742 protein-coding genes, 5 tRNA genes, 23 pseudogenes and 2 riboswitches (1 of these 772 running past the window's edge) are annotated in these 922,746 nt (G+C 58.7%); of the genes and pseudogenes, 368 read left to right on the forward strand and 402 right to left on the reverse strand.

The window, feature by feature from the left end; genetic code table 11:
- The first annotated feature begins 214 nt into the window (after positions 1-214).
- Entirely contained in the window at positions 215-799 is a 585-nt protein-coding gene (nfuA, locus tag J3D54_RS20835; protein ID WP_007946504.1) for a Fe-S biogenesis protein NfuA, read from the forward strand.
- A 217-nt stretch (positions 800-1,016) separates the two neighbouring features.
- On the opposite strand, the gene cobM is transcribed toward nfuA, so the two are convergent.
- From cobM to J3D54_RS20855, 4 genes are all read right to left on the reverse strand, one after another.
- Positions 1,017-1,763, reverse strand: coding sequence for a precorrin-4 C(11)-methyltransferase (cobM, locus tag J3D54_RS20840; protein WP_253422266.1), 747 nt, complete (start codon positions 1,761-1,763; stop codon positions 1,017-1,019).
- Between the two features lie 82 nt (positions 1,764-1,845).
- Positions 1,846-2,259, reverse strand: a complete 414-nt coding sequence (locus J3D54_RS20845; RefSeq protein WP_253422267.1) for a cobalamin biosynthesis protein — start codon at positions 2,257-2,259, stop codon at positions 1,846-1,848.
- On the reverse strand, positions 2,256-2,960 hold the full coding sequence (locus J3D54_RS20850; RefSeq protein WP_253422268.1) for a CbtA family protein: 705 nt from the start codon (positions 2,958-2,960) through the stop codon (positions 2,256-2,258). Before J3D54_RS20850 ends, J3D54_RS20845 begins: the two co-directional genes overlap by 4 nt.
- Positions 2,961-2,971: 11 nt before the next feature.
- Entirely contained in the window at positions 2,972-3,163 is a 192-nt protein-coding gene (locus J3D54_RS20855; RefSeq protein WP_019649183.1) for a CbtB-domain containing protein, read from the reverse strand.
- 121 nt (positions 3,164-3,284) lie between these two features.
- Positions 3,285-3,513, reverse strand: a riboswitch (cobalamin riboswitch).
- A 216-nt stretch (positions 3,514-3,729) separates the two neighbouring features.
- A riboswitch (cobalamin riboswitch) is annotated at positions 3,730-3,944 on the forward strand.
- 101 nt (positions 3,945-4,045) lie between these two features.
- Between J3D54_RS20855 and cobW the strand changes: the two genes are divergently transcribed.
- The 5 genes from cobW to J3D54_RS20880 all read left to right on the forward strand — a co-directional run bounded on the left by cobW (position 4,046) and on the right by J3D54_RS20880 (position 12,657).
- Positions 4,046-5,113 (forward strand): cobalamin biosynthesis protein CobW, encoded by a 1,068-nt coding sequence (gene cobW, locus J3D54_RS20860; protein ID WP_301293474.1) that lies wholly within the window; start codon positions 4,046-4,048, stop codon positions 5,111-5,113.
- A 3-nt stretch (positions 5,114-5,116) separates the two neighbouring features.
- Entirely contained in the window at positions 5,117-9,040 is a 3,924-nt protein-coding gene (cobN, locus tag J3D54_RS20865; protein WP_253422271.1) for a cobaltochelatase subunit CobN, read from the forward strand.
- Positions 9,041-9,226: 186 nt separating this feature from the next.
- Positions 9,227-10,234: an ATP-binding protein gene (locus J3D54_RS20870; RefSeq protein WP_253422273.1), complete on the forward strand. Its 1,008-nt coding sequence runs from the start codon at positions 9,227-9,229 to the stop codon at positions 10,232-10,234.
- Between the two features lie 119 nt (positions 10,235-10,353).
- Positions 10,354-10,899: a VWA domain-containing protein gene (locus J3D54_RS20875; RefSeq protein ID WP_253422275.1), complete on the forward strand. Its 546-nt coding sequence runs from the start codon at positions 10,354-10,356 to the stop codon at positions 10,897-10,899.
- A gap of 111 nt (positions 10,900-11,010) precedes the next feature.
- Positions 11,011-12,657 (forward strand): phospholipase D-like domain-containing protein, encoded by a 1,647-nt coding sequence (locus tag J3D54_RS20880; RefSeq protein WP_253422277.1) that lies wholly within the window; start codon positions 11,011-11,013, stop codon positions 12,655-12,657.
- A 103-nt stretch (positions 12,658-12,760) separates the two neighbouring features.
- Here the strand turns inward: J3D54_RS20880 and J3D54_RS20885 are convergent, their stop codons facing one another.
- Positions 12,761-13,207 (reverse strand): thioredoxin family protein, encoded by a 447-nt coding sequence (locus J3D54_RS20885; RefSeq protein WP_253422278.1) that lies wholly within the window; start codon positions 13,205-13,207, stop codon positions 12,761-12,763.
- A 341-nt stretch (positions 13,208-13,548) separates the two neighbouring features.
- Here J3D54_RS20885 and J3D54_RS20890 point away from each other — a divergent pair, with 341 nt between their 5' ends.
- The 8 genes from J3D54_RS20890 (at position 13,549) to J3D54_RS20925 (ending at position 20,129) form a co-directional block, all read left to right on the forward strand.
- Positions 13,549-14,397 (forward strand): transporter substrate-binding domain-containing protein, encoded by an 849-nt coding sequence (locus tag J3D54_RS20890; RefSeq protein ID WP_253422280.1) that lies wholly within the window; start codon positions 13,549-13,551, stop codon positions 14,395-14,397.
- Between the two features lie 52 nt (positions 14,398-14,449).
- Positions 14,450-15,112, forward strand: a complete 663-nt coding sequence (locus tag J3D54_RS20895) for an amino acid ABC transporter permease (protein ID WP_018927655.1) — start codon at positions 14,450-14,452, stop codon at positions 15,110-15,112.
- Positions 15,113-15,120: 8 nt separating this feature from the next.
- The gene (locus J3D54_RS20900; protein WP_018927656.1) at positions 15,121-15,783 is read left to right on the forward strand and encodes an amino acid ABC transporter permease; all 663 of its coding nucleotides are present in this window, start codon (positions 15,121-15,123) and stop codon (positions 15,781-15,783) included.
- Entirely contained in the window at positions 15,780-16,571 is a 792-nt protein-coding gene (locus tag J3D54_RS20905) for an amino acid ABC transporter ATP-binding protein (protein WP_019578494.1), read from the forward strand. Before J3D54_RS20900 ends, J3D54_RS20905 begins: the two co-directional genes overlap by 4 nt.
- 30 nt (positions 16,572-16,601) lie before the next feature.
- Positions 16,602-16,991 (forward strand): RidA family protein, encoded by a 390-nt coding sequence (locus J3D54_RS20910; protein ID WP_018927658.1) that lies wholly within the window; start codon positions 16,602-16,604, stop codon positions 16,989-16,991.
- Between the two features lie 170 nt (positions 16,992-17,161).
- Entirely contained in the window at positions 17,162-17,926 is a 765-nt protein-coding gene (locus J3D54_RS20915) for an IclR family transcriptional regulator (RefSeq protein WP_253422282.1), read from the forward strand.
- Positions 17,927-17,965: 39 nt separating this feature from the next.
- Entirely contained in the window at positions 17,966-19,183 is a 1,218-nt protein-coding gene (locus tag J3D54_RS20920) for an amino acid deaminase (RefSeq protein ID WP_253422284.1), read from the forward strand.
- Between the two features lie 13 nt (positions 19,184-19,196).
- On the forward strand, positions 19,197-20,129 hold the full coding sequence (locus J3D54_RS20925) for a sugar kinase (RefSeq protein WP_253422286.1): 933 nt from the start codon (positions 19,197-19,199) through the stop codon (positions 20,127-20,129).
- 142 nt (positions 20,130-20,271) lie between these two features.
- Here J3D54_RS20925 and J3D54_RS20930 read toward each other — a convergent pair whose 3' ends face one another.
- Together J3D54_RS20930 and J3D54_RS20935 are read right to left on the reverse strand one after the other, a co-directional pair.
- Positions 20,272-20,547 (reverse strand): peptidylprolyl isomerase, encoded by a 276-nt coding sequence (locus J3D54_RS20930; RefSeq protein ID WP_007933743.1) that lies wholly within the window; start codon positions 20,545-20,547, stop codon positions 20,272-20,274.
- 65 nt (positions 20,548-20,612) lie between these two features.
- Positions 20,613-23,150: a PAS domain-containing protein gene (locus J3D54_RS20935; protein WP_253422293.1), complete on the reverse strand. Its 2,538-nt coding sequence runs from the start codon at positions 23,148-23,150 to the stop codon at positions 20,613-20,615.
- A gap of 120 nt (positions 23,151-23,270) precedes the next feature.
- On the opposite strand from J3D54_RS20935, the gene J3D54_RS20940 reads away from it, so the two are divergent.
- The gene (locus J3D54_RS20940) at positions 23,271-24,380 is read left to right on the forward strand and encodes a PilT/PilU family type 4a pilus ATPase (RefSeq protein WP_253422296.1); all 1,110 of its coding nucleotides are present in this window, start codon (positions 23,271-23,273) and stop codon (positions 24,378-24,380) included.
- Positions 24,381-24,506: 126 nt separating this feature from the next.
- Here J3D54_RS20940 and J3D54_RS20945 read toward each other — a convergent pair whose 3' ends face one another.
- From J3D54_RS20945 to J3D54_RS20995, 11 genes are all read right to left on the reverse strand, one after another.
- Complete coding sequence (locus J3D54_RS20945) at positions 24,507-26,462, reverse strand: acetoacetate--CoA ligase (RefSeq protein WP_253422298.1); 1,956 nt, start codon at positions 26,460-26,462, stop codon at positions 24,507-24,509.
- A 222-nt stretch (positions 26,463-26,684) separates the two neighbouring features.
- Entirely contained in the window at positions 26,685-27,458 is a 774-nt protein-coding gene (gene hbdH / locus J3D54_RS20950) for a 3-hydroxybutyrate dehydrogenase (RefSeq protein WP_253422300.1), read from the reverse strand.
- Between the two features lie 7 nt (positions 27,459-27,465).
- Positions 27,466-28,857, reverse strand: coding sequence for a GntP family permease (locus tag J3D54_RS20955; protein ID WP_253422301.1), 1,392 nt, complete (start codon positions 28,855-28,857; stop codon positions 27,466-27,468).
- Between the two features lie 287 nt (positions 28,858-29,144).
- A complete protein-coding gene (locus tag J3D54_RS20960; protein ID WP_253422302.1) occupies positions 29,145-30,560 on the reverse strand; it encodes a sigma-54-dependent Fis family transcriptional regulator in 1,416 nt (471 codons plus the stop codon).
- Between the two features lie 161 nt (positions 30,561-30,721).
- Positions 30,722-32,302: an ABC transporter ATP-binding protein gene (locus J3D54_RS20965; protein ID WP_253422303.1), complete on the reverse strand. Its 1,581-nt coding sequence runs from the start codon at positions 32,300-32,302 to the stop codon at positions 30,722-30,724.
- A 14-nt stretch (positions 32,303-32,316) separates the two neighbouring features.
- The gene (locus tag J3D54_RS20970) at positions 32,317-33,339 is read right to left on the reverse strand and encodes an ABC transporter permease (protein ID WP_253422304.1); all 1,023 of its coding nucleotides are present in this window, start codon (positions 33,337-33,339) and stop codon (positions 32,317-32,319) included.
- Positions 33,339-34,400, reverse strand: a complete 1,062-nt coding sequence (locus J3D54_RS20975; RefSeq protein ID WP_253422305.1) for a microcin C ABC transporter permease YejB — start codon at positions 34,398-34,400, stop codon at positions 33,339-33,341. The genes J3D54_RS20970 and J3D54_RS20975 overlap by 1 nt, the downstream gene beginning before the upstream one ends.
- The gene (locus tag J3D54_RS20980) at positions 34,400-36,268 is read right to left on the reverse strand and encodes an extracellular solute-binding protein (RefSeq protein ID WP_253422306.1); all 1,869 of its coding nucleotides are present in this window, start codon (positions 36,266-36,268) and stop codon (positions 34,400-34,402) included. The genes J3D54_RS20975 and J3D54_RS20980 overlap by 1 nt, the downstream gene beginning before the upstream one ends.
- Positions 36,269-36,402: 134 nt before the next feature.
- Positions 36,403-36,684 (reverse strand): peptidylprolyl isomerase, encoded by a 282-nt coding sequence (locus J3D54_RS20985; protein ID WP_007933754.1) that lies wholly within the window; start codon positions 36,682-36,684, stop codon positions 36,403-36,405.
- 95 nt (positions 36,685-36,779) lie between these two features.
- Entirely contained in the window at positions 36,780-37,661 is an 882-nt protein-coding gene (locus J3D54_RS20990) for a triacylglycerol lipase (RefSeq protein ID WP_253422308.1), read from the reverse strand.
- Between the two features lie 262 nt (positions 37,662-37,923).
- Complete coding sequence (locus J3D54_RS20995; RefSeq protein ID WP_253422310.1) at positions 37,924-39,012, reverse strand: 3-deoxy-7-phosphoheptulonate synthase; 1,089 nt, start codon at positions 39,010-39,012, stop codon at positions 37,924-37,926.
- A gap of 643 nt (positions 39,013-39,655) precedes the next feature.
- Between J3D54_RS20995 and J3D54_RS21000 the strand changes: the two genes are divergently transcribed.
- The 9 genes and pseudogenes from J3D54_RS21000 (at position 39,656) to J3D54_RS21040 (ending at position 46,911) form a co-directional block, all read left to right on the forward strand.
- Positions 39,656-40,414 carry a carbon-nitrogen hydrolase family protein gene (locus J3D54_RS21000; RefSeq protein ID WP_253422311.1) on the forward strand — a complete coding sequence of 253 codons (759 nt, stop codon included), beginning with the start codon at positions 39,656-39,658 and terminating at the stop codon, positions 40,412-40,414.
- Complete coding sequence (locus J3D54_RS21005) at positions 40,415-40,858, forward strand: N-acetyltransferase (protein WP_253422312.1); 444 nt, start codon at positions 40,415-40,417, stop codon at positions 40,856-40,858.
- 127 nt (positions 40,859-40,985) lie between these two features.
- Entirely contained in the window at positions 40,986-41,627 is a 642-nt protein-coding gene (gene uvrY, locus J3D54_RS21010) for a UvrY/SirA/GacA family response regulator transcription factor (protein ID WP_008015884.1), read from the forward strand.
- Positions 41,628-41,629: 2 nt separating this feature from the next.
- Complete coding sequence (uvrC, locus tag J3D54_RS21015; RefSeq protein WP_253422313.1) at positions 41,630-43,453, forward strand: excinuclease ABC subunit UvrC; 1,824 nt, start codon at positions 41,630-41,632, stop codon at positions 43,451-43,453.
- A gap of 33 nt (positions 43,454-43,486) precedes the next feature.
- Positions 43,487-44,047, forward strand: coding sequence for a CDP-diacylglycerol--glycerol-3-phosphate 3-phosphatidyltransferase (pgsA, locus tag J3D54_RS21020; protein ID WP_253422314.1), 561 nt, complete (start codon positions 43,487-43,489; stop codon positions 44,045-44,047).
- A 63-nt stretch (positions 44,048-44,110) separates the two neighbouring features.
- A tRNA-Gly gene (locus J3D54_RS21025) sits at positions 44,111-44,186 on the forward strand.
- A 315-nt stretch (positions 44,187-44,501) separates the two neighbouring features.
- Positions 44,502-45,371, forward strand: a pseudogene (locus J3D54_RS21030) (tyrosine-type recombinase/integrase); the annotation flags it as partial.
- 308 nt (positions 45,372-45,679) lie between these two features.
- Positions 45,680-45,874 carry a hypothetical protein gene (locus J3D54_RS21035; RefSeq protein ID WP_253422315.1) on the forward strand — a complete coding sequence of 65 codons (195 nt, stop codon included), beginning with the start codon at positions 45,680-45,682 and terminating at the stop codon, positions 45,872-45,874.
- 293 nt (positions 45,875-46,167) lie between these two features.
- Positions 46,168-46,911 (forward strand): hypothetical protein, encoded by a 744-nt coding sequence (locus J3D54_RS21040; RefSeq protein WP_253422316.1) that lies wholly within the window; start codon positions 46,168-46,170, stop codon positions 46,909-46,911.
- Positions 46,912-47,186: 275 nt separating this feature from the next.
- Here the strand turns inward: J3D54_RS21040 and J3D54_RS21045 are convergent, their stop codons facing one another.
- Complete coding sequence (locus J3D54_RS21045; protein WP_367399624.1) at positions 47,187-48,704, reverse strand: RHS repeat-associated core domain-containing protein; 1,518 nt, start codon at positions 48,702-48,704, stop codon at positions 47,187-47,189.
- Between the two features lie 53 nt (positions 48,705-48,757).
- On the opposite strand from J3D54_RS21045, the pseudogene J3D54_RS21050 reads away from it, so the two are divergent.
- The 4 genes and pseudogenes from J3D54_RS21050 to J3D54_RS21065 form a co-directional block, all read left to right on the forward strand.
- Positions 48,758-48,943 (forward strand): annotated as a pseudogene (locus J3D54_RS21050) (LysE family translocator); the annotation flags it as partial.
- 499 nt (positions 48,944-49,442) lie between these two features.
- The gene (locus J3D54_RS21055) at positions 49,443-50,081 is read left to right on the forward strand and encodes a UvrD-helicase domain-containing protein (protein WP_253422319.1); all 639 of its coding nucleotides are present in this window, start codon (positions 49,443-49,445) and stop codon (positions 50,079-50,081) included.
- The gene (locus tag J3D54_RS21060; protein ID WP_253422321.1) at positions 50,053-50,784 is read left to right on the forward strand and encodes a 3'-5' exonuclease; all 732 of its coding nucleotides are present in this window, start codon (positions 50,053-50,055) and stop codon (positions 50,782-50,784) included. The genes J3D54_RS21055 and J3D54_RS21060 overlap by 29 nt, the downstream gene beginning before the upstream one ends.
- A gap of 701 nt (positions 50,785-51,485) precedes the next feature.
- Positions 51,486-53,432, forward strand: a complete 1,947-nt coding sequence (locus J3D54_RS21065) for an alkaline phosphatase family protein (protein WP_253422323.1) — start codon at positions 51,486-51,488, stop codon at positions 53,430-53,432.
- 334 nt (positions 53,433-53,766) lie between these two features.
- Here J3D54_RS21065 and J3D54_RS21070 read toward each other — a convergent pair whose 3' ends face one another.
- The gene (locus J3D54_RS21070) at positions 53,767-54,744 is read right to left on the reverse strand and encodes a hypothetical protein (RefSeq protein ID WP_253422325.1); all 978 of its coding nucleotides are present in this window, start codon (positions 54,742-54,744) and stop codon (positions 53,767-53,769) included.
- A gap of 404 nt (positions 54,745-55,148) precedes the next feature.
- Positions 55,149-55,337 (reverse strand): annotated as a pseudogene (locus tag J3D54_RS21075) (chitin deacetylase); the annotation flags it as partial.
- On the opposite strand from J3D54_RS21075, the gene J3D54_RS21080 reads away from it, so the two are divergent.
- The 6 genes from J3D54_RS21080 to J3D54_RS21105 all read left to right on the forward strand — a co-directional run bounded on the left by J3D54_RS21080 (position 55,284) and on the right by J3D54_RS21105 (position 71,379).
- A complete protein-coding gene (locus tag J3D54_RS21080) occupies positions 55,284-55,439 on the forward strand; it encodes a hypothetical protein (RefSeq protein WP_253422327.1) in 156 nt (51 codons plus the stop codon). The pseudogene J3D54_RS21075 and the gene J3D54_RS21080 sit on opposite strands and share 54 nt — an antisense overlap.
- Before the next feature lie 97 nt (positions 55,440-55,536).
- On the forward strand, positions 55,537-56,931 hold the full coding sequence (locus J3D54_RS21085; RefSeq protein ID WP_253422329.1) for a TolC family outer membrane protein: 1,395 nt from the start codon (positions 55,537-55,539) through the stop codon (positions 56,929-56,931).
- A gap of 172 nt (positions 56,932-57,103) precedes the next feature.
- Complete coding sequence (locus tag J3D54_RS21090; RefSeq protein ID WP_253422330.1) at positions 57,104-59,245, forward strand: type I secretion system permease/ATPase; 2,142 nt, start codon at positions 57,104-57,106, stop codon at positions 59,243-59,245.
- Between the two features lie 5 nt (positions 59,246-59,250).
- On the forward strand, positions 59,251-60,675 hold the full coding sequence (locus J3D54_RS21095; RefSeq protein WP_253422332.1) for an HlyD family type I secretion periplasmic adaptor subunit: 1,425 nt from the start codon (positions 59,251-59,253) through the stop codon (positions 60,673-60,675).
- Positions 60,676-60,868: 193 nt separating this feature from the next.
- Complete coding sequence (locus J3D54_RS21100) at positions 60,869-61,252, forward strand: hypothetical protein (RefSeq protein ID WP_253422334.1); 384 nt, start codon at positions 60,869-60,871, stop codon at positions 61,250-61,252.
- 866 nt (positions 61,253-62,118) lie between these two features.
- Positions 62,119-71,379: a calcium-binding protein gene (locus tag J3D54_RS21105; protein ID WP_253422336.1), complete on the forward strand. Its 9,261-nt coding sequence runs from the start codon at positions 62,119-62,121 to the stop codon at positions 71,377-71,379.
- 201 nt (positions 71,380-71,580) lie between these two features.
- Here J3D54_RS21105 and J3D54_RS21110 read toward each other — a convergent pair.
- From J3D54_RS21110 to J3D54_RS21135, 6 genes and pseudogenes are all read right to left on the reverse strand, one after another.
- Positions 71,581-71,858: pseudogene (locus tag J3D54_RS21110) on the reverse strand (tyrosine-type recombinase/integrase); the annotation flags it as partial.
- Between the two features lie 8 nt (positions 71,859-71,866).
- Positions 71,867-73,029 (reverse strand): annotated as a pseudogene (locus tag J3D54_RS21115) (IS3 family transposase).
- A 330-nt stretch (positions 73,030-73,359) separates the two neighbouring features.
- A complete protein-coding gene (locus J3D54_RS21120) occupies positions 73,360-73,677 on the reverse strand; it encodes a hypothetical protein (protein ID WP_253422337.1) in 318 nt (105 codons plus the stop codon).
- 168 nt (positions 73,678-73,845) lie between these two features.
- Positions 73,846-74,370 carry a hypothetical protein gene (locus J3D54_RS21125; protein ID WP_253422338.1) on the reverse strand — a complete coding sequence of 175 codons (525 nt, stop codon included), beginning with the start codon at positions 74,368-74,370 and terminating at the stop codon, positions 73,846-73,848.
- A 184-nt stretch (positions 74,371-74,554) separates the two neighbouring features.
- Complete coding sequence (locus J3D54_RS21130) at positions 74,555-75,607, reverse strand: alpha/beta fold hydrolase (protein WP_253422339.1); 1,053 nt, start codon at positions 75,605-75,607, stop codon at positions 74,555-74,557.
- Between the two features lie 250 nt (positions 75,608-75,857).
- Complete coding sequence (locus tag J3D54_RS21135; protein ID WP_253422340.1) at positions 75,858-76,589, reverse strand: polyphenol oxidase family protein; 732 nt, start codon at positions 76,587-76,589, stop codon at positions 75,858-75,860.
- Positions 76,590-77,178: 589 nt separating this feature from the next.
- Between J3D54_RS21135 and J3D54_RS21140 the strand changes: the two genes are divergently transcribed.
- The 11 genes and pseudogenes from J3D54_RS21140 (at position 77,179) to J3D54_RS21190 (ending at position 86,715) form a co-directional block, all read left to right on the forward strand.
- On the forward strand, positions 77,179-77,493 hold the full coding sequence (locus tag J3D54_RS21140) for a calcium-binding protein (RefSeq protein WP_253422341.1): 315 nt from the start codon (positions 77,179-77,181) through the stop codon (positions 77,491-77,493).
- Positions 77,494-77,953: 460 nt separating this feature from the next.
- Positions 77,954-78,313 carry an Arm DNA-binding domain-containing protein gene (locus J3D54_RS21145; RefSeq protein ID WP_253422342.1) on the forward strand — a complete coding sequence of 120 codons (360 nt, stop codon included), beginning with the start codon at positions 77,954-77,956 and terminating at the stop codon, positions 78,311-78,313.
- A pseudogene (locus J3D54_RS21150) lies at positions 78,271-79,094 on the forward strand (IS3 family transposase); the annotation flags it as partial. The gene J3D54_RS21145 and the pseudogene J3D54_RS21150, both read left to right, overlap by 43 nt.
- Positions 79,095-80,067: 973 nt before the next feature.
- A complete protein-coding gene (locus J3D54_RS21155) occupies positions 80,068-80,412 on the forward strand; it encodes an iron-containing redox enzyme family protein (protein ID WP_253422344.1) in 345 nt (114 codons plus the stop codon).
- A gap of 66 nt (positions 80,413-80,478) precedes the next feature.
- Positions 80,479-81,342, forward strand: coding sequence for a thymidylate synthase (locus J3D54_RS21160; protein WP_253422346.1), 864 nt, complete (start codon positions 80,479-80,481; stop codon positions 81,340-81,342).
- Positions 81,326-81,889 carry an inosine/xanthosine triphosphatase gene (locus J3D54_RS21165; RefSeq protein ID WP_253422348.1) on the forward strand — a complete coding sequence of 188 codons (564 nt, stop codon included), beginning with the start codon at positions 81,326-81,328 and terminating at the stop codon, positions 81,887-81,889. The genes J3D54_RS21160 and J3D54_RS21165 overlap by 17 nt, the downstream gene beginning before the upstream one ends.
- Positions 81,886-82,566 carry an HAD family hydrolase gene (locus tag J3D54_RS21170; protein WP_253422350.1) on the forward strand — a complete coding sequence of 227 codons (681 nt, stop codon included), beginning with the start codon at positions 81,886-81,888 and terminating at the stop codon, positions 82,564-82,566. Before J3D54_RS21165 ends, J3D54_RS21170 begins: the two co-directional genes overlap by 4 nt.
- On the forward strand, positions 82,556-83,848 hold the full coding sequence (locus J3D54_RS21175) for an amidohydrolase family protein (RefSeq protein WP_253422352.1): 1,293 nt from the start codon (positions 82,556-82,558) through the stop codon (positions 83,846-83,848). The genes J3D54_RS21170 and J3D54_RS21175 overlap by 11 nt, the downstream gene beginning before the upstream one ends.
- Complete coding sequence (gene purN, locus J3D54_RS21180; protein WP_253422354.1) at positions 83,845-84,474, forward strand: phosphoribosylglycinamide formyltransferase; 630 nt, start codon at positions 83,845-83,847, stop codon at positions 84,472-84,474. Before J3D54_RS21175 ends, purN begins: the two co-directional genes overlap by 4 nt.
- Positions 84,455-85,663, forward strand: coding sequence for an MFS transporter (locus J3D54_RS21185; RefSeq protein WP_253422356.1), 1,209 nt, complete (start codon positions 84,455-84,457; stop codon positions 85,661-85,663). Before purN ends, J3D54_RS21185 begins: the two co-directional genes overlap by 20 nt.
- Positions 85,664-85,740: 77 nt before the next feature.
- The gene (locus J3D54_RS21190; protein ID WP_253426688.1) at positions 85,741-86,715 is read left to right on the forward strand and encodes a nucleoside hydrolase; all 975 of its coding nucleotides are present in this window, start codon (positions 85,741-85,743) and stop codon (positions 86,713-86,715) included.
- 165 nt (positions 86,716-86,880) lie between these two features.
- On the opposite strand, the gene J3D54_RS21195 is transcribed toward J3D54_RS21190, so the two are convergent.
- On the reverse strand, positions 86,881-87,033 hold the full coding sequence (locus J3D54_RS21195; RefSeq protein ID WP_253422358.1) for a hypothetical protein: 153 nt from the start codon (positions 87,031-87,033) through the stop codon (positions 86,881-86,883).
- A gap of 1,099 nt (positions 87,034-88,132) precedes the next feature.
- Between J3D54_RS21195 and J3D54_RS21200 the strand changes: the two genes are divergently transcribed.
- The 10 genes and pseudogenes from J3D54_RS21200 to J3D54_RS21245 all read left to right on the forward strand — a co-directional run.
- Positions 88,133-88,477 carry an RHS domain-containing protein gene (locus tag J3D54_RS21200; protein WP_367399625.1) on the forward strand — a complete coding sequence of 115 codons (345 nt, stop codon included), beginning with the start codon at positions 88,133-88,135 and terminating at the stop codon, positions 88,475-88,477.
- Positions 88,478-88,836: 359 nt separating this feature from the next.
- A complete protein-coding gene (locus J3D54_RS21205; protein WP_253426690.1) occupies positions 88,837-89,856 on the forward strand; it encodes a substrate-binding domain-containing protein in 1,020 nt (339 codons plus the stop codon).
- Positions 89,844-92,864 (forward strand): EAL domain-containing protein, encoded by a 3,021-nt coding sequence (locus tag J3D54_RS21210; protein ID WP_253422361.1) that lies wholly within the window; start codon positions 89,844-89,846, stop codon positions 92,862-92,864. Before J3D54_RS21205 ends, J3D54_RS21210 begins: the two co-directional genes overlap by 13 nt.
- Positions 92,865-93,137: 273 nt before the next feature.
- Positions 93,138-93,611 (forward strand): cyclic pyranopterin monophosphate synthase MoaC, encoded by a 474-nt coding sequence (gene moaC / locus J3D54_RS21215; protein ID WP_253426692.1) that lies wholly within the window; start codon positions 93,138-93,140, stop codon positions 93,609-93,611.
- Entirely contained in the window at positions 93,608-93,853 is a 246-nt protein-coding gene (locus tag J3D54_RS21220) for a MoaD/ThiS family protein (RefSeq protein WP_253422363.1), read from the forward strand. Before moaC ends, J3D54_RS21220 begins: the two co-directional genes overlap by 4 nt.
- Positions 93,854-93,857: 4 nt before the next feature.
- Positions 93,858-94,304: a molybdopterin synthase catalytic subunit MoaE gene (gene moaE / locus J3D54_RS21225; RefSeq protein WP_253422365.1), complete on the forward strand. Its 447-nt coding sequence runs from the start codon at positions 93,858-93,860 to the stop codon at positions 94,302-94,304.
- A 54-nt stretch (positions 94,305-94,358) separates the two neighbouring features.
- Complete coding sequence (locus J3D54_RS21230; protein WP_253426694.1) at positions 94,359-94,802, forward strand: CopD family copper resistance protein; 444 nt, start codon at positions 94,359-94,361, stop codon at positions 94,800-94,802.
- Positions 94,803-94,920: 118 nt separating this feature from the next.
- Complete coding sequence (locus J3D54_RS21235; protein ID WP_253422367.1) at positions 94,921-96,306, forward strand: coproporphyrinogen III oxidase; 1,386 nt, start codon at positions 94,921-94,923, stop codon at positions 96,304-96,306.
- Positions 96,290-97,678, forward strand: coding sequence for an oxygen-independent coproporphyrinogen III oxidase (hemN, locus tag J3D54_RS21240; RefSeq protein ID WP_253422369.1), 1,389 nt, complete (start codon positions 96,290-96,292; stop codon positions 97,676-97,678). Before J3D54_RS21235 ends, hemN begins: the two co-directional genes overlap by 17 nt.
- Positions 97,679-97,694: 16 nt before the next feature.
- Positions 97,695-97,795: pseudogene (locus tag J3D54_RS21245) on the forward strand (short-chain dehydrogenase); the annotation flags it as partial.
- Positions 97,796-97,904: 109 nt separating this feature from the next.
- Here the strand turns inward: J3D54_RS21245 and J3D54_RS21250 are convergent.
- The 11 genes from J3D54_RS21250 to nirS all read right to left on the reverse strand — a co-directional run bounded on the left by J3D54_RS21250 (position 97,905) and on the right by nirS (position 106,820).
- Positions 97,905-99,398 (reverse strand): nitrite reductase, encoded by a 1,494-nt coding sequence (locus tag J3D54_RS21250; RefSeq protein WP_253422371.1) that lies wholly within the window; start codon positions 99,396-99,398, stop codon positions 97,905-97,907.
- Complete coding sequence (gene cobA / locus J3D54_RS21255) at positions 99,395-100,234, reverse strand: uroporphyrinogen-III C-methyltransferase (protein ID WP_253422373.1); 840 nt, start codon at positions 100,232-100,234, stop codon at positions 99,395-99,397. Before cobA ends, J3D54_RS21250 begins: the two co-directional genes overlap by 4 nt.
- 70 nt (positions 100,235-100,304) lie before the next feature.
- Positions 100,305-101,483, reverse strand: a complete 1,179-nt coding sequence (nirJ, locus tag J3D54_RS21260) for a heme d1 biosynthesis radical SAM protein NirJ (RefSeq protein ID WP_253422375.1) — start codon at positions 101,481-101,483, stop codon at positions 100,305-100,307.
- Positions 101,484-101,509: 26 nt separating this feature from the next.
- Positions 101,510-102,013: a nitrite reductase gene (locus J3D54_RS21265; protein ID WP_253422376.1), complete on the reverse strand. Its 504-nt coding sequence runs from the start codon at positions 102,011-102,013 to the stop codon at positions 101,510-101,512.
- Positions 101,988-102,431 (reverse strand): Lrp/AsnC family transcriptional regulator, encoded by a 444-nt coding sequence (locus tag J3D54_RS21270; RefSeq protein WP_253422378.1) that lies wholly within the window; start codon positions 102,429-102,431, stop codon positions 101,988-101,990. The genes J3D54_RS21265 and J3D54_RS21270 overlap by 26 nt, the downstream gene beginning before the upstream one ends.
- On the reverse strand, positions 102,424-102,939 hold the full coding sequence (locus tag J3D54_RS21275; protein ID WP_253422380.1) for an AsnC family protein: 516 nt from the start codon (positions 102,937-102,939) through the stop codon (positions 102,424-102,426). The genes J3D54_RS21270 and J3D54_RS21275 overlap by 8 nt, the downstream gene beginning before the upstream one ends.
- Positions 102,936-103,394: an Lrp/AsnC family transcriptional regulator gene (locus J3D54_RS21280; RefSeq protein ID WP_253422382.1), complete on the reverse strand. Its 459-nt coding sequence runs from the start codon at positions 103,392-103,394 to the stop codon at positions 102,936-102,938. Before J3D54_RS21280 ends, J3D54_RS21275 begins: the two co-directional genes overlap by 4 nt.
- Position 103,395: 1 nt before the next feature.
- Positions 103,396-104,574: a cytochrome D1 domain-containing protein gene (locus J3D54_RS21285; RefSeq protein ID WP_253422383.1), complete on the reverse strand. Its 1,179-nt coding sequence runs from the start codon at positions 104,572-104,574 to the stop codon at positions 103,396-103,398.
- On the reverse strand, positions 104,571-104,897 hold the full coding sequence (locus J3D54_RS21290; protein WP_253422384.1) for a cytochrome c: 327 nt from the start codon (positions 104,895-104,897) through the stop codon (positions 104,571-104,573). The genes J3D54_RS21285 and J3D54_RS21290 overlap by 4 nt, the downstream gene beginning before the upstream one ends.
- Before the next feature lie 15 nt (positions 104,898-104,912).
- On the reverse strand, positions 104,913-105,227 hold the full coding sequence (locus J3D54_RS21295) for a c-type cytochrome (protein ID WP_019649087.1): 315 nt from the start codon (positions 105,225-105,227) through the stop codon (positions 104,913-104,915).
- 24 nt (positions 105,228-105,251) lie between these two features.
- Complete coding sequence (gene nirS / locus J3D54_RS21300) at positions 105,252-106,820, reverse strand: nitrite reductase (RefSeq protein WP_253426696.1); 1,569 nt, start codon at positions 106,818-106,820, stop codon at positions 105,252-105,254.
- Between the two features lie 322 nt (positions 106,821-107,142).
- Between nirS and J3D54_RS21305 the strand changes: the two genes are divergently transcribed.
- From J3D54_RS21305 to J3D54_RS21330, 6 genes are all read left to right on the forward strand, one after another.
- Positions 107,143-107,934 carry a CbbQ/NirQ/NorQ/GpvN family protein gene (locus tag J3D54_RS21305; RefSeq protein ID WP_064617210.1) on the forward strand — a complete coding sequence of 264 codons (792 nt, stop codon included), beginning with the start codon at positions 107,143-107,145 and terminating at the stop codon, positions 107,932-107,934.
- Positions 107,918-108,505, forward strand: a complete 588-nt coding sequence (locus J3D54_RS21310) for a cytochrome c oxidase subunit 3 (protein ID WP_253422385.1) — start codon at positions 107,918-107,920, stop codon at positions 108,503-108,505. The genes J3D54_RS21305 and J3D54_RS21310 overlap by 17 nt, the downstream gene beginning before the upstream one ends.
- 11 nt (positions 108,506-108,516) lie before the next feature.
- The gene (locus tag J3D54_RS21315; protein WP_253422386.1) at positions 108,517-108,774 is read left to right on the forward strand and encodes a cytochrome C oxidase subunit IV family protein; all 258 of its coding nucleotides are present in this window, start codon (positions 108,517-108,519) and stop codon (positions 108,772-108,774) included.
- A 277-nt stretch (positions 108,775-109,051) separates the two neighbouring features.
- Positions 109,052-109,492: a cytochrome c gene (locus J3D54_RS21320; protein WP_018927787.1), complete on the forward strand. Its 441-nt coding sequence runs from the start codon at positions 109,052-109,054 to the stop codon at positions 109,490-109,492.
- A 3-nt stretch (positions 109,493-109,495) separates the two neighbouring features.
- Positions 109,496-110,923: a cbb3-type cytochrome c oxidase subunit I gene (locus J3D54_RS21325; protein ID WP_253422387.1), complete on the forward strand. Its 1,428-nt coding sequence runs from the start codon at positions 109,496-109,498 to the stop codon at positions 110,921-110,923.
- Between the two features lie 78 nt (positions 110,924-111,001).
- A complete protein-coding gene (locus J3D54_RS21330) occupies positions 111,002-112,843 on the forward strand; it encodes a nitric oxide reductase activation protein NorD (protein WP_253422388.1) in 1,842 nt (613 codons plus the stop codon).
- 22 nt (positions 112,844-112,865) lie between these two features.
- On the opposite strand, the gene J3D54_RS21335 is transcribed toward J3D54_RS21330, so the two are convergent.
- Entirely contained in the window at positions 112,866-113,066 is a 201-nt protein-coding gene (locus J3D54_RS21335) for a protein DnrP (RefSeq protein WP_253422389.1), read from the reverse strand.
- Positions 113,063-113,746: a Crp/Fnr family transcriptional regulator gene (locus J3D54_RS21340; RefSeq protein ID WP_253422391.1), complete on the reverse strand. Its 684-nt coding sequence runs from the start codon at positions 113,744-113,746 to the stop codon at positions 113,063-113,065. The genes J3D54_RS21335 and J3D54_RS21340 overlap by 4 nt, the downstream gene beginning before the upstream one ends.
- A gap of 604 nt (positions 113,747-114,350) precedes the next feature.
- Here J3D54_RS21340 and J3D54_RS21345 point away from each other — a divergent pair.
- Both J3D54_RS21345 and J3D54_RS21350 read left to right on the forward strand, forming a co-directional pair.
- On the forward strand, positions 114,351-115,541 hold the full coding sequence (locus J3D54_RS21345) for an NnrS family protein (RefSeq protein ID WP_253422393.1): 1,191 nt from the start codon (positions 114,351-114,353) through the stop codon (positions 115,539-115,541).
- Positions 115,542-115,569: 28 nt separating this feature from the next.
- On the forward strand, positions 115,570-116,007 hold the full coding sequence (locus tag J3D54_RS21350; protein ID WP_253422395.1) for a hypothetical protein: 438 nt from the start codon (positions 115,570-115,572) through the stop codon (positions 116,005-116,007).
- Between the two features lie 119 nt (positions 116,008-116,126).
- On the opposite strand, the gene ytfE is transcribed toward J3D54_RS21350, so the two are convergent.
- Entirely contained in the window at positions 116,127-116,801 is a 675-nt protein-coding gene (gene ytfE, locus J3D54_RS21355) for an iron-sulfur cluster repair protein YtfE (protein ID WP_253422397.1), read from the reverse strand.
- A 155-nt stretch (positions 116,802-116,956) separates the two neighbouring features.
- Between ytfE and norR the strand changes: the two genes are divergently transcribed.
- The 7 genes from norR (at position 116,957) to J3D54_RS21390 (ending at position 123,823) form a co-directional block, all read left to right on the forward strand.
- A complete protein-coding gene (gene norR, locus J3D54_RS21360) occupies positions 116,957-118,486 on the forward strand; it encodes a nitric oxide reductase transcriptional regulator NorR (RefSeq protein WP_253422399.1) in 1,530 nt (509 codons plus the stop codon).
- Between the two features lie 99 nt (positions 118,487-118,585).
- Positions 118,586-119,233 carry a pyridoxamine 5'-phosphate oxidase gene (pdxH, locus tag J3D54_RS21365; RefSeq protein ID WP_253422401.1) on the forward strand — a complete coding sequence of 216 codons (648 nt, stop codon included), beginning with the start codon at positions 118,586-118,588 and terminating at the stop codon, positions 119,231-119,233.
- A 228-nt stretch (positions 119,234-119,461) separates the two neighbouring features.
- A complete protein-coding gene (moaB, locus tag J3D54_RS21370; protein WP_253422403.1) occupies positions 119,462-120,016 on the forward strand; it encodes a molybdenum cofactor biosynthesis protein B in 555 nt (184 codons plus the stop codon).
- A complete protein-coding gene (glp, locus tag J3D54_RS21375) occupies positions 120,013-121,248 on the forward strand; it encodes a gephyrin-like molybdotransferase Glp (RefSeq protein WP_253422404.1) in 1,236 nt (411 codons plus the stop codon). The genes moaB and glp overlap by 4 nt, the downstream gene beginning before the upstream one ends.
- A 214-nt stretch (positions 121,249-121,462) precedes the next feature.
- Positions 121,463-122,458, forward strand: a complete 996-nt coding sequence (locus J3D54_RS21380) for a peptidase U32 family protein (protein ID WP_064617223.1) — start codon at positions 121,463-121,465, stop codon at positions 122,456-122,458.
- Between the two features lie 10 nt (positions 122,459-122,468).
- Entirely contained in the window at positions 122,469-123,359 is an 891-nt protein-coding gene (locus J3D54_RS21385; RefSeq protein WP_253422405.1) for a U32 family peptidase, read from the forward strand.
- Positions 123,353-123,823: an SCP2 domain-containing protein gene (locus tag J3D54_RS21390; RefSeq protein WP_253422406.1), complete on the forward strand. Its 471-nt coding sequence runs from the start codon at positions 123,353-123,355 to the stop codon at positions 123,821-123,823. Before J3D54_RS21385 ends, J3D54_RS21390 begins: the two co-directional genes overlap by 7 nt.
- A 124-nt stretch (positions 123,824-123,947) precedes the next feature.
- Here the strand turns inward: J3D54_RS21390 and J3D54_RS21395 are convergent, their stop codons facing one another.
- From J3D54_RS21395 to J3D54_RS21410, 4 genes are all read right to left on the reverse strand, one after another.
- Entirely contained in the window at positions 123,948-124,346 is a 399-nt protein-coding gene (locus J3D54_RS21395; protein ID WP_253422407.1) for a putative zinc-binding protein, read from the reverse strand.
- A gap of 74 nt (positions 124,347-124,420) precedes the next feature.
- The gene (locus J3D54_RS21400; RefSeq protein ID WP_253422408.1) at positions 124,421-125,095 is read right to left on the reverse strand and encodes a Crp/Fnr family transcriptional regulator; all 675 of its coding nucleotides are present in this window, start codon (positions 125,093-125,095) and stop codon (positions 124,421-124,423) included.
- Positions 125,096-125,181: 86 nt separating this feature from the next.
- Positions 125,182-125,829: a two-component system response regulator NarL gene (gene narL / locus J3D54_RS21405; RefSeq protein ID WP_253422409.1), complete on the reverse strand. Its 648-nt coding sequence runs from the start codon at positions 125,827-125,829 to the stop codon at positions 125,182-125,184.
- Positions 125,826-127,628, reverse strand: a complete 1,803-nt coding sequence (locus tag J3D54_RS21410) for a HAMP domain-containing protein (RefSeq protein ID WP_253422410.1) — start codon at positions 127,626-127,628, stop codon at positions 125,826-125,828. Before J3D54_RS21410 ends, narL begins: the two co-directional genes overlap by 4 nt.
- A 302-nt stretch (positions 127,629-127,930) precedes the next feature.
- Between J3D54_RS21410 and J3D54_RS21415 the strand changes: the two genes are divergently transcribed.
- The 11 genes from J3D54_RS21415 to J3D54_RS21465 all read left to right on the forward strand — a co-directional run bounded on the left by J3D54_RS21415 (position 127,931) and on the right by J3D54_RS21465 (position 142,569).
- Positions 127,931-129,238: a nitrate/nitrite transporter gene (locus J3D54_RS21415; RefSeq protein WP_253422412.1), complete on the forward strand. Its 1,308-nt coding sequence runs from the start codon at positions 127,931-127,933 to the stop codon at positions 129,236-129,238.
- Entirely contained in the window at positions 129,216-130,613 is a 1,398-nt protein-coding gene (locus J3D54_RS21420; protein WP_253422414.1) for a NarK family nitrate/nitrite MFS transporter, read from the forward strand. Before J3D54_RS21415 ends, J3D54_RS21420 begins: the two co-directional genes overlap by 23 nt.
- A gap of 68 nt (positions 130,614-130,681) precedes the next feature.
- Positions 130,682-134,455, forward strand: a complete 3,774-nt coding sequence (locus J3D54_RS21425; protein WP_253422416.1) for a nitrate reductase subunit alpha — start codon at positions 130,682-130,684, stop codon at positions 134,453-134,455.
- Position 134,456: 1 nt separating this feature from the next.
- Positions 134,457-135,995 (forward strand): nitrate reductase subunit beta, encoded by a 1,539-nt coding sequence (gene narH / locus J3D54_RS21430; RefSeq protein WP_038982852.1) that lies wholly within the window; start codon positions 134,457-134,459, stop codon positions 135,993-135,995.
- 2 nt (positions 135,996-135,997) lie between these two features.
- Positions 135,998-136,753, forward strand: a complete 756-nt coding sequence (narJ, locus tag J3D54_RS21435; protein WP_253422418.1) for a nitrate reductase molybdenum cofactor assembly chaperone — start codon at positions 135,998-136,000, stop codon at positions 136,751-136,753.
- On the forward strand, positions 136,746-137,426 hold the full coding sequence (gene narI / locus J3D54_RS21440) for a respiratory nitrate reductase subunit gamma (RefSeq protein WP_253422420.1): 681 nt from the start codon (positions 136,746-136,748) through the stop codon (positions 137,424-137,426). Before narJ ends, narI begins: the two co-directional genes overlap by 8 nt.
- 10 nt (positions 137,427-137,436) lie before the next feature.
- On the forward strand, positions 137,437-138,393 hold the full coding sequence (locus J3D54_RS21445; protein ID WP_253422421.1) for a peptidylprolyl isomerase: 957 nt from the start codon (positions 137,437-137,439) through the stop codon (positions 138,391-138,393).
- A gap of 25 nt (positions 138,394-138,418) precedes the next feature.
- Positions 138,419-139,411 (forward strand): GTP 3',8-cyclase MoaA, encoded by a 993-nt coding sequence (moaA, locus tag J3D54_RS21450; RefSeq protein WP_253422423.1) that lies wholly within the window; start codon positions 138,419-138,421, stop codon positions 139,409-139,411.
- Between the two features lie 250 nt (positions 139,412-139,661).
- Positions 139,662-141,677 (forward strand): ribonucleoside triphosphate reductase, encoded by a 2,016-nt coding sequence (locus J3D54_RS21455; RefSeq protein ID WP_253422425.1) that lies wholly within the window; start codon positions 139,662-139,664, stop codon positions 141,675-141,677.
- A 32-nt stretch (positions 141,678-141,709) separates the two neighbouring features.
- A complete protein-coding gene (gene nrdD, locus J3D54_RS21460) occupies positions 141,710-141,877 on the forward strand; it encodes an anaerobic ribonucleoside-triphosphate reductase (protein WP_017338867.1) in 168 nt (55 codons plus the stop codon).
- Entirely contained in the window at positions 141,874-142,569 is a 696-nt protein-coding gene (locus tag J3D54_RS21465) for an anaerobic ribonucleoside-triphosphate reductase activating protein (protein ID WP_253422426.1), read from the forward strand. The genes nrdD and J3D54_RS21465 overlap by 4 nt, the downstream gene beginning before the upstream one ends.
- 15 nt (positions 142,570-142,584) lie before the next feature.
- Here J3D54_RS21465 and J3D54_RS21470 read toward each other — a convergent pair whose 3' ends face one another.
- The 4 genes from J3D54_RS21470 to J3D54_RS21485 are packed head-to-tail and all read right to left on the reverse strand — an operon-like array spanning position 142,585 to position 145,681.
- Positions 142,585-143,964: a 4Fe-4S binding protein gene (locus J3D54_RS21470; RefSeq protein ID WP_253422427.1), complete on the reverse strand. Its 1,380-nt coding sequence runs from the start codon at positions 143,962-143,964 to the stop codon at positions 142,585-142,587.
- A complete protein-coding gene (locus tag J3D54_RS21475; RefSeq protein WP_253422429.1) occupies positions 143,952-144,806 on the reverse strand; it encodes an FTR1 family protein in 855 nt (284 codons plus the stop codon). The genes J3D54_RS21470 and J3D54_RS21475 overlap by 13 nt, the downstream gene beginning before the upstream one ends.
- Before the next feature lie 17 nt (positions 144,807-144,823).
- On the reverse strand, positions 144,824-145,156 hold the full coding sequence (locus J3D54_RS21480) for a cupredoxin domain-containing protein (protein ID WP_253422431.1): 333 nt from the start codon (positions 145,154-145,156) through the stop codon (positions 144,824-144,826).
- On the reverse strand, positions 145,157-145,681 hold the full coding sequence (locus J3D54_RS21485; RefSeq protein WP_253422434.1) for an iron transporter: 525 nt from the start codon (positions 145,679-145,681) through the stop codon (positions 145,157-145,159).
- A 210-nt stretch (positions 145,682-145,891) separates the two neighbouring features.
- On the opposite strand from J3D54_RS21485, the gene J3D54_RS21490 reads away from it, so the two are divergent.
- Positions 145,892-146,104 carry a DUF3079 domain-containing protein gene (locus tag J3D54_RS21490; protein WP_253422436.1) on the forward strand — a complete coding sequence of 71 codons (213 nt, stop codon included), beginning with the start codon at positions 145,892-145,894 and terminating at the stop codon, positions 146,102-146,104.
- Between the two features lie 51 nt (positions 146,105-146,155).
- Here the strand turns inward: J3D54_RS21490 and J3D54_RS21495 are convergent, their stop codons facing one another.
- Positions 146,156-146,488, reverse strand: coding sequence for a helix-turn-helix domain-containing protein (locus tag J3D54_RS21495; RefSeq protein ID WP_301293662.1), 333 nt, complete (start codon positions 146,486-146,488; stop codon positions 146,156-146,158).
- Positions 146,489-146,763: 275 nt separating this feature from the next.
- Between J3D54_RS21495 and J3D54_RS21500 the strand changes: the two genes are divergently transcribed.
- On the forward strand, positions 146,764-147,507 hold the full coding sequence (locus tag J3D54_RS21500) for an SDR family NAD(P)-dependent oxidoreductase (RefSeq protein ID WP_253422438.1): 744 nt from the start codon (positions 146,764-146,766) through the stop codon (positions 147,505-147,507).
- Between the two features lie 72 nt (positions 147,508-147,579).
- Here J3D54_RS21500 and J3D54_RS21505 read toward each other — a convergent pair whose 3' ends face one another.
- The 3 genes from J3D54_RS21505 to J3D54_RS21515 all read right to left on the reverse strand — a co-directional run bounded on the left by J3D54_RS21505 (position 147,580) and on the right by J3D54_RS21515 (position 150,983).
- On the reverse strand, positions 147,580-148,779 hold the full coding sequence (locus J3D54_RS21505) for an MFS transporter (protein WP_253422440.1): 1,200 nt from the start codon (positions 148,777-148,779) through the stop codon (positions 147,580-147,582).
- Between the two features lie 86 nt (positions 148,780-148,865).
- The gene (locus tag J3D54_RS21510; protein ID WP_253422442.1) at positions 148,866-149,888 is read right to left on the reverse strand and encodes an alpha/beta hydrolase; all 1,023 of its coding nucleotides are present in this window, start codon (positions 149,886-149,888) and stop codon (positions 148,866-148,868) included.
- Between the two features lie 24 nt (positions 149,889-149,912).
- Complete coding sequence (locus J3D54_RS21515; RefSeq protein ID WP_253422444.1) at positions 149,913-150,983, reverse strand: NAD(P)-dependent alcohol dehydrogenase; 1,071 nt, start codon at positions 150,981-150,983, stop codon at positions 149,913-149,915.
- A 165-nt stretch (positions 150,984-151,148) separates the two neighbouring features.
- On the opposite strand from J3D54_RS21515, the gene J3D54_RS21520 reads away from it, so the two are divergent.
- Positions 151,149-152,075 (forward strand): AraC family transcriptional regulator, encoded by a 927-nt coding sequence (locus J3D54_RS21520; RefSeq protein ID WP_253422446.1) that lies wholly within the window; start codon positions 151,149-151,151, stop codon positions 152,073-152,075.
- Between the two features lie 442 nt (positions 152,076-152,517).
- Here the strand turns inward: J3D54_RS21520 and J3D54_RS21525 are convergent, their stop codons facing one another.
- The 15 genes from J3D54_RS21525 to J3D54_RS21595 form a co-directional block, all read right to left on the reverse strand.
- Positions 152,518-154,038, reverse strand: a complete 1,521-nt coding sequence (locus tag J3D54_RS21525; protein WP_253422448.1) for a family 16 glycosylhydrolase — start codon at positions 154,036-154,038, stop codon at positions 152,518-152,520.
- Positions 154,035-155,099: a UDP-glucose 4-epimerase GalE gene (gene galE, locus J3D54_RS21530; RefSeq protein ID WP_253422450.1), complete on the reverse strand. Its 1,065-nt coding sequence runs from the start codon at positions 155,097-155,099 to the stop codon at positions 154,035-154,037. The genes J3D54_RS21525 and galE overlap by 4 nt, the downstream gene beginning before the upstream one ends.
- Before the next feature lie 83 nt (positions 155,100-155,182).
- Positions 155,183-156,601 (reverse strand): oligosaccharide flippase family protein, encoded by a 1,419-nt coding sequence (locus tag J3D54_RS21535; protein ID WP_253422451.1) that lies wholly within the window; start codon positions 156,599-156,601, stop codon positions 155,183-155,185.
- A gap of 13 nt (positions 156,602-156,614) precedes the next feature.
- Complete coding sequence (locus tag J3D54_RS21540) at positions 156,615-157,568, reverse strand: glycosyltransferase family 2 protein (RefSeq protein ID WP_253422452.1); 954 nt, start codon at positions 157,566-157,568, stop codon at positions 156,615-156,617.
- Between the two features lie 17 nt (positions 157,569-157,585).
- Entirely contained in the window at positions 157,586-158,899 is a 1,314-nt protein-coding gene (locus J3D54_RS21545; RefSeq protein WP_253422454.1) for an O-antigen ligase, read from the reverse strand.
- Positions 158,896-160,008 (reverse strand): glycosyltransferase, encoded by a 1,113-nt coding sequence (locus tag J3D54_RS21550; protein WP_253422456.1) that lies wholly within the window; start codon positions 160,006-160,008, stop codon positions 158,896-158,898. Before J3D54_RS21550 ends, J3D54_RS21545 begins: the two co-directional genes overlap by 4 nt.
- Positions 160,005-161,084, reverse strand: coding sequence for a glycosyltransferase (locus J3D54_RS21555; protein WP_253422458.1), 1,080 nt, complete (start codon positions 161,082-161,084; stop codon positions 160,005-160,007). Before J3D54_RS21555 ends, J3D54_RS21550 begins: the two co-directional genes overlap by 4 nt.
- A gap of 9 nt (positions 161,085-161,093) precedes the next feature.
- On the reverse strand, positions 161,094-161,801 hold the full coding sequence (locus J3D54_RS21560) for a WecB/TagA/CpsF family glycosyltransferase (protein WP_253422459.1): 708 nt from the start codon (positions 161,799-161,801) through the stop codon (positions 161,094-161,096).
- Between the two features lie 9 nt (positions 161,802-161,810).
- Positions 161,811-163,202: an undecaprenyl-phosphate glucose phosphotransferase gene (locus J3D54_RS21565; RefSeq protein ID WP_253422460.1), complete on the reverse strand. Its 1,392-nt coding sequence runs from the start codon at positions 163,200-163,202 to the stop codon at positions 161,811-161,813.
- A 140-nt stretch (positions 163,203-163,342) separates the two neighbouring features.
- A complete protein-coding gene (locus J3D54_RS21570) occupies positions 163,343-165,589 on the reverse strand; it encodes a polysaccharide biosynthesis tyrosine autokinase (RefSeq protein ID WP_253422461.1) in 2,247 nt (748 codons plus the stop codon).
- A 2-nt stretch (positions 165,590-165,591) separates the two neighbouring features.
- Positions 165,592-166,125 carry a polysaccharide biosynthesis/export family protein gene (locus J3D54_RS21575; RefSeq protein WP_253422462.1) on the reverse strand — a complete coding sequence of 178 codons (534 nt, stop codon included), beginning with the start codon at positions 166,123-166,125 and terminating at the stop codon, positions 165,592-165,594.
- Between the two features lie 12 nt (positions 166,126-166,137).
- On the reverse strand, positions 166,138-167,298 hold the full coding sequence (locus J3D54_RS21580) for an outer membrane beta-barrel protein (RefSeq protein WP_253422463.1): 1,161 nt from the start codon (positions 167,296-167,298) through the stop codon (positions 166,138-166,140).
- 183 nt (positions 167,299-167,481) lie between these two features.
- Positions 167,482-168,003 (reverse strand): transcription/translation regulatory transformer protein RfaH, encoded by a 522-nt coding sequence (rfaH, locus tag J3D54_RS21585; RefSeq protein WP_253426701.1) that lies wholly within the window; start codon positions 168,001-168,003, stop codon positions 167,482-167,484.
- 659 nt (positions 168,004-168,662) lie between these two features.
- A complete protein-coding gene (locus tag J3D54_RS21590) occupies positions 168,663-169,358 on the reverse strand; it encodes an SOS response-associated peptidase family protein (RefSeq protein ID WP_253422464.1) in 696 nt (231 codons plus the stop codon).
- A gap of 29 nt (positions 169,359-169,387) precedes the next feature.
- Positions 169,388-170,344, reverse strand: coding sequence for a LysR family transcriptional regulator (locus J3D54_RS21595; RefSeq protein ID WP_253422465.1), 957 nt, complete (start codon positions 170,342-170,344; stop codon positions 169,388-169,390).
- A gap of 147 nt (positions 170,345-170,491) precedes the next feature.
- Here J3D54_RS21595 and J3D54_RS21600 point away from each other — a divergent pair, with 147 nt between their 5' ends.
- From J3D54_RS21600 to J3D54_RS21610, 3 genes and pseudogenes are all read left to right on the forward strand, one after another.
- Positions 170,492-171,265, forward strand: coding sequence for an SDR family NAD(P)-dependent oxidoreductase (locus J3D54_RS21600; protein WP_253422467.1), 774 nt, complete (start codon positions 170,492-170,494; stop codon positions 171,263-171,265).
- A gap of 41 nt (positions 171,266-171,306) precedes the next feature.
- Positions 171,307-172,626 (forward strand): annotated as a pseudogene (locus J3D54_RS21605) (MFS transporter).
- The gene (locus J3D54_RS21610) at positions 172,623-173,174 is read left to right on the forward strand and encodes a gluconokinase (protein ID WP_253422468.1); all 552 of its coding nucleotides are present in this window, start codon (positions 172,623-172,625) and stop codon (positions 173,172-173,174) included. Before J3D54_RS21605 ends, J3D54_RS21610 begins: the two are co-directional and overlap by 4 nt.
- A 190-nt stretch (positions 173,175-173,364) precedes the next feature.
- On the opposite strand, the gene J3D54_RS21615 is transcribed toward J3D54_RS21610, so the two are convergent.
- From J3D54_RS21615 to J3D54_RS21665, 11 genes are all read right to left on the reverse strand, one after another.
- Positions 173,365-175,788 (reverse strand): glucose/quinate/shikimate family membrane-bound PQQ-dependent dehydrogenase, encoded by a 2,424-nt coding sequence (locus J3D54_RS21615; RefSeq protein WP_253422470.1) that lies wholly within the window; start codon positions 175,786-175,788, stop codon positions 173,365-173,367.
- 245 nt (positions 175,789-176,033) lie between these two features.
- Positions 176,034-177,188 (reverse strand): cell division protein FtsQ, encoded by a 1,155-nt coding sequence (locus tag J3D54_RS21620; protein WP_253422472.1) that lies wholly within the window; start codon positions 177,186-177,188, stop codon positions 176,034-176,036.
- Positions 177,188-178,597: an MBOAT family protein gene (locus J3D54_RS21625; RefSeq protein ID WP_253422474.1), complete on the reverse strand. Its 1,410-nt coding sequence runs from the start codon at positions 178,595-178,597 to the stop codon at positions 177,188-177,190. Before J3D54_RS21625 ends, J3D54_RS21620 begins: the two co-directional genes overlap by 1 nt.
- A 15-nt stretch (positions 178,598-178,612) precedes the next feature.
- The gene (locus J3D54_RS21630) at positions 178,613-179,287 is read right to left on the reverse strand and encodes an alginate O-acetyltransferase AlgF (RefSeq protein ID WP_253422476.1); all 675 of its coding nucleotides are present in this window, start codon (positions 179,285-179,287) and stop codon (positions 178,613-178,615) included.
- The gene (locus tag J3D54_RS21635) at positions 179,284-179,952 is read right to left on the reverse strand and encodes an SGNH/GDSL hydrolase family protein (protein ID WP_253422477.1); all 669 of its coding nucleotides are present in this window, start codon (positions 179,950-179,952) and stop codon (positions 179,284-179,286) included. Before J3D54_RS21635 ends, J3D54_RS21630 begins: the two co-directional genes overlap by 4 nt.
- 17 nt (positions 179,953-179,969) lie before the next feature.
- Positions 179,970-183,830, reverse strand: coding sequence for a cellulose biosynthesis protein BcsC (locus J3D54_RS21640; protein ID WP_253422478.1), 3,861 nt, complete (start codon positions 183,828-183,830; stop codon positions 179,970-179,972).
- On the reverse strand, positions 183,806-185,047 hold the full coding sequence (gene bcsZ, locus J3D54_RS21645) for a cellulose synthase complex periplasmic endoglucanase BcsZ (protein ID WP_253422479.1): 1,242 nt from the start codon (positions 185,045-185,047) through the stop codon (positions 183,806-183,808). Before bcsZ ends, J3D54_RS21640 begins: the two co-directional genes overlap by 25 nt.
- A 7-nt stretch (positions 185,048-185,054) precedes the next feature.
- Positions 185,055-187,358, reverse strand: coding sequence for a cellulose biosynthesis cyclic di-GMP-binding regulatory protein BcsB (gene bcsB, locus J3D54_RS21650; RefSeq protein ID WP_301293477.1), 2,304 nt, complete (start codon positions 187,356-187,358; stop codon positions 185,055-185,057).
- Entirely contained in the window at positions 187,355-189,586 is a 2,232-nt protein-coding gene (bcsA, locus tag J3D54_RS21655) for a UDP-forming cellulose synthase catalytic subunit (protein ID WP_253422480.1), read from the reverse strand. Before bcsA ends, bcsB begins: the two co-directional genes overlap by 4 nt.
- On the reverse strand, positions 189,583-190,749 hold the full coding sequence (gene bcsQ, locus J3D54_RS21660) for a cellulose biosynthesis protein BcsQ (RefSeq protein ID WP_253422481.1): 1,167 nt from the start codon (positions 190,747-190,749) through the stop codon (positions 189,583-189,585). Before bcsQ ends, bcsA begins: the two co-directional genes overlap by 4 nt.
- A 387-nt stretch (positions 190,750-191,136) precedes the next feature.
- Positions 191,137-191,850 (reverse strand): autoinducer binding domain-containing protein, encoded by a 714-nt coding sequence (locus J3D54_RS21665; protein WP_253422482.1) that lies wholly within the window; start codon positions 191,848-191,850, stop codon positions 191,137-191,139.
- A 198-nt stretch (positions 191,851-192,048) separates the two neighbouring features.
- Between J3D54_RS21665 and J3D54_RS21670 the strand changes: the two genes are divergently transcribed.
- Together J3D54_RS21670 and J3D54_RS21675 are read left to right on the forward strand one after the other, a co-directional pair.
- Complete coding sequence (locus tag J3D54_RS21670; RefSeq protein WP_253422484.1) at positions 192,049-192,849, forward strand: acyl-homoserine-lactone synthase; 801 nt, start codon at positions 192,049-192,051, stop codon at positions 192,847-192,849.
- A 245-nt stretch (positions 192,850-193,094) separates the two neighbouring features.
- Positions 193,095-193,793: a 1-acyl-sn-glycerol-3-phosphate acyltransferase gene (locus J3D54_RS21675; RefSeq protein ID WP_253422486.1), complete on the forward strand. Its 699-nt coding sequence runs from the start codon at positions 193,095-193,097 to the stop codon at positions 193,791-193,793.
- Positions 193,794-193,877: 84 nt separating this feature from the next.
- Here the strand turns inward: J3D54_RS21675 and J3D54_RS21680 are convergent, their stop codons facing one another.
- The 8 genes from J3D54_RS21680 to J3D54_RS21715 form a co-directional block, all read right to left on the reverse strand.
- The gene (locus tag J3D54_RS21680; protein WP_253422487.1) at positions 193,878-194,576 is read right to left on the reverse strand and encodes an outer membrane protein; all 699 of its coding nucleotides are present in this window, start codon (positions 194,574-194,576) and stop codon (positions 193,878-193,880) included.
- 83 nt (positions 194,577-194,659) lie between these two features.
- On the reverse strand, positions 194,660-195,136 hold the full coding sequence (locus J3D54_RS21685; protein ID WP_253422489.1) for a polyketide cyclase: 477 nt from the start codon (positions 195,134-195,136) through the stop codon (positions 194,660-194,662).
- 59 nt (positions 195,137-195,195) lie between these two features.
- Positions 195,196-198,636, reverse strand: a complete 3,441-nt coding sequence (locus J3D54_RS21690; RefSeq protein ID WP_253422491.1) for a beta-ketoacyl synthase N-terminal-like domain-containing protein — start codon at positions 198,634-198,636, stop codon at positions 195,196-195,198.
- An 83-nt stretch (positions 198,637-198,719) separates the two neighbouring features.
- Positions 198,720-199,805: an acyl carrier protein gene (locus J3D54_RS21695; protein ID WP_253422493.1), complete on the reverse strand. Its 1,086-nt coding sequence runs from the start codon at positions 199,803-199,805 to the stop codon at positions 198,720-198,722.
- Between the two features lie 118 nt (positions 199,806-199,923).
- Positions 199,924-201,687: an FAD-dependent monooxygenase gene (locus J3D54_RS21700; RefSeq protein ID WP_253422495.1), complete on the reverse strand. Its 1,764-nt coding sequence runs from the start codon at positions 201,685-201,687 to the stop codon at positions 199,924-199,926.
- Between the two features lie 3 nt (positions 201,688-201,690).
- Positions 201,691-202,302 carry an HAD-IB family hydrolase gene (locus J3D54_RS21705; RefSeq protein ID WP_253422497.1) on the reverse strand — a complete coding sequence of 204 codons (612 nt, stop codon included), beginning with the start codon at positions 202,300-202,302 and terminating at the stop codon, positions 201,691-201,693.
- Entirely contained in the window at positions 202,292-203,812 is a 1,521-nt protein-coding gene (locus J3D54_RS21710) for a class I adenylate-forming enzyme family protein (RefSeq protein ID WP_253422499.1), read from the reverse strand. Before J3D54_RS21710 ends, J3D54_RS21705 begins: the two co-directional genes overlap by 11 nt.
- An 80-nt stretch (positions 203,813-203,892) precedes the next feature.
- Positions 203,893-204,906: an SDR family oxidoreductase gene (locus J3D54_RS21715; RefSeq protein ID WP_253422501.1), complete on the reverse strand. Its 1,014-nt coding sequence runs from the start codon at positions 204,904-204,906 to the stop codon at positions 203,893-203,895.
- A gap of 554 nt (positions 204,907-205,460) precedes the next feature.
- Between J3D54_RS21715 and J3D54_RS21720 the strand changes: the two genes are divergently transcribed.
- The gene (locus tag J3D54_RS21720) at positions 205,461-206,057 is read left to right on the forward strand and encodes a TetR/AcrR family transcriptional regulator (RefSeq protein WP_253422503.1); all 597 of its coding nucleotides are present in this window, start codon (positions 205,461-205,463) and stop codon (positions 206,055-206,057) included.
- Between the two features lie 117 nt (positions 206,058-206,174).
- Here the strand turns inward: J3D54_RS21720 and J3D54_RS21725 are convergent.
- Positions 206,175-206,330: pseudogene (locus J3D54_RS21725) on the reverse strand (glutathione S-transferase family protein); the annotation flags it as partial.
- A gap of 238 nt (positions 206,331-206,568) precedes the next feature.
- On the opposite strand from J3D54_RS21725, the gene J3D54_RS21730 reads away from it, so the two are divergent.
- Entirely contained in the window at positions 206,569-207,441 is an 873-nt protein-coding gene (locus J3D54_RS21730; protein WP_253422504.1) for a DNA/RNA non-specific endonuclease, read from the forward strand.
- A 139-nt stretch (positions 207,442-207,580) separates the two neighbouring features.
- On the opposite strand, the gene J3D54_RS21735 is transcribed toward J3D54_RS21730, so the two are convergent.
- The 4 genes from J3D54_RS21735 to J3D54_RS21750 form a co-directional block, all read right to left on the reverse strand.
- Entirely contained in the window at positions 207,581-208,621 is a 1,041-nt protein-coding gene (locus J3D54_RS21735; RefSeq protein ID WP_253422506.1) for an ABC transporter substrate-binding protein, read from the reverse strand.
- 388 nt (positions 208,622-209,009) lie between these two features.
- Complete coding sequence (locus J3D54_RS21740) at positions 209,010-209,972, reverse strand: FAD:protein FMN transferase (protein ID WP_253426705.1); 963 nt, start codon at positions 209,970-209,972, stop codon at positions 209,010-209,012.
- On the reverse strand, positions 209,962-212,142 hold the full coding sequence (locus tag J3D54_RS21745) for a PepSY domain-containing protein (RefSeq protein ID WP_253422508.1): 2,181 nt from the start codon (positions 212,140-212,142) through the stop codon (positions 209,962-209,964). Before J3D54_RS21745 ends, J3D54_RS21740 begins: the two co-directional genes overlap by 11 nt.
- Positions 212,143-212,167: 25 nt before the next feature.
- Positions 212,168-212,638, reverse strand: a complete 471-nt coding sequence (locus J3D54_RS21750) for a DUF2271 domain-containing protein (RefSeq protein WP_253422510.1) — start codon at positions 212,636-212,638, stop codon at positions 212,168-212,170.
- A gap of 162 nt (positions 212,639-212,800) precedes the next feature.
- On the opposite strand from J3D54_RS21750, the gene J3D54_RS21755 reads away from it, so the two are divergent.
- Positions 212,801-213,460 carry a response regulator transcription factor gene (locus tag J3D54_RS21755; RefSeq protein ID WP_253422512.1) on the forward strand — a complete coding sequence of 220 codons (660 nt, stop codon included), beginning with the start codon at positions 212,801-212,803 and terminating at the stop codon, positions 213,458-213,460.
- Positions 213,457-214,797, forward strand: coding sequence for a HAMP domain-containing sensor histidine kinase (locus J3D54_RS21760; protein WP_253422514.1), 1,341 nt, complete (start codon positions 213,457-213,459; stop codon positions 214,795-214,797). Before J3D54_RS21755 ends, J3D54_RS21760 begins: the two co-directional genes overlap by 4 nt.
- Before the next feature lie 118 nt (positions 214,798-214,915).
- Here J3D54_RS21760 and J3D54_RS21765 read toward each other — a convergent pair whose 3' ends face one another.
- Entirely contained in the window at positions 214,916-215,581 is a 666-nt protein-coding gene (locus J3D54_RS21765; RefSeq protein ID WP_253426706.1) for a trans-aconitate 2-methyltransferase, read from the reverse strand.
- Between the two features lie 188 nt (positions 215,582-215,769).
- Here J3D54_RS21765 and J3D54_RS21770 point away from each other — a divergent pair, with 188 nt between their 5' ends.
- The 4 genes from J3D54_RS21770 (at position 215,770) to J3D54_RS21785 (ending at position 221,565) form a co-directional block, all read left to right on the forward strand.
- Entirely contained in the window at positions 215,770-217,548 is a 1,779-nt protein-coding gene (locus J3D54_RS21770) for a type I secretion system permease/ATPase (RefSeq protein WP_253422516.1), read from the forward strand.
- Entirely contained in the window at positions 217,526-218,839 is a 1,314-nt protein-coding gene (locus J3D54_RS21775) for an HlyD family type I secretion periplasmic adaptor subunit (RefSeq protein ID WP_253422518.1), read from the forward strand. Before J3D54_RS21770 ends, J3D54_RS21775 begins: the two co-directional genes overlap by 23 nt.
- Before the next feature lie 2 nt (positions 218,840-218,841).
- Positions 218,842-220,221, forward strand: coding sequence for a TolC family outer membrane protein (locus J3D54_RS21780; RefSeq protein ID WP_253422520.1), 1,380 nt, complete (start codon positions 218,842-218,844; stop codon positions 220,219-220,221).
- 627 nt (positions 220,222-220,848) lie between these two features.
- Positions 220,849-221,565 (forward strand): LuxR C-terminal-related transcriptional regulator, encoded by a 717-nt coding sequence (locus J3D54_RS21785; RefSeq protein ID WP_253422522.1) that lies wholly within the window; start codon positions 220,849-220,851, stop codon positions 221,563-221,565.
- A 119-nt stretch (positions 221,566-221,684) separates the two neighbouring features.
- Here J3D54_RS21785 and J3D54_RS21790 read toward each other — a convergent pair whose 3' ends face one another.
- The 7 genes from J3D54_RS21790 to J3D54_RS21820 all read right to left on the reverse strand — a co-directional run bounded on the left by J3D54_RS21790 (position 221,685) and on the right by J3D54_RS21820 (position 246,586).
- Entirely contained in the window at positions 221,685-227,285 is a 5,601-nt protein-coding gene (locus J3D54_RS21790) for a DUF5801 repeats-in-toxin domain-containing protein (protein WP_253426708.1), read from the reverse strand.
- A gap of 283 nt (positions 227,286-227,568) precedes the next feature.
- Positions 227,569-233,598 carry a DUF5801 repeats-in-toxin domain-containing protein gene (locus J3D54_RS21795; RefSeq protein WP_253422524.1) on the reverse strand — a complete coding sequence of 2,010 codons (6,030 nt, stop codon included), beginning with the start codon at positions 233,596-233,598 and terminating at the stop codon, positions 227,569-227,571.
- A 327-nt stretch (positions 233,599-233,925) separates the two neighbouring features.
- A complete protein-coding gene (locus J3D54_RS21800) occupies positions 233,926-236,652 on the reverse strand; it encodes a hypothetical protein (RefSeq protein WP_253422526.1) in 2,727 nt (908 codons plus the stop codon).
- Between the two features lie 251 nt (positions 236,653-236,903).
- Positions 236,904-241,106 carry a DUF5801 repeats-in-toxin domain-containing protein gene (locus J3D54_RS21805; RefSeq protein ID WP_253426710.1) on the reverse strand — a complete coding sequence of 1,401 codons (4,203 nt, stop codon included), beginning with the start codon at positions 241,104-241,106 and terminating at the stop codon, positions 236,904-236,906.
- 340 nt (positions 241,107-241,446) lie between these two features.
- Positions 241,447-243,423, reverse strand: a complete 1,977-nt coding sequence (locus J3D54_RS21810; RefSeq protein ID WP_253422528.1) for a metallophosphoesterase — start codon at positions 243,421-243,423, stop codon at positions 241,447-241,449.
- A gap of 156 nt (positions 243,424-243,579) precedes the next feature.
- Positions 243,580-245,319: a dipeptidase gene (locus tag J3D54_RS21815; protein ID WP_253422529.1), complete on the reverse strand. Its 1,740-nt coding sequence runs from the start codon at positions 245,317-245,319 to the stop codon at positions 243,580-243,582.
- Positions 245,320-245,473: 154 nt separating this feature from the next.
- Positions 245,474-246,586: a CapA family protein gene (locus J3D54_RS21820; protein WP_253422531.1), complete on the reverse strand. Its 1,113-nt coding sequence runs from the start codon at positions 246,584-246,586 to the stop codon at positions 245,474-245,476.
- A 41-nt stretch (positions 246,587-246,627) separates the two neighbouring features.
- Between J3D54_RS21820 and J3D54_RS21825 the strand changes: the two genes are divergently transcribed.
- The gene (locus tag J3D54_RS21825) at positions 246,628-246,771 is read left to right on the forward strand and encodes a hypothetical protein (protein ID WP_253422533.1); all 144 of its coding nucleotides are present in this window, start codon (positions 246,628-246,630) and stop codon (positions 246,769-246,771) included.
- Positions 246,751-246,825 (forward strand) — tRNA-Gln (locus J3D54_RS21830). The genes J3D54_RS21825 and J3D54_RS21830 overlap by 21 nt, the downstream gene beginning before the upstream one ends.
- 174 nt (positions 246,826-246,999) lie before the next feature.
- Here J3D54_RS21830 and J3D54_RS21835 read toward each other — a convergent pair.
- On the reverse strand, positions 247,000-249,000 hold the full coding sequence (locus J3D54_RS21835) for a U32 family peptidase (protein ID WP_253422535.1): 2,001 nt from the start codon (positions 248,998-249,000) through the stop codon (positions 247,000-247,002).
- An 83-nt stretch (positions 249,001-249,083) separates the two neighbouring features.
- The gene (locus tag J3D54_RS21840; RefSeq protein ID WP_253422537.1) at positions 249,084-250,607 is read right to left on the reverse strand and encodes a PLP-dependent aminotransferase family protein; all 1,524 of its coding nucleotides are present in this window, start codon (positions 250,605-250,607) and stop codon (positions 249,084-249,086) included.
- A 129-nt stretch (positions 250,608-250,736) separates the two neighbouring features.
- Between J3D54_RS21840 and J3D54_RS21845 the strand changes: the two genes are divergently transcribed.
- Positions 250,737-251,372: an FMN-binding negative transcriptional regulator gene (locus J3D54_RS21845; RefSeq protein ID WP_253422539.1), complete on the forward strand. Its 636-nt coding sequence runs from the start codon at positions 250,737-250,739 to the stop codon at positions 251,370-251,372.
- A 37-nt stretch (positions 251,373-251,409) separates the two neighbouring features.
- On the opposite strand, the gene J3D54_RS21850 is transcribed toward J3D54_RS21845, so the two are convergent.
- The 6 genes from J3D54_RS21850 to J3D54_RS21875 all read right to left on the reverse strand — a co-directional run bounded on the left by J3D54_RS21850 (position 251,410) and on the right by J3D54_RS21875 (position 258,235).
- Entirely contained in the window at positions 251,410-252,402 is a 993-nt protein-coding gene (locus J3D54_RS21850; protein ID WP_253422541.1) for a LacI family DNA-binding transcriptional regulator, read from the reverse strand.
- 75 nt (positions 252,403-252,477) lie between these two features.
- Complete coding sequence (locus tag J3D54_RS21855) at positions 252,478-253,980, reverse strand: glycoside hydrolase family 32 protein (protein ID WP_253422543.1); 1,503 nt, start codon at positions 253,978-253,980, stop codon at positions 252,478-252,480.
- Positions 253,977-255,110: a sn-glycerol-3-phosphate ABC transporter ATP-binding protein UgpC gene (locus J3D54_RS21860; RefSeq protein ID WP_253422545.1), complete on the reverse strand. Its 1,134-nt coding sequence runs from the start codon at positions 255,108-255,110 to the stop codon at positions 253,977-253,979. Before J3D54_RS21860 ends, J3D54_RS21855 begins: the two co-directional genes overlap by 4 nt.
- A gap of 27 nt (positions 255,111-255,137) precedes the next feature.
- Positions 255,138-255,980 (reverse strand): carbohydrate ABC transporter permease, encoded by an 843-nt coding sequence (locus J3D54_RS21865; RefSeq protein WP_253422547.1) that lies wholly within the window; start codon positions 255,978-255,980, stop codon positions 255,138-255,140.
- Positions 255,977-256,939, reverse strand: a complete 963-nt coding sequence (locus tag J3D54_RS21870; RefSeq protein ID WP_253422550.1) for a carbohydrate ABC transporter permease — start codon at positions 256,937-256,939, stop codon at positions 255,977-255,979. Before J3D54_RS21870 ends, J3D54_RS21865 begins: the two co-directional genes overlap by 4 nt.
- A gap of 21 nt (positions 256,940-256,960) precedes the next feature.
- Positions 256,961-258,235 carry an ABC transporter substrate-binding protein gene (locus J3D54_RS21875; protein WP_253422552.1) on the reverse strand — a complete coding sequence of 425 codons (1,275 nt, stop codon included), beginning with the start codon at positions 258,233-258,235 and terminating at the stop codon, positions 256,961-256,963.
- A gap of 167 nt (positions 258,236-258,402) precedes the next feature.
- On the opposite strand from J3D54_RS21875, the gene J3D54_RS21880 reads away from it, so the two are divergent.
- On the forward strand, positions 258,403-259,968 hold the full coding sequence (locus J3D54_RS21880; RefSeq protein WP_253422554.1) for a carbohydrate porin: 1,566 nt from the start codon (positions 258,403-258,405) through the stop codon (positions 259,966-259,968).
- Between the two features lie 565 nt (positions 259,969-260,533).
- The gene (locus J3D54_RS21885) at positions 260,534-260,857 is read left to right on the forward strand and encodes a hypothetical protein (protein ID WP_253422556.1); all 324 of its coding nucleotides are present in this window, start codon (positions 260,534-260,536) and stop codon (positions 260,855-260,857) included.
- Between the two features lie 11 nt (positions 260,858-260,868).
- Here J3D54_RS21885 and J3D54_RS21890 read toward each other — a convergent pair whose 3' ends face one another.
- Entirely contained in the window at positions 260,869-262,755 is a 1,887-nt protein-coding gene (locus J3D54_RS21890; RefSeq protein ID WP_253422558.1) for a sigma-54-dependent Fis family transcriptional regulator, read from the reverse strand.
- Positions 262,756-263,101: 346 nt separating this feature from the next.
- Here J3D54_RS21890 and J3D54_RS21895 point away from each other — a divergent pair, with 346 nt between their 5' ends.
- The 5 genes from J3D54_RS21895 (at position 263,102) to J3D54_RS21915 (ending at position 268,512) form a co-directional block, all read left to right on the forward strand.
- Positions 263,102-264,160, forward strand: a complete 1,059-nt coding sequence (locus J3D54_RS21895; protein WP_253422559.1) for an ATP-NAD kinase family protein — start codon at positions 263,102-263,104, stop codon at positions 264,158-264,160.
- Positions 264,161-264,193: 33 nt separating this feature from the next.
- The gene (locus tag J3D54_RS21900; RefSeq protein WP_253422562.1) at positions 264,194-265,171 is read left to right on the forward strand and encodes a thiamine pyrophosphate-dependent dehydrogenase E1 component subunit alpha; all 978 of its coding nucleotides are present in this window, start codon (positions 264,194-264,196) and stop codon (positions 265,169-265,171) included.
- A gap of 33 nt (positions 265,172-265,204) precedes the next feature.
- A complete protein-coding gene (locus tag J3D54_RS21905) occupies positions 265,205-266,224 on the forward strand; it encodes an alpha-ketoacid dehydrogenase subunit beta (RefSeq protein ID WP_253422563.1) in 1,020 nt (339 codons plus the stop codon).
- A complete protein-coding gene (locus tag J3D54_RS21910) occupies positions 266,221-267,333 on the forward strand; it encodes an acetoin dehydrogenase dihydrolipoyllysine-residue acetyltransferase subunit (protein ID WP_253422565.1) in 1,113 nt (370 codons plus the stop codon). Before J3D54_RS21905 ends, J3D54_RS21910 begins: the two co-directional genes overlap by 4 nt.
- A gap of 93 nt (positions 267,334-267,426) precedes the next feature.
- Positions 267,427-268,512: a 2,3-butanediol dehydrogenase gene (locus tag J3D54_RS21915; protein ID WP_253426712.1), complete on the forward strand. Its 1,086-nt coding sequence runs from the start codon at positions 267,427-267,429 to the stop codon at positions 268,510-268,512.
- A gap of 69 nt (positions 268,513-268,581) precedes the next feature.
- On the opposite strand, the gene J3D54_RS21920 is transcribed toward J3D54_RS21915, so the two are convergent.
- The 12 genes from J3D54_RS21920 to J3D54_RS21975 form a co-directional block, all read right to left on the reverse strand.
- A complete protein-coding gene (locus J3D54_RS21920; protein WP_253422567.1) occupies positions 268,582-269,637 on the reverse strand; it encodes a hypothetical protein in 1,056 nt (351 codons plus the stop codon).
- 34 nt (positions 269,638-269,671) lie between these two features.
- Positions 269,672-271,480 (reverse strand): hypothetical protein, encoded by a 1,809-nt coding sequence (locus tag J3D54_RS21925; protein ID WP_253422570.1) that lies wholly within the window; start codon positions 271,478-271,480, stop codon positions 269,672-269,674.
- A gap of 3 nt (positions 271,481-271,483) precedes the next feature.
- On the reverse strand, positions 271,484-272,794 hold the full coding sequence (locus tag J3D54_RS21930) for a hypothetical protein (protein WP_253422572.1): 1,311 nt from the start codon (positions 272,792-272,794) through the stop codon (positions 271,484-271,486).
- A gap of 19 nt (positions 272,795-272,813) precedes the next feature.
- The gene (locus tag J3D54_RS21935; RefSeq protein WP_253422574.1) at positions 272,814-273,737 is read right to left on the reverse strand and encodes a hypothetical protein; all 924 of its coding nucleotides are present in this window, start codon (positions 273,735-273,737) and stop codon (positions 272,814-272,816) included.
- Between the two features lie 73 nt (positions 273,738-273,810).
- Positions 273,811-276,183, reverse strand: a complete 2,373-nt coding sequence (locus J3D54_RS21940; protein WP_253422576.1) for a hypothetical protein — start codon at positions 276,181-276,183, stop codon at positions 273,811-273,813.
- A 10-nt stretch (positions 276,184-276,193) separates the two neighbouring features.
- Entirely contained in the window at positions 276,194-277,333 is a 1,140-nt protein-coding gene (locus J3D54_RS21945; RefSeq protein ID WP_253422578.1) for a hypothetical protein, read from the reverse strand.
- Positions 277,312-278,757, reverse strand: coding sequence for an alkaline phosphatase family protein (locus tag J3D54_RS21950; RefSeq protein WP_253422580.1), 1,446 nt, complete (start codon positions 278,755-278,757; stop codon positions 277,312-277,314). Before J3D54_RS21950 ends, J3D54_RS21945 begins: the two co-directional genes overlap by 22 nt.
- Entirely contained in the window at positions 278,747-279,979 is a 1,233-nt protein-coding gene (gene eboE, locus J3D54_RS21955) for a metabolite traffic protein EboE (protein ID WP_253422582.1), read from the reverse strand. Before eboE ends, J3D54_RS21950 begins: the two co-directional genes overlap by 11 nt.
- Positions 279,976-280,860 carry a TatD family hydrolase gene (locus J3D54_RS21960; RefSeq protein WP_253422584.1) on the reverse strand — a complete coding sequence of 295 codons (885 nt, stop codon included), beginning with the start codon at positions 280,858-280,860 and terminating at the stop codon, positions 279,976-279,978. The genes eboE and J3D54_RS21960 overlap by 4 nt, the downstream gene beginning before the upstream one ends.
- Before the next feature lie 36 nt (positions 280,861-280,896).
- Positions 280,897-281,670, reverse strand: a complete 774-nt coding sequence (locus J3D54_RS21965) for an EboA domain-containing protein (RefSeq protein WP_253422586.1) — start codon at positions 281,668-281,670, stop codon at positions 280,897-280,899.
- Positions 281,667-282,557: a UbiA family prenyltransferase gene (locus J3D54_RS21970; RefSeq protein WP_253422588.1), complete on the reverse strand. Its 891-nt coding sequence runs from the start codon at positions 282,555-282,557 to the stop codon at positions 281,667-281,669. The genes J3D54_RS21965 and J3D54_RS21970 overlap by 4 nt, the downstream gene beginning before the upstream one ends.
- Positions 282,554-284,428, reverse strand: a complete 1,875-nt coding sequence (locus tag J3D54_RS21975) for a 3-dehydroquinate synthase (protein ID WP_253422590.1) — start codon at positions 284,426-284,428, stop codon at positions 282,554-282,556. Before J3D54_RS21975 ends, J3D54_RS21970 begins: the two co-directional genes overlap by 4 nt.
- Positions 284,429-284,881: 453 nt before the next feature.
- Between J3D54_RS21975 and ltnD the strand changes: the two genes are divergently transcribed.
- The 5 genes from ltnD (at position 284,882) to otnI (ending at position 290,194) form a co-directional block, all read left to right on the forward strand.
- Positions 284,882-285,787 carry an L-threonate dehydrogenase gene (gene ltnD / locus J3D54_RS21980; protein ID WP_018928932.1) on the forward strand — a complete coding sequence of 302 codons (906 nt, stop codon included), beginning with the start codon at positions 284,882-284,884 and terminating at the stop codon, positions 285,785-285,787.
- 10 nt (positions 285,788-285,797) lie between these two features.
- Complete coding sequence (gene otnK / locus J3D54_RS21985) at positions 285,798-287,090, forward strand: 3-oxo-tetronate kinase (RefSeq protein WP_253422592.1); 1,293 nt, start codon at positions 285,798-285,800, stop codon at positions 287,088-287,090.
- Positions 287,087-287,725 carry an aldolase gene (locus J3D54_RS21990; protein WP_253422594.1) on the forward strand — a complete coding sequence of 213 codons (639 nt, stop codon included), beginning with the start codon at positions 287,087-287,089 and terminating at the stop codon, positions 287,723-287,725. The genes otnK and J3D54_RS21990 overlap by 4 nt, the downstream gene beginning before the upstream one ends.
- Before the next feature lie 204 nt (positions 287,726-287,929).
- The gene (locus J3D54_RS21995) at positions 287,930-289,390 is read left to right on the forward strand and encodes an SLC13 family permease (protein ID WP_253422596.1); all 1,461 of its coding nucleotides are present in this window, start codon (positions 287,930-287,932) and stop codon (positions 289,388-289,390) included.
- 21 nt (positions 289,391-289,411) lie between these two features.
- Entirely contained in the window at positions 289,412-290,194 is a 783-nt protein-coding gene (otnI, locus tag J3D54_RS22000; protein WP_253422598.1) for a 2-oxo-tetronate isomerase, read from the forward strand.
- A gap of 4 nt (positions 290,195-290,198) precedes the next feature.
- Here the strand turns inward: otnI and J3D54_RS22005 are convergent, their stop codons facing one another.
- Positions 290,199-291,017 (reverse strand): DeoR/GlpR family DNA-binding transcription regulator, encoded by an 819-nt coding sequence (locus tag J3D54_RS22005; protein ID WP_253422600.1) that lies wholly within the window; start codon positions 291,015-291,017, stop codon positions 290,199-290,201.
- Between the two features lie 301 nt (positions 291,018-291,318).
- Here J3D54_RS22005 and J3D54_RS22010 point away from each other — a divergent pair, with 301 nt between their 5' ends.
- The 4 genes from J3D54_RS22010 to J3D54_RS22025 are packed head-to-tail and all read left to right on the forward strand — an operon-like array spanning position 291,319 to position 295,627.
- Positions 291,319-292,176 carry a sugar phosphate isomerase/epimerase gene (locus J3D54_RS22010; RefSeq protein WP_253422602.1) on the forward strand — a complete coding sequence of 286 codons (858 nt, stop codon included), beginning with the start codon at positions 291,319-291,321 and terminating at the stop codon, positions 292,174-292,176.
- Positions 292,169-293,218 (forward strand): isopenicillin N synthase family oxygenase, encoded by a 1,050-nt coding sequence (locus J3D54_RS22015; RefSeq protein WP_253422604.1) that lies wholly within the window; start codon positions 292,169-292,171, stop codon positions 293,216-293,218. Before J3D54_RS22010 ends, J3D54_RS22015 begins: the two co-directional genes overlap by 8 nt.
- Before the next feature lie 26 nt (positions 293,219-293,244).
- Entirely contained in the window at positions 293,245-294,042 is a 798-nt protein-coding gene (locus tag J3D54_RS22020; protein WP_253422606.1) for a transporter substrate-binding domain-containing protein, read from the forward strand.
- Between the two features lie 49 nt (positions 294,043-294,091).
- Positions 294,092-295,627 carry an amino acid ABC transporter permease/ATP-binding protein gene (locus tag J3D54_RS22025; RefSeq protein ID WP_253422607.1) on the forward strand — a complete coding sequence of 512 codons (1,536 nt, stop codon included), beginning with the start codon at positions 294,092-294,094 and terminating at the stop codon, positions 295,625-295,627.
- A 70-nt stretch (positions 295,628-295,697) separates the two neighbouring features.
- Here the strand turns inward: J3D54_RS22025 and J3D54_RS22030 are convergent, their stop codons facing one another.
- The 11 genes from J3D54_RS22030 to bamA form a co-directional block, all read right to left on the reverse strand.
- Complete coding sequence (locus J3D54_RS22030; RefSeq protein WP_253422608.1) at positions 295,698-296,462, reverse strand: ABC transporter substrate-binding protein; 765 nt, start codon at positions 296,460-296,462, stop codon at positions 295,698-295,700.
- A gap of 249 nt (positions 296,463-296,711) precedes the next feature.
- The gene (locus tag J3D54_RS22035; protein WP_253422609.1) at positions 296,712-297,704 is read right to left on the reverse strand and encodes a helix-turn-helix domain-containing protein; all 993 of its coding nucleotides are present in this window, start codon (positions 297,702-297,704) and stop codon (positions 296,712-296,714) included.
- A gap of 87 nt (positions 297,705-297,791) precedes the next feature.
- Positions 297,792-299,270 (reverse strand): aldehyde dehydrogenase family protein, encoded by a 1,479-nt coding sequence (locus J3D54_RS22040; protein WP_253422610.1) that lies wholly within the window; start codon positions 299,268-299,270, stop codon positions 297,792-297,794.
- A gap of 76 nt (positions 299,271-299,346) precedes the next feature.
- A complete protein-coding gene (locus tag J3D54_RS22045) occupies positions 299,347-300,195 on the reverse strand; it encodes a VOC family protein (RefSeq protein WP_253422611.1) in 849 nt (282 codons plus the stop codon).
- Positions 300,196-300,219: 24 nt separating this feature from the next.
- On the reverse strand, positions 300,220-301,866 hold the full coding sequence (locus tag J3D54_RS22050; RefSeq protein ID WP_253422612.1) for a bifunctional 3-(3-hydroxy-phenyl)propionate/3-hydroxycinnamic acid hydroxylase: 1,647 nt from the start codon (positions 301,864-301,866) through the stop codon (positions 300,220-300,222).
- A 24-nt stretch (positions 301,867-301,890) separates the two neighbouring features.
- Positions 301,891-302,712 (reverse strand): IclR family transcriptional regulator, encoded by an 822-nt coding sequence (locus J3D54_RS22055; protein ID WP_253422614.1) that lies wholly within the window; start codon positions 302,710-302,712, stop codon positions 301,891-301,893.
- 3 nt (positions 302,713-302,715) lie between these two features.
- Positions 302,716-303,567, reverse strand: a complete 852-nt coding sequence (locus J3D54_RS22060; RefSeq protein ID WP_253422615.1) for a fumarylacetoacetate hydrolase family protein — start codon at positions 303,565-303,567, stop codon at positions 302,716-302,718.
- Between the two features lie 316 nt (positions 303,568-303,883).
- A complete protein-coding gene (locus J3D54_RS22065; protein ID WP_253422616.1) occupies positions 303,884-305,335 on the reverse strand; it encodes a carotenoid oxygenase family protein in 1,452 nt (483 codons plus the stop codon).
- Positions 305,336-305,382: 47 nt separating this feature from the next.
- The gene (locus J3D54_RS22070; protein WP_253422617.1) at positions 305,383-306,564 is read right to left on the reverse strand and encodes an MFS transporter; all 1,182 of its coding nucleotides are present in this window, start codon (positions 306,562-306,564) and stop codon (positions 305,383-305,385) included.
- A gap of 54 nt (positions 306,565-306,618) precedes the next feature.
- Entirely contained in the window at positions 306,619-307,611 is a 993-nt protein-coding gene (locus J3D54_RS22075) for a transporter (RefSeq protein ID WP_253422618.1), read from the reverse strand.
- A 234-nt stretch (positions 307,612-307,845) separates the two neighbouring features.
- On the reverse strand, positions 307,846-310,212 hold the full coding sequence (gene bamA / locus J3D54_RS22080) for an outer membrane protein assembly factor BamA (protein WP_253422619.1): 2,367 nt from the start codon (positions 310,210-310,212) through the stop codon (positions 307,846-307,848).
- Positions 310,213-310,436: 224 nt separating this feature from the next.
- On the opposite strand from bamA, the gene J3D54_RS22085 reads away from it, so the two are divergent.
- From J3D54_RS22085 to J3D54_RS22100, 4 genes are all read left to right on the forward strand, one after another.
- Complete coding sequence (locus J3D54_RS22085) at positions 310,437-311,120, forward strand: response regulator transcription factor (RefSeq protein ID WP_253422620.1); 684 nt, start codon at positions 310,437-310,439, stop codon at positions 311,118-311,120.
- The gene (locus J3D54_RS22090) at positions 311,117-312,379 is read left to right on the forward strand and encodes an ATP-binding protein (protein WP_253422621.1); all 1,263 of its coding nucleotides are present in this window, start codon (positions 311,117-311,119) and stop codon (positions 312,377-312,379) included. Before J3D54_RS22085 ends, J3D54_RS22090 begins: the two co-directional genes overlap by 4 nt.
- 107 nt (positions 312,380-312,486) lie before the next feature.
- Positions 312,487-312,936 (forward strand): hypothetical protein, encoded by a 450-nt coding sequence (locus J3D54_RS22095; RefSeq protein ID WP_253426714.1) that lies wholly within the window; start codon positions 312,487-312,489, stop codon positions 312,934-312,936.
- A 91-nt stretch (positions 312,937-313,027) separates the two neighbouring features.
- The gene (locus J3D54_RS22100) at positions 313,028-315,154 is read left to right on the forward strand and encodes a TonB-dependent siderophore receptor (RefSeq protein WP_253422623.1); all 2,127 of its coding nucleotides are present in this window, start codon (positions 313,028-313,030) and stop codon (positions 315,152-315,154) included.
- 74 nt (positions 315,155-315,228) lie between these two features.
- On the opposite strand, the gene J3D54_RS22105 is transcribed toward J3D54_RS22100, so the two are convergent.
- Together J3D54_RS22105 and baeS are read right to left on the reverse strand one after the other, a co-directional pair.
- The gene (locus J3D54_RS22105; protein WP_253422625.1) at positions 315,229-315,912 is read right to left on the reverse strand and encodes a response regulator; all 684 of its coding nucleotides are present in this window, start codon (positions 315,910-315,912) and stop codon (positions 315,229-315,231) included.
- Positions 315,913-315,915: 3 nt separating this feature from the next.
- Complete coding sequence (baeS, locus tag J3D54_RS22110; RefSeq protein ID WP_253422627.1) at positions 315,916-317,334, reverse strand: sensor histidine kinase efflux regulator BaeS; 1,419 nt, start codon at positions 317,332-317,334, stop codon at positions 315,916-315,918.
- Positions 317,335-317,447: 113 nt separating this feature from the next.
- On the opposite strand from baeS, the gene J3D54_RS22115 reads away from it, so the two are divergent.
- Genes J3D54_RS22115 through J3D54_RS22125 form a run of 3 tightly spaced genes read left to right on the forward strand, consistent with a single transcriptional unit; the run spans position 317,448 to position 323,175 of the window.
- Entirely contained in the window at positions 317,448-318,644 is a 1,197-nt protein-coding gene (locus J3D54_RS22115; protein WP_253422629.1) for an efflux RND transporter periplasmic adaptor subunit, read from the forward strand.
- Between the two features lie 2 nt (positions 318,645-318,646).
- A complete protein-coding gene (locus J3D54_RS22120; protein WP_253422631.1) occupies positions 318,647-321,793 on the forward strand; it encodes an efflux RND transporter permease subunit in 3,147 nt (1,048 codons plus the stop codon).
- Positions 321,790-323,175 carry an efflux transporter outer membrane subunit gene (locus tag J3D54_RS22125; protein WP_253422632.1) on the forward strand — a complete coding sequence of 462 codons (1,386 nt, stop codon included), beginning with the start codon at positions 321,790-321,792 and terminating at the stop codon, positions 323,173-323,175. The genes J3D54_RS22120 and J3D54_RS22125 overlap by 4 nt, the downstream gene beginning before the upstream one ends.
- A 166-nt stretch (positions 323,176-323,341) precedes the next feature.
- On the opposite strand, the gene J3D54_RS22130 is transcribed toward J3D54_RS22125, so the two are convergent.
- Together J3D54_RS22130 and J3D54_RS22135 are read right to left on the reverse strand one after the other, a co-directional pair.
- On the reverse strand, positions 323,342-325,105 hold the full coding sequence (locus J3D54_RS22130; protein ID WP_253422634.1) for an L-lactate permease: 1,764 nt from the start codon (positions 325,103-325,105) through the stop codon (positions 323,342-323,344).
- A 125-nt stretch (positions 325,106-325,230) separates the two neighbouring features.
- Positions 325,231-325,863, reverse strand: a complete 633-nt coding sequence (locus J3D54_RS22135; RefSeq protein ID WP_253422636.1) for a TetR/AcrR family transcriptional regulator — start codon at positions 325,861-325,863, stop codon at positions 325,231-325,233.
- 100 nt (positions 325,864-325,963) lie between these two features.
- Between J3D54_RS22135 and J3D54_RS22140 the strand changes: the two genes are divergently transcribed.
- Positions 325,964-326,617, forward strand: coding sequence for an NAD(P)H-dependent oxidoreductase (locus J3D54_RS22140; RefSeq protein WP_253422637.1), 654 nt, complete (start codon positions 325,964-325,966; stop codon positions 326,615-326,617).
- A gap of 243 nt (positions 326,618-326,860) precedes the next feature.
- Here J3D54_RS22140 and J3D54_RS22145 read toward each other — a convergent pair whose 3' ends face one another.
- Positions 326,861-327,799 (reverse strand): class I SAM-dependent methyltransferase, encoded by a 939-nt coding sequence (locus J3D54_RS22145; RefSeq protein ID WP_253422638.1) that lies wholly within the window; start codon positions 327,797-327,799, stop codon positions 326,861-326,863.
- A gap of 201 nt (positions 327,800-328,000) precedes the next feature.
- On the opposite strand from J3D54_RS22145, the gene J3D54_RS22150 reads away from it, so the two are divergent.
- Entirely contained in the window at positions 328,001-328,408 is a 408-nt protein-coding gene (locus J3D54_RS22150; protein WP_253422639.1) for a response regulator, read from the forward strand.
- Positions 328,409-328,466: 58 nt separating this feature from the next.
- Positions 328,467-329,135 (forward strand): HAD-IA family hydrolase, encoded by a 669-nt coding sequence (locus J3D54_RS22155; RefSeq protein WP_253422640.1) that lies wholly within the window; start codon positions 328,467-328,469, stop codon positions 329,133-329,135.
- 35 nt (positions 329,136-329,170) lie between these two features.
- Here J3D54_RS22155 and J3D54_RS22160 read toward each other — a convergent pair whose 3' ends face one another.
- A complete protein-coding gene (locus J3D54_RS22160) occupies positions 329,171-329,830 on the reverse strand; it encodes an isoprenylcysteine carboxylmethyltransferase family protein (RefSeq protein WP_253422641.1) in 660 nt (219 codons plus the stop codon).
- Between the two features lie 167 nt (positions 329,831-329,997).
- Here J3D54_RS22160 and J3D54_RS22165 point away from each other — a divergent pair, with 167 nt between their 5' ends.
- Positions 329,998-330,945 (forward strand): pyridoxal-phosphate dependent enzyme, encoded by a 948-nt coding sequence (locus J3D54_RS22165; protein WP_253422642.1) that lies wholly within the window; start codon positions 329,998-330,000, stop codon positions 330,943-330,945.
- Positions 330,946-330,978: 33 nt separating this feature from the next.
- On the opposite strand, the gene J3D54_RS22170 is transcribed toward J3D54_RS22165, so the two are convergent.
- On the reverse strand, positions 330,979-331,296 hold the full coding sequence (locus J3D54_RS22170; protein ID WP_253422644.1) for a DUF2388 domain-containing protein: 318 nt from the start codon (positions 331,294-331,296) through the stop codon (positions 330,979-330,981).
- A gap of 234 nt (positions 331,297-331,530) precedes the next feature.
- Between J3D54_RS22170 and J3D54_RS22175 the strand changes: the two genes are divergently transcribed.
- Together J3D54_RS22175 and J3D54_RS22180 are read left to right on the forward strand one after the other, a co-directional pair.
- Positions 331,531-332,637, forward strand: coding sequence for an NAD(P)/FAD-dependent oxidoreductase (locus J3D54_RS22175; RefSeq protein WP_253422646.1), 1,107 nt, complete (start codon positions 331,531-331,533; stop codon positions 332,635-332,637).
- An 85-nt stretch (positions 332,638-332,722) separates the two neighbouring features.
- The gene (locus J3D54_RS22180; RefSeq protein ID WP_253422647.1) at positions 332,723-333,229 is read left to right on the forward strand and encodes a DinB family protein; all 507 of its coding nucleotides are present in this window, start codon (positions 332,723-332,725) and stop codon (positions 333,227-333,229) included.
- A gap of 141 nt (positions 333,230-333,370) precedes the next feature.
- On the opposite strand, the gene J3D54_RS22185 is transcribed toward J3D54_RS22180, so the two are convergent.
- Both J3D54_RS22185 and J3D54_RS22190 read right to left on the reverse strand, forming a co-directional pair.
- On the reverse strand, positions 333,371-334,765 hold the full coding sequence (locus J3D54_RS22185; RefSeq protein WP_253422648.1) for a HAMP domain-containing sensor histidine kinase: 1,395 nt from the start codon (positions 334,763-334,765) through the stop codon (positions 333,371-333,373).
- The gene (locus tag J3D54_RS22190) at positions 334,743-335,426 is read right to left on the reverse strand and encodes a response regulator transcription factor (protein WP_253422649.1); all 684 of its coding nucleotides are present in this window, start codon (positions 335,424-335,426) and stop codon (positions 334,743-334,745) included. Before J3D54_RS22190 ends, J3D54_RS22185 begins: the two co-directional genes overlap by 23 nt.
- Before the next feature lie 159 nt (positions 335,427-335,585).
- On the opposite strand from J3D54_RS22190, the gene J3D54_RS22195 reads away from it, so the two are divergent.
- The 5 genes from J3D54_RS22195 (at position 335,586) to hcnC (ending at position 340,426) form a co-directional block, all read left to right on the forward strand.
- A complete protein-coding gene (locus tag J3D54_RS22195; RefSeq protein ID WP_253426716.1) occupies positions 335,586-335,909 on the forward strand; it encodes a hypothetical protein in 324 nt (107 codons plus the stop codon).
- Between the two features lie 196 nt (positions 335,910-336,105).
- Positions 336,106-337,056, forward strand: a complete 951-nt coding sequence (locus tag J3D54_RS22200; protein ID WP_253422650.1) for a hypothetical protein — start codon at positions 336,106-336,108, stop codon at positions 337,054-337,056.
- A gap of 397 nt (positions 337,057-337,453) precedes the next feature.
- Entirely contained in the window at positions 337,454-337,768 is a 315-nt protein-coding gene (locus tag J3D54_RS22205) for a (2Fe-2S)-binding protein (RefSeq protein WP_007934992.1), read from the forward strand.
- Positions 337,765-339,174, forward strand: coding sequence for a cyanide-forming glycine dehydrogenase subunit HcnB (hcnB, locus tag J3D54_RS22210; protein ID WP_253422653.1), 1,410 nt, complete (start codon positions 337,765-337,767; stop codon positions 339,172-339,174). The genes J3D54_RS22205 and hcnB overlap by 4 nt, the downstream gene beginning before the upstream one ends.
- Positions 339,167-340,426, forward strand: a complete 1,260-nt coding sequence (gene hcnC / locus J3D54_RS22215; protein WP_253422656.1) for a cyanide-forming glycine dehydrogenase subunit HcnC — start codon at positions 339,167-339,169, stop codon at positions 340,424-340,426. Before hcnB ends, hcnC begins: the two co-directional genes overlap by 8 nt.
- A gap of 51 nt (positions 340,427-340,477) precedes the next feature.
- On the opposite strand, the gene J3D54_RS22220 is transcribed toward hcnC, so the two are convergent.
- From J3D54_RS22220 to J3D54_RS22255, 8 genes are all read right to left on the reverse strand, one after another.
- Complete coding sequence (locus tag J3D54_RS22220) at positions 340,478-341,347, reverse strand: oxaloacetate decarboxylase (protein ID WP_253422660.1); 870 nt, start codon at positions 341,345-341,347, stop codon at positions 340,478-340,480.
- 324 nt (positions 341,348-341,671) lie between these two features.
- Complete coding sequence (astA, locus tag J3D54_RS22225; protein ID WP_253422663.1) at positions 341,672-342,706, reverse strand: arginine N-succinyltransferase; 1,035 nt, start codon at positions 342,704-342,706, stop codon at positions 341,672-341,674.
- A gap of 61 nt (positions 342,707-342,767) precedes the next feature.
- Positions 342,768-343,784 carry an arginine N-succinyltransferase gene (locus J3D54_RS22230; protein ID WP_253422666.1) on the reverse strand — a complete coding sequence of 339 codons (1,017 nt, stop codon included), beginning with the start codon at positions 343,782-343,784 and terminating at the stop codon, positions 342,768-342,770.
- A gap of 119 nt (positions 343,785-343,903) precedes the next feature.
- Positions 343,904-345,253 carry an APC family permease gene (locus tag J3D54_RS22235; protein ID WP_253422669.1) on the reverse strand — a complete coding sequence of 450 codons (1,350 nt, stop codon included), beginning with the start codon at positions 345,251-345,253 and terminating at the stop codon, positions 343,904-343,906.
- A gap of 55 nt (positions 345,254-345,308) precedes the next feature.
- Positions 345,309-346,061, reverse strand: coding sequence for an N-formylglutamate amidohydrolase (locus J3D54_RS22240; protein WP_253422672.1), 753 nt, complete (start codon positions 346,059-346,061; stop codon positions 345,309-345,311).
- Positions 346,045-347,376, reverse strand: coding sequence for a glutamine synthetase family protein (locus tag J3D54_RS22245; protein ID WP_253422675.1), 1,332 nt, complete (start codon positions 347,374-347,376; stop codon positions 346,045-346,047). The genes J3D54_RS22240 and J3D54_RS22245 overlap by 17 nt, the downstream gene beginning before the upstream one ends.
- Complete coding sequence (locus J3D54_RS22250) at positions 347,373-348,017, reverse strand: isochorismatase family cysteine hydrolase (RefSeq protein ID WP_253422678.1); 645 nt, start codon at positions 348,015-348,017, stop codon at positions 347,373-347,375. The genes J3D54_RS22245 and J3D54_RS22250 overlap by 4 nt, the downstream gene beginning before the upstream one ends.
- A gap of 2 nt (positions 348,018-348,019) precedes the next feature.
- Positions 348,020-348,874 carry a MurR/RpiR family transcriptional regulator gene (locus J3D54_RS22255; RefSeq protein ID WP_253422681.1) on the reverse strand — a complete coding sequence of 285 codons (855 nt, stop codon included), beginning with the start codon at positions 348,872-348,874 and terminating at the stop codon, positions 348,020-348,022.
- A gap of 368 nt (positions 348,875-349,242) precedes the next feature.
- Between J3D54_RS22255 and J3D54_RS22260 the strand changes: the two genes are divergently transcribed.
- Both J3D54_RS22260 and cobF read left to right on the forward strand, forming a co-directional pair.
- Positions 349,243-349,815 (forward strand): histidine phosphatase family protein, encoded by a 573-nt coding sequence (locus J3D54_RS22260; RefSeq protein ID WP_253426719.1) that lies wholly within the window; start codon positions 349,243-349,245, stop codon positions 349,813-349,815.
- The gene (cobF, locus tag J3D54_RS22265; RefSeq protein ID WP_253422684.1) at positions 349,815-350,570 is read left to right on the forward strand and encodes a precorrin-6A synthase (deacetylating); all 756 of its coding nucleotides are present in this window, start codon (positions 349,815-349,817) and stop codon (positions 350,568-350,570) included. Before J3D54_RS22260 ends, cobF begins: the two co-directional genes overlap by 1 nt.
- Positions 350,571-350,588: 18 nt before the next feature.
- Here the strand turns inward: cobF and J3D54_RS22270 are convergent, their stop codons facing one another.
- Positions 350,589-351,812 (reverse strand): DUF3422 domain-containing protein, encoded by a 1,224-nt coding sequence (locus tag J3D54_RS22270; protein WP_253422687.1) that lies wholly within the window; start codon positions 351,810-351,812, stop codon positions 350,589-350,591.
- 256 nt (positions 351,813-352,068) lie between these two features.
- Here J3D54_RS22270 and J3D54_RS22275 point away from each other — a divergent pair, with 256 nt between their 5' ends.
- The 4 genes from J3D54_RS22275 to J3D54_RS22290 all read left to right on the forward strand — a co-directional run bounded on the left by J3D54_RS22275 (position 352,069) and on the right by J3D54_RS22290 (position 355,020).
- Positions 352,069-352,956, forward strand: coding sequence for a universal stress protein (locus J3D54_RS22275; protein ID WP_253422690.1), 888 nt, complete (start codon positions 352,069-352,071; stop codon positions 352,954-352,956).
- Positions 352,957-353,020: 64 nt separating this feature from the next.
- Positions 353,021-353,701, forward strand: a complete 681-nt coding sequence (locus J3D54_RS22280) for a phosphoribosyltransferase (protein ID WP_253422694.1) — start codon at positions 353,021-353,023, stop codon at positions 353,699-353,701.
- A 75-nt stretch (positions 353,702-353,776) separates the two neighbouring features.
- Positions 353,777-354,106, forward strand: coding sequence for a hypothetical protein (locus tag J3D54_RS22285; protein ID WP_253422696.1), 330 nt, complete (start codon positions 353,777-353,779; stop codon positions 354,104-354,106).
- A gap of 188 nt (positions 354,107-354,294) precedes the next feature.
- Complete coding sequence (locus tag J3D54_RS22290) at positions 354,295-355,020, forward strand: transporter substrate-binding domain-containing protein (RefSeq protein WP_253422698.1); 726 nt, start codon at positions 354,295-354,297, stop codon at positions 355,018-355,020.
- A gap of 66 nt (positions 355,021-355,086) precedes the next feature.
- Here the strand turns inward: J3D54_RS22290 and J3D54_RS22295 are convergent, their stop codons facing one another.
- Positions 355,087-355,761: a glutathione S-transferase family protein gene (locus tag J3D54_RS22295; RefSeq protein ID WP_253422700.1), complete on the reverse strand. Its 675-nt coding sequence runs from the start codon at positions 355,759-355,761 to the stop codon at positions 355,087-355,089.
- Positions 355,762-356,046: 285 nt separating this feature from the next.
- Between J3D54_RS22295 and J3D54_RS22300 the strand changes: the two genes are divergently transcribed.
- Entirely contained in the window at positions 356,047-356,967 is a 921-nt protein-coding gene (locus J3D54_RS22300; protein WP_253422702.1) for an alpha/beta fold hydrolase, read from the forward strand.
- Here J3D54_RS22300 and J3D54_RS22305 read toward each other — a convergent pair.
- Genes J3D54_RS22305 through J3D54_RS22320 form a run of 4 tightly spaced genes read right to left on the reverse strand, consistent with a single transcriptional unit; the run spans position 356,944 to position 361,557 of the window.
- Entirely contained in the window at positions 356,944-357,408 is a 465-nt protein-coding gene (locus J3D54_RS22305) for a response regulator (RefSeq protein WP_253422704.1), read from the reverse strand. The two genes, J3D54_RS22300 and J3D54_RS22305, sit on opposite strands and share 24 nt — an antisense overlap.
- Positions 357,405-359,729, reverse strand: a complete 2,325-nt coding sequence (locus tag J3D54_RS22310; RefSeq protein WP_253422706.1) for an ATP-binding protein — start codon at positions 359,727-359,729, stop codon at positions 357,405-357,407. The genes J3D54_RS22305 and J3D54_RS22310 overlap by 4 nt, the downstream gene beginning before the upstream one ends.
- Positions 359,726-360,376 (reverse strand): response regulator transcription factor, encoded by a 651-nt coding sequence (locus J3D54_RS22315; RefSeq protein ID WP_253422708.1) that lies wholly within the window; start codon positions 360,374-360,376, stop codon positions 359,726-359,728. Before J3D54_RS22315 ends, J3D54_RS22310 begins: the two co-directional genes overlap by 4 nt.
- Complete coding sequence (locus J3D54_RS22320) at positions 360,373-361,557, reverse strand: sensor histidine kinase (RefSeq protein WP_253422711.1); 1,185 nt, start codon at positions 361,555-361,557, stop codon at positions 360,373-360,375. The genes J3D54_RS22315 and J3D54_RS22320 overlap by 4 nt, the downstream gene beginning before the upstream one ends.
- Positions 361,558-361,727: 170 nt before the next feature.
- Between J3D54_RS22320 and J3D54_RS22325 the strand changes: the two genes are divergently transcribed.
- On the forward strand, positions 361,728-362,246 hold the full coding sequence (locus J3D54_RS22325; RefSeq protein WP_253422714.1) for an SgcJ/EcaC family oxidoreductase: 519 nt from the start codon (positions 361,728-361,730) through the stop codon (positions 362,244-362,246).
- Positions 362,247-362,462: 216 nt separating this feature from the next.
- Here the strand turns inward: J3D54_RS22325 and J3D54_RS22330 are convergent, their stop codons facing one another.
- On the reverse strand, positions 362,463-363,389 hold the full coding sequence (locus tag J3D54_RS22330) for a bifunctional 5,10-methylenetetrahydrofolate dehydrogenase/5,10-methenyltetrahydrofolate cyclohydrolase (protein WP_253422717.1): 927 nt from the start codon (positions 363,387-363,389) through the stop codon (positions 362,463-362,465).
- 527 nt (positions 363,390-363,916) lie between these two features.
- Between J3D54_RS22330 and nirB the strand changes: the two genes are divergently transcribed.
- The 4 genes from nirB (at position 363,917) to J3D54_RS22350 (ending at position 369,080) form a co-directional block, all read left to right on the forward strand.
- Positions 363,917-366,478 (forward strand): nitrite reductase large subunit NirB, encoded by a 2,562-nt coding sequence (gene nirB / locus J3D54_RS22335; RefSeq protein WP_253422720.1) that lies wholly within the window; start codon positions 363,917-363,919, stop codon positions 366,476-366,478.
- A complete protein-coding gene (gene nirD, locus J3D54_RS22340; RefSeq protein WP_253422722.1) occupies positions 366,478-366,864 on the forward strand; it encodes a nitrite reductase small subunit NirD in 387 nt (128 codons plus the stop codon). The genes nirB and nirD overlap by 1 nt, the downstream gene beginning before the upstream one ends.
- 31 nt (positions 366,865-366,895) lie before the next feature.
- A complete protein-coding gene (locus J3D54_RS22345; protein ID WP_253422724.1) occupies positions 366,896-367,336 on the forward strand; it encodes a CBS domain-containing protein in 441 nt (146 codons plus the stop codon).
- Between the two features lie 130 nt (positions 367,337-367,466).
- The gene (locus tag J3D54_RS22350) at positions 367,467-369,080 is read left to right on the forward strand and encodes a methyl-accepting chemotaxis protein (protein WP_253422726.1); all 1,614 of its coding nucleotides are present in this window, start codon (positions 367,467-367,469) and stop codon (positions 369,078-369,080) included.
- 30 nt (positions 369,081-369,110) lie between these two features.
- Here J3D54_RS22350 and J3D54_RS22355 read toward each other — a convergent pair whose 3' ends face one another.
- Both J3D54_RS22355 and J3D54_RS22360 read right to left on the reverse strand, forming a co-directional pair.
- Positions 369,111-369,884, reverse strand: coding sequence for an L-iditol 2-dehydrogenase (locus tag J3D54_RS22355; RefSeq protein WP_253422728.1), 774 nt, complete (start codon positions 369,882-369,884; stop codon positions 369,111-369,113).
- 278 nt (positions 369,885-370,162) lie between these two features.
- The gene (locus J3D54_RS22360; protein WP_253422730.1) at positions 370,163-371,473 is read right to left on the reverse strand and encodes a sugar ABC transporter substrate-binding protein; all 1,311 of its coding nucleotides are present in this window, start codon (positions 371,471-371,473) and stop codon (positions 370,163-370,165) included.
- Positions 371,474-371,774: 301 nt separating this feature from the next.
- Here J3D54_RS22360 and J3D54_RS22365 point away from each other — a divergent pair, with 301 nt between their 5' ends.
- From J3D54_RS22365 to J3D54_RS22380, 4 genes are all read left to right on the forward strand, one after another.
- Positions 371,775-372,680: an AraC family transcriptional regulator gene (locus J3D54_RS22365; protein ID WP_253422733.1), complete on the forward strand. Its 906-nt coding sequence runs from the start codon at positions 371,775-371,777 to the stop codon at positions 372,678-372,680.
- 309 nt (positions 372,681-372,989) lie between these two features.
- A tRNA-Cys gene (locus J3D54_RS22370) sits at positions 372,990-373,063 on the forward strand.
- 195 nt (positions 373,064-373,258) lie between these two features.
- Positions 373,259-373,345: transfer RNA gene (locus J3D54_RS22375), tRNA-Leu, on the forward strand.
- A gap of 571 nt (positions 373,346-373,916) precedes the next feature.
- Entirely contained in the window at positions 373,917-374,219 is a 303-nt protein-coding gene (locus J3D54_RS22380) for a hypothetical protein (protein WP_253422736.1), read from the forward strand.
- A 162-nt stretch (positions 374,220-374,381) separates the two neighbouring features.
- On the opposite strand, the gene J3D54_RS22385 is transcribed toward J3D54_RS22380, so the two are convergent.
- Together J3D54_RS22385 and J3D54_RS22390 are read right to left on the reverse strand one after the other, a co-directional pair.
- On the reverse strand, positions 374,382-375,068 hold the full coding sequence (locus tag J3D54_RS22385; RefSeq protein WP_253422738.1) for a phytanoyl-CoA dioxygenase family protein: 687 nt from the start codon (positions 375,066-375,068) through the stop codon (positions 374,382-374,384).
- Between the two features lie 149 nt (positions 375,069-375,217).
- The gene (locus J3D54_RS22390) at positions 375,218-375,934 is read right to left on the reverse strand and encodes a class I SAM-dependent methyltransferase (RefSeq protein WP_253426722.1); all 717 of its coding nucleotides are present in this window, start codon (positions 375,932-375,934) and stop codon (positions 375,218-375,220) included.
- 404 nt (positions 375,935-376,338) lie between these two features.
- On the opposite strand from J3D54_RS22390, the gene J3D54_RS22400 reads away from it, so the two are divergent.
- Complete coding sequence (locus J3D54_RS22400; protein ID WP_253422740.1) at positions 376,339-377,040, forward strand: VIT family protein; 702 nt, start codon at positions 376,339-376,341, stop codon at positions 377,038-377,040.
- A 34-nt stretch (positions 377,041-377,074) separates the two neighbouring features.
- Here J3D54_RS22400 and J3D54_RS22405 read toward each other — a convergent pair whose 3' ends face one another.
- The gene (locus J3D54_RS22405) at positions 377,075-377,950 is read right to left on the reverse strand and encodes a LysR family transcriptional regulator (RefSeq protein ID WP_253422742.1); all 876 of its coding nucleotides are present in this window, start codon (positions 377,948-377,950) and stop codon (positions 377,075-377,077) included.
- A gap of 102 nt (positions 377,951-378,052) precedes the next feature.
- On the opposite strand from J3D54_RS22405, the gene J3D54_RS22410 reads away from it, so the two are divergent.
- The 3 genes from J3D54_RS22410 to J3D54_RS22420 all read left to right on the forward strand — a co-directional run bounded on the left by J3D54_RS22410 (position 378,053) and on the right by J3D54_RS22420 (position 380,195).
- Positions 378,053-378,988 (forward strand): NADP-dependent oxidoreductase, encoded by a 936-nt coding sequence (locus J3D54_RS22410; protein ID WP_253422744.1) that lies wholly within the window; start codon positions 378,053-378,055, stop codon positions 378,986-378,988.
- A 32-nt stretch (positions 378,989-379,020) separates the two neighbouring features.
- On the forward strand, positions 379,021-379,890 hold the full coding sequence (locus J3D54_RS22415) for an NmrA/HSCARG family protein (protein ID WP_253422746.1): 870 nt from the start codon (positions 379,021-379,023) through the stop codon (positions 379,888-379,890).
- A 92-nt stretch (positions 379,891-379,982) separates the two neighbouring features.
- Positions 379,983-380,195, forward strand: a complete 213-nt coding sequence (locus tag J3D54_RS22420) for a hypothetical protein (RefSeq protein ID WP_253422748.1) — start codon at positions 379,983-379,985, stop codon at positions 380,193-380,195.
- 217 nt (positions 380,196-380,412) lie between these two features.
- Here J3D54_RS22420 and J3D54_RS22425 read toward each other — a convergent pair whose 3' ends face one another.
- From J3D54_RS22425 to J3D54_RS22440, 3 genes are all read right to left on the reverse strand, one after another.
- Positions 380,413-381,099, reverse strand: a complete 687-nt coding sequence (locus J3D54_RS22425) for a tetratricopeptide repeat protein (protein WP_253422751.1) — start codon at positions 381,097-381,099, stop codon at positions 380,413-380,415.
- A 14-nt stretch (positions 381,100-381,113) separates the two neighbouring features.
- Entirely contained in the window at positions 381,114-381,785 is a 672-nt protein-coding gene (locus J3D54_RS22430; protein WP_253422754.1) for a hypothetical protein, read from the reverse strand.
- A 789-nt stretch (positions 381,786-382,574) separates the two neighbouring features.
- A complete protein-coding gene (locus J3D54_RS22440) occupies positions 382,575-383,516 on the reverse strand; it encodes a LysR family transcriptional regulator (protein WP_253426724.1) in 942 nt (313 codons plus the stop codon).
- Between the two features lie 131 nt (positions 383,517-383,647).
- Here J3D54_RS22440 and J3D54_RS22445 point away from each other — a divergent pair, with 131 nt between their 5' ends.
- Positions 383,648-383,920 (forward strand): DUF2798 domain-containing protein, encoded by a 273-nt coding sequence (locus tag J3D54_RS22445; protein ID WP_253422757.1) that lies wholly within the window; start codon positions 383,648-383,650, stop codon positions 383,918-383,920.
- A 151-nt stretch (positions 383,921-384,071) separates the two neighbouring features.
- Here the strand turns inward: J3D54_RS22445 and J3D54_RS22450 are convergent, their stop codons facing one another.
- Entirely contained in the window at positions 384,072-384,734 is a 663-nt protein-coding gene (locus tag J3D54_RS22450) for an NADPH-dependent F420 reductase (protein ID WP_253422760.1), read from the reverse strand.
- Positions 384,735-384,834: 100 nt separating this feature from the next.
- On the opposite strand from J3D54_RS22450, the gene J3D54_RS22455 reads away from it, so the two are divergent.
- Positions 384,835-385,731: a LysR family transcriptional regulator gene (locus J3D54_RS22455; protein WP_253422763.1), complete on the forward strand. Its 897-nt coding sequence runs from the start codon at positions 384,835-384,837 to the stop codon at positions 385,729-385,731.
- A 200-nt stretch (positions 385,732-385,931) separates the two neighbouring features.
- Here the strand turns inward: J3D54_RS22455 and J3D54_RS22460 are convergent, their stop codons facing one another.
- Positions 385,932-387,485, reverse strand: a complete 1,554-nt coding sequence (locus J3D54_RS22460; RefSeq protein WP_253422766.1) for an MFS transporter — start codon at positions 387,483-387,485, stop codon at positions 385,932-385,934.
- A 143-nt stretch (positions 387,486-387,628) separates the two neighbouring features.
- Here J3D54_RS22460 and J3D54_RS22465 point away from each other — a divergent pair, with 143 nt between their 5' ends.
- The 5 genes and pseudogenes from J3D54_RS22465 to J3D54_RS22485 all read left to right on the forward strand — a co-directional run bounded on the left by J3D54_RS22465 (position 387,629) and on the right by J3D54_RS22485 (position 390,871).
- Positions 387,629-388,552 (forward strand): LysR family transcriptional regulator, encoded by a 924-nt coding sequence (locus tag J3D54_RS22465; protein ID WP_253422769.1) that lies wholly within the window; start codon positions 387,629-387,631, stop codon positions 388,550-388,552.
- A gap of 369 nt (positions 388,553-388,921) precedes the next feature.
- Positions 388,922-389,239 (forward strand): annotated as a pseudogene (locus tag J3D54_RS22470) (SDR family oxidoreductase); the annotation flags it as partial.
- A 15-nt stretch (positions 389,240-389,254) separates the two neighbouring features.
- The gene (locus J3D54_RS22475) at positions 389,255-389,488 is read left to right on the forward strand and encodes an NAD(P)-binding domain-containing protein (RefSeq protein WP_253422772.1); all 234 of its coding nucleotides are present in this window, start codon (positions 389,255-389,257) and stop codon (positions 389,486-389,488) included.
- 490 nt (positions 389,489-389,978) lie between these two features.
- The gene (locus J3D54_RS22480; RefSeq protein WP_253422775.1) at positions 389,979-390,407 is read left to right on the forward strand and encodes a nuclear transport factor 2 family protein; all 429 of its coding nucleotides are present in this window, start codon (positions 389,979-389,981) and stop codon (positions 390,405-390,407) included.
- Positions 390,408-390,454: 47 nt separating this feature from the next.
- Positions 390,455-390,871 carry a nuclear transport factor 2 family protein gene (locus J3D54_RS22485; protein ID WP_253422778.1) on the forward strand — a complete coding sequence of 139 codons (417 nt, stop codon included), beginning with the start codon at positions 390,455-390,457 and terminating at the stop codon, positions 390,869-390,871.
- Positions 390,872-391,038: 167 nt separating this feature from the next.
- Here J3D54_RS22485 and J3D54_RS22490 read toward each other — a convergent pair whose 3' ends face one another.
- Entirely contained in the window at positions 391,039-391,491 is a 453-nt protein-coding gene (locus tag J3D54_RS22490) for a helix-turn-helix domain-containing protein (protein ID WP_018930255.1), read from the reverse strand.
- A 159-nt stretch (positions 391,492-391,650) separates the two neighbouring features.
- On the opposite strand from J3D54_RS22490, the gene J3D54_RS22495 reads away from it, so the two are divergent.
- From J3D54_RS22495 to J3D54_RS22510, 4 genes are all read left to right on the forward strand, one after another.
- Positions 391,651-392,286, forward strand: coding sequence for an NADPH-dependent F420 reductase (locus J3D54_RS22495; protein ID WP_253422781.1), 636 nt, complete (start codon positions 391,651-391,653; stop codon positions 392,284-392,286).
- Between the two features lie 48 nt (positions 392,287-392,334).
- The gene (locus J3D54_RS22500; RefSeq protein ID WP_253422784.1) at positions 392,335-393,300 is read left to right on the forward strand and encodes an SDR family oxidoreductase; all 966 of its coding nucleotides are present in this window, start codon (positions 392,335-392,337) and stop codon (positions 393,298-393,300) included.
- 114 nt (positions 393,301-393,414) lie between these two features.
- Complete coding sequence (locus tag J3D54_RS22505) at positions 393,415-394,035, forward strand: NADPH-dependent F420 reductase (RefSeq protein WP_253422787.1); 621 nt, start codon at positions 393,415-393,417, stop codon at positions 394,033-394,035.
- A gap of 88 nt (positions 394,036-394,123) precedes the next feature.
- On the forward strand, positions 394,124-394,540 hold the full coding sequence (locus J3D54_RS22510; protein ID WP_253422790.1) for a nuclear transport factor 2 family protein: 417 nt from the start codon (positions 394,124-394,126) through the stop codon (positions 394,538-394,540).
- 187 nt (positions 394,541-394,727) lie between these two features.
- Here the strand turns inward: J3D54_RS22510 and J3D54_RS22515 are convergent, their stop codons facing one another.
- Positions 394,728-397,208: a hypothetical protein gene (locus J3D54_RS22515; protein ID WP_253422793.1), complete on the reverse strand. Its 2,481-nt coding sequence runs from the start codon at positions 397,206-397,208 to the stop codon at positions 394,728-394,730.
- A gap of 131 nt (positions 397,209-397,339) precedes the next feature.
- A complete protein-coding gene (locus tag J3D54_RS22520; protein WP_253422796.1) occupies positions 397,340-397,954 on the reverse strand; it encodes an FMN-dependent NADH-azoreductase in 615 nt (204 codons plus the stop codon).
- 139 nt (positions 397,955-398,093) lie between these two features.
- On the opposite strand from J3D54_RS22520, the gene J3D54_RS22525 reads away from it, so the two are divergent.
- On the forward strand, positions 398,094-398,993 hold the full coding sequence (locus tag J3D54_RS22525; RefSeq protein ID WP_253422799.1) for a LysR family transcriptional regulator: 900 nt from the start codon (positions 398,094-398,096) through the stop codon (positions 398,991-398,993).
- A gap of 32 nt (positions 398,994-399,025) precedes the next feature.
- Here the strand turns inward: J3D54_RS22525 and J3D54_RS22530 are convergent, their stop codons facing one another.
- The 4 genes from J3D54_RS22530 to J3D54_RS22545 all read right to left on the reverse strand — a co-directional run bounded on the left by J3D54_RS22530 (position 399,026) and on the right by J3D54_RS22545 (position 404,288).
- Positions 399,026-400,138, reverse strand: coding sequence for an alkene reductase (locus J3D54_RS22530; protein WP_253422802.1), 1,113 nt, complete (start codon positions 400,136-400,138; stop codon positions 399,026-399,028).
- 150 nt (positions 400,139-400,288) lie between these two features.
- On the reverse strand, positions 400,289-402,526 hold the full coding sequence (locus J3D54_RS22535) for a molybdopterin cofactor-binding domain-containing protein (RefSeq protein WP_253422804.1): 2,238 nt from the start codon (positions 402,524-402,526) through the stop codon (positions 400,289-400,291).
- Positions 402,523-402,996, reverse strand: coding sequence for a (2Fe-2S)-binding protein (locus tag J3D54_RS22540; RefSeq protein ID WP_253422806.1), 474 nt, complete (start codon positions 402,994-402,996; stop codon positions 402,523-402,525). Before J3D54_RS22540 ends, J3D54_RS22535 begins: the two co-directional genes overlap by 4 nt.
- The gene (locus tag J3D54_RS22545) at positions 402,993-404,288 is read right to left on the reverse strand and encodes a cytochrome c (RefSeq protein WP_367399626.1); all 1,296 of its coding nucleotides are present in this window, start codon (positions 404,286-404,288) and stop codon (positions 402,993-402,995) included. The genes J3D54_RS22540 and J3D54_RS22545 overlap by 4 nt, the downstream gene beginning before the upstream one ends.
- Before the next feature lie 282 nt (positions 404,289-404,570).
- Here J3D54_RS22545 and J3D54_RS22550 point away from each other — a divergent pair, with 282 nt between their 5' ends.
- Entirely contained in the window at positions 404,571-405,770 is a 1,200-nt protein-coding gene (locus J3D54_RS22550) for an MFS transporter (protein ID WP_253422808.1), read from the forward strand.
- Positions 405,771-405,870: 100 nt separating this feature from the next.
- The gene (locus J3D54_RS22555; RefSeq protein WP_253422811.1) at positions 405,871-406,788 is read left to right on the forward strand and encodes a LysR family transcriptional regulator; all 918 of its coding nucleotides are present in this window, start codon (positions 405,871-405,873) and stop codon (positions 406,786-406,788) included.
- Between the two features lie 60 nt (positions 406,789-406,848).
- Here the strand turns inward: J3D54_RS22555 and J3D54_RS22560 are convergent, their stop codons facing one another.
- From J3D54_RS22560 to J3D54_RS22595, 8 genes are all read right to left on the reverse strand, one after another.
- Positions 406,849-407,133 (reverse strand): hypothetical protein, encoded by a 285-nt coding sequence (locus J3D54_RS22560; RefSeq protein ID WP_253422814.1) that lies wholly within the window; start codon positions 407,131-407,133, stop codon positions 406,849-406,851.
- A gap of 298 nt (positions 407,134-407,431) precedes the next feature.
- Complete coding sequence (locus J3D54_RS22565) at positions 407,432-407,680, reverse strand: hypothetical protein (protein ID WP_253422817.1); 249 nt, start codon at positions 407,678-407,680, stop codon at positions 407,432-407,434.
- 132 nt (positions 407,681-407,812) lie between these two features.
- Positions 407,813-408,037, reverse strand: coding sequence for a hypothetical protein (locus J3D54_RS22570; protein WP_253422820.1), 225 nt, complete (start codon positions 408,035-408,037; stop codon positions 407,813-407,815).
- Positions 408,038-408,147: 110 nt separating this feature from the next.
- On the reverse strand, positions 408,148-409,182 hold the full coding sequence (locus tag J3D54_RS22575) for a DNA topoisomerase IB (RefSeq protein WP_253422823.1): 1,035 nt from the start codon (positions 409,180-409,182) through the stop codon (positions 408,148-408,150).
- 96 nt (positions 409,183-409,278) lie between these two features.
- Complete coding sequence (gene modC / locus J3D54_RS22580; protein WP_253422827.1) at positions 409,279-410,358, reverse strand: molybdenum ABC transporter ATP-binding protein; 1,080 nt, start codon at positions 410,356-410,358, stop codon at positions 409,279-409,281.
- A 3-nt stretch (positions 410,359-410,361) separates the two neighbouring features.
- Positions 410,362-411,042 (reverse strand): molybdate ABC transporter permease subunit, encoded by a 681-nt coding sequence (gene modB, locus J3D54_RS22585; protein ID WP_253422830.1) that lies wholly within the window; start codon positions 411,040-411,042, stop codon positions 410,362-410,364.
- The gene (gene modA, locus J3D54_RS22590; RefSeq protein WP_253422833.1) at positions 411,043-411,801 is read right to left on the reverse strand and encodes a molybdate ABC transporter substrate-binding protein; all 759 of its coding nucleotides are present in this window, start codon (positions 411,799-411,801) and stop codon (positions 411,043-411,045) included.
- Between the two features lie 237 nt (positions 411,802-412,038).
- On the reverse strand, positions 412,039-413,103 hold the full coding sequence (locus tag J3D54_RS22595; RefSeq protein WP_253422836.1) for a nitronate monooxygenase family protein: 1,065 nt from the start codon (positions 413,101-413,103) through the stop codon (positions 412,039-412,041).
- A gap of 214 nt (positions 413,104-413,317) precedes the next feature.
- Here J3D54_RS22595 and J3D54_RS22600 point away from each other — a divergent pair, with 214 nt between their 5' ends.
- Both J3D54_RS22600 and J3D54_RS22605 read left to right on the forward strand, forming a co-directional pair.
- Positions 413,318-414,301 (forward strand): MDR family oxidoreductase, encoded by a 984-nt coding sequence (locus J3D54_RS22600; RefSeq protein ID WP_253422839.1) that lies wholly within the window; start codon positions 413,318-413,320, stop codon positions 414,299-414,301.
- A gap of 54 nt (positions 414,302-414,355) precedes the next feature.
- Positions 414,356-414,844 carry a GyrI-like domain-containing protein gene (locus J3D54_RS22605; protein ID WP_253422841.1) on the forward strand — a complete coding sequence of 163 codons (489 nt, stop codon included), beginning with the start codon at positions 414,356-414,358 and terminating at the stop codon, positions 414,842-414,844.
- Here the strand turns inward: J3D54_RS22605 and ada are convergent.
- The 5 genes from ada to J3D54_RS22630 all read right to left on the reverse strand — a co-directional run bounded on the left by ada (position 414,808) and on the right by J3D54_RS22630 (position 417,978).
- On the reverse strand, positions 414,808-415,881 hold the full coding sequence (gene ada / locus J3D54_RS22610; protein ID WP_253422843.1) for a bifunctional DNA-binding transcriptional regulator/O6-methylguanine-DNA methyltransferase Ada: 1,074 nt from the start codon (positions 415,879-415,881) through the stop codon (positions 414,808-414,810). The genes J3D54_RS22605 and ada overlap by 37 nt on opposite strands.
- Before the next feature lie 87 nt (positions 415,882-415,968).
- On the reverse strand, positions 415,969-416,649 hold the full coding sequence (alkB, locus tag J3D54_RS22615) for a DNA oxidative demethylase AlkB (RefSeq protein ID WP_253422845.1): 681 nt from the start codon (positions 416,647-416,649) through the stop codon (positions 415,969-415,971).
- Complete coding sequence (locus J3D54_RS22620) at positions 416,639-417,349, reverse strand: 2OG-Fe(II) oxygenase (protein ID WP_253422847.1); 711 nt, start codon at positions 417,347-417,349, stop codon at positions 416,639-416,641. Before J3D54_RS22620 ends, alkB begins: the two co-directional genes overlap by 11 nt.
- A 127-nt stretch (positions 417,350-417,476) precedes the next feature.
- Complete coding sequence (locus J3D54_RS22625) at positions 417,477-417,647, reverse strand: hypothetical protein (RefSeq protein WP_253426855.1); 171 nt, start codon at positions 417,645-417,647, stop codon at positions 417,477-417,479.
- A 28-nt stretch (positions 417,648-417,675) separates the two neighbouring features.
- Entirely contained in the window at positions 417,676-417,978 is a 303-nt protein-coding gene (locus J3D54_RS22630) for a DUF1883 domain-containing protein (RefSeq protein WP_007900033.1), read from the reverse strand.
- 212 nt (positions 417,979-418,190) lie between these two features.
- Here J3D54_RS22630 and J3D54_RS22635 point away from each other — a divergent pair, with 212 nt between their 5' ends.
- Positions 418,191-418,547: a hypothetical protein gene (locus J3D54_RS22635; RefSeq protein WP_253422850.1), complete on the forward strand. Its 357-nt coding sequence runs from the start codon at positions 418,191-418,193 to the stop codon at positions 418,545-418,547.
- A 72-nt stretch (positions 418,548-418,619) separates the two neighbouring features.
- Entirely contained in the window at positions 418,620-418,850 is a 231-nt protein-coding gene (locus J3D54_RS22640) for a hypothetical protein (protein WP_253422853.1), read from the forward strand.
- A gap of 13 nt (positions 418,851-418,863) precedes the next feature.
- Here J3D54_RS22640 and J3D54_RS22645 read toward each other — a convergent pair whose 3' ends face one another.
- Both J3D54_RS22645 and J3D54_RS22650 read right to left on the reverse strand, forming a co-directional pair.
- Positions 418,864-419,145 (reverse strand): hypothetical protein, encoded by a 282-nt coding sequence (locus J3D54_RS22645; protein WP_253422856.1) that lies wholly within the window; start codon positions 419,143-419,145, stop codon positions 418,864-418,866.
- Positions 419,146-419,284: 139 nt separating this feature from the next.
- Positions 419,285-419,473, reverse strand: coding sequence for a hypothetical protein (locus tag J3D54_RS22650; protein ID WP_007935646.1), 189 nt, complete (start codon positions 419,471-419,473; stop codon positions 419,285-419,287).
- A 280-nt stretch (positions 419,474-419,753) separates the two neighbouring features.
- Between J3D54_RS22650 and galU the strand changes: the two genes are divergently transcribed.
- Complete coding sequence (galU, locus tag J3D54_RS22655; protein ID WP_003182953.1) at positions 419,754-420,593, forward strand: UTP--glucose-1-phosphate uridylyltransferase GalU; 840 nt, start codon at positions 419,754-419,756, stop codon at positions 420,591-420,593.
- A 129-nt stretch (positions 420,594-420,722) separates the two neighbouring features.
- Positions 420,723-422,081, forward strand: coding sequence for a glutathione-disulfide reductase (gene gorA, locus J3D54_RS22660; RefSeq protein WP_253422859.1), 1,359 nt, complete (start codon positions 420,723-420,725; stop codon positions 422,079-422,081).
- Here the strand turns inward: gorA and J3D54_RS22665 are convergent.
- Positions 422,078-423,097 (reverse strand): DNA-binding protein, encoded by a 1,020-nt coding sequence (locus J3D54_RS22665; protein WP_253422862.1) that lies wholly within the window; start codon positions 423,095-423,097, stop codon positions 422,078-422,080. The genes gorA and J3D54_RS22665 overlap by 4 nt on opposite strands.
- Before the next feature lie 178 nt (positions 423,098-423,275).
- Between J3D54_RS22665 and J3D54_RS22670 the strand changes: the two genes are divergently transcribed.
- From J3D54_RS22670 to ahpF, 3 genes are all read left to right on the forward strand, one after another.
- Positions 423,276-424,214 carry a site-specific integrase gene (locus tag J3D54_RS22670; RefSeq protein ID WP_253422865.1) on the forward strand — a complete coding sequence of 313 codons (939 nt, stop codon included), beginning with the start codon at positions 423,276-423,278 and terminating at the stop codon, positions 424,212-424,214.
- A 137-nt stretch (positions 424,215-424,351) separates the two neighbouring features.
- Entirely contained in the window at positions 424,352-424,915 is a 564-nt protein-coding gene (gene ahpC / locus J3D54_RS22675) for an alkyl hydroperoxide reductase subunit C (RefSeq protein WP_105345993.1), read from the forward strand.
- A gap of 136 nt (positions 424,916-425,051) precedes the next feature.
- Complete coding sequence (ahpF, locus tag J3D54_RS22680) at positions 425,052-426,614, forward strand: alkyl hydroperoxide reductase subunit F (protein WP_253422869.1); 1,563 nt, start codon at positions 425,052-425,054, stop codon at positions 426,612-426,614.
- Positions 426,615-426,720: 106 nt separating this feature from the next.
- Here ahpF and gloA read toward each other — a convergent pair whose 3' ends face one another.
- On the reverse strand, positions 426,721-427,242 hold the full coding sequence (gene gloA / locus J3D54_RS22685) for a lactoylglutathione lyase (RefSeq protein ID WP_253422873.1): 522 nt from the start codon (positions 427,240-427,242) through the stop codon (positions 426,721-426,723).
- Between the two features lie 134 nt (positions 427,243-427,376).
- On the opposite strand from gloA, the gene J3D54_RS22690 reads away from it, so the two are divergent.
- Entirely contained in the window at positions 427,377-427,901 is a 525-nt protein-coding gene (locus J3D54_RS22690; protein ID WP_253422876.1) for a DUF4946 domain-containing protein, read from the forward strand.
- Between the two features lie 174 nt (positions 427,902-428,075).
- Here the strand turns inward: J3D54_RS22690 and J3D54_RS22695 are convergent, their stop codons facing one another.
- The 3 genes from J3D54_RS22695 to J3D54_RS22705 all read right to left on the reverse strand — a co-directional run bounded on the left by J3D54_RS22695 (position 428,076) and on the right by J3D54_RS22705 (position 431,192).
- On the reverse strand, positions 428,076-428,441 hold the full coding sequence (locus tag J3D54_RS22695) for a histone-like nucleoid-structuring protein, MvaT/MvaU family (protein WP_253422880.1): 366 nt from the start codon (positions 428,439-428,441) through the stop codon (positions 428,076-428,078).
- Between the two features lie 233 nt (positions 428,442-428,674).
- Positions 428,675-430,213 (reverse strand): cyclic diguanylate phosphodiesterase, encoded by a 1,539-nt coding sequence (locus J3D54_RS22700; protein WP_253422883.1) that lies wholly within the window; start codon positions 430,211-430,213, stop codon positions 428,675-428,677.
- 106 nt (positions 430,214-430,319) lie between these two features.
- Positions 430,320-431,192 carry a LysR family transcriptional regulator gene (locus J3D54_RS22705; RefSeq protein ID WP_253422885.1) on the reverse strand — a complete coding sequence of 291 codons (873 nt, stop codon included), beginning with the start codon at positions 431,190-431,192 and terminating at the stop codon, positions 430,320-430,322.
- A gap of 78 nt (positions 431,193-431,270) precedes the next feature.
- On the opposite strand from J3D54_RS22705, the gene J3D54_RS22710 reads away from it, so the two are divergent.
- On the forward strand, positions 431,271-432,218 hold the full coding sequence (locus tag J3D54_RS22710; RefSeq protein WP_253422888.1) for a DMT family transporter: 948 nt from the start codon (positions 431,271-431,273) through the stop codon (positions 432,216-432,218).
- A 259-nt stretch (positions 432,219-432,477) separates the two neighbouring features.
- Positions 432,478-433,554, forward strand: a complete 1,077-nt coding sequence (gene hppD, locus J3D54_RS22715) for a 4-hydroxyphenylpyruvate dioxygenase (RefSeq protein ID WP_253422890.1) — start codon at positions 432,478-432,480, stop codon at positions 433,552-433,554.
- Positions 433,555-433,620: 66 nt separating this feature from the next.
- Here hppD and rarD read toward each other — a convergent pair whose 3' ends face one another.
- The 3 genes from rarD to J3D54_RS22730 all read right to left on the reverse strand — a co-directional run bounded on the left by rarD (position 433,621) and on the right by J3D54_RS22730 (position 436,696).
- Positions 433,621-434,508, reverse strand: coding sequence for an EamA family transporter RarD (rarD, locus tag J3D54_RS22720; RefSeq protein ID WP_253422893.1), 888 nt, complete (start codon positions 434,506-434,508; stop codon positions 433,621-433,623).
- Positions 434,509-434,714: 206 nt separating this feature from the next.
- The gene (locus J3D54_RS22725; protein ID WP_253422896.1) at positions 434,715-435,728 is read right to left on the reverse strand and encodes an aldo/keto reductase; all 1,014 of its coding nucleotides are present in this window, start codon (positions 435,726-435,728) and stop codon (positions 434,715-434,717) included.
- Between the two features lie 68 nt (positions 435,729-435,796).
- Complete coding sequence (locus J3D54_RS22730; RefSeq protein WP_253422898.1) at positions 435,797-436,696, reverse strand: LysR family transcriptional regulator; 900 nt, start codon at positions 436,694-436,696, stop codon at positions 435,797-435,799.
- Positions 436,697-436,809: 113 nt separating this feature from the next.
- Between J3D54_RS22730 and J3D54_RS22735 the strand changes: the two genes are divergently transcribed.
- Positions 436,810-437,184: a hypothetical protein gene (locus J3D54_RS22735; protein WP_253422901.1), complete on the forward strand. Its 375-nt coding sequence runs from the start codon at positions 436,810-436,812 to the stop codon at positions 437,182-437,184.
- Between the two features lie 347 nt (positions 437,185-437,531).
- Positions 437,532-437,891, forward strand: coding sequence for a DUF6124 family protein (locus tag J3D54_RS22740; protein WP_253422905.1), 360 nt, complete (start codon positions 437,532-437,534; stop codon positions 437,889-437,891).
- A 236-nt stretch (positions 437,892-438,127) separates the two neighbouring features.
- Here the strand turns inward: J3D54_RS22740 and J3D54_RS22745 are convergent, their stop codons facing one another.
- A complete protein-coding gene (locus J3D54_RS22745; RefSeq protein WP_253422908.1) occupies positions 438,128-439,438 on the reverse strand; it encodes an MFS transporter in 1,311 nt (436 codons plus the stop codon).
- 169 nt (positions 439,439-439,607) lie between these two features.
- Here J3D54_RS22745 and J3D54_RS22750 point away from each other — a divergent pair, with 169 nt between their 5' ends.
- The 4 genes from J3D54_RS22750 (at position 439,608) to J3D54_RS22765 (ending at position 445,238) form a co-directional block, all read left to right on the forward strand.
- Positions 439,608-440,720 (forward strand): sugar diacid recognition domain-containing protein, encoded by a 1,113-nt coding sequence (locus J3D54_RS22750; protein WP_253422910.1) that lies wholly within the window; start codon positions 439,608-439,610, stop codon positions 440,718-440,720.
- A 162-nt stretch (positions 440,721-440,882) separates the two neighbouring features.
- Positions 440,883-442,025 carry a glycerate kinase gene (locus J3D54_RS22755; RefSeq protein ID WP_253422912.1) on the forward strand — a complete coding sequence of 381 codons (1,143 nt, stop codon included), beginning with the start codon at positions 440,883-440,885 and terminating at the stop codon, positions 442,023-442,025.
- A gap of 359 nt (positions 442,026-442,384) precedes the next feature.
- Complete coding sequence (locus tag J3D54_RS22760) at positions 442,385-444,010, forward strand: methyl-accepting chemotaxis protein (RefSeq protein ID WP_253422914.1); 1,626 nt, start codon at positions 442,385-442,387, stop codon at positions 444,008-444,010.
- Positions 444,011-444,050: 40 nt separating this feature from the next.
- On the forward strand, positions 444,051-445,238 hold the full coding sequence (locus J3D54_RS22765) for a pyridoxal phosphate-dependent aminotransferase (protein WP_253422917.1): 1,188 nt from the start codon (positions 444,051-444,053) through the stop codon (positions 445,236-445,238).
- Positions 445,239-445,378: 140 nt separating this feature from the next.
- On the opposite strand, the gene J3D54_RS22770 is transcribed toward J3D54_RS22765, so the two are convergent.
- The 5 genes from J3D54_RS22770 to J3D54_RS22790 all read right to left on the reverse strand — a co-directional run bounded on the left by J3D54_RS22770 (position 445,379) and on the right by J3D54_RS22790 (position 450,690).
- A complete protein-coding gene (locus tag J3D54_RS22770) occupies positions 445,379-446,356 on the reverse strand; it encodes a D-glycerate dehydrogenase (RefSeq protein WP_253422920.1) in 978 nt (325 codons plus the stop codon).
- Between the two features lie 12 nt (positions 446,357-446,368).
- Entirely contained in the window at positions 446,369-447,667 is a 1,299-nt protein-coding gene (locus tag J3D54_RS22775; protein WP_253422923.1) for an MFS transporter, read from the reverse strand.
- A 61-nt stretch (positions 447,668-447,728) separates the two neighbouring features.
- The gene (locus J3D54_RS22780) at positions 447,729-448,772 is read right to left on the reverse strand and encodes a sugar kinase (protein WP_253422925.1); all 1,044 of its coding nucleotides are present in this window, start codon (positions 448,770-448,772) and stop codon (positions 447,729-447,731) included.
- A complete protein-coding gene (locus J3D54_RS22785; RefSeq protein WP_253422927.1) occupies positions 448,765-449,547 on the reverse strand; it encodes a sugar phosphate isomerase/epimerase in 783 nt (260 codons plus the stop codon). The genes J3D54_RS22780 and J3D54_RS22785 overlap by 8 nt, the downstream gene beginning before the upstream one ends.
- Before the next feature lie 117 nt (positions 449,548-449,664).
- Positions 449,665-450,690 carry a LacI family DNA-binding transcriptional regulator gene (locus tag J3D54_RS22790; RefSeq protein ID WP_367399627.1) on the reverse strand — a complete coding sequence of 342 codons (1,026 nt, stop codon included), beginning with the start codon at positions 450,688-450,690 and terminating at the stop codon, positions 449,665-449,667.
- A 242-nt stretch (positions 450,691-450,932) separates the two neighbouring features.
- Here J3D54_RS22790 and J3D54_RS22795 point away from each other — a divergent pair, with 242 nt between their 5' ends.
- The 3 genes from J3D54_RS22795 to J3D54_RS22805 all read left to right on the forward strand — a co-directional run bounded on the left by J3D54_RS22795 (position 450,933) and on the right by J3D54_RS22805 (position 456,654).
- On the forward strand, positions 450,933-451,778 hold the full coding sequence (locus J3D54_RS22795) for a hypothetical protein (protein WP_253422928.1): 846 nt from the start codon (positions 450,933-450,935) through the stop codon (positions 451,776-451,778).
- Positions 451,779-451,880: 102 nt separating this feature from the next.
- A complete protein-coding gene (locus tag J3D54_RS22800; RefSeq protein ID WP_253422930.1) occupies positions 451,881-453,959 on the forward strand; it encodes a hypothetical protein in 2,079 nt (692 codons plus the stop codon).
- Positions 453,960-454,212: 253 nt separating this feature from the next.
- Complete coding sequence (locus J3D54_RS22805; RefSeq protein WP_253422933.1) at positions 454,213-456,654, forward strand: autotransporter outer membrane beta-barrel domain-containing protein; 2,442 nt, start codon at positions 454,213-454,215, stop codon at positions 456,652-456,654.
- A 64-nt stretch (positions 456,655-456,718) separates the two neighbouring features.
- Here the strand turns inward: J3D54_RS22805 and J3D54_RS22810 are convergent, their stop codons facing one another.
- From J3D54_RS22810 to J3D54_RS22830, 5 genes and pseudogenes are all read right to left on the reverse strand, one after another.
- Complete coding sequence (locus tag J3D54_RS22810) at positions 456,719-457,216, reverse strand: hypothetical protein (protein ID WP_253422935.1); 498 nt, start codon at positions 457,214-457,216, stop codon at positions 456,719-456,721.
- Positions 457,217-457,500: 284 nt separating this feature from the next.
- Positions 457,501-457,678 (reverse strand): annotated as a pseudogene (locus J3D54_RS22815) (AraC family ligand binding domain-containing protein); the annotation flags it as partial.
- A 76-nt stretch (positions 457,679-457,754) separates the two neighbouring features.
- Positions 457,755-458,396 (reverse strand): DUF1345 domain-containing protein, encoded by a 642-nt coding sequence (locus J3D54_RS22820; protein ID WP_253422938.1) that lies wholly within the window; start codon positions 458,394-458,396, stop codon positions 457,755-457,757.
- Between the two features lie 183 nt (positions 458,397-458,579).
- A complete protein-coding gene (locus J3D54_RS22825) occupies positions 458,580-461,678 on the reverse strand; it encodes an efflux RND transporter permease subunit (RefSeq protein WP_253422941.1) in 3,099 nt (1,032 codons plus the stop codon).
- A 14-nt stretch (positions 461,679-461,692) separates the two neighbouring features.
- Entirely contained in the window at positions 461,693-462,850 is a 1,158-nt protein-coding gene (locus J3D54_RS22830) for an efflux RND transporter periplasmic adaptor subunit (protein WP_253422944.1), read from the reverse strand.
- Positions 462,851-463,158: 308 nt separating this feature from the next.
- Here J3D54_RS22830 and J3D54_RS22835 point away from each other — a divergent pair, with 308 nt between their 5' ends.
- On the forward strand, positions 463,159-463,860 hold the full coding sequence (locus J3D54_RS22835; RefSeq protein WP_253422947.1) for a response regulator transcription factor: 702 nt from the start codon (positions 463,159-463,161) through the stop codon (positions 463,858-463,860).
- Between the two features lie 3 nt (positions 463,861-463,863).
- Positions 463,864-465,165 (forward strand): ATP-binding protein, encoded by a 1,302-nt coding sequence (locus J3D54_RS22840; RefSeq protein WP_253422950.1) that lies wholly within the window; start codon positions 463,864-463,866, stop codon positions 465,163-465,165.
- A gap of 54 nt (positions 465,166-465,219) precedes the next feature.
- Here the strand turns inward: J3D54_RS22840 and pncA are convergent, their stop codons facing one another.
- Positions 465,220-465,849, reverse strand: a complete 630-nt coding sequence (pncA, locus tag J3D54_RS22845; RefSeq protein WP_253422953.1) for a bifunctional nicotinamidase/pyrazinamidase — start codon at positions 465,847-465,849, stop codon at positions 465,220-465,222.
- A 298-nt stretch (positions 465,850-466,147) separates the two neighbouring features.
- Between pncA and J3D54_RS22850 the strand changes: the two genes are divergently transcribed.
- The 3 genes from J3D54_RS22850 (at position 466,148) to nudC (ending at position 468,787) form a co-directional block, all read left to right on the forward strand.
- A complete protein-coding gene (locus J3D54_RS22850; RefSeq protein WP_253422956.1) occupies positions 466,148-466,921 on the forward strand; it encodes a class I SAM-dependent methyltransferase in 774 nt (257 codons plus the stop codon).
- A 216-nt stretch (positions 466,922-467,137) separates the two neighbouring features.
- Positions 467,138-467,950, forward strand: a complete 813-nt coding sequence (locus tag J3D54_RS22855; RefSeq protein WP_253422960.1) for a crotonase/enoyl-CoA hydratase family protein — start codon at positions 467,138-467,140, stop codon at positions 467,948-467,950.
- Positions 467,951-467,956: 6 nt separating this feature from the next.
- Positions 467,957-468,787 (forward strand): NAD(+) diphosphatase, encoded by an 831-nt coding sequence (nudC, locus tag J3D54_RS22860; protein WP_253422962.1) that lies wholly within the window; start codon positions 467,957-467,959, stop codon positions 468,785-468,787.
- Here nudC and J3D54_RS22865 read toward each other — a convergent pair.
- A complete protein-coding gene (locus tag J3D54_RS22865) occupies positions 468,755-469,534 on the reverse strand; it encodes a TSUP family transporter (RefSeq protein WP_253422965.1) in 780 nt (259 codons plus the stop codon). The genes nudC and J3D54_RS22865 overlap by 33 nt on opposite strands.
- Before the next feature lie 192 nt (positions 469,535-469,726).
- Positions 469,727-470,965, reverse strand: a complete 1,239-nt coding sequence (locus tag J3D54_RS22870) for an acyl-CoA dehydrogenase family protein (RefSeq protein ID WP_253422968.1) — start codon at positions 470,963-470,965, stop codon at positions 469,727-469,729.
- 371 nt (positions 470,966-471,336) lie between these two features.
- On the opposite strand from J3D54_RS22870, the gene sfnG reads away from it, so the two are divergent.
- Positions 471,337-472,431 carry a dimethylsulfone monooxygenase SfnG gene (sfnG, locus tag J3D54_RS22875; RefSeq protein WP_253422970.1) on the forward strand — a complete coding sequence of 365 codons (1,095 nt, stop codon included), beginning with the start codon at positions 471,337-471,339 and terminating at the stop codon, positions 472,429-472,431.
- A gap of 122 nt (positions 472,432-472,553) precedes the next feature.
- On the opposite strand, the gene J3D54_RS22880 is transcribed toward sfnG, so the two are convergent.
- Together J3D54_RS22880 and J3D54_RS22885 are read right to left on the reverse strand one after the other, a co-directional pair.
- Complete coding sequence (locus tag J3D54_RS22880; protein ID WP_018929120.1) at positions 472,554-473,030, reverse strand: nuclear transport factor 2 family protein; 477 nt, start codon at positions 473,028-473,030, stop codon at positions 472,554-472,556.
- A 56-nt stretch (positions 473,031-473,086) separates the two neighbouring features.
- Positions 473,087-473,650 carry a TetR/AcrR family transcriptional regulator gene (locus J3D54_RS22885; RefSeq protein WP_253422972.1) on the reverse strand — a complete coding sequence of 188 codons (564 nt, stop codon included), beginning with the start codon at positions 473,648-473,650 and terminating at the stop codon, positions 473,087-473,089.
- Between the two features lie 248 nt (positions 473,651-473,898).
- Here J3D54_RS22885 and pssA point away from each other — a divergent pair, with 248 nt between their 5' ends.
- Entirely contained in the window at positions 473,899-475,242 is a 1,344-nt protein-coding gene (gene pssA, locus J3D54_RS22890) for a CDP-diacylglycerol--serine O-phosphatidyltransferase (protein WP_253422975.1), read from the forward strand.
- A 158-nt stretch (positions 475,243-475,400) separates the two neighbouring features.
- Here the strand turns inward: pssA and efeO (J3D54_RS22895) are convergent, their stop codons facing one another.
- The 7 genes from efeO (J3D54_RS22895) to J3D54_RS22925 form a co-directional block, all read right to left on the reverse strand.
- The gene (efeO, locus tag J3D54_RS22895; protein ID WP_253422978.1) at positions 475,401-476,225 is read right to left on the reverse strand and encodes an iron uptake system protein EfeO; all 825 of its coding nucleotides are present in this window, start codon (positions 476,223-476,225) and stop codon (positions 475,401-475,403) included.
- Between the two features lie 19 nt (positions 476,226-476,244).
- The gene (gene efeB / locus J3D54_RS22900) at positions 476,245-477,543 is read right to left on the reverse strand and encodes an iron uptake transporter deferrochelatase/peroxidase subunit (protein ID WP_253422981.1); all 1,299 of its coding nucleotides are present in this window, start codon (positions 477,541-477,543) and stop codon (positions 476,245-476,247) included.
- 18 nt (positions 477,544-477,561) lie between these two features.
- Positions 477,562-478,761, reverse strand: a complete 1,200-nt coding sequence (efeO, locus tag J3D54_RS22905; protein ID WP_253422984.1) for an iron uptake system protein EfeO — start codon at positions 478,759-478,761, stop codon at positions 477,562-477,564.
- Between the two features lie 8 nt (positions 478,762-478,769).
- A complete protein-coding gene (gene efeU / locus J3D54_RS22910; protein WP_253422987.1) occupies positions 478,770-479,609 on the reverse strand; it encodes an iron uptake transporter permease EfeU in 840 nt (279 codons plus the stop codon).
- Positions 479,610-479,724: 115 nt separating this feature from the next.
- Positions 479,725-480,732: a DUF3829 domain-containing protein gene (locus J3D54_RS22915; protein ID WP_253422990.1), complete on the reverse strand. Its 1,008-nt coding sequence runs from the start codon at positions 480,730-480,732 to the stop codon at positions 479,725-479,727.
- On the reverse strand, positions 480,729-482,438 hold the full coding sequence (locus J3D54_RS22920) for a J domain-containing protein (protein WP_253422993.1): 1,710 nt from the start codon (positions 482,436-482,438) through the stop codon (positions 480,729-480,731). The genes J3D54_RS22915 and J3D54_RS22920 overlap by 4 nt, the downstream gene beginning before the upstream one ends.
- Entirely contained in the window at positions 482,435-484,138 is a 1,704-nt protein-coding gene (locus J3D54_RS22925) for a molecular chaperone HscC (protein WP_253422996.1), read from the reverse strand. The genes J3D54_RS22920 and J3D54_RS22925 overlap by 4 nt, the downstream gene beginning before the upstream one ends.
- A gap of 155 nt (positions 484,139-484,293) precedes the next feature.
- On the opposite strand from J3D54_RS22925, the gene J3D54_RS22930 reads away from it, so the two are divergent.
- From J3D54_RS22930 to J3D54_RS22955, 6 genes are all read left to right on the forward strand, one after another.
- Positions 484,294-485,310: an AraC family transcriptional regulator gene (locus tag J3D54_RS22930; RefSeq protein ID WP_253422999.1), complete on the forward strand. Its 1,017-nt coding sequence runs from the start codon at positions 484,294-484,296 to the stop codon at positions 485,308-485,310.
- 179 nt (positions 485,311-485,489) lie between these two features.
- Entirely contained in the window at positions 485,490-487,154 is a 1,665-nt protein-coding gene (locus tag J3D54_RS22935) for an AMP-binding protein (protein WP_253423002.1), read from the forward strand.
- Positions 487,155-487,170: 16 nt separating this feature from the next.
- Entirely contained in the window at positions 487,171-487,932 is a 762-nt protein-coding gene (locus J3D54_RS22940; protein WP_253423006.1) for an SDR family NAD(P)-dependent oxidoreductase, read from the forward strand.
- 12 nt (positions 487,933-487,944) lie between these two features.
- Complete coding sequence (locus J3D54_RS22945; RefSeq protein WP_253423009.1) at positions 487,945-489,138, forward strand: acetyl-CoA C-acyltransferase; 1,194 nt, start codon at positions 487,945-487,947, stop codon at positions 489,136-489,138.
- Positions 489,139-489,325: 187 nt separating this feature from the next.
- A complete protein-coding gene (locus J3D54_RS22950; protein ID WP_253423012.1) occupies positions 489,326-490,453 on the forward strand; it encodes an acyl-CoA dehydrogenase in 1,128 nt (375 codons plus the stop codon).
- Positions 490,454-490,467: 14 nt separating this feature from the next.
- Positions 490,468-491,241 carry an enoyl-CoA hydratase gene (locus J3D54_RS22955; RefSeq protein WP_253423015.1) on the forward strand — a complete coding sequence of 258 codons (774 nt, stop codon included), beginning with the start codon at positions 490,468-490,470 and terminating at the stop codon, positions 491,239-491,241.
- 123 nt (positions 491,242-491,364) lie between these two features.
- On the opposite strand, the gene J3D54_RS22960 is transcribed toward J3D54_RS22955, so the two are convergent.
- Both J3D54_RS22960 and J3D54_RS22965 read right to left on the reverse strand, forming a co-directional pair.
- Complete coding sequence (locus tag J3D54_RS22960) at positions 491,365-492,516, reverse strand: acyl-CoA dehydrogenase family protein (RefSeq protein ID WP_253423018.1); 1,152 nt, start codon at positions 492,514-492,516, stop codon at positions 491,365-491,367.
- A gap of 3 nt (positions 492,517-492,519) precedes the next feature.
- On the reverse strand, positions 492,520-493,626 hold the full coding sequence (locus J3D54_RS22965; protein ID WP_253423021.1) for an enoyl-CoA hydratase/isomerase family protein: 1,107 nt from the start codon (positions 493,624-493,626) through the stop codon (positions 492,520-492,522).
- Positions 493,627-494,180: 554 nt separating this feature from the next.
- Between J3D54_RS22965 and J3D54_RS22970 the strand changes: the two genes are divergently transcribed.
- The 7 genes from J3D54_RS22970 to astA (J3D54_RS23000) all read left to right on the forward strand — a co-directional run bounded on the left by J3D54_RS22970 (position 494,181) and on the right by astA (J3D54_RS23000) (position 500,021).
- Positions 494,181-494,960 (forward strand): transporter substrate-binding domain-containing protein, encoded by a 780-nt coding sequence (locus J3D54_RS22970; protein WP_253423024.1) that lies wholly within the window; start codon positions 494,181-494,183, stop codon positions 494,958-494,960.
- Between the two features lie 76 nt (positions 494,961-495,036).
- Positions 495,037-495,762, forward strand: coding sequence for an ABC transporter permease (locus tag J3D54_RS22975; RefSeq protein WP_253423026.1), 726 nt, complete (start codon positions 495,037-495,039; stop codon positions 495,760-495,762).
- The gene (locus J3D54_RS22980) at positions 495,759-496,469 is read left to right on the forward strand and encodes an ABC transporter permease (protein ID WP_019649666.1); all 711 of its coding nucleotides are present in this window, start codon (positions 495,759-495,761) and stop codon (positions 496,467-496,469) included. Before J3D54_RS22975 ends, J3D54_RS22980 begins: the two co-directional genes overlap by 4 nt.
- A gap of 56 nt (positions 496,470-496,525) precedes the next feature.
- Positions 496,526-497,287, forward strand: a complete 762-nt coding sequence (locus J3D54_RS22985) for an ABC transporter ATP-binding protein (RefSeq protein ID WP_253423029.1) — start codon at positions 496,526-496,528, stop codon at positions 497,285-497,287.
- A gap of 12 nt (positions 497,288-497,299) precedes the next feature.
- On the forward strand, positions 497,300-497,779 hold the full coding sequence (locus J3D54_RS22990) for an Lrp/AsnC family transcriptional regulator (protein ID WP_007939680.1): 480 nt from the start codon (positions 497,300-497,302) through the stop codon (positions 497,777-497,779).
- Positions 497,780-498,033: 254 nt separating this feature from the next.
- Positions 498,034-498,990: a citrulline utilization hydrolase CtlX gene (ctlX, locus tag J3D54_RS22995; protein WP_253423032.1), complete on the forward strand. Its 957-nt coding sequence runs from the start codon at positions 498,034-498,036 to the stop codon at positions 498,988-498,990.
- Positions 498,987-500,021, forward strand: coding sequence for an arginine N-succinyltransferase (gene astA, locus J3D54_RS23000; RefSeq protein WP_253423035.1), 1,035 nt, complete (start codon positions 498,987-498,989; stop codon positions 500,019-500,021). The genes ctlX and astA (J3D54_RS23000) overlap by 4 nt, the downstream gene beginning before the upstream one ends.
- A 29-nt stretch (positions 500,022-500,050) precedes the next feature.
- Here astA (J3D54_RS23000) and J3D54_RS23005 read toward each other — a convergent pair whose 3' ends face one another.
- The 9 genes from J3D54_RS23005 to argH form a co-directional block, all read right to left on the reverse strand.
- A complete protein-coding gene (locus tag J3D54_RS23005; protein WP_253423037.1) occupies positions 500,051-500,746 on the reverse strand; it encodes an HPP family protein in 696 nt (231 codons plus the stop codon).
- A 160-nt stretch (positions 500,747-500,906) separates the two neighbouring features.
- Positions 500,907-502,085, reverse strand: a complete 1,179-nt coding sequence (locus J3D54_RS23010) for an MFS transporter (RefSeq protein WP_253423040.1) — start codon at positions 502,083-502,085, stop codon at positions 500,907-500,909.
- Between the two features lie 175 nt (positions 502,086-502,260).
- Entirely contained in the window at positions 502,261-503,604 is a 1,344-nt protein-coding gene (locus tag J3D54_RS23015) for an MmgE/PrpD family protein (protein ID WP_253426730.1), read from the reverse strand.
- Positions 503,605-503,618: 14 nt separating this feature from the next.
- Positions 503,619-504,506, reverse strand: a complete 888-nt coding sequence (locus J3D54_RS23020; protein ID WP_253423042.1) for a polysaccharide deacetylase — start codon at positions 504,504-504,506, stop codon at positions 503,619-503,621.
- Positions 504,499-505,347 (reverse strand): polysaccharide deacetylase, encoded by an 849-nt coding sequence (locus tag J3D54_RS23025; RefSeq protein ID WP_253423045.1) that lies wholly within the window; start codon positions 505,345-505,347, stop codon positions 504,499-504,501. Before J3D54_RS23025 ends, J3D54_RS23020 begins: the two co-directional genes overlap by 8 nt.
- Positions 505,348-505,484: 137 nt before the next feature.
- On the reverse strand, positions 505,485-506,309 hold the full coding sequence (locus J3D54_RS23030) for an ABC transporter substrate-binding protein (protein WP_253423047.1): 825 nt from the start codon (positions 506,307-506,309) through the stop codon (positions 505,485-505,487).
- A 39-nt stretch (positions 506,310-506,348) separates the two neighbouring features.
- The gene (locus J3D54_RS23035; RefSeq protein WP_127647236.1) at positions 506,349-507,113 is read right to left on the reverse strand and encodes an amino acid ABC transporter ATP-binding protein; all 765 of its coding nucleotides are present in this window, start codon (positions 507,111-507,113) and stop codon (positions 506,349-506,351) included.
- 11 nt (positions 507,114-507,124) lie between these two features.
- A complete protein-coding gene (locus J3D54_RS23040; RefSeq protein ID WP_253423049.1) occupies positions 507,125-508,003 on the reverse strand; it encodes an amino acid ABC transporter permease in 879 nt (292 codons plus the stop codon).
- Between the two features lie 205 nt (positions 508,004-508,208).
- On the reverse strand, positions 508,209-509,636 hold the full coding sequence (argH, locus tag J3D54_RS23045) for an argininosuccinate lyase (RefSeq protein ID WP_253423051.1): 1,428 nt from the start codon (positions 509,634-509,636) through the stop codon (positions 508,209-508,211).
- A gap of 296 nt (positions 509,637-509,932) precedes the next feature.
- Here argH and J3D54_RS23050 point away from each other — a divergent pair, with 296 nt between their 5' ends.
- Positions 509,933-510,898 carry a LysR family transcriptional regulator gene (locus J3D54_RS23050; RefSeq protein WP_253423053.1) on the forward strand — a complete coding sequence of 322 codons (966 nt, stop codon included), beginning with the start codon at positions 509,933-509,935 and terminating at the stop codon, positions 510,896-510,898.
- Between the two features lie 6 nt (positions 510,899-510,904).
- Here J3D54_RS23050 and J3D54_RS23055 read toward each other — a convergent pair whose 3' ends face one another.
- From J3D54_RS23055 to J3D54_RS23125, 16 genes are all read right to left on the reverse strand, one after another.
- On the reverse strand, positions 510,905-511,252 hold the full coding sequence (locus tag J3D54_RS23055) for a GNAT family N-acetyltransferase (protein ID WP_367399628.1): 348 nt from the start codon (positions 511,250-511,252) through the stop codon (positions 510,905-510,907).
- On the reverse strand, positions 511,253-511,423 hold the full coding sequence (locus tag J3D54_RS30420; RefSeq protein WP_367399629.1) for a hypothetical protein: 171 nt from the start codon (positions 511,421-511,423) through the stop codon (positions 511,253-511,255).
- 73 nt (positions 511,424-511,496) lie between these two features.
- A complete protein-coding gene (locus tag J3D54_RS23060; protein WP_253423054.1) occupies positions 511,497-513,119 on the reverse strand; it encodes a glycosyltransferase family 39 protein in 1,623 nt (540 codons plus the stop codon).
- Positions 513,092-514,471 (reverse strand): UDP-glucose/GDP-mannose dehydrogenase family protein, encoded by a 1,380-nt coding sequence (locus tag J3D54_RS23065; protein ID WP_253423056.1) that lies wholly within the window; start codon positions 514,469-514,471, stop codon positions 513,092-513,094. Before J3D54_RS23065 ends, J3D54_RS23060 begins: the two co-directional genes overlap by 28 nt.
- On the reverse strand, positions 514,468-514,881 hold the full coding sequence (gene arnF / locus J3D54_RS23070) for a 4-amino-4-deoxy-L-arabinose-phosphoundecaprenol flippase subunit ArnF (RefSeq protein ID WP_253423058.1): 414 nt from the start codon (positions 514,879-514,881) through the stop codon (positions 514,468-514,470). Before arnF ends, J3D54_RS23065 begins: the two co-directional genes overlap by 4 nt.
- Entirely contained in the window at positions 514,878-515,222 is a 345-nt protein-coding gene (gene arnE, locus J3D54_RS23075) for a 4-amino-4-deoxy-L-arabinose-phosphoundecaprenol flippase subunit ArnE (RefSeq protein ID WP_253423060.1), read from the reverse strand. Before arnE ends, arnF begins: the two co-directional genes overlap by 4 nt.
- Positions 515,219-516,874 (reverse strand): lipid IV(A) 4-amino-4-deoxy-L-arabinosyltransferase, encoded by a 1,656-nt coding sequence (arnT, locus tag J3D54_RS23080; protein ID WP_253423063.1) that lies wholly within the window; start codon positions 516,872-516,874, stop codon positions 515,219-515,221. The genes arnE and arnT (J3D54_RS23080) overlap by 4 nt, the downstream gene beginning before the upstream one ends.
- On the reverse strand, positions 516,871-517,755 hold the full coding sequence (arnD, locus tag J3D54_RS23085) for a 4-deoxy-4-formamido-L-arabinose-phosphoundecaprenol deformylase (RefSeq protein WP_253423066.1): 885 nt from the start codon (positions 517,753-517,755) through the stop codon (positions 516,871-516,873). Before arnD ends, arnT (J3D54_RS23080) begins: the two co-directional genes overlap by 4 nt.
- Positions 517,755-519,749 carry a bifunctional UDP-4-amino-4-deoxy-L-arabinose formyltransferase/UDP-glucuronic acid oxidase ArnA gene (gene arnA, locus J3D54_RS23090; protein ID WP_253423069.1) on the reverse strand — a complete coding sequence of 665 codons (1,995 nt, stop codon included), beginning with the start codon at positions 519,747-519,749 and terminating at the stop codon, positions 517,755-517,757. The genes arnD and arnA overlap by 1 nt, the downstream gene beginning before the upstream one ends.
- Positions 519,746-520,765 carry an undecaprenyl-phosphate 4-deoxy-4-formamido-L-arabinose transferase gene (arnC, locus tag J3D54_RS23095; protein ID WP_253423071.1) on the reverse strand — a complete coding sequence of 340 codons (1,020 nt, stop codon included), beginning with the start codon at positions 520,763-520,765 and terminating at the stop codon, positions 519,746-519,748. Before arnC ends, arnA begins: the two co-directional genes overlap by 4 nt.
- Complete coding sequence (gene arnB, locus J3D54_RS23100; RefSeq protein ID WP_253423073.1) at positions 520,762-521,910, reverse strand: UDP-4-amino-4-deoxy-L-arabinose aminotransferase; 1,149 nt, start codon at positions 521,908-521,910, stop codon at positions 520,762-520,764. The genes arnC and arnB overlap by 4 nt, the downstream gene beginning before the upstream one ends.
- 419 nt (positions 521,911-522,329) lie before the next feature.
- The gene (locus J3D54_RS23105) at positions 522,330-523,400 is read right to left on the reverse strand and encodes an ABC transporter ATP-binding protein (RefSeq protein ID WP_253423075.1); all 1,071 of its coding nucleotides are present in this window, start codon (positions 523,398-523,400) and stop codon (positions 522,330-522,332) included.
- Complete coding sequence (locus tag J3D54_RS23110) at positions 523,397-524,947, reverse strand: iron ABC transporter permease (RefSeq protein ID WP_253423078.1); 1,551 nt, start codon at positions 524,945-524,947, stop codon at positions 523,397-523,399. Before J3D54_RS23110 ends, J3D54_RS23105 begins: the two co-directional genes overlap by 4 nt.
- Before the next feature lie 51 nt (positions 524,948-524,998).
- Positions 524,999-526,015 carry an iron ABC transporter substrate-binding protein gene (locus J3D54_RS23115; protein ID WP_253423080.1) on the reverse strand — a complete coding sequence of 339 codons (1,017 nt, stop codon included), beginning with the start codon at positions 526,013-526,015 and terminating at the stop codon, positions 524,999-525,001.
- Between the two features lie 262 nt (positions 526,016-526,277).
- Positions 526,278-527,693 (reverse strand): HAMP domain-containing sensor histidine kinase, encoded by a 1,416-nt coding sequence (locus tag J3D54_RS30425; RefSeq protein ID WP_253423083.1) that lies wholly within the window; start codon positions 527,691-527,693, stop codon positions 526,278-526,280.
- Positions 527,683-528,348 (reverse strand): response regulator transcription factor, encoded by a 666-nt coding sequence (locus tag J3D54_RS23125; protein ID WP_253423086.1) that lies wholly within the window; start codon positions 528,346-528,348, stop codon positions 527,683-527,685. The genes J3D54_RS30425 and J3D54_RS23125 overlap by 11 nt, the downstream gene beginning before the upstream one ends.
- Positions 528,349-528,535: 187 nt before the next feature.
- Between J3D54_RS23125 and secF the strand changes: the two genes are divergently transcribed.
- Positions 528,536-531,100 (forward strand): protein translocase subunit SecF, encoded by a 2,565-nt coding sequence (gene secF, locus J3D54_RS23130; RefSeq protein WP_253423087.1) that lies wholly within the window; start codon positions 528,536-528,538, stop codon positions 531,098-531,100.
- 3 nt (positions 531,101-531,103) lie between these two features.
- Here secF and J3D54_RS23135 read toward each other — a convergent pair whose 3' ends face one another.
- From J3D54_RS23135 to J3D54_RS23145, 3 genes are all read right to left on the reverse strand, one after another.
- The gene (locus J3D54_RS23135; protein WP_253423089.1) at positions 531,104-532,633 is read right to left on the reverse strand and encodes a glycosyltransferase family 39 protein; all 1,530 of its coding nucleotides are present in this window, start codon (positions 532,631-532,633) and stop codon (positions 531,104-531,106) included.
- Positions 532,634-532,660: 27 nt separating this feature from the next.
- The gene (gene arnT / locus J3D54_RS23140) at positions 532,661-534,382 is read right to left on the reverse strand and encodes a lipid IV(A) 4-amino-4-deoxy-L-arabinosyltransferase (protein WP_253423091.1); all 1,722 of its coding nucleotides are present in this window, start codon (positions 534,380-534,382) and stop codon (positions 532,661-532,663) included.
- Between the two features lie 195 nt (positions 534,383-534,577).
- On the reverse strand, positions 534,578-535,249 hold the full coding sequence (locus J3D54_RS23145; RefSeq protein WP_253423093.1) for a histidine phosphatase family protein: 672 nt from the start codon (positions 535,247-535,249) through the stop codon (positions 534,578-534,580).
- Positions 535,250-535,548: 299 nt separating this feature from the next.
- Here J3D54_RS23145 and J3D54_RS23150 point away from each other — a divergent pair.
- Positions 535,549-536,819, forward strand: a pseudogene (locus J3D54_RS23150) (sensor histidine kinase).
- 9 nt (positions 536,820-536,828) lie between these two features.
- On the opposite strand, the gene J3D54_RS23155 reads toward J3D54_RS23150, so the two are convergent.
- The 3 genes from J3D54_RS23155 to J3D54_RS23165 all read right to left on the reverse strand — a co-directional run bounded on the left by J3D54_RS23155 (position 536,829) and on the right by J3D54_RS23165 (position 540,655).
- Positions 536,829-538,130 carry an FAD-binding oxidoreductase gene (locus tag J3D54_RS23155; RefSeq protein WP_253423095.1) on the reverse strand — a complete coding sequence of 434 codons (1,302 nt, stop codon included), beginning with the start codon at positions 538,128-538,130 and terminating at the stop codon, positions 536,829-536,831.
- A complete protein-coding gene (locus J3D54_RS23160) occupies positions 538,127-539,221 on the reverse strand; it encodes a polyamine ABC transporter substrate-binding protein (RefSeq protein ID WP_253423098.1) in 1,095 nt (364 codons plus the stop codon). The genes J3D54_RS23155 and J3D54_RS23160 overlap by 4 nt, the downstream gene beginning before the upstream one ends.
- A 75-nt stretch (positions 539,222-539,296) precedes the next feature.
- A complete protein-coding gene (locus J3D54_RS23165; protein WP_253423101.1) occupies positions 539,297-540,655 on the reverse strand; it encodes a glutamine synthetase family protein in 1,359 nt (452 codons plus the stop codon).
- 162 nt (positions 540,656-540,817) lie between these two features.
- On the opposite strand from J3D54_RS23165, the gene J3D54_RS23170 reads away from it, so the two are divergent.
- From J3D54_RS23170 to J3D54_RS23180, 3 genes and pseudogenes are all read left to right on the forward strand, one after another.
- Positions 540,818-541,744 carry a helix-turn-helix domain-containing protein gene (locus tag J3D54_RS23170; RefSeq protein ID WP_253423105.1) on the forward strand — a complete coding sequence of 309 codons (927 nt, stop codon included), beginning with the start codon at positions 540,818-540,820 and terminating at the stop codon, positions 541,742-541,744.
- A 32-nt stretch (positions 541,745-541,776) separates the two neighbouring features.
- Positions 541,777-542,007 (forward strand): annotated as a pseudogene (locus J3D54_RS23175) (hypothetical protein); the annotation flags it as partial.
- A gap of 241 nt (positions 542,008-542,248) precedes the next feature.
- Entirely contained in the window at positions 542,249-542,800 is a 552-nt protein-coding gene (locus J3D54_RS23180; RefSeq protein WP_253423110.1) for a cupin domain-containing protein, read from the forward strand.
- On the opposite strand, the gene J3D54_RS23185 is transcribed toward J3D54_RS23180, so the two are convergent.
- On the reverse strand, positions 542,770-543,411 hold the full coding sequence (locus J3D54_RS23185) for a response regulator transcription factor (RefSeq protein WP_253423112.1): 642 nt from the start codon (positions 543,409-543,411) through the stop codon (positions 542,770-542,772). The genes J3D54_RS23180 and J3D54_RS23185 overlap by 31 nt on opposite strands.
- Positions 543,412-543,444: 33 nt before the next feature.
- A complete protein-coding gene (locus tag J3D54_RS23190; protein WP_253423114.1) occupies positions 543,445-544,806 on the reverse strand; it encodes a cache domain-containing protein in 1,362 nt (453 codons plus the stop codon).
- A gap of 411 nt (positions 544,807-545,217) precedes the next feature.
- Between J3D54_RS23190 and J3D54_RS23195 the strand changes: the two genes are divergently transcribed.
- Positions 545,218-547,275: a carbon starvation CstA family protein gene (locus J3D54_RS23195; protein WP_253423116.1), complete on the forward strand. Its 2,058-nt coding sequence runs from the start codon at positions 545,218-545,220 to the stop codon at positions 547,273-547,275.
- A gap of 14 nt (positions 547,276-547,289) precedes the next feature.
- Positions 547,290-547,487, forward strand: a complete 198-nt coding sequence (locus J3D54_RS23200) for a YbdD/YjiX family protein (protein WP_048378262.1) — start codon at positions 547,290-547,292, stop codon at positions 547,485-547,487.
- Between the two features lie 129 nt (positions 547,488-547,616).
- Here J3D54_RS23200 and J3D54_RS23205 read toward each other — a convergent pair whose 3' ends face one another.
- Positions 547,617-548,516: a LysR family transcriptional regulator gene (locus J3D54_RS23205; protein WP_253423118.1), complete on the reverse strand. Its 900-nt coding sequence runs from the start codon at positions 548,514-548,516 to the stop codon at positions 547,617-547,619.
- A 302-nt stretch (positions 548,517-548,818) separates the two neighbouring features.
- Here J3D54_RS23205 and J3D54_RS23210 point away from each other — a divergent pair, with 302 nt between their 5' ends.
- From J3D54_RS23210 to J3D54_RS23240, 7 genes are all read left to right on the forward strand, one after another.
- Positions 548,819-550,066: an MFS transporter gene (locus tag J3D54_RS23210; protein WP_253423120.1), complete on the forward strand. Its 1,248-nt coding sequence runs from the start codon at positions 548,819-548,821 to the stop codon at positions 550,064-550,066.
- Positions 550,067-550,254: 188 nt separating this feature from the next.
- On the forward strand, positions 550,255-551,559 hold the full coding sequence (locus J3D54_RS23215; protein ID WP_253423123.1) for an MFS transporter: 1,305 nt from the start codon (positions 550,255-550,257) through the stop codon (positions 551,557-551,559).
- An 822-nt stretch (positions 551,560-552,381) separates the two neighbouring features.
- Entirely contained in the window at positions 552,382-553,791 is a 1,410-nt protein-coding gene (locus tag J3D54_RS23220) for a circularly permuted type 2 ATP-grasp protein (protein ID WP_253423126.1), read from the forward strand.
- 3 nt (positions 553,792-553,794) lie between these two features.
- On the forward strand, positions 553,795-554,745 hold the full coding sequence (locus J3D54_RS23225; RefSeq protein ID WP_253423129.1) for an alpha-E domain-containing protein: 951 nt from the start codon (positions 553,795-553,797) through the stop codon (positions 554,743-554,745).
- Positions 554,742-555,539, forward strand: a complete 798-nt coding sequence (locus J3D54_RS23230) for a transglutaminase family protein (protein ID WP_253423132.1) — start codon at positions 554,742-554,744, stop codon at positions 555,537-555,539. The genes J3D54_RS23225 and J3D54_RS23230 overlap by 4 nt, the downstream gene beginning before the upstream one ends.
- Before the next feature lie 80 nt (positions 555,540-555,619).
- Entirely contained in the window at positions 555,620-556,369 is a 750-nt protein-coding gene (locus J3D54_RS23235; RefSeq protein ID WP_253423135.1) for a proteasome-type protease, read from the forward strand.
- A gap of 305 nt (positions 556,370-556,674) precedes the next feature.
- Positions 556,675-557,106, forward strand: a complete 432-nt coding sequence (locus J3D54_RS23240) for a hypothetical protein (protein WP_253423138.1) — start codon at positions 556,675-556,677, stop codon at positions 557,104-557,106.
- Between the two features lie 410 nt (positions 557,107-557,516).
- Here J3D54_RS23240 and J3D54_RS23245 read toward each other — a convergent pair whose 3' ends face one another.
- Positions 557,517-557,732 (reverse strand): hypothetical protein, encoded by a 216-nt coding sequence (locus tag J3D54_RS23245; RefSeq protein WP_253423141.1) that lies wholly within the window; start codon positions 557,730-557,732, stop codon positions 557,517-557,519.
- A 90-nt stretch (positions 557,733-557,822) separates the two neighbouring features.
- Complete coding sequence (locus tag J3D54_RS23250; protein WP_253423145.1) at positions 557,823-558,002, reverse strand: hypothetical protein; 180 nt, start codon at positions 558,000-558,002, stop codon at positions 557,823-557,825.
- 117 nt (positions 558,003-558,119) lie between these two features.
- Here J3D54_RS23250 and J3D54_RS23255 point away from each other — a divergent pair, with 117 nt between their 5' ends.
- Positions 558,120-558,704: a phage/plasmid replication protein gene (locus J3D54_RS23255; protein ID WP_253423148.1), complete on the forward strand. Its 585-nt coding sequence runs from the start codon at positions 558,120-558,122 to the stop codon at positions 558,702-558,704.
- A gap of 2 nt (positions 558,705-558,706) precedes the next feature.
- Here the strand turns inward: J3D54_RS23255 and J3D54_RS23260 are convergent, their stop codons facing one another.
- Positions 558,707-558,886 carry a hypothetical protein gene (locus J3D54_RS23260; protein WP_253423145.1) on the reverse strand — a complete coding sequence of 60 codons (180 nt, stop codon included), beginning with the start codon at positions 558,884-558,886 and terminating at the stop codon, positions 558,707-558,709.
- A 117-nt stretch (positions 558,887-559,003) separates the two neighbouring features.
- Here J3D54_RS23260 and J3D54_RS23265 point away from each other — a divergent pair, with 117 nt between their 5' ends.
- Positions 559,004-559,588, forward strand: coding sequence for a phage/plasmid replication protein (locus tag J3D54_RS23265; RefSeq protein ID WP_253423148.1), 585 nt, complete (start codon positions 559,004-559,006; stop codon positions 559,586-559,588).
- A 2-nt stretch (positions 559,589-559,590) separates the two neighbouring features.
- Here J3D54_RS23265 and J3D54_RS23270 read toward each other — a convergent pair whose 3' ends face one another.
- Positions 559,591-559,770 carry a hypothetical protein gene (locus J3D54_RS23270; RefSeq protein ID WP_253423145.1) on the reverse strand — a complete coding sequence of 60 codons (180 nt, stop codon included), beginning with the start codon at positions 559,768-559,770 and terminating at the stop codon, positions 559,591-559,593.
- A gap of 117 nt (positions 559,771-559,887) precedes the next feature.
- Here J3D54_RS23270 and J3D54_RS23275 point away from each other — a divergent pair, with 117 nt between their 5' ends.
- The 12 genes from J3D54_RS23275 to J3D54_RS23330 all read left to right on the forward strand — a co-directional run bounded on the left by J3D54_RS23275 (position 559,888) and on the right by J3D54_RS23330 (position 570,917).
- Entirely contained in the window at positions 559,888-561,021 is a 1,134-nt protein-coding gene (locus J3D54_RS23275; protein ID WP_253423151.1) for a phage/plasmid replication protein, read from the forward strand.
- The gene (locus tag J3D54_RS23280; protein WP_253423154.1) at positions 561,018-561,248 is read left to right on the forward strand and encodes a hypothetical protein; all 231 of its coding nucleotides are present in this window, start codon (positions 561,018-561,020) and stop codon (positions 561,246-561,248) included. The genes J3D54_RS23275 and J3D54_RS23280 overlap by 4 nt, the downstream gene beginning before the upstream one ends.
- On the forward strand, positions 561,248-561,505 hold the full coding sequence (locus J3D54_RS23285) for a hypothetical protein (protein ID WP_253423157.1): 258 nt from the start codon (positions 561,248-561,250) through the stop codon (positions 561,503-561,505). Before J3D54_RS23280 ends, J3D54_RS23285 begins: the two co-directional genes overlap by 1 nt.
- Positions 561,505-561,804, forward strand: a complete 300-nt coding sequence (locus J3D54_RS23290; protein ID WP_253423159.1) for a propanediol utilization protein — start codon at positions 561,505-561,507, stop codon at positions 561,802-561,804. The genes J3D54_RS23285 and J3D54_RS23290 overlap by 1 nt, the downstream gene beginning before the upstream one ends.
- Positions 561,805-562,080: 276 nt before the next feature.
- A complete protein-coding gene (locus tag J3D54_RS23295) occupies positions 562,081-562,311 on the forward strand; it encodes a major capsid protein (protein ID WP_253423162.1) in 231 nt (76 codons plus the stop codon).
- A gap of 137 nt (positions 562,312-562,448) precedes the next feature.
- A complete protein-coding gene (locus J3D54_RS23300; RefSeq protein WP_253423166.1) occupies positions 562,449-564,077 on the forward strand; it encodes a virulence factor TspB C-terminal domain-related protein in 1,629 nt (542 codons plus the stop codon).
- A 2-nt stretch (positions 564,078-564,079) separates the two neighbouring features.
- A complete protein-coding gene (locus J3D54_RS23305; protein WP_253423169.1) occupies positions 564,080-564,376 on the forward strand; it encodes a DUF2523 family protein in 297 nt (98 codons plus the stop codon).
- Positions 564,369-565,454, forward strand: a complete 1,086-nt coding sequence (locus J3D54_RS23310) for a zonular occludens toxin domain-containing protein (protein WP_253423171.1) — start codon at positions 564,369-564,371, stop codon at positions 565,452-565,454. Before J3D54_RS23305 ends, J3D54_RS23310 begins: the two co-directional genes overlap by 8 nt.
- Positions 565,455-565,648: 194 nt before the next feature.
- A complete protein-coding gene (locus tag J3D54_RS23315; RefSeq protein WP_253423173.1) occupies positions 565,649-567,016 on the forward strand; it encodes a site-specific integrase in 1,368 nt (455 codons plus the stop codon).
- Positions 566,913-568,433 carry a site-specific recombinase gene (locus tag J3D54_RS23320; protein WP_253423175.1) on the forward strand — a complete coding sequence of 507 codons (1,521 nt, stop codon included), beginning with the start codon at positions 566,913-566,915 and terminating at the stop codon, positions 568,431-568,433. The genes J3D54_RS23315 and J3D54_RS23320 overlap by 104 nt, the downstream gene beginning before the upstream one ends.
- Complete coding sequence (locus tag J3D54_RS23325; protein ID WP_253423177.1) at positions 568,411-570,513, forward strand: hypothetical protein; 2,103 nt, start codon at positions 568,411-568,413, stop codon at positions 570,511-570,513. The genes J3D54_RS23320 and J3D54_RS23325 overlap by 23 nt, the downstream gene beginning before the upstream one ends.
- 8 nt (positions 570,514-570,521) lie before the next feature.
- Positions 570,522-570,917 (forward strand): hypothetical protein, encoded by a 396-nt coding sequence (locus J3D54_RS23330; RefSeq protein WP_253423179.1) that lies wholly within the window; start codon positions 570,522-570,524, stop codon positions 570,915-570,917.
- 110 nt (positions 570,918-571,027) lie between these two features.
- On the opposite strand, the gene J3D54_RS23335 is transcribed toward J3D54_RS23330, so the two are convergent.
- On the reverse strand, positions 571,028-571,471 hold the full coding sequence (locus J3D54_RS23335) for a hypothetical protein (RefSeq protein ID WP_253423181.1): 444 nt from the start codon (positions 571,469-571,471) through the stop codon (positions 571,028-571,030).
- 85 nt (positions 571,472-571,556) lie between these two features.
- Between J3D54_RS23335 and J3D54_RS23340 the strand changes: the two genes are divergently transcribed.
- Complete coding sequence (locus tag J3D54_RS23340; RefSeq protein ID WP_102619900.1) at positions 571,557-571,838, forward strand: helix-turn-helix domain-containing protein; 282 nt, start codon at positions 571,557-571,559, stop codon at positions 571,836-571,838.
- 105 nt (positions 571,839-571,943) lie between these two features.
- A complete protein-coding gene (locus tag J3D54_RS23345) occupies positions 571,944-572,144 on the forward strand; it encodes a hypothetical protein (protein WP_253423183.1) in 201 nt (66 codons plus the stop codon).
- A 38-nt stretch (positions 572,145-572,182) separates the two neighbouring features.
- On the opposite strand, the gene J3D54_RS23350 is transcribed toward J3D54_RS23345, so the two are convergent.
- Positions 572,183-575,245, reverse strand: coding sequence for a toll/interleukin-1 receptor domain-containing protein (locus tag J3D54_RS23350; protein ID WP_253423186.1), 3,063 nt, complete (start codon positions 575,243-575,245; stop codon positions 572,183-572,185).
- A 574-nt stretch (positions 575,246-575,819) separates the two neighbouring features.
- Here J3D54_RS23350 and J3D54_RS23355 point away from each other — a divergent pair.
- From J3D54_RS23355 to J3D54_RS23375, 5 genes are read left to right on the forward strand one after another with little or no spacing between them, the layout of a single operon-like run.
- On the forward strand, positions 575,820-576,989 hold the full coding sequence (locus tag J3D54_RS23355) for a carbohydrate kinase family protein (RefSeq protein WP_253423189.1): 1,170 nt from the start codon (positions 575,820-575,822) through the stop codon (positions 576,987-576,989).
- 57 nt (positions 576,990-577,046) lie between these two features.
- Entirely contained in the window at positions 577,047-578,429 is a 1,383-nt protein-coding gene (locus J3D54_RS23360) for a toll/interleukin-1 receptor domain-containing protein (protein WP_253423191.1), read from the forward strand.
- Complete coding sequence (locus J3D54_RS23365) at positions 578,426-579,127, forward strand: DNA lyase (RefSeq protein ID WP_253423193.1); 702 nt, start codon at positions 578,426-578,428, stop codon at positions 579,125-579,127. Before J3D54_RS23360 ends, J3D54_RS23365 begins: the two co-directional genes overlap by 4 nt.
- Complete coding sequence (locus J3D54_RS23370; protein ID WP_253423195.1) at positions 579,124-579,726, forward strand: 7-cyano-7-deazaguanine synthase; 603 nt, start codon at positions 579,124-579,126, stop codon at positions 579,724-579,726. Before J3D54_RS23365 ends, J3D54_RS23370 begins: the two co-directional genes overlap by 4 nt.
- Entirely contained in the window at positions 579,716-580,183 is a 468-nt protein-coding gene (locus J3D54_RS23375; RefSeq protein ID WP_253423197.1) for a TIR domain-containing protein, read from the forward strand. The genes J3D54_RS23370 and J3D54_RS23375 overlap by 11 nt, the downstream gene beginning before the upstream one ends.
- A 107-nt stretch (positions 580,184-580,290) precedes the next feature.
- Here J3D54_RS23375 and J3D54_RS23380 read toward each other — a convergent pair whose 3' ends face one another.
- From J3D54_RS23380 to J3D54_RS23400, 5 genes are all read right to left on the reverse strand, one after another.
- Complete coding sequence (locus tag J3D54_RS23380) at positions 580,291-581,154, reverse strand: DUF4231 domain-containing protein (RefSeq protein WP_253423199.1); 864 nt, start codon at positions 581,152-581,154, stop codon at positions 580,291-580,293.
- A 65-nt stretch (positions 581,155-581,219) separates the two neighbouring features.
- Positions 581,220-582,473, reverse strand: coding sequence for a DUF4071 domain-containing protein (locus tag J3D54_RS23385; protein WP_253423201.1), 1,254 nt, complete (start codon positions 582,471-582,473; stop codon positions 581,220-581,222).
- A 115-nt stretch (positions 582,474-582,588) separates the two neighbouring features.
- On the reverse strand, positions 582,589-584,547 hold the full coding sequence (locus J3D54_RS23390; RefSeq protein ID WP_253423204.1) for a hypothetical protein: 1,959 nt from the start codon (positions 584,545-584,547) through the stop codon (positions 582,589-582,591).
- A gap of 2 nt (positions 584,548-584,549) precedes the next feature.
- Positions 584,550-585,176 (reverse strand): hypothetical protein, encoded by a 627-nt coding sequence (locus tag J3D54_RS23395; RefSeq protein WP_253423207.1) that lies wholly within the window; start codon positions 585,174-585,176, stop codon positions 584,550-584,552.
- A complete protein-coding gene (locus J3D54_RS23400; RefSeq protein WP_367399630.1) occupies positions 585,173-586,771 on the reverse strand; it encodes a VPA1262 family N-terminal domain-containing protein in 1,599 nt (532 codons plus the stop codon). The genes J3D54_RS23395 and J3D54_RS23400 overlap by 4 nt, the downstream gene beginning before the upstream one ends.
- A 373-nt stretch (positions 586,772-587,144) precedes the next feature.
- Here J3D54_RS23400 and J3D54_RS23405 point away from each other — a divergent pair, with 373 nt between their 5' ends.
- The 3 genes from J3D54_RS23405 to J3D54_RS23415 all read left to right on the forward strand — a co-directional run bounded on the left by J3D54_RS23405 (position 587,145) and on the right by J3D54_RS23415 (position 592,102).
- The gene (locus J3D54_RS23405) at positions 587,145-590,159 is read left to right on the forward strand and encodes a DEAD/DEAH box helicase (protein ID WP_253423210.1); all 3,015 of its coding nucleotides are present in this window, start codon (positions 587,145-587,147) and stop codon (positions 590,157-590,159) included.
- Positions 590,160-590,534: 375 nt separating this feature from the next.
- Positions 590,535-591,164: a hypothetical protein gene (locus J3D54_RS23410; protein ID WP_253423214.1), complete on the forward strand. Its 630-nt coding sequence runs from the start codon at positions 590,535-590,537 to the stop codon at positions 591,162-591,164.
- Positions 591,161-592,102, forward strand: a complete 942-nt coding sequence (locus J3D54_RS23415) for an ImmA/IrrE family metallo-endopeptidase (RefSeq protein WP_253423217.1) — start codon at positions 591,161-591,163, stop codon at positions 592,100-592,102. Before J3D54_RS23410 ends, J3D54_RS23415 begins: the two co-directional genes overlap by 4 nt.
- 614 nt (positions 592,103-592,716) lie before the next feature.
- Here the strand turns inward: J3D54_RS23415 and J3D54_RS23420 are convergent.
- The 3 genes from J3D54_RS23420 to J3D54_RS23430 form a co-directional block, all read right to left on the reverse strand.
- Positions 592,717-596,430, reverse strand: a complete 3,714-nt coding sequence (locus tag J3D54_RS23420; protein ID WP_253423221.1) for a hypothetical protein — start codon at positions 596,428-596,430, stop codon at positions 592,717-592,719.
- A 442-nt stretch (positions 596,431-596,872) separates the two neighbouring features.
- The gene (locus J3D54_RS23425) at positions 596,873-597,262 is read right to left on the reverse strand and encodes a hypothetical protein (RefSeq protein ID WP_253423224.1); all 390 of its coding nucleotides are present in this window, start codon (positions 597,260-597,262) and stop codon (positions 596,873-596,875) included.
- A 193-nt stretch (positions 597,263-597,455) separates the two neighbouring features.
- Positions 597,456-597,722: a hypothetical protein gene (locus J3D54_RS23430; protein WP_253423226.1), complete on the reverse strand. Its 267-nt coding sequence runs from the start codon at positions 597,720-597,722 to the stop codon at positions 597,456-597,458.
- 454 nt (positions 597,723-598,176) lie between these two features.
- Between J3D54_RS23430 and J3D54_RS23435 the strand changes: the two genes are divergently transcribed.
- Entirely contained in the window at positions 598,177-600,501 is a 2,325-nt protein-coding gene (locus J3D54_RS23435) for an AAA family ATPase (protein WP_253423229.1), read from the forward strand.
- Positions 600,494-601,297, forward strand: a complete 804-nt coding sequence (locus J3D54_RS23440) for an HNH endonuclease (RefSeq protein ID WP_253423232.1) — start codon at positions 600,494-600,496, stop codon at positions 601,295-601,297. Before J3D54_RS23435 ends, J3D54_RS23440 begins: the two co-directional genes overlap by 8 nt.
- Before the next feature lie 18 nt (positions 601,298-601,315).
- On the opposite strand, the pseudogene J3D54_RS23445 reads toward J3D54_RS23440, so the two are convergent.
- Positions 601,316-601,837: pseudogene (locus J3D54_RS23445) on the reverse strand (flavin oxidoreductase); the annotation flags it as partial.
- On the opposite strand from J3D54_RS23445, the pseudogene J3D54_RS23450 reads away from it, so the two are divergent.
- Together J3D54_RS23450 and J3D54_RS23455 are read left to right on the forward strand one after the other, a co-directional pair.
- Positions 601,825-602,589 (forward strand): annotated as a pseudogene (locus J3D54_RS23450) (IS30 family transposase); the annotation flags it as partial. The pseudogenes J3D54_RS23445 and J3D54_RS23450 sit on opposite strands and share 13 nt — an antisense overlap.
- A 1,564-nt stretch (positions 602,590-604,153) precedes the next feature.
- Positions 604,154-605,452, forward strand: coding sequence for a site-specific integrase (locus tag J3D54_RS23455; RefSeq protein WP_253423235.1), 1,299 nt, complete (start codon positions 604,154-604,156; stop codon positions 605,450-605,452).
- 137 nt (positions 605,453-605,589) lie between these two features.
- Here the strand turns inward: J3D54_RS23455 and J3D54_RS23460 are convergent, their stop codons facing one another.
- From J3D54_RS23460 to J3D54_RS23470, 3 genes are all read right to left on the reverse strand, one after another.
- Positions 605,590-606,657, reverse strand: a complete 1,068-nt coding sequence (locus tag J3D54_RS23460) for a UvrD-helicase domain-containing protein (protein ID WP_253423238.1) — start codon at positions 606,655-606,657, stop codon at positions 605,590-605,592.
- The gene (locus tag J3D54_RS23465) at positions 606,650-608,254 is read right to left on the reverse strand and encodes an ATP-dependent endonuclease (RefSeq protein WP_253423241.1); all 1,605 of its coding nucleotides are present in this window, start codon (positions 608,252-608,254) and stop codon (positions 606,650-606,652) included. Before J3D54_RS23465 ends, J3D54_RS23460 begins: the two co-directional genes overlap by 8 nt.
- Positions 608,255-608,501: 247 nt before the next feature.
- Positions 608,502-611,036, reverse strand: a complete 2,535-nt coding sequence (locus J3D54_RS23470) for a UvrD-helicase domain-containing protein (protein WP_253423243.1) — start codon at positions 611,034-611,036, stop codon at positions 608,502-608,504.
- A gap of 327 nt (positions 611,037-611,363) precedes the next feature.
- Here J3D54_RS23470 and J3D54_RS23475 point away from each other — a divergent pair, with 327 nt between their 5' ends.
- Positions 611,364-612,413 carry a hypothetical protein gene (locus tag J3D54_RS23475; RefSeq protein WP_253423246.1) on the forward strand — a complete coding sequence of 350 codons (1,050 nt, stop codon included), beginning with the start codon at positions 611,364-611,366 and terminating at the stop codon, positions 612,411-612,413.
- Positions 612,414-612,643: 230 nt separating this feature from the next.
- The gene (locus J3D54_RS23480; protein ID WP_253423248.1) at positions 612,644-616,936 is read left to right on the forward strand and encodes a hypothetical protein; all 4,293 of its coding nucleotides are present in this window, start codon (positions 612,644-612,646) and stop codon (positions 616,934-616,936) included.
- Between the two features lie 161 nt (positions 616,937-617,097).
- Here J3D54_RS23480 and J3D54_RS23485 read toward each other — a convergent pair whose 3' ends face one another.
- From J3D54_RS23485 to J3D54_RS23495, 3 genes are all read right to left on the reverse strand, one after another.
- Positions 617,098-618,240 (reverse strand): hypothetical protein, encoded by a 1,143-nt coding sequence (locus J3D54_RS23485; RefSeq protein ID WP_253423251.1) that lies wholly within the window; start codon positions 618,238-618,240, stop codon positions 617,098-617,100.
- A gap of 223 nt (positions 618,241-618,463) precedes the next feature.
- Complete coding sequence (locus tag J3D54_RS23490; protein WP_253423253.1) at positions 618,464-620,542, reverse strand: hypothetical protein; 2,079 nt, start codon at positions 620,540-620,542, stop codon at positions 618,464-618,466.
- Positions 620,539-623,622 carry a hypothetical protein gene (locus J3D54_RS23495; protein ID WP_253423256.1) on the reverse strand — a complete coding sequence of 1,028 codons (3,084 nt, stop codon included), beginning with the start codon at positions 623,620-623,622 and terminating at the stop codon, positions 620,539-620,541. The genes J3D54_RS23490 and J3D54_RS23495 overlap by 4 nt, the downstream gene beginning before the upstream one ends.
- A gap of 258 nt (positions 623,623-623,880) precedes the next feature.
- Here J3D54_RS23495 and J3D54_RS23500 point away from each other — a divergent pair, with 258 nt between their 5' ends.
- Complete coding sequence (locus J3D54_RS23500; protein ID WP_253423259.1) at positions 623,881-625,095, forward strand: sugar MFS transporter; 1,215 nt, start codon at positions 623,881-623,883, stop codon at positions 625,093-625,095.
- 147 nt (positions 625,096-625,242) lie between these two features.
- On the opposite strand, the gene J3D54_RS23505 is transcribed toward J3D54_RS23500, so the two are convergent.
- The 3 genes and pseudogenes from J3D54_RS23505 to J3D54_RS23515 all read right to left on the reverse strand — a co-directional run bounded on the left by J3D54_RS23505 (position 625,243) and on the right by J3D54_RS23515 (position 628,178).
- Complete coding sequence (locus J3D54_RS23505; RefSeq protein ID WP_253423262.1) at positions 625,243-626,778, reverse strand: diguanylate cyclase; 1,536 nt, start codon at positions 626,776-626,778, stop codon at positions 625,243-625,245.
- Between the two features lie 339 nt (positions 626,779-627,117).
- A pseudogene (locus tag J3D54_RS23510) lies at positions 627,118-627,451 on the reverse strand (DDE-type integrase/transposase/recombinase); the annotation flags it as partial.
- Positions 627,452-627,464: 13 nt separating this feature from the next.
- A complete protein-coding gene (locus J3D54_RS23515) occupies positions 627,465-628,178 on the reverse strand; it encodes a YafY family protein (protein ID WP_253423265.1) in 714 nt (237 codons plus the stop codon).
- 121 nt (positions 628,179-628,299) lie between these two features.
- Here J3D54_RS23515 and J3D54_RS23520 point away from each other — a divergent pair, with 121 nt between their 5' ends.
- Positions 628,300-628,923, forward strand: a complete 624-nt coding sequence (locus tag J3D54_RS23520; protein WP_253423268.1) for a glutathione S-transferase family protein — start codon at positions 628,300-628,302, stop codon at positions 628,921-628,923.
- Positions 628,924-629,135: 212 nt separating this feature from the next.
- Here J3D54_RS23520 and J3D54_RS23525 read toward each other — a convergent pair whose 3' ends face one another.
- The 8 genes from J3D54_RS23525 to J3D54_RS23560 all read right to left on the reverse strand — a co-directional run bounded on the left by J3D54_RS23525 (position 629,136) and on the right by J3D54_RS23560 (position 638,215).
- A complete protein-coding gene (locus J3D54_RS23525; protein ID WP_253423271.1) occupies positions 629,136-630,554 on the reverse strand; it encodes an aldehyde dehydrogenase family protein in 1,419 nt (472 codons plus the stop codon).
- A 12-nt stretch (positions 630,555-630,566) separates the two neighbouring features.
- Positions 630,567-631,607, reverse strand: a complete 1,041-nt coding sequence (locus tag J3D54_RS23530; protein WP_253423273.1) for a homoserine dehydrogenase — start codon at positions 631,605-631,607, stop codon at positions 630,567-630,569.
- Positions 631,608-631,722: 115 nt separating this feature from the next.
- Positions 631,723-632,160, reverse strand: coding sequence for an Lrp/AsnC family transcriptional regulator (locus tag J3D54_RS23535; protein WP_018925939.1), 438 nt, complete (start codon positions 632,158-632,160; stop codon positions 631,723-631,725).
- Positions 632,157-633,545: a threonine synthase gene (gene thrC / locus J3D54_RS23540; RefSeq protein ID WP_253423277.1), complete on the reverse strand. Its 1,389-nt coding sequence runs from the start codon at positions 633,543-633,545 to the stop codon at positions 632,157-632,159. The genes J3D54_RS23535 and thrC overlap by 4 nt, the downstream gene beginning before the upstream one ends.
- 18 nt (positions 633,546-633,563) lie before the next feature.
- Positions 633,564-634,454, reverse strand: a complete 891-nt coding sequence (locus J3D54_RS23545; protein WP_253423281.1) for a LysR substrate-binding domain-containing protein — start codon at positions 634,452-634,454, stop codon at positions 633,564-633,566.
- A gap of 51 nt (positions 634,455-634,505) precedes the next feature.
- Positions 634,506-635,942, reverse strand: a complete 1,437-nt coding sequence (locus J3D54_RS23550) for an amino acid permease (RefSeq protein WP_253423284.1) — start codon at positions 635,940-635,942, stop codon at positions 634,506-634,508.
- A 136-nt stretch (positions 635,943-636,078) separates the two neighbouring features.
- Positions 636,079-637,347 (reverse strand): cystathionine gamma-synthase family protein, encoded by a 1,269-nt coding sequence (locus tag J3D54_RS23555; RefSeq protein WP_253423287.1) that lies wholly within the window; start codon positions 637,345-637,347, stop codon positions 636,079-636,081.
- Positions 637,348-637,558: 211 nt separating this feature from the next.
- Complete coding sequence (locus J3D54_RS23560; protein ID WP_253423290.1) at positions 637,559-638,215, reverse strand: O-methyltransferase; 657 nt, start codon at positions 638,213-638,215, stop codon at positions 637,559-637,561.
- A gap of 112 nt (positions 638,216-638,327) precedes the next feature.
- Here J3D54_RS23560 and J3D54_RS23565 point away from each other — a divergent pair, with 112 nt between their 5' ends.
- Positions 638,328-639,035, forward strand: coding sequence for a TetR family transcriptional regulator (locus J3D54_RS23565; RefSeq protein ID WP_253423293.1), 708 nt, complete (start codon positions 638,328-638,330; stop codon positions 639,033-639,035).
- A gap of 183 nt (positions 639,036-639,218) precedes the next feature.
- A complete protein-coding gene (locus J3D54_RS23570) occupies positions 639,219-644,033 on the forward strand; it encodes a glycosyl hydrolase family 28-related protein (protein WP_253423296.1) in 4,815 nt (1,604 codons plus the stop codon).
- Between the two features lie 108 nt (positions 644,034-644,141).
- Here J3D54_RS23570 and J3D54_RS23575 read toward each other — a convergent pair whose 3' ends face one another.
- Entirely contained in the window at positions 644,142-644,642 is a 501-nt protein-coding gene (locus J3D54_RS23575) for an Lrp/AsnC family transcriptional regulator (protein ID WP_018925946.1), read from the reverse strand.
- Between the two features lie 119 nt (positions 644,643-644,761).
- On the opposite strand from J3D54_RS23575, the gene J3D54_RS23580 reads away from it, so the two are divergent.
- The 4 genes from J3D54_RS23580 to J3D54_RS23595 all read left to right on the forward strand — a co-directional run bounded on the left by J3D54_RS23580 (position 644,762) and on the right by J3D54_RS23595 (position 649,404).
- Complete coding sequence (locus J3D54_RS23580; protein WP_253423299.1) at positions 644,762-645,796, forward strand: histone deacetylase family protein; 1,035 nt, start codon at positions 644,762-644,764, stop codon at positions 645,794-645,796.
- A 51-nt stretch (positions 645,797-645,847) separates the two neighbouring features.
- A complete protein-coding gene (locus tag J3D54_RS23585; RefSeq protein WP_253423302.1) occupies positions 645,848-646,900 on the forward strand; it encodes an ornithine cyclodeaminase in 1,053 nt (350 codons plus the stop codon).
- A gap of 175 nt (positions 646,901-647,075) precedes the next feature.
- On the forward strand, positions 647,076-648,491 hold the full coding sequence (locus J3D54_RS23590) for an amino acid permease (RefSeq protein ID WP_253423306.1): 1,416 nt from the start codon (positions 647,076-647,078) through the stop codon (positions 648,489-648,491).
- Positions 648,492-648,753: 262 nt separating this feature from the next.
- Positions 648,754-649,404: an MliC family protein gene (locus tag J3D54_RS23595; protein WP_253423309.1), complete on the forward strand. Its 651-nt coding sequence runs from the start codon at positions 648,754-648,756 to the stop codon at positions 649,402-649,404.
- Positions 649,405-649,554: 150 nt separating this feature from the next.
- Here J3D54_RS23595 and J3D54_RS23600 read toward each other — a convergent pair whose 3' ends face one another.
- The 4 genes from J3D54_RS23600 to J3D54_RS23615 all read right to left on the reverse strand — a co-directional run bounded on the left by J3D54_RS23600 (position 649,555) and on the right by J3D54_RS23615 (position 653,254).
- Positions 649,555-649,896 carry a hypothetical protein gene (locus J3D54_RS23600; protein ID WP_253423312.1) on the reverse strand — a complete coding sequence of 114 codons (342 nt, stop codon included), beginning with the start codon at positions 649,894-649,896 and terminating at the stop codon, positions 649,555-649,557.
- A gap of 80 nt (positions 649,897-649,976) precedes the next feature.
- Positions 649,977-650,621, reverse strand: coding sequence for an ATPase (locus J3D54_RS23605; RefSeq protein ID WP_253423315.1), 645 nt, complete (start codon positions 650,619-650,621; stop codon positions 649,977-649,979).
- Positions 650,622-650,752: 131 nt separating this feature from the next.
- Positions 650,753-652,255, reverse strand: a complete 1,503-nt coding sequence (locus tag J3D54_RS23610; protein ID WP_253423318.1) for a sensor domain-containing diguanylate cyclase — start codon at positions 652,253-652,255, stop codon at positions 650,753-650,755.
- Positions 652,256-652,342: 87 nt separating this feature from the next.
- On the reverse strand, positions 652,343-653,254 hold the full coding sequence (locus J3D54_RS23615) for a LysR family transcriptional regulator (protein WP_253423321.1): 912 nt from the start codon (positions 653,252-653,254) through the stop codon (positions 652,343-652,345).
- Positions 653,255-653,395: 141 nt separating this feature from the next.
- Between J3D54_RS23615 and J3D54_RS23620 the strand changes: the two genes are divergently transcribed.
- The 3 genes from J3D54_RS23620 (at position 653,396) to J3D54_RS23630 (ending at position 655,208) form a co-directional block, all read left to right on the forward strand.
- Positions 653,396-653,779 carry a DoxX family protein gene (locus tag J3D54_RS23620; RefSeq protein WP_253423324.1) on the forward strand — a complete coding sequence of 128 codons (384 nt, stop codon included), beginning with the start codon at positions 653,396-653,398 and terminating at the stop codon, positions 653,777-653,779.
- A 41-nt stretch (positions 653,780-653,820) separates the two neighbouring features.
- Positions 653,821-654,660, forward strand: coding sequence for a pirin family protein (locus J3D54_RS23625; protein WP_253423327.1), 840 nt, complete (start codon positions 653,821-653,823; stop codon positions 654,658-654,660).
- 116 nt (positions 654,661-654,776) lie between these two features.
- Entirely contained in the window at positions 654,777-655,208 is a 432-nt protein-coding gene (locus J3D54_RS23630; protein WP_253423330.1) for a nuclear transport factor 2 family protein, read from the forward strand.
- A 218-nt stretch (positions 655,209-655,426) separates the two neighbouring features.
- Here J3D54_RS23630 and J3D54_RS23635 read toward each other — a convergent pair whose 3' ends face one another.
- The 6 genes from J3D54_RS23635 to J3D54_RS23660 form a co-directional block, all read right to left on the reverse strand.
- The gene (locus tag J3D54_RS23635) at positions 655,427-655,729 is read right to left on the reverse strand and encodes a hypothetical protein (protein ID WP_253423332.1); all 303 of its coding nucleotides are present in this window, start codon (positions 655,727-655,729) and stop codon (positions 655,427-655,429) included.
- Between the two features lie 357 nt (positions 655,730-656,086).
- Positions 656,087-656,362, reverse strand: a complete 276-nt coding sequence (locus J3D54_RS23640) for a type II toxin-antitoxin system RelE/ParE family toxin (protein ID WP_253423335.1) — start codon at positions 656,360-656,362, stop codon at positions 656,087-656,089.
- Positions 656,362-656,634 carry a CopG family ribbon-helix-helix protein gene (locus tag J3D54_RS23645; protein WP_015060662.1) on the reverse strand — a complete coding sequence of 91 codons (273 nt, stop codon included), beginning with the start codon at positions 656,632-656,634 and terminating at the stop codon, positions 656,362-656,364. The genes J3D54_RS23640 and J3D54_RS23645 overlap by 1 nt, the downstream gene beginning before the upstream one ends.
- A 237-nt stretch (positions 656,635-656,871) precedes the next feature.
- The gene (locus tag J3D54_RS23650; protein ID WP_253423338.1) at positions 656,872-658,380 is read right to left on the reverse strand and encodes a tripartite tricarboxylate transporter permease; all 1,509 of its coding nucleotides are present in this window, start codon (positions 658,378-658,380) and stop codon (positions 656,872-656,874) included.
- Between the two features lie 24 nt (positions 658,381-658,404).
- A complete protein-coding gene (locus J3D54_RS23655; RefSeq protein ID WP_253423341.1) occupies positions 658,405-658,896 on the reverse strand; it encodes a tripartite tricarboxylate transporter TctB family protein in 492 nt (163 codons plus the stop codon).
- Between the two features lies 1 nt (position 658,897).
- On the reverse strand, positions 658,898-659,863 hold the full coding sequence (locus J3D54_RS23660) for a tripartite tricarboxylate transporter substrate binding protein (RefSeq protein ID WP_007938333.1): 966 nt from the start codon (positions 659,861-659,863) through the stop codon (positions 658,898-658,900).
- A gap of 245 nt (positions 659,864-660,108) precedes the next feature.
- Here J3D54_RS23660 and J3D54_RS23665 point away from each other — a divergent pair, with 245 nt between their 5' ends.
- Positions 660,109-660,762 (forward strand): hydrolase, encoded by a 654-nt coding sequence (locus J3D54_RS23665; protein ID WP_253423344.1) that lies wholly within the window; start codon positions 660,109-660,111, stop codon positions 660,760-660,762.
- 49 nt (positions 660,763-660,811) lie between these two features.
- A complete protein-coding gene (locus J3D54_RS23670; protein WP_253423346.1) occupies positions 660,812-662,164 on the forward strand; it encodes an OprD family porin in 1,353 nt (450 codons plus the stop codon).
- 18 nt (positions 662,165-662,182) lie between these two features.
- Here the strand turns inward: J3D54_RS23670 and J3D54_RS23675 are convergent.
- The 7 genes from J3D54_RS23675 to fdnG all read right to left on the reverse strand — a co-directional run bounded on the left by J3D54_RS23675 (position 662,183) and on the right by fdnG (position 671,300).
- A tRNA-Sec gene (locus J3D54_RS23675) sits at positions 662,183-662,278 on the reverse strand.
- A gap of 6 nt (positions 662,279-662,284) precedes the next feature.
- Positions 662,285-664,204: a selenocysteine-specific translation elongation factor gene (gene selB, locus J3D54_RS23680; RefSeq protein WP_253423350.1), complete on the reverse strand. Its 1,920-nt coding sequence runs from the start codon at positions 664,202-664,204 to the stop codon at positions 662,285-662,287.
- Positions 664,201-665,631, reverse strand: coding sequence for an L-seryl-tRNA(Sec) selenium transferase (gene selA / locus J3D54_RS23685; protein ID WP_253423353.1), 1,431 nt, complete (start codon positions 665,629-665,631; stop codon positions 664,201-664,203). Before selA ends, selB begins: the two co-directional genes overlap by 4 nt.
- Positions 665,632-665,696: 65 nt before the next feature.
- Positions 665,697-666,635: a formate dehydrogenase accessory protein FdhE gene (fdhE, locus tag J3D54_RS23690; protein ID WP_253423356.1), complete on the reverse strand. Its 939-nt coding sequence runs from the start codon at positions 666,633-666,635 to the stop codon at positions 665,697-665,699.
- Between the two features lie 4 nt (positions 666,636-666,639).
- Entirely contained in the window at positions 666,640-667,293 is a 654-nt protein-coding gene (locus J3D54_RS23695; RefSeq protein ID WP_253423359.1) for a formate dehydrogenase subunit gamma, read from the reverse strand.
- Positions 667,290-668,234, reverse strand: coding sequence for a formate dehydrogenase subunit beta (gene fdxH / locus J3D54_RS23700; protein WP_253423362.1), 945 nt, complete (start codon positions 668,232-668,234; stop codon positions 667,290-667,292). The genes J3D54_RS23695 and fdxH overlap by 4 nt, the downstream gene beginning before the upstream one ends.
- Positions 668,235-671,300 (reverse strand): formate dehydrogenase-N subunit alpha, encoded by a 3,066-nt coding sequence (gene fdnG, locus J3D54_RS23705; RefSeq protein ID WP_253423365.1) that lies wholly within the window; start codon positions 671,298-671,300, stop codon positions 668,235-668,237.
- A 235-nt stretch (positions 671,301-671,535) separates the two neighbouring features.
- Here fdnG and J3D54_RS23710 point away from each other — a divergent pair, with 235 nt between their 5' ends.
- Together J3D54_RS23710 and J3D54_RS23715 are read left to right on the forward strand one after the other, a co-directional pair.
- Entirely contained in the window at positions 671,536-672,690 is a 1,155-nt protein-coding gene (locus tag J3D54_RS23710) for a MalY/PatB family protein (RefSeq protein WP_253423368.1), read from the forward strand.
- Positions 672,691-672,945: 255 nt separating this feature from the next.
- On the forward strand, positions 672,946-674,292 hold the full coding sequence (locus J3D54_RS23715; RefSeq protein ID WP_253423371.1) for a sodium:proton antiporter: 1,347 nt from the start codon (positions 672,946-672,948) through the stop codon (positions 674,290-674,292).
- A 126-nt stretch (positions 674,293-674,418) separates the two neighbouring features.
- Here J3D54_RS23715 and J3D54_RS23720 read toward each other — a convergent pair whose 3' ends face one another.
- The 4 genes from J3D54_RS23720 to J3D54_RS23735 form a co-directional block, all read right to left on the reverse strand.
- Entirely contained in the window at positions 674,419-676,338 is a 1,920-nt protein-coding gene (locus J3D54_RS23720; RefSeq protein ID WP_253423374.1) for a PAS domain-containing sensor histidine kinase, read from the reverse strand.
- 134 nt (positions 676,339-676,472) lie between these two features.
- Complete coding sequence (locus tag J3D54_RS23725) at positions 676,473-677,375, reverse strand: zeta toxin family protein (protein ID WP_253423378.1); 903 nt, start codon at positions 677,373-677,375, stop codon at positions 676,473-676,475.
- A gap of 128 nt (positions 677,376-677,503) precedes the next feature.
- A complete protein-coding gene (locus J3D54_RS23730) occupies positions 677,504-679,783 on the reverse strand; it encodes an ATP-dependent DNA helicase (RefSeq protein ID WP_253423381.1) in 2,280 nt (759 codons plus the stop codon).
- Positions 679,780-681,447 carry a VRR-NUC domain-containing protein gene (locus J3D54_RS23735; protein ID WP_253423384.1) on the reverse strand — a complete coding sequence of 556 codons (1,668 nt, stop codon included), beginning with the start codon at positions 681,445-681,447 and terminating at the stop codon, positions 679,780-679,782. The genes J3D54_RS23730 and J3D54_RS23735 overlap by 4 nt, the downstream gene beginning before the upstream one ends.
- A 207-nt stretch (positions 681,448-681,654) precedes the next feature.
- Here J3D54_RS23735 and J3D54_RS23740 point away from each other — a divergent pair, with 207 nt between their 5' ends.
- The gene (locus J3D54_RS23740; RefSeq protein WP_253423387.1) at positions 681,655-681,879 is read left to right on the forward strand and encodes a YgdI/YgdR family lipoprotein; all 225 of its coding nucleotides are present in this window, start codon (positions 681,655-681,657) and stop codon (positions 681,877-681,879) included.
- A 94-nt stretch (positions 681,880-681,973) separates the two neighbouring features.
- Here the strand turns inward: J3D54_RS23740 and J3D54_RS23745 are convergent, their stop codons facing one another.
- The 13 genes from J3D54_RS23745 to J3D54_RS23805 form a co-directional block, all read right to left on the reverse strand.
- Positions 681,974-683,053 carry a tartrate dehydrogenase gene (locus J3D54_RS23745; protein ID WP_253423391.1) on the reverse strand — a complete coding sequence of 360 codons (1,080 nt, stop codon included), beginning with the start codon at positions 683,051-683,053 and terminating at the stop codon, positions 681,974-681,976.
- Between the two features lie 24 nt (positions 683,054-683,077).
- Entirely contained in the window at positions 683,078-684,535 is a 1,458-nt protein-coding gene (locus tag J3D54_RS23750; RefSeq protein ID WP_253423394.1) for an NAD-dependent succinate-semialdehyde dehydrogenase, read from the reverse strand.
- A 286-nt stretch (positions 684,536-684,821) separates the two neighbouring features.
- Positions 684,822-685,979 carry an acetylornithine deacetylase gene (argE, locus tag J3D54_RS23755; RefSeq protein ID WP_253423397.1) on the reverse strand — a complete coding sequence of 386 codons (1,158 nt, stop codon included), beginning with the start codon at positions 685,977-685,979 and terminating at the stop codon, positions 684,822-684,824.
- Entirely contained in the window at positions 685,976-687,145 is a 1,170-nt protein-coding gene (locus tag J3D54_RS23760; RefSeq protein ID WP_253423400.1) for an FAD-binding oxidoreductase, read from the reverse strand. The genes argE and J3D54_RS23760 overlap by 4 nt, the downstream gene beginning before the upstream one ends.
- Complete coding sequence (locus tag J3D54_RS23765) at positions 687,142-688,533, reverse strand: NAD(P)/FAD-dependent oxidoreductase (RefSeq protein WP_253423403.1); 1,392 nt, start codon at positions 688,531-688,533, stop codon at positions 687,142-687,144. The genes J3D54_RS23760 and J3D54_RS23765 overlap by 4 nt, the downstream gene beginning before the upstream one ends.
- On the reverse strand, positions 688,515-688,823 hold the full coding sequence (locus tag J3D54_RS23770; RefSeq protein WP_253423405.1) for a (2Fe-2S)-binding protein: 309 nt from the start codon (positions 688,821-688,823) through the stop codon (positions 688,515-688,517). The genes J3D54_RS23765 and J3D54_RS23770 overlap by 19 nt, the downstream gene beginning before the upstream one ends.
- Positions 688,820-690,661, reverse strand: coding sequence for an ABC transporter ATP-binding protein (locus J3D54_RS23775; protein WP_253423408.1), 1,842 nt, complete (start codon positions 690,659-690,661; stop codon positions 688,820-688,822). The genes J3D54_RS23770 and J3D54_RS23775 overlap by 4 nt, the downstream gene beginning before the upstream one ends.
- Before the next feature lies 1 nt (position 690,662).
- Entirely contained in the window at positions 690,663-691,538 is an 876-nt protein-coding gene (locus J3D54_RS23780) for an ABC transporter permease (RefSeq protein WP_018925983.1), read from the reverse strand.
- Positions 691,535-692,491: an ABC transporter permease gene (locus J3D54_RS23785; RefSeq protein ID WP_253423411.1), complete on the reverse strand. Its 957-nt coding sequence runs from the start codon at positions 692,489-692,491 to the stop codon at positions 691,535-691,537. The genes J3D54_RS23780 and J3D54_RS23785 overlap by 4 nt, the downstream gene beginning before the upstream one ends.
- 47 nt (positions 692,492-692,538) lie before the next feature.
- Positions 692,539-694,176 (reverse strand): ABC transporter substrate-binding protein, encoded by a 1,638-nt coding sequence (locus J3D54_RS23790; protein WP_253423414.1) that lies wholly within the window; start codon positions 694,174-694,176, stop codon positions 692,539-692,541.
- Between the two features lie 94 nt (positions 694,177-694,270).
- The gene (locus tag J3D54_RS23795; protein WP_253423419.1) at positions 694,271-695,545 is read right to left on the reverse strand and encodes an FAD-binding oxidoreductase; all 1,275 of its coding nucleotides are present in this window, start codon (positions 695,543-695,545) and stop codon (positions 694,271-694,273) included.
- 42 nt (positions 695,546-695,587) lie between these two features.
- On the reverse strand, positions 695,588-696,256 hold the full coding sequence (locus tag J3D54_RS23800) for a haloacid dehalogenase type II (RefSeq protein ID WP_253423422.1): 669 nt from the start codon (positions 696,254-696,256) through the stop codon (positions 695,588-695,590).
- A 553-nt stretch (positions 696,257-696,809) separates the two neighbouring features.
- On the reverse strand, positions 696,810-698,282 hold the full coding sequence (locus J3D54_RS23805; protein ID WP_253423425.1) for an aldehyde dehydrogenase: 1,473 nt from the start codon (positions 698,280-698,282) through the stop codon (positions 696,810-696,812).
- Between the two features lie 241 nt (positions 698,283-698,523).
- Between J3D54_RS23805 and J3D54_RS23810 the strand changes: the two genes are divergently transcribed.
- Together J3D54_RS23810 and J3D54_RS23815 are read left to right on the forward strand one after the other, a co-directional pair.
- Positions 698,524-699,381 carry a GNAT family N-acetyltransferase gene (locus J3D54_RS23810; protein ID WP_253423428.1) on the forward strand — a complete coding sequence of 286 codons (858 nt, stop codon included), beginning with the start codon at positions 698,524-698,526 and terminating at the stop codon, positions 699,379-699,381.
- A gap of 69 nt (positions 699,382-699,450) precedes the next feature.
- Entirely contained in the window at positions 699,451-700,143 is a 693-nt protein-coding gene (locus tag J3D54_RS23815) for a cupin domain-containing protein (protein ID WP_253423431.1), read from the forward strand.
- Between the two features lie 194 nt (positions 700,144-700,337).
- Here the strand turns inward: J3D54_RS23815 and J3D54_RS23820 are convergent, their stop codons facing one another.
- From J3D54_RS23820 to gabT, 6 genes are all read right to left on the reverse strand, one after another.
- Positions 700,338-701,681, reverse strand: coding sequence for an OprD family porin (locus tag J3D54_RS23820; RefSeq protein WP_253423434.1), 1,344 nt, complete (start codon positions 701,679-701,681; stop codon positions 700,338-700,340).
- Positions 701,682-701,758: 77 nt separating this feature from the next.
- Entirely contained in the window at positions 701,759-702,964 is a 1,206-nt protein-coding gene (locus J3D54_RS23825) for a DUF1624 domain-containing protein (RefSeq protein ID WP_253423437.1), read from the reverse strand.
- Positions 702,965-703,003: 39 nt separating this feature from the next.
- Entirely contained in the window at positions 703,004-703,777 is a 774-nt protein-coding gene (locus tag J3D54_RS23830) for a DUF4198 domain-containing protein (protein ID WP_253423440.1), read from the reverse strand.
- A gap of 376 nt (positions 703,778-704,153) precedes the next feature.
- On the reverse strand, positions 704,154-704,642 hold the full coding sequence (locus J3D54_RS23835) for an Lrp/AsnC family transcriptional regulator (RefSeq protein WP_253423443.1): 489 nt from the start codon (positions 704,640-704,642) through the stop codon (positions 704,154-704,156).
- Between the two features lie 45 nt (positions 704,643-704,687).
- A complete protein-coding gene (locus J3D54_RS23840) occupies positions 704,688-705,344 on the reverse strand; it encodes a 2-haloalkanoic acid dehalogenase (protein WP_253423446.1) in 657 nt (218 codons plus the stop codon).
- A gap of 96 nt (positions 705,345-705,440) precedes the next feature.
- Entirely contained in the window at positions 705,441-706,733 is a 1,293-nt protein-coding gene (gabT, locus tag J3D54_RS23845) for a 4-aminobutyrate--2-oxoglutarate transaminase (RefSeq protein ID WP_253423449.1), read from the reverse strand.
- A 273-nt stretch (positions 706,734-707,006) separates the two neighbouring features.
- Here gabT and J3D54_RS23850 point away from each other — a divergent pair, with 273 nt between their 5' ends.
- On the forward strand, positions 707,007-707,933 hold the full coding sequence (locus J3D54_RS23850; RefSeq protein WP_253423452.1) for a glyoxylate/hydroxypyruvate reductase A: 927 nt from the start codon (positions 707,007-707,009) through the stop codon (positions 707,931-707,933).
- A 29-nt stretch (positions 707,934-707,962) separates the two neighbouring features.
- Here J3D54_RS23850 and J3D54_RS23855 read toward each other — a convergent pair.
- The 10 genes and pseudogenes from J3D54_RS23855 to J3D54_RS23900 all read right to left on the reverse strand — a co-directional run.
- A pseudogene (locus J3D54_RS23855) lies at positions 707,963-708,199 on the reverse strand (hypothetical protein); the annotation flags it as partial.
- Between the two features lie 154 nt (positions 708,200-708,353).
- Complete coding sequence (locus J3D54_RS23860) at positions 708,354-710,207, reverse strand: polyurethanase (RefSeq protein WP_253423455.1); 1,854 nt, start codon at positions 710,205-710,207, stop codon at positions 708,354-708,356.
- Between the two features lie 100 nt (positions 710,208-710,307).
- Positions 710,308-712,005, reverse strand: a complete 1,698-nt coding sequence (locus tag J3D54_RS23865) for a polyurethanase (RefSeq protein WP_253423458.1) — start codon at positions 712,003-712,005, stop codon at positions 710,308-710,310.
- Positions 712,006-712,028: 23 nt separating this feature from the next.
- Positions 712,029-715,076 carry an autotransporter serine protease gene (locus J3D54_RS23870; RefSeq protein ID WP_253423461.1) on the reverse strand — a complete coding sequence of 1,016 codons (3,048 nt, stop codon included), beginning with the start codon at positions 715,074-715,076 and terminating at the stop codon, positions 712,029-712,031.
- Positions 715,077-715,210: 134 nt separating this feature from the next.
- A complete protein-coding gene (locus J3D54_RS23875; RefSeq protein ID WP_253426858.1) occupies positions 715,211-715,378 on the reverse strand; it encodes a hypothetical protein in 168 nt (55 codons plus the stop codon).
- 66 nt (positions 715,379-715,444) lie between these two features.
- A complete protein-coding gene (locus J3D54_RS23880; protein WP_253423464.1) occupies positions 715,445-716,815 on the reverse strand; it encodes a TolC family outer membrane protein in 1,371 nt (456 codons plus the stop codon).
- A 2-nt stretch (positions 716,816-716,817) separates the two neighbouring features.
- The gene (locus tag J3D54_RS23885; RefSeq protein WP_253423467.1) at positions 716,818-718,167 is read right to left on the reverse strand and encodes an HlyD family type I secretion periplasmic adaptor subunit; all 1,350 of its coding nucleotides are present in this window, start codon (positions 718,165-718,167) and stop codon (positions 716,818-716,820) included.
- Positions 718,164-719,951, reverse strand: a complete 1,788-nt coding sequence (locus J3D54_RS23890; RefSeq protein ID WP_253423470.1) for a type I secretion system permease/ATPase — start codon at positions 719,949-719,951, stop codon at positions 718,164-718,166. The genes J3D54_RS23885 and J3D54_RS23890 overlap by 4 nt, the downstream gene beginning before the upstream one ends.
- A gap of 212 nt (positions 719,952-720,163) precedes the next feature.
- Positions 720,164-720,586: an AprI/Inh family metalloprotease inhibitor gene (locus tag J3D54_RS23895; RefSeq protein ID WP_253423473.1), complete on the reverse strand. Its 423-nt coding sequence runs from the start codon at positions 720,584-720,586 to the stop codon at positions 720,164-720,166.
- Between the two features lie 67 nt (positions 720,587-720,653).
- A complete protein-coding gene (locus J3D54_RS23900) occupies positions 720,654-722,102 on the reverse strand; it encodes a serralysin family metalloprotease (protein ID WP_253423476.1) in 1,449 nt (482 codons plus the stop codon).
- 512 nt (positions 722,103-722,614) lie between these two features.
- Here J3D54_RS23900 and J3D54_RS23905 point away from each other — a divergent pair.
- Positions 722,615-723,646 carry an NAD(P)-dependent alcohol dehydrogenase gene (locus J3D54_RS23905; RefSeq protein ID WP_253423479.1) on the forward strand — a complete coding sequence of 344 codons (1,032 nt, stop codon included), beginning with the start codon at positions 722,615-722,617 and terminating at the stop codon, positions 723,644-723,646.
- Positions 723,647-723,962: 316 nt separating this feature from the next.
- A complete protein-coding gene (locus J3D54_RS23910; RefSeq protein WP_253423482.1) occupies positions 723,963-724,238 on the forward strand; it encodes a DUF1652 domain-containing protein in 276 nt (91 codons plus the stop codon).
- Between the two features lie 61 nt (positions 724,239-724,299).
- Here J3D54_RS23910 and J3D54_RS23915 read toward each other — a convergent pair whose 3' ends face one another.
- The 3 genes from J3D54_RS23915 to J3D54_RS23925 all read right to left on the reverse strand — a co-directional run bounded on the left by J3D54_RS23915 (position 724,300) and on the right by J3D54_RS23925 (position 729,519).
- Positions 724,300-725,493, reverse strand: a complete 1,194-nt coding sequence (locus tag J3D54_RS23915) for a cystathionine gamma-synthase (RefSeq protein WP_253423485.1) — start codon at positions 725,491-725,493, stop codon at positions 724,300-724,302.
- The gene (locus tag J3D54_RS23920) at positions 725,490-726,866 is read right to left on the reverse strand and encodes a cystathionine beta-synthase (RefSeq protein WP_253423488.1); all 1,377 of its coding nucleotides are present in this window, start codon (positions 726,864-726,866) and stop codon (positions 725,490-725,492) included. The genes J3D54_RS23915 and J3D54_RS23920 overlap by 4 nt, the downstream gene beginning before the upstream one ends.
- Positions 726,867-727,044: 178 nt before the next feature.
- Entirely contained in the window at positions 727,045-729,519 is a 2,475-nt protein-coding gene (locus tag J3D54_RS23925; RefSeq protein WP_253423491.1) for a UvrD-helicase domain-containing protein, read from the reverse strand.
- A gap of 278 nt (positions 729,520-729,797) precedes the next feature.
- Here J3D54_RS23925 and J3D54_RS23930 point away from each other — a divergent pair, with 278 nt between their 5' ends.
- A complete protein-coding gene (locus J3D54_RS23930; RefSeq protein ID WP_253423494.1) occupies positions 729,798-730,493 on the forward strand; it encodes a pirin family protein in 696 nt (231 codons plus the stop codon).
- A gap of 239 nt (positions 730,494-730,732) precedes the next feature.
- Here the strand turns inward: J3D54_RS23930 and pgm are convergent, their stop codons facing one another.
- The 4 genes from pgm to J3D54_RS23950 all read right to left on the reverse strand — a co-directional run bounded on the left by pgm (position 730,733) and on the right by J3D54_RS23950 (position 737,057).
- Positions 730,733-732,379: a phosphoglucomutase (alpha-D-glucose-1,6-bisphosphate-dependent) gene (gene pgm / locus J3D54_RS23935; RefSeq protein ID WP_253423497.1), complete on the reverse strand. Its 1,647-nt coding sequence runs from the start codon at positions 732,377-732,379 to the stop codon at positions 730,733-730,735.
- A gap of 70 nt (positions 732,380-732,449) precedes the next feature.
- Entirely contained in the window at positions 732,450-733,886 is a 1,437-nt protein-coding gene (locus J3D54_RS23940) for a PLP-dependent aminotransferase family protein (RefSeq protein ID WP_253423498.1), read from the reverse strand.
- Positions 733,887-733,953: 67 nt separating this feature from the next.
- Complete coding sequence (locus J3D54_RS23945) at positions 733,954-735,444, reverse strand: hypothetical protein (RefSeq protein ID WP_253423501.1); 1,491 nt, start codon at positions 735,442-735,444, stop codon at positions 733,954-733,956.
- A 590-nt stretch (positions 735,445-736,034) separates the two neighbouring features.
- Entirely contained in the window at positions 736,035-737,057 is a 1,023-nt protein-coding gene (locus tag J3D54_RS23950) for a zinc-dependent alcohol dehydrogenase family protein (RefSeq protein ID WP_253423504.1), read from the reverse strand.
- Positions 737,058-737,325: 268 nt separating this feature from the next.
- On the opposite strand from J3D54_RS23950, the gene J3D54_RS23955 reads away from it, so the two are divergent.
- Positions 737,326-738,240 carry a LysR family transcriptional regulator gene (locus tag J3D54_RS23955; protein ID WP_253423507.1) on the forward strand — a complete coding sequence of 305 codons (915 nt, stop codon included), beginning with the start codon at positions 737,326-737,328 and terminating at the stop codon, positions 738,238-738,240.
- A 79-nt stretch (positions 738,241-738,319) separates the two neighbouring features.
- On the opposite strand, the gene J3D54_RS23960 is transcribed toward J3D54_RS23955, so the two are convergent.
- The gene (locus J3D54_RS23960) at positions 738,320-741,463 is read right to left on the reverse strand and encodes an efflux RND transporter permease subunit (protein ID WP_253423510.1); all 3,144 of its coding nucleotides are present in this window, start codon (positions 741,461-741,463) and stop codon (positions 738,320-738,322) included.
- Positions 741,460-742,569, reverse strand: a complete 1,110-nt coding sequence (locus J3D54_RS23965; protein WP_253423514.1) for an efflux RND transporter periplasmic adaptor subunit — start codon at positions 742,567-742,569, stop codon at positions 741,460-741,462. The genes J3D54_RS23960 and J3D54_RS23965 overlap by 4 nt, the downstream gene beginning before the upstream one ends.
- A 219-nt stretch (positions 742,570-742,788) precedes the next feature.
- Between J3D54_RS23965 and J3D54_RS23970 the strand changes: the two genes are divergently transcribed.
- Both J3D54_RS23970 and J3D54_RS23975 read left to right on the forward strand, forming a co-directional pair.
- Complete coding sequence (locus J3D54_RS23970) at positions 742,789-744,249, forward strand: efflux transporter outer membrane subunit (protein ID WP_253423516.1); 1,461 nt, start codon at positions 742,789-742,791, stop codon at positions 744,247-744,249.
- Positions 744,250-744,381: 132 nt separating this feature from the next.
- Positions 744,382-745,167 carry an SDR family oxidoreductase gene (locus tag J3D54_RS23975; protein ID WP_253423519.1) on the forward strand — a complete coding sequence of 262 codons (786 nt, stop codon included), beginning with the start codon at positions 744,382-744,384 and terminating at the stop codon, positions 745,165-745,167.
- 111 nt (positions 745,168-745,278) lie between these two features.
- Here J3D54_RS23975 and J3D54_RS23980 read toward each other — a convergent pair whose 3' ends face one another.
- The 3 genes from J3D54_RS23980 to J3D54_RS23990 all read right to left on the reverse strand — a co-directional run bounded on the left by J3D54_RS23980 (position 745,279) and on the right by J3D54_RS23990 (position 748,900).
- Entirely contained in the window at positions 745,279-746,538 is a 1,260-nt protein-coding gene (locus J3D54_RS23980) for an outer membrane protein transport protein (RefSeq protein ID WP_253423521.1), read from the reverse strand.
- A 209-nt stretch (positions 746,539-746,747) separates the two neighbouring features.
- Positions 746,748-747,374: a TetR/AcrR family transcriptional regulator gene (locus J3D54_RS23985; protein ID WP_253423524.1), complete on the reverse strand. Its 627-nt coding sequence runs from the start codon at positions 747,372-747,374 to the stop codon at positions 746,748-746,750.
- Positions 747,375-747,781: 407 nt separating this feature from the next.
- Positions 747,782-748,900 carry an NADH:flavin oxidoreductase gene (locus J3D54_RS23990; protein ID WP_253423527.1) on the reverse strand — a complete coding sequence of 373 codons (1,119 nt, stop codon included), beginning with the start codon at positions 748,898-748,900 and terminating at the stop codon, positions 747,782-747,784.
- Positions 748,901-749,002: 102 nt separating this feature from the next.
- On the opposite strand from J3D54_RS23990, the gene J3D54_RS23995 reads away from it, so the two are divergent.
- Positions 749,003-749,377 carry a helix-turn-helix domain-containing protein gene (locus J3D54_RS23995; protein ID WP_253423530.1) on the forward strand — a complete coding sequence of 125 codons (375 nt, stop codon included), beginning with the start codon at positions 749,003-749,005 and terminating at the stop codon, positions 749,375-749,377.
- A gap of 638 nt (positions 749,378-750,015) precedes the next feature.
- Here the strand turns inward: J3D54_RS23995 and J3D54_RS24000 are convergent.
- Positions 750,016-750,909 carry a DMT family transporter gene (locus J3D54_RS24000; protein ID WP_253426733.1) on the reverse strand — a complete coding sequence of 298 codons (894 nt, stop codon included), beginning with the start codon at positions 750,907-750,909 and terminating at the stop codon, positions 750,016-750,018.
- Positions 750,910-751,064: 155 nt separating this feature from the next.
- Here J3D54_RS24000 and J3D54_RS24005 point away from each other — a divergent pair, with 155 nt between their 5' ends.
- The 6 genes from J3D54_RS24005 to J3D54_RS24030 all read left to right on the forward strand — a co-directional run bounded on the left by J3D54_RS24005 (position 751,065) and on the right by J3D54_RS24030 (position 759,380).
- Entirely contained in the window at positions 751,065-751,646 is a 582-nt protein-coding gene (locus J3D54_RS24005) for an XRE family transcriptional regulator (RefSeq protein WP_253423533.1), read from the forward strand.
- Between the two features lie 492 nt (positions 751,647-752,138).
- Complete coding sequence (gene mexE / locus J3D54_RS24010) at positions 752,139-753,392, forward strand: multidrug efflux RND transporter periplasmic adaptor subunit MexE (protein ID WP_253423536.1); 1,254 nt, start codon at positions 752,139-752,141, stop codon at positions 753,390-753,392.
- A 15-nt stretch (positions 753,393-753,407) separates the two neighbouring features.
- On the forward strand, positions 753,408-756,587 hold the full coding sequence (locus J3D54_RS24015; RefSeq protein ID WP_253423539.1) for an efflux RND transporter permease subunit: 3,180 nt from the start codon (positions 753,408-753,410) through the stop codon (positions 756,585-756,587).
- Positions 756,584-758,005, forward strand: coding sequence for an efflux transporter outer membrane subunit (locus J3D54_RS24020; RefSeq protein ID WP_253423542.1), 1,422 nt, complete (start codon positions 756,584-756,586; stop codon positions 758,003-758,005). The genes J3D54_RS24015 and J3D54_RS24020 overlap by 4 nt, the downstream gene beginning before the upstream one ends.
- 239 nt (positions 758,006-758,244) lie before the next feature.
- Complete coding sequence (locus tag J3D54_RS24025) at positions 758,245-758,547, forward strand: IS3 family transposase (protein ID WP_047230570.1); 303 nt, start codon at positions 758,245-758,247, stop codon at positions 758,545-758,547.
- Complete coding sequence (locus J3D54_RS24030) at positions 758,544-759,380, forward strand: IS3 family transposase (RefSeq protein ID WP_253416512.1); 837 nt, start codon at positions 758,544-758,546, stop codon at positions 759,378-759,380. The genes J3D54_RS24025 and J3D54_RS24030 overlap by 4 nt, the downstream gene beginning before the upstream one ends.
- A gap of 56 nt (positions 759,381-759,436) precedes the next feature.
- On the opposite strand, the gene J3D54_RS24035 is transcribed toward J3D54_RS24030, so the two are convergent.
- Entirely contained in the window at positions 759,437-760,402 is a 966-nt protein-coding gene (locus J3D54_RS24035) for an HlyD family secretion protein (RefSeq protein WP_253426736.1), read from the reverse strand.
- A gap of 191 nt (positions 760,403-760,593) precedes the next feature.
- Between J3D54_RS24035 and J3D54_RS24040 the strand changes: the two genes are divergently transcribed.
- The 6 genes from J3D54_RS24040 (at position 760,594) to tkt (ending at position 766,933) form a co-directional block, all read left to right on the forward strand.
- Positions 760,594-761,028: a hypothetical protein gene (locus tag J3D54_RS24040; protein ID WP_253423545.1), complete on the forward strand. Its 435-nt coding sequence runs from the start codon at positions 760,594-760,596 to the stop codon at positions 761,026-761,028.
- Positions 761,025-762,500: an ATPase domain-containing protein gene (locus J3D54_RS24045; protein WP_253423548.1), complete on the forward strand. Its 1,476-nt coding sequence runs from the start codon at positions 761,025-761,027 to the stop codon at positions 762,498-762,500. Before J3D54_RS24040 ends, J3D54_RS24045 begins: the two co-directional genes overlap by 4 nt.
- Before the next feature lie 9 nt (positions 762,501-762,509).
- Complete coding sequence (locus J3D54_RS24050; protein ID WP_253423551.1) at positions 762,510-763,532, forward strand: HAMP domain-containing sensor histidine kinase; 1,023 nt, start codon at positions 762,510-762,512, stop codon at positions 763,530-763,532.
- 242 nt (positions 763,533-763,774) lie between these two features.
- On the forward strand, positions 763,775-764,503 hold the full coding sequence (locus J3D54_RS24055; protein ID WP_253423553.1) for a Crp/Fnr family transcriptional regulator: 729 nt from the start codon (positions 763,775-763,777) through the stop codon (positions 764,501-764,503).
- 114 nt (positions 764,504-764,617) lie between these two features.
- Positions 764,618-764,872: a DUF1652 domain-containing protein gene (locus J3D54_RS24060; protein WP_253423556.1), complete on the forward strand. Its 255-nt coding sequence runs from the start codon at positions 764,618-764,620 to the stop codon at positions 764,870-764,872.
- A gap of 9 nt (positions 764,873-764,881) precedes the next feature.
- Positions 764,882-766,933 carry a transketolase gene (gene tkt / locus J3D54_RS24065; protein WP_301293481.1) on the forward strand — a complete coding sequence of 684 codons (2,052 nt, stop codon included), beginning with the start codon at positions 764,882-764,884 and terminating at the stop codon, positions 766,931-766,933.
- Between the two features lie 9 nt (positions 766,934-766,942).
- Here tkt and J3D54_RS24070 read toward each other — a convergent pair whose 3' ends face one another.
- The 7 genes from J3D54_RS24070 to J3D54_RS24100 form a co-directional block, all read right to left on the reverse strand.
- Positions 766,943-768,466, reverse strand: coding sequence for a mercuric reductase (locus tag J3D54_RS24070; RefSeq protein ID WP_253423558.1), 1,524 nt, complete (start codon positions 768,464-768,466; stop codon positions 766,943-766,945).
- The gene (locus J3D54_RS24075) at positions 768,466-769,809 is read right to left on the reverse strand and encodes a glucoamylase family protein (RefSeq protein ID WP_253423561.1); all 1,344 of its coding nucleotides are present in this window, start codon (positions 769,807-769,809) and stop codon (positions 768,466-768,468) included. The genes J3D54_RS24070 and J3D54_RS24075 overlap by 1 nt, the downstream gene beginning before the upstream one ends.
- Positions 769,810-769,833: 24 nt before the next feature.
- Positions 769,834-769,980, reverse strand: a complete 147-nt coding sequence (locus J3D54_RS24080) for a lmo0937 family membrane protein (protein ID WP_105341819.1) — start codon at positions 769,978-769,980, stop codon at positions 769,834-769,836.
- An 87-nt stretch (positions 769,981-770,067) separates the two neighbouring features.
- Positions 770,068-778,572, reverse strand: coding sequence for a glucoamylase family protein (locus J3D54_RS24085; RefSeq protein ID WP_253423566.1), 8,505 nt, complete (start codon positions 778,570-778,572; stop codon positions 770,068-770,070).
- 121 nt (positions 778,573-778,693) lie between these two features.
- The gene (locus J3D54_RS24090; protein ID WP_105341824.1) at positions 778,694-778,852 is read right to left on the reverse strand and encodes a DUF3309 family protein; all 159 of its coding nucleotides are present in this window, start codon (positions 778,850-778,852) and stop codon (positions 778,694-778,696) included.
- A gap of 180 nt (positions 778,853-779,032) precedes the next feature.
- Positions 779,033-779,233, reverse strand: a complete 201-nt coding sequence (locus J3D54_RS24095) for a DUF1656 domain-containing protein (protein WP_253423569.1) — start codon at positions 779,231-779,233, stop codon at positions 779,033-779,035.
- The gene (locus J3D54_RS24100) at positions 779,223-781,370 is read right to left on the reverse strand and encodes an FUSC family protein (RefSeq protein ID WP_253423572.1); all 2,148 of its coding nucleotides are present in this window, start codon (positions 781,368-781,370) and stop codon (positions 779,223-779,225) included. The genes J3D54_RS24095 and J3D54_RS24100 overlap by 11 nt, the downstream gene beginning before the upstream one ends.
- Positions 781,371-781,475: 105 nt before the next feature.
- Between J3D54_RS24100 and J3D54_RS24105 the strand changes: the two are divergent.
- Together J3D54_RS24105 and J3D54_RS24110 are read left to right on the forward strand one after the other, a co-directional pair.
- A pseudogene (locus J3D54_RS24105) lies at positions 781,476-781,860 on the forward strand (bestrophin family ion channel); the annotation flags it as partial.
- A 76-nt stretch (positions 781,861-781,936) separates the two neighbouring features.
- The gene (locus J3D54_RS24110; RefSeq protein WP_253423575.1) at positions 781,937-782,992 is read left to right on the forward strand and encodes a lipopolysaccharide assembly protein LapB; all 1,056 of its coding nucleotides are present in this window, start codon (positions 781,937-781,939) and stop codon (positions 782,990-782,992) included.
- Positions 782,993-783,077: 85 nt separating this feature from the next.
- Here the strand turns inward: J3D54_RS24110 and J3D54_RS24115 are convergent, their stop codons facing one another.
- The 4 genes from J3D54_RS24115 to J3D54_RS24130 all read right to left on the reverse strand — a co-directional run bounded on the left by J3D54_RS24115 (position 783,078) and on the right by J3D54_RS24130 (position 789,108).
- Positions 783,078-783,455 carry a response regulator gene (locus J3D54_RS24115; protein WP_018926027.1) on the reverse strand — a complete coding sequence of 126 codons (378 nt, stop codon included), beginning with the start codon at positions 783,453-783,455 and terminating at the stop codon, positions 783,078-783,080.
- A gap of 77 nt (positions 783,456-783,532) precedes the next feature.
- Positions 783,533-784,714 carry a hybrid sensor histidine kinase/response regulator gene (locus J3D54_RS24120; RefSeq protein ID WP_253423577.1) on the reverse strand — a complete coding sequence of 394 codons (1,182 nt, stop codon included), beginning with the start codon at positions 784,712-784,714 and terminating at the stop codon, positions 783,533-783,535.
- A gap of 78 nt (positions 784,715-784,792) precedes the next feature.
- Positions 784,793-785,584 (reverse strand): protein-glutamate O-methyltransferase CheR, encoded by a 792-nt coding sequence (locus tag J3D54_RS24125; protein WP_253423580.1) that lies wholly within the window; start codon positions 785,582-785,584, stop codon positions 784,793-784,795.
- 20 nt (positions 785,585-785,604) lie between these two features.
- Positions 785,605-789,108, reverse strand: coding sequence for a response regulator (locus tag J3D54_RS24130; RefSeq protein WP_253423583.1), 3,504 nt, complete (start codon positions 789,106-789,108; stop codon positions 785,605-785,607).
- Positions 789,109-789,366: 258 nt separating this feature from the next.
- On the opposite strand from J3D54_RS24130, the gene J3D54_RS24135 reads away from it, so the two are divergent.
- The 18 genes and pseudogenes from J3D54_RS24135 to J3D54_RS24220 all read left to right on the forward strand — a co-directional run bounded on the left by J3D54_RS24135 (position 789,367) and on the right by J3D54_RS24220 (position 810,186).
- A complete protein-coding gene (locus tag J3D54_RS24135) occupies positions 789,367-789,726 on the forward strand; it encodes a response regulator (protein WP_253423586.1) in 360 nt (119 codons plus the stop codon).
- A 247-nt stretch (positions 789,727-789,973) separates the two neighbouring features.
- Positions 789,974-793,768 carry a hypothetical protein gene (locus J3D54_RS24140; protein ID WP_253423589.1) on the forward strand — a complete coding sequence of 1,265 codons (3,795 nt, stop codon included), beginning with the start codon at positions 789,974-789,976 and terminating at the stop codon, positions 793,766-793,768.
- Positions 793,769-793,901: 133 nt separating this feature from the next.
- Positions 793,902-795,197, forward strand: a complete 1,296-nt coding sequence (locus J3D54_RS24145) for a glycosyltransferase (RefSeq protein ID WP_253423592.1) — start codon at positions 793,902-793,904, stop codon at positions 795,195-795,197.
- A 143-nt stretch (positions 795,198-795,340) separates the two neighbouring features.
- Positions 795,341-796,207 carry a phosphatidylinositol-specific phospholipase C domain-containing protein gene (locus J3D54_RS24150; RefSeq protein WP_253423595.1) on the forward strand — a complete coding sequence of 289 codons (867 nt, stop codon included), beginning with the start codon at positions 795,341-795,343 and terminating at the stop codon, positions 796,205-796,207.
- 190 nt (positions 796,208-796,397) lie between these two features.
- Complete coding sequence (locus tag J3D54_RS24155) at positions 796,398-797,285, forward strand: phospholipase (protein ID WP_253423597.1); 888 nt, start codon at positions 796,398-796,400, stop codon at positions 797,283-797,285.
- An 81-nt stretch (positions 797,286-797,366) separates the two neighbouring features.
- Positions 797,367-798,272, forward strand: a complete 906-nt coding sequence (locus J3D54_RS24160) for an AraC family transcriptional regulator (RefSeq protein ID WP_253423600.1) — start codon at positions 797,367-797,369, stop codon at positions 798,270-798,272.
- 287 nt (positions 798,273-798,559) lie between these two features.
- The gene (locus J3D54_RS24165) at positions 798,560-799,870 is read left to right on the forward strand and encodes a sugar ABC transporter substrate-binding protein (RefSeq protein WP_253423603.1); all 1,311 of its coding nucleotides are present in this window, start codon (positions 798,560-798,562) and stop codon (positions 799,868-799,870) included.
- A gap of 147 nt (positions 799,871-800,017) precedes the next feature.
- Positions 800,018-800,917 carry a carbohydrate ABC transporter permease gene (locus J3D54_RS24170; RefSeq protein ID WP_253426741.1) on the forward strand — a complete coding sequence of 300 codons (900 nt, stop codon included), beginning with the start codon at positions 800,018-800,020 and terminating at the stop codon, positions 800,915-800,917.
- A 10-nt stretch (positions 800,918-800,927) separates the two neighbouring features.
- Entirely contained in the window at positions 800,928-801,758 is an 831-nt protein-coding gene (locus J3D54_RS24175) for a carbohydrate ABC transporter permease (RefSeq protein ID WP_253423606.1), read from the forward strand.
- A 32-nt stretch (positions 801,759-801,790) separates the two neighbouring features.
- Positions 801,791-802,894: an ABC transporter ATP-binding protein gene (locus tag J3D54_RS24180; RefSeq protein ID WP_253423609.1), complete on the forward strand. Its 1,104-nt coding sequence runs from the start codon at positions 801,791-801,793 to the stop codon at positions 802,892-802,894.
- A gap of 16 nt (positions 802,895-802,910) precedes the next feature.
- The gene (locus J3D54_RS24185; protein WP_253423612.1) at positions 802,911-804,383 is read left to right on the forward strand and encodes a mannitol dehydrogenase family protein; all 1,473 of its coding nucleotides are present in this window, start codon (positions 802,911-802,913) and stop codon (positions 804,381-804,383) included.
- 184 nt (positions 804,384-804,567) lie between these two features.
- A complete protein-coding gene (gene xylB / locus J3D54_RS24190) occupies positions 804,568-806,064 on the forward strand; it encodes a xylulokinase (protein ID WP_253423615.1) in 1,497 nt (498 codons plus the stop codon).
- 13 nt (positions 806,065-806,077) lie between these two features.
- Positions 806,078-807,016 (forward strand): carbohydrate kinase, encoded by a 939-nt coding sequence (locus J3D54_RS24195; RefSeq protein ID WP_253423619.1) that lies wholly within the window; start codon positions 806,078-806,080, stop codon positions 807,014-807,016.
- Positions 807,017-807,325: 309 nt separating this feature from the next.
- A pseudogene (locus tag J3D54_RS24200) lies at positions 807,326-807,676 on the forward strand (PoNe immunity protein domain-containing protein); the annotation flags it as partial.
- Between the two features lie 39 nt (positions 807,677-807,715).
- A complete protein-coding gene (locus J3D54_RS24205; protein WP_253423622.1) occupies positions 807,716-808,375 on the forward strand; it encodes a YcxB family protein in 660 nt (219 codons plus the stop codon).
- A gap of 346 nt (positions 808,376-808,721) precedes the next feature.
- Positions 808,722-809,288, forward strand: a complete 567-nt coding sequence (locus tag J3D54_RS24210; protein ID WP_253423625.1) for a hypothetical protein — start codon at positions 808,722-808,724, stop codon at positions 809,286-809,288.
- Between the two features lie 139 nt (positions 809,289-809,427).
- Positions 809,428-809,697, forward strand: coding sequence for a DUF2790 domain-containing protein (locus J3D54_RS24215; protein ID WP_253423627.1), 270 nt, complete (start codon positions 809,428-809,430; stop codon positions 809,695-809,697).
- A 90-nt stretch (positions 809,698-809,787) separates the two neighbouring features.
- Positions 809,788-810,186 carry a hypothetical protein gene (locus tag J3D54_RS24220; RefSeq protein ID WP_253423630.1) on the forward strand — a complete coding sequence of 133 codons (399 nt, stop codon included), beginning with the start codon at positions 809,788-809,790 and terminating at the stop codon, positions 810,184-810,186.
- Here the strand turns inward: J3D54_RS24220 and J3D54_RS24225 are convergent.
- Entirely contained in the window at positions 810,183-810,452 is a 270-nt protein-coding gene (locus J3D54_RS24225) for a DUF1652 domain-containing protein (RefSeq protein WP_253423633.1), read from the reverse strand. The two genes, J3D54_RS24220 and J3D54_RS24225, sit on opposite strands and share 4 nt — an antisense overlap.
- Positions 810,453-810,841: 389 nt before the next feature.
- On the opposite strand from J3D54_RS24225, the gene eco reads away from it, so the two are divergent.
- On the forward strand, positions 810,842-811,324 hold the full coding sequence (gene eco / locus J3D54_RS24230) for a serine protease inhibitor ecotin (protein ID WP_253423636.1): 483 nt from the start codon (positions 810,842-810,844) through the stop codon (positions 811,322-811,324).
- A 12-nt stretch (positions 811,325-811,336) separates the two neighbouring features.
- On the opposite strand, the gene ilvA is transcribed toward eco, so the two are convergent.
- A complete protein-coding gene (gene ilvA, locus J3D54_RS24235; protein WP_253423639.1) occupies positions 811,337-812,350 on the reverse strand; it encodes a threonine ammonia-lyase, biosynthetic in 1,014 nt (337 codons plus the stop codon).
- 248 nt (positions 812,351-812,598) lie between these two features.
- Here ilvA and J3D54_RS24240 point away from each other — a divergent pair, with 248 nt between their 5' ends.
- Positions 812,599-812,916, forward strand: a complete 318-nt coding sequence (locus tag J3D54_RS24240) for a DUF2834 domain-containing protein (protein ID WP_253423642.1) — start codon at positions 812,599-812,601, stop codon at positions 812,914-812,916.
- Here J3D54_RS24240 and J3D54_RS24245 read toward each other — a convergent pair.
- Positions 812,891-814,369 (reverse strand): RimK family protein, encoded by a 1,479-nt coding sequence (locus J3D54_RS24245; protein ID WP_253423644.1) that lies wholly within the window; start codon positions 814,367-814,369, stop codon positions 812,891-812,893. The genes J3D54_RS24240 and J3D54_RS24245 overlap by 26 nt on opposite strands.
- Before the next feature lie 200 nt (positions 814,370-814,569).
- Between J3D54_RS24245 and rimI the strand changes: the two are divergent.
- Positions 814,570-815,016: pseudogene (gene rimI / locus J3D54_RS24250) on the forward strand (ribosomal protein S18-alanine N-acetyltransferase); the annotation flags it as partial.
- 173 nt (positions 815,017-815,189) lie between these two features.
- Here rimI and J3D54_RS24255 read toward each other — a convergent pair.
- Together J3D54_RS24255 and J3D54_RS24260 are read right to left on the reverse strand one after the other, a co-directional pair.
- Complete coding sequence (locus tag J3D54_RS24255; protein ID WP_253423647.1) at positions 815,190-816,338, reverse strand: PQQ-dependent sugar dehydrogenase; 1,149 nt, start codon at positions 816,336-816,338, stop codon at positions 815,190-815,192.
- 52 nt (positions 816,339-816,390) lie between these two features.
- Positions 816,391-816,750, reverse strand: coding sequence for a hypothetical protein (locus J3D54_RS24260; RefSeq protein WP_253423650.1), 360 nt, complete (start codon positions 816,748-816,750; stop codon positions 816,391-816,393).
- Positions 816,751-816,963: 213 nt separating this feature from the next.
- Here J3D54_RS24260 and J3D54_RS24265 point away from each other — a divergent pair, with 213 nt between their 5' ends.
- Entirely contained in the window at positions 816,964-817,824 is an 861-nt protein-coding gene (locus J3D54_RS24265; RefSeq protein ID WP_253423654.1) for a Ku protein, read from the forward strand.
- 161 nt (positions 817,825-817,985) lie between these two features.
- On the opposite strand, the gene lpxO is transcribed toward J3D54_RS24265, so the two are convergent.
- Positions 817,986-818,885: a lipid A hydroxylase LpxO gene (gene lpxO, locus J3D54_RS24270; protein WP_253423657.1), complete on the reverse strand. Its 900-nt coding sequence runs from the start codon at positions 818,883-818,885 to the stop codon at positions 817,986-817,988.
- 235 nt (positions 818,886-819,120) lie between these two features.
- On the opposite strand from lpxO, the gene J3D54_RS24275 reads away from it, so the two are divergent.
- Positions 819,121-819,798, forward strand: a complete 678-nt coding sequence (locus J3D54_RS24275; protein ID WP_253423660.1) for an SOS response-associated peptidase family protein — start codon at positions 819,121-819,123, stop codon at positions 819,796-819,798.
- Between the two features lie 200 nt (positions 819,799-819,998).
- The gene (locus tag J3D54_RS30430; RefSeq protein ID WP_253423664.1) at positions 819,999-820,211 is read left to right on the forward strand and encodes a hypothetical protein; all 213 of its coding nucleotides are present in this window, start codon (positions 819,999-820,001) and stop codon (positions 820,209-820,211) included.
- On the opposite strand, the gene J3D54_RS24285 is transcribed toward J3D54_RS30430, so the two are convergent.
- Positions 820,181-820,522, reverse strand: a complete 342-nt coding sequence (locus J3D54_RS24285; protein WP_253423667.1) for a hypothetical protein — start codon at positions 820,520-820,522, stop codon at positions 820,181-820,183. The two genes, J3D54_RS30430 and J3D54_RS24285, sit on opposite strands and share 31 nt — an antisense overlap.
- Positions 820,523-820,738: 216 nt before the next feature.
- Between J3D54_RS24285 and dapF the strand changes: the two genes are divergently transcribed.
- The 4 genes and pseudogenes from dapF (at position 820,739) to J3D54_RS24305 (ending at position 825,087) form a co-directional block, all read left to right on the forward strand.
- Positions 820,739-821,575 (forward strand): diaminopimelate epimerase, encoded by an 837-nt coding sequence (dapF, locus tag J3D54_RS24290; protein ID WP_253426743.1) that lies wholly within the window; start codon positions 820,739-820,741, stop codon positions 821,573-821,575.
- Between the two features lie 214 nt (positions 821,576-821,789).
- Positions 821,790-822,061 (forward strand): annotated as a pseudogene (locus J3D54_RS24295) (hypothetical protein); the annotation flags it as partial.
- Complete coding sequence (locus tag J3D54_RS24300; protein ID WP_253423668.1) at positions 822,045-823,634, forward strand: ABC-F family ATPase; 1,590 nt, start codon at positions 822,045-822,047, stop codon at positions 823,632-823,634. The pseudogene J3D54_RS24295 and the gene J3D54_RS24300, both read left to right, overlap by 17 nt.
- Before the next feature lie 265 nt (positions 823,635-823,899).
- Complete coding sequence (locus J3D54_RS24305; RefSeq protein ID WP_253423671.1) at positions 823,900-825,087, forward strand: MFS transporter; 1,188 nt, start codon at positions 823,900-823,902, stop codon at positions 825,085-825,087.
- Between the two features lie 27 nt (positions 825,088-825,114).
- Here J3D54_RS24305 and J3D54_RS24310 read toward each other — a convergent pair whose 3' ends face one another.
- Both J3D54_RS24310 and J3D54_RS24315 read right to left on the reverse strand, forming a co-directional pair.
- Positions 825,115-826,152: a dienelactone hydrolase gene (locus J3D54_RS24310; RefSeq protein ID WP_253423674.1), complete on the reverse strand. Its 1,038-nt coding sequence runs from the start codon at positions 826,150-826,152 to the stop codon at positions 825,115-825,117.
- A gap of 170 nt (positions 826,153-826,322) precedes the next feature.
- Positions 826,323-826,934 (reverse strand): FMN-dependent NADH-azoreductase, encoded by a 612-nt coding sequence (locus tag J3D54_RS24315; protein ID WP_253423677.1) that lies wholly within the window; start codon positions 826,932-826,934, stop codon positions 826,323-826,325.
- 130 nt (positions 826,935-827,064) lie between these two features.
- Between J3D54_RS24315 and J3D54_RS24320 the strand changes: the two genes are divergently transcribed.
- Positions 827,065-827,973 (forward strand): LysR substrate-binding domain-containing protein, encoded by a 909-nt coding sequence (locus tag J3D54_RS24320; RefSeq protein WP_253423680.1) that lies wholly within the window; start codon positions 827,065-827,067, stop codon positions 827,971-827,973.
- Positions 827,970-828,329 carry an MmcQ/YjbR family DNA-binding protein gene (locus J3D54_RS24325; RefSeq protein ID WP_253423683.1) on the forward strand — a complete coding sequence of 120 codons (360 nt, stop codon included), beginning with the start codon at positions 827,970-827,972 and terminating at the stop codon, positions 828,327-828,329. Before J3D54_RS24320 ends, J3D54_RS24325 begins: the two co-directional genes overlap by 4 nt.
- 3 nt (positions 828,330-828,332) lie before the next feature.
- Here J3D54_RS24325 and J3D54_RS24330 read toward each other — a convergent pair whose 3' ends face one another.
- Entirely contained in the window at positions 828,333-828,761 is a 429-nt protein-coding gene (locus J3D54_RS24330; protein ID WP_253423686.1) for a DUF1294 domain-containing protein, read from the reverse strand.
- The gene (locus J3D54_RS24335; protein ID WP_253423689.1) at positions 828,758-829,588 is read right to left on the reverse strand and encodes an undecaprenyl-diphosphate phosphatase; all 831 of its coding nucleotides are present in this window, start codon (positions 829,586-829,588) and stop codon (positions 828,758-828,760) included. Before J3D54_RS24335 ends, J3D54_RS24330 begins: the two co-directional genes overlap by 4 nt.
- A 291-nt stretch (positions 829,589-829,879) precedes the next feature.
- Between J3D54_RS24335 and J3D54_RS24340 the strand changes: the two genes are divergently transcribed.
- From J3D54_RS24340 to J3D54_RS24380, 9 genes are all read left to right on the forward strand, one after another.
- A complete protein-coding gene (locus J3D54_RS24340; protein WP_253423692.1) occupies positions 829,880-831,514 on the forward strand; it encodes a methyl-accepting chemotaxis protein in 1,635 nt (544 codons plus the stop codon).
- Positions 831,515-831,648: 134 nt separating this feature from the next.
- Positions 831,649-832,212, forward strand: a complete 564-nt coding sequence (gene pnuC / locus J3D54_RS24345; protein WP_253423695.1) for a nicotinamide riboside transporter PnuC — start codon at positions 831,649-831,651, stop codon at positions 832,210-832,212.
- Positions 832,209-832,733, forward strand: a complete 525-nt coding sequence (locus J3D54_RS24350; RefSeq protein ID WP_253423698.1) for an AAA family ATPase — start codon at positions 832,209-832,211, stop codon at positions 832,731-832,733. Before pnuC ends, J3D54_RS24350 begins: the two co-directional genes overlap by 4 nt.
- Positions 832,734-833,221: 488 nt before the next feature.
- Complete coding sequence (locus J3D54_RS24355) at positions 833,222-833,674, forward strand: hypothetical protein (RefSeq protein ID WP_253423701.1); 453 nt, start codon at positions 833,222-833,224, stop codon at positions 833,672-833,674.
- Between the two features lies 1 nt (position 833,675).
- Positions 833,676-834,260, forward strand: a complete 585-nt coding sequence (locus tag J3D54_RS24360; RefSeq protein WP_253423704.1) for an adhesin — start codon at positions 833,676-833,678, stop codon at positions 834,258-834,260.
- A gap of 64 nt (positions 834,261-834,324) precedes the next feature.
- The gene (locus J3D54_RS24365) at positions 834,325-835,266 is read left to right on the forward strand and encodes a heme utilization protein (RefSeq protein ID WP_253423707.1); all 942 of its coding nucleotides are present in this window, start codon (positions 834,325-834,327) and stop codon (positions 835,264-835,266) included.
- Between the two features lie 67 nt (positions 835,267-835,333).
- Positions 835,334-836,014, forward strand: coding sequence for a C39 family peptidase (locus J3D54_RS24370; protein ID WP_253423710.1), 681 nt, complete (start codon positions 835,334-835,336; stop codon positions 836,012-836,014).
- 45 nt (positions 836,015-836,059) lie between these two features.
- Positions 836,060-836,806: a hypothetical protein gene (locus J3D54_RS24375; protein ID WP_253423713.1), complete on the forward strand. Its 747-nt coding sequence runs from the start codon at positions 836,060-836,062 to the stop codon at positions 836,804-836,806.
- Positions 836,807-836,852: 46 nt separating this feature from the next.
- Positions 836,853-838,157 (forward strand): hypothetical protein, encoded by a 1,305-nt coding sequence (locus J3D54_RS24380; RefSeq protein WP_253423716.1) that lies wholly within the window; start codon positions 836,853-836,855, stop codon positions 838,155-838,157.
- Positions 838,158-838,225: 68 nt separating this feature from the next.
- On the opposite strand, the gene J3D54_RS24385 is transcribed toward J3D54_RS24380, so the two are convergent.
- Positions 838,226-839,551 (reverse strand): sigma-54 dependent transcriptional regulator, encoded by a 1,326-nt coding sequence (locus tag J3D54_RS24385; RefSeq protein WP_253423720.1) that lies wholly within the window; start codon positions 839,549-839,551, stop codon positions 838,226-838,228.
- Between the two features lie 343 nt (positions 839,552-839,894).
- Here J3D54_RS24385 and J3D54_RS24390 point away from each other — a divergent pair, with 343 nt between their 5' ends.
- From J3D54_RS24390 to nhaB, 3 genes are all read left to right on the forward strand, one after another.
- Positions 839,895-840,161: a hypothetical protein gene (locus tag J3D54_RS24390; RefSeq protein WP_253423722.1), complete on the forward strand. Its 267-nt coding sequence runs from the start codon at positions 839,895-839,897 to the stop codon at positions 840,159-840,161.
- Between the two features lie 274 nt (positions 840,162-840,435).
- Positions 840,436-841,725 (forward strand): hypothetical protein, encoded by a 1,290-nt coding sequence (locus J3D54_RS24395; RefSeq protein ID WP_253423725.1) that lies wholly within the window; start codon positions 840,436-840,438, stop codon positions 841,723-841,725.
- A gap of 67 nt (positions 841,726-841,792) precedes the next feature.
- Positions 841,793-843,295 carry a sodium/proton antiporter NhaB gene (gene nhaB, locus J3D54_RS24400; protein WP_253423727.1) on the forward strand — a complete coding sequence of 501 codons (1,503 nt, stop codon included), beginning with the start codon at positions 841,793-841,795 and terminating at the stop codon, positions 843,293-843,295.
- A 53-nt stretch (positions 843,296-843,348) separates the two neighbouring features.
- Here nhaB and J3D54_RS24405 read toward each other — a convergent pair whose 3' ends face one another.
- Genes J3D54_RS24405 through gnd form a run of 3 tightly spaced genes read right to left on the reverse strand, consistent with a single transcriptional unit; the run spans position 843,349 to position 846,667 of the window.
- Positions 843,349-844,170, reverse strand: coding sequence for a Cof-type HAD-IIB family hydrolase (locus J3D54_RS24405; RefSeq protein ID WP_253423730.1), 822 nt, complete (start codon positions 844,168-844,170; stop codon positions 843,349-843,351).
- On the reverse strand, positions 844,167-845,690 hold the full coding sequence (gene zwf / locus J3D54_RS24410) for a glucose-6-phosphate dehydrogenase (RefSeq protein ID WP_253423733.1): 1,524 nt from the start codon (positions 845,688-845,690) through the stop codon (positions 844,167-844,169). Before zwf ends, J3D54_RS24405 begins: the two co-directional genes overlap by 4 nt.
- Positions 845,687-846,667, reverse strand: a complete 981-nt coding sequence (gene gnd, locus J3D54_RS24415) for a phosphogluconate dehydrogenase (NAD(+)-dependent, decarboxylating) (protein WP_253423736.1) — start codon at positions 846,665-846,667, stop codon at positions 845,687-845,689. The genes zwf and gnd overlap by 4 nt, the downstream gene beginning before the upstream one ends.
- A 272-nt stretch (positions 846,668-846,939) precedes the next feature.
- Here gnd and J3D54_RS24420 point away from each other — a divergent pair, with 272 nt between their 5' ends.
- Entirely contained in the window at positions 846,940-847,122 is a 183-nt protein-coding gene (locus tag J3D54_RS24420) for a DUF6026 family protein (protein ID WP_253423739.1), read from the forward strand.
- Between the two features lie 194 nt (positions 847,123-847,316).
- On the forward strand, positions 847,317-849,062 hold the full coding sequence (locus J3D54_RS24425; RefSeq protein WP_253423743.1) for a phosphoethanolamine transferase CptA: 1,746 nt from the start codon (positions 847,317-847,319) through the stop codon (positions 849,060-849,062).
- Between the two features lie 164 nt (positions 849,063-849,226).
- Here J3D54_RS24425 and J3D54_RS24430 read toward each other — a convergent pair whose 3' ends face one another.
- The 4 genes from J3D54_RS24430 to J3D54_RS24445 all read right to left on the reverse strand — a co-directional run bounded on the left by J3D54_RS24430 (position 849,227) and on the right by J3D54_RS24445 (position 852,338).
- Positions 849,227-849,718 (reverse strand): GNAT family N-acetyltransferase, encoded by a 492-nt coding sequence (locus J3D54_RS24430; RefSeq protein ID WP_253423747.1) that lies wholly within the window; start codon positions 849,716-849,718, stop codon positions 849,227-849,229.
- Positions 849,719-849,848: 130 nt separating this feature from the next.
- The gene (gene zapE, locus J3D54_RS24435; RefSeq protein ID WP_253423750.1) at positions 849,849-850,967 is read right to left on the reverse strand and encodes a cell division protein ZapE; all 1,119 of its coding nucleotides are present in this window, start codon (positions 850,965-850,967) and stop codon (positions 849,849-849,851) included.
- A gap of 260 nt (positions 850,968-851,227) precedes the next feature.
- Positions 851,228-851,569 carry a nuclear transport factor 2 family protein gene (locus J3D54_RS24440; protein WP_253423753.1) on the reverse strand — a complete coding sequence of 114 codons (342 nt, stop codon included), beginning with the start codon at positions 851,567-851,569 and terminating at the stop codon, positions 851,228-851,230.
- A gap of 52 nt (positions 851,570-851,621) precedes the next feature.
- Positions 851,622-852,338, reverse strand: coding sequence for a YafY family protein (locus J3D54_RS24445; RefSeq protein ID WP_253423756.1), 717 nt, complete (start codon positions 852,336-852,338; stop codon positions 851,622-851,624).
- 230 nt (positions 852,339-852,568) lie between these two features.
- On the opposite strand from J3D54_RS24445, the pseudogene J3D54_RS24450 reads away from it, so the two are divergent.
- Both J3D54_RS24450 and J3D54_RS24455 read left to right on the forward strand, forming a co-directional pair.
- Positions 852,569-852,769: pseudogene (locus J3D54_RS24450) on the forward strand (xanthine permease XanP); the annotation flags it as partial.
- Positions 852,770-852,824: 55 nt separating this feature from the next.
- Positions 852,825-853,298 (forward strand): LEA type 2 family protein, encoded by a 474-nt coding sequence (locus tag J3D54_RS24455; RefSeq protein WP_253423761.1) that lies wholly within the window; start codon positions 852,825-852,827, stop codon positions 853,296-853,298.
- A 7-nt stretch (positions 853,299-853,305) separates the two neighbouring features.
- Here J3D54_RS24455 and J3D54_RS24460 read toward each other — a convergent pair whose 3' ends face one another.
- Together J3D54_RS24460 and J3D54_RS24465 are read right to left on the reverse strand one after the other, a co-directional pair.
- Positions 853,306-854,868, reverse strand: coding sequence for an alkaline phosphatase D family protein (locus J3D54_RS24460; RefSeq protein WP_253423764.1), 1,563 nt, complete (start codon positions 854,866-854,868; stop codon positions 853,306-853,308).
- A 69-nt stretch (positions 854,869-854,937) separates the two neighbouring features.
- Positions 854,938-855,861, reverse strand: coding sequence for a carbon-nitrogen hydrolase family protein (locus J3D54_RS24465; RefSeq protein WP_253423767.1), 924 nt, complete (start codon positions 855,859-855,861; stop codon positions 854,938-854,940).
- A gap of 85 nt (positions 855,862-855,946) precedes the next feature.
- On the opposite strand from J3D54_RS24465, the gene J3D54_RS24470 reads away from it, so the two are divergent.
- The gene (locus J3D54_RS24470; protein WP_253423771.1) at positions 855,947-856,867 is read left to right on the forward strand and encodes a LysR substrate-binding domain-containing protein; all 921 of its coding nucleotides are present in this window, start codon (positions 855,947-855,949) and stop codon (positions 856,865-856,867) included.
- Here the strand turns inward: J3D54_RS24470 and J3D54_RS24475 are convergent.
- Entirely contained in the window at positions 856,860-857,111 is a 252-nt protein-coding gene (locus J3D54_RS24475; RefSeq protein WP_007983592.1) for a hypothetical protein, read from the reverse strand. The two genes, J3D54_RS24470 and J3D54_RS24475, sit on opposite strands and share 8 nt — an antisense overlap.
- 166 nt (positions 857,112-857,277) lie before the next feature.
- Between J3D54_RS24475 and J3D54_RS24480 the strand changes: the two genes are divergently transcribed.
- Entirely contained in the window at positions 857,278-857,595 is a 318-nt protein-coding gene (locus tag J3D54_RS24480; protein WP_253423774.1) for a YqjD family protein, read from the forward strand.
- Between the two features lie 114 nt (positions 857,596-857,709).
- Here J3D54_RS24480 and J3D54_RS24485 read toward each other — a convergent pair whose 3' ends face one another.
- Entirely contained in the window at positions 857,710-858,750 is a 1,041-nt protein-coding gene (locus J3D54_RS24485; RefSeq protein ID WP_253423777.1) for an Ldh family oxidoreductase, read from the reverse strand.
- Positions 858,751-858,979: 229 nt separating this feature from the next.
- Here J3D54_RS24485 and J3D54_RS24490 point away from each other — a divergent pair, with 229 nt between their 5' ends.
- Together J3D54_RS24490 and J3D54_RS24495 are read left to right on the forward strand one after the other, a co-directional pair.
- A complete protein-coding gene (locus tag J3D54_RS24490) occupies positions 858,980-863,803 on the forward strand; it encodes a M35 family metallopeptidase (protein ID WP_253423781.1) in 4,824 nt (1,607 codons plus the stop codon).
- A 98-nt stretch (positions 863,804-863,901) separates the two neighbouring features.
- Entirely contained in the window at positions 863,902-864,903 is a 1,002-nt protein-coding gene (locus J3D54_RS24495; protein ID WP_253423783.1) for a FecR family protein, read from the forward strand.
- 56 nt (positions 864,904-864,959) lie between these two features.
- Here the strand turns inward: J3D54_RS24495 and J3D54_RS24500 are convergent, their stop codons facing one another.
- On the reverse strand, positions 864,960-867,305 hold the full coding sequence (locus tag J3D54_RS24500) for an acylase (RefSeq protein ID WP_253423786.1): 2,346 nt from the start codon (positions 867,303-867,305) through the stop codon (positions 864,960-864,962).
- Between the two features lie 233 nt (positions 867,306-867,538).
- Between J3D54_RS24500 and J3D54_RS24505 the strand changes: the two genes are divergently transcribed.
- Complete coding sequence (locus J3D54_RS24505) at positions 867,539-867,940, forward strand: fe2+ zn2+ uptake regulation protein (protein WP_253423789.1); 402 nt, start codon at positions 867,539-867,541, stop codon at positions 867,938-867,940.
- On the opposite strand, the gene J3D54_RS24510 is transcribed toward J3D54_RS24505, so the two are convergent.
- Entirely contained in the window at positions 867,930-868,118 is a 189-nt protein-coding gene (locus J3D54_RS24510) for a hypothetical protein (RefSeq protein WP_018926107.1), read from the reverse strand. The genes J3D54_RS24505 and J3D54_RS24510 overlap by 11 nt on opposite strands.
- A gap of 155 nt (positions 868,119-868,273) precedes the next feature.
- Here J3D54_RS24510 and J3D54_RS24515 point away from each other — a divergent pair, with 155 nt between their 5' ends.
- From J3D54_RS24515 to J3D54_RS24540, 6 genes and pseudogenes are all read left to right on the forward strand, one after another.
- On the forward strand, positions 868,274-868,411 hold the full coding sequence (locus J3D54_RS24515; protein WP_253423792.1) for a hypothetical protein: 138 nt from the start codon (positions 868,274-868,276) through the stop codon (positions 868,409-868,411).
- A gap of 294 nt (positions 868,412-868,705) precedes the next feature.
- Entirely contained in the window at positions 868,706-869,947 is a 1,242-nt protein-coding gene (locus tag J3D54_RS24520; protein ID WP_253423795.1) for an MFS transporter, read from the forward strand.
- 21 nt (positions 869,948-869,968) lie between these two features.
- Positions 869,969-871,099, forward strand: a complete 1,131-nt coding sequence (locus J3D54_RS24525; RefSeq protein ID WP_253423798.1) for an acyl-protein synthase — start codon at positions 869,969-869,971, stop codon at positions 871,097-871,099.
- Between the two features lies 1 nt (position 871,100).
- Positions 871,101-873,503: pseudogene (locus J3D54_RS24530) on the forward strand (aldehyde dehydrogenase family protein).
- A gap of 39 nt (positions 873,504-873,542) precedes the next feature.
- Positions 873,543-874,832: an AMP-binding protein gene (locus J3D54_RS24535; RefSeq protein ID WP_253423801.1), complete on the forward strand. Its 1,290-nt coding sequence runs from the start codon at positions 873,543-873,545 to the stop codon at positions 874,830-874,832.
- Positions 874,832-875,794, forward strand: coding sequence for a GNAT family N-acetyltransferase (locus tag J3D54_RS24540; protein WP_253423803.1), 963 nt, complete (start codon positions 874,832-874,834; stop codon positions 875,792-875,794). The genes J3D54_RS24535 and J3D54_RS24540 overlap by 1 nt, the downstream gene beginning before the upstream one ends.
- Here the strand turns inward: J3D54_RS24540 and J3D54_RS24545 are convergent.
- The gene (locus J3D54_RS24545; RefSeq protein ID WP_253423806.1) at positions 875,783-876,709 is read right to left on the reverse strand and encodes a LysR family transcriptional regulator; all 927 of its coding nucleotides are present in this window, start codon (positions 876,707-876,709) and stop codon (positions 875,783-875,785) included. The two genes, J3D54_RS24540 and J3D54_RS24545, sit on opposite strands and share 12 nt — an antisense overlap.
- Positions 876,710-876,824: 115 nt before the next feature.
- Between J3D54_RS24545 and J3D54_RS24550 the strand changes: the two genes are divergently transcribed.
- Positions 876,825-877,820, forward strand: a complete 996-nt coding sequence (locus tag J3D54_RS24550; RefSeq protein WP_253423809.1) for an aldo/keto reductase — start codon at positions 876,825-876,827, stop codon at positions 877,818-877,820.
- Between the two features lie 49 nt (positions 877,821-877,869).
- Here J3D54_RS24550 and J3D54_RS24555 read toward each other — a convergent pair whose 3' ends face one another.
- Positions 877,870-878,400 (reverse strand): hypothetical protein, encoded by a 531-nt coding sequence (locus J3D54_RS24555; protein ID WP_253423812.1) that lies wholly within the window; start codon positions 878,398-878,400, stop codon positions 877,870-877,872.
- Between the two features lie 435 nt (positions 878,401-878,835).
- On the opposite strand from J3D54_RS24555, the gene J3D54_RS24560 reads away from it, so the two are divergent.
- The 13 genes from J3D54_RS24560 to J3D54_RS24620 all read left to right on the forward strand — a co-directional run bounded on the left by J3D54_RS24560 (position 878,836) and on the right by J3D54_RS24620 (position 897,977).
- Positions 878,836-880,830: a methyl-accepting chemotaxis protein gene (locus J3D54_RS24560; protein ID WP_253423815.1), complete on the forward strand. Its 1,995-nt coding sequence runs from the start codon at positions 878,836-878,838 to the stop codon at positions 880,828-880,830.
- A gap of 188 nt (positions 880,831-881,018) precedes the next feature.
- A complete protein-coding gene (locus J3D54_RS24565) occupies positions 881,019-881,465 on the forward strand; it encodes a DUF411 domain-containing protein (protein ID WP_253423821.1) in 447 nt (148 codons plus the stop codon).
- Positions 881,465-881,899, forward strand: coding sequence for a YqaA family protein (locus J3D54_RS24570; RefSeq protein WP_253423824.1), 435 nt, complete (start codon positions 881,465-881,467; stop codon positions 881,897-881,899). The genes J3D54_RS24565 and J3D54_RS24570 overlap by 1 nt, the downstream gene beginning before the upstream one ends.
- A gap of 135 nt (positions 881,900-882,034) precedes the next feature.
- On the forward strand, positions 882,035-882,988 hold the full coding sequence (locus tag J3D54_RS24575; RefSeq protein WP_253426745.1) for a D-2-hydroxyacid dehydrogenase family protein: 954 nt from the start codon (positions 882,035-882,037) through the stop codon (positions 882,986-882,988).
- A 613-nt stretch (positions 882,989-883,601) separates the two neighbouring features.
- Positions 883,602-885,188: a glycogen synthase GlgA gene (glgA, locus tag J3D54_RS24580; RefSeq protein ID WP_253423826.1), complete on the forward strand. Its 1,587-nt coding sequence runs from the start codon at positions 883,602-883,604 to the stop codon at positions 885,186-885,188.
- A gap of 13 nt (positions 885,189-885,201) precedes the next feature.
- Positions 885,202-886,998, forward strand: a complete 1,797-nt coding sequence (treZ, locus tag J3D54_RS24585; RefSeq protein ID WP_253423829.1) for a malto-oligosyltrehalose trehalohydrolase — start codon at positions 885,202-885,204, stop codon at positions 886,996-886,998.
- Positions 886,995-889,073, forward strand: a complete 2,079-nt coding sequence (malQ, locus tag J3D54_RS24590) for a 4-alpha-glucanotransferase (RefSeq protein WP_253423832.1) — start codon at positions 886,995-886,997, stop codon at positions 889,071-889,073. The genes treZ and malQ overlap by 4 nt, the downstream gene beginning before the upstream one ends.
- Positions 889,070-891,865 carry a malto-oligosyltrehalose synthase gene (locus J3D54_RS24595; protein WP_253423834.1) on the forward strand — a complete coding sequence of 932 codons (2,796 nt, stop codon included), beginning with the start codon at positions 889,070-889,072 and terminating at the stop codon, positions 891,863-891,865. The genes malQ and J3D54_RS24595 overlap by 4 nt, the downstream gene beginning before the upstream one ends.
- A gap of 21 nt (positions 891,866-891,886) precedes the next feature.
- Complete coding sequence (locus tag J3D54_RS24600; RefSeq protein WP_253423838.1) at positions 891,887-892,231, forward strand: DUF2934 domain-containing protein; 345 nt, start codon at positions 891,887-891,889, stop codon at positions 892,229-892,231.
- Between the two features lie 206 nt (positions 892,232-892,437).
- A complete protein-coding gene (glgX, locus tag J3D54_RS24605) occupies positions 892,438-894,594 on the forward strand; it encodes a glycogen debranching protein GlgX (protein WP_253423842.1) in 2,157 nt (718 codons plus the stop codon).
- Between the two features lie 274 nt (positions 894,595-894,868).
- Positions 894,869-895,627, forward strand: coding sequence for a PIG-L deacetylase family protein (locus tag J3D54_RS24610; protein WP_253423845.1), 759 nt, complete (start codon positions 894,869-894,871; stop codon positions 895,625-895,627).
- An 88-nt stretch (positions 895,628-895,715) separates the two neighbouring features.
- Complete coding sequence (locus J3D54_RS24615; RefSeq protein ID WP_253423848.1) at positions 895,716-896,516, forward strand: endonuclease/exonuclease/phosphatase family protein; 801 nt, start codon at positions 895,716-895,718, stop codon at positions 896,514-896,516.
- 426 nt (positions 896,517-896,942) lie between these two features.
- Positions 896,943-897,977: an autotransporter outer membrane beta-barrel domain-containing protein gene (locus J3D54_RS24620; RefSeq protein ID WP_253423851.1), complete on the forward strand. Its 1,035-nt coding sequence runs from the start codon at positions 896,943-896,945 to the stop codon at positions 897,975-897,977.
- A 122-nt stretch (positions 897,978-898,099) separates the two neighbouring features.
- On the opposite strand, the gene glgB is transcribed toward J3D54_RS24620, so the two are convergent.
- The 3 genes from glgB to J3D54_RS24635 all read right to left on the reverse strand — a co-directional run bounded on the left by glgB (position 898,100) and on the right by J3D54_RS24635 (position 905,866).
- Positions 898,100-900,331 carry a 1,4-alpha-glucan branching protein GlgB gene (gene glgB / locus J3D54_RS24625; protein ID WP_253423856.1) on the reverse strand — a complete coding sequence of 744 codons (2,232 nt, stop codon included), beginning with the start codon at positions 900,329-900,331 and terminating at the stop codon, positions 898,100-898,102.
- A 2-nt stretch (positions 900,332-900,333) separates the two neighbouring features.
- Positions 900,334-903,675: a maltose alpha-D-glucosyltransferase gene (treS, locus tag J3D54_RS24630; RefSeq protein ID WP_253423858.1), complete on the reverse strand. Its 3,342-nt coding sequence runs from the start codon at positions 903,673-903,675 to the stop codon at positions 900,334-900,336.
- A 193-nt stretch (positions 903,676-903,868) separates the two neighbouring features.
- Positions 903,869-905,866 (reverse strand): alpha-1,4-glucan--maltose-1-phosphate maltosyltransferase, encoded by a 1,998-nt coding sequence (locus tag J3D54_RS24635; protein WP_253423862.1) that lies wholly within the window; start codon positions 905,864-905,866, stop codon positions 903,869-903,871.
- Positions 905,867-906,146: 280 nt separating this feature from the next.
- On the opposite strand from J3D54_RS24635, the gene J3D54_RS24640 reads away from it, so the two are divergent.
- The 3 genes from J3D54_RS24640 to mapR all read left to right on the forward strand — a co-directional run bounded on the left by J3D54_RS24640 (position 906,147) and on the right by mapR (position 909,614).
- Positions 906,147-906,380: a DUF3203 family protein gene (locus tag J3D54_RS24640; protein WP_253423865.1), complete on the forward strand. Its 234-nt coding sequence runs from the start codon at positions 906,147-906,149 to the stop codon at positions 906,378-906,380.
- A gap of 196 nt (positions 906,381-906,576) precedes the next feature.
- A complete protein-coding gene (ccoG, locus tag J3D54_RS24645) occupies positions 906,577-908,007 on the forward strand; it encodes a cytochrome c oxidase accessory protein CcoG (RefSeq protein WP_253423868.1) in 1,431 nt (476 codons plus the stop codon).
- 197 nt (positions 908,008-908,204) lie between these two features.
- Positions 908,205-909,614 carry a GntR family transcriptional regulator MpaR gene (gene mapR / locus J3D54_RS24650; protein WP_253423871.1) on the forward strand — a complete coding sequence of 470 codons (1,410 nt, stop codon included), beginning with the start codon at positions 908,205-908,207 and terminating at the stop codon, positions 909,612-909,614.
- Positions 909,615-909,763: 149 nt separating this feature from the next.
- Here the strand turns inward: mapR and J3D54_RS24655 are convergent, their stop codons facing one another.
- From J3D54_RS24655 to tpx, 7 genes are all read right to left on the reverse strand, one after another.
- A complete protein-coding gene (locus tag J3D54_RS24655) occupies positions 909,764-910,510 on the reverse strand; it encodes an SDR family oxidoreductase (protein ID WP_018926135.1) in 747 nt (248 codons plus the stop codon).
- A 250-nt stretch (positions 910,511-910,760) separates the two neighbouring features.
- A complete protein-coding gene (locus tag J3D54_RS24660) occupies positions 910,761-912,842 on the reverse strand; it encodes a bifunctional diguanylate cyclase/phosphodiesterase (protein ID WP_253423875.1) in 2,082 nt (693 codons plus the stop codon).
- Positions 912,843-913,115: 273 nt separating this feature from the next.
- Positions 913,116-914,597 (reverse strand): efflux transporter outer membrane subunit, encoded by a 1,482-nt coding sequence (locus J3D54_RS24665; RefSeq protein WP_253423877.1) that lies wholly within the window; start codon positions 914,595-914,597, stop codon positions 913,116-913,118.
- Positions 914,594-917,701, reverse strand: a complete 3,108-nt coding sequence (locus tag J3D54_RS24670; RefSeq protein WP_253423880.1) for an efflux RND transporter permease subunit — start codon at positions 917,699-917,701, stop codon at positions 914,594-914,596. Before J3D54_RS24670 ends, J3D54_RS24665 begins: the two co-directional genes overlap by 4 nt.
- Positions 917,698-920,802: an MdtB/MuxB family multidrug efflux RND transporter permease subunit gene (locus tag J3D54_RS24675; RefSeq protein ID WP_253423883.1), complete on the reverse strand. Its 3,105-nt coding sequence runs from the start codon at positions 920,800-920,802 to the stop codon at positions 917,698-917,700. The genes J3D54_RS24670 and J3D54_RS24675 overlap by 4 nt, the downstream gene beginning before the upstream one ends.
- Positions 920,799-922,115 (reverse strand): MdtA/MuxA family multidrug efflux RND transporter periplasmic adaptor subunit, encoded by a 1,317-nt coding sequence (locus J3D54_RS24680; RefSeq protein ID WP_253423887.1) that lies wholly within the window; start codon positions 922,113-922,115, stop codon positions 920,799-920,801. Before J3D54_RS24680 ends, J3D54_RS24675 begins: the two co-directional genes overlap by 4 nt.
- 236 nt (positions 922,116-922,351) lie before the next feature.
- Positions 922,352-922,746 carry the 3' portion of a thiol peroxidase gene (tpx, locus tag J3D54_RS24685; RefSeq protein WP_253423890.1) on the reverse strand. Its footprint extends 118 nt past the window's final position, so 395 of the gene's 513 nt are visible here — the last part of the coding sequence; its start codon lies beyond the right edge, outside the window; the stop codon is at positions 922,352-922,354.

The raw sequence follows: 922,746 nt of genomic DNA on the forward strand, positions 1-922,746 counted from the left end.
CCTCTGTAGGAGCGACCTGTGGCGAGGGGGCTTGCCCCCGTTGGGTTGCGAAGCAGCCCTCTACATTCTTCAGATACACCGAGTTGTCTGGTTTACGACTGCTGCGCAGCCGAACGGGGGCAAGCCCCCTCGCCACAGATCCCGACAAAAATACTAGGACTTTGTGCGGCGCGTCGATTGGCGTAAACTGCGTCCAAGCCTGCGAGGAGTTTCCATGACCGCTATTACCATTACCGACGCCGCCCATGATTACCTGGCTGATCTGCTGTCCAAGCAGAACACCCCGGGTATCGGCATCCGCGTCTTCATCACCCAGCCTGGCACCCAATACGCCGAAACCTGCATTGCCTACTGCAAGCCGGGCGAAGAAAAACCTGAAGACACGGCGCTGGGGCTCAAAAGCTTCACCGCTTATATCGACTCGTTCAGTGAAGCGTTTCTGGACGATGCGGTAGTCGACTACGCCACCGACCGCATGGGCGGCCAGCTGACCATCAAGGCGCCAAACGCCAAAGTCCCGATGGTCAACGCCGACAGCCCGGTCAACGAGCGCATCAATTACTACCTGCAAACCGAAATCAACCCGGGGCTGGCCAGCCACGGCGGTCAGGTCAGCCTGATCGATGTGGTTGAAGACGGTATTGCCGTGCTGAAGTTCGGCGGCGGTTGCCAGGGCTGCGGCCAGGCAGACGTCACCCTGAAAGAAGGCATCGAACGCACCTTGCTCGAGCGCATTCCTGAACTCAAGGGTGTACGTGACGTGACCGACCACACGCAGAAAGAAAACGCCTACTACTAAGGTGTTCGCTGCAGAAGCGAAAAAACGGCACCCGTGAGTGCCGTTTTTTTATGGGTGATCGATAACCTGTGACGAGGGGGCTTGCCCCCGTTGGGTCGCGAAGCGGCCCCCTGCATTCTTTCAGACATACCCTACAAGCAGGTCTTGCGACGGCTTCGCCGCCGAACGGGGCGATGCGGCGTTCCGACAAGCCCCCTCGCCACAGTGTGTGTTTGGCTCAAGGTCTGTATAGGTGAGCATGCCCCGCCCGATACAGCGACGACTCACTGAAGTGGTCACTACCCAACACCCGGCCCACCAGAATCAGCGCCGTTCGGCGAAAGCCCTTGGCTTGAACCTTCTGTGCAATGTCTGCAAGTGTCCCCACCACCCAGTCCTGATCTGGCCAGGTTGCCCGGTGAATCACCGCGATCGGGCAATCGGCGCCGTAGTGCGGCAGCAATTCGGCAAGGATCTTCTCCAGATGATTGACCCCCAAGTGGATCGCCATGGTCGCCCCGTGTTGCGCCAGGCTGCCCAGGTCTTCGCCAGCGGGCATCGCGGTCTTGTCGGCGTAACGGGTCAGAATCACGCTCTGTGACACGTCCGGCAGGGTCAGTTCAGCACCCAACAGGGCCGCGCAGGCAGCGGTGGCGGTAACGCCGGGAACGATTTCGAATGGGATGTCGAGTTCACGCAGGTAGCGAATCTGCTCGCCAATCGCGCCATACAGGCTCGGATCACCGGAATGCACCCGAGCCACGTCCTGGCCGTTGGCGTGAGCGGTTTTGATCAGCTCGACGATCTGTTCCAGATGCAGTTCGGCGCTGTTGACCACCCGTTCGGCCCGGTGGCCTTCCAGCACGGCGGCGGGGACCAAGGAGCCGGCATAGATGATGACCGGGCAGCTACGAATCAGCCGCTGGCCTTTGACGGTGATCAGTTCCGGGTCGCCGGGGCCGGCGCCAATGAAGTAGACGGTCATCGTCGTTTCCTGTCAGAAATAGGGCTTGGGCATGCTCCAGATGAAGAATGCTCATGATCGAGGGCGGGGATTATCGGGGATTTTACGCGGCGCTGGCCAATGCCAGGGTGGCCTGGGCGTATTTTTGTCGTGGAATCAGCAACTTTGGCGGTGCCTGAGCCAATTGTTCGGCCAGGGCCAGCGCGGCACTTTCGGCCACGCCGTAGCAGCCGGTGCGTTCGAACGCGATGTCCGAGTGGTGGCTGAGTTGCGGTTCATAACCGGCCAATTGTTCGCTGCTGAAATACATCAACGGCAATGCCAGCTGTTCGGCCAGTTGAATCAGGCCAGGTTCATCGCGCTTCAGGTCGATACTGGCCAGGGCCTTGATCTCACGAAGCTCGATTTGATGGGCCTGTAACGCCTGATCGAGCAGCGCCCGCAGCGTGCTGACGGGGCAGCCGCGCTGGCAGCCCAGGCCGACCACCAGGGTCGGCGCTGCGCTGACGTCAGTCATGCGCTGTAATGGCCATCGCTTTTACGGCGGAACAACCAGGCGCTGATCAGGCCCAGGGCCAGCCAGAACGCCACGTTGGTCAGCTGCGAAGCGATTTTGAATTGCGCTTCCAGGGCTTCCGGCGCCAGCATCGAATGGACTTCCGGTTGCGGTGCGCCGATCACATGCGGCACGGCCAGGATCGCCACGCCGAGAGCTTTCATCAGCCAGTGACGGCTGAATACGATCAGCGCGATACCGACCGCTGTAGACGCGGCAGTGCCGATCCACCAGATTTGCCGTTGCGCCAGATCAGCCGCGGCAGTGCCCGGCAGCTCAGGCGGCAGGCCGAGAGTCGGTGCCAGCACGAACGTCGCATAACCGGCCAGGCCCCAGAGCAGGCCCTGAGAGGTTTTGGTCGGTGCACGCAAGGTGTAGAGACCGGCGAGCATCAAGGCGAAACCGACGGCCACCACCAGGTTACCGCCGGTAGTGGACAGCACGCGCTGCCAGCCGTCTTCCGGTTCCCAGGCTTCGGCGTCGTGGGTGTGAGCGACGGCACCGGCGGCGTGTTCGTGGACTTCAACAGCGGCCGGCTCGGATTTTTCGTAGGTTTCGGCCTGCAGAATCAGCGGGGCGACCCAGAAGCTTTGCAGCAGGGTCAATAGCAGCGCGGCCAGCAGCCCGGTGAAACCTGCGGTTTGCGCAATACGCTTGATCATGTCAGCAGGTCTCAATGGCACGGAAAGGCAGAGCTGTGACGGGTGTCGTGCGCGGCGTTGTGTACCGCTTCGATGTGCGAGAAACCGGCGAAATACACAAGGCACGCGCCAAGGATCGACGCACACACGGCGGCGGTCAGGCGTTGAGTCAGGGTTGTGGTGGTGCTGGCCGTTGCGTGGCCGGTGCTGCTGATGATCGACATGGCGCTTCCCTCTGGTCTGTCAGCGGGTGAATAGAGCGCATGAAAACCTCCGCACGCCAAGGGCTCGCAGAGATTTCGAACAGCGCCCGCCCACCGCGGGTTTGTTATTCAGTGAACGTAAAAGTCACTTTGTGTTGCGGGCCGGTCTCCGGGCTCGCGAGGGGCAGGGCTAACGCCTGAACCTGCAAGCATCACCTTCCCATGCCGTATGACCGACACAGTGGATCTGACGCTTCACTCGCTTACCGTTGCGGGGGCAGCACCGGACTGACATGGCTTTAGAGTAAAGCACATGATTCACCGGTTTCCCGTTTCACCCTGTGAAGGGCACCCGTAACAAGGCGTGTAGGAGAGCATGGGCGGGGGCGGGGAGTCAATTGGCAAGGGTTCTCAACTCTGTGGCGAGGGGGCTTGCCCGCGTTGGGCAGCGAAGCGGCCCCCTGTATTCTTTCAGGCATACCCCGCAAGCAGGTCTTGCGACGGCTTCGCCGCCGAACGGGGGCAAGCCCCCTCGCCACGGGTGATCGCATTCTCCGACAAGACATTGACCCGCCCCCACACGATGCGTAGCCTTGCGCTTTCGAGGTTCTTCGGCGTTTGCCGGAGCTAAGAAGGGAACGCGGTCGATGCCGCGGCTGCCCCCGCAACTGTGAACGGTGATGTTCGCTGCCACGCCACTGCAAGCCCGTGCAACGGGTTCGCGGGAAGGCGCAGCGAATGCCAGGCTGACCCGCCCGGCACACCGTCAGCCAGGAGACCTGCCTCGACACAGATTCTCACTTTCAACCGGGCGGGGTGATCCGGTGGCGAACTCTTCAGGCACGCGCCCCCGCGTTGCCGGTTGTCGTCCCGTATGCCCGCCACCTTGCCAAAGGGCATCCGATGAAAACACTGGCCAAACTCCCCGTCACCATCGTTACCGGCTTCCTCGGTTCGGGCAAAACCACCTTGCTGCGGCACATGCTCGACAACGCCCAGGGCCGTCGCATCGCGGTGATCGTCAACGAGTTCGGCGAGCTGGGCATCGACGGTGAGATCCTCAAGCAATGCTCCATCGGCTGCACGGAAGAAGAGGCCAGCGGTCGCGTCTACGAATTGGCCAACGGCTGCCTGTGCTGCACCGTTCAGGAAGAATTCTTCCCGGTGATGCGCGAGTTGGTTGCTCGTCGCGGCGACCTCGACCACATCCTCATCGAAACCTCGGGCCTGGCCCTGCCAAAGCCTTTGGTCCAAGCCTTCCAATGGCCGGAAATCCGTAGCGCCTGCACCGTTGACGCGGTGATCACCGTGGTCGATAGCCCGGCCGTCGCTGCCGGCACCTTCGCCGCGTTCCCGGATCAAGTGGACGCCCAGCGCAAACTCGACCCGAACCTGGACCACGAATCGCCGCTGCACGAGCTGTTCGCCGACCAACTGGCCAGCGCCGACCTGGTGATTCTCAACAAGGCTGACCTGATCAGCGCCGAAGACCTGGCCCGCGTGCGCCTGGAAGTCGCCGAAGAGCTGCCGCCGGCGGTGAAAGTCATCGAAGCCAGCAGCGGTCGCTTGCCATTGGACGTACTGATCGGCCTCGGCGCCGGTTCCGAAGAACACATCGACAGCCGCCACAGCCATCACGATCATCACCATGAAGGTGAAGACGACCACGATCACGACCATGACGCGTTCGACTCGATCTCGATCGAGCTGCCGCAAGCCGACGAAAGTCTGCTGATGGACGCGCTGACGCAACTGGTGGTCCAGCACGGCATCCTGCGGGTCAAAGGTTTTGCGGCGGTGCCAAACAAGCCGATGCGCCTGTTGATTCAGGGCGTGGGCACGCGTTTCGACAAACACTTCGACCGCCAGTGGGGCGCTGAGGAAGCGCGCAGCACCCGTCTGGTGTTGATCGGTCAGGCGTTGGACGCCGTTCAGCTCGAAGCGCAATTGCGCGCTGCGCTCAGCGTTTAACCCATGCACCTGCTCAGGACCCAGCCCGGCGGTTTCGTGTCGGATGACAACATTGCCGACCTTGGACAAACCCCCGCCGAGCTGGTGATCCTGTGCAGCGGCGATTCCAGCCTGGCGTTGCTCGCCGAGGCGGCGCAACAGCTGCCCGACGATTACCCGAGCCTGCGCCTGGCCAACCCGATGCAGGTGCAGAATCACGCCTCGGTCGATCTTTATGTCGACGAAGTGCTGCGCCACGCCAAGGTGATTCTGATCTCGCTGCACGGCGGCATCGCCTATTGGCGTTACGGCATCGAGCGTCTGGTGGAGCTGTCCCAGCGGGGCGTGCAGCTGATTCTGGTGCCGGGCGACGATCGCCCGGACCCGGAACTCAGCGACCTGAGCACGGTGATTCCCGAAGACCGCGACCGGCTCTGGCAGTTTTTGCGCCAGGGCGGCATGGCCAATGCCCTGGATTTTTTCCGCTGTCTGGCCAATCGCTGGCTGGGTCGCGATTACGCCTGGGCGGAGCCACAAACCCTGCCGCGCACCGCGATCTACCACCCGCAAAAAAGCCCCGCGCAACTGAAGGATTGGCAAGCCGATTGGCAGGTCGATCAGCCGGTGGCGGCGGTGCTGTTTTACCGCTCGCACTTGCAGGCGGCGAACACCGGTTTCATCGATATTTTCTGCCAGCGTTTGCAGGCGGCGGGGCTCAACCCATTGCCGATTGCCGTGGCCAGTCTGAAAGAACCCGGCTGCCTGATGGTGGTCGAGGATTTGCTGGATGAAGTCGAGGCGGGGGTGATTCTCAACACCACCGGTTTCGCCCAATCCAGCCCCGAAGCGCCGCACCTGCGGCCGTTTCGTCGCAACATCCCGGTGATTCAGGCGATCTGCGCCCAGGACAATGAACCGGGTTGGCTTGCCAGCGAGCAGGGCCTCGGCCCCCGGGACTTGGCGATGCACATCGCGCTGCCGGAGCTGGACGGGCGAATCATCAGCCGGCCGATCAGCTTCAAGGACCTGGCGTGGCGCAGCGAGCGCAGTCAGTCCGATGTGGTTTGCTATCGACCCCAACCGGAACGCATGGATTTTGTCGCTGAACTGGCGCGGCGCTGGATCGATCTGGCGCGAGTGCCCAACAGCGAAAAACGCATCGCTCTGATCCTCGCCAACTACCCGACCCGCGATGGGCGCATCGGCAATGGCGTCGGTCTCGACACTCCGGCCGCCGCGCTGAATATCCTCCGTGCCCTGCACGTCGAAGGTTATCCGCTACCGGCCGAGTTGCCGGACAGCGGCACCGCGCTGATCCAGCAACTGCTCGGTGGTGTCAGCAATGACCTGGACACTGTCGATCAACGACCGTGTCAGCAAAGCCTGGCACTGGACGATTATTTTCTGATGTTCAATGCACTGCCAGAAGCCAATCGCCAGGCAGTACTGGAACGTTGGGGGCCGCCGGAAAGCGATCCGATGTTCCGTGGCGGGCGAATGATGATTGCCGGCCTGCGCTTCGGCCTGACCTTCGTCGGCATTCAACCGGCGCGGGGTTATCAGGTTGACCCGAGCGCGGTCTATCACGACCCGGACCTGGTGCCGCCTCACGGGTATCTGGCGTTCTACTTCTGGTTGCGCAACACCTACGGCGCCCACGGCGTGATCCATGTCGGCAAGCACGGCAACCTCGAATGGCTGCCGGGCAAGGGTGTCGGGTTGTCGGAAAACTGCTGGCCGGACGCATTGCTCGGACCGCTGCCGAATATCTATCCGTTCATCGTCAACGACCCGGGCGAGGGCGCCCAAGCCAAGCGCCGTACGCAAGCGGTGATCATCGATCACCTGATGCCGCCGCTGACCCGCGCCGAAACCTACGGCCCGTTGCGCAACCTTGAGTTGTTGGCCGACGAATATTACGAAGCGCAATTGCTCGATCCACGCCGCGCCCGGGAACTGCAGCGCGATATCCTGCAACTGGTGCGCGACACGCACATCGATCGCGAACTGCAACTGGACGAGAAGCTCGACAGCGATGCCGACGCGGCGATCTGGTTGCCGCGTCTGGACACCTACCTGTGCGATTTGAAGGAGTCGCAGATCCGCGACGGCCTGCACGTGTTTGGCGAATCGCCGACCGGGCGGCTGCGCATCGACACTTTATTGGCTTTGTTGCGCATTCCTCGCGGCGACGGCCGTGGCGCGCAATCGAGCGTGCTGCGGGCGTTGGCCAAGGCGTTCGAGTTGGGCTTCGATCCGCTGGATTGCGTGTTGGCCGAGCCCTGGAGCGGTCCTCGGCCGGATGCCTTGCAGGCGGTCAGTGATGAGCTGTGGCGCACGGCGGGGGATACCCGTGAACGTCTGGAACTGCTCGCCGCGCAGCTGATCTCGCAGACTTTAAATGCCGAGGTCGAGCGACTGAACCCTCCTCAAGCCAAGCCCGGCCCCTGTGGGAGCGAGCTTTTGTGGCGAGGGAGCTTGCTCCCGTTGGGTCGCGAAGCGGCCCCAAAAAAGGGGACTGCTGCGCAGTCCAACGGGGGCAAGCCCCCTCGCCACAAAGACCCGCTCTCACAGGAGGCAGATTGGTCCGAAGTGAGCGCGATCATCGATAGCCTGCGCGAAGTCGTCGCGCCGCGCCTGGACGCCTGCGGCCCGGCGGAAATGCGCGGTCTGCTGGACGCTCTCAGCGGGCGATTCGTCCCGGCCGGGCCGAGCGGTGCGCCCAGTCGCGGACGGCTGGACGTGTTGCCCACCGGGCGCAATTTCTATTCGGTGGACGTGCGCAACCTGCCGACCACCACGGCGTGGCGCATCGGTTTTCAATCCGCGAACCTGATTCTTGAGCGGCACTTGCAGGATCACGGCGATCACTTGCGTCAGCTCGGTCTGTCGGTCTGGGGCACCGCGACCATGCGCACCGGCGGCGACGACATTGCCCAGGCGATGGCATTGATGGGCGTGCGGCCGGTGTGGGCGACGGGCAGTCAGCGGGTCGACGACTTCGAGATTCTGCCGTTGAGCTTGCTGGACCGGCCGCGGGTGGACGTGACCTTGCGCGTCTCCGGTTTTTTCCGCGACGCCTTCGCCAACCTGATCAGGCTGTTCGACGCCGCCGTGCAAGCGGTCGCCGCGCTGGATGAACCGGACGATCTCAACCCGTTGGCCGCCAAGGTTCGCTCCGAGCGCGAAGCGCTGCTGCAATCCGGTCTGGATGAAGAGGCGGCCAGGCGACAGGCCGGCTGGCGGATCTTCGGGGCCAAACCGGGGGCTTACGGTGCCGGTGTGCAAGGCGCCATCGACGGTCGCTTGTGGCAAACCCGCGAAGACCTGGCTGAGGTTTACCTGAACTGGGGCGGCTATGCTTACGGCGGCTCCGATGAAGGCACCGCCGCCCGCGAACAGTTCGCCCAGCGTCTGAGTCAGGTGCAGGCAGTGCTGCAAAATCAGGACAACCGCGAGCACGACTTGCTCGATTCCAACGACTATTACCAGTTCCAGGGTGGCATGCTGGCGGCCGTCGAAAGCCTCAGTGGTGCAGCCGCGGCCAGTTATCACGGCGACCACAGTCAGCCGGATTTACCGAAGATCCGCACCTTGAAGGAAGAGTTGAACCGGGTGATCCGTTCCCGGGCGGCCAATCCGAAGTGGATCGACGGGGTCAAACGTCATGGCTATAAAGGCGCGTTCGAACTGGCGGCAACGGTCGATAACCTGTTTGCATTCGACGCCACCACGCAGTTGATCGACGATCACCAGTATGCGTTGCTGGCGGATGCCTATTTGCTTGATCCGGCGACCCGGGACTTTGTCCGCGAACACAATCCCCACGCCCTGCGCGACATGACCGAACGCCTGCTCGAAGCGCAGCAACGGGGGATGTGGCAGGAACCGGGTGAGTATCGCGAGGCGCTGGAGAATTTGTTGCTCGATATAGAAGAAGACAGTTAGCCGGCGAGCAGGAGATCTATGGCGAAGGGGGCTGTGGCGAGGGGGCTTGCCCCCGTTGGGTCGCGAAGCGGCCCCCGCTTTTACCTCTGTTTACACCGAGTTGCCCGGTTTTACGACTGCTTCGCAGCCGAACGGGGGCAAGCCCCCTCGCCACAATGTAATCTCTGACCACAAGCGAGACCCGACATGACCGACACCCCCCATTTCCCGCTCTCCGCCGTGGTCGGCGCCGATGACTTGAAGCTCGCGCTGTACCTGACCGCTATCGACCCGAAAATCGGTGGCGTGCTGATCGAAGGTCCGCGCGGCATGGCCAAGTCGACCCTGGCCCGAGGTTTGGCGGACCTGCTGGCCAGCGGTCAATTCGTCACCTTGCCCTTGGGCGCCACCGAAGAACGGCTGGTCGGCACCCTCGATCTCGACGCGGCCTTGAACGAAGGTCGCGCACAGTTTTCTCCCGGTGTATTGGCCAAGGCCGACGGCGGCGTGCTCTACGTTGATGAAGTGAATTTGTTGCCCGATCACCTCGTGGACCTGCTGCTCGACGTGGCCGCCAGCGGTACCAACCTGATCGAGCGTGACGGGATTTCCCATCGGCATTCGGCGAAGTTTGTGCTGATCGGCACCATGAACCCGGAAGAGGGCGAGCTGCGCCCGCAACTGCTCGACCGCTTTGGTTTGAACGTCGCGCTCAGTGGCCATACCGCACCCGCCGAGCGCGGCCAGATCATCCGTCGTCGACTGGATTTCGACAGTGATCCACAAGGCTTCTGCGCCGAGTGGGAACGTCAGCAACAGGCACTGCGCGAGCGTTGCCAGAAGGCGCGTGCGGCCCTGGCGAGTATCCCGCTCGACGATGCCGCATTGGCGCAGATCACCGAGCGCTGCTTTGCTGCCGGCGTTGATGGCCTGCGGGCCGATCTGGTCTGGCTGCGTGCAGCTCGGGCTCATGCGGCATGGCGCGGCGCGAGCGTCATTGGCGAAGACGATATCGACGCGGTCGCCGAATTTGCCTTGCGTCATCGTCGTCGGGAGCATTCGACCTCTGCGCCGCAACAGTCCCAAGCGCCACAGCAATCCCCTGCGCAAACCCCCAATCCGAACGAAGGCCAGGGCCAGTGGGGCGAAATACCCGCCCAGGCACTGCCGGTCGGTGCTCGACGTGAAGTGCCGAGCTGGCCAAAAAAGCCCTAGGCATTCGCCCTCGATCAGACGCGGGGGCGAATGCCAGACCCCGCGCAGGACGGCTGGATCAGGGTAAACAGGGCAAGCGCCACACCGCCCGTAATGGATCGGTCAACTGGCCTGGCACTTTGCTCAATGGCCGACCGCGTCAACGCGATGACCTATTGTTCCATTTGCGTACCCGCACCCCTCATGAACTGTGGCTGGTGATCGTCGATGCCTCGGCCTCGACCCGGCGCCATCAGGCGTTGAGCGATGCCAAGGGCTTGTTGGCGCAACTGTTCGACGATGCCTATCGCCAGCGTGCGCGTCTGGCGTTGCTGACCGCCAGCGGTCATCTGCCGAAGTGGCAGGTGCAGGGGTTGAAAGCCTCTGCGGGCTTGCGCGACTGGCTCGAGGGATTGGGCGCCGGCGGCGGAACGCCAATGCTGGCGGCATTGAGTGAAGCAGGGCGTTGGCTGGCGGCACGGCAAAAGCGTTTTCCGGCGGAACAGCAGCGGCTATTGCTGGTGACGGATGGACGGCTGAAGGAGTGGTCGATGTTGCCGACGCTGGATTGCCCGGGGTTGCTGATCGACATCGAGCGCGGGCCGATTCGCCTCGGACGGGCTAAAGTGTTGGCGACTCAGCTGCAGGTTGATTATCGACATATCGATGGGCTGATTTCAGGTTGAATAGGGTGCTGACAGTGCTCGCTATGGCATCATTTGGGTATCGAAAAATCCCTGTTACCCCCCGCATCGCTGCCCTATGCTCTGTAAGCAAGCCAATCACAGGAGTGACCCATGCGCGTTCTAGCCCGCAACGATCAGGACGATTTCCGCGTCAAAGCCTACGCCGGCACCAACGGTGTGCTGCTGGCCATCGACCTGGCCGAACCCCGCCGTAAAGGCCTGCTGGGGTTTGCCATCGAAAAACAGCAAGGCGACAAACCCTGGCTGTTTCTGTTCAACAGCCTGACCTTTCCCGGCAAGGATCATACGTTCCCCCAGTTTCACGCCACCCCGAGTGATGCCGCGCCTTTGCAGAAATTTCGTTGGGCCGATTACGCGGTCAATCCGGGTGTGACGATCCATTATCGGGTTCACCTGGCTTATGGCACCGCCGATGCGCCACAACTGGGTGAATGCCTGGAAGTGACAGTCACCACGGACAATGGCCTGCCCAAGGGCCAGAACGTGATTTTCAACCGGGCGGTGGCTGCCAGCCAGGCGTTCCAGCGCAAGTTCGCCGACCTCGATGCGCTGCTCAGCGTCAACAAGACACTGCCCATCGAAGAATGGCCCGACGCGCCGCGGCAATGGCTGGAAAATGGTCTGCTCGCACGCCTGCTCGGGTTTATCGAACGTGCTGTGGATGGCCAGTGGGCGCTGGACATCGCGATCTATGAATACCAGTTGCAGGCGATCGTCGATGCGGTGAACGCCGCCTTCGAGCGCGGTGTAAAGGTTCGGGTCCTGTACCACGCCCAACCCGGCGAAGACACCACGGCGCTGAACGAAGCCAGCCTGGAAAAAATCCCGGCGGCGAACAAGCGCGGGCGAGTCACCCACAATATCTTTCACGACAAGTTCATAGTCCTGAGCCGGCTCGATGCGACGGGGCAGCATCAGCCTGAAGCGGTACTCTGCGGCAGCACCAACTTCACCGCCAACGGTGTTTACCGTCAGGCCAACGTTGTGCATGTGCTGGACGACGCCCGGATCGGCGCCAGTTACCTGCAAACCTTCGAGCAGGTCTGGGCCACACCGGCGGACGTCGGCGCTACGCGGGATTGGCTCACGGAGCACAATCCGATGCAGCCTGACCAGCCGCTGTTCGCCGGTTTTTCACCGCGCTCGGGCGAGGGCGACTTGCATGAGTTCGTCGAAATCATCAATGCCGCCAAAAAAGACCTGCTGTTTGTCACCGCATTCACCTTGCCGGACGTAATACTCAACGCGTTACTCGGCCAGCCTCACGACGACATCTTGCGTTACGGCCTGCAAAACACGGTCAGCAGCATCACCGGTTTCCACGCCGACCGCACCGCCGAATTCGCCGCCACCGCGCTGCTCAACACAGGCCTGGAGGGCTGGCTCAAGGAAAACATGAAAGGCCAGAAGGGCAACCTGCTGGTGCACACCAAAGCCATCGTCGTCGACTTCACCAGCGACTCACCGACCATCATCAGCGGCAGCCACAATCTCAGTGACGCGGCCAGCAATGGCAACGACGAGAACTACCTGATCATCCGTGGCGACACCGACCTGGCCGATCGTTACGGGCTGGAACTGCTGCGCTTTTATGAGCATTACCGGTTCCGCTACTTCGCAAAGAAACTGCAACTCAAGCAGGTCCGGCCGTTGGCGGCGGATGACAGCTGGACCGATGACTATTACCGCGAGGGCGACCTGCGGATGTTGTCGCGGCTGCGTTTTTCCGGACGATAAACACACCGACGGACTAATTCTGATCACGGAACCTGTAGGCGCGGACAAGCCTCGCGCCTACAGGGATCTGCGTCTTGCTGGTATGAGCGTTCTGTCAGACGACTCAAACATTACTCGTCAAACGCACATTCAACAGCTCCCGAGCCCGATGCACAGTGCATAAGTTGCTGAGGGTTTTTTGCAACCACGGCAAGTTGTGGTGGGGTTTGCGGGCAACCCGTTTGGGCCTGAGTTTGCCGATGTGCTGTTTGAAATGTTCTTCCAGCGTTTCCGGGGTCCCTATGCCCTTGAGCTTCGTCAGCAGTTTCCCCTTCTTGTAGAACAGCGCAGTGGGTGTGCCTTTGACTTCCGGATGCCGAGGGGATTTGCTCGTATCCAGCACATAGATGCACGCGTGATCCTTGTACTTCTCGGCAATGGCCCGGAAAACCGGCTCGGCCCATTCGCAGGCGGGACAGTGCCGGTTGCCGAAATACAGGATCACCGGGCGCCAGGTGTTGAGCGCTTTGCGGTAGGCCGGATCCAATGGCTGGGTGGACATCGAACTCATTGAAATCTCCTTTTCAAAGACTATCGAAGGCCTGTTGACGTTAAAGGAGGCGAGCGGGTGGGTCTACTGTCAGAAATTACAGGTGCGCTCTGCTTCTTTTTGACCTGCAATGCACTGCGATGTGACTCAACCACACACAGCCTGTGGCCAACGGTAGCGCTCATTCAGCTGTTCTTTTCGTAACACCTTCTTCGCGCCTGTGCGCATCCATTTGATTCAAAACACTTTTCAAATCCCCCGAGATTCCGCCCATAACCTGTGGCACACTTTCTGCTGTCTATTCCGCTGTTACATACCAAGTTCCGGTATAGCGGAATAAACATCACCCAGGAGTGCTAGCCATGCATCGCCGACCTTCCTTGTTTAAAGCGTGTTTTTTCCTGTTCGCGGCTTCGGCTGCTGTCATGGGTTTCGCCCAGGCAGCAGACAGCAAACTCGACAGTGTATTGGCCCGTGGGAAATTGATCGTGGGCACGGGCAGTACCAATGCGCCGTGGCACTTCCAGGGAGCGGACGGCAAGTTGCAGGGTTTTGATATCGATATCGCGCGGATGGTGGCCAAGGGGTTGTTCAACGACCCGAGCAAGGTCGAGTTCGTGGTGCAGTCGTCCGATGCGCGGATTCCGAATCTGCTGACCGACAAGGTCGACATGAGTTGCCAGTTCATCACCGTGACCGCCAGCCGCGCCCAACAGGTGGCGTTCACGCTGCCGTACTACCGCGAAGGTGTCGGCTTGTTGCTGCCGGCCAACAGCAAGTACAAGGAAATCGACGATCTGAAAGCCGCCGGCGACGGCGTGACCGTGGCAGTGCTGCAGAACGTGTACGCCGAAGAACTGGTGCATCAGGCGCTGCCCAAGGCCAAGGTCGATCAGTACGACAGCGTGGACTTGATGTATCAGGCGGTGAACTCCGGCCGGGCCGACGCGGCGGCCACCGATCAGTCGTCGGTGAAATACCTGATGGTGCAGAACCCTGGCCGTTATCGCAGCCCGACCTACGCCTGGAGCCCGCAGACCTACGCCTGTGCGGTCAAACGCGGCGACCAGGACTGGCTGAACTTCGTCAACACCGTGCTGCATGAAGGCATGACCGGCGTTGAATTCCCGACTTACGCAGCGTCGTTCAAGCAGTGGTTCGGTGTCGATCTGCCAACCCCCGCCATCGGTTTCCCCGTCGAATTCAAATGATCCCGTGAGAGCGGGGCGGTTATAAAGCGCCCCGCTCAAGGTACTGCTGACCATGAACTATCAGTTGAATTTTGCCGCCGTGTGGCGCGACTTCGACACCTTGCTGGCGGGGCTCGGTCTGGGCCTTGAGCTGGCACTGGTGTCGATCGCCATCGGCTGTGTGATCGGCTTGCTGATGGCGTTTGCTTTGCTGTCGAAGCACCGCGCGTTGCGGGGGCTGGCGTCGGTGTATGTGACGGTGATCCGTAATACGCCGATTCTGGTGTTGATTCTGTTGATCTACTTCGCCTTGCCGAGCCTGGGTATTCGCCTGGACAAGATCCCCTCGTTCATCATCACCCTGTCGCTGTATGCCGGGGCGTACCTGACCGAAGTGTTTCGTGGCGGGCTGTTGAGCATTCCCAAGGGCCTACGTGAAGCCGGGTTGGCGATCGGCTTGGGCGAGTGGCAGGTCAAGGCGTACATCACCGTGCCGGTGATGCTGCGCAATGTGTTGCCGGCGCTGTCGAACAACTTCATTTCGCTGTTCAAGGACACCTCGCTGGCGGCGGCGATTGCCGTGCCGGAGCTGACCTATTACGCGCGCAAGATCAATGTCGAGAGCTACCGGGTGATTGAAACCTGGCTGGTGACCACAGCGCTCTATGTTGCGGCCTGTTACCTCATTGCCATGATGCTGCGTTACCTCGAGCAGCGTCTGGCGATTCGCCGATAGGAGGCCCCATGTACGAATCCCCCAGCTGGTTGCATGAGTTATGGGTGGCCCGGGATGTCCTGTGGCAGGGCTTCCTGACCAGTGTGCAGTGCTCGGGCCTGGCGATTTTGCTGGGCACGCTGGTCGGCATCGTCGCCGGCCTGGTACTCACCTACGGCACGTTCTGGATGCGCGCGCCGTTCCGGTTCTACGTCGACATCATTCGCGGCACGCCGGTGTTTGTATTGGTACTGGCCTGCTTCTACATGGCGCCGGCCCTGGGCTGGCAGATCAGCGCCTTCGGGGCTGGCACTTTGGGCCTGACGCTGTTTTGCGGTTCCCATGTCGCCGAGATCGTGCGCGGTGCGTTGCAAGCGCTGCCCAGCGGCCAGATGGAAGCGAGCAAGGCCATCGGCCTGACGTTTTACCAGGCGCTGGGTTATGTGTTGTTGCCCCAGGCGTTGCGGCAGATCTTGCCGACCTGGGTCAACTCGTCCACCGAGATCGTCAAGGCGTCGACCTTGTTGTCGGTGATCGGCGTCGCCGAGCTGCTGCTCAGCACCCAGCAGATCATCGCCCGGACCTTCATGACCCTGGAGTTTTACCTGTTCGCCGGATTGCTGTTTTTCGTCATCAACTACGCCATCGAATTACTCGGCCGGCACATTGAAAAGCGGGTGGCCTTGCCATGACTCAAGCTCAAGTTTCGACCCAGAACCAGGCGCTGCTGGACATCCGTGGCCTGCACAAACAGTACGGCCAGCTCGAAGTGCTCAAGGGCGTCGACCTGACCATGCAGCGCGGCAATGTGGTCACGCTGATCGGCTCCAGCGGCTCGGGCAAGACCACGCTGTTGCGCTGCGTGAACATGCTCGAAGAGTTCCAGGGCGGGCAGATTCTGCTCGACGGTGAATCCATCGGCTATGACGAGGTTAACGGCAAGCGCGTACGCCACCCGGAAAAAGTCATCGCCCGCCATCGCGCCATGACCGGCATGGCCTTCCAGCAATTCAATCTGTTCCCGCATCTCACTGCATTGCAGAACGTCACCCTCGGTTTACTCAAGGTGAAAAAACTGCACAAGGATGAGGCGGTGGCGCTGGCGGAAAAATGGCTGGAGCGGGTCGGCCTGCTGGAGCGCCGCGATCATTACCCCGGTCAGTTGTCCGGTGGTCAGCAACAGCGCGTGGCGATTGCCCGGGCGATTGCGATGAACCCGAGCCTGATGCTGTTCGATGAAGTCACCTCGGCCCTCGATCCGGAACTGGTGGGCGAAGTGCTGAACGTGATCAAGGGCCTGGCCGAAGACGGCATGACCATGTTGCTGGTGACCCACGAAATGCGTTTTGCCTTCGAGGTCTCGGACAAGATCGTGTTCATGAATCAGGGGCGGATCGAAGAGCAGGGGCCGCCCAAGGAACTGTTCGAGCGCCCGCAGTCGCCGCGACTGGCGGAATTTCTCAAGAGCACCCGCTTTTAAGCTTTCATTTTTTAATCAGGAGAAACACCCATGAGCATTACTCGTTACGGCACCGGCAGCACCGCCGGTGGCGGCCAGCCCCGTCCTTTCGCCCGCGCCGTCGAAGCCGATGGCTGGCTGCACGTGTCCGGGCAGGTGCCGGCGGTGGATGGTGAAATCATCGTGGGCGGGATTGTCGAGCAGACTCACCAGACCATGAAAAACCTGATCGCGATTCTGGAAGAGGCCGGTTACGGGCTCGAAGACGTGGTGCGCACGGGCGTGTGGCTGGAAGACCCGCGGGACTTCTGGAGTTTCAACAAGGTGTTCTCCGAGTACTTCAAAAGCGAACACGCCCCGGCCCGGGCCTGCGTGCAGGCGAACATGATGGTCGATTGCAAGGTCGAGATTGACTGCATTGCGTACAAGAAAAAGGCCTGAACCGCGGCGCGCCCATCGCGGGCAAGCCACGCTCCCACAGGGATTGATGATGTGCCTGCAATCTGTGGCAGCACATGGAACCCTGTGGGAGCGGTCTTGCCCGCGAAGCGGCCTAACGGTCGCCACCGCACTCTGGGTAAACTCCCGGCACTTTGAATGGGACCACTGATATGACCGAAGACACCATCAAGCGCCGGGCTCGCGGTCTGGACCGGGCGTTCGACATCCTCGATTTCCTCAAGGAAATCGGCCAGCCCTTGCGCCCGAACGAAATCGCCAGCGGCATCGGCAGCCCGAAATCCACGGTCTACGAACTGGTCGCGTCCTTGTTGGAGCGGCGCATCCTCGAGTCCGTAGGCAAGGACGGTCACGTCTACCTCGGCCGTCAACTGTACTTCCTCGGGCAGGCGCATTTGCGCCATTTCGACCTGTCTCGCGAGGCCGATCATGCCTTGCAGGAGATCGTCAGCCAGACCCGTGAAACTGCGCAGATGTGCCTGCTCAACGGTCGCAAATACACCGTGGCATTGATGAAAGAGGGTGAGCGGCATTTCCGCATTTCCTCGGACATCGGCGAAAACGCGCCGATCCCCTGGACCGCTTCCGGGCGGCTGCTGCTGGCGCACCTGAGCGATCAGCAAATCGTCGATTTGATCGACCCCGACGACTTCATCCTGCCCGACGGCGAGCGTCTGCCGCTGGAGCAGTTTCTCCAGGAGATTCGCCAGGCTGCCATCGACGGATTCTTTTCCTTCGACAGCGTCGCCGACACCTTCACCCATTGCTTCGCCGCCCCGGTCAAAGACCCGAACGGCATCGCCATCGCAACCCTGTGCATCGTCGCCCCACGGGCCGATGCGAAGAACAATTACAACGACTATCGCCGGGTACTGATCGACAGCGCCAACAGCCTCGCCCGGCGTATCAACGAATAACAGCGGCTGTCTGCGGCCGCGTGTGTGAGGAGATCGACCATGTCTACTGCCATCAATACCGCCGCCGTGGAAAAGGGCGCCGCCCAGACCGGCGCCAACCTGGTGCGTGACGTCAGCCTGCCGGCGCTGGTGCTGCACCGCGACGCGCTGGAACACAACATTCGCTGGATGCAGGACTTTGTCAGCAACAGTGGTGCGGAACTGGCGCCCCACGGCAAAACCAGCATGACCCCGGCGCTGTTTCGTCGGCAACTGGCCGCCGGTGCCTGGGGTATCACTCTTGCCAGTGCCACGCAAACCCGCGCGGCTTACGCCCATGGTGTGCGTCGGGTGCTGATGGCCAATCAACTGGTCGGCACACCGAACATGGCGCTGATCGCCGACCTGCTGGCAGATCCGACCTTTGATTTCTACTGCATGGTCGATCACCCGGATAACGTTGCCGACCTCGGCGCGTATTTCGCCTCGCGCGGCGTGCGCCTGAACGTGATGATCGAGTACGGCGTGGTCGGCGGTCGTTGCGGTTGCCGCACCGAAGCCGAAGTGCTGGCGCTGGCCAAGGCTATTGCCGCTCAACCGGCGCTGGCGCTGACCGGCATCGAGGGCTACGAAGGGGTGATTCACGGTGATCATGCGGTGAGCGGCATCCGCGAGTTCGCCGCCTCCCTGGTGCGTCTGGCCGTGCAGTTGCAGGACAGCGGCGCGTTCGCGATTGCCAAGCCGATCATCACCGCGTCGGGGTCGGCCTGGTACGACCTGATCGCCGAGTCGTTCGAAGCGCAGAATGCCGGCGCACGTTTCCTCAGCGTGCTGCGCCCCGGCAGTTACGTGGCCCATGACCATGGCATCTACAAAGAAGCGCAATGCTGCGTGCTCGACCGTCGCAGTGACCTGCACGAAGGTTTGCGCCCGGCGCTGGAAGTCTGGGCGCATGTGCAGTCGTTGCCGGAGCCGGGTTTTGCGGTGATCGCCCTGGGCAAGCGCGACGTGGCCTACGACGCCGGTTTGCCGGTGCCGTTGCTGCGTTACAAGGCCGGCGTGGTGCCGGCGACCGGTGACGATGTGAGTGCCTGCAAGGTGACGGCGGTGATGGACCAACACGCCTTCATGACAGTGGCGCCGGGGGTTGAGTTGCGGGTGGGCGATATCATTTCGTTCGGAACTTCGCACCCGTGTTTGACGTTCGATAAGTGGCGCGTCGGGTGTCTGGTGGATGAGCAACTGAATGTCATCGAAACCATGGAAACCTGTTTCTAAGAGCCCCCACAACATGAACAACATCAGCCCTCTGGGCCCCAACATCCCGCGCATCGCCCTGATCGGCGAGTGCATGATCGAACTGCAGCAGCGCGCCGACGGCTCTCTGCAACAAAGCTTCGGCGGCGATACCCTGAACACCGCGGTCTATCTGGCCCGTGAATTGGGTGATGGCGGCGCGGTGGATTACGTCACTGCCCTGGGCGATGACAGTTTCAGCGATGCGATGTGCCAGAGCTGGGCCAGCGAACACATCGGCCTGGGCATGGTCCAGCGTTTGCCCGGTCGTTTGCCCGGCCTGTATTGCATCCAGACCGATGCGGCCGGCGAGCGGCGTTTTCTCTACTGGCGCAATGAAGCGGCGGTGCGCGATTGCTTTACCACTCCGGCGGCCGCGCCGATCCTGGCGGCGCTGCCGGATTACGACGTGTTGTATTTCAGCGGCATCACCCTGGCGGTGCTCGGCGAGCAGGGCCGGGAGAAACTCCTGGACACCCTGATCGAAGCCCGACAGCGGGATGCGCGGATCGTGTTCGACAACAATTATCGACCACGCCTGTGGGCTTCGGTCGAGGACGCACGAGCGGCTTATCGCAAAGTGTTGCCCTATGTCGACCTGGCGTTGCTGACGGTTGAGGACGAGCAGGCATTGTTCCACTTTTCCGATTGCGCGGCGGTGTTTGCCGCTTACGAGCAGATGGGTACGCCCGAAGTGGTGCTCAAGCGCGGTGCCGAGGCGTGTCTGATTCGCTGTGACGGCGAGTCGTTCGAAGTGCCGGCGCAGGTGGTCGAACGGGTGGTGGACACCACAGCGGCGGGGGATTCGTTCAGTGCGGCGTATTTGGCTTGTCGGCTCAAGGGCGGTAGCCCGGTTGAGGCTGCCGAGGCGGGGCATCGGTTGGCGAGTCGGGTGATTCAAGTGCCTGGGGCACTGATCCCGAGATAAGGGGTGGATGGCCGCTTGCTGCGCCATCGGATCGCGGGCAAGCCCGCTCCCACAGGGATTTATGAGTTACCCACGATTGCAGTCATATCACCGCACTCTGTGGGAGCGGGCTTGCCCGCGATGAGGCCCTGAAGCCAACCGATCAATCCCGGTAAAACACCTGCACCAGGTGATACCCGAACTTGCTCTTGATCGGCCCATGCACCACCCGCAGTGGTTTTTTGAAGATCACCGCATCGATCGCCCCGACCATCTGCCCGGGCCGTACTTCGCCAAGATCGCCGCCGCGCTTGCCGGACGGGCACGTGGAGTATTTCTTGGCCAGCACATCGAAGGCTTCGCCCTTGGCGATGCGTTGTTTGAGCTGCTCGGCTTCTTCCGAGGTTTTCACCAATATATGGCGGGCTTGGGCTTTCATGGGCAGTACCTTGCAACGGTGGTGGCTATGTTGGTGCCAGCGGGGGCGCGCGATTATGCCTTAACTCAGCCGGCTTGGCCGATCATCGTGCGAATCTTGTTGGCCAACAGGTCCATGGAAAAGGGTTTGGCCATCATGTCCATTCCTTCCTCCAGGAAGCCCTGGCGTTCGGCGGCTTTCTCGGCATAACCGGTAATGAACAGCACTTTGAGCTCTGGGCGGTGCTGACGAGCGATTTCCGCCAGTTGCCGACCGTTCATGCCCGGCAGCCCGACATCGGTCACCAGCAGATCGACCCGCAGGTCGGACTCCAGCAAGGGCAGGGCGCTCTGCGCATCTTCGGCTTCATGGGCGTGATAACCCAACGCTTTGAGCAGGTCGAGCACCAACATGCGCACCGCCGGATCGTCCTCCACCAACACCACCGTTTCACCGGCAACCGCTGACGGTGCTTCACCGATGACCGGCAGCTGAGTGTGTTCCGGCAGGGCGACGTGCAACCGTGGCAAATACAGGCGAACGCTGGTGCCCTGGCCCGGTCGGCTGTGCAGGCTGACGTGCCCGCCCGATTGCTGGGCGAAACCATAGATCATCGATAACCCAAGGCCGGTGCCCTGGCCGATGGGTTTGGTGGTGAAGAACGGATCGAAGGCCTTGGCCAGTACCGATGGGGTCATGCCGGCGCCGTTGTCGCTGACGGCAATCATCAGGTAATCCCCGGCCCTGACCGGCTCCAGCGGGGTGACGTCGCTGCCGTCGAGGTGAACATTGGCGGTTTCGATCAACAACTCGCCGCCATCGGGCATCGCATCCCGGGCATTGATCACGAGGTTGAGCAAGGCGTTTTCCAGTTGGCTGACATCGGTACTGACCGGCCAGACCTCATCGGCCAGCTTCAGTTTGAGCTCGATGTGATCGCCCTTGGTCCGGCTGAGCAAGTCTTCCAGAGAGTGCACCAGCTGGTTGGCGTCCAGTGGCCTGCGATCCAGTGACTGACGCCGTGAGAATGCCAGCAACCGGTGGGTCAGGGCGGCGGCGCGATGGGCCGAGGACACCGCCGCTTCGGTGAAACGACCGATTTCGGCTGCGCGCCCGTCGGCGATGTAGCGTTGCATCAAATCGAGGCTGCCGATGATCCCGGTGAGCATGTTGTTGAAGTCATGGGCGATGCCGCCGGTGAGCTGGCCGACCGCCTCCATTTTCTGCGCATGACGCAAGGCGTCTTCGGCACGCTCACGCTCGAACATTTCGTTCTGCAGGCGCTGGTTGGCTTCGGCCAGTTGTTGGGTGCGGGCGCTCACGCGCTCTTCAAGGGTTTCGTTGAGGTTGCGCAGGGCCTCTTCGGTCTGTTTGCGCTCGGTCTCGTCGATCACGAAGATGTAGAAACCATTTACCGCGCCGTCCGCGCCGTGGCGTGGCAGGTAGTTCATCAGGGCCTGGCGGGTGCTGCCGTCGCGGTGGTCGGCGCTGATGCTGAAACAACAGGTCTTGCCTTTCAGCGCCTCGGCGATGTGTTCGGCGCGCAGGGCATAGGCCTCATCGCCCAGCACCTCACGAATGGTACGGCCGTAAAGTTCCTGGGGCGTCAAGCCATACCATTCCAGATAGGCGGCGTTGTTCAGGCGAAAGCGTTCTTCGCGGTCCACGTAGCCGATCAGAATCGGCATGGCGTTGATGATCAGTTGCAGCTCAGTCTGACTTTGGCGCAAGGCCTGTTCGATGTGTTTGCGTTCGGTCAGGTCCAGCGCGGCACCGAGGAAACGGATCGGCCGGCCATGGTGGTCCTTGTAGCAACGGCCCCGGGCAAACACCCAGCGCAATTGCCCGTCGGCTTGCAGCAAGCGATATTCCTCGGCGTACTCGCTGCCATGGGTGATGCAGTGCTTGATGCTGCGGGCGATCATGGCCCGGTCTTCCGGGTGCACGCCGTGGAGGTATTCGCTGATCGGCAACTGGCTGGCCATGGCCGGATCGACGCCATGCAATTGCGCGAAGTGGGCATCGGCGATGAAACGGTCTTCGGCAATGTCCCAGTCCCAGGTGCCGACGGCATCGGTGGCGGCCAGCGCCAGTTGCAGACGCTGTTCGGTTTCTTGCTGGGCCTTGAGGCTGGCGGCGGAGCGTTGTTCCAGTTCGAGGGCGATACGCCGGCGTTCGTTGGTTTCGATGGCCGTGACCAGAATCCCGGCGACTTCGGCGCTTTCGTTGCGAATGGGGCTGTAGGTCAAGTCCAGCCAGAAGTCGGAATCCTGACCGTCGCGCTGCAAGGTGAAGCGCTGCTCGCTGTAGGTCCGCACCTGTCCCTGTAGGACGGCGCTGTAAATCGGGTCGGTAAAGTCTTTGAGTTCCGGCCAGATCTGGTGCGTCGGTTGTCCGAAAGCGTGAGGGTGCTTGCTGCCGGCGAGGAAGGCGAAGCCGTCGTTGTAGATCTGCGTGAGCTGCGGGCCCCATAGCAACAACATCGGCATTGGCGAGTGGATCACAATGTCCACCGCGGTGCGCAGGCTCTGCGGCCAGTTCTCGGCGGCGCCCAGCGGGTTGTTTGTCCAGTCCAGTCGGGCGATCAAGGCCTGGGCATCGCTGGCGGTCGGTGGTGCGTTCATCTACATGTCCTGCGCGAGAGTCAGTGTGGCGGCGTCTACTATCCTTGCAAGGCGGTAGACGCTGGATGACCCGCATGGGGTCATTTTTTTTCATTGAATGCTTCGCGGGTGCTTTTTGCCATGGAAATCGATGCACTGTTGCAGATTCTGGCCAGCCGCAATGGCTCCGATCTTTACCTGTCCACGGGCGCGCCACCCAGCGCGAAATTTGACGGTGTGCTCAAAGCCCTGACCGAGCAACCGTTCAAACCGGGTGAAGTGGCGGCCATTGCCGCGTCCATCATGGACGCCGAACAGCGCCTGGAGTTCGATCGGGACCTGGAAATGAACCTCGCACTTTCTCTGGCCGGGGTGGGGCGCTTTCGACTCAATATCTTCAAGCAGCGCAATGATGTGTCGATCGTGGCGCGCAATATCAAACTCGACATTCCTCGCTTCGAGGACCTCAACTTGCCACCAGTGCTGCTCGAAACCGTGATGCTTAAACAAGGGCTGATGCTGTTCGTCGGTTCGACCGGTTCGGGCAAGTCGACCTCGCTGGCGGCGCTGATCGATTACCGCAACCGCCACAGCAGTGGCCATATCATCACCATCGAAGACCCGGTCGAGTTTATCCATCGGCACCAGCAGTCTATCGTCAATCAGCGCGAGGTCGGCGTCGATACCCGTAGTTTCCATGCTGCGCTGAAAAACACGTTGCGCCAGGCGCCGGACGTGGTGTTGATCGGCGAAATCCGCGACCGCGAGACGATGGAACACGCGCTGGCGTTTGCCGATACCGGTCATCTGGTGATTTCCACGTTGCATGCGCACAACGCCAATCAGGCGCTGGATCGGGTGATCAATTTCTTTCCCGAAGAGCGCCGGGGCCAGCTGCTCAACGACTTGGGTAACAACCTCAAGGCGTTTGTGTCCCAGCGTTTGGTGCGTACCCGCGACGGGCAGCGTCGGGCGGCGGTGGAGGTGATGCTGGGCACACCAACCATCGGCGACCTGATCCGGCGCAATGAGTTTGGCGAGCTCAAGGGGATTATGGAGAAGTCTTCAGAGGCGGGGATGCAGACGTTTGATGGGGCGCTGTTCGCGCTGTTTGCCGAGGGCGCAATCGATGAGGCAGAGGCGTTGAAACACGCCGATTCGGTGAACAATCTGCGCTTGCGCCTGAAAATGCATGCCGAGGCCACACCCGGCCCCCATACGCCGCCGGGCGAATGGGGCTTGATGGACTGAAGGGGCCGACGCTGATCAACAATGTGGGAGCGAGCCTGCTCGCGATAGCGGTGTGTCAGGCGATATCAATATTGACTGGCCCGGCGCCATCGCGAGCAGGCTCGCTCCCACAGAAGATCGACGGCGTCAGTCGTTCAGCTCGGGGCGGTTTTGAAATTGCTCCAGGGCTTCGGGGTTGGCCAGTGCATCAGTGTTCTTCACCTTTTGGCCATGCACCACGTTGCGCACCGCCAACTCGACCACCTTGCCGCTGATGGTCCTCGGAATGTCCGTCACCGCGACAATCTTCGCCGGTACATGCCGTGGCGTGGTGTTGGCGCGGATGACCTGGCGGATCTGTTGTTGCAGCGCTTCGTCCAGTTCGACGCCTTCGCGCAAGCGCACAAACAGCACCACTCGCACGTCATCCTGCCATTGCTGACCGATGGCGACGCTGTCCAGCACCTGCGGGACTTTCTCCACCTGGCGATAGATTTCCGCCGTGCCGATGCGCACGCCACCGGGGTTGAGCACCGCGTCGGAGCGGCCGTGGATCAGCATGCCGCCATGGGGCAGTTGTTCGGCGTAATCGCCCTGCGCCCAAACGCCAGGAAACAGGCTGAAATACGAGGCGCGCAGTTTTTCCTGTTGAGGGTCGTTCCACAAGCCGATGGGCATGGCCGGAAAATGCCGGGTGCACACCAGCTCGCCTTTTTCACCGATCACAGGTTGCCCGGCGTCGTTCCACACTTCGACCGCCATGCCCAGGCTCTTGCACTGCATTTCGCCACGGCGCACCGGCAGGACCGGGTTGCCAATCACAAAGCACGAAACGATATCGGTGCCGCCGGACATCGAAGACAGGCACAGCTCAGACTTGAACGCGCGGTAGACGTAATCGAAGCTTTGCGGCGACAGCGCCGAGCCGGTGGACAGGATGGTTCTCAGACTGCCGAGGTCATGACTTTCGCACGGCTTCAAGCCATTGCTTTCCAGCGCAGTGAGGAATTTCGGGCTGGTGCCGAAGACGTTGAGGCGTTCGTCGTCGATCAGGTCGATCAAGCGCTCCGGGCCTGGATGAAACGGCGAGCCGTCGTACAGCACCACCGCACTGCCGACGGCCAGCGCCGAGACCAGCCAGTTCCACATCATCCAGCCGCAGGTGGTGTAGTAGAACAAACGATCGCCAGCACCAAGGTCGGTGTGCAGGCCATGTTCCTTGACGTGTTGCAGCAGCACGCCGCCGGTGCCATGCACAATGCACTTCGGCACGCCGGTAGTGCCGCTGGAGTAGAGGATGTACAGCGGATGGGCGAAGGGCACGGGAACGAATTGCGGCTCGCCGCCCGGGTCGTAAAAATCATCCCACAGCGTCACGTTGGCCTGGCAGCGGAAATCCTCGATGTGCGCCTGAGGACGTGCATAAGGCACAACAATCAATTGCTGCAAGGACGGCAGTTGCCCGAGGATTTCATTGACCTTGGTGGTCTGGTCGATCTCTTTGCCGGCGTAGCGGTAACCGGCGCAAGTGATCAGCACTTTCGGTTCGATCTGGCCGAAGCGATCGATCACCCCGTGAGTGCCGAAATCGGGCGAAGAACAGGACCAGATTGCACCCAGGCTGGTGGCGGCAAGCATCGCTACCAGGGTTTGCCAGGTGTTCGGCATGCACGCCGCCACGCGGTCGCCGAGGCCGACACCGGCGGCTTTCAGGCTGTTTTGAAAGCCAGCGACATGGCTTGCCAGCTCGGCCCAGGTCAGTTGTTCCCGTTGACCGTTTTCGCCGATGGCCACCACCGCCACAGCATCGTCACGACGGCGCAGCAAGTGTTCGGCGAAGTTCAACGTAGCGCCGGGGAACCACTGGGCGCTGGGCATTTGTGCGCCTTCGATCAGCACCGCGTCTGGCTGATCGTGAAAACGGATGTCGAAGAAATCGACGATGGCCTGCCAGAAGGCTTCCCGCTGGTCGATGCTCCATTGGTGCAGGGCAGGGTAGTCGGCGATTTCGAGGGTATGTCGCTGATTGACGAAGCGCCGGAAGGCCTCCATGCGGGTCTTGCCGATGCGCTCGGTGCCGGGTTGCCAGAGGATGTCGGACATGGCTTGGCCTCTTCTTATTTATGCATTACACGCAGGCTTTTGTGGCGAGGGGGCTTGCCCCCGTTCGGCTGCGAGGCAGTCGCCCGCTCGACTCACTGTGCATCAGCGAGGGTGCGGCGTCTATCCGGGGGCCGCTTCGCGCCCCAACGGGGGCAAGCCCCCTCGCCACAGACTAGCCTTCCTCTCCAAAAAAGCCCTCTCTCCACAGGGTCTGGCGGCAGGCTACTGCGCCAACCACCCGCCATCAATATTCCACGCGGCGCCACGCACCTGGCTACCGGCTTCGCTGCATAAAAACAGCACCAACTCTCCCAGCTGCGGCGGTGTCACGAATTCCAGGGACGGCTGTTTCTCGGCCAGCAAGTCGTGTTGCGCCTGCTGCGGGTCGATCCCGGTCACGGCGCGATCATCAATCTGCTTCTGCACCAGCGGCGTCAGCACCCAGCCTGGGCAAATGGCGTTGCAGGTAACGTGGGTGGTGGCGGTTTCCAGGCCGACCACTTTGGTCAGGCCGATCACGCCATGCTTGGCCGCGACGTACGCCGCTTTGCCCACCGAACCGACTTGGCCGTGTACCGATGCGATGTTGATGATCCGGCCCCAGCCCTTGGTGCGCATGCCCGGCAGGCTCAACCGGGTGCTATGAAACACCGATGACAGGTTAATCGCGATGATCGAGTCCCAGCGCTCCACCGGAAAATCTTCCACCGACGCCACGTGCTGGATGCCGGCGTTGTTGACCAGGATATCCACGCCACCGAACTCACGCTCGGCGTACTCGATCATGTCGGCGATCTGTGCCGGGTCACTGACATCGGCGGGGTGATGGCCGACCTTGCCGCCGAATTGCTCGACCTCGGCAATCACCGAGGACGCATCGCCGAAACCATTGAGGATCAGGTTGGCGCCAGCCTTGGCCAGGCTCAGGGCGATCCCCAGACCGATGCCGCTGGTGGAACCGGTGACCAGTGCGGTCTTGCCCGAAAGAGTCGTCATGAATACCTCACACAATGCCAGTGGCGTAGAAAGTACCGATCACCACAAAAACAGCGAGTGTCTTGATCAGCGTAATACAGAAAATGTCTTTGTAGGCCTCGCGGTGGGTCAAACCGGTGACCGCCAGCAAGGTAATCACTGCGCCGTTGTGCGGCAGGGTGTCCATGCCGCCGCTGGCCATTGCGGCGACCCGGTGCAGCACTTCCAGCGGAATATTGGCGGCGTGGGCAGCGCTGATGAAACTCTCGGACATCGCCGCCAACGCGATGCTCATACCGCCTGACGCCGAGCCGGTGATGCCGGCCAGCAAGGTCACGGTAATCGCTTCGTTGACCAGCGGGTTGGGAATGCTCTTGAGCCAGTCGGCCAGCACCAGAAAGCCTGGCAACGAGGCGATCACCGCACCGAAACCATATTCCGACGCGGTGTTCATCGCCGCCAGCAGTGCGCCGCTGACCGCACTTTTACTGCCTTCGGCCAACCGGCCACGAATCGCCTGAAAGCCGAACACCAACACCATGACGATGCCCACCAGCAAGGCCGCCTGGACCGCCCAGATCGCCGTCAACTTAGCGATGTCGGTGGTCACGGGAGCGGCCATGCCCGGCAGCGAAAGGCTGTGGGTCTTGCCGTACCATTCTGGAATCCAGCGGGTGAACAGCAGGTTCATCAGGCCCACCATCAACAGCGGCGACAGCGCGATCCACGGGTTGGGCAGTTTGATGTCCGGTGCGGTTTCCGGCTCGTTGCGCAGTTCTGAACCGTAACCCTCACCCGAGCGCTGGGCCTTGTTGCGCTGGCGCTGTAGAAACAGCATGCCGGCGCAGAACACGAAAATCGTGCCGATCACACCCAGCCACGGCGCCGCCCAGGCGGTGGTGTTGAAGAAGGTGCTGGGGATGATGTTCTGGATTTGCGGCGTGCCGGGCAGGGCGTCCATGGTGAACGAGAATGCGCCGAGGGCAATGGTTGCGGGGATCAGGCGCTTGGGAATATTGCTCTGGCGGAACATCTCGGCGGCAAACGGGTACACCGCAAACACCACCACAAACAGCGATACGCCGCCGTAAGTGAGCAGGGCGCAGACCAGCACGATCACCAGCATCGCCTGGCGAGTGCCGAGCAGACGAATCGCCGCCGCGACGATGGAGCGGGAGAAACCCGACAACTCGATCAGCTTGCCGAACACGGCACCGAGCAGGAACACCGGGAAATACAGTTTGACGAAGCCGACCATTTTTTCCATGAACACCCCGGTGAAGACGGGGGCGACGGCGGAAGGGTCGGTGAACAGGACGGCGCCGAGGGCGGCGATCGGGGCAAAGAGGATAACGCTGTAGCCACGGTAAGCAGCCACCATCAGCAGCGCGAGGGCTGCCAAGGCAATGATCACACTCATGGTGTGTCTCTCCTGGATTGTTATTTTTGTAGGGTGAAGCTTGGTGGGAGGGGCTACTGCGGGTTTCGTGCCAGAAGATAAGTCTTTGAAATTTAAAGAAATTATTTATTGGTGAGAGGGCTGTGCGAGTTTTTGTCTCTGGATTGAGATTTTTGCTGCTGGGCTGATGCTTTCGCGGGCAAGCCTCGCTCCTGCGGGGAATGGGGTTATTGGCTTCAATGCAACACCTGTAGGAGCGAGGCTTGCCCGCGAAGAGGCCCTATCTCCCAATGGAGATCAATGTCTCTTTATTGAGACTCAGCAATCCCCAACGCCACCATCTTCTTGTACAACGTCGAGCGCCCCAGCCCCAACCGCGCCGCCGCTTCGATCACCTTCCCGCCGCATTGCGCGAGGGTAGATTCAATCAACTGCCGATCAAACCGTTCGCGAGCTTCACTGAAGGTTTCATGGGCAATCGGCTCAAGGGGCAGAGGCGCCGCACGCTCCACCGGGGTAAAACTGCCAATCGCCGCGCGGATATCCACCGCGTTCAGCATCAAATCATCACTGAGCAACGCCGCCCGTTCCAGCACGTTGCGCAGTTCACGAATGTTCCCCGGCCAGGCGTGTTGTCCCAACAAATCCAGGGCTTCGCGGTTCAGTTCATGTTGACTGCGCAGTTCCTCAAGGATCGCTTCACTGAGGGCCGGCAAGTCGTCGAGGCGATCACGCAGGGGCGGGACCTGGATCGGCAGCACATTGAGGCGGTAATACAGATCGGCGCGAAACTCGCCGCGTTTGATCGCTGCTACCAGGTCGGTGGAGGTGGCTGCGATCACGCGCACATCACTCTGAATCACTTCGTTGGAGCCCACCGGCTCGAATTCCTTTTCCTGCAGCACCCGCAGCAGTTTGCTTTGCAGCGGCAGCGGCATGTCGCCGATTTCGTCGAGAAACAGCGTGCCGCCCTGGGCGATTTGCAGCTTGCCGGCGCGGCCCTTGCGATCGGCACCGGTGAATGCGCCGGGCGCGGTGCCGAAGAACTCGGCTTCCAGCAGCGATTCGGGAATTGCCGCGCTGTTGATGCTGACGAAGGCTTTATGCGCTCGGGGCGATGCGCCGTGGATCGCCTGGGCCAGCAGCTCCTTGCCGGTGCCGGTTTCACCGAGCAACAACACCGGCGACTCTGCACTGGCGCTGCGTCGGGCGCGGCGTTTGACCTCAAGGCTGGCGGCGCTGGTGCCGATGAAATGGGCGAAGTTGTATTTGGTCTGCCGCGCCCGCAGCAGCGAGCGGGTGGACGCCAGTTCTTCCTGCATGCTCAGGTAGCGCTTGAGCATCGGCGACAAGCTGCGCAATTCGTCGAACAGGGCAAAACCGATGGCGCCGATTACCGTGCCGGCATCGTCGTGAATCGGCAGGCGCATCACCACCAGCGGTTCCTTGGGAGTGTCTTGCATGTCCAGCAGGATCGGTCGTCCGGTGCGCACCACTTCACGCAACAGGCTGCCGGGAATCACGCTTTCACAGGCCCTGCCGATGGCACCGGCAGCTGACTCCAGACCGAACCGCCGGGCATACCGTTCGTTCATCCAGACGATGTTCGCATCGCGGTCGACAATCACCGTGCCTTCGCTCGATTGCTCGATGATCTCGAACAGCGAGCGGATCGCCAGGGTGCGAACGCGCTGGTAGTCCTTGAGGCTTTCGGTGGTGTTCATGGGGGCTGATCCTGGTTAAGTATTGCCTGTGCTGGCCCAATCGCGGGCAAGCCCGCTCCCACAGGATGTGGGGTTGCCGCTGAATGTGGGCACGACATAAGACCTGTGGGAGCCGGGCTTGCCCGCGATGGCCGCGACGCGGCTCATCGGCGTACACGGAATTATGCCCACCCCGGATGCGCCGCCGCCAACAGCTCTTTGGTGTACGGGTGCTGCGGTGATTCGAACACCGTGTGGCTGGCGCCGCTTTCCACCACTTTGCCGTCCTTGATCACGATCATGTCGTGGGCCAGGGCACGCACCACCGCCAGGTCGTGGCTGATGAACAGGTAGGTCAGGCCATATTTCTCCTGAAGCTGGCGGAGCAGGGCGACCACTTGTTTTTGCACCGTGCGATCCAGCGCCGAGGTCGGTTCGTCGAGCAGGATCAACGCCGGTTTCAGCACCAGCGCGCGGGCAATGGCAATACGCTGGCGTTGCCCGCCGGAAAATTCGTGCGGGTAGCGATGACGGCTTTGCGGATCGAGGCCGACTTCTTCCAGCACCCGGATCACCTGGGCTTCGCATTGGGCAGGGGTGGACTGGCTGTGAACCTCAAGGCCTTCACTGATGATCTGCGCCACCGACATTCGTGGGCTGAGGCTGCCGAAGGGGTCCTGGAACACCACCTGCATTTTCTTGCGCCACGGTCGCAGCTGCTTTTGCGTCAGGCTATCCAGCGCCTCACCCTGAAAGCGAATGCTGCCTTCGGAATCGAGCAAGCGCAGGATCGCCTGGCCGAGGGTGGACTTGCCCGACCCGGATTCACCGACAATGCCCAGCGTCTTGCCACGCTGAACGTTCAGGCTGATGCCGTCCACCGCGCGCAGGTAAGTTTTACGTTGGAACAGGCCGCCGCCGATGGTGAACTGCACCTGCAAATTGTCCACTTCCAGCACGTTTTCACGCTCGTCCCGGGGCAGGGCTTCACCTTCCGGCTCGGCGTTCAGCAGCACGCAACTGTAGGGATGCTTCGGCTCGGTGAATAGCGTTTCGCAAGGTGCCTGCTCGACGATTTCCCCGGCGTGCATCACGCACACACGCTGGGCCATGCTGCGCACCAGATTGAGGTCGTGGCTGATCAGCAGCAGCGACATGCCAAGCTGCTGTTGCAGGGATTTGAGCAGCCGCAGGATCTTGCGCTGCACCGTCACATCCAGCGCGGTGGTCGGCTCGTCGGCGATCAGCAATTCCGGTTCGCAGGCCAGGGCCATGGCGATCATCACCCGTTGCCGCTGGCCGCCGGACAGTTGATGGGGGTAGGCCTTGAGCCGCTCTTCGGGCTTCTGGATGCCCACCAATTGCAATAGCTCAAGAATCCGCGCTTGCGCCGCCTTGCCGCCTAACCCTCTGTGCAGCAGCAGGGTTTCGCCGATCTGCTTTTCGATGCTGTGCAGCGGATTGAGGGAGGTCATCGGCTCCTGGAAGATCATCGCGATCCGGTTGCCGCGCAGTTCGCGCAAGGCCTTGGTGTCGGCACCGATCAATTCCTGGCCGCGATAGCGAATGCTGCCGGTGGTTTGCGTGCCGTTTTCGGGCAGCAGTTGCAGGATCGAGTGGGCGGTCACCGACTTGCCGGATCCGGACTCGCCGACCAGCGCCAGGCATTCGCCGGGGCGGATGTCCAGGCACAGATTGCGCACCACGGTCTGGCCACTGAAGGCCACGTTGAGGTCACGGATTTCGATCAGGTTGTCAGTCATATCACCAGTCCGCTTCAAGAACGAGGGTCAAAGGCATCACGCAACGCCTCGCCAATGAACACCAGCAAAGAAAGAATCAGCGCCAGGGTGAAAAACGCCGTCAGCCCCAGCCACGGTGCTTGCAGGTTCTGTTTGCCTTGGCCAATCAGTTCGCCCAGGGACGCACTGCCGGCCGGCATACCGAAACCGAGGAAATCCAGCGCCGTGAGGGTGGAAATCGCCCCGGTCAGGATGAACGGCAGATAACTCAGGGTCGCATTCATCGCATTGGGCAAAATGTGCCGCACGATCACCTTGCGGTCGGTCAGGCCCAGCGCACGGGCGGCCTTGACGTATTCCAGGTTACGTCCGCGCAGGAACTCGGCACGCACCACGTCCACCAGGGCCAGCCAGGAAAACAGCGCCATGATCCCCAGCAGCCACCAGAAATTAGGCTCGACGAAGCCCGACAGGATGATCAGCAGGTACAGCACCGGCAGCCCCGACCAGACTTCCTGCAGGCGCTGACCGATCAGGTCGACCCAGCCGCCGTAATAGCCTTGCAGGGCGCCGGCGGCGATGCCGATCAAGGCGCTGATGAACGTCAGCATCAGCGCAAACAGGATCGACACCCGCGCACCGAAAATCACCCGCGCCAGCACGTCCCGGGCCTGATCGTCGGTGCCCAGCCAGTTGACCTTCGACGGCGGGCTCGGTGCCGGTTGGTTGAGATCGTAATTGGGCGTGTCGTCGCTGAACGGGATCGGCGCAAACAGCATCCAGCCGTCGCCCTTGTGAATCAGCTTCTGCACGTAATCGCTGCGGAAATCGGCCTGAAATGGCAACTGGCCGCCGAACTCTTGCTCTGTGTGGCGTTTGAACGCCGGGAAGTACAGCGAGCCCTGATAACTGACTATCAGCGGTTGGTCATTGGCGATCAGTTCGCCGCCCAGGGTCAGCAGGAACAGGCCGATAAACAACCACAACGACCACCAGCCCCGGCGGTTTTTCTTGAAGCGTTCGAGGCGGCGACGGCCCAGCGGCGAAAGCTTGAACATCAGGCGTTCCTCGCGGCGAAGTCGATACGCGGGTCGACCAGGGTGTAGCAGAGGTCACCAACGATTTTTATCAGCAGGCCGAACAAGGTGAAGATAAACAGCGAACCGAATACCACGGGATAGTCCCGCGATACCGCGGCTTCGTAGCTCATGCGACCCAGGCCATCGAGAGAGAAAATCACTTCGATCAGCAGCGAACCGGCGAAGAAAACGCTGATAAAGGCCTGTGGAATTCCCGACACCACCAGCAGCATGGCGTTGCGAAACACATGCCCATAAAGCACCCGCCGTTCGCTCAAGCCCTTGGCCCGGGCGGTGACCACGTACTGGCGCGTAATTTCATTGAGGAAGGAGTTTTTGGTGAGGATGGTCAGGGTCGCAAAGCCGCCGACCACCAGCGCCGTCACCGGTAGTACCAGGTGCCAGAAGTAATCGGCGATTTTGCCCACCGTCGACAGTGAGTCGAAGTTGTCCGAGACCAGGCCGCGCACCGGAAACCAGTTCAACGAAGTGCCGCCGGCGAAGACCACGATCAGGAACATCGCGAACAGGAACGCCGGCATTGCGTAACCGATGATGATCGCGGTGCTGCTCCAGATATCGAAATGGCTGCCGTGGTGCACGGCTTTGCGGATGCCCAGAGGAATCGACACCAAATAGGTGATCAGCGTCGCCCAGAGCCCCAGGGAAATGGTCACCGGCATTTTATCCAGGATCAGGTCGGTGACGGTGGCACCGCGAAAAAAGCTCTTGCCGAAGTCGAGGTGGGCATAGCTCTTGAGCATCAGCCACAAGCGTTCCGGCGCTGGCTTGTCAAAGCCGTATTGCTTTTCGATCTCCTTGATCAGCTGCGGATCAAGCCCACGGCTGGCCCGAGAGCTCCCGTGCATGGTCTCGCTGGAACCGCCGCCGACACTCGCGCCGCCAATGCCTTGCAAGTGTGCGATGGCCTGTTCCACCGGGCCACCGGGCGCGGCCTGGACGATGGCGAAGTTGACCAGAAGAATGATCACCAACGTCGGGATGATCAGCAGCAAACGCCGCAGTACGTAAGCCCACATCAGTGCGACCCTCCGGATTTGCTGCGCTTGATGAGTTCGGCGGTCATCTGTTCGTTGGTCAGGGGTGTGGAGCTGACTTCCCACCAACTCTCGATGGCTTCGTCATTGGCCGCTTGTACAGAAGGAATGCCGAAGCGGTTCCACCACACGGTCGAACTGCCTGGCGGGTAATAGTTGGGAATCCAATAGAAGTTCCATTGCAGGACACGGTCCAGGGCATGGGCGTAGCGCAGCATGTCGGCCTGGGTGTTGGCCCGAACCAGGCCGTTGATCAACGTATCGACCGCCGGGTTCTTCAGCACCATGTAGTTGTTGGAGCCCGGATCGCTGGCCGCCGCCGAGCCAAAGTAGTTGTACAGCTCGTTACCCGGCGAGTTGGTGACCGGGTAGCCGGTGACGATCATGTCGTAGTCCCGGGACATCAGGCGGTTGACGTACTGGGAGGCGTCGATGCGGCGAATGTTCAGGTCGATACCGATTTGTTTCAGGGTGCGCTTGTAAGGCAGCAGCAATCGGTCCATGCCGTTCTGGCTGATCAGGAAGGTGAAGCTCAGCGGTTGACCATTGGCGTTGACCAGTTGATCACCATCGGGTTTCCAGCCGGCCTGTTCGAGCAGGTCCAGGGCTTGCAACTGTTTGTCGCGAATCACGCCGCTGCCATCGGTTTTCGGTGCTTCGAAGACCTGAGTGAAGACTTCGTCGGGGATCTGCCCGCGCAGCGGTTCAAGAATCGCCCGCTCACCCGCGTCGGGCAGTTGTCGGGCGGCGAGGTCGGTGTTGGAAAAGAAACTCTGCTGGCGGATGTACAGGTCGCGCATCATCTGCCGGTTGCTCCACTCGAAATCCCAGAGCATGGCCAAGGCCTGGCGCACGCGGCGGTCCTGGAACATCGGGTTTTGCAGGTTGAACACAAAGCCTTGGGACGGTTGTGGTGCCTGCGTTGCCAGGTGGGCTTTTTGCAGACGACCGTCGCTCAGGGCCGGACTGTCGTAGCCAATGGAGTAGGCGGTGGCGGAGAATTCGCGGTTGTAGTCGTAGGCGCCGCCACGCAGAACCTGACGGGCGACATCGGTGTCGCCGAAGTACTCGATGCTGAAATGATCGAAGTTGTAGAGGCCGCGGCTGACCGGTAGATCCCTGGCCCACCAGTCGGCGTTACGCTCGAAGGTGATGCTGCGCCCGGAGTCGACCTTGCTCACGCGGTACGGCCCGCTGCCCAGCGGCGGTTCGTAACCGCCACCATTGGCGAAGTCGCGAGTCTTCCACCAGTGTTCGGGAAACACCGGCAAGGTGGCAATGTCGAGGGGCAGGGTGCGATTTTCGTTGCTCTTGAAGTCGAACCGAACGGTTTGCGGCGATTCCACTTCGACGCCTTTGACGTCGGCGAATTGCGTGCGGTAGCGCAGGCTGCCTTGGGTCATCAGCAAGTCGAAGGTGTAACGCACGTCTTCGGCGGTGATCGGCTTGCCATCGGCGAAACGGGCCTGCGGGTTGAGGTAGAAACGCAGGGACAGTCCATCGTCGGAACGCTCCATCTGCTGCGCCACCAGGCCGTACACGGTGTAGGGTTCGTCCAGTGAGCGCACGGCCAGGGGCGAGTAGATCAAACCATCGACTTGTGTGACGCCAATCCCTTTGTCGATGTACGGCAGGACGTGATCGAAATGACCGATCTCCAGTGCCGAGCGGCGCATCGTGCCACCCTTCGGTGCTTGCGGGTTGGTGTAGGCGAAATGACTGAAGCCCGCGGGATATTTCGCCGGTTCACCGTATACGGTCAACGCCTGTTGCGGTGCAGCGTTCACACCGGCGGCGCCCAACAGCAGGGCCACGGCAGTGAACAGTAAAGTGGGGAAAGCCAGTCGCATTGTCAGCCTTAGAGCCGGGTGATCGATAAGCACAATTTGTACGCTAGCGGCGCGTCCCTCGCCAGCCGTATCACATAACGAAAACACAACGGCCCACCAAAGGCGGGCCGTTGTGCAGGAAACTCAAGGGTTGATCAGTCCTGACGGCTGGTCACTTCCAGCAGGTGGTAACCGAACTGGGTCTTGACCGGGCCTTGCACCACGTTGATCGGCGCGCTGAAAACCACGGTGTCGAACTCCTTGACCATCTGGCCAGGACCGAACGAACCCAGGTCACCGCCCTGACGGCTCGACGGGCAGCTGGAGTTGGCTTTGGCGACTTCGGCGAAATCGGCGCCGGCTTCGATCTGGGCCTTGAGTTCGTTGCACTTGGCTTCGCTGGAAACCAAGATGTGGCGGGCAGTGGCTTTGGCCATGGGAAAATACTCCATTCAATGTTCAGTAAAGTGCGGAGCCTACCGGATTCAGTGGGCTATTTCTTCTCAAAATGCCGTCCAGCTTAAGGCATTGCCTAAAGGCCGGCATTTCTCAAGCGTTCGGCATGCTGCACATACAGGTCAATGGGGTCGATGCCCTTGCGGACCTGACCGGTAGTCTGGCTGAGGCTGTCCAGATGATCCAGCGGATAGTCGGAGCGGATCACTTTACCCAGATGGGAGCTGAACCGGCCGACCATGCCGTCATTCTGCTCGGCTTCGGTGGTGAAGTAGTGGGAGAAGGCCCGAAGGAACCCGTGCAGCGGATTTAGCGCATAGAGCCCCTCGTCGAGGATGTTTCCCTGCAGGATGCCGCTCCAGGAATAGTAGCGCACGCCGTTCACCAGTTCGCGACCCTTGCCGCCCCAGGTTTTCGGCAGCCCTTGAGGGTACTTGTCGTTGAATGCGCCGACGCCTTCGGTGGTCAGCGCGTTGAGCGCGGCGATCGCATTCTGCGGCAGGTGCCGGTTGCCACTGAGCAACGACAGGAAGTCGGCGAACAGGGTGGCCACCGCCCCGGCGACCTGTTCCGGCAGGCGTCCGGGCGTCAGTGCCTTGCGCAGGAAATCGGCCAGTTCCGAGCCGTGATTCGGCCCGCTGACCGATGTCACCGAGGCGACCACCTCTGGCGCCAGTGCCCCCGCATATCGTGCAGCCAGTGCGCCCTGGCTGTGACCGATCAGGTTGACTTTGCTTGCGCCGGTTCCTTGCAGAACCCGGTCGATCTGCACCAGCAGCTGTTCGCCACGGGTTTCATTGCTGTGGGTAGCCGACAGGTGCGGGATGAAAACCCTTGCGCCAGCGCTTCTGAGGGCCTGTTTGACGTCATGGAACAGTTCCAGTTTGCCGATGCGATCGAAGCCGAAGAGCCCGTGGACCAGCAGGATCGGATAGTCAGTGGTTGCATTCCGTAGCATGTACATTTCCTTTTTCGCAGTAGGTCAGGTGTGTGCTCAAGGGGGCACTCTAAAGCACACCCACCGCTCGGCGATGTATGAAAAAGCCGCTGTAACCTGATGAAAACGGAATAGAAATGGTACGAAAACTCGAATGAGCGTGAGGTCTTGGTCGGAATATCCGGACATCTTTTTAACGATGGCTGAGATCTTTCTCTCAATGACCTACCTTTGGTAGGCCATTTTTCCGTGTAAACCGACCAGATCGCCCTGCATCGCGGACTTACTTTGGCTGTTGAGTGCTTCGTTGTGCACGAAGTCGCTCGGCGCCCAGCAACAACAATTGTTCCGTTCCGGCCCAGCCAAGGCAGCCGTCCGTTACCGACACCCCGTAACGCAACGACGGGCTCAACGGTTGGCAGCCCTCGAACAGATGACTCTCAATCATCATGCCGACCAGCGAGCGATCACCCTGCAGGCGTTGTTCAAGCACGTCGTTGAACACCGCGGGCTGACGCAACGGATCTTTTGCGCTATTGGCGTGGCTGCAATCGACCATGATTCGCGCCGGGATCTTGAGTCTGGTCAAGTCGCTATGCACCTTGGCGATGCTGTCGCGGTCGTAGTTCGGCCCGCGATGGCCACCACGCAATACCAGGTGAGTGTCGGGGTTGCCAGGTGTCTGGATAATCGCAGGATGGCCCTGGCTGTCGACACCGAAATGGCGATGCGGATGAGCGGCCGAGCGCATGGCGTCGCTGGCGACAGCCACACCGCCATCGGTGCCATTCTTGAACCCTACCGGCATGCTCAGGCCGCTGGCCATTTCCCGATGGATCTGCGATTCGGTGGTACGGGCGCCAATCGCGACCCAGCTCAGCAGGTCGTCGAAGTAACCGGCGGCCATCGGTTGCAGCAGCTCGGTGGCAACGGGCAGGCCCAGTTGGAGCATTTCGCGCATCAATTCGCGGGACAGGGTCAAACCGCCCGCCATGTCATCGCTGCCATCCAGATGCGGGTCGTAGGCCAGGCCTTTCCAGCCGACCGTGGTGCGGGGTTTTTCGACGTAGGCGCGCATCACCAACAGCATCTCATCGCTGACTTGCGCAGACAGACTGGCCAGGTTGGCGGCGTATTCGAGGGCTGAGCGCGGGTCGTGAATCGAGCAGGGACCGACGATCACCAGCAGACGGGAGTCTTCACCGTTGAGGATCGCGCGGACGGCCTGGCGGTGGGCGGCGACTTGTAGGGTCAGGGCGTTGCTGAGTGGCAGTTGCTGTTTGAGTTGCAATGAGCTGGGCAGACGCAAGGTCAGCGCGTCATTGGCAGGGTTCAAGGTGGACAGCGGCAGAGCAGAGACGGACGAGTTCATGTTCGGGCTTCCTGGGCTGGCGGCGGGTTCGTCCCGCGCGCTCGGCCCTACTGGGGTGTTCGACAATTGGCCGGATTGGCTACGTGTGTGTGCTTGCCACCTGTGGGTGACCGATCGGAGGCGGCAGGCTGTCCCGAGCGGAAGCTGGTAAATCGCCAGGCGGTAAAAGTGTCGTAACGGTAATAAGTGGCGTAATTCATGTCGTAAATCCTCAAGTTGTTTGGTGTGACGCTAAAGATGTTCAGGGCTGAAAAACAAAACCCCCGGTCGGGAGGCCGACCGGGGGTTGAGAATTCTCTGGCGGCGACCCGTTTAAAGTGGGCGCCGTGTGGGTATCAGGCGCGCCAGTGGCTAAACCAATACCCAAAATAAAAGCTGACCGAAGCACAAACGTCATTCACTCGGGCAGCCGCAACCGAGCGCGGGGCGCTGGCGGTAGGAAGCTGTGAGAGGGCGTTGAACATGGTCTGTCTCCGATGAGTGGCCCGAGCTTACTAGAGGCTGGTACGCGGATTCAATCAGAAAATGCTATCGAGTATCACGGGCGTTTCTATCGGTTGAGTACGTCGGGGGTTATGACACACTTTGTGCGACGGGCAGCGTGTAACCGGCGCCCAAATCATCAACATCACAAGGACGAAGCATGACGACACTGACTATCGCCGCCGCTCAATCGATCTCCGTCGCCGGTGATCTTGCCGCCAATATTGCCCGGCATCTGCGATTCATGCAGGTTGCGGCGGAGCAGGGCGTGCAATTGCTGGTGTTTCCGGAACTGTCGCTGACTGGCTACGAGCGTGGTCTGGCAGCGGAGCTGGCCATCGTGCCAGACGCCAGAGTGCTGCAACCACTGCGCGATTTCGCACGGGAGGTCGGAGTGACCAGTGTCGTCGGGATGCCGATTCGTCTGTCGGACGATTCGCCGGTGCTGATAGGAGCGTTGGTATTGGGGGCCGATGGTTCGCTCGGGATCTACAGCAAGCAGCATCTGCACCCAGGCGAGGAGGTGGCGTTCGCTCCCGGAGCGGGTGGTTCGACCTTGAAGATCGGTACCGACACCGTCGCGTTGGCGGTATGCGCCGATTTTACTCACGCCAGTCACGCAGCCGCCGCGGCACGGCAGGGCGCTGATTTTTATGCCGCGGGCGTGCTGATCACAGAAAACGGCTACGCTCCAGATACCGCACGGTTGCAAGGTTATGCCCACACCCACTCGATGGCGGTGCTGATGGCCAATCATGGTGGTGTAACGGGGGGCTGGGAGTCGGCAGGGCGCAGTGCAATCTGGGCGGCGGACGGGTCGTTGATTGCGGCGGCATCGGGTACGGGGAGCCTTATGGTGGTTGCTCGTCGCAATGCTGACGGCTGGAAAGGGCAAATCGTGGCTGTCGCGGAGGCTTGAATGGGTTTCGAACTGCGCCCGGCAACGTCTCGAGATCTGGACTTCGCTCGTGATCTGACTTGTCGAAATATGCTGCGCTACTACATTCAACATGAACTGTTGTGGCTGGACGAGGCTTTCGATGTTGCTTGGGAGGGACGCGAAAACTGGCTGATTGTGCGTGATGACACGCTGATGGGGTATGTCAGTCTGAGCCGTGACGCCAGAGCCTTGTATATCCGTGAATTGCATTTACGTGAAGCCTGCCAGGGGCAGGGCGCCGGTTCCTGGGTGATCGATCAGGTATTCGCCATGGCCTGCAAGGAACGGCGCCCGGCATTGCGTCTGACCGTTTTTGAAAATAATCCGGCAAGAATACTTTACGAGAGAAAGGGCCTGAAGGTAGTCGGTAAGGACCAGTGTTTCCTGAGAATGCAGCGTGATATCAATGGACTGCATCGCTGAAACACACTGGCGGCAAGCCTCGCCAGAAGAATTGACACTTTTTATATGCTGCTTTCCGCTAGGTCTGCCAGTCGCTTTTTGCTAAGGTGTCCGGCAACCCAATAAGACCAAATCGCGAGGTGTCTGCTTGATTAGGGTGCTAGTAGTCGATGACCATGATCTCGTTCGTACAGGCATTACACGAATGCTGGCTGACATCGATGGCCTGCAAGTAGTCGGCCAGGCCGAGTCGGGAGAGGAATCCCTGCTCAAGGCGCGTGAGTTGAAACCCGATGTGGTGCTGATGGACGTCAAGATGCCCGGGATCGGCGGTCTTGAAGCCACGCGCAAATTATTGCGCAGTCATCCCGACATCAAAGTCGTCGCGGTCACCGTATGCGAAGAAGATCCGTTTCCCACCCGCTTGTTACAGGCAGGTGCTGCGGGTTACCTGACCAAGGGCGCCGGACTGCCGGAAATGGTCCAGGCCATTCGCCTGGTGTTTGCCGGGCAACGTTACATCAGCCCGCAGATTGCCCAGCAACTGGCGATCAAGTCGTTCCAGCCAACCAACGATTCGCCTTTCGACGCCTTGTCTGAACGGGAAATCCAGATTGCGTTGATGATTGTCGGCTGTCAGAAAGTACAGATCATCTCCGACAAACTGTGCCTGTCGCCAAAAACAGTGAATACCTACCGTTACCGTATTTTCGAAAAGCTTTCGATCAGCAGTGATGTCGAGTTGACGCTGCTGGCGGTTCGTCACGGCATGGTTGATGCCAGCCTCTGAAAATGACTGAAACCTTTGATCCAAGCGCGTTTCTGTCGACGGTCAGTGGGCGGCCGGGTGTCTATCGCATGTTCGACAGCGATGCCCGTCTGCTTTATGTCGGCAAAGCCAAGAATCTCAAGAAGCGTTTGGCGAGCTACTTCCGCAAAACCGGTCTTGCCCCCAAGACCGCCGCGCTGGTAGGCCGTATCGCCCAGGTCGAAACCACCATCACGGCCAACGAAACCGAGGCCTTGCTGCTTGAGCAGACGCTGATCAAGGAATGGCGCCCGCCGTACAACATCCTGCTGCGCGACGATAAATCCTACCCTTATGTCTTTCTCTCGGATGGCCAGTTCCCGCGCTTGAGCATTCATCGCGGAGCGAAAAAAGCCAAGGGCAAATATTTCGGCCCTTACCCCAGCGCAGGTGCGATCCGTGAAAGCCTCAGCCTGCTGCAAAAGACTTTTTTTGTTCGTCAGTGTGAAGACAGCTATTACAAGAACCGCACGCGACCTTGCCTGCAATACCAGATCAAGCGCTGCAAGGCGCCGTGTGTCGGTCTGGTGGAGCCCGAAGTGTATGCCGAAGATGTTCGCCACTCGGTGATGTTTCTTGAAGGGCGCAGTAACGCGCTGGCGGACGAGTTGTCCGCGGCCATGGAAGAGGCGGCGGTCAATCTCGAGTTCGAACGTGCCGCCGAATTGCGTGACCAGATCTCATTGCTGCGTCGGGTCCAGGACCAGCAGAGCATGGAAGGCGGGACGGGCGATGTCGATGTGATCGCGGCGTTCGTCAATCCGGGTGGCGCCTGCGTGCACTTGATCAGCGTACGCGGTGGCCGGGTGTTGGGAAGCAAGAACTTCTTCCCGCAGGTGGGTATTGAAGAAGACGTTTCCGAAGTCATGGCGGCGTTTCTCGGCCAGTATTTCATCAGCAGCCCCGAACGCGACTTGCCGAGCGAGCTGATCGTCAACGTGGTTCACGAAGATTTTCCGACCCTGATCGCGGCCATCGAAGAGCTGCGCGGTCGTGAATTGACCATCAGCCATCGTGTGCGGGGTACGCGAGCGCGCTGGCAGCAATTGGCGGTCACCAATGCCGAGCAAGCGCTGGGCGCACGCCTGGCGAACCGGCAGCACGTCGCCGCACGTTTCGATGCCCTGGCCGAAGTGCTGAGCCTGGACGAGCCGCCGCAACGTCTCGAGTGCTACGACATCAGTCATTCCAGTGGTGAGGCCACCGTGGCGTCGTGCGTGGTGTTCGGCCCGGAAGGCCCGATCAAGTCCGACTACCGCCGCTACAACATCGAAGGCGTCACGCCAGGCGACGACTATGCCGCGATGCACCAGGCCCTGACCCGACGCTTCAGCAAGTTGAAGGACGGGGAGGGCAAACTGCCGGACATTCTGCTGGTCGACGGCGGTAAAGGTCAGCTGTCGATGGCCCGTGACGTGCTCAATGAGCTGGCCGTGCCCGACTTGACTCTACTGGGCGTGGCCAAGGGGGCGACGCGCAAGGCCGGTTTCGAAACCTTGTACCTCAACGACGCGGCCCATGAATTCACCTTGCGCGGTGATTCCCCCGCGCTGCATTTGATTCAGCAGATACGCGACGAAGCTCACCGTTTTGCCATCACCGGGCACCGTGCGCGGCGCGGAAAGACTCGCCGCACCTCGACGCTTGAGGGGGTTGCCGGTGTCGGACCGACACGTCGACGCGATTTGTTGAAACATTTTGGTGGATTGCAGGAGCTGTCTCGTGCCAGCATCGAAGAGATCGCCAAAGCACCCGGGATCAGTAAAAAGCTCGCAGAGTTGATTTATGCAAATCTGCACAGCGAGTAGAATGCCCAACTCACCTCGTAGCCAGTTGTGTCGATGAATATCCCTAATCTGATTACCGTTCTACGCGTCCTGCTCATCCCGATCTTCATTTTGCTGTTTTACTTGCCTTACCACTGGAGCTATCTGGCATCGGCTTCGGTCTTTGCCTTTGCCGCCGCGACCGACTGGCTGGACGGGTATCTGGCCCGGCGTCTGGAACAAAGCACACCGTTCGGGGCTTTCCTCGATCCAGTTGCAGACAAGTTGATGGTCGCCGTGGCGCTGGTGCTGCTGGTGCAAGAACACGGCAACCTGTGGCTTACGTTGCCGGCCGCCGTCATCATCGGCCGCGAAATCGTCGTCTCGGCATTGCGCGAGTGGATGGCCGAACTCGGCGCCCGTGCCCATGTGGCGGTATCGAACCTGGGCAAATGGAAAACCGCCGCGCAAATGCTGGCGCTGGTGATCCTGCTGGCCAATCCGTCGGACTTCAGCTTCTGGGTCCTGGTGGGGTATGCCTTGCTGATGGTGTCCGCTGGCCTGACCTTGTGGTCCATGGTCCAGTACTTGCGGGCCGCTTGGCCACATCTGAAGACGGATGTGGAAAAGAAATAAAACTTTTTTGAATCAAGGGGTTGACGGGGCATCTGGATTCTATAGAATGCGCCTCACCAAGACGCGGGAATAGCTCAGTTGGTAGAGCACGACCTTGCCAAGGTCGGGGTCGCGAGTTCGAGTCTCGTTTCCCGCTCCAGATGTTGATCTACAGATGTCTACTGAAGTCTGTAAGTCATTGAAAATAGAGGCTTCGGCCTCTTTTTTCGTTCCAGTGATTTCTACTGAAAACCACCCCCAGCCACGCTTTTTTTGTACATTAAAACGTACATCGAAATCCGGTCCCAGGACGTGCCAGTTTTCAGATAGATGATGCATTGCTGGAACCCGTACATCTCTCCTCAATCGATCGAGACGAGGAGATGTACATATGCCTTTGACTGATACGGCTGTTCGCCACGCAAAAAACCTCGGAAGAAATTACAGCCTCAAGGATATGGACGGCTTGCACCTATCCTCGCTTTCCCAGATTGATCGTATTTTTGCCAAAGACGTTTTGCCTTTGCTCGGGCCTCTACCTATCGCCGAGATTTCTCGTCAGCACTTGATTGAATTGCTGCGCAGAATTGAGAGTCGTCAGGCGTTCACGACCGCGGAAAAATGCCGGACCTGGTTCAACCAATTGTTCCGCTATGCCATGGTTGAAAAGGGACTGATGACCAATCCCTCAGCAGATCTCGATATTGTCGCCATTCCCAAGCCGCCAGTGACAAACAACCTCTATCTACTCATGGAAGATCTTCCTGTTTTCCTGCAAAAGTTGCGGCATTACGGTGGTAGCAAACTGACTGTTTTGGGTTTGCGCTTGCTGTTCCTAACCGGCGTGCGAACAGGCGAATTGCGATTTGCTGAGCCTGACCAATTTGACTTGGATCGGGGAATTAGGACTATACCGGCGGTGATTGTTAAGCAGTTGCAGGTGCGATTGCGCAAGGAGGGTAGCAACAAGATTCCGCCTTATGTGGTTCCGCTTTCACGTCAAGCAATCGCGATCGTCCGGGAGTTGCTCAAGCTCAGGCGTCCAGCACAGCGCGATTTACTGCCTCATCGCAGTGACCTATCAAAGCGGATCAGCGAGAACACCCTCAACGTAGCGCTCAAGCGCATGGGCTATGAAACCCAGCTGACGGGCCACGGTATTCGCGCAACGCTCTCTACCGCGCTCAACGAGCTTGGCTATGAAGAGAAATGGATCGATGCACAACTGTCCCATGCCGAACCCAACAAAGTCCGAGCCACTTACAATCATGCACTGTACGTCGAACAGCGTCAGCGAATGATGCAGGATTGGGCTGACCAGCTTGATCGCTGGGAGCGAGGTGAGAAGGGTATTGTGGCGGCGCCTGCACCGAATCTTTCAGGAGAGTTGGATATGATTGCGGAATACCTGAAGAAGCTATCTGCGGGTGGAAGCCCTCAGTTTGGCGGTGCCTTGGGGCGGGAGCGGGCGGTATTGGCACGCGGGCTTTGAATAATTTGAGCCGTCGGTAGGTGATGGCGCATCTGTTAGAGGCTTGGGTAATTGATGGCTCCGCGGTGCTGGGAGTGCTTTTGTACCAGTGCCGCGCTGCTTGTTGGTCGTACACAAAATTGAAATCGGTACACTCAGAAGCTTAACTATTGGGGCTGATTATGAACCTCTCTGATGCAACGCTGGTGCTACTGCTTGCGGCTCGAATCCATGGAACGGACGAAGCTGTCAGAGCTTCGGCCAAGAGCGTGGTGAAGAAGTTGCCGAGGAGCAAGCGCGATCTGATTTACAAGGTTATCGATTCGCGAAGTCCTCTCCATCTTGTGGGCTTTTTGGCAGAGCATCTGGATGATTGATGGCTTACCTGCGCCAGCGCGGTTTCTGTTTATCCCGTCCTAGCGGTGGCGTCCGACGCGATGTTCTGTTCGCGCGATGATTCGGAGTTTGCCCGGACCAAGACATTCCTGCTTGCCGGTTGAGGGTCGTGGCCTGTAGACCGCCCCCTCAGTTTTCGCCGCATCTTCTCCTACTTGCCGAATACTCCTACATTTTCCCTGCAGCGTATTTGTTAGCGTATTGCCTTCATTTTGACGTCCGCTCAGTGAATGCGGTACGCCGACTTTGCCAGGAAAGAAGGATTGGAAGAGTGATGGATCACTTACTCGGGTTGAAGGTTGTCGATCAGGAAAGAACAGAATCACTGCGTGAACGGATGGACGCCGCCGGGTGTGTGTTTGAGTTTGTGGTTGTGTCTCTTGGGCAGAATTCACTGATCGATGAAGCAATGCATCGACTAGCTCTGAATGCATTGTATGAACAGATCATGGCCAGCCAATTTGATTGGCATCGTAAGCTGATCCGGAAGCTCCCCTGCGCCGATTACCCCGAGCCGAGCATGACTTGGGCTTTGGATAGAGCTATCGCCACTCCATTGAGTCGAGCAGAAGTCCGTAACCTGACATTGACTGAAGATTATCAGCATGGGCCGTTGGCTCTATACAGTCATTTCCGCGAGCCTCCCTATCTCACCCAGTTTGAGGGCGGTGAGGCGGAGGCCGAGGCGCTTTTTCGCGAGTGGCTTGAACTGCTCGGAGTCGAAGATCGGGACGATGTGGTTGCTCTGAATTGGGTCAAGGGGGGCAATAGTGGGGTGCTTCGCTTCTCAGTCAATAGTGCCAACACCACAATGGCCGCTTCCAGAGCTAGCTACTTTGGAGGCTCCGCTCGAGGTTGTTCAAGATACAGCGCCCCAGCGCCACAGTGTTACTTGAGGTCTAAATCATCGATCTTCCCCCAGCATGGGAAAAGATGTTTTAGCTTTTCGATCGGACATTTGTTTACATGTCTCGATCTTTCGTCACATGCCATACAAAACATTGCGCAAGATCACTAGGAATGCCTTTGGCGTTTTCCTGAAGCCATGAACTAATAGCTTGCTCCTCATCAGACTTCGCTCCGCCACTCCATAGAGTTATAAAGTGATGGTTTGTTGGGTTGTCTGAATAAAATAAAAATGCAGGGTCACCCTCATCTGAGGCTGCATACAAAATCGTCCAGCTAAGGCTTTTAAATGATTGTAAAATCTCTACGTTGTCGACGTTTAATTGATGTCTCACCTCTATGCGTAGCTTCGGTATTTCAGATAAATTTAAACGTCGGTCAATACCATCACAGGGTGATTTGGCCCATGCAGTCAATGTCGGCAATAGGCACGAAATTGCAATTATGAAGATCTTGATGTTTGAAATGTTCATCGGTTAATTTCCTTTGTAACGATACCAAGTACGGCGCTCCGTACCAAGAGCTTTTAGCGGGGCCAAAAACTGGCCCTCCTGTGTGTGAGGCGCTCCATACATCTCTATTTGAGGCTCCAGTTTGGTCCCCCCCATAAAGAACCACATGACCTGGATAAACGCCGATATCTCCTAGCTGTAACTCATCATTGGCAGGTTCAAATAAGGAGCTACTAGAGAATTGGCCACTTGTCATTCGTCCAATATCAATATCTGCTTGTTTGTAGATCGATGAAATGGATCCTGAACAATCTGCCCCTGTCTTCGTAGCGCCGCCCCAGACATATGGGACGTTGGAGCCTGACCAGTCTTGGGCTGCTAGCTTCACAGCTGCCTGCTGCACTGGGGTAAGTTCTAATCCAAATGGATCAATGAAATTTGTCGGGTTTCCCGATACATAGACAAATGTATTTATCCCTCCCGCAAGGCTAATCGGATCTTCCGAGATAAAACGACCAAAGCCCGGAGAGTAATACCGGGCCCGATAGTAATAGAGACCCGTGCCATCATTTTCTCGACCGGTGTACTGCTGGCCGTTAGCGCTCGTGGAGCCGCTGCTGCTGGTCTGGCCATAAGGGTCATAGGTGTATTGCGTGGTGAGCGCGCCAGTGCTGTCGGTAAGTGCTTGGGTTGAACTCAGCGCATCAACCAGGTAGCTGTAGGTGCTACCACTGGCTTCGGTGCGGCTGAAGATTTCATCGACGCCGCCCGTGAGGAGATTGGCCTGTACCGTGGGGGTGACAGTACCGGTCAGCTCTTGCACCAGATTGACACCGTCGAAGACATAACCGGTGGTCTGGCCGGCAATTGTCTTCTGGCTGCGTCTGTTGGCTGCGTCATAACTGAAGCTCCCGGATACGGCGCCCGTGAGCGTGCTCAGGCGCTGGCGCGAATCCCAAGTGTAAGTGTTGCTGCCGTCGCTGGTCATATTGCCGTTGGCGTCATACAGCAAGGAGGCACCGCTCCATGCCGTCAACTGGTTAGCCGCGTTATAGCTGGTGGAGCTCGCAGCACCGGGGAGGGTGGTGCGGGCCAGGCTGCCGCCAAGCTGCACTCGCTGTCCGGCGTTGTCGTAGCCGTAGCTCAAATTACCAAGGCTGGTGCCGCCCTTGGCGTAATTGAGGTTGATCAACTGGCCGGCGTTATCGTAACCGTAACTGACGGTCACCCCGTTGGGCAGGGTCAAGGTGGCACGACGGCTGTTAGCATCATAGGTGTACGCATGCACTCCGTTCTTGGCGTCGGTGACGCTCAGGAGATTACTGTTCGTGTCGTAAGTAAAACCGGTCACGTTTCCTAGCGGGTCCGTAACCTTGGTTTTGCGATCCAGCACGTCGTACTCCATCAGGGTGCGGCGTCCCACGGTGTCAGCCATTGCCATGACACGTCCCACGTTATCGGTGAAGTAGCTGGGAATTCGTTGACCCAGCGCTAGGCGTTGGTTCTCAGTTCACGCTGCTCGGATTACTGTTCCTAGTATTGGAGTGGATTGCGATTGGAGTCTATGCACACATCGGACTGCACATGCGCCGCTGGTTTGCTCAGCCTCGTGGTAAGAAAATTTTTAATTGCTGCCGTGCCGGTTTGTTGTCCGCTGCTGCCTCGATACTATTGATGGCACGCCGCGCCTGATCTTTACCTGGCAGATGATGGCAGGGGATTCGGGTTCATTTTTGACGTTGGTAGCCAAAACTGCGGTTGCAGTTCTGAAATGACACTCTTAAACCGGATAAACCCGGATCAAGGATCGACTGCATATGCAGGATATTTCCCGCCTGAACCAAGCTATTACTCCGTCCGAATCTGAAGGTAAACCACCGAGCCATACAGCGACAGTGAGGGCGCTCTGCGCTCTGGCTGTCATGCCTTTCTTCTGGTAGCCATTGCTGGTTTCGCGGCTCGGTCAAGAACGCCATACCCAACAATATTTATCCTCGCACTCACAGTGTCGATGCTCATCAGCTTCTACATTCTGATGAGCCTAATCAAGGTCTCTACCCGCACGGCCGAACGCCGGGACTACCATCCCGATTTTTACCTGCCCGCGTTCGATCTTTACATCGAGCACTTCGGGACGGACCGTCAAGGCAATACGGCGCCTTACGTTGACCGAAAGACCTAGCACCAAGCAATGGCCTGGAAGCGTGACCTGCACAAACAGCACCAGACTCGATTGATCGAAACGTTTCACTTTGAGCAGCAGGAAGGCCAGCTACTTCCGTTGCTGGAAAAGCGCTTATTGTCAGCCGGCGTGAGCTTCAATCCGTTAACTGATGAAGCCATGCTGGAAACGCTTCGCGAGTTTGGCGTCGTCACCGAGTTTGCCGAACTGCTGGAAAAGCTGCTAACAGGTTACAAGGCTGCGGATTTGGCTAAGGTCGATCTGGAGGTTCGTATCAACGCAGCGCCGTCCCCGGATCAAATGCGGGCGGCGCTTGAGTTGTTAATGCCCATTTATAAACGTTATCAGGACGACCTGGAGGGCAAGGGGCAGATCGATTTCGATGACATGATCGTGAAGGCAGTGCGCCTGGCGGAGCAGGGGGACTTCAAGGCTCCATGGCGCTTTGTGCTGGTGGATGAGTACCAGGACATCTCCGAGCCAAGAGCTCGTTTGGTCAAAGCGCTTCGGCGGTCCCAGCCTGATGGTTCGCTGTTTTGCGTTGGGGATGATTGGCAGTCGATTTATAGATTCGCTGGCAGTGACATCCGTCTCACTTCGCAGTTTGAAGCGTTCTTCGGTGCGGACCGCCATCAGTGCGCTGGATAAGACCTTCCGTTTCAACGACAGAATCAACGCGGTCGCCAGTCGGTTCGTGATGCGCAATCCGGCGCAGCTGAAGAAGGACATTCACACTCATACGCTGGAAGATTCACCGGCGGTTTCGCTGTTCAGGACTGAGTTGGATGACGATGAGGCGCTGCCTCATGTTCTGACCAAGATTGCAGCGCGAGCCAAACCGGGGTCGGTTGTTTACATTTTGGCCCGGTTTAATTTCCTGCTTCCAGACACAGCAAAGCTCAATCAGCTCAATAACAGTTACCCGCATTTGACGATCAAGACCTACAGCATCCACACCTCCAAGGGGCAGGAGGCTGACTACATTGTGACGCTAGGCAACAAGGCGGGTAAGTTTGGAATGCCTCCCCAAAAGGCAAGCCATCCTCTGTTGGAAGCGCTATTACCGCCGCGTGAATCATTCGCACATGCCAAAGAGCGGCGCTTGTTTTATGTAGCGCTGACCAGGGCTAAGCGGCGTGTTTATCTTGTGGTGGGGAAGGGAAAGGTCTCCAGCTTCGTCAAGGAGCTGCTTGATGATCAATATGACGTGGAGGTCAATGAGTTCGGGGAGCCGGCGGCAGTGTCTGCTCGGGCCCTGGCTTGCCCTGTGTGTCAGGAGGGGGAGTTGACGTTGCGGACGAAGAAAAAAGGCCGGGAGTCATTTTTCTTCTGTTCGCTGTCCCCAGACTAGCTGCCTCGATGCCCCATGCAGAGGCAGCAGCTGCTCAAGAGGGGTTGTAACGGAAGGAAAAAGGGAAATTCAAATACTTTGGTGCTCCTGTGCCATGCTCGTTTTATCAATTAACGTTTATGCACTTAGGGAGCAATTATTATGATTTCACGGTTCATCGCTAAGTCACCGTAAAATCTGTGCAATAGCAAAATGGCATTATGCTGGTGAATGTGCTCGCTATTCTGTCTAAGTAATATTTGCGAATGCGCTTAGTCGCTGCTATCAATATTATTCAGCAACGAATTCACTATTAATTATATGCGTGCATGCCTAGCTGTGGCGAGATTAAGAATTACTCCGATTGGCTCTGTAACTAACTGAAATGGCAAGTTAAAACGGTAGTTTGTCGTGGTTTTCACAAGATTAATCTCAGGTAGCCTGCTGAAAATGTGCATGTCTCTTGCCACAACGCGATATCCGTCCGCTCAACTCAATGACGCCAGGGAGTGCATCATGAGCGAAGCTAAATGTCTGGCAGATTGGCAAGAAATAGGTTCTCTCTACCCAATAGACTCCTGTTCGCTCCATCCCATTGAATCGATGACTAATTAACCGCTATCGGCTGCCAATAAGGTTACGCCGCGTGTCAGTCATCCCTGACCAAACGATATGAAGGATCACCCGCAGCACTCATAAAGGTCACACACGGAGGTATCGACATGACAACGCAACAGTCAGCCAAAATTTTAATTACTAATGCTACGAACGGGAATGCGGACATTATCCTGTTTCACACCAATCGGAGTAATGGAAGTCAGCGTGGCGAATGGCAAGCCCAACCCGGGCAAACCGTCGGTCCGATGGTCGTCTATTTCGAGACTGGATTCGGAACAGGGGAGATTTTGGATTATTGGTCTGTACTTGTGCACGTCAAGGACGGTCCGTCAGCGGGTTTCTATATCAATTCTGGCAGTTCTGTGGAGGATTACTGGAAAGAATGCCAACTGCAACATGCCGATGCGAGCAAGACCCTCACCCTATCAGTCAGCGCCTCGACGTTTAATATCGCGTTGAAGTCTGGGGGGTGTGACAATGGAATGACCAAGTTGGCACCCTCAGCACCCCTCACTCACGTGTTCGTACTGATGCTGGAAAACCACTCATTTGACAATATTTTTGCCATGTCTGAGCTTTCCGGGGTAAAGGTCGCCACCTTGGATGATTACAATACTTACAATAATGAGAGGTACTATGTTCAAAACAGCGCCCCCTTGAGTCTGCCGACGGATCCAGGGCATGAATTTGCCGACGTTGTTCAACAGTTGACTGGCCTGACTACGTCTCTTCCATACGGTGCCTCTTACCCACCCATCAATAACTCTGGATTCGTCAGCAGTTACGCGACATCGACGTCAGAATCTCCCAATCCACCGCATCCGGACCAGGTTATTGACATCATGTCCTGTTTTGATACGCGCTACCAATTGCCAGCGATCTATAATCTAGCGGCTCAGTTCGCTATCTGCGACCACTGGTATTCTTCCATGCCAGGGCCGACGTGGCCCAACCGATTCTTCTTGCACGGTGCATCTTCTTCCGGGTTCGACGACAGTCCTACGACGGCTCAGATGGCTGGATGGGAAATCAACGGATTCAAATACCCCAATGGCTCTATTTTCCAACGATTAAAAGGGGCCAATATTCCCTACCGTATTTACCATGACGCCCAGGCCAATGGTCTTAGCCTCTATAGCGATGCTCCCAACAACGGGTCGAGACTTGGTGCAATTCCCCAAGTTTCCGCCCTCAGCGGCGTCAGCATGCTTGATGTGAACTCATTGGCATCCTTGTCCAAGGACCTGCAAGGACCATATCCCTATTGCTACACCTTTATAGAACCACACTACGGAAATTTGGCCAATGGGACCTATGCGGGCGGTTCCTCTCAACATCCGATGGATGATGTCTATGGCGGTGAGCACATGCTTAATGCCGTCTATTCGGCCATCAGAAGTTCTCCTTATTGGAACACTAGCTTATTGCTGGTCATTTATGACGAGCATGGCGGGTTCTACGATTCGGTCACACCAGGGGAAATTCCCGCCCCAGCTGATAATCCTGCGTATGGCTATAACACGCATGGCTTTAACTTCACGACAGCCGGTGTTCGAGTACCTGCCGTTATAGCATCCCCACTCATTGCGCCGGGTACCGTAGATACAACTCCATACGATCATGCGTCGGTACCTGCCTTGCTGGAAAGATTATGGGGCTTACCTCCGTTGACGCAACGCGACGCCCAAGCGAATACACCACTGCACTTGCTTTCGTTGCCAACGCCACGGGAGACGTTGACCGCGTTGCCCACCCCGTTACCTCCGTTGAAGGGAAGCAGAGCGCCACTGACTCCCACGGAGGAGGCGGCGATCTTATCGACGCCAGTTCCTGATTCGGGCAACCTCGCAGGAGCACTTGCAATCCTTCGCAAGACGGATACAGAGCTATCTGCGGCAGGTTTTCCCCCAGCACCACTGGCTGTTCCACTCAAAGCTAATGCAGCGTTGAGTCGTATTGACGCGGAGCGCTATGCCGCATCGGTTCTGGAAAGGGTCCGTTTGGCGCGAGCACAACGGCAACTTGCGAAAAATAGTGGAGGCAACCCCTAGCCATAAAAACAGGATCAGTACGTATTAACGGCTGTGTTGCACCAGCAATAAACCAGCATCTATCTCTTCCTCCTGGGATAGCGGTAGATGCTGCCTTCAAATACAACGAGGGACCGCAAAAAGGGGACTAATTTATTTCCTTAAAAATAAATCAGTCCCTAAATCAGTCCCCTTTTCCGCCGTGAGTGACTGCTTTGGCCGATTGTTGCCTGTCACGACCGACTGAAATCGACCCTCAACGGTCGTACACATTTCTCGTCAACGGCCATTCAGGCGAGCACTGGCGCCGCCGCTGCACTCGGGGCCTTACCTAGAGGCGCATAATGCATCGCCTTCATCGGCCCTTGCGCCGGAAGGAGAACACGGTACCGCTGCAGCCGTTGTCGTCCCGCAGGTAGACGTCGAAGGTCTTGCCGACGACGGCGTAGCTGACCGTCACGACGCCCACGTCGTTGGACAGATAATTGCCCGACATCGCCGGCGCGAAATCGATCGCGTCGCGGGCGAGCAGGTAGAGATGCTCGTTATAGACGGTGGTGGCGGGCGACAGCGTCTTCAGGTGATCCTCCATTACGCTGTTGAGGGGCTGGCTGATCTCGTACTCTATGCCAGCGTTGTGGGGCTGGCTGATCTCGTACTGCATGCCAGCGTCGCGGTACGGGATCGACAGCAGCACCTTGCCATCGACGCTCAGGCGCGTGGCAAGCGAGGTGTCCAACGTGACCGTCATGCTGTTGAGCCGGTGCAGGTCCCCGCGTGTCAGGCTCACGTCTGAGACCTCGCCGTGCCCATCCTCGACGACCGAGAAGTTCGATTTCCATCGGCCTTTGTCTCGCCACGACTCCCACACGCCGCTGGGGCAGCCCACGCCGCTGACGCTATCGAGCGCATAAGTGCCGATCGCCTGCGTGAGAGTCTCGCGCTTCGAGCCAATGATGATTTCCGAGGTCTGATGCGCGTCAACGGGCAAGCGCCGGTCGCCACGGGCCGATGCCCAGTTGCCGTCGAGCGTGTCGCTGGCCACCTTGCCGGTGAAGGTGCCGGTGCGTTGGCCCGCACTCCCGAGCTCGTTCATCGTAAAGGTCCCTGATGGGTCGATCTCGCCGCTCAGGTAGATATCATTGCGCTTGCCGGCATGGCGATAGCTTCCCGTCAGCCTGCCGTCGACATTCTTGAGATTCATCGTAAACGCATAGCGATCGCCGATGCGGCCCGCGAAGGTCTTGTGGAAGTACTGAGGGTTGGCCAGCGCCGTGGTGGCGGTCATCCAGGACAGAAGCACGGCGACGATCTGCAGGGCTGGACGAAACATGGAGAGCGCTCGGGATTGAAGGTGGCGCAATTGTGACACTCCGTACCGATTGGTGACACGCGACCACGCGCGGAAATCGCTTGGCTGGAAGAATTCTCAGCCTAGTGATCGTCAGCAATTTCGGACCAGGCTTCGACGGACCGCTCCTGGCCGACTGCAGCCCTTCACGACAGGCAGAAATCGGGCCGTTTTCTGCCAGTCGCCGGCGGGTTCAGATCACTACCGGCCAATCTCGAGTGGCGGAAAAGGGCCCAGAGCCAGACGTTCAGGTGTTCCTTGGCAATACAGTCTGAGCAAGTCTGGTATCGAGTGCCTGAAGGATGCCTCAGCGATATTAGAGGAGGAGCAGAACGGGTGATGTTGATACGTCAGCGTGGCTCAGGCCGTTCCGAACCACTTACCACTCAGGCTGGAAATTGGGCTATCCAGTGCCTGGCAATTTCTTCGCGCCGGCAGATCCATACCGCGTCGTGGCCTTGCACGTAATCGAGAAAGCGCGCCAGCGCCATCGCACGACCAGGATGGCCACTGATCCGCCCATGCAGACCCACGCTCATCATCTTCGGGTATTGCGCGCCCTCCTGCCACAGCAGTACTGGGACCCGAGCCGGGTCAAGCTCGACAACCTGATTTTCGCCATCAACACCGATGCCTCGGTGCGCGTGCAGAAACTCAAGGCCAACACTGGGGCTTGAGTGCTTGATCTTCGACGCGGTCTATCTTAGTTTCGACGCCCCATCGGGGCAGCTGCCGATTTTTCGCTGCTTTCGCGTCATTCAAAAGGATTTGTTCATGAGTCGCGCTCAACGCGTTCTGTTGTTCGCCTGCCTGTTCCCTTCGTTCGTTTTTTCCGCGCCGACAGCTGAGCGGGCCGAGCTGATGGCGGTCTATCGTCAGGCGGTTTCGCATAACTCTGACCTGGCGGCAGCCCGTGCCGATTACGCCGCGCAACAGGAATTGGTGCCGCAGGCACGGGCCAATCTATTACCCGTGATCAGCACGGGGGCTACGTTTGAAGCCACTCGCCTGTCGCGTGACGAGCCAGCGCTTGAACGGGTGCGCAGCGGCAATACGATCCAGGCCAACCTGAAACAACCCTTGGTCAACGCTGCATTCTGGTATGAATTCAAGGCTGCCAAGGCCAGCATTGTACAAGCGGCCCTGGAGTTGTCGGCCAAAGAGCAAGCACTCGTTCTGCAAGCGGCGGAGGCCTATTTTGAAACACTGCGTGCCACGGATGAGCTGGCAGCTTCGGAAGCTGAGGAGACTGCGCTCAAGCAACAAATGGATCAGGCGCAAGCACGTCTGAAAGGTGGACTGTCGAGCATCACGGATGTCCTGGATGCTGAGTCTGCTTTCGATAATGCCCAAGCCAATCGCCAACTGACGCAGCGCAAGGTCGAAGACGCTTTCGAGCAATTGGTGCATTTGACCAATCAGCAATACACCAGTATCGAGGGCATGCAACATCAGTTGCCGGTGCTGGCGCCGATTCCCAATGATACGAAGTCATGGGTAGAAGGCGCCGTCGAGCAGAACCTGATGCTGTTGGCGAGCAACTACGCCGTCGAGGCGGCCGAAGAGCGCTTGCGTCAGCGTCAATCCGGGCATGCGCCAACGGTTGATGCGGTGGCTTCCTATCGCAAGGGCGATAACGACAGTTTTGGCTACAGCAACCCGACTGATTTTGGTCGCGATGGTTACCGTGGAAACGTCGCTCAGAGCAGTGTCGCTGTGGAAGTGACCGTCCCGCTCTACAGCGGGGGGCGCGTCAGCTCCCAGGCGCATGAGGCTTATCAGCGGTTGACGCAAAGCGAGGAATTGAGGGAAAGCCAGCGCCGGGAAGTGGTCCTCGATACCCGTAACTATTTCCGTGCCGTCAACTCCGACATCCAGCAGATAAAAGCCCGGAGGCAGACGATCCTGTCGAGCCAGAAATCCTTGAAGGCGTCCAAGGTCGGCGCGGATGTCGGGACCCGCAACACCGTCGACGTGCTCAATGCCCAACGGCAACTCTTCAAGTCCGTGCGTGACTATAACGACGCACGTTACGACTACATTCTCAATAATCTGCGTTTGAAACAGGCCGCCGGCACGTTGAGTGCCAACGACCTGCAACAGCTTGCCGAATACCTGAAGGCAGACTACGAGCCGCAGCGTGATTTTCTTCCCCCAGAACTGATGTAAGGCTCTGGCACGGGCGTTGGAAGTCGGTCTCTGGTCGACAGAGACTGGAAAAACGAATAATGTTGTTTTGATATCGGTTCTCGACTCGGGCGCTTGGCGCCAAGCGGACCACCGAGCCCCACCCAAGGAATTCATGGGGGCTCGCTAATGAATTTTCCGCATGGATGCGTTTATGCAAGAACAAGGTACTTCTCCAGGGCCGTCGGCGGTGCTGGATACAGGGCTGGCCTGTCTGGCCATGTTGGCGCGTTTTCACAACGTTGCCGTTTCTACGGAACAGCTTACCCACGAATACGTGGCTGAAGGGCAGTTGTTCGGCAAAGCCGAAATACTGCTGGCCACGCGTCAGCTTGATCTCAAGGCCAAGGCTATCCGCACCACGTTTGAACGGCTGGGGCAAACACCTTTGCCTGCGATTGCCTGTGCCAGTGACGGCGGGTTTTTCATCATTGCCCGTATGGACCAGGAAAAAATCCTGATCCATGACCCTCGATCCCAACGCCCCGAGATGATCAGCGCCGAACAGCTTCAGGCACGCTGGGGCGGTGAGTTGATTCTCATACGGTCCCAGTCGTCGTTGGCGGGCGAGCTGTCCAAGTTCGATTTCACCTGGTTTATCCCGGCCATCGTCAAATATCGAAAGCTATTGGGTGAAGTACTGCTGGTTTCTTTCGTCCTGCAGATATTCTCGTTATTGACCCCGCTTTTCTTCCAGGTCGTCATGGACAAGGTGCTGGTGCACCACGGGCTCACCACGCTGGATGTGATCGCCATTGGGCTGCTGGGCATCATGTTGTTCGAGACAGTCTTGAGCGGGTTGCGCAGCTATGTGTTCGCGCACACCGCCAGTCGCATCGATGTTGAATTGGGCTCCAGGTTATTCCGGCACCTGGTGACGCTCCCTCTCTCGTATTTCCAGGCACGGCGGGTCGGTGACTCCGTCGCTCGGGTCCGCGAGCTTGAAAATATTCGCAGCTTTCTTACCGGCAACACCATTACGTTGGTGCTGGATGTGCTGTTTTCGGTGGTGTTCATCGCCGTGATGTTTTTCTACAGCGGCTGGTTGACGCTGGTGGTGCTGCTGTCACTGCCGTTGTACGTCGTGGTTTCCCTGTTGATTACACCGGTGCTTCGCGCCCGCTTGAACGAAAGCTTCGCCCGGGGTGCCGAGAACCAGGCCTTTCTGGTGGAGACGGTCAACGGCATCGACACGTTGAAATCCATGGCGGTCGAACCCCAGATCACCCGCAAATGGGACAACCAACTGGCGGCCTACGTCAGCGCCGGTTTCAAGACCCAGACCTTGTCGACTATCGCCAATGAAAGCGTCTCGCTGATCGGCAAACTGGTCACTGTCGCGACACTGTGGCTCGGCGCCCGGCTGGTGATTGACGGGCAACTGTCGGTGGGGCAATTGATTGCCTTCAACATGCTCGCGGGGCGGGTCGCGCAACCGATCATGCGCCTGGCTCAACTGTGGACCAATTTCCAGCAGACCGGTGTTTCGGTCCAGCGCCTGGGGGATATCCTCAATACCCGGACCGAGATGTCCCAGGCGACCCGCAGTGCATTGCCCGCATTGAAAGGGCGGATCGAATTCGACCAAGTGCATTTCCGTTATCGTCCCGACGGTTCCGAGGTGCTGCGCAGCGTTAGCCTGGAAATAGGCGCTGGAGAGGTGATCGGCATCGTCGGACGCTCCGGCTCCGGCAAAAGTACACTGACCCGCCTGCTGCAGCGTCTCTTCGTCCCGGAGCGTGGCCGCGTGCTGGTCGATGGCATGGACCTGGCGTTGGCCGATGTTTCTTCACTGCGCCGGCAAATCGGCGTGGTGTTGCAGGACAACATGCTGTTCGCCCGCAGCATCCGCGAGAACATCGCATTGACTGATCCCGGGGCGCCGCTGGAGGCGGTCATGCAGGCGGCGAAAATGGCCGGGGCCCATGACTTCATTCTTGAGTTGCCCGAGGGCTACGACACGGTGGTCGGCGAGCACGGCGCTTCGCTGTCTGGCGGGCAACGTCAGCGCGTGGCGATTGCCCGAGCCTTGATCGGCAACCCGCGAATCCTGATTTTCGATGAAGCGACCAGTGCGCTGGACTATGAGTCGGAGCGGATCATCCAGCAGAACATGCAGGTCATTTGTAAAGGGCGAACGGTGATCATCATCGCCCACCGGCTTTCGGCGGTGCGCGATGCCAACCGGATTGTCGTCATGGATCGCGGACAGATCGTCGAACAGGGCACCCATCAGGAGCTCCTGGCCCATCAAGCGGGACACTATTCTCGCTTGCACCGTTTGCAACAAGGATAGTTGGCATGAGCGAACCCTCAGCAACACGTGCGTTGTTGCGACGCTATCGGACTGCCTGGCGCCAGGCATGGCGCCACCGCAAACAGTTGGACACGCCGAATCGGCTTGCCCACGAAGTCCAGTTCCTGCCGGCCGCGCTCGCCTTGCAGGATCAACCTGCTCACCCTGCGCCACGCTACATCCAATGGACCATCATGGGCTTCGCCGCGCTGGCGCTTTTGTGGGCCTGCGTCGGTGAGATCGAAGTGGTCGCCACGGCGCGTGGCAAGGTCGTGGCAAGCGGCAAGAGCAAGACCATCCAACCGAGCGAAGTGGCGGTGGTGAAAGCCATCCGGGTCTACGATGGGCAATGGGTCAAGGCCGGAGATGTCCTGGTGGAATTGGACACCAGTGCGACCAGCGCCGACGTCAATCGCTTCAAGAGTGACTTGCTGGCGGCCGAGGTCGATAGCGCCCGGGCCACGGCGTTGCTTGAGGCGATTCAAAGTGGCAAGGAACCCGGCTCCCTTGCCACATATCTGCTTCAGGCCGATCCGCCCCAAGTGACGGCCGCACAGCGCTGGCTCCAAGGGCAATACTTGGAGCTGCGAAGCTCCCTGGACCAGGTCGACGCGGAAGTCGAGCAGCGCACGGCGGAAATCCAATCGGCCAAGGCGATGGTGGCCTCGCTGCAACAAACGCTGCCGATCACCCGCCGTTTGGCCCAAGACTATCGAGAGCTGCTCGATCAGCAATACGTGCCACGCCACGCCTACCTTGAAAAGCAACAGGCCCTGCTGGACCAGGAGCGGGACATGGCCGTGCAGCAGGCGCGAGTGATCGAACTCAATGCCAGCCGCAAGGAAGCCGAGCGTCGCCGACAAGGCATTCTTGCTCAAACCCGCCGGGAAATGCTCGATTTGCAGCAGCAATCGGAACAGAAAGCAGCGGCGCTGGCACAAGAACTCAAGAAGGCCGAACAACGCGATCACCTGATGAGCCTGACCGCGCCGGTGGATGGCACCGTACAGCAACTGGCGATTCATACCGTGGGCGGTGTGGTGACGGCGGCCCAGCCGTTGATGGTGGTTGTGCCCAATGACCAGCCGATGGAAGTCGAGGCCATGCTGGAAAACAAGGACGTCGGTTTTGTCCGTCAGGGCCAGCCTGCCACGGTGAAAGTCGAAACCTTTACCTTCACCAAATTTGGCACGGTCGAGGGTGAAATAGTCAGCGTTTCCAACGATGCGATCGAAGACGAGAAACGTGGCTTGATCTACAGCAGCCGCATTCGCTTGTTGCAGGATTCCATTCTGGTACACGGGAAAAAAGTGCCTTTGTCTCCCGGGATGTCGGTGACGGTGGAAGTGAAGACGGATCGCCGGAAGGTGATTGATTATTTCCTGAGTCCGTTGCAGCAGTATGCGGGTGAGAGTTTGCGGGAAAGATAGAATCGGTCACGCTGCATATTATAGATGAGCAATCGTAGTGTTGTTGAGCTTTCTTTAAAGGACTGGAGGATCGAGGTAAGGCTGATGGAAGTTCTAATGGATATGCTAAAGGTCATTGCTCACAGCATGAATGTCGTTTTTTTTATTGAGTTTGGTGTTGGTGTTTGGTGTTATGGCGAGGCATGAGGTTTAAATGGATAGGGTAAGAGATTTTTTTGTGGATTTTGATATTTATATTTATATCGTCTTGGTATTAGTTGGTTTTATTTTTATGAGGGTCAAGCGCAAACAGGCATCGTTCATATTCGTTTGGTTTATTAGCTTTCCGCTGACGATATATTGTTGTTTTGTTTGGGCTTATGGGCGCTGGGGGCGAGAGTGGTTGAGTCCTGAAATAGTTGTTTTTGAGCTTTTAGCTTATTCCCAGATCGGGTGGGTAGGGGGGGCGTGTACTCTGGTGGGTGGGCGTGTCAAAGCGAATGTGGTAAGAAAAATTGGATTGTGGATTTCTATCGGTTCGGTAGTTTCTCATGGCTTGTTTATAATGCTAATGCTGATTCTAGGGTCGGGTAGCTGAATATTTAATGGATGAATCAAAGGGAACGGATTATGTCTTTTAGTAAGTCAACACTTGAATACCTTCAGTCTATGGCAGACGAAGCAAACGAAATATCGAAGGCCTTGGGGGTGGACGACGTAACTGCTCAGGGCATGCTGGGAGCCATAGGAGAAGAGTATGAATCCCTAGGGTTTAAAGATGTTGTGCAGGCTATAACAGTGTCAGGCGCTAGTCATGAAGAGCTTAAGGCTAATTATGAAAGTGTCTTGGCTGATCCAGATTTGCTTAAAGAGATTGTAGGTGCAAATGATGTGCGTCAAGGAGTTATAAAATATTTTAATCCGGTTTTGAATGATGTTGGGCCCGGCAATATAAAGATACTGACCGCTATGAAATTGTTGGGGGATTATATGGAGAGTAATCCTGGTTCGGATCCGCTTGGTATAAAAAATTATGCTCAGGATTATGGGCGATTAGTTAAAGATCTTGGGGATGAGAAAAATACGCTGAGTCTAAAGTTTGCCGGCCTTATGCTGGTGGAGGCAAATGAATTTTATTCGGTTAAGGCTGCTTCCGCATGGGCTGGATACGATCAGGACACCAAAGATGCGATTTTAATTACTTATTATAATAATGGTGAAGAGTGGGCTGTCGGGAAAGCTGAACAGTTTTTTTCAGAGTTTCCGGATGCTCAATATGCTCCAAAGCCAGGCGGAGGTACCAGCGGTGGACAGGTCTATCTTGAGAACGCCGAACAAATAAAAAAATATATAGGTGCCACGCCTATACCCTCCGTCAGCGATAACTTCTTCAACCTCAATATCAATACCGCTGGTGCGGTGGTTGAGAAAGGCGCAACAGATCACGAGCAAAGTGCCGCACAAGTGGCAGATGGATTGGTCCGCAATGGTGGTGGTTGGGCAATCACCTATGATCCAAACAAACTGAACGTCAATCAGATACAGGGTAGTTGGGTCAACAACACCTTTGCTGCTGCGGCGACGCAGATTCTCGCCGATGGTTATCGGCCGGGTAACGTGAACACCGTCAAGGAAGTCTTCGATTTCAGCCTGCGCGGTGCCAGCAACGGGATTTCATTCGGCAGTAACTCAGGGCAGGCAGGCGCATGGCTCAACTCCGGTAATGCCCAGGCGCGCCTGACGCTTCCGACTGACCCGCTGGTGCTCGATCTCAATGGTGACGGCGTTCGGTTGACTGACTATCTCAGCAACCCGGTGCTCTTCGACGTCGATAATGATGGCGGCAGCCTCGAGGAAACTGGCTGGGTCAGTGCGCAGGACGGAATCGTCGTTGTCGATCGCAACAACAATGGCAAGATCGACAACATCAGCGAAACCCTTTCCGAGTACTTCGGCGGGGCAGCTGGCACCGGCGGAAACACGGGAGAAAAGCCTTTTGCCAATGGTTTTGCCGCGCTGAAAAGCCTCGACAGCAATGGCGACAACCTTTTTGATAATCGTGATGACGCTTGGTCCAGCGTGAAGGTGTGGGTCGACGCGAATCACGACGGTAAAAACTGGGTAGATAGCAACGGCAACAATGCTGTCGATGCCGGGGAGGTCAGCGAAGTTCGCACCTTGAGCGAGCTTGGCATTACCAGCATCAATCTCGCCAACACCGTGCAAAACGGCGAAGTCCGCGATGGCAACGAAGTGTTGGCCCGTGGCACGTTCGTGCAAAACGGTATCAGTAAGGAAGCGATTGCGGCCAATTTCCTGGCCAACCCCAACGGGCATACATTCAGCGCCAGTGGCAATGGCACTGTCGTTTCGACTCAGGGCGGGGGCGAGGTAGCCCCGGTCAGCGCTTATGCCTCCTCCTCTACGTCAGGGGAAACCATTGATGTCGCGCAAAAGGGCGTCAGCAATGCCAGTGGTGGTGTGGGTCGCGACGTCCTGCTTGGCGATGCCGGAAGTAACTGGTTGGCCGGCGGGCAAGGCAGTGACAGCTTCCAGGCGGGTGCCGGGGACGACGTGCTGTTGATCGATGCCGATGATCTGGCGGTCAATATCCACGGCGGTGCCGGTACCGATATTGTTCAGGTGATTGGCGACCGAGGTGTCACCCTCAATCTGACCGAAGCTGAAATCGAGATCGCGCAGGGCGGCCGGGGTAATGATGTTTTTATCGCGGGCGGACACAGCACAGTCTATATGCGCGGTGGTGACGGTGATGATGTCCTGGTGGGTGGGTCAGCCAACGATGCCTTATCCGGCGAGGATGGAGAAGACTTCATCAGCGGCGGTGCCGGTAATGATGTGCTGCGCGGTCACCGCGGGCGAGATCAGGTCCTGGGCGGGGAAGGCAACGATCTGATTGATGGCGGTCTGGATGACGATAATCTGAGTGGCGGCGCCGGCGATGATGTTCTGATCGGCGGCGAGGGTGACGATACGATCAGTGGCGGTGACGGTGTAGACGTCATCGAGTTGTCCGGCGATTTTAGCGATTACCGCATTACCCGGACCGCCGAAGGCGTCTGGATCAGCGATACCGTGGCGGGCCGCGATGGTACCGACTTCTTGCAGAACGTCGAGAAAGCCAACTTCAAGAACCTGAAGCTGGTGGAGATCCCGACCGCGACCAGCGAGGGCATGGAGAATGCGCTGCTGGTCAAGGATGTCCTGGGCAAGGACAAGAACGGTGTGGCGTTCGAGCGCACCAGCGCGCACTTGATCGGCAAGGAACAACTGCTGCAGAACGACATCGATTGGCAGCATGACGCGTTGCACATCACGGGCTTGTTCGATGTGGTGGGCGGAACGGCGGTCGTGACCCAGGCCGGTGACGTGCTGTTCACGCCGGACGCCACCTTCACCGGCATCATGGGTTTCAAGTACACCGTCGCCGATGCCAAAGGCAACGAGGCCAGTACGATCGTCAACATGGGCACCGGCGAAAGCGCGACGATGCGTGCCGCTGTCTATCTGAAGACATCGGACCTGCCCGACGATCCGCTGGTGACTGATCAGTGGTACCTGTCCCAGGCGAACATCCTGCCGGTCTGGAAAGACTACACCGGCAAAGGTGTCAGGATCGCCGAGATCGAGACCAACAGTCCGTTCGGCACCACCAAGGAGATCCTGGATTACCGGCACGCCGACCTGAAGGACAACATCGACCAGAACTGGCTGGCCAACGCCACGCCGGGGCAGATGGCGGGTGAGGGCAGCGGTGGCAAGTTCAGCGACCACGCGACCCTCGTCGCCGGGGTGATGGTCGCCGCCCGCAATGGCGAGGGCAGTGTCGGTGTCGCCTACGACGCCACGGTGGCCGGTTACTGGGTCAATAAAGACGACTTCAGCAACATGTCCCACATGTATGAATACGATGTGGTGAACCACAGCTGGGGCAGCAACTTTCACTTCGACCTGAAGTTCAGCCCCACCGAGCTGGGAACGTTGCCGACGGCCTATTACCAGGCCATCGACGAAGGACGCCACGGTTTGGGCACGGTGATTGTCACGGCGGGCGGCAACGACCGGGAGAAGGGCGGTAACACCAACTACTCGAACGTCTCCAACACCCGCAGCAGCATCGTGGTCGGCGCGATCAACGCCACCACCGACCTGGGTGCGTTGCAGCTGGGCGGCAAGCCATTTTCCAGCCCTGGCGCCAGCATCCTGGTCAGCGCACCAGGCTCGAACGTCACGTCGACCTCACGCCTGGTACAGAACGACAACGGGTCCACGTTCGGTGGCGACACCAGCGTTTCCCAAGGCACCAGCTTTGCGGCCCCCATCGTCTCCGGCATCGTGGCCTTGATGTTGGAAGCCAATCCGGAGCTGGGTTATCGCGATGTGCAGCAGATCCTGGCGATTTCGGCCCGCAAGGTGAACGACCCCACGACCTCGTGGCAGACCAACGGTAGCCAGAACTGGAACGGCGGCGGCATGCACGTCAGCCACGACTACGGTTATGGCGAAGTCGATGCCCGGGCCGCCGTGCGTTTGGCGGAAACCTGGAACATCCAGCAGACGTTGGGTAATGAGTTGCGCCTGACAAACCCGCTGGAATCCGGCGTGCTCAATCGCGCGATTACCGACGGACAGGGCGCCGGCATCAGCCATTCGCTGACGATGGGAGCGGTCGACATTTTGGCCGAGCATGTCGAGGTCAAGGTCAACCTGAGCCATGCGCGGCCAGGGGACCTGATTCTCAAGTTGATCTCGCCGTCGGGCACCGAATCCATCCTGATGAATCGTCCGGGCAAAGCCCCGGGCAGCGCGGCGACGGATCGGGGGAATGCCGATTTTGACGGTCAGAACACCTTGAACTACGTCTTTGGCACGGCTCTGCTGCGTGGCGAAGCGGTGCAAGGGAACTGGACGCTGCAAGTGATCGACAGTGTGACCGGCGATACCGGGACGCTCAATAGCTGGAGCCTGAACGTCTACGGCAAGGGCGATACGATTGACGACCAGTATGTGTACACCAACGAGTACGCCCAACTGGCCGCTTCGGGCGGGCGCAATGCGCTTAACGACACCGACGGTGGTCAGGACACGATCAACGCGGCGGCGATCTCCAGTGCCAGTGTGATCGATTTGTCTAAAGGCGAGGCCACCCTGGCCGGCGCTCGCTTGGCGATCACCAATGCCGCGCAGATCGAGCACCTGATCGGGGGTGAATTCGCCGACACGCTGATTGGTAACGCTGCGGACAACCATCTCTCCGGTGGTCGTGGTGACGATGTGTTGTCGGGTGGTGCCGGCGTCGATACGCTCATCGGCGGCAAGGGCAGCGACACCTTGACCGGCGGTGCTGACACGGATTATTTCGTGATCGACAAGGCCGCGGGCGACGTCGACACCGTCACTGATTTTGTGATCGGTACTGACCGAATCGTTCTGTCCGGCTTTGATGACGAGGTCTATACGGCGGCGACCATTACCCAACAAGGCGCCGACACTCGGTTGAGCCTGGCGGATGGGCAAGTCCTGCTACTCAAGAACGTTCAGTCCGAAGGCCTGACGCTAAAGAACTTCGTTCACATCCCGGAAGGTGTGCGCCTGAGTCGGTTGGAGCAGGCTTCTGGCTACGGTTTCGGGCTCAGCGGTGCCAATACCGAGCGCAATCTGCCGGACGTGACCGGTAGTTTCCTGTATTGGGCCCACGATGGTGGCGAGCGCGTATTTGGCGGCACCGGTGCCGATACGATCGTAGGTGGCCAGGGTGACGATGTACTGGTTGGAGAGTCTTCGACGGCCTCGACCGTGGGTGGCAATGACATTATCAGCGGAGGCGAAGGCTACGATGTCATCCGGGGTGGCGCTGGCGATGATGTATTGCGTGGCGACGTCGGGCTGGATTACCTGGGCGGTGACGCCGGCAACGATGTCCTCTACCTCGAAGGTGACCAGGCCATCGAGGACCATGCCTTCACCACCGTGCTGTCACCGAACATCAACCTGAGTGGCGCCGCGACGCACACCGGTGCCTCCGTCGCGGGCGGTGCCGGTAATGATCGTTTTGTGCTGGTCGAAGACCTTCTGGCCAGTGCCTCGCAGGGGATCATGGGCAACCTGATCGATGACTTCGAAGTCGCCAATGCCAACGAGAAGATCGATCTTTCGCAGATTCGCGCGGTACACAGTTTTGCTGACTTGAACTTCAGCAACGTGACCGTCGACGGCGAGGTCTATCTGCGGGTCTGGCTGGGCACGATGGCCAGCGGTACTCAGTACATCACGCTTAAAGGCGTGACTGCTGGTCAGCTCTCTGCGGCCAATTTCATTTTCGGCCAAGCGGTCACGCAGCCCAAGGTGCTGCTGAGCGGTACCGGCGCGAATGATCTGTTGATCGGCGATGCCGGAGGCAACACGCTCGACGGGGGTGCAGGCGCCGATGTCCTTGAAGGGCGGATGGGGGACGATACCTACATCGTCGATAACGTGGGTGATGTCATCAAGGAAGTCGTAGGCGGTGGCTATGACGTGGTCAAGTCCAGTGTCAGCCATGTCCTGGCCAGTGAGGTGGAGTCTTTGCAGTTACTGGGCAGTGCCGCCATCAATGGGACCGGTAACGAGCTCTCCAACCGTTTGGTTGGCAATAGCGCAAACAACATTCTCAATGGCGCCGGCGGCTCTGATGTGATGATCGGCGGCCTGGGCGACGATACCTATGGCGTGGATGACGGTTCCGACCGGATCGTCGAATCCGAAGGCGCGGGCACCGATACCGTCAATTCCTCGGTCTCCTTTACGCTGGCCAATCACCTGGAAAACCTGAGCCTGACCGGTAACGCGGCGATCAATGCCACGGGCAACGCGGCCAACAATGTCCTGCGTGGCAACGTTGCCGATAACCGTCTCGACGGCGCCCAAGGCGCTGACCGGATGATCGGTGGCCTGGGCAACGACACGTACTTCGTGGATAACGCCGGTGACGCCGTCGTGGAAGACCTCAACGGCGGCAATGACAAGGTGATTTCCACCCTCGACTACACCTTGGCGGCCAATGTCGAGGCATTGACCTTGTCCGGTCCGGCCTTGAATGCCAGCGGTAACGAGCTGGGGAACGAACTGATCGGCAACGAACGCAATAACCGCTTGTATGGGGCTGCGGGCGATGACTTCCTGCAAGGTGGCAGGGGCGACGATCGCTACGTATTCGGTGTCGGCCATGGCCAGGATCACATCAGTGAAGATCTGGAAGCGGCTGGCGGCATTGACACCATCGTGTTCGAAGCGGGTATCAAGGAAAGCGATGTCGCTGTCGACCATTCCGCCCAGGGCATGGTGCTGCGCCTGAATGACGGCCAGCAAATCATCTCCGGCTGGACGGCCGCTCGCGGTCATAGCGTCGAGCGTATCGAGTTCGCCAACGGGACGGTCTGGAACACCGCGACGCTGTCGACCCAGGCCAATCGGGCGCCAACCGTATCGACCGCGATTGTCGACCAGAAGGTCGCCGAGGACAGCGCTTTCGTCCTGACGCTGGCGGCCAATGCCTTTGTCGACGCGGATACGGGCGACGCTCTCCAACTGAGCGCAACCCTCGTCGACGGCAAGCCATTGCCTGCCTGGTTGAGTTTCGACGCCAAGACGCGCACGTTCAGCGGTACGCCTGGCAATGACGCTGTGGGTAATGTATCTATCCGGGTCACGGCAACCGACAAGGCGGGGTTGTCGGTCAGCGATAGCTTTGAAGTCCAAGTCAGTAATACCAACGATGCACCGGTCCTGGTCAAGGCCATTGCCGACCAATCCGTCGTCGAGGGAGCGCCTTTGACGTTCGCGCTGCCGGCAACCACGTTCACGGATATCGATGCCGGGGACCGGCTGAGCTACCAGGCGACGTTGGCCAACGGTTCGGCGCTTCCTGCGTGGCTGGTATTCGATGCGGCCACTCGCACCTTCAGCGGCACGCCCGCGCAGGCCGGAACCGTCTCGGTCAAGGTTTCAGCAGTGGACCTGTCTGCTGCCGTGGCCAGTGACGTGTTCGACATCGTGGTCAATGCCCAAGCCGTCACCAACGGCACCGCGGCTGCCGATAGCCTCAACGGCGATGCCTCGGGCAACGTCATCAACGGGCTGGGCGGTGATGACTCGATTTACGGTCGGGAAGGTAACGATGTGCTGAACGGCGGTGATGGCGCCGACTGGATCTCCGGTGGCGACGGCAACGACACCTTGGACGGTGGCGCCGGCAATGACAGCCTGCGTGGCGATTCTGGTAATGACACCTATCGATTCTACCGAGGCATGGGCCAGGACAGCGTCACCGATTTTGACTCGACGGTCGGAAACGTCGACACCATCAAGGTCGCGGCCGATATTGCTCCGGCAGATGTGATCGTCAGCCGGGACCAGACTTACCTCACGCTGGCGATCAAAGGCACGACCGATAAATTGTCGATCACCTTCTTCAGTAATTCGAATTACATCGTGGAGCGCGTCGAGTTCGCCGATGGAACAGTCTGGGGAGTTGACGCCCTCAAGCAAATGACCAAAGGCGTCGCCAGCAGCGCTGCCGATACGTTGTTTGGCGACATCGGGGCCGATGTACTCGATGGGCTTGAGGGGGATGACAAGGTCTACGGTGAGGCAGGTGACGACCGACTGGAAGGCGGCGCCGGTAACGACTCGCTGGGCGGGGGGGATGGCAATGACATCCTCAATGGTGGCGCGGGTAACGATTATCTGAGTGGCGATTACGGCAATGACCGCCTCGATGGTGGTCTCGGTAACGATCGATTGTCGGGGGGCGCAGGCAACGATACCTATATGTTTTATCGGGGTATGGGCCAGGACACTATCAGCGAGTTCGACTCGATGGCTGGAAACAGCGATACGATCAAGGTCGCCGCCGACATCAATCCCGGCGATGTCATCGTCAAGCGTGAGGGGAGCGATGTTTACCTCGCCATCAAGAACACCACTGACCGGATGACCATCTACAGCTACACCGACGCCAACTATCAGGTTGAACGCGTCGAGTTCGTAGACGGCACCGTCTGGTCCGTCAGTGATCTCAAGCGCCTGTCGGTAGAGGTCGCCACCAATGGCGCCGATACGTTGATCGGTGACGAAGCCAACGATCGGTTGGACGGGCTTGACGGTGATGACAAATTGTCTGGCCTGGCCGGCAACGATGTGCTCAACGGTGGAGCGGGTCAGGATACGCTTGACGGTGGGATGGGGCTGGATACGCTGGACGGCGGGGCGGGCAATGACTTGCTGTACGGCGGCTCCGGCAACGACACCTATCTCTTCCAGCGTGGTGGTGGCCAGGACCTGATTTCCGATCGCGACTGGACCAGGGGCAATCTTGACGTGATCAAGTTGGCCCAAGGGATCAGCCCAGGCGACATCAAGGTTGCTCGCGTGGGCTACAACCTGGAACTGACGATCCTCGGTACCACCGACAAGCTGACCGTCAACGAATGGTTCCTTTCCACGGACTCGCAGGTTGAACAGGTTCAGTTCGCCGACGGCACGCTCTGGGACGCCGCAACCCTGACGACCCTGTCCAAGGGCGTGGCGAGTGAGGGCAATGATGTCCTGCAAGGCGACGAGTCCAGCGCCGATATCCTCAATGGACTGGGTGGTGATGACTCGCTCTACGGATTGTCGGGCAATGACACACTGAACGGTGGCGCCGGCAGCGACAAGCTCTTTGGTGGCGCGGGCATGGACACGCTCGATGGTGGCGCCGGCAATGATTCCCTTTATGGGGATGCCGGCAACGATACCTACCAGTTTTACCGCGGGGTCGGGCAGGATTGGATAAGTGACTACGACTCTTCGGTGGGTAACCTGGATACGATCAAGGTAGGGGCAGGCCTCAAGCCGTCCGATATCCAACTCAGTCGTGATACCTACGACCTTTTCGTGGGCATTGCAGGAACGACCGACAAGCTGACCGCTTCCGGCTGGTTCTCGAACAGCGCGTATCGGATCGAACAGATCCAGTTCGACGACGGAACCCTCTGGAGTGCCGACACCATCAAGAGCATGACCAAGGGCACGGCAACTTCGGGTAGCGATGCACTGTTCGGCGAGGATGCGCTGGCTGACTCGTTAAGTGGCCTTGACGGCAATGACAAACTTTACGGGTTGGGCGGTAACGACACGCTGTCGGGTGGCAACGGTGCCGATGAACTGAGCGGTGGCGAAGGCTCCGACACCTTGCTGGGTGGGGCGGGTGATGACCGGTTGTCTGGTGATACAGGCTCCGACACCCTGATAGGTGGAACAGGCAACGATCAGTTGAGTGGGGATCGCGGTAATGATCTTTATCGATTCGAGCGTGGGGATGGTCAGGATGATATTGACGATTTCGACCCGGACGCCAACACCGATGTGTTGCAATTCGGTGCCGGTATTTCCGCCAATCAACTCTGGTTCAGTAAAAATGGCTGGGACCTGGAAGTGAGTGTCATTGGCACCGCCGATAAAGTGACGATCTCCAAATGGTCGTTCTGGGGGCCGGGTAGCTGGGAGAAGGCCCAGCACATCGAGCAGTTCCGCACCGCCGATGGCAAAGTCCTGTTGGAAAACCAGGTCGATCAACTGGTAGGCGCCATGGCCGCTTTCGCGCCACCGGCACCGGGTGAGACCTCATTACCACAGAACTATCAAACGTCGTTGAATGCAGTGATTGCCAGCAACTGGCAATAGCATTCCTAACTGCCGCGCCTTTAGGCGCGGCAGTTAGATTCTCAAAATAGCGCGGGTGATAGGAGGTTGGCATATTGCTTGATTCTGATAAGTCTTGAACCATATCTTCAATAGACGAAGTGACCTGCCATCAATTTTTGATCCAGGTACCCTCATTATGGAAAAAAGGCTGTTAGGCCGAAACTTGATCAGGAATTTCACCCAATCATTCATGAGTTGACGGCGCTGTCGAGATAGTCTGAGCGCGAATACGCGCCTTCGGTTTGGTCACGTTCGTCGTGTGCTAATGCCATTTCGCAAACCTCACGCGGATAGTGAGTACATTCTCCTGCCCAATCTCTGAACGAAGATCGAAAGCCGTGTCGCGTAATGTGCTTGTACCCCAAGCCATGCAGGAGCGTTCGTACTGCGTTTGCGCGCATAACTCCTGATTTGCCTTGGCCTGGAAATAGAAAGGCGCTTCCCTCATCTCGCGGAATTGTAGTGGTCAACTAATCCCGGACACGATGTTAAGTTTTTCTTCGGCCCGAGCTGGCGCCAGCCCATCGTTGAATTGATGGGGCCGAATCCAGTTGTACCGATGCATCAAGAAATGGCTGATATCGCGCTGGGCTTCTTGAGCAGTTCTGTAGCCCACGGTCGGTATCCATTCAGTTTTCAAGCTGCGGAACACCCGCTCCATCGGTGCGTTGTCCCAGCAATTTCCTCGACGACTCATGCTCTGACGCATGCGATAACGCCAGAGCCGCTGGCGAAACAGGCGGCTCGCATATTGCGACCCTTGATCCGAGTGAAACATTAGCCCTTGAGGCCTTCCACGCTGTTCGTAGGCCTTGTCCAGCGCCTTGATAACCAGATCGGCGTCCGGCTTTTCCGACAGCGCCCAGCCCACTACCCGGCGCGCGCAAAGATCCAGCACTACAGCGAGATAGTGCCATTTCCCCTGGGCCCAAATATAGGTGATGTCGCCGCACCACATCTGGTTGGGGGCCGGGACATCGAACTCCCGACTCAAGATGTTCGGGATATCCAACCGTTCGACCGTCGCTCGTTTATAGGCATGAGAACCTGGCTGTTTGCTCACGAGGTCAAGCTCACGCATCAAGCTACGCACTTTGAACCGACCGAGTTGCTCACCATCGTCACGCATCAACGAGAGAAGGCTACGGCTGCCGGCAGCACTGCGACTTTGTGAAAACAACTCGCTCACCCGGCTGCGCAACCGAAGTCGTTCGACATCAGGCGTTCGGCGTTTGAGGCGGTGGGCGTAGTAACTTGAGCGGGTGATTTCAAACACTTTGCACAGCCAATCAATCGGCTCATGGAAGCTCAGCTGATTGATCAGCGCGTACGCTCATGATCTTCCGACATCAAGAGCGCGGTAGCCTTTTTTAAGATGGATTTCTCTCGCTCAAGTCGAGCGATACGAGCTTCCAGTTCCTGAATTTTTTGCTGTTCCGGGGTCAGTGCTTTGCTTTGCGGGGTGACACCTTGACGCTCTTGCTGAACCTGCTCGACCCAGCGGCGTAGCGCAGACTCGCCGACGCCGAGTGAACGGCTGGCTTCGATGTAGCTGTAGTTTTGCTTGAGCACGAGGTCGGCAGCCTCGCGTTTGAACTCAGCAGAAAAGGAACGGCGTTGTTTGGTCATTTGACACCTCGATCTGGCGAGTATTCTCGCCTAAATGGGTGTCCGGTTTCATTAGACCACTACAGTATTTATCCCATTCATCCGTTCGCCAAAACTGACCACAATCAAGGCACTGCAATAGTTTGATCCATTGGCCTATCTCAAGGCAGCGTAAACCAGCGACAAACTCCGCATAGTTATGACCAATCTCTACGAGGTCGCCGACTGCCACAACTACATTGCATTGCTTCACTCCTAATACTGAGCTTTTCACTAGACTCGATCGTCCGTTCCTGGCCGGATTCAACCGGTCGACGAAACAGATTGGCTAAATCATTCAGCGGCGCATTTTCAAGCATTCACAATGATGCAAAAAAGCAGCTTGATATCGGTAGTCTCGTTCTGGAGTTCGTGTTCCTTTTGCGACAGGCTCACGGAGGCTTTGGCCCAGCTATACGCCTCTGATGAAGAAAGCGCTGAAGTGTCAGTGGTGCCTTGGTGCATGTCGGAATGTCCCAACCTGCCGTCTGGGTAGCGTAACCACCCCTCCCATCCCATCAGGATAGCGCCGGTTGCCTCCAGGAGTTGCAAAGCTGTAATCGCGTGGCGATAGGGAAGAACCAGTTCGCTTTGAGATACGGATAGCCGTTGCAAGTCAGCCAGTGTCATCGGGATATCCTTGTGTCATGCGTTCGGTGTTGCGTGTGGAGCCTGAGTAGTTTATGAGGAAAAGGCCTACTCGACTGAGCGCGTATACAGACTATCAATGCATCACAGTATCGTCAGCTTTTGGCCGATTTCTGCCTTCCACGACCGGCTGAAAACGACCCAAAGCTGTCATCCCAGTAAAGTCACCAAGCTGGTTTCGATACCCGCCACATACTCGGGCGCTTCGTTGATCAGCACGACTGCATTGTCACCCCGGTTCAGATAAATCAGGTAGTCGCTGGTCTCGAAGGTGATTTTGAAGGCTACTAGCCGAGCCTCCTGGTCCCGCCCTTTGTCGACGACTCCTTGAACCTCAGTGATGATCTTTCCTTCAAGAGAGAGGGCGGATAAACCGGAAAGCAGATTTTCTCTACGCCACAAACAGGCGCTAGCTGCGTCAAGCTTGAAGGGCGCGGGGAGGACTAGATCTGATAGATCAGCCCCGACACTTTCCCCATCAGTTAGCAGGTACATCGAAACGGTATGATGTTCGCCACACCGCCACATTAACGATCCTCTGTCTTCCAGACACTTCTCATCGTTGAAGTAATACTGGTCATGCAATAACACGGAAAGTCGCTGACCAATCAGCAAACGTGCATTGCCTAAGTCCTGGGTCATCCTCTCGCGGGAGGCGACATAGCGGTTAAACACTGAGCAGTACCTCTTTAGCTTGTGAGAAGAAGTCGCAGATTCTAACCGGGCTGCTCGTTGAAGGTCTGCTTTTGGCCGAGGCTGTGTAAAAACGTTTTTGATCGTAATAGGTGGCTGGATTCGACACAAAAATTGCGCTCCTACGCAAATTTCAGGTCTGCTGAGTTGCCGAGTGCCAGCAATCCTAGAGCTCCACTTTGTTGTTCGCGGACTGCGTCAAAAACTCGGTGATCAGTGACGTAACCTGCTGTTGGATTACCTCGCGCGGGCGAGCATTGTCGCCATCCCCGCAAATGATGCCATCGCCAGGAATGTCCTCTTCGAGCAATGCCACTGCACCTGGTTTGCAAATCGGCAAGAAGCTGAAATGGCTGGCGTCACTGATCTCGACATAGCGGCTGGACGCTTGGGGCAGGCGTGTGGCCAGGTTGGCGGACTCCAACTGAGCAGGCAGTTCCACCGATGGTGCGCCGGCAGCGATAACTAGCACCGGCACCGGCAGTGCCGCAAGGCTCTCATCTGTCATCCCGCGCGAGAGTCCCAGGTCCAAAGAAACCACAGCGGTGACGCGTTGATCGCGCAAATCGCCGGCCAGACCAGCCTTTAATGCCGGAGTACTCTCAGGGTTGATCTTTTGATAATTGGTGCAACTGGATAACTGCGGATGGAGTTTGCAGTCACGGGCAAACAGGGCCGGGTCGAAACGAGCGCCGGCGATCTCCATTGCAGTCCAGCCGCCGAGTGAATGGCCTACTACAGCAATTTGACGCTTTGTGACCACGCCAAATTTTTCAGGTTGAGTGGTGACCGCCTCAATGGCCCGATGCAGGTCAATGGGCCGCTGCCATAACTGCGCCGCCGCTTGCGGGCTTCGATCATGGGTCGTGGTGCCGGGGTGGTTGACCGCTGCGACAATGTAACCTTTATGGGCCAATGCACTCGCCAACCAGTTCTGATTGTTCCAATTGCCTCTGAATCCATGGGAGAGCACCACCAATGGGTGCTCGCCAGCAGAGGGGCGCGCGTTGCGAACCGCAGAAGCACCGACAAACACCACATCGTCGCCGATCAACTGTGGGGTGACGGTCGTTGTACTGGGATACCAGACGACCATCTCCAGCGGACGCTCATTGTGTGGGTCCGGCAGGGTGTAGGATTGGAAGCCGACAGAGTTGACGTCAGCGAGAGCGTTGGTCGTCAGACAGGTTAAAAGCAGGGCGCCGAGAGCTGTTTTCAATGGGTTGTCTTCCTTGATTTAGATAGGGGTTCAGAATCTGGAACCCACCGATAGCGTGCATCACATCTCGCAAATTATAGAAATCCTGCGCCGTGAGCAGGTGAATCTGCACCGACATTAAAGCCGATACTCCGATTAACATGCATAGTTTTCGTTATCTGCATTGACTGGTCAGCAGCCGGGCTTTCGGGGCAAGTCCGAAGGGCCTATTGGCCGATTTCTGCCTGTCGCGACCGGCTGAAATCACCATTCAGCAAACCGGATCCCGATAACGTCTTATCCAGGAATACTGGAAGGATTTAGGCTCGACTTGATGGCTCCGCCGCCGATAGCTGCCCAGATCAGCGCTGTGGCAATAAGTACAATGTTCAAGCACCTGAATCTGTTCAATACTCACACCACTCGCCACCAAGTGGTGCAGCGCATATTTTCGTAGATCGAACCAAGCTTCGTTATGTGTGACCTCAGGTTCGACCCAAGGCGCACTTGCGGGTGGCACTCTGTGGGGCGTCCATGGCGGAGAATCGTTTTGCCAAAGATGGCTGTCGGCATGTTCAATACCCTCGACAAACTTCCTGTTTACCTCATAACAACAGGGGCCGATGGATGGGCCTATCACTATTCGCAATCCAGCAAGAGAAGCACCTTCTTTCTCTAACCGGCCTATCGAATTACCGAGGATGCCTGCTTTCAAACCCTGCCATCCGGCATGGATTGCCGCTACAAATGGTTGATCAACCGACGCAACCAGAACCGGCAAGCAATCGGCTGTGATGACCGCTACCGCACCCCGGACTCCTCTCGAGAACAGTGCATCGGCGACAGGACGTTCATCTCGCCCTTCCACGTCAGCATCGATGATGTGCGTACCGTGAGCCTGAGCACAGTAACGTGTTCCTTCCGGCAGCGTTAAATTTCCAGAAGTCTCGAAACCATGATCCACGCCGGGGATATCGAGCAGCAACGAAGACAGGTAGGTCATAGAGCAGGTCCTATCGATGGCAATCCCGGGTACCGACATATCATCTGTAAGAGGGATGGGTCAAGCTCGCAGAGAGCCCTGCTGGACGTTTGCGCTCACAGCCTAAAGCTGTTTGATTTGACCGTCCGCTCCTGGCTGATTCTGTTGAAAAAGTCGGTTCTTCCATACGGCCCGGATACTGACCGATGAAAACACCTTTCTTGCGCGTTGCTACGCGAAATCTGAACCCGGCCCCCACTGCTCAATGTTAAGATTTCAATCTCAAACGCGTACTTTTCTACTGTGGAAACCATGGCCGACTTTTTCAACAGAATCGGCCGAAAGCTGCCGTGCGTGACTAACTCCTTTCGGCCTTATCGAGCACAGCCAAACACCCTAAACATCTGGTTGCGAGCAATTTGATTTGAGCAGAACGCGGTAGTGTCAAAAGGGTAGGGTTGCGGAAATGGCCGAAACGATCCAGAAACGCTGCGACAGAAGCTGTGTACCCCAGAAACGACAAAGCCCTGAATAATCAGGGCTTTGTCGTACATAAGATGGCGGAGGCGATGTCATTGATGATTTTGACATCGAGGTAAACACCGATGTATTGCAATTCGGCACGGGGATTTCTGCCGACCAACTATGGTTCCGCAAAAACGGCCTTGATCTAGAGGTCAGTATCATCGGCACGGCTGATAAAGTGACGATTGCCAAATGGTCGTCCGAGGGAGTGGGGAGCCTGGAAAAGGCCCCGCACATCGAGCAGTTTCGTACTGCCGATGGCAAGGTCCTCCTGGAAAATCAGATTGATCAACTGGTCGGTGCGATGGCAGCATTTGCACCGCCCGCAGCGGGTCAGCTGTCGCTGCCGCAGAACTATAAGGAGGCGTTGAGCACTGTGATTGCCAGCAACTGGCAGTAACGGCAGGTACCGCCGCACGGGGAGGTGCGGCACTTCTCTGCTAGAGAAACCGCTTGCGTTCCACTAGACAGCGACTCGCTGAAGATGCTGAAGTGATTTGTAGAAAATGATCTCTTTCTAATCTCAAATAATGTGTACATCATCCGGTACATCGAAAGTGTAGAGCTCTAAAAAATATCAATAATCTCAAGGAGAAAGAGCGCGGATTCCAGTCTCGTTTCCCGCTCCAAATATTGATCTACAGATGTCTGCTGAAATCTGTAAGTCATTGAAAATAGAGGCTTCGGCCTCTTTTTTCGTTCCAGTGATTTCTACTGAAAACCACCTCCGGCCACGCTTTTTTTGTACATTAAAACGTACATCGAAATCCGGTCCCAGGACGTACCAGTTTTCAGATAGATGATGCATTGCTGGAACCCGTACATCTCTCCTCAATCGATCGAGACGAGGAGCTGTACATGTGCCTTTGACTGATACGGCTGTTCGCCACGCAAAAAATTTCGGAAAAAATTACAGCCTCAAGGACATGGACGGCTTGCACCTATTCGTCAGTTCGACAGGTGCCAAGAGCTGGCATTTTTGTTTCACCTGGTTAGGTAAGCCGGCTCGCATCTCCTTGGGAATGTATCCGGAGCTAAGCCTTAAAGACGCTCGTTTTGCTCGTGACAATGCGCGTACCCAGGTCGCAAAGGGGATTGATCCTCGAGCCGCTCGAAGAGAGGATCGTCTCGCCGTCTTGGCTGCTGATGAGAATTCTTTTGCTGCAGTCTTTCTTGCCTGGCGAACCTTCAAGGTGGTTACATTGAGGTCAATCAAGTGACCGAAAAGAAGCTGCCCGTCGCTGATGTAGCGGCCCGTCTTGGCGTGTCGACGCATAGCCTCTATGCCTGGATAAAGCGCTACAGCAAACCTCAAGAAGAACGGCAGCAGGACGATGATCAACACGCAGAGCTGCGTCGTCTGCGAGCGGAACTCAAGCGGGTCACTGAAGAGCGAGACATCTTGAAAAAGGCCGTCGCGTACTTTGCCAAGGAGTGCGGCTGAAGTACGCCTTTATCAAGCAGCGAGCGGGAGACTATTCCATTCGACGGTTTGTCTGACGCTGAAAGTCCATCCCGGTGGTTATTACGCCTGGTTGTCTGAGCCGCAATCTGCACGCACCAAAGACGACCAGCGGCTGCTGGGTTTGATCCAGCATTCATGGCTTCACCCAATTTACTGAAGCGCCAGTTCGATGTCTTAGAGCCGAACAAAGTTTGGGTGACCGACATCGCCTACATTCGCACGTATGAAGGCTGGCTGTATTTGGCTGTGGTGCTGGATCTGTTTTCCCGTCAGGTCGTTGGCTGGTCAATGAAGTCGCAAATGACCAGTGATTTGGTCATTGATGCGCTATTGATGGCGGTTTGGAGGCGAAACCGAAACAGGAGGTGATGGTTCGCTCCGACCAAGGCGGCCAGTACAGCAGCTCCGATTGGCGCAGTTTTTTGAAAGCGAACAATTTGGTTGCCAGCATGAGTCGCCGAGGCAACTGTCATAACAATGCCGTAGCAGAGAGCTTTCTTCAGCTTCTGAAACGGGAAGGTATCAAGCGAAAAATCTCCACCACACCATTTGGTCGGCCCAAATACCGGCAACGTAACGTCATCAAGCGCACGTTCGGTTGGCTAAAAGCGCACCTCTATGTGGTGAGGGGGGGGCAAGCGGACCCTCGGCCGTTTCTTTGCTTTCCGTGCCAAGGATGCTTTTTCCTTAAAAACATTGCAAATCAACTATTTACAAAATAATCAAGAGAAAAACAATAAATATGTATTGCGAAACATGTCTGTATCGTTTATCGTTTTTTTACTTATTTTAGAAAGGATTTTAAATGAGCGCTTTTATCATGGAAGTTTCCCGCCCCTTGTCCCCGCACTGCCAAGCAAACCCCTTGATGAACAGATCATGTATCTGATTCAGATGTCTGATTTGGACGGTTTTTTTCTCGAAAAATAAGCTCGCGAAGTAACGCTGATAGAGCTTACTACACAGGCCATCGAGTTGGCATTTTCGAAAAGGATGCGAAGCAAGTAAGGCGGCGATTCACTCAATCTTGTTCGAGATGTATCGTCAGCACATCGGCCACTCCGATGTCATCAGCATCAATTAATCAATTCAACCCTACTTTGATTCGGATCAGAAGTCTCATCGAGCGTCCTGGATTGAGCAAGAAAAAAATGCAAGTAGCAAGAAATGGTATTGATTATGGGAGGGGTTTTTCCAGCTTTTCTTAAGCAGGTCTGCCCGTCTCACAAGGCGTCACGGCATGAGTTATTCGACTATCTCGCCTTGGAAGCGAATGAGCAACAGCTTTGCTACTTTTTTAAAGGCGATAGTGCTTTAAATTTGCACTTTTTGACATCTTAGCTATGGCTCTTCACGGCTCGGAGTTAAGTGCTAGAGGGGAAAACGCACGAATTTGTGGGATGAGATCGGGCATGGCAGCGATCACCTGGCACAGGTTAATTTATATAAGGATTTATTGGTGCGAAGAGGTATTCCATTACCGGAAGATCACAGTGTCACTGGTAAGACTTGGCTGGGTTTAATACTTTCATGCTGGGTGCTGTAAATCGTCAGCACTATTATAAGCTGATTGGCTTGTTGACGATGACGGAGTTGCTGGGCCCTTCTCAATATGAAAAGCTTGCTCAAGGTTGTGAGCGACTGGGGCTGCGCAAGCAGGATACTTCTTATTATCGAGAACATATTCAGATCGATGTTGTTCATGCTCGGGGGTGGCTGGACAATGTGGTGACGCCTTTGGCTACGCGCAAGGCCGAAGCCCTTGATGAAATCTATTTTGGCGCGCAGTTGAGATTGGATGCCTGTGCGGCCTATTATGATGACCTGCTGAAAGTAATAAAGTCGCTGGCTTAGACGTCAAAAAACATAAGCCAGTGTTTGCAGCTTTAGGATGTATATTTTGCCAAGGAGTATGGTGTGGTGAGTTCTTTAGATAAAACAGTTGAGTGTGTAAAAGTGTCACATGCCTTTATTGATGTCGTCGCAAATAGCGTCGATGGCTTGGTCAAGAAAGGTATTGTTAATATCCTCGAACATGGTCATGCTATTTCTTCGAGAGCGGGTGGTGCTCGTCAGGCATATGGAGTTAATTATATTCTTACAAATCCTCTTAATCGAATTCACTCGCTAAGAAAGGGCGCAAAACGCTATTTGTGTAGAGAGTTGTTAGCTTATTTTAGTGGTAGTCTAAATGCCCAAGAAGGATTGGCCAAGGCCTCAAATTTCTGGATGACATTGGTTGATGAAGAGGGCAATGTAAACTCCAATTACGGTTATTATGTTTTTCACGAGCCTGTGTTAGAGCATGAGAATCAGTACAATTGGATTATTAATATGTTAATGGCAAACCCTGATTCACGGCGCGCAATCATAAATATAAATCAAAATTACCACAAGTCGGATACTAAAGATTTCCCTTGTACGGTTGGTATGCAGTTTTTTATCAAGGACCGTACGTTGTTCTGTGAAACAATTTCCCGTAGCACCGATGTGATTACGGGATTGCCATACGATATGGGTTTTTTCTCATTTGTTCACGAGCTGGTTTTCGCCGACTTAGTCGAACGAGGCATGTCGGAATTGCGGCTTGGCTCGACCATCATGAAGACTACGTTTACACAAATTTATGATAACGCCGTCGAAAAGGCTAACGACGCAATGCTGAACGTGGGTGTGATAGAGCAGATGCCAACCATACAGTCTGCTATTACCACACTGGCTGATATTTATGGGCGCACTCAAAAAACTGAAGTTGTCCGGTGGGTTCATGAAAATGCGGAGTGAATTACCATTTTTTGTCCTGGCGACCAAAAATATCGCTAAGATCAATGCTTTGAATGATGTGTGTGGTGACTTGTTTGGATCCTTTACTTTGATACCTTTTGACGCAGACTCAGGTGTATCAGAGACCCCTACTACCGATGAGGAAGCAATTCGTGGATGCCTTGGTAGACTTGAGAGTGTGCAGAGGCATTCTAATGAGCGGGCCGACTATTATGTCGCCCTTGAAGGATTAGTTGAACACCTCTCTTTCGGCAGCTTCGTGTATGGTTGGGCCGCGGTGAAAGATCGGCACACTGGTGATGTTTTCTATGGCTGCAGTGGCAAGGTCATGCTCCCGCCTGAAGTTGTTGCCAGGATAAGGCCCGAATTGAAACTCTCTGCAATCATGCAAGAACTTTATCCCGAAACGGCTGGTGACATGGATTTGTTAGGCTGTAATGGGATAATTACGGCAGGAATGTATAGTAGGGTAGACGAATTTAAAACTGCGCTGCGATGTGCATTGGGCGCTGCTTTGGCCTCAGATGTTGGCGTGATTCGGCAATGATCCGGTGTGTTCTATTTGATATCGACGATACGCTGCTCAACCATCAGCAAGGACATCTGTACGCAATGGATTGGTTGGAGAGTTTCTTGGCCAGCCATGATTACGCTAGCGGCAACGATGAGTTCGAGCGCTTTCACCAGTTTTACAATGAGATGAACCAGAGACTATGGTCTCAATTTGAAGGTGGTGGTCTAACCGTTGAGAGCTTACTAAGCCAACGTTTTCAGCATGTGTTTGATTGGTTTGGCGTTCGCCGGACTCATCGCGATGAAATTGAATCAACGTTCATATGCAAGTACGCAGAGTCCTGTGTTCCGACCGGCCCTTGGCTGAATATTTTGAAATATTTTCGCCAGCGTGGAATTATACTTGGTGTATGCAGTAATGGCGCTGAGCGAGTCCAAAGATTGAAACTCGAGGCAAGTCGGTTAGCACCCTATTTTGATTATTTTTTCTTTGGTTTTTGCGCCCCTCAGTGCAAACCCCACGAAAGCTTTTATCAACGTGTGAAGCGTGAATTGGATGTCGCCTTTGAGGACATTGTGATGGTCGGCGATAGTCTAGAGAATGATGTCTTACCCTGCCAAAAATTGGGGATTAAAGTGCATCATTTTTCAAAGCGAGCCGACTTTAGTAAGTCAATCGCGTCGTTGATGGAGATTGTAGATGCTGGATGAAGTTATTTATAAAGGCGTGAGGTATCTGTGCCCTGATACTCATCGGTTGGCCCATGGCAGTCTTCACGTAAAAGGATCCACGATTTTCGCGATCTACTCGCCGAGCTGTCCGCTTCCGGATGGTGTGCGAATTGCTGATTGCTCAAATTTCATCTGTATGCCGGGCTTGGTTAACGCGCATTTACACCCGAGCAAAGAATTATATGGCGGGCTGATGGAGTATTCTCCCATTAGTGCCGTGCTGGATGCGGTACATAAAAACAACGAATTGGAAACTCGTGAGGTGCAGGGTGTCGCTACACTATACAGCCTGATGAAAGAGATTCGTAAAGGGGTTACTTGTGTTGGAGTGTTCACCAGTCGGCCTGAAGTCGATATTGATGCCTGCAAGAAACTCGGCGTACGGGCAGCAATCAATTATTGCCAAAGCAACCAGTGGATTGGCGCGGGGGCCCGCCCAGAATTTAAACCTATTCATAGTATTGCCGAGAATTTTGTATCGACTAAGCAACAATACCAGTCTGACACTCTAAGTGTAATACCCTCTACCGCTTCCGAACTTTCCGCCAACGAAGAGCTATTTAAATATCTTCATGCGGAAGCAAAAAAAGCTGGTTCGGTATTTTCTCTTCACCTTCATGAGGGCGCAACACAAGTTGCGCTTTTTAAGGAGGTATTCGGTATGACGGCAGTCGAGTATCTGCATGCTTTAGAGATATTGGATGAGTCTACGACGTTGATACATGCTTCTTGTGTGTCACCCGCTGACCTCGCTATCCTTCAGCAGAGTCGTTGTAATATCATTCACTGCCCCGTAAGTAATAGTTATGTCGGAGCCGGTACACTGCCTTTGGCATCACTGATGGAAGGTCGATCGGTCGGTCTCGGTACTGATGCAGCAATGGTAAATCCAATAGGCGACATTACATTTGATGCGCTATTCACTGTTTATCATCATGGCCCAGATAACCTAGATAAAAAGCCAAGCGCACGTGAAACTCTAAAAATGCTGACTTCCTCAGGAGCTCGCGCGCTTGGATTGAAGGACGTAGGTGAGTTGCGCGTAGGCTTTCTTGCCGATATTGCCTTCTACGATAGTGTCAACTTTTCTGATCATTATTTGGATAATCCAATTTCCTTTTTGAACATGATCCACAAGGAAAATCCTGTGCGGGTCATGGTTGGTGGTGCCGTAATTTTTGAGTTCGGTGAGTTTGTGTGCCACTCACTGGTGGACGTGCGATCCACTTTTTCCAAATTCAAGGAGCATGTAGTCGGATGAAAAATATAGCTTTTTTATTTTCAGGCCGTGGATCATTAATTGACGCGGTAAAAAATGGGATCGAAGAGGCAGAACACGCTGCTAGGCTTGCATTGGTCATCACCAATAACGCTAGTTTCGATGCTGGGGCCGATACCCGATTTTCCGATGTGAAGGTTAATAAAGTAATTCATTCGGATTATCCGAGCCGTGCGGAATTCGAACGGGAAATCGCAATATTGCTGGAGGGCGCACAGATCGATGTGATCGTCTTGGGAGGCTTTCGCAGGATATTTTCGTCTGAGTTTGTTAGTCGGTTTGGTAGTAGAACCATCAATACACATCCATCTATCCTGCCGGCTTTTCCGGGCGACAAGGCCCAGCGCCGGGCTCTGGAGGCAGGTGTAAAGATCACAGGGGCCACGGTACACTTTATCAATGATGAAGTGGACGCAGGACCTATTATTGATCAGGGCACAGTTAGAATCACCTCACAAATGACTGAGGCGATGCTACGCGAGGAAATCATTTGCGTAGAACAGAATATTATTTGTACAGCTGTTGCGGGCCTCATTGATGAGCAGATTTTTGTTGAGCAGGGCCGAGTCGTGAACAAAGGAGTGCGCAATGGGCTTCCAGAGTCGTAATTTCTTGCCCGCAGTGGTCGTCGCTTCAATGCTATTTGTGGCCATCACTAGCCTAGGGATATCTGTTGCTGTACTTCCACCCTATATCAACAAGGTGTTAGGGCTGCCCGGTAGCTATGTCGGTTTTATCGTGGTGATGGAATCAGTCGCGACGTTGTTATCCCGGCCGTACGCAGGCCGATTTTCTGATCGGCATGGTCCAAAGCGAGCAATGGTCACTGGTCTACTGCTCCTCTTCGCTGCCGGTACAATATGCTTCATTCTGACTGACCAGAGTGTATTGTCTGCTATGCCTGTCTTTGCCCTTGTGTGTTTTAGCCGGTTATTAATGGGCGTGGGAGAAAGCTTGGTGTTTACCAGTAGTGGAACTTGGCCAATCGGTTTGATAGGGCGTGAGCATGCTGGGAAAGTTATGTCCTGGGTCGGTATCGGTATGTTCCTCGGACTCGCGATTGGCAATTATATCGGAGCATATTTATTTCGTGAGAACTCTGTATTGCTATCAATGTTGATCATGTCATGCCTCCCGTTTTTTGGTGTCATGGTGGTGTTGTTTGTCGAAGATGCTAAGGTACCCGGCGAGCCGGTGAGTATCTCGACTTGGACGGCAATACGTGAAATATGGCGACCTGGCTCAGGTTTTGCGCTGGGTAACGTTGGTTATGCATCAATAACTTCGTTTTTGTTACTGTTTTTGATGGAGAAAGGATGGCAGACAGATGCGCCGATGATTTTGTCGTTATTTGGTGTAGGTTATGTCGTCGCGCGACTAATGCTCGGAAAAAAGGCGGATGCCTATGGATTAAAAGCTGTATGGATATCATTGATTATCGAATCACTAGGCCTTTTGCTGGTGGCCACTGCGCCCCAGGTTGATGTAGTGATGTTAGGAGCGTTTATGACTGGTCTCGGATTGTCGATGGTCTATCCGTTATTGGCATTACCGGCCATTAAGAGTTTACCGGACACTAATATCGGGCTAGCGCTTAGTACGTACGAAGCGTGTTTCGATATTGGCATTCTTCTGGCTGGCGGCGTAGGAGGGCTCTGCGTGAGTCACTTCGGATATGCATCAGTGTTTTATTTTGCGTCAGGTTGCGCTGTTGTTGCCATGTTTAGTTCTTGGCTCGCCTACCGCGAGCTGCAACGCGCGAGCGTTGACGTGAACCTGATTAAGTTACAGTCATAAGTATGTATTAGTTTTTTTTGCATAAGGAGCAGTGGGCATTGAAGGAGTATTTTGTGAGGGTATGGTTGTTTTTCGTGATGCTATGTCTGTCTTGTGGAGCATTAGCAGAATCGCGAACCAATTTAATCATCGATACTGATCCTGGTGCCGACGACATGATCGCGCTTTTGGTGGCTTTCGCGTCGCCGGACAAATTGAACTTGCTAGGTGTGACGACTGTAGCGGGGAACGTGCGGATCGATAAAACTTCACGCAACGCCCGGATTGCAAGAGAGTGGGCGTCTCGTGGAGACGTCCCCATTTACTCGGGCGCCGCACGTCCTTTGGTTCGCTCTCCGGTGTATGCGGAAAGCGTCCATGGCCCCGAGGGAATTTCCGGGGTAAAGGTGTTCGAGCCTAAACAACCCCTAGCGGGTGATGACGCTGTCTCGTTTATTATTACGACACTACGGGCGGCGCCAGCGCATTCGATTACACTAGCATTATTAGGGCCGGAAACTAATCTCGCGCTTGCTTTAAAACAAGCGCCTGATATTGTCAAAGGGATCAAGGAAGTTGTAGTAATGGGTGGAGCGCACTTTCAGGGCGGCAATGTAACACCTACTGCGGAATTCAACATGTTTGCGGATGCAGAAGCCGCGAAATATGTTCTAGATAGTGGCGTGCAAATCACTTATTTACCTATTGACGTCACTCATAAATTATTGACAAGCGAGGGACGAATCTCAGCTTTAGATCAGTTGGGTAATCAAGCGGGACACCACGTGGCCTCCATTCTTCGCGGCTACATCCAGAGCTACGTTGAGCGCTATGGTTTGTCGGGCGGGCCGGTCCACGATGCTACTGTGATTGCTTATCTGTTAAATCGTGAGCTCTTTCGTGGCCGAGAGATCTACCTTTCAATCGACACGCGAGAGGGCTTGACATATGGCCAGACGATAGCAGACTGGTATGGGACACTGAACAAAAAACCAGATGCATTTTGGGTTGAGGACGGCGATGCTGACGAGGTGTTCAAATTGATTACTTCGCGTATATCGAAGCTCAATTAAATCAGCTCAACCCAGCCAAATTTGACTCACCACACCGTGGAGCAGATGCGCAGGTGGCTAGTCCAAAGTCGCCGCCTTCTGATCGAATGATTGCCTTAGCGGCCCCTAAGGCAGCCACAGCTTTCTCATGGTAGGCAGCAAGAACCGCACCACCAATGAGCATGGTTATGATAAATGCAGTTTTTCTGCAAGCTCCGGCTTCAGCACAAGCAGAAGCACTGACCTGAGCTGTTGGGAAAGTTGCTCCTTGAATTGCTTGTTGATTTCGGCAATGCCCGGTGCGGTGTGCCCGAACTCAGCCATTGCGTTAGCAAACATGCAGCCACGAAACTCTAAGCTTGTCACCCTGTGGTCATAGTAGCTGAACAATGCATGGAGCTTGTCTGATGCCCCTCGGGCTTGATCAATGCAGTGTAGGTATTGCTGCCGTCATTGGTCATATTGCCGTTGGCGTCATACAGCAAGGATGCTGCTGACATAGGCGTAGAATCTCCAAATTTTATCGTCGCATCCGTGCGGATTCCATCAAAGCATTTGCAGCACTCTGCCGAATAATCCTGCAAAAATTTTCCACCGCTGCATTATTAATGCATTTATTGGAATTTAATATAATCCTATTCAGGTCATCATCTGAGACAGTCGCATCGATATGTCGTATCGCCCAATTTTGAAAGTCAGGGTGTGTTTTTGCAAGTGCGACAAATGTACCGAACTGATCCCATCTTTGGGCGAAGAGGTTCGCCACGGCTTCAGAGTAGCCCTCGCCAAGCTCACCATCATCACAAGAAGCGAAGGCATCTCTGATGCTTAAAAAGGGAAGACCAATCTCCGCGCGCGTCAACTAACAAAGACCCTTCTCGGCTGTTCATCTCGGGAGGGCAGTTTCCGTACGCCGAAGCCTGAGAGAATGACACACATCCCAATCCAAGTCCGAACAACAAGACCAAGAAGGTCAGGGAGCGAGCACATACAAATCTGATAAAAATCATGATGATCACCCTATCGATCACACTACTGTTGCGTACCAAACTGAGGAGCATTGACGTTATTGTTGATAACAGTCATGGATGTTACTGGGTCAGTTGTTATGAGATTACGCACGAATCCCATAGCCGCGTCTGTCGTTCGGATACCTCCCAGCGTCGGATGGTTTTGTGCGCCGCTATTCGCTCTTCCTGAATGGAGCCCCATTCCTGTTCGCCCCGGAATGTTGAAGATGATAATCCCATGTGAGCCATATAGGTCATTGGCACCACTCTCTGGATGCGGATTAGAACCGTTGTAAGGAAAAGTTCCATTTGGCCAAGGCCCGTTGCTCGTTGTCGTGGTGTTGTTATTTGCAGGGTAGGTTCCGATCGTATTGCCAGCGCTATCCCTGATGGGGATAGTGTGCGTTTGGCCGTCGTAACTAATCGATGTGCATTACATCTTCGAACCGGGCACCTTCGTCCCGGTGGCCCAGGCTCTGCGACATAAACCGATTCACCTACTGGGACAGCCTGACTACAGCGGCGACTACAGCTTCGATGACGATCCACTATGGAACCACTCACCGACCGCACAACCGTTCGACGTGCTGGCCTGGTATCAATGCGACCATCTGGGCACACCGCTAGAACTGACCGACCAGAATGGCGACATCGTATGGAGTGCGCAGTACAAGGCGTGGGGCGAAGTCCGTGAGCAACGCTCGGAATCCAATCGGATTGGCGGGTGGCATCAACCTGCATCAATATGCTCCCAACCCTATAGAGTGGGTTGATCCACTTGGCTTGGCAAAGAAGGCTCTGCCATGGGCCCTGTCCCATTTCCTGAATGATCAGGTTTAAAGTTCGCGCACTTTACCCATAAAAGACCTGATGACCGCAGAACCGACTATCCTTTCGGATATTGAACACTGCACTCTTGGCAAAAAGGGACGCCATGCCAGACTCTGATCGCGCCATCGGCTCCATACCCGGCATCACATGCGGTGATCGAACCTGTCTGATCGGGCCCTGGTTACTCAGGCCCTGGCTACTCTGGATGGCTTCAATTACGGTTTTCTGTCTTTTCACGACAACTCCCGGATACGGCCAGAACCTGCCAACCGCAGCGGGTGTCGAAAACGCCACGGTTACGGTGACTCAAGCGCAGGAAATCGTTTCCAGGGCCACCCTCGAAGCCGTTCGCTGGAGCGGCCCTGAATCCGGCCCGCAAGCCCTGCGGGGCAAGAACATCGCGCTTGTCGCGGAAGATTTGCGTAACGGAGGCATCGTCGGTGTCGCGCAGGGCGCTCGCGAGGCAGCCAAGGCGATGGGCTGGACGCTGAAGATATTCGATGGCGCTGGATCATCGGCCGGGCGTGCGAAGGCCTTTTCCGATGCCCTGGCAGCGAAACCCGACGGCCTCATTCTGTGCGGCTCCGATGCCCTTGAGAACAATGCGGCGCTGATCCTCTTCGCCAACAGGGATGTGCCGGTGGTTGGCTGGCACGCCGGGGCACGCCCCGGGCCGATCGATGGCACGCCGGTGGCCATGAACGTCACGACCGACCCGCTCGAAGTGGCTCGCCTTACGGCCATGGCGGCAGTGGCACAGTCAAACGGACACGCCGGCGTGGTCATCCTGACCGACTCCAAGTACAGCATCGCCATGGCGAAAGCCAAGGCCATGGAAAACGTCATTCGGGCCTGTCGGGAATGTACAGTGCTGGAAGTGCGCGATGTCGCGATCTCTGAAAGTGGCGAGAAGATGCCGGTGATCACCAAGGAGCTTCTTCAGCGCTATGGCAAGCGCTGGACCCACACGCTGGCCATCAACGATATCTATTTCGACTACTCGATTGCCTCATTGACCAACGCCGCAATACCCAGTGACGGCATCAGTCTGTTGTCTGCCGGTGATGGCAGCGCTTCGGCTTTCTTGCGCATACAGGCAAAAACCTACCAGACCGTTACCGTGGCCGAGCCGCTCAACCTGCATGGCTGGCAAGTGATGGATGAATTGAACCGGCTGTTTGCAGGTCAGCCGGTGAGCGGCTTCGTAGCGCCGATTCACCTGGTCAATGCCGACAATATCGCCTTCGATGGCGGGAAGAAATTCCAGTACGACCCTGACAATGGTTATCGAGACATCTATCGCCACCAATGGAATCCCTGACATTGGACGTTATTTCCCGGCTCGGACGCCGGCTATTGCCGCAGTCGTTGCGCGCACAGTTCACACTGGCGTTCCTGACGCTGGCGCTGCTGATCCTGGCGGGTGGTGCCACAGCGGTCTATGCGTTGCGCACGTCAAACAACGCCACCCGCCAGCTGACGGATGAACGACTGGTGCGCATGCAAAATGGGCAAGACATGGTGCAGCGGACCTTGCTGATCGAACACCAGACCGATCAGCTTCTGACAACCCGCTCCCCCGACACCCTGCGTTCAAGCTATGCGGCGACCGTCGAACAGCTTGAAGCCCTTGATCAACTGGTGCAGGAGCTGACTGCCGCGAACAGTGGCGAGGCGATACTCGACATGCATCAGTCGAGTCAGATGTTCCGCAATACCGCCAACATCGTTGCGCAGCTGCGAGAAAGCCTGTTGCAAACCGAGGTCACCTTCGAGCAAGCCCTGGAGGATCACGCTGCCCGGTTAACCGCGACCAAGACCCGGGCGAGCCTGGAACTGGCGGTGTTACTTTTCGATCTGCCGCAGGCTAATGACAGTGATGCCGTGCAACGGCTGCGGATCCGATATGAGCGCCTGTCACGCGCCGCAGGCAAGTTACCCGATGCTGATGTGGAAACGCCCGATCTCTTCTCCCAGCGCCTGAGACTCATCAATCAGCACAACGTCATACAGCGCTTCAATGAGGAGTTGAAGAATGAAGCGGGGGTTCTGGTCGCGGTGGCCCGTGCGCAATCCAGTGCTTACACCGAAGACTATCGCGAAGCCGTGCAACGCCTGGTCGAGGCCTCAAATCGTAGCCAGCAATGGGTGCTGATCATGTTGGGCGCCAGCCTGGTGTTCGCCTGGTTTGTGACCCGGGTCTTCATGGGCCGTCATGTGCTCGTGCGCCTGAATGAAATAAGCCGGCAATTGCGTCAGGAACGCACTGACAAAACGCATTTGATGATGGAGGAGCATGGGAAGGACGAGATCGGCAACATGGCTCGTGCGGTGAATCAATTCCTCAAGGACCGTCTTCAGCTGGAAAAAAAAACGGTCCAATTGAGTATCGCCACAGAGCGGCTCGCCCTGCAAAACAACCGATTAGAGCAAGAAGCCATCATCCGTGCCGGACAAGGTCATGTCCTGGAACTGATCGCCAGAAGCACCGAGCTTGCAGAAGTCCTCGATAGCCTAGCTCACCTGGTCGAGTCCCAACTGGAGGGGATGATGGTGTCCATCCTGGTGCTGGATGAGGATGGACAGCACCTGCTGCACGGGGCTGCCCCCAGTTTGCCGAAAGCCTATAACCAGCTCATTGACGGGATTGCGATCGGTCCGAGTGTCGGTTCATGCGGCACCGCGGTGTATCGACGAGAGCCGGTCATCGTCACGGATATCGAGCTGGATTCGCTGTGGGAGGAGTACCGATCAGCCGCTGCGCCCTATGGATTTCGCGCCTGCTGGTCGACGCCGATTCTGTCCCATGAGCGAAAGGTATTGGGGACGTTTGCCCTGTATTCCAACACCGTACGCAGCCCCAGCTCGACCGAGACACGACTGATCGACATGGCGACACCTCTTGCCGGCATTGCGATAGAACGCCAACTGACCGAAAAGCGCATTCGCTATATGGGCGACCATGACGCACTGACCGGGCTGCCGAATCGCACACTGCTCGAAGACCGTCTCAAGCAGGCAATGCTTTATGCCCAGCGCTACAGCCGGCTGGTGACGGTGGTGTTTCTCGATCTGGACAAATTCAAACTGGTGAATGACAGCCTTGGGCACAGTGCTGGAGACGAACTGCTGAAAACCGTCGCCCAGCGCATGCAGGAGTGTGTACGCCGCACCGACACCGTCGTGCGACTGGGTGGCGACGAATTTGTGATCATCCTGTTCGACCAGCCCTCAGACCTCGACGGCGTCACTCCAGCCCTGCACAAGATTCAGGAAGCCATCCTGCAACCGATTCAGCTCAGCGGACATACACTCCACGTCACCTGCAGCATGGGGGTGGCCACCTATCCAGCCGACGGCAGCGATACCGACACGTTGCTCAGCAATGCGGACGCCGCCATGTACCGGGCCAAGGAGCTGGGTCGCAACAGTTACCAGTTCTATACGAGCGAGATGAATAACAAGGTTCAGGGCAAGCTCGCCATGCAAGACGGGCTACGAAACGCACTTAACCATGACGAATTCCTGCTGCTGTACCAGCCACAGGTGGATTTGCAATCAGGGCAGATTATCGGCGTAGAGGCACTGATCCGCTGGCAGCACCCCGAGCTCGGCATGGTGTCTCCGATCAAATTCATTCCCCAGGCCGAAGAGACCGGGTTGATCGTGCCCATCGGCGACTGGGTCATTCATACTGCGTGCAGACAGAACAAAAACTGGCAGGATGCGGGCTGGCCGCCGATCACCATATCGGTGAATATTTCAGCACGCCAGTTCATCGAAAGGGACCTGGTCGACCGGGTGAGGCATGCCTTGCAAGAGACCGGACTGGACCCGATGTACCTTGAGCTGGAGCTGACCGAAAGTCTGATCATGCAAGACCTTCAGCAAGCCATCAGCAAAATGAAGGAACTGCAATCAATGGGGATCAGTCTGTCGATCGACGACTTCGGCACCGGCTACTCCAGCCTCGCGGCATTGAAAAGCTTCCCCATCGCCAGACTCAAGATCGACCAGTCTTTCGTGCACGATCTGCCCGACAACGAGAACGACAAAGCCATCGCTACCGCAGTGATTTCGTTGGGGCACCAACTGAACCTCAAGGTCATAGCCGAAGGTGTCGAAACCGAAGAGCAGCAAATCTTCCTGCGTGAGAACGGCTGCGATGAAATTCAGGGCCATTTTTTCAGCAGAGCGGTCAGCGCAGAGGAAATCAGTCTGTTACTGCGTACGCCCCCAATGCCTCAACCGAGCCGCATTACCAGCCCTGATGCGGTAAGGCGAAAACGCGATGTAAAACGTCCACGCAGTCCAATGCCCGGGCATTAATGACTTAGTGAAAACGCTGTTGTGTCAGAAGCCGATCGCCTGGGTACTTCGCAAACTGGCAGTGACGGGCGTCATTATCGGAGCTCGCCCTCCGGCACAAGTAGACGGGCTGATTGCAGCTTCGGAATTGCGCTTTCGAACCATGGAAATCGGTTGAGCAACGGCCTTGTCTGCATTACTTGATTGACGTCAACCGCCTGTGTCGGCCTGCGCTGTATTCTGCGCTGAAACCGACTGTTGGTAGCGCAAGGCTTATTGCTCATGACTGAATTGATGCTGACTCACCTCGACTCACTGGGACGCGTGCGAATGGTCGATGTTACGGATAAATGCGTGACGTCCCGAGAAGCAGTGGCTGAAGCATGGGTTCATATGCTTGCCGAGACCCGACAACTGATTGCCAGTGGTGCTCACCCTAAAGGTGATGTATTTGCGGTAGCACGGATCGCTGGCATTCAGGCGGCCAAACGCGCGAGCGAGTTGATTCCGCTCTGTCATCCGCTGCTTTTGAGCAGTGTTAACGTTGAGTTGAGTTTTGAAGGTGACCAACGCGTACGTATTGTTTCTCGGTGCAAGTTGTCCGGACAGACCGGCGTCGAGATGGAGGCACTGACCGCCGCCAGTGTGGCGGCCTTGACCCTGTATGACATGTGCAAGGCCGTGGACCGGGGCATGAGTATCGAATCGGTGCGGTTGTTGGAAAAACGGGGTGGTAAAAGCGGTTGGTATCAGGCGCAGGAACAATGAAGTTGAATGTTTTGTATTTCTCACGGTATCGCGAAACGCTGGGCCTTGACGATGAAACGATTGAAGGTGATTTCACTTCTGTCGATCAGTTGCGTCAGCACCTGATACGTCGTTCTGGCGTCTGGCAGGTGCTGGCCGAACAGAACCTCATGTGTGCCCGCAATCAGGAGATGTGCGGGCTCGATGAGCCGTTGATAGACGGTGATGAAGTGGGTTTTTTCCCCACCGTAACGGGAGGGTGATTCGATGATTCGAGTGCAGACAGAGCGCTTCGACCCCGGCACCGAAATCAATGCCCTGCAGGCTTTGAGCCTGAATGTCGGTGCCGTGGTGAGTTTTGTCGGGTATGTACGTGACACCAACGTCGGACAAGAAGTCGCCGGGATGTTTCTTGAGCATTACCCCGGTATGACCGAAAAGGTCCTGGGCAAGATCGCCGACGAAGCCCGACAGCGCTGGCCGTTGCTCGGACTGGTACTGATCCATCGAATCGGCGCGCTGCAACCGGGAGAACCCATTGTCTTTGTCGGCATCAGCAGCAGTCATCGTCAAGCGGCTTTTGATGCCTGTGCGTTTGTAATGGATTACCTGAAAACCCGCGCGCCATTCTGGAAGAAAGAACAGGTGGCCGAGAGTTCCCATTGGGTCGAGGCTCGCAACAGTGATCGCGAGGCGGCGCAACGATGGGAGTGACGTTTCCCTCGCGATGAGTGGATCGTGTTCAGCTGTATCGAGAGCGAGAATCCCATGCTCTATCCGCTGTTTCTGACGTTGCATCTGTTTTCCGCGCTGATTTTTATCGGCACGGTGTTCTTCGAAGTCCTGTTCCTTGAAAGTATCCGCAAACAGCTGCCTGCCAAGGTCATGTTGCTGGTCGAGCAGGGGATCGGTCGACGTGCCCGCACCTTGATTCCATGGGTTCTGCTGATGTTGTTCGGCGCCGGGCTGGGGATGGTCTGGCTGCGTTATTTGCCGGCCCTTGCAGCGCCGATGACCTCATCGTTTGGCACATTGCTGATGTTGAAAATCGTGGTGGCCGTCAGCGTACTGCTGCATTTCCTGGCCGCCATGTATTTGTTCAAAAGTGGCCGGATGAGTGCTCGATATCTGCATTTCATCCATGGCAGCCTGTTCTGCCACATGGTCATCATCGTACTGTTGGCCAAGTGGATGTTTTACCTGACGTGGTAACTGGGCTGCCTGGTGACGGTTGCGCGACAAGCACTTTGCTCGCGCTTGATGCAAATCAAGGAGCATGGGTCGCCAGACTCCGACACTGGCGGTCCGCAGGCAGTCTCGGAGACCCGTTATGCTCAATTTGTTTCACAGCCCCGGTGAGCTGAACGTCCGGTACGATCAAGGCGTGCTCGACCCCAACTGCCATGTCGACACTGAAAAATTTCATGGCGGCATCGGCTCTCTGGATTTGCTTCGTGCGTTGCGCGTCAGCCACCAGAGGTGCCATCCGCTATCGCTGAACGTGCAACTGCCTTCTTACCTTAAGCCGGCCTTGTGGTCCCCTCGCGAAACTTCATGCGAGCACAGTGTTGTCGAACACTATCTTCAGCGCCTGGAACATGAGATCGACCTTGTCGGTTGTCATCTGGGAGCCAGGCAGCGGGTCGAGCAGTTCCATCTTGGCGGCGGAACACCTGCCATTACCCACCTGAGACGGCTGATGAATCACCTTCGTGGCCGCTTCAACTTTCTTGGACATGAGTGCGGTGACTACAGCATAGAAGTGGACCTTCACCATACGGATTGGTCGACCATGGGCATGCTGCGTGACTTGGAGTTTACTCATGTCAGCATCGGCGTTCCGGACATCGGTGCCGACAGTGCGATGTCGGTGGCCTGCTACCAGAACCCGGCACCGATCCATTCGCTTATCGATGCCGCTCGTACCTTCGGCTATCGATCCATCAATGTCGATCTGGGTTATGGCCATACCTGGCAGACGCCAGAAAGTTTTGCACTGAAACTGGCAACCATCATCGCACTGGAGCCGGACCGGCTGCTGGTGTTTGATTATGCCCGGCCACCGCAACGCTATCGGCCAAAGGCCGCAGACAAAATCAGGGCGTTTTGCAGCGAGGAAGAAAAAGCCGACATGCGCCGGATCTGCTTCGAACAGTTGATCGGCGCTGGTTATCACTACATTGGCCTGGGTCAGTTTGTCCGGCCTGATGACGATTTGGCGATTGCTCAGGAACGCGGCCGATTGCGTCGCAATGGTGAGGGGTTTACCCGTCACGGACATTGCGACCATATCGGGTTCGGTTTGGGCGCTATCAGTCAGATCGACGGTTTGTATGCGCAAAACACCGACGAACTGGAACGGTACCAGCGGCAACTGGACATGGACCAATTGCCGACGAGTCGTGGCTGGCGCTGTGAGGCAGGGAATCAGGTCAGGCACATGGTCATGGAACGCCTGGCGTGTGATCTGGAACTGGATATTCAGGCAATCGAGACGCGTCATGGACTGATTTTTCGTCAGTACTTTTTCACCGCCTGGTCTGTGCTGGAGCAATTGAGCCGTGACGGGTTGATCGAACTGTCTGACCGTTTCATTAGTATTCTTCCGGCCGGTCGGCCGCACGTGGATGCCATCTGCAACCTGTTTGAAAAGGATTCGGGCGGTGCTGGGCATCCGTCCCATTGCGAGTGGGTTGATCATGACACGTTCATTTGATTTCAATCGCGCCCTGGTCGAAAAGTATGACCTCCCGGGGCCGCGCTATACCTCTTACCCGACCGCGCCGCAGTTTCATCAGGCGTTCGCCGTCGATGACTATCAGCGTGCGGCCTCGGACAGCAACCAGGCGATAACGCCAAAATCGCTGTCGGTGTACATCCACATCCCGTTCTGCAAGAGCCTTTGTTACTACTGCGCCTGCAACAAAATCATTACTCGGAAAGCCCACCGCGCCGTCGAGTACCTGGCGTACCTCAAGCGCGAAATCGTGATGCAAGCCGCCTTGTTCGACCGCAGCCGAAAACTCACACAATTGCATCTGGGAGGTGGCACACCGACCTATTTGACCGGCGAGCAACTGGCTGACCTTATGGACTGCCTGCGCCAGGCATTCGACATGGATGACAGCGATGACCATGAGTTTTCCATCGAGGTTGACCCGCGCACCATCAATACGCAACAGATCCAGTTGTTGCGTCAGTTGGGCTTCAATCGTTTGAGCTTTGGCGTACAGGACTTCGATCCCGACGTGCAGGCTGCGGTCAATCGGCGGCAAAGTGAAGAGCAAATCCATGCGCTGGTCGCTGCGGCACGCCAGGCGCAATTCAAATCGATCAGTGTCGATCTGATTTACGGCCTGCCATTGCAAACCGTGGAGAGTTTCGATGTCACCCTCGGCAAGATCATCGCGCTGTGTCCGGACCGGATTGCGGCCTACAGCTACGCCCATTTGCCGGAGCTGGTGCGCGCGCAACGACTGATTCGTCCGGCCGATATGCCGCCACCTGAGCGCAAGCTAGAGTTGCTTGAACTGACAATCCGCCGTCTGACCGAGGCCGGTTATGTCTATATCGGCATGGACCATTTCGCCTTGCCGGACGATGAACTGGCCTTGGCCCGGGCCAATGGCACGTTGCAGCGCAATTTCCAGGGATATTCCACCCACGCTGACTGTGATTTGATCGGTCTCGGAGTGTCTTCGATCGGCAAGGTCGGCGATAGCTACAGCCAGAGCGTCAAGGAGCTTTCGCAGTACTACGCGCGGCTGGATCAAGGCTTGTTACCGGTCCATCGAGGTTACCGCTTGAGCGCCGACGATCAGCTGCGCCGTGAGGTGATCAGCGATCTGATGTGCCACGGCCGGATCGACTTCGGCAAGTTTGAAGCGCGTCATGACATCTGCTTTACCGATTACTTTGCCGAGGCGCTGATGCAACTGGACGAGCATGTTCGCGATGGCTTGCTGCAGATTCACAAAGACGCGTTGGTGTTGTTGCCTCACGGGCATTTGATGATGCGCAGCGCGGCGATGGCGTTCGATGCTTATTTGGGTGTTGATCAAAAAGGCCGGTTTTCACGCACCGTTTGAAGTTCCCAGCTCCGGAGATGCGTCAGCGGTGGCCAACGTGACGGTTTTTCAGCTGTCCCAAGGTGCGCGCGGGGTGTTTATGGTCAGGACTGGAAGGTCGATAACGGGTACACCTTGGAGGTGATGCTGAGCGGAGGTGGGCCAGATTCCTGTGGCGAGGGGGCTTGTCGGAACGCCCCCTCGCCACAGGGTGTGCGTTTGCGCATTTTAAGCCGGGGCGCAACGTCTAGTGGGACGTGCCCTCAGCAAACTCGATCTTGTTGCCGACGTTGTACTTGCCCGAAGGCTTGTTCATCGGCAGGCGCTTGATCTCTTTGAGGGTGTTGCTGTCGTAGACAATCAGCGCACCGTCGGTGGCCCAAATACTCAAAAGCAGGTAACGGCCATCGCGAGTGAACTCAACATGAGCGGCAGTCTTGCCGGGCATCGGGCGCAGGGTGTGGGCGATTTCCAGGGTCTGTTTGTCGATCAGATGGATCGCATCGTTGTCGGGGCCGAAGAATACGTCGGTCCAGGCATACCGCGAGTTGACGTGGCTGCGCATGAAGAAACCCGGCCCCAGGGTCGGTATTTCCTTGATCAGTTTCCAGGTCTTGAAGTCGATGACCGAGATCAGGCCCTTGCTGATATTCGGCGTGGCGAACACCCACTCACCGTTACGTTTCCAGTAGGTCCCGGACCCCAGGTGCGGCATGCCCGGCAGTGGAATGTCGGTGACCACCTTGCCACTGTCGAGGTCGATCACCTGGCCGCCCTTGGCCGCGCGCGACGTGGCCAGCAGTTGCTTGTAATCCGGTGAAAAGGAAAAGTCGTCCAGCATATCTTCGGCCTGGATACGACGCGGTTCGAAGTCCGGTGTGCCAGCGCAGGGCAGCTCCCAGACTTCCTTCACATCCTTGAGCGCCACGATGAAACTGTCCCGTGGCGGCGCGGTGTAGACCGCGCTGACCCGTGACGCGGTGCCGTCCTGGCCGATGGCCGGAATGGTTTTGACCCATGACAGATCGCGGGCATCGAGCACCACCAGGTTGCCCGGCAAGTAGTTGCCCACCAGCACCCAGCGGCCATCCTTGCTCACCGCCAGGTTGCGGGTGTTGAGCCCGGCGCGGACCTCGGCGATCAGTTTCAGGTTGTGCAAGTCATACAGACTGATCCAGCCATCGCGAGAGGCCACGTAGACGAAACGTCCATCCGGCGAGAACTTCGGCCCGCCATGCACGGCAAAGTGCGAAGCAAACCGTGCCAACACTTCAAAACGGTCGCCGTCGAGGATGTTGATGTGATGATCGCCAGCTTCCACCACCACGAACAGGTTCAGTGGATCGGCGCCATGCTGAGGTGTGTCGGGCAATTTGTTGATATCGGCGAGAATGGAATGACTGCCGCGAATGTCGTCGTTACTCCAGCTGGGTGGGGTGGCGGGTGGTTGCTGAAGGTAATCCACCAGCGCGTCGATCTGCGTGGGGTTGAACACGTTGGCATACCCGGTCATCTGGCTCGCAGGGCGACCGTTCTGGATCACGCTGCGGATTTCGTCGGGTTTGATCCGGCTCAGACTCTCCGGCAGCAAGGCCGGCCCCGCACCGCCGAAACGGTTGGCGCCATGGCAGCGCTGGCAATGCTGTTGATAGAGGTTGGCGGCCGCGTCGGAGGGCGGAACCGCCGCACCGGCATGAGCCGCACCGATCCACAACAATGGGGTAAGCAGCATCCGCCTCATATCGCCACCTTGCGCTGGCGTTGCAGCGCTGGGGCGGGGTAAAAGCGCGCCGGGAATTCCTGCTGTTGGGCAGCGAACAGATCGACCACTTTGCCGATCACCGCAAGCGTCGGAATGCCAGGTGGGCATTCCCGCGCCAGGGTTGGCAATTGGTGCAGCCTGCCTCGGGCCACATGCTGGTCGGGACGCGTGCCATTGCTGATCAGCGCCGCCGGTGTCTCGGCGGGCATTCCGGCTTCGATCAAGCGCTGGGCGATCATCCCGAGATTCGATAGCCCCATGTAAAACACCAGGGTCTGGCTGCTGTCGACGAGGCTGCTCCAGGGTAATTGCAACTCTCCATCGTGTTGCAGGTGCCCAGTGATGAATCGACAAGAGTTGACCAGATCCCGATGGGTCAGCGGGATGCCGGCGTAAGCGCTACACCCGGAGGCGGCAGTAATGCCGGGGACCACCTGGCAGTCAATGTTGCGTTGCAGCAGATACTCCAACTCCTCGGCACCACGGCCGAAGATGAACGGGTCGCCACCCTTGAGCCGGACCACACGCTGGCCCAGATCGGCGAGGTCGGCGAGTAGTTCGTTGATCTGATCCTGGGGCAGGCTGTGGCAGCCGCTGGCCTTGCCGACGTAATGCCGGGCGCAGGTGAGGGGGATCAACGCCAGCAGCTCGGGGCTGATCAGGCGGTCATAAACCACGGCGTCGGCTTGCATCAACAGGCTCCAGGCGCGCAGGGTCAGCAAGCGTGGATCGCCGGGGCCGGCGCCGACCAGGGCGACTTCGCCCGGTCTGAACGGGGACTCAAGTGCAGCCGGTAAAATAATCGATGGATGCATGGGACGTCCTTGGTACTTCATCGGGTGGGCCGGCCCCATCCTTTGTCAGATGGCTCGCCAGGCGGGTGCTTCAGTGCATGACGCAAGGGATGGTCGTTAATGGCGGTATGCCGATCTCTTCATCGCTGAGGTGGCACCCGGGGTCCTGGCCCCAGAGATCACCTTCGGCCCAGGCGCGGGTGCGGGTATTGCCGTTGCAGATGCTCAGCCAGCGGCATTGGCTACAACGGCCACCGACGGCGCGCGGATGCGCGCGCAGTTGCTGCAACAAGGCGTCCGGGCGGTCCAGCCACAGCGTGCGAAACTTCGTGTGCCGGACATTGCCCACCGAGTGCTGCCACCAATAGGTGTCGGGGTGTACTTCACCGGTGTTGTCGATGTTGGCGATGCCGCTGCCCGAGGCGTTGCCACCCCAGGCGCGGAGCATGTGTTCCAGGCGCCGGTAATGCTCGGGTAGATGCAGGCCTACCCATTGCAGCAGGAGAATCGCGTCGGCGTCGTTGTTGCCGCTGACAAAATCGCTGTCGCGACCGTGCTGGATGTCTTCCCAGGCCCGTTCGAAAATCAGCGTCATCGCTTCGCGACTCATCTGCTGCCGGGCGTCGAGCTGGCGGCTGCGTTTGCCGCGACCGCTGTAGTTGAGGTGCGACAGATAAAACTTCTGCACGTCGTACTCGCGCATCAACGCCAGCAGTTGGGGCAGCTGCGCATGGTTCTCCTGGGTCAATGTGGTCCGCAGACCGACGCGAATGCCCTGTTCGCGACAGAGCCGGATCGCCCGCATGGAACTGGCGAAGCTGCCCTTGAGTTGGCGGAACGCGTCATGGGTGGCTTCCAGGCCATCGATGCTGATCCCGACATAGTCGAAATTCGCTGCGCGGATCTGCGCGATGTTCTGCTCATCGATCAATGTGCCGTTGGTGGACAACGCCACAAAGAAACCCTTTGTGCGGGCATAGGCGCTGAGCACAAACAGATCGTCACGCAGCAGGGGTTCACCGCCGGAAAGAATCAATACCTTCACGCCGGCATCGTGCAGATCGTCGATCACCGTCAGCGCGGCGGGCGTATCCAGTTCGTCGCGAAAGACGCTGTCGGCGGACGTGGCGTAGCAGTGTTTGCAGGTCAGGTTGCAGCGCCTGAGCAGGTTCCAGATCACCACCGGCGGCCGGTTGCTGCCCGGTGGGCTGGTTCTGGGGGCGGGCACCTGGCCGGTCAGGGCACGCAGGTAGTGGCTGATCCTCAACATGCAACTCTCCTTGAACCAGCGGGTGTTCAGCGTGGTACTGGCGGTAGCCGTAAACCGGTTTTCTTCAGGATGCGACTGCTCACCAGCATCTCGTCGGCGGCGCAGGCATCGCCCAGCAAGTAGCGCAGGTGTTCGCGGTAGCTGTCGATTTCCTCGCGGCTGCGACCGTGCACCATGGCGAACAGGTTGTAGCGCCACGCGGTTCGGCGCGGGCGTCGATAACAATGGCTGACAAAAGGCTGCGCACCGATCAGCGCACCGAGGCGCGGCATGTCGGTGTCGCGCACATCCCAGACCGTCATGCCGTTGTAGCGATAGCCCAAGCGATAATGGTTGGGGACGGCGGCGATGCGTCGGATCGCGCCCTCGGCCTGCAAGCGCTTGAGCAAATCCAGGGTGGATTCGATGCTCAGGTCCAGCTGTTCGGCGAGCCAGGCCCACGGGTCATCCAGCAGCGGCAGGCCGGCCTGGGTCAGTTCAATCAGTCGGTGTGCCAGGGTGTCTTCAGACCGGGAAGTACAGACCGACATGGTAAGTCTCCTCTTTGGGCACGTTGAGCAGCGGCAAACCGGTCAGGGTTTCGATGTATTGCAAGGTTTCGGTGACGCCTTGTTCGGTCGCGCAGCCGAGCACGAACCACATGTTCCAGGCGTGTTCGCGTCGATAGTTGTGCGCCACTTCAGGCAGGGCGTGCAGTTGCGCGGCGACCTCTTCGAACCGTTCTTCCGGCACTGCCAGCGCCGCGAGGGTGAAGGCGCCACCGAGGCGTTCGATGTCGAACATCGGACCGAAGCGCGTGAGTATTCCCTCACAAAGCAGTTCGTGGAGGCGGTGGAGCAATTCAGTACTGCTGCTGTCCAGTTCGCTGGCCAGCGTCTGCCAGGGGTTACGCACCAGCGGCAGGCCCAGTTGCAAGCGGTTGATCAACCGACGGTCAAGATCATCCATGGGGCTTGGTTCCCGTTGAGGAGGCGGCAAAGCGTCCGCCACATTGTTTGAAGGCTTGGGTGCTGAACAGCAGTTGATGGGGCAGGTCGCTCAGCAAGTGTTCTTCCAGCAACGCCTGGATCTGCGCCTCGACCTGCGCGCGTTGGCGCCCGTGAACCATGCAGAACAGGTTGTAGCGCCACTGCGGCAGGCGCCGTGGCCGTTGATAGCAGAGGGTGATACCGGGCGCTCGCCCCAGGCGCTGGCCGACTTCGTCGATCAGTGCGTCCGGAACATCCAGCACCAGCATGGCGTTGGCGGTAAAGCCCAGCGCGCGATGGTTGAGCACCAGACCGACCCGCCGAAACAGCCCTTGTTCGTGCCACTGATGCATTTGCGCGAGCACCTGGCTTTCATCGGCGCTTATCCGTTCCGCGAGGGCCTGATAAGGGCGTGATACCCGCGGCAATCCGCCTTCCAGATGCCGACGCAGCGCCTGTGTCTGTTCGGGGCTCAATCCCGGCTTCATGGGCCTTCTCCCAAGGCAAAACCGAGGTCGATGCGGTAAGCGGTCAACATCGGCAGATCCAGCGGAACGAGGCCGGTGTCGTTCTCAAGTTGTTCGAGAACACGTTCGATGTGGGGGCGATCAGGCCCGGTCAGCACAAACCACAGGTTGTAGAAATGCTCCCGTGCGTAGTTGTGATTGACCTCGGGATACAGGCTGACGCGCTCGGCGACCTGTTGCAGACGTTCGGCGGGCACGGCGAAGGCGGCGAGGGTGCTGGCCCCGGCGCGGCTGTGTTCGAACACCGGGCCGATGCGTGAGAGGGTGCCGGCCTGAGCCATTGCTTCCAGACAATCCATCACCTGGGCCTCGCGGCAACCGAGAATCCGCGCCATCTCCTTGTAAGGTTCTGGGCACAACGGCATGCCGTGCTGGAAGCGGTCGATCAGTTGGCGGCTGAGCAGGTCGAGGTTCATTTCAGTAGCCCATTTTCTGCGCGCGACTGCTGAAGAAGATGCCGCTCGGCGCGGTGGCGGGAAGGGTGCTCAGCTGCTTCAGGCTGTACGGATCCCAGACCTGAACCTGATCGCCATCGCGTAACGACAGCCACAACTGGTCGCCGCGCGCGGTGAATTCCATGTGCAGCACCGCCGGCCCCGGCCGTAGATCGGCGACCACGGCGTGGGTTTCGATGTCGATGACCTGGACCCGATCGTTGTCCGGGTAGGCGAAGTTCACCCAAAGCTGTCGACCGTCCGGCCGCGAGGTGACGAACACTGGCTGGCCGGCCACCGGGATGACAGCGGTCTGCTGCCATGTGCGCGAATCCATCACCAGCACCTGATGACGGCCGACGGCGGGCACGAAGGCTTGGTGATCGGCGATGGCCCAGCCCTCCAGGTGCGGCATCTTGTAGACGGGCAATTTCGCCTGGCCGCGCCCGTAATCACCGAGCACTCGCTGCACCCCGCGCTCCGGATGCCAGAGGTCGAGTTGCGCCATGCCGTCTTCGCCGAACAGCCCGGCCATGTAGTAGCGACCATCCGGGGTAATCAGCGCGTCGTAGGGTTGCTGGCCGATGTCGGTGAAACGGCTGATTTGCGGCGTGTTGCCCTGACTGAAATCGGCGGTCCAGATCTCGCCGGTATCGAACAGGCTGAACACAAAACGCTGACCGGGCGCGTCGACCAGGCCGACCACCCGTGAGCGCTTGCTGCCATCGGCCAGGGGCGTGGCCGGAATATCGGCCACCTGTTGCAGGGTTTCGGCATCGAACACCTTGACTCCGCCGGGCACGTAGTTGGACACAGCGATGAGTTTGCCGTCCTGACTGATGGCGCCGCCGATGCTGTTGCCGCCCTGTATCACCCGTTGATCGATGCGTTGGGTCAGCAGGTCGATTTTGCTCAACCCGCCGTCGCGGCCGAACAAGTAGGCATAACGCTGGTCGCGGGAAAACACTATCGAGGCATGGGACAGATCGCCGAAGCCTTCAAGTCGGGCCAGTGCCGTGCGGGTATCGCTTTCGATGATTTGCACACTGCCGGTGGTGCGCTCCACCACCACGCCGAGATCGCCGGTACCACGCAAGGGTGACTGAGCGCAGGCGGACAACAACAGCCCGGTCGCCGCTAAAAGCAGGGTTGAACGGATCATGGTGCGGGGTATCCCTGGAGAAGAAGATCGACCAGCCAACGGATGTCGTCCGGGCTGAGCAGTGGGCCCCAACCGGGCATCGCGGTGCCGGGGCGGCCTTGGGTGACGGTGGCAATCAGGCTGTCGCGGGGCTTGCCTGCCAGCGTTGCACGCGTCAGGTCGGGACCCAGCCCGCCGGTCATGTGCAGTCCATGACAGGCGCCGCAATCCTGGGCCAGCAGGTGCTCGAGTTGGGCCTGACGCTTGGCGTCCGGCGCCGCAACCGAGGTCGCGCAAAAGAGGAGGAGGGCCGCCAGAACCACTGCGTGTCGATGAACCATCATGGCGCCCTCCGTTGGCTATTTGAGACTCAGGACCCAAGTTGCGAGTGTTTTCGCTTCGTCATCCGTTACCGGGTTGGCCGGCATGGGTATCGGGCCCCAGTTGCCCTGCGTACCGTTCTTGATGTGGTTGGCCAGGGTGTCCACGGCCTCGGGCACGCCAGCGTTCTTGGCTGCGACATCCTTGAGCGCCGGGCCAACAAGCTTGGTGTCGATGGAATGGCAGGCGGCGCAGGGTTTGCTCTTGAACAGTTCCTGCGCATCTTGGGCCACAACCGGCTGCACGCTCAGCGCAGCGGTCAGGGCGAACAGTGAAAGCAGAGTATTTTTCATGGTCGTTCCTTGCATTGATGGAGCTCAATAAATGTCGTGTTGGGTGTTGTAGACATTGAATTTCCCGGTGGGGGTAATCAGTCGTTTGTCCTTGATCACCGATTTGAGCTTCAGCGTTTTGTCGTCGATCACCACCAGTGCCGACTCCTCTGATTGACCACTCCACACGGAGAACCAGACCTCATCGCCGGCCTTGTTGTATTCCGGCTGCACGACCCGCATAGCGCCTTGCTTGATACCGGCGTACTCGGCGATGGGCAGCACGGTGTAACCGGCGTCGAGTTTGTCGAGGTTGAACACCGCCACCGACTGGCTCAGCCTGGCGTCCGGGTTGAGGGTGGTGTCGACATAGAGGTGGCGCGAGTTGGGGTGGGTTTTGATGAACAACGAACCGCCGCCCTGGCCCTTGAGCGAGGCAACCTGTTTCCAGGCGTATTGCGGGTGTTTGACCGGGTCGGTACCGATCAGCGAGATACCGTCGTCTCCCAGGTGGCTGGTGGCCCAGACCGGCCCGTAGACAGGATGATCAAAGTTGGCGCCACGACCCGGGTGAGGGGTTTTGCCGACGTCCACCAGGGCGGCCAATTTGCGATCCTTGGAGTCGATCACGGCGACTTTGTTGGAGTCGTTGGCGGCAGTCATGAAGTAGCGATGGGTGCTGTCCCAACCGCCGTCATGCAGGAAGGGGGCGGCATCGATGTAGGTGATGGTGAGGTTTTTGATGTCCTGGTAATTGACCAGCATGACCTTGCCGGTTTCCTTGACGTTGACGATGAACTCCGGCCATTCATGGGAGGCAATGATCGCCGCGACCCGGGGTTCTGGGTGATATTCCTGCTTGTCGACAGTCATGCCGCGGGTCGAGACGATCTGTTTTGGTTCCAGGGTTTCGCCATCCATGATGGTGAATTGCGGTGGCCAATAGGAGCCGGCGACCGTGTATTTGTCTTCGTAGCCCTTGAACTTGGAGGTCTCCACCGAGCGCGCCTCGATGCCCACTTTGACTTCGGCGACCTTGGTCGGCTCCACCGGCCACAGGTCGATCATGTCGATCCGGGCGTCTCGACCAATCACCAGCAGGTAGCGACCGGAGGCAGAAATGCGCGAGATGTGCACCGCGTAACCGGTCTCGATCAGCTTGACGATTTTCTTGCTGTCACCGTCGATCAGGGCAATCTTGCCGTCATCGCGCAACGTCACCGAAAACAGGTTCGGCAGATTGAGTTTGCTCAGTTGCTGCTTCGGACGATCCTCGGGCTTGACCAGCACTTTCCAGGTTTTCAGCGTCTCGGCCATGCCCCATTCCGGTGGCGTGGGCGGTGTGTGCTGAATGAACTTGGCCATGGCCGTAATCTGATCCTTGGTCAGCGCATTCGATGTTCCCCAGTTCGGCATGCCCGCCGGTGAACCGTAGGTAATCAACGCCTCCAGATACGGTTGGCCGCGAGACTGGGTGATGTCCGGCGTCAGTGGTTTGCCCGTGGCGCCTTTGCGCAGTACGCCGTGGCAGCCGGCGCAGCGCTGGAAGTAGATTTCCTTGGACGCGTCGAACTCGGCCTGACTCATGTCGGGCGCTCCGGCGGTTGTGACCATCAGCGGGCTGGCCGCAGCAGCGACGGGCTCGTCGGCTCTGGCCGCATGAGTCACCGCAAGGGCCAGCGCCGACCACAATGTGGCGACAGTCAGAGCAAACGTTTTTCTATTGCTGATCAGCATTCCATTTCTCCTCAGGCAAGACCTTTGCGATGTGCTGGAACGGCAGCGCAGAACGCAGGTTCTTAGTGCCGTGCAAGGCTATGCCCGAGCAGGCCAATGCTCGCTTGACCGCGATCAAGTTTGCTGGCCATGTCACTTGCCAGGTTGTCGCAGGGGCCCGTAGCGTGTGGCTTGAATCCGCATTTGGAACAGACAGCCCATGGACCGAATCCAGTCTTGCGAACCCTTCTATCAACCGCTCAATAATGAGGAGGCGCTGTTCGAACAAGCCTGGCGACACGGCATGCCCGTGCTGATCAAAGGCCCGACGGGGTGTGGCAAGACCCGTTTTGTCCAACACATGGCCCATCGGCTGAAGCTGCCGCTGTACACCGTGGCTTGCCATGACGATCTGAGTGCCGCCGACTTGATTGGCCGTCATCTGATTGGCGCCCAAGGCACCTGGTGGCAGGACGGACCGCTGACCCGCGCGGTGCGTGAAGGCGGCATTTGTTATCTGGACGAAGTGGTCGAGGCGAGGCAAGACACAGTCGTCGTACTGCACCCACTGGCCGATGATCGTCGCGAGTTGTTCCTGGAACGCACCGGCGAAGTGCTGCAGGCGCCGTCGTCATTCATGCTGGTCGTGTCGTACAACCCCGGCTACCAGAACCTGCTCAAAGGCATGAAACCCAGCACCCGGCAACGGTTCGTGGCGATGCGTTTCGGCTATCCGCCGGTGGCCGACGAAGAGCGCATTGTCAGCCGGGAAGCGCAGGTGGACAGCGCGCTGGCGGCGCAAGTGGTCAGACTGGGGCAGGCCCTGCGAAGGCTCGATCAGCATGATCTTGAGGAAGTCGCCTCGACGCGGCTGCTGATTTTTACCGCGCGTATGATCCGCTCCGGCATGAGCCCGCGTGAAGCGTGCATGGCCTGCCTGGCCGAGCCGCTGAGCGATGATCCACTGACAGTTGCGGCGCTGATGGGCGTGGTTGATGTCCACTTCGGTTGAGTCCAGGGACGTTGCGCGTGGCCACCTGCCGGGCGATCTGGCGATGTGGTTTTTCATTTTGGCCGAGTTGTCGGTGTTCGCCATCCTGATGCTGGCGTTCGCCGTGACCCAGGCACTCAAGCCGCAGCTGTTCGGTGAAAGCCGTCAATTGCTCAACACCTCTACCGGCCTGGCAATGACCCTGAGCCTGCTCACCGCCGGGCTGTTCGCCGCGCTGGCTCAGGAGCAAGTCAGGCGCTCCCGGTCCCGCCACGGCGCCGTGCTTCTGCTGGCCGCGTTGCTTGCCGGCAGCGTCTACGTGGTGTTGAAACTTACCGAATACCAGCACTTGCTGGCCTCGGGGCTGGGCATGGAGCACAACACGTTTTTCACCCTCTACTGGATCCTCACCGGTTTTCACTTTCTCCATGTATTGCTCGGCATGGTCATTCTCGGATGGCTGGCCGAGCGCTGCCGTCGACGCCTGTACAACGCCGCTAACAGCAGCGGGTTTGAATCGGGTGTGCTGTATTGGCACATGGTCGATCTGATCTGGGTCGTGCTGTTTCCGCTGGTCTACGTGCTGAATTGACGGAGGTTCTGATGTCGGCTTCCAGGCTTTTGCTCGTCTGCTGGGCAGCGTTGGCCACATTAAGCGTGTGCACCGTTGTGTTGTCACAAGTCGGCGCGACGTGGCTGTTGTCCATTGCCATTTTGCTGGTGGCGGTTGGCAAGGCCTGGCTGATCACCGATGGCTTCATGGAGATGTGCCACGCGCCGCGATGGTGGCGGCGGTTGATGGTGAGCTGGGCGTTGGTGTTGGCGGTGGTTGTGGGGCTGACGCTGGCGTCGTTCCGCTAGCCATCTGTGGCGAGGGAGCTTGCTCCCGTTGGGGCGCGCAGCGGCCCTAAAACCAGTCACCGCGAATATTCAGATAGAAAGCAGGCACAGGTTTTACGGCTGCTTCGCAACCGAGCGGGACGGTGCGGCGATCCGACAAGCTCCCTCGCCACAGGTCAGGCGTTCGGCTTCTCGATGTAATGCCCGACCAAAACCATCTGCCTTTCTTGATCGCCATCAAGCAGGTTTTACCCCCTCGCTTTCTATCATGGGCACGCCAAGCAAAGAGGAAGCGACCATGTCAGAGACCTTCACCAAAGGCATGGCCAGGAACATCTATTTCGGGGGAAGCGTCTTTTTCTTCCTGATATTCCTGGCCTTGACCTATCACACGGAACAGACCTTTCCAGTGCGCAGCAACGAAGCGCAGTTAACCGAATCAGTGATTCGCGGCAAGACGGTCTGGGAGCAAAACAACTGCGTCGGCTGCCACACGCTGCTGGGCGAGGGCGCCTACTTTGCGCCAGAGCTGGGCAACGTATTCCAGCGGCGCGGTGGGGAGGAGGGCTTCAAACCCTTTCTGCATGCCTGGATGAAAATGCAGCCGCTGGGTGTACCGGGGCGGCGAGCAATGCCTCAGTTCAAGTTGAGCGAGCAAGAGGTGGATGACATCGCCGAGTTCCTCAAATGGAGCTCGAACATCAACACCAATGGCTGGCCGCCAAACAAGGAGGGCTAAGAGATGAGCATCGCTAATCCGCATCTGAAATTCGCCTCGCAAGCCGTGGCCAAACCGTACTTCGTGTTCGCCCTGATGCTGTTTCTCGGTCAGGTGCTGTTCGGTTTGATCATGGGTGTGCAATACGTGGTGGGGGACTTTCTGTTCCCGATCATTCCCTTCAACGTGGCGCGGATGGTGCACACCAATCTGCTGATCGTCTGGCTGCTGTTTGGCTTCATGGGCGCTGCCTATTACCTGATTCCGGAAGAGGCCGACCGCGAACTGCACAGCCCGAAGCTGGCGATCATTCTGTTCTGGGTATTCGCCGCCGCCGGTGTGCTGACGATTCTCGGCTATCTGCTGGTGCCTTATGCGGGCTTGGCCAAACTGACGCATAACGAGCTGCTGCCGACCATGGGCCGGGAGTTCCTGGAGCAGCCGACCATCACCAAGATGGGCATTGTGGTGGTATGCCTGGGCTTCCTCTACAACATCGGCATGACCCTGCTCAAAGGTCGCAAGACCACCGTCAGCATGGTGATGATGACCGGGCTGATCGGCCTTGCAGTGTTCTTCCTGTTCTCCTTCTACAACCCCGGTAACCTGGCCCGCGACAAATTCTACTGGTGGTGGGTGGTGCATCTTTGGGTGGAAGGCGTGTGGGAACTGATCATGGGGTCGATGCTCGCCTTCGTGCTGATCAAGATCACCGGCGTCGACCGGGAAGTGGTGGAGAAATGGCTCTACGTGATCATCGCCATGGCGCTGATTACCGGGATCATCGGCACCGGTCACCACTTCTTCTGGATCGGTGCGCCCGAGGTCTGGCTGTGGGTCGGCTCAATCTTCTCCGCATTCGAACCGCTGCCGTTCCTGGCCATGGTGATCTTTGCCTTTAGCATGGTGAAAAACCGTCGTCGGCAACACCCGAACCGCGCGGCCACTCTTTGGGCCAAGGGCACCACGGTCACGGCGTTCTTCGGTGCGGGTGTCTGGGGCTTTCTGCATACCCTGGCGCCGGTCAACTTCTACACCCATGGTACGCAACTGACGGCAGCGCACGGTCACCTGGCCTTCTACGGTGCTTACGCGATGATCGTGATGACCTTGATCAGCTACGCCATGCCACGACTGCGCGGGCTGGGTGAAGCGGGTGACGAGCGTTCACAGACCCTCGAAATCTGGGGCTTCTGGTTAATGACCCTGTCGATGGTGATGATCACGCTGTTCCTCACCGCGGCCGGCGTCGTCCAGGTTTACCTGCAACGCTGGCAGGCTGATGGGGTCGCGTTGCCATTCATGTCCACGGTCGAACATCTGCAGGTGCTGTTCTGGGCCCGTCTGGGCGCCGGTCTCGGCTTCTTCGCCGGGCTGCTCTGCTACCTGTTCAGCTTCAAGCAACGTGGCCGCGCAGCCTCGCGCGCCCCGGCGGCGGTTGTGCCTTCATGAACGGGTGTAATGGCTAGAAAAGGTCGGCCCGGCTGATACAGCGGGCCGTTTTTTTGGTTTCCAGCAAGGGCAAGCATCATGGCGTTTACCGTCGAACTGGAAGAGTGGGTAGGCAGTGTCTGGCATCGTTTCATCACCCGGCGCGCCAGCCCTGATTTCCCCGAAGCACGGGTTGAACTGGCCAGCCAGCAACGCCCGCTGGCGCTGTTGTTTCGCGCCATGGGCGGTGCCAATGGTGTCGGTGTGGAAGCGGCCAGCGCCCGCGATCTGCTGCTGCGCCGCAACGTGTTGCAGCAGATAGCCGGCACCTGCAAACAAGTGCCGTTGGCGTGGTGTGACGCGAGTAATTTGCGGCTGCCATCGAGCCTGGCGGTGTTTCCTGAAGTGGCACTGAATGAGGAACTCTACCGCTGGCTCGCGTTGCTGGCGGCACAGGCCGGGCCGATGCGCCACTGGGGCCGGGACAATCAACGCTGGACGCAGCAGCTGCTGCGACGCTATCCCGCGCTGCGTGTTCGTTACCAACGACTGGTCGATGCCCATCTGCAATTGCGCCCCGATCCGGCCTCGTTGAACGCCAGCGAAGCGGCGCTGGAACGGGCGTTATGCCAGGCGTTGCGCGAGCCCGGCAGTGTCGAGCATTTTCCCCGTAGCGAACGGGTCGCATGGCCGTTGCCGCTATGGTTGTACCCGCCGCAACACCTCGCCAGCCCCCAGACTGCCGATCTGGGCGATGAATCCGAAGAGTCGTTGACCACGCCGCCCGGCGAACAGAAAGGCGGGCGTAAACGCGCGACGCGGATCGACGAAAGCACCCGCGATGGCGGGCTGTTGGTGGTGCGTCTGGAGAACCTGTTCAGCTGGACCGAGCACGTGGATCTGGATCGCTGGTCGGATGACAGCGAAGACCCGGACGCCGCCCGAGTCGCCGACGACCTGGATGAATTGACCCTGTCGCGCACTCGCCTGCGCAAGGGTGGCGGCCTCAAGCTGCACCTGGATTTACCACCGGCCGATGTCGACGATATTCCCTTGGGCGAGGGCATCAAGTTGCCGGAGTGGGACTATCGCAAACAACAGATGCAGAACAGCTTCGTCAATCTGCAAATGATGGTGCCCCGTGACTGTGAAGCGCAGCCGTTGCCATCTCGACTGAAGGCCTCGGCGCAGCGCTTGCGGCGCCAGTTCGAGCATCTTCGTAATGATCGCCAGTGGTTGCGCCAGCAACCCCAGGGCTCAGAGTTGGACATGCAGGCCTGGCTGGATTTTCACGTTGAGCGTGAGCACGGCCAGTGCGCCGAACGCGGTCTGTTCATGGAGCAACGCCAGACGCGCCGCGACCTGGCGTGTCTGTTGCTGGCCGATGTGTCGATGTCCACCGACGCCCACCTGAACGATGAGCATCGTGTCATCGACGTCATCCGCGACAGTCTGCTGCTGTTCGGCGAAACCTTGTCGGTGCTGGGTGATGATTTCGCCCTGTACGGGTTTTCCTCGCTGCGCCGTCAGCAAGTGCGCATGCAGGAACTCAAGTCATTCATCCAGCGCTATGACGACAACACCCGAGGTCGCATTCAAGGGCTCAAACCGGGGTATTACACCCGCATGGGCGCCGCCATTCGCCAGGCCACACATTTGCTGGGCAACAGCAAGCGGCGTAGCAAACTGTTGCTGTTGCTCACGGATGGCAAACCCAATGATCTGGATCTGTATGAAGGGCGCTACGGTGTTGAAGACACCCGCGAGGCGGTGCTGGAGGCACGGCGTCAGGGGCTGACGCCGTTCTGTATCACGATTGATCGCGAGGCCGGGGATTACCTGCCTTACATGTTCGGCGCCAATGGCTACACCTTGATCCGCCAGCCCGAACAACTCCCCCTGCGCTTGCCGCAGTTGTACCGCCAACTGACCCAACCTTGAACCCCGGTCAATCAACGCAGCATCAGCTGATGCTGCGCGGCAGCCAGAAAAACATCACCACGCAAAAGATCGTCAGGCCAACGCAGAACCACATGAATCGGCGCTGCCGACGTTCCCCGGCGTATTCGGCCAGTGCGGGCAGGGGCATGCCGCATTGTTGGCACTCGGTTTCTTGTGAAGGGTTGGCATGTTGGCAATACAGGCAGACGGGCAGGGTACTCACTCGAACTGTTCCAGGCGCAGACGATCAAGAATGGCGATCTGACGGCCGTCCTGAGTGATGATGTTTTCATCGATCAAGCGGCGGATGATTCGCGAAAAGGTTTCTGGCTGAATCGACAGATGCCCGGCAATCAGTTGCTTGGCCATCGGCAGCTCGAAATGGCTGCTTACAGTTTGCTGGCGCACCAGTTGCGTCAGCAGGTAACGCACGACCCGGTGGGTGGCGTTTTTCAGCGACAGCGTTTCGATCTCGTTGACCCGTTGATGTAAGCGAACGCAGAGCTTGCCCAGCAGTGCAAAGGTCAGCCGACTATTGCTCTGCAGCAAGCGCATGTAGGTACTGTTGGATAAACGGTAGAGCTGGGTGGGGCAGATCGCTTCGGCCGAGGCCACATAGTTTGGAGTGTCCATCAGCGTCATCGCCTCGGCGAAGGTTTGCCTATCGCTGATGACTTCGAACACTTTCTCCTGCCCATCCGGTGTCAGTCGGTAGATCTTCACCGCGCCGGCAATGATGAAATAGAACGAATCCGCCGGCTCACCCTGATGAAACAACGGCTCGCCTTTGTCGATGTTCAGCAAGTGGCTGGTACTCATCAATTCATTCAGCTGTTCTTCATTCAGCGGCTCGAACAAGTGATGACTGCGCAGAATCTGGTGATGGACACGATGAAGCACCATAAGAATTCATCCTGAGGATTGAGAAGGGGATCAGGTCAGACGAGGCCCAGGGAAATGCCGCTGGCCAGGGCCAGGATCGACGTCAACACCACGAACCAGGCCAGTGGCTGGATGACTTTCTTCATGACGACTCCGGGTAATCGAGAGGGATCCAAGATTTCTATAGGGTTGCCCATGCAGAGCAAGACGCGGGCCAGTCCCGGAGGCCTTTGTTTAGTGGGGCTCTCAGCGATCAGGGTAGAAAATACCGTGGTCTTTAGGGTTTAAATAACCATTAAAGGGTCATTTGTACCCTGAGCTGATCACCCCGTGGCGAGGGGGCTTGTCGGAACGCCGCATCGCCCCGTTCGGCTGCGCAGCAGTCGTAAAACCGGCTGATGGGTTCTATCTGACGCGTCGCGGATGCTGGTTTCAGGAGCGCTTCGCACTCCAACGGGGGCAAGCCCCCTCGCCACCGGGGTTCGAATGAGTATCGGGGCACGTCCCTTGCACACTTGATCTGCGACAAAGGCAATGGATCGGTAATACCCGATGATGGCCCCAGGATTTACCTCGGCGCGTGCGGGTTGGCGCCAGGTCAGCAAACAGGTAGAGGAGTGGTTTTATGCAAGTGCTTGACCGCCGTAAAGCGATGGCAATCACGCCGCTGTTTCGGCTGGCCTTTCGGCCATTTTTCCTCGTCGGTTGCCTGGTGGCGGTGCTGGCCATTCCGCTCTGGCTGGCGGCGTTCAGTGGTTCGATTTCCAGCTGGCAGCCAGCGGGCGGGTGGCTGGGCTGGCATCGGCATGAATTGCTGTTCGGGTTCGGGTTGGCGATTATCGCGGGGTTTCTGTTGACGGCGGTGCGAACCTGGACCGGTCGCCCAGGCCTCAGCGGCAAACCGTTGGCCGCGCTGGCGTTGCTGTGGTTATTGGCGCGGGTGGCTTGGCTGGCCAATGTGCCGTGGCCGTTGCTTGCAGTGCTGGAGCTGGCGTTCCCGTTGGCGTTGGCGGTGCTCATGGGCTTCACCTTGTGGAAGGTGCGGCAGAAACGTAACTACCCGATTGTGGTGGTCTTGATGTTGTTGGCCTTGGCTGACGGGTTGTCTCTGTACGGTCTGGTCGAGGGGCATGAAGGCTGGCAGCGCCAAGGCGTGTTGAGCGGCCTCTGGCTGGTGGCGGCGATGATGGGGTTGATCGGCGGGCGGGTCATTCCGTTCTTCACCCAGCGCGGCCTTGGTCGGGTTGAAGGCGTTGCCGCCTGGCCCTGGCTGGATCGACTGCTGTTGGTCGGTTCGCCGCTGGTGGCGTTGTTGTATGCCGCAGGACCTGCGCTCGCCCCCAATGTCTGGGTGGGCCTGCTGTTCGCGGTGCTGGCGGCAGGGCATGTGGTGCGTCTGGTGCGCTGGCATGACCGGGCACTCTGGCGTGTGCCGTTGCTGTGGTCGTTGCATTTGGCCTATGGCTGGTTGGCGGTGGCTTGTCTCGCAATGGCGCTGTGGCATTTCGGTGTGCCGGTTAACCCGAGTCTGGCGGTGCATTGCTTGACCATAGGGGCCATGGCTGGCCTGGTGCTGGCGATGATCGCGCGGGTCAGTCTGGGCCACACCGGTCGCCCTCTGGAACCGCCCTCGGGCATGACCCTGGCGTTCATTCTGCTCAACCTGGCGTGTCTGAGCCGGGTGGTGTTGATTCTGTTCTTCCCCTTGGCCGCATTGTGGTTGGCCGGCCTGTGCTGGGCGCTGGCGTTTGCGTTGTATGCCTGGCGTTATGGGCCGATGTTGCTACGGGCCCGGGTTGACGGTCATCCGGGATGAATGCGCGAATGAATGGAGGCTGCCGCTGATGTATCCCTTTTTTCTGGTCACACACCTGCTGGCGGCAATCGCCTTCATCGGGACGCTGTTTTTCGAGGTGGTCATCTGGCATCGCGCGCGACAGCCGTTGACGGAGATTGCGCAAGTGACGGCGGATCAGGCAATTGCCCTGCGTTCGCGTAAGGTTCTGCATGGTGTGGTGTTGCTGTTGTATGGCGCCGGCATCGGTTTGGCGTGGCAATACCGGGGCGCATTGAGTCAGCCGCTGGCCAGCAGTTTTGCTACGTTGCTGAGCCTGAAAATCCTGTTGGCCTTGAGCATCGTTGGTCATTACTTGCTGCTGGCCTACTGGCTGACCCATGCACGCCTGACCGCGACCCGCGCAAGCTGGATTCGTCGCAGCATCCTCGGGCACATGGTGTTGATCGTGATCCTGGCCAAGGCCATGTTCTATTGGCAGGGCTGATCGTGCTGGAAAACCCGTAAATCCGTGGTGACGCCATTCGCGAGCAGGCTCACTCCCACATTGGAATGCCACCCTATGTGGGAGCGAGCCTGCTCGCGAAAGCGGCCTCCGAAAATCGATCAGTGACGAGGGTTCAGGGCGTTGATGAACAACACGTTGTTTTCCAGGTGGATGTGTTGCATCAAGTCGTCTTTGAATTCCAGCAGCCCACGATAGAGCGCTCGCCAGGTGTTACAGGCATCGGTGGGCGGGATGATGTGATTGGTCAGGGCGAGCATCTTCTCCAGCGCTTCGCCGTGTTGATCATGTTCGAAACGCAGCACCTGGATTGGCGGTGCTGCCTGAGGACCAACGCCTTGTTGCAGCATCGGGAAGAGCACTTGTTCTTCCTTGAGCATGTGGCCTTCGAGTTCCTGCTGCATGTCGGTCAGCAGATCGGCCAGGCCGTTGGGGCAACTGCTGCGCGCACCATGGACCTGCTCGACGCGCCGGGCCAGGCGGATCAATTCCGGCAGTTGCTCGCGGTGGCGGGCGTGGTAGCGCGTCAGCAGGTGGGCGATCAGCGTTTCCGTTGGTTCGTTGCGCCAGTCGTGTTGGGTTTCGCCGGCGTCTTGCAGAATCTGCAGGGCGTCGGCAATGAGGACCGGATCGAGGTTTTTGCCAAGGGCCGCTTCACGCAGGCTTTTATGCCCGCCGCAACAGAAGTCCAGTTTGAAGGTGTGAAAGATCCGGGTGGCACCGGGAATGTCGCAGGCCAGTTGGCCGAGGCTTTGTTCCAATAGGGGCTGGCTCATCAGGGTTCCTTGTTTAGGTTTCAACAGGTTCCCCAGGCCCATTGCATCCGGCATGCCATGTTCAACTGATTGAAAACCATGGATTAATTTTTAGCTGTGGTGATAGGCACCCTGACGCTTCAGGGTGAATCCAACCATAAAGGGTGATTACTACCATGCTGCGAGAAAGCCTGGCAGCCGACCTGATTGTCGAGTTGCCCAATGCCGTACGGTTGCAACGCCTGGTCCAGACCTTGCGCGAATACTTCAACAGTGGCGCCGTGGGGTTGCTACGTCTGGATGACGACAGCCTCAGGCCCGTTGCGACGGTGGGGCTGGTTCATGAAGCGTTGGGGCGCCGGTTCGTCATCGCCCAGCATCCTCGGCTGGCGGCAATCATGGCGTCGCGCGAGCCGACCTGGTTCGAGCCCGACAGCCGCCTGCCGGACCCCTACGACGGCTTGCTCGACAACCATGTCGGCGAGCCGCTGCCGGTGCATGACTGCATGGGCGTGAGTCTGTATGTCGAGGGGCGGATCTGGGGCGCGATCACCCTCGATGCGCTGCACGCCGGGACCTTTGACAACCGGGCGCGGGAAGAACTCAAGCGTTGCACTTTGCAGATCGAAGCCGCCGTCCGGGTCACCCGTCTGGAACAGGAAAACCGCAGCTTGCGCCTGTCCCGTAGCGATCCCCAGGACTTGCGCATGCCCGTCGGGGAGGGCGAGATCCTTGGGCAGAGTGAGGTGTTGCATCAGTTGCTCAATGAGCTGGATGTACTGGCCGATTCCGATCTGCCGGTATTGCTGCTGGGCGAGACCGGCGTCGGCAAAGAGCTGTTCGCCCGGCGCTTGCATCGTCTTTCAAGGCGCCACCACAAACCGCTGATACAGGTTAACTGCGCCGCCTTGCCGGAGTCGCTGGCGGAGAGTGAGTTGTTCGGGCATGTCAAAGGCGCCTTTTCCGGTGCCACCAGTGACCGCGCCGGACGCTTCGATGCCGCCAACGGTGGCACACTGTTTCTTGATGAAGTCGGGGAGTTGCCCTTGAGTGTGCAAGCGAAATTGCTGCGCACCCTGCAAAACGGCGAGATCCAGCGCCTGGGCGCCGACAAGCCATTGCATGTCGATGTGCGAATCATCGCCGCCACCAACCGGCACCTGCCGGACAGCATCCGCGATGGCTTGTTTCGGGCCGATCTGTATCACCGGCTCTCGGTGTACCCGGTGCCGATTCCGGCCCTGCGCGAGCGTGGTCATGATGTGTTGATGCTGGCCGGGCATTTTCTGGAGCTCAATCGGGCGCGACTCGGCCTGCGAGGTTTGCGTTTGTCGCCGGCGGCAGAGCGAGCCTTGCTGGCATATACCTGGCCGGGCAATGTGCGCGAACTCGAGCACGTCATCAGTCGGGCCGCGTTGAAGCAGCTCAGTCGCGGGACGAGTCGCACGTCGATCGTGACGCTGGAGCCAGAGGTTCTCGATCTCGACAGCCCGATGGCAGCACCGGGGGCAGAGGTCGAGCCATCCCGGACGATTACGGCTGATCTACCGTTCCAGCCCTTGGGCGAAGCCGTCGACGATTACCAGCGCAAGAAGATCCTCGAGGCCCTGAGCCTGTCGGGGGACAACTGGGCCGGTGCCGCGCGGATGCTGGAAGTTGACCCCAGCAATTTGCACAAACTGGCGCGGCGCCTGCGTCTGAAGTAGGTCAGGGCGCTGCCGCTTCGACGCTCGGTGTTGATGACGGTCAAGGTGGTATCGCGCAGTGCCTCGCACACTGCGCAAAACCTTCCGGAGATCACCGTCATGCCCCTGTCCCTGGCCCAAATGCGCCGTAACTACACCCTTAATGGCCTGCGAGATGAGGCTGCGCTGGACGATCCGCTGGCGATGTTCCGGCAATGGCTGCAACAGGCCCGCGACACCGAGTGCGCACCTGTCGAGGCCAATAGCATGGTGCTGGCGACGGTCGATGACGAAGGACGGCCGCACTGCCGGGTGCTGTTGCTCAAAGGCTTGAGCGATGAAGGGTTTACTTTTTTCGGAAATTATCAGAGCGACAAGGGGCGGCAACTGGCCGCCAACCCCTACGCCGCCATGACGTTTTTCTGGCCGGGGCTGGAGCGACAGGTGCGCATCGAAGGGCAGGTGTCCAGCCTCGACCCGCAACTCTCGGATGCGTACTTCGATTCTCGCTCGATGGCCAGTCGCCTGGGTGCCTGGGCTTCACCGCAAAGCCGTCCGTTGACCAGTCGTGCCGCGCTGGAATCGATGCTGGCGCAAACCATCAAGCGCTTCGTTGGCCAGACCGTCTCGCGTCCCGAGCATTGGGGCGGCTATTGCCTGCACCCTGAACGTCTGGAGTTCTGGCAGGGCCGTGCCGACCGTTTGCATGACCGTCTCGATTACCGGTTGCGCGATGGCCTGTGGAAACGGAGCCGGTTGGCACCTTGAAAGCGATGGGGGACCGTGTGGGAGCGGGCTTGCCCGCGAAGGCGTCATTTCAATCAATACATGTATTGAGTCGAGTATCGCCATCGCGGGCAAGCCCGCTCCCACAGGTTCTGTGTCTGGACATTCTACTTATGTCCCCCGACGAGGTACCTCCTTGGAGGAATAGGCTCGTTCGCCATTCCGGTTCAGGCTTTGGACCATACCCTTCATTTACGGGAAAGCCTGGATATGGCCCATCTGACGCAACGCACGTTTGAACCCCTGAACATCGCCGTACTGACCATCAGCGATACGCGCACCTTTGACACCGACACCTCGGGGCAGACCCTGGCGGATTTGCTGCAAACGGCCGGGCATGTGTTGATCGATCGTGGCTTGGTCAAGGACGATATTTATCAGATCCGCGCGACGGTCTCCCAATGGATCGCCGACCCTCAGGTGCAAGTCATATTGATGACTGGCGGCACCGGTTTCACCGCTCGCGACAATACACCGCAAGCGGTGCTGCCACTGCTGGACAAACATGTGGAAGGCTTCGGCGAATTGTTCCGCCAGGTGTCGCTGGAGGAGATTGGCATGTCCAGTCTGCAGTCCCGGGCACTGGCCGGGATGAGCAACGGCGTACTGGTGTGCTGCGTTCCTGGCTCGCCGGGTGCTTGCCGAACCGCCTGGAACAAAATTCTGCTTGAGCAACTGGACAGTCGCACCGGCCCGTGTAACTTCGCCCCGCATTTGAAAGCGCAGGCGCAGCGGGTCATCGACGCCTGCGAGACACGCACATGAGCGGCCGGGTGTGTGACCTCGGCCACCTGTTGCCCGTGGACGAGGCCATCAGCCGTCTGCTGGGCCAGGCACCACCGCCGCCTCCGGCGCAAATGGTTCGTCTGGATCAAGCCATGGGGCGGGTGCTGGCGGCGGACATTCATTGCCCGGTGAACCTGCCGACCTGGGACAACAGTGCCATGGACGGCTATGCCTTCAGGGCTGGTGACCTGCCAGCGGAAGGTGGCTGTTTGACGATTGGCGGGAGAATTGCGGCGGGGGACCAGGCGTGTTCGCCCTTGCTCGCGCAACAGGCGGTGCAAATTTTTACCGGTGCACCCTTGCCACCGGGTGCCGATACCGTGGTGCCGCAAGAGCGCTGCCGGGTCGAGGGCGAGCGCGTCTGGTTCCCGCCGGTATCCGTTGGCGATCACGTGCGCAAGGAGGGCGAGGAAGTTCGCCGCGGGCATCTGTTGCTCAAGGCCGGCAAACGCCTGCGCGCACAAGAACTGGGGTTGCTGGCCGGTGCCGGGATCGCGCGGGTCGAGGTCTATCGGCCGTTGCAGGTGTGCCTGCTCAGCAGCGGTAATGAACTGCGTGAACCGGGCGATCCCTTGGCGCCGGGGCAGATTTACAACAGCAACCGGTATTGCCTCGCTGCGTTGTTACGCGGCTGGGGCGTCGAGGTGCATGACTATGGCGTCATGGCCGATGAGTTGGTGACCAGCCGGCATGCCTTGAGCCTGGCGTCTTCGGAATGCGACTTGCTGTTGAGCTCCGGTGGTGTGTCGGTCGGCGAGGAAGATCACCTCAAACAGGCCATCGAGGAGCTGGGCAGCGTGGATTTCTGGCGGCTGGCCATCCAGCCGGGTAAGCCATTGGCCTATGGCGAAGTGGCCGGTAAACCGTGGATAGGTATGCCGGGAAACCCCTCAGGGGCGTTGATTACCGCGTTGGTGGTGGTGCGTCCGTTCCTGCTCAGGGCCCAGGGTGTGACTGACGTGCTGCCAGTGCCGCTGGCTGTACCCGCCGGGTTCGACTGGTTGCAGCGTAACAAGCGTCGACAATACCTGCGGGCCAGGTTGATGCCCGGCGCCGATGGCCAGTTGAGTGTGGAACTGCACCCTCAGCAAAGCTCGGCCATGTTGACCGCCGCGTGCTGGGCCGACGGACTGGCGGTGATCGAGTGTGAGCAGCAAGTGCTCAAGCACGACAACGTGATGTTCCTGTCCTTCGCCGACCTGATGCATTGATGGCAATTGATTGCAGTCAAGGCTGTGCCTGCTGGTCTCGCTAGACTGTGTGGCGAGGGAGCTTGCTCCCGCTGGGTCGCGAAGCGGCCCTGTTATTCAGGCCTGCTGAGCAGTCCAGCGTCGGAACGCCGCCCGGAGCAAGCTCGCTCGCCACAAGCGCATTCCAACCATGGCTGATTAGGCTCCGGACTGCGCTTTTTGATGAGGATTACCCATGCAACTGGTCTGCCCGGCAGGGAACCTGCCTGCGCTTAAAGCGGCGGTGCGCCAAGGCGCCGATGCCGTGTATGTCGGTTTTCGCGATGACACCAACGCCCGGCATTTCGCGGGGCTGAACATGGACGACAAACAGTTCGACGCCGCCGTCGCCCACATCCGCCAACATCAACGCAAACTCTACGTCGCGGTCAACACGTACCCACAACCCAAGGGGTGGGAGCGCTGGCAACGGGCGGTGGATCGTGCCGCCGATTTCGGCGTCGATGCACTGATCGCTGCCGACCCCGGGGTGCTCGACTATGCCAGTCAGCGTCACCCGCAATTGGCCTTGCATCTGTCGGTTCAGGGTTCGGCAACCCATGCCGCGGCGCTGGAGTTTTATGCGCAGCGCTACGGCATTCGTCGCGCGGTATTGCCACGGGTGTTGTCGTTGGCGCAGGTTCGTCAAGTCGCCGCCAGCAGCCCGGTGCCCATCGAGGTCTTTGGCTTTGGCAGTTTGTGCATCATGGCCGAAGGGCGTTGCCACCTGTCGTCCTACATCACCGGTGAGTCGCCGAACCTGTGCGGTGTCTGTTCGCCAGCCAAAGCCGTGCGTTGGAGCGAGGACGCCGAAGGCTTGAGCGCGCGCCTCAGCGAAGTGCTGATCGATCGCTACACCCCTGACGAATCGGCCGGTTACCCGACCTTGTGCAAAGGCCGTTTTCTGGTCGATGGCAAACGCTTTCATGCGCTGGAGGAGCCCACCAGCCTCGACACCCTGGATTTGCTGCCGGAATTGACGGCCATCGGCGTCGAAGCGGTGAAAATCGAGGGCCGCCAACGCAGCCCGGCGTATGTCGAACAAGTCACCCGGGTCTGGCGCGCGGCACTGGACGCCCATCGTGGCGCGCCAGGCAGCTTCCGGGTCAAGGAAGAATGGCGTCAGGTACTGGCCGGTTTGTCCGAAGGCAGCCAGACCACCCTGGGCGCTTATCATCGATCATGGCAATGAGGGACGCGACATGAAGCTCAGCCTGGGACCGGTCCTGTTTTATTGGGACAAAGAGCAACTCAGCAATTTTTACGCCGACATGTCGACCTTGCCCCTGGACGTGATTTATCTGGGGGAAACCGTGTGCTCCAAACGCCGGGCCTTTTCCCTGGATCAATGGCTGGGACTGGGGCGCGAGTTACAGGAATGCAGCCAGGCACAGTTGGTGCTTTCCAGCCTGACGCTGATCGAGGCCGCCTCCGAACTCTCCAGCCTGCGCCGGCTGTGCGACAACGGCCAATTGCTGGTGGAAGCCAACGACATGGGCGCGGTGCAATTCCTGGCCGAGCGCAAGTTGCCGTTCGTGGGCGGCCCGGCCCTCAACCTGTACAACGGCCACTCGTTGGCACAATTACTCGACAGCGGAATGACTCGCTGGGTGCCGCCGGTGGAGTGTTCGGCGGCGCTGATCAGCGACGTGATCGGGCAGGTGCGTGAATTGGGCCGTGCAGTGCCGGAAGTTGAAATCTTCGCCTATGGGCATTTGCCGTTGGCCTATTCCGCCCGCTGCTTCACTGCCCGTGCAGAAAACCGGCCCAAGGACGACTGCCGGTTTTGCTGCATCAACTACCCCGATGGCCTGGCGCTGACCAGCCAGGAAGGGCAACCACTGTTTACCCTTAACGGTATTCAAACGATGTCGGCCGAGGTGACCAATCTGCTGGCCGATTACGCCGGACTAGTGGCCTGCGGTGCCGATCTGTTGCGCTTGAGCCCCCGTGCCCAGGGCATGGCCGAGGTGATCGCCGCTTATCAACGGGTTCGACTGGGTGAGACTCCACCGTTGTTCGTCGAAGGTTGCAATGGCTATTGGCATGGCCAGGCCGGCATGTTGCGCGTCGAGGAGGTTGGCCTGTGTTGAATCGAAAGAAGTGGCTGTTGAAAGGTGCCGACCGGTTGTTGCCACTGGTGCGACGGGTGCCTTTTGCCGTTCAGCGCCTGGCGTTGCAGCAGGCGCTGAATCGCTGCCTCGCCGGGCCGTTGCGCGATGGCGAGTTTGAGGTGTTGCGCGGGCGTTGGCTGTGCTTGCGGATTCCGGACCTGGATTTGTCCTGGTACCTGACGCTCAGTCGTCAGGGCTTGCGGATTGCCGAGCGCGCCACGGCGAACGTGACCATCAGCGGTAACTGGCGCGAATTTTTACTCCTGGCCAGCCGCCAGGAAGATCCGGACACGTTGTTCTTTCGTCGGCGTCTGGTGATCGAGGGCGATACCGAACTGGGACTGGCCTTGAAGAACCTGATCGACAGCCTTGATCCTGATGTGTTGCCTGTGTGGCTGTGGCGCAATCTGGAGCGGGCAGGGAAGGGCTTGGCGGCGGGATGACCAACATAGATTAAGTGTGGGAGCGAGCCTGCTCGCGATGAGGGAGTGTCAGTCGACATCAATGTTGAATGTCGCGGCCTCATCGCGAGCAGGCTCGCTCCCACAGTTGGATTTTCGTTGGTCCTCAGACCATCGTTTCCTGGCGGTTTTCATGCTGGCGAGCATCACTGGCAATCAACTGCCTGATCCCTTCAAACAACTCATCACTCTGCGCCTGCGTGCAGTCCTCGCCATGGCGTTTGCGCAGCCCGTAGTGGCTGAGAATCAGGTGTACATCAGCATGCAGGCCATGTTGCTTGAGGCAGTTCTCTACGCATTGCAGCGGGCAGCCGTCCAGCGCGAAGATCCGGCGCCCCGAGCGCGCTTTGTTGACCAGCGCTGCCACGTGCCCGCCGACACCGGCGATGCAGGACATTTCAGCGAGACCACTGCGATCCAGGCGCACGGCCAGGGTGTTGGCCAGTTGGGCGACATTGGAGCAGCCTGAGCAGGAGTAAACCAAAGGCAGGGTTGAATGGGGCATTTGCACTCTCCGTGGATGGGCTCTGTCAGTGTGCAAGAGGCATGGCAGGACGCCTTGATGGCGGTCAATTCCGACTATTGGAAAGCGGCCAGTTCCTCTTCAGCGAGGATGCTGATGTGGCGTCGTTCCATGGCAATCAGGCCGCTTTCCACCAGGCGATGCAGTATCCGCGAAAAGGTTTCCGGCTGAATTCCCAGCTTCGACGCCACCAGGCGTTTGGACATCTGCAAGACAATCTGGCCGGTCACCGGGTGGCGTTCCTGGAACAGGAAATTGATCACCCGACGGCTCGCACTGGCCATGGTCAAGGTATCGATGTCGCGCAGACGCAGGTGCAGGTGAACGCTCATGCTCGCGAGGATGGCCAGGCAGACTTTTGGCTGGTCCTCCAGGGCATGACGATAATGGTTGCCGTCGATGCTCACCAGCACGCTGTCCTTCAGCGCGGTGGCGCTCACCGGGTAGAGCCGGGCCTGACTGAACAGCAAGGCTTCGGCAAAGGTCTGGCCGGGCTGAATGATCTCCACCAGGTTCTCCTGGCCTTCGCCGGTGAGCCGGTACAACTTGACCTGGCCGCTGACCAGCAGGAAAAAGCGCCTGGCCGGATCCCCTTGATGCATGAGTGTGCTGTGACAACTCAGGCGCTTGAGCATGGCCAGGCTGCAGACTTCCTCGAAGACTTTCTCCGGCAGTTGGCTGAACAGATGATGACGGCGCAACGTTAAAACGATGGAAGGGTGGGTCAGCATGGCGTACCTCCGCTGACCGTCATAGTAGACAGCGCGGCCCCGATGACCTATGCCTCTGCAGGCCTACCTCCAAAGAGGAATACCCGTCAGCCGGCGTTGCGCAGATGTTCCATGGCCCACACCGCCGCCTCGACTCGGGAACGCAAGCCGAGTTTGTGCAACAGATTCTTGACGTGAACCTTGACCGTGCCTTCGGTGATGCCCAGCTTGTGGCCGATGACCTTGTTGCTGAAGCCGCTGGCGATGGTTTTCAGCACCTGACGCTCACGCTCGGTCAGTTCCACCACGGCCTGACGCGCAGGAGCCCGCAGCGCTTGCGCCATGACTTGGGTCAGCCCCGGGCTGATGACCAGCGCGCCGTTCAGGGCACCGCGGATGTACTGAATCAACAGTTCAGGCTCCATGTCCTTGAGCAGATAGCCGTCGGCATCCAGGCGCAGTGCATCGCGAATATCGTCTTCGGCGTCCGATACCGTAAACAGCAGGACTTTGCCGGTGTAGTGCATGGCCCGTAGTCGGCGCAGGGTTTCGATGCCATTCATTTGCGGCATGTTGTTGTCGAGCAAAACCAGATCCGGTTGAAGCGGCTCAATGAGACTGAGTGCTTCTTCACCCTGGCTGGCTTCGCCGACGATCAGGAAATCATCTTCGAGTTCGAGCATCTGGCGAATGCCGTGACGCATCATCGGGTGATCGTCTACCAGCAGGATTTTGTGTTGTGGGGACGGGGTCATGTGGCGCTACCTTCTGTTTGCTGCCCGAGAAACTCCGGGTGGAATTCCAGTTGGACACGGGTGCCCTGGGGCTCCCTGGAAAATATCTGCAGTTGGCCGCGCAAGCTGCGAGCTCGCTCATCCATGATGTTCAGGCCGTGGTGTTCGCGTTGATCGACGTTGCCACTGAACCCACGCCCGTCGTCTTCGACCGACAACCTGACGGTCTCGCCATCCTGGCGCAGTTGCAGCCAGGCGTTTTGCGCATGGGCGTGGCGCAGGCAGTTGGAGAGCGCTTCGCGGGTGATCTGCAAAATGTGGATTTGTTCGCTGGCCGATAGCTGGAAGGCCAGCGCGTCGACGTGCAGGTGCACCTGAAATTCTCCGCGACGGGAGAACTCCTCGGCAGTGTCCTTGAGTTCCTGTACCAGCCCCGCGTCGTGAATCTGCAAGCGAAACGTGGTCAGCAACTCGCGCAACTGGCGATAGGCGTTGTTCAGCCCCTCGCGCAATTCGCCGGTGACGGTTTCCAGGGTCTGGGCCGGTTCACCGCGACGCATCAGGGTCTGCATGCGGCTGACTTGCAGCTTCATGTAGGACAGGGCCTGGGCCAGTGAATCGTGCAGCTCGCGGGCGATGATCGTGCGTTCTTCGAGCAGCAGCAGGCGATGATCCTGTTCCCGTTGACGCTTGAGCGAGAGCGAGGTGCCGATCAGGTTGGCCAGGGCCTGGATCAGTTGGGTTTCCCAGGCTTGCATGGGGTGCCCGTCGACAAAGTGTGCCTTGAGCTCACCCAGTTCACTGCCCTGGTTGCTGATGCTGAAGATTTGCGGATTGGTTTTAGGATGCCGCAGGCACGTGGCGCAGTCGCTACTGGCGCAGACTTCCCGGATGTTCGCGCCATGCAGGGCGAGCAACTGCTGGGCCGGTGCCTGCTGCTGCCCCTGCAGACACAGCGACAGGCGCAAGCCGGGCAGGCGCTGCTGGAAGCGTCGAATCAACTCATCCAGACCTTCGGCATTGGCCAGGCGTGTGGCCAGGCTTCGGCTGCTTTGATACAGAAGCTCCAGGGCGGCATTGGTTTGTTGCAGGTTCAAGGTTTTTTGCTGGACCTGACTTTCCAGGGTGCGATGCGACTCTTCGATCGTCTCGGCCATGCTGTTGAAACTCATGGCCAACTGGCCCAACTCATCCTCGGACTGATGGTTGACCCGCACCTTGAAGTCGCCGCGACGAAAGCGCTGGGTTGCATCCACCAACTCTTTCAAAGGAGTGACAACGCCGTACTGCAGTTCGTAGAGCCCGAGCAGCAGGACGATCATGGTGGTGAACAGGGCCAGGCCCTGGATCGCCTGTTGCCAGCCTTGCTTTTGTTCGCTTTGGCGCTGCAACAGATTGACGAACTGGTTCAGTTGCTCAACGAAGGACTGGGTCTGGACCTGAAAGGCCGCCGCATCGCCGCGCTCCAGTGCCGGACGCAAATCCTCATTCCAGTGTTGCTGGATTTGCCCATAGCTGAGTTGCAATGCGGTGGTCGGGCCATCTTCCAGTACCGCTTTGAGAGAGTGGCTGTCCAGGCGGTTTTGCAGGCTGTCGATGATCGCGGCGATTTCTTCGCCGGTGGCGCCGGCGGCGAGTTTCCAGCTCAGGTGATAGGTCTCCATGCGCACCGACCCTGCGGTGTTGATGGCAGCGGCATCGCCCTGGCTGAACCAGGCGATCAGCCCGGCGCTCAATGAACTGGCGAGCGCCAGCACGGCGATCAGGATCACCGCCAGTCCGGCGCGAGCGGGCAGGGAGCTGCGCAACCAGCGGATCATCGACTCAGGTCCGGGGAAGCGATAAGAAAACAGAGCATGCACGTTCCAGCGTGGGGTTTTGCCGCCGATCCTGGGCGCGCTACCTCTAAAGAGTTGCCGACAGTTCCTTGTCGGCAAAAGCGTGGGTTAAAAGCCTTAACAAGCTGATAAATAAAGGTTTTAAGGTTTTCTTGCACTACCTCCTTGGAGGTAGGCGGGCTAAGCATAGGCTTGGGCCCTCATGGGCATCGTTGACCTGGGTCAAGTTTTTGCGGGGTTTGCCTCTCTAGTCTGCCGCCATGGCTAATTGACGGGAGAGCATTGTGACCCAACCGCGTGTACGACAAGGCTTGGTGCTGGGCATGAGCACGCTGGCCTTCACTGTGTGCTTCATGGTCTGGATGATGTTTGCCGTGCTCGGGGTGCCGATCAAGGAATTGCTCCAGCTCAACGAAACCCAATTCGGCCTGCTGGCCGCGACCCCGGTGCTGACCGGTTCGCTGGTGCGTTTGCCGCTGGGGTTGCTGACCGACCGATTTGGCGGGCGCAGCGTGTTTTTCCTGCTGATGCTGACCTGCATCACGCCGCTGTACTTGATCAGTCACGCCACCGCCTACTGGCAGTTCCTGGTGCTGGGGTTGTTCGTCGGCTTGGCCGGCGGCTCGTTTTCAGTGGGGATTGCCTACGTCGCCAAATGGTTCGACAAAGAGAATCAGGGCTTCGCCATGGGCATCTTCGGTGCCGGTAACGCCGGGGCCGCGGTGACCAAATTTCTGGCTCCGGCGCTGATCGCCGCCGGCAGCTGGCAACTGGTGCCGAAAGTCTTTAGCGCGATCCTCTTTATCACCGCGCTTTCATTCTGGTTTCTCAGTGCCGAAAACAAGGACCACCGCAGTGCCACCGGCGCCAGTTTGCGCGAGCAACTGCGCTCGCTGAAAGATCCTGCGGTGTGGCGCTACTGCCAGTATTACTCGATCGTCTTCGGTGGCTACGTTGCCCTCGCACTGTGGATGACCAAGTACTACGTGCAGGAATACGGTTTCAGCTTGCAAAGCGCGGCGTTGCTGGCGGCCTGTTTCTCCCTGCCCGGCGGCGTACTGCGTGCCGTCGGCGGTTGGTTGTCGGATCGCTGGGGGGCGCAAAGCGTGACCTGGTGGGTGTTGTGGGTCAGCTGGATCTGCCTGTTCCTGCTCTCGTATCCCCAGACCCAACTGCAAGTGCAGACCATCGACGGCCCGTTGGATTTCCACATCGGCCTGAGCCCCGCGTTGTTCACCGTGCTGCTGTTCGTCATGGGCATCGCCTTCGCATTCGGCAAGGCCTCGGTTTTCAAATACATCGCCAATGACTACCCGAAAAACATGGGGGCGGTGTCCGGCATCGTCGGCCTGGCGGGTGGCCTGGGCGGTTTCGTGCTGCCGATTCTGTTCGGCGCCCTGGTGGACCTCACCGGCGTGCGCTCTTCCTGCTTCATGTTGATGTACGGCGTGGTCTGGGTCTCCCTCACCTGGATGTACTTCAGCGAAATACGCAAAAGCCCGGTGCTTGGTAAAGAGCCGCCGCTGCTGATTCCGTCCCCGATTTCCAGCATTGCCCAAGGAGAAGAACATGTCCGTTCTGCAAACGCCTGACAAAGGCCCGGTCATTCATGACTGGCGCCCCGAGGACCCCGCGTTCTGGGGAAGTAGCGGCAAACAGACCGCCACTCGCAACTTGTGGATTTCCATTCCTGCACTGTTGTTGGCCTTTGCGGTGTGGATGGTCTGGAGCACGGTGATTGTGCGTTTGAATGCCATCGGCTTCAGCTTTACCACCGACCAACTGTTCTGGCTGGCGGCGTTGCCGGGGCTGTCCGGTGCAACCCTGCGGGTTTTTTATTCCTTCATGGTGCCGATCTTCGGCGGCCGGCGCTGGACCGCCCTGAGCACCGCGTCGCTGCTGTTGCCATCGATCTGGATGGGCTTCGCCGTGCAGGACCCGAGCACCTCCTACAGCGTGTTCGTACTGATTGCCTTGCTCTGCGGTTTCGGTGGCGGCAACTTCGCCTCGAGCATGTCCAACATCAGCTTCTTCTATCCCAAGTCCCAGCAGGGCACAGCTCTGGGCCTCAACGCCGGGCTGGGCAACCTGGGCGTCTCGGTGATGCAGTTCTGTGTGCCGCTGGTGATTACCTTCGGCGTGTTCGGTTTTATGGGCGGTCAACCACAAGCCCTGCCGGACGGTGGACAGTTGTGGTTGCAGAACGCCGGGTTCATCTGGGTGCCGTTCATTGTCCTGGTGACGGTACTGGCCTGGTTCGGCATGAATGACCTGTCCAGCGCCCGGGCCTCGTTCAGCGAACAGGCGGTGATCTTCAAGCGCAAACACAACTGGCTGATGTGCTGGTTGTACCTGGCGACTTTCGGTTCGTTCATCGGTTTTTCCGCTGCTTTTCCGCTGCTGATCAAAACCTCCTTTCCGGATGTCATCGCCTTGAAATTTGCCTTTCTCGGTCCACTGGTGGGCGCTCTGGTGCGGCCGCTGGGCGGCTGGCTGGCGGACAAGCTCGGTGGGGCGAAAGTGACCCTGTGGAACTTCGTGGCGATGATCGTGATGGTCTTCGGGGTTTTGCACTTCCTTCCACAAGGCGGTTCGGCCGGCAACTTCTACGGCTTCCTCGGCCTGTTCATGCTGCTGTTCATCACCACTGGCGTGGGCAACGGCTCTACCTTCCGGATGATCCCGGTGATCTTCCGCACCCAGCATGAAAAAGCCTCGGCCGGAAAACCGCCAGCCGCGCGCGAACAAGCGCTCAAGGATGCCGGCAAAGAATCAGCCGCCGTCCTGGGCTTCAGTTCGGCCATGGGCGCCTTCGGTGCGTTCTTCATTCCCAAATCTTTCGGCACTTCGATGGCCCAGACCGGCGGCCCGGAGATGGCCTTCTACATGTTCGTCGTTTTTTACCTGAGCTGCATCGTGGTGACCTGGTGGTGGTACGCCCGCAAAGGCGCCGCGACACCCTGCTGAGACGACCTGAATCCAACCATTGCGTGGGCGGGGCACAGAACCCCGCAGCAAGCCTGAGAGGACACACCGTGAGTCATTTACTGGATCAACTGCGGTTTTTCAATCGCAAGCAAAACGAGTTTTCCGACGGTCATGGAGAGACTCGCAAAGAGTCTCGCGACTGGGAGAACGTCTACCGTTCGCGCTGGCAGTACGACAAGATCGTGCGTTCTACCCACGGGGTGAACTGCACTGGCTCGTGCTCGTGGAAAATCTACGTCAAGAACGGCCTGATCACTTGGGAAACCCAGCAGACCGACTACCCGCGTACCCGCAACGATCTGCCCAATCACGAACCGCGCGGCTGCCCGCGTGGCGCCAGTTACAGCTGGTACATCTACAGCGCCAACCGGCTCAAGTACCCGAAAATACGCAAGCCGTTGCTCAAGCTCTGGCGCGATGCGCGGCAGACCATGGCACCGGTGGAAGCCTGGGCGAGCATTGTCGAGGACAAGGTCAAGGCCGACTCCTATAAAAGCAAGCGCGGCATGGGTGGCTTCATTCGTTCCAGCTGGGAAGAAGTCAACGAGATCATTGCCGCGTCCAACGTCTACACCATCAAGCAATATGGCCCTGACCGGATCGTCGGTTTCTCGCCGATTCCGGCCATGTCGATGGTCAGCTATGCAGCCGGTTCGCGTTACCTGTCGCTGATCGGCGGCGCTTGCCTGAGCTTCTACGACTGGTACTGCGACTTGCCACCGGCCTCGCCGATGGTCTGGGGCGAGCAAACCGACGTGCCGGAATCGGCCGACTGGTACAACTCCAACTACATCATTGCCTGGGGTTCCAACGTTCCGCAGACCCGTACCCCCGATGCGCACTTTTTCACCGAAGTCCGTTACAAGGGCACCAAGACTGTTGCCATCACCCCGGACTACTCGGAAGTCGCCAAGCTAACCGACCTGTGGCTCAACCCTAAGCAGGGTACCGATGCGGCGCTGGCCCAGGCGTTCAACCATGTGATCTTCAAAGAGTTCCACCTGGACAAACCGAGCGCTTATTTCACCGACTACGCCAAGCGCTTCACCGATTTGCCGGTGCTGGTACTGCTCAAACAAATGGTCGACAAGGCTCCGGGCGCCGGTTATCAGCCGGACCGTTTCTTGCGCGCCTCGGACCTTACCGACAACCTCGGCCAGGAAAACAACCCGGAATGGAAAACCATCGCGCTGGATGCCAGCGGTGAACTGGTTTCCCCGCAAGGCTCCATCGGTTATCGCTGGGGCGAGAAGGGCAAGTGGAACATCCTGCCTCGTGAAGGTGGCGAAGGCCGTGAGATCGATCTGAAGCTGAGCCTGATCGGCGATGATGTCGCCGAAGTCGCGTTCCCGTATTTTGCCGGCGAGTCACACGAACACTTCCAGCACGTGGCTGGCGATGCCGTGCAATACCGCCGCGTGCCGGTGCACAACGTGGTACTGGCCGATGGCAGCGTGGCCAAAGTGGCCACTGTGTTCGACTTGTCGGCGGCCAACCTGGCGATTGATCGCGGCCTGGGTGGCGCTAACGTGGCCAAGGATTACGATGACGCCTCGGTGCCGGGAACCCCGGCCTGGCAGGAGAAGATCACCGGCGTCAGCCGTGAGAAAGCCATTCAGATCGCCCGCGAATTCGCCGACAACGCCGACAAGACCAAGGGTCGCTCGATGATCATCGTCGGCGCGGCGATGAACCACTGGTACCACATGGACATGAACTACCGCGGGCTGATCAACATGCTCATGCTCTGTGGGTGTGTCGGCCAGACCGGTGGCGGTTGGGCGCACTACGTTGGCCAGGAAAAACTTCGCCCGCAATGCGGCTGGCTGCCCCTGGCGTTCGGCCTGGACTGGAACCGTCCGCCACGGCAAATGAACGGCACCAGCTTCTTCTACGCCCACAGCTCGCAATGGCGCCACGAGAAGATGAGCATGCACGACGTGCTCTCGCCATTGGCCGATAAATCACAGTTTCCCGAGCATGCCCTGGACTACAACATCCGCGCCGAACGCGCCGGCTGGCTGCCCAGCGCTCCGCAACTCAACACCAACCCGCTGCACATTTGCCGCGATGCCGCCGCGGCCGGCATGGACCCGAAAGACTACGTGGTCAAGTCGCTGCAAGACGGTTCGCTGCGCTTCTCCTGCGAACAGCCGGACAGCCCGGTGAACTTCCCGCGCAACATGTTTATCTGGCGTTCCAACCTGCTGGGCTCCTCGGGCAAGGGCCACGAGTACATGCTCAAGTACTTGCTCGGCACCAAGAACGGGGTAATGAACGAAGACATCGGTCAGGTCGGCGATTGCAAACCCGAAGAAGCCGAATGGGTGGACGAGGGCGCCATCGGCAAGCTCGATCTGGTCACCACGCTGGACTTCCGCATGTCTTCGACCTGCGTCTATTCCGATATCGTTTTGCCGACCGCAACCTGGTACGAAAAAGACGACATGAACACCTCGGACATGCACCCGTTCATTCACCCGTTGTCGGCCGCCATCGACCCGGCGTGGGAATCGCGTTCCGACTGGGAAATCTACAAAGGCATCGCCAAGGCTTTTTCCAGCATGGCTGAGGGGCATCTGGGCGTTGAGAAGGATCTGGTGACCATCCCGCTGATGCACGACAGCGTCGGCGAGCTGGCGCAACCGTTTGGCGGCACCGACTGGAAAAGCGCCGGCGTGGCCCCCGAGCCGGGCAAGAACGCGCCGAACCTGCATGTGGTGGAGCGTGATTACCCGAACATTTACAAGCAGTTTTCCTCGCTGGGGCCATTGCTGGAAAAACACGGCAACGGTGGCAAGGGCATCAACTGGAACACCGACACCGAAGTGAAATTCCTCGGTGCGCTCAATCACCGCGAAGGGGCTGCCGGGATCAGCCATGGTCGGCCGAAGATCGACACGGCGATCGATGCTGCTGAAGTGATTCTGTCCCTGGCGCCGGAAACCAATGGCCATGTCGCCGTCAAGGCCTGGGCTGCGTTGTCGGAATTCACCGGCATCGACCACAGCCACTTGGCGCTGTCCAAGGCACATGAGGCGATTCGATTCCGCGACATTCAGGCGCAGCCGCGCAAGATCATTTCCAGCCCGACCTGGTCGGGTCTCGAAGACGATCACGTCAGCTACAACGCCGGCTACACCAACGTTCACGAAGCCATCCCATGGCGCACCATCACCGGTCGCCAGCAGTTCTACCAGGATCACCCGTGGATGCAGGCGTTCGGCGAGCAGCTGATGAATTATCGCCCTCCGGTCAACACCCGCACCATCGAAGGGGTGAAAGGCAAGCGCAGCAACGGCGAGACCGAAATCGTTCTGAACTGGATCACCCCGCACCAGAAATGGGGCATCCACAGCACTTACAGCGACAACCTGCTGATGCTGACCCTCAGCCGTGGCGGACCGATTGTGTGGCTCTCGGAAAACGACGCGAAACGCGCCGGCATCGAGGACAACGACTGGATCGAGTGCTTCAACGTCAACGGCGCGCTGACCGCCCGAGCGGTGGTCAGCCAGCGGGTCAAGGACGGCATGGTGATTATGTACCACGCACAGGAGCGCATCGTGAACGTGCCTGGTTCGGAAACCACCAAGACCCGTGGCGGCCACCACAACTCGGTTACCCGGGTAGTGCTCAAGCCGACCCACATGATCGGCGGCTATGCCCAGCAGGCCTACGGTTTCAACTATTACGGCACGGTCGGTTGCAACCGCGATGAGTTCGTCGTGGTGCGCAAGATGGCCAAAGTCGACTGGCTCGATGGCTCAAACGGCGATGATCTGCCGCGTCCTCTGCCGACCGATATCGAGGAGAACTGAGATGAAGATTCGCTCACAAATCGGCATGGTGCTGAACCTGGACAAATGCATTGGCTGCCACACTTGTTCGATCACCTGCAAGAACGTCTGGACCAGCCGTGAAGGCATGGAATACGCCTGGTTCAATAACGTCGAATCGAAACCCGGCATCGGTTACCCGAAAGAATGGGAAAACCAGGACAAGTGGAAGGGCGGCTGGATCCGCAATGCCAACGGCACGATTAACCCGCGCATCGGCGGTAAATTCCGGGTGTTGGCGAACATTTTTGCCAACCCCGATCTGCCAAGTCTCGACGACTACTACGAGCCATTCGACTTCGATTACCAGCACCTGCACACCGCGCCGCTGGGCGAGCATCAGCCGACCGCGCGTCCGCGTTCGCTGATCTCCGGCAAGCGCATGGAGAAAATCGAGTGGGGCCCGAACTGGGAAGAAATCCTCGGCACCGAATTCGCCAAGCGCCGCAAGGACAAGAACTTCGACAAGATCCAGGCGGACATTTACGGCGAGTACGAAAACACCTTCATGATGTATTTGCCGCGCCTGTGCGAGCACTGTCTCAACCCGACCTGCGCGGCGTCGTGCCCGAGCGGGGCGATCTACAAGCGTGAAGAAGACGGCATTGTGCTGATCGACCAGGAAAAATGCCGTGGCTGGCGGATGTGCATCAGCGGCTGCCCGTACAAGAAGATCTATTTCAACTGGAAAAGCGGCAAGTCCGAGAAGTGCATCTTCTGCTACCCGCGTATCGAAGCCGGGATGCCGACGGTCTGCGCCGAAACTTGCGTCGGGCGCATCCGCTACCTCGGTGTGCTGCTGTATGACGCCGACCGCATCAGCGAAGTGGCGAGCACTGCCAATGAGCAGGACCTGTACGAGAAGCAACTGGAGATCTTCCTCGATCCAAATGACCCGGCGGTGATTCGCCAGGCCCTGGCCGATGGCGTACCGCAGTCGGTGATTGATTCCGCCCAACGTTCACCAGTCTACAAAATGGCCGTGGACTGGAAACTCGCACTGCCGCTGCACCCGGAATACCGCACCTTGCCAATGGTCTGGTACGTGCCGCCACTGTCGCCGATCCAGAACGCCGCCACTGCCGGCACCGTGGGCATGAACGGGGTGATCCCGGACGTCGACAGCCTGCGCATTCCACTGAAGTACCTGGCGAACCTGCTGACCGCCGGCGATGAAAAACCGGTCAAGCGTGCGCTGAAACGTTTGCTGGCGATGCGCGCTTACAAACGTTCCGAGCAAGTCGATGGCGTTCAGGACCTGCAAGTATTGAAGGATGTCGGCTTGAGCGTGGCGCAGGTGGAAGAGATGTATCGCTACCTGGCGATTGCCAATTATGAAGACCGCTTTGTGGTGCCGAGCGCACACCGCGAAGACGCCATGAGCGACGCCTTTGCCGAGCGTTCCGGGTGCGGTTTCAGTTTCGGTAGCGGTTGCAGCGGCAGTTCCGACACCAACATGTTTGGTGCGAAGAAAGCCAACCGTCGCGACATCCTCAAAACCGTGCAGTTGTGGGAGGAATGAGCATGCAAATTCTCAAAGTGATTTCGCTGCTGCTCGACTATCCGACCGAGACGCTGATTGGCGGGCGCGACGAACTGGAGCAAGCGATTATCCAGTCACGGGAAATCAGCCCCAAGCAACGCGGCGCGTTGTTCGAATTGCTGGAGCTGATCTGCGCCAATGACCTGATGGATGGGCAGGAGCACTACGGTGCGCTGTTCGGTCGGGGGCGCTCGCTGTCGCTGCTGCTGTTCGAGCATGTGCATGGCGAATCCCGCGACCGTGGTCAGGCGATGGTCGACATGATGGCGCAATACGAAGCCGCCGGTTTTGCTATCGGCGTCAAGGAGCTGCCGGACTATATCCCGCTGTACCTGGAGTTTCTCTCCACCCGCGAAGACCTCGAGGCCCGCGAGGGCCTGGCGGATGTTTCGCACTTGCTGGCCTTGCTCGCGGCGCGCCTGGAAGAGCGCGAAAGCGCTTATGCCAGTTGCTTCCGGGCGCTGTTGCAAATTGCCGGGGCCGAACCGCATCAGGCGGTGGCCGATTTGCGGGCGCAGGTAGCGGCGGAACCGCGCGACGACTCCCTCGAAGCCCTCGACAAGATCTGGGAAGAGGAGGCCGTGGACTTTCTCCAGGCCGAACAGCAAGACCGTTGCAGTTCGTTGCCTAGCGCCCCGGGCAAGGCCCGGGAAGAAAGCGCGGTGCCGTTGCACTGGGTGGATTTTCAGCATGAAGGGTTGGCCACCGTGCCAGCCGAGGAGGTCGGCAATGTCTAAATGGAACCTGTTGTTGTTCGGGATCTACCCCTATGTCGCTTTGGCCATTTGCCTGATTGGCAGCTGGGCGCGCTTCGATCTGTCGCAATACACCTGGAAGGCGAGCTCCAGCCAGATGCTCAACCAGCGCGGCATGCGCATGGCGAGCAACCTCTTTCACATCGGTGTGTTGTTCATATTGGCCGGGCACTTCGTCGGCCTGCTGACGCCGGCGTCGGTTTATCACCATGTGATCAGCACTGAGAACAAGCAGTTGCTGGCCATGGTGTCCGGCGGGTTTTTCGGCCTGTTGTGCTTGATCGGCTTGCTGATGCTGGTCAATCGGCGGCTCAACGATCCACGGGTTCGCGCCGCCTCCAGCGCTTCGGACATTCTGATTCTGCTGGTGCTCTTGGCGCAGTTGCTGCTCGGTCTGCTGACGATCGTCGCGTCCACTGCACACATGGACGGCTCGGTGATGGTGATGCTCGCCGACTGGGCACAGAACACCGTGCTGTTGCGGCCGATGGAAGCGGCGGCCTCCATCGCGCCGGTCGGGCTGACCTATAAACTGCACGTGTTTCTCGGCTTGACCCTGTTCGTGTTGTTCCCTTTCACCCGTCTCGTACACATGATCAGCGCACCGATCTGGTACCTGGGGCGTCGTTATCAAATCGTTCGTCAGAAGTATTGAGGAGACAATCATGTCAGGTGGATGTGGATGTGGCGGCGGTAACGGCGGCAGCGGTGGCTGCGGTTCTTCAAAACAAGCAGAGTCTTCGGTGCCGGACGTTGTCGACATCGCGCCGTTCGAAGCACTGCCGGTTGAGCCGGCGGCTGCCGATGACGCCCCGGCGCAGTTGATCGCCAGCAGCGAACAGGAGTGGCCGATCATCAGTGTCAACGAGGTGTCGATCACGCCGCAGGCAATGGCCCAGGAGCTGCAATATCATCCGGCCGAAAGCCGTGAGGAAGCGGTGTACCTGGCCGCCAGGGCACTGGTGATCCGCGAATTGTTGCAGCAGCGCATTGCCGAACTTGGCCTGGCGCTGGAGATCGGCGCTGGTGAGAACGAAGAAGAAGCGGCTACACGCTTGTTGCTCGAACGCGAGGTGCACGTGCCGCAGTGCGACGAGGAAACCAGTCTGCGCTACTACGAAAACAATCGCGGGCGCTTTCACAGCGCGCCGTTGCTGGCGGTGCGGCACATTCTGCTCGAGTGCGCGCCGGATGATGTCGAGGCTCGCAGCCTTGCGCATGCTCAGGCCGAGATATTGCTGCAGCGTCTGGAGGATTTCCCCGGCAGTTTCGCCGAGCTGGCGGTGAAATATTCGGCCTGCCCGTCGAAGGCTCAAGGCGGTTCCCTGGGGCAGATCAGCAAGGGCCAGACCGTGCCCGAACTGGAACGTCAGCTGTTCACGCTGGCGCCGGGCCTGGCTAGCAAACCGCTGGAAAGTCGCTACGGCTGGCATGTGGTCAGTGTCGATCAGCGGATCGAAGGCATGCCGTTGCCCTATGAAGTAGTGTCGACGGCGATCCGCACGCAGTTGCAGCAAGGCGTCTGGCAAAAAGCCCTGGTGCAATACCTGCAAACCCTGATCGGTGCGGCGGATATTCGCGGTATCCACTTGCAGGGCGCCGACTCACCGCTGGTGCAGTGAGCCTTGGGGTAAACGGGGAGATGTGATGAACGCTGTCATGCAGGATGGTTTTGGGCGGCAGATCGATTATCTGCGGATGTCGGTGACGGACCGTTGTGATTTTCGCTGTGTGTATTGCATGGCGAAAAACATGACCTTCCTGCCGCGTCAGCAGGTGCTCACACTGGAAGAGTTGCAGCGCCTGGCAACGTTGTTCGTCGGGTTGGGCGTCCGCAAAATTCGTCTGACCGGCGGCGAACCGCTGATTCGTCCGGGCATTGTCGGACTGTGCCGCAACATCGCCGCGCTGCCCGGTTTGCGCGAACTGGTGATGACCAGCAACGGCTCGCAGCTGGGCCGTCTGGCCCGGCCGTTGGCGGAGGCAGGCGTCAAGCGGATGAACATCAGCCTCGATAGTCTGGACGGGCAGAAGTTTCGCGCAATCACCCGCAACGGCGATCTCGATCAGGTGCTGGGTGGCATTGAAGCGGCGCGGGACGCGGGGTTCGAGCGGATCAAACTCAACTGCGTGGTGATGAAAGGGCGCAACTTCGATGAAGTCCCGGCGCTGGTGCAATACGCCATCGATCAGCGCATCGATATCAGTTTCATCGAGGAAATGCCCTTGGGTAACGTCGGGCGTTCCCGGGGTGAATCGTTTTGTTCCAGTGACGAAGTGCGGGCGCTGATCGCCAGCCAACATCGGTTGCTCGACAGCACCGAGAACAGCGGCGGACCGGCGCGCTATGTGCGTCTGGAACGCCATCCCGATACCCGGATCGGTTTCATTTCACCCAACAGCCACAACTTCTGTGGCAGCTGCAACCGGGTGCGGATGACCGTTGAAGGGAAGCTGTTGCTGTGTCTGGGTCAGGACGATGCCCTGGATTTACGCGGATTGCTGCGACGTTATCCGCTGGATGATCAACCCGTGATCAATGCGGTCCAGAAAGCGCTGCGCGGCAAGCCGTTGCGCCATGACTTCAGCCCTGAAGGGGAGGTGCAGATTGTGCGGTTCATGAACATGAGCGGCGGTTGAGCTGATCTGCGCGGTTTGTAAGAACACAGATGATCAAATGTGGGAGCGGGCTTGCCCGCGAAGAGGCCATCACATCCAACATCAATGTTGACTGATAGACCACCATCGCGGGCAAGCCCGCTCCCACAGTCACAGATTCACCGGCAAATCTTGATATCGATCAATTGCAGAACAGCGCTTTGCCCGTAGTCTTCACTGCATGTTGTGTTTGTATGTTTAAAAAAATCTATATGTAGTATCTGGAGGCCGAATGCAGAGCACGCTGATCTCAGTAGGATGTAACCGCTTACACAAGCGCGATGGCAGTCTGGTCGCCTTCGATGCCGACAAGATTCGTCAGGCGTTGATCGCCGCCGGCAAAGCAACCGGGGAGTACACCGACGTTGAAGTCGAAGGCTTGCTCGAGGCGGTACTCGCACGGTTGGAAGGGCTGCCAAGGTTGCATGTCGAGCAGATCCAGGATCGTGTTGAACGGGTGTTGATGGACGCCGGTTTCTTCTTCGCCATGCGTGCCTACATCGTTTATCGCGAACAACACGGGCGTTTGCGCCGCGATCGCCGGACCATGGTCGAGGTGGCGACCTCGATGAACGAATACCTGGACCGTGAAGACTGGCGAGTCCAGGCCAATGCCAATCAGGGCTATTCCCTGGGCGGGCTGGTGTTGAATGTGTCGGGCAAGGTCACCGCCAACTACTGGCTGGACGAGGTGTACAGCGAGGCCATCGGCCGGGCTCACCGCGAGGCGGATTTGCATGTGCATGACCTGGACATGCTCGCCGGCTACTGCGCCGGGTGGTCGTTGCGCACCTTGTTGCACGAGGGGCTCAACGGTGTGCCGGGGCGTGTCGAAGCCGGTCCGCCGAAGCACTTGAGCAGTGCCCTGGGACAAATGGTGAATTTCCTCGGCACCCTGCAAAACGAGTGGGCCGGTGCTCAGGCATTCAGTTCATTCGACACCTACCTGGCGCCCTACGTGCGCAAGGACCAGCTGAGTTATCAGGAGGTGCGCCAGGCGATCCAGGAGTTCATCTACAACCTCAACGTGCCGTCACGCTGGGGCACCCAGACGCCGTTCACCAACCTGACCTTCGACTGGGTGTGCCCGCAGGATCTGCGTGAGCAGATACCCGTCATCGGCGGGGAGGAAATGCCGTTTGCCTATGGCGACTTACAGGTCGAAATGGACCTGCTCAATCGCGCCTACATCGAGGTGATGCAAGCCGGCGATGCGAAAGGGCGCGTGTTCACCTTTCCGATCCCGACCTACAACATCACCCATGATTTTCCGTGGGACAGTGAGAACGCCGACCGTCTGTTCGAGATGACGGCGCGGTACGGTTTGCCGTACTTCCAGAACTTCCTCAATTCGGACATGCAGCCCAATCAGGTGCGTTCGATGTGCTGCCGGTTGCAGCTGGATGTGCGCGAATTGCTCAAGCGCGGCGGCGGTTTGTTCGGCTCGGCGGAACAGACCGGGTCGCTCGGCGTGGTGACCATCAACTGTGCACGCCTGGGCTATGTGTTCAAGGGCAATACCAGTGGTTTGTTACAGCGTCTGGACGCGCTGATGGAACTGGCGATGGAGAGCCTGGAGGTCAAGCGCAAGGTCATTCAGCACCATATGGATGCCGGTTTGTACCCTTACACCAAGCGCTACCTGGGCACCTTGCGCAACCATTTCTCCACCATCGGCCTCAACGGCCTGCACGAAATGCTGCGCAATTTCACCGGCGACGAGGAGGGCATGCACACCGCACAAGGCCGCCAGTTTGCCCTGAATCTGCTGGACCATGTGCGCGCCACGTTGCTGCGTTTCCAGGAAGAAACCGGTCACCTCTACAACCTGGAAGCGACACCGGCGGAGGGCACCACCTACCGCTTCGCCAAGGAAGACCTTAAGCGTTATCCGGACATTCTCCAGGCGGGCAGTACGCAGGCGCCGTATTACACCAACTCCTCGCAACTGCCCGTGGGCTACACCGAAGACCCCTTCGAGGCCCTGGAACTTCAAGACGAACTGCAATGCAAATACACCGGCGGCACGGTCCTGCACCTGTACATGGCCGAGCGGATTTCATCGACCCAAGCCTGCAAGCAACTGGTGCGCAAAGCCCTTGGACGCTTCCGTCTGCCGTACCTGACCGTGACACCGACCTTCTCCATCTGCCCGGTGCATGGCTACCTCGATGGCGAGCATGAGTTCTGTCCCAAGTGCGATGAGGCCCTGTTGCTGCAAGAACAGAAAACCGGCGCTGTTCATTGATTTCGATCCACTCAACCGCAAGGAGCTTCACCATGACTGCATCGCAAACACTGCCCCAGGCTCAGCGTCAACGCTGCGAAGTCTGGACCCGGGTGATGGGCTATCACCGTCCTGTGTCGGCGTTCAATCCGGGTAAACAGTCGGAGCACCGCGAGCGGGTGCACTTCACTGAAAGCGCGGCACTGGCCGGGCGCCAATGAGTCGAATGCTTCGGGTCGGGGGCATGGTGCCCCTGACCACTATCGACTATCCGGGACAGCTCGCCTGCGTGCTGTTTTGCCAGGGTTGCGCCTGGCGTTGTCGTTACTGTCATAACCCGCAGCTGATTCCGCCTCGTGGCAGTGAGGAAGTGGATTGGCGGCGGGTGTTGGCGTTTCTGCAACGTCGCCAGGACCTGCTCGATGCCGTGGTGTTCAGCGGCGGTGAGCCAACCTTGCAGGACGGTTTGCTCGGGGCCATGGATGAAGTGCGGGACATGGGCTTTCGCATCGGCTTGCACAGCGCCGGCATCAAGCCCGCGGCCTTCGCCAAGGCACTGACTGGCGCGGATTGGGTCGGTTTCGACGTCAAGGCGTTGCCCGAGGATTGCCAGGCCATCACCCGGGTCGAGGGCAGTGGAACGGCCAACTGGCGCAGCCTTGAGCATCTGCTGGCCAGTGGTGTGGACTACGAATGTCGCACCACCGTGCACTGGCATCTGTTCGAGCCGGAGCGCCTTCTGATCCTGGCAAAACGCTTGAGTGCGCTGGGCGTCAAACGCTTCGCCGTGCAGCTGGTTCGCACCGAGCGGATGTTCGATCCGCTGTTGCCGAGCGTTTCGGCTCAAGCATTGCTGCCGGAGTTGTGGGACGCCCTGCGCGAGTTGTTCCCAGCCTTCGTACTACGCGGGTAACGGGGGCTGGGGAACTCAAGCCCAGCCCCAGAACTGCAACCACCAGCCAAATCCCACCATGCCTTCGGCCAGTAGCAGGCAAGCGATGGCTGACCCGCGACGCACCAGGGAAAGCCTTTCGTGGCTCAGCCGCTTGTAGCCCAGGAGCAGGCTCCAGCCCATTGCAGCCAGTAACAGACAGGCCCTGGCGGGTTGTACCCACTCCAGCAGCAGGCCTTCATAACGCAGTAATTTGACGGTGGTGGCCGACAGCCCGAGAAACAGTCCGGCACCCCCCAGTGGCGTGAGTGTCAGTGCCAGGGGCCCATACAGTGTGCGATCTCGCGCCAGCCGGGCTGTCAGGCGCAGGAGCAGCATCAACGCTGTGCCGAGCACGATCGAACTCAAACTCAAGTAAGCGACGATGCTGAAGCCGTCGAGCCAACTGAAGCTGTCGTTGAGTTGCGGGTAATGGGTGAGTAGCCACCAGGGGGCGTTGTCCTGCAAGGCCCAGAGTTGGTTGTGTTCCACCAGCCATTGGGCGAGGGATTGTTTGAGGGCGATAAACCATGGGCTGACCGTCCACTGAAACGCGCCCATGGCCAAGCCGATCACGCCGAACAGCAGCAAGCGGACATCCCAAGGGGACAGGGTCTGCGCCGTCGCGTGAAGAATCTCCTGATTGCTGGAGCGGGCGATCAGTTGAACGGCACCGCGTTGCCTGCTGCAGCGTCCGCACGCGTGGCAATCACTGGCGCCTTGCAGGCGACGGATGTCGAGCAGGGGAGCGCAATTGGGGGGCGGCAGGCGTGGTGCGGCATTCGCTATCCAGCGTTGTTCATCGACCTGAAAGTGCACAGGGGCCAGACGCGCGAGCAGGGCGAAAACGCCGCTGACCGGGCACAGATAACGGCACCAGACTCGCTTACCCCGGGCGAACAACAACCCGACGATGACCGCTGCGACGGTTGAGCCACCCAGAATCAACAGTGCGGCCTGGGCGTAGTCATAGACGCTGATCAACTGGCCGTAGAGGGTCGTCAGGCAGAACGCCAATGTGGGCCAGCCGCCCCAGCGCACCCAACGCGGCACACCCAGGCCTTTGCCATAATGGCTGGCCCACTCGCTGAGCGAACCTTCCGGGCACAGAACGCCACACCAGAGTCGGCCGAAGCACACCATCGACAGCAACACGAACGGCCACCAGATCCCCCAGAACAGAAACTGCGCGAGCAAGGTCAGGTTGTCGAATATCCGTGCCTGGCTGTCCGGCAGCGGCAGCGCTGTCGGTATTACCAGCAGCAACGCGTAGAACAGTACAACGGCCCACTGCACGACGCGAATGACCTGCGCATGGCGACGCATCCCGTCACCCAGGCGCTGGAGCCATCGATTGTGTTGGCTCAGTTCAGGCATGGGACGTTTCGCGCAGTACGTTGCCGAAACCAACCGCCGACAACCAGCCAATAGCCGACCCATACCAGCAAGGTCATACCGCTGGGCGTCGCGCGATAACCGGCAAACCCGGCCAGAAAACCACCCAATCCATGGCTGTCGTTCAGTAACGCGCTGCTGTCCCATAGCGCTTCGCCAACGATGCGGTAAACCACGTCCGGCACCTCCAGGGCGAGCAGTTGGCCGCCGATTCGCTCGGTACCGCTGACCAGCAACGCCGCGCCGAGCATGAGCAAGATGACTTCGCTGATGGCAAAGAATCGTTGCCATGAAATGAAGCGGCGACTGCTGTGCAGCAGCGTAATGGTCAGCACCGACAGCACCAGTCCCAACACGCCGCCGACGGCAAACAAGCCGAGCTGCGGACCTCGCAACCGGGCACCGGCGCCATAGAGAAACACCACTGTTTCGCTGCCTTCACGGCTGATCGCGAGCATGGCCAGCAGTAATAGACCTGCGCCTCCTTGTCGAGCCAGGTGGCTATCGGCGTGCCGTCGCAAATCGTGGTTGAGGGTGCGCCCGTGACGGTGCATCCAGCCGACCATTTGCACCATCAACAGGCTGGCAACCAGGGCGAGTGCGGCATGGAACCATTCACTGGCCGACCCGCTCATGGCCTCACCGGTAAACAGAATCAACACCGCCAGCAGGCCAGAGAGCATCAACCCCAGCAGCACACCCGCCCACAGGTATTTGAACAAGCGATGACGTTGGCCTTGCTGGCTGGCCCAGGCCTGGAGAATACCGATCACCAGCAACGCCTCGACGCTTTCGCGCCAGACGATGAACATTGATTGATTCATGGAAGCTCCGTGACAGGTTATTTCGCGAGGATGCCGCCCTCGGGCAATTGCGGATTGAACTCGTCGAAAAAGGGATAGTGGCCGGGCCTGAGCGGGTGAATGACGACGAAGGTCGTCACGCCCGGCGACAGGACTTTTTCGACCCGCAACGGCGTGCTTTCGAACTCGGCCGGCCCCTGACCGCTATTTTTCAGGACGATCTTGAAGCGCTGTCCGGCCGGAACCTCGAGCAAGGCAGGAGAGAAGTGGCCATCGCGCAGGGTCAGCTCAAAGCTCGGCAACTCGGCATGGGCCGCCAACGGCGCAACGGCTCCGGCCACCATCAGCCAGGCAAGATGCAGGCGCTTCATTCAATAGCCGCCTTTTTTACCGATGCCGGCGTAGATGAACTCGTAGTGCAGTTCGCAGCGTTCGAACCAAGGCGCTACACCGGTTTCCTTATCGGTATGACGCCCGAGGGAGCCGTGACCGGTGGGTGGCAGGACGGTGAACGTCAGCTGATATTTGCCGGGGCCAAGCAGCTTTACATTGTCGCCATAGTGCGGGCCGTCATTGGCGACCATGGCATGGAAATCGCCGTTGAGCTCTGGGTCGCTGCCCTGTTTTTTCAGGTTGAAAGAGACGTTCAGGTAGGGCACGAAACTGCCTTCCTGAAAACCCTGTCGATTGTCCGCCGTGGCCCGAATATCGGCTTCGAGGTGGATGTCGGAATCCGCGGTGGCGCGCATCATCCCGGCAGGCGCCATCTCGATCGGTTGCAGATACACCGCCCCGACTTCCAGCCCCTGACACAGCTGGGGTTCCCCGATCGGGTATTCCTTTGCATGAGCCAGCGGTACGAGCAAGAGCAGGGCGAGTGAGAGGTGGGGACGCATAATGTCTTCCTGGGGCACTGACGAGTGGGAGCCCTAGTCTAGGAAGCTTTTCTGCGAACAATAATGATTGTTATCAAGTTTTGAGCAACTAAGCCGATGGCTCGCGATAGAGGGGGCAGTCGCTCGATGTCGATTCTTGATATCGATCAAGGATGGTTTTGCACAAAGGCTGTAGGTTGAAAAGACGTCTCTCAATGATCGGAGATCGACATGGCCAAGAACTTCCCCGTCAACCCCAAGCACCCCGAGCGGATCTGTTGGGGATGCGACCGGTATTGTCCAGCCAAGTCCCTGGCGTGCGGCAATGGCTCCGACCGTACGATGCATCCGGCCGAGCTGTTCGGGGAAGATTGGCATCAGCCTGGCGACTGGGGTATCGAGTCCCTCATTATCACAGACAAGACAGAGAGTAACGGCGTCTAGTGCACGCCCCGACTGGCCGATTGCTGCCAAGGTGGCACCGTTGCCCGACGCTTAAGTGCTTTTGGGTTTACGCCCGCGCGAACTCGGCTTCACCGGTACGCTTTTCCCATACTCGCTCCACCATAACGCGAGTGCCTCCATCGTCGGCCCGAGCGCGCGGGCTTTTGCCGTCATTTCATATTCGACGCGAGGGGGCACTTGCGCGAAGACTGTTCGTGATACGAGGCCATCGTTTTCGAGCTCACGCAGTTGTGCCGTCAGCATATGCTGAGTGATGCCGCTAATCGCCTTGCGCAGTTCTCCGAAGCGATAGATCCGCTGGTTCAGCAACCACATGATTTCCAGCTTCCACTTGCCTGAGAGCAGCGCAAATGCGCGGCGCATTTCCTCGTGCATATTGACCTGATCGTCACCATTAGTCTGGTTTTCCAGACTAAACACCACTTTTTCATCCTACTTGTAGCTTTTCATATTAGGCGACATCTTTGACCTAAGCCCACATCAGTGTCCGCAAACCTCGCGGTGCGTTGCCGGCAGCTATTTGCCTGGCGTTGCTGGTCGCTTCTTTCTTCACCCAAAACACTGCCCGTGAAGTGCCGTCACCCTACGGCCAAGTAACAACGGCAAATCGAGTAACGCCTAACTGATTGGAGATCAATATGTCCCGACTCAATGGAAAAGTAGCCATCGTCACCGGAGCCGGTCGTGGCATCGGCCGCGCCACCGCCAAGCTGTTCGCGGCGCAAGGTGCGAATGTGGCGGTTCTTTCGCGCACGGCTGAAAATGTCGATCAGGTCGTCGCCGATATTCAGGCGGCGGGCGGTGTCGCGCTGGGAGCAATCTGCGATATCGCCGATCCCGATCAGATCAACGCTGCCGTAGCCAAAGTGGTGGCTGCGTATGGCCGAATCGATATCCTGGTGAACAATGCCTTCGACCCCTCGGTCGTCCTTTCATCAGTGATGGATCTGACGGCCGAGCAATTGCAACGCAATTTTGCGATGGGGCCGATTGCGTATCTGCGCACGATGCAAGCCTGTTATCCCCACCTCAAAGCCAGCGGGGAGGGCAGGGTCATCAACTTCGCCTCGCTGGCCGGGGTCATTGGCTTGCCGGGCTATGCCCCTTACAACATGGCGAAGGAGGCGGTGCGTGCCTTGACTCGCTCGGCGGCAAGGGAGTGGGGCGCTGACAAGATCACTGTAAACAATGTCATGCCGGTGGCAGACACTTGGGGTACTGCGGCGGATGTGCCTGCGCCCACTAACGTACTTGGCCGTTATGGATCGCCTGAAGAGGACATTGCGCCGGTTGTGCTATTCCTCGCCAGCAAGGATGGGCAATTTCTGACGGGATACAGCCTGACGCCGGATGGTGGCCAAATCATCGACAGCGCACGCTGATTTTACCGTCCGGCTCCGAACGTTTGCTCCACCGAAACCACAAGAAACGCCTTGGCGCGTCTTGTGGTTTTTTCAAGCGATATTCACCGATGCAACAGGCTCCCGCGAGGCTGCGCGTGCAGCCAGGAAGGCAAGAACAGCTGCCACGCCCAGCAACGCGGCACTCAACTCGAAGGTTGTTCGATAACCGCTTGAGTCAAAGACCAGCCCGCCAACGGTCGCCCCCGATGCGATGGCCAGTTGAATGATCGCCACCATTAAGCCGCCTCCCGTTTCAGCAGCCTCTGGCAATGTTCTGGCCAGCCATGTCCACCATCCCACCGGTGCAGCAGTCGCAACCAATCCCCAGAGGCCCAACAAGACAGTCGTGGTTGCGGCCGAACTGCCGAACGAAACCAGCGCCAGTGCCATCACCGCCATCAAGATCGGGATGATGATGAGGGTGCGATGCAGGCCATTTTTCAGGAATGGTTCAATCAGGAAGGTTCCCGCGAGGCCCGCCAGACCCAGGACGAGCAACATCAGCGACAACATGGAAACACTGACGTGCGTGACCGTTTCAAGGAAGGGGCGCAAATAGGTAAACAGCATGAACTGCCCCATGAAAAAGACACTGACCGCCACCATGCCTGACGCGACGGGTAGGCTCGTCATCAACCTGAAGACATTTCCAGTGCCTGAACGGCTCTGCGACTTCATCGCTGGCAGGCTGAACAGAAGCCAGACAAAGGCAACTATCGCGACCGGGATGATGCACAAGAATGCGCCGCGCCAGCCGATCAAGGCTCCGAGAAAACTGCCCAAAGGTGCCGCAATCACTGTCGCCAGAGCGTTGCCTCCGTTGACGATTGCCATCGCGCGAGTGATCTGGTCATCAGGCACCAGGCGCATGGCGGTTGCCGCCGACAGCGACCAGAAGCCGCCTATTGCCACACCGATCAATGCGCGGCCGATCATGAACACCCAGTAGTTCGGCGCGAACGCAACCACTGTTCCGGAAAGGATCATCAACAGGGTCAGTGAAAGGAGCAGCGGTTTGCGGTCGACCCGCGCAGCCACCGAGGCGATCAGAAGACTGGCAAACAGCGCAAACAACCCAGAGACAGAAATGCCCTGGCCGGCTTGCCCCTCGGTGATATGCAGATCGGCGGCAATCGGCGTCAGCAGGCTGACGGGCATGAATTCCGATGCCACCAGGACGAAGGCGGCGAGCGACATGGCGAATACGGCACCCCATGATTTGTGAGGCACTGGGTGAAGGTGATCAGTCATTGTTTGAATCCTGTATTGCGCGAAGCGTCGCAGCCCCGGGAACGAGGCTACGAGAGAACCGGTGCCCGGCCAGGGCACCGAGCGGGCTACTTCAGGTTGCTTTTGAAGAACGTGGTCAACTTGGCGAATGGAATGAGGTTGACCCGGTCGTAAAGATCCACATGCCCGGCATCTGGAATGATGAGCAGTTCTTTGGGTTCGACAGCCCGTTTGTAGGCATCCTCACTGAACTCGCGGGAATGTGCCTGGGCGCCAGCAATGAACAGCAGCGGGCGAGGAGAGATAGTCTCGATGTCGTTGAACGGATAGAAGTTCATGAACTTCACATTGCTGGTCTGCGTCGGCATGGTGGTTGTCTGCGCCGATGCGCCAGCCGGAGTGACTTCGCCTCGCGGCGTGCGATAGAAGTCGTAAAACTCGTCACCTACGGCGTTGCCGGTCAGTTTGAGCGGCGTGCCGCCGGTGTAGCGGATTTCACCGCCCTGGAATTCGGCATCGCGCTGCTCGGTCGCTTCGCGAATGATCTGCTGGCGTTGTTCTACCGTCACACCGTGCTTGAGGCCATTACGATTGGCCGCGCCCATGTCATACATGCTGACGGTGGCGATGGCCTTCATGCGCGGATCAATCTTGGCCGCACTGATGGCGAAGCTGCCACTGCCGCAGATGCCGATGACACCGATACGTTCACGGTCGACAATCGGGCGAGTGCCGAGAAAGTCCACAGCGGCACTGAAATCTTCCGCGTAGATATCTGGCGAGACGGCTTGGCGAGGCGTGCCCTCGCTTTCGCCCCAGAACGACAAGTCCAGCGATAGCGTAACAAACCCCTGCTCGGCCATTTTGGTGGCGTACAGGTTCGCACTCTGCTCCTTTACCGCGCCCATGGGGTGGCCAACGACGATGGCGGCGTTTTTCGTTTTCGGATCGAGGCCTTTCAGGGTGAACAGATTGCCCACCACCTTCATACCGTATTGATTGTTGAAGGTGACTTTTTCTACCGTGACTTTTTCGCTTTTGTAGAAGTTGTCCGCGCCGTTCGACAGAACGGCGCCCATTGAAGAAAAGGAGGTAACAAACAGCCCTAGGGCAAGCAGAATACCTTTCACTGGATAGTCCTTTCGATTGAGTGGTTATTCGCTGGCGTTTTTCGCTTGGGCAGCCAATGTGGCGTTGTCGATCACGAAGCGATACTTGACGTCGCCCTTGAGCATCCGTTCATAGGATTCGTTGATCTGATCGGCCCGAACCAACTCGATGTCGGCAACGATGCCGTGCTCGGCACAGAAATCCAGCATCTCCTGCGTCTCGGGGATACCGCCGATCATCGAGCCGGCAATCGTTCGGCGTTTCATGATCAGGTTGAACACGTTGGGTGAGGGATGCGGCGAGGCGGGCGCACCGACCAACGTCAATGCACCATCGCGCTTGAGCAATACCAGGAAAGCATCGAGATCGTGGGGGGCTGCGACGGTGTTCAGAATGAAGTCAAAGCTGCGGGCATGCGCGGCCATCTCTTCAACGTTGCGCGACACGACAACCTCATCGGCGCCCAATTGCTTCGCCGCCTCGCGTTTGGACTCGGAGGTGGTGAACGCCACGACGTGGGCACCCATCGCATGAGCCAGTTTGATGCCCATGTGGCCCAGCCCACCGATGCCGACCACGCCGATTTTCTTACCCGGCCCGGCGTTCCAGTGACGCAGTGGGGAATAGGTGGTGATGCCCGCGCACAGCAGCGGCGCGACGGCGGCCAGTTGTTCTTCGGGATGGCGGATGCGTAGAACATAACGCTCATGCACCACGATGCTTTGCGAGTAGCCGCCGAGCGTCCAGCCAGGTGCGTCCGAAGTCGGGAAGTTGTAGGTTCCGATCATGCCGTCGCAGTAGTTTTCCAGCCCCGTCTCACAGTCGTCACAGTGTTTGCAGCTGTCGACGATGCAACCGACACCGACCAGATCCCCGACTGTGAAATCCGCAACATGCGCACCTACTGCGGATACGTGGCCGACAATTTCGTGCCCTGGTACGCAGGGAAACTGTGTGCCTGCCCACTCGGCACGCACCTGATGCAGATCCGAATGGCAAATGCCGCAAAAAGCGATATCGATCTGAACGTCATGGGCGGAGGGTGTACGGCGAATGATTTGCAACGGCTCAAGGAGCTTGTCGCCCGCATGAGCACCATAGGCTTGTACAAGCATGGGAGAGTCCTCAATGGCTTTGTCGGATGAACATTCTCCGGCTCTACCCAGACTCCCTGTAGTGCATTGCGCTGGATTACTTGCCCGATTCTATGAGTCTCTGTTTTTTTGCAGGACGGTCGCGAGCGGGCGAGTTAGAGTTTAGCGACGAGGTACAAGGCGAACATGACGATCAAACACGACACCGCTGCTCAACACCTGTCGCCACAAGAAACGCTTGCGCGGATCATTGGCGAGCAGATCCCGAAACCAGGTGACTACGGAACGCCCATTGCGGGCCTCGGTTTTTTCAGGCGTGAACATCCGTCGCCGCCCGTCGTCTGCATGGTCGCGCCAAGCATCATCCTCGTCGCCCAGGGTGAGAAACAGCTGTGGGTAGGTGGCGAGGGCTACCCGTATGACACGTCGCGATTTCTGATCACCTCATTGGACTTGCCCGCCAATTCAGAGGTGCTGGCGGCAAGCCCGGAACAGCCATGCCTGGGGCTGACTTTGAAACTCGATCTGCGCATGCTGGCTGAGCTGATAGTGCAGGGTGACTTGCCGCCAACCCGTGATCGATCAGTGGTGAAAGGTGTAGGGATTGGTTCAGTAACGCCTGCCTTGCTGGCGTCGTTCGAGCGCTTGCTGGCGCTACTCGATGAACCCGAAGCCATCCCTGTGCTTGCACCCTTGATTCAGCGCGAAATTCACTATCGTCTCTTGAAGAGTGATCAGGCTGCCAGGCTGCGGCAGATTACCTCGGTCGATGGCCAGGGTTATCGCATTGCAAAAGCCATCGACTGGCTGAAGTTGAATTACGCCTCGGCGCTTCGCGTCGAAGAACTTGCGGCGCGAGTGCAGATGAGCACGCCCACCTTTCACCACCACTTCCGCCAGCTCACCGCGATGAGCCCGTTGCAGTACCAGAAGTGGTTGCGATTGAACGAGGCGAGGCGACTGATGCTCAACGAGCATCAGGAAGTATCAAGCGCGGCCTACAAAGTCGGTTATGAAAGCCCGTCGCAGTTCAGTCGCGAATACAGCCGCCTGTTTGGCGTACCTCCCAAGCGGGATATTGCGGTGTTGCGAGGGCAGGGGGTAGCAACATAAAGGTTATACAAGACCGACAAACGACAGAATAACCAGGACAATCACAACGGCCCCAACGATGTAGATAATATTGTTCATGAAAACCACCTCTCTAACCCAACAGGATTGCGACACCAGGGTGCCTAATACAAAGGACACCATCGTTCGCAGTTCCGTTCCCTGAACCCGTCTCAGAGGCAGTACTTCGCCGTAACCTCGGCTAATGTGCATGGGCTCGAGGAGCGCGCCGTGGTTGCTGGACACCCGCCCGTTCGTGCGCAAGCCTGATACTCTGCAAGCGCCAATCAGAACTCACGTAGCCGCCTGTGTCGGCCCCTCTTTCGCGATGCTGGCTGCTACTCCCAAGACGGTCACGCTCGATGTACAGATCTGGTCCTGCGTCCTCTGCCATGGCCCACCATAGGTTTGGGGCAATCCATTTAACAAGCGAATGCACATCAGGTTATCTACCGCGCCGCCATACCTTGAGGTAGTCCACGCTGAAAGTGGAGGGCAGATCGGCGTCGTCGACCACGCCGAACCAATGCCACATGGCCTCGCTGTCAAAGAGGATTTGCATCGGGTAGAACCAGTGGGTGTTTTTTGCCTCGCGCACCAGGACACCGTCTACGTACCAGCGCAAGGTGTCGGGCTGCCAGTCAAAACCGTAGACATGGAAGGTGCTGGCCAGGCGCCACGGGGCGATCCAACTGCTGCCATCGCGCAGGTGGGCGGTGCTCTGTGGCGTGGCCCAGACGTGGGCGTTCATGTTGTACAGACGGTCGAAGGTGGCGCCCTTGGTCTTGCCGCCGATTTCGAATATGTCGATTTCCGTGGCATTGTCGGCAAGCCCCGTCCACGCTAGCCAGAAGGCGCTGGAGGCCGCCGACTCCATGGGTTTGGCGCGGGCTTCGTAGTAGCCGTAAAAACTGCGCTCGATCGTGCGGACCATCGCCGAGCTATAGCCTTGGTAGCCCAGCCGAACGTACTTCTGCGGCACGTTTTCCGTGCGGAAAACGATGTTCAGATTGCCATCGCTCAGGTAGGCATTGTTCGGCGTGAACAGCGCCGGTTTACGTCCGAGCGACTCGGTGCCCGTGGCATTGTTGACGTGCCAGCGACTGGCGTTAAGGGTCGCACCGTTGAAGTCGTCGGAAAATCGTGTGTCCACAATCCATTGGCCGACATTGGCCTGATCAGACAGCGGCAGTTCGGCATTGATCCGCAGCGGTACAGTGCCCAGTGGACCGATACGGGTCCAGGAATTGGCAGCCTTGGGGAGCGCGACGGACCATTTTTGCGCCAGATACTGAAACACGCGCTGCCGTTCCTCCAGGGAGGCCAGGTGACGGTCGTACACCAACACTTCCGCGATGTCGCCACGCAAGTCTTCGGTGCTACCGACCACATTGCGCCCCACCGCAAACGGGCCTATGGGCACGTCGTTGAGTTCCAGAACGAAGAGGGCCGGGGCGTAGGCAGAGGGCTGTTGCACGCTGATCGCGAAGTTCGGTGCCACGTTGTCGTTTTCAGCGATCCGCGGGCGCGAGCTGAACAGCCGCTGCCAGGTCTCGCCGCCGCTTTGCCCGTCCAGTCTGCGTGACACGATCAATAGGGTCACGGGGCCTTTTGCGGCACGAATGGTCTTGCCAAGGAACGCCGAAACACCACTCAAGCGCACCACGGAGTGGCCATTCATGGCGTTCTCCACACGCTGCGGGAGTGCGGCGCCTGCGGCATCGTCCACGGCAACGTCATTAGACATGCCGGACTTGTCGTGCCACCGCAGGAGGTGGTTCTGGGCATCGAAGGTCATTGTCGAAGCGTCGGCAGCGTCTAGCCACAGCACCAGGCCGTTGGCCAGCGGCTGGGCAGCGGCTGGCGGCGTGTTGCAAACCACCGATGCCAGGACTGCCAACAGAATGTAGCCAAGCAGGTACTTCACCCGATGCAATGGGGCGTCTGGGCATGCGAGGTTGCTCATACCCATTGCTTTAACGCAATCGATGCCGCCAATCCGGGTTGGGAGCGGTATCCGTGCGGATTACACATTTGCCATCGCCAGGTGTCGATGATCATCTGCATCAGGTCGCGCTGTGCGTACCAGCCCAGATCACGCCCCGCCTTGGTGGGGTCGGCCCAGCATTCGGCGATATCGCCGGCGCGGCGCGGCGCGAACCGGAACGGGATGGTAATACCGGTAATGTCCTCGAAGCTGCGGATGATTTGCAGCACGCTGTGGCCAATGCCTGTTCCCAGGTTCCAGACGTGGATACCGTTTCTGTTTTGCAACGCCCGCAACGCGTTGAGATGGCCTTCGGCAAGGTCGACCACATGGACGTAATCGCGCACGCACGTTCCGTCGACGGTGGGATAGTCGCTGCCGTATACGGTGAGTTCAGGTATTTGCCTCATCGCGACTCGTGTCAGGCAAGGCAGCAGATTGTTGGGCTTGCCATTGGGGTTTTCTCCGATCAGCCCGCTATCGTGAGCACCAATCGGGTTGAAGTAGCGCAGCACCGCAATGCTCCACTGCGGATCGGACAGGCACAAGTCGGTGAGCAACTCTTCGATCAGCAGCTTGGTGCGACCATAGGGATTGATCGGTTTGCCTGGGCCCAGATCTTCAATGAGCGGTATCTGTCGGGGGATGCCATACACGGTGGCCGATGAGCTGAACACCAGTTTGAAGACCTCGAATCGGGCCATCGCATGGCAAAGATTGAGCGTACCAATGACATTGTTGGCGTAATAGTCCAGCGGCTTTCGAACGCTTTCCTCCACGGACTTGAGACCGGCAAAGTGCACCACGGCATCGATGTCGTAGCGGCTGAAAATATCATCGAGCAGGTGGTTATCGCGGATATCACCTTCAATGAAGTCAACTCGCTTGCGAGTCAGATACTCCAGGCGCGCGAGCGATTCGCGGCAGCTGTTACACAAGTTATCGAGGACCAGCACCTGTTGACCAGCGTCAATCAGGGTCAGGGTGGTATGCGAGCCGATATATCCGGCCCCGCCGGTAATCAACGTGGTTTTGTGCATGATGAGGCGTTCCTGTCACAAGGGAATTGCGCGAGTCAGGAGAATGTGGTCCGGGTAGAAGAAAGGTTGTCGGGTGCGTCCTCTCAGCGGGTGGTGAAAACCGATTTGAATTCTTGCGGCCAGCGCGGATGCATCACGCTGTACACCACGGCATAGCTCAGCGCGCCAACCACGATGCTGCAGAACAGGTGCAGGTAGCCTTGAACACTCAATCGGGAAGAAACCATCAGGACGATCGCAGCCATGACCAACGAGGCAACCACGCTGCGATAGCTGGTTTCGAAAAACAGCCGCCAGTCATAGCCGATTGCGCGGTTCAACCCGCGGATTTGCAGTGGCGTGATGATCGCCATCCGGGCTAGCAGAGCGAGGGCGGCGGCCATGCCGCCATAAAGGCTGCCGAAGCTATAGACCAGCGCCAGTGCCAGTACGGTGGTTGCCACTTCGGCCTTGATGGTCAGGTGGCTGCAATTGACCGCGACCAGTGCGGTTGTGGCGAACATGGCGGTATTGCCGATGGCTGCCGTGCACGCAAGCACTTGCAGCAGGGGAATGGCCTCGGTCCATTTGGCGCCGAAGATCAACAGGATCAGGTCATGTGCCGTGAGTGCGATGCCGATGAACAGGGGCGTCAGCAGGAAGCCGCTGACGGCGGTCGAATCGCTGATAATCGCGCGCAACCGCAATGGATCGGCGCTGCGCCGGGCAAATACCGGCAGCGCATAGCTGATCAGGCCGTGATAGATCGCCGTGCGCGGCAGATCGATGATGCGCATCGCCATGTTGAACATGCCCACCGCGTTGCTGCCGGCCGTCATGCCCAGGATGACGGTGACCCCGCGCTGCAGCGTTTGTGAACTCAGCGCGTTGACGGCAACCGGTGCGCCGGCCTTCAACAGTTCGCGCAGGAGCGGGCCGTCAATGTAAAAGGCAATGCGACGCGGGTCTGCACGCATCAATACGACAATGGACACAAACTCCATGATCAGTACCTGGGCAATGACCGCCCAGGCCCCCAACCCCCAAAGCGCGACAGCGATGCCACCCACGCCACCACACACTTTGCCCAGTAACGTGCGTGATGCCAACGCCCTGAAGTTGCCAATGCGGCGCATTTGTACCACATAGACCCGCGCCATCATGGTGAACAGGATTTTCACCGAGGCCACCGCCGTCATCCATCGCAGCACCGGGTCGGGTGTGTACAGCGTTACCGCGCCCGAGATGACGACGATGGACAGCAGGCTGACGAGTACCGACGCCCAGAAGGCTGTGGCGATGTGTTTGTCCTCCAGTCGTTCGAGTCGTACCAGCGGGTCTTCCAGAACCGAGGAATAAATCATGCCGATCAACTCGACGATGGCAATGATGACCGTGCCCACACCCAACTCTGTGGGCGACAGCAGCCTGGCATACGCGACAAAGGTAATCATCGACAGGAAAATCAGGCCGAATTTCTCCGTGAAAATCCAGATCAATTTAACCAGACGCTGATTGGCCATGGCGGATACCGCCTCAATGAGCGGTAGTGGACGCAGCTGCCTTGCGCAATGATTGGACGCATGCATAGAGGAAGCGCAATGTCGGTTTGCCGGTCCTGAAGATCAGCGTTTGCCAGGAATACTCCAGCATTCGCCGGTACACACCGATCACTTGGGCATGCTCGCCTCTGCGGGAAAACAGTTCGAGAAAGTCGGAGAGGCTGCCCAGCGCGAAATCGATCCGTTGCTGCCTGGTGAGCTGCGGGCCAAAGTGGGCGAGGTACGCTTCGATGAACTTGATCTTGTACGGGTAGTACCTTGTCGGTTGCGCGGTCATGTTGGCGCTGTTGACCATGCGCTGCAGCAGCACCTCTGGCACCGTATGGACCTCCCAGTGTTCAGCGATCCGGGTCCACATGAAGCGGTCTTCGGAGTAACGCAGGCTGGCATTGAAGCCGCCGAGTTGCATGATCACGTCGCGTCTGGCCATCGCGGAGGACACGCCATTGAGGACGTTGGCGCGGATGAAATCGTCGAAATGCCTACCGTTTTTTTGCCGGTTTTCCAGTATTCGCCTGCCGTCGCTGTAGTCGTTATGCACGTAGCAATCTACCAGCGCCACTGGCCGTCCCTGACGACCCAGTTCGTCAAACAGTGCCACTTGTTGCTCCAGCTTTCGCGGATACCATCTGTCATCGGCATCGAGAAACGCCACCAAAGTCTCTTCAGTGTGCTGCAGTCCGTGGTTGCGGGCGCTGGCCTGGCCTTCGTTGGCTTGATGCAACAGCGTCAGGCGAAACGGCGCTGCGAAGTCCCTGACGCGTTGGGGTCCATCATCGGTGGAACCATCGTCGATGACGATGACGTGATCGGGCAATCGGGTTTGCCCGGCCACGGACGCCAGTGTTTGCTCAATGCTGTCGGCGCCGTTGTACATCGGGATTATGACGCACACCGTATGGGGTGAAGGGTGGGCTTGGTCTGGCATGGTTATTTCTCCTTTCGTTACGCCTTGGCTGAGTCGCGCGGTAATGCCTCGCCGGACGGACGCTGACGCAGGGTTGCCGTTGACAACACGGGGTATTTCGCGTGGTGATGCCGAAAGGACAGGGCCAGGACGCAGAACACCAGAAACTCCGCCGAGCGGTAGTTGGGCACGACATACGCTACATAGTTGGTGAGCATGAATGATCCGATGATGACCATCGCGCTGACATGAAACCGTGCCGATTGATCCGTCATCACCGCCCGATAGTGTTTGAGCAGTGCCTCGATCAGCATGAGGGCCAGCGCGATCAACTGAACGATACCGCCGTTAAGCAAGGTTTCCATGTAGCCGTTGTGGGCATTGCCGATGTAACCCCAGCGGTTGATGAAGACCTCAGCACTGGGGCTGGACCAGAAGGCCCCGAAGCCGTAACCCTTGAGAAATTCGGCGTCGATCAGCGGTGTGAGCAGGTCCCAGATCAACGTGCGGTCGGTGAGTGATGGATCACGACCGGTCAGCTCCAGCAGCAGCGTGTAGTTGCCGTAGAGAAAGAAACAGATCAGCAAATAGACGATTGTCGTGCCGAGGAATGCCGGCACTGAGCGGTTGATGTGCAAATGGATCAGCGTGAGGAAGTACCAGTAACTCATGGTGCCGGCAATAATCAGTGCCATGGCGGTGGCGGATTGGGCCAGCGCAATCGCGATCAGCGAGAACAACGAGCAGAGGATGGCCCAGGGATTGCGCTGACGGATCATCGGTAGCAGCAGCAAAATGGCGATCGCGTTGATCCGGGCGCCGGCATTTTTATCCGGGAAAATCCCTTTGAATGCACCCTCGCGAACACCGCCGTAAATGAAGGCGACATCGGGCCTGACAAGCGCCAGTATCAAACCGAACAACGCAGCGGCGCCGATGAGACAGCCGAGCATGAAGGCGATTTTCTCGAGGCTGTAGTTGTAGGCGATGAAACCCGCAAAGAAGACCACGCTGATCAGTGCCACAAAACGTTTGAAACTTAATATCGGGTCGTAGGACCAACTGATCGATACCGCCAGGCAGAGCATGAACACCAGCAGGAAGACGTTGTTCCTGTAAAAACTTTTGCTGAGGAACACCTTGTTGCGGAGGAAGAAGAATAGCGGTACCAGTAGGGTGATCAGACCGCAAATCTGATTGACCGCGTTACCTTCGAGGTCTTTTTCGGCTACGTCCAGATTCGACGTATCCGCCAGCCCGGAAAAAAATCCGATCACCTGAATGTAGAACAGCACACCGAACAATGTGAAGGCGTTGCGCAGTGTGCTGTACCTGACTTCTAGTGTGCTCATGACGACTGGCTCCCGAGTAGCGCATCGAGATAAGTTTTCGCCGCGCAAGCGCTCATGAAGCGGGCAGCGGCATCAATGCGGGCCTGGCGATTTACATCACGCGGCAACATCAGCTGCATCGTAATGGCCTGCGCCAGCGCGTCTGGGTCGTCGACGGCCACCAGCGGAGCGATCTCGCCATTGTCGAGAATCTCTTGCGGCCCGTAGGGGCAGTGAGTCGATACCACGGGAGTGCCAGTGGCCATGGCCTCGACCAGTGCGTTGGGGCTACCCTCGAAACGCGATGACAGTACAAAACAATCGGCCGCCGCCACTTCTGCCATCGGATCACTGACATAGCCTGGCAAATCGAACCGGTCGGCCACGCCCACAGCAATCGCTTGTTCAAGCAATTGGGCCCTGAGCGCCCCTTCGCCGAAAATGATCAATCGGGCACTGTGATCGGGCAGTCGGGCGAAGGCATCGATCAATACGTCAAAGCCTTTTTGCCGCGCCAGGCGGCCCACGGCGACAATCACCGGGGTGGACTTTTCCTGCAGCCAGCGGTGGCTTGGACGCTCCGGCGTCTTGTCGCGAAAATCATTGTCGAGTACCGGGTTGTCGGCGATGGTGACATCCTGGGGGCGGGTGATGGTGGAGTCGACGAGATCCTGGGCGACGCCGCGCGAGACGCAGATCACCGGATTGGGGATCAGTCGATACAGCAATGGTGCCAACAGATACGCTGTGCGCACCGTCAGCGTGGGGTTGACATATCTGTCATGGGAAAACGCGTTGCGCTCGCTGACATGCAGGCGCGCCAGCGTACCTGACAACGCAGCAGCGGCGATGGCCACGACGTTGACATGGGTGAGGGCGGCCAGTTGCGCATCAAAGCGATTGCGGCGAAGAAAGCGTGCCAGTGCCGGAACTGCCCTGGAGCTGCGCACGCTATGCAACTCGACCTTTTTTACCCGGGGATCGAGGCGCACCGAGTTCACGCCGGCGCCGGTGAGCATCAGTAAGGTCACGTCATTGCCGGCGTCAGTCAGCGCTCCAGCGAGGCGCACCATCATTTTTTCGGCACCGCCCCCGCCCAAGTCCTGCAGGATAATCAGCAATCTTTTCATTGATTCCAAACCTGGTAATACGCCTGTGCGGCGTATTGGCTGGTGTACTGGCGGACTGCATCAGCGGCCGCTTGTGCGTTTGGCGCAGCCTGGTCTGGGGAGGCCAGACTGCGCAGCATCCCTTCGGCGAGCGCCGGCACATCATTGATCTTGACCAGATGGCCGAGACGGCCGTTATCGAGCAACTCTCTGGGCCCGGTCTCGCAGTCGCAGGCCAGCACGGGTGTACCCAGTGCCAGGGCCTCGATCAGGACAGTCGGCAAGCCTTCATGAAAGGAACTCAGGATCAACAATCGTGCATGCCTGATAAATGGATAGGGATTGCTCAGGAAACCAGTGAAATGCACACGGTCTTCAATGCCCAGGCGGCTTGCCTGTAATGTCAGAGCAGCGAGTTGCGGGCCGTTGCCGATGATCACCAGGTCCGGCAGGGCGGCCCTGCCCAAGGCCATGGCATAGGCATCGAGCAGCAAATGGAAACCCTTCGGCTCCACCAGCCGGCCTACCCCTAACCAGAACTCGGCTGGCAAGCCGCAGAGCAGGGGCGTCTGCGCGGCGCTGAGCAGTTGTTCTGTGACCACGGCATTGGGACAATAACGAATGCGCTGATGCCCCCAGGGCACCAGATCGGCGAGGGACTGGCGCAGACCTTTGGATACCGCCACGACCTGATCGTTGCCGCAGAGGTACAACGCATAGAGCAGGCGCAGGATGGTGGGGTTTATGCGCTGTTCGCTGCAGTCCAGTGCCGCATGACGGGTATAGATGACCTTGCATGGGCTCCCCAGGGTGGCAAACCAGGTGCAGAGATTGGCTTGTTCCTTGGCGGCGATCAGGTGAGTCACACCCTCACGCCGAATAATCCGGCGCAGCAATACGATGGACTTGAGCAGGCCGGTGATTCCACAGTCGCCGCCATTGAGGGTGGCCGCGCCTTCATCGTCCGCAGAGTCGCCGTTCATAACGAAATAACTGACCCGTTTGCCATCCTTGAGAAACTGCCGGGCCAGGCGTTGCTGGACACACTCGAGGCCGCCACCGGGCTTGAAGTCCTTGAGAATGAACAGGATATGCATGCTTGGCGCTCAGGGATAAGTGATATGGATCGTCACTTGGTGCCGGACGATCATCGCCAGCAGATGAACAAAATTGGTCGGGTAATCGACCAGATACCGCGTGATGGTGTGGGGTTCGCGGTACATCCGATAGAACGCGCGCAGATGCAGGCGGTTGATCAGTTCAGGGTAGTAATGATGTGTGGCCGTGGCCTCCTGGCGAATGAAACCGCCACAGGTGAACGCCACACCGTTGAAGCCGGCACGCAGGGCATCCTGTTCGAACTGCTCTTGAAGCCCTGCGCCCAGGCCGACGATCAGGATGTTGGCTTCACTGCGGCAGATGTCCGCTTGAATGCACGCAGCCTGCGGTGCATCAAAATAGCCGTTGTGACGGCCGGCGATGAGCAATGCCGGGTAGCGCCCCTTGATCTTGTCGATGAACAGATCCAGTTCCGCTTGCCTGGCACCGACAAAATAGATGCGCTTGCCTTGTTTCTCGGCGCAACTGAAGACAGTGTCGGCGATGGATGTAAAGTCGAAGCTGACCCGGCCGATCGTCCGGCCGGTGATGCGCGAGATGAAGGTAGACATCAACATTCCGTCGCAAAAATAGGCGATGGACGTCGGGTCCCGGTCGAACAGACTGCCGATGGACGCAAAATTAATGAAGGAGAATGCTTTGTTGGCGTCCAGCAGGTTCGGTGCGAAATGCCCGATTAATTCCAGATTGATCATGGCGACTCCTTAAAAAATGTCCTTTGAGAACAACGTGAAAGGGGTCTTGACGAGAATCTTGATGTCCAGCCACAGCGACCATTGGTTGATGTAGTTGAGGTCCTGGGCGACACGCTGCTGCATTTTTTCCAGCGTCTGGGTTTCACCGCGATGCCCGGTGATCTGGGCCAACCCGGTGATTCCCGGCTTGAGGCGATGACGGGCCATGTAGGCGCTTACTTTGCCGGTGTAGTAAATGTTGTGAGTGACCGCGTGCGGTCGCGGGCCGACAAGGGCCATTTCACCGAACAGCACGTTGAAAAGCTGTGGTAGCTCATCGATCGAACTACGGCGCAAAAAATGCCCGATCGGGGTGATGCGCTCATCTTCGCGAGAGGCTTGGCGCACTTCGCTGTCGTCATGCACGCGCATCGAGCGGAACTTCCAGACCTTGATCACCTCGGCGTTACAGCCGTAACGATCTTGTTTGAACAACACCGGGCCGGGCGAAGAGAGCTTGACTGCTGCCGCCACGATCAGCAGCAAGGGGCTGAGCACAATAATGGCCACGGCGGCCAGGATACGTTCGAACAGCTCTTTGCAGAGCAGGCTGCCGGGGTGCGAACTGATGAGGCTTTCGTTGAGGTAGATGGCCGGCATTCGCTCTATTTCCGAGATCGATTGATTGAGCAGCACCATGCTGCCGAAATCAGGAATCCAGACCACGTCGACATTCATGTCCAGAAGGTCGATGTACAGGGCTTCAATGATGGCTGCCTGCGCCAACGGCAGGACGATGTAGACCCGGCGTACGTGCAGGTGGGTGATGATCTCGCGAATCTCGTCGATGCGACCCAGCAGCGGCAAAATGCTCGGCGCCGGGCCGGTATGTTCGGTGGTTGCGATAAAACCCAGTACCGGTACGCGGTTCGGTCTGGACAGTTTCCTTGCAAGCCGGCAGGCGGTCGGGCAAGTACCGATGATTACCGCGCGGCGTTCGTTACACAGCCTGCGCGAGTGCAATCGAGCCAGGTAATGCAAGGGCAGGAAGCTCGCAGCCTGGATCAGGTAACCCAATACGGCCCAGACGATGATTACTTGACGCGAAAAAATCGCACTGGTCTGGGTGACGAAGGCGATGCTGATCAGAACGGCCAGCAGGATCAGCCAGGCCGCCAGCAAACGACCGAGCCCTGACAACCACTCATGACGCTTGTGGTAAACCTGCATGACGCTGTAGATCGGTACCGACCCGAGCACAGTGAGAATCATCAGAATGCGGTATTCACTGGTCAGGCTGCCGCCCCGCCAGTACACGAGCACCATCAGCAGCAGGTTGGTCAGGCTAAGTGCGCACAGCCATTGGCCCCAAAAGGTCAGACCTCGCCGATGTGTCATTTGAGTGGTGTATAGCGATGTCATCGGCTCAACCTCCAGGCATGGGTTGGACATCGGTGCCGAATACGGCACGCACTTTCCCACATGCTGGTATCGCTCGACTGGTGTGAAGCAGCTTTTGGTGGTTGTTGGAAAGAGGCTACGGCAGCGATATGCGCAAGGGTTTAACGGGACAGGTAGTCGTAGTTCTGGAACGTATCGCTATGGCTGTAGCCCTGTTTGCGCGCCTTGCGCAGGTCAACCTGGTTGAGCACCACACCGAACACAGGCGCGTGGCTCTGTTGCAGTATGGCGAGGCATTTCTGCACCTGGCTGATCGGTGTGCTTTCGGCTTTTATCACGTAGATCACCGCGTCCGAATGCTTAGCCAGCAATAGCGCGTCGCTGACCATTTGCGCAGGCGGGGAGTCGATGATGATGCGTTGGTAACGCGACTTCAGCGTTTCGAGCAGGGGCGTCAGGCACGGCGAGCTAAGCAGATCAAGCGGTGAGGGCGCAAGTTTGCCGGCCGGCAACATGTCTAAATTGCCGACAGTCCGGATACAATCTTCGAGTCGGGCAGTACCCGCCAGGACATTGGCCAGCCCCGGGCTGTCTGTCGGAAAATCGAAATTGAGCGAAAGGCTGGATCGGCGCATGTCGGCATCGATCAACAGGACCCGCTCCAGTTTTGCAAGCGAGTAAGCCAGGTTGTTGGCAATGGTGCTTTTACCTTCATCGGCCATGGTCGAGGCAACGAGTACCACCTGTGACGGATTTTCTCCGCCGTGCAACATCAGCCAGGTGCGCAAGTTGCGGATGGTCTCGCAAAAGCGCGGATTCTCGTTGTCGTCGAACAATCGCGCCAGTTGCCGGCGGCTTCTCTTCGTGACCAGCGGCACCACACTGAGCAGGGGGATGTTAAGCGTGCTTTCGACCGCTTCGTCGGTCTTGAAGGTTTTGTTCCGGGCTTCGGATATTAATGCCAACACCATGCCGATCAGCGCGGCCACGAAGGCGACAATCGCCATGATCAGTGTTTTGCGGGGTTTGCTCGGTTCCAAAGGCACAATCGCAGGGTCGACGATGCGCGCTTTGGTGGAATCCATGTCTGAGGTGGCCGCCGTTTCCTTCAAGCGAGTGATGAAGGTCTCATACAACGCGCGACTGCTGTCGACTTCTCGCTGGAACTCGCGCAGCTGGAATTCCTTGCGAGAAATCTCCTGTATCTGTGCCTTGTTGTTGTTGAATGATTTGCGAAGTGAATTTTCATTGGCCCGGGATAATTGGTATTCATGTTCAATGCCAGCCACCACCTGCTGAACCTGCAGGCGCAAGCTGTCGGTGGCCATACGCAACTCGGCGATAGCGGCGACAAGGGTTGGATGTTTCGGACCGTAGCGCCCCGACAACTCTTCAACCTTGGCTTGGGCCTTGGCCCGTTGAGCCTGGAATTTTTGCACCAAAGGGTTACTCAAGACGGCCGGCACACTGGAGAGGTTGCTCAAGTTGCCATTGCTCAGGGCCTGCACCTGGCGGTACTGGCTCTCGGCTTCCGCCAGATTACGACGGGCATCGATCATGCGATTGCCAGTCATTTCCAGTTCGTTGGCGCTGATGGTGGCGACACCGTCGACATCGACCAGGCCTTGTTCTTCCCGGTAGGCCTGAAGCTTGTCTTCGGCACTGCGCAGATTATTGCGCAACTCGATCAAGCGTGAGTTCATCCAGCTAGTGCTGTTCTGCGAGGACTTCAGGCTATTGTCGAACTGGCTATCGATGAAGCCTTGGGCAAGCGCATTGGCGGTTGCGGCCGCCAGGTCAGGGTCGGGCAGCTCTACCTCTATATTAAGCAGCTGACTCTTACCGACAAATTTCACGTCGGTGCGCTTCATGAGGTTCTGCGTGACTTCATTGAAAATGTCGGTTTCAGTGGGCACTACCTGCTGGGGTATCAAAAACTCCAGTGCCGGCAACCACTGGCCAAGATCAAGGTTTGCCAACCATTTGCGTGGCGTAAACCATGACTGCGGTTGTTGGCGGGGATCGGTCACCGGGTTAGTGGTGAGGTTGAGCTTTTTGACGGCACGTTCGGCCAAGTCCCGCGACTGCAGGAGCGCCAGTTGCGTCTGCAAGTAATCGACGGTACCGGAGCTTGAGTCCGTGATTTGCTGGAAGGTCAGCAGTGGTGGCGTTTTTTCTTTGATCAGCAGGGTGGTGCTGCCGATGTACTGCGCGGGAATGAACGACAGCGTGGCCATTGCGAGCGCACAGACAAGCAGCATCAACCATCCGATTTTCCAATGAGCACGCCAGATCACCCTCCAGTATTTGAGCAGGTCAATGGTGTCCTTCTCCTCACCATGCTGCTGATGCTGAGGCAGATGCGCCTGGAGCGGACGTTCGACGTAGATGCTTGGGCTGTTGTCCATGATTAGAAAAAGCCTTGTGCAATGGAGATGGTGTCACCGGGAGCGATGGCGGTGCTGCGCGTGACCGTATCGGTCAGTGGTGGCGAGCCATCGCCGCGCACGATGGTCACTCGCTTGATCGAGGCCCGTTCGGTCAGACCACCGCCCAGGGCAATGGCTTTCTCCAGCGTCAGCCCGGGCTCGTATGGATAGCTGCCGGGCTTTTGTACTTCGCCATTGATGTAGAACGAGCGGTAGACGATCAGGTTGAGGCTGACCTTGGGGTCGACCAGGTAACCTTGCTTGAGCCCGTCGACGATGATTTTTTCTACCTGATTGGGGGTGAGCCCCTTGGCGGCGATCTCACCCAGAAACGGATAGGAAAATGTACCGGCATCATTGAGGCGGATTTTGTCGAAGCTCAAATCCCGCTCTCCGAATACGGTGATGCGCAATACATCGCCGGCCGCCAGTTTGTACTGGGCGCCGGTGTCCGCTGCAAAAGTCACGGGCAACAGCCACGGCACGAACAACAAGGCAAGCATTCGCGAGTTCATGGGGGGAACCTCTTAGAGACTTACGTTGAAGCTGAGCAGGAAGATGTTGCGTTCAAAACTCCGATTGTCGGCATCGGAATTGTCGTTGCGGTGGCGATAGCCCAATTCGATATCCAGCCAGCGACGCATCTGGTATTCCACCGCGAAGTTGTAGTCGCGAAGGTTGTCGGTGCGGTTCTGCCCCTCGTACTCATAGCGGGCCAGCCCTGCTTCGGCCACGGTAGTGATTCGCTCGGTCCAGCCATGACGCCAGCCGAACAGGGCAGAGCTGGTCTTGACGGCGTCAGCACCGTCGTCACCCTCGGCCAGCGCCTGTCGAGCAACGAACGAAAAGGTCGAGTAGGTTCGTGGCTTCCATCGCAGGTCCACCTGCCAGGTCGGGTTATTGAGGTCTTTGACACTGCTGTCATCAAAGTTCTTGCGCTCATAACCAATACGTACTTTGCCGGTGGTACGCGCGGTGAAGTCCCATTCGGCGCCGGCCAGGATCGCATTGGCGGTGCTGTTGAGGCGGCTGTCGGTTTGCAGGTAATCAAAGACGGTATGGTCATACTCCAACAGCCCACGCGTGTTGCTGCCGATGCGGTGGTACCAGGTGGTGGTCAGGCCGGTGGTATTGCGCTCTTTGTCTTTGTTGATGCCATCGGCGTTGTCGTAACGAAGTTGAGCGTAACTGGCGCCCAGATCGATCTGATTGTCAGCGTTCCGGGCGCCAAAGGTATAAAGACCATTGACGCGGTTATTGCGAATCTTGTCGTTGATGCCATCGATGGCAGTCGAGGTCGTACGCTCATATTTATGCGACTCGGCTTCAAGTTTCAGTCGATGGCGGTCGGTGAACTCCATGATGCTGTTGAGCCGCACGCGTTGCGCCGTATTCGAGGCGCTTGGCTCGTCATGATAAATGTAGCGGGTAGGCTGCCAGATAAGTCGCGTGGCACTGTTTCGGTCTTCGGCCTTGAGTTCGAAAGAGGGCGCCACCTTGGTCACCATGGAAGACTGACGTCCCCGATCCAGTTCCCGGAAGTTGTCATCATAGCTCTCCGAAAATAACAATGTGGGGGTGAAGTCGAAGCCGTAGACGCCAATGGACTGAGGGTCGAGACTCCAGGCCGTTTCGGGACATAAAGAAATCATTATCAATGCGAAAGGGGCGTGGGTCTTAAGGGTCATAGCATTGCTCCTGGGGACGAATCCAATGACTATAGACCGGAAAAAAAGGTTGAATGTGAGTGATGTAATCACGCCAAGGAACAGTCCATGAAAAAAACGGAAAGGCATAAATTTTTGGTTTAAGTGGGTAGTGCGACAGGTCTGTTTAATTGTTTTATTGTGATAACTAAAATGGCAACTTGTTTATAGGTGAAGGTGTGTTCGCTCAAGATCATTCAATGGAATACGAACCGGCTGTTCTCTATTTAGAAAGTGAAGCAGGATCATGACTCGCTCGTCACCTAACATGGTCAGGAAAATACCTTCGAGTGTCGACAGCGGTCCTCGGGTTATTTGCAGTATTTCGCCGGGCTTGAACGGTTGGGGTACATGCACTTGGGGTGGTTTATAGCACCGGTTACGCAGATGTTCGATGATATCGTCAGGGACCATTGCCGGGCCGTGATTAAAATCGACGATTCGGCTGACGCCACGGGTAGAACGTAAAGGCGCCCATTTGTCGTCACGGCCGAGTTGAATGAAAAGATACCCAGGGAAGAGAGGCTCAAGGGATTGATGGGGTTTCCCATGAATCGAGCGCTGGCTAACGATTTGCGGGCAGAAGATGACATAGTTTTGCCGCAATAAATTGGTCTTTGCCCGTTCGTCCTGACGTGGCTTGCACTGCAAAAGATACCAGTTAGAAGCTTGGGTACTCGTCAGCATACTGGCAAGCTCCGTAGCGTTGGTTAAAGCATGCCTGTCGTGCATCAGCGATGCCATTATCCTTCCAGTAACCTCTATGGAGATCGTGGAAGTCGTTAAGGTCGTGAAAGTGTTAAGCTTTTAATACGGTGTATCAATGATGAAGCATGTAATGTAAAAGTAACAGTAAGGGTGAAGTTGAATCAATAATCCAATTTTTAAATGGAATGTGTAAGCGTCACTTAACACTGTGCATGATATCTTTTGCAATGGCCAAAGCTACCGCATGGTCCGAACCTTCGGCCCTTTAAGAATAAGTGCTTTTGATCGCGAGTCTTACTTGAATGCAGGTGGCAACGGATATCCACCCACTGCATGCTCGCCTTTATCAGGTATCGACCCTGTTAGGTATTGATCACTCAGGGCGACCTGTCAAATGTCACTAGTCAAAAATATAGCCTTCTGTCCAATAACTTAATTATGATTTCCAACTAATTGTTTTAGAAGTTATTTTTGGTAACGGCAGTGAGGCATGGTTTGATAAAAGGCGGCTACCACGTTTGTGGCTGCCATCGGCGGTGCCGGTCAATTTTCCAACGCCAACAACTGACCGCTTCCCTAGGGTTAACGCCAATGCAACACAGGTTTGCGGCGATTCTGGCGGACGCGATGATCGGACGTCAGGCATCCTCGTCGCTACCAGCGATGGGAGTTATTAGATGGGCTCCCTGATTCTGCACATTGCCCATAGGGCGGTCGATCTTGAACCACTCGAAAGCCTCGGTCGGTTCCCTCTGGAACAGCATTATTTGCTCGGCTCGCTCCTTTGGTGTAGCCGGATTCAGCCATTCCCGGGCCAGTTCGGGATTGAGCGTCACCGGCTGCCAGTCTTGAGCGTCCACCATGCCTCCCTGGCCGGCGCTGATAAACACGAAACCGTCATGCTCTTCCGGTTTATGCTCGGCGTTGGGGTACTGGCCTATCGCGGCGCAGAGGATTGGTGCGCGATCTTTCCGACGGATCAGGTAGGGCTGTTTCTTCGGTCCACCCTCGTCAACCCATTCAAACCAGTTGTCGATTGCGCTGATCGCCCGGTGCGGCCAGATCGCTCTGAAGAATAGATTGTGGGCGACTCTCTCTACCCGCGCCTTGATCGGCACGGCACAATCCGTTGCCCAGTCCGGCCGCCATCCCCAGCGCACCATGTCGGCCCGCAGAAATTGACCTTCCTGGTGAAAGAGGGCGAGTTGAGCGGACGGCGCGGCGTTATAAAGCTCGAAAGGCTGGTCGCCGGCGTAGTTGATCAAGGCGTTTGGAATGTTGAGCGCCGCGACAAAGTCATGAATGCCTCGGTACTGGGAAAGACGTCCGCACATGGTTGGACCCCTCCGGTTGTGCTTTCAGCTTAGACCAGAACCTGACGGCAGGATGACGAAGCCTTGTCCGGAGCAGGCGGGGCGCTCTTCTCTCGCTCGGCAGCAGGGGCTGCCAGCAACTCGTTCACCAGGTTGAATACGGTGTTCTTCACTGGACTGTTCAGATCAACCCAGGCAAGGCCGGTGGTTGCCCGATAATCCCCCAACTCCAGGGGTTTGGAAATCACATTGGCGGGCAGCGCACACCCGGCACGAGCGGGCAGTAACCCGACGCCGAGCCCGGCGGAAACCAGCGCGAGCATGGTGGTGAACTCGCCCAGTTCCGATGCTATTTCCAACTGCGCGCCGTGGCCGCTCACGGCTTGCATCAGGCCATCGTAAAATCCGGGTGCATAGCGTCTGCCGAGGATGAAAACGGGTACGTTTGCCAGCACTGTGGGGGGCAGCGTGTCGTACACCGCCAGAGGATGATCGCCGTGCAAGGCCACTATGAAGGTCTCCCGTAGCACTTCCAGGGTTTGAATCCCTGGGGCCATGGCCGGTAAACGCATCAAGCCGAAATCGAGCTGGCCATTTTTCAGCGCCGCGGTCTGATCCGGACCTGGCATGTCCTTGAGTTCCAATTCAATTCGCGGGAACCGCTGATGCAGCGAGCGGATCAAGGTTGGCAGCAGTTCGGGCAGTACCGAGGAGACGAAACCCAAACGCACGCGACCTATTTCGCCGCGCCCTGACGCCCTGGCCACGTCCGCCGCGTGGGCCGCTTGATGCAAGGTCGCGCGCGCCTCAGGGAGGAAAATCAGTCCCACTTCGGTCAACGCGACCGAATGCCGATTGCGCTCGAACAGGCGCACCCCCAGTTCTTCCTCAAGCAGCTTGATCTGCGTGCTCAGCGCCGGTTGAACGATCGACAGTTGCTGCGCGGCTCGACCGAAGTGAAGCTCCTGAGCCAAGGTCACAAATGATCGCAAGTGTTTGATTTCCATTTGAATACTCCGGATTTTCAGAGCCCATGCCGCGCTTATCATAAATTTTGATCACCAGATCATCAATGACGATTGGACGTGACCGCCAGGCTGCGATGAAGTGACGGCAAGGCCGAAAAAAATAAATGGCCATTTGTGGAGAACAGCATGTCATTCAATATCAGTAGCTTCCAGCTTAACGGGCGCAGAGCCCTGATCACCGGTTCGGGCAAGGGGATCGGGCTTGAGCTGGCCAGAGGGTTGGGAGCTGCCGGCGCCACCGTGGTGATCAATGATCGCAATAGTGACAAAGCGCAACCCATCGCCAGTCAATTGCGTGACGAGGGTGTAAGCGCAGAGATCGTGGTGTTCGATGTTACCGATCAGGCTCAGGTATTCGAAGTGATCAACAGCTTTGAAGCACAGACCGGAGCCATCGATATCCTGGTGAACAATGCCGGCATTCAGCGGCGTGCACCGCTGGAAGACTTTGCCGCGAACGATTGGCACGAACTGATGCGGGTCAATCTGGATGGCGTCTTCCATGTGTCCCAGGCAGTCGCCCGACACATGATTGCCCGACGTCGCGGCAAGATCATCAATATCTGCTCGGTTCAGAGCGAATTGGCCCGCCCGACGATCGCTCCCTATGCGGCGTCGAAAGGTGCCGTGAAGATGCTCACCAAGGGCATGTGCGCCGAATGGGCTTGCCACGGTATTCAGGCCAATGGGTTGGCACCTGGCTACTTCGCGACGCAGATGAACCAGGCCCTGGTGGACAATCCGGAATTTTCCCAATGGCTGTGCAAGCGCACGCCGGCAGGCCGCTGGGGGCGCGTCGAGGAGTTGTGTGGTGCCGCCGTATTTCTCGCCTCCGCTGCCTCCGACTTTATCAATGGCCAGACGATCTTCGTCGACGGAGGCCTGACAAGCGTCGTTTGAATGTCACTCCCGTCGCAAAAAAACAACAACAGGGGACACCCATGAGCAATCTCAAAGAGCAGGTAGCTCCGCTGGTCGACATTGGCGGTCAGGCTACCGACGACAATCGTCAACAGGTCGAATCCAAAAGCTTTGCACCCAAGCGTTGGCGGTATCTGATTCCGCTGATTTTCATTACCTACAGTCTTGCGTATCTGGACCGCGCCAATTATGGCTTCGCCAGTGCCGCCGGGATCGAGCAAGACCTGGGTATCACCAAAAGCATGTCCTCGTTGATCGGGGCCCTGTTTTTTCTGGGTTACTTTTTCTTTCAGGTTCCGGGCGCTATCTACGCGCAGAAATACAGTGTTCGCAAATTGGTGTTCTGGAGCCTGATCTTGTGGGGCATCTGCGCGATGGCCACGGGACTGGTGACCAATATTCCGATGTTGATGGTGATCAGGGTGTCGCTGGGCATCGTCGAGGCTGCGGTGATGCCCGCCATGCTGATCTTCATCAGTAACTGGTTCACCCGCAAGGAACGCTCGCGCGCCAATACGTTCCTGGTCCTCGGCAATCCGGTCACCGTGCTCTGGATGTCAGTGGTCTCGGGCTATTTGATTCACGCGTGGGGCTGGCGCGAGATGTTCGTGATTGAAGGCGCGCCAGCGGTATTGTGGGCGTTCGTCTGGTGGCGGCAGGCGCGGGACAAGCCCGAGCAGGTCGACTGGCTGACTCAGCAGGAAAAAAACCAGCTGGTCGCGACACTGGCGGACGAACAGAAAGGCATGAAGGTGGTTCGTAATTACCGCTAGGCGTTTACCAGCCCGGTGGTGATCCAGCTGTGTTGCGTTCATGCGCTGTGGAGCGTCGGGGTCTACGGCTTCATCATGTGGCTACCGACGATCATCAAACAGGCCGCAGCTGCTGATATTGTCACGGTCGGCTGGTTGAGCGCTGTGCCTTATGTCGCGGCTGTGGCTGCCATGCTCGTGGTGTCCTGGGGGGCAGATAAATCCCAGCAGCGTAAACATTTTGTCTGGCCGCTTCTGGCGCTGGGTGCGCTGGCATTCTTCTGTTCGTACTTGCTTGGCCCGAGCCATTTCTGGTTGTCGTTTGCTTTACTGACCATCGCTGGGGCTGCTTTGTATGCGCCTTACGGACCATTTTTTGCGCTGATCCCGGAAGTTCTGCCGTCCAATGTCTTTGGTGGTGCGATCGGCCTGATCAACGCCTGTGGGGCGTTAGGGGCCTTTGTTGGTTCGTGGATCGTTGGCTACCTGATCGGCCTCACCGGCAACCCCGGGGCGGCCTATATTTTCATGACCGTCGGTGTGCTGTCTTCGGCGTTGCTCATGGCTTGGGTGAAGGTGCGGCGATGAGCCACAAAATTGACCGCTTGGATGTCAGCGATCCCGGCAACTCGTCAGTAGCCGTTGTGGTGATGGGCGTTGCCGGATGTGGAAAGTCGAGTGTCGCCCGGGCAATCGCCGACGCCCTGGACGGCATGCTGATCGAGGGGGATGCCTTCCACCCGCAAGAAAACATTCGGAAGATGCGCCAGGGCATCTCTTTGACCGACCTTGATCGAGCTGCCTGGCTCACGTCGCTCAACCAAGCGTTGCACGGTGCGATTGCCGCGGGACGCTTGCCGATACTGGCGTGTTCGGCATTGAAGCAGTGTTATCGCGACGTCTTGGAAAACGGTATTCGCTCAGTAGCCATGGTGTTCCTGCGATTGCCTGAGTCAGTCGCCGCAGCGCGCGTGTCCTCACGCACGGATCACTACATGCCGGCAACGCTTGTGGCGAGTCAATTTACCGACCTGGAGCCTCCTCAAGCCGGGCGCAACGTTATTGATATCGATGCAACGCTGCCATTGCCCGAGGTGGTCATGCAATTTGAGTCATGGTGGCGACGACGGCAGTGACATGGCACCGGACCGGATATTGCCCGTAACAGGCCACTCGGTCGCCGGGGTGGATCCATAGTGAAACGGTGTTCTTCGATTTTTAGATCCGCTTCGCGTCGAGCCAGTGAATTCGACGGACCAAGCGCGCAAGCAACAAAAAACCGCTGCCACTCTCACAGAGCGGCAGCGGTTTTCAGGTGTTACGGGGTTACTTGCTATCAGGCAGCGCGTAAGCGATCACATAATCGCCGCGATCGGGCGACTGACGCGCACCACCCGCGGTGATGACAATGTACTGCTTGCCTGTTTTCGGCGAGACATACGTCATTGGGCCACCCTGGCTGCCCACAGGCAGTCGGGTTTTCCAGGCCTCTTTTCCGTTGGCGGAATTGAAGGCGCGCAGGTAGTAGTCCTGCGTACCGGCGATGAACACCAACCCGCCCTGGGTGGAGAGTGTACCGCCCAGCGTCGGCATGCCGATCGGCAACGGCAGATGCATCTTGATACCCAATGGGCCAGTGTCCTGGACGGTGCCAACCGGTACTTGCCACGCGATTTTCTGGGTTTTCAGGTCGATCGCGGTCAGTGTGCCAAAGGGCGGTGCCTGGCAAGGGATGCCGGCAACGGACAGGAAGCGGTTCTTGTTCACTGCATACGGGGTGCCTTTGAGCGGTACCGCGCCCATGCCGGTGTTCAGTGCTTCACCACCGGAAGAGGCCTTGGCATCTTTCTGCGCCGCAATCATCTGGATCCACAGGCCCAGCCGCATGTCGTTGACGAAGATAAAACCGTGTACCGGGTCAGTCGAGATACTGCCCCAGTTCATCCCTCCCAGCGAACCCGGGAAACTCAGCGAGACATCGGTGCCTGGTGCGGTGTACAGCCCGTCGTAACGCATTTTCTTGAACGAGATACGGCAGAGTAGTTGATCGAACGGCGTCGCCCCCCACATGTCCGACTCGGTCAGCGTCTGCGCGCCGATCTGTGGCATGCCCACCGATTTCGGCTGAGTCAGCGAGTAAGGTTCGTTCGGGATGTCCGACGTTTTGACCGGAACCTCTTCCACCTTGGTCAGCGGTTTGCCGGTGGCGCGGTCAAGCACGTAGATCTGACCGGCTTTGGTGCCGATCACGACGGCAGGCACCTTGCTGCCGTCGGCTTTGGTGAAGTCGATCAGGCTTGGCTGCATGGGCAGGTCGAAGTCCCACAGATCGTTGTGGACGGTTTGGTAGACCCACTTTTCTTCGCCGGTTGTTGCGTTAAGTGCAAGCACGGAAGCGCCGTACTTGTGGTTCAGTGCCGTACGTTCCACACCGTAGATGTCGGTGGACGAACTGCCCATCGGCAAGAACACGGTGTTCATCGCCGGGTCGTAGGACATCGGTGCCCAACTGTTGGGCGTGCTACGCACGTACGTGCTACCGGCAGCCGGAGCCTGCTTGTCTTCGGGGTTTCCCGGGTCGAATGCCCAGCGCATCTCGCCGGTGACGACGTCGAAACCACGGATCACGCCACCTGGCATGTCGGTCTGGACGTTGTCGGCGACACGGCCGCCTACGACCACGGTGGTCCCGGCCATCAGCGGTGCCGATGACAGCTGGTAATAGGAATCAGGGACATCGCCGAGACCGGCTTTCAGATCAACCTGACCATTGTGACCGAAGCCCTGGCAGAACTCCCCTGTGTCGGCGTCCACTGCGATCAGGCGCGCATCGATGGTGTTGGTCAGCAGACGACGCTGGCAGTTGGCGCCGGCCGGCACCGACACGGGCTTGACAGGTGTGCTGCCCTCAGCAGGCTGGGCGAGCGCAGTGGTAGCGTCGAAGTAGGCGACACCGCGGCAACGTTGCCAAACACGGGTCTTGGCGTTTATCTCGTTTTTCCACAGCTGTTTACCGGTGTCGGCATCCAGTGCGATGAGGTTGTTGTGCGGGGTGCAGATGAACACCTTGTCGCCAACCTGCAACGGCGTCATCTGATCTTCGGCGCCATTGCCGTCGCTGATCGCGATGTCCCCGGTATTGTAGGTCCATGCCGGTACCAGCTTCGAGACGTTGCTACGGTTGATCTGGTCCAGAGCGGCGAAGCGGCCGCCACCTTCGTCGTTACCGTAGTGTTCCCAGTTTTTCTGGGCCTTGGCAGGGTCGACCTTGGTCAGGCCTGGGCCGTCACCGGTCGGTGAAACAGGGGCGTGGGGGACGAACATACCGGCTCCACCTGCAGCCACGGCGATTGCCAGTACACCGCTCAGCGCGTAGCCACTGCGACTGCTGGCCAGGCTATTGGCTTTGCGCAAGTGGGGGTAGACCAACGCCACCAACAGGCTCAGCACGCCCAAGGCGAACAAGCGAGAGATCAGAGGCCAGAAGTTCAGTCCGACATCGGCCAGCGCCCAAATCACGGTCAGCACCATCACCGCCGCGAACAGCCAGGCAGCCTGCAGACGCTGCTTGAAGAGCAGTACGGCAGATGCGATCAAACCGCAACCGGCGAGTAGGAAGTACCAGCTGCCACCCAGCGTGGCGAGGTAGCCACCACCGATTGCGAAGAATAATCCAAATACCAGCACGCCGAAGGCGACGACCCAGATGGGCCAGCGACTGACGGATGCCGAAGGTCGAGACTTAGTCATGTTGCATGATCCTACTGACGCATGAACGTTTGTGGGGAGGGTTAAGAGTCGTGAAGGCAAGTCTGAAAATAGTTGTTAACTATTTGGTTAATTGCGCAAAGATATCAAAAAAAGCGAGCCCTGCGACAAATTGTCATTTACAGAAAAGGAGAAACACTGTTACGGCGATGGTAACAATCGAGAGGAAAGGCCCTGAACACTCAGGGCGAGCCGGCGAAGCTTGCCTTCGGCCGGAGGTGATTGGCCTATCGCAACGAGCGATAGGTAATGGGGTCGATGTAGGCCGACTGCAGGTCCCGCTCCGGGATCTCCCAGATGATTTGCTTGGGCGGCGTTTCTTTGGAAGCCGGATTGTTGAGGTAGCTGTTTGCCGCGCCGGAGAACGCTCCGCCGTCTTTGGCGAAGTTACCCACGGGTGCGCCCAGTGACTGTTGCAGAAAACCTGCGAAGTTGGAGTTGCGTGAGAATGAAGTGCCGATGAGCGCGGTGTTGGGGAGGTCGGCATCGCCAAAAAGGTCTGCCTCAATGTCAGGGTTGACGGCTGACGCAACGGGAAGTTCGTGGGTGCTGGTTTGGGCGACCATGTCGGGTGCGGGTTGCCATTTGAGCGGCAGCCAGTCGATGCCCGCCAGATGAACCAGGTCGCCAGGTCGCACCGCGAGCGGGGCATGACTTTCGTTGAACGACCTGCTTGGCATGGCGCTGATGCCCAGGGTCTTCAGGCGCTGTGTGATGGCATCGGCCGCCGCCTTCGCGCCGGATTCGCTCCAGTGCGTATCGGTGCGCAACCAGGCACTGGCCCCCAGTGGCGTCAGCGCAGCGGTGAGGTCCAGATTCGACACGCCGCCCGCATCCAGCTTCGAGGTCCAGGCCTGGATGCGTCCTTCGAGAGCGGCTGGGCGGTGCAGTGCGCAACGCTGCTCGGAAGCGATGCGGCTCTTGTCTGGAACGATGACCACCAGCAGGCTGATGCCTCGTTGGGAGAGCTGCTGCTTCAGGTCAATCACGACCTGGGCTTTGGCATCGGCATTGCGCTGCGCTTGAGGATTGACCTTGAGCTCATCGGCCAAAAACAACCAGCCAGGACAACCTGAGCGAACCCTCGGTCCGGTGTCACTGAAGAGCAACCAACTGACACCGCGCTCCAGCTCGGCGAAGGTCGTGGGAAGGTGAGCGTTTGACAGTTCCTTGGCAATCCGATGAGTGATATCACCGTCAAGAATCTGCGAGAGCTGCACTTTATCGGGTAATAGCGAGACCTGCCCTGAAACGATCAGACGGCCAGAGGACAGCAGTCCGACGAACAGGAATATCAGCAGCGCCACGCCTGCCAACCGACTGCTGCGTATCGCCAAATCATCTGGCTGAGTGGGGAGCGGGGGGAGCTTTAGGGTTGTCATCAGAATTGGAAGTACAGGAAGGGGACGGTTTCGCGACTGGCGATCAGTGCGAATGACAGCATGAAACCGGCGATGGGCCAAAGGGCGGTAGTGTGGAGCAAAAGGCCGCCCAGACGTTTCTCGCAGTAAGGGTGCAACAGCGGTGCAACGACACCGAACACACCCAGCAAACCCGCAAGGCCGTGTACCGGACGTAGGGTCGTGGACAGTTCGTCACCGAGGGCAATGCCCTGTAGCCCGAACTGTCCGGCATACAGGCTCAGCGCGCTATGAAAGTCGGGGGCGCGGAACAGTGTCCAGGCCAGGCAGACGAACAGCAGTGTCAGCCCATGGGAAAACACTGGCTGTAACGGGGGCAGGGTAGAGCTGTTCCAGACACGATTCACACATAACGCAATGCCATGGGCGCTGCCCCACAGCAGATAATTCCAGCTATCGCCACCGTGCCAGAGGCCGGCGATGGCCATGATCAGGAACAGGTTGCGATAGGTCTTCCAGGTGCCGTTGCGATTGCCACCCAGCGAAATATAAAGATAGTCACGTAACCAACTGGACAGCGACAGGTGCCAACGACGCCAGAAGTCCTGGATGCTGTTGGCCAGATACGGACGGTTGAAGTTCTCGGGAAAGTGGAAGCCCAGCATCAATCCAAGACCAATGGCCATGGCGCTGTAGCCGGCGAAGTCGAAGAACAGTTGCAAGGAATAGGCAAGGCAGCCGATCCAGGCGTCCGAGAAACTTGGGTTCTGCACATTGAACGCCACGTCGACCACCGGCGACAGGGTGTCGGCCACCAGGACCTTCATGCTCATCCCGATCATGAACCGGCGTGCGCCCAGCGAGAAATTTTGCAGGTTGAAGTAACGCTGATTCAGCTCACGTCGAACCCAGTCATAGCGAATGATGGGACCGGCGACCGAATGGCCGAACATCGAAATATAGGTGGCGTAATTAATGAAGCTGCGTTCGACCGGCACGGTGCGGCGGTGTACGTCCACCAGATAGGAAATCGCCTGCAATACGATAAACGATAGTCCGGCCGGCATGATGACCCGTTGCCAGTCCAGCGGCATGGCGCCAGACCAGGTGAGGGCATCGATCAACGTGCCTGCGACGATGTTGGCGTACTTGTACCAGCACAGCACCGCCGTGTTGAGCACGATCAGTGTCACGAGTAACCGCACGCGGCCCTTGTCTTTTTCCCGCAAGGCATCAATCAGCAAGCCTCCGGCCCACGCCGTGATCGTCAACACCACATGCACGGCCAGGAACCGAGGGCTTAACCAGCCATAGAACAGCCAGCTACCGATCAGTAGCGTGACGTTGCGCCAGGCGGCTTTGAATACTGCATAGCTGCATAAGAACAGCGGCAGGAACAACGTCAGAAACTCGAGAGAGGCAAAAACCATGGTGGTGCGATCCGATCAGTGGGCCAGGACGTCAGTCGCGCGCAACAGGTGCGGGCCATTTTCGCCAGGTAGCAGCACAACGCTGTAGCGCTCGCCGGCCTTGAGCTGGCCCAGGTCAAGTGGGGCGCCGACGTTGGTTTGGGCGCAGACCAATTGAACCGACAGGCTGACCGGGTTGATCGCTCGGCGTTGCACGCTGCCGTCGGCCACCTCCTTGAACAGATCGGCGTTTTTCCCCGCAGCACGCAAACCGGCCTGGGTGCACGCTGGATCGGCGCTGATAAACGCCAACGAAGCTCTCAGGCTATTGAAGTCGTCGGGTTGCTCTCGGATGACGACTTGGCGGATGCCTTGAACGCCGTCTGGCAAAGCGATCACACTGGCGAATTCGCCTGCTGCCACCTGGATGTCCAGTGGCTGGCTTTTGCCGTTGCGTTCCAGGGTGCCCTTGATCGGCTGGTTGGCGGGCACGGGCAGGTAGTCGGACACGGCATCCGCTCCCTCGAGTCTGAGGCTGGCCTGCGAGCCTTCGGCCAGCAGCTGCAAGGGGCGGTCGGCAGCGTTGATAAAGCGCAGGAAAGCCGAGTCCTGATCCGGGCCCGTCGGGTACAGGGCAATGTCGGCGGCCTGGGTTTGCAGGCTCAGCATCAAGGGCGCGAACAGCGCCCAGCCACATGCGGGGCGAGTCATTTGCCGGCTCCTGTGCTGCTGACGGTGTCGGCGGGCAACTTGGCCAACGCACCACCAATCGCAGTGCCCCAGGCTTGATAACCGGCGACGGTAAAGTGCTGCCCATCGGTGGTGATCCACTGCCCGGGTTTGGAGAACGTCAGCGAATCGATGTAGGTGCAAGGCGCCACGTTCGCGGCCAAAAACTGCGACATCAACTGGGTGCGGGCATCATTCTTCTGATACATACCACCGGCTTTGCCCCAGGCCGGGCCCACCCAGGCGCAACGGGTCCCGGTGGCCGCGATGGCCTTGGCCAGGCCGGTGACGCTTTGCCATGCCCAGGCCTTCGGAAACACGGGCTTGTCATAGGACGCCATGGTGTCGCCGATGACCAGTACCACCAGGTCGGGCTTGTCGGCGGCGATCAGGTCCTGGATCGGTGTCGTGGTGGCATCACGGCCCTTGATCACAATCTTTTCGTTGCCTTTGCGCTCGGCACCGCAGTCGACCTTTTTACTGATCAGCCAGTCGCCGGCACTGGCGCCACAGGCACCGATGGAGTGAACCAGAGCGCCTTGGCGAGTCAGGTTGTCGTGCAGCGGCTCCAGCAAGTGGTCCGCGAGGCTCATATGACTCTCTCCAAGAACAAGGAGAGTCAGACCGGCAAGGGCAGAAGTGGGCATCGAAAACTCCAGAATGATCAGTTGGAATAAGGCGAGGTGTATGGGCTGACCGGCAGGCTCATGGGGCCGCTGATGTCCTCGAACAGGTAACGCACAGACAGGGCACCGCTGAATTGTTGGTAGTCGTGGGCGTTGTCCAGGCCCAGATTGGCGCCCAGCAGGAAGTTCGAAGCGACCTTGTACTCAGCTGCCGCGGCGACGCTATAGCCGATCCCGGTTTTGTTTTGCGCTTCGTAGCGCAGGCCCGAGGCCGCCTGCAGGGCTTTGTCGGTGGGGAAATAGTCGGCGCTGTCCTGCTCGAAATGCTGCACCCCGACTGAGCCCTTGAGTTGATACGTCAAGCGCCCGGTGCGTTGTGCCCAGGTCACTGGCACGCCCAGGGCGAAGCACGTCTGCGGGCTGAAATAGCCGCCGTGCCCATAGGTGAAATAGTCCTGGTTATTCGCGTAGCTCATGCCGGTCATGCTCAGGCCGACGGTCAGCTTGCTGTCCGTTGCATTTTGCAGGTACCAGTAGACACCGCTGCCCAGTTCACTGCGGCTGTTGGATTCGACATGGTTGCCCAATAGCTGGTGCCAGGAGGCGTAGCCATAGGCGCCGACTTCGTTGTCGTCATAGCTCAACTGAGCACGCCCGCCGTTGGCGCTCACGCCGCCCCAGGACTGCCCGCTGCGTTTGTCCGTGGTGCCGGCAAACGAGGTGACGCTGTCAGTCACCGGACGCCGGGAAACGCTCACGCCGTAACGGACATTAGAGCTGTCGCTCACTGGGCGATCAACGCTGATGCCGCCGGTGGCGGTGGTGTATTTGAAGCCGAGCGGGGTGGTGCCGAGATCGGCCTTGAGCCCATCCGCGGGCCGTTGAATAGCGACGGAAAGACCGACACCCTCGGCTTTTTGCGAGCCGGCGCCTTCGCTCTGCGCACCGCTACCGAAGCGCTGCAGTGCCTCGCCGCTGGCACTGCCGGCGTTCAGCGAGACTGGCGTCACGCGCAGGGCGACGCGGCTTTCATCCAGCGGGATATTGATTTCCAGCGGCGTTTCAATATCGGTCAGTTTGCTCAACCCCGACTCGCTGTTGTTACTGCGAATGCTCACGCCTTGGGTGACGTAGGCACTGCGCTCCTGAAGGATTTTATTCAGCGCCAGTTGCGCGGGACTGATGTCTTCACTCACCCGTGCTGCGCGCGGCAGCTGCGACTCGAACGGATTGCTCGCCTGTTGCGGCCTTGGCAGGGCGTCGATGCCAAAAGGGGTGTCAGACCTCACGCTGCCCGGCATCTCCTGAGCCGGTGGCGGGATCGCTGCCAGCAAGGTGTCGCGACTGACCTCGCTACGTGGCCCCGACACCCCCGCAAAAGGGTTGGGTGCCACTGTTGAACCGGCCAGTTGGCCGCTCTGGCTTCTGCGTTTCTCGCTCTGTTCGATGGCCACCGCCTTGCGCAGCAGATCGGTCGCCGTGCCGGTCTTGCCCATGTTCTGGTAGAGGCGGGCGGCCTCGGTCAGCGTTTGAGGGCTACCGGATTCGGTCTTGAGCAGCTGTTGCAGCGCCTGTTCGGCAAAGGCTGTGTCATGTGCCAACACCGCCATGTCGGCGGCGCCCAACAATAGTTGCGGGTCGTTTGGCTGACGTTGTAACAGCGGTTTGTAGAGATCGAGGGCTTTTGCCGTGTCGCCGTTGGCCGAGTACATTCGCGCCAGCGCTGCGACGGCGGCGCTGTCACCAGGACGTTGCGCCAGCGCGGGCGCTAGCGTGTCATAAGCGCTGGCCAGATTGCCTCGTTCACGTAGATGGTCAGCCTGGCGGATGCGATAGAGATGGAGCAGGTCGTCGAAACGCTTGCGAGTCGGCGCGTTCAAGGGCTTGTTCTGAAGGTCGCGCAGAATCTCGTTGACCTGTGCGTCTTCTCCGGATTCAAGCAGGACCGCGGCGTATTGCAGGATGAAGTCCGACGAGGGCGCAGCGGTGTGTTGCAACTGGCCGCGCATGAGGGCCAGCGCTCGGGTCGGCTCGCCGATGTCGACATAGGCCGAGGCCAGGCTCGCTGTGCGATCTGGACTGTTGTTGGCCATCGGCTGAATACGATCGAGCAAGGTCAGGGCTTCCTGGCGCTGCCCGCGCTTGCCCAACCCGATCGCCTGGCTGAGTTGCAGGTTAAGGTTGACATCAGCGGCCAGCGCTTCCATGTCCGGGGTGCGCTGGTCGGGGCGCAAGCGTCCCAAGGTTGTCTGGGCGGCTTTCCACTCACCCATCTGGACCGACAGCAAGGCACTGACGTAAAGCGCATCGGCATTGTCGGGGTGGGCCTGGAGCATGGCGTTGATCAGGTCCCGAGCCTTTTGCGGTTCGCCCATTGCCAGGTTCAGGCGGGCCAGGGCGAAACGTGTCCAGACGTTGTCCGGTTCGTAGCGCAGCGCGTCTTGCAAGGCGTTGCGCGCAGCGGGCAGGTCATTGCGTTGTTCGGCGAGGGCGGCCAGTTGCGTCGCGCGCAAGGCTTGCAAGCGTGCGGACTGACCGATCTTTGCCTGTCCGGTGGCTGGCAGGCTGTTGATCAGTTGCAGGGCTTCATCGTTCTTGCCGCTCTTGAACAGCACGTTGACCAGCCCTTCCTGTGCTTGAGGATCGTCGCGGCGCAGATTCAAAATCTGCCGATAGTTGCGCTGAGCGTCATCGAACTGGCCCGCGCTGGCCTGGATATCCGCCAGGGCGAGGCGAGCATCCATCCCGTTTGGATTCAGCCGCAGCGCCTGGTTTACCAAGGCCTGTGCCTGGGCCGTCTGGCCTTTGGTCTGGGCGTCGCGGGCCTGCTGCAACGCAGACCAATAGCGCACTTCGTTCAGCGCCACTTGCCAGCGGCTGCCGTCGCGTTGGCGCGTGGCCTGGCCCAGGAGTTTTTCCGCTTCGGCCAGTCGGTGTTGTTGTTGACGAATAACCCCAAGGCCGCCCAGTGCGTCAGCATCATCGGGCTGGCGTTTCAAGCGTGCTTGAAACGCCTGTTCGGCGGTGGCCTGATCGCCTTCTTTGAGCGCCTTCAGGCCGCGTGCGACTTCGGCGGGCGGTTGCCATGCCTTGCTGGCCGTCGTTGCCCCCTGTTGCTTGCCCTTGTTCATCTGCGCGCGGATTTCCACGTCATCCGGATGCGTCTTGAGGTACGCCTCGAACAGCGGCACTTGTGCCGGATTGGGTGGACCGATCCAGGTCAGCGCCAGGCGCCAGCTTTCGTCGGCATCACCGGCAATGTCGCTACGCTGGGTCAGCGCGGCCAGGGCGCGAATGCCCTCGGCACGGCTGTCTTCATGACGGATCAGATGCTTGGCGTAAAACAGCGCGACGATCGAGTCATTGGGCATCTCACGTTGCAGGCGCTGAAAACCGCTGCGTGCTTGCGCCCAGTCAGCCTGATTGAAGGCAAGGTTGTTGTAATACTCGCGGCCGATCGTACCTTGCGGTGGGCGGCCATCGAACAGCGAGCGAAACACGGCGGTCGCCTTGTCACGCTCACCCGCATCGACGAGGCGCCGAGCTTCTTGCAGACGCTGCTGGTTCTGCGGTTGGGCCACGCCGATGTCCTGCGCCAGTTGCAGTGCCTGCCGAGGCGGTGGCTGGATGGCCTGCAAGCGGGCGAGGTATTGCTGCGCCTGTTGGTGTTTGCCCTGTTGCACGCTGATCAAGCCGAGGCCATACAGTGCGTCAACCTGGACCGGGTCCAGCAGCAGGACTTTCTGCCAGACTTCCGCAGCGCGCTGAGGGTTGTTGTGCGACTGCCAGTAATGCCCTTGCTCGACGAGTAATGTCTGTGGTGTCGGACTTTGGGCATGTGCAGCAGCCGTCCATGCGCTCATGGCGGCGAGGGCTAGCGTGCGGTAGTGCGGGTGCATGCGGTCTCCCAGGAGAGTTTCAGCGTTCCGTCTTCCCGGAATCGGTAATGTTTATCTGCCCAGCCGAGCGCGAACAGGCTAAGCATGAAGTTGTAGTAACGCGGCGCACCGGCATCGGCGTCAGGCCTGGCCAGCGCTTCGTGCAAGGCGAGTTCCACGCGGTGTCGTTGCTGATCGGCCAACCGGGGTTGCCCCTTGGCCTCAAGGTAGGGAATCAGTGCCGCCCAGAATCCGAACGGGCTCTGACCCTGAACACTGCCGTGGAGAGTCTGGACGGTTTCCGGGGGGGAGCCCGTCGCGACAGCGCTGCGGGCCATGCCGTCCAGCCGTTTCAGCAGGAGCGCGGCCTTCGGGTCGGAGGTGTCACTCATGCCCAGCCAGAGGTACACGCGAATGGCATCGTAGCTGCCCGTGTCGCCGTTGATCGGGTCGTTTACGAAGGTACCCGATTGCGCTGAAGTGCCTTGATAACCGACCCAGTCAGCGACGAAACCGTGGTGGCTCGATTGGGCAATCATCGTCGCGGTGTTGTTGGCAATCGCTTGCCAGGGTCCGTTGGGGGCTTCCTTGGCCAGCCGCCGTAAGAGTGGCAGTGGCAGGTAGCTGGGGTTCAGGCGCCAGAGAGCGTCCGGCTGGACGAAACCCTGTGGTCCAGGCAATACCATCGGGCCCAGCCCGGGCAACGTGACGACCAATTGCGCTTCAATTGTCGCCATCAGGTGCAGGGCATCCTGGCGATAGTCCGGCCGATGCCACAGGCGTGCGGCTTCGAGCAGGGCGTAGACGATCCATAGGTCGGCGTCGGCAGCCGAATTGGCGTCTTGCAGGCGCCACTGACCGTCCGGGCCTTGCCCCCATAACCACCCCGGCAGGCGTGTGGCGGTAGCGGAGCCTGCGAGGTTGGCTGATGTCCAGCGCCAGAGTTTGTCAAAACGTGGCTGATCGTTGCCGATCAGTGCGAAGAGCATGCCGTAGGACTGCCCTTCAGAGGTGCTGTGATCGTTCTCCAGGCTCGATTCCAAAACCCGGCCGTCGGCCTGGACGAAGCGTGTCGAATAGGTTTGCCACAGCGGCCAGGCCGGCAACTCACAGGGGGTCGCGGCCGACATCGCAGGCGCCGGCAGGGCGAGCGCAAGCACTGCGCTCAACCTGCGCGCGTTACCACACAGGCATTGGCGAAGTGAAACACCCCGGCTGCTCATGGACGACACAGGCATGTGCAGCTCATTGGCCAAGACGACGTTTAGCCCGTAAGCGCAGGGCCAGGTAAGCCATCGAAGCAAGCAGCAGGCCCCCGAGGAAAGTGAACAGCATCAGCGCCATTACGTTTTGCGAGAGGTACCACTGCAGATAGCGCAATGGGCCCAAGCTCCCGACGTAGTAATCCTGCTCGGCGACCAGCGATTTGACGTGATTGCCCTTGACCACCACCAGACTGCCTTGCAACTCGTGGGCGTTTTCTTCGTTGCTGAGCAAGGCGTTGGTCACGTCGGCCAAGCCGTTGGGCCTTGCGCTGGCGATAAACACCACACTGCGTCCACTCTTGAGCGGCGATTCGAATCCAGTCAGATAAGCACTGCCGTCGTCAGCACTGAACTTGAAGCTGCTGCGCGCTTCACGCAGATTGGTTTTCGTATCCGGGCTGATCCAGTTGCGCAGACGCAAGGGCAGGTCAGACAGTTCAAAGTACTGCGCAGCCGCTTCGTTCTTGGCCGGCAGCAGGCTTTGCCATTGCTCCAGCAGCGGCTGATTGTTGCCCGAGGCGAGCACCAGCAAGTCTCGGTCGCGTTGTTCGGCCACCTGGTCGGCGTGGACCACCTTCACGCCGGTGGCCGGATAACCGGTGGAGTCGCCGAAGCGGCCCAGCACGGTCAGATAAGCGCTCAGGTCGGCCGGGCCCGGCTCGTTGGGCAGGATCACCGATGTTTCAGAAAGGTCGGCCATGCGGGTGAACGGGAAGCCGCTGTCCTTGAACACCCCGAGGTTGGGCATGGCCATGAAATGTTCGTATTGGCTGAGGTCCAGGGTTGAATCAGGGTCGATCACACCGCGCATGTTGTCGATGATGATGTCGCGGCAGTCGCCCTGTTTGATGTAGTCATACATAAAGCGAAATTGCAGGCGTGATTGCAGCGCTACGGAATTGAGCGGCAACAGCATGCGCGATGTGCGGGCCAGGCTGTCGTCGGTTTTGAGCATCGCCAGCAGGCTGTCGCTGTTGCCGAGTTTCTCGATCGAAGGCAGATCGATCGACTTGATGAACGTATCGTTGAAATTGACCAGCAACGAGGAATTGGTGGAGACCGGTTGCGGTGTATAGCGGTACTTAAGGTCAAGTTGCGCGCCGGGCTCACGCCAGTTGAACAGGTCGGGTGGCAAGCGCAGCGCAACCGTCATTTGTCCCGGGTTGTAACCCGACACATTGAGTTCTGCGGGCTTCGCCAGTTCACCCAGGCGAACCGGGCGATCGGAAGGCAGCCAGTTAGGCGCGTCGTACGGTCGGCGTGGCTTGAGCGAGTCGATCCGGTCGATCACCACGCTCTGCCCGGAAAAGGCCGAGCCACCGAGGGCCAGCGCTGTCGCGGCGATCTTGAGATCGGCGCCATCGCGCCCGGAAACAATCAACAGTTTGCCCTGAGCATCATTCGGGTTGCTCACGAGTGTCAATGTCGGCCCCGTGGCCTCTTTGATCGGTAAGCCCCCCAAGGCCGCTGATTCGCTGCCGCTGACAAACACCACGGCGTTGCCTTTGGCCGGCAGGTTGGCGAGGCTGGCGGGGAAGGTTGCGCCGCGATAGCTGGCCAGGGCGCCAAACCAGGACGACAGGATACCGGCGGCCTCAAGCTCAGAGCCGCCCGGGCGTGCGGCGAACACGAAGGGCAGCTTCAGGGGCGAGGCGTCTCGACGATCGAACAAAGGCAGAGGCAGAGCGGACAGGTCGTTGGGTTGTTTAATCGAGGACACCTGGAGGCTCAGCTGGCTCTCATTGCCGATTCTGGCCCACAGGCTGGAGTGCAGAGGGTCTTCACATTGCATCGTGTAGTGACCGATGAACTGCAGGCTGAGCCGGTTGAATTCGGTGATGGTCTGCGGCGGAATCTGCACGGTCCGGGTCTGCAATTTACCGGCCTCTTCCTTCGGGAGGGGAAGGCTGGCGGCCACTTGATCGTTGATCAGCACGTTGATTTGCGAAAGGTCGGCCAGCAGCGCCGGTGAGTAGCTGTACTGCAGTGTGACCTGCGCAGCCGTGACGACTTCATCGGCGCGCACATCGAAATTCACACTGTCGGTAGCCTCCACGCCTTTAAGGGTCATCGAATAGCTTTTGCCCAGCTCCTTGAGGGTGCGGGTATAGCTGTTGCTCGGGGCTTCGGTCCCGGGTAACGATGCGACCGGCATCGCCGCCGGCTCGGCGTTGGCGATTTGGGCGGTAGCACTCAACGCCCAGCCGCTCCAGCTCACTAGCGAGCAGGCGAGCAGCAGGAGTGAATGACGAGGAAGAAAGGTCTGGCGAGTGGAAGGCTTCAAGATCGTTGCGTGTCCGCGGTGGAGTCGATAGGTGATGGAGCGTCCGGGCGTTTGCGCAGCAGTGCCTGGCTGTCCTTTAGGGTGGCAACGAACAAGCGCAGGATGGCGCGCAAGCCAATGCTGCTGACCTCGCGCAACGCCGACATTGGCGCGTCGAGGCGACCGTTGCCCCACGTGTTGGCCCAGGTGTCGGCCCGTGAAAAAGTCAGTCGTACCAGTTCACTTTGCTGGCGCAGGGTCAAAGCGTCGAATTTCACGCCTGCCACGTTGTCGTTGCTGAAGATCGTTGTTGCGGGAAAGAGGCTTGAGGGCGGTGTGCGCAGAATGCACAGCCGCAGCTTCTCTTTGGCGCCGAGCTGAACCTGCGGTGGCAGTGCCAGACCCACGCCGTTTTGTGAGAAATCCCGGGTTATGCAATCGAACCAGGTGCCGTCTTCGCGATAGACACGCACGGGCAGATCCGCGGGCACCCTGGGCTCGTTGCGCACCTGAGAGGACTCAGTGGCTACCGCCACGGCGGTGCTGACGATGATGATGTTGTACACGGTCCAGACCAGGTTGATCAGCAGAGTAGTGACCTCGGCCGAATCACTCCCGATCAGTTTCACCACGCCGATCGCCAGACCGATTACGTTCAAGGTCAGCAGGACGATGTAAGGCCGCGCGAGCTTCCAGTTGAAATAGTCCTTTTCGATGGTGCCGCCCTTGTCGGTTACGTTGAATTTGCCCAGTGAAGGGCTGATCAGGGCCAGCAGTACCGGTCGCATGATGTGCCAGGCCAACACCGACTCATACACTTCGTTCCAGAAGGAATGGCGGAAGCGTCCCTGGATGCTGGAGTTGGTCAGGCTGGAATGGAAAATATGCGGCAGTACATAGACCGTGACCATCAACGCCGAGGCATGGAAAATCTGCGCGTCGAAAAACAGGTAGGCCAATGGTGCGGTCAAGAACACCAGGCGGGGCAGGCTGTAGAAAAAGTGCATCATGGCGTTGAGGTAGCAGATGCGCTGCCCCAGGTTCAGTCCTTTGCCAAACAAGGGATTGTCGGTCCGAAAAATCTGCACCATGCCCCGCGCCCAGCGTACGCGCTGGCTGATATGCCGGGAAAGGCTTTCGGTGGCCAGTCCCGCCGCTTGTGGAATGGCGAGGTAAGCGGTATTGAAACCACGGCGATTGAGCTTGAGTGCCGTGTGCGCATCCTCCGTCACGGTTTCGGTGGCGATGCCGCCGACTTCCAGCAAGTGAGTCCGCCGGATGACCGCGCAAGACCCACAGAAGAATGCCGCGTTCCACAGGTCGTTGCCGTCCTGCACCAGGCCGTAGAACAGCTCACCTTCATTGGGTACCGAGCGAAAGGTATCGAGGTTTTTTTCGAACGGATCGGGTGAGTAGAAAAAGTGCGGCGTTTGCAGCAACGCCAGGTTCGGGTCCTTTAAGAACCAGCCCATGGTGATCTGCAGGAATGAGCGGGTGGGCACGTGGTCGGCGTCGAATATGGCAATGAACTCGCCATCGGTGACTTTGAGTGCCTCGTTGAGGTTGCCGGCCTTGGCATGTTGATTGTTGTCGCGGGTGATGTAGTTGACACCAATCTGCTGACAGAAAACCTTGAATTCCTCCCGGCGTCCGTCATCGAGCACGTGCACCCGCAGTTTGCCCTCGGGCCAGTCAATGGCCTGAGCCGCGAGCACCACCAGTTTGACGATGCCCAACGCTTCGTTATAGGTGGGAATGAACACATCCACCGTCGGCCATTGCGCGGGTGGCTGTTGCAGAAACTGCGGTTTACGTTGCAATGGCCAGGCGGTCTGTACATAGCCGAAGACCAGGACGAGCAAGGCATACAGTTCGGCCAGCACCAGCCCGTAGCCGAATACGGCATCCTGCCAGTTGTCGAAGTCCAGGGTGTCGGACAGACGCCAGTACATGTAACGCAACGAAGCGATCAGCGAGAGGGTGATCAGGGTCAGGATCGCCAGACGCCCGGTTTGCTTGCGGATGATCAGGCTGACGGCAAAACAGACGGAGGCAAACGCGGCCTGGGAATACAGAGTCTGCGGCGCAGTGAGGACACCCAGTACCAATAATGCAGCAATCAGGCCGCCTGAGATTTTCAGGCCTTGGCGGCAACGCAGAGGCCATCGACTCACACGATCCTGGAAACTATCCAGTAGCCTCTGCAACCACCAAGTCTTTGCAGGTAGCTGATTCAGTTGGGCGGTCATGGCGTGCCCTGCTGGCTGGAAGCGTCCGCGAAAAGCAGGGCATGGACCGCGCCTGACAGCGACACAATGTCCTGACAGCCAATGCTCTCGGGTGCGTACTGCAGCAGGTCCCGACCATAGGCCAGCGACTCGTTGAACTGGTGATCGAGGCGAATCGTCCCGATCAGGTTAGCGCCGAGCCGCCGCAGAAACAGCACGCCCATGTCCCTGCTGAACGCACGCGAGTCATCCCGTTGGTTGAGCACATACCGGTGCCGCTGCGCGCTTCGCAGGTTGGTTTCCAGCCACTGGGTCATGGTATCCAGTGCCAGGTAGGAGGCTGCGTCGGCCACTGTCATCACCAGCACCAGATCGGCGGCGTCGAGTGCCTGTTGCGAATAGACGGTCGCCCCCGAAGGCGTGTCCAGGATCACGGTATCGTTTTCGCTGAGGTTCATCGACGCAAGGTGCTGATTCAACCAGTCAGAATCTTCAAGCATCAACTGCTTGAGCAATCGGTGATCGTTCAGCTCGCCAGTGCCGAAGGGCAGGCACTCACTGTCACTAAAGCCCGGCAGGCGATGAGCGCCCCAGTCGGCATCCTGCTCTTTGAGCTGGATCAGCCCGGGAACCTGCCTGGTGATACCCAAGTGACTGGACAGCGCGTTCTGAGGGTCCAGATCAATCGCGATGGCTCGCCCGCCAGAGTGTCGAAGTGTTTTCGCGAGGCCAGCGGCGACGGTGCTTTTACCCACCCCTCCATTCGCAGAAACGATGGCAATGACCTTCGCCTTGGTCCGCTTGCGCATCGTTTCTGGCAGACCGTCTCGGCGGACCTGGTTGAGTTCACGCAACAGGTCGCTCAATCGGTGACGGTCACCGGAAGCAGAATTCGCAGGTGGCTCGGTCAGGGGAGGGGATTTGGGCAAAGGTGACGAGAGGACCACATTCTTCACAGGCTCGACCGGCGCGCCAATCAATGAAGATGGCTGTGGCTCGTCCAGTAGAAACACAGGGGATGTTGGCGTTTCGGGAGGCAATGCCACCGACGGTGCTGGCTCAGCCACAGCAGGTGTAACCGGGTCGTCCTTGAAATCTTTATAGTTCGGTTGTATTTCCTGGTAAGTCTCCGCATTGGCGCCAAAACGTGTAAAGAGTTTCGTAATATCGTCTACATATTTCATGCGTCGTACCAGGAATGAAGCAACTTAGAAACTCAGCATTCCATTAACTAACAAAGTTGATGCGTTGTCTGGTTATTGGCAGAGTGCCATTAATCTAGGGTGTCGATGTAGGTGTGTCAATGGTTGTTATAAAAAGTCAGCGAGATCTGTTGGTGTTTGGCTGAATGTTATTTAGGAATTGTGTTGTTCGTGAAGTATGAGTATTGGAAAGTGTCCAGTGATCAGTGTTAAATTGGGTGCGGTGTGGTGATAAGTCGTGAGAGTGTTTGAAGCGCGGTGTTAAAAGAAAATGCTCCGTATCGAAAGATGCGGAGCATTTTTCGTTAGCCGAACGCGGACATTGCCCCTTCGAAAATATAGGAGTCAGGGGGGCGTGGCATATTGTGCTTAGAACAACAGGCCCATCAAGGATGCTTTGACCGCTGCTTCGGCTTTGTTCGAGGCTTGAAGTTTGCGCATGGAATTGACCAAATGAAATTTTACGGTCCGTATGTCGATATTTAGAATAATGCTAATTTCGACATAGGTTTTTCCAATGGCTGTCCATTTCAAGGTTTCTTTTTCTCGAGCGGTCAGCGGCTTATACATCTCAGGTATGTTTTTTTCGGAAAAGAAACGCGTCATGGATTCATGCGCTAACTGAGTCAGCCAAATTAACTTGGTCTCTTTGCTCTCCAGTTCTGCCGATGAAATATGTTCGCTGGAGCGGGAAACAGAGAGTAAGCCGATACTGTTGAATCCGCGTTGCGATGAAAGGCACCATCCATGATTCAGGTTGTAATGCCGCGCTTCTTCCCAGAATGTCAGGCTTTGACTTTGCTGTTCTGCTGACCAGCGCATGGGAATGGACCGTGTTAACCCATGTTTGACGGTGGGGTCTTGGGAAAAATAATGTTCGGCTACATATTTTTCCTCCCAGGGGGCAGGATAGTTTGAAAGTAGAAAATATTGTGGGGGTGTTAACGATAAAGGGATTTTTAGTCCATAGGAGCAGAGCTCGAATCCCAAGTTGTAAGTTATTTTAACCAGCTCATTGAATAATTCATTTTCAGAGGTGCATCCGGAAACTAACTCAATGAAGTCTTCGCGCCATTCTTTCACCAATACTACCTTCCGTGGTCAGCGCCCCCAGTGAGAGGGGCGGGGAGAGGATTATACAGAATTGCAGCGTGCCAGGGAGATAGTTCCGGAGAGTATTGATTTTGCTGAATACAGCGGCAACACCACGTCCGATAAGGTCCGTAGCACAACTAGATCTCCCGCAAAGGCGCATTAGTTTCACCTGTTCTTAGTACGGTGGTGCTAAAAACAGCTGTTTCTAAGTGCCTGGATTTTTACCCTCGCCACAGGAAGGGTCGCAACTTTCAATTCGGTCAGATAAAAAATGTCAATTATTTAACTGTTGGTGTTGCTGACTGTGGGGTGCAGGTTTTAATTAACCTGCCCATTTGGGCAGCTACTAATACAGCTCTCGATTTGTTGTACTGGCCGGATAACATTTTCCGAGAGATTTTCATGCTAACTGTTATAACAGGGGCCGTTGATGATCTTTTACCTGGGATGGCATGTGCGCTCGCTAAATATAGGTATCAGGTATTCGTTAAAGAGTTAGGCTGGCCTCTACGTTGTGAGGAGGGGGTTGAGTTAGATGCTTTCGATCGCCCTGATACGGTATATGTTTTAGCCTGTGATAATAATCGCGAGATATTTGGTTGTGCTCGGTTAATTCCTACTAATCGACCATACCTGCTAGGGGATGTATTTCCTCACTTAATGGGGGGGAGTCCGCCGCCGTTCTCGGCAGGTATATGGGAGCTCTCCCGGTTCGCTATTAGCCACCCGAAAGGCCAAGTGTTGAGTGCTGAGCAAGCCTGGAAAAACACGGTGAAGTTGGTGACGGAAGTGATTGACGTCGCACGCTCAAAAGGTGCGTTTCGATTGATCGCGTTTAGTGCTGTAGGGAATGAGCGGTTGCTAAAACGGATGGGCGTCAATACATGCAGGATTTCGCCGCCGCGGCTAATCGATAACAAAAGTATCGTTCCCTTCTGGATCGAAATCGACGATAAAACCACTAGCGCTTTGTGCCTGGCCGCCTAAGAACTTTACAGTGAATGATAGTCGAAGAATTGCAACGCGAGGCGAGTCTGACTATATCTGCACGACGGCGCTTGAAACGTCTAACGGTGACCTTGGAACGCGGCGAATGGTGTTCCGGCCCAAAGTTTTGGGGCGATGGTGTGTGATGATGATGAAGGCTTTTATGGTGTCGCGCTGATTGAACGTATTGATGTTCGAGAGGGTTTTTTCACCAGCTCAAGTGATTCAGACAAGGCGGGTAACCTATGATTTCGTTTGTGAGATGGTTGTTGGTGGTGCTGTTCATCGTCCTGAGTTTTCCTTTTTTATGCGTATACATGTTAATCAATCCTATAAAGAACCGGAATTTGCATGTGGCCTGTCGGTCATATTCAGTGATCAATAAAATATTCTCAGTTCGTGTTGCTGTAAATGGATTCGACACTATATCCACTGTCAAGCCTTATATCTATGTAGCCAACCACCAATGTAACTATGATGTTCTGATCGTTGCTGAGGCGCTGAAACCAGGCACCGTTATTGTCGGTAAAAAATCGCTTAGATGGTTGCCTCTGGTCGGGCAACTGTATTGGCTGACGGGGAGCCTGTTCATTGACAGAAACAGCCCCCGGGCTTCTATTCAGAGCTTGCGCAAGATTTCCAAGAGCGTTGTCGCAGACAATACTTCCATCTGGATCTTTCCTGAAGGCACCCGAAACAAAGGTGGGGATATGCTGCCTTTCAAGGCGGGGGCCTTTCGGATTGCTAAGGAGATGGGAGTAGGGATCGTTCCCGTGACGATCAGTCCTACTGTTGGGGACATTGCTTACAACTCATTGCGCTCTACTGAAGTCAGTATCGTCGCCCATCAACCCATCGAGGCGGATGTGGTCGCGAGTATGAGCGCCAAAGAACTGGCAAGCTACACACGTGAGATTATCAGCAATATGATTCCGGTTATTTAGTCGATAAAAACGGAATACTGAGGGATCCCCCAGACTCCTCGATAGGTGAAATTACACCTGTCGAGGAGCTCCCTGTTTTACCGATTAGAACCAATAATGCAGGCCGAGCATTAATGACTGGGCGCTATAGTCAGTGCGCACATCGCCTTCGGGCAGGCCCTGAATGTCACCGAAGTGCGCATCGCGAGTCTTGATGTACCGATAATCCAGCGACATGGACCATTGTTCGGTGAGCTCGTAACCTACCCCGGCTCCGAGTTGATAGGCCGATACGGTGTCACGATGAGTGCCGCCGAACTGGACGCCGCCGGCTTCCAGGCCGCTGACCGACAGAGTGGTGTAGCCCAGGCCGCCGCCAATGTAGGGGGTAAACCGACTGAAGGGTGCTGGTAGGTTCAAGACGTCATACCAGAGGTTGGCCATCACGCTGGTGGCTTCCTCTTCGCCTTTGCCGTCGATGCTCCCGCCGCCTTCGTAGACCCGATTATTGAACTGGGTCAGGGTGTTTTTGCGGTAGCTGAGTTCCACTTCAGGTCTGAGCCCGATGGGGAATCGCCAGCCCAATGCCAGCCCGGTCGCGTAACCGGAGTGTAGCGGTTGATTGAACTCCATCTCGACAAAGTCGAGGTTGTTCTGGTTAAGGTCCTGCGGAGCAACCCAGTTCAGGCCGCCCATGACACTGATGTAGGGGCCGAGTGTATCGGCGGAACTGGACTCAGGGGCGATAAAGCCCATGCCAATGACGCCCATCACGAGATACAGAGGTTTTTTTAATTGGTTCATGCTCGGTCCGAAGTGTGTCGTTATCAATAAGTAAGCGAGGGGTGTTCGGGAGGGAGCGTTCAACACGCTCCCTCCCGGAGGGTTCATACACGGTGCAAATGCGTTTCAGGCTTTTCGAGCGCTGGGGTACTGATGGCATTCGCTCGTTGTTCAGCCAAGGTGCACAGGTTGCGCAGAGCTGTGGTCATTGCCGCGGTCAGCATTTTGCGTAGCAGCCCGCGGTATAAAAAACTTAAGGGGCCCGAGATCTTCGCGCTATGGATGACCTGGGTTTCATTTGGGGAAAGCCTGCGCATCTGGTGATCGAACTCAAGGTCGATCCACAGCAGTCTTGCCGTGTTCCGATAGCTTTCATGCAGCTTCACTGATTCCAGTTTCAGCGGCATGTTCAGGCCATTTTTGAGGACGCATTTGCCTCGCACTCCAGGTTGAAACGGGCCATTGAGTTCACAATGGCGGACGTCGGTATCCCATAACGGCGCTTCTGAAAAGTTGCTCCAGATCTTCCATATTTCAGCGCGCGGCGATTTGACTATGACTTGCACTTTTACATCGTTCACGGCGACACCTTGGTTGTTGGGGGCACGGTCATGCGGGAGAGTGGGATCAATTGAGTACCTCAGGCAGCGGGTGCGGATTGACTCAGCACTTGAGCTGTAATACTGGCTTGACCGATCTTTTCGCCCCGGTTGAACAGGTCGATATAAATGCGGTTGGTTTTGAACGGCTGCTGTGCGTCAAAACCGGCTTGCGGTGCCAATGACAGCGGACTGTTCCTGGGGATTGGCCGATCCAGGGTGAAACTCAACGCCAGCAGGTTCATCGGGGTGTTGAGTGGGATCCGCAGATGGCTGTGGGCAATCTGCATGTAGCACTGGCGCGCAACTTCGAGGAAATACACCATTGAATAGTGCGCGGGGTCACCTTCCTGGAAGAAGTGCTCATCCGGCAGCTTGAGTGTGTCCACGCTCAAGCCCTGAGCGAGGCTGCTCATGTCACTGACGATGACGTTTTCTTCTCTGGCCTTGTGCAGCAAGGCCTTATCGCGGCAGCGAGTGGCCGTGAATTCGCCGGCGGGCGATGTTTCGAACGCCGAGCTATAGGCCATCCCAAGGACGCAGGTGCACATCAGCTTTCCAGCTTGCATGACCTTGGCATTGAACACCTGGGAGTCTTTGTCCTGTTCCAGATGCAGATCAATCACACCCTGCTTTTGTACGTATTGCTGGAACTTGATATTCAGGGTTTTGACATACGCGACTCGCCCGCTCAGTGGCGGCATGGCGAGTTCAATCAGCTGCAACACACCCTCAAGCAATAAAATGCCAGGGATGTGATCAAGAGGGTGATCGAAGAAATAAGGGTGTGCTTCATTCACCACGAGCTGGGCGTGCAGTGACTGAGGGGCGCGCTGGACGTTGGCGATCACGATGTTTTCCGGGCAACGTTGCCAGTGCGTCGGGCGCTGCACTTCAGTGCCACGGCGCAAGGCGAAAAGGCTCTCCATGGCGCGGACTCTGACACGCAGCCCTGAGAGCAGGGTGTTGGTCAGCATGTCGCTGAGTTGCAGCACGTCTACGCCGTCCTGTTGCGGCTCGCGGACAAGGCTGACAGGGCGGGCAGGGCGGGCAGGGCGGGCAGGGCGGGCAGGCGGCGGGATGACCTGTTGTAAATCGTGAGGTGCCGAGTGAGCAAAGCGCAATGTAAAGGGATGCTTGATGGCAGGAGCGGGTTCGGCCACGGGGCTCCATTCCTGAAGCTTTTCAGTAAACAACCACATCACTGCCTTACCGGCTTCGCGAACCTCGATCACTGTGTGAGCCGATGCACTCAACATCACCGCCAACAGGGTTTCGATGCCACTGGCTTCAGCCAGGAAACCGGTAATTTCTTGCAGTGATCCGCTGGCTTGCGTCGCATCAGGTTGCAGCTCGCAGACTTCAATGTTCTGGTATTGACTCCGCTCTTTGCCCAGCAGTTGGCAAGCCTGTTCCAGCGAGTTCGCGGCATGGGCGAGGACCGCCGCGCGGATCACCAGTAAAGGTTTGTCGCTGGAGTCTGGTTGATAAGGACGCAGCGCAATCAGCCCCAGTCCTTCACCTTGCACCGTCGCTGAGTGTCGGGCGCGTTCGATCTCGATTTCACCGCTGATAAAGCGCCCTGCACCGAGCAAGAGCGTTGTTACGCCCTTCTTGAACCATTGCTGCGATGCCAGCAAGGTTTGCCAGAACAAACCAGAGGTGCCGACCAGTGTTTGATGGAAACCCTTGAAGTCAAAAATCTGCGCCGGGTAGCCGGACAACATGTTTGGCAACATGGTTGCCACGTCCGCCACCTCCACGCCTGGTGGGGTGCCTTGAGCCTGGGAGTAGAAGTTGTGAGCGCTGCTGTACGCATTGCTGAAGCGTTCCCCACCCATGTTGCAGCACATGACCATCGCAGTGCCGGTTGAACCGGCCACACCCGGCAGGCGTCGCAGTAAATGGTTGACGCGATCGGTGATCAACAGCTTGAACGGATCGACATGGGCCAGAGGTTTTGGGCCCATACCGAAACCGTCGATATCAATGACGCGATCCTGCGCCAGGAATTGGCCCAGTAACGGCTGACCTGGAGCGGGGGCGTAATCAACGAAACGCCCATAAGGAAAACTGACTGATGGCGTTGCTGGCCGATTGAGCTGTTGCTTGAATGACTGCAATGAGCTGTGACTGCCGATCGCTGCTTCAGCCTCGACAATAGCGAGGTCCAGCATCAACACACCGGGGGCGGCTAGAGGGACGGCAGGGCGGTTATCGGGAATATATTCATCCACCACCAGATGCGCATTGGCGCCGCCAAAACCAAAGCTGGAGATGCCTACCCGGATTGCCGACTGCCGGTCCGCGAGAGGCTGTAGCTGTTTTGTGGCCAGCCGCAGGCTGGTCTCGTCGACTTTTGCGCTGGGCCGGTAGTCGGGCTGAGGTGGAATCCCTTTGTGGCGCAATATCATCAGCGCCTTGGCGAGCGAAGCACCTCCAGCGGCAGCCAGTGGGTGGCCAATGACAGACTTGATCGAACCGATGGTGATTTTTTTGCCGTCTGTGCAGTGGGGCGCGAAGAAGCTGTTCAGCGAGTCCAGCTCTGTCGCATCACCCAGCGGAGTGCCGGTGCCGTGGGTTTCGATGTAGTCCACGTCGTTGGGATCAAGACCGATATAGGCTCGCTGGTAAGCCGTGTACTGGGCTTGTTTGCCAGGCGCAAACACTGAGCCTTCGGCGCCATCGGCGGACATTCCCAATGCCCGTAAAACGCCCAGGGGGCGGCGCTGCGCAATCAGGGCTTGCGATACGGGTTCGACCAGAAAGGCGACGGCACATTCGCCCGGCACAATGCCGTCAGCGTCCTGGCCGAATGCCTGCATTTGAGCCCGGGCGGAAAAGGCGGTCAACTGCGAGAAGCCCAGAAACAGCGCCGGTGGCAGCACGGTATTCAGTGCCATGACAATCGCGTTATCCGCCTGGCCGCTATTGACCAGGGCCTGAGCCATATCGATTGCATAGGGAAACGAACTACAGGCAGTGTCGACCGATAACGCCGGGCCACCGAGGGCAAAAGCCGCAGCCAGTTCAGCCACTTGTTCGCCCGGCGTGTAGCCCTGTGGTGCTTCGGTTTTTCCGGACATGCCTGTGACGAAATAACTCTCGTCACTCCAAGACGTCGCGACCACCAATGCGGTGCGTTCCTTGATCAGTGCCGAGCCTTGTCCGGCAAGCTGGTTGAGGAGTGTCTGCAGTACTTTCTTACCGATGGCGACCTGCCGTCCTTCATGCCGTGAAGGGGTTGAGGCGTCATCGGTCAGGCAAAAAGCACTGTCCAGGTAAACGCGATCCTTTTCACCTGCCTTTGCTGAATAGATTGACGCCTTATCCAGTTCCCAGCGCGTCAGCATCGAATTGATAGGCGCTATCTGTCCTTGCGAGAGCAAGTGCCAAAGCGCATCCGTTGACGGTGCCCCGGGAAACTCGCCAGCCATTGCGCTGAAGCAAAAGTCGCCCTCTGTTGTTACCGCGCCATTCATACCCTGTCTCCTGATTGCCAAAATGCTGGGTGATCTGTTCGATCACCCGGATTCCATGCCATTTTTTACAGCGGCTCAGTGCTTCAGCTCAGTCTTGCCAGAAGCGACAAGGCGTCCTGCGGCGTACGACGTGACATCAGCGCTTCACCGGCAAACTCACTGGCAGAGCACTGTTGCGCCATTGATTGGCAGAGAGCTTCTCGGGCAAAACCATTGAGCCCCAACTGTGCAAAGGGCGTCTCAATGTCGATCGACTGTGGTGCGTCGGGGAGCAGGGGGGACAGGGAGTTGAAAAGCAGGTTGCTTACCTGCCCTTGGGCGTCCGTTGTAGCAGGTGATTGCACTTCGGCAGCGGGTGTTGATGTCGACTCGGGGGCGGCCAGGGCGGCTTTAATCAGGGCGATTGTTGCCTGCGGATACTTGGCGTTGGCCAGCTCAGTGCTGTTGGCCTTGAGTTGCGGCCACAATGCGACGACCGACTCCAGGAAATCCAACTGCACGAGGGAGTCCAGGCCCAGGCTTTCATAGCTTTGTTTTTGGTCGATCTGGTCAACCGTGAAACCGGTGATATTCGCCAGTTGTTCAAGTACCCATGCTTCGATATCCACGGCAGGCGCCTGCGGATCGGCTTCAAGCCGCGCCAGCAAAGCGGTAGGCGTAGGGGCATCGAAGAGCAGCGAAGTAAGCTCTTTCTTTTCCGGGAAGTGCTGGGCCAGGGATTCGAAAATATCGACCATGCCGAGAGAGTCGATACCCAGGCTTTCGAAACTTTGATCGAAGTCGATTTGTTCCTTTTTGAATCCTGTGACCGAACTTATTTCGGCGCGCAACCATTGCCCGTAGTTGAGTGCAGGCGTTTGTTCCGCAACAGGTGTCGATTCCAGTATTACCGGGCTCGAGTGTACGGGCTCCAGCACCTGAAGGTTTTTATTGGTGGGAGCTTCAATCCCATGGGCATAAACACCCTCGAGGACTTGTTGATGAGCATTGAAGTAATGCGCAGTGACGGATTCGGCCTGCTCCAGCAAACGCATCAATATTGATTCTTTTGCGATATTGGACTCGCACAGTGAATCAATGATTTTTTCTGAAAGAGAGAAATAGCTATTGGCTATTTTTCCATTGGACACGATGAATTCCTGCACAACATCGTTGAGTTGGAAGCGCATGAGGTTCTCCTAACCAAAGTCGGTATAAGTTTTCTATAAACAAGGAATAAAAAGTCTGGGCCCAGGGGAGGGCCTTGTGTGAATCAATGAACCAAACTGGCAGTAGCCATATAGAGACTTAAAGTTGGAGTTCCACTGCGTCGATCTCGGAAGATGTTGTTTTTCTGGCTCCTTTGAGCAGCCCGGATCTTACGTTCAGATAAGTGAAGAGCGTTATTGCATCGGCCCCTTGGAAAGCGATGTAGCCGTCAGGACGAATCAGCATCAACGTGCCCTCTTTGGCATGGTAACGCTTGTGCAGCCGCCAATCGGGGTCCAGCAACGTCGAGTGCCAGGATGGCAGCTCGGCGCTGCTCAGGGCATCAATAACGCAATAAGCCTTGATGCCTGGGTAGTCCTTCTCCACCGACTCGGCCAGCGAGTAATAGCCCGGTAACAAAGGGGAAAACTGATCAGCTGCGCTAAAAATCAACAGCGTGAACGTTCCATGGAACAGATCGATCAAGCGCTTTGGCGGCATACCTTGCAGTTGCCACAACTCAACATCGGGAGCCAGTTGACCTGCGCGAGGCACCGACGTCTGGAATTCAGGTTTCTTGCCTTTTTTGTCCCAATTCATGCGCTGCTTTTTCGTCAGCGATTCCTGAATGTAATCACTCTTGCCGTAGTGGTACTGATGACCGGAAATCATCGAGGGCAGTTTGCGCTGAACTTTGCGCCTGTTGCTTATCAGTGGCAGAACATTGTCGCGCAGCCAAACGAGGGCGCGATGCTTGACGGTAATCAGTCCGGTCAGTCGGTGCGCTGTGTTCTCGACTTCCAGGGCCACCGGGTAGCGTTCTTCGTTGTAGCTCTCCAGCAACGATGGATCTGCCAGACCCTGATCGACATAGGCCATTTTCCACGCCAGGTTATAGGCCTCGGAAACCCCCAGGTTCATCCATTGGCCGCCGATCGGGCTGCCGATATGAGCCGAGTCGCCCACCAGAAACACAGAGCCTTGCTGCAGCGACTGTACGCGGCGATGTTGAAAGGAGGCGATGGTGGTCGATGAAATATTGGACAGCGTCATCTTTTGCCCGCGTCCTTCGCACAACCGCTGAAAGTTCTCCAGGCTCAAGGAAGGGCGCTCACCTTCTGGTGGCAGGTTGTAAGGCATCTCGATGAAAAGCCGATAACGGGATTGGGCGCTGATCGGCGCCACCGCCACATAACCGTCCTGTGCGCCCAGGAAGAAAGCGCCTTCGTCCTTGCTTCCAGACCACTCGATATCGGCATCGGCGAGCATGAAGAAGCGGTCGTAGGACGATCCTTCGAAGGTCATATCAAGACGTTTTCTGATGTTGCTGCGAGCACCGTCGCACGCGACCACCCAGCGACTGGAAAAGGATTCGTCACTGCCGTCCGCATGACGAAGCGTCATCTGTACTGAGCCCGGCTGGTTTTCTATATCGACCAGCTCGGTATTCCACTCAACATCTATCCCCAACGTGTTCAGTCGCTCCAGCAGAATCTTCTCCGTCTGCGGCTGTGGCAGGCTGAGGAGCAGGGGATAGGTGGCGTCCAGGTAGGAGAAGTTGTAGTTCAGCACCCGTTTGGCGTTCGACTGCACCGAAAACTGGTTGATAGTGAAGCCGTCCTGGATGGCCTGATCGGCAACTCCCAGATCTCGAAAAATTTCCAGGGTTCTGGAATGGATGGCCATCGCTTTGGTAGCGGTCGAGGGACCGGCATTCTTTTCAATAATGCGAAAAGAGACGCCCCACTTTTTCAGCATGATTGCCAGGGACAGGCCAATAGGGCCGGCGCCTACGATCATGACTGTGGGGGTATTACCGGGTTGCCTGAAGTGCTTGGGGGCCAAAGTGCTCAGAGTGTTCATCTGTTAGTACCAGTTTCTATAGAAGGGAGAGTTGGCAATGCCGAGCAGGGCATCGTCACCGGATGAGTCTCCGTAGGCATAAATGTAAAAGTCATCAAGGTTGCTCAAACAGCCTTTGAGCCGTGTGACTTTTTCTCTCTCAACACAGTTGGTACCTGATATTCCGCCGGTCAGTTTGTTCTTCGCAGTCGCCAGGCGGGTGCCGCAGACATAGTCAAAACCCGCCGCCTGGCCCCAAGGAATCAGGTAGTTTTCCGGCGAGTTGCTGACCAATGCAGTGACATGACCCATGGACTGGTGCCATTGCAGCCGGCGCAGAGCCTCGGGCCTGAGCCAGAGCGGTAGCTGCTCGCTGATGAAGTACTTGGCATGCTCGCGCTCTTGCTCAACGGACAGACCGCCCAGATAACAGGCAATGAACGCCAGTCGGGCTTGCATCAACGGCGTGATGCCAAGGATCACGCTGAGCATTTTTGGCAGCAGGGGAATGATCCTGAGCCAGAACGATTTGGTTCCCACGATAAAACGCATGTAGCGCCAGAACGTATGTCTGTCGGTCAATGTGCCGTCAAAGTCGAACACGGCCAATACCGGTTGTGTGCCATTAGCTTGCATGAATCTCTTCCTTGAGAGAGATGATCTCGATAGTTTTGGGCAACTTGAAGCCAGAGAGGTAGCGCGAGAGCAGGGTAGAGATAGCGCTCTGGGTCAGTTCGCCGCTCCCTTCAACGCACAGGTGCAGTACGTTGACTTCCTTGTTGTCCGGGACGATGTAAGCTTTCGCGCGCACCACGTCTGGATGCTTCAGGGCAATGGATTCGATTTCAGTCAGGTCGACCATTTGCGCTTTGATCTTCGAGATTCGCAGGCGCTGGCAATAGAAGAACACGTGTCCATCGTCGTCCCGCCAGACCAGATCACCCGTGTGTAGCCAACCATCACGGAAGAATCGGGCATTGGCGTCCTCTGCATCGGTATAGCCGTCAATCACCATCGAGCCGCGAATCAGCAGTTCGCCAATACGTCCAGGTGTGACATCGCGCCCTTCGGCATCCACGACCCGCAGTTCTACGCCCCTGATCGGTTGTCCCATGGCGCCGCGATGGACCTTGCCAATCGAGCTCTGGACAATCACCGGCATGCTCTCGGTCAATCCATAGCCTTGCAGCACCGGATTGCACCCCAGCAGCCTTCCCAGCTTCTCGGCTTCGTCTGCCGGTAGATGGCTGCCACCCGAATAAATCATCAGGTGAGGGTGCAACGGCAAAAGCGAGCCTTTGCGTTTGGCCAGTCGTGTATTGAAGTAGCGAATGACGTCAGGCACCAGGCAGGCAAAGGTGACCTTATGCTGGGACAAGACTTCTGCCAGATCCCTGTTGAGCAGGGTGTTAGTCATTAACAGAGTGGCGCCCACGCTCAAGGGGAAAACCATCATCACGGACAGTCCGAAGATGGCATACAGCGGCAGTGTCACCAGATGAACGGATCCGACACCTTGAAGATGAAAGTGCTCATGCAGCCCATCACTCGATTGCGTCAGATCAAGGTAACGGTGAGAAACGGCCAGCGGTTTACCGATGCCCCGATAGGTGAACTGTACCGAGACAATTGGATTGCCTTCGGGCAATAACAAGGGCTCTGTTTGTCGGGGAAGTCGAGAGCCCGCCGTTGCGTTGTCGGGCAGGGACGATGACGGCTCGCTTGCGGCGTCCAGCACCAAGGAGTGCTGAACGCCGTAGGCAGGCTGAAATGTCTCGCGATGTTGCTCGAATAGCGCTTCGGTCGTTACTACCAGCGTCGGTCTGGCGATGCTGATGACACTGTTCATTTCGAATGGCGTCAGTTTGTAGTTGAGAATGACCGGAACCGCACCGCGCCCGATGATTGCCAAATAGTAAGCGATGAACTCCACCCCATTGGGGAGAACAAGCGCTACTTTGTCACCCGGCATTACATTTAATGCTTTGAGGGCGCCATTGCACTCTTCAGCCTTTATTCGCAACCTACGGTAAGTGACGGTCTCTTCTTCCGCGTCCAGATCCCTGATAGCAATGTGCTCGGGGAAAGACTCTGAAAAACCGACGAACCGATGCAGAAAACCTTCTTTAGATGAAAGGCTTTTCATTTACCAACCTCTCTCAATCCTTGAATATATGGTCAGACAAAAAAGTACTACAGAGGCAGGCTATATATAAATTGTTTCAGTTACGCATCAATGTAGTTATTTTTCCGATACCACTCCAAGGTATCAGTCATTGTTTCGGTCACGGGGCGGAACTTGCACTCCAATTCCTTTAGGCTTTTGTTGTGGCTGAAATGGGTGCGTCCTTGTTCTTGTTCCATGAGTTTGACGGTGGAGGTACTGATGAGCACCGGCTTTTTCGTAATCCGGTAATAGCCTTCATAGATCAAGGCAATGATACGCAGCATGAGCAGAGGCACTTTGCGCTCCGGCGCTTTTACGCCGCTGACGCTGGAGAGCGCCTGGAAAATGCTTTTCATGTCCATGTGAGTGCCGGCTGCCAGGTAGCGTTCTCCGGATCTGCCGCGTGTGATTGCCGCGAGTTGATGCTCCGCCACATCCCTGGCATCGACAACGGAAAAACTTCCTGGCAGTACGCCGGGCAATTTTTTTCCGACAAAGTCGAGCAGGAACTGTCCTGATGAGGTCGGGCCGATGTCCCCAGGACCAAACATCCAACCAGGCAATACCATGGCAATGAACATGTCCGGGTGCCGCAACAGAAATTCCTGAACTTTCTGTTCAGACAATATTTTACTCAAGTAATAATCGTCAGCCTCCGATTCACTGCGAGACATCGTTTCATCGATCACTTGATCTTTGTTGCCTTTCAACACAGCAATGGATGAAGTATGGACTGCACGACGAATGCCAGCGGCATAAGCGGCCTGCAATAGGCGCTCGGTTCCGGTCACATTAGTGTCATACAGTTTCTGCCAGTGCTTTCCGCCTTTGTAACTGTCGCGGAAATAGGCGGCCGTATGAAACAAGGCATCACAGCCTTGCAGGGCGTGGCTGAAGGCGTCGACATTGAGCATGTCGCCTTCGACAAATTCGACAGGCAGATTGCCGAACTGCTTCTTGGCTTTTTCGACAGAGCGGACCAGCGCTTTTACTTTGATGTTTCGCTTTAAAAGCGCATGAACGACATTATTGCCGAGCAGGCCTGTAGCGCCTGTAACAAAGGCATATTCCATTAAAATCCAGCTCCTGTGAGGTAACCTGCCACTGCATTGAGGCCGATGAAATCGGGCTCAATGCTTTGATCAGGCGTTGGTTCATCAACGACGGCAAGTAAAAACCATTCGGTATCTGAAAATCAAGCGGTATTTGATGGCCGCCGCGAGGTCGACGCCTTTGAGTCCGACCTAAAACACGAAAATTCAGCGGTTTAAGGCGTTGTCGACAGCAGGCATTCACCTCGATCGAGCGGATCAAGGTTATCGCAAGACATTATCGCCACCCGTCGCCTGCCTTCTGAGGAGTCATAAGACGACCTCCCTGACCCGATTCAGCAGGGAGGCACGCATAAGGCTGGATACCAAGGGAAAAAAACGTCGGTGCAGCCCATCTTGAGCCCCTCAGTCGGCCCAATACATGGCATTTACATGGCACTCCTTAAAAGTTTAAATGCAAAGTGATTAAGGAGGCTTAGTATAAGATATGATAGTTGAAAGAGGTTTGCGCAGTGAGTGGCAGATCCGTTGCATCCAGTTACAAATAGATTCGTTTGGCCAAAGGAGCCGAGGGCGTGATTAAAAAGAGATTGGGTCGAGAAGAAAGTCAGCAAATAACAAGGGACAAGTTATTCGACACCGCCACTGATCTTATGGTGAGAAAAGGTTTTCACGCCACCAGTGTCAACGTTATTTCCGAGGAGGCCGGTTTTTCGAAGGGGGCCTTCTTTTCAAACTTTGCAAGTAAGTCAGACTTGCTTTTGCAGTTGACTCAGAGATTCAAGAGGGTTGAGATAGATCGATTGAGTGTAACCCTGAGTTCAGGGTATTCATCGGAAGAACTGACCCATGGATTGAATGCTTATATTGATACGCTTAAAAATAATACCCGTTGCGCGATTCTTGATGCTGAGCTGCAACTGATCGCCTTGCGCGATGAAGAGTTCTCAAGGCATTACTACGATCTGCATCAGGAAAATAATGAAGCGTTGGGCAAGTTGATTACCATCATTTTTAATCATGCAGGCAAGAAGCCTCCTTTGGCGTATGCAGCTCTTGCAAGGACCTTCACTGCTTTGTCGGAAGGATTGATACTGCAAGGACATAAAGATCCGGCTTCTGAAATAAAATTGGTGTTGAACTCGCTTATCCAGACAGCAGAGCCCTTATAGAACACGGCCATTCTTGTGATACATACGGTATTCGCATGTCCGGGGCTCAGACCTCGGGCAGGATGCGAGCGGCCATGCACATCTTTAGCGCACACAATAAGGTCTGCGCAGTAGCGCTCAGTGATTTTGAAACGCTTTCAATCCTCGCTGTACCGCGGGCCTGGCTTCGATCGCGTCGAGCCAGCGTGATAAGCGTGAAAGCACTGCCCAATCCAGCCGGTCACGAAACGATGCCGCAATGGTGAACGCAGAGATGTCCGCCATGGAGAACTGAATTCGTTGAGTAGAATGTAAACGCTGCTCAGCACTAATGTGACTTGTAATGGTCAATAAACCCCGCGCGACCTTCAGCGGTCGTACTGCTCGGAGCCGACCGGATCCGTATCGGCCATTTGATCAAGGACAGTGAAAGCATGTTCACCGCAAACTAATCAGCCACCGCCTCCAGCTGGTTCCGTGAATCGGGACTCGCCGTACGTTTACCCCTCAATCCAATTCGAAGATTTAAAGCATGCACCTACGCAAAATTGCAGTTGGGCTGTCGGCCCTTGTTTTGCTCTCGACCGGGGCACAAGCCCGCAGTCTGCTGGATTTCATCAAGCCCCCCAGCCACCATCAGGAACAAGCGTCCCACTCGGGCTCGATCAGCCAGAACGCGGCCCTGGAACTCTATTCAAACAAACAGAAACAGGCATCGTTTGACGGCTGCGCAGATCTGTTTCCGGCGTCGAAACCGATCAACATGGCCACTGTGCCTGCCACAATGAAACCCTTGGCTTTGTGTTCCGACAACTTCGCGGTGCTGTATTCGCAAACCAGCAAGACGCCGTTGGTCGTGGTCGAACGCCTTAATGCCGCCCAGTTGCAAGATGCCAAGGGTGAGGAGCGCACCAACCAGTTCTACCCGGACCCACGCATCCCCAAGAGTGGGCGGGCAGAGTTGAGCGACTACCGTAGCCAACATCCGGCCGTGGACCGTGGCCATCAATCTCCGGCAGCCGACGCACCGAACCCCAATGCAATGGCCCAATCCTTTGCGCTGTCGAACATGGTGCCGCAAGACCCAACCAACAACCGGAAGATCTGGAGTAAGGTTGAGTCCGATGTCAGAAAGTTTGCCAAACGAGCCGATGGCAATGTTTTTGTCTTCACCGGCCCGCTCTTTGACTCAGGCCACGCCACCGTCGGCGACAACAAGGTCTGGGTGCCGACCCGCCTGTTCAAACTGGTTTACGACGCATCGTCCAAGCGTGCCTGGGCTTACGTACTGCCCAACGCTGAAACCCGTATCGAGAAGCCAATGGACTATGACGCTTTCGTGAAGAGTACCGGGCTCAACTTGCTGGGGAATCTACCGGTCACAGGTTCCGTGGGGCGCTCTTGATGGCTTGATGGCTGGCACCCAAAAGGCTGGATGCAACCGATGGGATTTGTCATTTATATGTGATTGAAATAGAGACTATCGGTTAATCCGTAGCAGCTGCCCCGCAGGCTCGGCAGCTGCTACGGAGAGTGTGTCGCGGCTAGCGCGCCGCCCAGGCATTGAAGTGTTCTTCCAACTCCTCGCCATGGTCCACCCAGAACTCCGCATCCACCGACTGGGCCTTGGCCAGGTTGGCTTCAGCCGTCGGCAATTGCTGGCGCACTTGCTCCGGCAGCAGCGCCAGTGCCTGGCGGTGGACTGGACCGTAAGGGATGTTTTCCGAGAAAACCTTCTGGGCCTGCGGCTGGCTGGCAAACGCGATGAAACGCTCGGCCAGTGCCTTGTTCGGCGAACCTTTGACCACGGCCCAGTATTCCGGGTCGTACAGGCTCTGTGGCCAGACGATGCTCAGGTTCATGCCTTCTTTCTGCGCCGAGGCGATACGGCCGTTGTAGGCGGCGCTCATCACCACGTCACCGGCGATCAACCACTGCGCCGGTTGGGCTCCGGCCTCCCACCATTGGATGTTTGACTTGATTTTGTCGAGCTTGGCAAAGGCACGGTTCACGCCCTCGGGAGTGCCCAGTACTTTGTACAGCTGGTCAGGCTTGACGCCATCGGCCAGCAGAGCGATTTCCAGGGTGTACTTGGCGCCCTTGCGCAGGCCGCGCTTGCCCGGAAAGTCGGTGACGTTCCAGAAGTCCGCCCAGGAAGTCGGGGCCTTGGTCAGCTTATCCTGGTTGAAGGCCATGACCATCGACCAGACGTAGGTGGCCACACCACACTCGGTCAAGGTCCCCGGTACGAACTGGGCCTGGTCGCCAAAACTGGCCGTGTCCAGCCGCTCGAACAAGCCTGCATCACAGCCACGCAACAGTTCTGGACTCTCGACCTCGACCACGTCCCAAGTGGCATGGCCCACATCAACCATGGCTTTGATCTTCGACAGCTCGCCATTGTATTCGCCCGCCACGATGCGTCCCGCACCGCTTGCATTGAAGGGTTGAAAATAGGCCTTGTCCTGGGCCTGCTTGGTGGCGCCGCCGAACGAAATGACGGTCAGGGCCTGGGGCTCGGCGAACACGCCGGTGCACAACAGGGCCAGGGAAAAAGGAACACAGGTACGTAAGGATAAAGACATGGAACGCTCCCACAGCTGGTTTTTAGAATGGTGTAAAGCCGGGCAGTGCTGGCCAGAGGCCGATAAGGTTCCACCGTGCCGGGCTCTTGGGGCCGACATCGTTATGAAAAAAGCTTTCATCCGGGAAAGCCGGACCAGAAATGCTCAGTGCGGTTTGATAGTGCGGCATCACTCGGTAGAGGAAAATTATTAAAAATATGCTTGGGAGCTATAAAAAAGCTCTTCAGCAGTGGGCACCGCTGATCCGGGTTGTATTCAGATAAAGCGGATCAACCGGTTACAGGGTCTTCTTCCGACCTGTTACCAATGAAGGCTCGAACTGGGCGTGGCAGCCCATGGCGTCATGTTTCATCTGGCGGTTAAAATCGTACGGATTTCGAATGGTCCTTCAGCGCATTTCAATCTGCGCCTGCAACTGGCCGCCGACGATGGATATTTCTTTGAACTGTTCACCGTCGCGCAGTACGAACAACGCGTCCATCCCTCGTTCTTGTGCCAGGCGTGGGCCTTCGGTTTCGCCCAGCACCATCAGTGCCGTGGCCCAGGCGTCAGCGAGCATGCACGAGGCCGCCACCACTGTGACGGCCGCGAGCGCGTTGCACAGCGGTGCGCCGGTGGCCGGATTCATGGTGTGGGCATAAGACTGCCCCCTGACATCGACCCAGTGTCGGTAATCTCCGGACGTGGCGATGGCAGCGTCGCTGAGTTCCATCACACCCATGACTTCACGTACGCCCCGGCAGGGTTTTTCAATGGCCACGACCCAGGGTTGAGCATCAGGTTTGACGCCGCGGGCACGCATCTCGCCGTCGATGCCGACCAGGTAACGAGTGATGCCTAAACCCTCCAGGCAGCGGGCCAGCGCATCGACACCAAAACCCTTGGCGATACCGTTCAGGTCGAGGTTCAGCGGCGCTCGTTTGCGCACATGATTACGTAGCGGGTCAATGATCAGCGCTGCACTGGCGGACAGGCGAGTCTGCGGCGGCGTGTCGAACATCTGCTCCGTGACGGTCTGTTCGCCGGGTCCGAACCCCCAGGCATTCACCACATCGCCGACCGCGATGTCGAAGGCGCCGCCGGATTGCTGACTGACACGCAGCGCGGCAGACAGCACCAGGGCCAGTTCCTTAGGTACCGGCACCCACTCCTGCTCGGGGGCGGCGTTGAGGCGGTTGAGGTCGGAGCCGGGTTTCCAGGTGGACATTTGTTGGTCCACCCGGGCCACGGCGTGCGCCAGGTTGTGGCCGATGTTGTCGGTATCGATCCCGGCTTGCGCATAGAACAGGGCAGTGTAACGGGTGCCCATGGTTTCGCCATTCAGGCTGTAGCGTTGCAAGTCAGTAGACATCTTCACGGTAGCGTCCTTGTGCCTTGAGGGTCAGCACACTCAGGTTGATCGGCGCCAGCACTTCATCCAGGGCCTGCATCACGCCCTTGGCCATCTCGCGACCGCCACACACCAACACTTGAGCGCCTTTCTCAATCATCCGGCGCAAGACCAGCGCATCGCTGATCAACCGGTCTTGCACGTAACTGCCGCCCATGACCTGGGAGAAGGCGGCACGCAATGCTGTGAGGCGTTGGTCCGCCAGGTAACGTTTGAGCTCCGATTCATAGAGAAAATCCGAAGCCGGGTTACGCCCGCCCCAATACAAGTGCATGGGGTGTCGAGCCTTGTTGTTGCGGATAAAACCGGTCAAGGGACCTATACCAGTACCGGCGCCGATCAGGATCACCGGGTGCGCGCCCGACGCCGGACGAAATTGCGGGTTGGGCTGGATAAATGCTTCGATCGATGCACCGATGTCCAGGCTGTGAAGGAATTGCGAGCACACGCCGCCTTGGTGTTTGCGTACGCAGATTTCCAGCACACCGTCCTGCGAACTGCTGGCCAGCGAGTAGAACCGTGGAATTGCGCTGCCAGGGGGCAGAATCCCTGCCAGGTCACCGGCCAGAAACTCCGGCAGCTCACCGGGTGCCTTGAAGCGTAGTACGTGGGTCGGTGCATTCACCTGTTCGCCGTAGGCGATGCGTTCCATCAGCACCAGTTGATGGGTACGTGGCTGCTCCGGGGTGTGGACCAGCGTCAGGTCATGCCCCAGCACTTCGCCCAGTGCATGGCCCCAGCGAGCAAATTCCTGTGCGGATTGGCGGTTAATGGTTTCCAGCCCCAGCAACGGAGAGCCACCGGCCCGTAACATCGCGTCCTGCACCTGATGGGCATACTGACAGAACTGCGCAAACTGGCGGTCGCCCAAGCCCAGCACGGCAAACGGCAGGCCGGGTTTGAGGCCGACCCTGGTCAACCGCGCCAGGAACTGCGAAGCCGAGGCCGGGGCATCGCCGTCGCCGTGGGTTGCGGTGAGGATGAACACGCGTTGGGCGTTGCCATAGTCGTTCGAGTATTGATTCATCGCCGCGCTATGTACCCGGTGTCCAGCCTGGTGCAAGGCATCATGCAAGGTGTTGGCAAAGCCCCAGGTGCTGTTGTTTTCACTGCCGACCAGAATCACGCTGTCGGCGGATTGCGCGGCGCAATTGTCGCGGATGTTCGGAGCGGCCTTGCGGCGGCGCCACCACAGCAGGATGCCGGTCACGCTCATCAACGGCACGCAGAGGGCACAGAGCCCCAGTGGCAGACCCAGCCACCAGAGGCCTTCACCGGTGTGCAACTGATAAATCAATTCATAGAGGTTGTGCATCGAGTCGTGGGCTTGATAGGACAGCAAGGTGCCGCTGACCTGCTCCACGTAGCCGTCGCCCTGGGCCGTGCGCAGGGAAAACACGTCTTGCGGGTTGTTGGGACTTGGGTAGACCAGCTCGCGCAGGTCATTCAGGTCAGTGGCCTGCAAGGCATTCAGGTTCGCCACCGGCAAGGCCGGGCCGGCGCTGACGTGGGCGGGGAAGGTGGGCTCATTCTGACTGCCATCAGCGATAAAACCGAAAGTCGTGGCGCACAGATAGAGCCCGCTCAGCGCCGACAGCAGCAGCCCGAGCAATGCCAGACGTCCGACTTCAGCATGCCAGCGCTGGCTGAAGGAACCTCGCAATGGTCGCAACAGATTGCGCCAGCCGCCCAGCCGCCGGGCCAGCAACAGCGCACCAGACACCGACAGCATCAGCATCAACAGCGCGCCGACTCCAGACACCCCGTGGCCAGGTGTGCCAAGGAACAGCGAGCGGTGCAGGTCTTTCATCCAGCGCGAGAAGGCGGATGGCTCGTAAGGTGCGAGGCCTTGACCGGTCAGCGGGTCGACCTTTTCGGCCCCGGCCTGACCGTCCTGGTTGTAGTAGACGATGACCGTCCCGGACGCTGTGCGCTGGATCTGCTCCACGCCCTGAAAGTGGCTGGCTACGCGCCCGGCCAACTGACCGACGTTGACTTGCCCGGCAGCGATTGGCGTGTTGTGCAGGCGTTCCAGAGCCGGGTTGACAGACAGCATCGCGCCGCTGATGGCCAACAGCATGACCAACAGGGCGGCGATCAGGCCGGGCAGGGAATGGAACTGGCGAAGCATGTTAAGCCTCCGGAAATGGCGGGTGCTACAGATCGTAAGTGAAGGACTCGACGTAGGTGCTGCCGGTCGCCGGCTTGCCGGCGCCCTTGGACGTCAGGGGCACGCTGACATCGGCGCGGGCGTCGCGCTTGTCCTCGACAGCGCTGTCGATACGGATTTGATACCCGGCATCGATCAGGGTGCCCGCCAGTTCGACGCTGACTTTAAGAGTGCGCCCGCTGCCGACACTGGCGCCGCTGACTCCATCAAACTCGCTCGGGTTCATGCCGCTTCCACGGGCCCAGTCGGCCAGATGCTTGTAATACTTGGCCTTTTTGCCGGCCACCCAGAGGGTTTTCTGATATTGGCCAGTGGCGTCGGTGACGTAGATCGCCAGATACGCATCATTGCCGCTGTAGTCCTTGAGCTGAGTGGTCAAGGTCACTTCACGGGCCTGGACCAGCCCCGGCAGGGCAATGGCGCCGACGAGGCAGGATGCAGCGATACTCTTTTTCATGGGATTGTCCTTTTGATCGTTGGCTCCAGAGCCTGGACCTGCTTGCTGACAGCAACCTGAAGCGCGGGAAAAATCATCGACAGAGGAACTCACCTGAATCTTCAGATTCACGTCAGGTAAGACGATTAAGGTGCTGCACGATAATCATCAAGGAGGTGCCAGATGCGGGTTCTATTGGTCGAGGACGCACCGGGGTTGGGGGAGGCGGTGCGCGAACAGATCGCCGATGACGGCCACGCCGTCGATTGGGTGCAGCGCCTGGAGCTTGCGCGCAACAGTGTGCGCACCACCCCTTACGACCTGATCCTGCTTGACTTGATGTTGCCGGACGGTCGTGGGTTGGATTTTTTGCGTCAGCAGCGTTCCGCAGGAGATGCGACGCCAGTGATCATCCTGACCGCCCAGGATCAGATATCCGAGCGTATCGCCGGCCTCAATGCCGGGGCCGATGATTACCTGGTCAAACCGTTCGACCTGTTTGAGCTATCGGCCCGTGTGGCTGCGGTGGCCCGCCGTTACAGCGGCAACCCCAACCCGCAGATCAGACTCGGCGAACTGCAGATCGACATGAGTGCCCGTACGGTGTTACGGGCCGGCGCGACGGTGGACCTCACGGCGCGGGAATGGGCGCTGTTCGAGGCATTTATCCAGCGCCCCAGCGCGTTGCTGTCCAAGGCGCAGCTCGAAGAACGGTTGTACGCATTCGGTGCCGAAATCGAGAGCAACACAATCGAGGTTTATATCAGCCGGTTGCGTAAGAAACTCGGGCGCGACCTGATTGAAACCGTGCGCGGCATGGGTTACCGGTTGATGTCCGCATGAAATCGTCCAGCCTGCAAAGACGTCTCGGTCTGGGCTTGACCCTGGGCATGACCTTGCTTTGGCTGGGGGCGACCGTCGGCGCCTGGCTGGTGGTGCAACATGAGTTGAACGAGGCATTCGACAGCGCGCTGGAAGAGACGGCGCAACGCATCCTGCCCCTGGCCGTACTGGAAATCAGCAAACGGGAAAAGCCCGATGAGACACAACACGTGGCCCCGCTGACAACGCACAAGGAATACCTGACCTATCTGGTGCGTGATGCCAGTGGCAAGATCCAGATGCAATCCCACGACGCCAATCCGAATATCTTCAACAAACAACCGGCTGAAGGTTTCTCCACCACTGATAAATACCGTCTGTATGGCGCCAGTGCGTTGCGGGAAACACTGTTCATCGAAATCGCCGAGCCCCTTGGTCATCGCCGTGAGGCCGCGCGGGAAGCCTTGTTTGCCTTGCTGTTGCCGCTATTGGCGCTGATTCCCATCAGCCTGTTGGGCACCTGGTTATTCGTGCGCATCAGCCTGCGCAGCGTATTGGCCTATCGTCGAGCGGTGGAGGCCCGTGGGGTGGGTGATCTGTCGCCGATCAAAACGTCGCGCCTGCCGGCCGAAATCGATCCGCTGGCTGACGCGGTCAACCATCTGCTGGAGCGCTTGCGTAAGGCCCTGGAGGCCGAGCGCAGTTTTACCGCCAATAGCGCTCATGAACTGCGCACGCCACTGGCCGCGACCCTGGCGCAGGTCCAGCGGTTGCGTCACGAAGCGCCCGAGGGCCCGTTGCGAGTGCGCGCGGCAAAGATCGAAAACTCGTTGCGCGAGTTGGCGCGGCTCTCGGAAAAGCTCATGCAACTGGCCAAGGCCGAGGGCGGTGGGCTGTTGTCCGAAACGCCCCAGGATCTCGTTCCGTTGCTGGTCCATGTGGTTGATGAGTGGAACCATAGCAGCGCTCGCCACATCGAGCTGCAGTTGCCCACCCAGGCCAGTGTGTACTCGGTCATTGATCCAGACGCTTTCGGTATTCTGTTGCGCAACCTGATCGAGAATGCGCTGAAGTACGGTGCAATGGATCAACCGATCGAAGTCAGCCTCACCGACCAGGCGCTGCTGCGGGTGGTCAATGGCGGCCCGGTGGTGCCGGCACCCATGTTGCAGCACCTGACCGAGCGTTTTGTGCGCGGTCACAGTGAAGCGAGCGGGTCAGGGTTGGGGTTGGCGATTGCCAAAACCATTGTGCAGGGGGTCAATGCGCAAATGATGCTGGTGTCGCCGGCAACAGGTCGACAGGAGGGATTCGAAGTCCGCGTCTGGTTACCGCTCGTATCCACTGTCGAAGGCTGAGGGCATGCTTGGCATGTGCTCACTGTTCGCCACGATTTTCTCTGGCTGCCCCTAGGCTAAGAGGTCCGGGCAGAATTACTGCACTGATCTCAGTGCCAGGTTGACATGTGTAAAAGTATTATCGCTCAGCAACCAATAGCAACGACTGCGGCACCGGACTTTGCGGATGCTGCGGCTCCTGCAGGCTGGCCAGCCGAAAACCGGCCATGTCCAGTGCATTGAGCCAACTGGACAAGGTGCGCGAGTACCACGGCATGGGTTGCCACTGCCCCTTGAACCCGGCGAAGGTCTCTTCCCGCCAACCGTCCTGATAGTCGCCCGCCGCCGCGGTCCACGGGTGCAGCGTCTGGATTACCAGCGCGCCACCGGGGGCGAGCAGGGCGTTCATGGCGGCGAGCAGGGGGATGATGTCCTGCTGCAACAGGGCGAAGTTGGCGCAAATCAGGTTGTAGTGGCTTCCGATGTCCACTTTCGCCTCCACCAACGCTTCATAGCTCGCCAAATGCACCTGCGCAGAGCCCGCCGCCCGCGCCGCCTCGACCAGCGTCGCATCGCCATCCACTCCGACCGCCTCGATGCTCCGTTCAGCCAGCGCACGCAACAACCATCCTTCGCCGCAACCCAGGTCGAGCACACGCTCGGGCTGACGACCCAGTATCGCCAGCAGGATGGCCTGGTCGGTGACGGTGAGGCGGCTTTCGATCGCTCCAGTGCGGATAGCCTCGATCCAGGATTGGGCATTGTGGTGCCAGCTCTGGAGGAGGATGGATTCGGGGGCGGGCATTTTGATGTCCAGAGTAATGGGGTGGATGGAAGGATAGGACAAGTGCGGGGCCTTGTTGGGGAAAGAGCTGAACCGGGGCAATTGCAGGGATAAAACTCGTGTGCCTGTGACGGTCTGTCGATTGCTACACACAGTCGTTCGGCATGATCTAAGCTCCTCAAGGTATGGCTTTTCGAGCAGGGGTTTCCATGCGAAACACACCTGAAAACAGTCTGAAAATAGCGTTGAAAGCCTGTAGAGACAGCTTTGTTTCTGTTGGCTTTTTCAGCTTTTTCATCAACGCGCTGATGCTCGTTCCCACCTTCTATATGCTTCAGGTGTATGGACGAGTGGTCACCAGCGGAAGTCTGACGACCCTGGCGATGCTGACGCTAATCATGACCGGGTTGGTGGTAACACTCGGTTCCCTGGAATGGGTGCGTTCACGCATCATGGTTCGGGTCAGTACCCGGCTGGATGTGTTGCTGGGTCGCCAGGTCTATAAGGCCAGTTTCAAACGGGCGCTGGAAAGTGGCGGCATGGATGCTTCAGCCCAGTCGCTCAACGACTTGACGGGCTTGAGACAGTTTCTCTCCGGTAATGGACTATTCGCCTTTTTCGATGCGCCCTGGTTGCCTATCTATGTTGCTGTGATGTTCATGTTCCATCCCTGGTATGGCTGGGTAGCGGTGGGCAGTGCGTTGGTGTTGTTATTGCTCGCGTTTCTCAATGAGAGGTTGACGGGGCCGACACTTGCCCAGGCTAACAAGGAACATATCAGCGCGACGCTCCACACCACGAAAAATCTGCGCAACGCTGAAGTCATCGAGTCCATGGGTATGCTTGAAACCCTGATGGACCGTTGGGGGCGTCGCCAAAGACATGTCCTGATGCTGCAGTCCGGGGCGAGTGATAGAGGTGGCATCATCAGCACGCTTTCCAGGTCCTTCCGGATCCTGGTGCAATCGCTGATCCTGGGTCTGGGGGCGTACCTGACCGTGGATCACCAGGTGGGGCCAGGCATGGTGTTTGCCGGGTCCGTGTTGCTAGGGCGCGCATTGGCCCCCATCGATCTGATCATCGGCAGCTGGAAGGGCTTTATTGCAGCCCGTTCGCAGTACCGCCGCCTCAACGACATCCTCGACAAACAACAGGCTCAGCCCGAGCGTATGTCATTGCCTGCGCCTCAGGGGCATGTGCAGGTGGAGAATTTGATCGTCGCGGCACCTGGCTCGAAAACCCCGATCATCAAAAACTTAAGTTTCAGCGCACCTGCCGGCTGCATAGTCGGAATCATCGGTCCAAGTGCCGCGGGCAAGTCCACCCTGGCCAGGGCGCTGATGGGGGTATGGGGGCCGCAGCATGGGGTGGTCCGGCTCGATGGCGCGGACATCAGCGCATGGGACAAACATGAACTTGGGCCGTACATCGGTTACTTGCCCCAGGACATTGAATTATTCGAAGGCAGCGTCAGCGAGAACATTGCCCGCTTCGCCGAGGTCGATTCCGAGAAAGTCGTTCTGGCGGCCAAGTCTGCCGGCGTTCACGAAATGATTCTGCTGTTGCCCGATGGCTATGACACCGTCATTGGCAGCGATGGCGTCATGCTGTCGGGAGGGCAGCGCCAACGCATCGGCCTGGCCCGTGCCCTGTATGGCAACCCGCGGCTGATTATCCTCGACGAGCCCAATTCCAATCTCGACGAAGTCGGTGATCGCGCCCTGGCGGTGGCTATCCAGCAGCTCAAGCTGACAGGTGCAACCCTTTTTGTGATTACCCACCGAACCAACATTGTGTCCCAACTTGACCGGCTGATGGTGATGAGTGATGGCGCTATCAGTCTCTATGGACCACGCGAACAAGTGCTGGCCGAACTCGCGCAGCGGGCACAAAAGCACGCCACGCAAGCAGGCGCAAGCGTGGCTTCGGTGGCTACTCGCAAGGGTGATGCCGATGAACAGTACGATGCTCACTCGTCAAACAGATAACTTCGCCGACCTGGCGGTATCTGATCGAAAGATCCGTCGCCTGGGTTTTGGCATTTTATTGATGACCTTCGGGGTATTCGGCACTTGGGCGGCGGTCGCACCGATCGATGGCGCGGCTTACGCGCCTGGCGTGGTCACCGTGCAGGCTTATCGGAAAACGGTGCAACACCTCGAAGGTGGCATCGTCAAAGAGGTGTTGGCCCATGACGGTGACATCGTCAAACAAGATGACCCGCTGATTATTCTCGATGATGCCCAGCTGCGATCCGAATACGAGATGACCCGAAGCCAGCTCATTGCCGCCAGAGCCATGGAGGCAAGACTCAAGGCTGAGCGGGACAATCTGCCAGTAATTGGCTTTGACGTCATGAGCGATCCCGACAGCCTGCGAGGTGCCGAAGCGCGCCAGGGCGAGACCCAGGTATTCAACGCACGACGGGGGTCACGGCTGGGCCAGATATCGGTGCTGAAAGAGCGCATTGGTCAGTTGAATCAACAGATCAAGGGGCTGGAGGCGATGATCGGGGTCAAGGGCCAACTGAATAAATCCTACAGCGGTGAAATCGTTGAATTGACCGACCTGTTGTCGCAAGGATTCGTCGACAAACAACGTCTGCTGGAGCAGCAGCGCAAGCTTGAAATGGTCAAGTCCGAATTGGCCGACCATCGTTCGACCATCACCAGGACGCGCCTGCAGATCAATGAAACACAGCTGCAGATTCTACAAGTCGATAAAGACTTCAATGCCGATGTCGCCAAACAATTGGCCGATGTCCAGACCAAAATCTACGACCTGCAAGAGAAGGCTTCCGCGCTGGAGGACCGGCTCAGCCATATCATCATCCGCGCACCCGAGTCGGGCATGGTGATTGGCATGACGGTGCATACGATTGGCGGCGTCGTGCGCTCGGCGACGCCTTTGCTGGACATTGTTCCCTCGGTTTCAGCACTGGTCATAGAGGCCCAGGTGGCGCCGGTCGATATCGATCGCATCGCCATCGGCAAGCGTGCCGATATCCGTTTCGGCGCGTTCAACAGTGCGACCACGCCGGTGATCCAGGGCGAGGTCATCAGTGTTTCGGCGGACCGGCTGGTCAACGAAAAGACAGGGACTCCCTATTACCTGGCGCGGGTCCGGGTCACCGAAGCCGGCGTGCGCGCCTTGGGTGATCGCAAATTACTGCCGGGGATGCCTGCGGACGTGTTGATCATCACGGGGCAACGCACGCTGTTGCAATACCTTCTGCAGCCGGCCCGCAATGTCATCTCTCAAGCGATGATCGAGGAGTGATCATGCGAGCGTCGACAGTTCTGCTGGGCGGGGCGTTCATGTTTGCCGCGGGTGCCGTTCTGGCGCAAACCACTGAAGCAAAGCCGACCGGGGTCAATGCCTCGACGTATTCCACTGATCTCATGCAGTTGTATCGCGAGGCCCGGCTGGAAGACCCGCGAGTATTGGCCTCGTATGCGCGAGTGAAGGCGGGCGAGGAACATCAACGCGAGGCCCTGGGCTCGCTGTTACCACAGGTAGCGCTCAACGCCGGGCAGAACCGGATTCATCAGGAGAGCGACCTGGTGCAGCGCAGTTACGATAGCGAAATCTACAGCCTGTCGCTGCGTCAGTACCTCTACAACAAGGCCGCGTGGGAGAACTACCAAAGATTCAAAAGCCTGGCCAAGCAAACCGAATCAGAAGCGCAGGAGGCCCAGGCTGAGGCCACAGTGGATTTGGCCCAGCGTTACTTCGCCGCGTTGGCGGCCGAGGATGAACTGGAATTGGTAAGGGCGGAGCGTCAAACCACGCAAAAGAGTCTGGACAGAGTCAATGCGTTGTACGAAAAGCAGCTGGCGTTGATTACCGATCAGCTCGACCTCAAGGCCCGGGTCGATTTGCTGGCGGCGCAGGAACTGGATGCCCAGAACCAAGCCAGCATCACGCGCGAGGCACTGGCGGAAATCGTCGGCCGGCCGGTCAAGGAGAAGCTCAACCGGATTCGCGATGACGTGCAACTACAGGTCTCGACACAGAGTCTTGAAACGTGGGTCCGCGAGGGGGTAGCGCAAAACCCGGCGCTCAAGGCTAATGAAAGTGGTGTCGAGGCAGCAGGCGCTGCGTTGCGTGGCGGCAAGGGCGGGCACTATCCGACCGTGAGCCTTTCTCTGAGCGCGCAGCAGACCAACGAGGGCTACAACAACTCCCTGGCGCCGCGTACCGACAGTTATGTCGCCGGTATTGGCGTGCAAGTGCCGCTGTACAGCGGCGGCTCAACCTCGGCGCGGGTGCGTGGGCTCTACCAGGATCAGATCGTGGCAGAGCAGCAACTGGAAGCAGTTCAGCGCCAAGTGGTCAAGGAGATCACCACCGCTTACCTGACCGCCAACTCGAGCGCAGAAAAGATCAGTGCGAGCCGGCATGCCTTGGCCTCGGCACAACTGTCCAGAGTGGCGGCAGAGAAAGGACTCAGTTACGGAATGGTCAATGCCGTCGATGTACTGACCAGCGTACGCAACGAATTCCGGGCTCGTCGTGATCTGCTCAAGACGCAATACGACTTCGTCACCAATGTCTTCACGCTCAATCGCTGGGCGGGCAAGCCGCCTGTCGAGAGTGTCGAAAACGTCAATGCCTGGTTGAGCCCCCGCAGCTCCAGCCAAAAACTCGCATCCCCCTGATCCTGCCAGCAATACCGACGTCGTATACCTCTCTCCAGCCAGGCTGGTTTTCCAGTGCATGCCCACGGGCCTGGGGCTGGCTTGTGGGGGCTCGGTGATATAGGCCTTCGCCGATAAATTGACGACGTTTTTATTCTCATACTTTCTTTTTCGCCATTCGTCGGTTAATTGACGATTTTGGTCGAGGGTAGACCTTGGCCGCAGGTCGCCGACGGCGAGTCTAAGACCTTGATTTCCTAGGGGGAAGGCTCCTCTTGGGAGCATTGGCCGGGCTACCCGCAGGAGGCTGAGTCGACGACTGGCGGATGTCTGGGCCGGCAGCGCGCTGGGCTGGCCTAGACTCAGTTGAGCGGTTCGAGGGAGCACGTCATCAAACGCAACCTATTGATGATTATTCCTATTTCTGTTGTTTCGATGGCTTTTGCCCGGCTTCTGGGAACGTCCGCAATCCCTGCCGGTGCAACGGGTGGAAGTGTCCCTCAGGGCTAATACCGAGTGGGCACTGTCAAGGCCTGTCGGCGCTCGCATCTGTCCTTCAATGGTGGGTGGTCAGGTGAATGAGCTGCTGATCCAGGAAGGCCAACGGGTGGAGGCCATCGTGCATTTTTCAAGGGAGTCAGGACGGTAATGACGACCCAAATAAAACCAATAAGCGTGATGCTGATCGACTGTCGTCCTCTTGTGCTGATGGGCCTTCAGGACTTGATCAACGCCCGCAAGCCTCAGATGGAAGTGAGCGGGCAGGCCACTACCTATACCAAAGCGCTGGATCTTGCCGATCAGTTGCGTCCCGATGTCATTTTTTTCAGTTTCTTTCCGGATGCGCTGAACCCGTTGGCGGTTGTCGCGGGGCTCGCCCGCAGCGCCGAAATCAAAGTGCTGGTGCTCAAGAGTCTGTACGAAACCGTCCCCGTTGCCCAGGCGATAGAGGCGGGCGCACGCGGCGTCGTGCTGGCGGAAGACCCGACGGAATCGATCATCCGAGCCATCATCCAGGTCCATCATCGTGACATCGGGCTGGATAGAGCCTGGGTTGGTGGGCTTTCCGACTATGTCGCGACCGGGCATATACCCTTGAAATGCAATTCGGAGCAGGCGAAACAAGCGCGATTGACGCTGCGTGAAAGGGAACTGATTCGCGCCATCGTGGGGGATCCGTCTGCCAAATACATGTGCATCGCCGGGCGCCTGGGTATCAGTGAGCACACCGTGCACAACCACCTCAGTAACATTTATCAAAAGCTTAATCTCGTTAACCGTATCGACTTGCTGATATACGCACAGAAGCACGGGCTCACCAACAATGAAGAACCGCCCGAGTCCACTTGGGTGGAACTGCATTGAATTTCTTTGGGGCGCCCAGGCCGTCACTGTGTCGCCGTCCGTGAATCCCATATCAGACCTGTAAGGCATGCGAGGGTGGTTTCTACGCCACCCTCGCATTCTTTTACGCGCGCGCTTCCTCAGGCGCTGCCATGGACAATGTCGGTATTCAGCAGATCGACTCCGACCAAGGTGATGGTCGTGATTTGTCCGCCCGTTTCGGCAATCGTCACGATGCTGTTTGCGCCGCTGTTGTCGATCGACTGCACAACGGCGTTCTGGTCGCCGTTGAGCACCAGCGTGTCGCGCAGGCCTGCGCTCGCATCGAAGCCGGTGATCTGGTACTTGTTTTGGGTGAATGACAAATCGACGTTGAAGGCATCCCGCTGACCGGCCGTACCCGCCAGCGTGAAGTCGAAGGTGGTGCCCAAGTCGTTGGCGAACAGGTTGGCGTCAAACGTACTCGTCGCCGAGTCCCCATCCTTGTCCGTCAGCGTCGCGTTGAACGCCAGCTTGACATCGCTGGCCAGGTTCTCGGTCTGCTGAATGAACTGGATCACCGGGATCTTGACGTCGCCTCGACCCATTGTGAGCTGAACCGCGTCGATCAACTTCGTGCCCTGCTGCTGAACGAGGAAGGACACTTGTCCGCCGGCCTCCGGTGTCAGGGTGTTCACCTCGGTGAGGTTCGAGAAGGTGCCATCCTCGTAGTAGATCCGGTAGTACAGGTCCTCGGTCGCCGTGTTGTAACCCCCGACGGAGTTGTCGATGAAGACTTTCATCCCCGTCAGCAGGCTCTCCGGATTGATCACGAAACTTTCATCGGCATTGCTGATGGCCGCCAGGCTGTCTCCCTGGAGAATGTTATTGCCGACGCCGATGCCGGACGTGCTGACGTTCATGGCCGCCGAGTCGATGTACGAGGGCAGGGGGGTGGTCTGTAGCTGGGCTTCGGTAGGGTCGGGTTTACCGAGCCCGATACCGCTCAGGATGTCCGCCGTCGACGCCGTTGCCTTGGCGGAAAAGAACACAATCTCCTCGGATGGCGAAGGAATCGTCGGCGGATTCTGCGTCGGGATCAACAAGGTGCGCACTGGATCCGGGCCGCCGGCACTGAGCGAGCCGTCGGCACTGCTGAGCACGATCGTCGAACTGAAGCCTTGCACCAGGTCCAGTGTATAGCTGCCATTGGTATAGGCGGTCAGCGTGTAGTCGACGCTGGTATTCGCGGTGGAGGCGTTGTTGTCGAAATCGCCGGTCAACGTCCCTGCGAAGTGGTAGGCACCATTGGCGTCCGGTGAGGGCGACTGCTCGGTGAGCGTGCCGGTGCCGGTGGTGGTCGTGTTGTCTGGCCTGACGAGGGTGAACTGGTTATTCACCAACGAAATATCCAGCCCGGTTGCACCCAGTCCGTCGGCTCCGGTCGAATGATCCCAGTATCCTTGTTGTGGAAGGACACTACCGGTGCCGATCAGGTTGCCGAAGGCGAGTGATGGGCCGTCGTCCTTGAACACCAGGTTCTGCCCGATGTTCAGGGTCGCCTGGGCGCTGTCGCCGTCCCCATCGGTCTTGGTCGCTATCAGCGTCACCAGGTTGTCCGCCGACAGCGTCGTCGAATCATCGGGATTGCTGGCGTTGGGATGCACCACGGCGCGGAGTTGGTCGAGGGTGACGTCGCCATTGGCGGCGACACTGGCGGTGAACACCAGCAAGTTGCTGGTGGCCGTGCGGCCTTCGACCACGCCGCCGTTGAGCGACAGGTTCACCGCTTGGCCGCTGGCCGTGTCCACCAGCCCGGAGGCACCCACCACTACGCCCAGCGCATAGGTCAGGGTGCCAGCCCCATCGGCGCCAAACGCCGAGGTGAAGTTGGCCGCGAGGCTCTTGGTATCGTTGGTCGCCAGCACCGTCTCATCGACTGTCAGCGTCGGTTCCGTGCCGGTGGTGCTGATGCTGGGCCCGTCGTCCTTGAACACCAGGTTCTGGCCGATGTTGAGGCTCGTGTGGGCGCTGTCGCCGTCCTTGTCGGTGATGGTTGCCGTCAGCGTCACCAGGTTGTCCGCGGTCAGGGTCTTCGAATCATCGGGATTGGTCGTGACGGAATGCACCACGGCGCGGATCTGGTCGAGGGTGACGTCGCCATTGGCGGCCACGCTGACGGTGAACACCAGATCGTTGCTCGTCGCCGTGCGGCCTTCCACCACTGCGCCGTTAAGCGACAAATTCACCACTTGGCCGGTGGCCGTGTCCACTAGCCCGGAGGCACCCGCGACCACGCCCAGCGCATAGGTCAGTGTTCCTGCACCGTCAGCGCCATACGCCGAGCTGAAGTTGGCCGCGAAACTCTGGGTATCGTTGGTGGCCAGCACCGTTTCGTCGACCGTCAGCGTTGGCTCGGTGCCTGTGGTGCTGATGCTTGGCCCGTCGTCCTTGAACACCAGGTTCTGGCCGATGTTGAGGCTCGCTTGGGCACTGTCGCCGTCCTTGTCGGTCTTGGTTGCCGTCAGCGTTACCAGATTGTCCGCGGTCAGGGTCTTCGAATCATCCGGATTGGTGGTGTTGGGATGCACCACGGCGCGGAGTTGGTCGAGGGTGACGTCGCCATTGGTAGCGACGCTGACCGTGAACACCAGCAGGTTGGTCGTGGCCGTGTGGCCTTCGACCACGGTGCCGTTGAGCGACAGGTTGACGGCCTCGCCCGTGGCCGTGTCCACCAGCCCGGAGCCACCGGCGACCACGCCCAGCGCATAGGTCAGCGTGCCCGCGCCATCAGCGCCAAACGCCGAGCTGAAGTTGGCGGCAAAGCTCTGGGTGGCGTTGGTTGCCAGTACCGTTTCGTCCACCGTCAACGTTGGTTCCGTGCCGGTGGTGCTGATGCTCGGTCCGTCGTCCTTGAACACCAGGTTCTGGCCGATGTTGAGGCTCGTATGAGCGCTGTCGCCGTCCTTGTCGGTGATGGTTGCCGTCAGCGTCACCAGATTGTCCGCGGTCAGGGTCTTCGAATCATCCGGATTGGTGGTGTTGGGATGCACCACGGCGCGGAGTTGGTCGAGGGTGACGTCGCCATTGGTAGCGACGCTGACCGTGAACACCAGCAGGTTGGTCGTGGCCGTGTGGCCTTCGACCACGGTGCCGTTGAGCGACAGGTTGACGGCCTCGCCCGTGGCCGTGTCCACCAGCCCGGAGCCACCGGCGACCACGCCCAGCGCATAGGTCAGCGTGCCCGCGCCATCAGCGCCAAACGCCGAGCTGAAGTTGGCGGCAAAGTTCTGGGTGGCATCGGTCGTCAGCACCGTTTCGTCCACCGTCAGCGTTGGCTCGGTGCCGGTGGTACTGATGCTCGGTCCGTCGTCCTTGAACACCAGGTTCTGGCCGATGTTGAGGGTAGCCTGGGCGCTGTCACCGTCTTTGTCGGTCTTGGTCGCGGTCAGAGTCACCAGGTTGTCCGAGGTCAGGCTCTTCGAATCATCCGGATTGATTGGGTCGGAGTGCACCACGGCGCGGAGCTGATCGAGGGTGACGTCGCCATTGGCGGCCACACTGACCGTGAACACCAGCAGGTTGCTGGTGGCGGTGCGGCCTTCGACCACGGTTCCGTTGAGCGACAGGTTGACGGCCTCACCGGTGGCGGTGTCGGTCAGCCCGGAGCCGCCGGCGACCACGCCCAGCGCATAGGTCAGCGTACCCGCACCGTCAGCGCCAAACGCCGAGCTGAAGTTGGCGGCAAAGTTCTGGGTGGCGTCGGTGGCCAGCACCGTTTCGTCGATTGTCAGCGTCGGCTCCGTGCCGGTGGTGCTGATGCTCGGCCCGTCGTCCTTGAACACCAGGTTCTGCCCGATGTTGAGCGTGGCGTGGGCGCTGTCACCGTCGCCATCGGTCTTGGTTGCCGTCAACGTCACCAGGTTGTCTGCGGTCAGGGTCTTCGAATCATCCGGATTGGTCGCATCGGAATGCACCACGGCGCGGATCTGGTCGAGGGTGACGTCGCCATTGGCGGCAACGCTGACGGTGAACACCAACAGGTTGGTGGTGGCCGTGCGGCCTTCCACTACGGTGCCGTTGAGCGACAGGTTGACCGCCTCATTGGTGGCGGTGTCGGTCAGCCCGGAGGCTCCTGTGACCACGCCCAGCGCATAGGTCAGCGTGCCGGCACCGTCAGCGCCAAACGCCGACGTGAAGTTGGCGGCAAAGCTCTGGGTAGCGTTGGTCGCCAGTACCGTTTCATCGACCGTCAGGGTCGGCTCGGTGCCGGTGGTGCTGATGCTCGGCCCATCGTCTTCGAAAATCATCTTGGAGCCGATTTCGGCGGTTGACGTGCTGGACTGCAGCACCTTGAAACCGCCAATGTCGAAGTCAGCGTGCGTCTTGTCGCCGCTCTTGTCGGTCAGCAACCCGGCGTTCTCGATCATCACGCGGTTGTGGTCGGTCGCCGTGCTGTAGGTGATCTGCGAATCGGTCGGAACGCCGGTGATCAGCACCGTGCCGTCGGCGTTGTAGGTGATGACGGCGCTGCTGACGGTGGCGCCCGCGAACGTCTTCACGGTGACACTGCCGTTGATGATCGCGACCTTTTCGGTGCTGTCGTTGGCGTAGCTGTTGACGAAGTTGACGCCGCTCTGCGACCCGCTGACGTTGTCGGCGTTCTTGACAGCGGTGAGCAAGAGCTTCGCGGTTGTACCGCCCGTCTCCTGTACGACCTTGAAGGTCGCGGAGCGGGCGCCGAAGTACTGGGTGAAGTCGATGTTCGCTTCGACACCTGCTTCGCCCGGGCTCAGGTTGGGGATCGTGAAGTCCGCCTTGGCTCCGGTGACGAAGCTGAAGCGCAGGCCTTCCTGTTCGGTGATCGCCTGGTTGTTGGTGCCCAGGGTTGTGCTGCCGCCGCCCTGGCTGCTGTTGACCGTGTCGGCGCTGGTGATGGCGGCACTGCTTGCCGACTGATCCAGCGGATCCCTGCCGGTGACGACGATCGAGACACCGGGAATCCGGCCGTTCGCATCGGCCGTCGCGCCCGCGGTCGTGAACATCAGGAACAACTGCTGGCCCGACGGCGCATTGGCCAGACTGAATTCCGCATCCTGACCGGCTCCGATGAACACCTTGTTCAGCAGATTGACCGCATCGTCGGGGTTGCTGGCGTCCGGATGTTTGAGGGGTTGGTACTCCACAGTCCAGATTTTTCCGCCCGAGAGCGGCGATCCGGTTTCTTCGATATAGGCCGCGAACACGATCGCGCCGGTTGGGCCTCCGGCTCGGCCCAGAAGGATGTTGTCGTTTGTATCGGTATACAGAAGGATGCTGGTGCCATTGATAGTATCCAGTCCGCTGTCCACGCCATTGAGCGCTGCGCCTGTGCTGTCGACGAAGCTGATATTGGTAATGGTTGCTCCGGGGTCAGCGCTGACGCTGAACGCATTGCTGCCGGTATTGCCTGCGGCACCGGTGTAGCCACTCAAGGCTGCACCTGTTGCGGTACCTGCACCCAGTGCGGTCAAACGGGTAGAGAAAGTCGAGGGCAGGGAGGCCAGCAGAATGTCGTTGTCATCAGCGTCCCCCGCAGGGCTTGGCGTGGCGGTGCTGTTCTGCAATCCGGTCGTTTCGTCCAGTGTAACGTTCGCGCCGGAGGCCACAACGCTTAGAGCGTTGACGGTAACCGATGTTGTCACCACTGAGTCGAGGGTTGAAATATATAGGGGGGCAGGATCGCTCGTTAGCAATGAATTTTGCTCGCCAATAGCAGCCATGACTTTCTCCAGAGCAATTGCGGTCATCGAGGCCTGACCGTTGACCATTGGTCGCAACTATGGAGAAGCGCCGGGGATTGCACATCAGCCGAAACTCCCACGCGGGGTGGGAGTTTCAGACTAGTCGTGCTCGTCGGAGGCCTGCCGCAGGGTGCCCAGTGTTCAAGTCTTGTGGTGTTCGAGCGCTCACAGCGAATGCGATCAGTGCGGATCTGATATTGGCACTGCAAAAAAATGCGAGGGTGGTTTCCACCACCCTCGCATCCTTTACGCGTGCGCTGCCTCAGGCGCTGCCATGGACTATGTCGGTATTCAGCAGATCAACCCCGACCAAGGTGATGGTCGTGATTTGTCCGCCCGTTTCGGCAACCGTCACGATGCTGTTTGCGCCGCTGTTGTCGATCGACTGGACAACGGCGCCCTGGTCGCCGTTGAGCACCAGCGTGTCGCGCAGCCCTGCGTTCGCATCGAAGCCGGTGATCTGGTACTTGTTTTGGGTGAATGACAAATCGACGTTGAAGGCATCCCGCTCACCGCTCGTACCCACCAGGGTGAAATCGAAGGTGGTGCCCAAGTCGTTGGCGAACAGGTTGGCGTCGAACGTACTCGTCGCCGAGTCCCCATCCTTGTCCGTCAGCGTCGCGTTGAACGCCAGCTTGACATCGCTGGCCAGGCTCTCGGTCTCGTGAGTGAACTGGATCGTCGGGATCTTGATCTCGCCCCGGGCCATCGTGAGCTGAACCGCGTCGATCAGGTTCGTGCCATTGCTCTGAATGAGGAAGGACACCTGTCCACCGGCCTCCGGCGTCACGGTGTTCACCTCGATCAGGTTCGAGAACGTGCCATCCTCGTAGAAAGCCCTGTAGTACAAGTCCTCGGTCGCCGTGTTGTAACCCCCCACGGAGTTGTCGATGAAGACCTTCATGCTCGTCAGCAGGCTTTCCGGATTGATCACGAAGCTTTCATCGGCAGCACTGATGGCCGCCAGGTTGTCTCCCTGGAAGAGGTTATTGGCGACGCCGATACCGGACGTGCTGACGTTCATGGCCCTCGGGTCGATGTACGACGGCAGCGGGTTGGTTTGTAGCTGGGCTTCAGTGGGGTCGGGGGCCCCGAGCCCGATGCCGGTCAGGATGTCCGCAGTCGACGCCGTTGCTTTCGCGGAAAAGAACACAATCTCCTCAGATGGCGAAGGAATCGTCGGCGGATTCTGCGGCGGGATCAACAATGTGCGCACCGGGTCCGGGCCGCCGGCACTGAGCGAGCCGTCGGCGCTGCTGAGCACGATCTCGGAACTGAAGCCTTGCACCAGGTCCAGTGCATAGGTGCCATTGGCAAAGGCGGTCAGTGTGTAGTCGACGCTGGTATTCGCGGTGGCGGCGTTGTTGTCGAAATCACCGGTCAGAGTTCCTGCGAAGTGGAACGCGCCGTTGACGTCCGGTGAGGGCGATTGCTCGGTGAGCGTGCCGGTCCCGGTGGTGGTCGTGTTGTCTGGCCGGACGAGGGTGAATTGGTTATTCACCAACGAAATATCCAGACCGGTTGCACCCAGTCCGTCGGCTCCGGTCGAGTGATCCCAGTACCCTTGCTGTGGAAGGATGCTACCGGTGCCGATCAGGTTGCCAAAGGCGAGTGTAGGGCCGTCGTCCTGGAACACCAGGTTTTGTCCGATGTTCAGGGTGGCATGGGCACTGTCGCCGTCCTTGTCGGTGATGGTGGCGGTCAGGGTCACCAGATTGTCCGAGGTCAGACTCGTCGAATCATTCGGATTGGTTGGGTCGGGATGCACCACGGCCCGTTGCTGGTCGAGGGTGATATCGCCATTAGCCGCCACGCTGACGGTGAACACCAGCAGGTTGGTGATGGCCGTGCGGCCTTCGACCACGCCGCCGTTGAGCGACAGGTTCACCGCCTCACCGGTAGCTGTATCCGTCAGTCCGGAGCCTGCGGCCACCACGCCCAGCGCATAAGTCAGCGTACCGGCACCGTCGGCGCCAAACGCCGAAGTGAAGTTCGCCGCGAAGTTCTGGGTGGCGTCGGTCGTCATTACCGTTTCGTCAACCGTCAGGGTTGGTTCCGTGCCGGTGGTGCTGATGCTTGGCTCGTCGTCCTTGAACACCAGGTTCTGGCCGATGTTCAGTGTCGCATGGGCACTGTCGCCATCCTTGTCGGTGATGGTGGCGGTCAGGGTCACCAGATTGTCCGAGGTCAGCGTCTTCGAATCATCCGGATTGGTTGCGTCGGGATGTACCACGGCGCGGATCTGGTCAAGGGTAACGTCACCATTGGCGGCGACGCTGACGGTGAACACCAGATCGTTGCTAATCGCCGTGCGGCCTTCCACGACTGTACCGTTAAGCGACAAATTCACCGCTTGGCCGGTAGCGGTATCGGTCAGCCCGGAACCGCCCGCGACCACGCCCAACGCATAGGTCAACGTACCCGCACCGTCAGCGCCAAACGCCGAGCTGAAGTTGGCGGTAAAGCTCTGGGTGTCGTTGGTCGCCAGCACTGTTTCGTCGACCGTCAGGATTGGCTCCGTGCCAGTGGTGCTGATACTTGGCCCGTCATCCTTGAACACCAGGTTCTGGCCGATGTTCAGCGTCGCATGGGCGCTGTCGCCGTCCTTGTCGGTGATGGTGGCGGTCAGGGTCACCAGGTTGTCCGAGGTCAGGCTGGTCGAATCATCCGGATTGGTGGCATCGGGATGTACCACGGCGCGGATCTGGTCGAGGGTGACATCACCATTGGCGGCGACGTTGACGGTGAATACCAGATCGTTGCTAATCGCCGTGCGGCCTTCCACGACTGTACCGTTAAGCGTCAAATTCACCGCTTGGCCGGTAGCGGTATCGGTCAGCCCGGAACCGCCCGCGACCACGCCCAACGCATAGGTCAACGTACCCGCACCGTCAGCGCCAAACGCCGAGCTGAAGTTCGCCGTAAAGCTCTGGGTATCGTTGGTCGCCAGCACTGTTTCGTCGACGGTCAAGGTTGGCTCGGTGCCGGTGGTGCTGATGCTTGGCCCGTCGTCCTTGAACACCAGGTTCTGCCCGATGTCGAGGGTCGCATGGGCACTGTCGCCATCCTTGTCGGTGATGGTCGCCTTCAGGGTCACCAGATTGTCCGCCGACAGGCTTGTCGAATCATCCGGATTGGTTGGGTCGGGATGCACCACGGCCCGTTGCTGATCGAGAGTGACGTCACCGTTGGCGGCGACACTGACGGTGAATACCAGCAGATTGGTGGTGGCGGTGCGGCCTTCGACCACGGTGCCGTTGAGCGACAGGTTGACCGCCTCACCGGTGGCGGTGTCCGTCAGCCCGGAAGCACCCGCTACTACGCCCAGCGCATAGGTCAGGGTGCCCGCGCCATCGGCGCCAAACGCCGAGGTGAAGTTGGCGGCAAAGTTCTGGGTAGCGTCAGTCGTCAGTACCGTTTCGTCGACCGTCAGTGTTGGCTCCGTACCGGTGCTGCTGATGCTGGGGCCGTCATCCTTGAACACCAGGTTCTGGCCGATGTCCAGGGTTGCATGGGCACTGTCACCATCCTTGTCGGTGATGGTGGCGGTCAGGGTCACCAGGTTGTCCGCCGACAGGCTTGTCGAATCATCCGGATTGGTTGGGTCGGGATGCACCACGGCCCGTTGCTGATCGAGAGTGACGTCACCATTGGCGGCGACACTGACGGTGAACACCAGCAGGTTGGTGGTGGCCGTGCGGCCTTCGACCACTGCGCCGTTGAGCGACAGGTTGACGGCCTCACCGGTGGCGGTGTCGGTCAGCCCGGAGGCACCCGCCACCACGCCCAGCGCATAGGTCAATGTGCCCGCGCCATCAGCACCAAACGCCGAGGTGAAGTTGGCCGCGAAGTTCTGGGTGGCGTCAGTGGTCAGCACCGTTTCGTCCACTGTCAGCGTCGGTTCCGTGCCGGTGCTGCTGATGCTGGGGCCGTCATCCTTGAACACCAGGTTTTGCCCGATGTTGAGCGTGGCATGGCTGCTATCGCCGTCCTTGTCGGTGATAGTTGCCGTCAGCGTCACCAGGTTGTCCGAAGTCAGACTCGTCGAATCATCGGGGTTGGTGGCGTCGGGATGCACCACCGCCCGTTGCTGGTCGAGGGTGACGTCACCGTTGGCGGCCACGCTGAGCGTGAACACCAGCAGGTTGGTGGTGGCGGTGCGGCCTTCAACCACGGTGCCGTTGAGCGACAGATTGACGGCCTCACCGGTAGCCGTATCCGTCAGCCCGGAGGCACCGGCTACCACGCCCAGCGCATAGGTCAGCGTGCCCGCGCCATCAGCACCAAACGCCGAGGTGAAGTTTGCGGCGAAGTTCTGGGTGGCGTCGGTGGTCAACACCGTTTCGTCGACCGTCAGTGTTGGCTCGCTGCCGGTGGTGCTGATGCTGGGCCCATCGTCCTTGAACACCAGGTTCTGCCCGATGTTGAGGGTCGCGTGGGCACTGTCGCCGTCCTTGTCGGTGATGGTGGCCGTCAGCGTCACCAGATTGTCCGAGGTCAGGCTCGTTGAATCATCCGGATTGGTCGCATCAGGATGCACCACCGCCCGGAGTTGGTCGAGGGTGACGTCACCGTTGGCAGCGACGCTGACCGTGAACACCAGCAGGTTGGTGGTGGCTGTTCGACCTTCGACTACTGTGCCGTTGAGCGACAGGTTGACTGCCTCACCAGTGGCCGTGTCGGTCAGCCCGGAGCCACCCGCGACCACGCCCAACGCATAGGTCAGCGTACCGGCACCATCGGCGCCAAACGCCGAGCTGAAGTTGGCGGTAAAGTTCTGGGTAGCGTCGGTGGTCAGTACCGTTTCGTCCACGGTCAGCGTCGGCTCCGTGCCGGTCGCACTGACGCTCGGCCCGTCGTCTTCGAAGATCATCTTGGAGCCGATTTCGGCGGTCGAGGTGGAGGCTTGGCGCAGCGAGAAGCCGCCGATATCAAAATCGGCGTGGTTATCGCCTCTGGCGTCGAGGGCCGCGCCGTTCTCGATGAGTACGCGGTTGTGATCCGATGTCGTGGTGTATTCAATCTGGTAGCCGGCTTTAATGCCGGTGAGTGTTGCAACCCCACCCGTAAAGCTGATGGTGATGGTCGGATCATTCACCGAGCCGTCGGAATTTTCGATCACCAGCCCGGTGCTATTGTTGATGACTTGAACATTGGTGATGGCAACCGGCGTGTCATTCGCATAGCCGTTGATGAAATTCGCGCCAGGTTCAGCGGCGGTGTTGAATGCGCTGATTTTTACCACCGCACTCTTGCCGCTTTGCAACTGCACGACGTCGAAATTGGCCGATGTCGAATTGTAGACACCGGTAAAGTCGATGTTGGATTCAACATCGGCTTCGGTCTGGCTAAGGTTGGGAACGGTCACATCCTGCCTGGCACCGGTGACGAACGAAAAGCGGATGCCTTCCTGTTCCACAATCATCTGGTTATTGGTGCCGATGGTGGTCGGGCCACCGCCCTGGCTGGTATTGATCGTGTCGCCAGTGTTTATGTTGGCGCCACTCGACTGGTCTGCGGGATCCTTGCCGGTGGCGATGATGGTGGGATCGGTGATCCGTGTGACACCATTGATAACTTCAGTTGTCGGGTTCGCTTTCGTGAACATCAGGAAGAGGTTCTGACCGGAGGGCGCACCGGCCAGGCTGAATCCCAGGTCCTGACTGACTCCGACGAACACCTTATCCTGCAGATTGAGCGAATCATCGGGGTTCGTCGCATCTGGATGCTTGAGCGGTTGGTATTCCACGGTCCAGATCTTGCCGCCTGAGACCGGCGATCCGGTTTCTTCGATATAGGCAGCGAACACGATCGCGCCGCTTGCGCTTCCGGCTCGGCCCACAAGGATGTTGTTATTGTTCGTATCGGTGTAGAGAAGGATGCTGGTGCCATCGAGGGTATCCAGTCCACTGTCCACGCCGTCGAGCGGTGCGCCAGCGCTGTCGACGAATCTGATATCGGTGACGCCGGACGGGTCGGTGAGGGTGAACGCATTGCTGCCGGTGTTGCCCGCGGCACCGGTATAGCCGCTCAAGGCCGCACCCGTTGCAGTACCTGCCCCCAGTGCGGTTAAGCGGGTAGAGAAAGCCGAGGGCAGGGATGCCACCAGGATATCGTTATCGTCAGCGTCTCCCGCGGGGCTTGGTGTGGCGGTGAGGTTCTGCAACCCTGCCGTTTCGTCCAGCGTAACGTTCGCGCCGGGCGCCACGCTCAGAGCGTTGGCCGTAATCGAGGTTAAGTTGAGGGAGGTTGGATCGCCCGTTAGCGATGAGTTTTGCTCGCGAATAGTCATGACGTTCTCCTGAGCAATTACGGTCATTGAGGCCTGACCATTAACCTCTGCAACTATGACTAATCGCCGGGGATTGCACATCGGCCGAAACTCCCAAGCGGGATGGGAGTTTCGGCCTACGTGGGAGGGGGAAACGGGATGAGGACGCGAAGACGTGCTGTCGCATATTCCGTTTGTGAATGAGCACATGCTGCTGATGCTCGCCCGGACTTTAACCGGCAGCGCATCGAGCTGAGTGTGAGCCAACTCAGGTGGCTACTGGAACTGCAAAAAACAATGAGAGGGTGGTCTGCACCACCCTCGCATCCTTATCACGCGCGCGCTGCCTCAGGCGCTGCCATGGACAATGTCGGTATTCAGAACATCGGCCCCGACCAAGGTGATGGTCGTGATTTGTCCGCCCGTTTCGGCAATCGTCACGATGCTGTTTGCGCCGCTGTTGTCGATCGACTGGACAACGGCGTTCTGGTCGCCGTTGAGCACCAGCGTGTCGCGCAGGCCTGCGCTCGCATCGAAGCCGGTAACCTGGTACTTGTTCTGGGTGAATGACAAATCGACGTTGAAGGCATCCCGCTCACCGCTCGTGCCCACCAGCGTGTAGTCGAAGGTGGCGTTGCCCAAGTCGTTGGCGAACAGGTTGGCGTCGAACGTGCTCGTCGCCGCGTCCCCATCCTTGTCCGTCAGCGTCGCGTTGAACGCCAGCTTGATATCGCTGGCCAGGTTCTCGGTCTGCTGAATGAACTGGATCACCGGAATCTTGACATCGCCTCGGCCCATCGTGAGCTGAACCGCGTCGATCAGCGCCGTGCCTTGTTTCTCAACGAGGAAGGACACCTGTCCGCCGGCTTCCGGTGTCAGGGTGTTCACCTCGGTGAGGTTCGAGAACGTGCCATCCTCGTAGTAGATCCGGTAGTACAGGTCCTCGGTCGCCGTGTTGTAACCTCCCACGGAGTTGTCGATGAAGATCTTCATGGCCGACAACAGGCTCTCCGGATTGATCACGAAACTTTCATCGGTAGCGCCGATGGCCGCCAGGTTGTCTCCCTGGAGGACGTTATTGGCGACGCCGATGCCGGACGTGCTGACGTTCATGGCCCTCGGGTCGATGTACGACGGCAGGGGGTTGGTCTGTAGCTGGGCTTCGGTGGGGTCGGGTGCTCCAAGCCCGATACCGGTCAGGATGTCCGAAGTCGACGCTAGCGCCTTCGCGGAAAAGAACACAATCTCCTCGGATGCCGAAGGAATAGTTGGGTCATTCGTCTTCGGAATCAACAATGTGCGCACCGGATCCGGGCCGCCGGCACTGAGCGAGCCGTCGGCACTGCTGAGCACGACCGTCGAACTGAAGCCTTGCACCAGGTCCAGTGTATAGGTGCCATTGTTATAGGCAGTCAGCGTGTAGTCGACGGAGGTATTCGCCGTGGCGGCATTGTTGTCGAAATCGCCGGTCAACGTCCCTGCGAAATGGTAGGCGCCATTGGCGTCCGGTGAAGGCGACTGCTCGGTGAGCGTGCCGGTGCCGGTCGTGGTCGTGTTGTCTGGCCTGACGAGGGTGAATTGGTTATTCACCAACGAGATATCCAGACCGTTCGCATCCAGCCCGTCGGCTCCGGCGGAATGATCCCAGTATCCTGTTTGTGGAAGGACGCTACCGGTCCCGATCAGGTTGCCGAAGGCCAGTGTAGGGCCGTCGTCTTCGAAGATCATCTTGGAGCCGATTTCGGCGGTCGTCACAGAGGTTTGGAGCAGCGTGAAGCCACCGACATCAAAATCGGCGTGGGTATTGCCCCTGGCGTCGAGGGCTGCCCCGTTCTCGACGAGCACGCGGTTGTGATCCGAGGCTGTGGTGTATTCAATCTGGTAGCCGGCCAAAACGCCGGTGATGGTTGCAACCCCACTCGTGAAGCTGATGGTGATGGTCGGATCATTCACCGAACCGTTTGAATTTTCGAGCACCTGCCCGGTGCTGGTGTTGATGACGCGAACGTTGGTGATGGCAACCGCCGTGTCATTCCCATAGCCGTTGATGAAATTCACGCCAGGTTCAGCAGCGGTGCTGAATGCGCTGACTTTTACCACCGCACTCTTGCCGCTTTGCAACTGCACGACGTCGAAACTGGCCATCTTCGCGTTGAAGACGGCGGTAAAGTCGATATTGGCTTCAATATCGGCTTCGTTCGGATCCAGGTTGGGAACGGTCACATCCTGCCGGGCACCGGTGACGAACGAAAAGCGGATGCCTTCCTGTTCCACGATCATCTGGTTGTTGGTGCCGAAGGTGGTAGGGTTAGCCGCCTGGCTGGTAATGATGGTGTCGCCAGTGTTTATATTGGCGCCGCTTGACTGGTCTGCGGGGTCCTTGCCAGTGGCGATGATGGCGGGATCGGTGATCCGCAAGACACCCGCGTCATCGACCACGGTCGGGTTCGCCTTCGTGAACATCAGGAAGAGGTTCTGACCGGAGGGCACACCGGCCAGACTGAATTCCAGGTCCTGACTGGTTCCGACGAACACCTTATTCAGCAGATTGACCGCATCGTCGGGGTTGCTGGCGTCCGGATGCTTGAGCGGTTGGTACTCCACGGTCCAGATCTTGCCGCCCGAGGCCGGCGACCCGGTTTCTTCGATATAGGCCGCGAACACGATCGCGCCGGTTGCGCTCCCGGCCCGGCCCAGAAGGATGTTGTCGTTGGTATCGGTATAGAGAAGGATGCTGGTGCCATCGAGGGTCAACAGTCCGCTGTCCAGGCCATTGAGCGGTGCACCAGTGCTGTCGACGAAGCTGATATCGGTAATGGTTGCTCCGGGCGCGGCGCTGATGGTGAACGCATTGCTGCCCGTGTCGCCCACGGCACCGGTATAGCCACTCAAGGCTGCACCCGTTGCGGTACCTGCCCCCAGTGCGGTCAAGCGGGTAGAAAAGGTCGAGGGCAGGGACGCTACCAGAATGTCATTGCCGTCAGCGTCTCCCGCAGGGCTTGGCGTGGCGGTGGCGTTTTGCAAGCCGGCCGTTTCGTCCAGCGAAACATCCACGCCGGTGATTCCAATAGCCATGATTGTTCTCCAGAGCAATTGCGGTCATCGAGGCCTGACCGTTGACCTTGAAACGCAACTATGGAGAAGCGTCGGGGGGGGCGCATCGGCCGATACTCCCAGACGGGGTGGGAGTTTCAGACTAGTCGCCCTCGTCGGTGGCCTGCCGCGTAACGTGTATGTACCCGCCGCGTTCAAACCTTGTGGTAGAACGGCAAAAAAATGCGAGGGTGGTCTGCACCCCCCTCGCATCCTTTTACACTCGCGCCGCCTCAGGCGCTGCCATGGACAATGTCGGTATTCAGAACATCGACCCCGACCAAGGTGATGGTCGTGATTTGTCCGCCCGTTTCGGCAATCGTCACGATGCTGTTTGCGCCGCTGTTGTCGATCGACTGCACAACGGCGCCCTGGTCGCCGTTGAGCACCAGCGTGTCGCGCAGGCCTGCGCTCGCATCGAAGCCGGTGATCTGGTACTTGTTTTGGGAGAGTGACAAGTCGACGTTGAAGGCATCCCGCTCACCAGCCGTGCCCACCAGCGTGAAGTCGAAGGTGGCATTGGCCGAGTCATTGGCGAACAGGTTGGCGTCGAATGTACTCGTCGCCGGGTCCCCATCCTTGTCCGTCAGCGTTGCGTTGAACGCCAGCTTGACATCGCTGGCCAGGTTCTCGGTCTGCTGAATGAACTGGATCACCGGGATCTTGACATCGCCTCGGCCCATCGTGAGCTGAACCGCGTCGATCAACTTCGTGCCCTGCTGCTGAACGAGGAAGGACACTTGTCCGCCGGCCTCCGGCGTCACGGTGTTCACCTCGGTGAGGTTCGAGAAGGTGCCATCCTCGTAGTAGATCCGGTAGTACAGGTCCTCGGTCGCCGTGTTGTACCCCCCGACGGAGTTGTCGATGAAGATCTTCATCCCCGTCAGCAGGCTCTCCGGATTGATCACGAAACTTTCATCGGCATTGCTGATGGCCGCCAGGTTGTCTCCCTGGAGAATGTTATTGCCGACACCGATGCCGGACGTGCTGACGTTCATGGCGGCCGGGTCGATGTACGAGGGCAGGGGGGTGGTCTGTAGCTGGGCTTCGGTGGGGTCGGGTTTACCGAGCCCGATACCGCTCAGGATGTCCGCCGTCGACGCCGTTGCTTTGGCGGAAAAGAACACAATCTCCTCGGATGGCGAAGGAATCGTCGGCGGATTCTGCGCCGGGATCAACAAGGTGCGCACCGGATCCGGGCCGCCGGCACTGAGCGAACCGTCGGCACTGCTGAGCACGATCTGCGAACTGAAGCCTTGCACCAGGTCCAGTGTGTAGCTGCCATTGCTATAGGCGGTCAGCGTGTAGTCGACGCTGGTATTTGCCGTGGCGGCGTTGTTGTCGAAATCGCCGGTCAACGTCCCTGCGAAATGGTAGGCGCCATTGGCGTCCGGTGAGGGCGACTGCTCGGTGAGTGTGCCGGTGCCGGTGGTGGTCGTGTTGTCTGGCCTGACGAGGGTGAATTGGTTATTCACCAACGAAATATCCAGACCGGTTGCACCCAGTCCGTCGGCTCCGGTCGAGTGATCCCAGTACCCTGTTTGTGGAAGGATGCTACCGGTGCCGATCAGGTTGCCGAAGGCAAGTGTAGGGCCGTCGTCCTGGAACACCAGGTTCTGTCCGATGTTCAGGGTGGCATGGGCGCTGTCGCCGTCTCCATCGGTTTTGGTCGCCGTCAGGGTTACCAGATTGTCCGAGGACAGACTCGTCGAATCATTCGGATTGGTTGGATCGGGATGCACCACGGCCCGTTGCTGGTCGAGGGTGACGTCACCGTTGGTGGCCACGCTGACGGTGAACACCAGCAGGTGGGTGGTGGCTGTGCGGCCTTCGACCACGCCGCCGTTGAGCGACAGGTTCACCGCCTCACCGGTGGCGGTGTCGGTAAGCCCGGAGGCACCCGCGACCACGCCCAGCGCATAGGTCAGCGTGCCGGCGCCATCGGCGCCATACGCCGAGGTGAAGTTGGCGGCAAAGCTCTGGGTGGCGTTGGTCGCCAGTGCCGTTTCGTCGACTGTCAGGGTCGGTTCCGTGCCAGTGGTGCTGATGCTCGGTCCGTCGTCCTTGAACACCAGGTTCTGGCCGATGTTGAGGGTGGCGTGGGCACTGTCGCCGTCCTTGTCAGTGATGGTTGCCGTCAGCGTCACCAGATTGTCCGCGGTCAGGGTCTTCGAATCATCCGGATTGGTGGTATTGGGATGCACCACGGCGCGGAGCTGGTCGAGGGTGACGTCGCCATTGGCGGCCACACTGACGGTGAACACCAGTAGGTTGGTGGTGGCCGTGTGACCTTCGACCACGGTGCCGTTGAGCGACAGGTTCACCGCCTCGCCCGTAGCTGTGTCCACCAGCCCTGAGGCGCCCGCGACCACGCCCAGCGCATAGGTCAGCGTGCCGGCCCCATCAGCGCCAAACGCCGAGGTGAAGTTGGCGGCAAAGCTCTGGGTGGCGTTGGTTGCCAGTACCGTTTCGTCCACCGTCAACGTTGGTTCCGTGCCGGTGGTGCTGATGCTCGGTCCGTCGTCCTTGAACACCAGGTTCTGTCCGATGTTGAGGCTCGTATGAGCGCTGTCGCCGTCCCCATCGGTCTTGGTTGCCGTCAACGTCACCAGGTTGTCCGAGGTCAGCGTCTTCGAATCATCCGGATTGGTGGCATCGGGATGCACCACGGCGCGGATCTGGTCGAGGGTGACATCGCCATTGGCGGCGACGCTGACGGTGAACACCAGCAGGTTGCTGGTGGCGGTGCGGCCTTCGACCACGGTGCCGTTGAGCGACAGGTTGACTGCCTCACCGGTGGCCGTGTCGGTCAGCCCTGAGCCTCCCGCGACCACGCCCAGGGCATAGGTCAGCGTACCCGCGCCATCAGCGCCAAACGCCGAGGTGAAGTTGGCGGCAAAGCTCTGGGTAGCGTTGGTCGCCAGTACCGTTTCATCGACCGTCAGGGTCGGCTCGGTGCCGGTGGTGCTGATGCTCGGCCCGTCATCCTCGAAAATCATCTTGGAGCCGATTTCGGCGGTTGACGTGCTGGACTGCAGCACCTTGAAACCGCCAATGTCGAAGTCAGCGTGCGTCTTGTCGCCGCTCTTGTCGGTCAGCAACCCGGCGTTCTCGATCATCACGCGGTTGTGGTCGGTCGCCGTACTGTAGGTGATCTGCGAGTCGGTCGGAACGCCGGTGATCAGCACCGTGCCGTCGGCGTTGTAGGTGATGACGGCGCCGCTGACGGTGGCGCCCGCGAACGTCTTCACGGTGACACTGCCGTTGATGATCGCGACCTTTTCGGTGCTGTCGTTGGCGTAGCTGTTGATGAAGTTGACGCCGCTCTGCGACCCGCTGACGTTGTCGGCGTTCTTGACGGCGGTGAGCAAGAGCTTCGCGGTCGTGCCGCCCGTCTCCTGCACGATCTTGAAGGTCGCGGAGCGGGCGCCGAAGTACTGGGTGAAGTCGATGTTCGCTTCGACACCCGCTTCCCCCGGGCTCAGGTTGGGGACCGTGAAGTCCGCCTTGGCACCGGTGACGAAGCTGAAGCGCAGGCCTTCTTGTTCGGTGATCGCCTGGTTGTTGGTGCCCAGGGTTGTGCTGCCGCCGCCCTGGCTGCTGTTGACCGTATCGGCGCTGGTGATGGCAGCACTGCTTGCCGACTGATCCAGCGGATCCCTGCCGGTGACAACGATCGAGACACCGGGAATCCGGCCGTTCGCATCGGCCGTCGCGCCCGCGGTCGTGAACATCAGGAACAACTGCTGGCCCGACGGCGCATTGGCCAGACTGAATTCCGCATCCTGACCGGCTCCGATGAACACCTTGTTCAGCAGATTGACCGCATCGTCGGGGTTGCTGGCGTCCGGATGCTTGAGCGGTTGGTACTCCACGGTCCAGATTTTGCCGCCCGAGAGCGGCGACCCGGTTTCTTCGATATAGGCCGCGAACACGATCGCGCCGGTTGCACTCCCGGCTCGGCCCACAAGGATGTTGTCGTTGCTCGTATCCGTATAGAGAAGGATGCTGGTGCCATCGAGGGTGTCCAGTCCGCTGTCCACGCCATTGAGCGCTGCGCCTGTGCTGTCGACGAAGCTGATATTGGTAATGGTTGCTCCGGGGTCGGCGCTGACGCTGAACGCATTGCTGCCGGTGTTGCCCGCGGCACCGGTATAGCCACTCAAGGCCGCACCCGTTGCGGTACCTGCACCCAGTGCGGTCAAACGAGTAGAGAAAGTCGAGGGCAGGGAGGCCAGCAGAATGTCGTTGTCATCAGCGTCCCCCGCAGGGCTTGGCGTGGCGGTGCTGTTCTGCAATCCGGCCGTTTCGTCCAGCGTAACGCTCGCGCCGGAGGCCACAACGCTTAGAGCGTTGACGGTAACTGAGTCGAGGGTCGGAATGTATAGAAGCGTTGGATCGCTCGTTAGCGATGAGTTTTGCTCGCCGATAGCCATGACTTTCTCCAGAGCAATTGCGGTCATCGAGGCCTGACCGTTGACCTTTGGCCGCAACTATGGAGAAGCGCCGGGGAATGCGCATCGTCCGAAACTCCCACGCGGAGTGGGAGTTTCAGACTACTTGGGAGGGGAAAAGGGGATGAGGGCGCGAAGGAGTAGTGTCGTATATTGCGATTGTGAATGAGGGCATGACGCCGGGGTTCTAAGGCCGCCCGGGCCGTTAACCGCGAACGCCTCGAGCTGAGTTTGAGTCAGCTCGGGCGGGCGGGTTTAATTCGGGTCGTCTGGACAGCCAGCGTCATTCAAATCTAACCCTTGTTCGTTGAGGCCGGCGAGCTCATGAGGGGATTCCTCCACGCCGTATCACAATGGGCGGCTCGATCAGCCGCAGTTCGAGCTCACCCGAGGCAGGTACGAAGCGCGGGCCAGTGCTTTCAGGCGTTGCCCGTAACCTCCAGGTGCGCTGCACCTTCGCCAGTTTGGCCACTCCCGACGCCACGGACCAGCGCCGGCAGACCTTCTCCAGCTTGAGCGGGTAAAGGGTGAGTTGGTCGCCGTTGAAGTGCATGCGCAGGAAGCATTTGTGGTCGGCGATGCGTTGCGAGGAAAAAACCACTTCGCTGTGTAGCCCCCAAAAGGTATTGCCCATGACCATCCAGGCACCGAACAGCAAGCCTCCCAAACTACCGCCGAGGATCAGTGTCCCCACCAGGAACAACAAGACCTGGAGCAGGTTTTCTACCTCGAACTGCAAGTAGTGGATGTTGATACGGCCCATGAGCCACAGCAGCCCGATCGCCAGTCCCAGGTGAAGCAACCCGTGAACGGCCCCGATGCCATAGGCAAGCTTTCGGGTGCGCTTGACCCCGGCGGCTGAGAGCACTGCGCAGCCCAACACAATGGTCACGGCGAGCATCACCGATGAAGGACTGTGTGCCAGGACCAGGACCAACTGTCGCCATACCTCGCGCAGGTTGGGAATAGATACTTCGAGGCCAGACAATACCTCGACCAGGCTGCGATTATCGCGCGCCGGGTGGGGCACCTTGCTGGCGCTTTCTACCATCCAGTCGAACAGCAAGTACATGATGGCCAGCATGCCGCAGAACGAGAGGTTGTGGGTGGGCAGCCGCCATGCCCGATTACGCAGCTGTTCGGAAGTCTTTTTGTCCGGATAGGTCGCCGCCAGCTCGTAGTGCTGCGGGGTTCCACCGACGTTGATCGGCTCGGGTGGGTCTGGAAGCTGGTGAGTGCCATGCAAGAAGGCGCCGCCGCCTCCGCAGGTAATGCGTTGCGGTGCCTGGCTGCCGGCTTTTGGCTGGTAGCGCGCGTAGTGGTGCGAGTCTCCGGCCAGAACCACTGCCAAGTGCTCACCCAAGAGCTGCTCGATCTCGCGCAGGCTGCTGAAGCGCAGGGTCTGGGTCTCGATCGAGGGCAACGTCTTGCGCCCCACGCGTGCGAGTCGTTCGGCCTCATCCACCCAGCTCGGCTCGGGTGTACAGAGGATCACGCGGTCGCCTGGTTGCAGTTTGGTGTGCATCTGTTCGAAGTATTGCTTCTGCTGGCGGTCGATCATCGACTCCAATTGCAGGTCCAGACCCCAGATCCACCAGCCATTGGGCAGTTGCAGCACGTAGTAACTGGTGCGCTGGCGGGTTTCCCAGCCGCCAATGGGTTTCTGCTCGCAAAACAGTTGGGAGAAACCGCGCAGGCCGTCATACCAATCGTGGTTGCCGGGTGTCGCCACAATCCATGGTGCACCCGGTTGCGGTACGGGCTGGTCCTGCTCATTAGGGCGCACCTTGGGGACCGGCGCCGGGAAGGCGGCGCGGAAGGGGTCCAGGAAACGGGTGCGGTAACCGGATTGGGCCGGTGTGGGATAGACCTGATCGCCGCCGAGCAGCAGCACGTCGCCGCGCGGCAGCGTGAGTTCCGGCAACTTGACATCCTGGCTGACGCACAGCGCCATGGAATAGGTGGAGTCCCAGCCATCGCCGGTATCCGCCAGATAGTCGATCCACACGTCGCCGTCGGCAGCCACCTGAATGGGTGGGTTAGAGTCCCGAGGGGTGAGCATGGCCAGCACATCGCGTGGGTCCGCGAAGGCACCCATGGTGGTGGCCACGGCCGATTGCACGCCTGTGCGCATGAGCTGAAACGGGCCTAGCCAGTTGACCATCGGCTCCTGGGTGTAAAGCTCGATGCGGCTATTGGTCGTGGAAGGCTGGGTGGCGTGGGTCATGGCGAGGAGCGCAGAGTGCCCCTCTCCAAAGTCTCCATCTCCAGCGCGGAACTCAATCGATTGCTCCTTCATCGCTTAGCCTCCATTGCGGTAAGAGTCCGGTATGCCGGAAGGGTTTTACGCCTTGTCGGCTGATTCAGAATAGGCCAGTTATGCGAGAGCCGCCGGTTCATGGCAAGACGCTCAAAACGATGGACCCGCCAGAATGGTGGGTCCGAAAGGGGGAGATCAGAGTGTCGGCAACTGCCCGATGCGGCCCATCATCTCGGTCACGATCTGCAGGTCCAGCAGGAACTGGTCGACGGTCTTGAACTCGTTGTCGTTGTGCCCGGTGTACTTGAGTTCGGGCCTGGCTAAACCGAACTGCACGCCGTTGGGCAGCTCATGGACCGAGGTGGCGCCGGCAGAGGTGCCGAACTTGTGTTCCATGCCAAGGTTTTCGCTGGCCACCGCCAACAGCGCCTTGACCCATTCACCTTCGGGGTTGCGGTACATTGGCTCGGCGATCTTGTAGTCGAAGGCCACTGCAATGTGAGTCTTCTTGCTCCAGGCATCCAGCTTTTCGGCGATTTCAGCCTTGAGCGCTTCCGGGGACTTGCCCTTCGGCACGCGCAGGTTGACCGCAAGCTTGAAGGTTTTTTCATCCATCCCGACATAGGTCAGGGAGGTGGTCAGCGGCCCCATGAAGGCATCGGAAAAACCGACCCCCAACTTGCCCCCCAGGTAGTCCAGCCCCCAGTTATCGACGGCATAACGGGCGGCGTCGGTCATGTGGTTGTGCTTGAGCGCGACCTTGCCATCGAGGCTGTTGATGAAGCCCAGCATCCGTGCCACGGGGTTGATGCCTGACTCGGGTTCGGAGGAGTGGGCAGAAACGCCGGTGACCGTAAGCTTGACGTCCTTGCCGACGACGTTGGCGGTCACCTCGAAGTTGCCGCCATTGCGCTTGGCATAATCGGTGCCGGCCTTCTGCAGGCTGGCGGCCAATTCGGCGGGCTTGTCAGTCACAAGGGTGGCGACCGACGTCGACGGAATCTGGTTGGTTGCCAGGCCGCCCGTCATTGAGGTGATTTCGGCGCCCTTGCCCTGAGCGTTACGCCGGGCAAAGTTCGCCATGACGGTGCCGTAGCCTTTCTCGGCAATCACCACCGGGTAGCCGCCATCCAGCGCCAGGTTGTAGTTGGGTGTCGGGTTGTGTTCGAAGTAATAGGGGATGGCGTCGCCGGTGGTTTCCTCGGTGGTGTCTACCAGCAACTTGAAATGGCGAGCCAGCGGCAGCTTCTCTTCCTTGATGATCTTCATGGCGTAGAGCGCGACCACGATGCCGTTTTTGTCATCCTCGGTGCCTCGGCCATACATACGGTCGCCGACCAGGGTGACCTTGAACGGGTCGAGGCGGGTGCCGTCTTTCAAGACCCAGTTCTCCGGCGTCACGGGCACCACATCGGCGTGCGCGTGAATGCCCACGACTTCGTCGCCACCCCCTTCGAGGGATATTTCATAGACGCGGTTGTCGATGTTGCGAAAGTTCAGGTTGAAGGCCTGGGCCAGGCCCTTGAGCGTGTCGCCGATCTTGATGAATTCAGGGTTGTCGTGTTGGGCCACGCCGTCCACGCGGAAGGTCGGGATGGCCACCAGTTCGCGCAGCGTCTCGGTGGCAGCGTTGCCGTATTTCACCCGTGCATAGAGGCCAAGCAGGCGATGGATCTCGTTCTGCTGTTCAGCGGTAAGGGGCTTGTTGCCCTGGAAAGCACTGATCGCCGGGCCGAGGTTGCCGGTTTTGGCAAGCTCGCTCTTGGCCAGGCGCTCCAGGAATTGTCTGAAATCCGTTACTGATGCATCGCTGAAGGTTTTGAGGATGGTCGCACTCTGTTGCGGGGTGATGTTGGCGTGCGCTGACGTGGTGAACGACGAAAGGCTGGCCAGCATCAGGGTTGTCGCGGCCAGTTGCTTAAGTGAAAAGTCCATTGCTGGGGGCATTCCTTTGCAGGTGGTTGGTAGGAAATATCTGATTGATTAGTCAGAAACTTTTCCAAACTAACACCAAGAGGGAGTAGTACGGGAGTACCTGAAGTGCGATCTGTCGCACAGAAATGCAAAAGAGACGCAGAAATGAAAAAGCCTACCAACGCAACTCGATGGCATTTTGCGCGTCCGTCTGGAGGCTGCTGCCCAAGCGTTTGCACTCGCGAGAAAGGGTGTCTTGCAGCCATTGACGGTCATCCCCTTCGGCGTGACAGAGGCGAAAGCGCTGCAGGCGAGTGGGTATCAGCTCCAGCGTCTGCAGGTGCCCGTCCGGGGCCAGCGAGGCAAAGTACAAAAGCCCCAGGTCACCGCGATAATCTGCGTGGCCCTCGATGCCTTCGTAATCGTTCAGCAGATCCCCGCAGCCATAGAGAATCAGGCGTTCGCGGTACACCTCGATGCCCTTGACGTGGTGTGAGGAGTGGCCGTGCACCAAGTCAACTCCGGCTTCATCGATCAGGGCATGGGCGAACCGGACCTGCTCCTGCGGGATCTCGAACCCCCAGTTTCCGCCCCAATGAATGGAGGCCACCACCCGATCCCCAGGATTTTTGTACTTGAGAATCCGTTCGGCCGCAGGGCGCAGGCTTTGCATCGACAGATCTTCCAGCCGCGCGACGCCCGCGCGGCTATCCGTGGCGGCCCACTGCGGTGGAATGCCGCTGTCGGGTGCGCCGAGGCCAAACACCAGCAAGCGCCGCCCTCCAGGCAGCGGCAGCACGGCGGGTGCTTCGGCAGATTGCCGGTTGTGCCCGGCGCCGGCGCTGCGCATTCCGTTACTCGATAGGGTGGCCAACGTATCGGCCAGGCCAGGGGCGCCCCAGTCCAGCACATGGTTGTTGGCCAGCACGCAGCAGTCGATGCCGGCGGCGCTGATGGCCGGGAAGTTCTCCGGGCTCATGCGGTAATTGATGCCCTTTGGTTCCGGTCTTCCGCGGCGGGATACCGCTGTTTCCAGATTGATGATGCGTGCGTGTGGCTGGCGACGTTCGAACTCATCCAGCGCAACGCCCCAGATATAGGTGAAATCGACCGGGCGGGGAATCGGGCCATTGTGTCGTTCTGCCAGCCGGACATAATCACCCGCATTTTTGACGTAGTCTTCGTAAAGCTGCGTATCGCCAGGATGCGGCAGTACGAAGTCAATGCCGCGGGCGGTCATGACATCGCCGCAGAGAAACAGCTTCAGCGTATCGGTAACGGCTGCCATGGCACCCTCCGGATATCCCGAATTGCCTGGATCAACAGTAAATGTCTGTTTTAAAACAAATTAGTTTGTTTTTGGGCTTCCCAGACGCCGCGAAAGTTGATAAATTTCCGCGCGTTCTTGCAGAGGCCCTTACAGGGCTGGCAATTCAAGGACGCAGCAGCTACAGGGGCGTCGCCAAGCGGTAAGGCAGCAGGTTTTGATCCTGCCATGCGTTGGTTCGAATCCAGCCGCCCCTGCCATTTTCTTACATCCATCCCGATATGACTCAGCCTGCAGGTATTGCGTAGCTCCGGGATGGTTGTCTTTACGAGAAACGCCAACGCCGATCCGGCCTGGCGTTTTTTTGTGTCGCTCATTCAGCCGACTTGAGAGCGTAGCGAGCGCGACACCGTAGCGGCGCGCTCGCCCGTCACTCAGTGGGGCGCGCGAGGGATGGTCTTGAGCAGGTCTTCAGGGCTGATGTAGCCGACGACCGGCTGCGCCACGCTGCCCGGTTGCGGCAGGCCAAGGATGTGCCCCTTCATCTTGCCGATCACGTGCATTTCGCAGGGCTTGCAGTCGAACTTCAGCGTCAACACCTCGTCACCGTGCACCAGTTGCATCGGCGCGACCTTGGTGCGCACGCCGGTGACGCCTTTGGCCTGCTTGGGGCAGAGGTTGAAGGAGAAGCGCAGGCAGTGCTTGGTGATCATCACCGGCACCTCGCCGGTCTCCTCGTGAGCCTCATAGGCCGCGTCGATCAGCTTGACGCCGTGCCGGTGATAGAAGTCGCGGGCTTTCTGGTTGTAGACGTTGGCCAGGAACGACAGGTGCGACTCCGGGTACACCGGTGGCGGATTGGTCTCGGCTTTGCGACCACCCCGTGGGTGGGCTTCGATGCGGGCTGTGGTCAGCGCGTCGATGACTTCGCGGCGCAAGGCCTTGAGCTGCGAGTTGGGAATGAAATACGCCTGCGGTGCATCCAGCTTGATATCCGTGGCGTGGTACTGCGTGGTGCCCAATTGACCGAGCAGGTCGTGCAGTTGCTCCAGGGCCTGGTCCGGCTTGTTGGCCAGACCGAATGGACCGTCCAGGGCGACACTGGCGCTGACACCTTCCTCGCTGGTGGCGGTCAGTTCCAGGCGATCCTCACGCAGGCGAGCGACCCAGGCCAGACCCACCCGGCGCTCGGCGGAGGTCTTGAGCAGGGCTTGCTGCCAGTTGTGGTCGAGGTTGCGGCTCAGCGGGTGATTCGGCCGCAGCTGATGCAGCCCCTTCGGCATTTCGTTGGGCTCGACACGGTAGCGGTAGCGCTTTTCACCGTCTTCTTCGAACTCGCCCTTGGGCTCGGCGATGTTAGTGCGCCAGCCCACTACCTCGCGCTTGACCAGCACATTGAGGCCGTCGCCGTTGGACAGCGGTTCGTGGGTGACCACCAGCAGGTCGCGCTTGCCGACTTTCTCCACCACGCCCACCGGCAGGCCAGTGAACGTCGGTGAGTCAAAGGCGCCGATGTCGATCTTGCGCTCGCTGACGAAGTAGTCGGTGCTGCCGCGGTGGAAGGTCTTGTCCGGATCGGGCAGGAAGAAGTGTGCGGTGCGGCCGCTGGAAGCGCGAGCCAGGTCCGGGCGGTCTTCGAGGACATCGTCCAGGCGCTGGCGATAGTAGGCAGTGATGTTCTTCACATAGCCCATATCCTTGTAGCGCCCTTCGATCTTGAACGAGCGTACGCCGGCTTCCACCAGCGCGCGGATGTTGGCGCTCTGGTTGTTGTCCTTCATCGACAGCAGGTGTTTTTCGTAAGCGATCACACCGCCTTTTTCGTCCTTGAGGGTGTAGGGCAGGCGGCAAGCCTGGGAGCAGTCGCCACGGTTGGCGCTACGGCCGGTCTGCGCGTGGGAGATGTTGCACTGGCCGGAGAACGCCACGCACAGCGCGCCGTGGATGAAAAACTCGATGGCCGCGTCGGTCTCGTCGGCAATGGCGCGGATCTCCTGGAGGTTCAGCTCGCGGGCCAGTACCAGTTGCGAGAAGCCGGCCTGATCGAGGAACTTCGCCCGCGCCAGGGTGCGGATGTCGGTCTGGGTGCTGGCGTGCAGCTCGATCGGTGGAATGTCCAGCTCCATCACGCCCAGGTCCTGGACGATCAGCGCATCGACGCCGGCGTCGTACAACTGGTGGATCAGCTTGCGCGCCGGCTCCAGTTCGTTGTCGTGCAGGATTGTGTTGATGGTGGTGAACACCCGCGCGTGATAGCGACGGGCGAATTCCACCAATTGGGCGATATCGCTCACCTCGTTACAGGCGTTGTGGCGGGCGCCGAAGCTCGGGCCGCCGATGTACACCGCGTCGGCGCCATGCAGGATGGCCTCGCGGGCGATGGCCACGTCGCGGGCGGGGCTGAGCAGTTCCAGGTGATGCTTGGGTAGGGACATGTTTTTTTAGTCTGGCTTGTCACGGTCAAGGTGCGCATTGTAGCGGCGAAACGCTTGACCGGCACCCATGTGCTGCCCGGTGGCTACGTTGTGATCGGGGCTTTGGCCGCAGTTGGGTTCTGCGCCGCTATCGTGATGACCTGTGCAAGGCGTTTAGTGGCGGACTCAATGTCTTCGGCACTGAAACCACCCAGGCCCAAAATCAATCCCGAACGGCCATTGCCACCGGCATACATCGGGGATACGGCACGTACCGATACCTGAGCTTCGGACGCTTTGGTGGCGACCCACTGATCGTCGATACCCTCCGCCAGCCAAAGCACCAGATGCATGCCTTGATCGCTCGGCTCCAGCCATGCAAGTTCGCGAGGAATCAGTCTGGCAACCGCCTCGATGATCTGCCTGTGGATGTCTGCGTATACGCCGCGAATTCGCCGGATGTGCCGATCCAGATGTCCTTCTGCGATGAACGCTGCGAGCACGTGCTGATCGGCGTTGGCGGGATGCCGATCCATCAGGGCCCGCGCACCGCAAAAGGCTTGCACCAGATAAGGCGGAACGATTGCATAGCCGAGTCGTAGCGAGGGGAACAGGATTTTGCTGAACGTCCCCAGGTAGATAACCCGGTCGGGGTCCAGCCCCTGCAAGGATGGAAAAGGGTGGCCGGCGTAACGCAGTTCACTGTCGTAATCGTCCTCGACGATCCAGGCATCGGACGCCCTGGCCCATGCCAGCAAGGCATTGCGTCTGGCCATGCTCATTGGCATGCCGAGCGGGTATTGATGTGACGAGGTCACAAAGGCTGCCCGTGCCTGGGGGCATTGCGCTATGCCGTTTTCAACATTCATCCCCTCGGCATCAACCGGGACGCGGATCATTTGTTCGCTATGGCCCGCGCTTTCCAGAATCCCGGTGATACCCCGGTAGGCTGGATCCTCCACCCACGCGAAATCCCCCACATCGAGCAACACCTGACAGGCGAGGTACAGGCCTTGTTGCGTGCCGGAGGTGATGATCACCTGGCTCGCGTCACAGCGCACAGAGCGTGATTTGCGCACGTAATCCGCTACTGCTTCCCGTAATTCAAGTGCGCCTTGTGGATCACCGTATCCCGAGGGAGCGCCGGGGCCCCGCGCCCTGATGCGATTGCCGAGGCGACGCCAAATATCGTCGGGCGCCGCTTTGCCAATCGGCACCGAGACCGAGAACGGAATCTGCGCAGCTGCTCCAAATTGCCGGGCCACCTGAGCGAACCGTTCGATTTGCGCAGAGGGCGTCCACGACCTGGCTTTGGTTGGCCGACCTTGCTCCTGCGGGGTGGTCGGCGACACGTCTGCCAAAGAGCGGGCCACCCGTGTGCCTGCTCTGCCTTGGGATTCCAGGAAGCCCTCGGCGATCAACTGCTCAAAGGCTTCGATGACGGTGCCTCGGGCAATCGTCAGCGATTTGCCGAGAATGCGCGTCGATGGCAGCAGCTCACCAGGCTTGAGGTCGCCCCTGCGGATCGCGGACCGCAGCGCTTGAGCAAGCTGTCGTCCCAATTGACCCGCGGTTCGATCCAGCGCGCCCAGCGATGGAATTTCAACAACGTTGGCTTTACGTGCCATCAATTCTGGCTCAGTCATTATGTTGGATATTGGTTCTATACCATGGGCCAGTTCGTCAGCACAATTCGTGTGAAGGCCGCCTCACTACTGGCGCGATGTCCCCACCCTCGGATGATTGAAGGAGTTGATATGTACGTACCTGCCCATTTTGATGAGCCTCGCACCGAAGCCCTTCATGAACTGATCGTTCAGCACCCGCTGGGCATTCTGTTTACTAACGGTGAAAGCGGACTGGATGCCAACCACATTCCATTCGAGCTGAAGGCCTCGGAGGGGCAGTTCGGCGTTCTCCATGCGCACGTCGCGCGCGCCAATCCGGTCTGGCAAGACGTTAAAAACGGGGACGAAGTATTGGTGGTTTTTCGCGGTGCCGAGGCTTATATCTCGCCCACCTGGTATCCGAGCAAGCACGAAACCCATAAACAGGTTCCGACATGGAACTATAAGGTGGTGCACGCCCATGGGAGGATCACCCTTCACGATGATGAGCGCTACGTCCGTGGATTGGTTGCTCTCCTGACCCGAACCCACGAGTCGTCCCAGCCCGAACCGTGGAAAATGACGGACGCCCCGAAGGACTACATCGCCTCGATGCTTAAAGCGATCGTTGGAGTAGAGATCGAGATCACTCGCCTGGTCGGTAAATTCAAGTTGGGCCAGAACAAGGAAACGAGAGACATCCGCGGTGCAGGTCAGGCACTCAAGGACAGCGGGAAAATAGTGTTGGGGGAGGCAATGCTCGCGGGCGTCGATGCCAAATCCTGAAGCGTCTCGTGCGCCGGCCGGTCTGCGGCGCTCGCGCTCATAGCGACGCCCTGACCACCAATGGACAATCAACCGGCTGGGCTCCCTCTACCTCAAGGCTTTCGATCAGGTGCCGGGCAGCCTGGCGACCGATCTCGTAGTACGGCAGTTGCACCGTGGTCAGCGGCGGGATGAACAGTTCAGCGATCCCGATCATGTTGTCGTAGCCGAGCACCGCGACATCGCCGGGAATTTTCAGGCCACGGCCCAGCAACAGCTGATAGGCACAAAACGCAATGCGGTCGTTGCCACAGATCAGAATGTCGAATTGCGGACGCCCCTCAATGATGTGCCGGTCGAGGATGGCTGCGGTTTCACCGTAGGCATCATGATCGGAAAGGTTGTATTGCAGGAGTGCTTCAGGCGCCAGCCCGAATGCCTGACAGGCGCGCTGCAAGCCTTCTTGTCGCAGCCCCCAGGCCAGGCTCTGCCTGGGCAGATTGATACACAGCGGGCGCCGATAGCCTTGGCTCAACGCGTGATGCACGGCTCGATACTGCCCCGTTTCGTCGTCCGGTACATAACTGACCAGGCGACTGTCATCGGCCAGGCAATTGGCGAGTACCAGCGGTTTGCTCTTCAAACGCTCTGGGATGCTTACCTGACGAAAGCCCATCGCGCTGACGATCAACCCGTCGGGACGGTGTGACAACATCAGGTCGATGTTCTGGTCGGTGGGCGGGTTGCTCAACAGGTTAAGGATGAAGACATTCCAGCCCGCCTGCTGCGCGGTCTGTTCGATGGACAGCAGCAGCTCCACTGCGAACGGTGTGGTCGCGGTGTCCAGCGCGAACACGCCGATGGTGCGCGACTGGAGGTTGTCGCCGCGCATCTTGCGCGCCGACAGGCTCGGTACGAATTGCAGTTCATCAATGGCGCGACGCACCCGCTGAAGGGTTTCGGGGCTCAGTTTTTCCGGACTGTTGAGCGCTCGAGAAACCGTCATCAGGGACACGCCGGCCAGTTGTGCAACGTCTTTCACTGAAGTCATGCGAGGCAAGGCCGGTCAGGTTGACGCAGAATCATGACACAGGGCCCGGGTTTCTCGCGACTCGAATGACGCCGCTCACAGCCATCCCGAGGCCAGAGGCCACGCTCTTGGAATGCGCACGCGCCCGCCACCGCCGCTTGCCACAAGCTTCACCCCCAGACTGTCGGGCCGCGGATAGAGGCGGCTGCTGAGGCTGAAGCCCCCGTCTTCGTCGAACACCTCGATGGACGAGCGATCGAGGAACACACGCAGCGCCAGCCGCTCCTGTGTCGGGTCTATCGGCACACTGCGCTGACCGGTAACTTGCGCACCCGAGCGGCTGCGGTCCAGCACCAGACGCTGCAGCGCCACATCGTAGTAGAGCAAGGTTTCTTCATCATCATCGTCACTGCAGCGCAAGGCGATTCCCAAGTGCCCGTCGGTGCAACCGAGCAGATCCAGATGCACATGGATTTCGAGCCTGTCGCCATTCACTTCCGGCACCCGCCGGGCCCCCGAACCATCCCACCAGGACGTACCCGGCAATGGCGCCTGGCGCAGAGCGGTGAGCTCCCGTGCCGGATACACGCATAGGCGATCGTCATGCAGTTCAAGTTCGCGCGGTAAACCGAGCATGCCGCACCAGTGATGGGCCTGGCTCGGCATCGGGCTTTCCCACATGTCGAGCCACGCCCACACCAGGCGCCGACCATCGGCGGCCACCAGCGTTTGCGCGGCATAGAAATCGTGGCCGTTATCCAGTTCGATAAAAGGCCCGCCGGTGAAATGCCATTGGCTGTCGAGTCGGCCTACTCGATAACCGGTCTGGTACTTGTTGAGCCGCTCGTAACCCTGGGGCTGCATGCCCTGAGGGGAGTAGAGGAGCACGTCGCGCCCGTTCAGTCGGAACAGATCCGGGCACTCCCACATGTAGCCATCGCCTTCGCTGCCGCTGGCTACATAGTCGAGGAACTCCCAGCTATGCAGATCGGTGGAACGGTACAGCGGCAGCAGCGGCTGATCGCCCAGGCGTGCGCCGGCAATCAGGTACCAGTAGTCATCTTCCTGCCATACCTTGGGGTCACGAAAGTGCATGATCGTCTCTTGCGGCGCGGTCTCGATGACGGCGCCATGCTTGACGAAACGGATGCCATCGACACTGGTGGCCAGGCACTGGACTTGACGAATTGCGCTTTCGTCACCCACGCCCTTCAGCCAGGTGTGCCCGGTGTAGATCAGTGCCAGGGTATCTCCACACACCACTGCGCTACCGGAAAAACAACCGTCGCGGTCGAAGTCATCGCCGGGCGCCAGGGCAATGGGCAGATGCTGCCAATGGACCAGATCGGCACTCTTGGCATGCCCCCAATACATTGGTCCCCATTTCACGTCGAAGGGGTGGTGTTGATAGAAAACGTGATACTCGCCACGAAAGTACACCACCCCGTTAGGGTCGTTCATCCAGCCTGCCGGGGGGGCAAGGTGATAACCGGGTCGATAATCGTCGATGACGCGAGACAGGCCGTCAGTCAGCGCATGCTGCGCAAGCTCAAGGGTGCAAGACATTGGATCGCTCAGGGTATTCAAAGACAAGGTCATAGGGCGCCAGCTCGTACCGAGCGCAGAGTGACGGTTTCAATGGCGGGCGGGTGACGCCTCAAGGCCGTGCCGTCGGCGTCGAACAGGTGCAGGTTGTCGATGTCCAGCTGCAGCTCGACCCGATCGCCCACCTGCCATCCGGCGTGGACCTCACAACGACTGATCAGTGGCTCGTCCTGACCTGTTTCAAGGTGCACATAGGTTTCACTGCCCAGATACTCGACTGCGGTCACGACAATGCCGGCGGATCCTTCGGCCGCTTTGAGCGACACGTGCTCCGGACGAATCCCCAGGCTTAGCGAGGCGTCAGCCACCAGGCTTGAGCTGCTGAAGGGCAGGGGCGTCATCCCCAACACGGGGCTGTCGACCACACTGGTTTCGCCCGGCGTCTGCAAGCGCGCCGGCAGAAAGTTCATTCTGGGTGAGCCGAGAAAACCGGCGACAAAGCGACTGGCCGGGCGCTCATAGAGTTCGCGCGGTGAGCCGACCTGTTCGACGCGACCGCCATTGAGTACGACAATTTTGTCGGCCAGGGTCATCGCTTCCACCTGATCGTGGGTGACGTAGATCATGGTCGAGCCCAGCCGGGCATGCAGCCGGGCGATTTCGTTGCGCATCTGCACCCGCAAGGACGCATCCAGGTTGGAGAGCGGCTCATCGAACAACAAAATATCCGGTTCCCGCGCCATCGCTCTGCCCATGGCCACACGCTGACGCTGCCCGCCAGACAACTCCTTTGGCTTGCGTTGCAGCAGTTTGTCCAGTTGCAGGATTTGCGCGGTTTTCAGCACGCGCTCGCGCAGGCTGCTTTTTTCAGTCTTGGCCAGCTTCAGGCCAAAACTGATGTTGTCGTAGACGCTCATGTGCGGGTACAGCGCATAAGACTGAAACACCATGCCGACGCCACGCTCGCGCGGCTCCAGGTCGTTGACCCGGCGCCCGTCGATCAGCAGGTCGCCGGTGCAGATCGAATCCAGTCCGGCGATCAGGCGCAGCAGGGTCGATTTTCCGCAGCCCGAAGGGCCGACGAACACCACGAACTCACCCGCCGCGATCTCCAGGTTAACGTCGCGCAGAATCCGCGCGCCGCCCAATTGTTTGTTCACGTTATCCAGTTTCAACTTGATCACGATGCTGTTCCTTGTAGTTGTCGGGCATCAACCCTTTAACGCGCCGGTGGTGAGGCCGGAAACGATTCTGCGCTGGAAGATCAGCACCAGAATCACCAGAGGGACGGTGACCAGCACCGATGCCGCCATCAACAACCCCCAAGGCAACTCATGGGGGCTGCCGCCGGAAATCAGGGCGATGGCCACCGGCACCGTGCGTTGGGTGTCGGTGAGGGTGAAGGTCAGGGCAAACAGGAACTCGTTCCATGCCGCGATGAAAGCCAGCAGGCCAGTGGTGACCAGTGCGGGCCAGAGCAGCGGCAACAGCACTCGGGTCAGCGTGATCCAGGGCGAGGCGCCATCCATGATTGCCGCTTCTTCCAGTTCATGGGGCAGTTGGCCCATGAACGTGGTCAGCACCCAGACGGTGAAGGGCAGGGTGAAAATTGTGTAGCTGAGGATCAACGCCCAGGAAGTGTTGTACAGGCCCAAGGCACGGATCACCTCGAACAGCCCCGACAGCACCGCGACCTGGGGAAACATCGACACGCCAAGGACCATCATCAACACCGTGCCACGCCCACGGAATTTCACCCGGCCCAAGGCATAAGCGGCGGTCAGGCTGAGGAACAGCGCCAGCGTCACTACGCTAAGCGCGACCACCAGCGAATTACCGATAGCCCGCAGGAATGAGGCTTGGCTGAGCACCGCCGCGTAATTGGAGAAGTCGGGGTTTTTGATCCAGTAGCTCACCTCGAACAAGGCGCTGGACGGCTTCAGCGACGTGACGATGGCGTAGTAGAAAGGGAACACCGCATACAGCAGCAACACCCCGATCAGGCACCAGAACCCAAGGCGCAACAGTGCTTTTTTCAATAGGCGCGGGCTCATGACCGGACCTCCAGTTGACGGCGTCCGAGGTAGAGATAAAGCATGGCGATCACTGCGACGACCAGAAACAGCAGGGTCGAGGCGGCGCTGCCGTAACCGACGTCCTGGAACTCCACCAAGTGTTGGCGGGCATAGACCGACATGCTCATGGTGCTCGACGAGTTCGAGGTCAACACATAGATCACGTCGAACACCCGCAGGGAGTCGAGGATGCGGAAGATCGCCGCCACCAGCAATGCGGGCATCAGCAGTGGCAGCGTGACCCGCCAGAACACCTTCAGCGGATGAATGCCATCGACCCTCGCGGCTTCGTAGCAATCGCTCGGCAACATCTGCAAGGCCGCGAGCATCAGCAGGGTGACAAAAGGCACGGTTTTCCAGACGTCGACGAGGATCACCGCCCACATCGACAGGTCCGCATCCGCCGTCCAGGCCAGGGGTGCGTCAATGAGCCCGAGGCTGAGCATCAGGTGATTGATGATGCCGAACTGGTCGTTGAGCATCCACGACCAGATCTTCGCCGAGACAATGGTCGGAATCGCCCACGGAATCAGAATCAACGCTCGCACCAGCGAACGGCCGGTGAACTTGATGTTCAGCAGCAACGCCACCAGCAGCCCCAGCACAACTTCCAGCCCCACCGACATCGCGGTGAAATGCAAGGTGTTGCGCACCGCGTTCCACCATTGCGGATCGACCAGGATGCCCGACCAGCTGGAACCGTTGTGGAACAGATAATTGCTCAGGCCAACGAAGGTGCCGCCAGCGGTGTCCGACAGGTTGGCGTCGGTCAGGCTGAACCAGAATGTCCGCAGCAACGGCCAGGCCGCCACCAGGGCCAGACACAGCAACATCGGTGTCAGAAATAGCCAGGCCGCGCGCACTCGGCGACGCTGTACCGGCGTTTCCCTGGCGAGCAGGAGCTCGTCATAGGGAGCATGGGTAGTAGAGACAGACATGGTGATTTTCTTCCTTGTGGCTTACCAGTTCCGGTGTTTGATGCGCGTGAGTTCGCCTTCCAGTTCGGTCAGCGCCTGATCGACCGGCAACTCGCCGGCCAGCACGCCATGCACCTGATCGAAGAACGCATTGGAAACCCGTGGATAACGAGCGGCGGTGATTGAAGCGGGGCGCATGACGCCATCGTTGAGAATGCTGTGCAGCTGACTGTAATAAGGCATGGCCGCGAGTAGCTCGGGATCCTGGTAGAGCGACTCGATCACCGGGTTATAGGCGCCAATCAGCGCCCGATGTTTTTGCTGTTGGGCACTGGTCAGGTAGCTCACCAGTTCGGCGGCAAGCTTCGGATGGGCGCTGTAACGCGATACCGCCAGACCCCATCCGCCGAGAGTAGAGGCATGGGTGCCGGTGTTGCCGCCTCGGGGCAGGGGAGCGACGCCGACCTTGTCTTTCACGGCGCTGTCCTTGCTTTGTACCAAGGCCCAGACATAAGGCCAGTTACGCATGAACAGCGCATTGCCCGACTGGAATACGCCACGTCCTTCTTCCTCGGTGTAATTGAGTACGCCACGCGGGGAGATGTCGCCTACCCAGCTTTTGGCCAGGGTCAAGGCAGCTTTTGAAGCCTGGCTGTTGACCACGATGTCGCCTTGAGGATTGACCAGCCCACCGTCCGGTTGGCTGCTGATCCATTCCAGCGCATTGCACGTCAGACCTTCGTAGGCACGCCCCTGGAAGACGTACCCCCATGCATTGGCGTTCCCGGCGTTGCGTTCGGCTTGTTGAATATTCCTGGCGGTAGCGGTCATTTCCTCCCAGGTCTGGGGCACCGGCTGGTTGTACTTCTCGAGCAAGTCCTTGCGGTAATACAGCAGGCCCGAGTCGGTGAACCACGGCATCGTCACCAGCCGTCCGTTCACCGTGGCGTTGTCCACCTGTGCCTGGAAGTAGCCTTGGGTCGCGTCGGTGGGCAGCACCTCGCGCAGATCCAACAGATGTTTGGCCAGCATTCCCGGCCACACCATGTCGATTTGAATGATGTCGATGTCGCTGGACTGCGCACTGAGGATCTGTTGGTAGAACGACAACCGCTCGGTTGCCGAATTAGGCGTGGACACCACTTCGACGTGATTGCCGGTCTGTGTAGACCACGCCTCGACGGCCTCTTTGCACAGTTGTAATTCCGCGCCCACCGCACCGCAGGAGATTGTCAGATTGGCTGCGTTGGAGAGGGATGGAAGCCCGGCGCAAAGGGCAAGTAGTGCTGCTGGAAGGAGTGATTTGAGTTGTTTCATAAAGCCCTCTTTATTTTTGTTTTTAGAAAAGTTAACGTTAACATCGCCAAATGTAGCAGCGTATTTGCGATGAGGCATCCTTTTTTTCGTAGATTTTGACAATTAACAATTCACGAAAAAAAGGCCGGTCGCAGGACAAAAAATAAAAACAAAACAGGAAATCCCCTATGCAGAAAGCATCAAGCTGGCTACTCGCAGGCGTACTCGGCACCTCGGCGGCCACCGCTCAGGCCGCGACTCTGGAAGAACGCATGGCCGCGTTTGAAGCCCGTGCCAGCGCTGCGGAAAAACGTGCAGCCGCCGCCGAACAACAAACCCAGGCGCTCGCCAGGGAACTGCAGCAGCTCAAACAGTCCACTCCCGCCTTGCAGCCCGCTGCGTCCACTGCGACCGCCACTGCGGCGCCCACTTTGGATACGCGGTTGGCAAAACTCGAAGCCCGTCAGCAAAGTATGGAGAAGGAGGGCAGTACCGGGCACCTCACCGACGGGTTCAGCTTCAAGGGCTACGCCCGCTCCGGATTGCTGATCAACGATGGCCTGGGGGGCGGGCGTGGCGGTCCTTATACGACGCCTGCCGGTTCAGTCGGTGGTGCAGTCGGGCGACTGGGTAATGAAGACGATACTTACATGCGTATAGACCTGTCGAAAGAAGCCTATGCGCAGAACGGCACCCATTCCAAATTCACGGTTTCCATCGCCGATGGAGTGGAAAGCTCCAATGACTGGACGGCCGCCGAAAGTAACCTGAATGTGCGCCAGGTATTTACGGAACTCGATCATCTCGCCGCATTCAAGGGCAATTCGACGTTCGAGAACGCCACCCTGTGGGCAGGCAAGCGATTCGACAGGGACAACTTCGATATCCATTGGCTGGACTCGGACGTCGTCTTTCTGGCCGGCACCGGGGGTGGTATCTACGACGTGCAGATGAACAAGAACTGGCGCTCGAATTACTCGTTGATCGGGCGTAACTACGGGGATTTCAGTGAGGGCGGTGTCAATGCCGATGTGGAAAGCTACATCCTCACCTCCAATCAGTTCTTCGATAATGGTCAGTGGCAGTGGATGTTCAATGGTATTGGCTCAAAGAAAAACGACTTTAGCACTCGCACCAATGAAGCGGGCCTGAAGCCTGCGGACTCCGGCTTGCACAGCATGGTCGCCAATCATCAGAAAAACTTTTTCGGCAGGGAAGGCTTCTTCAAGACGGCGCTGCTCTACGGGCAAGGGCTGGGGGCCGAGGTCAAGAACATCGGCTCGGACGGCGAACTGATCGAAGACGCCCGTGCGCTGCGCCTGGCGCTGTACGGCGAGACACCGATCGCACCCCACTGGCGTATCGGCCCCAGCTTGCTGGCCGAACAAAGCAAGGATCGGTACGTCAAGGGAGACGACTACCGCTGGATGACCCTGAACATGCGGTTGGCTAATGAAATCAACAGCAATTTCGAGATGGCCTACGAAATGAGCTGGCAAACCATGAACCTCGACCCCAAGGGTTACCTGCAACGTAATGCGGTGGACGGCAACTTCTGGAAATTCACCATCGCCCCGACCTTCAAACCCGACGTTGGAGACCTGCTCACACGCCCCGAGTTGCGAGTGTTCGCCAGCTTCATGAACTGGTCTTCGGACCTGGACCGATACAGCTCCACAGACAACTTTGGCAAGACCGACTTCAACGCTGGCGGTGTGTGGCAATACGGGATACAGATGGAGACCTGGTTCTAGTATCCGGGGCTTGCTCCCACAGAATCAGATGTTCGATCCAGATTCTGAGGGCAACCTCAAATACTTGTGGGAGCGGGCTTGCCCGCGATAGCGATCCGACAGGCGACATTGATGTTGAATATGCCGACGTCATCGCGGGCAAGCCCGCTCCCACAGGTTTCTCGACTGGCCACAAAGTTGTGATTGACCCTGTTCTAAATGTGGGAGCGAGCCTGCTTGCGATAGTGGTTTGTCAGGCGACATCGATGTTGAATGTGCCGGCCGCATCGCGAGCAGGCTCGCTCCCACAGAATCAAAATGTCGACCCTGGTTCTGAGGGCAAGCTCAAATACTTGTGGGAGCGGGCTTGCCCGCGATAGCGATCCGACAGGCGACATCGATGTTGAATATGCCGACGTCATCGCGGGCAAGCCCGCTCCCACAGGTTTCTAGACTGGCCACAAAGTTGCGGTTGACCCTGTTCTAAATGTGGGAGCGAGCCTGCTCGCGATAGTGGTTTGTCAGGCGACATCGATGTTGAATGTGCCGGCCTCATCGCGAGCAGGCTCGCTCCCACAGGATCAAAATGTCGACCCTGGTTCTGAGGGCAACCTCAAATACTTGTGGGAGCGGGCTTGCCCGCGATGGCGATCCGACAGGCGACATCGATGTTGAATGTGCCAACGTCATCGCGGGCAAGCCCGCTCCCACAGGTTTCTCGACTGGCCACAAAGTTGTGATTGACGCTGTTCTAAATGTGGGAGCGAGCCTGCTCGCGATAGTGGTTTGTCAGGCGACATCGATGTTGAATGTGCCGGCCGCATCGCGAGCAGGCTCGCTCCCACAGACCTGTACTTTTCAGAGCAGCACCCGCCGCAGCCTGCCGCTCAACGGGGCGATGTCTTTTTAGTCTGGCGGTGATCAGCTCCTGCCAGGCATGTCGATATCATGTTGATGCACCCGTCGATACAGCGTTGCCCGGGAGATGCCCAACGCCTTGGCCGTGGGGGTGGGTTTCCAGCGATGACGCACGAGGGCATCGATGAGTGCCTGGCGTTCCGGACTGGCGCAGCGTTCCATGGTGTCAGCTGAAGCCGGATCGTTGAGTCGACGGCCGGGCAGATGCTCAGGCAAATCACTCAACAGAATCAAGTGGGTCTCGCACACCGCGCAGGCGTAACGCAGCACGTACCGCAGTTCGCGCACATTTCCCGGCCAGCGATAGCCGAGCAGGCATTCCAGTGCGGCGTTTCCCAGTTGCATCGATACCTCGCAGGCCGACGATTCCTCTTCGAGTATCCGGTTGATCAATGCCAGTCGATCACTGCGCTCGCGCAACGGCGGCAATTGGAATCGCGCACCACTGAGGCGGAAGTACAGGTCCTCGCGAAACTCGCCAGAGGCGACCAGGGCTTCGAGATCGCGGTGGCTGGCGCAGACGACCTGAATGTCTATCGCTTTGCTTCGTGACGCTCCCAGGGGCGCCACTTCGCCCTCGGCTAAAACCCGCAGTAGCCGGGTTTGCAGGGGCAAGGGCATATCGCCGATTTCATCGAGAAACAGGGTGCCGCCATCGGCCTGTTCCAGCAGACCTTGCATGCCTTTATTCGAAGCCCCGGTGAAGGCGCCGGCCGCATAACCAAACAGCTCGCTTTCGATCAGGTTTTCGGGAATCGCTGCGCAGTTCACCGCGATAAAAGGTCGATCACGACGCAGACTGGCCTGGTGCAGCTGGCGGGCGAAGACCTCCTTGCCGGAACCGGTTTCGCCGTGGATCAGCACCGGCAGATTACGGTCTTTGACCCGAACCGCAAGGCGCAGGCTTTCTTCCAGTCGCGGGTCGAGTTCGGCGGGTGACAGTACCCGACGTGCAGGGCTGCGTTTTACCCGCCGTGGCGCGCTGAGTCGTCCATGCAAGACGTGGCGGCCACCCTGGCAGTGAAACAGGCAGAGCGATTCGTCCCTGGCCCGATGCAATAATTGCTGATCGAACACTTGGCCGATGTGTTCCGGCAGTTGACCAACGCTTTGCCACAGCCACTGCCGCGCCGCGGGGTTCAGTGCCTGCAGTCGTCCGTCATCGTCCCAGGCAAGCAGGTAATCGGGTTGGCTGTCGACGTAGCCCGGGCTGTTGTGGGCCCGCAGCACCCAGTAACCCTGGGCACTGTTCATGAAAAACGCTTGTTCTATTTCCCGTGCGCTCTGCACCACCATCTGCCGGATCAGGTGCTGCGAACGGCGGTCGTCCGGCGAACGCACCGCAGACACATCGAGCACCCCGAGCAGTTCGCCCCGAGGGTCGAAGACTGGAGCGGCAGAGCAGGTGAGTCCGATAAAGGCCGCGCGGAAGTGATCCCGCTTGTGCACCGTGACCGGTGTTCGTGCGGTCAGCACCGCAGCCACCCCGCAGGTGCCTTCCTCGCCTTCCGACCAGCAGGTGCCCAGGTACAGACCTGCTTTGCGGCAATCATTACGGATGGAGGTTTCCACGCGATAGTCAATGGTCTGGCCCTGGGCGTCGGTGAGCAACACGCAGTAGTCGGCATCGCGCACGCGACCGTGGAGTCGGGCGACTTCTTCGCTGGCGATGCGCAGGAACAGTTCGGAGCGTTCTCGACACTCCTGCAACACGTTCTGGGAAAGGATCCGCGGCCCTTGTAATGAGCCAGGGTCCAGATGGTGTTGCTCCATGGAGCGGCGCCAGGAGTCCAGTATCAAGTCCGGCACGGGCAGTTGCGGCAGATGCGCTGCGTTCTTCAATACACGGCTGACGCAATCCACATGCGCCTTCGAGTGTGCGGAAAGCATTTAAGGCCTCCGGTTCGATCTTCTTTTCATTGTGCGGGCTATTAAGCGCCGTTCACGGACGGTCGACAAGCATCGGTTCACCCACTGCAAAGCTGAGACGCGACGTCTCAAGGTCTCACCACTCACCCGTGCAGGCTGACATGGGGCGTCTCAATCACGCGATATCCCACCCCTTGAAAACTCAACAAAGACCGCTCTGGACCGGGCTTTCTGGCGATCTTTTGCGAACCTGGCACCGGCCTTGCTCTAACCCCGTCAACCAGTACGACTGGCAACCCGATAATAACAAGAGGTGCCCTATGTCCTCCTGCCGAGGCCTTTACTCTGCTGTATCTGTGGTGGCGACATGAGTCGCTTGCCCCTGACCGTCGGCATCATTGCCAATCCGGCGTCCGGCCGGGACGTACGGCGCCTGACGGCGAATGCCGGGCTGTTTTCCAGCACCGACAAGGTCTCGGTGATCCAACGGCTGCTGGCGGCTTTTGGCGCCACCGGTGTCGAGCGCGTGCTGATGCCCACCGACATGACCGGCATCGCGGCGGCGGTGAAGAAGAACAGTCATGGCCGCCAGGCGCGTGACAGCCACTGGCCAACCCTGGAGTTCCTGGAACTGACCTTGCGCCAGAGCGTGGCGGACACTCGCCAAGCCGCGCGCTGGATGGCTGAACGCGGCGTGTCACTGATTGCCGTGCTCGGTGGTGACGGCACCCACAAAGCGGTGGCCGCCGAAGTCGGCGACATTGCGCTGCTGACCCTGTCGACGGGAACCAACAACGCCTTCCCGGAGCTGCGTGAGGCCACCAGCGCCGGGCTGGCCGGCGGGCTATTCGCCAGCGGCCGGATCCCGCCCGAAATTGCCTTGCGCCGCAATAAACGCCTGCTGGTGCGGATTCCGAGCCGCGACTTGTGCGAAGTGGCGCTGGTGGACGTGGCGGTGTCCTCGCTGCCCTTTATCGGCGCCCGTGCAATCAGCCGTGGGATCGATCTGGCGGAGGTGTTTGTCACCTTCGCCGAACCTCAGTCCATTGGCATCTCGGCCCTCTGCGGCTTGTGGTTTCCGGTATCGCGCCAAGCCCCCAACGGTGCCTGGATGCGCCTTGATCCGCAGTCGTCCGAAGCCTTGCTGGTGCCTCTGGCGCCCGGCCTGTTGCAAGGCTGCGGCGTGCTCGCGGCCGGCAGCCTTGAACCCGGTGTTGCCCATCGTCTGTGCCTGAGCAGCGGCACCCTGGCCCTGGATGGCGAACGGGAAATCGAATTCAACGCCCATGACTTACCCACTGTGACCCTCGATGCCGGCGGCCCGCTGAGCATCGATGTCAATGCGGCGCTGGCCTATGCCGCGCAAGAGCGGCTGCTGGCCATCGGTCGTGAACACCCGCAACACCCTTTGAACCTTGCACTTTGAAACTTGAGCCTCAAGACACCCTGGAGAATAAAAATGTCGACACAGCTGACCGCTGATCAATTGCTGCACGCCTATCGGGTGATGCGCACCATCCGCGTCTTTGAAGAGCGCCTGCACGTGGAGTTCGCCACCGGCGAGATTCCCGGTTTCGTCCATCTTTATGCCGGTGAAGAAGCCTCGGCCGCCGGTGTCATGGCTCACCTGAGGGATGACGACTGCATCGCCTCCAACCACCGTGGCCACGGTCATTGCATCGCCAAGGGCGTTGATGTGCACGGGATGATGGCTGAAATCTACGGTAAGAAAACCGGGGTCTGTCAGGGCAAGGGCGGCTCCATGCACATCGCCGATTTCGAGAAAGGCATGCTCGGTGCCAATGGCATCGTCGGGGCCGGTGCACCGCTGGTGGTAGGGGCGGCCCTGGCCGCCAGGCTCAAGGGAACCGACGGCGTCGCCGTGGCGTTCTTCGGCGACGGCGGTTCCAACGAAGGCGCGGTGTTCGAAGCGATGAACATGGCCTCGGTGTGGAACCTGCCGTGCCTGTTCATTGCCGAGAACAACGGTTACGCCGAGGCCACGGCGTCCAACTGGTCCGTGGCTTGTGATCATATCGCCGACCGCGCAGCCGGTTTCGGCATGCCTGGGGTCACCGTCGACGGCTTCGATTTTTTCGCTGTTCACGAAGCCGCCGGTGCCGCGGTGGCGCGCGCCCGAGCCGGTGAAGGACCGTCGTTGATCGAGGTCAAGTTGACCCGCTACTACGGTCACTTTGAAGGCGATGCCCAGACCTATCGGGCACCGGATGAGGTCAAGTATTTCCGCGAGCACAACGACTGCCTGATGCAGTTTCGCGAACGTACCACTCGGACCGGTTTGATCGATGCCAGCCAGTTGGACCAGATCGATGGTGAAGTGGACCTGCTGATCGAAAATGCCGTGCGCAAGGCCAAGTCCGACCCCAAGCCAAACGCCGCCGACTTGCTCACCGACGTCTACGTTTCCTATCCCTGAACGCCCCCTATAACAAGAATCGAGACCTTCATCATGGCGAGAAAAATCAGTTATCAGCAGGCAATCAACGAAGCCCTGGCCCAGGAAATGCGCCGCGACCCCAGCGTGTTCATCATGGGGGAAGACGTCGCCGGCGGTGCCGGTGCTCCTGGGGAAAACGACGCCTGGGGCGGGGTATTGGGCGTGACCAAGGGCCTCTACCACCAATTCCCCGGTCGCGTGCTGGACACGCCGCTGTCGGAGCTGGGTTATGTCGGTGCTGCGGTAGGCGCAGCAACCTGTGGCGTGCGCCCGGTGTGTGAATTGATGTTCGTCGACTTCGCCGGTTGTTGCCTGGACCAGATCCTCAATCAGGCAGCCAAGTTCCGCTACATGTTCGGTGGCAAGGCTTCCACCCCGTTGGTGATTCGCACCATGGTCGGCGCGGGCCTGCGGGCAGCCGCCCAACATTCGCAAATGCTCACGTCGCTGTGGACCCACATCCCCGGACTGAAAGTCGTTTGCCCGTCGTCACCTTATGACGCCAAGGGCCTGTTGATCCAGGCTATCCGCGACAACGATCCGGTGATCTTCTGCGAACACAAACTGCTTTACAGCATGCAGGGCGAGGTGCCGGAAGAGCTCTATACCATCCCGTTCGGTGAGGCCAACTTCCTGCGCGACGGCAAGGACGTGACGCTGGTCTCCTATGGGCGCACGGTCAATACGGCGATGGATGCAGCCCGCAATCTGGCAGGGCGAGGCATTGACTGCGAGGTCATCGACCTGCGCACCACCAGCCCGATGGACGAAGACAGCATTCTTGAAAGCGTGGAAAAGACCGGGCGCCTGGTGGTGATCGACGAAGCCAACCCACGCTGTTCCATGGCCACCGACATATCGGCCCTGGTGGCGCAAAAAGCGTTCGCCTCGCTCAAGGCACCCATCGAGATGGTCACCGCGCCGCACACGCCGGTGCCGTTCTCCGACGCACTGGAAGACCTCTACATCCCTGACGCGGCGAAGATCGAAAACGCCGTGCTCAAACTGATCGAGTGGAGCAAGCGTTCATGAGCCAGATCCATACCCTGACCATGCCCAAGTGGGGCTTGTCCATGACCGAAGGGCGGGTCGATGTCTGGCTCAAGGAGGAGGGCCAGGCGATTGCCAAGGGCGATGAAGTGCTCGACGTGGAAACCGACAAAATTTCCAGCAGCGTCGAAGCACCGTTTTCCGGTGTGCTGCGCCGTCAGATCGCGCGCCAGGACGAAACCCTCGCGGTCGGTGCATTGCTCGGCATTGTGGTTGACGGCGAAGCCAGCGAGGCCGAGATCGATGCGGTGATCGAGCAGTTCCAGGCCGCGTTCGTGCCGGGTGACGGTGCCGAGGAAGACAGTGGGCCGAAGCCGCAGAAGGTCGAGTTGGGCGGGCGGCTGATCCGTTACTTCGAGCGTGGCGAAGGCGGGGTGCCGTTGGTGCTGGTGCACGGGTTTGGCGGTGACCTGAACAACTGGATGTTCAATCATGAGGCATTAGCCGCCGGGCGCCGGGTGATTGCCCTGGATCTGCCGGGCCATGGCGAGTCGACCAAACAGCTGGAGCACGGCGATCTGGATGAGTTGAGCGGGGTGTTGCTGGCACTGCTCGATCATCTGGATGTTCCGGTGGCGCATCTGGTGGGGCATTCCATGGGCGGGGCGGTGTCGCTCAACACCGCGCGACTGGCTCCCCAGCGGGTGCGTTCCCTGAGCTTGATCGGCAGCGCCGGCCTGGGCGCGGAAATCAACGGCGACTACCTGCAAGGTTTTGTCGAGGCAGCCAGCCGCAATGCCCTCAAACCACAGTTGGTGCAACTGTTCTCCGACCCTGAGCTGGTTAATCGGCAGATGCTCGAAGACATGCTCAAGTACAAGCGTCTGGAAGGGGTGGATGCGGCCCTGCGCCTGCTGGTTTCGGGGTTGTTCAAAGAAGGACGGCAACAACTCGATCTGCGCGGTGTGGTGCAAGAAAACCGTCGCCCCGTGTTGCTGATCTGGGGCAGTGACGACGCGATCATTCCTGCGACCCACAGCGTTGGGCTGGACGCCCAGGTCGAAATCCTGCCGGGTCAGGCGCACATGGTGCAGATGGAAGCGGCCGAGCAGGTCAATCGGCTGATTCAGGACTTTGTCCAACAACACTGATACCCCCTTGGCGACCGGCTATTTGCCGGGCGCCAGGGCCAACGATTTCAAGGAGATTCCAACATGAGCCTTCCAATTGATCCGACCCGCAGCATGCGTGCCGCTGTCTGGCATGGTCGTCACGATGTCCGTGTCGAAGATGTGCCGTTGCCCGTCTCGCCACCGGCGGGCTGGGTGCAGATTCGCGTGCAATGGTGCGGTATCTGCGGCTCCGACTTGCATGAATACGTGGCTGGGCCAGTGTTCATTCCGGTGGATGCGCCGCACCCGCTGACCGGCATCAAGGGGCAGTGCATTCTCGGTCATGAGTTCTGTGGCGAGATCGTCGAAATCGGCGCCGGGGTCCAGGGGTTCAGTGTGGGCGAACCGGTGGCCGCCGATGCGTGTCAGCACTGTGGCACTTGTTATTACTGCACCCATGGGCTGTACAACATTTGCGAGAACCTGGCGTTCACCGGGTTGATGAACAATGGCGCGTTCGCCGAGTTGGTCAACGTGCCGGCCAACCTGCTTTACAAGTTGCCGGCCAACTTTCCCGCGCAAGCCGGGGCGCTGATCGAACCGCTGGCGGTGGGCATGCACGCGGTGAAAAAGGCCGGGAGTTTGCTGGGGAAAAATGTGGTGGTGGTTGGCGCTGGGACCATCGGCTTGTGCACCATCATGTGCGCCAAGGCGGCTGGCGCGGCCCAGGTCATTGCTCTGGAAATGTCGGGAGCGCGCAAGGCCAAGGCTCTGGAGGTGGGCGCGAGTCAAGTGCTGGACCCCAATGAGTGCGATGCTCTGGCGCAGGTGCGGCGGCTGACCGGCGGGCTGGGGGCAGATGTCAGTTTCGAATGCATCGGCAACAAACACACGGCCAAACTCGCCATCGACCTCATCCGCAAGGCCGGCACGTGTGTGCTGGTGGGTATCTTCGAGGAGCCCAGCGAGTTCAATTTCTTTGAGCTGGTCGCCACCGAAAAACAGGTGCTGGGTGCACTCGCTTATAACGGTGAGTTCGCAGATGTGATCGCCTTTATCGCCGACGGCCGGCTGGACATCACGCCGCTGATAACCGGGCGCATTCAGCTGGAACAGATCGTCGGGCAGGGCTTTGAGCAATTGGTTAACAACAAGGAGCACAACGTGAAAATCATCGTGTCACCCGCTCGAATCCGAGGCACCTCAGAGAGCGATTGACGATGGCCGGGCCTGAACATTCCTGCCGAATTCGCGGCAGGAATGTCAGGGAACGTGTAGCCCGCCTTTTCAGAGCTGCACCCGCCGCAGCCTGCCGCTCAACGGGACGACAGTGTTGTCTGGCATGGGCAGTGGCCGGCCGGTCAAGCCCATGCCTTCGCTCACCAGTACCGCATCCTCCAGCAGACACAGGTTGGAAGGGGTATCCAGGTCGCGTGCGAGCACCTCGACCTCGGCGGTTTGCAGGTTGCAGCTCAACAGTCGCCCGGTGAAACGGGTAAAGCCGCCGTGCAGCGGTTCGCCGTTCCAGTCGGGTGGCAAGGGTTGTTGCAGGCGCTCGCAGAGCTCCAGCACCAGCACATTGCCCTTCGGACACAGCGCCAGTCCGGTGGGCAGTTGCAGGTCGCGAATCAGGATCTCGATCTGCCCACTGTCAGGCCGGACCCGAATCACTTGGCCGGCCTTATCGGCAAAGTCGATGCCCTTGCGCGTCGGGTCGCCCTGCAACTCTCCGGAAAACAGACTGATCAGCACCGCGTCGGTCGCCGGTTCGTACACCAGGGTCACGGGGACGGCTTCCTGGCCTTGGTCCAGTTCGGGCAACTGGACCAGCACGCGCTCGTCGTGTTCAGCGCTGAATTCCACTAACTGATTGGTGTCGGGCTTGACCGCCAGCCAACTGCGGCGGGTCGGGTGGTAACACAGCGCATTCAGATTGCCACGGCTGTGAAATATCGGTTCGGGTGGCGTGAATTGCAGGTCCAGCAGTTTGGAACCTTCGACGTAATCGGTCTGGCTGACCAGACAGCGCCCGTCACCGCAGGCGATGTCCGACAGTCCCATGATTTCATCGCGCAGCATGCGGGCCTGCATGTTCATGGCGCGAAAACCTTGCGCGAGTATTTCGCCGGGCAGGTAGGCGCCGGGCGTGTGTGGATCCGGTCGCAATCGACTGATACGGCCGCTGAAGGGCTGGTCCGGCAGGCCGGAGCCGGCTTCGGTCAGCAGCAGGCTGCCGTCGGCCTGCACACAAACGCCCCGAGGGTTAAGCAAGCCTTCGGCGATGATCGTACTCGGGCGCAGGGTTTCGCGCGGCTGCGCAGGAATATGAAGGGGAACGGGCATAGGGCTTCTCTCCATGGACAAGGGATGGACGCGGTTACTGCGGCGGTTGCCACGGTTCACCGGTGAGATAGGCCCGGAGCAGCGCCCGCTGGCAGGGCGACATCGAGCGCACCACGGGCATGAACAGGGTGGTGCCTTTGTACGCATCCGAAGTGCGGGCGAGGATGGGGTTCTTGGCGGCCATGACCGCGTCGGGCTGATTGAGCGGGATGTAGCGCGACATGGCGGGGAAAGCCAGGTAGTGAAACCGCAGGACGTTGGGGTACATCAGCGGCCAGGTGATGGTGGTGCCCGCGGGAATGCCGAAGTCGGTCTGTGCGTATTTGCGAAAGCTGGTGAAGTAGCCACCGCTTGCCAGACCGTTGACCGTGTAAGTCAGCGCGACAAAACCCGCCTGGGCTGCCGTACCCGGCTTGAGGGTGACCGGGAAACTGACGTCGAGCTGGCCGGGGTTGATGGTCAGCGAGTCAGGAAACTCGAGGAAATTCCAGTACTTCGGATTTTTGTAGACCGCAGGGGCACCGGCCTTCAGGTCGATTTCGGTGGCACTGGTGACCGGTCCACCCAGATACCTGACTTGCAGGGTGATCGACAGGCCATTGGGGTAGTCCTCAAGATAAACGTTGCGCTGATCGGCATACACCCGATAGGTCGATTCGATTGCATGCAGCGTGGTCTCGGAGACGGTATTGGGTGCGTTGATCGCCAGCGCTGTGGTCCGCACCGCTTGCTGCTGCGTGGCACTCAAGGGCAGGTCGACGATGCCGCCATACACGTAGTAGTCAAACAACGGGCTGCTTGCCGGGTCGAGGGTGGTCAGGGTGGTGGTGCCGGCGCTGATGGTGACGGGGCCGTAATCCGCGTTGGGCCCGATGGGGCTGGTGATGTCGTCCCTGACGGCCCTGAAGGTTTGCTTCGGGATGACGTTCACCATGTCGATGCTCAAGATGCCGCTGTCGCCCAGATCGGCATAGCCCGTGCTCTTGACGCTCTGGTTGACCAGTTGCCGGCCCGGCTGGCAGTTCAGCGGCTCATCGTCGAAGGCCGGGGCCAGCGTCCCGATGACCCGGCCGATGCTCGGGTTGGGGGTGTATTTACCGGCGGCGTAATCGGCGTCCAGTTGCTCGGTGGTCATCGTGGGGCACATCTCGAACATGACGAAACGCAGGACGATGCCGGTTGCGCCCGGCGCCTGGATGATCGACCGCAGGCCGCTACTGTTCTGGTTCCAGCTGACAATACTGCTCAGGGGAAAGGTCAACTGAAATGTGCCGCTGGCATGGAAGGAGCCGGGCGCATCCATGCTCTCTGGCTCCAGCACCCGTGTTTTCACATCCAGACTGCTGCAGACCGTGTTATCTCGAATCAGTAGCTGGATGTTGCTGTTGCCGCCAATTTGCAGACCGCCGACAAATATCTGGGTGGTGGTCGAGGAGGTCGGGTCCAGGTCCACCATCATCGGGCCGGAAACGGGGCCTTGTCCGGTGACCGGGTCCACTGAGCCGAGCAGATAGACCGGCTGGCCCACCATGTCACCGGTGGTGCTGATGCTGCCCGGATTACCCTGGGAACTGATCAAGGCGTTCTGCATGTCGACGACATGTTGTCCGTAGTGATTCCAGCCACCGGCGGTGTAGTAGTCGCCGTCGGGCGCGTTGATCATGTTGTTCAACTGATCGTCGGTGTAAGACTGGGCGCCTAGTGCCAGGGTCGAGGTGGTCAGGTCGAAGAGCGGCCAATGCTCATTGCCGTCGTAAGGAATGGTGGGGGAGTTGTTCGGCAGGCTGACGTCGGTGCGGATGCCGCCCCAGAAATTCAGTCGTGGTCCATTGAGAATGCTCATGATCTATTCCTTGTCCTTGGTGGTTTTGCCGACAGGCGCATTGGCGAATTTGAACAGGTAGGAGAAATCGGACTTGTAGGGGCTCTTGACCGGCGTCGCCATGGAGTGGCAATTCATGCAGCTGCTGTTGGGCTGGATGTAGCTCTCCATGGTCACGTTGGCCGAGAGCGACGGGGTCGGCTGGCCCAGTGGGTTGCTGGGGTTATCCGGCATCAGCGGGCGCTGAGTGGTGATGAGCTGGTAGTACTTCAACACGCTTTTTTGCAGGCCCGGGTCGGTGCGATAGTTGGTGTTCACCCCGTTGGTGACCTCGGCAATCGGGGTGACCCGGTTCAGCGGGTTCGGGGTCTGGAACGTGGTGCCGGGTTTGGGCACGCAGACCAGCTGTGTACCCTGAGTCTGCCAGTCGCACGGCGACTGGTTGAGGGTGACGACGGGGGCGGCGGGGTTGAAGTAGGAGTAGGTCATGCCGGCTGTTGGCTGATCGACCCATTGGCCATGCACCAGCTCCTTGGGCGGAACGTTGTCGATCTGCTCGAAGGTCGACCAGATCCACTGCGGATAGCCGTTGACCTTGGTGATGATATGCAGGCCCACCAGGCCCAGGTAGGCCTCGGTGACACCGGTGCGCTGGCCCTGGTCATTGAACGTGGCCACGCGCGCGAGCATGGTCAGGTAGCGGCTGGCATTGTCGTTGGGGGTGAGGATGCGCCAGCTCGACTTGACCTCGATGACCCCGTTGGGGAAGTTGATGTTATTGGCTTTGGAAACGATATCGGCGTTATAGAAGCTGTTGTTGACGATGTAGTCGTAGGACGTCTCGTTGGCCGAGATGTCGTAGTAGGTCGGGTTACCCGCCTGGTCGATCAGCCAGCCGCCAACGGCCTGGTCGACGGCATTCACCTGAGTGCTGTTCTTCAGCGCGGCGATGTTGATGATGCCCAGGCTTTTGGCGGTCTGCGGGGTATTCCACGGGCCAGGATTGGCACCCCTTGGCAGAAAGATTTCCTCCACGGTCTTGTAGGTCTGCCAAACGGTGTAACCGGGATCCCCAGGCTGTTTGGCACAGTCGGGATCACCTCGCTGCCCGTTCTGTGCGGGCCAGTTCAAGGCGATGAACATCTGCCAGCTGTATTGATCGAACTGGTCCTGACTGGCGGTGGCGGTCGGCGCGGTGCTGGGGGGTTGGCAACTCAGGTTGCTGGCCTGCGTCGACGGCTTGACCTGTTCCCGGGCCAGGGCCTGCTCCAGGGCCAGGCCTGACAGACTGGCCAGGCCCACGGATATCACGCAGAGACGGAGTGTGGTTTTCATGGCGATCCTTCGTCGTTGTTCAGGGTTTGCGCTGCATCAGCTTGTTCCACTGCGCCTTTTGGCCGTTGCTCTGTGACGCCGGTGGCTCGAACAATTGGCAGGGCGGTGGATTCGACGGGCACATGGCGGCCACTTGCGCCCAGGTCTGGGCCGGGTCCGGTTTGGCGATGCGGAAGTTGGTGTAGTTCTGGCTGACGATGGGGGCATTGGCGACGCTGGTGTCACCGGAGAAAAAGAACGACTGGGGATGCCGGTAGGGCGGTTGTCCCGTTGGCTTTTTGAAAAAGGCATAGCCGAACAGGATCGGACCTTGCGGCGAATCGAGGTCCAGGGCGTAGGCCTGCACGCTGCCATTGAGGTTTTTGCTGCGCTCGGCGCTGTAGGGCAGGTGCTGGATGAAATCTTGCCGCGGCGGATGATTCATCGGTGAAAACATGCAACAGGCCGGCATGTCTTTAGGGCGGTCTTGCGGGTAAGTCAGGAAATACGCCTTGTTGCCCAGGGACACGAACGAGCAGGTGTAATTGTTGTTCTTGATCGGAAAAATTGGCAGACAGTATTTTTCGTAGTGCTCCATCATCGCGCCGAAGCCGTCGCCATCCGGCGGGATGTACGCGGTGTCGTAGTAACTGGTCCCGCGGGAAACGGTGTAGTCCGCCGGGGTCAGGGTGGTGGGTGGATTACTGTAGGGCGGCGGGCTTTTCTCGTAGTTGTGCATCACCCGGTACATGGTCCAGTCGCTGATCCAGTACGCCGGAAAAAACGGATCGGAAGGCTCGCCCGGTGCTCGTTTGGCGATGCAATTGCCGTTCTGCTCATTGCAACCCTCGGTGTTGTGCACCCCCATGGTGAAGTACACCGCGCCGCTGTCCGCCTGGGCGAATAGAGCCGGGATGAGCAGCAGGGTCAGCAGCAACAGCCGGTTCAAAATGCTGGCTTTCATATGACACTCCTGTGAAGTGCCGGGTGACAGGCTCGTCACCCGGTGGTCCTGCGTGAGCGTTGTTGTTTTAGCCTTACTCGTAATCGCTCATGCTGAGCGGGATGGGCGGGTAATTGCGTTTCACCAGGGACTGCGCCCAGAGCTCCAGTACGGCGCGTCGGCTTTGTGACATGTCGCGGGTGATGGGCATGGCGAGCGTGCTTTCCTCCTGGTACTCCTTGCTGATCAGCACAATCAGCTGGTCGACGGCGCCTTCCACTCTTGCCTGTGAGTTGAGCGGCATGAACTTGTTCATGATGGGGTACAGGTAATAGAAGGTCTGCAAGATGCGTGGGTAGATGAAGTTCTCCCACAACAGCGTCGCGGCGTTCTGACGCGTGCAGATGGAGTTCCAGTAGGTGATGAAGTCCTGTTGTAACTGCGGATCCAGTGGCAGGACGCGCATCGGGGCGAGGAAGTCTGTGTAGGCCTGGGTGTAGTTGAAGCTGAAGGGGACGGCCGGGTCGTTGTGGTCTTCCTGCACGAAGAACCGCAGGGTGGGAAAGCCCGGGGCTCGAGCATTGACGCCCAGTTGGGCAATGCCGCTGGCGTTGGTGGTGATCTTTGCAACAGAGTAATTGACGGTGCTGTTCTGAGCATCGCGCAGCGTCCCGGTTCTGGAGATGGCAGCGTCGAATGCCAGGCAAGGGCGCAAGTTGACCGCGACCGGTTTACCCAAGTCATGCAGGAACTGCTGATAATTTACCGGTATTCCCGAAGGCCCGGCATTCGACGTATCCACGGCCTGTAGGGCGGTGAGTCCACGGCCGCTCCCGGTAGCCCGGGGGCTTGATACCGCGAGCACATCGTTGAATTGCGGCAGATTGGGCTTGTTCAATGTGCGGTCTGCCGGATGGTCGTAGAACAGCGTGAAGTCGGCCGGATTGCTGAATGCCAGATAGTAGTTGCTGGTGGTCACCATGAAGGGGTTGCCATACTCCGCCACCCACAGCACGGTGTTGGCCGCTGGCTTGCCATCCTTTTGCACCATGATTTGCAGCGTCTTGTGATCACCCACGTCGATGAAACTGCCGCTTTCTATTACTTCGGCGGTCCACATCTGCTGGGTGGAGGCGATCTGGGGCGTTTGCGTGCCCTGTAGCTGCAGCTCCAGAGGGCCTGCCTGCAGAGTCGCCTTGTCTGAGTCGTTGAGCGTGAAGTCCAGCAGGCCGGAGCGTTTGTCGAAGGCTGCTTGTCGATACTGCTCGAAACCGAAGTTGATCACCGGGTTGAACTGTCCATCCTTGCGTACCCCCAGTAGATAGTTGCCGGCATGGAATTTTTCGGCCGTCGGGATCGGGGCGTTGGAGTCCACTGGATAGAACGGAAAAGTGTTGCCCAGATCCAGCGACAGGGTGTGGTCGGTAATCTGGGCCGACATCACGCCCAACGTGATGCTGGCGGCCTCGACATTCTGGTTTGTTTGATAAATCGGTACGGCGTTGGCGGGCACCAGACGCCGGCCGGCCGGAGCGGTGGGGTATTCGTCGGCGAACCAGAGGCCCAGGGTCGCTGCGGTACGGCTGTAGGCGGGGTTGAAAAAGATATCGGCGACGTTGTCCAGACCCTTCTGATACATCGCTTGCACTTTGGCCATGTCCGCGGCTGTCGTGGAGTGGGTATTGATCGGCGGGAAGTCGTTGAAAATGCCGTTCTTGTCATAGTAGGTCAGGTAGGTGGAAAACCTGAACATCAAGCCACGAGCCCCTTGTTGCCTCATCTGCTGTTGAAGCTGACTCAGCAGCGCGGAGTTGCCGATAACCCATTCCAGGTTTTCCTGGGGAAAGCAGGTCTGCCAGGTGGTGGTGACATACTTCAGACCACCGAGGGCCCCCCAATTGAAGTTCAGGAATCGGTCCAGCATCCGGTATTGCCGATTGAGGGTCAGGCCGCATTTATCATCCCCCAGCTCCAGCTTGTCGAAATACAACGCGGTGAAGGCGTTCTGCCACGGGCTGATGTCCACGAAGCGCGCGGCAGTAGGACTGGCGCTGCCAAAGGGGTTACCGAGCAATTGGTAGTTCTTGCCGACCAGCGCATCCTGGTCGATGTAATTGTTGGCCTGTAGCTCGCCGCCGATGACCACGGAGCGGATATCTTCGTAGCACACCGTGCCGCAGGCATTGTCGCCAAACAGATCCCACTCTGCGGGAATGTACGGGGTCGGGCTGCCATTGGTCGGCACCATCGGCACGTAGTCCGGGACGTTATTCACGGGACTGATGACCCAGGGCATCAGCGTGTTGGGGGCGTTCTGGCGCGTGATGTCGTAGAAGTTCACAAACGGCCAGTTAATATCCATGTTGACCGCGTCATAGAGTGGAAATACATCGTTGTTGTTGGCCGTTGGCGGGTTCCAGAACATATGGCCGTTGAGGTAGATGCGGGGGAAATTCAATACGCTCATGTCATGCTCCTTAGCGTTGCCACTGGGCGTGTTTCAACGACCAGACAAAATCCAGTTTGTTGTAACCGGCGAAGGCCGAGTTCGGCAGCGGGGTGGTGGGGTAGACAATGCCGCCCTGTTCTTTCAGGGCGAAATTGAAGTAACCCTTTTGGTTCGAGTAGGCGGCGGTGCCGTGGCAGGCTAGGCAGGACGAGGTGTTCTGGAAGGCCGATTCCAGCTGGGAGTTGGCCAGCACCTGGGTGATGGGCTGGAATTCGACCCCGATCAGTTCGTACTTCGCCAGAGCGGGATTAGCGGCCTGAAAGCTGGTATTGACCGTTTTGGCGGCTGGTGTCGGTCCTGTGGTGTTGGTTATCGGGGTGGCCGGCACGGCATTGGTCACGGTGTACTTACTGTTGTTGACGTTTTCGAAGGTGGTCCAGACCCAGTTGGCGTTCAGTTTGTTGACGACGTGCAAGCCGCTCATTGCGGCATAGCCGACCTTGTATTTACCGTCTTGCAGGTAATAGGCCTGGGCGATGTAGTAACCGTCTTTCTCCAGTTTCTGTTTGTAGGTCGCGTCGGAGCCGATCCACAGCCAGGAGGATTTCAACTCCCAGGCAATGGGCGGAAACTCCAGATTGCTGGTCAGGGCGGCCTGGCCGTTCATGTTGTAGACCTGCTTCTGCACGATGTAATCGAACGTGCCCTGGCCCATCAGCAGCTGAAAGCGTACGGGTTTGCCTTTTTCTGTCGCGGGCACCGCTCCGCCCATTTGCAGAATCAAGCCATCGACCTGTTGGGTGGCTTTGAGGTTATGGAAGGTTCGGGACAGATCCATTCCTAGTGCCTTGGCCTGTGTAACTACCGCGTTCGGGGGTGGCACGGGGGTGCCATAAGGGGCGGGTTTGGCGCCATTGGGCAGGTAGACCTGGTCGGAGGGTTTCATCGATTCCCACTCGCGGTTGGGGTTCCCCGCGGCAGCGGGCTGGTTCAAGCAGACAAACCAGTTCCAGGCCATGGTCTCGGGGCTCTGCGCAAACGCGGCCCGGGTCTTGTCGACGTCTCCTCCAAACTGCAGGAAGTTGCTGCAGTCGAAGGTGTTCGTGCTCTGAGCCTGAGCCAAACCGGCCAGGGTACTCAGAACTGTTATAGAAATGGCTCGCCGCATGGAAGCTCCTTGGCATTGGCCGGGTCGGTGTGTGGGTGCCCCAGGAAGTGTTCCAGGAGCAGTTGCTTCACTGCCGTGGCCGCAAGGCACTGCGGCAACGGCAGATCGCAATTGGTGATGAGTAGCGGGCCGGTGTTCTCGCTGTCGGGCAGGCGGCCATGGCTGCCACGGACCAGGCGGGTGTCCAGCGGAATCAGGTCCATGTAGTAGCGAAAGCCGAGTTTTTTCTGCAGCAGGCGACGCGCCACTTTCAATTTGGGGAAGCGAATGGCCGGGTCGATGAACAGCTCCAGCGGGTCGTAGCCGGGCTTGCGATGGATGTCCACGGTGCGGGCAAAGTCGGGTGCCTTGCGATCGTCGAACCAGTAGTAGTAATCGAACCAGTAACCCGGCGCGGCCACGGTCACCAGCTCGCCGCTGCGCGGATGATCCAGTTGCCAGGCCCGTTGTTCGGCTTTATCCAGCACCTGCTCGATGCCGGGCTGGTGCTGCAACAGCGCTTTGACGCGAGGGATGTCGTACGCCTGCTTCACGTAGACATGTGCGATCTGATGATCGGCCACGGCAAAGGCCGCGCTGGCGCCGGGGTCGAGCAATTCCCAGGTCAATGATTGGCGCACTTGCAACAAGCCTTCCGAGCGCAACAACCGGTTGATCGATACGGATTGCTCTACCGCTTCGATCCCATATTCGGACAACAACATCACCGCCGCGCCTTGCTCCTGGGCAAAGGTCAGCAGGCGACCCACTTCACTGTCGATGGCCCGCACTTCGTCGGCAATCGACGGATGATCGGGGCCCAGTCGCTGCAGGCAGTAGTCGAGATGCGGCAGGTAGACCAACTGCAAGTCAGGTCGATCGATCTGGAACTCGGCAATGGCGCAGTCGACGATCCAGCGACTCGACGCGATACCGGCCGCCGGGCCCCAGAAACCCGGAAACGGGAATTCGCCGATCTGCTCCTCGATACGCTCATGCAACGAGGCCGGTGACGAATACAGACCGAACATCTTGCGGCCATCGGCCGGGTAATGAGGGCGTGGGGTGATGGCGGCATCCACGTCCGCGTACATGTTGTACCACCAGAACAACTGGCTGCAGCGAAACCCGGGGAGCTCGCGCTTGAGCGCCTGCCAGACCTTTTCACCCTGGATCAGTGCGTTGGGTTGTAGCCAGAAGCGTACTTCGGCCTGGTCGCGGAAATACCAGCCATTGCCGACAATGCCGTGCTCCGACGGCGACAGACCGGTCAGGATCGACGCCTGCACCGTCGACGTGACGGCCGGAAACACTGGTTGCAGGCTGGCCATTTTTGCCGTTTTCAGCAGGGCATTGATGTGTGGCGTCGCCGGTCCCAGCAGCGCCGGGGTCAGTCCGACCACGTTGATCAGCAGCAGCGGTTGGCGCGGATTTTCAGAGGGCATCGGCGTACGCCTCCCGCACTTGGGGGTGCAGCAATTGGCGCTGGCGCAATTGGTCTTCTACCCAGTGCAGTTCCGCGGCGATTCCCTGCAGTTGGGCGTGCTCGGTGTCGGGCCGCAGTTGCGCGGGCAGGACGCCCCAGCTGTAGGTTTCCACTTCCAGCACCGGACGAAAATCCCCATGGTCTGCGAGAAAGTCGAAGGTTTGCGACAGGGCGATCTGACTGCCGCTGAGTTCGGGCAGCAGCAAGTGATCGCTAAACAGCGGAATGTGGAAATGAATCCGCAGTTCGGGATACTGCCCCAGGTTGTTGGCGCAATCGTCGAGTGCTGCGGGAAGGTCGGCCCAGCCCGATAACTGCGCCTGCGCATCGCGGGCTTTGACTTGATGCAGGTAGGTGGTTTCGGCGAAATCGCTCAAGGTCTTGAGCACGTGTTCGCGTCGCTTGGCGTCTTGAGTGGGCAGGCGACAAATCAGCGCGTTGGACAACTGAATCTTGCCGACAGGTACTCGGGCCTGGCGCAGCTTTTCCAGCGACTGATAGCAGTGTTCGAAAACCACAGCCTGATGGCAGACATCAAAACACAGCGCCAGATAGTCATGGTGCGGGTCGCTGGCTTGGTAGCGGTGGAAGAAGGCGATCGCCTGGTCAGTGTTTTCCAGCACGCAGTCCGGCTCCATCTCCAGGCAGAACACGATCTTCTTACCGGTCTCCCGATGCAGCCTGGCCAGCGAAGCCGTGAGTTGGCGCAGCAGATGTTCGGCTTGCTGTTGTAACTGCGGGCTCCAGCTGGCGGCATAGCCCAGCGGCACGGTGGAAATCACGCCCTGGCGACAGTCCGGCGGCAGGGCATCGGCGAGGATCCGCGCCAGATTCAGGCTATATGCCAGCCGTTCAGGCTCGGCCCAACTGGGCAGATAGACCTCGGCTTTCACCGCGCCCTGATGAAATTTCCCATAAGGAAAACCGTTAAGCGACGTCAGCCGTAGCCCGCTGCGTTGCAGCAGACTGAGAAAGTCCGCGCGAGCCGACGGCTGTTGCAAATCGGCCGCGGCGAGGGCGCTGATCCACAGCCCACTGTCTTGCTCGTTCAGGCCGCGCAGGGTGCGCACGCCCTGAAAATGCCGCTCGATGGATGACCGTAGCCCAGCCAGGTCACGGGTCGGGTGCACGTTGCTGCAATAACCGACCTGCGCGGCAGCCCAACCCGTGCCGGCACTCATTTGATCACCGGTTCCTGGCCACGCAGGGCAGAGTTGTCCTGCCACTGCCGACGCTGGTCGATGGGCAGCGGGGTGCTGACCAGAGCCTTGTCCAGTTGGCCGCTTTGGGCAAAAAAGTCTACGGGGTTGTGGAACAGCACCTGTTCGACCTGGGCTTCACTGAAGCCTGCAGCCAGCATCGCTTCGCCGGTTTTCGGCACCTTGAGCGGGTCGCTGATGCCCCAGTCGGCGGCGCTGTTGACCACCATTTTCTCAGTGCCGTACTCCTTCAACAGGGCGACCATGCGCTGTTCCGACATCTTGGTGTTGGGGTAGATCGAATGGCCGCGCCAGCAGTCGCTGTCCAGCACCAGCGGCAGGGTCAGTTCGTTGAGGTGGTCGATGATCACCAGGTGCTCGGCAATCCCGACTTCGCGAATCACCGCCAGGGTGCGTTTGGTGCCACCGATCTTGTCGCGGTGTGGGGTGTGCACCAGCACCGGCAAATTGAATTGTTTGGCCAGCTCCAGTTGAGCGGCGAGGAAGCGATCTTCCTCGGGGGTGATGTCGTCGTAGCCGATTTCGCCAACCGCCACGACGCCGTCTTTTACCAGGTAGCGCGGCAGAATCTCCAGCACTTCATTGGCCACCGACAGATCATTGGCTTCCTTGGGGTTGAGGCCGATGGTGCAGAAGTGATGGATGCCGAACATGCTGGCGCGAAAGCGTTCCCAGCCCAACAGAGTGTCGAAGTAGTCGATGAAACTGCCGACACTGGTCCTGGCCTGGCCCTGCCAGAAGGCCGGTTCGATTACCCCGGTGATGCCGGCGGCGGCCATGTTCTGGTAGTCATCGGTGGTACGGCTGACCATATGAATATGCGGGTCGAAGTACTTGAGCATCGTAAAACCTCGTCAAGGAAAAGCAGTCGTTGAGTGTCAGTTCAGTGAGGTGCCAGCCAGGTGCTCGTGCCACTCCGGCGGCAAGCGTTGCTGCTGATTCAGCCCGGCCAGACGCTGGTGTTGCGCCGGGCTGAGCAGATCGAAGGCGATCACTCGGGGCAGCCCGGCGGACACCGTTCGTTCGGCAGCAAGCTGTTCGTCCAGCAGGTCGAGGGCCAACTGGTTGAGGGTGACGCTGTGTCGTTGCGTCAGGCCGATCAGGCGGCGTACGTCGAGCCCCATGCCCAGCGCCTTGAGCACCAATTGATGGAAGGCCCGTTCGCTGTAATGGCGCGATGGGTAAAGGGTGTCCAGCGCGAGGGCGGCAAACACCTGGCTGTTGCTGGTACGCCCGGCCTGCAGGGCCAGCTCTACGCAGAGCCCACGGCTGTCGAGCCAGTCGAGGGCCTTCAGGGTGACGATTTTTTCTTGGTCGTCGCCCCACAGAAACAGTTGGCGCAGCAAGGGCAGTTGCCCGGCGAGGGGCTGTTGCTCCAGGACCTGAGCGAGCAACAATGCCCGCGCCAGTTGGACGTTGTTCCAGCCGGGATTAAGCGGCAGCGGCGGCTGCTTGAGGTTGCGCTTGCACTGGCTGCTCAACAGCGCCGCGGTATTGGCGTCCGGGCGTTGGGCAAGCCGCTCCTGTGCCTGGCGCCACCACTGCAGCTCGGCGTCATCGAGCTGTTGCGTGAGGGCCTGGTGTTGTTCGGCGAGGCAGTCGTGGCGCATATCGAGTGCCGTCAGTGGCGACGCAGTGACGTCCATGTTCATGTCGGTTTGATCCAGCGCTGGAAGTGTGGAAGCAGGAAAAACACCAGAATGCATAACAGGCTGCCCAGTGGCTGATTGGCCACGGCCAACACCAGGGCATCGAACAATGGCAGAGCCGCCAGGCCAGCGCCGATGAAGGCGCGGACCTGCCGTTGCTGCGGGTGGGCCAAGTGGTGCCAGTAATGCCAGCCCAGCCAGCCAAGCCAGAGCAGTAGCACCGGCCAGAACCAGGCGTTGTCGGAATAGATCGTCAGGGCCAGCGGGCTCAACATCAGCAGGAGAGGCAGGCGGCTGAGCAACTGGTTATCGTGTTCCTGACGAGCCAGGTAGGTCAGGCCGCTGATGTAGACGCCAAGCAAAATGGCGCACAGCCAGATCGGCTCCGGCGGCACCGCCAGGCTGGCCGCCGCCGTGAGGTAGAGGGCCGAGCGGCAGGCGCCCATCAACCAGACACTGTGGGCGTATTTCTTGTGCAGCAGGTTGTAGCCGAGGATGCAACCCACCAGCAGGGTGGCGCTGCCCAGCAACCAGTGCGGTTGCTCGATCAGCCGGCTCAGGCCCAGTACCGAGGCGGCGGCCAGCATCAGCAACAGCGCAGTGGCCAGCCCCACTTGTTGGCGGCTGACCAGACCCAAAGTGATGGGGCGCGGGTTGTGGTGCTGTTGGTCCCAGTCGGCGTCCAGCAGGTCATTCAATAACATACCGGCCAAATACAGCAGCGACAGCGCGGCCAGCAGCAGGATCCACACCAGCGACGACGGCGGCGCCAGGGCCCCGGCGCTGCTGGCGAGCAGGGCGGCGGCCAGGGTGTTGGTCCACACCGTGGGCAGGTTGGATACCCGGCCGAGGGTCATCCAGGTTTTCAGGTTCAGCGGTGTCTGGCTCATTGCGCGCAGCCCTCGCTGAGGGTGAGCGCGGGGTCGATGCGGGTGGACAGCCGTTGCAGCGCCTGCTCCATCCGCGCGGCATCGATTTCATGCAGGTCCACCGATTCGCCGATCCGGCTGAGCATGGGGATGGAGAGTTTCCCGCCCAGGTGCTGACGGAATTCCTCCAGCCCGAGCAGAACCAGCGAGCGTCCCCGCGCATCTTTCAAGGTCAGTTCCGGCGGGCACAGGTTGAAGCCGAGCTTGAGCAGCAGGTTCAGAACCCGTTCGGTGTCGCCATCGCTCAACAGTCCCAGGGCATTGGCATAGAGTCCATCCAGGGCGATGCCCACCGCCACGGCTTCACCATGGCGCAGTCGGTGCTGGCTGAGGTTTTCCAGTTTGTGTGCCGCCCAGTGCCCGTAATCCAGTGGCCGTCCGTTACCGCGTTCGAAGGGGTCGCCGGCGCCGGTGATGTGCGCCAGGTGCAGTTCGGCGCAGCGGCGAATAGCATATCGACTGGCCGAGTGATCGAAGTGGGCGAGGGCGTCGGCCTGTAGCTCCATCCATTGGAAGAAGGCCTGGTCCTTGATCAGCGCCACCTTGACTGCCTCGGCCAGCCCGGCGATCTGGTCGCGGCGGGTAAGGCTGGTCAGCAGCTGAAAGTCGTTAATCACCGCGGTGGCGGGGTAGAAGGCCCCCAGCAGGTTTTTCTGGCCGAAGGCATTGATGCCGTTTTTCACACCGATGCCGGCGTCGTTCTGGGCCAGCACAGTGCTCGGGATGCGGATCAGGCGAATGCCACGGTGGAAGGTGGCACAGGCGTAGCCCACCGCATCCAGCACCGCGCCGCCGCCCAAGGCCAGGACATAACAATGTCGGTCCAGCCCATGGTGCAACATGTCGCTGTAGAGCTGTTGCAACACCTGCGAGTCCTTGCTCAGTTCGCCGGCCGGCACCGCAATGGGTGCGGCCTGCAAGTGCAGGTCCGCCGCATGCGCGGCAAAGTAGGCATCGATCTGATCCAACAGGTGTGGGGCGCTTTGCAGCAGTTGTTCATCGGCGAACACCAGCACCGTCACCGGGCCGCGATGCTGGGCGGTGAGCTGACGGTGCAGACACGGATTGGACGGCTCGAACAGGTGATCGGTGAACACCACCGGGTAGTCGTAACGGACGTCGAAGCGCCCTCGCAGGGGGCCATCCGTGTCGTGTTTGCGCAAGGTCTTGAACAGGCTGTACCCGGCGATAAACAGCCCCGGCAACACCATGCTGGCGAGGAGCGTCACCAGCAGCGCATTCTGCTCGACGAGGTAGATACCGATGGCACTGTAGGCCAGTGCCAGGCCGGCATTGGCCAAGGTGGTAACCCACAAAAATGCGCGCAGCGGATAACGCTGCATCCCGGCGGCCACCACTGAAGTTTCCGCCAATACCGGCACGCCGCGCAGGCAGATCAACGACAGCGTACCCAGCTTGTATGCCAGCTGCCCCGGCTGGCGCTGATGCAGGCCCAGGCGACCGGACAGCAGACGAAAGTAACCGGCCCCCAGCGCATAACCCAGCCCAGCGCCCAGGCACAGCCCCATGAAAATCACCAGATAGCCACCAACACCGCCCAGCATGGCCACGGCCAGCAGCGCGACCATGCTCGACGGCACTGGCAGCACCACGTCCAGCGCGAGCAGGGCGATCAGCAGCAGTGCCAGGTTGAGTTTCTGGGTGGGTGTGGAGGGCTGGTACAGGTTGAGATGGGTCAGGAAGTCCTGGATCTGTTGTTCGAACAACAGAAAACTGGCGATCACCAGGCCTGAGAAGCAAAGCAGTGACAGCCAGAAATGTCCGGCCGGCCCCTTTTGCGAGAACGCACGATACCCATGGCTGCGCTTCATCAAGCATCCCTCTTTGTTGTTATGACTGATTCCGTGTCAGTAGTGATAAGCAGCGGCTGGTCGGTTTTAGATCAATAGACTCTCTCGCCTGAGGGGCTGGTTTATGTACGGTTTGGTTACGCCTGTAGAGATAGTTCTGAACTTAGACGGTCGTTGTGTTTTTGCAAGGCGACCTGATGGCAATCTGATTTTTTTACCCGCGGCAGCTGCTACGCAAGTGCATCGCGGCGACGGGTGCCACTGAGTCGATGTTAAAAAATGTTATTTTAAAAAAACACTTCACATAATCTGTTCATTGGTGGATTATCTGCTCAACCAGTGTCAAGCGATCGTAGCTGCCATGGTGTTGGGCGATCTGCTGGCCATGCCGCCGGTGCCCACCTCTACATCGCGGCCTCGTCACCTGCGCTTTGTCGGCGTGGAACAGGTCGTTGCTTCCCTCAGGAGTACCCCATGAATAACAAGAATGTCGGTGTTGTCGGTCTGGGCGCGATGGGGCTGGGCATTGCCCGCTCACTGTTGCGCAGTGGTTTCAATGTGCATGCCTGTGATGTGCGTGCGCAGGTGACTGAACAGTTTGCCGGGGAGGGCGGCGTGGCATGTTCTTCACCCGCACAGATGGCCGCGGCGTGCGACGTGATCATTACCGTGGTGGTGAACGCCGAGCAGACCGAAACCGTATTGTTTGGCGAGGGTGGCGCCGTCGCAGCGTTGCGCCCTGGCAGTTTGGTGATCGGTTGCGCCACCGTGGCCCCGACCTATGCTGTCGACTTGGGCCAGCGCCTGACCGCCCAAGGCTTGCTGTATCTGGATGCCCCGATCTCCGGTGGCGCGGCCAAGGCGGCCGCTGGTGAAATGACCATGATGACGTCCGGCCCGGCCGACGCTTACGCCAAGGCCGAAGCCGTCCTGGCAGGCATGGCCGGTAAGGTTTATCGCCTGGGCGACAGCCATGGCCTGGGTTCCAAGGTCAAGATCATCAACCAGCTGCTCGCCGGGGTGCACATCGCTGCTTCTGCCGAAGCCATGGCGTTGGGCCTGCGTGAAGGGGTCGATGCCGATGCACTTTACGAAGTGATCACCCACAGCGCCGGTAATTCCTGGATGTTCGAAAACCGCGTGCCGCACATTCTCAAGGCCGATTACACGCCGTTGTCCGCGGTGGATATTTTCGTCAAGGACCTGGGCCTGGTGCTGGATACCGCCCGGGCCAGCAAATTTCCGCTGCCGCTGTCGGCCACCGCTCACCAGATGTTCATGCAGGCTTCCAGTGCCGGCTTCGGGCGTGAGGACGACTCGGCGGTGATCAAGATTTTCCCCGGCATCGAGTTGCCGACTGCCAAGACCGAGCCGGTTTGAGGAACGCCCAATGAACACAACCCCTGCACGGCCCTTGCTGGGCTGCATCGCCGACGATTTCACCGGCGCCACGGACCTTGCCAACATGCTGGTGCGCGGCGGTATGCGCACCGTGCAAAGCATCGGCATTCCGCGCAGCGAAGTGGCGGCCGGGCTTGATGCCGATGCGATCGTCATCGCCCTGAAGTCGCGTACCCTTCCAGTCGCCGAAGCAGTCGAGCAGTCCCTCGCCGCGCTGGCCTGGCTGCGTGAGCAAGGTTGCGAACAGATTTTCTTCAAGTACTGCTCGACGTTCGATTCCACCGGCGCCGGCAATATCGGCCAGGTCAGCGAAGCACTGCTGGCGGCGCTGGGCAGCGACTTCACCCTGGCGTGCCCGGCGTTTCCGGAGAATGGCCGGACAATTTTTCGCGGCCACTTGTTCGTGCAGGATCAGCTGTTGAGCGAGTCGGGCATGCAGCATCACCCGCTGACGCCGATGACCGATGCCAACCTGGTTCGGGTGCTGCAATCGCAGACGCGTCTGAACGTTGGCCTGTTGCGTTACGACACCATCGCCCAAGGGGCCGAGCAAGTACGCGGGCGCATCGCCGAGCTGCGGGCCCAAGGTGTCGGCATGGCGATTGCCGATGCTTTGTCGGACCAGGATCTGTACACCCTCGGCACCGCCTGCGCCGACTTACCGTTGCTCACCGGTGGTTCGGGGCTGGCCCTGGGCTTGCCGGAAAACTTCCGTCGCGCCGGAAAACTGCGGGACCTCGATGCCTCGAAACTCCCGGCAGTATCGGGCGGTGAAGTGGTGTTGGCCGGCAGCGCGTCGATCGCTACCAATGGGCAAGTGGCGGCCTGGCTCGAAACCGGTCGTCCAGCGCTACGGATTGATCCGTTGGCCCTGGCGGCGGGTGAACCGGTGGTTGCCCAGGCCGTGGCGTTCGCCAAGGGCCATGAAGAAACCGTATTGATCTACGCCACCAGTTCGCCGGATGAGGTCAAGGCGGTGCAACAGCAGCTCGGTGTCGAACAGGCCGGCAGCCTGGTGGAAAACGCGTTTGGCGAAATAGCCCAAGGCTTGCGTCAAAGCGGCGTGCGGCGCTTCGTGATCGCCGGCGGTGAAACTTCGGGCGCGGTGGTTCAGGCGCTGGGTGTGCAACTGCTGCAGATCGGCGCGCAGATCGATCCGGGTGTGCCGGCGACGGTCAGCAGCACCGATGAGCCTCTGGCGCTGGCGCTCAAGTCGGGCAACTTCGGTGCTCGGGATTTCTTCAGCAAAGCCTTGAAGCAACTGGCGGAGGGTGTTTCGTGAGTAATGAAAATGCCTTGCGCGAAGAAATCTGCGACGTTGGCCGCAGCCTTTATGAGCGCGGTTACACCGTCGGCAGCGCCGGCAATATCAGCGCACGGCTGGATGACGGCTGGCTGATCACGCCGACTGACGTGTGCCTCGGTCGCCTCGATCCGGCGACCATCGCCAAGGTCAATCTGGCCGGTGAATGGGTCTCCGGTGACAAGCCGTCGAAGACATTGGCGCTGCATCGCCAGGTCTACGACCGCAACCCGAGTGTCGGTGGCGTGGTGCATACCCACTCCACTCATCTGGTGGCATTGACCCTGGCGGGTGTCTGGCAGCCGAACGACATCCTGCCGCCACTGACGCCGTATCAGGTGATGAAAGTCGGGCATATCCCGTTGATCAGCTACCAGCGTCCCGGCTCGCCAAAGGTTGCCGAACAGGTCGCACAACTGGCCAACAGCGTTCGCGGCGTGATGCTCGAACGGCTGGGGCCGGTGGTCTGGGAGAGTTCGGTGTCCAGAGCCAGCTACGCCCTGGAAGAACTCGAAGAAACCGCGCGGTTGTGGCTGATGAGCAATCCCAAGCCCGACCCGCTCGACCAGACAGCACTGGACGAGCTGCGAGCGGCCTTCGGCGCGCAGTGGTAGGGCGCTGACTTTTCTTCAAACGATAGAACACGAAAGACCGATAAAGCGGGCCCTGTTCGGGAGACGTGCAGCGACTCCCACGACCCCGGCTTGCCTGAAAAATACAATAACAAGAGGACATCCAGGCATGACTCACCTTCACTGCGGCATTTTCAGACCCGGTTGCAGCACCCTTGTGTTCAGCCGGCGCGGAGGGCTTGTGAAATGAGCCCGTTAATCTTGATGGTTACCGCGGGGCTAGGGATCGCTCTGTTGTTGTTTCTGGTGCTCAAGTACAAGTTCCAGCCGTTCGTGGCGTTGATGCTGGTGAGCATTCTGGTGGCGCTGGTGGCCGGGGTGAAGCCGGCTGATCTGGTCGCCACCATCGAAGGCGGCATGGGCAAGACCCTGGGTCATATCGCGATCATCATTGCCCTGGGCGCGATGATCGGGCGGATCATCGAACTCTCCGGCGGCGCCGAGGCGCTGGCCAAGACGCTGATCAGCCGTTTCGGCAATCGACGCACGCCGCTGGCGCTGACGATTGCCGGGTTCATGGTCGGAGTACCGGTGTTCTTCGAGGTCGGCGTGATCATCCTGATGCCGCTGGCCTATGGCGTCGCTCGCAGTGCGCGCAAGCCGCTGTTGGTGTTCGCGTTGCCGATGTGTGCGGCGTTGCTGACTGTACACGCCTTCCTGCCGCCGCATCCGGGGGCGGTGGCCGCTGCCAGCCAGTTGGGCGCCGACCTCGGTCGTGTGTTGATGTTCGGCCTGCCGTTGACCGCGTTCCTTTGCTATGTCGGCTACCGCGTGGCCGGGCGTATGACCCGTCGGGTGTACCCGATGACCGACGATATCCGCGCCGAAGTCTATGGCCCGCATGTCACCAACGAGGATCTGGCCGCCTGGGCCAATGGCAACGGCAAGAGCGCCGAACGAGCGGCCGTGGCCGCATCGCACATGGGCCTGGAAGAGGCTACCAGCAGCATTGTCTCGAAGTTGCCGCCGGCGCCAGCACCGGGATTCGGGATGATCGTCAGCCTGATCGCGTTACCGATTATTTTGATTCTGCTGGGGACACTGTCCAACTCGTTGCTGCCGGCCGACTCGGTCCTGCGCGGCATCATGACCGTACTCGGTGCGCCATTGGTGGCGTTGCTGATTGATACCTTGCTGTGTGCCTGGTTGCTGGGCTCGCGTCGGGGCTGGAGCCGTACTCAGGTGTCTGACGTGATCGGTTCGGCCTTGCCGGGTGTGGCCATGGTGATTCTGATTGCCGGCGCCGGCGGTGTGTTCGGCAAGGTGCTGGTGGACACCGGCATCGGCGCCGTCGTCTCCGATTTGCTGCGCACCACCGGTCTGCCGGTGCTCGCGCTGGGCTTTCTGCTGACCATGCTGCTGCGTGCGGTTCAGGGTTCGACCACGGTGGCGTTGGTGACCACTGCCGGCATCATCAGCCCGCTGATCGCGACCCTCAACCTCACGGCGAACCACATGGCGCTGCTGTGCCTGGCCATGGGCGGTGGCGGGTTGGCCATGTCCCACATCAATGATGCCGGTTACTGGATCTTCACCAAACTGTCCGGGCTGAACGTGGCCGACGGCCTGCGCACCTGGACCGTGCTGACCACCTTGCTCGGCACGTTGGGTTTCGGTATTACCTTGCTGATCTGGCCGTTTGTCTAACCTTCTGTCCAAGGAGCTACCATGCCTCGTTTTGCTGCCAACCTCAGCATGCTCTATCCGGAACATGAGTTTCTGGATCGCTTCGCCGCCGCGGCCGCCGATGGTTTCGAAGCGGTGGAGTACCTGTTTCCCTACGACTACAGCGCCCAGGAACTCAAACAGCGCTTGAGCGATAACGGTCTGGTGCAAGCACTGTTCAACGCACCGCCCGGCGATTGGGCGGCGGGCGAGCGGGGCACGGTGTCGTTGCCGGGCCGGGAGAGTGAGTTTCGCAGCGGTTTCGATCGCGCACTGGAATACGCCGCCGTGCTGGGCAACTCGCGCATCCATGTGATAGCCGGGTTGCTGCCGTCGGAAAGCGATCGACCACGGCATCACGGTGTGTACCTGGAGAATCTCGCATACGCCACCGCGCAGGCCGCCAAGGCTGGCATCACGGTGCTGCTGGAACCGATCAACACACGCGACATGCCGGGCTTTTTCCTCAACCGCCAGGATCAGGCCCAGGCCATCTGCAAGGAAGTGGGCGCCAGTAACCTGAAGGTTCAGTTCGACTGTTACCACTGCCAGATCGTCGAAGGTGACCTGGCCACTAAACTGCGTCGGGACTTCGCCGGCATCGGTCATATCCAGATCGCCGGCGTACCGGATCGACATGAGCCGGACCTGGGCGAAGTCAACTATCCCTACCTGTTCGAGTTGATCGACCAGTTGGGTTATGACGGCTGGGTAGGGTGCGAATACCGGCCCCGTGGCAACACGTCGGCCGGCCTGCAGTGGTTGCGTGACTGGAAGGCGCGCTAACGCCTTACAGGTTGTTGTCGGAGGGCAACAGCAGTTCGACGCCTTGCTTGCGGATGCTATCAGCCGCGGCAGGAGTCAGCGCGTCGTCGCTGAGGATGATGTCGAACTGCTCGAGCCCGGCGATCCGGTACATGCTGAATGTGCCGTACTTCGAACTGCTGGCCACCAGCACCACTTGTGAGGCCGATTGCATCGCGACTTGCTTGACCTCCACCTTCAGCGCCGAAGGCGTGGTGAGGCCGCGACGCAAATCCCAGGAGCTGGTGGAGATGAAGGCGATATCGGTGACGATCTGGCGCAAGGTGGCCACCGCCAGCCCGCCCACGCACGATTGATTCGAATGATCCAACTGCCCGCCAGTGTGAATCACCGTGACATGGGGCGCATCGATCAGCGCCTGGACAATCCCGAAGTCGTTGGTCACCACGGTCATGCCGGACAGCGCCTTGATATACGGGACGATTTCCAGGGTGCTCGTCCCTGCATCCAGATAAACCGTCATATCAGCATGCAGCAGGCGTGCGGCCAGTTTTGCCATCGCCTGCTTCTGCGGCAACTCGACCACCGCCTTGAACTGATGGCTGGGCTCGCTGTGGAGCTGGCTGGCGATTCGCACGCCGCCAGTGACCGAGTAAGCGCGGCCTTCCTGTTCGAGCAGCGCGATATCGCGGCGGATAGTCATGTGCGAACAATCGAACATTTCCATCAACTGATGAACGCTTAGCACCTGATGCTTGCGCAATTGGCGCAGCATCAATTCACGGCGCTGTTCAGGAATCATCGGTGCGCCGCTGTCGGCGGCGATGTCCTTTTGACTAGGCATTCGGGCTCCAGAGTGAAGAAATCCGCAGACAAGGAAAGCGGGACCCACATAGTAGCGAATCTACAGTAAAGGAACGAGTTGTGCGGATCACTGTTCTGGTGGCGGCAGCCTCAATTCTTAGTTCATGATTTTCTGAACTAACTATTTGCTGCAGCCTATTCAATCGCTTGTCGCCATAGCCTTAGGATTCGTCACACGGGACCGCAGCCAGCAGAGCAGCGGCCCGCAGCACCCCCTTTCGACTGCCCAGTAACGCCGTCAGCCCAAACAGCTGGAGGCCTGACGCAGCCGAGAGGAATGCATGAAGCTAGAAATTTTCCGCACGTTATGGGGCTATACCGCCAGCAAGGCACAGGCCCTGGATGAGTTGCTCGCCGCCGGCTTCGATGGCCTAGAGGCGCGCTTGCCACTGCAGGCTGATGAGCGTGGCGAGTTCGGCGCTTTCCTGCGCAGCAACCAAGTCCCCTACATCTGCACCCTGTTCAGTGCCTACGATGTATTGCCCGACCAGAACGCCACGCCCACCCAACACTTGGCCGACATTGATCGCAAACTGGGCTGGGCCTCGGAGCTGGCCCCTCGTTTCGTCAATCTGCTGGCAGGCAACGATCGCTGGCCGCAGGCATTGCAGGTCGAATTTTTCGGCCAGGCCCTGGAACTGGCCGCCAGGCACGGGGTGCTCTGCAGTTTCGAGACACATCGCGCCCGTTCCCTTTACAGCCCTTGGGTGACCCTGGAGCTGATCCGCCAACTGCCGGGCCTGCGTTTCACCAGTGACATCAGCCACTGGGTGGTGTGCTGTGAGCGACTGCTGGACGATCCGGCCGACGATCTTTCGGCCTTCGTCGAACGCGTGCATCACATTCAGGCTCGGGTCGGCTATGACCAGGGCCCGCAAGTCCCCCATCCCGCCGCCCCGGAATATGCCCGTGAATTGGCGTTTCATCAGCACCATTGGGAGGCCGTCTGGACCTCTCAGCGCGAACGGGGCTACCCGGTCAGCAGCTTGACCCCGGAGTTCGGTGCCGACGGTTATCTGCATCACTTGCCCTTCACCAACATGCCGGTGGCTGACCTCTGGACCTTGAACCAGTGGATGGCCCGGACCGAGCGCGAACACTTTGACCGTTTCACCCGTGAAGGAGCCCGCCATGCGTAATACCTCGCCAACCCTGGCCAACTTCAACAGCATTCCGGTAGTGAATATCGCCGGGCTCTTCAGCATCGAACTGGAGCACCGCTTGGTGGTGGCCGAGCAACTGGGCCGCGCCGCCAGCGATGTGGGTTTTCTGTACATCACCGGGCACGGCATCGATCCGGCGCTGATCGAGGGCCTGCACCAGGCGGCCAGGGATTATTTTGCGCAACCGCTGGAGGCCAAGATGCGCCACTACATCGGTGCCTCAGAAAGCCACAAGGGCTTCGTGCCCGAAGGTGAGGAGGTGTATTCCAAGGGCAAGCCGGATCACAAGGAAGCGTTCGATATCGGCTTCGAAGTGCCCGTGGATGACCCGCTGTTCCTCAACCGTACACCGCTGCTAGGGCCGAACCACTGGCCCGAGGTGCCGGGCTTCCAGAGCGCGGTACAACACTACTATCAGGCGGTGTTCGCCCTAGGCCGCCGGTTGTTCGATGGCTTCGCCTTGGCTCTGGGGCTGGAGGAGGGCTACTTCGACGCACTGGTGACTCGCCCGCCCTCCAAGTTGCGGCTGATCCATTATCCCTTCGACGCCGATGTTGTCGACGCTCCGGGTATCGGCGCGCATACCGACTACGAGTGCTTCACCATCCTGCACGCCGATCAGCCGGGGCTGGAGGTGCTCAATGATCAGGGGCAGTGGATCGACGCACCGCCACTACCCGACGCGTTCGTGGTGAACATCGGCGACATGCTGGAAGTCATGACCGCGGGTGCCTTTGTGGCCACTGCCCACCGGGTGCGCAAGGTCGCTCAGGAGCGCTACAGCTTCCCGCTGTTCTACGCCTGCGACTATCACACGCTGATCAAGCCGTTGCCGGCCTTCGCCAGGGATGCCCAGGAATACGAGGCGCTGGCGATTGGTGAACACATGTGGAGCCAGGCCTTGCAGACCTACCAGTACCTGCGCAAACGCGTGGAGAACGGCGAGCTTGAACTGCCGTCACGGGCCCGAAAGCCATCGAGCTTCGGCCACCTGAAGAACACCACCCCTCATTCCTAAAAAAACAACCCACGGAGCTTCCCACGATGAAAAGCCACTACGCTCTGACCAAACTGAGCCTGCTCGCCGCCGGCCTGTTCTGCGCCAACGCCGCCTTCGCCAGCACCGCGACCCCCGGTGTGTTGAAAGTCGGTATGGAAATCACCTACCCGCCGTTCGAGTCCTACGATGCTGACAAGAATGTGGTCGGCTCCGACCCTGAGTTGGCGCATTCCCTGGCCAAGGCGATGAGCGTCAAGGCCAACTTCGTCGACACCAAGTTTCCCAATCTGATCAACGGCCTCAACGCCGGGCATTACGACGCGATCATTTCCGGCATGTACATCACCCCCGAACGCCAGCTCCAGGCCCGCACCATCGCCTACGCCAATACCGGCGCCGCGATCATGGTGCCCAAGGGCAGTGAGTTGAGCCCGCAGGTTCCCGAGGACTTGTGCGGCCTGAAGGTCGGTCTGGAGCAGGGCACCACCTGGGTTGCCAAGTTCAACCAGTTGTCCAGTGACTACTGCGTTCCGAACAACAAAGGCGCGATCACCGTCAACGAATACCCCTCGGCCCCTGAAGTGACGCAGGCACTGCTGTCGAAAAACATTCAGGCCCAGGTGGAAATCGCCGGTGCCGCGCACATGATCGCCCAGCGTACCAACGGGCGGGTCGTGGTCAGCTCGCAGAAGCTGGTGTACCCGCAGACCTTGGGCATCTACGTGAAGAAAGACGCCGATGCTACTTATCAGGCGCTGGTCAAGGCGCTGGCCGACAGCAAAGCCAGCGGTGAGTACGCTGCCATTCTCAAAAAATACGATCTGGAACCGGTCTCCGAGTAATGGCTGAAGCCGCGCCCTCGTTGGAGGGCGCGGCGTGCACGAGGTGTCTATGCAATTCGACTGGTCTTACTTTATTTCGCTGTTCTCCATGACTGACTTCTGGGCGGCGAGCCTGACCGTCATCGAACTGAGCGCCCTGGCCTGGTTCCTGGGGATGTTGCTGGGCTTTGTTCTAGCGTCAGCCAAGTTGTCTGGCTCACCCTGGCTGCGATTACCGGCGGCGCTCTACATCTGGTTCTTTCGCAGCATTCCGTTGCTGGTGCTGGTGGTCTTCATCTACAACCTGCCGCAGCTGCTGCCCGGTGCCGGGCCGGTGCTGTCGGTACCGTTCTATTCCGGCCTGTTGGCGCTGGTGATCACGGAGGCTGCCTACATGGCCGAAATTCATCGTGGCGGGCTGATTTCGGTCGCCAAGGGCCAGAAGGAAGCCGGCCGTGCCTTGGGTATCGGCCTGTTCGGCCTGCAACGGCTGATTGTGATTCCCCAGGCATTTCGTATCTCACTGCCGACCTTGATCAACGAATACATCACGGTGGTCAAACTGACGTCGTTGATCTCGGTGATTTCATTGACCGAACTATTGACCGTCGGTCAGCGCCTGTATGCGCAGAACTTCCTGGTGATGGAAACCCTGGCGGCGGTGGGTGTGTACTACGTGCTGATCGTCACGTTGTTCGGCTTTGCCCTGCAGCGTCTGGAACGCTACCTGGACCTCAACCTGCGGACACCGCAAACCCTCGACAGCGCCTCCGCGCAGGTATTGCGTGGCAGCCTGGCGCCTGTGGTGTCCAACAAGCTCAAGCCCCCGGCCAAAGGCGCTGCCCCGGCCCTGCAACTGCAGGGCGTGCACAAACGCTATGGCGATCATCATGTGCTCAAGGGCATCGACCTGAAGGTACAAAGTGGCCAGGTGATTTCGATCATCGGTCCGTCCGGCTCCGGCAAGACCTCACTGATTCGTACGGTCAATGGCCTGGAGCGCATCGATCAGGGCGAAATCCTGTTGTTCGGCGAGGGCTTTATCAATGCCTGGGACAAACCGGATAGCCGTCGGATTCGTCAGGGCGTACGCCGCATCGGCATGGTGTTCCAGAACTTCAACCTGTTCCCGCACCGGACACTGCTGGACAACATCAGCCTCGCTCCCCGTTATCACGGTGCCGGTCGCGCACTGAGCGAACAACGCGCCTGTCAGCTACTCGACAAGGTCGGCCTGTTGGCACATGTCCACAAATATCCGCATCAACTGTCCGGCGGCCAGCAACAGCGCGTGGCCATTGCCCGGGCCATGGCCATGGACCCGGATATCCTGCTGTTCGACGAACCCACCTCAGCGCTGGATCCGGAGCTGGTCGGCGAGGTGCTCACGGTCATTAGCCAATTGGCGCGCGAAGGCATGACCCTGCTGATTGTCACCCACGAGATGGACTTTGCCCTGTCGATTTCCGACCGGGTGATCTTCATGGAAAACGGTCACATTCAGCTGGATGCATCACCACAGGCGATCCGCGGGAAGCCCGAGGCTCATAGAGTGCGGCGGTTCATGGGGTTGCAGGCGCCGGAGGAGGAGGGATGCCTGTCTTGAATGCATTTAGCTGTGCGCTATCAGAATTCGCCCGTTGGATCGGCCGCACATCCCTCGCTGCTGCGTTGCGTTATGGCGACGAATAGCGCCTTTGGATGCGCGCCAGGGTGCCGTCATTGCGAAGCGTTTCAATCGCCTTGCGCAGGTCGTGCACCAGTTGGGCGGAGCACTGCTTCGAGCAAGCCAGGTAGAGGTCCGCTCTGCTCATGACGGGGCTCATGTGCAGTGTGTGTTCAGACACTTTCGGCCAGATGTATCGACTCTCCGGGACACCGTTGAACCAGGCATCGATGCGACCTTTCAAGAGCATCTGCGCGGGGTTGTCGCCAATGGTCAGGGGGCGGATCTGATCGTCGCTGAAGCCTTGTGCGCGGAGGATTTCCTCCTGCGCACTGCCCAGGCCGACGCCGATCACCCGGTAGGTTTGCTTCGCTTGCTCGAAGCTGCTCACCGGCCGGTCAAGGCTGAAAAAAGCGCGCTCCATGAGCATGATCGGCGCGATCCAGGTGAAGCGATCCTCACGTTCCGGCGTGCGTGACAAAGGGGCGATCAGGATGTCCTGAGTCTCGCTGACGTGTTTCTGCGATCTGGCCCAGGGAAGCACATGGACTTGCGCGACATAACCGGCGTTGGCAATGGCAGTCAGCACGGCTTCACCGACCATGCCGTGGCCTTTGGCGCCATCGACGAACGTCAGGGGCGGAGCGTCCGGGATATACAGTTCGAGCGGCAAGGGCGCGCCGCTCGCGTGACAGGCAATCAGCAGCGAGACCGACAGACAAAACCAGCAAAGTGCCTTTGTACGGGCAGTCGAGAGTCGTGAACTCCCGCTCATGGTTGATCATTCAGGCATTGAAAGTAGAGGAGAACCACAATTCACCAGTGGTATTAATCACAGAGATAATGAGTTTGTTTTTTTATTGGATCCGGCAACGACACCCTATTCTACGCAGACTTTGCGGCGGGACACATCCACCCTCCAAGTGAATGTGATTTGCGGGTGCAGTGCCTGTTGTGCGTCCGTATCACAATGGGCGAGCAGCAGGTGGCGCACGGTCAAGGTCCGGATGGCCTGTGAGATGGCTTAACTTGCTGGCGTCAGGAGCGGGGCCTGGGTATCACGGAATAGCTTGGGCGACATGCCGAACGCCGATTTGAACTGCCTGCTGAAGTGAGCGCTGCTGCCATAACCCCAGGCAAAGGCGATGTCGGTGAGTGAGCGATGGGCATGCTCCCGGCTGCGAAGATCTTCGGCGCAGCGCGACAGGCGCCGTTGCCAGATGTATTCGCTGATGCTGCAGCCGAGCTCCTCCTGAAATGCGCGGTGCAAGCTGCGCACCGAGCATTGCTCGACGTTGGCGATGCGTTCGATGGTCAGGTCGCGGTCAGCCAGGTGGCGTTCGATATAGGCCTTGAGGCGGTTTTGCTTGAAGAAGCGGAAATCGTGTTCGAGTTGCTTTTCTTCCTGTTTGTTCTTCAGCACGTTATCCAGAAGCCCCACGATACTGTCACCGATCAGCCTGGCTGAATGGTTGTTGAGCAGTGGGTACTGGCAGTAAGCATCACTGATGAGATGCATCAACATCCGACCCAATCCATTGCGCCCGTTCAGGTGAACATCGCCCGCCTGAGGTGGCTGTCCGGCCGGCCCCTTGAAGAGCAGGATGAAGTGTTCGCAGCCTTGCGTGCTGGTGACGCTGAAGGGCCGGCCGCTGTCGACCAGTAGCATCTCATCAGGCGCTAACGCGCTGCTGTGCCGGTCTTGCTCGAAATGACTGACCCCGGCAATCTGCAGGATCAACATGCGCGGCGTGTCGAGTGAATCGACCGCTTTGCTCAGATGGCGCGAATAGCGATGGGCACTGGCGGTCATGCGACAGAAACCGAGTTGACCCAGATCGCCATACTCCAGCCGCCCCTGAAAGTTGCTGTTATGCAACGGATCGATGAATGTCGATTCCAGGCGCTTGATGTAGTCCGGCGTGCGACCCAGGTGATCACTCATGAACTCTTTCCACTTCATCAGTCGGTCGGAGCGAACAACCTGATCGGTGGACACACAGGCTAAATGACTCATTTTTCGCCTCTTTTCTTATTGTTTTTATCGATTGGGCAAATGGGTCAACACTTGCCCAATGTTAGTCCGGTCAGTATCGAGCAAGAATCAGAAAGGGTAGTGATGGCTCCCCGGTTGCCAGGTGACCCAATGGGCACGGGTGAATTCATCCAGGGCGTAGTGACCGTTGAACCGCCCGAGACCGGAGTTCTTTTCGCCGCCGAAGGGCGCATTGGGCTGGTCGTCGACGGTGATGTCGTTGATATGGGTCATCCCGGCCACGATACCACGGGCAAAGTTCAAGCCGCGGGCCATGTCCCGGGTGAATACTGCGCTGGACAGGCCATATTCGCTGGCGTTGGCCAACTCGAGGGCATGCGCTTCGTTTTCTGCGATCAGCAGTGGCAGCAACGGCCCGAAGGTTTCATCGCGTGCCAGTTCCTGATCGGCCCCGACTTCACCGAAGACGTGCGCAGGCAATACCAGCCCGCAGGCTGGACCGCCACAGAGCCGCTTGAGGCCCGCGTTCTCGGCAGCATCGATTTTACGCAACAGGCCATCGAGCTGGTTCTGATTGACCACCGGCCCAATCACGGTGTCTGCGTTGGCCGGGTCGCCGGTCTTGAGCTTGCGCACTCGCTCCACCACCAGCGCAGTGAAGTCTGCATACAGCGAGCGGTCGACGATTACCCGGTTGACGCTCATGCAGATCTGGCCCTGATGCAGGAAGCGCCCGACCACCGCCGCGTGCGCGGCTATATCAATATCCGCGTCACCCAGGACCACCAGCGGAGCATTGCCGCCCAACTCCAGCGCAACGCGTTTGATGTGTTTGCCGCCGGTTGCAATGCGGCCGACATTGCGACCGACATCGGTTGAGCCGGTAAAGGAAATCAGGCTCGGTACCGGATGTTCGACGAAGGCATCGCCAATCTCCGAACCCGCGCCGACCACGACATTGAGCGAACCATTCGGGAAGCCGGCTTCTTCGAACAGATGGGCAATCAGCAGGCCGCCTGTTACCGCCGTGTCGCTGGCGGGTTTAAGCACTACCGTGTTGCCTAGCGCGAGTGCCGGGACCACCGAACGCATGCTCAGATACAACGGAAAATTCCACGGGCTGATCACCCCGACCACCCCCAGCGGTTCACGAAAGACAAAGCTCTGTTCGCCGGGCTTGTAGCTCGTCAGGATCCGTCCTTCAACCTGCATCGGCAACGTTGCACACTCACGCACCAGGTTCAGGGTGAACTGCCACTCCATGCTCGCCTTGATGCGCGTGCTGCCGGACTCGCGAATCAGCCAGTCGATGATTTCATCGCGACGGTTCTGGATGACGTGAGCGAGTTTCTCCAGTTGCGCACCGCGCTGTGTCGGATGCAGCTGTGCCCACGCCGTTTGCGCACGATGTGCAGCCTGATAGGCATCGTCGAGATCGGCAATCGAGGCCAGCGGCATTTCCAGCAGTTGTTCGCCATTGAAGGGGTTGCGGTCATCCAGGCGTCGCGCGGAACGACCTGCACGCCAGGTGCCGTTGATGTATTGATCGCCGTTGATGGCGAAGGGGGCGAAATGTTGAGTCGTCATAGTCTTACCTTTGGAGGCAGATGGCCGCGTCGATTAAGGAAGTGGATGATGCAAAACCTTGTCTGTAGAAAAGTGCTCAGCTCCTGATCCAGGCACGCCCCCAGGAATTGAGCGTGTATTCCTCCTGCGGCCAGACACCGGGTTGGCGGGCGGCATCGGTCATTTCGAGTTCGGCGGAAAACTCCAGGCGATTGCGATCGGCATCGACGACCATGAAGAACAGATTGTTGCCCGGTCCATGTCGGCCGGGGCCGAAGAATATGGTGATGCGCTCCTTGGCAAAGCGATCACCCCAGTCGCGGATGTCGTTCCATTCATTGGTTTCGTAACAGTGGTGGTCCCACTCGTTTTTCGAACCACGGAAAAATGCCAGCGAATGATGCTCATCGTCCGAGCGCAGGAAGCACACCATGAGCTGGCCGGTCTGCTCGTCGACGACATTGTCCGACACCGTAAACCCGACCTTATTGACGTAGAAATCGATCATGGCTTCCAGTTCAGTGGTCTGAAATACCACGTGCTGCAGGCGGCCCGGCATGCCTTGGCGGTCGACACCGGAATCAATGCGGGACACGCCAAATACCGTTTGCCGACCCTGAGGGTCACGAATCAGAAAGGCACCCGGTTCGAGCAACGGTGAGTCAATGTCTTCGACCGCACAGTCGTGCCCGATCAGGCGAACGCGCAGTTCACCCAGTCGAGCTTGATCGCCCAGGTCATAGGCCGCCGCGAGCAGGCCACTGTGATCGGCGGGCGACACGAGCATGGTGCGTTGCGGGCCACTGAGTATCCAGCTGCCATCGGGCTGCGCCAGGCCTTCCATGTCCAGCATGCGCCGGTAGAAATCGATTTGTCGTTGTGGCTCCTTGCTCGCCAGATGCAGGTAGCACAGGCGCGCAGGGGTGCAGGTCTGTAGGGTTTGCATAAACACCTCCGTAGCTTTAAGGGTTCAGGGAAAGACCGGCGCGATACTCGACTCGGCTGTCTGGTTTCGCGCCTGCGCGATGCCGAACAGCGACTGCAGCGACTCGGCAGCCTTTGTTTCGCCGGCCTTGTCGAAGATGGCGGCGATATAGCGATCCGGGCGCAGCAGCAAGAAAGTGTTTGAATCGCCCAGTATTTCTTTGAGCAACCCCTGGCGGTCATGGAGCACCGTGCAGCCAGGCATCGAAGGCATGGTTTTGACAGGCTCGGGCAGGATCAGAATGCGTTTGGCTTCAAGGTGGAACCACAAGCCATGCTGGAGTTCATCGATGCGTTGGCGGCTGTGGTCGCCGTACTGAATCAAGGCGAAGCCGGCGCCGATCGAGGCATCGAGCAGCGATTCCTGGCCTTGGGCATCGGTGAGCATCGGTTGAGGGAACATGTGCCCACAGGACAGTTTTCCGGCTTTACCTTCGGTCAGTACCAGCCCTTTGGTGAACCGGGGTTTAGGCTTGAAGCGCATTTGCAGGAAATAGTCCCGCAACGGTGGCAGCAGACCGATCAAAGCAAATGCGCCGCTGATCAAGCGAGCGCGCAAGACGGTTGCCGGCGCCATGACCACGCCGAGGTTCAAGGCCAGCCTGATCAGTGCCCAGGCGTGATCGCGACGCTCGCTTTCGTATGACAGCAGAGCCGTTTCAGCCATTTTGCCCTTCAGCACGCCGATCAGTTTCCAGGCCAGGTTATGGGCATCGCGAACACCGCTGTTCATGCCTTGTCCGGCATAGGGTGGGGTCAGATGCGCGGCATCGCCGGCGAGAAACACGCGGCCGACCTGCCACCGCTGGGCAACCCGGGCGTGGAAGGTGTAAACGGTCTTGCGCACGATGGACGTCGGGGTGCTGCCCTTGAACGGGTGAAGCAATGCTTGCAGGCGAGCGTCGCTGAGCACTTGTTCATCCGTTTCGTCTGGTTTGAGTAGAAACTCGAAGCGGCGTGTGCGGTGGGGGCCGGGTACTTCAACGACAGGACGGCGTGCATCGCAGTACACGCGTGTTTGCCAGAATGGATCGTCATCTTGATCGGTGTCGACTACCAGCCAGCGCGAGGAGAAGCTTGAGCCAACCATCTCGATTCCGAGTTGCTTGCGCACCGGGCTACGGCCGCCGTCACAGGCGACCAGGTAAGTAGCGTTGACTTCCATCAACTCGCCATCGGCATCGCGAATCAGCGCGCACACACCGTGGTTGTCCTGATTGAACTCCAGCAACTCATGGTTGAAGCGTGCCTTCAGGTTGGCAAAACGCTCGAGGCCCGTTTTCAGGGTGCCTTCAAACAGTGGCTGGCGGAATGCATTGCGCTTGGGGAAGCCATACAACTTGCCGGTGGGTTCGACTTTGCCGAAGCAGCGGCCACCGGGCCGAGTGAAATAGTGCACGCCATAGCCAGGCACCACATCTCGCAACACGGCTTCATCCAGCCCGACGGCCTGCATGGTGCGCAAGGATTCGTCATCGATTGAAACGGCCCGTGGCTCGGTCACCGTGCCGGGCTTGCGATCAATGATCAAGGTGTCCACATCGGCCTGGCCGAGCAGGTTGGCCAGGGTCAGCCCGGTGGGCCCGGCGCCGATGATCAAGACGTGCGTACTGATGTTTTTGAGGGGTGTCATTATTGTTGTTCCCTTCCGGATGGCTCAGTCCAATGGCTTGGGGCGGTTGGCGAGTGCAGCCATGCGCTGCGACAGGTTTTGTGCCAGGGCAAGGATCTGCTGTCCTTGTTGCTCTTCTTGAGTGCTGTCTCGTTCCTGAATCGGGCGAACGCAGCTGAGGCTGCCGACGACTTTGCCGTCGCTATCGAAGATCGGTGCGGCGAGGCCATAGACGCCCGCGTCGACTTCGCCAGCGCTGGCCACATAGCCCTGACGACGCAGGCGCTGCAGCGAGCGACGGAACGGCTCCCAGGTCTGGCCAAGGTTGCTGGCGCGCACCTCATCGGGGTTTTCCAGGAAGAGTTGGCTGTGTTGACGCGAGCTCATGTTGGCGAGGATGGCCTTGGAAGTTGCCCCCAGGAACAACGGCCTCGGGGAGCCGCGTGAGTAGCTGACCTCGCTGAACAAATCGCCGTACTGATGAATGCAGACCACTTGGTCCTTGAACAATCGGCAGATCAGCCAGACCTGCTGCTCGCACCAGCGTGGGAGGCTAGGCTCCAATGATTGTGCGGCGCGCACCAGGGGGTCGCTCAGTCGCAACTGACGGTCCCAGGTAATGATCCTCGCGCCCAGCGCGTAACGTCCGGCCCCGACCTGGAACAACAGGTTGGCCTCGGCCAGTTCGCGCACATAGCGGTAGATGGTCGAACGGGTAAAACCCAATGCACTGCCCATGTCATCGACAGCCCAGATCGGGCTCTCTTCGGTAAACAGATCGAGTACCCGCAGCATGCGCTCCAGGCTCGAACCTTTACCGTCGGTATCCTGCTCAGGCAGTTGTGCCGCTTCGTGTAGTGTGTCCATGGCTTACTGCTCGTCGACGATGCTGTTGCGCAGGATGCCGATTCGCGAAATCTCGACTTCGACTTCATCGCCCGGTTTCATCCATACCTGCGGTTCACGGAACGCGCCGACGCCACCGGTGGTGCCGCTGACAATCACGTCACCGGGGGCCAGTTCGGTGAAGGTGGAGCAATATTCGATCAGCGCGCGGACATCGAAAATCATGTCGCTGGTGCTGGTGTGCTGCATGACTTCGCCATTCAGGCGAGTGGTCAGTTCCAGGCCCTGCGGATCACCGATCTCGTCGCTTGTGACCAGCCAAGGGCCAAAGCCGCCGGTGTTCGGGAAGTTCTTTCCCGGCACGAATTGAATAGTGTGTTTCTGCCAGTCGCGGACACTGCCGTCGTTGTAGCAGGCGTAACCGGCGACGTAGTCCAGTGCGTCGGCTTGCTTGACGTGACGCGCCGGTTTGCCGATCACCACCGCCAGCTCGCCTTCAAAATCAAGCTTGTGCGAGGCCTTTGGGCGAACGATGGGTTGCAGGTGGGCCGTCTGGCTGTCAGCGAAACGGGTGAAGATCATCGGGTAGGTCGGCATCTCACGACCGGTTTCACGCACATGCGTGGCGTAGTTGATGCCAATGCACAGCACTTTGCCCGGGTTCGGGATAACGGGCAGGAAAGTTACTTCAGCCAGCGGGATACGCGGCAGGCTCGTCAGGACCTCGTGGCTCAGTTCGGCCAGGCGATTGTTGGCAATGGCCTGTTTGAGATCGGCGCCGAAGGTCTGCTTGACCGACTCCAGATCGATGACGTATTCGCCATCGACGACACCGTAGGTGCTACGGCCTTGAACAATAAAGCTCGCGAGTTTCATTGAATGCTCCTTGAAAGAGGATCAGTGCCTGCGCAGGGGGCAAAGAGGCTCGGCACTGCTCATGCGATGCTGGCTGCGAGTAAGCCGCAGCGGTTGAGGTTTAATCTAGTTGCGTGGATTAATCCTGTAAAGCGGGATTTGTTGTAAATCCCAAAATATAGGAATTATGCTTTTTTGTGTGTTTTTGGCAGCATTTTGCCGACCCTCCGGAACAGGCAATACGAGGCAGTGACGTTTGTGGGAGATCAGGGCAGGCGCGGTATCCCGGCCTGGTTAATCACGGGCTCCCCGTCATTTCAGCGGGCCATTCATGGCTTTATTGTTTGCTCGGCACCCAGCAACCATGCAGCGACATGCGCATCCGGAACGGCACTTTGATTCGTGCAATGGGGCCACTTTCCATGTCACGAGAGTCCAGTACGACGAGCTCGCTGCGGCCTTCTGCAATGAGATTGAGCAGGGCGACGACATAACCATCCGCTTCCTGCGCATCAGGGGCGCGTGGAATGAAAACGGGTTCCTGGAAGCATCCGCTGTCACCGGGAAACCAAGCGTCGGTGGCGCCAGTTTTGAGGTTTACACGAGCCAGCAGATTGAAGAATTGAAACGGTATCGGCCCATTCGCCGGGTTATACGGGCGCTCCGGATCGAATGCGAGTACAAAGCCGTGCTCGTATTTTCGGCCGATGTAGCGGTCATCGCACCTCGGGAATTCGCAGGGATAATCCGTCAATGGCTGCGGTTGAATGTCCTCCTGGGTGCTGGTCAGGTCGAAGGTCCAGCGCATCAGACTGGCAGCCAGCGTTTCGGGGGGCGGCACGTAACCGTCGGCCTGGGGAAAGAAGTAAAAGATATTCCCGCCGGTGACCGGCATGTCTACGTAAACCTTGCCGTCCTCATCGAACGCATTGAGCGTATGGCCCTGGAAACCGTCTTTGGGGCCTTTGAACCAACGAACGTCGTCCGCGCGCCCATTGCGTGGTACGACGGCGAAGAGCTGAGGCAGATCGGGTTGCCATTGGAAATGCTGTCCACCGTTTTTCATACGCTCGACGTCGACCGTCAACGGAATCAGCGGAAACACCACGTAGCGTTCAGTCACCGCAAAGTCATGCACCATGGCCGCGTAAGGCGCCTGGAACCAGATTTCGTGCAGCAGTTTGCCGTCGGGCGATAGTTCGAAATAAGCCAGGTCAGGCGTGCCGTCTCCTTTGGCTTCGTAGCTGAAGGCCAAGAGGTTTCCTGTTACCGGGTCGAGTTTGGGGTGGGCGGTGAATGTCGCCGATTTGACCTGCTCGTCAAAATTCCATTCGCCAAGGGTCTCCAGCGTTTCGAGATCCATTGCCCAGGGCATGGCATCTTCTTTGAGAGCAAGCAGGACGCCGTTGTGCGGTATCACGCTGGTGTTAGCGGTTGTGTTGTTTTTCGCTGCGAGCGGATCATTGGTGTAGGCGTTTCGGTAGAGACCATTGAGCGAGCGACCTTCACGGCGCTGAGCCATCAAACGATCCGTCTTCACGTAACGGCGTCGCATCGATACCTTGCCGCGGGCAAAGTAGAAGCCGCTGACCATTCCGTCACCGTTGAAAAAGATATCGCTGCCCAACATCGGTGGGTACTGCGGGTCTGGCGCGACCTGATAAAAAGTCCCACGGATCGAGGCGGGAAGGGTGCCTTCAATTTCGAGGTCGAACACCTCGGCTTCTACGCGGCTGGGCGTATAGAGAGCGCCGGAAAATTCAGGGGTTTGGGGGAATGGAGTGGTCATCAGGCAATCTCATTAATGTCAGTTTCGTTCATGTGTAGGGCGGGAACTCAGGCCGACTGAGGCGACATTGCGGTCCCGGAAGGTTTCAAGCTGCGATGAAAGCGTGCAACGAGCAGACACGAGATACCCAGGGCTGTCAGATAGGCTGAGGCCGCCAGCCAGCCGACGGCGCGGAATTGTCCCTCACCCACCACGAGCGCCGCGCCAAACGGCCCGAGGCCCTGACCGACAAAAATCGCGGCGTTACCCAGGCCGGCCAGTCGGCCGGTCGGATCAAGTTCGGCCGCCATGGAAAGCAGGTAAGGCAGGCTGAAAAACCACACCATATGGATCAGGCAGGCAGTGGCGGCAAAAGCAACGGGGCTATCGCCATAGACCATGACCAGCGTCGCAAGCAATGCTGTGCCGAAACTCAGCAGTTGCGGAAACAGCAGCCCAAGGCGTCTGCCGATAAATCCGGCCAGTGCCGCCCCAAGGGCACCGGCAAGGATGCTGCCCCCCAGTATTCCACCGATCTGTTGCGGTTCCAGGCCAATGCTTTTACCGATGCGCTCTTGATAAACCCACAGCGCGGAATGGCCAAAAAACAGCAGTGCAAAAAGCATCAGTAGCAAGATGGACGTGAGCCCGAAAGGCCGGATCGGGCCGCTCGCCACACGATGTGCCTCAGGGTAATTCCTCGGCACTCGCCAGCAACCGGCAATCGCGAGGGCGCTGGCAATGGCCAGGAGATAAAATGCCCCGGCCACGCCGTATGATTTCAGAATCACCGGCATGGAGCTCACAAGCAGCATCCCCCAGAGCAGATTGCCGATATTGATCACCGCGAACGTCGAATCCTTGGATGTGCGCAGGGCTCCCGTGGCGTAGACAACGGCCATGACCGCGCCACCGCTTGCGCCGCATATCATTCGGCAGATCAGTAGCAGCCCCTGGCTGTGCAGCTGAGCACTGGCCAGATTGCCGAGTACCAGCATCAGCAAGGCAATCAGGGCAAAGCGCCGACGGTCGACGCTGGCCATCAACAAGGCGCAAGTGCCGCAGGCGACTGCCATCGCAATCAGTTCTGCCGCAAAAATGGCGCCGATGGCGTTCAGCGGCAAGCCGAGTTGGTCGATAAAAGCTCCGCCCAGAATAGGCTGGATTTGCAACGTCCCTAAGGAAATGACCATCATCAGGCAGATAGCGGCCAATGATTTTTTACTGTCTATCGAGTCGAGCGCGTTCATGGAAACATCACCTCGGGTAAAGGGCCCGCTCATGCACGAGCGGGCGCACATCGGTCAGAATGTGTGGGCGTATCGGATCTGGACGGCGTAATCCGTTTGCGCGCGGTTCTCGACGCCGGTCTCTTTATAGGTGTTCAGCCAGAAGCCCTGGCCATCGCTGATTTTCCAGAACAGGCCCGGGCCGATGCCCAGCACCTTTTCCCGAGAGTTGCTCAGCCGACCCCCGTTCACCTTGTCATCTGATATTTGCTTGAAGTAGTACCCGTTGATACCGAGGGATACGTTGGGGATCACTTCGTACGAGGCCGTGAAGTTGGCCCACGCCGATTGTCCTGCCTGGGTGTCGCGCACAGGCTGGCCCTCGAAAAGTTGCGTCGAACTGCTGGCGGGATCGTTGTTCTTGAAGTTGTACAGGTAGTGCAGCCTCCAGCTCACTTCCCAACGAGGCGCCGGCATCCAGGTCGCTGCCCAGTAGGGGTTCAGAGAGAAGTAGTTGGAGCCCGGGTTCAGGTCTTTATGTTTATCGTATTTGCCGGTTGGAAGGATGGTGTCGAAAGCCAGGCGTTGCACAAAAACGGGCCTGCCGTGGGCGTCGACGATCGGGTCGAACTGGATCTGCGGCCCTACCGTGACATCACCAAGGCCAGTGCCGTTATCCTGGAGCTTGGCACCGTTGTCGCCAAAATCACCGTCCAGGGAGATGATGGGCACCAATAAACTCCAACCCAGGTGCGCACCGCCGCCGATGGAGTCGGGTGAGTAATAGCTCAGTTGATTGATCAGCGAGATGACGTTGATCTTCGGATTATCGAAGGCGCCATTATCCTTGCCTGCATTGTCCCTGATGCTGCGCGCGGTGCTGAATTTCAGATAGGTCAGGTGGGATAAGCCGGGCGGCCCCGCGAAACCGTCGTAGAAACTGGTGCCGCCCAGGTTGATGCCGCTGGGCTCACTCACCGACGGTGGTGGAGGGCCATCTGCTGCGGGTACGGCAAACGATGCGAAGCTGAGTGCCAGGCAGGCTGGCAGGGATTTTTTCAGGCTCATCGAAGTGGCTCTATTCTTGGAATTGTGAGCCGGGGTAGCTTCCCCTGGCACTTCGACTTTAATTCCAGGACGTTCGTGATGCTTGAGCGCAACGGCCAGAGTTGACTGAGAGCGTCACGATGCGGGGAGGGCAGTGGGGAGCCGGTGGGAGCGGGCTTGCCCGCGAAGGCGGTGTATCAGTCGACATCAATGCCGGATGTGCCGCCGCCTTCGCGAGCAAGCCCGTTCACTGGATCAAAAAGTCTGGCCCATGGAGAACTGGAACACTTGAGTATCGGCGTTCTCGGGTTTTTTGACCGGGAACGCCAGGTTGAAACTCAACGGCCCCATCGGGCTGTACCACGTGACGCCGACCCCCACGGAACTGGCCAACTCGCCGAGGTCGACACCGTCGCAGCCCTGGGTGGTGCTCAGGTAGCACTTGTTGGCGTAGACGCTGCCGACGTCCCAGAACACCGAGGTGCGCAGGGATTTGTTGTCTTTGATGAAGGGCATCGGGAACAGGTATTCCACCCCGCCGGTGATAAGGATGTTGCCGCCCAACGCATCGGTGTCCCGATCGGAGTAGTACGCCTGGCCGGCACTGGCATACGTGCCGGTGGCCGGGGTGTTACGCGGGCCGAGGGTGCCGCTTTCAAAGCCGCGCACCGAACCTTCGCCACCGGCCGTGTAGTTTTCATAGAAGGGCAGGCCGTCGGTTGAGCCGTAGCTGTTGCCATAACCGAGCTTGGTGTGGAAACGCAGCGAAGTGGCATTGCTGACGGGCAGGAAGGTCTGCCCGGTGTAATCGATCTTGTAGAAACTCAAGTCACTGCCGGGCACTGTCACCGTCAGGTTGAGGTTCTGCGAATGACCGCGGGTGGCCAGCACGCCCTTGTTCAGGGTCGACTCCGACCAGCCGAGGTTGGCCTTGAAGTTGTTGAACTCTTTACCCTCGCGTGCAATGAAGTCGTAGATCTCATCGGCGCTGTAGGTGCCGGGCTCGATGTTGTCGTGTTGCACGGTCAGGCCGAAACTCAGCCGTGAGGTTTCATTGATCGGGTAGCCAAGTGAAGTGCCGGCGCCATAACTGTTGATGGAATAGTACGAAACGCCGTCACTGTAATAATCGTTGTAGTCGGTGGCGTTGTAGAACAGGTTGTAGCCCAGGCTCACCCCGTCCGGCGTGAAGTAGGGGTTGGTAAAACCGACGTTGTATTTGCTTTGGTAGTCGGAGCGGGTCAGGCCCAGGCTGGCGTAGTTGCCGGTGCCCAGGAAGTTGTTCTGAGTGATCGAACCTCCGAGAATCAGGCCGGAACTCTGGGAGAAACCGACGCTGGCGCTAATCGACCCGGAGGCCTGCTCTTCGACGCTGTAGTTCACGTCAACCTGGTCGTCGACACCCGCCACGGCCGGCGTCTCGACGTTGACTTCCTTGAAGAAGCCCAGCCGTTCCAGACGCGTCTTGGATTGGTCGATCAGGTAGGTCGAGGCCCAGCCGCCTTCCATCTGGCGCATTTCACGACGCAGTACCTTATCGTCGGTCTTGGTGTTGCCGCGAAAGTTGATGCGGTTGATGTAGGCACGCTTGCCCGGGTCGACCACGAAGGTGATATCGACCGTATGGTCGTCATTATTCGGGGTCGGCACCGCGTTGACGTTGGTAAAGGTGTAACCCTCGTTGCCCAGGCGACGGGTAATCAGTTCGGAAGTTGTGGTCATCAGTTTGCGCGAGAACACCTGGCCTTGCTGAACCAGCAACAGGGAACGGATCTGGTCTTCAGGCACTTTCAGGTCGCCGCTGAGCTTGACGTCACGAACGGTGTACTTCTCACCTTCGTTGACGTTGACAGTGATATAGACGTGTTTCTTGTCCGGGGTGATCGACACCTGGGTCGAAGTGATATCCATGTTGATATAGCCGCGATCCAGGTAGTAGGAACGCAGACGCTCCAGGTCACCGGAGAGTTTTTCGCGGGCGTACTTGTCGTCGTTCTTGAAGAACGACAGCCAGTTGCTGGTCTTGAGTTCGAACAGGTTGATCAGGTCTTCATCAGCAAAGACCGTGTTGCCCACCACGTTGATGTGCTGGATCGCCGCGACAGAACCTTCGTCGATGTTGATTTTCAGGCCCACGCGGTTACGCGGTTGTGGGATCACTTCGGCATCGACCGACGCCGAGTAGCGGCCCTGAGCGACGTATTGGCGCTGCAGCTCGTTACGCACGCCTTCAAGGGTGGCGCGCTGGAAGATCTCGCCTTCGGCCAGCCCGGACTGCTTGAGGCCCTTCATCAGGTCTTCAGTGGAGATCGCCTTGTTGCCTTCGATCTCGATACTGGCGACCGAGGGGCGCTCGACCACCGTGATGATCAGCACATCGCCGTCGTGCCCCAGTTGGATATCCTGAAAGAAACCGGTCTTGAACAACGCCCGGGTGGACTCCACCAGGCGATGATCGTCCGCTTCATCACCGACGTTCAATGGTAATGCACCGAACACGCTGCCAGCGGAAACCCGCTGCAGGCCATTAATGCGAATATCGGAAATTTTGAAGCCTTGGGCGTGCGCAAGTGTGGCGTTGAGCAGTAGTGCAGCCGAGCAGAGCAGGCGCGAAAAATTCATCAAGATCTTATCCAGAACACATCGACAAGCAGCGTAGGCGGGCGCGGATATCTCACAGCAAGACGAGTTACCGCGAAGCGAGCAGGCTGGTGGAGGTGAAGCATAAAAGCTCGGTGCGTTTGGTGCGGTTAACCAAGTGTCAAGTTAGGTAAAGGTTGGTCGCGGGCGATGACGCTGTGCCGTGCAAGGGCGATAATGCGCGGCCCCCACTCAAGAGCCCGCCAATGATCTGCGTATTGCTCGTCGATGATGACCAGGAACTGACAGGAATGCTCAGCCAATACCTGGAGCGTGAAGGCTTCGAGGCGACTGCCGTGCACACGGGCGAGGAGGGTGAGATTCAAGCGCTGTCCGGGCGCTACAGCATTGTGGTGCTGGACGTGATGCTGCCGCGCCTGTCGGGTATCGAGGTGCTCAGGCGCATTCGCGCGGTCAGTCAGGTGCCGGTGGTATTGCTCACGGCCCGTGGCGACAACATCGACAAGATCACCGGCCTGGAACTGGGCGCCGATGACTATGTACCCAAACCCAGCTCGCCGGGGGAACTGGTTGCGCGTTTGCGGGCAATCATGCGTCGGGTGCAGCCAGTGGGCCAATCAATCTCCGAGGTGATCAGGACCGGCCCGCTGGTCTTGTGGCCCGGCAAGCGCCAGGCCCTGTGGCAGGGGCGCGAGTTGGGGGTGACCAGTACCGAGTTCAGCCTGCTCGAAGAACTGGCCCGCTGTGCCGGGCAGGTGGTGAGCAAACAGGACCTGTCGCTCAATGCCTTGGGCTGCCCCTTGACCCGCTACGACCGGCGCATCGACGTGCACATCAGCAGCATTCGCCAGAAGCTCGGTCCGCGCCCCGACGCCAAGGCCTGGATTCAGAGCGTGCGTGGCCTCGGTTACCTGTTGATCGCCGAATGATGAAACCCAGCCGGTTGTTCTGGAAGCTGTTCCTGGCGTTTTGGCTCGCCACCAGCCTGACGTTTCTGGTCGGTGTGGGCATTCTGGTGCTGGGCAGTCACGGGCCTGGCGATCCTCATTTGGAGGCCATCCTGGCCAGCGAAGAGCAACTGCTGCGCCAGTTCGGCATCGAGTCGGGTAGACAACTGTTGACGGTGTGGGAGCACCCCGGTGACGAAACCATTGGTGTCTATGACAGTGCCGGTCAATTGCTGGCAGGGTCGCAGGTCCCCCGGCCGGCCTTTGAACGATCGGTCATCAGCAAGGACGGTCTGACCCTGTCGCTCAGATCCTCACAGCCGCTTGGCAAAGAAGGCGAGCAAGGGCCGGGGCGTTCGGTGCCGCTGATCATCGGCACGGTGATGAGTGCGCTGTTCAGCGGCTATATGGCGTACTACCTGGCGTGGCCGCTGGCGTATCTCCGGCGGGCGATGAGCGACGTGGCCAAGGGGCGTTTCGAAACCCGGGTCAAGCCGATGATGGGGGGGCGCCGCGATGAAATCGTCGATCTGGCCGAGGACTGCGACCGAATGGCCAACCAACTGAAACTGCTGGTAGAGGCCCAGCAACACCTGCTGCACGACATCTCTCATGAACTGCGCTCACCGTTGACGCGCATGCAAGCGGCCATCGGGCTGTTGCAGCAAGATCCGGCCCGCCAGGAAATGGTGGAGCGCATCGAGCGCGAATCGGTGCGCATGGATACGCTGATCGAAGCGTTGTTGACCCTGGCACGCATGCAGGGTCGGCCCGAAAGTATCGACCGCGAGCCACTCGATGTCATCGAATTGCTGACGGTGATTGTCGAGGACGCTCAATTCGAGGCGGGAATGAAAGGTTGCCGGGTCAGCCTGCAAGCATGTCCGGCTTTTGTCAGTCGTGTCAGCGGCGAGTTGCTGTATCGGTGTTTCGAGAACGTCATCCGAAACGCAGTGCGCCATACCAGGCCCATGACGACGGTTGTGGTATCGGCTGAGGTCAATCTCGACCCAGACTGCCTGACGGTGCGGATCACCGATCAGGGGCCGGGCGTTGAAGACGAGCGGCTACAAAGCATTTTCCACCCGTTCGAGCGCGGCCTGAACGAGGCCAGTAGTGGCTTCGGACTGGGCCTGGCGATCGCTTCAAGGGCCGTGGAAATGCACGGCGGTACCCTCGTGGCGCGTAACGAGCGGTCCACTGGGTTTACCGTGGAAATCAGCTTGCCCCGTCAGGCGTGATCTTTACACGATATTACATTGGCTTGACGGCTCTGTACGCCCCGCCTCAGTAGACTTCCCGCTCAAACTTACGCAGCGTTTGCTGATGCTTCAACGTGGAGGTGGGCATGTTTCTGGTTCATAAAAAGGGCTTCGTTTCCGGCAAGAAAATGGTCGACGGGCTGGTGCCCTATGACTTCTTTTGTGAAGACAATCCAGCCATCAATCTGTTTGTGTTTACGGGCTCTACCACGCAGGGCAAAGCAGTCGAGGAACAGACGCTCTGGGGCTTTACACGGCTGGAGCGTTTCGAGGCGCTGACCAGCACCCTGGTATCGAACAAAAAAAATGATGGCTGGTTTCAAACGGTCAATGTGCTCACCGGGCCTGCCCAGAACGGCACCCACAGCGTGAAATTTCAGCGGGTGCTGAAAATCATCAAGCATGCCGCTGTATCGAGCCGTGTCGCCAGCAAGGCGCAATACGAGATCCACACCGATGACGGCGACACCTACTTCACCCGTCCGCCTGCAACAGCAGACAGCGCCCAAACCATCATCTATGCGGCGGAGCAATAACCCGTTAGTTAATAGCCGCGAAGGTGTTTACTGGAAATACATCGCACCATACAATGAGAATCATTACTACTAACTCATTGAGTGCAACGTCTTGAGCCATCCCCACCTCTTTGCCCGCCGCAAGGTTTTCATCAAACACGCACTGCCGACACTGTCTTGCGTGATGTTTGCCGGTCCTTTGTGGGCACAGGAACTGATCGAACTGCCGACCACTGATATTCAGGCGAGCCGCGTCAGCCAAGACACGAGTTACACCACCTCCCAAGCCAGCACCGCAAGCAAAAGCGATGTGCCGATCAAGGAGGAGGCGCAATCGGTCAATGTCGTCACCCGGCAAACCCTGGCCGACTATCAGGTGCGCTCGCTGGACGACGCGATGAAGTTCGTCAGCGGCGTCAGCCAGGGCAACACCCTGGGCGGTTCTCGGGACTCGCTGGTCAAGCGCGGTTTCGGCACCAACGATGACGGCTCGATCCTGCGCGATGGGGTGCGTTCCAACCTGGGGAAAAACTTCAGCGCCACGACGGATCGCATCGAAGTGCTCAAAGGGCCTGCGTCGATGCTGTACGGCGCGCTGGAACCCGGCGGGTTGATCAACGTGATCAGCAAGAAGCCTGAATACACCCAGAGCACGACCCTGAGCGGCTCGGCCTACAGCGAAGGTGGCGGCACCCTGGCCGTGGACACCACCGGACCGCTGGGCGATACCGGCCTGGCCTACCGCCTGATTGCCGAGCGCGGCCACGAGGATTACTGGCGCAATTACGGCGTGAATGAAAGCACCCTGGTCGCACCGTCGCTGAGCTGGACGGGCGAGCGCGCCAGCCTGACCCTCAGCTACGAATACAACGATTACTCCAAACCCTTCGACCGTGGCACGGTGTTCACCAACGGTCATCCGGCGGACATCGACTACGACAAGCGCCTCGACGAAAAATGGGCCAAAAGCGTCGGTATCCGTGAATTGGCTACCGCGCGTTTCGAGTATCAGCTGAGTGACGACTGGAAAACCCGCGTTACCTACGGCTGGAACAACGACCGCTACAGCCTCTCGATTGCCCAGCCGAGTTCGTTGACCGGCAACAACCTGCGACGGGCTGCCAACGGTGCTCACTACGATGATGAAACCCGTTACGCCAGCTGGGACTTCATCGGCCAGCAGGAACTGCTCGGCCAGCGCCATGACTTGCTGATCGGCGCCGACACTGAAGCGTCCGACCAATTCCGCGGCAAAACCTACCGTAATACCGCGCAGTCAGGCTTCGACATCACTTCGCCCGTTTATGGTCGCCTGGCCGAACCGAGCCTTGTCAGTGCCAGCCAAAGTGACCTGAGCAACCAGCTGAATTCCAGCTCCGTGTACTTCAAGGATAACTGGCACCTCGATGACCGCTGGATCCTGGTTCTCGGCGGTCGCCAGCAGCATTTCGATCAGTACAGCGATCAGGGCCGCGGCAGCAGCTACACGGTCAACCGCGACGATAACGGCGATGCCTTCGTGCCGTTCCTGGGGCTGGTCTACAAAGCCACCGATAGCTTGTCGCTGTACGGTAACTACAGCCGTTCGTTCAAGCCCAATACCCAAGTCGACGATGCCGGCCACACCTTCGATCCGGAGGAGGGGCGCAGCTATGAGGTCGGCGCCAAGTACGATCCGCTGCCGGGGCTGAACATCAACCTGGCGCTGTTCGACATCGAGAAAAAAAACGTCGTGACCACCCAGACGGTCGGTGGCGTCAGCCTCTCGGAGGCGGCGGGCAAAGTCGGTTCACAGGGCCTGGAACTGGACGTCACCGGGCGTGTGGCCGAGCGCTGGGACCTGATCGGCACCTACGCTTACACCCACACGGAAATCCTCGACGATCCGGATGACGAAGGTCACCGCCTCGCCGATGCGCCGAAGCACACCGCAAGCTTGTACCTTACCCATCACCTGAATGTGCCTACGGAGTTCGGGGCTTGGCATGCGGGCGCCGGTGCACGTTATGTCGGCGAGCGTGCGGCCAACAATGCCAACGATTTCTGGCTGAGCAGCTACACCGTCGCCGATGCCTTCGTGCGCTGGGAGTCGCCGATGTTCGGGTACAAGACTTCGCTGCAGTTCAACGTCGACAACCTGTTCGACAAACAGTACTACCCGTCCTCAACCGGCAGCCAACTGGCAGTCAATGTCGGCGAGGCGCGCACGGCACGCCTCAGCGCCAGTGTGACATTCTGATCGCACTGCCTTGATGTGCCGCCCCGTTCTGCCCGTGGAACGGGGCGGTAGTCTTCCTTCATCTCGACGACGCTTCAGGCGTCGGCGAGCTGAAACCGATAACCCACCCCATACAACGATTCAATTGGATGCTCCCCCGGGCAGGCCTGTTCGAGCTTGCGCCGCAGATTGCGGATATGGCTGTCGACCGTGCGGTCGGTGACCACCCGGTGATCGGAGTAGATCCGGTCGAGCAACTGATCTCGGGAAAACACCCGTCCCGGCGAGCGGGCGAGGGTGCCGAGCAGGCGCAATTCCAGCGGTGTCAGGTCCAGCGTTATGCCGTCGAGGGAGGCCAGGTACTGTTCTTCGTCAATCTGTAGGCGCGGTGGTGCGGACGTCAAAAGCAGAGGGCTACGCCGCAAAATGGCTTTGACCCTGGCCACCACTTCACGAGGGCTGAAGGGTTTGCAGATGTAGTCGTCGGCGCCCAGGTCTAACCCGAGCAGGCGATCCACTTCCTCGACGCGGGCGGTGATCATGATGATCGGTACGGCACTGAAACTGCGCAGTTCCTTGCACACTTGCAGGCCATCGCGCCCAGGCAGCATCAGGTCGAGCAGGATCAGCCGCGGCTCGCGGGCACGAACCGCCGGCACCACCTCCAGCCCGTTGTCCAGGCACTGGGTCGCATACCCGGCGGCAATCAGGTAATCACGCATCAACGCGGCCAGTTTGGGCTCGTCTTCGACGATCAGGATCGGGTTGTCGTTGACCATGGTTCAGGCATTCCGTGGCAGGCGCAGGGTCAGCCAAAGGCCACCCAAAGGGGAATGATCGGCACTGAGGCTACCGCCGTGAGCCAGGGCGATGCTGTGACAGATCGCCAGCCCCAGACCGGCGCCGCCGCTGGCGCGGTTGCGTGAGGTTTCGCCGCGGTAGAAACGCTCGAACAGCCGCGGTAACTGATCCGCGTCGACCCCGGGGCCGGAATCAAGGAAATCGATGCGTACGTCGTCGCCATCGCTGGCCGCACAAATACGCAGCACGCCGCCTTCATCGGTATAGCGCACGGCGTTTTCCAGCAGATTGCCGAACAGTTGCTGCAAGCGCTTGGGGTCGGCTTCCACCCTCAGTGGTGGTGTCGGCAGCTCCAGCTCCAAGCGCAAGTGCCGGGCATTGCAGCGTTCCTGGAACATCGCTGCGCAACTGTCCAGCAACTCGTTGAGATCGCATTCGCTCTTGCGGTAGGTCAGCGCGCCCACATCGGCCAGGGACAGTTCATACAGGTCATCCACCAGTTTACTGAGCATGCCGACTTCGCCTTGCAGCGATTTCATCGACGACTGATCGAGAGTGCGCACACCATCCTCGATGGCCTCCAGCTCTCCGCGCAATACCGACAGTGGAGTGCGCAGTTCATGGGACACATCGGCCATGAACTCCCGGCGCATTTTTTCGTTGCGCTCCAGCGTATATGCAAGTTGATTGAAGTCGCGGGCCAACTGACCGACTTCGTCATTGGAGGACACCGCCACCCGGTTGCTGTACTCGCCTGCGGCCAATCGATGCGTGGCGGCGGCTACCCGCTTGACCGGGTCAAGCAGAGTGCGAGCGATCCACCAGGCGATCAGTATCGCCAGCAGCAACGAGAACACACCCATGGCCAGGCTGGTGCGCAACAGGTACAGACGAAAACGTTCGCCGCCGGCTTCGGTCACGTTCTGGAACGGCGTCACCGCCAGCCAGCCGACGGTTTTACCGGCGACCTCGATCGGGCGCATCAGGGCGTCGTCGGCAATCGCCGAGTAGCCCATCACCAGCTGCTTTTGCGGGTCCAACAGGGCGATGCGAAACACCGCGCCGGTCAGGTCGGACGTGGTCAGGGGCGGCTGCTGCGGGCCGGTGAAGTCTACGCCGGGCTCCGGCCGCATGAGCTCGAACCAGCGATCCGGCTGGTTGCGCAGAAACTCCCAACTGCCTTCGCGCTCATAGGCGCTGGCCAGGCGCGGCAGCACCGGGGTCATGCGCAACAGAGCCTGTTCGTTGAGGTAGTCGAGAAAGCCTTTGCCGAAGCTCCAGCCGTTGGCCAGCCCCATGCTCAGGATGACAAACAGCACACTGGCCAGTACCGCAATAAACAGCTTGGTGGAGATACTCAGTTTCATGGGCTCGGGCAGGTCAGTGAATGGCCCGCCCATTTAGGCCCTGGCGCGGCGAAGATTCAAGGGCGGCAGGCAATCTTCAATTTTCCTGCACATTTGCCTCGCAGTATGGCGTCTGGCTTCAGCCATCCCGTCTTGCAGAGGCATTTATGTCGACCAAAATTCTCGCCAAATCCCTGGTAACCGCCGCGGTTTTACTGTCCTTGATTATTCTGGTGGTGTTGAGCGGTTGCTCCCCCGGCGCATCTGCGCCCGTGATTGAACCGGCCAAGGTGTCAGTGATCACGGTGCAACCCAAAAGCCAGGCGCTGACCACGGAGCTGGCCGGGCGCACTCAGGCGTTCATGATCGCCGAGATTCGCCCGCAGGTCGGCGGTATCGTCCAGCAACGGCTGTTTGTCGAAGGCGCCGAGGTCAAGGCCGGGCAGGCGCTGTATCAGTTGGACGCGTCCTCATACAAGGCTGCATTGGCTGAAGCACAGGCGACCCTGGCCAAGGCTCGCGCCACGTTGAAATCGGCCCAGGCCACGGCCAAGCGTGATGCCCAGTTGGCGAAGATCGATGCCATCAGCCAGCAGGACAACGAGGATGCCCAGGCCAGTCTGCTGACCGCCGAGGCTGAACTGCAAGTGGCCCAGGCCGGCGTGGATACCGCGCGTATCAACCTGGCCTATACCCGCATCAGCTCGCCCGTCAGCGGGCGCATCGAAACCTCGACGGTCACCCCCGGCGCACTGGTGGTGGCCAATCAGGACAGCGCACTGACCACGGTGCAGCAACTGGACCCGATCTACGTGGATATCACGCAATCGACCACCGAGCTGTTGCGCCTCAAGCGCGACCTCGCCAGCGGTGTACTGCAAAGCAACGGCGAGGGCGAAGCGCGGATCAGTCTCAAGCTCGACGACGGCAGCACTTACGGCCATGAGGGACGCTTGAAATTCAGCGGGGTCAGCGTCAATGAGGGCACCGGCACCGTGACCCTGCGGGCGGAAATCGCCAACCCGGAGCGGCTGTTGCTGCCGGGCATGTATGTGCGGGCGGTGCTGGAACAGGCCCGGGACGATCAAGCGATCCTGATTCCGCAGCAAGCCGTGACCCGCAGCGCCAGTGGCGTGACGTCGGTGTTGCTGGTGGTCAATGGCAAGGTCGAACAGCGTGTGCTGACTATCGATCGCGCCGTGGGCAACCAATGGTGGGTCACCTCCGGCCTGACGGCGGGTGACCAGGTGATTGTCGAGGGCGGGCAGAAAGTGCGGGTCGGCGCCCCGGTGCTGGCGCAAAACACCGGCACTCGTAGCCGCACGCGGCAATCGGCGCCGACTGCCATTGCGCAGGAGGGTTGAGCATGGCGCGGTTCTTTATCGATCGACCGATTTTTGCCTGGGTCATCGCCATTGTCATCATGCTCGCCGGCGCCTTGTCGATCAGCCAACTGCCGCTGGAACAGTATCCGGACATCGCGCCACCAACGGTACGGATCTCCGCCACCTACACCGGCGCCTCGGCCAAGACCGTGGAAAACTCGGTGACGCAGGTCATCGAACAGCAGATGAAAGGGTTGGATAACCTGACCTACATGTCGGCCTCCAGCAGTTCGGCGGGCAGCGCCAGCATCAGCCTGACCTTTGCCGCCGGCACTAACCCGGATGTGGCGCAGATGCAGGTGCAGAACAAACTGCAACAGGCCGAATCACGACTGCCGCAATCGGTGCAGAGCGAAGGCCTGACCGTGACCAAGGGCGGTTCGGACTTTCTGATGATTGCCGCCCTGGCCTCCGACAACCCAAGCGTCACCGGCACCCAGATCGGCGACTACATTTCCAGCACCTTGCTCGACCAGATCAGTCGTATCGATGGCGTCGGCGACGTGCAGACCCTCGGTTCGGGCTATGCCATGCGCATCTGGCTGGACCCGGCCCTGCTGGAAAAGTATGCGTTGATGCCCTCGGACATCAGCAGCGCCCTGGAAGCACAGAACACCGAAGTGTCCGCCGGCCAGCTCGGTGCCTTGCCGGCGGTGGCCGGGCAACAGTTGAACGCTACTATCAGCGCCCGCAGCAAGTTGCAAACCGCCGAAGAATTTCGCAACGTCGTGGTCAAGTCCACCAGCAATGGCGCGGTGGTGCTGCTGGGGGATGTGGCGCGGGTCGAACTGGGCAGCGAAAGCTACGACGTGAGTTCTGCCCTCAACGGCAAACCCGCTGCCGCCATGGGTGTGCAGCTCGCCGCCGGGGCCAATGCCTTGAGCGTGGGTGAGGCCGTGAAGGCCAAACTCAAGGAACTGGAGCCGTTCTACCCGGCGGAAATGCAGCTCAAGAACGTGATCGCTTACGACACGACCCCCTTTGTCAGCCTGTCCATCGAAGAGGTGGTCAAGTCTCTGGGCGAGGCGATCGTGCTGGTGGTGCTGATCATGTTCCTGTTCCTGCAGAATCTGCGGGCCACATTGATCCCGGCGATCACCGTGCCGGTGGTATTGCTGGGCACCTTTGGCGTGCTCGCGCTGTTCGGCTATTCAATCAATACCCTGACCATGTTCGCCATGGTCCTGGCTATCGGATTGCTGGTGGACGATGCCATCGTGGTGGTGGAAAACGTCGAGCGAGTGATGGGTGAGAAGGGGCTTTCGGCGCTGGCGGCGACTCGCCAGTCCATGACGGAAATCACCAGTGCGCTGATCGGCATCGCTCTGGTGCTCAGTGCCGTGTTTATTCCCATGGCGTTTTTTGGTGGCTCTACCGGGATTATCTATCGGCAGTTTTCGGTGACCATCGTCTCGGCCATGCTCCTGTCGGTGTTGGTGGCGATGACCCTGACGCCGGCCTTGTGTGCGACCTTGCTCAAGCCGTCCGATGCCCAGGGCCATGGTGCGCAAAGCGGCTTCTTCGGCTGGTTCAACCGCAGCTTTGAACGTAGCGCCGAGCGCTATCGACAGTTGGTGGGCGGCATTCTGCAGCGTGGGCGTCGGAGCCTGCTGGTGTATGGGGTGATTTTGCTGGCGATGGGCGCTGGTTATGCCAGCCTGCCGACTTCGTTCTTGCCGGACGAAGACCAAGGCATCCTCATGGCGCAGATCCAGTTGCCGGTGGGGGCCACCGATAGCCGCACTCAGGCCGTGATGAAGCAGTTCGAGAGCTACATGCTCGAACAATCGGAAGTCGAGGCGCTGATCAGCATCAGCGGCCTGGGCATGGGTGGCAACAGCCAGAATACCGGCCGGGCTTTCATCAAACTCAAGGACTGGAACGAGCGATCGGGGAAAGGCCAGGACGCAGCCTCTATTGCCCAGCGCGCGACCCTGGCGTTGGCGAATATTAGCGATGCCAGCGTGTTTGTCATGCAGCCACCGGCCGTGCGCGGTCTGGGGCAAAGTTCGGGTTTCGACCTGCAACTCAAAGACCTTGGCGGTTTGGGGCATGACGCCCTGGTCGCGGCGCGGGAGCAGTTCATCGAACTGGCCAAAAAAGACCCGCGCCTGCTGGGGGTTCGCAGCAATGGCCTGGACGACACACCGCAGCTCAAAGTCAGCATCGATGATCGCAAGGCCGGCGCCTTGAGCCTGAGCACCAGCGACATCAACAGCACCTTGTCCACGGCGCTGGGCGGCACTTACGTCAACGACTTCCTCAACCAGGGCCGGGTGAAGAAGGTCTACGTGCAGGGTGAGGCGTCGGCGCGGATGCAGGCGGCCGACCTGGAGCACTGGTTCGTGCGCAACAGCAAAGGCGAGATGGTGCCGTTTTCCTCGTTCGCCAGCAGCGCGTGGAGCTATGGCTCGCCGTTGCTGGAGCGCTACAACGGCAATGCCTCGCTGGAGGTGGTCGGCGATCCGGCACCGGGGGTGAGTTCCGGGGTTGCGATGGATGCGGTGGAAGCGATCATCAAACAACTGCCCGAAGGCATCGGCTACGAGTGGACCGGACAGTCATATCAACTGCGCTTGTCCGGCTCCCAGGCGCCGCTGTTGTACGGGATTTCGGTGCTGTTTGTGTTCCTCTGCCTGGCGGCGTTGTACGAGAGTTGGTCGGTGCCGTTCTCGGTGATGCTGGTGGTGCCGTTGGGGGTGGTCGGCGCGGTGCTGGCGACCCGCTTCAGTGGTTTGAGCAACGATGTGTACTTCCAGGTTGGGCTGTTGACCACGGTGGGACTGGCGGCGAAGAACGCGATTCTGATCGTCGAGTTTGCCAAGCACCTGCAAGAGCAGGGCAACAGCCTGCGGGACGCGACTCTGACCGCCGTGCGCCAACGCCTGCGACCGATCTTGATGACGTCTTTGGCCTTCATGTTCGGCGTGCTGCCACTGGCGTTGAGTTCCGGCGCCGGTTCTGCCGGGCGCCAGGCCATCGGCACTGGCGTGCTGGGGGGCATGTTCAGCGCCACCGTGCTGGGGATCTTCTTTGTGCCGCTGTTCTTCGTGCTGATCCGTCGCCGTTTCGGTCGTGGATCCCCCGCAACAACCGCCAACCCAACCGCCCAGAAAGGTGATGCATGATCAAGTTTCATTGGCCCTTGTTGGCTGCTCTGGCGTTACTCAGTGGTTGTGTCAATCTGGCGCCGCAGTATCAGCGCCCCGAAGCGCCGGTTGCCGGGCAATGGTTGCCGTCGACCAGCGCGCCTTCAGGCGATGTGGCGGCGGATATTCACTGGCAGCAATTTTTTACCGACAGTCGTCTGGCGCGCTTGCAGACCCTGGCCCTGACCAACAACCGTGATTTGCGTCTGGCCAGCCTGAACATCGAAAAGGCCCAGGCTCAATATCGCATTCAACGGGCGTCGGCGTTTCCCACCATCGATGCCGGCGTCAGCGGCACACATAGCCGCACGTCCAGCAGCGGCACGGCGAGCACCAGTCATGAGTACAGTGCGCAACTGGGGCTGAGCAGTTATGAACTGGATGTGTTCGGGCGAGTACAGAACCTTCAGGACGAATCGCTGGAGGACTATCTGGCACTGACCGAAACCCGGCGTAGCACCCAGATCAGCCTGGTGGCTGAAGTGGCCACGGCCTGGCTGACCCTGGCGGCGGACAACGAGCGTTTGCAACTGGCCCAGGAAACCCTGCGCAGCCAACAGGCAACCTACGAACTGACTCAACGCAGCCATGCCTTGGGTGGCTCTTCCGGCTTGGCCCTGGCCCAGGCGCAAACCACTGTGGAGTCGGCCCGAGGCGATGTGGCGGTCTACGCCAGTCAGATTCTCCAGGACCGCAATGCCTTGCGCTTGCTGGTCGGCAGCGATATCCCCGATGAATTGCTGCCCGGCGCGAGCCTGCAATCGGTCGCGCTGCTGGTGCAGGTGCCGGACGAGTTACCGTCCAGTCTGTTGCAACGGCGCCCGGATGTGCTGGCCGCCGAACACACCCTCAAGTCGGCCAACATCGACATTGGCGCGGCTCGGGCGGCGTTCTTTCCGAGCATCAGCCTGACTGCCAATGCCGGTTCTGCGAGTTCGGCGTTGTCCGGTCTGTTCAAGTCCGGCAGCGGCGCCTGGACCTTCGCCCCGAGCGTCAGCCTGCCGATCTTCGATGCCGGCAGCAACCGCGCGACGCTGGATGCGGCCAAGGTCGAGCGTGAAATTCAGGTGCAGACCTACCAGCAAACCTTACAGACTGCCTTCAAGGAAGTGGCCGATGCGCTGGCGGTGCGCAGCACCCTGGACCAACGCCTGACGGCGCAGCAAGCCTTGACCGACGCCAGCCGTAAAAGCTTTGAACTGGCCGACGCGCTCTATCGAGGTGGCTCGCAAAGCTACCTCGAAGCGCTGGACGCCCAGCGTTCGTTGTACAGCGCCCAACAGGACCTGATCACCCTGCGTCTGGCCGAGCAGAGTAATCGGGTGACGTTGTACAAGGTGATGGGGGGCGGCTGGAATTAATGTTCGCGATAGTGGTCTGGCAGGCGACATGGATGTCGGCGGTGATGGCCTCATCGCGGGCAAGCCCGCTCCCACAGGGGTTGTGTGTCGAGCCGAATATTCGGGGCAGTGCAGTTCAAAAATGTGGGAGCGAGCCTGCTCGCGATGAGGCCCGCAACCCTCTGGATCAGTGCCCGCCCACCACCAGATGGCTGAACGGCGCCACATACGCCTGCAACGTCACCAGCCCGCCGACCAGAATCGCCAGCACCACGGAGTGGAAAAACACGTAGCGCAGGATTTCCCCTTCATGGCCGTACCAACGGGTGGCGGTGGACGCGACCACAATCGACTGGGCGTCGACCATCTTGCCCATGACCCCGCCGGAACTGTTGGCGGCGGCCATCAGCACCGGGCTCAGGCCCAGTTGCTCGGAGGTTACCCGTTGCAAGCCGCCGAACAGCACGTTGGAGGCCGTGTCCGAGCCCGTCAGGGCCACGCCGAGCCAGCCGAGCAGGGTGCCGAACATCGGGTAGAAAATGCCCGTTGCGGCGAAGGCCAAACCCATGGTGGCGTCGAGGCCCGAGTAGCGGGTCAGAAAGCCCAGGGCGAGCATCGCCACAATGGTGATGAGCGAATAGCGCACCACCCACAGCGTTCGCACGTAATGGTTCAGCAGTTGCGGGATGGAATAGCCCATCAGCAGCCCGCCGAGAATCGCCGCAAGCAAGATGCCGCTACCGGTGCTGGTGAACCAGGTGAATTTGTAGATCGCGTCCTCGGTTTTCGGCGCGGGCACCACGGGCGGGACCTTCTCGATCTGTTGGTGAATTGTGGTGAAGGTCACGATTGGCGCAAAGATCGGGTTGGCCTCGAGCATCGGTTTGCCCTGAGGATCAAGCTTGGCCGAGTGGGTTTGCGGATCCATCGCCGGGCGGGTATCGAACAGGTTTTTGAAGCTCTGAGTGCCCCAGGCAAAAACGAACACCGTGAGGATGATCCATGGCATCCATGCGCGCATTACGGCAGGTTTTGCATCGCTGGCAAAGGTCGCGCTGGCGACGGGTTTTTCGTCATGCTCCTGGGCTATTTTGGAGTTGTCGACTCGCCCTGACAGGGCGGCTGAGGTATGCACCGTGGCCGGTTTCCAGACCCTGAGAAAACCGGTCAGGCAGGCCATGGAAATCAGTGCTGCGATGACGTCTACCAGCATCGGCCCGTGGTAGTTGGACACGAGGAATTGCGGTATGGCGAAGCTGACTCCGGCCACCAGAATCGCCGGCCAGATTTCCAGCATCTTGCGCCAGCCAGCGAAGGCCCAGATCAGCCAGAACGGCACGATCACGGAGAAGAATGGCAACTGCCGACCGACCATCATCGACAGCTCCATTTCATCCAGCCCGGTCACTTTGGCCAGGGTGATGACGGGCGTGCCCAGAGCACCGAACGCCACCGGCGCGGTATTGGCGATCAACGCCAGGCCAGACGCGGCCAGGGGCGAGAAACCCAACCCGATCAAAATGGCCCCGGTCACCGCCACGGGGGTGCCGAAGCCGGCGGCCCCTTCGAAGAAAGCACCGAAACAGAAGGCAATCAGCAGCAATTGCAGACGTCGATCATCGGTGATGCGCGCCAGGGAGTCTTGCAGCACTTTGAACGAGCCATTCTCGGTGGTCAGCCGATGCAGGAAAATAATGTTGAGCACGATCCAGCCAATCGGCAACAGACCGTTGGCGGCGCCGAACAGTGCGGCCGAGCCGGCCATCTTCGCGGGCATGCCGAAGGCGAAAATCGCCATCAACAAGGCCGAGCCCAGGGCCAGCAGCGCAGCCAGATGCGCCTTGATGTGGAAAAACGCCAGGGAAACCAGCATCACCACCACCGGCACCGCCGCCATGAGGGTTGATAGCACGGGGTTACCGAAGGGGTCATAGATTTGCTGCCAGACCATGTTCCACCTCTGCTTTTTATTGTCGGTAGCGCAGGTCCCCGTTGGGGGGAGGTGGCTTGAGTATAGGTGGCATTACGCTGCTGTTCTGGCGGGTACTTGCCAGCCGTTCGATGTGCTTCAGGCTTCTAGGCTCTCCCGAGGCGCGCGCTCCTTTCGACCATCGCCACGATCGTTTCGAAGAGCTCGTCCTGTGCCTGCTCCGCGGTGATTTCTCCGGTCGCGGCGGCATGGGACAGCGCCTCGGCGGCACCCAGCATCGCCCGAAGCCTCGCTGGCGCGATATCACCGGTTCCGGCGAAGGGGAGCAGGGCGTTGCGGCACTTGTCCATGAAGATCGCTTCGTACTCGCGCTTGATCTTTTCCAGCTCGGGCGAGCTCGTCAGCGCCGCGATCACGCCCGGTATCTCGCGGCCCTGAAGCAGAACGCAGTCGACATAAGACGAGGCGATGACCATTGCCTTACTGGCCAGTGTCGGTTCACTGGTTTCAAGCGCGGCATCCATGAGCGCGGTCTGACGCGCGTCGAATTCCTGATAGAGCACCGCCAGTAACCCGGGGCGGGTGGTGAAGTGGTCGTAAACCACCGGTTTTGTCACCCCCGCCTGTTCGGCGAGCCGGCCAAGCGTCAACGCGTCCGTGCCTTCCTCTCGAACGAGTTGCCAGGCGACATCCAGCAACTGGCGCAGACGCTCCTCCCGCGACATCCGACGGCGCGGTTGCGGGTTGGAATCCTGCTCGGGTGTTTCGGTGCTTGACATGGCTATATACCAAAAGTAGCTTACTGGGCGTAACTTACCAAGAGTATATAAGGCTCGCCTTTCACCCTCAATCACTCATTCCGTAGCAGGAGTCTTCGTCATGCACGCACTCATCGTTGTGGCTCACCATGATCCCCGGTCGCTCACCCATAGCCTCGCGAGGTACATCGCTGAAGGTGTATCCGAGGCAGATTCCGACCACTCTTTCGAACTCGCGGACCTCTGGGCGCAAGGGTTCGATCCGCGATTCGGCGCGGCCGATCTCGCCGTCCATCACCGCGAAGCACTGCCGCCCGCCGATGTGGCCGCCGAGCAGGCGCGAATCGATCGCGCCGATGCGTTGGTGCTGGTTTATCCGGTTTATTGGTGGTCGATGCCAGCGTTGCTCAAAGGCTGGATCGACCGTGTGTTCGCCAATGGCTGGGCGTTCGATTTCACGGCGGATGCCAAGTTAGAGAAGAAGCTTCGCCACCTGCGGGTTCATCTGGTGGGTGTTGGCGGTGCCGACGCAGGAACCTATGCGCGCCACGGTTATGCCGACGCCATGAAGACGCAGATCGACCATGGGATCTTCGACTATTGCGGTGCTTGCGTGGTGACGTCCGAGTTGCTGCTCGAGTCGGAAATCCAGGACCCGACGGTTCATCTGGAGGCTGCGCGTGCGATCGGTCGTGAGCTTTTCGCTGCCTCCGGGCGCCGCGACGTGGGCCAGGATGTTCAGCGTTGCCGAGCGGTCGGCGCCGAGGCTTTTTGACAGGCAAAAAAAGAGCCTCAAAGCTCTTTGATGGGGAGGAAGTAGAGCCGAGAGGCTCAAGATGCGCATGAAACAAGGGGTGGGCTTATTGGGGTTCAGTTCACCCACCACTTACGCAACGGCTTTAAACCTCCAACCGCTGCGTATCATTATCGTAGGAAGCCGCGGGTTCGGGCTCAAGTACCATTAGTCTGCTGAGTCTGGCCGGCCTGCCTGGTGTTGAATCACCATTTTGATTTTCAACTACCCCTGTCTGAACACCAACGCCTTCAACCCGCACTCAACATCGGCGTCGGGAAATTCCGGTGGGTTTTCCAACCGCTGCTCAAACCGCAGGCTCGGCGCTTCGCGGGTGACGCCATCGATGAGGAAGTCCGCGCCGAAAGCCGGGTCGTTCATGCAGGCCAAAACCGTACCCTGAGGGCGGAGCAACTCTGGCAGACGGCGCAGCACACGCTGATAGTCCTTGCTCAGCAGAAAACTGCCTTTCTGAAAGGACGGTGGGTCGATGATCACCAGATCGTAAGGGCCGCTATTGATCACTTTGCCCCAGGACTTGAACAGGTCGTGGCCAAGAAAACTGACTTTGCTCAAGTCATGGCCATTGAGCCGATGATTGTCGCGGCCACGGCTCAGGGCCGCGCGGGACATGTCCAGGTTGACCACATGCGCTGCGCCTCCGGCAATGGCGGCCACCGAAAACCCACAGGTATAGGCGAACAGGTTCAACACCCGCTTGCCATCCGAATTGGCCCGCACCCAATCGCGGCCGTAGCGCATGTCGAGAAACAGGCCGGTGTTCTGTTTGCGGCCCAGGTCCACGCGATACTGCAAACCGCCCTCGGTGATCGTCATTTCCTCGATCGGCTCCCCGAGCAGCCATTCGGTGGTGCTCTCCTGCAGATAGCGATGTTGCAGGAGCAAGGTATGCGCACCGGAGGTTTTCCACGCAGGCGACTGTGTGATCGCCATCAGTCGCTGCTTCAAATCGTCCAGTTGCGACGCTTGCGGCTCCTTGAACACGCAGACCAGCACCACGCCCTGGAGCCAGTCGACGGTCAATTGCTCCAGCCCCGGCCAGCAGCGGCCACGGCCGTGGAACAGCCGACGGGTTTCTGCGGGTGCTGCCGCAAGCGCTGTGAGCAAATGGTCGTGGAGGATGGAGAGGGCGTCTGGATTCATCGGGCAGGGTCGGTCATGTGGAAAGGGCGGCATTTTAACCACAATTATGCGCGGACAAACGGTCGGGTTTACCGGCCTGGACGGAGAATGTCCTGGATAGGTGTATCAAAAATGAATTTTCCCTGAAGTCCGCTGTTCATACCTGTAGGTGGCGGATTTGAGCCTGCGAAACTATTTGCGCAATCAGGGAGTGGCACAGTCATGAGTCCAGTATCAACGGCGGGCGCGCACTTGTCTGACGGATTGATTCTTGTGGTTGAGGACGACCCGTTGATCCTGGAGTTTCTTTGCGAAATTCTTCAGGAGGAAGGCTTTGCGGTTGAACCACAAATCAGCGCGGACGCTGCATCGCAGTTTCTGGAACAGCACGCCCCGCAGGTGGGGTTATTGCTCACGGACATCACCATGCCGGGCAAACTCAATGGCGCGGACCTGGCCAATCAGTTTGGCGACCGTTGGCCAGACAAACCGATCATGATCATGTCCGGCTTCGAAACGCCGAAAAGCTCCGGGGTCAAGCATCCGGTTTCGTTCATCAAGAAACCCTGGGCGGTGGGGCAGTTGCTCGATTGTGTGCAACGCGCCTTGCAGTCGACCCGAACCCTGTAGGCGCTGGTGTACATTAGCTGACAACATTTGCCTGGCTCTTGCAAAAGGACGTCGCCCTTTGTCTGTCAAAACATCCCTGCTCAACAGGTCATACCGTGGCTTGCTGTTCGATATGGACGGCACCATCCTCAACTCCATCGCCGCCGCCGAGCGGATCTGGGCAACTTGGGCCGTGCGTCACGGCGTCGATGTCGAAACTTTCCTGCCGACCATCCATGGCGTTCGCGCCATCGACACCATCAATCGCCTGGCGTTGCCCGGGGTGGATGCCGAAGCTGAAGCGGCGTGGATCACCGAGGCCGAAATCGTTGATGTGGAGGGGATTGTCGAGGTGTCCGGCGCGGCCAATTTTCTCAAGTCGCTACCCGCCCACCAATGGGCCATCGTCACCTCTGCGCCGCGGGCGCTGGCCTTGCGCCGAATGGCCGCGGCCGGTATTCCCGAGCCTGGCGTGATGGTTACCGCCGAAGACGTCAGCACCGGCAAACCCGACCCTGCGGGCTATCGGCTGGCGGCTCGTCGACTGCAGGTGGATCCCGCCGAGTGCCTGATCTTCGAAGACGCCGACGTCGGTATTCGCGCAGGCGAAGCGGCGGGTGCCAACGTCATGGTCATCACCGCGACCCACGTTCATCTCCTTCAGACCCCGCACGCCACACTGGCCAGTTATGACCTGGTCGAGGCGCGAGTGGATCTCGACAGCCAAATCAGCCTGTACAGGCTCTAAAGTTGATGTGAGCAAATGTGGGAGCTGTGTTTATTTCAGTAAATCCCCGGAATCAATCGCCAGCTACGGGCGCAGTAAGCCTCGTATTCGCTGCCGAACTGCGTGCGTAACAGTGCTTCTTCGGAGCGAATGCGGGCGATCAGCGGAATCAGCATCAGCACCACCAGCAGCAACCCGACGCCGGAACGAAAGGCCAGCGCCCAGCCCACGCCATTGATCAGCAGCCCCAGGTAGCTGGGGTTGCGCACATTCCGATAAATTCCGTCGGTGACCAGGCGGTGCCCTGGCTGAATCGCCACTAACCCGCTGAAGCGCTTGCCCAGCACAAACACTGGCCACAGCCGCAACGCGCCGCCACCAATGAACAGCAGCGCGCCCAGCCAACGCAGGCCCTCGCCACCGAAGGTCCAGAAGTCGATCCGGTCGTTGTAGGCCGGCAGATACCCGCTCAACAACCCGAGCACCCCAAAGACCGGCAGCACCCAACGATTGGCCCGGTCTTCACGTTCGCCGGGGCTCAAGTTGACTTCGCTGAACAACGACACGATCGTCATCAACAGGGTGGCCAGCGCAATGACCACCAGCGGCGGATGCGAGAAAAAAGCCGCCAACCCGCCCAGCCCGAACACCGCGAGAGCGAGGTAGGCAAGGGTGGTGACGAGCGCGGAAAACGCGAGTTTGGCTGAGATTTTCATGACTGATCTCGCAAAAAGGGCCTATTACCAGTGTAGGGGGGCAGCCCGTTATGAGAGCGGCAGTCGTCCGGCAGGGTGAACTAAGCTTGGATAAAGATGAGCCTGCCCGTTCACTTCCGGCCCGTTGAAAGATCTCAACGCGCCGGTGCTGCCACAAGGAGCACACGATGCTTCACATCAGAACGCCCCTGATTCTGCACCCGGGTCTGTCAACTCCGACTCGGCGAATCTGGCTCAAGCTGGAAAACCTGCAACCCAGCGGCTCGTTCAAACTGCGCGGCATGGGCCTTTTGTGCAGTCAGGCGGCGGCGCAGGGCAAGCGCAAAGTCGTCTGTCCATCCGGTGGCAATGCCGGTTTGGCCACGGCGGTGGCCGCCGCCAGTCTTGGGCTGAAAGCCTGCATCGTGGTGCCGAACACCACCCCGGAAACCACCCGCGCCCGGATCAGGAACACCGGGGCCGAGGTGATCGTTCACGGTAAGGTCTGGGACGAGGCCAATCAACGGGCGAAAGAACTCGCACAGGGTGCGGACACCGAGTACGTCCCGGCTTTCGATCACCCGGTGTTGTGGGAAGGGCACAGCACGATGGTCGATGAAATCCTTGAGGATTGTCCTCAGGTCGATGTGTTGGTGACATCGGTGGGGGGCGGCGGTTTGCTGGCGGGCCTGCTCACCGGGTTGATCCGTCATCAGCGTATGGACTGCCGGATTGTGGCGTGCGAAACCCAGGGCGCGGCGTCTTTCGCGGCTGCTATCGCTGCCGGGCACCCGGTCAGACTGCCGCGCATCGATACCGTCGCCACCTCACTCGGCGCCGCCCAAGTGGCGGCCTGGCCGGTGCAGCACATCCTCGATTTTGCCCACGAATGCGTGGTGCTCAGCGATGATGAGGCGATCATGGGCGTGGTTCGTTACGCCAACGACCTGCGCCAGTTGGTCGAACCGGCGTGCGGTGTTTCATTGGCGGTGGCGTACCTTGACCATCCAGCGATTGCCGAGGCCCATGACGTGGTGGTTGTGGTGTGCGGCGGTGTCAGCATCAGCGCGCAGCTGGTCGCCGGCTGGGCACGCCTGTCCGCTGAGGTGGAGAAAAACAGTGCCGAAGCAAGGTAGGGCTGGCTAGCCCTACCGCTTGCGTTGGAGATTTCATTTACCGGCTGGAACACCTTCCTGAACGAGGATCGCTCTGGCCAGATCTTCATCGCTGGCCTTCAGGTCGGGATGAGTTTGGCGAATGTCCTTCAATACCGACTCCAGGTAAACGCCACGGATCGTGCCGCCGCTGGCGACAAAACTGGAGGCGTCATCCCGGGCGGGAATGACCAATTTATGATCCTTGAACGTCGAGTACAGCGATGCGGAGACCCCGGCTGAGGTGGCGACATCTTTTGCATCCACACCGGCCATAGCCGAACCAACGGGCAAACAAAGCACTAGCGAAGAGATGAGAAACAGACGGCGCATGACGGCGTCCTCCAAAGCGTGAAGCGTAAAGGAAGTAACACATAATTTAGGATGCCTGGCGGTGGTCAGGAGTTCCCCTGTCGATGCGAGATATGCATCGGAGACTGTTCAAAACCGACTCAAGGGCCGAGAACTCCCCCCGGACCGTATTCGATTCGTGGTCATGGACTGGCGATATTCTTCTGCCTGATCGATTATCGGCAGCCAGGGCTGGTTTGAACGAGTGGAGGGCAGGTGAGCGTCGATATCGAATGCGTGGTGGTCGGGGCCGGCGTGGTCGGGCTGGCGGTGGCCAGAGCCATGGCCCGGACCGGTCGGGAAGTGATTCTGGTCGAGGCGGGCGAGGGGATTGGCGTGGGCATCAGTTCGCGCAACTCGGAAGTGATCCATGCCGGGATCTATTACCCGAGCGGCAGCCTCAAGGCGCAATTGTGCGTGGAGGGCCGGCAACGCCTGTATGCCTACTGCGATGAGCGCGGCGTCGATTACCGGCGCCTCGGCAAGCTGATCGTGGCCACCGATGACCGCCAGCGTCATGCCTTGCAGGTATTGCTGGAGCAAGGTTTGCGCAACGGCGTCGATGACCTGCAATGGCTGGATGCCGGGCAGGCACGAGCGCTTGAACCGGCGTTGTCTTGTGTCGCAGCGCTTTGGTCGCCGTCCACCGGGATCGTCGACTCCCACGCCTTGATGCTGGCGCTGCAGGCAGACGCTGAAGCGTGCGGCACCTCGATAGCCTTTCGTACGCCACTGGAATCGGCCCGTTGCACCGCGCAGGGTTTCGAGCTGCACATGGGCGGTGCTCAGCCCATGACCTTGAGCTGTCGTCAGTTGATCAACTGCGCGGGACTGTCCGCGCCTGAGGTAGCCGGCCGGATCGAAGGCTTGCCGGCGCGGCACGTTCCCCAGGCCTGGTTGTGCAAGGGCAGCTATTTCAGTTTCAGTGGCCCGGCGCCGTTTCGGCATCTGGTCTACCCGGCGCCGGAAAGCGCCGGGCTGGGTGTGCACATGACCCTGGACCTGGGCGGTCAGGCCCGTTTCGGGCCGGATGTCGAATGGGTCGGGCAGGTTGATTACCGCGTCGATTGCCGTCGCGGCGAAGGTTTCTATCAGGCGATCCGGCGTTACTGGCCGGCGTTGCCCGATGGCAGCCTGCAACCGGCCTATAGCGGCATTCGCCCGAAAATCAGCGGGCCGGGCGAGCCGGCCGGCGACTTCATCGTTAGCGGCCCGAGCGAGCATGGCGTGCCGGGGCTGGTCAACCTGTTCGGCATCGAGTCACCGGGGCTGACCAGTTGCCTGGCGCTGGCCGAACGGGTGGTGCAGGCGATCGACCGGTAAACGCCTGCCAGTGATCGACGGCAGCGATGGCGAGCGCCGCGAGGACTATTCTTGGCAATGCGCCCATCGACATGGGGGACCTCTGATGATCAACCTACGCACTGCCCGCATGCTCGCCGATTACAAGCGCTGGGCCGATCAGCGACTCTTCGACAGCCTCATGGCGCTGCCACCGGAGGAGCTCAACCGCAAACGGCGATCGGTGTTCAACAACATGATTGGCACCTTGAACCAGATCTACGTGGTGGACTGCATCTGGCAAGCCCACCTGGAAGGCCGAGGGCACGACTTCAAAACCTCCCATGACCTGCTCCATACCGAACTCCCCGAGCTGCGAATGGCACAACAGGAGATCGATCAATGGTTCTGTGGCTGGAGCTCGGCCCAGACCGACGACTCGCTGGATAAACTCATCGAGTTCACCTCCGTGTCGGGGGAAAGCGGGGTCATGAGCGCCGGCGCCATGCTGTTGCATGTGGTCAACCACGCCAGTTATCACCGAGGCTGGGTGGTCCAGATGTACGTCGAGATTCCGGCCATGCCACCGATCACCGATTTGCCGGTGTTTCTGCGCGAGGTTCCGGGGTATTGAGTGCCTGCTGACTCAGGAAAATCCTGTGGGAGCGGGCTTGCCCGCGATAGCGGAGTGTCAGGCGACATAATTTTCTCTGTCAGGCCGCCATCGCGGGCAAGCCCGCTCCCACAGGTTATGTGTCAGTTCAGGAGATTTGGGTCAGGTCTGTGGAATCAGGTTCTGCCGGCAATCGAGCACCAACCGCGCACCCCCCAACTCGCTGTCGCCCACCTCCAGCGTAAACCCGTGCAGGCTGACGATCGCGGCGACGATCGACAGGCCCAGGCCGAAACCGCTTTGCGGGTTGCTACCTTCGGCGCGATAGAAACGTTGAAACACCGCCTCACGCTCCGCCAGCGCGATCCCGGGACCGGAGTCGAGCACTTCAATGCGGGTATGCCCAGCGTCATTCACCCCACGCAGAATCACCCGGCCGCCCGGTGGTGTGAACTTGATCGAGTTGCTCAGCAGATTCGCCACGGCCTCGAACAACAGCGCTCTGTCGCCGTTCAGTTGTGGCAGGGACTCGGGCAATTGCAGTTCAAAGGTCAGTTCGCCTTCTTCCGCCAGTGGCAGATAAAAGTCGTGCAGTTCTTGCAGCAACGGCACCGGGTCCAGTTGCACGAAACCCGAGCGGCGCTGACGATCTTCCAGCTCGGAAATCCGCAGCAAGCCACGAAAGCGCGCCATCAAGGTATCCGCCTCGCCGAGCACCGAATCCAGTTGCACGGCCAGCGTCGATCCTTCATCGGCCTGCTGCTGAATCCGGTACAGCTGCGCCCGCAGGCGCGTGAGCGGCGTGCGCAGGTCATGGGCGATGTTGTCGCATACGCCCTTGACCTCGTTCATCAAGTGCTCGATGCGTTCGAGCATGGCATTGACGATGGCGGCAAGCATGTCCAGTTCGTCACGGCGATTGGACAGCGGTAGGCGTCGGGTCAGGTCGCCGGCGACGATAGCTTCGGCGCTGGCCTGGATCGCCCGGATCCGGCGCAGTGGGCGCCGTCGCAATAAATGCCAGCCGGCGATACCTGGCAGAATCGTCAGCGACACGCCCCACAACAGCGCGTGCAGGATGATCCGGGTCACGGCAAACAACGAACCGTTGTCCCGCACCAGCACCAGCCAACGGCCGTCCAGGGTTCGGGTGGCCACGGCGTCGCAGCTGTCGGCGGGCAGGGTCGGGTCGTCGGATTCGGCGCAATCGCCGAGCATGTGAATCTTGCCGTCCAGCGGCAGTTCTTCTGGGATCTGGCGCAAGGCGCCGCTGAGGTAGCGCTGCTGGTCATCGAACAGGCCATAGGCATCGATGCCGCGAATGTCGAAGGTCATGCTGGCGGCGAGGGCATCCACCAGTTGCTCGCCCTGGAAGCGTGAAAACAGATGCTGACGTTGCATCAGCGAGTGTTTGGCGAGGGTGTCGAGGTAGTTGGACACCTCGTAATACATGACCCCCATGAGAATCGCGCTCCAGGCGACGAACAGCGAACTGTAAAGCGCCAGCAAGCGGCTGCTGGAGGAACGCCAGCCTTTAGAGGGGTTCAGCAATGACATAGCCCGAGCCTCGCACGGTCCGAATCAGTGGGACTTTGCCTGGCGGGTCGATTTTCTTGCGCAGACGGCCGATGTGCACGTCGATCAGGTTGGTGCCAGGGTCGAAGTGATAACCCCAGACCTCTTCGAAAATCATCATCCGCGACAGAATCTGCCCGGTGTTGCGCATCAGAAATTCCAGCAACTTGTATTCGGTGGGCAGCAGCGTCAGCAACTGGCTGTCACGGCTGGCTTCGTGGCTGATCAGGTTCAGCTCCAGATCGGCCACCCGCAACGTGGTGGCATGGGCGGTCACGGTGTTCTGCCGGCGCAGCAAGACTTCGACCCGGGCGGCCATTTCATCGGTGGCGAACGGTTTGGTCAGGTAATCGTCACCGCCGGCGCGCAGGCCGCGCACTCGTTCATCGACGTCGGAGAGGGCGCTGATCATCAAAATCGGCGTGGCCACGCCCATGGTGCGCAGGGTGGTGACAATGGCCAGGCCATCGAGCTCCGGCAGCATGCGATCGAGGGTGATCAGGTCGTAGTCGCCGCTGACTGCGCGCTCCAGGCCTTCGCGGCCATTGTCGACCCAATCCACCTCAAGGCCGTGGCTGCTCAGTTCGGCGACGATTTCCCGGGCGGTCACGGCGTCGTCTTCGATGGTCAAAATACGGGTCATAGGCTGCCTGATAATCGGTTCGATACGAAGTTGCGTGCATTTTGCCAAGAATTACGTGCGGCTTATTAAATTAACTTTCATGTCGTCTCGTGAGTCTGGCCGCAACATTGATATCATCCAGCCATGACTCTAAAGGGAAGCTGCACTGTGCGCACTTTAATGGTTCGTGGCTGGATGCCAATATTTCTGTTGTTAGTGTGCCTGTTCGGCTCATCCGCCTGGGCTGCCAACACACCGTGTTCCGGGAATAAGGGTGGTATCGATCGTTGCGACGGCGATCTGTTCCTGTGCAATGACGGCTCCATCAGCGGTTCGAAGAAGAGCTGTTCGGCGATGTTTGGCACTAACAGCCAGGCGCGGCCACAGACGCTGTTACAGGAAACCGACGGCTGCGCCTGCGGCACCGGTACGTTCTGCACCGGGCCCAGAGGCGGGGTGTATTGCCTGACGCCCAGCGGCAACAAGAGTTACAAGCGCAAGTAGTTCGGTTGGCGCAATGCATAAAGCCCGCCGCCAGCGGCGGCTCCTTGCAAAGTGCATGGTCCTGAGAAGTTCATTGTTTTCAACTTATTGAAATGGAACGATTTATTTAAGTGGTGCGACTGGCACGCTGTCTGCAACGGCTCGTTTGACGAGTTGTATTTGACGAGTTGTAACAACTGCCTGGAGTACAACAACAATGAATAGATCCCCCGATGGTTTTTATCCTGTCGCCGAAGAGTCCAGCACACTATCGGGCGTCTCATGGCCCGCAATCTTCGCCGGGGCCGCAGCGGCAGCGGCGTTGTCGCTGATCCTCGTGCTGCTCGGTTTTGGCCTGGGTTTTACGGTGGTTTCGCCGTGGGCCAATGAAGGTGTGAGCGCCAAGGGCCTGGGTATCTCGACGATTGTCTGGCTGGCCGTTACGCAAATCGTGGCGTCCGGTCTCGGCGGTTACATCGCCGGCCGCCTGCGGGTGAGGTGGGCGTACATGCACGGTGACGAGGTTTATTTCCGTGACACGGCCCATGGCTTCCTGGCCTGGTGTGTGGCGACGCTGGTGACCGCGACCCTGGTGGTCGGTTCGGTCAGTAGCGTCGTCAGCGGTGGTGTGCAGGCCGGGGCAATGGTCGCCGGCGGTGCCGCCAGCGCCATGACCCAGGCTGCCGGCAGCGCTATCGGCAATCGTGCGAGTGATCCGTACGGCTACTTCATCGACAGTCTGTTTCGCGATGACCGCCCGGTCGCTGTCAGTGATGACGCCGCCCACGGCGCCGTCACCCGCATCTTCGCGCGCAGCCTGAGCAACGACGGTCAACTGGCCGCCGAAGATCGGGCTTACCTGGCGCAATGGGTGGCCCAGCGGACCAACCTCACGCAAGCGGATGCCGAGCGTCGCGTCGATGAAGTGTATGCCCGCACTCAAAAAGCTGTGGCCGACGCCAAACTGGCTGCGCAACAAGCGGCTGACACTGCCGCGAAAGCAGCGGCATGGACGGCGTTGTGGATGTTCATCGCGCTGCTGGCCGGCGCGTTTTTCGCCAGCCTCGCCGCGACCTTCGGCGGTCGTCGCCGGGATGCCGTGGAGTATCTGGAGGCCGATGCCTATGTGACCACCACCACGACCACGACGCTGCCACCTGTTCGCTAACCCAGGAGAACCACCATGCGCTCATTACTGCTGTTCTTTCTCGGCGTTCCGATCCCGATCATCATTCTGATTGCCTTGTTCATGCACTGATCCCTTTGAGGCATTTGGCCTCTGCCGCTTCTGCCTCCGGTAGAAGCGGCGTTTTGCTTTTTGGGGGGGGCGGTGGGCTCAGGCGATTTCACTGGCCTGGATCAATATTTCCTTCAGCGATATCTCCTAGCATCAAAGATCCAGCCCCATCCTGCGGTATCAACTACGGTGTCTGGACGCGCAGCTGATGCGCTGTCGAAGTACCTGTGCAGACCTTCTCGTTGTTATTAGTCAGGTGGCCCGCAAGGTGTAGTGCAGCATGGCGCTGAAGAATCTCACCTGAACTTTTCACGGATGAACAATCGCAATGCAACGCATAAACCGAACCTTCGATATCCAGCCGCTGGTGCGGGCGGATATGACTGTGCGCATCAATGGCCAAACCGTCAGCGCCGCCATCGGCGAAACCGTCCTGACGGTCATTCAATCACTGGGTATTCGCCAGGTGGCCCGTAACGATCACGATCAAATCAGCGGTGCCTATTGCGGCATGGGCGTGTGCCAATGCTGCCTGGTGAAAATCGATGGCCGACACAAACGTCGCGCCTGCCAGACTATCGTGCGTGAGGGCATGAGCGTCGAAACCCGGGTTAACCGTATCGCCGGGCAGGAGGTGCTATGAGCCTGCATCCGGTGATCGTCGGCGGCGGGCCGGCGGGTATGGCCGCGGCCATTGAATTGGCGCGGCAGGGTGTGGGTTGTACCTTGCTCGAAGAAGCTTCGCGCCTTGGCGGGGTGGTCTATCGCGGCCCCTTGCGCGATAACGTTCAACTGGATTACCTGGGACCACGCTATTCGGAAGCGCTGGCCAAACTGCATGGAGAGTTCCAGGAGCATTCGGGCCTGATCGATGTGCATTTGAACCACCGCGTGGTCGGTGCCGAAGGTACCCGGGCGTTAGTGGTGCTGGACATCAACGAGCATTTGCAAGAGGTCGAATACCCGCAGCTGCTGTTGGCTGCCGGTTGCCATGAGCGCAGCGTACCGTTCCCCGGCTGGACCTTGCCTGGGGTGATTCTGCTGGGTGGTTTGCAACTGCAAATCAAGAGCGGCGTCGTTCAACCACAGGGGCCGGTGGTGATTGCCGGCACCGGTCCGCTGTTGCCGCTGGTGGCTTGCCAGCTACACGCTTCGGGGGTGAGCGTCGCCGGGGTTTATGAGGCATGTGCTTTCGGCAAGATCGCCCGGGAAAGCCTCGCGCTATTGAACAAGCCGCAGTTGTTCCTCGACGGTTTGAGCATGCTTGCGTACCTGAAACTGCACGGCATTCCCATGCACTATGGCTGGGGCGTGGTCGAGGCTCAAGGCGAGGAAGCGTTGAAAACGGTGACCGTCGCGCCGTACTCCAGCACCTGGGAGCCGGACCTGAGCCGCGCCGAACGGATTTCCGCGCGAACGCTGGCGGTCGGCTATGGCTTCATTCCACGCACCCAACTCAGCCAGCAAATGGGCCTGGACCACGGCTTCAGCCATGACGGCTATCTGCGGGCCAGTGCCAATGTCTGGCAACAAAGCAGCGAACCCCACGTGCATCTGGCCGGTGACATGGGCGGGATTCGCGGTGGCGAGGCGGCCATGCTCGCGGGAAGGATCGCGGCAGTGTCGATCCTGCTGCAACGGGGTGTGCTGGACGCGGAGCTGGCGCGAGTCAGGCGTGACCGTTACCTGTCCAAACTCAAGTCGATCGTGCGCTTTCGCGCCGCCGTCGACCGTTACACCGAACGCGGTGCCGGGCAGACTGCATTGCCGGCTGCCGACACGGTGATTTGCCGCTGCGAGCATGCGACCCGCGCCGACATCGATCGGGCGCTGAAGCAGGGGGTGCAAGACCTGGCGAGCCTGAAAATGCGCACCCGCGTGAGCATGGGCGACTGTCAGGGGCGGATGTGTGTCGGCTATTGCACCGACCGTTTGCGCGAAGCCACCGGACGGCAAGACGTGGGCTGGTTGCGCCCGCGCTTTCCCGTCGACCCGATTCCTTTTTCAGCGTTCCAGTCTGTCGGCACGGAGGCGGCAAGCCATGAGTAAGTTCTACGACGTGATCATCGCCGGCGGCGGTGTGATCGGGGCGTCCTGCGCCTATCAGTTGTCCAAGCGCAAACACCTGAAAGTCGCGCTGATCGACGCCAAGCGTCCCGGCAACGCGACCCGTGCTTCGGCTGGTGGCCTGTGGGCGATCGGTGAGTCGGTAGGCCTGGGCTGCGGGGTGATTTTCTTCCGCATGATGTCGGCCAATCGCAAGCGCGAAGCCCAGGGAGCAGCGGTGGCGGTCGATGCCAGCACGCCGCACATCCTGCCGCAGTCGTTCTTCGATTTCGCCTTGCAGTCCAATGCGATGTACCCGGATTTGCACCGGGAGTTGCAGGACAATCACGGGATGGATTTCAAGTTCGAGAAGACCGGCTTGAAATTCGTGATCTATGACGACGAGGACCGGCTCTACGCCGAGCACATCGTGGGGTGTATCCCGCACCTGGCGGATCAGGTGCGCTGGCTCGATCAAGCGGCACTGCGCGAAGCCGAGCCAAGTGTCAGCCATGAGGCGAGGGGCGCGTTGGAGTTTCTCTGCGATCATCAGGTCAGCCCGTTCCGCCTGGCCGATGCCTACACCGAAGGCGCGCGGCAAAACGGTGTGGATCTGTATTTCAACACCAACGTCACCGGCGTGCTGCACCACGGCTCACGGGTCAGCGGCGTGCAGACCACCGAAGCCGGAGTGTTCCACTGCGATACGCTGATCAACGCCACCGGTGCCTGGGCCGCCGACCTCAGCGAGCAGGCCACCGGCATTCGCATTCCGGTGAAACCGGTGAAGGGCCAGATCCTGCTGACCGAGCGTATGCCGAAGATGTTGCGCGGTTGCCTGACCACCAGCGACTGTTACGTGGCGCAGAAAGACAATGGCGAAATCCTGATCGGCAGCACCACCGAAGACAAAGGTTTCGACGTGACCACCACCTACCCGGAAATCAGCAGCCTGGTGCAAGGCGCAGTGCGCTGCATTCCGGCGCTCGCCGACATCAACCTGAAGCGTTGCTGGGCCGGGTTACGTCCTGGTTCGCCGGATGAACTGCCGATTCTCGGGCCGATGAAAGGGGTGCAGGGTTACCTGAATGCCTGCGGACATTTCCGCACCGGGATCCTGACCTCGGCGATTACCGGCGTGTTGCTGGATAAACTGGTGAATAACGAGCCGTTGCCGCTGGATATCACACCGTTTCTGGCAGATCGGTTTGAGGTGGCGCCGCAGGTCGAATCGAAAGAGGCGCACATGGCTTGACCGTCACCTCACCACAAACGCGCGAGCGCTGTGGTGAGGGCGCTTGTGCCGTCACTCTTTAACGCTCATGAATGCCTTGGCCCAAAGAATGTAATCCTCTGGCTGCGTATAGGTATGCGTCAGTTCGGTCGCGTTCAGGTCGGAGGCCTGGGTGAAGATCTGGCGTTGTTCGCGCAGGCTGTCATAAGTGGCCTTGATTGCTGCGAAGTAGGCGCCATGACCGTCGATGGTGACCCGCACGCCCAATTCGGCCAGGCGTTTGTCGTCGCGCAACAGCGGGTTGCCGTAGGTGACCAGCATCAGCGGCACGCTCAAGTGCTCGGCGATTTGCTCCAGTTGATCGAAATCCTGCACGCCGACCATGCAAATCCCGTCGGCCCCGGCTTGTTGGTAATGCTGGGTGCGGCTGATGATTTCCTGGATCGGCAGGATCCCCGCGTTGGTGCGGGCGATGATCGCCATTTCCGAATCAACCCGGGCTTCCAGCGCCGCGCGGATCTTGCCGACACCTTCGGCGACCGTGATGAGGTCAGTGGACTTGCGACCGAATTGCGCCGGCAGCAGGGTGTCTTCAATGGTCAGGGCGGCCACGCCGGCGCGTTCGAGTTCGACGATGGTGCGCATCACATTGAGCGCGTTGCCGTAGCCGTGGTCGGCGTCGGCAATGACCGGCAATTGTGCGACACGGCCGATGCGGGTGGCCTGTTCGGCGAACTCACTGAGGGTGATCAACGCAAAATCGGGGGCGCCCAATACCTGTAACGACGCAACCGACCCCCCCAGGATTCCCACCTCAAAACCCAGGTCGGCGGCGATGCGTGCCGACATCGGGTCGAAGACCGAGGCCGTGTGGTAGCAGATGCCGGAAGCGAGGAGTTGGCGGAAATTACGGCGCAAATCTTGATGAGAAAGCCTGGACATACGAGTTCCACCATATAAAGGAATGGAAGGGCTTGAGCAAAAGTGTCAACGCCGAAGGAACAAAAGGCTATCACGCGGGCGGGTAAAGGATGATGACGATTTTTTTGGCCAAGGGCACATCATCTGGATTGACCCCAGACGTGACCTTCAGACAATCCTCCGTAGCAGCTGCCGAAGGCTGCGTTCGGGTGCGAAGCGCTCGCCATCAGATCAGACGTCATGCAGAAATCAGTGTTCAGTCCGAAAAACTGAATGGGCCGGTGTTACAACTGCTAAGTCCGAACGCGGCCCGAGCCGAACGCAGGCTTCGCCAGCGGCTACAGCTCACGCCGCCACCGCCTGCTGCTGTTGGTTGCGCAGCAGTACCGCACGGACCGAGCTGCCGGGTTGCAATTGCAGGCGTTTGGCGGTGAGGCGGTCGACCATCAGGCTATTGCCCGCCAGCCGCGCGCGGGCGGTGGTGATGCGGCAGTTTTCCAGGCGACGGTTGTGGATCAGCCATACCGGAGCCTGGTCGTCGGGCGTGCCGATGGCCAGCACCAAAGATTGGCTGTCGCGCACCGTGCGGATTCTCGACACCGGAGCTTCGATCACCGGGCCTGCGTCGAAGATGTCGATGTAACCTTTATGGGCAAAGCCCTCAGCGGTGAGGATCTTCAGCGCAGGTTCGGTGTTGGGGTGGGGCTTGCCGATCACCGCTTGGGCCTGTTCGGTAAGCAAGCAGGTGTAGAGCGGCTGGCGCGGCATCAGTTCGGCGATGAACGCTTTGCTGCCCAGCCCCGACAAGTGATCGGCATGGCTGAAATCCATCTTGAAGAAGTGCCGGCCCAGGCTGTCCCAGAACGGTGAGCAGCCATGTTCGTCGGCACTGCCGCGCAGTTCGGCGATGAGCTTGTCGCCGAACAGCTGGGGAAATTCTGCAACGAACAGCAGACGCCCCAGCGACAGCAATCGACCATTACTGCCGTAGCGTTGATCGTGTCGCAGAAACAGCGAGCAGATTTCCGATTGCCCGGTCATTTCGTTGTTGAGGAACAACGTGGGGATCTGGCGCTGAATGCCCAGGTCCGGCGATGAACTGACCGTGAGCCCGACCCGGTAGTTGTACCAGGGCTCCCGCAGACCGACGGCCCCGATCAGGGCACTGACGCCGACCACTTGCTGATCATCGTCTTCGAGCACAAACAGGTAGTCGGCATCCGCGCGCTCGACCTGTCCGGCGAAGGTCCGCTGGGCCCAGCGCACCCGGTGGGTCAGGCGCTCTTCGTTGGCCGGCAGGGTAGTGAACCCGGGGCCGGCCCGTTGTACCAAATCCAGTAAAGCGGGCAGGTCGGTCATTTGAACCGGGCGCAAAATCATGATGCAGCTCCTTCTTCGCGCCTGCTCGGGCGCTGTCGTTGGGCTCGGGGCCGGTTGCCGCTCACAGGGCGATCAGCCGGATCGCACTGGCGTCGGTCACGTTCAAGGCCGCGCACATTTCGGCGCTCAAGGCCACGGGTTGGCCGGCGCGGTAGTCCAGCTCGGCGACGATGGCGCGGTAGCCCTTCAACGAATCGTTGCTCACCAGGTAACCGCCACGGGCGTCGATGGACGAGCCCGTTTGCACCGTGCCGGTCTGGCTCTGGGCGATGGAACGAATGCTTGAGGTGCGGGCGTACAGTGTCGGTCCACCGTCGAACAGGTCGATGTAGCTGTTGGTCTCGAAGCCTTCGCGCTCCAGAATGTCGAAGGCCTCCCGGCCATCGGGGTGGATCCGGCCGATGCAATCCTGGGCAGCTTGCGACAGCATCGGCACGTAGATCGGGTATTGCGGCATCAGTTCGGCGAGGAACGTCCGGCTCTGCAGGCCGCAAAGCCGTTCGGCCTCGACGTAAGGCAAATCGAAGAAATGCTTGCCCAGCGCATCCCAGAACGGCGACTGCCCCTGTTCGTCGCTGTAACCGACGATCTCGGTGATCACCGCTTCGGCAAAACGCGCCGGGTGGGCGGCGATGAACAGCAACCGCGCCCGGGACAGCAACTCGGAAAATGGTGTGCGCTCCAGCGTCGCGTCGATATGAAAACCGCGCAGCAAAGAGTGACCGCAGAGGTCCTGGCACAACGACAACGCCGGCACCCCATGCTCGATGTTCAGCTCCCGTGAGGCGCTGGTGAAATGGCGGTTGCGCAAACTGTAGAACGGCTCGCTGAACCCAGCCGTGGCGAGCACTTCCGAGCAGCCGGCCAAACGTCGGGTTGTCAGGTTTTCCAGCACGAAGAAATAGTTCTCCGGGCCTTCGCCCTGAACGTCTTTTTCAAACGAAGCGCAGGAATCGAGAATTTTCTCCCTCAGGCGTTCGGTGTCGTCCGGCAAGGACGTGACCCCCACCAGGCTGTCGCGCGCCAGCTGCTGCAACTGGGGCAGGTCGGTTAACTCGACTGGACGTAAGACCAGCATGGACATACTCCTGTATCAAAGGGTTCGGCGACTTGCACCGAACCTGACTATCACTGTCGGTTTCCACGCGTTAAATCGGCGGACGCCTGAAATCGTGTCAGACGCTGCTCTTTTTCTTGTCAGCCATTGCTTGGGTCGGGCAGTGCCGTGCTGGCACCCAGCTTGTTGAGGAAGAACAGATAGACCAGGCCCAGGGCAATCCAGATCAGGCCGAGTTTCTGCGCATCAACGCCCATGTTGTACATGATGGCTGCGACGATGCTGAAGCCGATGACCGGGCAGATCAGGTGACGGATGACCTGGCCGGATTGCTGCCGGCGCCAGTAGTAGTTGATCACGGTCAGGTGCAGCAGCATGAAACCGCTAAGGGCGCCGAAGTTCACCAGGGAGGTGAGGGTGTCCACCGAGTTGATGAACAGGTAGCAGATCACCAGCGACAACACCGCCACCAGATAAATGCTCACGTACGGCGTGTTGTGTTTCGGGTGCACCTTGGCCAGCACTTTTGGCAGTTTGCCGTCTCGGGCCATGCCGAACAGCAGTCGCGAAACCGCCGCTTGGGAGGTAATGGCGACCGCCACGCCCCAGGCCAGTGCGGTGGCCACGGCGGTCAGGGTGGCCAGCCAGCTGCCGGCGGCGATTTCGGCGATTTCATAGAACGCGGTGTCGGCGGACTTGAAGCCCAGGCCGGCGGCCAGGTCGGTGGCAATCCAGGTCTGCACGACGAAGATCACGCCCATGACCAGCAAGGTAATTAATGCTGCTTTGCCGACGCTGCGGCCCGGGTCGCCCTTGATCTCTTCGGCGAGGGTGGAAATGGCATCGAAACCGAGGAACGACAGCACCGCAATCGACACCGCTTGCATCAGCAGGGCGAAGTTGAAGGTTTCGGGGTTGTACAGCGGCGCCAGGGTCAGCTGGCCGTTACCGCCGCCACTGTGCAAGGCATTCCAGGCGTAGAACAGGAAAATCCCCAGCACCACCAGTTGCGCCAGCAGGAAGATGATGTTCATCCGCGCGGTGAAGGTGATGCCCCGCAGGTTGACGAAGGTGGCGCTGACCAGAAAGGCCAGGATGAAGCCGACTTTCGGGATGTCCGGGTACAAATGATTCAGCGCCATCGCTGCGTACACGTAGAGCAGCGGTGGAATCAGCAGGTAATCGAGCAGCATCAGCCAGCCGGCAATAAACCCGACGTGCGGGTTGAGGCCGCGTTGTGCGTAGGAATACACCGAGCCCGCCACCGGAAAGGCCCGGGCCATGCTGCCGTAACTGAGGGCGGTGAACAGCATCGCCACCATGCCGATGATGTAGGCCAGCGGCACCATGCCGGGGGCTTCGGCGTTGACGTAACCATATACGCCGAACGGTGCGATGGGGATCATGAAGATCATCCCGTACACCACCAGGTCGGTCAGTGACAGGCTACGTTTCAACTGCTGCTTGTAGCCGAATTCTTCAATGTCCATGAAGCCGTTCTCCTTGATGTGAAAGCAGCTGCACGCTGCGAGTTTGAAGCTGTTGCTATAGCAGCGGCGCCAGATAGTCGGTCCAGCGACTGACGTCCTCGGGCGTGCGCAGCAGATCGTTGCGCACCTCGATCAGCACTGAGTCCAGCCCGCGTGCGTCGCCGTGAACCGGCACGGTCATGTCACTCAGCGGATCGACTTTGTACGGCTGATTACCGGCGACTTTCAATGGATGCCGGCTCAGCCCGTCGATCACCTGCTGGGCGTATTTCCTGGCCTGCCCGTACAACACGCCGACTTCCAGCGATCGTGGCTGGCCGTAATATATCGGCGTGAAACTGTGAATCCCCACCACTCGAACCGGTTTATTTTGCTCCACACGGGCGTCAATCAAGGTTTGCAGGCGTGCATGAAACGGTTTGAACAGGCAGTGCCGGCGGTATTCACGGGTGGCCTCATCCAGATCGCGATTGCCCGGCACCTGATAAATCTCGCTCTGCAGCGCAATGCTGTCCGACGCATGGCGCGGGCGATTGAGGTCGATCAACAGCCGCGAATAATTGGCCGCCAGCAGGGTCGCGCCCAGTGCTTCGGCCAAACCCTCGGCCAGCGCCAGGGCGCCGATGTCCCAGGCGATGTGTTCGCGGGCGGCCGTCTCGCTCAGGCCCAGGTCATTCAACCCGGCCGGGATAAAACGACTGGCGTGTTCACACACCAGAATCAGCGGGTGCTCGGACGCTTCCCGGCTCAGGGTGTACGCAGGCTGGGTGTAGAGGCCCAGTTCGGCGGATTCAGTACAGGCGGGCATAGTGCTCACAGAGGTCGGCGGGCGAGAGCTGTTCCGTCAGCGTCAGTTCCTCGGTTTTCAGGGCGAAGTAGGTGTCCAGCAAGGCGCTCGGCAGGGCTTCGATCAACGCCTCGCTGTGGCGCAGGCAATCCAGTGCCCGGGACAGCGACGCGGGCAGGGCGACGATGCCACGGGCCTGGCGTTGCTCTTCGTTCAGGGAGTCAGGGATTTCATCGGTGATCGCGTTCAACGCCAGGCGCTGCTCGATGCCCAGGCGCCCGGCGATCAGCAAGGCTGCCATGGCCAGGTGCGGGGACGCGGTGGCGTCCATGGCGCGAAATTCCAGGTTGTACTGCTTGGCCACGGATTTGTCGCTCAGGCTGACGGTCGGGCAAATCCGCAGCGCCGCTTCGCGGTTGCGTTGGCCGAGGCAGGCGTAGGAAGCGCTCCAGTGATGGGGCTGCAAGCGTTCGTAGGAAATCGGTGTCGGCGCGGTGAACGCACAGAGTGCCGGCAAGTAATGCAGAACGCCGGCGGCCCAATACTGGCCGAGGGTCGACAGGCCGTTGGTGGTGCCGGCGTCATACATCACCGGTTGGCCGGCCAGGTCCTGCAGGCTCACGTGCAAGTGCACGCCATTGCACACAGCGTGCTCGGCCGTCTTGGGGGCAAAACTCAGGTTGAGGCCCATTTGCCGGGCGATCTCACGGGTGATCTCGCGCACGTTCACCGCGCGGTCGGCGGCAGCGACACCGAGGGCCGGGCGGCAGGTGATTTCGTATTGGTGTTTGCCGTATTCCGGCAGGAACATTTCCGGCTCCACACCGCCGGTTCGCAGTGCACTGAGCAGCCAGCCGCCGAATTCGGCACCCTGGCGCTGGGCTTCCAGAGAGAACGCCAGGTGTTCAGCCGCGCCGCTGTCGAGGTTGAATTCGTGTTCGAACGCGGCGTTGACCTGCAGCCCCAACTCGTCGCGATAGCGGTCCACCTCGTCGCGCAACAGCGTACGAGGGCAGGCGCCCCACGGACGGCCATCGGTTTCGCGAATGTCGCCGTGAATGAAGTCCAGCGCCGGAGCGTTGGCATCCGGGCCGTTGTTGACGGTCACGCGGCTGCTCAAGTCGGGAATCAACCGTAAATCCCCATAAGCGCCCCAAGGGTTGCTGGAGGCGATGATGTCTTGCGGGGTCAGGGCGCTATTGGCCGGCACCCAGCCGCAACCGGCCACTTGATAGGCATCGAGTTCGTCGGTGGGGAAGGAACGGCCGCGCGTCACGCCGATCAGGTCGGTGGTGACGATGGTGGTCATGGGCAGTGGCGACAGGCGTTCGCTCATGACTGCATCTCCTGCAACCGGCCGAGCACGGTCTGGGTGTCGGTGATCCAGCAGTAACCCTTGATGGCGTTCAGGCAGGCGTGATGCCGTTGTTCGGTGTAAGTGGCGCAGGCATCTTCGACCAGCGTCACCAGGTAGCCACGGTCGGCGGCATCGCGCACGGCCATGTCGACGCATTGGTCGGTGACGATGCCGGCGATGATCAGGTGCCGTGTTTCAAGGTTGCGCAGCACGTAGTCGATGCTGGTGGAGTTGAACACCCCGGAAGAGGTCTTGGGCAACAGGATCTCGTTTTCGAGCGGCGTCAGCTCATCGATGATCCGTGCTTGCGGGCTGCCCTTGGGCAGGTGCATGTCCGAGAGTTTGTGATCCAGCGAACGGTCGCGGCCATCGGCGGTGAGGCTTTCGATGAGCGTGTGCAACACGTTTTGCCGGGCGCGGCGAAAGGCATTGAGCAGCCTGAGTTGATTGGGCACTACCTGCGTGCGGGCGCGGGTCAGGAAGTAGTCGGCATCCGGCTCGTTGAGGTGCGGGTCGAACTGCGGCTCAAGCCAGGCACGCTGCATGTCCACCAGCAACAGCGCGGTGTGATCGGCGGCAAACGGCAAGTCCCGGGGTGAATGGTGGGGGAGCGTGAACATCCTTATTTATCCTCCAGCAGGTGAGTGTCGAAGTCGGCTCGCAGGGCATCGATGCCTTCCAGGCGATCGGCCAGATCGGGGCTGCGCAGGGTCAGGCAGGCAATCAGTGCTTCAACCTGGGCCAGCGCCGGCACCATCGAGTCGAAGGCCGACGCCGACTCCACCGGTGCGCTGATGATCAGGTCCGCTATTTCCCGCAGCGGTGAGGCGTAGATGTCGGTGAACAGCACGACACGCGCATGTCGGCTCTTCGCGGCATTGGCAACACGCAGAGCCTGGGATTGATAGCGCCGGTAGTCGAACACCAGCACCACGTCCTGGCGTTGCAAGTCGAATAAACGGTCCGGCAATTGCGAGCTGTCTTCCAGGGCGAAACAGCCGGGCCGCAGCAGGCGCAGGTGGTTGAGCAAGCAATTGGCGAGGAAACTGCTGAAGCGGCCACCGAAGCAATGGATCTGATGGCGGGTGTCGAGCATCCATTCGACCAGAATCCGCACATCTTCGGGTTGGGTCAGCGCCTGGGTTTCTACCAATGCCCGTTGGCTGTCCGCCAGGTAGTGGCTCCAGGGATCATCTTTCTTGAGTTGGGCGCGGGGTTGCAGCAGGGTACTGGGGGAGCGCAGGCGGTGATCCATGTCACTGAGCAAGGCTTCCTGAAAGTCGGCGTAACCGCTGAACCCCAGCTTTTTTACCAGCCGCACGATGGTTGGATCGCTGACACCGGCATGTTCGGCCAAACGTGACATCGGGCCCAGTCCGTTACGCGGGTACTGGTCCAGCAAGGCACGGATGACTTTGCGTTCCGACGGCGTGAAGTCCAGGCCGGGCTCGGTGATCAGGTCTCTGAGAGGGGGCATCCGGGCTCCTGCTGGATGGGGGTGTCGGTTTCATTTCATAAATCGCTAAAATAGTATTTATGTAACGTGTGCTACATGTCTAGCGAATTTTTGCGCGGGTTTTCAAAGCACCAAAATGGGGCGAAGACCCCGTGCGTGCTGGGCTACGTGGATGTCGACTGACCTTGTAGGATATCGACCATAGAGGTGTGAGATATCGCCACTACTCGGGCATAAAATGGGCACTGCTAGCCCAAAGCCGTAGCAGCAGCCTCGCAGGCTCGACAGCTGCTACGAGGAAGGCGCTCAGAGTGCGTTTCTTGCGGCACAATGAGCCGATTGTTTGCGGCATCGTGCCGTCCTTTATCCCATCGACAGAGAAATCCTTCGTGCAGGCAACCCGCTTGACCCTGATTTGCCACGCTCGAACCGTCGCACAGAAACTGGCGCGTTTTCCTACGAATGAACCAGTAGAAATGGATTGGCAATCGGCGAAGGGCTCGCGCGGTAGTCAGTTCAAACGAGCGCCACGCCTGCTCTGCGGCCCGGAACTGCGGACCCGGCAAACCGCTGAGCTGTTTGGCGACAACGTGGAGATTGTCACGGCATTGGGCGATTGCGATTTCGGACGCTGGAAAGGCACGTCGATCGACGACCTGCAAACATCCGAACCCGAGATGCTCCAGGCCTGGCTCAGCGACCCGACGTCGGCGCCCCACGGGGGGGAATCGGTGGCGCAGCTCGGTGAGCGGGTAGCCGCGTGGTTGAAGACCCTTGAGGCGGCACCGGGGCATATTGTTGCGGTCACCCATCCGTTTGTCATTCGCGCTGCGCTGATGCAGGTATTGCAGGGCGCGGCGTTCAACCAGATCGACGTCGAACCATTGTCGGCCATCGAATTGCGGTTCAACGGTCGCTGGCGACTACGCTTGATGGGCATGGACCCTGAGGGAGCGCTTTGATGAAAAAACTTCTGGTCATCGGTGTCGGCGCTGGCAACCCCGATTACATCACGATGCAGGCGGTGAAGGCGCTGAACCGGGTCGACGTGTTTTTCCTTATGGACAAGGGCCAGAGCAAAGACAAACTGATCGACCTGCGTCGCGAGATCTGCGAGCGCTACATCACCGATCGCGACTACCGCTTCGTCGAAGCCCACAGCCCGGAGCGTGAGCGCGGCGATGTGGACTACAACGCCAGCGTCGAAGACCTGAACCGTGCCAAGCAACAGACGTTCGAGCGACTGATCAACGAGGAAATGACCGACGATCAGTGCGCGGGTTTTCTGGTGTGGGGCGATCCGGCGTTGTACGACAGCACCGTTCGGATCCTGCAGGCGATTCTGGCGTCCGGTCGTTGTGTGTTCGAGTTCGAGGTGATCCCCGGCATTACCAGCGTGCAGGCGTTGGCGGCGCAACATAAGGTGCCGCTGAATAGCATCGGCCGTTCGATTGAAATCACCACCGGCCGACGGCTGGCGGCAGGCCAGGTTAGCGATGCCGACAGTCTGGTAGTCATGCTGGATGCGCAAGATGCCTACCATCACGTGGCCGATCAGGAGACAGAGATTTACTGGGGGGCCTATCTGGGGACGCCGGATGAAATCCTGATCAGCGGCAAGCTCAAAGACGTGGCCGATGAGATTGAGCGGGTGCGCAAGGCGGCGCGGCTGGCGAACGGCTGGATCATGGATACCTACCTGTTGCGCAAGCCTTGAACGCCGCCAGCCGATTGATCAGTGTTCTTTGGCCTTTCTGATCCTGATCAAAATAAACAGCAGGATGCACAGCGCGAGTGGGGACATGGCCAGCATGGCGTCCCGCGCGGAAATGTCCGCGCCCAAGGTGTGCAGGCCCGAGTAGAACAGCTTGAACAGGCTCAACAAGTAATAGGTGATGGCGATAATCGACAAGCCTTCGACCGCACGCTGGATTTTGATTTGGGTATCGGCGCGAGCGTTCAGGCTCCTCAGGATTTCCGAATTCTGCTCTTCCATTTCGACCTGCACCCGCGCCTGCAGCAGATCCCCGAGGTTGGCCACGCTCTTGGCCAGTTGTTCCAGGCGCTGTTCGGTGACGTCACAGTACCTGACGGTGGGTTTGAAGCGTCTTTCGATGAAGATACCCAGTCGCTGGCAATCGCCCACGTGAGTTTCCCTGAGTTCGCCCAAACGCTCGAAAACCAGCTGGGCATACGCTTGGGTGGCGCTGAAGCGGTGTCGGGTTTTCGCGGCGCTGCTGACCACTTGCGCCGACAGGCTGGCGATGTCGGTCAGCAACGCTTTCTCATTGCCGGTGTCGGGGCCGGCGTTACGTTCCGAAAGGTTGACCAATGTCTTGTCGAAGACGTTGAGCTGAGCGCTCAGGGTTTTCGCCGTGGTGAGAGAAAGCGAAGCCATCATGCGGTAGGTTTCGATTTCCAGCAGACGGCGGATCATCCGGCCTTGGCGATAAGCATTCAGGCGCTTGTTGACGAACAGGAAACGGTTGGTGCCATCCTCGCTCAGGCGAAAATCGCTCCAGACCGTCGCATCGCCACCGCCGATGCATGAGCCGCAAGGGTCTTTGAATCCATAAACCGACAGGTCGCCGGAAAAAGACGCATCGTTGCGCACCACAATCTGCACGGCGTTGATCAGGTGCTGCATGAAGGGTTCGACCCGTTCCATCAAAGTCTTGGGGGGCTGGCTCCAGTCCGGCTCGTGACTGGAAGAGGGCACCACCAGCGTCAGTGTCAGGAACTCCGCGTGCCGCTCCCACTTCAAGGCATGGCCCTCCAGTTCGGTGATGCCCTGGGCCGCATCCGGGTCGAAAGGGCCGGGGCAGCAGCGACTCAGCAGGGTGTCGCATTGCCCGTCATTAGCCAGAAACGCCAGATGAAATACGTGGGCGGGCTCGTCGAAATACAGCGAAGGGCGCGCGTGCAACTCATTGTGCAGGGTCAGTCTTTGCGGGTGCATGCTATCGAGGCCATGTTGGAGTTGTTTGTTTTTGGGACTGGGTGACCCATTTTCGAGTCACAAACAAACCCCTAGCCACACGAGCCCGGCACGAGATGCATAACACCGTTGTGAACTATTCTTTCCCAAGTGGGCACCTTCAATGCCGCCCACAGGGAACTGATATGAATCAAGGCCCAAGAGACTTAAGGGAGGAGTCTGGGCTAAGCCGGGTTTTTGACCTGGCGAAAACGCCATCGCTGTCCGGAGTCAGATCATGAGCCAGTATCAACGGTTATTACTGATCATCAACCCGCTCCTGCGCCAGTCTCCCGCGCTCAACCATGCCGCAGCCGTGGCCAAGGCCAGTGGGGCGCGTTTGCATATTGCGGCGCTGATCCCCTCGCTGGACATTCTGTCGTTGCTCGAAGAAGGCGACCGGAAAGCGGCTCGGGCGAGCTACCTGCAGGAACACCGCGACTGGCTCAAGGAGCAGGCGCAAAAGATGCAGGGCAGGGGGATCGAGGTGACAACCGAGGTCGCGTGGGCCGACAACATGCGCCAGGACATCCTTGATCACGTCACGGAAATGCAACCCGATCTGTTGATCAAGCAAGTCCAACATGAACCCGTGCTCAAGCGCGCGTTCTTTACGCCGCTGGACTGGCGTTTGTTGCGTCATTGTCCGGTGCCAGTCTATCTGGTGGGTGCCCAAAGCCATGCCTTGCCGCAGAAGGTGGTGGCGGCGGTTGATGTTGTCGATACCGAGCCTTCGAACAGCGAGCTCAATGACCGGATCATCCTGCAGGCGTCCGCCCTTGCGCTGCAATGCAATGCCGAATTGCATCTGCTGTACGCGTGTGACATTCCGGTCGCTTTTCTGGCGGATCTGGGCGGTGGTCTGACGCTATCGGAGCTTACCCGGGAATTGCGCAAGGACCTGGAAACTTCATTCCTCAAGCTGGCCGCCCGGTTCGGCGTGCCCTCTGAATGCCGGCATTTTACTACCGGGCATCCTGTGTCGGCGCTGAGTGAGTTCGCCCACGAACACCAGATAGATGTGATCGTGATGGGTAGAACGCAATACGGCAGCCTGGAGAAACTGCTCGGCAGCACGACCGAACATATTCTGTACCAAGTGCCTTGCAGCGTTTTGGCGGTGTAGTCGCGAGCAGACTTAGCGAAATTGACTTGCCCGTTTTGGGGCCCCGCCCCAGGGAGGTTTTCAGATGAATCACAGTCCTTCATTGCAAACCATCTTGCATGACCGGGTTGATGCCGGCCGAAGCCTGGTGGAACCATTGCTTAAATACGCTAAAAGAGCCGATGTCATCGTCCTCGCCTTGCCCCGTGGCGGCGTGCCGGTCGCCTATGAAGTAGCCACGGCCCTGGAGGTTCGCCTGGACCTGATGCTGGTCCGCAAGCTGGGCGTGCCGTCCCACCAGGAGTTCGCCATGGGGGCTATCGCCAGCGGTGGCATTCAAATCGTCAATGACGATGCGCTGCGGGCTAACAGTATCGATCAGCGTACGTTCGACGCTGTGGTGGCGAAGGAAACGCAGGAAATGTTGCGTCGCGAGCAGCTATTCCGGGCATCTCGTGGGCCTTTGGCGCTCAAGGATCAAGTGGTGATCCTGATTGATGACGGCCTGGCGACAGGGGCCACGATGATGGCCGCGATACAGGCCGTGCGTTTGCAAGCGCCATCGCGCATCGTCGTTGCCGTGCCGGTGGCCCCCATGGAAACCGCAGAGGCGCTGCGAGACGAAGTGGACGAGCTGATTTGTCCGCTCACCCCCGATTGGCTGGTATCGATCGGCTATTGGTACACGGATTTTACTCAGACGTCGGATGAAGAGGTCATCGATCTTTTGCATCGGGCCTGGCAGAGAGAATCAGCGATGAAATGAGGCAAACTGCTGGCCCCCCGATCTTCGGTTCGTTGTCAAACTTGCTTTCTTTTCAGCAGGTTAGGCATTAGCGATATGCGGACTTTGATAGGGATGACTGCAACGTTTGTCCTGGTGGCTATCTCGCTTGGAGCCCAGGCAAAGGAGTTGAGCAAGAACTCGCGCTATGTATGCAGCTGGGGCTCGGAAATAGCCGAGGGCGCGCAAGCCTCGAAACTTTCCGGGCTTACGCTTTACGGAGCACGCAAGAAGCTGCAGTCGCGCAAGTTTCCCCGGCCGTGGATGCGCATGACGGCCATGGGAATCACGGAGCAAACCTATAACAGCCCTTCGCGTCTCAAGCCTGCCGGCATCAAGCAAACGTATTACGAGCAATGCATCCGGCATGAGTTGGCGCAACGGTAATCCTCCGGTCGTCGTGTTTCTGGATCGCTCGACGGCAGCAGTGTCGAGCGCCGTGATCAATTCGATTGGCAGCCTCGGGGTTTCGTCAGCCCGTCATTGATTGGTATGGTCAAGGCCACAGCCAGAGCGTCGCCAATGGGTTGCGCTTCGGCAAGGCCTGACCTCAATTTCTTGTTTCGGAGCAAATGATGAGTGCTGTTTCCCCTGCGGTTCTTGATGACCTGGCGCCTGGTGGCGTGCTGCGTGCGGCGATCAACTTCGGTAATCCGGTGTTGGCGCAGCAGGGCCGGGATGGATCGCCCCAGGGTGTCTCCGTGGCGTTGGCGAAGGCTCTGGCGGATGAGTTGGGCGCGCGTCTGGAAATGATCACGTTCGATGCCGCCGGCAAGGTATTTGCCGCGCTGGAGGAGGGGGTATGGAGCATCGCGTTCCTCGCCATCGAACCGGTGCGTGAACAACAGATCGCGTTCAGCGAGCCCTACGTGATCATCGAAGGCACCTACCTGGTAGCGGCCGATTCGGCTTATACCTCGGTCGATGATCTGGATCGGCCAGGATTGCGCTTGGCGGTTGGCAAGGGCGCGGCCTACGACCTGTTCCTGACCCGCACCCTGAAACAGGCGCAACTGGCGCGGGCAGAAACGTCCGCCGCCGCCGTCGATCTGTTCTTTGACAAAGGCCTGGATGCCGCAGCGGGCGTGCGCCAACCGCTGGAAAAGGTTGCTGCTGCCGATCCACGCTATCGGGTTCTCGAAGGCGCCTTCACCGCCATCCGCCAGGCGATGGCTGTCCCTCGCCATCGTCAAGCGGGGGCGGCCTATGTGAGGGCGTTCGTCGAGCGCAAGAAGGCTGAGGGCTTTGTCCACGCGGCCTTGCTTGAGAGTGGTCAAGCCGATGTCACTGTGGCGCCGTAGCTTCACAGCATTCAGATCAGCTGGCAGGGCGCGGTGCCCGTGGTTCAAGCCCTTAACTTACCCGCATTAGTCCGACGCCTGACGGAACCGTTGCGCGATGTCATCCGCAAACGGATAGAACGAAAACCAAGGCCTGGCTTCGTCGATCACCCGCAGGAATGACGGTCGCTGTATCAACCGGTCGAAATAGGCGCTCAAATGCTGGTACTCGTCGGGGAACGGCACCAGTGTGCAGGCATAGAACAGCGCCGGGGCGGCGGCGCAATCGGCCAGGCTGAAATCCGGGCTGGCCACCCAGATTCTGGACGCCATGCGGCGCTCGAGCATGCTGTAGGCCGTCGCAAGCGTGGCCCGTTCTCTGGTCAAATCACCGTTGGTCGCGTGTAGTCGATCACTGACAATCCGTTGGACCGGAGTTTGTAGATAATTGTCGAAAAAGCGGTCCCATAACCGCACCTCCAGCGCGAGCTCCCAATCGTCCGGAACCAGGCGCTGTTTATCTGGATACAGTCGATCCAGGTATTCGATGATGACGCTGGATTCCGGCAGATTACGTTGTCGAGCATGGTCGCGAAGTACCGGGAATTTTCCGATTGGCCACAATGCCTGAAGCTCTGCACGGTCGGCAGCGTCTGCGAGATCGATGATTCTTCTGTCGAACTCGATGCCGTTTTCGTAGAGCGCGATGAGTACTTTGTGGCAGTACGACGACAGAGGATGGTAGTAAAGCGTCAGCGACATTTTTCAGCTCCTTGTCAGGCAGATGAAAAGGGTGGGGCAATCAACAAGCATAGGCTGATACCGGCGGTGTGTCTGGGCAGCCACTTTCATGCTTGTGAGCTTGCACACGGAGAAATTCCTGCTTAACTGGAAACCGCTGGTCGGGTTGTGACTCATTGGTCATGGCGTTCATCTCAGCGCCCTTGTACCGTTGTCGCTGGTTTGTGCTGTCAGGCTCGCCCGGAGGAAGCCGGGCAGTTGATCACGCTGTGTGTCTGGTCCAATTTGTTCAAGGAAGAGAATGAAATGATGCCGAAAACTGCCATCGTCGAGATTGGTAAGAAGTACAAGGTTTATACCGAGCACTATCTCAACGCCGCCGCTGACAAGACGATCATTCTGGTCAATGGCTCGCTGGCAACGACCGCATCTTTTGCGCAAACGGTGCGTTACCTGCGGCCACGCTTCAATGTGGTTCTCTACGATCAGCCCTACGCTGGTCAATCGAAACAACACAACCGGCATGACCAACCGATCCGCAAGGAAGACGAGGCCGAAATACTGCTGGAGTTGATCGAGCACTTTCGCGCCCAGCATCTGCTGTCCTTTTCCTGGGGCGGTGCGGCGACCCTGGTAGCGTTGGCCCAGCGGCCCAGCCGGATCGAAAAAGCGGTAATCAGTTCATTCGCCGCGCGGATCAATACGCCGATGCGTGATTATCTGGAGAGCGGGCGGCATTTTCTCCAGGCCTGCGATCGACACAATGTCGGGCGTTTGATCAACAGCACGATCGGCAAGCACCTGCCGTCGCTGTTCAAGCGTTTCAACGAACGCCATGTCAGCAGCCTGGACGAGCACGAATACTGGCAGATGCATTTTCACGTCAATGAGGTGCTGACCCAGGACACTCACTGCTATGTGTCCTGTGCCGATGCCATCGAAATCCCGCTGCTGTTTATCAACGGTGAATGGGATGAGTACACCTCGGTGGAGGACGCCCGTCTATTTGCGGCGCATAGCCGCAAAGCTCAGTTTCAGACCATCGAGAACACCGGGCACTTCCTCGACATGGAACACCCCACCGCCTGGCATGACACGCAGCGGGCTTTGCTGAACTTTCTGCAGCCACCGGCCGTGAGAACGCCGAGCCAGGCCCGCAACCTGGCTTTCAGCAGCAAATCGTCAGTGATTCCGCCCCTTCAATCAGCTAACTGGCTGCGGCTTTAACTGACGCAACAGCTCGATCTGATCCGCCGGGACCCGCTTGCGCAGGGCTTTATACAGTGCGCGGGTCTCTAGCAGGTTCCACACCCGCAGCATGGTTTCCAGGGCGTCCAATGGCTTGCTGATGAAGTCTTTGGCGCCCAGGGCCAGCGCGCGCAACCGGGTATCGCGGGTGGCGTCGGCGGTGAGCACGAGGATCGGCAGGTATTCGCCGGTCGGGATGCGCCGATTGAGCTGTTCGAGTACGGCAAAGCCGTCGAACTCCGGCATGTGCAGGTCGAGAATCACCAGGTCTGGCTCGAAGCTGTTGAACAAGTCCAGGGTTCGCAGCGGCTGGGTGCTGCTCAGCACATTGGTCAGCCCTTCGCGGACCAGCAACTGCTCCATCAAATCGAGGTTGGGGCGTTGGTCATCAATGATCAGAATGCGCAGGTCGGTGTTCACACGGGCTCCGGTAGGTGCTGGTCAAGATGGGCGAGGAATGAAGGAATATGAATCGGCTTGGTCAGCACCGCGGTCGCTCCTGCTTCCAGCAAGGCCTGGTGAGTGAGGTCGCTGGCATCGGCGGTGATCATCAGCACGGGTGTGGCGCGGGTGCTGGAGGACAGACGCAAGCGTTGCAGAACGTTGAAACCATCAAGGTCCGGAAGCGCTACATCGAGCAAAATCAGCTGTGGTGCATGTTGCCGGGCCAGGTCCAGGCCCATTTGCCCCTGCATGCTGGAGAGCAACTGGATGTGCGGCCGTCGTTGCAGCAGGGTTTCGATCAGGGCCAGGCTCGACAGATTGTCTTCGATGCACAGCACTTTGCCCTGGTAATCGGGGGCGGCGAGGGTGGATGTTGCCGTTGGTGGGCTGATCAGCGCAGCAGTGGGTTCGGTGGCTGACTGCAGACGCACGAAGGGCAGCTCCAGGGTGAAACTGGAGCCGTTGCCGGGCTGGCTTTTGACGGTCAGGCTGCCGTTCATCATTTCCAGCAGACTCTTGCTCAACGCCAGGCCCAAACCCGTGCCTTCCACGTTCGGATCGGTCTCCAGGCGCTCGAACGGCTTGAACAGTTGATCCAGTCGATCGGCTGCAATGCCCTTGCCGGTATCGCAGACCGACACGGCAATTCGCTGCTGCAGAACCCTGACCTCAATGTGCACCTGACCCTGGGGCCGGTTGTATTTGATCGCGTTGGACAACAGGTTCAGCAGCACCTGAACCAAGCGTTGTCGATCGGCAACGATCCCGCTGTCGGCGGCCAGCATTGGCAGCTCGACCAGTTGAATGCCGGCGTCGCAGGCCATGGGCGAAACCAGAGTCAGGGCTTCTTGCAGCACCACCGCCAAGGGCACGGCTTCAACGTTGAGTGGCAGGCGCCCGGCTTCGATTTTGGCGATGTCCAGCACTTCGTTGATCAGGGTCAGCAGGTGTTGCCCGGCCCGCAGGATGTGACCGATCTGCGCTCGCTGCCCTTTGGGCGAATCCATGTCCAGCAGTTGCGCGAAGCCGAGAATCGAGTTGAGCGGGGTACGCAGTTCGTGGCTCATGCGCGACAGAAACTCGCTTTTGGCGCGGCTGGCACGCTCCGCTTCTTCGCGCGCGGTACTCAGTGCGATCTCGGCGGCACGGCGATCGGTGATGTCGCGGGTGATTTTGGAGAACCCGCGCAGGGCGCCGCTGCTGTCGTATTGCGCGGTAATCACCACGCTGGCCCAGAAGCGGCTGCCATCCTTGCGGCAGCGCCAGGCTTCTTCCATGTAATGACCGCGAGTGGCTTCGCGCAGCGCCATGTCGGGATGCTGCGGACATTCTTGTGGCAGATAAAACACCGAGAAATGCTGGCCGACGATCTCCTGTTCGGTGTAACCCTTGATCCGTTCGGCGCCCGCATTCCAACTGGTGACGAAGCCCCGTGTGTCGAGGGCGAAAATACCGTAGTCCTTCACCCCGTCGATGATCAGCCGCAAGCGTTCTTCGTTGTCGCGCAAGGCCCGTTCACGTTCGGCCAGTAACAGCCCGGCCTCGACCAGGCGCGTGCCCAATTGACCGATCTCATCGTTCTCCGGCGGTTGCGGCAGCAACGGCTGACCGAGTGCCAACCGTTGGGCGTTGCCTTGAACCTGCTGCACCCGGGCGACGATGCCTTTGGACAGAAACAGCACCGCGACAATGGCACCGAACAACCCGCAAACGGCCGCCAGCAAGGTGGAAAACAACAGGCGCTGTCGAGTGGAGGCCGCCGCTGCGGTGCGCTCGGCCAGCAGGGTGTCTTCAAGGGTGCGCATGGCGCTGATGCGTTCGCGTAATTCGTCGAGGACATGTTTGTTGTTGATCAGGATCGTGGTGATCGACTCGGGGGTTGCGTTGCGATCATCGAGCAGTTCAACCAGGCCTTCGACCTTGGTGTCGATCAGCGGCGTGATCGCCTCCAGATGTTTACGCACCCGCTGATCGCGAACGTTGCGGTCGAGCCGTTGCAGGGCCGATTCGATCAAGGGCTTGGCCTGTCGGTAACCCGGCAGGAAATCCTCCCGATGGGTCAGCAGATAGCCGCGCACACTGGCGGCGGCCTCGGCGAGCAGGGTGTGCACGGCCTGGATATCGCCCTGCACCAGCAGCACGCGGCGCACGTCTTCTTCCGCACGCGCGGTCTGCCGTTCGGTGGTGTAGATCAGCACCAGTGAGAGCAACAGAATCACCAACGGCAGGGAAATCACCACCAGGGCTTTGCCGCGTAACGGCAGATCGGCCCAGCGGCGGGCGTTTGATACCTTCATGATTGAATCACCAGGCCCAGCGCAATGCCACGGACAGCGGCTTGGGTGCGGTCGGCGGCGCCGAGTTTGCCAATGACCCGCTCCACGTGGGCTTTGGCCGTGCCGGTGGTGATGCCAAGTTTTTCGCCGATTTCACGGTTGCTCATGCCGCTGGCCACCAGCCCCAGCACCTGGCGTTCCCGAGGGGTCAAGGTGACGGGGGCGGCGCCGCTGGCGTTGCGCTCGGTCAGACGGCGCAGCAACTGCGCGCTGACTGAACTGTTGAGGGCTTGCTCGCCGGCGGCGACACGTTGCAAGGCGTCGATTACTTCGTGGCGGCTGGCATCCTTGAGCAGATAGCCTACGGCGCCGGCGTTCATGGCGGCTTCAAGGTGATCGGGGCTGTCGTCCATGGTGAACATCATCACTTTCAGGCTCGGCAGGCGCTCTTGAAGCAGGCGTGCCGCGCCCAACCCGTTGAGCACCGGCATGCGGATGTCGAGGATGACGATGTCGGGCAAAAGGCGTTTACATACATCCAGTGCTTCCTGGCCATTGCACGCCTGGCCGACCACTTCGAATTGCGTCAGGCCAGCGAGCAACGAGACGAAGCCGGTGCGCGTGACTTCATGATCGTCCGCGACCACCAGTCGTATAGCGTCAGTCATTGAGGGGCTCCATTCAGGCCAGAGGGGACGGTGGCGCGCAGATGCGTTCCGTTGTGCGCATGGCTGATGCAAGTGAAATCGCCGCCCAACAGGCTCGCGCGTTCCTGCATCGCGGCAAGCCCCAGGTGTCGGGCGCCGCAGGTGTCGAGGGGGTGTTCCATGGCAAACCCCTGGCCGTTGTCGTCCACCCGCAGCGAGGCTTGTCCTTCATGCACTTCCAGCGCCAGCACGACGTGGCTGGCCTGCGCATGTTTGAGAATATTGTTGATGCCTTCCTGGGCAATCCTGAACAGGGCGATTTCCACCTGGCTGGGCAAACGTGCTTCACAACGCGCGTTCCAGTTCACTTTGATCCCTGCTTCGCGCAGGCGATCGGCCTCTTTGTCCACCGCCTTCAGCAAGCCAAAGTCGTCGAGCACCGTCGGGCGCAGGCCACGGATCAATTGCCGGCCTTCACCGACGCAATGCTGGGCCAGTTCAAGAATCGTCTGTAAGTCCGCATCGAGTTCGTTGGGCAATGGCGGGCAGCGACCGGCAAAACCTTGCAGGCGCTGATGCAGCCCGGCGAGGGTTTGTGCCAAGCCGTCGTGCAGGTCGTAGGCCATGCGTTTGCGTTCGTCTTCCTGTGCCCGGAACAACCTGTGAACCAGGTCGGACATGGTGCGCTCGCGGGTCACCAATGCGTCGAGCAACCGCTGGTTTTCCAGGTGAGCGGCCAGCAGGGTGGCGAGCAATTGCAGGGATTCGAGGTCTTCGGTGTCCGGTGCGCTGATGCTGACGCTGTTGGCCAGTACCAACGCACCGAACGCCGCACCATCGCCACCGCGTAACGGTACCCGCAACACATTGGGCAGGTCCGCGCTCGGCTGCTCCTGCCATTGCGGTGCGCACATCGCGGTGTCAGCGAGGTGTTCGAGGCTGTGCAAACGATCACGGCTGCCTTGACTGGCGGTAGTCCGGACCTGTGCATTCTCATCCCATTCCAGCAGTAGCGCATGGTCCATCGCCAGGAAGGCGCAGGCCCGTTGCAACACCCGTTGGCGCATGGCTTCGGGGGCCAGTTGGGTCAGTTCCTGGCCAGTATCCACCAGCAGCCGCAGCCGCGCGGCGCGACTTTGCGACTGCCGATACTGGGTTCGAATGGCCAGGGCGCTACCGGGGTCATGATCAGGATTTTGCATGGGCAGGTTCCGGCGCGGGCACGCCCGTTCGGGCAGGGGCGTCATTAAACCTTGTTAGCGGGGCAGGGCGCTATCTGCCGAATGGCATAGGCAAATGGCTCCGGTTGGCCGATGGCGGGCCGCGTTTCGGGCGGCACAGTGTGCCCATCGACCCTCATTGGATTAGCGCAATGAAATTCAAGACCTCAACCATCGCTCTGTTGTTCGCCCTGACTGCCCCACTGGCTCAGGCATTAGAGGCAGTCCCTTACGTTTACAGCAGCGTGGCGCAGCAGCCCACCAACGTGAAGGATCGTGAAATCGCCGCCCTGTTTGACCATTGGAACAGCGCATTGAAGAGCGGCAATGTTCAGAGCGTGGTCGACCTGTATGCGCCGAACGCGGTGCTGCAACCGACGGTTTCCAATCAGGTGCGCACCACGCCGGCACAGATCAAGGACTACTTCGATCACTTCATGGCGTTCAAGCCAGTGGGCCAGATCAACTTCCGTGAGATCCGCCCATTGGGCGCCAACGTGGCCATGGACAGTGGCGTCTACACCTTTACTTTGACCGAAGCCGATGGCAAGACCCGTCAGGTGCAGGCGCGTTACACCTTCGTTTATGAGCAGGTGGGTGGTCAGTGGAAGATTCTCAACCACCACTCTTCGGCGATGCCGCAAACACAGGTGCTGCACGCCGGGACATAACGGACCTGATCGACACGGTCCAAATGCTTACAATCCATGTATGAGCGGGCTTCTGTGGCGAGGGGGCTTGCCCCCGTTCGGCTGCGAAGCAGGCGCAAAGCTTTTGGGGCCGCTTCGCGACCCCACGGGGGCAAGCCCCCTCGCCACAGAAGCCCGCTCCCACAGGTTTCGCATTACCGACACGGCCCACGTTCAAGTGGGCCGTGTGCGTTGTGCTCAGTTCAACGCCAGGTCGTCTTCAGGCTGCTGCCCGCGTGCCTGCGCCGCGCGTTGCAACCGACTGGCGATCAGGGTGTTTTTCAGCAGATAGGCAATGGTCATCGGCCCGACGCCACCGGGCACCGGCGTGATCGCGCGGGCGACGGTACGGGCGCTGGCGTAATCGACATCGCCCACCAGACGGTTGCCGGACTCGTCTGTGATGCGGTTGATGCCGACATCGATCACCACCGCGCCGGGCTTGAGCCAACTGGCGTCGATCAACGCTGGGCGGCCCACCGCCGCGACCACGATATCCGCTAACCGGCACAACGCCGGGGCATCGACGCTGCGCGAGTGCACCACGCTGACCGAACAGTTGGCCTGCAACAGCAACGTCGCCATCGGTTTGCCGACGATGTTCGAACGGCCGATGACCACCGCGTGCAAACCGCTCAAGTCAGCACCGCAAGTTTCGTACAGCAGGCGCATACAGCCGCTGGGCGTGCACGGGGTCAGAACCTCGATGCCTTGCACCAGCCCGCCGACGTTTTCCCGATGAAAACCGTCCACGTCCTTGATCGGGTCGATGGCATGAATTACAGCCTGCTCATTGATAGAGGCGGGCAAGGGCAGTTGCACCAGGATGCCGTTCACTGTGGGATCGGCATTGAGTTGTGCAATCAGTTCCAGGACCTGGGCCTGGCCGGCGGTTTCCGGCAGGCGGTATTCCAGGGAGCGGATACCGACTTCCTTGGCGCGCAGCAGTTTATTGCGCACATACACATGGCTGGCCGGATCGTCGCCGACCAATACGACCGCCAGAGCGGGGTAGATCTGTTGGCCAGCCAGGGCCAGAACCTCTTCCCGGACCTCGTCAAGGACCTTGGCAGAAATGGCTTTGCCGTCGATATCCAGGGCAAATGCAGGGGTGCTGCTGATCAAGAGAGTCACCGTTGTCTTGATTGAATGGGGGTGAGGTGATCATCGCGGCGTCTTTGCGCGCCGATGATCCATCAGAGACATGCAGGCAAGGGTGCTCAGGCTATCAGGTGAGGGCAGGCCAATACCACCGCAACACTGGAAGATCAGACACGCAAACGCACTTTTATGAAGCCCGTCGCATGCGGTCTGCACTATGCCAAGGCAAAAACCGAATCATCCCGATCCGCGATCAGCCTGAAGGGAAACCACGTCAAACCCCGATAAACCCTCACTGAAACCGCGTTTCGAAAACATCGATCGGCAACTGGCACAATCGCTGCATTACATCGATCAAAGGTCCACGCAGTGGGCCGCCCCGTCGATCAACGAAGATCGACCGGCCGAACAGGTCGTGGGCAACATCGGTGGATCAGGCGAAGGCGCCAGGTCGAACACCGCGAGAACAGGCAAAGACGCCTGAAACCGAGAGGTTTCAGGCGTTTTTTTTTGCTTTTTTAACCGTGATTGGCTTTGGCTGGGTGCTTACTATGAATTCCAATGTTGCCGCATTGAACAAACTGCAAACGCTGATCGTGATCGGCAATGGCATGGTCGGACATCATTGTGTCGAGCAGCTCATCGAGCGCGGCGCCCTCGACCACTACCGGCTGCATGTCTTCAGCGAAGAGCCGATGCGCGCCTACGACCGTGTGCATCTGTCCGAGTATTTCGGCGGTCGCGATGCCGAGTCGCTGGCCCTGGGCGAAGCTTCCCTGTACCAGACGCCGGGCGTCACCCTGCATCTGGGCGTGCCGGTACTGGAAATCGACCGCGCCCGGCGCCAAGTGATCACCGCACAAGGTTGCGTCGCTTACGACAAATTGGTTCTGGCCACTGGCTCCTATCCCTTCGTGCCGCCTATTGAAGGTGCCGAAGGTGACTCACGCCTGGTGTATCGCACCCTTGAAGACCTCGATGCGATTCGTGCCGCGGCGGCCAATGCCCGGCGTGGCGTGGTGGTCGGCGGTGGCCTGCTCGGTCTGGAAGCCGCCAACGCCCTGAAAAGCCTGGGCCTGGAAGCCCATGTGGTGGAATTCGCCCCGCGCCTGATGCCGGTGCAACTGGACGAGCAGGGTGGCCTGGCGCTGAAAGCGCAAATCGAGCGGCTCGGCGTGGGTGTGCACCTGTCCCGTGGCACACAGTCGATCAGTGCTGGTGAGCAGTACCGCTACCGGATGAATTTTGCCAACGACGAATTTCTTGAAGCCGACCTGATCGTGTTCTCCGCCGGCATCCGCGCGCAAGATGCGCTGGGCCGCCAATGCGCGCTGGACATCGGTCCTCGTGGCGGTGTGGTGATTGACGATCAGTGCCTGACCAGCGATCCGAACATTTACGCCATCGGCGAGTGTGCCGCCTGGAATGGCAGCCTCTTCGGTCTGGTCGCCCCCGGTTACCAGATGGCCCGTGGCGTCGCGTCGCTGCTGTGCCATCAAGCCGCGGAGCCGTTCCAGGGCGCCGACATGTCGACCAAGCTCAAACTGCTCGGCGTCGACGTCGGCTCCATCGGCGATGCTCATGCGCAGACGCCGGGCGCGCGCAGTTATCAGTTCATCGATGAAGCGACGGCCAGCTACCGGCGCCTGGTGGTGGATGCCGACAGCAAGCGTGTGCTCGGTGCGGTATTGGTCGGCGACAACAGCTATTACGACACCTTGCTGCAATACATGCAGAACGGCATTGCCTTGCCGTCGGAACCGGCCAGCCTGATTCTGCCGTCGTCCGCCGGTGCGCCAACCCTGGGCCCGGGCGCGTTGCCCGAGTCGGCAACGGTGTGCTCGTGCCATAACGTCACCAAAGGCTCGATCTGCTCGGCCATCGATGGCGGCTGCACCGACCTGGGCCTGCTCAAGTCGCAGACCAAGGCCTGCACCGGTTGCGGCGGTTGCGCGGGGCTGCTCAAGCAAGTGTTCGAGCATGAACTGATTGCCCGTGGCGTCAGTGTCGACAAGAGTCTGTGCGAACACTTCGCCTACACCCGTCAGGAGCTTTACGCATTGGTGCGGGTAGAAGGGGTGATCACCTTCGAAGAACTGCTGGCCAAGCACGGTCGCGGCCACACCGGTTGCGACGTGTGCAAACCGGCGGTGGGCTCGATCCTCGCCTCGTGCTGGAACCAGCCGATCATGGACGCCTCGCTGGTGCCGTTGCAGGACACCAACGACACCTTCATGGCCAACATGCAGAAAAACGGCACCTATTCGGTGGTGCCGCGCATCGCTGGCGGTGAGATCACCGCCGACAAGCTGATCGCGATCGGCGTGGTGGCGAAGAAATACGACCTCTACACCAAGATCACTGGCGGGCAGCGGATCGACCTGTTCGGCGCGCAGTTGCATCAGTTGCCGGACATCTGGTCCGAGTTGATCGAAGCGGGTTTCGAAACCGGGCACGCCTACGGCAAATCGACCCGCACGGTGAAGTCTTGCGTCGGCAGCACCTGGTGCCGTTACGGCGTGCAGGACAGCGTGAAAATGGCCCTGACCCTCGAAGATCGCTACAAAGGCCTGCGCTCGCCACACAAGCTCAAGTTCGCCGTCTCCGGTTGCACCCGTGAATGTGCCGAGGCGCAGAGCAAAGACGTGGGCGTGATTGCCACCGAGAACGGCTGGAACCTCTATGTGGCCGGCAACGGCGGCATGCGCCCGCGCCATGCCGAGTTGTTCGCCACCGACCTGGACGATGCAACCCTGATCCGCTACATCGACCGCTTCCTGATGTTCTACATCCGCACCGCCGACAAATTGCAGCGCACCTCGGTCTGGCGCGAAAGCCTGGAGGGCGGCCTGGATTACCTCAAGGACGTGATCATCAACGACAGCCTGGGGCTTGGTGAAGAGCTCGAATCGCAGATGCAATTGGTGGTCAACCGCTACGAATGCGAATGGGCCAATGCCCTCAAAGACCCGGAAAAACTCAAGCGCTTCCGCACCTTCGTCAACGATCAGCGCCCCGACCCGGACATCCATTTTGTCCAGGAACGCGGTCAACGCCGGCCGATCATGGCCGCCGAACTCAACCTTATCCCTGTCACCGAGGAGAATGCCTGATGAGTCAGTCCAATACCCAGCGTGTCAACGCCCTTGCCACCGCGGGCAATGCCCAAACCTGGCAGGCGGTGTGCAGCCAGCAGGATCTGGTCAGCAACTCCGGCGTCGTCGTCTGGCTCGACGGTGCCCAGGTGGCGCTGTTCTACCTGCCGCAGGCCGAGGGTCGCACCCTCTACGCCATCGACAACCATGACCCGCAGTCCGGAGCGAACGTCATCGGCCGCGGATTGATCGGCAGTCTCAAGGGTGATCTGGTGGTGGCGTCGCCGATCTACAAGCAGCATTTCCGTCTTGAAGACGGCAGCTGCCTGGAGTACCCGGAGCAGCGCCTGCGGGTGTGGCCGGTGCGCCTGAACGCCGGCGTCGTGGAAGTCGCGGCGGCTTGACCGTCGCGCTGAACCGTATCGGAGAACGTTGATGAAAACAGCCGCACAGTTGCTGAAACTGAAGGTCGTGCAAAACCAGCAGGTGCACAGCATCGCACCGGATCAGATGGTTCTCGACGCCCTGAAAATGATGGCCGAGAAGAACGTCGGCGCGCTGCCTGTGATCGAAGCAGGGCAGGTGGTCGGCGTCATCAGCGAGCGCGACTATGCGCGCAAGGTGGTCCTACAGGGGCGTTCTTCGGTCGGTACACCGGTGCGCGAGATCATGAGCGCGCCGGTGGTGACCGCCGACAGTTTGCAGAGTATCGAGCGCTGCATGGAGGTCATGACCGACAGCCATTTGCGTCATCTGCCGGTGCTGGAGGGGGGCGAATTGATCGGGCTGCTGTCGATCGGTGATCTGGTCAAGGAAGCCATCGTCGAGCAGACCGATTTGATTCGGCAACTTGAGCACTACATTCGCGGGCATTGAGCCCGCGCATACCGTAGGTCGTAAAAAACGGCTGGAGTGGAAATAAGCCTAAGTAACCGGTTGGAACAGTCGATAACCCCAACAGTAGGCAACCAGCCGACCACGCACCTGCCGACAGGGGAACCATCGAGTGTCCATAAAATTACGTTTGATCTTGTTGATCGGCACTGGCTTGCTCACCGCCCTGATCGTGAGTCTGGTCAGCTATGTGGGTAACACTCGGATGGCTGAAGCGGTGAGTGACAACGAGGTCAGCATGACCGCGCTGCGCAACCACCTCGAAGCCGACATGATGCACGATGCGTTGCGCGCCGATGTGCTGTCGGCGATGCTGGTAGGGTTGGGCAAGAGTCCCAGCAGCAAGGCCGAGGTGCGTAGTTCACTGAATGAGCATGCCGCGCATTTTCGCGAGATGCTGGGTGACAACCTCAAGCTGCCGGTCAACGACACCCTCAAGGCCGCGCTGGTCAAGATCAAACCAAGCCTCGATACGTACATCAGCGCCGCCGAGCGCATTGTCGGGCTGGCGCTGGATGATCCGGATTCCGCGCAACAGCAACTGGGCACGTTCAATAACGCGTTCAGCCAACTGGAAAACCAGATGGCCGCCCTCAGTGAGCTGATCGAAACCAACACCCAACAGACCAGCACGGGCACTCGGCAAACCATCAGCAGTGCCAACTTCACCCTCGGCACCGTACTCATTGCCAGCTTGTTGCTGCTGCTCGCCCTGGGACGCTCGGTTATCCTGAGCATCATGGGGCCGTTGCAAACCGCCAGCCGGATTGCCGACAGCATCGCCCATGGCAACCTGAGCGAGGCTATCGTCGAGCCCGCCCGCAAGGACGAAGCCAGCACCTTGATTCGCAGCCTGGCGACCATGCAGCGTGACCTGCGCGGCATGATCGAAGTGGTTCGCAGCAACGCCCACGGCGTGAGTGGCATGAGCCAGCAGTTGAGCAGCGGTTGCCATCAGGTCGCGGGCAGCAGCCAGCAGCAAAGCGTTGCCGCCAGCACCATGGCCGCGGCGGCCAGCGAAATGACCGCGAGCATCGAAGAGATCACCCGGCATGCCGAGCGTGCACTGAACATGGCCAACCAGGCCGAGGAACTGGCCAAGGACGGCGGTCGGGTAATTCATCAAGTGGTCAGCGACATGGACGGGATTGCCCGTTCGGCGCAGCAGTCGGCCCAAGTGATCCGCACCCTGGACAAGGAGTCCGAGGGAATTTTCAGCATCATTCAGGTGATCAAGGGCATCGCCGATCAAACCAACCTGCTGGCGCTTAACGCCGCCATCGAGGCCGCCCGTGCCGGCGAGCAGGGCCGTGGTTTCGCCGTTGTTGCCGATGAAGTACGCAGCCTGGCGGGCCGCACCAGCGCCTCCACGCAGGAAATCGCTGCCATGGTCGCGCGCATCCAGCAAAGCACCCGTGAAGCCGTCAGCAGCATGGAGGCGGGCGTCGCACAGGTCGACAAGGGCATGGCGGTGACCGCCGACGTCGAGCGCGCCATCCGCGAAATCCTCCAGGCCACGCTCAGTACCACAGAGCTGGTCAATGACATCAGCCGCACGATCGGCGAGCAGAGCCTGGCCAGTAACGAAATCGCGCACCAGGTGGAAATGATTGCCGGGATGTCCGAAGGCAACAGCAAGGTCATCAACCAGACGGCCTCGACCACCGATGAGCTGTCCAACCTGGCCGGACAGCTCTCGCAGTCGGTGGATCGGTTTCGCCTTTGAAGCATTGGCTGGCCCTGTAATCGGGGCCAGTCAGCTCATCCAGTTACCGCCATCGACGTTATAGGTCTGCGCCACGATGTAATCGCTTTCGGCGGACGCGAGGAAGATCGCCATGCCGACAAGGTCCTCTGCAGTGCCCATGCGTCCGTACGGCACTTCCTGTCCCGCCAGTTTTTTCTTTTCCCCGAGCGGCCGGTTTTCATAGCGGGCGAACAGCGCGTCTACGCCGTCCCAATGCTCGCCGTCCACCACCCCCGGCGCAATGGCGTTCACGTTGATGTGATGGGGAATGAGATTGAGGCCGGCCGATTGCGTGAGGCTGATCACCGCTGCTTTGGTCGCGCAATACACCGCGACCAGCGCTTCACCGCGCCGCCCGGCCTGACTGGCCATATTGATGATCTTGCCGCCGTGACCCTGGCGGATCATCTGTTTGGCCGCGGCCTGCAGGGTGAACAGGGTGCCGGAAACGTTGATCGAGAACAGCCGTTCGTAGCTGTCGCGAGAAATTTCCGTGATCGGTGCGAGATCAAACAGCGCCGCGTTGTTGATCAGGATATCGAGCTTGCCTGCGGTGACGATCACCGTGGCGAGGGCGGCGTCGATGGATTGCTGGTCGGTCACGTCCATCTCGACCGCATAGGCATTGGGGCCCAACGCTGCCGCGGTGGCTTGCGCGCGTTCCAGGTTGATGTCGGCGATTGCGACCGTAGCGCCTTCGCGGAGATAGGCTTGCGCAAACGTTCTGCCTATTCCTCTGGCGGAACCGGTAATCAGGGCGCTTTTTCCTTCTAGACGTTTCATTATTCCCATCCAAACGTAAGAGCTAAAGAGTTGCCCGATCGAGGGCATTAAAAGCAGTCGTTAGTCGGTGAAGAACCCCTGTAGACGCGGGTTTATGTGGCGAGGGGGCTTGCCCCCGTTGGGTCGCAAAGCGTTCCTAAAACCAGTCGCCGCAATCTTTAGTCAGCAACGCGGTGTCCGGTTTACGACTGCTGCGCAGCCGAACGGGGCGGTGCGGCGTTCCGACAAGCCCCCTCGCCACACAGGCCCGCTCCCACATTGATTGCGTCACGCCGTTGCTACTTGGGATAACCAGCGCGCTTCATCTCGCGCTCGGTGCTTTGCTGCGCGGAGGCCAGGGCCTGTTCCACCGGCATCTGCCCGGTCAGCGCCGCGGATACCAGCTTGCCGACTGACGTGCCAATCGCCTGGAATTCGGGGATGGTCACGTACTGGATGCCGACGTAGGGCACCGGTTGGGCTGAAGGATGCGCGGGGTCGGCGTTCTGCATCATTTTCAGCGTGACACCGGCGAAGGGCGCCGCCTGCAAGTACGCGTCGCTGTAGGTCGACATGCGGGTGCCCGGCGGTACGTTGCTGATGCCATCCGTCTCGGCGACCAGTTGGATGTATTCCCTGGAGGTGGCCCAGGTCACAAAGGCTTTGGCGGCTTGCTTGTGTTTGGACGTCGCCGGGATGGCCAGTGACCAGGCATAGAGCCAGGACGAACCCTTGTCGGTGACTTGTGTGGGCGCCGCGACGAAACCAACATCGTCGGCCACCTTGCTTTGCGTTTTGTCGGTGATAAAGGAACCGGCGACGCTGGCATCGACCCAGATTGCGCATTTGCCGCTGTTGAACAAGGCCAGCGTCTCGTTGAAACCATTGCTCGATACACCCGGTGGGCCGTATTGCTTGAGGGTATTGACGTAGAAGTTGGTGGCGGCGGTCCATTGCGGCCCGGTGAGTTGCGGTTGCCACTGCTCGTCGAACCAGCGCGCGCCAAAGGCGTTGGACAGGGTCGTCAGCAGCGCCATGTTCTCACCCCAGCCGGCCTTGCCGCGCAGGCACATTCCGTACTGTTCTTTATCCGGCTGATGCAGTTTGCCGGCGAACTCACCGAGCTGCGTCCAGGTCGGGTGCTCGGGCATGCTCAGGCCGGCGTTCTTGAACAGGTCGGTTCGGTAATAGGTGAGGGTGCTTTCGCCATAAAACGGCAGGGCGTAGAGCGTGTCGTTGACCGATAACCCCTGGCGAACCGCAGGGAAAATATCCTCGAGGTCATAGCTGGCGGGCAGGTCCTTTATCGGCTCCAGCCAATGCTTGGCGCCCCACAAGGGGGTTTCGTAAGTGCCGATGGTGAGCACGTCAAACTGGCCGCCCTGAGTGGCAATGTCGGTGGTCAGGCGCTGACGCAATACGTTCTCTTCAAGCACCACCCAGTTGAGCTTTACATCGGGGTACAGTTGTTCGAATGTTTTGGACAGTCGCTGCATGCGGATCATGTCGCTGTTGTTCACGGTGGCGATGGTCACCGTTTCGCCAGCCTGGCAGAGCAGGGCAGAGCACAGGCCGGCGGACAGAAAAAGCGCGCTTGGAATGATCTTCATCGTGATCTCCGCTCTGCGCCTTGGGCGGCAGAAGCTTTATTGTTGTTGTAATCCACGATGCGAGTCATAGCCGCAACGGGATGACCACAGAATTACAGCTACCCAAGGGGGGAACAAATGAACGGCATACGCACCGCTGATACTTTTTTGACCGTGGAAAAAAAGTATCAGTGGGCGCCATGTAGCGCGCTAGGCACCGGGCATCGTTAGTGCGAGTCTCATGTCAGCGTCCCGAGGCTTCGACGGGCCCCAGGCTTCGCGGTACCTTGATAAAACCAACAAAAACGGAATCGCCAGGGTGATGAACCATCACGCAACCGCAGACAAGCCACCAGCGCTTGAAGTCATTCTGAACGAGCCCCAGCATAGCTTTCGTTGGTACGAGCACGACTATCCCTTCGACCTGGCGCGCTGGAACCATCATCCGGAATTCGAGATCCACCTGATCCGCGAAGGCAGCGGTCGGCTGTTGGCCGGTGACTACATCGGTGTGTTCGAGGCCGGTCATGTCGCCCTGATCGGGCCTGGGCTGCCTCACGACTGGATCAGTGATCTGGGCAAAGGCGAGGTGATCACCGGCCGTGACGTGGTGTTGCAATTCGATGGCCAGATGCTGATGCACCTGCGCGACAAGGTCCCGGAGCTCAGCGAGTTGCAAAGCCTGTTTCGCCAGGCGGCGCAGGGCATCGAATTTCATGGCAACACCCGCCAGAAAGCAGCCCGACTGCTGGAAGAGATCGGCCAGTGCCACGGCTTGCAGCGGTTGTGCCTGTTCCTGTCGTTGCTGCAACTGCTGGCATCGGCCCCCGACAGCGAGAGGCAAACGCTTGCCAGCCTGCAATACGCGCCTATGCTCGACGCGTTGACGGCCCAGCGCATGAGCATTGTTTTCGACTACATCCTGAACGACCTCGCTGACGAGTTGCGGATGTCGGTCATCGCCCAACGCCTGGACATGAACGAGCCGGCCTTCTCCAAATTCTTCAAGCGCGCCACCGGCCATACCTTCGTCGACCTGACGCGCAAACTGCGAGTCCAGCGTGCCTGCCGTTTGCTGGCGCAAAGCAGTTTCAGCGTTGCCAATATCTGTTTTGAAGTGGGGTACGCTAACTTGTCGAATTTCAATCGGCACTTTCGCCATGAAATGCATGAGACGCCCAGCGAGTATCGGCAGCGGTTGCAGCGGGTAGTGGCGGCCGGTCATTGAAGGAACGGTGAGTACCTGTAGGTGTTGCCGAAGGCTGCGATCTTTTGAGGCCATCTTGCGACGGGGAGCGTTTTTTGTGGCGCTGAAGTGTTAGGCTCGAAAACGACCGGGTATTGGCGATAACGCATCTGGAATTATTTTTCTCCAGTTCTTGACATGCCTTTCGAACCAGTCCAGAATTGCGTCCATTCCTGATTCAGGAACACGAAAACCCCTTAGATTTCAAAGGGTTGGAAGCTAGATTAGAATCTTGTTTCCAGATGCGAGTTTACACGTTTGATGTTGCGCTACTGAACGTCAGATGTTTGAGGCCGAATAGCAAAATGGTTATGCAGTGGATTGCAAATCCACCTACGCCGGTTCGATTCCGACTTCGGCCTCCACTTTAAACGAGCTCCGTAGATCCATGATCTACGGAGCTTTTTTATTTTCGCAGTCCTGCAAGATTTAGTCTTGAAAAGGGGATTTGCGAACTTGCTTCACCGGGGCGGGATGTATATATTTCCCCCTCTGTTGCACAAGCGTCAGAACTGCCAGGTCGTAACTGGTCAGTCTCCAGACAGCTTTACCGCGCTACCGCCCGAATGGCGAAACTGGTAGACGCATGGGACTTAAAATCCCCCGCTCGTAAGGGCGTGCCGGTTCGATTCCGGCTTCGGGCACCATGAATATCAAGGGCTTGCGTGAGGTTTCTCATGCAAGCCCTTATTTTTTGCTTCGAAAAAAACTATCTCTGCTCCATTGCGGTCTTTGCCCGTAGGTCGCCTGAAATTCTGCTTTTTGGAATGCCAACCAGCTCGTGCGCGTCATCAAACCTTTTCTTGAGCACGCTTGCGATCATCGGTTGGCCGGTTCCAGGACCACTAAGCGCGTCGATCTGATCTTGTGACCAGCCTTTCAGGCCATGATTCGATCAATCAACACCTGAGTTCACCGATAATCTCAATACCGAGTTGAGGTCGGGTTCGTCGACGAAGATATCGAATATACGCACTCTGGAGCCACACGCCGGATTAAACTTGGCTCACTGATAATTAAACATTACGAGTGAGGACGAGAACCGTTGAAAATCCACATCCACAGCCATCCATACTTTATGGAATGACGGATACGACCACTTTCTGTTTCAGCGTGTTCGCGTAAATCTGTTTATTAAAGAAATATATTTCAAATTATTGCCGTAATCCCTTTTTATTTGTTAGATTGCGCGCCTCAAAAATTAACCAGGGACGTGTGATGTTTTTTATTGTCTGGCAAGGATGGGGCCTTCTTTCGATTCTTATCCCGGTACTTTGCATGGTGCCTTTCGCAGGGCTCCTCAATGGACTCGGGTTGGGTGTCGGTCTATTGGTTGGCGCGGCCGTCAATGCCTATATTGGTCACCGGCTGAATAACCAGCCGGGCAAAACCTACATTGATAAAGACAGCGGTGGCGAAGTCGTCTTTCGCAAGAAACACACGTTGTTCTATGTGCCCATGCAATATGTATCTGTGCTGTGGGCAGTGGTGGGTGTATTTGCGTTGTTTAGTGCGCACTAAGCGCACTGGCTTTCGTCACTGTCAGTAAGGGCTGCTTGCGGTCCAAAACTGCTCCGTCAGCGGACTAGGCTTAAACCGGATACTCGAATGCTCCCGCGCTGACAACGGGGCTGGAAAAGCTATACCTTTCTCTGCTTGTGGAGAGAGTCCATATCAGCCTATTCAATCCATATAGCCCTCGAAAGAAAAGTTCGAGGGTTCGAATCGATCGGTCGTGTCCATCCGAATACTTCGCAGGCTCACCGTTTCCAAGTGTGATGCGTATAAAGTCTCCGCAAAATAGCTGATCAGGATGGAGCGTCGGCGTGCGCCGATTGAGTTCAGACTGCCCGCATGCACTAAATCCACATCAAACACCAAGATGTCGCCAGCGGCGCCGGAAAGCTGTACAGACCGGGACTCGTCATTGAAGTTGAATGGCGGCGCTCCCTGGTCTGGGCGATGGCTGCCGGGGACGATACGTGTTGCGCCGTTCTCGGGGCCATAATCGTCAAAAAAAGCGATGGCGTTCACAATGTCGCCTGGCCGTTGGGCCGACAAGTCGCGGTGCAGCCGCTGATGACCGCCACCTGCAAGGGGCTCACGACCCTCTACCTGCGAGAGGAAGAACCGTTCTCCAATCAACTCGCCAACCACCGCCAGCACCTCCGGCAGACGACACACGGCCTGAACTTTCGAATCAGCGTCCAGCAGCGAGTGGCGCCAATCCATGCCACGCGGCACTGGCCACTGGTCTGCCGGTTTCACGCCCGCATCGAACACGGCACGAAGGTCACCCAGCCACTCGGCCGGGATCGCTCGACGAAGTAGCGCAAAGCCATTTCGATGGAGTTGCTCGCGGTCAGTCATAGCTTCCTCAATTATTGAGCAGAGGATTTCGGGCTCAGATTTCGCGTAGCAGCGCGCAAAAAAGGCGTTTCGGCGGTCAGTATGCGGGCAGTCTGGAAGAACCGACGTTTTCAACAGAATCGGCCACAAACAGCCATTCTCGGCCCTGTTCAGGGCGCTTTGCATGTCAGCCAGGCCCCCCAGAAAAGGCTGCTGAAGAAACGGGTAGTGTCCCCGAATCCGGCGTCATGCAAAAGTTTTTGAACCGCCGCCTCGGAATGTGGAGGATCAGCGCCCTGAAGAATTTTCCCAAGCTTGGCCTTCACTTCATCCGGGCTGGCTCCATGCTGCCGCCATCGCTGCCCCCAGGCAGCCAGCAGTAACGGCTGGCTGGCGTAAGCATATTGATTCCCCGCGACAATCAGCGGTGCCCCCGGCTTTAGATGAGCCCGAATGGATCGTAGAATTTGTCGCTTGGTACCATCCCCTTCGAGATGATGGAGTACGCCGATCAGGGTGGCTGCGTCGTATGACTGGTCTGCCGCCAGGTCTTCAACATTCCCGAGATGCATGGCCGTTCTTTCAAGCAAGTTGTTTGCCTCTAACTGCTGCTTCGCTGCCTCCAGCATCGGCTCGGATGGATCAACGGCAGTGAAGCGCCAACCTGGCTCAAGCTTGGCCATGGCAATAATTTCCTGTGCCGTACCACCAGCACCAACCACCAGTATTTTTGCCGAGTTTGCATTGCCAAGGCTTGCCGCCAGCATGCACGCAGCCAAGTCTTGGCAGGCGTCATATCCTGCCAGTGCAATACGGCTCTGTCGGCCGTACTCATTGGCTCGGGAGGTATCAAATTTTTCAGCGGCGTTGAGAGGGGATGATTTCAAGTCGGTTCTCCATGTCCTGAAATCCAAGCTACGCCACACATAGAAATAATAAAAATTCATTAATTTTATGTGCTGCATTCCAGTAAGGAATGTATGGCTCAAACAATCGCGATCTTTGCTTAAGCTGACTCGGCCTTTGTCGACAATCCCACCCACACCGGGCGCTTCAATGGCACGACGGTAACCTAGATGCTCAACTAAAGTCATGGGTGTAATGGAGCTCGGCGATGCCGCCATCGCCACGTCCGGCAGCTATCGACACTGGGTCGATGTGAGGGAAGTCTTATGCCTACACTATGCCCATTGTCGGTGGCCAGTTGCAGGCGCAGCTTAAGAAGCGTCCACGCCAATTGCCAGCCACCTGAACCTCTTAGCCACCGACGACAGTGAGCCCCCTTTAAACAATGAAATTCATGTATAGGCACACCGAGTACCACCGAAGCGATCGGATCGGCTGGCTCCGCGCCTCCGTTTTAGGGGCCAACGACGGCATTGTCTCCACCGCCAGTCTGCTGATTGGCGTCGCTGCGGCCAATGCGAGCCACGCCACCTTGCTGGTTACAGGAATGGCAGGGCTGATGGCCGGTGCCATGTCCATGGCTGCAGGCGAGTACATTTCCGTTCACTCCCAGGCTGACACCGAGCGGGCCGACCTGTCCCGGGAACGAGCAGAATTGGCGAGCGATCCGAAAGCAGAACGACTTGAGCTCGCCAACATCTACATGCATCGCGGCGTCTCGCCGGAACTGGCCCATCAGGTGGCTGACCAATTGATGTCCCACGACGCGCTGGGCTCCCATGCCAGAGACGAACTGGGTATCAGCGAAACCCTCACCGCCAAACCCTTGCAGGCCGCTCTGGCCTCGGCCGCCAGCTTTGTGGTGGGCGCCGCATTGCCTCTAGCCGTGACGTTTTTCGCACCGGAGCAGAGCTCGGTGCGCTGGATATCGGGTATGTCATTGGTGTTTCTCGGGACATTGGGCGCCATTGCTGCCAGAGCCGGCGGTGCCAGCATTATCGCCGGCGCCTGGCGAGTAACCTTCTGGGGCGCGTTGGCCATGGGGGTCACCGCACTGGTGGGGCATTTGCTTGGGGCCGTGGTCTAGATCCCCTCAATACCCGAGACCCATGTGCTGCCTTCTATCCTGTTAGTACCAGAGACATGTTCGGATATTCCGCGCATATGAAATCGACGAATGCTCGAACTTTTGGAGTAGCCAAGCGCCTAGAGGTATGCAAGACCCAAAGCTCCGGTTCTACACCCGATACCGTGCCCCACTGGACCAACTCACCACGGGCGAGCTGGCTCCATGCGATGGACTGTGGAATAAGGGCAACACCACCACCGGCGATAGCCGCATCGCGGACCATCAGTAACGAGGAGAATCGCAGCTTTGGGATCGGCTCCAGGACCAACTGTCCGCCATCGAGACTCCAGTGGGTGGGCTGGAAGCTCGATGTTACGATGCCAGGAACGGGCCTGATTGCGCCCGGCGTTGGCTTAATTACTTCAGGCGCCGCCACGACTACCAGCCGGTCTTTGGCGAAGCACCGGCCGACCAAACTGCTGTCCGGGCTCGGGTTGATCCGGATGGCGACGTCGAATTGTTCCTCCACAAGGTCAACCAGGCGATCCTCCGCCACGACTTCGATTTCGACCTCCGGGTAGGCGGCACAGAATTCTGCTCCGATGCGGCCCATTGCAAGCTGGGAGAACAGGACTGGGGAGGCGACACGCAAGCGTCCGCGAGGCGTCGATACGCCCTCACGGGCTGCTGTCATGGCTTCGGCCACCTCGCCCAACGGTCCTTCTGTTCGAGCCATCAGCATTTCGCCAGCTTCGGTTAGCTTCAGGCCGCGAGCGCTACGCTCGATCAGCCTCACCCCCAGTTGCTCCTCAAGGTCGGAGATTCGACGCGATAGGGTGGCTTTGGATATGCCGCTCGCACGGCTCGCCTTTCCAAGCCCCTCATTCGTTGCGACGAGTGTGAAGTCGATCAGAGCATTCAGATTCATAGTGTTCCAATTTTGAAACGAAGTGTCTGTATTTTGGTGTCTGCGCTTTATCTGCGCAACAGCATATCTTCTCGTCATCGGAACTCGATACGAGGAATTGCAATGAGCACCCTGCAACGAGCTGTAATGATCCGGGCATACGGCGGTGCTGACGCCGTGGAAGTGGCCAAAATCGAAAAGCCAGAACCTGGGCAAGACCAGGTTCTCGTTCGGGTTCGTGCCGCCGGCGTAAACGGTATTGATTGGAAGGTCCGCGAAGGTCATGTACGAAACGCGTTCCCGCTTCCATTGCCAATAGTGCTGGGCGCCGAAATGGCGGGTGTTGTCGAGGCTGTCGGCCCCGGTGTCTCTCGCTTCCGTATTGGCGATCGCGTCATGGGCGCGGTGGGAGGCCTGGGCGCTTACGCTGAATGTGTGAGCGTCAGTGAGTCGAGCCTCTCCCTTACGCCTGTGAATCTTGATGATGTCCATGCTGCTGCTGTTCCTGTCGCTGCCGTGGCAGCCTGGAAGAGCCTCAATCATGCGGGGCCGATTCATCCCGGCCAGCGAATCCTTATTCACGGTGCTGCCGGTGGGCTGGGCGCCTATGCCGTGCAGTACGCCAAGCGGGCAGCTGCGCAGGTCTTCGCAACTGCGGGCACGGCTGACCTGGACTATGTACGCAGCCTCGGTGCCGATCATGTCATCGACTATCAAACCCAACGTTTCGAAGACATCGTCCGGGACATTGACCTGGTACTCGACTATGTCGGGGGTGAGGTGCTGGATCGCTCTTGGCAGGTGCTGGCTGAGAACGGCGTCATTGTCGGCACGTCGTCGCCCGACATTCTGGCGCGTACCCCGGCCAATCGCCGAGGCCTGTGGTTCATGAACACACCTGATCCCGAACTTCTGGCTTCGCTGGCAAAAGAAATCGCCAACGGCACGCTGCGGAGCAGGATCGGGGAGGTCGTTGGCTTCGCAGACATCCCCCAGGCGATTGAACGCAATCGCACCGTTTCCGGGACTGGAAAAGTCGTGGCGGACTTCTCTCGCTGATCTACTCCATCTCTCACTGCAGGAGATTCAAAATGAGCATTCTCGTTACTGGTGCCACGGGCACCATTGGTTCACTCATCACTCAGGGCCTGGCTGAGGCGGGCGCCGAGGTCAAAGCGCTCGTGCGCCAAACTGGTAAACGCGACTTCCCGGCTGGTGTCACTGAAGTTGTAGCAGACCTCACCGATGTACCTTCGATGCGCGCTGCGCTGTCTTCGGTACGGACACTGTTTCTGCTCAACGCCGTTACGCCTGACGAGGTCACGCAAGCCCTCATTACGCTGAACCTCGCTCAAGAGGCTGGCATTGAGCGCATCGTCTACCTCTCGGTGATTCATGCCGACAAGTTCACCAATGTTCCGCACTTCACGGGCAAGCATACCGTTGAGCGGATGATCGAAAGCCTCGACATTCCCGCGACTATTCTGCGTCCCGCTTACTTTATGCAAAACGACCTCATGGTCCAACAGACGATCCAGAACTACTCGGTGTACCCGATGCCAATTGGCTCGGCCGGCGTCTCAATGATTGATGCGCGCGATATTGCCGATGTCGCCGTGGCAGAACTGCTGCGACGCGACAAGGCGTCTTCTGCTCTTGATCGTGTAACGCTGGAGTTGGTTGGGCCACAAGCACTGGTTGGTGCATCCGTGGCAAAGACCTGGAGTTCCGCCCTGGGTCGCGAGATCGCTTACGGTGGTGACGATGTAGCGGCCTTCGAAGGGCAACTGGCTTCGTACGGTCCCGGCTGGTTGGCATACGACATGCGCCTGATGATGGCGGGTATCCAGAAGTTCGGCATGCAAGCAGCTGAAGGAGCCGTGGACCGGCTGGAAGCCATCATTGGGCACCCGCTGCGTTCTTATGAAGACTTCGTCCGCGAAGCTACTGCCGGCGTTTAAAAAAAGGGCAGGGGGCATTCTTTTTCGCCTATGCATTGTCCCCTGTTAACCCATCTTCGTTAGGCTTTGCGCCGTCTAAAGTGGACACTCACATGAGTAATAAAGCTTTCAATCAATTCAACAGCACGAGCAGCGCTTTCAAGTACACATCCCTCGGATTACGTCTTATAGCCGCCTTGGCGTTTCTGGCAGCTGGCGGTGCCAAGCTCGCTGGCGTGCCAATGATGGTCGAAATCTTTGAACATATTGGCTTGGGGCCCTTGAGGAGGGGGAGCGTCGTATTGGCGAACTGGGGCAGAAGTTGAAGGCTGCCGGGGATCGTCGCACGTCGTCAGGGACGATTCCGGTCTTCCGTTAACGGATTGGAATCCATCAGCGGTTACCGGCTTTATGTCCTCCGAATACTGCCGGCATCCCCCGAGGGATTTAGCAGAGGTGATCGTTCCCTCATCTGAGATGCGAGGCAAGCGGTCACTCCGCGCTCGCTGACCCACCGCATTCGCCGCTAAGCAGGCTCTCCTATTACGGCATGGAAATCCTGTACTCGGCGAGCTTGGCCTTTTGCTCCTCCAGCACGTACTTCTTGTTGGCGATCTGCGAGAACTTCATGAAGTCGGCCTTGGCGTCGTCCCTGCTTCCCAAATGGTCGTACGCGATCCCGCGCGCATAATAGGCCCAGGCATAGTCCGGCTGGCGCTGAAGGCCGGTGCTGAATGCTTCAGCGGCCTCTCGGTACTGACCCAGGTCTGTCAGCGCGAGGCCCAGATGATAGTAGGTCGGCATGTGGAAGCCGGAACCCTTTCCGGCTTCTTCCATCCCGTTGTCAAGGTTGTACTGCACGAGTTCAAGGGCTTTTTTCGGGTTGCCAGCGTCGCGATACATGGCGCTCAAGTCCAGGTTGGCGCGCGGATCAGGCTTGACCGCCAGTTGCATGGATTTTTCCTTGGCGGCCACGGCTTCGGGAAAGTGCTTGAGGTTGCTGTAGGCGTCGGCCTGCACTGCGTAAATCAAACTTTGCAGCGAGGTGGGCAGCGTATTTTTCTGTAGGCATAGATCACCTTCCTGCAGCACCAGGGAGTAGTTTTCGGCTTTGGACGCTTTAAACTGATTAGCGCAGTGGACAAGGTTGGCTTTTTGCGGGTTCTGCATCCCTGCACAACCTGTGAGGATGACGGAGCAGGCGATCAGCGCGGGCCAGCGAGTATTCATGATAAGCATCCTTGTCAGTCGAGCAGATGAGCGTTGAGGTCAGGGCGATAGACCTGCAAGAGCGGCGCGGTCACGGTGCCTTGTAGCGAGCAGAACACAGTTGTGTGTCCCGCGAGCGGCGGTGTCGTGTCGCCCGTGTCGACGATCAACACGCGGTCTACGAAACCAAATGGCGTGGCAACGCCGGGGCCGGTCAGTCCTTCGGTGCGCCATTGACCGATCGGGTCTCCGACGCGGCGAATTTCGGCGCGGGTAATGGCTTTGCCCTGACTGACAAAGCGTGCGTTGTCAACGATCAGCGGCTTGAGTTTTGCGGCCACCTCTTGCGGCAAGCCATCGGCTACGAAACCCCAGAACAGAAAATTGCCGACGTTCTTGATGGTTTCGGCCTGGTTGTAATAGCCGACCATACGCACGCCGTTAACGATCAGGGGTGTTTCGAAGTGTTGGTAAGTGCCACCTTCCTGCAGCGGACTCATGATGGTCGGTGCCTTGACCGAGCCGTAGTTACTCAGGCGCAAGGTACCTGCTGGCAGGCGGGCATCGCGCAGGCTCTCGAAGAAACGCGCATCGCAACGAGAGAATTCAGTCAGCAGTTGTTCGGGCGTGGTGACAGTCTGGGCTTGGGCAGTGCAGGCGGCGCCGACGGCGAGCAAAGCAACGCCGAAAAAAAGAGAGCGGAACATTAAAATCATCCGTGAAGTGGGAGCGAAGGCTGTCGGCTGGTGAGTCGGGAACTTTAGCAATACGGGCTTGCGGGAGATGGCCAGCTTCTCTTTTTGGCTGAAAGCAGGCATGGATCGAACGTCTGTATATGGACTCCTCCTCGTTGCAAGCCTCCTTTGCTTTGGCGCCCGTGCCGACTGCACACGTATATTCGGACTCTGACTTCGGCATCGATTCGATGCAGGGCCATGATGGGCTATTCGCGCGCCGGTTCCCAATCGCTTCTACGTGCTTTGCGCACCTGGACATTTGAGGGTTTTACCGTCGCCGGTTCGACCGGTTCGACCGGTTTGCCATTGCTCGGGTAGCTCCGCAATCGTGGTGTGGGGTGCTTCTCCCGGGATGAATAGGTAAGGCCGCTGCTCGATCCGGTTGGTAATCAGTGTCGTTGTGCACCATCGCCCAAGCCGTGCGTGCAGTTTTGTTAGCTAAGTGCGATAGCGGCCACGTTGGGATGTGAGCGGTCGGCTAAACGGACAGCCCACTGGCGTTTAAGTGGATTCGGATTCTGTACCGGGTCTGGCAGACCAGGACGCTCTACGATGAAACCCACCTATTTGAATGCCTTGAGGAAGCGTGGTTCATCGCTTCTCAAGAACCTCGATTTTGGTTGACTGACTTCCTCAGGGCGTGAAGCTGCCCGTTGAATCAGACTGCAATCGGCCGTAGTCACCGGCAAGCAGCAGTACGTAACTGTTATCCGATGCAAAGTTCGGCCATTGAATTTATGAAGGCGGCAAAGCACCGTATCAGGACGCCGTAAAGGTATTTTCCATCGGCCAGCGCATTTCCAGATGTTCAGTCAAATAATTCATAAAAGCTTTGACCTTGGGTGTGATGGCGGCGCGCTCCTGGACGCATACATAAATATCGAGCGGTTCAGCGTAGGCATAAGTTGAAGCGTGGCGATGTTCAAACAGAGGAACGAGTTGGCCACTTTCGATATAGGGCGCCGCCACGAACTCCGCCAAACGGGTTATTCCCGCGCCGCGGATGGCCATTTGGGCTAGAGCGTCAACATCGTCGCTGATTGCGGTCGCATTGAGAGTAGCTTCGTAACGTTGGCCATCCCGGATAAAAACCCAACGTAGAAAGCGTCCGTCCAGCGGGTAGCGAAACGCTAGACAGGCATGGTGTTGGAGTTCTTCAGGGTCGAGTGGCCAGCCGACTCGTTCCAAATAGATGGGTGACGCGCAGATGATAAAAGGGACTGAAACGATCTTGCGAGCGACGATTCCCTCTTCTAGTTGTGGTTTTATCCGCAGGCTCAGATCAATGCCGTCTTGAATATGATTAATTTTGCGATCTGTGGTTGAGAGTTCAAGTGTCAGGCGTGGGTAACGTGCAGCGAAGCCGGCGATTAGTGATGCCAGCACATGCCGCCCGAAAGCGGCGGTAGAAGCGATGCACAGTCGCCCTTGGAGTTGAGTCTGCGCGCTGGTGATCGCGCTTTGCGCCGATTCGAGATCACGCGCTATGCGTTTCACTTTTTCGTAGTACACCACGCCGCTTTCGGTTAACGCCATGCTACGCGTGGTGCGCTGGAGAAGGCGCGTACCTAGGTGGGTTTCCAAGCGATTTATGGTCTGGCTAATGGCTGCCGCACTGACGCCCAGGGTTTTGGCCGCGCCCACGATAGAGCCCGCTTCAACCACCTTGATAAAGCTAGCAATCGCCCCTAACAGGTTCATCTTTGTCCCAGCGAGAAGAGTCATTCATAAGATTTTGTTTATAAAGCAACCACTGCTAGCCGTCTAGTTGCTAATTTTTGATCTTGCTATGGTGTTCATCACCTATCAATCGAAGATCAAAAAGGTCTGATATGAATCCAAAAACATCCTCTAGAGCTCTATTTTTCAAACGTAAGCTCTCGGTTCGCGCTACGCCTTATGTTTTCGCACTGTATATGGCCACAATCATGGCGCTCTTGATGTCATTCGTGATCACTGCGGCAAATTCCGGCATTGAGATTGATTACCTAAGTAATGCGCTGCACGCCTATAAATTGGCCATGCCAGTGGCATTCCTGTGCATACTCGTCGTTCGCCCCATTGTGCTCAAACTGGTGTCTTTGACTGTACACCCACATCGTTAAGGGCGGCCGCTTGCGGCCCAATTGATGGGGCGTTGTGGACAACCCTATTGGGTCGACTGTTGCCGGCCGTCACAGGTCGGAGTCGACCTAAAGCTGACATTATCCTCAGTCAGCTCCAAGTCTTCTCTCGATCCAGTGGTTTGTGGGCTATTCAGCGGCGCCACGACCCCTCGGGCAATTCTATCTGCCGATGCGCCGCAGCCAAGGCAGCCTTCAGCCCCTCTTTATCCAGTGGTATGCAGTAGGCGGGTTTCGCCCGTTCGAATCGCCAGCTTTCATCAATACTGCCCGCATCTACCGCGTCGAATCCAATCTCGTCCAGCAACGTGATCACCAGCGCTTTCGCCGCCGGATCATCCGCAGCGATCGGCAGTGCGCGTCGGTCGGGCGCTGCTTTCGGGCGCGAGTCTTGCGTCAGGTCCTGGGCGAGGATGGCATTGAACACCTTGACCACGCTGGAGTGGGGCAGATGCTCGGCGAGCAGGCGGCTGGTGGTGGTTTCGAATCGGTCGAGAGCGGCAATGTGACCGTCGCGTTCCGGGTAGTAATTATTGGCATCCAGCACGGTTTTAGCCTCTAGCCACTTGGCCGGCACGCTTCGGTAATGCGCAAGAGGAATGGCCACAAGCACCACTTCGCCAAATTGTGCTGCCTCCTCGACAGTGCCGACCTGACTGCCAGGAATGCCGCTAAGCACGCTGCTCATGGTCTGAGGCCCACGTGAGTTGCTGAGCATCGCCTCGTGTCCCGCCGTGATGACCAATTGCGCCACTGCACGTGCGATGAAACCTGCCCCAATAATGCCGATACGCATGTCCTTGCTCCGCTGGTTAGTAAGAAGAAACCATGATGATTGCCAACCAATGACAGATAAATAATCATCGGCTACTTAGTCTCGTTACCAGGAGTGTTGAATGATGGATCGTCTGACGAGCATGGGGGCGTTTGTGATGGCAGCGGAATCCGGTTCCTATGCCAGTGCTGCCGAGCGATTGGGCCTGTCGCCGCAGATGGTGGCCAAGCATGTTGCCGCGCTTGAGCAGCGGCTAGGTGCGCGGTTGCTGAACCGTACCACTCGACGCCAGAGCCTGACTGAGTTGGGCAGCGCTTACTACGAACGCTGTAAGCACATTTTGAGCGAGGCTCAGGCTGCCGACTCCCTTGCGCAGATCATGAACGACACCCCGCGCGGCAAACTGAAAATCAGCGCTCCCGTAACGTTCGGCTCCTATAGCCTCATGCCCTTTGTGACGGAGTTTTTGCGTCAACACCCGGAAGTCGAAATCGATCTGCATTTGACCGATCGCTTTGTCGATCTGGTGGAGGAGGGTTATGAAGTGACTTTCAGAATTGGCCCGTTGACCGCGTCCAGTTTGACCGCCAGGCCGTTGGCGCCTTATCGGTTGGTAGCCTGTGCGGCACCGAGCTATCTGACCGACCGCGGAGTGCCGCAAATACCGGATGATCTGAAGAACCATGAGTGTCTGGGGTATGCCTATTGGTCCCGGCCGGCCGACCGCGAATGGGTGTTCTGCAAAGGCTGCGCAGTTGAACGGGTACAAGTCGTTAGTCGATTGCAGGTCAACGAGAGCAAAGCACTGCTGTCGGCAGCGCTGGACGGGTTCGGGATTGTCCTTGGTCCCGAAGACTTTCTGGAGCCCGCGTTGCGCAGCGGCGAGTTAGTCCGACTGTTAACTGATTACGAAGCACCGAGCCGACAAATGCATTTGCTCTACACGGCCAATCGTCAGAGAACAGCCAAACTCCGACGATTTATCGATGCTGCGCTCGCCCGCTTTGGTGCTCCTTGAGCAGGCTTTTGAGTTGTCTCAGCCGCATTGACCTGTGATTGATCTCGGTCGCAGGCTACTGCTTCATTGACTGGCTGCTTCTGGCAGCTTCTGGCTCAGGCTATGTGAAAACGTTTTAGAGCAGGTTTGACACTCAGGACTGGAACGAAAATCGTGCTCTTAAGCAAATTCCCGGCCTGCTGATGGCTCCAAAGCGCCTTTCAGGTACCCGATGAGAGACGGACGACATCGGGCGCGGATTCAGCGCCGACTTCGCTTTGGCGTCCCAGGAATAGAAAGACCACGGCGGCAGTGAACAGCGTGAACATCGCCAGTAGTTGCAACAAGGTGTTGAATCCTGCGGTATAGGCCGAGCGCAGCATCGTCAACGGGATTTGGCTGGCGTCGGTGCTCGCGTGCTGGATATCACCCATCACCAGGCGTTGCGCGATAGTTGAATAGTCAACAGCGGACAGTTTGACCGAGTCACTGATGCTCAGATGGTGTGCGACCAGGGCCGTCAGCACCGCCACAGTGATTGCCAGGGCGACACCTTCGCTGGCCACCCGCGTCGTGTTGAAAATACCAGCGGCCATCCCCGCCCGTTCCTTGGGGATCACGCTGATCGACAAACCATCCATCAAGCCCCAGGGCAGGCCTGTACCAATACCGGTCAGCAGCATGGCCGCGATGATCTGCGCGTGCGTGCCGACCGGGATCGTACTCAGCCAGTAGAGCCCGGCCGCTGCGATCACGAAGCCGATGGCGCAGAGTCCGCCCGCCGACAACCAGCGAGTTAGCGACGCGGCAATGATCGGGACAATCAGCATCGGGGCAGAGAGTGCCAACATCATCAGCCCCGCTTCAAAGGCACTGGCCCCTTCCACGCCGATAAACCGAAACGGCAGCAATACGATCAAGACGATGTAGCAATAGCAGGTGCCGATCGGCAGGATCTGTACACCGACAAAGCGCGGAAACAGCAATAGCCCCAGTTCCAGCATCGGATGTTTTGCCCGATTTTCAACCATGATAAACAGCAGCAAAAAGACCGCCGACGCGCCAAGCAGCGCATGGATGACCGGCGAGCTCCAGCCTTGCTCAGGTGCCAGGATCACCGCCGTGGTAAACGTGATCAACAGGCCGGAAAACGTCAGCACGCCGGGCGTATCCAGACGTTGTGCTTGCGGGTCGCGGCTTTCGCGCATTTTCGGCAGGGCAAATATCAAAGAAAGGATGGCGATCAGGGCGGTGCAAAGAAAAATTGCGCGCCAGCCCATGTACTCGATCAGCAACCCCGATAACAACGGACCGAAGGCCAGGCCAACCCCGAAAGTGGTGCCCAGAAGGCTGAATGCACGCGTCCTGGCATGTCCATCAAACTCCTGTGCCAATGCCGCCGATCCGCTGGCCAGGGCTGCCGCCGCGGCAATGCCCTGCACGCCACGCAACAAGTCCAGCCAGAAAATATCGGGAACCACCGCCAACAGGGTCGACACCAGTGCAAACAACACCATGCCGCACATGAACAGGCGCTTGCGTCCGTAGAGGTCCGCGAGGGTACCGGTCGCCATTAGCAGGCTGCCGAAGCTGAGCATGAAGGCATTGGTGATCCAGGCCAATTCCGTGGGCAGGGCATCAAAAGTTTGACCAATGAACGGCGTGGCCACTGTCCCGCCGGTAAAACTCATGGGCAATACCAAGGCTGCCAGGCAAATTGCAGCCAAGATGGAGTGCCGGCCCTGGGCCGGCAGCGGTTCGGTGGCTGAGTTCATTAAGTCATTCCCTGCATGTCTATGAAGTATCCGTGCTGTCCAGGCCGAGGCGCGCGATCGTTCGCACACTCTAGTTAGGATACAATCGAAGATAAACGGGCTTTTATTCCACTTATAGTGAACCAAAAGGATGTAATCGATTTGTGGACAGTCTTAGTGGAGTGATCTCATTCGTAAAAACCGCCGAGGCGCTCAGTTTCATCAGCGCCGCCAGGGCGTTGGGGATTTCTGCCTCGGCCGTGGGCAAAAACGTCGCCAAACTTGAGGCTTCGCTGAATGTGCGGTTATTGCACCGCAGCACCCGCAAAGTCAGCCTGACTGCGGAGGGACAGTTGTTCTATGAACGCTGCCGCAAGATCCTCGACGATCTTCAAGATGCCCGGGCGATGCTTTCCCATGCCACACAGGAACCCCGTGGAAAGTTACGCGTCAGTTTGCCCACCATCGGTTATCGCTTTCTCTTGCCCCATATGGCGCGGTTTCGCAAAGCCTACCCGGAGATTGAGCTGGAGCTGGACTTCAACGACCAATTGGTGGATGTGATCGATGAAGGCTTTGACGTGGTGATTCGCAGCGGTGGGCTGGCCGACTCCAAGCTGATGGCACGCAAGCTGGGGCCTTTTAAGTTTGTCCTGTGCGCATCGCCTGACTATTTGCAGCGTAAAGGACGGCCCGTCACTATCAGTGACCTGGAGCATCACGAGTGCTTGCGTTACCGATTTGTCACGACGGGTAAAATAATGGACTGGAGTATGTCTTCGGCCCCCCAGTTCACGCAGTTGCGCCTGCCAACCGCTCTGACATTGAACAACATGGAAGCCATGCTGATGGCTGTGGTGGATGGGCACGGTATCGCATTTGTCCCGGACTTCCTGGCGCGCGAAGCTATCGCCCAGGGGCGCCTGGAAACGGTGCTCGACGGCCACAGCGAAGATCAAGGTCAGTTCTGGGCGTTGTGGCCGTCCAGTCGCCATCTTTCACCGAAGATCCGTGTATTCGTGGACTTTGCCGCCGAGCATCTGTTTGCTGTCCCTTCCGTCGACAGACCAACTGTAACTCGCTCATGAAGCCGGTAATCGCTGACCGTTCGTTGTGGGTCGATTCTGTTGAAAAAGTCGGATTCAGCTGGCCTGAGCTCAGGCACGGCTACCAGCAGAGAACCTGCTCACCACATTGAGTGGTTTTTCGGCCCTTCGTTGACCTTTACTGCTCGGTTATTGGTGAGTTTGAGGTTTTTTGCTTGGTGCAGGCGCACCTGCCGCCCTCCCTCGAATGCGGAGGGCGTCCGACTCAACGGTTCTTCAGCATCCTGCTAGGGAAAAGTGTTGCGCTTGGCGAAGATGCTTGCCATTTCCGCCGCGTTCTCGGTTCCCCAGTTGCATAGCGGGACGATCGCGTCAGCCAGGCTGCGGCCGAGCAGGGTCAGCGTGTAGTCCCCCAATGCCCGTGCGGTGAAGGGCTCGGTCTCCGACCTGGCCGAGCGCGGAACCCTCGACATCGTCTTCGCCAATGCCGGGGCGGGAAGCCAGCTTGCGCTCGGCAAAATCACCGCCGAGCACATTGACGAAACCTTCGACACCAACGTGAAGGGGACGATCTTCACAGTCCAGAAGGCGCTGCCGCTGATGGGGCAGGGCGGTTCGATCATCCTGACCGGTTCGAGCGCTCGCCGTCGACGGCGGCCTGGCGCAAATCTGACTCGCCACGCCCGGCCGGTAACTCCATCGATATTTGGAACCCGCAGGGCGTGGTAAATCCAAGGAGAATATATGAGCTACGCAATTATCGGCTTCGGCAATATCGGCCAGGCCCTGGCCAAGGCCTTTGCCCGCAAAGGCATCGAAGTATCCGTTGCAACCACGCGCGACCCGGGAAGCTTTGCATCCGCCACGGCCGCGATTGGACCCCAGATCATTCCCAAAACACTGGCGGAAGCCGTCAAGGCGGACATCGTCTTTTTGGCGGTTCGTTTCGAGTCGCACCCGGATGTCGCGAAGGCGTAGCCGACCTGGAAGGGCAAGACCATCATCGATGTGACCAACGCCTATGGCGTGTCTCCTGAGGAACTGGGAGGTCAGCCTTCTTCCAAGGTCATCGCGCAGGCCTTCACGGGTGGAAGACTGGTTAAGGGCTTCAACCATTTGGTTGCTGGCGTCCTTGAGCAAGACTCCTGGCGAGTGACGATGATGGCGCCGCAGCGGAAGTCGGTGTGCTTGCAGAGAGTCTCGGTTTCTCGCCGATCAAACTGGGCGGCCTTTCGGAAGGTGGACTGCTTGTGCAGGCGCGCGGAAATAGCTGGGGTCAACTAATCTTCAAGGATTTGGTCAAGTTCGACTGATGAAACGTGATCGCAAATTTTGATGCGATCCTGCCTCGTGGACAAAGGGCCGCCACTGTTTGACTGAAGCGAGGGCGACGCCGGCTTCAGGTCCTCGCTGATAGGTCCACAATTTATACGATTGGATAAGTGCCCAATAATGAAGAAGAGGATCGATGATGCTTAATAATGAAAGAATAATCAGAGAACTCTGCGCCGCCGCGGAAGGCCAAGGAACGGATATCGAGAAGTTTGTCTCCATGTTCTCTGAGGAAGGATACATGTGGGATATGGCATCCGGCATGAAATTTCGCGGGAAGGCCATTGGTGAGTCTATCGCGGCTCTGGTGAGTGCATTCCCCGATGTCCACCGTGAGATATTTAACATCCACGTCGCGGGAGACGTCGTCGCTGTCGAACTCGCGATTCGGGGAACGCACAAAGGTGATCTGGCTCTTGCTTCGGGGACTCTAGCTCCCACGGGTAAGACGATAGATGTTCCGTCCTGCGATGTTTTCCACCTCGAGGGAGGGAAGGTCACATCTTTCCACTGCTATAACGAGGCTTCCACAATGCAACAACAACTTGGCCTCGTCCCCGGCTGAATGACCGACACTACGCGATCCGATGTAAGAGCAGTGGAGAGGTCTTTATGAGCATTCAAGAGAATATTCAGATTGTGAAAGACTTTTTTGCAGCAATGGGCGGTGGCGATAGGCACAGTCTGCTGGCGTTGTCTGCCGAAGATATCGAGTGGATCATTCCGGGAGAGGACTGGCCGCTGGCTGGCACGTATCGCGGGCACGCGGGATTGGCAGACGTGCTTCAGAAGGCTTCGGCAGAGATGGAAATTTCATCCCCGGAACCCCCCGAGTTCGTAGCGCAGGGAGACCGGGTTCTGGTAGTCGGCTTTGCCACGGGGAAAGTCAAAGCCACGAACAGGACGTTTGAGGACTATTTTGTCTTCGCCATCACTGTTCGCAATGGCAAGCTGACGAACATCCGGGAGTACGTCGACACGCAAGCACTGGCGCGGGCCTCAAAGATGGTCGCGAGCTCCAGGCCCTAAGTGCCGAGACAGCCCACAAAGGGTAGATGCATTGATCTTGGGCCTGGCGCCACTCGACGTTGCCTTGGCTGCGTTGGTGCAGAGTCTTGTCCTCCCTCAAGCGTCCCGCAGCCAGCGGTATGTGCATCTGGTTTGTGCGCCGTGACAGGGCGCGTTCGCCGCCTTGTTCATCCCCCGCTCTCAGGAAAGAGGCACCCGCCATTGCGGACCAGCGCCTTCACTTCCTCGCTCACCTGCATGGGGTTTTGACTTAATCGAGCAACTAAATCCTCGTGGCGCCGCACGTACGACTTCGAATCATGCTTCGCGCTCCAGAGCACAATGTTGATCACGATGGGAATGAGGTCCAGGCCCTTCTCGGTCAACGTGTAAAAGTCCTTGCGTCTGTCGTCGGGGCTGGGCGCCTTCGAGAGAACGCCTTGCTCCTCAAGAAAGGCAAGTCGGGAAGCAAGAACATTGGTCGCGATTCCTTCTTCCGATTTCAGAAACTGGCCATACGTCTTCTTTCCAACAAAAACGATGTCGCGAATGATCAAGAGCGACCACCGGTCGCCGAAAATCTCCACGCCGTAGTTCACCGCGCAATGGGATCGAAAGTCTTCTTTAAGAGTTGTCTTCATGGCTGGATCTTAGCATTGCTTGCATCTCACAAGTAAAACTCTATAGATCACTTGCGTTTTGCAAGTAAAACGGCCAGCATGGATCGCACGTTGAATGAGTTCTCCGGATGGTGTCGGTAGTCCTTGAATGATCAACCCATATCTGTAAGGAAACTGCGCATGAGCACTATCAGCATCATCGGCTCAGGTGGCATGGCCGCAGCGATCGGCGGCCTTGCCGCCAAAGCCGGACACACCGTCGAGGTGATGAGTCGTGACGCCGCCAAGGCGCGGGCGCTGGCCGAGCAGATCGGAACCGGAGCGACGACAGGAATGTTCGGCGCCGCGCCGGCCGGGGATATTGTCATCCTGGCGGTTCCCTATTCAGCCGTTCTCGACGTGGTGAAGCAGTACGGCGAAGAATTGGCAGGCAAGCTTCTTGTCGACATCACCAACCCCGTCGCCCCCGACTTCACAAGCTTTGTGACCCCTGAGAATAGTTTCGGCGCGCAGGAAATCGCCAAAGCAGCCCCAGCCGACGCCGAAGTCATCAAGGCGTTCAACACCCACTTCTCCCACGTCCTGGCTGCCGGTCCTGTCGAGGGCCACCCGTTGGACGTATTCGTCGCTGGAGACGACGCGCAGGCGAAGGCACGCGTCTCGGCATTCATCGAGAGCCTCGGATTACGCCCGATGGACATCGGGCCGCTGCTCATGGCGCGAACGCTGGAGCACGCCTGTCTGCTTTCGCTGGGCCTCATCGCCCACTCCGTCAAGCACACCCACTTCTCAATCGGCGTCAGCCTTCTCGGCTGAGTGCACCCGTAGCACCATTTTTTCATCTCACTTACAAGGAACACCAACATGCGCGTTTTCGTTACTGGCGGGACCGGCCATTCCGGTCCCTACATCATCTCCGACCTCATCGCCGCCGGCCACGAGGTCACCGCTTTGGCCCGGTCGGACAGTGCGGCGCAGGCGATCACCGCGCTCGGCGCAAAGGTGCGTCGCGGTGATCTCGATGATCTCGAGGGGCTCAAGGAGGCGGCTGCAGCCGCCGACGGCGTGATCCACGTCGCGCACAGACAAGACCTGCTTCCGGTCGGCGGGATCGACGCTGTTGCCGCAGCGGAGGTCCAGATCATGCTCGCATACGGTGATGCACTGGCTGGAACGGGAAAGCCGCTGGTCGTGTCGGGAAGCATCGGTTCGCCGACTAACGAGGGTTGGCCGGTTCCTGGGCCGCTCCAGAGCCGACCGGCGACCGAGGAGGATCCGGCTCTTTCTCCGGCTGGCGATCAATATAAGGGCTCGCTGCGGGTTCGGAACATCGTGGAGATGACTGTAGTCGGTCTCGCAGAGCGGGGCGTGCGGTCTTCGGTCGTGCGTATTTCTGAAATCATGCACAGCTCAACCGACAAGGCCGGTTTCCTTCAGGTCCTCATCGGGCAAGCAAAGGAAAAGGGCGTCGTTGGCTTCCCCGGCGACGGCTCCAACCGGTGGGCGGCAGTGCATGCCCGCGACCTCGCTACCTTGTTCCGCCTGGCGCTGGAGAAGAGTCCCGCTGGCAGATCCTGGCATGCGGTTGCTGAAGGGGCTATCCCGTACCGCGAGATCGCGGAGGCCATTGGCAGCCGTCTGAACCTTCCCGTCGTGCCCATTCCTGTGGACGTAATGATGGGGCCGGGTTTCTTCGGCTTCCTCGCGAACCTGGTGACGCTGGATACCCCGGCGTCGAACGATATCACGCGCCAGATGCTCGGCTGGACACCAACGCAGCCCGGCCTGTTTGCCGATATGGACAATGGCCATTACTTCCCTGCCGCCTGAGTGAGCTGAGGCTGTTCGCCGGGTCGCAACGAGCCCGGCACAACACGGGATACCAACCGGGGGAAGCCCGTTCAGAGATTGCGGGCAATACCCCAACTCATTTGGAGATTACACATGAACACTATCAGCATCATCGGTTCAGGAGGCATGGCCGCGGCCATCGCCGGTCGTACCGTCAAAGCTGGATACACCGTTGAGGTGGCCAGCCGCGACCCCGCCAAGGCGCAGGCGCTGGCCGACAAGCTCGCAGCCGGAGCGACCACAGGGACGTACGGGGCCACTCCGGCCGGCGACATCGTCATCCTCGCCGTGCCGTACACCGGTGCGGCGTCGGTGGTGGCCGAGTACGGGGACGCGCTTGACGACAAGGTGATCATCGACATCACCAACACGGCCTCTCCGGACCTCTCGGGCCTCGTCTCTCCCGCCGGCAGTTCTGGTGCACAGGAGATCGCCAAGATCGCCCCCGCCAGCGCGCATGTCGTGAAGGCATTCAACACCCTTTTCGGCCACGTCCTTGCCAAGGGAGGCCCCCTCGACGCGTTCATCGCCGCCGACGATCCGGAGGCCAAGGCGCGCGTCTCGACGTTCATCGAAAGTCTCGGGCTGCGTCCGTTGGATGTCGGTGGCCTGCACATGGCCCAGACGCTCGAGGCGCTCGGCCTGATGATGATCGGCCTGGCCAAAAACGGCGCCGGCACTTGGGACATCGCCATGAACGTCGATATCGGCTGAATTACCGACACCATGCCCCTCACCGGCAGGTCCACAAGGTATCTGATTAGAGCGGGCGCGATCAGATGTGAGAGACGGAGAGATTTCGATGAACACACAAAAGAATGTCCAGGCTGTTAAGAACTTCTTTACAGCAATGGGCCGCAGCGATAGGCAAGATCTACTGGCGCTGACTTCCGAAGATATTGAATGGATCATTCCGGGCGAGGACTGGCCGCTGGCCGGCACGTATCGCGGGCACGCGGGATTGGCAGATCTGCTTCAGAAGGCTTCCGAAAAGATGGAGACATCAGTCATGGAGTTCCACGAATACGTGGCGCAGGGTGACCTGGTTCTGGTCGTCGGCTTCGCCAGGGGGAGAATCAAAGCCACGAATAGGACGTGGGAGGACGACTGGGTCTTCGCCATTACTGTGCGAAATGGAAAACTGACGAGCATCCGGGAGTATATCGATACGCAAGCCCTGGCGCGGGCCTGCGAGATGGACGCGGGCTCCAGGCCCTGACCCATCGAGATCGGAGCGTGGCGCAGGAACACCACGCACTGGCTTGAGAATAGAGGAACGATGGCGGCGGTGGCGGTCTCGGTCGATATTGTCAGGCAAGAGTCAGCTCAGGCCCTACATCTAACGTGACTCAACCGAACGTGCCTCAGTTTTTCGCGCGCCATGCCGGCGCCAGTGACAAAACTGACTAGCGCCAATGGCGTAAAGCCGATGTATCCAATGCTTGCCACGCTTGGGAATGACAAAGTTGATCCTTCGTCAGCCAGAGTCCTGCGTGCGGGCACAGGGACTCGGTGGGGAGTGCCAGCAGGTCGCTCACCTTCATCACGCTGATTGAGCCCCGGTCTTTTTCATCCTCGGCTTCCCAGTCGCGCAGAAATAGACGCACCTTCAAGGCATCGGCACTGAAACCTTCGAACTGTGGTCGATTGTGGAGCCACTGAGGTGAATGCCTCAAGGTTCGCTCCTGGATATCCAACAGCAAGATCTGCCATGCCAGGCGACCTCCGTGGTCATCGTCGATGTGGGTATGAAGTCGAGTCAGCGCGAGATAACGTGCATCCTCGGACCAGATCATCGAGGGCGCGAGATCGCTGATGGCGCAACCAGACGCCGTCAGCAAATACCCGCCCAGGCGTGGGCTCTGGACGCGTAGCCAACTGTCGGCGTATTCGGTTTCACACCCGAACAGCCAAGCGGCATCTTTATCCATCGGTGCTGGCTGGACAAAGTTTCCATCGGCGATTGCAGACTGTGGCTGTGTAACCAGGCGCCAATCGGGGAGGACGCTCAGGCCTTGTTGGCTGACATCCAGCTCACACCACTCGTAGTAAAGCCGCGAGTCCTGTCGATGCTGACAAAATTCAGCGGCATCGTCCGCCTCGGGTGGCGATTGATCAAAGCGCTGCAATGGACTGCTTTGCCGATCCTGATCCAGGCGACCTCGAATCACTGCCAGGCTCAGTCTCGGCCCACGAAAGTCCAACAATCGTGCGACCAACAGAGGAGGGCTGTTCATCAATTGTCGTTCCTGTGCGTCGACCACCACCACATGACCTGCTGTGGCGGGCGGCAGGGTGAATGGGATCAATGCGATGTAACGTCCAGTGTCTGAAACTCGATGATCGAGTAGCCAAACGCCCGGTAACTCCCAACCCCCAATCCTGCAGGTATACCCCCCGAGCCCCTGGCTGTTGTCTTGCTGCCAGCTAAATTGAGCCCGCGTATCACCCGTCAATGGTGCCGACTCGACCATCGTCGCGCCTCGCTGTCCATCACCCACCAGCGGCACGGCCAACCGCACGCGAGTCAGGTGCCGCTGCGCAACCTGCACCCGGCCGTTCGGATCATGGCCCACCTGAGACTCACAGTCGCTGTGTACGCTGTACAAGCCATAACCATAGCGACCGCGATCAGGCTGTGGGTAGTCGAGGTAGGAGGATAGCCGCAGGGAGTGGTCATCCAGCTCTCGGGGTTCGCTCCAACCCACAGAGGGTTCACTGTCGGCGGATCGCCACGGGCAAGGCAATGCTTGCCAGCCGCGGTCTACGTGCCAGAGCCAGTATTCGAGGGCTTGCGGTTGCTCATCATCCATCCGTGCATGGCAAGCGAACGAGCGACTATCGTGATTCCAGATGATTGAGGTATCGGCCCTGATCAGCAACGAAGTGGACTCACCGTTTATGCTCACGCGGTATTCCGGGCTCATCAGCGGGGCGCAAGGCTGTGGCAATTCGCGCAGGCTGGCCGGCAGCGCCAGACAGGCGTCCAAACGTTGCTGACCATCCGGGGACGTTTGCCGGAAGGTTTCGAGCGCAAGGTTTTTTTGCCAGGCACCAGGCTCAACCCAAAGGTCAACAACGGGCACCAGGCTGATCTTTTCAGCCGTCGTCAGCAGTTGCTCCAGGCTGATCTCCCGTGCGCCGTTGTCGACCAGAGGGCTGTAACGCCCACTCAGGGTGCCGTCGTTAAAGGCATCCAGTTCCCAAAATTCATCACACGAGCACTGGTAAAGCTGACGCAACTGTCGATCCAGAATCACCAACCCCCAGGCTTGGCGCGAGGGTAAAGGCGCGGCGAAATAACGCCCGTCATTCGAGAAGCGAGCCGACGACCCAAGGCCCTGCAACAGCACCCCATCGGGAAACAGGTAATCGCACAGAACGGGCCCGCCCATGGCGATTTCGCTGTAGTTGAATACCCTGATGGGCTCGCCCTCGGGTGTTTGTCGCGGTTCGTCCCCACCCCAGGCACTGGCGCCGCCTGAAGACTGCCCCGGCGATAGCGGTGACGACTTGGCCTGCGTTTTATCGACCAGGCCAAAACGTCTTTCCAGGTGACTGACGCAAGCCAGTCCGCAGAACATCACGGTCGCTGCCCCTGCAATGTCCCAGTACGCCGGCAAAGCCCTGCCCAGATTAAAACCCAGGCCTATTGCCGCAGAGGTCATGACCCGGGCAGCCCCTCGACCGGTTCGTTGCCAACCGGCCCGTGCTGTCAGCCACATCAAGGCAGCACAACCCAGTACCACACCGAGCGCCCACAGCAGCGGTAATACCGCCACGAGAAAAATCGGGATCAACAGTACGGCGATTTGCCAAAGTAGATCGAGCAACAATCGAGGCAGGCTTTTTTCGTCAGCATGTTGATCAGAAGAGTGGGTCACCATTACCTCGATAATAGATGGGCGATTTCAAATAGGCGGGTTTGTGCAAAAGAGTCATGCTAAGTCACTAACGATCAGCCTGATCGACGCAAAGCCCAATACATTGGCACTTATTGAATCTGGCGGCTCGAATTCTAAACCAACGACTCTTGAATTTGATGATCAAATGTAGCGAGGAAATCGCGCATGCTGATTTCTCCCAGATCTACCGCTTTAGCGCCGCCGGCCGCAATAAAGGTCACCTCAGTAATACCCAGGATGTTCAGGATCAGTTTCAAATATTGGGTCGCAATGTCACGGTCTCTAATCGGGGAGTCGTTGCTGTATACACCTCCCGAGGCGAGCAGCACCGTCGCCTTTTTACCGGTCACCAGCCCTTTACCATCAAAGCCCAAGGTCAGGCCTTTACGTACTACGTGATCCACCCACGCCTTGAGCGCCGCAGGGACGTTATAGTTGTAGACCGGCGTTGAAATAACCAGGTGATCGGTTTCCAGCAACTCGGCCGTAAGCTCATCGGATAGCTGCAACACGGCTTTCATTTCAGGCGAATGTTGGGTTTCAGGGGTGAAGTAAGCCTGTAACCAAGGGGCCGTCACGTACGTAAGCGCAGTGTCCGTTAGATCCCGTATTTTGATGGCGCCCCCAGGGTGTGCAGTTTCCCATGCGGCCACAAATCGGCGAGTGAGCTGCCGGGAGATTGAAGCCTCGCCACGTGGGCTGGTTTCAATGGTGAGAAGCCTGGACATAAAAGTAACTCCTGCGCGGTGAGGCGGCGGTATGGTTTGCGTTGTCGCTTTAGGCGATGTGCGACACACTCTACCCAATGCGATCTCTACGCAGGAGTGATGTAAATATGATTGAGTCCATCTGTTTAAGTGATGGGTCATGATCGGAAATCTCAGCCTGGATCAGTTGCGGATTCTTGTAACCATTGCTGATACAGGCAGTTTCTCGGCAACGGGACGTCACCTGCGGCGTGCTCAATCCGCCATTAGCCAGTCGATTGCCACACTTGAGTCAGTTCAAGGTGTGAGGCTGTTTGATCGCAGCGGCCATCGTCCAACGCTCACTGAGGTAGGTAGAGTGCTGGTGGTTCAAGCGCGCGCGGTGCTGGCAAGCGCTGCCCAGTTTGAAGCTATGGCCGCAAGTACCGCATCAGGGGTTGAGCCAGAGTTGGCTATCGCCATAGACCCTTTAGTCCCTAGCGCACCGCTCATCGAAAGCCTGCGCGCTCTCCGTGAGGCTTTTCCGCATCTGGCAGTGAGTTTTTCTACAGAAGGCTTGGGTGGCGCAGAGCGCCGATTGCGCAACGACGACGCCGCGCTGGCGCTTTGCACATTGATTCCGACAGTGCCCGACGATGTCATCGCACTGCCGCTGCTCAGCGTCGACTTGAGGCCAGTAGTCGCCAGCGGGCATCCCCTGGCTATGTTAGGCCGTCGAGCAACAAGTGCAGACCTCAAGCCTTTTGTGCAGCTGGTACTTTCCGATCCGGTTTCTCCCGACGGCCCTGGCTATGGGGTGACGAGCAGTCACCCATGGCGGTTTGTAGATTTGGCACGGCGGCTGGATTTTTTGCTCGCCGGGTTCGGTTGGTGTCGAATGCCAGAGCATCTGATTGCGGATCATCTGGCTTCAGGACGCCTCCTGCCGCTTGAGTTAACCGCCGAACTTCAGCGCACACCAGACACACTGACGATCTACGCAGCGCACATGCAAAATCGCTCTTTAGGCAAAGCAGGCCGATGGCTTCTGAATGATCTGACCCGTCGTCTGTGCAGGTGATGATACGAAGACGACGAACGTCAGCGGCAACGTCAGGAGTGCACCGGGTAATCCACGTATCCACGCTGATCGCCACCAAAGAAGGTGCTCGGGTCCGGCGTATTGAGCGACAACCCGTCGCGAATTCGCCGTGGCAGGTCAGGGTTGGCCAGAAACGGTCTGCCGAACGCGATGATGTCCGCACGGCCGTCGATCAACGCCTGTTCCGCCGTCTCGGGGTCGTAGCCTCCGGCGATCATCAGCACGCCGTCCCACGCGGCACGCAGTTGGCCGATGATTGCATCCCAGCGCGGATCGAAGTTCTCGTCCTTGACGGTGCCGACGACGGCAGGCTCGACGAGGTGCAGGTAGGCCAGATTCCAGTGGTTCAACGAACGTACGATATGGCCGAACGTCGCTTGCGGCGTCTCATCGCCCATGCCCATGAAGCGTCCCATTGGAGTGAGGCGTACGCCCACGCGCTCTGCGCCAACTTCGTCGACGACCGCAGCAACCACTTCCAATAACAGGCGCGCGCGGTTTTCCAGGCTGCCGCCGTAGCTATCCTCGCGCTGGTTACTGTTGCTGTTGATGAATTGATCCAACAGATAGCCGTTGCCGGCGTGAATTTCCACGCCATCCATCCCGGCATTCAGCGCATTGCGTGCGGCCCGGCGGTAGTCGCTGATGATGTCAGCGATCTCCGAGGTTTCCAGTGCACGCGGAACCGGCACATCGCCCCACACACCGTTGCCATCCGCGTCGACGATGAACGTCTTGCCCGGTACGGGTAATGCGCTCGGGGCCACCGGAAGGGCGTTGCCGGGCTGAAAGCTTGGGTGCGACACGCGGCCCACGTGCCAGAGTTGCATGAAGATCAAACCGCCGGCCTCGTGCACTTGGCTGCTGACTTCACGCCAGGCCTGTACCTGCTCATCACTGTAGATTCCTGGGGTCCAGGCATAGCCCTGGCCCTGTCGGGAGATCTGGGTCGCCTCGGTGATGATCAACGCGGCGCTTGCACGCTGGCGGTAATACTCGGCGTTCATGGCCGTCGGGATATCGCCCGGTTGCCCGGCACGCGAGCGTGTCAACGGCGCCATCGCCACCCGGTGCGGGAGTGTGTACGGCCCCAATGCGATGGGTTGGAACAGTGGCTGTGTCATAGAATTTCTCCAGGTTTCGAAAAGAGGAAGCAGGGCGGCGATGGACGTTTGGCCAAGCACCGTATGGCCGTAAGTTAATCTGCTGCATGCCGCTTGATAATCCGCAAAAGCCTCTACGCAGCATTGCGTGAAACGCAACGCTGCGCAGGGTCAGGACGGCTGCTCCGAGCGGGTCAGAGGAAGGTTCAGCCAGCGCCGGCCGGTAGCGTTCGCCACGGCGTTGCCGAGGGCGGCGGCCATCGGCCCCTGGACGATTTCGGCGGCGCCGAGAAACGGTTGACCCGGCTGGTCGAGCAGGTGAACGTCGACCTTTTTCGGCACCTGAGAAAAGCGCAGGATCGGGTAACCACTCCAGTCGTAGCTGCGTATGCCTCCGGCGTCATAGGCGACTTTTTCATACAGCGTCCAACTGGTGGACTGCACGATTCCGCCTTCCACCTGGTTGCGCAGGCCATCGGGATTGACGATTTGCCCGACGTCTACCGCCGTGACGACGTGATCGACCTGCACCTCGCCGGTCTGCGGATGCACGCGCAAGCGCACCGCGATCGCGCAATAGCCCATGATGTTTTTGTAGCGGGCAAACGCGAAGCCGATGCCCGCGCCAGGCTCGCTGCTTTTTTGCGACCAGCCGATGGCGTCGCGCACGCGCTCCACCACGGCCCGTGCCCGGGGATCTGCCAGATGGGCAAGGCGCAAGGCAACCGGATCGCTCCCGGCCTTGGCGGCAAGCTCATCGATGCAAGCCTCGATCGCGAAGATGTTGATGTGCGCGCCCAGCGAGCGCATGGCTGAGGTGCGAAACGGCATCTCAGTGACGAAGTTCATGTTGATGCGCGTCGATGCCAGCGTGTACAGCGGCACGGCATTGCGATCGCCATCGCCTTCAGGTTGAGCGATGGGCACCGAGGGCGCGGAGGTGAACGGCCGAGCCAGTAGTCGCGCCGGCAACAACCGACCTGCATTGACGATGCGTTCGTTGTGCGGCGTGGTCCACAGTTCATAGTTCCAGTCCTGCAATCGACCTTGCGCATCAAGGTTGGCCTGCACTTCGGTCACCATCGCCGAGCTGTAGGGTTCCCAGAGATTTTCCTGCTCGCGCATCCACTGCACCCGCACCGGCGTGCCCGGTATTCGCATGGCAATCAACGCCGCGTCGGCCGCCGCATCGTCTGCGCCGTTGTGGCCGTAACAACCGGACCCTTCGGTGTGGATGCAGCGAACGCGGTCGGCAGGTAGCCGCAGCATTTCGGCGATCCCGGCGCGCAGCGGATACACGCCTTGGGTGTGGGTCCAGACGGTGAGGGAGCCGTCCTTGAACCAGGCCACGGCGCAGGAGGGGCCGATGGATCCGTGCATCAGGTATTGCTTGGTTACGCGCGCGCGATAGCTGCTGTCGGTCGCGACCTGTGGCGTGCCCTCATGGCTGATCGGATAGCGGCGTGACGGCAGGCGTTCGAGCAGTGTGTGGATGTCCCGTGACTCGGGTATGGCTTGCCCGCCGCTCCAGCGCGCCAATTCATATCCGCTGCGCATGGCTTTGATCGCTTGCCATTCATCACGCGCCACCACGGCAAGGTAATTGCCGTCGCGAATCACCTGTACAACTCCCGGCAACGTTTTGATCGACTCCGCGTCGAAGGCTTCCAGCGTGCAGCCGGGACGAGGAGGGCGAATGACCCGAGCGTGCAGCATGCCCGGCAGACGAATGTCCTGAACAAATGCGGGGCCGCCGCTGACTTTTGCCGGAATATCCAGCCGTTGCAGCGAATGACCGATCAGCTTGAAGCCGGTCGCTGGCATTGCCGGCGATTCGGACTTGGCATAGAGGTGCAGATCGACGTTTTTGACGGCGTCAGCGTAGGACATTCGTTGTCCGGCAAGGCCGTGAATGACGCCTTCCTGCGTCCTCAACAGTGGCGGTGCTACCTCCCAGCTGCGCCCGGCCGACTGCAGCAGTAACTCACGCACCTGCGCCGCCGCGTTGAACAACGCGGTGCCGCTGTCGAAAATGCTGTGGCTGCCGGCGGTGTAGCCTTCGTTGGGCGTCAGAGCGGTGTCGGCCGTCAGCAGGTTGATCGCCGTCGGGGAAACCTCCAGACGTTCGGCGGCAATTTGCAGCAAGGCTGTTTTAACGCCAGTGCCCAATTCGACCTTGCCGGTGTAGACGGTGATGCCTTCAGGGCCCACGCGGATCCACGCATCGAGGTAGGGGTTGGTGCGCAGGCTGCCGGGCAAATCAGGCGCCAGCACCACCGTGCCGAGGGTATCCACTTCGGTGTCGGCCCATGCACGACGCGCCGTCGGCACCAGGGTAAACGCTACCAGCAACGCGCCCCCACGCAAGAACGCCCGGCGACTGTGGTCGACTTTTTGCTCCACTGTCATGTCGCGCTCCCGTTTTGCCCGGCCACCAGGCTGATGGCCTCGATAATCCGCAGATGGGTGCCGCAACGACACAGGTTGCCTGCCATGTGCTCGCGAATGGTCTGTTCGTCCGGGTGCGGATTGCTTTCCAGCAATGACTGCGCGCGCATCAACATGCCGGCGATGCAGTAGCCGCATTGAGCCGCTTGTTTGTCGATAAAGGCTTTTTGCAAAGGGCCGGGACGTTCGGCCGTGCCGAGGCTTTCAACCGTTCGAACCTTCTTGCCTTCAAGGCCCGCGCAGGGCGTCACGCAAGAAAAGACAGGCTTGTCATCGACGATGACCGTACAGGCGCCGCACTGCCCCAAACCACACCCGTACTTGGCGCCGTTCAGCCCCAAGTGATTGCGCAGCGCGTAGAGCAGCGGCATGTCAGGTTCCAGCTCCAAGGCGTGGGCCGAGCCGTTGACGTTCAGCGTGACTTGGGTCATTTCGTCTCCTGACGGATCGCTTCAATAGTGGAAGAAAGCTCTGCCCAGGGTTGGTCAGGTCTGGCTTGCTGGCGCAGGTAGGACGCCAGGGCTGTGAGTTGAACGTTGTCCAGGCTGGCGGCAAATGGCGGCATGACCGGTCCGGGCACGCCCGGCGTTGCCGGCACGCCTTCGAGCACGGTTTTCAGGAAGTTGCGTGCGCTCGTGGCTTGCAGCGCCGACGTGCGATCCAGCCCCGGACGCCCGTCGATCTCGCGCATCGGCGCCGCAGGGGCATGACAACCGGCGCAGGCACTGGCGAACAGCAGGGCGCCGCTGGTCTGGTCGTAGGTCTCAACGCTCGCAGCGCCGCGTTGGGTTTCGGTGACTGCCGCCTTGGTTTTCAGGCTCAGCAAATACTCGGCAATCGCCTCGGCGTCACTGACCGGCAAGCGGGCCAGACTGAGGCTGACCGGGCGCATTGGGCCGGCGGCTGTGCCGTGCCTGTCTACCACTTCTGCCCGCAGATAGCCGACCAATTGCTCGCTGCTCCACGCGTTTGCGCGACGGGCCATGCCGAGCAGCGAAGGCGCCTCCCAGCCATCCACAACACCGCCCGCGAGGCTTTCGCCGGACTTCTCGGCACCGATCAGGTTCAACGGTGAATGGCAGCCCGCGCAGTGGCCGGGCCCTTCAACCAGATAACGCCCGCGATTCCACGCATCAGATTGCTGCGCCACAGGCGTCAGCGGCTTTGCATGCAAGAACAGCAGATTCCAGAACGACACCAGCGGCCGGATGTTCATCGGGAAATTCATGCGGTTTTGCATGGCCGGCGAGTTCACGGCAGGGCCGCTCATCAAATACGCATACGCGTCGGCAATGTCGCCTTCAGTCATGCGGCGGTAGTGAACGTACGGGAAGGCGGGGTACAGGAAGTGGCCATCGCGGGAGATCCCCTCACGCATCGCCCGCTCGAACGCCGGCAGTGACCATTGGCCAATACCGGTCTGCGGGTCGGGTGTGATGTTGGTGCTGTAGAGCGTGCCGAACGGCGTCACCAGCGCCAGTCCCCCCGCCATGTATTGACCGCCGGGGCGCGTATGGCACACCGCACAATCGCCAGCCTCGACGACCCGCGCACCGCGCTGCAATTGCGCGGAATCGAACGTTCGCGGGCGCTCAATGGGCGCTATTGCCGGGCGCCACATCAGCATCGCCGCACCGATTGCACCAATCGTGGCGAGGACGGCTGCGCTGATCCAGAGGGGGCTGGATCTCAGGACGTTGCCCTTCATGAGGATTTGAAGCACGAGAGACGCGCGGTGCGCATTGATGAGGGATTCGGGATCATGAACAGCTCCTTGAGCATCCGGGGGAAGGGCGCTGATGGAGAGCCCTGCGCCAAGTGCCCAAGGTTAGAGAAAGCGCAAGCGCCGGAGTATTGCCACGTCGCGCAATAGCGCATTGCGCCAACAGCAACGCCGGCATCGTTGCGGATGGCGCATCACTCCATTGCCCGGATGATGGATTCTCTGCATCGACCCGTGCCCTTAGCCTTGCCACCACTTTCCCGAACTCTACGAGGTGTCATCATGCTCACGGGTAACCCCGCAGCAGCGGCCAAGGCCGAACAGCCTGCTTCACTCTCCGGCCTGATGGTCGCGTTCCTGGCGTTTTGCTGCGGCGCGGTCGTGGCCAACCTGTATTACGCCCAGCCGATTGTCGAATTGATCGCGCCGCAGATCGGCCTGTCCAACGCCAATGCCAGCCTGATCGTTTCACTCACACAGTTTGGTTATGCGCTGGGCCTGCTGTTGCTGGTGCCGCTGGCCGACCTGATGGAAAACCGGCGTCTGGTCGTGGGCTTCACCCTCGCGGCGAGCGTTACGCTGTTGTGTGCCGGGCTGACGCACTCGCCGTCGATGTTCCTCGTATTTTCATTGCTGATCGGCCTTACTTCAGTCGCAGTGCAGATTCTGGTGCCACTGGCGGCGCACCTGGCCCCCGAAGCAACGCGTGGCCGCGTGGTGGGCAATATCATGAGCGGGCTGCTGCTGGGCATTCTGTTGTCGCGTCCGCTGTCCAGCCTGCTAGTGGAAGTGTTCGGCTGGCGCGGGGTGTTTTACAGCGCGGCGGCACTGATGGCCGTCATCGCCCTGATCACCGCGGCGGCGCTGCCGCGCCGTGTGCCGACGCATCAGGCGACTTACGCCGCGTTGATTGGCTCGGTGTTTACCCTGGCTCGTCGCCATCCGGTGCTGCGTCAACGTTCGGTGTATCAGGGCTTGTTGTTCGCCAGCTTCAGCCTGTTCTGGACCCTCGCACCGATTGAGCTGATGCGTCACCACGGTTTCAGCCAGGCGCAGGTGGCGATTTTTGCCCTGGTCGGAGCGGTAGGTGCAGTCGCTGCGCCGATTGCCGGGCGCTTGGCCGATGCCGGTCACGGCCGCCGCGGGACACTGGTCGCACTGTTACTTGCACCGGTTTCATTGTTGATCGCTGCGCTGCCCGGCAGCAGTTACCTGTGGCTGGTGGTGTGTGCGGTGTTGCTGGATTTCGCCGTGCAATTGAACATGGTGCTGGGCCAGCGCGAGGTGTACGCGATTGACCCGCACAGCCGGGCACGACTCAACGCCGTGTACATGACCAGCATCTTCGTTGGCGGTGCCTTGGGATCGCTGGTGGCAAGCCCGCTCTACGAACACTTCGGCTGGAGCCTGTCTGCCATGTCGGTGGCATTGCTCCCGACGCTGGCCCTGGTGATGTTCCTCGGTCGCAAGGCTAATGCCTGAGCGCCAGGCGCCGGGGCGTCCGGTGAAGCACGGCCGTACAAGACGGCTGGCGAACGGTGATGCACAATCATCACCGTTCCTTTTCGACCGGGCTCCACTTATGGATAAGTTGCTGGCACTGAAGATGTTTGTTGAAACCGTGCGTTGCGGCGGTTATTCCTCGGCGGCGCGTAAACTCGGCATCTCGACGTCTTCGGTCACTCGCCAGGTGGCGGGACTGGAAAGCGAGCTGGGCGCCAGTTTGCTCAACCGCACGACACGCAACACCAGCGTGACCGTCGCCGGGCAAACTTATTTCGAAAAGGCTGTGGCGATTCTTGACGCCATCGACGAAGCCGATGCCGTGGTTGCCGACCGTGGCAGCGAGGCGCAAGGACGCCTGCGGATCAGCGTCCCCGTCGAATTTGGTCGGCGGATCATCGCGCCGCATCTGGGCCGATTGCTTGAGCGCCATCCCGGACTGGAAATAAGCGTGTCGTTGAGCGATCAGGTCAGTGACCTGCTGAGCGAACAGATCGACGTGTCAGTGCGTCTCGGATCGTCGGTGGTCAGTGAAGACATCGTCAGTAAACGGGTAGGGGCCTTCCAGCGCTGGGTGGTGGTCAGCCCGGATTACCTGAGCCGCCACACAGCGCCGTGTCATCCTCGGGACTTGCTCGAGCACCAATGCCTGCGCTTTGATTACGGTGGTTCGCACCATTACTGGACGTTCCAGGGCGACGAGGAAACCATCCAGCTTAATGTGCACGGCCGCTTGCAAAGCAACAACGCCGACATCCTGCGCGAAGCGGCAATCGCTGGCGGCGGCGTGACCCTGCTGGCTGACTGGCTGGTGCGCGACGATGTCGCCGCAGGCCGGCTGACGCGGTTGTTGGAGCATTACGAAGTCAACCCCGGCAGCGCGAGCAGTTGCATCAATGCGCTGTATTTGCCCAATCACCGGGGTTCTAGCCGGATCAATGTGTTTATCGATTTTCTAGAGGAAATCCTCACGCCGGGTGGATTGAATAACCGATAGATTCATTTCACGCCCCTTGCTGCGTCCGAGTCATAACCCGAGCGCGGCCAAACGCGTCAGCTACACAAATGGCTGGCCAGCAAAACCACGTGGTAGTCGTTGCAAGCCGGGCATTTCGATCAGTCGTTGTATCCAGGATGAGCGCCAGTCATTGGCGGCATGGGGGGCTTTGGCCTTGCGTGCGGCCCGACGTGCGGCGTTGCGTTCGGCTTTGCGCGCTTCCTTGAACGCATCGGTGTTGCGGCAGCTTCTGCATTTCACCCGGTTCAGTACGTTGCTGGAAGTCAGATTGCTGCCTTTGTGCCCGCAGGCCAGGTGCCCGCCGACTTTGAAGTGAGTGACCATGGGACATTCTCCTTCGTGATGTGTAAGCGTTCGACACCCGGCGGGTGAGGGCGTTCGTTCGCGTTACGGCAGGCAAAAAAATGGCCCGCATGCGGGCGGGCCAGGGGATATATTCAAAGGAGCAAGTGAACTGTAGGAGGTGGCTTGTGAAGGCGGTGTGAAATGGCCGAAGGCACGAATAAAAAAAGCCCGGCAAACCGGGCCGGGTTGGGATGTAGCGCGAGTCTGGCAGGCAGGTACAACCACGGTGACGAAGATGTCACCGCTCAGGTGTCCTGAATTGGACGCTGTCCCTGGCTCAAATAACGCGGTCGGCTGATTTGAACCGAGGCAGTGGCGGCTCGACCTGTTTGAGTGCAGACAACGCGCTGCGAATTTGCGGCGTGTCCTTCTCAATGTCGTTCAGACGGTCACGAATCCTGAGGGCTGTCGGATGCCCCCCTTGATGATCGACCCAATCGGCGATCTCTTTGCACGCAGCGGCAAGACGCGCCTGACGGGAATCAAGCAGGGTGAGCAAGGTAGCGATAGACTCTTTCTCTGACATGACAATCACCTCCGTTCAAAGAAATCGGCTAAAGGGCAACAAAAAGCCCGCGGGGGAGCGAGCTTTCTGCCGATGGGTCGCTGGTCCTTCAGCTCCTTCAAGTATAGACCCGGAAAATGAAAGTGGCCGGCGTCAAGCCAACCCATGCGACACCGGCGAACTGGCCTCATTAAGCCGGCGACATTCGCGCTTGGCGTCCTCTTCAAGATCGAAACCGTCACCGATGAAGCCGCGAGTGCGGGTATCGACGATGCGATACCAGACAGCGGCTTCGGGCGGTGGGTGACCGGTTTCTCCGGCCCGGCGGCCATGAACGATGATCTTGTTGCAGCGTTTCACAACGAAAATGTCTTCCATGGCGTCCACCGAAGCTGTTCGTGTTCAGATCAAGCATAGAAGCGCTTTGCGATCATGCAAAAAACTGGTGGGTCAGTTCGTCGGTTGGGAGTGTCTCCGAAGGCAACTCACTACGTTTCAGCCGTCTCCATAAGCTTCTCCAGAAGCACCGCCAAGGCCACTTCCTCTGGTCTGAGTCTTTTACGCCCTCTGGATCGAGGCAGTTCGGCCAATACGCCCTGCATGAATCCATCGACGACCGCCGGGTGGATGTAGCACTTGCGGCACACTGCCGGGGTATTTCCCAGCTGCCGGGCGACATTCTTGACCATGTCCACCACGTGCTGCTTCGCCTCGGCTGGCGACTCCCATTGCAGCTTGCGCAACACCGCCAACGCCAATGCGCTGCCGGCCCAGGTGCGGTAGTCCTTGGCGGTGAAATCGGCACCGGTCAACGTCTGCAGGTAGGCGTTGATGTCGGAGGAGCTGACGGTGTGCCGGTCGCCGTCTTCGTCCAGATACTGAAAGAGGTCTTGCCCGGGAATCTCCAGGCAACGCTTGATGATCCGCGCCAGGCGCCGGTCTTTTACGGTGATCTGGTGCTCGATGCCGCTCTTGCCGCGAAACTGGAACAGGATCGCGCTGCCATTGATTTCGACGTGACGGCTGCGCAGGGTCGTCAGGCCGTAGGAACGGTTATCCCGAGCGTATTGAGTGTTGCCGACCCGGATCAGCGTCGCATCGAGCAAGGTAATCACCATGGCCATCACCTTGTCGCGGCTGAAGCCGGGTGCCGCCAACAGAGTTTCAAGCTGTTTGCGCAGTTTCGGCAGCGCCAGACCGAACTCCCGTAAACGCGAGTATTTATTGGCATCGCGCACTTCGCGCCAGCGCGGGTGATAACGGTATTGCTTGCGGCCACGAGCGTCGCGACCGGTGGCTTGCAGATGGCCGCGCGGGTCGGGGCAAATCCACACGTCGGTATAGGCGGGCGGCACCGCGAGGGCATTGATGCGTTTGATTTCATTCGGATCGGTAATGCGCTGACCCGACGGGGCGAAATAGCCGAACGCGCCACGCAACTTCTTGCGGGTGATGCCGGGTTGGCTGTCGTCGATGTAATGCAGGTCGGACGGCAGTCCATCGGACAATGCGCTATCTGGCATGGCTGGCAATCCTGGGCGGCGAATCGGGGCGTTTACCCATAGACCACGCGCCGATGCTGGGGTGCCTGAAGAATGTCTGGAGAGTGCCGACAGATTTTAGGCCAGCACCGCCACCGCTTTGATTTGTGCCCAGAGTTGCTGGCCGGGGTGCACGCCCAACTGATCCCGGGAGTAGCGGGTGATTCGCGCCAGCAGCGGGGTGCCAGCGGCGTTGAGGCGGATCAGTACGTGAGCGGCGTTGTCGGCGCCGATTTCACTGATCACCGTGACCGGCAGGCGATTGAGGATGCTGCTCTGTTCGACGCCTTGCAGGCTCAGGCTGACATCCCGCGCCTGAACCTTGCAGCGCAGGGCCTGGCCCTTGGTCATTGGCGCATGGGCAACCCGAATGCTCAGTTCGGTGTCGGGCAGTTGCAAGGTCAACAATTGATAACCAGCGTCATAGGCGCTGACGTGGCCTTCAATCACCACGCCGGCGTCGTCGCCCAGCGCCAGCGGCAGATCGAGCCTGGCCAGGGTTTCGCCGATGGGGCCGCTGGCCAGCGCCTTGCCGTTGCTGAGCAGGACGAGGTGGTCGGCGAGCCGCGCGACTTCATCCTGGGAATGGCTGACGTACAGCACCGGGATGTCGAGCTCATCGTGCAGCCGTTGCAGGTACGGCAGGATTTCGTTTTTACGCTGGGTATCGAGCGCCGCCAGCGGTTCGTCCATCAGCAACAGTTTGGGGCTGGTCAGCAGGGCGCGAGCGATACCGATCCGCTGGCGCTCGCCGCCGGAAAGGTTCTGCGGGTGGCGGTCGAGCAAATGGCCGATCCCCAACAGTTCAGTGGCATGCGCCATGTCGACCCGGCGCTGTTGGCGGGGGATACGCTTGAGGCCGAATTCGAGGTTGGCCCGCACTGACAGATGGGGAAACAGGCTGGCTTCCTGGAAGACATAACCCACGGCGCGTTTATGCGGCGGCACGAAAACCCGCTGGTCGCTGTCCTGCCAGAGTTCATCGTTGACCTGGATAAAACCCTGTTCAGCGTGTTCCAGGCCGGCGATACAGCGCAGACAGGTGGTTTTGCCCGAGCCGGAATGACCATAAAGCGCCGTCACTCCGCGACCGGGCAGTTGCAGGTCGACATTCAGGGCGAACCCCGAATAACTCAGTTTCAAGCGCATATGAATCATCGATCAGCCCCAGCCCATTTTGGTTTTACGGCTGGAGTAGAGCGCCAGCAACACTGCAAAAGAGAACACCAGCATCGCCCCGGCCAACCAATGAGCCTGGGCGTATTCCATGGTTTCGACGTGATCGTAGATCTGCACCGAGACCACGCGGGTTTTGTCGGGAATATTGCCGCCGATCATCAGCACCACACCGAACTCGCCGACGGTGTGGGCGAAACCGAGAATGGCCGCGGTGATGAAACCGGGGCGGGCCAGCGGCACCATCACGCTGAAGAACGTATCCCACGGATTGGCGCGCAAGGTGGCGGCCACTTCCAGTGGGCGAGTGCCGATGGCGGAAAATGCATTTTGCAGCGGTTGGACCACGAATGGCATCGAGTACAGCACTGAGCCGATCACCAACCCTGCAAAACTGAAGGTGAGGGTGCCGAGCCCCAGCGATTGGGTGAAGTGGCCGATCCACCCGTTCGGGCCGAGGGCCAGCAGCAAGTAAAAGCCGATCACCGTGGGCGGCAGCACCAGGGGCAGGGCGACGATCGCCCCGACCGGTCCGCGCAACCAGGATTGGGTGCGCGACAGCCATAACGCAATCGGGGTGCCAACGATCAGCAGGATGAGCGTGGTCAGGGACGCCAGTTTCAGGGTCAACCAGATCGCGGAATAATCGGCACTCGACAGTGTCATTTAGAGTTGGTAACCGTAGGACTTGATGACGGCGGCGGCTTTAGGCCCCTTGAGGTAGTCAACCAATGCCTTGGCGGCCGGGTTGTCCTTGCCCTTGTTGAGGATCACCGCGTCTTGTTTGATTGGGTCATGCAGGTTGGCCGGAACGATCCAGGCCGAACCGCTGGTCACTTTGCCGTCTTTGTAGATCTGCGACAAGGCCACAAAACCGAGTTCGGCATTGCCGGTGGACACGAATTGGTAAGCCTGGGTGATGTTCTGGCCTTCGACGATCTTGTCTTTGACCTTGTCGGTCAGGCCCTGCCTGGCCAGCACTTGTGTAGCGGCCAGGCCATAAGGCGCAGCTTTCGGGTTAGCGATGGAAAGATGCTGATACTTATTGTCGCTTAGCACTTTGCCCTTGGCATCGACATAACTTTCCTTGGCCGACCACAGCGCCAGGGTGCCGATGGCGTAGGTGAAGCGCGAACCCTTGACGGTGTCGCCTTCGGTCTCGAGTTTTTGCGCGGTGGTGTCATCTGCTGAGAGGAACACTTCGAATGGCGCGCCGTTCTTGATCTGGGTATAGAACTGGCCGGTTGCACCAAAGGAGGTGACCAGTTTGTGCCCGGTGTCTTTCTCGAAGTCTGCAGCGATGGCCTGGATCGGCGCGGTGAAGTTGGCGGCAACGGCGACCTGGACTTCATCCGCGTGGGCGGATCCGAAAGCGAACACGCTGAACAGGCACACAGGGGCAAAACGTGAGGCACGAATGATCATGAAACGGCTCCGTGGTAGGCGAGTGAAACGCTATATATCAGAATATATAGCGAAATGCCTGTAAACGGAACTTGCCGGGGGCAGAGTGCAAGGTTGGCACCGAACTGTGGTGAGGGTTTTTTGTGGCGAGGGGGCTTGCCCCCGTTGGGCTGCGAAGCAGCCCCAGAATCTTGCAGTTATTGTAGATTTTGCGAGTGCTACGCACTCGAACGGGGGCAAGCCCCCTCGCCACAGGGATTAGCGGTGAGTCAGTTTGGCGAGCGCTTCCTCAGCCAAACACCGGGTAAGCTCTGCCGAAGTCATTTCAACGCCCAGGGTGAACGCCTGTCCGGCCCAAAGGTTGCTGAAATCCGCTTCTCCTTTAGCCCGCAATGGCATCAGCGCACCGCCCGCCAAAGGGAAGGCCGGCGCTTTGGCGCTCATCGGTCCGAGCTCACGCATCACCCGATTGAGAATCCCCCGCGCCGGGCGCCCGGTGAAAATGTTGGTGACCGCCGTTTCGCTTTCCTTGGCCGCGCGCAACGCCCTGTGGTGGGACGCGCTGATCTTGGCCTCCGGCGTGAACAAATACGCCGTGCCCACCTGGACCGCCGAGGCGCCCAGCACAAAAGCCGCCGCGACGCCCCGCGCATCGCCTATACCGCCGGCCGCAATCACCGGCACTTTCACCGCATCGACGATTTGTGGCACCAGCGCAAAAGTACCCACCTGGCTGCTCAAGTCATCGCTGAGAAACATCCCCCGGTGACCGCCAGCCTCGTAACCCATCGCAATGATCGCATCGCAGCCATGCTGCTCCAGCCAGATCGCTTCATCGACGGTGGTGGCCGAGGAAAGGATTTTCGCCCCGGTGGCTTTTACCCGATCCAGCAAGGACTTTTCCGGCAGACCAAAGTGAAAACTCACCACTTCGGGACGAAACTCTTCGATCACTTCGCAGGCCGCGTGATCGAAGGGCGCACGATTGGACGCCGGCGTCGGCGCATCGAAGTCGACACCCAATTCCCGGTAATACGGCTCCAGCAGATTCTTCCAGTCCCGGGCGCGCTGTTCATCGGGCGGTGGAGGTTGATGGCAGAAGAAATTGACGTTGAGCGGGCGCTGGGTGTGTTGGCGAATCGTTTTCAGTTCTTCGCGCAACTGCTCGATACTCAGCATTGCGGCGGGCATCGAGCCCAGGCCGCCGGCGTTGCACACAGCAATCACCATGGCCGAAGTCGTCGCGCCGGCCATAGGGCCCTGGATGATCGGCAGCTCGATCCCGAGCAGGTCAAGAATGCGGGTGTCTGGCCATTGGCTCATGTGCAGTGTTCTCCGACGTCGAAACAGGGCAGGGACGGTAGAAGCGAGTTTGTATCAATAATGCCTGGCGCAAGGCCAGTCGAGCTTTTTATGAGTAAGGGATGATCTACAAGGCGCCAGCCGATGGGGATTGGCTTAAAGTCGGGTACGGTGATGGGGTTCCCTGTGTTATTTCAACAGCACGACAACTGAGCGATTCCACCTGGAGGCAGTGATGTTCAAAGGCATTTTGATCAACAAAGACGACAGCGGTTACCGGGCCACACTGCAAGAGATCGCTGACGATCAATTGCCCGAGGGCGATGTGACGGTGCGTGTGGCGTACAGCACGCTGAACTTCAAGGATGGGCTGGCGATCACCGGCAGCAGCCCGGTGGTGCGCAAATTCCCGATGGTGCCGGGGATCGATCTGGCAGGCACTGTCGAAGCCAGCAGTCATCCGGACTACAAGGTCGGTGATCAAGTCCTGCTCAACGGCTGGGGCGTCGGCGAAGGACACTGGGGCGGGCTGGCGCAGAAAGCTCGCCTGAATGGCGATTGGCTGATCCCGCTGCCCAAAGCGTTCACCACCGCGCAAGCAATGGCCATCGGCACGGCCGGTTACACGGCGATGCTGAGCATTCTGGCGCTGGAGCATAACGGAGTGAGTCCAGAGCAGGGCGAGGTGCTGGTGACGGGCGCCAACGGTGGCGTAGGCAGTTTCGCCATCGCGCTGCTGAGCAAGCTCGGCTACCGCGTGGTGGCCTCCACGGGCCGCACCTCCGAACATGACTACCTCAAGCAATTGGGTGCCAGTGATATCATCGATCGCGCCGCGTTGTCGGAGCCGGGCAAACCGTTGGCCAAGGAGCGTTGGGCGGCGGTGATAGACTCGGTCGGCAGTCACACACTGGCTAACGCTTGCGCGAGCACCATGGCCAACGGCACCGTCGCCGCCTGCGGTCTGGCCCAGGGCATGGACTTCCCGGCTTCCGTTGCACCGTTCATTTTACGCGGTGTGACCCTGGCCGGGATCAACAGCGTGACCCAATCCAAAGCCCGGCGGATACTGGCCTGGAATCGCTTGGCCGAGGACCTGGATTTTGCCTTGTTACCGTTGATCAGCCACGAAATCGGCTTGAGCGAAGCCATCGACGCCGCGCCGCGCTTGCTCGCTGGCCAGTTGCGCGGCAGGGTGGTGGTCGACGTCAATCGTTGATTGTCTCGACGCCAATCAAACAGACAAACTGAAGCGACAAGGAACTATCGACCCATGGATGTAAAACTGCGTGAAGTGCAACCCTTTAGCGTCTCGGGTTTGCAGGTGCGAACCCTCAATGCCGCAGAGCAGCAGCCGGATACCGCACGTATCGGCCCTATGTGGGAACAATTTTTCGTCGAGGATATTTTCGACAAGATCGCCCACAAACAGCCGGACTCCTTTATGTACGGCGTGTATTCCAGCTACGAGTCCGACGCATCGGGCCACTTCGATGTGACCGCGGGTGCGGCGGTCACCGCACCCTGCGAGGGCTTTGCGCAGATTCAGGTTGAGGGCGGTGATTACCTGGTGTTCAGCGCCAAAGGGGCGATGCCCGATAGCGTCATTCAGGCCTGGGGCTTTATCTGGGCCTACTTCGAGGACAACCCGCAGGTTCGTCGCAAGTTCGCCACGGACTTCGAGGTCTACACCGGGCCGGAGTCCGTGGCGGTCTATATCGGCATTCAGGACCCGGACGCGTTTTCACGCTCCAGCAACTGACGCTTGCGCTCCACGCCCCAGCGATAGCCCGACAGGTTGCCGTCGCTGCGCACCACGCGATGGCAAGGGATTGCCACCGCCAAACTGTTCGCGCCACAGGCCTGGGCCACGGCGCGCATGGCTTTCGGTGCGCCGATGCGCTGAGCGATATCGGCATAACTGGCGGTACTGCCGGCGGGAATCTCCCGCAGGGCTTGCCACACCCGCTCCTGAAACGCCGTGCCGCGTACGTCCAGCGGCAAGTCCAGGCCGAGGGCCGGGGCTTCGATAAAACCAACGACCTTGGCAATCAACTGCTCGAACTCATGATCGGCGCCAATCAGATTGGCGCGGCGAAACTTGTCCTGCAGATCACAGACCAGTTGATGAGGGTCGTCCCCCAGCAGAATTGCACAGACGCCGCGATCACTTTGTGCCACCAGAATCGCTCCCAGAGAGCACTGGCCGACGGCAAAACGAATGTCGTTGTTCTGCCCGGCCGCGCGATAGTCGCCGGGTGTCATGCCGAGCAATTGATCCGCTGCCTCATAGAAACGGCTGTTGGAGTTGAATCCGGCGTCGTACAGCGCGTCGGTGACCGTGCCACCGTCGATCAGCCGCTCGCGAACCTTGCGTGAGCGATGGGCGCTGGCGTAGCCCTTGGGCGTCAGGCCGGTGATGGCCTTGAACACGCGATGGAAGTGGAAACTGCTCAAACCGGCCGCATCCGCCAGTTCATTCAACGCCGGCAACGTTTCGGCGGATTCGATTTGACGGCATGCGGCGGCCACGGTCGCGGCATGTTGGGCGGCGACGTCGCTTTGATCTTTCGCGGCCCGTTTGCTGGGGCGATAACCCGCCGCCTGAGCTTGCTCGGCCGTGTCGAAGAATTCGACGTTCTGCGGTTTAGGCAGGCGTGCCAGGCTGCTGGGGCGGCAGTAGATACCGGTGGTTTTCACCGCATACACAAACTGCCCGTCGGCACGGGGATCGCGCGCGACCACGGCGGCCCAGCGAGGATCATTTTCGGTGGCGATTGTTGTCGATTGCGTTGTCATGGCTTCATGTCCGTTGACCCGTTTCATGCAGATTAACCAGACGGCACCGACGCCACACTCCGGGTCTTGCGGTCGAATTCGACTGCGTCATCGCGCGGTACGAAAGGTGAAATTAATCCGCTGTTCGCCCAACCGTGGATGCTGGCCGTCCTTGATCGGCAAGACGCCGTGGTAACGCAAACGGTCCACGCCGCCCCAGACCACGATATCGCCGTGAAACAGCGGCACCCGCTGGCTTTTCGCGCTGCGTTCGAAACCACCGAACAGGAACGTCGCCGGCAACCCCAAAGACACTGACACGATGGGGGCTGTGCAGGTGTTTTCGTTTTTGTCTTGATGCAACGACATCCTGGCCCCGGGAACATAGTGGTTGATCAGGCAGGAATCTGGTACGAACGCCATAAACCCTGCCTCTTGCGCTGCCGCCTGGGCCAGTTCAAAAAACACCTCGGGCATCTCAGGCCAAGGGGCGCCGGTCTGCGGATCGTTGCGGGTGTATTGGTAGCCGTTGCGGTCGGTGGTCCAGCCCCAGGTGCCGCAACTGCTCAAGGCCACCGACATGGTAAAACCTCCGGGCGTGACCATCTGCCGAAACGGCGCCGCTGCCAGAACCGCTTCCAGCGCCGGCAGCAATCGGTCGAGCCAGGGCAGGGCGAAGCCTCTGAGAACGTAGGATTGTTCGCCGATCTGCTCGCGCCTGGGCTGCTGCTCGGGTTCGATGTCGGCAAACAGATCGAAGGTGATCGGGGTCATGGGCTCATAACGCATCGTGAAAGATGATTCCAAGGGTATGCCGTTTTCCACTGTGCAGGCGACTCACCCCATGACGCAGGGTTACTCGGTAATAGCCGCGAACGCCTTTTACTGGGCGCTGACTCACGGCAAAAATCAACGCGTCACCTTTCTTCAGGCCGATGACTTGTGGGCGCGATTGCATCCGTGGGCGTTGTTCGGTCAGCACAAATTCGCCACCGGTGAAGTCTTCTCCCGGTTCTGACAGCAGAATCGCCACTTGCAGCGGGAACGCGTGTTCGCCGTACAGATCCTGATGCAAACAGTTGTAGTCCTGCGGGCCGTATTGCAGCAATAAAGGTGTCGGGCGTTCCTGACCGGCGGCATGACAGCGTTGCAGAAACGCTTCATGGGATTCGGGGAAACGGGTCGACAGATCCATGCATTCGTACCAGCGATTGGCGATGGGAACCAGTGGAGGGTAGAGCGCGCTGCGCAACCGGGCCACCGGATCCGGCAGCGGGTATCTGAAGTATTTGTACTCGCCACGGCCAAAGCCGTGGCGCGCCATCACCACTTTCGAACGAAAGGGGTCAGGGCGGTCGTACAGGGCGCTTATTTCATCGCAGGTCTTATGGCTTAAAAGCGATTTGATGATCGCGCAGCCATCCTGGTCGAGTTGCTGCGTAAGCCTGCCCCAGTCGAGGGCATCGTGGTGAATCGGATCGGTAAGCAAGGGTTCTGACTCCTTGACCAAAAGGTCGAGGCGGCCAGTTTAGTGAGCGTTGCGGGAGCAGGCACTCCGGCGCTTGCGGTCGAATTCACGAGGGGAGCAGACGTCCATGTTGTCGCTCCAGATCGCGTTACAGTGCTTTGCTAACACTGATCTCGCTGATGACGTCATCCGTCTGGCCGTGAATGGCGTCCAGCGCAGCCTTGGCTTCTTCTGCGGTGCCGTGTTCAAGTTGGGCGAATTCGAACCGACGCTCGCCGTTGAGTTTGTATTTGATGACGTATTTGGTCGTCTGGGCCACGGTCATACCTGCTTGTTCGGGTGTGGGTTCAGCTCAGCTTCGAGCTGGAGCGGCGGATGATCTTGATCGAGTGCGTCAGGGTCGGCTTGCGGGTCACGCTGATCGGCCGGCGGTTGACCGTGTCGATGGTGATGTTCCAGAAACCAGTGCTCGGCGCGGTGATCCGGGCCGGGAAGGTGTCGAATGCGCCACCGTGATAAGTGTGACGGCCGCCGTTCTTGAAGCTGCGGAAGTTGGCGTCGTTCATCAAACGGATGTTGCACATTTGGGAGCACTGAATGACGACGATGTCGTCTTCGTTGAGGTGCTCGCGCTGGTGGATAAATTTCATGAGGCGCCTCCAAAAGGGCTTTTTCTACAAAATCAAAACGATAGCATGGGCGATTGGCGCAGTTTATCAGCCCGAACAGGTTATTATCTGGCTGTCGGGGGCCGCTTTGACAATTAAAAACAGTTATTTGGAATTCTATGAGCGATAAAAGCAGGGAGCCTTGGAGAAAAACAGCATCTGTGCTGTCGGAGGGTCTTTATCGGAGGTTTCATATGAAATGGGGTGTTCTGGTTGTGCCGTTTGCATTGGCAGTGGGTGGGTGTGCGACGGTCTCGGACATCACTGCGTCGCTGCCTACCATGAACGTGATTTCAGGCAAGAAGCCCCATGAGTACGCCCAGTGCCTGGTCGAGAAGTTGGCCAATAGCCGTGGGGCCCTGCAAGTCGAGCCGCAAAAGGATGGCATGCGGGTAATTGTGCCGCAGAAGTTCTCCTCGGGGCCGGCAGCGGTGTTTGACATTGAAGACCGCTCCGGTGGCAGCAGCATCAAACTGCATGAGCGAATCTCCAATGTGCCGTTGCGCCCATGGGATGTGCGCAATGCCGCCACCGCGTGCATTTCCGGCTGATAAACTACCCCCGGTCAGCATCCATGCCGTCAAAGTCGCACTTTGACGGCATTGTCATTTCTGGAGTCGAGCATGAAACGAGAGCAGGTGCGGGAGCGCCATGCAGAGGGTCATATCTCTGCTACCCATGTGATTCAGAACCCGGCGAATCCGGGGGAGTGGATCGTATTTTTCAAGAAAAGCGCCGGGCGCAGCTTTTTCCTGGTGGATGAAAACGATGAAGTCGAGTCCTTCAGTCGCCTCGACGACTTGATCGAGACTGTGCGCGGGCTCGGAATCAAGTTCGCCGAAATCCATATGTAGGGCATTGGGCGCCCTACTTGCAGACCACTACCACGCTGCGGCTTTTGTAATTGCCGACGTCGACGCCCAGGGTTTTGTCGCTTTCCTTGGTCGAAGGTGTGCCGTCGGTACCGACGATCCGATAGCCGGTGCCGGCGCAAGAGGCATCGGCTTTTTCGTAGCAACTGGCCCAGGCGTTGGCTTCTCCGGAGCAGTCAATGGACAGGCCCTGCTCGCCATTTTTCAGGTAAGTCGTTTCGGACGTGGCGCAGCCACTCAGGGCCAGTACCGCAATCAGTGGCAAAATTTTTTTCATGTCGTGGTCATCGTCAGTGATGGGGCTAAACGCTATGACAGTGGTTGCAACGAAAGGTTATAGCGATTGGCCACTTCATTGCAGGCATTCACAAAAAAGCCCTGTGCAAAGACAGGGCCGCGGTCACGCCAGGTTCAGCTCAAGGCTTGTCCTTGCCGCGCCGCTTGGGTGCCGCAGGTTGATCCTGCAACACCGATGCCACTTCAATCGCCAACGCTTCTGTAGGGAACGGCCCGGCAATGTTCTCGCCGCCGACGCTGTCTATCCACCACTGGCCGTCTTTCGCCTGATTGATCAGGTACCCGTTGACGCTTTTTGCTGCCGACATCTATCTGCCTCGTTGACTGGTTCAAGTGCGCAATCATAGCGCCAAATGCCCCCAACCGGTGCTGATGGGTGTAGGGTAGGGCAGATTTTCGTTCGGCTGATGGTCACGCAGATCGTCGATCTCTGCTATGTATAAGAGGTTGTGCAGCTTATCTGCGGAACTATCCATCAGAATATTTCTCTATGATGGCGTCGGTTAGCCAGTGCGGGGCATTGTAAGGTGCACGCCGCCTGATTAGACTGCGCCGAAACTCGTACACACAGCCCTTTCAAGGACTTATATGATCAAGAAATGCTTGTTCCCAGCAGCCGGTTACGGTACTCGCTTCCTGCCAGCGACTAAAGCCATGCCCAAAGAAATGCTGCCGGTGGTAAACAAGCCACTGATCCAGTACGGCGTCGAAGAAGCACTGGATGCCGGGTTGACCGAAATCTCCATCGTCACCGGTCGCGGCAAACGCGCGCTGGAAGACCACTTCGACATCAGCTACGAGCTGGAAAACCAGATCAAGGGCACTGACAAGGAAAAATACCTGGTCGGCATCCGTAAACTGCTCGACGAGTGCTCGTTCTCCTACACTCGCCAGACCGAAATGAAAGGCCTGGGCCACGCCATTCTGACTGGTCGTCCGCTGATCGGCGACGAACCTTTCGCCGTGGTACTGGCGGACGACTTGTGCGTCAACCTCGAAGGTGACGGCGTACTGACCCAGATGGTCAAGCTGTACAAGCAGTTCCGCTGCTCGATCGTGGCCATCCAGGAAGTCGATCCTCAAGAAACCAACAAGTACGGCGTGATTGCCGGCGAGATGATCCGCGACGACATCTATCGCGTTCACAGCATGGTCGAGAAGCCAAAACCTGAAGATGCACCGTCGAACCTGGCGATCATCGGCCGTTACATCCTGACCCCGGACATCTTCGACCTGATCGAACAGACCGAGCCAGGCAAGGGCGGCGAAATTCAGATCACCGACGCCCTGATGAAGCAAGCGCAAAACGGCTGCGTCATGGCCTACAAGTTCAAAGGCAAGCGTTTCGACTGCGGTGGCGCCGAAGGCTACATCGACGCGACCAACTTCTGCTTCGAGAACTTCTACAAGACTGGCAAGGCTTACTGATAGCGCCTGACCTGCTTGTATTGAAAAGCCACCTTCGGGTGGCTTTTTCATTTTCCGGCCCCAAATAGTTTGCAACGCTTGCCCAAAGGCCTCCCGCAGGTATGCTGGTGGCCTGCCGAGGAGATAGTAATGGCCTACGATTTTGACCTATATGTGATTGGCGCCGGTTCCGGCGGTGTGCGGGCTGCGCGGTTCGCGGCCGGTTTTGGTGCGAAAGTCGCCGTGGCCGAGAGCCGCTACCTGGGCGGTACGTGTGTGAATGTCGGCTGTGTGCCGAAAAAGCTGCTGGTCTATGGCGCGCACTTCGCTGAAGACTTCGAGCAGTCGCAAGGTTTCGGCTGGACCCCGGGTGAAGCGACGTTCGACTGGGCGACGCTGATCGCCAACAAGGATCGCGAGATTAATCGCCTGAATGGCATTTATCGCAATCTGCTGGTCAACAGTGGTGTGACCTTGCATGAAGGTCACGCGAAGATCGTCGATCCGCATCAGGTCGAGATCAATGGCGAGCGTTACACCGCCAAAAACATCCTGATTGCCACCGGTGGCTGGCCGCAGATTCCTGAGATTCCGGGGCACGAGCATGCGATCAGTTCCAACCAGGCATTCTTCCTGAAAGAGCTGCCCAAGCGCGTTCTGGTGGTCGGCGGTGGTTACATTGCGGTGGAGTTCGCCGGGATTTTCCACGGGCTGGGCGCTGAGACCACGCTGCTGTATCGCGGTGATCTGTTTCTGCGTGGCTTCGACGGTGCAGTGCGCAAACATTTGCAGGAAGAGCTGACCAAGCGCGGCATGGACCTGCAATTCAATGCCGACATCGAGCGTATCGACAAACAGGCCGATGGCAGCCTGAAGGCGACGCTCAAGGATGGTCGTGAGCTGGTGGCGGACTGCGTGTTCTACGCCACCGGTCGGCGTCCGATGCTCGACAACCTGGGGCTGGAAAACACCGGCGTCAAACTCGACAAGAAAGGTTTTGTCGAGGTCGATGAGCAGTATCAAACTGCTGAACCGTCGATTCTGGCCCTAGGCGATGTGATTGGTCGGGTACAACTCACGCCGGTTGCTCTGGCCGAAGGTATGGCCGTGGCGCGGCGTTTGTTCAAGTCTGAGCAATATCGCCCCGTGGATTACAAGATGATCCCGACCGCCGTGTTCAGCTTGCCGAACATCGGCACTGTCGGCTTCACCGAAGAAGAAGCGCGAGAAGCAGGGCACGATGTGGTGATCTTCGAAAGCCGTTTCCGGCCGATGAAGCTGACCCTGACTGAATGCCAGGAACGTACCCTGATGAAACTGGTGGTAGACGCCAAGACCGACAAGGTCCTGGGTTGCCACATGGTCGGCCCGGACGCTGGCGAGATCGTGCAAGGGTTGGCGATTGCCCTGAAAGCGGGCGCGACCAAGCGCGACTTCGACGAAACCATCGGCGTGCATCCGACAGCCGCCGAAGAGTTCGTTACCCTGCGCACACCAGTCGCGGGTTAATCGTTCTTCTGTGGCGCTGATGCGTCTGGCCCTGTCGCAACGGCAGCGGCCAGGCGCACGCTTTCATCCAGACTTGCCTGCAACTTGATCAGTTCAACTTCCAACGCTTTGTTGATGTGCGACTGCTCGTCGACGTTCTGCTTGAGCGACTGGCTTTCCAGCAAGGCGATGCGCAAGCGTTCCTGGAGGAGGGTGCGTTCGCTGTCGATGCGGGTGACCTGCTCCAGTAACTGATCCTGTCGGCTGTTGGTGTACTTGAGTTGCTCCTGCAACAGGCTCAACTCCCGCAACGTGCCACGGTTTTCGGTCAGCAGGCGCTCGTTGTCGCGATGCAGTTGGGTGATTTCATCCTGGCGTACCAGTGCGCTTTGCTGGGCTTGACGCAACTCCATCTGAATCTGCTGCACCTGACCTTCGTGGCGTCGCTGTTCCTGTTCGCGCTGGTCTTTGACGGCGTTGCGATAGTGCTCCAGTGCTTCGCGGGCGTGCAGGTGCTTTTCTTCCAGTGAGCGAATCTGCTCGTCCTTGTCCTGCAAGCGCAATTCGAAATCCGCCAGCGCCTGGTTCAACCCGGCGTTGCGGGTTTGCTCGGTTTGCAGCATCGAGCGGGTGTCGTGCAGTTCCGCCGATTCCTGGGTCAGTGCCAGGCTTTGAATTTCGTATTGCTGCTGCAATTCGGTATTGGCCTCGCGGGCCTCGTGCAGCTGGGTTTCCAGCTCTTTTCGTTGTTGCTCGAACTGCGCGCGTGCCTGGTCGATGGGCTCTTGCGCCTGTTCTTTCAGGCGTTGCGCCAGCCGCGCTACCAGCGCTGCCAGCTCATCATCGATCGGCTCGGAAGGGGCTTGCGCGGGTTCGGTGCCGTCATCGAGCTCCTTCAGGTAGCGATGGATCGTGGTTTTCGAGCCGGTATTGCCCATTTCGATCCGCACTGCGTCGATGCTCGGGTGTTCGCCCCGGGCGAGGATTGCCGAGCGTGCCGCTTGCACCAGTGCCTTGTTTACGCCGCCACGTGCCATGTGTTCTCCTACGATTTGATACTGTGGTACGTACCACCAATATACGCAATGTACCATGCCATGCTTAAAGTTAAAAACTTGTGATAACTCATGCGGGATATACTGGTATTACCCCGCGTGATAAACAATGTCGTGGGTTTTCACTCACTTACCCGGTACGTTTTCGAGAACTGAGCCCATGACCGATCTGGATCGCTACCTGCAAGCCGCCACCCGCGACAACACTCGTCGCAGCTATCGGGCAGCCATCGAGCATTTCGAAGTCAGTTGGGGCGGCTTCCTGCCGGCGACCAGCGATAGCGTGGCGCGTTATCTGGTGGCGCATGCGGGCGTGTTGTCGATCAATACGTTGAAGTTGCGCCTGTCCGCGTTGGCGCAGTGGCACAACAGCCAGGGTTTCGCCGATCCCACCAAGGCGCCTGTGGTGCGCAAAGTGTTCAAGGGCATCCGCGCGCTGCACCCGGCGCAGGAAAAACAGGCCGAACCCTTGCAGCTTCAACATCTGGAGCAAGTGATCGCCTGGCTGGAGCAGGAAGCGCAAACCGCCAGGGCGCAAGGCGATCGAGCGGGTTTGTTGAGAGCTAGGCGCGACACCGCACTGATCCTGCTGGGCTTCTGGCGTGGTTTCCGTAGCGATGAGTTGTGCCGCGTGCAGATCGAGCATGTACAAGCCAGCGCCGGTTCAGGCATTACCCTCTACTTGCCACGCAGCAAGGGCGATCGCGAGAACCTCGGCCGGACCTACCAGACTCCCGCCTTGCAGCGCCTGTGCCCGGTGCAGGCCCACATCGAATGGATTACCGAAGCCGCGTTGGTCCGTGGCCCCGTGTTTCGGAGCATCGACCGCTGGGGCCATTTGAGCGAGGAGGGCTTGCACGCCAATAGTGTGATCCCATTGTTGCGCCAGGCACTGGAGCGCGCCGGCATTGCGGCCGAGCACTACACCAGTCACTCCTTGCGTCGTGGTTTTGCCACCTGGGCCCATCAGAGCGGTTGGGATTTGAAGTCGTTGATGAATTACGTGGGCTGGAAGGATATGAAGTCAGCCATGCGCTATGTTGAAGCCAGCCCGTTTCTCGGGATGACCCGAATCACTGAAAAGCCGTTGGCGCTATAGATCACGTTTTCTTCTATTAATACGCTCGGCTAATAGCGAAAACCAATCAGTAGCATCAGGTTTGCCAATGAGCCAACCGTCGATCGGGTGGGTAGGATTCACCACATCAACTTCTTAACCCTGACGGAGAGTCACCGATGCCTATCATCAACAGCCAAGTTAAACCGTTCAAAGCTACCGCGTACAAAAACGGCGACTTCGTACACGTGTCGGACGCTGACCTGAAAGGCAAGTGGTCTGTCGTTTTCTTCTACCCGGCAGACTTCACTTTCGTTTGCCCGACCGAACTGGAAGACCTGGCTGACAACTACGCCGAGTTCCAAAAATTGGGCGTCGAGATCTACAGCGTTTCCACCGATACCCACTTTGCCCACGCTGCCTGGCACAACACTTCGCCAGCCATCGGCAAAATCCAGTACACCATGATCGGCGACCCGACTCACGTCATCTCCCGCAACTTCGACGTGCTGATCGAAGAAGCTGGCCTGGCTGACCGTGGCACCTTCGTGATCAACCCTGAAGGCCAGATCAAAATCGTTGAACTCAACGATGGCGGTGTAGGCCGTGACGCTTCCGAGCTGCTGCGCAAAATCAAGGCCGCTCAATACGTCGCCGCTCACCCGGGCGAAGTGTGCCCAGCCAAGTGGAAAGAAGGCGAGGCCACTCTGGCTCCGTCCCTGGACCTGGTCGGCAAGATCTAAGTCTGTGACGCGCTGCATCAGGGCGGAGCTCCGCACCTCTTAAGTAAGCTGCACCGCCCTATAAAAACGCCCGGGCGAGATTCGCTCGGGCGTTTTTTTTCGACTTCTTTTTATCAAATACATGGAAATCGCCCGTATGTTGGACGCCAATCTTAAAGCCCAGTTGAAATCGTACCTGGAACGGGTCACCCAACCGATCGAGATCGTTGCCTCCCTCGACGACGGTGCGAAATCCCAGGAAATGCTCGCATTACTCAAAGACGTTGCCAGTCTTTCCAACCAGATTACTTTGCTCGACAACGGTAACGATGCGCGTAAACCATCGTTCTCGATCAATCGCCCGGGAGCCGATATCAGCCTGCGTTTCGCCGGTATCCCGATGGGCCACGAATTCACCTCCCTGGTGCTGGCCTTGCTGCAAGTCGGCGGCCACCCATCGAAAGCCAGTGCCGACGTTATCGAGCAGATCCGCTCGCTCAAAGGCGAGTTCAACTTCGAGACTTACTTCTCGCTGTCCTGCCAGAACTGCCCGGATGTGGTTCAAGCGTTGAACCTGATGGCCGTGCTGAACCCGAACATCCGCCATGTCGCCATCGACGGTGCGCTGTTTCAGGCTGAAGTTGACGAACGCCAGATCATGGCCGTGCCCAGTGTTTACCTGAACGGCGTGAACTTCGGCCAGGGTCGCATGGGCCTGGAAGAAATCCTCGCCAAGATCGACACCAGCGGCATCGAGCGTCAGGCCGAGAAGATCAGCGCCAAACAAGCTTTTGATGTGCTGGTCGTCGGCGGTGGCCCGGCCGGTGCTTCGGCGGCGATCTACGCCGCCCGCAAAGGCATTCGCACCGGCGTGGCGGCTGAACGTTTTGGTGGCCAGGTGCTCGACACCATGGCCATCGAGAACTTCATCTCCGTGCAGGAAACCGAAGGGCCAAAACTGGCTGTGGCGCTGGAAGAGCACGTCAAGCAGTACGATGTGGACATCATGAACCTGCAACGCGCCGACAAGCTGGTGCCAGGCAAAAACGGCGAACTGCACGAAATCCATTTCGCCAGCGGTGCGTCCTTGAAAGCCAAGACCGTGATCCTCGCCACCGGCGCGCGCTGGCGGGAAATGAACGTTCCAGGTGAGCAGCAATACCGCAACAAGGGCGTGGCGTATTGCCCGCACTGTGACGGTCCGCTGTTCAAAGGCAAGCGTGTGGCGGTGATCGGTGGCGGTAACTCCGGCGTCGAAGCGGCCATCGACCTGGCCGGGATCGTGTCCCACGTAACGCTGCTGGAGTTCGACGTGCAACTGCGTGCCGATGCGGTGTTGCAGCGCAAGTTGCACAGCCTGCCGAACGTTACCGTGATCACCAGTGCGCAAACCACTGAAGTGACCGGCGACGGCCAGAAGGTCAACGGCCTGCGCTACAAGGATCGTCAGTCGGACGAGTTGCGCACTGTCGAGCTGGAAGGGATCTTCGTGCAGATCGGTCTGTTGCCTAATACCGATTGGCTCAAAGGCACTATCGAGCTATCGCCGCGCGGCGAGATCATCGTCGATGCCCGTGGTGAAACGTCGATCCCCGGCGTGTTCGCGGCTGGCGATGTGACCACCGTGCCGTACAAGCAGATCGTGATTGCGGTGGGCGAGGGCGCCAAGGCTTCCCTGAGCGCATTCGATCACTTGATTCGCACCTCGGCGCCGGCATAAACGCCGAAGCTGAAAACATAAAACCCCATGAGCGATCATGGGTTTTTTGTGTCTTGCACTGATCTTTACTACACAGAGCGTGGGAACGATCAAGGCTGCGATCTTTTTACAACGGTGCCGGCTGAATGATCTCGACCCAGTAACCATCCGGATCCTTGATGAACGCCAGGCTTTTCATGCGGCCGTCGTTCAGGCGTTTCTGGAAATCGCAGCCCAGCGCTTCAAAACGTTCGCACGCGGCACGGATGTCTGGCACCGAGATGCAGATATGGCCGAAGCCGCGTGGATCGGTGTTGCCGTTGTGGTAGGCGAAATCCGCGTCGTTCTCGGTGCCGTGGTTGTGGGTCAGTTCGAGAATGCCGGGGATCGATTTCATCCACTCGGTGCGGGCCGCGGCATCGGCCGGGATCTGGCTTTTATCGACCAGCGCCAGAAAATACAGGCTGAACTCGGCTTCCGGGAAATCGCGCTTCTCCACCAGCGAGAAACCCAGGACGCGGGTGTAGAAATCCAGCGACCGCGTGATGTCCTTGACCCGCAGCATGGTGTGGTTGAAGACGAACTTCTGGGTGGCGGTGTCAGGTTGGGCGGTCACGCCAGGAAATGTATTGAGTTCGTGCAGGCTCATGGGCCCTCCGGAAATTCCAAGAATGCTCACAATGATACGCAAGGGCCCTGGCATCGCCAAACCAAAACCGCAGGCTTGCCTGCCGGGCGGGTGAAGCTCAGACTTCGCGGCTCAATCCGTGAGTGTTCATTACAATGATTCGACCCTGTCAATTGATTTTCGTCCTGATGTGTCTGCTTTCAGGTGTTACCCGTGCTTATGCCGAGGCACCGGTCGTGACCTGGCCCAATGGATGGACTGTCGAGACCATCCCGCAAGACGAGGCCAAGCCCCAGGTTTCCCGGCAGCGTGCGGTAAAAAACGGCCAGGACGGTACACCGGTGATGGTGATGGAGTTGACCATGACCCAGGTGGAAAGCGGTCATCAGGTGAACCTGCAGGGTGTGTTGCTGGAAATGCGCAAGTCTGTGCAGAAGGACTTTTTCCAGGGCGGGTATCAGAGCGTTTGCAGCAAAATTCACGCGACTACCTTGAGCCGGCTATCGGCGCTGGAAACTACTTGTACGATTACCCAGAACGGCCGACATGTTCTGTCTCAAACATTGGTCGCCGCGGTGGACGCCGATAAAGCCTATGTTCTTTCCTACGCGGGGCAGGCTGAGGTTTATAAGGCAAGTCAGGGCGACATAGCGGCTGCTCGAAACAGCTTGAAACTTTAGTTTAAGGTTCCGGTGCCCACATCTTTGAGCATGGCCCGCATTTTTAGATAGCCAAACGGATTAAGCACAAAGTTAGTCAGACTATAGTGAGTTGATCGGCGACTATCGTCGCATTTTAGACGGCATCCATGAAAAAGCCCTGCATTGGCAGGGCTTTTTTATTACCGTGAGCGCTTAGGCACGCAGCCAGGAATCAACGGTAGCGGCACCGTATTGTTCCTTCCAGGCTTTCAGGCCGCGGTGGTTGCCACCCTTGGTTTCGATCAGTTCACCGGTGTGCGGGTTCTGATAAACCTTGACCACGCGTGCGCGGCGGGTTTTAGGTGCTGTTGCCTGTTGCAGGCCGGATTTCGCCGGGTTCGGGTCGAGGATGGCGATGATGTCGCGCAGGCTCTTGCCGTAGGTTTTCATCAGCCCCTGGAGCTTTTCTTCGAATTCGATTTCTTTCTTGAGCCCGGCATCGTTCTTCAGCGATTCCAACTGCTTGAGCTGTTCTTGAAGGGCCTTTTCAGCTGCACGGAATTCAGCGAGTCTGGACAATATCTTTACTCCAATAGTGTGTTTGGCTGATACCAACCGCAAGCAAAGCTATAAGCCAAGAGCCTTGAAGCGACTCGGTGATAATGACACGCCTGCCGGTTTTGCACAGGTATGAAAAATTGTAGTAGTTAATTGGTCAAGAGTAAATCCTGACTTTTTCTTCATGTAACAAGAGTAGTCTTTTGATTCAAATTGGTGCGCATCATCATGCGCCCGGCGCTTAACGTGGTTAGTTAATGATCACTTAATGCATTAATGAATTCTGGTCCGGGCATCGGCCGGCCGAACAGATAACCTTGCAGAAAGTTCACGCCATAGGCGGTCAGATAGTCACTTTGCTCCTCGGTTTCCACACCTTCGGCGACGATACCCAGATCGAGTTTGGCCGAGAGTTCGATGATGCTGTCCAGAATGTGCCGGGAGAGGGCGTCGACACCGATCATCGCGACAAAGCTCTGGTCGATCTTCAGGAAGTCCACATTGAACTGACGTAAGTAACCGAGGCTTGAATGGCCGGTGCCAAAGTCGTCGATGGCGATCATCACGCCCAGCGCGCGAAGCTGTTCGAACAACTGCAGGGTGATGTCTGTCGGTTCGATGAGTTCGCGCTCGGTCAACTCCAGCACCAGGTGGACATTGCCCGGTGCAAAAGCGCCGAGGAATTCACGGCAGTCCTCGACCAGCTCCAGGTTCCGGCAGTGGCTGGCAGTGATGTTGATGCTAATGTGGAACGGTCCGTCGAACGATGCCGACAAGGGCCCCAGCAATGTCGCGGTCTGTTGCATCAACGAGCGGGTCATCGGCACGATCAGCCCGGAATGTTCGGCAAACGGGATGAACAGATCCGGGCGTACCAAACCTTCCTTGGGATGTTTCCAGCGCATCAATACTTCGGCGCCGGACCACTGTTTGTTGTTGCCGTGCACCACCGGCTGAAAATACGGAACGAACTCTGCGGCCTCCAGCGCACGCTGCATTTCACGGCTGGGCGACGCCGCGCGCATCTGCAAGACATGCCCGATCGAGCCTGAGACCACACCAAAGAACATCAGCAGGCTGAACAGCGGCGGGTATTCGCTTCTCATGTAACGCCAGGTTTCACCTTCGGGGAAACCTGCGGCCACCGCAAAGGCATAACGCGAGGACGTCAGCTTGTTTTGTGCCACCGCAAAGTCGGGCAGGGCAACATCGTGGACCTTGCCGTCGGCGGACAGCCAATGGGGGCCGACTTGCAGCAGCAATAATGCTTTACGTCCGATCAGGCGCAACACGTTGCTCAGGTGATAACCGTTCAGCGTGGTCAATACCCCCTGTTTTCCCTCACTAAGTCGATACACCAACAATGCGGTATCGGGCGTGACGGGATTGCCGCTCATGAGCCATAACTTGCCTTGGGTATAGTCGCCGGGATCGACCTTTTCCTGATAATCGCCGAATAACGAACTGCAATAGAGGTTGTTGTCCGACACAAGGTTGGTCGAGCGCACGAAAGGGCGGCGGGTGACTTGTTCGCGCAGGGCCAGTTTGACGTCGTTGCAGTTTTGGCCAGCCAGCGGCAATAGTTCTTGCGCGGCTTGGGCGGTGTTGTCGAGCATCAGTTCGAATTGGCGAATGGCTTCTTCGGCCGTCAGTTCAGTATTTTGCCTGAGCGCACGTTCAGCCTGCAGATACAGAATGACCAGCCCCAGCAAAACCGGGAGCAACCCGCTCAGAGCGGTGACAACGATCTGGGTACCACGTTTTTTACGGCGGTTTTTGACGTTCAGTGGCATTCGCGAATCCTGTCACGATGAAAAGGCGCCTTCCATGGCAGGCACAGACAACACGCCTCCCCAAAAGAGTTCAGCCATCATAGTTGGCCATTGGCGGTTATGCCGCTCAACGAGCATTCAGGCTCGAAGCCAGTTGGATAAAGGCCAGTGTTGCAGGTGATGACTGACGCTGATCGAGCACCGCCAGACCGACTTGGCGACTGATGGGTGGAGACAGCGGTCTTTTCACGTAGCGGCTGTCGTTGTCGTCGGGCAGTGAGCCTTCGGCGACCACGGTCAGGGCGTCGCCACGACTTACCGTGTCCAGCGTGCTGAGCAACTGCGAGCAGCGATACCTGATGTTCGGCGTCAATCGCGCCGCATTGAACGCGCGTGACACCAGCTCCGAAGACCCAGCCTCGGTCAGCACAAAAGGGTCGTGGCACAAGTCGCTCAAGCTGACGCTGTCGCGACCGGCCAGTGCATGATCGGCAGGCAGCAGCGCGACCATCTGGTCTTCGATCAGTGCAATCGTGTCAAAACGTTCCTGGGGTAACACCACGAAACCAATATCGATACGCCGCTCTTCCAGCCATTGGATCACCTGGCGGTCTGGACCTTCGTCGATGTGAACCTCGATGCCCGGGTGTGCGGCGCGGTAGTGCTGCAAGATCCTCGGCAGCAGCTTGATCGAAGAGGTCGGGCCGAACGAGCCAATGCGTAAGGTGCCGGTTTTCATCCCGCGTGAATCGGCCGCCTCTTGACGCAAAGTGTTGGCCAGCCCAAGCATCGCCCGAGCGCGCAGTAATAGCTGCTGGCCGATGTCACTCAACTCGACCTGGGACTGATGTCGTCGCAGCAGCTCGACACCCAACTCCTGCTCCAGCGACTTGAGTGCGTGGGAGACCGCAGACTGGGAAATCTCCAAACGATGGGCGGCCGCCGTGAAGCCGCGCAGCTCGGCCACCAGCGAGAAAATCTCCAGTTGAGTGAGGGTCATGAGCTTTTACTCATTTTACGATGATCGATCATTAGTCGAATGATACGCCACATGCCCGATTGCTGGAGGTGGAGACTTATGACTACGTGTGAACAGACCCTTGCGAACTCTTCGGATGTGCCGGTTTATCTGAAACTGGCGGCGGTCACCATGATCTGGGGCGGGACGTTCGTTGCCGGGCGGTTTCTGGCCGACAGCCTCAGTCCGTTATTGGCCGCGAGTTTGCGGTTCATGCTGGCGAGCATGGCGTTGTTGCTATTTCTGCTGCTGGCGCGGGTGCCTTTGGTACGGCCCAGCCCCAGGCAATGGTTGCAACTGGCGCTGTTGGGGTTTTTCGGGATTTTCTTCTACAACCTGTGCTTCTTTTACGGGCTGCATTACATCAATGCGTCTCGGGCATCATTGATCGTTGCGTTGAACCCGGCCGTGATCGGCCTGGCTTCGTGGTTGCTGTTCAAGGAGCGACTGAGCCGGGCGAAAGTGGTCGGTATCGCGATCTGCATTGCTGGCGCCAGCCTGGTGATCGTCAGCCGCAATCCGCAGTTACTGGCCGGCAATGCCGATGCCTGGATTGGCGACTTGTTGATCTTCGGCTGCGTGCTCGGCTGGGGCATTTATTCGCTGTTCTCCAAAGGCCTGAATCAAACACTGGGGCCGGTGCAGACGGTGACGTACTCGATTTTGCTCGGCACGCTGATGCTCTGGGTGACCAGCGCCGTGCGGGGCGAGCTGAGTGTCGCGGCGCTCACCGGACTCGGCACGCAACAATGGTTGAGCCTGATGTACTTGGGCGTGCTGGGCTCGGCATTGGCCTACATTGGTTATTACGACGGCATCCGCAAAATTGGCGCGACGCGCTCGGGCGTGTTCATCGCCTTGAACCCGTTGACTGCTGTTCTTCTCGGCGCGTTGTTGCTGGGCGAACAGCTGACACTGGCGATGTGCCTGGGCGGCGGACTTATCGTGGCGGGGATTTTCCTGTGTAACAAACCGCTTGCGCAGGCCACGAAAAAGGCGATTGTATAAGAAGGCGGACAAACTGATTTACGCTGTGTAGAATCAGGTTACGCATATAAGAATAATCGTCTTCTGGCAGCAGAAGCCTCGCCCGCAAGAGCCTTGGGTCGACAATGAAGATATTTGGGTTTCAATTGATCTACGGTGACTTCCTCGCCCGCAGCGTGCGAGGCATCTCGTGCGCGCCACCCACCGGTCTCAGCATTGCTAGCAACTAACGATCCGTTAATTTCAGCCGTTAATTCTAAAAGCATGATGAGGCGCCAAAATGGCAGATTTATACGAAAACCCAATGGGCCTGATGGGCTTTGAGTTCATCGAATTCGCATCGCCGACCCCGTACACCCTGGAGCCGATCTTCGAGATTATGGGCTTCACCAAGGTCGCGACCCACCGCTCCAAAGACGTGCACCTGTATCGCCAGGGCTCGATCAACCTGATCCTCAACAACGAACCCCACAGCGTGGCCTCGTACTTCGCGGCCGAGCACGGCCCGTCGGTGTGCGGCATGGCGTTCCGCGTCAAGGATTCGCAAAAGGCCTACAAGCGTGCCCTGGAACTCGGCGCCCAGCCGATCCACATTGAAACCGGCCCGATGGAATTGCACCTGCCGGCGATCAAAGGCATCGGCGGCGCGCCGCTGTACCTGATCGACCGTTTCGGCGAAGGCAGTTCGATCTACGACATCGATTTCGTGTTCATCGAAGGCGTGGACCGCAACCCGGTCGGCGCCGGTCTGAAGATCATCGACCATCTGACCCACAACGTGTATCGCGGTCGTATGGCCTACTGGGCCAACTTCTACGAGAAGCTGTTCAACTTCCGCGAAATTCGTTACTTCGACATCAAAGGCGAATACACCGGCCTGACATCCAAAGCGATGACCGCGCCGGACGGCATGATCCGCATCCCGCTGAACGAAGAGTCGTCCAAGGGCGCCGGGCAGATCGAAGAGTTCCTGATGCAGTTCAACGGCGAGGGCATCCAGCATGTGGCGTTCCTCACCGATAACCTGATCGATACTTGGGACCGCCTGAAGAAAATCGGCATGCGCTTCATGACGCCGCCGCCGGACACCTACTACGAAATGCTCGAAGGCCGTTTGCCGAACCACGGCGAGCCGGTCGATCAACTGCAAGCACGGGGCATCTTGCTGGACGGTTCGTCCGAGCCTGGCGACAAGCGTCTGCTGCTGCAGATCTTCTCGGAAACCCTGATGGGGCCGGTGTTCTTCGAGTTCATCCAGCGTAAAGGCGACGACGGTTTCGGCGAAGGCAACTTCAAGGCACTGTTCGAATCCATCGAGCGCGATCAAGTTCGTCGCGGTGTGCTCTCCACCGATTAAGCCGTTCCTGATGTGAAAAAGCCCGGTCAGCAGCCATGCTGGCCGGGCTTTTTTTGAATCATGCAATTACATTGGCCGGCGTCGTTGCCGGACCAGATGCTTGAACCCTTCAAACACCAACACCGCCACCGCCAGCCAGATCGGAATGTAGGTCAGCCATTCGCCGGCCTTGATGCTTTCCCCGAGCAGCAACGCAACGCCCAGCAACAGCACGGGCTCGACGTAACTCAACAACCCGAACAGGCTGAACGGCAGCAGCCGGCTGGCAATGATGTAGACCACCAGCGCCGAAGCACTGATCACCCCGAGCAGCGGAATCAACAGTGACAGCCAAGGATGTTGATCGAAAACGCCAAAACCCTGTTCACCTCCCTGCACGAACCAGAACGCCACCGGCAGCATCAACGCCATGTCCAGCCAGAGCCCGCCAAGGTTGTCCGTGGCCAGGCGTTTGCGCAAGATGAAATAGATCGGATAGCCGATGACCACCAGCAAGGTCGCCCAGGAAAAACCGCCGACCTGATACAACTCGTTGAGCACGCCGAGGCTGGCGAAGAACACGGCGATTTTCTGCAGGTAGGAAAGCCGTTCGCCATAAACGATTCGCCCGGTGAGCACCATGGACAGCGGCAGCAGAAAATACCCCAGCGACACGTCGAGGCTATAGCCGTTTAGCGGCGCCCACATGAACAACCAGAGTTGCAGGCCCAACAACGCTGCAGAGCCGATCAGGCTGATCAGCAACTTCGGCTGGCCGGCCAGCCGCCGAAGAATTTCGACCACGCGTTTCCATTCGCCGGACACCACCATGAACACGGTCATGCACGGCGCGGTCAGCAGCATCCGCCAACCGAAAATCTCCACGCCGCTCAAGGGGGAGAGCAACGACGTGTAGTAATACATGACGGCAAACAGCATCGAGGCTGTGACCGATAGAGCGATACCTTTAGACAAACTGTCCTCGCGGGTTGAAGGTCAAACGGGGCGCGCAGGATACGTGGTTTTTGTGCTGAATATTGGCCGAGTGATCGATATTTTCAACATCGCGGTGGATGTTGAACCGCTATCGCAGGCAAGCCAGCTCCCACAGGGAACTTCGTCGAAGCATCGTCAGCAGATCGACACAAAACCTGTGGGAGCGGGCTTGCCCGCGATAAATCTCAAGCTGTACGCGGTTTACGCCCCGGCACAAAATGGCTCACATCATTGAACCCCGGCGTCGATGCATGCCCCGGTGTGACCAGCGAATCGATAAAGGCTTCATCTTCCGCCGTGATCTTCACCGCCTGCGCCTTGGTGTACCCGTCCCACTGTGCTTCGGTGCGCGGGCCGACGATGGCCGAGGTGACGGCGCTGTTGTTCAGCACCCAGGCGATGGCGAACTCGACGATGCCCACGCCACGGTCCCGGGTGTATTGCTGGATCTGCTGGGCAATGCGCAAAGACTCAACCCGCCATTCGGTTTCCAGGATGCGTTTGTCCTGGCGACCGGCGCGGCTGTTGGCGTCCGGTGTCACATCCGGCGCGTACTTGCCGCTGAGCACACCGCGCGCCAGCGGGCTGTAAGGCACCACGCCGAGGCCATAGTTTTGCGCGGCGGTGATCTGCTCGGTTTCCGCCTGACGGTTGACGATGTTGTACAGCGGCTGGCTGATCACCGGCCTGTCGACGCCGAGTTTGTCGGCCAAACGAATCACTTCGGCGATGCGCCAGCCGCGATAGTTCGACAGGCCCCAGTAGCGGATCTTGCCCTGACGAATCAGATCGCCGATGGCCGACACCGTAACTTCCAGCGGCGTGTTGTGGTCTTCGCGGTGCAGGTAATAGATGTCCAGATAATCGGTGCCCAACCGCGTCAGGCTGGCGTCGATGCCATTGAACAAGTGCTTGCGGCTCAGGCCGGTACGGTTCGGCACACCGTCCACCGGACCGTAGCCGACCTTGGTGGCGAGTACCCATTCGTGGCGGCGACTGGCGATCGCTTCGCCGACGATCTCTTCGGAGCGGCCGTTGGTGTAGACGTCCGCGGTGTCGATGAAGTTGATGCCCTGGTCCCAGGCCTTGCCGATGATTCGCAGGGAATCTTCGGTGCTGGTCTGTTCGCCGAACATCATGGTGCCCAATGTGAGGGTCGACACCTGTAAACCCGAATGACCCAACGTGCGATAGCTCATGACGAAATCCTTTTACCGGTCAGAAAGCCCTAATCAAATACCAGAACCGCTGCGCGGAGCAATCTGAATTATCGACGCAGTGCCTCACAACGCTCCTGCAAGAACGTTTGCAACACCTTGACCCGCTCCGAGACCTGCACCCGATGCGGGCACAGCAAATTGAATGGCACGCTTTCGCCTTGCCAGTCATCGAACAGCGTCACCAGCCGCCCGGCCTGGACATCGGCGGCGACGTCGAGCCAGGCCTTGTAAGCAATGCCATGCCCGGCCAACGCCCAGCGGCGGGCAACTTCGCCGTCATCGCTCAGATAGTCGCCATGCACATCAACCTCCAGCACCTCATCGCCACGGCTGAAACGCCAATGGTTGTAGGGGCGGCCATTGCGCAGGTAGAGCAGGGCGCTGTACTCGCCCAGTTCCTCGGGATGCTGCGGCGTGCCACGGCGGATCAGGTACTCGGGGCTGGCACAGGCCACGCGACGATGCTGCGGCAGAATCGGCAGCGCCACCAGCGTCGAGTCACTCGGCACACCGAAGCGCAGGGCCACATCGACCGTCTCGCGGAACAGGTCGGCATGTCGATCGTTGAGCAATAGCTGCAATTGAATGTTGGGGTGTTGGCGCTTGAAATCATCCAGCCACGGCAACAGCACATTGCGCCCGAAGTCCGACGGCGCCGCCAATTGCAGTACACCGCTCAAGCCTTGGGTCTGTTGCTTGAGTGCCTGTTCACCTTCGGCCAGCGCGGCGAGCGCCAGTCGCACACTTTCCAGATAACGCCGGCCTTCCTCGGTCAGGCGCATGCTTCGCGTGGAACGGGCCAGCAAGCGAATGCCGAGGCGGGTTTCCAGACGTTTGAGGGCGATGCTGGCAGCGGCGGGGGTCAGCTCCAAGGCGCGGGCGGCGGCCGAAATGCTGCCGGAATCGGCGGTGCGGACGAAGATCTCCAGGTCGAGAATCGAGCTCATTGATAAAAATCCTTTAAAGATCCTTCTTTAATACCGGGATTTTTTCGTGATTGGCAAGCCTGGATACTCTAATCAATGAGCCTCTTATCAATGAACAGCCGCAGGAGACGACCATGACGTGGACGTTCGATCATCTGGCCTTCAACACCGCCGACGGCCAGACGCTGCAAGACACCTTCCAGGCTGTGCTGGGATTGACGCCGGGACGCCGCCCGCCATTCCCGTTTCCCGGCCGCTGGTTGTATCAGGATGCACAGGCGCTGGTGCATGTGATCGAGCAGCCGACGTTCGATGAAACGGCGTTGAGCCACATTGCCTTTCGCACCGATGAGGAGGCCGCGACGGTGTTGCAGCGGGTGCAGGCCAGCGGTTTGCCGTATCAGGTGGCGCAGGTGCCGGAGGACGGGATCTGGCAGATTTTCGTGCAGATGCCGGGTGGGTTGGTGATTGAGCTGGATGCCAAAGCAGGAAGTCTGGTGGGTGTTTAACGGCGATGTTTAAAAGACATTTCCAGATACTCACTGAGGCTACATATTCTTGCGCCGCTGCCTACGACTGCGCCAGAATCCGCCGGCTAGTATGCCTTGAGCCCGGGCTGTATCGTTTTCCCTGTCGCTGAAAAACAGCGATCGGGTTTGGTAGCCCGGGATTTTTGTTAGGCGCACAGCTCAACCTTTTTGCAGAGGTTCTCGTCTCTGTTTTATGGTGGTCATGCGCAGGGCGTCTTCGGACGCGCCGGTTTCCTAACGCCCGGTCTACCAACCTGAGCATGGCCGCCACCCATCGTTTGGTAGCGAGGGTGATGGCTCCTTCTATCCTGTTAGGAGTTTCATCTATGTTCAAACCAACGCCAAATCCACCAGAAGCGGACGACGTTTCCCCCTACGAAACCCCCGATTCCAAAAAACTCAACGAAGCCGCTGAGCGCGCCCTCGACCATTACCTCAAACCACCCATCCCCAAAGACACCAAGCGCAAACCCAGCACCATTTACCACGTCGGCCCCAAGGTCGATAACGAAACCCTGCTGGTCAATGCCTGCGAGTCCCTGGCGTCAGCGAGCATGATGCTCAGTGAATTCGCCGGGTTGATGGACATGCCCCATCGCAACGTGATGTTGGGGATTCAATCGGTGGTCATGCTCGGGGAACTGGCCGTCAACCGAGTGCTGGATAACCTCGATCCGCAGAACTGATTGATCCATTGTGGCGAGGGGGCTTGTTGTGGCGAGGGGGCTTGTCGGAACGCCGCACCGCCCCGTTCGGCTGCGCAGCAGTCGTCAATCCGATGTATGCGATTTCTCTGACACACCGCGGTTACAGGTTTTGGGGTCGCTTCGCAACCCGACGGGGGCGAGCCCCCTCGCCACGAAAGCAGTTGTGCATCCTTGAAATGAAGAACGGCCCGAATGGGCCGTTTTTTTGCTGAATCTTAAACCCGCAACGTCCGCGTCATGCGCAACGCCAGCAAACTCCCGCCCACAATCACACCCGCCAGCAGGTACAACGCCGCATCGGTCGTCCCGGTGCTGTCCTTGACCCAACCCACCAGGTACGGGCTAAGGAAACCCGCCATCTGCCCCATGGAGTTAATCAACGCCAACCCACCGGCCGCCGCGCCAGCACTCAACAGCGCAGTCGGCACTGGCCAGAACATCGGCAAGCCGGTGAGGGCGCCCATGGTGGCGATGGTCAGGCCAAGAATCGCGATGGCTGGCGTGGCGGCGAAGTTCACGGCGATCAACAGACCCGCCGCGCCCATCAGCATCGGCACCACCAAATGCCAGCGACGTTCTTTGCGCAGGTCCGCCGAGCGCCCGACCATCAACATGAACAGCGCCGCCAGCAGGTACGGAATCGCGCTGAGCCAGCCAATCACCAGGTTGTCGCTGAAACCGAGGTTCTTGATGATCGACGGCAACCAGAAGTTGATCGCATAGACGCCGCTCTGGATGCAGAAGTAGATCAAACCAAAGGCCCAGATCGCCGGGTTCTTGAACACGGCCAGCAGCGAGTCGGTGGAGGTTTTCGGTTTGTTGGCCAGGTCTTCGGCGTGGTCGGCTTCCAGCACCGAACGCTCGAACGGCGTGAGCCATTTGGCGTTGGCGTAACTGTCGCTTAGTAGAAAGTAGGCGAGGGCGCCGAGAGTAATAGTCGGAATGCCTTGCAGCAGGAACATCCACTGCCAGCCCGCCAGACCCGCCTGGCCTGCGCCAAAGTGATTGAGAATCCAGCCGGAAAACGGGCTGCCGAGCAGGCCAGACACTGGGATTGCCGACATGAACAGCGCCATGATGCGGCCCCGGCGGAAGGTCGGGAACCACTGCGAGAGGTAGAGCACCACGCCCGGGAAGAACCCGGCTTCGGCCGCACCGGTGAACAGGCGCAGGGTGTAGAACTCGGTCGGTGTGGTGACGAACAGCAGGCAGGTCGAGAGCGTGCCCCAAACGATCATCATCAGTGCGATCCAGCGCCGTGGGCCGAATTTGCTCAGCGCCAGGTTGCTCGGCACGCCGCACAGCACGTAGCCGATAAAGAAGATTCCGGCGCCGAGGCCGTACACGGTTTCGCTGAATTTCAGCGCGTCGAGCATCTGCAGTTTGGCAAACCCGACGTTCACCCGGTCGAGGTAATTGAACAGGTAGCAGATGAAGATGAAGGGGATCAAACGCAGGGTAATGCGTTTGTAGACGGCGTTCTTGTCGTCAGCGTTGGCCAGGGTAGCGGTGGCGCTCTGTGACATGGCGGGCTCTCTCTTTATTATGATTTTTTGCGACGCAAGGGTAACGTTGATCGCCCAGTGAGTCTCGGCCACCCCTTGGGTGGTTGTCTTTGTGCCTGAGCACAGGGTTTGCGACCAACGCCTGTGCGGCTGAACAACCCGTCCCGTCACGTTTTCAAGGATCCGCGCTATGTTCGAACTCGATCACGACCTGGCCCAGGACATCGTCGACCGGGCGATGGCCATCCTGCCCTATAACGTCAATGTCATGGACAGTCAGGGGCTGATTCTCGGCAGCGGCGAGCCAGAGCGCATCAACACCCGTCACGAAGGCGCGCAACTGGTGCTGGCCAACGGGCGGGTGGTGGAGATCGACGCGCAGACCGCGATTCACCTCAAAGGCGTGCAGCCGGGCATCAATCTGCCGCTGTTGCTCGATCAGCGTTTGATCGGTGTGTTGGGTATCACCGGCGAACCGGAGCAATTGCGCACCTACGCCGAACTGGTGCGCATGACCGCTGAGATGCTGGTGGGCCAGCGCAATCAGCAGGCCGAGCAGCAATGGCGGCGCCAGCGTTGCGACGATCTGTTGGCATTGCTGTTGAGCGAAGCGGGGGATTCACCGCGGTTACTGGATGAAGCGCAGCAACTGGGGCTCAAGCCGCAGCTGACGCGGGTGCCGTATCTGTTCGAGTTGGGCATGGAACACGGCCCGAGTCAGACCGTCGACGCGCTGAGCGCCTGGTTGATGTCGCGCTACCCGGACAGTTGGTGCGTGAGCTCGGCCAAATCTTCGTTGCTCTGGTGCCGCCCGGCTCTGCCTGCGGTCGATAACGAACGGCTGCTGGAGAAGCTCGACGGCCTGGGCTGGAACATTTTGCGCATCGCCGTGGGCGGGCAGGCCGATGGCTTGTCGGGCTTGCGCCGCTGCTATCGGCGGGTCGGCGATTTGCTGGCTTATGGGCGTGATGTGCTGCCGCATTCGCGCTTGTTGATGCTGAACCGTTATCGGCTGCCGGTGATGCTCTGGCGGCACCGCGACGACGATGCGCTGGATGAACTGCTGCAGCCGCTGCGTAAAGTCATCGCCAAGGATGGCAACGGCCAGTTGCTGGCGACCCTGCGCAGTTGGTGCGAACACGACGGCCAGAGCCAGGCTTGCGCCGATGCCTTGGGCATCCATCGCAACAGTTTGCGTTATCGCATGGAGCGGATCGCCGAGTTGAGTGGGGTTGATCCGTTGCGGTTGGATGGGATGTTGGCGCTGTATCTGGGGGTTCAGCTTCTGCCGCAAACCGATTAGAGAGATGGTGATTGTAAGGACGCCTTCGCGGGCTGGCCCAATCGCTATCAATCCTGGGTTTTGTGAAAATGAACAATAATCCTCTTGCCCGCTTGTGCAGCGGACCGGCGTTATTGTTCAAGCCTGCTGGCAGCATGGACGCATTGGAACTGGAGAATTCGCATGAAAATCGTCATTGCCCCCGATTCGTTCAAGGACAGCCTCAGTGCCCAGGGGGTGGCCGATGCCATTGCGCAGGGGTTGGCGCAGGTCTGGCCAGACGCACAGTTGCTCAAGTGCCCGATGGCTGATGGCGGCGAAGGCACGGTCGAATCGATTCTGGCCGCATGCGACGGCGAACTGCGCCGCACCCGTGTTCGCGGGCCATTGGGCGCCACGGTCGATGCCGCTTGGGGCTGGCTGGCGCAGAGTCATACCGCGATTATCGAAATGGCCGAGGCCAGTGGCTTGCAATTGGTGCCACTTAACCTGCGTGATGCCTGCACCAGCAGCACCTTCGGCACCGGTGAATTGATCCGCGCCGCGCTGGATGCCGGGGCGCAACGGGTGATTCTGGCGATCGGCGGCAGCGCCACCAACGACGGCGGCGCCGGAGCGATGCAGGCTTTGGGGGTGAAACTGCTGGACGCTCAGGGCCAAACCCTGGCGCCGGGTGGTCTGGCGCTGGCGCAATTGGCCCGTCTCGATCCGAGCGACATCGACCCGCGTCTGGCCGAGGTGCGTTTCGACATCGCCGCCGACGTCAATAATCCGCTGTGCGGCCCGCACGGTGCGTCAGCGATTTTCGGCCCGCAGAAAGGCGCGTCGCCCGAGCAAGTCCAGCAACTGGACTACGCCCTCGGGCACTTTGCCGAGCTCTGCGCGCAAGCTCTGGTCAAGGACGTGCGCGATGAGCCGGGCAGCGGTGCGGCGGGCGGCCTGGGGTTTGCCGCGAAGGCGTTTCTCGGCGCGCAATTCCAGGCCGGTGTAGACGTGGTCGCCGAACTGGTGGGGCTGGCCGAGGCGGTTAAAGGCGCCGACCTGGTGATCACCGGCGAAGGCCGTTTCGATGCCCAGACATTGCGCGGCAAAACCCCGTTTGGCGTGGCGCGCATTGCACGCCAGCACGGCGTGCCGGTCATCGTCATGGCCGGCACCTTGGGCGAGGGGTATCAGGCCTTGTACGCGCATGGCATCGATGCGGCTTTTGCATTGGCAAGCGGACCGATGACCCTGGAACAGGCCTGCGCCGAGGCGCCGCGATTGCTGCGTGAGCGCGCCAGTGATATCGCGCGGGTGTGGCGGGTGGCGGCCCGCAAGGCCTGACCCAATCCTCAGCAGAAAGAAATCCCTGTGGCGAGGGAGCTTGCTCCCGCTCGGTTGCGCAGCAGCCGTAAATTTTTTGGGGCCGCTGCGCAGCCCAGCGGGAGCAAGCGCCCTCGCCACAAAGGCTACTGCGCAAAGCCGACCTGCGCGCAACATCTGTTTCACCGCTGAAACACTCTGCCGCCCTTGAAAAATATTTCTCCAGCCCCCTGCAACAATCCTAAACCCCGGCCGATACAACCAATAGGCGCACACAAACCTATTAAAACAGTGGCGCCAAACTGCAAGGTGCGCGCCATCGCCCGCCCGCCAGTGATCACGGCAAGGATGCTCGTCGCTTCAACTACCGAGATCATCCTATGTCACTGCGTAATCTGAAAATCGCGCCTCGAGCTTTCCTCGGTTTCGCCTTCATCGCCTTGCTGGTCATCGTGCTGGGTGTGTTTGCCGTGAACCGCATGTCGATCATCCGACAGGCCTCTGTGGATATGGAAAGCAATCAGCTACCCAGCGTCGGCTTCCTGGGTGTCATGACCGAAAACGTGCTGCGTCTGCGCATTCTCTCGTTCCGGGTTCTGGTGAACCGTGAGCCCGCGAGCCTGCAAGAAGCAGAAACCCGAATCGGGATACTGGTGGACAAGGTCAAGCAAGCACAGGCTGGTTATGCGGCATTGCCGGCCGGCGATGAGGAAGCGGCGTTATTCAAGACATTCTCGGCCACGCTGGACAAATACCTGCAAGCGGTGCGCGAGATGATGGAGCTTTCGCGGCAGAACAAACTGGATGAAATGCTCAACCTGATCAACACCCGGGTCAAGGACGGTACCGATCAGATGGGCGAGCAGTTGAACAAGTTGATTGCCATCAACAAGGCTGGCGCGACTGCGGCCGACGCCCAGGCCAAAGAGCAGTTTGCCTTTGCCACCAATGGCATCATCGTGGTCTCGGTGGTCGCTGCCCTGATGACCGTGCTGCTGGCCTGGCTGTTGACCCGCAGCATCCTCACGCCGCTGAACCGTGCGGTGCTGGCGGCGGAAACCATTGCCGGCGGCAATCTGAGCAAGGCCATCGAAGTCGACGGCAACGATGAACCGGCGCGTTTGCTCGGCGCCTTGGCCACCATGCAGACGAACTTGCGCAAGACCATCGAACAAATCGCCGGCTCAGCGACGCAACTGGGCGCCGCCGCTGAAGAACTCAGCACCGTGACCCAGGAAGCGTCTCGCGGGCTGCAACAGCAGAACAATGAAATCGAACAGGCCGCCACCGCCGTCAACGAAATGACAGCCGCCGTGGAAGAAGTGGCGCGCAATGCGGTGTCGACCTCCGAAGCCTCGAACCAGTCGACCGCAGCCGCTCGTGAAGGTCGTGACCGGGTGGTGGAAACCGTCGATGCGATTCAGACCATGACCCACGACGTGCAAAACACCGCGTTGATGATCGAAGGCCTGGCCGCTCAGGGCCGCGACATCGGCAAAGTGCTGGACGTGATCCGCGCCATTGCCGAGCAGACCAACCTGCTGGCCCTCAACGCCGCCATCGAAGCCGCCCGTGCCGGGGAGGCCGGGCGTGGCTTTGCGGTGGTGGCGGACGAAGTCCGGGCGCTGGCCCATCGCACCGCGCAATCGACCCAGGAAATCGAAAAAATGGTCGCCGGCATTCAGAACGGTACAGGCGAAGCGGTGTCGTCGATGCAGCAAAGCAATCAGCGCACCCAAAGCACCCTGGAAATGGCCCGCGCCGCCGGTGTCGCCCTGGAACAGATCACCCAATCGATTCACTTGATCAACGAACGCAACCTGGTGATCGCCAGCGCCTCGGAAGAACAGGCTCAGGTGTCCCGTGAAGTTGACCGCAACCTGGTGAACATCCGCGACCTGGCCACTCAGTCGGCCGCCGGTGCCAACCAGACCAGCGCCGCCACCCATGAACTGTCACGCCTGGCGGTAAATTTGAACGCAATGGTGGCGCGTTTCGTGATTTGAGATAGGGTTGAAACTGGACCTCGCGCGTTAGGAGACGTACATGCGCTATTCAGCCTTGACCCAACGAATCGACGGTGAAGGAGCCGCAGCCTGGAAGATTCACGATCGAGCGCTGGAATTGCGAGAGCAGGGCGTCGACGTGCTGCTGCTTTCTATCGGCGACCCGGATTTCGACACGCCGCTGCCGATCGTTCACGCCGCGATCGACAGCCTGTTGGCCGGCGACACCCATTATTCCGATGTTCGCGGCAGCCGAACGCTGCGCAGCAGCATCGCCAACCGGCATCAGCGACGCAGTGGCCAGGAGGTGGACGCCGACCATGTGATCGTGCTGCCCGGTGCGCAGTGTGCGGTGTATTCGGTTGCGCAATGCCTGCTCGATCCGGGTGATGAAGTGATCGTCGCCGAGCCGATGTACGTCACCTATGAAGGTGTATTCGGTGCCTGCGGCGCCAGGGTGGTGCCAGTGGCGGTGCGTCCGGAAAACGGCTTTCGGGTCGAACCGGCGGATGTCGCGGCGCTGATCACCGATAAAACCCGAGCCATTCTGCTCAACAGTCCGAACAACCCTTCCGGCGCCAGCCTGTCCTTGAACATCTGGCAGGAACTGGCGGCGCTGTGCGTGCGCCATGACCTGTGGCTGATCAGCGATGAGGTCTACAGCGATTTGTTGTATGAGGGCGAGCACATCAGCCCGGCCAGCCTGCCGGGCATGGCCGAGCGCACCGCGACCGTTAACAGCTTGTCCAAATCCCATGCCATGACCGGCTGGCGGGTGGGCTGGATGATCGGCCCGAAACCACTGGCCGATCACGTGATGCATCTGTCGTTGTGCATGCTGTTCGGGATTCCGGATTTCGTCCAGAACGCCGCGCAAGCAGCACTCGATAAGGACTTGCCGGAAGTGGCGCTGATGCGCGAGGAATATCGCCAGCGTCGCGATCTGGTGTGTGCGAGGTTGAGCGGTTGCCCCGGTATCCGGGCGATCAAACCCGATGGCGGGATGTTCGTGATGGTCGATGTGCGCCAGACCGGGCTCGCTGCCCAGGATTTTGCCGAGCGCCTGCTGGAAGGCTATGGCGTCTCGGTGCTGGCCGGCGAAGCCTTTGGGCCAAGCGCGGCGGGGCATATTCGCATCGGGTTGGTGGTGGACCAGGTGAGACTGGCGGATGCATGTCGGCGGATTGCCTTGTGTGCGGTGGATTTGCTGCAGGCGCGGCGGGCCTGAGAGATGTGTGTTGTTCGGCCTAATCGCGAGTAGGCTCGCTCCCACAGGGGATCTGCTTTAGGCACAAATTCGGTGTACGCCGCAGATTCAATGTGGGAGCGAGCCTGCTCGCGATAGCTATCTGACAAACACCAAAGCCCTTAACCCTTCCACGCTCCGGTATTCACCAGATTCACCGGCCGCTCACCCGCCAACGCCGCCAACAGATTATCCACCGCACACCTTGCCATCGCCTCCCGCGTCTCATGGGTCGCCGACCCCATGTGCGGCGTCGCCACCACGTTGTTCAACTGCAACAACGGCGAGTCATGGCTCAGCGGTTCGCGCTCGAATACGTCCAGCCCGGCAGCGCGAATCCGGTTCTGCTGCAACGCTTCGATCAACGCCGCTTCGTCCACCACCTTGCCCCGTGAAATATTGATGAAGATGCTCTGCGGGCGCATCAAGGCGAACTCCCTGGCACCGATCAGATTTTCGGTTTCAGCGGTCAGCGGCAGGGTCAGGCAAATGAAATCGGCCTGTTGCAACAACTCGCTCAGGCTGCGGTATTGCGCGTTGAAGCGCTGTTCCACCGCTGGTTTCGGCGATTGGCTGTGATACACAACCGGCATGCCAAAGCCGAAGTGCCCACGTTGCGCCAACGCTTCGCCAATCCGCCCCATGCCGATGATGCCCAACGTTTTGCCGTGCACATCGCTGCCGAAATGCGCCGGGCCGATGTTGCGGTTCCACTGGCCGGCACGAACCATATTCGCCAGTTCCACCACACGCCGGGCGGTGGCCAGGATCAGCGCGAAACCGGTGTCGGCGGTGGTTTCGGTCAACACGTCGGGCGTATTGCTGAGCAGGATCCGCCGTTCGGTCAGGTAGTCGATGTCGTAGTTGTCGACGCCCACGGACACGCTGGCAATCGCTTCCAGGCTCGGCGCCAGATCCAGTAACCCGGCGTCCAGCTTCAGACTGGCGCCAAGCAGCCCTTGGGCGCGGGGCAGGACCTGACGCAGCTTGGCCAGGCCCTCAGCGTCGAGGCTGTCGATCAACGTCACCTCGGTCTGCTCATGCAGGCGAGCCATCAGCAGCGGCGAGAGTTTCTTGTACAGCACAACCTGCTTTTTCATATCAACATCCATTCAGGAATGAGCCGCCGCCGGCCGGGGCGCAGCAGCTTTGGCCACGACCCGGTCACTGGCGCCGGGCTTGAGGAAAATCGTCAGCACCACCGAGAGCATCAAGGCGCCGCTCATCAGCAGATAAGACGCACCGGGCGACCCGGTGGAGCTGTTCAGGTAACCGACCAGATACGAACCGCCAAACGAGCCGAGCGCGCCCATACTGTTGATCAACGCCATGGCGCCACCGGCGACGTTGGCCGGAAGGATTTCCGGGACGATGGCGAAAAACGGCCCGTATGGGGCATACATGCAGGCGCCGGCAATCACCAGCAGGGTGTAGGACCACCAGAAATGTTCAGCACCCAAGGCGTAAGAACCGTAGAACGCGATGGAGGCAATCAGCAGCGGCGGCCAGACGAAACGTTTGCGCTTCTGCAATTTGTCCGAGCCCCAGGACACCAGCAGCATGCCGATCACTGCCGCTAGGTACGGCAACGCCGACAGCCAGCCCGCCTCGATCATGTCCATTTGCGCGCCGGCCTTGAGGATCGACGGCAGCCACAGTACGAAGCCGTAGACGCCGATGCTCCAGCAGAAGAACTGCAACGCCAGGATGATCACTTTCGGCGAGCGGAAGGCTTCGGCATAGTTTTTCACCGCTTTGATGCCGACCTGTTCGGCGGCCAGGGCGCTTTCCAGATCTTGCTTCTCCTGGCCGGTCAGCCATTTGGCCTGGGCCGGACGGTCATCGGCCAGACGCCACCAGATAAACGCCCACAGCACCGCCGGCAGCCCTTCGATGATGAACATCCAGCGCCAGCTGAAATGCTGCACCAGATAGCCCGACACCACCGACATCCAGAGCATGGTCACCGGGTTGCCGAGTATCAGAAAAGTGTTGGCGCGCGAGCGTTCGGCACGGGTGAACCAGTGGCACAGGTACACCAGCATCGCCGGCATCACCGCGGCTTCGACCACTCCGAGCATGAACCGGATCACAATCAGCCAGTAAGCGTTGGAGACGACCCCGGTCAGTGTCGCCAGGCCGCCCCAGAGGATCAGGCTGACGAAAATCAGCTTCTTCACGCTGTGCTTCTGGGCGTAGATCGCGCCCGGAATCTGGAAGAAGAAATAACCGAGGAAGAACAGCGCGCCGAGCAAGGAAGAAAGGCCTGGGGTGATCATCAGGTCCTTGGCCATCCCGGAGGCGGCGGCAAATCCGTAGTTGGCGCGGTCCAGATACGCCAGGCTGTAGGTGATGAACACGATGGGCATGATGTACCACCAGCGGCGGGTGGCCAGTGTTGCGGTTTTCATGGTGATGCTCCTGAGCTTGTTGTTTTTGTCGCAGCAGGTAACGGTTTAATTGTTGCGGTGACTATGCGGGCCTCATCGCGGGCAAGCCCGCTCCCACAGGTTTTGTGGCGTTCGCAAGTTTTGTGCTCGACACGGACACTGTGGGAGCGGGCTTGCCCGCGATGGCGTCCTTAAATTCGGCATACATATCGGCCCGGGTGGGCAACCCCTCCATATCCCCACGGCTCTGCACCGCGCGGCTACCAATCCAGTTGGCACGCTGCACGGCGTGGGCAACGCTGTGGTTTTCCAGCAGGGCGCTGATCAGGCCGACGGCAAACCCGTCGCCGGCACCGACCGTATCGACCACCGTTGCCACGGGCACACCTGCAACGAAACCTTCATCCTGATGCGTGCGGTAATACGCGCCGTGCGGTCCGAGCTTGATCGCCACCGCTTCGGCGCCTTGGTCGAGGTAAAACGCCGCGATGTCAGCCGGATCTTCAAAACCGGTCAGCAAACGCCCTTCACTCAACCCCGGCAGCACCCAATGGGCGAGGGCGGCGAGACGGTTGATCTCGCTGATCATCAGTTGTTCGCTGGCCCACAGGCTCGGGCGCAGGTTGGGGTCGAACGACACGCTGCGCCCGGCATTGCGCATGCGGGTCATCAATTCAAAAGACATTTCCCGGGCCGATGCAGACAGCGCCGGGGGAATGCCCGTGGCGTGCAAGTGCCGGGCCTTGAGCAGTTGGAGGTCGATGGACCGCACTGACAAATGACTGGCCGCCGAACCGCGACGGAAATACTCGACCACCGGATCGCTGCCATCATCGGCGCGGGATTTTAGTTGAAAACCAGTGGGGTGCGCCGGGTCGATTTCGACCTGGCGGCAATCCAGGCCTTCTTTCTCCAGCGTATCGATGACGAACTTGCCGAGCGAATCTGCACCCACCCGGCTCAGCCAGGCGACGTTAAAGCCCAATCGCGACAGGCCAATGGCAACGTTGCTATCCGCCCCGGCAATGCGCTTGTGGAAGTGGCCGACGTCGGCCAGTTCACCGTTCTGCTCGGCAACGAACATCGCCATGGTTTCGCCGAACGACAGAATATCGATTTCAGACATGCGCAGGCTCCAGGTGGGATTGGCCGAGGCGGGCGAGGGTAGCGACGTGTTCGGTGGTCAATTGCACCAGGTCATCGCCTTGCAGCGGATATTCCGCCGCGCGCATCACGTTCAGGGGCATGTGCTGCAGCAATTGTTGCCACAGATGCAAGTCATTGGCAGTCGGTGGCACCGCCACCCGTTTGCCGTCGGCCCGACGCGCCACTGCTTTACAGTGCACGTAGCCGACATGCCGACCGAGGAGCCGCGCGGCACTGGCGGCGGACTGGTCCTGCCATTGCCAGTTGCCAATATCGAAGGTCATTTTGATCGGCAGCTGATGCTCCTCGACATCGGCGAAGAAACGCTGGAACGGTTCGATGCGGCCGCCGTGCAAGGTCTGGTCGTTTTCCACCAGCAGCTGTACCGGGCTGCGGGCCAGTACGCGACTGAGGGTCTGGAGGTCATTCTTGTTGGTGAAGTAACCCAGCGAGACTTTCAGCCATTTGGCACCGAACGTTTCGGCGCGCGCCAGGGTGGTGATCAGTTCGGGATTGGGTTTCGACTGATCCGCCAGCCACAGTTCTATCGGCGAGGAATAGATGCTTTCCAAGCCTTGGGACTGGGTGTCGGTTGCCAGTTGCAGCGGGTTTTCGTCCGTCAGCAACTCTTCGCGCCATTCGATGTGCGTGGCGCCGGCAGCGGCCAATATCTCGATGAAACTGCCTTGGCCGCGTTGACGCACAAGCTCAGCGCCGTAGCTGGACAGGCTGATGGAAACGGCTGGTTTATTCATTGTTCTATACCTCTGAAACCGGTTTCATTTTTGTTCAAAAAAATATTGATATTGGGTTATGTGGTGCTCTTCAGGGCCTCATCGCGGGCAAATCGGATCGCGATGAGGCCCGAACATTCACTGAAGACTTCCAAGAGTCGACCCCCGCACAATCAACCGCGCCGAAAAATCCATTGTTCGCACCGGCCCGTCATCCCCCCGCAACCGCTTGAGCAAACACTCAAACGCACTCGCGCCAATGTCCTCGGTCGGTTGGGCGAGGGCGGTAATCCCGCTGCCCACCAACGGATACCAATCCAGATCATCCAGGGCAATCAGCCCGACATCCTCGAACAGGTTGCACTTCAATTCACGCAACGAATGGGTGCTGGCCAGCGCCGCAATGCCATTGGCACAAAACAACGCTTTCGGACCTGGGCCAGGAGTGTTGAGGAAGGTTTTCAGCCGCGAGGTCAGTTCGCTGCCGGTCTCAACAACCGCACCGGTTAATGCAGGGCGTTGCTCGATCTGCGCCTTGAAACTGCTGACCCGCTCAATCCGCGAACTGGTGCCGTCATACGGCTCGGTCACCATCAACACATCGCGATAACCGCGTGCTTCAAGGTGGGCAACGGCCATCTCGACAGCGGCCGGATTATCCAGCCCCACCAAGTCGCTATCGAGCTGCTCGACCTTGCGATCCACCAGCACCATGGGCATTTCCCGATGCAGCTCGCGTAACTCATCGCGGTGGTGGCCAAGGGTGTTCACGATCAAGCCTTCGATGTTGTACGAGCGCAGTAACGCCAGGTGCTGACGTTCCTGCTCGTCATCGCGATCGGTGTTGCACACCACCAGGCTGTAGCCGTGTTGACGGCAGGCGGTTTCCACCCCGTGCATCACGGCAATCGAATAAGGGTTACGGATATCGGCCACCAACATGCCGATCAGGCGCGTGCGCCCACGTTTAAGTCCACGGGCCATCTGGTTGGGGCGGTAGCCCAATTCGGCAATCGCCTGCTCGATGCGCAGGGCCGTGGCATCGGAGAGCAGGGCGCGGTCATCGCCGATGAAGCGCGAGACACTGGCCTTGGAGACCCCGGCGTGTTCGGCGACGTCGAGCATGGTGACGCGGCTGCGTTGGGCGGCGGAGAAGTCGTTCACGGTGATGGACCTTGTTGTTTTGTGGTGTTGCCATTTCGTACACAAAGTTGCTGAAACCGGTTTCAGGAGACACCATCTGTACCGTAGTAGTCAACCGAGTTGCGCTGAGTGATAGGTCAGTTATCCGGCTATTTCCGACAGGCGGTAGTTTTACCTGTCAGATTTGACAGTAGTCAACGGCCGGATGTGGGCGCTTAATTTCTTGCACGTGAAGGGTGATACAACAAGGCGAGAAATTATTCATGTCAGCACCTATTGACCCACTTGCAGCAGGGAGCGCCTCCAATGCAGGCGTGCTACTTGACGTTCCTCGGGTGCAGGGAGTCGATCCAGTGGATACTGCTGGGACATTACCGGACGATGCGAAACAAAATGGCATCGTTTGTATCATTCCCCGCTGGCCGGCGTTCCCGACAGACGCTCGTATTGACGAGGTCGAAATCTTCATAGTTGGAAACCCCAATTCGATTGCGCAACGCAACTATGGCGCTGCCGATGATGCAGCGGAGTTTCTCATTCCGATAGGGCCGACATTACTTCCGGATCTGCCTACGTTTGAAATCATGTACACGGTTCGTTCGGTCAACATTACGACATCCCCGCCACGACGCCTGACGTTTGCAATTGTTGCGCCGCCCCAAGTTCTCAAGGAAGCGACTTTTCCCGATGCAAACCTTTGGGGCTATATCAACTGCACTAAAAACAATCCTCAGAATCCTGATTCTTTATATGTTTGGGAGGGAATACGCATCCTTGTTCCGTTCGACAATCGTTTTCAACTGTTGGATGTCATCGAACTGGTATGGCAGGGGTGGGACTCTTTAAACGGGTCAGGGACGGCGCTGACACCTGCAGTTACGTTCACCGGGACGGTAACAGATATCACCAACAAACAACCGATTTCGATCGTTATACAACCGTTTGTCCCGCATATCGAACCTATGCGTGACAACGATTCTGCAACCACAAGTTATTTGCTGTTGCGCAATGGGGTTCCGATGTTCAGCTCTTTTACAGGGCTGGTGAAAATAGACAGGGTGATTCCGGGTAATAGTGGTTTTTGTTCGGATGCAAACTGGATGAAGTAAGGGCGTTGTTGTAACTGGAAAGCGACTGATGTTGGCGGTAAACGCTGTTGTCGATGATGTAAGGATTGATATTAAATTTTTTCAGCGTAATGGAGAAAGTACATGACAATTTATCAGGCTGGAACATCTGGGCAAGGCGGTGGAATATTGGCAGCCCCTTTACCTGAGTTACCGGATGGCCGCGGTCCCAACCGTGACACTATTCCCATTGCCGCCATTCCTGTGGGCGCTGCTCTCACGCTTTTATTGGATACAACCGTTCCTGTAAACCAGAGAGATGGTGATCAGGTGACACTGGATGTCACGCGAACCCAGCCACCTACCAATCCAACTGCCGCAGACTACACAAGGCTTCCACGCCTTACTCTCCCTGACACGAATGACAGGCCTGTTAAATTCCCGTTCCCAGTGCCCACCCAATTTCTGGGAGAAGATGCAACGCCAGCCGGCCCGACAACGCTGTGGGTCCGTTGCGTGTATTTTGAACGGGGCTTCAACTCGCTGACTTCAGACTTCGTTCCGTTTCTCATTGACCGTACCGCGCCCTGGCAAGCGAAACCGGCGCAGACGGGCACCAATCCCGGACAAACACCCGGTGTTAAATCAACTCCGTTGGTAACGTTTCCCAATGCCCCTGGCGACCTGGACGACACCTGGGCGAATCTCCCGGGAAGCTCAATGGGATTGAGGGTGGCGATTAACACCACTTACCCCAATGCTCAGCCAACAGACCGCGTGCGACTCTATGTGGCAGGTCAACGAAGCAATCCTCCTCAGGTTCCGGCCTTCTACAATAACGTTATGCCTGCCAGTGGTGAGGTAGAGATTCCGACCGCCGAGCTGAGGAAGATAACCACCGGCAGGGCTTTCATCTGGTTCATTATTACTGATGAGGCAGGCAACGAAAGCGCTTGGTCAGTGAGTTTCAAAAACACTCGTTTTCTGCCGCTGCCCGTGTTGGGTCCATTGGTCGTCCCGGCAAACGCCGATGGTCTGATCGAGCTGAAGGATGCGCGAGCAGGTGTAACGGTGGAAGTGAATCGGCCGGTTAACACACTCGACGACGACGAGGTGAGTGTCAAGTGGGGATCCCAGGCGGCCCAGGACTTGCCGTTCGGCCCCGCCACCAAGCTGATTTTCACCATTCCCTGGGCGAATCTGAGCACAGAATATTTCGATAATCAGACCGGCACGGATTACGAGCTGGCTGTTCTGGTCAGGGCTGACTTGATGCGTGCCAATGTATCTGTCAGCGATGAGGATATATCCGTAAACACGGATTTCTCGACGCACCCTCCTTATGTCGTCGATCCATCCAACCCGCCTCCTGAGGTCAATCCCGAATTCAAGGCATTGATTGTGCGGGGACAGGCACCTGTGACGGATAACGTGCTAGGCCCACACGACGCCAATCAAACGGCTACGGCACACATCGATGTTTCGCCTGCGGGTGGCGGTACATTTCCAGACCCGCAACCGGGTGACCTGTTAACCCTGATGTTCCTTGGCGATCAGGGCGAAGTGGTCGTAAGTTCAACTCTGTTGAACGATTCAAATATCAATACAGTCATGGACGTTGAATTGCCTTACAGCGTTGTCGGTCCAGGCGGTCTGGGGACAAAGCAAGTATGGTGGATATATGAAAATCCCGGTCGTAACAACACTCAAACGTCGGTAAAAACGCCTGTGACGGTCAACACCGTCGTCATCAAACTTGATCCGCCGGAGTTCGTACGGCCGCCCGCAGATGGCACTGCAGATCCGTTCATCATTTGCGAGAGTCTGACCGGTGTGGATCACGTGGCCAGATTCCGGATTCCGCCAAATAGCCATTTCGTCCGGGATATGGATATAACCTTCAACTGGCGTGGGTTCCGCACGGATGATTATCAAACGCCGGCACCGGATGATACTGAGTTCACCCAAACCAGGAAAATTACCGATTCCGAGCTGACGGCCGGGATGATCTTTGATGTTGGGCTTTATGATCCGGTGATTCGCAATGTTCCAGAGCCTCCGCCGGCAACCCCGGACTCCTCAGAATTTTACGCTGGTTATGTGAAAGTCTGGTATTCGACACCGACTGTGCCTACATCGGGGGTAACGGAAATGACGGTTTACTTGCTCAATGCCGACTTCTTGTACTGTGAGTCGGAACCGGGTTGGAACCCCGCGCCATAACCATTGCTTAAATGCGTAGAGCTGCGTTCGCCGGGAGAGTTTACCTCTCCCGGCAGTGCTATCGCTGTCTGTCGTTAAAAGCACAGATTGTATTTCGCGGGCAATGGATAAATCCCGCTCATAAAAGGAATAGTCCTACATAGAAGGTTCTAAGTTGTAGGTATTATCCGACGCCGCCAACGACGGACGTCTGATGGAGCATCTCTTTGAACCGTCTTTCTACCGTCCCGACAAAACTCAGAGAGTTGTGACTATGAAGTTTGAAAAGATACTGGGACTGAAGGTTTTGAAGTTTACAGGTTTGCTCCCTTATGCAGTGGTAATAATGGCCACATCAGAGACCGCCTATTCGGGAAATCTTGCACCGGGAGACGTAGTAACCGTCTCCAGTGGTGCAACGCCTGAAGCGTGGTTTATCCCTAAAACGGCTACTCTAAACATTAACGGTGCCGGCGCGCTGAATATCGAGGTCGGTGGTGGAACACTCAACGGCGACACCGCTGCCACATCACAGATAGATGCATCTTCAGGTGCCCTCATCAATCTGGCCCAATCCACGGTGACTAGCACAGGTTTTGATACCGCACTCGCATTGACTGACAGCTCGGCCACTGTGATAGGCAGTACATTGACCAGTCAAGGCAGGGCAATGTCATTGGCTCGGGACCTGCAGACTCCTGTGGGATCAACCGCGACCGTAACCGGCAGTACGTTGCGTGGAGGTATTTCAGGTGCAGCAGTGACTTCGCTCAGTACGTTGAACCTCGCCGATACCCGGGTGGAGGGAACGGATCCGGATGGTATCGGTCTGGAACTGTTCGGCGGCCACGCCAATGTCAGTGCCGACAGCCAGATTATCGGCGGGCTCAACGGCGTCATGTTCGGGGACGACACCGTACTGAATCCCGGCGATGTGATGGGACAGAGCCGGTTGATGGTGGACGGTTCAATCGTGCAAGGACTTACCGGCGCTGCGATCAGTGTCAATTTTGCTACTCCGGCCGGCCAGCCGGTCTTGATCGAAGTAAACAACGGTTCCAGCCTGATCGGAGGCAACGGCAATATCCTGGAGGTGATCGATGGCGCCGCTGCCCGATTCCAGGTCGACAACAGCAAGCTGTTTGGCAACATCGAAGTCGCTGAGGGTGGACAAGCCAGCGTGCTGTTGCGAAACGCTGCAAGCCTTGACGGCAATCTGGTCAACGTTGATTCGGTCACGCTCGATACGCAAAGCTCCCTGAATGGCAACATCCAAGGTTCCGGAGCTGGCGTGGTCACACTGGACAATAATGCGGTCTTACATGGTGCCGTCACTGGAGTCAGCAACATGTCGATCAGCCGTGGTGCAGAGTGGAACATGGTGGGTAGCAATGCTCTCACCAGTCTTGACATGCAGGGCGGCAGCGTACGCTTTGGTACGAATCAGGAGTTCACACGCCTGGATATCGCCACCCTGTCAGGCAGCGGTCAGTTCCTCTTGGATACGGATGTTGCCACCGGAAAAACCGATTTTTTGAATGTCACGGAATCGGCATCGGGCAAGCATGAGTTGGTGGTGGCTGCTACCGCCAGCGAACCGGTCAGTGCCGCGCCGGTCAAAGTGGGCAATATCGCTGCGGGGGATGCGCAGTTTTCCTTGAAAAACGGCCAGGTGGATGTCGGTGCTTTAGCTTACAAACTGGTGAAAGAAGGCGAAGGGCTGTTCCTGCAACCTGATGCGACGAGTCCGAGCACAGGTTCAATAACAGCCATGGCAATTGCCGGCACCGCCCCCACAGTGATTTATTCTGAAATGACTACCCTCAATACTCGTCTCGGGGACCGCCGCATGGCCGGCACCCAGCCTCGAGCACGATCCGTTTCTGCCTTGGACTCGGATACTCAAGGCTCGACATCCGGTGTCTGGATACGTACTTACGGAAATCAGTACAACGTCAAAAATGCATACGGTGATGGCTATAAACAAAATCAGACCGGGGCCTCCGTGGGGGTGGACACGCCACTGCCTGTGGGTAACGGCCAATGGCTGATCGGCGCTTTTGGTGGTTACAGCACCACTCGCCTGAATCTGACGCGTGGCAGCGCTGGCACGATCGACAGCGTTTATCTGGGTACTTACCTGACCTGGTATGACGAAGAGAGCGGGTATTACGTTGATACCGTCGCCAAGATCAACCGCTTCAATAACAAGGTTAAAGTCACGCTGAGTGATGACACTCGTACAAAGGGTAACTTCGACAATGTGGGTTTGAGTGGTTCTGTCGAAGTCGGCAAGCACATCGCCTTGAACAAAGGCTATTTCATCGAGCCTTCTGCACAACTGGGTGTGGCAGCCGTGGGAGGTAAAACGTACCGTCTGGACAACGGATTGCATGTGGACAGCGATGAGACCCGCTCTCTGCTCGGCAAGGTCGGCCTGACGGTTGGCCGTGAACTGGTTTTGGACAATGGCAGCAAGCTTCAACCGCGACTGCATGCCGCCGTCAGCCATGAGTTCGTCAACAGCAACCGTGTCAGTGTGAACGACACAGACTTCAACAATGATTTGTCCAGCACCAGCCTGGACTTGACCGGCGGACTGAACTGGATACCCGCAAACAATAAATGGCAGGTGTATGCCGAGGTCGGAACCAGTCGTGGCACCAAAGTTGACCAGGAGCTGGGGGGGAGTGTGGGGTTGAGTTTTAACTTTTAGGTAGAATGATGGCATAGAAAAGGAAGCTTAAAAGCTTCCTTTTCTATTACGTGCAGTTGGCGATTTATTTTCGGCTCCGGCTCATATTGACGTTAACAAGAAATTCTCCTTTGATCGGAAACAGACTGTTGCCATCTGACCCGCCATGATCAAACAAAGCGCTCCACATCGCGGTCAGGGTTTGTTCGATTTCATCATATTGAAACGTGATGCTACCGCTCTCTGCTACGTGTAAATCACCGTTCACAGGATTTGAGTTGTAGGTCACTCTGACATCTTCGATATCTTTGGATATTGAAGATGTTCCCGTTCCAGGTCTTGTGAAAAAAACAAATTCGATCGTTTGGGTCATGCCATTTTCAGTGTGTCCAGCTCTTAACCAGTAATGCTGGCCGTCGGGGAAATCCTTCAGCTCGATTGAAGGGATAGAGGTAGAGCGAAACTCCTTGAATGCGGGGATTTTGACGTGTTTGAAATTTGGATCGGAATCGCCATTGATGGTGGCGGACAAGTACGCTTGTGCTGAAAAAGTTGTCGCGTAGGCCCGGGCTGCGAAGCTCATGAGTTTATCTCCATACATGATAGTTAGAGGCATCCAAAGACTGAGCAGTCCTAATCCTGGATAAGATATAAAAGCCCAAGAGCGCCTGGCTGTAAACTGTCAGAGTTAACAGTTTACAGGTGGTGTTTTTTGTGCGCCCTTTAGTGCGGCGCAGCGCACTTCTGTGGTGGTGTTTTTACACACCTGTCAACTGGGGATAAAATTTAACCAGGCAGACACCAACAAGAGCAGTCCCATGAGTTGTTTAAGTCGTTGTTGCTTTGTTGGAGAAATACCTAGCTCGGCGTGCTCTGGTGTTTTGTTCGTCGGCAATTGAATTGCTGGACGCCTTGTTCGGTTACGCCCCACCAGATAGCTATCATGCCAGTGCGGGTCGTAGGCATGGCCTTCGAAATGCGCTCGCAAGGTCTTGACGCCGGTGTCGGCGTCCCGGGCTAGGTCGATTCGGTTGTGAGGGGACATGCTGCGCCTGTAAAACGGATTGCAGGCTTATTTAACGCCAGCGTTGAGGTCGAAGACTAGAACGTTTGTGCACGCATCAGTTGAACAGTCCCGCCGCAATATTGATTGAAAACCCGAGAATCGCTGTGTTGAACAGAAAACTAATCAGCGATTGCGCCAGCACGATTTTGCGAATGCCCCGTGTCGCCACGCTGACATCCGAGGTCTGCACTGCCACGCCGATGGTGAAGGAGAAATACAGGAAGTCCCAATAGTTAGGGGTTTCCAGGCCTTCAGCGAAGCGCAGCGCCAGGTCTTTGCCGTCCCAGGTGTAGAACAGGCGGGCGTAGTGCACGCTGAAAATCACGCCGATTAGTAGCCACGAACCGATGACCGTCAACGCGGTGAAGCCGTAATGCAGCAGCTTGCGACTGGTTTCCAGGTCCTTGCTGCCGGCCAGTTCGAAGGTGATGGTCGCGAGGCTGGCAATCGCCGCAATGCACACAACGAACAGCACCAATCCGGCGTTTTCATCTTCGATCTCGGCAATGCGCTTTACGTCCGGGGCTTTGGCGCGTGTGGCGAGCCAAACCATCAGGATCAGGTACGTCCAGACCCCGACGTTCCAGCCGATGAGGATTTTACTGATGATCGAACTGGCCGGAGCCAGAATGCCTGCCGCGATGCCAAGGGTGGCGGCGGCGGACAGGCGAGGGTGGGTGCGGGCGAGTAGGGGCATGGAGGCTCGATGCGTTAGGACTTTGCAAACACCTTAGCCCAGCGCAGTCCGTTGTGACCATAACGATAACCCCCTGTAGGAGCGAGGCTTGCCCGCGAAGGCGGTGTGTCAGTCAACATTTATGTTGAATGTTATGGCCCTTTCGCGGGCAAGCCTAGCTCCTACACGGGAGTGTGTCGCTAGTTAGGTTTTCTTATGGCGCTTGCGCACGAGTTTCATCACCACCACAAAAAACACCGGCACAAACACCACCGCCAACGTCGCCGTGATCATTCCGCCGATTACCCCGGTGCCGATCGCTTGCTGGCTTGCCGAACTGGCCCCGGTAGCAATCGCCAACGGCACCACGCCGAGAATAAACGCCAGCGAGGTCATCACAATCGGGCGCAACCGCAGGCGCGCCGCTTGCAGCGTGGCATCGATCAAGTCATGACCTTCGTCATACAGGCTTTTGGCAAACTCGATGATCAGGATCGCGTTCTTCGCCGACAGGCCAATGATGGTGATCAGCCCGACCTTGAAGAACACGTCATTGGGCATTCCGCGCAATGTCACGGCCAGTACGGCGCCGAGCACACCCAGCGGCACCACCAGCAACACCGAGGTCGGAATAGACCAACTCTCATACAGCGCCGCCAGGCACAGGAACACGATCAGCAGCGACAGCCCGAGCAGCATCGGTGCCTGGCTGCCGGACAAACGTTCCTGCAGCGACAACCCGGTCCATTCCTGACCCAACCCCGCCGGGCCTTGCGCCACCAGCCGCTCGATTTCCGCCATGGCTTCGCCGGTGCTGTAACCCGGTGCCGGTTCACCGGAAATGCTGATGGCCGGGTAGCCGTTGTAGCGAGTCAACTGCGCCGGGCCCTGGGTCCAGTTGGCCCGGACGAAGGCCGACAACGGCACCATTTTTTCAGCGTTGTTGCGCACGTGAATCTTCAGCAGATCGGCGACCTGGCTGCGTTGATCGCCTTCAGCCTGGACCACCACTCGCTGCATCCGCCCCTGATTGGGGAAGTCGTTGATGTAGGCCGAACCGACCGCCGTGGACAGCACATTACCAATGTCGGAAAAGGACACGCCCAGCGCGTTGGCTTGTTTGCGGTCGACTTCCAGCTGCACTTGCGGCGCTTCGGCCAGCGCGCTTTCGCGCACGTTCATCAGGATCGGGCTTTTTTCGGCGGCGGCCAGCAACTGGCTGCGCGCCTGCATCAGCGTGGCATGGCCGAGGCCGCCACGGTCCTGCAAGCGGAACTCGAAACCGCTGGAGGTGCCGAGACCATCAACCGGCGGTGGCAGCACCGAGAAAGCCATGGCATCCTTGATCTGGCTCAGTGCGATGTTGGCGCGATCGGCGATGGAACTTGCCGAGTCGTCGCTGCCCCGATCCGACCAGTCCTTGAGCGTGGTGAATGCCAGCGCGGCGTTCTGCCCGCTACCGGAAAAACTGAAGCCGAGAATCACCGTGCTGTCGCCGACACCTGGCTCGGTGGCGTTGTGCGCTTCGATTTGCTCGACCACCTGCACCGTGCGGTTCTTGCTCGCGCCCGGTGGCAGTTGAATGTCGGTGATGGTGTAACCCTGATCTTCAACCGGCAGGAACGAGGAGGGCAGGCGACTGAAACACAACCCCAGACCGATCAACAGTACGCCGTAGATCAGCAGATAACGCCCCGTGCGTTTCAGCGCATAGGCGACCCAGCCCTGATAGCGCTCGGTCAATTGTTCGAAGCGCCGGTTGAACCCACCGAAGAAGCCGCCCTTGGCATGATGCTCGCCCTTGGCAATCGGCTTCAACAGCGTCGCACACAGGGCCGGGGTCAAGGTCAGGGCGAGGAATGCCGAGAACAGGATCGACGTGGCCATGGACAGCGAGAACTGTTGGTAAATCACCCCGACCGAGCCCTGCATGAACGCCATCGGAATGAACACCGCCACCAGCACCAGGGTGATGCCGATGATCGCTCCGGTGATTTGCTTCATCGCCTTGCGCGTCGCTTCCTTGGGCGACAGGCCTTCGGTGGCCATGATTCGCTCGACGTTCTCTACCACCACAATCGCGTCGTCCACCAGAATGCCGATGGCCAACACCATGCCGAACATGGTCAGCACGTTGATCGAAAAACCCAGCGCGAGCATGGTCGCAAACGTGCCCATCAATGCCACTGGCACCACCAGCGTCGGGATCAGCGTGTAGCGGATGTTCTGCAGGAACAGGAACATCACCGCAAACACCAGCACCATCGCCTCGCCAAGGGTGTAGACCACTTTGGTGATCGAGACTTTAACGAAGGGCGAGGTGTCGTACGGGATCTTGTATTCGACACCGGCCGGGAAATAGCGCGCCAGTTCGTCCATTTTCGCCCGCACCCGCGTTGCGGTGCTCAGGGCATTGGCGCCCGGCGACAGTTGCACGCTGACGGCGGTGGACGGCTTGCCGTTCAGGCGTGTGGAGAACTGATATTCCTGGCTGCCGATTTCGACCCGCGCCACATCACGGATGCGCACGGTGGAGCCGTCAGGATTGGCCTTGAGCACGATGTCGGCGAATTCTTCAGGCGTGGACAACTGGCCTTTGACCAAAATGGTCGCGGTGATTTCCTGAGTGGTGCGCGTCGGCAAATCGCCGATGCTGCCTGCGGAAACCTGTGCATTCTGCGCAACGATAGCGGCGTTGACGTCAGCCGGGGTCAGGTTGAAGCCGATCAGCTTCTGCGGGTCGATCCAGATCCGCATCGCCCGTTCGGCGCCGTACAACTGAGCCTTGCCGACGCCGTCCAGCCGCTTGATCTCGTTCATCACGTTGCGCGCCAGGTAATCGCTGAGCGCCACATCGTCGAGCTTGCCGTCGCTGGAGGTGAGGGTGATCAGCAGCAGGAAACCGGCAGAGACTTTCTCCACCTGCAAACCCTGCTGGGTGACTGCCTGAGGCAGGCGCGACTCCACCACCTTGAGGCGGTTTTGCACATCGACCTGGGCCATTTCCGGATCGGTGCCTGGCTGGAACGTCGCGGTGATGGTGGCACTGCCGAGGCTGCTCTGGGATTCGAAGTACAGCAGATGGTCGGCGCCGTTGAGTTCTCCCTCGATCAGGCTGACCACGCTTTCGTCCACGGTTTGCGCCGAAGCACCGGGGTAGGTGGCGTAGATTTCGACTTTCGGCGGCGCAACGTTCGGGTACTGCGCCACCGGTAATTGCCCAATGGCCAACGCACCGGCCAGCAGGATGAACAAGGCAACCACCCAGGCGAATACCGGGCGGTCGATAAAGAACTGCGGCATAAAAAGCGTCCTGCTTACTGACCAGAAACCTGGGCAAGTGGAAGAGGGGTGTTGTCGATCTGGACTTTTTCACCGGGGCGCGCGTGTTGCAGGCCTTCCGTGACGATGCGGTCGCCGGGCTTGAGGCCGCCGGTGACGATCCAGCGATCGTTCTGCACCGCGCCCAACTCGACGGGTTGTTGGGCGACTCGTTGTTCGGCGTCAAGCAACAGCACTTGTGCAATGCCGGCGCTGTCACGCTGGATGGCCCGTTGTGGCACGCTGATGCCTTGCTGATTGAACGCTTGCTCCAGACGCACGCGAACGAAGCTGCCCGGCAGCAGGTCGAGGTCCGGGTTGGGGAACTCGCTGCGCAGAATGATCTGACCGGTGCCCGGGTCGACGCTGATGTCAGTGAACAACAACTTGCCGGGCAACGGATAAAGGCTGCCGTCGTCCTGGATCAGCGTGGCTTTGGCCTGACCTTGGCCCACTTCCTTTAGCTGGCCAGAGCGGAAGGCCCGGCGCAGGTCGTTGAGCTCACGGGTCGACTGCGTCAGGTCAGCGTGGATCGGGTTCAACTGTTGAATCAGTGCCAGCGGCGTGGTTTCGTTCTGCCCCACCAGCGCGCCTTCAGTCACCAGCGCGCGACCGATGCGCCCGGAAATCGGCGCGGTGACGGTGGCATAACCCAGGTTCAGTTTCGCCCGCTCCACTGCGGCTTTGTTGGCGGCGACATCGGCGGCGGTCTGCCGCGCATTGGCGCGGGCGTTGTCGTAATCCTGTGCACTAATGGCATTACCTTCGATCAACTGAGCGTAACGCTGCTCCTGTAGCCTGGCCTGGAACGCGTTGGCCTCGGCCTTGCGCAGCGCGGCTTCGGCGCTGTCCAGGTCGGCCTTGAACGGCGCCGGGTCGATACGGAACAGAACGTCGCCTTTTTTCACGTCGCTGCCTTCGCGAAAGACCCGCTGCAACACCACGCCGGCGACCCGAGCGCGCACTTCGGCAATCCGTGGCGCGGCAATCCGCCCGCTCAGTTCGCTGCTGATCGACAGAGGGCGCGCTTCGATGGTTTCGATGCGCACCGTGGCCAGCGGTGCTTGTTCTTCGGCGGTCGAAGACTGGTCACAAGCACTCAGTGTCAACGCCAGGGCAATCAGGCTGAGTGTGGCAAGCAGGTTCTTTGACATGGAAATACCCCAATAATGACTGCCCGCATCCTACGGGGAGTCGACGAGAGTAGCGGTGAAGCTTTGTTGGTGCTGTGTGAAATTGTGTAAGGGTTTTGCTCGCGTATGCGTGAGGGCGTATATCCTTCGCAGCTTGAAACTTTTTGCGCCGGTTATGCCGCCATCGCGGGCAAGTCGGATCGCCGCACCGCCGCTCCCACAGGGATTTGATACGGACACAGATTTTGTGTACACCACCGACCACTGTGGGAGCGGGCTTGCCCGCGATAGCGGTCTACCCGTCGCCACAGCACTTTCTGGAAACACCCATGCCCAACATCCTCCTGGTCGAAGACGACACCGCGCTCTCCGAACTGATTTCCAGCTACCTGGAACGCAATGGCTACTCAGTCAGTGTGATCAGCCGCGGCGATCATGTACGCGAACGAGCCCGGGTCAATCCGCCGGACCTGGTGATTCTCGATCTGATGCTGCCCGGGCTCGACGGCTTGCAGGTCTGCCGCTTGTTGCGGGCGGACTCGGCGACCTTGCCGATTCTGATGCTCACTGCCCGTGACGACAGCCACGATCAGGTGCTGGGCCTGGAAATGGGCGCCGACGACTACGTCACCAAACCCTGCGAGCCCCGTGTGCTGCTGGCCCGCGTCCGCACGCTGTTACGCCGCAGCAGCCTCAGCGAACCGTTGACCGCCAATGACCGCATTCTGATGGGCAACCTGTGCATCGACCTTTCCGAGCGCACCGTGACCTGGCGCGAGCAATTGGTGGAGTTGTCCAGCGGTGAATACAACCTGCTGGTGGTGCTGGCCCGGCATGCCGGCGAAGTGCTGAGCCGCGACCAGATTCTGCAACGCCTGCGGGGTATCGAGTTCAATGGCACCGATCGCTCGGTGGACGTGGCCATCTCCAAACTGCGGCGCAAGTTCGACGACCACGCCGGTGAGGCGCGCAAGATCAAGACTGTGTGGGGCAAGGGCTACCTGTTCAGTCGCTCCGAGTGGGAATGCTGAACCATGTTCAGAATCCTGTTTCGTCTGTATCTGGTGACCATCGTCTCGTTCAGCGCGGCGATCTACCTGGTGCCGGACCTGGTGATCAAAGCCTTCCACGAGCGTTTTGTGACCTACAACCTCGATTATTCCCGAGGCTTGCAAACGCTGATCGTCAAACAGTTTCGCGGCGTCCCTGTCGAGCAGTGGCCCGCACTGGCGGCGGAAATGGACAAGGAGTTCCAGCCGCTGGACATCATTCTGACTCGCAACGACGATGCCGAATTTACCCCGGATGAACGCAAGCGCTTGCAGCGCGGGGAAAACGTCGTGCGCATCGGCGACTGGGGCTGGCGCACCCTGGCGGTGACACCGTTGAACGAGCAAATGGTGGTGGAAATGGTCGTACCGCCGGACCCGACAGACGTCAGTTGGTTGTACTGGAGCATCAACGTGCTGATCGGCGCGACCATGCTGGCTTGCCTGTTACTGTGGCTGCGCCCGCACTGGCGCGACCTTGAGCGCCTCAAGGGCACCGCCGAACGCTTCGGCAAGGGCCACCTGAGCGAGCGCACGCAGATTTCCCGCAGCTCCAACATCGGCAGCCTGGCCAACGTATTCGACACCATGGCTGGCGACATCGAAAACCTGCTCAACCAGCAGCGCGACTTGCTCAACGCCGTGTCCCACGAGCTACGCACGCCGTTGACGCGACTGGATTTCGGCCTGGCCCTGGCGCTGTCCGACGACTTGCCAGCCACCAGTCGCGAGCGTCTGCAAGGCCTGGTCGCGCACATTCGTGAACTGGATGAGCTGGTGCTGGAATTGCTGTCCTACAGCCGTCTGCAAAACCCGGCGCGGCTGCCGGATCAGGTCGAGGTGTCGCTGGATGAATTCATCGACAGTATTTTGGGCAGCGTCGATGAAGAACTCGACTCGCCGGAAATCGTTATCGATGTGCTGCTGCATGGCCAGCTCGAACGTTTCTCGCTGGACCCGCGATTGACCGCCCGGGCGATCCAGAACCTGCTGCGCAACGCCATGCGCTATTGCGAAAAGCGGATTCAGATCGGTGTGCAGGTGTGCGCCAAAGGCTGTGAGATCTGGGTGGATGACGATGGCATCGGCATTCCGGAGGAAGAGCGGGAGCGGATATTTGAACCGTTTTATCGGCTGGATCGCAGTCGGGATCGCGCCACGGGTGGGTTTGGCCTGGGACTGGCAATCAGCCGTCGAGCGCTGGAAGCGCAGGACGGCACGTTGACCGCGCAAGCATCACCGCTGGGTGGGGCGCGGTTCAGGCTTTGGTTGCCGACACCCGTCTGAATCTTGCAACATCCCCTCGCCACAGGTCATTACCCGTCACAGGTGTTTGAGCGCTCAGCCGAGTAATTCGGTTGAAGGAATCAACCCGACCCCAGCCACCCGCATCCGCTCAATCGCTGCCGCCAGCGAACCTTCCAGATCAATCGCCCGACAAGCATCCATCACCACAAACGCATTGAACCCCGCCGCCCGCGCATCCAGCGCAGAGAACATCACGCAGAAATCCAGTGCCAGCCCAACCATGTAAACCGTGTCGATGCCGCGTTCTTTCAGATACCCGGCCAAACCGGTGGTGGTGGTTCGATCCGCCTCCAGAAACGCCGAATAACTGTCGATGTCCGGGTTGCAGCCCTTGCGGATGATCAGTTGGGCGTGGGGCAGGTCCAGCTCCGGGTGGAACTCGGCGCCGGATGTGGCCCGTACGCAATGTTCCGGCCACAGCGTCTGTTCACCGTAAGGCAGCTGAATCACGTCGTAAGGCTTGCGTCCGGGGTGGCTGGAGGCGAATGAAGCGTGGCCGGGCGGATGCCAATCCTGAGCAATGATGACCTGTTTGAACTGGCGACTCAGGCGATTGATCAGGGGCACAATCAGATCACCCTCCGGTACCGGCAATTGACCACCGGGAATGAAGTCGTTCTGTACATCGATGACCAGTAAGGCAGCGCGTGAAGAAATTGGCATGGGGTAGGTTCCTCCTTGGAAAGTCGGGTACAAGCATAGTGACAAGTTCGCTGGAGTGCTAAGCCGGCTTCTCAATAACTTCGCCGGGCCCTCCAGTGCTGCCGCCGGGATATGCCCGATCAGCATCAAGGCGTGTTCCATGCTCGCCCAATAGACAACGGTCATGGACCTCATGGGCGATGGACGGTGAACACCGCAGTGTGAACAATTATTCATTTTTTTCTGACAATCATTGCAAGGAAAGCGCAAATCGAGGCGCTATCCTCGACAGCGTTCGTTGTCCATTTGGAGAACTGCCATGAAAGATCAGGTCCATCCCTCTGCGGCCGCAGGGTATAAAACCGGTGCCGACACCTATGTCCGTGGTCGTCCGGATTATCCACCCCAAGTGGCTGACTGGCTTACGGTTACCCTTGAGTTGAACGCCGATAGAACCGTGCTCGACCTAGGCGCCGGCACCGGCAAGTTCACCGGGCAGTTGGTGGCGACCGGGGCGCAGGTGATTGCGGTGGAACCTGTACCGCAGATGCTGGAGAAACTGTGCGAAGCCTTTCCTGAGGTACTGGCAGCGAGCGGCACCGCCACCGACCTCCCGCTGCCGGATGCGTCGGTGGACGTGGTGGTCTGTGCTCAGGCCTTTCACTGGTTTGCCAGCACCGAGGCGTTGACCGAGATTGCCCGGGTGCTCAAGCCCGGCGGCAAGCTGGGGCTGGTGTGGAACCTGCGCGACGCCAAGGTCAGCTGGATGCCAAAACTGGATGCGATCGTCAACGCGCTGGAAGGCGACACACCGCGTTATTACACCGGCGCGTGGCGCGAAGCCTTTCCACATCAGGCATTCGGGCCGTTGCAGGTGCAGTATTTCAGTCATGGTCATACGGGGTCGCTGGAGGATGTAATTTTCAATCGGGTGCGCTCCATCAGTTATATCGCTGCGTTGCCGGTGGCGGAGCGGGCGAAGGTTGATGCACAACTGCGGGCATTGATTGCCGGGGAACCGGCGCTGAGGGGGCGGGATGTGGTGACCGTGCCTTATGAAACCGTAGCGTTTGTGGCAGTGAAGGGCCGTTAGATCGGCGGTGCGGCCTTCGCGACTAAGCCCACACACAGGGAATTTGTGAGCGCCAAAGACCCCCTGTGGGAGCAGGCTTGCTCGCGAAAGGGCCGGTCCAGACGCTAAAAAAACCTGAAGCCAGTCCCGCATTTGGCCGAACCGCTGCCTTACTGCCGGCACGGATGCCTTGTTATAGTTCGGGCTTCATTTTCTGCCCGGTAAAGGATCACTGCCATGTCTCAATACACCGCCTTCAGCGTCGAACTGGCCGATAACATCGCCCATGTGCAGATCAACCGCCCGGAAAAAATCAACTCGATGAACGCCGCGTTCTGGAGCGAGATCATCGAAATTTTCCAGTGGATCGACGATACCGATGAAGTGCGGGTGGTGGTGCTCAGTGGTGCCGGCAAGCATTTTTCTTCCGGCATCGACCTGATGATGCTCGCCGGTGTGGCCAATGAGTTGGGCAAGGACGTCGGCCGCAATGCGCGTCTGCTGCGGCGCAAGATCCTGGCGCTGCAAGCGTCGTTCAACGCCGTCGACAACTGCCGCAAACCGGTGCTGGCGGCGGTTCAGGGTTATTGCCTGGGCGGCGCCATCGATCTGATTTCCGCCTGCGACATGCGTTACGCGGCCCAGGACGCGCAATTTTCCATCAAGGAAATCGATATCGGCATGGCGGCCGATGTTGGCACCTTGCAACGCTTGCCGCGGATCATCGGTGACGGCATGCTGCGTGAACTGGCTTACACTGGTCGCACCTTTGGCGCCGAAGAAGCGCGTAACATTGGCCTGGTCAATCGCGTCTACAGCGACACCGCCAGCCTGCTTGAAGGTGTGATGGGGATTGCCCGTGAGATCGCCAGCAAGTCGCCGATTGCCATCACCGGCACCAAAGAGATGATCAGCTACATGCGCGACCATCGCATCGACGACGGCCTCGAATACGTCGCCACCTGGAACGCCGCCATGCTGCAATCCACTGATTTGCGCGTGGCCATGGCTGCCCATATGAGCAAACAGAAACCCGAATTTCTGGATTGATTAAAAATGACTTCACGCTGGACCACTGCAGTACTGGACACCGATCAACCCGGCGGCTGGGCCGTGGCGCGCAGCCCCGAAGGTTTTTTGTTCGATGACAATGGCGCGCTGTTTCCACGGGAATGGCTCAAACGTCAGGACTTGTCGATTCTCGCCGAGCACGGCATCGGTCACCTGGATGGCGAACCGGTCTACCTGCTGGAGCTGCGCAGTCACAGCGAAGTGCCCGGCTGCAATTGGAAAGGCCTGCGGGCGTTCATGCTCGACGGCGACCACACCGTCTACAAGGTTCTGGGTTATGCCGCGCAAATCGGCACCTGGGCCCGTGAACATCGTTTCTGCGGCAACTGTGGGCAGGCGATGATCCAGGTGCCGCGTGAGCGGGCGATGTACTGCGAACCCTGTGATTTACGCCACTATCCGCGTATTTCGCCGAGCATGATTGTGCTGGTGACCCGTGGCGACGAGGTTTTGCTGGCCCGGTCGCCGCGCTTCGTCACCGGGGTCTACAGTACGTTGGCCGGGTTTGCCGAGCCGGGTGAGTCAGCCGAAGATTGCCTGATTCGCGAGGTCCGCGAAGAGGTGCAGATCGAGGTCAGGAACATCCAGTACATGGGCAGTCAGTGCTGGCCGTTCCCGCATTCGATGATGCTCGGTTTTCACGCCGAGTACGCTGGGGGCGAGATTGTCTGTCAGGAAGACGAGATCGAAGACGCCCAGTGGTTCAATGTGCACGAGCTGCCGCCGTTGCCGGCGTCTCGCTCGATTGCCCGTTACCTGATCGACGTTTATGTGGCGCGGCGCTTAGGCCACGCTGAACCAGTGCTGCCAGGCTAGGCGCACGGTCAGGCCGAGCACCACAGTGATGAACACCGGGCGAATGAATTTCGCACCGCCGCTGATGGCGGTGCGTGCACCGAAGAAGGCGCCGACCATCACCGACAGGCCCATGCTCAGGCCGATGATCCAGTCTACTTGCCCGGAAAAGATGAATACCGACAGCGCCGCGATGTTGCTGACGAAGTTCATGCTGCGCGCCACGCCGCTGGCCTTGACCAGGTCGATGGGGTAGAGCAGCAGGCTGCTGACGGTCCAGAACGCGCCCGTTCCCGGGCCGGCCACGCCGTCGTAGAAGCCGAGGCTGAAGCCTTGGCTCGATTGCCACTTTTTCCTGATCGGTGCATCGCTGTCCAGCGGCGCCTTTGGCGTGCCGCCGAACAACAGGTACAGGCCGCAGGCGAAAACGATCACCGGCAGCATCTTGTTCAGCCATTCTGCCGGCAAGTAATGAGCGACCACTGCGCCGGTGAGTGCGCCGACCAGCGTGCCGACGATGGCGTGCACCCATTGCCGAGGATGGAACAGCTTGCGCCGGTAGAAGGTGAAGCTGGCGGTGGCCGAGCCGAAGGTCGAACTGAGTTTGTTGGTGCCCAACACCAGATGCGGCGGCAGGCCAGCGGTCAACAGCGCCGGGGTAGTCAACAGACCGCCACCACCTGCGATGGCGTCGATGAAACCGGCAATGAACGCGACAAGGGCCAGAACGGCCAGGGTAGTGAGGTCAACGCTGAGTTCGAAAGGCATGGAGGGGGCTTATTCGGCTGGGTGCAGAAAGGGCTGCACGAAAGGCCGGTATGTTACCCATAAAGTTATCCTGTTACAGCCGATCGTTCCCACGCTCTGCGTGGGAATGCCGCCATGGGCGCTCCGCGTCCGCTTTGGATGTAACGCGGAGCGTCACGGGATGCATTCCCACGCAGAGCGTGGGAACGATCATTACCGGGTGGCAGGCCCATTACCTATCTGCCACACATACGGCGGTTCAGTCCCGTTGATCGCCCAGTCCCCGACAATCCGTGCCTTGTAGATCACCGGGTTGTGTGAGGAAACGGTCCGGGCATTGCGCCAATGCCGATCCAGCGATTTACTTTGGCGAACATCCGAAGCACCAAGGGCGTTGAACAGCTCAGTAGTCGCCCGCTGGATCAATTCCGAAACCACCACCTGCGCTCTGGCCGATTCGATTTCCGCCGCCACATTCGCCGCGCGTTCCAGCGTTTCATCCCCTGAGAACCGTGCCAGATAAGCCCGTTGCGCCGGTTGTGCGGCTTTCAAGGCACTGGCTTCGGCGGCGTACACCCACGCTGCCACTTCACCCACAACCTGCTGCACTTGCGAATCCTCGCTGACCCGCTGCGCATTGCCATGGCTGTAGATGCGTTTACGCTCGCGCACCTGATGCACCACATCGCGCAACGCAGCGCGGCCGATGCCGGTCAGGGTCGCCAGTAACACCAACTGATAAAACGCCGTCTGGTATTTGAAACGGGTGGCGAAGTCGATGATGTTTTCGGCCTCCACTTCGGCATCGGTAAAGCGCGAGGTGCCGCTGCCGGTGGTGCGCTGACCAAAACCGTCCCAGTCATCGCTCTGCACTATCCCCGGCTGGCGTGTGCGCACGGCGACGATCACGTCGCCGCCGGTATCGCTGCGTTGGGCATAGACGTCGATCCAGTCAGCGAAAATGCTGCCGGTGCTGTAGAACTTCTCGCCATTGAGCCGCCACTGATCGCCGTGGGGAGAAACTTTGGTGATCACATCGCCGATTGCCACGGCGCCGATCTCGGTCCAGGCATTGCCGACGATGTCACCGTCGACAAAGCGTTTGAACCACAGATCCCGGCCCGGCCCCGGGGGCGAGTTCAAGCGGTCCTCGGCAAAGGCGAAATGCCCGCGCAAAGCCTGGGGCACGTTGGAGTCGGCTTCGGCCAGTTCAATCAGCAATTCGAACAGCTGTGGCAGGGACGCGCCGCCACCGCCGTATTCAACCGGCACTCGCACCGCGCCGAAACCGGCGTCCTTGAGCCACTGAATCGGCTCGTACGGCAGGCTGCGGCTTTGCTCGCGTTCGACGGCTCCGGCAGCGATGCGCTGGAAGATCGGCCGAAAGCGTTCGGCTAGTGCTTCATAGTCAGTGCCGATGGACAGCGGGTTGATTACCTGGTGATCGGTCATGGGACAGCTCCTTGGCGTGGTAAAAAATTGGCATTTAAAAGCGTTGCATGCCAGGGGCAATTGCACGGTCCATGCCGAAGCTCACAGGCATAGTTTATTGGAGGGTGTGGATTTCGGCGTGGCCTGAATTGTTGCTGTACCAACAGTGCATCAGCAAATTGCTTCAGCCCATCACATATCTGTGGCGAGGAAGCTTGCTCCCGCTGGGCTGCGCAGCGGCCCCAAAATATTGGTGAGCGCTGCGCACTGGTGCGCCAGCCCGGTCAAGCGGGAGCAAGCTCCTTCGCCACAGTTCTCTCTCGCCTCAAGAAATCAGCTGGCACGGTTGCTGCTCTGGCTAAGGACTTCCCTGAAAAAACGAGGACACGCCAATGAGTCAGCAAGCCGTCAAATTTGCCTACTGGGTGCCGAACGTCAGTGGCGGGCTGGTGGTCAGCAAGATCGAGCAGCGCACCCACTGGGGCATCGACTACAACCGCAAACTGGCGCAACTGGCCGAAGAGGCCGGGTTCGAATATGCGTTGACCCAGATCCGCTTCACCGCTGGCTATGGCGCCGAATTTCAGCATGAATCGGTTGCCTTCAGCCATGCATTGCTGGCCGCGACCAGCAAGCTGAAAGTGATTGCGGCGATTCTGCCGGGGCCATGGCAACCGGCGTTGGCGGCCAAACAACTGGCGACCATCGATCAACTCACCAACGGCCGGGTGGCGGTGAACATTGTCAGTGGCTGGTTCAAGGGGGAATTTCAGGCCATCGGCGAACACTGGCTGGAACATGACGAGCGTTATCGCCGCTCCGAAGAATTCATTCGCGCACTCAAGGGCATCTGGACCCAGGACAACTTCACCTTTCGCGGTGACTTCTACCGTTTCGACAACTACAGCCTTAAACCCAAGCCGCTGGGCCGGCCGGAAATCTTCCAGGGCGGCAGTTCCCGTGCCGCCCGGGACATGGCCGCGCGGGTTTCGGACTGGTATTTCACCAACGGCAACACTCCAGAAGGCATCAAGGCTCAGGTCGACGATATCCGCGCCAAAGCGACCGCGAACAATCATTCGGTGAAGATCGGGGTGAATGCGTTCGTCATCGCTCGCGATACTGAAGAAGAGGCGCGGGCGGTGCTGGCGCAGATCATCGATCAGGCCGACCCGCAAGCGGTGAATGCGTTTGGCGATGCGGCGAAACAGGCGGGCAGGGCGTCGCCCGAGGGTGAGGGCAACTGGGCCAAATCGACCTTTGAAGATCTGGTGCAGTACAACGATGGCTTCAAGACCAACCTGATTGGCACGCCGCAGCAGATAGCCGAACGGATCGTCGCGTTGAAAGCCGTGGGTGTGGACCTGGTGCTGGCGGGGTTTCTGCACTTTCAAGAAGAAGTGGAATATTTCGGCAAACGGGTGTTGCCGCTGGTGCGGGAGCTGGAGGCCAAAGTGGCCGTAACGCCACAAGCCGCGGTCGCCTGAACACACAAAAAAAATTTGTGGGAGCCGGGCTTGCCCGCGATAACGGTTTCACATTCAATAAGTAAGTTGTCTGTGACATCGTCATCGCGGGCAAGCCCACTCCCGCATGGATCTCGGTGGAGTTACAGACCCAGGTCGGACAAGCCCGGGTGATCATCCGGTCGGCGGCCCAGCGGCCAATGGAACTTGCGCTCGCTTTCCTTGATTGGCAGATCGTTGATGCAGGCGTAGCGGTTGAACATCAGCCCGTTCTCATCGAACTCCCAGTTCTCGTTGCCGTAGGAACGGAACCAGTTGCCCGAGTCGTCGTGCCATTCGTAGGCGTAACGCACGGCAATGCGGTTGTCACCATGGGCCCAGAGTTCCTTGATCAGCCGGTAGTCCAGTTCCTTGGCCCATTTGCGGGTCAGAAAAGCTTTGGCTTCTTCGCGGTTGTGGGCGAACTCGGCGCGATTACGCCATTGGGTGTCCAGGGTGTAGGCCAGGGACACCCGCTCCGGGTCGCGGGAGTTCCAGCCGTCTTCGGCCAAGCGAACTTTTTCGATGGCCGATTCACGGGTAAACGGCGGCAATGGCGGACGAACTTCGGCAGTAGACATATTAAGTCTCCCTATCAAATTAACGTTCAAGCACGTTGTCGGGCTTATTTAAAGTGTTACAGGTCCAATAACTTTCGCGCCATGCATTGCGCATTATCGGCGGCACTGTGATCACCCATCACAAGCGCTACGGTAATGGCACCGTCGATCAGGATCAGCAGCTGTCTGGCCAGCGCCTCCGGGTCTGTTGCGCCATATTCGGTACAGAGCTCGCGCACATAGTCGAGCAGTTTCTGTTTGTGTTCTTTGGCGACCAGGCGAACCGGGTCTTGCGGGTCACCGGTTTCGCCGCTGGTGTTGATGAATGCGCAGCCACGGAAGCCTTCGGAGGCGAACCAGGCCTTGAGCACGGTAAACAGGTTGAGCAGCCGCTCGGCCGGGGTTTGTGCGTTGCCGACTTCGCTCCGATACCAGTGCATCCAGCGCACATCGCGGCGTTGCAGGGCCGCGACGACAAGCTCCTCCTTGTTGGCGAAGTAGCGGTAAATACTTTTTCTGGAGACGCCGGCGGTTTTCACCAGAAGGTCCATGCCGGTGGCAGCGATGCCACTTTTGTAGATCAACTTTTCGGTGACATCCAGAATGATGTCGCGTGTGTCGTTGCTTGTGATTTCGTTCATGTGGCTAACAGTAGAATGATCGTTCTCCTTAAGCAACGTTTTTTCAGTGATCGTTCCCACGCTCTGCGTGGGAACGCCGCCATGGACGCTCCGCGTCCAGCGTTAATGTGACGCAGAGCGTCACGAGATGCATTCCTTTGCTGCGCATGGGAACAATCGGTGCGGGGTCTTTACAGACAGTAACAAGACCCAAACCCATCCATGGTGTAAGCTCTCGGGTTCTTCGGATTCGACCCTTTGCGAGCCTTATGCCGTTGCTTTTCAAACGCTCTCTGCTGCCTAAATTGCGCAGTTTTCCGCTGACCGCCGATGCCGTCACCATCCTCTCTGGCGCTGCCGAGTTCCGTCGTTGCCTGCTGGAAAAAATCGCTCAGGCGACCCGGCGCATCTACATCGTTGCGCTGTACCTGCAACAGGATGAGGCCGGCCAGGAAATCCTCGATGCCTTGCACGCGGCCAAACTGGCGCGTCCGGAACTGGACGTGGTGGTGGTCGTGGATTGGCTGCGCGCCCAGCGCGGCTTGATCGGTGCCGGCAAGCAACCGGGCAACTCAGCCTGGTATCAGGAAACCACCCGTACCCACGAAAGTGTCGTGCCGGTGTACGGCGTGCCGGTGCAGACCCGCGAGTTGTTCGGCGTGCTGCATTTGAAGGGCTTCGTGATCGACGATTGCGTGATTTACAGCGGCGCGAGCCTGAACAACGTTTACCTGCACAAATTCGACAAGTACCGCTTCGACCGTTATCACCTGTTGCAGAACCCGGCGCTGGCTGATTCGATGCACCACTTGATTCAGCACGGCTTGATGACCTCCAAAGCGGTGCATCGCCTCGACCTGCCGAACTTGCCGACCACCCGCAGCCTGCGCCACGACATCGGCGACCTGCGCAGCCGTCTCAAGCACGCGGCGTATGACACCACGGCAGGCAGCACGCAAAAGGGTGGTTTATCGGTCAGCCCCTTGCTCGGAGTGGGCAAGAACAATCCGTTGAGTCGGGTGGTCTGCGAGCTGATCGCCAGTGCGCAGCAGCAGCTGACCATTTGCACGCCGTACTTCAACCTGCCGCTGGCGGTGACCCGGGAAATCAACCGGGCCCTGGCTCGCGGCGTGAAGATCGACATCATCGTCGGCGACAAGACCGCCAACGATTTCTACATCCCGCCCAGCGAGCCGTTCAAGGTGATCGCGGCGCTGCCGTACCTCTACGAAATCAGCCTGCGGCGTTTCGCCAAGCGTCATCAGCGCAGCATCGACAACGGCAAGCTGAACCTGCATCTGTGGAAGGATGGCGACAACACCTATCACCTCAAGGGCATGTGGATCGATCAGCGCTACACCTTGCTGACCGGCAACAACCTCAATCCACGGGCGTTCCGTCTCGACCTGGAAAACGCGCTGCTGATTGATGATCCCAAGGGTGAACTGCAGGAACCGCGTGGCAAGGAACTGGCGGAGATTTTCCAGCACACCCGCCGCATTGAGCGTTACCTGAACCTGGAAACGCTGCCGGATTACCCGGCGGCGGTGGCCAAGTTTCTCAAGCGTGTGAGCCGGGTGCGGATTGAGCGGTTGTTGTATCGGATTTTGTAAGGATTAACACGGCGGGTGAGGTGTGTTGCCAGTGAGATTGGTATCGCGGGCAAGCCCGCTCCCACAGTGCTCGCCGGTGTTCACAGATCTTGTGTACACCGACGAACCTTGTGGGAGCGGGCTTGCCCGCGATGAGGCCTGTCCCGGCGCCGAAAACCTCAGTTCAACCCCAATTTTCCCCGCAACATCGACAAATCCTCAGCCAATGTATTCACCGGCCCGACCAGCGCTTTGCGGTCGCTGTCCTTCACCTTGTCATACGTATCAAAACCACCACCCGTGGTTTTGTACTTGGCCAATGTCTTGTTCACCGTGGCGAAGTTCTTGTCGACTTTGGCCATGAATACCGCGTCTTGCTTCTCGATCTGGGGACGGAACAGGTCAACGATTTTCTTCGCGCCATCAATGTTGCCCTGGAAGTCATAGAGGTCGGTGTGGCTGTAGCGATCTTCCTCGCCGGAGATTTTGGTGGCCGCCACTTCTTCAAGCAACGCGGCGGCACCGCCGACAACTTTTTCCGGTGGGAAGGTCAGGCCGGCGACGCGGGTTTGCAGGTCTTTCACGTCTTTGTTCAAACCGTCGGCCAACTCGTCCAGGCCTTGGGTGCTGTTCTGCGAAAACAACGAGTATTCGATGCGATGGAAACCGGTGAAGTCTTCGGCCTTCACGCCTTTTTCGTGGTCGTCGACCCGCGAGTCGATGGACGCATCGAGGTCACTGAACAGCTCTGCAATCGGTTCGATCGACTCGTAATAGACGCGGGTCGGTGCGTAGAGCTTTTTGGCGGTGGCCAGGTCGCCTTTTTTCACTGCATCGGTAAATTGCTGAGTGTGGCTGGCCAGTTCATCCAGTTGTTCGGTGACGTAGATCTTGTAGTCCGAGATCGGCCCCACCAACTCCAGCGGCGCCGTCGCCGCGAAAGCCGAAAACGGGGTGTTGAGCAAACCGAGGGTGAGCAGTAACGCGAGGGGCGACTTTTTCATGGGACGGTTCCGTAGGGGCTTATGCAGTGGCTTTGGGTTTAGTGGCATTCAGAAGCGATTGACCGATGAAGTCGTTGTCGCCGGTCACGCCGGGCAGGGTGAAGAAGTACCCGCCGCCAACCGGTTTCAGGTATTCCTCCAACGGCTCGCCGTTGAGTCGGGTCTGCACGGTGATGAAGCCTTTTTGCAAATCCGCCTGGTAGCAGATGAACAACAACCCCATGTCCAGCTGACCGTTCTTGTTCACGCCGTTGGAGTAGTTGAACGGCCGACGCAGGATCAGGTTGGCCTGGGTCGCGGCGGTGCGCGGGTTGGCCAGGCGGATGTGGGCGTCGAGTTTGGTCAGCTTGCCTTCCGGGTCTTTGGCATAGTCCGGGACTTGGGTTTCATGCTCTCCATCCATTGGGGCGCCGGTGCTCTTGACCCGGCCGATAATGCTTTGCTGTTCTTGCAGCGGCGTGCGGTCCCAGCGTTCGACGAAGTTGCGGATGATCCGCACGGCTTGATAGCTGCCGTTGACCGCCCAGGCCGGTTCGTCGCTGCCGGGCTGGACCCAGACGATACTGTCCATGGCCTTGGCGTCGTTGGAGTCGGGGTTCGCCGAGCCGTCGCGAAAACCCAGGAAATTGCGTGCGCTTTGCGCCGGCACCCCGGGTTTCGCCGGGGCTTGCGGAGGCACGCTGCCTTCCTGTTTCCAGCGCACCAGCAACAGGTCCGGCAGGTTTTTCACGATGTCGCGCAAGGCGTGGATATTGGTGTCGGCGGTGTTGGAGCAGAACTGCAGGCTCAGGTCGCCGTGGCAGCAGTCGGCTTCCAGTGCGTCGTTGGGGAAGCCAACCATGCGGATCAGCCGCTTGGGCTTGGCGCCGGCCAGGCCGAAGCGCTCGTCGAACAGCGACTCGCCCACCGACACGGTGATGGTCAGGTTGTCGGGTGTGACCACCGGGCCAAGAATTCCCGAATCCAGCGGCGGCAGTTTGGGGTCGACCTGGGTCACCGGGCCGCCTTGCATCAGGAAGGCGATGCGCTCGTTGAGCGTGCGAAACAGCCGCTCAAGGTCGGCGCGGTCGCTGGCCAGCACGTCGAACGACACCAGCATGCCTGACGCCGGGCGCGGGGTGACGATGCCAGTCTGATGCTTGCCGTGGAAGGCGTGGCGGTCTTCGGTTTTGTCGCTGCTCGGCGCTTCGGTGACTTGCGCGGGGCTGGCGGCCATGGCCGGGCAACTCAGGGCCGAACCGGCCAGCGCTACACCGGCGGCGCCCATGCCCATCAATACGCGACGGCGTTGTGCTGAAAACTGTTCTGAGTCATTCATCTGTCTGAGGTCTTCTGCTTACAGGCCGGAAAGGCCAAGGGCGGGATCGATTCCATCGAGTACATCGGCCAGAACCTTGGCCTTGTCGGCGATATGCTTGCGCTGTTCGGCGCTGACAGTGTCGTAGCTGGCGTAGCCATCCTTGACCTTGAAACCGTTGAGTTCGGCGTCGAAGGCCGTGACCGCGCTGTCGATGTTCGGCAGTAATTCAGCCGCAGACTTGCTCAGCAATGGCCGCAACAGCTCGACGACTTTGCGGGTCGCGTCGAGGTTGGCGGCGAAACCGTTCAGGTCGGTGTGGCTGTAGCGTTCTTCTTCGCCGCTGCTGGCGCGTACCTCGGCGAGGCTGTTGAGGTTGCGCACCAGCATGCTCACCAGTTGTTCCGGCGGCAGCGACTGGGCCAGCAGTTGCTGTTTGAGGTTGGTGACATCAATGCTCAGGCGCTGGGCAGCAGGCGTCAGGCCGTCGAGGTTGCGTTGCTCGAACAGTGCGTATTCGAGGCGGTGGAAGCCGACAAATCCCGGATCCTGTTCGCGCTGGTCGAAGTAATCGGCGCGGGCGTTGATCGCGTTGTCCAGTTCCGCCAGGCGCTGGGCCGCTGGAGCCAATCGTTGATAGGCCGCGCGTGCCGGCACATACAAGGCTTGCGCCTGGCTCAGGTCGCCGGCCTCGATCGCTTGCTCAAGGGCGGCGACGGCTTTGATCAGCGCAGTGCTCTGGCTGCTCAGGTACACGCGGAATTCCGACAGCGGACCAATGAACGCCACCATCGACGGACGCGCCTTGGCTGCGGCATCGGAAGCGGCGGTCGGGGTGACGTGCAAGGTGCCGCGCGGGTTGTTCAACAAGCCGCAGGTGATCGCGTAGTCGCCGGGCAACAGGTTGGCGTTGATCACCTGGCTCAGGCCGGGGGCGATGTTCTCGCGCTCTTCGACCACCAGCACGCCGTCAAGGATTTCCCATTCGACGGCACGGTCCGAGCCGTTGACGATACGGAAACTGGCGCGTCCGGCCGGAACCGTCAGCGCGTTCGGTTCGCAGCTGTGTGGGTGAATGGTCACCAGCACCTCATCGTGATTCGTCTGGCGCTTGGCCGCGGCCATTTTCGAGGCGTAGTAGAACAGGCCGCCGGCGGCGATCATTACGATCACCGAACCGGCTACCGCCCAGCGCAAGGCGCGTGGAGGAGAAGCCACTGGAGGAACAGGCGTTGACATGGAAGCCCTTACTGGCTGGAAGCGGAAGAGGGTGTTTGCGCGGGCGCGGCCGCCGGGAGAAAAAACATCACCAGCGCCACCGACAGATAAATCAGATACGCCCCGAGGGTGGTGACGGTCGGTGCGTCCTGGTAACCGAACATCCCTGCCAGCACCGAACCCAATGGGCCATCCATCGGCAGCGTGGCGCTGAAGTCGAAGAGCACGGTTTGCAGGTGATTCCACACGCCGGCTTCATGCAGGGCTTGCACCGAATTGGCGAGAATCCCGGCGGCGACCACCAGGATGAACAAACCGGTCCAGCGCAAGAATGCCGAGAGATTGAGGCGCAGGCTGCCGGTGTAAATCAGGAAGCCGACGATGATCGCCAGGATCAGGCCGAGCAGGGCGCCGATCGGTGCCGCCGGGCCTTCGCTTTGCTGGAACACCGCAAGCAGGAAGAACACTGTCTCCAGGCCTTCCCGGGCGACTGCGAAGAACACCATGGCGATCAGCGCGGTCACTTGATGCCTGGAGCCGGTCAGTGCCTGATCGAGGGAAACGTGCAGTGAATGCTTGATCGAACGCGCCACTTTGCGCATCCAGAACACCATGGAACTGAGGATGCCGACGGCCAGCAAACCGACCACGCCTTCAAACAGCTCTTGCTGCTTTTGCGGGAACTCGGCGCTGACCAGTTGCAGGCCACCGCCGACCAGCAGGGCCAACGCGGCGGCGAGGAATACGCCAATCCACACTGCCGGCATCCATTGACCGCGACCGGTCTGCTTGAGGTAACTGGCGATAATGCCAACGATCAACGCGGCTTCAATGCCTTCGCGCAACATGATCAGAAAAGGAACGAGCATTCAGCACCGGGACGTCATTTGAGAGGGTGCCAAGTTGTAACATGATGAAACTCATTCTCATATGGCATTCATTGGCATTTAGCTGAACGAAAGCTGAACGCATTGGCAAAGTCCGTCAAAACAGCGGATTCACCCGATCGTTGTAGACCTCGATCAACTGATCATAGCGGCGGCCGATTCGTTCGAAGTCATCACTCAACTGTTGCGGCAAGGCCTTGGCCGCCCAGTCGTCGTGCAGCTTGTTAACGGCATCCAGATAGTGCTTGCCGGGCGAACGCACATAGTTCCAGATGTTTTCCGGGTAATCGGCGTTGCTGGTGGCGGGGTTGGCTTGCATGTAACGGCTGCCGTCGTCCCAGGCCTGTTGCAGGATGAGTGTTGCGTCGCTTAGATCACTGGCGGTAAAGGTACGCTCGCGAACACGGTTGTCGAGCTTGAGCATGAGGGTTCGCGCTTCCAGCATGTAGGTGAGGATGTGCGCGTACTTGAGTTGATCCCGGGTCTTGAGCTGCTCAAGCTGAACCTTGCGCAACCCCAGGTCCTCGGCATCAAGCTCGCGGCGCAGTTGGTCAGAAGCGTTGAGGTAGTCATTGACGAGAGGGATAAACAGATTGTCGCGCTCGGCCTTATCCGCCGGGCTGACTGAATAGAGGGGCCTGGAGTTGAAAAAGTCGAAGCTCCTGGCTGCTTCGTTGGCGGCCGTCAGAGTCGTTTCAAAGCGATTTTGCAAGGGTAGCAACTCAGGTGCCGATTTTTGAAGATTGTCCTTTTGCAGCGTGTTCAACCGACAACCATAAGCATCGTGGACGCTCGGGTAGTTGAGTTGCTCGCGAACGCTGGCCATCTGGTCGAAGTCCTCGGGAAAGCGCTTTTTCAAGGTTGGATCGACTGGGAGGTCCCGCTTCAGGTAGTTGGTGTATGCATGGCGCCAGCGACTGTCGACTGAATTGAGGCAGGTAATCAACGGGCGAAGGGCGATGGACTTTTCTCGCTCGGCGAGGTCGGGTTGCTGGATCCAGCGCTGAATCGGGGTCAGAAGGGTGCTTTGATGCTCTCTCAACATACCCAGAAAGGTGACTGTCAGCACGGCGGTAATTGCGATTGCCTTAACGCGTTTGTTCATCGTTGCCCCTCCTGCGCGCCTGATTGCCCATACCATTGCTCCCGGGTGGGGGCGATCCGGCATTCCTGACGACTGTCGAGGGGGCCACTGCAACTGCGTTTGGAGAAAGGTTGCAATCCTTGATCCGGCCCCATCAACTGGTTGCTGGCAACGATGTAAAACAGGAGCGTCAGGCCAATGACCCCAATCATCAGAGCAATCGCCGGTGCGGGTCCCAAGGCGGGCCGCCGAAGCTTGGGGGGCTTGATGTGCAGCGTTTCTGGCCAGACGACTCGACTCAATGCACCTAGCGCCAGCAGCACCACGATGTAGCTGACAAATGCCGGTGCGCCACAACAGGCCCATGTCCAAGCCCCCATCAGCCAGCAGGGCAGCAACTCGCGCAGCACCAGCGGTGCAGGGCGTCTGAAACTGAATCGAGGCGAAACAGCGCGACTCAAACGCACGTCCAATGACCAGAGCCGGTCCGCCATCGGGCGCCAGATCCACAGCAATGCCGCGCCGGGCGTAGCCAGCACGCACAGCCAGAACAACATCGCGGCAAAGCTTGCACCGATACCGGATCGATCACTGAGGTATTGGCCGGCTGCCCAGGTGAGCGATGCGCCAAACAACCCGGCAAACATGGGCCAACCCTGGAGGGGCTGCACAAGGGGCTTCCAGAAATACGGATCGCCGTTTGGCATTTCGCGGCATCGCGCCGGGGCCAGGCGTTGAAGCTTCTCACTGAGCAAGCGGCAGGCATTCCAGTCGGCTTCAAAAAAACGCCGGGCGAAGGCGCTTCGCTCGGCGTCGGTCATCGGCGTCAGTAACAAACGTGCTGCTCGGCTCTGGGGCTCACGATCATTCAGGTCGGCCAGGCGTTCCAGGGTTTCAATAAAAACCTGGCTATCTCGGCGCTGCAACAGTGCCGTCCAATAAGGTGGCGGGCAACGCCCTTCGGTTTCGGCTTCGTTCGCGGCGGCGTGCCAGTGCTGATGTGTACACAGCGTTTCGAACACGTGGATCGACCAAAAGCTCGAATCCACCAGTAAACGGGCCACGGTTTCATTGAACCAGTCGTGGCGTTCGAACGGCTGCAACCAGTCGGCTTGTTTGAGCGCTAGAAAGCGCTCGATGAATGCATCGGCCTGGCCAGCGTCAAGCAACTCGCGCAAGCACTTTTCCACATGCGTACAGTAAGCGCGAAGCAGCAACTCAAGCGCTTGCGGTGATAGATCCAGGCGTTGCCAGGCACTGAGCCAGTTGAACTGCTCCAGTCCCCAGGCTGCCAGCAACATTCTGTCGTCGCGCGGTGACAGGCACATCATCAGCAACTGATCTTCGAACTCTCGGCTGCAGTGAGACACCCGTGCATGTGCCAGACGTTCATCGAGTCGGTCTACCGTAACGTCTTCCAGTAACTGCTCCGCCCGTTGTGCTCCGGCGTGCTGCTCAAACTCTATATGTTCCAGCTCGAAACTGAGCCCTGCGTCAAACGACGGTGCAGGTGGCTGAAGTTCAACCGTGGGTTCGCGCTGACTGAACGACGGCATCGCCGGTTCGCGGCGACTCCATTCCATCGCCTGCTCGTAAGCTTCGCGCAGACGCTGGAAACCGCTCGGGTCTTCATCCGGGCGGTGTACTTTGAGCAGTGTTGCGTATTGGCGTTTGATGCTGCGTGAATCGGCATCGGCTTCCAGCCCCAGAATGGCCCAGCAATTCATCGCCACAGGCCTTGTTCCAGTTCATCGAGCTGTTGCGTCAGTTGCAGGCGCAGATCGCGTATCGTTCGTTCGTCCTGAGTGTCGAGTATTTGCTGGAAGCGGTTGGCCATGTGATCGAGCCGTTGGCGCAAATCGCCGAGGCTTTCCTGATACAGCCGCTCGAGGCGTGCAGTGAGCAGACTGTTGACCTGTTGTTCGCGCGGATGAACCTTGAGGTTGGCCAGCGCGGCCAGGCGTTGCTGGATCTCTTTGGGGTCGAGTACGCCGGGATTATTTTCGATCACCAGCGTCCGGCGCTCACCGGTGCGCTGTATCAGCGCCTCGGCTTCAAGCAGGCCGTTGTTATCGTAAGTGAAACGTACGTCGATGCTGATCTCGCCAGCCCGCGCCACTGGCACTTCAATTTCCATTTCACCCAGGTGGATGTTTTCTTTTACCCAACGACTTTCGCCCTGAAAGATCTTCAGCAGCACGATGCGTTGACTGTCCCGAAGGGTGCAGACCGTTTTGACCCGGCTCACGGGGACCACACAGTTACGCTCGATGATGGGCAGGTAATGACCGGATTCCGCACCTTCGCCGACGCTGATTGCGGTTTCGATGCCAAGGGTGTACGGGCAAACGTCGGTCAACACCACCTCTTCGAGTGCAGCATCCCGGGCCTTGAGGGCTGCTTGCACCGCCGCACCCAGCGCAATCGATTCGTCCGGGTTAAGTGCAATCGAAGGAAACCGGCCGAACAAACCGGCGACCATCCGCCGGATCATCGGCATGCGGGTCGTGCCGCCCACCAGCAGGACTTCGTCGAGCTCCGATGGTCGAATGCGTGCGTCGCGCAGTGCGGTTTCGATCGGTGTGCGCAGACGTACGAGCAGTGGCGCGCAGAGTTCGGCCAACTGCGTCTGGGTGAACGTCTGCTCCCATTGACCGGCGCCATGGCGCAGGACGAAGGTCGCGCTGTCAGCCTGGCCAAGGGCATGACGCACGCGCTCGGCTTCGCGACGCAGGCGATGGGCGACATTCGGCTCCGTCAGCGAGGGCATGTCGCTACGGTTGGCGTGTGCGGCGACAAAGGCCTGAACCAGCACGGTGTCAAAGTCTTCACCGCCCAGAAAGTTGTCGCCGGCGCTGGCGCGCACTTCCATGACACCGTCGAACAGTTCGAGGATCGACACATCGAAGGTGCCGCCACCGAGGTCGAACACCAGAAACGAACTGGCGCTGTCGCGTTGATGCAATCCGTAAGCGAGGGCCGCGGCAGTCGGTTCGTTGATCAGCCGTTCGACCTTGAGGCCGGCCAACTCGCCGGCGATTTTCGTGGCTTTGCGTTGAGCGTCATTGAAATAGGCGGGTACGCTGATCACCGCTTCAGTGACCGTTTCTCCGTAGCAGCGTTCGACGTCTTCCTTCAGGCTGCGCAACACCAGTGCCGACAGTTCTTCCGGGCGGAACGATCGGGTGCCGAGACGAAGTTCATGAGCACTGCCCATGTGTCGCTTGAACAATGCCGCCGTCAGGTGTGGATGAGTCTGCAAACGCTCCTTGGCAGCCTGACCAACCAGCACTCGGTTCTCGTCGTCAAGGCCCACCACGCTTGGGGTCAGCAGACTTTCCAGGGCGTTGGGAACCAGTTCGGGCGCGCCATTGCGCCAAACGGCAACCAGACTATTAGTGGTGCCCAAATCAATGCCGACGATCATAACGTTTACAACTCCATGTCAATTCGGGAATTTCCGGCAACAGCCTATCGGCCACAAGGGGCAGGTAGTTGAGCAGGCTTTTGCGCAGGACTGGCTTTTTACTCCGTGCTGCCTAAGATGGCCAACAGAATAATCAGTACACCTGAGTGACGTTTATGTCGGAAAAGGACACCATCTCCATTCAACTGGTGCGTGAAGCGCTGTTGCAAAGTTGCGCCCCGGGCGCTGCCACCGAAGAGGTGTTGAACAAGGTCGGTATCGCCCCGGCGCTGCTGGACAACGCCGACGCCCGTGTTCCGGCCACCGCCTATGCGCGCCTGTGGCGTTTGCTGGCCCGGCGCGGGGATGACGAGTTTTTTGGCATGGACCCGCGCAAGCTCAAGTCCGGCAGCCTGGCGTTTCTCTGTCGCTGCTCCATGGTTCAGCCGAGCCTGGCCGCCGGGCTGACCTCGGGCCTGAGCTTTCTGTCGTTGATGCTCGAACGCCTGCCCGCGCAGCTGGTTCGCCAGCAAAGCCTGGCGGAAATCGTCCTGCTCGAAGACGACGAACAACCGCGTCGCGCCTTCACCTATTTCACTTACTGGATGATCGTGCACGGCGTTGCCTGCTGGCTGGCAGGCCGGCGGATTCCGATCCTGGCCATCGAACTGCGCTGCCCGGCGCCGGATTTTTGCGATGACTATAGGGTGATGTTTTCCGAGAACCTGCGATTCGACCGGCCGCGCACACGGATGATTTTCTCCGCCGATTGCCTGGATTTGCCGATCAAGCGCAGCGCCGAAGAGCTCAAGCGCTTTCTGGCCCATGCGCCGGCGAACATTCTGGTTAAGTACCGCGACCCCGAGAGCCTGGCCAGCCGGATCAAGCACGATTTGCGGCAACTGCCCGCCGAGCGCTGGCCGGAAACCGAGGCATTGGCGCAGCAACTGTGCATGTCGGCTTCAACGTTGCGCCGTCGCCTGGCCGAAGAGGGCCAGACGTATCAGGGGCTCAAGGACAGCGTGCGCAAGGAACTGGCCATCGTCTGGCTAGCCGAGCCGGCCATCAGCTTCGCCGAAATCGCCACCCGTTTGGGGTTTGCCGATGCAAGTTCGTTCTACAAGGCATTTCGCAAATGGTCGGGGTCCAATCCTGGGCATTATCGGAGTTTGATTCTGAACGAAGCCAGTTGATCCGGATTCAGTGGTGCCCGCGACGGCGGTCGTCCGGGGCACCGCATCCTTCGGCCCTTGGCCAAACCAGTCACGCAACTTGATAGCTTTGACCATTGTCCCGCTCCCCGCGCAGAGCGAGTATTTCCCTGTTGATTACGGTTCCCCCAACCTAATAAAAATACAGAGGGATTCTGGCAATGCGCGATTACTTGTCTGCCACGTCACAGTTCAATTATCAGCACACCGTCGATGCCGCGCTCACAGGGTCGTTGACCGCGCTCAACGCCTGCGTCGAGTGTTGCGACCGGCATGCTTTGCCGGGGCGCATCGCGCTGTTCTGGGAAGGTCGCGATGGCAGCAGCGCGACCTACACCTTCAGCGACTTGCAAGACAAAGCCGCGCGTTTCGCCAACTTCCTGCTGGCCCAGGGCGTGAAGAAGGGCGACAAGGTCGCGGGCCTGTTGCCACGCAACATCGAATTATTGATCACCGTGTTCGCCACCTGGCGTATCGGCGCGGTTTATCAGCCGCTGTTTACCGCTTTCGGCCCCAAAGCCATCGAGCACCGTCTCGGTAACTCCGGCGCCAAAGTGGTGGTCACCGACGCGGCCAATCGCCCGAAACTGGCTGAAGTGGCCGACTGCCCGACCATAGTCACCGTCGGCGGCCCGAAAGGCCGAGGTATTGTTCGGGGTGATTTCAGTTTTTGGGCCGAACTGGCCAACTACTCCAGCGTCTGCGAACCGGTATTGCTGACCGGCGAAGACCCGTTCCTGCTGATGTTCACCTCGGGCACCACCGGCCCGTCGAAAGCGCTGTCGGTGCCACTCAAGGCCATCGTCGCGTTCCAGAGTTACACCCGTGACGCGGTGGATTTGCGCCCCGAAGACGCCTTCTGGAACGTCGCCGATCCGGGCTGGGCCTACGGCATCTATTTTGGCGTCACAGGTCCCATGGCGATGGGGCATCCGATCACCTTTTACGATGGCCCGTTCACCCTCGAAAGCACCTGCCGGGTGATCAACAAATACGGGATTACCAACCTCACTGGCTCACCGACCGCCTACCGCTTGCTGATTGCCGGTGGCGATGAATTCGCCCGTTCGATCATGGGCAAGCTGCGCATCGTCAGCAGCGCTGGCGAGCCGCTGAACCCGGAAGTGATTCGCTGGTTCGCCGATAACCTTGGCGTGGTGATTCACGACCATTACGGCCAGACCGAACTGGGCATGGTGCTGTGCAATCACCATGGCCTGGAACATCCGATCCACATGGGCGCCGCCGGTTTTGCCTCGCCAGGTCACCGCATCGTGGTGCTGGATGAGCAATACAAAGAACTCGGCGTCGGCCAGCCAGGAATCCTGGCCATCGACCGCACCCAGTCGCCGATGTGCTGGTTTGGCGGTTACGAAGGCGTACCGACCAAAGCGTTCGTCGGCAACTATTACCTGAGCGGCGACACCGTCGAGTGGAACCCGGACGGCAGCATCAGCTTCGTCGGCCGCAGCGACGACGTAATCACCACCTCGGGCTACCGCGTCGGCCCGTTCGACGTGGAAAGCGCGTTGATCGAACACCCGGCGGTGGTCGAGGCGGCGGTGATCGGCAAGCCGGACCCGGAGCGCACCGAACTGGTCAAGGCCTTCGTCGTGCTCAACCCGCAATACCGTGCCGAACCTGCCTTGGCCGAAGAACTTCGGCAACACGTGCGCAAGCGTCTGGCAGCGCACGCGTACCCCCGTGAAATCGAATTTGTCAGCGAGTTGCCGAAAACCCCAAGCGGCAAATTGCAGCGCTTTATCTTGCGCAACCAGGAAATCGCCAAGGCTCAAGAGGCCGCCGCGAAGAACGTTTCAGCTTGAATCCAAGGAAACAATGATGCAGATCGAAAACAAGGTTTTTCTCGTCACCGGCGGTGCTTCCGGCCTCGGTGCCGCCACCGCTGAAATGCTGGTGGCCGCCGGCGCCAAGGTGATGCTGGTGGACATGAACGCCGAAGCCGTCGCGGCGCAGGCTGCACGACTCGGCGCGCAAAGCGTGGTGGCCGACATCAGCAATGAAGCGGCGGCCGAAGCGGCGGTGCAGGCGACGGTTAAAGCGTTTGGCGGCCTCAATGGGCTGGTCAATTGCGCCGGCATCGTCCGTGGCGAGAAGATCCTCGGCAAGAACGGTCCTCATGCGTTGGCCAGTTTCAGCCAGGTGATCAACGTCAACCTGATCGGCAGTTTCAACATGCTGCGCCTGGCTGCGGCGGCGATTGCCGAGACCGAAGCCGATGAAGACGGCGAGCGCGGGGTGATCATCAACACCGCTTCGGTCGCAGCCTTCGACGGCCAGATCGGCCAGGCCGCGTATTCTGCCTCCAAAGGCGCAATCGCCAGCCTGACCTTGCCGGCCGCCCGTGAACTGGCGCGCTTCGGCATCCGCGTGATGACCATCGCACCGGGCATTTTCGAAACGCCGATGATGGCCGGCATGACCCCGGAAGTACGTGATTCACTGGCCGCTGGGGTGCCGTTTCCGCCACGCCTGGGCAAGCCGAGCGAGTACGCCGCGCTGGCCAGGCATATCATAGAAAACAGCATGCTCAACGGCGAGGTGATCCGTCTCGACGGCGCCTTGCGCATGGCCGCCAAATAAGGAGTATTTGTCATGACACTGTCCAACGATCCGATTGTTATTGTCAGCGCCGTCCGCACCCCGATGGGCGGTTTCCAGGGCGAACTGAAAAGCCTGACCGCGCCACAGCTGGGCGCCGCAGCGATTCGTGCTGCCGTCGAACGCGCCGGTATCGCCCCTGAATCCGTAGAAGAAGTGCTGTTCGGTTGTGTGCTCTCCGCCGGTCTCGGCCAAGCCCCGGCACGGCAAGCGGCACTGGGTGCCGGGCTGGATAAATCGACCCGCTGCACGACGCTGAACAAAATGTGCGGCTCGGGTATGGAAGCGACGATTTTGGCCCACGACATGCTGATCGCCGGAAGTGCCGACGTGGTGGTCGCCGGGGGCATGGAAAGCATGTCCAACGCGCCATACCTGTTGGACCGCGCCCGCAGCGGTTACCGCATGGGCCATGGCCGGGTGCTCGATCACATGTTCCTCGACGGCCTCGAAGACGCCTACGACAAGGGCCGCCTGATGGGCACCTTCGCCGAGGATTGCGCCGAAACCAACGGCTTCACCCGCGAAGCTCAGGACGCGTTTGCCATCGCTTCGACCACTCGCGCGCAACAGGCGATCAAGGACGGCAGCTTCAACGCTGAGATTGTGCCGCTCACCGTGACGGTCGGCAAAGAGCAGGTGCTGATCAGCCATGACGAACAACCGCCGAAAGCCAAACTGGACAAGATCGCGTCGCTGAAACCGGCGTTCCGCGAGGGCGGCACGGTGACGGCGGCGAACTCCAGTTCGATCTCCGACGGCGCGGCGGCGCTGGTGTTGATGCGCCGTTCCGAAGCCGAGAAACAAGGCTTGAAACCGCTGGCAGTGATTCACGGCCACGCGGCGTTTGCCGACACCCCGGGGCTGTTCCCGGTGGCGCCGGTGGGCGCGATCAAGAAGCTGATGAAGAAAACCGGCTGGTCGCTGGATGAAGTCGAGTTGTTCGAAGTCAACGAAGCCTTCGCCGTGGTGAGCCTGGTGACCATGACCAAACTGGAAATCCCCCACGAGAAGATCAACGTCCACGGCGGTGCTTGTGCCCTGGGCCACCCGATTGGTGCGTCCGGCGCGCGGATCCTCGTGACCTTGCTCTCGGCACTGCGCCAGAAAGGCCTGAAACGGGGCGTTGCAGCGATCTGCATCGGCGGCGGCGAAGCCACGGCCATGGCCGTTGAATGCCTGTACTGAGGCTGACGCCAATCCCTGTGGGAGCGGGCTTTGTGGCGAGGGGGCTTGCCCCCGTTCGAGAGCGCAGCGCTCGCAGATTCTTGGGTCCGCTGCGCGGCCCAACGGGGCGGTGCGGCGTTCCGACAAGCCCCCTCGCCACAAGGCTCCCACAAGTTCTGCGTCTTCAGGATAATTTTAAGGAATTGCCATGATTCCCAATGACGAACAACTTCAGATCAGCGACGCGGCCCGGCAGTTTGCCCAGGAACGGCTGAAACCGTTCGCCGCCGAATGGGACCGCGAACATCGCTTCCCCAAGGAAGCCATCGGCGAGATGGCCGACCTGGGCTTCTTCGGCATGCTGGTGCCGGAGCAGTGGGGCGGTTGTGATACGGGTTACCTGGCTTACGCCATGGCTCTGGAAGAAATCGCTGCCGGCGATGGCGCCTGCTCGACCATCATGAGCGTGCACAACTCGGTGGGTTGCGTACCGATCCTCAAGTTCGGCAACGACGACCAGAAAGAACGCTTCCTCAAACCGCTGGCCGCCGGCGCGATGCTCGGTGCGTTTGCGCTGACCGAACCGCAAGCCGGCTCCGATGCCAGCAGCCTGAAAACCCGTGCGCGGCTGGAAGGTGACCACTACGTGCTCAACGGCTGCAAGCAGTTCATCACTTCCGGGCAAAACGCCGGGGTGGTGATTGTGTTTGCGGTGACTGACCCGAGTGCCGGCAAGCGTGGGATCACCGCGCTGATCGTGCCCACCGATTCGCCGGGCTATAAAGTCGCGCGGGTCGAAGACAAGCTCGGTCAGCATGCCTCCGATACCTGCCAGATCCTCTTCGAGGATGTGAAAGTGTCGGTGGCCAATCGACTGGGTGAGGAGGGCGAAGGCTACAAGATCGCCCTGGCCAACCTTGAAGGCGGGCGTGTCGGTATCGCCTCGCAATCGGTGGGCATGGCCCGCGCCGCGTTCGAAGCGGCCCGCGACTACGCCCGTGAACGCGAGAGCTTCGGCAAGCCGATCATCGAACACCAGGCGGTAGCGTTCCGCCTGGCGGACATGGCGACCCAGATCGCCGTGGCCCGGCAGATGGTGCACTACGCGGCGGCGTTGCGCGACAGCGGCAAACCGGCGCTGGTCGAAGCGTCGATGGCCAAGCTGTTTGCCTCGGAAATGGCCGAAAAGGTTTGCTCCTCGGCGTTGCAAACCCTTGGCGGTTACGGTTACCTGAACGACTTCCCGCTGGAACGGATCTACCGCGACGTGCGGGTGTGCCAGATCTATGAAGGCACCAGCGATATTCAGCGCATGGTCATTTCGCGCAATCTTTGAGAAGGAATCCACCTATGAGTTACGAAACGATTTTGCTGGAAACCCACGGTCGCGTGGGCCTGGTCACCCTCAACCGTCCGCAAGCCTTGAACGCGTTGAATGCGCAACTCGTCAGCGAACTGAACCACGCCCTCGATGGCTTGGAAGGCGATTCGAACATCGGCTGCATCGTGCTGACCGGTTCGAAAAAAGCCTTCGCCGCCGGTGCTGACATCAAGGAAATGGCCGAGCTGACCTACCCGCAAATCTACCTCGACGACCTGTTCAGTGACAGCGATCGCGTGGCCAACCGCCGCAAGCCAATCATCGCTGCAGTCAATGGTTTCGCCTTGGGCGGAGGCTGTGAACTGGCGCTGATGTGCGACTTCATTCTGGCCGGCGACAACGCCAAATTCGGCCAACCGGAAATCAACCTCGGCGTGCTGCCGGGCATGGGCGGCACCCAGCGCCTGACCCGCGCCGTGGGCAAGGCCAAGGCCATGGAAATGTGCCTGAGCGGGCGTTTGATCGATGCGGTGGAAGCCGAGCGTTGCGGAATCGTGGCGCGCATTGTGCCGGCGGATGAGCTGGTGGAAGAAGCGCTGAAAGTCGCGGCGTTGATTGCGAAAAAATCACTGCCGATTGCGATGATGATCAAGGAAAGCGTCAACCGCGCCTTTGAAGTCAGCCTGTCGGAAGGCGTGCGTTTTGAACGCCGGGTGTTCCATGCGGCGTTTGCCACGCAGGATCAGAAGGAAGGGATGGCGGCGTTTATTGCCAAGCGTGAGGCGGAGTTCGTCGGCAAGTAATGCGGCGTCCTCGCGGACGTCATCGCGGGCAAGCCCGCTCCCACAGGTTTCTCGAGCGTATGCAAAATTTTTGAACGCCGAAGAACACTGTGGGAGCGGGCTTGCCCGCGATGCTTTTAAAGGTCACACCAAATAGTTTTTCAACTCCCGGGCAATCACCATCCGCTGGATCTCGCTCGACCCTTCATAAATCTGTGTGATCCGCGCATCCCGGTAGTAACGCTCCACCGGGTAATCCTCCAGATACCCATACCCGCCATGAATCTGTATCGCCGACGAGCAGACTTTCTCGGCGATCTCCGAAGCAAACAGCTTGGCCTGCGAAGCCTCCGACAGGCACGGCTTGCCGGCACTGCGCAAGCGCGCGGCGTGCAGAATCAACAGGCGCGCGGCGTTCAGTCGGGTCTGCATGTCGGCCAGCATATTGGCGATGCTCTGGTGTCCGATGATCGGCTTGTCGAACTGCACCCGATCCCGCGCATAGGCCAGCGCCGCTTCAAACGCCGCACGGGCGATGCCCAAGGCCTGCGCGGCGATGCCGATGCGGCCGCCTTCGAGGTTGGAGAGGGCGATGGCCAGGCCTTTGCCGCGTTCGCCCAGCAGATTGGCCTCAGGGACCGTGCAATTGTTCAGGGTGACCGCGCAGGTATCGGAAGCGCGGATGCCCATCTTGTGTTCACTGCGGTCGACGATGAACCCCGCTGTTTCGGTCGGCACCAGGAACGCCGAAATGCCGCGCTTGCCCAACTCCGGATCGGTCACCGCGAAAACGATCGCCAGTTTTGCCCGTTTGCCATTGCTGACGAATTGCTTGGCGCCGTTGATCACCCACTGGCCATCGCGCAGTTCGGCGCGGGTGCGCAGGTTATGGGCTTCGGAACCGGCTTGCGGTTCGGTCAGGCAGAAGCAACCGATGGCCTGGCCGCTGGCGAGGTCCGGCAGCCATTGCTGTTTCTGTTCTTCGGTGCCGTAATTGAGCACAGGCCCGCAGCCCACGGAGTTGTGGATGCTCATCAGCGCGCCAGTGGCGCCGTCACCGGCGGAAATCTCTTCCACCGCCAGCGCATAGGCCACGTAGTCGACGTAGGTGCCGCCCCATTCCTCGGGCACCACCATGCCCAGCAGCCCCAGCTCACCCATCTTCGCCACCAGACCGTCATCGATCCAGCCGGCCTTTTCCCAGGCTTGTGCGTGGGGCGCGATTTCGCCACGGGCAAAATCCCGGGCCATGTCGCGGATCATCACTTGTTCTTCGCTCAATTCGATATCGTGCATGGCTCAGTTCCCGCTATGGTCAAACCCGGTGAAAAAACTCGCGACGTGCTCGGCGTCCAACGCCTGCAAGGTCGGCGGGTTCCAGCGCGGGTTCTTGTCTTTGTCGATCAGCAAGGCGCGCACGCCTTCGATCAGGTCGCCGCGTTCGAACCACTGGCGATCCAGGTGCAGTTCGAGGGCAAAGCACTGTTCCAGGCTCAGGTGCCGACCGCGCCGCAGCATGTCCAGGGTCACGCCCATGGCCAGCGGTGAACGGCTTTCCAGCAAGTCGGCGGTGGCCATGGCCCACTCATGGCTGTCGGCGACGGTCACTGCTCGCAGTTGTTCCACCATACTCGGCACATCGGGCTGGGCGAAGAAGTGGTCGATGACCGGCCGCAACGCCGCCAGGGGCGCTGCCGGCAGTTGTTGCACGGCGAGTTTTGCCAGCACACCTTGCAGGTCCTTGAGCGGTGTGTCGTGCCATTCCAGATGGTCGAGTCGCTCATCCAGTTCGCCCAGGCTGGCGCTCTCCAGATACCAGTCGGCCAGGCCGCAGTAGAGCGCATCGGCCGCGCGGATCTGCACACCGCTGACGCCGAGATAAATGCCCAGCTCGCCGGGGACGCGCGGCAGGAAGTAGCTGCCACCGACATCCGGGAAATACCCGATGGCCACTTCCGGCATCGCCAGGCGGCTGCGTTCGGTGACCACCCGCAAATCGGCGCCTTGCACCAGCCCCATGCCGCCGCCCAGCACAAAGCCGTCCATCAAGGCCAGGACCGGTTTGCGGTAGTGATGGATCGTGAGGTCGAGGGCGTATTCCTCGACGAAGAACTCTTCGTGCAGGGTGTCGCCGCTTTTGAAGCTGTCGTACAGCGAGCGGATATCACCGCCGGCACAGAAGGCTTTCTCGCCAGCACCGCGCAACACCACCGCATGCACCTGCGGATCCTGTGCCCAGGCATCGAGCTGTTGTTGCAGGCTGCGGACCATGTCCAGGGTAATGGCGTTGAGGCCGGCGGGGCGGTTGAGGGTCAGGTGACCGATGTGATTGCGAACCTCGGCCAACACTTCGTTTTGCGTGGCATCCATGGACTGTGTCCCCGGGGATGAAACCTGAGCAGTCATCACTAACTCCCTGCTTTTATTGTTCTTTATAGAGAAGCTCGCGCGCGAGCGATGCAGGATCGTAACAGTGCAAATTTGCCCTGTACAACCGAGATACGTGCAGGTTCTTTCTGCATTTTTACCTTAGTGCAAAATCAAAAGATCGCAGCCTACGGCGGCGGCTGCGCGATCGGAATCCAACATCATGACGGATACGCTCAACGGAGCTGCCGCAGGCAGCGATCTTTGGCTCTTCCCTTTGATCTTTAACCCCATTCGGCAATCAACGACAGATTCGGCTGTGAAAGCCCTTCGTTCAGCGCAGTTGAGCTGTCTGGACAGGGGCTTACGACACCCGTGCCCTCCAGGCAATTGGCATTCTGACGGTCCATTTCAAGCACTTGCGATCAAGCGCCTGGAACGGACTGCACCCCGACGACTGGCCCGAGCCAGTTGAAAACAACAACAAATACGGCTGCGGTGAATGCCGCATCGACTCTCTGCCCCTGTCAAAAAGTGTGGTGCGGCGCAGGCGCCAAGCCGCGATAAATCCAAATAATCCGGGACTTTAGAAGATGAACATCAAATGGCTGACCTTACCGGCATTGGCTTTGCTGTGCTGCTCCACCGGTGCCAGCGCCAAGGAGTGGAAAGAGCTGCGCTTTGGCGTCAACCCCAGTTACCCGCCTTTTGAATCCACCACCGCCGATGGCGGCGTGCAAGGGTTCGGCGTGGACCTGGGTAATGCGATCTGCGCCGAGCTGAAGGTGAAATGCGTGTGGGTCAGCAATGACTTCGATGGGCTGATCCCGGCGCTCAAAGCAGGCAAGTTCGACGCCATTGAATCGTCGATGACCGTGACCGATGCGCGCAAAAAACAGATCGACTTCACCGATCGCCTGTACGCCGGGCCGACCGCCATCGTCACCCGCAAGGATTCCGGTTTGTTGCCCACCGCCGAATCGCTGCAGGGCAAGACCATCGGTTACATGCAGGGCACGATCCAGGAAACCTACGCCAAGGCCAAACTGGGGCCGAGCGGGGTGAAACTGCGCGCTTATCAGAACCAGGATCAGGTCTACGCCGACCTGGTTTATGGGCGTCTTGATGCGTCGATCCAGGACAAGCTGCAAGCGCAGATGAGCTTCCTGACGTCGCCACAAGGGGCGGACTTCAAGAACAGCGAAGGCATCAGCGACCCGCTGGTGCCGTCGGAAATCGCCATTGGCGTGCGCAAGGACAACGAAGAACTCAAAGGCATGCTCAACGCCGCCATCAAGGCCCTGCATGAAAAGGGCATCTACGCACAGATCCAGCAGAAGCATTTCGGCGACCTGGACCTCTACAACAACTGATCCTCGCGCCCCGAGCGCTGCGTCCTGGTAACAGGCGCAGCGCTTGCAAGCGGGCGCCTCAAGACAGGTGACTGGCGTGAACTCCTTCCTGAATCTGATCGGGGTCGATCTTTCGGCCCTGCAAGGCTATGGCCCATTGTTGCTACATGGCACCTGGGTCACCCTAAAACTGTCGGCGCTTTCGCTGCTGGTAAGCATGGCGCTGGGACTGCTCGGCGCGGCGGCCAAGCTGTCGCCGCTGAAACTGTTGAACCTGCCTGCCACCTTCTACACGACGCTGATTCGCGGCGTACCGGACCTGGTGCTGATGCTGCTGATTTTCTACAGCCTGCAAGGCTGGCTGAGCAGTCTGACCGAGGCCATGGGTTGGCCTTACATGGAAATCGATCCGTTTGTGGCCGGTGTTGTCACCCTCGGCTTTATTTACGGCGCGTATTTCACCGAGACTTTTCGCGGGGCGATCCTCAGCGTGCCAAACGGTCAGCGGGAAGCCGCCGCATGCTTTGGCCTGAACCGCTGGCAGCGTTTTCGCTTCGTGGTGTTCCCGCAAATGATGCGCTTCGCCTTGCCGAGCCTGGGTAACAACTGGCTGGTGCTGCTCAAGGCCACGGCGCTGGTGTCGATCATCGGTTTGTCGGACTTGGTCAAAGTGGCTCAGGAAGCCGGAAAAAGCACCTTCAATATGCTGGATTTCCTGCTGCTGGGAGGGGCGCTGTATCTGTTGATCACCAGCGCGTCGAACTACGTATTGCGCGTGCTTGAGCGACGTTATAACCAGGGCGTGCGAGGGATGGCGCGATGATCGAGTTGATTGCCGAATACTGGAAACCCTTTCTGTTCAGCGACGGCTATAGCCTCACCGGATTGGCGATGACCTTGTGGCTGCTGGTGGCGAGCATCGTGATGGGGTTCTTCCTGTCCTTGCCTTTGGCGATCCTTCGAACCTCACGCTGGGGTCTGCTGCGCTGGCCGGTTCAACTGTTCACCTATGTGTTTCGCGGCACGCCGCTGTATATCCAGCTGCTGATTTGCTACAGCGGGATCTACGGCATTGCCGTGGTCCGCTCGCAACCGCTGCTCGAAGCGTTCTTTCGCGATGCGATGAATTGCACCTTGCTGGCGTTCACGCTCAACACCTGCGCCTACACCGTGGAAATCTTCGCCGGAGCGATTCGCAGCATTCCTTACGGTGAAATCGAGGCGGCCCATGCTTATGGCTTGAGCGGCTGGCGCCTGTATCTGCGGCTGATCCTGCCGTCGGCCTTGCGCCGGGCACTGCCGTATTACAGCAACGAAGTGATCCTGATGTTGCACGCCACATCGGTGGCGTTCACCGCGACCATTCCCGACATTCTCAAAATCGCCCGGGACGCCAATGCCGCGACGTTCATGACCTTTCAGGCCTTCGGCATTGCCGGCCTGCTGTACCTCGCGCTGTCGTTCGGCCTGGTCGGCGCGTTTCGCCTGGCGGAGAAACGTTGGTTGAGCTTCCTCGGGCCGGCGCACTAATTCCTCATTTCATCCAGAGCAGCGTCAAAGCAGGCGCTGCTGCAGGAGACTTATGCATGTACAAACTCACGGTTGAAAATCTGTATAAACGCTTTGGTGACAACGAGGTGCTCAAGGGCGTCTCGTTGAACGCGCGGGCTGGCGATGTGGTGAGCATGATCGGCGCCAGCGGCTCGGGTAAAAGCACCATGCTGCGCTGCATCAATTTTCTGGAGCGGGCGGACGAAGGCGCCATCGTGCTGGAAGGCGAGCACATCATCACCCGCCCGGGCGCGGGCGGCATGCGCGTCGCCAACCCGGCGCAGTTGCAGCGCTTGCGCACACGCCTGGCGATGGTGTTCCAGCATTTCAATCTGTGGAGCCATCTGACCGTACTGGAAAACATCATACTGGCGCCGTGTCGGGTGCTGGGCGTCAGCCGCAAGGCAGCCGAAGACAGCGCGCGGGCGTATCTGGACAAGGTCGGTTTGCCGCAACGGGTGGCCGATCAATACCCGGCGTTTCTGTCCGGCGGGCAGCAACAGCGGGTCGCGATTGCCCGGGCGTTGGCCGTGGAACCGGAGATTCTGTTGTTCGATGAGCCGACCTCGGCCCTCGATCCGGAACTGGTGGGCGAGGTGCTGAAAGTAATTCAGGCGCTGGCCGAAGAAGGTCGGACCATGTTGATGGTGACCCACGAAATGGGTTTTGCCCGGCAAGTGTCCAGCCAGGTGTTGTTCTTGCATCAGGGGCGGGTCGAGGAGCAAGGTGATGCCACCATCCTCGACCAGCCAAAGAGTGAACGGTTACAGCAATTTCTATCGGGTCGTTTGAAGTGAGGCAAGACGTACATGGCGGATATCCGCGATATGTCGATTGTGCTTGATCGTATTGATCAGGCCATCATCGAAGTGCTGCGCCACGAAGGGCGCATCACTTATCAAAAGCTGTCCGAGCGCGTGCACCTGACGCCCAGACCGTGCCTGGAACGGGTGCGCAAGCTCGAACAGCTCGGGGTTATCCGTGGCTACGGCGCGATTCTCGATGAAAAGAAACTGACACCGGGGCTGTCGCTGCTGGTGTTGGTGGCGTTGTCGAACCAGAGCGGGCGGGCGGCGCAAAAGGCTTTTGAGGCCAAGGTCCGTGGTTGTCCGCAGGTGCTGGAATGCCGCTTGATCAGCGGTGCGTTCGACTACAGCCTGCGCATGCGTTGCCGGGACATGGAGCATTACCGGGTGCTGACTGAAGTCTGGTTCGACGACCCGGAATTGCACATTGACAAGCTGGTCAGCCATCCGGAACTGGCGATGGTCAAGACCACGATGGAATAGACGCGAAAGATCAAAAGATCGCATCCTTCGGCAGCTCCCGCACGGACCGTGTGTACCGCAGTTTTTGGGTATGAACACCGCCCCTGCAGGAGCCGCCGAAGGCTGCGATTTTTTGCTTTTCAGCCCTCGCCGAATCGGCTGACCCAACCCCGTTTTTCAGCCATTTCCATCACATCACCGGCCCTTAACAACCGGGTTTTTCCGCCGCCGAAACAGACAATGAGTACCTCTCAACCCTCATTGAATCTGTGCCCATGCAAACCACCAATACCGTTTTGATGATTCGCCCGACACGTTTCTCGTTCAATCAGGACACGGCGGCGAACAACCGTTTCCAACGCCCGGCCGAGGTGTCCGAGGACGTGCAGCTCAAGGCCTTGCAAGAGTTCGATGGCTACGTCGCCGCGCTGCGCAACCATGGCGTCGAAGTCCTGGTGCATAACGACCGCGAAGCCCCGCATACCCCCGATTCGATCTTCCCCAACAATTGGTGGAGCAGCCATCCCGACGGCACGTTGGTGCTGTACCCGATGCAGGGCCACAACCGCCGTCTGGAACGCGACAAAGGCGTGCTCGACTGGCTGCGGGACGAGTACCGGGTCGAGCAGTTGCTGGATCTTTCCAGCCTGGAACAGCAGGAAGTATTCCTCGAAGGCACCGGCAGCATGGTGCTGGATCGCAAGCAGCGGATTTGTTACGCCGGCTATTCCACCCGCACCCACGCTCGGGCGCTGGACCAACTGGTCGACCATCTGGGTTACGAGTTGTGCGCCTTCAACGCGGTGGACCGCCAGGGCGTGGCGATTTATCACACCAACGTGATGATGAGTGTCGGCACTCGACTGGCCATTGTGTGCCTGGCCTCCATCACTCACCCGGCAGAACGCCTAGCGCTGCGTAAAAGGCTGGAAGACAGCGGTAAAAAGGTGATTGCCCTGGACTGGGCGCAGCTGGAGTCGTTCGCCGGCAATATGCTGGAAGTCCACAACGCTGCGGGCGAACCCTTGCTGGTGATGTCGCGCACCGCCTGGCAATCGCTGGATGCCGATCAGCGTCGCTTGATCGAAACCCACGTCACGCCGCTGCCGGTGAACATCGACACCATCGAACGGATCGGCGGCGGCAGCGCACGCTGCATGTTGGCCGAAGTCTTTCTATCTAAACGTCAATCAGAACGTCAGCCGAAAGCTGCCCAGGAGCAAGTGCGATGATCGTCCGTCCTGCAACACCGGCAGATTTGCCGGCACTGTTGGCCTTGGCTCATAGCGCCGGGACCGGTTTGACCACCTTGCCGGCCGATGCGGCGCGCTTGAGTCATCGCCTGGAATGGGCGGCGAAAACCTTCGCCGGCGAGGCCGAGCGTGCGGATGCCGACTACCTGTTTGTGCTGGAGAACGACCAGCAGCAAGCGGTCGGTATTTGTGCATTGGCGGGCGCTGTCGGCTTACGCGAGCCCTGGTACAACTATCGACTGGGCTTGTTTGTCGCCGCGTCGAAAAACCTTGGGATCAATCAGCAACTGCCGACGTTGTTCCTTGGCAACGACATGACCGGCCACTCGGAATTGTGTTCACTGTTTTTGCACGCCGATCACCGCAGCGGTCTGAATGGCCGCTTGCTGTCCAAGGCACGCTTCTTGTTTCTAGCGGAGTTTCGTCAGCACTTCGGGGACAAGGTGATCGCGGAGATGCGCGGTTATTCGGACGAAGAGGGCGTCTCACCGTTCTGGGAAGGCCTGGGCCGGCATTTCTTCAAGATGAATTTCGCTGACGCCGACTACCTCACGGGCCTTGGCAACAAAACCTTCATCGCCGAACTGATGCCCAAGTTTCCGCTGCCGACCTGCCTGTTGCCTGAAGCGGCACGCGCGGTCATCGGCCGCGTCCATCCCAACACCGAACCGGCCCTGGGCATGCTAAAGACTGAAGGCTTCGAGCACCGGGATTACATCGATATCTTTGATGGCGGGCCGCTGATCGAATGCGCCACCGGCGACATTCGTGCGGTGCGCGACAGTCAGGTGCTGCAACTGAGCATCGGCACCCCCGGAGAGCACGCGGCGATCTACCTGATTCACAACCGCCAGTTTGCCGAATGCCGGATTACCGCAGCCCCGGCGCGAGTCGCCGCCGGGACCTTGATTGTCGATGCGCAGACGGCGAAAACGTTGGGCTTGAGTGCCGGTGCATCAGTGCGCGCGGTGAGCCTGGCGGTGCCGGCGCGGCAGCAGTCGGCGGCGTAGTGAACCCTGTGGCGAGCTGCTACAAGGTGTCAGACTCTGCTGCTCAGCACTTCACCGATACTGCGTCGCTTGGCATGCAATTCACTGGCATGAATCAACTGCTCAAGGTCTTCAGGGGTGACGTCGTAGAAGGCTTCCATGTCGGCGAGCGCCCGTCGCAGATCTTCGGCGGTGATCGCCTGGCTGTCGGTCGCGGGCATGAGTGGTGCCGGTTCGGTGGGACGTTTGGGGTAACGAATGCGCGTGAAGTTGTTGTACGCCAACGCGCTGAGCAGCATCGTCGAGCCGCTGAGCATCACCGGGCCGAGGGCTTTCCAGTCCATGGCGATGGTCGCAGGGTCCGCCAACACCAACAGCAGCGCCAGCGCCCCGGCCGGTGGATGCAGGCAACGCAGCCAGCACATCAGCATCAGCGCCATGCCCGCCGCGAGACAAGCGCTGCCGAGGGTGCGGCCGAGTACGTGAGCGACCAGCAGCGAGATCACCCCCGCGCAGAGGTAACCGCCAAGAATCGACCACGGCTGGGCCAGCGCGCCCGAGGATACGGCGAACAGCAATACCGCTGAAGCGCCCAGTGGACCAATCAGGTGCAGCGCCACATCGATGCCGAATACCTGGCCGCACAGCCAGACGCTGAACATCGTCCCCATGGCCATGCCGATGGCGGCACGGCTCCATTCGGAGGGGCGGGTGTTGACGGCGGCGGGCAACCAGTGAGCGAGCATGACGAACATCGATCCTTTAACAAAAACCAGGGCAAAAAAAAGGCTTGTCCGGATACCCGGAAAGCCCTTGAAGTGGTTCCAACTATTGGGGGAGGAACGGCGCACAGTGTGCCGTTCATTGCTGATGCTGACAAATTCATATTAATGCACTTTCAATGCACTATTTTTGCAGTATCGCAACTCGTCGACCGCTCATGAAGCAGAGAAAACCGCCCATCGCCGTCAACGCGCTCAGGGCATAGAACATAGTGGGCGCAGGCGTGTGCATCAGCAGGAAGCCGCAGATCACCGGGCTCAGCGCACCACCGAGGGCTGCGAGGTTCTGCGCGCCGTAGTAGCTGCCGCGCAGTTCTTCCGGGGCCAGGGTGTCGACGAAGAGGAATTCGGCCGGGTAAATGATCATTTCGCCGAGGGTGAAAATGAACATTGCGATGCACCAGCTCACCAGGCCGTCGGCCAGGCTGAAACCGATCAAGCCGAGGATGAACAGGCTGCTGCCGCCGACAATCCAGTAACGCAGTTGTTCGCGTTTGAGAAACCGGCCGATCTGGTACTGCAGCAGGATCACGCTGATGGCGTTGCAGGCGAGCAGGGCGGCCATGGTTTCCAGCGCTCGCTTGGAGTCGTGGGTCACCAGCAGGTATTGCGACAGGTACAACGTAAAGCGACCGTGGACCACGGTGCTGAGCAGGCAGCCGAAGGTAAACATGATCAGCGTGCGGTCGTTTTTCAGGGTGACCAGGGTTTTGAGAAAGCTTTGGGGCTGGCCGATGGCGGGTGTCTGGGCCGGGTCCCTGGGAATGCCGCTCATCAGGAAAATGCTGAAGAACGCGATGCCGCCGGCAATCAGGAATGGGGCAATCGGGTACACGCCGGCGATCACCACGCCGAGCATCGGGCCGGTGGCGTAGCCGATATTGGTCAGGGTGTAGCGCAGCGAAAAGGCCTTGGCGCGCTGACCCATGGGCAGGTTTTCGCTGAGGATCGCCTTGGACCCGATCAGAAACAGCGCCGAGGCGGTTTCGGTGATCACCAGGGTCGCGGTGGTCAGGTAGAGGTTTTCGGCGAAGGTCAGCAGCACGAAACCGATGGCGCTGGACAGCATGGCCAGGATCAGCAGCCGACGCTTTTCGAGGCGGTCGATGATGTAACCGCCATAGAGCGCGAGCAAGGTGGCGATGAACACCGCGATGCCGAGCAACAGGCCGACGTCCTGTTGGTTGAGGCCAAGCTTGGTGCTCAGAAATAGCGTGAGCAACGGGCTGGTAATGGCGCGACTGACGACGATGGTCAGCGAGCAGATCATCAACCGGCGGATAACGAGGGAGTAAGTGGCCACGGTGGGGCAAATGTCCTTATTCAAATTCTGTGGTGTTTGACGTAAGACTGAGTCGCTGCCAATCGCGGGCAAGCCCGCTCCCACAGGTTTTGTGTCGATCATTTTGTCTTGGCTCGACGCGAACCTTGTGGGAGCGGGCTTGCCCGCGATGAGGCCGGACCAGGTAACGCGATATTCAACTCAGCCACCGATCAAGCGCCCGAACCGACTCCAGCTCTTCCAGCCGCCACAACTGCACAAGCAATTGCTCAGCCTGCTGTCGCGGTATCACCCGCCCAGCCAGGCTGAAGAACTTCTCCTCCAGTGCCGCATCACTCAGCGGATTGCCCGGCGCCCCCAACGGCACCTCAACGCACAGGCTCGCTTGCCGACCGTCCACGGTCCACACGCTGACGACAGGTTCGCCATCCTCGGACAGTTGCGGGTCGACTTCAAGGCGAATGCGCGACATCCAGTGTGCAATCCTCGGGTGACGGCGCTGTTCATCGTCATAGGCTTCCAATCGGCAATGCCCCTGCACCAGCCGGGCTGCCAGGGCATATCGCAGGCTCATCTGCGCCGCCGGCAACGTGCTGACGTCCTGACCGCCACACATGTCCTGAAGGAATCCGCACAGCGACACCTGAACGTCCTCGACCTGATCGGTGCTGACCTGCAATTGATCGAGCAACAGGCCCAATGCGTCGATCGCCGAATGGGTCCCGCGGCACGCCGCATAGGGTTTGATCGAGCAGCGCGCGAGTTTCCATACGTGGCCCAGTTCGGCGTCCAACGCCTGGGGCAAAGCGGTATCCGCCGCGAGGGTCTTGAGAAATCCGCCCCAGACATCGTCGAACAGTTTTGTCGGGCCGGTAATGCCTTGTTGAGCAAGCCGCGCGGCCAGCAATCCACCTTCGGCGGCGCGTCCGCTGTGGAGTCTTTTGCTTTGCGAGCCGTCATGAATGAAGGCCCACAGACCACCGCTGAAGCTGCCGGCGATGCCCAGTGCCGACAAGGTTTGCTGTGCATCCAGCCCCAGAATCCGTGCACTGGCCGCCGCCGCGCCAAACACTCCGCACGTCGCGGTTGAATGCCAACCGGCGCCGTTGTGTACCGAGTAACTGCCGCAGGCTTCTAGCACTCGACGGCCGATTTCGTAGCCGATCACTACGGCTGTGATCAGTTCGCGGCCGTCCACTGGTTTCGTCGACATTGACAGCGACGCCATCACCGCCGGCAGCACCACCGCGCCGGAATGGTCGCAGCCGCCGGTGTCGTCCAGTTCCAGGGCATGCGCGGCGATGCCGTTGAGCATGGCGGCTTGCGCCGCGCCGACCCGCTGACCGGTGCCCCAGACCAACGTGCTGCCGGCGTCCCCCTTGAACACCTGACGCGCCAGGCTGGCGACATCGCTGCCGGCCCCGGCCAAGGCCGCACCGAAAGTGTCGAGAATATGCCGCTTGGCTTGCTCCACCAACGCGTCGGGTAAATCCTGGAAGCGCGTATCGACGCAGAACTGCGCCAACCGTTCCATCCGCATGCCCCCCTGATCTTTCATACGCCGTAATCCCGATAATGACGCTCGTACACAGCGGCCGGGTGATCCTCGGTCACTTGCGCTGCCGACTCTGCCCACCACTGAGCCACTTCGGCACCGGTGGCGATCCACACGTCATCGTGCTGCTGAATGCTTTGCAGCAATTCCCGCAACACACCCATTCGCCCCGGCGTGGCGATGATTTCCGGGTGCAGCCGCAGCACGTAACACAGCCCGAACCGGTGAAACCCGGCGAAGTCCATTTGCAGGTTGCCAAGCGTGTGGCTGTAAGAGGCGATGCGCGATTGCGCCGGTGGCACCGCGGGGCTGAGGTTGAAGGCGAAATAGGGCTCGTCTTCCAGTTCGTAATGCAGCGGCAACTCGATCACCTCGGGCACCGTCGGGTGCGCGAAGGGCAAATCATCGCCGCGCCACGACGAGGACCAGCGGATGCCGTGCTCGCGCAACGCCTCGATGAAACCCGGCGCACCGTTGCCGGCAGGAATGCGAAAGCCTGTCGGACGCTGACCGGTCAGCGCGCTCAAGGCTGCGCAGCCCTTGGCGATCTCGGCGCTTTGCTCGGCCAGTGTCAGGTTGTCGTAGTGCTGATGGCGATAGCCGGCGCAGGCAATCTCGTGGCCGCCGGCCTGGATCGCCCGGATATGTTGCGGGTTTTCCTCGGCGACGATACCGGGCACAAACCAACTGCTGGAAACTCCCAGCTCTTCGAATAAGCCAAGCAAACGCTCGACCCCGCGCTGTGTGCCGTAGCGCCACACCGACAAGGTCTTGTCGCGCCCGGCGACTTCCGGGGCCTGGGTGAGGATGCCGTGGATGTCGTTGTAATCGACGGTCAGCACCACGGCGCAGCGGTTGCCGTTGGGCCAGACAATGGAATCAGCCATGGTGATGCTCCTTCAGCCACCAGTGGGCGACGTCGCGGCAGGTGGCGAACCACACGTCGTCACGCTGGCGCATGTGTTCGAAGAGTTTTTCCAGCAACAGAATGCGCCCTGGTTTGCCGGTGATCTTGGGGTGGAACAGGGTGGTCAGGCACAGCCCTTCAGCCATGGCGCCATCGAACTCACGGCACCAGTTATCGAGGGTCAGTTCGTAGCTGGCGGTACGGTCCAGCCCGGAGGGGAAGTCCGGCGCGCGGGTGTAGGCGAGGGAGGCGTAGTCGTCCATTTCCCAGCGGCCGGGGATTTCCACCAGCGGTGTATCGAAGCCCGGCACCTTGACCAGGTAGGGCCGGTCATCACCGCGCATGCTGCTGGAGTAGGTCACGCCGGCTTCCACCAGCATCGCCGGCGTTTCGGCCCGCCAGTCGCCGGACGGCGTGCGGAAACCTTCAGCGCGGATGTTCAGGTACTTCCAGAACACTTCGCGGGATTTATTCATCACGTCCTTTTGCTGTTCCAGCGTCAGGGCGTAAAAAGATTCGTGTTTGTAGCCGTGATAAGCCACCTCATGCCCGCGCTCGACAATCGCCTGGCACTGTTTCGGCCAGTTCTCTACGACCCAGGCCGGGACGAAAAACGTGGTCGGGATCCGGAACTCATCCAGCAGATCGAGAATCCGCGGCAACGCCCGATAAGGGCCGTAACCGCCGAAACCGAAATACTCGGGCTTGCGCCAGATCGAGCCATTGAGCATGGCATCGCCGGTGGGGCCATCGAGGTCGAAGGCCAGGGCGAGGCAGGCCTTGTGCTGGTCGGGCCAGGTGGGTTGCAGCGAGGAGGACATCGTGGCGCTCCAACTATTAATAGGTAAACACCGGACCCTGTGGGAGCGGGCTGCCCGCGATGAGGCCGGCACATTCAACATCCATGTCACCTGACAGATCGCCTTCGCGAGCAAGCTTCGCTCCTACAGGGCAAGCATTACTTGCCGGCGTTAATGGTCACGGTCTTGATCGCGCCCAGTTCCAGGTCCCATTTCTTCAGGATCGCCTGGTAGCTGCCGTCATCGATCATGCTTTGCAACGCGACTTTCACAGCTTCGCTCAGCTCAGGTTTTTTCTTGCTCACACCCATGCCCGAGAACTGCTTGGAGATCGGCAGGCCCACGGTTTTGTACATGTCCTTTTCCTGGGTCTTGAGGTACGGCAGGGTTTCGCTGCCCTGCATGGCTGCGTCGATACGGCTCTGACGCAGTTGCGCACGGGCGTCGGCCGAGCCTTCGGTGCCGATTACGTTGATCGCAGGCTTGCCGGCGGCTTCGCAGTTGGCCTTGCTCCACTCGGCGATTTCCGCCGGGAACGTGGTACGGCGGCTGGTGCCGACTTTCTTGCCGCACAGGTCGATGATCTCGTTGGTGTCCTTGTTTTTCTGCAAGGTGTAGAACTGCGGACCGCTGGTGAAGTAGTCGACGAAGGTCACGCTGGCCTGCCGCTCGGTGGTGTCGGTCATGCCCGACAGCACCATGTCCACGCGGTCGGTCGTGAGCGCGTTGATCATTTGCTCGAAGCCGGTTTCCTGCCATTTGATCTTCACACCCAGACGTGCGGCCAGGGCGTTGCCCAGATCATAGTCAAGGCCGGTGAGGGTGTTGGTGGCCGGGTCCTTGAAATCCATCGGCGGGTAGTTCGGCATGATCGCAACAACGATCTCGCCCTTGTCCTTGATACTGGCCGGCAACTCGGCGGCGAAGGCGAAACCGGATGCCAGGACGCTGGCAAGTACTGCTGGGATTACTAGGTTCTTCATGGTCGTTCTCTTATGAGTGTTGTGAGCGCCAAAGGGCGCTTAGGTTCGAACGGCAGAAATGAAGCTTTGGGTGCGTGGGTTTTGTGGACTTATTAGTATTTCTTCGGGGCTTCCAGCCTCCACGATCTGCCCGCCGTCCATGAACACCATGCGGTTGGAAACCTCGCGAGCGAAGCCCAGTTCATGGGTGACGACGATCATGGTCATGCCGGTTTGCGCCAGATCGCGCATCACCGACAGCACCTCACCGACCAGTTCCGGGTCGAGTGCCGAAGTGGGTTCATCGAACAGCATCAGCTTGGGGCGCATGGCCAACGCACGGGCAATGGCGACACGTTGTTGCTGACCGCCCGACAGTTCGATCGGGTAGCTGTTGCGCTTGTCGGCCAGGCCAACGCGAGCGAGCAGTTCCAAGGCTTCTTCGTGCGCCTCTTTGGGCGAACGTTTGAGCACCTGACACGGCCCTTCGATGATGTTTTGCAGCACAGTCATGTGCGGGAACAGGTTGAAACGCTGGAACACCATGCCGGTGGCCAGACGCTGACGGGCGATCTGCGATTCGTTGAGCTCGTGCAGTTTGTTGCCGACGACCCGGTAACCCACCAGCTCGCCGTCGACCCACAGGCCGCCCTTGTCGATTTTTTCCAGCTGATTCACGCAGCGCAGCAGGGTGCTTTTGCCGGAGCCGGACGGGCCGATGATGCACAGCACTTCGCCCTGCTCGACTTCGATGTTGATGTCCTTGAGCGCGTGGTACTGGTCGTAATATTTGTTCAGGCTCACGGCCTTGACGATGCTTCTCATGGTGGGGCTCCTCAAGAACGCTTGCCGGCGCCGCGAGCGAAACGACGCTCCAGACGGCTTTGACCAAAGGACAGTACGGTGACCGTGGCCAGGTACCAGATACCGGCGACGATCAGTAGCTCCATTACGCGGGCGTTGGCGTAGTAGATGTTCTGCGCGTTGTAGAGCAGTTCGGAGTACTGGATGACGCTCGCCAGGGAGGTCATTTTCACCATGCCGATGAATTCGTTACCGACTGGCGGAATGATGATCCGCATGGCCTGGGGCAGGATGATCCGGCGCAGCGCTTGCAGGCGCGGCATGCCGATCGACTTGGCGGCTTCGTACTGGCCGGTGTCCACCGACAGCAGGCCGGCGCGCACCACTTCAGCGGTGTAGGCGCCCTGGTTGATGCTTAAGCCGAGGAGGGCGGCCACGAAAGGCGTCATCAGGCTCACGGTGTCCATTTCGAACAGGCCGGGGATGCCGATGGTGGGGAAGATCAGCGCCAGGTTGAACCACAGCAATAGCTGCAGGATCAGCGGCGTACCACGGAACAGCCAGGTGTAGGTCAGCGCCACATAGCGCAGGATCGGGTTGGCCGACATGCGCATGATCGCCGTGATCACCCCGAAGACAATGCCCAACGCCATCGCCAGCACCGCCATGACGATGGTGTTGAGCAAGCCCCACATGATCGCTTGCGAAGTGAGGAATTGGCCGATGTACGACCATTCGATCTTGCCTTCGGCGAAGGCCCGTACCAGACCGACAATCGCGATCACGATCACGCTGGCGAAGAAAATCCGCCCGTAGTAACGCCGTGGCACGTGTTGGTACTGGGTGATATCAAACTGGTTTTCCGCCAGTTTGCGCTCCGCCTGGAGTCGTTCTGCCTGTGTCTGGCTCATATTGGTTCTCCGTATGCTGGTATTTCAGGTCAAACACAATCCCTGTGGGAGCGGGCTTATGTGGCGAGGGGGCTTGCCCCCGTTGGGGTGCGAAGCGCCCCTGAAACCAAGCGAAAGCTGTGACCGGATTACGATTGCTTCGCAATCGAACGGGGGCAAGCCCCCTCGCCACACAAGCCCGCTCCCACAGGTTTTGCGTCCTACTTCAAAGGCGGAAGCCCTGATAGTTCTCGGTCCACTCTTGCTGCGCGGCGAGGGCGGTTTTCAACCGGCCGATCTGCTCGCGCACCTGCTGCGGCGCGGTACCGCCCCAACCACTGCGGGCGGCGATGGCGGCTTCGAGGGTCAGGCTGTCGCGCACCTCAGGCGTCAAACGCGGATCGATTTCAGCCAACAGCGCCGGCGAGGCTTCCCACAGCTCGATGTCGTGTTTCTCACAGGCCTGGACCAATGCGCCGGTGATTTCATGCGCTTCCTTGAACGGTACGCCGCGCACCGCCAACCAGTCGGCGACTTCGGTGGCGAGGGTGAAACCCAGCGGCGCCTGACGACGCAGTTCTTCAACGTTGACCTTCATGGTCGCGACCATCCCGGCCATGGCCGGCAGCACCAGCAGCAAGGTGTCGACGCTGTCGAGCACACCGTTTTTGTCTTCGCTGAGATCTCGGTTATAGGACAGTGGCAGGGATTTGAGGGTCGACAGCAGACCGGTCAGGTTGCCGATCAAGCGGCCAGCCTTGCCTCGGGCCAGTTCGGCGATGTCCGGGTTTTTCTTCTGCGGCATGATCGAACTGCCGGTGGCGTAGGCATCGTCCAGCGCGACCCAGCGAAATTGCCGCGACGACCACAGGCAGAATTCTTCGGCGAGGCGGGAAATGTTGATCCCGAGCATGCTGGCGATAAACAGGAACTCGGCGACGTGATCGCGGCTGGCCACAGCGTCGATGGAGTTTTCGCAGACGCCGCTGTAGCCCATTTCCTTGGCCGATTGCTGCGGCACGCGAGCGATGGCAGAACCGGCCATCGCCGCTGCACCGAGTGGCGACAGCGAGGTGCGCACGTCCCAGTCCACCAGACGCTGCACGTCGCGCAACATCGATTGGGCGTGGGCCAGCAAGTGGTGAGCGAAGACGATTGGCTGGGCCTGTTGCAGGTGAGTGAAGCCTGGGCAAATGCTCTCGACGTGTTGCTCGGCCTGCTCCACCAGCGCTTGCTGCAAGGCCAGCACTTCAACGGCCAACGTACGAACGTGATCACGCAGGAACAGCCGCAGGTCATTGGCGGTCTGGTCGTTGCGCGAACGGCCGGCGCGCAGCTTGCCGCCCAGTGCGCCGAGACGTTCAGTCAGCAGGCGCTCGATGAAGGTGTGCACGTCTTCGTCGTCCAGGGTCGGCGCGATGCTGCCAGCACGGAAGTCATCACCGATGCCCTGCAGGGCATCGAGCATGGTCTGGGTTTCCTGCTCGCTCAACAGCCCTGCGCGCTGCAATTCACGGGCATGCGCTTTGGAACCGGCGAGGTCGTACGGGGTGAGGCGAAAGTAGCGCTCGGGGCAACGGGACAGGGCCGCCAGGGCTTCGGACGGGCCGCTCTTGAAGCGGGCACCCCAGAGACGGTCGGTGGTTTGAGACATTGTTGTTTTCCTCGTCGGTAACGCGAACTGATATCGGTGTGCAGAGCCTGAAACACTTCCCGGAAATTATTCGGGTGTGGTCATGGCCAAGCAGTGTTCAAGAGGGCAGTTGCTAAAGGGCGAGAGCTGATCGAAGTGTCAGCTTTTAATAGTTCGAAATCAGTGAGTTGGCACTGATTGGCGGGATTTATTAACGGTTGCCAAGCCTTGTTTTCTGTGTTCATTATTATTGGCCAGCACAGTTTTTGTTGTTGGACACAGAGTGCTGAATAGGGCGCCAGAGGTAAATAAGCATTATGGAAACCCCACTTTCCAATTCCGGAAACCCGCCGCTAAAAACGGTACATCGGGCGCCGCTGGCCCTCAGCGGCCTGGACTTCAAACTGCTCAAAGTATTCAAGGCCGTGGTTGAGGCTGGTGGCTTCAGTGCGGCGCAGAATGAGCTGAATGTGGGCTTGGCGGCCATCAGCAAACAGATTTCCGACCTTGAGATTCGCATCGGCATGCGCCTGTGCACCCGGGGTCGGGAAGGGTTTCACCTGACCGAAGAAGGGCGCCTGGTGTATCAGGCCTCGATCGATTTATTTGCCTCGGTCGATAACTTTCGTGATCGGCTTAGTTCGGCGCAGAATGAACTTATTGGCGACCTTGGAGTGGGCGTAATTGATAACACGATCACGGACTCCAATTCACCGTTAGTTGCTGCACTTAGAAAAATAAATGAAGAGTCGCCAAAAGTAAGGTTTCAACTTCAGGCGTCGCAGCTAGATGAAGTGGAAAGAGGCGTGGTCGAGGGGCGGTTAGTCGCCGGGATCGTGCCGGTTTATCAAAAAAGAGAAGAGTTCGATTACTTCCCGCTTTATGAAGAACGCTCGTACGTGTATTGCGCCGTCGGTCATCCACTGTTCTCAGTGCCGGAGACGGACATGGGCGGCAATGTGCTGCAGGAATACGAGTGCATCAACCACCGTTACGCGATCCATCGGGACAAACTGAATTTTGCCCGCTACGACAGCTTTTCCGCCTCGGCAACTCAAGTGGAAGCCGTGGCGCTGCTGGTCAAGACCGGCCGTTTCGTCGGCTTTCTGCCCGAGCATTACGCGGCAAACCTGGAGGCTCAGGGACAGTTTCGGGCGGTGCGTCCGGACCTGATCAACATCGTCACGCCGTTCAATCTGATCCTGCGCCACAACACCGTGCGCAGTCCGTTAGTGAAGGCGTTTGCCCAAGCGCTGGGTGTGGATTTGAAGGCGCCGGTTTGAGGCTGACTAACGCAGCTTCAAGCGCATCGCGCAACGTCGCTGCGCAGGCAAACCGTGATTGATTTCGTTATTCAACACGGTCGTCAAACGAGGACCAATTTCAGCCGGGCTCAATGTTTCAAAGCCGAACTGCCGATAAAACGGTTCATTCCAAGGCAGGTCGCGGAAGGTGGTCAAAGTCAGACCGTGGAGTTCTCGTTCGCGTGCGTGTTCCAATGCTGTTAACAACAACTTGCGGCCAGCGCCCCGGCCTTGAAACTGTTGGCTGACGGACAGTTCCTCAATATGTAGTTCCATGCCGATTTCAATGGCGCTGAGAAACCCCATAAGTTCACCGTCGGTCGATTGCGCCACTCAAACCTGCTCCTTCTCGATTGTCATTTGATGGTGTTCGGCATCAGGCACCGCAGCGTCAGCGAGCCAGGCCAATGAAGGGTCACAGCGAAACAGCGTTGCCGCCGAACGCTCGATGACGGGGAAGGCGGTGGCGTCGGCAGAATGGGCGCGGCGTACAGAGAAATTCATACGGGCCACTGTAGCAGCTGCCGAGCCTGCGAGGCTGCGCACACCGAACGCAACCTCGCAGGCTCGGCAGGTGCTACAAGGGACTGACATGCAGGAGGACGAAATCGTTTTTATCGAAACGCCCACTCAGCACCGGTTGCAAATTACCCAGACGAGTGCCTTGCAGTGCTTTGTAGTCGTTTTGATCCATCATCACCCAGGCAGGCCCCGTAAGGGCTTCCAGTTCCTGAGTCGATTCGGTGAACTCCGGTTGCAAATCCTGCTCGATATTGACCATGAACTTGATCGCCTTGGCGTCTTTGCCCATGCCGTGCAGCACCAACGGCGCCGGGGCTTTTTGAACCTCTGTGAACGCGGCTCGGCTGAAGGTTTGCGTGTCGTAAAGCTGACGTTCGACCGGTTCATACACCAGGATATAAACCGACCACAGCGCCAGAACTGCACAACAGGCCAGCACCTCGGCTCGCCATCGAGCGCGGAACCACGCCACCAGTACGATGACTTGCAGGGCCGCAAGTACGATCAATACCGGCACAAAGGCAGGTGGTTGTGCTGGCAGACGCCGCTGAACGATCAGTAATGCGACGACCAACACCCCCGGTATCACCAACCACAGCCCTTGCATCAACCCCCGCAACCAACCGAATACTCGACCCTGCGCCACCTGAAACGGGTACGCGGCAATGATCGCCGCCATGGGCAGCATCGGCAGCAGGTAACGGGCCTTTTTCGCTTGGGGAATCGATAAGCCAATCATCACGATCAACCCGGCCGCTGTGCAGTATTGCAACAGGCGTAATGCCGGACCTGCCTGCCGTGGATTCGTCAGCCAGACCGCGGCCAATACCAGCAGCGCCAACGGATAGGCGAGCGCATAGTTGCCCAATGAAGCGGTGAAGTAATACAGCGAACCACTGACGCCTTCACTGCCGTCCATGCGCCCCATGAACTGCATGCGCACCACGTCATGCATGAAGGCCGTGCCACCGCTGACTTCGGCCAGCCACAGCAGTGCGCCGACACACACCACCAGCAATACCGCCGCCAACAGGCCAAAACCGAACAACCGCGACCATTGGCGATTGAGCAGGTAGTAGCTGCACAGCATACCGGTGGGGATCACCAGCCCGATCGGCCCGCGAATCCCGAAGCCCAACAGCAGCAACGCAAAAATCAGCGGCCACCGACGGGGCATCGCGAAATGATCTGCGGCATACCCAAGGTAGAACACCGAAAAAGCCACGGCCGCCAGCATCAGGTCCAGGGACACGGCACGGGTTTCAGTGACAAACGTACTGGTGAGCAACATCAACGCGATGCTCAGCAGCGCCCAGCGTGTGGAGCAGGGCGCGAGCAACCGGTACATCAACGTGACGATCACCGCAGCGCCGATGGCGCTTGGCAGCCAGGCCGTGAGGCTGTTGACCTGCCCGAACGGCAGGGACAGCAACCAGACGAACAATGTCGACAGCGCCGAGTAATCGGCATAGGGCTGGCCATAGGTAGTCGGGAAAAACGACGGCCCGTGGCGCAGCATTTCCTCGGCGAACAGCACGAACCGCGAATCGAAACCGATCGCCGTTTGCTGATAAGCCCCAGCGATGAACAGCATCAGCGTCAGCAGCCCGAACCCGAAGGACTGCCGACGAATGCCGGGCGATATAGTACTCACGCGACGACTGAGGCCGATGGCCATTGCTGAAGGGGAATTGGCAATTTGCGGGATTCACCACGTCCCATCGGGAAGTACAGGAAACCGCTACGGGCGAGGCGCTCGGCGTCGTACAGGTTACGCCCGTCGAAAATCACCGGTGCATTCAGACGTTGCTGGATCAGGTCGAAGTCCGGCGCCTTGAACTGCTGCCATTCGGTGCAGATGATCAACGCATCGGCCCCCGAAAGGACTGATTCCGGCGTGCCCATGAGCATCAGCTTCGGTTCGTCAGGATAAAGGTGTTGGGTTTCCTGCATGGCTTCCGGGTCGAACGCGCGTACATTGGCCCCCGCAGCCCACAGCGATTCCAGTAGCACCCGGCTCGGCGCATCGCGCATGTCGTCGGTGTTGGGCTTGAAGGCCAGGCCCCAAACGGCGAAGGTCTTGTCGCGCAAATCACCCTTGTAGAACGCGTTGATGCGTTCGAACAGTTTGTGTTTCTGCCGCTCGTTGATGGCCTCTACCGCTTGCAGCAGGTCGCTGTTGCAATGGGCTTCTTCGGCACTGTGAATCAGAGCGCGCATGTCCTTGGGGAAACACGAGCCGCCGTAACCGCAGCCGGGATAGATGAAGTGGTAACCGATGCGCGAGTCGGCACCGATGCCAAGCCGCACCGATTCGATGTCGGCACCCAGGTGTTCGGCCAGTTCGGCGATCTGGTTGATGAAGCTGATTTTGGTCGCCAGCATGCAGTTGGCGGCGTATTTGGTCAGCTCGGCACTGCGCAGGTCCATGAACATGACGCGGTCATGGTTGCGGTTGAACGGTGCATAGAGGTCGCGCATCACGTCGCGCACTTCATCGCCTTCACAGCCGATGATGATGCGGTCCGGACGCCGGCAATCGGCCACGGCCGAACCTTCTTTCAAAAACTCCGGGTTGGAAACGATATCGAACTGCAGCTGACGGCCGGCCTTGAGCAGGTACTGGTCGATATGGGCGCGTAGCGTATCGCCGGTGCCCACCGGCACCGTGGATTTCTCCACCAGAATCACCGGCTGTTCACGATGACGCGCGACCGCTTCACCCACGGACAACACGTATTGCAGATCCGCCGAACCATCCTCCCGGGACGGCGTGCCGACAGCGATGAACAGCACCTGGCCATGTTGCACCGCGAATTTTTCGTCCGAGGTGAAGTGCAGCCGCTTGGCGTCCAGGCTTTCACGCACCAGGCTGGCCAGCCCCGGCTCGAAGATGCTGACGTGACCTTGTTGCAGCAACGCTACTTTTTTCTCGTCGATGTCCATACACACTACGTCGTGGCCGACTTCGGCCAGGACGGCGGCTTGCACCAGACCAACGTAACCGCTACCAAATACACTGATTTTCATGATGCACTCCTAAGTTCGGGCGCGCGAGCAGGTCGAGAATTAATAGTGATAACACCCAGGATGACCAGCGCCACTCCCAGGGTTTTTGAAAGACTGAAGGATTCGTTGAACAGTGGCAGGCTGGCGGCCAACACATACACCAGCGCGTAGCTGATGCTCAGCAGCGAATAGGCACGGCCCAGGGGCACATCCCGCAGGGCGGCGAGCCAGGTGAGCATCGACACCGCATAGGCGAGGATGGCGACCAGAACGACAATCACAGCGTACACATCGACGCTGCCATTGCTCAAGGCCGCTAACCATTGTTCGGGATGCGGCAAACGAGTCATGCTCCAGCGCATACCCAACTGCGCGGCGGTGCTCAACAGCACGCTGCCCAGCGCGAAAGCGATTCCGCGACGCAGGCTCATGCGTGTTGCCCCAGCAGCGCCACGCCACCGATCACCAGCGCCACGCCCAACCAGTGACGGCGGTCGATGACTTCGTGAAAGACGAAACGGGCGACCAGTGTGATCAGCACGAAATTCAGGCTGAGCATGGGATAAGCGATACCGACTTCGAGACGCTGCAACACCAGCAGCCAGACCAGCAAGCCCAACCCCAGAGAGACGAGCGCCAGCCACAGCCAGGGCGAGCGCAGTTTCTCGCCCCAGCCCGAGGTCTTGCCACGCCAGCTTTCCACGGCGTACTTCTGGGCGATCTGGCCCAGGCAAGTCAGCAGGCAGGCGGTCAGTAGCAGCAACAGGCTCATGACGCATCCCGAGGGAAGATCAGAATCACCAGGTTGCCTTGTTCATAACGTTTGCCATCTTTGGGTAGCAGTTCGATTTCTTGCAGTTCGTCATCTCCTTTGACCCGCATCACCACGCCGACCGAACCACTCTGACGCGCTTCGCGCATCCACTGTTGCACGTGCTCGAGATCGACCCGCTGCTGCATGGCATCGGGATCAGGATAGTCGAGGCCGTATTTCAATTCGCCTATCGTGTTGTACAACGCCACCTCGGGGCGTTTCAAGCGCCAGGCCAGGGCCGAGGCAGCGCCCAGGTCGTTGCTCAACAGCTTGTCGGTTTGCGCCAGTTCCGGGGCGTGCTGGAGGATGAATTGGTCAGGCATCTTGTTTGCCACCACCGAATCCGGCATGCCGGCCGGCAGCACGCCGATCAGCAGCAAACTGCCAAAGGCCGGTGCCGCCCAGCATTGCAAGGGACGGAAGGCCTGCAGCAGGTTGGCCATGATCCAGCCGATCAACCCGATGAACACCAATACCAGGTTGTGCAGTTCGTGGGTGTACAACGGTTTTTTCAGTTGCAGATAGACCAGCGCAATCAGGACGATCAGGCCCAGCGTCATGTTCAGCAGGCCATTGATCCCCAGCACCCGGCCCTGTTCCCGCTTCAGTCGGTCCGCCAGGGCATGGCCCAGCAACAACGCAAGAGGCAGCAGGCAGGGCATGATGTAGGTCGGCAGTTTGCCGTTGCTCAGGCTGAAAAACAGCAAGGGCATCAGCAACCACAGCAGCAGGAACGCGATATTGGCTTGACGCCGGGTCTGCCAGGCCTGTTTCAACGCCGATGGCAGCAACGCCGCCCATGGCAGGCTGAACGCCACCAGCAGCGGCAGGTAGAACCACCATGGCGCATCGTGTTGAGCGTCATCCCCGGCGAAGCGGCGAATGTGTTCGTGCCAGAAGAAGAACCGCCAGTAATCGGGTTCCTGCGCGTGCACCGCCAAGGCCCACGGCAAGCTCACCGCGATGGCCACGACAATCGCCACCGGGCCGTAAGTCAGCAGTTCCCGCCAGCGCTTCTGCCAGAGCACCCAGGGCAGGGCGATCAACACCGGCAACGCCCAGGCGAGGAAGCCCTTGGTCATGAAGCCCATGCCGCAGGCCAGCCCCAATACTGCCCAGCCGAGCAGACGCTGGCCACGGCTGGTGCTGTCAAACGCAAACCACAAAGCCACCAGACTCAGGTTGACCCAGAAGGTGAATTGCGGATCAAGGTTAGCGTAGCCGGCTTGCCCGGCGACGATCGTAAAACTCATGTACAGCAGCGCACAGGCAAAACTCTTGCGCGGCTCGTTCCACAGTCGGTGAGCGATCAGATAACACAGCAACACGCTCAGCCCGGTACTGAGCACCGAGGCAATACGTACGCCAAACAGATTGTCGCCAAACAGCGCCTGGCCGATGGCGATCATCCAGTAGCCCGCGATGGGCTTTTCGAAGTAACGCAGGCTCATGAAATGCGGTGACACCCAGTTACCGCTCAGGAGCATGTCTTGGCTGATCTGGGCGTAACGGGTTTCATCGGGAATCCATAGGCCGTGAGAGCCCAGCGGCAGCAGGTACGCCAGCGCCAGAACGACCAGTAAAAAAGGCAATGCCCAGGGTTTGCTCATACGCCTTGAACCCCTAGCCAGCCTTCGCGCCCCTCAAGAGTCCCGCGTACGACCCGGCCCTTCGGCAAGATGACGGAGGCGTCGGGTAGCAAACTGCCCAAGGGTTGGAAATGAATATCACGTTGGCGAGCATCGGCCAATAATTGGCGAAAATCGTTGGCCATCAGAATCCCTTCTACTTCAGCATGGATAGTGTAGACGTTGAGTTTTTGCGGGGAGAACCGCTCAAGAATGAAGGCGTTGAAGTCTTTGGCTGCGACGGTCGGGCCGACCACCTCGTCGAAGGTCGGCAGGTCCACAGGAATCTGTGGCGCCCCCGAACTGCCATCGGCCAGGGTCGGCCGGAACAGTTGCTGGCCTCGACAATCGCTGTTGTAGCGAAAGCCAAAACCTTGCTTGGCTTCGATCACACGCTCGTCCGCCCGCCAACCGGCGGATGCCGAGCATTCGACTTTTTGCCCGAGGATGTCACTGAGGCTATCGACGCCACGGCGAATCTGCTCGATCAGTTGCGCCTGGCTCCAGCGTCCGGCATTGGCCTGCCAGCCGTGGTGATCCCAGGCGTGCAGGCCGACTTCATGCCCGGCCGCCTGGGCCTGACGCATCAGGTGCCCGAGGTCGCGACCGATCGGTTTGCCCGGCCACGCGGTGCCGGCCAGCAAAATGTCCCAGCCATACAGGCCGGCAGCGTTGGAACGAAGCATCTTCCAGAGAAACTGCGGACGGATAAGGCGCCACAAGTGGCGCCCCATGTTGTCTGGCCCGACGCTGAAGAAAAACGTCGCCTTGACCTGTGCTTCATCGAGCATTTCGAGTAACCGCGGCACCCCTTCACGGGTGCCTCGGTAGGTGTCGACATCGATTCGAAGGCCTGCCTGCATCAACGTTTTTTGTCCGCGATTTCGAGCATCGCCTCGCGCAGGAAGAAGTCCAGCGTGTTGCCGATGGTCTCGCTCATCTCCACCGTAGGCGCCCAGTCAAGCAGACGCTTGGCGTTGGCGATGCTCGGTTTGCGATGAGACACGTCCTGATAGCCGGTGCCGTAGAAGGCCTTGCTTTCGATATCGCGGAAACCGGCGAATGGCGGGAAGTTGTCGCGCAACGGGTGAGCCTCGAACTGACGCAGCAGTTCTTCGCCCAACTGACGAATGCTGGCTTCGTTGTCCGGGTTGCCGATGTTGATGATCTGGCCGTTACAGGCATCGTTGTCGTTGTCGATGATCCGCGCCAGGGCCTCGACGCCATCGGCGATGTCGGTGAAGCAGCGTTTTTGCTCGCCGCCGTCGAACAGGCGAATCGGCGTGCCTTCCACCAGGTTCAGGATCAACTGGGTGATGGCCCGGGAACTGCCGATACGCGCCGAGTCCAAACGGTCCAGGCGTGGCCCCATCCAGTTGAAAGGGCGGAACAGGGTGAAATTCAGGCCTTTCTGGCCGTAAGCCCAGATCACTCGGTCAAGCAGCTGCTTGGAGATCGAGTAGATCCAGCGTTGCTTGTTGATCGGCCCGACCACCAGGTTGGAGCTGTCTTCGTCGAAGTTGGCGTCCTGGCACATGCCATAGACTTCGGAGGTCGACGGGAAGATTACGCGCTTGTTGTATTTGACGCAGTAGCGAACCAGTTTCAGGTTCTCTTCGAAATCCAGTTCGAACACACGCAGCGGATTGCGGGTGTATTCGATCGGCGTGGCGATCGCCACCAGCGGCAGGACCACGTCGCACTTCTTGATGTGGTATTCGATCCACTCCGAGTGGATGCTGATATCGCCTTCGACGAAGTGGAAGTTCGGATGGCTACGCAGGCGCTCGATGGCGTCCGAACCGATGTCCAGGCCGTACACTTCATAGCGGTCGTCACGCAGCAGACGCTCGGACAGGTGATTGCCGATGAAGCCGTTGACGCCAAGGATCAGCACTCGGGTGCGGCGCGGTGCACGGCCCGATTCGGCGCCACGCAGCACAGAACCATCGACCAGCCCCAGCTCGTTGGCCAATTGTGGGCCGCTGAGGTACAGGCCGTTGTCGTTGCGCTGGCCGGCGTTGATCACCAGCGAGTCTACGCCGCAGGCAATTCGCAGCGGATCGACGCTGATAACCCGACCGGGTGCCTGGCCTTCATTGCCCTTGACGACATCCGCGTTCCAGACAATCAACTTGTGCTCGCCCACGGCACAGAACGCGCCTGGGTAAGGCTGGGTCACGGCACGAACCAGATTGAACAGTTCTTCGGCCGGTTTGCTCCAGACCAGTTTGCCGTCCGCCGGGGTGCGACGCCCAAACACTGTGGCTTTGGATTCGTCTTGGGCTGTTTCGCTGATTTTGCCTTGAAGCAGTGCAGGCAAGGTGTCGTGCAGCAGATCACTGGCGGCCTGGCGCAATTTGCCGTGCAGGGTCAGCGCGGTGTCGGTGCGCTCGATCGCCACCCGTTGCTGGGCAATGATGGCGCCGGCATCGGCACGTTTGACCATGCGGTGCAGGGTCACGCCGGTCTCGGTTTCACCGTTGACCAGTACCCAGTTGGCCGGTGCGCGGCCACGGTAGCGAGGCAACAACGAACCGTGCAGGTTGAAGGCGCCTTTGCTGGCCGTGGCCAACAGTGGTTCGCTCAGCAGGTTGCGGTAGTAGAACGAAAACAGGTACTCGGGGTTGAGTTTGCTGATGCGCTCGATCCACAGCGGGTGGTTGGCGTCTTCCGGGGCGTGCACCGGGATGCCTTTACGGGCGCACAGTTGCGCAACCGAGCCATAGAACGCATTTTCCTTCGGGTCATCGGGATGGGTGAACACGGCTGCAATCTCGAAACCGCTGGCAAGCAGGGATTCGATGCCGGCACAGCCAATATCGTGATAAGCGAAGACAACAGCTTTTGCACTCATGAGAGAACCTGATCTGAAGAAGTGGAAGTAAGACCGTCAACGGTGACAACGGGAGCAGGAGCAGGGGGGGTATTACGTAAAACCTTTTCGATAAAGAACCGTGGACGCGCCCGGACGTCGCTGTACATGCGGCCCAGGTACTCGCCAAGCAGGCCCATGCCAATGAATTGCCCACCGGTGAACACGAAAAGCACGGCGAACAGGACGAACGTACCGCCGCCTGCCCAACCGGCGCCGAAGACCATGCGCAGCATGATCAACGCGATGGCGAACAGCACGCCGAGGCCGGCCATGCCGAAACCGACGATGCTCAGTAATCGCAGCGGTGTGGTCGTCATGCAGGTGATCAGATCGAACATCAGATTGATCAGGCGCATTGGGCTGTATTTGGATTCGCCGTGTTCGCGTTCGGCGTGGGTCACCAGAATTTCCGTGGTGTGCCGGGCGAAGCTGTTGGCCAGGATCGGGATAAAGGTGCTGCGTTCACGGCAGGCGAGCATCGCGTCGACGATGGTCCGGCGATAGGCACGCAGCATGCAGCCGTAATCGGTCATGGCAACGCCGGTGGAGCGTTGCACGGCGAGGTTGATCAGCTTCGACGGCCAGCGACGCAAGGCCGAGTCTTGACGGTTGTTGCGCACCGTGGCGACCACGTCATAGCCCAGTTCGGCCTGAGCCACCAGCCGCGGGATTTCTTCCGGCGGGTTTTGCAGGTCGGCGTCGAGGGTGATCACCACATCGCCCTTGCACTGTTCGAACCCGGCCATGATCGCCGCGTGTTGGCCGTAGTTGCGGTTGAGAATGACCGCCACCACCGGGCTGTGATCACGACAGGCCGCTTCCTCGAGGATTTGCGCCGAGTTGTCGCGGCTGCCGTCATCGACCAATACAATTTCGTAGTCATGGTGCAATTGCTGGCACGCCGCTTCAGTGCGCCGGAGCAACTCGGGCAGACTGTCTTCCTCGTTATAGACCGGGATGACGATTGATACGCAACGGATCGGATAAGGTTTCACAGGCTTGCATCCAGTGTTTTTTCAATGGCGCCGACGACACGATCGACATCATCGGTGGTCATGTCGGGGAACAACGGGATCGAACACAACCGCGCCGAATTCCATTCGGTGTTGGGCAGGTAGATGTTGGGGAACCGCTGGCGATAGTAAGTGTGCAGGTGTGTAGCGATGAAGTGAATACCGGTGCCGACGTTCTGTTCCTGCAACGCCTTCATGAACGCCTCGCGATCCAGCCCGCAACGTTCGGCGTCGATGCGCAGGATGAACAGGTGCCAGGCGTGCTGTTGCGCATACGACGGAATGGCCAGCGGCTGCACCGGCAGGCCTTCCAGGCGCTGCAGGTAGGTCTGGGCCAGCTCTGTGCGCTTGGCGTTGATCGCGTCCAGGCGCTCCAGCTGCACCAGGGCGATGGCGGCATTGATGTCGGCCAGGTTGTACTTGAAGCCGGGTTCGATCACCTGGGCCTGAGGTTTTCGGCCGTGGGTGAGGCGGTCGTAGGCGTCGACGCCCAGGCCATGGAACTTGAGCATGCGCACTCGATTGGCCAGGGCTTCATCGTCAGTGACGAACATCGCGCCCTCGGCGCAGGTCATGTTCTTGATCGCATGGAACGAGAAGATCGCCGTGCCTTGGGCGCCGACGTGCCGACCTTTATAGAAAGTGCCCGCCGCGTGAGCCGCGTCTTCGATGACGGCGATGCCATGTTTGTCGGCCAGATCGTAGAGCGGATCGAGGTCGAATGCCGCGCCGGCGTAATGCACTGGAATGATTGCCTTGGTGCGAGGCGTGATCGCGGCTTCGATGCTCGCCAGGTCGCTCATCAACGTGTCGCGGTCAACGTCGACGAAAACCGGCGTCGCACCGAGCAGGCAGATCATGTTGGCGGTCGACACCCAGGTCTGCGACGGTGTGATGACTTCGTCGCCAGGACCAATGCCCAATGCCAGTAATGTGATATGCATGCCACCGGTCGCCGAGGACAACGCAACGGCATGCCGACAGCCAACATAGTTGGCAAAGTGTTCTTCCAGTTGCTGGTTTTTCGGCCCAGTAGTGATCCAGCCAGAGCGCAGTACTTGCTCTACCGCGGCAATTTCTTCGTCGCCGATACTAGGGCGAGAGAAGGGGAGAAACGCCTGACTCATGGGCACCTCAGAACTGAGAAAAAAATAGACTATCAGGCTTAAGCTTTGGATCCAACACTAGCCTAGACTCTAAAACAAAAGCTGCATCAAGCAGTTGCCAGAAATTTGTGACAAATTACATCGATTGACTTTGCTTGTCGTGACCGGCAGGTTGGACGCTATCAAGACGCCATCTCGTATCGGTTGAGGTTAAGCGCGATTTTGTGAAAGGAACATGAAAAAGCGGTAGGCGATTCGTTTATTTGAAACCCATACAGGGACTGTTCAGGCTTCTACCGCTCATCGCACTTTTTTGTAGGGGAAGGCGTACAGAAGTGTCCGCCTTAATGGAGTTGTGCTGCTTTGCTTAGTTGTTTTTTTGAACTGTTATATTCAGGGCGGTTTCGTTTGACTGACTGACCTGTTACCCATTCATAAGCTTAAGGCTCGCTCAGTACATGAGCATGGCCGATGGTCGAGACATGAACTTCGCTGCCAGCGGGTGGCGCGTGCATGCCGGAACTGCGCACCAGCAACGAACGCCCCGGACGCTGATCAGCTGCCAACGTCTGCAATTCCACAGTCAAAGTGCAGGTATTACCACCGAAATCGCATTCGGTCACCACGCCGCGACAGCCGTCCGATTGCGCCAGGCCGTGGGGTGCGCTGGTCAGTTGAAGTTGCTCGGGGCGCAGCATGATTTGCGCCGATCGGTTGTTTCTGTGGTTGTTGACCGGTATACGACCCAGATCGCAATGAGCCCAGCCTGCTTCGATTCTGGCCGGCATGACCACGGCATCCCCGAGAAACAGGGCGGTTTGTTCATCGGCGGGATAGCGGTAAAGGTCTAGCGGATGTCCGGATTGCACTAACCGGCCCTGACGCATCACCGCCAACTGATCGGCGAACGATAACGCTTCACTTTGATCGTGCGTCACCAGAATGGTGGTGACACCGGCGTCAGCCAGAAGCCGTGCGACCAATTTGCGCATGGCGGCGCGCAAACCGGTGTCGAGCGCCGAAAACGGTTCATCCAGCAACATCAACCGTGGTTGTTGCGCCAGGGCACGGGCCAGCGCGACACGCTGTTGCTGGCCGCCGGAGAGTTCATGCGGCCAACGATTGGCCATACTCGAATCCAGCGCCACACTATCCATCAGCTCAGCGATACGTTCCTGCTTGGCAACGCCCTTGGCCGCAAGCCCGAAACCGATATTGGCGGCTACGGTCATGTGTGGGAACAGTGCACCATCCTGCGGAACATAGCCGATCAACCGTTGATGCGCGGGGACCTCGCGGGTGCCGTCGACCAGTGTCTGACCATTGAGCGCAAGGCTGCCCGAGTCCGGGAATTCGAAACCGGCGATCATTCGTAGCAAAGTGGTCTTACCCGAACCGGAGGGGCCGACGATAACCGTACGGCTTCCCGTCGGCACCGACAGGCTGATGTTCTCCAGGGCTCGGTGAGAACCGTAGGACTTGCAGATCGAGTGGAGTTCAAGAGCGTTCATCGGCCAGCCGTGCGTTTGGATTGGTGATAAAGAAGTCCGGTTAACGGAAGCGACAGCAGAATCATGAGCAAGGCATAGGGCGCAGCGGCGGCATAGTCGATTTCACTGGTCATTGCCCAGAAACCGGTGGCCAGGGTGCGCGTGCCATTGGGGGCGAGCAGCAGGGTCGCGGTCAACTCATTGCTGACCGCCAGAAACACCAGCGCAGCGCCAGCAGCCGCACCGGGTGCGGCCAGACGTAGAGTGATCAGCCACAACGCACGACCGGGCGAACGGCCGAGGCTGCGGGCCATGTTCTCCAGCTCCACCGGCGCCTGGGCGATGCCTGCGCGCAAGCTCACCAGGGCGCGGGGCAAAAACATCAGTAGATAAGCCAGCAGCACGGTGACGGTGGTCTGGTAAATCGGCCGGGCGAAATGAATCGTCAGGGTCACCAATGCCAGCGCAACGACAATCCCCGGCAACGCGCTGGTAATGTAGTTGCAGCTTTCCAGCACACGCTGCAACGGGCCAGGCGAGCGAATCGACAGCCAGGCAATCGGGATGGCCGCGCAGGTGGTAATGAGCGCGCCGGCGGCCCCGAGCATCAGGGTTTGTTCCAGCGCCGGCAGCAGTTCACTCAGGTGCCAGACCTGCGCACCACCGGCGGTCAGCCACTTGCCAAGGGTGATCAACGGTACACCGAGTGCCAGGGCACAGGTGATGCCTTGGAGCATGAGCGCGAGCAGGGTGGTGTGCAGATTCAAGCGCACGATCCTTTGTTCGCGCGCGCTTCCCGAGCCGACCCGTGCGTAACGCGCCGTGCCGCGAGCAGCCGACTCGGCCGTCAGCATGGCCAGGCAGCAGAGCGCGAGGACGCCGGCGAGCATATTGGCGGCAGGTCCGTTGAAGGTGGACTTGAACTGATCGAAGATGGCCGTGGTGAAGGTGTCGAAGCGTATCATCGCGTACAGACCGTACTCGGCCAGCAGGTGCAGCCCCACCAGCAGGGCGCCGCCGCAGATGGCCAGACGCAATTGCGGCAGCACCACACGAAAGAACACCGCCCAGGGCTTGAGCCCCAATGACTCGGAGACATCTTCGATGGCCGGATCCAGCCGGCGCAAAGTTGCTGCTATCGGCAGGTAAAGAAACGGGAAATAGGCGATGACCGAAACCAGAACGCCGGCAAACAGCCCATGAATCGGCGGCACCAGACTGACCCAGGCATAGCTGTGCACGAATGCCGGCACTGCCAGCGGCGCCGTCGCCAACAGCGACCACCAGCGCCGCCCCGGCAAGTTGGTGCGTTCCGTCAACCAAGCCAGAGCCAGCCCTAGTGCGATGCACAAGGGAATGGTGAGCAATACCAGCAGCACGGTGTTGATCAGCAACTCGCCGACGCGTGGGCGCCATACCAGCGTGACAAGCGTCGCCCAGCCTGTCTGCACCGACACGCCGATGACGAAGGCAATCGGCAGTAATGCCAGCAACGACACCAGCACCGACAAACCAATCACCCATGCGCCACCGCGGCCCGCGAAGACGCCGCGAGAGCGTGCGCGCAAGTGTGCAGAGGGCGCCGCAACGACCTCTGCCGGTAAAGTTTCAGGAAACAATTAGAGCAACCCAGCCTGTGTCATCAGCTCTACAGCCTTTCTGCTGTCGAGTTTCGAAACGTCGACAGTCGGGGCGTCGAGTTGCTGCAACGGCACCAGTTTCGGGTTGGACTCTGCGTTCTTGCCCACGGCGTATTCAAACGAGTTGCCGGTCTTGAGGATCGCCTGGCCGTCCTTGCCGGTTATCCATTTCAGGAATGCCTGGGCCTGTTCCTTGTGTTGGCTGGAAGCCAGGACGCCACCGCCGGACAGGCTGACAAAGGCACCTGGATCCTTGTGTTTGAAGTAGTTCAGCGAGGTGTTCTTGCTGTTCTCGCCAGTCTTGGACTGATCGACGAAGCTGTAATAGTGATAGATCACGCCACTGTCGATCTGCCCGGCATTGACGGCCTTGAGCACGGCGCTGTTGCCCCGGTAGGCGGTGAAGTTGGTTTTCATGGCTTTCAGCCAGTCAAGAGTGGCGGCTTCACCCTTGAGCTCCAGCACGGCAGCGACAATGGCCTGGAAGTCGGCACCGGCCGGCGAAGCGGCCCAGCGGCCTTTCCAGCTCGGTGCGGCGAGGTCCATCAGTGATTTTGGCAAATCGGCTTCGGCCAGCTTGCTCGGGTTGTAGACGAACACCGTGGAGCGTGCGGCGATCCCGACCCATTTGCCATGTGCCGGACGATAGGCCGCGCCCACTTGTTCCAGCGTGCTCGGCGCAACCGGTGCAAACAGCCCCGCGTTGTCGACCAGCACCATGGCCGGGGAGTTTTCGGTCAGGAACACGTCGGCCGGGGAGGATGCACCTTCTTGCACAAGCTGATTGCCCATCTCGGTGTCGTCGCCATTGCGCACGGTCACTTTGATGCCGGTTTCCTTGGTGAAGCCTTCAACCCAGGATTTGGTCAGACTTTCGTGTTGAGCGTTGTAGACCACGATACCGTCAGCCTGCTCAGCGGCATACACGTGACCGGCACTGAGGAAAGCAGTGGTCAGCAATGCTTTTTTAAGGAACGAGGGGATGCGGGAAATCATTCTGTCGACGGCTCCTGTTTTTTTAGTCAACACGCGTGGATTCATTAGCGGAACAATGCGAATCATTTGCATGTTTGAGTCGCCGCGAATGTAGAGAGCCAAATGAGAAAAAAATGTCAAAAAAACCGTAAATAGTTGTCATTTACTGTCGACGGATAACCCGAGCCGACGCTGCGGTGAGCAACTCTCAAACAATATTGTCGATCAGAGTGTGGTTAGGCACCGCGGCTCAACGTTGGCCTGGTCTGACGTGACACCGGGCTCAAGACTTATAACGCATAATGGCAATGGTGACACGAGTCCCTGTCTGCGGCGTACTTTGAACCGTCAGATGTCCACCCAGTCTTTCGACAATCCGCTTGCAGTGGGCAAACCCAAGCCCGAACGACGATGGTTGCGAGCGTGCGGCGTCGGCCCGAAAAAACACTTGCCCCAACTGCCAGACCTCTTGCGTGGACATGCCTGCACCGCTATCGCTGATCCGGATGATCAAACCGTTGCCCGGTTGTTCGTCCAGGGTGACCTCGACAGTGCCGCCGGCCGGGGTGTACTTGATGGCGTTGTCCAGCAGGTTGCCAAACACCACTTCCCACTGTTCCGGACCTCCAGCGACTTGAGCCTGATGATCCTCCAGCAGATGCAGGGAGAGACTGAGGCCCTTGAGTTCGGCGGCCTTGCGCCAACGCTCGACGGCATTGAGCGCATTGTCATTCAACCCGCTCGCCTGCCCGGCAATGTCGTCGGTGCCCTCCAGTTGCGCAAGGCTCAACAGGCCGAGAGACAGACGCTTGAGCACTTGCATTTCGGCCAGAACATCACGACAGGTCTGGGCGTAATCTTCTGCATGCCGTGGCCGCGTCAGAATGACCTCCAGCGCAGAGGTCACGGCAGCAATCGGCGTCTTCAGTTCATGGGAGGCGTTGGCGATAAACAGCCGTTGATGTTCCAGCACCTCCTGAACCGCCGCTTCCATTTGCGCGTAGCTGTCGAACAGCAGTTTTTCTTCCGCCGAATGCGCCTCGAACACCACCCGGCGGGTGAATTCCGGCGGCTTCAATGTGCGCAGCTGTCGAGCGAAATGGCGAAGGTTGCGGGTGGAGAGCGACACCACGATAAAACTGCCAAGCGTCGTCAACAGCAATATCCCTATCGCGGCCAGCGCCACCACACGTTTGAAGGCGGCGACCGCATTGAGTACCGGTTGCGCGTTGGTGGCGACCAGCAGCCTGGCTTTCAGCGGACCTTCGGGGCTGGCGCGCTCAAGGACGCCCATCTGCGCGATCCATTTTTCGTAACCGACATCGAACAGGAACGTCTCTTCGTCGTCAGCGCGAACCTGATTCATGGCCTCGCGAAGTGCTTTGCGCATTAGCGGCGCCGGCCCCCAGGAATCTTGCAACAGTTCGCCCGAAAGCGATGACAAGTCAAAATACAGGTCGCGATCGTGATCCAGCTCCGAGGCGAATTCACCCTGGCGCTGATAGACCAACTGCGCATTTTCGACGCTGATCAGCGACTCGATGACGTCCGACTGGGTATCAAGATGGTGCCGCAGTTCATCGAGCCGGGTGGTTTGCACCCAATGACTCAGCCACACATAGCCGATGAGCAGCACACACGCCTGAACCACGAACAGTGTGAGTGCGATTTTGATATTCAGCGCCAGGTTACGCCACACGAAGGATCAACCCTTTGCCGCGAATGGTTTCAATCTCGACGTCGGCCCCGGCCAACTTGCGTCGCAGGCGATTGAGCAACACGTCCAGGCTGTTGCTGTCCGGCTCGCTGTCGAAAGGGTAGAGCAGCCCCAGCAACACCGCGCGGGTCTGCAATTGATTAGCTTTGCCGGCCAGCGCCACCAGCAGGTCGTATTCCATGCCCGTGAGCTCCAACGGACGGTCGCCGATGCTGACCCGCAAGGTGTCGAGCTCGATGCTCAGATTGCCCAGTGTCAGTGATTTAGAGCCACGGGCGATCGAGCGTCGATAGAGGGCATTGAGCCGCGACACCAACTCGATCATTTCGAAAGGTTTGCTCAGATAGTCGTCGGCGCCGCGATCCAGCCCCTGTACTCGATCCACCACCTCGCTTCTGGCGGTGACCATGATCACCGGCACGTCGTTGCCCTTGCCGCGCAGCACATTGAGTACATCCAGACCAGACATTTGCGGCAGCATCCAGTCCAGCACCAACACGTCGTATTCACTCGCATCGGCGTAGTACAAGGCCTCTTTGCCATCCCTGGCCAGATCCACTACCCAGCCTTCTTCCTCAAGTCCGCGCTTGATGCTGTTACCCAGCAGGGCATTATCTTCGGCCACCAGAACCTTCATCACTCGCTCTCTGAACAGGCATGCAGGCGTGCATTCATTGCATGTCCGGCACGCGCTGGCAAGCCGTCGCGCAGCCATATGACTTCGTTAACAAACGATTCATTTTCGCTTCTTTAGACTGCCCGCCAGTGGTGAACGAGCCCTTCGGCCTCGATTCGCTTTTCAGTCCCTTATCTGGATTTCTTCCATGAGCCTTTCCAGTCGACGCCTGTCGTTCATCCTCCTGACGGGGTTTCTAGCCTGTCTGGTGGCCGCGACATTTTCCAGCCTGGCCACTCATGTGCGCTTCGGGCTGGAATTTCGCGGTGGTTACGAGATTTATTACGTTGTGAACCCGGCACCGGGCAAAACCCTGCTCGCCAAGGATGACCTGTTGCAGACGGTCGCAATCCTGAGTAAACGTGCAGACAGCATTGGTATTACCGAGCCGGACATCCGTGTCGAGGGCGCCAACCATATTCGGGTGAAACTGGCAGGCCTGACGTCCGCCGAAGAGTCACGCTCGCTGCTCGGAAGTTCGCAGGGGTTGCCCACGCAGCTGACCGAGAAATACACCCAGACCGTTGGCAGCGTGCTGGGCAAAACCGCGCTGGCGGAAACCGTTCAGGCTGGTTTGATCGGCATCGCCTGTATTTTCCTGTTGTTGGTGGGGCTGTACCGCACCGCCGGTTTGATCGCCGCGTTTTGTACGCTGGTCTACCTGTGGCTATTGCTGATTGTGTTCACCGCCTCCGGTGCCACTTTGTCGCTGTCGGCGGTGGTCGCGTTTGTGCTGGGCATTGGTATGGCGGCGGATGCGAGCATCATTTGCCTGGAACGTATGCGCGAGGAAATCGACCTCGGCCGGTCTCTGCGCGAAGCCGTGGAAAACGGCTTTAAAGGCTCGCTGCCGACGATACGTGATGCAAACCTGGTGACCGCACTGGCGATGATTGCCTTGTTCGCGGCCGGCATCGGGCCGATTCAAGGATTTGCGCTGACCATGTTGGTGAGCATCGTGATCAGTGTCGCCACTAACTTCTTTCTGATTCGCCGGCTGATGCTGTGGCTGGTCGATACCCAGTGGGTCAGCCAGCGCGGGTTGATCGGCAAGGGCAAGTCGCGCACCACCAAGGCCCGCCGTTTCAACTTCGTGGGACGGGGTAAAACGGCGATTGTGGTGTCGTTGCTGACCATCGTTTCCGGCTCGCTGTACTACCGCGCTCACGGCTTGAACCTGGACATCGACTTTACCGCCGGTACCGCACTGGACATCGACGTCGACCGTGCAATCACTCAGGAAACCGCCACGCAAATCATGACCGGGGCGGGCACCATCCCGGCCACCGTGGCCGTGGGCGGCGCACAGAACCAGCACATCGCCGTGCGCTTCGATGAAGTGCTCAAACCGGCTGATCTGAAGCAGATCATTGCTGCGTTCAAGGGCAAGTATCAGACCGTGGAGTACGAGGAAAACACCGCAGACCCTGGTGTTGCACGGGATTTTGCCACTCGGGCTATTTATGCGGTGATTGCGGCATTCGCCAGCATTGCGATCTATATCGGTCTGCGTTTCTCCTGGGCCATCGCCTTGGCAACCTTGCTGCCAATTATTCAGGATATTCTCATCGTTTCGGCGATCTTCTCGCTGTTCAAGTTGGAGATCGACGTCACTTACATCGCTGCATTGCTGACGATCATCGGCTATTCACTTAACGATAAGATTGTGATCTTCGGACGCATTGTCGAAAACGTGAAAAAGTCCCCGCCGATGGATGCGCTGGCCTTGTGGGGTTTGATCAATCTGAGCATCAGCCAGACGCTGGGGCGTTCGCTGTACACCGTGCTGACAGTGGTGATGGCGTCTACCTGCCTGTATCTATTTGCCTGCGAACCATTGCAGATGTTCTCGCTGGCTCTGGTGCTGGGCCTGATCTCCGGCGCCGTGTCGTCGATTTTCATGTCCAGCGCTATCTGGCTGACGCTGTCCCGGCGAAAACTTCAAGTGGCGAAGGTTGGCTCGATGTTGAAAGTCAGCCCCAAACGCATCCCGCATCTGGCGTCCACGCCGTTCCTGGGTGCACTGCTGGTCGTCTGCATGGTTGGAGTCGGTGGATGGTTCTGGGTGCCGGCCCAGGCAACGTCCGGCAAAACGGCGGTTAGCGCCTCGACTTCACTCGGCGATTTGTCGAGTTTCCGGACGATTACCGTAGACACTGCCCGTTTAGTGGACACCGGCGACCTGAAGGCGGCCAAGGCCCGCATCACCGATCTGGAAACAGCCTGGGATCAGGCCGAAGAAACCCTGCGGCCGAAGTCGCCGGCATCCTGGACGTCGGTCGACAAATCGATCGACCGTGCGCTGTCCCAATTGCGTTCTGGCAAACCGGACCCGAAAGCCTGTGCCGACGCCCTGAAAACCCTGCTGGCCAAGCTTGATAGCCAGCAGGTCGGTACCGTCACCGCCGTGGCAGCACCTTCTGCGGGGGCGATGGGCGACTTGTCCTACCTGACGGTCATCATTACCGACACCGAAAAACTGCTCGGCATTGGCGACATGAAAGGCGCACGCGCCAGGATCACCGACCTGGAAAGCACCTGGGACCAAAATGAGGAAAAGCTGCGGGCGATTGATCCTGAAGGCTGGACCTCCATCGACAAGTCCCTGGACCGGGCGTTGAAGCAAGTCAGAACCGGGTCGCCGGATCTGACTGCGTGTACTGAGGCGCTGAAAACCCTGGCGACGAAGATCGACAGCAAGCGCCTGCACTGACACCTATTCGGTCCGGGGAATATACGCCACGCTCTGGTCTTCACGGCCGTGGAATATTCGCTCGCCGTTGGTGGGCGTGGTGGTGATGACCTGATGGTCGGCACTCAGGTAGTCCAGCGGTAATGCATCACCGTTGCGGTACTGGGCGACAATGATGGTGCGCTGCGGATTCCAGTGCTGGCCGCTGGTGTTGTCCAGCCAGGTCATCAGTGCAGCGGTATCGCCGGTGCGAGGAAAGTCCTGGGTTTGCTGCACGTAATAGAAAGGCGCGCCGTCAGTTTGCAAGTACATCGGTACTTTGTTGTCCACTTCGATCATCACCATGCGCCATGTATTGAGCGGTGCGCGTTTGCTGGCCTCAAGCCTGACCGTCTCACCGAACTGAACCACGCCGCCACCGCCGTTGGTCCAGGGATAGAGCACACCAAGTATCGCCATCAACAACGCGGCGGTCAGGCCGAAACCGATTTTCAATCGACGACTACCGAACCTGCCTGTTGCGTTGCGCTGGGCCATTCGCCGGGTGATCCACCAGGCGCCCAGCAACTGGGCGAAGGGCACCAGGGGCAACACGTAGTAACTGCGTCGGCTGCCGCTGGCCGTGAAGAACAGCATCAACAGACCCAACCCCCAAACCAGCCAGCGCGTATTGGGTTCGACGCTGCGCCAGTGGCGCAGCGCATACCACAACGCCAGCAGCCAGCAGGGTGCCCACGGCAGGGTGTAGACCGGGAGGTAAAGCAGATAGGTGTAGATCGGTCCGATGTTGTCGAAGGGCTGGAAAAATCGCACGACGTTTTCCCGTAACACCAGACCCAGGCCGCTTTCGCCATAAGTCGGCGCGCCATAGAGGTGCGACAACATAAAGGGTGTCATGTAAAACGCCCCGGCGATGACCAGGGCTGCACACAGCCGCAGATTGAGGTGGCATTTCCAGCGGCCGTCCTGCACCACATGCGGTAACAGCAACAAGCCCGGCAGAATGAAGCCGATCAGGCCTTTGAACAATGAGGTCAGGGACAACAGCAGGAAAAACACCAGGTAACGGCTGAAACGCGTGTCTTGCGGCCCGCGCCAATACCACCATACCGCCGCCAGCACACCACAAACAGTCAGAATGTCGGCTGTGGCGACCCGTGCCCAGAACGCGAAATAGAAGGTGGTCGCCAGCATCCAGCCCGCAATCAACCCGGTGCCTTTGCGCATCAGCTGCTCGCCGATCAAGTACACCAACCAGACGCTCAACCAGGCAGCAATCACCGAAGACAAGCGTAATGACCAGTGTCCCAAACCGCCGGTCAGCCAGGCCGTGGCCGTGATTAGCCAGTAGGAGGGCAGCGGTTTGTCGTAATACGGCTCGCCCTTGAGGTAAGGATCGAAATAGTCACCGCTCTGCAGCATTTGCAACGCGATGTTGGCCCAGCGGGTTTCCGCGCCCCATAACTCCCGCGACCCCAGGCCCAACAACAAAATCAGCGCAGTCGCGCCGAGCAGGAGCGCCAACGCGCCCCTGTCACTTTCCCAAAACTTCATGTCGGGTTTCCTGCAGGACGGACAGCGTCAGGGTTGGCTCTGCGGGAATATCAGAATCTCCAGGTGGCCGCGCTGATAGCGCTTGCCATCAATGGGTAACATTTCGACCTCCTGCATTTCCGCGACACTGTTAACCTGCATCACCACACCGACTGCGCCTTTTTTGCGGGCCTCGGTCATCCATTGCCCGACGTTGTCCATGGTGACTTTACGTGACGCCATGGCGGGATCGTCGAGGCCATATTTCAGCTCGCCGACAGTGTTGAAAAGATCGACCTGAGGCCGCTTCAGTCGCCACGACAAGGCTGACGCCGCACCCAGATCGTTGCTGAGCAACGATGTCGTCTGACTCAAGGCATCCAGATGCTCGGCGATAAACTGGTCAGGCATTTGGCTATTGACGATCTGTGACGGCATCGCTGCCGGCAACAACGCTACCAGCAGCCAGATGCCGATTGCCGGCATGGCCCAGAACACCAATGGACGCAGCACCTGCAAGGCGTTGGAAATGATCCAGCCGAGCAACACGATGAACGCCAGGGACAGGGTGAACATCTCGGTGTTTTCGTAGACTTCTTTGGTGGCTTGCAGATACAGCAGGGCGATCAGGGCGCAGGTGGCGATGACGACGTTGAGCACGCCGTTGATGCGAATGATCCGGCCTCGTCCCTGATCCAACAGCGCCATCACTGCGTGCCCCATCAGCAACGCCAGAGGCAACAGACACGGCATGATGTAGGTCGGCAGTTTGCCGCTACTCAGGCTGAAGAACGCCAGCGGCAACAGCATCCAGAGCAACAGAAAACCGATCACGGGCTGGCGCTTTTGCTGCCAGGCCTGGACGAGTGTCGTTGGCAACAAGGCAGCCCACGGCAGGCTCGAGGCGGCCAGCAGCGGCAAATAGAACCACCACGGGCGCGCGTGTTGCGCATCTTCGCCAGCGAAGCGGCGGATGTGTTCGTGCCAGAAGAAAAACCGCCAGAAGTCCGGTTCCTGATGATGAATGGCAAGCACCCACGGCAGACAGACCACCGTCGCCACGACCACCGCCAGCGGCCCGTAGCGCAACAGCTCTCCCAGGCGTCGCTGCCAGATCATGTAGGGCAGGGCGATCAACACCGGCAACAACCAGGCGAGAAACCCTTTGGTCATGAAACCCATGCCGCAGGCAAAGCCCAACAGCGCCCAGCCGCCGAGTTTGCCGCGAGAGGAATGACTATCGATGGCAAACCACAATGCGACCAGGCTCAAGTTCACCCAGAGCGTGAATTGCGGATCGAGGTTGGCGTATCCGGCTTGCCCGGCGATCAGGCCGAAGCTCATGTAGAGCAAGGTGCAGATGAAGCTTTTGCGCGGATCATTCCAGAATCGGCGGGCAATCAGGTACGTCAACCAGACACTCAGCCCGGTGCTCAGTGCCGAAGCGATACGCACACCAAACAGGTTGTCGCCAAACACCGCTTGACCGATGGCGATCATCCAGTAACCGGCGATGGGTTTTTCGAAGTAGCGGATACCCATGAAATGTGGGGCCACCCAGTTACCGCTCAGCAGCATTTCCTGACTGATCTGGCCATAACGGGTTTCATCGGGAATCCATAGACCATGGGTGACTAGCGGCAGCAGATAGAAAACCACGTACGCCAGCAGCAGGCTGGGTACGATCCAGCGTTCAGTGATGGGCAGCGCACGCGCGGTGCCACGCAATAAAGAGCCGTCGGGGTGGGGCAACAAGTTATTGGACGTCATGACTCGACCTTGGCGCAGAAGGATGTTGTTCCGCTCGGTGCATGCTTGCTTGAGCGGAACGTCTTACATAGAGCAACGCAATAGCGATTGGGATTACAGAAGTTGCGTCAGCCATCTAATGATTACGGACTAGTTATAGCTTGTCCGAACAAAAACGCTCTCTTGGCATCGACGTTTTTTATCACGATTAGTGTTTCAAGGCTTTACGTGCAACAGCGTCTGCCAGTCATTGGCATTCACAATGCCGAGCACCAGAGGCTGCCCATCGGCGGCAATTTGCACGAACAAGGCACTGCCATACTCACTGGTCGTCGCGTGCTCGAAACCGGTCTGGGCTTCGAAATCACTGATGCAACCGCTGTGCGTGACCAGCACCAGATTTCGATGGGCTTGCTTGTGCGCCACCACATCGTTACGCAGGGTTTTGCCACAGCTGGCCAGCCATTCCTGAGTCATCGCGTCTTTGCCGAACATGTAGTGCGAGGTTTGCGCCGTGCGAGTCGCCGGGCTACTCAACACATCGGTCTGCGCCATGCCCAACTGGATAAAGCCTTGACCCACGGCGGTTGCGGCAGCGCTGCCGATTCGGGTGATGCCGTCGGCGGGACCAAGGCACGGATTGCTTGAGCGGTCGCAACGCTCGGCATGACGAACCAGCGCCACGACTTCGCCGGCTTGCCAGCGACTGACCAGACTGCTGGTCACCTCGGATTCGGCAGATGCCAGATTGACCGGAGATCTGGGCCACCAGACAAACCCCATGACGAGCGCAGCGATAACCAGCGCAGCTGTTGCCGCGATCAGTTTGCCGAGCCGCGATGTGATGATTCGTGCCGTTGGCAGCTTGCGTGATACATAATTAACCACGTTTTGTTTACCCGTCGGTGCGCAATAGAGAATAACTTTCAAATACGACCCTGCGTAACAACGCTTGAAGGGCTATGGAAAAACACTAGTTCAAGGCAGGTGTCGGAGTAGTGAAAGGGATGTGAAAATTTTGCATAGAAATATTTCACTGCTTATTTAGCTGGTTGTTGCAACGCTTGTCCTGTACACCACGTACAGTGGTCTATGGTCTATCTTTGGTTCGCGCATCTCGGCTCAGCGGCATCGTCCCGATTCAGCAGATGGCGCGGTTTGAACCGGCAGCGGAGCCAAGCAACAGAATGGATTTCAAGCAGAGCCTGAATAAACGGATTGTCATTGTATTTGCCTTGATGAGCACCTTGGTCGCGGGCGTATTTGCGATGGGCATCGTCGCGACCGTGCATGTGGTGGAGCGAAATCTCACGGCTTCCCGCCTGGTGGGGGGGCTGCGCCGCTTGCTGTTGATGGAAAACAGCGCCGGGTGGAGCCATCGGCCGGAGAAAGACGAACTGTTTTTCATCCAGGACGGTCCGGGGACGATGGCGTTGGACACGGAGCTGGCGGCGCTTGCACCGGGTTTTCAGGAAATCCTCTACGCGGGTTCGAAGTACTACGCCATGGTGAACCTGGTGGGAGGGCGCAAATACGTTCTGTTGCGAGATCGGCGAAGCGTCGAACAGCGTGAACAGGTGTTGTTCTCGGTGGTGGTCGTCGGGTTCGTCTTGAGCATCTTGCTCGCGGTTTTGTTGGGCCGGTTGCTGGCCAGGCGTGTGATGGCGCCGGTCATTCGCCTGGCGCGTCAGGTCCGTCATCGCGATCAGTTGCTGGAACTGGCCCCTGCGCTTCATCCTGACTACGCGGCCGACGAAGTAGGAGAGCTGGCGCTTTCCTTCGTCAGACCCTGGGCCGATTACGTGAGGCACTGGGCCGGGAAAAACTCTTTACCAGCGATGTCAGCCACGAACTGCGCACGCCGTTGATGGTATTGGGCAGTTCCTGCGAATTGCTGCTAGCCAATCCCTCGCTTGACCGGCGCTCCGTGGCTCAAGTCAGTCGAATCGCCCGCGCGAGCGACGAAATGCGGCAATTGGTCGATACGTTTCTGATGCTGGCTCGCGACCGGGAAGACTCCGATACCGCAGCGAGCGCGACGTTGAAAGAGGTTGCCGATGCGCTCGTGGATATCTGGGCGCCGCTGATCCGGGAAAAGGGCATCGAGTTTATCTACAACGATGAACAGGTTTCGTCGGATCGCCATAACCTGACGTTCCTGCGATCGGTCATGGGTAATTTGCTGCGCAATGCCTGGCATTACACCGATCACGGCTACATCCGCCTGACCCTGCGGACGCGCGGTTTCAGCGTCGAAGACAGCGGCATAGGCATTTCGGAAGAAAAACGTTATGCGATGTTTCAACCGTTCGTTCGCGGTGACGAGCGCCGGGGAGAAGGCCTGGGACTGGGCCTTTCACTGGTCCAACGGATTTGTACCCATCAGAATTGGCGAGTGGAACTCAGTAGCCTTCAGCCCAACGGCTGTTGTTTCACCATTAAGCTGGAAGACGCCTGATGACTGTTCTCAGCCGAGCAATTCGCGCAGGCGATACCAAAACATGCCGAGGGCCAGCAGCGGTGAGCGCAGGGCTCGTCCGCCGGGAAAGGTCATGTGTGGCACGGCGCTGAACACGTCCAGCCCTTGGCTGTGCCCGGCATGAATCGCTTCGGCCAGCAGCCGGGCGCACCAGTGGGTCACGTTCAGGCCATGGCCGGAATAACCCTGGGCGTAGAACACGTTCGGGTACTGGCGCAAGCGTCCGGCCTGGGGGAAGCGGTTGGCGGTGATACCGATCTTGCCGCCCCATTGATAGTCGATGCGCACTTCGGCCAGTTGCGGGAAGACCTTGAGCATTTTCGGCCGCATATAGGCGCCGATATCCGCCGGATCGCGCCCGGAATAATGGCAGGCACCGCCAAACAGTAAGCGTCGATCCGCCGAGAGCCGGTAGTAGTCGAGGCCGACTTTCTGGTCGCACAACGCCAGATTCTGCGGGATCAACTGCGCGGCCACCGCAGGCACCAAAGGTTCGGTGGCGATGATGTAACTGCCCGCCGGGAGTACCTTGCCGTTCAGGCGCGGTTCGAGTTCTTCCAGATGCGCGTTACAGGCCAGCACCAAACTGCCGGCGCGCACCGTACCGCCCGCACAGCGAACCTGTACGGTGCTGCCGTGGACCAACTCCAGCACCGGGCTCTGCTCGAAAATCCGTACCCCGACCGATTGCGCCAGACGCGCTTCGCCGAGCACCAGATTCAGCGGATGCAAGTGCCCCGAACCCATGTCGATCAGGCCGCCGGCATAAAGGTCCGAGCCCACCACATCCCGGCGGATATGCTCAGGGCCGACGAGTCGAGTTTCATGGGCGTAACCCAATTCGGCAAGGTTTTGCCGTTCTGCCTTGAATGCGCTGAACTGCGCCGGGGTGTTGGCCAGCTCGCAGAACCCCCAGCGCAGGTCGCAATCGATGCCATGTTCACGGATGCGATTGCCCACCAGCGCCACGGACTCGATGCCCGCGCGCTCCAGATAACGCACGCCTTCCTCACCGACATAACGTGCAAAACCGCTGACGTCATGGCCGATGCCGCGGATCAACTGCCCGCCATTACGACCGCTGGCACCCCAGCCGATCCGCCGGCCCTCCAGCAGAATCACCGAGAGCCCGCGCTGCGCCAGTTCGATCGCGGTGTTGACCCCGGTGAACCCGCCGCCGATCACACAGACATCGGCCTCGAGATCCGAGTCCAGCGTGGGGTAGGGCGCCATGCCATTGGCCGACGCCGCGTAATAGGAGCGCGCATGTTGGTTGTCGTGCTGATTCATTGATTGGACTTCACTTTGCTCCAGGAACGGGTCATCAGCCGCATGATCGCCTGGGGCGGGGTGGTGGAGATGTAGAGTTTGTCGAGGACATCCTGGGGAGGGTAGACCTCCGGATTATTGATCAGCTCAGGGTCCATGTACTGCTTGGCCGAAGGGTTCGGATTGGCGTAGCCCACCGAGGCGCTGACTTTGGCGATCACTTGCGGATCCAGCAGGTTATTGATGAAGGCATGGGCCTCTTTCGGGTTGCTGGCGTCGGCGGGAATTGCCAACAGGTCGAACCACAAGTTGCTGCCTTCCTTCGGGATCGAGTAAGCGATGTTCACGCCGTTCTTCGCTTCCTTGGCGCGATTGGCCGCCTGGAACACATCGCCGGAGTAACCGAAGGCCACGCAGATGTCGCCGTTGGCCAGGTCCGAGACGTACTTGGAGGAGTGGAAATAGGTGATGTAAGGCCGGATGCTCAAGAGTTTGGCTTCGGCCTTTTTAAAGTCCTCAGGGTTTTCGCTGCGTGGGTCCATGCCCATGTAGTTGAGGACCGCCGGGAACACCTCATCTGCCGAATCCATCATCGATACGCCGCACTGGCTGAGTTTCTTCAGATTTTCGGGTTCGAAAAACACGGCCCAGGAATCGATGTGATCAATGCCCAACACTTGCTTGACCTTGTCGACGTTGTAGCCGATGCCGTTGGTGCCCCACAGATAAGGCACGGAATGCGCGTTCTGCGGATCATTTTTCTCCAGCAGCGTCAGCAGTTTCGGGTTGAGGTTTTTGAAATTGGGCAGTTGCGAGCGATCCAGTTTGAGGAACGCACCGGCCTTCACCTGGCGCGCGAGAAAGTGGTTGGACGGCACCACCACGTCATACCCGGTGCGACCGGCAAGCAGTTTGCCTTCCAGGGTTTCGTTGGAATCGAATACGTCGTAGATCACCTTGATCCCGGTTTTCGCCTGGAAGTCGGCGAGGGTGGTGTCGCCGATGTAATCGGTCCAGTTGTAGACGCTGACGCTCGGCAGAGCCTGCGCCTGCGCCCCGGCGCTGAACAACACCGCCAGCGCGACTGGAACCACGGATTTCAATAGACGCATATCGACACCTCTTTGAGTTATTCGGTGATCGTTCCCACGCAGAGCGCAGGAACGATCATTAACAGGGGATTGTGATCAGACGCTAAGCAACAAAAATTCCCGCTCCCAGGAGCTGATCACGCGCTTGAAGTTCTCGTGTTCGGCGCGCTTGACCGCGACATACCCCCGGACGAACTTGCTGCCCAGATAACGCTCGATGGTTTCGCACTCTTCCATGCGCGTGAGTGCATCCTCGATGGTGATCGGCAGACGCAAGTTGCGTCGCTCGTAGGCACGGCCCTGCACCGCGGCGCTCGGTTCGACCTGTTCGACCATGCCCAGGTAGCCGCACAACAGGCTCGCGGCGATCGCCAGGTAAGGGTTGGCGTCGGCGCCCGGCAAGCGGTTTTCCACGCGCATGGCGTCGGGGCTTGAGGTCGGCACGCGCAGGCCGACGGTGCGGTTTTCTTCGCCCCATTCGACGTTGACCGGTGCCGAGGTGTCAGGCAGGAAGCGGCGGAACGAATTGACGTTGGGCGCGAACATCGGCAGCACGTTGGGGATGTACTTTTGCAGGCCGCCGATGTGGTGCCGGAACAGTTCGCTCATCTGCCCGTCGGCATCGGCGAAGATCGGCTGGCCAGTGGCGATGTCGACCACGCTTTGATGGATATGCATGGCACTGCCGGGCTCGTCACCAATGGGCTTGGCCATGAAGGTTGCGGTGACGTTGTGCTTGAGTGCCGCTTCGCGCAGGGTGCGTTTGAACACGGTGATCTGGTCTGCCAGGTCCAGCGCATCGCCATGACGGAAGTTGATTTCCATCTGCGCCGGGCCGTCTTCGTGGATCAGCGTGTCGAGGTCCAGTCCCTGGAGTTCGCACCAGTCGTAGACGTCTTCAAACAGCGGATCGAACTCGTTGGCGGCGTCGATGGAAAACGACTGACGACCGCTTTCCGCGCGCCCAGAACGCCCCAGCGGTGCCTTGAGCGGCAAGTCCGGGTCTTCGCAGCGCTGGGTCAGGTAAAACTCCATTTCCGGCGCGACAATCGGCTGCCAGCCTTTGTCGGTATAGAGCTGCAGCACTTTCTTCAGCACGTTGCGCGGCGACAGTTCGATGGGGTTGCCGAATTTGTCGAAGGTGTCGTGGATCACGATGGCGGTGGGCTCGATGGCCCACGGCACCACGTAAACTGCGTCGGCGACGGGCTTGCAGACCATGTCGATGTCGGCCGGGTCGAGCAGGTCGTAGTAGATGTCGTCGTCGACAAAGTCCCCGGTTACCGTTTGCAACAGCACACTTTCCGGCAGGCGCATGCCTCGCTCATGCAGGAACTTGTTGGTGGGTGCAATCTTGCCGCGAGCAATGCCGGTCAAGTCGCTGACCACACACTCGACCTCGGTAATCTTGTGATCTTTCAGCCACGTGAACAGCTGATCGAAAGGGACATTCATAAAGACCTCATTGTGGGTTTGATTAACGCCGGGGAGGGCGGCCTCATCCACCAGACACTTCCCCTGTGGCGCGTTGACGACTATCTTGGGTGAGCCTCGGCGTTCCATCTATCCACTTTCAGCAGCACCAAAACGCACCAAACGAGTGCGTAAGGTCATCCCATGACAGCGTGCAATCCGTTACAGGTTCGAGCCTTCAACACCGCCGACGTGGCCGAGCAGATCCGCGCCACACCGGGTTGGGTGCAGCACTATCAGCAGATGTCACCGGGGCATTTCGCCGGGCGGGTGCGCTATCTGGACTTGCAAGGCGTGGAGATTTACGAAGAACAGATGAACACCCGGGTCGAGCAGAATTTCAGCGCTCCGGAAGGCTCGCTGGCGTTCTGTTTCGATCGCAATGACAACTCGCTGTACATGTTGAACGGCGAGAGCCGCAACATCTGGATCACCCCGGAGAACTACCAGGAAATCGCCGTGGTGTTCGGGCCGCAATTCGTTCAACGGCATGGCCTGGACGTGGCGCGGCTCGAAGGCTTGTTCATGTCGCCGCTCAATTGCGGGCAGAACGCGCTGTTCAGCCGCTGGTTGAGCGGCACCCTGACGCGACTGGAGCAGACGCTGGATCCGCCGAGCAAAGAGGCATTGACCCAGCAGTTGCTGGAGGACTGTTTGTTCATCCTCGATAACGCCTGTGTGTGCCTGGATCGCGCAGGCTTGCAGCGCCGGGCCGAAGAGCGAACGATCATGAAGCGCGTCGCTGAATGGGCCGCCGATACCCCGGAAGAAACCCTCAATTTGCTGGAACTGTCCCAGGTGGCCGGGGTTTCGTTGCGTCAGTTGCAGCAGGCGTTCAAGGCGTACACCGGGATGACACCCACGCATTGGTTGCGCTTGCGTCGGCTCAACAGCGCGCGCCGTGAATTGCTCAGCCGAACTGACAAGGAAACGACGGTCGCGCAAGTGGCGATGCACTGGTCATTCTGGCATTTGGGGCGGTTTTCCAGCAGTTATCGAGCGTTGTTCCAGGAGTTTCCCAGCCAGACGCTCGCCCGCCAACACAGTGGACCTTGTCGGAGGTCATCATGAGTCGGTTATCGTCTTTTAGCCTGTGTGTTGTCATGTCGATGGCCTGTACGCAGGTTCAGGCCGAAACGGTCGTGCCCTTGAAAGGGCAGAGTTCGCAACAGATCCAGCGGGACATCAACGATTGTCGCAATGTCGCGGCCAGTCAGAGCAGCTCAAACCTGTCGCCTTCGGAGGGCGCTGCTGACGGGGCGACGAGTGCTGAGGTACGAGGACGTCAGCATGACGAGTTTTATGAGGGCGCCGAGGACAAGGTGAAACAGGACGATCCCGGTTGCCTGCAAGGGCGGGGTTATCAGGTCACACCCTGAGCGCCCACTTCCTGCGCCGGTATAGCGTTGGCAGCGGGTGGGGAAGGCGCATTGGCCGGTCGACCAGCGGAAGGCACGGCTCGCCATAGAATTGGCCTGGTGATGTTTTGCCTGCCACTGATCTTGTTGATCCGCACGACGCGTGTCTGAATACGAGTGCGGTTTGAATCGTAAACACACCAGGAGCAGCTTCGGGATGACAGAAGAGGGACTCAATACCAATAGGCCTGATGCTCAAGCAGTTATCGCCGCACTCCATCTCGAACCTCACCTGGAGGGTGGTTTCTACCGCAGAACCTTTCAGGCGGATCACCGCGCCATGGTTGAGACCGAAGGAGGCCGGCGTTACTTGCTGACCTCCATCTATTACCTCTTGACCCAGGATTCGCCGATTGGCCATTTCCATCTGAATCAGTCCGATATCGTGCATTACTACCATCTGGGCGACCCGATTCAGTACAGCCTGATTTTCGCGGACGGTTCATTGAAAACCGTGGTGATGGGCAGCGACGTGATTGCGGGTCAGTGCCTGCAGCTGCACGTGCCGGGCGGCGTCTGGAAGGCTTCGCAACTGATGAATGGAACGGCGGGCTATGGCTTGATCAGTGAAGCCGTTGCACCGGGGTTTGATTATGCGGATATGCAGTTGGGGACCCGGCGCAAGCTCAGCGAGATGTTTCCCGAGCATTCGGAGTTATTTGAAAAGCTGACAGCGGATCAGGGATTGGAGCCAGAAATGATTCCGTGATCGATCGCGTATTTTACGAGGGCGGCGGGTTTGTCGATGTTGAGCTTGCGGCGGATGCTCAGGCGATGGGTTTCTACCGTCCTGACGCTGATGTCCAGCTCGCGAGCCATTTCCTTGTTGTTCAACCCTTGAGCCATTTTGTACAGCACCTGGCTCTCGCGCGGAGTCAGTTCATTGTCGGTACTTTTATCGGCGATAAGCCTCTGGGCGATTTCGGCACTGTAGAACGTCCCGCCGCTGACAATGGCTTCGATGGCCGCAATGATTTCCCGTGAAGGCGCGTTCTTCAGCACATAGCCGCTGGCGCCCGAACGAACCGATTCACTGACGTATTCGTAGTTGTCGTACATGCTCAGCACCAGCACCTTGAGCGATGGGTACTGGCTGCGTAACAGCCGGGTCAGCTCGAGCCCGTTGATGTCCTTCAGGCTGATGTCGACCAACAACAGATCTGGTTGGCAGCGCCCGACCATCTCGATGGCATCGGCGCCATTCTCGGCTTCGCCCACCACTTCCAGCGGAACCATGACCGCCAACAGCGATTTGATGCCATCGCGGACCAGGGAGTGATCGTCGACCAGGGCAACGCGGATCGGGTAGGGCAGGTTCATTGCAGGCATTCACTCTAATTGTTAGGGGTTGAGTCAGCGTTCTGCAGCAGGTGGTTTCATCGGTAGCAGCACGTCCAGCTCACTTTTTCCCGGCATCGAGGTCAGGTCGAACCGACCGCCGAAATGCTCGACTCGTTCTCGGATATTACGCAGGCCAATGCCAGCCTGGCGACGTTCGACCTGGGCAACATTGAAGCCTATGCCATCATCGATCACCGTCAACCGTACGGACTTTTCGCAACCGTGCAGGGTAATGATGACGTGTTTTGCCTGGGCGTGGCGTTCGATGTTGGTCAGGCCTTCTTGCACAATGCGAAACAACGAGGCGGCGGCGCCATCAGCCAAGTGACAGTCGAATTCGTTATCGTTGAAGGTTACAACAAGACCGCTGCGTTGCTCGAACTCGGCGGCGAGTTGACCGATCGCCGCCGGCAGGCCAAGGGTGTCGAGCAGCGACGAGCGCAGGTCGTGGGAAAGGCTGCGAACCTCGCCAATCGCTTCCCCCAGGCGCTCGGTGGCGTCTCTTAAAATGCTTAAGCCCTTGTCTTGTCCATTCTCCAACACATGGCTGGCCAGTTCGAATTGAAACTTGATAGAGACCAGCAGCTGGCTGATGCCGTCGTGCAGCTCTCGGGAAACCCGCGAACGCTCTTCCTCCTGCAAGCTGACGATGCGTTGGGTGAGGCGCTGCAGTTTTTTGTCGGCCAGGCGATGTTCGCTGACGTTCAGCGTCATGCCGCTGGCGAACACAAACAGCACTGCCACAAGCGCCACTGCGGCAATCGCCAGCATGGTTGTGCGGATGCCCTGAGCCACCTCGGCACGCGCTTGCTGGGTGGCGCGTTCAACGTCTTCAAGGTAGATACCGGTGCCGAGCATCCAGCCCCAACGATCGAGCATCACTACGTAGGCGAGCTTGTCGGTCACTTGGCCGGAAGAGGGTTTGTTCCAGGCGTAACGTTGAAAGCCTTCGCCGGATGCCGCGCTTTTGAGCAACGCCTGGATTACGGGCAGGCCGTGAGGGTCTTTCATGTCCCACAGGTATTGGCCCACCAGCTCTGACTGGCGTGCGTGCATCAGGCTGCGGCCCTCGCGGTCGTAGACGAAGAAGTAGCCATTGATGCCAAAGCTGAGTTTGCGCAGTTCTTCCAGCACTTGTTGCTGTGCGTGTTCATCACCGCGACCGTTGTCGTACAGCGGCGCGATCAGGCTTTGCGCCATTTCCACGTAGTTTTTCAGTTCTGCGCGCTTGCTGGCCAGAATGCTGTCTTCGATCAGTTGCGCCTGTTGATCACCCAGTTGACGGTTCAGGGAAATCACCAGCGCGCAGATGACCGCGATCGCCAACACCAGCGGCAGAATCCCGAGCGCGACGATTTTGTGTTTGAGCTGCATCTCTACTCCTGGCCAGACCGAGGGAGGGCGAAGGCCCGGCATCATATGCCAAAGATACGCGCCTGCGGCTGTGATGAAACACAAAACCTGTGGGAGCGGGCTGTGGCGAGGGGGCTTGCCCCCGTTGGGCAGCGAAGCAGCCTCAAAAAAAAAATCTCTGATGTACCAAAGATTTTGTGAGTGCTACGCACTCAAACGGGGGCAAGCCCCCTCGCCACAGCCCGCTCCCACAGGGAGTTGCGTTTCAACTGACAGATCAGTGGCATCTACGTAGAACTACGTAGGCGTCACGTACGTAGTAACGCGGATTTATTTGTCGACAGCATGGGTGGATATTGGGCCCGCTCCGCAAAGCGGACACAATTATAATAATTACCGCCGCAGTCACTGGCTGTCGGCAGGAGACACGCTATGCCCCGTCTGGCTAAACACCTCGCCTGGTTTGCCGTGGCTGTCTTGGGAGCGTTTGCGCTAAGTGTCGTGGCCCTGCGCCGCGGCGAAGCCATCAACGCCCTCTGGATCGTAGTCGCAGCCGTCGCTATTTATCTCGTCGCATACCGCTATTACAGCCTGTTCATCGCCACCAAGGTGATGCAACTCGACCCCAATCGAGCCACTCCCGCCGTAATCAACAACGATGGTCTGGACTATGTGCCGACCAACAAACATGTGCTCTTCGGTCACCACTTCGCAGCCATTGCCGGCGCGGGGCCACTGGTCGGTCCGGTGTTGGCGGCGCAGATGGGCTACCTGCCCGGCACGCTGTGGCTGATTGCCGGGGTGGTGCTGGCCGGTGCGGTTCAGGACTTCATGGTCCTGTTCATGTCCACCCGCCGCAACGGTCGTTCTCTGGGCGATATGGTCCGTGAAGAAATGGGCCGCATCCCCGGGACCATCGCGCTGTTCGGCTGCTTCCTGATCATGATCATCATCCTCGCGGTGCTGGCGCTGATCGTGGTCAAGGCCCTGGCCGAAAGCCCGTGGGGCATCTTTACCGTGATGGCGACCATCCCGATCGCGATGTTCATGGGCGTCTACATGCGCTACATCCGCCCGGGCCGCATCGGTGAAATCTCGGTGATCGGCGTGGCGTTGCTGCTGGGTTCGATCTGGCTGGGCGGGCAGATTGCCGCTGACCCGGTGTGGGCCAAAGCCTTTACCTTCACCGGCCTGCAGATCACCTGGATGCTGATCGGCTACGGTTTCGTGGCGGCGGTGTTGCCGGTGTGGCTGATTCTGGCGCCGCGCGATTACCTGTCGACTTTCCTCAAGATCGGCACCATCGTTGCGCTGGCAATCGGCATTCTGATCACCATGCCCGAGCTGAAAATGCCAGCATTGACCCAGTTCATCGACGGCACCGGACCGGTGTGGAAGGGTGGGTTGTTCCCGTTCCTGTTCATCACCATCGCCTGTGGTGCAGTCTCCGGTTTCCACGCACTGATTGCTTCCGGCACCACGCCGAAGCTGCTTGCCAGCGAAGGCCATGCCCGTTACATCGGTTACGGCGGCATGCTGATGGAATCCTTCGTGGCGATCATGGCGATGGTTGCCGCTTCGGTGATCGAGCCGGGCGTCTATTTCGCCATGAACAGCCCGGCAGCACTGGTCGGTGCTGATGCTGTTTCGGTTGCGCAGACAGTCAGCAGTTGGGGTTTCGCGATTACCCCGGAGGCCCTGCAAGCGGTGGCCAAGGACATCGGTGAAACCACCGTCCTGGCACGTGCCGGCGGTGCGCCGACCCTGGCGGTGGGTATCGCGCAGATCCTGCACCACGTGCTGCCGGGTGAAAACACCATGGCGTTCTGGTACCACTTCGCGATTCTGTTTGAAGCGCTGTTCATCCTCACTGCGGTCGATGCCGGTACTCGTGCCGGACGTTTCATGCTGCAGGACTTGCTCGGCTCCTTCGTGCCGGCGCTGAAACGCACCGAGTCCTGGACCGCCAACCTGATTGCCACGGCTGGTTGCGTGGCAATGTGGGGCTACCTGCTGTACCAAGGCGTGATAGACCCATTGGGCGGGATCAACACCTTGTGGCCATTGTTCGGTATCTCCAACCAGATGCTGGCCGGAATCGCATTGATGCTGGCGACCGTCGTGCTGATCAAAATGAAACGCCAACGCTATGTGTGGGTGACCATGCTGCCAGCGGTATGGCTGTTGATTTGCACCACCACCGCAGGCTTCATCAAGCTGTTCGACGCGAACCCGGCGATTGGTTTCCTCGCCCTGGCGAAGAAATACAGCGATGCCTTGGCCAACGGCCAGGTGCTGGCGCCGGCCAAGAGCATCGAGCAGATGCAGCACGTGATCTACAACGCCTACACCAACGCGACGCTGACGGTGTTGTTCCTGCTCGTGGTGTTCAGCATCCTGTTCTTTGCGCTCAAGGTCGGTATCGCCGCCTGGGGCACCAAAGAACGCACGGATAAAGAAGCGCCATTCCAGGCTCTGCCGGATGCTTGATGGAGGAGGGCAGCATGTTCAATGACCTGAGTCGCCTTGGTAAATACCTGGGTCAGGCAGCACGCTTGATGGTTGGTATGCCTGACTACGACACTTACGTTGAGCATATGCAAACCAAACACCCGGACAAACCGGTGATGAGCTACGAGGTGTTCTTTCGCGAACGTCAGGAGGCTCGTTACGGCGGCAAGGCAGGGCCGAAGTGTTGCTGACCCGCTGATGTGATGTGGAAGTGGTTTTTGTGGGAGCGAGCCTGCTCGCGATAGCGGTCTGACAGTCAACTGCAACGTTGAATGTTAAGCCGTCATCGCGAGCAGGCTCATTCCCACATGGATTGTGCTTTAACTGACTGGCATCAGTTCGTCGATCACCCCCGTGAAGGCCTCGACCAGCAGGCTGCGCCCTTGGGCTCGCGTCAGTATCAGCAGTTGCGCGCGAGCTTCGGAGTCAGCCAGCGGGCGGTAGGTCACGCCCTTTTTTACCAACGTCTGGGTGCACTGGGGCACCAGCGCAACGCCTTGCCCGGCGGCCACCAGCGCGATGATCGAGGTGATTTGCCGTCCGGATGGACCCGGGCGCAGGGGCAACCCGTTGCGTCGGTACAGTTGTTGAATGGATTCGTTGAGCCCCGAGCCATAATCGACCGGAAACAAAATCAACGGGTACGCGCTGAGCTGGGCGAGGGTGACCTCGGCCTGGCCGGCCAACGGGTTGTCACTGGAAAGGGCCGCCATTAAGGGTTCTTCACCCAGGGACAGTACCCGGACCTCGGTTTGCCCGTTTTGAGGCAGCAACCGACTCATACCAATATCGATACGACCATCGGCGACCTGTGACCATAGACTGCTGGACGCACCTTCCACCAGAGTCAGTTGAACCTCTGGAAAGCGTTGGGCAAAAGCTTGAATGGCCTGGCTGAACATATCTGACAGGGCAATCGAGCTGGCGTAGCCCAACACGAGTTGCCCGGTCGAGCCAGCGGCCAGCTTGCCGGCGATGATTTCGGTCAGGTCGGCCTGCTCCAGCATGGCGCGCGCATAAGGCAGAAAATGCCGGCCTTGGGCCGTGAGCGACACTGTGCGGCTGGTGCGGTCAAACAGACGAAACCCCAGCTCGGCCTCCAGAGCGGAAATCTGCCGGGTCAACGGCGGCTGGGCGAGGTGCAGACGCAGTGCCGCGCGACCAAAGTGCAGCTCTTCGGCGACCGTCAAAAAGTAACGTAACTTGCGCAGATCCAGCATCCTGTTCCTTGGGTATTGATCGGTCCGAATTCGGTATTGGTCTTCGGCAGCCCGCGTATTCTATAAAGGCCTCCTGTCATAAAACGAGAGGCCTCATGAATTCGCGCCTGCAGAGTGCTCGCATCGCCTTGTTTCTGTGTGGTTGCGCGGCCTTCCCGTGCAAGTCGTACGTTAAAACCTTCAGGCGTAATCCTGAAATCACCTGGTGCTGGAAATCGCCTGAGAGATTTTCGCTGAGTATCTGCATCGCACATCCGGCGTGATGAAAGATTGTGCGCAACTGTTGCGGTAATGGCGGAACCATGAACGATTTGAAAGACGAAGTCTCTCCTTTGCGGGGGCCGCAATCGACCGATGCCTCTGTACGTCGCCGATCTCTGGTGGCTGGCTGCTGCGCACACGCTGTGCATGATGGCCTGACCGACGTTATCTATGTGCTGTTGCCGATCTGGCAGGCGCAGTTCGCCTTGAGCTACGCCCAAATCGGCCTGTTGCGTGGCGCCTACTCCGGGATGATGGCCGGTTTCCAGCTGTTGGCAAGCCGGGCTGCGAGGCGATGGGGGCGAGAGCACTTGCTGGTGGGTGGGACCGCGCTCGCGGGGTTCGCTTACTTGCTGGCAGGGCAGGCTGGTGGCTTGACGGTGTTGTTGTTGGCGCTGTTGTTGGGCGGATTGGGCGCTAGCACCCAACACCCACTGGCGTCTTCGTTTATCACCGATACACACGAGGAGGGCGGGGGAGTCAAACAAGCATTGTCGCAGTACAACTTCTCCGGAGACATCGGCAAAACGTTGATACCGGGGTTGGTCGGCCTGTTACTGACGGTCATCAGCTGGCGCGCGAGTGTCACGCTGATAGGCCTGCTCGGTCTGGCCGCCGCCGGTCTGCTGTGGTGGCTGATTCCGGCGCGCGTGGTGACTTCATCCGGTCAGGGCAGGGCCTCCAAGGCAATCACGGGAAACGGCTCCGCCAGTGGGCTGCGGGCGCTCATCGTGACCGGCACACTGGACAGTGCGGTACGGATGGGTTTTCTCACCTTCTTGCCGTTCCTGCTGAAAGAGAAGGGGGCCGGGACGGCAGGCATAGGTCTGGCGCTGACAATGTTGTTTGTGGGCGGTGCATTCGGCAAGTTGCTGTGCGGCTATCTGGGCGCGCGCATCGGCATGATGAAAACCGTATGGCTGACCGAGTTCACCACCGCGGTGTTGATCATCACGTCGGTGTACCTGCCGCTGTTCGGCCTGATGGCGGTGTTGCCGCTGCTGGGGCTGGCGTTGAACGGAACATCGTCGGTGCTGTATGGCGCCGTGCCGGACCTGGCAGGCCCAGGCAAACGAGAGCACGCCTTCGCCGTGTTCTACACCGGCACCATCGGTGGCGGGGCGCTGGCACCGGTATTGTTTGGCAGCCTGGGCGACATCACAGGTATTGCTGCTGCTGTGATCATGTTGGCCGCCATTCTGCTGTTGACACTGCCCTTGTCGTGGTATGTGCAACGAGGCCTGGACGCTGATTCTCAGCGCGCCAGGAACATCGAGCATGCGCAGTAAAGCGAATGCCTTGAAAGAAAGCGCTATCAAAGTGATTAACTTTGCAGCCGGCGGGTTATCGTTCGACGCCTGCCAGGAGTGAAGGCGGGCGCTATCGCAGCAATAGAAGGGGCGCGAAATCGTTCAACGAGTCACAAGACGACAGGGGCTTTTTCAGACCTGTTGAGTGACTGTGCGGAGTTGATGATATGAAATTGTTCAGGCCGTTACTTCAGCGGCCCGTAGCCTTGTTGTGGGGAGGGTTGGCGCTCTCCTCAATGGGTGACGAACTCTTCGCGATTGCCATTGCCTGGATGGCAGTGCAGATCGCCGGTACCGATGCGAGCTGGCTCAGTGCTTTACGAGGTGCTGCTGCGTTGGCAGGCGCATTACTGGGTGGAATATGGGCGGAGCGTTGGGACCACCGTCGTACGATGATCGGCGCCGATCTGACGCGGGCCGGGCTTGCCTTGATTCCTGTGATCGCCTGGGGGCTTGGCATCATGAATCTCTGGATGCTGGCGGTGCCGCTCATGCTCATGATGATCGTCAACTCGCTCTTCGAACCAGCGCTGCGGGCCAGTCTGCCGCGCATTGTTGCGGCACCGGATCAACTGCAATCGGTCAACGCGCTGTTCGATGCCATCATCCGGGTTGCCCGGGTGATCGGGCCGATTCTGGCAGCGGCGATTACGTTGCTGATTCCGATCGAGCATCTTTTTACCCTCAACGGCATCACATTCCTGATCTCCGCCTGGGCGGTCATGAAGCTGGGTAAAGCGTTGCCGCGCCAACCTGTCAGGGCGACCAGCCGACGTGCCGGTTTTACTGCCGGCTGGCGAAGCCTTGTGGGGCGCAGGCAAATGCAGGCGGTGTATGTGTGTGCGGGATTGGGCAATGTTGCCTGGAGCGTGGGTATCTCGATCGGCATGGCGCTGGCCGTCGTCAAATACAATATCCAGGGTTTCGATGTACAGGGTTTTGCTGCCTATGGCCTGATCATGGGCGCCTATGGAGCCGGGAACCTGATCTCTATTTTTGTTGTGGGCAATCTGCAAATCCGCCGCTTGTATCACGGGTTTACCTTCGGTTCCGTGGTCAACGGCTTGGGCATCGCCGCCATCGGTGCAGCCGCGATGTATCTACCACCGGAGCATGTTCTGGCGGGGATGATGATCGGCGCAGGTATTGCGGCGCTCGGTGGGCCACTGATCGACATCTCATTCATTTTGCTCATTCAAACCAAGTTCAAGCACAGCGAGATCGCGGGGCTGGCAAGGCTGCGCTTTGCCGCGCTGGGGGCGTCGATTCTGATCGCCGGTGCCTGCGGCGCTGCGCTGTATGCCCACTTTGAAACCGGCTTGATTATTGTCGGTGCCGGGATTTTCGAAGTGATCGTGGGAGCGATTGTGCTGCTTGTCCCCAAGGATAACGAAGCCGTAGAGGCGAATAAGGAAGAAGTCACTTCGTTGTCGTCATCATCCTTGGCCGATGGCCGCGAAGTGGCCAGATGAAACAGTTCCATGACGATGTAAAAGCCCATGCCGAGCGAACGCCGGACAACATTGCACTGATGCCCCGACAATGCCGTCAGTAACCCTGACCCAGAAATTCCTCGAATAATCCGCAGTTTGTCTATTCCTCTACACGGACGGCAAGATCTCATGGGCTGGCCGTCCTCTCTTGCATTGCTTTTTTGCATTAGTACTTGGCATTTTCGTTTCGAGTGTCATTTTTTGGTGCCTTTTTATGAGTATTAGTAGTGCGCTGCTATTAATTAGCGCTCCGCACTGGACGCCCTGTATTACAAGGGCAATAAAAACAGTGAGTAGAAATTTCCCGCTTACAGTGCATAAAACTCACTTGAGTTGCCATTTGCACCATTTTCGCACGATCCACAGTTGTGCAAGTTACACGCGGGGAAAGTGTCTCAGCAGCCCCATCAATAACCGTCTCAAAAATGAAACAAAACGTCGCCACGGCGTCTTTTCAAAGGCTTTTTCAGTTTTTTATTAACAATTGCAATACTTGGGCACAGCCCTTGCAAAAGTACTTTCAAACCACCGAAAGTGTGGTTTTCAACGAAAAAAATAATGGGGGAACGTTATAAATGGGGCGCCAGAAATCAAACCGGAAAGGCCAAGTCTCTGGCGTCGGAACGCGTCAAGAGATTGCCGAAATCACGCGGAATTTGTTTCCAAATGAGACAGGAAGTTAACGACGCACACTGAGGTGCTCAGCAGAAACAGTACTCACTAAAACAACGTAAGGCCTGATTTTATTGAAATAGCGAAGTTATAAGAAAATGCCGTCTGTATCGCGGCAAGGAGTAGGGTATGCCCCGAGCTTTTTTTAACGAAATGTATGATGCGAGTGGTGGCTGCCGCCCACATTACCAGGAGTTCGCACGTTGGTTGGCGGACACACCTCTGGAGTTACTGGATCAACGTCGTCGCGAAGCCGACCTGTTGTTCCACAGAGCCGGCATCACCTTCACCTTATACGGGGACGAGCAGGGCACCGAGCGGTTGATTCCGTTCGACATCATTCCGCGCAGCATCAAGGCCAGCGAATGGCAAATGGTCGAGCGGGGCTGCATTCAGCGGGTCCAGGCGTTGAACATGTTCCTGGACGACATCTACCACGGGCAACGTATTCTCAAGGAGGGCATTATTCCGGCCGAACAGGTGTTGGCCAACGAGGGTTATCAGGTCGCCATGCAGGGCCTGAATCTGCACCGCGGCATCTACGCTCACATCGCCGGGGTCGATCTGGTCCGCGACGGCGATGGCAGCTACTACGTACTGGAAGACAATCTGCGAACGCCCAGCGGCGTCAGCTACATGCTTGAAGACCGCAAGATGATGATGCGTTTGTTCCCCGAACTCTTCGCCGCCCAGCGTGTGGCGCCCATTGATCACTACCCGAACCTGCTGCTGGACACCCTGAGAAGCTCCAGTCCGCTGGACAATCCCACCGCCGTGGTGCTGACCCCGGGCCGCTTCAACAGTGCCTACTTCGAACATGCGTTCCTGGCCCGTGAAATGGGCGTGGAACTGGTTGAAGGCGCCGATCTGTTTGTCCGCGATGATCGCGTCTATATGCGCACCACCGCAGGCCCCAGACAGGTGGATGTCATTTACCGCCGTCTCGACGATGCGTATCTCGATCCTCTGTCGTTCAACCCGGACTCCATGCTCGGCGTGCCCGGCCTGATTGCCGCTTACCGCTCAGGCAATGTGGTGCTGGCGAACGCCGTCGGCACCGGGGTGGCGGACGACAAGTCGATCTATCCCTATGTCGGCGACATGATCCGCTTCTACCTCGCCGAGGAACCGATCCTCAAGAACGTGCCTACCTGGCAATGCCGCAAGCCGGAAGAATTGTCCCATGTGTTGGCGAATCTGCCTGAGCTGGTGGTCAAGGAAACCCAGGGTTCCGGCGGCTATGGCATGCTGGTCGGCCCGGCGGCCACGGCGGCGGAAATCGAAGACTTCCGCGCCCGCCTCAAGGCTCGCCCTGAAGCCTATATCGCCCAACCCACCCTGTGCCTGTCGACGTGCCCGACCTTTGTCGAAAACGGCATCGCCCCACGCCACATTGACCTGCGCCCGTTTGTGCTGTCGGGCAGAGAAACCCGTCTGGTGCCCGGTGGCCTGACCCGCGTGGCATTGCGCGAAGGCTCGCTGGTGGTGAACTCGTCTCAGGGCGGCGGCACCAAAGACACTTGGGTAGTGGAGGACTAAGACATGCTTTCAAGAACCGCTTCGGACCTCTACTGGATGTCCCGTTACCTGGAGCGCGCCGAAAACCTGGCGCGCATGCTCGAAGTCAGTTACTCGTTGTCGTTGATGCCTCAGGCGGGGCGCACCGATGGCCGCGCCGAACTGGCAATGTCGCTACTGGCCGCCGGCACGCTGGACGATTACAACGAGCGTTATGGCGAGCTCAACACTGAGCGCATGTTGCACTTCTTCGCGCTGGATGAAACCAACCCCGGGAGTATCTATTGCTGTTTGCAAGCCGCGCGGGCCAACGCTCACGCCGTGCGCGGACGCATCACTGCCGACATGTGGGAGAACATCAACGCCACGTGGCTGGAGATGCGCAACATCGCCAGCAATGGTCTGGCGCGCTATGGCATCAGCCATTTCTGCGAGTGGGTCAAGGAGCGTTCGCACCTGTTCCGCGGCGCGACTTCGGGCACCATCATGCGCAACGATGCCTACTGCTTCATTCGCCTGGGGACTTTCCTTGAGCGGGCGGACAACACGCTGCGCCTGCTGGATGCACGCTACGAAATGTTCGGCGAGGAGTCGGAGGAGGTGAGTGACAACTCCGCGCGCGGCTACTACCAGTGGAGTGCCTTGCTGCGGGCTTTGTCGTCCTTCGAGGCGTTCAACGAGATCTACCGCAATGCGCCGGGCGCCGAGCAGGTCTCCGAAATGCTGTTATTGCGCGGCGACGTCCCGCGTTCGCTGCACGCCTGCATCGAGGAACTGGACCAAATCCTCGCCAGCCTGCCGGGCAGTAACGGACGGGCGGCCCAGCGGTTGGCCGCCGAGTTGAATGCTCGGCTGCGCTACACCGGTATCGACGAGATTCTCGGCCTCGGTCTGCACCTCTGGCTGACTGACTTCATCTCCCAGGTTCGCCATCTCGGCCAGACCGTTCACGAGTCCTATCTGGAGGCCGTATGAAACTGTCCATACGTCACGACACCACCTACAGCTATGCCGATGAAGTCTGCACCAGCATTCAGTTCTTGCGTCTGACGCCGCAGAACAGTGAACGCCAGCGCATCCTGGAATGGCACCTGGAACTGCCGCGCCTGGTGCGCAGCCAGTTCGATCCTTACGGCAACATCCTGCATGTGTTGACGATGGACGAACCCCATGGGGCCTTGGTACTGACGGCTTATGGTCAGGTAGAGATCGATTCGGACCGTGACCTGGAGCGCGACAGCCAATCGCCTTTGCCGTTTTTGCGCAGCAGTAAGCTGACGATAGCGGACGATGCCCTGAATGCCTTCGCCGTGCAGCACTGCGGTATACGGCGTGATCGAACGGCGCTGACCGACCTGATGCATGGCCTGGCCGACCATATCGTCTACAACCCTGGCGCAACCACGGTGGACACGACGGCAGCCGAAGCGTTTGCGGGTGGAGGAGGGGTCTGTCAGGACCACACTCACGCCTTCCTGGCCTGTGCCCGCAGCTTGGGGATTGCTGCGCGTTATGTCTCCGGCTATCTGTGCACTGAAGATGAAAACCACTTGGCCAGCCACGCCTGGGCCGAGGCCTGGCTCGACGATGGTTGGTACAGCTTCGACGTCACCAACCGACTGACCCGGCCCGAACGCCATCTGAAACTGGCGGTGGGCCTGGACTACCTTGACGCCTGCCCGGTACGCGGCATGCGTCGTGGTGGCGGGGCCGAGTCGATGCTGGCACGAGTGCAGGTAACGTCGCTGTTTCAGGTTCAGCACCAATAAGCCTGAAACGTTCACAGTAATTGGCCATACCGTCAGAGAGGCGGTATGGCCTTTCATCCAGAATTCACGGGTTAGCGCAAATGACTTATTGCGTCGCTATGCACTTGGCCGACGGGCTGGTGTTCATCTCCGACTCACGAACCAATGCCGGTATCGACCAGATTTCAACGTTTCGTAAGTTGTTTATTTTCAGCACGCCGGGTGAGCGGCTGATTGTGTTGCAGACTGCGGGCAATCTGGCCACCTCGCAATCAGTGGTGAACTTGCTCAAGCAACGTTGCAGTGGACCTGGCCCGCACCTGTTAAATGTCCGCACACTCTATGACGCCACCGTGCTGGTGGCCGAAACCGTTCGCGAAGTCGTCACCCGGGACCGTACAAAGTTGGCAGGCAAGACTGACTTGAGTTGCTCTTTTTTGGTGGGCGGACAAATCGCAGAGGGGCCGATGGATGTGTACAGCATTTACCCGCAAGGCAACTTCATTCAGGCGACGGAGGACACGCCATTCCTGCAATTGGGTGAAAGCAAATACGGCAGGCCGATACTTGATCGCAACCTCACGTACCGCACATCACTCGAAGAGAGCCTGCGTTGTGGGTTGATCTCATTCGACTCGACCATGCGCAGCAACCTGTCGGTGGGTATGCCGCTGGACCTGCTGGTGTACAGGAAAGACAGTTTTGCCGGCGCGAAAAGTTATCGCATCACGGCTGACGACTCGTATTTCATGTGTATCCGTATGCAGTGGGCTGCCGGACTGCAGGACATGCTTGCCGCATTGCCGGAGCCGCCTGACGCTTACATGTCGGGGGCCGCCAACAAAAACTAGCTTGTTACTCGAGCAAATTCATTGTTCCAAGAAAACCCCAGCGGCAGGCAGATCGCTGGGGGGCTTTCAGAATGCTGTCCATAGCATCAAAAGCTGCGCACAGCCCGGCCAATCCTGAAACATAATGTTACGTGTAATATTGATGACGTTATGGTAGCTATGCCGTCGTAATCGACGAATTTAGCGCCGGGATAATAGCGAAGCCCCGGCGCTGAATTTATCCATAACGTCCATTATGCGATGCCGTTGACAGTGCAGTCTGTCTGGGGGAGCCTTCATCATCAGCCCACTCAAGAGTGAATGGTATGTCTCTGAGCTATAACGGATTGGAGTTTGAAACCGAGCTGCTGGCCCAATGGGCAGCGTTTTTCGATCTTGCTGGTTGGGAATGGGACAGGGGCATTTCAGCCGTTGGAAACTGGAAGCCTGATTACAGAGTTTGCTTCCCCTGCGGACATTCTGAGTGTTCTGGCAGCCACACGATTCTTGTATCGGTCTTGCCAGTCAACGCTATCGAGGACGTCAAAGGACATCCTGCGATAGAGATGGGCTGGGGTGTTCAGAACTCTCTTGGCCAGTGGCTTGCTGATGCCGGTGCGCTGTTTGGAAACACACCGAAAGCGACGGAATGGGTCATGTCGCATGGGGCTGGTGGTGGGACGGAAAACGTCTACAACTGGGTTGATAACGCTAACCTGTTGTGGAACCAAGCTCGTAGCCTTGTGCTGAAAAGCTAGGTATTGCTGATAACTGCAGTTATCGGAAATACGCCTGAAAGCCAAGATTTTGACGATTACTCCCTAAAATGTATCTTTTGGGGAGTAATAACCGGTAATACGTATTATCGGATATTACTCAGACACCCTCGACCTGCCCGAAGGGCATTAGGCGCCACTCGTTCGACAGCCTGGCACTGAAACATCCGCGCCGATACCCGGCAACGCCGGCCCGATCTACAGCCCAAAGAAAAACCCCAGCGATCACCAAATCACTGGGGTTTTTCTTCGCGTGCGAAACGCTTTCTGTCACCTCGATGTCACTTCGCGCCCTGATTTGCCCAAGGCGTTGTTCCGGATCTGTCGCGTAGCCTGCGCGGTCCCGTGACATCCAGCACCATCGCAGGACAGGTCCCGGCAGGTCCGATTCTCTAGCGACTTTCGACCGGATGGCCGATGAGGCGTCTTTCGGTGTCGTCGATGGCGGTGGCTCTGACGTAGCAGGCGCCGGTCGCCTTGTGGCCTTCAATTCGCTGGACCATCAGCATCTTTGCCATGCCTTCCTTGCACTGTGCTTCTGAATCGCTTGAAAAGGCCTCTACGTCCTTCCCGTCGACCATCAGGATGAAAATCCACATTTTCAGCATGACGCCTCCTTGGCTTTGGGAGCGAAGCGGGTGGGGGTGTTGTTACACCCCCACTTTAGTACGGAGTCCCGTATTTTCAGCATCGTGAAATCAGCTTTTGTTTCTGACCATCTTCTCGAAATCCGCCTCGGTGATCTCTTCCAACCCCTTAAGAATCAACCACCTAAGCATCTCGGTTTCCTTGATCGATCTTTTGGTGGCAATCGTAGCCTTGACCGCTTCCTTCTCGACCTTTCGCCACGTCTCGTCATCGATGTGCTTTGTAGGCATTTGCGCGCTTTCCTGAATGAATCTGGCCAAATACTAGGCTGATTTTCTAAGTATCTTGACAATTAGAATCTAAGAAACTAAGTTTTCATTCAAATCTAATTTCTTAGAAACTCAGAAATGTTCATTGACTGGCTCAAGACTTCGCAGGAACACGACTTTGACCTCCCGGTCGTGTGCGACATCGTCACCAAAACCATCGACACCATCACGGGTGAGGTGCTGAGCAGTCGTCAGCCGAGTTTTCGCCACGAAGGTAGCCACAGTTCACGCGTTCAGATTCACATCCAGGGTCGAAAAATCACTGTCGATGGAAACCCGTCTCGGCTGAATCGTCACGACAACCTTTGGGGATTCGAAACGGTTGAACAGTGCATTGCTGTCTACAACGATTTGTTATCGCAGTACGGTTTGCCGCCGTTCACCAAATGCACCCGGTTTGAGATCCGTCAGGGTGAATCGGGGGCAAAAAGCTCTCAGCTCTGGGCCGACGGCTGCTGCATTCACCGCATCGACTTGACCACAAATATTGCGGTAGGGAAGGGTAATGAGACCGCCTACCTGCGCGGACTTGCAACGCAGCGGATTGGCCACTCCATCGGCCGGCTGTTCCCGAACGGAAAATCCGTGGACTGGACAACATCAGGAAGCGGGAAGGGTTACACCCCCACTTTAGTACGGAGTCCCGTATTTTCAGCATCGTGAAATCAGCTTTTGTTTCTGACCATCTTCTCGAAATCCGCCTCGGTGATCTCTTCCAACCCCTTAAGAATCAACCACCTAAGCATCTCGGTTTCCTTGATCGATCTTTTGGTGGCAATCGTAGCCTTGACCGCTTCCTTCTCGACCTTTCGCCACGTCTCGTCATCGATGTGCTTTGTAGGCATTTGCGCGCTTTCCTGAATGAATCTGGCCAAATACTAGGCTGATTTTCTAAGTATCTTGACAATTAGAATCTAAGAAACTAAGTTTTCATTCAAATCTAATTTCTTAGAAACTCAGAAATGTTCATTGACTGGCTCAAGACTTCGCAGGAACACGACTTTGACCTCCCGGTCGTGTGCGACATCGTCACCAAAACCATCGACACCATCACGGGTGAGGTGCTGAGCAGTCGTCAGCCGAGTTTTCGCCACGAAGGTAGCCACAGTTCACGCGTTCAGATTCACATCCAGGGTCGAAAAATCACTGTCGATGGAAACCCGTCTCGGCTGAATCGTCACGACAACCTTTGGGGATTCGAAACGGTTGAACAGTGCATTGCTGTCTACAACGATTTGTTATCGCAGTACGGTTTGCCGCCGTTCACCAAATGCACCCGGTTTGAGATCCGTCAGGGTGAATCGGGGGCAAAAAGCTCTCAGCTCTGGGCCGACGGCTGCTGCATTCACCGCATCGACTTGACCACAAATATTGCGGTAGGGAAGGGTAATGAGACCGCCTACCTGCGCGGACTTGCAACGCAGCGGATTGGCCACTCCATCGGCCGGCTGTTCCCGAACGGAAAATCCGTGGACTGGACAACATCAGGAAGCGGGAAGGGTTACACCCCCACTTTAGTACGGAGTCCCGTATTTTCAGCATCGTGAAATCAGCTTTTGTTTCTGACCATCTTCTCGAAATCCGCCTCGGTGATCTCTTCCAACCCCTTAAGAATCAACCACCTAAGCATCTCGGTTTCCTTGATCGATCTTTTGGTGGCAATCGTAGCCTTGACCGCTTCCTTCTCGACCTTTCGCCACGTCTCGTCATCGATGTGCTTTGTAGGCATTTGCGCGCTTTCCTGAATGAATCTGGCCAAATACTAGGCTGATTTTCTAAGTATCTTGACAATTAGAATCTAAGAAACTAAGTTTTCATTCAAATCTAATTTCTTAGAAACTCAGAAATGTTCATTGACTGGCTCAAGACTTCGCAGGAACACGACTTTGACCTCCCGGTCGTGTGCGACATCGTCACCAAAACCATCGACACCATCACGGGTGAGGTGCTGAGCAGTCGTCAGCCGAGTTTTCGCCACGAAGGTAGCCACAGTTCACGCGTTCAGATTCACATCCAGGGTCGAAAAATCACTGTCGATGGAAACCCGTCTCGGCTGAATCGTCACGACAACCTTTGGGGATTCGAAACGGTTGAACAGTGCATTGCTGTCTACAACGATTTGTTATCGCAGTACGGTTTGCCGCCGTTCACCAAATGCACCCGGTTTGAGATCCGTCAGGGTGAATCGGGGGCAAAAAGCTCTCAGCTCTGGGCCGACGGCTGCTGCATTCACCGCATCGACTTGACCACAAATATTGCGGTAGGGAAGGGTAATGAGACCGCCTACCTGCGCGGACTTGCAACGCAGCGGATTGGCCACTCCATCGGCCGGCTGTTCCCGAACGGAAAATCCGTGGACTGGACAACATCAGGAAGCGGGAAGGGTACCCGACTGCAATACCGGAAGGCCTACGACAAATCTTTTGAAATCCTTGATAAGCACCTGCCGAAAGTAAAGCGTGTCTTTGGCGAAAACTCCGCCGAATTTAAATACGCTCAGGACATTTATAATTATGCCTTTGAAACAGGCGTTGTCCGCTTAGAGCAAGAGTTGAAAAGTGAATATTTAAGCCGTGAAAAGCTATGTTTTTGGGGCCTCTTCGATGAAGGCAAATATCTTGCTCTGCATAAAGAGTTTTTAAGCGTTGACGAACGCCTAAAGGTGACAAAGATGGATTACGCCAGTATTGCTCAGCAATTAATTTTAGAGAAAGTGGTTGACTCGACCTTGGCGGCAAACACTACAGCGATGTACGCCCAGCTATGGATGACGGGCCAGCAACTTGACTTCAATAAAAATCAAGTCCGTGTACACGCCGCGAGACTTAATAAAATTGGAATCAATATTCGTAATAGCTGCGACATCTCTAACTTTAGCAATGTGTTTATTCGCGAGATGAAAGAGATTAATCCAGTAAAAGGCATTGCACCGCCGAGCTGGTACAAGCGGCCTAACCACCTGCAACCGGTTGCAGCATGATAGTCAGTTTTCAGGGGGCACAGCTGTCTCCAAGTCAACGCAGACAGCTTGAGTTTCAACGCAAGGCACAAACTGCATTTCTGCGCCCTGTTTTAGCAGGCCAAGTCTCTGAAGCGATTAAGGCAGTCGAACTGCGAAAAGAGCAAGGGGTCAAGCCTGAACAGGTTTGGTTTGTTGAACGTCAAGAAGTGGGTACTTCTTGCTTAGCTGAATGGATGGGGTTTTGATGGAGCGTAGAGACTATCTAAATTTGCGGTTCGCAGTAGAGCAGGAAATATCTAATAGCGCAGTAGATACTGATGCTCTTGTGAACAATCTAATGAGACTGTTTTTACAGTCGATCTCGAATGCAGAGATGAAGCGTCAAGCCATTGCACAGCAATTCCGTAGCTTTAAACGCAACGCCAATACAACCGCGCCCAGTTGGGCTTATAAAAATCCGGGCTTGAGTGACCGGATTCCGACAATGAAAGAGGCTAAATAATGACATTTCCTACAATTCTCGTTGAGGTAACAGGTGTTTCCCGTTCTGGCACGGCAACAAAGAGCGGCAGACCATATTGCATGTATGAAGCATTCTGCCATTTGCCCAATATTCCATACCCGCAGAAAGCATCTTTTTATGCAGAGCTTCCTAATCAGGTTCCACAGCCTGGGACTTATGAGTGCGATATTGTCGCGGATGTTCGTGATGGGCGGTTGGACTTCACTGTTGATCCACGTCAAGGCCGCCGCAAGAATATTCCGCCGCTTTCTGCCGCGCAGAAAGTTTCCGGAGCTTAAACATGTCTCTCCAGTATGTGCAGGTTTGTACCAAACTGGTTTTAAGCGAATCATCAAAAACTTATTCGTGTACGGAACAGGGTTGGGTGCAAGCTGACTTAGATCTATCGAGCGAAGCGGCATCTTGGGCAACTGGAGAGCAGACAAACGGAATGATCGGGGATGCATTATTTATCTGTGCAATCATTTTTGTTTACTCGCAGATAAAAAAGGCTATAGAGACGTAACACCGCAGCACTCACCGGCAATTATGCCAATAACCTAAGAGGGTTAACTATGCAAAACAACGTAATGGAATACACAATGAAGTTCAAAGCACAGGTGATGAACGTTATGCTCGGTTCTGGCCTGCTAGTTGTATCTGGCTTGTCTCATGCAGGCCCCGACGTAACCCCGGTAACGACTGCGCTCAGCGAGGGAGCCACTACAGTGGGTACCGTCTGCGCTGCGGCGCTTGGCGTGGTCGTTGTGGTCAAGGTATTCAAGTACATCCGCTCTGCGCTGTAAGGGCTTCGGTACATTCATTGAAGTAAATAGCCCTGGCATCTGCCGGGGCTTTTTTCAAAAGAGAGGGCAAGTCAAGGCAATGCCGAGGCACGAGGCATGCCGTTTGCCCGTTTTTTACTTTCAGCGGGTAAATCATTTTGAGCCTTTTATATCGCATAAAAGCCGTCGCCTTGTTCGGCTGCCTGTTGTTCAGTTCTCGTAGTTTTGCACTAGATTACTTTTGGTCTAATGGTGTCGGTGCTAATGGCCCAAATCCGAGTATTGCATGTGCTGCCGATGGCCAGCAAGTTTATGCTAAAAATCCTAATCAGGCGTTCGCAAAGTCCGAAGTAGAGACGCTTGAAGGCCTCAGCGCTTATTGCCGGCATTACTATACAAACACCCCTGCATCGGGTGCTGACGACACAACCAAAGCATATAAAGGCGCAAGCAGCATCATTACCCGTCGCGGGGATAGCTGCCCAACTAGAACTGGTCCATATGACCCAGTCACCGGGATTTGCAAACCACAGCAACAACCACAATATGAGCCAGGCGAAAAGTGTAAAGATCAAGGCACTGCTAATCCGTCTAATCCGAAGATCTGGGATGATACCGTTAATGCTTGTGTGAATTTTACGGAGGCAAAAGGAGATGCTCCATGTACTTATATTGCGAACGCCGGTAGCTTAGGTACTGCTTATACTGTTTCTGGAAACCTGGATAAAGTTGGTAACGCGGTTGCGCCACCCACATTTATTGATGAAATACTTTCCTGCCAGGTTCGAACCATTTCCAGTTCGGAGTGCACTATTAATGTGAAAGGGGCTATCAGTTGCAATGTAATTGGTAAGCTTACTGGCAAGGCAAACCCTGCAGGCGATGTAAATGCCGCCGACGCACTGTGTCCGAACGGTAAGTGCCCAGTTAAAGAGCCAGAGACTCAGACAAAAGAAGAGGACTGTAACTTGGTGAGCGACGGTGCAGGCGGATCCTCCTGCACTGAGTCAAAGAAGACTGAAACCCTAGGTTCGCAAAATTGCGGTTTGGTTAACGGTGAATATAAGTGTGTGACTCGTTTTCCCCGGTCGAATGGCATTGGTATAAAAACCAATACTAGCAAACAGAATTTACCTGACGGCTCCGTCCAGGTAACCACCGTTAAAAACTCTACGCACACTGTTTGTAGCGATGTGAACACTTGTACGGAAAAGACCTCAACAACAATGACCAAAGCTATTACATCCCCTTCAGGCACAACAAAAACCGAAGCAAGTTGCAAAGGTACTTGTACACCTGATGGGAATGGCCTTGAGAGTAATCCGAATGCCGGTACAGGCAACGGTAAAGGCAACGGGGAGGAGGGTGGTGCAGGGACTGCGTCAACGACCGATGACTGCACGGTTCCGCCACCCTGTGACGGCGATCCTTTTTTGTGTGCAGTTCTGAAACAGCAGCACATCGATACATGCAAGTTGATGGCCGGACCAACCGACCAAGAACGCTCGGAAATGCAAGGCCGGATTGATGTGCAGAAGTCCGCCATGCAGGCCAATCAAGAGGCCATGGATTCAAAAGTGAATGATTTGCTCGGCGGCTTTAAGTCGGCAAGTACTGGAGTCGGTAGCGGCGGTGGCAAGTGTTTGCCTGACATTAAATTTAGTGTTCTTGGTCATAGCCTGACGCTGGCCTTTTCTAAAACGTGTGATGCCCTCAGTTTTCTTCGTTATGCGGTACTTGCGGCGGCGTACTTGTTCGCTGCGCGTGTTGTTATTCGGGAGGTATAACCATGTTTCAAGTTCTTGTTACGGCGGGCATGTTCGTTCTTGACTGGATATTGCCACGTCTTTTATCGGTAGCTGGCACCGTTGCGGTATCGGCGTACGCCATTAATCCGATCTTCGAATTTCTCCAAGGCCAGGTGCTGCAAAAGCTGAATGGCCTGTCTGCTGATGCGGTTCGTTTTCTTCAATTCGCCGGCGTTTTTGAAGCCGTGTCGGTGGTTTTTTCCGCGTATGCACTGGCTATCGGGCTGAAAGCTGCGAAGGCCGCATTCGCCAAAAACGGAGCAAAAGGCAATGTTTAAGCTAGTGACAGGTTCACCTGGTGACGGCAAAACGTCCAATGAACTGTGGGACTTTTTGCATTCTGACCAGTACAAGGGACGTCCAAAATACTGCACGCCGATCAAGGGTTTCGACGCGAAGAAACACGGCGTGACCCAGATCGATCACATCCAGGACTGGCAGCAACTGCCCGAAGGTGCCGCGATTTTCTGTGATGAAGTGCAGGACTATTGCGGGACGGATCTGGGCCGAGAACCGCCGGAATGGGTCAAGCAACTGGCTCGCCATCGGCACGACGGCTACGACTTCATCTGCACCACGCAGAGCCCGATGTTCCTGCATCCATTTGCTCGAAAACTGGCCAAGCCGCATGTGCATTACATCCGGCCTTGGAACATGAAAGGCTTTCGTTACACCTGGGATTCAGTGCAAAGCGACCCGACAACACGGTCAGCAAAAGCCATTGGCCAGCGTGCAATGGTGACGCCCAATCCCGAAGTTTTCACGCTGTACACCTCGACGGTGCTGGACACTCATAAAGCCCGACCGCCTTATAAAACGTTGCTGATATTGGCCGGTGCACTGGCGGTGGTTATCGGTGGAGCTGCGTTGTCCTACGTGCGGATGCATTCGATGGCCACCAAGGCACCAGAGCCCGTTGCCGTCGTTCAGCCTGAGCAGATCCCGGCCGCAAACAAGCCGGCGAGCATCGTGTTCGGTTCGCCGGCCGAAGGCTCCAAGCCGGTGTGGACCGAGGACACCATCAAGCCGCGGATGCCTGGCAATCTGTACTCGGCACCGGTTTATGATGCACTGACGGCACCGACTGACTTTCCCAGGGTAGCCGCGTGCATGAGTTCTGAGGCGCGAGGAACCTGCACCTGTTACACGCAACAAGCCACACCAGTCGACGTGCCTCGCGGCCCGTGCGAAGTGTTCGTGAAGGCCGGTGCGTTTGATCCGTGGTTTACTGGTCGTCAGCAGCTGGAGTCAAAGCAAAACAACGAAGCTTCTGCAGTAGCGTCTGCGACGCCACAGCAGAACCAATCAGGGATGCCGTTTACAGCGGTGCCAGATACAAGCCGCACGGTGAAGTAATTTCAGCAGGATACACATCCACGCTTCCTATCTGATGCTTCGCATAATGTATATTATGTTAAACGACAGGTCATGTCATAGATGTTCATGAGCTGTCTAAGCCACTGATTCGACAAATCCGTTTCTGACGTCCACTCTCTCAACGGGCCATGTCCTTCGTGTTCATGGCGAGTCATTCAATGTGGTGGCTGCCGATGAAGCTGATTCAGTGCCGTTTCTCTTCAGGTCAGCGTGTTCCGCTGCTCGTGCACGCTGGTAACGCGGAGCCGTTGCCCATACTCGTTCCGTTCATCTACGTCCAACTCAGACTCAGGCACCGGGCTTACAATACGGCGGCGGCACATCTGCGCGCGATCCAGGCTTTCTATATCTATGCTAAAAGCCGTGACCTCAATATTGATGACGCCATCTTGGCCTGCCAATTCGAATCGATTTTGGCTTTACTGGACGGTTACGCCATTTGGCTCCAAAGCGGCCGTCAAGCCGACAACCTGGTCGCCCGAATCGGCAAAGCTGAAACGGCACCTTTTCCGTATATCGATCCGCGTACTCGTGACCAGTACCTGCGTTTGCTGAAGCTATACCTGTCCTGGTGTGTCACCCGATACATCCCGCGCGCTCGTCAAAATTCAACCACCCTGGCTAACATCGAGGTTGTATTTGCAGATGTCGCCGACGTCATTGAGCGGCGCTTTGAGAGCCATATCATCAACGTTCGGCAGGACCGCGCTCGTTACCGCAGCCTGACGGATACGCAACTCCAGATCATTCGCACATTGATTCGCCCCGGCGCTACGGAGAATCCGTTCCCGGAAAGGCTGCAGCTGCGCAATTGGCTAATGATTGAATTACTACTGGAGACCGGTATGCGCCGAGGGGAGCTTCTGAAGCTCTACACCACCGATGTCAATGAGGGTTCTCAGCATGCCTATGTCAGCATCAATGACCGCGAACATGATCCCGGCGACCCGCGCGCTGAAGAGCCTGCGCTGAAAACACACGGACGGACAGTAGGTATCTCCGCGCAGTTGTATGAGGTCTACGAGCGTTATATCCAGGGCGAGCGACGCCCCCTGCGTAATGGCAAACCAATGAAATTGCTGTACCGCTATTTGTTCATCTCTGACCGAGGTCGCCCGCTGTCGATCCGCGCGTTGTCTAACGTCCTTGATCGGCTGTTTCTGACCATTGAACTGGCTCATCCGGGGTTGTTGCCTACACTTTCCGCGCATGACTTTCGCCACACCTTTGCCGATCGGTTTTTGGCTTACCTTGTCGAGAAGCGTGGGTATGACCTCGAGCGGGCCACGGACGAACTCCGGCGAGTCTGCGGTTGGTCCGACACTTCGACGATGCCACGCCGTTATGCAAGTCGTTATCTAGCCGAGTCGGCAACCTCCACAACGCCCAGCGTGCTTCGGCAGCCTGGAGCCGACTTGACAGTTAAGGAGGTTCGCCGTGACCAAATCAGCCGATCAAGAACACGCTTCACCCTCCTCCTCTTTTCCGACCTACGCGTTCGAGGGCCCGGCTCAGGTTGCGATTCGAACTCGCACCACTGACCAGCCACGATACGTCGATACCCGGCTGCCGGTGTGGACGTGGTACGACGGTGGACTCGCGATGAAAATGGATTGGGCTGCACTCCAATTGAATTCGGAGCTAATAGAAATAGGCAAAGGTTTTATGGCCTATGCACTTGAGAAATATGCTCCTCGAACCGCGGTAATGTTCGCAGATACCCTACGCTTTTTATCTAGTACAAATCTCGCGACCGGACTTCCTTGGGACACCCATCAACTGGTCACTGCTCTCGAGGAACTCAAAAAAACGAGGGCAGTACTTATAGGATTTCGAAGGCTTTACCGATGGGCAATGGATAGAGGAATCAATGGCTTCGATCCAATCACCTACTTAAAAATCAAGGATGTGAAATCAGATCGAGTTGACCCGTATGCGCGAATTTTTCTCTCGCAGTCTGGTTTAGACCTCGATGAGGAAGTTCGATTGCTCAAACGCATTGAACGAGAGGTTTCACCTATCTCTTGGGAGGAGGCCCAGTTCAATATAGTGCTTCACTTAGGTTTCGAACTCGCACCACGCTCGATTCAATTCCACTCGCTTGACATCGCGGATTTTGAGTTCATTGAAAGCGCTGATCATGAGAGGTACTACACCCTGTGGCTACCCATGGCCAAAAAGGTCGGCCAGCGCAGGCCTGAGCGACGGCCCCGCAAAGTCACCTCCCGACTGGGTGAAAAAATCTCACGCCACATCTCGGAAATTCAACGCCAATTTGGCAGCGACTGCGGACCATTATTTGTCAGTCCTAATGGAAAACGTCTGTCAGTTAACGAAATCGGTATAGGCCTTAAACATGAACTGCGTGAAGCAGGGATAGACAAGCCTAACCAGGTAACTATCTTGTTGCGTCATCACCTCGGGCAAGGTTTGGCTGACCAGGGAACACCGGCAGACATGATTGCCGAACTGCTTGGCCACAACAGCACAGTAGCGGCGCGCGCTTACGTCACGGCAACTCCCAACATTGCCCGGATCAAAGAAAAAGCACTCGGCAAGAGTCCCGCCTATCAACGCATTATGCGCAGTCTCTTGACCGGGGAAGTCGTGCAACGCCGCGATACTGTTGCCGAAAGAGCGATCCGTGGCGTGATCGACACACAGTACATTGGGGACATCGGTGCATGCGCCCTCCCGGTTCATACGCACTGCCCCTACAATCCCGTCTACGCCTGCTACACCTGCAAGAAGTTTCACCCCTTTGCTGACGGCCGCCATGAGCAGGTAAAAGAGGCGCTGCAACGAGAAGCGCAACGGTTCATAGACGTGGCAGAACAAGCCGGAGATCTCATTCACAACCGGCCCCTCGCCCAGCATCAGACAACCATCCTGGCGGTAAGCGCTACGATCGAGCGCTGCCGGAAACACACGGAGGATGCCGCAGATGACGCAGTCTAGGGCAAGGCAGAGTCTCGAAGGCTTCATTAAACAGGAACAAGTGGTTTTTCGGTCATTACCGATTACAACGCCGTGGGCATCAACATTGTGGTCGGTCGAGCGTTGGTTGCCGCAACGGCTAAAGCAACAGACCATAACCTTTGAAACACATCGACAATCGCTTGAAAGGTATGGCTATTCTGTTCCTCCTAAAACTGCCCTCCCCTTGGGTTTCCAGGATTTTTGCAAGGCACTAATCGTATATCTGCAGCGCACCCGGAGTCTGAAGTTTTCTATGGTCGCTGCATACAATATTGCCGTCCGGCGGCTGTACAACCCGTTATTTGAACGCGGCGTATCCGACCCCACAGAGTTGACTCGGGACGATTTTGACCGCGTCGTAGGATTTCTCCGCGAGAGTGGCTACAAGAATCTTTACGATGCGGTCTCTCACCTTCAGGTAATAGCGGATACGATTGATAAAATGCAATTAACCGAGATCGCCATCCACTTTGAGCATGATGCCAAACCAGAAAACCGTCGCCACGACTACATTTCATTGCACGATCCTGATCGTGCGGTAAAACAGCGTAAATCTGATGATAAATTGCCTTCTCGCGAGGCGATGGAAGCTTACGCTCTGTGTTCGAACAAGCCGCTCAGTGACGGCGAAGAAGTATTGTTACGAGTAATCGATTTATTGATCGCGACAGGGCAACGAGGCAATGAGGTAGCAGTAGTCCCCTATGACTGTTGGGTCGAAAGGCCGATCAAAGGGGCGACAGGTGAGGTGGTTGTAGATGCCTACGGCAGGCCTCTGGTCGAATGCGGGATCAGGTATTTTGCGGAAAAGCAATTTCAATCTCGTGTGCATTGGCTCGCAGAAAGCGACATTCCTTTGGCGAGGCGTGCTATCGAGCGGTTAAAAATTTTAACTATCGAGCAGCGTAAGATAGCGCAATGGCAAGAAAAAAATCCAGGCCGTATTTGGGAGCACTTGCCGAATACAATTTTGCCAGAGAATGAAGTCATCAAGTGGTTAGGCTTTAGCAACTTCAGAAACCTGGGTCTTTATTTAGATCGCAACGGCGTGCATCCCGTTGGCTGGTCGGATGAAGGTGATGAAGAATATCGCTGTTACTCTGCCGGAGAGATTGAGACTCTCATCGCACCTAAAGTCGGTGACCATGTAACCCTGGCAGAAGCTCATTCCAGCGGGCTTCAAGTAATACTTAGAACTAGCGAAACATTGGCCATTGCCTTCGACGGTCAATTTCGTTGCGGTGGACGTGAGGAAAATATATTTCGTGCAATACCGCGCCGGGTGACCTTGCAAGATATCAATCGGGCGCTGGGCGCTGATCCGCGATACCCATCTATTTTTTCCCGCCGGTCGTTCGTTGAAGCCGATGGAAATCCGATTCGGCTAACCAGTCACCAACCTCGACACTGGCGAAACACAATTTACCATCTGACCGGCATGAGTGATGTTCAGCAAGCATTGGCCTTAGGTCGAAAACGCCTCGACCAGAATGTCTACTACCAACACACGAGCATTGAGGAAAACACTGCTGCGCATCATGAGTTTTTGGCGTTCAATAGCCATCACGAGCGCATCGATTTTCTGCATACAGGCATAAGAGATAAACGCATTCAGGGCGCGTTGACCGACAGTTACCATGCGTTGCTGTCAGATAAAGGCACGACCACTGCAGAAGCATTCCTCACCGTACACGCCACGGCTCTGCACGTGACCCCCTTCGGAGGTTGCATTCACGATTTCTCCCAAGCGCCCTGCCCTAAGCATCTTCAATGCTGGAATGGCTGCTCGCATCTCCATCTGATGGGCACTCCATCGGAGCGGGCCAACCTTGAGAGACAAGCCGAGAATCTGACGACCGCAATTACTATCATGCGCGATGCTGGCGCTGGAGAGGCAGGCAGCGATGTATGGCTGGCGGACCAGGAAGACAAGCTCAACAATTTAAAATCTGTCCTCGCACGCGATACCAATGGAGGTGTGCAACGCGTGTTTCCCAACGGGCATCCAATGACGGTTGCGGACACGGACAAACGGCACAGTTCGGTTTCGGATGATTAGAGGCGACCATGGCGAAACGACAGATCTTGAGGGGCGGCACCTTGGACGAGGCTATCGACGCCCTCCTCGCTCAAATGATTAGCTTAGGACTGGAGCTCGCGCCTATTTCACGCCCCGAAGTGCAGCGGCGATTGGGCCTGACTAGCCGAGCTACCTTAGTGGGGGACCGCGGGAGACGAATCGAGTCCGCCCGTATCGCACAACTCAAGGAGAGTGGCAGAGATCCAGACGGTGCCCGCCGCCGAAGAACCCTCGAAGAGCGTATTGCTAATCTGCAGGCAGAGAATGCTGACTTGATAAAGCAGCGAGACCAGCTCTATGAAGCACTGTCGGCGATTGCGCATAACTGCCTGCTGAAAGGGTTGAATGTTGAGAACATACTGAATCCATTACGAAAGCGGTAAGTGGCATCGCCGTCGGCCGACGCAGCGGGTGGGCGGGTAAGAAAAGTGGCCGCGAAACCGCTAGCGCATCGGAAGGTGTCGTTAAACGTTCGAGTGTATTGGGCTCACGCTCACCGAGATGCTGATGCGGCTGAAAAAATGATACGAGGACGTTGCAAATTGGACCTGCCAGATCCCAAGTCTTCAGTGTAAATATGCCCTCCCTCCAAGCTATACACGTAGGCCGCCCCCGCACTCATGTCATCCATCGTCTCGCGCAACTCTAGTAGCCTCTCCATCTTCCACCCATCACTTCCGTTCAGATAAGCCGGGGAAATCAACTGTACATCCAACAGCCAGATGTCTGCTCCTTGTTCAGTAAGTAACTGCTCAAGCGCTGAAATGCAGGGAAGCATAACCATGCTAGTCAACGCTTCACTGCCTTGTTGTCGACCTACTCTGACGTAAAACCAGGGACAATGAGTGGTCTGCTCAACGTACTGCCAGTACTGGGTAGAGTCATCACCCAGGTATGCGCCGAGGAAAATTTCTGCTGGTTTGTAAGTGATGAACATAGCGCCATCCCAAAAGTGAACACTATAGATTGTAGCCCTATAGAGCTCGCGAAGGCTTCATCGTTCCTTTTGCGAGGTCGGCAATATGGAACTGAAACAGGCATTTGGCGCGGCCCTGAAAAAGCTGAGATCGGAGAGGAAGCTTTCCCAGGAAGATTTCTCCGACGTCAGTAGTCGTACCTATCTCAGCACCCTCGAGCGCGGTCTGAAAAGCCCTACGATCGAGAAGGTAGACGAGCTGGCAACTGTAATGAACGTTCATCCGCTGACCATACTCGTAGGCTGTTATCTGCTTCAGGACAATCCGAAATCCCTCGACGAGCTGTTTTCTCGAATTCGAACGGAACTGCCAAGCGGGATGAAATGAACATCTGACGGATTACGTTCCATAAGCAAAGGGGATCAACGGAGACTGTGGGTTGTAAGGCTTGTGCTAGCATCCAATTTGATCCAAAGATCGAGGTCAGCAGCGATGAAGCATCCAATTCAGCCGGAAAATGGCCTCTCTGAAATTTTGGAAGGTAAACGGAAACGCCGTGACGCGTTAATGCTTGCGATTAGCCTTGCGTCGCCGTCCGAGCTTGAAGAATCTGCCCAACGTTTGAAAGAAGCGATGAAAAAGTCAGATGGATCACGTCGTAGCCGCATTCTCCCTCCCGAGTTTTCCCGATAGGCAAACATTACCCCTGCGTGGGTAGAGTTATGGAAGGCTCAACGGGTGAGCTGAAAGGGATCAGCTTTTGTCAGGCGCAAGTCATCCAAGCACTCGAGTAAGTTTATGCCGAAGGCGGGCAATCGATAGATGTCCCATTTCTTATCGCCAGTAGCGCTTTCCACCGCCAGCAGTACCTGCTGACCTGAGCCTACGGCGTGAAATTCCCCGTAACCTGGTATCAACGATACTTCGGCCAGGGTCATAGCGTCGTGCAAGGCGACGCCCTCACTCGTTTGCACAAGGATGAGACCTTGCTCGCTGAGGTCGACAATCTGACTGGCGCCAGGACGCAAAGGGGCCTGCTGCAAAAGCGTATTGCCATCGGCAGACATCTGTAACAATCGGTTGTCGCGAGTAGCTACCAGCCAGCCTTGCGTCTGGAAAACCGCAGATTTTATTGCGAGATCCCGAGTCGCCGGGTTAACAATTGGTTGTAGTTGGTGCGCGTTAATGAGCGCCCATCGACCTTTGGTATTGAACACCAACGTGGTGTGGCCATCTGTGGAGAATATGAGACCGGACTGCGACCGGTCTCGAACGCCATACCAAGGGGATTCGCCAGGGTCTACGGCAAAATATGCCGAGCTGCCTTCAATCTCTATAGCGCTTCGGGCTTCAGCCGGCAGGTAGGTCAATAAGTGTCTATCCAGGGAACTGCGAGTCCACACCTCGCCGGTCGAATCGTTGAACAGATGTTCCCCGGCTGGTGCGGGTAATACCTGCAATTGGTCGGACTTTAGATTGATACGTGTCAGCACATCGTACGTCTGACCGTAGATGTCGCCTTTCCAGGGATTATCAAGGATCGGGGTGTGCCACGAAATGCCGTTTTGTCTCAGACTCTGAGCCAACAACCGACTCATTCCGTCATCGGTCGACGGCGAGCGCTCATTGAACGACACACGGCTGAGAACATTGTTAATTGTTGCTTCATTTAACGATGGGCTCAGCTCACGCAAAACCTCACCATTCTGGTTCAGAAGCTGATAAGCCTCACCACTATAGGATCGGACCCAATGCTGATCCGGTGCGATGTCAGTACCAAGACTAATCGTGCGTATGCCATCAGATGAAGCAAATAACATTGAGGTCTTTCCAGAGGCCGTGTATTTCCCTTTCAGCGTCTCTGCAAAGAACCGGCCTTGAGGCCAAACCTTAAGCACCTTTTCGTTGTGAACCGCGTACCCGTCGCCGTTGGGCGTCATGGCAGCATGCGAATAAGGCACCTGAGCGATCCGCTCGAATCCTTCATCGGTGACCTTGACCCACTCACTGTCATTGCCCTGCGAGAGGACCAACTGCCGTGCTTCTGGTATGTAATCGAACCATGTTGCGGCACTGGCATAGGTGCCCACGAGGGTACAACCTTGATTTTCGCGACGATATAACCATAGCAGGGCAGGAGACTCGGTTTGCACCAGCAACTGTTTTGCAGAGATGGGGTCCGCCTGAATCACTTTTCCCGCTGCAATCTGACAATGCCATAAGGGCTTGAGCTTTTCGGTCTCTAGCGTCACCACTGACGTGCCCGCTGCGGAAATGTCGGCAATGCTCAACAAACTGCGACGCGATCCCATGACAAAATTGCGATTCGCATTGATGCTCTGTCGAACTTTCATCTGAGCATCTCGATAGCGCTCGATAGCCTGCCCCTGGTCATTCAGATACACATCACCGGTTTGATCGTCCCAGTCAGCGACGCTACGGCCGCTAATCACTTTCCATTCCCCGGCGGGACGCCGGAAGGCAACGTACTTGGATTCTCGACCGAACTCGACAATCAACTGCCCGCCCACCCAGTAAATTTCGAAGTCTGTTCGTTGATTGTGTGGAATACCCGAAAAGTCACGTACCTGAGTAAGGTCCAGTAAATCCTGAAATTTCCCGCTATCCATATCGAAGGTAAATAGCTGATTTCTGATCAGCAGGTATAACTTGCGACCCTCCGTGTCGGCTTCGGCACTTTGTCCCTGTAGTGCCAGTGGCAGGTCTGAGGTACTCAGTCCTTGCTGAAGAAAATGCTCAATAACTGGCGTCATGTCTATGTAACTCAGCACACTTAAGTCGGCGCTGTTGATCAGTGCTGCACGTGATCCTTCTAAAGAAGCCAACAGCAGTGAGCCCTGCGCAAGACTTTGCAAATCGTCTTTTATCGTCATTGCGCTAATTGGCAAACTGACCCGCTTATTCAGCAGTGTCCGGTAGATGACTGCCAATTGCTCCGATGAGGGCCCCTGCCCCAGCGCTTGGCGCACCTTGATCGAGTCTTGCAAATACTCACTACCGCCGTCGTAATCAAGGCGACGAAAACGCGCGTCGGCAATAGACAGCAGTTCAACCGAATGACGTGCGGCATTGGCCTTCCTGCTTTTTTCTCGCTCATAAAGGCTCCAGACAAGTAACATAACCGCCGTGAAGATCAATGCCGAGATAGCTATCAGCCTCTTTCGCTTACGTTCACGGTCGCGCTGTTTTAACGTGTCAAAACGCAGCTGCAAAATGCTTGATATGATCTTGAGCAATACATCCTGGCGACTATGACCACCGCGTTCACGCATATCGGCGGCGACAGGCTCCTCCCTAAGGCTTGTATCAAGCTCGCCGTCTTCCCCCAATGGATGACACAATGCCGGACAAAAGTAATCTTCACCTGCCGCCGGCACACGATTCCTGCTCTTTGGATAGCTATCGACTATTACGGTAAAAATCCGGTCGGCTCGTCCAGTACGTTTGAAATGCAGAACCTCTTCGTTTACCCATTTAGATGCTGCTGATTCAGGTGAACAAAACACGATCAAAGCATAGGATTCGTCCAGCGCTTGAATGAGTGAATGCCCAAGATTGGGGGAGCTTGAAAGCTCCTTGCTGTCGAGAAACACTGGGGAGAGACGATGTATATTTCCCATTTGCCGCTGAACCATTTCACGAATATCTGTTGGTAGCGTCCAAGCCTCCAGGGCACCATGAAACCATTTTGCTGTCTTGCTATCAGCATGGGAATAGCTGATGAACGCCGAATACTTTCGATCATTGATGGGGTAGCTGCGTACTTCGTCCATGGCTTACTCAGATTGTTATAGCGTCCAGCGGGCACGAAATCCAAACTGAAGTGCCTACTGGTTGTCGCGACATAATTCGATGCAGTGATTTTAATATGGTATTCAGTACTAGGCTATCGTTCATATAGCATATGCCCGAGGTTGCCTCGATATTTGGAAACCGCGACCTTCGTTAGTTTTCAGTCACTTAAATTTATGGTTAGCATCCAATCGTTTCGCGTATTTCTGAGAATGCCCTTACCCTTGCATACGACCAAGCAGAGTGCTTGTGAGAACTCCTTTATCGAACAGCCAGATAACAGCATTTGAAATTATCTTGCATTCGAGGAGCGAAGTCACATGTGACTGGCTGGCGATGCGATAGACTCAAATCCTTTGGATTGCGACGCCATTCGATACGAACCTCAAATCAAGGTGCCCAGCTAAACCATCAAATGAGCCTGCTTGAGCAAATCTTCGGATGGCACCAATATTGATGGCATTTTGTCTTCATCTCGGTAATATCCCTGCGAGGCGCTACGGACGAGATCAAAGTTACTGAATATTCTTTCAGCGAGCGGTTAGGAGGCAGGGAATGCACATTGCTGGTGGTCTTTATCGTGAGCTTTGCGACATACCTTTTTGGGACGCAACCCTTGGCTCCGGGGGACGCGCAGCTGTCGCAATTGCAGGAAAATGCCCGAGTGTTGAACTACACACGTATGCTTCTTCTGCCGATAAGCCGACTTTGGTGGCGCTGCGAAGTCAGGGCATAGAACTCAACATCAGTTTACGGTCATCGCCAATCGCTTTCGCCTATTTCCATTCCCTTTCGGTTCCGCACGTCCAGCCTGTCTATTCCGACATCGAACGACAAGCCTCAATAACCGTTACGGGTGATGCCGTCTTGCGCTTTGGTTTTCTGGAAGGCGATGCGGTTGTGATTGCCAACAAGGCGGTATATGACCCCCAGACCTGGCGAGATCCTGCAGCTTTTACAGCCAATGGATCGAAGGCCAATGAATTGGCGCTGGTCTTGAATGAACTGGAACTGCAGCATGCTTCAGGCATAACGGAGCTTGAGCAGGCAGCAGAACACTTGATACGTGTGCAAGACGCGGCCGTTGTGGTGGTTAAAAGGGGAACACGAGGAGCATCAGTTTACGAACGTTCTGGGCAGGTTTCTCACGTCCCAGCCTATCGCTCCTCGACGGTTTTCAAGATCGGAACAGGAGATGTGTTCAGCGCTTTGTTCGCGCTACATTGGGCAGAGCGAGGGCTTTGTGCAGCGAAGGCAGCTGATTTGGCCTCACGCAGCGTCTCAATGTATTGCGCCACTCGAACCTATGATTTTAACAAGCGCGTGATGCTTGAACTACAGCCGGTATCCTCCTCAGTCGGTGCTGTGATTCACCTGGAGGGTTCTGCGCAATCATTGGGCCAACGGTTCGCACTGGAGGAAGCCAGATACACGTTGGGTCAACTGGGAATGGAGGTTTACTGCCCTGAGCTGGAAGTTGATTCGAGTGTACGAAGCGCCGATGCCTTCTTGGTCATTGATGACGACCTGAGAGAAGACGCACTGTCTCGAATTGCCCTCGCCTACACTAGCGCAATTCCTGTTGTGACGCTGCATGAGCGCATCAGCACTAAGCTTTCTATACCTGAAAGCACCTGGATCACCGACGACTTCACGACGGCTATGTACCTGGCTGCGTGGTCAGCAGGTGACCGACTCGCGGCAGACGAGCGTAGAGAACAATAAAGGCATCCCCTAGCGGGCCATGCAATGGAATGTAATTAGTCGAGGCCTGATCGCCCCATGTCTGACGTGTATATCGTTTACCCAAAAGAAAATCTTGCTACGACTGAAAGACTGCACGAACTCCTCTCTCCACAATGGGAGGTCTGGTGGGATGACAACATCGTCGGCGATTGGCGGCCGGCCATCGAGGAAAACCTCGCAAATACAAAATGCATTGTCGCGCTAATCTCAGCCTTCTCGGGAAAGGCAACAGTGACCGAAGAGCTCAGAATTGGTCAGCAGCACACCCCAAACATTATCGCTTTGTCGTTGGATGGTACAGCAGCGCCCTATCCGTTTGGCAGCGTTACAAGTATCGACTTTCGTACTTGGAAAGGTGAGGCCGATCATCCGGGCTTTCTGCAGTTACAACGAAAAATTGGACGGGTCGCAGCTCCAAGAGCGAAACCAGATCGTCTTCAAGTAACTGCGGCAGGAAGGCTGCCCATCCCTAACGTATTCATGTCCGTTTCGTCACACGAGACACAGTTCGATCCAGCGGATGCCCTGACGGTACTCAAGGTACACAACACCTCCTCAATTCTGGTATCGGCGTACGATCTTGTGAAGTCTCCCGATCGAGAAAACATGATTAAAGAGATCAAGAGCTATCGGGAAAATGGAGGTTTTGTACTCATGGACTCGGGCAACTATGAAGCGACCCGTTTGAATGACGAGGATTGGAAGCCCTCTCACTTCAAACAAGCTTTAGCTGAAGCTCTCCATGACTGGGCATTCATTTTCGACACCAAGCCCAGCAAAGATACACAGGTCGCCATTAGGAAGATCATCAGAGCCGTAAAAAGGGATTCGAAACACTCAACTGTGCCTGTAATCCCGATTGTTCATGTCGAACAGAATGAGCGGGGCCTCGCTCAGTTGCCTGAGATCGTCCGGGGCGTCTCCGAGCAGCTCAATCCACCGGTAATTGCTATTGCGGAAAGGGAATTGGGAGCTGGGATGGCAACACGGGCGAAAACGATGAAGCGAATCAGGGCTGAGCTCAACGAGTTGCCCTACTATCAACCCATCCACCTGCTCGGAACTGGCAACCCTTGGAGCATCGCAGTGCTTGTCGCTGCCGGGGCGGACACATTCGATGGCCTAGAGTGGTGCCGATTTGCAATTGACCCCGCCCACGGACGCCTGCACCACTTTCAGCATTTTGATTTTTTCAAAAATAAGGGGGAGCGTACCCCTTTCCTCGACATGGTGGATGCTGATCATGCAATCAAATACGCGGGAAGAGTCGCGTTTTACAATCTGGAGTACTATGCCGAGTTTGGCCGACTCATGCGCGAAATGATCTCAACAAAAGACGCGGAGCTTTTTGCGACTGGCACCATGCGGGGCATAGGCTTCCAAGAGCTGAGAAAGCTGTTCCCGGAGATTTTCCCATGACCCATTACACACCAGAAGCCCTGTCGAGGGCAGTGGCAGCGGTATGCCCAGACATCCGTTTGCGCATCGATACTGGAACTGTCTCTGATGAGCGACACCTGTGGTGGGAATTGTCATGCTGCATTCTCAGCAGCCAAGTCCCCTACTCTCTAGCGATGGCCGCCGCTGACGCGATCGACAAACACGGCTGCCTGCACCAGGACGGCCAGGATTCTCAAGGATTGGCTTACCGGCTTTTTGACCTACTCAGCGCCCCCTTGGATGTTGAAGGCAAAACACGCCATTACCGATTCCCCAAGGCACGAGCTGGGCACCTGGCCGCAACTTGGACCGCTGTCACCACGGCTGCAGGCTCACTCAACTCACTGATTAGTGGTTTGACCGCAAACGATACGCGCACTTGGCTGGTTGCTCACGCGCCAGGTGTTGGACCAAAGCAGGCCAGTATGTTCTTGCGTAACTGCGGCATAACTTACGACTTGGCGATCCTGGATCGTCACGTGCTCAATTATATGTCCGCCCAAGGTATTTATTCTGGCGGACAAGCGTCGATATCCGGACTGAAACAGTACGGCAGACACGAGAAAACGCTTAGGGATCATGCGCAAGAGTTGGATTGTCCGGTAGGCCTACTTGATTGGGCCATTTGGATTGTCATGCGCGTCGCGAACAGAAAGCAGGAGGCTATTTCAATATGAGCATCGTAACACTCGTTTCCGGAGGCCTGGACTCCACATTAGTTGCCAAACTGGCGCAGGAGGAAGGGCTGCACATTTTTCCGCTTTTTGTCGACTATGGCCAGCGTGCACGCGACCGCGAGCTGGCTGCCTGCCGACTAGCCATGAAAAAACTGGGACTGCCGGAACCTGAGATCGCAGGTCTGTCGGGATTTGGGCAGTTGATACGTTCGGGCCTGACCGATTCAACTCTGCACGTCGTAGATGACGCGTTCACCCCCGGTCGAAACATGCTTTTCCTGCTGACAGCGGCTGCGTACGCCTATCAGAAGAAAGCAGATGCGATTTCGATTGGCCTGTTACATGAAAGCACCAGCTTGTTCCCGGATCAGACATCTCGCTTCCTTAGAGAGGCCGAGCGCATGATATCTCTATGCATGGGAAGAACGATCAAAGTGCTTGCTCCTCTTTCCTCGTTTACCAAACCCGATGTTGTTGCTCTGGCTGTAGAAAAAGGCATTTCCGAAACTTACTCATGCCATAGGGGTGAAAAAGAAGCTTGCGGAAACTGCATTGCCTGTAACGAATTCAAATTTGAGGTGGCCGAAGATGGGCGGTAGCAGCACGGGGGGATGGAGCCGGCTTGGTGATGTCAGATCTTTGGAACAGAAAGCCAAGGCCGCTCTTCAGGAAGGCAAGCGTAACGTCTTTATCAGCTTCGCCACAGAAGACATGAACGACGTCAACCTGTTGAGAGCCCAGGCTAAGAACGAAAACAATGACATTGAGTTCAACGATCATTCTGTGCGTGAGGCTTATGACAGCGAACAGGCGGAGTATATACGGCGCAAAATCGCTGAGCGTATCAATCGCTCGTCAGTCACCGTGGTGTACCTTTCTGATAGCGCTGCAAAAAGTGATTGGGTGCAGTGGGAAGTACAGAAAAGCCTAGATCTGGGCAAGAAAGTGGTAGCGGTTTACAAAGGTCAGAAGTATTCCGGCACAGTACCCAAATGGGTAGCCGAAAACGGCATCAAAACCGTGGCTTGGTCGAAGCTGTCAGACGAACTGAAATAATACCTACAAGTGGATCAAGGTGCGCCCAGCTCAGAAATCAACACCTTGATCCACCCGGGTACAACCTAGCCAAGCCGGTCTAATGTCAGACCAAACTGCGGAAAATTTCAATTGTCTTTACGAGCAACCCACTGGGTGTGTTCACGCGAAAACGCATTCTCGGCATCGCCAACAAACAAAGACAGGCCATCATCAGAGACAAGCTCATCAGCTTGCTCGCGTATGATCCCGATTTCATGGGCCGTTAGCGCGTACGATGCCGACAACTCAGAAAAGCGCTTGGCTTGCATCCAAGTCAGCAGACTGGCGGCAAAGGCGATGAGTATGTCCGTTGGAAAATACTGGTATTGCACATTCGCGATCTTGATTAGGGCGCAAATGAACGCTATCGCATTGATAAAAATCAGGGCAGCAAAAAATCTTTCCGAAGCTTTTTTGTTTAACTTGGCTTTTTTCTCATACCACGCCAACTGATCATTGATTCTGCATTTTATATAATTATCCCGCCTTGCATCGAAAGAACCGGCCCTGAGCTGAACCATTGTTGCCGAAATCTGTTTTTCCGAGATGTGGCTGGTCAGCTTGCCCGCCCCCCCCTGGTTCTGACTTATGACCGCCTTAAGTTTTACAAGGAACAGCTTTTTGGCAACAGGATCCGCCTCATGAAAAGGCTCTGCTCTTGAGACGTAGCGCCATGTCAGTGTTTTGATGGACTCAGCAACGGCGCGTCCTGAGTACCAAAGGCGCTCGGGCCTTACCAGGGCCAGGTAAACCGAACTTGCTGTTGCGCCAGCCAGCAACACCGCCTGGATAACCGCCGCCCCCCAATGCGGGTAATTGATAACTGAAACAGCGGCCGCTGAAACCAAAAAAATCAGGTTCAAGATCAAGGCGGTGAAGAAGCTTGACTGCGCGCCACCGGAAAGGGTGTCAGCAGACTGATATAGTCCTGGAAAATCTGTCTCTTTCATCACTTTCCCTTTATGTAAACCGATCCTAGGTAGCTGCGATCACCAAACGGTATCTAAAGCAAAATTTATTTAACTTCTGGAGCCAGTGCCGACAACCGTTCTGCACGGATTGCCAAGAGTTCATCCTTCCCAAAATAATAGGTATCAACTTCCCACTGAGCGGCTGCTGCTCCCAGGAATTTCTGCTCATAAATGAACCCTGTATCAGGTTCTTCACAGGCGAAGTGGCAGTTGGCCAACGTCGCATACACCCAGCGTTTATCTGGCCTGTCAAAAAAGTCTGGGGACGCTTCAATCGCCGATAGAGATTTCGCAATCGACCGGCGTATTTTTTGGGCGCTCATAAAGTCGTAAACTTTTTCCGCCTGATCAGCATGTTGTTGCGCACGAAATTCGAAGCACAATGCGAAATTCTCGCCATTGTAGTAATCGCGTCTAACTTCAAACCCTCTCCCATACAACCGTATCGCGACGTCCAATGCCGCGCGATCGCGCTGTATAAGCCAGAGCCGCTTGTTGATGGCCCCTGCAATCCCAAGAGTCTCAGGATCGTTTGAAAGCGTGGGTTCAAGGGGCGCAAGTACTGACAGGGCTGCGTGGAGCGCCGCAACTTCGTCGGGCGACTTCGATTTGTAAGTGCTCAGAGCCAGTTTTTGCAAGATGTCGGGCTCTTCGGGCTTCATGTCACGCGCAGCTTGAAAGTGTTCCATGGCGGCGGAGTGGTCACTCTGCCGCATAAATTTTTCTCCCTCATGCATGTGATGGGACAGTTTCTTCTGCGCCGCCTCTGCCTCATCGATCAGTTCCTTGAACTGGTCATCCGACATCCTTGGAGAAACTAGCTTAGGCAGGAAGGTGTAGACAGGGCTGTCGACTGTCGGGGCAGTCATGGCCGCTTCAATGAGATCTCCCAGAGCCTTTGTTGCCCTGATCGCTTCGCGCCCCATGATGTCTTCACCGAAATGCGCGTACCTAAAAGTGCTCACGTGGTTAAGATCAAAATGCAGCTTGCCCTGATCCTCATTCATGATGATCGTAGAATTCGGACGCAATGCATGCCGAACCCCCAACTCATAAACAGCGTTTACGTTGCCTGTTGAGATGTCTGCGATGACCAGGTCTGCACGCAGAAGCATTTCATACATCTGGACATCGATAATGCCCGATTGCTGAATCTCATCCGCTCTCACGCACCGCATGCCCTTGCTAAGAACTGCGGGCTGAATGATCGTCTCATACGTGGCATTAAGATCCAGAGTGCGACCTGTTTCGTAATCCGTTTTTTTACCAAAGCCCATTACTACAAAACATAGCTGCATCTGTGCACTCCCTTGATAAACTCGACATGATGGATGAGCTTAAGCACTAAGTAGCAGGCCCTATGGAATGACGAAGACGGCGATACTTGTGCGTGATCCCGGGGGTTGATCCGTTTTATCCCATGAGTGGTTCGATCGCCTTGATGGCCCGGCCATCCATTGGATACCTATGTTCACGAAGCCCGTGCAACCGCTCGAGCGTATCCAAGCAGGTGCGCAGGTCTACGGAGGCGCCCCGTAGCTCCTCGCGCAACTTGTAAGCATCCAACTCATTGAGCATACATGCGTGCAGGAAGGCCACCAGGTCGCCGGGGTCTGCCTGGAAATAGCCCAGGTAGTCCCGGATGGTCGGCGCCTGGTGCCCAGCGAACACCGCTACGCGATGTGCAGCGGCATAGCTATCGTCCCAGTACACCCGGCGTAGCGCCAGGTGCTGCAATAGCGCCTGCCATTTGTCACGGTTGATGGTGTCGTCCATGTGCAGCGCTTCCATGGCCGCCGCTGCTAGCGCGCCATGTAGACTGGCCATTTCCTCGGCCAGCCGCTCCGGGGATGTTTCAAGGCGGGCGGCGGCTTGGTCGAAGCAGGCCAAACCCATGCAACCTAACAGCAGCAACAAGCGGCTGGCGTCCGCTCGGTCCGAGTAAGTTTTCGTCCCGGCATCCACGGAACCAAACTCGAGTACTTCCCGTAGATCATAAGCACTATCCCAGAGCTGCTGCCACCCCGACGCGAAAGCATCCCTCGACGCCATTGGGAACGCCAGCAGGTTGGCGGACATACCCGGAATGTCATCACCGGGAATATGGAGGTCGGCCCGCTCCAGTAAGCCACGCCCCTCCGGCCCATGCCAGTTCTCCGGAGTGAGCCGCCATTCACTAGCGAACTCCTCGAAGGACGGCGTGTCGATGAACCCGTCATGGGCAAAGGAGGACCGCACGCATCGATAGCACCAGGCTTCCCATGGGGCGGCGTCCTCGGGGGCGGCCTGGATCAGCGGCCACCCACGCATAGCCTTGCCCATCGCTTCTAGCAGGGCATTATCGACGAAGCTATGGGATCGGATATCGCTGAAATCCTTTTCCCTCTGGCGCAGCACCTGCCGCATCAACCAAGTGCTCCAGCGAGCAAACATCGCCGAGGCATCCTCTCGGCAGGCGAGAACATTCACCACCGCGCGGACCAGCTCGGCGACTTGCGCAGTGAGCGCGGCGACCTCGGCTTCATCGGCGTCGTAACGGGGAATTTGCCTGCCGGGCTCAATCAGTTCGTTCCGTGCGTGCACCAGCAACAACGGCAGCAATACTGAACCCGTCCAGCTACCATCTTGGGTGAAAGCCAATGGCGCCGCCCTGGCGCATGCCTCCCACTGGGCGAAGCGTGGGCTGAATGCCCCCATCCCGGCACTCAGCAGGGCTGTATCGACGAGAAAGGGATTCTTCGAGTCGGTAATCAACTGTTGGAAGTCAGCCGGGGCGATTTCACTCAGAAGGCCGAAGATCCGCATCTCCTCCTCATAACTCATGAAGTCGGAGCCCCGTAGCCCACCCCAGAGTTCCTCGAGATGGTATTCGGCATCCTGCCAATGCGCCCAAGCGCCTTCGCGCTCTTCGTTCCTGCGTTTCGACTCTGACTTCAGACCTCCGCTTTCCAACGCCTCGAAAAGGCAAATCGCCAAGTCGACGTAAGCCTTCCGGGCAACGGCGTCCTTCTCGGCACAGGCTGACATCGCCTCTCTCAACCAGTGTTCGATTTGCCAGGAATTACGCGCGATCATTCTGATCTTCAGCCAGGTTGCCAGTTGCGGGTTTCTCCCGAGCGCACGTGCGCAAGCCGCCGTTAGCAGCATATCGGCGTCGAACGGGAGTTCCGTCCGTTCCTGAGCAAGCTCCTGCAACGATTCGATATCCAGCGGCTCTCCCAGCGCAGTGAGATCCTCCGCCAGCGAAGCGATCAGTCCAGGGGCATCTTTGTCGGCTTGTACCATCAGCTCGAAGAAGTCCCCCCGAGTTCTAAAATGGTTGTGGCTTTGAAAGTCTTCAATTTCGGCGTTTCGTTCGCGGATCCATTGCATCGTCATTTTTCCTTGCACTTGTCCCATGCCAGCTCGAAGAACGCGATGGCGCCCGAGTCCACTGCACACCAACCCCGGCTGGCGGCGTTGACGCTGGCGTGGAAGCCGCCGACCGTCGCCCCGAAGTGCCAGAGCTCGTCGTCGACTACGGCGAAGCGATCATGGATGTAATCGAAGTCCTGCCTGAGGCGGGTGTTCACCTGAATGCTGCAGCACTTGGCCCGTCGAGCCTGCCTGGTATTTATTTCTTCCTCCCGCATCTGGAAAAGCTGCAGCATGTCCTCAGGGACCTCGGCATGCATCCGAGTGAGAATTCTGATGTCGCTGGCGACGAGGCCTGCATGCAGCCAATCAAGTATTGTCAGGATGCGCCCATCGGGCTGCACGCTCGTGTCCGGCTTTAGGAAGTACTCATCCACTACCCATATACGGTCCACAGCGCTGCTAACCGCCTTGCTAAAGGCTTCCAAGGGTCTCGGGGCGGGGGAATGTCTGCGCGTATGAATAGTCTCTATATCTCTGGGGAAGTGATGGCTGCCGCCACTCTCGCATCCCCACATGATCTCTGTCTTCAGGGGAGTTCGTGGTGGCTTCACGGGAAGCCTGAGGCCCGAATCGAACTTGCTCATGCCAGCCCTCGCCCCGTGTCTGCCACGGACAAGCTGCTTATAAAGGCATCCAGGCTCGGAGCCTTACAGCCAAGACCTTGCAGCCGGTCGATAACTTCATCCGGGTTGGGCAGCTTGACGATCATTGAGGCTTTTCCACCCAGGCTGTTGAGCGAGTTGCCGACGAACCACACATCGTCGTCCACCACTAGGAAACGATCGTGCAGCCTGGATGCGGAAATCACCCTAATTTCCGGGGACAGTTGCTGGTGCTTGTTAAGGTCGTCGAGACTGCGCTTGAACTCCTCCAGCAAGCCCAGTTTGGTTTCCGTAGGCTTGGGCTTGAATGCAAGCTTCGTCGTCAGCAGGGTTACGCTCACCTCGCTGCCATGGATAGCATAGAGGAACTGCCCCAGTTGTAATGCACCCAGGTAGGGGTCGGCGATCATCACCCTGGAGCGTGCTGCCCGAAGCAGGTCTCGGATAAAGTGCGCCGCCTCGTCTCGCGAGCCTTCGGCGAACCAGCGCTGACCATAATGTTTGGCATCGGCCAGTCTCTCCCTCCTCCTGGTCTCGGCGGCGACGCGCGCCCCCACACCGGGACTCCGGACCTCACCGATAACTGACTTCGATGCCAGTTCCGACCCCATCGCCGCCTGATATTCCATAATGGGAGAGTCAGGAGAAGCGTCCGAAGGGACGCTGACCCTGCGGCTATTACCCGAGGAGGCACGGATGGAGAGGTTCATCTGACGAAGGAACGGAGCCGTAGGCTGATAGGCGAGGACTCCTTCCCGATCATGGGTCACCACGAAACCGTACTCGCCGGTACAGCTCCCCTTCTCCACCTCAAGGATGCCGTCGGCGGGAACCTGATGGGTCTCGAAGCTGGTGAGCAGCCAGGCCTCCTTGTCGAAAGCAGTGACGCGCACTCCCTCCAGGCTCCGGCCAGGGCGCGGAACGATGCGATAGATGATCCGCTCACCTCGCCCATTCTTGGCCGGCACCATGAAATGGTCGATCTGCCGGACCACTGGGTCAGGCGTGATATAGACCGCGCTGCCGAGATACTCCTGATAGTCGTACAGGTCGATGTGCATGCGCCGGGCCACGAACGCCTGGGCGCCGGCATCCTCAAGGAGCACATCCAGGCCCGCGCGATCACCGAAGCGCCGGTGGATGCGCCCGGGCACACTGCCTATGAAGGGCGCGGGTTCGATTGTGCCCTGTCCTGGTCGTGAGAAAAGCTCTTCCCTTATGGGCAGACCGAACACAGGCCAAGGCTGGGCGTCCTCCAATCTTGGCACTCGGATTAGCACGCCATCCAACTTTATTCGGTCTTTCTTTCGGGTAGGCACCGGCGTAGATCTTTCGCCTTCGTCCAGGGACCTATACCAACTTATGGCGTCCTCTCTTGATAGGAGGGTCCTGCGAAAGAACAGCCTATCTTCGCCCCCCTTGAGAGTGAAGGGATCAACGCCTGGCATGCTTGTCGGCACAGGCCTGCCTTGGGCCAATTCGGTGACGGTGGTAAACAGTAGCCTGCCCATCTCTCCTTTTTTCTGCACGATTACCAGCCGAACAACGGCCCACTCCTGACGTTCGTTAGCAGCCATCACACCCCTGCTCCTGTACTTCTATCCATTGGCCAGCTACACGGCAAGCGCAGTATGCACCAGTTCCCCTCGCTCTCCCAAGCAACAGCCTGAGTGATATCTGGGGCCGCTCTACGGACTGGCGGGTCATAAACCTCTGCGCCAGTCGGTCAAGCTTGGCGCCGAAGTGGGAAGCCGTATGTAGCCTCCGTGAGAAGCAGGAATGAGCTCTGGCTTCTACTCTCCGCGCGCTTGCAATCGTGCACTTTACGGTCATTTGGCAACAGGATACTGTTCGTCATGGCATTTTGATACTTATGCAAGCTAACGCGGTGCTTTAGCTGACCCGAGGTATTACGAATACGCACTACCTCGACATGGATGGATGAACGGTATGAACATTCTCGAATATTTGGATTTAGTAAAAGAAAAACTACGAAATTGCCAACTCGGCGCGGTGCGACGTTTCGTGACGTATGCCGAGGAAATCAACGAAACCGATAAGGCCTTCCTAATAAACCTGCCTACCGGTGCGGGAAAAACGGGTGTCATCTCGCTGATATCCCATCTCTCGAACGCAGCCAAGGTCCTTGTTATATGTCACCGCAAAGCTGTAAAGGATCAGCTTTTTCGAGAAGTTTCAAAAAAATTCTTTCGCATTACCATGAATGATGCGGACTTTAATTTGAAGAAAACTTTCAGGGATTTTGATTTCGATCAGGGTGATGGTATCTATATAACCAGCTTCCAGAAATTAACATTTCTCGGAAATGAAGAACTTGGGAGAGTTCAGCAGGATTTCGATTTAATTATCGTTGATGAAGGCCATTCTGAACCATCACCCGTTTGGCGAGAAATAATTCGGCAGTCTACCGCTATGAAGGTAGTGGTTACTGCGACCCCTTATAGGAATGACCTGTTTGAATTGAACGTGAGTACAGACCACTTCTATGTTTTTACATTCAAAGATGCTGTAGCCGATGGGGTAATTTCGGAACCTTTTTATGAGCAGGTTGCCGATGAGGCGAGAATGCTCGCGAAGATTACAGACTACTTAAAGGCCGACGAAAGCGTAAAATGTATCATTAAGTGTAAGAGTCTTGAAGAAATTGAGAGATATCACGATCTGATAGCTCCACATTTTTGCACCGTAAGTGTTCATGAGCGACTGGAAAATAAGGACGAGGAAAATAAATTTAAGCGAGTTGGACGAGCGCTTAAGGTTGAGGGCCTCAGGGTAATCATCCACCAGCATAAACTTGACGAAGGCATAGATATTCCCGAAGCCAAACTGTTGGTCTTGACCTACGAGTTGGGTAGTGGGCGAGAACTGGTTCAGGCTGTCGGCCGGATCGTCCGACGTTATGGGGAAGCGCGTCCCTTGGTGTTGGATCTTAGCCGGGGGGCGAATGAGGGGATGTGGGATGGCTACCAAAAATTTGACTATTATCTCGCCAGTGGAGGAGCGTCAGAGTTCGTAAAGTCTCTCAGTACAAGTTACCTCATTGAGTCCTTCCTCGATAGCTTCCCCAAGTACAGCTATTTCGATGGCAAGTTCAAGGAGCGAGTGGATCTCAACGAGCTAATTCCCGAGGACGACATCAAAATCCCTCATGCCTCGGTGTGCTTCGTGCAAAAGGAGGAAGAGTTCTCCTTGCCCCTACTGATGGATCGCCTCTATTGGGAGCTTCATGGCTCCGGGGCTTTGGTCAAGAGCTATGAAGAGGTCCTCGATCTAAAAGTGATGGTCTACGTGTCGTTTAACAGCTCGAAATTCTTCTCCAACAAGCTGTTCTTTGAGCCAAAGCTCCATGTAATTGTCGTAAAGGAGATGGACTCAGGTGTAGCAATCTTCGATAGCGGCGGTGGGCGATACTACAACCAGGAGCAATATCGGCTTCGTAATGCCATCCATATCGACAAGCTCACTGCATTGGCCGCGAGAACTGCAATTCATCAGGTCAAGGAGACTCACGCCCGAGCCATTGGCCAAGCTGTACGACGTCCTGAGTCTGTGGCGTTGAAGGGGCAGAACCTAGATGGAAGTCGTAGTAATCAGAGCAATTCCAGATACGCCTTAACGATGGTAAAGGTCGACAACATTGGCCTGGACGGCAGGAAAGACAGCAGCTACTACATTGGCGCCAGATCAGGCCGAGTGGTCGATCAGAAGGAATCGAACTTTACGTTGCATGATCTTTCTCAATGGATCGACGTGGTTAGCGAATGCATCGAGGCGGGAGGTAATGCTGGACGGCTGATCAAGTCCTACGCGCAGCCGATAGCCGAAAGGCCTGACTCGCAGATTCTATCTGTATTGCTGGATTTCACTGAACTCGACGGACCAACGCAGATTGGCCTAGGCAAGATCCATGCTGAGTTTCTTTACTTAGATTTCAATGACGGTATCCGCTTCGATGCCCAAGGTGAGCCAGTGGAACTGGCTTTGTCGTACTTGGACGATGTTTCACGTTTCGAAGCCCAGCTCGCTGGTGTCTCTGCCGGAAGGGCTGATCATGAATGGGTAGTAGAGTATCTAAATTTTGGTTCTCGACTGAAAGTTCTGTATGAGGATGGGGTCACCTATCTAGGTGGAACTTTCTACCGATTGGCACTTCCTTATGAGCGAGGCGTTGAGGCCGAACAAAGCTATGCGGGTGCCGCGCTGTTCCCAGTTCCAGAGATGCGGAGCCGCAATCTAAGGGAGAAAGGCCATGTCCGAAAACACAAATACTTCCGGACCACCAACGACAGCTTTGACACGGACTCGATTTTTTACCTGCTCGACCGACTGAAGGGGTACGGAAACTCAGCGACTCCACACGGGGAGTTAGGGCCTTTCGCCAAGTTTATACCGGGGTGTGATCTCGTGCTGTGCTGCGATATGAGTGTAGAACCGGCTGATTTCATCTTGTCATCTCCCGAGAGGCTATGTTTCGTTCATGTCAAGTGTGGTAAAGCCCTCAATCCGAAATCATCGGCGGGCGCTCTCGCTGAGGTGGGCAGCCAAGCGATCAAAAATATTCATATGCTCGTTTCTAATAACAGGAACATAAGGCCTGGAAACTTCAATACTTGGAATGGACGCTGGCCCTCCAACGATGCAACTTATCCGCTCGGGACACGTTATCGGTTATTCGACGGTCAGATTAATCATCCAATAGTGCCAGACGGCTCTCTTTCTGAGCGGGTTTGGGATCTCATTTGCGAGCGAAGAAAATCAATGAGGTGTAAAAAAGAGATCTGGATCGTAAGCGGAAATGCATTTTCTAGTGACCACTTCATCAAGAGTATGGGAAACCCGCTCAAGTCATCGCCTGAGAGTGTTCAGGCCTTTCAGCTAATTGAGGATTGGCTGAGCACTGCGGATGAATTAGATGTGGATTTGAGAATCTTTACTTCGCCCTGAGGAGGCTGAGCTAGAGTAACGGCGCACAGATAACGTCACAAACGTACCACCACGAGGAGTCAGCATGCAGGACAGCTGTTCGATCATCGAGCATCGGCATTGTTGCGTTATGAGCCGCAGCCATGGCATCCGGGATGCCGGTGACATGATGGCAACTTGGGCAATGAGCCAATCGCAGTAATCAATCTATCAAGCCACTTGAACCCACTTGCGCGCTCTTTTGAAGGAATCATATGAGCTCTCTTTCTTATCTGGAAGTCTATGATCTCGCTGTGACGTCATCGGGATGATCATGGATGACCTTTCTGTCGGAATACCCCCGACGCAAATCAGCTACGCTAGAATCACCTATCTAAAATTTTCAGGAGCGAATGCATGGTGAAGACCTACAAGCGGATGCTTCCAGTCCTTTTCACGGTTCTATGCTCACTATCCGCAGCAGCAGAACCTCGCGGAGGATCCGAACCAAATGGTTGCGGATCGGGGTGGAATCGAGCATTCGTGCCTGACTCGATTAAGGGTGTTTGTGAGATGAAAGCGTCATGCGATGCACACGACACCTGTTATTCAAAGTGTGAACAATCATTAGAGGGAGAATGCGAGTACCGAAGGTGTAGGGTTGGCGGAGACATCTATGATACTGCAGCGTGTAGAACCGTTAAATTTGGAAGGCTCCTAGGGGCAGCACAAGTACGCCGTAATGATTGCGATCTAGTACTGCAAAATGACATAGTCAATTCAAATGCGCCGAGAGTATGCGGCGTAGTAGCAATACTTTATCGACGAGCCGTGAACTTCCTTGCTGATGGTGCATTCGTTGGAGCAACTCCCGTATACACTATCGCAGATAAGACCAAGTACAATAAAGCCTTAGAGGATTTCCTAAGTCAAGGTACCGACGAACAGTTCAATAATTTCATAAAATCTGAGCAATCCAAAAAACCAGACATAGATCTCCTCCGCCCCGTGACTTTTGACAAAACTTCCGGATTGATTAATAAATGAACAATAATCGACTTGGGAAATATTTTCTATGGATCTTGATATTCTCCTGTGGATCAACTCAGGCGCTTGAAGGCAACCTAAGCAATATAGCGCCCGAAGAAGAGGAACAAGCTATATCTGACGCGGGACAGAATACCCTAAATGCCCTCATGAAAGAATTCAAACCAGACATCATCAATCTTGCCCCTGAACTCTATATCGACGAACATGTAATAGTCACACCAAACTCAGACTACAATGCATTTGCGGACATTCCAAAAAAGAAAATAATCATACCTTTCTCATTCGTGGAAGAAATATATTTACAAGCGCAAGCGTTATTCCAAATAACCGACGAACACAGAGACTTGGCAGACTTCCAGCGATACTTGCAATATATGGCTCAAGCCTACAACGACAAACTTCATGGAAAATCTCAACCTGTTAAGTCATACTGGTTCTGGGCCAACATAAATCCTCCATGCTGCGACAATGCAGAGCAACAAAAAAAATCGCTCTCACGCATCAGTTCTTTCATGTACGAAAGCTTGGCATTTCCGCTAGCCCATGAAATAGGCCATATCGCTTTTGGCCATAAGGCACCTAACGACATCACCCCTAGCGTATCACGAGAGCAAGAGCTAGAAGCCGATGGCTTTGCATTATATTTATTAGACAAACACAAAATCGATGTAGATCCTTTCTTCCAATCTGGCTTTTTTAGATTTGCCTTAATAGAGGCTAATGGCTCGACTGATCTTAGCGAAAACAGCACGCACCCTTCTGCCGCTTGCAGATATGAAAGACTAGTTCGTCCAATATTCAAGAGAATCTCAAACAGCCCCGAGCAGAAGGAAACCTTCAACCAGAATAGCAAGATGCAATTCAATGAAGCCATCAAATACTTCAAGAAGGTAAGAACCAATTGCGAAAAAAACAACCTTTATGTTCCCGCGTAGCTATCGGGGATGCACAGAAATCAAAAACGCCACTAACTAAGCTCTAACCGAGGAGTTTCTTTAGCTCAAGTTTCCGTAACTGACCATCTCTAAATAAACTTAACGGCGATCGCGGATGCGGACCAGCAGTAATCTCGCCGGGCGGAAACGGCGAAGGTTTGATGGGCCATGCGCGCGCCATTGCTGAGCACGATTCAGCCAAGGATGAGTAGCCCGTCTCTTACGGAAAGCTTGGAAATGAAGGAACTAGGTTCAGGAGCATACCAAAAACGCTGCACACGATGGGAAAGCGATTCCACGCCATCCTGACGATTACGTTGAGTTGCCCCTCGAGATACTGGATGGCGATCTCATGATCGGGCTATTCGGGCAGCTCCACTACGAGCGAGCTGGCTGAAAATGCAGATCAAGGAGTGGGATGAATCGGATGGTCATAATGAGCCTAAAGTACGGATTCGATGTGTAGCCGACTGCCCTGCTGCTTCAGAAGTGCCCTTAGCCTCCAAGAACCCGGGCTCTCCCCCCCTGCAAATGGTAGAGAGAAACTCTGCCAAGGTGCGGCCTAGGCGTTTATGTAGAGTTTACAAAAACTCCGCCTGCACTCACCACCGCCCCTAACGAATGCATTGAACATCAATGTTATCCAATTGAAATGCAGCACGTTCCATAAGCGCTAAACGAATTCCTAGAATTTCATACGTCAGATCTGACATCGTCCCACGCAGGCTGGCCGCCAAATCGGACGCCACTGTTTCGCTCTCTTCATTTTCTAATTCTTTTTGGAAGCGACTGAATCCACGACTGAGAGAACTTGCCACGTCGATAAGTACATCATCTGCAGAACCTTCTAGCTTCGTCGCTATGCACTCCATGCTGCGTCTGCATCGCTCGATCATGTTGGTTACAAACTCAAGCTCTTTGGCATTCATCTCACGTCCTGATTCTGCGCAAGCTGCCGACATAGCACCGATGGCCTCCCACGCCTCATCGTAGAGCCTTAAGTCTGCATCGATTATCAGAGGGTACGGTACGCTATCTTTCCATTTGTCAGCGAAGGTAGCGTCGGGAAGTAACGAAATTATGAAGGTCATGCCCATAGGAGCTAAGCGTCCATTTATTACCGCTCCGTAGCTAACGGTTGCGTGAGGCGATAGTGCAGCTGCCACTGTGGAGAAAGACTCCTCTGTGGTTAACCAATCAAAAAGCACCTCAACCTTCAAGAGAACGGCAAACTCAGCATCCGGCCATTGAGCACCACGGCTCTCGGGCTGACTACGCGAATACACTTCAACGTCCAACCCTTTGTCCACCATAGCGAGCCGTATCTGTTCTCGGCGAGCGGATGTCAATGAATCAGCCCTTTGAAACGCATCATTCGCAGCGCGATGTAGAACTGAGTGCCGACGACTCATGGTACGAAAGCGGCTTGCAGAAACACGGCGCTGATCCGGATTCATAGCAGCGTCGGCAAGTACCGCGCGTATCTGCCGAAGCGTCTCGGCTATTTGAAACAACATTTCAAGGGGGGGCTCGCTGGTCATGCGCCATAACTCTGGGCGATGTAATAACTCCGCGTCGCGCACCAAGCCAGCTGTCCGGGCAGCCATTAGGTTCGGCTTTTCCGAAACTCCATCAGTCAGTTCAGTCATCAGTCGTTGCAGACCTGTAACAAAGTCATGAAGTTTGTCACCATCATTCGACTTACCTGGTGATATAGGCCCGGAGATTGACTCACTAATACTCGGAGGTTGAATGAACGTTGTTAGCCAATCCCGAATCTGCAGAAGCATTTTCCACTTCGCTCCTGGGGTTTCCATCCGACAGTAGAAATCCCCCGCCTCCCTCAGCTTTACTCCAAGTTCATTGATTGCAACGGCTAAGTCTGTTGTGCGTTGGGTCTCGGTGGGAGCAGCTACCAATCGGTTGATCGCTCGAATTTGAGCCTGGTTCCAGGCAATTCGTATCGGAGCTATGACGGCATGGCGCGGCATTCGTTTGGTGTTCTGAGAGTGCGCTCCATACCCAACGGGATGGCCGTCGCAGAAGATCGCGTCTGAAATGAGGAGCTCGGCATCAGGTACCACAGCGCTCATGGCCGTGCATAAACGTACGACCTCCTCATTCAGATCTGACTGAACCTCAGAATGAACGAAACGAACGTACCCAGTCACACTGAGCTTGCCATCAGACTCTCCGATTTCAGGGCAAGTTACCCAAGGTGTCTCACTGTACAAGCGATTTATTAGAGCAGACGTGCCTCCGCACATCTCAATGACAGCTCGTGCAGCATCTAAATCTACTTCTCTTAAAGTGATTAGAAGAGCTAGAAGGTCTTCCAAGGGGGTATTAGTCAAGTCTCCACTTGGAATGCACTTGGTAGACGGCGGTGATTTGCAACCGACAATTGGTAATAAGGTCGCTGCCAGCTCGGCCGCCTCGCTAACACTCAATTGGGCAGGCCAAGCGCTTGCTGCCATCTTGATCAAAGAATTACGAAGATCTGCAACATCGACTTTCGAGAAGGAGGCATGCGCTAACTTCGGTTTGGCGAACAACGGTTCGTCGCCGAAATCCATGCTCGCGAGAGTAAGCATAAAAGTGAAACCGCTTAAGCGGTCCTCAATATCTACTGAACGTGAAATTTCCAGCCATTTTTCTGCAATTCGATCCGCGGTTGCGAGTCCTAGGCCATGAAGAATTGGCGCCCAGCACCGCCCGTCTTCTGACTTCAGCCGAGCTACGAGCCCCGCCAACATGGCTCCTTCCTCTTCAGGCCATCGTCGCAGCACCCGAACGATGAACGCCGCGAAAGTATCGCTCGCAAGGGTTTCAGCTGCCGCTGTGACTGCCCGACTTCTAGCTTCACCAAGAAGCTCACGGATGGCTACGTCAAGATATGTCGAGCGGATCTCGTGCAGCCCCATGAGTGCACCATCAGGCCTGGCACGCACCGCATGCTCATCGACCAGTCGCTTGAGCAACTTTGCAAAGCGAGGCTCATCCATTCCAGAAAGTATTCGAAGCCGGACTGGGTCTACAGCTGCCCCTTGAGCAGCAGCGAAGGAAATGGTCCTTAGAATCATCAGCTCATCACCCCGGTCTTCAGCAAGACGACGAAGCACCTGCTCACGAATCGTTTCCTCAAGGCGCTCCCCGGCAGTTAGCAAATGGGTGTACTCGAGAAGCAAACCGTTACTTAGCTCAAATGGTTCTTGCCAGTGACTGAAAACCACTGAGGCGGACGTTTGCAGAGCTTTCCAGATTCCGTATGCCAGACTCTCATCTAGCTTGGGGCGGATCGTCGGTGTACGAGCTGCGGATGACAGGAGAAAGATGTCCTCTTCTCTCACCGTACCAATGGCAAGCAGACCTGCTTGGGCCTCTACCTCCCGAACCAACCCATCCCATCCAGCGGTCTCCTGACGGCCCACATCGTCAACGACGAAACCGACGGGGCGCTCAGAACTCGCTTCTAGTAGTTTGGCGAGCTGAACGAGCTTTGCTACATCGGCGACCTGCAGCTCCCGAATGCGGTACCAACGCACGGCATGACGTGTATGGTGAGCCGACAACCAGGCAAGTGCGGACTTCCCCGCACCGGAAGGTCCCGCGACTAATGCAAATCGCTTTGCCTCAAGGCCGGTCAAAATGTCCGCCATCAGCTCCGGTCGACCAAACACTAGGCCGGCCCCGACGTGCCCTGGCGCCACGTTGACACCTCGGTAGAAGGCTGCAGCCGGCATAGGTTCGCTGAAATTTGCAATCTCTGCGAGGCCAGCTGTCAAAGCAACGTAGCCGATAGGATCAATAATCCCTAGAACTCCATCGATACGTTCCTGCACGTCGCTTCGGTCCAACGTCTCTGGCTTTTCGCTCGATGCTAAGTAGTTGGAGTCAGATGCTTTCCCAGCCTGCTCGCGAAGTTGCTGGAGCACTAGCCGCACACCCGCAGGTGGTAGCGATGCACTGGTGAGGGCAGCGCAGCCACGATCTAGCGGATCGGGTTCGATCACCAGGTGGGTGCGCACTAGTAAAGCCTCGACCACACCATTCTCGGGTTGCCCTAATGCCTCTGCCAAAAGCTTTTCGAATTTCGTCAGATCTTGGCCACTTTCCGCAAGCGTGACTATCCAGCCTGTAGGTTGAATACCCTCAAGCGGTCGCTCTAGCACCAGTGCTAGTCTCACCCGATTGGATTCACGCCAGTCGAGCGGGAGATCCTTAGCGCTTTTGGCAAGGTGTTTTGCCGTCTCAGATTGGGAAAAGACACCCTGAGGATCATGCCTGGCCTTGAGCTGGGCTCTAAACTCAAGCTCAGGTCCGTGCAAGGTAAGGTCGTCGACCCCTTCCGGAATGAGCCGCGCCCAAGTGGCTTCGCCACTCCACGCCAATGAGGCAAGCCAAGCGGTTACTGCGTCTTGATACCGAAAACCCCGACCAGCCCGTGCACCTGATCGAGTCATACTCCAAAGCTCAGGGTCAATTAGCAACTGCCGAGTTAACCCAGGAAATTCCATTTTTTGGCGTCTCTTTCAATTTTGCTGCTGAGCTTAATTGAGTTTGCTTCAAAGGTGAAAAACAGATCTCCGGCTTGATTGGACCGCTCAATGTGTAACAAATTATTTGCAACAGGGTGCGGACCAAGACGAGCAACATAGCTTTTTCATTGATGGCGACGAATTAAACTCTCAGGCCTAGGAAAAGCGGGTGTCAAAGGTATGAACTGAAACGCAACACCCAGCGAAACGACCGACTCTTTTAAATGACAGGTCATGTCATACGAGCCGGGGCGACGACGCGTACATAGTGGGTGATCTTCAGTTGCTTTTGCTCAAGCAACTTTCTCAATGCTTCCAGGTTGCGCTGCTCGGTTTCGGCAAATGCCTCGGGCTCGGCAGCCAGTGCCATGTCACGCTTTTCCCGCCGCGCTTCGTCGGGCCTGGGCGTACGGCGGTAGCTCTTGATCCAGCGCGGCAGGTCCGGGTCGGCGGGGTCGCACAGCAAGTCAGCCACCAGCTCACCGCGTGAATGGCTCACCAGCTGCACCTGGGCCTTCTTGGGTAGGTTTTCTAGCGCTTGCAACGCGTTGGCGATCGGGCTTTCCGAGAAGGTGCGGTGCTCAATGCAGCTCTTTCCAGGCGGCAGTGCTTGGTAGCTCACCAAAGCTGCCTAGGGTGTGCGAGGCGTTGCCGTGGATAAACAACAGGATCGGCTATTCGATGCTCAGTTGAGTCTCTTCGGCGATCTTGTCCTGCGGGTTCAAGACTCCCCCGCTCCATCGGTAAAGTTCGGGTGGCCCGGCAAGCTGGGTTTCGATAGCGGTCATCAGTGCCGTGGCGCCCTTTTGCGCGGCTCAGTCGACGGCGAAATCGGTGGCTTTCTCTTTGAACAGTTCCTTGGCCAGCTCAGTGATGTCGTCATCTTCGAGCACCAATTGCCTGACCTGCCGCCAGACCCAATCCGCTGCACCACGGTTCTTGCCCTGGATATCGATGAAACGGGCGAAATCGACCGCCCCGTCGAGGTCAACCACGTCGGGGCGGGTACGGCGCAGTTGCTCCACCAGGGCATCGGCGCGAATGTAAATGGTCGAGCTGTCGTTGGCATCCAGCGCCAGCAACGCGTGAGGATCGTGCAGGGTATCGCTTGCGGAGCGTCACTGGCGCGCGCCGCCGGTGCCAACTGCTAGGTTTTCAGCACCCGCACATTACTTAGGGTACCGGCCGGCCCGCTGCTGGCACCACGGCTGGTCGCCGATGCCAGGACCTGCGCCGGCATCGGCGCCAGATCGGCGGGTTGCTGTAGAGGAAGTTTGATGAGTGGGGGCGCGTCGGTCGGCTTCACAGTCGTTCCCTCTGGATCCGCTCCCTCACTAAAGTTCATGCCTTACTACATTTCAAGATCGCCTCAAGTTTTTAGAGTTTCGACGCTGTTAGTGTTTCAAAAGCCTAACAGTTGGGGGTCAAATCGCCCTCAGCGGTTGATGCTATTGAGCCATCAAGGCACTATGCTGGCCATCGTTTGATCCGAGTAGCGCTCTCTCTGCTGCGTTGCCGACAGCCTGGAATTTGAACATGTATTATGACTATCGGGATTTGGCCGCAGCGGCAACGCTGAAGAAGATTCGCAAACAAGTCACAGGTGTTGCACTTGAAGATGAAACATTTCATCTGGCCTGCGCACCCGTGATTTCGTACTTGGTGCAGAATAAAACAGCGCTTCTGCACTTTGACGACGATATCAATCAACACGTTGATGATATCATCGCCTTCTCACGAAACGCCCACATGCTAACAAGCGACTTGGTGGTGAATGCTGTTTATCCAGTAGTGGCAAGAGCGCTAATCAACTTGCCAGCTGATGAGGCCAAGTACCTGGCCAACTATACTTGGGATATCCTCCTTGGTAGCCAGGGAAAGATTGATTACCGCCACTGCAAAATAGTTGCAGGTTTTGCGGGTCAGTTTTTCTCACACCTTCGCAGTGAAGTCGTAGATATCTGCCCCAACACTGCAGAGCTTTCGCTTGGCGTGCTCGGACCCGCACCGCGAAAATCGTTTCCCATGTCTGCTGAGATTGCCCAGCAGCATAGAGCAATGATTGAGCTAAAGCTTAGGACCAACAACATTCAGCCTGTTTTTGTTGATGGGCTTGGAGAGTTCTATATCCATGGTTCACGGGCAGCCTGCCTGATTGACTCGCCGTCACAAGATGCCTCGTCAACAGCCCATCTGGACACGCTGCGCAGCGCCACTTCCGAAGACATTTACTTGCAGCTTTCTCAGGTGCTTGGCAAACAAGGAAAGTTTATTCTCACCCGTACCAACACAGGGGCAAGCTCGGCCCAGGCCAATCAGAAATGGGAAAAACTCCAGGACGATGAGAAGATTGAAAGCGTTGTTGCCTTCGACAGTTACTACCAGGGCAAAGCCAGGAAATTCATAATCGTTGTCATTGACAACACCCGCGCCGCCGCCGACAGCACGGTGTACATCAACGTCACCGCGAACCCGGCGCTCGCTTCACTCGATGCTATTGAGCGCACTATCCTCGCGGCGAGCATTTACCTGATGTGGCTGGGCGTGCCAGTCGACCCTGACAAATGCACACCAAGGATTGCGACCATCCTCAATAGCCAATTCAAAACTGGCTACCGTGACGTCGACGGCTTGTGCAAGCAGGTATCACGTCATGAGCAAACGTTGCGAAACACCTTCCGCGTCAGCCAACACGTCGATTTTGCTGCAGCAGACCACAACCGCATAGATGTGAATGGCGATGAGATCGTCGCCTTGATCGATGCAGAAAAACCACGCAGCACCTATGTGATCGGCAATAACGGCGCAGGCAAAAGCCTGCTGCTCGGTGATATCGCTAACAAACTGCTGAAGCAGAAAACCCGAACCGTCGGAATTACCCTGTCGCAATCTAACCGTTTCCCAAAGGTTACCGACAAAAACCGCGATTACTACCAGACCTGCGGCAGCAGCTACCTCAGCGCACGCTCGAAATTCAGAAAATCTGAAATCATCCTCGCTGCGCTCGAAACCATCTTCCGCGATCAATTGAAGATAGACGCCTTGATCGAATGCCTAGGGGTGCTGAAGTTCAGGGCGCAGATGTACCTGGCGCCCCGCGCCCATTCCAAAAGTGAACAGATGGCGCATGAAAGCGACGCAATGATCGCCTTGAGTATTGACGCGGCAGAAAACAGGATCGAGCTGGATCAGATCCACCTGGAGATTTACACCCTGGCACTGAGCAAGGACACAGACGACAAAGAGGTCAAAGACAACCGCTATCTGCTCTTCACCGACCTAAGCTCAGGCGAGCAGAATATCTTGCTGCTACTTGCCCACATCATCGAGACAGCACGAGAGGATAAACACACCATCGTGCTGCTGGATGAACCCGAGGTCAGCCTGCACGTGAGTTGGCAACAGACACTGCCTAAAATCCTCAACACCCTCGCCGAACGGCTTTCGCTAAGCTTTGTCACGGCAACCCATGCGCCGGTACTGATTACCAACGCGCCGAAAAAAGACACGCCCTGCTACGTACTTGAGGCCGGGAGATTAATCCCGATTGCGCCTGATCGCCGCCATTCGGTGGAAACCATTCTGGTGGCTGGCTTCAATACTTACACACCGCATAACCGTGAAGTGTACGAGCGCTGTGCGCAGCTTGTTGCCGCGGTGATGAAGCTGCAAAACAAAGAGACGACACCTCCAGACTTTAATTTTGAGAGTGCCCTTGAACAACTGAAGACCTTGAAAAGCACCATGGACAGTTCTGACATAGACCAACAGGACAGCCGCTTCCAGCGCGACCTGGAGCTGATCAACACCGCACATTCCGCTATTTCCTCGGTCCAGGAAGAGGTGGCAAGCAATGGTTAGCGTGCCAACTGAAGCAGCGCTAGAAGCCATACTTGAGGACTACCTCAGGCAGTGTCATGGTGACCCTGCACATGTGGCGGCGACCCAAGACTACTTGAAAGTCATGACAAGGAAAGCTTTACGGCAGTTCAGAAGGCGGCCAAACAACAAGCCAAAAGTGGAAATAAACTTATGGGATGAGCTCTATAATTTCTCATGTAGTAAAACCCCGGAAATTTCTGGAGAGCTGATAAGGAAGCAACTGCGCACGCTCCTTGAAAAAGGACAACATTATCAATGTTGCTATTGCCGGCGCCCATTACTAAACAGCGGACACGCCAAACCAATAGAGCATGTCCTACCTCGCTCAAAGTGCGTACAGCATACCTTCAACTTGTTCAACCTTGTTGTATGTTGCGTCGACTGTAACCTGAGAAAAAGCAATCATATATGGTCACTCAAGGAAGGCGAATTCACCAGCGAGCAAGAATACCCATCACCGGAGTCATTTGACGACCTCTACCACCCACGCTTTCACAATTACAACGAACACATCAAGTTCATTCGCCTGCAGTCTAACCACCACAATATTTCAATTTATAAAGGACTCACTAGCCAGGGTAAAAACCTTTGCGCAAACATGCTCACTCATCTCTCGCAAAAAGAAGTGTTTGTGAACGGTAACCCCGACCTCAAGGAATACATCACCACCATCGATCAGCACACGGCTGAAACGAACTCTAAAGCCGACAAGGCCATTCGCGTTTTTCAGACGGCCTTTGCCAGCGCGACCGATGACCTGCTCTACGAGCTTTGAACACCGTTGCCACTCGCCTCAAGCGCTGCCAATCACCCGTTCAAGCATGCGCTTGAAGTCTTCGATCTGCTCCGGCGAAAAGTCGGCAAGCACCCTCCCCTGCTGCTCGGAGGCAATGGTCCACAAGGCCTCGGTTTGCTCCACGCCTTCGGCGGTCAGGGCGAATCAACCCACATCGCTGTCCGCTACCAGTCCCTTGCGTTTGAGAATATCCATCGACTGCTCGATCTCACGCATGGGCATGGCCACTTCGCGCTGCAAACCGCACATTTCCAGGCCGCTGTCGTTTTCCATAACCATGAGCATGCGCGCTTCGCTGCTGCGCAAACCGCTCGACAGTTGCCGTGGTTGATAGTCGGCCTGGTAACTGCGTACAGCCTGGGGCATCAGTAGTAAAGGTTATGGCTGAGGTCCCTGGAAGGCACTCTCGCGCGTGTCTTCAGCGCGCGACGCCAAGCGCGGATGCGGCAGCACCGAGGAATAGGCGCCTTGGTGATTAAGCAGCGGTGACCTGCCCAGGTCATCGAAGGCGACTAGCCGTGTTGCTAGGGCGAGCAGCCTCTACGATCAGTCGTGAGATCAGACGCAACGGTGGCCAAGGATGCTACCGGGCTAATCGAGCTGATCAAGCCGCCTGGGATCGCGCCCATCGACCTAAGATGTGCAAACTTGTTGAGAACCGAGCGGTGGCGCAAATTGTTGCAGACAAGCTTCAATTGCAGTGGTCACCGGAACAAATTGCCGGTCGGCTGAAGCGTATCTACCCGGACGATACGAGCTATCAGGTGTCACACGAGACGATCTATCGCACGCTCTTCATACAGGCTCGCGGGGCTCTGAAGAAGGAGTTGCTCGAGCATTTACGGCGCACGCGGGCCATGCGTGGATCCCGCCATCACACGCAGAAGAAAGAAAACCACGGTCGAATCGCTGACGCGATATCGATCCGCGAACGTCCGGCCGCGGCTAAGGATCGGGCGGTGCCAGGTCACTGGGAAGGCGACCTGCTGTGCGGTAGCAGGAACAGCCAAATTGCCACTCTTGTTGAGCGTCATACCCGCTATGTAATGCTGGTGAAATTGGACGGTAGGGATAGCGATACGGTCATCAGCGCCCTGATCGAAAACGCCCGCAGCTTACCCCAAGAACTCTACAAGTCGCTGACGTGGGATCGCGGCAAAGAGATGGCTGACCATAAGCGCTTTACGGTGGCAACCGACATAAAGGTCTACTTCTGCGATCCTCATCGTCCTTGGCAACGGGGATCGAATGAGAACACCAACGGGTTGTTAGCGCTTGGCTGGACAGCATTTATGGTTACTTGTCTGCAACAGATGGTGGAGGGATCCGCCATGGGGCCTCACTTAGCGAGCATGAGGAGCTAACCGTGGGTGAGGTTCGTCTGTTCTGCGACCTGTCACGAAGCTTCATCACATTCCTGTTGCACGAGCATACTCGTCTGATGGGAAAAAATTCTAATCTGAAAATCAATCCTGTGAGTCTTCAGCAGACAAGTCAGAGGCGCCTCATGAACATCAATCTGTGAACGTTAGGCTCCAAAAATGGTACGAAAACCCAGTAATGATTGATGTAAGGGTCGGTTATGAACAAATAACATCGCCCATAAGTTAAATGATGTGTCAGAGCGAAACTTCTCCCTGTCAGCGTTTCTTAATGATTGGACGGAAATTTTCTGAATCTGGATATCTGTTACCGTCGCGATTTGAGGACACTTTCGCCCCCTGCAACCCTGTACCCTTTGATCTACCCGGCCTACAGCCTCGCGCCGAGCCTTCAATACGCTTGGAATCCGACGAATTACGGACACTTTTGCCTTGATGCGATTCGCGCAACCTATTGATTTTAAAGGTCTGCGCCATCGAACGTCTGTTTGAACATTCCTGTACAATTCTGCGGCTTTCTGGACACTCTTAGATTTTCGGCGTTCACCACCACATTGCTAGGGCCCAGGAATTCCGTGGCCTCCAGCGATATTTGCACATTATCTGGACACAGTCCGATGTGTACGTCGTACGCCATATTCTGGACACTTCCCGAGAATTCGCAGTTTGAGAACGTTTGCGCGCTGCTTCCGCCAGATCCCGCCAAGCGTTGCACTGATAGGCTGCAGCCCACGCCTGCCAAGGGCAGCGCGCAATAGCAACTCAAGGATCGTCTCGATTTCGGTGCTCCAGGCGTGCCTGGCCCTGGGTGGCGCCATGCGGATGTTTTTTCCTGAAAACGACGAAATTCTGGACACTTTCCGAAACCCGCGACGCTCCATTCTCAGGCTGAGGCCTGATTTCACTGGGTTCCAGGCGATTTGCACTTATCCTGGACACAATCCGAAAGCGCTGGAAGTGAGAATAAAGCGGACACTTTCCTGCGGGCGGCGCTCCGGGGTTGTAACTCTCCGTATTTAGACAAATATTGGTCGGATAAGACGTAAGAAAATTAAATTCATTAAATAACTTAAAACTAAGAGCTCTGTAATCATTGGTCGTGCACAGGTAGAAACTAAGAAATTCACCAATTAATGCGTTAATCGGCAATAGGTGAACCAAGCAGCACTTTGATCCAGCCGCACAGCGCTTTAAAAAGTGTGGTAGAAAAAAGTGAAGGTCGCGGGTAATTCGTTTCTCTCTATCTGTCAAGGCCGGTCACCTGTTTTACTGATGAGTGGGCGCTTAGTGGTAGAGGTTGCGGCCGGCCTAACTTGGCGATACTATCGAAAGATCCCCATTAACTAGGTCAAGCGATTGGGAGTAGGTTGTATAGGATTATAAAACTTCCTAATACAGCCAGATTAGGAAGTGTTCAATCGCTAAGTAAGGCCAACTCTTTTCGGTAAGTTAGATGACCCGCACTCCCCGGCCAATCTTTGAATCTCACGGTGACTTTGTAGATCAAGATTTCACCTTGGGCCGGCCCTCAATGACCAGCGTCGACCAGTATCTGGATTGCTTCGCACCAGAGCTCAAGGCAATCCCGGGCTTCCTGGCGGCACGTGGCTATCTACGTTGCTATGCGGACAACGCGCTCACATACAGCGCCTATCGTGGGCACGTAGAACGCCTGCTTCTGTGGTCGTTGATTATCCGTGAGAAGCCAGTTAACGAACTGAAAAGACTTGATGCCGAAGCCTTTCTGGAGTTTTGTAAGAACCCGCCGGCCAGTTGGGTTGGCTCAGTAATCCGCAATCGCTTTCTCGCCAATGCAGATGACACTTCATCTTCGGGCTCGGATTTAGTTCCTAATCAAAAATGGAAACCGTTTACACAGCGCGTGCCTAAACAAACTAGGAAGATGGCTGAAGATACTGAAGAATTTCCGAGTGCTGATTATCACTCTTCGAAAGGCAGCATGAGCAACGTATTCAAGATTGCAAGCGGCTTCTACGAGTATCTAGTCGAAGAAGAGATTGCCAGTTCCAATCCGTTTCGAAAGGTCACAAAAAAGGGACAGTACAGCTCATCCCAACAGGAGTCGAACTCCTCTCGTGCGTTAACGCCACTGCAATGGGACTACGTTATCGATACGGCGGAAGCGATGGCAGCGGCTGAGCCCGCAAAGCATGAGCGCACCCTGTTCATTCTCATCACGATGTTCAGCATGTATCTACGCATATCAGACATTGTTGGACGTTCCAATTGGCAGCCAAGCATGGGTGATTTCCGTCTGGATGCAGATGGAAACTGGTGGTTTCACGTGGTGGGTAAAGGGAATAAGTCCGGCAAGATTGCAGTGCGTGATGAGTACGTGGAAAAGTACCTTAAACGCTATCGCACATTTATCGGGCTAAGTCCATTGCCGGGCTACCAGGAGAAAACGCCGCTTCTAAAAACGCTGAGCGGGCGTGCTGGGCTCTCTGACAGGCAAGTGCGCGCCCTCCTCCAAGCCGTCTTCGACAACGCGCTGGTACGGATGCGTGATGAAGGACGCGAGCCCTACGAAATGGATAGCCTGCGGGTGGCATCGTCTCATTGGCTTCGCCACACCTCGGCCACGTTCGACGCGCCTTTCAGAAACGCCAAGGATCTCCAGTACGACCTGCGCCACTCGAATCTGGCAACGACTCAGAACACCTACTATCACTCCCATGATCAAGAGCGGGCGCTGTCCGTGAAGCGATTGGGGACGCGGGATAGAGGCTGACGTTTAGAATGGTCAAATCGAAGGGGTACAAATGTACACCTTCGTCTCAATACTACAGCTATCACCATCGTGCTGAGTAGTGCGCTTCCCAGCATCCTATTTCTCGACACCTAGCTTGGTAAAAGGCTGATTGGCGTCTACGGCGTCCACACAGGCAGCGCCGATTTTCCGGGCTTGTCGATCACGATCGCGAGGCTCTGCTTTGCCCGGGTCACCGCGACATAGAAGGCGGCAGCCGTAGTGGATTCCAACAGTGTTGATTTGCTGATGAATTGTTCGATTTTGCTGGTTGGGACAATCAGGACGCGTTCGAAGGTTGAACCCTTCGAACCTTTGAAATTGACGTACTCGAGCTCGTATCGCTTTCCTGAACTGGCGGAATAGCGCATGCAGCGCGGTTGATAGCGCTCGACGTATGTTTCCAGATCTTTGCTGTGCAGCAGGAACACGCCGTCATGCCCCGACACATCGTGGTTCTCGGATGTTGTGGGTGGAAAGTCCCAGTCAGCATCGAAGATGGAATCTGAGAACGTTGCGATCTCGGTGCGACAACGGTAGGTGGTCGTCGCGTAGTTGATGCTCAACAGCCCCTCTGCCTCGCGTTCTCGGAACCACTCCAGTGCAGCAGCATAGCCGTATTTCTTATTCTTCTGACCACGCGGGTTGGTCGATAGAACCGCCTGGCGAACATCCCCGACCATTCGCAAATCGATTCGAGAGTGAAGCAATGCCTGCAGGATTTCCCAGTCATAGCCGCTGAGATCCTGTACCTCATCGAACAAGATCTCATCATAGAGGCACTCCAGCCTGCGAAGCAGCGCAGGCGTGGTCTCCAGCAGCTCAAACGCAAGTCGGCCAAGCTCGCAGCCATAGACCTGATTGCTTTTGTTCATGTAGCGATCTTTGCCACGGGCCATTCGAAACGGGCGGCCATCAAAATCAAAGCCCCCTACCCGCTCATCCGGGAATTTGAAGCGCAAAAAAGGTTGGGCGAAGTGGCGCAGAAGGAAGGTGTACCATCCCAGTACCTCAAGGTTGTGACGGTCTCCAGCCTGTGTGGCAAGGCGGTTACGAATCTCGTGCTGATTCGACTGGGTAAATGTGATTACTGCGATTTTTCGTTCGATTGGCAAGGCCTTACAGTGCTCAATCAGTCCCTGTGTCTTTCGACCGCCCGCTACGGCCAATGTCAGATGATTAGGCATTGACGATGAACTCCGCAGCAGCCTTCATGTAGGCAGGGGCGTGGAGTTTCTTTTTTGAGCTTGCGAGACGCAAAGCCCCTTCTGTCTTCGCGCGCGTCATCCAGGTCAACAGATTGGCTGCCGGCTTAATGGCCAAGACATCACGCAGGTGTGCTTCGGTGTTCACAGTGATCAGCTGAGGCTCCAGCGTGTAACCATCGGCAACGGCGCCGATGAACAGCTGCCGCTTAACCCCATCGAGCCACTCCTTGTGCGGTTCACGCAGTTCAGCGGGATCAACCCCGTCGTTATCTCGCATCACTGCCACCGGTTTGTTGATTGCGGCACAAAGCTCCAAGCAACGCGCGAGAGCCAGGCCGCGCATACTGACGACATCGATGCCAGCAGTGATCGGTCGGAGGTCGAACAGATCCGAAAACACCCTTTCAAAAATGATTTCGTCTGAAGGCCCCTCAACCAGGACAACCCTTTTCGCCAGAACAAGGCGTAACGTGTCATAGCCAGGCAGGCGCTTGAAGTAGCTGACCGTTTCAGGATCAAGCGCTGTGATTTTGGACGCTGAGTTACGGTTCAGCAGATGGAGCGCATCGAGTCCGAGTCGGTTGAGGACATAGGTGCTGTGAGTCGAAATGAAGAGCTGCTGATCATCTGAAGCCAACGACTCAATACGCTCCAGCAGCGTGGTCAAGCTTGTGTGGGAAAGGTGGTTCTCAGGCTCTTCGATCATCACAATCTTGACGTTCGAGGCGTGGCGCCTCATTGCTAGAGATATTTTTATCGCAGCTTGTTGTCCCTGGCCTGCCATCGCGAATGGCACGCCGTCCACATGAGGCGTCACAACGCTTTCCCACGACGTACGCGAGGTCTGATCCATTGCCAGGGCCATGGGCTCAGCCTGTAGGGAAGCATCCAGCGTGGAGAGGCGCTTGTTCACTGGCGCCAGCGCGCCGCTGGTCATATTTGCCTTCACCTCCCGGAAGTCGAGCGAAATGGAGGCTTTCTCAGGGGGCTCCAAGTGGTCGCTCAAGATCTGGCGTAGGTGGTAGTCCACGCCGGCAGCCGACTTGACGGTGCGGGAGTCGATGGTAGCCACTGACAGCGTGCGTGGACGTTTGGTCAGCTCTTTGTCAGCAAAAGAGCGCCATTCGTAGGTGTAGTACTCGACCGGCAGCAGTGGATTGGGATTCTTTAGCCACTCATCCAGCATGTCCTGATACTCCTCATTCGGGAAAAACCTGAGGAAGACACCTGGGCACGCGTTTGTGGGCACTTCGGAGTTGACAGCACCGCATAGCCCTTGAAGTTCATCGTTATCTTGCAGATAGAGCTCAATCAGAATTTCGGGCAGCGCGGGTTTCTGTCCGGCCTTGCGCTGCGATACGAACTGCTCCACTAGGTCAACGTTGAACCAGTGCGGATTCAGCTCCTCCAGCACACCTCTCCCTGCGATTCGCCCGTTGAGCGCCAGCGCGATCGCCTCCATCAGGGTCGACTTTCCGGCGTCATTGTCCCCTACCAGGATGTTCAGCTTTGCGTTTGGGCGCAGGGTGAAATCCTTGTAGATACGGTATCCGCGAATGTGAATTTTGGTAATCAAGGTTTACAGTCCTTTGTGTGAATAGAGGTCGCTGAGGTGCAGTCCTCAGGGCTAAATGGATCCTATAAGCACGGTTCGATTTTTGTCGATTGGAACACGATTTGATACAGAAAATAGCTAAGCCAGGATGGGCTGAGTGCAATGGGTAAGGAATGCGTAGCTGTCCAACGCCTAGAAAATAGCAGCGTACAAACATCTCACCATCCTTGCGGGAATCGCCTGCGCTTGCGCAAGGATGGCGATGCTGTTATCGAGTTCTAAGATCTTCGAAGAAAGGCTTCTTGAAGGACACTCGCGCCAGCGCGCTGACCAGCCCCCCCTTAAGAGGCTGAGCTGGCTCGACGAACCAATAGCAATGTTGCTTCGCTCGGGTGATGGCTACATAGGCCAGGCGCAATGTTTCCTCACCTTGGGCGGTGTCATAAGGCTTGGGATCACCCATCTCCCCCAGTTTTGCCTGCCGATAGGCCATGTTTCGATGGGGAGAAGTTGAAAGCTGCGCGCAATCTCCGACCAAAAACACCGCGTCAGCCTCCAGCCCTTTAGATCCGTGGTAGGTCAGTAGCTTAATGTTGCCGGAACGCTTGAGTCTTTTGGCCTTAGCTAGCACAGACCCAAGCTTGTCCTGCACCTCACGTTTGGTGTCATTCTTTCGGTAAAGCACAAGTACGGTCTGCCCCTGGTCGAAATGGCGCTCAACAAGTTCCGCGAGGTGGCTGTCATTTCGATCTAGTACCTGCACCGGGTGGGCCAGATCTTTGACCTTTGGATGTGAAGCTATTCCGTGCTTCTCATCATCATTCGATTGATGTTTGACCAGGCTTTCAGCCGCATCAATGACCATCTGCTGGGAGCGGTAATTTTCCTTCATGAGTACATGCGTGGTGCTGGGTGACGGGAAGTAGTCCTCGAAATCCTTGAAGAATTTTGGTGAGCTTCCGCGCCAGCCATAGATGCTTTGCCAATCATCACCCACCGCCATAAGCGACCCAGGGCACACTGCTGTATCGGTCAAGATGTGTAGGCGTCGACGACGAGCCTCTCTGAAGACAGCCCTCAGCCAGGAAATTGTGTTCGCACCGCAATCCTGGAACTCATCGACCAGCAGATGCAGCATTGGCATAAACACTTCATCCGGTAGTTCCTGCAGGTTGGCCTCGCCTCGCTCTCCGAACATCTCAAACATTTTGTTAAAGGTGAAGATGGGCGGAGTCTGGCGACTCAGGTACAAATTGAATGCCGGCCAATAGATGGCCAATGCCTTGAAGAAGATTGCGTCACTGCTGCCTTCAGGGAAGCTCATACGATCCACGGCTTCCGAGACATCGAGACCGAGGTTTTCGAGGAATGAAGCCGCCGAGTGGAAGGCCTGCATGATAGGTGTCTCACCCAGCTCACCTTCGATTTGATAGTCAAATTTCGGGCATTTGGTGACATAGCCTCGAAGAATTTCTAGTGTGGAGGTGGCTTCAGCGTAGTTATCCAAAAAAATAATGCCCTTGTCACAGTAGACCTGGAAGAAGGTTTTCTTCATGGTCGTAGCGCCTGTGAGCTTCATCTTCGGATGAGAGAGTAGAGACAACTTTCGATCGTTCTTGCCCACACCGAGGACGACGTAGGCATCTAGCTCTTCACTGTAGCCGTTGGCAAAGAATTCTCTGCCTTTGAGCGAGAGTGGAAAAGGGCCTGGTTGGATGCCATCTATCGGCCAGAAACCTGATTGCTGCCATAGGCGTTCAACGGTTTCGGTCAGCTCAGCATCACGCCTGGAGCATTCATCCATTCGACCGGCGCGTCTTTTAGCCTCTGGCGAATTCGCACTCATGGGAGCGAGTTTAGATGATCGGCGCACCAGTTCAGCCACCAACTCACTGAATTCCTTGTTAGCCTCGTAGGTCTGTTGATAGGCGGCATACATCAGACCTAACTGCTCAACGGTCAGCCGGATATCGAAAACATTCTCGAGCTCGTCCTCCTCGTCCTCGTCTTCTCCCTTCTTGAGGGAGAAGAACTCAAATGCGCTGACTTTTGGGTGATCTTGGCTCCAGCGTATAAAGTCGAGAATCCTTGAGTGGAATGTCCGGACGATTTGGCCCGTCATCTTCTCTGTGAGCGTGATTCCCCAAAGCTCGAAGACCTCTGTGAGCTTACGCCGAAAGTCTTTACGAGACTCGCGAGTGAACGTCACCACTGCGATGTTGTCTCTTGGAATTGCTAAATACCGGTGCAATACCAGCAGACGCAGCACCATCGTTGTAGATTTGCCGCTCCCTGCGCCAGCAACGATACAGGTCGAAGGATCCTTGGAAAAAATCATTTTCCATTGGTCTGCTGTAGGCTCTTGGCCTTTTAGATACAGCGCAACTTTCTCTCTGACCTCCCTCTCAATCTGCTCGGTAATTGGGAAGCGCCAATCATCGAATAGATTGCGATCTACCTGAGGGCCCTTGACGTCAACAGGTCGGCCGGGGCGAAGCTCGATGATACGCTTTCCAGCTTCGAACCCTTCTTCCAGACCTCGCTGATGACCCTCAAGTGCACCTGCCTCGTGCCCTTCATTTCGCCCCTTGTCAAAGCCTTGCCTGAAACCAGCGTTGGCGCCAGTCTTCCAGCCCTGCTGATAGCCATGATTTGAACCGTGTTCCCAGGACTCACTGTCATGCACTTTCTGGGAACGAAGAACTGCAGATGCCAGAGCCGTTAGGGTGCGGGCTAGAATTCCTTTGGGCATCAAGATGTCAGGTGCTTGCTTCGTCTGATTTACTTCTTCAGCGGATCCCACTTTTTAGCTCCATATCTTTCGATTGCGTACGTATGGCAGGCCTACTGTCATGGCCGAGCACTGCGTGCTGCATGCCGAGCCTATCGATAGTCCCAACGGCGTTTTTCATGCGTGAGTGCAGCTTCTTCCAACCAAATGTGCTGTTCCAATCCCAAAGTGATGCGACACCTTTCTAGCCTTATTGGGAAATTTTCCACCAGCCTCTCGGGCGCTGAAATGTCTGTCGTAGAGGGATTGCGGGACATCCTAGTCCAGCGGAAAGAGTTGCACGAGCCGTAAGAACACCCTATTTTTTTACTGTACAAATTCAGGATGGGTTAGGCATAAATGATTGATCTGAAAGGAATTTACGAGATCATCGAACAATTTCACCTGCCAACGCGAAATCTTTTAAATGTCGATGCAATGAGTGGGCATGAGACTTTGAAAAGCCTGTCGATCCGCTTCTGGTTCGAGAATCTGCGCCGGCGTACTGGACTGCCAACGGCCTACAGCCTTGAGCAATTTTTTGAGCCTGGTTCATTTATTCGTGACCAGAACGACTCGATCAGTAGCTACCGGAATAAGTGGATTCGCTATGAAGACGGCATCCACCGTCCCCAGCCAGAGTTGCTTAGGACTGTCGAAGAGAAATGTCACGGATCGGCACGAGACCTGAACCATCCTTTGTGGCGAGTGCTGGATCTGTCAGACCAAAAGATCTTGCGAGGAGACAGCTATCTGAGAACGCTCGCTCCGGGCGTGCAGACCGTGATTTTTTCGCCGGAAGATGATGCGCCATTGATCCAAAGCGCCCGCTTGCAGGTAACACCTGTCCTGTTAAACCGACTGGTACGCAAAGCGAACCTGGATGCGCTTGCGTGCTTGATTTGGTTACTTCGCGAGTCCGCTCAAGAGTGTGCGGGACACACGGGACGGATCTGCATCGCTCTGCATCACGTATTGTTGATGATGGCGATGGATCTACATGCGATGAAAGTCGCTCGCCCCCTCTTGCAAATCCTTGTGAATCTCATTTTGCCCCTGGCCATGGAATCGCATGAACGGGTGGCGCTCTCGGTGGATGAGTACATCGAAGCTTCGGCCCGGCTCAATATACTGGTTTACCGCACGAGTATCGGTAAGGGCCAATCCCTACCTTGGAGCAAGCGCACCCGCGTGATGTTGAAGCTGGTCGATCTCTCGTACGGATTCGATATCTTTTTTGCGATGGGAAAGCCTTTTCGGGTCGACGACTCAGTACCAATTCTTTCGCCAGAGCGGCGTAGGTTGGCGGCTATGGAGAAACATGACGCTGATTGGGGCTGGGAATGCCTGCGTAGTAACAGACAAGGCGACGTAACTGAGCTGATCCAGAGGTATGAAACCGAGAGATAACTACGCATGGCCCCGAATGATCGATAAGATGGGCAGCATCTCATTTGCGCGAACCAGGTATGGCACGGCCTCCAAGGACAAAGGCAGCGAAAGCTTCCACTACTAAATCGAAGACCCGGCAGAAACAGGTAGCAAGTCCTATTTCAACCGGTGGGCGTGGCATTGTCTTTGAACATCGGGTTCAAGCAGTGCGACTGCTCGCTATGTGCCTTGGAGATCACTGTGCAGGGATGCGTGATGGTTTCGTCATTGGAGGGTTGCTGTTCCAGGGCAGAGGGTTTGGTCACAACACAGACGACTTGGTGATCCAGGCTGTTTCGCCAAGCACTGGCCAAAAAGCAACGATCAGGATGCAGATGAAGCGTTCGCCCAAAGCGACCGCCAACAATGAAGCGTTTAAAGAAGCTGTTGGTCTCGCCTGGCTCGACTTTAGGGCGCCGACATTCCAACGGGGTATAGACGACAGCCTAATCGTTTATCACGTAGCCAGCTCGTCGCACATGGAGAGCGCTGTCGAAGTCGTGCGGCTCGCGTTCGGTTCGCTGTCACACGACACTTGGTACGCCCGAGTGCATGCGGAAGGATCCAGCAATGAACGGAACAGAGCGGCGTACGCGGCCATCAAGGCTGCAGTAGAGCTCTACAACGAAGCTCCTGTTGCTGGCGAAGACTTGCGCCAGTTTGCGCTGCATCTCAGGTTCATCCCTCACGATCTGGATTCGGATCGTAGCCAAGAGGTTGGATACCAGAAGCAATTTATCGAGCACGCGTTGCCTCACAGGGAAAGCGGCACTGTGTGGGCGAAGCTGGTCTCCGTTTGTGCCGAACTCAATGGCACCGGCGCAGAAATCGACCTGACTTCCCTTCCCCTGCACCTGGAAGGGCTGGCCGAAGAATTCAAGATGGCGAGGCTCATGCGTGAAGCCTTTCGGGCTTTGAAGGCAGGCGCCATAGTTGTCGGCCAAGAGCGGAATGACCAGCTAGCACCGTTAGCGGAATACCTGGCGCCCCTCTTCTCCGGCAACGGCGCTGCCGCTAGCACCCTCCTCGCTGATGAACTACCTACGGTGAGTCAGACGTCGGAAAGCACTCTCGCCTCCCGCCAGCTCGATCGCATCAGTAAATTGCACAACGACCATCGTTATCTGGATGCGCAGGCGCAACTGGAGCTCATTGAAGAAGATCTCAACACATTTGATGGACACCAACAGGCCCGATGGTATTTCTTGCGGGGGATGTGCTTTTGGCATTTGTCTGATGATGTAAATGCCGCGGCAGATCTTGAAATGGCCGCCAGCCTTTACCCAGACGATGAGCGTATCGTTGCTGGGCAGGTACGGGCCTACATGCTCAAGAATGACGTGCAGGCTGCAATCCAGGTTGGACAGGCTGCAATCGTGCGGTTCCCTGACTCGTACTCCGTGTGGGTTGCGCTGACCAATGCGAGGCTCCTGAATAGAGAGCAGTTGATAGCTGAAGAGATACCTGAGGCATTTCGTGAAAAATCGGGGGCTTGGCAGATGCTGGCCAGCTCGATGGCTGGAGCCGGAGATGATGAAGGAGCTATCGGCACCATCCGCAAGGCGATGGAACAGTCTGACAGTTCGATTTTCATACTCGAAAACTATCTCCGGCTTGTCCTGAGATTGGCGACTGCCAACCCCTTCCACGTGAACACCCGATCGCAGCCCCAAGATCGGCGTGGGCTCATCCTCGACGCCATGTCGAAGTTCGATGATCGTGAGGGTGTGTTATGGGCTGAGCAGAGTCCCAGGACAAAGACTGAAATCGTTTTCCACCTGGCCTATGCGCACCTGTTGCTGGGGCAGCCAGCTGAAGCACTGAGCATGATCGAAGCCGGTAGACAGCATGGCGTACCCGAAGATGAGCTAACGCCAAGAGTGGAGCTGGAGGCGCTCTGCGATCTTCACCGTCAGAGCGACGCTGTTGCTCGGTTTGCGGATCGGATTGAGCAGCTTCCGGACGAAGCGCGAGTCATTTATGGGCAAGCATGCCTGGTTGCAAATAATACGGAAATGCTTGCCGCGGCTTACAGCGCCCAGCTCAGTCAGCCTGATACGGATGGGTCTCGCAAAGCGACTCGTATCCTCAGGCATATGCACTGGGAACTGCTGCTGCGCCATGAACAGCATGAGGTGGTTCGTGGGGAGCTGGCGCATTTAGGCATCACACCGCAGACGAGCAGTATCTCTGACGGAGTATTTGCAGCACGGGCCTATGCCGGTGATGAGGCGATGCGTCAGGCATTTGAAGATCGCGTCGCTGAACTCGCTCCCCAAAGCAGCGACCTTCTGGATCTGTCTATGGCATCGCAGTGGATGCTACATGCGCGGCGTTACCACGACGCTATCACCATGCTTGAGCGCATTCTTCCGCGAGACTCATTCAGCCCCCTGCACGTTGATTTGCTTCACTGCTACGCGCTCAGTGAGCAACGATCCAAGGTTCGAGATCTTTTGGAGTCACTACCGGGTGAGTGGCGACACTCCGCTGATGCTCGTCATGTGGCATTGAGTATCTATGGCGAAGCCGGCGACTGGCCAAAGATGCGCGAGCTGGCTGAGTTACTCGTCAATGAAAGCCCGAGTGACGCAGCCGGCTGGTTACTGTTCATTCAGGTTCTGGCGAACGAGAATCCGGGCCAAATGGATGATTACGTTGCCAGGCTACCAGTGTTGCTGAACGGCACCGTTCAAGAACAGTTGAAGCTTGCCAACGTAGAGCTCAGCAGAGGCATGCAGGAGCGAGGCCTTGACCGAATTTACCGTGCGATGCGGCTGAATGGGGATGATGTTGACGCCGCAGCTGGCCACATCTCTCTCATGATCATGGCCTCGAGTGCGATTGAGGCTATTCAAGCACTCCCCTCTGCTGTTGAGATCGGCACGTCTGTCGAGCTCGAAGACAGCGCCGGCAAGAATGGCTATGTCTCAATCGATTTCAGCTCCGAGCTACCGCCGGCACCTTCGGGTGAGTTTATCGCCGCGGATTCGCCGCAGGCTGCTCGGCTTCTTGGTTTGAAAGTCGGTGATACAACATCAGTTAGCAGCCTGGTGGGTGAGCAAACGCTCACGGTGAAGCGGATTATTACCATCCACCGACGCCTGCTTGACCTCTCTTACGAGCGTGTTTCAAATTCTGTTGTCCCGAGCAAGACGCTCGTTGCGATGAGCATTCCAACGCGAGAAGACGGCGAGTTAGATGTGTCTTTCTTCGTCGATCAGATTGAGCAAAAGAAGGCTCAGAGCCTCAATACCATCAGCTTGTATGGTCAGCATCAGGCCACCCTAGGACTGCTCTCTCGCTTGTTGGGTGTTGATGTCATCGATCTTGTCAGGGGCTGGCCTGATGAGGGCTCGCTTCTCCAAGTCTCTACGGGGATAGGCCCCCACGATGTCTTCCCGTCTGATACAACTCAGGATCAGCCATGGGTCATTGATCTGTCGATGCTCGTAGAGCTTGCAACACTGGGAGTGCTCGATGTGCTGGAGCTTTTCCCTAGGTTGTACGTCACAGCTGCCACCAAGCAACTGCTGGATGTGAAGGTGGAAACATCAGCCCGCTACCGAAAGAGCGGCACGCTCTTCTCCCGCGACGGGCAAGTCGGCATGCAGGAGCAAACTGAGGAAGTGTGGCATAAGGAGCGTGAGTTTCTCGAATTAATCGGGACGGCTATCGAAGCCTTCTGCCAAGTGGTTCCAGCGTACGGGCCGCCTGAGCAATCCGAGCAGTTGCAGATGCTCAAGGACATCTTGGGCCATGAAGACTATGCAGTCCTGCTCGCTTGCCAAGAGCATGGCGCAGGACTGTTGTCATTAGATGCTCGGCTACGCAACCTTGCAGGCCTGCTGGGCATTGTTGGAGCATCACCTCAGATGCTGCTGAGGGAAGCTCTACGAGTGGACAGGATAACGCCTGAGGAGTACTCACGTGCCCTTATACGGCTAGTCATGAGCAGGCGGAGCTTTGTGTCGATTCGGGCAATGGATCTCATTGTCATGATGAATCAGGGGGAAGCATTCGCGAATTTCGGCATCAATCGCCTGCGCAGTTACCTTGCTGAGGTGCAGCTTGCGTTTCACACAGCGGTACCAGTAATCGTAGATTTTGTGTGCGGGATGTACATACAAAAACGCTGCAACCTTAGCGTGATGCTCCAATTGATTGAGTACTGCTTTGAGCCATTGTTCCGGCACCCTCACCGCCCGGAAAACTTCCGCCAGTTGGCCCTTGAGCAGGTCTTCCTCAAGTTCTACAGATTCAAAATTAGCCCCGCGGCTCGTCGAGCCATTGAGCGAAGTCTGCAAGCGGCTGAACAGCGAGCCGAGCGTCCACTCAAACAGGTGAAGCTGGACGCGGAGATTTCCTATGGCTACGTAACACCATTCTGGTCAGCAATAGCCCCCTCAATGCTGGGCGCTACTCAGGTAGAGGCTCAGAGTGAGGTGCCTTCCCTGAATTCGGATGGACAACAAACGGAAGAGCGTCAGCAGGGGAGCTAACCGCGCGGGCAGTTCGCAACTCCGCGGGGCGGGTTTATTAGCGATAAGCCTGGCCATCTCCTGCGACCTGCAGCTATGTTCGGATCAATCACCTCGCCTGCCTCGGGGGCCATGTCGCAGGAAATGTTCGCGCAAGACTTGCGCTCCACCACGACTATTTCTCACTCATACGCCTTGCGCAATCGCTCCTCGAAAAGCGGCTGAAAGAGCTCGGCTTCAGCTTTTTGCCACCAAACCGTGTCTTCCTTTTCGTCTGCAAATGCCAGCAAGTCATGCGCCAGGAACACTTCAAATCCCTCTCGCGCCACCTTGTCTTCGGCGCTCAACTCATACAATCCCGCCTGAGCCAGCAGCTTCTTCACGATCAGAGGCATCAGCCAGGTCGCGAAAAGGAGGTGGTTATGCCGGGGCCATAGGTTTCCCTTTTGAGTCGTATTTGGGCCATGAGCCGCTGCGTTTCGAGCCGCACTGAAATCATGAACCCAGACGTCGAGTGGACGATCGACGTTGCTGTCCCAGTGCTTGCACCACCACGACTCGTCCAGGTTTCCCTTGTGCCAGATGGGCGGATTTGTGAGTTCGTCAAAGTGTCCATTGATAGCCCTACGGAATGCAGCCTTGTCATGTGGCGCGCCAAGCAATGTGTCCATGGCGATCCTCATCAAAATGAGCTCTGATCGCTCATCCATCGAGGATGCATCGGTGTTGGCTCTGAGGAAGGCTACGATCGCCTCATCAATACTCTGCTTCAGTTCTCCATCGGGCATCCTAAGCAGTGCTTCCAACAAGAGGACGTCTAGAGAAATGCGCGGGCTGTTGTCGACGTGGTATGGCCGAATGAATTTGAGCCCGCGCCTCCCCGCCAACATATTTTGTGTACCGCCGTCACGCCGTCGGGTGGTGATGCAGGAGTGCGTGGGCGAGCCAACATCGAATCGCTGCGCCACAATTTGAAGCGTATCTGCGTTGTAGTAACCGGACGTTGAGCACAACGTCCGGCCTGCTAGCGCGGAAAATGCGAGGTAGGATCCCTGAACCAAACGGTGTTGGATCTCGAAGTCAGAGACGTCCAGACCTGCTGCGTCATTGTCCCAGATGATGAGTGCCGCCTGATGGATCGGCTCAGCGGCTTGAGTACCCCGCCCTCGATCGCCGTAGTTCCCTAGAACACCGTCTAGAGCCTCCTGCGGGATCCCCAGCAATTCACCGGGGAGTCGTCCCCTCTCGTACGGGATCAACCGCATGCTTGCAACTCGCAGCTCCTCTGTCACCGACGTCCAAGGTAGGAAGAACAGAGCTGCCATGGTGATCCTCCTTTTCACATGTCCAGAGGTGATGGGCAATTAATACCCTGGCCGTTATCGTGACCAAGGTGTTCGACTACTGCAAAAAGAGAGGGAGTCATCGATCCATCGTTCACCCAATGTGATGCCTATCGCTTACTCTTAGGCTGACAGTCCTTTGCAGCCAAGGCCATGACGAAAGGCAAATGCCTTTCAGTCAACGTCTCGTGTACTACGTGCCCTCTCAATTGTGCAGGCAGATTTCGACGATTTTCTGAAGAATTGAGGTTTTGGCTGACTCTCGAAGCTTCACGATGTCGTAGGTGAAGGTGGAGAAGAACAGTTCGCCCAACGGGTGATCCAACACGGGAAGCCGGGTGCCGCAATCTCGTGTGAGCAAGGTGTTGTAGACCAGACTCTGCTTCTGGATCGTATTGTTAGCAGACTTGTTGGAAGCTACAAAGAACCATGCGCCTTCAACGCCATTGTCTTGGATGAAGACGCTGTGGCGCTGTTTCTGCCTGGTGGGGGTCAGGTAATACGGTAGTGCAGCCGCTTGGATACCGACTTCCCGCGAGGGAGAAACGCCGCTGTCCTGGCGCACCTGGTTATCGAAAAGTGTGTTTCCGATTATGGAGGGAACGCGGCCCGTGTTGTATGCCGTTAGCCAGGCACCAGTGCTTTTGTCATGGATCAGGAAAGCCCCATCCCAGATAGCATCGAATGGTTTTTTGTCCTCTTTCCCGAAGACTGCAGCTAGCTTCTTGAACTCGTAGTTGAACTCTCCTCTCGAGGATTCGTCGTAGCGGCGGGAAGCCTCGATTTTGATACATTCACCTTCAACAAACACATCAAGAACCTGAATGTAGATGTTTTCACCACGATCCTTCCGACAGCTTATCAACTGTATAGACCGCGCGGGCAGGGACGCGCCTTCGATTCTCACCAGTTTGTCCCGGAAGATGCATTCCTTGAGCGCGAGCTCCTGCAAGCTTTTTTCAATCGACGCTGCCGACAGAGATTTGCCCGGCAACACGTTAAAACCCTGACAGATGCTGTCTACTCCTCCTGTGAAGCGGTGCAGCTTCACGGAGGTGTAGTAATCAAAGACGGCTTCCGGGCTGCGCTGCTTGCGCGCAAGCGCCTGCCAGAAACTGTTGTGAGCTTCGTTGGCGCTGGTGTCGAAGATGCTGGAGCCGTTCTTGCTACCCCCTGGTGTCTTGATCTTCTCGTTGACCACCAAGTAATTCGTGGTGCCCACCTCAAGGTCTGTCGGTGCAGGAAGGCTCTCTGCGGTCAACACCTTGGAGGCACCGAATTTATCTGCAAGCTTAGATATGCTGCCGAGCCAGGCCTCATCGGTCGACGGCTTGGACGACGTATCGAGTAGCAAAAGTGGGTTTGACATCTTAGGGAGCCCTTCCAGGAAAGTTTTAACCTGGTGGGTTGCCTCGTAAACAACAGGCTTGAACTCGATGCTATAACGCTTGAACAGACGCTCTATTCGATTCAGGCAGTCTGTCTGATGGTAGTTGATGCTGTTGTGGTACTGATCGAAGGCCGTCGCGTTCACGTTGTTTGTGGCGAATGCCATGTAATTGCGATCACTGTCCGTAGTCGCATTGAGTTTCCGGGTACGCTGGAAGCGCTTCCCAGACCAATCGAACATGAGATTGCCCGTTTCGCCCACCGGCAGGCTAATGGAGTCCTGCGAGAGAGAGCATTGCATCGTCACCCTGCTGAGCGTGAGCGCGAGTTCCTGCTCGGTGGAAAAATACAGGTCGTACTGCAGCGCATCGAAGACGTAACTGCCGTTTTTCATCGTGCGGTTGTGCACTAGCCCAATGTACAGATCCGCGTTGAACTCGACCGGCGCTATCTCGTAGTGCTTGTGAACGTCGCCGAGGAACGAAAGCTTGAGCTTTAAGTCCAGGAGCGCCTGAATCGCGTAATTGGGGTATAGCGAGTGCTCTGCGATTACCCGGCGAACCTGACCAGGCTCTGGTGCCTGGGTGCTCAAAAAGAGGAAACCGAACACCCCTTTTCTGCCGCTGAATCTGCTGTAGTGCACCCCGGTCGAAGCAGGAATACCAAGCGTTTTTCGGATGAAATCCTTGATGGTGGAGTCGACCCGCTGATAGTACTCTGCGGCCTCCTCGCCATATTTCCTGGCGACCTCGACAACTGCTGCCCGAACGAAACCTTGCCCCTCCTCAGGAGCCGACAAGCGCTCAATGATGCCTTCAAGATCACCGGACAATTTCAGCATGTTTGTGCGAGCTTTGGCGGCGGTTCCAGGTTCCAAGACATTGAAAAGGGTCATTGCGCGTTCCTTAGCAGCTTTACCAAAGTGGGGTTGATCATCAAGCGGTCATCGACACGGTGGATTCGGGTTGTGCCTGTAACGGGGACATACTTGGTGATCATCTTGAAGGCGTTGAGGAAGTGGATCGACTCCCCGAAATTAAACTCACGCTCGGCATTCAAGTCATTGTCGTCCGGTTGCGTGTTGACGTAGAGGAAGCGAGGTCGCAGGTTCAGGCGACTGCACAACTCGTACATTTCCTGCCTTTTGGTTTCCGCCCGGTGAAGGGTTTTAAGGGACAGCTCCTGGTTGTTCAGGGTGCCCGACCACCGCTTCACGTCAATGCAGATGAGGGTGTCTCCATCGTGAACGTAGGTGTCGTAGCGCTCATACACCGCAGGGCCCAGAAGAGAGATTAACTGATCCAGATTCAGTGGCTTGACCCCGAGCGTGGAGAGCACCTTCGAAAAGATGAATTCACCTACATTCCCTTTCAGGAGTGGAATCAGGGCGGGATTTGGTAGGTGCACATCAATCCCATCGCTGGCCATGTTGCACGCCAGATTGATGATGCCGGGCCCTAAGTCATGGTCTTCACTATCGGTGCGCACGTAGTCCGGCACAAGCCACTTGCCAGGCTGGTATACGGCATGCCCATGCAACAGGTCGCTCAGGTGATGGAAGCTTTCTAAGGTCGTGCAGACGGTGACCCTATCGGTCACGTCCCTAGGCAGGTAGAAGGTGCTGATGACCCCTTGGTAGTAACCAGAGGCCTTCACCAGCGGGGATGTCAGCAGCTTGCGTACGTACTTTTCTGGAGCGGTGATGCTCTCCTGCGATCTGAGCATCTCGTTGAGCTCCATCGCATCCCGGTCACCTTCACGCGCGCCTTTGAGTATCTTGTTTCGGAATGCTCCGCTGAAGAAGTCCTCAATGTCGCCAGCAGCCGCAGCGACGGTGGTGGTGAACTGCTCACGTTCTTCCTGAGTCGCGAAGCATCGGCTTTCTGCTTGTTGCAGGCAGAACTGCATGAGCTTGTGATTCAGCAGAGAAAGGCTGTTGATGAGAAGATCATTACCTTCTCGGCGAAGCCGGCTATACCGCACGATCAGGTCATCGATAACGTCACTGGGCAGGAATATTTCGGTATGGAGCAGAGTATCCCGCCGCTCTACTCGCCCTACGGCCTGGATGATCGCTTTGAGAACGGCCAGGTCATGCTCCTGGTTCAAAATGCGGCGGTTCTTGGGCTGCATAAGGTTCGAGTCGAACTCAGCTAAGCGTACCGCCTCGCTCTCCCCGGAGGAGATATGCTTGAGCAGAAGAATGTGGTTCTTGACGGTGTTGAGGCCGGTGTCCTTCTCGCGAATCGCGCTGTAGAAAGGCGTGTTGACCAGCACGAGGCGGTCAAAGTCCTGGTGGAAATTGTCCTCGGCCCGCTCAACGAACAGGTTGAGGCCGGTACCAGCGCTGCCGTAGGCAGAGATCAAACAGATACGGGTGTCAGCATCCACCTTGAGATACTGATCAATGTCGACCTCTCTCGCCAACTGGGAGCTGAAGAGGATGACCCTTATCTTGGTTTTGCCCTCAAAGGGCTTTAACTCAAAAATCTTATCTTGGTAGAGGCACCGCAGGCCCTTCAGGCGCCCCTCAATACCCTGCGTGAACAGGTTCTTGAAGAGCTCCGCGAAGCGATTGTTGAGCGAAAGCACGAAGGTATTTTTCTCGTCCCAGGCTGCCATGAGCATCGCTTCGATCTGCCGGCGGTATGCAGACATCCGGTACTTGTTTTCACGATATCCAGGCGGTAGCAGGGAGTCTGACCAGAAGCGATAGGTGCTTTTGAAGACGGGATCGCTGCGCAGGCCGCTGATGTCGTCGGCGGACGTCTTATGGAAGGGCCTGACTTCCATGGTTCTGGCTTTCGCACGAGCAGTCCGGAGATCCGACATCGCGCCTACGTCAGCCTGGGAGCGCTGAACGACCCGTACATCAAGGTTACTGGATGGTGCTTCCCCATAGCGGGCGAGCATTTTCCTGGAGAAATTGCCGGAGTAGGAATGCTTGAAGCCCGTCGTTGCGCTGAGGCACATAGCGCTGTTTTGCGTTCCGTGCAGGACACGAAGCAGTTTGACCTCGGGGAGTTCCAGGATCAGATCAAGATGGAAGTCGACGAATACCCGGTTCTTCACCGCGTCGCCACCGAAAGGAATCTCGTCCACCTTAATCAGCGAGAACACAATTTTCGGGGCGAAGAATGTGAAGAAGGCATCAACGAAGATTTCCGCGTCCTTGGCACGGTCAAAAACAGAAGCCACGTAGGAACGATGTTGACGGGACTTCTTGATGAACTCAGACAGGGGGGCGTTTTGACTAGCATCCTCACCTAGCTCAAGCAGATGCCGCAGCGGGCTATCCTGAGGAATCTTGGAGCATGCGTACAGAGCGCACAGCATGACCTGTAGGAAATCATGTAGGGTTGGATCGGAGCATGGGGCGCCGTCATCGAAAGACAGGCGGATCTCGCTTTTCCCGCATACAGATCGCATCCGGATTCGCTTCAGGGCGGCCTCGTTATAGAAACGCCTGGGCGTCAGGCTGAAGATGTTCTGTGACAACGCAAGGATTTGCTCTACGTCGCGATTGTTGATCGTGATATGGCCGACATTCCCGGAGCACATCTGCAGGATAGAATCCAAGCTCACGCTGGTTTCGCAATCCTCTTCGTAATGCCGGCGCAGATCTTTCATCAGCTCAACTGTTTCGTTGAACGCAATGGGCTCCTCGTCATCAGGGCCATACTTTGCCGAGATCATCTCCATCAAGCGGTGCAGGCCGGCAATGACGTGAGGCGGCTTGACCTTCTCGCTGACCAGCTTCTTCTTACTCTCTTCAAAAATTCGGTCGTAGCTGTCGTGCTCTTCATCGATGACGAGGTTGAAGGTGATGCCATGCGTCTTGAAATAGTTGGATTCGTCAGGGACGAAGAAGTCTTCCTTCAGGTAAGTGATTTGTTCGTCATGGGGCAAGCTGCAGGCGGCTCCGATCGGGGCGATACTCTCCTCCTGCGGCTTGCCAAATGAAAAGTCAGGCACTAAGGTAGCGCCCTCTAACGACTGGCCCTGGACTTTGGGTGAGCGGTAGCGGCTACAGACAAAAAATCAGATGGCAGCGCACCCTCCTTTGGCGAGTACTTCACCGCACAAAGATAGCGCTGTCCCACTGTCAAGGTGCCCGAGGCTCTATAGAGCTTTCCTTGAAAGTAACAATCACAAGAAAGGAAGCCCGTGATGACGAATGCTAGTGCTAGCGCGACTGTCACCAACAGTTTGGCAACACCCCACGCCCAACGGATGAGCACCTACGTGTTCGCGCTGTTTTTCATCCTCGGCAGCATCACCAGCCTTAACGATGTCCTGGTGCCAAAACTCAAGCACCTCTTCAGCCTCAGCTATACCGAGGCCATGCTTGTGCAGTCGTCATTCTTTTTTGCCTATTTCATTTTCGCCATACCCGCAGGCCTGCTCATTTCGCGAATCGGCTACATGAGAGCGGCCGTCCTCGGGTTGCTGCTGATGGCTGGTGGATGCCTGCTCTTCATTCCTGCCACCCAGTCCGCATTGTTTCCAGCCTTCCTCGGCGCCCTCTTTGTGCTTGCGATTGGCGTGACAACCGTTCAGGTCGTTGCGAACCCGCTGCTTTCCCTACTCGGAACCGCCGCAATGGCCCCCAGCCGCCTCACCCTCGGCCATGCGTTCAATTCGCTGGGAACCACGGTCGCGCCCTACCTGGGTGCCATACTGATCCTGGGCTCCCTCAATGCGGTAGATACCTCCGCATTGTCGCCAGCAGAACTGACGTCCTTCCTGTCGCAGGAAGCCAGCGTGATCAGCAACACCTATGCAAGCATTACGCTCTTCATCTGCATGGTCGCCTTGATCGTCTGGCTGAAAAGAAATGAGCTGCAAACGTCAACAAGACCTGAACGTCTCAATCCACTCGCTGCGCTCGACCTTCTAAAGCAGCCGCGCTTTGCGCTCGGCACCGTTTGCATATTTCTCTATGTCGGCGCCGAAGTCACGATTGGCAGCCTCATCACCGACTACCTCATGCTGCCGACAACCCTGGCCCTTCCCGCCGAAGCCGCAGGCAAGCATGTTGCCTTCTATTGGGGTGGCGCCCTGGTTGGCCGCTTTATCGGCTCGGCGCTGATGCGCACTTTCGCGCCCGGGAAACTGCTGGCCTTTGCCGCCACGGCAGTCATTGTGCTGTTGACGATCTCTGCCACCACACAAGGCGTTGTTGCCGGATGGTCGCTGCTGGCCGTCGGGCTGTTCAACTCCATCATGTTTCCGACGATCTTTACCCTTGCGACCGCAGGGCTCGGTCATCGCGCGGCGGAAGGTTCGGGCCTGTTCTGTTGCGCCATTGTTGGCGGGGCATTTATTCCGCCATTGACAGGGTATGCGGCCGACCTCTCGACGCTCGCGATGGCATTGAGCGTGCCAGCGACCTGTTATGCCGGCATCGCAATCTACGGTTGGTATGCCCGCGCTCCGAAGCACTAGCGCAGAGTCCGAATCACGGTGACTTAACCGAGCGCTTACCATTACCAGGGGGGCGTGCTGGACAATGGGATGTGACCTGAAGGCAGAGCGCGGCTCCGAAGCTGTCGAGTTTTGGCTTTTGCGCAGTGAGATCCGGGTAGCCGTCTGCTACATATCGGCAAGTTGGACTTGATCTCTACCATTTGATTTTGCACTGTACATCGCGGTATCGGCACGCCGAATGAAGGCGTCAAACGATTCTGATGGAATCCATGTTGCAACGCCGAAGCTACAAGTCGCCTGTCCAATATCATCAAATGGTAGGGTGTTTATTAGAGCTCGAAGCTTTTCTGCCAGCAGCCTTGTATCGTTCAGTTCGCTATCCGGGCAGATCAATGCAAACTCTTCTCCACCCGTTCTGCACAGCAGATCGGTTTTGCGTGTTGCCGAACGTATTCGTGTGCACAACGACTTCAGAACGTTATCACCACACTGATGGCCCCAGCGGTCGTTGATGTGTTTGAAGTGATCGACGTCAAACATGATCAGCGACAGAGGGCGGTATTGCACGTTAGCCTCGATGAGCAGGCGCTCCATCAACTCTTCGAAGTATCGGCGGTTATAGACTCCGGTCAGGTGATCGGTAATGTTCAACAAACGCAAGTCTTGCGTGCGTTCATCAACCAGCAAGAGGGCGCGGGCGCGCTGCGTAATCAGCAAGTACACCATCAAGGTCAGCAGCAGCGACAACCCTGCTCCGAACACGACAATTAGGCTGATGGACAGTGCGTAGCTGTTGGCGACCAGAAATGTTGAGCTGGGTCGAAACTGGATCAAGTAATTTTGGTCGGCTACTTTCAGCAGCCGCTGCGTGTACAGCGCTGAAGGGGCCGCGGGGGCCAAGCTCTGATAAATGCTTTCCCCTTGATGCTGCGTGTCGATCAATGAAAGCGTCACGTTCAGTCGTTGCAGACTTGGTAATGGAATGCCTTGTTCCATCAAAGAAGCCAAGCGTACGGTGGAGACAACGAACCCCTGCAAATTATCATCGTTCAATGGAACCTCAGGGGGCTTCTGGAATACAGGTGCGACAAAGAAAACCCCCGACTGCCCATTGGTCATTTTCAACGGTTCCGACACAACTATTTGACGTGTTTTTCGTGCCTTGCTCATCAAGGCTTCGCGACCCGGGCGAGCCAGAATATCCATGCCGGGTATGATCTTTACGTCATCGCGCTTCAATAAGTAGAGCAATATACAGTGTTCCGGCCGGCTGGTGAGGGGGACTCTTTCACCGGTGACGGGATTAATTTCATGATATGAAAAATCACTGGTACCGTTGAGGAGCGCCTTAGCGCGAAACGCTTGTAGATCCTTCTCGAGAATCCTTGGCACCCAGCTATAGGCTTCGTCCTCTCCAACTAGAGGCGTAACAAATCCCAGAAACTCCTTTTCAGTGACATCGTCGGCGTTGATAAAGAAACGCCTCACAACGTCTAGTTTCAAGACCTGAGTATTAAAGCGTCGTTGCAGGCGACTGAATCTTTCGTCGACCTCCAGTTGAAAAGCAACGCTAACGGTACGCTGCTCTGACCCTACGAACAGAATCAGCACCAAGAACGTGACGGCCACCCCAGCTAGGCACACCAGACCGCAAAGGGTCACGTCTGATGCTTTGAGCGCGTTCTGACGAATAGACATCATTTTGTGTTCCTTGCTCATCGCCAAAAATAGCGTGCAGTGACCTGAAGTACTTTTGGAGTATCGGCACACTTGTCGTTATCTTTATAAATCAGGCGTTAGAGCAAGGGGCTTATATTAAGGATTCCAACCAGTTAACGGTTCAAATCTAGAGCTGTCGTGGCAAATGGGTCTGCGAACAGTTATAGACACGTTCGCCGACCCTCCGCAGGCTTCGGCCGATGTGCATGCGTCAGCCAGTCTGGCGGCGCTCAGGCGAACCCAAGCTTGTGAATGGCAAAGTCGCGCAACCCGCTTTTCTGGAGCTTGCTCGATCGGCTGTTTTTGGTCGGTTTGTAGTGGTCAACTAATCCCGGACACGACGTTAAGTTTTTCTTCGGCCCGTGCTGGCGCCAGCCCACCATTGAATTGATGGGGTCGAACCCGAGTGAAACAGCAGGCCCTGAGGTCTTCTTCGTTGCTCGTAAGCCACGTCCAGCGCCTTGATAACCAGATCAGCGTCCGGCTTTTCCGACAGCGCCCAGCCCACCACTCGGCGCGTACAAAGATCCAGCACGCCAGCCAGGTATGCCATTTCCCCGGGGCCCAGATGTAGGTGATGTCGCCGCACCAGACCTGGTTGGGTGCCGGAACATCGAACATCCCAATTCAAGATGTTCGGGATATCCAACCGTTCAACATAAAGCACGCTAAGACAAATGCTGCGGCGGCCGCTGATGTCGCTGAAGAATGTCCACCTCGCGCCATTCCTTAAGTAAGACTTGCCTCCGACGAGGGTAGCGCTCGGGCTTTACTCTCAAAGCAGATATACGATCAGTCCTAAAGTGACGGAACTCTTGCCGTAGTTCGCACCACCCGGCAAGCATCCGAGCATGATCAAAATAGCCCAGCGCAACGGGCCAAATCGTTCTCTCTGAACTAGCTCCCTTCAGATCTAGATACTTGATTATTACCTTATGCTCGACTCGAATGGCCCTTCGAATCTGCGACAGATCGATTGCCTCTAATTCTGTTTGATTCCCTTTGCCAACCACCAATGAATTGGTATCAAGTGCGGTTCGCAGGTCTTGGGGTAAAACAGAAGCTATTTTTGACAATGCTCCTTTTGCGGCACTACTCAGTTGAAGGTCAGCACGCTCGGACACCCAGCGAGAACCCAAGACAAGGGCCTCTATTTCCTCCTCGGTAAACATCAATGGCGGGAGCATAAAGCCGGGGCGTAAAACGTAACCAAGTCCTGGCTCGCCTTCAATGTTGGCACCTTGCCCCTGAAGCGTTGCGATATCTCTGTAAAGCGTACGAACGCTTATCCCCAGTTCTTTGGCCAAATGATTGCCAGTCACTGGAAAACGATGGCTTCGCAGGGTCTGAATCAGATCAAATAATCTTTCGGTGCGAGACATAAGTGGCTTTGTCCTGGCAGGCTGATGAGAGCAGACGCAACGCACGCATCACTACTGACACTTTCTGTCAGTATGCAGGAAGACAATGGCAGCGTTGGTCACTAAACAAGGAGCTAAAACCATGCGTCTTCACTACCATCCCGCATCAACTTGCAGCCGCCGAGTGCTGATGGCCGCACATTACCTCGAAATCAAAGTCGATCTCGTGCTGGTGGATCTGTTCAAGGGGGAGCAGAACTCTCCTGAGTTTCTGAAACTTAACCCGAATCATCGGGTTCCGGTTCTCGAACATGATGGATTTGTTCTTTGGGAATCTTACGCCATCATGCAGTACTTGGCGAATATGACCCCTAGCCAAACTATTTATCCCATCGAGCCCCGTGGCCGTGCTGACGTTAACCGCTGGCTTTTTTGGTGTGGGCAGGATTTCATGCCGGGCGTCGGCATTCTTAACTGGGAGAACTCGATCAAGTCTTTGGCTGGAATTGGCTCGCCCGATCCCATTGAGGTCGCTCGCGGAGAGCGGCTTGTGACTGAAGCTGCGAAAGTTCTTGATGCGCACCTTAGTAATCGAGAATGGATTTGCGACACCGGTCTTTCACTCGCCGATTTTGCTATAGCCGCGCCACTAGCTGACCAGCACAGCGCCAAATTCCCCGTAACTGATCTGCCCAATCTCCAGCGGTGGTTCATGCAAGTCCAGGCGCTTGAGTCTTGGAAGAAGACGGAAGCAGGTGCTCTGTAAGCTAAAGGCGTCCGGTTGGAGCAATGCCTAACTAGGCGTCAGGCATTGCTTCCGACATGCGTCAGGATGTAGTCCCATTGAGCCTTTATTGACACACTCAATAAAGGTTCAATGATTCTTTCTTGACACATTGGCGCGGGAGACGCACATGAAAGGTGGACATCGTTAACCTCGTAAATGACTGTCTGCAAAGACGAATTTACTTCCTAGGCCTAATCCAACTCGCTGATGCAGACCACTTTAGGCTGCGTCATGTCCTCATAGGCAAACCGAACACCTTCGCGCCCCAGACTTCCGTACTTGAAGCCACCGAAAGGCATGGCATCAAAACGATAATCGGAAGAATCATTGATCATCACGCCCCCCGCTTCAATCTGCCGCGCCAATTTCAAGGCCTTGGAAAGATCACGTGTGAAGAGTCCCGCATGCAAGCTGTACTCCGGAGCGTTGGCCAGAGCAACAGCATCATCCAGGTGGTCAAAAGGCTCCAGGATGACAACCGGCGCGAAGACTTCCTGCTGCCAAATCCGACTGTTGAGGCTTACACGCTCAAGCGCGGTCGGCGCATAGCTTCCCCCTTGGCGATGGTGCCCACACAGAAGAACGGCCCCCTCGGCCAGTGCTTCATTTACCAATTGTTCGGTACGACGGGCCGCCTGTTCCGTAATCATCGGGCCTACATCCGTTGCCCGCTGGTCAGGATCACCCACAACTAAGGCGCGCGTTTGGCTGACAAAACGCTCACGGAAGTCCTCATAAATTGAACGATGAATAAGGATGCGTTGAGTGCCGATGCAATTCTGCCCTGCTGCCCAAAAGGCACCAGATACACAGGACTCCACGGTCGGCTCGAGATCACAATCTTCAAGCACAAGAACCGGGGCATTTCCTCCCAGATCCATTGCTAGCTTCTTCAACCCTGCACTACGAGCAATGGCCTCCCCCGTGGCAAAACCACCCGTAAAGGAAATCATCCGAACTTCGCGAACCTCCACCAAAGCTTTACCCAAGTCGACGCCACCAGTAGCCGGGGTAATCACAGAGGGCGGAAGCCCCGCTTTCACCAAGCACTCAACGAGCTTGAGTGCAGACAACGGCGCGAGTTCCGAGGGTTTCAAAATCACGGCATTGCCACCTGCGATTGCCGGGCCGAGTTTATGGGCGACCAAATTCAGTGGATCGTTGTAGGGAGTGATCGCGACAATAAGCCCCAACGGTTCCCGCGTGAACCAACCCTGACGCGACTCCGATCCTTCATAAGCCCCAAATGGAATCACTTCCCCGGCGTTACGACGAGCCTCTTGCGCCGATAGCTTCAGCGTGTTCACACAACGCTTCACTTCCTTCTCTGCTTGTCGCAGCGTCTTCCCCGCCTCTGCAACAATGAGTTTGGCAAACGCTTCAGCCTCAAGCTCTACACACCGGGCTGCCTCCTCAAGAATGCGCGCACGCAGGTGACGAGGCATTGCCGCGCTCTCACGCACGCCAATTCGCGCGCGCTCCAGCAAGCCAGGAACTGCGGCGGCATCGAGACAAGGGACGCGCCCTACCAAGCGACCATCGAATGGGCTGAACACATCAATCTGTTTGGCTTCAACAAGCTGGATACTGGCCATGCTGGATACGCTCATGACTATCTCCTGTCAGTTGCCGTGGGTGGTGTGGATGGCGATGATGTCCGACAGCAATGCGAAGGCCGTTTCGATACGCCCTGCCCCAGGCCCGGACACCGTGACAGCTCCCAGCAGTTCGGTATTGAATGACACCGCATTCGTAGCACCGCTTATTCCGGCAAGAGGATGTGAGTTCGACAGTAACCGAGCTTCCACACTCGCTCGAACCGAGCCATCTGTTTCACGATCGGCTGAGCCAATCAGTTTCCAGCTCGCGCCATTGGCACTTGCCTGGGCAATATCTTCCGCGCTGATATTGCTGATACCCGAGCACGCTACATCGCTGACATTCAGTCGTGCATTGAGCAGTTCGTTGGCCAGGATCACCACCTTGAGGCGTACGTCAAACCCTTCCACATCGGCGGTTGGATCTGCCTCGGCATAGCCGAGCTGTTGCGCTTGTACGACGGCATCGTTGAACGCCAGGCCGTTTTTCATCTGGGTGAGCACGTAGTTGGAAGTGCCGTTCAGGATGCCTTCGAAGCCTTGCACATTGGCCCCTGCCAAGGCCTGCTTGGCCAGACGAATCACGGGGGTGCCACTCATCACCGCCCCCTCGTATTCGAAAGCGACCTGGTTGCGACGGGCCAACGCCTTGAGCTCGGCACCGTGCAGCGCAATCGGCCCCTTATTGGTGGTCACTACATGAATGCCGCTTTCCAAGGCCCAGCGGCAAAAGGTAGTTGCGGGCTCGCCATCCACCGGGTTGGTGAAAGTGGCCTCAGCGATGATGTCTGCACCGGAATGCTTGATTACGGTTTCGTTGAAGGCCTCAGCATTGCCGCCGAGCAGTTGAGCGAATGCGCCTTTCTCAACCGGCAGCGCAACCAACTGCTTTGCATCCAGACCGTCTTTAGCAACGATTGAGCCGAGGAACAGATCGGTGACCCCGACAATTTTAATGGTGAAGCCGAGGGCCTCTTTCCACTCGGCATTACGATCGGCGACCAATTGGGCGAAGCCACGGTTCACGCCACCAAATCCTACCAAGGCAATTTTGTACTCAGTCATAAGCGCTGTTCCTATGTTGATGTTGTTCGATAGGAACATCCTAAGAGCCGGGCTTTGGCAGTTGAATATGGCAGAGTGCTGTATTAGTTGGGCGTTTTGCCCAAGCACGATGTTGTCAAAACACCGCAGAAAGGACGAACGATGTCACGGTGTTTTCCACCCCTGGCATGGCCGCGATTTCCTTCCACACGAGATGGACTCGTTCAGGTGTGGCGGCATTCACACGCAGCATTAAATCGAACTCACCACTGAGTACTTCACATTGCACGACTTCGGGAATGGAGCGCAGCGCAGTCAGTACTTCTTCACCACGCATGCGGTCGTAGCGGTAGACAAAGATCACCGCGCTGATAAGCGACGTAGGCCGCCGCGACTCACCGAGAAGTACCGTATAGCCCTGGATCGCACCGTCGCGCTCAAGACGCTCGATGCGCTGGCGCACCGCATTGCGCGACAAGTTGATCTTGGCACCCAGTTCGATATGGGCTATTCGCGCATTGGCGGTAAGTTCGGCCAGTATGCGTTCGTCCAACGGATCTAGAATGCGCTTCATGCAAACCTCTGCTGCGCGAGACGAAGAGTCTGGCACAGACCGTCCAGATCGCCCTTGGCCAGGTACGGTGGTTGCGCGCGCACCTCGACAGTGCTCGGAACGCTTGCTTGCCAAACGCCCAGTTCGGCCAATAGCGCCGCTGACTTGGCCGGCGCAATTTGCCCGAAGGTGACCATCGGCGCACCTAAGCTGCGTCGATGAAGCCTGCCGGCCAATACGCCGACAGCGGTGTGAGGATCGATGGCAGAGCCTGTCTCCCGGAACAGCTCGACTACTTCATTGCGTACCTGGGATTCGTGTACCGCATAGGAATCGAAGAGTACTCGAGCACGCAGCCATTGCTGGTTGCCGATGCTCATTTCTCCGCAACTTTCAAAATGCTCCATCAGTGCTTTTGTTGCGCAGCCATCGTGCTCGTAAATCTCCCAGATAAACCGCTCCAGGTTGGAAAACAACGAGAAGTCCATCGCCGGCGACACTGTTCGATTAGTCATCCGGGTGGAGTAGCGATTGCAATGAAAAAACTGGTGCAGGGCATCATTGCTGTTGGTGGAAATAATCACCTGATTGATGGGTAATCCCATTTTCTGCGCAATATAACCCGCGTAGATTTCGGCCGAGCTGGCAGCTGGAACGCTAAAGCCAACGGGACGCGAACCACCGCCCAGTTGCAAGGCTGCGTGGAAGTAAAAAACGATCTGGGCCAGGACGCCGATCCAATTGGTCGAGTTGAAACAGACCGGCATCACTCCGTCCAACGGCCACTCACGCAAGAGTCGGGAGACCAGCGTTTGGCAATCATCGAAATTACCGTCAACCGGAAACAGCTGAACCCGCTGCGAGTCGGCTGCCTGCAAGGCGCTGAGTTGCTCAGGCGCAAGCCCGTTGCGCGGATACAGTATCGCCATGCGGACGGCCGGGCAGTTAGCAAAGGCTTCAAGCGCAGCGACACCGGTATCACCGTTGGTTGCGCCGACCACCAACGCCTCTTTACCGACCTCCTCCAGAAAATGCTCGACCAGGCGCGACTGCAATTGCGCGGCGAAATCCTTCGAAGAACCGGTCGGGCCATGAAACAGCTGGAGTATCCACTCGTTATGCCCGATCTGTTCAAGCGGAGTAATAGCGCGGTGCTTGAATTGTTGGTAGCTGTCACTGAGCAAGGCACGCAGGGTACTTTCGTCTATGGAAGAGCCAACAAAAGGCGAAATCACTCGCCAAACCAACTCATCAAACGGCAACCACGACCAGCTGGCAATCTGTTTCTCGGTGAACACAGGCAAACTGGCAGGGACATAGAGACCAGCATTTTCGGCGAGCCCCGACAGAACCACACTGCGAAAATCAGCACGCCTGTCGCCGCCGCGAGTGCTTACGTAATGCATGACAACTCCCTATCAGTTTTACAAGAGGCGATGGGCTTGAGCCACCAGCCAGGTAGAAAAATGTGCGGCATCAGGCGATAGCACTTCGTTCTGTTCGTGCACCAGATAAAAGGATTCGCTTGCCTCGATTCGGTGATTGAATGGCGCAACCAATTGCCCACTCTTAAGCAAATCCTCGACCACCGAAGACCGTGCCAGCGCAACGCCCTGCCCCAATTCGGCCATGCGGATCGTGGAAATCAGCGTGTCGAACTGAAGGCCACGGGAGTAGTCGACGTCGTCTGCTCCAACTCGCTTCAACCAGTAACCCCAACCCTCTTCATACCCCAACACATGAAGCAGTGAATGGTTCATCAAGTCGCGCGGCTCATGTATGGGTGAGCTGGCCATGAGCGTTGGGGAGCAAACAGGCTGAAGGAGGTCCCAAGTCAATCGCTGAGCGTGCAAGCCCGACCACTCACCGCAGCCCCAGCGAATCTCCAGGTCATCCTCACCGTCCGGTTCTTTCACCCAGATATTGCTGATATATCGAAGATCAATCTGGGGGTACTCCCGACAAAAATCTGCGAGACGGGGGGCCAACCAATAGTGAAGAAAGGAAAGGCTGCCACGCACCTTCAAGTGTCTTCGATTGTGCTGGCCGAAAATCTCGTTTGTACCGACTGCAAGGCGACTGATCGCGTCTTGTACGACAGGCAGGTACGACTGCCCTTCCTCGGTCAAGCCAAGCCCTCGAGGTAAGCGCTTGAACAGCGCCACACCGAGGTGACTTTCTAACTGGCGGATCTGCTGACTCACAGCCCCTTGAGTCAAATAGAGCTCTTGCGCCGCGTGGGTAAAGTTTAAACAACGCGCCGATACTTCGAATGCCCTCAACCAGTTCAAGGGTGGTAGTGACTTTTGACTCATCGGCGCAACCTCATCAGGGCTTTAACTATGCTCAATCATTGCCTGAGAAACTCACGCCGTGCCAGAGGAATGAACAGCTGCAGCTAAAGCCAAGCGCTCTGCTCTCTTGTTTCGAGTGACCCAGTAAACGAAATAACACCACGCGATGAAGGGAAGGCCGAAGTAAAGCGCCACTCGCTGCTCAGGATCAAAAGCGATACCCACACAGGCCAGCAGGCAACACAACAGTGCACCGATAGGCACCCATGGATAGCCTCGTACACGGAAATGCAGGTCTTCAACTCGTCCGCCATTAGCAACGTATTGACGACGGAACGCGATCTGGCTTGCAGCAATGCTCATCCACACGACTACGACCGCCAGACCGGAAATGGACACCAAGGCCAAGTAAACCGTATCAGGGGCAAACACACTGCTGAGTAGAGAAGCCACCGCACCCGCCATACTAAGAACGATGGCGTTCACCGGTGTACCCCGACTGGAGAGCCTGGCGTAGCGCTTAGGCATATGCCCTTGATCGCTCAATGTCCACAGCATGCGCGATGCTGCATACAGCCCCGAGTTAGCGGCGGAAATCAGTGCCGTGAGAATGACGAAGTTCATAATGTCGGCAGAGTATGGAATGCCAATCAGCTCAAACACCATCACGAACGGACTTTCTACGAGCCCCGCTTGCTCTCGTGGCAGTAACGTCGCAAGGACGAAAATTGTCCCCACGAAGAACAGCGCCAAACGTACCACTGTCGTGCGGACTGCCTTGGGCACGCTGGTTTGTGGGTCTTGCGCTTCACCTGCCGCAATCCCGATCAACTCAGTTCCGGAAAATGCGAAGGAAACAGCCAGGAGGGTCATGGCAATGGGTAGAAGCCCGGTGGGGAAAAGCCCCTCACGAGTGAAGTTGGAAAGTCCCGCACCCTGCAAACTCTGTACTTGAATAAGACCGAAAATTGCCGCTCCGCCGATCACAATGAATGTGACAACGGTCAGCACCTTAATCAGCGAAAGCCAAAATTCAGTCTCCGCAAACCACCGAACAGAGACAACATTGCTTAAGAAAACGGCGATGGCAAATAGCGCGCTCCAAATCCAGACCGGTGTATCAGGAAACCACCGAACCATCAGTATGCCCGCCGCGGTAAACTCTGAACCGATAGCTACCGCCCAAGTGAGCCAGTAAAGCCAGGCCACTGTATAGCCTGTGCCTGGGCCCAGGTATCGCGTTGCATAGCTACTGAAAGATCCGGTTTCTGGCATCTGTACCGCCAGCTCACCGAGACAGACCATGACTAAATACACCATCACTGCACCGATGATGTAAGCGATCACTGCGCCGAGTGGCCCTGCCTGATTAACCGTGTATCCGGAGGTAAGGAATAAACCCGTACCAATCACCCCGCCCAATGCCAACATCACGATGTGGCGTGTTTGCATTTCCTTTTTGAAATGCGAGTTTGGGTCGGACTGATTATCTTCGATATGCGTGGACATAGTTTTATTCTCATGAAATGTTCGGACAAACGCCTTGTAACTGGCTGTTGGGCAGTACAAATTTGTCGTCGCAGGATTTTATTATTTTCATTCTTCATGAAGGGCTTAAGATGAATCTCGAGCGTCCTGCCCGTATTCAGGTTTCTACCTCAATGAAACGTTGGGCACTGTCAGCGTTAAGGTGTGCATCACCGTGTTTACTTCGCACTAACGCGAAGGCTTGTTTCAGGTCTGCCAATAAATCTTCTGAGTCTTCAATACCTACGGACAGTCGAACCAAACCTTCGGAGATTCCAAGTGCCTGACGTTCTTCCAAGGTATTTTCCACGTGACTGGTCGTCCGAGCCGGCCCATAGATGGTCTCGACAGCTCCCAAGTTGCCCGCTCGATGCGCATATCTGAGCAGCGGTAGCAAACGAGTCACGGTGTCCATGCCACCTTTGAGCACGAAACTGACGATGGCTCCGAATCCGTTCATTTGCGAACGAGCGATGTCATGACCTGGATGTTGAGGCAACCCCGGATAGTTCACCGACTCGACCAGCGGCTCGGTACAGAGGTACTCGGCCAGAAGCTTCGCGCTCGCCTGTTGCTGGCGAAGACGCAGAGCCAGAGTCTTGATGCCGCGGATGATCAGATACGCTGAAAAAGGATCCAGCGAGGCACCATTGATTTCGCGGTAATGGCGAACTTTAGACATCAGATGCTCGGCGCCGCAAACCACGCCGCCGAGTACATCACCATGACCGGACAGGAATTTGGTCGCGCTGTGCACTACCACATCAACGCCTAAAGCCAGCGGATTCTGATTCAGTGGCGTCGCGAATGTATTGTCCGCAACAACCAAAGCGCCCACTCGCTTCGCCGCTGCCACAAGGCGCCGAATATCAACGATTTTCAGCGTTGGGTTCGTGGGGGTTTCCAGGTACAGGACGCGGCAGCCTTTAGCGATCTCCCGCTCAAGTGCCACAGTATCGAGCGTATCGCAAAGGGTTACCTCCACCCCCATACGTGGAAGAAACTCCTCAAAAATTTTGTTCGTTCCACCGTAGCTGTCACGTGTAGATACCACACGCTGCCCATAGGATAGGAAGGTGTGCAGTACACCGCTGATTGCAGCCATTCCGGTACTGAAAGCCACAGCCGACTCTGCGTTTTCGAGCTCACAGAGTTTATCTTCCAAGACGGAGACGGTGGGATTGCTCATCCGGCTGTAAATGAAGCCGGGCTCCTTTCCCAATGCCACGTCATACCACTTATCGATATCGTCATAGCCATAGGCGGCACTGACCACGATGGGTGTCTGGGTCGCATTGTAGGGATGTTGAACGTGCTCTCCTCCCCATACGGCTCGAGTCCCCATCCCAACCTCTGAAGCGTGGACGGCGCGTTTCTTATTTTCCATAAAGTTGTCTCGCATCAAGGGAAACACAACCGTGTTCCAAGTGGGCTTGGGAGGACTATATGGAAGGCTTGTGCGCGTGAAAAATCATGATATCTGGGGGTAAGGGGGGCTTTTTTTAATGGCTGGATGCGAGTGACAGAGTGCCAAACCGTTACTAGCTGAAAGTACCTCCCGGGGCCTCCGGAGTCGGTGGCCCCTCAACAGGCCTGTATCAGCCCATGCGCATTGAAACTTCGATGTCGTCGGCGAACGGCACGCATAGGTAGCCGTTCTCCGGTGAGCGCACATAAGCCAGGTATTCAGGGCAGTAATCCGTGTTGTCCGCCACGACAAGAGCGCCCGGGCGCAGGTGTTTTTCAACCAGGCTCAGCACATCGCCATACAGCGCCTTGGCACCATCCAGCAGGAGCACATCGACAGTCCCCGGGAGATCGCTTGCCAAGGTGACGAGCGCATCGCCTTCACGAATGTCCACCAGGTCGCTGACGCCACCTTCAACGAAGTGTTCGCGCGCCAGGGCGATCTTCGATGGTTCGAATTCGCTGCCGATCAGCACACCGCCGCCGTTGTCCCGCAGCGCTGCTGCCAGATGCAGGGTGGACAGGCCGAACGAGGTGCCGAACTCGACGATGGCCTTTGCCTTGGTGCTGCGCGCCAGCATATACAGCAGCTTGCCGGTGTCGCGGGAGACCGGTAGCCACAGGTCTTTAAGCATCCCGTAGAGTTTCAGGTAGTCGGTCTTGCTGCGCATCAGGCGTTCACGTTCTTCGCCAGACACGCTTTCCAGAGCCGGGCTGGTAGCAGCGCTGGCCTGGGTGTAGAGGCGTTCGATCAGGGTTGCCAATGGCTCGGTGGTCAGGGTTGTCATGATTGTTTTTCATCCGTTGAGGGCTAAAATGCGAGTGATTCGTCACATTTAAATGATGCGAGTGATTCGCAACCTTCGCTATTCGCGTTCTCCCCTGACGCCCGAGCTGCCCATGACCAACCGCCCGACCGCCCGTATTTCCTCACGTAAACAGCCACAGCAGGCACGCTCCACTGAGCTGGTGCGCGCGATTCTGGAGGCCGCTATTCAGGTTTTGGCCAAGGAAGGCGCGACCCGATTCACCACCGCGCGGGTCGCGGAAAAGGCTGGCGTGAGTATCGGCTCGCTGTACCAGTACTTCCCCAACAAGGCCGCGATTCTGTTCCGGTTGCAGAGTGATGAGTGGCAGCAGACCACCGGGATGCTGCGCCGGATTCTGGAAAATCTGGAAGAACCGCCGCTGGTTCGTCTGCGCACGTTGGTGCATGCCTTTATCCGATCGGAGTGCGAAGAGGCGCAGATGCGCGGTGCGCTGCATGACGCTGCCCCGCTCTATCGCGATGCGCCCGAAGCCCACGAAGTGCGTGCGGCGGGGAAGCAAATCTTTGAAACCTTTATGCTCGAATTACTGCCCGAGGCGAGCGAGCCAACCCGCGCACAGGCCTGTGATCTGATCCTTAGAGCGCTCAGTTCAGTGGGGAAAGACTTTTCAGGAAATCCGCGTACCGAAGTGGAAGTGGCGGTGTGTGCCGATGGAATGGCGGATATGTTTTGCGCTTATATCGTTGCGCTCCGTCGGCCACAAAATCCCCCGGTTCTCAAGCGCGCATTGTCTACTGCCAGCCCGCCGCTCCCACAGAGCCATCGCTCGCCACCGTAGCGAGCGTCAACAAACTGTTACTTTTTTGATACACCCCCTCCAACCGCCGATCAGCCAGATCGGTTTTTTGACACATCCCCGATGTGTGGTCATAACTTTTGCACTCCGCTGGGTCAAACCACGGTGGTTGTCGATGGAATATTGGCATCTTCCGAGGTTTTAGCCTGATACGGAGATAAGCTCATGATTTTCAACGTACAAAATTTTGGCGCCAAAGGAGATGGCATCACTGACGACACGGCGGCGATACAACGTGCAATTGATGCGGCGGCCGCCGCAGGCGGGGGGCAGGTTTACGTGCCGACCGGAACTTACATCGTCTCGGGCGGTGTGGAACCTTCCGACGGTTGCCTGATGCTCAAGAGCAACGTCTACCTGTACGGCGACGGCATGGGCGCATCCACCGTCAAGGTGGCTGACGGTTCTGACACCAAGATCACGGGGGTCATCCGTTCCGCCTATGGCGAGGAAACCCACGACTTCGGCGTCAGCAACCTCACCATCGACGGCAACCGTGACAACACCACGGGCAAGATCGACGGTTGGTTCAACGGCTACATTCCCGGCCAAGCTGGCTACGATTCCAACGTCACCCTCGACAGCGTCGAGATCAAGGATTGCTCCGGATACGGTTTCGACCCCCACGAGCAGACCGTCAACATGGTCATCAAGAACAGCGTGTCCCACGGCAACGGCCTGGATGGCTTCGTTGCTGACTTCCTCAGCAACAGTACCTTCGAAAACAACATCGCCTACGACAACGACCGGCACGGTTTCAACGTCGTCACCAGCACCCACGATTTCACCATGACCAATAACATCGCCTACGACAACGGCGGCAATGGCATCGTGATCCAACGCGGCAGCGAGGACATCCCCTCCCCCAGCAACATCACCATCACCGGTGGTGAGGTGTATGGCAACGGCGCCGAAGGGGTGCTGATCAAAATGTCCAGCGAGGTGACGGTCAGCGGCGTCGACATTCATGACAACACCAGCGCCGGGATCCGCATCTACGGCAGCACCCACGTCGAGATCATCGACAACACGCTCAACAGCAACTCCCTGGGCAACCCCGTACCGGAGATCATCATCCAGTCCTACAACGACACCCTGGGTGTGTCCGGCAAGTACTTCAACGGCAGCGACAACACCATCCAGAGCAACATCATCATCGGCAGCAACCTGTCGACTTACGGCGTTGCGGAGCGCAATGAAGACGGCACCGATCGCAACGCCATCATCGGCAACACCATCAGCCACACCAGCAATGGTGCCGCGCTGGTCTATGGCGACGGCAGCTACGTCAGCGACACGGTGCCGATGATCACCGTGCAAGGCACGGCGGGCAACGACACCCTGCTGGGCAGCAGCGCCAGCGAGATTTTCTACGGCGGTGCCGGCAACGACGCCCTCAATGGCGGGGCTGGTAGCGACATTCTGGTGGGTGGTGCAGGCATCGACAAACTCACCGGTGGTACCGGCGCCGATACGTTTCGTTTCACCGTCCAGTCCGACAGTTACCGCAACGCAACCGCAAGCTTCGATGACACCATCACCGACTTCGATGTCACCCAGGACAAGATCGACCTCGCTGGCCTCAGTTTCACCGGCCTGGGCACTGGCCGAGGCGGCACTCTGCAGGTCAGCTACAGCGCGAGCAGCGACCGCACTTACATCAAGGACTACGACGCCGACGCCAGCGGCAACCGCTTCGAGTTGATTCTTTCAGGCAACCTCGCCAGCACCCTGACCGCCAGCAATTTCATCTTCAATCGTGTGCTCACCGGCACCAGCGGCAGTGACTCGCTGCTGGGCAGTGATTCGGCCGACACCCTGCTCGGCCTGGCGGGTAACGACAGCCTCAATGGCGGCTTGGGCGACGACAAGCTCGACGGCGGTGCCGGTATGGACACCCTCACCGGTGGCGTCGGAGCGGATACCTTTGTGTTCTCCAATCGCCTGGACAGTTACCGCAATTACAACACCGGCGGTGCCAACCTTGGCGACCTGATCACCGATTTCGATATCGCCGCCGACAAGATCGACCTCTCGGCCATGGGTTTCACCGGCCTGGGGGATGGCAAGAACAACACCGTGTACGTGGCGCTCAACAGTACCGGCACCAAGACTTACATCAAGTCCCTGACTGCCGACGCCGATGGCAACCGCTTCGAAGTGGCACTGAACGGTAACTACCTCGACAAGCTGACCAGCGCCAACTTTGTCTTCGCCACGTCGTCACCGACCAACCACGCGCCGGTTCTGGCCACGCCGCTGCTGGATCAGAACGCAACCGAAAACGCCCCGTTCAGCTACGTGGTGCCGGCCACCAGCTTCACCGATCCGGACAATGACAGCCTCAGCTACTCCGCCAAACTGGCCGATGGCAGCGCCCTGCCCGCATGGCTGAGCTTCAATGCCACCAACCTGACCTTCACCGGTACGCCGACCAGCACCGCGTCCGGCAATTACGACGTGCTGGTCAAGGCCACAGACCCGGCCGGTGCATCGGTCAGTGATAGCTTCGCCCTGGGAGTGGCCAACACTGTCACCGGCACCAACAATACCGAAACCCTCAACGGCACGGCGGGTGCAGACCTGATCCTCGGCCTCGGTGGCAACGATACGATCAAGGCCGGCGCTGGCGCCGACACCATCGACGGCGGTGGCGGACGCGACTCGCTGTATGGCGGCGACGGCGCCGACACCTTCCGCTATACCAACCTGCTCGACAGCTACCGCGACTACGACACGGGTGGTGTCACCGCCACCGACACGATTTATGACTTCACTGCGGGCGTCGACAAGATCGATGTTTCAGGCCTGGGCATTGTCGGCCTTGGTGATGGCAGTAATGGCACGTTGTACATCACCCTCAACGCGGCCGGCGACAAGACCTACATCAAGTCCGCCGAAGCGGATGCCGATGGCAATCGCTTTGAAATAGCCCTCAGCGGCAACTACCTCAACACCCTGACCGCCAGCGACTTCGTGTTCGGTGAGCGCGCCCAACAGGACATCCTCTACCTGCCCACCCTCGGCCAATCCAATGCGCGCCTGCTGCGCATGACGGAGGACGACAATCAGTCCGGCACCTCGATGCTGGTCAACGACCTGGACCGCTACACCCCCTATGACGTGCGCAGCCAGTTCACCGATGCCGATGGCAACGGCATCGACATCGCGGTGGGCGGCAGCACGGTCACCGGCCTGTCGACGCTCAGCGCCGAGGCACTCAAGTTGTGCTGGTGGCTGACCGACACCAACCAACCCGGGGCTGCGCTGTTGCGCGCCGTGACGCTACTGAGCGATCAGCGCAGCGAACTGCAATCGATCAATAACGTCACCATGGGCATCATTTGGGGCCAGGGCGAGGAAGCCGCCCAGGAGATCGCCCAAGCCACGGACAAAGCAGCGGCAGCAGCGGCCTACAAGGCTGCGACCCTTAAGGTGTTTGACTACCTGCATGCCCAGTTCGGCAACTTCGACGTGTACATGATGGAAACCGGTCACTACGAGCAGGACGCGGCGCGCGCCCGTGGCTATTCGGAAGAAAAGATTGCCTCCATCGTCGAGGGGGTTGGCTATGTCCACGCCGCCCAGGAAGCCATCGCCGCCGAGCGCGCCGACGTCAAGCTGGCGGTGGACTACAACGACCTCCCCTTGCGACACGAAGTCGATCCGCTGACGTATCCCGACGACGTCTGGCACCTGCACGAGGAATCGGCGGAAATCGTCGGCCAGCGCCTGGCCGACTACATCGCCAATGACCTTGGCTTCCAGGGCAACCCCAACGATAACAACAGCGTGCAGGACATTTTCGACAACAACCGGACGATGATTTCCGGTACCGACCAGGCGGATACCCTGGTGGGCAGCTCGGGCAACGACACGCTGGATGGCGGCCTGGGCGCCGACACCATGACCGGTGGCGACGGCAATGACATTTATGTGGTCAACAACGTGCTCGACCGCGTGGTGGAAACCAACACCTCGATCTCGCAGATCGATACGGTGCAGGCCTCGGTCAGTTGGACCCTGGGCGCCAATCTCGAGAACCTGGTGCTCACCGGCGTGTCAGGCATCAACGGCACCGGCAATGAGCAGCACAACTTCATCACCGGCAATGCCGGCAATAATGTGCTCGATGGCGCCGCAGGGGCCGACAGCATGAGCGGCGGTGATGGCAGCGACACCTACTATGTCGACAACGCTGACGACGCCGTGATCGAGACCAACAGCGATGCGGCGTCCGGAGGGGTCGACAGCGTGCACAGCAGCCTGGCGGCCTATACCCTCGGCAACAACGTCGAGCATCTGTATATCGATAGCCCTGGCGCCGCCAATGGCACGGGCAACGCGTTGGACAACACGCTGTTCGCCGGAGCCGGCAACAACGTGCTGGACGGACGCGAGGGCAATGACACGGTGTCTTTTGAACGCGCCGCGTCTGGCGTCACCGTCAGCCTCTCGACGTCAGCGCAACAGAACACCGTGGGTTCCGGGCTCGACACCGTGAAGTTCTTCGAAAATCTCACGGGAAGCGCCTACGCCGACACTCTGTCGGGTAACAGCGGCGCGAACGTTCTGAACGGTGGTGCGGGCAACGATATGTTGGTGGGTGGTTCGGGCGATGACCGCCTGATCGGCGGTGCCGGCACCGACAACCTCACCGGAGGCACTGGCGCGGATACCTACGTGTTTGGTGCGCTGTCGGACATGGGCACCGGCGCTTTGCGCGATGTGATCAACGGATTCAAGAGCACCGAGGGCGACCATCTCGACTTCACCGGCCTGGACGCCAACCCGCTGACCACTGAGATCGACGCCTTCACCTTCATCGGCAGCAACGCCTTCGACCCTGCCAACGCCACCGGCCAACTGCGCTTTGCCGATGGCATTCTCTACGGCAGTGTCGACGCCGACGCCATCCCCGAGTTTGAAATTGCACTGGTGGGCGTCACGGAGTTGCACACCAGCGATTTCACAGCCTGAGTCAAGCCGAAAGGGGATTTGCAGTGCTCGAAAAATCGAGGACAGCCCTAGATCAAAATGTGTGAGCGGGCTTGAAGGGGGGGTAGAAAGGTGATCTAACCCCAGCCTTCAGTCCTTGCTCGATTTGGGTATCGCAATACGGCTACTGGTCTTGACCTCGCGTAATGCCAGGCTGGACTGGATGGAGGCAATACCCACCTGACGCCTGAGTACCTGCTCGATAAAATCACTGTAGCTATCAAGATCCTCTGCCAACACTTGCAGCACGTAGTCGGCATCCCCGGTGATCTTGTGACAGGACAACACTTCGGGCAATTGCGCAATCACCGCCTCGAAGTCGTCGGGGGCGTGATCGGCGTGGGTGGAAAAACGGATGTGCACGAACGCCATGATATCCAGCCCCAGCATTCGTCGATCAAGGTTGGCCTGATAGCCCTTTATCACGCCCGCCTCCTCCATTCTCTTACGCCGCCGCCAACAAGGCGTCAGGCTTAACGACAGGCGCTCACTGAGCTCGGCGTTGGAGATACTCGCATCCTCCTGCAGCAATGCGAGAATCGCCAGGTCGGTGTCGTCGAGACTGATGCGTTTGGACGTTTTTTTCTGCATTACGCCACTCCCGAGTAAATCCTCCCGCAATATCCATCAAAACCTGAAAACAAAGCAAAGAAATCGCACCCGCGCCAGAACAAAATATTTGCACTGGCTCACATCAACGGATGCGCACAATGTTTACAGTTTTCAGTGATTCCCACCGTTTGCACCACGGCACCGAATTGAAAGACGGCGTGCTCAAGCCTTCCTTCGAACAGCCCAGTCGGGCCGATACCGTCCATCATCGGGTCAAGCAGGTAGGGCTGGGTCAGGTCATCGAACCGCGAGCATTTGACCGGTCGTGCTATGTCAACGCGCACAGCGAGCGCTACGTAACCTTTCTGGAATCCGCCTGGTCTGAATGGAGCGCAACCGGACGCACCCAAGATGCCTTGCCGCTGGTATGGCCAGTGCGCGATCTGGGCAACGAGCAAGTGCCGACTTACATCGACGGCAAGTTGGGTTTCTACGCCATGGACGCTGGCTCCCCCATTACCGCCACCACATGGCAAGCGGTAAAAACCAGCGCCGATATCGCGCTGACCGGACTGGCGCTGATCGATGAAGGCCACGACAGTGCTTTTGCCCTGTGCCGTCCGCCCGGCCATCACGCAGCACGTGAATACATGGGCGGCTATTGCTATCTCAACAACGCCGCCATTGCCGCACAACAGGCTATTACCCAAGGCGCCAAACGTGTCGCGGTGCTGGACGTCGACTTCCATCATGGCAACGGCACGCAAAACATCTTCTACGGGCGCAGCGACGTCATGTTTGTCTCGCTGCACGGCGAACCGACAGTGTCTTATCCGTATTACTCAGGCTTCAGCCACGAAGTCGGCGCCGGCCACGGCGAAGGGTACAACCTCAACTACCCGTTGCCGAAGAACACCACCTGGGAAAGCTATCGCAACGCCCTGCTCCACGCCTGCAAGAAACTTCAGCAATTCGCCCCTGAAGTGCTGGTTATTTCACTCGGCGTCGACACGTTCAAGGACGACCCCATCAGCCACTTCCTGCTGGAAAGCGAAGACTTCATCGGCATCGGTGAGCTGATAGCAGGTGTGGGCTGCCCCACCCTGTTCGTGATGGAAGGCGGCTACATGGTCGATGAAATCGGGATCAATGCGGTCAACGTGCTGCATGGTTACGAGAGCAAACGCGCCTGAGCTATCCCCCTGAATAACAGCGCTTCAACCATTGAATCGGAGAATAAAAACATGACTCTTTTTATAGACGTCGATCATGCCGCACGCCTGTTCGCCAAGGTGGGAATCCGCCGGGCAATCCGCGAAATGGCGGCTTACATCGAAGCTGACTACTCACGCTGGGCGCAGTTTGATAAGTCGCCCCGCACCGCCAATCATTCGGCCGACGGTGTGATCGAGTTGATGCCGACCGACGATGGCCAACAGTACTCGTTCAAATACGTGAACGGTCACCCGGACAACGGTCAAAGCAATTTGCTGACGGTCATGGCCTTCGGTGTCTTGGCCGATGTCCACAGTGGCTATCCAACCTTGCTCAGCGAACTGACATTGACCACCGCCGTGCGCACCGCCGCGACCTCCGCCCTGGTCGCGAAGTCCCTGGCGCGCCCAGATGCAAACATCATGGCAATCATCGGCAATGGCGCCCAGAGCGAATTTCAGGCCCTCGCCTTCTACGAAATGCTGTCCATCAAAGAAATCCGCATTTTCGATATCGATCGCGACGCTTCACTTAAGTTGAAGCACAACCTGGCCGCATTCCCGGACATTAAGGTGATTCTGGCCAGCTCGGTACAGGAAGCGGTCAAGGGTGCGCACATCGTCACCACAGTCACCGCAGACAAAGCCTATGCAACAATTCTGACGCCCGAGATGATCGAGCCCGGCATGCATATCAATGCCGTCGGCGGTGACTGCCCGGGGAAAACCGAACTGCACGCCGACATCCTGCGCACTGCCCGGGTCATCGTTGAGTTTGAACCTCAAACCCGGATTGAAGGCGATATTCAACAACTGGAGGCCGACTTTCCCGTCGTCGAATTCTTCCGGATTGTTCAAGGTGAAGTCGCGGGCCGTGAGAACGACGCACAGGTCACGGTTTTCGATTCCGTGGGTTTTGCCCTCGAAGACTTTTCGTCACTGCGCTACGTGCACGACCTGGCGCGGGAGCATGCCATTGGTGAGCGCATCCATCTGGTGCCGACGCCTGCCAACATAAAAAACCTCTACCAACTGCTTGATCAGCAGCCAGCAGTGCCCTCGCGCTTGCGCACAGTCAGCTGATCGCCATAGGTGAGGCCTCCTGAGCAAAGTGCCAAGGGGCTACTCACCGTGTGAGCGAACGAGAAACCCTGCCACACGCAAACCACCACCGTCAGTAGCCGTTGCATCTCTAACAAGAACGCTAGACACCCACTTTCTGCCAAAACTCAAAAACATAAAATCAAGAGGTTTTGTAATGAAAACGACTCCGTCCGGGCTGCCTGAACAGCCCGCGCTGCAGCGCACCCTCAGCAATCGTCACATTCAGTTAATGGCCATGGGAGGCGCCATCGGTACCGGCCTGTTCATGGGTTCCGGGAAGATCATCGCCCTTTCCGGCACGTCGATCATCCTCATCTACATGATCATCGGTCTGTTCGTCTACTTCGTCATGCGCGCCATGGGCGAACTGTTGCTCTCCAACTTGAACTTCAAAAGCTTCGCGGATTTTGCCGGTGCCTACCTTGGCCCGCGAGCGGCATTTTTTCTCGGCTGGTCGTACTGGCTGAGTTGGAGCGTCGCGGTGGTGGGTGATGCCGTGGTGGTCGGCGGCTTCTTTCAATACTGGTTCCCTGATGTACCCGCCTGGATACCGGCCATCGGTATGCTAATGACGCTGTTTGCCTTGAACGTACTGACGGTCAGGCTTTTCGGTGAGGTGGAGTTCTGGTTCGCGATCATCAAGATCATTGCCGTCGTCACCTTGATTGGCGTCAGCATGGTGCTGATTGCCAGTTCATTTGTATCGCCCAATGGCGTCACCGCATCCCTGAACCACCTGCTGGATGAACAGGCAGCCTTCCCCAACGGCCTGTTCGGTTTCTTTGCCGGTTTCCAGATGGCAATTTTCTCCTTTGCCGGCACCGAGCTGATCGGCACCGCAGCCGCCGAAACTCGCTCCCCCGAGAAGACCCTGCCTAAAGCCATCAACTCGATTCCGCTGAGAATCATCCTGTTTTATGTGCTGGCACTGGCCTGCATTATTGCAGTGACTTCATGGCAACAGGTTTCGCCCAACAAGAGCCCTTTCGTCGAACTGTTTCTGGTTGCAGGTTTTCCCGCAGCGGCAGGTATCGTGAACTTTGTGGTGCTGACGTCCGCCGCCTCATCGGCCAACAGCGGCGTATTTTCATCCAGCCGCATGCTGTTTGGGCTGGCCAGTCACGACAATGCTCCAGGGATTTTTCGGCGTTTGTCGGGCAATAGCGTGCCTCTGCTGAGCCTGGCGTTCACCACACTGTTGATGCTGGTGGGGGTGCTGTTGCTGTTCATCGTTCCAGAAGTCATGACAGCGTTCACCATCGTCTCTACCGTGTCGGCGATTCTGGTGATTTTCACTTGGTCGACCATCCTCGCGTCGTACATTGCCTATCGCAGAAGCCGGCCCGACCTGCATGCGCAATCGGCCTACAAGATGCCTGGCGGCGTGCCGATGGCCTGGTTCTCTTTGGCGTTCCTGGGCTTTGTTCTCTGTTTGCTGGCATTAAGACCTGACACCCGTATTGCTTTAATGGTCATGCCGGGGTGGTTTATATGGTTGGCAATTGCCTATCAGCTGACCCACACCTGGAGGCCCAAACCCGCCGCTGGATCGATAAGTCAGTACAACTGATTTTACCTGGAGCCTTTGGGGGCAATGCCTTTGAGTGATGTGGCATTTGTGGGGCACCTGCGGGTCGAATAGCTGCAGGCGAAGGCCGTCAAATATCAGTGGCGGCCAACTCTCTCCTGCAACCCAACCACCGCCGAGCGGTATGGCAAGTTCTGAGCACTGACGTACACTGCGATACACCAATGCGAACGAATAGCTATTCAACGCACCGATAAATCCCACGGCAATCCGGGCATCACGTAATGATCTGGGTGAAGCCAACATGAAAACGGTCACGACCCTTTTCACCGGTCTACTCGCTGCCAGCGTATGCGCGGCGGCGAGCACTTGTGTCAATGCTGCACCCACCTTCAAGACCAGCTTCGACTGTGCCGAGGCAAAGGCGTCCGTCGAAAAGCTGATCTGTCGCGATCCGCAACTGGCGCAGATGGATATCGAACTGACGCGTCTTTATCGCCTGGCGCTCTCGGATGAGCATTCAGTGCCGCGTCCGGACAAAGTCATGATCGACCAGCAGTTCTGGATCGATGCGCGCAATCAGTGTGCCTCCACGCCTGTACCCAAGGCGTGCACGATCCGCAGTTATGCCGAGCGCGCGCACCAGCTGCGCCAAAGCTCGGCCATTGTGAGAACCAAAGATCCGGACAGGCTCACCGAAGGCCCTTTGGCTTTTCGTTGCACAGGGCTCAACTCGCTGATCGCCGCGACCTTCTTTAACACGCAGCCTGGTGTCGTGTACCTGAATTGGGCGAACACCTCGATCGTCCTGAGCCAGGAACAGAGTGATTCGGGAGCTCGATACACGGGCAAGGATTACCAGGGGAACTACAGCTTCTGGCAAGACGGCGACGTGGTGCTTTTCCAGAAGCCAGGCGCAGGACCAATGAGTTGTAAGGCCGAGCCGGTCGGCTGATATCTCTGGCACGAGCACGGCTACCCTCCTCCGCCATTCTGCCCCGTTAAACCTGCACGCAAAAAAAAGCCCCGAAACCGAATAAGGTACGGGGCAAAAAATTGGTTGGTTGCGGCCAACCAAAGGAGCGTTCTTCAAAGCAGTTACGGGTTACAGGCATTCCTGCGCGGCACGTTCGAAACTCGAAGGCATGAAGTTCGACGCCAGCAAGCGGCGCTCATACAAAAACACCTTGCCGCCGTTCGGGGCTTTGTAGGCTTCCAGAACGTTGTCCGCAGCGACTTTGCTCGGCACCACGATCCGGTAGCTGCGCTGGGTTTGCGAGACCGTCGGGTGCAATGCGCTGCCCTGCAACTTCGGCACCACGCAATCGGCGTACTCGGCAGGCGTTTTTTTCGTCTGCAAAGTCAGCGTCGGGTCGTTCGGCGCGGAGGCGCAACCGGCCAGCAGCAAGGTGGCCAAAGCCATCAATGGAACAAATAAAGGGCGCATCGGCGAAGTCCTGAAATAAAAAGTCTGTTTCGTTGATCAACGGTTCGGCGTCGCCGTCGTTGCGGTTATGGTTTGGGTGTTCAGCCAGCGGTCACCAGAGCCTTGAGCGAGTTATCGAACTGCTTCAAGGCGCTTAGTTGCAGGTCGCGTTGCTGATCGATCTGGGCGGCAATCTCGGCTGCCGCTTTACTGTGTACCCAGACCGAAGGCATTTGTTTCTCGACGGCGCCTTCGGCCTTGCCGATGTATTGCAGGTTGGCGTCGTAGAACCGCGCGGCGAAACGTGCCTCGACCTGACTGTTGTGTTGGGTCAGCAGACGGTTATGCGTATCGAGCATGACCACCACATCCGGATGGGCCTGCACCAGCGCATCGAGGTTGTCGTAGACAGTCACGGACAGGAACTGCTGCTGCAGCGAGCTCATCAGCCAGTCGATTGCCAACTCCGGGTCGGAGCTGTTGATGAACGCGTTGCGAATCCGTGCATCCAGCGCATCTCGCGCGCCGTTCACCGCCACATCATGGTACCGCTCAAGGTATTGCAGGTTGTCCAGGGTGTTTTCGCTGTACAGCACACCGACGGTTTGTGAATGCTGCAACCCGGTGCTGGCGCCGGCGATGGGCAGAAAATGGCACGATTGAGCGTCGTCTGCGTAGGCGGTTGCAGCAGTAGCAACCCCACCCATCAACAGGGCGACAATTGCCAGTCGGGTCAATGTCTTCATCGCGCAAATTCCTTGAGCTGCGTCTTCGATGGAGGCGATTTTCCGCCTTTACCCGATCCAGCAGAACTTGCGTTTCTTGATTGTCACTATTACTTGAACCGATAGTTGCGCCGCGTGCAGTAACGCCTCGATTACGCGATGCTCAGCTGATTTCTCCCCTGCGACTTCGCCACGTAAAGCGCACGGTCTGCACGACTGATCAGTGCCTTTTCATCAGGATCACTGCCGTCGGCGACATAAGTCGCCATCCCCAGGCTGACGGTCACGATACCTAACGGGCTCGACAAATGCGCAAGTTGCTCGGCTGTAATACCCGACAGAATCGCCTCGGCAACCGTGCGCGCTCCTGATTCGTCCGTATTGGGCATCACCACGGCGATCTCCTCTCCGCCATAGCGAGCCGTCATGTCACCCGGGCGACGTACACAGTGCTTGATCGCCTGAGCGATGATCCGCAGGCATTCGTCTCCGGCGAGGTGGCCGTAGTGATCGTTGTAAGGTTTGAAAAAATCCACATCGATCAGGATTAATGACAACGGGCTTGCGAGTCGCTTGGCGCGTTTGAATTCGACATCCAGAAACTGATCAAAATGGCGGCGGTTGGCGAGACCGGTGAGTTTGTCCTCGCTGGCGAGAACTTCCAGTGTCTGGTTAAGCTCGATCAGTGCGGTTTGGGTGGCGAGCAATTTTTCCTCCGCCCGAATACGCCGACTGATGTGGGAAATCAGCCTGCGCCCCAGTGCAACCAGGAGCCCCAACAACAGCAGAACGACAGCGACAGACTGTTTTGTCTGACTGAGCCACGCTTGCATTGCCTCGGCGCGCCCCACCGCTACCGTCGTCACGAGAGGATAATGATCGCTTCTCTTGAACGCGTAGAGGCGATGGGTACCATCGACATTCGACGCAAAATCCACGGTGCCCGATGAGGTGTTGCGCAAATATTCGGAGAATATCGGCGCGCGAGACAGATCACGGCCGATGTCTTCCACTTGAAAGGGATACCTCACCAGCAGGCGCCCTTCGGATGAAGTCAGGCTGATCGCGCCGAATTGCCCTACATGGATGCTTCGATAAAGTTTGAGGAAGTGTTCGAGGCTGAGGGTCGCGGCGATCACCCCGGCAAAACTTCCATCGGGGTGATCGATGCGTCGGCTGACCGAAATCACCCAGGCGCAACTGACACGGCTGAGAATCGCCGGGCCGATATGGACGCCGCGATCCGGCGTGTTGCGGTGATACTGGAAGAACGCTCGATCTGCGTTGTTGCTATTGGATGAGATCGGCGTGTGGGTCGAGAATAGCCAGTCCCCATGGGCGTCATACAGCACCACGCTATTTAACTGCGGGAGTGCGTCCATCTCCTGAGCAACCAACTTGCTCAGCCGTTCGAGTTGCTGCGGGCCGGTGCCGTCTTTCTCGATCCGTTCTGTCAGGCCCAGCAATAACACTTCACTTTGCTTGAAGGTGCCCTCGGTGTAAGTGTTGAGCGCCTGAGTCAGATTCAATGTGTCGGTGTTGATGTCGCTCAAGGTGTTCTGTCGGGCTGTCCATATCTGCCAGGCCGTCAGCAGCACCACGGAGACACACACCAGAAAGATCAGAAAAGTGGCAAGTCGAAGATCGCGTTTCAAGGAAGTACCGGGCTGTTGAATACACTGGCGTCAGAGGCTGTGCATTATAGAGGCTTTTGGCCACCACTGCTGAAGCATATGGATAGGTCAGCCCTGCGCAGGGAATGCTTCCACTCTTAGTTTCTCCATCACCAGTTCAATGAAGGCCGATACCGCCAGCGGCAGATGCTGCCGGCTCGGGTAAAGCACATGCAGGCCAAAGCCTGCGCGCTGGTAGTGTGGCAACACACGTACAAGTCGGCCCGCCTGAAGATCGAGCCTGGCGAGCGTCGGCGGCAGCAGCGCGATGCCCAGGCCAGCCACCGTAGCCTTGCGCAATGCCTGAGCCGTGTTACCGCTAAAACGGCTGGCGATTTGCACTTCTTCCTCCACACCCTCTGGACCGGTCAGACGCCAGGTGGTGAAGCCGCTGGGATGGGCGAAACTCACGCAGTCATGGTTCACCAGGTCCTGCAACGTACCGGGCATACCGCGAACAGCGATGTAAGCCGGACTCGCCACCAGGCCCTCGCTGCCTGCACCGAAGAGCTGGCGCCCGACGTAACCTGAGTCTTGCAGCGGACCGCCGCGAAACGCGATGTCGATACGCTCGGCGATCAAGTCGGCTCGGGCATCACTGAGCACGAAATCAAGCCGCACCCGCGGATGCGCGGCGAGAAAATCAGCCACCCATTCCATTGGGAAGAAGTCGAAGAAATCCGCCGTCGCGGCAATGCGCACCAGGCCGCTGGGTTCCTGGCTGCCCGTCATCAACTCGTGCCCGGCCTCGATCAGCCCGTCCACCGCGCCCACGCAGCGCTCGTGAAAAGCCTGCCCGGCATGGGTCAGCGTCAACTTGCGCGTGGAGCGTTGCAGCAGTCGTGTGTCGAGTTGCGCCTCGAGCTGCTGGACACGTCGGCTGACTGTGTTGGGCGGCATGCCCAGCCGCCGCGCCGCTTCGGCGAAACTGCCGCTGCGGACCACTTGGACAAACAAGGCAATGTCATTCAGGTCGAGCATAAAGCGATAATTCCAGCAAAAAATGGATGGGCGCAATCCAATTCTGCCATCTAATCAACCAATCCGGGCACGCTTAACCTTCTTGCATCGCAGCAGTTAGCCCTCTAACTGCGTAAACCACAGGCAAGGACATCATTTTCCATGACTCAAACTTCATCTCTCTCCCCTATTCAAAACCGCATCCTTTGGGGTGTTCGCATCTTTCTGGCCTTGGCGTTCGCTGCGGCCGGCATCGCCAAGCTGGCCGGCGCGCCGCAAATGGTCCAGGTGTTCGACGCCGTCGGTGCCGGGCAATGGTTTCGTTACCTGACCGGTGCCATTGAAGTGGCTGGCGCTGTGTTGCTGCTGATCCCGGTCACGAGCTTTTTCGCCGGGCTGCTGCTGACGGCGACCATGACCGGCGCAATGGTCACGCATCTCTTCGTGATTGGCGGCAATCCCGCCCCTGCCCTGGTGCTGCTGGCGATGTCTGCCTTCGTGGCCTGGCGTCAGAAACCCGTGGCCTTGCTCGGTGCGGCGCGCTGATCCATGCCCAAGGCGACCGGCTCAAGACTTGAGGAAAACCTATGAACAGCATCGTCACAACACCAACGCGCGCCATCGTTCACCGCACCTCCGGCAGCACTCACGGGCCGATCACGCGACTGATGAGCCCTGGCGACCTGGGCCAGTTGTTGAAGCCTTTTGTGTTTCTTGACCTCTTCGGCTTCAAGCCCCAAGGCGGGCAGAAAGGTTTCGGCATGCATCCGCACTCAGGGATCGCAACGCTGACCTACATGATTGAAGGCGGTGTGGTGTACGAAGACACCACGGGCAAGACGGGCGTGCTGCCCACCGAAGGTGTGGAGTGGATGCGCGCCGGTAATGGCGTGTGGCACGACGCCAAACCAGTCAGCGACGGCTCAATATCGGGCTTCCAACTCTGGGTCGCCCTGCCCGCTTCACACGAAAACGCACCAGCGGAAAGTCTCTACTTGGCGCCCTCGCAGATCCCGCAAGCCGGCCCGGCGCGTGTGCTGCTCGGACGCCACCGCGCAGCGCAAAGTGCGATTGCGGCACCTTCGGACATGAACTACCTCGTCGTGCGCTTGAAAGACGGAGAACGCTGGCGCTATACACCTCCCGCCGGCCACAACGTCGCGTGGCTGGCGGTCAATGCCGGTCGGCTGGACGTTGGTGGCCCGGTCAATACTGGCGAGTTGGCGGTGTTCGAGGAGTCAGACCAACCCATCGATTTTGTGGCGCACGGCGACACGTCTTTCGTGCTGGGCTCGGCGGTGAAGCATCCGCACGATTTGGTGATGGGGCGTTATTCAGTCCACACCAGCAGAGCGGCACTGGCGCAGGGCGAAGCTGAAATTCAGCGCATTGGCGCACGTCTGTTTCATGAGGGACGGCTGGCCTAGCACTCGCTAAATGCCATATCTGCATCACTTGGTAAAACCTGATATGTTGTACGACGACAGATGAGTTGGCGTAATTCATCTGTCGTCCTCGTACCTATAACAACAAGGAATTACCCATGAAAAAAGTGAAACTGATTATCGGTTTTTTATGCCTGTTCAGTGGCTACGTGGCGGCCTCCCCCGCATCGAGCGAGAAGGATGTTGCCGCTGCGGTAGATCATCTGACTCAAGCGATGCTGACCAAAAATGTCCCACAACTGAATGCGCTCACCGCTGAAAACCTGACCTACGGGCATTCCAGCGGGAAAATCCAGGACAAGAAAGAATTCATCGCCGACATCGAAACCGGAAAAAGCGCTTTCAAGACGCTGGAGATGCAGAACCAGAAAATCACCGTCTCGGGTGATGTGGCGTTGGTCCGCCATCATTTTTCGGCGCAAGCCATCAAGGGCACCGAGATTGTTCCCACGGAAATCGAGAACTTTCAGATCTGGCAAAAGCAGCAAGGCAAATGGTTACTGGTAGGACGACAAGCGTTCCGGCTCTGACTGTCGCGTAAGCCGGTTTTCGGCCATCGCGCGGCCACTCCTCAATCCCTTGTGGCGAGCATTAAGTGGGGTGTCAGGCAGTTGCAATGCTGGATGTGCCGGCCTCTTCGCGAGCAAGCCCGCTCCCACACTGGATTGTCTGTGAACACATTATTTGTGCACGTCAGCGATCACATGTGGGAGCGGGCTTGCTCGCGAAGGCGTCCGTCGCTACACCGCTAAACAGTGGCCTTGAACCCCTCCTCCCGCTGCAAGGCCCGAGCCTGAATCACATCCAGCACGGCACAGCCCTCACGCGTCAGCAGATGCACCGCCCGGGTGACGCGGGTCAGGTCGCAGTCGGAAATGCCTTTGAGGTTGAGGCTGGACAAGGTGTCCATCAGGTCGCGAACCACGGTGAAACGATGCATGGCGCAGGCGGCCAGGTCGCTGAGTTCTTTGTGGGTGTTGATGAAGAGTACCGGGGATTCGGCGTCGTAGGTGTCGATGGGGAGGTAACGCGGCATGACTTGGTCGGACATCGATGTAATTCCTATTAATAGAGCCTCCACCGTTCGCGGCCAAGCGAATGAGGTGGCAGCCGTACGCGGGTTGGCCGACCGGAATAGGAAACCGGCACACCCGAAGGTGTCCCGCGCACAGCCGCCATAACACAAAGGTGTTGGATAGTTGGACGTTCCTAATATCCGACCGGCCAAGGTCGTTCGCGGTGTTTTCCGCGAGCCCGAACTATAGGGGTCGATACCGAAACGCGGCAACAGGGTACGTTGTAGGAAACGTCTTGGAAAGTTGTGCGCCACAAAGTGGACCGTTGTGGACCGCCCGCCAAACGCGTGTTTGCCCAGAATGCTCAATCATCCTCATGCAGTTTTGCCAGGCTATCGATCCTCGCGTGTGTGCCACAGGCGCAGCAGGTATATGGTGGAATCCACTATCTCGTAGCGCATCTCGTAATGGCCGACCTGAATTCGCCGCACATCACGCGGCTCGAACTCTTCCAGACGCTCGCCAATGCGTGGGTTGGCCAGCAGCGTGGTCGGTGTAGTCGTTAGTTGCTGTACTGTTCGTGCGGCAGCAGGCTGATTCACCGCCGCCAGAAACTCGTACAACCGGGTAACGTCGGAAATCGCCTTGCTTGTCCACTTCAACTCCATCAACGCGGCACCGGCAACGGAGTGTCTGTGCTGAGGCTATCAGCCCAAGCCTGGACAGCCTGGTGGTCAATCACGCGACCCGCGTCCACATCGGCCAAGGCTTCACGGGTCAGTCGACTGCGTTCCTCCTCCTGATCTATCCAAGCGGATAGGGCCTGTTTGACGATCCAGTTCTTGGAGCGTTCTAGGCGCTCAGCCATCAAATCGACTTTCTCGGCAAGCTGCACTGGGACGTGGGCTGTCACGGATCGGGTTTTCGCGGTGGTTGCCATAATCGATTACTCCTGACGTGATTTATCTTGTTTCTTTACTAATAAACCTTAATCAAAACTAATCATATCGAATAGCGATGCGTCGTCAAGCGCAGCGCCAGATTGAGGTATACCTTCGACAGACGGACGAAACAGAGTCCAAGATGTCAACTTTACAAAGTTGAGGTAAGAGGGGCATGCGAGGACAACGCGTGATGCTGGAACTGGCGCTGATCATCAAACCGGCTGACAAAGCACTTAATCATCCTCATGCAATTTGATCCCACGTTTATGCAGCAAATACGGGACCACCAACACCAACAACGTCACTGCCAGGACCGACGCCGCAATCGGTTGTGTCACAAATATCATCCAGTCGCCCTGGCTGATGGATAGAGCATTGCGCAGTTGTTTTTCCGCCATTGGCCCCAGCAGCATGCCCACGATCACCGGGGCGACGGGGAAGTCGAAGCGGCGCATCAACACCCCAGCCCAGCCGATGCCTAGCATCAGGAACAAGTCGAAGGATGAGTGGCGCATGCCGTACACGCCGATGGTGGCGAACACCAGAATGCCGGCGTTCAAGTAGGGGCGTGGAATCTGCAAGAGTTTGACCCACAGCCCCACCAACGGCAGGTTCAGCACCAGCAGGATGACGTTGCCGATGTACAAAGAAGCCACCAACGTCCAGACCAACTCGCCCGAGGTCTGGAACAGCAGCGGCCCCGGTTGCAGGTTGTAGTTCTGGAACGCCGCCAACAGAATCGCCGCCGTGGCGGAGGTCGGTATGCCCAGGGTCAGCAGCGGTACCAGCGAACCGGTGGCGCTCGCATTGTTCGCCGCCTCAGGACCTGCGACGCCTTCGATGGCGCCCACGCCTTTGCTGGCGGCGAATTCTTTCGGGTATTTGCTGAGTTTGCGTTCGGTCGAATAGGACAGGAACGTCGGGATTTCCGCGCCACCGGCCGGAATCGATCCGAAGGGAAAACCGATCAAGGTGCCCCGTAGCCACGCCGGGACCGAGCGTTTCCAGTCGGCTCGAGTCATCCACAACGAGGTCAATCGGTGTTGGCCGGCCGTTTCTTCCTTTTGGTAGAGCACGCCGTACAAGGCCTCACCGACGGCAAACAACCCCACCGCGACCAGCACCACTTCGATGCCATCGACCAGCTCGGGAACCCCCAACGTGTAGCGGGCAATGCCTGACGTCGAGTCGAGGCCGATCAAGCCGATGGTCAGCCCGATGCCCAATGAAGCAAAGCCGCGCAGCATCGACGCGCCGAGCACTGCCGACACAGTGGTGAAGGCCAGCACCAGAATCGCGAAATACTCCGCCGGCCCGAACTTCAGCGCCAGCGTGGCCACGAGGGGCGCAAACAATGTCAGCAAAATCGTCGCAATGGTGCCGGCCACGAATGAGCCAATGGCGGCCGTTGCCAGGGCCGGGCCTGCCCGTCCATTGCGGGCCATGAGGTTGCCTTCCAGGGCCGTGACCATGGAGGACGATTCCCCCGGGGTGTTGAGCAGGATCGAGGTGGTGGAGCCGCCAAACTGAGCGCCGTAATAGATGCCGGCGAACATGATCAGTGCCCCGGTCGGATCGACCTTGGCGGTAATCGGCAGCAGCAAGGCGACGGTCAGCGCCGGTCCGATCCCCGGCAATACTCCAATTGCAGTGCCCAGCAGACAGCCGATAAAACCCCACATCAGATTGATCGGCGTCAGCGCGCCAGCGAAGCCGACTGCCAGACTCGAGAGAATATCCACCTTGTCGACCTCCTTCGGCCTAGATCAGATCCAGGCGTTGATCAAGGGCGGAAGGGAAACCCCTAGCCCGGCGGTGAAAAGCCAGTAAATCGGCAGCGTCAGGGCAATGCCGATGGCCAGGTCTCGCACCGGGCTGCGACTGCCAAAGCCCCGCGCCGAACAGGCAAATAGCAATGCAGCAGCCAATACGAAGCCGATGTAGGAAATGAGCAACGCCACGCCCACCAGCCCTGCCGTAACCCAGGTCGCTCCGGACTTGCCGCCGGGCACGGCCTTGGAAGTCTCGTGGTCATCGGGCAGATTGCGAAAACCACCGGTGAGCGCGTGGTAGCACATCAACAGACCGACGGCGCCCAGAAATGCCGCGACGGCATAGGGATAGACGTAGGCCGGCATGATGACGAACCCCATCTCGGCGGGAAACCGCGAGGCGCCGACCGCCAATACCGCACTGATCACGACAATACCGACGCCAATCGCCAGTTGAGCCGGCCTTACGCTCCAGCGCCCGGCCATCTCAAAGCAGCCCGACCTTGACCAGCATCGCGCGCAGGCGTCCGTGCTCCTCATCGACGAATTTGCCGAAATCATCCCCGGTCAGAATGCTCGGCGACCACGCATTGGTTTTTACGTTTTCCTGCCAGACGGCGCTTTTGGTGGCGGTCAGGACGGCTTCCGTCAGTGCCTTGCGCTGTTCAGGCGTCAGGCCCGCGGCGCCGTAAACACCCCGCCAGTTGCCGATCGTCACGTCATAGCCACCCTCTTTGAGGGTTGGTGCGTCGATGCCTTCAACGCGGTTGGGCGCGCCGACGGCCAGTAAGCGGAACTGTTTGGACTGCACATACTTGGCCAGCTCGGCGTAACCCCCGGTGATCACCGTGATGTGGCCCCCCAGCACCGCGGCAACGACTTCGCCGCCACCGGCGAAGGCAACGTAATTGACCTTGTTGACGGGGATGTCCATTTTGCTCGCCAGTTCGGCGATGCCGATGTGGTCGATCGACCCCTTGGAGCCACCGCCCCATTTGATGCTGGACGGGTTGGCTTTGAAGTCCTTGAGCAAGTCCTCCAGGGTTTTGTACGGCGAGTCGTCGCGTACGGCGATCACGTTGTATTCGGTAAACAGCCGGGCGATCGGTGTCACGTCCTTCAAGGTGATTTGCGGTTTGTTCTGCTCGATGGACGCGACCATGATCGCGCCAACGACGATCAGGGCATCGGGGTCGCCCTTGGTGGCATTGGCAAATTGCGCCAACCCCAGGGTCCCGCCGGCGCCACCCTTGTTCTCGAAGGTGGCGGCTTTGGCCGTTTGGGCCTCGACCATGGCTTTGCCCAAGACTCGCGCGGTCTGGTCATAACCGCCACCGACCGAACCGGGGGCCATGAACTTGACGGTGTCCAGCGCAAAAACAGGGGATGCGAGTGCGGCGGCGGTGATGAAAGCGGCGAGGTTGCTGCTGAATCGACGGGCCAGTGCAAACATGAGTCGTCTCCGGATAACCGTTCTTGTTGTTTTCGATCAGGGAAGAGCCACTGTTCGGTGAGCATGCGTCTGGAAACAAGCGTAGGTCATAGTTGCGTTTGTTGACGGCCTTTGCAGGGTCTGGCGACCACCTTTGTGCTGATGCGCCTTGAATCAAAACAGCACATCGACTCAATATCTGCGTCGAAATCTACGCAATCATAGCCTTGTGAACCAACCCTCACTCCACTCGCAAGGACATCACCATGGCCATCGCAAAAGCTGTACCAGGCAAAACCCTGCTGACCCCCACCGACCACACCCTGATCATGATCGATCACCAGTCGCAAATGTCCTTTGCCACCAAGTCGATCGATGCCGTCACCCTGCGCAATAACGCCGCCCTCGTCGCCAAGGCCGCCAGAGGCTTCAAGGTGTCGACCATCCTTACCACTGTCGCCGAGAAAAGCTTCTCCGGCCCGATCTTCGACGAAATCAAATCGGTGTTCCCGGAACACAAAGTGATCGACCGTACCAGCATGAACACCTGGGAAGACGAGCGCATTGCCGTTGAAGTCAACGCCATCGGCAAACAAAAAATCGTCCTGGCCGGTCTGTGGACTTCCGTGTGCATCGTTGGCCCGGCACTGTCGGCCCTCGACCAAGGCTTCGAGGTGTACTTCATCGCCGATGCCTGTGGCGATGTCTCCATCGAAGCCCATGAAATGGCCGTGCAGCGCATGATCCAGCTCGGTGCCCGCCCCATGACTTCGCTGCAATACCTGCTTGAACTGCAGCGCGACTGGGCACGCACCGAAACATACGACGAGACGGTGAAAACCTCCATCGCCAACGGTGGTGCCTATGGTCTGGGCCTGATCTACGCCAAGACCATGTTCCATGCCTCTGAAGGCCATTGAGAATAAATAGCGACTCTGCGGAGTCGCTGTTTCAAGCGGGAGATCAGTCATGTTTTCTTTACAAACCCTCCCGCGCATTTCCGGGCGGAAGGACGTCCCCAAGGCGTCCTTCTGGCTCTGCGCGTTTTTTGCCGGAACAGCCCTGGCGGATGAAGCGCCGGAGCCCGCGCAAGGATTTCTCGACGGCGGGAAGCTTGAGGTACTCAGTCGAAATTTCTTCCTCAACAGCGACTACCGCTCACCCTCGCCTTCGGGCAAGAACTACAAACAAGAGTGGGCTCAAGGCTTTATCGGCTCATTTGAATCTGGATTCACCCCCGGCACGCTAGGTTTCGGCATCGACAGCCACGCCTTTACGGGGCTGAAGCTCGATGGCGGCAAAGGGCATTCGGGAACCGGGTTACTGCCGCTGGACAGTGACGGTCGCAGCGAAGACAACTATTCCAGTGCCGGTGGCGCGCTGAAAATCAGGGCCTCCCGAACCACCCTGGCCTTCGGTGAAATGACCGTGGAAACCCCGGTGTTCGACACCGCCGACAAACGCCTGCAACCGGAATACGCCACGGGCTTTCTGTTGAACAGCAACGAAATCGACGACATTAAACTGGTGGCCGGTCATTTCACGGCGTTCAAGAATCAGGACAACACAACAAGCAAGGGCAACTTTTATGGCTACGGTGCCAACACCGAGGCCGGTGGCATCACGTTTCTGGGTGCCGACCTGTTCACGCACAGTCCTGTCGGCGGCGCCTTGTACGCCTCCGAGCTGAGCGACACCTGGCGGCAGTATTACGCCAATCTGCACCTGAAACAGTCCGGCGTGTTCCTCGACGCCAACCTGTACCGCACGCAAGACACCGGCAAGGCGCTGGCCGGTGCCATCGACAACACCGCCTACAGCCTGTCGGGTAAATACACCCTGGATGCTCATGCCTTCACCCTGGCCTGGCAACGCATCAATGGCGACACACCGTTCGACTTCGTCGGTGGCGACTCCATTTACCTGGCCAACTCGATCAAGTACGCCGACTTCAACGGCGCCCATGAACGCTCCTGGCAGGCACGTTACGACCTCGACCTCGGCGCTTATGGCATCCCCGGCCTGAGTTTCATGACGCGTTATGTCAGGGGCAGCGACATCGATGGCACCCGTGCGCCCAAAGGTGGGGCCTACAACCCGTTCGACCCGACCATCGGCGAGTACGTACCTCAACAGGGTGATGGCGGGCGGCATTGGGAGCGCGACATCGACCTGCGCTACATCGTGCAGTCAGGCTCCGCCAAGGGCTTGTCACTGCAACTGTCCCATGTGTCTCATCGGGCCAACACCGCTCAGGCGGGCGATGACATCGACAGGGTTTACGTCGTCATCCAGTACCCGCTGACCTTCGGGCACCTGTGATCAAGGTCTCCGTGGAAATGGCGGAAGGCAGCCGGAGTCGAACCTGCCCGGGAACGGATGCCGTCCCCAACCGGGTTTGAAGCCCGGCCGCGCCACCGGGCGCGATTGCCTTCCTTGAACTCAGTCTGTCGCTGATTGGGCCAGTGCATTGTCGAGCCGGAGGTGGCGTCGGTCGCCAAAGCGGCGGGTCAGGCCGAGCCGGTCGAAGTATTCAAGAATCTGAATGCTGCGCTTGCGCCCCAGGCCCACGGCATCGCGAAATGCGGCGACCTGAATCACCGGGTTATCGTTGGCCAGTTGCACCAGCATAGCCGCCAGTCGGCGCACCAGCGTGTCGGTGTAAAACAGGTCGCGGACCACTTGGTACAGCAACCCCAACCGGGCCATCTTGCGCAGCAGCAGGCGCACCACCGCCTCGTCATGGCCAGTCGCTTTAGCCAGATCACGCACCCACGGCGGATCGAAACCCGCCTGTTCGAACAACGGTTGTAGCTGTTGCCACAGGCTTTCGTCGTCCTCGCTCAGGCGCACTTGATGATCGGGCAAATGCAGCCAGGGACCGCTGGCCACGATGGCTCCACTGGCCAGTAATTCGTCGAGCAGGCTGATAAAGGTCGGTCGATCCAGCGCAGTACCGGCGAAGCGACGCAGGCGATCCCGGTCCGGTCCCATTTGGTCTGGTTCGAGTTGATGAAAGCGTGCGAGGTGTTCCAGCAGTGGCGCTTTCAAGGCTTCCCAGCGCGCCGCTCCGAACAGCAAGAGCCCCTGTCGCGTATCGATGAGGCGCACGTCATCGGGTAATTCCCAAGTCTGGCGCGGACGGTTGAACTGGCGCTCCAGTCGCTGCGGATCGAGCCCGGTGTCGCTGTTGGCCAACAGCGCCGGCAGTGCTTCTTCCAGGCTATTGGTGGTGGCCAGCGTTTGTAGCTGCGCCAATCGTTCGGGGCTACGGCGCTGTCGGGCCGGGGCGAACGGGTCCAGCACCCGGCCACCGCCAAGGGTGCGTTGCGCGCTTTGGTCACGCAGGATCAAGCGGTCGCCCTTCACTGCCAACACCGGCGCATTGACCAGCAGTTGCGCGAACATCTGCGCCCCCGGTGCCAGGCTCGCGCCTTCCAGCAAGGCCGCCCGCCCCGTCACGTCCTGAGTTCCAAGATGCACATGCACCGGTTGAAAGTGTTCGAAGCTTCGCGCTTCGCTGGCCAACACCGTCATCTCGATATCCAGGCGCTGAGTGGGCGCATGCAGCCACTCGGCCAACAGCCAGTGGCCACGGTGAATCTGCTCCAGGGCAAGACGCTCGGCACTCAGGTTCAGCGCGACCCGCTGCCCGGCTGTTGCGCGGTCAACGGCCTGGTTCTGTGCATGCAGGCCACGCACTCGCACCGGTTTACCCAGCGGGCTCAACATCAGCGTATCGCCCACCGCCACCTGGCCGGACAACGCCGTACCGGTCACCACGATGCCGGCGCCGGCTACGCTGAAGGCCCGATCAATCGCCAGACGAAAACCGCCGTTGGCGCTGCGTTGAACAACCGCATGCTGAGCCTCCAACAAGTCTTGGCGCAGAGTCTCGATGCCCTCGCCGGTCACACTCGATAGCACGATTTGCGGTGCGCCGGCATAAGGTCCGGGCGCCAGTAATGCTTCGGTCTGCTCACGAACGACCTGTACCCGAGCCGGATCGACCCGGTCGCATTTGCTGAGTGCAATCAGTGCCCGAGGAATGCCCAGCAATTCGACAATCGCCAAATGTTCACGGGTCTGCGGCATGACGCCGTCATCGGCCGCCACCACCAGCAACACCAGGTCGATGCCCTGAGCGCCGGCCAGCATGTTGTGGGTGAAGCGCTCATGGCCGGGCACGTCGATAAAACCGGTCAGGGCCGCGCCCGGTTCCAGCGCCGCATAGACATAGCCCAAGTCGATGGTCATGCCGCGTTCACGTTCTTCACGGCGACGATCACCGGCCTGCCCGGTCAGTGCCTGGAGCAAGGAGGTTTTGCCGTGATCGATGTGCCCCGCCGTGCCGACAATCACCCGTCCCGGCCCTCCTTCTGCAATTGATCGAGTTGCGCCAGCCACGCGGCTTCGTCGTCGAGTTGGCGCACGTCGAGCCACAAGGCGTCATCGTCGATACGCCCCAGCACGGCAATCGGCAACCGCCGCAACGCTGCCTCCAGCCCCAACAATCGTCGGCCTCGCAGCCGTTTGGAAACGTTGGGGCGCAGGCATAACGCGGCGCTTGGCAACCGAGCCACTGGTTGGCTGCCACTGCCGATCATGCCCAATGCCGGCACTGCGCTGACGCTCCAGCCATCACCCAACGCCTGCGCCAGTGACGGTTGCAGGCGTTCGGCCTGGGCGAGGATATCGGTTTGGGGCCGGGTCAATAGACGCAAACTCGGCAGGCGTTCGGCCAGACGATCGGGATCGCGGTACAGCGCCAAGACGGCTTCGAGGGCAGCCAGGGTCAATTTGTCGACCCGCAAGGCACGCTTGAGCGGGTTCTTTTTGATCTTGGCGATCAGGTCTTTGCGGCCGACGATCAATCCGGCCTGAGGCCCGCCGAGCAATTTGTCGCCGCTGAAGGTGACGATGTCCGCGCCGTCGAGCAGCGCCTGGCGCACCGTCGGTTCGGCGGGCAGGCCCCAGCGGGTCAGGTCCAGCAGGCTGCCGCTGCCGAGGTCTTCGAGCAAGGGCAGTCCGTGGCGGTGAGCCAGTTGCGCCAATTCCACCGTCGGTACTCTCGCGGTGAAACCTTCGATGCTGTAATTGCTCGCGTGTACCCGCATCAGCAGACCACTGCGCGGGCCGATGGCCGCCTCGTAATCCCGGGCATGGGTGCGGTTGGTGGTGCCCACTTCATGAAGTTTGACCCCGGCACGGGCCATGATGTCGGGTATGCGAAACGCGCCGCCGATTTCGATCAGCTCCCCTCGGGAGATAATCCCTTCCTTGCGTGCGCCCAAGCTGTTGAGCGTCAGCAACACAGCGGCGGCGTTGTTGTTGACCACGGTGACGGCTTCGGCGCCGGTCAGTTCGCGGATTAAGCCCTCGATCAAGTCGTCCCGGTCGCCGCGCTTGCCGCTGCGCAGATCGAATTCCAGATTGAGCGGATAGCGCGCAGCCAGTTGCACCGCTTCAATGGCTTCTTCCGGCAACAACGCGCGGCCGAGGTTGGTGTGCAGCACCGTGCCGGTGAGGTTGAACACTCTACGAATCTGGCTGCGATGCTGAATCGCCAGACGCTCCCCGGCCCTCCCCGCCAATACGTCGGGGGCGATTTCAACGGCAGCGAGTTCACCGTTGTGCACCGGCTCGCGCAAGTCATCGAGCAATTGCCGCAGGCCGGCCAGCAGTGCGTCACGCCCATAACGGTCGGCCAGCGGTTGACAGGCGGGATGGCGTAGCAAGCTGTCGATGGAGGGCAGCCGCAAGGCTGGGCTGGCGGACGTTGCGCGCATCAGAGGCTCCCGGAAGCGATTGACCGTCGCGTCTGAGTGTAGCCCCTGAGCTGACAGGTATTAGCTCAGTCGCCTCCGGGCGCGAGCATCAGGTTGGGCGATGGCCGCTGGTAACCTTCCTGTTCCAGGCGCATGTCCAGCATCAGGCTGGACAGGTCCGCCGAAAGAGCTTCGGCCTCGGCGTCGTTTTCCAGGTAGATCAGTTTCAGGTAACCGTTGCAGCCCGGGCAGACCTCCGCCCGCAACGGAGCCTGATTGGCGGCGTGGCGGTCGTCCTCGAAGCTGACGTATTCCAGGCCCTTGCTCTGTTCGCAATACACGCACTTGACCCGCACCACATGCCATTCGCAGGCGCACAGCGAGCACACCAGATAACGCAAACCGTTGTATTTGCCGCGATGACGAATCACCCCAGCCATCGCCGGCGAACCGCAGGCCGGGCATTGGCTGAGGCTGTCGCCATGCTGGCGCTGTAGATGGAGTTCAAGATTGGCCGTGCGGAGCAGCCAATGGCTCCAGGCCGCTTGCAGCGCGGCACCGAGAAACGGCACCAGCGCAGCCGGCAGCAGTGAATACTGGCCGCTGACCAGGGCAATCGCCCACGCCTTGAGCAGCCCAGGGTTCGCGCTGCGCAACGTCGCCACGGCGTTTTCTACTGCAGCGTGTGGCGAAGGCTGATAGCGCTGCAACAAGGCCTCGAGATAGGGCAGCCAAACGTTTTCGCGCACCAGGCTGTCGGCAGCGAACGGCGGCAAGCCATGTTCTACGCACAATCGCAGACGTTCGGGGTCGGGCATGGTCGCCACGGGCGGATTGTCCATCAGCTGCTGCTGGACGTGGCACAGCCCCGCGATCAACCGCAGATAGTCCGCCATGGGATGGCCTTCGGCCAAACGTTGCAGGCGTAACGCGCGCAGGGTGAACAGGTTGTTCGGTGGCAGGTACAGAAACGGCGGTGAGCTCGCCGCCGCTTCTATCTGCCCAGGCTCGAGGATCGTGGCCAAGGGGTCATCCTTTTTTGCTGATCGGTCGCTCAGGCGTTTCGTCACCGGTTACTTCCCGGTACCAGAGCTCATGGTGTTTTCTCGCCCAGGCACGGCTGACCCGGCCACGCACCATGGCGTGGACCGAACCGCGAATCCAGATACCCGCGTAGACGTGGACAATGATGCTCAGCACCAGGATGAACCCCGCCAACGCATGCAACAGCATCGCCCAGCGAATGCTGGTGATGCCGAAGTACGCACTGAACCAGGCACGCCAGATCACCAGCCCGCTGAACAGCAGCACCAGCATGCAGATCAGCAATACCCAGAACAGCAGCTTCTGCCCCGGATTGTATTTACCGATCGGCGGCACGCCCTCCTCTTCGTTACGGATTACACGCCCGACACGCCTGAGCCACAGCCGGTCGTTGGTGATGAAGTAGTTCGCCCGCCAGAAACTGCACACCAGGCCAAGGAACAGCACAAACATCGTCACACCCAGGTAAGGATGCAGAATGCGCGTCCAGGAACCGCCGCCAAACAGGTTACTGAGCCAGAACAGCCCCGGATGGAACAAGGCCAGCCCCGACAGCGCCGCCATGAAAAACAAAATCGCCACCAGCCAGTGATTGGTACGCTGGTTGACGGTGTAGCGCAGGATCGGTTTGTCGTTCATGGCCTGTCCTCCCCGCCCGGTTTGCTCGGATCGAAGGTGTGCACCGACGGATCGAACTCATGCACGGCGGGGTCGACGGTGGTCGGATGTTCGTCCTCCTCGACCAGTTGCGGCCCGACGCGCACGTAATGGAAGAACCCGGCCAGCACCGCAGCGCCCATGGCCAATAGCGCCAAGGGTTTGCTCAGGCCTTTCCACAGGTCCACCAGCGGACTGATCGTCGGATGATCCGGCAACCCGGCATACAACCTGGGCGTATCGGCATGGTGCAGCACATACATAACGTGGGTGCCGCCGACGCCTGCAGGGTCATACAAACCGGCGTTGTCGAAGCCGCGGCTCTTGAGGTCGACGATGCGTTCGGCGGCGTGTTCCTTCATGTCTTCCTTGGTGCCGAACACGATGGCGCCGGTCGGGCAGGTTTTCACGCAGGCCGGCTCCAGCCCCACCGCCACCCGGTCCGAACACAGTGTGCATTTATAGGCCTTGTGATCCTTTTGCGAGATGCGCGGAATGTTGAACGGGCAACCGGTGATGCAATAGCCGCAGCCGATGCAGTGGTCCTGATCGAAGTCGACGATGCCGTTGGCGTGCTTGATGATCGCGCCGGGGCTCGGGCACGCCGCCAGGCAGCCGGGCTCGGCGCAGTGCATGCAGCCGTCCTTGCGGATCAGCCATTCGAGGTTGCCGGCGTCGGTTTCATGTTCGGTGAAGCGCATCAGGGTCCAGGTGTCTGCGCTGAGGTCGTGAGGGTTGTCGTAGGTGCCGAGGTTGTGACCGACGTCGTCGCGTAGCTCGTTCCATTCCGAGCAGGCGACCTGGCAAGCCTTGCAGCCGATGCACTTGGTGGTGTCGATCAGCTTGGCCACTTCCTCTTGGGTGCGCACCGAGGGCGGCACGGTGGTGGTGGCCGAACGGGCGATAATGTCTTGGCTGGCCATTTAGACTTTCTCCACGTTGACCAGGAATGACTTGGATTCCGGGGTCTGTGTGTTGCCATCGCCGAGGAACGGCACCAGGGTGTTGGTCAGGTAACCGTGACGGGTGGCGCCGGTGAAGCCCCAGTGCAATGGAATCCCGATCTGGTGCACCACCTGATTGTTGACCTGCAGCGGACGAATCCGCTTGGTCACCACCGCCACCGCCTCGATATGCCCGCGCTTGGAACTGACCCGAACCCGGTCGCCAGCGGCAATCCCCTTCTCCTTGGCCAGGGCTTCACCGATCTCGATAAACTGCTCGGGCTGGGTCACGGCGTTGATCGGGCAATGTTTGGTCCAGAAATGGAAGTGTTCAGTCAGCCGGTAGCTGGTCGCCGCGTAAGGGAAGTCCTTGGCCTGGCCCAGGGTGTCCCAGACCGAATCGAAGATCCGCCCGGCCGGGTTGCTGGTCGCCTGCTTGTTGTTGGGGTGCATCGGGTTGATGCCGATGGGCGTCTCGAACGGTTCATAGTGTTCGGGGAACGGCCCTTCGTTCATCTTGTCGAGGGCGAAGAAACGCGCCACGCCTTCGGGGTTCATGATGAACGGATTCATCCCGGCTTCCGGCGGCACATCGACCTTGTAATCGGGCACATCGGTGCCGGTCCAGACCTTGCCGTTCCACCACACCAGCCGTTTTTTCGCATCCCACGGTTTGCCTTGAGGGTCGCACGAGGCGCGGTTGTAGAGAATCCGTCGGTTCGCCGGCCAGGCCCAGGCCCAGCCCAGGTTCTGCTTCATGCCGAAAGGATCGCTGTTGTCACGCCGGGCCATGTTATTGCCCTGCTCGGTCCAGCTGCCGCAGAAGATCCAGCACCCGGACGCCGTGCTGCCATCGTCCTTGAGCTGGCCGAAACCGGACAGCTGCTGACCGGCCTTGACCACCGCCCCCGAGGCGTCGGTGACATCGGCGATGGCGTAGCCGTTGAATTCCCGGGCCAGTTCTTCCGGCGTCGGGTCTTCGGGCACTTTGTAAGGCCAGTCGAGCTTGAGGATCGGCTCGGCCCAGGCGCCGCCATTGGCCTGATAGCGCTGGCGCAGACGCATGAACAGCTCGGCCATGATCTTCACGTCGGTGCGCGCCTGGCCCGGGCCATCGGCCCCCTTCCAGTGCCATTGCAGCCAGCGACCGCTGTTGACCAGTGAGCCGTTTTCTTCGGCGAAACAGGTGGTGGGCAGGCGAATGACTTCGGTCTGGATGTCGGCCGTCTGCACATCGTTGTAAGGCCCGACGTTGCGCCAGAACTCCGAGGTCTCGGTGGCCAGCGGATCCATCACCACCAGCCACTTGAGCTTGGCCAGCGCCTTCATCACCCGGTTCTTGTCCGGCAAAGCGGCGATCGGGTTGAAGCCTTGGCACATGTAGCCGTTGACCTCGCCCTTGCCCATCATGTCGAACATTTTCAGGATGTCGTAGCCGGGAATGTCCAGCTTCGGCAGCCAGTCGTAGCCCCAGTGATTCTCGGCGGTGGCATTGGCGCCGTACCAGGCCTTCATCAGGCTGACGTGAAACTTGCCGTAGTTCTGCCAGTAGGACATCTGCCCGGGACGCAGCGGCTTGAGGGCACGCTTGGCGATGTAGGTGTCGTAGTCCTGTTCGGCTTCGGCCGGCAGGGTCAGGTAACCAGGCAGTAAGTTCGACAGCAGGCCCAGGTCGGTCAGGCCCTGGATGTTGGAGTGCCCGCGCAGGGCGTTGACGCCCCCGCCCGGCATGCCGATGTTGCCCAGCAGCAGTTGCACCATGGCTGCGCTGCGGATCATCTGCGAGCCGATCGAGTGTTGGGTCCAGCCCAGGGCATAGAGAATCGTCATGGTCTTGCCCGGTTGCGCACACGTGGCAATCTCTTCCCAGATTTTCTTCATCGCGTCGGTGGGCATGCCGCAGACCTGACTGGCCAGCGCCAGGGTGTAGCGGCTGTAATGCTGCTTCATCAATTGATAGACGCAGTGTGGGTCCTGCAAGGTCGGGTCGACTTTGGCAAAACCATCCTCGCCGATTTCATAACCCCAGCCGGACTTGTCGGTGTAGCTGCGCTTGCTCGCGTCGTAACCGCTGAACAAGCCGTCCTCAAAACCGTAGCCGGCCTTGACGATAAACGACACGTCCGTATAGGCCCGCACGTACTCGTGCTGGATCTTGTCTTCGGTCAACAGGTAATTGATCAGCCCGCCCATGAAGGCGATGTCGGTGCCGGTGCGGATCGGCGCGTAATAGTCCGCCACCGAGGCCGTACGGGTGAAACGCGGGTCGACCACAATCAGCCGCGCCTTGTTGTGGGCTTTGGCTTCGGTCACCCATTTGAATCCGCAAGGGTGCGCTTCTGCGGCGTTGCCGCCCATCACCAGAACCAGATTCGCGTTGGCGATATCGGTCCAGTGATTGGTCATGGCACCACGGCCATACGTCGGGGCAAGACTTGCCACCGTCGGGCCATGTCAGACACGTGCCTGGTTATCGAACCCCAGCATGCCCAGACTGCGAATGACCTTGTGGGTGATGTAACCCGCTTCATTGGACGAGGCCGAGGCCGCGAGGAAACCGGTGGTCAGCCAGCGGTTCACCGTTTGCCCCTGGGCGTTCTTCTCGATGAAGTTGGCGTCGCGGTCGGCCTTCATCAGGTCAGCGATGCGGTCCAGCGCTTCATCCCAGGAGATGCGCGTCCACTCCTTGGTGCCTGGCTTGCGCACCTGCGGATACTGCAGACGGCTGGGGCTGTGAATGAAATCGAGCAGGCCTGCGCCTTTGGGGCAAAGGGTGCCGCGATTGACCGGGTGGTCGGCATCGCCTTCGATGTGAATGATGCTCTGGGCGACATTCTTCGCATTGTCGCCCTGGCTGTACATGATCAAGCCGCAACCGACCGAGCAGTACGGGCAGGTGTTGCGGGTTTCATGGGTATGAGCGAGCTTGAAATGACGCACTTGTTCGGCGAAGGCTGGCGTCGGAGCCATGCCCAGCGCGCCGAGGGTGGATCCTGCAAGGCCGAGACCAGCGACCTTGAAGAACTGACGACGGTTGAGGTCCATCGTGCACTCCTGATCAGGTGGAAGCCCGGTGCGTTGGCCGGGTTTTTCTGGACGATCACGGTGACGGCAACGGAACTACCGCCAATTAGAACTTTAGACAATGTTGTGGTGCGCGGTCTGAAAACCGACCGTCGGCGGCTTGCCGGTCATGCTCTGTTGCACAACTCGCCAGCGGTGAAGGTTGGCGCTTATCATGGCCGCCGGATTACCCCCTCTGCCTTTTATGAGACTGAGCATGACTTTCGATTTTGATCAGGTGTTCGACCGCCATGGCACCGGCAGTACCAAGTGGAGCCGTTACCCGGCCGACGTGTTGCCGATGTGGGTCGCCGACATGGACTTCGCCGCGCCGCCCGCGATCATTCAGGCCCTGCAAAAACGCCTGGAACACCCGATGCTCGGTTACAGCGTGGCGCAGGATGACTTGCGTGACGCCATCGTCGCCGACCTGTGGAGCAAGTACGCCTGGCGTGTGCAGCCCCAGGAACTGGTGTTCCTGCCGGGTATCGAGTCGGGGTTCAACATGGCCCTGCATGCGCTGGTTCAGCCGCAGCAGAACGTGGTCGTGCAGACGCCCAACTACCCGCCACTGCGCCATGCGCCGGGCCATTGGCAGTTGAACAAGATCGAACTGGACTTCGACGCGCTGGCCGATGGCACGTACGCCACGCCTCTCGATACCTTGCGCCAGGCACTGCAAGGCGGCGGCGCGCTGCTGTTGAGCAACCCGCATAACCCGCTGGGCAAGGTTTTCCCCCGAGAAGAACTGCAAGCGGTCGCCGACATCTGCCTGGAGCAGGACGCCTGGATCATCTCCGACGAGATCCACGCTGAACTGTGCTTCGACGGGCGCGTGCACATTCCGACCGCCTCGCTCAGCCCGCAGATTGCCAAACGTACGATCACCCTGATGTCGGCGAGCAAGGCCTACAACATCGCCGGCCTGAAGACTGCGTTCATGATTATTCAGGACGCTGCGCTACTCCATCGCGTCAACCATGCCCGCTGCGGCATGGTCGACAGCGTCAACCCGCTGGGCCTGGAAGCCACCCGCGTCGCCTATAGCGAAGGTCGCCCATGGCTGAGCGAACTCATGGCCTACCTGCAAAGCAATCGGGACTATCTGGTGGAGGCCGTTCGCACGCGGTTGCCGGGCGTGACCATGAACGTGCCCCAGGGCACTTATCTGGCGTGGCTCGATTGCACGGCACTGGGGCTGGACAACCCGCAGCAGTTCTTCCTCGAACAGGCCAAAGTCGGGCTGAGCGCCGGGCTGGATTTCGGCGATCACGCCCAGCAGTTCGTGCGCCTGAACTTCGGCTGCCCACGGGCGCTGCTGGAGGAAGGGATTGCGCGGATGGAGCGCAGTTTGCGCAAGCGCAAGGCCTGATTCCACACAGAGTCAATGACACAACACATACCCTGTGGGAGCGGGCTTGCCCGCGATGGCGATCCGTCAGGAAAATTGATGGAGCCTGACACTCCGCCATCGCGGGCAAGCCCGCTCCCACAAGGGAATGTGTGTGCCTTGTTTGCTCCCACTCGGCATCCCGTGATGCTGCCTCAGTAAAAAATGAACCCTGACGATTGACGTAGCTCAATACCTTTAAAGGCCATAAGGGCCGCACGTATCCGGGAACCGGGCATGAGTTTCATTGCATGGGTGGCGGTGTTGGGGGCGGTGCTGCTGACCCTGGCGCTGACCTCTTCCTATCTGCGCTGGATGCCGGTGACCACCTCGGCGGTGTGCCTTGCTCTGGGCGTGGCGATCGGCCCGGCGGGCCTGGGCTTGCTGAAACTGGACATCACGGACGCAGCAGTCTGGATGGAGCACCTGACGGAAGTCGCGGTGCTCTTTTCGCTGTTCGTCTGCGGACTCAAGTTGCGCCTGCCGCTCAAGGATCGTCAATGGCGAGTGGCGATCGGCCCGGCGGGACCGGTGATGATCCTGACCATCATTGGCGTCTGCCTGCTGCTGCGCTACGGGTTTGACCTCGCCTGGGGGCCGTCGCTGCTGATCGGGGCGATTCTGGCACCCACTGATCCGGTGCTGGCCTCGCTGGTGCAAGTCAACGACGCCAGCGATGACGACCCGGTACGTTTCGGGCTCTCCGGTGAGGCCGGCCTGAACGATGGCATTGCCTTCCCTTTCGTGATCCTTGGTTTGTTGTTTGTGCAGCAGAACGGCGGCAGCGGTGCCTGGCTTGGTGAATGGGCCTTGAAAAGCGTGCTGTGGGCCGTGCCGGCGGGCTTGCTCATCGGTTACTGGATGGGCCACGGCATCGGGCGCCTGACCTTGTCGATGCGCATCCGCAATGCCGACAGCACCCTTTCCCCCAACGATTACCTGACCCTGGCTTTGATCGCCCTGGCTTACGTCGCCGCCGAACAGATCCATGGCTATGGCTTTCTGTCGGTATTCGCCGCTGGCCTCGGTTTGCGGCAAGCCGAAGTCAAATCCACCAGCGACACCCAGATGCCCGCCGAGAATCTGGTGCAGCCGGTGGTTGGTCACCAGAACGTCGAGCCCGAAGCCGCCGTCCATGGCGACGTGTCGAATCTGCAGGACACTCAAGTGGCGGCCGGCATCATGATGGGCGACATGCTGGCTTTCGGCAGCCTGGTGGAGCGCGCCATGGAAGTGTTTCTGGTAACCCTGCTGGGCGTGGTGCTGGTCGAGCACTGGGATTGGCGAGCGCTGCTGGTTGCGTTGGTGCTGTTTTGTGCCATTCGCCCTTTAAGCGTATGGCTCATACCGTGGGGGCGTTTGCTGGATGGCCGACAACGCCTGTTGATCGGCTGGTTCGGGATTCGCGGCATCGGTAGCTTTTACTATCTGTTCTACGCCTTGAACCATAACTTGGGTCCATCGGCAGCGACGCTGTGCACCGACCTGACGTTGTCGGTGGTGGCGCTCAGCATTCTCGCGCATGGCATCAGCACTCAACCGATGCTTGCCCGTTATGAGCAGCGCAACCGGCTGGACGTTTGACGAGGTCTGCGTTAGCCGGATTCAAGACTGCTGCGCAGCCTCGCAGGCTCGACAGCTGCTACAAGTGAACGCAGGTTTTGCCGCTGCGATGAAGAAGGCCTTTTTGGACCCGATTGCCTCTGTCATTCACTTCATGACCAGAGCAATGATTTTCACCAGATTGAGTTGGGTAAAAGGCTTGGACAGGCGCGGCAGTCTGGCTGCGAAGCCTTCCAGTCGGTCTGCGTAACCGGTGGCGAGGATGATCGGCAGGTGTGGCTTCAAGGCCCGGATCGCCTGCGCCAGTTGCGCGCCACTCATTCGGGGCATGACCATGTCCGTAATCACCAGGTCAATGTCATGTCCGTTGTCAAGCAGCTCCAGTGCCTGGGCACCGGACGCAGCACTGATCACCCGATGGCCAAGGTCCTCTAGCAACAGACTGGTACTGGTCAACACCAGGCTGTCATCGTCAACGACCAACACACACAAACTGGGCACCCGCGACTCAGCGGTCTGCTCGGTAGCGGGTTCGGTGGTCGAGCCAGCGACTGCGATCGGCAACCAGAGTTCGGCCGTGGTACCGGCATCCTTCTGGCTTTTCAGGACGAAGCGCCCGCCCAGTTGTTCGGTAAACCCATGAACCATCGACAACCCCAGGCCTGTTCCTTTACCGACGCCTTTAGTGGTGAAGAACGGGTCCATGGCCAACGCCAGGGTAGCGTCATCCATGCCCTCACCCGTGTCCGTGACACTCAGGCAGACATAACGACCTGCCGCAAGGGATAACTTCGCCTGATCGCAAACCTCCTCCACCCGGGCACTGATAAAAAGTTTTCCGCCGCCGGGCATTGCGTCGCGGGCGTTGGTCGCCAGGTTCAGTACCGCCAGTTCCAGCTGATTGACGTCGGCCATGACAGGTTCGAGTTCGGCTGCAAAGCAGGTTTCAATGTTTACAGAAGGCCCTAGAGAACTGCGCAACAACCCGGTAATCCCTTGTATCAGCGTCGGTATCTCGACCGCTTCGGTCTTGAGCTCCTGACGCCTGGCAAACGCGAGCATGCGCTGGGTCAGGGAAACGCCGCGCAAGGCACCCTGGGTCGCGTTGTCGAGCAGGCGGGTAATTCTCGGATCGTCCGCTGCGCGTTTGCGTACGATTTCCAGATTGCCGAGGATAACGGTCAGCAGATTATTGAAATCGTGGGCAATGCCCCCGGTGAGTTGGCCGATGGCCTGCATTTTCTGCGCCTGAAACAACGCTTCGCGGGTTTGTTCAAGCGCCTGCTGGGCTTGTGTCACCTCGGTGATGTCCCGGGTGATCTTGGCAAATCCCAGCAATGTACCGGTGTCGCCCCAGATCGGATCGACCACGACATGCGCGAAAAAGCGCGTACCGTCCTTGCGAACGCGCCAGGCCTTGTTTTCGAATCGGCCCTCGCGAGTCGCAATGTCCAGCGTCCGCTGCGGTTCGCCGGCTTCACGGTCTTCAGGGGTGTAGAAGATCGAAAAATGTTGACCGATGACTTCTTCGGGCCGGTAACCCTTGATGCGCTGCGCCCCCGGATTCCAGTTGGTCAGGCGTCCATCCGGAGCGAGCATGTAGATGGCATAGTCCGTGACGCTTTGCACCAGCAGCCGGAACTGCTGCTCGCTTTGCTTAAGGGTTTCTTCGGCCATCTTGCGATCGGTCAAATCCCGCGTGATCTTGGCAAAACCCAGCAACTTGCCCGACGGATCGAAAATGGGATCGATCACGACGTGGGACCAGAAATGCGTACCATCCTTGCGAACCCGCCAGCCTTCGCCCTCGAAACGCCCTTCGCTAATGGCGGTATCGAGGGCGCGCTGAGGCAAGCCGGCCTGGCGGTCTTCTGGGGTATAAAAACGCGAGAAGTGCTGGCCGAGAATCTCCGCTTCTTCATACCCTTTGAATCGCTTGGCGCCAGCGTTCCAGCTGGAAATGATGCCATCGGGGTCAATCATGTAGATCGCGTAGTCGACCACCGCATCTATCAGCAGACGAAAGCGCATCTCTTCAATGGCATTCTTGGTCCGGTCATCGCTCATGGATCCCTGCCCTTATTGTTGTTCTTCTGAAGTATGCGACAAACCGCTCGTTGGGAAATTCAAAAAATGGATGCGCGGCGAAGCGCCGGTCTCAGCCTCGTGTCACTTCGCCGCCGAATGGGTGTGAACTATTATCAATGCAGATTTTTGGAGATACAGGCGTACAAATCGTTGTAGACGAAGTTCGGGACATACTTGGCGTGAGTCCGGGCCTTGTGCAACGTCATATGGCACTCTTTGATCATTTGCTCCCGGTCGTTCACCGCGATGACGTTATTAATAATGCTGGCATAGACGCTGTAGGCAAAAACTGTCTTGGATGTCGCAACGGTGACAGAGCCGTCGTCAGCTAGTGTGTAGGTGCTTTGAGCGCGCAAGACACGCTCTTTCAACGCGCCGAATCCGCGCTCGTACAAGGTGATTTGCGAACCGCTGATCGCCTTTGCAGCCGTCTCGAAGGCCACGAGTATCGCTTGTGCATTACCCATGCTGGCATTCAGATCGGCTACCGTCAGGAACCTTTCCATCTCCTTTTGAGCCAGGCTTTTCAACGCTCTCTTGATGCTGGACAGGTGTGCAAATACTTGAGTGCAACCCACGATGTGGGTCTCGAACTGATATCCGAGGGCGGTTGCCGACGGTGGAAAGGCAGCAAACTTGTTACTGTCGAATGCACACTCCATGATGATGTTGTACTTGAGCTTGAAGGCTTCGGTGAAGATCTTTTCGCTGACCTCTCGGACAAATCCCTCAGTATGTTCATACGCATATAAAACACCTTGTTTGATCATTTCTGCGTATTCAGGGTGTTTTTTTCGGTATTCGGGCAGGTACAGACGAACGTAGTTGTCATAGCGTTTGGTGGGTAGAAGGGTGTTTTCCAGTAGATAGGTTTTACCTGATCCTTGCAGTCCGGCAACGACCAACATTTTTGGGATGGCCTCGGCGGTGATACCGCAAAGTAGCTTCTTTTTTATTTCCTCGAACGCCGCGGTGACATCCTGAGTGGTGTGCGGGTATTTCGGTGCTACTGACATACCTTGATTTCCTTATCAAAGATTCGCTTGAAAGTGATTGCCTGCCCTTTGAATAAAGCGTTGTTTCGTTGTTTGTTCAAATGAGCGTGTCTTTCAAGATATGTCACTGTTTTATAAGGTAAAAACTCCTACAAACCAGAAGGAAAATGCGTCAGCTCAACGGACCACCAACTCGGCAGCAATTGCTTGACCTTGCTCTCTGCGAACCGGTCATCGATCAGCATTACCACCCCTTGATCCTGCCGGGTACGGATCACCCTTCCTGCCGCCTGCACCACCTTCTGCACGCCTGGAAACAGGTAGGTGTAGTCATAACCGGCACCGAAAATCGCCGCCATGCGCTGTTTCAGTTGTTCGTTGACCGGATTGAGTTGCGCCAGCCCCAGGGTGGCAATGAAGGCGCCAATCAAGCGTGCGCCGGGCAAATCGATACCTTCGCCGAACGCGCCACCCAACACCGCAAAACCGATGCCCTGGCTGTCGGCGGTGAATTGATCGAGAAAGTCCTGACGCTGCGCTTCTCCCATGCCACGGGACTGCGACCACAGCGTGATGTGCGGATAGCGCTCGGCCAGCAACTGCGCCACTTGTTGCAAATAATCAAAGCTGCTGAAAAACGCCAGGTAGTTGCCGGGGCGTTGGCTGAACTGTTTGGCCATCAGCTCGACGATGGGCGCAAGGGAGGCCTGACGGTGAACGAACCGCGTGGATATCTGGCTGACGATATGCACTTGCAGCTGAGCGGCGTGAAATGGCGATTCCACATCAATCCATACCGTGTTCGCCGGGGTCCCCAGCAAGTCGGCATAGTAATGCCGAGGGCTCAGGGTCGCGGAAAACAGCACCGTGCTGCGCGCTGCGGTCAGGCGCGGGCGGATGAAACCGGCGGGCACCACATTGCGCAGGCACAGCTGCGACAGGTTGCGCTTGCGGTCGAGGTCGCGTTTGCTGATGTCGAACAGAAAATGCTCATCGAACAGTTCAGCCACGCGGCCGAATTGCAGCATGTCGAAGTAAAAGTTCTGCAAGCCGCTGTCCAGGCCCTGGGGGTGGTCATTCAGGTAATCGCCGATGCTCGCGCAGCACGAAGACAACGCCTGAAGCAGTTTTTCCGGGGCTTTGTCATAGGCCTGATACGGGGCGAATTGCTGATCATGCAGGGCATTCCATTCACGATTGACCCGCTGCAAGGTTTTTTTCAGCGCCTCGGGGGCGGTTTTTCGCACGCCGTTCAAAGTCGCCTGGTCTAGGCTGGCGCTGTACATCTGCCGGCCGCGCTCCACCAGGTTGTGGGCCTCGTCCACCAGCACCGCGACATTCCAGTTATTGGCCTGGGCCAGTCCGAACAGCAATGCACTGAAATCGAAATAGTAGTTGTAGTCGGCGACCACGACGTCCGCCCAGCGGGCCATTTCCTGGCTCAGGTAGTAGGGGCAAACCTCATGCTGCAGGGCCACCTCGCGCAAGGCGCTTTGGTTCAGCAAGCTCAATTCACTGGCGGCCTGACGCGCGGCCGGCAGGCGATCATAAAAACCCTGGGCCAACGGGCAGGACTCACCATGACAGGCTTTGTCCGGGTGCTCGCAGGCCTTGTCCCGGGCGATCATCTCGAGGATTCGCAACGGCTGCGCATCGGCGCTGTCGAGGATGACCTGAGCCGCGTCCAGCGCCAATTTGCGCCCCGGGGTTTTCGCCGTGAGAAAAAACACCTTGTCCAGTTGCTGTGGCGCCAGGGCCTTGAGCATCGGGAACAGCGTGCCAATGGTCTTGCCGATACCCGTCGGCGCGTGGGCCATCAGGCAGCGGCCGGTGCTGACCGCCTTGAACACCGACTCGGCCAGATGCCGTTGGCCGGGGCGAAAATCGGCATGGGGAAAGGTCAGTTGCTGTGCCGCCAGATTGCGTCCCTCGCGATGGGCCATTTCCTGCTCGGCCCAGTGCAGGAACAACCCGCAGTGGTGCTCGAAGAACAGTTGTAAGTCGGCGGCGCTGAAGGTCTCGACCAGACAGGTTTCTTTTTCGCTGACGATGTCGAAGTACACCAGCGCCAGATCGATCTGCGCCAGATCCAGTTTCAGGCACATCAACCAGCCATAGACTTTCGCCTGCGCCCAGTGCAGCTGCCGGTGATTGTCCGGTTGCTTGCTCAGGTCGCCCCGGTAGGTTTTGACTTCTTCGAGGCAGTTTTGCCCTGGATCGTAGCCGTCTGCCCGGCCTTTCACGGTCAAGGTTCGATACTGGCCCTCGAGCGCGACCTCATTCTGGTAACCCTCGCTGCGTCGTGACGCCACGGTGCGATGGCCGACGATGCCTTCCAGCGCGGTCGGCGACGGGGTAAAGCGCAGGTCGAGGTCGCCGACCTTGGCGGTGAACTCACACAGTGCCCGCACCGCAATGCTGTAGCTCAAGCGCCCTGCTCCACCCATTGCACGTAGCAAACGGCAATCGGCATCTGGTGCTCGTGACAGAACTCCAGCCAGCGCACCTGATTATCTTGCAGACGATCGCCGGGGCCTTTGACTTCGATCATGCGATAGGTTTTGTGGTGCGGCCAGAACTGGATCAGGTCCGGCATGCCGGCACGGTTGGCCTTGATGTCGAGCAGCAGTCGATTGAACCAGTGTTTGAGGTGTTCGGCAGGTAGACAGTCGAGCGCCTGCTCCAGCAGTTCCTCGCTCAACGCGCCCCAGAATACGAACGGTGACTGCACGCCCCACTTGGCGATGTAACGCTCGCGGATGGTCTGGGCGTAACGCCCGTTATCGAGTTCGGCGAGGCAGGCCTGGAACAAATCCGCGCGCCGCGCATGAAAGTCTTCGTTGTGCAGGTCCACCGGCCCGCGCTGGAACGGGTGAAAAAACGCGCCCGGCAACGGAGCAAAGATTGCCGGCCAGCACAGCAACCCGAACAGCGAGTTGATCAGGCTGTTCTCGACGTAATACACCGGTGCCAACTCGTCCGCCAGGTGCGCCTGAACGTAATATTCCACCGACAATGCCGGGTCGTGCCTGGGCAATTGCAGGTCCAGACGCTGCATGGTCCGAGGGGCTGGCCGCTTGATCGGCGGCCCACCCAGCTTGCGTCGCAGCCTGGGCAGTACACGCAATAAATGCTGATGCTCGGTGGCGCTTTCCGGGGCTTGCTCGGCCTGGGCCGCCAGCTCCATCGCCAGTTGAAATTCACCACAGCGCTCCAGCACGCGAATCAGTCGCAGACGCGCGCCGGGGTAGATGCAATCGCGGTAGAGACCCAGAGCGGTGGAAAAATCCGCCATGCGCTCGCAATGCTGAGCGATCTGGAACAGCAACTTGGCCCGACGTCTTTGCAGCCAGGGATTGGCGAGTTCGAGCCCGTTGATTTGTTCGACAACCACCGCTACGTCTTCACCGGCCTCGAAACGCTGCTGACAGCTGTGCAGGAACAGGCAGGCGTCGACGTCCTCGCGACTGCGCAAACCTCGGGACTCGGCGCAAAACTCGACTTTTTCGTAGGTGTAGATGCCCAGGTCAGCCAGCACGAACTCCGACCAGTCCTGGTAAAGGTTGCCGAAGAACATCAGGCGCAGGCGGTCGCACAGGCCCATGACAGTCAGGCTGAACAACCGGTCATCCAGTGCCGGGCACCACTGGGCAAAACGCTGCGCTTGGGGAAACCGCTCGCTCAGGGCCGGCAGCCAGTCGCTCTTTTTGCCTTTCGGTTGATCGATGGCGTCGCCAAAACACTGGAGAATCTCGGCCTTGAGCAGCACGTCGAACAAATCCTCGAGGTGCAACGGCAACTGCTCGTCGATCCAGCCCGACGCCAGGAGCGGCGCAACGGCGCTGGCGATGTCGCCGATTTCGACGTAACTCAGTTTGCCGGCCCTGAAATGCACGCCCTTGCGCATTACCAGTCTGACCAGTAAAGCCTGGGACTCGCGGGGCAGTCGGTTGAAGTCGCGGATGAAGTCCTGCTCTTCGAGGCTCAGTACATCGGCATAACGATGCTCAAGCCAATCAAGCACTTGCATGAAGTTGTTCAAGTAATAGAACGGGTCGTCGAGAGGATTTACAATCACGGGCAATCGGGCCATGGCAAGCGAATACTGGTTATGCGTACAGATACCAGCTATGCCCCACCCGGTGCAAATGGAAAAGGATCAGTGGCGACGCTATCGGACGATTTTCGGGAGACCATCGAACTTTCTGCCATTGCATCGCACCTAACCGCGTTAGAGGCACAGTGAGGATTGATCTCGAACGAGGCGTCGCACTGTTTTTATTGAGTGATGGAGGTGTGTATGAATATCAAGACTCTGGGTTTGCCCCTGGCGGTAGCGGCCCTTCTGGCCCTGACCGGTTGCTCGACGCCAACGGTCGTGACCCTGCAGAACGGCACCCAGTATTTGACCAAGGACATGCCGAAAACCAAGAGCAAGGACGGCTTCTTCGAGTTCGAAGATATTTCCGGGGCGAAAGTGAAGGTCCGGGCCGATGAAGTGACCACGATTCGCAAGGAAGACTGATCCCGACGCAAATCCTGTGGGAGCGTGGCTTGCCCGCGAAGAACGATGACGCGTAATACCGGCAAGCCACGCTCCTACAGGATTCCCATCGCTTTTAAAGCGCTTGTGCAATTGCCTTGCCGACCTCCTGGGTCGAGCCCTGCCCGCCCAGGTCCGGGGTGATCGGCCCTTGGGCAATCACCCGTTCGATCGCCTGCAAAATCCCGTCGTGCGCGGCGCGATAACGCTCATCGCCGTTGCCCAGAAAATCCAGCATTAACGCGCCGGACCAGATCATCGCGATCGGGTTGGCGATGTTGCGCCCATAGATGTCCGGGGCCGAGCCGTGCACCGGTTCGAACAGCGATGGAAAACGCCGCTCGGGATCGAGGTTGGCCGACGGCGCAATGCCAATGGTGCCGGCGCAGGCAGGTCCCAGGTCGGACAGAATGTCACCGAACAGGTTCGAAGCCACCACCACATCAAATCGGTCCGGTTGCAGCACAAACCGTGCGCACAGGATGTCGATGTGCTGCTTGTCCCAAGTGATGTCCGGGTACTGCGCGGCCATCAACGCCGTGCGCTCGTCCCAGTACGGCATGCTGATTGAAATCCCGTTGGACTTGGTCGCCGCCGTCAGGCGTTTGCGCGGTCGGGTCTGGGCCAGATCGAAGGCGAACTTGAGAATCCGGTCCACGCCACGCCGGGTGAACACCGACTCTTGCAGCACGAATTCATGCTCGGTGCCTTCGAACATCTTGCCGCCGACCGAGGAATACTCACCCTCGGTGTTCTCGCGGATCACCACGAAATCGATGTCCCCCGGTTTGCGCCCGGCCAGCGGGCACGGCACGCCGGGAAACAGACGTACCGGGCGAATGTTCACGTATTGGTCGAAGTCACGGCGAAACTTCAGCAGCGAGCCCCACAGGGAAATGTGATCCGGCACCTTGTCCGGCCAGCCGACGGCGCCAAAGTAGATGGCGTCGAAACCCTTGAGCTGCTCAAACCAGTCATCGGGCATCATCTGCCCGTGTTCCAGGTAGTAATCGCAGTGAGCCCAGTCGAGCACTTCGATGCTCAGCTCCAACTGCCACTTCTTCGCGGCTTGCTCCAGTACCCGCAACCCTTCCGGCAGGACTTCCTTGCCGATGCCATCGCCGGCAATCGCGGCGATTCTGAATGCCTTGCTCATCAATCGTGCCCCCGTGTCTATGAATTACAGCCCGCCGATGTGGAAGGCTTTGACTTCAAGGTATTCATCCAGGCCGTACTTGCTGCCTTCACGGCCCAGCCCCGACTGCTTGATGCCGCCGAACGGCGCGACTTCCATGGAAATGATCCCGGTGTTGAGACCGACCATGCCGAACTCCAACGCCTCGCCGAACCGCCAGGAGCGGCGTAAATCCTGAGTGAAATAGTAGGCCCCCAGGCCAAAGGGCGTGGCATTGGCCAAGGCGAGCGCTTCGGCCTCAAAGGTAAACCGCATCAACGGCGCCACCGGGCCGAAGGTTTCTTCGTTGGCCAGCAACATGCCGGCGTGGGTCTCGCCAAGGACGGTCGGCTGAACGAACTGGCTGTCGCCCTCGGGAATGCCGCCGCAGAGCAAACGCGCGCCCTGGCTCAGGGCATCGTCGATGTGCCGGGCGACCTTGCTCACCGCCGCCGGGTTGATCAGCGGGCCGATGCTCACGTCGGCGTCCAGGCCATTGCCGACCTTGAGCTTGCCGACCTCTTCCACCAGTCGCTGGGCGAAGCGTTCGTAGATGCCGTCCTGCACCAGAATGCGGTTGGCGCAGACGCAGGTCTGCCCGGCGTTGCGGAATTTGCTGAGCATGATCCCGGCCACCGCCTGCTCTAGGTCCGCGTCGTCGAACACAATGAACGGCGCGTTGCCGCCCAGTTCCAGGCTCAAGCGCTTGATGTGCTCGGCACTCTGGCGCATCAGCAGCCGACCGACCGCGGTGGAACCGGTGAAGGAGATTTTGCGCACCGTCGGGTTGCCGGTCAGCTCTTCGCCGATGCCGGCGGGCATCCCGGTCAGCACGTTGAACACTCCGGCCGGAATGCCGACACGCTCGGCGAGTACCGCCAGGGCCAGGGCCGACAGCGGGGTCAGGTCGGAGGGTTTGACGATGATCGGGCACCCGGCGGCCAGGGCCGGCGCGCACTTGCGGGTGATCATCGCGTTGGGGAAATTCCACGGCGTGATCGCGGCGCAGACGCCGACCGGTTGTTTGAGGGTCAGCAGGCGGCGGTCGCCGCTGGGGGCCGGCATGGTTTCGCCGTAGACCCGGCGGGCCTCTTCGGCGAACCATTTGACGAACCCGGCACCGTAGCGGATTTCACCCTTGGCTTCGTTCAGCGGTTTGCCCTGCTCGCAGGTCATGATCAAGGCGAGGTCGTCGAGGTTGTCGATCATCGCCTGATACCAGCGCTCCAGCAGCGCCGCACGCTCCGCCGCCGGGCGCGCACGCCACGCCGGCCAGGCCCGCTCGGCGGCTTCGATGGCACGCCGGGTTTCCGTGCCCTGCATGGCCGGCACCCGGGCGAGTAACTGGCCGGTGGCCGGGTCGATGACGTCCAGGGTCGCGGCGTTATCGGCACCGATCCACTGCCCGTCCACATAAGCGAGTTCTGCCAGAAGGCTGGGGTCTTTCAAACGATTCTTGAGCATGGTCGAGTCCTGATCCGAGACATTTCCCAGTCTAGGGAGGTGCCGCGGATGAGGATGCTGAAAGCGTTTGATGGGCAGTGTTGGATGCTGAAATTCGCGGTGGGACGGCAGGCTCTACTGAGGGGAGCATAGCCCGTCAAACCAAAACAAAACCCTGTGGGAGCGGCGGTGCGGCGATCCGACTTGTCCGCGATGGCGGCCTGTCAGTCAATATCAATGTTGAATGTCAGACCCTCATCGCGGGCAAGCCCGCTCCCACAATGATCTCTGTTTGCCACAGAGTGGATTACAGTTTCAGGGAGCCGAGCAAGCCTTCAAGAAACCGCTCCCCCGCCTCCATCTGACTGATCTCGATAAACTCGTCCGGCTTGTGCGCCTGTTCGATCGAGCCTGGGCCGCAGACCACGACCGGTACGTCCAGACGCTGCTTGAACAACCCGCCCTCGGTGCCGAACGAGACTTTGGCGGTGCCGGTATCCGGAGCGGCGAAGTTTTTCAGGAAGCGCACCGCTTCGACGCTCGGGTGGGTATCGAGGCCCGGATAGACGTTGAGGGTTTCGATCTCGATGGCTGCCACGCTGGACAGCTTTTTCGCCTCGCGCACGATCACTTCGGCACGCTCGCGCATCTGCTCCAGGAACTGATCCAGATCGTCCGCCGGCAAGTTACGTACCTCGAAATCCAGGGTGCACAGGTTCGGCACGATGTTCAGCGCCTTGCCGCCAACAATCTGCCCGACGTGCACGGTGCTGTAAGGCACGTCGTAATCGGCATCCTGCGCGCCCTGCGCTTGCAGGTGTTGCTGGCTCTGACGCAGTGCCGCGATGAAATCGCAGGCCACGTGAATCGCATTGACCGAACGCGGCGCCAACGAGGAATGCGCTTCCAGGCCACGGCAGTAAGTGCGGTAAGACCCCTTGCCCTTGTGCCCCAGCACGAACTGCATGTTGGTCGGCTCACCGATCAGGCACAGAAACGGCCGTACCGGCGCCAGGTGCAGCACGTCGAGTAAACGTCGTACACCGACGCAGCCGGTTTCTTCGTCATGGGACAAGGCGATTTGCAGCGGTCGGCTCAACGAATGGTCGGCGGCATCGAGCATGGCGTCGATGGCCAACGCGATAAACCCCTTCATGTCGCAACTGCCGCGCCCGTAAATCCGCCCGTCCTGCACCGTCGCCTGAAACGCCGGGAAGGTCCAGGCCTGCCCTGCTGCCGGCACCACGTCGGTGTGGCCGGACAGCAAAATTCCTGGCAACTCTTTAGGGCCGGTGCTGGCGAACAAGTTAGCCTTTTTGCCCGTTTCGTCCTTGACGATCAGCGACTCGATGCCCTTGGCCAGCAGCAGGTCGCGCACGTACTCGATCAGGGCCATGTTCGACTCTGACGACACGGTGTCGAAGGCCATCAGGCGTTTGAGAATGTCCAGTACGCGGGGTTTCATGAGGCCCTGCTCCTTTGCTCAGTTGTCCGTTGTTCGGCTGCCGGGGCGAACCGGCGGATGGAGAATGGCTCAATCGACGTGCTGGTGCTGCCGGTGCTGATCAGTTCGGCCATTACGTCGCCGACACCGGGGCCAAGCTGGAAGCCGTGGCCGCAGAAGCCGAACGCGTAATACAAGCCGTCAACATTGCCGCTGGGGCCCATCACCGGCAGGGAATCGGGCAGATAGCCTTCAATGCCGCTCCATACGCGAATGATGTTCAGGTTGCCGACACCCGGCAGCAACCGACGCATCTGATCCATCTGATTGAGAATGCTGCGTGGTTCGACATAGGCGCGGCGGTTGTGCATGTCCGGTTTGCTGCGGTAGCCGCCACCGATGATGATGTTGCCGCGCGGGATCTGCCGGAAGTAGATCACCTCCTCGGGGATTTTGGTGTACACGCCGATCACCGTCGGCAAGGCGTACGGCACCGGTTCGGTCACCGCCATTTGCGGGCCGTGGGTGTCCAGCGGCACCGGTTCGCCGAACTGCGCCGAGAGTTTCTGGCCCCAGGCGCCGGCGGTGATCAGCAAGCGCTCGGCGCTGAACTGTCGGCCATCGGTGGTGCTGACGGTGAATTCACCACCGACTTTGTGCACGTCAGCGACTTCGGTCTGTTCCTCGATCCGCGCCCCGAGACGGCGTGCTGCCCGGGCAAATGCCGGCGCGGCCAGACGCGGGTTGGCGTGGCCATCATGGGGCGCATAAGAGCCGCCCTTCACGTCCGGACCGAGGAACGGAAAGCGTTCGTGCAACTCGGCGCCACGATAGATCTTCAAATCCAGCTGCGCCGCCTCGGGCGCCGCCGCGTAGGCTTCCAGCTCGGGGATTTCATCCTCGCGATAACACACGCGCATGTGCCCGCTGGCAATGAATTCGAGGTCGTCGTCGATCAACTCCGGCAGACGTTTCCACAACGCCCAGGATCGATTGGCCAACTCCAGTTGGCCGAGGAATCGCCCCTGACGCCGGACATTGCCGAAGTTCACCCCGCTGGCGTACTGACCGATCTGGTCGCGCTCCAGCAAAATCACCGACTGCCCGCGCTGGCGCAGGAAAAACGCCGCTGCCGAGCCCATCAGGCCGCCGCCGACAATCACCACATCGGCTTTGTGTAGCGTCATGGCGACACCTCCTCGGTGAGCATCGAAAGGGGTTTGACCGGCGCCTGTCCACGCTGCCGGCCGACTTGTTGCACGCTGACGCCCGCCGCCGCGGCAATCACTTCGGCCCCGGCCTGGGAGCAGTAACGCCCCTGGCAGCGGCCCATGCCGACCCGGCTGAAGGCCTTGGCCCGGTTGACTTCACAGGCGCCCTTCTCGCTCACCGTGCGGCGCAACTCGCCGGCGCTGATCATCTCGCAGCGACAGACGATGGCTGAATCCGGCAAGGCTTTGGCTTGCGCCGCCGGCCAGGGAAACGCCTGGGCCAGGCCGAGGCGAAACTCATCCATCACCGCCAGCGCGTGCCGTTGTTCGTCACGCAAACCGGCGTTCAGCGGTTGCTGCAGATCTTCCAGCAACGCCATCGCCACCAATCGCCCGGCGTGCTCGGCGGCATCGGCGCCGCGAATCTTCGAGCCGTCCCCGGCGGCATACACACCGTTGACCGAGGTGCGGCCCTCTTCATCGACGGCCAGCCACCATTGGCTGGACGCCTCATCGAAGCGCATGCGACAACCGGCCAGATCGGCCAATTGGGTTTCCGGGCGCAAGTGATATCCCAGGGCCACGGCGTCGCAATCGACCGTCAGGGTTTCGCCTTTCGCCGTGCTGATCCGTACACCATTGACCCCGCTGGCGGCATCACCCAGCACTTGCAGAGGGTTGATCCCCAAGTGCACCGGGATTTTCGCCCGGTACAACTGCGCCAATAGTTTCAATCCGCTGAACAGCAAGCCAGGCCGAGCCAGCAATTTGGGCAAAGCGCCAATGCGTTTGATCAGCGGCGAAGTGTCGAGCACCGCCGCCACATTCGCGCCTGCTTTGACGTATTGGCTGGCGACCAGATACAGCAACGGCCCGCTGCCCATGAACACCACGCGATGGCCAATGGAAACCGCCTGGGATTTCAGTGCGATCTGCGCCCCGCCGAGGCTGTAAGTGCCTGCCAACTGCCAGCCTTCGATCGGCATCAAGCGGTCAGTGGCGCCGGTGCACAGGATCAGCGCGTCGTAATCCACCGTCGAGTGTTTGCCCTGGCTGACGCAGCACAACTGCCCCGGCGTCAGGTTCCACACCAACGTGTCGGGGCGGTAGTCGATTTGCCCGCGCAATCGGTCGAAACTCTGGTGCAGGTGTTTGGCCTTGGCCGCTTCGGTGCCATACAGGGTGGCGTAATCCCGGGTAAAGCCTTCGGGCTGGCGGCGATAGATCTGCCCGCCATCCCGGCGATTCTCGTCGATCAGGATCGGTTTCAAGCCAGCCGCCAGCAGCGTTTCGGCACAGCGAATGCCGGCCGGCCCGGCGCCAACAATAACCACTCGTTGAGCGCTCAGCTGTGCAGTGGCCATATCGCCTCCGGTTGTGTGGTGACAATGTCCAGCCCTTCGCGGACTTCGTTGGAACAGGCGCGCAGACGCTCGCCGCTGCGGGTCCAGACCCAGCAATCCTGGCAGGCGCCCATCAGGCAGAAACCGGCGCGGCGGCCCGAGTCGAATTCCGATTGACGCAGCGCCGAGCCCTGGGTCAGTAGCGCGACCATCAACGTGTCGCCCTGCAATGCCTCAATCGGCGAACCGTCCACCGTCAGCTTGACGGTCGGCCGGCCCTGTTCGGCCAGCCTCACAAAACGCCCTTTCATGCATAGGCTCCCAGGCTCATGGTGGATAAACCCTGCTGAGTCTTCAGCAACTCGGCACTGTCGTGATGGCAAAGAATTTCGCTACCGCCGTCGATGATCCGCCGGTTCGGCGCGGTGCGATTGCACAGGCCGTCGACCCGCACCGGGCAGCGACTGAGGAAGGTGCACAGTTCCGGCACGTTGGCCCTGGCGCCAATCGGCGGCAGCGTGCCGCAGGTGGTGCCGCAGTTTTCCAGCCAGCCCTGACGCAGTTCCGGCACCGAATGGATCAACAGGTCGGTGTAGGGATGGAACGGTGTCTGGGCAAACGCCTGCCGACTGCCGGCCTGAACCTTATGGCCGCTGTACATCACCACAATGTCGTCGCACAGCGCGCGCACGGTGGAGATGTCATGGCTGATGAACAGATACGACACGCCCAGTTGCTGACGCAGGTCGCGCAGCAGTTCGAGAATCGCCGCGCCGACCACGGTGTCCAGCGCCGAGGTCACCTCGTCGCAGAGGATCAGATCCGGTTTGGCCGCCAGGGCCCGGGCCAGATTGACCCGCTGCTTTTGCCCGCCGGAGAGTTCATTCGGGCGGCGTTCGGCCATGGCGCGCGGCAAACGCACCAGGTCCAGTAGTTCGCCGATACGCTCACGCAGCGCGGCGCCCTTGAGGCCGAAGTACATTTTCAGCGGACGGCTCAGAATGGTGCCGACACTGTGCATCGGGTTGAGCGCGGTGTCGGCATTCTGGAACACCATCTGAATCCGGCGGAACTGCTCATCGGTGCGCTCGGACAGGCTGCCACCCAGTGGCTGCCCATCGAAGGTCAGGCCGCCCAACGCCGGCGTCAGCAACCCGGCCACCACCCGCGCCAAGGTCGACTTGCCGGAGCCCGACTCGCCGATCACGCCGATGGCCTGGCCCCGGCGCACGGTCAGGTCGATATCTTCGAGCACGCGAATGGCCGGCATGCCTTGCAGGTTCTTGTTGCCGTAACCGGCGGTCAGCCCCTGGATGGTCAGCAGCGGTGTTTCTTCGGCGATGCCGCAGGGCGGACGAATCGTCGTGTCCGGGCGTGCCGCCAGCAGCAGGCTGCGGGTGTATTCGTGGGCTGGCGCTTTGAGCAGCAGCGCGGTGGCGCTCTGCTCGAAAATCTGCCCGCCGTTGAGCACGACGATCTGATCGGCCATTTGCGCTACGACCGCCAAGTCGTGGGACACATAAACCGCCGTCGCCCCACGCTCGCGGACCACCCGCTTGAAGGCGCGCAGCACGTCGATCTGCGTCGTCACGTCGAGGGCGGTGGTCGGCTCATCGAGCACCACCAGCAGCGGATCGCTGATCAGCGCCATGGCCGCCATCACCCGTTGCAACTGCCCGCCGGATACTTGGTGCGGGTAACGCTGGCCAATGTGATCGGGGTCCGGCAGGGCCAGGTCGCGGAACAGCTCGATGGCTTTGGCTTCCAGCACGGCCCGGCTGCCCAGACCGTGAATCAAAGCGCCCTCCACCACTTGATCGATGAGTTTCTTCGCCGGATTGAACGCAGCGGCAGCGCTCTGGGCGATGTACGACACCCGATTGCCGCGCAGGCCTTGCAGTTCCCTTTCGCTCAACGCCAGCATGTCGTGCTCGCCGACCTGCACCACGCCGGACGCCAATCGGCAGCCGCGTCGGGCATAGCCGAGTAGCGCCAGGGCGATGGTGGTCTTGCCGGAGCCGGACTCACCGATCAGCGCCAGCACCTCACCTTTGGCCAGGGAGAAGCTCACGCCCTTGACGATTTCCACCTCGCCACGCTCGCCGCAAGCGACCACGCGCAGGTCTTCGACTCGAATCAAATCACCCATTTCAATGACCTCCCGTACGTCGACTACGCCGTGACGACAGTCGGTCGATGAACAGATTCACGCCGATGGTCAGGGTGCCGATGGCCAGCGCCGGAATCACGATGGCCGGCGCGCCCTGATTGAGGCCGCCGATGTTCTCCCGCACCAATGAGCCAAGGTCGGCATCCGGTGGTTGCACGCCGAGGCCAAGGAAGCTCATGCCACTGAGCAGCAGCACGATGAAACCGAAACGCAGCCCCAGATCGGTCAGCACCGGGTTGAGCATGTTCGGCAGGATTTCCACGCAGGCGATGTACAACCGGCGTTCGCCACGGGTGCGGGCCACTTGCACGTACTCCAGCGCTTCGATATTCACCGCCATGCTGCGGGCGATGCGAAACGCGCCGGGGGTGAAACTCAGCACTGCGGTGCAGATCAGCAACAGCACCGAAGAACCGAACGCCGAAACCATGATCAACGCCAGCATCTTGCTCGGGATGGAAATAAAGGCATCCATCAAACGGCTGATCACTTCGTCCAGCCACTTCGGCGACACCACCGACAGCAGCGCGCAACCAGTGCCCAATGTGCTGGCCAGCACCGCCGAAATCAGTGCCAGCCCAACGGTGAATCGTGCGCCGACGAGGATCCGGCTAAGCATGTCGCGGCCCAGGTAGTCGGTGCCCAACGGGTAAGCCGCGCTGAGGCTGTCGAACACGTTGTCGGAGACCACTTCACCCACCGGGTGCGGCGCCAGCCAAGGGCCGAAGATGGCCACCAGTAGCCAGATCACACACATCGCCGCCCCGACCAGGCCGAGCCACGACGGCCCATGGGCGACCTTGCCCAATGCCAGCTCGGGCCCTGCAGGCGCCGATTTCGCCATGAGATCGTTCATTGGTTTCTCAGCCTCGGATTGGAAAGAATCGCGCACAGGTCGGCAATCAGCACCAACCCCAGGTACGCCGTACAAAACAGCATGGTGCAGGCCTGAACCAGCGCCATGTCGCGGTTAGTCACCGCATCGACCATCAGGCTGGCAATGCCGGGGTAGTTGAAGATCGTCTCGACGATCACCACCCCGCCCAGCAGGTACGACAGGCTCAGGGCGATGGCATTGGCGATTGGCCCGATGGCGTTGGGCAAGGCATGGCGCAGGACAATCCGCACCGGGCTCACACCCTTGAGCCGGGCCATTTCCACATAGGCGCTGTCGAGTTGATCGATCACCGCCGCCCGGGTCATGCGCGCCATCTGCGCGACGATCACACAGCACAACGTCATCACCGGCAAGGCGTAGGTACGCAGAAATTGCAGCGGTGAGGTGATGTCGCTGGCATAGGACAACGCCGACAGCCAGCCCAGGTTCACCGCAAAAATCAGCACCGCCAGGGTCGCCACCAGAAATTCCGGCACGGCAACCAGGGCCAGGGTGATGAAGCTGAGGACGCTGTCGATGCGCCCGCCCCGGCCCATGGCCGAGCCGATGCCGATGATCAGCGCCACCGGCACCGACACCAGCGCCGTGACGGCCGCCAGCATCAATGTGTTGGGCACCCGCCCGGCCATCAGCTCGCTGACCGGCAAGGCATTGGACACCGACTGCCCCATGTCGCCGCTCAGCAAGCTCATCAACCAATGCAGGTAACGCACCACACCGGGTTGATCCAGCCCCAGTTTCAGGCGCAAGGCCGCCACCTGTTCCGGCGTGGCGAATTGCCCGAGCGCCTGTTGCGCCGCGTCCCCCGGCAGTACCGCCGTAATGGCGAACACCACCATGGACACGATCAACAAGGTCACGATCGCCGCGCCCAGGCGCCGGCCGATCAACCACAGTGTGTTGCTATTCATCGCCCTACCCTCATGCAATAGCCCCGCTGACACCCGTGTGCGGCCAATCAGGCATCGAGCCAGACCTGTTCGGCGAACATGTAGCCCATGAAACCGCCGAGGGGGTTGCTGCCGTAGCCCTTGATGCGCTGGTCGACGCCGTCGATGTTGCTGATGAACACCGGCACGCCGATACCGCTGTGTTCATGCACCAGGGCCTGCATGTCGGCGTACATCTTGCTGCGCTTGGCGTCGTCGGTTTCACCACGGGCGAGCATCAGCAACTGGTCGAACTGATCGTTTTTCCAGCCTGACTCGTTCCATGGCGCGCTGGACTGGAAGAACTGCGAGAACATCACGTCGGCGTTCGGCCGTGGGTTGATGTTGCCGAAGCTCAGCGGGTGCTTCATCCAGTGGTTGGACCAGTAGCCATCGCTGGGCAGGCGGTTGACGTCGAGCTTGAGCCCCGCCTGTTTCGCCGATTGTTGCAGCAGCACGGCGATGTCCACCGAACCGGTCGCGGCGGGCGATGCCACCAGCGGCATGCTGATGCTTTCCATGCCGGCCTTCTTCAGCAGGAATTTGGCTTTTTCCGGGTCGTAGACTCGCTGTGGCAGGTCGGCGTTGTAGTAGCGCGAACCTGGGGAAATCGGGTGGTCATTACCCACCACGGCAAAACCACGGAACACGGCGGATTTCACCTGTTCACGGTCCAGCAGGTACTTCATCGCCTGAGTGAATTCGGCGCTTTTACCCGGCAACTGGTCCTGGCGGATGATCAAGTCGGTGTAGTTGCCCGACGGCGCATCGACGACCCGGTGTTTGGCGCTGGCCTTGATCCGCGTGGTCGAGCGCGGGTTGACCTCGTTGATCATGTGCACGTCGCCCGACAGCAGCGCGTTGACCCGTGACGGTTCGTCGCCAATCGCGATGAATTCGATCTCGTCGAGGTACGGCAGGCCCGGTTTCCAGTAGCCGGTGTTGCGCGCGGCAATCGAGCGCACCCCCGGTTTGAATTCCTTGACCTTGAACGGCCCGGTGCCGATGCCCTGATTGAAGTCGGTGGTGCCTTCGGGAACGATCAGCAAGTGCGACACGGCGAGGATCGACGGCAGCTCGGCATTCGGCGCGCTCAGGCGGATCTGCACTTCGTGGGTGCCGGTGGCCTTGATCTCTTCGAACTGCGCCATCAGCGGCATGACCTTGGAACCGGTCAGCGGGTCTTTGTGGCGCGACAGCGAGAACACCACGTCGGCGGCGCTCAGGGTCTTGCCGTTGTGGAAGGTCACGTCCTTGCGCAGGGTGATGATCCACAGCGTCGCGTCGGTGTTATCGATGCGCTCGGCCAGTTCCAGTTGCGGCACCAGATGGCTGTCGAAACGGGTCAGGCCGTTGTAGAACATGAAGTGGCGCACGTAGTCGGTGGACAACGCGCCCTTGGCCGGGTCCAGGGTGTCGGCGGTGGAGCTGGACATGCCGGCGACGCGAATCCGCCCACCCGGCTTGCCTTTGCCCGGGGTCGCCGCTTCTTCGGCGAACAGTTTGCCGGCGGCGCCGAACAGGCTACCGGCGCCCGCTGCGGCAACACCCGCCACGCCGAGCATCTGCAAGGCGCTGCGGCGTGACATGCCACGATTGAGGCCTTCGAATACCCGCAGGCTGTCCTGGCCGGAAATCAGTTTCGAGTCGATCTTGTTGTCAGTCATATCAGTTGTACCTGTCGAAAAAATGAGGCTCGAGTGCCCACGGATGTCCGGGGCGTCCTGGAAACGCAAACGACGGTGACGCCACAACATCAACTCAATGCAAATAGTCCTGGAGGCGGTAGTAAGCGCCAACGAACGGCAAGAACCACGGCTTGCCGAAATGCCCGGGAATTGCCGGCCAGTCGAGTTCGCGCCAGGGATTGGCCTCGACTTTGCCGGCCATCACCTCGGCCATCACCTGGCCCATGTGCACCGACATCTGCACCCCATGGCCGCTGTAGCCCATGGAGTGATAAACCCCGCCATGCTGACCGGCGCGAGGCAAACGGTCGGAGGTCATGTCCACCAGCCCGCCCCAGCAGTAGTCGATTTTCACGTTGGCCAACTGCGGGAACATCTGCACCATCGCCGCTTGCAGCACCTTGCCGCTCTTGGCGTCGTTCACGCTGTCGGACATCGCAAACCGCGCACGGCCGCCGAACAGCAAGCGGTTATCCGGGGTCAGGCGAAAGTAGTTACCGATCATGCGACTGGTGACATAGGCACGCCGACCGGGCAGCAACTGATCGATGAGGAACTGCGGCAGCACCTCAGTGGCGATCACGAAACTGCCGACTGGCACGATCCGCCGCCGATACCAGCCCAGACCGCCGTGCTGACAGGCCCCAGTCGCCAGCAACACTTGCCCGGCGTGCAGCGAACCCTTGGCGGTGTTGACCCGATAGCCGCCGGCCTGGGCCTTCCAGTCCGTCACCGGTGTGCCTTGATAGATCAAGGCGCCGTGACGTGCCGCCGCCTCGGCCAAGCCAACGCCGAAGCGTCCGACGTGCATCTGCACGCCGTTGCGCTGCAATAAGCCGCCATGGAACTGCGCCGAATTCACTTCGGCGCGGGTCTGTTCGGCGTTCAGTAACTCGACCTCAGCGTCGACTTCCTTGCGAATCAAGTCACAGGTGCGCGCCAGACCCTCGTAGTGCAGCGGTTTGGCCGCCAGTTTGAGCTTGCCGTTGCGCTTGAGGTCGCAGGCGATCTGCTCCTGCTGCACCAGCGACACGACGCTCTGCACCGCGCTTTCATAGGCCTGGTAATAGGCCCGGGCCTTGTCGGCACCGAGGCTGGCGCTCAGCCCGGCGTAGTCCTGGGCAACGCCGGTGTTGCACTGACCGCCGTTGCGCCCGGAGGCTTCGCCTATCACTCTCCCGGCTTCCAGCACCACCACGCTGGCGCCCTTCAAGGCCAGCGCGCGAGCCGCCGCCAGGCCGGTGAAACCGCCACCGACGATGGCCACGTCGACCTGCCCGGGCAACGCACCGAGCTGAGCACCGGTAAACGCCGGTGCGGTGTCGAGCCAGTAGGATTCACTGCCCATATCCAACCCCTTATTCCGTGAAGAGCGCCGTTACCGTTCGACTCAGAGACCGACCAGCGCCGCCAGCCCACCAATGTCGGTGATCTGCTGGTAGCCGAAGAACGCATTGCCCGGAACCTCGTGACCACGGGCGACAAAGGCCTTGTTCTTGATCTTCATGTCGTGGGCCGGCATCAGGTCGTAACGGAAACTGGAAGACACATGCAAGATGTCTTCCGGGCCGCAGTTGAGGTTGTCGAGCATGTACTCGAACGCCGCCAGACGCGGCTTGTAGGCCTGAGCCTGTTCAGCGGTGAAGACTTTGTGAAACGGTGCGCCGAGCTTGTCGACGTTGGACATGATCTGGCTGTCGCTGGCGTTGGAGAAAATCACCAGGGGGATCTTGTCGGCGATTTTCGACAGGCCGGCCGGTACATCCGGGTGCGGGCCCCAAGTTGGCACGGCGTCGTAATACAGCTGACCTTCGCCACGGTATTCGATGCCCCAACGCTTGCAGACTCGCGCCAGTGCGGTCTTGAGGATTTCGTCATACGGCCTCCAGTCACCCATGACCTGGTCCAGGCGATAGGCCGAGAAGTCCTTGACGAACTGATCCATCTGCTCGGGCACCACGCGGTCAGCGAACAGCTCGCGAGTCATTGTGCCCATGTGGAAATTAGTCAGCGTACCGTAGCAGTCGAACGTAATGAATTTGGGGCGAAGAAAGCTCATTGAGTGCGGTCCTGAAGTTCGTTGAGGTCATGGCGCAACAGGTATTCGCTGCGTTTCGGGAGCGGCGATGCAACGCTGCAGCACACCGTCATTACAACACCGTGAAATCAGCAGATGGCGTTAAAAGCGACCTCTGCTTGATACAAACCACCGTTTTAGCCTGCCCCCTCAGCAGACTTTGCGGCTCGCTCCAGCCTTGGGCAAACCCCGTATTTATGCGCTCTTATGGACCTTCATGGCCGCGCGGGGCTCAAAAACGCCCCCATTCACGGCAGAACCTGCGCCGGGCTGAACGAAAACGGGCGCGTCCCTGAGGAAGCGCCCGTTTGGGTGCGGTTTGAAACCTGTCGACGATCTGCGGTTAACGGATCACCTGTGGCGAGGGAGCTTGTCGGAACGCCGCATCGCCCCGTTCGGCTGCGAAGCAGTCGTAAAACCGGCTGACGCGTTTTACCTGGCGGATCGCGGTGAGTGTTTTTTTGGGGCCGCTGCGCGGCCCAACGGGGGCAAGCCCCCTCGCCACAGGCAGCCCCCCTCGCCACAGAGTTATGTGTTAGTACGCGATATCGATCAGCACACTCTTGAAGCGCAAGTTGGCTTCGAACGCTTCGCGGCCCAGGTCCTTGCCGATGCCGGAGCGTTTGTAGCCGCCGGTCGGCAGGATGTAGTCGTTGCTGCGTCCGTAGCGGTTGACCCACACCGTGCCCGCCTCCAGCCGCCGGACCAGGCGCAGGGCGCGGTTGATGTCGGCGGTGTGCACGCCCGCCGCCAGGCCGTAAGTGGCGTGTGCGGCCAGGCTCAGTGCCTGTTCTTCGTCATCGAACGCCTGCACCGTCAGCACCGGGCCGAAGATTTCTTCGCAGATCGCCGGATTCTGGTTGTCCAGACCCGCCAGCAACGTCGGTTGGTAATAGGCACCACCCAACCCTTCAAACAAGCCACCACCGGTCAACACTTCGGCCCCGGCCTGACGTGAACGCTGGACGATGCCGTCGATGCGGCTGGCCTGCAATCGCGAAATGATCGGCGACAGCGTGCTCTCGGACGACCAGGTCGGCCCCGGGCGCAATTCCTCGAAATACGCCTGCAAGTGCGCAACGAACGGTTCCATGATCGAGCGCTCAATCAATAGCCGCGAACCGGACACGCACACCTGCCCGGCATTGCCGGTGATGGCCAGCGCCACGGTGCGCGCGGTTTTCGCGAGGTCCGGTACGTCGGCGAACACCAGTTGCGGGCTCTTGCCGCCCAGCTCCAGCGTCACCGGTTTCGGCCCCACCAATGCACAAGTGGACATGATGCTCGACCCGGTCGCCGTAGACCCGGTAAAAGTCACCTTGCCCACCCGTGGATGACGGCACAAGGCATCGCCGGTGATGCGGCCATCGCCCTGGACCACGTTGAAAATCCCCGCAGGAATGCCCGCCTGCACCGCCAGTTCGGCAAAGCGCAGGCTGGAAAACGGCGTGAGTTCCGACGGTTTGAGCACCACGGCATTGCCGGCGGCCAGCGCCGGGGCAACTTTCCACGACGCCATGCTCAACGGGAAATTCCACGGCGCGATGGCGGCGATCACGCCATACGGTTCAGCGATCTGCATACCCAATCGATCGGTCTGGGTCGCGGCGACATGACCGCCGTGCTTGTCCGCCAGTTCGGCAAAGAAGCGAATGCCCTCGGCGACATAAGGAATGTCCCAGGCGATCACATCTTTATGCGGACGGGTCGAACCCACCGCTTCCAGCGGCGCCAGCACAGCGGCATCGGCTTCGATCAGATCGGCCCAGCGGCGCATGACACGTGCCCGCTCCCGGGGCGGACGGCTGGCCCAATCGCTGCGGTTAAACGCCTGCCAGGCATCGTTGACCGCTTCATCCACCAGGTCGGCATCGGCGATCGGCAACTGGGCATAGGCCTGGCCGTCCGAAGGGCGAACCACCTCCAGTCCCGGCTGGGCGTCGCGGTATTTGCCTGCAATAAAGTGAGCGCTGCGCACAGCGATAAGGCGAGGATCAAAGCTATCCATGGAGCACTCCAGAAAGGGACGGCGAGGCGTTTACTCAGGCCTCCATCGTAGAAAAAAAGCCCAAGCATTTGCTGCCGACCTTATGGGGCAATTAAGTAGTAAGTGTGGTCTGCAGGCCTTTGATGTGAGGAATCTGCCGAATCTTTCCGCACCCCTTGTCAGGCCTTCGCGCAGATGGGATACAGGCATCCTCGCGCCGGAAAACCGGCTGATCGCGCACACTGTAAAACGGAGACTCGCCATGTCCGCCTCGCACCCTTCCACCTATGTCTATCGGCCGATGACCGCCGCCGATTTGCCTTCGGCCCATGCCTTGTCTGTTGAGTTGAAGTGGCCTCATCGTCTGGAAGACTGGGCGATGTTGCAGCGGGTCAGCGAAGGTTTCGTGGTGCTCGATGGCGAACGTTTGATCGGCACCGCGTTCGCCTGTCTGCAAGGCGGTTTCGCCACCATCGGCCTGGTGATTGTCAGTGACGACTATCAGGGCCAGGGCATCGGCCGTCGGTTGATGGAGCACGCGCTGCAAGCCTGCCAGTCGCGCACGCCAGTGCTCAATGCAACCCTCGCCGGCGCACCGCTTTACACCAGCCAGGGCTTTGTCGAGTTCGCCCGGATTCAGCAGCATCAAGGCTTGGTGCAGGTGCCCGCGCTCGAACCTCTGGCGGACGGCGAAGAGTGCCGCCCGTTGCAGGCGACGGACCGGGCTCGTCAACTGGAGCTGGCCAACGCCGGCAGCGGGCTGGACCGGCACGCGGTGCTCACGGATCTGTTCGCAGTGGTCGAGCACTCGGTGGGTATCGAGCGCGACGGTCAGTTGCGTGCCTTCGCCCTGCTGCGCCCGTTCGGCCGCGGTCGTTGCCTCGGCCCGGTCATCGCCGAAACCCAGGAACAGGCGAAACACTTGATCGCCGTATTGCTGGCCCAGGTGCCGGACGCTTTCGTGCGAATAGACATTCCGGCCGACAGTGGTTTGAGCGAGTGGCTGGCGCTGGCCGGTCTCAAACAGGTCGACACCGTGGCGCAAATGGCGCGGGGCACACCGCCGCAAGCGGTCAACGGCGTCCGCCAATTGGCCCTCGTCAGCCAAGCCATTGGCTGATCCCGGCGCGCGATGAAGCGAGCCTCTTCCAACACCTTCTACCCGCCATTTGCAGGGAGCGTCACCCGTATGTCTCAACCTACCGTTCTGCTGTTGGCTCGCGCTGACGGCAGCCGTGTTTCTACGCCTTTCAAAGCCGCGCCCTTGAGTTCCATCGACCCTTTCATGGACGGTCGTCAGATCGCCTTCACCGGGCCCGACGGCGTCGCGGCAGGCCTCGTTCACACCAGCAAAACCCTCGATATCAAGGACTTCCCGCACACCGAAGTGATCGTGCTGCAATCCGGGGAACAGGTGCTGGAACTGGGGATCGGTGCCAGCGCGGTGATCGGTCGCGGTACGGCGCTGCAAGTTCAGGCACAACCCGATACGTGCTGGGCCTTCTGCGCCGTCACCAGCCCCACTGCCGAACTGACGCCGGGGCTCACGGCGCTCGACCCTTTGGCGATGCTGTCGCCTTCGGCGGCACCGGAACCGCAGATACTGATCGGGCCTACGCCGCAGTGTCGTTCGCGCAATGCCTTCGAAGATGACGCCACTGATCTGCGCGTCGGTGTCTGGGATTCGACGCCGTACACCCGCCATGGCCGACCACACAAACTCAACGAGCTGATGCACCTGCTTGAAGGCAGTGTGAGCTTGCAAGCGCCCGACGGGAGCAGCGTAACGGTCAACCCTGGTGACACCGTGTTCGTACCGCAAGGCGCGCCATGCGCCTGGAGCAGTGCACGGTATGTGCGCAAGGTGTATGCCGTCAAATAGCACTATACGTTTCGATCTGTGGGGACTGGGCTTGCTCGCACCCCGGACTCCTTGTGGGAGCGGGCTTGCCCGCGATAGCGATGTGTCCGTTACATCAATGTTGGATCTACCGCTGTCATCGCGGGCAAGCCCGCTCCCACAGGTATTTGTGCTGAACTCAGTAAATGTGTCTACAAAGCCCTCCCACAGATGCCTCAGAACTTCCCGCCCAACGGGTATTCAATCGCCAGGCGAATCTGATCGGCATCCAGCTCGGCCTGCGCCGAATTCCCTCGATGGACCGCATGGCGCAGGGTAAACCCAAGGTTCTTCGCCGGGCCCGACTGCACCACATATTTGGCCTGCAGATCACGTTCCCAATGCTTGCCACCCTGTCCGTAACCCAACCACTGGTAACCGCCGTTCGGGTCCATGTGACTGCCGTCGATGCCGCTGCCGCGTACATACAGCGCGCCGAAGGTCAGGCCAGGAACGCCATAACCGGCCATGTTCAGATCATAACGAGCCTGCCAGGACGCTTCTTCGGGTGCGTTGAAGTCGGACAGCGCCACCGAGTTGCTCAGGTAAATCGCGCCCCGGGTCACGTAGTCGAAGGGCGTGTCGCCATCGACCTTTTGGTAGCCCAGACCAAAGCTGTGAGCGCCGACCTTGTAGGTGGAGAGAAAACTCCAAGTGGTGTTGTCGATACGGCCCGATAACGCTTTGCCGGTGTCCTGGGTGCGATACAGATTGAGGTCGAAGATCAGGTCCTGGCCAGCGGCCAACGGCTGCGTGTACACCGCGCCCAGATAGTGCTGGCGCCAGGTATTGTCGTACTGCGCGCTGAACAGGCTGGCATTGAGCCCCTTGACCGAGGTATTACGCACACCGATCAAATCGAAGCTGTTGCCCTGCTTGCCGTTGGAGTAATTGACCACAAAGCCTTGGTCATGGCTGGTGGCGTTACGGTCGGTGCTCTCGTTAAAGTGCCCGCCATACAGCGTGGTGCCAGGCAGTTCGCGGCTGGTCAGCAGCCAGCCGGTGGCGGTTTCGGGCAACAAGCGGCTGTCGGATGAGCCGAACACCGGGGTTTTCACCCGCTGCTCGCCGTAGCGCAATTCGCTGGAGGAAAAACGCAGCTTGGCCACCGCACCGCCTCGGCTGAACTCATCCTTGGGGTGGCCTTCGTTGTCCACGCCGAGCACCCGCGCCTTACCGGCGCGCCCGCCACCGCTGTCCAGTTGCCAGCCGGAATACAGGTGCGCGTCCAGCCCGAAACCCACGGTGCCGGTGGTGAAACCCGAGGCCACATCGGCCATCAGACCGTAAGCCCACTCCTGCGCCAGATCGCTGCGCTGGGCCCTGGGTTTATAGGCGTTGCGCGCGCCGTTACTCAGCGAACCGTGTTGATAATCGCGACGATCAAAGAGGCTGCGATTGAGCAGGCTCCATTGGCTGTCCTGCAAAAATCCGTTGGCGTTGTCTTGTTCCGATGCCTGAGCGAGCAGGGTTTCCCCTCCCAAGGCCAAAAGCAGGGCGTGCGTCGTTAACGTCTTCACAGTTCTCTCCTGGAAAATCGGTCGTGCGTAGCGGGTCTGCCAGGTGCCCCGCCCAATGGGGGGCACCGAAGAGCGGCTCAGAGGTACTTGAGAATCGCGATGTCGCGACGGCGCTGTTTGAGGTTGGCGAACCAGCGCGTCGGGAAGAACAGCAGCACCCCGAGAATCACGCTCCACAGCCAGACCATGGGCAAGTTATCGAAGCCGTAATAGGTGCCCTGATTGGCGCCCCAGATGGCAACGGCTACCAGGTACATGGCCTTGAGCACGTACAGGTGCAGCAAATAGAAAAACATCGGCGCACCACCGTAGATCGCCAGGGTCGCAGTGGACCAGCGATCCTGGGCCTTCTCGAACACCGCCAGAAGAATCAGCCCCAGGCCGAGGGTCGGCATCAGGAACATCAGCGACGGCGGATACTTCTTCGCGCTCATGAAGCTCATGAACGTGCGCAGCGAGTCACCGGTCTGCACCCAAGGTTTTTCGCCGTAAACGTTCAGGTAGCGGATGAACACGAATGCCGCCAGCAGGCCGAAGCCGACTTTGAGCAAGCGGGAAATCCGCGCGGCCGGTTCTATGTCCTTGCCGAACCACGGGCCGATGGCCCAGCCCAGCAAAATCACACCGATCCACGGCAACACCGGATACGTGGTGCGAGCCCGGGTGAACTCGGTGATGTCGATGAACACCCGCTGATGCAGAATCGACCACGGCACAAAGAACGGCGACTCCGGCCCCACGGTCACGCCATCGAGCAGGTTGTGCCCGGCGACAATCGCCACCCCAAGTACGATCAGCCAGCCGCGTTTGAAGTGCAGCAACCCGGCGAGCACGATCATGCAGATGCCGATGCACCAGATCACTTGCAGCCACAGCGTCTTGGGTGGGAACTCGGCGTTCCAGGCAAAGCACACGAACGTGAGCTCCAGAAACACCAGGAACAGCCCGCGCTTGAGCAGGAACACCGAGGTTTCATTGGCCGTGTGTTTCTGGCTGTAGAGCCACGCCGACAACCCGGTGAGGAAGATGAACACCGGGGCGCAGAGGGTGCTCAGCAGGCGGGTGAAGAACAGGTCCGGGGTCACGCTCAAGGCATCGATCGGGTCGGTGACCTGGCGGTGCAGCAGAAAGGTTTCACGCACGTGGTCGATCAGCATCAACAGCATGACGAAACCGCGCAGGGCATCGATGGCGAGCATCCGAGTGTTGGTTTTGGCAATGCTGGTGGCCAGCGCAGGGGAAACACTTCCCGCCTGCCCTGCCACGCTTGTAGATAGGCTCATATCAGTCACTCATGTCTTGGTCAGTGGACTACCGCTGGCTCAGCCCTGTTTCTTCAGCCTGGCAACTTCCGATGCTGGCAGCTGCGACGGCGCCCGCGGCAAGGGTACCTGACCTTCCTTTCGATAGAACGACAGTGTTGAACTGAAGCTCTTCACGTCAAAGGGCTCGGCCTGCCCCTGGGGATTGGTGCGCTGCCCGGAGGTGTGATCCTTGTATTCGACCGCCACCACATAGGTGCCCTGCCAGGGCAACTCGAAACTGACCTTGCCGGCCGCATCGGTGCGTCGGGTGAACACTTCACCGGAGCCGGTTTCCAGTGCCACATCCTGATCGGCCAAGAGCTTGTGCGCATAGAACACCTGGAACTGCGCCTTGCCCGCATCGGCGACGCCGGTGGGCACGATGTCCAGGGTCAATTCCGGGGTGCGTGCACGCAAATCACCGACCCAACGGGTGGCGGGCGTCCAGTAAGCCTTGAGGGTTTTATCGCCGTCATGCAGGTCGAAGATCGGGTAATGCGCATCCTCGGCCAGCAGCGAATCATCCGCGCTGGCTTGATGCGCCACCGCGAACGCCTGGCGCTGTAAGGTCAGGCTCAACGGCTGGGACCTGTTGCTGATCGACCAGCCCTTGAGTTGCCGGAACCGGTCCATCCCGCCCGGTGTGACTTCCAGCATGTTCTTGTCATATTCCCCGTAGTACAACGCCAGGGGTTGCCCCGGTGGTTGCTCGTACCAGATTTGATGCGCCTCGCTGCTGCTTGCCAGCATGAAGACGCCGTAACCCAACAGTGCTTTTTTTGCGTGGCTCATTCGCATTTTTTTGCGCTCCGATTGGTGTTGTTCCACGGATCGTTGCAGCCCTGCAACGACCTGCCCCCTCTCTCTGAACGCATTACAACGCAGGCGATTTTGCGCTTCGTTCCAAATTCAACACTCATATCGCCAACGAAGACTGTTTTCGCCGCGTAAACAGCTGTTTATGCGGCTTGCGCCAGCATGAAGCGCGTTGAGCGGTTGTGTGGCCCCGATGTCCAATCGAGGTGCATGCACAATGTCAGTCAGTATGGTGAGGAACCTGTGGGAGCGGGCTTGCCCGCTCCCACAGGGAATTGCGGCATCAGCCCGGCGCGCGCCTTTTTTGAAGGCGCGGCAGGCTGCAAGGGAATGGGGCTACGCGGAGGGAGTTTCAGTGACGCAATAATTTGCGCAGCGGCACGCCGTCCTTGAGCACGGGTGACTTGATGACGATGTAGCTGAAGTACTTGGAGATGCCGATGTTCTTGTCCAGCAGGCTTTCGACCACTTCCTGATAATGCTGGATGCTGCGGGTCATGAAGCGCACCAGGTAATCGTAGCCACCGCTGATCAGGTGGCATTCGAGCACTTCATCGACCAGACGGATATTGGACTCGAACTTGGCGAAGTCTTCGCGCTTGTGGTCGCTCAAGGTGATCTCGGTGAACACCGTGACCGAGTCGGTGATCTTGGCCAGGTTCAAGTGAGCGTTGTAGCTGGAAATATACCCGGCCGACTCCAGCCGCTTGACCCGTTGCAGACAGGGGCTGGCCGACAGGCCCACGGCATCGGCCAGGCTGACGTTGGTCATGCGCCCGTCCTTTTGCAGCTCAACCAAAATGCTGATGTCGATCCGGTCCAGTTTGACTAAACCTTCCATTACGTACCTCTTGACTGCCGTTTGTAAGACAATCTTCTAGCAAAATCAGCGCCGTAAAGACAGCTGATGCTGAGCCACCAGATCCGCCATGCTGTTGATGCAGTAGTCCGCCGCGCACGGCGTCGGGTGTCTGGCCCGGCCGCGACAGATCAGGCAGACCGCGCCCGCCCCGGGTTGTCGGGCGCCAAGCCGGGTTACCTGAAGGATGGAGTTGGCATCAAGGTCATTGGCCGCCAGCCAGTCATGATCCTGCAATGGGTCGCTGGCCAGGGAAATAAAATCGTCGGGCAGGATCCCCAAGCGTTCGCACAGCAGGCCGCGATCTTCGGCGTCACGGTCGCCATGCACCAGCAGGCGATAGAACTTGCGCAAATACAGCATGGCGCCGGGTGCGTCCTCGAACAACGACCAGCCGACGACCGACCGGGCGAAGCTCATGCCCTCCTCCCAACTGGCTTTCAACTCCCAGCGCTCGGCCAATTGACGGTGAGCGAAACACAGCAAACCACTGAAGCCCAGTTCGCCGAAACGCGGGTACAGCGCCTGCACCACCTCGCTGAATTCGGTCAATACTTGTGCCTTGTCCGGGTGACCGCCACGGCTGTCGAGCAGCGGCTGCAACGCCGCCCAGACTCCGGAATCGCGATCCACCAGCACCTCATCGCAATCGATCAGCAACGCTCGATAATCAGTCAGCCCCATGGTGTGTAAAGCCTCCGATGATGCATTCCATCAATCCATGCTCCATAAATGCTCACGGGCGATGCCATGTGGCAGCGCCCGTGAGCTGGCGTGAGCTCAGTTCAAGACTCGTGCCAGTGCCGCGTCGAGAATCTGCAACGCTTCATCGACCTGTGCTTCGGTGGTCACCAGCGGCGCCAGGAAGCGCAGCACGTTGCGGTGCACGCCGCACTTGATCACCAGCAGGCCACCGGCCCGGGCTTCGTCGATCAGTCGTTGGTTGAGGTCGGCATCCGGGGTCCGTGCCTCGTCATCCTTGATCAGCTCGATCGCCAGCATGAAGCCACTACCGCGCACGTCGCCGATACGCGGGTAACGAGCCTGCAAGCGCAACAGCCCCTGACGCAGACGTTCACCCAGGGCCTCGCCACGGGCCAGCAACTGCTCTTGCTCATAGGCCTCGATCACCGCCAGCGCCGCCGCGCACGACAACGCGTTGCCGCCGTACGTACCGCCGAGGCCGCCGGGCAATGGCGCGTCCATGATCTCGGCCTTGCCGACCACACCGGACAGCGGCAAACCGCCGGCCAGGCTCTTGGCCACGGTGACCAGATCCGGCTGGATGCCGGCGTGCTGGAAACCGAACCATTTGCCGGTACGCCCGAAACCGGTCTGGATTTCATCGAGGATCAGCACGATGCCGTGCTTTTCAGTCAGGGCGCGCAGGGCCTGAAGAAACTCCGCCGGTGCCGCAAGGAAACCGCCATCGCCCTGCACCGGTTCGATGATGATCGCCGCGACCCGCTCAGGCGCCACTTGGGTGGCCAACAATTCGTCCAGCGCCTTGAGCGCCATGTCGCTGGTGACACCGCGATAAGCATTCGGATATGGGGTGTGGAAGACCTCCGGCGCGAACGGCCCGAAGTTCTGTTTATACGGCTGGCTCATACCGGTCAGCGTGGTACCGAGCAAGGTCCGACCGTGGAACCCGCCACGAAAGGCGATCACCGCCGAGCGGTTGGTGTGGGCGCGGGCGATCTTCACCGCATTTTCCACCGCTTCGGCGCCGGAGGTGAAGAACGCGGCTTTATAAGCGTCCTGGCCGCCGATCATTTCGCACAGGCGCTGGGCCAGGTCGAGATAAGGCTTGTAGGCCACCACCTGAAAACAGGCGTGGGAGACTTTTTGCAACTGCGCCTGCACCGCCGCGACCACCTTGGGGTGATTGTGACCGATGTTAAGCACCCCGATGCCGCCGACAAAGTCCAGGTAGCGCTTGCCGTCCACGTCCCACAATTCTGAACCCTGGGCCCGATCGATCACCAACGGATGCGCGGTAACCAGGCCACGTGGCACGAATTGATCGCGCTGACGGAGCAAATGAGGGGTTTCGTCGACTTTGCTATTCATGGCATTTCCCATCGTGAGTCCGGCAACCGGGAAGTGGTTGCGATGGTGTTCAGGTTAAGGCTTGCGCGAAACGAACTACGCCGAACTTACCCCTTGAGAAATTCGGATCGACTGTTTTCACCCCGCCAAACGGCAGATTCCTTCAGCCCGCCGAATCTGCCGGTGCAGGGCCGATACAAGGTCATACACCCCCGTTAAACCCGGCGCTTTCAACAGATCCTGCGCCGGCGTTGCGCGATGATGGGCAGCACCTTCACCTTTCAGGAAATGCCCATGGCCCTGCTGTATAAAGCTGACCCTGTGCGCGGCCAACAGTGGCAAGCGCTGTTCGCCGAACACGCCCCGGATATCGAATGGCGCGCCTGGCCGGACATCGGCGACCCGAAGGACATTCAATACCTGGCCGCGTGGCAGGCACCCGACGATCTCGGGGCTGTGTTGCCCAATCTGCAGGTGCTGTTTGCCTTGTCCGCCGGCGTCGATCAACTCGACCTCAATCGTCTGCCAGCGAGCTTGCCGGTGGTGCGCCTGCTGGACCCCGGCATCACCCGCGGCATGTGTGAATACGCTAGTTTCGCGGTGCTCAGCCTGCACCGCGACATGCTGCGCTACCGCCAGCAACAACTGGCCCGCTGCTGGCAAGCGCACCTGCTGCAACCGGCGGCCAGGCGTCGGGTCGGGGTCATGGGGCTCGGCGCTCAGGCGCAGCAGATTCTGGCGACCTTGCAACCGCTGGGCTTTGCCTTGTCGGGTTGGGCGCGCAGTGCCCATCAAATTTCCGGGGTCGATTGCTATGCCGGTAACGCGCAACTGCCAGCGTTCCTCAGCCAGTGCGACATTCTGTTGTGCGTGTTGCCGCTGACCGAACAGACCCAGGGCATTCTTGATCGCAGCCTGTTTCAACAACTGCCCAAGGGCGCGGCACTGATCAACATGGGCCGTGGCGGGCATTTGATCGAAGAGGATCTGCTGGAAGCGCTGGACAGCGGACATTTGAGCGGCGCGGTGCTTGATGTGCTGCAGCAGGAACCGGCACCGGCGGATCATCCGTTCTGGCACCACCCGCAGATTCTGCTGACACCGCACATCGCGGCGATGACTCAGCCGGAAAGCGCATTCGGGGTGTTGCTGGAGAACATCCGCCGGCATCAACGGGGTGAGCCGATGCTCGGCGAGATCGATCGCGTGCAGGGTTATTGAGCGCCCATGCCGTAACGGGCGCTCGGTGTTTAGTGGGTGCCCGGAATGCTGTTATCGCAGGAAATGCATTGCCCGCCGCGCCGGATCAGTTGCTCCTGAATTCGCTGGCAGCGCTCCTGTTCCTGCTGCATCGAACGGTCGATGCTGATATTGCCGGTCTTCTCCGGTTGTTTACCGTCGCCCAGGCGCAACGTCACCCAGGGCTGTTCCGGCTGGAGCTGGAAGCGGCTTTTTTCTTCGATGGGCTTGGCGGTTTCGGTGGCTGCCGAACGGTGAGTCACTGAACTACCGCGTTATCGTTCATCGCGGGCAAGCCCGCTCCCACAGGGATTTGATGCGGACACAGATTTTGTGAACATCACCAACCACTGTGGGAGCGGGCTTGCCCGCGATAGGGCCCTGACAGGCGCCCCGCTACCCTCAGGCGATCACAATCGCGCTACCAGACAAACTGTCCAGCCCGACACCCACCAAAGTCACCGAATCACTGCCAAACGTCAGCAGCGTATCCTGCCCCACCGCCGTGGCGTGGGCGCGGAAGTCGTCGTTTGGCGCAACGCCCTGAACCCCGAGGAACACCAGTTTGTCGTTGGCCTGATAGCCCACCACCCGGTCCTGGCCGAACGCGCCGCTGAACAGGAAGGTATCGACCCCGCCACCCGACTCCATCAGATCATTGCCCGCCCCGCCGACAAACACGTCGTTGCCGCTGCTGCCGATCAAGTGGTCGTTGCCGTCCAGGCCAAACAACCAGTCGCCCGTTGCGTGGGCCTTGAGGGTATCGGCGCCGCTGGTGCCCTTCACGCTTGAAGCGTACTGAGTCAGGTTGCTGCCGACGGTGAGGCCATTGGCGGTGACGCTGTGGGTCACGTCATCCTTGAACACGCCCCAGAGAAACCCCGGCTCCTTGGTGACGATGCTAGCGATGTCGCGGGTGATGCTGATGCCGCCGTTGGCGTCGCGCACATACAGGTTACCGGCACCGTCATTGGCAAAGACGAAGTTCTTCACCGACTGCTGCAGGTCCAGCACGTTGCTGCCCTTGCCGCCCAACAGGATGTTGTAGCCACCGCCGTCGCGGAAGGTGTCGTTACCGTCGCGGCCTTCCAGGTAGTCGTTACCCTTGCCGCCCTGGATCAGGTCGTTACCATCGCTGCCGATGATAAACGTGCTGCCTTTATGGGTTTCGGCATTGCGGTTCAAGTCCTGGACCCAGGTGTTGGCTCGCGCCGGATCCGAGAGGTTGGCGACGATGATCGTCGAGTCCTTGCTGGTCAGGTCGTAGAACTTGGACTCCAGCACCCGGGTCATGCCGTCGCCGTAACCGGTGGGCAAGTGCGAGATCCAGGTGGGAATGTTGAGGATCGAATACGGCAGCACATTCCACGCCGTCGAAGCGTAATGGTCGTTGAAGCTGACGATGTTATCGGTCGCCGAATCCTTGGGAGCATCGTGCACGCCTACCGTGGCCAGGTTGGCCGACGAGCCATCGAGGGCGCGAAACACCGGGTCGTTTTCATAACCGATGTTCAGCACTTTATCGCTGCTGCTTTGGGTCGGCGACGCGTAGGCGATGTAGTTGGAATCCTGGTAGAAGCCGGACCACTTTTCACCGCTCAAATCCGCCAGGCTGTTGACCGCCAAACCGCCGAGGCTGTGGCCGCTGACCAGCACATCGCTGCCTGACAGCCCATTGGCCTGGGCAAACGCCGCGACTTTGCCGAGCAAATTGCCAAAGGCTTCGCCCACATAGTTTTTCGCGTAATCCTTGGGGCCGAGCGCCGCCAGCAGATCGTTAATCACATCACCGATGGAATCGCCGATCTGGATTTCCCGTGGGCCGCTGGTGCCACGAAAGGCGATGCCGATTTCCGCGAGATGGCCCTGGGCGTCGTACTTGCCGAGGATTTCCACTTGGGCGCTGGTGTAACCGGCCTTCTCGCCGAAGAAGGTTCCGCGAACATCGGTTTTGCCGTCATAGCCCAGTTGCGCGGCGGTGATCGGGGTCCAGCCGGCCTTTTGCACGGCATCAAGCGCGGCCTTTTCCGAATCGGGGTTCCAGGGAATGCCGGGAATCACGCCCTGGGAATCGGTGCCGCCGATCAGCGCGGTCACCAGGGTGGCCGGCAAACCCAGGCCGAAGCCGTTTTGCTGGTAACCGGTGGCGAAACCGTTGTCGAGGTTGTGATAGGAATACAGCGTGATGGCCATGGCATCGCTGAACAACGCCTTGGAATCTGCTGTGCTGAAGTTTTTGTAGTCATACACACCCATTGGTATTGCCTCTCTCTTTGTTGGAATTGTCAGAGATAGCTCACAGCCAGGACGCCTCGATTACGAAGCGCCCCGGAGCCTCTAGTGCATGCAGCAGCCTTTACGCAAACGTAATTCCCGAAGCCGACAGGTTATCCAGTCCCACCCCCACCAGCGTCACGGCGTAATCGCCAATCTTCAGCACCGTGTCGTTGCCGGCCTGTGAAGCATGCCGGGTGTAGTCATAGCCCTGCCCCGCGCCCTGGACGCCCATGAACACCAGTTTGTCGCTGCCCTGGTAGCCATTGATCGCGTCGAAACCGAAGGCGCCGCTGAACAGGAAGGTGTTGTTGCCGCCCGAGGCATGCATCACGTCATTGCCCGTGCCACCGACGAAGGTCACGTGGCTTTTGTCGCTGCGCAGCAGGTCGTTGCCGGCGTTGCCAAACAGCCAGTCACCGTCGACGCTGGCTACCAGCGTGTTGCTGTCGGCATCGCCGTTGAGCGAGTGGTTGTAGTGGGTCAGTTCCGTGCCATTGAGCAAGCCATTGGCGGTGACGTTGTAGGTCACCTCCTTGCTGCCCCACCACGAGCCCGATTCCTTGCTCACCAGCGCGCCGATGTCGCGGGTCATGCTGATGCCGCCGTAAGCGTCGCGCACATACAGGGTGCCGTCGCCGTCATGGGCAAAGCTGAAGTTCTGCAACGGCTTCTGCAGCTCGAAGGTGTTGCTGCCCTTGCCGCCCAGCAGCAGGTTATAGCCACCGTCATCGCGGAACCGGTCGTTACCGTCTCGCCCTTCGATGAAGTCGTTGCCGGCGCCGCCCTTGAGTAAGTCATTGCTGTCGGTGCCGATGATGAACGTGCTGCCGGTGTGGGGCTCGCCGCTGCGGCCCAGGTCTTCGACCCAGGTGGTGCCTCGGGACGACTCCGACAGGTTGGAAACGATCAGCGTCGAGTCCTTGTCGGTGAGGTCGTAGAAGCGCGAGTCGATCACCCGGTTCAAGCCATCGGCATAGCCCAACGAACCATGGGCCGACCAGTTCAGCGGGTTGAGAATGCTGAACGGCACGAGGTTCTGCGCGGTGGATGCGTATTGGTCATTGAAATTGACGATGTTGTTGGTCGCCGAATCCTGATGACCGTCGTGCTTGCCCAGCGAGCCACTGCTGAACGTGGTGCCGTCGAGCACGCGAAACACCGGGTCGTTCTCGTAACCGATGTTCAGCACGTTGTTGCCGGTGGCGCTTTGGGTCGGCGAGGCGAAGGCGATGTAGTTGGCGTCCTTGAAGAAACCACCCCAGTTATTACCGCTCAACTCCGCCAGGCTGTTGACCCCCAACCCGCCGAGGCTATGCCCGCTGACCAGTACGTCTTTGGCGCTCAGGCCCTGGGCAATGGCAAACGCGGCGACGTTTTTGAGCAAGGTGTCGAAGGCGTTTTTTGCGTAGTTCGTTGCATAGTCCACCGGGCCGACCGCGGCCAGCAGGTTGTTTTTCATGTCGCCGAAGGTGTCGCTGTAGCCCAGGCCACCCGTGCCACGGAAGGCGATACCGAGACCGATCAGCTTTCCTAAACCGTCGTATTTACCGAGGATTTCGGCTTCGGCACTGGTGAAGCCGTCCTTCTCGCCATAGAAGGTGCCTTGAGGCCCGACCTTGCCCTGATAGCCCAAGGCTGTCGCGCCAATCGGCGCCCAAGCCGTCGCCGGCAGTGGCTGGCCGGTGGGCGTGTACGCGTAGAGCGTCAGCGCGATCGCGTCGGAGTACAACGCCTTGCCGGCCGCACTGCCGGCATTTTTGTAATCAAACAGTCCCATGTTGTGGCTTCCTTTGCGTCGAATCAGAACTGCCAGTCCAGGGTCAGGCCCACACCGTGGTCTTTTTCCCGGGAGCCGAGCAGCCCGTTGTAATCCAGGTTCAAACGGGTATCGCGGCCCAGCGCCAGTCCGGCACGAGCGCCGACCACCGCGGCATCGCGGTCCATCGACACGCTTTGCACGCTGAACGCGGTGTTGCCGTTGACGAAGGCCAGGTGGTCTTCGGAACGGGTGCTGCTCAGGTTGTGCTGCCAGCCGAGCGTGCCGGACAGTTCCAACTGGTGCTGGTCGGACAACAAAATGGCTTGGCTCGCCCGCAGGCCGAGGGTCGAGAGCACCGCGTCGCGATTGTTTTCACCGACCTTGAGTGCGGCGGCATCACCTTTTTCGCTGAAGCTGTCGCTGTTCAAATGCACGTAGGCCAGGTTGGCGAACGGCTCCAGCGCCAGCGGTTGCAGGTCCAGGCGATAGGCCGCTTCGGTGAACAGCTGTGCAGTCGTCGCATCGCGCTTGGATTTCTGCTTGCCGCTGACGTCACCGAATTGCAGGTCGCGTTTGACGTCGATGCGATGCCAGCTGTAAGCACCGCCGACACTCAGGCGCAGCGCGTCGATTTCATGGCCCAGGTAGGCGCCCAAGTGGTAGCTGTCGACCGAGGCTGAAGAGTGTGTGCCATCGCCCATGCTCAACGAGCTGTCGCTGTAACCAGTGACGAAACCCAACCGCGTATGTTCAGTAATCAAGCCATCGACACCGGCCAGCAGCCCGCCGATGGAGCTGTTGGAATTGGCGTTGTCATGCCCGCCATCGCTCTTGCCCCAGGCGCCGAGCACTTTGAGCCAGGCATTGCTGCGGTCATCGGTCGGTGCCGCGGCGTCGAACAGATCGTGCTCGCGCAGACGTTCACCGACGGCATCGCGCAGGTAGCGGCTGTCGTTGATCAGCAGCGTGCCGATTGCCGGATGAATTTCACCGGAGAGTTGCTGGAACGCTTGTTGCGCGTCAGCGGCGGTCGGTGACAGCAGCAGGGTTTCGTACAGCGAATTGCCTGCGCCCAGTTGCTCGGCGGCAGCGGCCACGGCGCGTTGGTTCGGGGTTTGGCCGGCGCTGGTGAAGGATGTTGCGTTACGCACCACGGCCAGTTGAATACCGCTGGCCGAATAGTCGAGGGTGCCGCCAAGGAACAGGTAATCCGGCACCACCGCACCGAAGCGCCCTTCGATTCCGCCGGCCGCTTGCAGGATGTTGTACTGAGTGCCGAGCAGGGTTTTCGCTTCGCTGGTGGTCAGCAGCGTCGGGCTGTTTTCCAGGGACAGGCTGACGGTGGCGCCCTCGATCACTGCCTTGCCGCCGGCGATGATCTGGTCGCTGCGGGTGGGCGACAGCTCTACGGCGTAGGTCGAACCAGGTTCGAAGGTCACGTCGCCCGCCACCTGCAAGGTGCCGATGGAGTTGCCGGGCGCCACGGTGCCGCCGCTTTTTGCGGTCAGCGCCGCGATGCTGCCGTTACCGCCGAGGATGCCGCTGTTGTTGACGGTGACCGCCGACAGCAGCGAACCGTTGATCGCCAATCGCCCCTGATTGACCAGAGTCGGGCCGGTGTAGGTGTTGGCGCCGGTCAGCACCAGCGTGCCGATGCCCTGCTTGGTCAGGCCGCCATGGCCGGAAATGTCGTTGCGCCAGAAGTCGAGCCCGCAGTGCACGTCATTGCACACGCGCTCGGTGGGTTTGCCGGCGTCGATGATCGCGCCGATGCCCGGCAAGTCCGCGACAAACTGGCTGGAGCCGTAGGCGCCGTCGATGCGGAACTCTTCGGGAATGTCCTGCTCGGTGACGAACATCGCCGGGCCGTCGATGCCTTTGCGCAGGTTGATCATGCCCCAGCCGTACAGCGCGTCGACGCCCGGTGCGCCGAGGTCGGTGGCGGTGGTGCGCAGCACGCTGGCGACTTGGGCGCCAGTCATGTACGGAAAGCGCTCCATCAACACCGCCGCCGAGCCGGCAACGTGCGGCGCCGCCATCGAGGTGCCGTTGTAGTTGGCGTAGCCGGTGGTCAGGTCAGCGGCATTGGTGCCGCTGATGATCGAGCTGTAGATGCGGCTGCCCGGTGCCGACACGCAGAAACTCGCGGTGTAGCCGCAGCGCGACGAGAAGGTGCTGATGATGTAGAGGTCGGGGCTGTTGATGTCCGGGTTCTTCTGCAACGCGGCGACGGTCATCCAGTTAGGCGCGATCTGCGGGACGAAGTAACCGAGGCCGGCGATGGCGTCCGGGTTGTTGAGGTTGTAGTCGTTGCCGGCAGCGAAGATCGTGACGATGCCGCTGCGGGCAGCGGCGATGGCGCCGTCGTAGGCACCGCCGGGTTTGGTCCCCAGCAAGGTCTGGATTTCGTTGAATTGCAGTTGCGCGTCTTGCACGGTGAAGTGCGGGTACGCCGGGTCCCGGCCACCCAGGTCGAAGCGGTCGGTGATGCCGATGCCCCAGCTGTTGTTGATGATCCGCGCGCCGCTGGCGATCAGGGCATCCCAACCGGCCTTGTACACCGCGCCGTCGTTGCCGCGAATGATGCCGTCTTCCGGGCCAGGGTCACCGTTGTCGGCGCTGATGATCTGCCCGCCGAAGGCGACGCCGTGCATCGGCCCGCCATCGCGACTGCCCGCGGCGATTCCGCCAACGTGGGTACCGTGGGCGCCGAGTTTGCCGTTGGAACCTACCGAGGGCGAACCGTCATAGAGAAAGGCGTCCCCGGCTTTGACCGGAATGTACGGGTCGGTGTACTCGCGGATGCCGCTGGTGACCAGGGTTATTACCTTGTTGGCCCCGGAAAACTCCGGGTGCAAGGCGTAGACCGGTTGGTCGAAGATCCCCAGTTTCACCCCTTTGCCGGTGTAACCGGCGGCGTAGGCCTCCTGAGCGTTGATCGCGCCCAGGCCCCAGTCGGCGTTGAACTCCGAGCTGCGCCAGCTATCGGGATCGCCTGTCCTGCCGTTTTCCACGTAGGGCGCCGCGTGTGCGGTGCCCAGGGTTGCCAGTGCGCAGAGCAAGGCAAGATTGTTGTACTTGTTATCCATCAAGCTACCGTCCTTAGTTGTGTTGCCAAAATCCTTGTGGCCAGGGGGTCCAATTCCTCTGAGTTAAGGCGCGGAACCTGTGGGAGCGGGCTTGCCCGCTCCCACAGGGATTGCGCCAAGCCCCCTCGCCTGCGTTAAAACTGCCAATTGAGAGTCAGCCTGACTCCATGGCTCTTCTCACGGCTGGCCAGTTGGCCGGTGTAATCGAGGTTCAACCGAATGTCCCGGCTCAAGACCAGGCTGGCATGGACGCCCACCCGCGCCGCATCGCGAACCAGCGGCGAGCTTTCCACCACGCCCATAAGCGCAATGGGTGATTCAACGGACCTATCGCATCCGAACGGGGGCAAGCCCCCTCGCCACAAGGGTTACTGAATCTTCGTTGGCCGGCCTTGGCCGAACGCCTCATCCACCTTGGCCAAGTCCTGTTCGTTCAAGGTGCCGGCGTAGTAGTGCAATTTGGTCCAGGCCATCAGATAGTCGTAGCGTGCCTGCGCCAGATCCCGGCGGGTGGTAAATAGTTGTTGTTCGGCATTCAAGGCGTCGAGGTTGACCCGCTCGCCACCCAGAATGCTTTGCTTGGTCGAGACCACCAGCGCTTCAGCCGACGTCAGCGCTTTCTGATAAGCCCGCAACTTGTTGACCCCCGACAGGCAGGCGCTGAACTGGCGGCGTAGCTGGATCAAGGTTTCCCGGGTCTTGCCGTCCAGTTCGTACTCGGCCTGTTCCATGGTGCGGCTGGCCTGCCGGGTCGAGGCCGAGACCCCGCCGCCGGCATACAGCGGCACGTTGACTTCGATGCCGATGGTGTTGGTGTCGTAGCGCTGGTTGTAGGTGTTGCCACTTTCCGATTCGTTCTGGCGCATCGAGGCGTAGGCGCTGACTTTCGGCAGATGCCCGGCGCGGTTGCGTTCGACCTCATAGCGCGCCACTTCCACCGCCTGCCGTTGGGAGGCCAGGTTCGGGTTGTTGGCCACCGCCATCTCGTGCCAGGTGTCGTAATTGGCCGGTTGCAGGGTGAAGGTCTGGAAGTTCTGATCCAACGGCGTCAGGTCGCCAATGTCGATGGCGGCTACACCAATCAGGGCGCCCAGTTCCCGCAGAGCTGCATCCTGTTCGTCACGCGCCTCGATTTCCTCGGCGGTCGCCAGTTCGTAACGGGACTCGGCTTCGAGGATGTCGGTGCGCGTGCCTTCCCCTTGGCGGAACATCTGCTCGTTCTGCTGGAACTGCTCCTCGAAGGCTTTTTTCTTCGCGCGCGCGATGTCGATCTGGTCCTGAGCGAACAGCGCCTTGGTGTAATTCTCCAGCACGCGAACCAGCAGCTCCTGGCTCTTGCCCCGGAAGTTTTCATCGGCGAACAGCGATTGCGCCACGCCTTTGCGGTACGCCGCGTAAGCCTCGTAATCGAGCAATGGCTGTTGCAAGGTCAAGGTCGAGCCGTAGCTGCTGTAGTTGCGATCTTCACTCTGGCTGTTACCGCGGTCATTCAGTTGCGTGACCTTTGAGGAGTTACGCCCCTTGTTGTAGTTGTAACCCAGCTTCGGCAATAGCCCGGCGCGGCCGATGGCACGGTTTTCAAGGCCGGCATCGCGTTCCTTGATGGCGCCGAGGAACACCGGATCATTGCGTAACGCTTGCTCGTAGATTTCGAACGGCCCCAAGGCCATTGCGCTGTTGCACGTCAGCAACGCCAGGGTCGCTGCGAGCAGGGAAAGCTTATTCATACAACCGAACATCCTTATTCCTCGGTCAACGCGGAGCCTGCCCGGTCGAGCAGCGGTTTGAACAGATAGTTGAGGAGTGAACGTTCACCCGTGCGCACGAACATTTCTGCCGGCATGCCGGGTTTGATCACCAGGCCGTTGAGTTTTTCCATCGCCTGATCGCTGACGCTGCTGCGCAGCACGTAATACGGCACACCGGTTTTCTCATCGACCATTTGGTCGGCGGAGATCAGGCTGACTTCGCCCGGCACTCGCGGGGTGCGGCTCTGGTTGAACGCGGTGAACAGAATGTCCACCGGCAAGTGCGTACCGACCTTGTCGATCAGGTTGATCGGCAAGTGCCCTTCCACTTCCAGGCGGGTGCCTTGCGGAACGATTTCCAGCAGCGACTCACCCTGGCGCACCACCGCGCCGACGGTATGAACCCCAAGGTTGACCGCGATGCCGTCGGCGGTGGCGATGATTTCACTGTGTTGCAGGTCGAAGCCGGCGGAAGTCAGTTGCTCTTCCAGGGTCACGCTTTTGAGCTGCGCGTCGGCCAACTGGCTGCGCACTTCCTTCTGGTATTCCTCGCTGTGCTGTTGCAGCTTCAGCCGGGATTCAAGGATGCCCTGCTCGACCCGGCCACTTTCGCCGGTGTTCTCTGCCAACTGTTGCTGCACTTGCGACAACTGACGCTGGTACTCCATCAAGCGGTTGCGCGGGATGTAGCCGTTGTCTGCCAGGGGCTGCAGATTGTTCAGCTGTTGTTGCAGGGAGCTGGCTTGGGCCGTCAGGTCGGTGCGTGCGCGGCGCATGCCGGCCAGTTGCGCGCTGGCGCCTTCGATATTCGCGCGCAGGGCGGCTTGCTCACGGGAAAACGCTTCGCGACGGCTGCTGAACAATTGCCGTTGGCCTTCAAGCACCAGCGCCAGGCGCGGGTCAGGATCGTTGCTCAGTTCAGCGGGGAAACTCACCTGCTTGAGGTTGTCCCGTTCACTCTGCCAGCGCGCCAGGCTGGCCCATGCCATGCGGTATTGCGCTTGCAGCGATTGCACATCGGCCGCGACCTGGGTCTGGTCGAGGCGGAACAGCGGTTGGCCCTGTTTTACCACTTGGCCTTCGCGCACCAGAATCTGGCTGATCACGCCGTTGCTCATCGATTGCACGGCTTTGCGCTTGCCCGAGACCACAACGGTGCCCTGCACCGGGATGCCTTGATCGAGCGGCGCGAGGCTCGCCCAAGTGAAAAAACTACCGGCGCCGACAATCGCCAGAATCCAGCCCATGCGGGCGAAGAAACGAGCGTCGCGCTCGGGGCGTTCGGCAATGTAATCGTGTTCCATCATCGCTTCGTTATCGTTGTTCATGCGTGTGCTGCTCATACACCCGAATTCCTGGTCGTGGGCTGATACTGCCGGCTCATGCTGAGCCCGCCCGGTGCCTGCGCGGCTTTTTCACGTGGTTGTTCCTGGGGCGCCGACTGGTTGCCGGCAAGCGCCTTGAGCACTTCCTGGCTTGGGCCAAAGGCTTGCAAGCGACCTTCGTTGAGCACCAGCAACTTGTCGGCCTGGGCCAGGGCCGAAGAGCGATGGGTGACCAGAATCACGCTGGTGCCCCGGGCCTTCATGTGTGCGATGGCGCCGGCCAGTGCGGCTTCTCCGACGGTGTCGAGGTTAGAGTTCGGTTCATCCAGCACCACCAGGCTCGGATGGCCGTACAACGCGCGAGCCAGGGCCACCCTTTGCTTCTGGCCGCCGGACAAACCGTTGCCGTCTTCGCCGAGCACGGTGTCGTAGCCCTGGGGCATGCGCAGGATCAATTCATGGACGCCAGCCTGTTGCGCAGCCTCGACGATTTTTTGCGGATCCGCTTCACGGAATCGAGCGATGTTTTCGGCGATGCTGCCGCTGAACAATTCGATGTCCTGAGGCAGATAACCGATGTAAGGGCCGAGGTCGTCGCGATTCCAGCGATGAATGTCCGCACCATCGAGGCGCACCGTGCCGCCCAACGTCGGCCAGACGCCGACCAACACCCGGGCCAGGGTCGATTTACCGGAGCCGGAAGCCCCGAGCACGCCCAGCACTTCGCCGGCGCCCAGGTGGAAATTGACCATGTGCAGGGTCGCTGCCCGTTGGCCTGGCGGGCCGGCGCTGACTTGTTCGAACGTGATCAGGCCTTTCGGCGCCGGCAGCGCCATGGCCTCGTCACTCGGCGCAAAGGCTTGCAGCAAAGCGTCGAGGCGGCGGTAAGCGAGTTTGGCGCCGCTCCACTGCTTCCACACGGCAATCAACTGATCGATGGGGCTCAGCACCCGGCCCATCAAAATGGAACCGGCGATCATCATCCCGGCGGTCATGTCGCCCTTGATCACCAGCAAGGCGCCCAACCCCAGGACCAGGGATTGCAGGCACAGGCGCAGGGTTTTGCTCAGGGAGCTGATGACCGCGCCGGTATCGCTGGCCTGATTCTGCAAGCCAAGAAAACGCGAGTGCACCTGAAACCAGCGTTTGCGCAATGCGCCGAGCATGCCCATGGCCTGAATGGTTTCGGCGTTATGCAGGTGACTGGTAGCCAGTTGGCTGGACTTCTGGGAAAACCCCGCAGCTTCGCCCAAAGGCTTTTTGGTCATGGCCTCGTTGAGGCAGGCCAGCCCGATCAGCAGCACCGCACCCGCAGTGGCCAATACGCCGAGCCATAAGTTGAACAGGAAAATCACCAACAGATAGACCGGAAACCACGGCGCATCGAAGAAGGCAAACAGCGCCGGGCCGGTGACAAATTGGCGAATATGGGTCAAGTCGCCCAGGGATTGCCCTGCGTTGCCCTCGCCCTTGAACAGGTTGCGCTCGAAGGCGGCTTGATACACCCGCAGGTTGAAACGGCGCTCCAGTTGGCTGCCGATACGGATGACGATGAAACTGCGCACGGTCTCCAGCAGCCCGATGAAGGCGAAGAATCCGACCACCATCAGCGACAACATCGCCAGTGTGGTTTCGTTTTGCGACGACAGCACCCGGTCATAAACCTGGAGCATATAAATCGACGGGACCAACATCAGAACGTTGATCAATGCAGTAAAGCAGCCGACGCTGATCAAGATGCTCTTATAGTCACCCAGTGCCTTGAATAACGGTGCGGTGGCCGGGCTCTTCGCCATCTTCATTGGTTTTTCCTGAGGTATTAAGCCTCGCCTCACTTGGCGAGGTTCCATTTAACTGTCCGCACACGGATCGAGACATTCTTTTGCCGGTTATCGCTTACAAATTAATAACAACTCTTTGTGGACTCTAAAACGTCCCGGTTATTGATCTGCCGCTTATAACTGCAATAACGGTCTTTATATTCAGCACCTGCTATCGATCCGACTCTTTTCGCTTATTGCGCTGCGCGCATGAGCGTAATAATCAGCCCCGACTTCAAGGTACTTTTATAAAGCCCCGCATGCAGTCGGCTGAAGAACACAATTTTTGAGCCTTCTTCCCCGGTCACGGCAATACCGTCCGGTTCCGGGAACCAGCCCTTCGCCGGCTTGTTCAGCCAGGCGCCGAGGCAGTCGGCGCCCTCACCCAGGGTCTGGTCCGATTTAAGCTCGATCGTGCAGACATTCAACGGCTTGTCCTGCAGTGCCTGGGATTCGGGCGAGTCTTGCGCGGTATTCAAAATGGCTTGCCAATTGCCGGCGAGTTCCGACGGGTCGGCTAATTTCAGACTGCGTGCCATGGCTACCTCTCCAAGAAACATCATCAGCGTCGCCAACAGCCACGCGGTTGTTTTGCAGGTAAGAGCGTTCTGATTCATAGGGCGTTTTACTCTGGATCAGGGCAGAGAGCGACGCGTAAAGCGCCACCCTCCTTTTTGCCTTGAATCAGGCCACGATGTCCGAGAACGCCGCCTGGCCAACGGTGCTGACCAGGAAATCAGCCACGCCGTGCCCGGAGAAGTCCACCGACAACAGGCTGTTGCCGCCCGAAGTGCTCAACACTGCATCGCCTGCCGCCCCGGTGAACGAGTTCACGAAATGCAGGCCCGCGCCCTTGGTGATGCCGGTCAGGTCGATCTTGTCCAGGCCGCTGACAAAATCGAGGATCTGGTCGACCGCACCTGGCTTGGAGTCGCTGCTGGCCGCAAACACGAAGGTGTCCGAACCCGAGCCGCCCCACAGTTTGTCCGCACCGCCCGCGCCGAAGAGGATGTCGTTGCCGGCACCGCCTTTCAGCTCGTTGGACACGCTGTTACCGATCAACAGATCGCTACCCGAACCGCCAATCGCGTTCTCGACAGTGACGCCTTTGGCGATGGACACGTTGCCCACTAGGCCGCCAACGTCGGAGAACGAGGCTTCATTGAGGTTGATTTTCTGGTTCTGGGTAAAGCCGGAGAAGTCCAGAGTATCCTTGCCGCCCGCATCCCACACCGAGAACACGACTTTGTCCGACGACGAAGACGCGCTCAGGAAGTCGCGACCGGCGTTGGAGTTGAAGCCGTAGGTGGTGTCACCGGTACGGGTGGTGGTATTGGCACCGTAGAGTTTCTGGATGGCCGCGATATCGTCCATCAGCGGGCCGGAAGAATAAGCTTCCACGCCGCCCTTACTGAAGTTCTGGTCGGTATTGCTTTCACTCCAGTAGCTCATGACGCTGTAACCGCGGGTGTCTTGCCCGTAAGTCGCGTCATTGTAGGTCGGTGCGCCTTCACCGGCGTTGTAATCGCCAGGGTGCGCCAGGCCCAGGGTGTGACCGATTTCGTGGGTCAGGGTCTGACGGCCGTAGTTGTTCAGGTCCGGTGTCTTGTTCGGCGTGTAGCTGCTGTTGGTCAGGTACCACGAAGTACCGTCATAACCGGCGCCCGTGCCAGGCAGATAGGCGAAAGCCGCTGCGCCATCCTGACCACCGCTGTAGTTACCGAAGGTCATATGGCCGTCACCGCCGGAGGACTTCTCGGTGAAGGTGACGTTGGCCACGTCGGCCCAGGATTGCATGGCGAGCACGGCCTGGGCTTTCTGTTGCGTATTGAACTGGCTGAACCCGGTAATGCCGTGCTTGTTCATGGTGCTCGACGAGGCCGAGGTCAGGAACGTGTAAGTGAGTTCGATTTTGCCGCTGCCGTCCTTGTCCTGGTAGGCAGCGCCGTCACGCAGCAGCTGGGTAGCGGCCTGGTCGACGGAGAAGGAGGGTTTGCCATTGACCGTGAGATTGCCACCCCGGTCATACTGATGGCTGAAGCTATCGATCTGATTGTAGGCAGAACTGAAAGCAGCCAATGGTGCAAAGGCCTGTTCGGCAAGATCAATAGCGTTGTCTTTTACTTTCGACATAAACACACTTCCTTGTTTAGCAATGGAACAGTTTTTGTCCGATACGACAATCTCTGGCGAGATCGTCCTATCACTCGCCCAATGAAGGCGTATAAAAACTGACACAATTCGAAATCAAACGTCTACATTTTTTTGACGTCAAATTGAACTGTTTCGTAGAACGCCCGCAAACATTGCTTGCGCTGTCGAAAGATTGTTTGTAGTTGAGGTTTCCAGCCTGATTGTCCGACAATTTCGTATTTAAATATTAAATATAGGTAAGTTGCTTTTTTGTTGATGAGTTCTCGTTTTTTGGATTTATTAGTATCTGTGCCAGTTTAAATTAAACATCCAGTTAGTTGCAGCAATGGCCGAAGACAGAACTCCGACTGCCGGTCAATCCCAACACCGTCCTCAGATCATGCTCGTCATTGCGGCCTGCTAGACTGATTACGCCTTGGCTGCTGGTCAGCATTGCCAGACCACCGCATCCGAGCGGCCAAAGCACCTGTCTCTTGATCTGGAGGTATCCCATGAGCGACAGCACCGAACTCACAACTTTCACCGGCTGGGCTGCAACATCGGCAGGCGCTTCACTGGAGCGCTATAGCTACGATCCCGGTCCATTGGGAGACGAGGAGGTAGAAGTCGCCGTGGAGTATTGCGGCGTCTGCCACTCCGACCAGTCGATGATCGATAACGAATGGGGTCTGAGCCACTACCCGTTTATCCCTGGCCACGAAGTGGTCGGCAGGATCGTGCGAGTGGGCGCACAGGTACGCGGTCTCGACGTGGGACAACGGGTGGGCATTGGTTGGTACAAAGGCAGTTGCATGCATTGCGCCTCGTGTATCGGAGGCTCCCACAATCTGTGCAGCACCGTCCAACCCACCATCGTTGGCAGCAACGGAGGCTTCGCCGATCGCCTGCGTTCGCACTGGGCCTGGGCGCTTGCGATACCGGACGGACTCGACCCGGCCATGGCCGGCCCCCTGTTCTGCGCCGGCTCGACGGTGTTCAACCCGCTGGTGGAATTTAACGTCAAACCTACTGACCGGGTCGGTGTCGTGGGAATCGGCGGCCTCGGTCATCTGGCGCTGCGTTTCCTCAACGCCTGGGGCTGCGAAGTCACGGCCTTTACCTCGTCGTTGAGCAAGCAGGACGAAGCCAGGCGCCTGGGGGCACACAACGTGTTCGCCTCTACCGACATTAACGCGTTGAAATCCATTGCCGACACCCTGGATTTTCTCCTGGTCACCGCCAACGCCGATCTCGACTGGCCGACCCTGCTCGGAACGCTGCGCGGCAAGGGTCGCCTGCACTTTGTTGGCGTCGTGCCTAGCGCTATTCCAGTGCACGTATTCAACCTGCTTCCCCAACAAAAAAGCTTGTCCGCCTCGCCGGTTGGCTCGCCCAGCACCACGGCAACCATGTTGGAGTTCTGCGCTCGTCATCAGATCTTGCCGCAGGTCGAGCACTTTCCCATGAGCCGGATCAACGACGCCATTGATCACCTACGCAGTGGCAAGGCGCGCTATCGCGTCGTGCTGGATGCCAGCAAATGACAGATTGGCGCGCCGAGTAACACCGCACGCGCCCCACGGTTGACGGACCCACTCGGTATCGCGCTGAAGAATCGAAGTTCTGTCCGGGCTTCAATGACCAAAGGGATGCCCGGCAATGCTGGCCTTTGGCCGAAATGCCGGTCTCTCATGACCTGCGTCAAAAAAAATTGAACCAATCGCTAAACGGACTGAAAAATTACACATGCTTTTCACATCCGGGTGCTACTTTTAAAGACAGTCACCGGTTGAGCCATTGAAGGCTCTTCCCTCCTAACATGAGCTAAAGGAAGCGCTCGATGAAGAAGGCGGGCAACACATGAATCAAGGTTCATTCAGTAAGGTCACTTTTCCAAATGCCTGCCAGCTGATGCGCTGGCATTTTCATCCCATGGGTTTCGAGGCGACCATGGATGCACCGGGCAGCATGGTTGCTCGTCTATTTGACCGAGCCAGCGGCGAAACCATGATCGCCATTGCCGGTATTCCTTGTGCAACGGTTATGAATGCCGCCGATGTAGAACGGATTATCGAAGCGGTTGAGGATGAACTGGAAGCGTTCATTCCACCTGTGGCGCTCAGGAGTTATGCCTGACGATCGGCACCCGACACAAAGCCCGCTCATGGATTTAGCGGGCTTTTTGTAGCAGCTGCTACTAGGAATGCGTCGCCGCAACTTGCAACAAGGCCTGGGCCAGATCGGCGCGCAGGTCTTCGACATCCTCCACCCCCACAGACAAACGCACCAGCGCATCGCTAATGCCGAGCTGCGCGCGTGTTGCTGCAGGAATGGTGGCGTGAGTCATGATCGCCGGGTGCTCGATCAGGCTTTCCACCCCGCCCAGGCTCTCAGCCAAGGCGAAGATCCGCACACTCTCCAGGAAACGTCTGGCGCCCGCCAGGTCGCTGTTCAGCTCGACGGAAATCATCCCGCCGAACCCGCGCATCTGCCGCCGCGCCAGTTCGTGCTGCGGGTGCGAAGGCAGGCCCGGATAATAGACGCGTGCCACTTGCGGCTGACGTTCCAGCCATTGCGCCAACTCCAGCGCGTTGCTGCAATGACGCTCCATGCGCAGCGCCAGGGTCTTCACCCCGCGCAGGGTGAGAAAAGCATCGAACGGTCCGGCGATCGCTCCCACTGCGTTCTGCAGAAAACCCAGGCGCTCGGCCAGATCAACGTTTTGCCCGACCACCGCGATGCCGCCGATCACGTCGGAGTGACCGTTCAGGTACTTGGTGGTCGAGTGCAGCACGATATCGAAGCCCAATTCCAGCGGACGCTGGATCCACGGGCTGGCGAAGGTGTTGTCCGCCACGCAGATAATGCCTCGCTCGCGACAGATCCGCGCGACGGCGGCAAGGTCAGTCAGGCTTAACAACGGATTGCTCGGCGTCTCGACCCAAACCATCCGCGTGTCGACCTGCAGCGCCGCTTCGAAGGTCGCCAGATCAGTCATATCGACGAAGCTGAAGCGATGCCCGGCGCTGCGCCGGCGTACCCGTTCAAACAGTCGGAAAGTCCCACCGTACAAATCATTGCCAGAAACGATGTGCGCGCCAGCGTCGAGCAGTTCGAGCACCGTGGCGATCGCCGCCAATCCGGAGGCAAAGGCGAACGCCTGGGTGCCACCCTCAAGGTCTGCCACACAACGCTCCAAGGCGAAGCGCGTCGGGTTGTGCGAGCGCCCGTAGTCAAAGCCCTTGTGCACACCGGGGCTCTGCTGCGCATAAGTGGAGTTGGCGTAAATCGGCGGCATCAGCGCCCCGGTGGTAGGGTCCGGCGTCTGCCCGGCATGGATCACACGGGTGGCAAATCCGCGTGGCGCGGCAGTTTCATCGTGCTGACTCATGCGAGGGATCTCCTTAAGTGATTGAGCATGTCGACGCGAGTAATCAGGCCGTGGAAGCCCGAGGTGTCGGCGATGATCGCCACCAGCCCACGGTCGAGCACCGCCTCCAGTTCAGCAAGACTGGCGCCGGGAGGCAGGGTTTCGAGCTTATCGGTCATCGCGCTGGTCACGGTCATGCGAAAGTGCGTAGCGTCTTCGTGCACGCCAAGCAGGATGTCGGACTCGTCGATCACCCCGACCAACCGCTGCCCATCCACCAGCACCGGCAGTTGCGATACATCCGCCAGGCGCATGCGCTGGAACGCCGTGAGTAAGGTGTCGTCAGGCCCCACGCTGACCACCCGGCCATCCTCGAAGCGCCGGGCGATCAGGTCACGCAAATCGCCGTAACGTTTGCGCGCAAGCAAGCCTTGGTCGTTCATCCACTGGTCGTTATAGACCTTCGACAGGTAGCGGGTGCCCGTGTCGCAGACGAAACTGACCACCCGCTTCGGCTCGGTTTGTTCGCGGCAGTAACGCAGCGCCGCCGCCAGTAAGGTGCCAGTCGAAGAACCGCCAAGAATCCCTTCGGCGCGCAACAATTGGCGGGCATGATCGAAGCTTTCCTCATCGCTGATCGAATAGGCCTTGCGCACACTGGAAAGGTCGGCAATCGATGGAATGAAGTCTTCGCCGATCCCCTCCACCGCCCAGGAACCGGGCGTACCAAGGGTGCCGCTGCGGCTGTATTCGGCCATCACCGAGCCGACCGGATCGGCCAGCACCATTTCCAGATTCGGTTGTACGCGCTGAAAGAAACGGGTCAGCCCGGTCAGTGTGCCGGCCGAACCGACGCCGACGACGATGGCATCCACATCATGCTGGGTCTGCGCCCAGATCTCCGGCGCAGTGCTGCACTCGTGGGCCAGCGGGTTGGCCGGGTTGTTGAACTGATCGGCGAAGAATGCGTCGGGAATGTCTTTGGCCAGCCGCGCAGCGACGTCCTGGTAATAATCGGGATGGCCCTTGCCGACGTCGGAGCGGGTGATGTGTACTTCGGCGCCCATCGCCTTGAGGTGCAGCACCTTCTCGGTGGACATCTTGTCCGGCACCACCAGCACCACCCGATACCCTTTGGCGCGGCCAACCAGTGCCAGCCCCAGACCGGTGTTGCCGGCCGTGGCCTCGACGATGGTGCCACCGGGGCGCAGGCGACCATCGCGCTCAGCGGTGTCGATCATCGCCAGACCGATACGGTCCTTGATCGAACCGCCAGGGTTCTGCGATTCGAGTTTGAGAAACAGTGTGCACGGGCCGGTATCGAAGCGGCTGATACGCACCAGCGGCGTATTACCGATCAGTTCGAGCACGGCGGGACGGGAGTTGTTCGGCATGTCGTCACCTCGCTGCGGTAATCCGCATTTGGATGGACAGCAACCGGCGGCCAGTCAAACGCGCCAGTTGCAAGCAAACCTTCGCTTGGACCTTAGGCCGGGATTGCGCCCCCCGCAACTTTTCGCAGCCCGTCGGTAGCGTCGTTGCCTGAACGCCACTGCCGACGGCTTATCGGTTTCAGGCAGAAACTTTTCCCTGACGATGATCGGCAAAAAACGCCTTGCCCTTGCCGATCCGGTCGGAGGCCTTGGGCATATTCGCCGCTTGGGTATCCTGACCATCGACATACCAGTAGCAATGGCTCACCGCCCGAGTGATGCCCACGTAGGCCAGTCGCAGGATCTCGTCCTTCTGTGCGCTGTCGTAGGGCTCACTGTCGCCGGCCTTGCCGAGTCCGGCCATGCGATAGACCTGATTTTTGTAAGGCGAACTGGTCAGATGCTGGCAATCGCCCAGCAGAAACACCGCGTCAGCCTGCAGCCCCTTGGCGCTGTGATAGGTCAGTTGCTTGAGCCTTCGCGCGTCGTACGGCAAGCTAGAATCCACATTAACTACAGACTGAATATGCTCCTCTATCAATGACTTATCGCTACTTTTTCGATAAAGCATCAAGATTGAATCGCCTTTTTTATAGTGCTCGATCAAACGCTGGGCCATGCCCTGGTCATCCCGATCGAGCACATTCACCGGCAGCAAGGCCTTGGGTTCACCGCTGGCCTTGGCTTTCTTGCCGGCGATTGCCGGTGCAGCCCGGACGATATGCTCCGCCGCGTCGATGATGTGCTGATGGCTGCGGTAATTGTCGCTGAGCATCACCTTGGTCGTGCTCGGCGACGGGAACTCCTTGTTGAACTCCATGAAGTAGCTCGGCGAGCTACCACGCCAGCCGTAAATCGATTGCCAGTCGTCCCCCACACAAAGCAGTGACGAACGCTGCGCCCCGCGCCCTACATGCATGGCCGGGCCACGACTGCGGATCTCGGCCAGGCTGGCGCGAATCCAGGAAACGATCTGCGGCGACACGTCCTGAAACTCGTCAATCATCAAGTGCGACATCGGCCGGAGCAGCTCATCGCTGAGCAGCTTGAGATTCTCCGGTGAATGCTCGCTGAACAGGGCAAACATCCGGTTGTAGGTCATCACGGGTGGCGATTGATCCAGCAGATGATCTTCCAGCGCTCGCCAGAACAGGCTCAAGGCCTCGAAGAAGAATCGGTCCGGATCATCCTTGGCGAAACTCATCTGGCCCACGGCATTGGGCACATCCAGGCCGAGGTTCTCGATAAACCCGGCCGCCGCGACAAAACAGTCCAGCAACGGCGCGGAAGCAAGCTCGCCCTTGACCTTGTAATCGAAGCCCGGCCCGGCGCTGGCGTCACCGGCGAGAGACGCCAAAACACGCTTTGAAGATTCATAACTATCAAGCCATATCAATGGCTTACGACAGAAAGCTTGAAACAAGGTGCGCTTTACAGCCCACTCCGCACGCACGGTAAGCTTGGCATTCGGACGGCTGACCTGCGGGTTTTCCCGAGGGTCGAAACCCAGTACCACCCAGGCATCCAGCGCAGGAATGTAGCCGTGGCAATGGAAGGTCGAGCCGTTGATGTCGAAGGTCTGACGATTCGGCTCAATGCCCTTGATCGGCCAGGCGCCGGCGCGAAACCACAGGTCCTCGAGGGTGTCGCACAGCTCTTCATCGCGCTTAGCGGCCAGTTCAGTCACCGCCATGCGTTTTTGCACGTCCGGGTGATCGCGCTCCAGCTCCTTGAGCTGCAAGGCATGACGAGACAACGGCTTGATCAATTCACGGAAACGCTCATCGCGGCTGTGCAGGTTGTGATAGCAGGCGTTGAGCGGCTGGCGCTGGGCGTCGTTGATTCGCAGGTCGAAGGGATTGCTGTCGACCTCCTCATCGGCACCCTGCACGCGCAAGCTGAGGTTTTCGAAAGCTTGCAGGCGCTCGAAACCCGGCAGGCTGCGCACCATCGGCAGGATCCGCGAATGGAAGGTGCGCACCAAGTCCCGCGCTTCTTTGAAGCTGAGTGCCCGACCCCACACGGCAAACAGTTCGATCAGCTTATTGATGAAGTCCTTGCGCGACTCGCGGGTGAAAGTCACCACGGTCATCGAGCTCAGCTCAAACCCCAGGTAATGGCTGAGCAGCAGGATTCGCAGCACCAGGGTGGTCGATTTGCCCGCGCCTGCCCCGGCAATCACCGAGGTGGACGGTGTTTCGCTGAAAATCATCTTCCACTGGGCAGCGCTCGGCTGGGCATGCGCAGGCAGCAGTCGCGCCACGTCAGCCTTCATGCGCCTCTTCAGCTCGGCACTCAATGGCAGGCGCCAATCGTCGAACAGGTTGTCATCGACGTTGGGCGGCCGATGCTCGGTGGAGCGCGAGTCGCGGATCAGCAGAACCTGCCGACCTTCCTCCAGGCCCTCGAGCTTGCCTTCTTTATAGCCATACTCCACACCGGCGCTGTGACCACTGCGAAAACCGTCGGCTTGACCATGCAGCCAGGACGCACGGTGTTGCGCACGCAGGCGGGTCAAGCCGTGGCCAAAGAACCGGGCGGCCAGGCGCTTGAGCAAAGGCATCTCGGCCAAGGGACGAAGTTCAGGAGGAAGATCAGGTGTGTGTTGCGGCACGCAGGCGGACTCCAGTGTGTGAGGCTGTCGGGGCTATGGTGTCTGCATTTGCCATTGAGTTCTAGTGAAATGCTTACAGGTCATTGGCTTATGCGATGAAGTGAAGGCTGGATGAGAATTTTTCGAGGTTATTTGATATCGATTAATTCGATTTAATTGAGGCATTTTTTACGCTTTTTATCGATCAGTACCTGATAGATGATGCTCACCATCAACCACCGGTTCTCGTTTGTGGCTCAGACGTTCTGCCCCATGACGAACCTTTTCAGGAGACGATCATGCTTGAACTCAGACCTTTCAACTCCCTGGGCGGCGCGCACCATGGCTGGCTGGATGCTCACCACCACTTTTCGTTCGCCGAGTACTACGACCCCAAACGCATGAACTGGGGCAACCTGCGGGTGTGGAACGACGATGTGATTGCCCCCGGCACCGGGTTCCCGCAACACCCGCACCGGGACATGGAAATCATCACCTACGTTCGTGAAGGCGCGATTACTCACCAGGACAACCTTGGCAACAAGGGTCGCACCGAGGCCGGTGATGTACAGGTCATGAGCGCCGGCACCGGGATCGCCCACAGTGAATACAACCTGGAAGCAACCGAGACCCGGATCTTTCAGATCTGGATCATCCCCAACGAAACCGGTTTGGCACCTTCGTGGGGGGCCAAACCGTTTCCCCAAGGTCAGCGCGAAGGTTTCGTGACCCTGGCCAGCGGCAAGGCCGGCGACGATCAAAGCCTGCGGATTCGTGCCGATGCGCGTCTGGTGGCCGCGAACCTTAAGGCTGGTGAGTCCGCCGAGTATCACCTGGACAGTGGTCGTCGTGCGTATCTGGTTCCCGCCACCGGCGTCATTGAAGTCAATGGCTTGCGTGCACAAGCTCGAGACGGGGTCGCGATTGCCGATGAGCAAGTGTTGCGGGTGACTGCGATCGAGGACAGCGAAATCGTTTTGGTGGACGTGGCTTGATGCGGTAAATCCGTGCGCAAAAAAGGGGCGACCGTTGATGGTCGCCCCTTTACGTGCAGCCATTGTGGTGAAGGGATTTACTGTGGCGAGGGGGCTTGCCCCCGTTGGGTTGCGAAGCGACCCCAAATCAGGTCATCACAATTCTTCAAACTGACTGCATGCACCTACTCTACGACTGCTTCGCAGCCGAACGGGGCGATGCGGCGTTCCGACAAGCCCCCTCGCCACAGGGCCTTCAATCACTTCGCAGAGATTGCGCCATCCACCAGTGTCTGAGCCTCGGCCACCAATTGCTTGAGGTGGTCGTCACTGACAAAGCTTTCCGCGTAGATCTTGTAGATGTCCTCGGTGCCCGACGGCCGCGCCGCGAACCAGCCGTTCTCGGTCATGACTTTCAGACCGCCTATGGCCTGGTCGTTGCCCGGCGCGTGGCTGAGGATGCTCTGGATCGCTTCGCCCGCCAGTTGAGTCGAGGTGACCTGGTCTGGCGACAATTTGCTCAGCAGTGCTTTCTGCTCAGGATTGGCCTTGGCATCAACGCGTACCGAGAACGGCTCACCCAGTTCATCGGTCAACGCGCGATAGGCCTGGCTTGGATCACGGCCCGTACGAGCGGTCATTTCAGCGGCCAGCAGCGCTGGTATCAAACCGTCCTTGTCGGTACTCCAGACACCGCCGTCCTTGCGCAGGAACGATGCACCCGCACTTTCTTCACCGCCAAAACCCAGGGAGCCGTCAAACAGACCGTCGGCAAACCATTTGAAACCGACCGGCACTTCGTACAGACGACGGCCCAGACGTTTGGCCACGCGATCGATCAAGCCGCTGCTGACCACGGTTTTACCCACGGCCGCATCGGCGCGCCACTGTGGACGGTTCTGGAACAGGTAATCGATCGACACCGCGAGGTAGTTGTTCGGCGCCAGCAAACCACCGGACGGGGTCACGATGCCATGGCGGTCGTGATCCGGGTCGCAGGCAAACGCCACGTCGAAACGCTCTTTCAAGCCGATCAGGCCTTGCATGGCATAGCTGGACGATGGGTCCATGCGGATCTGCCCGTCCCAGTCGACGGTCATGAAACGGAACGTTGCATCAACCTGTTTATTCACCACTTCCAGGTCCAGGCGGTAGTGCTCGGCAATCGCCGACCAGTAGCGCACCCCTGCTCCGCCCAGCGGATCGACACCCAGACGCAGCTTCGCATCGCGGATAGCGTCGAAGTCGATCACGTTGATCAGGTCAGCGACATAGGTGTTGAGGTAATCGTGACGATGGGTAGTGCTGGCCTTCAGGGCCTGCTCGTAGCTGATGCGTTTGACGCCGGCGAGCTTGGCTGCCAGCAACTCATTGGCCTTGGCTTCGATCCACTTGGTGATGTGGGTATCGGCCGGGCCGCCGTTGGTTGGGTTGTACTTGTAGCCACCGCTTTGCGGCGGGTTGTGGGACGGCGTGATGACGATGCCGTCCGCCAGGCCTGAAGTGCGCCCGCGGTTGTAGCAAAGAATCGCATGGGAAATGGCCGGCGTCGGCGTGTACTCGTCGCCTTCGGCGATCATCACGGTCACTCCGTTCGCTGCCAGCACTTCCAGGGCGCTGGCCCCGGCCGGCGTGGACAGCGCGTGGGTGTCGATCCCGACGAACAGCGGACCATCGATGCCCTGGGCTTCGCGGTACAGGCAGATCGCCTGGCTGATGGCCAGGACGTGCCATTCGTTGAAACTCAAGTCGAACGAGCTACCTCGGTGTCCGGACGTGCCGAAGGCGACGCGCTGGGTAGAAATGGCTGCATCGGGCTGCCCGGTGTAATAGGCCGTTACCAGTCGCGGGATGTCGACCAACAGTTCTGCCGGTGCCGGTTTGCCCGCAAAAGGACTGAGTGTCATGCAAAACCTCTGAGAGAGAGTGGTTCGGAATATGAACGCAGTTTACTGACAGTTTGGCCATAGCGCGACGTTATCGATTGTCAGGTTCCGAGGATCCCTGGCGACTCGGCTCGATCGATTCCAGACGCAAGGCATCCCCCAGTTGCCCCAGAGCAGCGACGAGCTCGTGATCGCCACCGAACGTATGACTCAGGCGCAAGTGCTGCGCGTGCAAGCCCTGCAGGCTGAACAACTCCCCCGGTGCGATGACCACTTGCTGTTTGAGCAGCCGCTGGAATACTCGATGCACATTGACCTGGCGCAACGAGCGGATCCAGATCGTCGCTCCGCCCTGGGGTTCGACGAAATGCAGCGCATCCGGCAGGCGCTCCTGGAGCAGTTGGGTCATCAGCACCATGCGTTCCTTGAGCAGTCGACGCAACACCAGCAGGTGTTGATCGATGCGTCCGTTGCTGTACAGCCGTGCGATGGCTTTCTGACGAATCAGCGACAAACGGAATGCCCGCAACAGAAAGTGCCGTTGCAACTCGGCACGCAGTTGCCGCGAGAGCAGATAACCAAAGGGCGCCTCCGAGCCGATGATTTTCTCGAAAGTGGAAAACACGATCAGCCGATCAGGGTCCAGCAGGTCGCGAAACCGCAAGCCGCTCGGCTCAAATTCGAGCTCACCGTAACAATCGTTTTCCAACACCCAACAGCCATGCCGTTCCAGCAGTTGCGCAATGGATTGCCGGTTGCCGTCAGGCGCCACACTCCCGCGCGGCATGTTCAGTCCCGATGAAAGCATCACCAATCGCACCCGCTCGGTCTCGAGCAGTTTTCTCAGCTGTTCGAGATCCAGGCCGCCACAGGCTTGCAGCGGCAGCTCGACAACCTGCACGTCCGCGTCCTGAAACAAGCGCAGAATCACCCAGTCGCACGGCGACTCGACCACCACCACCGCATCTTTGAGTTCAAGGACGGCGATCAATATTTCAAGTACGCCGCGCATATCTGCGCCGATATAGACATCATCGGCATGCCAGCAGCGCGTCGGTGAAGTGGTGTAGCGTGCCGCCAGGGCCGTGCGCAGTTCCAGCTCGCCGCAGGGTTGCGAAGACGGTTGCGGCTGGCGTGGATACTGGCGCAGCAATTCTCTCTCCAGCAACAATAACGGGCTGTCCAGAGGTTGTAACAACGCCGGCTCATCGGCGCTCAACACCAGCATGCCGGGGCGCCTGGCGTTGACATAGACTGTTTCGAGCAGGTCTTTGCCGCTGCCGGGCAGGCCGATGGAGGACACCGGCAGTGCGTAATAGCCCGACTTGGCAACCGAATAGATGCGTCCCTCCTTCTCCAGCAATGAATAGGCGTATTGAATGGTCGAGATCGACACACTCAAACGATCCGCCAACTGCCGCAATGAGGGCAGGCGCACTCGCACGTCACTGCCCGGTTCATTAATCAGATTGTTCAGGTAGCGGTACACCGCCTGGTACGCGAAATCGGAATCTCGTGGTCCTTTCATGGGTGATGACCGAACACGCTACGAACGTCATGACGCACTCTTGATGAATCCGCCAAACCAGGAACGTTCACTGGCCCGTCGACCATTCGCCAGTCACTGCCACTTCACTTTCAAGGTCCATGCCTTCATCTCGCACGCCCACGTCACCGCTTTCCGTGCCAGGCCCCCTACCCTCGTCCCATACCACCGGCCCCATGCGGTAAAGCGTACCGATCAGGCTGACCGGCAACCCGCTGACATCAACCATCCACTGCAGAACCTGCTCGGGTGCCGGGCCGCCCTGCATCGCCCGGTGCAATTCCGGCAGCGCCACCAGCATGCCGGGGTGGCACTGACGGAGAAAATGCTCCAGTGCCGCGCCATTATCGACAAAAGGGGCGAACAGCAGACACACCAGTTGGGCTTCACTCAAACCGAGATTCTTTTGTGCCTCGGCCGTCGCCAATCCACGCTGATCGGCCATTGTCAGCGGATTGCCGAAGGTCTCCATGGCCTGCTCGCAAAAACGCTCGGGCAACTGTTTACGGCGCATCATCAGCAGCGCCCGTTGCAGGTACTCGATGACGCCCTCCTCGTAGGTGCGACCGTGTACAAAGCGCGCTTGCAAGCCGCGAAGGTGTGCGGATATCGACAGACTGACATGGTCGTTATCGCTGAGTTGAGCCGTCAGTTCGTCAGGTTGAAACCCGAGGAAGTCCGTGAGCAGCGGCCAGCGCTCTTCCAGGTTGCTGACCAGCATGTCGTGAATGTCGATGAAGGTCGTGCGACGGCAGGCTTCAAAGCGGTCGGCAGGACGCCATGCAGCCTGAACAGAGTCGGGATAGAACTCGCGATAGCAATCACTGCCCAGCTCATCGAGCCGCGCGAACAATCCCTCGTAGCTCGCTTCATGGCGGCTCGGCGGCTGAAGCCCGGCCTTGGCTGCGGCGCGGTTCAAACCGTCGAGAAACTGCGCCTGCCGACGAGGTGAATCGCTACTGACCATTACATCGACGCCGTTGTCCCAGCGGGCGATTTGCCCATAAAACTCTCCCGTGGCCAGGTACCCGTCGTCCCACAACTCGAGCGGCCCGTTCCAGGCGCGACGGTGCCCGACCATCAGTAGATTGAGCCGATTCGTCTCTCGGCCGGCCTCGGAGATTGGTCCCAGGTGATTGAACGGCAGGACTTCACGATTATCGACCATCAACATTTCGACCCGGGGATCGTCGTAGAGAAACAATGCGCTGCTACTGTGATGGATGTTTTCCAGCGCTGTCGCAGCCGTGCCATTCAAGCGCAAAGTGGCCACTCGCAGCCGAAACGTCGCTGGTGCCCGACCGGCGATACTCAGTTGCGCGGCGCGCAGTAGAGCCAGTGTGTAGCAGCTGTCGCGGGACCCGGACTGGATCGTAAGCACCTTGTAATCGCCGATACGCTCCATACCTCCAGCCGACACCACCAGGCGCTGAATCATCAGTTGCAATGCCGTGCGCTCGGCGCGAGAGAAAAAGCTCAGCAAACGCTGCAGTACTTGTTGATAAACATAATTCATTGCCTGTTCATGGGTATGGGTCATCATTGTTTACCTGTTACTCATAAGTTCAACGCCACGCAAACAATTACATGGACTGCGCGTCGGATTGCCTGTCATGAATGGGGGGGCCGGGACTGTTATCAAATGCTAGCACTTAAGCATTGTGTAATTATTTGAAATGGTTGCATGTCCCCGGGGGACTCAAGCAGCGCCGGATCGCCGCAGCGCCCAGCGTGGCTGGCGTTCTTCGGACTCGAGCGATTTCCTAGGAAATTTCCGACAACATCCCACAGACATGTAATACAAGAAATAAAGAAAGAAGTTGCCAATAAATGCATGAGTGTCGAGCGACGTCGAATTATTTGTTGAGCATGTATTGCCGATGCGCGTTGAAAAGTTTCAACCTGATACCCAGCCATGACTCTTTCCTTGAGATGAAATAATCATTCAATTATCAGGGCTTACATAATGATTAGAAGATACAGATCGAGAGCAAAAACCAGTTCAGTTGCTGAACCGCCCCACCGAGGGATCAATGGGATGTCTCATTTTGGAGGTTTTGACAGCGGAAAAGTCCATGCTTGCACGGACTTTTCCAGAGGGGCTTATACAAAGAGGCTCGTACGAAGAGCTCAGGCAGGTTCGACCTCAAGGGCGACTCGTTCGCGACATGGGCATTCGTCCATGTAGCGGTGCGCTTCGACAAACTGGGAAAACGGGAACACCCGAGTCTTGAGCGGCAGCAGCACACGGTCCGCGGTCAACTGGTTGATATCGCGCAGCGCACGTTGCAGCGCCGCCTGGTCCTGGAGGATGCCCAACTCTGGCTTGCCGGTGAAGTTACCGATGCAGTGCACGAAGAACTGAATGTTCTTCTGGAACGCCGCACAAGCCGGAAATGGTGTCTGGTTACCGCCTTGCAGACCATAAAGCACCAGGCTGCCGCGAGGCGCGAGCACATCGCCGAGCATTGACATCTGCGGACCGCCAAGGCCATCGAACACCACATCGACGCCACGGTTATCGGTAATTTTGTTGATCCGCATCAGCAGATCTTCTTCTTCGGTGACGATGACTTTCTCGGCACCCAGTGACAGCAGGTATTCACGCTCGTCTGCGGTTTTGGTCGCAGCAATCACGCGCACGCCGAGGGCTTTGCCCAACTGTACGAACGACGGCCCGGCGCAATGACTGGCGTCGGTCACCAGAGCGAATTGCCCGGGTTTGACGCGCGCCAGATCGGCATAAGCAAAATAGGCGATCAACAACGGCGTGTAGTGCACGCTGGCTTCGACCGGACTGAGCACGTCCGGGTAGCGGGTCAGTGCCGAACGCGGCAGAACGATCTGTTCGCCGTAGACTGGATAGTCGTTGGGGCTTTCGGCCGGGAAACTGGCGACCTTGTCACCGACAGCCAGGTCATCGACACCCTCGCCAAGCGCCGTGACCACGCCGGCCATTTCATGACCCAGGCCTGAAGGCAGGCGAGCATGGGACGAAGCCAGGTTCTGGCGCCAGAGAATGTCGTACCAGCTGATGCCAATCGCCTCGACACGCACCTGCACTTCGCCCGGCGCAGGCAGAGCAGCCGCATGCTCTTCGCATTTGAGCACCTCGGCTGGACCAAACTTGTGAAAACGGATCGTGCGGGACATCGCAAACCTCGTCAAAATAACCTCTAATGCCCTGAACTCTATCTGGGCTTTCTACCCAAGACCATCAGTGGCCATTAATAGTCGACATGCCTGTCATTGATTCCGCAGCGACGGCGACATCATCCAATGCCGTAAAAACCGAAGCAGCCTTCCAAGGAAAACTGAATTACCCTGTGCAGAGTACCAGTCTTTCCCCGTAAGATTCACGCCGGCCATTGTTCTCATATGGTCGCTCACGTCAAGTTTGCTGAATCTGCCAGGACTCCAGATGAATCGTAATGACCTGCGTCGTGTCGACCTGAACCTGTTGATCGTTTTCGAAACACTGATGCACGAACGCAGCGTGACCCGCGCTGCGGAGAAATTGTTCCTCGGCCAGCCGGCCATCAGTGCGGCGCTCTCGCGCCTGCGCGGGCTGTTCGATGACCCGCTGTTCGTGCGCACCGGTCGTAGCATGGAACCTTCCGCCCGGGCGGTAGAAATCTTCGCCCTGCTCTCGCCGGCCCTGGACTCGATCTCCACCGCGGTCAGTCGTGCGGCGGAATTCGATCCGGCGACCAGTACCGCGGTATTTCGCATCGGCCTGTCGGACGATGCCGAGTTCGCGTTGCTGCCAATGCTGCTCAAACGGCTGCGTGCCGAGGCACCGGGCATCGTGTTGGTGGTGCGTCGCGCCAATTACATCCTGATGCCGAACCTGTTGGCCTCGGGCGAAATTTCCATTGGTGTCAGCTACACCGCCGACCTTCCGGCCAACGCCAAGCGCAAAGTACTGCGCCGCAGCATGCCGAAACTGTTGCGGGCCGACACCGTGCCGGGGCCGTTGAGCCTGGATGATTTCTGCGCCCGCCCTCACGCACTGGTTTCGTTCGCGGGTGACCTGAGCGGCTTTATAGATGAAGAGCTGGAGAAACTGGGGCGCAAACGGCACGTGGTGCTGGCGGTGCCGCAATTCAACGGGTTGAGCACACTGATCAGCGGCACCGATATCGTGGCCACCGTCCCGGATTACACCGCCGAAGCGTTGACCGCCGCCGGTGGTGTCCGGGCAGAGGATCCACCGTTGCCGGTGCGCAGCTTTGAATTGCACATGGCCTGGCGTGGGTCGCAGGATAATGATCCGGGTGAGCGATGGTTAAGGTCGCGGATTCAGATGTTTTTCGGTGACCCAGATAGTCTGTAACAGATCTCCAACAAACTTAAAAAACCTTGAACCCTCTTCATTTTTCAGGCGACGCCCACTAAAAGCAGCACGCTATGGCCTACGGCTGAAGAACGACGAGAGGACGGGTGGCGTCCTCTCCTCCAGGCTCGTGTGCTACGTCACTTTCGCTGTTCAGTTGACCCTTATTGTCAGGACGGATCTTGAACCAGATGGAGTACATCGCTGGCAGGAACACCAGCGTCATGATGGTCCCGACGAATGTGCCTCCAATCAGCGTGTAGGCCAGCGTCCCCCAGAAGACGGAGTGTGTCAGCGGAATGAATGCCAGGATGGCCGCCAGCGCTGTCAGCAGTACCGGGCGGGCACGTTGGACCGTGGCTTCGACCACTGCGTGAAACGGATCCAGCCCTTCTTGCGCGTTGTGATGGATTTGCCCAATCAGAATCAGCGTATTGCGCATCAGAATGCCCGAAAGGGCGATTAGACCGACTAAGGCGTTGATACCAAACGGCTGCTGGAAGATAAGCAATGTCGGCACCACACCAATCAATCCCAGAGGCGCGGTGAGGAACACCATGATCATCGCCGAGATCGAACGGACCTGCACAATGATGATCAGCAGCGTCATGGCAATCATGATCGGGAACAGCGGCAACATCGCTTTACCGGCCTTGCCCGACTCCTCGATTGCACCCGCCTGCTCGATCCGGTACCCGTCAGGCAGCTTGTCGATGACCGGCTGCAGCTCTTTCATGATCACGCTCGAGACGTCCGGTGGCTGCATGCCTTCGGCAATGTCACCGCGCACGGTAATGGTCGGCGTGCGGTCACGACGTCGGAGGATCGGATCCTCCATACGCACGTCCACTTCCCCTACCTGGGACAGCGGAATACGCTGGCCCGCCGTGCCCACCAGCGTAAAGCCTTCTATCCTGGCGGGATCGAGCCGGATATCACCCGCTGCGCGACCAACCACCTGCACCGAGCGAATGTCCTCACGAACCGCGGTGATCGGTACCCCCGCGAGGAGAAACTGCAGTTGCTGCGCGACTGAGTTTGACGTCAACCCCACCGCCTCCAAGCGATCCTGATCCAGAGCAAAATGCAGCGTCGGCGTCAGTGGCCCCCAGTCAGTGTTGACGGTCCTCATCATCGGGCTCGACTGCATCACGTCCTGTACCTGGCCCGCGATCTCGCGCAATTTTGACGGATCAGGCCCCATCACCCGATAGGCAACAGGGAACGGCGAATACGGACCAAACACAAGCTGAGTTACCCTGACACGCGCTTCTGGGGCAAGTCCCTCAGCAGCGGCCTCGCGGAGACGGAACTTGAGGGCCTCGCGCTCCTCCTGACTGTCCGTCAGCACCACAATCTTCGCGAAAGACGGATCGGGGAGTTCCGGCGCCATCGCCAGATAGAAGCGCGGCGCGCCTTGCCCGATATAGGCCGTGACGATTTTTGCCTCACCCTGCTTTTGCAGCCAGGCCTCTATCTTGGCGGTGGTGGCGCTGGTCTGCTCAATGGAGGTTCCATAAGGCATTTGTACTTCAATCAATACCTCTGGACGGTCCGAGGTCGGGAAGAACTGTTTCTTGACCAGGCTCATGCCGAGAATCGCCACGACAAACGTAGCGATAACAGTACCGGCCACCAGCCATTTGCGAGCGATGACACGCGTCAACACCTGGCGGAAGCGGTTGTAATTTCGGGTGTTGTAGATGGCCGCGTGACCACCCTCGACCTTCTTGATGTTCGGCAACATCTTCACACCCAGGTACGGGGTAAAGGCCACCGCAACCACCCAGGAGGCAATCAGGGCAATGCCCACGATCCAGAACATGTTGCTGGTGTACTCGCCGGCTGTCGACTGCGCGAAACCGTTGGGCATAAAGCCGATAGCCGTCACCAGCGTACCGGAAAGCATCGGTGCGGCGGTATGACTCCAGGCATACGCGGAAGCTTTGATGCGGTCGTAGCCCTCCTCCATTTTCACCACCATCATTTCGATGGCAATGATGGCGTCGTCCACCAACAGTCCGAGCGCCAGAATCAACGAGCCAAGGGTGATACGGTCAAAGTTCTTTCCAGTGGCCGCCATCACCACAAACACCACAGCCAACGTCAACGGCACAGCCGCAGCGACCACAACGCCTACACGCCAGCCCATGCTGAGAAAGCAGACAAGCATCACCACAAGCAGCGCGACGAAAAATTTGACCATGAACTCGCCGACGGCCGAACTGATATTTACAGATTGATCGGTGACCTTGGAGAGCGTCATGCCCAACGGCATGCCTTCATTGATCTTGACCGTCTCCGCGTCCAACGCCTTGCCCAGGTCAAGACCGTTCCAGCCCTCACGCATCACGATCCCCAGCAACAAGGCCTCTTCACCGTTATTACGCACGAGAAAGGTTGCCGGATCTTCATAACCACGTTCGATCGTCGCCACGTCCGAGAGCTTCAGCGTCCGCCCCTGAACCGCAATGGGTGTGTCACGAATCTTCTGCACCTTGTCGAAGGCGCCATCCAGCCGGAGGAAGATTTGTGGCCCGTCGCTTTCGATCGAACCGGCAGGCGTGAGCACGTTCTGATTGTTCAGTGCGGCAAAGATGTCCTGAGGCGATATGCCCAAGGTGGCGAGGCGATCATGAGAAAAGGAAACAAAGATACGCTCGGGTTGCTCCCCAATAATGTTGACCTTCTTCACGCCCGGCACATGCAACAGTTGTTGGCGCAACGACTCTGCATCACGTACCAACAGTCGCTGCGGTTCGCCTTTGGCTTTCAGGGCGAAAAGCGCAAATGTCACATCCGAAAACTCGTCGTTGACCATTGGCCCGATGACACCCGCCGGCAGCTTCCTGGCCTCATCGTCGAGCTTTTTACGCGCCTGATAGAACTCCTCCTGCACTTGCGCGGGCGGCGTGCTATCGCGCAGTGACACCATCGTGAAAGCGAGGCCAGGACGGGTGTAGGTTTCCGTGCGGTCGTACCATTTCAGTTCTTGCAGGCGTTTTTCAAGTGGCTCTGCTACCTGATCCTGCATCTCCTGCGCCGTGGCGCCCGGCCACGCGGTAATGACCGTCAACTGTTTGACCGTAAACGGAGGATCCTCCGCGCGCCCCAGCTGGAAGAACGACAGGATGCCCGCAACGGCGATCAGGAAGATCAGAAACACCGTGATGGAGCGCTCGCGAACGGCGATCGCGGAAAGATTGAAGCGCCCCTCGCTCATGGATGACTCCCGGCAACCTTGACGTCACCCGGTTGAGCCAGTCTCACCTCCTCACCATCGCGCAGCAGATGCGCGCCTAACGCTACAATCTGCTCGCCGACCTTGAGGTCGCCTGCGACTCGCGCTGCGTCGTCGCTCAAGCCCAGGACCTGAACAGATCGCCAAGTCACTTTCGCCGGTGTACCGGCGATGACCCACACGCCAGTGCCTTGGCCTGGGTCATAAACGGCAGCGATCGGTACTTGCAGCCCCTGCCCTTGCGTGGTGCCTTCGGCGATCCGAAGCGTGACGGTCGAACCTAACGGCGCATTGGCCAGCGCGCCCTCAAGCACATACCGCGCCTCGAAGGTGCGCGTCATACGGTCGGCCGAGTCAGAAAGCAGCCTCAGCTTCGCTGTAACAGCACCCGTGGTGTTGCCATAAAGCGTCGCCTGCGCAGTGGATCCTGCTGTGGGGCGTAGCGTCTCGGGCAAGTGCACGATGGCTTCGCGCTGCCCGGCCCGCGCCAGTCGAACCACGGGCTGTCCCGGGCTGACAACTTGTCCGGGCTCGGCGAGCGTCTCCACCACAACGCCGTCGGAATCCGCAAACAGCACCGCATAACCAGAAGCATTGCGAGCCACGTCAGCCTGCGCTTCAGCAGCGCTGAGCTGCGCTTTTGCGGTATCCGCTGCGGCTTTGATCTGGTCATAGGCCGATGCAGAAATAGCACCTGCGGCGACCAGGTCGCGATATCGCGCCTCGTCATCTGCAGTCTGCTTGGCTCGGGCCCGAGCGGCGATGACTGACTCTTGCTGTGCTCGCGCCTGCAACCCCAGGTCGATTGGGTCAAGGCGCATGAGTGGCTGACCACGTTTAACGGTCTGACCGGTGTCAACCAGACGCTCAAGTATCTTGCCTGATACCCGGAAGCCCAGGTCGCCCTGGACGCGGGCAGCCACGACGCCAGTGAAAGAACGTGAGACGTCGGACGAAGCCTGAACCGCAGAGGACCTCACCAGAGGGGCTTGCGTGCGTGGATCTTCAACGGTGGATGAGTCACCACACGCCGTCAGGACGAGAGGCAACAAGCAAGCGGCAATGGGGACAGGTCGAAGCCGGCGCATAGGTTCCCTTACTTAAAAAATAGGACAGGCACCACATTCTCAGTCTGGTGACCATTACTGTCAATGGTCACATATTATGAAATGCCAAGCCCCTCGGCCTAAGCACCAGAACCACCGCACATATTGAGCCAATTCCGAACATAGCTCAAAGAGCGTCGATTGACAGAATGTGACCACAACGTAATATGGTCACAAACATCCTCGATTGAAGGTACCTCAATGCCTCCCCTCCGCCCCATTGCTCTCTTGGTGAGTGCCAGCTTGATGACAGGTTGCGCGGTCGGTCCGGACTATCACCGTCCGGACGTCCCACTTTCGAACCATTACTTGGGGCAGTCTGCTGTCGAACAGAGGCCTGGGGCGACGCCGGCCAGTCTTGTCGCCTGGTGGGAAGGCTTTGGTGATCCACTGTTAGCCGACTTCGTCTCCAAGGCACTTGAGCAGAACCTGGATCTGGCGCAGGCGTCGGCGCGAGTCACGCAGGCACGGGCAGGACTGGGCGCTGCAAATGCCGCTTTACTGCCCTCAGGGAACATCAGCGGACAGGCCGCGCGCTCCTACCAGTCAATCGAGACGCCGCTCGGCCAGGTGTTGAACTCAACGCCTGGCTATGATCGGTACGGAAGCTCCTACGAGGCCAACCTCGATGCCAGCTGGGAGGTAGATGTCTTTGGCGGATTGCGCCGCGGACGCGAGGCTGCTCTGGCCGAGTACCAGGCTTCCCAGGCCGGCGTCGCTGCCACACGATTGGCCGTCGCTGCACAGACCGCCGATATCTACATCACTATCCGCGGACTGCAGACCCGGCTAGACATTGCGAATCGGCAAGTCAAAACGCAGCAAGAGGTGCTAAAGAAAGTCCAATTACTCTACGGCAAGGGCCTCGCTGCCAACTATCAGGTTCACCAGACTGAGGGAGCGCTATCGCAGGTCCAAGCGACAGTGCCAGTCCTGCAGACCGGCCTGGATGCTGCCATGAATGCGCTGGATGTAATGCTCGGCACGCCGCCAGGCACTCACCGCACACAACTGGCAAGTGCGGGGAGCATTCCTGTAGCGCCGCAGTTAAAGGCGACGGGAACGCCGGCCGATTTGCTGCGCCGCAGGCCAGACCTCCTTGTGGCTGAGCGCCGTCTTGCGGCCTCAAACGCACGCATCGGGGAGGCGATTGCTGAGTACTACCCGAAATTATCCCTTAGCGCATTACTGGGCAGTGCCACGGCTGTATCCGCAGGCAACCTTTTTACTGGCGGCGCCAGCCAGTCGGCGGGCGTATTGGGACTGCGCTGGAGACTCTTCGACTTCGGTCGCATAAACGCCCAAATCGACCAAGCCAAGGGACAGGAGGCCGAAGCCTTGGCCGCTTACCGCCAGTCCGTCTTGCGCGCCACCAAGGATGTCGAGAACGCTTTCTCCGCACTGGTGAATCGGGAAGCCCAGGCAACCACCCTCACCGGGGGTGAGGCGTCTCTGACACAGGCTCGCCAATCGTCGTTCATTGCCTACGAGAAAGGCACGGCCAGCCTGATCGACGTCCTGCATGCCGACGAGACGATGCTGCAGGCTTCCGATGCTCGGGCACAAGCACGAACGGAATCGGCACGGGCAGCGGTCGCGGCATTCAAGGCGCTCGGTGGTGGCTGGCAGCCTCCCGAAGCCCAGCCCGTGGCGACCCGATGACTTGAAACGTGACGTGGCACTTAATGCACCCCCTCCTCTTTCAGCTACTACCCAATCCGAGAGCGGGTTCGCTCACCGACTGACGCGGTCAGCGGCCAATTGCTCAATAGAAACCAACCGGAGAACAACGAAATGAAATCGAACGAGAATTCCTGGGTGCTCATCACCGGTGCATCAAGCGGATTTGGCGAGGAGTTTGCCCGGCAATACGCAGCGCAGGGGAAATCTCTCGTCCTGGTAGCACGGAGACTGAGTAAACTCGAAGCGCTATCGGTGGAGTTGCACGAACGTTTCGGTGTTGATGTGATCGTCGAACAAGTAGACCTGTCCTCGATCCCGGCGATCATCGAACTGCACGAGCGGCTGAGCGAGCGCAATATAGTGATCGATGTACTCATCAACAATGCGGGTCATGGATTGCAGGGGCCTTTCCTGGATCAACCTCTGGATGAGTCCCTGACCATGATTGATTTGGATATCGCCAGCCTGACAGCCCTGACACGCCTTTTCGCGGCCGACATGCGAGCCCGCAAACGTGGCCACATCCTGATGGTCGCCAGCTTGCTGTCCTTCCAGGGCGTGAAGAATTTCGCCGTTTACTCTGCCGCGAAAGCCTATGTTCTTCGCTTCTCTGATGCGCTTCATCGTGAACTGAAAAATGACGGCGTCGTCGTTACCGCACTTTGCCCTGGGATGTCAGATACCGGATTTGCAGAAAGCGCCAAACAACGGATCACACCGGCCTTAAAAATGGTGATGATGCAGCCTCAACCCGTCGTGCGTGCAGGAATCCGTGCGCTGCAAGCCGGACGCATGAGCGTGGTGCCGGGTTTTGGCAACAAGGCCATCACCGTCTTGACGTGGGCCACTCCACGTCGGTTTCATCAGAGCTTGATGGCGCAGGTGATGGGAGTCTGAGGGGGCGAAAAAGAGGCCTTTTACCTCAGGGGAAAGGCCCGAGATGTGCTCTTAACGGTCGGGAGGCAACGCCTGCTCCCGACAGGACATTCATCGTGTAACAGCACTCAATTAGAAGCGGTAACTAGCAGACGTACCGAGCCCGCTCGCACTGTTCTTATATCTGGCACTGTATGCACCTCTATTCGCAGAGGCATCGTTGATCTGCACGCTCTCCTCCCATAGGTAGGAATAAGCAACATCGATCGTGACATTGTCCGCCGGAGTCCAGCCAGCACCGAAGCTGATAACCTTCCGGTCACCCGTAGGAATACGTGGTCCACGGTTGGTGTTGTTGGTGGGCGACTGGTCGACCGAGAAGCCTGCGCGAAGTACCCATTGGCTGTTCAATTTGTACGCCGTGCCGATAGCGTGAGCCCACGTATCATGCCAGTTCTGTTCTTCGATAATAGTGCCCAGCGAGCCGTTCAACAAAGGGGGTAAACCAGTGTTCTCGATGGTTAATTCTTTAAAGCGACTCCAGCGTGTCCAGGTACTCCCCAAATATAGAGTCCAGTCATTACTGAGCTGATGAGTCACCGAGAAGTCCACAGACTCTGGGGTATCCACATCCAGCGAAGCGTCATAACTGCGGCCGCTGACCCCCAACACGCTAAAGATGCCGTCGGTGACTTTGGTCTTGGCGTCCAAGTGGTAACTGACCTTGGAATGGTAGGTCATTCCCAGGCGGGTTCGGTCTGTAGCCTGCACCAGGATACCGGCGTTGAAACCGAGGGCCGTGTCGTCGCCCGTGCTTTTAAGTTTTCCGTCATTGCGACCTGGGCTAAGTGGATTGGGCACCATCCCGGACAGCTCACCGGTGATGCGGTTGATGGTCGGACCGAACCCGATCGAAACTTTGTCGTTAAAGGCATAGCTGATGGTGGGCTGGAACGTAAGGGTCGTGACCTCACTTTTGTTGGCGTAGTAACGCCCGGCAAAACCGCTGCCATAGTCAGTCATCAGACCGAAAGGTACATAAAACCCTACACCGAACGCCCAATGCTCATCGATGGGTTTGACGTAGTAACCCATAGGCACTGTAGTGGTTGGCACCATGTCACCGTCTTCCTGGCCCCCGAATGTACTGCGGGTTTGGCTTATGTCGGACTTAGCGAAAAGAGTCGCAGCCCCCACGCTGACCTGCTCCCTTTTCAAGCGAGACATGCCCGCAGGATTACCGAAGACCGTGCTCGCATCTTCAGCGGAGGAAGAGCGACCGGCAAACCCGGATCCCATCCCACTGATGCTTTGTTCGTTGAGAGCGAAACCACTTGCAAACACATTTGAAGATGCGAGCACGACTGCGAGGCCAAATGGGCTCTTGAGCACTATTTTTTCATTATTTGAACTCTATGGGTATCACTGAGATGAAGCAGTGGAAGTAACGGACCACATGCTTATTCATGTGACCAATTCCGTCAATGGTCACATAATGAATAAATGAAATGCCCTTCGACGACTGGAAGAAGGGCAAAGTGAAAAGCCGTTTTGGTGATGTGTCGCTTACACAGGCATGACGTAAAACCGTTAGCCGAAGGTCAAGGCATGAGGCTACGCAAAATGAGGTTGGAGGTGAGCGTGGGCGCCTCCTCGACATAATCGAGGTTGTACTGCAGGAGTAAAGGATTGACGAAAGGCCGCAAAGCCAGATGTATCGCTTCTACTGTCTCGTCCAGGGGAGTCTTGCGTTCAAATTCGCCGATCTCTCGCCCCTCCCGCACGATTTGCAACACGAAGCGCTTGATCTGCGCGTCATAAGCCTGCGTACTGGGCCAGCTTTCCGACGCCGCGAATGCTGCAATGTCATAGAGTTTTCGGTCGTTAAAGAACAGATTCACACCTGTGGCGATCACAGTTTTGACCAATCGTCGAAAGCGCTCCGTCGGCGACAGGTCTTCTACATTGATCGCCTGCTCCACAGCCGCGACGATTTCTGCTAGACAATTTGCGCAGATGGCTTCACCGATCGCCTGCTTGGAATCAAAAAATTTGTAGATATAGGCCTTGGAAAACCCGATGGCCCTAGCCAGGTCGGAAACCGTGGTTTTGGCGTAGCCGTATTGACTGAAGTGTTCGTTGGCCGCCGCGACAATCTGGTCTCGAATGTCGTGATCGGCTGGGCCACGGGGGCTGGGCGAAGCTGAAGATATTGATGGCTGATTCATGGGAACAGCTTACTCATCCTATCGAGGACTGACAACTTGTGACCAAAAAGATATACAGTCACAAAACAGCAGCTATGGGCCGAGTGGCGTCCGAGGTACTAAACCGGCAACTCAGCCCTGATCGACATGAGTTCCGTCATACGACAGAGCCTCCCCGCGCCATGAAGAATCTAACGCTACATTACCTAGCGACACTGTGTAGCCTGCGCGTAAATGCCCGGGCCGCACTGCAACGCAATTCTGTTTGCGCGGATGTTGAGTGGCCTTGGCATGTTCGCTCAATTGAAACAGTCATGGCGCACTCAACAGCAGATTATGATCTCCACCTCGCAGCATCCGAGGCCAGACCTCTGATTCCTTCAGACTAAAACCTTTGTGGCATCACACTCTCCACTCCGCAATAAGGCTCAAACCAATTCGGCTAAAGATGCCGGGTTGAAGCCCTTCATATCTGCATAATCGCCATTTTCCACTTTAGCGGCCCAATCCTTGTCACTCAGCAGAACACGCCCTACTGCGATCAGATCAAACTCTTCGCGCTCCATACGCTCAACGAGCCGATCCAGACTCGCAGGGGTTGATCCCTTGCCGGCGAATGCGTGAGTAACATCATTATCCAGCCCGACCGAACCGACGCTAATGGTTGTGGCTCCAGTGACTTTCTTCGCCCAGCCCGCGCAGTTCAGCCCGTTCTCACCATCAATTTCGGGAAATTCAGGGTCCCAGAAGCGTCGCTGCGAGCAATGCAGAACATCAACACCCGCCTCAACCAACGGTAGCAGCCAGTCTTCCATTAATGCCGGGGTCTCGGCGAGGCGCACTCCAAAGTCCTGCTGCTTCCATTGACTAACGCGCATGATGATAGGGAATTCGGGGCCGACCGCATGACGCACTGCAGACACGATCTCAGCGGCAAAACGCGAGCGCTCTTTGATCGTCGGTCCGCCATAACGATCGGTGCGCTGATTGGTACCCGCCCAGAAGAACTGATCGATCAAATAACCATGAGCCCCATGGATCTCAACGGTGTCGAAACCCAGGCGTTTGGCATCCGCCGCTGCCTTGGCAAAAGCAGCAACTGTGTCTGCAATATCCTCTTCGCTCATTGCCACACCGCGCGGGTCGTTTGGCGAATCGAGGCCAGATGGGCTTTCAACCGGCGCATCAGGCTCCCAGCCGCTGACGTCACGCACTGCACCGGTGTGCCAGAGTTGCGGCCCCATACGGCCACCAGCATTGTGAACAGAATCGATCACGTTCTTCCATCCAGCTAGCGCTGCTTCACCGTGAAAAAAAGGGATGCTGGAACCGTTACGTGAAGCGGGACGATCGATGACGGTCCCTTCTGACAAAATCAATCCGACCCGACCCTCAGCCCGCCGCCGGTAGTATGCAGCGCTCCCTTCACCGGGGATGCCCTCTGGCGAAAATTGCCTCGTCATTGGCGACATGACAATCCGGTTTTTCAGTTCAAGCGATCGGATGGAAAAGGGACGAAATAAAATGCTGGTATCTAGGTTTGACATTGGATGGACTCCATTTGCTTCTGGAAGCCATATAAGTATATTTTGTAAACCAAATGTCAATTAGGCACCTAGAGTCGCCTAGGTATACATGAGGAAACTTCGATGCTGGATTTAAAGCCGCAATGTTTTTCGTCGGAGTGCCCAAGCCGGGCGCTGTTTGACCAAATCGCAGATAAGTGGTCGATGATGGTTCTGGCGGTGCTTGATGACGGGCCGCATCGTTTTAATGCCATCAGGCGCCGCCTGGAGGGCGTAACTCAGAAGGCACTTACACAGTGCCTGCGGCGGCTGGAACGAAATGGTCTCGTCTCGCGCCAAGTCATTTCGTTCTCGCCTGTGGCAGTGCAGTATGAGATCACCCCACTTGGTCGAACACTGCAGCAGCCATTTCGCGAATTGCATAAATGGACGCTCGACAAATTGCCTGAGGTTGAAGCGGCCCGGTTGAAGTTTGACGAGGCCGCGGAGGTAAGCTGACGGTGTGATTCTTTTTATCGACTCGCCGCTATTGCCATCCTGCAACGCATTACTTGATAGATTGCTGGCGGTATCCCTAAACCTACCAACGCCCACATTAAGTGCCTAATTGACTCTAGGTTTATCTGCAACCGTCTGATGAAGTTATTGCTGGCTCAGACGATCGCAGAGGCAACGCTACCAGGTATTGGGCGAGCGGAATCCGAATCCATCTTGGTCTCTGTTAGAAATCGCCATTCGCGATCGCTCGCAAACTTGATGCAACAGGGGGCAAAATTGGGAGCATATTTGAACTTTTTCTGCCTAAAAATATTGTTCTAGAGCCTAGTCAAAATGTTTTTTGGCGACCCTGAGAGCCTTTGAATCAAAGCGGCGCAGAGCGCCTAATCGCTGGCGACCGGGCGTTCACAACGGCCCACATAAAGAGCCGCAGGCACTGCTGCTGAGCCAAATGGGCAGCGACCAACAGGGTATACGCCACCCCTCAAGGTCGTATGACAGCGCCTGCCACACCAACCACATGCAGGCAGAGGTGATGTCATAGGTGGCAATGTCGTCCAGGCCACACAGGATCACAGTCACCATCAACTCCCTTGATTTAACGATGATTCAGATGGCGTGTGGTGTCGCGCCAGGCCCTACGTCACTTCCTGACGCGAGGTGCGGCCCGGCGACCAACCGAAGTTCATGCCCGCAGCCGCCAGCAGGATGGCGCTCGCGCCAATCACTTGCAGGACGCCGAGCGGGTGGGCGAAGGCAACCCAGTCGACCAGGATGGCGACGATCGGATAGATGAACGACAGTGCCCCGACCAGCGCCGTGGGGATTTTCTGGATGGCGCTGTACAGCAGGGTCGACATGAGCCCGGTATGGACCACGCCGATAATGATCAGGTAAGTCCAGGCGCCCTCGACCGTATCGACCCTGGTGAAGTCCACGAACGGTGCCAGGATCAGCACGCCAACCACCATCTGGATCAGCACGATCAGGTGCACGGGTAAGTCCTTGAGGCGCTTGGTGATCGCCGCCGCCACAGCGTAGAAGAAGGCTGAAGCCAGGGCCAGGCAGACGCCCAGCAGGTAGTCGGCGCCGGTGGCCTGCCCGCTGCCTTTGGCGGACACGATCAGCATCAGACCGGCGAAGGCCAACAGCAACCAGCCGACCTTGGCGGCGCTGAGGCGCTCGGCGAAGAACAGCACGCCTAGACCGACCAGCATGAACGGCTGAACGTGGTAGACCACCGTCGCAATGGCGATAGAGGAATGTTCGTAGGCACTGAATAACAGCACCCAGTTTAGAATCAGCGCCATCCCGCCCAGGCACACCAGAATGAACTGCCGGGCGTTGATCCGGGAGCGGCCCAGCACCCCGAGCACCAGGCACGCAACCAGCATTGCCATGGCGCCGAACAAGCAACGCCAGAACACCACGGCCTCCGGGCTCTGCCCCGACATGATGACGAACCAGCCCACCGTGCCGGAGATCACCATGGCCGAAATCATTTCGAGCGTCCCACGGGTTTGCGACTTCATCACTCACTGCTTCCTTGCTGTCGGCATTGCCGTAACCTAAGCCGCCATTCGCGGGGGTTGGCTCGGCAAAACGAAGTTTATAATGAACTAATGACTGCTATACTGAACAAGGCATCTGAGAGCGTCAACCCAATTCAGGATGATTTGCAAAACAAATGAACGACATAACGAACGCGCTACCGAGAAATAACCCGAGCCGAATCGATCTGCTGGCCCTTTCAATCAAACGCGAGCGCCTGGCCGCCGGGCTTTCCTTGACCGAGCTGGCGAAGCGCGCCGGGGTGGCGAAGTCGACCTTGTCTCAATTGGAGTCGGGAATTGGTAACCCCAGCATCGAAACCTTGTGGTCGCTGGCGATGGCAATGGGCTTGCAAGTCACCCGGTTCTTCGAGCACCCCCAGCAGACCCTGCGGGTGATTCGCGCCAACGAGGGCATGACCACCTATGCCGAGACTGCCAATTATGCAGCGACACTGCTTGCCGATTGTCCGGCGGGAGTACAACGCGATATCTATCGGCTCAAAGTGCAGCCCGGCGAAGTTCGGCTGTCTCAGCCCCACCCACTGGGCACCGTAGAGCACGTGGTGCTGTGCAGTGGCAGTGCCCATATCGGCCCGGCGACTGGACCTGTATTGCTGAACGCTGGCGACTACATCAGCTACTTGGCGAATGTGCCGCACGTGTTCGAAGCACTCGAGGCGGACACCACTGCGGTGATGGTGATAGAGCATTCCTGAGGTGGGGTGGAGAACCCTAATGGAATTCTGCCAGCACTCGCCATTTTCGTTCGCTCGTGTATCACGAGCGAACGAGGGTAAAAGTGGGGCATTGCTAAGTTTTTCGGCCTTAAAACACCGCCCTAGAGCCAAGTCAAAATGTTCTTCGGGGATCCGGATAGCCTGGCTTGATCCGGATTTTGTGTTGAGGCTGATGGCCTCTTCGCGGGCAAGCCTCGCTCCTACAAGGGATTTGTGTTTTGTTGGTCCAGTGTAGGAGCGAGGCTTGCCCGCGAAGACTGCGACACGGCTTCAAGCCAGACCTTTGCACTCCCCGCAACACACAATTGTCATCATTTCATTTGATAGCCCGCTAACGAAAGGTGCATGCTAGAGGGCTTGCTCCTGGCTTATATCATTCTGAATGATAGTTACCTTCGCCTCATTCGATTCGTGCGATACAACCCTGCCAAGCATCATCCGTCCCATCTCAATACATTGGCGGATGCATCCATGGAACAGTCACTCAAACATTTGCGCTTCCCCTTGGCTCTGTTGGCCGTGCTGGTGATGAGCGCCTGCGGCAAGACGCCGGACGCCGCTGCCACCATGCCCGCGGCCAAAGTCAGCGTGGCCAAGGTGCTGGAGCAACCGGTCAACGAGTGGGACGAATTCACCGGGCGCCTGGAAGCGCCGGAAACGGTAGAGATTCGTCCACGGGTCTCCGGCCAGATCGATGACGTAACCTTCACCGAAGGCGCATTGGTCAAGAAAGGCGACTTACTGTTCCAGATCGACCCGCGCCCCTTCCAGGCCGAGGTCCGCCGCCTAGAAGCTCTGGTCGCGCAAGCTCGCGCCACAGCCACCCGCAGTGAAAACGAAGCCCAACGCGGTGAGCGCCTGCGCACCAGCAACGCGATTTCCGCCGAACTCGCCGACTCGCGCACCAGCGCCGCCCAGGAAGCTCGCGCCGCCGTCGGCGCCCTCCAGGCACAACTGGACCTGGCCAAACTGAACCTGAGTTTCACCCGCGTGACTGCGCCCATCAGTGGCCGTGTCAGCCGTGCGGAAATCACCGCCGGCAACCTGGTGACCGCCGACACCACCGCCCTGACCAGCGTGGTCTCCACCGACAAGGTTTACGCCTACTTCGACGCCGACGAGCGTGTGTTCCTCAAGTACAACCAGCTCGCCCGCCAGGGTCAACGCGGCGCCACCACCCCGGTTTACATGGGTCTGTCCAATGAAGACGGCAACCCGCACCAGGGCCAGATGAACTTCGTCGACAACCAGGTCAACCCGAAGACCGGCACCATCCGCGGTCGTGCTGTGTTCGACAACAGCGATGGCAGCTACACCCCGGGTCTGTATGCACGCCTGAAACTGGTGGGTAGCGGCACTTACTCCGCTGTGTTGATCAACGACGAAGCGGTCGGTACCGACCTGGGTAAAAAGTTCGTGCTGGTGATGGATGCCGACAACAAAACGGCTTACCGCCCCGTCGAACTGGGTCCGAAGATCGAAGGTTTGCGCATCGTGCGCAGCGGTTTGAACAAGGACGACACCATCATCGTCAAGGGCCTGCAACGGGTACGTCCTGGCTCACCGGTCACCCCTGAGGTGATTCCGATGGCCAGCAAGGAAACCCTCGCGGCCCTCGCTCAACAACGACAAGCGCTGGAAGCCAGCAACCTGCCCCAAGTCGCACCTGCCAAGGTTGCGCCGGGTACGGTTGTGAAACTGGCTGCTGCGACTCCACGCGGTTAAGGGGCAACTACTCCGATGAATTTCTCCCAATTCTTCATTTCACGGCCGATCTTCGCAGCGGTATTGTCGCTGCTGATCCTGATCGCCGGCGCCATCTCGCTGTTCCAGTTGCCGATCAGCGAATACCCGGAAGTGGTGCCACCGACCGTGGTGGTCCGTGCCAACTTCCCGGGCGCCAACCCTAAAGTTATCGGTGAAACCGTGGCCGCTCCGCTGGAGCAAGCCATCACCGGCGTCGAGAACATGCTGTACATGTCCTCGCAGTCCACCGCAGACGGCAAAATCACCCTGACCATCACCTTCGCTCTGGGCACCGACCTGGACAACGCGCAGGTGCAGGTGCAGAACCGCGTGACCCGGTCCGAACCGAAACTTCCCGAGGAAGTGACGCGCATCGGTATCACCGTCGACAAGGCATCGCCCGACCTGACCATGGTTGTGCACTTGACTTCGCCGGACAAACGCTACGACATGCTCTACCTGTCCAACTACGCCCTGCTCAACATCAAGGATGAGCTGGCGCGTCTGGGCGGTGTCGGTGATGTGCAGCTGTTCGGTATGGGCGATTACTCGTTACGGGTGTGGCTCGATCCGAACAAAACCGCTTCGCGCAACCTGACCGCCACCGATGTGGTCACCGCGATTCGTGAACAGAACCGTCAGGTAGCGGCCGGTGCCCTGGGCGCTCCACCCGCTCCGAATGCCACGGCGTTCCAATTGTCGGTCAACACCCAGGGTCGTCTGGTGTCCGAGGAAGAGTTCGAGAACATCATCATTCGCTCTGGCGAAAATGGTGAAATCACTCGCCTCAAAGACATTGCTCGCGTAGAGCTTGGCTCCAGCCAGTACGCCCTGCGTTCCTTGCTGAACAACCAGCCGGCGGTGGCGATCCCGATCTTCCAGCGCCCAGGCTCCAACGCGATCCAGATCTCCAACGACGTTCGGGCGAAAATGGCCGAGCTGAAGAAGAACTTCCCGGAAGGCATGGACTTCAGCATCGTCTATGACCCGACGATCTTCGTGCGCGGCTCCATCGAGGCGGTGGTTCACACCCTCTTCGAAGCGCTGATCCTGGTTGTGCTGGTGGTGATCCTGTTCCTGCAAACCTGGCGCGCTTCGATCATCCCGTTGGTGGCGGTGCCGGTTTCGCTGATCGGTACGTTTGCCGTGATGCACCTGTTCGGCTTCTCGTTGAACGCCCTGTCGCTGTTCGGACTGGTACTGGCCATCGGTATCGTGGTCGACGATGCGATCGTGGTGGTGGAGAACGTCGAGCGAAACATCGGGCTCGGACTCACTCCGGTAGAAGCCACCAAGCGTGCGATGCGTGAAGTGACCGGCCCGATCATCGCGACGGCGCTAGTGCTGTGCGCGGTGTTTATCCCGGCTGCGTTCATTTCCGGCTTGACCGGTCAGTTCTACAAGCAGTTCGCCCTGACCATCGCGATCTCGACCGTGATCTCGGCCTTCAACTCGCTGACCTTGTCGCCGGCGCTGGCCGCCGTATTGCTCAAAAGTCATGACGCACCGAAGGACCGTTTCTCCAAGGTGCTGGACAAGATCTTCGGTGGCTGGTTGTTCCGTCCGTTCAACCGTTTCTTTGACAAGGCCAGCCACGGCTATGTCGGCACCGTGGGCCGGGTTATCCGCAGCAGCGGTATCGCCCTGCTGCTCTACGCAGGCTTGATGGTGCTGACCTTCTTCGGTTTCTCCAACACGCCGACCGGTTTCGTCCCCGGCCAGGACAAGCAATACTTGGTGGCCTTCGCGCAACTGCCGGATGCCGCGAGCCTGGACCGTACCGAAGACGTGATCAAGCGCATGTCCGACCTGGCCCTGAAACAGCCTGGCGTGGAAAGCGCGGTGGCCTTCCCCGGCCTGTCGATCAACGGTTTCACCAACAGCCCTAACGCCGGCATCGTGTTCGTCACCCTGAAACCGTTCGACGAGCGTAAGGACCCGAGCATGTCCGCCGGTGCGATTGCCGGGGCGTTGAACGGCCAGTACGCTGGGATTCAGGAAGCCTATATGGCGATCTTCCCGCCGCCGCCGGTACAAGGCCTGGGGACCATTGGTGGTTTCCGCCTGCAGATCGAAGACCGGGGCAACCTGGGCTATGACGAGCTGTACAAAGAAACCATGAACGTCATCGCCAAAAGCCGCAGCGTGCCGGAACTGGCCGGTCTGTTCACCAGCTACACAGTGAACGTGCCGCAGGTCGATGCCGCCATCGACCGGGAAAAAGCCAAGACCCACGGCGTGGCTGTCAGCGACATCTTCGACACCCTGCAGATCTACCTGGGTTCGCTGTATGCCAACGACTTCAACCGCTTCGGTCGCACCTACCAGGTCAACGTTCAGGCTGAGCAACAGTTCCGCCTCGAGTCGGACCAGATCGGTCAGCTGAAAGTGCGTAACAACCGTGGCGAGATGATCCCGCTGGCGACCTTCATCAAGGTCAGCGACACCTCCGGGCCAGACCGCGTAATGCACTACAACGGCTTCATCACCGCCGAAATCAACGGTGCGGCAGCCCCCGGCTACAGTTCCGGCCAGGCCCAGAAAGCCATCGAGAAACTGCTCAAGGATGAACTTCCGAATGGCATGACCTACGAGTGGACCGACCTGACCTACCAGCAAATTCTGTCCGGCAACACCGCGCTGTTCGTGTTCCCGCTCTGCGTACTGCTGGCGTTCCTGGTGCTGGCGGCTCAATACGAAAGCTGGAGCCTTCCACTGGCGGTGATCCTGATCGTACCGATGACCCTGCTGTCGGCCATTACCGGGGTGATTGCCTCGGGCGGCGACAACAACATCTTTACCCAGATCGGCTTGATCGTACTGGTGGGACTTGCGTGTAAGAACGCGATTCTGATCGTCGAGTTTGCCAAGGATAAACAGCAAGAAGGTCTCGGCCCGCTGGCAGCGGTTCTGGAAGCCTGCCGTCTGCGTCTGCGGCCGATCCTGATGACCTCCTTCGCGTTCATCATGGGTGTTGTGCCACTGGTCTTCTCCAGCGGCGCCGGTGCCGAAATGCGTCATGCCATGGGTGTGGCGGTGTTCTCCGGGATGCTCGGGGTGACCTTCTTCGGTCTGTTGCTGACACCGGTGTTCTACGTACTGATTCGCAACTTTGTGGAGCGCGGCGAGCAACGCAAAGCGGCCAAGGCGCTGAAATTGGAGGCGCAACAATGAGCCTGAAAGCCTTCCTGCCGAGCCTGCTGGTACTGGCGCTGAGCGCCTGTGCCGTCGGCCCGGACTACAAAACCCCAGCCACCGAGGCGGCCAACATCACGGCCGCCACCGATGGCAGCGCCGGTCAGAAGAACTTTGACCGCGCCCGTTTCGAAGGCATCTGGTGGCAGCAATTCGACGATCCGACCCTCAACCAGTTGGTGAAGCAATCCTTGCAGGGCAACCGTGATTTGCGCGTGGCCTTCGCCCGCTGGAAAGCGGCCCGGGCGATTCGCGATGACGCCAGCAATGACGCCATGCCAACCATCACCAGCCGCGCGAGCAGCGACCTGGCCAAGGGGCAGATTCCCGGCCAGACCACTAAACGGGTCAACAGCGAACGCTATGACCTGGGTCTGGACATGGCCTGGGAACTGGACTTGTTCGGTCGCATCCAGCGCAACCTAGAATCCAGCGACGCGGAACAGCAGGCGGTCGAAGCCGATCTTTACCAACTGCAAGTCACCATGATTGCCGAACTGGTGGACGCCTATGGCCAACTGCGCGGCGCGCAACTGCGGGAAAAGATCGCCCTGGCCAACCTGAACAACCAGCAGGAGTCACGCAAGATCACCGAAAGCCTGCGTGATGCCGGTGTCGGCGATCAGCTGGACGTGGTGCGCGCCGATGCGCGCCTGGCGTCTGTCGAAGCCAGCGTGCCACAACTGCAAGCCGAACAGGTTCGTCAGCGCAACCGCATCGCCACCCTGCTGGGTGAACGTCCAGACAAGCTGACCGTCGACCTCAGTCCAAAAGACTTGCCTGCGATCGCCAAGGCCCTGCCTATTGGTGATCCGGGTGAACTGCTGCAACGGCGTCCGGACATCCGCAGCGCCGAACGCAAATTGGCAGCCGCCACCGCCCGCATCGGCGTGGCCAAGGCTGATTTGTTCCCTCGGGTGAGCCTCAGCGGCTTCCTCGGCTGGACTGCCGGGCGCGGTTCGCAGATCGGCTCGTCGGCGGCCAATGCCTGGGCACTGGGCCCGAGCATTACCTGGGCGGCGTTCGACCTGGGCAGCGTTCGGGCCCGTTTGCGCGGCGCCGATGCAGAAGCCGAAGGCGCGTTGGCAACCTATGAGCAGCACGTATTGCTGGCACTGGAAGAATCGGAAAACGCCTTCAGCGATTACGGCAAACGTCAGCAGCGCCTGATCTCGCTGATCCGCCAAAGCGAATCAAGCCGCGCCGCTGCGGACCTCGCCGAAATTCGCTACCGCGAAGGCACTGTGGACTTCCTCGTGCTGCTCGATGCTCAGCGTGAACGTCTGGCCGCCGAAGACACCCAGGCCCAGGCCGAAGTCGATTTGTATCGCGGCATTGTCGCGATCTACAAAGCCCTCGGCGGCGGCTGGCAGCCAGAGACTGTCGCCAGTAAGTAATGCATTAAAGAGCCCCTTTGGTTGGCCGCAACCCAACCAAATTTTTTGCCCCGCGCCTCATTCGGTCGCGGGGCTTTTTTTTGTCGGTCAGTAGGAGCGAGGCTTGCCCGCGAAGAACGGTGACGCGTAATACCTGAAGAACCGCAGTGCACTCTTCGCGGGCAAGCCTGAACTGGCCTAATGATTTTGGACACTTCAATCGGGCGCTATGATGGCGCCCAAATCTGAGGTGTTTGGATATGCGTAAATCTTATTCCAGTGAATTCAAGCTCAAGGCCGCCAGCATGGTGCTGGACGAGGGCCAGTCAGTTCCCGAAGTCTGTGCCAGTCTGGATATTGGCCCTACCGCCTTGCGCCGTTGGGTCGACCAGGTTCGCAAAGAGCGCTTGGGTTCGACCCCGGAGGGGGCTAAGGCAATTACCGCCGATCAGCGAGAGATTCAGCAGCTCAAAGCGTTGCTCAGGCAAAAAGACCTGGACATTGAAATCCTAAAAAAGGCCAGTGCTCTCCTGCTTTTGGACTCCAAAGATCATTCTCGTTGATCAATGAGCTGGACGAGCAGTACGGCGTTAACAATTGCTGTCGGGCGTTTGGAGTCAACCGCAGCAGCTTTTACGCCTGGCGTCAGCGCCAAGGCAAGGTGAAGCCTGAGCGGGAGAAACTCAAAGCCGTGCTGGTCGAGCATCACAAGGAGTCCAGAGCGTCCGCAGGCTCTCGCACCCTTTCCAAGGAGCTGCAAGCCAAGGGGCATCGTGTCGGGCGACATATGGCTCGCAGTTTGATGCGTGAAGCCGGGGTTGCCAGTCATCAGCGGCGGCGGCACAAGTACAAATCTTCCGGCGTGGAAGCGCTGGTGGCGCCGCATGTACTCAAGCGCAAGTTTGATGTCACGGCGATCAACCAGGTGTGGTGTGGCGATGTGACGTACATCAAGGTTGGCAAGCGCTGGATGTATTTCGCGGTGGTGCTGGATCTGTTTGCTCGCCGGATCGTGGGGTGGTCGTTTTCAATGATTTCCGATGCCACGTTGACCTGCGAAGCGTTGCGGATGGCGGTCCAATTGCGAGGCCGTCCAAAAGAGGTGCTGTTTCACTCTGATCAAGGCTGCCAATACACCAGCCACAAATTCAGGAATGAGATGCGCAAGCATGGACTCCTGCACAGCATGAGTCGTAAAGGTGAGTGCTGGGACAATGCCCCGATGGAGCGTTTCTTTGGGAGCCTGAAGTCAGAGTGGGTGCCAGAAGATGGCTACAGCTCGGAGCATGAAGCCCGCGTGGATGTGCAGCGTTATGTGATGCGATACAACAACGTCAGGCTCCATAGCTACAACGATTACCGGTCGCCGGTAGCTATGGAGAAACTGGCGGCGTGAAAACCTTAACTGGTGTCCAGAATTACTTGACCAGTTCAGCCTCGCTCCTACAGGGGTTAGTGAGTGGCCTCGCTATCCCGGCGCTCTTCAACAGTCACCGTGGCCGTGGTCCCCGCACGCAGGCGGTTTTTGGCGATATAGTCGGCGTCGATCTGAATCCGCACCGGCACTCGTTGCGCCAGTTTGACCCAGGTGTAGCTGGGGTTGATGTTGGCCAGCAGGCGACTGCCGGGGGAGTTCTCACGGTCGGCGATAGCAAAGGCGATGCTTTGCACGGTGCCGCCGAAGGTCTCGCCGCTCATCAACTCGATCCTGACCCGATCACCCTCCTCGATTCGCGGCAGCTTGGTTTCTTCGAAGTAGCCACTAACATAAAACGATTGACTGTCAACCAACGCCAACAGCGCACTGCCACCACTAGCGAAGTCACCCTCGCGGGTCAGCAGATTCGTCACATAGCCACTGACCGGCGCCACCACCTGGGTTCGTTGCAAATCCAGCTCGGCCTGGGTCAAGGCGGCAATAGCCAGCTGCACATTGGCTTGCGCCAAGCCAAGGTTGGCCTGGTTTCTCAACAGGTCCGCCTGAGCTACCGCCACTTCGGTACTGGACTTTTCCCACTCTTCGCCGGAGATCGCGAAACGCTGCTTGAGCGTCCTTCGCCTGTGCTCTTCGCTCTGGCGTTGTTTGAGTAAGGCCTCACTGGAAATGATTGATGCCTGCGATTGGCCCTCAGTGGCTTTCGCCACTTCGACTGAGCGCTTCGCGTGTTCGACCGCCAGTGCGTAGCGCGCCGGGTCGATTTCCAGCAGCAACTGGCCCTTCTGCACATGCTGGTTGTCCTGCACCTGCAAGCTAATGATGCGTCCCGATACCTCGGCTGATAGCGTCACCACATCGGCACGCACTCGCGCATCACGAGTCCAGGGTGATCGAGTGTAATGATCCCAAGCAAACCAACCGAGCAGCACCGCCAACCCGACTACGGCCAAAGTCACCAGTTGTGCAACGGTTTTCTTCAGACTCATGAGATACCCATCACCAAAATCACCACCGCACACACGCAAGCGTAGACGGTCATTTTCACTGAGATTTGAGATCACAGCCAAAAGCAGACAATCAGACTGCTTTTTCAATGCTGCCTCAGACTGAGGCTCGATAAACTCGATATAGGGTGTACCATCAGACTCTGTCCATCAGATATTAGTCAGTCATGTCCACGCTAAGCGAAGAGAGCCGCCAGATCGTAGCTTCTCTGGCGCACCGTGTTGGCCCCGACGCTGACATTGCAAGGGTCGCCCAGGCGATCGTTTCAACCTTGCAGGATATGGACGCAGCCCTCACGCCCATCATTGGCCAGCAAGGGGTTGCCGCGCTTTACCGCCGCAGCCTCCAGCGGTGCGCTTGCGCTCATCCGCGCCTGGCCGGCACCTATGACCGCGTGCAGGCCGCGCTGGATCTGGCTGCCCTCAAATCCGTACTCGTCGAACAAAGCGAAGCCGATGCGTTGTTTTTCGGTGAAGTGATGCTGATCACCTTCTACGAGCTGCTGACCACGCTGATCGGGCCCTCGCTCACCGCACGGTTGCTTCGTGACGTGTGGGAACCTTCTTTGAGCGACACCCCATCGCAGGAAAATTCGCCATGAGCACCAAAGTGACTATCAACCGCTTGGCCACCGGCGTGCCAGGATTGGACGAGGTGCTGGGCGGAGGTTTGCCGGAGTTTTCGTTCAACTTGATCGCCGGCCCTCCCGGCTGCGGCAAGACCACCCTGGCTCACCAGATGATGTTTGCCCTGGCGACGCCCGAACGTCCGGCGCTGTTCTTTACGGTGCTTGGCGAGCCGCCGTTGAAGATGCTGCGTTATCAACAGCAATTCGATTTTTTCGACAATGAAGCGATCAACCATTCGATTCGCTATATCAACCTGGCTAACGACACCCTCGCCGGGAATCTGGACGAAGTGCTGCGGCGCATCGTCAGCGAGGTGGAGGCGCACTCTCCGTCACTGGTGTTCGTCGACTCGTTCCGTTCGGTGGTGCTGGCCAGCCAAACCGAGGACAACCCCAACAACAACCTGCCGCAGTTCGTTCAGCAACTGGGCATGTTGATGACCACCTGGCAGGCGACGACCTTCCTGATCGGCGAATATTTCACCGAAACCGACACCAACCCGATTTTCACCGTGGCCGATGGCCTGATTTGGTTGCGTCAAAGCGTTCAGCGCAATTCCATGGTGCGCAAGATGGAAATCATGAAGATGCGCGGCCAACCGACACTGCCGGGGCTGCATACCTTCCGCATCGCGACGTCGGGGATCAAGGTCTTTGCGCCAGCGGCACCCAACCCGGTTGAAGCGCCGTTGGAGTTCCCTATCAAGCGCCTGAAGATGGGCGTGCCGCAGCTTGACGAGATGCTCGGCGGCGGTCTGCCCCGTGGTTACTCCTTGCTGGTAGCCGGGCCGTCGGGCTCGGGCAAAAGCATTCTGGCCTCGACATTTCTCGCTGAAGGCGCACGCAATGGCGAAACCGGCGTGATCGCGGTGTTCGAACAACGGCCCAATCACTCGCAAAACACCACCCTCGCGGATCTGATCCAGAACGGGCAGATCGGTCTGGTGGACAGCCGAGCCCCGGACCTCTCCATCGACGAGATCGTGCAGTTGCTGTTGAGCGAGATCACCCGGCTGAAAGCCACCCGCGTTGTTATCGATTCGCTGTCGGGCTTCGAACTTGCGCTGGCGCCGACCTTCCGCGAGGACTTTCGCGAGTCGCTGTCACGCATGGTCACCGCGCTGACCGGCGCCGGGGTCAGTGTGTTGATGACCTCCGAGCTGGAAGACCGCTACACCGATCTGCGGTTCAGTCCATACGGCACCGCCTTTCTCACCGATGCGATCATCGTTCAGCGCTATATTGAAGTAGAGAGCCGCTTGTTGCGGATCATGGCCGTGGTCAAGGTGCGCGCCAGCGCCCACTCAGATCAGTTGCGCCAGTACTGCATCGACGATAACGGCCTCCAGATCGGCGAAATGCTGCCGGATCAGGAGGGGCTGCTCGGTGGTCGACCGACAAAACAGAGTTCAGGAGCGTTACGTACAGGGGATAAAAATGTTTGAGCCCGACTCATGAGTAAAGCTGGTGGCAAGAATGAGCATGAGATGGCCAATGCTGCTCACGAACTCTTCCTGCTTGGCCAAAAAACTGTTGAAGCACGCGCCGTACTGGCAGCACTGCAAAAACAGTTGAGCGACGCCAGCAGCCGGTTGGTGGATACCCAACAAGTCGAGCAAGTGATCGAGGCCAATCAGCAGCTGGTACTGGCGATACTCTTGGCGCAATCAGACGCTGTACCCCCCCCTCGTCTGGAGGAGCAGCGTTTGTACCAGGAATTGCGCGAGGCTAATGCCCAGTTGGTAATGGCTGCGCTCAGCGCTCAAGACCTTCAGGCTACCGCCGAGCGCGCATTGAGTCAGCAGAAAAGCGTACTGGCGATGGTGGCCCATGAGCTGCGAAATCCGTTAACACCTATCAGCATGATTGCAGAGCGTATGGTTCGACTGCCTAGCGACCAACTGCCGCGAATGCGTGAGTTGATTGAGAGTCAAGTACAGCATATTTCACAGCTGGTCGACGATCTGCTCGACGTCTCCCGCGCCAGCACTGGCAAGCTGCGAATCAATCGCCGCGATGTCGACATGATGCAAATTCTGATTGAGGCTATTGATGCGTGTAGCCCTGTAATGATCGCGCAACAGCAGCATTTCGACGTCCATCTTCCAGATGGCATCTTGATGGTGAATGGAGATTCAGGACGCCTCGCTCAGATTCTCCACAATCTACTGGCGAATGCGGCCAAGTACACTCCGGCCGACGGCAGAATCAAGCTGTCTGTCACGGTAGAGCCCGACGCTTTGAAGATAAGTATTTCCGACAATGGAATCGGCGTTTCGGCTAAAGCACTCCCTTTTATTTTTGACCCTTATGTTCAAGACGAACACGCCATAGGTTTCAACGGGTCCGGTTTGGGCATTGGGTTGACCGTCGTTCGGGAGCTGGTCGAAGCACACGGTGGCAAGGTTACCGTCACGAGCGAGGGGGATGGTAAGGGAAGTGAGTTCGTGGTGATGTTGCCGCTGGTGAACCATTGACGCTTCTTTGCACTTGGGAGCACTCACGCCTGATCAAAGCGCTCGCATCGTCTTCCTCCGTTACGCCGCTCTTCAAAGGCATGAAAGATGACAAGGAGCCTATGGAGCCGCCAATCCTCGACGACCGCCCGAATTGAATGTGCCCGCAAAACCGACGGACGGCCCCTTCTGGCAGCGTACGACGTGCGTCATGGATTAATCTGTAGGTATCGGAAAAGTCTCAACCTCGGATGCTGGCTGATATGTTTGATACACCCAAGCCACAACAGAACCATCTTCTGGCGGCCCTTCCCGCACAATCGAGGGAGCGCTTGTTGCCCTACTTCGAACTGATCACCCTGCCGCTCGGCAAGGTGCTCTACGAATCCGGGGATATCCTGCGGTACGTCTACTTCCCCACCGACGCCATCGTGTCCTTACTGTATGTGATGGAAAACGGCGCATCGGCGGAAATTTCAGTGGTAGGCAATGAAGGCTTGATCGGCATTGCCGTATTCATGGGCGGCGAAAGCACGCCAAGCCGGGCGATCGTACAGAGCGCCGGGCATGCCTTTCGGTTACCCAGCCAGCGACTCAAGGATGAGTTCAATCGCCACGGGGAGATGCTCCTGCTGATGTTGCGCTACACCCAGGCGTTGATCACCCAGATGGCGCAGACCGCCGCGTGCAACCGCCACCACTCGATCGATCAACAATTGTGCCGCTGGTTGCTGCTGTCTCTCGATCGCCTGCAAGACAATCAACTGATCATGACCCAGGAGTTGATCGCCAACATGCTCGGCGTACGCCGTGAAGGCGTGACCGATGCCGCTGGCAAACTGCAACGCCTGGGCGTCATCGAATACAGCCGTGGCCATATCAAGGTGCTGGACAGGGCCGCACTTGAGCAACTGAGTTGCGAGTGCTACGCCGTCGTCAGAAAAGAAACCGAGCGCCTGCTGCCCTATGTTCCATTAAAACCGGCTTGCTGACCCGCACCTGCGTGTTCTAGCGAACAGACCCGCCCGACGGCGTCCCTCACACTCCAGCTATGAGACGGTTCAACACTCGCCCTTCCCGAGTCCACCGTCCTCACTGGAGTCATCATGCTATCCACGCGTGAGTTGCGTCACATCATCGAGTCAGCACTCCGTCCCCTGTCCTGCGAGTGCCGAGTCGATCAAAGCGGATCACTGCAGGCTCTGATATTCGAGCCTGTCTCTGGTCGAGTAGAGCTGTTGGTTACGGGAATTCTTACTGCCAGCCTCAATTGCAATCGAGCGATAGGCAAGCTCATAGCTGAAATTCAGGAGGACCTCGAAACGACTCATAGGCAGAGGCCAACACTCAGGATTGGGTAGAGGACCATCATGACCAGCAAACTCGACCAGCAATGCATCGATACCCTACGCTTCCTCTCGCTCGACATGGTGCAAAAAGCCGATAGCGGCCACCCCGGTTTGCCGCTCGGTGCTGCGCCGATGGCCTATGTGCTGTGGACGCGCTGGCTCAAGTTCAACCCGCACAACCCGCAGTGGCCCGACCGCGACCGTTTCGTGCTCTCCGCCGGACACGGCTCGGCGCTGCTCTACAGCCTGCTGCACCTCAGTGGCTACGAGCTTGCGCTGGAGGAGATCAAGCGTTTCCGCCAATGGGGTAGCAAGACGCCAGGGCATCCCGAGCGCGGACACACGCCCGGCGTGGAAACCACCACCGGACCTCTTGGCCAGGGCCTGGCCAACGCGGTCGGCATGGCGATGGCCGAGGCGCAACTGTCCGCGCGCTACAACCGTCCCGGTCATGCGGTCGTCGACCACCATACCTACGCCCTCGTCAGCGACGGCGACCTGATGGAAGGCGTGGCAAGCGAGGCCGCTTCGCTCGCCGGCCATCTCGGGTTGGGCAAACTCACCTGCCTGTACGACGACAATGCCGTTACTCTGGCCGCCGGCACCGCCATGACCTTCTCCGAGGATCGTGCGCGGCGATTTGAGGCCTACGGCTGGCACACGGTGTCGGTGCCAGATGGCAATAACCTATTGGCGATAGATGCCGCGCTGCAGGCGGCACGGGCGCAAAGCACGCGGCCGTCGTTAATTCTCGTTCGTACGCATATCGGCTACGGCTCACCCGAACAGGACACCTTCAAGGCCCACGGCTCGCCGCTCGGCGTGGAAGAGGTGCGCAAAACCAAAGAGAAGCTAGGCTGGCCCACCGAGCCGGACTTCCTGATACCCGACGCTGCCTTGGCGCATTTTCGCAAGGCCGTGGAACACGGGGCGCGGAGCGAGGCTGCCTGGCACATGCGCATGGACGTCTACACCAAGGCCTTTGCAGAACTGTCCCATGAATTGGAGCAGCGCCTGAACGGAGAACTGCCGCCAGGCTGGGATGCAGACATTCCGGTGTTTCCCGCCGATGCCAAGGGGTTGGCCACACGCGATGCCAGCGCCATGGTGATCAATGCCATCGCGCCCCGTCTGCCAGCACTGAGCGGAGGCTCCGCCGACCTCGATCCCTCAACGAAAACCGCGCTCAAGGGCCTTGGCGACTTCAACCCGCCGCCCACCACGGGCACGGATCGGCAAGGCTCTGACGTGGGCGGCTGGAGCAAAGCGGGTCGCAACTTGCACTTCGGCGTGCGCGAACATGCGATGGGCGCCATCGTCAACGGTCTTGCCGCACACGGCGGCTTCATTGCCTTTGGCGCGACCTTCTTGATCTTCTCCGACTACATGCGCCCACCGCTACGCCTCGCAGCGCTGATGGGCCTGCACGTGGTGCATGTGTTCACCCACGACAGCCTGGCGCTCGGCGAGGACGGCCCTACCCATCAGCCTGTCGAACAACTGGCGAGCCTGCGCGCCATCCCGAACCTGGTGCTGATCCGCCCCGCCGACGCCAATGAAACCGCGGTCGCCTGGCAGGTTGCGGTGACCACCCGTGACCGCCCTGTGCTGCTGGTCTTGACCCGGCAAGCGTTGCCAACCCTGGATCGCAACCGCTACGCCACGGCCGATGGATTGCGCCACGGCGCCTATGTGCTGAGCGATGCGGCGAACAGTGAGCCCGAACTGATCCTGCTCGCCAGTGGCTCGGAAGTCGCCTTGATCCTGGCGGCGGGCGAACGCCTGATACGCGAAGGCATTGCCGTGCGCTGTGTCTCGATGCCCAGTTGGGAGCTGTTCGAGGCCCTGCCGCAGGCCGAGCGCGACGCCGTACTGCCGCCGTCAGTCGGCGCGCGGCTGGCGGTCGAGTTGGGTGTGCGGCAAGGCTGGGAGCGCTACATTGGCGCGCAGGGGGACATGCTCGGGGTAGAACGCTTCGGCGCCTCGGCACCGGCCGACGTCCTGCTGCGCGAATACGGCTTCACCGTCGACAATGTCTGTGCACGCGCCAAGGCGCTGCTGGCACGGCTTTAGGCTACTGACTCAGCGCTCCATCCAGCGCGCCAAACGTGACCTGACGCGAGGAGGCAAGCGGGTTCGATTGTAGGCATCGGCGGCCTTGCGGATCGCCTCCGCCTGCGTGGGATAGGCGTGGATCACCAGGGCCAATGTGCGCAAGCCGACGCCCGCCACCATGGCCAGGGTGATTTCGTTGATCATGTCGCCGGCATGGCGAGCGACGATGGTGGCACCGAGAATCTGGTCCGTGCGCTCCCTGACGTGGATTTTCACGAAACCCACCTCCTCGCTGTCAGTGACCGCACGATCGACCTGATGCATGGGAATGGTGAAGGTTTTCACCGGAATATCCCGACGGTTGGCCTCACGCACATACAAACCGACGTGAGCAATTTCCGGATCGGTGTAGGTACACCAGGGGATCACTAGCCGGCTCATCCGCTCGCGACCGCGCAACAGGGCGTTCTGCACGACAATGCGGGCTGAAGCCAGGGCGGTATGGGTGTACTTGTGCTCAAGGCAGACATCCCCGGCAGCGTAGATAAGCGGATTGCTGGTGCGCAGGAAGTCATCGACACGGATTCCCTCACTGGCGTCGTAGTCGACACCGGCGGCTTCCAGGTTCAGGCCCTGGACATTCGGCGAGAGGCCGATGCCGGCGAGGATCGCATCGACGGCAACCGTACTGCGGTAATCGTCGCTGACCAGGTCGACCAGTTTCTGCCCACCCTCTACGCGCACGGCAACGACCTGGGTGTTCAGACGGACCTCGATGCCGTCGCGAGCGAAGGCATCCGAGAGCAGTTGCGCGGCGTCCCGTTCCTCGTTGCCGAGGAACAGCGGCATGTCTTGCACGATGGTGGTTTGTGCGCCAAGCCGGGAGAAGGCCTGGGCCAGTTCACAGCCAAGGGGGCCACCACCAATCACCAGCAGGCGGCGCGGCAACTCGGTCAGATCGAAAACGTTTTCATTGGTTAGATAACCGGCTTGCGCGAGACCGGGAATCAGCGGGATATTCGGGGCCGCGCCAGTCGCAATCAAGGCTTTGCGAAAGCGCAGGGTCTGCCCATCGACCGTTAGTGAGTCAGCCCCCGTGAAGCGCACTTCGCCGAAGAACATATCCACGCCAATTGCGCTCAATCGTGCCGCCGAATCGCCGCCGCTGAGGTGACTGCGGATACGCCGTACGCGCGCCATCGCGGCAGCGAAGTCGACCTGAATGTCGCTCGGCACTTGCGCGCCATAGTGCCGGGCATCGCGCATTTCGGCATACAACTGCGCCGTCCGGATAATCACCTTCGACGGTACACAACCATTGTTCAGACAATCGCCACCGATCAACCTGCATTCAATCAGCGCCACCCTGGCGCCGAGCGCTACAGCGGTTTTCGCGGCGCCCAGACCCGCAGGCCCCGCACCGACTATCACCAAGTGGTAGCGCTCGGCAGCGTGCGGATTGACCCAGCGCGGCGGATGCACACTGGCCAGGCGTTGACGCTCATAAGCATCCTGCGGCGTGGTGATCGACCCATCGTAGTCTTGCGTCATCAGCCTGCTCCCGCCAATGGCGGTTGCTGCAACCAGCCGCCGTGGAACCCGGCGCGCTGCAAACCGTCGCGGATGTAGGGGCAGGCGCGCATCAGCTCCCAAATCCGTTGGCTACGATGGTTCTCGATCATCATCAGTACGATGCCCTGATCGAGCCCATAGTGCCCTGCGGACACCCAGGCGCGCCCGTTGGCATCGGCGAGGCTCGGATTGAAGCTGCTGGAAAAGCGCCCTTCGACGCACATTTCCGGGTAGCGTTCCATCATATGCCGCACCGCGTCGAGGACAATTTCCGGCGCAAACGGCAACGACGCCAGCACCGAGGGGGCGCACAGTGTGCCGTCATCCGGCCCGTACGGTACGCCACGAGCGGCATAACCGAACAATCGCCGCTGCTCATTGGACAGCTGCGGCTGCTCGTCGCTCGGCCCATCGCAAGCGGACAGGCCCCAGCAGTTTTCAGCGTAGCCGGCGAACTCTTGCGGGTTACGCCGCGCGTACTCACGCTGGATGTAAGCGGCGCGCCGGCTGTTCTGGAAGTAGTCCGAGCACTTCTCACGCATGAAACCGTCGTGGATGCCGCGAAAATCTATCCATGCATGGGAGAAATGATGGACAAACAGCGGCCCGGCATAGAGATAGTCATGGTCGTAGAGGTTTTCCCACTGATAGGTGGAGGTCCATGCCCGGTAGCAGTCGCCCACGATCGCACAGCTTGGCGAGCCGAGCGCCAACACATACAGCAGGATGGCCTCGCTGTAGCCTTCCCAGCCGTAATGCAGGAACCCGCATTCGGGTTTCCAACCCTGCCTTATCGTCTCACCACTGTCCTGTGCCCAGCGCCAGTCGATGCGCCGATAAAGAAAGTCGGCCAGGCCCCGCAGCTCGTTCTCGTCGGCCGTATCCGCGCAAAAATACAGGCTTGCCGTCAACACGCCGGCAATCAGCAAAGCGGTGTCGATCATCGACAGTTCCGAGCGCCAAACCCGCACACCCGTATGGATATCAAGGAAGTGATAATAAAACCCTTTATATCCTGTCGCCGCAGGGCTACCGCTTTGATCGCTGGCCTGGAAAAAGCGCAACGCGGCGAGGCTGAACCGCAGCGCATCGGCCCGTGTCAGCCAGCCCCGATCTACCGCCAGCGGATACACTGACAGGGCGAATCCGACCACCGCGATACTGACGGGCGAGCCGGGACGCGAGGTATCGGCCACCAGTCCGTTAGGCGGATTCAATGCCTGCAGGAAATAACCGAAGGCGGCACGCTGCAGGCGATCGAAAAGCGCTTCATCGGCGAGAATGGACTGTAGTGTCCGCGAACGGCGCCCAACCCTGTTCATCGGCATGTCGATGGCCGAAGAGGCTTATGAGCGCCTACTCTGAAAGAAACTGACCGCCAGCAAAATCAGCGCCACGATCAACAGGACATGAATGAAGCCGCCCAGGCTGTACGACGTTACCAGCCCAAGTAACCACAGGACGATTAGGACAACCACGATTGTTTGTAGCATGACGATTCTCCGATTGTGATCCAGGACCTTCTGAACACCTCCAGATTGAACGCATCGGCAACATCGTTCTGTGCGCCAGCGTACCCATCAGAGAACAAGCTCAAGACGATGCGCACATCCGTCCAGCGGCACGCGAACGGCCCCTTGCTCGCAGGTCTGCGGTACACCATCGAGCAGCGCCTGCTCGAGGTCCCGGCAACGTCGTCCCGCCGACTTCAGGCTGATCGTGTAGTCGCTGCCGTCCAGCCTCAGACGGGCTTCAAAACCTGGCCAGTGACGCGGAATGCAGGGATCGACAACGAGAAACGCCCCCTCGCGGCGCAACCCCAGAATCCCCTCCACGCCGGCGCGGTACATCCAGCCGGCCGAGCCGGTGTACCAGGTCCAGCCTCCCCGGCCGATATGCGGCGCAACGGAATAGACATCCGCGGCGATCACATAAGGTTCGACCTTGTAGCGCTCGACCTGCTCTGGCGTGCGCGCATGGTTGATCGGATTGAGCAGCGCGAACAGCTCGACGGCCTTGTCCCCCTCCCCGAGTCGGGTCAACGCCAGGATCGTCCACATCGCCGCATGGCTGTACTGCCCGCCATTCTCGCGCAGGCCTGGCGGGTAGCCTTTGATATAGCCGGGGTCGAGCGAGGTGTGCGCGAACGGGGGGGCAAACAGTAGCGCCAGGTGGTCGTCGCGGCGGATCAGCAGACGCTCCAGCGAGGCCATTGCCAGCCTCGCGCGGGCGGGATCGGCGCCACCTGAGAGTACCGCCCAGGACTGCGCAATGGAGTCGATCCGACATTCCTCGCACGCCGCCGAGCCGAGCCACGTACCATCGTCGAACGTCGCCCGGCGATACCAGTCGCCATCCCAGGCCTCACGTTCCAACGCTTTGCGCAGCAACCCTGCATGCGCCCGCCACCGCCTGGCACGCTGATCATCGCGGCCGTCGGCCAAAGGCGCAAAACTGTTCAAGGTGCTCAACAGCAACCAGCCGAGCCAGACACTCTCGCCCTGCCCGCCCGCGCCAACCCGGTTCATACCGTCGTTCCAGTCGCCGCTGCCGATCAGCGGCAAGCCGTGGGCACCGGTCAGCGTCAGACACTGGTCGAGACCGCGGGCGCAATGTTCGAACAGCGAAGCCGACTCGTCCGCGGGCATCGGCTGGAAGAACGCGTCGCTTTCGCTGGGGTCCAACTGCCGCCCTTCGATGAACGGCACGCTCTCGTCCAGCACCTCGGCATCCCCGGAAGACGTGACATAGGTGGCGCAGGCGAAGGCCAGCCAGACACGATCATCGGAAATCCGCGTACGGACCCCCTGCCCCGAATGCGGTAACCACCAGTGCTGCACATCGCCCTCGACGAACTGCCGGGCGGCAGCACGCAGCAGGTGAGACCGGGTTTGCGCTGGGTGTGCGAATGCCAGTGCCATGCAGTCTTGCAATTGGTCGCGGAAGCCATAGGCACCGCTGGCCTGGTAGAACGCCGAACGAGCCCAGATGCGGCAGGCCAGAGTCTGGTAGAGCAGCCAGCCATTGAGCAGGATATCCAGGGCGCGGTCGGGCGTGCGTACCTGGACTGCACCGAGCACCTCGTCCCAGTGCCGTTTGACCGCTGCAAGTACCTCGTCCAGGTCACGCTCGCGGTAACGCAGAACCATCTCCCGGGCAGCATCGGTCGATTCGGCCTGACCCAGCAAGACCAGCACCTCGACAGACTCGCCGGGGGCCAACTCGACGACGCACTGCTGCGCCGCGCATGGGTCCAGACCGGCACCACAGGCCGCGGACAACGGTGCTCTACCGAGCAGTGCCTGGGGTGCCGCCGGCCCGCCATGGCGACCGAGGAATTCGCGGCGGTCGGCGGTCCAGGCGCTTTGCCGGCCGCCAAGATCAGCGAATGCCACCCGCCCCGGGAAGGCGATACTCCATGGGTTGTGCGCCAGCAGCATGCCAGTGGCGGCGTCGATCTCCGTTTGGATGAACGGCCCGTTGGTCCCGCGCGAGGTGCCGAGCACCCATTCCACATAGGCCGTCACCGACAGTTGACGTGGCCGCCCGGACAGATTGCGCAGGGTCAGTCGGGAAATTTTCAATGGGTCGTCCAGCGGCACATACTGCAGCAATTGCGTGTGAATGCCGTGTGCCGAATGGTTGAAGCGGCTATAGCCGAAGCCGTGCGCAGCGCGGTAGACACCGTCGTCGCGGATCGGCTGCGCGGTAGGGCTCCAAAGCTGGTGACTCTCTTCGTCGCGGATATACAGCGCCTCGCCCCCCGGGTCAGCGACCGGGTCATTGGACCAGGGGGTGAGTTGGTTCTCACGGCTGTTCTCGGCCCAAGTGTAGCCACTGCCGTGTTCCGAGACCTGGAAGCCGAACGCCGGGTTAGCGATCACATTGATCCACGGCGCGGGCGTCGTCTGGTCGCGCTCAAGCGTGATCAGGTATTCCCGCCCGTTGCGATCAAAGCCTCCCAGGCCATTGAAAAACTCCAGGCCGTCATCCCCGACCGGTGCTTGCGGCAACGGCCACACTGGCATTGACGGAGGCTGGCGGGCGGCAAGCCAGTTGCGCGGCGCAGGCATTGGCAGGCGCGCGAGCTGGTCTGCAATAGAACCACGATGGGCGATCAACTCGACTCGCGCCACGGCCTGCAGCAACGCCCGTGCTTCAACGGTCATGAGGTCGGTTCGCAATGTGTAGACCGCACCGCGCCTGCGCTCCTCGCCAAAGCGCAGGCGAGACTGAGTGCTGCGTACTGCGGTTTCTATCGCCTCCTGCAGGTCCTGCACATAGGACGACGCCCTTTCGTTGAGGATGACCAGGTCGACGTGCAGGCCCTTTATCCGCCAGTATTCACGGGCCCGCAGCAACTGACGGACCTGGGCGAGGTCCTCGACTTCGTCGATGCGCAAGAGAACCAACGGCAGGTCACCAGAAATCCCCAGCGGCCACAGCCCCGACTGGCACCCCGCCCCTCTTATGATGGCTGGCGCCGAAGCGCGAAAACGTGGGTCAACATAGAGAATCGGCGCGGCCAGGCGCTGGAAGTCCGCCGCCTCCTCGGAATCGATGCCAAGGTCGCGCAACTGCACCTGGGCCTGGGTCCAGGCCAGGGTCTTGGCGCGCTCGAAGGCATTGCGCTCATGGTGCTTGTCGATCAGATCCAGTAATGCCTCTCGCGAGCTTGCGACCACCGTCCAGAAGGCTACCCGCGCAACTTTGCCGGGCCCAACCCGCAGACGTTGGCGCAAGGAAAAGATCGGATCGAGGACCGTCCCCTGGCTGTTCGATAGCGCCCGATGCCCGGTGATCGCCAGCGCCTCGCGCACGCTACGGTTGCGGCCAAGGAAACGCGCGCGGTCAGACTCGTACTGCGGATCAGCGATCAGCTCACCCTCCACCACCACGAAGTGCGCCGCCCATACCGGCGTTTCCTCCGGTCCACGCGGGCGGCGAGTGGCGATCAGTGCCGTGAACTCGGCAAGGTATTCAGTCTGCACGAACATTCGCGAGAACACTGGATGCGCGCTGTCAGCGGCCCGAGTCGCCAGGACCACCTCGGCATAGGAGGTCAGTTCGATGTCGCGTGGCCTGCGCCCGTTGTTGACCAGCGAAACTCGCCGCACTTCGCCGTTGTCCTCGCCGGACACCAGCACTTCCAGGCTGGTGACCAGCGAGCCTTGGCGATGAATGAACTCGGCCTGATCCTCGTGGAACAGCACCTCGCCGTTTTCCACGTCGCGGCCACTGGGCTGCAGCGTCGCCGACCAGGCTTCCCCGCTCTGGGTGTCACGCAGGAAGATGAAGCTGCCCCAGTCATCGCGGGTGGCATCCTCACGCCAGCGCGTCACGTCGATATCCCCCCAGCGACTGTAACCGCCACCTGCCGAGGTGAGCATCAGCGTGTAGCGGCCATTGGAGAGCAGATGGGTGATCGGCGCACCGCCGCTTCCCGCATCGATGCGCCGCAGGGTTTCGCTGCGGCCCTCGGTCGCGGAAACCGTCACCTCTTCGGCTCGTGGATGCGCCAACAGTACGTCCCGTGGCACGCGCTCCTGCAGCAGCAGATCGCAGGCCTGAATCATCGGCTCGCGGTGGAAACGGCAGCGCATCCTGCCATCGTGCAAGGCATTGGCGATGGCAACGATGGTCATGCCCTGATGGTGGGCCATAAAGCAGCGAACGATCGCCACATTCTCGTCATCCGGCAGCCGTGAGCGGGTGAAGTCCAGCGCCTCGTAGAAACCATAGCGGCCCTGCGCGCCCATCCCGGCCAGCCGCTCGTAATTGCGGCGCGCCGCCTGCGGATCGATCATTGCCGCCAGACCGGTCGCATAGGGCGCGATCACCACGTTCTCGGACAGCCCGCGCTTGAGGCCAAGCCCGGGCACACCGAAGTTGGAGTACTGGTAGGTGAATTCCAGGTCGCGGGCGTTGTAGGCGGACTCCGAGATCCCCCAGGGGATGCCCAACGAACGGCCGTAGGCTTCCTGTAACGCCACCACCAGACGAGTGCTCTGTTCCAGCAGGCTGCCCGCCGGGGCGCGCATCACCAGCGACGGCATCAGATATTCAAACATCGAGCCGGACCAGGAAATCAGCGCCGAGCCGCCGGGGACCGGCGTTGCGATGCGTCCGAGGTGGAACCAGTGACGAGTCGGGACATCCCCCTTGGCAATGGCGAACAGGCTGGCCAGTCGTGCTTCCGAGGCGAGCAAGTCATAGCAGCTCGGATCGAGGTGATTGTCGGTCTGGGAGTAGCCGATCGACAGTAGCTTTCGTTCGGGGTCGAGCAGGAAGCTGAAGTCCATTGCCCCAGCCATCGTCCGGGCCATATCGGCGAGCGCTTGCAAGCGCGGCGCCAATGTAGACCGCGCCTCGTCCGGCGAAGTGCGGTCGCGCAGGTGTTCGGCCACTGCCTTGCGCAGTGCTTCGACCCAGAACAGCAAGTCATCACCCTCGCCGACCGGAACGACCCTGACGGCCACCTTGGCGGCCTTCTCGGTCAGCCGCTTCAGACTCGGCAGCAGTCCGTCGAATGCTTGCAGCCCCGCCAAGTGGACGCGGACTTCCTCCAGATCGTCGCGCAGTTGCCGCAGCGGCTCGCCACCTGCGCCCGACAGCCCGGCGATGGCCTCCTGGACCAGCCACAGGTCGTCCATCAGGCCGCGACAGGCCTCCTGCGCCATCGGGCTTTCCCGCCACTCATCGCAGGCGTTGGCGAGCACGATCAGGTGCCCGGCGAAGTTACCACTATCGACCGACGACACGTAGGCCGGATGCAAGGCTCGCAGGTCGTGGGTCGCATACCAGTTGAAAAAATGCCCGCGGTAGCGCGGCAGCTTCTCCAGGGTTGCCATGGTCGCTTCCAGGCGCTCGAGCGTCTCAATGCTGCCGGCCCAGCCAAAGTCGCGGGCAGCGACTGCCGAGAGCAGGTAGAGCCCAATGTTGGTCGGCGAGGTGCGATGTGCGAGTACCGGATTGGGCTGTTCCTGGAAATTGTCCGGCGGCAGCAGGTTATCCTCCGCTGTAACGAAGGTTTCGAAGAAGCGCCAAGTGTGTCGCGCGGTCAAGCGCAGGGCATGCGCGTCCAGCGGCGAAGCGGTGCGCTGGCGGGCGACCTTCGATGGCCGGCTGCTCAGCAGCGCCAGCGCAGGCGCCGCCAGCCAGAGCAACGCTAGTGGCCCGACTAGCGGCCAGGAGCTGGGCACTAAGGCCAGGCCGGCGGCGCTCATCAGCAGCGCAAGCGCGGTGCCACCAGCCATCTGCCGGTAACTGCCGCGCAGGTCTGGCAAAGGGCAGCCGGAGGCCTGCGCGGCGGTGGTCCATTCGAGCAGGTGATCGCGGCTGGAGAACATCCGCACCAACGTGCGCCCGATAGCGTCACCCATGCGCCATGCAAGGTCCGCCAAAAAGGCCAGCGAGAGCACAATCTGCAGAGCCGTGCGACGCAGGTCGGCACCTAACATGCCGAAGTGATTGCGCAGACGGATGCCGCGCCGCTGCGGCAGCAGGGAGCAGATGGTCGGCAGCAGGGCCGGAATCATCAGGGTCGCCAGCACGAACAGTGTAGCGAGCAGCGCCAGCGGCAACGGCAGCCACCAGCAGAACACCAGACTGGCCAGGGCGAAGGGCGCGAACAACGAGCGACGCAGGTTGTCGAGCATCTTGCAGCGGCCGATCGGCGGTACCGCCTGAGCCCCCGTCCAGTGCCCGAATACCCAAGGAAGCAATTGCCAGTCGCCGCGCGTCCAGCGGTGCAGACGTTTGGCGGTGACATCGAAGCGCGCCGGGGACTCTTCGATCACTTCGACATCCGAGGCCAGGCCGGCGCGGGCGAAGATGCCCTCGAACAGATCATGACTGAGCAGCCGGTTGTCGCCGACCCGGCCACCGAGCGCGGCTTCGAAGGCATCCACATCATAGATACCTTTACCGGTGTAGGAACCTTCGCCGAAGAGGTCCTGGTAAACATCCGAAACCGCCGCCGCGTAGGGATCTATGCCGCCGGGACCGGAGAACACCTGCTGATAAAAGGAGCCCTCGCCGCCCAGCGGCAGAGAGGGCGTGACCCGTGGCTGGAGGATCGCGTAGCCGCTGACAATGCGCTTCAGCGCGGCGTCGAAACGTGGGTGGTTCAACGGGTGAGCCATCTTGCCAATCAGCCGCAGCGCCGCCTCCCGCGGCAGGCGGGTATCGGCGTCAAGGGTGATCACGTAGCGCACCCCGACCGGCACTTTCGGTGCCTCGCCGGCGATGGACATGAAACTCGTCTCGCCATCCCCACGCAACAGGCGATTTAGCTCGTGCAGTTTCCCGCGCTTGCGTTCCCAGCCCATCCAGCACTGCTCGCTGGCATTGAACAAGCGCCGCCGACAGAGCAAGAAGAAGCGCTGGCCGCCGGGGCCAGGCCCATAGCGGCGATTCAGCTGTTCGATCGCCTCGGCTGCCACCGTCAGCAAGTGCGCATCGCTGTCGAGCTCCTCTTGCTGCGCATCGACGCCATCGGCCAGCAAGGCAAAGGCCAGATCGCCGCCGATGCCCGCCAAATGGTGGACCTCCAGTCGCTCGATCTGCTCCAACAGATCGGCTTCGCTGGTCAACAGCGTCGGCACAGCGATCAGCGTACGTAGCGCCTGCGGCACGCCGGCGGACAATTCCAACCCCGGCAGAGTAATGGCACCGAAACTCCAGGTGATCATGCGATTGACCAGCGCCGTGGCCACCTCGGTGACCGGCACGAACATCGACAGCAGGAACAACAGGATCCAGCCAACAGCCACGGACGGCACCGCCAAGGCCCAAGCCATTAGCGCCAGCAGCAGCGTGGTCAGCAAAAAAATGCCGCCAACATAGCCGCCAATGCCCAGGCGAATGTTAAAGCGGCTGATGCGCAGGCGCAGAGGGGCGCGAAAGCCTATGGCCCGCTCCAGCGCCGGGCGTCCCTCGGCGATCAGATGGTAGCCAGGATCGCTCGCCCGCCCGCCCCACTCCTCACCCTGCGCGACGCTCTCAGCCAGGCGGGCAGCCTCCAAGGCCCGGTCGGCGACCTCCAGTTCCGAGAGAGCCGAGCCACGCGCCAGTTGCTCGATGGCGCTGCGGTACAGGTTGCGCGTCGGGAAGTCCATAAGGGCAAACGCACTGCCCGCGCGCAAGCGCGCATCGACCAGGCTGACGCTTTCAAACAGCTTGGCCCAGTCAATATCGGAAATCAGCCGCATGCTGGTGATGATGTTGCGCACCGTAACATTGGAGGCGCCCTGGCGTTGCTGGGCGTGCTGCACCACCTCCTCGACGCAAATACCCTGTGCTTGCAGACGTTCGTCCAGCCAGCCCAGCGCCGGGGTCGTACGCGGATCCTGGTCGCGCAGGCGTTTGGCGAGTTGAGCGGCGAACAGCTCGGGCAACCGCCCGAGCGGACGTGCGGCGATATCCGCCAGCGCCGAACGGGCGCTGGCAGGTACGAGCAAACGATCGGCCAGTTCGTCGGCGTCCGCGCGGGCCATACGACCCTCGTCGATCTGCTCGGCGAGTCGGCGCAGATTCTCGATCAGGACAATACGCAGGGTGATCGCCACAGCCCACAACTCACCGATGGTCAGCGGCTGGATCCGCTGGTACGCGTCGATGAAACACCGCAGCATGTCGAGGTCGAGATGACTGTCGGTATGCGCAACGAAGGCCCAAGCCAGGCCGAAGACCCGCGGGTAGCCAGCGAACGGTCCCTCGGCGAGCTTCGGCAACTGGCGGTAGTAGCCAGGTGGCAGATCATCGCGAATTTCCCGAATCTGTTCCTCGACGATATGGTAGTTGTCCAGCAGCCATTCGGCGGCGGGCACCACGCTTCGGCCGCTCTCAAGCTCCACGGCGCTCGCCCGGTAGGCGGCGAGCAGGACCGAGGCGTTGTCGTCCAGGCGTACATGCAAGGAAAGCACGGTGGGTGGCCTGGGTGTCACCTGCTGGGCGATGGCCAGACTCTCGGCATGTTGCTCAAGTCGCTCGATGCCGAAAAGCGTCTCCCGTACCGGCGCATGGTCACTCCAGGGGGGTGATAGAACACGCTGCCCAAGTGCCCGGCGGAAGATAGAATGCATAAATAACGTTCCGAGACGCGCATCGGTCTCATTAGCAAGCTAGGTAGCGCACCTCAGACAAGGCGGCAAGAGGCTCGAAACAGCAACATGCGGCTGTACAGTCAAGCCCGGCGCCAGTCAATCAAAGTCGCCCCATTAGCAGCAGCACGATGACGATGATCACCACAATGCCCAACCCACCGCTCGGCCCGTATCCCCAACTCCTGCTGTGCGGCCAACTCGGGAACGCACCGATCAACAGCAGGATGAGAATAATTAACAGGATTGTGCCCAAGCTCATGGCTATCTCCTCGGACGCATGAAGAAACTGGCTGGTTGACTATCGCTCAAAGCGCGTCCAGCAATCTGACAAAGCCCAGATTGAGTGGATTCACAGGCACGAGTCTGTACGCCAACGCACAGAGTCCGCTCAGAAGCTGATGCGCGGTTCAACGTTAATGACCCAAGTGGACATTACAGCTCAGGCTCCCATCACCAGAATCAACGTTGCGCATACGCAGGCATACAACGCGCCTTCGAACAGGGCTTCATGCCAGACAAATCGCAATACCCCAAAGCGGCGCAAGGTCCAGTCCAACAGCAGAAAAATGGGCAAGGCCAGCAACAGGGCCTGGGCGATTGGCGGCAAATAGACGCCCCCCACTTCCAGATCAATGGGCAAGGGCTGGCACTCCTTCCTTGTCTGCGGGTTGAAAGTATTTGCGATGGCGCTCCAGAAACGACACCACGATCAACAGCGCCACGCGCATCCGGAACACCGACCATAGATGTTCGTGAACGTCCAAATGCAGGTCGTCCAGTTCATCGCCCAGGACACGCAAGTTTCCGAGCAACTGTTCAGGGTCAATCCCGGGCCGCCCGGCAATCAATTGTCCTGTCTCACGGACAGCCGCCAGCAAACGGTTTTGTTGTTCGGTACTCAGCAACGTATTGCCTTGCCCCTGCTGCCTGAGCTGGTTCAAAGCCACCCCCAGTGCCATGCACCCGAGGCTGACTTCGAACAGCTCGCGGGAATGCTTGTCGTTGGTCGCCGGCAACAGTCCCAGCATCATGGTCAGGCGATCGACCATGCGGCTTTCAAACGCAAATTGCTGTTCATCGGTGGCCGGCGTCTTCAACAAAGCGTAGACCTGCTCGCAGCTTTCATTGAACAGCCGGCGCATTCGTAAATCGGGCCTGAACGGGAAAATCAAGGCATACACGCTGAGCGCCATCGCGGCCGCGCAGATATACGCACCGGCAAACTCGAACCACTGAACGGCATTGTTTTGGCCGATTCCTGCGTTTTGCGGCCCCAGCAACAGCATGGTCGTCAGTCCAAGACCAATGCCCGTGCCGGTGGTTGGTGGACTGGCCAGCCCCACCGCGACGGCGTACAGCAATGGCGCGAACAACAAGGCGAGTAACTCGAAGTCACTGATCATCGGCATCAGCATGAATATATAGAGCGCCGACACCACCAAGGCCAGCCCCAGTCCCCTGGCAAAGCTTTGACTGGCCAGCAACGGTCGCGGAAAAGTCGCCATCAGCGAACAGAGAATCCCCACCACAATCATCCCGCCACGGGCCCCATCCCAAGCGGTCTCGATCCAGATCAGACCGGCCACCAGCAACGCGGTAAATGCCCGGATTGCATTCATTGCCGCTAATGTGAAATCCAGATGCAACGGGTTTTCCCGGCCGCGGAACACGCAACTGGCTTCACGTCCGTCCTGGATCGCGTCACTCAGTTCCAGAATCTGCCCCAGTTGCTCCAACATCCGTGCTTGCTCCCAGCGCAGTGCCCAGGCCAGTGAGCGCAGGGTCGCAGGCATCGTCTCGGTGAGTTGTTCGGCCTTGTAGGCCTGGTCATCGAAGCGCTGTTGCAGCGCCGCGAAATGGTGCCGCGCCTCGCTCGACAATGAGCGCCCTTGCACGGCCAATTCATCGAGAAACGCCAGTTCCTCGCTGCGCAACCGCTGTATCTCTTCCGGCAACGCGCCCTCCCAACGTTCGGTGAGCAGTTGCCGCTGGTGACGCAATGCCGTCAGCCGCGAAGTCAGCAGCACCAGTTGATTGCCGAGCAACTGCACCAGACTATCGGCACTGCGCAACCGTGGCGCATCGAAATACAAATGCCGACGCAGCCCTTCAAGGGCGCTGATCTCGCCCAACAGTAGCATTTGCCGCTTGTGGAAATCGGCCTCGCTTTCCTCGGTTCGAATGACCGCTGCCGCGTGCGTCGCGAGCAGCTTGATCACTTGATCGATCTTGGCGAAGTAACCCCGGGCCACTGCCTCCGGTCGCGCGGTCAGAAGGCTGACGACGCACACGCAGGCCACCGCCAACAACGTTTCTGTCACGCGAGTGACCGCCAATAGAAACGTGCCCTCCTGATCGGGTTGCGCCAGCAGTGCCACGACCACCGCCGTGTAGCCGCTCAGAACAAACGCCTGGGAACTGGTGTAGCGCAACAAGGTGCCGCCGGCGGTACACAGTGCCAACCACAGGGCCAGGGTGATGATGAAGGGCAGCGGTGCCTGGGGGAAAATAGCCATGATCAACACCGCGACTGCCGCACCCAACGTGGTGCCGGTGATTTGGCCGAAACTTCGCGCCAGGGCCATGCCGCCCAATGGCTGACTGACGATGATCACCGCCATGATCGACCACTTGGGTTGGTCGAGGTCGAACACAAAGGCCAGGTACAGCGTCAGCAACCCGGCCACGATGGTTCTCAGGGCAAACAGCAGCACCTCGCGTCCGGGGTTGAGAATCGCCTTGAAGTATTGAAGCAGCGGTTGCATGGGAGCGCTCATGGAGTCATCTCCTGCAAGCGTAGTCATTGCTTCAAGGCCTCGACGGGTTTCAGTGTCGACAAAACATGTAGGCCATTTCGCCGATGGTTACGCCCACCTTGATAGATTCGCCAAACCCAGGGGTTGATGGCGGCGGCCGAACGTGAACTTATGCTGCGTGAGCTCTGCGGGTTCGCCTATGGCCTGATCGCCCGTCTGCGCGTTGAAAACGAGATAAGCGCCATCACACCGTGGACTGTTCTGCATCCTGTTGCCGTTTGCTATGGCAGAACCTCTTGGCTGGCTGACACCGGTGATTACCGCCATTGTCAGCTACACCTTTTTCGACCTCGACGAAATCGGCGACGATCTGGAAGACCCATTCGGCTTCGATGAGAACGATCTGCCGTGCAATGCGATTTTGCGCACACTGGAGCGCGAAGTGCTGGCAGCGCTGGGGCAAACCGACTTGCCACCCGCCCTTGAGCCCTATGACTACGTGCTGAACTGAGCCAGGGTTTGACTCACAGCCCGGCCTGACCGAAGCTGGTGACTTTGCAAAAGCCTGTCAGCTCCCGGATTCCTGCATGCCTCAGTCCCGCCGCTATCTGCTCATCAGCCTCTGTGCACTGTTTGCCCTCGCCCTCGCCTGGTTTTTTGTGCGCAGCACGACGCCTGTGGTGCCGGAAACAATCCGGCGCGGCTACAGCGAAGCGCTGAACCAGGCACGCGCGGGTCAACCGGGGGCGGCACGGGTTCTTTACCAGCAATTGGGCCGCCCTGACCTGTCCGACAAGCGCCGCGTCTGGCTGCATGCCGAATTGCCCAACTACCCCAGCCCACAAGCCTTGAAACTGGCGGATGCGGACCTGCAACATCCATCGGCGCAGGTGCGCATTGCGGCGATCAAAAGCATCAGCGGTTTAGTGCCCAACGGGCAGCGCAGTCTGTTGCTCGGGCCCTTGCTCGATGACAGCGACCAAAGTGTCCGGTTTGTTGCAGTCAACGCCTTGTTGGGCTTGTCCCCGGATGAGCTGGGGTTGTATTTCGGCCCCTTGGAGCAAGCCATCGATGCCTGGGAACAGGTCCTCAAGCTCCAGCCGGAAAGCGCCGACACGCAGTACCAATTGGCACGCCTGCATTTACACAATGCCGAATTGAAGGACGCGCAGCAGGCATTGGAACGCACGTTACAACTGGCGCCCGGCAACCTGCCGGCACTGGTGATGCAGATTGATGTGCTGGACCGACAGGGCCAAAGCGATGCCGCCCAGCAATTGTTGGCGAAGCAGTTAAAGGCCCAGCCCGATTCGGCCTATCTGCAACATGCGTTGGGGCTCTGGTTACTGCATCACGGGCAAAGTGAGTTCGCGTTGCTCGGGCTGTCCAAAGCCGTGGAGCTTGAACCCGACAACAAGGATTACCGCTACGACCTGGCCACCACGCTGCATGGCGAGCAAGAGCTGGAGGCCGCACAGAAACAGCTACAGGAAATCGTCCAGCGCCACCCGGCCGATCGCAAGGCGCGCGTGCTGTTGATCAACTATTGGAAGGAAAGCGGACAGTTGCAGAACGTGCAGATCCTGTTGGCGCAGCTCGAGCAGCTCAATCCGGATGATCCGGCATTGCAGCAAGGGCTTTAATCAAGATCAAAAGATCGTCCGAACGCGGCCCGAGCCTTCGGCAGCTCCTGCAGGGGGGCCGCGCGGCACAACCGTCGACACAGCGTCAGGACAGCATGTCCTGCATGATCTGTTGCAACACATCCAGATCGAATGGCTTGGCCAGGATCGGTGCCTTGCGGGTGATCGGGCTGTCGGTCTCGCGGATTTCCTGTGGGTAGCCGCTGATGAAGATCACCTTGAGTTCCGGTCGCAGCTTCACGGCAGGTTCGGCGATCTGCACGCCAGAAATCCCGCCAGGCAGGCGGAAGTCGGTGATCATCATGTCCAGATTCGGTTTGCTCGCCAGAATCTCAAAGGCCTGCTCACCGTTTTCGGCTTGCAGTACCCGGTAACCTTCACCCGACAAATATGCGGACAGCACCATCAAAATCGAAGGGTCATCCTCAACGATCAGTACCACGTCTTGTGCATCTTCACTCATGGAAAACCTTTGTTCGGTCAATAGCTGCTGATACGACCATATGGTCACTCAGAGGTTGCGTTCATCGGGCTGTTTTCCTACAGCGGCAGACAAACGCGAAACAAGGCGCCTTCGCCAATCCGGCTCTCGACGGTAATGGAGCCGCCATGGGCGGCGACAATCTGCTGCGAAATAAACAACCCCAGGCCCAGCCCCGCCACCACGGCCCGGGTGGAAACCCGCTCGAACTGCTGAAAAATGCGCTGCTGATTCTCTTCACCGATCCCGATACCGCGATCCTGAACCTCAACCCGCGCTTGCCCGAGGTGATTGTACACGCGTACGTCGATCGCGCTCTTGGCACCATAGCGCAACGCATTTGTCAGCAGATTGGAAATTACTTGTTCGATACGAAACTCGTCCCAGTCACCCATCACGGGTTGGTCGGCAATCAAGCTGACTGGCGACTCTGCGGCCTCAATCTGCGGTGCGAAGTTTTGCAAAAGATTCTGCACCAGTTGCACCAGGTCAAACCGACCGGGGCGGATCGACAGCTTGCCGGTGCGGATTCGCGACACATCGAGCATGTCTTCGATCAGGCGGATCAGGCTTTTGATCTGCCGCTCGTCGCGCTCGACCATGGCGTGCATTTTGTCCAGAGTGAACGCCGCGGCGTTATCCCGGGCCAGGTGCATTTTGCGCAACTGGGTTTCGAGGATCAGGCCATTGAGCGGCGTGCGGACTTCGTGCGCGACGATGGACATGAAATCATCGCGCAAGCACACAGCCTGCTTCAGTTCATTCTGGGTGTTCTGCAACTGTTCGAGCAGTGCCTGCTGCTCCCGGCGACTTTGCTCCAGGGCTTCGACCTGCTGTTTCATCGCCTTGCGCTGACGATACAGATCGACGAAGACATTGACCTTGCTCTTGACCGCGTGAACATCCAGCGGCTTGTGCAGAAAGTCCACGGCTCCGCTTTCGTAGCCCTTGAACGCGTAGTTGAGATGACGGCCAGCGGCACTGACGAACACAATCGGGATGTTTTTGGTTTTTTCCGTGCCGCGCATCAACTCGGCCAACTCGAAGCCGTTCATGCCGGGCATCTGCACATCGAGAATGGCCAGCGCGAATTCGTGCTGCAACAACAGCGACAAGGCTTCATCGGCGGACAAGGCCTTGTAGACGATGCGGTCCTCCCACTTGATCAACGCCTCCAGCGCCAGCAAGTTCTCCGGCAGGTCGTCGACGATCAGTAATTTGGCCTGGATGTTACTTAGCATGTGATTCGTTCCCGCTCGACAAGCAGACGGCCGAAGCCCCGATCAGGGTAGCTTCTACACAAGGAATACCTGCACAGTTCATGATTTGCGGTAGATCCTTTCATGTTTGACCAACGGCTCAAATTGATTGCCATAGGCCGAAAAATCCAGGGTTTCCTTACTGCCCAGCGCCAGAAAGCCACGATGACACAAAGATTCATGAAACAAGCCGAACGTTCGATCCTGAAGCTTTTTATTAAAATAAATCAGTACATTACGACACGAAATTAATTGAGTTTCGGAGAATACGCTATCGGTGGCCAGGCTGTGATCGGCGAAGGTCACGTTGTCGCACAGGCTCTTGTCGAAAATCGCGTAGTCATAGGCCGCCGTGTAGTAATCGGCGAACGAGCGCTGACCACCAGCCTGCTGATAGTTGTGAGTGTAGGCGCGAACATTCGCCATGGAGAAAATCCCTTGCCTGGCTTTATCCAGCGAACGCGGGTTGATGTCGGTGGCATAGATGATGGTGCGATCCAGCAAGCCTTCTTCGCGCAGCAGAATCGCCATCGAATAGACCTCTTCGCCGGTGCTGCAGCCGGCAATCCAGACCTTGATCGACGGATAGGTCTTGAGCAGCGGCACCACTTCATCACGCAGGGCCAGGAAGTGCGAAGGGTCGCGAAACATTTCGCTGACCGGGATTGTCAGCAATTGCAGCAGTTGCATGAACGCAGTCGGGTCGTGCAGGACCTTCTCTTGCAGCGCCGAGATGGTATTGCACTCGAACTGGCTCAATGCATGGTTGACCCGGCGCTTGATCGACGCGCCGGAGTAATCACGAAAATCGTAGCTGTACTTGAGGTAGATCGCTTCGATCAACAACCTCATTTCGATTTCGCTGCGCTCCACTAAATGCGTTCCATCTTCGGTAACCACACACGAATCAACGAAAACAGGCGATCCAGGTCGATGGGCTTGGCCAGGTAGTCGTTGGAGCCGGCCTGCAAGCAGCGCTCCTGATCGTCCTTCATGGCCTTGGCCGTCACCGCAATAATCGGCAGTTTGCGCCAGCGCGGGTCCTTGCGGATTTCGAGGGTGGCTTCGAAACCGTCCATTTCCGGCATCATCACGTCCATCAGCACCAGGTCGATGTCCTCGACGTCATTCAATCGCTCAATCGCTTCACGACCGTTACGGCCAATCACCACGACCGCGCCCTTTTGCTCCAGCGCACCGGTCAGGGCAAAGATGTTACGAACATCGTCATCCACCAACAGCACTTTGCGCCCCTCGAACACCTTGTCGCGGCTGCGCGCGGTCTTGAGCATGGTCTGGCGCTCATGGGACAGCCGGGATTCGATCTTGTGCAGAAAGAGGGTCACTTCATCCAGCAACCGCTCGGGCGAACGCGCGCCCTTGATGATGATCGAGCGCGAATACTTGCGCAGCTCGGCCTCTTCGTCCCGGGTCAGGTTGCGCGCGGTATAGACGATCACCGGCGGGAACGAGCAGATATCCTCGCAGGACATGCGCTTGAGCAAGTCGTTGCCGAGCATGTCCGGCAGCTTCAGGTCGATGATCATGCAGTCAAAAATCGTGGTGCGCAGCAAATCGAGTGCATCCTGCGCCAGGCCGACGGCAGTGATTTCGATGTCCTCGTCGCCGATCAATCGGGCAATGCTGTCGCGCTGCACATCATCGTCTTCGACCAGCAATATGCGTTTGACCTTCTGGGTCAGTTTGGCTTCGAGACGGGCAAATACCTCCTTGAGTTCCTCGCGCGTGGTCGGTTTGACTGCATAACCGATGGCGCCCATGTGCATGGCGGCCTCGACACGGTCTTCGACAGAGATCACATGCACGGGAATGTGCCGGGTCTCGGCGTGCTCTTTCAGGCGCTGCAATACCGTCAACCCGGAATGATCCGGCAGGCGCATGTCCAGCAGGATCGCGTCGGGGATGAATTGCCTGGCCAGGTCGTAGCCTTCATCGGCGCCGTGGGCCACCAGGCACTGATAACCCAGTTCATGGGCCAGATCGTAGAGGATTTGTGCAAAGTTCAGCTCATCTTCCACCACAAGGATGCAACGACTGGCGAACGGCGCCTTGTGGCGATCATCGTCGAAACACGCAACATCGACATCGGCCATCAGCGGCACAGCCGCGGTAACCTCGGCGTTTTTCGATGGGAGAGCCGGCATGGCCACCGGCGTGGCTTTCATCGTTTCGACAGGCGTATCGCCCGGTTCGACGTAGTGCTGCGGCAAGACCAGGGTGAACACACTGCCCTGCCCCGGCGTGCTGGTCAGGCTGATGGAGCCGCCCAGCAACGTGGCCAGATCACGAGAAATCGACAGGCCCAGGCCGGTACCGCCGTAACGACGGTTCGTGGTGCCGTCGGCCTGACGGAAGGCTTCGAAAATGCTTTCCTGATGATCCGGCGCAATGCCGATCCCGGAGTCGCGGACGATAAACGCAATGCCATCGGCCGGCTGAGCAGCCACGATCAGGCTGACAGTGCCCTTTTCGGTGAACTTCACCGCGTTGGACAGCAGGTTCTTGATCACTTGCTCCAGGCGCTGGCAGTCGGTGAACAGTCTCAGCGGCGCGTCAGCCCGCAATTCGACTTCAAAATCCAGTTTCTTGTCCGCCGCCAACGGCTCGAACATTCCCCGCAGGCCTTCCACCAGGCGCGCGACGCTGGTGTTCTCCGGACACACCTCAAGCTTGCCGGCCTCAACCTTGGAAATGTCGAGAATGTCGTTGATCAAGTTGAGCAAATCGTTGCCGGCGGAATAGATCGACTCGGCGAACTTGACCTGCTCGGCGCTGAGGTTTCCCTGCGGGTTCTCCGCCAGCAATTTCGCCAGAATCAACGAACTGTTCAGCGGCGTGCGCAGCTCGTGGGACATGTTGGCGAGGAATTCGGACTTGTACTTGCTGGCACGCTGCAATTCTTCGGCGCGGGCCTCAAGCTCAAGTTGGGCCTGATTCAGCTCACTGTTCTTGAGGTCCATGGCGTCGCGCTGCTCAGCCAGGATCTGCGCCTGTTCGGCGAGTTGTTCGTTGGTTTGCTCCAACTCGATCTGCTGGGTTTCGAGGTGAGTCTGGGATTCCTTGAGAACCCGCGACTGCTCTTCCAGCTCTTCGTTGGCGCTCTTGAGTTCCTCTTGCTGAACCTGCAGCTCTTCGTTGAGTTGCTGGGTTTCGGCCAGCACTTCCTGCAAGCGCTGGCGATAACGAGCGGCCTCGATCGAGGTGCCAATGTTGCCGGCGATCAGTTCAAGCAACTCGATGTCACGATCCGCCAGCGGCCGCAGGAAACCCAGCTCGATCACCCCGTTGACCCGATCGTCATCACTGGTCGGCACTACCAGCACACTGTGTGGCAAACCTTCGCCCAGGCCAGAGCTGACTTTGAAGTAGTCGCCTGGCACCTCATCAAGACGAATCAGGCGCGCCTGTTGCGCCACCTGGCCGACAATCCCTTCACCATTGTAAATCTGCTGCTCAAGCGCCTCCTGTTCCCGAGAGAAACCGTATGACGCGATGCGCTTCAGGCCGCCATGCTCCTCACGCACATAGATCGCCGCGACGGCACTGCCGAGGTATTGCGCGCAGAACTGCAGGATATTGCGCCCCAACAGATTGAGCGATAACTGCCCCAAGACTTGCTCGGCCAGTTCGGTCTGGCCGTTGCGCAACCAGGCCTGCTGTTCCAGACGCCGGGCGCTGGCCTGTTGCGCGGCGAGGTTGACGCCAAAGCTGCGGGACAGGTTGAGCAGATCCCGGCGACCAATATAGGCCAGCAATCCACTGATACCGGCCACGAACAACAGATAAAGGGCGATGCTCCAGATGGTGGTGCGCCGCACTTCTTCGTTGCGCGTGGTACGCAACTGCTGCTCCATATCGATCACGTCTTCGAATTGCTTGCGGATCTCATCGGTCAACCGTTTGCCGCGCCCGACTTTGACGACACTGCGGTAATCACCGCCTGCTCGCTGCAAATCGATTATCGATTGCGCGTAATCGGCCCATTCCGTCTGCAAGGCCTGGAGCTGGTGCAGGCGATCGGTCTGCACCGGATTGTCCGCAGTCAGTTCGAGCAAGGTATTGAGAGCGACCGCTATTCTTGGCTTGGCCGTCTCATAGGGCTCAAGAAAATGCTCGTCGCCACTGAGCAGGAAACCGCGCATACCGGTTTCCAGATCGACGGTCAGTTTTACGGCTCCATTGGCATTATTGATCACCCGGTCGGTGTGCTGGACCCACTGGATCACCGACAGCAGATAGGTGATCAGTGAGACGAAGAACACCGCGCTGATGACGCCAACACCCAATGGCAGGCTGACGTTGCGACTCAAGAGTTTACGGAATCGTTGCTCGTCAACCGCAGGCGCAGAGGTCATGGGAAGCCTTGTCGAACTGTTGAAAGCCATCGAGTCTGCCCCAAAACGGCCGAGGGCATCCATTTTTCTGACACGTTTTTCGGCAAAATCCTGCATTTCACTGCCCCGGCACAAAGGAGTGGTTATTCTGTGTGGCTCTTGTGCGGCTATTGTTTCTTGTAACGCCTCGGGAACTTGTCGTGATCCGTCACGTACTCATGCAAGAGCCCGGTGATTTCGATCGACGCTATAGCAAATCCAACCTTTGAGAGCCCCACTATGTCCACCAACACATCCACCATACTAGTCGTTGAAGACGATGCCATCGTGCGCATGCTGATCGTCGATGTGCTGGTGGAACTGGAATACCGGGTACTTGAAGCCGATGGCTGCGAAAAGGCGCTGGATTTCATCAACGATGAGGACCAGTGCATCGACTTGCTGATGACCGATGTGGGGCTGCCAATCATGGACGGTCGGGAGCTGGCCAAGCAGGCGCGCCTGTTGCGTCCGGAGTTGCCGATTCTGTTCGCCAGCGGCTATGCCGAGAGCATCGAAGTGCCTGATGACATGTATGTGATCGGCAAGCCGTTCTCGATTGATCAGTTGCGCGACAAGGTCAAGGACATATTGCCCTGACAGGGCTGTAGGGGGGGAAAGACCCGTATCGCAATGATGGGTCAATTCATTGCGCGCCTTGAAACGCTGGCGAGCCCGCCTTCATCGCGAAAAGTTGCTCTTTTAGATCCAAGGCCGACACATCAGATAAACAAGTAGCGCTACCCACTTTTTAATCGCCAAAGATACTCTTGTCGAGCGCCAGAACATTGGAACAATGAAGTTCCACTCCTGGAGTCCCCTACGACGATTAATTAAATGGATGTTTATGAGCCACGCCCCGGTGCACCCGCCGATTGAAAACACACAGCAACTAAAAGCCACGCAAGCTGAGCGAGAAGACTTTGTCCGCGCCATGGCGCATTACATAAAAGGAATGGAAGGCACGCAAGAGATTGATCTTTCAACATTCTATATTCCGCATCGCCCGAATTCCTTGTTTGATGAAATCTATGGCCCTGCAAAAGAACTACTGGAAAGCACCACCCTTAGTCCTGACTTTATAGCGTCGCGTGAGGCCTGGAGTGCCTCGGACATGTTGCCGCCGTTGCGAGTGGATATCGAGGGCAACCTCCACGCCGGCTCGCAGGGGGGCTGGCATAACTTGATGGAAGACATCAAGTATTTCTCGGAACTCCAGCAGACTTTATCGATTATTGGGGAGATCGCCCTTCACGCGGGCGGGTATATCTATTTCGCTCACGACATCAGTGTTGAACAATGGCTGCGCTTTAATCAGTTGACGGTTCCGACGACGGTTACCGAGGCCGGAAACCTGATTGACTTCCTGGCCCTTGACCTGCCCGCGGGCCCGCCGATCGGCAACTGTTGGCAAGCCGTCTCCGGGCATGAGAACTCGCCTTTTGTACTGAGCAAGATTGAGCGTGGTGAGGTGGCGCGCCTCACTCTGCAAGCGTTCTCGCGCCCCCAGCAAATGCTGGAGGAGCTCGCACGCCCTGTCATCGGCAACAGAACCAGTGATGAAGTGCAAGCCGGCGCGGATTACTTGCTGGACCAGATTCTGGAGACATCAACAGCGATCGAATGGGCCAAAGAGTACCTCAACGTTACAGGCTGGTACGGCGCGCACGAAGACCAGGAACCCCCCAAGGAGCATCTTCAATCGCTACTGGTGGCCGCCATCATACTTGCCATCGACCCATCGGCAGACATCACAGGTACTGAGATCGCCGGCTACGAGCTTTATCAGCCCAGCAATGTCGATCGCAGTCCCGAGGCAGTCCGGGAGGACCTGGACCGGCACCTGGTGGGTCTGGGCCGAGACTCGGGAGTGGCCACCCCGCTTGCCACGTTCATCTTGCTGGCGGGTATTGCGCCGGAATTTCTGGTCCGAGGCCTGCCCACATCGATACGACTTGGAACCCCGGCCTGGGTTGCGCTCACGCAGGCGGTTGCCTTGGCCGAGGCCTATGACCCGGGATCCTCGCGGCTGATGTCCTATGCTGAACTCTTGAAGTTTTCGGCGCTGGAGCCCGTGACCCCGGAACTGGAACTGCTGCACAACGCCTCAACGATCAAGCCCGTCATTAATTGGGCGACCATGAACAAGGTGATCTCTCCTGACGCACACGGCCAGTACGACAAGCCGTCCCTGATCGTCGCGATCGATGCCTATCAACAACATATCAATCGTTTTGACCAGGTCATTCACTCACTCACCTCCCCACTTCCCTCCCGACGAAACATTGCACTTGCTCAATTGCAGAAGGCGTACCCGAACTGCCGTTTTCTGGAGACGGTGAATCTGACCAAGGCCGGCCAGGGCTTTCACCCGGGTCGCGGGTCGACGTTGAAAATGTCCGTCGTTGATTTGCACATGTCTGATGACCTGGTCACTCTGGACTGGAATAGCGCCAATGACATCTACCCGGAACTTCCTGGAATTGAACATCTGACGCCGGCAAACGAATTGTATGAAGTTGCCTTCGATGCCTATCACCAGAACCTGGAAGCCGGCATTCTCACTAATATAAAACTCGCCCTGTCACAGTTGCCGGCACTGGACCGCACTGCACTTCAGATGGGGGAAATCAGTGTTTATACCGTTCGCGAATCGGTGGCGCGTCCCTACACCACACCGGTCAGTAATATCGGGCTTATTGGTGCCGGCATTCAACCGACCCACTACAAGGAAACCCAACAGGATAAAGACGCAGCCACTTGCCGTTACGCGGTGATCATCACCGCATCTTACCAAGGGAAAGTTGACTGCTATGAGCTCTTCACCCTGCGTGGCGAATGTCGAAAGAACAACGCCTTGGGCCGATTGATTGTCAGTTCTGGAAAGATCAATTCACCGGCCCGGGTGGACTTCACCGGGAACATCACCGAGCCAACCCCGGCGGTGAGCCCATTTCAGATGCCCATTGATTTTCTCGCTTACAGCCAGGGCGTTGAACCACGCGAGGGTATCTCGAGCAGGGCCGTGATCGAAAAACTCGGAATGATCGCCGCCCCCCTGTCGGGAGCCCCGTCGATCGGCAGTCAGTACCAGAGCTTTCTCAATGAGCAACTGGAAAAACTGGCCCTTTTCATCGTCCAGCACCGCCCCTTCGCGAGCTATGAAGAACTCAAGCGCAATGGTGAAGGACGAACCGCACTGGAGCTGGAGCGCGACAAAGCAGAGAAAATCAAGACCTTCATCATTGATTTGGTCGTGCCATTCAAAAAATGTATTGAAGACCTGTCATCGGACAGCAGCACCACCCGGGCCGAAGGCGCTGTCGGCTGCATACTCGATGGCCTGGCGGTGGTCGGCACGGTGATCGGCGTCAGCGCAAAACTCACCAGTGCCGCCTCGAAAACGGCCTCATTTGCGTCAAGGTCCGCCCAACTCGGCAAACTCACCGCACGCTTGACGGTTTCTCTCTTGAACCCGCTGGATGGCGCACCTGATTTGCTCTTCAGCGGTGCACACCTGATCAAGAAAGGCGCATTGCAATTCAGCAAACACAGCCTGGCGGCCATCGAGGCGGCGACATTTCAAGTCCGCCGACTCACGGGCAGCGCCCAAACCTATGACTTGATCAAAGCAGCCAATCGCACAGACATCCTGCAGGGCTCCTGGAAAAAACTGGGCGATACAGGCGAGCCTGCCCATCTGTTGATTGTCGAAAAACGCGGAGACTGGTACGCCCTCAACGTAAAAACGGGTTCGCCATGGGGGGCGCCACTGAGAAACCTGAAATTGACGGACTTCATTCCCGTTCGCGGATGGCATCGACTGCTGCCGAAAAATTACAGCCGCGCGATCATCAAGAATGCTCTGCCTGTTGCGCGAAATAAAGTCAGCAATGCGATAGAGGTATTAACCAGTCGTCTTCACGACACTGACAGGAAATTCGTCTACCGGACATTTTTCGGTGACGATTCGTCCGCGATTGCCGAACGATACCTGGACGATCTTCTGTTGATCAAAGATGACCTTGATGCGATCAAGACCACCAACTTCACCATCGAGGCCACCACCCCAAAGTCGGTCATAGGCGGGTTATACCCCGGCAAGTATCGAAGCTGGCAAGCCGCATCCAAGGCCGACGCCCCCCTTGAAGAGTTCATCGTATTTTATGCGGACCACCTGAACGACTTTTACCGCAGCGTTAAATATGACAACAGTGCAATCGCCGACGTGTTGATCCATGAGATGTCCCATGGAGGTCCCGACACTCTGGACTTCTTCTATGCACAAAAATCGCAAAAACATGCCTTGAAGTCGGGTGAAGTGGACGTAGCCGAGTTGTTGAATCTGGCCAAAGGTCGCACGCACATCGACCTTTCCAGCAAGCTGGCAGGTGCCGATGCCCCCATATTGCTGGATCCTCCGGCATTCATTCCTTCGGAGCTTTTCCATACGGCGCCTGCTTTGCTCAACGCCGACTCCCAGTCAATGGTGACGTCACTGTTGAGCCAGTTGAAGACCAACGCCCCAGCGTTCTACGACAACCTGTCGGCGTTGCGCCGTGCGTTGAAAAATGCCGGTTCAGGCCGGGTCGTCGACCCTGTTCGAATCAACCTGGGAAAATCCTCGCAACTGTTGTCGTGACGCACTGAGGCGGTGTGATCGCGAGCACTGTCCCTGGCGCAGGATGGCGGACGGAAAAGCACTGCGGGCTGTGGTTTAATTACGGCCTTCGTCTTCTCCCCCGCCCTTTTCCCGCCTCAAGGAACGCCCTTACATGATCCAGCCCCACGCAACCAAAGTCCTTGTCATTGGTTACGTCTGGCCCGAGCCCCGTTCTTCGGCGGCCAGCGGGCATGTGATGCAAATCCTCGATACGTTCTTGCAGCAAGGCTGGGACATTACCTTCAGCAGTCCGGCTGGCACCGGTGAGCATCGTGCGGACCTGACCGCGCTGGGCATCCGCGAAGTGCCGATCGAATTGAACAACAGCAGCTTCGATGCGTTTATCAGTGAACTCGCACCGGATATTGTCCTGTTCGACCAGTTCATGATGGAAGAACAGTTCGGTTGGCGAGTCGAAAAACACTGCCCCGATGCCTTGCGCGTGCTTGAGACCTCTGACCTGCAAAGCCTTCGTCATGCACGGCATCAGCGGCTCAAGGAACGCTTGAAGGCGAGTAACGACGCCAACGATTTCAGCGAGCTATTCGCGCCAGCCTTGCATGAAGAGTTCCAGCTCATGGCCGATACCGATCTCGCCAAACGGGAGATTGCTGCGCTGTACCGTTGCGACTTGAACCTGATGATCTCTGAAGTGGAGATCGATTTGCTGGTCGAGCAGTTCAAGCTGCCGCGCAACTTGCTGCACTGGTGTCCGCTGATGGTCGAACCTGCGAGCGTACCGCCGACAGCCTTTGAAGATCGGGCGCACTTTCTCAGCATCGGCAATTTTCGACATGCGCCTAACTGGGATGCGGTGCTCTGGATGAAAACAACCATCTGGCCGTTGATCCGCGAGCAACTGCCCACGGCTCAGTTGCATATCTACGGCGCTTACACGCCACCCAAGGCTACCGCGCTGCACAACCCGGCCCAGGGTTTTCATGTCATGAACTGGGCAGAAGATGCTTTGCAAGTGATGTCGGCGGCACGCATTTGTCTGGCGCCTCTGCGCTTCGGTGCCGGTATTAAAGGCAAGATTGTCGACGCCATGCTGTGCGGCACACCCACGGTTACAACGCCTATCGGTGCCGAAGCAATGCACGGCGAACATCCGTGGCCAGGCGCCGTGACCCGGACGGCACAGGAGTTCGCCGATTATGCGGTGCAACTGTATAAGGATGATGCACTCTGGACGGCCGCCCAATCCCTCGGGCAGCGTTTATTGGCCGATCGATATAAAGCGTCGGAACATGGCCCGGCATTGATCGAGAAGTTATTGTACTGCCAGCAACATTTGCCACAACGTAGACGCGATAACTTTACGGGCAGCATGTTACGCCATCACCACCACAAAAGTACGCAATACATGGCGCAATGGATTGAGGCGAAAAACCGAAACCTCGCTTAAGCCAAGTAACTAACTACACATATCTTGCATTATCACAACTGTTGATCACTTCTATTTTCTTCCTTATAAATCATTGATCGAAGTGACAAACATTAAATTCGATCAACCGATAACACCTATAAAACAATGCAAGGATGCATTACATGGACAACGTTATTCAGCACAACTACGCATTTAGAAACTGGATGGCCGCCGCGCCAGCGATTGATACTTTGTCGCTCGCCGAATTGACACTACCAGGCACCCATAACGCCGGCAGCGACTGGAAGGCGTCCTGGCCGCTGATCCCGGGCGCCCATTGGCTCGCGTGTCAGCACGAATCGTTTTACTCACAACTGCGCCACGGTTCCCGAGTGCTTGACATCCGCTTGACGTATGACGCCAGTGCGCCGGGGCTCGGCAAGTTCTGCATTCATCACAACGGCTACCGTAACGGCCGCACGTTTGGGCACCTTGTCAACGACGTAGAAACATTTCTGCAAGAAAACCCCAATGAATTCATCATCCTGGACTTTCATGAGTTGCATGGGGACTCCTTTGATTACGCTTACTTCAATAAGATGGTGGTCCATTTCCTTGGGCGCCGTTTGATTCCCAACCAAAATCGCTCGTTGAGCATCGGCCAACTCAAACGTCTCAGCGGCAGCCAACGCGTTGTGGTGGCTGCGCCTTGGCACTGGGCAATTGACAAGAACGTGTTCATTCAGCAAATCGAGCACAAATGGTCTGGCAACGGCATCACCAGTGCCGCCGAGTTGGAGCAGCACATTATAAAAGTGTTGAAATATCCGCCAGGCACATGGGCACCATGGTCCCTGTCCGCGACCAGCTATAGCGCTCTCGGTGGTCCGGTAGATATTCACGATGAGCTGAATTCGTGGTTTGCCCCGAATAAAAGCGACTGGGCAACACGGTGCAATATTATCAACGTCGATTTCATTGAAGAAAGCAACATTGTTTCATATTGCCTGACCGCGAACCTGAGTAAAGCGGCCAAGCGAGCCAACTAGTTGCGGCGCCATTAAAGGGTTATTTCTTGTGCAAGTATTTCCGTGACTGGCGATGCTGTCGCGCACTTCTATGCTGGGTCATGCAAGCCTTTCTACACAGGCGAGTAATAGCGGAATGGCACGCAGCCACATCCGACACATGAATTTCGTCGCCGCCATGGAGGAGACGATTCAACGACAAGGAACGGTCATGACCCACAACGCAGCAATCACGCTGGATAAACAAACGTGGATGAGTAATGTCCTCGACATCAATCGTATAAAACTGACGGATGTTATCTGGCCCGGCGCCCATAACGCCGGCATGGATAAACAGGCACCTAATTATGAGGTAGTCGTCGGCAACTGGACGACCTGTCAAAACGGTTCATTTGCCTGGCAACTGTCCAATGGTGCACGGGCATTCGATATCCGCTTGGGCTACACCGAGGCGGCTGATCAATCAATCTTCTATTTCCATCACAATGGCTACCAATCCCACCGAGTCCTCGATGAACTCATCAGCGCAGTTTCATCTTTCCTGGATCGTCATCCGGATGAATTTGTGGTTTTGGACTTTCATCAGCTAGGAGACGGTAATAAACGCTTCGACTATCAGAAGCTCAATGAGCTTCTGATCAGCCAACTCGGACAGCGAGTAATACCGCCCGACAACGCCACAAAAACGATCGGCGAGCTCAAGCGGATCAGTGCCCGCCGCCGGGTGATATTAGCGGCGCCCGTACGACGGGAACTGGATGAGGATTATTTCTGGCCGCGCATTGCACACAAATGGATCAACAGGCGGTTTACCGACACCGAGGACTTGAAAACCCATATTTCCAACACGCTCAAAGACGCGCCTTACGAATCATTCCTATGGTCGTTATCGGCCACCAGCTACGCGTTTCTGGGGGGGCCTCAAGACATCAAAAACCACATCAATGACTGGTTCAACCCCACCCGGGACTGGGTGACGCGCTGCAGCATCATCAATACCGACTTTTTCGACCAGTCAGAGATCGTTCGTTATTGCTGGACGGCCACCAGCATGAAAGCCGTTTACGGCCATGCGTTGCATGATCGGGAGCCGGCTTGATGCCTGGGGTGCTGCACGCTGGCATTACCTGGTCGGAAAGAGGCATGATCAGGGTGCAATGACAATAAAAAGCGCCCTGACATGACCCGAACAGCCAGAGTCACCGATCCTTCCTACGAATTGATGGACGACCACAACGGGTTGTCCATCATCTATCGCCAGCACGGATTCCCCTGTCCCCTGGTGCGCTGGCATTTCCACAAGGAATACGAACTGCACCTGATCGTCGCCAGCTCCGGCAAGGTGTTCATCGGTGACTACATCGGTAACTTCTACCCGGAAACGCTGTTCCTGACCGGCCCCAACCTGCCCCACAACTGGATCAGCCAGGTGGCCGAAGACGAAGTGGTGCCCAAGCGCGACATGTTGGTCAATTTCACTGATGAACTGTTCGAAAGCGGTCATCAGGTATTTGCCGAACTCAAGACCCTTACGCCTTTGCTGGAGCGTGCACAGTACGGCATCGAATTTCGTTGCAAGCGCACGATCCGCCAGGCCATGACCTTGATGCAACGGATTGCCGACACCCGAGGCATGACCCGACTTGGGCATTTTTTCATTCTGCTGGAATTGCTGGCGGCGTCCGATGACTATCAGTTGCTGTCCGGTGCCACAACGCCGCAATTGGCCGACGAACACAATATCGACCGTACCAACCGCGCAGTGGACTACATTTTTGCCCATTACGCCCGGGGTTTGACGCTGGAAGAGGTGGCCGAGCATTTGGGCCTCAAGCCGACCTACTTCAGCCGAGTGTTCAAACAGGCTACAGGCCGCTGCTTCATCGAGTTCGTCAATCGCCTGCGCATCAGCAAATCCTGCGAGCTGCTGGCCGATGGCGATAAAACGGTGACCGATGTGTGTTTCGAGTCGGGCTTCAATAATATTTCCAACTTCAATCGGCGCTTTCAACAACTCAAGGGCATGACGCCGTCGCACTACCGGCGGTTGGCGGTGCAGCGGTTGACTGAGCAAAACCTGGGCTGAATTTTAGATCGCCTTCGCGGGCAAGCCTCGCTCCTACAGCAGCAGGCTTGCCCGCGAAGAGGCCGATGAAACCTGTACAAATTCAATGACCGCTCGCCTCTGCAAAGCCTGTCCTTGCATCTCCCCCGCCAAAGCCCAGTGCAAAAAAGTATCGATCACAGTGCGATGGATGATTTGTCAGCCCATCAATTGAAGGCTGTAATCGGTACACATTCTTCCCTCCGCTGGAAGACACAAAAACAATAACTGTCCTTCTGTAGCCCTTGGGTGCAGAAAAGGAGTGCACGATGCAACCTTCTGTAAAAGCTCTGCTTGCCCTCACCTGCATCACCGTCAGCAGCGTTAGCCTCGGCGCTCAGACCCTGACCATCGCCACCGTCAACAACAGCGACATGATCCGCATGCAAAAGCTCTCGAAAACCTTCGAGGCCGAGCACCCGGACATCAAACTCAATTGGGTGGTGCTTGAAGAAAACGTCCTGCGCCAACGCCTGACCACCGACATTGCGACCCAGGGCGGGCAGTTCGATGTGTTGACCATCGGCATGTACGAAGCTGCACTCTGGGGTGCCAAGGGTTGGCTGGAACCGATGAAGGACTTGCCGGCCAGCTACGCCCTCGACGACGTTTTCCCTTCGGTGCGTGAAGGCCTTTCGGTCAAGGGCACGCTCTATGCCCTGCCGTTCTACGCTGAAAGCTCCATCACCTATTACCGCACCGACCTGTTCAAGGATGCCGGGCTGACCATGCCGGAACGCCCGACCTGGGAACAGATCGGCGAATTCGCCAGCAAACTCACCCATAAAGATAAAGAACAGTACGGCATCTGCCTGCGGGGCAAGGCTGGCTGGGGCGAAAACATGGCGCTGATTACCACTGTCGCCAACGCCTATGGCGCTCGCTGGTTCGATGAGAAATGGCAGCCGGAATTCACCGGCCCTGAGTGGAAAAATGCGCTGAACTTCTACGTCGACACCATGAAAAAGTCCGGCCCACCCGGCGCGTCGAGCAATGGCTTCAACGAGAACCTGGCGCTGTTCAACAGCGGTAAGTGCGCGATCTGGGTCGATGCCAGTGTGGCCGGCTCATTCGTGACCGACAAAACCCAAAGCAAGGTCAGCGACCACGTCGGCTTTACCTACGCACCGCATCAGGTCACCGACAAAGGTTCGGCCTGGCTGTATTCCTGGGCGCTGGCCATCCCGACCAGTTCCAAAGCCAAGGAAGCGGCGAAAACCTTCAGCGCCTGGGCCACATCCAGGGAATATGGTGCTCTGGTCGCGGAGAAAGACGGCATCGCCAACGTACCGCCAGGCACTCGCGCCTCGACCTACTCCGAGGCCTACATGAATGCCGCGCCGTTCGCCAAGGTGACGCTGGAATCGCTGAAAGCCGCTGACCCTAGCAAACCGTCCCTCAAGCCCGTGCCCTACATCGGCATCCAGCTGGTGACCATTCCTGAATTCCAGGCCGTAGGCACCCAGGTCGGCAAGCTGTTCTCGGCCGCATTGATCGGCCAGACCACGGTCGATCAGGCCCTGACCGCCGCCCAGTCAACCACCGAACGTGAGATGAAGCGCGCCGGTTATCCCAAATAACCAGCGCCCCCATGTGGTAGCGAGGCTTGTGTGGTGAGGGGGCTTGCCCCCTCACCACACAAGCCTCGCTACCACAGTTGATCTTCATTTGTCTGTTCCCAATCGGTTCTGATCGCCATGAATACTTCAACCACTGTCAAAGCTCACATGGACATCCCGCAACCGGTGCGTAAAAGCCGGTTGGCCAACCCCGGCTGGTTTCTGGTCAGCCCCTCGGTGGCGTTGCTGCTGCTGTGGATGATCGTGCCGCTGGGCATGACCGTTTACTTTTCGATGATCCGCTACAACCTCCTCTACCCCGGTGAAAACGAATTCGTGGGGCTGGAGAACTTCAGCTACTTCCTGAGTGATTCGGGTTTCCTGCCCGGCGCCACCAACACCCTGTTGCTGGTGGGCAGCGTGTTGCTGATCAGCGTCGTGTTCGGCGTGTTGATCAGCGCGTTGCTGGAGGCCAGTGAGTTTCTCGGTCGCGGCATCGTGCGGGTGATGTTGATCTCGCCGTTCTTCATCATGCCCACCGTCGGTGCGCTGATCTGGAAGAACCTGATCTTTCACCCGGTCTCGGGGATTCTTGCCTATATCTGGAAGCTGTTCGGCGCGCAGCCGGTGGACTGGCTGGCGCACTACCCGCTGCTGTCGATCATCATCATTGTGTCCTGGCAATGGCTGCCCTTCGCGGTCCTGATTTTGATGACTGCCATGCAGTCCCTCGACCAGGAACAGAAAGAAGCCGCGCGCCTGGACGGTGCCGGCCCGATCGCCATCTTCTGGCACCTGACCTTGCCGCACCTGGCGCGGCCGATTGCGGTGGTGGTGATGATCGAAACCATCTTCCTGCTGTCGGTGTTCGCCGAAATCTTCACCACCACCAACGGCGGCCCCGGCTACGCCTCGACCAACCTCGCCTACCTGATCTACAACCAGGCGCTGGTGCAGTTCGACGTTGGCATGGCGTCCGCCGGTGGTTTGATCGCGGTGGTAATTGCCAACATCGCGGCCATCGTGCTGGTGCGCATGATCGGCAAAAACCTGACAGACAAAGCCTGAGGCCTGCGCCATGACTCTTCAACAATCCCGTCGCCTGCAAAGCCTGCTGCTCGGCACCCTGGCCTGGGCCATCGCAATCCTGATTTTCTTCCCGATCTTCTGGATGGTGCTGACCAGTTTCAAGACCGAAATCGACGCATTCGCCACGCCGCCGCAGTTCATCTTCACGCCGACGCTGGAAAACTACCTGCACATCAACGAGCGCAGCGATTACTTCAGCTTCGCCTGGAACTCGGTGGTGATTTCTTTCAGCGCCACCGCTTTGTGCCTGCTGATTGCGGTGCCGGCGGCCTACTCCATGGCGTTCTACGAAACCCAACGCACCAAAGGCACGCTGCTGTGGATGCTCTCCACCAAGATGCTGCCGCCGGTGGGCGTGCTGATGCCGATCTACCTGTTGGCCAAGAGCTTTAGCCTGCTGGATACGCGAATCGCGCTGATCGTGATCTACACACTGATCAACCTGCCGATCGTGGTCTGGATGATTTACACCTACTTCAAAGACATCCCCAAGGACATCCTCGAAGCGGCACGCCTGGATGGCGCCACGTTATGGCAGGAAATGGTCCGGGTGCTGCTGCCGATCGCGAAGGGCGGCCTGGCTTCCACGGTTTTACTGTCGCTGATCCTGTGCTGGAACGAGGCGTTCTGGTCGCTGAACCTGACCTCATCGAAAGCCGCGCCACTGACCGCGTTGATCGCCTCGTACTCAAGCCCCGAAGGTTTGTTCTGGGCCAAATTGTCGGCGGTGTCGACCCTGGCTTGTGCGCCGATCCTGATCTTCGGCTGGATCAGCCAAAAACAATTGGTCCGCGGCCTGTCGTTTGGCGCTGTGAAATAGCCCTTAAAGAACAAACATAAAGGAGCGCCATCATGGCCAACCTGAAAATAAAAAATCTGCAAAAAGGCTTCGAAGGTTTTTCCATCATCAAAGGCATCGACCTGGAAGTGAACGACAAGGAATTCGTGGTGTTCGTCGGCCCGTCGGGTTGCGGCAAGTCCACCCTGCTGCGGCTGATCGCTGGCCTTGAGGAAGTCAGCGGCGGCACCATCGAGCTCGATGGCCGCGACATCACCGAAGTCAGCCCGGCCAAGCGCGACCTGGCGATGGTGTTCCAGACCTACGCCCTGTACCCGCACATGAGCGTGCGCAAAAACATGTCGTTCGCCCTCGACCTGGCCGGTGTCGCGAAAGCCGAAGTCGAGAAGAAGGTCGGTGAAGCAGCGCGCATTCTGGAACTCGGGCCGATGCTCGAACGTAAACCCAAACAACTGTCCGGCGGCCAGCGTCAGCGCGTGGCGATCGGCCGCGCCATCGTGCGCAACCCGAAAATCTTCCTGTTCGACGAACCGCTGTCCAACCTCGACGCCGCCCTGCGGGTGCAGATGCGCCTGGAACTGTTGCGCCTGCACAAAGAACTGCAAGCCACCATGATCTACGTGACCCACGATCAGGTCGAAGCCATGACCATGGCCGACAAAGTCGTCGTGCTCAATGGCGGCAAGATCGAGCAGGTCGGGTCGCCACTGGACCTGTATCACCAGCCGGCCAACCTGTTTGTCGCAGGCTTTCTCGGCACACCGAAAATGGGCTTCCTCAAAGGTAAAGTCACCCGTGTTGAAAGCCGGGGCTGCGAAGTGCTGCTGGACGCCGGCACCCGCATCACCCTGCCGCTGAGCGCTGCCAACCTGAGCGTCGGCGGCGCGGTGACGCTGGGCATTCGCCCGGAACACCTGGAGTTGGCGCAACCTGGCGACTGCACGTTGCAAGTCACCGCCGATGTCAGCGAACGTTTGGGCAGCGACACCTTCTGCCATGTGCTGACGTCGTCCGGCGAAGCGCTGACCATGCGTGTTCGCGGTGATCTGGCCAGCCGTTATGGCGAAACCCTGAGCCTGCACCTGGACGCCGAACACTGCCATTTATTCGATGCCGACGGCGTGGCGCTGACCCGCCCACTGCGCGCCGCGGCCTGATATCAGAGAACATTCGATGAAACTGAATAAGTCCAACCTCAACCGCCTCGCCCCCGAGGTGGCCCTGCCCGCCTACACCCTGAGCGACACCCGCCAGGGCATCGCGCACATTGGCGTCGGCGGTTTCCACCGCGCGCATCAGGCGTACTACACCGACGCCTTGATGAACACCGGCGAAGCACTGGACTGGGCCATCTGCGGGGTTGGCCTGCGCGCCGAAGACCGTCGTGCCCGGGACGATCTCAAAGAACAGGATTACCTGTTCACCCTGTTTGAACTGGGCGATACCGACGACACCGAAGTGCGGGTCATCGGCGCTATCCGCGACATGCTGCTGGCCGAAGACAGCGCCGAAGCGCTGATCGATAAACTGGCCAGCCCCGAAATCCGCATCGTCTCGCTGACCATCACCGAGGGCGGCTACTGCATCGACGACAGCAACGGCGAGTTCATGGCGCACCTGCCGCAGATCCAGCACGACCTGGCCAACCCGAACGCACCGAAAACCGTGTTCGGCTTCCTCTGCGCTGCGCTGGCCAAACGGCGTGCAGCCGGCACCCCCGCGTTTACGCTGATGTCCTGCGATAACCTGCCGCACAACGGCGCGGTGACCCGTAAAGCCTTGCTCGCATTCGCCGCCCTGCGCGATGCCGATTTGCACGACTGGATCGAGTGCAACGTCAGCTTTCCCAACGCCATGGTCGACCGCATCACACCGATGACCAGCACCGAGCATCGCCTGCAACTGCACGACAAACACAGCATCGACGACGCCTGGCCGGTGGTCTGCGAACCGTTTGTGCAATGGGTGCTGGAAGACAAATTCGTCAACGGTCGTCCGGCCTGGGAAAAGGTCGGCGTGCAGTTCACCGACGACGTCACGCCTTACGAAGAGATGAAGATCAAACTGCTCAACGGCAGCCACCTGGCCCTGACCTATCTGGGTTTTTTGAAGGGTTACCGCTTCGTTCACGAAACCATGAACGACCCGCTGTTCGTGCGCTACATGCGCGCCTACATGGACCTGGACGTGACGCCGCAACTGGCGCCAGTGCCAGGGATCGACCTGACCGAGTACAAAAACACCCTGGTGGCGCGCTTCTCCAACCAGGCGATTGCCGATCAACTGGAGCGGGTGTGTTCGGACGGCTCATCGAAGTTTCCGAAATTCACCGTGCCGACTCTCAACCGCTTGATCGCCGACGGCCGCGAAACCAAGCGTGCGGCGCTGGTGGTGGCAGCGTGGGCGCTGTACCTCAAAGGCGTGGATGAGAATGGTCACACCTTTTCGATTCCTGATCCGCGGGCGGCGTTCTGTCAGGCGCTGGTGAGCGATGATGCGTTGATCACTCAGCGGCTGCTGGACGTTGAGGAGATTTTCGGCACGGCGATACCGCGTTCGCCAGAGTTCGTCGCAGCGTTCGAGTGGTGCTGCAACAGCTTGCGCGAGGTTGGGGTGACGCGGACGCTGGAGCGGGTGTTGGCCTGAGCCCTGTGGTGTGATTGCTGTCGTCATCGCGGGCAAGCCCGCTCCCACAGGGAGCAGCGTTGTTCACAAATCTGTGTTCCACCACGGACCACTGTGGGAGCGGGCTTGCCCGCGATGACTGACTGACAGACACCATAAATGTTGAATACGCACTGATATCGACCTGACGATCCAAGGATCTTCCATGGCAAACCAACAACTGTTTCTGGGCATCGACTGCGGCACCCAAGGCACCAAAGCCGTGATCCTCGACGCGCACAGCGGCCAGGTCCTCGGTCAGGGCGCCGCCGTCCACAGCCTCATCAGCGGTGCCAATGGCCGTCGCGAGCAAGACCCCGCCCAGTGGCTGGAAGCCTTTACCCTGGCGACCCGCCACGCACTGCTCGCCGCGGGTGTGGACGGTCAGGCCATTCTCGGCATCGGCGTTTCCGGCCAGCAACATGGTCTGGTGCTGCTCGACGATCACGGCCAGGTGCTGCGCCCGGCCAAGCTCTGGTGCGATACCGAATCCACCCCGGAGAATGATCGTCTGCTGACTCATCTGGGCGGCGAAAAGGCTTCACTGGAACGCCTCGGCGTGGTCATCGCGCCGGGCTACACCGTGTCCAAGCTGCTCTGGACCAAAGAACAGCACCCGGAAATTTTCGCCCGGATCGCCCGCATCCTGCTGCCCCATGACTACCTCAACTATTGGCTCACCGGCCGCAGTTGCAGCGAGTATGGCGATGCGTCGGGCACCGGTTATTTCAACGTGCGCACGCGTCAGTGGGACTTGCAACTGCTGCGCGACATCGACCCCAGCGGGCGCCTGCAAGCCGCGCTCCCGGAGCTGATCGATGCCCACCAGCCGGTCGGCACGCTCCTGCCAGGCATCGCCGAACATCTGGGCATCAACCCCAAGGCACGGGTCTCCAGCGGCGGTGGCGACAACATGATGGGCGCGATTGGCACCGGCAACATCAAGCCTGGCGCGATCACCATGAGCCTCGGTTCCTCGGGGACGGTCTACGCCTATGCCGAGCAAGCGCACGTGAGCCCGGACGCCTCGGTGGCAACGTTCTGTTCCTCCACCGGCGGCTGGCTGCCGCTGATCTGCACGATGAACCTGACCAATGCCACCGGCGCGATTCGCGAGCTGTTCGACCTGGATATCGAGCAGTTCAACACCTTGGTCGAGCAAGCGCCGATTGGTGCCGAAGGCGTGTGCATGCTGCCCTTCCTCAATGGCGAACGCGTGCCCGCCCTGCCCCATGCCAGCGGCAGTCTGCTGGGGTTGACCATGACCAACCTGACCCGGGCCAACCTGTGCCGCGCCGTGGTGGAAGGCACCACCTTCGGTTTGCGTTACGGACTGGACCTACTGCGCCACAATGGCTTACAAAGCCGCAGCATCTGCCTGATCGGCGGCGGCTCGAAGAGCCCGGTGTGGCGCCAGATCGTCGCCGACATCATGAACACGCCGGTGATTTGTCCCGAACACAGCGAGGCCGCGGCCCTTGGTGCAGCGATTCAGGCGGCGTGGTGCACGTCCTGGACAAACGGGCATGAAGACAGCCTCACGGATCTGTGCGAGCGTTGTGTGAAGCTCGATCCGGCCAGTGAAACCTTGCCGATTGCAGAAAATGTACTGGCCTGTCAGCAGGCCTATGAACGCTATCAACAGCATGTCGTAACCCTTTAAAGAGCGAGCAACTATGTATCTGGTGTGTGGTGAAGCGCTGTTCGATTTCTTCAGCGAAGACGATGCCAGCGGTCTGGCGTCCAAAGTGAATTTCAAGGCGATTGCCGGCGGCTCGCCGTTCAATGTCGCGGTAGGTTTGCGCCGTTTGGGCGTGGATGCCGCACTGTTTGCCGGGCTGTCGACCGATTACCTCGGCCGACGGTTGCAGCAAGTGCTGCAGGATGAAGGCGTGCGCCCGGATTACCTCGTGGACTTTGCCGCGCCGACCACGCTGGCGATGGTGGCGGTCGGTGCCAATGGCTCGCCCCACTACAGCTTTCGTGGCGAAGGCTGCGCTGACCGGCAATTGAAACTGGAGCACCTGCCAGAACTGGAGCCCGAAGTGCGCGGCTTGCACATCGGCTCGTTCTCGCTGGTGGTGCAACCGATTGCCGATACTTTGCTGGCGCTGGTGCAGCGCGAAAGCGGCAAACGCCTGATCAGCCTCGACCCGAACGTGCGCCTGAATCCCGAGCCGAATATCGAGCTGTGGCGTTCGCGGATTGCCACCCTGGTGGAGCTTGCCGACCTGATCAAGGTCAGCGACGAAGATTTGAGCCTGTTGTACCCCGAGCAGGATCCGCAGCGCGTGATCGAAGGCTGGCTGGAGCATCGCTGTCAGTTAGTGTTCCTGACCCGTGGCGGTCAGGGGGCGACGGTGTTCAGCCGTAGACACGGTTCGTGGTCGGTACCGGCTTGTTCGGTAAAGATTGCCGACACCGTGGGAGCTGGCGATACCTTCCAGGCAGCGCTGATTACTTGGCTGACCGAGCAGCAGCTGGATTCGGTCGAGGGTGTGCAGCGACTGAGCCGTGAGCAGATTGACGCGATGCTCAGGTTTGCAGTGAGCGCCGCCGCGTTGACCTGCAGCAAGACCGGGCCGGATTTGCCGTATCGGCGGCAGTTGAGCTGAAATACACGCCCCCATACCTCCTCTACTATGGCAGGTCCTGACTTCAGGGCCTGCCGGTGGACTTGAATAAAAGACAGCTTGCCTATTTTTCTTCATTGGGCGTTATGTCTTTTCTCCCAATATATTCAGCATGCCGACCAATACATCGGGGCTCAGCAACTATCCGCTGCCGCCGATGGTGAGCAGCATCCGTTCAACAAGTACACCCGTTACTATGCGGTCCCCCCATCGAAATGGATGAACCTGACGATCACCAGCACCATTACACAGTTCCTCTCCTGCCAGTTCCGTGAGGCGCAAGCGACCGTGGGTGACGACACTCTTTACGAAGACTTACTGAAGAAAGTATTGCCTGACCGGCACGATGTCGATGAGTGGTATTACGACGTGTATACACCACTCATTCAAGCGATCTATAGCGACAGTAAAGAAGAAGCGTCAAAACTACTGAAGAAATATTGCCAACGATGGTATCCAGCGTTCGAGCAGGCTCCGTGGCACGACACCCACCTTCAAGGAGAGCACGGAATCTACGTTGGCTATTGGGCCTTTGAGGCCGGTGCGATTGCCTTTCTATACGGCATAGACGACAACACCATCGATCACATGGTTTACCCCAAAGACCTGGTTGAATATGCCAGGAGCCGCGCTAACACGTAAACTCTGCCCTCTTCAAGAAAAGGACTCGGATTCAACGTCATGGAATTGCAATTCACCATTACACCCGAGCACACCGAGATCAGGATCAGCGAGCTGCTGGAGCGCGAAATGCTCAAGCATGATCAACAGCAGGCCCGACTGTTGAGCTACGTCGCACGCTTGCAGGATCGTTTGCTCGCGCCCCCGCTGTTTGTCCTGTGCCTGGCCGGCGGCATGCTGGCGATCTATTTCCCCGAGCGCCTGTTCACCTCCCAGAAGATTATTTCGATGGTGCTGTCCGGAGTGATCTTTATGGTGGTCTGGTGGTTCATCTCCGGTCGACTGCTACGCCGCCTGCGAGCACGTCTCGCCGCCAGCCATGCCAAGCCACGCACGACTTTTCGCAGCACGAACCAGCACCTCATCGAAATCAAATTGCGCAATAACCTCAAGGCCGCTGAAGGTGCTTATCGGCTACTGTTCGACGATGAGGGCTTCAGCCTGATCAAGACCAAAGGCAGAGGCGCCAAAGGCGAGTTGGCCTGGGGAAAGATCGTGCGCCTCAAGGAGACGCCCGACTTCTACTCCGTGGCTTCTGCCGAACTGGATCGTAAGGGCAAGTTTTATCACATCCCCAAAAACAGCGATGTCATGGACGCAGACCAGTATCAAAAAGGCTTGGAGCTGTTTTTAAGCCGGGTACCCGATTCGGTCATTTGACGGTTGGCAGGTCTTGCAACGTTGAGCCAGCAAATAATCTCTGCCTTTAACAGTCGCCACGAATTTGAAGAATGCGTACAAATTATCGTATTGCGTTGTAATGGCGGCTGTGTGCGGGACGCCTTCGGGCGAGCCGATTTGGCGTTATCGGTTGACCAAGCCTGTGCACAGCCGCCACCCATCGTTTGGTCACGGTGCTGGCGATTACTAATTAATGCCGAGTAATAATTACTATGCCAACGATAAATCCGTTCCCCGAACGTAGGAAAGGGACGAAGCTTTCTTAGGATTTATTACGACTCACGGGCAGTAATGTAGGACCCGACAACCGAAGGGATTTCCCCGAATGCAAACACCATGGAAGTACATCATCGCGGCACTGCTAGCCGCCCCGGCCTACGCGCAACCACTCCAGACAATTCTCACCTGCCCTTTGGCCGATAGAACTCAGGTGTCCTTGCTGGCGGAAACGAATGCGCAAGGCCAGCGCCTGTTTGTGAAACTCGACAGCAAAATCCAACCGGCCTTTACCGACATCCCGGATTTCGACTTTTTCGGCGAAGTGTTCCTGGCAAAGTGTGTTTCTTCCAGCCTGATATTCGCCTTCGCATACGGCTCGCCGTATTTAAAAGGCGTCGTTTTACGCAAAAACCCTGTCAGTCACGCCGTCGAGCGAATCGATTTTGCCGAGAAGGCGCTACCACGTTGGCTGTACCTTGGACGAGAGCAGATCCGGTTGGTCATTCCTAATATCGGGTATGAAGTGTCGGCGAAGTTTCTGGTCTATGACTATGTTGCTGGAAAGGGGCAGCTGGAAGGACCCGCTGGTATAGAGACGCCTCCAGATCGACGTGGGTTCAAGGTTGTGCGCCTCGAACAGATGACCGCACAACCGGCACGCAACAACCATTAGCCCGCCACTTAACCTTCGATTAATCCTGCGGTCCAAAACTTTACTGGACCGCACTCCCTCAGCACCTTCTGACGCCCAGTGCGGCAGGTTCGACGCCCTTGCATCGAACTGACTTCCCCCTCTGCACTGGAGACCCATCATGAACATGCGAGCATTACTGATCACCACTGCCCTCACCTGCACCGCGTTCGCAGGTTTCGCTCAGGCCGACGACACATCGCCCTCTCAGGCCGTGCCTTATCACTACGGCATGCCGCTGCATGTGGGCAAGGTCGTTTCCATGACCGAACCGTCGACGCTGGACTGCCAAGTGGTCACGGCGGACATGAAGTACATCGATAGCACCTCGGGTAAGCCTGCGGAAATTACCTATCGAAAACTTTCTGACGCGTGCATTTATCAGAGCTGACAGACGATTCTGATTCGGCACTTGGCGGTAGGCCTGCGGGGATTCTGACGCTATGCTTTGGCATCCCCTCTACCGCCGAAAGGATTCGCCATGCCGTTCTCGTTTCGCACGCTGTCGACGTTCACCGCCGCGCTTTGCTTTCTGCTGGCGCTGGTGTGGGGTTTGATGCCGCAATGGTTGCTGGCGATCTGGAGTATCGAGTATTCGCCCGCGGCGGGTTTTGTGGCCAGGCGCAGTGCGGTGCTGTTCGGTGCGCTGGGGGTGATGTTTTATCTCGTGCGGCAGGCACCGCCCTCGGCGGCGAGAAGTGCGATGTGCAGCGGCTTTATGGTGGGCTGTTTCGGCTTGGCAGCGCTGGGCTTCGGCGAATGGCTCAATGGTCATGCCGGGCCGGGTATTTTACTGGCGATCCTGGTGGAGTTGGCACTGGGTCTGGGGTTTGTCCAGACCCGGCGCGTATCGCTCGAACTGGGTGAAACGGCCGGTTAATGGGCCTTTGACTTTGGGCTGAACAGTTGGCTATGGGTTTTGTGCTCAAGGTCGGTGCGTAACCCGGCGATCAGATTGTTGATTTCCCGACAGCCGTTGAGGTGATGGGCGTCTATGCCGGTGACGAACAGGTCGAGATGGTCGGTCTCGTTATCCGAATACACCTTAACGGTCATCGACAGGTCCGGCGACAGCGTGCATTGGCAGCGTTTCGGGAGAAAACTGCTTTCAACGATATTGCGTAGTTCCAAGGCAGAAAGAAACATGGCCACCCTCTCGTTATTGTGAGATTGCCAATCAAGAATCAATGTCGGTCGGAGCTCAGATCACCCGTTCTTTTCTTTCTCGCGGGCTTCATCGTTCCAACGTCCGACCGTTTTTTTGTTTCAGCGCTGACTCAACAGGGATCGCGGTCAGCTCAAGACAGCTTCAGCATAAAACATGCCCAGAATTTCGCCCTGCGACTCGTCGGCAAATCAAGGGGCTGGTGGAGATGGCACGCATCACGCCATGCAAAATGCAAGAAAGGACTGTTTTCGATACCTGCATTTTGCAATCGATCCCTGATGGCGGGTTTGCATTGACCGAGGACGGTAGTGAGAATACGCCCATTCATTCAGTATCCGCTGACCCCACACACACGCAAGGAGGCATTATGGGTGCTTTACCCTTTAACACGACCGCCGGGCTGATAGTTGTCCTTCTGTCGTCCGCAGCCCAGGCCGCGACACTCGAAGACGTCGCGCCGTATCCCAAGCCGGAGAGCGGTTTTACCCGCCAGGTCATTCACCTCGCCCCGCAAAAACAGGAAGACGGCTATCAGGTGGAGATCCTGGCCGGCAAGACCCTGACCGTCGACTGCAACCATCAGCGCCTGGGCGGGATGCTCGAGGAAAAGAACCTCGAAGGCTGGGGTTACCCGTTTTACCGGCTGGAAAAAGTCAGCGGCCCAATGAGCACGTTGATGGCCTGCCCTGACAGCAAGAGCAACAAGGACTTCGTGCCGGTGGTCGGTGACGGTTTCCGGCTGCGTTACAACAGCAAACTACCGATCGTGCTCTATGTGCCCAAGGACGTCGAAGTGCGCTACCGGATCTGGTCGGCGTCGAACCACGTCGAGAAAGCCGTACAGGAATAATCCGCCCATCCCTTATGCCGGGGCGCCACTTAGCGCGGCGCGTTCAGCCACATGGCGCAAACTGTCGAAGTTGATATTCGCGCCGGAATCGACAGCCACCAGGGTCTGCCCCCGGACGCCGGTTTGCGCCACGTACTGCTTGATTCCGGCCACGGCCAGAGCGCCGGAAGGCTCGGTGATCGAGCGGGTATCGTCGTAGATGTTCTTGATCGCGGCACAGAGTTCATCGTTGCTGACGGTCAGCACTTCATCGACGCAAAACCGGCAGACCTCGAAACCGTGCGCGCCGATCTGAGCGACAGCCACGCCATCGGCGAAGGTACCGACGGTTGGCAGCACAACCCGTTCACCGGCCTGTAAGGCGGCCTGCAAACAGGCGGAATGTTCCGACTCGACGCCGATGATGCGCACTTCCGGGCGCAGGTATTTGACGTACGCGGCGATACCAGCGATTAAACCACCGCCGCCCACCGGCACAAAGATCGCATCCAGCGGCCCTTGATGCTGGCGAAGGATTTCCATGGCGACGGTGCCCTGCCCGGCGATCACGTCCGGGTCGTCGAAGCGCGAGACAAAGGTGCGGCCGGTTTGCTGCGCCAGGTCCAGCGCATACGCCAGGGCAAACGGAAAACTCTCGCCGTGCAGCACCGCATCGGCTCCCCGGCTGCGTACACCCAGCACCTTCAGTTCCGGCGTCGTGCAGGGCATGACGATGGTGGCGGCAATCCCCAATTCGCGTGCCGCCAACGCTACGCCTTGGGCATGATTGCCTGCCGACGCGGTGATCACGCCCCGGGCCTTCTGTTCATCGCTTAGGTGCACCAACTTGTTGTAGGCGCCGCGGATCTTGAAGGAAAACGTCGGTTGCAAGTCTTCGCGCTTGAGCAGGACCTGATTATCCAACGCCTCGGACAAGGCCGGTGCCGCTTGCAACGGCGTGCGCACGGCGAGTTCGTAGACCGGCGCGGCGAGGATTTTTTTCACGTAATGCTCAAGCAAGCTCTGCTGGGCGGTGGTGCTGCTCATGGTTGTCTCCTGACTTTGATCGGAGCCCAAGAGACAGAAAGTAAAAACCCGCCTCTAGGGCGGGTTGGGTGCTGCAGTCGTGAGCTAGCCCGCCAAATAAGGAATGGCGGTAATAATGCTTGGCTGGCAGCGCAATACGGGGGAAGTCATGGTTGGAAATTAGCCGGACGCTGATGGCAAGTCAATGGCCAGTTTTCAATGAGTTCTGTAGGCTGGCGATTCTGCTCATCGTCCCAAGGAAGGAAACCATGAAGTCTGTCGCCCTGCCCCTCATTGCCCTGATCGCCTTCGCCGGCTACACCGTTTCGGTGATGCTACAGGCCGAACAGTCGTTGCTAGACTTCGGTATCAGCCTGATGTCGCGGCCCGATACCGCGCAGGTGGTGATTGATTTGTACCTGCTGGCAACGCTTGCCGGTATCTGGATGTACCAGGATGCGCGCAAGCGCGGGCAGTCGGGGTTGTCGGTGGCTCCTTATTTGTTGGTGACGGCGATTTTCGTGTCTGTCGGGCCGTTGTTGTATCTGGTGGTGCGCGGGCTCACCAAGCCTGACCGCGGCGTTTGAGCTCCAGCCGCCGGACGAACTCTTCCAACACCAGCGTATACAGATCGTCCTGCAAGTATGCGTCTTCGATGCCGGCGTCCATGTTCGGGTTATCGTTGACTTCAATCACCACCACTTTGTCGCCGGACTGTTTGAGGTCGACGCCATAGAGTCCGTCGCCAATGAGATTCGCGGTCTTCACCGCGAGTTCAACCACCGCTCGCGGCGCTTCGTGAACCGCCAGGGTGCGGCATTCGCCGTTGATGTCCTGGCCTTTGGCCTTGTGGTTGTAGATCTGCCAGTGGCCCTTGGACATAAAGTATTGGCAGGCGAAAATCGGTTTGCGGTTGAGCACGCCAATGCGCCAATCGTACTCGGTGTAGAAGAACTCCTGGGCCAGCAGCAACACCGAGTGTTCGAACAGTTCGGCGGTGGCCTTGAGCAAGGCTTGCTGGCTTTCGACCTTGATGACGCCCCTTGAGAAACAGCCATCGGGGATTTTCAACACCAAAGGAAACCCCAGACGCTCGCCTACCCACTCGAAGTCTTCCGGTCGCTCCTTGTAGAGGATTTCAGTGGCCGGCATGCCCAGTTGATGGCTCTTGAGCAAGTCAGTCAGGTAAACCTTGTTGGTACAGCGCAGGATCGACGTCGGATCGTCCATCACCACCAGACCTTCGCTTTCGGCTTTTTTCGCGAAACGGTAGGTGTGGTTGTCGACACTTGTCGTCTCGCGGATCAACAGCCCGTCGTATTCGGCGATTCGGGCGTAGTCCTTGCGTTCGATCAGCTCAACGTCGATGCCCAGCGTCTTGCCGACCCTGACAAAGTTGTCCAAAGCCTTGGGGTTGGAGGGCGGCAATGCTTCTTGCGGGTCGTGCAGAATGGCCAGGTCATAACGGGCCAAACGTCGAGAGCGTGGAAGGCGCCAGATCTTGCGACTGAAACTGTCCAGCGCGTTAGCAAACTGATCTTCCTGATCTTCACGCAATTTATGCAAAGCCCCAGACTTTACACCTTCGATGTGCCAGCCGTTAGTTCGACGAAACTCAACTAACAATATCGGACAGGGGAAAACCTCGAATAACTGTCGAGCCAGATCCTGCAATGGCTCGATCGATGTTTTACCGAAGTAAAGGGTCAAAGTGAAACCTTCTGTGTCGCTGTAAAGATGATGACTTAAGGCTTTTTCCAGGGTTTTATCCAGATCGTCCAGGGCCAGGCCATACAGGGATTTTCGGGTCAGTTCACTGATGGTCCGCACCGACGGAATCACCTTGTGCCCCCGAGCTTCGGCCAGCAGCGAGCAGTAATAGCCGTGCCCGAGGTACTTGTAACTGCGGCACAGGTTGATCACCTGAACCCGTTTGCCCTGCTCGTTATTGCGGGTCTGTTCGAGGTATTCCTGGGCGGTGACGATGTCCTCACTGGGAAAGTAGGACGCCCAGTCTTCCTTGCGTTCGACGATTATCATCAACGGGCTGGAAGTTCTGATCGAGGCATTTAAATAGTTTGCAGAAGTTATTGCCGCCGGCAAAGTTTGTTCGGATACTTCGCGCCAATGACCTTGTACCGCTGACATAGTGATTGATCCGTTGGAGAACAAGACCTTTCCTATTAAGCACGAACTTTTTCGAAAGTCCCGTTTCATTACGCAACTTTTACGGTGGTCAAATGAATCCTGTTTTTCGCCCAGCTGTCATTGAGGACCTGCCGGCACTGCTGGCACTCGAACAGCAATGCTTTACCACGGACCGGCTCAACCGGCGCAGTTTTCAATGGATGATCAACCGGGCTCACGGACAACTGCTGGTGGCCCAACGTGGCGATCGATTGGTGGGGTATGCGCTGGTGCTGTTTCATCGGGGCACTTCACGGGCACGTCTGTACTCGATTGCGATCGCCGTTGATGCTCGCGGCAGTGGGTTGGGCAAGCAACTGCTCGAACGCGCCGAGGTCTGCGCCATTGAGCACGATTGCGCCTACCTGCGACTTGAAGTGCGCATCGACAACCTGATGGCAATCGCTCTGTACGAACGCAACAGTTATCGGCGATTCGCGCTGATTCACGACTATTACCAAGACCATGCCGACGCGCTGCGACTGGAGAAATGCATCATTGTGGCGAAGGGGATTTCCCCAATACCGGTAAGTCAAGACGCAGAACCTGTGGGAGCGTGGCTTGCCCGCGAAGAACGATGACGCGTAATACCTGAAAAACCGCGGTGCATTCTTCGCGGGCAAACCACGCTCCCACAGGATTTTCGTTGCGTCTTGATTTAACGGTATACGTATTACTTCAACCCAACCTTGTACAACGCACCATCGTCCTCATCGGTCAGCACATACAGATACCCATCCGGCCCCTGTCGCACATCGCGAATCCGTTTGTTCAGCTCACCCAGCAATCGCTCTTCGTGAACGACCTTGTCGCCGTCGAACTGCAGGCGGATCAGTTCCTGCCCCACCAGCGCGCCGATAAACACGTTGTGCTGCCAGGCCTTGAAGCGATCGCCATCGTAGAACGCCATGCCGCTGAGGCCGGGGGATTTTTCCCAGACATGGTGCGGGCCCACGGTGCCTTCGACGATTTTGCCCTTGGCTTCCGGAATCGGCAGGCCGGAATAGTTGATGCCATGGGTTGCTATTGGCCAGCCGTAGTTTTTGCCACGTTCGATGATGTTGACTTCGTCACCGCCCTGAGGACCGTGCTCGTTTTCCCAGAGTGTGCCGCTCCAGGGGTTGAGCGCCGCGCCTTGCGGGTTGCGGTGGCCGTAGGACCAGATTTCCGGACGAACGCCTTTTTGCCCGACGAAGGGGTTGTCCTTCGGCACCTTGCCGTCCGGGTAGATCCGCGCGACCTTGCCTTGCAGCTTGTCGAGGTCCTGCGCCGTGGGTCGATCGTTGTTCTCGCCCAGAGTGATGAACAGATAACCGTCGCGGTCGAACACCAGTCGGGAGCCGAAGTGATTACCAACTGAAAGTTTGGGCTCCTGACGGAAGATCACGTTGAAATCCTTGAGGGCCGTCAGGTCTTCCGACAACCGTCCGCGACCGACCGCCGTCCCCGCCTTGCCGCCCTCACCGCCGCCTTCGGCATAAGACAGATAGACCATGCGGTCTTGCTTGAAGTCGGGCGACAACACCACATCGAGCAACCCACCCTGCCCCTTGGCCCAGACTTGAGGCACACCGTTGAGCGGACTCGAAAGTTTGCCATCGACACTGACCACCCGCAGGTTGCCCGGCCGTTCGGTCACCAGCATCCCTTGGCGACCGGGCAGAAACGCCAGCGCCCAGGGATGCTCCAGACCTTTAACGATCAGCGTGACCTCAAGAGCGCCCTCCTCACTTTTCAGTTCCTGGGCAGGCGCTGCAAACACGGGCGCGCTGGTGATCAGTACGCCAGCACAGAGCGTGGCCAGGAGGGTTTTACGCAACATGCACGATTCCTTTTGTGGTCAAAAAGGGTTGGCAAGGCCTCTGTCCTGCCGTTCAACGGTTGCTGGTGTCTGCGTCCCGATGAGGTGGATTGGGGATGAATTTCGGTGGGCTGGCGGGAACCTGGCGATCCTGCGGATAACGGTTGCCGATATCGCCGTTCTCCAGGGTTGGTGGCCGCGGCACAGGTGCCGTACTCGGTCCGCGGATCACCCGGATGCCGGGGCTCGTGCCTTGCATGCTGTTGGGATTGGCCCGGCGCATCGGGTTGTTGTAAGGATTGTTATTGGTGCTGCCCGGCAGGTTCTGGGCCAGCAACAAGGGCGAGGATGGCGGCGCGGCGTCGGCCAGGGCCAGGCTGCTCAGCACGCCACTCAATGCCAGTGCGATGACGCCGAACACACATCGGCTCATGGAGACCTCTCTGAAAGAGCGTGCAACGCTTCATGGATGAATAGAGCCACGCTACGCCCAGGGTTCGGATTTGTTAACCAAAACCTCCTTCAAAAGATGTAACACCAGTTGACTGCACCGTCGATCAGCCCGCAAAAGCGGGTCGCAGCCGACTGAAACTTTCCCCCAGGCAACAGGTCACCTGAACATCAATGGGCTGACGAGAACACGACGATGGCACGGGCAATCTGGAAAGGCGCAATCAGTTTCGGTCTGGTGCACATCCCCGTGGCGCTGGTCTCGGCGACGTCTTCCCACGGGATCGATTTCAACTGGCTCGACAGTCGCAGCATGGAGCCGGTGGGCTATAAACGCGTCAATAAGGTCACCGGCAAGGAGGTCACCCAGGCGCACATCGTCAAAGGGGTCGAGTACGAAAAGGGTCGTTACGTGGTGCTCAGCGAAGAGGACATTCGCTCCGCTCATCCACTGTCGACTCAAACCATCGACATTTTTGCCTTTGTCGACAGCGAGCAGATCCCCCTGCAAAACATCGACACACCCTATTACTTGGCGCCGGACAAACGCGGTGGCAAGGTCTATGCGCTGTTGCGCGAAACCCTCAGCAAAACCGGCAAGGTTGCCCTCGCCCGTGTGGTTTTGCATACCCGCCAGCACCTGGCGGCCCTCATGCCGCTGGAGTCAGCCCTGGTTCTGGTGATGCTGCGCTGGCCGGCCGAAGTGCGCAGCCTGGATCAACTGGAGTTGGGCAGTGAAGTGACCAAGCCGGACCTGGCCAAAGGCGAACTGGAGATGGCAAAACGGCTGGTAGAGGACATGAGCGCCGACTGGACGCCCGAGGAGTACCGCGACAGTTTTGAAGACAAGATCATGGCGCTGGTTGAGCAGAAGGCGAATGAAGGCAAGATCGAAATCGTCGAAACCGCTACCGGTGAGGAGGAACGCAAGACAGCGGAGGTAATCGATCTGACCGAACTGCTCAAGCGCAGCCTCGGTGCCAGGAGTGCCGGTAAAACGGCAGCAAAAACCAAAACGAGCACAGACAAAAAAGCCACGAAGCATAATCGTGGCTGACCGGTTACTGAAGCATTTATAAATTATGCAGTGAACATACCGGCCTCTTCGCGGGCAACCCCGCTCCCACAAGTTCGGCGGCGTTCGCAGAATTTACATTCGACACGAACACTGTGGGAGCGGGCTTGCCCGCGATAGCGTCATGCGCCACAACACAAAACTCAGATCAGCACAAAAATCGCCAACAACCCACCAAAAATCGCCCACTTCTCCAGGTAATAGCGGGTGCGGTTACGCTTCTTGAGCGCTTTGCCACGCAAGCGAACCTTGTAGATTTTGGCAAACAAACGGTTGATTGCACCGGTCTTGTCACCCGCATCGTTCGGTGCCCCCGCCGCCGCCATCACTGTACGGCTGAACCAGCGGTTGAACGCCGCGGCCCAGCGATACTTCATCGGCCGTTCGACGTCGCAGAACAAGATGATGCGGTTCTGCTGGGTGGTGTTTTCAGCGTAATGAATGAACGTTTCATCGAACATCACCGCTTCGCCGTCACGCCAATGGTAGTTCTCACCGTCGACGTTGATATAGCAACCAGCTTCGTTCGGCGTTTCCAGCCCCAAGTGATAACGGTACGAGCCGGCATACGGATCGCGGTGGCGGACCAGTTTGGAACCCGGTGGCAGTTCGGCAAACATCGCTGCCTTGACCGAGCCAATGCTTTGCAACAGTTCAGTAGTACGCGGGCAGAGCTTCGCGGCCGACGGGTGACTGTCGCCGTACCACTTGAGATAGAAACGCTTCCAGCCACTTTTGAAAAACGAGTTGAAACCGACGTCGTCGTACTGATTCGAGCGCTTGATCTCCCCGGCCTTGAGCAGGTTCTGACCTTCGGCGCGAATCTCTTCCCAATGAGCCTGCAAAGGGCTCAAGTCAGGAAAGTCCGCCGGATTGAGATAAGGCCGATTGGGGATTTTCGAGAACATATAAAGGAAGCAATTGATCGGCGCCAGAAACGTCGAGTGGTCGCTTAGTTGGCGGCCTAGTTTGTGGCGCACCTTCCCGCGCAAGTGGACATACGCGATGGAGATGACATAGATAGCGGCAATAATGAGTTTCACGGAAATCGTCACACGTCTGAAATGAACAAAGTGCGTCCCGATGGCGCGTTCTTGAGCCATGCCGACAGTTGGCATGGCTGGGAAAGATGGCATTTTAGCCACACTTTGTAACCAATAGTTAACCTTCAACTGTAAAAATGTGTCTATTCATGTCGCCAAAAACACCCATACGACCTTAACGCCCTATCGGTTTAAAGGATCGTCTAAGCTCAGAATTAGGCATGAGGGTTCAGCCATGTGCGGACGACTTTCGCAGTACCGAGGCATCCACGACTTCGTCAAGGCGCTGAGCATGCCCAACGCCTTGGTCAATAATGCCGGCGATCAGCCATTCGAGCTCTACAACGCCGCGCCAACGACTCAGCTCGCCCTCTTCCACCAGGAAGGCGACGTGCTGCACGCCGACAGGGTTCGCTGGGGCTGGCGGCCGCATTGGTCCGAAGAACACCCTATGCCGATCAATGCCAGGGTCGAGAAAGTCAGCCACGGTCCGTTCTTCAAAGCGATATGGCCGCATCGGGCGATCGTTGCCATCGATAACTGGTTTGAATGGGTTTACGAGGGCGGCCCGAAAAAGCAGCCGTACCTCATCCGCCGCAAGGATCGTGCGCCGATCCTGTGCGCGGCGATCGGTCAGTATCCAAGGTACGAACATCAGCCGGACGAACATGACGGCTTCGTGATCATCACCGCCGACAGCAAGGGCGGCATGGTGGATGTTCATGATCGGCAGCCGGTGACGCTGAATCCCGAATTGGCCCGAGAATGGCTGGACCCGGCCACACCGAAAGAGCGCGCCGAACAGATAGTGCTGTTGCAGGGGGAACCGAGTGAGACATTCGAGTGGTTCAAGGTTGATCAAGCCGTGGGCAATGTGCACAACGATGGCCCTGAACTGATCAAACCAATCTGAAGGTTTGTCACCCGTAATCACATCGCGCACGCCATTCGTCGCATGGAAAGCGTGACGCGGAATACGCGTCAATGTATGGCTTAGGGCTTGCAGATGCCGGTCGTAGCGGCCCCGGAACGACGTAATTCTGACGCGGCGGCAATCACATTAACGTTTAAGGACTCCAGCGATACGCTTGGTCAGTCACCGGGAGATGTAACGTGTCAACTCTCAACGAAATCGCAGCGAACCACGCGAGAATGGCTAAGGCAAAGGAAGAAGAGTCGACCGGGCTGAGTGAGCGACACCTCCAAATAGTGGGCAGTTTCGAAATCCCGTCCATTGATGATCAAAAGCGCATTCCACTGCACCTGATCACTGGCGTACAGGACAACCACCATCGTCACAACGGGCAGGTAGCAACAACGTCATAACCACTGTCTGGAGCGGTGATCTGCACAGTCCAGCCTTGCGCAAAGGTCATCTCGTGATACTCGACGATGGCGCTGATTTCCGGGCAAAGCTTTTTGGCCTCCTCCGGAGAGCGGTCTACCGAGATGTTGACCGTGCGGTCCTCCGCCGAGAATTCGGAGGCCTGGGTCAAGGCGTCGTTGCCATCAAGGATTTTGCAGAGCAACGAGGCATTCTCGACAGACTCGTCTGTAGCGCTTGAGTAAGCGCATTGAGCGGTCACAAGCGTCAGTAAAAAGAGCATGCCCGTCGCGTATTTGTTTCTCACTTCCATGTTCCTTGGGTGGGGGGAGGAAATACTAATTCATGAGTCGGTCAATAGTTATCGGTTTTGAACGACAGCCCTCTTCCGAGGTACGCTCCGGGGTAAATGTCTGCCATACACATCATCAGCCTCACGAACTTTCACACAGTTTGCAAAGGTTATGCGAATGGGGCTAGATCGCCTCAAAACGTCAATACACCCATGTCTCGTCGCCAGGATCAATATATGCCGCTGAGTTTTCACAAGATGCACGCCAATGGCGATGACTTCGTTATTGTGGACTCACGAAACTCGGCCAATCCAATGACAAGTGCCATGGCTCGGCGACTGGGTGATCGGCACCGAGGGGTCGGATTCAATCAACTCGCGGTGGTGCTTGATTGCGATGATGCAGTTGCGCGCTTGATGTTCTGGAATGCAGATGGCTCCACGCTGGATGCTTGTGGCAGCGCAACGCGGGGTGTCGCGGATATGCTGATGCGCGAATCGAATACGACTTCGATAGCGCTGCGAACCAACCGTGGTCTGCTCACTTGCGAACGAACTTCAACCGGCGCAATTTCGGTCAACATGGGTGAGCCACTTTTCGGCTGGTCAGATATTCCTCTGGCTCAGGAACTGGATACTGCTGTTTTGCCACTGGCTGGTGGCCCGGCAGCTTGCAGCATGGGCAATCCTCACTGCACCTATTTTGTGGATGATCTGACAGCCATTGATCTAGCGACAATCGGGCCGACCATTGAAACCAACCCATTGTTTCCCATCAGGACGAACGTGCATTTCGTCCAGATCATTAACCGACAACACATTCGGTTGCGCATTTGGGAGCGTGGGGGTGGGATACCGTTTGGTTCAGGTTCTTGCTCTTGTGGCGCCGCTGTCAGCGGAATCCGTCGTGGCTTGTTAGACCATTCCGTTGAGGTTGAATGTGATGGCGGCACCGTAACGGTTCAATGGGATGGCGTGGGCCCGGTCTTTCTCATCGGGCCGGTAGAGACCATTTTTTCGGGAACAATTACCGATCAGCTATATCGTCCCACCCGCAGAGGCGAATCCGAATAGGTGCCCACCCTGACCAAGTGCTGGCCATTCAGCAATCCTTCTGAAAGACACCTGGCCGGGCAAGCGTTGCCGACTTTACCCAGAGCAGCGCCCAGTGTCCCGAACACAACGCTGAACAAAAATAACATTGGCGTGTAATCAAGGATTTCCGCAGCGTTTCGCCATCTACCAGGATGAACCCTCCCCTCGGGCGGCCCCAAACAGCGAGGCAGCCCTGAAGAAGCTCGTGACACGTTATCGCGCGCCATACAACTGCCGTCACACTTATGCGACAATGTGCAGAATGTCTGGCATGAATCCCGCCTTTTTTGCCCAACAGCTTGGACAAGCGTCCAGATGCTGCTCTCGACTTATGCGCGCCGGTTGAAGTCTAGCGGTGACTGGGGAGGGATGGAGAAACTCCAAAACGCCCCAGGTATGGCCCAAGCGCCAAAATGCGCAGCTCGCAACCCATTGATAGGTAAAGTAATTGATCTCCACAGCTAACATCACGATGCAGTTCGGCGCCAAGCCGCTATTCGAAAACGTTTCGGTCAAATTCGGCGCGGGCAACCGCTATGGCCTGATCGGCGCCAACGGTTGCGGCAAGTCGACCTTCATGAAAATCCTCGGCGGCGACCTCGAGCCGTCCGGCGGCCAGGTCATGCTTGAGCCGAACGTGCGTCTGGGTAAGTTGCGTCAAGACCAGTTCGCCTACGAAGAATTCACCGTGATCGACACCGTGATCATGGGTCATGAAGAGCTGTGGAAGGTCAAGGCTGAGCGCGACCGCATCTACTCGCTGCCGGAAATGACCGAAGAAGACGGCATGGCCGTGGCCGAGCTGGAAACCGAATTCGCCGAAATGGACGGCTACACCGCCGAATCCCGTGCCGGTGAGCTGTTGCTGGGCCTGGGTATCGGCATCGAGCAGCACTTCGGCCCGATGAGCGAAGTGTCGCCGGGCTGGAAACTGCGCGTGTTGCTGGCACAGGCGCTGTTCTCCGATCCTGAAGTGCTGTTGCTCGACGAACCGACCAACCACCTGGACATCAACACCATCCGCTGGCTGGAAAACGTGCTGACCCAGCGCTCCAGCCTGATGATCATCATCTCCCACGACCGTCACTTCCTGAACAGCGTGTGCACCCACATGGCTGACCTGGACTACGGCGAGCTGCGCCTGTTCCCGGGCAACTACGACGAGTACATGACCGTGGCGACCCAGTCCCGCGAGCAACTGCTGTCGGACAACGCCAAGAAGAAAGCGCAGATTTCGGAACTGCAATCGTTCGTCAGCCGCTTCTCGGCCAACGCCTCGAAAGCCAAGCAGGCCACTTCCCGCGCCAAGGCGATTGACAAGATCCAACTGGCCGAGGTCAAGCCTTCGAGCCGTGTGAGCCCGTTCATCCGTTTCGAACAAACCAAGAAGCTGCACCGTCAGGCCGTTATCGTTGAGCGCATGGCCAAAGGTTTCGACGGCAAGATACTGTTCAAGGACTTCAGCTTCCAGGTTGAAGCTGGCGAGCGCGTGGCGATCATCGGCCCGAACGGTATCGGTAAAACCACCCTGCTGCGCACCCTGGTCAACGAACTGACCCCGGATGCCGGCACCGTGAAGTGGACCGACGCTGCGGAGCTGGGCTACTACGCCCAGGACCACGCGCACGACTTCGAAGACGACTGCAACCTGTTCGACTGGATGGGCCAATGGACCCAGGGCGGCGAGCAACTGGTTCGCGGCACCCTCGGCCGCATGCTGTTCTCCAACGACGAGATCCTCAAGTCGGTCAAGGTCATCTCCGGTGGTGAGCAAGGCCGCATGCTGTTCGGCAAGCTGATCCTGCAAAAACCGAACGTGCTGGTGATGGACGAACCGACCAACCACTTGGACATGGAATCCATCGAAGCGCTGAACCTGGCGCTGGAGAACTACCCGGGCACGCTGATCTTCGTCAGCCACGACCGTGAATTCGTATCGTCCCTGGCCACCCGCATCATCGAGTTGAGCGCCGATGGCGTGATCGACTTCAGCGGCACCTATGACGACTACCTGCGTAGTCAGGGTGTGTTGATGTAAAGCGGCTTCTGGCTGCAAGTGAAAAGCCCTGTCCTGGTGACAGGGCTTTTTGCATTTCAGGGCCAAGGCATGCTTGGGTGCTGACACATTCGCGGGCAAGCCTCGTTCCAGGTTATGCGCAGACCTTGTAGGAGCGAGGCTTGCCCGCGACGAGGCCCTCGATACCGCTGCAAAACTCAAAGCCCCATATAGTTAGCCTGCTTCCTTTTAAGTAACGCCCGCGCCATGATGCAGTTCTCCTACCGCCGCCCGCGAACGAGCTCTCATGTCTGTGCAGCAACTGCCCCCGCAAAGCTCCATGGCGATCACCCTGCAGATCGTTTCCATCGTTTTCTATAGCTTCATTGCCTTCCTCTGCATCGGTCTGCCGATTGCCGTGTTGCCGGTGTATGTGCATGAACAGTTGGGGTTCAGCGCCATCGTCGCGGGGCTGGCTATTGGTTCGCAATACCTGGCCACCCTGCTCAGCCGCCCGATGGCCGGGCGTTTGTCGGACAGCGTCGGCACCAAACGGGCGATTGTTTACGGGTTGTCGGGGATTGTGTTGAGCGGCGTACTGACGCTGATATCGACCTTGCTGCAAAGTATCCCTTTGCCGAGTCTGATCATCCTGATCGCCGGCCGGTTGTTGCTGGGGATCGCCCAAGGTTTGATCGCAGTCGGCACCGTCAGCTGGTGCATGGGCCAGGTCGGTGCCGAACACGCAGCGCAGTCGATCTCTTGGAACGGGATTGCCTCGTATGGCGCCATCGCCATCGGCGCACCGCTGGGCGTGGTGATGGTGGCTGAACTGGGCTTCGCCAGCCTCGGGATCGCGCTATCGTTACTGGCCCTGCTGGCACTGCTGTTGATCCGCAACAAACCTTCTGCGCCAGTGATTCGCGGCGAGCGCCTGCCGTTCTGGGCGGTGTTTGGGCGCATCGCGCCCTTCGGCGCGAGCCTGAGCCTGGCGTCCATCGGGTACGGCACGCTCACCACTTTTATTACCCTGTATTACGCCAGCCTCGGCTGGACCGGTGCCGCGTATTGCCTGACGGTGTTCGGGGTATGTTTCATTCTGTCTCGACTGTTGTTCATTTCCAGCATCAGCCGTTTCGGCGGCTTCACCTCCGCCATTGCCTGCATGAGCATTGAAACCGTGGGGCTGGTCCTGTTGTGGCTGGCGCCCTCGACCGTTTACGCCTTGATCGGCGCAGGCCTGACCGGATTCGGCCTGTCGCTGGTCTATCCGGCGTTGGGAGTGGAAGCGATCAAGCAAGTACCCAACTCCAGTCGTGGGGCGGGTTTGAGTGCCTATGCGGTGTTTTTCGATCTGGCACTGGCGATTGCCGGGCCACTGATGGGCGCGCTGGCGTTGAACCTGGGGTATTCGTGGATTTTCTTTAGTGCAGCGTTGTTGTCCGTGACCGGACTCGGCTTGACCTTGATTATGAAGCACCGGGCGACTGTCTAAAGCCTGCCGTAAATCTCCAGTAGGAGTTTATTGATCCGCGGTTTGCATACCGGCCCGGCTTGGTTTGCCCAAGGCATGGGAGAAGAAACGTCCGGCTTCGGAGATCAGGTTGCGGTGAATGTCCTTGCGGTCGACGCCGTCGGCATCGGTGCACAGCGCCGGCATGGCGGCGATCTGTTCTTCGTTGCACGGCGCCAGGAACACGAAATGCCCTGCCCCGGCCAGTAATTTGAAGTCCGGTGCGGTCGGCAGTTTACGCGCCAGGGCTGCGGCGTTTTTGTCGAATGCCACCAGTTTGTCACCGTCGCCGCTGTACAGCAGCACCGGCACATGCACTTCGGCCAGGGTCTGGCGGCCGAATTTCAGACTCAGCGGCGCCATCAATAACAAGGCATGCACTCGCGGATCCGCCACGGGCTGCAGGTCATCGCGGTCGACGACCAATTCACCTTGCGTGTTGCAGGCATCGTGATCGTCCGGGCGCTCCTGGCAATAACGGCGCAGACGGTCCAGGTCCGGAGTGGCGCCGGACAGGATCAAGGCGGTCTCACCGCCCGCCGAATAGCCGATCACTCCGACCTGATCGGCATTGACGAAGGGCGCGAGCATACGGTCGCCCAAGGTCGCGGTAATGGCTTCGGAAATCTGGATTGGCCTGCCGTAAAGATTGCTCAAAGTGCCGAGACGGCTGTGGTCTTTGTAGTTGTCGCCGGGATGGAACACCGCCACCACCACAAACCCCTTGCGTGCCAGTGATGTGGCCAGGTCGTGCAGGGCCAGCGGGGTTCCGGTGTTGCCATGAGACAGCATCAGCATCGGGAAGCGTCCGATGGCGACTTTGGTGTCTTCACCGGCTTCGACCGTGTAACCCTCGACTTTGCTGGAATGTTCCCGCTCGCTGGACGGGTAAAAGGCGATGGCGCGCATTGGCTGCAAGTCCAGCGGATCGAGGAACGTCATTTCATGGAAACCGACGCTCCAGTGAGGATGCGGCGCAGGCGCGGCGTGCACTGAATTCAGGCTGCCGAACAGGCAAATCAGTAGCGTTGCACAAAGACGCACCATGGAATGCCCCACCTTATTACCTGACCGCAGATATTAACCCTCGACTGCATAACCTGGGCCAGAAACTGATCACCGCCAGAAACAAAAAACTCCGTACCTGGCCATCACGATGACCAGAATACAGAGTTTCAGGGGTATTGCCCGAGCTGTTTACGACTTTTACGCAAGCCTTACGCGGCAGCGAACAGTTGCTCGCTGATGTGCGCCTGAGCATCGGTCATGGCTTTGGTGCGCACTTCATCACCGTAGGCCAGGCCATGGGCACGGACGAACTCGATGTCGGTGATGCCAAGAAAGCCAAACATAACCTTCAGGTAGTCTTCATGAGCCGTACCGGTCGGTTGACCCGCATGCAAACCGCCAGACGTCGAAACGATCACCACTTTCTTGCCACCGCACAGGCCTTCAGGGCCGGCTTCGGTGTAGCGGAACGTCTGGCCGGCCACGGCGATGCGGTCGATCCAGGCCTTGAGTTGGGTCGGGATGGTGAAGTTGTACATCGGTGCGGCAATCACGACGGCATCGGCGGCGAGGAATTCGGCCAAGGCCTGCGCGCTCAAATCGGCTTCATGCTGTTGCGCGGCGTTGCGCAGTTCCGCGGCGGTGCCGGCGGCGACCAAGGTGGCGGCGGAAAAATGGCTGATGGCATCGGCGGCCAAGTCGCGATAAGTCACCACAACGCCAGGCTCGGCGGCCTGCCAGGCCTTGACGACTTCGCCACTCAACTGACGGGAAGCCGAGTTGTCACCCAGAATGCTCGAATCGATATGCAGTAATTTCATGTGGGATCTCCAAGGTGAGGATCGCCACCCGGCGATCTGATGGAAACAATCCTACTCACGAAACCAATAGCTGATTAGACGGCAATAATGTGATACTTCGTTCTACTGATAGAACAGTCGGATTTAAATCATGCAAGATCTCAACGATCTCTACTACTTCGCCAAGGTGGTCGACGCCGGCGGCTTCGCAGCGGCCGGGCGTTTGCTGGGGATTCCCAAGTCCCGGTTGTCGCGACGCATCGCCGAACTGGAAGAACGCCTGGGCGCGCGCCTGCTGCAACGCACCACCCGTCAACTCAACCTGACCGCCGTGGGCGAGCGCTACCTGCGGCACTGTCAGGCGATGCTGCTGGAAGCCGAGATGGCCGATGAAGCGGTGGCCAGCATGTCCAGCGAACCCCGGGGCCGACTGCGGGTTTCCTGCCCGGTGGGATTGGCCCACCAAATGCTGCCGGGGGTGATCAGTGACTTTCTGGAGAAATTCCCTCAGGTTCAGTTGGAGGTCATGCTGCTCAACCGTCGGGTAGATCTGGTGACCGAGGGCGTCGATGTCGCCTTGAGAGTGCGGGAACTGGGTGATGAAGACCCCCTGCTGGTCACCCGCCGCTTACGTCAGGCGCAGACAGTCATGGTCGCCAGCCCGGCGTTTCTTCGCGAGCGGCAGATCAAGACCCCGGATGACTTGAAAAACGTACCGATATTGGGCGCACTGGAAGCCGATCGGCTGGTGCATCTGCGGATGCTCGATCAGAACGGCAAGGCCTGTGAAATGACATTCGAAGCCCGATTGGGCATCGACGATTTTCTCGTGCGCAAGGCGTGTACCCTGTCCGGGCTGGGTTTCACCGTGCTGCCGATGATGTATTGCGAGCAGGAACTGGAAAACGGCTCGCTGGTGCAATTGCTGCCCGACTGGTCATTGCCGGGCGGCTGGCTGCAAGCGGTCTACCCCCATCGACGCGGGGTGATGCCAGCGGTGCGCGCCTGGATAGACCATTTGATCGAATCATTCAATGCCTGTGGGGACCGACTGTTATGAAGGCAAGACCAATGAGCGAAGAGGATGTCGCGCAATTCTGCCTGGCGTTGCCCGGCGCGCGGGAGGACTACAAGTGGGGTGGCGTGCGGGTGTTTTCGATTGCCGGGAACAAGATGTTCGCCTTGCAGAACCTGCGGGGCCAGTCCCTGGCCTTCAAAGTCGACAAGGACCTGTTCCTGGGCCACTGCGACCGACCGGGCATTCACCCGGCGCCGTACCTGGCCCGGGCGCAGTGGATCATCATGGAAACGCCCTACCCACTGGGCACCGAAGAGCTGCAAGGCTTGCTGCTACGTTCCCACCAACTGGTGGTGAGCAAGCTGCCCAAGCGCACGCAGGTCGGTTTGCTGCTTTAGGCCTTAAAACAGCGCAAACAGATGGGCGCCCAGAAACAGCTGATCGATCCAGAACACCTGATGCATCAGCACGATGAGCCAGAACACCAGTTGAAACGAAACCTTGCGGGTCTTGTGCCGAAACACTTGCTGGGCCAGCAAGGCACCCGGCCAACCGCCCGCCAGTTCCACCGCGTGCAAGACGTTCTCCGGCGTGCGCCAGCTGTCGGCGCGGGCCTTGTGCTTGTCGCCCCAGTACAGGAAAAACGCCAGCACGCTGACGATGCCGTAGGCCGCCAGGGGAATCACCGACACCCCGCGCAGCCACAGCGACACCGAGCCAAACAACGGCACTGCGCACAGCACAGCGAACACCAGCAATTTCAACCGCAGGTTCTGAATCGCCCCCCCGGACTTGCGTCCGGGGTTGTCGCGTGCGGTGGAGTCGCTCATGGCTTGGCCGCGGTCCAGTCGACCCAGCCGAATTGCCAGGTGGCCAGAATCAACAGACCGAAAGCAATGCGATACCAGGCGAACGCCGCATAGCTGTGGCTGGCGATGAACTTGAGCAAGGCGCGGACCGCAATCATCGCAAAGATGAACGCGGTGACAAAACCAATGGCGAACACCGGAAAATCAGCCGGCACAAACAGATGGCGGTATTTGTAGCCGGAGTACACCGCCGCGCCGACCATGGTTGGCATGGCGAGGAAGAACGAGAACTCGGTGGCCGTCTTGCGCGACAAGCCGAACAGCAAACCGCCAATGATCGTCGAGCCGGAACGCGAAGTCCCGGGGATCATCGCCAGGCATTGGGCGAAGCCGACTTTCAAGGCGTCTTTCCAGGTGATGTCGTCGACGCTTTCAGCATGCACGACATGTTGACGGCGTTCGGCCCACAACATAATGATCCCGCCCACGACCAACGCGGTGGCCACGGTTATCGGGTTGAACAGGTACTTGTGAATCAAATCGGCGAAAATCACCCCCAGCACCACGGCTGGCAAGAAAGCAATCAACAGGTTCGCGGTAAAGCGTCGAGCGCTGGGCTGCGTCGGCAAACCAATGACCACGTCGAGGATTTTGCGGCGAAACTCCCAGACCACCGCCAGGATCGCCCCGAGCTGAATGATGATATTGAAGGCCATGGCCCGCTCGCCGCCGAAATCGAGCAAGTCCGCCACAATGATCTGGTGCCCGGTACTGGAAATGGGCAAGAACTCCGTCAGCCCTTCTACAACGCCTAAAATCAATGCCTGAAAGGCCGTCCAAAGATCCATCAATCCCCCAAGAAGCCATGCCCCAGGCATGCCCCGATAATATTTTTAAGCGTTCACTGTGATCAGCGTAGCTGACATTCCGCGCGCACAAAGATCCCCACAAAACGGTAAAAATTCTGTGAAAAACAAACCGGGACTCAGCTTTTTTCGCGCGGGGCCGAAATCCTATCAGACATGCCCTGTTTTCGCTGCCGCGTAATAGGACCTCAGTCGGATAGGCCCGATCGGCAAAGTGTGGTTGGATGCTGGCGATCATTTATTACAAGAACAAGAAACCGGAGTAACAGCGTTATGAACAGCTTGCGCAGTGTATCGATCAGCCGACGCTTGTGGCTCATCTTGATCGTGGCCGTGGTGATGTTACTGACGTTGGGCGTGTTGATGCTCAAGCAGATTCACGACGACCTTTATCATGCCAAGGTCCAAAAGACCCAGCATGTGGTGCAGACCGCCAGTGGCATCCTGACTTATTACCAAGGACTGGAAACCGCCGGCACCCTCACCCGCGCCGTCGCGCAACAGCAGGCACTGACCGCCGTGCGTGGTTTGCGCTACGACCAGAATGACTACTTCTGGATCAACGATCTGACGCCGGTCATGGTCATGCACCCGACCAATCCGAAACTCGAAGGTCAGAATCTCTCGACGATCCGCGATCCGGACGGTTTCGCGTTGTTCAACGAGATGGTTGCCATCGCCAAGGCCAAGGGCGCCGGCATGGTCGACTACCGCTGGCCGAAACCGGGCGCCAGCGCGCCGGTGGAAAAAACCTCCTACGTCAAACTGTTCGAGCCCTGGGGTTGGGTGATCGGCTCGGGCGTGTACATCGACGACATGCAGGCCGAGTTTTATACGCAGGTCTGGAAGGCGTCTTTCGTGGGCCTGGTGATTGCCCTGATCATGGCGCTGCTGGTGATCATGATTGCCCGTAGCATCGTGCGCCCATTGCAGGAAACCGTGGACGCCATGGCCAATATCGCCAGTGGTGAAAGCGACCTGACCCGCAGCCTCGATACCCACGGCCAGGACGAAGTCACGCAACTGGCCCGGCACTTCAACGCCTTCACCGCCAAACTGCGCCGGGTGATCGGTCAGTTGCAGGCGTCTGCCAGCGCGTTGGGACAGTCTTCCAGCGACTTGGGCAACGATGCCGCGCAAGCCCAGCAACGCAGCCAGCAACAATCCCAGCAAATGGAGCTGGTGGCGACCGCGATCAATGAAGTGACCTACGGTGTGCAGGACGTGGCGAAAAACGCCGAGCACGCGGCCAGCGAAATGCGCGATGCCGAATCTCAGGCGCAGCAGGGGCAGATCAATATCGATGGCAGCCTGCAGCAGATCGACAAGCTGTCTTCGACCATCGATCAAGCGGTCGAAGTGATTCGTACACTGGCCGACGAAAGCACACAAATCGGCAGTGTCCTGGAGGTGATCCGCTCCATCGCCGAGCAAACCAACCTGCTGGCCCTCAACGCAGCCATCGAAGCCGCCCGGGCCGGTGAGCAAGGTCGAGGGTTTGCGGTGGTCGCCGATGAAGTACGCCTGCTGGCCCAGCGCACCCAGAAGTCGACGGCAGAAATCCAGTCGATGATCGAACGCCTGCAAAGCCATTCCGGAGCGGCGGTCAAGGTGATTGGCGACAGCAGCCGTGCCTCGCAAATCACCATCGAACAGGCCGGTCTGGCCGGTGCCAGCCTGAATGCCATCGGCCAGGCCTTGCGCAACCTCAACGGGTTGAACGCCTCAATTGCCAGCGCAACGTTGCAGCAGGCCCATGTGGTGGAAGACATCAATCAGAACGTCACCCAGGCCGCCGGGTTGTCCCACAGCACGGCACTGGCGGCCGAGCAGTCGAGCGTGGCCAGCGTTCACCTCAAGGAATTGAGCGAACAGCTGAACGGATTGCTCAAGCAGTTTCGGGTGTAACTCCGTCCCTGCACCCACAGGGATAGCGTTTGACCTGACTGCCATTGGCAAACCCCATTCCCCACAACAAGCCCATTGCCCCACAATCCGGGTACAATTCGCCCCCCTCATTTTCTACGAACCAAGGAACCTCCATGTCCGGGCTTGAACTGTTTGCCGCCGCCCTCGGTGTGATTGCCGTCTGGTTGACGGTCAAACAGAATCCCTGGTGCTGGCCGATCGGTCTGGTCATGGTGCTGCTGTATAGCTGGATCTTTTTTGAGGTGAAGCTGTATTCGGACATGCTGCTGCAAGTGATCTACGCCGCGTTGCAGCTCTACGGCTGGTGGCAGTGGACTCGCGCCGGCGAGACGCATGACGGGCGGCAGGTCAACCTGCTCGATGGCAGATCCATCGCGCTCGGTCTGGCCGTGGGCGCGTTCGGCAGCCTGTTGCTGGGGGCCGCGATGGCTCACTGGACCGACGCCGCCCAGCCCTGGCTCGATGCCGCGTTAACCGGCTTCAGCCTGGTCGCGCAGTTATGGATGGCGCAAAAGCGCCTGCAATGCTGGCCGCTGTGGATCGCGCTGGACGTGATCTTCGTCGGCCTGTTCATCTACAAGGAGCTGTACCTGACCGCAGGCCTCTATGGGGTTTTCGCCCTGCTGGCGGTGCAAGGCTGGCGGACGTGGCGTGCCGACCCGGCGTTGCGCACATGAAAGTGCTGGTGCTCACGGGGCCCGAATCAAGCGGCAAGAGTTGGCTCGCCGCCGAACTTCAACGGCAATTCGGCGGTGTTCTGGTGGGCGAATACGTGCGCTGGTTCATTGAACAGCAGGCACGGGACACTTGCCTGGCCGATATCCCCGAGATCGCCCGCGGTCAACTGCAATGGGAAGATGACGCCCGCGCCCTTGCGCCACAGTTGTTGATTCTCGACACGCACTTGTTGAGCAACATGTTGTGGAGCCAAGCCCTGTTCAGCGACTGCCCGGCCTGGCTCGAACAGGCGCTGCTGGCCCGGCATTACGACTTGCACTTGCTGTTGTCGCCTGAACTTGTCGACTGGACCGACGATGGCCAGCGGTGTCAGCCAGAACTGAATCAACGCCGGGCTTTTTTCAACGCGACTCGGGCGTGGCTGGAGCAACATCAGCTACCTGTTCAAGTGATCCAGGGCGACTGGGCGGAACGCCGTGCCCAGGCGTTGCAAACCGTCACCCTGCTGCTTGGATGCTGACCTTCCTTCTCTCCAATTAAGGTGCAGAACCTGTGGGAGCGGGCTTGCCCGCGATAGCGGTACATCAGGCAAAGTCAATGTTGACTGTGCCGCCGTCTTCGCGGGCAAGCCCGCTCCCACAGGTATTGCGTTGAGCTGCAGGTACTTGCCAACACCCAGCATTTGTTGCGGTATTTTTTCAAATGCGTCCGTTTGTGAAACATACCTTCGCGCTTGAACAGCCCGTTTCAACGCCATTCGTCGTTCTGTCATCGCATGTGTTAAAGCGCTGATACATCACAGTGCAAAGCATGGATCCAGAGCTTCATGCCGCTTTTTCCCCGTTACAGCCCCAGGTTTTGTCTCAGGCCTGAAACAGCTCAATCAAGGATCCGTTTACTTTTATCGATAACCCCTTGAATTAAAACAACAATCAAAAATCGGCACGGCTTTCGCTCTCTCCTTCATAACGCTGATTAGGGCCAGCGCACAACAGAAGGAACACCGTCGTGGGGACTTTTCGTAAAGGCTTTACGTGCTTGATGCTGCTCGGATGTGCCACCGTCTCGCTACTCAGCCTTGACGTTCAGGCTGAAGGCAATGGCGTCATCGTGCTCACTCGTGATGTACAACCCCATACCGTCGGCAGGCCCCCCTTCCAGAAGGACCCCTACCCGACCACGGTCAACGCCAACCCTTCGGATCGTGTCAACACGACACTCAGCAACACCGAGTTGAGCGATGGTGAGTTCGCCAGCGTGGCCAGCGGTTCGTCCATCAGCAACAGCATCAACCAGAACGGCAACATACCCGGCAGCCTCAATGTCGTGACCAACCCCAATGGCATGCCCGGCATGAGCGCCGGTCACGGCGGCGGCAGCGGTGGTGCGATTTCGGGAACGATCAACCATGCCATGACTTCCGGCCTCGCGCCCTTGAGCAGACTGGCGGGAGGTCAATGACATGAGCCGCTCCCTGATCCTGCTCGCCCTGTTAGCCAGTGTCAGTACAAGCGCCATGGCCGACTCCAGCGTTCCGGTGGTCAACACCGCCAACATCCTGGATTCCGGCGCCCGGTACAACGGCAACTTCAACGTCAACCAGGCATCCGGCGATCAACAGCAACAGGCCAACACCCGTGCCATCGCCATTGGCACCGATGCCTCTGCGACCACCCGCGTCATCCAGAAACTCGACACGCCCGCCAACTCGTCGATGAACGCGACGGCCACCATCGGCGGTACCTCTTTCAGTCAAGGCAACGGTGCACTGGGTGTCAACCAGGGCGCCGGGGCCAATAACCAGATGGCCAACGCAATGCGCATCAGCATCAGTGCTGCGCCGCAAAGCGTCGACGATAGCGCCCTTTCTCAACAGAACGTGGCGTTGCTACCAAGCTCAGGGGCAACTGACGCTTCAAAAGGCAGTCGCCAGGTCGTGACAAGCGACCAGGCCTTCACCGGCAGCCGAGGAGTGATTCAGGTGAACCAGAGTGCCGGGGTGGGGAACCGAATGGCTAACACCCTGAGCATACGGGTCGCTGACTGACCCGAACGCAGTGCGATTAGAAAGTAACCAACACTTAACCAACTAATAAGCACGGAGAATCACCATGAAACCCACAATGGCTCTCAAACCTCTCGTCTTCGCCCTGGCAGCCGTCATGGCGATGGCAGCGCAAGCCGGTAACAATGATCGCGGCCACGGTCACCACCATCACGGCCCAACAGGTCCTACCTGGGAACAGCAACTGTCAATCGACTCCGCCGCCAGCGCCTATGTAGGGGATACACAGGACAGCAGCGGCAACTCGGTACTCAACCAAGGCACCAACAACACCGCCGACGCGAATAACTCACTCAACGGCTCCAACGGCAACATGGGCGCCAACGTCGCGGGTGGCGATGGCAACCAGCAAGACAACGCCGCCGCGCTGGCGACCGCCGATGAAAGTTTCATCTTCGGTTCCGCCGAGGCAACCTCCACCGCGTATCAATACAACACCAATAACTACGTCAAAAACCGCTCTACTCAAAATAACGCCACGCTCAACAATGCTGGCAACAACGGCTCCGGCAACATTGGCATCAACGTGACTGCCGGCAACTTCAACCAACAGAAAAACAACCTGGCGATTGCCGTGTCTGGCGGACGGGTAGCAACAGCCTCGGCTGACGCTTACCAATCCACCACCGGTCTGAATGTCGACAACAAAGCCGACCGGACCCACGTCACCACCACCCTCACCGACATCACGACCTCCTCGGGCTCCTTCAAGGCCAAAGGCACCGGAACGATCGACGACAGTGGCTGGGGTCACAGAGGCGATGACAAGTTCAAATTCAGCGCTGTGGGCACCTTCGATCTGGCTGGCGTCACCACCCATCAAGTGCTGACTCCAGACGGCTGGAAAAACCCGGTTGTAAACAACGCCACCATGTCCAACTCGATGAATGGCTTCTCCGGCAACGGCGGCGCCAACGTATCGGCGGGTGCGGGCAACCAACAAAGCAATTCGCTGTCCATCGCTGCTGGCTGCAGAGCCTGCATGTAATCGCGATCGAAATGAAAGCCCCGGCAACGGGGCTTTCTTTCCACGGCTCCTCAAAGGCGTATCGATCATGCGTACGACAGCCTTTTTTGCACTGCTGTGCCTGTGTGGCCTGACTCAGGCAGCACAGATGCCAGTCGCCGCCTTGCCTGGCGGCATGCTGATTTACAAGCAGGTGCAAAGCGTGCGTGAGCGCAAGTTCAGCGACATCGTCGAACAAAAAACCGACTTCAGCTGCGGCGCTGCCGCACTGGCCACGGTGCTACGCCAGGCTTACTGGCTCGATGTCGATGAGGAACACATCATCAAAGGCATGCTGATCAACGCTGATCAGAACCTTGTCCGTACGCAAGGTTTCTCCATGCTGGACATGAAGCGCTACGTCGAAGCAATCGGCATGCGTGCGCGTGGCTACCGGATACCGTCCGAGAAACTCGAAGCGGTGACCATTCCGGTGGTGGTGCTGATGGAAATTCGTGGCTACAAGCATTTCGTGGTGATGCAGCGGGCGGACAAGAACTGGGTCTATATCGGCGACCCGGTGCTAGGGCACAAACGCTATTCCCATGATGACTTTGTAAAAGGCTGGAACGGCATTGTCTTCGCAATCGTGGGTCCCGGTTACGACAAAACCAACGCATTGCGCAGTCCACCGGAACCACTGACGGCCAAGAACAAGATGGATACGTTCAACCCGGTCAAAGATGCCGAATTGATGGACTTTGGCTTCATACAGAGCGACTTCTTCTAATCGCCCACTGATGATAGAGGGGGCCGGATGCCCCGGGAGCAGCAGATGAAAACCTCATACTGGCTGGCTGCCGCTTGCCTGGCAGCAAGCGCATCGGGCTATGCCAATGCAGGATTCAAACCCATCGAACTCAAGGACCAGGAGCTCGCCGAGCTACGCGGTCGTTATGTCATGCCGGGGCGGATAATCAGCTTCGGCATTATCATGAGCAGCACCTGGCGCAATGCCAGTGGCGACCTGATCGGGGTGGAGACGTCCATGCAGATCCAGGCCGCTACCGTAAAACCCCAGCTTTACGTGTCGACCATTAAAGAGTCCGGTAACGGCAGTACGCCGTCATTGGGCACCGGGAATGTGATCGGTGGCGCAGGACTGACCACCACCCAGGGTGTCACTCAAACTGTGCGCGCCGCCGGTGACGGCAATACCGCCTACAACAATGTCGCCATCAACGTCGCAGAGGCCAACCAGGCGCCGACGCCGAATCCCGTCCAGGGGCAGGCGCTGACAAGCGGGCAAACCATTACCGACAGCAATGCCGCCGGCAACGTCGCGGTGGCGGCCACCGGTGGTGGCGTGCAAATGGCCATCCAGGCCAGCAACAACCAAGGCACGACCCTGCAACAGGTGGCTCAGGGGGGGCTGGTGCAGAACACCCGGCTTCTGGGCAACAGCAACAGGGTCAATAACCTGACGCAACTTAATGTGGTGCTTAACAACAACGGCCGAAATGCCGGAGCAGTCAACTGCAATCTGAGTCAACTCAATGCACTTCGCAGCCTGGGATATTGAACTACGCTGATGTTCGATCATTGGGCTTCATGGGGGATGGCTTATCATGTATCGATCAGTATCACTGCGCGCGGTCGTTTGTCTGAGTACCCTGTTCCCGTCGGCGCTGCTGCAAGCAGCGCCCGACGCGGACGTGGAAGCTTTGAAGCAACAACTCATGGAGCTCAAACAACGGTACGAAGTACAACAAAAGGCCCTGGCGGTGCTCGAACAACGGGTCCGCCAGGTGGAGGACCAACCGGCGGCGGCACCGCCTAAACGCCTGGCCAAGTCGCCAGCCGACATGAAAGGCAACCCGCAAGTGGCCACGAGGACGGGAGCGGCGGCGGCTTCAGGAGGCGCTGCGGGCAGTGGCAGTTCCTATGGACAATCGCTGGCTGATGACTCTCAACCGGCACAGAGCGTTTCCAACCTGTATGACGAGGCCAGCGGATTCTTCGGCGGCGGCAAGTTCAGCCTCGAAACCGGGTTGACCTACTCGCGTTACGACACTCGTCAGTTGATTCTCAACGGCTTTCTCGCCCTGGACTCGATCTTTCTGGGCAACATCAACCTGGACCGGATCAAGGCCGACACCTGGACACTGGACCTCACCGGGCGCTACAACTTTGACAATCGCTGGCAGTTCGACCTGAACGTGCCGGTGGTGTACCGCGAATCGACGTATCAGTCCGGCGGCGCCAACAACGGTGCGGCGGGAGTGACCAGCGAAGAAACCGTCACCCGCGACCCAACGCTGGGCGATGTCAACTTCGGTATTGCCTACAAATTCATGGACGAATCGGTCAACACCCCGGATGCGGTAGTTACCTTGCGCGTCAAGGCGCCCACCGGCAAGGACCCATTCGGGATCAAGCTGCGCCAGAGCAACGCCAATACCAACCTGTTCGTGCCTGACACCCTGCCAACCGGCAACGGCGTCTGGTCGATCAGCCCCGGTATCTCGCTGGTCAAGACCTACGATCCAGCGGTTCTGTTCGGTAGCCTGTCCTACACCCACAACCTGGAAGAGTCCTTCGACGACATCAGTGCCACCGTCAATCAGAAAATCCCGGGCAAGGTGCGGATCGGCGACAGCTTCCAGATTGGCGCGGGCATCGCCTTCGCGCTGAACGAAAAAATGAGTATGTCGTTCTCGGTGTCTGACTTGGTGCAACGTAAAAGCAAGCTCAAGCAGGATGGAGGGGATTGGGAGTCTGTGGTGTCCAGTGACGCCAACGCCGGCTACTTCAACGTCGGCATGACCATCGCGGCCTCCGACAACCTGACCATCGTTCCCAACTTGTCCATCGGTATGACCGACGATGCGCCGGACTTTTCCTTCAGCCTGAAATTCCCGTACTACTTCTAAACCGCACCCCGCAATAGAAAAGGCCCACTACGATAGTTGTCGTAGCGGGCCTTTTTTGTTGCACCGCCCTAGCGGATCTGGTGCTTGTGCAGCAATCGGTAAAACGTCGGCCGCGACACGCCCAGGACTCGGGCGGCAACACTCAGGTTGTCGCTGTGCCGGTTCAATACATCGCACAGCGCCTGGCGCTCGGCGCGGGTCTTGTAGTCTTCAAGGGTGCCCATCGGCGTGGCGAAGGCGTGTTGACTGAGCAGCCCCAAGTCTCGCGCCTCGATCTGCCGTCCTTCGGCCAGTACCAATCCACGACGTACCCGGTTGGCCAGCTCGCGGACATTGCCCGGCCAGTCGTGCTTGCCCATGGCAACCAACGCATCTTCGCTGAAGCTGCGAGGACGACGGCCGGTTTCACTGCTGTAGAAATGGGAAAAGTGGTTGGCCAGCATCAATAGATCGCCATGGCGTTCACGCAGCGGCACAGTGACCACTTGCAGGACGTTCAAACGGTAGTACAAATCTTCGCGAAAGCGTTTCTTCTCTATGGCCTCTTCAAGGTCGACGTGTGTCGCCGCCAATACCCGCACATCCACCGGAACAGGCTGATGGCCGCCTACCCGCTCGATGTGTTTTTCCTGCAGGAAGCGCAGCAGATTGGCTTGCAGCTCCAGGGGGAGATCGCCTATTTCATCAAGAAACAGGGTTCCGCCGTTGGCCGCCTCTATCCGCCCGACCTTGCGCTGATGGGCGCCGGTAAAGGCCCCCTTCTCATGCCCAAACAATTCGGACTGGATCAAGTGTTCGGGAATCGCGCCGCAGTTGATCGCCACGAACGGCTTGCTGTGGCGCTGGGATTGTTGATGCAGGGTGCGGGCGACCAGTTCTTTACCGGTGCCGCTTTCGCCGCGGATCAGCACCGGCGATTCGGTGGGCGCCAGTTTGCTCAGTAATTTTCGCAGCTCACGAATCGGTTTGCTGTCGCCGAGCAGTTCGTGTTCAGGCTGATCGATATGAATCGTGCCCTGCCCGCGCAGGCGTGCCATGCCGAACGCTCGGCCCAGAGTGACCTGAACCCGTGAGACATCGAACGGCAAGGTATGGAAGTCAAAAAACCATTCGCAGACGAAATCCCCGACGTTCTGCAAGCGCAGGACTTCCTGATTGAGCACGGCGATCCACTCGGTACCGCTGCGGGTAATCAGTTCCTTGACGGCTTCGGGACGTTCCAGATGGAAGGGCTGCAAGCGTAACAGGCCGACGTCGCAGGTTCGTTCGGCGGCGTTTTCCAGGGTACAGCTGTCGACATCCCAACCCACGGCGCGTAAACCCGGCAGCAAACGGTGGCAGTCGTCGCAAGGATCCACTACTAAAAGACGTCGTAAAGCAGGCGCTTCGATCATGACTGTTCCTTGGCGCCAAATTTTAGGAAATATTATTAAAAACAGTCATTTGGCGGGCTTCGGTGTAACACTAGCAAAATATTGACGCGAGCTTGTATCAATTGCTTATAGGGGCGTTGGCTTATTAGTTATAAGAAAACACTTGATGAGTTGTCTAACGCGTTGAACCTTTCGTTCAGCTTTCAGCAACGGCCTGAATCGCCGGCCAATCAAAGAAAGTTGAAATTTCTTTTGATTGTGTGTGACCCAACCCCCGGTTGCGGACATCAGTACAAGTAACCAGCCGAACGGTAAGCCCAACCGACGGCACATCACTTGATTGGGCATACAGAGAGAAGACCCCATGAACGCCCCGCTCCGTATCAACGAAGCTCTTTTGATTGCCGACCGCGCATTCCAACCCTTTCAATGCGTGGCCTGGGCGCCACAAGACGGTAATGGCGAGATCAGCCTGACCGTCATCGATCGCACCAACACTCGCATTAGCCGCAAACAAATCCCCAGCAGCGCCTATTCCGATCCAGAACAACTCGAACACCTGCTGGAACAAGCTCGCGCCGAGTTGAGCGAGGAAGGTTACACATTGCAATCGTGGTCCATGCCGCAATAATCTTTTTCGCGGATTACCGCCCGGTAATCCGCGTCCCTCGCCCCCCCTTAGTTGACGGTTTTCTATAGTCAGCCCCCCACCTGTTTCATCTTCTAACGCGTCAGATTACTTGGCAGGCTTGTCAGTGGTTCGAAAAGACACTGTTCTGGCACAAAACGCCCTGCCTCCTGAGAGTAATGGCAGTTGTGCATCATCGCATTCAGGGATTGAATGTTCTGCTCAGACCGTCACCCTCCGGGGCCCGGACAAGGACGACTGGCAAGGAGATGCGTGCATGTCACTCCGGACTGCTGTTGCCATACCGATGACGGTGAATGACGCCGGGCAACTCGATAGCCATTTCGCCGGCAGCGGCAAGACTCAAGTGTATTTCGCCGGCAGCACCTCCAGCAGGGTCAATGGTGTCGCGATTGACCCTGCCGGCCGAATACTGGTGGCAGCCAAGGTCGGCACGCCGGGTGGCAGCCGCTTTGGCCTGGCCCGCCTGCTTGAGGACGGTTCGGCGGATCTGGCCTTCGGCAAACAAGGCAGCATCATCGGGCAATTCGCCCACGGCTACGAGGCCATGGCAGGCACGGTACGGGTGCTGGCCGACGGGCACATTCTGGTGGCCGGCCTGCACTATGAAAACGCTCACTGTACGCTGCCCGCCCTGGCGATGTTTGATCAACGAGGCTGCCCGATCCAGGATTTTGGCGACCATGGCCGCTGCGTAGTGCGCCTGCCTGGGAATCTTTCCCAAGGCGCTCGCGATGCCTGGCTACCACCCGGTGTATCGGGGACCGAAGCCTGTGATGTCTGCGTGCAGGACGACGGTCGAATCCTGCTGCTGGCCAATCATCACTTCGAACTGGCCGATCACGTCGGCATGTTGATAAGGCTCAACGCCGACGGGTCGCTGGACAACACCTTCAACGGTCGCGGCTTTGTCATGGTCCGGCACTTGCTGATGAACACCTGGCTCAACAGCCTGATGGTGCAACGCGATGGGCGAGTCCTGGTGGGCGGATCGATCAATTTTCCCGAGGAAGGTTTGCTGGCGCGTTATCACACCGATGGCCGGCTGGATGACGGCTTCGCCGTGGATGGTTTCATGACCTTCAAGGCTTGGGGGCACAGCGCCCAGGTCTGCCAGACCGTCCAGCACGAAAATGGTGATTTACATTGTTTTGGCAACAGTCGCGACCCAACGCACTGCCTCGCACTGAACCTTCACAGCAATGGCCGGCCAGACATTCACTGCAATGGCGGTCGGCCCCAACTGTTGGAAATCGGTCACAGCGGCTGCCAATGGACCGCCGCCCAGGTACAACCGGACGGCCGCGTGCTGACTGTCGGAGCGACCGTCGGGGGGCTCGAAGGTGATTTTATCCTCGCCCGGTATTTACCCAACGGGGCACTGGATTGCAGCTTCGCCAATGGCCAGGGCTGGGTCCGCACACGCCTGAGTCATGGTCCGGACACCGCCACTTCTTTGGCCGTGCAGGCCGACGGTTGCATCGTCGTCGGCGGCTATTCACTGGATGGCAACTACCGCGCTGTCGTTGCCCGCTATCAACCCTAGTGTCCTGCACTTGATCTTCCCTTCCGCTTACGGCAAGTTGCGCGCTTCTTCATACAAGGAGTAGCCGATGTCCGGCTCAATGGCCCAGGCCTTCGCACACAATTTTCTTGGGCATTCACCCCGCTGGTACAAAGCAAGCATTATCGGATTCCTGATTCTCAACGCTCTGGTGTTGTGGACGATCGGTCCGGTGGCGGCCGGCTGGTTGTTGGTGCTGGAGTTCATCTTCACCCTGGCCATGGCGCTCAAGTGTTACCCGCTGATGCCCGGCGGGTTGCTGCTGATCGAAGCACTGCTGCTGAAAATGACCACACCCCAGGCGCTCTATGACGAACTGGTGCACAATTTTCCGGTGATCCTGCTGCTGATGTTCATGGTGGCGGGCATCTATTTCATGAAAGACCTGCTGCTGTTTCTGTTCTCGCGTCTGCTGCTGGGGGTTCGCTCCAAGGCGCTGCTGGCGTTGATGTTCTGTTTCCTGTCCGCATTTCTCTCAGCGTTTCTCGATGCATTGACCGTGACCGCGGTCATCATCAGCGCGGCCGTGGGGTTCTATTCGGTGTATCACCGCGTCGCCTCGGGCAACGATCCGCGTCAAGAAAGCGAGTTCGCCGATGACCAGCATTTGCCCACCCTCCACCATGCCGACCTCGAACAATTCCGCGCCTTCCTGCGCAGCCTGCTGATGCACGGGGCGGTCGGCACAGCGTTGGGGGGTGTTTGCACGCTGGTCGGCGAGCCGCAAAACCTGCTGATCGGCCATGAGATGGGCTGGCACTTCGCCGAGTTCTTTCTGAAGATCGCCCCGGTGTCGTTGCCGGTGCTGGCGGCGGGCCTGGTGACCTGTGTGCTGCTGGAAAAACTGTGCTGGTTCGGTTATGGCACGCTACTGCCGGATAACGTGCGTACGGTGCTGGCCAATTACGCCGCCGAAGACAACGCCGAGCGTACTTCGCGTCAGCGTGCTGCGTTGCTGGTTCAAGGGGCGGCGGCGCTGATTCTGATTGCCGGGTTGGCGTTTCACGTGGCCGAAGTCGGCTTGATCGGTTTGACGGTGATCGTGCTGATCACCGCGTTCACCGGTATCACCGACGAGCACCGCCTGGGCAACGCCTTCAAGGACGCCATGCCGTTCACCTCACTGCTGGTGGTGTTTTTCGCCGTGGTGGCGGTGATTCACGATCAGCAACTGTTCGCGCCGCTGATCCAGTGGGTGTTAACGCTGCCGGCGGATCAACAGCCGGGCATGCTGTTTATTGCCAACGGCTTGCTGTCGGCCATCAGTGACAACGTGTTCGTCGCGACCATTTACATCACCGAAGTGAAACAGGCATTCATCTCCGGCCATATGAGCCGCGAGCACTTTGAAACCCTGGCGATTGCGATCAACACCGGCACGAATCTGCCGAGCGTGGCGACACCCAATGGTCAGGCAGCGTTCCTGTTCCTGCTGACCTCGGCGATTGCACCGCTGATTCGTCTGTCGTACGGGCGAATGGTGTGGATGGCATTGCCTTACACCGTAGTGATGGGTGTGCTGGGCTGGTATGCGGTGAGTTATTGGTTGTAACACCGACTAAATGTGGGAGCGAGCCTGCTCGCTCCCACATTGGTTTTGCGTGCTTATCGAGGGAGGATGTATCGCTCGATCGCCTGGGCCGCGCCGTCTTCGGTGTTGGCTCCGGTCACCACGTCGGCCTGACGCTTCACTGCCTCTTCCGCCTGCCCCATGGCGATCGACAACCCGGCCCGATGAAACATCGCCGGGTCATTGCCGCCGTCACCCATGGCGGCGGTCTGTTCCAGCGACACCCCGAGAAACTCAGCCAGCGTCGCCAATGCTGCGCCCTTGTTGGCCTGCATCGCGGTCACGTCCAGATAGACCGGTTGCGAACGCGACACCTGCGCCTGCCCTTCGACCTTGGGCAGCAACCGCGCTTCCAGCTCCATCAACAATTCGGTGTTATTGCTGGCAGCGACGATCTTGTCGATCCGTGTCAGACAAGGCTCGAAAGTCTCGACCACCACCGGCGGATAACCCAGGCCATGTTGTTCTCGCGGGACCATCGGGCCATACGGGTCCTTCAACAGCCAGTCGCCACCACTGAACACCCAGACTTCAATGTCCGGCTGATCGGCAAATAGCGCCAAAGCCGTCAGCGCCGCCGTTGCCGGCAAATAATGCGCAACCAGCAAACTGCCGTCCGGGTTGACGATTGTGCCGCCATTGAACGCCGCCGTTGGCAAATCAACGCCCAGGGCTTCGATCTGCTGCAACATGGCTTTGGGCGGACGTCCGGTGGCCAGGCTGAACAGCACGCCGGCGTCACGCAAGGCGCGGACGGCATCGATGGTGCGCCGGCTGAGGCTGTGATCGGGCAGCAACAACGTGCCGTCCATGTCACTGAGCAGAAAACGGATGGGTTGTTGCGTGACGTCCCTCATCCGAGGCTGTGCCAGACGCGACCGTCGCGGGTCAGCAGCTCGTCAGCGGTCTTGGGTCCGTCTTCGCCGGCCGCATAGCTCTCCACGGTTGCATCCTGCTGCCAGGCGTCGAGGAACGGCTGCACGACGCGCCAGCCGTTCTCGATGTTGTCGGCACGCTGGAACAGCGTCTGATCGCCGGTGAGGCAATCGTAGATCAAGGTTTCGTAGCCGGTGGAGGGCTGCATTTCAAAGAAATCCTTGTAGGCAAAGCCCAGCTCGATATTGGCCATGTTCAACGCCGGCCCCGGCCGCTTGGCCAGCAGGTCGAACCACATGCCTTCGTTGGGCTGGATCTGGATCCGCAGGTAGGTCGGCTGCAACTCTTCGACCTCGGTGTCGCGGAACTGCGCATACGGCGCCGGCTTGAAGCAAATGACGATCTCGGTGTCGCGTACGCTCATGCGCTTGCCGGTACGCAGGTAGAACGGCACACCGACCCAGCGCCAGTTGTCGATCATCACTTTGAGCGCGACATAGGTTTCAGTGGTGCTGTCGGGCGCGACGTTGGTTTCCTGACGATAACCGGGCAACCGATTGCCATCGATCTCGCCGGCGGTATATTGGCCGCGCACTGAGTTGGCTCGCGCTTCCTCGGTCGACCAGGGGCGAATCGCGCCGATGACTTTGGCCTTCTCGCCGCGTACCGCATCGGCGCCAAACGCCGCCGGTGGTTCCATGGCCACCATCGCCAACAATTGGAACAGGTGATTGGGCACCATGTCCCGAAGAGCGCCGGTGACCTCATAAAAACTGCCACGGGTTTCCACACCGACGGTTTCGGCGGCGGTGATTTGTACGTGGTCGATGTAATGGTTGTTCCAGAAGGCTTCGAACAGGCTGTTGGAGAACCGGCTGACCAGAATGTTCTGCACGGTTTCCTTGCCCAGATAGTGATCGATCCGGTAGATCTGCTTTTCCGTCATCACTTTGAGCAAGCACGCGTTCAAGGCTTCGGCGGTGTACAGATCCGAGCCGAAAGGCTTTTCGATCACCACCCTTCTGAACGCATCGGGGGCTTCTTGCAACAATCCGGCAGCGCCGAGACGCCGCACCACTTCGCTGAAAAAGCGCGGGGCGGTGGCCAGGTAGAAGACGGCGTTACCGGTGCCGCTGGCGTCGATTTTCGCCGCCAGGGCGTCATAGGTGCGCTCATCCAGAAAGTCGCCCTGGACGTAGCTGATGTGTTTGGCCAGTTTGGCCCACAACGCCGGATCAAGGGCGTGATCGCCCTTGCCGACCTTGGCCGCCACTTCTGCCCGAATGAAGTCTTCGAGTTTTTTGGCAAAGGCTTCGTCACTGATGGCGTTGTGATCAACGCCGACGATCCGCAGTCCATTCCCCAGCAAACCGTCGCGACTCAGGTTGTACAGCGCCGGCATCAGCAGACGCTTGACCAGATCGCCATGGGCGCCGAACAGAAACAGCGTGGTGGGCGGCGCGGGTTCTGCCTTGGATTTCCTGCGGATCACATGGGTCATTTTTTCGGAGTCTCCACATGGCCGCCGAAGCCGAAGCGCTGGGCCGAGAGAATCTTGTCGCCAAAGGTGCCTTGCCCGCGCGAACGGTAACGGGAGAACAGCGAGTTCGACAGCACCGGCACGGGCACCGATTGCTCCATGGCGGCTTCGATGGTCCAGCGACCTTCACCGCTGTCAGCCACCGAGCCGGAATAACCGTCAAGTTTGGGGTCGCTGGCCAGGGCATCGGCAGTCAGGTCGAGTAGCCAGGACGAGACCACGCTGCCACGACGCCAGACTTCGGCGATGTCGGCGACGTTCAGGTCGAAGCGCTGATCTTCTGGCAGGCTTTCGCTGGACTTGGTCTTGAGGATGTCGAAGCCTTCGGCGAAGGCCTGCATCATGCCGTACTCGATACCGTTATGGATCATTTTGACGAAGTGGCCGGCGCCGGCGGGGCCTGCGTGGATGTAACCGCGCTCGGCGCGATCGTCATCGGACTTGCGATCCTTGGTGCGCGGGATGTCGCCCAGGCCCGGGGCCAAGGATTCGAACAACGGGTCAAGACGCTTAACCGTCTCGGCATCGCCGCCGATCATCATGCAGTAACCACGCTCCAGGCCCCAGACGCCGCCGGAGGTGCCGACGTCGATGTAATGCAGGCCTTTTTCCGACAGGGTTTTGGCCCGACGAATATCGTCCTTATAGAAGGTGTTGCCGCCATCGATGATGGTATCGCCCGCTTCAAGCAAGGTGCTCAGGGTGTCGATGGTGTCTTCGGTCGGTGCGCCAGCGGGCAGCATGACCCACACCGCGCGAGGCTTGGCCAGGCCAGCGACCAGCGCCGGCAATTCAGCAACACCGGTGGCGCCTTCTTCGGCCAGGGTCTCGATAAAGGCGGTATTGCGGTCGTAAACCACGGTGGTGTGCCCGTTGAGCATCAGGCGCCGCGCAATATTACCGCCCATGCGGCCCAGTCCAATAATCCCGAGTTGCATGTACTGATGCTCCCTACTACAAATAAAGTGTGTCTAAGGTTATAGCCCAACGCGACTAGTGAAGGTTAGTCCAGAGCGGCGGGATGAAGTTTCCGGACATTGTGCCCGATCCAGACTGATAACGTCGGGAATCGTGCCGAAGACACAACGACCATGAAAAATAAAAAAGTTCCCTTCAAGGGCAAAAGAAATCAAGATTGGCGCCGATAGTAAGAGAGCACCCGGTCTCGGGAGCCGACTTACAGTTGATACCGCCATTTGCGAGGTGAGCAATGGGCACCGTACACACAGCACTGCCTGCACAAACCCTGTACGTCACGATCCGTCGCGATGAACTGCGCCAGTTGAAAGACGAGCGCGATCAGTTGAAACGGGAAGTCGCGCAATTGCGCCTGCTGACCCAAGGCAATCAGGCTCAGCCCTTGCCTATCACCCTACGTGCTCCCCACGCCTGATCTCCTCGCGTGAGTCGGAAGCAGCCACCGCTGTTTCTGACTCGTTGCAATCCTGCCCGCTGCGGCACACTCACAAAGTTTTCACACCTGCTTGTTGATACTTCGGTTCATTGTGGCCGCTCGGTATCCGAGCGGCGTTTGTTCGTCTGCGACAAGGAGAGTGCCGACGGCCGATCATCAGGCTGGAGTTTTGAATGGCTTTGCTTAAACGCAGCAATACGTCTGCGAATGGTTTCGATTGGGCAGGATTTCTCTGGTTATTTCTGTTCTTCTGGTATTTCTCCGGCATCACCCAACTTCTGATTCAACTGACGGGCACTTCCGGTTTTACCGGGTTCCGCCAGGCTTTTGTGATGAGCGCCCTCTGGCTCGCGCCGATGCTGTTGTTCCCCAAACAAACTCGTGTGATGGCCGCGCTGATCGGCGTGGTGCTGTGGGTTTGTTCGATGGCCAGCCTGGGTTATTTCTTCATCTATCAGCAGGAATTTTCCCAGAGCGTCATCTTCATCATGTTCGAATCGAACGTGTCTGAAGCCGGCGAGTACATGACGCAATATTTTGCCTGGTGGATGGTGCTGGCGTTCCTCGCCCACACCGCGTTCGCGTATTTCCTTTGGACCCGCGTGCGCCCGGTGTACCTGCCTCGCGCCCAGGCGCTGATTGCGGCGACGGCTATTCTGTTGGCCGTGATCGGTTACCCGCTGATCAAGCAGACCGCACACACCGGCAGCCTGGCGGAAGGTTTCGAGAAATTCGAAACCCGCATCGAGCCCGCGGTGCCGTGGCAGATGGCCGTGGCCTATCACCGCTACCTCGATACCCTGGCCAGCATGCAAGGCATGCTCGACAGCGCCAGCAAGATCCCGCCGCTGAAGAACTTCACCGATTCGATGGCCAATCAGCCGGCGACCCTGGTGCTGGTGATCGGCGAGTCCACCAACCGTCAGCGCATGAGCCTGTACGGCTACCCGCGGGAAACCACCCCGGAACTGGATAAGCTCAAGGACCAACTGGCGGTTTTCGATAACGTCATTACCCCACGCCCCTACACCATCGAAGCGCTACAGCAGGTGCTGACGTTCGCCGACGAGGAAAACCCGGACCTCTACCTGACGACGCCGTCATTGGTCAGCATGATGAAACAGGCGGGTTACAAAACCTTCTGGATCACCAACCAGCAGACCATGACCAAGCGCAACACCATGCTCACGACCTTCTCCGAACAGGCCAACGAGCAGGTGTACCTGAACAACAACCGCAACCAGAACGCCGCTCAGTACGATGGCGATGTGATCGAGCCGTTCAACAAGGCGCTGGCCGATGCGGCGCCACGCAAGCTGATCGTCGTGCATTTGCTCGGCACGCACATGAGCTATCAGTACCGTTACCCGCCGACGTTTGACAAGTTCACCGACCGCAAAGGCGTGCCGGACGGCCTGCGTGACGATCAGGTGCCGACGTACAACAGCTATGACAACGCGGTGCTGTACAACGACTTCGTGGTCTCGAGCCTGATCAAGGACTACGCCAAGACTGACCCGAACGGCTTCCTGCTGTACCTCTCCGACCACGGTGAAGACGTCTTCGACTCCGCTGGCCACAACACCCTGGGCCGCAACGAGAACAAGCCGACCGCGCCGATGTACACCATTCCATTCATGGCTTGGGCTTCGCCGAAATGGCGCGAAACCCATGACTGGAGTTTTGCCGCTGATCTGGGTCGGCCGTACAGCAGTTCCCAGCTGATTCACACCTGGGCGGACCTGGCCGGCCTGAGTTTCGATGAACTGGACCGCAGTAAAAGCCTGGTCAGCGACAGCTTCAAGCCTCGGCCATTGATGATCGGCAACCCTTACGAACGTGAGCAGCGGCCGTTGATCGACTTCAGCCTGATGAAACCCAAAGTCGCGCCTGTCGCCCCGGCGGTTGTTCAGCAGTAAATCTTTGAGGGGCGTCCTGGACTAATGCCAGGCGCGGAATCTGTGGGAGCGGGCTTGCCCGCGAAGGCGTCGGCAAAATCAACATTGATGTTGCCTGACATACCGCTTTCGCGGGCAAGTCGGATCGCCGCACCGCCGCTCCCACAGAGATTGCGGGTGGCGGACTAAAGCGCTTTGGTCCAGAACAGCATCCGGCCGTGCGCCGGGTCGAACATACCTGGCGAAAAACCGAATTTGCCATAAGACGCCTGGGCCACTGGATTGCCTTCCAATACTTCCAGGGTGATTTTGCAGCAGCCGCGCTGACGTGCGATGTCCTCGACTTTGTGCAGCATCTTCTGGCTCAACCCCAACCCGCGAAACTTCGACACCACAACCACATCGTGCACGTTGACCAACGGCCGACAGGCAAAGGTCGAAAAGCCTTCGAAGCAATTGACCAGCCCTGCCGGCTCGCCGCCGACAAACGCCAAGACACTGAAAGCATGCGGCCGTTTGGCCAGTTCCCCCGGCAGTTGTTGCAACACGGCAGCGCGCAATGGCTGACCGCCACCCATCGGATCTTCGGCGTAGTGATTCAATACAAGACCAATCGCCTCGGCATGCACCGGGTTGGTGTAGCTGGCCTGAAGCACAAGAATTTCTGCGGATTCCATTTCCACCCTCGATCACACATGAAGTTGCCCCAGTTCGCTTCTTGCGCACTGAAAGGTCCTGCGACCATATCGCGAGCGCCGGGGTGCCGACAACCGGATCCTCTCGCCCCGTTGCACCTTCTCCCGAACATCAAGCCTCGGCAAAGCGTTTTAGCTGCATCTCCTGCAAACGGCTGAGGGTGCGGCGAAACGGGAATTCCAGATAGCCCTCGGTGTACAACGCTTCCATGGGCACCTGCGCTTCGAGGTACAGCGGCACCTTGCGGTCATAGCATTCGTCCACCAGGGCAATGAACCGCCGCACGCCGTCGTCATGCACCGACAATTGCGGCAACTCACGATCCCCCGCCGCCACCCGCTCGACACCGTCTTCAGTGCCGCGGGCGATGCGCCCTTCGCGTTTTTGCGCGCTGAGATTGGGCACGTCACTCAACAGAATCGCGCTGAAGGTGTCGCACAGCGCCATGAAGTCCATGGCGGCAAAAGGCTGCTCGCAAACCTCGGCGTAACGGCACCAGAGCACAGTTCGACTGGCCTGCATGACAGTGACCGAACGGTAACCGATGTTCACCGGATCACTGGACAGCGACTGGCCGATGGTCAAGGCCTTGAATACGTCGCCGAGGGCACCGGGCTGACCCGGAACGTTCACCCAGTAACGCTGCAGACCGGCGCCGGGATGCAGACGATGATCTTCCCCGCCATCCACCGCGATCACCTGCATGTGTTGCTTGATCGCGGTAATCGCCGGCACGAAGCGGTCGCGGTTGAAACCATCGGCGTACAGCTGATCCGGCGGTTGGTTGGAGGTGCAGACCACTACCACCCCTTGCTCGAACATCACCTGAAACAAACGCCCGAGAATGATCGCGTCACCGATATCGTTGACGAACAGTTCATCGAAACACAACACCCGCACTTCCTGGCTCAGCTCGCGGGCCAGGGCCTTCAGCGGGTCGGCGGTGCCGGTCAATTGGAAGGAGCGCTGATGCACCCAGCCCATGAAGTGGTGAAAGTGCTGCCGCCGGGCCGGGACGCGCAGGTTTTGATAGAACTGATCCATCAACCAAGTCTTGCCCCGCCCGACCGGACCCCAGAGGTACACGCCGGTAATGGGCGCGCGGCCTTCCTGCAAGGCTTCGTGGCATTTTTGCAGCGCCCACACGGCCTGTTCCTGGGCTTCGTCCTGGACGAAGCCCTTCTGTTCGATGGCGTGTTGCCAGGCGCTTAAGGGAGAGTCGACATTCATGCGCGGCAGTATACGTCTCCGGGGCGGCTGGCGAAGCCCGATACCCGTCAGTCTAATTCCTGCGCAAGACACAAGCGGGCTTGTGTGGCGAGGGTGCTTGTCGGAACACCGCACCGCCCCGTTCGGCTGCGAAGCAGTCGTAAATCCTTTACATGCGGTTAACTTTGAAATGCTGGGGGCGCTTCGCACCCCAACGGGGGCAAGCCCCCTCGCCACAATGGCTCGTTCCCACAGGTTCAGCGCCGTTACGCAGCGGCGGGTTACAGCGAGATGTCCAGACGGGCGATCTTGCCCTGCTCATTGAGTCGGAACATGTAACGCAGTTCCAGCGGGCTACCGGGAAAGGTGCCGGAAATCAGGTTGTGCACCAGCACTTTGCCGGTGCGCAGTTGAACGTCGAGCACCTCGACCCGCGGCTGATAACGTTGCGCCGTGTCTTGCATCCATTGGGCGATGGCTTGGGTGCCGACCTGATGCTGCCCCTCATCGAACACGTTGGCATCCTCAGCGAAAAAACTGGCGACCCTCGAGGTGTCGCGAGCATTGGCTGCAGCAATGTAGGCGGCAATGGCGGGGGCCAGTGAAGGGGCTGGATGGGACATGTTTACGGCTCCTTGTGAGTTGATTCTGGAGCGATGCTAAAACAAGCCAGTGTCAGTTCTTGTCAGGAGTGAAACGCCCTGTTTCATCCAGTTGCATCTGCTTGCGCCAGGTGCGCAACAGGTCGCTGCGCCGCCCTGGATAGCGCTCACCTTGTTCACTGGCGGCCGAGATCCGGTCGGTACGGAACGTGCGATAAGCACTGCGCAACTCACACCAGGCGACGATAATCCGCACCTCATTGAGAAACCCCAGGGCCAGGGGCCAGATCAGCCGTTGACTGGGTACCTGGTTGGCGTCCGCGTAATCGATGTGCAGCTTGGCCTGATCGCGGATGGCCTGACGAAACACATTCAACGGCACGGCATTTTTCGGATAGCCACAACCCGGCGGGCCCGGCAGCACCGTCGGGTTGCGTAAGGCGTCCTGGGCCTTAGGGTCGAGCACGGCGGCGATCTTTGCCAGGGCATCGGCCGCGGCTTTGCTCAAGACTTCATCGCCACGCTGATCCACGTAGCGCAAACCGAGCACGATGGCTTCGGTTTCATCGGCATTGAGCATCAGGGGCGGTAGAAACAGACCGCTGCGCAACACATAGCCGATCCCCGCCTCGCCAAAAATCGGCGCACCGAGTGCGGTGAGTTCAGCGATGTCGCGGTACAGCGTGCGCTCGGAAATCTCCAGCTCGCTGGCCAATGTCGCGGCAGTCACTGGACGACTTTTGCCCCGCAGCACTTGTAACAAGGTCAGTAAACGGGTGGTTCGCGACACGGTCGGCAGGCTCCTTTCTGGAAGTCAGGGAGCTTAGCAGAGGCTGCTGTCAGAAACTGACAGTAGCGATGCCAGCCTGAAAAGCTCCGCAGACAAGCCTCCCTCCTACAGGTTCTGTGTCGCGCCCAAATCACATGGCGACGAGTCGCACGCAAATCACCCGATAATCGCCGTACCTGTGGGAGCGGTCGCCTTCGGCAGCTCGCGCAAGACTTCAGGCACCGCCGAGACACATCTTCGAATCGCCGATCACTGTCGGTGCGTTGTGCGCTATCGTGCTGAATATCTTCCTGCCCCAAGCGTTCATCGAGCTGGAAGAGGACGAGTTCGACCCGCAAGCCTCGGTGCTTCAAGTGATGCAGAACCCGGATGTTCCGGCCAACGGTGAACCCGCGTCGCCTGTGGCTGTCGCACAGTTGAACCGTCCGTGATGCTCGAAGGTCGAGCTTTGAGCGGTTCGGCCTTTTTCTTTACGAGAATATGTTCATGCGCAGATTGCTAGCCCTGTCCCTATCCCTTCTATTGCTCTCCCTGAGCGCCTGCGCCCTGTTCCCCAGTCGCGACCCGCTGCACATCAATGTGGTCGGTATCGAGCCGCTGCAAAGCCAGGAACTGGAAGTGCGTTTCGCGGTAAAACTGCGCGTGCAAAATCCCAACGAAACCGCGATCGCCTACAACGGCGTAGCGCTGGACCTGGAAGTCAACGGCCGACCACTCGCCTCCGGCGTCAGCGACCAGTCGGGCTCGATCCCACGATTCTCCGAAGCAGTGATCGTGGTGCCGGTGAGCGTTTCGGCCTTCTCGGTGCTACGTCAGACCCTCGGGCTGAGTCAGACGCAGGCATTGGACAATCTGCCGTATGTGCTTCGGGGCAAACTGGCGGGCGGCGTGTTCGGCACCCTGCGTTTTGTCGATAGCGGCAAGCTCAGCCTGCCGGGCTCGACCAACGCCACCTGGTAATGCCCCACTACGTCACGGGGTCGATAACCTGCGTCACACAATGCTTCAGGCCTTCTATATGCCAGTTGGCCCACAGTCGGGTCTTGCCGGTGCCGCCTTCATCCGGCTCTATCGCCAGCCAGTTTCGAGCAGCGATCAGGTAACGCCCTCTTGCGCTGACGGGCAGCATGGTTCCGGTGATGCCGTAGTCGATCTGTTCCTGGTTCGCACCGATGGACTCCAGAAAGTGCACTGCCAGCACCGCAGGCGCAGGATGCACGACGCCGGTGGAAATCAATTGGTAGATTTTCCCTGCGCCATCAATGCCATGCCGAGGCAACTTCGATTCGATCACACAGGCCCCGGCCACATGAACATCGCCGGACACCAGCGTGACCTTGCATGATTGAGCTTTGGCGAAATCCAGCAGCCGCATGATCAAGCGCTTGCGTTCGTTGCGGTGCGGCAGGCTTCGCCAGTGGTCGCGCAAATCGTCCTCGAGTTCCTGTTGCCCCGACATCAGGTCCAGCGCCTTTTCGGCTGCCTGTAAATCAAGGTAACCCACTGGAATACTCGACATCAGCAACAGGTGCTTGTGCGCAGGGACCTTGTCCAGCCAGGCATAAATCGCATCCCAACTGACCGGGGAAATGACCCGGGTTTGTTGGGCCTGCGGGGTGGTCAAATCCGGCGTGCGTTCGCTGCGCAGGTCGGGGACCAGCAATGCCAATTCGCCCAGGCCGGTGAACCCCAGGTGAAAGCCGTCAGCGGTTCCGGGAATCGCGCAGGGATGGGTATCAGCGGAGGGTTTGAGATGAGGATGCGTCTGGATCAGTTGCTGCTGGAAAATCCTGAAGTAGCGTTTGGCCGTGGCAAACAGCCCCTGGAACACCGGGCTGGAATGCAATATCTCATCGTAGGAACCCCAGCCATCGATGATGTCATGGTCATCCCACATCATCACCGTTGGAATGGCGCCGAACACCCTGGCCATCTCGGGCTGTTTCCAGCATTCCAGGTAGAGCCTGGCGAAAAACTTGTCCAGATCGGCTTCGATCACCTTGCTGTAAGCAGCCTTTTGTCGATCGGCGAAAGGTTTGGCGAACCATGTTTTCATGGACGCCACACTGCTGCGCATGTCATCGCTGTAAACCTGATCGCCGCCCATCAACAGCAGATGATAGGGCTTGCCCTGGTGAGCGCCCCACATGTGCTCCCAACGCTCGTTGTTGCGGTCTACCTTCTCCATCTCCTTGGGGTCGGAGAAGCCGTTGCACGACACATAGGCAATGCGCGGCGACTGGCCCTCGGCCGGAACGACGAAGTTGGCCTGCGCACCCTCTATCGTGACCGTGTAAGTAGTAGCAACGGCCTGATCCTGCACCGCTTTGAAATCGATGCGCCAGACGCGGGACTGAGGGCTGAGCAACGGGATATCGGCGATGGCCAACGGGGTGTCGGCAGTGACCCCTTTGGGTATTTGCACCGTGGGCGATGGCGCGCCCAAGGGTAAAACCACCAGGGCGGACACGTTATAGACATTATTGTGGATGCCGCGGAACTGCAGAATCGGGCCTAATAACAAACTCATGGGAGGTCCATCCGTTGACGGGGGTGTGAACGCCTACAGACTAGACGACAATCACACCCCCCCTACGGTTTATGCGTTGAACCGCACACCCGGTTTGGCCCGCTCATCAACGCTCAACTCAAACACGTCCGGGCGCGCGTAGTGCCCGACCACGTCGTAGTCGTATCGGGCGCGGATCAGGTCATCGGTGTCGATTTCCGCAGTCAGCAATCCCGCCTCGCCACGCAGCGGCCCGGCGAGAATGTCGCCCATCGGCCCGACAATCACGCTGCCGCCGGCAATCAACGGGCGCTCCGCCGGCCAGTTGGCGATGTTCACACCCAAGGCTTGCGGTGAGTCCTGAACCTGACAGGCGCTGACCACGAAGCAGCGCCCTTCATGGGCGATGTGGCGCATGCTGACCTGCCACATTTCGCGCTCGTCCACGGTCGGCGCACACCAGACCTCCACGCCTTTGGCGTACATCGCGGTACGCAGCAACGGCATCATGTTTTCCCAACACACCACTGCGCCGATCCGCCCGACCTGGCTGTCGAGCACCGGCAAGGTCGAGCCGTCACCCTTGCCCCAGATCAGTCGCTCGGTGCCGGTGGGCATCAATTTTCGGTGCTTGGCGATCAGCCCCTCCTGCGGGTCGAAATACAGCGCGGTGCAGTACAAGGTGCTGCCCGCGCGCTCAATCACGCCGATGACCAGATTGGCGCCGGTGCGTGAAGACAACCCGGCCAGGGCGTCGGTCTCGGCACCGGGCACGTCGATGGCGTTGGCGAAATACCGGGCAAACGCTTCTCGACCTTCCGGCAGTCGATAGCCGAGTTGCGTGCCGAAGCTTTCGCCTTTGGGGTAGCCACCGAGCAACGCCTCGGGCATGACCACCAACTTTGCACCGGATTCGATTATGGCGGTTTCCCAGGCGAGGATTTGTTCGAGGGTGTCAGCCTTGCCTCCGGGCAAGGCGCCGATTTGCAGGGCAGCAACAATGGACTTGGGCATTACGGTGGCTCCGTCAGTAATGAGAGGTTGCTCATTCTCCGGCGCCACCGGATCATGAATAAAGCCCGAGTCACTGCTGAATGATATGAACCAAATGAATATCGCCACCGTCGATCTCAACCTGCTCAAAGTCTTCGAAGCCTTGCATGAGGAGTCCAGCGCAAGCCGTGCCGCACTGCGTCTTGGCGTGACGCAATCGGCGGTCAGTGCGGCATTGCGTCGGTTGCGCGAGGTGTATGGCGATCAGTTGCTCGTGCGCACCGGCCGAGGTCTGGCGCCGACGCTCAAGGCCAATCAGTTGAAACCAGTGGTCAGCGATGCACTGAACAAATGCCGGCAGAGCCTGGCGATGGTCGATCCGGCGGCCCATCATTACGACGGGCGCTCGGTGACCGTGGGTTTGTCGGATGATTTCGAAATCGCCTACGGGCGACGATTGATCGAAGAAATCTCTCACCGTGCGCCGAAGCTGCGGCTGATCTTTCGCCAGACCCACAGCCAGATCGTCGCCCGGGCCTTGATGGAACGCAGCATTGATCTGGCGATCACCGCAGGCGGGTTTGCCGAGCGTTTGCTCAGCCGTCAGGTGCTGGGTGAAGGGGATTATCTATGCCTGGTGGACCCCCTCAGCCTGGCCGAGGGGCAGCAGACCCTCAACCTTGAGGAATTCGTCACCCGCGAACACATCCTGGTGTCCTCGGGCGGTTTTATCGGGATTACCGATGAAGGCCTCGCCGCGTTGGGATTGAGTCGACGGGTCTGCGCGTCGACCACCCACTTTGCCGCGTTGCCGTATCTGCTCAAGGGCAGTCAGGCGGTGGCGACCATTCCGGCCCATGCGGCGCAAAGTATCGCCGCCCTCAGTGGACTGGCGTTGCTGCCCTGCCCTCTGGCGCTGCCGCGTTACCCGATCGAATTGGGTTGGCGCACCAGTACGCAGCTCGATCTGGTGGTGTTGAAAGTGCGCGAAGCGATTGCCGCGATCTTTTCCGGGGCGTTTATTTAGCGGCCATCAGCCGATTGACTTCACTGCGAACCATGTTCGCGAATTCCGGGGGCGACATGCCGTCGAGTTCGGCGCGAACCCATTCCGCCCATTTGCCTTTGCGCTTGGCGCGCTCACCGAACAACCGTGCGGCTTCGCCCTTGGCTTTGCCCAGGTTGTTTTGCCAGAGTTCGAACAGACGGGATTTCTCATCTTCAAGCGCCGCGCGCTCGGCAAGGGGTTTGTCGGCCAGATTGAAGCTCATGGGGAATTACCTGCTGCGTAAAATAGGCGACATCTTACACTGTAGGAAGAAATGTCCTGCGCTGGATTTTTCGTCAGGGGTGAGTCACCGCGCAAAATGGCTGCAACTTTTGCCACGGCGGCAGACTCCATTGTTCACTGTCCATTCACCTGCAAGGAGTACTCCAATGGCCCGCAAAATCATCGATCAAGTCGCCGAAGATCAAATCAAGGATCAGGTCTTCAGCGAACTTCAGGCCCTGATCGAAGAGTCGGAAAAACTGCTGAAGAGCAGTGCTTCACTGGTCGGTGAGGAAGCGGACACCCTTCGTGGACAAATCGCCCAGAAACTCCAGCAGGCCCGGGACTCGGTCACCAGTGTTCGTGACCGGACCAGACCCGCGGTCGACGCCACCGAAACCTATATCGGCGGTCATCCATGGCAAACCGTGGCCATCTCTGCGGGTTTCGGTCTGGTGGTCGGTCTGTTGTTGGGTCGGCGCTGAACGGGAAACATGGGATCTGACCTCTACCTGTAGGCGCCAGGCTTGCCGGCGAAAGCGATCTCAAGTCCGCCTTCGCCGGCAAGTCTGGCGCCTACAAAAAAGACGCGTGTCGTCTCAAAGCCCCGCCAGCTCCCGCAGATCCGCCAGGGTCTGGGCATCGAGCGCAATGCCTTCGACATTGGCTTTGGCGCGTTGCAGGTGACGCCGATCACCCGGTAAACGCTTGAGCCCGACACTGTGCATCTGCCGGACCAGTTCCTGACTGCGTTCGGCAAAGCTCTGCCCCGCCGCTTTGCTCGGGTCGATCACGATTAGCAGTTGCCCGGTCCAGGGGGTTTTGGCCCCCGGATGGTTCGACCAGTCGAACTCGAAAGAAAAATTGCCGCCGGTCAACGCCGCCGCCAACAATTCCACCATCATCGACAGCGCCGAGCCCTTGTGCCCGCCAAACGGCAGCAACGCGCCACCTTCGAGAATGGCTTTCGGGTCCTGAGTCGGCTGGCCCAAGCTGTCCACCCCCATGCCCGCAGGCAAGCGCTCGCCTTTGCGTGCGGCGATCTGCACGTCGCCATGGGCGATGGCGCTGGTCGCCAAATCGAAGACAATCGGCGCACCGTCAGCCCTGGGCGCGGCGAAGGCAATCGGGTTGGTCCCGAACAGCGGACGATCGGCACCGTGCGGCACCACGCAGGTCATGCTGTTGACCACGCTCAGCGCCACCAATCCTTCATCGGCAAACGGCTCGACATCCGGCCACAAGGCAGCGAAGTGATGGGAATTGCGGATCGCCAACACCGCAATGCCGGCACTGCGAGCTTTTTCCACCAGCAAGGGCCGCGCCGCCGCGAGGGCCGGCTGGGCAAATCCATTGCCAGCATCCACCCGGACAAAACCCGAGGCCACGTCCTCGACCACTGGCACGGCCTGACCATTGACCCAGCCGCTGCGCAGCGTCGACACATAGCCGGGAATTCGGAAAACACCATGACTGTGCGCCCCGTCGCGCTCGGCGCCGGCACAGTTGAGGGCCAAGGTTCTGGCGACATCGGCGGAGGTGCCATGGCGCAGGAAAATCTGTTCGAGCAATTGAACGAGCGCGTCGAAATCGAGGTTTGGGGTGTTCGAGTTGACGGCCATATCAGGCGATGCGGTCATCTGAAGCTCCGGTTTTATTATTGGGTATGGGCAACAGGTCAAGCGAGGTTGCAGGGCAACCGAAAAAAGTCGTCGATTAAGCGCTGTTTTACCGGCGTCCTGTCAAGCCTGCGACAAAGGATAAGCTCAAGCAATATGTACCGCCCCCGGGCTCTCCATTGGCCCTACTGTTTTCCCTCGACCCAACGACCTGCGATCGCCATCGATCGCGGCCCATCGAGGAAAAATCATGACTGCTCCACCACTGCCGTATTTTTTCGACGAAGCAGAACGTGCATCCAATGCCAGACAACCCGGTGATCGCGAGAAAGCGCTGAACTTCACCCTTGATGACCTGAAATGGTTGAGGGGCGTTTACCTCCCTACCCAGGTAGCGCGCACGACACACAGCAAACCTATGCACGTCGACCGATTGCTTCTAAGCCAGACCGGCGCGGCCGACATTCCATTGGCCGGTGCCTTTGCCATAAGCCGGCCCAATGGTGGCGAGGTAACGCTCTACACCCCCTGGAAAGGTCTGATCAAATTCGCCGACATGGACGACGTGAAAAGCAAACTCAAGGAGTGGCTGGCGCAGTACACCGGAAAGCGAGAATTACTGCGCTACCTCTCAATCGAACAACGCACCGCTGTGCGGGCAGCCGCCACACCAGACATCACGATGCAGGCCATCGAAGGGCCGGTATTTCAGGATCAGGAGGCCATCCTCGAACGCAATGGGGCACACAACATCCAGGCGATGATGGGCGAGCTGATAAAGACCCCGACCCTGCAGTCGATGCTCGATGAAACCCTCAAGATTGCCTTGGCCAGGTCCTTCCCTGGATTGGACCAGCGCCATACGCGACTGGAGAGTTTTATCAGCACCGCTTCCGCCTTCGACAATACCGAATATAGCCACAAGATGTCCGCGCTACCGCTGGGCGCCGCCCTGCTGCAGTATTACCTGACCAATCAATGGCCCGTTGGCGACTACCGGATTTTTTCCCACCCCCGACACGGTGTGAGCAGCGACGCCGATAACCAGATATGGGAAAGTGCGATCACAGAAATCGCGCAAAGTTTTACACCACACCTGCAAAGCCTGCTCAAGACGTTCTGGCACACGCCCATGAACGGCGGACGATCACGCTCGGAGTTTTTAACCGAGTGCATGCGCGACACTTATCATGTGAATCTGTTGCTCAAACGCCAGCAAGGTATTTTGTCCGCGCAGCAACACCAGCGCTTGATGAGCGTCAGCCTCACGCCCACCCCGGGCGCCTCCCTGCGTATCGAAAAAGTGCGCGTCACCGCTCCCTACAAGCATTACGCGGAACTGGCCTCCACCTTGATGATCGGCGGTGATGATACCCTCGGTTTTCTGTACACCCAATCCCGAGGCATCGAGGCCACAAGCGACCTGCCCGCCATCAAGAGCATCGTGTTGCGCATGCTGAAAAGCGAAGGCCATGAAGACACACTGCTCAATTTCATGTCGCAGGATGAACGCGGCGCGTTTCTTGACCTGGCCCCCCATGATCCAGTGATTATCGGAGAACCGATTGTCGGTCCGGTGTTTGAACAACTGATGGCAGACGTGCTTGCCAAGCAATTGCAAAACCTGACCTACGCCTTGAGCCGCTACCGTGAGAGCGAAGGCACGCTCAACCCCCACGCCCTGTTCGACAAAGCACTGGATGTTCGAGGCCTGATCGATGATCGACTGTTGGCTCACGACGCCGCAGGGCGCTGGAGCACACAAGCGGACCAGCGCTGGAGCACGCAACCGGCCACCGTGCGCGCCGAATCGGCCAAAGAACAGCTGAGCCTGCTCTCCACGGTCGAACAGGCGCTCGAACAACGCCTTGAAAACCACCCTGCCATTCCCGCCGCAACCCGCACGGTGGCTGAGGCCCAACGTATCGTTGGTTCGTCGCTGGAAGCCTTGCAATCGAGTTTCACCCATACCCTGTCAACGGCACTGCGCAGTGAACTCAAACTGCGAACAGTCGCCCATACGTTAGGTGCAACGGAACAGGCGATCATCAAAACGGTGCTCGATACCCCTGTGCGCCTGCAGCGCGCCGCACTGAACGGCTTTCTGCCCGACGTGTTTTCTCTGGCACTGAAGATGGGCGACTCCGCCGACTTATTGAAACTGGCCAGTTGTTTTGTGTTGACTGAACGAGGCGGACTGGACCCGACACATTCGGGCAAGGCTATTGTATGGACACCGGCGCTTGGCTTCGAAGCATTCCCGTCACTCAAACCCTTGCTGAGCGAACTTGAAAGACGCCTGCAAGACGAAGATGAACGCACCACGCTGCTGGAAAACCTCGGACGCCGCCAGCGACTGCCCAGGCAGATAGTGAACCTCGCGCCGCTGCAACGGGTGCACGGCAATTTTTTCGATCATGTACAAAAGCCCTATGTCCATCTGGACCTGACGTCCATCGAGCATGCACTGAAGACACCGCTTCGCGTCGCGAACGTATCCAGACTGCTGAACCTGGTGGCACTGCGCGAACCGAAAACAGGGTTACAACGTGCAACGGACATCGCCCGGTCCCTGACAACCCAGCAAATGCTTCCGGCATGGCTGGCCAAGGCCTCTATCGCAGATCAGATGTTGCACGGCGAACTGCTTCAGCAATATCTGAATAACGCCACCGATGACAAGGACTACCTGAGCGGCATTCGCACCCTGGCGCGCACCGCGCACCATGAATTGCAGAAGCAACTCAAGGCAGACGCCTTCGACATTGATCCAGACTATGTGGAGATACACATCAGCCCTCGCCCGACGTCTGGGGCAGTGATACAAACACTGACCGAGTTTGCGTTGACCCACATTAAGGATCTGGAGCAAATCTTCTTCAAACTGGTGTCGCTTAACGCCACCGCTATTCCTGAAGACATGGACCAAAGCTACATCAAAGACCTGATACGTAACCTGAAACTGGGTGAGCATCAGCAAGCGATATTGAGCACAGCGTTTGCCGATACGCACGTCGGCTCGGCGGATCGCAGAAAGCGGTTCGCCACGCAATTGCCCTGGCAATTGATGCACTACGCCCATTCGGAAAAACTGCAGGAGCGCCTGAGCGAGACCGGGTTTGATCTGATCCGGCAAGTCATGGACATGCCCGACGCCATCGCCCGTGCCGCAGTCGACGGTGCGAAGGCGATCATCCGCCCACTTGAGTTCATAGGTATCAGGAGCGGGCAGACAATCAAAGTGCCAGGCCTCTATTTGATCGGTTCAGCACCGGACAGTGCAGGATCACAGGTCCTTATAGCGCCCTATAGTCCTCGGCATGGGGTGAAAGAATATGAAAATGAACAACAACTGGTGACAGAAATGAAGACCCGGGGTGCGCTGCACAACTGGGTACTCATGAATCTGCCCCAGCCTGATCGGATCCTGGTGGAAACCCGGATGGCGCACACCAATAATCGCCTCAGCGAAGTCACCCTGGCGTCCAGTCCGGTCAAGGGAAACCTGTTCAGGCATTTGTTCGACGACAATGCTGCGTTACTTGCCCGTTTACTGGGGTGTCAGTCGGACAACTATGCTCAGGGCGAATGGGCAACCATCAAGCATGTATTGGGTGAGGACTTGCATCAGGCGTTTACGTTTTTCATGGGAAAACTCGCTTATCCGATCACGGTATGGCGCAGTTACCGGGACATCAAACAGTCCGCCGAAGACCTGCAAACGCACAAGTGGGGCGCCGCGATAAAGGCGTTCATCAGCGGCATTGCGCAACTTGCCACCTTGCGTCAATCGATGGAAAACCAGACGCCCCCGTCTTCGGCCGTGAACGAGTCGACACCCGCAACACCCGACACCCGGTTCAAATGGAAAGATGTCGACATCACCGCTCCCGAACGCACTCATTTGCAGCGTTATGAGAGTCCCGATGTCGATCTGGGCTCGTTGACGCTGAACCCGACGCTTGGGCTCTACACCCATCCGACGACAAAAAAACACTATGGGCCGGTTGAAGGCAAAGTATACCCGCTCGCAAAACGGGGGGCGCGTTGGCGCATCGGCGGCGACGATGCCCATGGTCCCTATCTACGCCAGAACGCCTCCAGACAATGGGTGCTGGATTTGAAAGCGCTGGCTCCGCGCTACAGCATGCTCAACCGATTGGAGACAGCTTTTGCAGTAAGGGGAGGCATGAACGTCGAAGCCGATGGGATGGCTCAAATCCGCTTGCTGTTTCCCGTCAGGGCTCGAGTGATCGAAGAAAGTCTCGACCTGGCGACCACGTATGCCTGGAACGCTTTTCGCAATCTGCAGCTACTCAACACCTCGGGTAACAAGGTCACTCCTGTACATCAGCTCATTATGGATTTTCTCGATGTACCGACAGTGCTGCCTGAGCATGTGAAGATGCTCGAAAAAGTCGTCGGCGATATTTTTGGCGCTTTGTTGGACCCCACACTCAGGGAAGCCAAGTCCAGGCGGTTTGTGGTCGGGAGAACCCATAAAGATAGGGAAAGTACTTTCGCGTTCACGATTCCTTCCGACCGCCATCGAAAAGTCTACCTGGCAGAGAAATTCTTTCTCCCGTATTTAGACCATTACCGCAATTATCTGTCTGATGCATCCTTCCCCATCCGGCCTCATGCCCGCGCCTCCACCTTGATCCACGAACTGTCGCACATTGCGTGCGACACAGAAGACCTTGGTTATCTCGACGCTTTCAGACCTTTTGCCGACTTGATAGAAACGTCGAGCTCCCGGGCCAAGGAGCTTAGAAAAGCATTGACTGATGTTCAGCGGACCGTTTTATCGAGCAAGTCCCCCTTGAATCAACTGTTCAAGCTCGAGAATGCTGATTCCGGGCTATGGGAAGATTTTGGCAGTACCACTTACCAGAATACTGATCGGGAGCTGGAACATGTTTTGAAATTGACGGGTGAACAGACTTTGGACGGTGCCCGCAAACGCTTCATGAGGGACTCAAACGCCAGACTGGCCGTGCAACTCGGCAACGCCGATAGCGTGTCCTGGTTAATTGCTCAGTTAGGGCGTGAATTGCATACCAGCACTCCTTGATCCCTAAAAATAAGTGCCACTTTGATGGGGAAATGCCATGACGGTTGTTCTCGCAGACTTCCCCTCAAGGTTAGAATGCAGGAAACCAGGATGAGTCAATGACCGACCACTCTCTCTCGCAAGCCCAATACGACGCCATCACCGATGCCGCTGCGCACTGGTGCATGCGTCTGCACGCCATCGATTGCACCGCCGAAGAACGCCTGGCGTTCGAGCAATGGCGTGATGCTCATCCGCTGCACGCCTTCGAGTACGAAGCCATGCTGGAGATCTGGGATGTGGCGGGAGATTTACCTCGTCCCGAATCCGCTGCGCCGGTTGTTCAGGTCAAACCGACAACACCCTGGCGCACTTTCGGCATCGCAGCCGCTGTCTGCGCCCTGGCGCTGCCACTGGCGGCCTATACCGGATGGAACCTTGGATGGCTGCCCAATGCCTACCAGCATTTCGAGGCGACCGATAATGTTCGTCAAGTGACGCTGGGTGACGGCAGCCAGGTGGAGCTGAACCTGGGCAGTGAACTGACGTTCAGCAATTACAAGGATCAGCGTCGGGTCACGCTGAAAAAAGGCGAAGCCTTCTTCAGCGTCAGCCACGACCTTCGGCACCCGTTCATCGTCAGGGCGGGCGATGGCAGGATTCGCGTCACCGGTACACAATTCAACGTCTGGATGTATGAAGACCAGGTACGCGTGAACCTGATCGAGGGCTCCGTGCTGGTAACCAGCAACAATGCTCTACCCGGCGATGGTCTACGTCTGGAACCTGCGATGCAGGCACGTTACCGGCACGGCGACTTGACGCCGCAAATCAGCCAGAGCGATGCCAACGACCAGTCGCTGGCTTGGCGCAGCGGCAAACTGGTGCTTGATAATCTGGCGCTGACCGACGCCCTGCCCTTGATCAATCGTTATCTAAACAAACCGGTGATGCTTGCAGACCACAGCGCCGGTTCGATTCGCCTCGGCGGCATCTACAACATCAAAGAGCTCAATAACCTGGTGGCCTCGCTGCCCAAGGTGCTGCCGGTCTACCTGACCCGCAATCAGGACGGCAATCCGGTCCTCAATTCGATGCCACAACAAGCCCCAAAAAGCTGAAGGCCGCCACCCTTGCGGAGTGCGGCCTTCACTTTTTCATTTAAGCGCTATTGCTGTTACTGCGCAGCGATCTTCCCCGCTTTTTCATCCTGCTCGCGGATCGTCTGAGCCTGGTACTGTGGATCAGCCGTGATCTGCTGCTCGGTAAACGGCAGCACGCTCAACTGTTTCTTCGAAAAGGCTTGTGTCTGGTCCCGGGAATACTTCGACGCCGGGTCACTGGACAACGAGAATGCCAACAAACCCTGAGCCTGCGGCCCCTTGTCATCGAACGTCACCACCTGCAAATAGCTGGTGCCACTGACGACTTCGCGTTTGCCGTCGGTTCTCGGCACGCTTTGAATGGCGTTATACACACCCAACGCGCCCGGCCCGCCATGGATCGGCGTTTGCTGCCCGCCACTACTGGCCACCTGGATATCGCCCCAGCGGCTATCGGCCTTCAAACCAAGGGTTTTGACTTTTTCTACCGAGGCGAGCATTGCCGTTCGAACTGCTTTGGCGACTTCCGGCCGTTCGATTGCCAAGCCACTCGGGGTGTGTTGCGGATCCTTCGGATCGAACGCCACGCGCCAGAGGTCAGGGACTTGCTGCAACGCCAGCATGACATGCTGAAAATGCACAAAGCCCAGCCCACTGTCCAGATTCACTCGGTGATCCCAAGCCTTGAGGCTGGCACACAGCGGCGTCAATGTCGGCGCATCAGAGCCAAGGGCCGCGGCACAGAATTGCAGCAAGTCCGGCATGACCAGGGCCGCCTGATATACCTGATCATCCATCACCATCCGCTGTAGATCCGCCGCAGCGATAGGACCCGCCTTGCTCAAGACGCCCAGACGCTCCAGTGCGAACCGCGAACGCAGCCCCAAGGGCTGGCGGTCCTGACTGATCAACGGTGAGAAACCGGTGAGCGGTTGTGCCGGGTTGGCCATCCAGGCCGAATCGTTGGAGTGCTGCACAAAATCCTTGCGCAGCAGTTGCGGCAACTTGTCTGCCGCATAAATACCTTTTTGCGCGGCGTGCGGGTCGATGTCCCAGGCGCAAGCACTGTTGGAGCCGTCAAGCAGGATCATCTGCAAGCCGGCTCGTGGATCGCTGCACTTGGCCAACTTGTCGGCGCTGACGTTCGGCACCACCGACAGGTTCATGTAAAGCGTCTGCCCCTGATCGTCCACCGCCAGGGTGTTGACCCACGGGATACCCTGAATCTTGTGCACCGAAGCCTGTAAATCCTTGAGGCTGGCGGCACGGTTCATCGCGTACCACTGCTGCAAGACCCGGTCATTATCCAGGTTGGCATCGCGCAAGCTGTAGGCAAACTGGTTGTTCCAGTCCAGTTTTCCGGGCCATTGCACAATCGGCCCGAACTCCGAGCTATAGACCACATGAGAAATCTGTCGGGTCTGGCCATCGGGTTGCTTCACACTGACTGCCAGCGTCTGTTTTTTCATTGGCAAGGACTTGCCATCCAGCAAGTAGCGGGTCGGATCCTTCGGATCGAGTTGCAGGCGATACAGGGTGAAGTGCTTGGACGAATCCACAGTGTGGGTCCATGCCAGGTGCTGGTTGAACCCGATGTTGATCATCGGCAGACCGGGCAACGCGGCACCCATGACGTCCAGTTTGCCCGGAATGGTCAGGTGCATCTGATAGAAACGCATCCCGCCCGCCCAAGGAAAATGCGGGTTGGCCAGCAACATCCCGCGACCGTTGAACGAACGTTCACTGCCGACCGCAACGGCGTTGCTACCGCGATCCAGAGCGAACCGTTGCATGCGCGAAGCCGCCAACTGGAACGACACCGGGTCGTCTGCTACATGAGCGACGGCTTTAGGCGGAGTCGCGCCGGCCAGAGCTTCGGCAAACTGGCCCACACCGCCTTCGACCAGCAAACGACGAGTCAACTTGACCAGATCCTGGGCAGTCATCGCACGCACCCATTCACCCTGGCATTGCGGCGGTAACCCCTGCGCCCGACGCTCTGTCAGCGAACGGTTGTAACCCGCCACATAACCTTCAATGAGCTCACGGACTTCAGGCGTTTGCGCCTGCCAGAAACTGGCGACGGCCTGGGGGGTATTCAGCCAGTTGAAAAATACATCGCTGGCCAGGTTGCCGCGCTCTTCGATCGTTACCTGGTCCGGGCCAAAATACCGCGAACGCTCGCCATTGACGGTGACGATCTCATTGGCCAGCAAGCACACGTTGTCTTTCGCGTAGGCATAGCCAATGCCATAGCCCAGCCCACGCTCGTTTTCGGCACGGATATGCGGTATGCCAAAACTGGTACGACGAATGTCCGCCGTCGCCTGCTCTGGCTGGCTGCGCGCGCTTGCCGCAAGGCTCAGCCCCAGAAACACACCCGTAAGGCTCAACCTGGTTAACTGCCTGGAAATAATCACGCTCGCTCCTGATCGAAAAGACGTATGACACGCAACGCGCCTTCCAGAAAAACGAAGCACATGACAAAAAATTTAAGCCTTTGAGGGCATCCCCACGCCCATCTCACAGAGCGCTGACGTCGCGGCGACAAATTTTCTACATGCTGGTCTTCATTATTTCCGGGCTCGTTCGTCTTATTGATTAAGAGCACCCATCGCATTTTCATGATCAGGCTCTGAAAAGGAGTTTTTGCATGTACAACCCGCAACTGCCAACGGATGGTAGCCATGCATCAAAGGGCAGCGCCATGAGCTCCGGCGCCTTCAATCAACAGACCGAACGCCAGGGCAACGAACGGATCAGGTTTCTGCTCAAGTGCTTTGGCCTGCGGACCAGCCTGATTCGCCTGAAAGTCATCGACGCCTTGCTGAGCGCCGCCGAAGGCAATCGCAGCCTGGGTGTGCGCGGTGTGCACAGCCATTTGCTGGACCTGGACATTCCCCTGTCCTTTCTCAGCGTCCGCGAAGTGTTGAAACGCTTGTGCAGTGAAGGGGTAATTACACTCAATCCGGACAAAAGCTACAGCCTGCATCCACAGGCTGTCGCCGTCCTTCATGGTGAGCAATCAGGCCCGAAGGCGTCGCTCAAGGCTTGACCTTGCGACGCATCACGCCATTGATGACCACCACGACCACCGCCACGCCAATGGCGATGTACTGGAATAATTTCTCGCTGATGAACCCTGCGTTCTGCAGCCAGGAAAGGCCGAACATAATCCCCAGTACCACCAGGGAAATCAGAATCGAGTATTTCAAACGTTGCGACTGGGTCATTACGGGTTCCTGAACAAAAAATGTATCCGGTTTGTATCCGATTGCATACCAAACCCCTACAGTTCGGCGCGAATGGGGGGCTGCAAACGGGGTCTCATGTTACAGCCGATGAAGAGTTTTGACTTCATTGCGGCGATAACCATGAGGATTTTGAAATGTTCCGTCGAATCACACGGCTGATTCCACTGCTCGCGCTCCTGACCCTGAGTGGCTGCATCATTTTTCCCGATAACGGCTGGCATGGCGGCCACCATTACGACCGTGGCGGACCGGGCTATTATCACCGTCGATAATTTGAAATGGCTGACATGAACGATTATTCAGCCGATCCTTCGTAAGAAAAAAAATCATTCTTTTGCCCATTGAACAAATGCCCGCACCCTGGCGGGCATTTTTCGTACACGATTGTTCTTATCGGGCTGTCAGCTAAATCCATCACTTTTTGTGTATTCCCACACCTCGAAATATAGCGAAAACCATTGAAGCTTTAAGTCTCAATCGTGCAATTGAGCTGTTCGTACTTGATCTCTATTCTCGAGACATCACAAAAGAATCAACTCTCGAACTTCGAGTCATACAGGGATTTCATGCTCAAGCCTTTAATACATATCAGCCCCCATCAAGTGCTTGGCTTTTGCCTTGCAATCACTCTTTTCGAACTGCTGACTTATATGGGCAGCGACATGATCATGCCCGCCATGTTGACTGTAACGCATCAACTGAATGCCAGTTCGAGCCACGTTCCTTATGCCTTCAATCTGTACTTGATTGGCGGAATTCTTTTGCAATGGCTTATAGGGCCGCTGTCCGATCACTTCGGTCGCCGCAGATTATTGCTCATCGGGTGTGCGGTGTTCGCTCTGGCCTGTGCCGCGGCGTTCCATGTGCACAGTATCGTTGCCTTCAATGGCTTGCGCCTGATTCAGGGCATGGGATTGGGATTCGTCATCGCCGTCAGCTATCCAGCCCTGCAGGAAGTCTTCTGCGAAGCCGATGCGGTAAAAATCATGGCGTTGCTGGGGAACGTTGCGCTGCTCTCCCCGCTGCTCGGCCCCCTGCTCGGCAGCCTGGCGCTGGAATGGCTCTCCTGGCGGCAGCTGTTTTTACTACTGGGTGTTGGCGGCGTGATGGTCTGGTTCGGGCTTTACCTGTTCATGCCGGAAACCGTGGGCACCTTGCGCCAGGATGGTCAGCGACTGGCCGCGGTGCCTTTTGAATGGGCCGGTACGGTGCGCCGCTACGCCGCTTTGCTCACCAACACGCACTTTCTGAGCGCTACCGTCGCCTTGGGTCTGATGAGCCTGCCGTTGATTGCCTGGATCGGGTTGGCGCCACTCCTGTTGATCCAGAACCAGGGACTCTCCCCCTTGCACTACGGCCTGTGGCAGATCCCGGTATTTGCGGCGGTCATTCTCGGCAATCTGATACTCAACCAACTGATTGCCACCACTGGACTGGCCCAATTGATTCGATACGCGCTCTGGCCGTTTTGTGGCGGGCTCATCGCATTAATCACCGTCACGTTCATTGGCGCTTCAACCGTTCTGACGGTTAGTTGCCTGTCGCTTTACGCCATCGGGCTTGGCATGAGCAACGCGGTGCTGTACCGGCTCGCACTGTTTTCCAGCGACGACAGCAAAGGCCTGGTCTCGGCCATGATCGGCATGATCTCCATCGCCGTCATGGGGGGCGGCGGCTCGATTATCGCCGCGCTGGGTGCCGGTGACAGCCTTGAAGCCTTTGCCCTGATGGCCGGTCTCACGGGACTCTTGTGCCTGGTGCCCCTGCGACTGTTTCTACGCCGCTCTCACATCGAACTTGCGGTCTGACCCCACACCATAGGTCTTTTGATGATCCATCTACCTCACACCGATGCGCTTTGCGCGTTGACGCAACCCTATTGCCTGGAGTCCATGCCAGAAGGCCTGTTCGATCAGGCCATGGGTGAAATCAGTCTGTTTCATTGCCATCACACGCCCGGATACGAACGCTGGCTGAACGCCAACGGGCTTGATGCCAACGCCCTGGAGACACTGGACGATTGGTCAAGGCTGCCGCCGATTTTCGCCAATTACTTCAAACGTCATCTGGTATTCGGCCCCACAGGCGAAGGCGCGCTGGAGCTGACATCGTCCGGCACCAGCGGCCAGAAGAGTCGCATGCGCTATGACCATCGCAGCATGACCGCGGCACAAGGCATGGTGAGCCACATTTTCCGGCATTACGGCTGGGATACTCCGGACACCCCCTGCAATTACCTGCTCCTGAGCTATGAACCCGAGGCTGCCATCACGTTGGGCACGGCCTACACCGATCAGTTTCTGTGCCGCTATGCCCCCGTCAACCGAGTCGTTTACGGCTTGCGCCTGACCGGAAAAGGCCACGAGTTCGATCTTTTTGGTGTGATTCGTGCCTTGCAGGCGTTTGCCGAGGAAGGATTGCCCGTTCGAATTCTCGGATTTCCCGCGTTCCTTTCGCATGCACTTCAGTGCATGGAAGACACCGGCGTGGCCGATTTGCAGTTGCCTGCCCAGTCACTGGTATTTCTGGGGGGTGGCTGGAAAACCCAGGTGGCGCAAGAGATTCCCCTGCATAAGTTGTATGCCCGAATCAACCGGCAATTGGGTATCGACCTGTCCCGCTGTCGGGACGGTTACGGCGCCGTAGAGCATGCCGTGCCCTATATCCAGTGTGCCCACCATCATTTTCATGTTCCGATTTACTCGAAGGTTTTCGTGCGCAACCCATCCGATTTCACTGTCCAGCCCTACGGCCAACGCGGCTTGCTGGAATTCGTCTCCCCGTACATTTCATCCAGTCCTGCTCATGCCGTGGTGATGGGCGATCTGGCGACATTGCACCCTGGCGCCAGTTGCGAATGCGGCCTGACGACAGATTGGTTCGAGCTGCATGGACGTGCCGGCACCAGCGCCAGTCGCAGCTGTGCCATGGCTGCTTCAGAACTGATCGGGGGGGCTTGATATGTACCTGATCAATGGCCAGTTATGTGACGACGTCACCCCGGAAAACGCCCTGCAACTCCTTCAAGAATCATTGCCTCGGCTGCTTTCTGCACCGATCGATAGCGAGACCGTCATCGAGTCCGCCGCTCGCTTTGCGGCGCAGTTGCAAACTCGTAGCCTGGATCTGTCCCTCGACGACGATCAATATCAAGGGCTTATCGATTTCTGCCAACACGGCAACCTGAGCACCAAGCTTGAGCGGGAACTGGGCCAGCGACCGCGTTCGCTGCGACGTATCGATTACCGGCAGCCGAACTTCGAAAGCTGGCACCCGTTGGGGCTGGTGGTGCATATCACCCCGGGCAATGCACCGATGCTGGCGTTCTGCGCGGTGCTCGAAAGCCTGTTGGCCGGCAACATCAACTGGCTTCGCCCCAGCTCCAGCGATCAGGGGTTGACCGCCCGGTTGCTCGCCGCCCTTGTGCAGTGCGACACCAGCGGCAGACTGGCAGAATTCGTAGCGGTTCTGCCGGTGAACACCTCTTGCATTGCTCAACTCTGCGCCAAGGCCGATGGAGTGTCCGCCTGGGGCGGGGAGACGGCGCTTAAATCTATTCGCCAGCAGATCCCGTCCGGCTGTCGCTGGATCGATTGGGGACACAAAATCAGCTTCGCCTATCTGTCACCTGACGCGGCGTCCCCTTCGGCGCTCGATGCGTTGGTGGATGAGGTCTGTCGACTGGATCAGCAAGCGTGTTCCAGCCCTCAATGAGTGCTGGTGGACAGCAACGATCCGGCCGTCTTGCAGAACCTCGGAGATCGACTGGCCGAAGCCTTCACCCGTCGCGCCCCACACTGGCCGGCGTTAACGCCGACAGATCAGGAAGCATCGGAAATCACTACCCGAACCGCCATGGCGCAGCTCGACCAGTGCTTTGCCAATCAGACCGGCCAGGTGTGGACCGGCCTCGGATGGCGTGTCATCTGGGAGCACCATCAAACGCTCGCGCCGTCGCCGCTGTTTCGTACGATTATGCTCAAACCGGTTGCGCAGCATCTGCTCGCCGAGACGCTGCAGCCCTGGCGCAACTTCCTGCAAAGCTGCGCATTGATGTGTCCCTCGGCAGAAACGCCCAAGCTCGTTCGAACGTTAGTCAATGCCGGCGTCAGCCGCATAGCGCCTTGCGAATCGATCCATGACGGATACACCGGTGAGCCCCACGATGGCGTCTACGCGCTATCGCGTCTGAGTCGCCGCCTCTCGGTGAGTTTGCCTCCACAGGTCTCGACAGGTCGTGCAACGCTCGACCCGGTTCCGTCTGCCCCCGATGTGTCCCATGACCCGATCATGGACAAAGACACGTTCCTCGCTCAGCCGATCGGCTCCGCAGCACAGTTGTACTTCCGCTCCGGCGGAAGCAGCGGGATCCCGGTACTGGCCGGTTTTAGCTATCGAGACTTTCAACGACAAATGCGCGCTGCGGCAGACGGCATGCTCTGCGTCGGGCTCGATCCGACAAGGGACCGGGTAATGAATCTGTTCTACGGCGGCAACCTGTACGGGGGGTTTTTCAGCTTTTCGAACATTCTCGAACAGATGGGTGTTGCACATTTGCCCATGGGCGCTCCCCAAGACGATGACTTCAGCGAAATCGCCCGACTGATCGTGGAGCAGCGTGTCACCGTGCTGATCGGCATGCCCAGTACGCTACATCGCCTGTTTCTCAAAGAGCAGGCCCAGCTTCGCGCCTACGCTGGTATCAGCAAAGTGTTCCTTGGCGGCGAGCATCCGGGAGAGGCCAGTCGGCGCCTGATAGAAAGCTGTGGGGTGTCGACGATTCGCTCCGCCATCTATGGCTCCGTTGATGCAGGCCCTCTGGGGCATGCCTGCCCGGCGACGGCGGACGGTGTGTTTCACTTGATGTGTGAAACCCAGCACCTGGAAATCGTTCATCTCGAACAGGATGTTCCGGTGCAGGCTGACGAGATCGGCCGTCTGTTGTTCACCTCTCGCGCCCGACAAGGTCAGCGCATCCACCGATATGACATCGGCGACACTGGCCGCTGGATACCAGGGATTTGCCCTTGCGGACTGGAGTCGCCGCGATTCGAGCTGCTGAAGCGTCACGGCAAGCTGGTGCGGGTTGGCACGGAATTCATTTCACCCGCGGCGCTGGAACTCAGCGTGGGATCCCCCATTCAAGTGGTCCTGGACCACACCGCCGACGGGATCGAGCGAATGCGGGTTCTCGCTGATGCAGACGCCACTTGGGTCCACGAAAAACTGCTGACCCACGAAGCCTTGGTGAATGCGGTGCGCGCTGAACTTTTAACTGTGGAGGTGACGACATGCGCAGAACAAGCATTCACCCGAAACAGACACAGTGGCAAAACCCCCTTAATTATCGATCAACGAAAATAAAAAAGTCGACGCAAGACGCTCACTATAAAAGAGAATCCCGTGAAGCCAACTTATTCGCTTGAACAACTAGTACCTTATATAAGACAACACTCCAGCTTCTACCGTAAACATCTGGAACACTTGCCCACGAACGGGCTTACTTTAAAAGATTTGCCATTAACCAATGTGGCCGACTATTGGTCCGGTAGTAACGACTTGAGTCATTGGCCAGTGCTGACCGGAGTTGTCAATGACGCACTGGTATTTAAAACCGGAGGCTCGACCAGCCAGGGCAAACTTGCGGTTTACTCCTCCGAGGAATGGCAAGTGTTGGTCAGCACGTTCGGCGCCAGTCTCTCAGATCAACTGAACAACGGCGACCGGGTTGCCAACCTGTTTTTTTCAGGGGATCTCTACGCCAGCTTTCTGTTTATCCACGACTCTCTGACTCATGTCGGGCGCTCCATCTGTGAGTTTCCGTTTACCGGCAACGTCGAGCTCGACGTGCTGGCGGATGCCATCGCACGACATCGGATCAATGTTCTGGCCGGCGTGCCGGCCCAATTACTGCGATTCGCGGCCTACCTGGCACAGCATCAGCTTGTGTTGTGCGGGGTCGAGACGCTGCTGTACGGTGGCGAAAGCCTGTTTGCCGCGCAGTTGGCAATGCTCGCAGAAGTGTTCCCCAACGCCCGCATCGCCTCTATTGGCTATGCCAGCGTAGACGCCGGACTCATCGGCGCCAGTGATCGCGACTGTGCATTGGGCGAGCATCGGGCATTCGAACCACAAACCCTGCTGGAAATCGTCGATGAACATACCGGTGAAGTGATTGAAGAATGCGATCGCATCGGGTTGTTGGTACTGACCAACCTGACACGCCAGCTCATGCCGCTGCTGCGTTACCCGGTAGGAGACCGTGCGTGTTGGCGTGAACCGACCGCAACCCCGATGCGTAAATTCGCCCTCAAGGGGCGCAGCGCCCATAGTCAACGTATACGAGTCGGTGTGCTGTCGCTGTTTACCGAAGAAATACACGAGATTGTTCAGCGTGCAGCAGGCACTGAGCAATGGCAATTGCTGATCGAGCAGGCCGGCCACAAGGATCTGTTGAGCGTGAAGTGGGTGCCCGAACCTCACTTGCAAACCGTCGAAGCAGATCGCCGCGCAGTGCTTGAAGCGCTGCTTGCCCACTACCCCGCCATCGACGACCTGAGCCGCGAGGGTCAGCTGGAATTGCGGGTGCTGACCTGCACAACCACAGAGCTGAAGCTTCACCCTCGCTCGGGCAAACAACTCAGGGTAGTGGATTTGCGAGTCTATGATGCTCCCTCGCCGGAGCCGGTGTGATGACCCAGTTGATATTTCGCGCCTACCACCCCTCTGACGCAGGTGCCGTTAGCCAATTGTTTCGAGAGGTCTACGGCGATCATTACGTTCAGCCGGATGTGTACCTGCCGAACATGATCAATCAGCACCACGCCGAGGGCCGCTGGCAATCGATGCTGGCCGTGGACAACGTACGCGTTCTGGGGCATGCCGCATTGTGTCGAGACACGCTTTCGAATACCGCAGAACTGGCCCTCAGCGTGGTGCATCCCGTCGCACAGGGACAAAGTATCGCAACTCACCTGGGCCGCGAGTTATTGAGGCAGTCAGGTTCTCTGGGGCTCACGAGCGTCTCGATCAAGCAAGTGACCCACCATCCCTACACTCAACGCATGGCAGAAAAGATCGGTTTTCACAGCACTGGATTGCTTCCCGACTATGTCCCTTCGCCATTCGCTGAACCACTGCCGGAAACCATCGTGATGGGGTGTCGCATGGTCGAAGGACGCGAGCGCCCGCTCCCCGACATCCCCTGGCCCGAACGCTATCGGGCGCTCATGAAGCACCTGTGCTCGGTGTTCGGAACCCGGCAGGATATAGCGTCGCGGTCAGAGATGCCTTTGCAAATAAAGCAACACCAGCATCGGTTCGATATTGTCATTCAGCGCTTGAACAGACACTTGCTCCAACAACTCTGGCAACTGCCCAGGCAGTGGACGATCTGCGCCAGACTCGAACTGTCCCGGCACTTCACACGAGACTTGCGAAGCTTTTCGGCGCTGGGCTTCGCCTTCACCGGCCTGATGCCCACGCCGGGTGGCAATGGCTGGTTCGCCCTGTTTCATCGAGGTGTCCAGTCTCGCCCCCTCAACCTGAACTGCCCACATATGCAACAGTTGCATGACGATCTACAGCAGAACGCCAACGCCACGATAGGTCACCGCCGCGCCGACGCCCCCATCGGTGCCCGCTCAGCCGCGTGAGTCTTCTCTGTAAAAACCATTATCCGAATGAGCGCAAAGCTCCACCAGCCAGTCGACGAATACCCGCACCCGCCGGGACAACTGACGGTGAGGAGGATAGAGCGCCGTCAGCGGCATACCCGGTGGCGGCACATCCCCCAGGACCTCGATCAAACGTCCCTCCTTCAATTGACGGGCAACGTGATAATACGGAGCCTGGACCAAGCCATATCCCGCCTCACACGCCGCCAGATAGCCATCGGAGCTGTTGACCGCGACTTGCTTGGGCAGGTCGATCAACCGCAACTGCCCATCGACGACAAACTCCAGTCCGTAGCGTTTGCCTGTGCTATTGGAAAAGTATTCCACCATCCGATGCCCCTTCAGGTCCTCCAGACACCGCGGAGTCCCGCAACGCTGCAAGTATTCGGGACTGGCACACGTGACTTGATCCAGTGTGGCCAGCGGTCGCGCCACCAGGGAGTCGTCCAGGGCCGAGCCGCCCCGCAACACGCAATCGACACCTTCGCGGATCAGATCCACAGGCCGGTCATTCAAACCGATTTCCAACTCGATCAAAGGATACCGGGCAGTGAATTGCGGCAATGCCGGAATCACGATCAAACGCCCCACTCCCGCCGGCATGTCCACTCGCAGCAACCCCTTGGGGTTGTGGCGAGCAGCAGAGAATACGGCTTCGGTTTCCTCCAGATCCGCCAGCAACCGCACGCAACGCGGGTAATAGGCTGCGCCATCGAGCGTCAGGCTGATCTGCCGGGTGGTGCGTTGCAGCAGTTGCACACCCAGGTGGGCCTCAAGTTGCTTGATCAGAGTGGTCACGGAAGCACGCGGCAATTGCAGGCTGTCCGCCGCCTTGGCGAAGCCGCCCAGCTCGACAATTCGCGTGAATACACGCATGGCGTTTAAACGATCCATGGTCAGGACTCGATGATTATTTAGAAATTACGAACAGTGATAGCACTTTTAGCCGGTTTATCTTCATTCTGTCGAGACCGACACTAAGCGCCTACATCCACAGGGAGTTCATTTCATGCAAACACGTCAACTGGGCAAGAACGGACCACAGGTATCAGCCATCGGTCTGGGCTGCATGGGCATGACCGATTTCTACACCACCGGCGTGGACACCCGCGAAGCCACGGCAACGTTGCATCGCGCGCTGGAGTTGGGGATCAGCCTGCTCGACACGGCAGACATGTACGGCCCACACACCAATGAAGAGCTGATCGGCAAGGCCATTGTCGGCAAGCGTGACCAAGTGTTCCTGGCCAGCAAGTTCGGCATTGTCCGCGACCCGTCCAACCCCGGCGCGCGGGGCGTCAACGGTCGCCCGGAATACATTCGCGAAGCGATCGACGGCACCCTCAAGCGCCTGGGCGTGGAAACCCTGGATTTGTACTACCAGCACCGCATCGATCCGCAGGTGGCCATCGAGGAAACCGTCGGCGCCATGGCCGAACTGGTGAAGGCCGGCAAAGTGCGTTACCTGGGATTGAGTGAAGCCTCGGTGGCCACACTGGAGCGAGCGCACAAGGTTCATCCGATCAGCGCCCTGCAAAGCGAATATTCGCTGTGGAGCCGCGATCAGGAAGAGAACGGTTGCCTCGCCGCGTGCCGGCGCCTGGGCGTGGCCTTTGTACCTTACAGCCCGCTGGGTCGGGGCTTTTTGACCGGGGCACTGAATAGCCCGGATGACTTCGCCGCCGACGACTACCGTCGCTTCAGCCCGCGTTTCCAAGGGGAAAACTTCGCCAAAAACCTGTTGCTGGTGCAGCAGGTACAAACGTTGGCCGCCGACAAGGGCGTGACGGCCGGCCAACTGGCGTTAGCCTGGGTCTTGGCTCAAGGGGAATACCTGATCCCGATTCCGGGCACCAAACAGCGTAAATACCTGGAAGAAAATGTGGCCGCGCTGGAGGTGAAGCTGAGTCGCGAAGAGTTGCAGGCCCTGGAAGCGATATTCCCGGCCAATGCCACCGCTGGCTTGCGCTACCCAGAAGAGGTCATGAAGTTGCTCGACCGGTAGCCGTTGCCTGGCCCGCTCGACAGTTCGAGCGGGCCTACGCTGCCAAACATCAGGCCCTGGCTTTGACGCCCTTGTCATTGGGGACCGTTGTCCCGTTGCCCTTGCCGTAAGTTTGCAGGTTCTGCAATACGTAGATCGCCGTCTTGTATTCCGGAATCAAGCCAGCGGCGTACTTGTCACCCTTGATGCTGTTGTTCTGGATGGCGTCCAGTTGTGTGGCGAAATACTCCAGTGCATTGAATTTCGCATCCGGGTCTTTCTGTACGCCAAACCGGTCGAACTTGTCGCCGGCATTGAGCAAGGTCATCGAAGTAATATCGGAAATCAGGCCTTTGCTTCTCAAGAACGCACTGAGATTACCCAGTTGTTTGGCGGAGACATTTTCCGGGTCGAAGCCCTTGATGTTCCGGTGCAGTTTCTGTTCATCCATTTTCGCCGTGTTCAGCGCATTTGGATTGTTTCCCACCATTGCCAGCATCTGCTTGACCCTGGCGCTATGGGTGGCAGGCTTGCTGCTGCCCGCGTCCCTGACCAGCAATCCTGCCTTGCTCGTCCAGCTACCTGTGTAACCGATTGTCATGACCGGGCTCCCGACTGCATGGCTGGATGCCCATCATCCAGAACACGCAGACGTCCTTGTGAGGCGACCATAATAAGTTCCTTGTTTAACCGAGTTAGTGCGGGCGAGTATCGACGCACGCACTAGTGCCACCAACAAATATTTCTGTTTTTTACAATTCTTGTACATTTACGACACATATCAAAAAAGCACCTTGTTTCATTGGCCGCCCTCATCTTTTCGATAGAGGTTCAGGCAACTAAAAACAACTTTATGTACGCGTTGGTTAGTTCGTTTTTATCAAGTTCGACACTTCCCGCCTTACACCCCCCGTCACCCCGGCAAAATCCTGCACGATCGTACCTAAAGCTCAGCCTTCGCGCGCCGATAGCCCTTTAACGCCACCGATTTTCACCCCCTAACCAATAATAAAAACGCTGCACAAGGACCGGTCCCATGCCCGCATTCCGTACCATTCAGGCTCGCTACACGCTGTTTCTGGTCCTGTTCATCCTGCTGCTATCCGTGTTGACTGTGGCTGGCATCAGCCAGTTGGTCGCGCCGAAGCTGCGTCACACCGAAGAACAGGTCGCCCTCAATCGCATCGCCGAAGTGGCCGAGCAAATCCAGGGTGAGCTGAACAAGGTACAAGCCCAGCAGCGCAGCATTACCCAGACCATTCCCCTGCTCGACAGCGCCACCATCGACACGGTGCTGCCAGGCCTGGTCGATCAGTACGGTGAATTGAAAGTCTTTGGTGGCGGGATCTGGCCGTTGCCCGGTCAGCGCGAAGCCGGGCGCAACAAGTTCAGCACCTTCTGGCACCGCGATGCCTCGGGCAAACTGGCGGTCAACACGTTCTGGAACAGCGACGCCGCGCCCAATTATTACGACCAGACCTGGTACAAGGGCGGCATGCAGACCCCGCGTGGCCAATGCGCCTGGGCCGCCGCCTATAAAGATGACGCCAGTGCCGAACCGCGCACCAACTGCGCCATGGCCATTCAGAAAAACGGCGCGGCATACGGCGTCTCGACCATCGACGTGACCCTGGGCTTCTTCAACGACCTGGTGGCGCGCAAGGAAAGAGACCTGGGTGCCGAGATGCTGATTGTCGAGGGCGACGGCAAGATCATCAGCAACAGCTCGCGGATCAGCGGGCCGATCGTGTTGAAAAACATTAGCGAGCTGGCTGCCAGCTCGCCGTTTGCCGCTCAGATCAAGGCTGGCCTGACGCAGCGTGACCAACCCCTGCAACGGGTCGAGTTCGATAACAACGGCGAAGCCAGCACCTTCTTCATGCGTCCGATCGAAGGCACGCCGTGGTTCCTCGCCACCGCCCTGCCGACCCGGCTGATCACCGCCCAGCGTGACGATGTGCTGAACACGTTGAGCCTGTTGCAGATTCCGATGGTGATCCTGCTGGTGTTGCTGCAGGTGTACGCCATCCGCCAACTGATCCAGCGCATGAAAGCCCTGAAAGCCAACATCGACGCTTTGTCCACGGGTGATGCCGACCTGACCCGACGCATCACCATCCGTGTCGAAGACGAACTGGGCGCCATCGGCCATTCGGTCAACGCCTTCATTGCCTACTTGCAGAACATGATCGGCGAAGTCACCCAGGCCACCGGCGCGATGGCGTCGAGCCTGGAGAACCTGCAACGGACTTCCGCGCATACCAGCCAGATTCTGGTGCGTCACGCCTCGGAAACCGATCAGACCGTCACCGCCATCACCGAGATGAGTTCGACCGCCGATAGCGTTGCGCAAAACGCCGCCGAAACCGCCGCCTTCACCCAACGCGCCAACGAACACGCGGATCGCTCCCGCGTGGTCGTCGGCGAAGCGTCCAGCAGTGTGGTGGCGTTGATTGACGAAGTGGCGAGTGCCACCCATAAAGTTGAAAGCATGCAACAGGATGCCCAACGCATCACCGAGATTCTCGGGGTGATTGGCGACATTGCCGGGCAAACCAACTTGCTCGCGCTCAACGCGGCCATCGAAGCGGCCCGAGCCGGGGAGCAAGGTCGTGGGTTCGCGGTGGTCGCCGATGAAGTCCGCGCCCTCGCCGCCCGCACACAGGCGAGCACTTCGGAAATCAACGAAATGCTGTCTCGCCTGACCCAAGGCGTGAGTTCCTCGGTCAGTGCCATGGAAAACACCCAGGCCAGCTGCCAGTCAGCCGCCGATGCCACGGCCCGGGTCAACGCCGGCCTGGATGAAATGGCCGGTTCCGTCAGCCACATTAATAGCCTGAGCACCCAGATCGCCACCGCTGCCGAGCAGCAAAGCGCCTTGACCGAAGAGATCAATCGCAGCATGGTGCAGATCCGCCACATGGTCGACCAACTGGTGCAAAGCGGCCAGGCCAGCGAACTCAACACCCGGCAATTGCTGGAGGCCAACAACCGGGTGAGCGCGATCATGGGGCGGTTCAAGGTTCGTTGACTGTGCCCCCTGAAGGCCGATTTTCGACGCTCAGGGGGCAAACCTGACAATTTTGTCATTGCGCGCTCATACAGCTGACAGCATTGATCTGCGATGATCTTGTATAACTTCGAAACACTCGCGCAATGCCCAGTCGGATAAAAGAGTCAAAATGTATCTTTTTGGCCGCAACCCGAGACGAAACTCCCATGCGAACCCACCTGCGTCTGGCCGCCCTGAGCGCCCTCTTCATCTCCTCCCTGGCCCAGGCCGCCGATCTGATCCCGATCGAAGTTCACCGCGACGCCAATTGCGGCTGCTGCAAAAAATGGGTCAGCCATCTGGAGGCCAACGGTTTCAAGGTCGAAGACCACGTTGAAGCCGACATGAGCCAGTTCAAGCAACAACACGGCGTGCCGCCTCGCCTGGCGTCGTGCCACACCGCCTTGATCAACGGCAAATTCGTCGAAGGCCATGTGCCGGCCGATCAAGTGCTGGCCTTGAACAAGCGTGACGATCTGCTGGGGGTTGCCGCCCCCGGCATGCCGATGGGCTCGCCGGGGATGGAAATGGACGGCATGAGCGATGCCTATCAGGTGATTGGTCTGCAAAAGGATGGCACTGACGTGGTGGTGGCGGACTACCCCGCCCATTGATGTTCGGCGCCTACATCGGGCTGTTTCTCGCGGCGTTCGGCGCCGCGAGCCTGCTGCCCTTGCAGTCCGAAGCGGTGCTGGTGGGGCTGTTGCTCAGCGACCCGTATTGGCTCTGGTCACTGTTGGCAGTGGCAACACTGGGCAACGTGCTGGGGTCGCTGCTGAACTGGTGGCTGGGGCGCGGCATTGAGCGATTTCGCGAGCGGCGCTGGTTTCCGGTCAGCCCTCATCATCTTCAACAAGCCCAAAAACACTATCAGCGCTACGGTCATTGGTCCTTGCTGCTGAGCTGGGTGCCGATCATCGGCGATCCGCTGACACTGGTGGCCGGCGTCCTGCGCGAACCGCTGGGGCGTTTCCTGATGATCGTGACCCTGGCCAAAGGCGCCCGCTACAGTGTGCTGGCATTGGCCACACTGGGCTGGATGGGTTGAACGCTGTGGCGAGGGGGCTTGTCGGAACGCCGCACCGCCCCGTTGGGCAGCGAAGCGGCCCTGGCCGCAGCGTTGTGTTGATGCATGGCAAGAATTTCTACAAAACCAATCCCGTTCGTTGATGAGGTAAGGATGATGGTGGTGCAGATTGCGGTGATCGATGACTGGCAGGACGTGGCGCACGACGTGGTGGACTGGTCAGTGCTGGACAGCATCGGCCAGGTGAGTTTTATCCATGACTACCCGGCCGACAATCAAACTCTGGCCGAGCGCCTGGGCGCATTCGAGGTGATCTGCGTGATGCGCGAGCGCACCCGCTTCGACGAAGACCTGCTGCGCCGCTTGCCCACCCTCAAACTACTGGTTACCGGCGGCATGCGCAACGCCGCCCTGGACTTGAAAGCAGCCGCCGCGCTGGGCATCCAGGTCTGCGGCACCGACAGCTACAAACATGCCGCACCGGAACTGACCTGGGCGCTGATCATGGCCGCGACCCGCAACCTGGTGACCGAAGCCAACGCCTTGCGCGCGGGCTTTTGGCAGCAAGGCCTGGGTGGCGACTTGCAAGGCAAGACGCTGGCGATCCTCGGCCTGGGCAGCATCGGTCAACGGGTCGCCCGGTTCGGCCAGGTGTTCGGCATGCGCGTCATCGCGTGGAGCGAAAACCTCACCGCCGAACGAGCGGCCGAAGTCGACGTGACCTATGTCAGCAAGCAGGAACTGTTCGAGCAGGCCGATGTGCTGTCGGTCCATCTGGTACTCAGCGAGCGCAGTCGCGGGCTGGTGGACGCTCAGGCGCTGGACTGGATGAAGCCCACGGCATGGCTGGTCAATACCGCACGGGGGCCGATTGTCGATGAGTCGGCGCTGATCAAGGCATTGCAGAAACAGCGCCTGGCGGGCGCGGCCCTGGACGTGTTCGAGCACGAGCCGTTGCCTCGCCATCATCCCTTCAGAACGCTGGACAATGTGTTGGCCACGCCTCATGTCGGGTACGTCAGCCGACAGAATTACCAGCTGTTTTTTTCGCAGATGATCGAGGACATTCAGGCTTGGGCGGCCGGGGCGCCGATCCGGTTGCTGGGCTGAGACCGCGTTATCGTTCATCGTCGGGTCGCCACCCGGAGCAAGCCCGCTCCCGCATTGATCTTGGTTTGGGTGTACACAAAACAGGTGACCACAACCAATCCACTGTGGGAGCAGGCTTACCCGCGAAGAGGCCTTCAAATCCACTCTATTCCCCTAAATCCTACGCACCGCAATGGTGCGCCCACACTTCATAGTGCCCAACTATCGTGACCTCCCGGTCCCGATTTGACCCACCCAAGAAAACAAACCTGCCCTTCGTCGGTGCGCCGCCCCATAAAACTCGCGTGTTTTGTACCCTCTCCCAACCGATTGTCGAACAATTTGTCCGGATGACCACCCCCCTCCAGGTTCTGGCCTAGACTGTTTTCGGGGAATAAAACCGATTGGTCATTCGGTAAAAAAATAGAAACTTTTGAGGCTGGCCTCAGGTCAGCTGAGAGGTAGGGCCACAGCGACTGGTGCATTCCTTGCAACAGCCACTTCACCCATTGAGCTTCAGCGCATGGGCAGCAATTGCTCACCGATGCGTAGCGCGTTTGCGCCCGGCCACAGGAATTGGCCAACACCGTTTGTGCCAGGCCTGGAATCAGATCAACAACACGGGGAGATGCATATGATCAATACGGCGTTAGATGTTCAGGGAGAACGTGCTCTTCAGCAGGTCGGCGAAGCCAACCCCGTGGGAGCCCTTACCGCCAAATCGGTCAGCGTCCCGGTCACCAAGGCGTTGGCACCGGTAGTCCGGCAGAATCCCAACAAAAAGAAAGTGTTGTTCGTCACCTCGGAGATTGCCGATCTGGTGAAGACCGGTGGCCTGGGCGACGTTTCCGCCGCGCTGCCGCGAGCCATGGCGCATCTGCACGATGTCCGGGTGTTGATCCCCGGTTACCCGCAAGTACTGAACAGCGAAAACCCGATTCATATCATTGGTGAACTGGGCGGGCACGCCGCGTTGCCGCCCTGCAAGATCGGGCGCATGGACATGCCCGACGGCCTGGTCATTTACGTGTTGATCTGCCCTGAACTGTACGAGCGCGAAGGCTCCCCTTACGGCGCCAACAACGGTCGCGATTGGCCGGACAACCATATTCGTTTCGCCCGCCTGGGCCTCGCGGCCGCTGATATTGCCGCCAACCTCGCACAAATTCACTGGTGCCCGGACCTGGTGCACGCCCACGACTGGCCCGCCGGCCTGGCGCCCGCCTACATGCACTGGCGCGGGCAACGCACCCCGACGCTGTTCACCATCCACAACCTGGCGTACCAGGGCGTCACCAGCCTCGGCTCGTGCCCGGAGCTCGGTATCCCCATGCATGCCTTGCAACAGGAAGGCATGGAGTTTTACGGCAAGATGTCGTTCCTCAAGGCCGGCATGGCCTACTCGAGCCACATCACCACTGTCAGCGCCACCTATGCCCAGGAAATCACCACGCCGGCCTTCGGCTGCGGCCTCGACGGTTTTCTCGCCGCCAAGACCCAGCAAGGTCTGCTCAGCGGGATTCCCAATGGCATCGATGAAAGCTGGGACGCAGCGACCGACCCACACCTGTTCTGCCCGTTCGGCATTGGTGACTGGGACGGCAAGGCAGTCAACGCAGCGCACGTGCGCCGGCTGTTTGGCCTGGATGATTCCGCAGGCCCACTGTTCGCCGTGGTCTCGCGACTTGTCTACCAGAAAGGCCTGGACCTGACCGAAGCGGTGGCCGAGTACATCGTCGCCAACGGCGGGCAGATCGCGATCATCGGCCGTGGCGAACCGGAAGAAGAACAAGCCATGCGTGAGCTGGCATTGCGCTTCCCCGGGCAAATCGGCGTGCACATCGGCTTCAATGAAACCGACGCCCGCCGGATGTTTGCCGGCAGTGATTTCCTGCTGATGCCTTCGCGTTACGAACCTTGCGGCCTGAGCCAGATGTACGCCCAGCGCTTCGGTTCATTGCCGGTGGCGCGCAATACCGGCGGCCTGGCCGACACCATCGAAAACGGCGTGACCGGTTTCCTTTTCGACGAATCCACCGTGGAGAGCTATCGCGAAGCCCTGAGCCGTGCGTTCAAGGTGTTCGCCTTCCCCGGCCTGCTCAACGCCATGCGTTGCCGGGCCATGGCGGCGCCCTTCAACTGGTGCAAGGCGGTCGAACCCTACGCCGAACTCTACGAACAACTGGTGGCTAAAGCGCTGGGTAAATCGGGCAAACAGTAAGAGGTTTTCAACGATGCCGTTACGGACCCTTGAAACCTGGCCCCACGGCGCAATCATGCTGGACGCTGAACACACGCGTTTTGCCTTGTGGGCGCCAGATGCGTTTTACGTCAGTCTTGAATTGGAAAATGGACAGTCCCTGCCACTGCGGCCTCAGGCCGATGGCTGGTTTGTGATCAAGACCCGCTGTCCCGCAGGTACCCGCTACCGCTATAACATCGATGGCGAGCTGGAAGTGCCGGACCCGGCCTCCCGCGCCCAGGCGGGCGATATCGGCAGCCACAGCGTAGTGGTCGATCCCCTCGCCTATCGCTGGCAACACAGTGCCTGGCAGGGTCGGCCATGGAACGAGGCGGTGATCTACGAACTGCATGTCGGTGCGCTCGGCGGCTTCAGCGAGGTCGAACAGCAACTGGCGCGATTAGTGGAACTGGGGATTACCGCCATCGAACTGATGCCGCTGGCGCAGTTTCCCGGCGAGCGCAATTGGGGCTATGACGGGGTTCTGCCTTACGCACCGCAGGCTTCCTACGGTTCGCCCGAACAACTCAAACACCTGATCGACACGGCCCACGGCCATGGCCTGGCGGTGATTCTCGACGTGGTCTACAACCACTTCGGCCCGGACGGCAATTACCTGCATCGCTACGCCAAAGGCTTTTTCCGCGAAGACAAACACACCCCATGGGGCGCAGCCATCGACTTCCGGCGGCGCGAGGTACGTGACTTCTTTATCGACAATGCGCTGATGTGGTTGCTGGAGTACCGCTTCGACGGTCTGCGCCTGGATGCCGTGCACGCCATCGAAGACCCGGACTTCCTGCAAGAACTGGCGCAACGGGTTCGCCAGCATATCGGTCCGCCGCGGCACGTGTGGCTCATGGCGGAAAACGAGCACAACCAGGCCAGCCTGCTGGAGCAAGGTTTCGACGCGCAGTGGAACGACGACGGCCATAACGCCCTGCACGTTTTGCTCACCGGCGAAACCGACGCCTATTACGCCGACTATGCCCAAAACCCCACCGAACAACTCGCCCGCTGCTTGAGCCAGGGCTTCGTGTTTCAAGGCCATATCACCCGCCACGGTACGCCGCGCGGGGAGCCGAGCGGTCACTTGCCGCCCACAGCCTTCGTGCTGTTCTTGCAGAACCACGACCAGATCGGCAACCGCGCCTTTGGCGAGCGCCTGCATCAACTGGCCCGTTCCGAAGCCCTTAATGCCGCCACCGTGTTGCTGCTGTTGTCGCCGATGATCCCGTTGATGTTCATGGGCGATGAGTTCGCCGCCGAGCAACCGTTCCTGTTCTTCACCAGCCACCACGGTGAACTGGCGGAGTTGGTGCGCGAAGGTCGACGCAATGAATTCGCGGCCTTCAGCGCCTTTGCCGACCCGCACAAACGCGAGCAGATTCCCGACCCGAACGCGACGCAGACCTTCGAAGCGTCGCGCCCGAAGCTGACCGCCACCCGGCAGCCAGCGACTCATGAGCTGTATCGCCGACTGCTGCAAATCCGCCATCAACACATCATCCCGCACCTGCCCGGCGCCCAGGCGTTGGGTGCGCAAGTACTGGCCGAAGGCGCGGTGACGGCGCACTGGCGATTGGGCGATGGCCGTCAGCTGCGTATTGACCTGAACCTCAGCGACACGCCCGTGGTCCACTCCCCACAGGCCGACGCGACACTGCTGTTCGAATACCCGCCGCACTCGGCCGGTCTGTTGGATCAGGGCACCCTTGCCCCGTATTGCGCGCTAGTCAGCCTCACGGCCGCAGCCCCTTTGCTACCCCCGGATGGAGAGCGCCCATGAGCGATACGCAACTGGAAATACTGGCCAGCCGAGCTGGCCTGGCCGTCGACTGGATCGACGCCAATGGCCGTCCACAGAAAGTGACCCCGGCGGTGCTGCGTTCAGTGCTGGCCGGGCTTGGCCATCCCGCCAGCACCGTCCAGGAAATCGCCGCCAGCCTGCTGCAACTGCAGGAGGTGCAACAAACCCGGCACCTACCACCATTGCTGACCTGCGACGTGGGCGTCGGGCTTGATCTGGCCCACTACTTCGCCCCGCAAACCCCGTGTGAGATCCACCTTGAAGACGGCTCGCGACTCAACCTCAATCTCGATGACAACGCTGTGTTACCCGGTTTGGTGCCGGTGGGTTATCAGCACGTCAGCATCGACGATCAGTCGTTCACCCTGGCAGTGGCGCCCGAGCGCTGCTACAGCGTCGGCGACGCCATTGACAGTCAAACCCCGCGCGCCTGGGGCCTGAGCGTGCAGTTATATTCGCTGCGCCGGCCCGGCGATGGCGGTTTCGGCGATACCCAGGCGCTTGAGGACCTGGCCCGGGTGGCCGGCGAACGGGGCGCCGAAGCCCTAGCGATCAGCCCGCTGCATGCGATGTTCAGCGGCGACACGCAGCGCTACAGCCCTTACTCGCCGTCCAGCCGTTTGTTCCTCAATAGCCTGTACGCAGCGCCCGGGGCGATTCTCGGCGAGCGTGCCCTGCGCACCGCGATCGACGCCACCGGCCTTGCCGCCGAACTCAAACACCTGGAAGCATTGCCGCTGATTGACTGGCCCACGGCCGCCGAGGCCAAGCATCGCTTGCTGGAAGCCTTGTACGAAGGGTTCACCCACGGCGCACATCCCTTGCATGCCGACTTCAGCAGCTTCCGTCATGCCGGTGGCGAAGCGCTGGAAAATCATTGTCGCTTCGAAGCGATCCAGGAGGCCCGTGCCAGGCGTGGTGAAAACCTTGACTGGCGCGAGTGGCCCGAACAATGGCGTAACCCGCGCAGCGCCGCCCTGACGCAATTTGCCGAAGAGAACTCGAGCCGCATCGGCTACTACGCGTTTTGCCAATGGCTGATTGCCCGCAGCCTTGAGCGTGCACAAACCGCCGCCCGTGGAGCCGGCATGGGCATCGGCCTGATCGCCGACCTGGCGGTGGGCGCCGACGGCGGCGGCAGCCAGGCCTGGAGTCGCCAGGACGAATTGCTCGCCTCGCTGACCGTGGGTGCGCCACCGGACATTCTCAACCGCTCCGGCCAGGGCTGGGGGATTTCCGCGTTTTCCCCCGAAGGCCTGGTGCGTAACGGCTTTCGTGCGTTCATCGAAATGCTGCGGGCCAATTTCGCCCATGCCGGCGGCCTGCGCATCGATCACGTCATGGGCCTGCAACGGCTGTGGGTGATCCCTAAGGATGCGCCGCCCAGCGACGGGGCCTACCTCTATTACCCGGTGGACGATCTGCTGCGCCTGCTGACCCTCGAATCCCATCGGCATCAGGCCATCGTCCTCGGCGAAGACCTTGGCACCGTGCCCGAGGGCCTGCGCGAAAAACTCATCGCGCGCTCTATCCTCGGTATGCGCGTACTGTTGTTCGAGCAGGACAACACCCACTTCAAGCCGATTCTCGACTGGCCCGACAACGCGCTGGCCACCACCAGCACCCACGACCTGCCGACGCTCAATGGCTGGTGGCATGGCCGCGATATCGATTGGAGCGCGCGCCTGGACCTGGTCGACGCCACGGGTGAAATCGAATGGCGTCAACATCGTGAACGCGAGCGCGAAGGCTTGCGCCAGGTGCTGAGCCAGGACCCGCAAAATTTCCGTGAAGAGTCCCATGAAACCGATCAGGTGCTCGACGCCGCCATCCGGTTTCTCGGTCATACCCGCGCGCCGTTGGTGTTGTTGCCGCTGGAAGATGCCTTGGGTATTGAACAGCAGGCCAACTTGCCCGGCACCACCGACACCCACCCTAACTGGTCCCGCCGACTGCCCGGCGACAGCGAAGCCCTGCTCGATAATCCGGATGCCGCCCGACGCCTGGAACTGCTCGCCTGTGCGCGACTCCAGGCGGCCGAGCGTGACCAATGAATCAATCGCTCATCCCGCCGCTACGGGCCACCCTGCGGCTGCAATTTCATAAAGGCTTCACCCTGGATCAGGCGATTGCGCTGGTGCCGTATTTCGCCGGCCTGGGCATCAGCCATATCTACGCCTCACCGCTGCTCGCCGCCCGCACGGGCTCCCTGCATGGCTACGATGTGGTGGACCCGACCACGGTCAACCCTGAACTGGGCGGCGAAGCGGCATTGCGCCGTTTGGTCGCTGCGTTGCGCGAACACGACATGGGGCTGATCCTCGATATCGTTTCCAACCACATGGCCGTCGGCGGTGGCGACAATCCCTGGTGGCTCGACTTGCTGGAATGGGGACGACTGAGCCCTTACGGTGAGTTCTTCGACATTCAATGGCACTCGCCCGACCCGTTGATGGAAGGCCAGTTGCTGTTGCCCTTTTTGGGCAGCGATTACGGCATTGCATTACAGGACGGCACCCTGCCCTTGCGTTTCGATGCCCGGCGTGGTGCCTTTTATGTCGAGCACTATGAGCACCACTTCCCGATTTGCCCCACGGACTACGGCGAACTGCTCAAGGCCGACGATCGATTGAATGCCGAGCAAGTCGAACGGCTCAAGTCCCTGGCAGACCGTTTCAGCACCTTGAGTTACCAGAGCGACGCCTACAGACTGGCGGCCCCACTGAAGACTGAACTGAGTGAACTGGCCAGCGATTCGGCCATCCTTCGTGCCATCCAGCACACCCTCAGCACTTACGACTCGCTTCCCCCCGAAGGTTTCCAGCGTTTGCACATGCTGCTGGAACGCCAGAGTTATCGCCTGGCCAGTTGGCGCACCGCGGCGGACGATATCAACTGGCGGCGTTTTTTCGACATCAATGAACTGGGCGGCCTGCGCGTCGAGCGCCCGGCGGTGTTCGAAGCGACCCACGCAAAAATCTTCGAGCTGGTGGCCGAAGGCCTGGTCGACGGCCTGCGTATCGACCACATCGACGGCCTCGCCGACCCGCGCAGCTACTGCCGCAAACTACGGCGCCGGATTGATCGCCTGGCACCCGGCCGACACCTGCCGATCTACGTCGAGAAGATCCTCGGCGAAGGCGAAACCCTGCACCGCGACTGGTGCGTCGATGGCAGTACTGGTTACGAATTCATGAACCAGCTGTCGTTGCTGCAACATGATCCCGAAGGTGCCCAGGCCTTGGGCGAACTCTGGAACCGGCACAGCGAACGGCCCGCCGACTTTCGCCAGGAAGCGCAACTGGCGCGCCAGCAGATTCTCAACGGTTCCCTCGCCGGGGATTTCGAAAGTGTTGCCCATGCCCTGTTGCAAGTGGCCCGGGACGACCTGATGACCCGGGACCTGACCCTCGGCGCGATCCGGCGGGCCTTGCAGGAGCTGATTGTGCACTTCCCGGTGTACCGCACTTACATCAGCCCGCTGGGTCGCGCGGCCCAAGACGAGGTGTTTTTCCAGCAGGCCATGGCCGGTGCAAGGCAAACCCTTGGCGAGGCCGACTGGCCAGTGCTTGATTGCCTGGCCGGCTGGCTCGGCGGCCAGCCCTGGCGCCAGCGCCCGGTGGGCCGTCCACGCAAACTGCTCAAGCATGCGTGCGTGCGCTTCCAGCAACTGACCTCTCCGGCGGCGGCCAAAGCGGTGGAAGACACCGCGCTTTATCGCTCGGCGGTGCTGCTGTCGCGCAACGATGTCGGCTACAACACCGAGCAGTTCAGCGCCCCGGTTGCCGACTTCCATGCCGCCTGCGCCAATCGCCTCGCCGAGTTCCCCGACAACCTGCTGGCCACCGCGACTCACGACCACAAACGTGGCGAAGACAGCCGCGCGCGGCTGGCGGTGTTGAGTGAGCGCAGCACCTGGTACGCCGAACAGGTGGAACACTGGCGAACCCTGGCCAGCGAACTGCGCACCGACCCCGGCGCGCCCTCGGCGGGCGACGAGCTGATTCTCTATCAAGCAATCCTCGGCAGTTGGTCGCTGGAGTTGCGCAGCGACGATCAGCCTGCGCTTGAGGACTACACTAAACGCCTCTGGCAGTGGCAACAGAAAGCCCTGCGCGAAGCCAAGTTACAAAGCAGCTGGAGTGCGCCGCACGAGGCCTATGAACAGGCCACCCATGGTTTTCTCGAACGCCTGCTGCTGAGCCCTGAAGGTCAGCCCCTGCGTGCATCTATAAGTGCTGCGGCACAGAGCATTGCCGTTCCGGGTGCGCTGAATGGATTGGCGCAAACCTTGCTGCGAATGACCGTGCCGGGGGTGCCGGATCTCTATCAGGGCAACGAGTTCTGGGACTTCACACTGGTCGATCCCGATAACCGCCGGCCGGTGGATTACGTCAGTCGTCAGCAGGCCATGCACCTACCGTTTGACCTGCCCGATCTGTTGGCGAACTGGCGTGACGGGCGCATCAAGCAAACCCTGATCGCCCGGGCATTAAACCAACGTGCCGAGCATGCCGGGTTGTTTCAAAAAGGCACTTATCAAGCCCTTGAAGTGATTGGTAGCCAGGCTCACCGGGTGCTGGCGTTTGCTCGAGAATGGCAGGGACAACGGGCAATCGTGACAGTACCGATACGCTGTGCCGGACTGCTGGAAAACAGTGCCGCCCCCCAGGTTGACGCGTTGCTATGGGGCGACACCCGAATCAAATTGCCATTCGCGGCCACCGAAGAAAATCTGAAGGGACTTTTTACCAGCGTCGCAGTCACAAAACACAGGGAGCTGATGGTCGGCGCCGCGCTGGGGCATTTCCCGGTCAATCTCTTTATCCAAACTACCCAAACTTGAGTTCAGTTCAGGAGCATTGCGATGAGTACCGACGAAAAACGCATTCGCGAATTTGCCTATCAAATCTGGGAATCCGAAGGAAAACCCGAGGGCCAGGAAACCCGCCATTGGGAGATGGCCTGCAAACTGGCCGAGGCCGAAGCGCTGGCGCCCGGCAAATCAGCCAAAGCGAGCGGCAGCAAAACCGCCAGCGCCAAGCCCGCGGTCGGCAAGCCCGACGGTAAGCTGGTCAATGCCAAGGGCATCGAAGCCAAACCCCGTGCCAAGCCCAAAGCCAAACCCGCCGCCGCTTCGGCGGTAATCCCGCCAGGCGAAAAAAACACTGTGAAAAAGCCTCGCGCCACGCGTAAACCACCCGAGGTCTGACGCTTCACAGTCTTGTCCTGATTTGTGGCGAGGGGGCTTGTCGGAACGACGCATCGCCCCGTTCGGCTGCGAAGCAGTCGTAAACCGGACGCCACGTTGCTGATTAAAGAATCGCAGTGACTGGTTTAAGGGTCGCTTTGCGACCCAACGGGGGCAAGCCCCCTCGCCACAGAGCGCCCTCGAAAAATACCGTTGCAGGAGCAGCTATGACCAGTCCAAAGAAAACCGCGCCCGAACCTCACGAGGCCTCGCGAATCCGTGAAGGCCTGCCCTTCCCGCTAGGCGCGACCTGGGATGGCCTGGGAGTCAATTTCGCGCTGTTTTCGGCTAACGCGACCAAGGTCGAACTGTGCATCTTCGACGATGCCGGCGAGGTAGAACTCGAACGTATCGAGCTGCCGGAATACACCGACGAGATCTACCACGGCTACTTGCCCGATGCCCACCCGGGGTTGATCTACGGCTATCGCGTCTACGGGCCGTACGACCCGGCCAACGGTCATCGCTTCAACCCGAACAAATTGCTGATCGATCCCTATGCCAAACAGTTGGTCGGCCAATTGAAATGGTCCGAAGCGTTGTTCGGCTTCACCATCGGCCACCCCGACGCCGACCTCAGTTTCGATGAACGGGACAGCGCGCCCTTCGTGCCAAAATGCAAAGTGATCGACCCGGCCCACACCTGGGGCCACGACCATCGAGTCAGCGTACCGTGGGAAAAGACCATCATTTATGAGACTCACGTACGCGGTTTCAGCATGCTTCACCCCGCCGTCCCCGAGAACCTGCGCGGCACCTTCGCCGGGTTGATGGTCGATGACGTGCTGGAACATATCCGCAAGCTCGGCGTGTCGACCGTGGAGTTGCTGCCGATCCATGCCTTCGTCAATGACCAGCATCTGCTGCACAAAGGCATGACCAATTACTGGGGTTACAACAGCATCGCATTCTTTGCCCCAGACCCGCGCTACCTGGCCAGCGGCAAGATCGCCGAGTTCAAGGAGATGGTCGCGCACCTGCACGACGCCAATCTGGAAGTGATTCTCGACGTGGTCTACAACCACACCGCCGAGGGCAATGAACAAGGCCCGACCCTGTCCATGCGCGGCATCGACAACGCCTCTTACTACCGGTTGAGGTCCGACGACAAACGCTACTACATCAACGATTCCGGCACCGGCAACACCCTGGACCTGAGTCACCCGTGCGTACTGCAAATGGTCACTGACTCGCTGCGCTACTGGGCCACGGAAATGCACGTGGACGGTTTCCGTTTTGACCTGGCAACCATCCTCGGCCGCTACCACGACGGCTTCGACGAACGGCACAGCTTTCTCGTCGCCTGTCGTCAGGACCCGGTACTGCGTCAGGTGAAATTGATTTCCGAATCGTGGGACTGTGGCCCTGGCGGTTATCAGGTCGGAAACTTCCCGCCGGGCTGGGTCGAATGGAACGACAAATTCCGCGACACCACACGTGCGTTCTGGAAGGGTGACGACGGCCAGCTCGCCGACTTCGCCAGCCGCATGACCGCCTCCGGTGAGATGTTCAACCAGCGCGGCCGTCGCCCATATGCTTCGCTGAACTTCATCACCGCCCATGACGGCTTCACCCTCAACGATCTGGTGTCGTACAACGACAAACACAACGAGGCTAACGACGAGAACAATCAGGACGGCAGCAACAACAACCTGTCCTGGAACCACGGCGTCGAAGGCCCCACCGACGATCCCGAGATCAATGCCCTGCGCCAGCGGCAGATACGTAACTTCTTCGCCACGTTGCTACTGTCCCAGGGCACGCCGATGCTGGTAGCTGGCGACGAGTTCGCTCGCACCCAGGCAGGCAACAACAATGCCTATTGCCAGGACAGCGAGATCGGTTGGGTCAATTGGGACCTGAGCGAAGACGGCAAGGCGTTGCTCAAGTTCGTCAAACGCCTGATCAAGTTGCGCCTGGCCTATCCGATCCTGCGACGTGGGCGCTTTCTGGTGGGCAATTACAACGAGGACATCGGCGTCAAGGACGTGACCTGGCTGGCCCCGGACGGCAGCGAAATGTCCATAGAACAATGGGAAGAAGGCCACGGTCGTTGCCTGGGCATGCTGCTCGACGGTCGCGCCCAGGAAACCGGCATACGCCGCAAAGGTGCCGACGCAACCCTGCTGCTGGTGGTCAACGCGCACCATGACATCGTCAACTTCCTGCTACCGGAAGTGCCTGACGGCGGTTTCTGGACTTGCATGATCGATACCAATCAACCGTCGATTCGGGGCCAGGAACGCTTTGAGTTTGGTCGCCAATATTCAGTCACCGGCCGTTCGCTGCTGCTGTTCGAATTGCAGCATGAGGAAGAAGAGTGATCAGGGGCAAGCCTCGCTCCCACAGGGATGGTGCTTACCTTCGAAGGTTTCGGGAATTATTTGCGAAACCTGACACAGGTCCGGTTAGAAAAACCGCATCAGACCAAAGGCTGAGGCGACGAATAGCGTTTCATGAGCAATACTCTGTCCGCGGCAATCCAGGGTTCGGAGCGCTGCACATTGCTATCTACCCGCCTTCACGGGTCTGCCGGGCTTGCTCCCTTGTAAGCATTGCGCACGACTGAGGGCCAGACAGAACAAGGACGTAGCGCCTATGAAATCGGTTTCCATCAGCGAAAACAGCTTGCCTGCGCAGATCTGGAACAGCGCCCCACAACTGGACAACATCCCCGTCATCAACACCGAAACACTGGTCCCGGCTGGCGCTCGGGCGGTGGTGATCGCCCCGCATCCCGGCGATGAAGTGGTCACTTGCGGTGGCCTGCTGCAACTGTTGTGCTCTCTTGGTCATCCTCTGCAACTGATCTCGATCACCGACGGCAGCGCCAGCCATCCGGGGTCGCGACAGTGGTCGGAAAAACGCCTTAGCGTGTTCCGCCCCCAGGAAAGTGTCGAAGCCTTACGCCGGCTTGGCTTGCCGATGCACAGCCTGAAGTGGATTCGCGGCGGCTTCACCGACAACGCTCTGGCCGAGCGGGAGTCGGAATTGACCCAATTCATCGTCCGCTACCTGCGCCCCGGCGATGTGGTGTTCACCACCTGGCGCGAAGACGGCAACATCGACCACGATGCCGTCGGCCGCGCCAGCGCCAGGGCCGCCGCCCTGGTCGGGGCGACGCTCAACGAAATACCGGTCTGGGCCTGGCACTGGCCGATGCGCGATCACGGGCTGATCCCCTGGCATCGCGCGCGCAAGCTACGGCTCGACACCTGGACCGTCGCGCGCAAAAGCCACGCCACTTATGCCTACGCCAGCCAGCTCGACGGCGAACCCGCGATCGGCATCGCCCCATTGCTGCCCCGGGTGCTTCTGGAGCGTATGCGGTTGCCGTATGAAATTGTGTTTGTCTGATGCCTACGGGGTTGAGATGAATGTGTTTGAACTGCTCGCCCACGCATCAGTCGCATACATACAGCAGCCCTGATTCAGAGGAGTGAACGTGACCCGCGATGCCGAACGCCAAACCGTCGAATCAGCGCCGTCGAACACGCCCCCGGCGATTCACCGACTCAGAGTGCTGACGGTCAATACTCACAAGGGTTTCACCGCCCTCAACCGACGTTTCATCCTCCCGGAACTGCGCGAAGCGGTACGCAGTACGTCGGCGGACCTGGTGTTTCTGCAGGAAGTGGTCGGTGAACACGACCGGCATTCTTCCCGTTACAACGACTGGCCACAGACCTCACAGTACGAGTTCCTGGCCGACAGCATGTGGAGCGATTTCGCTTACGGTCGTAACGCGGTCTACCCCGACGGCCACCACGGTAATGCCCTGCTGTCGAAATACCCGATCCGCGAATTCCGTAACCTCGATGTCTCGATCACCGGCCCCGAGCGGCGCGGCTTGCTGCACTGTGTGCTGGATGTGCCAGGCCATGCCGAAGTGCATGCCATTTGCGTGCACTTGAGCCTGCTGGAAAGCCATCGACAACTCCAACTGCAGTTGCTCTGCCTGTTGCTCGAATCGCTGCCAGACGACGCCCCGGTAATCATTGCCGGCGACTTCAACGACTGGCAATTGCAAGGCAACGCCGCCCTCGCCCGACGCGACTATCTGCATGAAGCATTCGAACGCCACCACGGCCGACCGGCGAAAACGTACCCGGCGCGGTTTCCCCTGCTGCGCCTGGACCGCATCTACCTGCGCAATGCCAGCAGTCATGAGCCGCGCATACTCGGTTACAAGCCCTGGACGCACCTGTCGGATCATTTACCGCTGGCGGTGGAGGTACGCCTGTAACACCGTCAAACGACAGGCGCCAAGAACTGCTTTCTGCAGCAGAAAAAATGACAGTAATCACCTCCAGGGCATGCTCAAGAATTTTGCACTGCTCATCCGTCCCGCAACCGATAGCCCACTATCCAACACGTCTGGGCTGCACCTTTCAGCATGATTTTTCGCACAAACAACAACTTAGATCATCGCCAAAAATCAGTCACTTACAGACAATAAAATAGCCGTACCACTTATCGGCCATTTTCTTGACGCGACGCCATCGGTCTTCTTAGCTAGTCCTTACTACCCCCGAAAGTCCATCAGGGGCAAGCCTCCAGACACCCGTAAAACGGGCGGGTCTGACCTTGCCTCAATCCATTCGGTCGCCCCTCATTCGGGGTAGGAGAGACGCCACAGCGAGATACACATGCGATTGCAAGGTAGACCTCCATGAGAACTTCATTCACCCCACAAGAGATAAAATTCACTTTCTGCGTTGTCTCCGGTTCACTCCTGCTGTGCTCATCCATGGAGGTGCGAGCGTCATCTGTCGAGAACGGAACCACGCCCTGGTACAGCCAGCAACTGCCGACAACTACCTTGCCCTTCGGCGCCCCCGACTTATCAAGCTCGCGCCTGACGATCGAAGACGCCGCGCCCCTGGCCTGGGACCACGCCTATGGGCTGACGTCGCGGCAGGCCCAAACCGATTATCTGGCCCAGGGCACGATCCCCGGCGCCAGCGAATTCAAAGGCCCGGCGCTCCTGACCGTGCAAAGCAACAGCGGCAGTACCCAACAGGTCGGACTGATCGGCGGCACCGTTCAATTCCAGGGCAACGATAACGGCCTGCTGACCAGCCGCGCCCTCGCCGACCCCAGCCATGACACGCTCAACCTTCAAGGCCAAAGCCTGGGAGCCTACTGGAGCCTGACCGGGCCGCAAGGCTGGCACGTCGACTTGATGGCCAGCGGTGGCCGTGTCAGCGGTTTTAGCCGCAACGACCAGGGCGTGCGACAAACCACCGAAGGCAGCGCGGTGACATTGTCGGTGGAAGGTGGCTACCCGATTGGTCTGAGCGAAAACTGGGTGGTTGAACCCCAGGCGCAGTTGATCAATCAACGCATCACGCTGGATACGCCGTATGCCGGGTCAGGCAACGCCTCGTCCAGCGACCTGACGTCCTGGAGCGGTCGGGTCGGTGCACGCTTGAAAGGCAATTACGACATCAAGGGCCTGCCGGTCGAACCCTATGTGCGGACCAATTTGTGGCACACGGTGTACACGGGCAACACAGTGAGCCTGGATCAGGTCGACAAAATCAGCAGCAGTCGCAATTCATCGACAGTAGACGTAGGTCTGGGGCTGGTGGCCAGAGTGACGCCTACGGTCAGCCTGTATGTCAGCGCCGACTACAGCAGCAATGTGGTTGAAAATGATTTGAACGGGTTGATTGGCAGCCTCGGAGTGCGGATGCGTTGGTAAGAGTATGTTCAAAAAGTGCTTTGTTCGGACCGGCCTTATCGCGAGCAGGCTCGCTCCCGCATTTGAAATGCATTCCTCTGTGGGAGCGAGCCTGCTCGCGATAGGAGCGACGCGGTTTTAGATCAACCCTCCGGCCGCAGAATCAACACCGCCAGCGGCGGCAAATTCAACACCAGTGAAAGTGCCTGCCCATGGCTCGGTTCTTCCTCGGTGAACACCCCGCCACCGTTACCGTAATTGGACCCGGCATAAGTGTCGGCATCACTGTTGATCAACTCGACCCAGCGCCCGGCAAACGGCACACCGATACGATAGGACTGACGCGGCACCGGGGTGAAGTTGGCCACCACCAACACTGGCCTGCCCTCCTTGCTCCAGCGCAACCAGGCGTAGACGCTGTTGATCGCGTCGTCGCCGATCAACCACTGGAAGCCCTGCGGGACATCGTCCTGATCGTGCAGCGCCGGCTCTTCGCGATACAACCGATTCAAGTCGCCGACCAGCTTGCGCACCCCCTGGTGTTCCGGGTATTGCAGCAAGTACCAGTCCAGCTGCTGATCGTGATTCCATTCGCGCCACTGGCCGAATTCGCAGCCCATGAACAACAGCTTCTTGCCGGGATGGGTCCACATGAAACTCAGGTAAGCCCGCAGGTTGGCAAACTTCTGCCAACGGTCGCCGGGCATCTTGTCGATCAGCGAATGCTTGCCGTGCACCACTTCGTCGTGGGAAATCGGCAGGATGAAACGCTCGGACCAGGCATACACCAGGCCGAAACTCAGTTCGTTGTGATGATGGGCGCGGTACACCGGATCCTGCTGAATGTAATGCAGCGAATCGTGCATCCAGCCCATGTTCCACTTATAGGCAAACCCCAGCCCGCCCTGTTGCGTGCTCTGGCTGACACCCGGCCACGCCGTGGATTCTTCGGCAATCACCAGTGCACCCGGTGCTTCCAGAGCCACTACGTCGTTGAGATGGCGCAGAAAATCGATGGCTTCCAGGTTTTCCCGACCGCCATGACGGTTGGGCACCCATTCGCCGGCCTTGCGCGAGTAATCGCGATACAGCATCGACGCCACTGCGTCGACCCGCAGCCCATCGACATGGAAATGCTTAAGCCAGTGCAGCGCCGACGCCAGCATGTAGCCATGCACCTCGGTGCGGCCCAGGTTGTAGATCAGCGTGTCCCAATCCTGGTGAAAGCCCTCCATCGGGTTGCCGTATTCATACAACGCCGTGCCGTCGAACTGCGCCAGGCCATGGGTGTCGGTGGGGAAATGCGCCGGCACCCAATCGAGGATCACGCCGATTTCCGCCTGGTGGCAGGCGTTGATGAAAGCAGCGAAGTCATCCGGCGAGCCGTAACGGGCGCTCGGGGCGAATTGCGACAGCAGTTGATAACCCCACGAGCCACCGAACGGATGCTCCATGATCGGCATCAATTCAATATGAGTAAAACCCAGCTCCTTCACATAAGGAATCAGCCGTTCGGCCAACTCAGGCCAGGTGTACTGACGGGCGACTTCGCCCAGGTCATCCAGCTCGCATTGCCAGGAACCGGCGTGCAACTCGTAGATCGACAGCGGCGCACTGGTTCGCTGACGTTCGCCCCGCGACAGCATCCAGTCCTGGTCCTGCCAGTCGACTTTCAGCGGTGAGGCGACTTTTGATGCGGTGTCCGGCGGCAGCGTGGTGGCCAGGGCCATCGGGTCGGCCTTGAGCGGCAGAATGCCGTGGGCACCGAGGATTTCGTATTTGTAGGCCTCCCCCGCTTGCAGGCGCGGGATGAACAGCTCCCAGACACCGGTAGGATGGCGCAGCCGCATCGGGTGCCGGCGACCGTCCCAGTTATTGAAGTCGCCGACCACCGACACCCGTTTGGCGTTCGGCGCCCATACGGCGAACCGCACGCCGTCGACACCGTCGACCGTCTTCAGCTGCGCGCCGAGACAACTGCTCAGATCACGGTGATTGCCTTCGGCAAACAGGTACAAGTCCATCTCGCCGAGCAACGGACCAAAGCTGTAAGGGTCTTCGGCGAGTTGCTCGCCGCCGGCCCAACAGGTACGCAGCAGATAGGGTTGCGCCCAGTCGAAGTGGCCGACAAACAGCCCCGGTGTCTGGCTCGCCTCAAGATGGCCGAGCTCGTCCCCGGAATCCTTGGCCAACACCTGCACGCTCAAGGCATCCGGCAGATAAGCCCGAATGAATTGCCCGCCAGCGCCATCGCTGTGCGGGCCGAGAATTGCAAAAGGATCCTGATGTTCGGCGCGTACCAATGCGTCGATGTCCCGCGCCCTGGGCAGCAGTGCCTCTTTAACCTGCCCCTGTTCCTTGTTCGAGAAACTCATGACTACTCTCCACCAAGATCGGAAAAGGGTTTAAGCCCACTCAATAATCCATATAAACCGTGCAACGGCACGGGCAGCCAGGTGGGGCGATTTTCAGCCTCATAGGCCACTTCATAAGCCGCCTTCTCCAGCCCGAACAACGCCAGCGCAGCGTCCTCGCCTTCGGGATCTTGCCATGCATGAGCAAGACTAGCTGCCGCCAGCCGATAAGCGTCGACAAATGATTGTCGCGCCTCTTTCAAATAACGATCGGCGACTCGTTGACGCGCCGCCTGGGCGTCGGCGGTGTTGTCGACGTTATGCACGTTGATCGCCATCGCCGCGGCGTAATCGAAGGAGCGCAACACGCCGCTGACGTCTTTATAAGGGCTGTGTTTGCCCCGGCGCTCATGCAGTGGTCTCGCCGGCTCACCCTCAAAATCGATCAGATAGGCATCGCCCTTGATCACCAGCACTTGCCCCAGGTGCAAGTCACCGTGGACGCGAATGCGCAAGCCGCCCACCGCCTTTTTGCCCAGTTCCTGGATATGGCTGAGGATGGGTTTTTTGTTGTCCAGCAATCGGCTGACCAATGCCTGGTCCGCCGCGCTCAGTTCGGTTTGATGCTGCTTGAGCAGCTTCAGCGCGTGCTCCAGTTGCGCCGCCACATCCTTGGCCGAGGCCAGGGCATCTTTCTGGCTGGTGATGTGTGGAGCGAAGTCCGGGTTAGCGCTTGGGGTCGCCAACACCTGATGCATTTCCCCCAGGCGCTGACCGAGCATGCCGGCAAAATCCTTCAGCTCACCGAGGGCGTTGTAATGCTGCTCCTGTTCGGATACGGCATCGGCGAGTTCGTCGCGAAGCGCCCGTTCGAGGTTGTTCTGGGTCCATTCCCACGCGTCGCCCTGATTACTCAAGTAACCTTGGGCGATCATCAACAGCGTGTCCTCGCCCGCCGCATCGCGACGAATCACCGCCCCCAACAGTGGCGAAATATTTTTGAAACCGGCATGGGTCAGATACGCGCTCATTTCCAGTTCCGGGTGCACCCCTGACGCGACCTTGCGGATCAACTTCAACACCAGACTGGCGCCGATTACCACCGAACTGTTGGATTGTTCGGCAGACAGGTAACGCACCTCCGACTCGGCGCTCAACCCCAGCTTGACCAGTTCGTCAGTTGGCTCGAAACGGATCTCGCCACCGTCCGACGGCAGCACCGTGCTGGCCTGCAGCCCCTGCAATACCGCATGAACAAAACTGTCGAGGCTGAAGGCGTCGGTAATCAGGCCGACCTGACGACCGCGCCGGACCCTGGCCAGCGCCAATTGCTGTGGCAACGCGGCGCCAACCTGTTCCTCGGAAATAAAGCCAAACGGCAATTGATAGCGGCTGGTCTGGCCGGCGCTGGTGACGTCGATTTCACTCACCAGCACCGGATGCTGCGGGTCGCCGAAGCGCACGCCGTAAGCGAGGTTGACGCTGTCGATGGTGCCGTCCTTGCCGGCGAACCAGCGGCGATTCTGCAACCAGCTCGGCAAAATGCCCTGCTCCAGTGACTGCCGAGACGGCGCTTCGAGCAGCTCTTCCATGCGCTGCTTCAGCACCAGCGTGGTGAAGTCCGGCAGGCTTTGCGCCGGCTCCACGTGCCAGCTTGGCATCTGATTTTCCGCCGCCAGGCCGAACCAATAGAAGCCGTAAGGCGCCAGCGTCAGCAGGAAATTCAACTGACCGATGGGCGGGAAAGCATTGCCGCCGAGCATCTCCACCGGAACCATGCCGACATACGCCGACAAATCCAGCTCCGCCGCTTGCGCGCTACGGGACACGTTAGCCACGCACAGAATGATCTCGTGCTTGCCGTCCGCGCCGGTGAACTCGCGGGTATAGGCCAGAATCCGTCGATTGCTCGGTGAGAGCATCTTCAGCGTGCCGCGACCGAAGGCCTTGGACTGCTTGCGTATCGCGAGCATGCGCCGGGTCCAGTTCAACAATGAATGAGGGTCGCCAGCCTGGGTTTCGACGTTGACCGACAGGTAGCCGTATTGCGGGTCCATGATCGGCGGCAACACCAGGCTGGCCGGGTCGGCGCGGGAAAAGCCGCCGTTACGGTCGATCGACCATTGCATCGGTGTACGCACACCGTCGCGGTCGCCGAGGTAGATGTTGTCACCCATGCCGATTTCATCGCCGTAATACAGGGTCGGTGTACCGGGCATCGACAGCAACAGGCTGTTGAGTAGTTCCACGCGGCGACGATCACGTTCCATCAACGGCGCCAGACGCCGACGAATCCCCAGGTTGATCCGCGCCCGACGGTCGGCCGCGTAGTAATTCCACAGGTAATCGCGCTCCCTGTCGGTGACCATTTCCAGGGTCAGTTCATCGTGGTTGCGCAGGAAAATCGCCCACTGGCAGTTGGCGGGGATTTCCGGGGTCTGGCGCAGAATGTCGGTAATCGGGAAACGATCTTCCTGGGCCAGCGCCATGTACATGCGCGGCATCAACGGGAAGTGAAACGCCATGTGGCATTCATCGCCGTTCTGGCCGCTGGCGTCGGTATTGCCGAAGTACAGTTGAGTGTCTTCCGGCCACTGATTGGCTTCGGCCAGCAGCATGCGGTCGGGGTAATTGGCGTCGATCTCGGCGCGGATCTGCTTGAGGACGTCGTGGGTCTCGGGGAGGTTTTCGTTATTGGTGCCGTCGCGCTCGATCAGGTACGGGATCGCGTCCAGCCGCAGGCCGTCGATGCCCATGTCGAGCCAGTAACGCATCACCGACAGCACCGCTTTCGTCACTTGCGGGTTGTCGAAATTCAAGTCCGGCTGGTGGGAATAGAAACGGTGCCAGAAGTACTGACCGGCCACCGGGTCCCAGGTCCAGTTGGACTTTTCAGTGTCGAGAAAAATGATGCGGGTGCCGTCGTATTTCTGATCGTCATCAGACCAGACGTAGAAGTCACGGGCCGCCGAGCCGGGCTTGGCCTTACGCGCGCGCTGGAACCACGGGTGCTGGTCCGAAGTGTGGTTGATGACCAGTTCGGTGATCACCCGCAGACCGCGTTTATGGGCTTCGGAAATGAAGCGTTTGGCATCGGCCAAGGTGCCGTAATCGGTGTGCACGCCACGGTATTCGGCGATGTCGTAGCCATCGTCGCGTCGTGGCGAGGGGTAGAACGGCAACAGCCAGATGGTGTTGACGCCCAGATCGGCAATGTAATCGAGTTTGGCAATAAGGCCGGGAAAGTCGCCGATCCCGTCATTGTTGGAGTCGAAAAAAGACTTAACGTGAACCTGGTAGATCACTGCATCCTTGTACCAGAGCGGGTCCTTGATGAAGGTGGCTGACCTGGGTTTCTTCGCCATTTGTAACTCCTGTTGAATTCGAATAAAACCGCCGGACCTGTGGCGAGGGAGCTTGTCGGATCGCCGCACCGTCCCGCTCGGCTGCGAAGCAGTCGTAAAACCTGCAAATGAGGTGTGACTGACATATTGTCTGGGGCCGCTGCGCGACCCAACGGGGGCAAGCCCCCTCGCCACAAAAGCCCCCTCGCCACAGTCAAGAAGCGGTGATCCGCCAAATCCCGAACGGTAGATGCCAGGGTTCGAACCGCATGAACTGGTACTTGCCATGCCAGGTCCAGCGATGGCCGCTCATCAAGTCTTCGCCCTGGGTGCTGGCATCGTCGGGCAGGCCCATTTCCCACAGCGGCAATTCAAAATTCGCTTCCTGGGCGTTATGCGGATCGAGGCTGACGGCCACCAGAATGAAATTGCTGCCATCCACGCTGCGTTTGCCGAAGTACAGAATGTTGTCGTTCCAGGCGTTGTAGACCTTCAGGCCCAGGTGCGTGTGCAGCGCCGGGTTCTGCCGGCGAATACGGTTGAGCTGGGCGATTTCGGCAATGATGTTGCCCGGCGCGGTGAAGTCCCGTGGGCGGATCTCGTACTTCTCGGAATTGAGGTATTCCTCCTTGCCCGGCACCGGTGCCGCTTCACACAGTTCAAAACCTGAATACATGCCCCACAGGCCAGAGCCCATGGTCGCCAGCGCGGCCCGGATCAGAAAACCCGCGCGCCCGGATTCATGCAGGAACGCCGGGTTGATGTCCGGTGTATTGACGAAAAAATTCGGCCGGTAGCATTCACGCCACGGCGATTCGTTGAGTTCGGTGAAATAAGTCGCCAGCTCGGTCTTGGTGTTGCGCCAGGTGAAATAGGTGTAGCTCTGGGAGTAACCGACCTTGCCCAGACGCGCCATCATCGCCGGCGTGGTAAAGGCTTCGGCGAGGAAAATCACTTCGGGGTACAGCGCCCGCACATCGGCGATCAGCCACTGCCAGAACGGCAACGGTTTGGTGTGAGGGTTATCGACACGAAACAGCTTCACGCCCTCCTCGACCCAGCCCACCACGATGTCTCGCAACTCGATCCACAGACTGGGGACCGCTTCCACGGCATAGAAGTCGACGTTGACGATGTCCTGGTACTTCTTCGGCGGGTTCTCGGCGTATTTGATCGTGCCGTCCGGCCGCCAGTTGAACCATCCCGGATGCTGTTTGAGCCACGGGTGATCCTGGGAACACTGAATCGCAAAGTCGAGGGCCACTTCCAGCCCATGCTCGGCCGCCGCCGCGACAAGCCGGCGAAAGTCTTCGCGACTGCCCAGTTCTGAGTGAATCGCCTCATGCCCGCCTTCTTCGCTGCCAATGGCATAAGGGCTGCCCGGATCGTCGGGGCCGGCGGTCAGCGAGTTGTTCGGGCCTTTGCGGAAGCTGCGGCCGATCGGATGGATCGGCGTGAAGTACAGCACGTCAAAGCCCATGTCCTGGATCATCGCCAGCCGCGTATGCACATCGTTGAAGGTGCCGTGGCGGGCCGGGTCATCGGTGATCGAGCGCGGGAACAATTCATACCAACTGGCGAACTGCGCCAACTCCCGCTCCACGTCCACCGGGCATTCAGGACTCAGGCTGAGGAACGGACGATGGTCGGCCCGGGCCATCAAGTCCGCGCTGCGTTGGTGCAGAAACAAAGCGACCTGCTCGGTTTCGAGCAGACCGGACAGCTCATGGTGCAACGCCGCCAGTTCTTCGCTCAGTTGGCCTTCGCTGCGTTCCGCTGCCTGCTGAACGTGCGTACGCCCTTCCTGCAACTCCAGGCTGACCGACATGCACGCCCCGTGCTTTTTTTTCAGTTCGTAACAAAAACTGGCGTACTGATCGATCCAGGCTTCGATACAGAACACATGGCGGCCCTGCTTCTTGACGCGGAACTGGCCCTGCCAGCCGTTATTGCCCAGCTCGGCCATCACCTCGCTCTGCCAGGTGTCGTCGCCTTCGGCGCGCCAGCGGATGCGCACGGCCAGTTGGTCGTGACCGTCGGCAAACACTTTGCTGGTCACCACCACGTCCTGATCGACCACGGCTTTAACGGCGAATTGCCCGCCATCGAGGGTCGGCATGGTGTTTTCGATCACGATCCGCGGCAGCAGTAACGCCTGGGACAGCGGGATATGCGGGTTGTAGCTCAGTTCTGTGGGTTTCTCTGCAGTCATCGAGCATCTCTCCTTACGCCCCAAGGACGCTCTTGTGCCTGGTCATCATTCACACGAAGCAGTCTGCTCCTGAATGAACTCACCGGCATGAACTCACATAAGTTCCGAGCGACAGGCGCCGGCAAAGTTCAGAGGGATCTACCAAGTCTTTCGGGGAATCAAATCCCCCGGGCACGGGTCAACCCACTTAAGCACGACTCACGCCATCTATCGGTTGCACAGAACAATCACCGACAAATGCGCCCTAACGCTTAATGAATCCGTAAAAAAGGCCTCCTTCATGACCGTGCGCATCGAAAACCAGACCTGCTTCTTCATCACCGAGGACAGCGAAGAAATTCGCCTTTGCCCCGATATCACCATCATCACCGACGAGGAAAAATCCATGTCGGCAGTCGACCTCGACGGCCAGCGCTTCTACATCACCGAAGCAGAAGCCGATACATTGACCGTAGCAGGTGCCGTGGACGGTCGCCGGCATTTGAAGGCCACGAACAGTGATTCGGTGATTTGACTGACCGGCATCAACACACCCCACCAGCGCCTGACATAGGCACTTGCAGCCCCGCCCTTGCGGGTGCATCAAGTTTTCGCAGGCGGGTATGGGCACCCCATCTGATCCGCTTTTTATTGCTCTAGCTGAGTCTGTTATGCAAACAGATCGCTGGTCATAGTGCTCAGGCCTGATGGAGGCTGATGAGCGAAAGACCATGAGCGATAGAATCCCCGTCCGAACCGTTGAACCTGCCTCATTTATAAAAGGCAATGAGCCTTCGCGTCCAAAGATAAAGGCCAAGTCCAGCGATAACCTGATCCACACCCGCAGCTTCACCGGTTTGTTCCGCACCCTGCGCATGAGTGGCGCGGGGTTTCTGTTTCTGCTGTTCTTCGGCACGGTATGGCTGAACTGGGGCGGTCGCCAGGCGGTGCTCTGGGACCTGTCCGAAAGCAAATTCCACATCTTCGGCGCGACCTTCTGGCCCCAGGATTTCATTCTGCTATCGGCGCTGCTGATCATCGCTGCGTTCGGCCTGTTTGCGATCACCGTGTTCGCAGGCCGGGTCTGGTGCGGGTACACCTGCCCGCAGAGCTCCTGGACCTGGATCTTCATGTGGTGCGAGAAGATCACTGAAGGCGAGCGCAACCAGCGGATCAAGTTGCAAGCCGCGCCCTGGGGCCTGAACAAACTGCTCCGGCGTTCGGCCAAACACACGCTGTGGCTGGCGATCAGCCTGCTCACCGGCCTGACCTTCGTCGGCTACTTCACACCGATCCGGCCCCTGGCCGAAGAACTGCTGACCCTGCAAATCGGCGGTGTCAGCCTGTTCTGGGTGCTGTTTTTCACCGGCGCCACTTACATCAACGCCGGCTGGCTGCGTGAAGCCGTGTGCATGCACATGTGCCCGTATGCGCGGTTCCAGAGCGTGATGTTCGACAAGGACACCCTGACCATTTCCTACGACGTGGCCCGTGGCGAAAACCGTGGCCCGCGCAAGCGTGAGGTGAAACCTGCCGAGGTCGGGCTGGGTGATTGCATTGACTGCCAGTTGTGCGTGCAGGTCTGCCCGACCGGCATCGACATCCGCGATGGCTTGCAAATGGAATGCATCGGTTGCGCCGCGTGCATCGACGCCTGCGATTCGATCATGGACAAAATGGGCTATGCCCGCGGGCTGATCAGCTACACCTCGGAGCATCAATTGCAGGGTGGCAAGACCCACCTGCTGCGCCCGCGCTTGATCGGTTACACCGCCGTGCTGCTGGTGATGATCGGCGCCCTCGCCCTGGCGCTGATGGAGCGGCCGATGGTGTCGCTGGACGTGAGAAAGGACCGCGGCCTGTTCCGCGAGAACAGTGAAGGTCAGATCGAAAACATCTACAGCCTGAAGGTCATCAACAAGACCCAGCAACGCCAGGATTACCGTCTGACGCTGGTCGAGGGCGACGGTTTCCAATTGCAAGGCAAGACCGAACTGAGCCTGGCCCCTGGGGAGATTGTCGATGTACCGGTGTCGGTGGCGATGACCACCGAGCGGCCTGCCAGCAGCTCACAGACGATCAGTTTCAAGATTGTCGACAGCGATGAGCCGAGCGTCTATAGCGTGGCCAAGAGCCGGTTTGTCGCACCGATGAACCGTTGAGCCTTTAAGATGCAGGCCTTTGTCCTTTGTCCTGTGGCGAGGGGGCTTGCCCCCGTTGGGTCGCGAAGCGGCCCCCTACATTATTCAGATATGTCGAGCAGTCTGGTTTTACGACTGCTGCGCAGCCGAACGGGGCGATGCGGCGTTCCGACAAGCCCCCTCGCCACAAAATGCACAATTCACTAACCGGGCACTCGATGAAACGCTACGAAAAATTCGCCGAAGACATCGCTGAACTGATCCACTCCGGCGTCCTGGGCCCCGGCCATCGGGTGCCGTCGGTGCGCTACGCCAGCCAGACTTACGGCGTCAGCCCGTCCACGGTGTTCCAGGCCTATTACCTGCTCGAACGTCGAGGCCTGATCCGCGCCCGGCCGCGTTCCGGCTACTTCGTCAACGCCCATGCACCGAGCCCGTTCTCGGAGCCGGTGATCAGCAGCCAGGTCAACGAGTCCACCGAAGTCGACGTCAGCGAACTGGTGTTCTCGGTGCTGGACTCGATCAAGGACCCGACCACCGTGCCCTTCGGCTCGGCCTTCCCCAGCCCCACGCTGTTCCCGCTGCAGCGGTTGTCCCGCTCGCTGTCCAGTGCCGCCCGGGAGATGGACCCGCGCATGGTGGTCACCGACATGTCGCCGGGCAACCCGCAACTGCGTCGGCAAATCGCCCTGCGCTACATGGTCGGCGGGCTGATGCTGCCGATGGAAGAACTGCTGATCACCAACGGCGCACTGGAAGCGCTGAACCTGTGCCTGCAAGCCGTCACCGAGCCTGGCGATCTGGTGGCCATCGAAGCCCCGGCGTTTTACGCCAGCCTGCAAGTGCTGGAACGGCTGAAGCTCAAAGCGGTGGAGATTCCCGTCCACCCGCGAGACGGCATTGACCTCGGCGTGCTCGCCCAAACCCTGGAGCGACACCCCATCAAGGCCTGCTGGTGCATGACCAGTTTCCAGAACCCCATGGGCGCGACCATGCCCGAGGCGAAGAAACAGAAACTGGTGGAGTTGTTGCGCAGGCATCAGGTGCCGCTGATCGAAGACGACGTCTACGCCGAGCTCTATTACGGCCAACAGGCGCCGAAACCGGCCAAGGCCTTCGACACTGAAGGGCTGGTGATGCACTGCGGTTCGTTTGCCAAGAGCCTGGCCCCCGGCTACCGCATCGGCTGGGTCGCCGCCGGGCGGTATGCGCAGAAAATCGAACGGCTGAAACTCATGACCTCGTTGTGCGCCTCGATGCCCGCCCAGGCTGCTATCGCCGATTACCTGCAACACGGCGGCTACGACCGACACCTGCGCAAGTTGCGTTACGCGCTGGAGGAACAGCAAAGCGCCATGCTCGCCGCCATCGCCCGCTACTTCCCGGCCCAGACCCGCGTCAGCCAACCGGCCGGCGGTTACTTCCTGTGGCTGGAACTGCCACCGCGGATGGATTCGTTGAAATTGTTCCAGATGGCACTGGCGCAGGGGATCAGCATTGCCCCGGGGCCGATTTTTTCACCGACCCAGCGGTTCAGGAATTGTATTCGGCTGAATTATGGCAGCCCGTGGACCGAGGATTCGGAGAAGGCGATGGAGACGTTGGGGCGGATTGTGCGGTCGTTCTGAGGGTTTGATGTTGCCAGTACCGGCCTCTTCGCGGGCAAGCCCGCTCCCACAATGAACGGTGTGGGTCACAAAGCTTGTGAACGACACAAATCCTGTGGGAGCGTGGCTTGCCCGCGAAGAGGCCAGAACAGACAAAGCAAATCCAAGGGTTAACGCCCGCCGCCCAAGTCGACAAACGTCCCCGTCGCATACGACGCCTTATCCGACAACAACCAGACAATCGCCTCCGCCACTTCATCAGGCCGCCCACCGCGCGCCATCGGGATCGCCGATTCCAGCTTGCTGACCCGATCAGGATCACCGCTCAATGCATGGAAATCGGTGTAGATGTAACCCGGCCGCACCGCATTGACGCGAATCCCCTCACCCGCCACTTCCTTGGACAGGCCGATGGTGAAAGTGTCCAGCGCGCCTTTCGATGCGGCGTAATCCACGTACTCGTTGGGTGAGCCCAAACGCGAGGCGACCGAGGAGACGTTGACGATGCTGCCACCCTGCCCACCGTGTTTGGGCGACATGCGCAAAATCGCGTGTTTGGCGCAGAGGATCGGCGCCAGGACGTTGGTCTTGAGGATTTTCAGAATGCGGAATTCCGACATTTCGTCGATCCGCGACTTTTGCCCGACGGTGCCGGCGTTGTTCACCAGCGCCGTGACCCGACCCAGTTCGGTGTCCACGCGGTGAAACAGTGCGATCACTTCGTCTTCGATGCTGACGTCGGCGCGCACGGCGATGGCTTGGGCGCCGCGTGCGCGGACTTGTTCCAGCACACTGAGCGCCGCTTGTTCGTCGGACTGATAGTTGATGCAGATCCGATAACCTTGCTCGGCGGCCAACAGGGCCGTGGCGGCGCCGATTCCGCGGCTGCCGCCGGTGATGACGATGACTTTGTCCATGCTGGCTTTCCCCCGTTCCAAGCGTAAGCAGTCGGGGCCAAGAATAACCGCCATCGGCGGGTTTTGCATGGAGCTGCATCAATCCGGTGATGACAAACCTGTGGCGAGGGGGCTTGCCCCCGTTTGGTTGCGCAGCAGTCGTAAACCCAGGCAACTCGGTGAGAATGAAAAATTGAAGGGGGGCCGCTTTGCGGCCCAACGGGGGCAAGCCCCCTCGCCACGGACAAACTCCCTCGCCACAGGGGGCAAATCAGCCCGTTGCCGATTGTTCTCCACGGTGAATGTCGGCCATGAAGCGATCCGCCGGCAGCGGATGCCCGAGCAGGTAACCCTGCAACGAGTCGCAGCCCAGCTGGGTCAGGAAGTCTTGCTGAACATCGGTTTCCACCCCTTCGGCCACGATCCGCAAGCCCAGTGCCTGGCCGAGGGCGACAATGGCCGAGACAATGGCCGCGTCGTCGCTGTCGCGCTCCAGATCGCGGACGAAACCTCGGTCGATCTTCAGTTCATTGGCCGGCAGACGCTTGAGGTACATCAAGCTCGAATAGCCGGTGCCAAAGTCATCGATGGACAGGTCGACGCCCATTTCCGAAAGCTCCTGCAACACCGTCATGCTCGCATCGGCGTCGCTCATGGCGGTGGTTTCGGTGATTTCCAGGGTCAGGCTGTTGGCCGGCAGATGATGGGCGGCCAGGGCCTTGGCAACGCTCTGCACCAGCCCCGCATGGCAGAATTGCAACGCCGAGAGGTTCACTGCGACGCGCCAATCGGTGTAACCGAGCACGTACCACTCGCGCATCTGCCGGCAGGCTTCGTTGAGCACCCACTCGCCAATCGGAATGATCAGCCCGGTCTTCTCCGCAAGATCAATGAACGTGTCGGGCTGCAGCAGGCCCAGAGTCGGGTGGTCCCAGCGCAGCAACGCCTCGGCGCCCACCGGTCGGCCATGGCCGGCGTCAAATTTGGGTTGGTAATAAAGTTTGAACTGCCGTTGATCGACAGCATGGCGCAAGTCTTGTAGCAATTGCAGTTGTTTGCGCGCGTTGTTGTTCATCGAGGCGTCGAAGAAGCGGTGGCCGTTTTTCCCCGCGCCTTTGGCGTGGTACATCGCCGCGTCGGCGTTCATCAGCAACTCTTCGGCGGTCTGACCGTTGCCCGGATAGAGCGCAATGCCGACACTGGCGGAAATCTGCAAGTCATGTTCGGCAACCCGGAACGAGCGTGCGATCAGCCCGACCTGGCGTACCGCCAGGTTCAGCGCATCGTTCGGCTCGTTCAGGCGCACCAGCAATACGAATTCGTCGCCGCCGATCCGCGCCAGGGTGTCCTGGCTACGCAGGTCTTCGCGCAGGCGCGATGCAACTTCACGCAGCAGCTGGTCGCCCATGTGATGGCCGAACGCATCGTTGACCGGTTTGAAGCCGTCCAGATCAATGAACATCAGCGCAAAACAGCCGCCCAGCTCCTGCACTTTCGACATGGCCTGATCGATACGGTCGGCCAGCAACATGCGGTTGGGCAAACCGGTGAGGGTGTCGTGCAGGGCCAGTTGAGTGAGTTCACGATTGGCCACGGTCAGCGAGTGGGCGAGGTCCGCAGTGCGAGCCTCCAGGCGGGCATCGAGGATTGACGTCAGCAAGGCGATGCTCAATATCGCCAAGGTGGTGATCAGCACCAGGCTGTCCAGCCCCTTGCCGTTCAAGCCGCTGACCGCCGCGCCACAGAAACTGCCGTCGGCAAAGCGCGCCGCGGCCATGCCGGTGTAGTGCATGCCGACGATGGCAATGCCCATGATGACTGCAGCCCCCGCACGGAACAGGCGAACATACGGCGTGTGCTGGCGCAGGCGGAAAGCGATCCATAACGCCGCGCCCGACGCGCCGACGGCAATCAGCAGCGACGCGCCAAACAGAGTCGGGTCGTAATCGATGCCCGGCTGCATGCGCATGGCGGCCATGCCGGTGTAATGCATGGCGCTGATGCCGGCGCCCATGACCAGCGCGCCGAACGCCAGTTGCCAGGCCGGCAGCCGTGGCTGACTGACCAGCCACAGGGCAAAGCCGCAAGACAGGATCGCAATCAACAGTGACAGCACCGTGAGGGTGGTGTCGTAGCCCAGGTCGATCGGCAATGTGAACGCGAGCATGCCGATGAAATGCATCGACCACACGCCAATGCCCATCGCAAAAGCGCCACCCGCCGTCCATAAGTGCACCGCTCGACCCTTGGCCGTGGCGATGCGTCCGGTGAGGTCTAACGCGGTATAAGAGGCCAGTATCGCCACACAAAGCGATATGAAAACCAGCGAAAGGGAATAACTACCGATGAGCATTGGATTTCTCGCAACCGCCCCCCGCCGTACTGTATTTGTTCTCGGGGAGCAAAGCCGGCGATTGTACTGATTCCGCGGATGAACGCACTCACAAAATTATCAAAAGGCCATCAAGATGATGAAACGTTTGTATGATCGCTGCTCGGTGGTGAGGGGGCTTGCCCCCGTTCGAGCGCGAAGCGGTCGTAAATGCTGGCGACTCGGAATCTCTGAAGCATTGAGGGGGCCGCTTCGCGGCCCAACGGAGGCAAGCCCCCTCGCCACAGGGTGGTGCTATTGCTTGTCGCTCACCTGAAGCTGCCCGTCCCACCCGCCGCCCAGCGCGGCAATCAATTGCACGCTGGCAATCAGCCGGCTCTGCAGCAAGCTCAACACGTTGCGCTCGTTACTCAACGCCGTGGCCTGAACCACCACCACATCCAGATAGGCAATCAACCCGGCCTTGTACTGATTCTGGGTCAAGCGAAGAGACTCGCGCGCCGCATCCAGTGCTTCCTGGCGCACCTTGGCCTCGTCTTCCAGCACCTTGAGCTGTACCAGATAGTTTTCCACTTCGCGAAAGCCATCGAGCACAGTCTGGCGGTATTTGGCGACCGTCTCGTCGTAGGACGCTTCACTGCGATCGACTTCCGCCGAGCGCTGACCGCCGTCGAACAGGGTCATGGCCAGTTGCGGGCCGACCGACCAGAAACGATTCGGCAGGCTGATCCAGTTGGCATAAGTGCTGCTGCTATAGCCGCCGTTCATGCTCAGGGTCAGGTCCGGGTAGTAAGCAGCCTTGGCCACGCCGATGTTGGCGTTGGCGGCCATCACCGAACGCTCGGCGGCGGCGATGTCCGGGCGGCGCTCCAGCAGTTGCGAAGGCAGGCTCAGCGGCACCTGGGGCAACGCCGGGATGTCTGGAGTTTCGGCCAGGCTGAATTCGGCGGGCGGCAGGCCGATCAGCACAGCGATGGCGTTCTCGAACTGCGCGCGCTGCCAGATCAGGTCGACCATCTCCGCCTGGGTGGTTTTGAGCTGCGTGGTGGCCTGCGCCACCGCGTCCTTGCCGGAGACGCCGGCGCGGTACTGGTTTTCGGTCATTTTCAACGAGCGCTGATAGGCCTCGACTGTCGCTTCCAGCAGGCGTTTCTGTTCGTCGATCACTCGCAATTGCAGGTAGTTCTGCACCAGTTCCGATTGCTGGCTCAGGCGCATCGCCGCCAAATCGGCAAAGCTCGCTTGTGCGTTTGCCGTGTCGGCTTCCAGGCCGCGGCGCAATTTGCCCCAGATGTCGGCTTCCCAACTGACCCCGGCCTGGGCCGAGTAAGTGTCACGGATGCCGCTGGACGAACTGCTCAGGCTCGAACTGCTGCTGCCGGTGCCCTGGCTGGAGCGGTTCTTGCTGACGGTCAGGTCCACCGTCGGGAAAAACGCCCCCCGGGCACTGCGCGCCAAGGCTTGGGCCTGACGGTACTGGGCTTCGGACTGAGCGACGGTCTGGTTGGCGCTGTTGAGCTTTTCGATCAGGCCATTGAGCTGCTGATCGCCATACAGCTCCCACCAGGCACCGCGCGCCAACGAATCGCTGGGGTTGGCCTGACGCCAGCCGGCCGCCTCTTTGTACTGTGCCGGTACGGCGGCTTGCGGACGCTGGTAATCCGGGCCGATGGCGCAGGCGCTCAGCATCGCCACGCACAGCGACAGGCTCAGCAAACGCGAGCCCCGGGCCGTGATCAGCGGTGCAGTCAGGTTGAGAAGCGAACGGTCAGTCATAGCGGAGTTTCCAGAGCAGCATCGGTACGCACCCCACGCCAGTGGTTGAAACGATGGCGCAGTTTGTCGAGATAGAGGTAAACCACCGGGGTGGTGTAAAGGGTCAGCACCTGGCTGAAGACCAGCCCGCCGATGATGGTCAGGCCCAGCGGCTGACGCATTTCCGCCCCTTCGGCCCGGCTCAGCAGCAACGGCAAGGCACCGAGGATCGCCGCCAGGGTGGTCATCAGAATCGGCCGCAGCCGTTGCAAGCAGGCGCTGCGGATCGATGCCAGCGGCTCCAGGCCCTGGTGCCGTTCCAGTTGCAGCGCCAGGTCGATCATCAGAATGGCGTTTTTCTTCACCACGCCGATCAGCAGGAACAGCCCCAGCAAGGAGATCAGGCTGAACTCACCGCCCAGCACATAGATCGACAACAACGCGCCGACCCCGGCCGATGGCAAGGTCGAAAGAATGGTCAGCGGATGAATGTAGCTTTCATACAGCACGCCCAGCACCAGGTACACCGCCACCAGCGCGCCGAGAATCATCCACGGCTGGCTCTTCTGTGCGGCGGCAAAGGCGTCAGCGGTGCCGGCCATTTTCGCGATCACGTCTTCCGGCAGGCCAACCTTGGCAATCGCCCGTTCGATGGCTGCCGAGCCCTGCTCCACCGTCACCCCTTCGGCCATGTCGAAGGCGATGCTTTCCGAAGCGAACTGGCCTTCGTGGCTGACCCGGTCGTTTTCCAGGCTGCTCTCATAGTGGGCGATGGTCGACAACGGAATTCGCGCGCCGTCGGCAGTGATCACTTTGACCTGGTTCAGGGTGACCGGGTCTTGGGCGTATTTCGGATTGACCTCCATCACCACCTGATATTGGTTGAGGCTGTCGTAGATCGTCGAAATCTGCCGCTGGCTATAGGCGTTGTTCAGCACCGCCGTGACCATGTTCATGTCCACGCCCAGTCGCTTGGCCTGGTCGCGATCGACGATCAGCGTCACTTGCTGGGCGCCACGGCCTTCGCGGGCGTCAATCGCCGTCAGCTCCGGCAGGGCCTTGAAGGCGGCCACGACTTTCGGATACCACTCGCGTAACGCGCCGAGATCGCCACTTTGCAGGATGTAGGAAAACTGCGAGGTGGTTTGCTCGCGACCGCCGCCGAATTGCAGGTCCTGGTCGGCCATCAGCATCAATTGCGCACCAGGCACCTTGGGCATTTCCTTGCGCAAACGCTCAATGACTTTCTGCGCGGACAGGTTGCGCTCCTTGATCGGCTTGAGCCGCACCAGCATGAACGCGTTATTGGTGCCGTTGTTGCCACCGATGAACCCGGCGACGCTTTGCACCGCCTCGTCCTTGAGCACCGCGCGGCGGAAGGTTTCCATCTTCGGCTGCATCACGCTGAACGACAGGCCATTATCGCCACGCACGAAACCGATCAGCTGGCCGGTGTCTTGCTGAGGAAGAAAGGTTTTAGGAACAACAACATACAGCGCGATATTCACGCCAATTGTCAAAAACAGACTGAGCAAGGTCAGTCGGCGATGACGCAGCACCCAGTCGAGGCTGGTGGCGTATTTGCCGACCATCCACTCGTTGGCCCGCTGGCTCCAGCGTTGCAGGCGGTTTTCCTGCCCTGGCGTATGCGGTTTGAGCCAGCGCGCGCAGAGCATCGGCGTCAGCGTCAGGGACACCAGCAACGACACCACGATGGCCGCCGCCAGGGTGATGGAAAACTCGCGAAACAGGCTTTCGATGATCCCGCCCATGAACAGGATCGACAGAAACACCGCCACCAGCGAGACGTTCATCGACAGCAGCGTGAAGCCAACTTCCTGCGCCCCGAGGTACGCGGCCTTCATCGGCGGCACGCCCTTGTCGATGTGCCGGGAAATGTTCTCCAGCACCACGATGGCGTCGTCCACCACCAGCCCGGTGGCCAGGATCAGCGCCATCAGCGACAGGTTGTTCAGGGAAAACCCGTAGACGTACATCACCGCAAACGTGCCCACCAGCGACACCGGCACCGCCAGGGTCGGAATCAGCGAGGCGCGCAAGTTACCGAGGAACAGGAACACCACCAGAATCACCAGCGCCACGGCGATCAACAGGGTCATTTCCGCTTCGTGCAGGGTGGCTTTGATCACCGGCGAACGGTCCATCGCCAGGTTCAGCTTGACGCTGGCCGGCAGCACCGCCTGCAATGCCGGCAACTGCGCCTTGATCTCGTTGACCGTCTCGATGATGTTGGCGCCAGCCTGGCGGTTGATTACCAGCAATACCGCCGCGTCGTTGTTAAAGAACCCGCTGTTGTAGCGGTCCTCGACGCCGTCGCTGACCTTGGCCACATCCTTCAGGCGCAGGGCCGCGCCGTCTGCGTAGTGAATGATCAGCGATTCGTAATCCTTGGCTTTTTCCAGTTGGTCGTTGGCCTGCACCTGCCACAGCCGCTGGCTGTCTTCGACCGAACCTTTGGGTCGACGCACGTTGGCGTTGGCGATGGTGGTGCGCACATCGTCCAGTGCCACGCCGTACTGGTTAAGTGCCTGGGGTTCGAGCTCGATGCGCACTGCCGGCAACGAGCTGCCGCCGATCTGCACCTCACCCACCCCCTGCACCTGGGACAGGCTCTGGGACAGAATGGTCGAGGCCAAATCGTAGAGCTGGCCCTTTTCCAGCACATCCGAGGTCAGCGACAGCACCATGATCGGCGCCTGGGACGGGTTGACCTTCTTGTAGGTCGGCATGCTGCGCATCCCGCTGGGCAGCAAATTGCGTGAGGCGTTGATTGCCGCCTGGACTTCCCGCGCCGCGCCGTTGATGTCGCGGTCCAGGTCGAACTGCAGAATCACCCGGGTCGAGCCTTGGCTGGAACGGCTGCTCATGGTGTTGACCCCGGCGATGGTACCGAAGGAACGCTCCAGCGGCGTGGCCACGGTTGAGGCCATGACCTCCGGGCTCGCGCCGGGCAGACTGGCCTGAACCACGATCACCGGGAAATCCATCTGCGGCAATGGTGATACCGGCAACAGGCCAAAGCTCACGCCGCCCAGCAACATGATCGCCAGGCTCAGCAACATCGTCGCGACCGGGCGCTTGATGAAAGGTCCGGACAGGTTCATGGCTGCTCTACCGGGTCCACTGACTCGGACTTACGGCCCCAGCGCCGCCCGAGGCGATCGAAGTACAAGTAGATAACGGGCGTGGTGAACAGCGTCAGCACCTGACTCACCAGCAAGCCGCCGACCATCACCAGACCCAAAGGCTGGCGCAATTCCGCGCCGGAACCGGTGGCGAGCATCAGTGGCACCGCGCCGAACAACGCCGCCAGGGTAGTCATCAGAATCGGCCGGAAGCGCAACAGCGCCGCCTGATAGATCGCGGCTTGCGGGTCCATGCCCTGATGACGTTCAGCTTCAAGGGCGAAGTCGATCATCATGATCGCGTTCTTTTTCACGATACCGATCAGCAAGATGATGCCGATGATCGCAATCATGCCCAGGTCATTGCCGCTCAACAGCAACGCCAGCAAGGCGCCGACCGCCGCCGAGGGCAAGGTCGAGAGAATGGTGATCGGGTGAATGTAGCTCTCGTAGAGCACGCCGAGCACGATGTACATGGTCACCACCGCCGCCAGAATCAGCAGCAAGGTGCTCGACAGCGACGCCTGGAACGCTTCGGCCGCGCCCTGGAACTGGGTCTGCACGCCAATCGGCATGCCGATGTCTTTCTGAACCTGATCGATGATCTGCACCGCCTGCCCCAACGCCACGCCGGGCGCCAGGTTGAACGACATCATCACCGCCGGGAACTGGCCAATGTGGGTGATTGCCAGTTGCGCCTGACGCTCCTCGACATGCGCCAGACTGGACAAACGGACCTGGCCGCCAGCGGTGGTCTTGACGTGAATCTGGTTCAGCGCTTCGGGGCCGATCTTCTCGCCGGACTGCGATTGCAGCACCACGCGGTATTGGCTGGCCTGGGTGTAAATGGTGGAAATCTGCCGCTGACCGAAGGCGTCATACAGCGCGTCGGTGATGTTCGACACGGACACGCCGACCCGCAACGCCGCATCGCGGTCGATCACCAGATAAACCTGCAAACCCTTGTCCTGCAAATCGCTGGCGACGTCGGTCAGCTCCGGGCGTTGCGCCAGGGCTTCGACCAGACGCCCGCTCCACAGGCTGAGCAATTCGGCATCTGGCGACGACATGCTGAACTGGTACTGCGTACGGCTGACCCGATCTTCGATGGTCAGGTCCTGCACCGGCTGCATGAACAGGCGAATGCCGACCAGCTTGTTCAGCTCCGGTTGCAAGCGGGCAATGACTTGGGTGGCACTCAGGTTGCGATTGCTGTGGGCTTTGAGGTTGATCAGCAGGCGACCGCTATTGAGCGTCGAGTTATCACCGTCGACCCCGATGTAGGACGACAGGCTCTCGACCGCAGGGTCAGCCAGAATCACCTTGGCCAGTTGCTGCTGGCGCTCGCTCATCGCAGCGAAGGAAATCGACTGCGGCGCCTCGGAAATGCCCTGGATCACGCCGGTGTCCTGTACCGGGAAGAACCCCTTGGGCACCACCATGTACAGGAATACGGTCAATGCCAAGGTGCCGATGGCCACCAGTAAAGTCAGCGGTTGATGCTTGAGCACCCAGTGCAACTTGCGCCCGTAGGCGGCGATCATCCAGTCGATGGTCGCGCCACTGGAGCGGTAGAACCAGCCCTGATCTTTTTCCTTGGGCTCACGTTTGAGCAGCCGCGCGCACATCATCGGCGTCAGGGTCAGGGACACCACCAGCGAAATCAGGATCGCCACCGCCAACGTGATCGCGAACTCGCGGAACAAGCGCCCCACCACGTCGGCCATGAACAGCAACGGGATCAGCACCGCGATCAACGACAGCGTCAGGGAAATCAGGGTGAAGCCGATCTGCTTGGCGCCCTTGAGTGCCGCTTGCAGCGGGCTGTCACCCTCCTCGATGAAGCGGGAAATGTTCTCCAGCATGACGATCGCATCGTCCACCACGAAACCGGTGGCGATGGTCAGCGCCATCAGGGTCAGGTTGTTGACCGAAAACCCGGCGAGGTACATCACGCCGAAGGTGCCGATCAACGACAGCGGCACCGCCACCGACGGAATGATCGTGGCGCTGGCCCGCCGCAAGAACAGGAACGTGACCATCACCACCAGGGCGATGGCGATCAGCAGTTCGTGTTGCACGTCGGTGACGGAGGCGCGGATGGTCTGGGTGCGGTCAGTGAGCACCGTGACGTCGAGGCCGGCCGGCAAGTTGTCGGTGATACTTGGCAGCAAGGCCTTGATCCGGTCGACCACCTCGATGACGTTGGCGCCAGGCTGACGCTGGATGTTCAACAGCACGGCCTGGTTTTCATTGGCCCAGGCGGCGAGGCGTTCGTTCTCGGCGCCGTCGACAATTTCCGCCACGTCCTTGAGCCGCAACGGCGCGCCTTTGCTGTAGGCCAGAATCAGGTTGGCGTAGTCCTGGGGTGACGTCAGCTGGTCGTTGGCGTCGAGCATCGACACCCGGGTCGGGCCGTCGAAGTTGCCCTTGGGCTGATTGACGTTGGAGGCACCGATCAAAGTGCGCACGTCCGACAGGTTCAGGCCGTTAGCCGCCAGGGCCTCGGGGTTGACCTTGATCCGCACCGCCTGACGCTGACCGCCGGCAATGCTGACCATACCGACACCGCTGATCTGCGCAATTTTCTGCGCCATGCGCGTGTCGACCAAGTCATTGAGCTTGGGCAACAGCATGGTTTTAGAGGTGATGGCCAGGGTCAGCACCGGGGTATCTGCCGGGTTGACCTTGTTGTACACCGGCGGCGCCGGCAAATCCTTGGGCAGCAAATTGGTCGCGGCGTTGATCGCCGCCTGCACTTGCTGCTCGGCGACGTCCATGTTGATATCGAGGCTGAACCGCAGGGTCAGCACCGAAGCGCCGCCGGAACTGGTCGACGCCATCTGGGTCAGGCCGGGCATCTGCCCGAACTGACGCTCCAGCGGCGCAGTCACGGCGCTGGTCATGACATCCGGGCTGGCGCCGGGATAGAGCGTCATGACGCGGATGGTCGGGTAATCGACTTGGGGCAATGCCGACACCGGCAGCAGCCGATAAGCGATCACGCCGGCCAGAATAATGGCCAACATGCTCAGTGTCGTGGCGACCGGGCGAAGAATGAACAGCCGCGAGATGTTCATGCGCCGCCCTTTTTCGCCTTGTCGGTGGCCGCCGGCTCAACCGGGGTCGCCGCCGATTTGCCTTGCAGGTGTTCGGTCGGGGTGGTCGGTACATCCTTGCTGTCGTTGACCACTTCCACTTCGCTGCCGTCCTTCAGGCGGTCGGTGCCCTCCAGCACCACCCGATCGCCGACGGCCAGGCCTTCGGTAATCACGGTGTTTTCACCGTCACTGGCGCCGACTTTCAACGGACGGATCACGACCTTTTTGTCGCCATCCAGCGCATACACGAACGTACCGTTGGTGCCGAACTGAATCGCCGCCGAGGGCGCCAGCAGCACGTTTTTAAGCGTGTCGGCCAACAGGTGCACGTTGACGAACTGATTCGGGAACAACGCTTGATCGCGGTTCTCGTAGCGAGCCTTGAATTTCAGGGTGCCGGTGGTGACGTCAATCTGGTTATCGAGGCTCTGCAGCACGCCGGTGGCCTGCAACTGGGTGTCACCGCGGTCCCAGGCTTCGGCGGGCAATTTGGCGCCGGTGCGATAACGGGCCAGCACGGTGTCCAGGCTATTTTCCGGCAAGGTGAACGCCACGCTGATCGGTTGGGTCTGGGTGATGATCACCAGCGCCGTGGTGTCGTTGGCCGCCACGAGGTTGCCGACGTCCAGTTGACGCAAGCCCAGGCGCCCGGCAATTGGGGCGCGGATCTTGGTGAATTCGAGATTGAGCTTGGCGTCGTTGACCGCCGCCTGATTGGTCTTGACCGTGCCCTGATACTGGCCCACCAAGGCTTCGGCGGTGTCCAGGGTTTGCTTGGCGATACTGTCTTCGCGGTACAGGCCACGATAGCGCTCGACGTCGACCTGGGCGTTTTTCAGTTGCGCCTGATTCTGCAGCAAGGTGCCTTCGGCCTGGAGCAAGGCATTCTGGTATGGACGCGGGTCGATCTCGGCCAGCAGATCACCCGCCTTGACCATTTGCCCTTCTTCGAAATAGACCTTGACCAGTTCGCCACCGACGCGGCTGCGCACATTGATGGTATTGAGTGCCGTGACCGTGCCCAGAGCCTTGTAATACAGCGGGAAATCACCTTTGACCACCGGCGCCACGCGCACCGGAACCGGCCCTGTCGCCCCGCCGAACCCCGGACGCATAGCCCCCGACCGACCGGTATGCCCGGCGACGGCTTTCTGCCCTGCGCCCTCCTTCGTGCTGCTGCCTGCGGGCCAGAACTTCCAGCACAGGCCGGCGATGACCAACAGGACAAGCAGGCCGAACAGCCAGCGACGAGGATTACGGGAAGCGGAGGATTGCATGGAATGATCAACCATTGGGCGCGTGCGCTTTTTTCTACGGGAGGCTGAACGATAAGCACTGGCGGGTATTTAGCAAAGCGCCTTTACCGGCAATTTACCTTTGGCTTACCTAACAGGAAGTTAGGGGCTGTTCTCAATCCAGTTTTCCTCGGCACAGCGGCAAAACAGATTGAGAACGCCCTTTAAGACACTGAAGCACAAATGAAAACGGCCTGGACAGGGCCAGGCCGTTAACAATTGTAAAACTTTGCTTATTTCAGAACGGCGAGTGCTGCTTCGTAATTCGGTTCTTCAGCAATTTCCTTGACCAGTTCGCTGTGCAGGACCTTGTCGTTTTCGTCCAGAACCACGACGGCGCGGGCGGTCAGGCCTTTGAGTGGACCATCGGCAATCGCCACGCCGTAGTTCTCGATGAACTCGGCACCGCGCAGGGTCGACAGGTTCTGCACGTTTTCCAGGCCTTCGGCGCCGCAGAAGCGGGCTTGAGCGAACGGCAGGTCAGCGGAGATGCACAGCACCACGGTGTTGGCCACGTCATTGGCCACGTCATTGGCCTGGGCGTTGAACTTGCGCACGGAGGTGGCGCAGGTCGGGGTGTCGATGCTTGGGAAGATGTTCAACACTTTGCGCTTGCCGGCGAAGCTCG

Origin of the sequence: Pseudomonas sp. GGS8, assembly GCF_024168645.1 — a bacterium.
In the GTDB taxonomy this organism is placed as follows: domain Bacteria; phylum Pseudomonadota; class Gammaproteobacteria; order Pseudomonadales; family Pseudomonadaceae; genus Aquipseudomonas.

Coding starts and splice junctions, on each gene's coding strand:
- J3D54_RS23710 (WP_253423368.1), top strand. CDS start 671,536: ATGACTTTCGATTTTGATCAGGTGTTCGACCGCCATGGCACCGGCAGT.
- mexE (WP_253423536.1), top strand. CDS start 752,139: ATGGAACAGTCACTCAAACATTTGCGCTTCCCCTTGGCTCTGTTGGCC.
- J3D54_RS22455 (WP_253422763.1), top strand. CDS start 384,835: ATGATGGATCGTCTGACGAGCATGGGGGCGTTTGTGATGGCAGCGGAA.
- J3D54_RS24655 (WP_018926135.1), bottom strand. CDS start 910,510: ATGGACAAAGTCATCGTCATCACCGGCGGCAGCCGCGGAATCGGCGCC.
- J3D54_RS24405 (WP_253423730.1), bottom strand. CDS start 844,170: ATGAGGGACGTCACGCAACAACCCATCCGTTTTCTGCTCAGTGACATG.
- J3D54_RS22670 (WP_253422865.1), top strand. CDS start 423,276: ATGACCGATCTGGATCGCTACCTGCAAGCCGCCACCCGCGACAACACT.
- moaE (WP_253422365.1), top strand. CDS start 93,858: ATGATTCGAGTGCAGACAGAGCGCTTCGACCCCGGCACCGAAATCAAT.
- cobA (WP_253422373.1), bottom strand. CDS start 100,234: ATGCATCCATCGATTATTTTACCGGCTGCACTTGAGTCCCCGTTCAGA.
- J3D54_RS21770 (WP_253422516.1), top strand. CDS start 215,770: ATGCGAAACACACCTGAAAACAGTCTGAAAATAGCGTTGAAAGCCTGT.
- J3D54_RS21570 (WP_253422461.1), bottom strand. CDS start 165,589: ATGGACAACAGCCCAAGCATCTACGTCGAACGTCCGCTCCAGGCGCAT.
- J3D54_RS22965 (WP_253423021.1), bottom strand. CDS start 493,626: ATGACTGCTCAGGTTTCATCCCCGGGGACACAGTCCATGGATGCCACG.
- J3D54_RS23325 (WP_253423177.1), top strand. CDS start 568,411: ATGCCGCAGATGACGCAGTCTAGGGCAAGGCAGAGTCTCGAAGGCTTC.
- J3D54_RS23875 (WP_253426858.1), bottom strand. CDS start 715,378: ATGGGCGTGGTGGAAAGCTCGCCGCTGGTTCGCGATGCGGCGCGGGTG.
- J3D54_RS21500 (WP_253422438.1), top strand. CDS start 146,764: ATGTCCCGACTCAATGGAAAAGTAGCCATCGTCACCGGAGCCGGTCGT.
- J3D54_RS23490 (WP_253423253.1), bottom strand. CDS start 620,542: ATGACCCTTTTCAATGTCTTGGAACCTGGAACCGCCGCCAAAGCTCGC.
- J3D54_RS23815 (WP_253423431.1), top strand. CDS start 699,451: ATGTCTCAACCTACCGTTCTGCTGTTGGCTCGCGCTGACGGCAGCCGT.
- J3D54_RS21285 (WP_253422383.1), bottom strand. CDS start 104,574: ATGATCCGTTCAACCCTGCTTTTAGCGGCGACCGGGCTGTTGTTGTCC.
- cobF (WP_253422684.1), top strand. CDS start 349,815: ATGAAAAAACTTCTGGTCATCGGTGTCGGCGCTGGCAACCCCGATTAC.
- J3D54_RS23235 (WP_253423135.1), top strand. CDS start 555,620: ATGACTTATTGCGTCGCTATGCACTTGGCCGACGGGCTGGTGTTCATC.
- J3D54_RS23950 (WP_253423504.1), bottom strand. CDS start 737,057: ATGTCCCGCACGATCCGTTTTCACAAGTTTGGTCCAGCCGAGGTGCTC.
- J3D54_RS21295 (WP_019649087.1), bottom strand. CDS start 105,227: ATGAAAAATACTCTGCTTTCACTGTTCGCCCTGACCGCTGCGCTGAGC.
- J3D54_RS22925 (WP_253422996.1), bottom strand. CDS start 484,138: ATGATCGTCGGCATTGATTTGGGCACCACTAATAGTCTGGTTGCCGTT.
- J3D54_RS23780 (WP_018925983.1), bottom strand. CDS start 691,538: ATGAACGATCTCATGGCGAAATCGGCGCCTGCAGGGCCCGAGCTGGCA.
- J3D54_RS22485 (WP_253422778.1), top strand. CDS start 390,455: ATGAGCATTCAAGAGAATATTCAGATTGTGAAAGACTTTTTTGCAGCA.
- J3D54_RS21465 (WP_253422426.1), top strand. CDS start 141,874: ATGAGTCGAATGCTTCGGGTCGGGGGCATGGTGCCCCTGACCACTATC.
- J3D54_RS22060 (WP_253422615.1), bottom strand. CDS start 303,567: ATGAAACTCGCGAGCTTTATTGTTCAAGGCCGTAGCACCTACGGTGTC.
- J3D54_RS20920 (WP_253422284.1), top strand. CDS start 17,966: ATGTCTACTGCCATCAATACCGCCGCCGTGGAAAAGGGCGCCGCCCAG.
- J3D54_RS24210 (WP_253423625.1), top strand. CDS start 808,722: ATGCAAACACCATGGAAGTACATCATCGCGGCACTGCTAGCCGCCCCG.
- J3D54_RS23405 (WP_253423210.1), top strand. CDS start 587,145: ATGAACATTCTCGAATATTTGGATTTAGTAAAAGAAAAACTACGAAAT.
- J3D54_RS22430 (WP_253422754.1), bottom strand. CDS start 381,785: ATGTTCCGCTCTCTTTTTTTCGGCGTTGCTTTGCTCGCCGTCGGCGCC.
- J3D54_RS22800 (WP_253422930.1), top strand. CDS start 451,881: ATGACAATTTATCAGGCTGGAACATCTGGGCAAGGCGGTGGAATATTG.
- J3D54_RS22865 (WP_253422965.1), bottom strand. CDS start 469,534: ATGCCTTTCGAACTCAGCGTTGACCTCACTACCCTGGCCGTTCTGGCC.
- J3D54_RS23940 (WP_253423498.1), bottom strand. CDS start 733,886: ATGAAAGGACCACGAGATTCCGATTTCGCGTACCAGGCGGTGTACCGC.
- arnF (WP_253423058.1), bottom strand. CDS start 514,881: ATGAGCCTGCGTCGCGGAATCGCTTTCGCGCTGGGCAGCGTGCTGTTG.
- J3D54_RS22165 (WP_253422642.1), top strand. CDS start 329,998: ATGCTTCACATCAGAACGCCCCTGATTCTGCACCCGGGTCTGTCAACT.
- J3D54_RS24555 (WP_253423812.1), bottom strand. CDS start 878,400: ATGACAATCGGTTACACAGGTAGCTGGACGAGCAAGGCAGGATTGCTG.
- gloA (WP_253422873.1), bottom strand. CDS start 427,242: ATGAGCCTGCACGAACTCAATACATTTCCTGGCGTGACCGCCCAACCT.
- J3D54_RS21550 (WP_253422456.1), bottom strand. CDS start 160,008: ATGAAAAGATTGCTGATTATCCTGCAGGACTTGGGCGGGGGCGGTGCC.
- J3D54_RS22380 (WP_253422736.1), top strand. CDS start 373,917: ATGTTTTTTATTGTCTGGCAAGGATGGGGCCTTCTTTCGATTCTTATC.
- J3D54_RS21250 (WP_253422371.1), bottom strand. CDS start 99,398: ATGAGGCGGATGCTGCTTACCCCATTGTTGTGGATCGGTGCGGCTCAT.
- J3D54_RS22540 (WP_253422806.1), bottom strand. CDS start 402,996: ATGACCCAAGTCACGCTGAACGTCAACGGCTCGGCCCACGCCTTGGAG.
- J3D54_RS23200 (WP_048378262.1), top strand. CDS start 547,290: ATGTTCAATGACCTGAGTCGCCTTGGTAAATACCTGGGTCAGGCAGCA.
- J3D54_RS22085 (WP_253422620.1), top strand. CDS start 310,437: ATGATCTGCGTATTGCTCGTCGATGATGACCAGGAACTGACAGGAATG.
- J3D54_RS21170 (WP_253422350.1), top strand. CDS start 81,886: ATGATCCGGTGTGTTCTATTTGATATCGACGATACGCTGCTCAACCAT.
- J3D54_RS23435 (WP_253423229.1), top strand. CDS start 598,177: ATGTATTATGACTATCGGGATTTGGCCGCAGCGGCAACGCTGAAGAAG.
- J3D54_RS21930 (WP_253422572.1), bottom strand. CDS start 272,794: ATGAAAACCACACTCCGTCTCTGCGTGATATCCGTGGGCCTGGCCAGT.
- galU (WP_003182953.1), top strand. CDS start 419,754: ATGATCAAGAAATGCTTGTTCCCAGCAGCCGGTTACGGTACTCGCTTC.
- J3D54_RS21275 (WP_253422380.1), bottom strand. CDS start 102,939: ATGAAGCCGGGATTGAGCCCCGAACAGACACAGGCGCTGCGTCGGCAT.
- J3D54_RS23600 (WP_253423312.1), bottom strand. CDS start 649,896: ATGCGCCCTTTATTTGTTCCATTGATGGCTTTGGCCACCTTGCTGCTG.
- J3D54_RS22020 (WP_253422606.1), top strand. CDS start 293,245: ATGAAAAGCCACTACGCTCTGACCAAACTGAGCCTGCTCGCCGCCGGC.
- nrdD (WP_017338867.1), top strand. CDS start 141,710: ATGACTGCATCGCAAACACTGCCCCAGGCTCAGCGTCAACGCTGCGAA.
- J3D54_RS23115 (WP_253423080.1), bottom strand. CDS start 526,015: ATGATTTCCCGCATCCCCTCGTTCCTTAAAAAAGCATTGCTGACCACT.
- J3D54_RS24670 (WP_253423880.1), bottom strand. CDS start 917,701: ATGAACCTGTCCGGACCTTTCATCAAGCGCCCGGTCGCGACGATGTTG.
- J3D54_RS24340 (WP_253423692.1), top strand. CDS start 829,880: ATGAACAGCTTGCGCAGTGTATCGATCAGCCGACGCTTGTGGCTCATC.
- moaB (WP_253422403.1), top strand. CDS start 119,462: ATGGCCCATCTGACGCAACGCACGTTTGAACCCCTGAACATCGCCGTA.
- J3D54_RS23850 (WP_253423452.1), top strand. CDS start 707,007: ATGGCCCTGCTGTATAAAGCTGACCCTGTGCGCGGCCAACAGTGGCAA.
- J3D54_RS24455 (WP_253423761.1), top strand. CDS start 852,825: ATGCGCAGATTGCTAGCCCTGTCCCTATCCCTTCTATTGCTCTCCCTG.
- J3D54_RS23870 (WP_253423461.1), bottom strand. CDS start 715,076: ATGGATAACAAGTACAACAATCTTGCCTTGCTCTGCGCACTGGCAACC.
- J3D54_RS22980 (WP_019649666.1), top strand. CDS start 495,759: ATGATCGAGTTGATTGCCGAATACTGGAAACCCTTTCTGTTCAGCGAC.
- J3D54_RS22955 (WP_253423015.1), top strand. CDS start 490,468: ATGAGTTACGAAACGATTTTGCTGGAAACCCACGGTCGCGTGGGCCTG.
- J3D54_RS21785 (WP_253422522.1), top strand. CDS start 220,849: ATGACGACCCAAATAAAACCAATAAGCGTGATGCTGATCGACTGTCGT.
- J3D54_RS23065 (WP_253423056.1), bottom strand. CDS start 514,471: ATGAAAATCAGTGTATTTGGTAGCGGTTACGTTGGTCTGGTGCAAGCC.
- J3D54_RS21220 (WP_253422363.1), top strand. CDS start 93,608: ATGAAGTTGAATGTTTTGTATTTCTCACGGTATCGCGAAACGCTGGGC.
- J3D54_RS21780 (WP_253422520.1), top strand. CDS start 218,842: ATGCGAGCGTCGACAGTTCTGCTGGGCGGGGCGTTCATGTTTGCCGCG.
- J3D54_RS22550 (WP_253422808.1), top strand. CDS start 404,571: ATGCTCACGGGTAACCCCGCAGCAGCGGCCAAGGCCGAACAGCCTGCT.
- J3D54_RS20990 (WP_253422308.1), bottom strand. CDS start 37,661: ATGCTACGGAATGCAACCACTGACTATCCGATCCTGCTGGTCCACGGG.
- J3D54_RS24110 (WP_253423575.1), top strand. CDS start 781,937: ATGCCTCAGTCCCGCCGCTATCTGCTCATCAGCCTCTGTGCACTGTTT.
- J3D54_RS23795 (WP_253423419.1), bottom strand. CDS start 695,545: ATGGGCAGTGAATCCTACTGGCTCGACACCGCACCGGCGTTTACCGGT.
- J3D54_RS24570 (WP_253423824.1), top strand. CDS start 881,465: ATGTTCGGCGCCTACATCGGGCTGTTTCTCGCGGCGTTCGGCGCCGCG.
- J3D54_RS23335 (WP_253423181.1), bottom strand. CDS start 571,471: ATGTTCATCACTTACAAACCAGCAGAAATTTTCCTCGGCGCATACCTG.
- J3D54_RS23375 (WP_253423197.1), top strand. CDS start 579,716: ATGGGCGGTAGCAGCACGGGGGGATGGAGCCGGCTTGGTGATGTCAGA.
- J3D54_RS21540 (WP_253422452.1), bottom strand. CDS start 157,568: ATGCCAGACCAAGCCCACCCTTCACCCCATACGGTGTGCGTCATAATC.
- bamA (WP_253422619.1), bottom strand. CDS start 310,212: ATGAATTTTTCGCGCCTGCTCTGCTCGGCTGCACTACTGCTCAACGCC.
- J3D54_RS20980 (WP_253422306.1), bottom strand. CDS start 36,268: ATGCGACTGGCTTTCCCCACTTTACTGTTCACTGCCGTGGCCCTGCTG.
- J3D54_RS24125 (WP_253423580.1), bottom strand. CDS start 785,584: ATGAGGTTGTTGATCGAAGCGATCTACCTCAAGTACAGCTACGATTTT.
- J3D54_RS22775 (WP_253422923.1), bottom strand. CDS start 447,667: ATGAAAACCGCAACACTGGCCACCCGCCGCTGGTGGTACATCATGCCC.
- J3D54_RS20910 (WP_018927658.1), top strand. CDS start 16,602: ATGAGCATTACTCGTTACGGCACCGGCAGCACCGCCGGTGGCGGCCAG.
- J3D54_RS22055 (WP_253422614.1), bottom strand. CDS start 302,712: ATGGACACACTACACGAAGCGGCACAACTGCCTGAGCAGGATACCGAC.
- argE (WP_253423397.1), bottom strand. CDS start 685,979: ATGAAACCCCGCGTACTGGACATTCTCAAACGCCTGATGGCCTTCGAC.
- J3D54_RS23330 (WP_253423179.1), top strand. CDS start 570,522: ATGGCGAAACGACAGATCTTGAGGGGCGGCACCTTGGACGAGGCTATC.
- J3D54_RS24495 (WP_253423783.1), top strand. CDS start 863,902: ATGACCGACCACTCTCTCTCGCAAGCCCAATACGACGCCATCACCGAT.
- cobM (WP_253422266.1), bottom strand. CDS start 1,763: ATGACCGTCTACTTCATTGGCGCCGGCCCCGGCGACCCGGAACTGATC.
- J3D54_RS23970 (WP_253423516.1), top strand. CDS start 742,789: ATGCCTCCCCTCCGCCCCATTGCTCTCTTGGTGAGTGCCAGCTTGATG.
- J3D54_RS22295 (WP_253422700.1), bottom strand. CDS start 355,761: ATGTCGCTGACGCTTTACTACCATCCTCTGTCGTCGTACTGCCACAAA.
- J3D54_RS22490 (WP_018930255.1), bottom strand. CDS start 391,491: ATGAAGACAACTCTTAAAGAAGACTTTCGATCCCATTGCGCGGTGAAC.
- J3D54_RS24675 (WP_253423883.1), bottom strand. CDS start 920,802: ATGAACATCTCGCGGCTGTTCATTCTTCGCCCGGTCGCCACGACACTG.
- J3D54_RS22555 (WP_253422811.1), top strand. CDS start 405,871: ATGGATAAGTTGCTGGCACTGAAGATGTTTGTTGAAACCGTGCGTTGC.
- J3D54_RS24560 (WP_253423815.1), top strand. CDS start 878,836: ATGCCCGCATTCCGTACCATTCAGGCTCGCTACACGCTGTTTCTGGTC.
- J3D54_RS22780 (WP_253422925.1), bottom strand. CDS start 448,772: ATGTCTGAAATCGATATTCTGTCGTTCGGCGAAACCATGGCGATGTTC.
- J3D54_RS24135 (WP_253423586.1), top strand. CDS start 789,367: ATGTCCACCAACACATCCACCATACTAGTCGTTGAAGACGATGCCATC.
- J3D54_RS24075 (WP_253423561.1), bottom strand. CDS start 769,809: ATGAACAGGGTTGGGCGCCGTTCGCGGACACTACAGTCCATTCTCGCC.
- J3D54_RS22385 (WP_253422738.1), bottom strand. CDS start 375,068: ATGACTGACCGCGAGCAACTCCATCGAAATGGCTTTGCGCTACTTCGT.
- J3D54_RS22945 (WP_253423009.1), top strand. CDS start 487,945: ATGACACTGTCCAACGATCCGATTGTTATTGTCAGCGCCGTCCGCACC.
- J3D54_RS24350 (WP_253423698.1), top strand. CDS start 832,209: ATGAAAGTGCTGGTGCTCACGGGGCCCGAATCAAGCGGCAAGAGTTGG.
- J3D54_RS24385 (WP_253423720.1), bottom strand. CDS start 839,551: ATGATCGAAGCGCCTGCTTTACGACGTCTTTTAGTAGTGGATCCTTGC.
- J3D54_RS22095 (WP_253426714.1), top strand. CDS start 312,487: ATGTTTCTGGTTCATAAAAAGGGCTTCGTTTCCGGCAAGAAAATGGTC.
- hcnC (WP_253422656.1), top strand. CDS start 339,167: ATGAGTAAGTTCTACGACGTGATCATCGCCGGCGGCGGTGTGATCGGG.
- J3D54_RS24610 (WP_253423845.1), top strand. CDS start 894,869: ATGAAATCGGTTTCCATCAGCGAAAACAGCTTGCCTGCGCAGATCTGG.
- J3D54_RS24430 (WP_253423747.1), bottom strand. CDS start 849,718: ATGGAATCCGCAGAAATTCTTGTGCTTCAGGCCAGCTACACCAACCCG.
- J3D54_RS22475 (WP_253422772.1), top strand. CDS start 389,255: ATGAGCTACGCAATTATCGGCTTCGGCAATATCGGCCAGGCCCTGGCC.
- J3D54_RS22405 (WP_253422742.1), bottom strand. CDS start 377,950: ATGAATCTGAATGCTCTGATCGACTTCACACTCGTCGCAACGAATGAG.
- J3D54_RS22065 (WP_253422616.1), bottom strand. CDS start 305,335: ATGACCACTCCATTCCCCCAAACCCCTGAATTTTCCGGCGCTCTCTAT.
- J3D54_RS23580 (WP_253423299.1), top strand. CDS start 644,762: ATGTTTACAGTTTTCAGTGATTCCCACCGTTTGCACCACGGCACCGAA.
- J3D54_RS21395 (WP_253422407.1), bottom strand. CDS start 124,346: ATGCCCCATTCAACCCTGCCTTTGGTTTACTCCTGCTCAGGCTGCTCC.
- J3D54_RS21185 (WP_253422356.1), top strand. CDS start 84,455: ATGGGCTTCCAGAGTCGTAATTTCTTGCCCGCAGTGGTCGTCGCTTCA.
- J3D54_RS22240 (WP_253422672.1), bottom strand. CDS start 346,061: ATGCCCGCCTGTACTGAATCCGCCGAACTGGGCCTCTACACCCAGCCT.
- J3D54_RS22805 (WP_253422933.1), top strand. CDS start 454,213: ATGAAGTTTGAAAAGATACTGGGACTGAAGGTTTTGAAGTTTACAGGT.
- J3D54_RS21560 (WP_253422459.1), bottom strand. CDS start 161,801: ATGATCAATCTGGAATTAATCGGGCATTTCGCACCGAACCTGCTGGAC.
- J3D54_RS22130 (WP_253422634.1), bottom strand. CDS start 325,105: ATGGTCTGGCAGCAAATCTATGACCCCTTCGGTAACCCCGTGCTATCA.
- J3D54_RS24205 (WP_253423622.1), top strand. CDS start 807,716: ATGGAATTGCAATTCACCATTACACCCGAGCACACCGAGATCAGGATC.
- J3D54_RS24005 (WP_253423533.1), top strand. CDS start 751,065: ATGAACGACATAACGAACGCGCTACCGAGAAATAACCCGAGCCGAATC.
- J3D54_RS21165 (WP_253422348.1), top strand. CDS start 81,326: ATGAAAATGCGGAGTGAATTACCATTTTTTGTCCTGGCGACCAAAAAT.
- J3D54_RS23015 (WP_253426730.1), bottom strand. CDS start 503,604: ATGCGGATGGAACGGTTGGCGCAGTTCTGCGTCGATACGCGCTTCCAG.
- J3D54_RS23955 (WP_253423507.1), top strand. CDS start 737,326: ATGAATCGTAATGACCTGCGTCGTGTCGACCTGAACCTGTTGATCGTT.
- J3D54_RS24080 (WP_105341819.1), bottom strand. CDS start 769,980: ATGCTACAAACAATCGTGGTTGTCCTAATCGTCCTGTGGTTACTTGGG.
- J3D54_RS21520 (WP_253422446.1), top strand. CDS start 151,149: ATGACGATCAAACACGACACCGCTGCTCAACACCTGTCGCCACAAGAA.
- gabT (WP_253423449.1), bottom strand. CDS start 706,733: ATGAATAGCAAAGTCGACGAAACCCCTCATTTGCTCCGTCAGCGCGAT.
- J3D54_RS22740 (WP_253422905.1), top strand. CDS start 437,532: ATGTTCAAACCAACGCCAAATCCACCAGAAGCGGACGACGTTTCCCCC.
- J3D54_RS22135 (WP_253422636.1), bottom strand. CDS start 325,863: ATGTCAAGCACCGAAACACCCGAGCAGGATTCCAACCCGCAACCGCGC.
- J3D54_RS22650 (WP_007935646.1), bottom strand. CDS start 419,473: ATGTCGGCAGCAAAAAGCGTCAACGGGTACCTGATCAATCAGGCGAAA.
- J3D54_RS22640 (WP_253422853.1), top strand. CDS start 418,620: ATGAAACGAGAGCAGGTGCGGGAGCGCCATGCAGAGGGTCATATCTCT.
- J3D54_RS21820 (WP_253422531.1), bottom strand. CDS start 246,586: ATGGCAGCCGTTACCGATACGCTGAAGCTGTTTCTCTGCGGCGATGTC.
- J3D54_RS23560 (WP_253423290.1), bottom strand. CDS start 638,215: ATGACAACCCTGACCACCGAGCCATTGGCAACCCTGATCGAACGCCTC.
- J3D54_RS22420 (WP_253422748.1), top strand. CDS start 379,983: ATGAGTAATAAAGCTTTCAATCAATTCAACAGCACGAGCAGCGCTTTC.
- nirJ (WP_253422375.1), bottom strand. CDS start 101,483: ATGTTGAGGATCAGCCACTACCTGCGTGCCCTGACCGGCCAGGTGCCC.
- bcsA (WP_253422480.1), bottom strand. CDS start 189,586: ATGACCGCCCAACTGAATCAGCTACCTGCAAAGACTTGGTGGTTGCAG.
- J3D54_RS22035 (WP_253422609.1), bottom strand. CDS start 297,704: ATGAGTCATTTAGCCTGTGTGTCCACCGATCAGGTTGTTCGCTCCGAC.
- efeO (WP_253422978.1), bottom strand. CDS start 476,225: ATGAAAAAGTCGCCCCTCGCGTTACTGCTCACCCTCGGTTTGCTCAAC.
- J3D54_RS24050 (WP_253423551.1), top strand. CDS start 762,510: ATGAGTAAAGCTGGTGGCAAGAATGAGCATGAGATGGCCAATGCTGCT.
- J3D54_RS24680 (WP_253423887.1), bottom strand. CDS start 922,115: ATGGTTGATCATTCCATGCAATCCTCCGCTTCCCGTAATCCTCGTCGC.
- J3D54_RS23915 (WP_253423485.1), bottom strand. CDS start 725,493: ATGAGTCAGCACGATGAAACTGCCGCGCCACGCGGATTTGCCACCCGT.
- J3D54_RS24285 (WP_253423667.1), bottom strand. CDS start 820,522: ATGGAAGTGAGAAACAAATACGCGACGGGCATGCTCTTTTTACTGACG.
- J3D54_RS23825 (WP_253423437.1), bottom strand. CDS start 702,964: ATGAGCCTATCTACAAGCGTGGCAGGGCAGGCGGGAAGTGTTTCCCCT.
- J3D54_RS22960 (WP_253423018.1), bottom strand. CDS start 492,516: ATGCACGATATCGAATTGAGCGAAGAACAAGTGATGATCCGCGACATG.
- dapF (WP_253426743.1), top strand. CDS start 820,739: ATGCCGCTGAGTTTTCACAAGATGCACGCCAATGGCGATGACTTCGTT.
- J3D54_RS20995 (WP_253422310.1), bottom strand. CDS start 39,012: ATGAACTCGTCCGTCTCTGCTCTGCCGCTGTCCACCTTGAACCCTGCC.
- J3D54_RS23270 (WP_253423145.1), bottom strand. CDS start 559,770: ATGCCTACAAAGCACATCGATGACGAGACGTGGCGAAAGGTCGAGAAG.
- J3D54_RS22315 (WP_253422708.1), bottom strand. CDS start 360,376: ATGACTGACGCTATACGACTGGTGGTCGCGGACGATCATGAAGTCACG.
- moaC (WP_253426692.1), top strand. CDS start 93,138: ATGCTGACTCACCTCGACTCACTGGGACGCGTGCGAATGGTCGATGTT.
- ahpC (WP_105345993.1), top strand. CDS start 424,352: ATGCCTATCATCAACAGCCAAGTTAAACCGTTCAAAGCTACCGCGTAC.
- J3D54_RS22205 (WP_007934992.1), top strand. CDS start 337,454: ATGCAACGCATAAACCGAACCTTCGATATCCAGCCGCTGGTGCGGGCG.
- J3D54_RS23565 (WP_253423293.1), top strand. CDS start 638,328: ATGACCAACCGCCCGACCGCCCGTATTTCCTCACGTAAACAGCCACAG.
- J3D54_RS21040 (WP_253422316.1), top strand. CDS start 46,168: ATGGATCACTTACTCGGGTTGAAGGTTGTCGATCAGGAAAGAACAGAA.
- J3D54_RS21470 (WP_253422427.1), bottom strand. CDS start 143,964: ATGCCTGAACTGAGCCAACACAATCGATGGCTCCAGCGCCTGGGTGAC.
- J3D54_RS22510 (WP_253422790.1), top strand. CDS start 394,124: ATGAACACACAAAAGAATGTCCAGGCTGTTAAGAACTTCTTTACAGCA.
- J3D54_RS22915 (WP_253422990.1), bottom strand. CDS start 480,732: ATGAACAAACGCGTTAAGGCAATCGCAATTACCGCCGTGCTGACAGTC.
- J3D54_RS20890 (WP_253422280.1), top strand. CDS start 13,549: ATGCATCGCCGACCTTCCTTGTTTAAAGCGTGTTTTTTCCTGTTCGCG.
- ilvA (WP_253423639.1), bottom strand. CDS start 812,350: ATGAGCAGCACCACCGCCCAGCAGAGCTTGCTTGAGCATTACGTGAAA.
- J3D54_RS21055 (WP_253422319.1), top strand. CDS start 49,443: ATGGCCTGGAAGCGTGACCTGCACAAACAGCACCAGACTCGATTGATC.
- J3D54_RS21900 (WP_253422562.1), top strand. CDS start 264,194: ATGTCGACACAGCTGACCGCTGATCAATTGCTGCACGCCTATCGGGTG.
- J3D54_RS24055 (WP_253423553.1), top strand. CDS start 763,775: ATGTTTGATACACCCAAGCCACAACAGAACCATCTTCTGGCGGCCCTT.
- J3D54_RS24475 (WP_007983592.1), bottom strand. CDS start 857,111: ATGAGCTTCAATCTGGCCGACAAACCCCTTGCCGAGCGCGCGGCGCTT.
- J3D54_RS24265 (WP_253423654.1), top strand. CDS start 816,964: ATGGCACGGGCAATCTGGAAAGGCGCAATCAGTTTCGGTCTGGTGCAC.
- tkt (WP_301293481.1), top strand. CDS start 764,882: ATGACCAGCAAACTCGACCAGCAATGCATCGATACCCTACGCTTCCTC.
- J3D54_RS22460 (WP_253422766.1), bottom strand. CDS start 387,485: ATGAACTCAGCCACCGAACCGCTGCCGGCCCAGGGCCGGCACTCCATC.
- J3D54_RS23890 (WP_253423470.1), bottom strand. CDS start 719,951: ATGAAGATGGCGAAGAGCCCGGCCACCGCACCGTTATTCAAGGCACTG.
- J3D54_RS23900 (WP_253423476.1), bottom strand. CDS start 722,102: ATGTCGAAAGTAAAAGACAACGCTATTGATCTTGCCGAACAGGCCTTT.
- J3D54_RS24185 (WP_253423612.1), top strand. CDS start 802,911: ATGAAACTGAATAAGTCCAACCTCAACCGCCTCGCCCCCGAGGTGGCC.
- J3D54_RS21080 (WP_253422327.1), top strand. CDS start 55,284: ATGCAGACCCACGCTCATCATCTTCGGGTATTGCGCGCCCTCCTGCCA.
- J3D54_RS21705 (WP_253422497.1), bottom strand. CDS start 202,302: ATGCAAGCTAATGGCACACAACCGGTATTGGCCGTGTTCGACTTTGAC.
- xylB (WP_253423615.1), top strand. CDS start 804,568: ATGGCAAACCAACAACTGTTTCTGGGCATCGACTGCGGCACCCAAGGC.
- J3D54_RS23240 (WP_253423138.1), top strand. CDS start 556,675: ATGTCTCTGAGCTATAACGGATTGGAGTTTGAAACCGAGCTGCTGGCC.
- nfuA (WP_007946504.1), top strand. CDS start 215: ATGACCGCTATTACCATTACCGACGCCGCCCATGATTACCTGGCTGAT.
- J3D54_RS21310 (WP_253422385.1), top strand. CDS start 107,918: ATGTCCACTTCGGTTGAGTCCAGGGACGTTGCGCGTGGCCACCTGCCG.
- J3D54_RS21065 (WP_253422323.1), top strand. CDS start 51,486: ATGACAACGCAACAGTCAGCCAAAATTTTAATTACTAATGCTACGAAC.
- modB (WP_253422830.1), bottom strand. CDS start 411,042: ATGACACTGTCGAGTGCCGATTATTCCGCGATCTGGTTGACCCTGAAA.
- J3D54_RS23615 (WP_253423321.1), bottom strand. CDS start 653,254: ATGCTCGACCTGAATGACATTGCCTTGTTTGTCCAAGTGGTCCGCAGC.
- eboE (WP_253422582.1), bottom strand. CDS start 279,979: ATGAGTGCCGGCACGGGTTGGGCTGCCGCGCAGGTCGGTTATTGCAGC.
- J3D54_RS21840 (WP_253422537.1), bottom strand. CDS start 250,607: ATGGCACGTAAAGCCAACGTTGTTGAAATTCCATCGCTGGGCGCGCTG.
- J3D54_RS21350 (WP_253422395.1), top strand. CDS start 115,570: ATGTATCCCTTTTTTCTGGTCACACACCTGCTGGCGGCAATCGCCTTC.
- J3D54_RS23740 (WP_253423387.1), top strand. CDS start 681,655: ATGAATATCAAGACTCTGGGTTTGCCCCTGGCGGTAGCGGCCCTTCTG.
- J3D54_RS22505 (WP_253422787.1), top strand. CDS start 393,415: ATGAACACTATCAGCATCATCGGTTCAGGAGGCATGGCCGCGGCCATC.
- J3D54_RS21640 (WP_253422478.1), bottom strand. CDS start 183,830: ATGCACCCGCACTACCGCACGCTAGCCCTCGCCGCCATGAGCGCATGG.
- J3D54_RS21810 (WP_253422528.1), bottom strand. CDS start 243,423: ATGAAGGAGCAATCGATTGAGTTCCGCGCTGGAGATGGAGACTTTGGA.
- J3D54_RS22345 (WP_253422724.1), top strand. CDS start 366,896: ATGAAAACAGCCGCACAGTTGCTGAAACTGAAGGTCGTGCAAAACCAG.
- J3D54_RS24550 (WP_253423809.1), top strand. CDS start 876,825: ATGCAAACACGTCAACTGGGCAAGAACGGACCACAGGTATCAGCCATC.
- J3D54_RS21775 (WP_253422518.1), top strand. CDS start 217,526: ATGCTCACTCGTCAAACAGATAACTTCGCCGACCTGGCGGTATCTGAT.
- J3D54_RS23620 (WP_253423324.1), top strand. CDS start 653,396: ATGACTCAAACTTCATCTCTCTCCCCTATTCAAAACCGCATCCTTTGG.
- J3D54_RS21595 (WP_253422465.1), bottom strand. CDS start 170,344: ATGGAAATCAAACACTTGCGATCATTTGTGACCTTGGCTCAGGAGCTT.
- otnI (WP_253422598.1), top strand. CDS start 289,412: ATGCCTCGTTTTGCTGCCAACCTCAGCATGCTCTATCCGGAACATGAG.
- J3D54_RS22575 (WP_253422823.1), bottom strand. CDS start 409,182: ATGCCAGATAGCGCATTGTCCGATGGACTGCCGTCCGACCTGCATTAC.
- J3D54_RS24140 (WP_253423589.1), top strand. CDS start 789,974: ATGAGCCACGCCCCGGTGCACCCGCCGATTGAAAACACACAGCAACTA.
- J3D54_RS22120 (WP_253422631.1), top strand. CDS start 318,647: ATGGCGCGGTTCTTTATCGATCGACCGATTTTTGCCTGGGTCATCGCC.
- J3D54_RS23190 (WP_253423114.1), bottom strand. CDS start 544,806: ATGCAGCTCAAACACAAAATCGTCGCGCTCGGGATTCTGCCGCTGGTG.
- ccoG (WP_253423868.1), top strand. CDS start 906,577: ATGAGCGATAGAATCCCCGTCCGAACCGTTGAACCTGCCTCATTTATA.
- J3D54_RS22600 (WP_253422839.1), top strand. CDS start 413,318: ATGTTCAAAGGCATTTTGATCAACAAAGACGACAGCGGTTACCGGGCC.
- narJ (WP_253422418.1), top strand. CDS start 135,998: ATGCAAATTCTCAAAGTGATTTCGCTGCTGCTCGACTATCCGACCGAG.
- J3D54_RS22605 (WP_253422841.1), top strand. CDS start 414,356: ATGGATGTAAAACTGCGTGAAGTGCAACCCTTTAGCGTCTCGGGTTTG.
- baeS (WP_253422627.1), bottom strand. CDS start 317,334: ATGGGCGGGCCATTCACTGACCTGCCCGAGCCCATGAAACTGAGTATC.
- narL (WP_253422409.1), bottom strand. CDS start 125,829: ATGACCCCGTCCCCACAACACAAAATCCTGCTGGTAGACGATCACCCG.
- J3D54_RS20855 (WP_019649183.1), bottom strand. CDS start 3,163: ATGTCGATCATCAGCAGCACCGGCCACGCAACGGCCAGCACCACCACA.
- J3D54_RS22785 (WP_253422927.1), bottom strand. CDS start 449,547: ATGAATAAACCAGCCGTTTCCATCAGCCTGTCCAGCTACGGCGCTGAG.
- J3D54_RS22810 (WP_253422935.1), bottom strand. CDS start 457,216: ATGAGCTTCGCAGCCCGGGCCTACGCGACAACTTTTTCAGCACAAGCG.
- J3D54_RS23205 (WP_253423118.1), bottom strand. CDS start 548,516: ATGCTGGATCTGCGCAAGTTACGTTACTTTTTGACGGTCGCCGAAGAG.
- bcsZ (WP_253422479.1), bottom strand. CDS start 185,047: ATGCCTGTGTCGTCCATGAGCAGCCGGGGTGTTTCACTTCGCCAATGC.
- J3D54_RS23500 (WP_253423259.1), top strand. CDS start 623,881: ATGAGCACCTACGTGTTCGCGCTGTTTTTCATCCTCGGCAGCATCACC.
- J3D54_RS21950 (WP_253422580.1), bottom strand. CDS start 278,757: ATGCCCTCTGAAAATCCGCGCCAACCGCTGCTGCTGATCAACGTGGTC.
- J3D54_RS20885 (WP_253422278.1), bottom strand. CDS start 13,207: ATGAGTTCGATGTCCACCCAGCCATTGGATCCGGCCTACCGCAAAGCG.
- arnT (WP_253423091.1), bottom strand. CDS start 534,382: ATGACGTCCAATAACTTGTTGCCCCACCCCGACGGCTCTTTATTGCGT.
- pgm (WP_253423497.1), bottom strand. CDS start 732,379: ATGACACTCAGTCCTTTTGCGGGCAAACCGGCACCGGCAGAACTGTTG.
- J3D54_RS23735 (WP_253423384.1), bottom strand. CDS start 681,447: ATGGCCCGATTGCCCGTGATTGTAAATCCTCTCGACGACCCGTTCTAT.
- J3D54_RS21035 (WP_253422315.1), top strand. CDS start 45,680: ATGAACCTCTCTGATGCAACGCTGGTGCTACTGCTTGCGGCTCGAATC.
- J3D54_RS21525 (WP_253422448.1), bottom strand. CDS start 154,038: ATGAGCAACCTCGCATGCCCAGACGCCCCATTGCATCGGGTGAAGTAC.
- J3D54_RS21475 (WP_253422429.1), bottom strand. CDS start 144,806: ATGAATCAATCAATGTTCATCGTCTGGCGCGAAAGCGTCGAGGCGTTG.
- J3D54_RS23750 (WP_253423394.1), bottom strand. CDS start 684,535: ATGCTCAAGAATCGTTTGAAAGACCCCAGCCTTCTGGCAGAACTCGCT.
- pdxH (WP_253422401.1), top strand. CDS start 118,586: ATGCCCCTGTCCCTGGCCCAAATGCGCCGTAACTACACCCTTAATGGC.
- J3D54_RS22440 (WP_253426724.1), bottom strand. CDS start 383,516: ATGAACCTGTTAGGGGCGATTGCTAGCTTTATCAAGGTGGTTGAAGCG.
- J3D54_RS23585 (WP_253423302.1), top strand. CDS start 645,848: ATGACTCTTTTTATAGACGTCGATCATGCCGCACGCCTGTTCGCCAAG.
- cobN (WP_253422271.1), top strand. CDS start 5,117: ATGCACCTGCTCAGGACCCAGCCCGGCGGTTTCGTGTCGGATGACAAC.
- J3D54_RS20985 (WP_007933754.1), bottom strand. CDS start 36,684: ATGGCCAAAGCCACTGCCCGCCACATCTTGGTTTCCAGCGAAGCCAAG.
- J3D54_RS23645 (WP_015060662.1), bottom strand. CDS start 656,634: ATGGCAACCACCGCGAAAACCCGATCCGTGACAGCCCACGTCCCAGTG.
- glgA (WP_253423826.1), top strand. CDS start 883,602: ATGATCAATACGGCGTTAGATGTTCAGGGAGAACGTGCTCTTCAGCAG.
- fdxH (WP_253423362.1), bottom strand. CDS start 668,234: ATGGCCAGCCAAGACATTATCGCCCGTTCGGCCACCACCACCGTGCCG.
- J3D54_RS23280 (WP_253423154.1), top strand. CDS start 561,018: ATGATAGTCAGTTTTCAGGGGGCACAGCTGTCTCCAAGTCAACGCAGA.
- J3D54_RS24365 (WP_253423707.1), top strand. CDS start 834,325: ATGAAACCCACAATGGCTCTCAAACCTCTCGTCTTCGCCCTGGCAGCC.
- J3D54_RS21495 (WP_301293662.1), bottom strand. CDS start 146,488: ATGCGCCGCGCATTTGCGCTGCTCTCAGGCAAGTGGAAGCTGGAAATC.
- J3D54_RS23385 (WP_253423201.1), bottom strand. CDS start 582,473: ATGCAGCTATGTTTTGTAGTAATGGGCTTTGGTAAAAAAACGGATTAC.
- J3D54_RS22125 (WP_253422632.1), top strand. CDS start 321,790: ATGATCAAGTTTCATTGGCCCTTGTTGGCTGCTCTGGCGTTACTCAGT.
- J3D54_RS22885 (WP_253422972.1), bottom strand. CDS start 473,650: ATGAACGAAATCACAAGCAACGACACACGCGACATCATTCTGGATGTC.
- J3D54_RS23975 (WP_253423519.1), top strand. CDS start 744,382: ATGAAATCGAACGAGAATTCCTGGGTGCTCATCACCGGTGCATCAAGC.
- J3D54_RS22750 (WP_253422910.1), top strand. CDS start 439,608: ATGTTCGAACTCGATCACGACCTGGCCCAGGACATCGTCGACCGGGCG.
- J3D54_RS21865 (WP_253422547.1), bottom strand. CDS start 255,980: ATGAGCCCGCGCCTATTGAAAAAAGCACTGTTGCGCCTTGGGTTCTGG.
- J3D54_RS21590 (WP_253422464.1), bottom strand. CDS start 169,358: ATGTGCGGACGTCTTTCCCAGTACCGAGGCATTCATGACTTTGTCGCG.
- J3D54_RS21070 (WP_253422325.1), bottom strand. CDS start 54,744: ATGTTTCGTCCAGCCCTGCAGATCGTCGCCGTGCTTCTGTCCTGGATG.
- J3D54_RS24395 (WP_253423725.1), top strand. CDS start 840,436: ATGTCACTCCGGACTGCTGTTGCCATACCGATGACGGTGAATGACGCC.
- J3D54_RS22840 (WP_253422950.1), top strand. CDS start 463,864: ATGTTCAGAATCCTGTTTCGTCTGTATCTGGTGACCATCGTCTCGTTC.
- J3D54_RS23695 (WP_253423359.1), bottom strand. CDS start 667,293: ATGAACGACAAACCGATCCTGCGCTACACCGTCAACCAGCGTACCAAT.
- J3D54_RS21925 (WP_253422570.1), bottom strand. CDS start 271,480: ATGAGCATTCTCAATGGACCACGACTGAATTTCTGGGGCGGCATCCGC.
- J3D54_RS23340 (WP_102619900.1), top strand. CDS start 571,557: ATGGAACTGAAACAGGCATTTGGCGCGGCCCTGAAAAAGCTGAGATCG.
- astA (WP_253422663.1), bottom strand. CDS start 342,706: ATGATTTTGCGCCCGGTTCAAATGACCGACCTGCCCGCTTTACTGGAT.
- J3D54_RS22830 (WP_253422944.1), bottom strand. CDS start 462,850: ATGTCAAAGAACCTGCTTGCCACACTCAGCCTGATTGCCCTGGCGTTG.
- J3D54_RS22195 (WP_253426716.1), top strand. CDS start 335,586: ATGGTTCGTGGCTGGATGCCAATATTTCTGTTGTTAGTGTGCCTGTTC.
- J3D54_RS22190 (WP_253422649.1), bottom strand. CDS start 335,426: ATGACCCGTATTTTGACCATCGAAGACGACGCCGTGACCGCCCGGGAA.
- J3D54_RS24165 (WP_253423603.1), top strand. CDS start 798,560: ATGCAACCTTCTGTAAAAGCTCTGCTTGCCCTCACCTGCATCACCGTC.
- efeU (WP_253422987.1), bottom strand. CDS start 479,609: ATGCTCGTTCCTTTTCTGATCATGTTGCGCGAAGGCATTGAAGCCGCG.
- J3D54_RS24600 (WP_253423838.1), top strand. CDS start 891,887: ATGAGTACCGACGAAAAACGCATTCGCGAATTTGCCTATCAAATCTGG.
- J3D54_RS24155 (WP_253423597.1), top strand. CDS start 796,398: ATGACCCACAACGCAGCAATCACGCTGGATAAACAAACGTGGATGAGT.
- J3D54_RS22745 (WP_253422908.1), bottom strand. CDS start 439,438: ATGTCACAGAGCGCCACCGCTACCCTGGCCAACGCTGACGACAAGAAC.
- arnE (WP_253423060.1), bottom strand. CDS start 515,222: ATGAGCCTGTTGCTGCTACTGACCGCCTGCCTGCTGACTTGCCTGGGC.
- J3D54_RS21805 (WP_253426710.1), bottom strand. CDS start 241,106: ATGGCTATCGGCGAGCAAAACTCATCGCTAACGAGCGATCCAACGCTT.
- J3D54_RS23945 (WP_253423501.1), bottom strand. CDS start 735,444: ATGACCCATACCCATGAACAGGCAATGAATTATGTTTATCAACAAGTA.
- pssA (WP_253422975.1), top strand. CDS start 473,899: ATGCCGTTGCTTTTCAAACGCTCTCTGCTGCCTAAATTGCGCAGTTTT.
- J3D54_RS23760 (WP_253423400.1), bottom strand. CDS start 687,145: ATGACGCTACACAAAGCCGATGTGGTGATTGTCGGCGGCGGCCTGATG.
- J3D54_RS21270 (WP_253422378.1), bottom strand. CDS start 102,431: ATGGATGATCTTGACCGTCGGTTGATCAACCGCTTGCAACTGGGCCTG.
- J3D54_RS23985 (WP_253423524.1), bottom strand. CDS start 747,374: ATGAATCAGCCATCAATATCTTCAGCTTCGCCCAGCCCCCGTGGCCCA.
- J3D54_RS21235 (WP_253422367.1), top strand. CDS start 94,921: ATGCTCAATTTGTTTCACAGCCCCGGTGAGCTGAACGTCCGGTACGAT.
- hemN (WP_253422369.1), top strand. CDS start 96,290: ATGACACGTTCATTTGATTTCAATCGCGCCCTGGTCGAAAAGTATGAC.
- J3D54_RS24260 (WP_253423650.1), bottom strand. CDS start 816,750: ATGAGCCGATGTGTGTTCGGCGTCATCGCACTGGCATTGAGTGGCGTG.
- J3D54_RS21920 (WP_253422567.1), bottom strand. CDS start 269,637: ATGCCCGTTCCCCTTCATATTCCTGCGCAGCCGCGCGAAACCCTGCGC.
- J3D54_RS23660 (WP_007938333.1), bottom strand. CDS start 659,863: ATGTTTGCACTGGCCCGTCGATTCAGCAGCAACCTCGCCGCTTTCATC.
- J3D54_RS22635 (WP_253422850.1), top strand. CDS start 418,191: ATGAAATGGGGTGTTCTGGTTGTGCCGTTTGCATTGGCAGTGGGTGGG.
- J3D54_RS24375 (WP_253423713.1), top strand. CDS start 836,060: ATGAAAACCTCATACTGGCTGGCTGCCGCTTGCCTGGCAGCAAGCGCA.
- J3D54_RS21400 (WP_253422408.1), bottom strand. CDS start 125,095: ATGCTGACCCACCCTTCCATCGTTTTAACGTTGCGCCGTCATCATCTG.
- J3D54_RS21615 (WP_253422470.1), bottom strand. CDS start 175,788: ATGACTAAGTCTCGACCTTCGGCATCCGTCAGTCGCTGGCCCATCTGG.
- J3D54_RS21580 (WP_253422463.1), bottom strand. CDS start 167,298: ATGACCCTTAAGACCCACGCCCCTTTCGCATTGATAATGATTTCTTTA.
- moaA (WP_253422423.1), top strand. CDS start 138,419: ATGAACGCTGTCATGCAGGATGGTTTTGGGCGGCAGATCGATTATCTG.
- J3D54_RS23920 (WP_253423488.1), bottom strand. CDS start 726,866: ATGCCGAACAACTCCCGTCCCGCCGTGCTCGAACTGATCGGTAATACG.
- J3D54_RS23525 (WP_253423271.1), bottom strand. CDS start 630,554: ATGAGCGTATCCAGCATGGCCAGTATCCAGCTTGTTGAAGCCAAACAG.
- J3D54_RS23840 (WP_253423446.1), bottom strand. CDS start 705,344: ATGGGGCTGACTGATTATCGAGCGTTGCTGATCGATTGCGATGAGGTG.
- J3D54_RS21940 (WP_253422576.1), bottom strand. CDS start 276,183: ATGAGCGTATTGAATTTCCCCCGCATCTACCTCAACGGCCATATGTTC.
- J3D54_RS20960 (WP_253422302.1), bottom strand. CDS start 30,560: ATGAACACCACCGAAAGCCTCAAGGACTACCAGCGCGTTCGCACCCTG.
- J3D54_RS24595 (WP_253423834.1), top strand. CDS start 889,070: ATGAATCAATCGCTCATCCCGCCGCTACGGGCCACCCTGCGGCTGCAA.
- J3D54_RS21175 (WP_253422352.1), top strand. CDS start 82,556: ATGCTGGATGAAGTTATTTATAAAGGCGTGAGGTATCTGTGCCCTGAT.
- J3D54_RS23590 (WP_253423306.1), top strand. CDS start 647,076: ATGAAAACGACTCCGTCCGGGCTGCCTGAACAGCCCGCGCTGCAGCGC.
- J3D54_RS21340 (WP_253422391.1), bottom strand. CDS start 113,746: ATGGTGCTTCATCGTGTCCATCACCAGATTCTGCGCAGTCATCACTTG.
- J3D54_RS23170 (WP_253423105.1), top strand. CDS start 540,818: ATGACAGCGTGCAATCCGTTACAGGTTCGAGCCTTCAACACCGCCGAC.
- J3D54_RS24635 (WP_253423862.1), bottom strand. CDS start 905,866: ATGACTGCAGAGAAACCCACAGAACTGAGCTACAACCCGCATATCCCG.
- J3D54_RS22050 (WP_253422612.1), bottom strand. CDS start 301,866: ATGACACCCCTCAAAAACATCAGTACGCACGTCTTGATCATCGGCGCC.
- J3D54_RS24120 (WP_253423577.1), bottom strand. CDS start 784,714: ATGCTAAGTAACATCCAGGCCAAATTACTGATCGTCGACGACCTGCCG.
- J3D54_RS23345 (WP_253423183.1), top strand. CDS start 571,944: ATGAAGCATCCAATTCAGCCGGAAAATGGCCTCTCTGAAATTTTGGAA.
- J3D54_RS23315 (WP_253423173.1), top strand. CDS start 565,649: ATGAAGCTGATTCAGTGCCGTTTCTCTTCAGGTCAGCGTGTTCCGCTG.
- J3D54_RS23355 (WP_253423189.1), top strand. CDS start 575,820: ATGCACATTGCTGGTGGTCTTTATCGTGAGCTTTGCGACATACCTTTT.
- J3D54_RS24515 (WP_253423792.1), top strand. CDS start 868,274: ATGTTCCGTCGAATCACACGGCTGATTCCACTGCTCGCGCTCCTGACC.
- J3D54_RS23440 (WP_253423232.1), top strand. CDS start 600,494: ATGGTTAGCGTGCCAACTGAAGCAGCGCTAGAAGCCATACTTGAGGAC.
- J3D54_RS22665 (WP_253422862.1), bottom strand. CDS start 423,097: ATGGCACGTGGCGGCGTAAACAAGGCACTGGTGCAAGCGGCACGCTCG.
- J3D54_RS21625 (WP_253422474.1), bottom strand. CDS start 178,597: ATGGTTTTTGCCTCTCTCGAGTTTCTGACGTTGTTCCTGCCGCTGTTC.
- J3D54_RS22045 (WP_253422611.1), bottom strand. CDS start 300,195: ATGCAAACCCTACAGACCTGCACCCCTGCGCGCCTGTGCTACCTGCAT.
- J3D54_RS22005 (WP_253422600.1), bottom strand. CDS start 291,017: ATGCCTAGTCAAAAGGACATCGCCGCCGACAGCGGCGCACCGATGATT.
- alkB (WP_253422845.1), bottom strand. CDS start 416,649: ATGCGTTATGAGCCCATGACCCCGATCACCTTCGATCTGTTTGCCGAC.
- J3D54_RS22090 (WP_253422621.1), top strand. CDS start 311,117: ATGATGAAACCCAGCCGGTTGTTCTGGAAGCTGTTCCTGGCGTTTTGG.
- J3D54_RS22700 (WP_253422883.1), bottom strand. CDS start 430,213: ATGCCACTGAACGTCAAAAACCGCCGTAAAAAACGTGGTACCCAGATC.
- J3D54_RS21005 (WP_253422312.1), top strand. CDS start 40,415: ATGGGTTTCGAACTGCGCCCGGCAACGTCTCGAGATCTGGACTTCGCT.
- J3D54_RS22115 (WP_253422629.1), top strand. CDS start 317,448: ATGTCGACCAAAATTCTCGCCAAATCCCTGGTAACCGCCGCGGTTTTA.
- J3D54_RS22755 (WP_253422912.1), top strand. CDS start 440,883: ATGAAAATCGTCATTGCCCCCGATTCGTTCAAGGACAGCCTCAGTGCC.
- J3D54_RS23505 (WP_253423262.1), bottom strand. CDS start 626,778: ATGATGTCTATTCGTCAGAACGCGCTCAAAGCATCAGACGTGACCCTT.
- J3D54_RS22300 (WP_253422702.1), top strand. CDS start 356,047: ATGATGCCGAAAACTGCCATCGTCGAGATTGGTAAGAAGTACAAGGTT.
- mapR (WP_253423871.1), top strand. CDS start 908,205: ATGAAACGCTACGAAAAATTCGCCGAAGACATCGCTGAACTGATCCAC.
- J3D54_RS21505 (WP_253422440.1), bottom strand. CDS start 148,779: ATGACTGATCACCTTCACCCAGTGCCTCACAAATCATGGGGTGCCGTA.
- J3D54_RS20905 (WP_019578494.1), top strand. CDS start 15,780: ATGACTCAAGCTCAAGTTTCGACCCAGAACCAGGCGCTGCTGGACATC.
- glgB (WP_253423856.1), bottom strand. CDS start 900,331: ATGAGTTTCTCGAACAAGGAACAGGGGCAGGTTAAAGAGGCACTGCTG.
- J3D54_RS21915 (WP_253426712.1), top strand. CDS start 267,427: ATGCGTGCCGCTGTCTGGCATGGTCGTCACGATGTCCGTGTCGAAGAT.
- J3D54_RS23215 (WP_253423123.1), top strand. CDS start 550,255: ATGAAATTGTTCAGGCCGTTACTTCAGCGGCCCGTAGCCTTGTTGTGG.
- J3D54_RS22180 (WP_253422647.1), top strand. CDS start 332,723: ATGATCAACCTACGCACTGCCCGCATGCTCGCCGATTACAAGCGCTGG.
- J3D54_RS22770 (WP_253422920.1), bottom strand. CDS start 446,356: ATGAAAAAGCAGGTTGTGCTGTACAAGAAACTCTCGCCGCTGCTGATG.
- J3D54_RS23370 (WP_253423195.1), top strand. CDS start 579,124: ATGAGCATCGTAACACTCGTTTCCGGAGGCCTGGACTCCACATTAGTT.
- J3D54_RS24420 (WP_253423739.1), top strand. CDS start 846,940: ATGGGCACCGTACACACAGCACTGCCTGCACAAACCCTGTACGTCACG.
- J3D54_RS23195 (WP_253423116.1), top strand. CDS start 545,218: ATGCCCCGTCTGGCTAAACACCTCGCCTGGTTTGCCGTGGCTGTCTTG.
- J3D54_RS24370 (WP_253423710.1), top strand. CDS start 835,334: ATGCGTACGACAGCCTTTTTTGCACTGCTGTGCCTGTGTGGCCTGACT.
- J3D54_RS21410 (WP_253422410.1), bottom strand. CDS start 127,628: ATGATCCGCTGGTTGCGCAGCTCCCTGCCCGCTCGCGCCGGACTGGCG.
- J3D54_RS24025 (WP_047230570.1), top strand. CDS start 758,245: ATGCGTAAATCTTATTCCAGTGAATTCAAGCTCAAGGCCGCCAGCATG.
- J3D54_RS22690 (WP_253422876.1), top strand. CDS start 427,377: ATGATTCGACCCTGTCAATTGATTTTCGTCCTGATGTGTCTGCTTTCA.
- J3D54_RS21750 (WP_253422510.1), bottom strand. CDS start 212,638: ATGAAAAAGAGTATCGCTGCATCCTGCCTCGTCGGCGCCATTGCCCTG.
- J3D54_RS22930 (WP_253422999.1), top strand. CDS start 484,294: ATGTCGGAAAAGGACACCATCTCCATTCAACTGGTGCGTGAAGCGCTG.
- J3D54_RS23665 (WP_253423344.1), top strand. CDS start 660,109: ATGGCCATCGCAAAAGCTGTACCAGGCAAAACCCTGCTGACCCCCACC.
- J3D54_RS21975 (WP_253422590.1), bottom strand. CDS start 284,428: ATGAAGCGCAGCCATGGGTATCGTGCGTTCTCGCAAAAGGGGCCGGCC.
- J3D54_RS22140 (WP_253422637.1), top strand. CDS start 325,964: ATGCACGCACTCATCGTTGTGGCTCACCATGATCCCCGGTCGCTCACC.
- gnd (WP_253423736.1), bottom strand. CDS start 846,667: ATGCAACTCGGGATTATTGGACTGGGCCGCATGGGCGGTAATATTGCG.
- J3D54_RS21675 (WP_253422486.1), top strand. CDS start 193,095: ATGATTTCGTTTGTGAGATGGTTGTTGGTGGTGCTGTTCATCGTCCTG.
- J3D54_RS22320 (WP_253422711.1), bottom strand. CDS start 361,557: ATGCAAAATCCTGATCATGACCCCGGTAGCGCCCTGGCCATTCGAACC.
- J3D54_RS23575 (WP_018925946.1), bottom strand. CDS start 644,642: ATGCAGAAAAAAACGTCCAAACGCATCAGTCTCGACGACACCGACCTG.
- modC (WP_253422827.1), bottom strand. CDS start 410,358: ATGATTCATATGCGCTTGAAACTGAGTTATTCGGGGTTCGCCCTGAAT.
- J3D54_RS21870 (WP_253422550.1), bottom strand. CDS start 256,939: ATGTCTGTCTCTACTACCCATGCTCCCTATGACGAGCTCCTGCTCGCC.
- efeO (WP_253422984.1), bottom strand. CDS start 478,761: ATGTCAACGCCTGTTCCTCCAGTGGCTTCTCCTCCACGCGCCTTGCGC.
- J3D54_RS23475 (WP_253423246.1), top strand. CDS start 611,364: ATGATTGATCTGAAAGGAATTTACGAGATCATCGAACAATTTCACCTG.
- J3D54_RS21730 (WP_253422504.1), top strand. CDS start 206,569: ATGCACCTACGCAAAATTGCAGTTGGGCTGTCGGCCCTTGTTTTGCTC.
- treZ (WP_253423829.1), top strand. CDS start 885,202: ATGCCGTTACGGACCCTTGAAACCTGGCCCCACGGCGCAATCATGCTG.
- J3D54_RS22230 (WP_253422666.1), bottom strand. CDS start 343,784: ATGCTGGTCTTACGTCCAGTCGAGTTAACCGACCTGCCCCAGTTGCAG.
- J3D54_RS23365 (WP_253423193.1), top strand. CDS start 578,426: ATGACCCATTACACACCAGAAGCCCTGTCGAGGGCAGTGGCAGCGGTA.
- J3D54_RS21325 (WP_253422387.1), top strand. CDS start 109,496: ATGAGCATCGCTAATCCGCATCTGAAATTCGCCTCGCAAGCCGTGGCC.
- J3D54_RS23050 (WP_253423053.1), top strand. CDS start 509,933: ATGGAAACCCCACTTTCCAATTCCGGAAACCCGCCGCTAAAAACGGTA.
- J3D54_RS23550 (WP_253423284.1), bottom strand. CDS start 635,942: ATGTCCACGCATATCGAAGATAATCAGTCCGACCCAAACTCGCATTTC.
- J3D54_RS22560 (WP_253422814.1), bottom strand. CDS start 407,133: ATGGTCACTCACTTCAAAGTCGGCGGGCACCTGGCCTGCGGGCACAAA.
- J3D54_RS22010 (WP_253422602.1), top strand. CDS start 291,319: ATGAAGCTAGAAATTTTCCGCACGTTATGGGGCTATACCGCCAGCAAG.
- J3D54_RS22705 (WP_253422885.1), bottom strand. CDS start 431,192: ATGACCCTCACTCAACTGGAGATTTTCTCGCTGGTGGCCGAGCTGCGC.
- J3D54_RS22985 (WP_253423029.1), top strand. CDS start 496,526: ATGTACAAACTCACGGTTGAAAATCTGTATAAACGCTTTGGTGACAAC.
- J3D54_RS21690 (WP_253422491.1), bottom strand. CDS start 198,636: ATGAATGGCGCGGTAACAACAGAGGGCGACTTTTGCTTCAGCGCAATG.
- J3D54_RS24520 (WP_253423795.1), top strand. CDS start 868,706: ATGCTCAAGCCTTTAATACATATCAGCCCCCATCAAGTGCTTGGCTTT.
- J3D54_RS23160 (WP_253423098.1), bottom strand. CDS start 539,221: ATGCGTCTATTGAAATCCGTGGTTCCAGTCGCGCTGGCGGTGTTGTTC.
- modA (WP_253422833.1), bottom strand. CDS start 411,801: ATGATCATTCGTGCCTCACGTTTTGCCCCTGTGTGCCTGTTCAGCGTG.
- J3D54_RS20955 (WP_253422301.1), bottom strand. CDS start 28,857: ATGAGTGTGATCATTGCCTTGGCAGCCCTCGCGCTGCTGATGGTGGCT.
- J3D54_RS21290 (WP_253422384.1), bottom strand. CDS start 104,897: ATGATGGTTCATCGACACGCAGTGGTTCTGGCGGCCCTCCTCCTCTTT.
- J3D54_RS22920 (WP_253422993.1), bottom strand. CDS start 482,438: ATGAATTGCTGGGCCATTCTGGGGCTGGAAGCCGATGCCGATTCACGC.
- J3D54_RS21885 (WP_253422556.1), top strand. CDS start 260,534: ATGTCGACCCTGGTTCTGAGGGCAACCTCAAATACTTGTGGGAGCGGG.
- gorA (WP_253422859.1), top strand. CDS start 420,723: ATGGCCTACGATTTTGACCTATATGTGATTGGCGCCGGTTCCGGCGGT.
- J3D54_RS21835 (WP_253422535.1), bottom strand. CDS start 249,000: ATGTCCCTACCCAAGCATCACCTGGAACTGCTCAGCCCCGCCCGCGAC.
- J3D54_RS21195 (WP_253422358.1), bottom strand. CDS start 87,033: ATGTTTGCTAACGCAATGGCTGAGTTCGGGCACACCGCACCGGGCATT.
- J3D54_RS24335 (WP_253423689.1), bottom strand. CDS start 829,588: ATGGATCTTTGGACGGCCTTTCAGGCATTGATTTTAGGCGTTGTAGAA.
- J3D54_RS21100 (WP_253422334.1), top strand. CDS start 60,869: ATGGATAGGGTAAGAGATTTTTTTGTGGATTTTGATATTTATATTTAT.
- nirD (WP_253422722.1), top strand. CDS start 366,478: ATGAGTCAGTCCAATACCCAGCGTGTCAACGCCCTTGCCACCGCGGGC.
- J3D54_RS22200 (WP_253422650.1), top strand. CDS start 336,106: ATGAATAGATCCCCCGATGGTTTTTATCCTGTCGCCGAAGAGTCCAGC.
- J3D54_RS23155 (WP_253423095.1), bottom strand. CDS start 538,130: ATGAATCAGCACGACAACCAACATGCGCGCTCCTATTACGCGGCGTCG.
- J3D54_RS24485 (WP_253423777.1), bottom strand. CDS start 858,750: ATGACCGCATCGCCTGATATGGCCGTCAACTCGAACACCCCAAACCTC.
- J3D54_RS24565 (WP_253423821.1), top strand. CDS start 881,019: ATGCGAACCCACCTGCGTCTGGCCGCCCTGAGCGCCCTCTTCATCTCC.
- J3D54_RS23125 (WP_253423086.1), bottom strand. CDS start 528,348: ATGAAGGTTCTGGTGGCCGAAGATAATGCCCTGCTGGGTAACAGCATC.
- J3D54_RS24090 (WP_105341824.1), bottom strand. CDS start 778,852: ATGAGCTTGGGCACAATCCTGTTAATTATTCTCATCCTGCTGTTGATC.
- J3D54_RS22450 (WP_253422760.1), bottom strand. CDS start 384,734: ATGCGTATCGGCATTATTGGGGCAGGTTTCATCGCACGTGCAGTGGCG.
- J3D54_RS23770 (WP_253423405.1), bottom strand. CDS start 688,823: ATGAAAGGGCGTTTTGTGAGGCTGGCCGAACAGGGCCGGCCGACCGTC.
- J3D54_RS21845 (WP_253422539.1), top strand. CDS start 250,737: ATGTACGTACCTGCCCATTTTGATGAGCCTCGCACCGAAGCCCTTCAT.
- J3D54_RS24040 (WP_253423545.1), top strand. CDS start 760,594: ATGTCCACGCTAAGCGAAGAGAGCCGCCAGATCGTAGCTTCTCTGGCG.
- J3D54_RS24220 (WP_253423630.1), top strand. CDS start 809,788: ATGCCGTTCTCGTTTCGCACGCTGTCGACGTTCACCGCCGCGCTTTGC.
- purN (WP_253422354.1), top strand. CDS start 83,845: ATGAAAAATATAGCTTTTTTATTTTCAGGCCGTGGATCATTAATTGAC.
- J3D54_RS24320 (WP_253423680.1), top strand. CDS start 827,065: ATGCAAGATCTCAACGATCTCTACTACTTCGCCAAGGTGGTCGACGCC.
- J3D54_RS23725 (WP_253423378.1), bottom strand. CDS start 677,375: ATGTCAGTAGCACCGAAATACCCGCACACCACTCAGGATGTCACCGCG.
- J3D54_RS20870 (WP_253422273.1), top strand. CDS start 9,227: ATGACCGACACCCCCCATTTCCCGCTCTCCGCCGTGGTCGGCGCCGAT.
- J3D54_RS21320 (WP_018927787.1), top strand. CDS start 109,052: ATGTCAGAGACCTTCACCAAAGGCATGGCCAGGAACATCTATTTCGGG.
- J3D54_RS21420 (WP_253422414.1), top strand. CDS start 129,216: ATGTCCGTTCTGCAAACGCCTGACAAAGGCCCGGTCATTCATGACTGG.
- J3D54_RS23775 (WP_253423408.1), bottom strand. CDS start 690,661: ATGGGTGATTTGATTCGAGTCGAAGACCTGCGCGTGGTCGCTTGCGGC.
- J3D54_RS20900 (WP_018927656.1), top strand. CDS start 15,121: ATGTACGAATCCCCCAGCTGGTTGCATGAGTTATGGGTGGCCCGGGAT.
- J3D54_RS23485 (WP_253423251.1), bottom strand. CDS start 618,240: ATGGCAGCTCTGTTCTTCCTACCTTGGACGTCGGTGACAGAGGAGCTG.
- J3D54_RS23630 (WP_253423330.1), top strand. CDS start 654,777: ATGAAAAAAGTGAAACTGATTATCGGTTTTTTATGCCTGTTCAGTGGC.
- J3D54_RS21545 (WP_253422454.1), bottom strand. CDS start 158,899: ATGAGCACACTAGAAGTCAGGTACAGCACACTGCGCAACGCCTTCACA.
- J3D54_RS23625 (WP_253423327.1), top strand. CDS start 653,821: ATGAACAGCATCGTCACAACACCAACGCGCGCCATCGTTCACCGCACC.
- otnK (WP_253422592.1), top strand. CDS start 285,798: ATGAACACAACCCCTGCACGGCCCTTGCTGGGCTGCATCGCCGACGAT.
- J3D54_RS24045 (WP_253423548.1), top strand. CDS start 761,025: ATGAGCACCAAAGTGACTATCAACCGCTTGGCCACCGGCGTGCCAGGA.
- J3D54_RS24490 (WP_253423781.1), top strand. CDS start 858,980: ATGACTGCTCCACCACTGCCGTATTTTTTCGACGAAGCAGAACGTGCA.
- J3D54_RS24130 (WP_253423583.1), bottom strand. CDS start 789,108: ATGACCTCTGCGCCTGCGGTTGACGAGCAACGATTCCGTAAACTCTTG.
- J3D54_RS23305 (WP_253423169.1), top strand. CDS start 564,080: ATGTTTCAAGTTCTTGTTACGGCGGGCATGTTCGTTCTTGACTGGATA.
- J3D54_RS24060 (WP_253423556.1), top strand. CDS start 764,618: ATGCTATCCACGCGTGAGTTGCGTCACATCATCGAGTCAGCACTCCGT.
- J3D54_RS24145 (WP_253423592.1), top strand. CDS start 793,902: ATGATCCAGCCCCACGCAACCAAAGTCCTTGTCATTGGTTACGTCTGG.
- J3D54_RS22235 (WP_253422669.1), bottom strand. CDS start 345,253: ATGGACATTGAAGAATTCGGCTACAAGCAGCAGTTGAAACGTAGCCTG.
- J3D54_RS24440 (WP_253423753.1), bottom strand. CDS start 851,569: ATGTCCCATCCAGCCCCTTCACTGGCCCCCGCCATTGCCGCCTACATT.
- J3D54_RS22270 (WP_253422687.1), bottom strand. CDS start 351,812: ATGCACCCGCAAAGACTGACCCTGCACAATGAGTTGCACGCGCGCCCT.
- J3D54_RS21630 (WP_253422476.1), bottom strand. CDS start 179,287: ATGACTCGCCCCGCATGTGGCTGGGCGCTGTTCGCGCCCTTGATGCTG.
- J3D54_RS24225 (WP_253423633.1), bottom strand. CDS start 810,452: ATGTTTCTTTCTGCCTTGGAACTACGCAATATCGTTGAAAGCAGTTTT.
- J3D54_RS24540 (WP_253423803.1), top strand. CDS start 874,832: ATGACCCAGTTGATATTTCGCGCCTACCACCCCTCTGACGCAGGTGCC.
- J3D54_RS24510 (WP_018926107.1), bottom strand. CDS start 868,118: ATGACCCAGTCGCAACGTTTGAAATACTCGATTCTGATTTCCCTGGTG.
- glp (WP_253422404.1), top strand. CDS start 120,013: ATGAGCGGCCGGGTGTGTGACCTCGGCCACCTGTTGCCCGTGGACGAG.
- J3D54_RS21970 (WP_253422588.1), bottom strand. CDS start 282,557: ATGAGCCAGACACCGCTGAACCTGAAAACCTGGATGACCCTCGGCCGG.
- J3D54_RS23135 (WP_253423089.1), bottom strand. CDS start 532,633: ATGAAGTTTTGGGAAAGTGACAGGGGCGCGTTGGCGCTCCTGCTCGGC.
- J3D54_RS24070 (WP_253423558.1), bottom strand. CDS start 768,466: ATGACGCAAGACTACGATGGGTCGATCACCACGCCGCAGGATGCTTAT.
- J3D54_RS22835 (WP_253422947.1), top strand. CDS start 463,159: ATGCCCAACATCCTCCTGGTCGAAGACGACACCGCGCTCTCCGAACTG.
- J3D54_RS24575 (WP_253426745.1), top strand. CDS start 882,035: ATGGTGGTGCAGATTGCGGTGATCGATGACTGGCAGGACGTGGCGCAC.
- J3D54_RS22280 (WP_253422694.1), top strand. CDS start 353,021: ATGAATCACAGTCCTTCATTGCAAACCATCTTGCATGACCGGGTTGAT.
- J3D54_RS22500 (WP_253422784.1), top strand. CDS start 392,335: ATGCGCGTTTTCGTTACTGGCGGGACCGGCCATTCCGGTCCCTACATC.
- arnD (WP_253423066.1), bottom strand. CDS start 517,755: ATGCAGGCAGGCCTTCGAATCGATGTCGACACCTACCGAGGCACCCGT.
- J3D54_RS22495 (WP_253422781.1), top strand. CDS start 391,651: ATGAGCACTATCAGCATCATCGGCTCAGGTGGCATGGCCGCAGCGATC.
- J3D54_RS22220 (WP_253422660.1), bottom strand. CDS start 341,347: ATGTCCAGGCTTTCTCATCAAGATTTGCGCCGTAATTTCCGCCAACTC.
- J3D54_RS21790 (WP_253426708.1), bottom strand. CDS start 227,285: ATGGCTGCTATTGGCGAGCAAAATTCATTGCTAACGAGCGATCCTGCC.
- efeB (WP_253422981.1), bottom strand. CDS start 477,543: ATGAATGACTCAGAACAGTTTTCAGCACAACGCCGTCGCGTATTGATG.
- J3D54_RS21120 (WP_253422337.1), bottom strand. CDS start 73,677: ATGACACTGGCTGACTTGCAACGGCTATCCGTATCTCAAAGCGAACTG.
- J3D54_RS23930 (WP_253423494.1), top strand. CDS start 729,798: ATGCTTGAACTCAGACCTTTCAACTCCCTGGGCGGCGCGCACCATGGC.
- J3D54_RS21850 (WP_253422541.1), bottom strand. CDS start 252,402: ATGACTTCAGTGAAAGACGTTGCACAACTGGCCGGCGTGTCCCTGATG.
- J3D54_RS23380 (WP_253423199.1), bottom strand. CDS start 581,154: ATGAAAGAGACAGATTTTCCAGGACTATATCAGTCTGCTGACACCCTT.
- J3D54_RS24255 (WP_253423647.1), bottom strand. CDS start 816,338: ATGTTGCGTAAAACCCTCCTGGCCACGCTCTGTGCTGGCGTACTGATC.
- J3D54_RS23265 (WP_253423148.1), top strand. CDS start 559,004: ATGTTCATTGACTGGCTCAAGACTTCGCAGGAACACGACTTTGACCTC.
- J3D54_RS24180 (WP_253423609.1), top strand. CDS start 801,791: ATGGCCAACCTGAAAATAAAAAATCTGCAAAAAGGCTTCGAAGGTTTT.
- nhaB (WP_253423727.1), top strand. CDS start 841,793: ATGTCCGGCTCAATGGCCCAGGCCTTCGCACACAATTTTCTTGGGCAT.
- J3D54_RS21855 (WP_253422543.1), bottom strand. CDS start 253,980: ATGACCTTGTCTTTGAATACCCTGAGCGATCCAATGTCTTGCACCCTT.
- pgsA (WP_253422314.1), top strand. CDS start 43,487: ATGAATATCCCTAATCTGATTACCGTTCTACGCGTCCTGCTCATCCCG.
- J3D54_RS21635 (WP_253422477.1), bottom strand. CDS start 179,952: ATGCCCACTTCTGCCCTTGCCGGTCTGACTCTCCTTGTTCTTGGAGAG.
- J3D54_RS24545 (WP_253423806.1), bottom strand. CDS start 876,709: ATGGATCGTTTAAACGCCATGCGTGTATTCACGCGAATTGTCGAGCTG.
- J3D54_RS21935 (WP_253422574.1), bottom strand. CDS start 273,737: ATGAAAGCCAGCATTTTGAACCGGCTGTTGCTGCTGACCCTGCTGCTC.
- J3D54_RS22355 (WP_253422728.1), bottom strand. CDS start 369,884: ATGAAACGTCTAGAAGGAAAAAGCGCCCTGATTACCGGTTCCGCCAGA.
- J3D54_RS22855 (WP_253422960.1), top strand. CDS start 467,138: ATGTCTCAATACACCGCCTTCAGCGTCGAACTGGCCGATAACATCGCC.
- J3D54_RS21555 (WP_253422458.1), bottom strand. CDS start 161,084: ATGCATATCCTGTTCATTCTCAAGGACTTCAAGCCCGGTGGCGGCCTC.
- J3D54_RS24640 (WP_253423865.1), top strand. CDS start 906,147: ATGACCGTGCGCATCGAAAACCAGACCTGCTTCTTCATCACCGAGGAC.
- J3D54_RS21610 (WP_253422468.1), top strand. CDS start 172,623: ATGAGCCACAAAATTGACCGCTTGGATGTCAGCGATCCCGGCAACTCG.
- ytfE (WP_253422397.1), bottom strand. CDS start 116,801: ATGAGCCAGCCCCTATTGGAACAAAGCCTCGGCCAACTGGCCTGCGAC.
- J3D54_RS21735 (WP_253422506.1), bottom strand. CDS start 208,621: ATGTCTTTATCCTTACGTACCTGTGTTCCTTTTTCCCTGGCCCTGTTG.
- J3D54_RS24470 (WP_253423771.1), top strand. CDS start 855,947: ATGAACCAAATGAATATCGCCACCGTCGATCTCAACCTGCTCAAAGTC.
- J3D54_RS22285 (WP_253422696.1), top strand. CDS start 353,777: ATGCGGACTTTGATAGGGATGACTGCAACGTTTGTCCTGGTGGCTATC.
- J3D54_RS23105 (WP_253423075.1), bottom strand. CDS start 523,400: ATGAACGCTCTTGAACTCCACTCGATCTGCAAGTCCTACGGTTCTCAC.
- J3D54_RS24360 (WP_253423704.1), top strand. CDS start 833,676: ATGAGCCGCTCCCTGATCCTGCTCGCCCTGTTAGCCAGTGTCAGTACA.
- J3D54_RS23480 (WP_253423248.1), top strand. CDS start 612,644: ATGCGTGATGGTTTCGTCATTGGAGGGTTGCTGTTCCAGGGCAGAGGG.
- J3D54_RS21515 (WP_253422444.1), bottom strand. CDS start 150,983: ATGCTTGTACAAGCCTATGGTGCTCATGCGGGCGACAAGCTCCTTGAG.
- J3D54_RS22645 (WP_253422856.1), bottom strand. CDS start 419,145: ATGAAAAAAATTTTGCCACTGATTGCGGTACTGGCCCTGAGTGGCTGC.
- J3D54_RS21575 (WP_253422462.1), bottom strand. CDS start 166,125: ATGAACTCGCGAATGCTTGCCTTGTTGTTCGTGCCGTGGCTGTTGCCC.
- J3D54_RS23275 (WP_253423151.1), top strand. CDS start 559,888: ATGTTCATTGACTGGCTCAAGACTTCGCAGGAACACGACTTTGACCTC.
- J3D54_RS20915 (WP_253422282.1), top strand. CDS start 17,162: ATGACCGAAGACACCATCAAGCGCCGGGCTCGCGGTCTGGACCGGGCG.
- J3D54_RS23830 (WP_253423440.1), bottom strand. CDS start 703,777: ATGAGCCACGCAAAAAAAGCACTGTTGGGTTACGGCGTCTTCATGCTG.
- J3D54_RS23990 (WP_253423527.1), bottom strand. CDS start 748,900: ATGTCAAACCTAGATACCAGCATTTTATTTCGTCCCTTTTCCATCCGA.
- zwf (WP_253423733.1), bottom strand. CDS start 845,690: ATGACCCATGTGATCCGCAGGAAATCCAAGGCAGAACCCGCGCCGCCC.
- J3D54_RS23245 (WP_253423141.1), bottom strand. CDS start 557,732: ATGCTGAAAATGTGGATTTTCATCCTGATGGTCGACGGGAAGGACGTA.
- J3D54_RS24665 (WP_253423877.1), bottom strand. CDS start 914,597: ATGACTGACCGTTCGCTTCTCAACCTGACTGCACCGCTGATCACGGCC.
- J3D54_RS20845 (WP_253422267.1), bottom strand. CDS start 2,259: ATGACTGACGTCAGCGCAGCGCCGACCCTGGTGGTCGGCCTGGGCTGC.
- J3D54_RS22765 (WP_253422917.1), top strand. CDS start 444,051: ATGCGCTATTCAGCCTTGACCCAACGAATCGACGGTGAAGGAGCCGCA.
- J3D54_RS21565 (WP_253422460.1), bottom strand. CDS start 163,202: ATGACATCGCTATACACCACTCAAATGACACATCGGCGAGGTCTGACC.
- J3D54_RS23310 (WP_253423171.1), top strand. CDS start 564,369: ATGTTTAAGCTAGTGACAGGTTCACCTGGTGACGGCAAAACGTCCAAT.
- J3D54_RS22255 (WP_253422681.1), bottom strand. CDS start 348,874: ATGCCCCCTCTCAGAGACCTGATCACCGAGCCCGGCCTGGACTTCACG.
- J3D54_RS23800 (WP_253423422.1), bottom strand. CDS start 696,256: ATGAGCTTTCTTCGCCCCAAATTCATTACGTTCGACTGCTACGGTACG.
- J3D54_RS23295 (WP_253423162.1), top strand. CDS start 562,081: ATGCAAAACAACGTAATGGAATACACAATGAAGTTCAAAGCACAGGTG.
- J3D54_RS22595 (WP_253422836.1), bottom strand. CDS start 413,103: ATGAGCCAATGGCCAGACACCCGCATTCTTGACCTGCTCGGGATCGAG.
- hcnB (WP_253422653.1), top strand. CDS start 337,765: ATGAGCCTGCATCCGGTGATCGTCGGCGGCGGGCCGGCGGGTATGGCC.
- J3D54_RS23790 (WP_253423414.1), bottom strand. CDS start 694,176: ATGACTGACAACAAGATCGACTCGAAACTGATTTCCGGCCAGGACAGC.
- J3D54_RS21330 (WP_253422388.1), top strand. CDS start 111,002: ATGGCGTTTACCGTCGAACTGGAAGAGTGGGTAGGCAGTGTCTGGCAT.
- J3D54_RS22565 (WP_253422817.1), bottom strand. CDS start 407,680: ATGTCAGAGAAAGAGTCTATCGCTACCTTGCTCACCCTGCTTGATTCC.
- J3D54_RS24425 (WP_253423743.1), top strand. CDS start 847,317: ATGGCTTTGCTTAAACGCAGCAATACGTCTGCGAATGGTTTCGATTGG.
- J3D54_RS21995 (WP_253422596.1), top strand. CDS start 287,930: ATGAGCCCGTTAATCTTGATGGTTACCGCGGGGCTAGGGATCGCTCTG.
- J3D54_RS20965 (WP_253422303.1), bottom strand. CDS start 32,302: ATGACTGACAACCTGATCGAAATCCGTGACCTCAACGTGGCCTTCAGT.
- J3D54_RS24240 (WP_253423642.1), top strand. CDS start 812,599: ATGAAGTCTGTCGCCCTGCCCCTCATTGCCCTGATCGCCTTCGCCGGC.
- J3D54_RS23415 (WP_253423217.1), top strand. CDS start 591,161: ATGAACAATAATCGACTTGGGAAATATTTTCTATGGATCTTGATATTC.
- arnT (WP_253423063.1), bottom strand. CDS start 516,874: ATGAGCAAACCCTGGGCATTGCCTTTTTTACTGGTCGTTCTGGCGCTG.
- J3D54_RS24315 (WP_253423677.1), bottom strand. CDS start 826,934: ATGAAATTACTGCATATCGATTCGAGCATTCTGGGTGACAACTCGGCT.
- J3D54_RS23410 (WP_253423214.1), top strand. CDS start 590,535: ATGGTGAAGACCTACAAGCGGATGCTTCCAGTCCTTTTCACGGTTCTA.
- pnuC (WP_253423695.1), top strand. CDS start 831,649: ATGTCCGGGCTTGAACTGTTTGCCGCCGCCCTCGGTGTGATTGCCGTC.
- J3D54_RS23865 (WP_253423458.1), bottom strand. CDS start 712,005: ATGGGACTGTTTGATTACAAAAATGCCGGCAGTGCGGCCGGCAAGGCG.
- J3D54_RS24000 (WP_253426733.1), bottom strand. CDS start 750,909: ATGAAGTCGCAAACCCGTGGGACGCTCGAAATGATTTCGGCCATGGTG.
- J3D54_RS21315 (WP_253422386.1), top strand. CDS start 108,517: ATGTCGGCTTCCAGGCTTTTGCTCGTCTGCTGGGCAGCGTTGGCCACA.
- J3D54_RS24330 (WP_253423686.1), bottom strand. CDS start 828,761: ATGAGCGACTCCACCGCACGCGACAACCCCGGACGCAAGTCCGGGGGG.
- J3D54_RS21965 (WP_253422586.1), bottom strand. CDS start 281,670: ATGAACATGGACGTCACTGCGTCGCCACTGACGGCACTCGATATGCGC.
- J3D54_RS22820 (WP_253422938.1), bottom strand. CDS start 458,396: ATGCCCCTACTCGCCCGCACCCACCCTCGCCTGTCCGCCGCCGCCACC.
- J3D54_RS23715 (WP_253423371.1), top strand. CDS start 672,946: ATGAGTTTCATTGCATGGGTGGCGGTGTTGGGGGCGGTGCTGCTGACC.
- J3D54_RS21905 (WP_253422563.1), top strand. CDS start 265,205: ATGGCGAGAAAAATCAGTTATCAGCAGGCAATCAACGAAGCCCTGGCC.
- bcsQ (WP_253422481.1), bottom strand. CDS start 190,749: ATGAAATATGTAGACGATATTACGAAACTCTTTACACGTTTTGGCGCC.
- J3D54_RS22145 (WP_253422638.1), bottom strand. CDS start 327,799: ATGAATCCAGACGCCCTCTCCATCCTCCACGACCATTTGCTCACAGCG.
- J3D54_RS21760 (WP_253422514.1), top strand. CDS start 213,457: ATGAAATCGTCCAGCCTGCAAAGACGTCTCGGTCTGGGCTTGACCCTG.
- J3D54_RS23670 (WP_253423346.1), top strand. CDS start 660,812: ATGTTTTCTTTACAAACCCTCCCGCGCATTTCCGGGCGGAAGGACGTC.
- J3D54_RS22535 (WP_253422804.1), bottom strand. CDS start 402,526: ATGACAGTGGAGCAAAAAGTCGACCACAGTCGCCGGGCGTTCTTGCGT.
- J3D54_RS24245 (WP_253423644.1), bottom strand. CDS start 814,369: ATGATAATCGTCGAACGCAAGGAAGACTGGGCGTCCTACTTTCCCAGT.
- J3D54_RS24100 (WP_253423572.1), bottom strand. CDS start 781,370: ATGAGCGCTCCCATGCAACCGCTGCTTCAATACTTCAAGGCGATTCTC.
- J3D54_RS24620 (WP_253423851.1), top strand. CDS start 896,943: ATGAGAACTTCATTCACCCCACAAGAGATAAAATTCACTTTCTGCGTT.
- J3D54_RS23530 (WP_253423273.1), bottom strand. CDS start 631,607: ATGACTGAGTACAAAATTGCCTTGGTAGGATTTGGTGGCGTGAACCGT.
- J3D54_RS21190 (WP_253426688.1), top strand. CDS start 85,741: ATGCTATGTCTGTCTTGTGGAGCATTAGCAGAATCGCGAACCAATTTA.
- J3D54_RS22325 (WP_253422714.1), top strand. CDS start 361,728: ATGAAATTCAAGACCTCAACCATCGCTCTGTTGTTCGCCCTGACTGCC.
- J3D54_RS23290 (WP_253423159.1), top strand. CDS start 561,505: ATGACATTTCCTACAATTCTCGTTGAGGTAACAGGTGTTTCCCGTTCT.
- hbdH (WP_253422300.1), bottom strand. CDS start 27,458: ATGACGACTCTTTCGGGCAAGACCGCACTGGTCACCGGTTCCACCAGC.
- J3D54_RS21755 (WP_253422512.1), top strand. CDS start 212,801: ATGCGGGTTCTATTGGTCGAGGACGCACCGGGGTTGGGGGAGGCGGTG.
- J3D54_RS23030 (WP_253423047.1), bottom strand. CDS start 506,309: ATGAAGAACCTAGTAATCCCAGCAGTACTTGCCAGCGTCCTGGCATCC.
- J3D54_RS23995 (WP_253423530.1), top strand. CDS start 749,003: ATGCTGGATTTAAAGCCGCAATGTTTTTCGTCGGAGTGCCCAAGCCGG.
- ctlX (WP_253423032.1), top strand. CDS start 498,034: ATGCAAACCACCAATACCGTTTTGATGATTCGCCCGACACGTTTCTCG.
- J3D54_RS21095 (WP_253422332.1), top strand. CDS start 59,251: ATGAGCGAACCCTCAGCAACACGTGCGTTGTTGCGACGCTATCGGACT.
- sfnG (WP_253422970.1), top strand. CDS start 471,337: ATGAGTCAGCAAGCCGTCAAATTTGCCTACTGGGTGCCGAACGTCAGT.
- J3D54_RS23835 (WP_253423443.1), bottom strand. CDS start 704,642: ATGGAAGGTTTAGTCAAACTGGACCGGATCGACATCAGCATTTTGGTT.
- J3D54_RS24390 (WP_253423722.1), top strand. CDS start 839,895: ATGAACGCCCCGCTCCGTATCAACGAAGCTCTTTTGATTGCCGACCGC.
- ahpF (WP_253422869.1), top strand. CDS start 425,052: ATGTTGGACGCCAATCTTAAAGCCCAGTTGAAATCGTACCTGGAACGG.
- J3D54_RS21345 (WP_253422393.1), top strand. CDS start 114,351: ATGCAAGTGCTTGACCGCCGTAAAGCGATGGCAATCACGCCGCTGTTT.
- J3D54_RS21710 (WP_253422499.1), bottom strand. CDS start 203,812: ATGAAAAGCCTTTCATCTAAAGAAGGTTTTCTGCATCGGTTCGTCGGT.
- J3D54_RS22950 (WP_253423012.1), top strand. CDS start 489,326: ATGATTCCCAATGACGAACAACTTCAGATCAGCGACGCGGCCCGGCAG.
- J3D54_RS23555 (WP_253423287.1), bottom strand. CDS start 637,347: ATGGAAAATAAGAAACGCGCCGTCCACGCTTCAGAGGTTGGGATGGGG.
- J3D54_RS21960 (WP_253422584.1), bottom strand. CDS start 280,860: ATGCTCAAGTACTTCGACCCGCATATTCATATGGTCAGCCGTACCACC.
- J3D54_RS21800 (WP_253422526.1), bottom strand. CDS start 236,652: ATGGCTATTGGAATCACCGGCGTGGATGTTTCGCTGGACGAAACGGCC.
- J3D54_RS21745 (WP_253422508.1), bottom strand. CDS start 212,142: ATGCTTCGCCAGTTCCATTCCCTGCCCGGCCTGATCGCCGCCCTGTTG.
- J3D54_RS22940 (WP_253423006.1), top strand. CDS start 487,171: ATGCAGATCGAAAACAAGGTTTTTCTCGTCACCGGCGGTGCTTCCGGC.
- J3D54_RS24305 (WP_253423671.1), top strand. CDS start 823,900: ATGTCTGTGCAGCAACTGCCCCCGCAAAGCTCCATGGCGATCACCCTG.
- zapE (WP_253423750.1), bottom strand. CDS start 850,967: ATGAATGTCGACTCTCCCTTAAGCGCCTGGCAACACGCCATCGAACAG.
- J3D54_RS22105 (WP_253422625.1), bottom strand. CDS start 315,912: ATGGTCAACGACAACCCGATCCTGATCGTCGAAGACGAGCCCAAACTG.
- J3D54_RS24195 (WP_253423619.1), top strand. CDS start 806,078: ATGTATCTGGTGTGTGGTGAAGCGCTGTTCGATTTCTTCAGCGAAGAC.
- norR (WP_253422399.1), top strand. CDS start 116,957: ATGCTGCGAGAAAGCCTGGCAGCCGACCTGATTGTCGAGTTGCCCAAT.
- J3D54_RS21600 (WP_253422467.1), top strand. CDS start 170,492: ATGTCATTCAATATCAGTAGCTTCCAGCTTAACGGGCGCAGAGCCCTG.
- J3D54_RS23395 (WP_253423207.1), bottom strand. CDS start 585,176: ATGAGCAAGTTCGATTCGGGCCTCAGGCTTCCCGTGAAGCCACCACGA.
- nirS (WP_253426696.1), bottom strand. CDS start 106,820: ATGGTCACAACCGCCGGAGCGCCCGACATGAGTCAGGCCGAGTTCGAC.
- J3D54_RS22310 (WP_253422706.1), bottom strand. CDS start 359,729: ATGAAGGTATCAAACGCCCGCCGCTGGGCCGATCTGCCGTTACGCGGC.
- J3D54_RS21795 (WP_253422524.1), bottom strand. CDS start 233,598: ATGACTATTCGCGAGCAAAACTCATCGCTAACGGGCGATCCAACCTCC.
- J3D54_RS21535 (WP_253422451.1), bottom strand. CDS start 156,601: ATGGCCAATCAGCGTCTGGTTAAATTGATCTGGATTTTCACGGAGAAA.
- J3D54_RS22290 (WP_253422698.1), top strand. CDS start 354,295: ATGAGTGCTGTTTCCCCTGCGGTTCTTGATGACCTGGCGCCTGGTGGC.
- J3D54_RS21825 (WP_253422533.1), top strand. CDS start 246,628: ATGTCTGTTTTAAAACAAATTAGTTTGTTTTTGGGCTTCCCAGACGCC.
- uvrC (WP_253422313.1), top strand. CDS start 41,630: ATGACTGAAACCTTTGATCCAAGCGCGTTTCTGTCGACGGTCAGTGGG.
- J3D54_RS24170 (WP_253426741.1), top strand. CDS start 800,018: ATGGACATCCCGCAACCGGTGCGTAAAAGCCGGTTGGCCAACCCCGGC.
- J3D54_RS21715 (WP_253422501.1), bottom strand. CDS start 204,906: ATGGAATATGCCTTTGTTACAGGCGCTACAGGCCTGCTCGGCAATAAT.
- J3D54_RS21480 (WP_253422431.1), bottom strand. CDS start 145,156: ATGAAGCGCCTGCATCTTGCCTGGCTGATGGTGGCCGGAGCCGTTGCG.
- J3D54_RS24325 (WP_253423683.1), top strand. CDS start 827,970: ATGAAGGCAAGACCAATGAGCGAAGAGGATGTCGCGCAATTCTGCCTG.
- eco (WP_253423636.1), top strand. CDS start 810,842: ATGGGTGCTTTACCCTTTAACACGACCGCCGGGCTGATAGTTGTCCTT.
- J3D54_RS22725 (WP_253422896.1), bottom strand. CDS start 435,728: ATGAGCTATCGCACGTTGGGTCATTCGGGTTTACAGGTGTCGACCCTC.
- J3D54_RS24465 (WP_253423767.1), bottom strand. CDS start 855,861: ATGCCCAAGTCCATTGTTGCTGCCCTGCAAATCGGCGCCTTGCCCGGA.
- J3D54_RS23965 (WP_253423514.1), bottom strand. CDS start 742,569: ATGCGCCGGCTTCGACCTGTCCCCATTGCCGCTTGCTTGTTGCCTCTC.
- J3D54_RS21815 (WP_253422529.1), bottom strand. CDS start 245,319: ATGGACTTTTCACTTAAGCAACTGGCCGCGACAACCCTGATGCTGGCC.
- J3D54_RS21385 (WP_253422405.1), top strand. CDS start 122,469: ATGAAGCTCAGCCTGGGACCGGTCCTGTTTTATTGGGACAAAGAGCAA.
- J3D54_RS21380 (WP_064617223.1), top strand. CDS start 121,463: ATGCAACTGGTCTGCCCGGCAGGGAACCTGCCTGCGCTTAAAGCGGCG.
- J3D54_RS21230 (WP_253426694.1), top strand. CDS start 94,359: ATGCTCTATCCGCTGTTTCTGACGTTGCATCTGTTTTCCGCGCTGATT.
- J3D54_RS23250 (WP_253423145.1), bottom strand. CDS start 558,002: ATGCCTACAAAGCACATCGATGACGAGACGTGGCGAAAGGTCGAGAAG.
- J3D54_RS24020 (WP_253423542.1), top strand. CDS start 756,584: ATGAGCCTGAAAGCCTTCCTGCCGAGCCTGCTGGTACTGGCGCTGAGC.
- nirB (WP_253422720.1), top strand. CDS start 363,917: ATGAATTCCAATGTTGCCGCATTGAACAAACTGCAAACGCTGATCGTG.
- J3D54_RS22275 (WP_253422690.1), top strand. CDS start 352,069: ATGAGCCAGTATCAACGGTTATTACTGATCATCAACCCGCTCCTGCGC.
- pncA (WP_253422953.1), bottom strand. CDS start 465,849: ATGCCAATTTCTTCACGCGCTGCCTTACTGGTCATCGATGTACAGAAC.
- J3D54_RS23350 (WP_253423186.1), bottom strand. CDS start 575,245: ATGGACGAAGTACGCAGCTACCCCATCAATGATCGAAAGTATTCGGCG.
- J3D54_RS23255 (WP_253423148.1), top strand. CDS start 558,120: ATGTTCATTGACTGGCTCAAGACTTCGCAGGAACACGACTTTGACCTC.
- J3D54_RS23455 (WP_253423235.1), top strand. CDS start 604,154: ATGACCCGCACTCCCCGGCCAATCTTTGAATCTCACGGTGACTTTGTA.
- J3D54_RS22710 (WP_253422888.1), top strand. CDS start 431,271: ATGACTACGTGTGAACAGACCCTTGCGAACTCTTCGGATGTGCCGGTT.
- J3D54_RS23360 (WP_253423191.1), top strand. CDS start 577,047: ATGTCTGACGTGTATATCGTTTACCCAAAAGAAAATCTTGCTACGACT.
- J3D54_RS23025 (WP_253423045.1), bottom strand. CDS start 505,347: ATGTCCTCCTCGCTGCAACCCACCTGGCCCGACCAGCACAAGGCCTGC.
- J3D54_RS22170 (WP_253422644.1), bottom strand. CDS start 331,296: ATGCGCCGTCTGTTTCTCATCTCTTCGCTAGTGCTTTGTTTGCCCGTT.
- J3D54_RS22735 (WP_253422901.1), top strand. CDS start 436,810: ATGACGTGGACGTTCGATCATCTGGCCTTCAACACCGCCGACGGCCAG.
- J3D54_RS21895 (WP_253422559.1), top strand. CDS start 263,102: ATGAGTCGCTTGCCCCTGACCGTCGGCATCATTGCCAATCCGGCGTCC.
- J3D54_RS23880 (WP_253423464.1), bottom strand. CDS start 716,815: ATGTTCGGTTGTATGAATAAGCTTTCCCTGCTCGCAGCGACCCTGGCG.
- J3D54_RS23220 (WP_253423126.1), top strand. CDS start 552,382: ATGCCCCGAGCTTTTTTTAACGAAATGTATGATGCGAGTGGTGGCTGC.
- J3D54_RS21490 (WP_253422436.1), top strand. CDS start 145,892: ATGGCCAAGAACTTCCCCGTCAACCCCAAGCACCCCGAGCGGATCTGT.
- J3D54_RS24085 (WP_253423566.1), bottom strand. CDS start 778,572: ATGCATTCTATCTTCCGCCGGGCACTTGGGCAGCGTGTTCTATCACCC.
- J3D54_RS22360 (WP_253422730.1), bottom strand. CDS start 371,473: ATGAAGATCATTCCAAGCGCGCTTTTTCTGTCCGCCGGCCTGTGCTCT.
- J3D54_RS21765 (WP_253426706.1), bottom strand. CDS start 215,581: ATGCCCGCCCCCGAATCCATCCTCCTCCAGAGCTGGCACCACAATGCC.
- J3D54_RS22530 (WP_253422802.1), bottom strand. CDS start 400,138: ATGACACAGCCACTGTTCCAACCCATCGCATTGGGGCCGTACACACTC.
- J3D54_RS22245 (WP_253422675.1), bottom strand. CDS start 347,376: ATGAGCGAACGCCTGTCGCCACTGCCCATGACCACCATCGTCACCACC.
- narI (WP_253422420.1), top strand. CDS start 136,746: ATGTCTAAATGGAACCTGTTGTTGTTCGGGATCTACCCCTATGTCGCT.
- J3D54_RS20970 (WP_253422304.1), bottom strand. CDS start 33,339: ATGTTCAAGCTTTCGCCGCTGGGCCGTCGCCGCCTCGAACGCTTCAAG.
- J3D54_RS23720 (WP_253423374.1), bottom strand. CDS start 676,338: ATGAGCGATGACCGGACCAAGAATGCCATTGAAGAGATGCGCTTTCGT.
- J3D54_RS22365 (WP_253422733.1), top strand. CDS start 371,775: ATGAACCATCACGCAACCGCAGACAAGCCACCAGCGCTTGAAGTCATT.
- J3D54_RS23535 (WP_018925939.1), bottom strand. CDS start 632,160: ATGAAGCGCATTCTAGATCCGTTGGACGAACGCATACTGGCCGAACTT.
- selA (WP_253423353.1), bottom strand. CDS start 665,631: ATGCGCGCAACGTCCGCCAGCCCAGCCTTGCGGCTGCCCTCCATCGAC.
- J3D54_RS22160 (WP_253422641.1), bottom strand. CDS start 329,830: ATGAAAATCTCAGCCAAACTCGCGTTTTCCGCGCTCGTCACCACCCTT.
- J3D54_RS21620 (WP_253422472.1), bottom strand. CDS start 177,188: ATGACAACCCTAAAGCTCCCCCCGCTCCCCACTCAGCCAGATGATTTG.
- J3D54_RS22150 (WP_253422639.1), top strand. CDS start 328,001: ATGAGTCCAGTATCAACGGCGGGCGCGCACTTGTCTGACGGATTGATT.
- J3D54_RS21135 (WP_253422340.1), bottom strand. CDS start 76,589: ATGACCTACCTGTCTTCGTTGCTGCTCGATATCCCCGGCGTGGATCAT.
- J3D54_RS22515 (WP_253422793.1), bottom strand. CDS start 397,208: ATGGTGACCCACTCTTCTGATCAACATGCTGACGAAAAAAGCCTGCCT.
- J3D54_RS20850 (WP_253422268.1), bottom strand. CDS start 2,960: ATGATCAAGCGTATTGCGCAAACCGCAGGTTTCACCGGGCTGCTGGCC.
- J3D54_RS20945 (WP_253422298.1), bottom strand. CDS start 26,462: ATGTCCGACATCCTCTGGCAACCCGGCACCGAGCGCATCGGCAAGACC.
- J3D54_RS24115 (WP_018926027.1), bottom strand. CDS start 783,455: ATGAGTGAAGATGCACAAGACGTGGTACTGATCGTTGAGGATGACCCT.
- J3D54_RS22075 (WP_253422618.1), bottom strand. CDS start 307,611: ATGAGCCTGAAAAAATCCCTGCCAGCCTGCCTGGCACTCAGCTTCGCA.
- J3D54_RS22015 (WP_253422604.1), top strand. CDS start 292,169: ATGCGTAATACCTCGCCAACCCTGGCCAACTTCAACAGCATTCCGGTA.
- J3D54_RS21090 (WP_253422330.1), top strand. CDS start 57,104: ATGCAAGAACAAGGTACTTCTCCAGGGCCGTCGGCGGTGCTGGATACA.
- J3D54_RS21740 (WP_253426705.1), bottom strand. CDS start 209,972: ATGTCTACTGACTTGCAACGCTACAGCCTGAATGGCGAAACCATGGGC.
- J3D54_RS21485 (WP_253422434.1), bottom strand. CDS start 145,681: ATGCGTCCCCACCTCTCACTCGCCCTGCTCTTGCTCGTACCGCTGGCT.
- J3D54_RS23960 (WP_253423510.1), bottom strand. CDS start 741,463: ATGAGCGAGGGGCGCTTCAATCTTTCCGCGATCGCCGTTCGCGAGCGC.
- J3D54_RS24380 (WP_253423716.1), top strand. CDS start 836,853: ATGTATCGATCAGTATCACTGCGCGCGGTCGTTTGTCTGAGTACCCTG.
- J3D54_RS22400 (WP_253422740.1), top strand. CDS start 376,339: ATGAAATTCATGTATAGGCACACCGAGTACCACCGAAGCGATCGGATC.
- galE (WP_253422450.1), bottom strand. CDS start 155,099: ATGCACAAAACCACGTTGATTACCGGCGGGGCCGGATATATCGGCTCG.
- J3D54_RS21445 (WP_253422421.1), top strand. CDS start 137,437: ATGTCAGGTGGATGTGGATGTGGCGGCGGTAACGGCGGCAGCGGTGGC.
- J3D54_RS21945 (WP_253422578.1), bottom strand. CDS start 277,333: ATGCGGCGAGCCATTTCTATAACAGTTCTGAGTACCCTGGCCGGTTTG.
- J3D54_RS22630 (WP_007900033.1), bottom strand. CDS start 417,978: ATGAAATTTATCCACCAGCGCGAGCACCTCAACGAAGACGACATCGTC.
- J3D54_RS24525 (WP_253423798.1), top strand. CDS start 869,969: ATGATCCATCTACCTCACACCGATGCGCTTTGCGCGTTGACGCAACCC.
- argH (WP_253423051.1), bottom strand. CDS start 509,636: ATGTCTCAAACCACCGACCGTCTCTGGGGTGCCCGCTTCAAGAGCGGC.
- J3D54_RS24505 (WP_253423789.1), top strand. CDS start 867,539: ATGTACAACCCGCAACTGCCAACGGATGGTAGCCATGCATCAAAGGGC.
- J3D54_RS23020 (WP_253423042.1), bottom strand. CDS start 504,506: ATGGCTGATTCCATTGTCTGGCCCAACGGCAACCGCTGCGCCGTGGTG.
- cobW (WP_301293474.1), top strand. CDS start 4,046: ATGAAAACACTGGCCAAACTCCCCGTCACCATCGTTACCGGCTTCCTC.
- J3D54_RS23460 (WP_253423238.1), bottom strand. CDS start 606,657: ATGCCTAATCATCTGACATTGGCCGTAGCGGGCGGTCGAAAGACACAG.
- ltnD (WP_018928932.1), top strand. CDS start 284,882: ATGAATAACAAGAATGTCGGTGTTGTCGGTCTGGGCGCGATGGGGCTG.
- J3D54_RS24175 (WP_253423606.1), top strand. CDS start 800,928: ATGACTCTTCAACAATCCCGTCGCCTGCAAAGCCTGCTGCTCGGCACC.
- J3D54_RS20930 (WP_007933743.1), bottom strand. CDS start 20,547: ATGAAAGCCCAAGCCCGCCATATATTGGTGAAAACCTCGGAAGAAGCC.
- J3D54_RS24150 (WP_253423595.1), top strand. CDS start 795,341: ATGGACAACGTTATTCAGCACAACTACGCATTTAGAAACTGGATGGCC.
- J3D54_RS23595 (WP_253423309.1), top strand. CDS start 648,754: ATGAAAACGGTCACGACCCTTTTCACCGGTCTACTCGCTGCCAGCGTA.
- J3D54_RS22070 (WP_253422617.1), bottom strand. CDS start 306,564: ATGAACGCGCTCGACTCGATAGACAGTAAAAAATCATTGGCCGCTATC.
- arnB (WP_253423073.1), bottom strand. CDS start 521,910: ATGAGTCAGGCGTTTCTCCCCTTCTCTCGCCCTAGTATCGGCGACGAA.
- J3D54_RS23260 (WP_253423145.1), bottom strand. CDS start 558,886: ATGCCTACAAAGCACATCGATGACGAGACGTGGCGAAAGGTCGAGAAG.
- J3D54_RS22445 (WP_253422757.1), top strand. CDS start 383,648: ATGAATCCAAAAACATCCTCTAGAGCTCTATTTTTCAAACGTAAGCTC.
- rfaH (WP_253426701.1), bottom strand. CDS start 168,003: ATGCTGACGAGTACCCAAGCTTCTAACTGGTATCTTTTGCAGTGCAAG.
- J3D54_RS23285 (WP_253423157.1), top strand. CDS start 561,248: ATGGAGCGTAGAGACTATCTAAATTTGCGGTTCGCAGTAGAGCAGGAA.
- J3D54_RS22795 (WP_253422928.1), top strand. CDS start 450,933: ATGTCAGCACCTATTGACCCACTTGCAGCAGGGAGCGCCTCCAATGCA.
- J3D54_RS21910 (WP_253422565.1), top strand. CDS start 266,221: ATGAGCCAGATCCATACCCTGACCATGCCCAAGTGGGGCTTGTCCATG.
- J3D54_RS22525 (WP_253422799.1), top strand. CDS start 398,094: ATGATCGGAAATCTCAGCCTGGATCAGTTGCGGATTCTTGTAACCATT.
- J3D54_RS23060 (WP_253423054.1), bottom strand. CDS start 513,119: ATGGCCATCGGCCTCAGTCGTCGCGTGAGTACTATATCGCCCGGCATT.
- J3D54_RS22970 (WP_253423024.1), top strand. CDS start 494,181: ATGAACATCAAATGGCTGACCTTACCGGCATTGGCTTTGCTGTGCTGC.
- hppD (WP_253422890.1), top strand. CDS start 432,478: ATGGCAGATTTATACGAAAACCCAATGGGCCTGATGGGCTTTGAGTTC.
- thrC (WP_253423277.1), bottom strand. CDS start 633,545: ATGCATTACGTAAGCACTCGCGGCGGCGACAGGCGTGCTGATTTTCGC.
- treS (WP_253423858.1), bottom strand. CDS start 903,675: ATGGCGAAGAAACCCAGGTCAGCCACCTTCATCAAGGACCCGCTCTGG.
- J3D54_RS22250 (WP_253422678.1), bottom strand. CDS start 348,017: ATGTTCACGCTCCCCCACCATTCACCCCGGGACTTGCCGTTTGCCGCC.
- astA (WP_253423035.1), top strand. CDS start 498,987: ATGATCGTCCGTCCTGCAACACCGGCAGATTTGCCGGCACTGTTGGCC.
- J3D54_RS23180 (WP_253423110.1), top strand. CDS start 542,249: ATGACAGAAGAGGGACTCAATACCAATAGGCCTGATGCTCAAGCAGTT.
- J3D54_RS23810 (WP_253423428.1), top strand. CDS start 698,524: ATGTCCGCCTCGCACCCTTCCACCTATGTCTATCGGCCGATGACCGCC.
- secF (WP_253423087.1), top strand. CDS start 528,536: ATGAGCCTTTCCAGTCGACGCCTGTCGTTCATCCTCCTGACGGGGTTT.
- J3D54_RS23185 (WP_253423112.1), bottom strand. CDS start 543,411: ATGAACCTGCCCTACCCGATCCGCGTTGCCCTGGTCGACGATCACTCC.
- J3D54_RS24275 (WP_253423660.1), top strand. CDS start 819,121: ATGTGCGGACGACTTTCGCAGTACCGAGGCATCCACGACTTCGTCAAG.
- J3D54_RS23210 (WP_253423120.1), top strand. CDS start 548,819: ATGAACGATTTGAAAGACGAAGTCTCTCCTTTGCGGGGGCCGCAATCG.
- J3D54_RS23910 (WP_253423482.1), top strand. CDS start 723,963: ATGAATCAAGGTTCATTCAGTAAGGTCACTTTTCCAAATGCCTGCCAG.
- J3D54_RS24160 (WP_253423600.1), top strand. CDS start 797,367: ATGACCCGAACAGCCAGAGTCACCGATCCTTCCTACGAATTGATGGAC.
- J3D54_RS23885 (WP_253423467.1), bottom strand. CDS start 718,167: ATGAGCAGCACACGCATGAACAACGATAACGAAGCGATGATGGAACAC.
- J3D54_RS20935 (WP_253422293.1), bottom strand. CDS start 23,150: ATGAACGCACCACCGACCGCCAGCGATGCCCAGGCCTTGATCGCCCGA.
- J3D54_RS23570 (WP_253423296.1), top strand. CDS start 639,219: ATGATTTTCAACGTACAAAATTTTGGCGCCAAAGGAGATGGCATCACT.
- arnA (WP_253423069.1), bottom strand. CDS start 519,749: ATGAGTGCAAAAGCTGTTGTCTTCGCTTATCACGATATTGGCTGTGCC.
- J3D54_RS23390 (WP_253423204.1), bottom strand. CDS start 584,547: ATGCAATGGATCCGCGAACGAAACGCCGAAATTGAAGACTTTCAAAGC.
- J3D54_RS22040 (WP_253422610.1), bottom strand. CDS start 299,270: ATGACGACTCAACATTTCGCCCCCTTCGCCATCAACGGCGATCAATAC.
- J3D54_RS22415 (WP_253422746.1), top strand. CDS start 379,021: ATGAGCATTCTCGTTACTGGTGCCACGGGCACCATTGGTTCACTCATC.
- J3D54_RS21700 (WP_253422495.1), bottom strand. CDS start 201,687: ATGAACACTCTGAGCACTTTGGCCCCCAAGCACTTCAGGCAACCCGGT.
- narH (WP_038982852.1), top strand. CDS start 134,457: ATGAAGATTCGCTCACAAATCGGCATGGTGCTGAACCTGGACAAATGC.
- J3D54_RS23230 (WP_253423132.1), top strand. CDS start 554,742: ATGAAACTGTCCATACGTCACGACACCACCTACAGCTATGCCGATGAA.
- J3D54_RS20975 (WP_253422305.1), bottom strand. CDS start 34,400: ATGTGGGCTTACGTACTGCGGCGTTTGCTGCTGATCATCCCGACGTTG.
- J3D54_RS22520 (WP_253422796.1), bottom strand. CDS start 397,954: ATGTCCAGGCTTCTCACCATTGAAACCAGCCCACGTGGCGAGGCTTCA.
- J3D54_RS21680 (WP_253422487.1), bottom strand. CDS start 194,576: ATGAACCAATTAAAAAAACCTCTGTATCTCGTGATGGGCGTCATTGGC.
- J3D54_RS22825 (WP_253422941.1), bottom strand. CDS start 461,678: ATGCCGCAGTTCTTTATCGACCGCCCGGTATTCGCCTGGGTGGTTGCC.
- J3D54_RS24215 (WP_253423627.1), top strand. CDS start 809,428: ATGAACATGCGAGCATTACTGATCACCACTGCCCTCACCTGCACCGCG.
- J3D54_RS22025 (WP_253422607.1), top strand. CDS start 294,092: ATGCAATTCGACTGGTCTTACTTTATTTCGCTGTTCTCCATGACTGAC.
- J3D54_RS22030 (WP_253422608.1), bottom strand. CDS start 296,462: ATGAGCGGGAGTTCACGACTCTCGACTGCCCGTACAAAGGCACTTTGC.
- J3D54_RS23785 (WP_253423411.1), bottom strand. CDS start 692,491: ATGAATAGCAACACACTGTGGTTGATCGGCCGGCGCCTGGGCGCGGCG.
- J3D54_RS23635 (WP_253423332.1), bottom strand. CDS start 655,729: ATGTCCGACCAAGTCATGCCGCGTTACCTCCCCATCGACACCTACGAC.
- J3D54_RS22850 (WP_253422956.1), top strand. CDS start 466,148: ATGAAAGATCAGGTCCATCCCTCTGCGGCCGCAGGGTATAAAACCGGT.
- J3D54_RS21305 (WP_064617210.1), top strand. CDS start 107,143: ATGGACCGAATCCAGTCTTGCGAACCCTTCTATCAACCGCTCAATAAT.
- J3D54_RS21880 (WP_253422554.1), top strand. CDS start 258,403: ATGCAGAAAGCATCAAGCTGGCTACTCGCAGGCGTACTCGGCACCTCG.
- J3D54_RS21695 (WP_253422493.1), bottom strand. CDS start 199,805: ATGCGCTTCCAACTCAACGATGTTGTGCAGGAATTCATCGTGTCCAAT.
- glgX (WP_253423842.1), top strand. CDS start 892,438: ATGACCAGTCCAAAGAAAACCGCGCCCGAACCTCACGAGGCCTCGCGA.
- J3D54_RS22870 (WP_253422968.1), bottom strand. CDS start 470,965: ATGACCGATCACCAGGTAATCAACCCGCTGTCCATCGGCACTGACTAT.
- J3D54_RS22185 (WP_253422648.1), bottom strand. CDS start 334,765: ATGTCATTGCTGAACCCCTCTAAAGGCTGGCGTTCCTCCAGCAGCCGC.
- malQ (WP_253423832.1), top strand. CDS start 886,995: ATGAGCGATACGCAACTGGAAATACTGGCCAGCCGAGCTGGCCTGGCC.
- J3D54_RS23545 (WP_253423281.1), bottom strand. CDS start 634,454: ATGAGTCAAAAGTCACTACCACCCTTGAACTGGTTGAGGGCATTCGAA.
- J3D54_RS21210 (WP_253422361.1), top strand. CDS start 89,844: ATGGAATCCCTGACATTGGACGTTATTTCCCGGCTCGGACGCCGGCTA.
- J3D54_RS22760 (WP_253422914.1), top strand. CDS start 442,385: ATGTCACTGCGTAATCTGAAAATCGCGCCTCGAGCTTTCCTCGGTTTC.
- J3D54_RS24660 (WP_253423875.1), bottom strand. CDS start 912,842: ATGCTCATCGGTAGTTATTCCCTTTCGCTGGTTTTCATATCGCTTTGT.
- J3D54_RS24480 (WP_253423774.1), top strand. CDS start 857,278: ATGGCCCGCAAAATCATCGATCAAGTCGCCGAAGATCAAATCAAGGAT.
- J3D54_RS23165 (WP_253423101.1), bottom strand. CDS start 540,655: ATGAATGTCCCTTTCGATCAGCTGTTCACGTGGCTGAAAGATCACAAG.
- J3D54_RS21265 (WP_253422376.1), bottom strand. CDS start 102,013: ATGTCGGTCTGTACTTCCCGGTCTGAAGACACCCTGGCACACCGACTG.
- J3D54_RS22570 (WP_253422820.1), bottom strand. CDS start 408,037: ATGGAAGACATTTTCGTTGTGAAACGCTGCAACAAGATCATCGTTCAT.
- J3D54_RS22935 (WP_253423002.1), top strand. CDS start 485,490: ATGCGCGATTACTTGTCTGCCACGTCACAGTTCAATTATCAGCACACC.
- J3D54_RS23905 (WP_253423479.1), top strand. CDS start 722,615: ATGAGCGACAGCACCGAACTCACAACTTTCACCGGCTGGGCTGCAACA.
- J3D54_RS22990 (WP_007939680.1), top strand. CDS start 497,300: ATGGCGGATATCCGCGATATGTCGATTGTGCTTGATCGTATTGATCAG.
- J3D54_RS21085 (WP_253422329.1), top strand. CDS start 55,537: ATGAGTCGCGCTCAACGCGTTCTGTTGTTCGCCTGCCTGTTCCCTTCG.
- J3D54_RS20895 (WP_018927655.1), top strand. CDS start 14,450: ATGAACTATCAGTTGAATTTTGCCGCCGTGTGGCGCGACTTCGACACC.
- ada (WP_253422843.1), bottom strand. CDS start 415,881: ATGACAACGCAATCGACAACAATCGCCACCGAAAATGATCCTCGCTGG.
- J3D54_RS21280 (WP_253422382.1), bottom strand. CDS start 103,394: ATGAACCTCGACCTGCTCAGCCGCCAACTGATCGACCGCTTCCAGCAC.
- J3D54_RS22480 (WP_253422775.1), top strand. CDS start 389,979: ATGATGCTTAATAATGAAAGAATAATCAGAGAACTCTGCGCCGCCGCG.
- J3D54_RS22730 (WP_253422898.1), bottom strand. CDS start 436,696: ATGAGCTCGATTCTCGACCTGGAGATCTTCGTCCGCACCGCCGATTCC.
- J3D54_RS24015 (WP_253423539.1), top strand. CDS start 753,408: ATGAATTTCTCCCAATTCTTCATTTCACGGCCGATCTTCGCAGCGGTA.
- J3D54_RS30420 (WP_367399629.1), bottom strand. CDS start 511,423: ATGAATTTCTCTGTACGCCGCGCCCATTCTGCCGACGCCACCGCCTTC.
- J3D54_RS23895 (WP_253423473.1), bottom strand. CDS start 720,586: ATGAATCAGAACGCTCTTACCTGCAAAACAACCGCGTGGCTGTTGGCG.
- J3D54_RS23605 (WP_253423315.1), bottom strand. CDS start 650,621: ATGAAGACATTGACCCGACTGGCAATTGTCGCCCTGTTGATGGGTGGG.
- J3D54_RS22880 (WP_018929120.1), bottom strand. CDS start 473,030: ATGTCTACTGCCGAAGTTCGTCCGCCATTGCCGCCGTTTACCCGTGAA.
- J3D54_RS20925 (WP_253422286.1), top strand. CDS start 19,197: ATGAACAACATCAGCCCTCTGGGCCCCAACATCCCGCGCATCGCCCTG.
- J3D54_RS23515 (WP_253423265.1), bottom strand. CDS start 628,178: ATGTCTCGCACCGAAAGATTATTTGATCTGATTCAGACCCTGCGAAGC.
- J3D54_RS23040 (WP_253423049.1), bottom strand. CDS start 508,003: ATGAGCCAGACACAGGCAGAACGACTCCAGGCGGAGCGCAAACTGGCG.
- J3D54_RS23035 (WP_127647236.1), bottom strand. CDS start 507,113: ATGAGAAGCATCGTCAAGGCCGTGAGCCTGAACAAATATTACGACCAG.
- J3D54_RS23640 (WP_253423335.1), bottom strand. CDS start 656,362: ATGGAGTTGAAGTGGACAAGCAAGGCGATTTCCGACGTTACCCGGTTG.
- J3D54_RS20880 (WP_253422277.1), top strand. CDS start 11,011: ATGCGCGTTCTAGCCCGCAACGATCAGGACGATTTCCGCGTCAAAGCC.
- J3D54_RS22410 (WP_253422744.1), top strand. CDS start 378,053: ATGAGCACCCTGCAACGAGCTGTAATGATCCGGGCATACGGCGGTGCT.
- J3D54_RS21890 (WP_253422558.1), bottom strand. CDS start 262,755: ATGCTTTCCGCACACTCGAAGGCGCATGTGGATTGCGTCAGCCGTGTA.
- J3D54_RS23520 (WP_253423268.1), top strand. CDS start 628,300: ATGCGTCTTCACTACCATCCCGCATCAACTTGCAGCCGCCGAGTGCTG.
- J3D54_RS23225 (WP_253423129.1), top strand. CDS start 553,795: ATGCTTTCAAGAACCGCTTCGGACCTCTACTGGATGTCCCGTTACCTG.
- J3D54_RS24460 (WP_253423764.1), bottom strand. CDS start 854,868: ATGAGTTTGTTATTAGGCCCGATTCTGCAGTTCCGCGGCATCCACAAT.
- nudC (WP_253422962.1), top strand. CDS start 467,957: ATGACTTCACGCTGGACCACTGCAGTACTGGACACCGATCAACCCGGC.
- J3D54_RS23805 (WP_253423425.1), bottom strand. CDS start 698,282: ATGGATAGCTTTGATCCTCGCCTTATCGCTGTGCGCAGCGCTCACTTT.
- J3D54_RS21875 (WP_253422552.1), bottom strand. CDS start 258,235: ATGAAACAACTCAAATCACTCCTTCCAGCAGCACTACTTGCCCTTTGC.
- J3D54_RS23655 (WP_253423341.1), bottom strand. CDS start 658,896: ATGGCCGGGCGCTGGAGCGTAAGGCCGGCTCAACTGGCGATTGGCGTC.
- J3D54_RS23400 (WP_367399630.1), bottom strand. CDS start 586,771: ATGGCTGCTAACGAACGTCAGGAGTGGGCCGTTGTTCGGCTGGTAATC.
- J3D54_RS20940 (WP_253422296.1), top strand. CDS start 23,271: ATGGAAATCGATGCACTGTTGCAGATTCTGGCCAGCCGCAATGGCTCC.
- J3D54_RS23005 (WP_253423037.1), bottom strand. CDS start 500,746: ATGCTCGCTCACTGGTTGCCCGCCGCCGTCAACACCCGCCCCTCCGAA.
- J3D54_RS24310 (WP_253423674.1), bottom strand. CDS start 826,152: ATGGTGCGTCTTTGTGCAACGCTACTGATTTGCCTGTTCGGCAGCCTG.
- J3D54_RS23745 (WP_253423391.1), bottom strand. CDS start 683,053: ATGAGCAAGGCATTCAGAATCGCCGCGATTGCCGGCGATGGCATCGGC.
- J3D54_RS22425 (WP_253422751.1), bottom strand. CDS start 381,099: ATGAATACTCGCTGGCCCGCGCTGATCGCCTGCTCCGTCATCCTCACA.
- J3D54_RS21455 (WP_253422425.1), top strand. CDS start 139,662: ATGCAGAGCACGCTGATCTCAGTAGGATGTAACCGCTTACACAAGCGC.
- J3D54_RS23860 (WP_253423455.1), bottom strand. CDS start 710,207: ATGGGTGTGTATGACTACAAAAACTTCAGCACAGCAGATTCCAAGGCG.
- J3D54_RS21000 (WP_253422311.1), top strand. CDS start 39,656: ATGACGACACTGACTATCGCCGCCGCTCAATCGATCTCCGTCGCCGGT.
- J3D54_RS23765 (WP_253423403.1), bottom strand. CDS start 688,533: ATGGCCACTGCACAGCTGAGCGCTCAACGAGTGGTTATTGTTGGCGCC.